Source organism: Symbiopectobacterium purcellii (assembly GCF_052050035.1).
Taxonomy (GTDB): Bacteria; Pseudomonadota; Gammaproteobacteria; order Enterobacterales; family Enterobacteriaceae; genus Symbiopectobacterium; species Symbiopectobacterium purcellii_A.
In genome coordinates this window covers 2064470-2987215 of record NZ_CP189882.1, presented here as the reverse complement: position 1 = coordinate 2987215, position 922746 = coordinate 2064470, and the positions used below count along the sequence as shown (strand labels likewise).

At 50.7% G+C, this 922746-nt stretch carries 875 protein-coding genes, 19 tRNA genes, 6 rRNA genes, 3 other RNA genes, 236 pseudogenes, 4 riboswitches and 1 other annotated feature (2 of these 1144 only partly in view); of the genes and pseudogenes, 500 read left to right on the top strand and 639 right to left on the bottom strand.

What is annotated here, in order from left to right; translation table 11 throughout:
- Positions 1–43, top strand: partial view of an IS21 family transposase gene (gene istA, locus ACQGXV_RS20725; RefSeq protein ID WP_440862963.1) — the end only. It extends 1130 nt beyond the left edge of the window; 43 of the gene's 1173 nt are visible here — the last part of the coding sequence; its start codon lies beyond the left edge, outside the window; its stop codon occupies positions 41–43.
- Positions 43–843 carry an IS21-like element helper ATPase IstB gene (gene istB / locus ACQGXV_RS20720; RefSeq protein ID WP_440867537.1) on the top strand — a complete coding sequence of 267 codons (801 nt, stop codon included), beginning with the start codon at positions 43–45 and terminating at the stop codon, positions 841–843. The genes istA (ACQGXV_RS20725) and istB (ACQGXV_RS20720) overlap by 1 nt, the downstream gene beginning before the upstream one ends.
- A 54-nt stretch (positions 844–897) precedes the next feature.
- On the opposite strand, the pseudogene ACQGXV_RS20715 reads toward istB (ACQGXV_RS20720), so the two are convergent.
- The 8 genes and pseudogenes from ACQGXV_RS20715 to ACQGXV_RS20680 all read right to left on the bottom strand — a co-directional run.
- Positions 898–1110: pseudogene (locus ACQGXV_RS20715) on the bottom strand (transposase); the annotation flags it as partial.
- Positions 1111–1833: 723 nt separating this feature from the next.
- Positions 1834–3148 (bottom strand): annotated as a pseudogene (locus tag ACQGXV_RS20710) (IS91 family transposase).
- Positions 3132–3398: a hypothetical protein gene (locus tag ACQGXV_RS20705; RefSeq protein ID WP_440862962.1), complete on the bottom strand. Its 267-nt coding sequence runs from the start codon at positions 3396–3398 to the stop codon at positions 3132–3134. The pseudogene ACQGXV_RS20710 and the gene ACQGXV_RS20705 overlap by 17 nt, the downstream one beginning before the upstream one ends.
- Positions 3399–3473: 75 nt before the next feature.
- Positions 3474–3609, bottom strand: a pseudogene (locus ACQGXV_RS20700) (Arm DNA-binding domain-containing protein); the annotation flags it as partial.
- Between the two features lie 161 nt (positions 3610–3770).
- Positions 3771–3846, bottom strand: a tRNA-Asn gene (locus tag ACQGXV_RS20695).
- A gap of 108 nt (positions 3847–3954) precedes the next feature.
- A pseudogene (locus ACQGXV_RS20690) lies at positions 3955–4368 on the bottom strand (zinc-dependent peptidase); the annotation flags it as partial.
- Between the two features lie 236 nt (positions 4369–4604).
- A pseudogene (locus ACQGXV_RS20685) lies at positions 4605–5432 on the bottom strand (IS5 family transposase); the annotation flags it as partial.
- A 390-nt stretch (positions 5433–5822) separates the two neighbouring features.
- A pseudogene (locus ACQGXV_RS20680) lies at positions 5823–5945 on the bottom strand (IS5/IS1182 family transposase); the annotation flags it as partial.
- A gap of 100 nt (positions 5946–6045) precedes the next feature.
- Between ACQGXV_RS20680 and ACQGXV_RS20675 the strand changes: the two are divergent.
- The 5 genes and pseudogenes from ACQGXV_RS20675 to ACQGXV_RS20655 all read left to right on the top strand — a co-directional run bounded on the left by ACQGXV_RS20675 (position 6046) and on the right by ACQGXV_RS20655 (position 9877).
- Positions 6046–6243, top strand: a complete 198-nt coding sequence (locus ACQGXV_RS20675) for a hypothetical protein (RefSeq protein WP_440867536.1) — start codon at positions 6046–6048, stop codon at positions 6241–6243.
- A gap of 276 nt (positions 6244–6519) precedes the next feature.
- Positions 6520–6741 carry a YadA-like family protein gene (locus tag ACQGXV_RS20670; RefSeq protein WP_440862961.1) on the top strand — a complete coding sequence of 74 codons (222 nt, stop codon included), beginning with the start codon at positions 6520–6522 and terminating at the stop codon, positions 6739–6741.
- 350 nt (positions 6742–7091) lie between these two features.
- Positions 7092–7838: pseudogene (locus ACQGXV_RS20665) on the top strand (IS256 family transposase); the annotation flags it as partial.
- 198 nt (positions 7839–8036) lie between these two features.
- Positions 8037–8501, top strand: a pseudogene (locus ACQGXV_RS20660) (transposase); the annotation flags it as partial.
- Between the two features lie 257 nt (positions 8502–8758).
- A pseudogene (locus ACQGXV_RS20655) lies at positions 8759–9877 on the top strand (IS5 family transposase).
- A 24-nt stretch (positions 9878–9901) separates the two neighbouring features.
- Here the strand turns inward: ACQGXV_RS20655 and ACQGXV_RS20650 are convergent.
- From ACQGXV_RS20650 to ACQGXV_RS20635, 4 genes and pseudogenes are all read right to left on the bottom strand, one after another.
- Positions 9902–10039, bottom strand: a pseudogene (locus ACQGXV_RS20650) (transposase); the annotation flags it as partial.
- A 31-nt stretch (positions 10040–10070) separates the two neighbouring features.
- Entirely contained in the window at positions 10071–11282 is a 1212-nt protein-coding gene (locus ACQGXV_RS20645) for an IS256 family transposase (RefSeq protein ID WP_440862551.1), read from the bottom strand.
- Positions 11283–11341: 59 nt separating this feature from the next.
- Positions 11342–11934, bottom strand: a pseudogene (locus tag ACQGXV_RS20640) (IS5 family transposase); the annotation flags it as partial.
- Positions 11935–11974: 40 nt separating this feature from the next.
- Positions 11975–13043 (bottom strand): annotated as a pseudogene (locus tag ACQGXV_RS20635) (IS30 family transposase).
- Between the two features lie 419 nt (positions 13044–13462).
- Here ACQGXV_RS20635 and ACQGXV_RS20630 point away from each other — a divergent pair.
- Positions 13463–13828, top strand: coding sequence for an IS630 transposase-related protein (locus ACQGXV_RS20630; protein ID WP_440862584.1), 366 nt, complete (start codon positions 13463–13465; stop codon positions 13826–13828).
- Positions 13752–14285: an IS630 family transposase gene (locus ACQGXV_RS20625; protein WP_440862665.1), complete on the top strand. Its 534-nt coding sequence runs from the start codon at positions 13752–13754 to the stop codon at positions 14283–14285. The genes ACQGXV_RS20630 and ACQGXV_RS20625 overlap by 77 nt, the downstream gene beginning before the upstream one ends.
- A gap of 10 nt (positions 14286–14295) precedes the next feature.
- Here the strand turns inward: ACQGXV_RS20625 and ACQGXV_RS20620 are convergent.
- A pseudogene (locus ACQGXV_RS20620) lies at positions 14296–14437 on the bottom strand (transposase); the annotation flags it as partial.
- Positions 14438–14602: 165 nt separating this feature from the next.
- On the opposite strand from ACQGXV_RS20620, the gene ACQGXV_RS20615 reads away from it, so the two are divergent.
- Positions 14603–15526 carry an IS5 family transposase gene (locus tag ACQGXV_RS20615; protein WP_440862960.1) on the top strand — a complete coding sequence of 308 codons (924 nt, stop codon included), beginning with the start codon at positions 14603–14605 and terminating at the stop codon, positions 15524–15526.
- Positions 15527–15584: 58 nt separating this feature from the next.
- Here ACQGXV_RS20615 and ACQGXV_RS20610 read toward each other — a convergent pair.
- Both ACQGXV_RS20610 and ACQGXV_RS20605 read right to left on the bottom strand, forming a co-directional pair.
- Positions 15585–16683: pseudogene (locus ACQGXV_RS20610) on the bottom strand (IS256 family transposase); the annotation flags it as partial.
- 701 nt (positions 16684–17384) lie between these two features.
- Entirely contained in the window at positions 17385–19289 is a 1905-nt protein-coding gene (locus ACQGXV_RS20605) for a collagenase (protein WP_440862959.1), read from the bottom strand.
- A gap of 1361 nt (positions 19290–20650) precedes the next feature.
- Here ACQGXV_RS20605 and ACQGXV_RS20600 point away from each other — a divergent pair.
- From ACQGXV_RS20600 to ACQGXV_RS20580, 5 genes and pseudogenes are all read left to right on the top strand, one after another.
- A complete protein-coding gene (locus ACQGXV_RS20600; RefSeq protein WP_440862958.1) occupies positions 20651–21550 on the top strand; it encodes a transposase family protein in 900 nt (299 codons plus the stop codon).
- 99 nt (positions 21551–21649) lie between these two features.
- A complete protein-coding gene (locus ACQGXV_RS20595; protein ID WP_440862957.1) occupies positions 21650–22153 on the top strand; it encodes a hypothetical protein in 504 nt (167 codons plus the stop codon).
- 65 nt (positions 22154–22218) lie between these two features.
- A complete protein-coding gene (locus ACQGXV_RS20590) occupies positions 22219–22641 on the top strand; it encodes a hypothetical protein (RefSeq protein WP_440862956.1) in 423 nt (140 codons plus the stop codon).
- A gap of 35 nt (positions 22642–22676) precedes the next feature.
- Positions 22677–23205: pseudogene (locus ACQGXV_RS20585) on the top strand (transposase); the annotation flags it as partial.
- A gap of 201 nt (positions 23206–23406) precedes the next feature.
- Positions 23407–24162, top strand: a pseudogene (locus ACQGXV_RS20580) (IS256 family transposase); the annotation flags it as partial.
- Between the two features lie 305 nt (positions 24163–24467).
- On the opposite strand, the pseudogene ACQGXV_RS20575 reads toward ACQGXV_RS20580, so the two are convergent.
- Positions 24468–24707: pseudogene (locus ACQGXV_RS20575) on the bottom strand (integrase core domain-containing protein); the annotation flags it as partial.
- On the opposite strand from ACQGXV_RS20575, the gene ACQGXV_RS20570 reads away from it, so the two are divergent.
- The gene (locus tag ACQGXV_RS20570) at positions 24661–24843 is read left to right on the top strand and encodes a hypothetical protein (protein ID WP_440867829.1); all 183 of its coding nucleotides are present in this window, start codon (positions 24661–24663) and stop codon (positions 24841–24843) included. The pseudogene ACQGXV_RS20575 and the gene ACQGXV_RS20570 overlap by 47 nt on opposite strands.
- 237 nt (positions 24844–25080) lie before the next feature.
- Here ACQGXV_RS20570 and ACQGXV_RS20565 read toward each other — a convergent pair.
- Positions 25081–25170, bottom strand: a tRNA-Ser gene (locus ACQGXV_RS20565).
- Positions 25171–25266: 96 nt separating this feature from the next.
- Here ACQGXV_RS20565 and ACQGXV_RS20560 point away from each other — a divergent pair.
- From ACQGXV_RS20560 to ACQGXV_RS20550, 3 genes and pseudogenes are all read left to right on the top strand, one after another.
- A pseudogene (locus ACQGXV_RS20560) lies at positions 25267–25647 on the top strand (zinc-dependent peptidase); the annotation flags it as partial.
- Between the two features lie 65 nt (positions 25648–25712).
- On the top strand, positions 25713–26075 hold the full coding sequence (locus ACQGXV_RS20555; protein ID WP_440862955.1) for a hypothetical protein: 363 nt from the start codon (positions 25713–25715) through the stop codon (positions 26073–26075).
- 314 nt (positions 26076–26389) lie between these two features.
- The gene (locus ACQGXV_RS20550; protein WP_440862954.1) at positions 26390–27370 is read left to right on the top strand and encodes an IS3 family transposase; all 981 of its coding nucleotides are present in this window, start codon (positions 26390–26392) and stop codon (positions 27368–27370) included.
- Between the two features lie 62 nt (positions 27371–27432).
- On the opposite strand, the gene ACQGXV_RS20545 is transcribed toward ACQGXV_RS20550, so the two are convergent.
- Both ACQGXV_RS20545 and ACQGXV_RS20540 read right to left on the bottom strand, forming a co-directional pair.
- On the bottom strand, positions 27433–27966 hold the full coding sequence (locus tag ACQGXV_RS20545) for an IS630 family transposase (protein ID WP_440862665.1): 534 nt from the start codon (positions 27964–27966) through the stop codon (positions 27433–27435).
- The gene (locus ACQGXV_RS20540; RefSeq protein WP_440862584.1) at positions 27890–28255 is read right to left on the bottom strand and encodes an IS630 transposase-related protein; all 366 of its coding nucleotides are present in this window, start codon (positions 28253–28255) and stop codon (positions 27890–27892) included. The genes ACQGXV_RS20545 and ACQGXV_RS20540 overlap by 77 nt, the downstream gene beginning before the upstream one ends.
- A 62-nt stretch (positions 28256–28317) precedes the next feature.
- On the opposite strand from ACQGXV_RS20540, the pseudogene ACQGXV_RS20535 reads away from it, so the two are divergent.
- Positions 28318–28686, top strand: a pseudogene (locus tag ACQGXV_RS20535) (transposase); the annotation flags it as partial.
- Between the two features lie 18 nt (positions 28687–28704).
- Here ACQGXV_RS20535 and ACQGXV_RS20530 read toward each other — a convergent pair.
- Positions 28705–29843, bottom strand: a protein-coding gene (locus tag ACQGXV_RS20530) for an IS3 family transposase (RefSeq protein ID WP_440862953.1) whose coding sequence is annotated in 2 segments (ribosomal slippage) — positions 28705–29606 and positions 29606–29843 — 1140 coding nt in all. Because the reading frame shifts where the segments join, the coding sequence is not laid out codon by codon here.
- A gap of 53 nt (positions 29844–29896) precedes the next feature.
- On the opposite strand from ACQGXV_RS20530, the pseudogene ACQGXV_RS20525 reads away from it, so the two are divergent.
- A pseudogene (locus tag ACQGXV_RS20525) lies at positions 29897–30454 on the top strand (IS5 family transposase); the annotation flags it as partial.
- 41 nt (positions 30455–30495) lie between these two features.
- Here the strand turns inward: ACQGXV_RS20525 and ACQGXV_RS20520 are convergent.
- The 11 genes and pseudogenes from ACQGXV_RS20520 to ACQGXV_RS20470 form a co-directional block, all read right to left on the bottom strand.
- Entirely contained in the window at positions 30496–30633 is a 138-nt protein-coding gene (locus ACQGXV_RS20520) for a hypothetical protein (protein ID WP_440862952.1), read from the bottom strand.
- Entirely contained in the window at positions 30617–30841 is a 225-nt protein-coding gene (locus ACQGXV_RS20515; RefSeq protein WP_440862951.1) for a hypothetical protein, read from the bottom strand. The genes ACQGXV_RS20520 and ACQGXV_RS20515 overlap by 17 nt, the downstream gene beginning before the upstream one ends.
- A gap of 3 nt (positions 30842–30844) precedes the next feature.
- Positions 30845–31054 (bottom strand): annotated as a pseudogene (locus ACQGXV_RS20510) (hypothetical protein); the annotation flags it as partial.
- A gap of 361 nt (positions 31055–31415) precedes the next feature.
- Positions 31416–31850, bottom strand: coding sequence for a regulatory protein RecX (locus ACQGXV_RS20505; RefSeq protein ID WP_440862950.1), 435 nt, complete (start codon positions 31848–31850; stop codon positions 31416–31418).
- Positions 31847–33247, bottom strand: a complete 1401-nt coding sequence (locus tag ACQGXV_RS20500) for a DUF6880 family protein (protein WP_440862949.1) — start codon at positions 33245–33247, stop codon at positions 31847–31849. Before ACQGXV_RS20500 ends, ACQGXV_RS20505 begins: the two co-directional genes overlap by 4 nt.
- A gap of 49 nt (positions 33248–33296) precedes the next feature.
- Complete coding sequence (locus ACQGXV_RS20495) at positions 33297–33476, bottom strand: Tn3 family transposase (protein WP_440867535.1); 180 nt, start codon at positions 33474–33476, stop codon at positions 33297–33299.
- A 57-nt stretch (positions 33477–33533) separates the two neighbouring features.
- Positions 33534–34457: an IS5 family transposase gene (locus tag ACQGXV_RS20490; RefSeq protein WP_440862725.1), complete on the bottom strand. Its 924-nt coding sequence runs from the start codon at positions 34455–34457 to the stop codon at positions 33534–33536.
- 78 nt (positions 34458–34535) lie between these two features.
- A pseudogene (locus ACQGXV_RS20485) lies at positions 34536–35009 on the bottom strand (Tn3 family transposase); the annotation flags it as partial.
- Positions 35010–35378: 369 nt separating this feature from the next.
- Positions 35379–35903: pseudogene (locus tag ACQGXV_RS20480) on the bottom strand (IS3 family transposase); the annotation flags it as partial.
- A 174-nt stretch (positions 35904–36077) separates the two neighbouring features.
- A complete protein-coding gene (locus ACQGXV_RS20475; RefSeq protein ID WP_440862948.1) occupies positions 36078–36257 on the bottom strand; it encodes a hypothetical protein in 180 nt (59 codons plus the stop codon).
- Between the two features lie 262 nt (positions 36258–36519).
- Positions 36520–37752 carry an IS3 family transposase gene (locus tag ACQGXV_RS20470; protein WP_440862947.1) on the bottom strand — a complete coding sequence of 411 codons (1233 nt, stop codon included), beginning with the start codon at positions 37750–37752 and terminating at the stop codon, positions 36520–36522.
- Positions 37753–37806: 54 nt separating this feature from the next.
- Here ACQGXV_RS20470 and ACQGXV_RS20465 point away from each other — a divergent pair.
- Positions 37807–38004 (top strand): annotated as a pseudogene (locus ACQGXV_RS20465) (IS66 family transposase zinc-finger binding domain-containing protein); the annotation flags it as partial.
- On the opposite strand, the gene ACQGXV_RS20460 reads toward ACQGXV_RS20465, so the two are convergent.
- Genes ACQGXV_RS20460 through ACQGXV_RS20445 form a run of 4 tightly spaced genes read right to left on the bottom strand, consistent with a single transcriptional unit; the run spans position 37981 to position 39733 of the window.
- On the bottom strand, positions 37981–38562 hold the full coding sequence (locus ACQGXV_RS20460) for an IS630 family transposase (protein WP_440867534.1): 582 nt from the start codon (positions 38560–38562) through the stop codon (positions 37981–37983). The pseudogene ACQGXV_RS20465 and the gene ACQGXV_RS20460 overlap by 24 nt on opposite strands.
- Positions 38486–38851, bottom strand: a complete 366-nt coding sequence (locus ACQGXV_RS20455) for an IS630 transposase-related protein (protein ID WP_440862584.1) — start codon at positions 38849–38851, stop codon at positions 38486–38488. The genes ACQGXV_RS20460 and ACQGXV_RS20455 overlap by 77 nt, the downstream gene beginning before the upstream one ends.
- 59 nt (positions 38852–38910) lie before the next feature.
- The gene (locus tag ACQGXV_RS20450) at positions 38911–39444 is read right to left on the bottom strand and encodes an IS630 family transposase (protein WP_440867533.1); all 534 of its coding nucleotides are present in this window, start codon (positions 39442–39444) and stop codon (positions 38911–38913) included.
- A complete protein-coding gene (locus ACQGXV_RS20445; protein WP_440862946.1) occupies positions 39368–39733 on the bottom strand; it encodes an IS630 transposase-related protein in 366 nt (121 codons plus the stop codon). The genes ACQGXV_RS20450 and ACQGXV_RS20445 overlap by 77 nt, the downstream gene beginning before the upstream one ends.
- 36 nt (positions 39734–39769) lie before the next feature.
- Here ACQGXV_RS20445 and ACQGXV_RS20440 point away from each other — a divergent pair.
- From ACQGXV_RS20440 to ACQGXV_RS20425, 4 genes and pseudogenes are all read left to right on the top strand, one after another.
- Positions 39770–39943 (top strand): annotated as a pseudogene (locus tag ACQGXV_RS20440) (IS5/IS1182 family transposase); the annotation flags it as partial.
- Positions 39936–41015, top strand: a pseudogene (locus tag ACQGXV_RS20435) (Tn3 family transposase); the annotation flags it as partial. The pseudogenes ACQGXV_RS20440 and ACQGXV_RS20435, both read left to right, overlap by 8 nt.
- Before the next feature lie 195 nt (positions 41016–41210).
- Positions 41211–41499: pseudogene (locus ACQGXV_RS20430) on the top strand (Tn3 family transposase); the annotation flags it as partial.
- Between the two features lie 755 nt (positions 41500–42254).
- A complete protein-coding gene (locus ACQGXV_RS20425; protein WP_440862945.1) occupies positions 42255–42455 on the top strand; it encodes a hypothetical protein in 201 nt (66 codons plus the stop codon).
- A 229-nt stretch (positions 42456–42684) separates the two neighbouring features.
- Here the strand turns inward: ACQGXV_RS20425 and ACQGXV_RS20420 are convergent, their stop codons facing one another.
- Positions 42685–42867, bottom strand: coding sequence for a hypothetical protein (locus tag ACQGXV_RS20420; RefSeq protein ID WP_440862944.1), 183 nt, complete (start codon positions 42865–42867; stop codon positions 42685–42687).
- Between the two features lie 28 nt (positions 42868–42895).
- Between ACQGXV_RS20420 and ACQGXV_RS20415 the strand changes: the two are divergent.
- Positions 42896–44107: pseudogene (locus ACQGXV_RS20415) on the top strand (IS256 family transposase).
- Positions 44108–44210: 103 nt separating this feature from the next.
- Here ACQGXV_RS20415 and ACQGXV_RS20410 read toward each other — a convergent pair.
- From ACQGXV_RS20410 to ACQGXV_RS20385, 6 genes and pseudogenes are all read right to left on the bottom strand, one after another.
- Positions 44211–45055, bottom strand: a protein-coding gene (locus ACQGXV_RS20410; protein ID WP_440862943.1) for an IS5 family transposase whose coding sequence is annotated in 2 segments (ribosomal slippage) — positions 44211–44710 and positions 44710–45055 — 846 coding nt in all. Because the reading frame shifts where the segments join, the coding sequence is not laid out codon by codon here.
- A 192-nt stretch (positions 45056–45247) separates the two neighbouring features.
- Positions 45248–46413 (bottom strand): IS3 family transposase gene (locus tag ACQGXV_RS20405; protein ID WP_440862942.1). Its coding sequence is split into 2 segments (ribosomal slippage): positions 45248–46170 and positions 46170–46413, totalling 1167 coding nucleotides; the frame shifts between segments, so codons are not numbered across the junction.
- A gap of 166 nt (positions 46414–46579) precedes the next feature.
- Positions 46580–47027: pseudogene (locus ACQGXV_RS20400) on the bottom strand (IS3 family transposase); the annotation flags it as partial.
- 76 nt (positions 47028–47103) lie between these two features.
- The gene (locus tag ACQGXV_RS20395) at positions 47104–48003 is read right to left on the bottom strand and encodes a transposase family protein (protein ID WP_440862941.1); all 900 of its coding nucleotides are present in this window, start codon (positions 48001–48003) and stop codon (positions 47104–47106) included.
- 81 nt (positions 48004–48084) lie between these two features.
- Positions 48085–48204: pseudogene (locus ACQGXV_RS20390) on the bottom strand (DDE-type integrase/transposase/recombinase); the annotation flags it as partial.
- A 183-nt stretch (positions 48205–48387) separates the two neighbouring features.
- Positions 48388–48537: pseudogene (locus tag ACQGXV_RS20385) on the bottom strand (IS3 family transposase); the annotation flags it as partial.
- A 299-nt stretch (positions 48538–48836) separates the two neighbouring features.
- On the opposite strand from ACQGXV_RS20385, the gene ACQGXV_RS20380 reads away from it, so the two are divergent.
- The 5 genes and pseudogenes from ACQGXV_RS20380 to ACQGXV_RS20360 all read left to right on the top strand — a co-directional run.
- Positions 48837–48980, top strand: a complete 144-nt coding sequence (locus ACQGXV_RS20380; protein ID WP_440862940.1) for an IS630 transposase-related protein — start codon at positions 48837–48839, stop codon at positions 48978–48980.
- 83 nt (positions 48981–49063) lie between these two features.
- Positions 49064–49963 (top strand): transposase family protein, encoded by a 900-nt coding sequence (locus ACQGXV_RS20375; RefSeq protein WP_440862939.1) that lies wholly within the window; start codon positions 49064–49066, stop codon positions 49961–49963.
- Between the two features lie 66 nt (positions 49964–50029).
- A pseudogene (locus ACQGXV_RS20370) lies at positions 50030–50155 on the top strand (IS630 transposase-related protein); the annotation flags it as partial.
- On the top strand, positions 50109–50642 hold the full coding sequence (locus ACQGXV_RS20365; RefSeq protein ID WP_440867532.1) for an IS630 family transposase: 534 nt from the start codon (positions 50109–50111) through the stop codon (positions 50640–50642). The pseudogene ACQGXV_RS20370 and the gene ACQGXV_RS20365, both read left to right, overlap by 47 nt.
- A gap of 44 nt (positions 50643–50686) precedes the next feature.
- Positions 50687–51530, top strand: a pseudogene (locus ACQGXV_RS20360) (IS66 family transposase); the annotation flags it as partial.
- 12 nt (positions 51531–51542) lie between these two features.
- On the opposite strand, the gene ACQGXV_RS20355 reads toward ACQGXV_RS20360, so the two are convergent.
- A protein-coding gene (locus ACQGXV_RS20355; RefSeq protein WP_440862938.1) for an IS3 family transposase occupies positions 51543–52681 on the bottom strand; the annotation gives its coding sequence in 2 pieces (ribosomal slippage) (positions 51543–52444 and positions 52444–52681; 1140 coding nt in all).
- Positions 52682–53038: 357 nt separating this feature from the next.
- On the opposite strand from ACQGXV_RS20355, the gene ACQGXV_RS20350 reads away from it, so the two are divergent.
- Together ACQGXV_RS20350 and yfbR are read left to right on the top strand one after the other, a co-directional pair.
- Entirely contained in the window at positions 53039–54253 is a 1215-nt protein-coding gene (locus ACQGXV_RS20350; protein WP_440867531.1) for a pyridoxal phosphate-dependent aminotransferase, read from the top strand.
- 114 nt (positions 54254–54367) lie between these two features.
- Positions 54368–54967, top strand: a complete 600-nt coding sequence (gene yfbR / locus ACQGXV_RS20345; RefSeq protein ID WP_264625962.1) for a 5'-deoxynucleotidase — start codon at positions 54368–54370, stop codon at positions 54965–54967.
- A gap of 333 nt (positions 54968–55300) precedes the next feature.
- Here the strand turns inward: yfbR and ACQGXV_RS20340 are convergent, their stop codons facing one another.
- The gene (locus ACQGXV_RS20340) at positions 55301–57091 is read right to left on the bottom strand and encodes an SLC13 family permease (protein ID WP_440862937.1); all 1791 of its coding nucleotides are present in this window, start codon (positions 57089–57091) and stop codon (positions 55301–55303) included.
- Between ACQGXV_RS20340 and ACQGXV_RS20335 the strand changes: the two are divergent.
- The 5 genes and pseudogenes from ACQGXV_RS20335 to ACQGXV_RS20315 form a co-directional block, all read left to right on the top strand.
- Positions 57078–57341 (top strand): annotated as a pseudogene (locus tag ACQGXV_RS20335) (transposase); the annotation flags it as partial. The gene ACQGXV_RS20340 and the pseudogene ACQGXV_RS20335 overlap by 14 nt on opposite strands.
- Positions 57342–57432: 91 nt before the next feature.
- The gene (locus ACQGXV_RS20330) at positions 57433–57798 is read left to right on the top strand and encodes an IS630 transposase-related protein (RefSeq protein WP_440862584.1); all 366 of its coding nucleotides are present in this window, start codon (positions 57433–57435) and stop codon (positions 57796–57798) included.
- Entirely contained in the window at positions 57722–58255 is a 534-nt protein-coding gene (locus ACQGXV_RS20325) for an IS630 family transposase (RefSeq protein WP_440867179.1), read from the top strand. The genes ACQGXV_RS20330 and ACQGXV_RS20325 overlap by 77 nt, the downstream gene beginning before the upstream one ends.
- Before the next feature lie 65 nt (positions 58256–58320).
- Positions 58321–59265, top strand: a pseudogene (locus ACQGXV_RS20320) (IS256 family transposase); the annotation flags it as partial.
- On the top strand, positions 59187–59468 hold the full coding sequence (locus tag ACQGXV_RS20315; RefSeq protein WP_440862936.1) for a hypothetical protein: 282 nt from the start codon (positions 59187–59189) through the stop codon (positions 59466–59468). The pseudogene ACQGXV_RS20320 and the gene ACQGXV_RS20315, both read left to right, overlap by 79 nt.
- Before the next feature lie 52 nt (positions 59469–59520).
- Here ACQGXV_RS20315 and ACQGXV_RS20310 read toward each other — a convergent pair.
- Positions 59521–59712, bottom strand: a pseudogene (locus tag ACQGXV_RS20310) (YfbU family protein); the annotation flags it as partial.
- A 169-nt stretch (positions 59713–59881) separates the two neighbouring features.
- Positions 59882–60337 (bottom strand): terminus macrodomain insulation protein YfbV, encoded by a 456-nt coding sequence (gene yfbV / locus ACQGXV_RS20305; RefSeq protein WP_440862935.1) that lies wholly within the window; start codon positions 60335–60337, stop codon positions 59882–59884.
- A gap of 547 nt (positions 60338–60884) precedes the next feature.
- On the opposite strand from yfbV, the gene ackA reads away from it, so the two are divergent.
- Together ackA and pta are read left to right on the top strand one after the other, a co-directional pair.
- Entirely contained in the window at positions 60885–62087 is a 1203-nt protein-coding gene (gene ackA, locus ACQGXV_RS20300; RefSeq protein WP_440862934.1) for an acetate kinase, read from the top strand.
- Positions 62088–62180: 93 nt separating this feature from the next.
- Positions 62181–64319: a phosphate acetyltransferase gene (gene pta, locus ACQGXV_RS20295; RefSeq protein WP_440862933.1), complete on the top strand. Its 2139-nt coding sequence runs from the start codon at positions 62181–62183 to the stop codon at positions 64317–64319.
- 219 nt (positions 64320–64538) lie between these two features.
- Here pta and ACQGXV_RS20290 read toward each other — a convergent pair whose 3' ends face one another.
- Positions 64539–65438, bottom strand: coding sequence for a transposase family protein (locus ACQGXV_RS20290; protein ID WP_440862932.1), 900 nt, complete (start codon positions 65436–65438; stop codon positions 64539–64541).
- Positions 65439–65802: 364 nt separating this feature from the next.
- Positions 65803–66292, bottom strand: a pseudogene (locus ACQGXV_RS20285) (glutathione S-transferase N-terminal domain-containing protein); the annotation flags it as partial.
- A gap of 170 nt (positions 66293–66462) precedes the next feature.
- Here ACQGXV_RS20285 and ACQGXV_RS20280 point away from each other — a divergent pair.
- Both ACQGXV_RS20280 and ACQGXV_RS20275 read left to right on the top strand, forming a co-directional pair.
- Positions 66463–66924 (top strand): annotated as a pseudogene (locus ACQGXV_RS20280) (hypothetical protein); the annotation flags it as partial.
- Positions 66925–67122: 198 nt separating this feature from the next.
- A pseudogene (locus tag ACQGXV_RS20275) lies at positions 67123–67461 on the top strand (hypothetical protein); the annotation flags it as partial.
- A gap of 74 nt (positions 67462–67535) precedes the next feature.
- On the opposite strand, the gene yfcD reads toward ACQGXV_RS20275, so the two are convergent.
- The 5 genes and pseudogenes from yfcD to eutB form a co-directional block, all read right to left on the bottom strand.
- The gene (gene yfcD / locus ACQGXV_RS20270) at positions 67536–68129 is read right to left on the bottom strand and encodes an NUDIX hydrolase YfcD (protein WP_440862931.1); all 594 of its coding nucleotides are present in this window, start codon (positions 68127–68129) and stop codon (positions 67536–67538) included.
- 85 nt (positions 68130–68214) lie between these two features.
- Complete coding sequence (yfcE, locus tag ACQGXV_RS20265; protein WP_440862930.1) at positions 68215–68736, bottom strand: phosphodiesterase; 522 nt, start codon at positions 68734–68736, stop codon at positions 68215–68217.
- A 5-nt stretch (positions 68737–68741) separates the two neighbouring features.
- Positions 68742–68921, bottom strand: coding sequence for a hypothetical protein (locus ACQGXV_RS20260; protein WP_440862929.1), 180 nt, complete (start codon positions 68919–68921; stop codon positions 68742–68744).
- A gap of 336 nt (positions 68922–69257) precedes the next feature.
- A pseudogene (eutC, locus tag ACQGXV_RS20255) lies at positions 69258–69965 on the bottom strand (ethanolamine ammonia-lyase subunit EutC); the annotation flags it as partial.
- Positions 69962–70598, bottom strand: a pseudogene (eutB, locus tag ACQGXV_RS20250) (ethanolamine ammonia-lyase subunit EutB); the annotation flags it as partial. The pseudogenes eutC and eutB, both read right to left, overlap by 4 nt.
- Positions 70599–70751: 153 nt before the next feature.
- On the opposite strand from eutB, the gene ACQGXV_RS20245 reads away from it, so the two are divergent.
- Positions 70752–71090: an IS630 transposase-related protein gene (locus ACQGXV_RS20245; protein WP_440862928.1), complete on the top strand. Its 339-nt coding sequence runs from the start codon at positions 70752–70754 to the stop codon at positions 71088–71090.
- Positions 71014–71547, top strand: coding sequence for an IS630 family transposase (locus ACQGXV_RS20240; RefSeq protein ID WP_440867530.1), 534 nt, complete (start codon positions 71014–71016; stop codon positions 71545–71547). Before ACQGXV_RS20245 ends, ACQGXV_RS20240 begins: the two co-directional genes overlap by 77 nt.
- 22 nt (positions 71548–71569) lie before the next feature.
- Here the strand turns inward: ACQGXV_RS20240 and ACQGXV_RS20235 are convergent.
- The 4 genes and pseudogenes from ACQGXV_RS20235 to ACQGXV_RS20220 form a co-directional block, all read right to left on the bottom strand.
- Positions 71570–71812, bottom strand: a pseudogene (locus ACQGXV_RS20235) (ATP-binding cassette domain-containing protein); the annotation flags it as partial.
- A 17-nt stretch (positions 71813–71829) separates the two neighbouring features.
- Positions 71830–72546 carry an ABC transporter permease gene (locus ACQGXV_RS20230; RefSeq protein WP_440862927.1) on the bottom strand — a complete coding sequence of 239 codons (717 nt, stop codon included), beginning with the start codon at positions 72544–72546 and terminating at the stop codon, positions 71830–71832.
- Complete coding sequence (locus ACQGXV_RS20225) at positions 72539–73228, bottom strand: histidine ABC transporter permease HisQ (RefSeq protein ID WP_440862926.1); 690 nt, start codon at positions 73226–73228, stop codon at positions 72539–72541. Before ACQGXV_RS20225 ends, ACQGXV_RS20230 begins: the two co-directional genes overlap by 8 nt.
- A gap of 66 nt (positions 73229–73294) precedes the next feature.
- Positions 73295–73765 (bottom strand): annotated as a pseudogene (locus tag ACQGXV_RS20220) (transporter substrate-binding domain-containing protein); the annotation flags it as partial.
- An 82-nt stretch (positions 73766–73847) separates the two neighbouring features.
- Here ACQGXV_RS20220 and ACQGXV_RS20215 point away from each other — a divergent pair.
- Entirely contained in the window at positions 73848–74696 is an 849-nt protein-coding gene (locus ACQGXV_RS20215) for a transposase family protein (RefSeq protein ID WP_440862925.1), read from the top strand.
- 45 nt (positions 74697–74741) lie between these two features.
- Here the strand turns inward: ACQGXV_RS20215 and ACQGXV_RS20210 are convergent, their stop codons facing one another.
- The gene (locus tag ACQGXV_RS20210) at positions 74742–75935 is read right to left on the bottom strand and encodes an IS256 family transposase (RefSeq protein ID WP_440862924.1); all 1194 of its coding nucleotides are present in this window, start codon (positions 75933–75935) and stop codon (positions 74742–74744) included.
- A 172-nt stretch (positions 75936–76107) separates the two neighbouring features.
- Positions 76108–76431, bottom strand: a pseudogene (locus ACQGXV_RS20205) (transporter substrate-binding domain-containing protein); the annotation flags it as partial.
- 222 nt (positions 76432–76653) lie between these two features.
- On the opposite strand from ACQGXV_RS20205, the gene ACQGXV_RS20200 reads away from it, so the two are divergent.
- On the top strand, positions 76654–76851 hold the full coding sequence (locus tag ACQGXV_RS20200) for a hypothetical protein (protein ID WP_440862923.1): 198 nt from the start codon (positions 76654–76656) through the stop codon (positions 76849–76851).
- Here ACQGXV_RS20200 and ACQGXV_RS20195 read toward each other — a convergent pair.
- The 11 genes from ACQGXV_RS20195 to ACQGXV_RS20145 all read right to left on the bottom strand — a co-directional run bounded on the left by ACQGXV_RS20195 (position 76848) and on the right by ACQGXV_RS20145 (position 88033).
- The gene (locus ACQGXV_RS20195) at positions 76848–77417 is read right to left on the bottom strand and encodes a UbiX family flavin prenyltransferase (protein WP_440862922.1); all 570 of its coding nucleotides are present in this window, start codon (positions 77415–77417) and stop codon (positions 76848–76850) included. The genes ACQGXV_RS20200 and ACQGXV_RS20195 overlap by 4 nt on opposite strands.
- A gap of 123 nt (positions 77418–77540) precedes the next feature.
- The gene (gene purF, locus ACQGXV_RS20190; RefSeq protein WP_440862921.1) at positions 77541–79058 is read right to left on the bottom strand and encodes an amidophosphoribosyltransferase; all 1518 of its coding nucleotides are present in this window, start codon (positions 79056–79058) and stop codon (positions 77541–77543) included.
- A 21-nt stretch (positions 79059–79079) separates the two neighbouring features.
- Positions 79080–79580 (bottom strand): colicin V production protein, encoded by a 501-nt coding sequence (cvpA, locus tag ACQGXV_RS20185; protein WP_222157580.1) that lies wholly within the window; start codon positions 79578–79580, stop codon positions 79080–79082.
- Between the two features lie 361 nt (positions 79581–79941).
- Positions 79942–80700 (bottom strand): cell division protein DedD, encoded by a 759-nt coding sequence (dedD, locus tag ACQGXV_RS20180; protein ID WP_440862920.1) that lies wholly within the window; start codon positions 80698–80700, stop codon positions 79942–79944.
- Positions 80690–81958 carry a bifunctional tetrahydrofolate synthase/dihydrofolate synthase gene (gene folC / locus ACQGXV_RS20175; protein WP_440862919.1) on the bottom strand — a complete coding sequence of 423 codons (1269 nt, stop codon included), beginning with the start codon at positions 81956–81958 and terminating at the stop codon, positions 80690–80692. Before folC ends, dedD begins: the two co-directional genes overlap by 11 nt.
- A 239-nt stretch (positions 81959–82197) precedes the next feature.
- Positions 82198–83115 (bottom strand): acetyl-CoA carboxylase, carboxyltransferase subunit beta, encoded by a 918-nt coding sequence (gene accD, locus ACQGXV_RS20170; protein WP_440862918.1) that lies wholly within the window; start codon positions 83113–83115, stop codon positions 82198–82200.
- A 426-nt stretch (positions 83116–83541) separates the two neighbouring features.
- Complete coding sequence (locus tag ACQGXV_RS20165; protein WP_440867529.1) at positions 83542–84213, bottom strand: DedA family protein; 672 nt, start codon at positions 84211–84213, stop codon at positions 83542–83544.
- A 78-nt stretch (positions 84214–84291) separates the two neighbouring features.
- Positions 84292–85113, bottom strand: coding sequence for a tRNA pseudouridine(38-40) synthase TruA (gene truA / locus ACQGXV_RS20160; protein WP_440862917.1), 822 nt, complete (start codon positions 85111–85113; stop codon positions 84292–84294).
- Entirely contained in the window at positions 85113–86123 is a 1011-nt protein-coding gene (locus ACQGXV_RS20155) for an aspartate-semialdehyde dehydrogenase (protein WP_440862916.1), read from the bottom strand. Before ACQGXV_RS20155 ends, truA begins: the two co-directional genes overlap by 1 nt.
- Before the next feature lie 101 nt (positions 86124–86224).
- Complete coding sequence (pdxB, locus tag ACQGXV_RS20150; RefSeq protein ID WP_440862915.1) at positions 86225–87352, bottom strand: 4-phosphoerythronate dehydrogenase PdxB; 1128 nt, start codon at positions 87350–87352, stop codon at positions 86225–86227.
- A 90-nt stretch (positions 87353–87442) separates the two neighbouring features.
- Positions 87443–88033 carry an AraC family transcriptional regulator gene (locus ACQGXV_RS20145; protein ID WP_440862914.1) on the bottom strand — a complete coding sequence of 197 codons (591 nt, stop codon included), beginning with the start codon at positions 88031–88033 and terminating at the stop codon, positions 87443–87445.
- Between the two features lie 496 nt (positions 88034–88529).
- Between ACQGXV_RS20145 and ACQGXV_RS20140 the strand changes: the two genes are divergently transcribed.
- On the top strand, positions 88530–88892 hold the full coding sequence (locus tag ACQGXV_RS20140; RefSeq protein ID WP_440862913.1) for a helix-turn-helix domain-containing protein: 363 nt from the start codon (positions 88530–88532) through the stop codon (positions 88890–88892).
- Between the two features lie 368 nt (positions 88893–89260).
- On the opposite strand, the pseudogene ACQGXV_RS20135 reads toward ACQGXV_RS20140, so the two are convergent.
- Positions 89261–89506: pseudogene (locus ACQGXV_RS20135) on the bottom strand (IS5/IS1182 family transposase); the annotation flags it as partial.
- A 35-nt stretch (positions 89507–89541) separates the two neighbouring features.
- Between ACQGXV_RS20135 and ACQGXV_RS20130 the strand changes: the two are divergent.
- From ACQGXV_RS20130 to ACQGXV_RS20120, 3 genes and pseudogenes are all read left to right on the top strand, one after another.
- Entirely contained in the window at positions 89542–89988 is a 447-nt protein-coding gene (locus ACQGXV_RS20130; RefSeq protein WP_440862912.1) for an IS630 transposase-related protein, read from the top strand.
- Positions 89925–90365, top strand: a complete 441-nt coding sequence (locus tag ACQGXV_RS20125; RefSeq protein ID WP_440867528.1) for an IS630 family transposase — start codon at positions 89925–89927, stop codon at positions 90363–90365. Before ACQGXV_RS20130 ends, ACQGXV_RS20125 begins: the two co-directional genes overlap by 64 nt.
- Before the next feature lie 19 nt (positions 90366–90384).
- Positions 90385–90984 (top strand): annotated as a pseudogene (locus ACQGXV_RS20120) (IS5 family transposase); the annotation flags it as partial.
- 65 nt (positions 90985–91049) lie between these two features.
- On the opposite strand, the gene ACQGXV_RS20115 reads toward ACQGXV_RS20120, so the two are convergent.
- On the bottom strand, positions 91050–91280 hold the full coding sequence (locus ACQGXV_RS20115) for a hypothetical protein (RefSeq protein WP_440867828.1): 231 nt from the start codon (positions 91278–91280) through the stop codon (positions 91050–91052).
- On the opposite strand from ACQGXV_RS20115, the gene ACQGXV_RS20110 reads away from it, so the two are divergent.
- The 4 genes and pseudogenes from ACQGXV_RS20110 to ACQGXV_RS20095 form a co-directional block, all read left to right on the top strand.
- Positions 91181–91384, top strand: a complete 204-nt coding sequence (locus tag ACQGXV_RS20110; RefSeq protein WP_222159828.1) for a helix-turn-helix domain-containing protein — start codon at positions 91181–91183, stop codon at positions 91382–91384. The genes ACQGXV_RS20115 and ACQGXV_RS20110 overlap by 100 nt on opposite strands.
- A 119-nt stretch (positions 91385–91503) precedes the next feature.
- Positions 91504–92208: a transposase family protein gene (locus tag ACQGXV_RS20105; protein WP_440862911.1), complete on the top strand. Its 705-nt coding sequence runs from the start codon at positions 91504–91506 to the stop codon at positions 92206–92208.
- A gap of 371 nt (positions 92209–92579) precedes the next feature.
- Positions 92580–92810 (top strand): transposase family protein, encoded by a 231-nt coding sequence (locus ACQGXV_RS20100; RefSeq protein ID WP_440867338.1) that lies wholly within the window; start codon positions 92580–92582, stop codon positions 92808–92810.
- A 212-nt stretch (positions 92811–93022) separates the two neighbouring features.
- Positions 93023–93211: pseudogene (locus ACQGXV_RS20095) on the top strand (IS5/IS1182 family transposase); the annotation flags it as partial.
- Here ACQGXV_RS20095 and ACQGXV_RS20090 read toward each other — a convergent pair.
- Positions 93198–93533 (bottom strand): annotated as a pseudogene (locus tag ACQGXV_RS20090) (transposase); the annotation flags it as partial. The pseudogenes ACQGXV_RS20095 and ACQGXV_RS20090 overlap by 14 nt on opposite strands.
- A 54-nt stretch (positions 93534–93587) precedes the next feature.
- Here ACQGXV_RS20090 and ACQGXV_RS20085 point away from each other — a divergent pair.
- Complete coding sequence (locus ACQGXV_RS20085; protein ID WP_440862551.1) at positions 93588–94799, top strand: IS256 family transposase; 1212 nt, start codon at positions 93588–93590, stop codon at positions 94797–94799.
- A 36-nt stretch (positions 94800–94835) separates the two neighbouring features.
- Here ACQGXV_RS20085 and ACQGXV_RS20080 read toward each other — a convergent pair.
- From ACQGXV_RS20080 to ACQGXV_RS20065, 4 genes and pseudogenes are all read right to left on the bottom strand, one after another.
- A pseudogene (locus tag ACQGXV_RS20080) lies at positions 94836–95138 on the bottom strand (transposase); the annotation flags it as partial.
- On the bottom strand, positions 95056–95700 hold the full coding sequence (locus ACQGXV_RS20075) for an IS630 family transposase (RefSeq protein WP_440867527.1): 645 nt from the start codon (positions 95698–95700) through the stop codon (positions 95056–95058). The gene ACQGXV_RS20075 and the pseudogene ACQGXV_RS20080, both read right to left, overlap by 83 nt.
- Positions 95624–95989: an IS630 transposase-related protein gene (locus ACQGXV_RS20070; RefSeq protein ID WP_440862910.1), complete on the bottom strand. Its 366-nt coding sequence runs from the start codon at positions 95987–95989 to the stop codon at positions 95624–95626. The genes ACQGXV_RS20075 and ACQGXV_RS20070 overlap by 77 nt, the downstream gene beginning before the upstream one ends.
- Before the next feature lie 35 nt (positions 95990–96024).
- A pseudogene (locus ACQGXV_RS20065) lies at positions 96025–96763 on the bottom strand (transposase); the annotation flags it as partial.
- 527 nt (positions 96764–97290) lie between these two features.
- On the opposite strand from ACQGXV_RS20065, the gene ACQGXV_RS20060 reads away from it, so the two are divergent.
- The 3 genes from ACQGXV_RS20060 to ACQGXV_RS20050 all read left to right on the top strand — a co-directional run bounded on the left by ACQGXV_RS20060 (position 97291) and on the right by ACQGXV_RS20050 (position 99083).
- A complete protein-coding gene (locus ACQGXV_RS20060; RefSeq protein WP_440862909.1) occupies positions 97291–98235 on the top strand; it encodes a DMT family transporter in 945 nt (314 codons plus the stop codon).
- Positions 98236–98351: 116 nt separating this feature from the next.
- Positions 98352–98756, top strand: coding sequence for a hypothetical protein (locus ACQGXV_RS20055; protein WP_440862908.1), 405 nt, complete (start codon positions 98352–98354; stop codon positions 98754–98756).
- Between the two features lie 48 nt (positions 98757–98804).
- Positions 98805–99083, top strand: a complete 279-nt coding sequence (locus ACQGXV_RS20050) for a hypothetical protein (RefSeq protein WP_440862907.1) — start codon at positions 98805–98807, stop codon at positions 99081–99083.
- A gap of 12 nt (positions 99084–99095) precedes the next feature.
- Here ACQGXV_RS20050 and ACQGXV_RS20045 read toward each other — a convergent pair whose 3' ends face one another.
- Together ACQGXV_RS20045 and ACQGXV_RS20040 are read right to left on the bottom strand one after the other, a co-directional pair.
- Entirely contained in the window at positions 99096–99887 is a 792-nt protein-coding gene (locus ACQGXV_RS20045) for a transposase family protein (protein ID WP_440862906.1), read from the bottom strand.
- A 389-nt stretch (positions 99888–100276) separates the two neighbouring features.
- A complete protein-coding gene (locus tag ACQGXV_RS20040) occupies positions 100277–100516 on the bottom strand; it encodes a hypothetical protein (protein WP_440862905.1) in 240 nt (79 codons plus the stop codon).
- A 6-nt stretch (positions 100517–100522) separates the two neighbouring features.
- Between ACQGXV_RS20040 and ACQGXV_RS20035 the strand changes: the two genes are divergently transcribed.
- A complete protein-coding gene (locus ACQGXV_RS20035) occupies positions 100523–100681 on the top strand; it encodes a hypothetical protein (RefSeq protein WP_440862904.1) in 159 nt (52 codons plus the stop codon).
- Between the two features lie 9 nt (positions 100682–100690).
- Here ACQGXV_RS20035 and ACQGXV_RS20030 read toward each other — a convergent pair whose 3' ends face one another.
- The gene (locus ACQGXV_RS20030; RefSeq protein WP_440862903.1) at positions 100691–100852 is read right to left on the bottom strand and encodes a hypothetical protein; all 162 of its coding nucleotides are present in this window, start codon (positions 100850–100852) and stop codon (positions 100691–100693) included.
- Positions 100853–101102: 250 nt separating this feature from the next.
- Positions 101103–102317, bottom strand: coding sequence for a beta-ketoacyl-ACP synthase I (fabB, locus tag ACQGXV_RS20025; protein WP_440862902.1), 1215 nt, complete (start codon positions 102315–102317; stop codon positions 101103–101105).
- Between the two features lie 162 nt (positions 102318–102479).
- On the opposite strand from fabB, the gene mnmC reads away from it, so the two are divergent.
- Positions 102480–104498, top strand: coding sequence for a bifunctional tRNA (5-methylaminomethyl-2-thiouridine)(34)-methyltransferase MnmD/FAD-dependent 5-carboxymethylaminomethyl-2-thiouridine(34) oxidoreductase MnmC (gene mnmC, locus ACQGXV_RS20020; RefSeq protein WP_440862901.1), 2019 nt, complete (start codon positions 102480–102482; stop codon positions 104496–104498).
- Between the two features lie 10 nt (positions 104499–104508).
- On the opposite strand, the gene ACQGXV_RS20015 is transcribed toward mnmC, so the two are convergent.
- The 4 genes and pseudogenes from ACQGXV_RS20015 to ACQGXV_RS20000 all read right to left on the bottom strand — a co-directional run bounded on the left by ACQGXV_RS20015 (position 104509) and on the right by ACQGXV_RS20000 (position 107663).
- Positions 104509–105192: a fimbria/pilus periplasmic chaperone gene (locus ACQGXV_RS20015; protein ID WP_440862900.1), complete on the bottom strand. Its 684-nt coding sequence runs from the start codon at positions 105190–105192 to the stop codon at positions 104509–104511.
- A 31-nt stretch (positions 105193–105223) separates the two neighbouring features.
- The gene (gene stbD, locus ACQGXV_RS20010) at positions 105224–106552 is read right to left on the bottom strand and encodes a fimbrial usher protein StbD (protein ID WP_440862899.1); all 1329 of its coding nucleotides are present in this window, start codon (positions 106550–106552) and stop codon (positions 105224–105226) included.
- A complete protein-coding gene (locus ACQGXV_RS20005) occupies positions 106549–106809 on the bottom strand; it encodes a FimD/PapC C-terminal domain-containing protein (RefSeq protein ID WP_440862898.1) in 261 nt (86 codons plus the stop codon). The genes stbD and ACQGXV_RS20005 overlap by 4 nt, the downstream gene beginning before the upstream one ends.
- A pseudogene (locus ACQGXV_RS20000) lies at positions 106803–107663 on the bottom strand (fimbria/pilus outer membrane usher protein). The gene ACQGXV_RS20005 and the pseudogene ACQGXV_RS20000 overlap by 7 nt, the downstream one beginning before the upstream one ends.
- A 113-nt stretch (positions 107664–107776) precedes the next feature.
- On the opposite strand from ACQGXV_RS20000, the gene ACQGXV_RS19995 reads away from it, so the two are divergent.
- From ACQGXV_RS19995 to ACQGXV_RS19985, 3 genes are read left to right on the top strand one after another with little or no spacing between them, the layout of a single operon-like run.
- Positions 107777–108142, top strand: coding sequence for an IS630 transposase-related protein (locus ACQGXV_RS19995; RefSeq protein ID WP_440862584.1), 366 nt, complete (start codon positions 107777–107779; stop codon positions 108140–108142).
- Positions 108066–108644 carry an IS630 family transposase gene (locus ACQGXV_RS19990; protein ID WP_440867526.1) on the top strand — a complete coding sequence of 193 codons (579 nt, stop codon included), beginning with the start codon at positions 108066–108068 and terminating at the stop codon, positions 108642–108644. The genes ACQGXV_RS19995 and ACQGXV_RS19990 overlap by 77 nt, the downstream gene beginning before the upstream one ends.
- A complete protein-coding gene (locus ACQGXV_RS19985; protein ID WP_440862896.1) occupies positions 108641–108820 on the top strand; it encodes a hypothetical protein in 180 nt (59 codons plus the stop codon). Before ACQGXV_RS19990 ends, ACQGXV_RS19985 begins: the two co-directional genes overlap by 4 nt.
- A gap of 27 nt (positions 108821–108847) precedes the next feature.
- Here ACQGXV_RS19985 and ACQGXV_RS19980 read toward each other — a convergent pair.
- Positions 108848–110152: pseudogene (locus ACQGXV_RS19980) on the bottom strand (IS256 family transposase).
- 29 nt (positions 110153–110181) lie between these two features.
- Between ACQGXV_RS19980 and ACQGXV_RS19975 the strand changes: the two are divergent.
- From ACQGXV_RS19975 to ACQGXV_RS19955, 5 genes and pseudogenes are all read left to right on the top strand, one after another.
- Complete coding sequence (locus tag ACQGXV_RS19975) at positions 110182–110403, top strand: helix-turn-helix domain-containing protein (RefSeq protein ID WP_440862894.1); 222 nt, start codon at positions 110182–110184, stop codon at positions 110401–110403.
- Between the two features lie 107 nt (positions 110404–110510).
- On the top strand, positions 110511–110756 hold the full coding sequence (locus ACQGXV_RS19970; protein WP_440862892.1) for a hypothetical protein: 246 nt from the start codon (positions 110511–110513) through the stop codon (positions 110754–110756).
- A complete protein-coding gene (locus ACQGXV_RS19965; RefSeq protein ID WP_440862891.1) occupies positions 110753–111616 on the top strand; it encodes an IS3 family transposase in 864 nt (287 codons plus the stop codon). The genes ACQGXV_RS19970 and ACQGXV_RS19965 overlap by 4 nt, the downstream gene beginning before the upstream one ends.
- Positions 111617–111631: 15 nt before the next feature.
- Positions 111632–111718 (top strand): annotated as a pseudogene (locus ACQGXV_RS19960) (transposase); the annotation flags it as partial.
- A 299-nt stretch (positions 111719–112017) separates the two neighbouring features.
- Positions 112018–112176: a hypothetical protein gene (locus ACQGXV_RS19955; RefSeq protein WP_440862890.1), complete on the top strand. Its 159-nt coding sequence runs from the start codon at positions 112018–112020 to the stop codon at positions 112174–112176.
- Positions 112177–112885: 709 nt separating this feature from the next.
- Here ACQGXV_RS19955 and ACQGXV_RS19950 read toward each other — a convergent pair.
- From ACQGXV_RS19950 to prmB, 6 genes are all read right to left on the bottom strand, one after another.
- Positions 112886–113167: a YfcL family protein gene (locus ACQGXV_RS19950; protein ID WP_440862888.1), complete on the bottom strand. Its 282-nt coding sequence runs from the start codon at positions 113165–113167 to the stop codon at positions 112886–112888.
- Positions 113168–113198: 31 nt separating this feature from the next.
- Entirely contained in the window at positions 113199–113762 is a 564-nt protein-coding gene (locus ACQGXV_RS19945; protein ID WP_440862886.1) for an elongation factor P hydroxylase, read from the bottom strand.
- Entirely contained in the window at positions 113759–114562 is an 804-nt protein-coding gene (locus ACQGXV_RS19940) for a sulfite exporter TauE/SafE family protein (protein WP_440862885.1), read from the bottom strand. Before ACQGXV_RS19940 ends, ACQGXV_RS19945 begins: the two co-directional genes overlap by 4 nt.
- Before the next feature lie 3 nt (positions 114563–114565).
- Positions 114566–115393 carry a penicillin-insensitive murein endopeptidase gene (gene mepA / locus ACQGXV_RS19935; protein WP_440862884.1) on the bottom strand — a complete coding sequence of 276 codons (828 nt, stop codon included), beginning with the start codon at positions 115391–115393 and terminating at the stop codon, positions 114566–114568.
- A gap of 7 nt (positions 115394–115400) precedes the next feature.
- On the bottom strand, positions 115401–116486 hold the full coding sequence (gene aroC / locus ACQGXV_RS19930; protein WP_440867525.1) for a chorismate synthase: 1086 nt from the start codon (positions 116484–116486) through the stop codon (positions 115401–115403).
- Between the two features lie 84 nt (positions 116487–116570).
- A complete protein-coding gene (gene prmB / locus ACQGXV_RS19925) occupies positions 116571–117503 on the bottom strand; it encodes a 50S ribosomal protein L3 N(5)-glutamine methyltransferase (RefSeq protein WP_440862883.1) in 933 nt (310 codons plus the stop codon).
- A 314-nt stretch (positions 117504–117817) separates the two neighbouring features.
- Between prmB and smrB the strand changes: the two genes are divergently transcribed.
- Complete coding sequence (gene smrB, locus ACQGXV_RS19920) at positions 117818–118390, top strand: endonuclease SmrB (protein WP_440862882.1); 573 nt, start codon at positions 117818–117820, stop codon at positions 118388–118390.
- 52 nt (positions 118391–118442) lie between these two features.
- On the opposite strand, the gene sixA is transcribed toward smrB, so the two are convergent.
- Positions 118443–118925 carry a phosphohistidine phosphatase SixA gene (gene sixA, locus ACQGXV_RS19915; RefSeq protein ID WP_440862881.1) on the bottom strand — a complete coding sequence of 161 codons (483 nt, stop codon included), beginning with the start codon at positions 118923–118925 and terminating at the stop codon, positions 118443–118445.
- 451 nt (positions 118926–119376) lie between these two features.
- Between sixA and ACQGXV_RS19910 the strand changes: the two are divergent.
- Positions 119377–119532 (top strand): annotated as a pseudogene (locus ACQGXV_RS19910) (IS256 family transposase); the annotation flags it as partial.
- A 162-nt stretch (positions 119533–119694) separates the two neighbouring features.
- Here the strand turns inward: ACQGXV_RS19910 and ACQGXV_RS19905 are convergent.
- The gene (locus tag ACQGXV_RS19905) at positions 119695–119955 is read right to left on the bottom strand and encodes a transposase (protein ID WP_440862880.1); all 261 of its coding nucleotides are present in this window, start codon (positions 119953–119955) and stop codon (positions 119695–119697) included.
- Between the two features lie 58 nt (positions 119956–120013).
- Here ACQGXV_RS19905 and ACQGXV_RS19900 point away from each other — a divergent pair.
- Positions 120014–120460, top strand: a pseudogene (locus tag ACQGXV_RS19900) (integrase core domain-containing protein); the annotation flags it as partial.
- Between the two features lie 20 nt (positions 120461–120480).
- Complete coding sequence (locus ACQGXV_RS19895; RefSeq protein ID WP_440867524.1) at positions 120481–120651, top strand: helix-turn-helix domain-containing protein; 171 nt, start codon at positions 120481–120483, stop codon at positions 120649–120651.
- On the opposite strand, the gene ACQGXV_RS19890 is transcribed toward ACQGXV_RS19895, so the two are convergent.
- The 20 genes from ACQGXV_RS19890 to ACQGXV_RS19795 form a co-directional block, all read right to left on the bottom strand.
- Positions 120636–120872 (bottom strand): acyl carrier protein, encoded by a 237-nt coding sequence (locus tag ACQGXV_RS19890; RefSeq protein WP_440862879.1) that lies wholly within the window; start codon positions 120870–120872, stop codon positions 120636–120638. The two genes, ACQGXV_RS19895 and ACQGXV_RS19890, sit on opposite strands and share 16 nt — an antisense overlap.
- A gap of 34 nt (positions 120873–120906) precedes the next feature.
- A complete protein-coding gene (locus ACQGXV_RS19885; RefSeq protein WP_440862878.1) occupies positions 120907–122820 on the bottom strand; it encodes a hypothetical protein in 1914 nt (637 codons plus the stop codon).
- Between the two features lie 16 nt (positions 122821–122836).
- Positions 122837–123187: a hypothetical protein gene (locus ACQGXV_RS19880; RefSeq protein ID WP_440862877.1), complete on the bottom strand. Its 351-nt coding sequence runs from the start codon at positions 123185–123187 to the stop codon at positions 122837–122839.
- A 93-nt stretch (positions 123188–123280) separates the two neighbouring features.
- The gene (locus tag ACQGXV_RS19875) at positions 123281–124480 is read right to left on the bottom strand and encodes an IpaD/SipD/SspD family type III secretion system needle tip protein (protein ID WP_440862876.1); all 1200 of its coding nucleotides are present in this window, start codon (positions 124478–124480) and stop codon (positions 123281–123283) included.
- A 71-nt stretch (positions 124481–124551) separates the two neighbouring features.
- Positions 124552–125802, bottom strand: a complete 1251-nt coding sequence (locus tag ACQGXV_RS19870) for a hypothetical protein (protein WP_440862875.1) — start codon at positions 125800–125802, stop codon at positions 124552–124554.
- Positions 125803–125853: 51 nt separating this feature from the next.
- Entirely contained in the window at positions 125854–127779 is a 1926-nt protein-coding gene (gene sctE / locus ACQGXV_RS19865; protein ID WP_440862873.1) for a type III secretion system translocon subunit SctE, read from the bottom strand.
- Between the two features lie 2 nt (positions 127780–127781).
- Positions 127782–128333 carry a type III secretion system translocator chaperone SicA gene (gene sicA / locus ACQGXV_RS19860; RefSeq protein ID WP_440862871.1) on the bottom strand — a complete coding sequence of 184 codons (552 nt, stop codon included), beginning with the start codon at positions 128331–128333 and terminating at the stop codon, positions 127782–127784.
- A gap of 132 nt (positions 128334–128465) precedes the next feature.
- Positions 128466–129605, bottom strand: a complete 1140-nt coding sequence (locus tag ACQGXV_RS19855) for an EscU/YscU/HrcU family type III secretion system export apparatus switch protein (RefSeq protein ID WP_440862870.1) — start codon at positions 129603–129605, stop codon at positions 128466–128468.
- 18 nt (positions 129606–129623) lie between these two features.
- Positions 129624–130388 carry a type III secretion system export apparatus subunit SctT gene (sctT, locus tag ACQGXV_RS19850; RefSeq protein ID WP_440862869.1) on the bottom strand — a complete coding sequence of 255 codons (765 nt, stop codon included), beginning with the start codon at positions 130386–130388 and terminating at the stop codon, positions 129624–129626.
- Positions 130389–130399: 11 nt separating this feature from the next.
- On the bottom strand, positions 130400–130654 hold the full coding sequence (gene sctS, locus ACQGXV_RS19845; protein ID WP_222158350.1) for a type III secretion system export apparatus subunit SctS: 255 nt from the start codon (positions 130652–130654) through the stop codon (positions 130400–130402).
- A complete protein-coding gene (locus tag ACQGXV_RS19840; protein ID WP_440862868.1) occupies positions 130651–131319 on the bottom strand; it encodes an EscR/YscR/HrcR family type III secretion system export apparatus protein in 669 nt (222 codons plus the stop codon). The genes sctS and ACQGXV_RS19840 overlap by 4 nt, the downstream gene beginning before the upstream one ends.
- Positions 131309–132238, bottom strand: coding sequence for a FliM/FliN family flagellar motor switch protein (locus ACQGXV_RS19835; protein WP_440862867.1), 930 nt, complete (start codon positions 132236–132238; stop codon positions 131309–131311). The genes ACQGXV_RS19840 and ACQGXV_RS19835 overlap by 11 nt, the downstream gene beginning before the upstream one ends.
- Positions 132238–133131 carry a SpaN/EivJ family type III secretion system needle length determinant gene (locus tag ACQGXV_RS19830; protein WP_440862866.1) on the bottom strand — a complete coding sequence of 298 codons (894 nt, stop codon included), beginning with the start codon at positions 133129–133131 and terminating at the stop codon, positions 132238–132240. Before ACQGXV_RS19830 ends, ACQGXV_RS19835 begins: the two co-directional genes overlap by 1 nt.
- Positions 133112–133573 carry a hypothetical protein gene (locus ACQGXV_RS19825; protein ID WP_440862865.1) on the bottom strand — a complete coding sequence of 154 codons (462 nt, stop codon included), beginning with the start codon at positions 133571–133573 and terminating at the stop codon, positions 133112–133114. The genes ACQGXV_RS19830 and ACQGXV_RS19825 overlap by 20 nt, the downstream gene beginning before the upstream one ends.
- Positions 133557–134852, bottom strand: coding sequence for a type III secretion system ATPase SctN (sctN, locus tag ACQGXV_RS19820; RefSeq protein ID WP_440862864.1), 1296 nt, complete (start codon positions 134850–134852; stop codon positions 133557–133559). The genes ACQGXV_RS19825 and sctN overlap by 17 nt, the downstream gene beginning before the upstream one ends.
- 16 nt (positions 134853–134868) lie before the next feature.
- Complete coding sequence (locus ACQGXV_RS19815; RefSeq protein ID WP_440862863.1) at positions 134869–135276, bottom strand: hypothetical protein; 408 nt, start codon at positions 135274–135276, stop codon at positions 134869–134871.
- Between the two features lie 10 nt (positions 135277–135286).
- Positions 135287–137338, bottom strand: a complete 2052-nt coding sequence (locus ACQGXV_RS19810; protein ID WP_440867523.1) for an EscV/YscV/HrcV family type III secretion system export apparatus protein — start codon at positions 137336–137338, stop codon at positions 135287–135289.
- A 44-nt stretch (positions 137339–137382) separates the two neighbouring features.
- On the bottom strand, positions 137383–138432 hold the full coding sequence (locus tag ACQGXV_RS19805) for an HrpJ domain-containing protein (protein ID WP_440862862.1): 1050 nt from the start codon (positions 138430–138432) through the stop codon (positions 137383–137385).
- A gap of 72 nt (positions 138433–138504) precedes the next feature.
- Complete coding sequence (sctC, locus tag ACQGXV_RS19800; RefSeq protein WP_440862861.1) at positions 138505–140274, bottom strand: type III secretion system outer membrane ring subunit SctC; 1770 nt, start codon at positions 140272–140274, stop codon at positions 138505–138507.
- Between the two features lie 10 nt (positions 140275–140284).
- On the bottom strand, positions 140285–141205 hold the full coding sequence (locus tag ACQGXV_RS19795; protein ID WP_440862860.1) for a helix-turn-helix domain-containing protein: 921 nt from the start codon (positions 141203–141205) through the stop codon (positions 140285–140287).
- Between the two features lie 629 nt (positions 141206–141834).
- Between ACQGXV_RS19795 and ACQGXV_RS19790 the strand changes: the two genes are divergently transcribed.
- From ACQGXV_RS19790 to ACQGXV_RS19760, 7 genes are read left to right on the top strand one after another with little or no spacing between them, the layout of a single operon-like run.
- Positions 141835–143088, top strand: coding sequence for a PrgH/EprH family type III secretion apparatus protein (locus ACQGXV_RS19790; protein WP_440862859.1), 1254 nt, complete (start codon positions 141835–141837; stop codon positions 143086–143088).
- Positions 143081–143338 (top strand): type III secretion system needle filament subunit SctF, encoded by a 258-nt coding sequence (sctF, locus tag ACQGXV_RS19785; RefSeq protein WP_440862858.1) that lies wholly within the window; start codon positions 143081–143083, stop codon positions 143336–143338. The genes ACQGXV_RS19790 and sctF (ACQGXV_RS19785) overlap by 8 nt, the downstream gene beginning before the upstream one ends.
- Before the next feature lie 45 nt (positions 143339–143383).
- A complete protein-coding gene (gene sctI, locus ACQGXV_RS19780) occupies positions 143384–143707 on the top strand; it encodes a type III secretion system inner rod subunit SctI (protein ID WP_440862857.1) in 324 nt (107 codons plus the stop codon).
- On the top strand, positions 143707–144474 hold the full coding sequence (sctJ, locus tag ACQGXV_RS19775) for a type III secretion system inner membrane ring lipoprotein SctJ (RefSeq protein ID WP_440867522.1): 768 nt from the start codon (positions 143707–143709) through the stop codon (positions 144472–144474). The genes sctI (ACQGXV_RS19780) and sctJ overlap by 1 nt, the downstream gene beginning before the upstream one ends.
- Positions 144471–145040, top strand: a complete 570-nt coding sequence (locus tag ACQGXV_RS19770) for a hypothetical protein (protein ID WP_440862856.1) — start codon at positions 144471–144473, stop codon at positions 145038–145040. The genes sctJ and ACQGXV_RS19770 overlap by 4 nt, the downstream gene beginning before the upstream one ends.
- The gene (locus ACQGXV_RS19765; RefSeq protein WP_440862855.1) at positions 145009–145671 is read left to right on the top strand and encodes a hypothetical protein; all 663 of its coding nucleotides are present in this window, start codon (positions 145009–145011) and stop codon (positions 145669–145671) included. Before ACQGXV_RS19770 ends, ACQGXV_RS19765 begins: the two co-directional genes overlap by 32 nt.
- Positions 145668–146042 carry a hypothetical protein gene (locus ACQGXV_RS19760; RefSeq protein WP_440862854.1) on the top strand — a complete coding sequence of 125 codons (375 nt, stop codon included), beginning with the start codon at positions 145668–145670 and terminating at the stop codon, positions 146040–146042. Before ACQGXV_RS19765 ends, ACQGXV_RS19760 begins: the two co-directional genes overlap by 4 nt.
- 76 nt (positions 146043–146118) lie before the next feature.
- On the opposite strand, the gene ACQGXV_RS19755 is transcribed toward ACQGXV_RS19760, so the two are convergent.
- Positions 146119–146769: a winged helix-turn-helix domain-containing protein gene (locus ACQGXV_RS19755; protein ID WP_440862853.1), complete on the bottom strand. Its 651-nt coding sequence runs from the start codon at positions 146767–146769 to the stop codon at positions 146119–146121.
- Between the two features lie 1020 nt (positions 146770–147789).
- Positions 147790–148719 (bottom strand): annotated as a pseudogene (locus ACQGXV_RS19750) (IS256 family transposase); the annotation flags it as partial.
- 86 nt (positions 148720–148805) lie between these two features.
- Between ACQGXV_RS19750 and ACQGXV_RS19745 the strand changes: the two are divergent.
- The 6 genes from ACQGXV_RS19745 to ACQGXV_RS19720 all read left to right on the top strand — a co-directional run bounded on the left by ACQGXV_RS19745 (position 148806) and on the right by ACQGXV_RS19720 (position 150899).
- Positions 148806–149099 (top strand): hypothetical protein, encoded by a 294-nt coding sequence (locus ACQGXV_RS19745; protein WP_440862852.1) that lies wholly within the window; start codon positions 148806–148808, stop codon positions 149097–149099.
- Positions 149100–149237: 138 nt separating this feature from the next.
- Positions 149238–149693: a transposase family protein gene (locus ACQGXV_RS19740; protein ID WP_440862851.1), complete on the top strand. Its 456-nt coding sequence runs from the start codon at positions 149238–149240 to the stop codon at positions 149691–149693.
- The gene (locus ACQGXV_RS19735) at positions 149694–150059 is read left to right on the top strand and encodes an IS630 transposase-related protein (RefSeq protein ID WP_440862584.1); all 366 of its coding nucleotides are present in this window, start codon (positions 149694–149696) and stop codon (positions 150057–150059) included.
- Positions 149983–150402, top strand: a complete 420-nt coding sequence (locus ACQGXV_RS19730; RefSeq protein ID WP_440867521.1) for a transposase — start codon at positions 149983–149985, stop codon at positions 150400–150402. Before ACQGXV_RS19735 ends, ACQGXV_RS19730 begins: the two co-directional genes overlap by 77 nt.
- Before the next feature lie 183 nt (positions 150403–150585).
- On the top strand, positions 150586–150714 hold the full coding sequence (locus tag ACQGXV_RS19725; protein WP_440862618.1) for a transposase: 129 nt from the start codon (positions 150586–150588) through the stop codon (positions 150712–150714).
- A complete protein-coding gene (locus tag ACQGXV_RS19720; RefSeq protein WP_440862850.1) occupies positions 150675–150899 on the top strand; it encodes a transposase family protein in 225 nt (74 codons plus the stop codon). The genes ACQGXV_RS19725 and ACQGXV_RS19720 overlap by 40 nt, the downstream gene beginning before the upstream one ends.
- Before the next feature lie 13 nt (positions 150900–150912).
- On the opposite strand, the gene ACQGXV_RS19715 is transcribed toward ACQGXV_RS19720, so the two are convergent.
- Positions 150913–152124, bottom strand: coding sequence for an IS256 family transposase (locus ACQGXV_RS19715; protein WP_440862783.1), 1212 nt, complete (start codon positions 152122–152124; stop codon positions 150913–150915).
- Between the two features lie 29 nt (positions 152125–152153).
- Here ACQGXV_RS19715 and ACQGXV_RS19710 point away from each other — a divergent pair, with 29 nt between their 5' ends.
- The 4 genes from ACQGXV_RS19710 to ACQGXV_RS19695 all read left to right on the top strand — a co-directional run bounded on the left by ACQGXV_RS19710 (position 152154) and on the right by ACQGXV_RS19695 (position 154081).
- Positions 152154–152300, top strand: a complete 147-nt coding sequence (locus ACQGXV_RS19710) for a hypothetical protein (protein WP_440862849.1) — start codon at positions 152154–152156, stop codon at positions 152298–152300.
- A 140-nt stretch (positions 152301–152440) separates the two neighbouring features.
- Positions 152441–152788: a YqcC family protein gene (locus tag ACQGXV_RS19705; protein ID WP_440862848.1), complete on the top strand. Its 348-nt coding sequence runs from the start codon at positions 152441–152443 to the stop codon at positions 152786–152788.
- A complete protein-coding gene (truC, locus tag ACQGXV_RS19700; protein ID WP_440862847.1) occupies positions 152781–153572 on the top strand; it encodes a tRNA pseudouridine(65) synthase TruC in 792 nt (263 codons plus the stop codon). Before ACQGXV_RS19705 ends, truC begins: the two co-directional genes overlap by 8 nt.
- Before the next feature lie 53 nt (positions 153573–153625).
- A complete protein-coding gene (locus ACQGXV_RS19695; RefSeq protein WP_440862846.1) occupies positions 153626–154081 on the top strand; it encodes a flavodoxin in 456 nt (151 codons plus the stop codon).
- Positions 154082–154155: 74 nt separating this feature from the next.
- On the opposite strand, the gene ACQGXV_RS19690 is transcribed toward ACQGXV_RS19695, so the two are convergent.
- The 4 genes from ACQGXV_RS19690 to map form a co-directional block, all read right to left on the bottom strand.
- Entirely contained in the window at positions 154156–154545 is a 390-nt protein-coding gene (locus ACQGXV_RS19690) for a DUF3461 family protein (RefSeq protein WP_440862845.1), read from the bottom strand.
- A gap of 57 nt (positions 154546–154602) precedes the next feature.
- Positions 154603–155427, bottom strand: a complete 825-nt coding sequence (gene dapD / locus ACQGXV_RS19685; protein WP_440862844.1) for a 2,3,4,5-tetrahydropyridine-2,6-dicarboxylate N-succinyltransferase — start codon at positions 155425–155427, stop codon at positions 154603–154605.
- A gap of 32 nt (positions 155428–155459) precedes the next feature.
- A complete protein-coding gene (gene glnD, locus ACQGXV_RS19680) occupies positions 155460–158141 on the bottom strand; it encodes a bifunctional uridylyltransferase/uridylyl-removing protein GlnD (protein WP_440862843.1) in 2682 nt (893 codons plus the stop codon).
- Positions 158142–158250: 109 nt separating this feature from the next.
- Positions 158251–159045: a type I methionyl aminopeptidase gene (gene map, locus ACQGXV_RS19675; protein ID WP_440862842.1), complete on the bottom strand. Its 795-nt coding sequence runs from the start codon at positions 159043–159045 to the stop codon at positions 158251–158253.
- 373 nt (positions 159046–159418) lie between these two features.
- Between map and rpsB the strand changes: the two genes are divergently transcribed.
- From rpsB to tilS, 19 genes are all read left to right on the top strand, one after another.
- Positions 159419–160135, top strand: coding sequence for a 30S ribosomal protein S2 (rpsB, locus tag ACQGXV_RS19670; RefSeq protein WP_440862841.1), 717 nt, complete (start codon positions 159419–159421; stop codon positions 160133–160135).
- 134 nt (positions 160136–160269) lie between these two features.
- Positions 160270–161127, top strand: coding sequence for a translation elongation factor Ts (tsf, locus tag ACQGXV_RS19665; protein ID WP_440862840.1), 858 nt, complete (start codon positions 160270–160272; stop codon positions 161125–161127).
- 283 nt (positions 161128–161410) lie between these two features.
- On the top strand, positions 161411–162136 hold the full coding sequence (gene pyrH / locus ACQGXV_RS19660; RefSeq protein ID WP_440862839.1) for a UMP kinase: 726 nt from the start codon (positions 161411–161413) through the stop codon (positions 162134–162136).
- Between the two features lie 223 nt (positions 162137–162359).
- Positions 162360–162917 carry a ribosome recycling factor gene (gene frr, locus ACQGXV_RS19655; protein WP_440867520.1) on the top strand — a complete coding sequence of 186 codons (558 nt, stop codon included), beginning with the start codon at positions 162360–162362 and terminating at the stop codon, positions 162915–162917.
- A gap of 194 nt (positions 162918–163111) precedes the next feature.
- Positions 163112–164305, top strand: coding sequence for a 1-deoxy-D-xylulose-5-phosphate reductoisomerase (ispC, locus tag ACQGXV_RS19650; RefSeq protein WP_440862837.1), 1194 nt, complete (start codon positions 163112–163114; stop codon positions 164303–164305).
- Positions 164306–164509: 204 nt separating this feature from the next.
- The gene (gene ispU, locus ACQGXV_RS19645; RefSeq protein ID WP_440862836.1) at positions 164510–165271 is read left to right on the top strand and encodes a (2E,6E)-farnesyl-diphosphate-specific ditrans,polycis-undecaprenyl-diphosphate synthase; all 762 of its coding nucleotides are present in this window, start codon (positions 164510–164512) and stop codon (positions 165269–165271) included.
- 9 nt (positions 165272–165280) lie between these two features.
- On the top strand, positions 165281–166138 hold the full coding sequence (gene cdsA / locus ACQGXV_RS19640; RefSeq protein ID WP_440862835.1) for a phosphatidate cytidylyltransferase: 858 nt from the start codon (positions 165281–165283) through the stop codon (positions 166136–166138).
- 13 nt (positions 166139–166151) lie between these two features.
- A complete protein-coding gene (gene rseP / locus ACQGXV_RS19635) occupies positions 166152–167504 on the top strand; it encodes a sigma E protease regulator RseP (RefSeq protein WP_440862834.1) in 1353 nt (450 codons plus the stop codon).
- 35 nt (positions 167505–167539) lie between these two features.
- Positions 167540–169969 (top strand): outer membrane protein assembly factor BamA, encoded by a 2430-nt coding sequence (bamA, locus tag ACQGXV_RS19630; protein ID WP_440862833.1) that lies wholly within the window; start codon positions 167540–167542, stop codon positions 169967–169969.
- A 122-nt stretch (positions 169970–170091) separates the two neighbouring features.
- Positions 170092–170589, top strand: coding sequence for a molecular chaperone Skp (skp, locus tag ACQGXV_RS19625; RefSeq protein WP_222158387.1), 498 nt, complete (start codon positions 170092–170094; stop codon positions 170587–170589).
- 3 nt (positions 170590–170592) lie between these two features.
- On the top strand, positions 170593–171615 hold the full coding sequence (gene lpxD, locus ACQGXV_RS19620; protein ID WP_440862831.1) for a UDP-3-O-(3-hydroxymyristoyl)glucosamine N-acyltransferase: 1023 nt from the start codon (positions 170593–170595) through the stop codon (positions 171613–171615).
- A gap of 190 nt (positions 171616–171805) precedes the next feature.
- Entirely contained in the window at positions 171806–172261 is a 456-nt protein-coding gene (gene fabZ / locus ACQGXV_RS19615) for a 3-hydroxyacyl-ACP dehydratase FabZ (protein ID WP_440862830.1), read from the top strand.
- A gap of 4 nt (positions 172262–172265) precedes the next feature.
- A complete protein-coding gene (gene lpxA, locus ACQGXV_RS19610; protein WP_440862829.1) occupies positions 172266–173054 on the top strand; it encodes an acyl-ACP--UDP-N-acetylglucosamine O-acyltransferase in 789 nt (262 codons plus the stop codon).
- A 3-nt stretch (positions 173055–173057) separates the two neighbouring features.
- The gene (gene lpxB / locus ACQGXV_RS19605) at positions 173058–174221 is read left to right on the top strand and encodes a lipid-A-disaccharide synthase (RefSeq protein ID WP_440862827.1); all 1164 of its coding nucleotides are present in this window, start codon (positions 173058–173060) and stop codon (positions 174219–174221) included.
- Entirely contained in the window at positions 174214–174810 is a 597-nt protein-coding gene (gene rnhB / locus ACQGXV_RS19600; protein WP_440862825.1) for a ribonuclease HII, read from the top strand. Before lpxB ends, rnhB begins: the two co-directional genes overlap by 8 nt.
- A gap of 80 nt (positions 174811–174890) precedes the next feature.
- Positions 174891–178373 carry a DNA polymerase III subunit alpha gene (gene dnaE / locus ACQGXV_RS19595; protein ID WP_440862824.1) on the top strand — a complete coding sequence of 1161 codons (3483 nt, stop codon included), beginning with the start codon at positions 174891–174893 and terminating at the stop codon, positions 178371–178373.
- A gap of 12 nt (positions 178374–178385) precedes the next feature.
- Positions 178386–179345 (top strand): acetyl-CoA carboxylase carboxyl transferase subunit alpha, encoded by a 960-nt coding sequence (gene accA, locus ACQGXV_RS19590; RefSeq protein WP_440862823.1) that lies wholly within the window; start codon positions 178386–178388, stop codon positions 179343–179345.
- A 106-nt stretch (positions 179346–179451) separates the two neighbouring features.
- Positions 179452–179841 carry a VOC family protein gene (locus ACQGXV_RS19585; RefSeq protein WP_440862822.1) on the top strand — a complete coding sequence of 130 codons (390 nt, stop codon included), beginning with the start codon at positions 179452–179454 and terminating at the stop codon, positions 179839–179841.
- Entirely contained in the window at positions 179750–181159 is a 1410-nt protein-coding gene (gene tilS / locus ACQGXV_RS19580) for a tRNA lysidine(34) synthetase TilS (RefSeq protein ID WP_440862821.1), read from the top strand. The genes ACQGXV_RS19585 and tilS overlap by 92 nt, the downstream gene beginning before the upstream one ends.
- 80 nt (positions 181160–181239) lie before the next feature.
- Here tilS and ACQGXV_RS19575 read toward each other — a convergent pair whose 3' ends face one another.
- From ACQGXV_RS19575 to ACQGXV_RS19565, 3 genes are all read right to left on the bottom strand, one after another.
- The gene (locus ACQGXV_RS19575; protein WP_440862820.1) at positions 181240–182169 is read right to left on the bottom strand and encodes a hypothetical protein; all 930 of its coding nucleotides are present in this window, start codon (positions 182167–182169) and stop codon (positions 181240–181242) included.
- 132 nt (positions 182170–182301) lie between these two features.
- Complete coding sequence (gene rof / locus ACQGXV_RS19570; protein WP_440862819.1) at positions 182302–182562, bottom strand: Rho-binding antiterminator; 261 nt, start codon at positions 182560–182562, stop codon at positions 182302–182304.
- Positions 182549–182749, bottom strand: a complete 201-nt coding sequence (locus ACQGXV_RS19565; protein WP_440862818.1) for a YaeP family protein — start codon at positions 182747–182749, stop codon at positions 182549–182551. The genes rof and ACQGXV_RS19565 overlap by 14 nt, the downstream gene beginning before the upstream one ends.
- A gap of 311 nt (positions 182750–183060) precedes the next feature.
- Between ACQGXV_RS19565 and ACQGXV_RS19560 the strand changes: the two are divergent.
- Positions 183061–183195: pseudogene (locus ACQGXV_RS19560) on the top strand (YaeQ family protein); the annotation flags it as partial.
- Between the two features lie 161 nt (positions 183196–183356).
- On the opposite strand, the pseudogene ACQGXV_RS19555 reads toward ACQGXV_RS19560, so the two are convergent.
- Together ACQGXV_RS19555 and ACQGXV_RS19550 are read right to left on the bottom strand one after the other, a co-directional pair.
- Positions 183357–184577: pseudogene (locus ACQGXV_RS19555) on the bottom strand (IS91 family transposase).
- Entirely contained in the window at positions 184561–184827 is a 267-nt protein-coding gene (locus ACQGXV_RS19550) for a hypothetical protein (RefSeq protein WP_440862817.1), read from the bottom strand. Before ACQGXV_RS19550 ends, ACQGXV_RS19555 begins: the two are co-directional and overlap by 17 nt.
- A gap of 82 nt (positions 184828–184909) precedes the next feature.
- On the opposite strand from ACQGXV_RS19550, the pseudogene ACQGXV_RS19545 reads away from it, so the two are divergent.
- Both ACQGXV_RS19545 and nlpE read left to right on the top strand, forming a co-directional pair.
- Positions 184910–185206: pseudogene (locus ACQGXV_RS19545) on the top strand (YaeQ family protein); the annotation flags it as partial.
- Positions 185207–185558: 352 nt separating this feature from the next.
- Positions 185559–186242, top strand: coding sequence for an envelope stress response activation lipoprotein NlpE (gene nlpE / locus ACQGXV_RS19540; RefSeq protein WP_440862816.1), 684 nt, complete (start codon positions 185559–185561; stop codon positions 186240–186242).
- Between the two features lie 59 nt (positions 186243–186301).
- On the opposite strand, the gene mutS is transcribed toward nlpE, so the two are convergent.
- A complete protein-coding gene (mutS, locus tag ACQGXV_RS19535) occupies positions 186302–188866 on the bottom strand; it encodes a DNA mismatch repair protein MutS (RefSeq protein ID WP_440867519.1) in 2565 nt (854 codons plus the stop codon).
- A gap of 404 nt (positions 188867–189270) precedes the next feature.
- Here mutS and ACQGXV_RS19530 point away from each other — a divergent pair, with 404 nt between their 5' ends.
- The 3 genes from ACQGXV_RS19530 to ACQGXV_RS19520 are packed head-to-tail and all read left to right on the top strand — an operon-like array spanning position 189271 to position 191361.
- Positions 189271–189636: an IS630 transposase-related protein gene (locus ACQGXV_RS19530; protein ID WP_440862584.1), complete on the top strand. Its 366-nt coding sequence runs from the start codon at positions 189271–189273 to the stop codon at positions 189634–189636.
- Entirely contained in the window at positions 189560–190099 is a 540-nt protein-coding gene (locus ACQGXV_RS19525; protein WP_440867518.1) for an IS630 family transposase, read from the top strand. The genes ACQGXV_RS19530 and ACQGXV_RS19525 overlap by 77 nt, the downstream gene beginning before the upstream one ends.
- Before the next feature lie 50 nt (positions 190100–190149).
- Positions 190150–191361 (top strand): IS256 family transposase, encoded by a 1212-nt coding sequence (locus tag ACQGXV_RS19520; RefSeq protein ID WP_440862551.1) that lies wholly within the window; start codon positions 190150–190152, stop codon positions 191359–191361.
- A gap of 366 nt (positions 191362–191727) precedes the next feature.
- Here ACQGXV_RS19520 and ACQGXV_RS19515 read toward each other — a convergent pair whose 3' ends face one another.
- Together ACQGXV_RS19515 and ACQGXV_RS19510 are read right to left on the bottom strand one after the other, a co-directional pair.
- A complete protein-coding gene (locus ACQGXV_RS19515; protein ID WP_440862815.1) occupies positions 191728–192651 on the bottom strand; it encodes an IS5 family transposase in 924 nt (307 codons plus the stop codon).
- Between the two features lie 9 nt (positions 192652–192660).
- Positions 192661–192951: a hypothetical protein gene (locus tag ACQGXV_RS19510; protein WP_440862814.1), complete on the bottom strand. Its 291-nt coding sequence runs from the start codon at positions 192949–192951 to the stop codon at positions 192661–192663.
- A gap of 820 nt (positions 192952–193771) precedes the next feature.
- Between ACQGXV_RS19510 and ACQGXV_RS19505 the strand changes: the two genes are divergently transcribed.
- Positions 193772–193999: a transposase gene (locus ACQGXV_RS19505; RefSeq protein ID WP_440867517.1), complete on the top strand. Its 228-nt coding sequence runs from the start codon at positions 193772–193774 to the stop codon at positions 193997–193999.
- Between the two features lie 59 nt (positions 194000–194058).
- Positions 194059–194442 carry an IS3 family transposase gene (locus ACQGXV_RS19500; protein WP_440862813.1) on the top strand — a complete coding sequence of 128 codons (384 nt, stop codon included), beginning with the start codon at positions 194059–194061 and terminating at the stop codon, positions 194440–194442.
- 6 nt (positions 194443–194448) lie between these two features.
- Here the strand turns inward: ACQGXV_RS19500 and ACQGXV_RS19495 are convergent, their stop codons facing one another.
- Together ACQGXV_RS19495 and ACQGXV_RS19490 are read right to left on the bottom strand one after the other, a co-directional pair.
- The gene (locus ACQGXV_RS19495; protein ID WP_440862665.1) at positions 194449–194982 is read right to left on the bottom strand and encodes an IS630 family transposase; all 534 of its coding nucleotides are present in this window, start codon (positions 194980–194982) and stop codon (positions 194449–194451) included.
- A complete protein-coding gene (locus tag ACQGXV_RS19490; RefSeq protein ID WP_440862584.1) occupies positions 194906–195271 on the bottom strand; it encodes an IS630 transposase-related protein in 366 nt (121 codons plus the stop codon). The genes ACQGXV_RS19495 and ACQGXV_RS19490 overlap by 77 nt, the downstream gene beginning before the upstream one ends.
- A 32-nt stretch (positions 195272–195303) precedes the next feature.
- Here ACQGXV_RS19490 and ACQGXV_RS19485 point away from each other — a divergent pair.
- The 3 genes and pseudogenes from ACQGXV_RS19485 to ACQGXV_RS19475 all read left to right on the top strand — a co-directional run.
- Positions 195304–195531 (top strand): annotated as a pseudogene (locus ACQGXV_RS19485) (DDE-type integrase/transposase/recombinase); the annotation flags it as partial.
- Between the two features lie 91 nt (positions 195532–195622).
- Positions 195623–196597 (top strand): IS30 family transposase, encoded by a 975-nt coding sequence (locus ACQGXV_RS19480; RefSeq protein ID WP_440862690.1) that lies wholly within the window; start codon positions 195623–195625, stop codon positions 196595–196597.
- On the top strand, positions 196597–196848 hold the full coding sequence (locus ACQGXV_RS19475; protein ID WP_440862812.1) for an integrase core domain-containing protein: 252 nt from the start codon (positions 196597–196599) through the stop codon (positions 196846–196848). Before ACQGXV_RS19480 ends, ACQGXV_RS19475 begins: the two co-directional genes overlap by 1 nt.
- A gap of 60 nt (positions 196849–196908) precedes the next feature.
- Here the strand turns inward: ACQGXV_RS19475 and syd are convergent.
- A pseudogene (syd, locus tag ACQGXV_RS19470) lies at positions 196909–197454 on the bottom strand (SecY-interacting protein).
- A 69-nt stretch (positions 197455–197523) separates the two neighbouring features.
- Between syd and queF the strand changes: the two are divergent.
- From queF to xni, 3 genes are all read left to right on the top strand, one after another.
- A complete protein-coding gene (gene queF / locus ACQGXV_RS19465; protein ID WP_440862811.1) occupies positions 197524–198375 on the top strand; it encodes an NADPH-dependent 7-cyano-7-deazaguanine reductase QueF in 852 nt (283 codons plus the stop codon).
- A 372-nt stretch (positions 198376–198747) separates the two neighbouring features.
- Positions 198748–200112: a nucleotide 5'-monophosphate nucleosidase PpnN gene (ppnN, locus tag ACQGXV_RS19460; protein WP_440862809.1), complete on the top strand. Its 1365-nt coding sequence runs from the start codon at positions 198748–198750 to the stop codon at positions 200110–200112.
- 66 nt (positions 200113–200178) lie between these two features.
- On the top strand, positions 200179–200940 hold the full coding sequence (gene xni / locus ACQGXV_RS19455; RefSeq protein ID WP_440862808.1) for a flap endonuclease Xni: 762 nt from the start codon (positions 200179–200181) through the stop codon (positions 200938–200940).
- A 55-nt stretch (positions 200941–200995) separates the two neighbouring features.
- Here the strand turns inward: xni and rlmM are convergent, their stop codons facing one another.
- The 6 genes and pseudogenes from rlmM to ACQGXV_RS19425 all read right to left on the bottom strand — a co-directional run bounded on the left by rlmM (position 200996) and on the right by ACQGXV_RS19425 (position 205046).
- Positions 200996–202096, bottom strand: coding sequence for a 23S rRNA (cytidine(2498)-2'-O)-methyltransferase RlmM (gene rlmM / locus ACQGXV_RS19450; RefSeq protein ID WP_440862807.1), 1101 nt, complete (start codon positions 202094–202096; stop codon positions 200996–200998).
- A complete protein-coding gene (locus tag ACQGXV_RS19445) occupies positions 202089–202484 on the bottom strand; it encodes a DUF423 domain-containing protein (RefSeq protein ID WP_440867516.1) in 396 nt (131 codons plus the stop codon). Before ACQGXV_RS19445 ends, rlmM begins: the two co-directional genes overlap by 8 nt.
- Before the next feature lie 39 nt (positions 202485–202523).
- Positions 202524–203447, bottom strand: a complete 924-nt coding sequence (locus tag ACQGXV_RS19440) for a transcriptional regulator GcvA (RefSeq protein WP_440862806.1) — start codon at positions 203445–203447, stop codon at positions 202524–202526.
- A 517-nt stretch (positions 203448–203964) separates the two neighbouring features.
- Positions 203965–204126, bottom strand: a pseudogene (locus ACQGXV_RS19435) (YgdI/YgdR family lipoprotein); the annotation flags it as partial.
- Between the two features lie 97 nt (positions 204127–204223).
- Positions 204224–204757, bottom strand: a complete 534-nt coding sequence (locus ACQGXV_RS19430; protein ID WP_440862665.1) for an IS630 family transposase — start codon at positions 204755–204757, stop codon at positions 204224–204226.
- A complete protein-coding gene (locus tag ACQGXV_RS19425; protein WP_440862805.1) occupies positions 204681–205046 on the bottom strand; it encodes an IS630 transposase-related protein in 366 nt (121 codons plus the stop codon). Before ACQGXV_RS19425 ends, ACQGXV_RS19430 begins: the two co-directional genes overlap by 77 nt.
- Positions 205047–205181: 135 nt before the next feature.
- Here ACQGXV_RS19425 and csdA point away from each other — a divergent pair, with 135 nt between their 5' ends.
- Both csdA and csdE read left to right on the top strand, forming a co-directional pair.
- A complete protein-coding gene (gene csdA / locus ACQGXV_RS19420) occupies positions 205182–206387 on the top strand; it encodes a cysteine desulfurase CsdA (RefSeq protein ID WP_440862804.1) in 1206 nt (401 codons plus the stop codon).
- A gap of 10 nt (positions 206388–206397) precedes the next feature.
- The gene (gene csdE, locus ACQGXV_RS19415) at positions 206398–206853 is read left to right on the top strand and encodes a cysteine desulfurase sulfur acceptor subunit CsdE (protein WP_440862803.1); all 456 of its coding nucleotides are present in this window, start codon (positions 206398–206400) and stop codon (positions 206851–206853) included.
- Positions 206854–207223: 370 nt separating this feature from the next.
- On the opposite strand, the gene tcdA is transcribed toward csdE, so the two are convergent.
- From tcdA to ACQGXV_RS19400, 3 genes and pseudogenes are all read right to left on the bottom strand, one after another.
- Positions 207224–208084: a tRNA cyclic N6-threonylcarbamoyladenosine(37) synthase TcdA gene (gene tcdA / locus ACQGXV_RS19410; RefSeq protein WP_440862802.1), complete on the bottom strand. Its 861-nt coding sequence runs from the start codon at positions 208082–208084 to the stop codon at positions 207224–207226.
- A 91-nt stretch (positions 208085–208175) separates the two neighbouring features.
- A pseudogene (locus ACQGXV_RS19405) lies at positions 208176–208544 on the bottom strand (molybdopterin dinucleotide binding domain-containing protein); the annotation flags it as partial.
- Between the two features lie 198 nt (positions 208545–208742).
- Positions 208743–208937: pseudogene (locus ACQGXV_RS19400) on the bottom strand (hypothetical protein); the annotation flags it as partial.
- Positions 208938–209088: 151 nt separating this feature from the next.
- Between ACQGXV_RS19400 and ACQGXV_RS19395 the strand changes: the two are divergent.
- From ACQGXV_RS19395 to ACQGXV_RS19385, 3 genes are all read left to right on the top strand, one after another.
- On the top strand, positions 209089–210012 hold the full coding sequence (locus tag ACQGXV_RS19395; RefSeq protein ID WP_440862801.1) for an IS5 family transposase: 924 nt from the start codon (positions 209089–209091) through the stop codon (positions 210010–210012).
- Positions 210013–210084: 72 nt separating this feature from the next.
- On the top strand, positions 210085–210747 hold the full coding sequence (locus ACQGXV_RS19390; RefSeq protein ID WP_440862800.1) for a transposase family protein: 663 nt from the start codon (positions 210085–210087) through the stop codon (positions 210745–210747).
- The gene (locus ACQGXV_RS19385) at positions 210737–210943 is read left to right on the top strand and encodes a transposase family protein (RefSeq protein WP_440867515.1); all 207 of its coding nucleotides are present in this window, start codon (positions 210737–210739) and stop codon (positions 210941–210943) included. Before ACQGXV_RS19390 ends, ACQGXV_RS19385 begins: the two co-directional genes overlap by 11 nt.
- Positions 210944–210970: 27 nt before the next feature.
- Here ACQGXV_RS19385 and ACQGXV_RS19380 read toward each other — a convergent pair whose 3' ends face one another.
- On the bottom strand, positions 210971–212182 hold the full coding sequence (locus ACQGXV_RS19380) for an IS256 family transposase (protein ID WP_440862551.1): 1212 nt from the start codon (positions 212180–212182) through the stop codon (positions 210971–210973).
- Positions 212183–213416: 1234 nt separating this feature from the next.
- Here ACQGXV_RS19380 and ACQGXV_RS19375 point away from each other — a divergent pair.
- Genes ACQGXV_RS19375 through ACQGXV_RS19360 form a run of 4 tightly spaced genes read left to right on the top strand, consistent with a single transcriptional unit; the run spans position 213417 to position 216530 of the window.
- Positions 213417–214340, top strand: coding sequence for an IS5 family transposase (locus tag ACQGXV_RS19375; protein WP_440862799.1), 924 nt, complete (start codon positions 213417–213419; stop codon positions 214338–214340).
- Between the two features lie 57 nt (positions 214341–214397).
- A complete protein-coding gene (locus ACQGXV_RS19370) occupies positions 214398–215969 on the top strand; it encodes an ABC transporter substrate-binding protein (RefSeq protein ID WP_440862798.1) in 1572 nt (523 codons plus the stop codon).
- A 55-nt stretch (positions 215970–216024) separates the two neighbouring features.
- Positions 216025–216252, top strand: a complete 228-nt coding sequence (locus ACQGXV_RS19365; RefSeq protein ID WP_440862797.1) for a hypothetical protein — start codon at positions 216025–216027, stop codon at positions 216250–216252.
- Positions 216253–216290: 38 nt separating this feature from the next.
- On the top strand, positions 216291–216530 hold the full coding sequence (locus ACQGXV_RS19360; protein ID WP_440862796.1) for a transposase: 240 nt from the start codon (positions 216291–216293) through the stop codon (positions 216528–216530).
- A 9-nt stretch (positions 216531–216539) separates the two neighbouring features.
- On the opposite strand, the gene ACQGXV_RS19355 is transcribed toward ACQGXV_RS19360, so the two are convergent.
- From ACQGXV_RS19355 to ACQGXV_RS19345, 3 genes are read right to left on the bottom strand one after another with little or no spacing between them, the layout of a single operon-like run.
- Positions 216540–216662 (bottom strand): hypothetical protein, encoded by a 123-nt coding sequence (locus ACQGXV_RS19355; protein ID WP_440862795.1) that lies wholly within the window; start codon positions 216660–216662, stop codon positions 216540–216542.
- 15 nt (positions 216663–216677) lie between these two features.
- Positions 216678–217211, bottom strand: coding sequence for an IS630 family transposase (locus ACQGXV_RS19350; protein WP_440862665.1), 534 nt, complete (start codon positions 217209–217211; stop codon positions 216678–216680).
- Positions 217135–217500, bottom strand: a complete 366-nt coding sequence (locus ACQGXV_RS19345; protein WP_440862584.1) for an IS630 transposase-related protein — start codon at positions 217498–217500, stop codon at positions 217135–217137. Before ACQGXV_RS19345 ends, ACQGXV_RS19350 begins: the two co-directional genes overlap by 77 nt.
- A 41-nt stretch (positions 217501–217541) precedes the next feature.
- On the opposite strand from ACQGXV_RS19345, the gene ACQGXV_RS19340 reads away from it, so the two are divergent.
- Entirely contained in the window at positions 217542–218405 is an 864-nt protein-coding gene (locus ACQGXV_RS19340) for an IS3 family transposase (RefSeq protein WP_440862794.1), read from the top strand.
- A 102-nt stretch (positions 218406–218507) separates the two neighbouring features.
- On the opposite strand, the gene argA is transcribed toward ACQGXV_RS19340, so the two are convergent.
- Entirely contained in the window at positions 218508–219842 is a 1335-nt protein-coding gene (gene argA, locus ACQGXV_RS19335; RefSeq protein WP_440862793.1) for an amino-acid N-acetyltransferase, read from the bottom strand.
- Positions 219843–220241: 399 nt separating this feature from the next.
- Between argA and amiC the strand changes: the two genes are divergently transcribed.
- On the top strand, positions 220242–221486 hold the full coding sequence (amiC, locus tag ACQGXV_RS19330) for an N-acetylmuramoyl-L-alanine amidase AmiC (RefSeq protein ID WP_440862791.1): 1245 nt from the start codon (positions 220242–220244) through the stop codon (positions 221484–221486).
- An 85-nt stretch (positions 221487–221571) separates the two neighbouring features.
- Here the strand turns inward: amiC and ACQGXV_RS19325 are convergent.
- The 3 genes from ACQGXV_RS19325 to ACQGXV_RS19315 all read right to left on the bottom strand — a co-directional run bounded on the left by ACQGXV_RS19325 (position 221572) and on the right by ACQGXV_RS19315 (position 221894).
- Positions 221572–221648: transfer RNA gene (locus tag ACQGXV_RS19325), tRNA-Met, on the bottom strand.
- 46 nt (positions 221649–221694) lie between these two features.
- Positions 221695–221771: transfer RNA gene (locus ACQGXV_RS19320), tRNA-Met, on the bottom strand.
- A gap of 46 nt (positions 221772–221817) precedes the next feature.
- Positions 221818–221894: transfer RNA gene (locus ACQGXV_RS19315), tRNA-Met, on the bottom strand.
- Between the two features lie 215 nt (positions 221895–222109).
- Between ACQGXV_RS19315 and mltA the strand changes: the two are divergent.
- A pseudogene (mltA, locus tag ACQGXV_RS19310) lies at positions 222110–222451 on the top strand (murein transglycosylase A); the annotation flags it as partial.
- Between the two features lie 23 nt (positions 222452–222474).
- Here the strand turns inward: mltA and ACQGXV_RS19305 are convergent.
- Together ACQGXV_RS19305 and ACQGXV_RS19300 are read right to left on the bottom strand one after the other, a co-directional pair.
- On the bottom strand, positions 222475–223008 hold the full coding sequence (locus ACQGXV_RS19305) for an IS630 family transposase (RefSeq protein ID WP_440867514.1): 534 nt from the start codon (positions 223006–223008) through the stop codon (positions 222475–222477).
- Positions 222932–223297 carry an IS630 transposase-related protein gene (locus ACQGXV_RS19300; protein WP_440862584.1) on the bottom strand — a complete coding sequence of 122 codons (366 nt, stop codon included), beginning with the start codon at positions 223295–223297 and terminating at the stop codon, positions 222932–222934. Before ACQGXV_RS19300 ends, ACQGXV_RS19305 begins: the two co-directional genes overlap by 77 nt.
- A 36-nt stretch (positions 223298–223333) precedes the next feature.
- On the opposite strand from ACQGXV_RS19300, the pseudogene ACQGXV_RS19295 reads away from it, so the two are divergent.
- From ACQGXV_RS19295 to ACQGXV_RS19285, 3 genes and pseudogenes are all read left to right on the top strand, one after another.
- Positions 223334–223648: pseudogene (locus ACQGXV_RS19295) on the top strand (MltA domain-containing protein); the annotation flags it as partial.
- A 99-nt stretch (positions 223649–223747) separates the two neighbouring features.
- Positions 223748–224113 carry an IS630 transposase-related protein gene (locus ACQGXV_RS19290; RefSeq protein ID WP_440862790.1) on the top strand — a complete coding sequence of 122 codons (366 nt, stop codon included), beginning with the start codon at positions 223748–223750 and terminating at the stop codon, positions 224111–224113.
- Complete coding sequence (locus ACQGXV_RS19285; protein WP_440867514.1) at positions 224037–224570, top strand: IS630 family transposase; 534 nt, start codon at positions 224037–224039, stop codon at positions 224568–224570. Before ACQGXV_RS19290 ends, ACQGXV_RS19285 begins: the two co-directional genes overlap by 77 nt.
- A 23-nt stretch (positions 224571–224593) precedes the next feature.
- On the opposite strand, the pseudogene ACQGXV_RS19280 reads toward ACQGXV_RS19285, so the two are convergent.
- The 3 genes and pseudogenes from ACQGXV_RS19280 to ACQGXV_RS19270 all read right to left on the bottom strand — a co-directional run.
- A pseudogene (locus tag ACQGXV_RS19280) lies at positions 224594–225016 on the bottom strand (IS3 family transposase); the annotation flags it as partial.
- A 47-nt stretch (positions 225017–225063) separates the two neighbouring features.
- Positions 225064–225987: an IS5 family transposase gene (locus tag ACQGXV_RS19275; RefSeq protein WP_440862725.1), complete on the bottom strand. Its 924-nt coding sequence runs from the start codon at positions 225985–225987 to the stop codon at positions 225064–225066.
- 263 nt (positions 225988–226250) lie between these two features.
- Positions 226251–226496, bottom strand: a complete 246-nt coding sequence (locus ACQGXV_RS19270; protein ID WP_440862789.1) for a transposase — start codon at positions 226494–226496, stop codon at positions 226251–226253.
- 304 nt (positions 226497–226800) lie between these two features.
- Between ACQGXV_RS19270 and ACQGXV_RS19265 the strand changes: the two genes are divergently transcribed.
- Positions 226801–227616, top strand: a complete 816-nt coding sequence (locus ACQGXV_RS19265) for a C1 family peptidase (protein ID WP_440862788.1) — start codon at positions 226801–226803, stop codon at positions 227614–227616.
- Between the two features lie 274 nt (positions 227617–227890).
- Here ACQGXV_RS19265 and ACQGXV_RS19260 read toward each other — a convergent pair whose 3' ends face one another.
- Entirely contained in the window at positions 227891–228133 is a 243-nt protein-coding gene (locus ACQGXV_RS19260) for a BRO-N domain-containing protein (RefSeq protein ID WP_440862787.1), read from the bottom strand.
- A gap of 200 nt (positions 228134–228333) precedes the next feature.
- On the opposite strand from ACQGXV_RS19260, the gene ACQGXV_RS19255 reads away from it, so the two are divergent.
- Both ACQGXV_RS19255 and ACQGXV_RS19250 read left to right on the top strand, forming a co-directional pair.
- Positions 228334–228786 carry a coiled-coil domain-containing protein gene (locus tag ACQGXV_RS19255; protein WP_440862786.1) on the top strand — a complete coding sequence of 151 codons (453 nt, stop codon included), beginning with the start codon at positions 228334–228336 and terminating at the stop codon, positions 228784–228786.
- A gap of 16 nt (positions 228787–228802) precedes the next feature.
- Positions 228803–228878: transfer RNA gene (locus ACQGXV_RS19250), tRNA-Lys, on the top strand.
- A gap of 51 nt (positions 228879–228929) precedes the next feature.
- Here ACQGXV_RS19250 and ACQGXV_RS19245 read toward each other — a convergent pair.
- The 6 genes and pseudogenes from ACQGXV_RS19245 to ACQGXV_RS19220 form a co-directional block, all read right to left on the bottom strand.
- Positions 228930–229112 (bottom strand): annotated as a pseudogene (locus ACQGXV_RS19245) (IS256 family transposase); the annotation flags it as partial.
- A 35-nt stretch (positions 229113–229147) separates the two neighbouring features.
- Positions 229148–230359 carry an IS256 family transposase gene (locus tag ACQGXV_RS19240; RefSeq protein WP_440862785.1) on the bottom strand — a complete coding sequence of 404 codons (1212 nt, stop codon included), beginning with the start codon at positions 230357–230359 and terminating at the stop codon, positions 229148–229150.
- Positions 230360–230420: 61 nt separating this feature from the next.
- Positions 230421–230591: pseudogene (locus ACQGXV_RS19235) on the bottom strand (transposase); the annotation flags it as partial.
- 13 nt (positions 230592–230604) lie between these two features.
- A pseudogene (locus ACQGXV_RS19230) lies at positions 230605–231448 on the bottom strand (IS5 family transposase).
- Between the two features lie 60 nt (positions 231449–231508).
- A pseudogene (locus tag ACQGXV_RS19225) lies at positions 231509–231679 on the bottom strand (transposase); the annotation flags it as partial.
- A 183-nt stretch (positions 231680–231862) separates the two neighbouring features.
- A pseudogene (locus ACQGXV_RS19220) lies at positions 231863–232291 on the bottom strand (IS256 family transposase); the annotation flags it as partial.
- Positions 232292–232381: 90 nt separating this feature from the next.
- Here ACQGXV_RS19220 and ACQGXV_RS19215 point away from each other — a divergent pair.
- The 6 genes and pseudogenes from ACQGXV_RS19215 to ACQGXV_RS19190 form a co-directional block, all read left to right on the top strand.
- Positions 232382–233152, top strand: a pseudogene (locus ACQGXV_RS19215) (IS5 family transposase); the annotation flags it as partial.
- Positions 233153–233236: 84 nt separating this feature from the next.
- Complete coding sequence (locus ACQGXV_RS19210; protein ID WP_440862784.1) at positions 233237–233446, top strand: hypothetical protein; 210 nt, start codon at positions 233237–233239, stop codon at positions 233444–233446.
- Between the two features lie 50 nt (positions 233447–233496).
- Positions 233497–234708, top strand: coding sequence for an IS256 family transposase (locus tag ACQGXV_RS19205; protein ID WP_440862783.1), 1212 nt, complete (start codon positions 233497–233499; stop codon positions 234706–234708).
- Positions 234686–235066: a transposase family protein gene (locus tag ACQGXV_RS19200; protein WP_440862781.1), complete on the top strand. Its 381-nt coding sequence runs from the start codon at positions 234686–234688 to the stop codon at positions 235064–235066. Before ACQGXV_RS19205 ends, ACQGXV_RS19200 begins: the two co-directional genes overlap by 23 nt.
- Positions 235018–235452, top strand: coding sequence for a transposase family protein (locus ACQGXV_RS19195; protein WP_440862780.1), 435 nt, complete (start codon positions 235018–235020; stop codon positions 235450–235452). Before ACQGXV_RS19200 ends, ACQGXV_RS19195 begins: the two co-directional genes overlap by 49 nt.
- Positions 235394–235741, top strand: a pseudogene (locus ACQGXV_RS19190) (hypothetical protein). Before ACQGXV_RS19195 ends, ACQGXV_RS19190 begins: the two are co-directional and overlap by 59 nt.
- Before the next feature lie 54 nt (positions 235742–235795).
- On the opposite strand, the gene ribB reads toward ACQGXV_RS19190, so the two are convergent.
- Positions 235796–236449, bottom strand: a complete 654-nt coding sequence (gene ribB / locus ACQGXV_RS19185) for a 3,4-dihydroxy-2-butanone-4-phosphate synthase (protein ID WP_440862779.1) — start codon at positions 236447–236449, stop codon at positions 235796–235798.
- A gap of 139 nt (positions 236450–236588) precedes the next feature.
- Positions 236589–236791: riboswitch (FMN riboswitch) on the bottom strand.
- Positions 236792–236985: 194 nt separating this feature from the next.
- Between ribB and ubiK the strand changes: the two genes are divergently transcribed.
- Positions 236986–237267, top strand: coding sequence for a ubiquinone biosynthesis accessory factor UbiK (ubiK, locus tag ACQGXV_RS19180; RefSeq protein ID WP_440867513.1), 282 nt, complete (start codon positions 236986–236988; stop codon positions 237265–237267).
- Positions 237268–237320: 53 nt separating this feature from the next.
- Here the strand turns inward: ubiK and yjeH are convergent, their stop codons facing one another.
- Both yjeH and zipA read right to left on the bottom strand, forming a co-directional pair.
- Entirely contained in the window at positions 237321–238577 is a 1257-nt protein-coding gene (yjeH, locus tag ACQGXV_RS19175; RefSeq protein ID WP_440862778.1) for an L-methionine/branched-chain amino acid transporter, read from the bottom strand.
- 69 nt (positions 238578–238646) lie between these two features.
- Entirely contained in the window at positions 238647–239594 is a 948-nt protein-coding gene (zipA, locus tag ACQGXV_RS19170) for a cell division protein ZipA (protein ID WP_440862777.1), read from the bottom strand.
- A gap of 255 nt (positions 239595–239849) precedes the next feature.
- On the opposite strand from zipA, the gene cysZ reads away from it, so the two are divergent.
- Positions 239850–240620, top strand: coding sequence for a sulfate transporter CysZ (gene cysZ, locus ACQGXV_RS19165; RefSeq protein WP_440862775.1), 771 nt, complete (start codon positions 239850–239852; stop codon positions 240618–240620).
- A 132-nt stretch (positions 240621–240752) separates the two neighbouring features.
- Positions 240753–241721, top strand: coding sequence for a cysteine synthase A (gene cysK, locus ACQGXV_RS19160; RefSeq protein WP_440862773.1), 969 nt, complete (start codon positions 240753–240755; stop codon positions 241719–241721).
- Between the two features lie 91 nt (positions 241722–241812).
- Here the strand turns inward: cysK and ACQGXV_RS19155 are convergent, their stop codons facing one another.
- Both ACQGXV_RS19155 and ACQGXV_RS19150 read right to left on the bottom strand, forming a co-directional pair.
- Positions 241813–242346: an IS630 family transposase gene (locus tag ACQGXV_RS19155; RefSeq protein WP_440862665.1), complete on the bottom strand. Its 534-nt coding sequence runs from the start codon at positions 242344–242346 to the stop codon at positions 241813–241815.
- Positions 242270–242635 carry an IS630 transposase-related protein gene (locus ACQGXV_RS19150; RefSeq protein WP_440862584.1) on the bottom strand — a complete coding sequence of 122 codons (366 nt, stop codon included), beginning with the start codon at positions 242633–242635 and terminating at the stop codon, positions 242270–242272. The genes ACQGXV_RS19155 and ACQGXV_RS19150 overlap by 77 nt, the downstream gene beginning before the upstream one ends.
- A gap of 369 nt (positions 242636–243004) precedes the next feature.
- Between ACQGXV_RS19150 and ptsH the strand changes: the two genes are divergently transcribed.
- The 3 genes from ptsH to crr are packed head-to-tail and all read left to right on the top strand — an operon-like array spanning position 243005 to position 245588.
- Positions 243005–243262 carry a phosphocarrier protein Hpr gene (gene ptsH, locus ACQGXV_RS19145; protein ID WP_002913505.1) on the top strand — a complete coding sequence of 86 codons (258 nt, stop codon included), beginning with the start codon at positions 243005–243007 and terminating at the stop codon, positions 243260–243262.
- Between the two features lie 47 nt (positions 243263–243309).
- Complete coding sequence (gene ptsI / locus ACQGXV_RS19140) at positions 243310–245037, top strand: phosphoenolpyruvate-protein phosphotransferase PtsI (RefSeq protein WP_440862735.1); 1728 nt, start codon at positions 243310–243312, stop codon at positions 245035–245037.
- A 41-nt stretch (positions 245038–245078) separates the two neighbouring features.
- Positions 245079–245588, top strand: coding sequence for a PTS glucose transporter subunit IIA (gene crr / locus ACQGXV_RS19135; RefSeq protein ID WP_440862734.1), 510 nt, complete (start codon positions 245079–245081; stop codon positions 245586–245588).
- A gap of 77 nt (positions 245589–245665) precedes the next feature.
- Here the strand turns inward: crr and ACQGXV_RS19130 are convergent, their stop codons facing one another.
- The 3 genes and pseudogenes from ACQGXV_RS19130 to ACQGXV_RS19120 form a co-directional block, all read right to left on the bottom strand.
- Complete coding sequence (locus ACQGXV_RS19130) at positions 245666–246301, bottom strand: hypothetical protein (RefSeq protein WP_440862733.1); 636 nt, start codon at positions 246299–246301, stop codon at positions 245666–245668.
- A 39-nt stretch (positions 246302–246340) separates the two neighbouring features.
- A complete protein-coding gene (locus tag ACQGXV_RS19125) occupies positions 246341–246676 on the bottom strand; it encodes a hypothetical protein (protein ID WP_440862732.1) in 336 nt (111 codons plus the stop codon).
- A 169-nt stretch (positions 246677–246845) separates the two neighbouring features.
- Positions 246846–247763 (bottom strand): annotated as a pseudogene (locus ACQGXV_RS19120) (ATP-binding protein); the annotation flags it as partial.
- Positions 247764–247800: 37 nt separating this feature from the next.
- On the opposite strand from ACQGXV_RS19120, the gene ACQGXV_RS19115 reads away from it, so the two are divergent.
- Both ACQGXV_RS19115 and ACQGXV_RS19110 read left to right on the top strand, forming a co-directional pair.
- Positions 247801–248166, top strand: coding sequence for an IS630 transposase-related protein (locus ACQGXV_RS19115; RefSeq protein ID WP_440862584.1), 366 nt, complete (start codon positions 247801–247803; stop codon positions 248164–248166).
- The gene (locus tag ACQGXV_RS19110) at positions 248090–248623 is read left to right on the top strand and encodes an IS630 family transposase (RefSeq protein ID WP_440862665.1); all 534 of its coding nucleotides are present in this window, start codon (positions 248090–248092) and stop codon (positions 248621–248623) included. Before ACQGXV_RS19115 ends, ACQGXV_RS19110 begins: the two co-directional genes overlap by 77 nt.
- Positions 248624–248642: 19 nt before the next feature.
- Here ACQGXV_RS19110 and ACQGXV_RS19105 read toward each other — a convergent pair whose 3' ends face one another.
- Positions 248643–249143, bottom strand: a complete 501-nt coding sequence (locus ACQGXV_RS19105; RefSeq protein ID WP_440862731.1) for a hypothetical protein — start codon at positions 249141–249143, stop codon at positions 248643–248645.
- Positions 249143–249823 (bottom strand): response regulator transcription factor, encoded by a 681-nt coding sequence (locus ACQGXV_RS19100; RefSeq protein ID WP_440867512.1) that lies wholly within the window; start codon positions 249821–249823, stop codon positions 249143–249145. Before ACQGXV_RS19100 ends, ACQGXV_RS19105 begins: the two co-directional genes overlap by 1 nt.
- A 220-nt stretch (positions 249824–250043) precedes the next feature.
- Between ACQGXV_RS19100 and ACQGXV_RS19095 the strand changes: the two genes are divergently transcribed.
- Entirely contained in the window at positions 250044–251246 is a 1203-nt protein-coding gene (locus ACQGXV_RS19095; protein WP_440862730.1) for an efflux RND transporter periplasmic adaptor subunit, read from the top strand.
- A 13-nt stretch (positions 251247–251259) separates the two neighbouring features.
- Positions 251260–253212, top strand: a complete 1953-nt coding sequence (locus ACQGXV_RS19090) for a MacB family efflux pump subunit (RefSeq protein WP_440862729.1) — start codon at positions 251260–251262, stop codon at positions 253210–253212.
- Positions 253213–253214: 2 nt separating this feature from the next.
- Here the strand turns inward: ACQGXV_RS19090 and cysM are convergent, their stop codons facing one another.
- Positions 253215–254096, bottom strand: coding sequence for a cysteine synthase CysM (gene cysM / locus ACQGXV_RS19085; protein ID WP_440862728.1), 882 nt, complete (start codon positions 254094–254096; stop codon positions 253215–253217).
- A 32-nt stretch (positions 254097–254128) separates the two neighbouring features.
- Complete coding sequence (locus tag ACQGXV_RS19080; RefSeq protein ID WP_440862727.1) at positions 254129–255028, bottom strand: Dyp-type peroxidase; 900 nt, start codon at positions 255026–255028, stop codon at positions 254129–254131.
- Positions 255029–255137: 109 nt separating this feature from the next.
- Between ACQGXV_RS19080 and ACQGXV_RS19075 the strand changes: the two genes are divergently transcribed.
- Positions 255138–255503 (top strand): IS630 transposase-related protein, encoded by a 366-nt coding sequence (locus ACQGXV_RS19075; protein ID WP_440862584.1) that lies wholly within the window; start codon positions 255138–255140, stop codon positions 255501–255503.
- Positions 255427–255960 (top strand): IS630 family transposase, encoded by a 534-nt coding sequence (locus tag ACQGXV_RS19070; protein ID WP_440862665.1) that lies wholly within the window; start codon positions 255427–255429, stop codon positions 255958–255960. Before ACQGXV_RS19075 ends, ACQGXV_RS19070 begins: the two co-directional genes overlap by 77 nt.
- 10 nt (positions 255961–255970) lie before the next feature.
- Here the strand turns inward: ACQGXV_RS19070 and ACQGXV_RS19065 are convergent.
- A pseudogene (locus tag ACQGXV_RS19065) lies at positions 255971–256103 on the bottom strand (transposase); the annotation flags it as partial.
- 86 nt (positions 256104–256189) lie between these two features.
- Here ACQGXV_RS19065 and ACQGXV_RS19060 point away from each other — a divergent pair.
- Complete coding sequence (locus ACQGXV_RS19060) at positions 256190–256321, top strand: hypothetical protein (RefSeq protein WP_440862726.1); 132 nt, start codon at positions 256190–256192, stop codon at positions 256319–256321.
- Positions 256322–256415: 94 nt separating this feature from the next.
- On the opposite strand, the gene ACQGXV_RS19055 is transcribed toward ACQGXV_RS19060, so the two are convergent.
- The 10 genes and pseudogenes from ACQGXV_RS19055 to ACQGXV_RS19010 form a co-directional block, all read right to left on the bottom strand.
- Positions 256416–256820, bottom strand: coding sequence for a transposase (locus tag ACQGXV_RS19055; RefSeq protein ID WP_440867511.1), 405 nt, complete (start codon positions 256818–256820; stop codon positions 256416–256418).
- A 39-nt stretch (positions 256821–256859) separates the two neighbouring features.
- On the bottom strand, positions 256860–257783 hold the full coding sequence (locus ACQGXV_RS19050) for an IS5 family transposase (RefSeq protein ID WP_440862725.1): 924 nt from the start codon (positions 257781–257783) through the stop codon (positions 256860–256862).
- A gap of 154 nt (positions 257784–257937) precedes the next feature.
- Complete coding sequence (locus ACQGXV_RS19045; protein WP_440862584.1) at positions 257938–258303, bottom strand: IS630 transposase-related protein; 366 nt, start codon at positions 258301–258303, stop codon at positions 257938–257940.
- A 193-nt stretch (positions 258304–258496) separates the two neighbouring features.
- Positions 258497–259099, bottom strand: coding sequence for an RpoE-regulated lipoprotein (locus tag ACQGXV_RS19040; RefSeq protein ID WP_440862724.1), 603 nt, complete (start codon positions 259097–259099; stop codon positions 258497–258499).
- Positions 259100–259326: 227 nt separating this feature from the next.
- Positions 259327–259860, bottom strand: coding sequence for an IS630 family transposase (locus tag ACQGXV_RS19035; protein ID WP_440862665.1), 534 nt, complete (start codon positions 259858–259860; stop codon positions 259327–259329).
- Entirely contained in the window at positions 259784–260149 is a 366-nt protein-coding gene (locus ACQGXV_RS19030) for an IS630 transposase-related protein (RefSeq protein WP_440862584.1), read from the bottom strand. Before ACQGXV_RS19030 ends, ACQGXV_RS19035 begins: the two co-directional genes overlap by 77 nt.
- A 34-nt stretch (positions 260150–260183) precedes the next feature.
- Positions 260184–260867 (bottom strand): annotated as a pseudogene (locus ACQGXV_RS19025) (SbmA/BacA-like family transporter); the annotation flags it as partial.
- A gap of 17 nt (positions 260868–260884) precedes the next feature.
- Entirely contained in the window at positions 260885–261043 is a 159-nt protein-coding gene (locus tag ACQGXV_RS19020) for a hypothetical protein (protein ID WP_440862723.1), read from the bottom strand.
- Positions 260994–261599, bottom strand: a pseudogene (locus ACQGXV_RS19015) (IS3 family transposase); the annotation flags it as partial. The pseudogene ACQGXV_RS19015 and the gene ACQGXV_RS19020, both read right to left, overlap by 50 nt.
- 8 nt (positions 261600–261607) lie before the next feature.
- Positions 261608–261889: pseudogene (locus ACQGXV_RS19010) on the bottom strand (integrase core domain-containing protein); the annotation flags it as partial.
- Between the two features lie 35 nt (positions 261890–261924).
- Between ACQGXV_RS19010 and ACQGXV_RS19005 the strand changes: the two are divergent.
- Together ACQGXV_RS19005 and ACQGXV_RS19000 are read left to right on the top strand one after the other, a co-directional pair.
- Positions 261925–262290 carry an IS630 transposase-related protein gene (locus ACQGXV_RS19005; protein WP_440862584.1) on the top strand — a complete coding sequence of 122 codons (366 nt, stop codon included), beginning with the start codon at positions 261925–261927 and terminating at the stop codon, positions 262288–262290.
- A complete protein-coding gene (locus ACQGXV_RS19000; RefSeq protein ID WP_440867510.1) occupies positions 262214–262747 on the top strand; it encodes an IS630 family transposase in 534 nt (177 codons plus the stop codon). The genes ACQGXV_RS19005 and ACQGXV_RS19000 overlap by 77 nt, the downstream gene beginning before the upstream one ends.
- Before the next feature lie 15 nt (positions 262748–262762).
- Here ACQGXV_RS19000 and ACQGXV_RS18995 read toward each other — a convergent pair.
- The 6 genes and pseudogenes from ACQGXV_RS18995 to ACQGXV_RS18970 form a co-directional block, all read right to left on the bottom strand.
- A pseudogene (locus tag ACQGXV_RS18995) lies at positions 262763–263394 on the bottom strand (IS3 family transposase); the annotation flags it as partial.
- A gap of 246 nt (positions 263395–263640) precedes the next feature.
- Complete coding sequence (locus ACQGXV_RS18990) at positions 263641–263919, bottom strand: transposase (protein ID WP_440862722.1); 279 nt, start codon at positions 263917–263919, stop codon at positions 263641–263643.
- A gap of 42 nt (positions 263920–263961) precedes the next feature.
- A complete protein-coding gene (locus tag ACQGXV_RS18985) occupies positions 263962–264144 on the bottom strand; it encodes a FecR domain-containing protein (RefSeq protein WP_440862721.1) in 183 nt (60 codons plus the stop codon).
- On the bottom strand, positions 264089–264415 hold the full coding sequence (locus ACQGXV_RS18980; RefSeq protein WP_440862720.1) for a FecR/PupR family sigma factor regulator: 327 nt from the start codon (positions 264413–264415) through the stop codon (positions 264089–264091). The genes ACQGXV_RS18985 and ACQGXV_RS18980 overlap by 56 nt, the downstream gene beginning before the upstream one ends.
- Positions 264416–264608: 193 nt before the next feature.
- Complete coding sequence (locus ACQGXV_RS18975) at positions 264609–265196, bottom strand: sigma-70 family RNA polymerase sigma factor (protein ID WP_440862719.1); 588 nt, start codon at positions 265194–265196, stop codon at positions 264609–264611.
- Between the two features lie 164 nt (positions 265197–265360).
- Positions 265361–265786 (bottom strand): GNAT family acetyltransferase, encoded by a 426-nt coding sequence (locus tag ACQGXV_RS18970; RefSeq protein ID WP_440862718.1) that lies wholly within the window; start codon positions 265784–265786, stop codon positions 265361–265363.
- Between the two features lie 180 nt (positions 265787–265966).
- Here ACQGXV_RS18970 and hemF point away from each other — a divergent pair, with 180 nt between their 5' ends.
- Both hemF and ACQGXV_RS18960 read left to right on the top strand, forming a co-directional pair.
- Positions 265967–266890: an oxygen-dependent coproporphyrinogen oxidase gene (gene hemF / locus ACQGXV_RS18965; protein WP_440862717.1), complete on the top strand. Its 924-nt coding sequence runs from the start codon at positions 265967–265969 to the stop codon at positions 266888–266890.
- A complete protein-coding gene (locus ACQGXV_RS18960) occupies positions 266887–267357 on the top strand; it encodes a YaiI/YqxD family protein (RefSeq protein WP_440862716.1) in 471 nt (156 codons plus the stop codon). Before hemF ends, ACQGXV_RS18960 begins: the two co-directional genes overlap by 4 nt.
- Positions 267358–267418: 61 nt before the next feature.
- On the opposite strand, the gene maeB is transcribed toward ACQGXV_RS18960, so the two are convergent.
- From maeB to ACQGXV_RS18945, 3 genes and pseudogenes are all read right to left on the bottom strand, one after another.
- Positions 267419–269698, bottom strand: a complete 2280-nt coding sequence (maeB, locus tag ACQGXV_RS18955; RefSeq protein ID WP_440862715.1) for an NADP-dependent oxaloacetate-decarboxylating malate dehydrogenase — start codon at positions 269696–269698, stop codon at positions 267419–267421.
- Between the two features lie 519 nt (positions 269699–270217).
- Positions 270218–270319: pseudogene (locus tag ACQGXV_RS18950) on the bottom strand (sugar-binding transcriptional regulator); the annotation flags it as partial.
- A 54-nt stretch (positions 270320–270373) separates the two neighbouring features.
- Complete coding sequence (locus tag ACQGXV_RS18945; protein ID WP_440867509.1) at positions 270374–271078, bottom strand: transposase family protein; 705 nt, start codon at positions 271076–271078, stop codon at positions 270374–270376.
- 84 nt (positions 271079–271162) lie between these two features.
- Here ACQGXV_RS18945 and ACQGXV_RS18940 point away from each other — a divergent pair, with 84 nt between their 5' ends.
- Positions 271163–272374, top strand: coding sequence for an IS256 family transposase (locus ACQGXV_RS18940; RefSeq protein ID WP_440862714.1), 1212 nt, complete (start codon positions 271163–271165; stop codon positions 272372–272374).
- A gap of 13 nt (positions 272375–272387) precedes the next feature.
- Here the strand turns inward: ACQGXV_RS18940 and ACQGXV_RS18935 are convergent, their stop codons facing one another.
- Positions 272388–273110, bottom strand: coding sequence for a transposase family protein (locus ACQGXV_RS18935; RefSeq protein ID WP_440862713.1), 723 nt, complete (start codon positions 273108–273110; stop codon positions 272388–272390).
- Positions 273111–273513: 403 nt separating this feature from the next.
- Positions 273514–274101, bottom strand: a complete 588-nt coding sequence (gene grpE, locus ACQGXV_RS18930) for a nucleotide exchange factor GrpE (RefSeq protein ID WP_440867508.1) — start codon at positions 274099–274101, stop codon at positions 273514–273516.
- Between the two features lie 138 nt (positions 274102–274239).
- On the opposite strand from grpE, the gene nadK reads away from it, so the two are divergent.
- From nadK to bamE, 3 genes are all read left to right on the top strand, one after another.
- The gene (gene nadK, locus ACQGXV_RS18925; RefSeq protein WP_440862712.1) at positions 274240–275118 is read left to right on the top strand and encodes an NAD(+) kinase; all 879 of its coding nucleotides are present in this window, start codon (positions 274240–274242) and stop codon (positions 275116–275118) included.
- 87 nt (positions 275119–275205) lie between these two features.
- Positions 275206–276867 (top strand): DNA repair protein RecN, encoded by a 1662-nt coding sequence (recN, locus tag ACQGXV_RS18920; RefSeq protein WP_440862711.1) that lies wholly within the window; start codon positions 275206–275208, stop codon positions 276865–276867.
- A 184-nt stretch (positions 276868–277051) separates the two neighbouring features.
- Complete coding sequence (bamE, locus tag ACQGXV_RS18915; RefSeq protein WP_440862710.1) at positions 277052–277387, top strand: outer membrane protein assembly factor BamE; 336 nt, start codon at positions 277052–277054, stop codon at positions 277385–277387.
- Positions 277388–277434: 47 nt separating this feature from the next.
- On the opposite strand, the gene ACQGXV_RS18910 is transcribed toward bamE, so the two are convergent.
- A complete protein-coding gene (locus ACQGXV_RS18910; RefSeq protein ID WP_440862709.1) occupies positions 277435–277719 on the bottom strand; it encodes an RnfH family protein in 285 nt (94 codons plus the stop codon).
- Positions 277712–278146 (bottom strand): type II toxin-antitoxin system RatA family toxin, encoded by a 435-nt coding sequence (locus ACQGXV_RS18905; RefSeq protein ID WP_222159659.1) that lies wholly within the window; start codon positions 278144–278146, stop codon positions 277712–277714. The genes ACQGXV_RS18910 and ACQGXV_RS18905 overlap by 8 nt, the downstream gene beginning before the upstream one ends.
- A gap of 155 nt (positions 278147–278301) precedes the next feature.
- Between ACQGXV_RS18905 and smpB the strand changes: the two genes are divergently transcribed.
- The 5 genes and pseudogenes from smpB to ACQGXV_RS18880 all read left to right on the top strand — a co-directional run.
- Entirely contained in the window at positions 278302–278784 is a 483-nt protein-coding gene (gene smpB / locus ACQGXV_RS18900; protein WP_440862708.1) for an SsrA-binding protein SmpB, read from the top strand.
- Between the two features lie 45 nt (positions 278785–278829).
- Positions 278830–279192, top strand: a transfer-messenger RNA (tmRNA) gene (gene ssrA, locus ACQGXV_RS18895).
- 355 nt (positions 279193–279547) lie between these two features.
- Entirely contained in the window at positions 279548–280195 is a 648-nt protein-coding gene (locus tag ACQGXV_RS18890) for an IS30 family transposase (protein WP_440862707.1), read from the top strand.
- Between the two features lie 78 nt (positions 280196–280273).
- Entirely contained in the window at positions 280274–281173 is a 900-nt protein-coding gene (locus ACQGXV_RS18885; protein ID WP_440862706.1) for a transposase family protein, read from the top strand.
- Positions 281174–281274: 101 nt separating this feature from the next.
- Positions 281275–281562 (top strand): annotated as a pseudogene (locus ACQGXV_RS18880) (IS30 family transposase); the annotation flags it as partial.
- Positions 281563–281600: 38 nt separating this feature from the next.
- On the opposite strand, the pseudogene ACQGXV_RS18875 reads toward ACQGXV_RS18880, so the two are convergent.
- From ACQGXV_RS18875 to istA (ACQGXV_RS18840), 8 genes and pseudogenes are all read right to left on the bottom strand, one after another.
- Positions 281601–282008, bottom strand: a pseudogene (locus tag ACQGXV_RS18875) (IS256 family transposase); the annotation flags it as partial.
- Between the two features lie 63 nt (positions 282009–282071).
- Positions 282072–282971: a transposase family protein gene (locus ACQGXV_RS18870; RefSeq protein ID WP_440862705.1), complete on the bottom strand. Its 900-nt coding sequence runs from the start codon at positions 282969–282971 to the stop codon at positions 282072–282074.
- An 86-nt stretch (positions 282972–283057) separates the two neighbouring features.
- A pseudogene (locus ACQGXV_RS18865) lies at positions 283058–283276 on the bottom strand (transposase); the annotation flags it as partial.
- Positions 283277–283355: 79 nt separating this feature from the next.
- The gene (locus ACQGXV_RS18860) at positions 283356–284315 is read right to left on the bottom strand and encodes a glycosyltransferase family 9 protein (RefSeq protein ID WP_440862704.1); all 960 of its coding nucleotides are present in this window, start codon (positions 284313–284315) and stop codon (positions 283356–283358) included.
- Between the two features lie 873 nt (positions 284316–285188).
- Positions 285189–285797: an IS630 family transposase gene (locus ACQGXV_RS18855; protein ID WP_440867507.1), complete on the bottom strand. Its 609-nt coding sequence runs from the start codon at positions 285795–285797 to the stop codon at positions 285189–285191.
- Complete coding sequence (locus tag ACQGXV_RS18850) at positions 285721–286086, bottom strand: IS630 transposase-related protein (protein WP_440862584.1); 366 nt, start codon at positions 286084–286086, stop codon at positions 285721–285723. The genes ACQGXV_RS18855 and ACQGXV_RS18850 overlap by 77 nt, the downstream gene beginning before the upstream one ends.
- 131 nt (positions 286087–286217) lie before the next feature.
- The gene (istB, locus tag ACQGXV_RS18845) at positions 286218–287006 is read right to left on the bottom strand and encodes an IS21-like element helper ATPase IstB (protein ID WP_440862703.1); all 789 of its coding nucleotides are present in this window, start codon (positions 287004–287006) and stop codon (positions 286218–286220) included.
- The gene (gene istA / locus ACQGXV_RS18840; RefSeq protein ID WP_440862702.1) at positions 287003–288031 is read right to left on the bottom strand and encodes an IS21 family transposase; all 1029 of its coding nucleotides are present in this window, start codon (positions 288029–288031) and stop codon (positions 287003–287005) included. Before istA (ACQGXV_RS18840) ends, istB (ACQGXV_RS18845) begins: the two co-directional genes overlap by 4 nt.
- Before the next feature lie 86 nt (positions 288032–288117).
- On the opposite strand from istA (ACQGXV_RS18840), the pseudogene ACQGXV_RS18835 reads away from it, so the two are divergent.
- From ACQGXV_RS18835 to ACQGXV_RS18810, 6 genes and pseudogenes are all read left to right on the top strand, one after another.
- A pseudogene (locus tag ACQGXV_RS18835) lies at positions 288118–288497 on the top strand (IS5 family transposase); the annotation flags it as partial.
- Positions 288498–288584: 87 nt separating this feature from the next.
- On the top strand, positions 288585–289484 hold the full coding sequence (locus ACQGXV_RS18830) for a transposase family protein (protein ID WP_440862701.1): 900 nt from the start codon (positions 288585–288587) through the stop codon (positions 289482–289484).
- A gap of 56 nt (positions 289485–289540) precedes the next feature.
- Positions 289541–289774: pseudogene (locus ACQGXV_RS18825) on the top strand (transposase); the annotation flags it as partial.
- A 252-nt stretch (positions 289775–290026) separates the two neighbouring features.
- Entirely contained in the window at positions 290027–290392 is a 366-nt protein-coding gene (locus ACQGXV_RS18820; RefSeq protein ID WP_440862584.1) for an IS630 transposase-related protein, read from the top strand.
- Positions 290316–290849: an IS630 family transposase gene (locus tag ACQGXV_RS18815; RefSeq protein ID WP_440862665.1), complete on the top strand. Its 534-nt coding sequence runs from the start codon at positions 290316–290318 to the stop codon at positions 290847–290849. The genes ACQGXV_RS18820 and ACQGXV_RS18815 overlap by 77 nt, the downstream gene beginning before the upstream one ends.
- Positions 290850–290862: 13 nt before the next feature.
- Positions 290863–291138 (top strand): annotated as a pseudogene (locus ACQGXV_RS18810) (transposase); the annotation flags it as partial.
- Positions 291139–291251: 113 nt separating this feature from the next.
- Here the strand turns inward: ACQGXV_RS18810 and ACQGXV_RS18805 are convergent.
- From ACQGXV_RS18805 to ACQGXV_RS18770, 8 genes and pseudogenes are all read right to left on the bottom strand, one after another.
- Positions 291252–291467 carry a DUF3820 family protein gene (locus ACQGXV_RS18805; RefSeq protein WP_222158046.1) on the bottom strand — a complete coding sequence of 72 codons (216 nt, stop codon included), beginning with the start codon at positions 291465–291467 and terminating at the stop codon, positions 291252–291254.
- 3 nt (positions 291468–291470) lie between these two features.
- Positions 291471–293501 carry an NAD-dependent DNA ligase LigA gene (gene ligA / locus ACQGXV_RS18800; protein ID WP_440862700.1) on the bottom strand — a complete coding sequence of 677 codons (2031 nt, stop codon included), beginning with the start codon at positions 293499–293501 and terminating at the stop codon, positions 291471–291473.
- Between the two features lie 25 nt (positions 293502–293526).
- Positions 293527–294960 (bottom strand): bifunctional D-glycero-beta-D-manno-heptose-7-phosphate kinase/D-glycero-beta-D-manno-heptose 1-phosphate adenylyltransferase HldE, encoded by a 1434-nt coding sequence (gene hldE, locus ACQGXV_RS18795; protein ID WP_440862699.1) that lies wholly within the window; start codon positions 294958–294960, stop codon positions 293527–293529.
- Positions 294961–295045: 85 nt separating this feature from the next.
- Positions 295046–297895, bottom strand: a complete 2850-nt coding sequence (gene glnE / locus ACQGXV_RS18790; protein WP_440867506.1) for a bifunctional [glutamate--ammonia ligase]-adenylyl-L-tyrosine phosphorylase/[glutamate--ammonia-ligase] adenylyltransferase — start codon at positions 297893–297895, stop codon at positions 295046–295048.
- A gap of 330 nt (positions 297896–298225) precedes the next feature.
- Positions 298226–298381 carry a hypothetical protein gene (locus ACQGXV_RS18785; protein WP_440862698.1) on the bottom strand — a complete coding sequence of 52 codons (156 nt, stop codon included), beginning with the start codon at positions 298379–298381 and terminating at the stop codon, positions 298226–298228.
- A 48-nt stretch (positions 298382–298429) separates the two neighbouring features.
- A pseudogene (locus ACQGXV_RS18780) lies at positions 298430–298902 on the bottom strand (IS5 family transposase); the annotation flags it as partial.
- Between the two features lie 18 nt (positions 298903–298920).
- Positions 298921–299160, bottom strand: a pseudogene (locus ACQGXV_RS18775) (integrase core domain-containing protein); the annotation flags it as partial.
- A gap of 206 nt (positions 299161–299366) precedes the next feature.
- Complete coding sequence (locus ACQGXV_RS18770; protein WP_440867505.1) at positions 299367–299663, bottom strand: IS30 family transposase; 297 nt, start codon at positions 299661–299663, stop codon at positions 299367–299369.
- Between the two features lie 63 nt (positions 299664–299726).
- Here ACQGXV_RS18770 and ACQGXV_RS18765 point away from each other — a divergent pair, with 63 nt between their 5' ends.
- The 3 genes from ACQGXV_RS18765 to ACQGXV_RS18755 all read left to right on the top strand — a co-directional run bounded on the left by ACQGXV_RS18765 (position 299727) and on the right by ACQGXV_RS18755 (position 302325).
- Positions 299727–300659 carry an IS5 family transposase gene (locus ACQGXV_RS18765; protein WP_440862697.1) on the top strand — a complete coding sequence of 311 codons (933 nt, stop codon included), beginning with the start codon at positions 299727–299729 and terminating at the stop codon, positions 300657–300659.
- 370 nt (positions 300660–301029) lie between these two features.
- Positions 301030–301263 carry a hypothetical protein gene (locus tag ACQGXV_RS18760; protein ID WP_440862696.1) on the top strand — a complete coding sequence of 78 codons (234 nt, stop codon included), beginning with the start codon at positions 301030–301032 and terminating at the stop codon, positions 301261–301263.
- Positions 301264–301635: 372 nt separating this feature from the next.
- The gene (locus ACQGXV_RS18755; protein WP_440862695.1) at positions 301636–302325 is read left to right on the top strand and encodes a transposase family protein; all 690 of its coding nucleotides are present in this window, start codon (positions 301636–301638) and stop codon (positions 302323–302325) included.
- 160 nt (positions 302326–302485) lie between these two features.
- On the opposite strand, the gene ACQGXV_RS18750 is transcribed toward ACQGXV_RS18755, so the two are convergent.
- Complete coding sequence (locus ACQGXV_RS18750; RefSeq protein WP_440862694.1) at positions 302486–303706, bottom strand: IS91 family transposase; 1221 nt, start codon at positions 303704–303706, stop codon at positions 302486–302488.
- A complete protein-coding gene (locus ACQGXV_RS18745) occupies positions 303690–303953 on the bottom strand; it encodes a hypothetical protein (RefSeq protein WP_440862693.1) in 264 nt (87 codons plus the stop codon). The genes ACQGXV_RS18750 and ACQGXV_RS18745 overlap by 17 nt, the downstream gene beginning before the upstream one ends.
- 184 nt (positions 303954–304137) lie before the next feature.
- On the opposite strand from ACQGXV_RS18745, the gene ampD reads away from it, so the two are divergent.
- Entirely contained in the window at positions 304138–304713 is a 576-nt protein-coding gene (ampD, locus tag ACQGXV_RS18740; RefSeq protein WP_440862692.1) for a 1,6-anhydro-N-acetylmuramyl-L-alanine amidase AmpD, read from the top strand.
- Positions 304710–305555, top strand: a complete 846-nt coding sequence (gene ampE / locus ACQGXV_RS18735) for a beta-lactamase regulator AmpE (RefSeq protein ID WP_440862691.1) — start codon at positions 304710–304712, stop codon at positions 305553–305555. Before ampD ends, ampE begins: the two co-directional genes overlap by 4 nt.
- 67 nt (positions 305556–305622) lie before the next feature.
- Here ampE and ACQGXV_RS18730 read toward each other — a convergent pair whose 3' ends face one another.
- Positions 305623–306597: an IS30 family transposase gene (locus ACQGXV_RS18730; RefSeq protein ID WP_440862690.1), complete on the bottom strand. Its 975-nt coding sequence runs from the start codon at positions 306595–306597 to the stop codon at positions 305623–305625.
- A gap of 89 nt (positions 306598–306686) precedes the next feature.
- Here ACQGXV_RS18730 and ACQGXV_RS18725 point away from each other — a divergent pair.
- A pseudogene (locus ACQGXV_RS18725) lies at positions 306687–306827 on the top strand (transposase); the annotation flags it as partial.
- 43 nt (positions 306828–306870) lie between these two features.
- Here the strand turns inward: ACQGXV_RS18725 and ACQGXV_RS18720 are convergent.
- Positions 306871–307770, bottom strand: a complete 900-nt coding sequence (locus ACQGXV_RS18720) for a transposase family protein (RefSeq protein WP_440862689.1) — start codon at positions 307768–307770, stop codon at positions 306871–306873.
- A gap of 140 nt (positions 307771–307910) precedes the next feature.
- A pseudogene (locus ACQGXV_RS18715) lies at positions 307911–308171 on the bottom strand (IMP dehydrogenase); the annotation flags it as partial.
- A 185-nt stretch (positions 308172–308356) separates the two neighbouring features.
- On the opposite strand from ACQGXV_RS18715, the gene coaE reads away from it, so the two are divergent.
- From coaE to yacG, 3 genes are read left to right on the top strand one after another with little or no spacing between them, the layout of a single operon-like run.
- Positions 308357–308974, top strand: a complete 618-nt coding sequence (coaE, locus tag ACQGXV_RS18710) for a dephospho-CoA kinase (RefSeq protein WP_440862688.1) — start codon at positions 308357–308359, stop codon at positions 308972–308974.
- A gap of 2 nt (positions 308975–308976) precedes the next feature.
- Positions 308977–309729, top strand: a complete 753-nt coding sequence (gene zapD / locus ACQGXV_RS18705) for a cell division protein ZapD (RefSeq protein ID WP_440862687.1) — start codon at positions 308977–308979, stop codon at positions 309727–309729.
- Positions 309730–309753: 24 nt separating this feature from the next.
- The gene (gene yacG / locus ACQGXV_RS18700) at positions 309754–309954 is read left to right on the top strand and encodes a DNA gyrase inhibitor YacG (RefSeq protein WP_440862686.1); all 201 of its coding nucleotides are present in this window, start codon (positions 309754–309756) and stop codon (positions 309952–309954) included.
- 36 nt (positions 309955–309990) lie between these two features.
- Here yacG and mutT read toward each other — a convergent pair whose 3' ends face one another.
- The 3 genes from mutT to secM all read right to left on the bottom strand — a co-directional run bounded on the left by mutT (position 309991) and on the right by secM (position 313839).
- A complete protein-coding gene (gene mutT, locus ACQGXV_RS18695) occupies positions 309991–310389 on the bottom strand; it encodes an 8-oxo-dGTP diphosphatase MutT (protein ID WP_440862685.1) in 399 nt (132 codons plus the stop codon).
- Between the two features lie 77 nt (positions 310390–310466).
- Positions 310467–313148 (bottom strand): preprotein translocase subunit SecA, encoded by a 2682-nt coding sequence (gene secA / locus ACQGXV_RS18690; RefSeq protein ID WP_440862684.1) that lies wholly within the window; start codon positions 313146–313148, stop codon positions 310467–310469.
- Positions 313149–313326: 178 nt separating this feature from the next.
- Positions 313327–313839, bottom strand: coding sequence for a secA translation cis-regulator SecM (gene secM / locus ACQGXV_RS18685; protein ID WP_440862683.1), 513 nt, complete (start codon positions 313837–313839; stop codon positions 313327–313329).
- 34 nt (positions 313840–313873) lie between these two features.
- On the opposite strand from secM, the gene ACQGXV_RS18680 reads away from it, so the two are divergent.
- Complete coding sequence (locus tag ACQGXV_RS18680) at positions 313874–314404, top strand: DUF721 domain-containing protein (protein WP_440862682.1); 531 nt, start codon at positions 313874–313876, stop codon at positions 314402–314404.
- Positions 314405–314448: 44 nt separating this feature from the next.
- Here the strand turns inward: ACQGXV_RS18680 and lpxC are convergent, their stop codons facing one another.
- From lpxC to mraZ, 16 genes are all read right to left on the bottom strand, one after another.
- A complete protein-coding gene (lpxC, locus tag ACQGXV_RS18675) occupies positions 314449–315366 on the bottom strand; it encodes a UDP-3-O-acyl-N-acetylglucosamine deacetylase (RefSeq protein ID WP_440862681.1) in 918 nt (305 codons plus the stop codon).
- A 102-nt stretch (positions 315367–315468) separates the two neighbouring features.
- Entirely contained in the window at positions 315469–316620 is a 1152-nt protein-coding gene (gene ftsZ / locus ACQGXV_RS18670; protein WP_264623700.1) for a cell division protein FtsZ, read from the bottom strand.
- A 66-nt stretch (positions 316621–316686) separates the two neighbouring features.
- Positions 316687–317943, bottom strand: coding sequence for a cell division protein FtsA (ftsA, locus tag ACQGXV_RS18665; protein WP_440862680.1), 1257 nt, complete (start codon positions 317941–317943; stop codon positions 316687–316689).
- Entirely contained in the window at positions 317940–318815 is an 876-nt protein-coding gene (ftsQ, locus tag ACQGXV_RS18660) for a cell division protein FtsQ (RefSeq protein ID WP_440867504.1), read from the bottom strand. Before ftsQ ends, ftsA begins: the two co-directional genes overlap by 4 nt.
- Before the next feature lies 1 nt (position 318816).
- Positions 318817–319737, bottom strand: a complete 921-nt coding sequence (locus ACQGXV_RS18655; protein WP_440862679.1) for a D-alanine--D-alanine ligase — start codon at positions 319735–319737, stop codon at positions 318817–318819.
- 2 nt (positions 319738–319739) lie between these two features.
- Complete coding sequence (gene murC / locus ACQGXV_RS18650; protein ID WP_440862678.1) at positions 319740–321200, bottom strand: UDP-N-acetylmuramate--L-alanine ligase; 1461 nt, start codon at positions 321198–321200, stop codon at positions 319740–319742.
- Between the two features lie 90 nt (positions 321201–321290).
- Positions 321291–322355, bottom strand: coding sequence for an undecaprenyldiphospho-muramoylpentapeptide beta-N-acetylglucosaminyltransferase (gene murG, locus ACQGXV_RS18645; protein ID WP_440862677.1), 1065 nt, complete (start codon positions 322353–322355; stop codon positions 321291–321293).
- Positions 322352–323554, bottom strand: coding sequence for a cell division protein FtsW (gene ftsW, locus ACQGXV_RS18640; protein ID WP_440862676.1), 1203 nt, complete (start codon positions 323552–323554; stop codon positions 322352–322354). The genes murG and ftsW overlap by 4 nt, the downstream gene beginning before the upstream one ends.
- Positions 323554–324870, bottom strand: coding sequence for a UDP-N-acetylmuramoyl-L-alanine--D-glutamate ligase (gene murD / locus ACQGXV_RS18635; RefSeq protein WP_440862675.1), 1317 nt, complete (start codon positions 324868–324870; stop codon positions 323554–323556). Before murD ends, ftsW begins: the two co-directional genes overlap by 1 nt.
- 4 nt (positions 324871–324874) lie before the next feature.
- Complete coding sequence (gene mraY / locus ACQGXV_RS18630; protein WP_440862674.1) at positions 324875–325957, bottom strand: phospho-N-acetylmuramoyl-pentapeptide-transferase; 1083 nt, start codon at positions 325955–325957, stop codon at positions 324875–324877.
- Positions 325951–327312: a UDP-N-acetylmuramoyl-tripeptide--D-alanyl-D-alanine ligase gene (murF, locus tag ACQGXV_RS18625; RefSeq protein ID WP_440862673.1), complete on the bottom strand. Its 1362-nt coding sequence runs from the start codon at positions 327310–327312 to the stop codon at positions 325951–325953. Before murF ends, mraY begins: the two co-directional genes overlap by 7 nt.
- Positions 327309–328796, bottom strand: a complete 1488-nt coding sequence (gene murE, locus ACQGXV_RS18620; protein ID WP_440862672.1) for a UDP-N-acetylmuramoyl-L-alanyl-D-glutamate--2,6-diaminopimelate ligase — start codon at positions 328794–328796, stop codon at positions 327309–327311. The genes murF and murE overlap by 4 nt, the downstream gene beginning before the upstream one ends.
- Positions 328783–330546: a peptidoglycan glycosyltransferase FtsI gene (locus ACQGXV_RS18615; protein WP_440862671.1), complete on the bottom strand. Its 1764-nt coding sequence runs from the start codon at positions 330544–330546 to the stop codon at positions 328783–328785. The genes murE and ACQGXV_RS18615 overlap by 14 nt, the downstream gene beginning before the upstream one ends.
- Before the next feature lie 37 nt (positions 330547–330583).
- A complete protein-coding gene (gene ftsL / locus ACQGXV_RS18610; protein ID WP_222158201.1) occupies positions 330584–330904 on the bottom strand; it encodes a cell division protein FtsL in 321 nt (106 codons plus the stop codon).
- Positions 330901–331842, bottom strand: coding sequence for a 16S rRNA (cytosine(1402)-N(4))-methyltransferase RsmH (rsmH, locus tag ACQGXV_RS18605; protein WP_440867163.1), 942 nt, complete (start codon positions 331840–331842; stop codon positions 330901–330903). Before rsmH ends, ftsL begins: the two co-directional genes overlap by 4 nt.
- An 18-nt stretch (positions 331843–331860) precedes the next feature.
- A complete protein-coding gene (mraZ, locus tag ACQGXV_RS18600; protein ID WP_440867162.1) occupies positions 331861–332319 on the bottom strand; it encodes a division/cell wall cluster transcriptional repressor MraZ in 459 nt (152 codons plus the stop codon).
- Positions 332320–332649: 330 nt separating this feature from the next.
- Between mraZ and ACQGXV_RS18595 the strand changes: the two are divergent.
- A pseudogene (locus ACQGXV_RS18595) lies at positions 332650–333322 on the top strand (IS5 family transposase).
- A gap of 707 nt (positions 333323–334029) precedes the next feature.
- The gene (locus ACQGXV_RS18590; RefSeq protein WP_440867161.1) at positions 334030–334470 is read left to right on the top strand and encodes an L-alanine exporter AlaE; all 441 of its coding nucleotides are present in this window, start codon (positions 334030–334032) and stop codon (positions 334468–334470) included.
- Between the two features lie 92 nt (positions 334471–334562).
- On the opposite strand, the gene cra is transcribed toward ACQGXV_RS18590, so the two are convergent.
- Entirely contained in the window at positions 334563–335567 is a 1005-nt protein-coding gene (gene cra / locus ACQGXV_RS18585; protein WP_440867160.1) for a catabolite repressor/activator, read from the bottom strand.
- A 50-nt stretch (positions 335568–335617) separates the two neighbouring features.
- Entirely contained in the window at positions 335618–335830 is a 213-nt protein-coding gene (locus ACQGXV_RS18580) for a hypothetical protein (RefSeq protein WP_440867159.1), read from the bottom strand.
- On the opposite strand from ACQGXV_RS18580, the gene ACQGXV_RS18575 reads away from it, so the two are divergent.
- Positions 335829–336113: a helix-turn-helix domain-containing protein gene (locus tag ACQGXV_RS18575; RefSeq protein ID WP_440867158.1), complete on the top strand. Its 285-nt coding sequence runs from the start codon at positions 335829–335831 to the stop codon at positions 336111–336113. The two genes, ACQGXV_RS18580 and ACQGXV_RS18575, sit on opposite strands and share 2 nt — an antisense overlap.
- A 50-nt stretch (positions 336114–336163) precedes the next feature.
- On the opposite strand, the gene ACQGXV_RS18570 is transcribed toward ACQGXV_RS18575, so the two are convergent.
- A complete protein-coding gene (locus ACQGXV_RS18570) occupies positions 336164–337063 on the bottom strand; it encodes a transposase family protein (protein WP_440867157.1) in 900 nt (299 codons plus the stop codon).
- 57 nt (positions 337064–337120) lie between these two features.
- Between ACQGXV_RS18570 and ACQGXV_RS18565 the strand changes: the two genes are divergently transcribed.
- Positions 337121–337315, top strand: coding sequence for a hypothetical protein (locus tag ACQGXV_RS18565; protein WP_440867156.1), 195 nt, complete (start codon positions 337121–337123; stop codon positions 337313–337315).
- 174 nt (positions 337316–337489) lie between these two features.
- Positions 337490–338209: pseudogene (locus tag ACQGXV_RS18560) on the top strand (IS3 family transposase); the annotation flags it as partial.
- Between the two features lie 72 nt (positions 338210–338281).
- Here the strand turns inward: ACQGXV_RS18560 and istA (ACQGXV_RS18555) are convergent.
- A pseudogene (gene istA / locus ACQGXV_RS18555) lies at positions 338282–339548 on the bottom strand (IS21 family transposase).
- Positions 339549–339650: 102 nt separating this feature from the next.
- On the opposite strand from istA (ACQGXV_RS18555), the pseudogene ACQGXV_RS18550 reads away from it, so the two are divergent.
- The 7 genes and pseudogenes from ACQGXV_RS18550 to folA all read left to right on the top strand — a co-directional run.
- Positions 339651–340064, top strand: a pseudogene (locus ACQGXV_RS18550) (threonine/serine exporter family protein); the annotation flags it as partial.
- Between the two features lie 118 nt (positions 340065–340182).
- On the top strand, positions 340183–340314 hold the full coding sequence (locus ACQGXV_RS18545) for a hypothetical protein (protein ID WP_440864734.1): 132 nt from the start codon (positions 340183–340185) through the stop codon (positions 340312–340314).
- Positions 340315–340462: 148 nt separating this feature from the next.
- Entirely contained in the window at positions 340463–340702 is a 240-nt protein-coding gene (locus ACQGXV_RS18540) for a transposase (protein WP_440864735.1), read from the top strand.
- 32 nt (positions 340703–340734) lie between these two features.
- Complete coding sequence (locus tag ACQGXV_RS18535; protein WP_440867155.1) at positions 340735–341556, top strand: IS630 family transposase; 822 nt, start codon at positions 340735–340737, stop codon at positions 341554–341556.
- The gene (locus tag ACQGXV_RS18530) at positions 341517–341768 is read left to right on the top strand and encodes a hypothetical protein (protein WP_440867871.1); all 252 of its coding nucleotides are present in this window, start codon (positions 341517–341519) and stop codon (positions 341766–341768) included. Before ACQGXV_RS18535 ends, ACQGXV_RS18530 begins: the two co-directional genes overlap by 40 nt.
- A pseudogene (locus ACQGXV_RS18525) lies at positions 341678–342034 on the top strand (threonine/serine exporter family protein); the annotation flags it as partial. The gene ACQGXV_RS18530 and the pseudogene ACQGXV_RS18525, both read left to right, overlap by 91 nt.
- A gap of 108 nt (positions 342035–342142) precedes the next feature.
- Positions 342143–342622, top strand: coding sequence for a type 3 dihydrofolate reductase (gene folA / locus ACQGXV_RS18520; RefSeq protein WP_440867503.1), 480 nt, complete (start codon positions 342143–342145; stop codon positions 342620–342622).
- Positions 342623–342667: 45 nt separating this feature from the next.
- On the opposite strand, the gene apaH is transcribed toward folA, so the two are convergent.
- From apaH to lptD, 6 genes are all read right to left on the bottom strand, one after another.
- A complete protein-coding gene (apaH, locus tag ACQGXV_RS18515) occupies positions 342668–343525 on the bottom strand; it encodes a bis(5'-nucleosyl)-tetraphosphatase (symmetrical) ApaH (RefSeq protein WP_440867502.1) in 858 nt (285 codons plus the stop codon).
- Positions 343526–343527: 2 nt separating this feature from the next.
- Positions 343528–343905: a Co2+/Mg2+ efflux protein ApaG gene (apaG, locus tag ACQGXV_RS18510; RefSeq protein WP_222158235.1), complete on the bottom strand. Its 378-nt coding sequence runs from the start codon at positions 343903–343905 to the stop codon at positions 343528–343530.
- A gap of 14 nt (positions 343906–343919) precedes the next feature.
- Positions 343920–344738 carry a 16S rRNA (adenine(1518)-N(6)/adenine(1519)-N(6))-dimethyltransferase RsmA gene (gene rsmA, locus ACQGXV_RS18505; protein ID WP_440867154.1) on the bottom strand — a complete coding sequence of 273 codons (819 nt, stop codon included), beginning with the start codon at positions 344736–344738 and terminating at the stop codon, positions 343920–343922.
- On the bottom strand, positions 344738–345739 hold the full coding sequence (pdxA, locus tag ACQGXV_RS18500; protein WP_440867153.1) for a 4-hydroxythreonine-4-phosphate dehydrogenase PdxA: 1002 nt from the start codon (positions 345737–345739) through the stop codon (positions 344738–344740). The genes rsmA and pdxA overlap by 1 nt, the downstream gene beginning before the upstream one ends.
- Positions 345736–347043 carry a peptidylprolyl isomerase SurA gene (gene surA / locus ACQGXV_RS18495; protein ID WP_440867152.1) on the bottom strand — a complete coding sequence of 436 codons (1308 nt, stop codon included), beginning with the start codon at positions 347041–347043 and terminating at the stop codon, positions 345736–345738. The genes pdxA and surA overlap by 4 nt, the downstream gene beginning before the upstream one ends.
- Before the next feature lie 78 nt (positions 347044–347121).
- The gene (gene lptD, locus ACQGXV_RS18490; protein WP_440867151.1) at positions 347122–349488 is read right to left on the bottom strand and encodes an LPS assembly protein LptD; all 2367 of its coding nucleotides are present in this window, start codon (positions 349486–349488) and stop codon (positions 347122–347124) included.
- Positions 349489–349673: 185 nt separating this feature from the next.
- Here lptD and djlA point away from each other — a divergent pair, with 185 nt between their 5' ends.
- A complete protein-coding gene (gene djlA / locus ACQGXV_RS18485) occupies positions 349674–350579 on the top strand; it encodes a co-chaperone DjlA (RefSeq protein ID WP_440867150.1) in 906 nt (301 codons plus the stop codon).
- Positions 350580–350615: 36 nt separating this feature from the next.
- Here the strand turns inward: djlA and ACQGXV_RS18480 are convergent.
- Positions 350616–350717 (bottom strand): annotated as a pseudogene (locus ACQGXV_RS18480) (bifunctional tRNA pseudouridine(32) synthase/ribosomal large subunit pseudouridine synthase RluA); the annotation flags it as partial.
- Between the two features lie 85 nt (positions 350718–350802).
- On the opposite strand from ACQGXV_RS18480, the gene ACQGXV_RS18475 reads away from it, so the two are divergent.
- Positions 350803–351627, top strand: a complete 825-nt coding sequence (locus ACQGXV_RS18475; protein ID WP_440867149.1) for a transposase family protein — start codon at positions 350803–350805, stop codon at positions 351625–351627.
- On the opposite strand, the gene ACQGXV_RS18470 is transcribed toward ACQGXV_RS18475, so the two are convergent.
- Positions 351624–352835: an IS256 family transposase gene (locus tag ACQGXV_RS18470; protein WP_440864265.1), complete on the bottom strand. Its 1212-nt coding sequence runs from the start codon at positions 352833–352835 to the stop codon at positions 351624–351626. The two genes, ACQGXV_RS18475 and ACQGXV_RS18470, sit on opposite strands and share 4 nt — an antisense overlap.
- On the opposite strand from ACQGXV_RS18470, the gene ACQGXV_RS18465 reads away from it, so the two are divergent.
- The gene (locus tag ACQGXV_RS18465; protein WP_440867148.1) at positions 352822–353019 is read left to right on the top strand and encodes a hypothetical protein; all 198 of its coding nucleotides are present in this window, start codon (positions 352822–352824) and stop codon (positions 353017–353019) included. The genes ACQGXV_RS18470 and ACQGXV_RS18465 overlap by 14 nt on opposite strands.
- Before the next feature lie 52 nt (positions 353020–353071).
- On the opposite strand, the pseudogene rluA reads toward ACQGXV_RS18465, so the two are convergent.
- From rluA to ACQGXV_RS18435, 6 genes and pseudogenes are all read right to left on the bottom strand, one after another.
- A pseudogene (rluA, locus tag ACQGXV_RS18460) lies at positions 353072–353626 on the bottom strand (bifunctional tRNA pseudouridine(32) synthase/23S rRNA pseudouridine(746) synthase RluA); the annotation flags it as partial.
- 50 nt (positions 353627–353676) lie between these two features.
- Positions 353677–356580, bottom strand: a complete 2904-nt coding sequence (rapA, locus tag ACQGXV_RS18455; protein WP_440867147.1) for an RNA polymerase-associated protein RapA — start codon at positions 356578–356580, stop codon at positions 353677–353679.
- A gap of 166 nt (positions 356581–356746) precedes the next feature.
- Positions 356747–359134 (bottom strand): DNA polymerase II, encoded by a 2388-nt coding sequence (locus ACQGXV_RS18450; RefSeq protein ID WP_440867146.1) that lies wholly within the window; start codon positions 359132–359134, stop codon positions 356747–356749.
- A gap of 85 nt (positions 359135–359219) precedes the next feature.
- Entirely contained in the window at positions 359220–359432 is a 213-nt protein-coding gene (locus ACQGXV_RS18445) for a diguanylate cyclase domain-containing protein (protein ID WP_440867145.1), read from the bottom strand.
- A 143-nt stretch (positions 359433–359575) separates the two neighbouring features.
- Complete coding sequence (locus ACQGXV_RS18440) at positions 359576–360271, bottom strand: transposase (RefSeq protein ID WP_440867144.1); 696 nt, start codon at positions 360269–360271, stop codon at positions 359576–359578.
- Positions 360240–361356, bottom strand: a pseudogene (locus ACQGXV_RS18435) (IS3 family transposase). The gene ACQGXV_RS18440 and the pseudogene ACQGXV_RS18435 overlap by 32 nt, the downstream one beginning before the upstream one ends.
- Before the next feature lie 54 nt (positions 361357–361410).
- Here ACQGXV_RS18435 and ACQGXV_RS18430 point away from each other — a divergent pair.
- Positions 361411–362106: pseudogene (locus tag ACQGXV_RS18430) on the top strand (carbohydrate porin); the annotation flags it as partial.
- Between the two features lie 384 nt (positions 362107–362490).
- On the opposite strand, the gene ACQGXV_RS18425 reads toward ACQGXV_RS18430, so the two are convergent.
- Positions 362491–363702 carry an IS256 family transposase gene (locus ACQGXV_RS18425; protein ID WP_440867143.1) on the bottom strand — a complete coding sequence of 404 codons (1212 nt, stop codon included), beginning with the start codon at positions 363700–363702 and terminating at the stop codon, positions 362491–362493.
- Between the two features lie 454 nt (positions 363703–364156).
- On the opposite strand from ACQGXV_RS18425, the gene ACQGXV_RS18420 reads away from it, so the two are divergent.
- The 3 genes and pseudogenes from ACQGXV_RS18420 to ACQGXV_RS18410 form a co-directional block, all read left to right on the top strand.
- Positions 364157–364294: a hypothetical protein gene (locus ACQGXV_RS18420; protein WP_440867142.1), complete on the top strand. Its 138-nt coding sequence runs from the start codon at positions 364157–364159 to the stop codon at positions 364292–364294.
- 67 nt (positions 364295–364361) lie between these two features.
- Positions 364362–365261, top strand: coding sequence for a transposase family protein (locus tag ACQGXV_RS18415; RefSeq protein ID WP_440867141.1), 900 nt, complete (start codon positions 364362–364364; stop codon positions 365259–365261).
- A 52-nt stretch (positions 365262–365313) separates the two neighbouring features.
- Positions 365314–365550: pseudogene (locus ACQGXV_RS18410) on the top strand (LysR substrate-binding domain-containing protein); the annotation flags it as partial.
- Between the two features lie 33 nt (positions 365551–365583).
- Here ACQGXV_RS18410 and leuD read toward each other — a convergent pair.
- The 5 genes from leuD to ACQGXV_RS18385 all read right to left on the bottom strand — a co-directional run bounded on the left by leuD (position 365584) and on the right by ACQGXV_RS18385 (position 370781).
- Complete coding sequence (gene leuD, locus ACQGXV_RS18405; protein ID WP_440867140.1) at positions 365584–366186, bottom strand: 3-isopropylmalate dehydratase small subunit; 603 nt, start codon at positions 366184–366186, stop codon at positions 365584–365586.
- Positions 366187–366200: 14 nt separating this feature from the next.
- On the bottom strand, positions 366201–367613 hold the full coding sequence (gene leuC, locus ACQGXV_RS18400; protein ID WP_440867139.1) for a 3-isopropylmalate dehydratase large subunit: 1413 nt from the start codon (positions 367611–367613) through the stop codon (positions 366201–366203).
- Positions 367614–367615: 2 nt separating this feature from the next.
- Positions 367616–368710, bottom strand: a complete 1095-nt coding sequence (gene leuB, locus ACQGXV_RS18395; protein WP_440867501.1) for a 3-isopropylmalate dehydrogenase — start codon at positions 368708–368710, stop codon at positions 367616–367618.
- Complete coding sequence (gene leuA / locus ACQGXV_RS18390) at positions 368710–370287, bottom strand: 2-isopropylmalate synthase (RefSeq protein WP_440867138.1); 1578 nt, start codon at positions 370285–370287, stop codon at positions 368710–368712. The genes leuB and leuA overlap by 1 nt, the downstream gene beginning before the upstream one ends.
- Before the next feature lie 284 nt (positions 370288–370571).
- Complete coding sequence (locus ACQGXV_RS18385; RefSeq protein WP_440867137.1) at positions 370572–370781, bottom strand: hypothetical protein; 210 nt, start codon at positions 370779–370781, stop codon at positions 370572–370574.
- Between the two features lie 7 nt (positions 370782–370788).
- Here ACQGXV_RS18385 and ACQGXV_RS18380 point away from each other — a divergent pair.
- Positions 370789–372008, top strand: a pseudogene (locus tag ACQGXV_RS18380) (AMP-dependent synthetase/ligase); the annotation flags it as partial.
- A gap of 24 nt (positions 372009–372032) precedes the next feature.
- On the opposite strand, the pseudogene ACQGXV_RS18375 reads toward ACQGXV_RS18380, so the two are convergent.
- Positions 372033–372296, bottom strand: a pseudogene (locus tag ACQGXV_RS18375) (transposase); the annotation flags it as partial.
- Between the two features lie 83 nt (positions 372297–372379).
- On the opposite strand from ACQGXV_RS18375, the gene ACQGXV_RS18370 reads away from it, so the two are divergent.
- Positions 372380–372745: an IS630 transposase-related protein gene (locus ACQGXV_RS18370; protein WP_440862584.1), complete on the top strand. Its 366-nt coding sequence runs from the start codon at positions 372380–372382 to the stop codon at positions 372743–372745.
- Complete coding sequence (locus ACQGXV_RS18365) at positions 372669–373202, top strand: IS630 family transposase (RefSeq protein WP_440862665.1); 534 nt, start codon at positions 372669–372671, stop codon at positions 373200–373202. Before ACQGXV_RS18370 ends, ACQGXV_RS18365 begins: the two co-directional genes overlap by 77 nt.
- A gap of 6 nt (positions 373203–373208) precedes the next feature.
- On the opposite strand, the gene ACQGXV_RS18360 is transcribed toward ACQGXV_RS18365, so the two are convergent.
- From ACQGXV_RS18360 to ACQGXV_RS18340, 5 genes and pseudogenes are all read right to left on the bottom strand, one after another.
- Complete coding sequence (locus tag ACQGXV_RS18360) at positions 373209–373397, bottom strand: hypothetical protein (RefSeq protein WP_440867136.1); 189 nt, start codon at positions 373395–373397, stop codon at positions 373209–373211.
- Positions 373394–374559, bottom strand: a protein-coding gene (locus ACQGXV_RS18355) for an IS3 family transposase (protein WP_440867135.1) whose coding sequence is annotated in 2 segments (ribosomal slippage) — positions 373394–374304 and positions 374304–374559 — 1167 coding nt in all. Because the reading frame shifts where the segments join, the coding sequence is not laid out codon by codon here. Before ACQGXV_RS18355 ends, ACQGXV_RS18360 begins: the two co-directional genes overlap by 4 nt.
- Positions 374560–374803: 244 nt before the next feature.
- Entirely contained in the window at positions 374804–375103 is a 300-nt protein-coding gene (locus ACQGXV_RS18350) for a helix-turn-helix domain-containing protein (protein WP_440867134.1), read from the bottom strand.
- Between the two features lie 88 nt (positions 375104–375191).
- Positions 375192–375380: pseudogene (locus ACQGXV_RS18345) on the bottom strand (LysR substrate-binding domain-containing protein); the annotation flags it as partial.
- 180 nt (positions 375381–375560) lie between these two features.
- Positions 375561–375881 (bottom strand): annotated as a pseudogene (locus tag ACQGXV_RS18340) (LysR family transcriptional regulator); the annotation flags it as partial.
- A 104-nt stretch (positions 375882–375985) separates the two neighbouring features.
- Between ACQGXV_RS18340 and ACQGXV_RS18335 the strand changes: the two are divergent.
- From ACQGXV_RS18335 to ACQGXV_RS18325, 3 pseudogenes are all read left to right on the top strand, one after another.
- Positions 375986–376450, top strand: a pseudogene (locus tag ACQGXV_RS18335) (NADPH-dependent F420 reductase); the annotation flags it as partial.
- 241 nt (positions 376451–376691) lie between these two features.
- Positions 376692–377663, top strand: a pseudogene (locus ACQGXV_RS18330) (IS256 family transposase); the annotation flags it as partial.
- Positions 377664–377855: 192 nt separating this feature from the next.
- Positions 377856–378195, top strand: a pseudogene (locus ACQGXV_RS18325) (hypothetical protein); the annotation flags it as partial.
- 143 nt (positions 378196–378338) lie between these two features.
- Here ACQGXV_RS18325 and sgrT read toward each other — a convergent pair.
- Positions 378339–378485 carry a glucose uptake inhibitor SgrT gene (gene sgrT / locus ACQGXV_RS18320; RefSeq protein ID WP_440867133.1) on the bottom strand — a complete coding sequence of 49 codons (147 nt, stop codon included), beginning with the start codon at positions 378483–378485 and terminating at the stop codon, positions 378339–378341.
- Positions 378486–378575: 90 nt separating this feature from the next.
- Between sgrT and sgrR the strand changes: the two genes are divergently transcribed.
- The 6 genes from sgrR to ilvN all read left to right on the top strand — a co-directional run bounded on the left by sgrR (position 378576) and on the right by ilvN (position 386039).
- Complete coding sequence (sgrR, locus tag ACQGXV_RS18315; protein ID WP_440867132.1) at positions 378576–380213, top strand: HTH-type transcriptional regulator SgrR; 1638 nt, start codon at positions 378576–378578, stop codon at positions 380211–380213.
- A gap of 24 nt (positions 380214–380237) precedes the next feature.
- Positions 380238–380367, top strand: a riboswitch (TPP riboswitch).
- A gap of 44 nt (positions 380368–380411) precedes the next feature.
- Positions 380412–381425, top strand: a complete 1014-nt coding sequence (gene thiB / locus ACQGXV_RS18310; RefSeq protein WP_440867131.1) for a thiamine ABC transporter substrate binding subunit — start codon at positions 380412–380414, stop codon at positions 381423–381425.
- Positions 381401–383029, top strand: a complete 1629-nt coding sequence (thiP, locus tag ACQGXV_RS18305; RefSeq protein WP_440867130.1) for a thiamine/thiamine pyrophosphate ABC transporter permease ThiP — start codon at positions 381401–381403, stop codon at positions 383027–383029. Before thiB ends, thiP begins: the two co-directional genes overlap by 25 nt.
- Positions 383013–383720: a thiamine ABC transporter ATP-binding protein ThiQ gene (gene thiQ, locus ACQGXV_RS18300; RefSeq protein ID WP_440867129.1), complete on the top strand. Its 708-nt coding sequence runs from the start codon at positions 383013–383015 to the stop codon at positions 383718–383720. Before thiP ends, thiQ begins: the two co-directional genes overlap by 17 nt.
- 356 nt (positions 383721–384076) lie before the next feature.
- On the top strand, positions 384077–385741 hold the full coding sequence (gene ilvB / locus ACQGXV_RS18295; RefSeq protein WP_440867128.1) for an acetolactate synthase large subunit: 1665 nt from the start codon (positions 384077–384079) through the stop codon (positions 385739–385741).
- Between the two features lie 4 nt (positions 385742–385745).
- Positions 385746–386039, top strand: coding sequence for an acetolactate synthase small subunit (ilvN, locus tag ACQGXV_RS18290; RefSeq protein WP_222158218.1), 294 nt, complete (start codon positions 385746–385748; stop codon positions 386037–386039).
- Between the two features lie 64 nt (positions 386040–386103).
- On the opposite strand, the gene ACQGXV_RS18285 is transcribed toward ilvN, so the two are convergent.
- The 6 genes and pseudogenes from ACQGXV_RS18285 to ACQGXV_RS18260 form a co-directional block, all read right to left on the bottom strand.
- Positions 386104–386454: a DUF2511 domain-containing protein gene (locus tag ACQGXV_RS18285; protein ID WP_440867127.1), complete on the bottom strand. Its 351-nt coding sequence runs from the start codon at positions 386452–386454 to the stop codon at positions 386104–386106.
- Between the two features lie 135 nt (positions 386455–386589).
- Positions 386590–387363 (bottom strand): DedA family protein, encoded by a 774-nt coding sequence (locus tag ACQGXV_RS18280; protein WP_440867126.1) that lies wholly within the window; start codon positions 387361–387363, stop codon positions 386590–386592.
- Between the two features lie 200 nt (positions 387364–387563).
- Positions 387564–388259 (bottom strand): ABC transporter ATP-binding protein, encoded by a 696-nt coding sequence (locus ACQGXV_RS18275; protein WP_440867125.1) that lies wholly within the window; start codon positions 388257–388259, stop codon positions 387564–387566.
- Positions 388252–388890, bottom strand: a pseudogene (locus ACQGXV_RS18270) (ABC transporter ATP-binding protein); the annotation flags it as partial. The pseudogene ACQGXV_RS18270 and the gene ACQGXV_RS18275, both read right to left, overlap by 8 nt.
- 53 nt (positions 388891–388943) lie before the next feature.
- Positions 388944–389729, bottom strand: coding sequence for a transposase family protein (locus ACQGXV_RS18265; protein ID WP_440867124.1), 786 nt, complete (start codon positions 389727–389729; stop codon positions 388944–388946).
- Positions 389730–389732: 3 nt separating this feature from the next.
- Positions 389733–390314, bottom strand: a pseudogene (locus ACQGXV_RS18260) (IS256 family transposase); the annotation flags it as partial.
- 56 nt (positions 390315–390370) lie between these two features.
- Between ACQGXV_RS18260 and ACQGXV_RS18255 the strand changes: the two are divergent.
- From ACQGXV_RS18255 to ACQGXV_RS18245, 3 genes are read left to right on the top strand one after another with little or no spacing between them, the layout of a single operon-like run.
- A complete protein-coding gene (locus tag ACQGXV_RS18255; protein ID WP_440862551.1) occupies positions 390371–391582 on the top strand; it encodes an IS256 family transposase in 1212 nt (403 codons plus the stop codon).
- Positions 391560–391700, top strand: a complete 141-nt coding sequence (locus tag ACQGXV_RS18250) for a hypothetical protein (protein WP_440863824.1) — start codon at positions 391560–391562, stop codon at positions 391698–391700. Before ACQGXV_RS18255 ends, ACQGXV_RS18250 begins: the two co-directional genes overlap by 23 nt.
- Positions 391639–391926 (top strand): hypothetical protein, encoded by a 288-nt coding sequence (locus tag ACQGXV_RS18245; protein WP_440867123.1) that lies wholly within the window; start codon positions 391639–391641, stop codon positions 391924–391926. Before ACQGXV_RS18250 ends, ACQGXV_RS18245 begins: the two co-directional genes overlap by 62 nt.
- A 524-nt stretch (positions 391927–392450) precedes the next feature.
- Here ACQGXV_RS18245 and carB read toward each other — a convergent pair.
- Both carB and carA read right to left on the bottom strand, forming a co-directional pair.
- Positions 392451–395675 (bottom strand): carbamoyl-phosphate synthase large subunit, encoded by a 3225-nt coding sequence (gene carB / locus ACQGXV_RS18240; protein ID WP_440867122.1) that lies wholly within the window; start codon positions 395673–395675, stop codon positions 392451–392453.
- A 14-nt stretch (positions 395676–395689) separates the two neighbouring features.
- Positions 395690–396838 (bottom strand): glutamine-hydrolyzing carbamoyl-phosphate synthase small subunit, encoded by a 1149-nt coding sequence (carA, locus tag ACQGXV_RS18235; RefSeq protein ID WP_440867500.1) that lies wholly within the window; start codon positions 396836–396838, stop codon positions 395690–395692.
- Positions 396839–396954: 116 nt separating this feature from the next.
- Between carA and ACQGXV_RS18230 the strand changes: the two genes are divergently transcribed.
- Positions 396955–397281: a hypothetical protein gene (locus ACQGXV_RS18230; protein WP_440867121.1), complete on the top strand. Its 327-nt coding sequence runs from the start codon at positions 396955–396957 to the stop codon at positions 397279–397281.
- 2 nt (positions 397282–397283) lie between these two features.
- On the opposite strand, the gene dapB is transcribed toward ACQGXV_RS18230, so the two are convergent.
- The 6 genes from dapB to ribF all read right to left on the bottom strand — a co-directional run bounded on the left by dapB (position 397284) and on the right by ribF (position 404205).
- Complete coding sequence (gene dapB / locus ACQGXV_RS18225) at positions 397284–398102, bottom strand: 4-hydroxy-tetrahydrodipicolinate reductase (protein ID WP_440867120.1); 819 nt, start codon at positions 398100–398102, stop codon at positions 397284–397286.
- Positions 398103–398493: 391 nt separating this feature from the next.
- Complete coding sequence (gene ispH, locus ACQGXV_RS18220) at positions 398494–399444, bottom strand: 4-hydroxy-3-methylbut-2-enyl diphosphate reductase (RefSeq protein ID WP_440867499.1); 951 nt, start codon at positions 399442–399444, stop codon at positions 398494–398496.
- A complete protein-coding gene (gene fkpB, locus ACQGXV_RS18215) occupies positions 399425–399898 on the bottom strand; it encodes an FKBP-type peptidyl-prolyl cis-trans isomerase (protein WP_440867119.1) in 474 nt (157 codons plus the stop codon). The genes ispH and fkpB overlap by 20 nt, the downstream gene beginning before the upstream one ends.
- The gene (gene lspA, locus ACQGXV_RS18210) at positions 399895–400407 is read right to left on the bottom strand and encodes a signal peptidase II (RefSeq protein ID WP_440867118.1); all 513 of its coding nucleotides are present in this window, start codon (positions 400405–400407) and stop codon (positions 399895–399897) included. The genes fkpB and lspA overlap by 4 nt, the downstream gene beginning before the upstream one ends.
- On the bottom strand, positions 400407–403220 hold the full coding sequence (ileS, locus tag ACQGXV_RS18205) for an isoleucine--tRNA ligase (protein ID WP_440867117.1): 2814 nt from the start codon (positions 403218–403220) through the stop codon (positions 400407–400409). Before ileS ends, lspA begins: the two co-directional genes overlap by 1 nt.
- A gap of 43 nt (positions 403221–403263) precedes the next feature.
- A complete protein-coding gene (gene ribF, locus ACQGXV_RS18200) occupies positions 403264–404205 on the bottom strand; it encodes a bifunctional riboflavin kinase/FAD synthetase (protein WP_440867116.1) in 942 nt (313 codons plus the stop codon).
- Positions 404206–404595: 390 nt separating this feature from the next.
- On the opposite strand from ribF, the gene rpsT reads away from it, so the two are divergent.
- The 3 genes from rpsT to ACQGXV_RS18185 all read left to right on the top strand — a co-directional run bounded on the left by rpsT (position 404596) and on the right by ACQGXV_RS18185 (position 407408).
- Positions 404596–404856: a 30S ribosomal protein S20 gene (gene rpsT / locus ACQGXV_RS18195; protein ID WP_440867115.1), complete on the top strand. Its 261-nt coding sequence runs from the start codon at positions 404596–404598 to the stop codon at positions 404854–404856.
- Positions 404857–405233: 377 nt separating this feature from the next.
- On the top strand, positions 405234–406721 hold the full coding sequence (locus ACQGXV_RS18190; protein ID WP_440867114.1) for a hypothetical protein: 1488 nt from the start codon (positions 405234–405236) through the stop codon (positions 406719–406721).
- Between the two features lie 126 nt (positions 406722–406847).
- The gene (locus ACQGXV_RS18185) at positions 406848–407408 is read left to right on the top strand and encodes a hypothetical protein (protein ID WP_440867113.1); all 561 of its coding nucleotides are present in this window, start codon (positions 406848–406850) and stop codon (positions 407406–407408) included.
- Between the two features lie 168 nt (positions 407409–407576).
- Here the strand turns inward: ACQGXV_RS18185 and ACQGXV_RS18180 are convergent.
- The 5 genes and pseudogenes from ACQGXV_RS18180 to ACQGXV_RS18160 form a co-directional block, all read right to left on the bottom strand.
- Positions 407577–408588 (bottom strand): annotated as a pseudogene (locus ACQGXV_RS18180) (IS5 family transposase); the annotation flags it as partial.
- A gap of 392 nt (positions 408589–408980) precedes the next feature.
- Positions 408981–409586: a hypothetical protein gene (locus ACQGXV_RS18175; RefSeq protein WP_440867112.1), complete on the bottom strand. Its 606-nt coding sequence runs from the start codon at positions 409584–409586 to the stop codon at positions 408981–408983.
- 40 nt (positions 409587–409626) lie between these two features.
- Entirely contained in the window at positions 409627–410601 is a 975-nt protein-coding gene (locus ACQGXV_RS18170) for an IS30 family transposase (protein ID WP_440867111.1), read from the bottom strand.
- A complete protein-coding gene (locus ACQGXV_RS18165) occupies positions 410543–410806 on the bottom strand; it encodes a hypothetical protein (RefSeq protein WP_440867110.1) in 264 nt (87 codons plus the stop codon). Before ACQGXV_RS18165 ends, ACQGXV_RS18170 begins: the two co-directional genes overlap by 59 nt.
- Positions 410787–410930, bottom strand: a complete 144-nt coding sequence (locus ACQGXV_RS18160) for a hypothetical protein (protein ID WP_440867109.1) — start codon at positions 410928–410930, stop codon at positions 410787–410789. Before ACQGXV_RS18160 ends, ACQGXV_RS18165 begins: the two co-directional genes overlap by 20 nt.
- 276 nt (positions 410931–411206) lie before the next feature.
- Between ACQGXV_RS18160 and ACQGXV_RS18155 the strand changes: the two genes are divergently transcribed.
- Positions 411207–411572: an IS630 transposase-related protein gene (locus tag ACQGXV_RS18155; RefSeq protein WP_440862584.1), complete on the top strand. Its 366-nt coding sequence runs from the start codon at positions 411207–411209 to the stop codon at positions 411570–411572.
- Positions 411496–412029: an IS630 family transposase gene (locus tag ACQGXV_RS18150; protein WP_440862665.1), complete on the top strand. Its 534-nt coding sequence runs from the start codon at positions 411496–411498 to the stop codon at positions 412027–412029. The genes ACQGXV_RS18155 and ACQGXV_RS18150 overlap by 77 nt, the downstream gene beginning before the upstream one ends.
- A 152-nt stretch (positions 412030–412181) precedes the next feature.
- Here the strand turns inward: ACQGXV_RS18150 and dnaJ are convergent, their stop codons facing one another.
- Positions 412182–413315 (bottom strand): molecular chaperone DnaJ, encoded by a 1134-nt coding sequence (dnaJ, locus tag ACQGXV_RS18145; RefSeq protein ID WP_440867108.1) that lies wholly within the window; start codon positions 413313–413315, stop codon positions 412182–412184.
- Between the two features lie 108 nt (positions 413316–413423).
- A complete protein-coding gene (gene dnaK / locus ACQGXV_RS18140) occupies positions 413424–415331 on the bottom strand; it encodes a molecular chaperone DnaK (protein WP_440867107.1) in 1908 nt (635 codons plus the stop codon).
- Positions 415332–415888: 557 nt separating this feature from the next.
- Between dnaK and satP the strand changes: the two genes are divergently transcribed.
- Complete coding sequence (gene satP / locus ACQGXV_RS18135) at positions 415889–416464, top strand: acetate uptake transporter (protein ID WP_440867106.1); 576 nt, start codon at positions 415889–415891, stop codon at positions 416462–416464.
- Positions 416465–416542: 78 nt separating this feature from the next.
- Here satP and ACQGXV_RS18130 read toward each other — a convergent pair whose 3' ends face one another.
- A complete protein-coding gene (locus tag ACQGXV_RS18130) occupies positions 416543–416671 on the bottom strand; it encodes a hypothetical protein (RefSeq protein ID WP_440867870.1) in 129 nt (42 codons plus the stop codon).
- Here ACQGXV_RS18130 and ACQGXV_RS18125 point away from each other — a divergent pair.
- The 3 genes and pseudogenes from ACQGXV_RS18125 to ACQGXV_RS18115 form a co-directional block, all read left to right on the top strand.
- Positions 416631–417077, top strand: a pseudogene (locus ACQGXV_RS18125) (ABC transporter substrate-binding protein); the annotation flags it as partial. The gene ACQGXV_RS18130 and the pseudogene ACQGXV_RS18125 sit on opposite strands and share 41 nt — an antisense overlap.
- Before the next feature lie 441 nt (positions 417078–417518).
- On the top strand, positions 417519–417902 hold the full coding sequence (locus ACQGXV_RS18120; protein WP_440863651.1) for an IS630 transposase-related protein: 384 nt from the start codon (positions 417519–417521) through the stop codon (positions 417900–417902).
- Entirely contained in the window at positions 417826–418563 is a 738-nt protein-coding gene (locus ACQGXV_RS18115) for an IS630 family transposase (protein ID WP_440867498.1), read from the top strand. The genes ACQGXV_RS18120 and ACQGXV_RS18115 overlap by 77 nt, the downstream gene beginning before the upstream one ends.
- Here ACQGXV_RS18115 and ACQGXV_RS18110 read toward each other — a convergent pair.
- Together ACQGXV_RS18110 and mog are read right to left on the bottom strand one after the other, a co-directional pair.
- Positions 418485–419908, bottom strand: a pseudogene (locus tag ACQGXV_RS18110) (MFS transporter). The gene ACQGXV_RS18115 and the pseudogene ACQGXV_RS18110 sit on opposite strands and share 79 nt — an antisense overlap.
- Positions 419909–420189: 281 nt before the next feature.
- A complete protein-coding gene (gene mog, locus ACQGXV_RS18105; protein ID WP_440867105.1) occupies positions 420190–420777 on the bottom strand; it encodes a molybdopterin adenylyltransferase in 588 nt (195 codons plus the stop codon).
- Positions 420778–421106: 329 nt separating this feature from the next.
- Here mog and ACQGXV_RS18100 point away from each other — a divergent pair, with 329 nt between their 5' ends.
- Complete coding sequence (locus tag ACQGXV_RS18100) at positions 421107–421229, top strand: transposase (RefSeq protein WP_440867104.1); 123 nt, start codon at positions 421107–421109, stop codon at positions 421227–421229.
- Positions 421230–421597: 368 nt separating this feature from the next.
- Here the strand turns inward: ACQGXV_RS18100 and ACQGXV_RS18095 are convergent, their stop codons facing one another.
- Together ACQGXV_RS18095 and ACQGXV_RS18090 are read right to left on the bottom strand one after the other, a co-directional pair.
- A complete protein-coding gene (locus ACQGXV_RS18095; RefSeq protein WP_440862665.1) occupies positions 421598–422131 on the bottom strand; it encodes an IS630 family transposase in 534 nt (177 codons plus the stop codon).
- A complete protein-coding gene (locus ACQGXV_RS18090) occupies positions 422055–422420 on the bottom strand; it encodes an IS630 transposase-related protein (protein ID WP_440862584.1) in 366 nt (121 codons plus the stop codon). The genes ACQGXV_RS18095 and ACQGXV_RS18090 overlap by 77 nt, the downstream gene beginning before the upstream one ends.
- A 41-nt stretch (positions 422421–422461) precedes the next feature.
- Between ACQGXV_RS18090 and ACQGXV_RS18085 the strand changes: the two genes are divergently transcribed.
- The 4 genes from ACQGXV_RS18085 to ACQGXV_RS18070 are packed head-to-tail and all read left to right on the top strand — an operon-like array spanning position 422462 to position 423927.
- Positions 422462–423271: an IS3 family transposase gene (locus tag ACQGXV_RS18085; RefSeq protein ID WP_440867103.1), complete on the top strand. Its 810-nt coding sequence runs from the start codon at positions 422462–422464 to the stop codon at positions 423269–423271.
- On the top strand, positions 423222–423326 hold the full coding sequence (locus ACQGXV_RS18080; protein ID WP_440867102.1) for an IS3 family transposase: 105 nt from the start codon (positions 423222–423224) through the stop codon (positions 423324–423326). The genes ACQGXV_RS18085 and ACQGXV_RS18080 overlap by 50 nt, the downstream gene beginning before the upstream one ends.
- Positions 423295–423546, top strand: a complete 252-nt coding sequence (locus ACQGXV_RS18075) for a hypothetical protein (protein ID WP_440867101.1) — start codon at positions 423295–423297, stop codon at positions 423544–423546. Before ACQGXV_RS18080 ends, ACQGXV_RS18075 begins: the two co-directional genes overlap by 32 nt.
- A complete protein-coding gene (locus ACQGXV_RS18070) occupies positions 423547–423927 on the top strand; it encodes a GGDEF domain-containing protein (RefSeq protein ID WP_440867497.1) in 381 nt (126 codons plus the stop codon).
- A gap of 142 nt (positions 423928–424069) precedes the next feature.
- Here the strand turns inward: ACQGXV_RS18070 and tal are convergent, their stop codons facing one another.
- Positions 424070–425023 carry a transaldolase gene (gene tal / locus ACQGXV_RS18065; RefSeq protein ID WP_440867100.1) on the bottom strand — a complete coding sequence of 318 codons (954 nt, stop codon included), beginning with the start codon at positions 425021–425023 and terminating at the stop codon, positions 424070–424072.
- Between the two features lie 183 nt (positions 425024–425206).
- On the opposite strand from tal, the gene yaaA reads away from it, so the two are divergent.
- Positions 425207–425980, top strand: coding sequence for a peroxide stress protein YaaA (gene yaaA, locus ACQGXV_RS18060; protein WP_440867099.1), 774 nt, complete (start codon positions 425207–425209; stop codon positions 425978–425980).
- 88 nt (positions 425981–426068) lie between these two features.
- Here the strand turns inward: yaaA and thrC are convergent, their stop codons facing one another.
- The 5 genes from thrC to ACQGXV_RS18035 form a co-directional block, all read right to left on the bottom strand.
- The gene (gene thrC, locus ACQGXV_RS18055; RefSeq protein ID WP_440867098.1) at positions 426069–427358 is read right to left on the bottom strand and encodes a threonine synthase; all 1290 of its coding nucleotides are present in this window, start codon (positions 427356–427358) and stop codon (positions 426069–426071) included.
- A gap of 3 nt (positions 427359–427361) precedes the next feature.
- The gene (gene thrB / locus ACQGXV_RS18050; RefSeq protein ID WP_440867496.1) at positions 427362–428291 is read right to left on the bottom strand and encodes a homoserine kinase; all 930 of its coding nucleotides are present in this window, start codon (positions 428289–428291) and stop codon (positions 427362–427364) included.
- Between the two features lie 2 nt (positions 428292–428293).
- Positions 428294–430753, bottom strand: a complete 2460-nt coding sequence (gene thrA, locus ACQGXV_RS18045) for a bifunctional aspartate kinase/homoserine dehydrogenase I (RefSeq protein ID WP_440867097.1) — start codon at positions 430751–430753, stop codon at positions 428294–428296.
- A gap of 98 nt (positions 430754–430851) precedes the next feature.
- Positions 430852–430968, bottom strand: a sequence feature (Thr leader region).
- Positions 430907–430999, bottom strand: coding sequence for a thr operon leader peptide (thrL, locus tag ACQGXV_RS18040; RefSeq protein ID WP_440867096.1), 93 nt, complete (start codon positions 430997–430999; stop codon positions 430907–430909). (Overlaps the previous feature by 62 nt.)
- A 67-nt stretch (positions 431000–431066) precedes the next feature.
- Entirely contained in the window at positions 431067–431741 is a 675-nt protein-coding gene (locus ACQGXV_RS18035) for a tRNA/rRNA methyltransferase (RefSeq protein WP_440867495.1), read from the bottom strand.
- Positions 431742–432502: 761 nt separating this feature from the next.
- Between ACQGXV_RS18035 and arcA the strand changes: the two genes are divergently transcribed.
- The gene (gene arcA / locus ACQGXV_RS18030; protein WP_440867095.1) at positions 432503–433219 is read left to right on the top strand and encodes a two-component system response regulator ArcA; all 717 of its coding nucleotides are present in this window, start codon (positions 432503–432505) and stop codon (positions 433217–433219) included.
- 83 nt (positions 433220–433302) lie between these two features.
- Here the strand turns inward: arcA and creA are convergent, their stop codons facing one another.
- Entirely contained in the window at positions 433303–433767 is a 465-nt protein-coding gene (gene creA, locus ACQGXV_RS18025; protein WP_413542244.1) for a protein CreA, read from the bottom strand.
- A gap of 226 nt (positions 433768–433993) precedes the next feature.
- On the opposite strand from creA, the pseudogene robA reads away from it, so the two are divergent.
- A pseudogene (robA, locus tag ACQGXV_RS18020) lies at positions 433994–434856 on the top strand (MDR efflux pump AcrAB transcriptional activator RobA).
- A 12-nt stretch (positions 434857–434868) separates the two neighbouring features.
- Here robA and gpmB read toward each other — a convergent pair.
- Entirely contained in the window at positions 434869–435519 is a 651-nt protein-coding gene (gpmB, locus tag ACQGXV_RS18015) for a 2,3-diphosphoglycerate-dependent phosphoglycerate mutase GpmB (protein ID WP_440867094.1), read from the bottom strand.
- Positions 435520–435570: 51 nt separating this feature from the next.
- Between gpmB and yjjX the strand changes: the two genes are divergently transcribed.
- On the top strand, positions 435571–436095 hold the full coding sequence (gene yjjX / locus ACQGXV_RS18010; protein ID WP_440867093.1) for an inosine/xanthosine triphosphatase: 525 nt from the start codon (positions 435571–435573) through the stop codon (positions 436093–436095).
- A gap of 49 nt (positions 436096–436144) precedes the next feature.
- Here the strand turns inward: yjjX and trpR are convergent, their stop codons facing one another.
- The 6 genes from trpR to ACQGXV_RS17980 form a co-directional block, all read right to left on the bottom strand.
- Positions 436145–436474 carry a trp operon repressor gene (gene trpR / locus ACQGXV_RS18005; RefSeq protein ID WP_222158268.1) on the bottom strand — a complete coding sequence of 110 codons (330 nt, stop codon included), beginning with the start codon at positions 436472–436474 and terminating at the stop codon, positions 436145–436147.
- 112 nt (positions 436475–436586) lie between these two features.
- Positions 436587–437431, bottom strand: a protein-coding gene (locus ACQGXV_RS18000) for an IS5 family transposase (protein WP_440867092.1) whose coding sequence is annotated in 2 segments (ribosomal slippage) — positions 436587–437086 and positions 437086–437431 — 846 coding nt in all. Because the reading frame shifts where the segments join, the coding sequence is not laid out codon by codon here.
- A gap of 59 nt (positions 437432–437490) precedes the next feature.
- On the bottom strand, positions 437491–439404 hold the full coding sequence (gene sltY, locus ACQGXV_RS17995) for a murein transglycosylase (protein WP_440867494.1): 1914 nt from the start codon (positions 439402–439404) through the stop codon (positions 437491–437493).
- A 101-nt stretch (positions 439405–439505) separates the two neighbouring features.
- Positions 439506–439739, bottom strand: coding sequence for an integrase core domain-containing protein (locus tag ACQGXV_RS17990; RefSeq protein WP_440867493.1), 234 nt, complete (start codon positions 439737–439739; stop codon positions 439506–439508).
- Between the two features lie 76 nt (positions 439740–439815).
- Positions 439816–440463 carry an IS3 family transposase gene (locus tag ACQGXV_RS17985; RefSeq protein WP_440867091.1) on the bottom strand — a complete coding sequence of 216 codons (648 nt, stop codon included), beginning with the start codon at positions 440461–440463 and terminating at the stop codon, positions 439816–439818.
- Positions 440460–440738: a transposase gene (locus ACQGXV_RS17980; RefSeq protein WP_440867090.1), complete on the bottom strand. Its 279-nt coding sequence runs from the start codon at positions 440736–440738 to the stop codon at positions 440460–440462. Before ACQGXV_RS17980 ends, ACQGXV_RS17985 begins: the two co-directional genes overlap by 4 nt.
- Positions 440739–441168: 430 nt before the next feature.
- Between ACQGXV_RS17980 and ettA the strand changes: the two genes are divergently transcribed.
- Positions 441169–442836 carry an energy-dependent translational throttle protein EttA gene (ettA, locus tag ACQGXV_RS17975; RefSeq protein ID WP_440867089.1) on the top strand — a complete coding sequence of 556 codons (1668 nt, stop codon included), beginning with the start codon at positions 441169–441171 and terminating at the stop codon, positions 442834–442836.
- A 94-nt stretch (positions 442837–442930) separates the two neighbouring features.
- On the opposite strand, the pseudogene ACQGXV_RS17970 reads toward ettA, so the two are convergent.
- The 13 genes and pseudogenes from ACQGXV_RS17970 to ACQGXV_RS17910 form a co-directional block, all read right to left on the bottom strand.
- A pseudogene (locus tag ACQGXV_RS17970) lies at positions 442931–443512 on the bottom strand (methyl-accepting chemotaxis protein); the annotation flags it as partial.
- A gap of 52 nt (positions 443513–443564) precedes the next feature.
- Entirely contained in the window at positions 443565–444341 is a 777-nt protein-coding gene (locus tag ACQGXV_RS17965) for a transposase family protein (RefSeq protein WP_440867088.1), read from the bottom strand.
- On the bottom strand, positions 444319–445641 hold the full coding sequence (locus ACQGXV_RS17960; protein WP_440867087.1) for an IS256 family transposase: 1323 nt from the start codon (positions 445639–445641) through the stop codon (positions 444319–444321). Before ACQGXV_RS17960 ends, ACQGXV_RS17965 begins: the two co-directional genes overlap by 23 nt.
- Positions 445563–446774, bottom strand: a complete 1212-nt coding sequence (locus tag ACQGXV_RS17955) for an IS256 family transposase (protein WP_440862551.1) — start codon at positions 446772–446774, stop codon at positions 445563–445565. Before ACQGXV_RS17955 ends, ACQGXV_RS17960 begins: the two co-directional genes overlap by 79 nt.
- A gap of 123 nt (positions 446775–446897) precedes the next feature.
- On the bottom strand, positions 446898–447098 hold the full coding sequence (locus ACQGXV_RS17950) for a hypothetical protein (RefSeq protein WP_440866490.1): 201 nt from the start codon (positions 447096–447098) through the stop codon (positions 446898–446900).
- Between the two features lie 85 nt (positions 447099–447183).
- Positions 447184–447666: pseudogene (locus ACQGXV_RS17945) on the bottom strand (HAMP domain-containing protein); the annotation flags it as partial.
- Between the two features lie 22 nt (positions 447667–447688).
- On the bottom strand, positions 447689–448222 hold the full coding sequence (locus ACQGXV_RS17940) for an IS630 family transposase (protein ID WP_440867492.1): 534 nt from the start codon (positions 448220–448222) through the stop codon (positions 447689–447691).
- Entirely contained in the window at positions 448146–448511 is a 366-nt protein-coding gene (locus ACQGXV_RS17935; protein ID WP_440862584.1) for an IS630 transposase-related protein, read from the bottom strand. The genes ACQGXV_RS17940 and ACQGXV_RS17935 overlap by 77 nt, the downstream gene beginning before the upstream one ends.
- 207 nt (positions 448512–448718) lie before the next feature.
- A pseudogene (locus tag ACQGXV_RS17930) lies at positions 448719–449730 on the bottom strand (IS5 family transposase); the annotation flags it as partial.
- Positions 449731–449739: 9 nt separating this feature from the next.
- Positions 449740–450081, bottom strand: a pseudogene (locus ACQGXV_RS17925) (transposase family protein); the annotation flags it as partial.
- Positions 450082–450108: 27 nt separating this feature from the next.
- Positions 450109–451268 (bottom strand): IS3 family transposase gene (locus tag ACQGXV_RS17920; protein ID WP_440867086.1). Its coding sequence is split into 2 segments (ribosomal slippage): positions 450109–451013 and positions 451013–451268, totalling 1161 coding nucleotides; the frame shifts between segments, so codons are not numbered across the junction.
- A 60-nt stretch (positions 451269–451328) separates the two neighbouring features.
- The gene (locus ACQGXV_RS17915; protein ID WP_440866407.1) at positions 451329–451460 is read right to left on the bottom strand and encodes a hypothetical protein; all 132 of its coding nucleotides are present in this window, start codon (positions 451458–451460) and stop codon (positions 451329–451331) included.
- Positions 451461–451787, bottom strand: a complete 327-nt coding sequence (locus tag ACQGXV_RS17910; protein WP_440866406.1) for a helix-turn-helix domain-containing protein — start codon at positions 451785–451787, stop codon at positions 451461–451463.
- A 29-nt stretch (positions 451788–451816) separates the two neighbouring features.
- Between ACQGXV_RS17910 and ACQGXV_RS17905 the strand changes: the two are divergent.
- Both ACQGXV_RS17905 and ACQGXV_RS17900 read left to right on the top strand, forming a co-directional pair.
- Positions 451817–452680, top strand: a pseudogene (locus ACQGXV_RS17905) (IS256 family transposase); the annotation flags it as partial.
- Positions 452681–452745: 65 nt separating this feature from the next.
- Positions 452746–452919, top strand: coding sequence for a hypothetical protein (locus tag ACQGXV_RS17900; RefSeq protein ID WP_440867085.1), 174 nt, complete (start codon positions 452746–452748; stop codon positions 452917–452919).
- Positions 452920–452946: 27 nt separating this feature from the next.
- Here ACQGXV_RS17900 and ACQGXV_RS17895 read toward each other — a convergent pair.
- A pseudogene (locus ACQGXV_RS17895) lies at positions 452947–453312 on the bottom strand (transposase); the annotation flags it as partial.
- A 290-nt stretch (positions 453313–453602) separates the two neighbouring features.
- Here ACQGXV_RS17895 and ACQGXV_RS17890 point away from each other — a divergent pair.
- Entirely contained in the window at positions 453603–453986 is a 384-nt protein-coding gene (locus tag ACQGXV_RS17890) for an IS630 transposase-related protein (protein ID WP_440867084.1), read from the top strand.
- Entirely contained in the window at positions 453910–454443 is a 534-nt protein-coding gene (locus ACQGXV_RS17885; RefSeq protein ID WP_440862665.1) for an IS630 family transposase, read from the top strand. The genes ACQGXV_RS17890 and ACQGXV_RS17885 overlap by 77 nt, the downstream gene beginning before the upstream one ends.
- 21 nt (positions 454444–454464) lie before the next feature.
- On the opposite strand, the pseudogene ACQGXV_RS17880 reads toward ACQGXV_RS17885, so the two are convergent.
- A pseudogene (locus tag ACQGXV_RS17880) lies at positions 454465–454662 on the bottom strand (helix-turn-helix domain-containing protein); the annotation flags it as partial.
- A 116-nt stretch (positions 454663–454778) separates the two neighbouring features.
- On the opposite strand from ACQGXV_RS17880, the pseudogene ACQGXV_RS17875 reads away from it, so the two are divergent.
- Positions 454779–455513 (top strand): annotated as a pseudogene (locus ACQGXV_RS17875) (alcohol dehydrogenase catalytic domain-containing protein); the annotation flags it as partial.
- A gap of 14 nt (positions 455514–455527) precedes the next feature.
- Here the strand turns inward: ACQGXV_RS17875 and ACQGXV_RS17870 are convergent.
- Together ACQGXV_RS17870 and ACQGXV_RS17865 are read right to left on the bottom strand one after the other, a co-directional pair.
- Complete coding sequence (locus ACQGXV_RS17870; protein ID WP_440867233.1) at positions 455528–455959, bottom strand: IS630 family transposase; 432 nt, start codon at positions 455957–455959, stop codon at positions 455528–455530.
- 25 nt (positions 455960–455984) lie between these two features.
- Complete coding sequence (locus ACQGXV_RS17865; RefSeq protein WP_440867083.1) at positions 455985–456350, bottom strand: IS630 transposase-related protein; 366 nt, start codon at positions 456348–456350, stop codon at positions 455985–455987.
- A gap of 36 nt (positions 456351–456386) precedes the next feature.
- Between ACQGXV_RS17865 and ACQGXV_RS17860 the strand changes: the two are divergent.
- Positions 456387–456662 (top strand): annotated as a pseudogene (locus tag ACQGXV_RS17860) (zinc-binding dehydrogenase); the annotation flags it as partial.
- A gap of 94 nt (positions 456663–456756) precedes the next feature.
- On the opposite strand, the gene serA reads toward ACQGXV_RS17860, so the two are convergent.
- Together serA and rpiA are read right to left on the bottom strand one after the other, a co-directional pair.
- Entirely contained in the window at positions 456757–457986 is a 1230-nt protein-coding gene (serA, locus tag ACQGXV_RS17855; protein WP_440867082.1) for a phosphoglycerate dehydrogenase, read from the bottom strand.
- Between the two features lie 303 nt (positions 457987–458289).
- Positions 458290–458946, bottom strand: a complete 657-nt coding sequence (gene rpiA, locus ACQGXV_RS17850) for a ribose-5-phosphate isomerase RpiA (protein ID WP_440867081.1) — start codon at positions 458944–458946, stop codon at positions 458290–458292.
- Between the two features lie 204 nt (positions 458947–459150).
- Between rpiA and ACQGXV_RS17845 the strand changes: the two genes are divergently transcribed.
- Positions 459151–460044, top strand: coding sequence for a LysR family transcriptional regulator ArgP (locus ACQGXV_RS17845; protein ID WP_440867080.1), 894 nt, complete (start codon positions 459151–459153; stop codon positions 460042–460044).
- A gap of 19 nt (positions 460045–460063) precedes the next feature.
- Here the strand turns inward: ACQGXV_RS17845 and ACQGXV_RS17840 are convergent, their stop codons facing one another.
- The 3 genes and pseudogenes from ACQGXV_RS17840 to ACQGXV_RS17830 all read right to left on the bottom strand — a co-directional run.
- Positions 460064–460789: an oxidative stress defense protein gene (locus ACQGXV_RS17840; RefSeq protein WP_440867079.1), complete on the bottom strand. Its 726-nt coding sequence runs from the start codon at positions 460787–460789 to the stop codon at positions 460064–460066.
- Between the two features lie 189 nt (positions 460790–460978).
- Positions 460979–461593 (bottom strand): annotated as a pseudogene (gene argO, locus ACQGXV_RS17835) (arginine exporter ArgO).
- A gap of 100 nt (positions 461594–461693) precedes the next feature.
- Positions 461694–462137, bottom strand: a pseudogene (locus tag ACQGXV_RS17830) (IS630 family transposase); the annotation flags it as partial.
- 53 nt (positions 462138–462190) lie between these two features.
- Here ACQGXV_RS17830 and ACQGXV_RS17825 point away from each other — a divergent pair.
- From ACQGXV_RS17825 to ACQGXV_RS17815, 3 genes and pseudogenes are all read left to right on the top strand, one after another.
- Positions 462191–462385, top strand: coding sequence for an IS630 transposase-related protein (locus tag ACQGXV_RS17825; RefSeq protein ID WP_440863228.1), 195 nt, complete (start codon positions 462191–462193; stop codon positions 462383–462385).
- A 180-nt stretch (positions 462386–462565) separates the two neighbouring features.
- Positions 462566–462748, top strand: a complete 183-nt coding sequence (locus ACQGXV_RS17820) for an IS630 transposase-related protein (protein WP_440867078.1) — start codon at positions 462566–462568, stop codon at positions 462746–462748.
- Positions 462749–462766: 18 nt separating this feature from the next.
- Positions 462767–463210, top strand: a pseudogene (locus tag ACQGXV_RS17815) (IS630 family transposase); the annotation flags it as partial.
- A 19-nt stretch (positions 463211–463229) separates the two neighbouring features.
- On the opposite strand, the gene ACQGXV_RS17810 reads toward ACQGXV_RS17815, so the two are convergent.
- Positions 463230–463595: an IS630 transposase-related protein gene (locus ACQGXV_RS17810; protein WP_440862584.1), complete on the bottom strand. Its 366-nt coding sequence runs from the start codon at positions 463593–463595 to the stop codon at positions 463230–463232.
- A 54-nt stretch (positions 463596–463649) separates the two neighbouring features.
- Complete coding sequence (locus tag ACQGXV_RS17805) at positions 463650–463877, bottom strand: hypothetical protein (protein ID WP_440867077.1); 228 nt, start codon at positions 463875–463877, stop codon at positions 463650–463652.
- A 91-nt stretch (positions 463878–463968) separates the two neighbouring features.
- On the opposite strand from ACQGXV_RS17805, the gene ACQGXV_RS17800 reads away from it, so the two are divergent.
- From ACQGXV_RS17800 to ACQGXV_RS17780, 5 genes are all read left to right on the top strand, one after another.
- Positions 463969–464145, top strand: a complete 177-nt coding sequence (locus ACQGXV_RS17800) for a hypothetical protein (RefSeq protein WP_440863720.1) — start codon at positions 463969–463971, stop codon at positions 464143–464145.
- A 101-nt stretch (positions 464146–464246) separates the two neighbouring features.
- On the top strand, positions 464247–465458 hold the full coding sequence (locus ACQGXV_RS17795) for an IS256 family transposase (protein ID WP_440862551.1): 1212 nt from the start codon (positions 464247–464249) through the stop codon (positions 465456–465458).
- Positions 465459–465523: 65 nt separating this feature from the next.
- Positions 465524–466447, top strand: coding sequence for an IS5 family transposase (locus ACQGXV_RS17790; RefSeq protein ID WP_440867076.1), 924 nt, complete (start codon positions 465524–465526; stop codon positions 466445–466447).
- Positions 466444–466863: a helix-turn-helix domain-containing protein gene (locus tag ACQGXV_RS17785; protein WP_440867491.1), complete on the top strand. Its 420-nt coding sequence runs from the start codon at positions 466444–466446 to the stop codon at positions 466861–466863. Before ACQGXV_RS17790 ends, ACQGXV_RS17785 begins: the two co-directional genes overlap by 4 nt.
- Positions 466815–467249 (top strand): transposase family protein, encoded by a 435-nt coding sequence (locus ACQGXV_RS17780; RefSeq protein ID WP_440862780.1) that lies wholly within the window; start codon positions 466815–466817, stop codon positions 467247–467249. Before ACQGXV_RS17785 ends, ACQGXV_RS17780 begins: the two co-directional genes overlap by 49 nt.
- 168 nt (positions 467250–467417) lie before the next feature.
- Here the strand turns inward: ACQGXV_RS17780 and mscS are convergent, their stop codons facing one another.
- The 5 genes from mscS to ACQGXV_RS17755 all read right to left on the bottom strand — a co-directional run bounded on the left by mscS (position 467418) and on the right by ACQGXV_RS17755 (position 472946).
- Positions 467418–468281, bottom strand: coding sequence for a small-conductance mechanosensitive channel MscS (gene mscS, locus ACQGXV_RS17775; protein WP_440867075.1), 864 nt, complete (start codon positions 468279–468281; stop codon positions 467418–467420).
- Between the two features lie 150 nt (positions 468282–468431).
- A complete protein-coding gene (gene fbaA / locus ACQGXV_RS17770; protein WP_440867074.1) occupies positions 468432–469508 on the bottom strand; it encodes a class II fructose-bisphosphate aldolase in 1077 nt (358 codons plus the stop codon).
- A gap of 136 nt (positions 469509–469644) precedes the next feature.
- The gene (gene pgk, locus ACQGXV_RS17765; RefSeq protein ID WP_440867073.1) at positions 469645–470808 is read right to left on the bottom strand and encodes a phosphoglycerate kinase; all 1164 of its coding nucleotides are present in this window, start codon (positions 470806–470808) and stop codon (positions 469645–469647) included.
- Positions 470809–470884: 76 nt separating this feature from the next.
- Positions 470885–471901, bottom strand: a complete 1017-nt coding sequence (epd, locus tag ACQGXV_RS17760) for an erythrose-4-phosphate dehydrogenase (protein WP_440867072.1) — start codon at positions 471899–471901, stop codon at positions 470885–470887.
- A 316-nt stretch (positions 471902–472217) separates the two neighbouring features.
- Positions 472218–472946 carry a glycoside hydrolase family 88/105 protein gene (locus tag ACQGXV_RS17755; RefSeq protein WP_440867490.1) on the bottom strand — a complete coding sequence of 243 codons (729 nt, stop codon included), beginning with the start codon at positions 472944–472946 and terminating at the stop codon, positions 472218–472220.
- Positions 472947–473279: 333 nt separating this feature from the next.
- Here ACQGXV_RS17755 and ACQGXV_RS17750 point away from each other — a divergent pair.
- From ACQGXV_RS17750 to ACQGXV_RS17740, 3 pseudogenes are all read left to right on the top strand, one after another.
- Positions 473280–473558: pseudogene (locus tag ACQGXV_RS17750) on the top strand (IS110 family transposase); the annotation flags it as partial.
- Positions 473559–473847: 289 nt separating this feature from the next.
- Positions 473848–475107, top strand: a pseudogene (locus ACQGXV_RS17745) (IS3 family transposase).
- A gap of 6 nt (positions 475108–475113) precedes the next feature.
- Positions 475114–475797, top strand: a pseudogene (locus tag ACQGXV_RS17740) (IS110 family transposase); the annotation flags it as partial.
- 9 nt (positions 475798–475806) lie between these two features.
- On the opposite strand, the gene ACQGXV_RS17735 reads toward ACQGXV_RS17740, so the two are convergent.
- The 6 genes and pseudogenes from ACQGXV_RS17735 to ACQGXV_RS17710 all read right to left on the bottom strand — a co-directional run.
- Entirely contained in the window at positions 475807–476127 is a 321-nt protein-coding gene (locus ACQGXV_RS17735; protein ID WP_440867071.1) for a glycoside hydrolase family 88 protein, read from the bottom strand.
- A 55-nt stretch (positions 476128–476182) separates the two neighbouring features.
- Entirely contained in the window at positions 476183–476716 is a 534-nt protein-coding gene (locus ACQGXV_RS17730; protein WP_440862665.1) for an IS630 family transposase, read from the bottom strand.
- The gene (locus ACQGXV_RS17725) at positions 476640–477023 is read right to left on the bottom strand and encodes an IS630 transposase-related protein (protein WP_440867070.1); all 384 of its coding nucleotides are present in this window, start codon (positions 477021–477023) and stop codon (positions 476640–476642) included. Before ACQGXV_RS17725 ends, ACQGXV_RS17730 begins: the two co-directional genes overlap by 77 nt.
- Positions 477024–477608: 585 nt before the next feature.
- Positions 477609–478304: a dihydrodipicolinate synthase family protein gene (locus ACQGXV_RS17720; RefSeq protein ID WP_440867489.1), complete on the bottom strand. Its 696-nt coding sequence runs from the start codon at positions 478302–478304 to the stop codon at positions 477609–477611.
- Between the two features lie 39 nt (positions 478305–478343).
- Positions 478344–478955 (bottom strand): annotated as a pseudogene (locus ACQGXV_RS17715) (IS5 family transposase); the annotation flags it as partial.
- 174 nt (positions 478956–479129) lie between these two features.
- A pseudogene (locus ACQGXV_RS17710) lies at positions 479130–479465 on the bottom strand (transposase); the annotation flags it as partial.
- 112 nt (positions 479466–479577) lie between these two features.
- On the opposite strand from ACQGXV_RS17710, the gene ACQGXV_RS17705 reads away from it, so the two are divergent.
- The 3 genes from ACQGXV_RS17705 to ACQGXV_RS17695 all read left to right on the top strand — a co-directional run bounded on the left by ACQGXV_RS17705 (position 479578) and on the right by ACQGXV_RS17695 (position 482006).
- Entirely contained in the window at positions 479578–479895 is a 318-nt protein-coding gene (locus ACQGXV_RS17705) for a transposase (protein WP_440865583.1), read from the top strand.
- Positions 479896–479997: 102 nt separating this feature from the next.
- The gene (locus tag ACQGXV_RS17700) at positions 479998–480972 is read left to right on the top strand and encodes an IS30 family transposase (protein WP_440864365.1); all 975 of its coding nucleotides are present in this window, start codon (positions 479998–480000) and stop codon (positions 480970–480972) included.
- Between the two features lie 374 nt (positions 480973–481346).
- A complete protein-coding gene (locus ACQGXV_RS17695) occupies positions 481347–482006 on the top strand; it encodes an epoxyqueuosine reductase QueH (protein WP_440864422.1) in 660 nt (219 codons plus the stop codon).
- A gap of 367 nt (positions 482007–482373) precedes the next feature.
- On the opposite strand, the pseudogene glgP (ACQGXV_RS17690) reads toward ACQGXV_RS17695, so the two are convergent.
- Together glgP (ACQGXV_RS17690) and ACQGXV_RS17685 are read right to left on the bottom strand one after the other, a co-directional pair.
- Positions 482374–485009: pseudogene (glgP, locus tag ACQGXV_RS17690) on the bottom strand (glycogen/starch/alpha-glucan family phosphorylase).
- A 259-nt stretch (positions 485010–485268) separates the two neighbouring features.
- Positions 485269–486243, bottom strand: coding sequence for an IS30 family transposase (locus ACQGXV_RS17685; RefSeq protein ID WP_440867069.1), 975 nt, complete (start codon positions 486241–486243; stop codon positions 485269–485271).
- A gap of 92 nt (positions 486244–486335) precedes the next feature.
- On the opposite strand from ACQGXV_RS17685, the pseudogene ACQGXV_RS17680 reads away from it, so the two are divergent.
- Positions 486336–486719: pseudogene (locus ACQGXV_RS17680) on the top strand (AbrB family transcriptional regulator); the annotation flags it as partial.
- A 177-nt stretch (positions 486720–486896) separates the two neighbouring features.
- Here ACQGXV_RS17680 and ACQGXV_RS17675 read toward each other — a convergent pair.
- From ACQGXV_RS17675 to ACQGXV_RS17665, 3 genes are read right to left on the bottom strand one after another with little or no spacing between them, the layout of a single operon-like run.
- Positions 486897–487430, bottom strand: coding sequence for an IS630 family transposase (locus ACQGXV_RS17675; protein ID WP_440862665.1), 534 nt, complete (start codon positions 487428–487430; stop codon positions 486897–486899).
- A complete protein-coding gene (locus tag ACQGXV_RS17670; RefSeq protein ID WP_440862584.1) occupies positions 487354–487719 on the bottom strand; it encodes an IS630 transposase-related protein in 366 nt (121 codons plus the stop codon). Before ACQGXV_RS17670 ends, ACQGXV_RS17675 begins: the two co-directional genes overlap by 77 nt.
- Complete coding sequence (locus tag ACQGXV_RS17665) at positions 487720–487881, bottom strand: hypothetical protein (protein ID WP_440867068.1); 162 nt, start codon at positions 487879–487881, stop codon at positions 487720–487722.
- 32 nt (positions 487882–487913) lie between these two features.
- Here ACQGXV_RS17665 and ACQGXV_RS17660 point away from each other — a divergent pair, with 32 nt between their 5' ends.
- Positions 487914–488852 carry an IS5 family transposase gene (locus tag ACQGXV_RS17660; protein ID WP_440867067.1) on the top strand — a complete coding sequence of 313 codons (939 nt, stop codon included), beginning with the start codon at positions 487914–487916 and terminating at the stop codon, positions 488850–488852.
- Here ACQGXV_RS17660 and ACQGXV_RS17655 read toward each other — a convergent pair.
- The 4 genes and pseudogenes from ACQGXV_RS17655 to ACQGXV_RS17640 all read right to left on the bottom strand — a co-directional run.
- Positions 488849–489637 (bottom strand): transposase family protein, encoded by a 789-nt coding sequence (locus tag ACQGXV_RS17655; RefSeq protein WP_440867066.1) that lies wholly within the window; start codon positions 489635–489637, stop codon positions 488849–488851. The two genes, ACQGXV_RS17660 and ACQGXV_RS17655, sit on opposite strands and share 4 nt — an antisense overlap.
- Positions 489615–490826: an IS256 family transposase gene (locus tag ACQGXV_RS17650; RefSeq protein WP_440864265.1), complete on the bottom strand. Its 1212-nt coding sequence runs from the start codon at positions 490824–490826 to the stop codon at positions 489615–489617. Before ACQGXV_RS17650 ends, ACQGXV_RS17655 begins: the two co-directional genes overlap by 23 nt.
- Before the next feature lie 50 nt (positions 490827–490876).
- A complete protein-coding gene (locus tag ACQGXV_RS17645; RefSeq protein ID WP_440866490.1) occupies positions 490877–491077 on the bottom strand; it encodes a hypothetical protein in 201 nt (66 codons plus the stop codon).
- 351 nt (positions 491078–491428) lie between these two features.
- Positions 491429–492278, bottom strand: a pseudogene (locus ACQGXV_RS17640) (IS5 family transposase); the annotation flags it as partial.
- 36 nt (positions 492279–492314) lie between these two features.
- Between ACQGXV_RS17640 and ACQGXV_RS17635 the strand changes: the two are divergent.
- Positions 492315–492680: an IS630 transposase-related protein gene (locus ACQGXV_RS17635; RefSeq protein ID WP_440862584.1), complete on the top strand. Its 366-nt coding sequence runs from the start codon at positions 492315–492317 to the stop codon at positions 492678–492680.
- On the top strand, positions 492604–493137 hold the full coding sequence (locus ACQGXV_RS17630; protein ID WP_440862665.1) for an IS630 family transposase: 534 nt from the start codon (positions 492604–492606) through the stop codon (positions 493135–493137). The genes ACQGXV_RS17635 and ACQGXV_RS17630 overlap by 77 nt, the downstream gene beginning before the upstream one ends.
- 23 nt (positions 493138–493160) lie before the next feature.
- Here the strand turns inward: ACQGXV_RS17630 and ACQGXV_RS17625 are convergent.
- From ACQGXV_RS17625 to ACQGXV_RS17610, 4 genes and pseudogenes are all read right to left on the bottom strand, one after another.
- A pseudogene (locus ACQGXV_RS17625) lies at positions 493161–493328 on the bottom strand (transposase); the annotation flags it as partial.
- A gap of 61 nt (positions 493329–493389) precedes the next feature.
- A protein-coding gene (locus tag ACQGXV_RS17620; protein WP_440867065.1) for an IS5 family transposase occupies positions 493390–494189 on the bottom strand; the annotation gives its coding sequence in 2 pieces (ribosomal slippage) (positions 493390–493844 and positions 493844–494189; 801 coding nt in all).
- An 85-nt stretch (positions 494190–494274) separates the two neighbouring features.
- Positions 494275–495277 (bottom strand): annotated as a pseudogene (rarD, locus tag ACQGXV_RS17615) (EamA family transporter RarD).
- A gap of 146 nt (positions 495278–495423) precedes the next feature.
- Entirely contained in the window at positions 495424–495882 is a 459-nt protein-coding gene (locus ACQGXV_RS17610) for a thioesterase family protein (RefSeq protein WP_440867064.1), read from the bottom strand.
- A 774-nt stretch (positions 495883–496656) separates the two neighbouring features.
- On the opposite strand from ACQGXV_RS17610, the pseudogene pldA reads away from it, so the two are divergent.
- The 3 genes and pseudogenes from pldA to rhtC all read left to right on the top strand — a co-directional run bounded on the left by pldA (position 496657) and on the right by rhtC (position 500150).
- Positions 496657–497530, top strand: a pseudogene (pldA, locus tag ACQGXV_RS17605) (phospholipase A).
- 128 nt (positions 497531–497658) lie between these two features.
- Complete coding sequence (recQ, locus tag ACQGXV_RS17600) at positions 497659–499491, top strand: ATP-dependent DNA helicase RecQ (protein ID WP_440867063.1); 1833 nt, start codon at positions 497659–497661, stop codon at positions 499489–499491.
- Between the two features lie 41 nt (positions 499492–499532).
- Positions 499533–500150, top strand: coding sequence for a threonine export protein RhtC (rhtC, locus tag ACQGXV_RS17595; protein ID WP_440867488.1), 618 nt, complete (start codon positions 499533–499535; stop codon positions 500148–500150).
- Positions 500151–500210: 60 nt separating this feature from the next.
- On the opposite strand, the gene rhtB is transcribed toward rhtC, so the two are convergent.
- Positions 500211–500831, bottom strand: a complete 621-nt coding sequence (gene rhtB, locus ACQGXV_RS17590) for a homoserine/homoserine lactone efflux protein (RefSeq protein ID WP_222158854.1) — start codon at positions 500829–500831, stop codon at positions 500211–500213.
- Between the two features lie 209 nt (positions 500832–501040).
- On the opposite strand from rhtB, the pseudogene ACQGXV_RS17585 reads away from it, so the two are divergent.
- Positions 501041–501262 (top strand): annotated as a pseudogene (locus ACQGXV_RS17585) (lysophospholipase L2); the annotation flags it as partial.
- A 34-nt stretch (positions 501263–501296) separates the two neighbouring features.
- Here ACQGXV_RS17585 and ACQGXV_RS17580 read toward each other — a convergent pair.
- A complete protein-coding gene (locus tag ACQGXV_RS17580) occupies positions 501297–501452 on the bottom strand; it encodes a hypothetical protein (protein ID WP_440867062.1) in 156 nt (51 codons plus the stop codon).
- On the opposite strand from ACQGXV_RS17580, the pseudogene ACQGXV_RS17575 reads away from it, so the two are divergent.
- Positions 501405–502148: pseudogene (locus ACQGXV_RS17575) on the top strand (alpha/beta fold hydrolase); the annotation flags it as partial. The gene ACQGXV_RS17580 and the pseudogene ACQGXV_RS17575 overlap by 48 nt on opposite strands.
- Positions 502149–502199: 51 nt before the next feature.
- Complete coding sequence (yigL, locus tag ACQGXV_RS17570) at positions 502200–503006, top strand: sugar/pyridoxal phosphate phosphatase YigL (RefSeq protein ID WP_440867061.1); 807 nt, start codon at positions 502200–502202, stop codon at positions 503004–503006.
- Positions 503007–503054: 48 nt separating this feature from the next.
- Here the strand turns inward: yigL and ACQGXV_RS17565 are convergent.
- The 8 genes and pseudogenes from ACQGXV_RS17565 to ACQGXV_RS17530 form a co-directional block, all read right to left on the bottom strand.
- Positions 503055–503645, bottom strand: a pseudogene (locus tag ACQGXV_RS17565) (MFS transporter); the annotation flags it as partial.
- Positions 503646–503693: 48 nt separating this feature from the next.
- Entirely contained in the window at positions 503694–503975 is a 282-nt protein-coding gene (locus tag ACQGXV_RS17560) for a hypothetical protein (protein ID WP_440862936.1), read from the bottom strand.
- Positions 503897–505108, bottom strand: coding sequence for an IS256 family transposase (locus ACQGXV_RS17555; RefSeq protein WP_440862551.1), 1212 nt, complete (start codon positions 505106–505108; stop codon positions 503897–503899). The genes ACQGXV_RS17560 and ACQGXV_RS17555 overlap by 79 nt, the downstream gene beginning before the upstream one ends.
- Before the next feature lie 58 nt (positions 505109–505166).
- Entirely contained in the window at positions 505167–505679 is a 513-nt protein-coding gene (locus ACQGXV_RS17550) for an IS630 family transposase (RefSeq protein WP_440867487.1), read from the bottom strand.
- Positions 505603–505968, bottom strand: a complete 366-nt coding sequence (locus ACQGXV_RS17545; RefSeq protein ID WP_440862584.1) for an IS630 transposase-related protein — start codon at positions 505966–505968, stop codon at positions 505603–505605. The genes ACQGXV_RS17550 and ACQGXV_RS17545 overlap by 77 nt, the downstream gene beginning before the upstream one ends.
- 28 nt (positions 505969–505996) lie before the next feature.
- A pseudogene (locus ACQGXV_RS17540) lies at positions 505997–506332 on the bottom strand (transposase); the annotation flags it as partial.
- A gap of 198 nt (positions 506333–506530) precedes the next feature.
- Positions 506531–507124: pseudogene (locus ACQGXV_RS17535) on the bottom strand (IS5 family transposase); the annotation flags it as partial.
- 287 nt (positions 507125–507411) lie between these two features.
- Positions 507412–508005: a YhgN family NAAT transporter gene (locus ACQGXV_RS17530; protein ID WP_440867060.1), complete on the bottom strand. Its 594-nt coding sequence runs from the start codon at positions 508003–508005 to the stop codon at positions 507412–507414.
- Positions 508006–508486: 481 nt separating this feature from the next.
- On the opposite strand from ACQGXV_RS17530, the gene asd (ACQGXV_RS17525) reads away from it, so the two are divergent.
- On the top strand, positions 508487–509590 hold the full coding sequence (gene asd, locus ACQGXV_RS17525) for an aspartate-semialdehyde dehydrogenase (RefSeq protein WP_440867059.1): 1104 nt from the start codon (positions 508487–508489) through the stop codon (positions 509588–509590).
- 103 nt (positions 509591–509693) lie between these two features.
- On the opposite strand, the gene ACQGXV_RS17520 is transcribed toward asd (ACQGXV_RS17525), so the two are convergent.
- From ACQGXV_RS17520 to ACQGXV_RS17510, 3 genes and pseudogenes are all read right to left on the bottom strand, one after another.
- The gene (locus ACQGXV_RS17520) at positions 509694–511283 is read right to left on the bottom strand and encodes a nucleotidyltransferase domain-containing protein (RefSeq protein ID WP_440867058.1); all 1590 of its coding nucleotides are present in this window, start codon (positions 511281–511283) and stop codon (positions 509694–509696) included.
- Positions 511284–511597: 314 nt separating this feature from the next.
- Positions 511598–513271 carry a thiamine pyrophosphate-binding protein gene (locus tag ACQGXV_RS17515; protein ID WP_440867057.1) on the bottom strand — a complete coding sequence of 558 codons (1674 nt, stop codon included), beginning with the start codon at positions 513269–513271 and terminating at the stop codon, positions 511598–511600.
- Between the two features lie 464 nt (positions 513272–513735).
- A pseudogene (locus ACQGXV_RS17510) lies at positions 513736–514430 on the bottom strand (IS5 family transposase); the annotation flags it as partial.
- Between the two features lie 278 nt (positions 514431–514708).
- Between ACQGXV_RS17510 and ACQGXV_RS17505 the strand changes: the two are divergent.
- Positions 514709–515206, top strand: a pseudogene (locus ACQGXV_RS17505) (transposase); the annotation flags it as partial.
- Positions 515207–515261: 55 nt separating this feature from the next.
- On the opposite strand, the pseudogene ACQGXV_RS17500 reads toward ACQGXV_RS17505, so the two are convergent.
- Positions 515262–516008 (bottom strand): annotated as a pseudogene (locus ACQGXV_RS17500) (IS5 family transposase); the annotation flags it as partial.
- 149 nt (positions 516009–516157) lie between these two features.
- Between ACQGXV_RS17500 and ACQGXV_RS17495 the strand changes: the two are divergent.
- The 3 genes from ACQGXV_RS17495 (at position 516158) to ACQGXV_RS17485 (ending at position 517151) form a co-directional block, all read left to right on the top strand.
- Positions 516158–516496 (top strand): IS630 transposase-related protein, encoded by a 339-nt coding sequence (locus tag ACQGXV_RS17495; protein WP_440867056.1) that lies wholly within the window; start codon positions 516158–516160, stop codon positions 516494–516496.
- Positions 516420–516668 (top strand): transposase, encoded by a 249-nt coding sequence (locus ACQGXV_RS17490; RefSeq protein ID WP_440867486.1) that lies wholly within the window; start codon positions 516420–516422, stop codon positions 516666–516668. The genes ACQGXV_RS17495 and ACQGXV_RS17490 overlap by 77 nt, the downstream gene beginning before the upstream one ends.
- 132 nt (positions 516669–516800) lie before the next feature.
- Positions 516801–517151: a transposase gene (locus tag ACQGXV_RS17485; RefSeq protein WP_440867485.1), complete on the top strand. Its 351-nt coding sequence runs from the start codon at positions 516801–516803 to the stop codon at positions 517149–517151.
- Between the two features lie 11 nt (positions 517152–517162).
- Here the strand turns inward: ACQGXV_RS17485 and ACQGXV_RS17480 are convergent.
- Positions 517163–517540 (bottom strand): annotated as a pseudogene (locus ACQGXV_RS17480) (transposase); the annotation flags it as partial.
- 92 nt (positions 517541–517632) lie between these two features.
- Here ACQGXV_RS17480 and ACQGXV_RS17475 point away from each other — a divergent pair.
- Complete coding sequence (locus tag ACQGXV_RS17475) at positions 517633–517812, top strand: hypothetical protein (RefSeq protein WP_440867055.1); 180 nt, start codon at positions 517633–517635, stop codon at positions 517810–517812.
- 108 nt (positions 517813–517920) lie between these two features.
- On the opposite strand, the gene ACQGXV_RS17470 is transcribed toward ACQGXV_RS17475, so the two are convergent.
- The 19 genes from ACQGXV_RS17470 to trxA form a co-directional block, all read right to left on the bottom strand.
- Positions 517921–517997, bottom strand: a tRNA-Pro gene (locus tag ACQGXV_RS17470).
- A 53-nt stretch (positions 517998–518050) separates the two neighbouring features.
- A tRNA-Leu gene (locus ACQGXV_RS17465) sits at positions 518051–518136 on the bottom strand.
- Positions 518137–518159: 23 nt separating this feature from the next.
- A tRNA-His gene (locus ACQGXV_RS17460) sits at positions 518160–518235 on the bottom strand.
- Positions 518236–518333: 98 nt separating this feature from the next.
- Positions 518334–518410: transfer RNA gene (locus ACQGXV_RS17455), tRNA-Arg, on the bottom strand.
- Positions 518411–518549: 139 nt separating this feature from the next.
- Entirely contained in the window at positions 518550–519941 is a 1392-nt protein-coding gene (gene thrP, locus ACQGXV_RS17450) for a bifunctional threonine/serine APC transporter ThrP (RefSeq protein ID WP_440867054.1), read from the bottom strand.
- A gap of 219 nt (positions 519942–520160) precedes the next feature.
- A complete protein-coding gene (gene wecG / locus ACQGXV_RS17445) occupies positions 520161–520901 on the bottom strand; it encodes a lipopolysaccharide N-acetylmannosaminouronosyltransferase (RefSeq protein ID WP_440867053.1) in 741 nt (246 codons plus the stop codon).
- Positions 520902–520910: 9 nt separating this feature from the next.
- Positions 520911–522284 carry an ECA oligosaccharide polymerase gene (gene wzyE, locus ACQGXV_RS17440; protein WP_440867052.1) on the bottom strand — a complete coding sequence of 458 codons (1374 nt, stop codon included), beginning with the start codon at positions 522282–522284 and terminating at the stop codon, positions 520911–520913.
- Positions 522281–523366, bottom strand: coding sequence for a TDP-N-acetylfucosamine:lipid II N-acetylfucosaminyltransferase (locus ACQGXV_RS17435; protein ID WP_440867051.1), 1086 nt, complete (start codon positions 523364–523366; stop codon positions 522281–522283). Before ACQGXV_RS17435 ends, wzyE begins: the two co-directional genes overlap by 4 nt.
- Positions 523363–524613, bottom strand: coding sequence for a lipid III flippase WzxE (gene wzxE / locus ACQGXV_RS17430; RefSeq protein ID WP_440867050.1), 1251 nt, complete (start codon positions 524611–524613; stop codon positions 523363–523365). Before wzxE ends, ACQGXV_RS17435 begins: the two co-directional genes overlap by 4 nt.
- Before the next feature lies 1 nt (position 524614).
- Positions 524615–525745 carry a dTDP-4-amino-4,6-dideoxygalactose transaminase gene (gene rffA / locus ACQGXV_RS17425; protein ID WP_440867484.1) on the bottom strand — a complete coding sequence of 377 codons (1131 nt, stop codon included), beginning with the start codon at positions 525743–525745 and terminating at the stop codon, positions 524615–524617.
- Between the two features lie 280 nt (positions 525746–526025).
- On the bottom strand, positions 526026–527045 hold the full coding sequence (locus ACQGXV_RS17420) for an IS110 family transposase (protein ID WP_440867049.1): 1020 nt from the start codon (positions 527043–527045) through the stop codon (positions 526026–526028).
- 127 nt (positions 527046–527172) lie between these two features.
- Positions 527173–527883 carry a dTDP-4-amino-4,6-dideoxy-D-galactose acyltransferase gene (gene rffC / locus ACQGXV_RS17415; protein WP_440867483.1) on the bottom strand — a complete coding sequence of 237 codons (711 nt, stop codon included), beginning with the start codon at positions 527881–527883 and terminating at the stop codon, positions 527173–527175.
- A gap of 61 nt (positions 527884–527944) precedes the next feature.
- Complete coding sequence (rffG, locus tag ACQGXV_RS17410; protein ID WP_440867048.1) at positions 527945–529018, bottom strand: dTDP-glucose 4,6-dehydratase; 1074 nt, start codon at positions 529016–529018, stop codon at positions 527945–527947.
- A complete protein-coding gene (gene wecC / locus ACQGXV_RS17405) occupies positions 529009–530271 on the bottom strand; it encodes a UDP-N-acetyl-D-mannosamine dehydrogenase (protein ID WP_440867482.1) in 1263 nt (420 codons plus the stop codon). Before wecC ends, rffG begins: the two co-directional genes overlap by 10 nt.
- 23 nt (positions 530272–530294) lie before the next feature.
- Positions 530295–531428: a non-hydrolyzing UDP-N-acetylglucosamine 2-epimerase gene (gene wecB, locus ACQGXV_RS17400; RefSeq protein WP_440867047.1), complete on the bottom strand. Its 1134-nt coding sequence runs from the start codon at positions 531426–531428 to the stop codon at positions 530295–530297.
- 52 nt (positions 531429–531480) lie between these two features.
- Entirely contained in the window at positions 531481–532578 is a 1098-nt protein-coding gene (gene wzzE / locus ACQGXV_RS17395; protein ID WP_440867046.1) for an ECA polysaccharide chain length modulation protein, read from the bottom strand.
- 23 nt (positions 532579–532601) lie between these two features.
- The gene (gene wecA / locus ACQGXV_RS17390) at positions 532602–533684 is read right to left on the bottom strand and encodes a UDP-N-acetylglucosamine--undecaprenyl-phosphate N-acetylglucosaminephosphotransferase (RefSeq protein ID WP_440867045.1); all 1083 of its coding nucleotides are present in this window, start codon (positions 533682–533684) and stop codon (positions 532602–532604) included.
- 287 nt (positions 533685–533971) lie between these two features.
- Positions 533972–535231 carry a transcription termination factor Rho gene (gene rho, locus ACQGXV_RS17385; protein ID WP_440867044.1) on the bottom strand — a complete coding sequence of 420 codons (1260 nt, stop codon included), beginning with the start codon at positions 535229–535231 and terminating at the stop codon, positions 533972–533974.
- Between the two features lie 471 nt (positions 535232–535702).
- Positions 535703–536029 (bottom strand): thioredoxin TrxA, encoded by a 327-nt coding sequence (gene trxA / locus ACQGXV_RS17380; protein ID WP_440867043.1) that lies wholly within the window; start codon positions 536027–536029, stop codon positions 535703–535705.
- Positions 536030–536146: 117 nt separating this feature from the next.
- Here trxA and rhlB point away from each other — a divergent pair, with 117 nt between their 5' ends.
- Together rhlB and ppx are read left to right on the top strand one after the other, a co-directional pair.
- Positions 536147–537433 (top strand): ATP-dependent RNA helicase RhlB, encoded by a 1287-nt coding sequence (gene rhlB, locus ACQGXV_RS17375; RefSeq protein ID WP_440867042.1) that lies wholly within the window; start codon positions 536147–536149, stop codon positions 537431–537433.
- A 6-nt stretch (positions 537434–537439) separates the two neighbouring features.
- Complete coding sequence (gene ppx, locus ACQGXV_RS17370; RefSeq protein ID WP_440867041.1) at positions 537440–538936, top strand: exopolyphosphatase; 1497 nt, start codon at positions 537440–537442, stop codon at positions 538934–538936.
- Between the two features lie 8 nt (positions 538937–538944).
- Here ppx and rep read toward each other — a convergent pair whose 3' ends face one another.
- The gene (gene rep / locus ACQGXV_RS17365; protein WP_440867481.1) at positions 538945–540969 is read right to left on the bottom strand and encodes a DNA helicase Rep; all 2025 of its coding nucleotides are present in this window, start codon (positions 540967–540969) and stop codon (positions 538945–538947) included.
- A 178-nt stretch (positions 540970–541147) separates the two neighbouring features.
- Here rep and ppiC point away from each other — a divergent pair.
- Positions 541148–541429: pseudogene (ppiC, locus tag ACQGXV_RS17360) on the top strand (peptidylprolyl isomerase PpiC).
- A gap of 62 nt (positions 541430–541491) precedes the next feature.
- Here ppiC and putA read toward each other — a convergent pair.
- A complete protein-coding gene (gene putA, locus ACQGXV_RS17355; protein WP_440867040.1) occupies positions 541492–545460 on the bottom strand; it encodes a trifunctional transcriptional regulator/proline dehydrogenase/L-glutamate gamma-semialdehyde dehydrogenase in 3969 nt (1322 codons plus the stop codon).
- A gap of 300 nt (positions 545461–545760) precedes the next feature.
- On the opposite strand from putA, the gene putP reads away from it, so the two are divergent.
- Positions 545761–547245, top strand: coding sequence for a sodium/proline symporter PutP (gene putP / locus ACQGXV_RS17350; RefSeq protein ID WP_440867039.1), 1485 nt, complete (start codon positions 545761–545763; stop codon positions 547243–547245).
- Between the two features lie 77 nt (positions 547246–547322).
- Here putP and ilvC read toward each other — a convergent pair whose 3' ends face one another.
- Positions 547323–548801, bottom strand: coding sequence for a ketol-acid reductoisomerase (gene ilvC, locus ACQGXV_RS17345; protein WP_440867038.1), 1479 nt, complete (start codon positions 548799–548801; stop codon positions 547323–547325).
- 162 nt (positions 548802–548963) lie between these two features.
- On the opposite strand from ilvC, the gene ilvY reads away from it, so the two are divergent.
- Entirely contained in the window at positions 548964–549854 is an 891-nt protein-coding gene (ilvY, locus tag ACQGXV_RS17340; RefSeq protein WP_440867037.1) for an HTH-type transcriptional activator IlvY, read from the top strand.
- 4 nt (positions 549855–549858) lie between these two features.
- Here the strand turns inward: ilvY and ACQGXV_RS17335 are convergent, their stop codons facing one another.
- Positions 549859–552105 (bottom strand): TonB-dependent siderophore receptor, encoded by a 2247-nt coding sequence (locus tag ACQGXV_RS17335; protein ID WP_440867480.1) that lies wholly within the window; start codon positions 552103–552105, stop codon positions 549859–549861.
- A gap of 484 nt (positions 552106–552589) precedes the next feature.
- Here ACQGXV_RS17335 and ACQGXV_RS17330 point away from each other — a divergent pair, with 484 nt between their 5' ends.
- The 5 genes and pseudogenes from ACQGXV_RS17330 to ACQGXV_RS17310 all read left to right on the top strand — a co-directional run.
- Positions 552590–553102: a transposase gene (locus ACQGXV_RS17330; protein ID WP_440867036.1), complete on the top strand. Its 513-nt coding sequence runs from the start codon at positions 552590–552592 to the stop codon at positions 553100–553102.
- A 68-nt stretch (positions 553103–553170) separates the two neighbouring features.
- Positions 553171–553299, top strand: coding sequence for a hypothetical protein (locus ACQGXV_RS17325; RefSeq protein ID WP_440867035.1), 129 nt, complete (start codon positions 553171–553173; stop codon positions 553297–553299).
- Positions 553300–553665: an IS630 transposase-related protein gene (locus tag ACQGXV_RS17320; protein ID WP_440862584.1), complete on the top strand. Its 366-nt coding sequence runs from the start codon at positions 553300–553302 to the stop codon at positions 553663–553665. It abuts the gene before it with no gap.
- Complete coding sequence (locus ACQGXV_RS17315; protein WP_440862665.1) at positions 553589–554122, top strand: IS630 family transposase; 534 nt, start codon at positions 553589–553591, stop codon at positions 554120–554122. Before ACQGXV_RS17320 ends, ACQGXV_RS17315 begins: the two co-directional genes overlap by 77 nt.
- Before the next feature lie 17 nt (positions 554123–554139).
- Positions 554140–554523, top strand: a pseudogene (locus ACQGXV_RS17310) (IS3 family transposase); the annotation flags it as partial.
- 163 nt (positions 554524–554686) lie between these two features.
- Here ACQGXV_RS17310 and ACQGXV_RS17305 read toward each other — a convergent pair.
- Positions 554687–554983 (bottom strand): annotated as a pseudogene (locus tag ACQGXV_RS17305) (transposase); the annotation flags it as partial.
- Between the two features lie 168 nt (positions 554984–555151).
- Here ACQGXV_RS17305 and ACQGXV_RS17300 point away from each other — a divergent pair.
- Together ACQGXV_RS17300 and ACQGXV_RS17295 are read left to right on the top strand one after the other, a co-directional pair.
- Positions 555152–555505 (top strand): hypothetical protein, encoded by a 354-nt coding sequence (locus ACQGXV_RS17300; protein WP_440867034.1) that lies wholly within the window; start codon positions 555152–555154, stop codon positions 555503–555505.
- 24 nt (positions 555506–555529) lie between these two features.
- Positions 555530–557074 (top strand): S10 family peptidase, encoded by a 1545-nt coding sequence (locus ACQGXV_RS17295; protein ID WP_440867033.1) that lies wholly within the window; start codon positions 555530–555532, stop codon positions 557072–557074.
- A 645-nt stretch (positions 557075–557719) separates the two neighbouring features.
- On the opposite strand, the pseudogene ACQGXV_RS17290 reads toward ACQGXV_RS17295, so the two are convergent.
- A pseudogene (locus ACQGXV_RS17290) lies at positions 557720–557875 on the bottom strand (family 1 glycosylhydrolase); the annotation flags it as partial.
- 33 nt (positions 557876–557908) lie between these two features.
- On the opposite strand from ACQGXV_RS17290, the gene ACQGXV_RS17285 reads away from it, so the two are divergent.
- The 3 genes from ACQGXV_RS17285 to ACQGXV_RS17275 are packed head-to-tail and all read left to right on the top strand — an operon-like array spanning position 557909 to position 559781.
- Positions 557909–558274, top strand: a complete 366-nt coding sequence (locus tag ACQGXV_RS17285) for an IS630 transposase-related protein (protein ID WP_440862584.1) — start codon at positions 557909–557911, stop codon at positions 558272–558274.
- Positions 558198–558749 (top strand): IS630 family transposase, encoded by a 552-nt coding sequence (locus ACQGXV_RS17280; RefSeq protein ID WP_440867479.1) that lies wholly within the window; start codon positions 558198–558200, stop codon positions 558747–558749. The genes ACQGXV_RS17285 and ACQGXV_RS17280 overlap by 77 nt, the downstream gene beginning before the upstream one ends.
- 57 nt (positions 558750–558806) lie before the next feature.
- Positions 558807–559781: an IS30 family transposase gene (locus ACQGXV_RS17275; protein ID WP_440867032.1), complete on the top strand. Its 975-nt coding sequence runs from the start codon at positions 558807–558809 to the stop codon at positions 559779–559781.
- 21 nt (positions 559782–559802) lie between these two features.
- On the opposite strand, the pseudogene ACQGXV_RS17270 reads toward ACQGXV_RS17275, so the two are convergent.
- The 5 genes and pseudogenes from ACQGXV_RS17270 to hemC all read right to left on the bottom strand — a co-directional run.
- Positions 559803–560279 (bottom strand): annotated as a pseudogene (locus tag ACQGXV_RS17270) (IS110 family transposase); the annotation flags it as partial.
- A 315-nt stretch (positions 560280–560594) separates the two neighbouring features.
- Entirely contained in the window at positions 560595–561785 is a 1191-nt protein-coding gene (gene hemY, locus ACQGXV_RS17265; protein WP_440867031.1) for a protoheme IX biogenesis protein HemY, read from the bottom strand.
- A 2-nt stretch (positions 561786–561787) separates the two neighbouring features.
- On the bottom strand, positions 561788–562933 hold the full coding sequence (gene hemX / locus ACQGXV_RS17260) for a uroporphyrinogen-III C-methyltransferase (protein ID WP_440867030.1): 1146 nt from the start codon (positions 562931–562933) through the stop codon (positions 561788–561790).
- Positions 562934–562979: 46 nt separating this feature from the next.
- Positions 562980–563720, bottom strand: coding sequence for a uroporphyrinogen-III synthase (gene hemD / locus ACQGXV_RS17255; RefSeq protein ID WP_440867029.1), 741 nt, complete (start codon positions 563718–563720; stop codon positions 562980–562982).
- Positions 563717–564658, bottom strand: a complete 942-nt coding sequence (hemC, locus tag ACQGXV_RS17250) for a hydroxymethylbilane synthase (RefSeq protein ID WP_440867478.1) — start codon at positions 564656–564658, stop codon at positions 563717–563719. Before hemC ends, hemD begins: the two co-directional genes overlap by 4 nt.
- 335 nt (positions 564659–564993) lie before the next feature.
- Here hemC and ACQGXV_RS17245 point away from each other — a divergent pair, with 335 nt between their 5' ends.
- Positions 564994–567549, top strand: a complete 2556-nt coding sequence (locus tag ACQGXV_RS17245; RefSeq protein WP_440867028.1) for a class I adenylate cyclase — start codon at positions 564994–564996, stop codon at positions 567547–567549.
- 41 nt (positions 567550–567590) lie between these two features.
- Here ACQGXV_RS17245 and cyaY read toward each other — a convergent pair whose 3' ends face one another.
- On the bottom strand, positions 567591–567926 hold the full coding sequence (gene cyaY, locus ACQGXV_RS17240; RefSeq protein ID WP_222158865.1) for an iron donor protein CyaY: 336 nt from the start codon (positions 567924–567926) through the stop codon (positions 567591–567593).
- Positions 567927–568003: 77 nt separating this feature from the next.
- On the opposite strand from cyaY, the gene lptM reads away from it, so the two are divergent.
- From lptM to corA, 8 genes and pseudogenes are all read left to right on the top strand, one after another.
- Positions 568004–568159 (top strand): LPS translocon maturation chaperone LptM, encoded by a 156-nt coding sequence (lptM, locus tag ACQGXV_RS17235; protein ID WP_440867027.1) that lies wholly within the window; start codon positions 568004–568006, stop codon positions 568157–568159.
- A gap of 81 nt (positions 568160–568240) precedes the next feature.
- A complete protein-coding gene (dapF, locus tag ACQGXV_RS17230; protein WP_440867026.1) occupies positions 568241–569065 on the top strand; it encodes a diaminopimelate epimerase in 825 nt (274 codons plus the stop codon).
- Positions 569062–569766: a DUF484 domain-containing protein gene (locus tag ACQGXV_RS17225; RefSeq protein WP_440867025.1), complete on the top strand. Its 705-nt coding sequence runs from the start codon at positions 569062–569064 to the stop codon at positions 569764–569766. The genes dapF and ACQGXV_RS17225 overlap by 4 nt, the downstream gene beginning before the upstream one ends.
- Positions 569763–570680, top strand: a complete 918-nt coding sequence (gene xerC, locus ACQGXV_RS17220) for a tyrosine recombinase XerC (RefSeq protein WP_440867024.1) — start codon at positions 569763–569765, stop codon at positions 570678–570680. Before ACQGXV_RS17225 ends, xerC begins: the two co-directional genes overlap by 4 nt.
- Positions 570680–571396: a 5-amino-6-(5-phospho-D-ribitylamino)uracil phosphatase YigB gene (gene yigB, locus ACQGXV_RS17215; protein ID WP_440867477.1), complete on the top strand. Its 717-nt coding sequence runs from the start codon at positions 570680–570682 to the stop codon at positions 571394–571396. The genes xerC and yigB overlap by 1 nt, the downstream gene beginning before the upstream one ends.
- 83 nt (positions 571397–571479) lie before the next feature.
- Entirely contained in the window at positions 571480–573642 is a 2163-nt protein-coding gene (gene uvrD / locus ACQGXV_RS17210; RefSeq protein WP_440867023.1) for a DNA helicase II, read from the top strand.
- 37 nt (positions 573643–573679) lie between these two features.
- A pseudogene (locus ACQGXV_RS17205) lies at positions 573680–574426 on the top strand (cyclase family protein).
- A gap of 393 nt (positions 574427–574819) precedes the next feature.
- Positions 574820–575770: a magnesium/cobalt transporter CorA gene (gene corA, locus ACQGXV_RS17200; RefSeq protein ID WP_440867022.1), complete on the top strand. Its 951-nt coding sequence runs from the start codon at positions 574820–574822 to the stop codon at positions 575768–575770.
- 365 nt (positions 575771–576135) lie between these two features.
- Here the strand turns inward: corA and ACQGXV_RS17195 are convergent, their stop codons facing one another.
- Together ACQGXV_RS17195 and ACQGXV_RS17190 are read right to left on the bottom strand one after the other, a co-directional pair.
- On the bottom strand, positions 576136–577026 hold the full coding sequence (locus ACQGXV_RS17195) for an IS30 family transposase (RefSeq protein WP_440867021.1): 891 nt from the start codon (positions 577024–577026) through the stop codon (positions 576136–576138).
- A 76-nt stretch (positions 577027–577102) separates the two neighbouring features.
- Positions 577103–578207, bottom strand: a pseudogene (locus ACQGXV_RS17190) (GlgB N-terminal domain-containing protein); the annotation flags it as partial.
- Positions 578208–578658: 451 nt separating this feature from the next.
- On the opposite strand from ACQGXV_RS17190, the gene ACQGXV_RS17185 reads away from it, so the two are divergent.
- Complete coding sequence (locus ACQGXV_RS17185) at positions 578659–580377, top strand: LytS/YhcK type 5TM receptor domain-containing protein (RefSeq protein ID WP_440867020.1); 1719 nt, start codon at positions 578659–578661, stop codon at positions 580375–580377.
- A gap of 24 nt (positions 580378–580401) precedes the next feature.
- Here the strand turns inward: ACQGXV_RS17185 and ACQGXV_RS17180 are convergent, their stop codons facing one another.
- A complete protein-coding gene (locus tag ACQGXV_RS17180) occupies positions 580402–580539 on the bottom strand; it encodes a hypothetical protein (RefSeq protein WP_440867019.1) in 138 nt (45 codons plus the stop codon).
- Between the two features lie 100 nt (positions 580540–580639).
- On the opposite strand from ACQGXV_RS17180, the gene ACQGXV_RS17175 reads away from it, so the two are divergent.
- Positions 580640–580906: a hypothetical protein gene (locus ACQGXV_RS17175; protein WP_440867018.1), complete on the top strand. Its 267-nt coding sequence runs from the start codon at positions 580640–580642 to the stop codon at positions 580904–580906.
- The gene (locus ACQGXV_RS17170) at positions 580890–581552 is read left to right on the top strand and encodes a transposase zinc-binding domain-containing protein (RefSeq protein ID WP_440867017.1); all 663 of its coding nucleotides are present in this window, start codon (positions 580890–580892) and stop codon (positions 581550–581552) included. The genes ACQGXV_RS17175 and ACQGXV_RS17170 overlap by 17 nt, the downstream gene beginning before the upstream one ends.
- A gap of 129 nt (positions 581553–581681) precedes the next feature.
- Here the strand turns inward: ACQGXV_RS17170 and ACQGXV_RS17165 are convergent.
- Positions 581682–581912, bottom strand: a pseudogene (locus ACQGXV_RS17165) (integrase core domain-containing protein); the annotation flags it as partial.
- Positions 581913–582178: 266 nt separating this feature from the next.
- On the opposite strand from ACQGXV_RS17165, the gene ACQGXV_RS17160 reads away from it, so the two are divergent.
- The 5 genes from ACQGXV_RS17160 (at position 582179) to ACQGXV_RS17140 (ending at position 584666) form a co-directional block, all read left to right on the top strand.
- Positions 582179–582643: a helix-turn-helix domain-containing protein gene (locus tag ACQGXV_RS17160; RefSeq protein WP_440867016.1), complete on the top strand. Its 465-nt coding sequence runs from the start codon at positions 582179–582181 to the stop codon at positions 582641–582643.
- Complete coding sequence (locus ACQGXV_RS17155) at positions 582644–582961, top strand: transposase family protein (RefSeq protein WP_440867015.1); 318 nt, start codon at positions 582644–582646, stop codon at positions 582959–582961.
- 50 nt (positions 582962–583011) lie between these two features.
- Positions 583012–583140, top strand: coding sequence for a hypothetical protein (locus ACQGXV_RS17150; protein ID WP_440866503.1), 129 nt, complete (start codon positions 583012–583014; stop codon positions 583138–583140).
- A 120-nt stretch (positions 583141–583260) separates the two neighbouring features.
- The gene (locus ACQGXV_RS17145; protein ID WP_440867014.1) at positions 583261–583401 is read left to right on the top strand and encodes a hypothetical protein; all 141 of its coding nucleotides are present in this window, start codon (positions 583261–583263) and stop codon (positions 583399–583401) included.
- Positions 583402–583527: 126 nt separating this feature from the next.
- Positions 583528–584666, top strand: a protein-coding gene (locus tag ACQGXV_RS17140) for an IS3 family transposase (RefSeq protein ID WP_440867013.1) whose coding sequence is annotated in 2 segments (ribosomal slippage) — positions 583528–583765 and positions 583765–584666 — 1140 coding nt in all. Because the reading frame shifts where the segments join, the coding sequence is not laid out codon by codon here.
- 1 nt (position 584667) lies between these two features.
- Here the strand turns inward: ACQGXV_RS17140 and ACQGXV_RS17135 are convergent.
- From ACQGXV_RS17135 to ACQGXV_RS17120, 4 genes and pseudogenes are all read right to left on the bottom strand, one after another.
- Positions 584668–585916, bottom strand: a pseudogene (locus ACQGXV_RS17135) (IS256 family transposase).
- Positions 585917–586015: 99 nt separating this feature from the next.
- Positions 586016–586174, bottom strand: a complete 159-nt coding sequence (locus ACQGXV_RS17130; RefSeq protein ID WP_440867012.1) for a hypothetical protein — start codon at positions 586172–586174, stop codon at positions 586016–586018.
- Positions 586135–586668 carry an IS630 family transposase gene (locus ACQGXV_RS17125; RefSeq protein WP_440867179.1) on the bottom strand — a complete coding sequence of 178 codons (534 nt, stop codon included), beginning with the start codon at positions 586666–586668 and terminating at the stop codon, positions 586135–586137. Before ACQGXV_RS17125 ends, ACQGXV_RS17130 begins: the two co-directional genes overlap by 40 nt.
- The gene (locus tag ACQGXV_RS17120) at positions 586592–586957 is read right to left on the bottom strand and encodes an IS630 transposase-related protein (protein ID WP_440862584.1); all 366 of its coding nucleotides are present in this window, start codon (positions 586955–586957) and stop codon (positions 586592–586594) included. The genes ACQGXV_RS17125 and ACQGXV_RS17120 overlap by 77 nt, the downstream gene beginning before the upstream one ends.
- Before the next feature lie 62 nt (positions 586958–587019).
- Between ACQGXV_RS17120 and ACQGXV_RS17115 the strand changes: the two are divergent.
- The 4 genes and pseudogenes from ACQGXV_RS17115 to ACQGXV_RS17100 all read left to right on the top strand — a co-directional run bounded on the left by ACQGXV_RS17115 (position 587020) and on the right by ACQGXV_RS17100 (position 589108).
- Positions 587020–588037: pseudogene (locus ACQGXV_RS17115) on the top strand (IS5 family transposase).
- On the top strand, positions 588034–588285 hold the full coding sequence (locus ACQGXV_RS17110) for a transposase family protein (RefSeq protein ID WP_440867476.1): 252 nt from the start codon (positions 588034–588036) through the stop codon (positions 588283–588285). The pseudogene ACQGXV_RS17115 and the gene ACQGXV_RS17110 overlap by 4 nt, the downstream one beginning before the upstream one ends.
- Positions 588286–588651 (top strand): IS630 transposase-related protein, encoded by a 366-nt coding sequence (locus ACQGXV_RS17105; protein ID WP_440862584.1) that lies wholly within the window; start codon positions 588286–588288, stop codon positions 588649–588651.
- Positions 588575–589108, top strand: coding sequence for an IS630 family transposase (locus ACQGXV_RS17100; protein ID WP_440867475.1), 534 nt, complete (start codon positions 588575–588577; stop codon positions 589106–589108). Before ACQGXV_RS17105 ends, ACQGXV_RS17100 begins: the two co-directional genes overlap by 77 nt.
- Positions 589109–589130: 22 nt before the next feature.
- Here ACQGXV_RS17100 and ACQGXV_RS17095 read toward each other — a convergent pair.
- The 9 genes and pseudogenes from ACQGXV_RS17095 to ACQGXV_RS17055 form a co-directional block, all read right to left on the bottom strand.
- Positions 589131–589295: pseudogene (locus ACQGXV_RS17095) on the bottom strand (DUF2461 family protein); the annotation flags it as partial.
- Positions 589296–589375: 80 nt separating this feature from the next.
- Positions 589376–590929, bottom strand: coding sequence for a threonine ammonia-lyase, biosynthetic (ilvA, locus tag ACQGXV_RS17090; RefSeq protein WP_440867011.1), 1554 nt, complete (start codon positions 590927–590929; stop codon positions 589376–589378).
- A gap of 5 nt (positions 590930–590934) precedes the next feature.
- The gene (gene ilvD, locus ACQGXV_RS17085) at positions 590935–592785 is read right to left on the bottom strand and encodes a dihydroxy-acid dehydratase (protein ID WP_440867010.1); all 1851 of its coding nucleotides are present in this window, start codon (positions 592783–592785) and stop codon (positions 590935–590937) included.
- A 113-nt stretch (positions 592786–592898) separates the two neighbouring features.
- Positions 592899–593825, bottom strand: coding sequence for a branched-chain amino acid transaminase (locus ACQGXV_RS17080; protein WP_440867009.1), 927 nt, complete (start codon positions 593823–593825; stop codon positions 592899–592901).
- Between the two features lie 23 nt (positions 593826–593848).
- Entirely contained in the window at positions 593849–594106 is a 258-nt protein-coding gene (gene ilvM, locus ACQGXV_RS17075; protein ID WP_440867474.1) for an acetolactate synthase 2 small subunit, read from the bottom strand.
- A gap of 20 nt (positions 594107–594126) precedes the next feature.
- Positions 594127–595773, bottom strand: coding sequence for an acetolactate synthase 2 catalytic subunit (gene ilvG / locus ACQGXV_RS17070; RefSeq protein ID WP_440867008.1), 1647 nt, complete (start codon positions 595771–595773; stop codon positions 594127–594129).
- 157 nt (positions 595774–595930) lie between these two features.
- Positions 595931–596011 (bottom strand): IlvGEDA operon leader peptide, encoded by an 81-nt coding sequence (locus tag ACQGXV_RS17065; RefSeq protein ID WP_440867473.1) that lies wholly within the window; start codon positions 596009–596011, stop codon positions 595931–595933.
- 391 nt (positions 596012–596402) lie between these two features.
- Positions 596403–596936, bottom strand: coding sequence for an IS630 family transposase (locus ACQGXV_RS17060; RefSeq protein ID WP_440862665.1), 534 nt, complete (start codon positions 596934–596936; stop codon positions 596403–596405).
- The gene (locus ACQGXV_RS17055) at positions 596860–597225 is read right to left on the bottom strand and encodes an IS630 transposase-related protein (RefSeq protein ID WP_440862584.1); all 366 of its coding nucleotides are present in this window, start codon (positions 597223–597225) and stop codon (positions 596860–596862) included. The genes ACQGXV_RS17060 and ACQGXV_RS17055 overlap by 77 nt, the downstream gene beginning before the upstream one ends.
- 71 nt (positions 597226–597296) lie before the next feature.
- Between ACQGXV_RS17055 and ACQGXV_RS17050 the strand changes: the two are divergent.
- From ACQGXV_RS17050 to ACQGXV_RS17005, 10 genes and pseudogenes are all read left to right on the top strand, one after another.
- A pseudogene (locus ACQGXV_RS17050) lies at positions 597297–598347 on the top strand (YifB family Mg chelatase-like AAA ATPase).
- Complete coding sequence (locus ACQGXV_RS17045; protein WP_440862584.1) at positions 598348–598713, top strand: IS630 transposase-related protein; 366 nt, start codon at positions 598348–598350, stop codon at positions 598711–598713.
- Positions 598637–599086, top strand: coding sequence for a transposase (locus tag ACQGXV_RS17040; protein ID WP_440867379.1), 450 nt, complete (start codon positions 598637–598639; stop codon positions 599084–599086). Before ACQGXV_RS17045 ends, ACQGXV_RS17040 begins: the two co-directional genes overlap by 77 nt.
- Before the next feature lie 63 nt (positions 599087–599149).
- On the top strand, positions 599150–599755 hold the full coding sequence (locus ACQGXV_RS17035; RefSeq protein ID WP_440867007.1) for a nitrate- and nitrite sensing domain-containing protein: 606 nt from the start codon (positions 599150–599152) through the stop codon (positions 599753–599755).
- 146 nt (positions 599756–599901) lie between these two features.
- On the top strand, positions 599902–600267 hold the full coding sequence (locus tag ACQGXV_RS17030) for an IS630 transposase-related protein (protein WP_440862584.1): 366 nt from the start codon (positions 599902–599904) through the stop codon (positions 600265–600267).
- Positions 600191–600640 (top strand): transposase, encoded by a 450-nt coding sequence (locus ACQGXV_RS17025; RefSeq protein WP_440867379.1) that lies wholly within the window; start codon positions 600191–600193, stop codon positions 600638–600640. The genes ACQGXV_RS17030 and ACQGXV_RS17025 overlap by 77 nt, the downstream gene beginning before the upstream one ends.
- Before the next feature lie 63 nt (positions 600641–600703).
- Positions 600704–601309: a nitrate- and nitrite sensing domain-containing protein gene (locus tag ACQGXV_RS17020; protein WP_440867007.1), complete on the top strand. Its 606-nt coding sequence runs from the start codon at positions 600704–600706 to the stop codon at positions 601307–601309.
- A 146-nt stretch (positions 601310–601455) separates the two neighbouring features.
- A complete protein-coding gene (locus tag ACQGXV_RS17015; protein WP_440862584.1) occupies positions 601456–601821 on the top strand; it encodes an IS630 transposase-related protein in 366 nt (121 codons plus the stop codon).
- On the top strand, positions 601745–602278 hold the full coding sequence (locus tag ACQGXV_RS17010; RefSeq protein WP_440867174.1) for an IS630 family transposase: 534 nt from the start codon (positions 601745–601747) through the stop codon (positions 602276–602278). Before ACQGXV_RS17015 ends, ACQGXV_RS17010 begins: the two co-directional genes overlap by 77 nt.
- 23 nt (positions 602279–602301) lie before the next feature.
- Positions 602302–602760: pseudogene (locus ACQGXV_RS17005) on the top strand (ATP-binding protein); the annotation flags it as partial.
- 45 nt (positions 602761–602805) lie between these two features.
- Here the strand turns inward: ACQGXV_RS17005 and ACQGXV_RS17000 are convergent.
- Entirely contained in the window at positions 602806–603144 is a 339-nt protein-coding gene (locus ACQGXV_RS17000) for a DUF413 domain-containing protein (RefSeq protein ID WP_440867006.1), read from the bottom strand.
- Positions 603145–603264: 120 nt separating this feature from the next.
- Here ACQGXV_RS17000 and hdfR point away from each other — a divergent pair, with 120 nt between their 5' ends.
- Complete coding sequence (hdfR, locus tag ACQGXV_RS16995; protein WP_440867472.1) at positions 603265–604089, top strand: HTH-type transcriptional regulator HdfR; 825 nt, start codon at positions 603265–603267, stop codon at positions 604087–604089.
- A gap of 14 nt (positions 604090–604103) precedes the next feature.
- Here the strand turns inward: hdfR and ACQGXV_RS16990 are convergent, their stop codons facing one another.
- Together ACQGXV_RS16990 and ACQGXV_RS16985 are read right to left on the bottom strand one after the other, a co-directional pair.
- Positions 604104–604226 carry a hypothetical protein gene (locus ACQGXV_RS16990; RefSeq protein WP_440867005.1) on the bottom strand — a complete coding sequence of 41 codons (123 nt, stop codon included), beginning with the start codon at positions 604224–604226 and terminating at the stop codon, positions 604104–604106.
- A 108-nt stretch (positions 604227–604334) separates the two neighbouring features.
- A complete protein-coding gene (locus tag ACQGXV_RS16985; protein ID WP_440867471.1) occupies positions 604335–604856 on the bottom strand; it encodes a transposase family protein in 522 nt (173 codons plus the stop codon).
- A gap of 18 nt (positions 604857–604874) precedes the next feature.
- Here ACQGXV_RS16985 and ACQGXV_RS16980 point away from each other — a divergent pair, with 18 nt between their 5' ends.
- Positions 604875–605240: an IS630 transposase-related protein gene (locus ACQGXV_RS16980; RefSeq protein WP_440862584.1), complete on the top strand. Its 366-nt coding sequence runs from the start codon at positions 604875–604877 to the stop codon at positions 605238–605240.
- Positions 605164–605613 carry a transposase gene (locus ACQGXV_RS16975; RefSeq protein WP_440867470.1) on the top strand — a complete coding sequence of 150 codons (450 nt, stop codon included), beginning with the start codon at positions 605164–605166 and terminating at the stop codon, positions 605611–605613. Before ACQGXV_RS16980 ends, ACQGXV_RS16975 begins: the two co-directional genes overlap by 77 nt.
- 71 nt (positions 605614–605684) lie before the next feature.
- Here the strand turns inward: ACQGXV_RS16975 and ACQGXV_RS16970 are convergent.
- A pseudogene (locus ACQGXV_RS16970) lies at positions 605685–605954 on the bottom strand (alpha/beta hydrolase fold domain-containing protein); the annotation flags it as partial.
- Positions 605955–605995: 41 nt separating this feature from the next.
- Here ACQGXV_RS16970 and ACQGXV_RS16965 point away from each other — a divergent pair.
- A complete protein-coding gene (locus tag ACQGXV_RS16965; protein ID WP_440867469.1) occupies positions 605996–606178 on the top strand; it encodes a transposase in 183 nt (60 codons plus the stop codon).
- Between the two features lie 248 nt (positions 606179–606426).
- On the opposite strand, the gene ACQGXV_RS16960 is transcribed toward ACQGXV_RS16965, so the two are convergent.
- Entirely contained in the window at positions 606427–606645 is a 219-nt protein-coding gene (locus ACQGXV_RS16960) for a hypothetical protein (protein WP_440867004.1), read from the bottom strand.
- 59 nt (positions 606646–606704) lie between these two features.
- Here ACQGXV_RS16960 and ACQGXV_RS16955 point away from each other — a divergent pair.
- The 4 genes and pseudogenes from ACQGXV_RS16955 to ACQGXV_RS16940 all read left to right on the top strand — a co-directional run.
- A pseudogene (locus tag ACQGXV_RS16955) lies at positions 606705–606950 on the top strand (transposase); the annotation flags it as partial.
- Between the two features lie 78 nt (positions 606951–607028).
- Positions 607029–608240, top strand: a complete 1212-nt coding sequence (locus ACQGXV_RS16950) for an IS256 family transposase (RefSeq protein WP_440862551.1) — start codon at positions 607029–607031, stop codon at positions 608238–608240.
- Entirely contained in the window at positions 608218–608412 is a 195-nt protein-coding gene (locus tag ACQGXV_RS16945; protein ID WP_440863855.1) for a hypothetical protein, read from the top strand. The genes ACQGXV_RS16950 and ACQGXV_RS16945 overlap by 23 nt, the downstream gene beginning before the upstream one ends.
- A 44-nt stretch (positions 608413–608456) precedes the next feature.
- Positions 608457–608714: pseudogene (locus ACQGXV_RS16940) on the top strand (integrase core domain-containing protein); the annotation flags it as partial.
- Positions 608715–608772: 58 nt separating this feature from the next.
- Here ACQGXV_RS16940 and ACQGXV_RS16935 read toward each other — a convergent pair.
- The 5 genes and pseudogenes from ACQGXV_RS16935 to ACQGXV_RS16915 form a co-directional block, all read right to left on the bottom strand.
- Positions 608773–609831, bottom strand: a pseudogene (locus tag ACQGXV_RS16935) (IS3 family transposase); the annotation flags it as partial.
- 247 nt (positions 609832–610078) lie between these two features.
- Positions 610079–610194 (bottom strand): 5S ribosomal RNA (gene rrf / locus ACQGXV_RS16930).
- Between the two features lie 114 nt (positions 610195–610308).
- Positions 610309–613216 (bottom strand): 23S ribosomal RNA (locus tag ACQGXV_RS16925).
- Between the two features lie 197 nt (positions 613217–613413).
- Positions 613414–613489 (bottom strand) — tRNA-Glu (locus ACQGXV_RS16920).
- A gap of 139 nt (positions 613490–613628) precedes the next feature.
- Positions 613629–615170: ribosomal RNA gene (locus ACQGXV_RS16915) — 16S ribosomal RNA — on the bottom strand.
- Together the 16S, 23S and 5S rRNA genes with 1 tRNA gene alongside form the textbook arrangement of a ribosomal RNA operon.
- A 620-nt stretch (positions 615171–615790) precedes the next feature.
- On the opposite strand from ACQGXV_RS16915, the gene purH reads away from it, so the two are divergent.
- Positions 615791–617380, top strand: a complete 1590-nt coding sequence (gene purH, locus ACQGXV_RS16910; protein WP_440867003.1) for a bifunctional phosphoribosylaminoimidazolecarboxamide formyltransferase/IMP cyclohydrolase — start codon at positions 615791–615793, stop codon at positions 617378–617380.
- Between the two features lie 17 nt (positions 617381–617397).
- Complete coding sequence (gene purD / locus ACQGXV_RS16905; protein ID WP_440867468.1) at positions 617398–618687, top strand: phosphoribosylamine--glycine ligase; 1290 nt, start codon at positions 617398–617400, stop codon at positions 618685–618687.
- A 73-nt stretch (positions 618688–618760) separates the two neighbouring features.
- Here purD and ACQGXV_RS16900 read toward each other — a convergent pair whose 3' ends face one another.
- The 6 genes from ACQGXV_RS16900 to nudC all read right to left on the bottom strand — a co-directional run bounded on the left by ACQGXV_RS16900 (position 618761) and on the right by nudC (position 623266).
- The gene (locus ACQGXV_RS16900) at positions 618761–619411 is read right to left on the bottom strand and encodes a DUF1481 domain-containing protein (RefSeq protein ID WP_440867002.1); all 651 of its coding nucleotides are present in this window, start codon (positions 619409–619411) and stop codon (positions 618761–618763) included.
- Between the two features lie 73 nt (positions 619412–619484).
- Positions 619485–619757, bottom strand: coding sequence for a nucleoid-associated protein HU-alpha (gene hupA / locus ACQGXV_RS16895; RefSeq protein ID WP_440867001.1), 273 nt, complete (start codon positions 619755–619757; stop codon positions 619485–619487).
- A gap of 187 nt (positions 619758–619944) precedes the next feature.
- On the bottom strand, positions 619945–620535 hold the full coding sequence (locus tag ACQGXV_RS16890) for a YjaG family protein (protein WP_440867000.1): 591 nt from the start codon (positions 620533–620535) through the stop codon (positions 619945–619947).
- Between the two features lie 95 nt (positions 620536–620630).
- Entirely contained in the window at positions 620631–621308 is a 678-nt protein-coding gene (nfi, locus tag ACQGXV_RS16885) for a deoxyribonuclease V (protein ID WP_440867467.1), read from the bottom strand.
- Between the two features lie 38 nt (positions 621309–621346).
- Positions 621347–622411, bottom strand: coding sequence for a uroporphyrinogen decarboxylase (hemE, locus tag ACQGXV_RS16880; RefSeq protein ID WP_440866999.1), 1065 nt, complete (start codon positions 622409–622411; stop codon positions 621347–621349).
- 81 nt (positions 622412–622492) lie between these two features.
- Complete coding sequence (nudC, locus tag ACQGXV_RS16875; protein WP_440866998.1) at positions 622493–623266, bottom strand: NAD(+) diphosphatase; 774 nt, start codon at positions 623264–623266, stop codon at positions 622493–622495.
- Positions 623267–623374: 108 nt separating this feature from the next.
- Between nudC and rsd the strand changes: the two genes are divergently transcribed.
- The 7 genes from rsd to thiH all read left to right on the top strand — a co-directional run bounded on the left by rsd (position 623375) and on the right by thiH (position 629705).
- Positions 623375–623839, top strand: coding sequence for a sigma D regulator (gene rsd / locus ACQGXV_RS16870; protein WP_440866997.1), 465 nt, complete (start codon positions 623375–623377; stop codon positions 623837–623839).
- 125 nt (positions 623840–623964) lie between these two features.
- Positions 623965–624088: riboswitch (TPP riboswitch) on the top strand.
- Between the two features lie 128 nt (positions 624089–624216).
- Complete coding sequence (gene thiC, locus ACQGXV_RS16865; protein ID WP_440866996.1) at positions 624217–626175, top strand: phosphomethylpyrimidine synthase ThiC; 1959 nt, start codon at positions 624217–624219, stop codon at positions 626173–626175.
- Positions 626172–626816, top strand: a complete 645-nt coding sequence (thiE, locus tag ACQGXV_RS16860; protein ID WP_440866995.1) for a thiamine phosphate synthase — start codon at positions 626172–626174, stop codon at positions 626814–626816. The genes thiC and thiE overlap by 4 nt, the downstream gene beginning before the upstream one ends.
- Positions 626809–627576, top strand: coding sequence for a HesA/MoeB/ThiF family protein (locus ACQGXV_RS16855; protein ID WP_440867466.1), 768 nt, complete (start codon positions 626809–626811; stop codon positions 627574–627576). The genes thiE and ACQGXV_RS16855 overlap by 8 nt, the downstream gene beginning before the upstream one ends.
- Positions 627573–627773 carry a sulfur carrier protein ThiS gene (gene thiS, locus ACQGXV_RS16850; protein WP_440866994.1) on the top strand — a complete coding sequence of 67 codons (201 nt, stop codon included), beginning with the start codon at positions 627573–627575 and terminating at the stop codon, positions 627771–627773. Before ACQGXV_RS16855 ends, thiS begins: the two co-directional genes overlap by 4 nt.
- 1 nt (position 627774) lies before the next feature.
- Positions 627775–628560 (top strand): thiazole synthase, encoded by a 786-nt coding sequence (locus tag ACQGXV_RS16845; RefSeq protein WP_440866993.1) that lies wholly within the window; start codon positions 627775–627777, stop codon positions 628558–628560.
- On the top strand, positions 628557–629705 hold the full coding sequence (gene thiH, locus ACQGXV_RS16840; RefSeq protein WP_440866992.1) for a 2-iminoacetate synthase ThiH: 1149 nt from the start codon (positions 628557–628559) through the stop codon (positions 629703–629705). The genes ACQGXV_RS16845 and thiH overlap by 4 nt, the downstream gene beginning before the upstream one ends.
- Before the next feature lie 197 nt (positions 629706–629902).
- Here the strand turns inward: thiH and ACQGXV_RS16835 are convergent.
- Positions 629903–631335: pseudogene (locus tag ACQGXV_RS16835) on the bottom strand (PLP-dependent aminotransferase family protein).
- A 175-nt stretch (positions 631336–631510) separates the two neighbouring features.
- Here ACQGXV_RS16835 and ACQGXV_RS16830 point away from each other — a divergent pair.
- From ACQGXV_RS16830 to ACQGXV_RS16820, 3 genes are all read left to right on the top strand, one after another.
- Positions 631511–631699 (top strand): DUF1127 domain-containing protein, encoded by a 189-nt coding sequence (locus ACQGXV_RS16830; RefSeq protein WP_440866991.1) that lies wholly within the window; start codon positions 631511–631513, stop codon positions 631697–631699.
- Positions 631700–631825: 126 nt separating this feature from the next.
- Positions 631826–633151, top strand: a complete 1326-nt coding sequence (locus ACQGXV_RS16825) for a sensor histidine kinase (protein ID WP_440866990.1) — start codon at positions 631826–631828, stop codon at positions 633149–633151.
- Positions 633148–633351, top strand: a complete 204-nt coding sequence (locus ACQGXV_RS16820; protein WP_440866989.1) for a hypothetical protein — start codon at positions 633148–633150, stop codon at positions 633349–633351. Before ACQGXV_RS16825 ends, ACQGXV_RS16820 begins: the two co-directional genes overlap by 4 nt.
- A 9-nt stretch (positions 633352–633360) precedes the next feature.
- Here the strand turns inward: ACQGXV_RS16820 and ACQGXV_RS16815 are convergent, their stop codons facing one another.
- Entirely contained in the window at positions 633361–633516 is a 156-nt protein-coding gene (locus tag ACQGXV_RS16815; protein WP_440866988.1) for a hypothetical protein, read from the bottom strand.
- An 11-nt stretch (positions 633517–633527) separates the two neighbouring features.
- On the opposite strand from ACQGXV_RS16815, the gene ACQGXV_RS16810 reads away from it, so the two are divergent.
- The 3 genes from ACQGXV_RS16810 (at position 633528) to ACQGXV_RS16800 (ending at position 635601) form a co-directional block, all read left to right on the top strand.
- A complete protein-coding gene (locus ACQGXV_RS16810; RefSeq protein WP_440866987.1) occupies positions 633528–633959 on the top strand; it encodes a response regulator transcription factor in 432 nt (143 codons plus the stop codon).
- Between the two features lie 360 nt (positions 633960–634319).
- Entirely contained in the window at positions 634320–635219 is a 900-nt protein-coding gene (locus ACQGXV_RS16805) for a transposase family protein (protein WP_440862939.1), read from the top strand.
- The gene (locus tag ACQGXV_RS16800) at positions 635161–635601 is read left to right on the top strand and encodes a GlcG/HbpS family heme-binding protein (RefSeq protein WP_440867465.1); all 441 of its coding nucleotides are present in this window, start codon (positions 635161–635163) and stop codon (positions 635599–635601) included. The genes ACQGXV_RS16805 and ACQGXV_RS16800 overlap by 59 nt, the downstream gene beginning before the upstream one ends.
- Here ACQGXV_RS16800 and ACQGXV_RS16795 read toward each other — a convergent pair.
- Positions 635588–636193 (bottom strand): annotated as a pseudogene (locus tag ACQGXV_RS16795) (MFS transporter); the annotation flags it as partial. The gene ACQGXV_RS16800 and the pseudogene ACQGXV_RS16795 sit on opposite strands and share 14 nt — an antisense overlap.
- 53 nt (positions 636194–636246) lie before the next feature.
- On the opposite strand from ACQGXV_RS16795, the gene ACQGXV_RS16790 reads away from it, so the two are divergent.
- Positions 636247–637470 carry an IS256 family transposase gene (locus tag ACQGXV_RS16790; RefSeq protein WP_440866986.1) on the top strand — a complete coding sequence of 408 codons (1224 nt, stop codon included), beginning with the start codon at positions 636247–636249 and terminating at the stop codon, positions 637468–637470.
- Between the two features lie 226 nt (positions 637471–637696).
- On the opposite strand, the pseudogene ACQGXV_RS16785 reads toward ACQGXV_RS16790, so the two are convergent.
- The 17 genes and pseudogenes from ACQGXV_RS16785 to ACQGXV_RS16705 form a co-directional block, all read right to left on the bottom strand.
- A pseudogene (locus ACQGXV_RS16785) lies at positions 637697–638446 on the bottom strand (MFS transporter); the annotation flags it as partial.
- Between the two features lie 210 nt (positions 638447–638656).
- Positions 638657–642880 carry a DNA-directed RNA polymerase subunit beta' gene (gene rpoC, locus ACQGXV_RS16780; protein WP_440866985.1) on the bottom strand — a complete coding sequence of 1408 codons (4224 nt, stop codon included), beginning with the start codon at positions 642878–642880 and terminating at the stop codon, positions 638657–638659.
- Positions 642881–642971: 91 nt separating this feature from the next.
- Entirely contained in the window at positions 642972–647000 is a 4029-nt protein-coding gene (gene rpoB / locus ACQGXV_RS16775; protein WP_440866984.1) for a DNA-directed RNA polymerase subunit beta, read from the bottom strand.
- 326 nt (positions 647001–647326) lie between these two features.
- On the bottom strand, positions 647327–647695 hold the full coding sequence (gene rplL / locus ACQGXV_RS16770) for a 50S ribosomal protein L7/L12 (protein WP_440866983.1): 369 nt from the start codon (positions 647693–647695) through the stop codon (positions 647327–647329).
- Between the two features lie 66 nt (positions 647696–647761).
- Positions 647762–648259, bottom strand: coding sequence for a 50S ribosomal protein L10 (gene rplJ / locus ACQGXV_RS16765; protein ID WP_440867464.1), 498 nt, complete (start codon positions 648257–648259; stop codon positions 647762–647764).
- A 306-nt stretch (positions 648260–648565) separates the two neighbouring features.
- Entirely contained in the window at positions 648566–649270 is a 705-nt protein-coding gene (gene rplA, locus ACQGXV_RS16760; protein ID WP_440866982.1) for a 50S ribosomal protein L1, read from the bottom strand.
- A 3-nt stretch (positions 649271–649273) separates the two neighbouring features.
- Positions 649274–649702, bottom strand: a complete 429-nt coding sequence (rplK, locus tag ACQGXV_RS16755) for a 50S ribosomal protein L11 (RefSeq protein WP_264626659.1) — start codon at positions 649700–649702, stop codon at positions 649274–649276.
- Positions 649703–649862: 160 nt separating this feature from the next.
- Positions 649863–650408 carry a transcription termination/antitermination protein NusG gene (gene nusG / locus ACQGXV_RS16750; RefSeq protein WP_440866981.1) on the bottom strand — a complete coding sequence of 182 codons (546 nt, stop codon included), beginning with the start codon at positions 650406–650408 and terminating at the stop codon, positions 649863–649865.
- Between the two features lies 1 nt (position 650409).
- On the bottom strand, positions 650410–650793 hold the full coding sequence (gene secE / locus ACQGXV_RS16745) for a preprotein translocase subunit SecE (protein WP_222158936.1): 384 nt from the start codon (positions 650791–650793) through the stop codon (positions 650410–650412).
- Positions 650794–651042: 249 nt separating this feature from the next.
- On the bottom strand, positions 651043–652227 hold the full coding sequence (tuf, locus tag ACQGXV_RS16740; RefSeq protein ID WP_440866980.1) for an elongation factor Tu: 1185 nt from the start codon (positions 652225–652227) through the stop codon (positions 651043–651045).
- Positions 652228–652331: 104 nt separating this feature from the next.
- Positions 652332–652407 (bottom strand) — tRNA-Thr (locus tag ACQGXV_RS16735).
- A 6-nt stretch (positions 652408–652413) separates the two neighbouring features.
- A tRNA-Gly gene (locus ACQGXV_RS16730) sits at positions 652414–652488 on the bottom strand.
- A 105-nt stretch (positions 652489–652593) separates the two neighbouring features.
- Positions 652594–652678, bottom strand: a tRNA-Tyr gene (locus tag ACQGXV_RS16725).
- 15 nt (positions 652679–652693) lie between these two features.
- Positions 652694–652769: transfer RNA gene (locus ACQGXV_RS16720), tRNA-Thr, on the bottom strand.
- 101 nt (positions 652770–652870) lie between these two features.
- Entirely contained in the window at positions 652871–653110 is a 240-nt protein-coding gene (locus tag ACQGXV_RS16715; RefSeq protein ID WP_440866979.1) for a hypothetical protein, read from the bottom strand.
- Positions 653071–653604 carry an IS630 family transposase gene (locus ACQGXV_RS16710; RefSeq protein WP_440862665.1) on the bottom strand — a complete coding sequence of 178 codons (534 nt, stop codon included), beginning with the start codon at positions 653602–653604 and terminating at the stop codon, positions 653071–653073. The genes ACQGXV_RS16715 and ACQGXV_RS16710 overlap by 40 nt, the downstream gene beginning before the upstream one ends.
- Positions 653528–653893, bottom strand: coding sequence for an IS630 transposase-related protein (locus ACQGXV_RS16705; protein ID WP_440866978.1), 366 nt, complete (start codon positions 653891–653893; stop codon positions 653528–653530). Before ACQGXV_RS16705 ends, ACQGXV_RS16710 begins: the two co-directional genes overlap by 77 nt.
- A gap of 121 nt (positions 653894–654014) precedes the next feature.
- On the opposite strand from ACQGXV_RS16705, the gene ACQGXV_RS16700 reads away from it, so the two are divergent.
- Complete coding sequence (locus ACQGXV_RS16700) at positions 654015–654563, top strand: GNAT family N-acetyltransferase (protein ID WP_440866977.1); 549 nt, start codon at positions 654015–654017, stop codon at positions 654561–654563.
- A 200-nt stretch (positions 654564–654763) separates the two neighbouring features.
- Entirely contained in the window at positions 654764–655714 is a 951-nt protein-coding gene (gene coaA, locus ACQGXV_RS16695; RefSeq protein ID WP_440866976.1) for a type I pantothenate kinase, read from the top strand.
- 39 nt (positions 655715–655753) lie between these two features.
- Here the strand turns inward: coaA and birA are convergent, their stop codons facing one another.
- The 6 genes from birA to ACQGXV_RS16665 all read right to left on the bottom strand — a co-directional run bounded on the left by birA (position 655754) and on the right by ACQGXV_RS16665 (position 663108).
- Positions 655754–656713 (bottom strand): bifunctional biotin--[acetyl-CoA-carboxylase] ligase/biotin operon repressor BirA, encoded by a 960-nt coding sequence (gene birA / locus ACQGXV_RS16690; protein WP_440866975.1) that lies wholly within the window; start codon positions 656711–656713, stop codon positions 655754–655756.
- The gene (murB, locus tag ACQGXV_RS16685; RefSeq protein WP_440866974.1) at positions 656710–657747 is read right to left on the bottom strand and encodes a UDP-N-acetylmuramate dehydrogenase; all 1038 of its coding nucleotides are present in this window, start codon (positions 657745–657747) and stop codon (positions 656710–656712) included. The genes birA and murB overlap by 4 nt, the downstream gene beginning before the upstream one ends.
- A 269-nt stretch (positions 657748–658016) precedes the next feature.
- A 5S ribosomal RNA gene (gene rrf, locus ACQGXV_RS16680) occupies positions 658017–658132 on the bottom strand.
- A gap of 114 nt (positions 658133–658246) precedes the next feature.
- Positions 658247–661154 (bottom strand): 23S ribosomal RNA (locus tag ACQGXV_RS16675).
- A 197-nt stretch (positions 661155–661351) separates the two neighbouring features.
- Positions 661352–661427, bottom strand: a tRNA-Glu gene (locus ACQGXV_RS16670).
- A 139-nt stretch (positions 661428–661566) separates the two neighbouring features.
- Positions 661567–663108: ribosomal RNA gene (locus tag ACQGXV_RS16665) — 16S ribosomal RNA — on the bottom strand.
- 508 nt (positions 663109–663616) lie between these two features.
- On the opposite strand from ACQGXV_RS16665, the gene ACQGXV_RS16660 reads away from it, so the two are divergent.
- Positions 663617–664165: a gamma carbonic anhydrase family protein gene (locus ACQGXV_RS16660; protein ID WP_440866973.1), complete on the top strand. Its 549-nt coding sequence runs from the start codon at positions 663617–663619 to the stop codon at positions 664163–664165.
- Here the strand turns inward: ACQGXV_RS16660 and ACQGXV_RS16655 are convergent.
- From ACQGXV_RS16655 to dprA, 6 genes and pseudogenes are all read right to left on the bottom strand, one after another.
- Positions 664150–664407: a DUF1488 domain-containing protein gene (locus tag ACQGXV_RS16655; RefSeq protein ID WP_440866972.1), complete on the bottom strand. Its 258-nt coding sequence runs from the start codon at positions 664405–664407 to the stop codon at positions 664150–664152. The genes ACQGXV_RS16660 and ACQGXV_RS16655 overlap by 16 nt on opposite strands.
- On the bottom strand, positions 664404–665231 hold the full coding sequence (aroE, locus tag ACQGXV_RS16650) for a shikimate dehydrogenase (RefSeq protein ID WP_440867463.1): 828 nt from the start codon (positions 665229–665231) through the stop codon (positions 664404–664406). Before aroE ends, ACQGXV_RS16655 begins: the two co-directional genes overlap by 4 nt.
- Positions 665232–665246: 15 nt before the next feature.
- Positions 665247–665816 (bottom strand): L-threonylcarbamoyladenylate synthase type 1 TsaC, encoded by a 570-nt coding sequence (tsaC, locus tag ACQGXV_RS16645; protein WP_440866971.1) that lies wholly within the window; start codon positions 665814–665816, stop codon positions 665247–665249.
- Entirely contained in the window at positions 665809–666366 is a 558-nt protein-coding gene (locus ACQGXV_RS16640) for a topoisomerase DNA-binding C4 zinc finger domain-containing protein (RefSeq protein WP_440866970.1), read from the bottom strand. The genes tsaC and ACQGXV_RS16640 overlap by 8 nt, the downstream gene beginning before the upstream one ends.
- A 21-nt stretch (positions 666367–666387) precedes the next feature.
- Positions 666388–666861: a DUF494 family protein gene (locus tag ACQGXV_RS16635; protein ID WP_440866969.1), complete on the bottom strand. Its 474-nt coding sequence runs from the start codon at positions 666859–666861 to the stop codon at positions 666388–666390.
- A pseudogene (dprA, locus tag ACQGXV_RS16630) lies at positions 666833–667826 on the bottom strand (DNA-processing protein DprA). The gene ACQGXV_RS16635 and the pseudogene dprA overlap by 29 nt, the downstream one beginning before the upstream one ends.
- 35 nt (positions 667827–667861) lie before the next feature.
- On the opposite strand from dprA, the gene ACQGXV_RS16625 reads away from it, so the two are divergent.
- The 3 genes and pseudogenes from ACQGXV_RS16625 to ACQGXV_RS16615 all read left to right on the top strand — a co-directional run bounded on the left by ACQGXV_RS16625 (position 667862) and on the right by ACQGXV_RS16615 (position 669704).
- Positions 667862–668050, top strand: a complete 189-nt coding sequence (locus ACQGXV_RS16625; protein ID WP_440866968.1) for a hypothetical protein — start codon at positions 667862–667864, stop codon at positions 668048–668050.
- 50 nt (positions 668051–668100) lie between these two features.
- Positions 668101–669221 (top strand): annotated as a pseudogene (locus tag ACQGXV_RS16620) (IS256 family transposase).
- 3 nt (positions 669222–669224) lie between these two features.
- On the top strand, positions 669225–669704 hold the full coding sequence (locus ACQGXV_RS16615; RefSeq protein WP_440866967.1) for a transposase family protein: 480 nt from the start codon (positions 669225–669227) through the stop codon (positions 669702–669704).
- A gap of 41 nt (positions 669705–669745) precedes the next feature.
- Here the strand turns inward: ACQGXV_RS16615 and ACQGXV_RS16610 are convergent.
- The 3 genes and pseudogenes from ACQGXV_RS16610 to ACQGXV_RS16600 all read right to left on the bottom strand — a co-directional run.
- Positions 669746–670630: pseudogene (locus ACQGXV_RS16610) on the bottom strand (IS5 family transposase); the annotation flags it as partial.
- Positions 670631–670652: 22 nt separating this feature from the next.
- Positions 670653–671186 carry an IS630 family transposase gene (locus ACQGXV_RS16605; protein ID WP_440862665.1) on the bottom strand — a complete coding sequence of 178 codons (534 nt, stop codon included), beginning with the start codon at positions 671184–671186 and terminating at the stop codon, positions 670653–670655.
- The gene (locus ACQGXV_RS16600) at positions 671110–671475 is read right to left on the bottom strand and encodes an IS630 transposase-related protein (RefSeq protein WP_440862584.1); all 366 of its coding nucleotides are present in this window, start codon (positions 671473–671475) and stop codon (positions 671110–671112) included. The genes ACQGXV_RS16605 and ACQGXV_RS16600 overlap by 77 nt, the downstream gene beginning before the upstream one ends.
- Before the next feature lie 95 nt (positions 671476–671570).
- On the opposite strand from ACQGXV_RS16600, the pseudogene ACQGXV_RS16595 reads away from it, so the two are divergent.
- Positions 671571–671771: pseudogene (locus tag ACQGXV_RS16595) on the top strand (transposase family protein); the annotation flags it as partial.
- A gap of 12 nt (positions 671772–671783) precedes the next feature.
- Here ACQGXV_RS16595 and ACQGXV_RS16590 read toward each other — a convergent pair.
- Complete coding sequence (locus ACQGXV_RS16590; RefSeq protein WP_440866966.1) at positions 671784–671939, bottom strand: hypothetical protein; 156 nt, start codon at positions 671937–671939, stop codon at positions 671784–671786.
- 115 nt (positions 671940–672054) lie between these two features.
- Between ACQGXV_RS16590 and def the strand changes: the two genes are divergently transcribed.
- The 6 genes and pseudogenes from def to ACQGXV_RS16560 all read left to right on the top strand — a co-directional run.
- Positions 672055–672564: a peptide deformylase gene (def, locus tag ACQGXV_RS16585; RefSeq protein WP_440866965.1), complete on the top strand. Its 510-nt coding sequence runs from the start codon at positions 672055–672057 to the stop codon at positions 672562–672564.
- A 25-nt stretch (positions 672565–672589) separates the two neighbouring features.
- Entirely contained in the window at positions 672590–673540 is a 951-nt protein-coding gene (gene fmt, locus ACQGXV_RS16580; protein ID WP_440866964.1) for a methionyl-tRNA formyltransferase, read from the top strand.
- A 73-nt stretch (positions 673541–673613) separates the two neighbouring features.
- On the top strand, positions 673614–674909 hold the full coding sequence (rsmB, locus tag ACQGXV_RS16575; protein ID WP_440866963.1) for a 16S rRNA (cytosine(967)-C(5))-methyltransferase RsmB: 1296 nt from the start codon (positions 673614–673616) through the stop codon (positions 674907–674909).
- A gap of 24 nt (positions 674910–674933) precedes the next feature.
- Complete coding sequence (trkA, locus tag ACQGXV_RS16570) at positions 674934–676310, top strand: Trk system potassium transporter TrkA (protein WP_440866962.1); 1377 nt, start codon at positions 674934–674936, stop codon at positions 676308–676310.
- Positions 676311–676430: 120 nt separating this feature from the next.
- Positions 676431–676841, top strand: coding sequence for a large-conductance mechanosensitive channel protein MscL (mscL, locus tag ACQGXV_RS16565; RefSeq protein WP_440866961.1), 411 nt, complete (start codon positions 676431–676433; stop codon positions 676839–676841).
- A 203-nt stretch (positions 676842–677044) separates the two neighbouring features.
- Positions 677045–678019: pseudogene (locus ACQGXV_RS16560) on the top strand (IS256 family transposase); the annotation flags it as partial.
- Here the strand turns inward: ACQGXV_RS16560 and ACQGXV_RS16555 are convergent.
- Both ACQGXV_RS16555 and ACQGXV_RS16550 read right to left on the bottom strand, forming a co-directional pair.
- Entirely contained in the window at positions 678016–678549 is a 534-nt protein-coding gene (locus ACQGXV_RS16555; protein ID WP_440862665.1) for an IS630 family transposase, read from the bottom strand. The pseudogene ACQGXV_RS16560 and the gene ACQGXV_RS16555 sit on opposite strands and share 4 nt — an antisense overlap.
- The gene (locus tag ACQGXV_RS16550) at positions 678473–678838 is read right to left on the bottom strand and encodes an IS630 transposase-related protein (RefSeq protein WP_440862584.1); all 366 of its coding nucleotides are present in this window, start codon (positions 678836–678838) and stop codon (positions 678473–678475) included. Before ACQGXV_RS16550 ends, ACQGXV_RS16555 begins: the two co-directional genes overlap by 77 nt.
- Before the next feature lie 21 nt (positions 678839–678859).
- Here ACQGXV_RS16550 and ACQGXV_RS16545 point away from each other — a divergent pair.
- A pseudogene (locus ACQGXV_RS16545) lies at positions 678860–679138 on the top strand (transposase); the annotation flags it as partial.
- A 112-nt stretch (positions 679139–679250) separates the two neighbouring features.
- On the opposite strand, the pseudogene ACQGXV_RS16540 reads toward ACQGXV_RS16545, so the two are convergent.
- Positions 679251–679487 (bottom strand): annotated as a pseudogene (locus ACQGXV_RS16540) (transposase); the annotation flags it as partial.
- Positions 679488–679633: 146 nt separating this feature from the next.
- Between ACQGXV_RS16540 and ACQGXV_RS16535 the strand changes: the two are divergent.
- From ACQGXV_RS16535 to ACQGXV_RS16485, 11 genes and pseudogenes are all read left to right on the top strand, one after another.
- Positions 679634–679969, top strand: a complete 336-nt coding sequence (locus ACQGXV_RS16535) for a DUF1640 domain-containing protein (RefSeq protein ID WP_440866960.1) — start codon at positions 679634–679636, stop codon at positions 679967–679969.
- Between the two features lie 104 nt (positions 679970–680073).
- Positions 680074–680292 (top strand): annotated as a pseudogene (locus tag ACQGXV_RS16530) (helix-turn-helix domain-containing protein); the annotation flags it as partial.
- A gap of 82 nt (positions 680293–680374) precedes the next feature.
- Positions 680375–680920: a transposase family protein gene (locus ACQGXV_RS16525; protein ID WP_440866959.1), complete on the top strand. Its 546-nt coding sequence runs from the start codon at positions 680375–680377 to the stop codon at positions 680918–680920.
- 162 nt (positions 680921–681082) lie between these two features.
- Positions 681083–681454, top strand: coding sequence for a transposase family protein (locus tag ACQGXV_RS16520; protein WP_440866958.1), 372 nt, complete (start codon positions 681083–681085; stop codon positions 681452–681454).
- On the top strand, positions 681455–681820 hold the full coding sequence (locus ACQGXV_RS16515) for an IS630 transposase-related protein (RefSeq protein WP_440866957.1): 366 nt from the start codon (positions 681455–681457) through the stop codon (positions 681818–681820).
- The gene (locus ACQGXV_RS16510; RefSeq protein ID WP_440862665.1) at positions 681744–682277 is read left to right on the top strand and encodes an IS630 family transposase; all 534 of its coding nucleotides are present in this window, start codon (positions 681744–681746) and stop codon (positions 682275–682277) included. The genes ACQGXV_RS16515 and ACQGXV_RS16510 overlap by 77 nt, the downstream gene beginning before the upstream one ends.
- A 129-nt stretch (positions 682278–682406) precedes the next feature.
- A pseudogene (locus ACQGXV_RS16505) lies at positions 682407–682679 on the top strand (IS481 family transposase); the annotation flags it as partial.
- Positions 682680–682849: 170 nt separating this feature from the next.
- On the top strand, positions 682850–682984 hold the full coding sequence (locus tag ACQGXV_RS16500; RefSeq protein ID WP_440866956.1) for a hypothetical protein: 135 nt from the start codon (positions 682850–682852) through the stop codon (positions 682982–682984).
- A gap of 35 nt (positions 682985–683019) precedes the next feature.
- Positions 683020–683238, top strand: a pseudogene (locus ACQGXV_RS16495) (transposase); the annotation flags it as partial.
- A gap of 61 nt (positions 683239–683299) precedes the next feature.
- Positions 683300–684511 carry an IS256 family transposase gene (locus ACQGXV_RS16490; protein ID WP_440866955.1) on the top strand — a complete coding sequence of 404 codons (1212 nt, stop codon included), beginning with the start codon at positions 683300–683302 and terminating at the stop codon, positions 684509–684511.
- Positions 684512–684555: 44 nt separating this feature from the next.
- Positions 684556–684708 (top strand): annotated as a pseudogene (locus tag ACQGXV_RS16485) (TOBE domain-containing protein); the annotation flags it as partial.
- Between the two features lie 36 nt (positions 684709–684744).
- Here ACQGXV_RS16485 and ACQGXV_RS16480 read toward each other — a convergent pair.
- Positions 684745–686856 carry a peptidase domain-containing ABC transporter gene (locus ACQGXV_RS16480; RefSeq protein WP_440866954.1) on the bottom strand — a complete coding sequence of 704 codons (2112 nt, stop codon included), beginning with the start codon at positions 686854–686856 and terminating at the stop codon, positions 684745–684747.
- Positions 686849–688120 (bottom strand): HlyD family secretion protein, encoded by a 1272-nt coding sequence (locus ACQGXV_RS16475; RefSeq protein ID WP_440866953.1) that lies wholly within the window; start codon positions 688118–688120, stop codon positions 686849–686851. Before ACQGXV_RS16475 ends, ACQGXV_RS16480 begins: the two co-directional genes overlap by 8 nt.
- A 597-nt stretch (positions 688121–688717) precedes the next feature.
- On the opposite strand from ACQGXV_RS16475, the gene ACQGXV_RS16470 reads away from it, so the two are divergent.
- Positions 688718–689044, top strand: a complete 327-nt coding sequence (locus ACQGXV_RS16470) for an E492 group microcin (RefSeq protein ID WP_440866952.1) — start codon at positions 688718–688720, stop codon at positions 689042–689044.
- 83 nt (positions 689045–689127) lie between these two features.
- Here ACQGXV_RS16470 and ACQGXV_RS16465 read toward each other — a convergent pair whose 3' ends face one another.
- On the bottom strand, positions 689128–690750 hold the full coding sequence (locus ACQGXV_RS16465) for a Na/Pi cotransporter family protein (protein WP_440866951.1): 1623 nt from the start codon (positions 690748–690750) through the stop codon (positions 689128–689130).
- 901 nt (positions 690751–691651) lie between these two features.
- Here ACQGXV_RS16465 and ACQGXV_RS16460 point away from each other — a divergent pair.
- Positions 691652–691835, top strand: a pseudogene (locus ACQGXV_RS16460) (hypothetical protein); the annotation flags it as partial.
- Positions 691836–691866: 31 nt separating this feature from the next.
- On the opposite strand, the gene ACQGXV_RS16455 reads toward ACQGXV_RS16460, so the two are convergent.
- Positions 691867–692400 carry an IS630 family transposase gene (locus ACQGXV_RS16455; protein WP_440862665.1) on the bottom strand — a complete coding sequence of 178 codons (534 nt, stop codon included), beginning with the start codon at positions 692398–692400 and terminating at the stop codon, positions 691867–691869.
- The gene (locus ACQGXV_RS16450; RefSeq protein WP_440862584.1) at positions 692324–692689 is read right to left on the bottom strand and encodes an IS630 transposase-related protein; all 366 of its coding nucleotides are present in this window, start codon (positions 692687–692689) and stop codon (positions 692324–692326) included. Before ACQGXV_RS16450 ends, ACQGXV_RS16455 begins: the two co-directional genes overlap by 77 nt.
- A gap of 295 nt (positions 692690–692984) precedes the next feature.
- Here ACQGXV_RS16450 and ACQGXV_RS16445 point away from each other — a divergent pair, with 295 nt between their 5' ends.
- On the top strand, positions 692985–693500 hold the full coding sequence (locus ACQGXV_RS16445; protein ID WP_440866950.1) for a hypothetical protein: 516 nt from the start codon (positions 692985–692987) through the stop codon (positions 693498–693500).
- A gap of 55 nt (positions 693501–693555) precedes the next feature.
- Here the strand turns inward: ACQGXV_RS16445 and ACQGXV_RS16440 are convergent, their stop codons facing one another.
- From ACQGXV_RS16440 to ACQGXV_RS16430, 3 genes and pseudogenes are all read right to left on the bottom strand, one after another.
- Entirely contained in the window at positions 693556–694284 is a 729-nt protein-coding gene (locus ACQGXV_RS16440; RefSeq protein ID WP_440866949.1) for an autoinducer binding domain-containing protein, read from the bottom strand.
- 753 nt (positions 694285–695037) lie between these two features.
- Positions 695038–696012, bottom strand: a complete 975-nt coding sequence (locus ACQGXV_RS16435) for an IS30 family transposase (RefSeq protein WP_440866948.1) — start codon at positions 696010–696012, stop codon at positions 695038–695040.
- Between the two features lie 88 nt (positions 696013–696100).
- Positions 696101–696214 (bottom strand): annotated as a pseudogene (locus ACQGXV_RS16430) (IS481 family transposase); the annotation flags it as partial.
- A gap of 35 nt (positions 696215–696249) precedes the next feature.
- On the opposite strand from ACQGXV_RS16430, the gene ACQGXV_RS16425 reads away from it, so the two are divergent.
- Together ACQGXV_RS16425 and ACQGXV_RS16420 are read left to right on the top strand one after the other, a co-directional pair.
- Positions 696250–696615: an IS630 transposase-related protein gene (locus tag ACQGXV_RS16425; protein WP_440862584.1), complete on the top strand. Its 366-nt coding sequence runs from the start codon at positions 696250–696252 to the stop codon at positions 696613–696615.
- Positions 696539–696979: a transposase gene (locus tag ACQGXV_RS16420; protein WP_440867462.1), complete on the top strand. Its 441-nt coding sequence runs from the start codon at positions 696539–696541 to the stop codon at positions 696977–696979. The genes ACQGXV_RS16425 and ACQGXV_RS16420 overlap by 77 nt, the downstream gene beginning before the upstream one ends.
- A 312-nt stretch (positions 696980–697291) precedes the next feature.
- On the opposite strand, the pseudogene ACQGXV_RS16415 reads toward ACQGXV_RS16420, so the two are convergent.
- From ACQGXV_RS16415 to ACQGXV_RS16285, 27 genes and pseudogenes are all read right to left on the bottom strand, one after another.
- Positions 697292–697786 (bottom strand): annotated as a pseudogene (locus tag ACQGXV_RS16415) (helix-turn-helix domain-containing protein); the annotation flags it as partial.
- Positions 697787–698098: 312 nt separating this feature from the next.
- On the bottom strand, positions 698099–699172 hold the full coding sequence (locus ACQGXV_RS16410) for an EscU/YscU/HrcU family type III secretion system export apparatus switch protein (protein WP_440866947.1): 1074 nt from the start codon (positions 699170–699172) through the stop codon (positions 698099–698101).
- Positions 699165–699938: an EscT/YscT/HrcT family type III secretion system export apparatus protein gene (locus ACQGXV_RS16405; protein ID WP_440866946.1), complete on the bottom strand. Its 774-nt coding sequence runs from the start codon at positions 699936–699938 to the stop codon at positions 699165–699167. Before ACQGXV_RS16405 ends, ACQGXV_RS16410 begins: the two co-directional genes overlap by 8 nt.
- A complete protein-coding gene (locus ACQGXV_RS16400; protein ID WP_440866945.1) occupies positions 699935–700201 on the bottom strand; it encodes an EscS/YscS/HrcS family type III secretion system export apparatus protein in 267 nt (88 codons plus the stop codon). Before ACQGXV_RS16400 ends, ACQGXV_RS16405 begins: the two co-directional genes overlap by 4 nt.
- Positions 700198–700845, bottom strand: coding sequence for a type III secretion system export apparatus subunit SctR (gene sctR / locus ACQGXV_RS16395; RefSeq protein ID WP_222158459.1), 648 nt, complete (start codon positions 700843–700845; stop codon positions 700198–700200). The genes ACQGXV_RS16400 and sctR overlap by 4 nt, the downstream gene beginning before the upstream one ends.
- Before the next feature lie 94 nt (positions 700846–700939).
- On the bottom strand, positions 700940–701917 hold the full coding sequence (locus ACQGXV_RS16390; protein WP_440866944.1) for a YscQ/HrcQ family type III secretion apparatus protein: 978 nt from the start codon (positions 701915–701917) through the stop codon (positions 700940–700942).
- On the bottom strand, positions 701865–702296 hold the full coding sequence (locus ACQGXV_RS16385) for a hypothetical protein (protein ID WP_440866943.1): 432 nt from the start codon (positions 702294–702296) through the stop codon (positions 701865–701867). The genes ACQGXV_RS16390 and ACQGXV_RS16385 overlap by 53 nt, the downstream gene beginning before the upstream one ends.
- Positions 702277–702660: a hypothetical protein gene (locus ACQGXV_RS16380; protein WP_440866942.1), complete on the bottom strand. Its 384-nt coding sequence runs from the start codon at positions 702658–702660 to the stop codon at positions 702277–702279. The genes ACQGXV_RS16385 and ACQGXV_RS16380 overlap by 20 nt, the downstream gene beginning before the upstream one ends.
- Positions 702657–703958, bottom strand: a complete 1302-nt coding sequence (locus tag ACQGXV_RS16375; RefSeq protein WP_440867461.1) for an EscN/YscN/HrcN family type III secretion system ATPase — start codon at positions 703956–703958, stop codon at positions 702657–702659. The genes ACQGXV_RS16380 and ACQGXV_RS16375 overlap by 4 nt, the downstream gene beginning before the upstream one ends.
- Before the next feature lie 10 nt (positions 703959–703968).
- Entirely contained in the window at positions 703969–706029 is a 2061-nt protein-coding gene (locus ACQGXV_RS16370; RefSeq protein ID WP_440866941.1) for an EscV/YscV/HrcV family type III secretion system export apparatus protein, read from the bottom strand.
- Positions 706014–706382: a type III secretion system protein SsaM gene (locus tag ACQGXV_RS16365; RefSeq protein WP_440866940.1), complete on the bottom strand. Its 369-nt coding sequence runs from the start codon at positions 706380–706382 to the stop codon at positions 706014–706016. Before ACQGXV_RS16365 ends, ACQGXV_RS16370 begins: the two co-directional genes overlap by 16 nt.
- A gap of 56 nt (positions 706383–706438) precedes the next feature.
- Positions 706439–707455, bottom strand: a complete 1017-nt coding sequence (locus tag ACQGXV_RS16360) for a TyeA family type III secretion system gatekeeper subunit (RefSeq protein WP_440867460.1) — start codon at positions 707453–707455, stop codon at positions 706439–706441.
- On the bottom strand, positions 707430–707999 hold the full coding sequence (locus ACQGXV_RS16355; RefSeq protein ID WP_440866939.1) for a type III secretion system stator protein SctL: 570 nt from the start codon (positions 707997–707999) through the stop codon (positions 707430–707432). The genes ACQGXV_RS16360 and ACQGXV_RS16355 overlap by 26 nt, the downstream gene beginning before the upstream one ends.
- 113 nt (positions 708000–708112) lie before the next feature.
- Positions 708113–708679 carry a type III secretion system domain-containing protein gene (locus ACQGXV_RS16350; protein WP_440866938.1) on the bottom strand — a complete coding sequence of 189 codons (567 nt, stop codon included), beginning with the start codon at positions 708677–708679 and terminating at the stop codon, positions 708113–708115.
- Between the two features lie 2 nt (positions 708680–708681).
- Positions 708682–709434, bottom strand: a complete 753-nt coding sequence (gene ssaJ, locus ACQGXV_RS16345) for an EscJ/YscJ/HrcJ family type III secretion inner membrane ring protein SsaJ (RefSeq protein ID WP_440866937.1) — start codon at positions 709432–709434, stop codon at positions 708682–708684.
- Entirely contained in the window at positions 709431–709700 is a 270-nt protein-coding gene (gene sctI, locus ACQGXV_RS16340) for a type III secretion system inner rod subunit SctI (RefSeq protein WP_440866936.1), read from the bottom strand. Before sctI (ACQGXV_RS16340) ends, ssaJ begins: the two co-directional genes overlap by 4 nt.
- A 40-nt stretch (positions 709701–709740) precedes the next feature.
- Positions 709741–709992, bottom strand: a complete 252-nt coding sequence (locus tag ACQGXV_RS16335; RefSeq protein WP_440866935.1) for an EscG/YscG/SsaH family type III secretion system needle protein co-chaperone — start codon at positions 709990–709992, stop codon at positions 709741–709743.
- Complete coding sequence (sctF, locus tag ACQGXV_RS16330) at positions 709989–710204, bottom strand: type III secretion system needle filament subunit SctF (protein ID WP_440866934.1); 216 nt, start codon at positions 710202–710204, stop codon at positions 709989–709991. The genes ACQGXV_RS16335 and sctF (ACQGXV_RS16330) overlap by 4 nt, the downstream gene beginning before the upstream one ends.
- A 548-nt stretch (positions 710205–710752) precedes the next feature.
- On the bottom strand, positions 710753–711430 hold the full coding sequence (locus ACQGXV_RS16325; protein WP_440866933.1) for a type III secretion system effector protein: 678 nt from the start codon (positions 711428–711430) through the stop codon (positions 710753–710755).
- A 9-nt stretch (positions 711431–711439) separates the two neighbouring features.
- Positions 711440–712879: a type III secretion system translocon subunit SctE gene (gene sctE, locus ACQGXV_RS16320; protein WP_440866932.1), complete on the bottom strand. Its 1440-nt coding sequence runs from the start codon at positions 712877–712879 to the stop codon at positions 711440–711442.
- Complete coding sequence (gene sscA, locus ACQGXV_RS16315; RefSeq protein ID WP_440866931.1) at positions 712872–713336, bottom strand: CesD/SycD/LcrH family type III secretion system chaperone SscA; 465 nt, start codon at positions 713334–713336, stop codon at positions 712872–712874. The genes sctE (ACQGXV_RS16320) and sscA overlap by 8 nt, the downstream gene beginning before the upstream one ends.
- The gene (locus ACQGXV_RS16310) at positions 713333–713938 is read right to left on the bottom strand and encodes an SPI-2 type III secretion system translocon protein SseB (protein ID WP_440866930.1); all 606 of its coding nucleotides are present in this window, start codon (positions 713936–713938) and stop codon (positions 713333–713335) included. Before ACQGXV_RS16310 ends, sscA begins: the two co-directional genes overlap by 4 nt.
- A 36-nt stretch (positions 713939–713974) precedes the next feature.
- Complete coding sequence (locus ACQGXV_RS16305; RefSeq protein ID WP_440866929.1) at positions 713975–714238, bottom strand: hypothetical protein; 264 nt, start codon at positions 714236–714238, stop codon at positions 713975–713977.
- Positions 714239–714295: 57 nt separating this feature from the next.
- Positions 714296–714538 (bottom strand): EscE/YscE/SsaE family type III secretion system needle protein co-chaperone, encoded by a 243-nt coding sequence (locus ACQGXV_RS16300; RefSeq protein ID WP_440866928.1) that lies wholly within the window; start codon positions 714536–714538, stop codon positions 714296–714298.
- A gap of 11 nt (positions 714539–714549) precedes the next feature.
- The gene (gene sctD, locus ACQGXV_RS16295; protein ID WP_440866927.1) at positions 714550–715764 is read right to left on the bottom strand and encodes a type III secretion system inner membrane ring subunit SctD; all 1215 of its coding nucleotides are present in this window, start codon (positions 715762–715764) and stop codon (positions 714550–714552) included.
- Positions 715745–717220, bottom strand: coding sequence for an EscC/YscC/HrcC family type III secretion system outer membrane ring protein (locus ACQGXV_RS16290; RefSeq protein ID WP_440866926.1), 1476 nt, complete (start codon positions 717218–717220; stop codon positions 715745–715747). The genes sctD and ACQGXV_RS16290 overlap by 20 nt, the downstream gene beginning before the upstream one ends.
- The gene (locus ACQGXV_RS16285; RefSeq protein ID WP_440866925.1) at positions 717207–717602 is read right to left on the bottom strand and encodes a pathogenicity island protein; all 396 of its coding nucleotides are present in this window, start codon (positions 717600–717602) and stop codon (positions 717207–717209) included. Before ACQGXV_RS16285 ends, ACQGXV_RS16290 begins: the two co-directional genes overlap by 14 nt.
- Positions 717603–717838: 236 nt before the next feature.
- On the opposite strand from ACQGXV_RS16285, the gene ACQGXV_RS16280 reads away from it, so the two are divergent.
- Together ACQGXV_RS16280 and ACQGXV_RS16275 are read left to right on the top strand one after the other, a co-directional pair.
- Positions 717839–720601: a two component system sensor kinase gene (locus ACQGXV_RS16280; RefSeq protein WP_440866924.1), complete on the top strand. Its 2763-nt coding sequence runs from the start codon at positions 717839–717841 to the stop codon at positions 720599–720601.
- 30 nt (positions 720602–720631) lie between these two features.
- Positions 720632–721267, top strand: a complete 636-nt coding sequence (locus tag ACQGXV_RS16275) for a two component system response regulator (RefSeq protein ID WP_222158481.1) — start codon at positions 720632–720634, stop codon at positions 721265–721267.
- A 34-nt stretch (positions 721268–721301) separates the two neighbouring features.
- Here ACQGXV_RS16275 and ACQGXV_RS16270 read toward each other — a convergent pair.
- Positions 721302–722475 (bottom strand): annotated as a pseudogene (locus tag ACQGXV_RS16270) (iron-containing alcohol dehydrogenase family protein).
- A gap of 226 nt (positions 722476–722701) precedes the next feature.
- Here ACQGXV_RS16270 and ACQGXV_RS16265 point away from each other — a divergent pair.
- Both ACQGXV_RS16265 and ACQGXV_RS16260 read left to right on the top strand, forming a co-directional pair.
- Positions 722702–723067, top strand: coding sequence for an IS630 transposase-related protein (locus tag ACQGXV_RS16265; RefSeq protein WP_440862584.1), 366 nt, complete (start codon positions 722702–722704; stop codon positions 723065–723067).
- Positions 722991–723416, top strand: a pseudogene (locus ACQGXV_RS16260) (transposase); the annotation flags it as partial. The gene ACQGXV_RS16265 and the pseudogene ACQGXV_RS16260, both read left to right, overlap by 77 nt.
- Here ACQGXV_RS16260 and ACQGXV_RS16255 read toward each other — a convergent pair.
- From ACQGXV_RS16255 to ACQGXV_RS16240, 4 genes and pseudogenes are all read right to left on the bottom strand, one after another.
- On the bottom strand, positions 723368–724069 hold the full coding sequence (locus ACQGXV_RS16255; RefSeq protein ID WP_440867459.1) for a transposase family protein: 702 nt from the start codon (positions 724067–724069) through the stop codon (positions 723368–723370). The pseudogene ACQGXV_RS16260 and the gene ACQGXV_RS16255 sit on opposite strands and share 49 nt — an antisense overlap.
- Before the next feature lie 52 nt (positions 724070–724121).
- Complete coding sequence (locus ACQGXV_RS16250; RefSeq protein WP_440866923.1) at positions 724122–724286, bottom strand: hypothetical protein; 165 nt, start codon at positions 724284–724286, stop codon at positions 724122–724124.
- A 220-nt stretch (positions 724287–724506) separates the two neighbouring features.
- A pseudogene (locus ACQGXV_RS16245) lies at positions 724507–725082 on the bottom strand (IS5 family transposase); the annotation flags it as partial.
- 201 nt (positions 725083–725283) lie between these two features.
- Positions 725284–725628 (bottom strand): annotated as a pseudogene (locus tag ACQGXV_RS16240) (transposase); the annotation flags it as partial.
- Between the two features lie 193 nt (positions 725629–725821).
- Between ACQGXV_RS16240 and ACQGXV_RS16235 the strand changes: the two are divergent.
- Positions 725822–727033, top strand: a complete 1212-nt coding sequence (locus ACQGXV_RS16235; RefSeq protein ID WP_440862551.1) for an IS256 family transposase — start codon at positions 725822–725824, stop codon at positions 727031–727033.
- A 13-nt stretch (positions 727034–727046) separates the two neighbouring features.
- Here the strand turns inward: ACQGXV_RS16235 and ACQGXV_RS16230 are convergent, their stop codons facing one another.
- From ACQGXV_RS16230 to ACQGXV_RS16185, 10 genes and pseudogenes are all read right to left on the bottom strand, one after another.
- Positions 727047–727184 carry a hypothetical protein gene (locus ACQGXV_RS16230; protein WP_440866922.1) on the bottom strand — a complete coding sequence of 46 codons (138 nt, stop codon included), beginning with the start codon at positions 727182–727184 and terminating at the stop codon, positions 727047–727049.
- A 377-nt stretch (positions 727185–727561) separates the two neighbouring features.
- A complete protein-coding gene (locus ACQGXV_RS16225; RefSeq protein ID WP_440866921.1) occupies positions 727562–727807 on the bottom strand; it encodes a hypothetical protein in 246 nt (81 codons plus the stop codon).
- Positions 727768–728301, bottom strand: coding sequence for an IS630 family transposase (locus ACQGXV_RS16220; RefSeq protein ID WP_440862665.1), 534 nt, complete (start codon positions 728299–728301; stop codon positions 727768–727770). The genes ACQGXV_RS16225 and ACQGXV_RS16220 overlap by 40 nt, the downstream gene beginning before the upstream one ends.
- Positions 728225–728590, bottom strand: coding sequence for an IS630 transposase-related protein (locus ACQGXV_RS16215; protein WP_440862584.1), 366 nt, complete (start codon positions 728588–728590; stop codon positions 728225–728227). The genes ACQGXV_RS16220 and ACQGXV_RS16215 overlap by 77 nt, the downstream gene beginning before the upstream one ends.
- A 40-nt stretch (positions 728591–728630) precedes the next feature.
- The gene (locus ACQGXV_RS16210) at positions 728631–729476 is read right to left on the bottom strand and encodes a TatD family hydrolase (protein ID WP_440866920.1); all 846 of its coding nucleotides are present in this window, start codon (positions 729474–729476) and stop codon (positions 728631–728633) included.
- Between the two features lie 81 nt (positions 729477–729557).
- Complete coding sequence (locus ACQGXV_RS16205; RefSeq protein WP_440866919.1) at positions 729558–729770, bottom strand: CsbD family protein; 213 nt, start codon at positions 729768–729770, stop codon at positions 729558–729560.
- A gap of 167 nt (positions 729771–729937) precedes the next feature.
- Positions 729938–730099, bottom strand: a complete 162-nt coding sequence (locus ACQGXV_RS16200) for a DUF1328 domain-containing protein (protein WP_440866918.1) — start codon at positions 730097–730099, stop codon at positions 729938–729940.
- Between the two features lie 171 nt (positions 730100–730270).
- Positions 730271–730885 (bottom strand): annotated as a pseudogene (gene osmY, locus ACQGXV_RS16195) (molecular chaperone OsmY).
- A 409-nt stretch (positions 730886–731294) separates the two neighbouring features.
- The gene (gene prfC / locus ACQGXV_RS16190; RefSeq protein WP_440866917.1) at positions 731295–732884 is read right to left on the bottom strand and encodes a peptide chain release factor 3; all 1590 of its coding nucleotides are present in this window, start codon (positions 732882–732884) and stop codon (positions 731295–731297) included.
- 138 nt (positions 732885–733022) lie between these two features.
- Positions 733023–733145: a hypothetical protein gene (locus ACQGXV_RS16185; RefSeq protein WP_440866916.1), complete on the bottom strand. Its 123-nt coding sequence runs from the start codon at positions 733143–733145 to the stop codon at positions 733023–733025.
- Between the two features lie 80 nt (positions 733146–733225).
- Between ACQGXV_RS16185 and ACQGXV_RS16180 the strand changes: the two are divergent.
- Positions 733226–733354, top strand: a pseudogene (locus tag ACQGXV_RS16180) (trans-aconitate 2-methyltransferase); the annotation flags it as partial.
- Between the two features lie 38 nt (positions 733355–733392).
- Here ACQGXV_RS16180 and ACQGXV_RS16175 read toward each other — a convergent pair.
- From ACQGXV_RS16175 to ACQGXV_RS16165, 3 genes are all read right to left on the bottom strand, one after another.
- Complete coding sequence (locus ACQGXV_RS16175) at positions 733393–734367, bottom strand: IS30 family transposase (protein ID WP_440866915.1); 975 nt, start codon at positions 734365–734367, stop codon at positions 733393–733395.
- 35 nt (positions 734368–734402) lie between these two features.
- Positions 734403–734615: a GntT/GntP/DsdX family permease gene (locus ACQGXV_RS16170; RefSeq protein WP_440866914.1), complete on the bottom strand. Its 213-nt coding sequence runs from the start codon at positions 734613–734615 to the stop codon at positions 734403–734405.
- Between the two features lie 297 nt (positions 734616–734912).
- The gene (locus ACQGXV_RS16165; RefSeq protein ID WP_440866913.1) at positions 734913–735590 is read right to left on the bottom strand and encodes a YtjB family periplasmic protein; all 678 of its coding nucleotides are present in this window, start codon (positions 735588–735590) and stop codon (positions 734913–734915) included.
- Positions 735591–735731: 141 nt separating this feature from the next.
- Here ACQGXV_RS16165 and serB point away from each other — a divergent pair, with 141 nt between their 5' ends.
- The 3 genes from serB (at position 735732) to nadR (ending at position 739453) form a co-directional block, all read left to right on the top strand.
- Entirely contained in the window at positions 735732–736709 is a 978-nt protein-coding gene (gene serB, locus ACQGXV_RS16160) for a phosphoserine phosphatase (protein ID WP_440866912.1), read from the top strand.
- Between the two features lie 17 nt (positions 736710–736726).
- Positions 736727–738097, top strand: coding sequence for a DNA repair protein RadA (gene radA / locus ACQGXV_RS16155; protein ID WP_440866911.1), 1371 nt, complete (start codon positions 736727–736729; stop codon positions 738095–738097).
- 96 nt (positions 738098–738193) lie between these two features.
- Positions 738194–739453 carry a multifunctional transcriptional regulator/nicotinamide-nucleotide adenylyltransferase/ribosylnicotinamide kinase NadR gene (gene nadR, locus ACQGXV_RS16150; RefSeq protein ID WP_440867458.1) on the top strand — a complete coding sequence of 420 codons (1260 nt, stop codon included), beginning with the start codon at positions 738194–738196 and terminating at the stop codon, positions 739451–739453.
- On the opposite strand, the gene ACQGXV_RS16145 is transcribed toward nadR, so the two are convergent.
- The 3 genes from ACQGXV_RS16145 to zapA all read right to left on the bottom strand — a co-directional run bounded on the left by ACQGXV_RS16145 (position 739454) and on the right by zapA (position 740706).
- On the bottom strand, positions 739454–740044 hold the full coding sequence (locus ACQGXV_RS16145) for a 5-formyltetrahydrofolate cyclo-ligase (RefSeq protein ID WP_440867457.1): 591 nt from the start codon (positions 740042–740044) through the stop codon (positions 739454–739456). It lies immediately after the preceding gene.
- A gap of 45 nt (positions 740045–740089) precedes the next feature.
- A non-coding RNA gene (ssrS, locus tag ACQGXV_RS16140) (6S RNA) lies at positions 740090–740273 on the bottom strand.
- 103 nt (positions 740274–740376) lie between these two features.
- Positions 740377–740706, bottom strand: a complete 330-nt coding sequence (gene zapA / locus ACQGXV_RS16135; RefSeq protein WP_440866910.1) for a cell division protein ZapA — start codon at positions 740704–740706, stop codon at positions 740377–740379.
- A 187-nt stretch (positions 740707–740893) separates the two neighbouring features.
- Between zapA and ACQGXV_RS16130 the strand changes: the two genes are divergently transcribed.
- The 4 genes from ACQGXV_RS16130 to ubiI are packed head-to-tail and all read left to right on the top strand — an operon-like array spanning position 740894 to position 745334.
- On the top strand, positions 740894–741478 hold the full coding sequence (locus ACQGXV_RS16130) for a YecA/YgfB family protein (protein WP_440866909.1): 585 nt from the start codon (positions 740894–740896) through the stop codon (positions 741476–741478).
- A gap of 53 nt (positions 741479–741531) precedes the next feature.
- A complete protein-coding gene (pepP, locus tag ACQGXV_RS16125) occupies positions 741532–742905 on the top strand; it encodes a Xaa-Pro aminopeptidase (protein ID WP_440866908.1) in 1374 nt (457 codons plus the stop codon).
- A gap of 5 nt (positions 742906–742910) precedes the next feature.
- Entirely contained in the window at positions 742911–744089 is a 1179-nt protein-coding gene (gene ubiH, locus ACQGXV_RS16120) for a 2-octaprenyl-6-methoxyphenyl hydroxylase (RefSeq protein ID WP_440866907.1), read from the top strand.
- 24 nt (positions 744090–744113) lie between these two features.
- Positions 744114–745334 carry an FAD-dependent 2-octaprenylphenol hydroxylase gene (ubiI, locus tag ACQGXV_RS16115; RefSeq protein WP_440866906.1) on the top strand — a complete coding sequence of 407 codons (1221 nt, stop codon included), beginning with the start codon at positions 744114–744116 and terminating at the stop codon, positions 745332–745334.
- A gap of 36 nt (positions 745335–745370) precedes the next feature.
- Here the strand turns inward: ubiI and ACQGXV_RS16110 are convergent.
- Positions 745371–745628, bottom strand: a pseudogene (locus ACQGXV_RS16110) (YqhA family protein); the annotation flags it as partial.
- 148 nt (positions 745629–745776) lie between these two features.
- Here ACQGXV_RS16110 and ACQGXV_RS16105 point away from each other — a divergent pair.
- Positions 745777–746700, top strand: a complete 924-nt coding sequence (locus tag ACQGXV_RS16105; protein WP_440866905.1) for an IS5 family transposase — start codon at positions 745777–745779, stop codon at positions 746698–746700.
- Positions 746701–746778: 78 nt separating this feature from the next.
- Positions 746779–747495, top strand: a complete 717-nt coding sequence (locus tag ACQGXV_RS16100; RefSeq protein WP_440866904.1) for a transposase family protein — start codon at positions 746779–746781, stop codon at positions 747493–747495.
- A 19-nt stretch (positions 747496–747514) separates the two neighbouring features.
- Here the strand turns inward: ACQGXV_RS16100 and ACQGXV_RS16095 are convergent, their stop codons facing one another.
- Together ACQGXV_RS16095 and ACQGXV_RS16090 are read right to left on the bottom strand one after the other, a co-directional pair.
- A complete protein-coding gene (locus ACQGXV_RS16095) occupies positions 747515–748048 on the bottom strand; it encodes an IS630 family transposase (RefSeq protein WP_440862665.1) in 534 nt (177 codons plus the stop codon).
- A complete protein-coding gene (locus ACQGXV_RS16090; RefSeq protein WP_440865549.1) occupies positions 747972–748280 on the bottom strand; it encodes an IS630 transposase-related protein in 309 nt (102 codons plus the stop codon). The genes ACQGXV_RS16095 and ACQGXV_RS16090 overlap by 77 nt, the downstream gene beginning before the upstream one ends.
- 289 nt (positions 748281–748569) lie before the next feature.
- Here ACQGXV_RS16090 and ACQGXV_RS16085 point away from each other — a divergent pair, with 289 nt between their 5' ends.
- Positions 748570–748758: a transposase family protein gene (locus tag ACQGXV_RS16085; protein ID WP_290605178.1), complete on the top strand. Its 189-nt coding sequence runs from the start codon at positions 748570–748572 to the stop codon at positions 748756–748758.
- A gap of 37 nt (positions 748759–748795) precedes the next feature.
- On the opposite strand, the gene ACQGXV_RS16080 is transcribed toward ACQGXV_RS16085, so the two are convergent.
- Positions 748796–749713, bottom strand: a complete 918-nt coding sequence (locus ACQGXV_RS16080; protein ID WP_440866903.1) for an IS30 family transposase — start codon at positions 749711–749713, stop codon at positions 748796–748798.
- 108 nt (positions 749714–749821) lie between these two features.
- Here ACQGXV_RS16080 and ACQGXV_RS16075 point away from each other — a divergent pair, with 108 nt between their 5' ends.
- The 6 genes from ACQGXV_RS16075 to fabY all read left to right on the top strand — a co-directional run bounded on the left by ACQGXV_RS16075 (position 749822) and on the right by fabY (position 753216).
- Entirely contained in the window at positions 749822–749944 is a 123-nt protein-coding gene (locus tag ACQGXV_RS16075) for a hypothetical protein (RefSeq protein WP_440866902.1), read from the top strand.
- A 135-nt stretch (positions 749945–750079) separates the two neighbouring features.
- The gene (locus ACQGXV_RS16070) at positions 750080–750445 is read left to right on the top strand and encodes an IS630 transposase-related protein (RefSeq protein ID WP_440862584.1); all 366 of its coding nucleotides are present in this window, start codon (positions 750080–750082) and stop codon (positions 750443–750445) included.
- On the top strand, positions 750369–750944 hold the full coding sequence (locus ACQGXV_RS16065) for an IS630 family transposase (protein ID WP_440867456.1): 576 nt from the start codon (positions 750369–750371) through the stop codon (positions 750942–750944). The genes ACQGXV_RS16070 and ACQGXV_RS16065 overlap by 77 nt, the downstream gene beginning before the upstream one ends.
- 114 nt (positions 750945–751058) lie before the next feature.
- Complete coding sequence (gene yihX / locus ACQGXV_RS16060) at positions 751059–751697, top strand: glucose-1-phosphatase (protein ID WP_440866901.1); 639 nt, start codon at positions 751059–751061, stop codon at positions 751695–751697.
- 68 nt (positions 751698–751765) lie between these two features.
- Entirely contained in the window at positions 751766–752203 is a 438-nt protein-coding gene (dtd, locus tag ACQGXV_RS16055; protein WP_440867455.1) for a D-aminoacyl-tRNA deacylase, read from the top strand.
- A 71-nt stretch (positions 752204–752274) separates the two neighbouring features.
- Positions 752275–753216, top strand: a complete 942-nt coding sequence (gene fabY / locus ACQGXV_RS16050) for a fatty acid biosynthesis protein FabY (protein ID WP_440866900.1) — start codon at positions 752275–752277, stop codon at positions 753214–753216.
- An 11-nt stretch (positions 753217–753227) separates the two neighbouring features.
- Here the strand turns inward: fabY and ACQGXV_RS16045 are convergent, their stop codons facing one another.
- The 3 genes and pseudogenes from ACQGXV_RS16045 to ACQGXV_RS16035 form a co-directional block, all read right to left on the bottom strand.
- Positions 753228–754922 (bottom strand): AsmA family protein, encoded by a 1695-nt coding sequence (locus tag ACQGXV_RS16045; protein WP_440866899.1) that lies wholly within the window; start codon positions 754920–754922, stop codon positions 753228–753230.
- Positions 754923–755084: 162 nt separating this feature from the next.
- Positions 755085–755372 (bottom strand): annotated as a pseudogene (locus tag ACQGXV_RS16040) (solute carrier family 23 protein); the annotation flags it as partial.
- A 39-nt stretch (positions 755373–755411) separates the two neighbouring features.
- Complete coding sequence (locus ACQGXV_RS16035) at positions 755412–756026, bottom strand: IS30 family transposase (protein WP_440867454.1); 615 nt, start codon at positions 756024–756026, stop codon at positions 755412–755414.
- 38 nt (positions 756027–756064) lie between these two features.
- On the opposite strand from ACQGXV_RS16035, the gene ACQGXV_RS16030 reads away from it, so the two are divergent.
- The gene (locus ACQGXV_RS16030) at positions 756065–756430 is read left to right on the top strand and encodes an IS630 transposase-related protein (RefSeq protein WP_440866898.1); all 366 of its coding nucleotides are present in this window, start codon (positions 756065–756067) and stop codon (positions 756428–756430) included.
- Complete coding sequence (locus ACQGXV_RS16025) at positions 756354–756887, top strand: IS630 family transposase (protein WP_440862665.1); 534 nt, start codon at positions 756354–756356, stop codon at positions 756885–756887. Before ACQGXV_RS16030 ends, ACQGXV_RS16025 begins: the two co-directional genes overlap by 77 nt.
- Positions 756888–756893: 6 nt before the next feature.
- On the opposite strand, the gene ACQGXV_RS16020 is transcribed toward ACQGXV_RS16025, so the two are convergent.
- Entirely contained in the window at positions 756894–757085 is a 192-nt protein-coding gene (locus ACQGXV_RS16020) for a hypothetical protein (protein ID WP_440866897.1), read from the bottom strand.
- Between the two features lie 31 nt (positions 757086–757116).
- On the opposite strand from ACQGXV_RS16020, the gene ACQGXV_RS16015 reads away from it, so the two are divergent.
- Positions 757117–757242: a hypothetical protein gene (locus tag ACQGXV_RS16015; RefSeq protein ID WP_440866896.1), complete on the top strand. Its 126-nt coding sequence runs from the start codon at positions 757117–757119 to the stop codon at positions 757240–757242.
- Positions 757243–757349: 107 nt separating this feature from the next.
- Positions 757350–757499, top strand: coding sequence for a hypothetical protein (locus ACQGXV_RS16010; RefSeq protein ID WP_440866895.1), 150 nt, complete (start codon positions 757350–757352; stop codon positions 757497–757499).
- 2 nt (positions 757500–757501) lie between these two features.
- Here ACQGXV_RS16010 and ACQGXV_RS16005 read toward each other — a convergent pair.
- From ACQGXV_RS16005 to ACQGXV_RS15995, 3 genes and pseudogenes are all read right to left on the bottom strand, one after another.
- Positions 757502–759170, bottom strand: a pseudogene (locus ACQGXV_RS16005) (ornithine decarboxylase); the annotation flags it as partial.
- A 52-nt stretch (positions 759171–759222) separates the two neighbouring features.
- Positions 759223–760122, bottom strand: a complete 900-nt coding sequence (locus ACQGXV_RS16000) for a transposase family protein (protein ID WP_440866894.1) — start codon at positions 760120–760122, stop codon at positions 759223–759225.
- A gap of 70 nt (positions 760123–760192) precedes the next feature.
- A pseudogene (locus tag ACQGXV_RS15995) lies at positions 760193–760847 on the bottom strand (Orn/Lys/Arg decarboxylase N-terminal domain-containing protein); the annotation flags it as partial.
- 648 nt (positions 760848–761495) lie between these two features.
- Here ACQGXV_RS15995 and ACQGXV_RS15990 point away from each other — a divergent pair.
- Together ACQGXV_RS15990 and ACQGXV_RS15985 are read left to right on the top strand one after the other, a co-directional pair.
- Positions 761496–761571 (top strand) — tRNA-Phe (locus tag ACQGXV_RS15990).
- Between the two features lie 171 nt (positions 761572–761742).
- Positions 761743–761865: pseudogene (locus tag ACQGXV_RS15985) on the top strand (Arm DNA-binding domain-containing protein); the annotation flags it as partial.
- Between the two features lie 21 nt (positions 761866–761886).
- Here ACQGXV_RS15985 and ACQGXV_RS15980 read toward each other — a convergent pair.
- Positions 761887–762420, bottom strand: coding sequence for an IS630 family transposase (locus tag ACQGXV_RS15980; RefSeq protein ID WP_440862665.1), 534 nt, complete (start codon positions 762418–762420; stop codon positions 761887–761889).
- Positions 762344–762709, bottom strand: coding sequence for an IS630 transposase-related protein (locus tag ACQGXV_RS15975; RefSeq protein WP_440866893.1), 366 nt, complete (start codon positions 762707–762709; stop codon positions 762344–762346). Before ACQGXV_RS15975 ends, ACQGXV_RS15980 begins: the two co-directional genes overlap by 77 nt.
- 35 nt (positions 762710–762744) lie before the next feature.
- Here ACQGXV_RS15975 and ACQGXV_RS15970 point away from each other — a divergent pair.
- From ACQGXV_RS15970 to ACQGXV_RS15960, 3 genes and pseudogenes are all read left to right on the top strand, one after another.
- Positions 762745–762927: pseudogene (locus ACQGXV_RS15970) on the top strand (Arm DNA-binding domain-containing protein); the annotation flags it as partial.
- Positions 762928–763007: 80 nt separating this feature from the next.
- Entirely contained in the window at positions 763008–764036 is a 1029-nt protein-coding gene (gene istA, locus ACQGXV_RS15965; protein WP_440866892.1) for an IS21 family transposase, read from the top strand.
- Positions 764033–764254 (top strand): hypothetical protein, encoded by a 222-nt coding sequence (locus ACQGXV_RS15960; RefSeq protein WP_440866891.1) that lies wholly within the window; start codon positions 764033–764035, stop codon positions 764252–764254. The genes istA (ACQGXV_RS15965) and ACQGXV_RS15960 overlap by 4 nt, the downstream gene beginning before the upstream one ends.
- Positions 764255–764488: 234 nt before the next feature.
- Here ACQGXV_RS15960 and ACQGXV_RS15955 read toward each other — a convergent pair whose 3' ends face one another.
- Genes ACQGXV_RS15955 through ACQGXV_RS15945 form a run of 3 tightly spaced genes read right to left on the bottom strand, consistent with a single transcriptional unit; the run spans position 764489 to position 766680 of the window.
- On the bottom strand, positions 764489–765226 hold the full coding sequence (locus tag ACQGXV_RS15955; RefSeq protein ID WP_440866890.1) for a transposase family protein: 738 nt from the start codon (positions 765224–765226) through the stop codon (positions 764489–764491).
- A gap of 3 nt (positions 765227–765229) precedes the next feature.
- Positions 765230–766441 carry an IS256 family transposase gene (locus tag ACQGXV_RS15950; RefSeq protein WP_440866889.1) on the bottom strand — a complete coding sequence of 404 codons (1212 nt, stop codon included), beginning with the start codon at positions 766439–766441 and terminating at the stop codon, positions 765230–765232.
- Positions 766442–766476: 35 nt separating this feature from the next.
- Positions 766477–766680, bottom strand: a complete 204-nt coding sequence (locus ACQGXV_RS15945; RefSeq protein WP_440866888.1) for a hypothetical protein — start codon at positions 766678–766680, stop codon at positions 766477–766479.
- A gap of 86 nt (positions 766681–766766) precedes the next feature.
- On the opposite strand from ACQGXV_RS15945, the pseudogene istB (ACQGXV_RS15940) reads away from it, so the two are divergent.
- Positions 766767–767375 (top strand): annotated as a pseudogene (istB, locus tag ACQGXV_RS15940) (IS21-like element helper ATPase IstB); the annotation flags it as partial.
- A 738-nt stretch (positions 767376–768113) separates the two neighbouring features.
- Here istB (ACQGXV_RS15940) and acrD read toward each other — a convergent pair.
- Together acrD and bioH are read right to left on the bottom strand one after the other, a co-directional pair.
- Complete coding sequence (acrD, locus tag ACQGXV_RS15935; RefSeq protein ID WP_440866887.1) at positions 768114–771224, bottom strand: multidrug efflux RND transporter permease AcrD; 3111 nt, start codon at positions 771222–771224, stop codon at positions 768114–768116.
- A 161-nt stretch (positions 771225–771385) separates the two neighbouring features.
- A complete protein-coding gene (gene bioH, locus ACQGXV_RS15930; protein WP_440866886.1) occupies positions 771386–772168 on the bottom strand; it encodes a pimeloyl-ACP methyl ester esterase BioH in 783 nt (260 codons plus the stop codon).
- A gap of 46 nt (positions 772169–772214) precedes the next feature.
- Between bioH and ACQGXV_RS15925 the strand changes: the two are divergent.
- Positions 772215–772508: pseudogene (locus ACQGXV_RS15925) on the top strand (DNA utilization protein GntX); the annotation flags it as partial.
- A gap of 22 nt (positions 772509–772530) precedes the next feature.
- On the opposite strand, the gene ACQGXV_RS15920 reads toward ACQGXV_RS15925, so the two are convergent.
- Both ACQGXV_RS15920 and ACQGXV_RS15915 read right to left on the bottom strand, forming a co-directional pair.
- Positions 772531–773064, bottom strand: a complete 534-nt coding sequence (locus ACQGXV_RS15920) for an IS630 family transposase (RefSeq protein WP_440862665.1) — start codon at positions 773062–773064, stop codon at positions 772531–772533.
- On the bottom strand, positions 772988–773353 hold the full coding sequence (locus tag ACQGXV_RS15915; protein WP_440862584.1) for an IS630 transposase-related protein: 366 nt from the start codon (positions 773351–773353) through the stop codon (positions 772988–772990). Before ACQGXV_RS15915 ends, ACQGXV_RS15920 begins: the two co-directional genes overlap by 77 nt.
- 91 nt (positions 773354–773444) lie before the next feature.
- Between ACQGXV_RS15915 and ACQGXV_RS15910 the strand changes: the two genes are divergently transcribed.
- On the top strand, positions 773445–773795 hold the full coding sequence (locus ACQGXV_RS15910; RefSeq protein WP_440866885.1) for a phosphoribosyltransferase family protein: 351 nt from the start codon (positions 773445–773447) through the stop codon (positions 773793–773795).
- Positions 773796–774171: 376 nt separating this feature from the next.
- Entirely contained in the window at positions 774172–774747 is a 576-nt protein-coding gene (gene nfuA / locus ACQGXV_RS15905; protein ID WP_440866884.1) for a Fe-S biogenesis protein NfuA, read from the top strand.
- Positions 774748–774799: 52 nt separating this feature from the next.
- Here the strand turns inward: nfuA and malQ are convergent, their stop codons facing one another.
- Entirely contained in the window at positions 774800–776905 is a 2106-nt protein-coding gene (gene malQ / locus ACQGXV_RS15900) for a 4-alpha-glucanotransferase (RefSeq protein ID WP_440866883.1), read from the bottom strand.
- Positions 776906–776915: 10 nt separating this feature from the next.
- A pseudogene (gene glgP / locus ACQGXV_RS15895) lies at positions 776916–778297 on the bottom strand (glycogen/starch/alpha-glucan family phosphorylase); the annotation flags it as partial.
- Positions 778298–778309: 12 nt separating this feature from the next.
- On the opposite strand from glgP (ACQGXV_RS15895), the gene ACQGXV_RS15890 reads away from it, so the two are divergent.
- Together ACQGXV_RS15890 and ACQGXV_RS15885 are read left to right on the top strand one after the other, a co-directional pair.
- Positions 778310–778675, top strand: coding sequence for an IS630 transposase-related protein (locus ACQGXV_RS15890; protein WP_440862584.1), 366 nt, complete (start codon positions 778310–778312; stop codon positions 778673–778675).
- Positions 778599–779132 (top strand): IS630 family transposase, encoded by a 534-nt coding sequence (locus ACQGXV_RS15885; RefSeq protein WP_440862665.1) that lies wholly within the window; start codon positions 778599–778601, stop codon positions 779130–779132. The genes ACQGXV_RS15890 and ACQGXV_RS15885 overlap by 77 nt, the downstream gene beginning before the upstream one ends.
- Positions 779133–779155: 23 nt before the next feature.
- On the opposite strand, the pseudogene ACQGXV_RS15880 reads toward ACQGXV_RS15885, so the two are convergent.
- The 3 genes and pseudogenes from ACQGXV_RS15880 to glpG form a co-directional block, all read right to left on the bottom strand.
- Positions 779156–780208 (bottom strand): annotated as a pseudogene (locus tag ACQGXV_RS15880) (glycogen/starch/alpha-glucan phosphorylase); the annotation flags it as partial.
- 43 nt (positions 780209–780251) lie between these two features.
- Positions 780252–781010, bottom strand: coding sequence for a DeoR/GlpR family transcriptional regulator (locus ACQGXV_RS15875; protein ID WP_264645624.1), 759 nt, complete (start codon positions 781008–781010; stop codon positions 780252–780254).
- Positions 781011–781104: 94 nt separating this feature from the next.
- On the bottom strand, positions 781105–781932 hold the full coding sequence (gene glpG, locus ACQGXV_RS15870; RefSeq protein ID WP_440866882.1) for a rhomboid family intramembrane serine protease GlpG: 828 nt from the start codon (positions 781930–781932) through the stop codon (positions 781105–781107).
- A 267-nt stretch (positions 781933–782199) separates the two neighbouring features.
- Here glpG and ACQGXV_RS15865 point away from each other — a divergent pair.
- The 9 genes and pseudogenes from ACQGXV_RS15865 to ACQGXV_RS15825 all read left to right on the top strand — a co-directional run.
- Positions 782200–782943: pseudogene (locus ACQGXV_RS15865) on the top strand (IS5 family transposase); the annotation flags it as partial.
- 24 nt (positions 782944–782967) lie between these two features.
- Complete coding sequence (locus ACQGXV_RS15860; RefSeq protein ID WP_440862584.1) at positions 782968–783333, top strand: IS630 transposase-related protein; 366 nt, start codon at positions 782968–782970, stop codon at positions 783331–783333.
- Positions 783257–783739: pseudogene (locus ACQGXV_RS15855) on the top strand (IS630 family transposase); the annotation flags it as partial. The gene ACQGXV_RS15860 and the pseudogene ACQGXV_RS15855, both read left to right, overlap by 77 nt.
- An 81-nt stretch (positions 783740–783820) precedes the next feature.
- Positions 783821–784012, top strand: a pseudogene (locus ACQGXV_RS15850) (IS5/IS1182 family transposase); the annotation flags it as partial.
- Between the two features lie 129 nt (positions 784013–784141).
- Positions 784142–784705: pseudogene (locus ACQGXV_RS15845) on the top strand (PfkB family carbohydrate kinase); the annotation flags it as partial.
- Positions 784706–784876: 171 nt separating this feature from the next.
- Positions 784877–785482, top strand: a complete 606-nt coding sequence (locus ACQGXV_RS15840) for a nitrate- and nitrite sensing domain-containing protein (RefSeq protein WP_440866881.1) — start codon at positions 784877–784879, stop codon at positions 785480–785482.
- A gap of 146 nt (positions 785483–785628) precedes the next feature.
- Entirely contained in the window at positions 785629–785994 is a 366-nt protein-coding gene (locus ACQGXV_RS15835) for an IS630 transposase-related protein (protein WP_440862584.1), read from the top strand.
- On the top strand, positions 785918–786241 hold the full coding sequence (locus ACQGXV_RS15830; protein WP_440867453.1) for a transposase: 324 nt from the start codon (positions 785918–785920) through the stop codon (positions 786239–786241). The genes ACQGXV_RS15835 and ACQGXV_RS15830 overlap by 77 nt, the downstream gene beginning before the upstream one ends.
- Positions 786242–786454: 213 nt before the next feature.
- A complete protein-coding gene (locus tag ACQGXV_RS15825) occupies positions 786455–786649 on the top strand; it encodes a transposase (RefSeq protein ID WP_440862580.1) in 195 nt (64 codons plus the stop codon).
- Positions 786650–786660: 11 nt separating this feature from the next.
- Here ACQGXV_RS15825 and ACQGXV_RS15820 read toward each other — a convergent pair.
- Positions 786661–787149 (bottom strand): annotated as a pseudogene (locus tag ACQGXV_RS15820) (IS5 family transposase); the annotation flags it as partial.
- A gap of 162 nt (positions 787150–787311) precedes the next feature.
- Entirely contained in the window at positions 787312–787602 is a 291-nt protein-coding gene (locus ACQGXV_RS15815) for a transposase (RefSeq protein ID WP_440866880.1), read from the bottom strand.
- Between ACQGXV_RS15815 and ACQGXV_RS15810 the strand changes: the two genes are divergently transcribed.
- Complete coding sequence (locus ACQGXV_RS15810) at positions 787596–787841, top strand: hypothetical protein (RefSeq protein WP_440866879.1); 246 nt, start codon at positions 787596–787598, stop codon at positions 787839–787841. The genes ACQGXV_RS15815 and ACQGXV_RS15810 overlap by 7 nt on opposite strands.
- Positions 787842–787961: 120 nt before the next feature.
- Positions 787962–788963: pseudogene (locus tag ACQGXV_RS15805) on the top strand (1-aminocyclopropane-1-carboxylate deaminase); the annotation flags it as partial.
- Positions 788964–788994: 31 nt separating this feature from the next.
- On the opposite strand, the pseudogene ACQGXV_RS15800 reads toward ACQGXV_RS15805, so the two are convergent.
- Positions 788995–789462, bottom strand: a pseudogene (locus tag ACQGXV_RS15800) (Lrp/AsnC family transcriptional regulator); the annotation flags it as partial.
- A gap of 444 nt (positions 789463–789906) precedes the next feature.
- Between ACQGXV_RS15800 and ACQGXV_RS15795 the strand changes: the two are divergent.
- The 3 genes and pseudogenes from ACQGXV_RS15795 to ACQGXV_RS15785 form a co-directional block, all read left to right on the top strand.
- Positions 789907–790882: pseudogene (locus ACQGXV_RS15795) on the top strand (NupC/NupG family nucleoside CNT transporter); the annotation flags it as partial.
- A gap of 204 nt (positions 790883–791086) precedes the next feature.
- Positions 791087–791476, top strand: a pseudogene (locus ACQGXV_RS15790) (nucleoside transporter C-terminal domain-containing protein); the annotation flags it as partial.
- Positions 791477–791510: 34 nt separating this feature from the next.
- Entirely contained in the window at positions 791511–792248 is a 738-nt protein-coding gene (locus ACQGXV_RS15785; protein ID WP_440866878.1) for a 4'-phosphopantetheinyl transferase family protein, read from the top strand.
- Positions 792249–792275: 27 nt separating this feature from the next.
- Here ACQGXV_RS15785 and ACQGXV_RS15780 read toward each other — a convergent pair whose 3' ends face one another.
- From ACQGXV_RS15780 to ACQGXV_RS15755, 6 genes and pseudogenes are all read right to left on the bottom strand, one after another.
- Positions 792276–795107, bottom strand: coding sequence for a hypothetical protein (locus ACQGXV_RS15780; RefSeq protein ID WP_440866877.1), 2832 nt, complete (start codon positions 795105–795107; stop codon positions 792276–792278).
- Positions 795108–795122: 15 nt separating this feature from the next.
- Positions 795123–795619: pseudogene (locus tag ACQGXV_RS15775) on the bottom strand (IS5 family transposase); the annotation flags it as partial.
- Between the two features lie 17 nt (positions 795620–795636).
- Positions 795637–796680: pseudogene (locus ACQGXV_RS15770) on the bottom strand (IS3 family transposase); the annotation flags it as partial.
- A 201-nt stretch (positions 796681–796881) separates the two neighbouring features.
- Positions 796882–797064 (bottom strand): transposase, encoded by a 183-nt coding sequence (locus ACQGXV_RS15765; RefSeq protein WP_440866724.1) that lies wholly within the window; start codon positions 797062–797064, stop codon positions 796882–796884.
- A gap of 88 nt (positions 797065–797152) precedes the next feature.
- Positions 797153–797476, bottom strand: a pseudogene (locus ACQGXV_RS15760) (transposase); the annotation flags it as partial.
- 307 nt (positions 797477–797783) lie between these two features.
- Complete coding sequence (locus tag ACQGXV_RS15755; protein ID WP_440867869.1) at positions 797784–798161, bottom strand: hypothetical protein; 378 nt, start codon at positions 798159–798161, stop codon at positions 797784–797786.
- Between ACQGXV_RS15755 and ACQGXV_RS15750 the strand changes: the two are divergent.
- Positions 798114–798305: pseudogene (locus ACQGXV_RS15750) on the top strand (transposase); the annotation flags it as partial. The gene ACQGXV_RS15755 and the pseudogene ACQGXV_RS15750 sit on opposite strands and share 48 nt — an antisense overlap.
- Before the next feature lie 305 nt (positions 798306–798610).
- Positions 798611–798897 (top strand): annotated as a pseudogene (locus ACQGXV_RS15745) (transposase); the annotation flags it as partial.
- 51 nt (positions 798898–798948) lie between these two features.
- Here ACQGXV_RS15745 and ACQGXV_RS15740 read toward each other — a convergent pair.
- On the bottom strand, positions 798949–799092 hold the full coding sequence (locus tag ACQGXV_RS15740; protein ID WP_440866876.1) for a hypothetical protein: 144 nt from the start codon (positions 799090–799092) through the stop codon (positions 798949–798951).
- Between the two features lie 29 nt (positions 799093–799121).
- Between ACQGXV_RS15740 and ACQGXV_RS15735 the strand changes: the two are divergent.
- From ACQGXV_RS15735 to ACQGXV_RS15720, 4 genes and pseudogenes are all read left to right on the top strand, one after another.
- Positions 799122–799253 (top strand): annotated as a pseudogene (locus ACQGXV_RS15735) (IS256 family transposase); the annotation flags it as partial.
- Positions 799254–799339: 86 nt separating this feature from the next.
- Entirely contained in the window at positions 799340–799705 is a 366-nt protein-coding gene (locus tag ACQGXV_RS15730; RefSeq protein WP_440862584.1) for an IS630 transposase-related protein, read from the top strand.
- Complete coding sequence (locus ACQGXV_RS15725; RefSeq protein ID WP_440867452.1) at positions 799629–800186, top strand: IS630 family transposase; 558 nt, start codon at positions 799629–799631, stop codon at positions 800184–800186. Before ACQGXV_RS15730 ends, ACQGXV_RS15725 begins: the two co-directional genes overlap by 77 nt.
- 7 nt (positions 800187–800193) lie before the next feature.
- Positions 800194–800678 (top strand): annotated as a pseudogene (locus ACQGXV_RS15720) (IS3 family transposase); the annotation flags it as partial.
- Between the two features lie 9 nt (positions 800679–800687).
- Here the strand turns inward: ACQGXV_RS15720 and ACQGXV_RS15715 are convergent.
- From ACQGXV_RS15715 to trmB, 6 genes and pseudogenes are all read right to left on the bottom strand, one after another.
- Positions 800688–800978: pseudogene (locus ACQGXV_RS15715) on the bottom strand (transposase); the annotation flags it as partial.
- A gap of 7 nt (positions 800979–800985) precedes the next feature.
- Positions 800986–802734, bottom strand: a complete 1749-nt coding sequence (locus ACQGXV_RS15710; protein WP_440866875.1) for a hypothetical protein — start codon at positions 802732–802734, stop codon at positions 800986–800988.
- Positions 802731–803186 carry a type III secretion system chaperone gene (locus tag ACQGXV_RS15705; protein ID WP_440866874.1) on the bottom strand — a complete coding sequence of 152 codons (456 nt, stop codon included), beginning with the start codon at positions 803184–803186 and terminating at the stop codon, positions 802731–802733. The genes ACQGXV_RS15710 and ACQGXV_RS15705 overlap by 4 nt, the downstream gene beginning before the upstream one ends.
- A 500-nt stretch (positions 803187–803686) precedes the next feature.
- Positions 803687–804400: a DUF2884 domain-containing protein gene (locus ACQGXV_RS15700; protein ID WP_440866873.1), complete on the bottom strand. Its 714-nt coding sequence runs from the start codon at positions 804398–804400 to the stop codon at positions 803687–803689.
- 23 nt (positions 804401–804423) lie between these two features.
- Complete coding sequence (locus tag ACQGXV_RS15695; protein ID WP_440866872.1) at positions 804424–804771, bottom strand: YggL family protein; 348 nt, start codon at positions 804769–804771, stop codon at positions 804424–804426.
- A complete protein-coding gene (trmB, locus tag ACQGXV_RS15690; protein ID WP_440866871.1) occupies positions 804771–805490 on the bottom strand; it encodes a tRNA (guanosine(46)-N7)-methyltransferase TrmB in 720 nt (239 codons plus the stop codon). Before trmB ends, ACQGXV_RS15695 begins: the two co-directional genes overlap by 1 nt.
- A gap of 169 nt (positions 805491–805659) precedes the next feature.
- Here trmB and mutY point away from each other — a divergent pair, with 169 nt between their 5' ends.
- The 4 genes from mutY to ansP all read left to right on the top strand — a co-directional run bounded on the left by mutY (position 805660) and on the right by ansP (position 809969).
- A complete protein-coding gene (gene mutY / locus ACQGXV_RS15685; protein ID WP_440866870.1) occupies positions 805660–806742 on the top strand; it encodes an A/G-specific adenine glycosylase in 1083 nt (360 codons plus the stop codon).
- Between the two features lie 29 nt (positions 806743–806771).
- A complete protein-coding gene (locus ACQGXV_RS15680) occupies positions 806772–807044 on the top strand; it encodes an oxidative damage protection protein (protein ID WP_440866869.1) in 273 nt (90 codons plus the stop codon).
- Positions 807045–807134: 90 nt separating this feature from the next.
- Positions 807135–808208 (top strand): membrane-bound lytic murein transglycosylase MltC, encoded by a 1074-nt coding sequence (mltC, locus tag ACQGXV_RS15675; RefSeq protein WP_440866868.1) that lies wholly within the window; start codon positions 807135–807137, stop codon positions 808206–808208.
- 294 nt (positions 808209–808502) lie between these two features.
- Complete coding sequence (gene ansP / locus ACQGXV_RS15670) at positions 808503–809969, top strand: L-asparagine permease (protein ID WP_440867451.1); 1467 nt, start codon at positions 808503–808505, stop codon at positions 809967–809969.
- Positions 809970–810152: 183 nt separating this feature from the next.
- On the opposite strand, the pseudogene ACQGXV_RS15665 reads toward ansP, so the two are convergent.
- Positions 810153–811221, bottom strand: a pseudogene (locus ACQGXV_RS15665) (IS30 family transposase).
- A gap of 123 nt (positions 811222–811344) precedes the next feature.
- Here ACQGXV_RS15665 and ACQGXV_RS15660 point away from each other — a divergent pair.
- The 3 genes and pseudogenes from ACQGXV_RS15660 to ACQGXV_RS15650 all read left to right on the top strand — a co-directional run.
- Positions 811345–811491, top strand: a pseudogene (locus tag ACQGXV_RS15660) (DDE-type integrase/transposase/recombinase); the annotation flags it as partial.
- Between the two features lie 34 nt (positions 811492–811525).
- On the top strand, positions 811526–811891 hold the full coding sequence (locus ACQGXV_RS15655) for an IS630 transposase-related protein (protein ID WP_440862584.1): 366 nt from the start codon (positions 811526–811528) through the stop codon (positions 811889–811891).
- Positions 811815–812348, top strand: a complete 534-nt coding sequence (locus tag ACQGXV_RS15650) for an IS630 family transposase (RefSeq protein ID WP_440862665.1) — start codon at positions 811815–811817, stop codon at positions 812346–812348. The genes ACQGXV_RS15655 and ACQGXV_RS15650 overlap by 77 nt, the downstream gene beginning before the upstream one ends.
- Positions 812349–812667: 319 nt before the next feature.
- Here ACQGXV_RS15650 and prmA read toward each other — a convergent pair whose 3' ends face one another.
- From prmA to msrP, 8 genes and pseudogenes are all read right to left on the bottom strand, one after another.
- Complete coding sequence (gene prmA, locus ACQGXV_RS15645) at positions 812668–813549, bottom strand: 50S ribosomal protein L11 methyltransferase (protein WP_440866867.1); 882 nt, start codon at positions 813547–813549, stop codon at positions 812668–812670.
- Between the two features lie 17 nt (positions 813550–813566).
- Entirely contained in the window at positions 813567–815018 is a 1452-nt protein-coding gene (gene panF, locus ACQGXV_RS15640) for a sodium/pantothenate symporter (protein ID WP_440867450.1), read from the bottom strand.
- Entirely contained in the window at positions 815008–815250 is a 243-nt protein-coding gene (locus tag ACQGXV_RS15635; protein ID WP_440866866.1) for a YhdT family protein, read from the bottom strand. The genes panF and ACQGXV_RS15635 overlap by 11 nt, the downstream gene beginning before the upstream one ends.
- A 78-nt stretch (positions 815251–815328) precedes the next feature.
- On the bottom strand, positions 815329–816672 hold the full coding sequence (gene accC / locus ACQGXV_RS15630; protein ID WP_440866865.1) for an acetyl-CoA carboxylase biotin carboxylase subunit: 1344 nt from the start codon (positions 816670–816672) through the stop codon (positions 815329–815331).
- A 29-nt stretch (positions 816673–816701) separates the two neighbouring features.
- On the bottom strand, positions 816702–817172 hold the full coding sequence (gene accB / locus ACQGXV_RS15625; RefSeq protein WP_440866864.1) for an acetyl-CoA carboxylase biotin carboxyl carrier protein: 471 nt from the start codon (positions 817170–817172) through the stop codon (positions 816702–816704).
- A gap of 38 nt (positions 817173–817210) precedes the next feature.
- On the bottom strand, positions 817211–817663 hold the full coding sequence (gene aroQ, locus ACQGXV_RS15620; RefSeq protein ID WP_440866863.1) for a type II 3-dehydroquinate dehydratase: 453 nt from the start codon (positions 817661–817663) through the stop codon (positions 817211–817213).
- A gap of 229 nt (positions 817664–817892) precedes the next feature.
- Positions 817893–818492: a protein-methionine-sulfoxide reductase heme-binding subunit MsrQ gene (msrQ, locus tag ACQGXV_RS15615; protein WP_440866862.1), complete on the bottom strand. Its 600-nt coding sequence runs from the start codon at positions 818490–818492 to the stop codon at positions 817893–817895.
- Positions 818493–819508, bottom strand: a pseudogene (gene msrP / locus ACQGXV_RS15610) (protein-methionine-sulfoxide reductase catalytic subunit MsrP).
- Between the two features lie 311 nt (positions 819509–819819).
- Between msrP and csrD the strand changes: the two are divergent.
- The 8 genes and pseudogenes from csrD (at position 819820) to tldD (ending at position 832435) form a co-directional block, all read left to right on the top strand.
- Positions 819820–821728 (top strand): annotated as a pseudogene (gene csrD, locus ACQGXV_RS15605) (RNase E specificity factor CsrD).
- 317 nt (positions 821729–822045) lie between these two features.
- Positions 822046–823089 (top strand): rod shape-determining protein MreB, encoded by a 1044-nt coding sequence (mreB, locus tag ACQGXV_RS15600; RefSeq protein ID WP_004385136.1) that lies wholly within the window; start codon positions 822046–822048, stop codon positions 823087–823089.
- A gap of 250 nt (positions 823090–823339) precedes the next feature.
- On the top strand, positions 823340–824416 hold the full coding sequence (mreC, locus tag ACQGXV_RS15595) for a rod shape-determining protein MreC (protein ID WP_440866861.1): 1077 nt from the start codon (positions 823340–823342) through the stop codon (positions 824414–824416).
- Positions 824413–824901, top strand: coding sequence for a rod shape-determining protein MreD (gene mreD, locus ACQGXV_RS15590; protein ID WP_440866860.1), 489 nt, complete (start codon positions 824413–824415; stop codon positions 824899–824901). Before mreC ends, mreD begins: the two co-directional genes overlap by 4 nt.
- 71 nt (positions 824902–824972) lie before the next feature.
- Positions 824973–825566 (top strand): annotated as a pseudogene (locus ACQGXV_RS15585) (Maf family protein).
- Entirely contained in the window at positions 825556–827025 is a 1470-nt protein-coding gene (gene rng, locus ACQGXV_RS15580) for a ribonuclease G (RefSeq protein ID WP_440866859.1), read from the top strand. The pseudogene ACQGXV_RS15585 and the gene rng overlap by 11 nt, the downstream one beginning before the upstream one ends.
- Before the next feature lie 71 nt (positions 827026–827096).
- The gene (gene yhdP, locus ACQGXV_RS15575; protein ID WP_440866858.1) at positions 827097–830921 is read left to right on the top strand and encodes an AsmA2 domain-containing protein YhdP; all 3825 of its coding nucleotides are present in this window, start codon (positions 827097–827099) and stop codon (positions 830919–830921) included.
- Between the two features lie 68 nt (positions 830922–830989).
- Positions 830990–832435, top strand: coding sequence for a metalloprotease TldD (gene tldD, locus ACQGXV_RS15570; RefSeq protein WP_440866857.1), 1446 nt, complete (start codon positions 830990–830992; stop codon positions 832433–832435).
- 48 nt (positions 832436–832483) lie between these two features.
- On the opposite strand, the gene ACQGXV_RS15565 is transcribed toward tldD, so the two are convergent.
- Both ACQGXV_RS15565 and aaeR read right to left on the bottom strand, forming a co-directional pair.
- Positions 832484–833362, bottom strand: a complete 879-nt coding sequence (locus ACQGXV_RS15565) for a hypothetical protein (RefSeq protein ID WP_440866856.1) — start codon at positions 833360–833362, stop codon at positions 832484–832486.
- 98 nt (positions 833363–833460) lie between these two features.
- On the bottom strand, positions 833461–834393 hold the full coding sequence (gene aaeR / locus ACQGXV_RS15560; protein WP_440866855.1) for an HTH-type transcriptional activator AaeR: 933 nt from the start codon (positions 834391–834393) through the stop codon (positions 833461–833463).
- A 516-nt stretch (positions 834394–834909) separates the two neighbouring features.
- Between aaeR and aaeX the strand changes: the two genes are divergently transcribed.
- The 3 genes from aaeX to aaeB are packed head-to-tail and all read left to right on the top strand — an operon-like array spanning position 834910 to position 838054.
- Entirely contained in the window at positions 834910–835113 is a 204-nt protein-coding gene (gene aaeX / locus ACQGXV_RS15555) for a p-hydroxybenzoic acid efflux pump operon protein AaeX (protein ID WP_222159202.1), read from the top strand.
- 22 nt (positions 835114–835135) lie between these two features.
- The gene (aaeA, locus tag ACQGXV_RS15550) at positions 835136–836083 is read left to right on the top strand and encodes a p-hydroxybenzoic acid efflux pump subunit AaeA (protein WP_440867449.1); all 948 of its coding nucleotides are present in this window, start codon (positions 835136–835138) and stop codon (positions 836081–836083) included.
- Positions 836084–836095: 12 nt separating this feature from the next.
- Positions 836096–838054: a p-hydroxybenzoic acid efflux pump subunit AaeB gene (gene aaeB / locus ACQGXV_RS15545; RefSeq protein WP_440867448.1), complete on the top strand. Its 1959-nt coding sequence runs from the start codon at positions 836096–836098 to the stop codon at positions 838052–838054.
- Positions 838055–838096: 42 nt separating this feature from the next.
- Here aaeB and yjgA read toward each other — a convergent pair whose 3' ends face one another.
- Positions 838097–838651, bottom strand: a complete 555-nt coding sequence (gene yjgA / locus ACQGXV_RS15540; RefSeq protein WP_440866854.1) for a ribosome biogenesis factor YjgA — start codon at positions 838649–838651, stop codon at positions 838097–838099.
- Between the two features lie 199 nt (positions 838652–838850).
- Here yjgA and pmbA point away from each other — a divergent pair, with 199 nt between their 5' ends.
- Together pmbA and ACQGXV_RS15530 are read left to right on the top strand one after the other, a co-directional pair.
- On the top strand, positions 838851–840191 hold the full coding sequence (pmbA, locus tag ACQGXV_RS15535) for a metalloprotease PmbA (protein WP_440866853.1): 1341 nt from the start codon (positions 838851–838853) through the stop codon (positions 840189–840191).
- A 24-nt stretch (positions 840192–840215) separates the two neighbouring features.
- Entirely contained in the window at positions 840216–840542 is a 327-nt protein-coding gene (locus ACQGXV_RS15530; protein WP_440866852.1) for a hypothetical protein, read from the top strand.
- A 42-nt stretch (positions 840543–840584) separates the two neighbouring features.
- Here ACQGXV_RS15530 and rnk read toward each other — a convergent pair whose 3' ends face one another.
- The 12 genes from rnk to ACQGXV_RS15470 form a co-directional block, all read right to left on the bottom strand.
- Entirely contained in the window at positions 840585–840995 is a 411-nt protein-coding gene (rnk, locus tag ACQGXV_RS15525; protein ID WP_440866851.1) for a nucleoside diphosphate kinase regulator, read from the bottom strand.
- A 286-nt stretch (positions 840996–841281) separates the two neighbouring features.
- Positions 841282–841554, bottom strand: coding sequence for a PTS phosphocarrier protein NPr (gene npr, locus ACQGXV_RS15520; RefSeq protein WP_440866850.1), 273 nt, complete (start codon positions 841552–841554; stop codon positions 841282–841284).
- Positions 841554–842405, bottom strand: coding sequence for an RNase adapter RapZ (gene rapZ / locus ACQGXV_RS15515; protein ID WP_440866849.1), 852 nt, complete (start codon positions 842403–842405; stop codon positions 841554–841556). Before rapZ ends, npr begins: the two co-directional genes overlap by 1 nt.
- A 115-nt stretch (positions 842406–842520) precedes the next feature.
- On the bottom strand, positions 842521–842994 hold the full coding sequence (gene ptsN / locus ACQGXV_RS15510; RefSeq protein WP_264625263.1) for a PTS IIA-like nitrogen regulatory protein PtsN: 474 nt from the start codon (positions 842992–842994) through the stop codon (positions 842521–842523).
- A 90-nt stretch (positions 842995–843084) separates the two neighbouring features.
- The gene (gene hpf / locus ACQGXV_RS15505) at positions 843085–843372 is read right to left on the bottom strand and encodes a ribosome hibernation promoting factor (protein ID WP_440866848.1); all 288 of its coding nucleotides are present in this window, start codon (positions 843370–843372) and stop codon (positions 843085–843087) included.
- A gap of 23 nt (positions 843373–843395) precedes the next feature.
- Positions 843396–844829: an RNA polymerase factor sigma-54 gene (gene rpoN / locus ACQGXV_RS15500; protein WP_440866847.1), complete on the bottom strand. Its 1434-nt coding sequence runs from the start codon at positions 844827–844829 to the stop codon at positions 843396–843398.
- Positions 844830–844880: 51 nt separating this feature from the next.
- Complete coding sequence (gene lptB / locus ACQGXV_RS15495; protein ID WP_196908458.1) at positions 844881–845606, bottom strand: LPS export ABC transporter ATP-binding protein; 726 nt, start codon at positions 845604–845606, stop codon at positions 844881–844883.
- A 3-nt stretch (positions 845607–845609) separates the two neighbouring features.
- A complete protein-coding gene (lptA, locus tag ACQGXV_RS15490; RefSeq protein ID WP_440866846.1) occupies positions 845610–846188 on the bottom strand; it encodes a lipopolysaccharide ABC transporter substrate-binding protein LptA in 579 nt (192 codons plus the stop codon).
- Positions 846169–846735: an LPS export ABC transporter periplasmic protein LptC gene (lptC, locus tag ACQGXV_RS15485; protein WP_222159211.1), complete on the bottom strand. Its 567-nt coding sequence runs from the start codon at positions 846733–846735 to the stop codon at positions 846169–846171. Before lptC ends, lptA begins: the two co-directional genes overlap by 20 nt.
- 96 nt (positions 846736–846831) lie before the next feature.
- On the bottom strand, positions 846832–847398 hold the full coding sequence (gene kdsC / locus ACQGXV_RS15480; protein ID WP_440867447.1) for a 3-deoxy-manno-octulosonate-8-phosphatase KdsC: 567 nt from the start codon (positions 847396–847398) through the stop codon (positions 846832–846834).
- Between the two features lie 66 nt (positions 847399–847464).
- Positions 847465–848451, bottom strand: a complete 987-nt coding sequence (gene kdsD, locus ACQGXV_RS15475; protein ID WP_440866845.1) for an arabinose-5-phosphate isomerase KdsD — start codon at positions 848449–848451, stop codon at positions 847465–847467.
- Between the two features lie 51 nt (positions 848452–848502).
- Positions 848503–849474: a calcium/sodium antiporter gene (locus ACQGXV_RS15470; RefSeq protein ID WP_440866844.1), complete on the bottom strand. Its 972-nt coding sequence runs from the start codon at positions 849472–849474 to the stop codon at positions 848503–848505.
- A gap of 304 nt (positions 849475–849778) precedes the next feature.
- Between ACQGXV_RS15470 and mlaF the strand changes: the two genes are divergently transcribed.
- From mlaF to murA, 7 genes are all read left to right on the top strand, one after another.
- Complete coding sequence (mlaF, locus tag ACQGXV_RS15465) at positions 849779–850591, top strand: phospholipid ABC transporter ATP-binding protein MlaF (RefSeq protein WP_440866843.1); 813 nt, start codon at positions 849779–849781, stop codon at positions 850589–850591.
- A 7-nt stretch (positions 850592–850598) separates the two neighbouring features.
- On the top strand, positions 850599–851381 hold the full coding sequence (gene mlaE, locus ACQGXV_RS15460; RefSeq protein WP_440866842.1) for a lipid asymmetry maintenance ABC transporter permease subunit MlaE: 783 nt from the start codon (positions 850599–850601) through the stop codon (positions 851379–851381).
- Positions 851382–851385: 4 nt separating this feature from the next.
- On the top strand, positions 851386–851952 hold the full coding sequence (mlaD, locus tag ACQGXV_RS15455; protein WP_440866841.1) for an outer membrane lipid asymmetry maintenance protein MlaD: 567 nt from the start codon (positions 851386–851388) through the stop codon (positions 851950–851952).
- 16 nt (positions 851953–851968) lie between these two features.
- Positions 851969–852601 carry a phospholipid-binding protein MlaC gene (mlaC, locus tag ACQGXV_RS15450; RefSeq protein WP_440866840.1) on the top strand — a complete coding sequence of 211 codons (633 nt, stop codon included), beginning with the start codon at positions 851969–851971 and terminating at the stop codon, positions 852599–852601.
- Positions 852594–852887 carry a lipid asymmetry maintenance protein MlaB gene (gene mlaB / locus ACQGXV_RS15445; protein WP_440866839.1) on the top strand — a complete coding sequence of 98 codons (294 nt, stop codon included), beginning with the start codon at positions 852594–852596 and terminating at the stop codon, positions 852885–852887. Before mlaC ends, mlaB begins: the two co-directional genes overlap by 8 nt.
- Positions 852888–853029: 142 nt before the next feature.
- Positions 853030–853284: a BolA family iron metabolism protein IbaG gene (ibaG, locus tag ACQGXV_RS15440; RefSeq protein ID WP_222159220.1), complete on the top strand. Its 255-nt coding sequence runs from the start codon at positions 853030–853032 to the stop codon at positions 853282–853284.
- Between the two features lie 51 nt (positions 853285–853335).
- Entirely contained in the window at positions 853336–854601 is a 1266-nt protein-coding gene (gene murA, locus ACQGXV_RS15435; protein WP_440866838.1) for a UDP-N-acetylglucosamine 1-carboxyvinyltransferase, read from the top strand.
- A 46-nt stretch (positions 854602–854647) separates the two neighbouring features.
- Here murA and degS read toward each other — a convergent pair whose 3' ends face one another.
- The 3 genes from degS to zapG all read right to left on the bottom strand — a co-directional run bounded on the left by degS (position 854648) and on the right by zapG (position 857849).
- Positions 854648–855742: an outer membrane-stress sensor serine endopeptidase DegS gene (degS, locus tag ACQGXV_RS15430; RefSeq protein WP_440867446.1), complete on the bottom strand. Its 1095-nt coding sequence runs from the start codon at positions 855740–855742 to the stop codon at positions 854648–854650.
- A gap of 102 nt (positions 855743–855844) precedes the next feature.
- Complete coding sequence (gene degQ / locus ACQGXV_RS15425; protein ID WP_440866837.1) at positions 855845–857215, bottom strand: serine endoprotease DegQ; 1371 nt, start codon at positions 857213–857215, stop codon at positions 855845–855847.
- 229 nt (positions 857216–857444) lie between these two features.
- Complete coding sequence (gene zapG, locus ACQGXV_RS15420; protein ID WP_222159224.1) at positions 857445–857849, bottom strand: Z-ring associated protein ZapG; 405 nt, start codon at positions 857847–857849, stop codon at positions 857445–857447.
- A gap of 235 nt (positions 857850–858084) precedes the next feature.
- Between zapG and zapE the strand changes: the two genes are divergently transcribed.
- From zapE to ACQGXV_RS15385, 7 genes are all read left to right on the top strand, one after another.
- Positions 858085–859236, top strand: coding sequence for a cell division protein ZapE (zapE, locus tag ACQGXV_RS15415; RefSeq protein WP_440866835.1), 1152 nt, complete (start codon positions 858085–858087; stop codon positions 859234–859236).
- A gap of 247 nt (positions 859237–859483) precedes the next feature.
- Entirely contained in the window at positions 859484–859912 is a 429-nt protein-coding gene (gene rplM / locus ACQGXV_RS15410; RefSeq protein ID WP_430358560.1) for a 50S ribosomal protein L13, read from the top strand.
- Positions 859913–859927: 15 nt separating this feature from the next.
- Positions 859928–860320: a 30S ribosomal protein S9 gene (rpsI, locus tag ACQGXV_RS15405; protein ID WP_440866833.1), complete on the top strand. Its 393-nt coding sequence runs from the start codon at positions 859928–859930 to the stop codon at positions 860318–860320.
- A 355-nt stretch (positions 860321–860675) separates the two neighbouring features.
- Complete coding sequence (sspA, locus tag ACQGXV_RS15400; protein ID WP_440866832.1) at positions 860676–861317, top strand: stringent starvation protein SspA; 642 nt, start codon at positions 860676–860678, stop codon at positions 861315–861317.
- A gap of 6 nt (positions 861318–861323) precedes the next feature.
- Positions 861324–861821 (top strand): ClpXP protease specificity-enhancing factor, encoded by a 498-nt coding sequence (gene sspB / locus ACQGXV_RS15395; protein ID WP_440866831.1) that lies wholly within the window; start codon positions 861324–861326, stop codon positions 861819–861821.
- A gap of 96 nt (positions 861822–861917) precedes the next feature.
- On the top strand, positions 861918–862115 hold the full coding sequence (locus ACQGXV_RS15390) for a GFA family protein (RefSeq protein ID WP_440866830.1): 198 nt from the start codon (positions 861918–861920) through the stop codon (positions 862113–862115).
- Positions 862078–862428, top strand: a complete 351-nt coding sequence (locus tag ACQGXV_RS15385; RefSeq protein ID WP_440866829.1) for a GFA family protein — start codon at positions 862078–862080, stop codon at positions 862426–862428. Before ACQGXV_RS15390 ends, ACQGXV_RS15385 begins: the two co-directional genes overlap by 38 nt.
- 53 nt (positions 862429–862481) lie before the next feature.
- Here the strand turns inward: ACQGXV_RS15385 and ACQGXV_RS15380 are convergent, their stop codons facing one another.
- Both ACQGXV_RS15380 and gltB read right to left on the bottom strand, forming a co-directional pair.
- A complete protein-coding gene (locus ACQGXV_RS15380) occupies positions 862482–863900 on the bottom strand; it encodes a glutamate synthase small subunit (protein ID WP_440866828.1) in 1419 nt (472 codons plus the stop codon).
- 9 nt (positions 863901–863909) lie between these two features.
- Positions 863910–868364 carry a glutamate synthase large subunit gene (gene gltB, locus ACQGXV_RS15375; protein ID WP_440866827.1) on the bottom strand — a complete coding sequence of 1485 codons (4455 nt, stop codon included), beginning with the start codon at positions 868362–868364 and terminating at the stop codon, positions 863910–863912.
- Between the two features lie 676 nt (positions 868365–869040).
- On the opposite strand from gltB, the pseudogene ACQGXV_RS15370 reads away from it, so the two are divergent.
- The 8 genes and pseudogenes from ACQGXV_RS15370 (at position 869041) to ACQGXV_RS15335 (ending at position 876388) form a co-directional block, all read left to right on the top strand.
- A pseudogene (locus tag ACQGXV_RS15370) lies at positions 869041–869972 on the top strand (TIGR01212 family radical SAM protein).
- Between the two features lie 85 nt (positions 869973–870057).
- Positions 870058–872406, top strand: coding sequence for an aerobic respiration two-component sensor histidine kinase ArcB (gene arcB, locus ACQGXV_RS15365; RefSeq protein WP_440866826.1), 2349 nt, complete (start codon positions 870058–870060; stop codon positions 872404–872406).
- 340 nt (positions 872407–872746) lie between these two features.
- Complete coding sequence (elbB, locus tag ACQGXV_RS15360; protein WP_440867445.1) at positions 872747–873400, top strand: isoprenoid biosynthesis glyoxalase ElbB; 654 nt, start codon at positions 872747–872749, stop codon at positions 873398–873400.
- Positions 873397–874131, top strand: coding sequence for a monofunctional biosynthetic peptidoglycan transglycosylase (gene mtgA / locus ACQGXV_RS15355; protein WP_440866825.1), 735 nt, complete (start codon positions 873397–873399; stop codon positions 874129–874131). Before elbB ends, mtgA begins: the two co-directional genes overlap by 4 nt.
- 151 nt (positions 874132–874282) lie before the next feature.
- Positions 874283–874807: pseudogene (locus ACQGXV_RS15350) on the top strand (alginate lyase family protein); the annotation flags it as partial.
- A 34-nt stretch (positions 874808–874841) separates the two neighbouring features.
- Positions 874842–875207, top strand: coding sequence for an IS630 transposase-related protein (locus tag ACQGXV_RS15345; RefSeq protein WP_440862584.1), 366 nt, complete (start codon positions 874842–874844; stop codon positions 875205–875207).
- Positions 875131–875664: an IS630 family transposase gene (locus ACQGXV_RS15340; RefSeq protein ID WP_440862665.1), complete on the top strand. Its 534-nt coding sequence runs from the start codon at positions 875131–875133 to the stop codon at positions 875662–875664. Before ACQGXV_RS15345 ends, ACQGXV_RS15340 begins: the two co-directional genes overlap by 77 nt.
- Before the next feature lie 40 nt (positions 875665–875704).
- Positions 875705–876388 (top strand): alginate lyase family protein, encoded by a 684-nt coding sequence (locus ACQGXV_RS15335; RefSeq protein ID WP_440866824.1) that lies wholly within the window; start codon positions 875705–875707, stop codon positions 876386–876388.
- Between the two features lie 60 nt (positions 876389–876448).
- Here the strand turns inward: ACQGXV_RS15335 and dolP are convergent, their stop codons facing one another.
- The 4 genes from dolP to ACQGXV_RS15315 all read right to left on the bottom strand — a co-directional run bounded on the left by dolP (position 876449) and on the right by ACQGXV_RS15315 (position 880017).
- Entirely contained in the window at positions 876449–877021 is a 573-nt protein-coding gene (gene dolP / locus ACQGXV_RS15330) for a division/outer membrane stress-associated lipid-binding lipoprotein (RefSeq protein ID WP_440866823.1), read from the bottom strand.
- A gap of 10 nt (positions 877022–877031) precedes the next feature.
- Positions 877032–877622: a DnaA initiator-associating protein DiaA gene (gene diaA / locus ACQGXV_RS15325; protein WP_440866822.1), complete on the bottom strand. Its 591-nt coding sequence runs from the start codon at positions 877620–877622 to the stop codon at positions 877032–877034.
- Between the two features lie 80 nt (positions 877623–877702).
- Complete coding sequence (locus ACQGXV_RS15320; protein ID WP_440867444.1) at positions 877703–878056, bottom strand: YraN family protein; 354 nt, start codon at positions 878054–878056, stop codon at positions 877703–877705.
- Entirely contained in the window at positions 878053–880017 is a 1965-nt protein-coding gene (locus ACQGXV_RS15315; protein WP_440867443.1) for a penicillin-binding protein activator, read from the bottom strand. Before ACQGXV_RS15315 ends, ACQGXV_RS15320 begins: the two co-directional genes overlap by 4 nt.
- Before the next feature lie 62 nt (positions 880018–880079).
- Between ACQGXV_RS15315 and rsmI the strand changes: the two genes are divergently transcribed.
- Positions 880080–880973, top strand: a complete 894-nt coding sequence (rsmI, locus tag ACQGXV_RS15310) for a 16S rRNA (cytidine(1402)-2'-O)-methyltransferase (protein WP_440866821.1) — start codon at positions 880080–880082, stop codon at positions 880971–880973.
- Positions 880974–880992: 19 nt separating this feature from the next.
- Positions 880993–881371: RNase P RNA component class A (rnpB, locus tag ACQGXV_RS15305), an RNA gene on the top strand.
- Between the two features lie 147 nt (positions 881372–881518).
- Here rnpB and ACQGXV_RS15300 read toward each other — a convergent pair.
- Both ACQGXV_RS15300 and ACQGXV_RS15295 read right to left on the bottom strand, forming a co-directional pair.
- The gene (locus tag ACQGXV_RS15300) at positions 881519–881767 is read right to left on the bottom strand and encodes an ogr/Delta-like zinc finger family protein (RefSeq protein ID WP_440867351.1); all 249 of its coding nucleotides are present in this window, start codon (positions 881765–881767) and stop codon (positions 881519–881521) included.
- A gap of 37 nt (positions 881768–881804) precedes the next feature.
- Entirely contained in the window at positions 881805–882944 is a 1140-nt protein-coding gene (locus tag ACQGXV_RS15295; protein ID WP_440866820.1) for a phage late control D family protein, read from the bottom strand.
- Between the two features lie 153 nt (positions 882945–883097).
- Here ACQGXV_RS15295 and ACQGXV_RS15290 point away from each other — a divergent pair.
- A pseudogene (locus ACQGXV_RS15290) lies at positions 883098–884136 on the top strand (phage tail sheath subtilisin-like domain-containing protein).
- A gap of 19 nt (positions 884137–884155) precedes the next feature.
- Here ACQGXV_RS15290 and ACQGXV_RS15285 read toward each other — a convergent pair.
- Together ACQGXV_RS15285 and ACQGXV_RS15280 are read right to left on the bottom strand one after the other, a co-directional pair.
- Positions 884156–884689 carry an IS630 family transposase gene (locus ACQGXV_RS15285; RefSeq protein ID WP_440867440.1) on the bottom strand — a complete coding sequence of 178 codons (534 nt, stop codon included), beginning with the start codon at positions 884687–884689 and terminating at the stop codon, positions 884156–884158.
- Positions 884613–884978, bottom strand: a complete 366-nt coding sequence (locus ACQGXV_RS15280) for an IS630 transposase-related protein (protein ID WP_440862584.1) — start codon at positions 884976–884978, stop codon at positions 884613–884615. The genes ACQGXV_RS15285 and ACQGXV_RS15280 overlap by 77 nt, the downstream gene beginning before the upstream one ends.
- A 34-nt stretch (positions 884979–885012) precedes the next feature.
- On the opposite strand from ACQGXV_RS15280, the pseudogene ACQGXV_RS15275 reads away from it, so the two are divergent.
- From ACQGXV_RS15275 to ACQGXV_RS15250, 6 genes and pseudogenes are all read left to right on the top strand, one after another.
- Positions 885013–885252 (top strand): annotated as a pseudogene (locus ACQGXV_RS15275) (phage tail sheath C-terminal domain-containing protein); the annotation flags it as partial.
- Entirely contained in the window at positions 885252–885767 is a 516-nt protein-coding gene (locus ACQGXV_RS15270; RefSeq protein WP_440866818.1) for a phage major tail tube protein, read from the top strand. The pseudogene ACQGXV_RS15275 and the gene ACQGXV_RS15270, both read left to right, overlap by 1 nt.
- Before the next feature lie 47 nt (positions 885768–885814).
- Positions 885815–886132, top strand: a complete 318-nt coding sequence (locus ACQGXV_RS15265; RefSeq protein WP_440863353.1) for a phage tail assembly protein — start codon at positions 885815–885817, stop codon at positions 886130–886132.
- Between the two features lie 5 nt (positions 886133–886137).
- On the top strand, positions 886138–886293 hold the full coding sequence (locus ACQGXV_RS15260) for a GpE family phage tail protein (RefSeq protein ID WP_195315513.1): 156 nt from the start codon (positions 886138–886140) through the stop codon (positions 886291–886293).
- Entirely contained in the window at positions 886280–889318 is a 3039-nt protein-coding gene (locus tag ACQGXV_RS15255; RefSeq protein ID WP_440866817.1) for a phage tail tape measure protein, read from the top strand. The genes ACQGXV_RS15260 and ACQGXV_RS15255 overlap by 14 nt, the downstream gene beginning before the upstream one ends.
- Before the next feature lie 15 nt (positions 889319–889333).
- A pseudogene (locus tag ACQGXV_RS15250) lies at positions 889334–889810 on the top strand (phage tail protein).
- Positions 889811–889912: 102 nt separating this feature from the next.
- Here the strand turns inward: ACQGXV_RS15250 and ACQGXV_RS15245 are convergent.
- Both ACQGXV_RS15245 and ACQGXV_RS15240 read right to left on the bottom strand, forming a co-directional pair.
- Entirely contained in the window at positions 889913–890545 is a 633-nt protein-coding gene (locus ACQGXV_RS15245; RefSeq protein WP_440866815.1) for a tail fiber assembly protein, read from the bottom strand.
- Positions 890545–890979, bottom strand: a pseudogene (locus tag ACQGXV_RS15240) (phage tail protein); the annotation flags it as partial. The pseudogene ACQGXV_RS15240 and the gene ACQGXV_RS15245, both read right to left, overlap by 1 nt.
- 333 nt (positions 890980–891312) lie before the next feature.
- Between ACQGXV_RS15240 and ACQGXV_RS15235 the strand changes: the two are divergent.
- Together ACQGXV_RS15235 and ACQGXV_RS15230 are read left to right on the top strand one after the other, a co-directional pair.
- Positions 891313–891678, top strand: a complete 366-nt coding sequence (locus ACQGXV_RS15235; protein ID WP_440862584.1) for an IS630 transposase-related protein — start codon at positions 891313–891315, stop codon at positions 891676–891678.
- Positions 891602–892027, top strand: a pseudogene (locus ACQGXV_RS15230) (transposase); the annotation flags it as partial. The gene ACQGXV_RS15235 and the pseudogene ACQGXV_RS15230, both read left to right, overlap by 77 nt.
- Here ACQGXV_RS15230 and ACQGXV_RS15225 read toward each other — a convergent pair.
- From ACQGXV_RS15225 to lysC, 7 genes and pseudogenes are all read right to left on the bottom strand, one after another.
- Complete coding sequence (locus ACQGXV_RS15225) at positions 891979–893469, bottom strand: phage tail protein (RefSeq protein WP_440866813.1); 1491 nt, start codon at positions 893467–893469, stop codon at positions 891979–891981. The pseudogene ACQGXV_RS15230 and the gene ACQGXV_RS15225 overlap by 49 nt on opposite strands.
- Positions 893466–894074 carry a phage tail protein I gene (locus ACQGXV_RS15220; protein WP_440866812.1) on the bottom strand — a complete coding sequence of 203 codons (609 nt, stop codon included), beginning with the start codon at positions 894072–894074 and terminating at the stop codon, positions 893466–893468. Before ACQGXV_RS15220 ends, ACQGXV_RS15225 begins: the two co-directional genes overlap by 4 nt.
- Positions 894067–895057, bottom strand: a pseudogene (locus ACQGXV_RS15215) (baseplate assembly protein). Before ACQGXV_RS15215 ends, ACQGXV_RS15220 begins: the two are co-directional and overlap by 8 nt.
- The gene (locus tag ACQGXV_RS15210) at positions 895044–895412 is read right to left on the bottom strand and encodes a GPW/gp25 family protein (protein WP_440866811.1); all 369 of its coding nucleotides are present in this window, start codon (positions 895410–895412) and stop codon (positions 895044–895046) included. The pseudogene ACQGXV_RS15215 and the gene ACQGXV_RS15210 overlap by 14 nt, the downstream one beginning before the upstream one ends.
- Complete coding sequence (locus ACQGXV_RS15205; RefSeq protein ID WP_440867442.1) at positions 895409–896011, bottom strand: phage baseplate assembly protein V; 603 nt, start codon at positions 896009–896011, stop codon at positions 895409–895411. The genes ACQGXV_RS15210 and ACQGXV_RS15205 overlap by 4 nt, the downstream gene beginning before the upstream one ends.
- A gap of 31 nt (positions 896012–896042) precedes the next feature.
- A pseudogene (locus ACQGXV_RS15200) lies at positions 896043–896956 on the bottom strand (bile acid:sodium symporter family protein); the annotation flags it as partial.
- Positions 896957–897039: 83 nt separating this feature from the next.
- Positions 897040–898398: a lysine-sensitive aspartokinase 3 gene (gene lysC, locus ACQGXV_RS15195; RefSeq protein ID WP_440866810.1), complete on the bottom strand. Its 1359-nt coding sequence runs from the start codon at positions 898396–898398 to the stop codon at positions 897040–897042.
- A gap of 132 nt (positions 898399–898530) precedes the next feature.
- Positions 898531–898738: riboswitch (Lysine riboswitch) on the bottom strand.
- 345 nt (positions 898739–899083) lie between these two features.
- Between lysC and pgi the strand changes: the two genes are divergently transcribed.
- Entirely contained in the window at positions 899084–900733 is a 1650-nt protein-coding gene (gene pgi, locus ACQGXV_RS15190; protein ID WP_440866809.1) for a glucose-6-phosphate isomerase, read from the top strand.
- A gap of 56 nt (positions 900734–900789) precedes the next feature.
- Positions 900790–901131, top strand: a pseudogene (locus ACQGXV_RS15185) (DUF4156 domain-containing protein).
- A 53-nt stretch (positions 901132–901184) separates the two neighbouring features.
- Here ACQGXV_RS15185 and epmB read toward each other — a convergent pair.
- Complete coding sequence (gene epmB, locus ACQGXV_RS15180) at positions 901185–902216, bottom strand: EF-P beta-lysylation protein EpmB (RefSeq protein WP_440866808.1); 1032 nt, start codon at positions 902214–902216, stop codon at positions 901185–901187.
- A gap of 40 nt (positions 902217–902256) precedes the next feature.
- Here epmB and efp point away from each other — a divergent pair, with 40 nt between their 5' ends.
- Positions 902257–902823: an elongation factor P gene (gene efp / locus ACQGXV_RS15175; protein WP_440866807.1), complete on the top strand. Its 567-nt coding sequence runs from the start codon at positions 902257–902259 to the stop codon at positions 902821–902823.
- 133 nt (positions 902824–902956) lie between these two features.
- On the opposite strand, the pseudogene ACQGXV_RS15170 reads toward efp, so the two are convergent.
- The 10 genes and pseudogenes from ACQGXV_RS15170 to orn form a co-directional block, all read right to left on the bottom strand.
- A pseudogene (locus tag ACQGXV_RS15170) lies at positions 902957–903058 on the bottom strand (LysR family transcriptional regulator); the annotation flags it as partial.
- Between the two features lie 52 nt (positions 903059–903110).
- Positions 903111–903305, bottom strand: a complete 195-nt coding sequence (locus ACQGXV_RS15165) for a transposase family protein (protein ID WP_440866806.1) — start codon at positions 903303–903305, stop codon at positions 903111–903113.
- An 82-nt stretch (positions 903306–903387) separates the two neighbouring features.
- Positions 903388–904104, bottom strand: coding sequence for a transposase family protein (locus tag ACQGXV_RS15160; protein ID WP_440866804.1), 717 nt, complete (start codon positions 904102–904104; stop codon positions 903388–903390).
- Between the two features lie 85 nt (positions 904105–904189).
- A pseudogene (locus ACQGXV_RS15155) lies at positions 904190–904729 on the bottom strand (LysR substrate-binding domain-containing protein); the annotation flags it as partial.
- Between the two features lie 24 nt (positions 904730–904753).
- Complete coding sequence (locus tag ACQGXV_RS15150; RefSeq protein ID WP_440867371.1) at positions 904754–905287, bottom strand: IS630 family transposase; 534 nt, start codon at positions 905285–905287, stop codon at positions 904754–904756.
- Positions 905211–905576: an IS630 transposase-related protein gene (locus ACQGXV_RS15145; protein WP_440862584.1), complete on the bottom strand. Its 366-nt coding sequence runs from the start codon at positions 905574–905576 to the stop codon at positions 905211–905213. Before ACQGXV_RS15145 ends, ACQGXV_RS15150 begins: the two co-directional genes overlap by 77 nt.
- Positions 905577–905608: 32 nt before the next feature.
- On the bottom strand, positions 905609–905899 hold the full coding sequence (locus ACQGXV_RS15140) for an AAA family ATPase (RefSeq protein ID WP_440866803.1): 291 nt from the start codon (positions 905897–905899) through the stop codon (positions 905609–905611).
- Positions 905900–905985: 86 nt separating this feature from the next.
- Positions 905986–906061: transfer RNA gene (locus ACQGXV_RS15135), tRNA-Gly, on the bottom strand.
- Positions 906062–906140: 79 nt separating this feature from the next.
- Positions 906141–906216: transfer RNA gene (locus ACQGXV_RS15130), tRNA-Gly, on the bottom strand.
- A 163-nt stretch (positions 906217–906379) separates the two neighbouring features.
- On the bottom strand, positions 906380–906940 hold the full coding sequence (gene orn, locus ACQGXV_RS15125) for an oligoribonuclease (protein WP_440867441.1): 561 nt from the start codon (positions 906938–906940) through the stop codon (positions 906380–906382).
- A gap of 130 nt (positions 906941–907070) precedes the next feature.
- On the opposite strand from orn, the gene rsgA reads away from it, so the two are divergent.
- From rsgA to mscM, 3 genes are all read left to right on the top strand, one after another.
- Positions 907071–908126 (top strand): small ribosomal subunit biogenesis GTPase RsgA, encoded by a 1056-nt coding sequence (rsgA, locus tag ACQGXV_RS15120; protein WP_440866802.1) that lies wholly within the window; start codon positions 907071–907073, stop codon positions 908124–908126.
- Positions 908127–908195: 69 nt separating this feature from the next.
- A complete protein-coding gene (asd, locus tag ACQGXV_RS15115) occupies positions 908196–909149 on the top strand; it encodes an archaetidylserine decarboxylase (protein ID WP_440866801.1) in 954 nt (317 codons plus the stop codon).
- 45 nt (positions 909150–909194) lie between these two features.
- Entirely contained in the window at positions 909195–912512 is a 3318-nt protein-coding gene (mscM, locus tag ACQGXV_RS15110) for a miniconductance mechanosensitive channel MscM (RefSeq protein ID WP_440866799.1), read from the top strand.
- A gap of 13 nt (positions 912513–912525) precedes the next feature.
- Here the strand turns inward: mscM and nhaA are convergent, their stop codons facing one another.
- The 6 genes and pseudogenes from nhaA to ACQGXV_RS15080 form a co-directional block, all read right to left on the bottom strand.
- Positions 912526–913311, bottom strand: coding sequence for a Na+/H+ antiporter NhaA (gene nhaA / locus ACQGXV_RS15105; protein WP_440866797.1), 786 nt, complete (start codon positions 913309–913311; stop codon positions 912526–912528).
- A 136-nt stretch (positions 913312–913447) separates the two neighbouring features.
- Positions 913448–913957, bottom strand: coding sequence for an ATP-binding protein (locus ACQGXV_RS15100; RefSeq protein WP_440866796.1), 510 nt, complete (start codon positions 913955–913957; stop codon positions 913448–913450).
- Positions 913958–914426: 469 nt separating this feature from the next.
- A pseudogene (locus ACQGXV_RS15095) lies at positions 914427–914846 on the bottom strand (NADPH-dependent FMN reductase); the annotation flags it as partial.
- A gap of 49 nt (positions 914847–914895) precedes the next feature.
- The gene (locus tag ACQGXV_RS15090) at positions 914896–915930 is read right to left on the bottom strand and encodes an aldehyde dehydrogenase family protein (RefSeq protein ID WP_440866795.1); all 1035 of its coding nucleotides are present in this window, start codon (positions 915928–915930) and stop codon (positions 914896–914898) included.
- Positions 915833–916288: an aldehyde dehydrogenase family protein gene (locus tag ACQGXV_RS15085; protein ID WP_440866794.1), complete on the bottom strand. Its 456-nt coding sequence runs from the start codon at positions 916286–916288 to the stop codon at positions 915833–915835. Before ACQGXV_RS15085 ends, ACQGXV_RS15090 begins: the two co-directional genes overlap by 98 nt.
- A gap of 169 nt (positions 916289–916457) precedes the next feature.
- Positions 916458–916595: pseudogene (locus ACQGXV_RS15080) on the bottom strand (IS5/IS1182 family transposase); the annotation flags it as partial.
- Between the two features lie 73 nt (positions 916596–916668).
- Between ACQGXV_RS15080 and ACQGXV_RS15075 the strand changes: the two are divergent.
- Positions 916669–917162: pseudogene (locus tag ACQGXV_RS15075) on the top strand (transposase); the annotation flags it as partial.
- 59 nt (positions 917163–917221) lie between these two features.
- Here ACQGXV_RS15075 and ACQGXV_RS15070 read toward each other — a convergent pair.
- From ACQGXV_RS15070 to ACQGXV_RS15055, 4 genes and pseudogenes are all read right to left on the bottom strand, one after another.
- Positions 917222–917986 (bottom strand): annotated as a pseudogene (locus ACQGXV_RS15070) (IS5 family transposase); the annotation flags it as partial.
- A 14-nt stretch (positions 917987–918000) separates the two neighbouring features.
- Positions 918001–918534 (bottom strand): IS630 family transposase, encoded by a 534-nt coding sequence (locus ACQGXV_RS15065; protein ID WP_440867440.1) that lies wholly within the window; start codon positions 918532–918534, stop codon positions 918001–918003.
- The gene (locus ACQGXV_RS15060) at positions 918458–918823 is read right to left on the bottom strand and encodes an IS630 transposase-related protein (protein ID WP_440862584.1); all 366 of its coding nucleotides are present in this window, start codon (positions 918821–918823) and stop codon (positions 918458–918460) included. Before ACQGXV_RS15060 ends, ACQGXV_RS15065 begins: the two co-directional genes overlap by 77 nt.
- A 36-nt stretch (positions 918824–918859) precedes the next feature.
- Positions 918860–919027, bottom strand: a pseudogene (locus ACQGXV_RS15055) (transposase); the annotation flags it as partial.
- A gap of 97 nt (positions 919028–919124) precedes the next feature.
- Between ACQGXV_RS15055 and ACQGXV_RS15050 the strand changes: the two are divergent.
- The 3 genes and pseudogenes from ACQGXV_RS15050 to agp all read left to right on the top strand — a co-directional run.
- Positions 919125–919550: pseudogene (locus ACQGXV_RS15050) on the top strand (IS3 family transposase); the annotation flags it as partial.
- Positions 919551–919614: 64 nt separating this feature from the next.
- Positions 919615–920826: an IS256 family transposase gene (locus ACQGXV_RS15045; protein WP_440866792.1), complete on the top strand. Its 1212-nt coding sequence runs from the start codon at positions 919615–919617 to the stop codon at positions 920824–920826.
- A gap of 120 nt (positions 920827–920946) precedes the next feature.
- On the top strand, positions 920947–922200 hold the full coding sequence (gene agp / locus ACQGXV_RS15040; RefSeq protein ID WP_440866790.1) for a bifunctional glucose-1-phosphatase/inositol phosphatase: 1254 nt from the start codon (positions 920947–920949) through the stop codon (positions 922198–922200).
- Positions 922201–922539: 339 nt separating this feature from the next.
- On the opposite strand, the gene ulaR is transcribed toward agp, so the two are convergent.
- Positions 922540–922746 carry the 3' end of an HTH-type transcriptional regulator UlaR gene (ulaR, locus tag ACQGXV_RS15035; RefSeq protein WP_440867439.1) on the bottom strand. 549 nt of this gene lie beyond the right edge of the window, so the window shows 207 of its 756 coding nt (coding positions 550–756); its start codon lies beyond the right edge, outside the window; its stop codon occupies positions 922540–922542.

Here is a 922746-nt window from a genome sequence, read left to right as displayed (position 1 = left end):
GGTAGAACACCGTCCGCTGAGTGCTTATGAGGAGCTGCTGTGATGCATGAACTGGAGACGCTGCTGGGCCGTCTGAAAATGGAGCATCTGGGGTACCAGGTAGAAAGCTTGCTGGAGCAGGCGGCGAAGAAAGAACTCAACTACCGCGAGTTCCTGTGCCGAGCGCTGCAACAGGAATGGAGCGGGCGCCATCAACGCGGTATGGAGTCCCGGCTGAAGCAAGCCCGGCTCACCTGGGTGAAAACGCTGGAGCAGTTCGACTTCAGCTTCCAGCCGGGCATCGACCTTAAGGTGGTGAGAGAGCTTGCCGGCCTGGCGTTCGTAGAACGAAGCGAAAACGTGATCCTGCTGGGTCCACCGGGCGTGGGCAAAACGCATCTGGCGGTGGCGCTGGGCGTGAAAGCGGCGGATGCAGGGCATCGGGTGCTGTTCATGCCGCTGGACAGGCTGATAGCGACGCTGATGAAGGCGCGACAGGAAAACCGTCTGGAGCGCCAGCTGCAGCAGCTGAGTTATGCGCGCGTGCTGATCCTCGATGAAATCGGCTACCTGCCGATGAACCGTGAGGAGGCAAGCCTGTTCTTCAGGCTGCTGAATCGGCGTTGCGAGAAGACCAGCATCATCCTGACGTCGAACAAGGGGTTCGCGGACTGGGGAGAGATGTTCGGCGACAACGTGCTGGCAACGGCGATCCTGGACAGGTTGCTGCATCACTCAACGACGCTGAATATCAAGGGGGAGAGCTACCGGCTAAGAGAGAAACGTAAGGCAGGCGTACTGAGCAAGAATCGTGCGCCAGAAAACAACGAGGCATCGCTGGAGAAAAGCGGTCAACCTGGTTGATGAATAGCGGACATTAAAAATGGTGAAAAACGGTCAAAGATCGTGGCGTTGACACCATCTATTGAAATGGTTATAAACGGTTTTACATGGGCCGTAACGTTCAGTTAAATCACGCCATGGGGCACCTGAACACAGTATCCAGAACATGCCGTTGACGATTTTGCGATGTTCTGCCCATGGCCGGCATGCCTGCGGAGATGTCAAAACGGTTGGTAACAAGGGCTCAATGATTGCCCATGCTTCATCAGAAAGATCGTAGCGAGCCATAATCCAAAGTGTCTTAGAAACAGATGGATACTATAGCTCAAGCAATTAAGGGACACAGCCTATTATTGCTGTACGCCAAACCGTTATTGGGAGGAAAGCGTCAGGCCAATGTAGAGTTCCCTTGGGGATACCTGATTATTACTCTCCAGAAAGATTCCAGCAATTTAACGTCCGCGCCTTGCTTTGCGTGTTCTGTAAGTGCGACAGCGGTCTGCTTAGTGTGTGAGCATCCGTCAGGAACCTCATTTCCACCGCTACGTCAGAGCAGGTTGACGTCATCTGCCGTGAGAATGCGCTATTTCATTGGTTCCGGCTCCTCGGCGTGAGGACTCAAATCTCGTTTCCATTAACCCTGCACTGTTTGCATTTTGCAAAGACGCTGTCTTTGGAACGTTTTGGTTAATGCTTGCGCACACGCTTGCATATCTGTGAGGTCAGGGATAAGCAGACAGATAGCCGTCAACCCATGGCACAAGATCTTAGGCGTGCATTCGTATACCTCATTTTAGGCAAAGGTGATCCGCGGATAGGCTCCGAGGCTGAGACGGGATGCTTTACCCTTGACGCCTAGGAATTTCAAACTTTTTGGAGCCCCTGATTTCGGCGGCTGGCAACGATGAAAACCGGCTTTTTTATCGTGAATGCCTCTGTGTTTGGGTGATTTTTGAACACATTGCGCGTTTTTTGATTACATCGCCGAATTCCAGGCAGAGTTTCCCCGCATTATCCAACGTAACGCATTCGCGCTATCTCCCCGGCGTTCGCGATTCGCTTCTCCAGGGCCGTTGCCGGCAGCGCCCGGCTGAACGCCATTTTTGCCCCGCACAGCAGGCAGGCAAACGGGTCTGTATTCTGTAATCCCTGACTCAGCGTTGTGTATGTCACTGGCGCTGCTTTTTTCACATTATCCTGCCCCAGGGCTTTTCTCACCAGAGGCAACAGTTTTCCCACTACGCGGTTAGCCAGAAAACCAAAGTAACGCACCATCCGGAAATGCTTCTCCGGTATATGCTTTATCAGCCGCAGTATCAGCTCACGCTGACTGAGCGCCAGGTCTTCATGCCTCCCCGTCCGGTGATCCAGAAAACGCAGGGTGATGCGGCTTCCACCGTCGTAGTGTGCCTGTCGCGCACCCGACACAGGCAGTTTTTTCAGGTACCGGCCCAGGTATAGCCAACCGACTTAAAAATGATTACAGCCGATGCCCTGATATGTGGCAAAGAAGCATAGCTGGCTGTTATCAAAATAATGTCGCTTAGCTATACTTTGCTGTCTGCCGGTGATGTTTCGTCGGCTTCGCAAAATACACGTGCCAGTAAATCTCTCCCTGCTCATTTTTCCCCTGGCTGAGGATAAAGCGCTTCCATTCATCATAATCCCGGATGTGAGCCAGCTGCGGCGGCAGAACAAGAGACTCCCATGCAGACAGCAGATACTGGCGTACATTCCATACCCAGCGCGCCCTGACCTTCGGCAGGGCAAACGACAGTTTTTTCCAGGCACCGTGCTCATTTATGCCGCCGGTGGTCCACGACAGGTGAATATGGCAGTTCCAGTTAAGCTGGCGACCATACGTGTGAAGAGCGCCGAAAATACCGGTGGTCAGGCCCCGCTGCTCCGCAGCGTACAGCAGGTTGTCCGCCGCCAGCGCAAAGAGGCCATTCAGCAGCCAGCGGTTGGCTTCAAACAATGGCCACAGGGTATCCGGCATCGTGAATGTGCCGTGCTGGCACGGCGTATCCGGCAGGCGGGCCATCATGGTGGCAATCCACAGGTCGGTGGCCTTTTTGCCGCAGGTCGGACATCCGCGTCCGTGGCAGCTCTGATGGATGTAACGGTGGTGAGTGCAGTCGGGGTTGCTGCAGCGAAATTCCCGGCTGCCCGTCAGTGGGGTGCCGCAGGCCAGCATCTTTGTGACAACCTCAATCTCTACAGGCCGGAGCGGGTATGCCTCCATGATGTCAGCCCATGCCCTGTTGCGCTGAAACAGCGCCTTCATGGGGCGGGGCTGTATGCCGGTATCATCCGTGCGGGTCATCGGAGAGCATCTCCGCTTCGGTTTCGTACAGGTCAAACCGGCGACAGGTATGGCAGAAGGCAACGTAGTGGTACGGAGAATCAGGGAATTCACTGTAGAAGGTGGTCCAGAACCACTCTGTGCAGTCAGGATCGTTGTCAACGAAAAGGCGGAATTGCTGGTAAGGGAGGTTGCCCTGTCGGGCCACCGTTTTGAAAATCTGCTTAACCATTTTTGTATGAACGCGCTGATGCTCAGGGGAATGTGACACGGGATAACCTTCGGCTGGCGGGTTTCAGAATATCGCTATTCTGCCACACTTCGATTTGCAGCCGCCAGGCTGCTTCGTTCATGCGATATTTTAGATACCAATTGCGAGAACCGTTGGGATTGACAAGTAAATAGAGAGCGTGGGAATCGGAGACGTTGAAAGGTGTCGCGGATGCTTTCACGTTGCGGATTGTGAGATCGTAAAGAGCCATTTGGGGGGATTTCATTATCGAACCGGAAAGACCCCATATCTGACCACCACATTCACCCGATACGGAGGAAAAAAACCACGTGTCGCGAAAGAATTCTTGCAATATTTCATTGAATCCAAAAGCAAAAAGCAGATGCCCGAAGGCGTCTGCTTTTTAGAATTTGGCTCCTCTGACTGGACTCGAACCAGTGACATACGGATTAACAGTCCGCCGTTCTACCGACTGAACTACAGAGGAATTGCGTAAGCGGGGCGAATATTATCGGTCGGCTGGCAGGCTGTCAACGGTAAATTCGCCCGTATTGTCTGTTTGCTTAGGCTGTGTACAGTTAAGGTCGATTATTCATCAATAGAGTACGGGGGCCCGCTGGTTAGCTTGTTGCCAGGATTTTAATCGCGCCAGTGGATCTTGCTGGTAGAAGCGACTAAAACAGCCATAAAGCGTAGGAAAACGCTCGAAAAGAAGCTCTGGTGCGCTAAAGAAATATTCAGAGAGCACCGCGAAGCACTCGGTCGGATCTTGGGCTGCGTAAGGATCCATGCTGGCGGCATCTACTCCGACTTGATCGATTTCATCTTGCAGTGCTTCCATTGCTGCATGTAACTGTGTTTCCCACTCCACCACATCGCGTAAAGGAATCGGTAGAACACCGGTAGCTTCACCGCCGTTACGGATATCCAGCTTGTGCGTGACCTCATGAATAACCAGATTGAACCCTGATAAATCAAAACTGTCTTGCACTTCTTGCCAGTTCAATATGCGGTGCGTGTCAAGGTAGTTGTCGCCCCAGTTGATTCATACGGCCTGTTTTTCCCGTTCCGGATTTAGCCACACTTCGTCCTGCCGCTCCCAGTTTCTTGTTGGCCGGCTTTGTTGAATAAATCAGAATTAGCCGACAGGATGACTCCCTCTGCTACACCTGTTATAGCCAACCGACTTAAAAATGATTACATCCTATGCCCTGATATGCGGCAAAGAAGCATAGCTGGCTGTTATCAAAATAATGTCGCTTGGCTATATCCTATCCTGACGCTGTGTGGCATACCCAACAACGTCATACGGTTCAGCGCTTTGACCCTCGCTATGGCTTCACCTACTTGAGCCTCATAGTCACGCAGGCTCAGATGGCCACCCAGCAAAGTTTTTATGCGGAACATCGCTGTTTCTGCCACTGAACGCCGGTGATAACCCACTTTCTTTTTCCACATATCATTACTCCCGCTCAGACGCTGATTCGCCACCGCATGGTTACGTTCATGGTACTTGTCCGGCCAGTATTTGGCTCCGCTTCGCGGCGGGATAAGGGGCCTGATTTTCTTTCTTAGCAACGCATCGTGGCAGTAACGGGCGTCATAAGCACCGTCTGCTGACACTTCCCTGATTTTTCGGTGGGTTTGGTTAATCAGGCCCGGCAGTGCCTGCGCATCTGTCGTTCCGCTGAGCGATAAGTCGGCACAGATAATCTCATGCGTCGCACTGTCTGCTGCCAGATGAAGCTTGCGCCACACTCTTCGTCTGTCAGCCCCATGCTGCCTGACTTTCCATTCACCTTCGCCAAAGACCTTCAGACCGGTACTGTCGATGACCAGATGCGAGATTTCACCACGCGTTGGCGTTTTTATGCTGATACTGACGGTTTTTGCCCGCCGACTGACCAGAGAGTAGTCCGGGCAGCGCAGTGGCAGGCTCATCAGTGTAAAAACCGAGTCGACAAAGCCCTGTAATGCCCGGAGCGACAGGTTAAACACGCGCTTTATCATCAAAACCGTGGTAACAGCCATATCGGTGTAGTAAAGCGGCCGACCACGACCTTCAGGCGAAGAACGGCTTGGTTGAATAATTTAACCGTTTGATTTACATCTTCTTTAGGTAGAATGCATGTACAGAGAATGTATTTTGTTAGAACGACAAATCAAATAGTTAGCACAATAAAAAGCATTCCGAGAGGAAAAATTAGTCGTTGAAAGGCTTTGTTGAATAATTTAATATGTTGATTTACATAATTATTATAACACTTCAACAACTAAGTTTTTCAGCCGTAATGCTTTTTATTGTGCTAACTATTTGATTTGTCGTTCTAACAAAATACATTCTCTGTACATGCATTCTACCTAAAGAAGATGTAAATCAAACGGTTAAATTATTCAACAAAGCCTCGTTGAAATTTTATAATGCTTATATAAATCAGTATCTTAAATTATTCAACAAAGCCGCGAAGAACTGTCAGTCCATGCAGCGATGGCCGACTCATCAAGCCAGACCGTCAGGGAGCCGCGTTGTCTGAGTGCTTTGTTGTAGGTGGGCCAGTTGGTGATTTTAAACTTTTGCTTTGCCATGGGGAGCTGCTATCGGGAGCGATCATAGTGCTTTGATCCGGCGATCCCCTGAAAGTTCGATTTATTCAACAAAGCCGGTAGTAATGGAAATGAACGCCAGATAACAGATGTAGCTAAAGGTGTATGCGACACTGATGCAGTTAATGTTAGTCAGCTAAATGATTCAGTTAAAAGCATACTAAACTCTTCAAGTACTTATATGAATAATTCAGCAGCAGGCATACTAGAGTCTACGAGTACTTATACGGACAATTCAGCAGCAAGTACACTTAAGTCTGCAAATGGCTTTGTTGAATAATTTAAGATACTGATTTATATAAGCATTATAAAATTTCAACGACTAATTTTTCCTCTCGGAATGCTTTTTATTGTGCTAACTATTTGATTTGTCGTTCTAACAAAATACATTCTCTGTAAATGCATTCTAACTAAAGAAGATGTAAATCAAACGGTTAAATTATTCAACAAAGCCTCTGCAAATACGCACACGGATAATCAGTTAATAAATATAAATTCAAAAAATAATAAAAACTTTAAGAGATTAGAGCATGAGTTAAACAAAACCAATAGGCGATTGAATTCAGGCATCGCTGGAGTTACCGCTATATCATCAATACCATATTTAAATAACTATCGTTTTTCTTATGGCATTGTAGCTGCTTCTTACAGTAACGGGCAAGCTATAGCTTCTGGTTTTCAGCTTAAATACTCGGAAAGGATTGCTGTAAGAGTTAACATATCTTTGGATTCATATCATAACTCTGTTTTTGGAGCCGGCTTTGGCGGAGGTTGTTAGTTGGCGGATTGAGGCTGTAAAATAATCTGTATAAATGGCATTTTTAGCAAAACCTTCAAAGGACTACAAAATACCTATCAGCAACGAGCTTATTGAACAATTGCTTCAGGATTGCTTATCGGTAGCTAATCCTCCCTCCATACGCATGACCGAGACTGTAAAAAGATCTGTGTAAATGGCATTTTGAGGAAAAACTTCAGAGGACAAAAAATGCCTATCAGCAACGAACTTATTGACCAACTGCTTCAGGATAGCTTATCGGTAGCTAATCCCCCCTCAATACGCATGACCGAGACTGTAAAAAGATCTGTGTAAATGGCATTTTGAGGAAAAACTTCAGAGGACAAAAAATGCCTATCAGCAACGAACTTATTGACCAACTGCTTCAGGATTGCCACTCCCCTCAGGAGCTTCTGGGTGAATCAGGCCTACTCAAGGAGCTGACTAAAAGACTGGCGGAACGGGTTCTTCAAGCTGAGATGGAGATACACCTTGGGTATGCTAAGCATGACCCGGCTGGTAATAATTCAGGCAACTCCCGCAATGGCAAGACATCCAAGAGCGTACGTAGCCAAAATGGGGCGCTCGAGCTCGATATTCCGCGCGACCGCAACAGTACCTTCGAGCCGACACTGATCGGTAAGCACGAAAAGCAGCTTAACGGCTTCGATGACCGCATTATTTCTCTCTATTCCAGAGGGCTATCAACCCGTGATATTCAGGCTCACTTTAAAGAAGTCTACGGGGTCGATGTTTCCGCTGGCTTCATTTCTCAAGTGACCAATGCCATGATGGATGACGTTAAGCGCTGGCAGCAACGGCCGCTGGATGCGTTTTATCCCATTGTTTACCTTGACTGTATTGTGGTCAAAAGCCAGGACGGCGGAGCCGTGACCAACAAGTCTGTTTACTTGGCTCTAGGCATCAACGGCCAGGGCGAAAAAGAGCTGCTGGGGCTATGGATAGCCAAAACCGAGGGGGCCAAGTTCTGGTTATCTGTAATGACAGAACTGAAAAATCGTGGGCTACAGGACATCTTCATCGCCTGCTGCGATGGCCTGAAGGGCTTTCCTGATGCCATTGAAGCTGTTTACCCGCATACGCGGGTAGGCTTTGTTGAATAATTTAACATGCTGATTTACATAATTATTATAACACTTCAACAACTAAGTTTTCCAGCCGTAATGCTTTTTATTGTGCTAACTACTTGATTTGTCGTTCTAACAAAATACAGTCTCTGTACATGCATTCTACCTAAAGAAGATGTAAATCAAACGGTTAAATTATTCAACAAAGCCACGCGGGTACAGCTCTGCATCGTGCATCAGGTGCGGAACTCGCTGCGCTACGTCGGCTGCAAAGAGCGTAAAGCCGTTGCTGCTGACCTCCGCACTATCTATATTTCCGCAACGCTAGAGGGCGCTGGAGAGGCCCTGGATGCCTTCGCGGCCAAATGGGATGAGCAGTTCCCGACGATCAGCCCGTCGTGGAGAAATAATTGGGAACGTCTCATCGTCATTTTTGACTTTCCGCCGGAGATCCGCAAGGTTATCTACACCACCAACGCGATAGAGTCGTTAAATGCTTCATTGCGCAAGATAACGAAAACGCGACGAATATTTCCAACGGATGACTCGGTGCTAAAATTATTCTATCTAGCCTTGCATAATATCTCGGCTAAATGGACCCTACCAATCAGAGACTGGAAACCGGCTATGAGCCAATTCATGTTGATGTATGGAGATCGGATTTCCGGTTAAGCGATGGAGCCATTTACACGAAATTCTTTACAGACTCGCATGACCGAGCGTTGCACTTATTATCTGAATTCGCGTAACACTATTTCAATAAAAACTAGACGAAAAATGTTTCTGATTTTCATTATATATAATACTCCGCCTCATTATTTTATCAACTTTTCGGCTTTATTGTGTAGCTACCGGGCTTTGTTGAATAAATCGAACTTTTAGGTGATTGGCTGATTTGAACACTAAACGCGTTTCAACATCAGGTTCCCATGGCAAAGCAAACGTTTAAAATCACCAACTGGCCTGCATACAATAAATCACTCAGACAGCGCTACTCCCTTATGGTCTGGCCTGATGAGTCGGCCATCGCTGTATGGACTGACAGTGCTTCGCCTGAAGGTCGTGGCCGGCCATTTTACTACACCGATATGGCTGTTACCACAGTCCTGATGATGAAACGCGTGTTTAACCTGTCCCTGCGGGCGTCACAGGGCTTCCTTGACTCGATTTTTAAACTCATGGCGTTGCCGCTGTGCTGCCCGGACAACTTGCTGGTCAGCAGACGAGCAAAAAAGGTTAACATCAGCATAAAAACGCCGACCCGGGGTGAAATCTCACACCTCATCATAGACGTGACGGGCCTGAAAGTATTAGGTGAAAGGTCAGGCAGCACGGGACTGACAGGCGCAGAGTGTGGCGCAAGCTTCATCTGGCGGCTGACAGGGCAACGCATGAGATTATCTGTGCCGATTTATCGCTCAGCGGTACAACGGATGCGCAGGCACTTCCTGGCCTGATTAACCCGACCCACCGGAAAATAAAAGAAGCCTCGGCAGACGGTGCTTATGACGTCCGTTACTGGGCTTTGTTGAATAATTTAACCGTTTGATTTACATCTTCTTTAGGTAGAATGCATTTACAGAGAATGTATTTTGTTAGAACGACAAATCAAATAGTTAGCACAATAAAAAGCATTCCGAGAGGAAAAATTAGTCGTTGAAATTTTATAATGCTTATATAAATCAGTATCTTAAATTATTCAACAAAGCCCCGTTACTGCCAAAATGCGTTGCTGAGGAAAAAATCAGGCCCCTCATCCAGCCGCGAAGCTGGGCGCAATACTGGCCTGATAGGTATTCTGAGCGTAACTATGCCGTGGTGAATCAGCATCTGAGTGGCAGTAATGAGGAGTAATGAGGTCTGGAAAAAGAAAGTGGCTATCACCGGCGTTCAGTGGCAGAAACGGCGATGTTCCGAATCAAAACCCTGCTGGGGGACATCTTAGCCTGCGGGACTATGATGCGCAGGTGGGTGAAGCGATGGCGATGGTCAAAGCGCTGAACCGGATGACGCTGTTGGGTATGCCGTACAGCGTGCGAATTGGATAACAGGTGTTCCGGCTGGAGCCAGCCTAGATAGTTTCTTGCCGTTTTTTCATAACGTGTGGCAATCCGTCTATATTCCTTTAAACGGCCAAAACATCTTTCTACAACGTTGCGACGGCGATAAGCATCACGATAAAGTTGTGAGCGTCCATCTGAAGCGAGTCTGTAAAGAATTTTGTGTAAATGGCTCCATTGCTTAACCGGAGATTCGTTCTCCATACATCAACATGAATTGGCTCATAGCAGGTTTCCAGTCTCTGATTGGCAAGGTCCATTTAGCAGAGATATTATGCAAGGCTAGATAGAGTAATTTTATCACCGAGTCATCCGTTGGAAATATTCGTCGCGTTTTCGTTATCTTGCGCAATGAAGCATTTAACGACTCTATCGCGTTGGTGGTGTAGATAACCTTGCGGATCTCCGGCGGAAAGTCAAAAATGACGATGAGACGTTCCCAATTATTTCTCCACGACGGGCTGATCGTCGGGAACTGTTCATCCCATTTGGCCGCGAAGGCATCCAGGGCCTCTTCAGCGCCCTCTAGCGTTGCGGAACTATAGATGGTGCGCAGGTCAGCAGCAACGGCCTTACGCTCTTTCCAGCCGACGTAGCGCAGCGAGTTCCGCACCTGATGCACAATGCAGAGCTGTACCCGCGTATGCGGGTAAACAGCTTCAATGGCATCAGGAAAGCCTTTCAGGCCATCGCAGCAGGCGACGAAGATGTCCTTTAGCCCACGATTTTTCAGTTCTGTCATCACAGATAACCAGAACTTGGCCCCCTCAGTTTTGGCTATCCATAGCCCCAGCAGCTCTTTTTCGCCCTGGCCGTTGACGCCGAGGGCCAGATAAACAGACTTGTTGGCCACGGCTCCGCCGTCCTGGCTTTTGACAACAATACAGTCAAGGTAAACAATGGGATAAAGCGCATCCAGCGGCCGTTGCTGCCAGCGCTTAACTTCATCCATCACAGCATTGGTCACTTGAGAAATGAAGCCAGCGGAAACATCGACCCCGTAGACTTCTTTAAAGTGTGCCTGAATATCACGGGTTGATAACCCTCTGGAATAGAGAGAAATAATGCGGTCATCGAAGCCGTTAAGCTGTTTTTCGTGCTTACCGATCAGTGTCGGCTCGAAGGTACTGTTGCGGTCGCGCGGAATATCGAGCTCGATCTCCCCATTTTGGCTACGTACGCTCTTGGATGTCTTGCCATTGCGTGAGTTGCCTGAATGATTACCAGCCGGGTCATGCTTAGCATACCCAAGGTGCATCTCCATCTCAGCTTCAAGAACCCGTTCCGCCAGTCTTTTAGTCAGCACCTTGAGTAGGCCTGATTCACCCAGCAGATCCTGAGGGGAGTGACAATCTTGAAGCAGTTGGTCAATAAGTTCGTTGCTGATAGGCATTTTGTTATCCTTTGAAGGTTTTCCTCAAAATGCCATTTACACAGATTATTTTACAGTCTCTCTGAAGCCAGTTTTTCATTTGATTTTCGGGGAATAACCGTTTTTATCCCTCTTCTTTTCAACTTGTTACGGAGTGCATTGCCAGAGTAGGCTTTGTCAGCCAGTACCGCATGACCACGACGCTTCATGCTACCGTTCTGCCGTTGCACGCCAATGCCGTCCAGGAGTCGTAACGCGAACAGGCTTTCGTGAGCCTGCCCAGCACTCAGTACGATATTTAGCGGGATGCCACTTCCTTCAGTCGCCATGTGGATTTTGGTGCCATAACCACCTCGTGAGCGACCCAGGCTGTTATCGTTGGTAATATCGGGATGTTTTTTTGAGCGCCAGCCGCACATTTGAGCGCACGGATATTGCTGCCATCCAGCGCAGTGGCTGACCAGTCAACAAGTCCATGAGCATCAAGAAATGAAAGTAACTTATTAAAAATAATGTTAATAACTCCAGACTTTGACCATCTATTGAAACGGTTATAAACGGTTTTCCATGGGCCGTAACGTTCAGGTAAATCACGCCATGGGGCACCTGAACACAGTATCCAGAACATGCCGTTGAGGATTTTGCGATGTTCTGCCCATGGCCGGCCTGCCTGCGCCCCATTCCCAGTCGAAACGCAACAAAACGGTAGGGCATTATGCCGCCTGTAAGTGCGTTAAAAATACCTCATTTGGAGAACGATAACCCAGCGATTTTCGGCCTCGCGTATTGAGCAGGTGTTCGAGTGCTGCAACCTTGCGATGGGTGACATAATTGAAGTCCGTTCCCTTCGGGTAAAAACGCCGTATCAGCCCGTTGGTATGCTCATTCAACCCGCGTTCCCAGGAATGATATAGCCAACCGACTTAAAAATGATTACATCCTATGCCCTGATATGCGGCAAAGAAGCATAGCTGGCTGTTATCAAAATAATGTCGCTTGGCTATATGGCCGGGCAAAGTAGACCGGTGCCCCCGTGACTTTTGTAATTTCCCCGTGCTGGGAAAATTCAGAACCGTTGTCAGCAGTCAGGGTTTTAAACTCGCAGAAGGTATTGGCAACGATGTCCCTGAAGGCCGCTACCACTGTCTCTGCTTGCTTGTTGGGCAGTTTGCGAATGATGATCAGCTTGACGGCTTTATCGACCACCGTCAGCAGGAATGATTTCTGATCTTTGCCAAAGATGGTGTCAATCTCGAAATGCCCGGGTTCCTGCTTGAGGTCAGCAACGGCCGGCCGCTGCTCAATGCCAACACGGTTGGGAATAGGACCGCGTTTGTTCTCATCGGTCTGATAGTTATACCGTTTACCCCGATGAGGGAGCTGCTGATACAGCTCACCGCCGGCCCGGCGCTCCTGCTGGATATAGCGATAGAGCGAGTTCTTGCTGACGGACAGGCCAAATTCCAGGACCAGGCGCCCACTGATGACCTCAGGTGAGGTGTGGGTAGACAGCGCCGTTCTGATAAAGTCCTGAATGTGCGGTTCAAGCTGGTTAATCACGCTGTCCGGCCGAGTTTTCTGCCGCCGCCCTCTGGCCAACGTTTCGGCCCTTCTGCAGGAATAGACCCCGTTGAAAGCGGCGTCGGTATTGCGTCTGAGTTCCCTGCTGATGGTAGAACGAGGAAGCTCCAGTTCCCGGGCGATGGTGGCCTGGTTAACCCCATCACCACGCCGTTTTTCGATGTAGAACCGCTCTTTGTGAGTCAGATGTTTTCCCTGCATGCAACGGGATCTCCAGTAGGGCCAGAACGGTGATTTTATCCGGGTCTGGCCAGTGGGTCACTTTGTTGCATTTCGACTGGGAATGGGGCTGCGGAGATGTCAAAACGGTTGGTAACAAGGGCTCAATGATTGCCCATGCTTCATCAGAAAGATCGTAGCGAGCCATAATCCAAAGTGTCTTAGAAACAGATGGATACTATAGCTCAAGCAATTAAGGGACACAGCCTAGCAATGGTGAAACTGGGCTGCATCCGCTTGTTTTACGCCCGGTTACGTAATTAAGGGACACAGCCTAGGGTGGCCGACAAAAGAAAACAGACGTGAAAAGCCAGTTGTAACCAGACAAACGCCTTCAAACGTAGAGTCTGTAAAGAATTTCGTGTATAGCTAAACGACTTAATTTTGATTACATTATTTAAATGAGCTATTCAATTGATTTTAGACGTAAAGTGATATCTACACGGAAAAACGAAGGGTTGAGTATCCGAGAAACAGCGAAGCAATTTCGGATTGGCCCTGCCTCTGTATCGCGTTGGATTAATCAAATAGAGTCAAAAGCATCGACCACGCGTCAGCGAAAGATCGATAAATCCGAGTTGATAAAAGATGTTGAACAATATCCAGATGCTTACCAAAAAGAACGTGCAGAGCGTTTTGGCGTTTGTCAGAAGGCCATTTGGCAAGCGCTTAAAAAGCTGGGATTGACCTATAAAAAAAACTCTACGTCATCCGAAAGCCGACGAAAACGCCCGGCAGGGATTTCAACAAAAAAAACAACAGTATGAAAAAGAAGGTAAACCTATTGTTTTTATTGATGAAAGTGGTTTTTCACACGATGCCCCACGGACTCACGGCTATTCCCCAAAAGGTCAACGGTGTTTTGGCCTGAAGAACTGGGGAGCTAGGGGAAGAACAAATGTTATCGGCGCTTTATTAGGCACAACGCTGTTTGCTATCGGATTATTTGATATCAATATTAACAGCGATGTTTTCTATGCCTGGGTCACACAAGTCCTTATCCCAGTACTCCCTAAAAACAGTGTAATCATGATGGACAATGCCACTTTTCACAAAAAACATAATATTCAACAAGTCATCATCGATGCAGGGTATATGGTGGAGTATTTGCCTACATATTCGCCAGATCTTAACCCAATTGAGCATAAATGGGCACAAGCAAAAAGCAAAAAAAGAGAGATGGGTTGCGATACAGAGAGTTTGTTCTCAGTCCATATGGTGTAATCAAAATTAAGTCGCTTGGCTATATTATGCAAGGCTAGATAGAATAATTTTAGCACCGAGTCATCCGTTGGAAATATTCGTCGCGTTTTCGTTAGCTTGCGCAATGAAGCATTTAACGACTCTATCGCGTTGGTGGTGTAGATAACCGGCTTTGTTGAATAAATCGAACTTTCAGGGGATCGCCGGATCAAAGCACTATAGCCAACCGACTTAAAAATGATTACATCCTATGCCCTGATATGCGGCAAAGAAGCATAGCTGGCTGTTATCAAAATAATGTCGCTTGGCTATATCATCGCTCCCGATAGCAGCTCCCCATGGCAAAGCAAAAGTTTAAAATCACCAACTGGCCCACCTACAACAAAGCACTCAGACAACGCGGCTCCCTGACGGTCTGGCTTGATGAGTCGGCCATCGCTGCATGGACTGACAGTTCTTCGCCTGAAGGTCGTGGTCGGCCGCTTTACTACACCGATATGGCTGTTACCACGGTTTTGATGATAAAGCGCGTGTTTAACCTGTCGCTCCGGGCATTACAGGGCTTTGTCGACTCGGTTTTTACACTGATGAGCCTGCCACTGCGCTGCCCGGACTACTCTCTGGTCAGTCGGCGGGCAAAAACCGTCAGTATCAGCATAAAAACGCCAACGCGTGGTGAAATCTCGCATCTGGTCATCGATAGTACCGGTCTGAAGGTCTTTGGCGAAGGTGAATGGAAAGTCAGGCAGCATGCGGCTGACAGACGAAGAGTGTGGCGCAAGCTTCATCTGGCAGCAGACAGTGCGACGCATGAGATTATCTGTGCCGACTTATCGCTCAGCGGAACGACAGATGCGCAGGCACTGCCGGGCCTGATTAACCAAACCCACCGAAAAATCAGGGAAGTGTCAGCAGACGGTGCTTATGACGCCCGTTACTGCCACGATGCGTTGCTAAGAAAGAAAATCAGGCCCCTTATCCCGCCGCGAAGCGGAGCCAAATACTGGCCGGACAAGTACCATGAACGTAACCATGCGGTGGCGAATCAGCGTCTGAGCGGGAGTAATGATATGTGGAAAAAGAAAGTGGGTTATCACCGGCGTTCAGTGGCAGAAACAGCGATGTTCCGCATAAAAACTTTGCTGGGTGGCCATCTGAGCCTGCGTGACTATGAGGCTCAAGTAGGTGAAGCCATAGCGATGGTCAAAGCGCTGAACCGTATGACGTTGTTGGGTATGCCACACAGCGTCAGGATAGGATAACAGGTGTAGCAGAGGGAGTCATCCTGTCGGCTAATTCTGATTTATTCAACAAAGCCTAGATAACCTTGCGGATCTCCGGCGGAAAGTCAAAAATGACGATGAGACGTTCCCAATTATTTCTCCACGATGGGCTGATCGTCGGGAACTGTTCATCCCATTTGGCCGCGAAGGCATCCAGGGCCTCTTCAGCGCCCTCTAGCGTTGCGGAAATATAGATAGTGCGGAGGTCAGCAGCAACGGCTTTACGCTCTTTCCAGCCGACGTATAGCCAAGCGACATTATTTTGATAACAGCCAGCTATGCTTCTTTGCCGCATATCAGGGCATAGGATGTAATCATTTTTAAGTCGGTTGGCTATAGCGCAGCGAGTTCCGCACCTGATGCACGATGCAGAGCTGTACCCGCGTATGCGGGTAAACAGCTTCAATGGCATCAGGAAAGCCCTTCAGGCCATCGCAGCAGGCGATGAAGATGTCCTGTAGCCCACGATTTTTCAGTTCTGTCATTACAGATAACCAGAACTTGGCCCCCTCGGTTTTGGCTATCCATAGCCCCAGCAGCTCTTTTTCGCCCTGGCCGTTGATGCCTAGAGCCAAGTAAACAGACTTGTTGGTCACGGCTCCGCCGTCCTGGCTTTTGACCACAATACAGTCAAGGTAAACAATGGGATAAAACGCATCCAGCGGCCGTTGCTGCCAGCGCTTAACGTCATCCATCACGGCATTGGTCACTTGAGAAATGAAGCCAGCGGAAACATCGACCCCGTAGACTTCTTTAAAGTGAGCCTGAATATCACGGGTTGATAGCCCTCTGGAATAGAGAGAAATAATGCGGTCATCGAAGCCGTTAAGCTGCTTTTCGTGCTTACCGATTAGTGTCGGCTCGAAGGTACTGTTGCGGTCGCGCGGAATATCGAGCTCGAGCGCCCCATTTTGGCTACGTACGCTCTTGGATGTCTTGCCATTGCGGGAGTTGCCTGAATGATTACCAGCCGGGTCATGCTTAGCATACCCAAGGTGTATCTCCATCTCAGCTTGAAGAACCCGTTCCGCCAGTCTTTTAGTCAGCTCCTTGAGTAGGCCTGATTCACCCAGAAGCTCCTGAGGGGAGTGGCAATCCTGAAGCAGTTGGTCAATAAGTTCGTTGCTGATAGGCATTTTTTGTCCTCTGAAGGTTTTCCTCAAAATGCCATTTACACAGATCTTTTTACACTCTCCAAACGTAATACTTTCGGCTGCGTGTTAATTATTTCCATTGTCGACACCAATTTAATTATACATTATTCGGCCTGATTACATGAATATGACACTATTACCTATCGCTTTGCTTTCACGAAAAAAAATAACAAACTTAGAGAGTTAATTATGTTGCAGAGTTTTCTAAATCACCACTTCTCGCGCAAACTTTAGGAGTAAGCCTTCAAACAATGTTCACCGAACACGGCTTATGAAAGCCTGTATGCCAGCACATTCTCGGATCCCTTATTCTGACTCACCTCACAATCACATATAATTATTGTGGTTATAGCGGCTATCCAATACTTCATTTATTCATGGCTCAGATCCTACTAAATTGGTTATTTCACTAATTATTATGGTGATTTTACACTTGACAATATACATCGTTGATTGGTTTTTTGGTAGAAAATCAATGACTAATACCTGTAAGAGAAAGATATTTTATGAATGCTGCAATGAAGTCTTTCAAATCAGAAAAGAGCAGAAACACTGTTTTTCATAAAATCACGTTAAAGTATAACAACTAGGTTGTGTCACTCTTATTAACGCGTAATTACGCGACAGAGAGACACAACCTAAAATATCATTAACTTCACACTTTATTTAATCATTGAATTAAATCATCTGCGAGTAGAGTATCTATTTATACTTGTTGGATGGTTAGACTGTTGATTTAGCCAATAATAAAAATCCTCGTTGTATTTTTGTCCAAAGTTGTTTAAAACTCTAGAATAAGAAGGGTTATCACCGCTGGATCCAGTGTCTTGTCTCAGGGAGCGAACTAATTCACCGCGAACAGAACGCAGCTGTGGTGAACTGTCGAGAAACTTTTGCACAAAATATGGCCAGGCGTATAGTCTCTCGCTATGTCCATTAGCAGAGAAAGCATCTATATCAATTATTTGCCTTAAGCTAGGTCTATTTTCTGGTGGGCAATTCATTAAAACACTTTCTGCATATTCATTCTTTTTCCCATGCGATAAATACTCTGCCAAGCCTTCGCTCCACCATGTGACCGCCTCTGAGGGAAACATGTTAGCATCACCATACTTGTTATATTTACCATCAAGATAATGAACAATTTCATGTCCAAAATTATGGATATTATTGTCTTTCATATAAACAAAAATACGTGGCTGATTATTAGGGTTTTTAGAATCCCCTTCAATATAAACACCTCCATTATTTGTGTCTATACGGAAAGGATAGTTACCATACCGATGGTAGTGATCTTTATTCTTCATCACTATAATTTCCAATGGTTTTGAATTATCATCTCTTACGCGTTTGTCCCCGAATGATTCGTGAAAATTCTTTAGAACTTTAGTTGCTATAATATTTAGTTTATTTTTCTCTTCATTATTAAAACGATAAGAGGATTGTATTCTGTATCCGCTATCAAGTTTGAAATCATGGGGGATGAATTCTTTTTCTAAAATAGGTTTTAAAAAAACAGAAAATATAGACGAATTGCTTTTTTCAGAACCTCTCCCGGTATCTTCTAAATATTTAGTCAAAACAACATTAATTTCCTCACGTAAATCACTTTTAGCGGGCAAGGAGTTATATTTTTTTAATATATTACTTAAATTAATATCAATGTTTTTTTGTGTTTCAAAACTACTTTTAGGGTTGTTTCTCTTCTCAGAATTGATGATTGATGATAATACATCCAAGGCACAACGAATATGATAAAGAGGGAAATTGTTTTTTTTGGAATTGACAATATTTAAAGATTGACTGACAAGCCTAAATAAACTTCCCTCTATCGCATCCTTACTCTTAGATAATATCTGGCTATCTAGTGAACCTGGCCTTATATGATAAATTAAATTTAGTAACTTCCCAGTGTTAACTGAGAATTCATAATTACTCAATAATTTCTCTTGATTTAAAACATGATATTCCAATATTGCGTTGAGACTTTTATAATTTATAGTAGGATTATCCCCTTTTGAATTATTCTTGGTCATCTCTATCATCGCGCCTACCCAAGAACTTGTTAAACCTGATAACTCTTTATCCGGTACATTTGATATGCCATGAAAATTATTATATGTTTTAGCAAGATAGTCTCCTATTTTGCTTAATGTTCTAGAGGCAATATTGTTTTCACTTTTCCAATATGGACCTGATGTATCAATTCTATGATAAAAACTTTCAATATATTTTGACAACAAAGCAAGATCGAGTTTATTTATCTCTGGCTCGAGCATTAATTTATTGATGATTTTAATTGATGCTATTAAACTTTTTTTAGAGTGTGGGTAACTTGTTTTTAAGAATAATTCTTTTTCATCATGAAGATCTGCCATTAATTTTTTTTCTAGGGCGGTAAGCTTCATTTTACTTTGAAGAGCATTTGAATATACTGACGGGATATTTTTTCCAACTTCATTTTCGACACTTGAATGTCTTCTTTTCTCTAAAATAGTTTCATCTTGTTTGTTTCTTACATTACTCATATCATCGAACAACACATTTGAATGATGATTATAACCGACACCACTTAAATTTACTGACATAAACAACAATCTCCATTTGATTACAAATAACTAATAAATCATAGCGTCATCGCATCTCTAGCAATTATGCAGATCTCTATTTTTTAAGTCATGCGTTAAAGTTAAAAACAATATTTATTAAACACTCCTTATCAACGTTAATTAATTTACATATAAATCAACAACACCCACTATGTGATAGTGAGAAAACAATTCCAAACAGAAGGCGTGTCGATGAATTTAGATGTTTACTAGTAGATTCATTCAAGCCTACTTTTAATAATCACTAAACTTAAACAGTTCTATACTTACCCCATATTTGAAATAAAAAACTCAGTCATTTCTATTTCATCCATTATTTAATATAAACAACCCTCGTAAAATCAGCCAAATACCTTATTTTTGTTATTTTAGACGCTTTGTTAAATGATTAAAAAACCAAGTCTTGATAAAAACAAAACAGTATAAAAGGGTCGCAGGCATCGAGTTCTTTCCCCTCATTAGTATAAATAAGATAGTTTGTCTGAAAATTGTCATTGCAATGACATAATACTTATTATCATATGTTATTGTGTCCGGAAAATTTCTCTTCTATCTGACCGATACGGAGAAAAAGCGGCTCAACTTTCACAGAAAAACACTGATTAACTATCGAACGTTAAGAGATACCTTCGGGCCAGAACTCATCGAAGACGATAAAGGTCGTAACAGGCTTACCCTATCGACAATAAAATGCCTTCTACTGATATTCAACTGATATTCAATAGTTCCAGAGGAACTCTGTTTTTCCCGTTGGTCAGAGATAAATTTCAAAAGTGCCTTATGGGTTATCCCTGAACAGCGCGAAGTCATCGTACGGTCATGCATTCAGTCCATAGTAGGCTTTGTTGAATAATTTAACCGTTTGATTTACATCTTCTTTAGTTAGAATGCATTTACAGAGAATGTATTTTGTTAGAACGACAAATCAAATAGTTAGCACAATAAAAAGCATTCCGAGAGGAAAAATTAGTCGTTGAAATTTTATAATGCTTATATAAATCAGTATCTTAAATTATTCAACAAAGCCTCCATAGTACCAAAACGCTTATAAACCATTATGTTCCCTTATGTCATCAGGCACTGGAAGTTTTGGAAGAACTAAAAGACCTGGCCAATGACGTTAACGGTAATGACGGTTTAAGAAATTGCCTTGCAACAACCATAGCCCAAACAGACCGTTATCTTAAAAAAGAAATAAACGCAATACAAACGAAAAGCAGACGAGATTAACCCCATCATAGACTATGTTAACAGTAAACTAGTTGCTGAATAGAGACTTGCATTTTTTGTCAGGCTATTGAGAATAAAAAGAGGTTTAACTTAGAGAATAAAGGTTTGAAATGATCAACAAAGAGCGGTTGTTACGAGATAATCGTTTATGTAAAGCAATCATTGGATTATCAGTCGAAGAATTGAAAAATTTAGCCGCTGAATTTTCAGCTTGTTATTTGATTTATCGGAAAAAGAATCGAAAAGATCACGAGCGGCAGATGGGTGCAGGGCAGAAAGGATTTATCCCAACCCCATTAGATAAACTGCTTTTTATTTTATTGTATTTAAAATGTTATCCGACCTATGATTTGCAAGGACTTCTTTTTGGTTTAGATAGAACACGGGTATGTCGCTGGGTAAAAATATTATTGCCGGTTTTAGAGATGACCTTGGGGCGAGAATGTGTTTTGCCCGCTCGTCAAATTCGCTCTGCTGAGGAATTTTTTCGCGCCTTTCCTGGAGTTAAAGACGTCTTTATTGATGGGACAGAGCGACCTGTCCAAAAGCCTAAGAATCTGCGTCGGCGAAAAAAAATGTATTCGGGAAAGAAAAGACAGACCACTCGAAAAGGGCTTATTATGACTGACGAAACAAGGCAAATTGGATTTATCCCCATGAGCAAAAATGGGCGCCGTCACGATAAACGCTTACTCGATAAAGTCGATATAATTCGCCATATTCCTCCTGAGGTAACCATCTGGGCAGATACCGGTTTTCAAGGTATAGATAAACAGCATCCTAATACACAAATCCCAAAAAAAGGAACTCGAAAAAGACCTTTATCGCCTGAACAAAAACAAGAAAATAAAATAATCTCGGGCATCCGTATTACAGTTGAACACGCCATCGCGGGTATCAAGCGCCTCGGTTGCATGACCCAAATTTTACGGAATCGTAGACCCTTTATTGATAATACCTTCTTACTCCTTAGCGCCGGTCTTTGGAATTTCCATCTCAGAACAGCGTAAAATTTACTTCAATCACCGAAACACCCTTATTTCACTATTAAGCAACACGCTTAGTGTAGCTTCAAATAATATTGAAAATAAACATCGGGTGATAAAATCATGAAAGATATACAAAAAGGTGGGGAGGTTTATACTCTCAATAATGAAGAAGCAGCCGTTGAAATGTTAATTGGTTATGAGAATCAAACACGGGTAGAGTTAAATAAAGACACGATAGGACCTGTACAGCTAAAGTTAATAGAAGATGTCGTTAATTTAACAGCTGCTGCTATAGTCTTTGGTGTTACATACTCTTCAACTGATGCACCACCTGACAAAACGTGTCTAGATTTAAATATAACCAATGATGCTGATATAATATTAGTTCCTGTTTGTATAAATATGCCGCCAGGTTTTTATTATAGGCAATCATTAAGTCCATTAGTAAGAAACTCTCAAGGTAATTTGATAATAGAGTGCAATAGCCTTGATCAAGATATGTTAATAAAGTTGGATTTTGTCGCTATCACAACCGACAAGGGACGATTAGATCCAATAAATACGTTGATACTGCAGCACCAGATTTTTATAAAGAACTTGACTCCTTTGACATCTCCATTATAAGTATATGCATTAAAGTTAAAGATGATTTTTTAATATTTTATTATTTATGGGTTAATGAGCAAAGCGTGTTAATTAACGATAGTAATTACATTGATACTACTGGCTTCACATATGGAGCATTTCAAGGATATAAATCAAATACACCTCCATTATTTGGCGTTTGTTTTAATAAAGTTAAGGTAACTAAAAAAAAGGGAGAGACTATACGTGCTGATATTGTTTTCACTCCGTTATATTTAATTGCTGATGATGCTATTGGTCCCTATATCCCACGAAAAATTGTCGACATCGGAGAAAAGTCTGGAGTTGGTTATCAATGGGCAAAACTGGCAGCGCTTGATTTTTGGCTTTCAATTAAAACCAAACAGGAAGACGTATCAAAAATTAGTGGTGGGCCAGCTATTTTTACACTAATTTCAGCTGGAGCGATATTGTTAACAGCTGGATTCGCTGCTTTTAGTTCAGAGAGTGTAAAAAGATCTGTGTAAATGGCATTTTGAGGAAAACCTTCAGAGGACAAAAAATGCCTATCAGCAACGAACTTATTGACCAACTGCTTCAGGATTGCCACTCCCCTCAGGAGCTTCTGGGTGAATCATGCCTACTCAAGGAGCTGACTAAAAGACTGGCGGAACGGGTTCTTCAAGCTGAGATGGAGATACACCTTGGGTATGCTAAGCATGACCCGGCTGGTAATAATTCAGGCAACTCCCGCAATGGCAAGACATCCAAGAGCGTACGTAGCCAAAATGGGGCGCTCGAGCTCGATATTCCGCGCGACCGCAACAGTATAGCCAAGCGACATTATTTTGATAACAGCCAGCTATGCTTCTTTGCCGCATATCAGGGCATAGGATGTAATCATTTTTAAGTCGGTTGGCTATACCTTCGAGCCGACACTGATCGGTAAGCACGAAAAGCAGCTTAACGGCTTCGATGACCGCATTATTTCTCTCTATTCCAGAGGGCTATCAACCCGTGATATTCAGGCTCACTTTAAAGAAGTCTACGGGGTCGATGTTTCCGCTGGCTTCATTTCTCAAGTGACCAATGCCGTGATGGGGCTTTGTTGAATAATTTAACCGTTTGATTTACATCTTCTTTAGTTAGAATGCATTTACAGAGAATGTATTTTTTTAGAACGACAAATCAAATAGTTAGCACAATAAAAAGCATTCCGAGAGGAAAAATTAGTCGTTGAAATTTTATAATACTTATATAAATCAGCATCTTAAATTATTCAACAAAGCCCCGTGATGGATGACGTTAAGCGCTGGCAGCAACGGCCGCTGGATGCGTTTTATCCCATTGTTTACCTTGACTGTATTGTGGTCAAAAGCCAGGACGGCGGAGCCGTGACCAACAAGTCTGTTTACTTGGCTCTAGGCATCAACGGCCAGGGCGAAAAAGAGCTGCTGGGGCTATGGATAGCCAAAACCGAGGGGGCCAAGTTCTGGTTATCTGTAATGACAGAACTGAAAAATCGTGGGCTACAGGACATCTTCATCGCCTGCTGCGATGGCCTGAAGGGCTTTCCTGATGCCATTGAAGCTGTTTACCCGCATACGCGGGTACAGCTCTGCATCGTGCATCAGGTGCGGAACTCGCTGCGCTACGTCGGCTGGAAAGAGCGTAAAGCCGTTGCTGCTGACCTCCCAACGCTAGAGGGCGCTGAAGAGGCCCTGGATGCCTTCGCGGCCAAATGGGATGAGCAGTTCCCGACGATCAGCCCATCGTGGAGAAATAATTGGGAACGTCTCATCGTCATTTTTGATTTTCCGCCGGAGATTCGCAAGGTTATCTACACCACCAACGCGATAGAGTCGTTAAATGCTTCATTGCGCAAGATAACAAAAACGCGACGAATATTTCCAACGGATGACTCAGTGCTAAAATTATTCTATCTAGCCTTGCATAATATCTCGGCTAAATGGACCCTACCAATCAGAGACTTGAAACCGGCTATGAGCCAATTCATGTTGATGTATGGAGATCGGATTTCCGGTTAAGCGATGGAGCCATTTACACAAAATTCTTTACAGACTCTATCTGAAATGCAAAATACGTAGCTTAATGAAGAGGTAAACCAATCATTTTGTAGCAACAACTGATGCAGACGTACTGGTAGACAAAAAGGATGATTACGAAGCGCTAAAGCAGGCAATATGCAGCTAACTCTAATCGAGCACTCACCTCCCCCTTCAGGTCATTCACTGTTATAGCCAAGCGACATTATTTTGATAACAGCCAGCTATGCTTCTTTGCCGCATATCAGGGCATAGGATGTAATCATTTTTAAGTCGGTTGGCTATACCAGCAACTGGCTGTCTTCGCCTCTGTGCCGCTGGCCCGGCGTGACATACCGGATACCGCTATGGCGATGTTCCTCGTTGTACCAGCCGACGAAGGTTTCCACCCAGGCTCGCGCATCTTCCAGCGTTGCAAAGCCTTTTTCAGACCATGCAGGCACGTATTTCAGCATCCTGAACAGCGATTCCACGTGGGCGTTGTCGTTGCTTACCCGCGGCCGACTGTGTGACGGGGTTATAGCCAACCGACTTAAAAATGATTACATCCTATGCCCTGATATGCGGCAAAGAAGCATAGCTGGCTGTTATCAAAATAATGTCGCTTGGCTATATCTCCTGTGGCACATCATAGTTACTCCGCTTAAACCACTGCTTTACTGACTTCATGACTTCACTGACATACCTTTTTTTCTAACAAACCATCAACTTTGCTGCCCGCCTTGCAAACGTCAGCGAACGCTGAAAATAATTTATTTCAAGAGTGTGAGCCATGCGGGCTGCTCAGAAAATTACAACATGATAAAAATGTGAGGGTTAGTGACAGAAAGTGATTTTAAAGGGATGTTTAATGCAGGAAAAATCAAAACACATCGTAACCAATTGATTTTAGATATTGATTGGCGGAGAGGGAGGGATTTGAACCCTCGGTAGAGTTGCCCCTACTCCGGTTTTCGAGACCGGTCCATTCAGCCGCTCTGGCACCTCTCCGTTTAAGTGGTTGCTATCATGCCCTGTTTTACGGCATTTTGACAGCAGATATCCTTGCCTTTGTATTCAAGTGACGACTTAGCGAGCAACACGGCGATGAAATGGCCATGGAAAACACAGCACGCACCGGAAAGCACCCCCATTCAGTGGCAAGATGCTCTTGCCATTCCGCTGTTGGCACCGTTAAGCGATAGCGAGCAACAACGACTTATTCTGCTTGCCAGTGATTTTTTACATCAAAAACGTATCATTCCTTTACAGGGACTGGCGCTGACGTCCGTTATGAAGCAGCGAATCGCACTGCTGTTTTGCTTGCCCGTTCTCAAGCTCGGCATTGAATGGCTAAACGGTTTCCATGAGGTGTTAATCTATCCCGGCCCTTTTATTGTTAATGATGAATGGCAGGATGATATCGGTCTGGTGCACGCCGGGCCAGTGGTGCAGTCCGGTCAAAGTTGGGATCAGGGCCCCATCATACCCCCCATGTCAGGGTAGTTGTCGCCTCTGAGTGAAAAAAATCTAGGGGGCTGGAGAAGCTGTTCATGGAAAGCTATTCGCCAGAACGTAAAGCGGCTGTGATCGCCAGAATGTTGCCGCCGCATAGTCAGTCTATTTACCAGATATCCCGCCTGGAAGGCATTCCCACCAATACGCTTTATGGCTGGCGGTCTCAGGCTGGAATTCCGACTCAGTCGGCAGCCAGTGAGAGTAAACTCCACCTGGATTGGTCTCAGGATGCGCGCTTCGCCGTTATCGTTGAAACCGCGCCGCTTTCTGCTCATGCTGTGGCTGAATACTGTCGCCGTAAAGGCCTCTATCCTGAACAGATTCAGCAGTGGAAGGACGAGTTTATGCAGCCAGGTCAGCGTGCAGAAAGAGCCTTAATAAAGAAACAGCAAAAATAAATTTAGCAGCTTAATCGTGAAATAGCCCGCAAGGACAAAGCCCTCGCCGAAGCGGCTGCACTGCTCATCCTGGAAAAAAAGCTCAAGGCGTTCTTCGACGAAGAACGCGAGGGGCTTTGTTGAATAATTTAAGATACTGATTTATATAAGCATTATAAAATTTCAACGACTAATTTTTCCTCTCGGAATGCTTTTTATTGTGCTAACTATTTGATTTGTCGTTCTAACAAAATACATTCTCTGTAAATGCATTCTAACTAAAGAAGATGTAAATCAAACGGTTAAATTATTCAACAAAGCCAACGCGAGGTCGAATGACGCGCACAGCCGACAGGTTACGGCTGATGAAGATGCTGGAGGAGGCTGCCACTGCCGGCGTCCGGCAAAGCGATGCCTGCAGGTCTGTAGGTATTAGCGAGCGGACGTTCCAGCGCTGGCGGCTAAGTCCTGACGACCGGCGACCGACGGCATCACGGCCGATGCCGAAAAACAGGCTCAGTGCTGAAGAGGAACAGCAGGTGCTGGCCATCTGCCATGAGCCACGATTCGCCAGTCTGTCGCCGGCGCAAATCGTACCGGCACTAGCCGATGAGGGGCGTTATGTTGCCAGTGAATCGACGTTTTACCGGGTGTTGCGCCGTGCCGGAGAGGTCAGTCATCGCGGGCGTCAGCAGGCCCCGCAAAGTAAGCCGCTGTCGACATGGAAGGCGATCGCGCCGAACCAGGTGTGGTCGTGGGACATCACCTGGCTGAAGTCGCTGACGGCGGGTCACTGGTTCTACCTGTATCTCATAGAAGATGTGTTCAGTCGCAAAATAGTGGGTTATGAGGTGTACCCGGTCGAAAGCGGCGAGTATGCAGCAGAACTGCTGAAGCGAACGGTGCTGAGCGAGCGCTGCTGGCAGGAGCCGCTGGTACTGCATGCGGATAACGGTGCACCGATGAAGTCACAGGTGCTGCAGGTGAAGCTTGCGGAGCTGAAGATAACCCCGTCACACAGTCGGCCGCGGGTAAGCAACGACAACGCCCACGTGGAATCGCTGTTCAGGATGCTGAAATACGTGCCTGCATGGTCTGAAAAAGGCTTTGCAACGCTGGAAGATGCGCGAGCCTGGGTGGAAACCTTCGTCGGCTGGTACAACGAGGAACATCGCCAGAGCGGTATCCGTTATGTCACGCCGGGCCAGCGGCACAGAGGCGAAGACAGCCAGTTGCTGGTAAAGCGAAAATCGGTGTATGAGGCAGCAAAAATGCAGAACCCGCATCGTTGGTCAGGGCCAACAAGGCTTTGTTGAATAAATCGAACTTTCAGGGGATCGCCGGATCAAAGCACTATAGCCAAGCGACTTAATTTTGATTACACCATATGGACTGAGAACAAACTCTCTGTATCGCAACCCATCTCTCTTTTTTTGCTTTTTGCTTGTGCCCATTTATGCTCAATTGGGTTAAGATCTGGCGAATATGTAGGCAAATACTCCACCATATACCCTGCATCGATGATGACTTGTTGAATATTATGTTTTTTGTGAAAAGTGGCATTGTCCATCATGATTACACTGTTTTTAGGGAGTACTGGGATAAGGACTTGTGTGACCCAGGCATAGAAAACATCGCTGTTAATATTGATATCAAATAATCCGATAGCAAACAGCGTTGTGCCTAATAAAGCGCCGATAACATTTGTTCTTCCCCTAGCTCCCCAGTTCTTCAGGCCAAAACACCGTTGACCTTTTGGGGAATAGCCGTGAGTCCGTGGGGCATCGTGTGAAAAACCACTTTCATCAATAAAAACAATAGGTTTACCTTCTTTTTCATACTGTTGTTTTTTTTGTTGAAATCCCTGCCGGGCGTTTTCGTCGGCTTTCGGATGACGTAGAGTTTTTTTTATAGGTCAATCCCAGCTTTTTAAGCGCTTGCCAAATGGCCTTCTGACAAACGCCAAAACGCTCTGCACGTTCTTTTTGGTAAGCATCTGGATATTGTTCAACATCTTTTATCAACTCGGATTTATCGATCTTTCGCTGACGCGTGGTCGATGCTTTTGACTCTATTTGATTAATCCAACGCGATACAGAGGCAGGGCCAATCCGAAATTGCTTCGCTGTTTCTCGGATACTCAACCCTTCGTTTTTCCGTGTAGATATCACTTTACGTCTAAAATCAATTGAATAGCTCATTTAAATAATGTAATCAAAATTAAGTCGTTTAGCTATATCATCGCTCCCGATAGCAGCTCCCCATGGCAAAGCAAAAGTTTAAAATCACCAACTGGCCCACCTACAACAAAGCACTCAGACAACGCGGCTCCCTGACGGTCTGGCTTGATGAGTCCGCCATCGCTGCATGGACTGACAGTTCTTCGCCTGAAGGGCGTGGTCGGCCGCTTTACTACACCGATATGGCTGTTACCACGGTTTTGATGATAAAGCGCGTGTTTAACCTGTCGCTCCGTGCATTACAGGGCTTTGTCGACTCGGTTTTTACACTGATGAGCCTGCCACTGCGCTGCCCGGACTACTCTCTGGTCAGTCGGCGGGCAAAAACCGTCAGTATCAGCATAAAAACGCCAACGCGTGGTGAAATCTCGCATCTGGTCATCGACAGTACCGTGCACTGGTCAAGTAAATCAGGACACTTTTTTCTCAGCCATTTGTTCATAACGCACCGGAGACAGATCCCCGTTAGCGGCATGATGCCTGTGTAGGTTGTAGTAGCGGATATACGTCGCCACATCCTGCTCCATGTAAGCCCGTGTTGGCTGGGGTACCAGCAGCAACCATTCATGTTTCAGACTGCCCCAGAAGCGCTCCATCACCGCATTATCCCAGCAGGCACCCACGTCTCCCATACTGCTCCTCAGCCTGTAGCTGCTCAGCAGCGCCTGAAAGCGTTGTCCCGTGTACTGCGCCCCCCTGTCCGTATGCACCACCAGGCCCGGCGGGGGAGTTCGCAGGTTATATGCCTGCATCAGGGCCCCGCAGACCAGCGATGAGGTCATCCGTCTGTCCACCTGCCAGCCCACTATCTGCCGGGAGTACAAATCCATAATAGCCGCCAGATACAGCCAGCCTTCACCGGTCTTCAGATACGTGATGTCACTCGCCCACACCTGATTTGGCCCCGGCGGGTTAAAATTCTGGTTCAGCAGGTTTGGGGCCACCTCTGCACCCGGGCGGGGTTTTGTCGTGACCTTATAAGTCCGGCGCTGTCGGCAGACCAGCCCCTCTTCCTGCATGAGTTTCCTCACCCGCCAGCGGCTGATTATGATGCCTTCTCCACGAAGCCTTTTGACCAGCGTCCGGCTTCCTGCTCCCTGCCTGCTGGCGGCGAACAGCGCCTTTAACCTGACCCGGACCTCCACGTCTTTTTGCAGCGGTTCGGCGGGCTTTTTTCGCCATGCATACCAGGCAGAGGCCGTCACACGCATGACCCGACAGAGTGTACGAACGCTGAAGTCAGTGGCATTGTCGAGAATGAACCGGTATCTCACGACATATGTTTCGCGAAGAAGGCACTCGCCTTTTTTAGTATCTCCTTCTCTGTACGTAACTCTTTGTTTTCCTTTTGTAACCGTTTTAACTCTGCACGTTCATCATCGCTGAGTACGCCGTTGCTCTGCTCGCGTGCCAGCGAGACCCATGTATGCAGGGTTTTGTTGCTTATGCCCAGCGATGCTGCTGCCCTGGCTATCGTATAGCCCTGCTCTGTTACCAGGGCAACGGCTTCCTTTTTAAACTCAGGGGTAAATTGTCGTTTATGGTTCACTAAACACCTCCGTTTTGGATGTAAGTTTAGTGTCCTGATTATTCAACCACTACACCGGTCTGAAGGTCTTTGGCGAAGGTGAATGGAAAGTCAGGCAGCATGGGGCTGACAGACGAAGAGTGTGGCGCAAGCTTCATCTGGCAGCAGACAGTGCGACGCATGAGATTATCTGTGCCGACTTATCGCTCAGCGGAACGACAGATGCGCAGGCACTGCCGGGCCTGATTAACCAAACCCACCGAAAAATCAGGGAAGTGTCAGCAGACGGTGCTTATGACGCCCGTTACTGCCACGATGCGTTGCTAAGAAAGAAAATCAGGCCCCTTATCCCGCCGCGAAGCGGAGCCAAATACTGGCCGGACAAGTACCATGAACGTAACCATGCGGTGGCGAATCAGCGTCTGAGCGGGAGTAATGATATGTGGAAAAAGAAAGTGGGTTATCACCGACGTTCAGTGGCAGAAACAGCGATGTTCCGCATAAAAACTTTGCTGGGTGGCCATCTGAGCCTGCGTGACTATGAGGCTCAAGTAGGTGAAGCCATAGCGATGGTCAAAGCGCTGAACCGTATGACGTTGTTGGGTATGCCACACAGCGTCAGGATAGGATAACAGGTGTAGCAGAGGGAGTCATCCTGTCGGCTAATTCTGATTTATTCAACAAAGCCATTACTACCTACTGAAACCGAATTAGATCTATCTGCAACAGAATTAGCACCAATTGCAACTGCATTTACAGCACTTACAGAACTTCCTGAACCTAAAGCTGTAGAATTATAGCCAAGCGACATTATTTTGATAACAGCCAGCTATGCTTCTTTGCCGCATATCAGGGCATAGGATGTAATCATTTTTAAGTCGGTTGGCTATATATGTACTGGCGGTTGAATCTGAACCCGTTGCTGTTGAGTTTGAACCAGTAGCGTTCGCACGGAATCCTGTTGCGACCCCTTTGTTCCCAGTAGCTGAAGCTGCTGCACCTGTAGCCGTGCTGTTCATTCCAGTAGATGTGCTACCTTGTACAGTAGCCTTACTAAGGTAACCAGTAGCAATACTGTTATCCCCAGATGCTCTACTATTACTGCCGGTGGCTGTACTGTTTATGCCACTAGCTATGCTCCCCTGCCCTGTGGCTGTGCTCGCTTGTCCTGTGGCTTTACTATTTGTTCCACTTGTTGTACTATTATTTCCATTAGCGTAATCTGTAAAAATATATAAATAACTAGTAATTAAGATAGCTAAATTATTTTTTTCATAAAATATCCATTAAATTTTTTTGAAAAATATCAGCGTTTTTGAAATAAAGGTTGCACCTCCCATACCCTTATCCTTCTACCAGTTCCTTATAATCAATAAACTTCAAGATACAGCGTGATAGGCTTACTTGATGTACTTTCTGCTGAATAAGGTACATGCATCTTGAAGTATAGATAACTATTAGGGTGACCGCAAGGATTCGTTAATTTTTGGCGATATACCTAAAAGTTATATAGCTACTCAGTAGTTATAATTATTTATTGTCACAAATGCATGCTCCGCCCCGCACGAGAGAAGCATGCATTTGCAGCTGTGGTTAACTCAACGCTTCAAATATCATCTCCATCGCAAACCCCTTGTACTGAAGGTGCCTGATTTGTTTGTTTTTATCCTTCTGGTCAGTGGGTAACATTTCACCAAACTTCCTGACTCTGGCTTCTTTTGCTAACGCATACCAGTCAATATTGCTCTTTTCGAGTTCCTGCTCTATCAGCTCCTGTGAAAATCCTTTCTGCCGAAGCTCCTGCTTTATCCGTGTGGGGCCATGTAGTTTTTTAACATGTTTGTCAAAAAGATAAGCAGAAAATTGAGCATCATTAAGATAATGATTATCAGTCAGAAGCCGTAAAACACGTTCTACGTCTTCTGTTTTTTCGGTCAGTCGGATCAACTGCCGGTGCATATCGCCAGATGCGTAATTCTTTTTTGCCAGCAATGACACCGCATAGTCATATAATTCCTGTCTGGTCATGCCTGGCTCCTTTTGTAGCAAATTCCGTTTTTCCCCACCGATAATCCCTGAATTTTCTCTGCCATCAACGGCCAGAGTGACGTTTTACGCTTGTTTTGTTCGTAGAGTGTCCTGAGGTAGCTTTCAGTTCCCGGAAACTGAGGGCCATCTTCCAGATCTTCGCTGTAATCAATCGCTTTTTTCATATCGGAAGCGGCATAGCTGTAATATTTGCTTTTCGCCTGATTAATCGCGTCTTCCACCAGAATACGTCGCAACAACGTGGCCGAAAGGGCATAGCCATGTTTATATAATGTACTTGATAATGTCCGGACAAATGAGTTCGTAAGATACGCAAGGGACCTGGCAAGTTCTTCTTTTGACGAGTCGGTAATGCAGTCATTGATTAAATCAAATCTCCCCACATCGGAGGTGAAACAGATATATGAATCCAGTCCTTTTTCTTTTGCGATATTTATGAATACCTGGACATCATCGTCTTCCTTTATACTGGCTTTTGTATGTAACCGATAAAAACGAGTGTCACACTGGAAAGAAAAGGCTGCAATAGATTTTTCCCTGGCCTCTTCATCCCTTCCGTCCTCAATCAGAGCAGTAATGAATAATTCATCCCATGTGCTTTTATCTGAATATTGTTTGTCACCCACTCGCTCCATATATAACAATAGTTCAATGGCTTCTCCTGGTCTTACCTCCTCCATGAGTAGTCTTGCGTAATCAAAGTAATGCTCAGGGCGACAAAACTCTCCTTTTTTTAATGTTTCTGAAAGGAAATTGTTATCCTTTATTATTATACTGATATCTAATGCTTCCCGGTTGCGTTTTTTTTGATAATACATGTCACGAATCTTGCGTAAAACATCCGCTCCCAGTAAGGTACGATATTTTTTGAATATACCACATCCAAAATAAACTTCATTAACAATGAAATTAAATACTTTTTGGGCAATAAATGCAGGGTCACTATTTTTCTGCGCAGCCAGTGATTTCATCCATGTATCCAGCAGAACGGAGTAATAGTCCATCCAGCTTCCGCTGGAAGTGTCAGAGTTTTCACTGAATTTTTCAAACTCAAGCATGATTTTTACACTCAGGCGTTCCACTTCTTCCGGGAGGGCCACTGCGATCTTCTCCAGTGGTTGCGCAATACTTCGTGTCAGCTCATCATAAAACGCATCCGCTTCGTAGTAATCATAAAAATGTTTACTTTTAGCTCGTCGACTGTATTCCTTTTCGATAGTTTTTAGCACGTCCGGCGCGGATAACAGATATCCGTTAATGAGTGTGGTTCTTGCCTGTTTATTATCCTGCGCCAGGTCATGAATAATATTAATCAAAACTTCCTGAGTCATGCTTTTTAATAACTCACTTTGTTTTTTGTTCAGTTCTGTTGTCATATACCCTCCACAAAAAAAATCAAATAAAGGTGTAAATACATTTAAAAAACTATAACCGGATACCATAATCAACGGGAGCTACTGCCCGATCCCGCAATTCAAAAACACCAAATCGATTGAGATGCTGCCGGTATGGACTCAGTGCCCGCAAAATCTCATGTGTTATCTCCATTCCTTCACTTTGTAGTTCTTTAAGTGCCTGTGTCATTGAGTGGCAATTATGAAAAATCGGCTTTGTTGAATAAATCAGAATTAGCCGACAGGATGACTCCCTCTGCTACACCTGTTATCCTATCCTGACGCTGTGTGGCATACCCAACAACGTCATACGGTTCAGCGCTTTGACCATCGCTATGGCTTCACCTACTTGAGCCTCATAGTCACGCAGGCTCAGATGGCCACCCAGCAAAGTTTTTATGCGGAACATCGCTGTTTCTGCCACTGAACGCCGGTGATAACCCACTTTCTTTTTCCACATATCATTACTCCCGCTCAGACGCTGATTCGCCACCGCATGGTTACGTTCATGGTACTTGTCCGGCCAGTATTTGGCTCCGCTTCGCGGCGGGATAAGGGGCCTGATTTTCTTTCTTAGCAACGCATCGTGGCAGTAACGGGCGTCATAAGCACCGTCTGCTGACACTTCCCTGATTTTTCGGTGGGTTTGGTTAATCAGGCACGGCAGTGCCTGCGCATCTGTCGTTCCGCTGAGCGATAAGTCGGCACAGATAATCTCATGCGTCGCACTGTCTGCTGCCAGATGAAGCTTGCGCCACACTCTTCGTCTGTCAGCCCCATGCTGCCTGACTTTCCATTCACCTTCGCCAAAGACCTTCAGACCGGTACTGTCGATGACCAGATGCGAGATTTCACCACGCGTTGGCGTTTTTATGCTGATACTGACGGTTTTTGCCCGCCGACTGACCAGAGAGTAGTCCGGGCAGCGCAGTGGCAGGCTCATCAGTGTAAAAACCGAGTCGACAAAGCCCTGTAATGCCCGGAGCGACAGGTTAAACACGCGCTTTATCATCAAAACCGTGGTAACAGCCATATCGGTGTAGTAAAGCGGCCGACCACGACCTTCAGGCGAAGAACTGTCAGTCCATGCAGCGATGGCCGACTCATCAAGCCAGACCGTCAGGGAGCCGCGTTGTCTGAGTGCTTTGTTGTAGGTGGGCCAGTTGGTGATTTTAAACTTTTGCTTTGCCATGGGGAGCTGCTATCGGGAGCGATGATAGTGCTTTGATCCGGCGATCCCCTGAAAGTTCGATTTATTCAACAAAGCCTGAAAAATCAGCAAATTGGCAATTAGGTGATTGTGTTTAATAATCTTCAATTGCTTATCCCGTACATTTTCTTCGAGTGTATTGGCTGCAAAATAAACCCACTGCACAAATTTATTAAAATTTTCACATTTATTTGTTGCCCCCAGGATCATTCTGCGTAACTCTTCACTGCTGACATATTCCAGAAGAAATAATGTCCGGATGACACGTCCAAGCTCCCGAAAGGCAAAATACAATTTATTTTTACGACTGGCTGTTCCCAGTTTGCGCAGGATCGTCGACGGGGCAATGCAGCCGGCTTTAACAGACTGAGCCACCTGCAACATATCGGGTAAATGTCGTTCTATTAACGCCCAGTCGATATTATCCTTGCTGAAAAGCGCCTGAATATGCAGGTAAGTCTGTTCAGATGACGATTTATAGCATTTCAAATCCTTCCAGTTACGAATTCTGGGCATGAGTCTGATGCCCAGCAGGGCTTTGTTGAATAATTTAACCGTTTGATTTACATCTTCTTTAGTTAGAATGCATTTACAGAGAATGTATTTTGTTAGAACGACAAATCAAATAGTTAGCACAATAAAAAGCATTCCGAGAGGAAAAATTAGTCGTTGAAATTTTATAATGCTTATATAAATCAGTATCTTAAATTATTCAACAAAGCCGAGAGGCTATACCACTACGCTATCCTGAGCGGAGAAATGCAGCGATAAGGCCCGCCAGTTGTCGCAAATATTCATCTCTTAATTCAAAGAATCATAAACTCATATAGAATAGTACTCTATGAGACAAGAGAGGGTCTATGAAATTAATCGGATATGCGCGGGTCAGTACGGGTGTAGTGGTCAACTAAATTTGGCCACCCTACCTGACTGTTGATGGAACAGCCGTTCTGATTCATTTGGTGTTAACCCACCGTTATACCAGTGAGGTCTGACATCGCTATAATAATGGGTTATGTAGCGAATAATGGATGATTGAGCAGTACTAAAGCTTTGGTAGCCAGTCGTTGGCACCCATTCAGTATTCAGACTACGGAAGAATCGCTCCATCGGACTATTATCCCAACAATTTCCTCTGCGACTCATACTTTGGGTCATCTGATAACGCCACAATGCCTGCCTATACTGACGACTGGTGTAATGGCTTCCTTGGTCACTATGAAACATGACTTGTTTGGGATGCCCACGCAGTTCCCAAGCCATTTGTAGTGCTTTGGCTGTTAATTCTGAATCTGGCGAAAACGACATTGCCCAACCCACGGGTTTTCGGGCAAATAAATCTAATACCACCGCCAGATACGCCCATCGGTCGCCTGTCCAAATATAGGTTACATCGCCGCACCAAACCTGGTCAGGCTTGGTAAGGCTTTATTGAATAATTTAAGATACTGATTTATATAAGCATTATAAAATTTCAACGACTAATTTTTCCTCTCGGAATGCTTTTTATTGTGCTAACTATTTGATTTGTCGTTCTAACAAAATACATTCTCTGTAAATGCATTCTAACTAAAGAAGATGTAAATCAAACGGTTAAATTATTCAACAAAGCCGCTTGGTAACAGCGAACTGCCTATTGAGCAGATTTGGAATATCAATACGTTCATTTCCACCGCTGTTGTATTGATGTTTTCTTGTTTGGCAACTAACGAGGGTTAATTCTTTCATCAACTTACCCGCTAACCACCGCCCAAGTTTCACGTCGTGTGTATTGGTAACCATCGTGGCGATAGTCCTTGCGCCCGCAGACCCGCCACTAACGTTCCACGCTTCGCTGACCAGGCTACGTTTTATCGTCCGCTCAATATCTGGCTCCTTAGGTCGACACCAATAGCGATAACTGCTTCGGTGAACATTAAAAATACGACACAACGCTTTCACTGGATAAAGCGCTCTTAGCTTTTCAACTACCGAGAATTTTTCAGTGAGTCGGACATTAAGAGCGCAGTAGCCTTTTTTAAGATGGCTGCACTGGTCAAGTAAATCAGGACACTTTTTTCTCAGCCATTTGTTCATAACGCACCGGAGACAGATCACCGTTAGCGGCATGATGCCTGTCTAGGTTGTAGTAGCGGATATACGTCGCCACATCCTGCTCCATGTAAGCCCGTGTTGGCTGGGGTACCAGCAGCAACCATTCATGTTTCAGACTGCCCCAGAAGCGCTCCATCACCGCATTATCCCAGCAGGCACCCACGTCTCCCATACTGCTCCTCAGCCTGTAGCTGCTCAGCAGCGCCTGAAAGCGTTGTCCCGTGTACTGCGCCCCCCTGTCCGTATGCACCACCAGGCCCGGCGGGGGAGTTCGCAGGTTATATGCCTTCATCAGGGCCCCGCAGACCAGCGATGAGGTCATCCGTCTGTCCACCTGCCAGCCCACTATCTGCCGGGAGTACAAATCCATAATAGCCGCCAGATACAGCCAGCCTTCACCGGTCTTCAGATACGCGATGTCACTCGCCCACACCTGATTTGGCCCCGGCGGGTTAAAATTCTGGTTCAGCAGGTTTGGGGCCACCTCTGCACCCGGGCGGGGTTTTGTCGTGACCTTATAAGTCCGGCGCTGTCGGCAGACCAGCCCCTCTTCCTGCATGAGTTTCCTCACCCGCCAGCGGCTGATTATGATGCCTTCTCCACGAAGCCTTTTGACCAGCGTCCGGCTTCCTGCTCCCTGTCTGCTGGCGGCGAACAGCGCCTTTAACCTGATCCGGACCTCCACGTCTTTTTGCAGCGGTTCGGCGGGCTTTTTTCGCCATGCATACCAGGCAGAGGCCGTCACACGCATGACCCGACAGAGTGTACGAACGCTGAAGTCAGTGGCATTGTCGAGAATGAACCGGTATCTCACGACATATAGCCAAGCGACATTATTTTGATAACAGCCAGCTATGCTTCTTTGCCGCATATCAGGGCATAGGATGTAATCATTTTTAAGTCGGTTGGCTATATGTTTCGCGAAGAAGGCACTCGCCTTTTTTAGTATCTCCTTCTCTGTACGTAACTCTTTGTTTTCCTTTTGTAACCGTTTTAACTCTGCACGTTCATCATCGCTGAGTACGCCGTTGCTCTGCTCGCGTGCCAGCGAGACCCATGTATGCAGGGTTTTGTTGCTTATGCCCAGCGATGCTGCTGCCCTGGCTATCGTATAGCCCTGCTCTGTTACCAGGGCAACGGCTTCTTTTTTAAACTCAGGGGTAAATTGTCGTTTATGGTTCACTAAACACCTCCGTTTTGGATGTAAGTTTAGTGTCCTGATTATTCAACCACTACAATGGCGGAGGTGCTGGGCGAGCAGCATGACCCGGCACTCCCGCAGCCGCTGCGCCAGTCTTCCGCCCGCAAACCTCTGTCCGCCTCACTTCCGCGCGAAACCCGCACGCTGTCGCCGGCATAAACCGCCTGTCCGGCGTGCGGCGGCGACCTCAGCCCGCTGGGCTGCGACGTGTCAGAGCAGCTGGAGCTTATAGCCAAGCGACTTAATTTTGATTACACCATATGGACTGAGAACAAACTCTCTGTATCGCAACCCATCTCTCTTTTTTTGCTTTTTGCTTTTTGCTTGTGCCCATTTATGCTCAATTGGGTTAAGATCTGGCGAATATGTAGGCAAATACTCCACCATATACCCTGCATCGATGATGACTTGTTGAATATTATGTTTTTTGTGAAAAGTGGCATTGTCCATCATGATTACACTGTTTTTAGGGAGTACTGGGATAAGGACTTGTGTGACCCAGGCATAGAAAACATCGCTGTTAATATTGATATCAAATAATCCGATAGCAAACAGCGTTGTGCCTAATAAAGCGCCGATAACATTTGTTCTTCCCCTAGCTCCCCAGTTCTTCAGGCCAAAACACCGTTGACCTTTTGGGGAATAGCCGTGAGTCCGTGGGGCATCGTGTGAAAAACCACTTTCATCAATAAAAACAATAGGTTTACCTTCTTTTTCATACTGTTGTTTTTTTTGTTGAAATCCCTGCCGGGCGTTTTCGTCGGCTTTCGGATGACGTAGAGTTTTTTTTATAGGTCAATCCCAGCTTTTTAAGCGCTTGCCAAATGGCCTTCTGACAAACGCCAAAACGCTCTGCACGTTCTTTTTGGTAAGCATCTGGATATTGTTCAACATCTTTTATCAACTCGGATTTATCGATCTTTCGCTGACGCGTGGTCGATGCTTTTGACTCTATTTGATTAATCCAACGCGATACAGAGGCAGGGCCAATCCGAAATTGCTTCGCTGTTTCTCGGATACTCAACCCTTCGTTTTTCCGTGTAGATATCACTTTACGTCTAAAATCAATTGAATAGCTCATTTAAATAATGTAATCAAAATTAAGTCGTTTAGCTATATAGCCAAGCGACTTAATTTTGATTACACCATATGGACTGAGAACAAACTCTCTGTATCGCAACCCATCTCTCTTTTTTTGCTTTTTGCTTGTGCCAATTTATGCTCAATTGGGTTAAGATCTGGCGAATATGTAGGCAAATACTCCACCATATACCCTGCATCGATGATGACTTGTTGAATATTATGTTTTTTATGAAAAGTGGCATTGTCCATCATGATTACACTGTTTTTAGGGAGTACTGGGATAAGGACTTGTGTGACCCAGGCATAGAAAACATCGCTGTTAATATTGATATCAAATAATCCGATAGCAAACAGCGTTGTGCCTAATAAAGCGCCGATAACATTTGTTCTTCCCCTAGCTCCCCAGTTCTTCAGGCCAAAACACCGTTGACCTTTTGGGGAATAGCCGTGAGTCCGTGGGGCATCGTGTGAAAAACCACTTTCATCAATAAAAACAATAGGTTTACCTTCTTTTTCATACTGTTGTTTTTTTTGTTGAAATCCCTGCCGGGCGTTTTCGTCGGCTTTCGGATGACGTAGAGTTTTTTTTATAGGTCAATCCCAGCTTTTTAAGCGCTTGCCAAATGGCCTTCTGACAAACGCCAAAACGCTCTGCACGTTCTTTTTTGTAAGCATCTGGATATTGTTCAACATCTTTTATCAACTCGGATTTATCGATCTTTCGCTGACGCGTGGTCGATGCTTTTGACTCTATTTGATTAATCCAACGCGATACAGAGGCAGGGCCAATCCGAAATTGCTTCGCTGTTTCTCGGATACTCAACCCTTCGTTTTTCCGTATAGATATCACTTTACGTCTAAAATCAATTGAATAGCTCATTTAAATAATGTAATCAAAATTAAGTCGTTTAGCTATATGTGGAAAAAGAAAGTGGGTTATCACCGGCGTTCAGTGGCAGAAACAGCGATGTTCCGCATAAAAACTTTGCTGGGTGGCCATCTGAGCCTGCGTGACTATGAGGCTCAAGTAGGTGAAGCCATAGCGATGGTCAAAGCGCTGAACCGTATAATGTCGCTTGGCTATATCTGATAAGGGTGCAAAAGTATCTCCGCTTGATAACAGCGTTCCGGTGCAGGTTTCACCACTTGCTGAGTTGGTTTACAGCATGTTACCGCACCCTAAAATTACGGAAATACTGGACGAGGTAAACAGCTGGACGGATTTTACGCGACATTTTTCGCATATAAAAAATGCAATTGCCCGTCCCGACACCCGCCTGTTACTTACCACTATCCTTGCGGACGGGATCAATCTTGGTCTGACCAAAATGGCAGAAGCCTGTCCCGGAGGCACCAAATCATCACTCGAGGATATTCAGGCATGGTACATCCGTTACGAAACCTATTCAGCCGCCCTTGCAGAACTGGTGAACGCGCAGGGGAAACGACCGTTAGCGGCATTCTGGGGAGACGGAACAACATCATCATCAGATGGACAGAATTTCAGAACAGGCAGTACCGGCCGCTACGCGGGGCAGGTTAACCCCAAATATGGTCAGGAGCCGGGGCTCCAGTTTTATACCCATATTTCGGATCAATACAGCCCGTTTTACACCTGCATAATCAGTCGGGTCAGGGATTCAACCCATGTGCTCGATGGCTTGCTGTACCACGAAAGCGACCTGGAAATCAGGGAGCATTACACCGATACCGCGGGTTTCACCGATCATGTCTTTGCCCTGATGCATCTGCTGGGATTTGCATTCTGTCCACGAATTCGGGATCTCCACGACAAAAAGCTGTTTATCAAAGGGAAATCGGACCAATACCCGGCGCTTCAGTCACTGATATCAACGACCAGACTGAATCTGAAAGAGATCGAAATTCACTGGCGTGAAGTGCTGCGTCTGGCGACCTCGATAAAGCAGGGAACAGTGACGGCATCCCTGATGTTGAAAAAGCTTGCCAGCTACCCCAAGCAAAACGGACTTGCCAAAGCATTGAAGGAAATTGGCCGTATTGAACGAACGCTGTTTATGCTCGACTGGTTCCGCGATCCGGCACTTCGTCGGCGGGTGCAGGCGGGACTGAATAAAGGAGAAGCCCGTAACGCGCTGGCGCGTGCGGTATTCCTGCACCGGCTGGGTGAGATCAGGGACAGAAAACGGCTTTGTTGAATAATTTAAGATACTGATTTATATAAGCATTATAAAATTTCAACGACTGATTTTTCCTCTCGGAATGCTTTTTATTGTGCTAACTATTTGATTTGTCGTTCTAACAAAATACATTCTCTGTAAATGCATTCTAACTAAAGAAGATGTAAATCAAACGGTTAAATTATTCAACAAAGCCACAGAAAACCGGAAAATCAGAGCTATCGCGCCAGTGGACTGACACTGCTGACGGCTGCTATCTCGCTGTGGAATACCGTCTATATGGAAAGAGCGGTCGATGCCCTGAAGCGTAAAGGGATGAAGATCAACGAGCAACTGCTGTCGCATTTGTCGCCGTTAGGCTGGGAGCACATCAATCTGACTGGTGATTATATCTGGAAAAGCAACAGAATACCGACATCCGGCAAGTTTCGTCGGCTGAGGCCGGTTAAAGTGGAGAGGTAAAAAAAATAACCTTAACGTACAATAATTTTCGATATCCAAACTGACCCCTGATACGGCGTTTTTACCCTAAGGGAACTGACTTCAGTCAGGTTACCCATCGCAAGGTTGCAGCGCTCGAACACCTGCTCAATACGCGAGTGGCTTTGTTGAATAATTTAAGATACTGATTTATATAAGCATTATAAAATTTCAACGACTAATTTTTCCTCTCGGAATGCTTTTTATTGTGCTAACTATTTGATTTGTGGTTCTAACAAAATACATTCTCTGTAAATGCATTCTAACTAAAGAAGATGTAAATCAAACGGTTAAATTATTCAACAAAGCCTACGCGAGTGAGAAAATGCCTGGGCTATCGCTCCCCGAATGAGGTATTTTTAACGCACTTACAGACGGTATAATGCCCTACCGTTTTGTTGACTTTCGACTGGGAATGGGGCCCGTCATCGACGGTGAAGAGGAGTTGGGCAGGTTGCGGAATATACATGGAAATGAGTATAGAGCTAGGCTCAGTTCATGCAAAGCATTGTAATGGCGAAGCAGTGACGCTCGCCCTGTAAGGGCGCTACGTTCACTCGTCGAATCAATGACAACTTCCGGACGCTGTGAAAAGAATTTTCAAGTTAACTGTGTAAATATCAGATATATCTCATATTATGGATAATTAAAATATATTATAAAGACACTTGAAGATTAAAGATATTATACTAAACAAAGTGGTAAGATTGAAATTTTGCATTTATTGTTTCAATAAACATGACATCCAAAGGAGAATTTACTATGAAAAAATTATTTCTTTTGTCAGTAATAACTGCAGCTATTTTCTCAACACAGGTTATGGCGAAAATGTCTTCAGAAAGAAAAAATCCTGAACATCAGAATGTGACTGATTCTAAGAGCACACAAAAAGGAGGCGTAAAATCTTATCCCCCCGAACATGGTTCTGGATTTATTACCCCAGAAAAACCTCATAAAAAATGAGTCAGCGTTAGTTAAACATGCTACCGCTTTAACAGTTGCTCCGTAAAGCTTGGTTTTATTGAGGCGCGGAGCGCTGTTGCTCGTCAAAAAGAGTGATCAACGGCGTTGCTGGTATAGCAGATGACGGCACCAGACTTAGCGCAGCGGATAAAAAATCTCATTGTAGTCCTGTCACGCATTCAACGAGAGCGTTAGTTGAAAACGGAGGTAAGGCATGTAGCTTCATGAGTTAATGAACCCGCACTATTCTGATAATCCCTGTCTTCTTTTTTACAGAAAACTCGATGTGCAGTTGCCGCTCATTCGGTGCGGACAGAATGTGGTTATCAGCAGCAGCCACGCTGTCGTGGAGACTCTTCTGAGCGACCGACGGGGCGGTAAGAGAGTGTAAAATGATCTGTGTAAATGGCATTTTGAGGAAAACCTTCAGAGGACAAAAAATGCCTATCAACAACGAACTTATTGACCAACTGCTTCAGGATTGCCACTCCCCTCAGGAGCTTGTGGGTGAATCATGCCTACTCAAGGATCTGACTAAATGACTGGCGGAACGGGTTCTTTAAGCTGAGATGGAGATACACCTTGGGTATGCTAAGCATGACCCGGCAGGTAATCATTCAGGCAACTCCCGCAATGGCAAGACATCCAAGAGCGTACGTAGCCAAAATGGGGCGCTCGAGCTCGATATTCCGCGCGACCGCAACAGTACCTTCGAGCCGACACTGATCGGTAAGCACGAAAAGCAGCTTAACGGCTTCGATGACCGCATTATTTCTCTCTATTCCAGAGGGCTATCAACCCGTGATATTCAGGCTCACTTTAAAGAAGTCTACGGGGCCGATGTTTCCGCTGGCTTCATTTCTCAAGTGACCAATGCCGTGATGGATGACGTTAAGCGCTGGCAGCAACGGCCGCTGGATGCGTTTTATCCCATTGTTTACCTTGACTGTATTGTGGTCAAAAGCCAGGACGGCGGAGCCGTGACCAACAAGTCTGTTTACTTGGCTCTAGGCATCAACGGCCAGGGCGAAAAAGAGCTGCTGGGGCTATGGATAGCCAAAACCGAGGGGGCCAAGTTCTGGTTATCTGTAATGACAGAACTGAAAAATCGTGGGCTACAGGACATCTTCATCGCCTGCTGAGATGGCCTGAAGGGCTTTCCTGATGCCATTGAAGCTGTTTACCCGCATACGCAGGTACAGCTCTGCATCGTGCATCAGGTGCGGAACTCGCTGCGCTACGTCGGCTGGAAAGAGCGTAAAGCCGTTGCTGCTGACCTCCGCACTATCTATAGTTCCGCAACGCTAGAGGGCGCTGAAGAGGCCCTGGATGCCTTCGCGGCCAAATGGGATGAGCAGTTCCCGACGATCAGCCCATCGTGGAGAAATAATTGGGAACGTCTCATCGTCATTTTTGATTTTCCGCCGGAGATCCGCAAGGTTATCTACACCACCAACGCGATAGAGTCGTTAAATGCTTCATTGCGCAAGATAACGAAAACGCGACGAATATTTCCAACGGATGACTCGGTGCTAAAATTATTCTATCTAGCCTTGCATAATATCTCGGCTAGATGGACCCTACCAATCAGAGACTGGAAACCGGCTATGAGCCAATTCATGTTGATGTATGGAGATCGGATTTCCGGTTAAGCGATGGAGCCATTTACACGAAATTCTTTACAGACTCGGCGGTAAAAATTATATGACCCGCGTCCGTCTGCGTTTTGGTGACGATGCTGCTAGGCTGTGTCCCTTAATTACGTAACCGGGCGTAAAACAAGCGGATGCAGCCCAGTTTCACCATTGCTAGATAGTTTCTTGCCGTTTTTTCATAACGTGTGGCAATCCGTCTATATTCCTTTAAACGGCCAAAACATCTTTCTACAACGTTGCGACGGCGATAAGCATCACGATAAAGTTGTGAGCGTCCATCTGAAGCCAGTTTTTCATTTGATTTTCGGGGAATAACCGCTCTTATCCCTTTTCTTTTCAACTCGTTACGGAGTGCATTGCCAGAGTAGGCTTTGTCAGCCAGTACCGCATGACCACGACGCTTCATGCTACCGTTCTGCCGTTGCACGCCAATGCCGTCCAGGAGTCGTAACGCGAACAGGCTTTCGTGAGCCTGCCCAGCACTCAGTACGATATTTAGCGGGATGCCACTTCCTTCAGTCGCCATGTGGATTTTGGTGCCATAACCACCTCGTGAGCGACCCAGGCTGTTATCGTTGGTAATATCGGGATGTTTTTTTGAGCGCCAGCCGCACATTTGAGCGCACGGATATTGCTGCCATCCAGCGCAGTGGCTGACCAGTCAACAAGTCCATGAGCATCAAGAAATGAAAGTAACTTATTAAAAATAATGTTAATAACTCCAGACTTTGACCATCTATTGAAACGGTTATAAACGGTTTTCCATGGGCCGTAACGTTCAGGTAAATCACGCCATGGGGCACCTGAACACAGTATCCAGAACATGCCGTTGAGGATTTTGCGATGTTCTGCCCATGGCCGGCCTGCCTGCGGAGATGTCAAAACGGTTGGTAACAAGGGCTCAATGATTGCCCATGCTTCATCAGAAAGATCGTAGCGAGCCATAATCCAAAGTGTCTTAGAAACAGATGGATACTATAGCTCAAGCAATTAAGGGACACAGCCTAGGATGCCTGTATTCAGGAGAACGAACAGGAAGTTTCTCGTCCTTAGTCCGCCTGAGCACCCCCCATGTCAGGGTAGTTGTCGCCTCTGAGTGAAAAAAATCTAGGGGGCTGGAGAAGCTGTTTGTAGTGGTCAACTAAATTTGGCCACCCTACCTGACTGTTGATGGAACAGCCGTTCTGATTCATTTGGTGTTAACCCACCGTTATACCAGTGAGGTCTGACATCGCTATAATAATGAGTTATGTAGCGAATAATGGATGATTGAGCAGTACTAAAGCTTTGGTAGCCAGTCGTTGGCACCCATTCAGTCTTCAGACTACGGAAGAATCGCTCCATCGGACTATTATCCCAACAATTTCCTCTGCGACTCATACTTTGGGTCATCTGATAACGCCACAATGCCTGCCTATACTGACGACTGGTGTAATGGCTTCCTTGGTCACTATGAAACATGACTTGTTTGGGATGCCCACGCAGTTCCCAAGCCATTTGTAGTGCTTTGGCTGTTAATTCTGAATCTGGCGAAAACGACATTGCCCAACCCACGGGTTTTCGGGCAAATAAATCTAATACCACCGCCAGATACGCCCATCGGTCGCCTGTCCAAATATAGGTTACATCGCCGCACCAAACCTGGTCAGGCTTGGTAACAGCGAACTGCCTATTGAGCAGATTTGGAATATCAATACGTTCATTTCCACCGCGGTTGTATTGATGTTTTCTTGTTTGGCAACTAACGAGGGTTAATTCTTTCATCAACTTACCCGCTAACCACCGCCCAAGTTTCACGTCGTGTGTATTGGTAACCATCGTGGCGATAGTCCTTGCGCCCGCAGACCCGCCACTAACGTTCCACGCTTCGCTGACCAGGCTACGTTTTATCTTCCGCTCAATATCTGGCTCCTTAGGTCGACACCAATAGCGATAACTGCTTCGGTGAACATTAAAAATACGACACAACGCTTTCACTGGATAAAGCGCTCTTAGCTTTTCAACTACCGAGAATTTTTCAGTGAGTCGGACATTAAGAGCGCAGTAGCCTTTTTTAAGATGGCATTCTCCATTTCCAGTCGGTGGGTTTTTTTCTTCATTTCTCTGAACTCAATTTGTTCAGGTGTTAATGGCAGAACAGGCGATGTTTTCCCTTGACGTTCTAAACGAAGGGCTCTTACCCACCGGCTAATCGCTGAAAGACTGACGTTAATGGCTTTCGCGGCTTCCTGGTAGGTATAATTTTGGTCAAGGACTAATTTGGCGGTTTCACATTTAAATTCAGCAGTAATTATTTTACTCATTTTGGCACCTATAAAAATTATGAGGTAAGCATATCACCTCTACTTAGGTGGCCAAATTCAGTATGCCACTACAGTTTTCTGGCGCACGATTCTTGCTCAGTACGCCTGCCTTACGTTTCTCTCTTAGCCGGTAGTTTGATCTGGCCCAGACTTGGTGGACACGCCCTTAAGAGAGGACTTGTCGTTCAAATACCATCGGGCTGACATAGCCCAGCGTGCTATGCCGCCGTTTCTGATTGTAATCCACCTCAATGTATAGCTAAGCGACATTATTTTGATAACAGCCAGCTATGCTTCTTTGCCACATATCAGGGCATCGGCTGTAATCATTTTTAAGTCGGTTGGCTATAGTTAAACACCTCAGATTTCATGGTTTCCCGGTCAGGAAAGTGTTCGCCGTGGATCAGCTCCACCTTCAAACTGTGAAAAAAACTTTCAGCACACGCGTTATCATAATAGTTGCCTTTTCCACTCATGCTACATGTTAATTTACTGATTTTAATTAACTTCTGATAATCATCAGAACAGTACTGACTGCCACGATCCGAGTGGACGATGACGCCCTCTGGGGAACCCCGTCGGCTCAGGGCCATCTGCAGGGCATCGCAGACCAGGCCGACTTCATCCTTACCGACATTAAGCGTGTTGCTTAATAGTGAAATAAGGGTGTTTCGGTGATTGAAGTAAATTTTACGCTGTTCTGAGATGGAAATTCCAAAGACCGGCGCTAAGGAGTAAGAAGGTATCATCAATAAAGGGTCTACGATTCCGTAAAATTTGGGTCATGCAACCGAGGCGCTTGATACCCGCGATGGCGTCTTCAACTGTAATACGGATGCCCGAGATTATTTTATTTTCTTGTTTTTGTTCAGGCGATAAAGGTCTTTTTCGAGTTCCTTTTTTTGGGATTTGTGTATTAGGATGCTGTTTATCTATACCTTGAAAACCGGTATCTGCCCAGATGGTTACCTCAGGAGGAATATGGCGAATTATATCGACTTTATCGAGTAAGCGTTTATCGTGACGGCGCCCATTTTTGCTCATGGGGATAAATCCAATTTGCCTTGTTTCGTCAGTCATAATAAGCCCTTTTCGAGTGGTCTGTCTTTTCTTTCCCGAATACATTTTTTTTCGCCGACGCAGATTCTTAGGCTTTTGGACAGGTCGCTCTGTCCCATCAATAAAGACGTCTTTAACTCCAGGAAAGGCGCGAAAAAATTCCTCAGCAGAGCGAATTTGACGAGCGGGCAAAACACATTCTCGCCCCAAGGTCATCTCTAAAACCGGCAATAATATTTTTACCCAGCGACATACCCGTGTTCTATCTAAACCAAAAAGAAGTCCTTGCAAATCATAGGTCGGATAACATTTTAAATACAATAAAATAAAAAGCAGTTTATCTAATGGGGTTGGGATAAATACTTTCTGCCCTGCACCCATCTGCCGCTCGTGATCTTTTCGATTCTTTTTCCGATAAATCAAATAACAAGCTGAAAATTCAGCGGCTAAATTTTTCAATTCTTCGACTGATAATCCAATGATTGCTTTACATAAACGATTATCTCGTAACAACCGCTCTTTGTTGATCATTTCAAACCTTTATTCTCTAAGTTAAACCTCTTCTTATTCTCAATAGCCTGACAAAAAATGCAAGTCTCTATTCAGCAACTAGTTTATTGACCATCCCACAACGGCTCGTGAAAATAAATCAATTATTACAGCCAGATAAACCCAACCCGCTTCCGTCCATAAGTAAGTGATGTCACCGACCCATTTCTGGTTCGGGGGGCTTTGTTGAATAATTTAACCGTTTGATTTACATCTTCTTTAGTTAGAATGCATTTACAGAGAATGTATTTTGTTAGAACGACAAATCAAATAGTTAGCACAATAAAAAGCATTCCGAGAGGAAAAATTAGTCGTTGAAATTTTATAATGCTTATATAAATCAGTATCTTAAATTATTCAACAAAGCCGGTTCGGGGCTGATGCTGTGAAATCCTGCTGTAGCAGATTCGGCGCCACCGGACGATTATGCTTCGAATCTGTTGTCACCCTGAATTTTTTTGCCGCTTTCGCCTTCAGCCCCTGCCGGCGCAGGCTGGCAGCGATGGTTTTGCGATTGTAATGATATAGTTAAACGACTTAATTTTGATTACATTATTTAAATGAGCTATTCAATTGATTTTAGACGTAAAGTGATATCTACACGGGCTTTGTTGAATAATTTAACATGCTGATTTACATAATTATTATAACACTTCAACAACTAAGTTTTCCAGCCGTAATGCTTTTTATTGTGCTAACTACTTGATTTGTCGTTCTAACAAAATACAGTCTCTGTACATGCATTCTACCTAAAGAAGATGTAAATCAAACGGTTAAATTATTCAACAAAGCCATCTACACGGAAAAACGAACGGTTGAGTATCCGAGAAACAGCGAAGCAATTTCGGATTGGCCCTGCCTCTGTATCGCGTTGGATTAATCAAATAGAGTCAAAAGCATCGACCACGCGTCAGCGAAAGATCGATAAATCCGAGTTGATAAAAGATGTTGAACAATAAACTAGTTGCTGAATAGAGACTTGCATTTTTTGTCAGGCTATTGAGAATAAAAAGAGGTTTAACTTAGAGAATAAAGGTTTGAAATGATCAACAAAGAGCGGTTGTTACGAGATAATCGTTTATGTAAAGCAATCATTGGATTATCAGTCGAAGAATTGAAAAATTTAGCCGCTGAATTTTCAGCTTGTTATTTGATTTATCGGAAAAAGAATCGAAAAGATCACGAGCGACAGATGGGTGCAGGGCAGAAAGGATTTATCCCAACCCCATTAGATAAACTGCTTTTTATTTTATTGTATTTAAAATGTTATCCGACCTATGATTTGCAAGGACTTCTTTTTGGTTTAGATAGAACACGGGTATGTCGCTGGGTAAAAATATTATTGCCGGTTTTAGAGATGACCTTGGGGCGAGAATGTGTTTTGCCCGCTCGTCAAATTCGCTCTGCTGAGGAATTTTTTCGCGCCTTTCCTGGAGTTAAAGACGTCTTTATTGATGGGACAGAGCGACCTGTCCAAAAGCCTAAGAATCTGCGTCGGCGAAAAAAAATGTATTCGGGAAAGAAAAGACAGACCACTCGAAAAGGGCTTATTATGACTGACGAAACAAGGCAAATTGGATTTATCCCCATGAGCAAAAATGGGCGCCGTCACGATAAACGCTTACTCGATAAAGTCGATATAATTCGCCATATTCCTCCTGAGGTAACCATCTGGGCAGATACCGGTTTTCAAGGTATAGATAAACAGCATCCTAATACACAAATCCCAAAAAAAGGAACTCGAAAAAGACCTTTATCGCCTGAACAAAAACAAGAAAATAAAATAATCTCGGGCATCCGTATTACAGTTGAACACGCCATCGCGGGTATCAAGCGCCTCGGTTGCATGACCCAAATTTTACGGAATCGTAGACCCTTTATTGATGATACCTTCTTACTCCTTAGCGCCGGTCTTTGGAATTTCCATCTCAGAACAGCGTAAAACTTACTTCAATCACCGAAACACCCTTATTTCACTATTAAGCAACACGCTTAATATCCAGATGCTTACCAAAAAGAACGTGCAGAGCGTTTTGGCGTTTGTCAGAAGGCCATTTGGCAAGCGCTTAAAAAGCTGGGATTGACCTATAAAAAAAACTCTACGTCATCCGAAAGCCGACGAAAACGCCCGGCAGGGATTTCAACAAAAAAAACAACAGTATGAAAAAGAAGGTAAACCTATTGTTTTTATTGATGAAAGTGGTTTTTCACACGATACCCCACGGACTCACTGCTATTCCCCAAAAGGTCAACGGTGTTTTGGCCTGAAGAACTGGGGAGCTAGGGGAAGAACAAATGTTATCGGCGCTTTATTAGGCACAACGCTGTTTGCTATCGGATTATTTGATATCAATATTAACAGCGATGTTTTCTATGCCTGGGTCACACAAGTCCTTATCCCAGTACTCCCTAAAAACAGTGTAATCATGATGGACAATGCCACTTTTCACAAAAAACATAATATTCAACAAGTCATCATCGATGCAGGGTATATGGTGGAGTATTTGCCTACATATTCGCCAGATCTTAACCCAATTGAGCATAAATGGGCACAAGCAAAAAGCAAAAAAAGAGAGATGGGTTGCGATACAGAGAGTTTGTTCTCAGTCCATATGGTGTAATCAAAATTAAGTCGCTTGGCTATAACCTGCTGTAAAGTGGGGTTATGGACACCTCATACACCGATGAAAATGCCCGTCTCAGGGCGCAGCTGCTGGAGCAGCAGACCACCTTCCGCAAAATGGCGGAGTATAACCGCCTGCTCTCGCAGCGGGTGACGGCGTACGCCAGCGAAATCAACCGGCTGAATGCGCTGGTCGCGAAGCTGCAGCGCATGCAGTTCGGTAAAAGCTCCGAAAAGCTGCGTGAGAAAACGGCGCGTCAGGTGCGCGAGGCCGAAGAGCGCATCGGTGCCCTGCAGGAGGAAATGGCGGAGGTGCTGGGCGAGCAGCATGACCCGGCACTCCCGCAGCCGCTGCGCCAGTCTTCCGCCCGCAAACCTCTGTCGCCTAACTTCCCCGCGAAACCCGCACGCTGTCGCCGGCATAAACCGCCTGTCCGGCGTGCGGCGGTGACCTCAGCCCGCTGGGCTGCGACGTGTCAGAGCAGCTGGAGCTTATCAGCAGCGCCTGTAAGGTTATCGAAACCCGGCGGCCGAAGCTGGCCTGCTGGCGCGTATCGTCACGGCGAAGTTCGCGGAGCACACGCCTCATTACCGCCAGTCGGAGATATACCGTCGTCAGGGCGTGGAGCTGAGTCGCGCCACGCTGGGTCGCTGGTCCGGAGCGGTCAGCGAACTGCTGGAGCCACTGAACGACCTGCTGCGCCGGTACGTACTGATGCCGGGCAAGGTGCATGCCGACGATATCCCTGTACCGGTGCAGGAGCCGGGCAGCGGCAAAACGCGCACGGCCCGGCTGTGGGTGTACGTGCGGGACGACCGCAACGCGGGCTCACAGCTTCCACCGGCGGTCTGGTTCGCGTACTCGCCGGACCGGAAGGGCGTGCACTGGTCAAGTAAATCAGGACACTTTTTTCTCAGCCATTTGTTCATAACGCACCGGAGACAGATCCCCGTTAGCGGCATGATGCCTGTCTAGGTTGTAGTAGCGGATATACGTCGCCACATCATGCTCCATGTAAGCCCGTGTTGGCTGGGGTACCAGCAGCAACCATTCATGTTTCAGACTGCCCCAGAAGCGCTCCATCACCGCATTATCCCAGCAGGCACCCACGTCTCCCATACTGCTCCTCAGCCTGTAGCTGCTCAGCAGCGCCTGAAAGCGTTGTCCCGTGTACTGCGCCCCCCTGTCCGTATGCACCACCAGGCCCGGCGGGCGAGTTCGCAGGTTATATGCCTTCATCAGGGCCCCGCAGACCAGCGATGAGGTCATCCGTCTGTCCACCTGCCAGCCCACTATCTGCCGGGAGTACAAATCCATAATAGCCGCCAGATACAGCCAGCCTTCACCGGTCTTCAGATACGTGATGTCACTCGCCCACACCTGATTTGGCACCGGCGGGTTAAAATTCTGGTTCAGCAGGTTTGGGGCCACCTCTGCACCCGGGCGGGGTTTTGTCGTGACCTTATAAGTCCGGCGCTGTCGGCAGACCAACCCCTCTTCCTGCATGAGTTTCCTCACCCGCCAGCGGCTGATTATGATGCATTCTCCACGAAGCCTTTTGACCAGCGTCCGGCTTCCTGCTCCCTGCCTGCTGGCGGCGAACAGCGCCTTTAACCTGACCCGGACCTCCACGTCTTTTTGCAGCGGTTCGGCGGGCTTTTTTCGCCATGCATACCAGGCAGAGGCCGTCACACGCATGACCCGACAGAGTGTACGAACGCTGAAGTCAGTGGCATTGTCGAGAATGAACCGGTATCTCACGACATATGTTTCGCGAAGAAGGCACTCGCCTTTTTTAGTATCTCCTTCTCTGTACGTAACTCTTTGTTTTCCTTTTGTAACCGTTTTAACTCTGCACGTTCATCATCGCTGAGTACGCCGTTGCTCTGCTCGCGTGCCAGCGAGACCCATGTATGCAGGGTTTTGTTGCTTATGCCCAGCGATGCTGCTGCCCTGGCTATCGTATAGCCCTGCTCTGTTACCAGGGCAACGGCTTCCTTTTTAAACTCAGGGGTAAATTGTCGTTTATGGTTCACTAAACACCTCCGTTTTGGATGTAAGTTTAGTGTCCTGATTATTCAACCACTACAATCATTATCCGCTCGGTAAAAAAACAACCGCTCCGCCTTTATACTGGAAATTATATTTTCACGCTCCGAATAAATAGCCTGAGGAAAAGAAAGGCGCACAGGATGCTTTATCTCCCTTTTTCAAAGAGGGATTAATGCAATTCTGTGGGGATATCGCTGCACAGTAACAGTGCAGCCGCCCACTGCATTGCACTAAAATCGACGATCATTCTTCAAAAGGGGTAAACACAGGAGTACATTAGGCAGGTTATGCTATTTCATCGCGAAATACGCTTTTCCTGAAAAAGGTTCGCTCTATCTATGATGTCTCCCATTGAGAAGTCTAAAAAGCTGGATAATGTTTGCTATGACATTCGCGGCCCGGTGCTAAAAGAAGCCAAGCGCCTGGAAGAAGAAGGAAATAAAGTACTCAAACTGAACATCGGCAACCCTGCGCCGTTCGGTTTCGATGCACCGGATGAAATTCTGGTCGATGTCATCCGTAATTTACCGACTGCGCAAGGTTACTGCGACTCCAAAGGACTTTATTCCGCGCGTAAGGCCATTGTGCAGCATTATCAGGCACGTGGAATGCGTGAAATGACGCTGGAAGATGTGTATATCGGCAACGGCGTCTCCGAACTGATCGTGCAATCTATGCAAGCGTTGCTCAACACGGGCGACGAGATGCTGGTTCCGGCACCGGATTATCCGCTGTGGACCGCCGCAGTCTCATTATCCAGTGGGCATGCGGTGCACTATCTGTGTGATGAAGAAGCCGGATGGTTCCCCGATCTGGACGACATTCGCAGCAAGATCACCCCCCGCACGCGCGGCATTGTGATCATCAACCCCAACAACCCTACCGGTGCCGTCTACAGCAAAGAGCTGCTGATGGAAATCGTGGAAATTGCACGCCAGCACAACCTGATTATTTTTGCCGACGAGATCTACGACAAAATTCTGTACGACGAGGCGCAGCATAACTCCATCGCCGCACTGGCGCCGGATCTGCTGACGGTAACCTTTAATGGTTTATCTAAAACTTACCGGGTAGCCGGCTTCCGTCAAGGATGGATGGTGCTGAACGGCCCGAAAAAGCACGCCAAAGGCTATATCGAAGGCTTGGAAATGCTGGCGTCAATGCGTCTGTGTGCCAACGTGCCGATGCAACACGCCATTCAGACTGCGCTGGGCGGTTATCAGAGCATCAGTGAGTTCATCCACCCCGGTGGCCGCTTGTATGAGCAGCGTCTGCGCGCTTGGGAGCTGATCAACCAGATCCCCGGCGTCTCCTGTGTCAAACCGCAAGGCGCGCTTTACATGTTCCCACGTATCGATGCCAAGCGTTTCAATATCCATGATGACCAAAAAATGGTGTTGGATCTGCTGCTGCAAGAAAAAGTGCTGCTGGTACAAGGTACCGCGTTTAACTGGCCACACCCGGATCACGTGCGTATCGTCACGCTGCCGCGCGTGGATGAGCTGGATTCCGCTATTCACAAGCTGGGCCGTTTCTTATCGCACTACCATCAGTAACCCCTCTTGTTTACATCACGCCTGCGCCTCATTTTACACGATGCGCAGGCGTTTACATCCTTCCCGAGAGCGGCCACAATGTCTGATTATGGTACTGCAGTCTGAGAGAGCATGATGAATCAGAGTCACTTTTTCGCCCACTTGTCCCGTTTGAAACTGATTAGCCGCTGGCCGCTGATGCGCAACGTGCGCACTGAAAACGTGTCTGAGCACAGCCTTCAGGTGGCTTTTGTTGCTCACGCGCTGGCGGTGATCAAAAACCGCAAATTCAACGGCAACCTAAATGCAGAACGCATCGGAATGCTGGCAATGTACCACGATGCCAGCGAGGTGCTGACCGGGGACATGCCGACCCCTATCAAATATTTCAATGCGCAGATCGCCCATGAGTATAAGAAGATAGAAAAGCTGGCGCAGCGCAGCCTGATTGCCATGTTGCCGCCCGAATTACAGCAGGATTATCGCCAACTGATTGACGACAGTTGCTGTAGTGAAGAAGAGCACGCCATCGTCAAACAGGCGGATGCCCTGTGCGCTTACCTGAAATGTCTTGAAGAGCTTTCAGCCGGTAACAGCGAGTTCGCCCTTGCCAAAACCCGACTGGAAAAGACGCTGCAACAGCGCCAAAGCCCGGAGATGGACTACTTCATGGAGGTGTTTATCCCGAGTTTTAGCCTGTCGCTGGATGAGATTAGTCAGGGTTCCACCCTGTAAGTCGATATCAGCGCGCAACGCTGGCGTTGATATCGGTATTTCTGTTCGTGCAGTTAAGGTTTCGTGCGCGAAAACCTGCGTGATTATCTGCACATCAAGGTGCGCGCGCCGACATGGGGCGGCTCAATCGCCGTCGCCCCATGGCCCCTGGCTTTTCGCAAGAAATTGTGCCGCTGCGCGGTTCCCTCGGCGTCTGTGTCCGCTATTCGAGTCGTCAACGACGCGCTCCCGGCGCGGCGCTGCCTTTCGCCGCGTCCATGCGGCTCACCCGGCGGCCCCGCTCACCTCGGCACAATTTTTTATGCGAATCCTCAAAAAACCTAAAACCTGTAATTAGAACCCATATAGCCACGGCACCATTATCACGCTGACAATCATCACCAACACGGTGAACGGCACACCCACTTTCACGAAATCACCAAAGAGGTAGCCGCCCGGACCGAGCAACAGCGTATTAACCGGTGACGAAACCGGTGTCATGAATGCCGCAGAGGCGTCAATAGCCACAATCATGGCAAAGGGATACGGCGAGACCCCCATCTGTTTTGCCGCAGCGGTAGCTACCGGTGCCATCAATACAGCGGTGGCGGTGTTGGAAATAAAGAGTCCGATCGTCGCACACAGCACAAACAGGCACACCAGCATCACCTGTGGCCCTGCTCCGCCGGCAATGTCCATCAGTCCGTTAACAATCAGCGTCACACCGCCGGTTTGCTGAAGCGCCAACGCAAACGGCATCATCCCGACGATCAAAATCAGGCTCGGCCAGTGGATTGCACGGTAAGCGCTCTCCATATCGATGCAGCGAAATTTGCCCATTAGCAAACAGGCAATCAACGCGGCAATCGCATTGGGGATCTCGTCGGTCAGCATCATGGCGACCATCAGCGCCAGACAGAACAGCGCGTGCGGAGCCTGACTCACCGCGGGCGCAACATCATCCACTTCGGCAGGCAGGTTCAACACCAGCATCACGTGCTTTTGCGATTGCAGTTGGCCGATCATACGCCAATCGCCAATCACCAGCAGGATATCTCCCAGTTGTAGCGGTTCGTCGGCCAGCAATCCGTCCATCGCCCCACCGTTGCGGCGGATACCAACCACGGAAAGCCCATAGCGGCTGCGGAAGCCTACGTCATAAAGCGTCTTGCCAATCAGTTCAGAGTCAGGGATCAGCGACACTTCAGCCATCCCGACATCGCGCGCCTGTTCGGAAAAGTACTCACCGCGCAGCGCCATTGGTTCCAAGCGCTGCGAGGCGCAAAATTCACGCAAATCAACCTCAGAGGCTGACATATCGATCAGCAACACATCGTTTAAACGCAGTTCGGTGTTGCCCGCCACGCTGACCATCACGCGACGGAACTTACGCCAGCTTTCAATCCCCACCACGTTAGCACCGTAGCGCTGGCGCAACCGCAAATCGTCAAGGCGGTGGCCAATAAAAGGTGAACGCGGCAGTATCGCCAAACGACGCGCCCTGCCCGTCAGTTTATAATCGCTTATCAGATCGCGGAACGTCTTGCGCTTCCACCCCTCTTTGTTCGCCGCTAGCGGATCAACGCCGCTCAGCCAGAATCGAGCCACCAGCATGTAAGCGATGCCCAGCAACAGCACCACGATACCAATCGGCGTGACGCTGAAAAAGCCGAAACCGTGGTTGCCGTCACGCATCAGTTCATTGCTTACCACCATATTGGGCGGCGTCGCCACCAGCGTCATCATCCCGCTGATCAGGCCGGCAAAACTGAGCGGCATCATCAGCCGCCCTGGTGAGGTTTTCATTTTGGCCGATACGCTCAGCACCACAGGGATAAAGATCGCCACCACGCCAGTGGAACTCATAAAAGCGCCCAGCGCCGCCACGGTCAGCATCAGCATTTTGATCTCACTGTTGCCCGCAACGCGAATCAGCCACTCCCCGACCTGATAGGCCACACCGGTTCTGACCAGCCCTTCGCCAATAACAAACAGTGCGGCAATAAGGATAACGTTGGGGTCGCTGAAGCCGACTAGCGCATACGACAGCGTTAAGGTACCGCTCTCAGTAGAGACTGTAAAATAATCTGTGTAAATGGCATTTTGAGGAAAACCTTCAAAGGATAACAAAATGCCTATCAGCAACGAACTTATTGACCAACTGCTTCAAGATTGTCACTCCCCTCAGGATCTGCTAGGTGAATCAGGCCTACTCAAGGTGCTGACTAAAAGACTGGCGGAACGGGTTCTTGAAGCTGAGATGGAGATGCACCTTGGGTATGCTAAGCATGACCCGGCAGGTAATCATTCAGGCAACTCCCGCAATGGCAAGACATCCAAGAGCGTACGTAGCCAAAATGGGGAGATCGAGCTCGATATTCCGCGCGACCGCAACAGTATAGCTAAGCGACATTATTTTGATAACAGCCAGCTATGCTTCTTTGCCACATATAGCTAAACGACTTAATTTTGATTACATTATTTAAATGAGCTATTCAATTGATTTTAGACGTAAAGTGATATCTACACGGAAAAACGAAGGGTTGAGTATCCGAGAAACAGCGAAGCAATTTCGGATTGGCCCTGCCTCTGTATCGCGTTGGATTAATCAAATAGAGTCAAAAGCATCGACCACGCGTCAGCGAAAGATCGATAAATCCGAGTTGATAAAAGATGTTGAACAATATCCAGATGCTTACCAAAAAGAACGTGCAGAGCGTTTTGGCGTTTGTCAGAAGGCCATTTGGCAAGCGCTTAAAAAGCTGGGATTGACCTATAAAAAAAACTCTACGTCATCCGAAAGCCGACGAAAACGCCCGGCAGGGATTTCAACAAAAAAAACAACAGTATGAAAAAGAAGGTAAACCTATTGTTTTTATTGATGAAAGTGGTTTTTCACACGATACCCCACGGACTCACGGCTATTCCCCAAAAGGTCAACGGTGTTTTGGCCTGAAGAACTGGGGAGCTAGGGGAAGAACAAATGTTATCGGCGCTTTATTAGGCACAACGCTGTTTGCTATCGGATTATTTGATATCAATATTAACAGCGATGTTTTCTATGCCTGGGTCACACAAGTCCTTATCCCAGTACTCCCTAAAAACAGTGTAATCATGATGGACAATGCCACTTTTCACAAAAAACATAATATTCAACAAGTCATCATCGATGCAGGGTATATGGTGGAGTATTTGCCTACATATTCGCCAGATCTTAACCCAATTGAGCATAAATGGGCACAAGCAAAAAGCAAAAAAAGAGAGATGGGTTGCGATACAGAGAGTTTGTTCTCAGTCCATATGGTGTAATCAAAATTAAGTCGCTTGGCTATATCAGGGCATCGGCTGTAATCATTTTTAAGTCGGTTGGCTATACCTTCGAGCCGACACTGATCGGTAAGAACGAAAAACAGCTTAACGGCTTCGATGACCGCATTATTTCTCTCTATTCCAGAGGGTTATCAACCCGTGATATTCAGGCACACTTTAAAGAAGTCTACGGGGTCGATGTTTCCGCTGGCTTCATTTCTCAAGTGACCAATGCTGTGATGGATGACGTTAAGCGCTGGCAGCAACGGCCGCTGGATGCGCTTTATCCCATTGTTTACCTTGACTGTATTGTTGTCAAAAGCCAGGACGGCGGAGCCGTGGCCAACAAGTCTGTTTATCTGGCCCTCGGCGTCAACGGCCAGGGCGAAAAAGAGCTGCTGGGGCTATGGATAGCCAAAACTGAGGGGGCCAAGTTCTGGTTATCTGTGATGACAGAACTGAAAAATCGTGGGCTAAAGGACATCTTCGTCGCCTGCTGCGATGGCCTGAAAGGCTTTCCTGATGCCATTTAAGCTGTTTACCCGCATACGCGGGTACAGCTCTGCATTGTGCATCAGGTGCGGAACTCGCTGCGCTACGTCGGCTGGAAAGAGCGTAAGGCCGTTGCTGCTGACCTGCGCACCATCTATAGTTCCGCAACGCTAGAGGGCGCTGAAGAGGCCCTGGATGCCTTCGCGGCCAAATGGGATGAGCAGTTCCCGACGATCAGCCCGTCGTGGAGAAATAATTGGGAACGTCTCATCGTCATTTTTGACTTTCCGCCGGAGATCCGCAAGGTTATCTACACCACCAACGCAATAGAGTCGTTAAATGCTTCATTGCGCAAGATAACGAAAACGCGACGAATATTTCCAACGGATGACTCGGTGATAAAATTACTCTATCTAGCCTTGCATAATATCTCTGCTAAATGGACCTTGCCAATCAGAGACTGGAAACCTGCTATGAGCCAATTCATGTTGATGTATGGAGAACGAATCTCCGGTTAAGCAATGGAGCCATTTACACAAAATTCTTTACAGACTCAAATAAAATAATCTCGGGCATCCGTATTACAGTTGAACACGCCATCGCGGGTATCAAGCGCCTCGGTTGCATGACCCAAATTTTACGGAATCGTAGACCCTTTATTGATGATACCTTCTTACTCCTTAGCGCCGGTCTTTGGAATTTCCATCTCAGAACAGCGTAAAATTTACTTCAATCACCGAAACACCCTTATTTCACTATTAAGCAACACGCTTATTGATGATGGTGCGACACACGTCTTCACTGAGTTCGCCAAATTCCCGATCCAACTCACGCATTTGCAGCCCATAGCCGCGCTCGACGATGGTTTGCAGCCGACGATAGCGTTCTGCATTGTCCGGATCCATCATCGTCATCATTTTGTATTGATTCGAAAGGATCAATCTCTGGGCATTCGTCATTTCCATCGTGCTCTCCTGAACCTCTATAGTACCGGCCTGACGCCGCTGACTCGTTTAACCTGATATCAGAATCGCATACCCCCAAGTGGGAAGATAGCGCTAGCCTCCGGTTTTTTGATTTAAAACAGAGGGGAAGGACAAAATAATGCTATTCACACACAAAGGGTGAAAACGGTCACAGATCGTCTAAAAAGGTTTTGTCCAGCTGTTTAAAAGCACGTTTCAGCACGTCGGCCAGCATCTGATAAGTGGGTTTACCTTCAATCGGCGCTAGCGCCAACCCTGCCTCTTGCAGTTTAAGGCGAAGATCGTGGAACCATTCGGAAAGCGTTGGCGGTAACGGCGATACCGAACGGCGACCTAACCACCACAGTCCCTGTAACGGCAGGCTACAGGCAAACAGTGCGGTCGCCACCGCAGGCCCCAGTTGGCCGCCCAGCGCAATCTGCCAGGTTAAGGTGAACACGGCCAGCGGTGGCATAAAACGAATGCCAAACTGGGTAGCGCGTACTACGCGGTTTTCAGGAAAAACAGGCGCCAGACGTTTATCCAGCGGCCAGGTTTTCATATAATGCTGCCCGTAATGGAGTACACGCCATCCCCCGCGTTTGTCAGTTGGTTGAGGTTTCATGGCGACTTCTTTGTTACCGTTTCAGTTATTACCATTTTCAATTGCATCATCAACATAACAGATAAAAAATAAAATCCTAAAACAAGCCAACAACTCTATTTGATAAACTTAAAATATATTTTGTGTTTGCCTGACGCTATCGGTATCCTACCTCGGCGTAGGTCGCCATCTATACTAAAGTAGTCATGTCACTAAACCAACGTGGTCATGCTACATGCCAGAATAACGATCCTTTCACCGTCGTACTTGATGATGAATGCCGTTTTCAACTGTATTAACTACAGCATAGGCAAAAACAGGGGACCATTGGTGCGGGCGCGACATTTATCGCCTTATTTTTCGCCACATACTTTTTAGGGCCGATATGTCATCTTCGCACGCCGTGCATCCAGTATGCTATGCGAATAGGCCATATCGGCGCTTTTTCATGGTCATGTCAGGGAAATCACACCGTGCCATGACGTTAGTCATAAATGTCAGCGGCTGTTTAGGCTACGCTACGCGCTGTTTGACATTTGTTCACCATGTATAACAAGTAGGTACTTCCATGTCGAGTAAGTTAGTACTGGTTCTTAACTGCGGTAGTTCATCCCTGAAGTTCGCTATCATCGATGCTGTTAACGGGGAAGAGTACCTGTCAGGTCTGGCCGAGTGTTTCCACCTTCCTGAAGCCCGTCTCAAATGGAAAATGGATGGTGCCAAGCAGGAAGCTGCGTTGGGCGCAGGCGCTGCACACAGCGAAGCGTTGAACTTCATCGTTAACACCATTCTGGCACAGAAACCGGAACTCTCCGCGCAACTGGTTGCTATCGGTCACCGTATCGTACACGGCGGCGAGAAATTCACCCAGTCTGCCGTGATCAACGACGACGTACTGCAAGGCATCAAAGATTCCGTGCCGTTCGCGCCGCTGCACAACCCGGCTCACCTGATTGGTATCGACGAAGCGCTGAAATCATTCCCGGCGTTGGCAAACAAAAACGTTGCCGTATTCGACACCGCATTCCACCAGACCATGCCGGAAGAATCCTACCTGTATGCGCTGCCGTACAAACTGTACTCCGAGCATCACGTTCGCCGCTATGGCGCGCACGGCACCAGCCACTTCTTTGTGACCCAACAGGCCGCAGAAGCGCTGAACAAGCCGGTTGACGAAGTTAACCTGATCACTTGCCACTTGGGCAACGGCGGTTCAGTAACGGCAGTGCGTAACGGTAAGTGTGTTGATACCTCCATGGGTCTGACCCCGCTGGAAGGTCTGGTCATGGGCACCCGCAGCGGTGACATCGACCCGGCGATCATCTTCCACCTGCACGATTCTCTGGGCATGAGCGTTGAGGCTATCAACAAACTGCTGACCAAAGAATCTGGTCTGCTGGGCCTGACCGAAGTCACCAGCGACTGCCGCTATGTTGAAGATAACTACACCACCAAGGCAGATTCCAAACGTGCGATGGACGTGTATTGCCACCGTCTGGCCAAATACATCGGTGCCTACAGTGCGCTGATGGAAGGCCGTCTGGACGCCGTTATCTTCACCGGCGGTATCGGTGAAAACGCTGCTATGGTACGTGAACTGACGCTGAACAAACTGGGCCTGCTGGGCTTTGAAGTCGACCACGAACGCAACCTGGCTGCTCGCTTCGGCAACGGCGGCAACATCAGCAAAGAGGGCTGCCGCCCTGCGCTGGTGATCCCGACCAACGAAGAGTTGGTTATCGCGCAAGACGCCCTGCGTCTCACCGCGTAAGACAAGTAATCCCACACCGTCAGCCAAGGCTGACGGTGTCGTTTCTGACCAAGCTGTTTTTGACTCAGCGAGCAAACGTAAAGAGGTTTAGCCGTGTCCCGTACAATCATGTTGATCCCCACTGGCACCAGCGTTGGTCTGACAAGCGTCAGCCTGGGTGTCATTCGTTCCATGGAACAAAAAGGCGTGCGCCTGAGCGTGTTTAAACCGATCGCGCAACCGCGTTCTGGCGACAATACGCCGGATCAGACCACCACTATCATCCGCGCTAACTCAGCCATCACTGCGGCTGAACCGTTGAAAATGAGCCACGTTGAAGCGCTGCTCAGTTCCAACCAGCAAGACGTGCTGATGGAAGAGATCATCGCCAACTACCACGAAAACACTAAAGATGCAGAAGTGGTGTTGGTAGAAGGTCTGGTGCCGACGCGCAAACATCAGTTTGCCAACGCGCTGAACTATGAAATCGCCAAAACCCTGAACGCAGAAATCGTGTTCGTTATCGCACTGTGCAACGACTCTCCGGACCAGCTGAAAGAGCGCATCGAACTGGCTAGCAGCAGCTTTGGCGGCAGCAAGAACAAAAACATTACTGGCGTTATCATCAATAAACTGAATGCCCCGGTGGATGAGCAAGGTCGTACCCGTCCTGATTTATCCGAAATCTTCGACGATTCCAGCAAAGCAGACGTGCCGAACGTCGATCCGAAACTACTGTTTGCCAACAGCCCGTTGCCGGTGCTGGGCTGCGTGCCGTGGAGCTTCGATCTGATCGCCACTCGCGCTATCGACATGGCAAAACACCTGAATGCCCGCATCATCAATGAAGGCGAGATTCAGACCCGTCGTGTGAAAACCGTGACCTTCTGTGCGCGCAGCATCCCGCACATGTTAGAACATTTCCGTCCGGGTTCCCTGCTGGTGACCTCAGCGGATCGTCCTGACGTGCTGGTCTCCGCGTGCCTGGCGGCCATGAACGGCGTTGAAATCGGTGCCGTGCTGCTGACTGGCGGTTATGAAATCGATGCCAGCATCGCCAAACTGTGCGAACGCGCCTTCCAGACTGGCCTGCCGGTATTTATGGTAGACACCAACACCTGGCAGACCTCGCTCAGCCTGCAAAGCTTCAGCCTGGAAGTACCGGCTGACGACAGCGAACGCGTTGAGAAAGTCCAAGACTACGTGGCTCGCCACATCGACAGCCAGTGGATCGAGTCCCTGAGCGCCGCGTCTGAGCGTTCTCGTCGTCTGTCTCCACCGGCATTCCGCTATCAGTTGACCGAACTGGCACGCCAGGCGGGCAAACGCGTTGTGCTGCCGGAAGGCGACGAACCGCGTACCGTGAAAGCCGCTTCTATCTGTGCCGAACGTGGTATTGCACACTGCGTACTGCTGGGTAACCCGGAAGAGATCCAACGCGTTGCTGCTGCACAGGGTGTTGAACTGGGCAAAGGCATCGAGATTGTCGATCCGGAAGCGGTTCGCGAACGCTATGTTCCGCGTCTGGTTGAGCTGCGTAAGAGCAAAGGCATGACCGAAGTGGTTGCGCGTGAGCAACTGGAAGACAACGTAGTGCTGGGCACCTTGATGTTGGAACAAGGCGAAGTTGACGGTCTGGTTTCCGGTGCCGTTCACACTACCGCTAACACCATCCGTCCGCCGTTGCAGCTGATCAAAACCTCTCCGGGCAGTTCACTGGTCTCTTCTGTGTTCTTTATGCTGCTGCCGGAACAAGTGTTTGTCTACGGTGACTGCGCCATCAACCCGGATCCGACCGCCGAACAACTGGCCGAAATTGCGATTCAGTCCGCTGATTCCGCCGCCGCGTTTGGTATCGATCCGCGCGTTGCCATGATCTCCTACTCCACCGGGAACTCCGGTGCGGGCAGCGACGTGGAAAAAGTGCGTGAAGCTACCCGTCTGGCACAGGAAAAACGCCCAGACCTGGTGATCGATGGTCCGTTGCAATACGACGCCGCCGTAATGGCCGACGTTGCAAAATCCAAAGCGCCGAATTCACCGGTTGCAGGCCAAGCTACCGTGTTCATCTTCCCGGATCTGAACACCGGTAACACCACGTACAAAGCGGTACAGCGTTCTGCTGACCTGATCTCCATCGGACCAATGCTGCAAGGCATGCGCAAGCCGGTGAACGATCTGTCCCGTGGCGCACTGGTAGACGATATCGTTTACACCGTTGCCCTGACTGCCATTCAGGCTACCCAGCAGTAATTTCGGGTAACCCACGGCGAGTGGCAAACCGCCACTTCAGCACCCATCCCCTCGCAACGCAGGTTGCGGGGGGATTTTTTTTACATCAATCCCGCTCACACGCGCAGTTCGTCATAGGACACCATCACATGCTCTTGAAAGGCCGGGCGTTGCATTAATCTTTCATAAAGCGTGTTGCTTAATAGTGAAATAAGGGTGTTTCGGTGATTGAAGTAAATTTTACGCTGTTCTGAGATGGAAATTCCAAAGATCGGCGCTAAGGAGTAAGAAGGTATCATCAATAAAGGGTCTACGATTCCGTAAAATTTGGGTCATGCAACCGAGGCGCTTGATACCCGCGATGGCGTGTTCAACTGTAATACGGATGCCCGAGATTATTTTATTTTCTTGTTTTTGTTCAGGCGATAAAGGTCTTTTTCGAGTTCCTTTTTTTGGGATTTGTGTATTAGGATGCTGTTTATCTATACCTTGAAAACCGGTATCTGCCCAGATGGTTACCTCAGGAGGAATATGGCGAATTATATCGACTTTATCGAGTAAGCGTTTATCGTGACGGCGCCCATTTTTGCTCATGGGGATAAATCCAATTTGCCTTGTTTCGTCAGTCATAATAAGCCCTTTTCGAGTGGTCTGTCTTTTCTTTCCCGAATACATTTTTTTTCGCCGACGCAGATTCTTAGGCTTTTGGACAGGTCGCTCTGTCCCATCAATAAAGACGTCTTTAACTCCAGGAAAGGCGCGAAAAAATTCCTCAGCAGAGCGAATTTGACGAGCGGGCAAAACACATTCTCGCCCCAAGGTCATCTCTAAAACCGGCAATAATATTTTTACCCAGCGACATACCCGTGTTCTATCTAAACCAAAAAGAAGTCCTTGCAAATCATAGGTCGGATAACATTTTAAATACAATAAAATAAAAAGCAGTTTATCTAATGGGGTTGGGATAAATCCTTTCTGCCCTGCACCCATCTGTCGCTCGTGATCTTTTCGATTCTTTTTCCGATAAATCAAATAACAAGCTGAAAATTCAGCGGCTAAATTTTTCAATTCTTCGACTGATAATCCAATGATTGCTTTACATAAACGATTATCTCGTAACAACCGCTCTTTGTTGATCATTTCAAACCTTTATTCTCTAAGTTAAACCTCTTTTTATTCTCAATAGCCTGACAAAAAATGCAAGTCTCTATTCAGCAACTAGTTTAAAGTAAGCGCGTAGATGCGGTAAAGGCTTACGATTGATCTCAATCTCGTAGTAACGGTACAGCACATGACCAAACTGAATATCAGCCAGGCTTTGTTGAATAATTTAACCGTTTGATTTACATCTTCTTTAGTTAGAATGCATTTACAGAGAATGTATTTTGTTAGAACGACAAATCAAATAGTTAGCACAATAAAAAGCATTCCGAGAGGAAAAATTAGTCGTTGAAATTTTATAATGCTTATATAAATCAGTATCTTAAATTATTCAACAAAGCCTATCAGCCAGTGAAAACGCATCCCCGGCTAAAAAAGGGTGTCTGGCAAGCTGTTGTTCGGCGATGTCGAGCTTTTTGCTCAAAAGCAGTAACGGCAGTATCGATCGCAAGAAGATCACGCTCAGCCGCTGGTGTACGCACCACACGCCAAAACACTGGCGCAGTAAAGCCAAGCGCAATATTCAATTTTGCCCATTCAGCCCAGCGATCCACCTCCGTTCTTGCTAATAACGCTTCGGGCTAGAAACCACCCGTTGCGTAGCGGTTCGCTAAATATCGCAGGATAGCCCCCGTTTCCCACAGCGCTGGGTTATCCCCATATTGAAGCACGGGAACAGTACGATTAGGGTTGAGTGCGTAAAATTCCGCGGTATCGGTTCCCCCATAGCGGTGTCCTACATCATGTCTGACAACGTGCAGGCCAATCTCTCCGACGCACCACATTAATGCCTGTACATTGGATGAGGTTTTCCTTCCCCAGATAACCAACATAATATTTCCTTTTATTTGACCGATATATTCAGTGTAACCCGATGATTATTGGCCTGTGTGTTTTTCATGGCTACGTCTATTGACAGCGTACACGCAGACAAATAATCTCGAAACAAACAGAAAAACAACACATTAGCGCTTCGCTATTCACTTCGTAAGGAACGCACAGCATGAATCTGGTTCACTATCTCGGCAAGCAGACGCTGGGGGTTTTAGCCTGCTACCAGCAGGGAAAGGTGGTGATGCACATTTGCGGCGTATACCCGCGCACCAACAATGCACTGCGGGTTTTCTTCCCCAAGGGCCACGCGCTGGCCGTCGGTGATTTCGCCACGCTGCATCTTGATAACCGCACCGGAGTGGATCAGTTTGATGCCAACATTTCCGTTTATCGCGCCTCTTACAAAGGGCGCGTGGTGGAGGTGGATGAAGATTGGGTGCTGCTGGAGCCGCGTGAGTGCCAGGTGATGTATGGGCTTAGCTGCGTACTAGATATTCGCGCACCGCACTATCACTATCCTCAGGATACGCGGGAAGAACGCGCGGTGCCGTTTACCCCCCTGAATGCGCTGCCAGAGACGGAACACCATGATTTCACCAACAAGGTAGGCGTGCTGTTCACCATGGCGCAAGAACAGCCCGGCTTTGTTGAATAATTTAAGATACTGATTTATATAAGCATTATAAAATTTCAACGACTAATTTTTCCTCTCGGAATGCTTTTTATTGTGCTAACTATTTGATTTGTCGTTCTAACAAAATACATTCTCTGTAAATGCATTCTAACTAAAGAAGATGTAAATCAAACGGTTAAATTATTCAACAAAGCCGAACAGCCCCACACCACCGTTCTGACGTTTCTCTCTTCGGTGGACAATGATGTGTTTCTTATCACCTTCCCTGAGACGTTCAAATCCCGGCAGCTCAAGCGTAATCCGCACTGCTTTTTTGCGATGGATGAGCGCTCACACTACACCTTTGAACGCGCTATTGAGTGGAACTACACCTTGATTGAGGGTGATGCCCATCTGATCCCACCACACAATCCGCTATTCGAACAGGTACGCGAGGCGTTCATTCATAAAAATCCGTGGGAGATGGCATTCTTCCTGCGTGAGGATCTGGAAATGTACCACATCAAGAGCCGTCAACTGGTGTGTCCCGGCTAGCGCCAGGCTGTCGCTACCGCCTGATGGTTGCGCTGCGGGCCACCGCTGATAGCCCGCAGAACTGTGTAACCCGGTTACTCTTGCGCGTCGTCCGATGCGGCAGCCTCGTCATCGGTTTTTTCTGGCTCACGCGTAATGGGTTTGCCGTAGCTCTGCTCGTTGTAACGGCTCATCCACAGCGACAAGGCTTTGAGAGAATCCGGCGTGAACTCATCGCAGCGCGCCGTAACCTCCTGCGGCATCATCCAGCACACCTCAGCCACTTCCTCCTCCTGCAAGGCAAACGGGCCATGGGTAACGCAGCTGAATAACGCCCCCCACACGCGGCAATTGTCCCCGTCAAAATAGAACAGGCCATGATCGGCGAAAGGCACACCGGCAATACCCAGTTCCTCCTCCGCTTCACGACGTGCTGACTCCAACATGTTCTCGCCGGTTTGCACTACGCCTCCGGCTGTCGCATCCAACCAACCGGGGTAGAAATCTTTTATTTCGGTACGGCGTTGAACCAGTATTTTTCCCATGCCGTCATGAACAACGATATAGGTGGCGCGGTGACGTAAACGTTGAGCGCGCATTTGCTGGCGGCTGGCCTGGGCGATAACATCATTGTTCTCGTCAACAATATCCACCCACTCGGTCCCTGCCGCTTGACTTTGCTCCACCATCCTTTGAACCCTTCAGTATTGGCGCGTTGCAACGCGCGTCTGTTTTAAATGTACTAAGCGTTAGTCGTGCAAGATCGTTGATAACTTAGTGACTAATAGTCACCTGTGCAATAGGCTCGCCACCCATTAACGGTAAAACTTGAAGTGTCCCTTGCGCCAACATGCCATAGCTGGGCACATTGCCCCCCTTAAGCAAGCTGATGGAGCCAGGATTAAAGCAGTAGATCTCTCCCTGACGTTCAGCCACAGGAAGGTGGGTATGCCCATACACCAGCACATCGTCTGCCTGCAACGGCGGAAGATGCTGAGGGTGATAGAGATGACCGTGTGTCAGGAAAAGACACTGTTGTGGCAACAGCACCTGCTGCCACGGTGCCGTGATCGGAAAGTCGAGCAGCATCTGATCCATTTCGCTATCACAGTTACCGCGCACCGCCACAATGTGACGGGCAAACGCATTTAATCGGCTCGCCACATCGGCAGGCTGATAAGCCTCCGGCAGCGGATTACGCGGGCCGTGATTGAGGAAATCCCCCAAAAGAATCAGCCACTCGGCACCACTACGGGTAAAAATATCGAGCACCCGCTCCGTCGCCGTTATAGCCAACCGACTTAAAAATGATTACATCCTATGCCCTGATATGCGGCAAAGAAGCATAGCTGGCTGTTATCAAAATAATGTCGCTTGGCTATAGCGAGCCGTGAATATCTGAGGCAAACATCAACTTCATCGTGATCCCCGAAAAAACTACGTCGCAATACGGCAAAGTGTAACAAAATTACCGTACTCAACTCTTGTCCTTTTTTCATTTGGCAGGTGGGTGTCGCACGATTACACACATCCATGTTCGGAGGGCTATATGATAAAGGTCATCGCTAAACCAACGGTAAGCGCAGCATAAAAAAAACGTACTGAACACTCCCTGTTCAGTACGATCCTGAGTGGCAGAATCCGTGTCAGTGACACGCGGATAAAAGCAAAGTGAACAATCTCGCACCGCCTGCACGATGCAGCGCGCAGGGGAAAGCGAGTCACCATCATGGTGTTGTCAAATGCCCTACGGCAGGTGGGTGAATCTTGCCGTGCATCGCCGGGTTGTCGCTCTCATCTTTCAACGCAACGCCCTACAGCCGGCGTTGAAACGCTTGCTCCAGCAGCCAGGCCCATTTAAATGCCGCCTGTGGATAATCCAGCCCTTCCGGGCGAATATTGGAACTGCAGTTACGCTCCGATTCCAAACGGCGCGTGTGAGGCCCCCAGGTTAAATAAATACTCAAGCTATCCGGCGATGACAAACCGGGGCGCTCGCCGATCAGAATTGCTACGGCTTTCGCTCGCAGACACTCGCCAATATCATCGCCCAGCGCCACACGTGACTGATGCGCCAGCACCACCGGTGCCAGCGATAAACCCAGTTGCTCCAGATAAGGCCGCGCCTGGGTAATGAGCGGCACCGCCTGACGATGTACCGCCTTGGACGAGAGACCATCGGCCACCACAATCAGCAAATCGGCGGGCGGTTGATGCAGAGCCATCAGTGCATCACGGCTGGCATCCGATAAGCGCCGACCCAAATCAGGCCGACAAAGATACTGCTCGCGCGACGTTGCAGCTCTGTGCACGGTAAACGTTTTCAGCCCTTGCGCGGCTAAGGCCTCAGCAAGGGGTTCACTGTCAAAGGCCTGATGCACCGCATCCCGCGCCTGCGCGTGTGCCAGGCCGAATTTCAGCAGTTCTTCGGTCGGCAGGCTTGCACCGGTGCGCCCCAAGGCAATGCGCGCGGCGTTGTATTCACGCAACATTTCCCACGGGTTGGCGTGAACGATGTCCTTCATACGCGCCCTTCCAGATAAGGTTGATGTTGCAGCAACGGATGCTGACGGCTGGTATCACACAGCCGCCCCTGGGTATCAAGAATCTTCATGCGTGCCAGCCATTCACCAAACTCCGGCGCATGCTTCAATCCCAGCAGCTCGCGCACATATAGCCAAGCGACATTATTTTGATAACAGCCAGCTATGCTTCTTTGCCGCATATCAGGGCATAGGATGTAATCATTTTTAAGTCGGTTGGCTATACAGCGCATCATGAAACGAGGTGCTCTGATAGTTGAGCATGATGTCATCCGCACCCGGAATGCCCATTAGGTAGGTCAATCCGGCGGTGGCCAACAGCGTCAGCAACGTGTCCATATCGTCCTGATCCGCTTCGGCGTGGTTGGTGTAGCACACGTCGCAGCCCAAGGGCACACCAAGCAGTTTGCCGCAGAAGTGATCTTCCAAGCCGGCGCGGATAATTTGCTTACCGTCATACAGGTATTCAGGCCCGATAAAGCCCACGACCGTGTTCACCAGCAGCGGAGAAAAACGCCGCGCGACCGCATAGGCGCGCGCCTCACAGGTTTGCTGATCGACACCGTGATGGGCATTGGCCGAAAGGCAACTGCCCTGCCCGGTTTCAAAATATAGCTAAACGACTTAATTTTGATTACATTATTTAAATGAGCTATTCAATTGATTTTAGACGTAAAGTGATATAGCCAAGCGACATTATTTTGATAACAGCCAGCTATGATTCTTTGCCGCATATCAGGGCATAGGATGTAATCATTTTTAAGTCGGTTGGCTATATCTACACGGAAAAACGAAGGGTTGAGTATCCGAGAAACAGCGAAGCAATTTCGGATTGGCCCTGCCTCTGTATCGCGTTGGATTAATCAAATAGAGTCAAAAGCATCGACCACGCGTCAGCGAAAGATCGATAAATCCGAGTTGATAAAAGATGTTGAACAATATCCAGATGCTTACCAAAAAGAACGTGCAGAGCGTTTTGGCGTTTGTCAGAAGGCCATTTGGCAAGCGCTTAAAAAGCTGGGATTGACCTATAAAAAAAACTCTACGTCATCCGAAAGCCGACGAAAACGCCCGGCAGGGATTTCAACAAAAAAAACAACAGTATGAAAAAGAAGGTAAACCTATTGTTTTTATTGATGAAAGTGGTTTTTCACACGATACCCCACGGACTCACGGCTATTCCCCAAAAGGTCAACGGTGTTTTGGCCTGAAGAACTGGGGAGCTAGGGGAAGAACAAATGTTATCGGCGCTTTATTAGGCACAACGCTGTTTGCTATCGGATTATTTGATATCAATATTAACAGCGATGTTTTCTATGCCTGGGTCACACAAGTCCTTATCCCAGTACTCCCTAAAAACAGTGTAATCATGATGGACAATGCCACTTTTCATAAAAAACATAATATTCAACAAGTCATCATCGATGCAGGGTATATGGTGGAGTATTTGCCTACATATTCGCCAGATCTTAACCCAATTGAGCATAAATTGGCACAAGCAAAAAGCAAAAAAAGAGAGATGGGTTGCGATACAGAGAGTTTGTTCTCAGTCCATATGGTGTAATCAAAATTAAGTCGCTTGGCTATACTTTCAGTTGTCCGTCGGTGTCACGCACCATGCGAATCTCTTCATCGTTGACGAAAATCGCCCCTTCGCACGGTTTTTCCAGAAAGTTGATGCAGCGCAGCAGCGTACTTTTCCCTGATCCTGACGATCCGATAATCGAAATTACATCGCCCGCTTTCGCCTGAAGAGAAACCCCCTTCAGCACGTTGTGTTCCCCGTAACGCTTGTGCAGTTCCGTCACCATCAGTTTATGGTCTGACATGCTGTTTTTTCCTGATGTTAATGAGATGAACGGGTATAAATATGCCGCAGCCAGCGCCGTTCCGCGTGTTTAAACAGGCCGATCAGCACAAAAGAGATTGCCAGATAGATCACCGCAGCAATGCCAAAGGCATAAAGCGGCTGATAAGTGGAAGCATTAATATCTCGGGCAATTTTCAATATATCCGGCACCGTTACGGTAAACGCCAGCGCCGTAGAGTGAAGCATCAAAATCACCTCGTTGCTGTACGCGGGCAGTGCAATACGTAGCGCACCGGGCAAAATAATGCAGAGATACTGTTTAAACCGGGAAAAACCGTAGGCTCTGGCCGCTTCAATTTCACCATGAGGCACCGAACGGATCGCACCAGCAAAAATCTCTGTGGTATAGGCGCAGGTGTTCAACGCCAATGCCAACACCGCACAGTTCAGCCCGCTGCGGAAAAACGCATTCAGCATGTCGGTGCCGCGCACGATCTCCAGGCTGTAAACACCGGAGTAAAACACCAGCAACTGCACGTAGAGCGGCGTGCCGCGAAATACATAGGTAAATACCCACACCGGAAAACAGAAACGCCGCCGTGGAGAAACGCGGGCAATGGCCAGCGGGATTGCCAGCAGCCCCCCCATCACCACCGACGAAATCAGCAGCCATAGCGTCATCGTCAGACCGGTGAGACGATACCCATCACTCCATAGCAAAGGTTGCCAGTACTGTTGCAGGATCTCACTCATAATTCACCTTCTTCACGCACTGCGAGTAATGGCGTTCCAGCCACCACAGCACCCCGTTGGAGACCGTGGTAAAAATCAGATACATCACCCCGGCGACAATGGCGAAATAAAACGGTTCATGCGCCCGTTTGCCCGCCAACTGGGTCACTTTGACAATGTCATTCAGCCCCAACAGCGATACCAGCGCGGTTGCTTTGAGGATCACCTGCCAGTTGTTGCCAATACCGGGCAAGGCAAAACGCATCATGGAAGGAAACATGATGCGGCGAAATACCTTCAGTGGCGTAAAGCCGTAAGCCACGGCCGCTTCAATCTGCCCTGGCGGCACAGCCAGATAGGCACCGCGCAAGGTTTCAGTGAAATAGGCACCGTAGATAAACCCGAGCGTGATAATGCCTGCCGAGAGCGGATCGATATCGATTTGTGCGATACCTATCGTTTCCGTCACACTGTTGAGCGCTATTTGCAGGCCATAAAAAATCAATAACATTAACACCAGGTCCGGCACGCCACGGATCAGGGTGGTGTACGCGGAGAGAAAACCGGACAGCAGGCGATTGGCTGAGAGCTTGGCGCCTGCGCCAATCAGCCCAATGACCAACGCCAACAGCAACGAGCACACCGCTAATTGCAGCGTCATGCGCGCTCCGTCAAGAATCAGGTCGGTATAGCCGTAGAGCATCGCGTGTTTCCGTCTAAAAAGGCACACTCTGCCTGCATGACGCAGGCAGATCCCAGCAACACGCCATTAGCCGCCGTATACGTCAAAATCGAAGTATTTCTTCGCGAAAGTGTCGTAGGTGCCGTCTTTGCGCATCTCTTCAAACGCTTTATCCAACGCAACTTTCAGTGCTTTATCTTCTTTGCGCAGCCCCATACCGGTACCTACGCCAAAGAATTTGTCATCCTTCACCGCCGGACCTGCAAAGACGTAATCTTTGCCAGCCGGTAATTTCAGGAAGCCTTCACTGCCCGCCACTTCATCCTGGAACGCGGCATCGATACGGCCTGCGGTCAAATCGGCGTAGATCAAATCCTGGTTCTGGTAAGCCACCACATCAATCCCTTTCGGCTGCCAGTTAGCGTTAGCAAAGGCTTCCTGGGTTGATGCCTGCAACACGCCGACACGTTTACCACGCAGCGATTCCAGCGTCGGTTGAATGTTGGCCCCTTTCTTCTCAATCAGGCGCGCGTTGGCCGCGTAGAGTTTTTCTGTAAACTAGTTGCTGAATAGAGACTTGCATTTTTTGTCAGGCTATTGAGAATAAAAAGAGGTTTAACTTAGAGAATAAAGGTTTGAAATGATCAACAAAGAGCGGTTGTTACGAGATAATCGTTTATGTAAAGCAATCATTGGATTATCAGTCGAAGAATTGAAAAATTTAGCCGCTGAATTTTCAGCTTGTTATTTGATTTATCGGAAAAAGAATCGAAAAGATCACGAGCGGCAGATGGGTGCAGGGCAGAAAGGATTTATCCCAACCCCATTAGATAAACTGCTTTTTATTTTATTGTATTTAAAATGTTATCCGACCTATGATTTGCAAGGGCTTCTTTTTGGTTTAGATAGAACACGGGTATGTCGCTGGGTAAAAATATTATTGCCGGTTTTAGAGATGACCTTGGGGCGAGAATGTGTTTTGCCCGCTCGTCAAATTCGCTCTGCTGAGGAATTTTTTCGCGCCTTTCCTGGAGTTAAAGACGTCTTTATTGATGGGACAGAGCGACCTGTCCAAAAGCCTAAGAATCTGCGTCGGCGAAAAAAAATGTATTCGGGAAAGAAAAGACAGACCACTCGAAAAGGGCTTATTATGACTGACGAAACAAGGCAAATTGGATTTATCCCCATGAGCAAAAATGGGCGCCGTCACGATAAACGCTTACTCGATAAAGTCGATATAATTCGCCATATTCCTCCTGAGGTAACCATCTGGGCAGATACCGGTTTTCAAGGTATAGATAAACAGCATCCTAATACACAAATCCCAAAAAAAGGAACTCGAAAAAGACCTTTATCGCCTGAACAAAAACAAGAAAATAAAATAATCTCGGGCATCCGTATTACAGTTGAACACGCCATCGCGGGTATCAAGCGCCTCGGTTGCATGACCCAAATTTTACGGAATCGTAGACCCTTTATGAGTCTGTAAAGAATTTTGTGTAAATGGCTCCATTGCTTAACCGGAGATTCGTTCTCAATACATCAACATGAATTGGCTCATAGCAGGTTTCCAGTCTCTGATTGGCAAGGTCCATTTAGCAGAGATATTATGCAAGGCTAGATAGAGTAATTTTATCACCGAGTCATCCGTTGGAAATATTCGTCGCGTTTTCGTTATCTTGCGCAATGAAGCATTTAACGACTCTATCGCGTTGGTGGTGTAGATAACCTTGCGGATCTCCGGCGGAAAGTCAAAAATGACGATGAGACGTTCCCAATTATTTCTCCACGACGGGCTGATCGTCGGGAACTGTTCATCCCATTTGGCCGCGAAGGCATCCAGGGCCTCTTCAGCGCCCTCTAGCGTTGCGGAACTATAGATGGTGCGCAGGTCAGCAGCAACGGCCTTACGCTCTTTCCAGCCGACGTAGCGCAGCGAGTTCCGCACCTGATGCACAATGCAGAGCTGTACCCGCGTATGCGGGTAAACAGCTTCAATGGCATCAGGAAAGCCTTTCAGGCCATCGCAGCAGGCGACGAAGATGTCCTTTAGCCCACGATTTTTCAGTTCTGTCATCACAGATAACCAGAACTTGGCCCCCTCAGTTTTGGCTATCCATAGCCCCAGCAGCTCTTTTTCGCCCTGGCCGTTGACGCCGAGGGCCAGATAAACAGACTTGTTGGCCACGGCTCCGCCGTCCTGGCTTTTGACAACAATACAGTCAAGGTAAACAATGGGATAAAGCGCATCCAGCGGCCGTTGCTGCCAGCGCTTAACTTCATCCATCACAGCATTGGTCACTTGAGAAATGAAGCCAGCGGAAACATCGACCCCGTAGACTTCTTTAAAGTGTGCCTGAATATCACGGGTTGATAACCCTCTGGAATAGAGAGAAATAATGCGGTCATCGAAGCCGTTAAGCTGTTTTTCGTGCTTACCGATCAGTGTCGGCTCGAAGGTACTGTTGCGGTCGCGCGGAATATCGAGCTCGATCTCCCCATTTTGGCTACGTACGCTCTTGGATGTCTTGCCATTGCGTGAGTTGCCTGAATGATTACCAGCCGGGTCATGCTTAGCATACCCAAGGTGCATCTCCATCTCAGCTTCAAGAACCCGTTCCGCCAGTCTTTTAGTCAGCACCTTGAGTAGGCCTGATTCACCCAGCAGATCCTGAGGGGAGTGACAATCTTGAAGCAGTTGGTCAATAAGTTCGTTGCTGATAGGCATTTTGTTATCCTTTGAAGGTTTTCCTCAAAATGCCATTTACACAGATTATTTTACAGTCTCCCCTTTATTGATGATACCTTCTTACTCCTTAGCGCCGGTCTTTGGAATTTCCATCTCAGAACAGCGTAAAATTTACTTCAATCACCGAAACACCCTTATTTCACTATTAAGCAACACGCTTTGTGAAAGCAATCTCCTGCTGGCGCTTCTCGGTGATGGAGAGCGAGGAGATCATGGCGTCAATTTTTTTCGCTTTCAGTGAAGGGATCAACGCGTCGAAATCACTTTCCACAAAAGTGCATTCGGTCTTGATGCGTTTGCACAGTTCTTTAGCCAAATCGATATCAAAACCCACCAGCTCACCGCTGGCATTCTTGGACTCAAAGGGTGCATACGTCGGGTCGGTGCCGATTTTAAGATTCTTGGGAACATCGGCCAGCGCGCTTCCCGCAGCAATAACTAAGGCCAACGGCAGAATTCTGAATAATTTTTTCATTTCGCAACCCTTATCTTGATGGAATGATGATCAAAAGGAATGAATATCACTAAGCGTAAAGGGGCGGTCAGACGCCTGCGCGCTCTAGCGCGAAAGGGATGCCAGCGCCGCCAGTCTCATCAGCAGAAACCATGCAGAATCCGCGCCATAATCGCAGCTGAATACGAATAAATCCGAAATCTACCGCAGGCGCGTAGTGATAGGGCCACCCTGATGAGGGTAATGATGCATGCGTTGATCGGGAAAGAGACGGCGCGCTTTCCCGGCAACATTTTGGTGCAAACCAATCAACATTTGCACAATAACATCGCATCATCGCTTAAGCGTAGTGCAAACCTTGCGCAGACATGCAAGAAAGCGAGAGAAAAGGTGAGCGGAATTGCACCTGATTGGTGTGTTTTTACGATTGGACGCGGTTAACTGCCCTGCCAGCGTGTGAACAGCGCTTCAGGCAGTTCAATATCAAACTGATCGAGCACGCGGTTGACGGTTTGATCCACCACGTCTTGCAACGTTTGCGGACGGTGATAAAACGCGGGAACGGGCGGCATGATCACCGCGCCCATTTCTGCGGCAGCCGTCATCATACGCAGATGCCCGAGGTGCAACGGGGTTTCACGCACGCACAACACCAATGGGCGACGCTCTTTCAATATCACATCTGCGGCGCGAATCAATAAGTTATCGCTGTAGCTGTGCACAACCCCCGAGAGGGTTTTGATGGAACACGGGAGAATCACCATTCCTGCGGTGCGAAACGAACCGGACGACAGCGACGCGGCGATGTCACGGCTGTCATGCACCATATCCGCCAATGCCTGCACATCGCGCACAGTAAAATCAGTTTCGAGCGTCAGCGTTTGTCGGGCGGCTGTACTCATGATCAAATGGGTTTCCACGTCGGCCAACGGCTGTAACACCTGCAACAGGCGCACGCCATAAATTGCGCCGCTGGCACCGGAAAGTCCAATAATGAGTCGTTTCATGCCAAACCTCGAAATGCCGCTGTACAAAAAGACTTTGCCTTATCCCCGCTCAATAAGCAACAAAGGGAGGCGCTGACGCACCTCCCTTCTCACTTTCATTGCCAATTGGCAGCGTGGATGACATTAACCTTCGTTATGCAGTTCCAGATCTTCGACTTCGTTCTGACCACGTAACGCTTTGGCATCGTCATTACGCAATCCTTCCAGATAGTCGAGGTAACCCTGATCGACATCTTTTGTCACGTAGATACCGTTAAATACCGAGCATTCAAACTGCACGATATCCGGGTTTTCTTCCCGCGAGGCGGCGATCAAATCGTCCAAATCCTGGAAAATCAGGGCATCGGCACCAATAATTTGGCGAATCTCTTCCACTTCGCGACCATGGGCAATCAGCTCATTGGCGCTCGGCATATCAATGCCGTACACGTTAGGGAAACGAATTTCCGGCGCGGCAGAGGCCAGATAAACGCGGCGTGCACCGGCTTCACGCGCCATCTCGACAATTTGCTCCGAGGTGGTACCACGCACGATGGAGTCATCCACCAGCAGCACGTTTTTGTCGCGGAACTCAGCGCGGTTAGCGTTCAATTTGCGACGCACCGAGTTTTTACGCTGTTCCTGACCCGGCATGATAAAGGTACGGCCAACATAGCGGTTTTTCACAAACCCCTGGCGGTACGGTTTATAGATAATGCGCGCAATCTCCAAGGCGATATCGCAGGAGGTTTCTGGAATCGGGATCACTACATCGATATCCAGATCTTCCCACACGCGGGCAATCTTCTCGCCCAGCTTTTGGCCCATGCGCACACGGGCGCTGTAGACCGAAATTTTGTCGATAAAAGAGTCCGGGCGAGCAAAATAGACATACTCGAACAGACACGGGTTGCTTTTCGGGTTTTCGGCGCACTGGCGCGTAAACAGTTGCCCTTTCTCAGTGATGTAAACCGACTCTCCCGGCGCTACGTCACGTAAGAACTCAAAGCCAAGGGTATCGAGCGCCACGCTCTCCGAAGCCACCATATACTCGATACGGCCATCGGCCAGTTCGCGCTTGCCGATCACCAGCGGACGGATACCGTTTGGATCGCGGAAAGCGAACAAACCGTGTCCGATGATCATCCCGACGCAGGCATAAGCACCACGAATCATTTTGTGGGTCGCGGCAACGGCGGCAAACACGTTGTCGGCATCCAGCGGATAGTGCTGAAAACGATCCAACTCGCAGGCAAAGATATTAAGCAGGATCTCTGAATCAGAAGTGGTGTTAACGTGGCGACGCCCTTGCTCAAACAGCTGTTTGCGCAGTTCATGAGCGTTGGTCAGGTTACCGTTGTGCGCCAGCGTGATGCCAAACGGGGAATTGACATAAAACGGCTGGGCCTCCGATGCGCTGGAGCTGCCCGCGGTAGGATAACGCACATGTCCCACGCCCATATTGCCTTGCAGGCGCTGCATATGACGCGCCTCAAATGCGTCCTTCACCAAGCCGTTCGCCTTACGCAGGCGGAAGCAGTTCATGGGATCGATGGTGACGATGCCTGCGGCATCTTGTCCACGGTGCTGTAACACCGTTAACGCGTCATAAATCGACTGGTTTACCGGTGTAAAACCGGCGATACCGACAATACCGCACATGTTGTCTTTTCCTCATCAGCGCTACCGCAGCTCTATGTGCTGCGGCAAGAAACTTGACGTGCTCTGCAGGTAGTCGAAAAACCACCTGATGATATAGCTAAACTGCGGGATGAGCTGAGACCGTTTCCAGTCGTCGCTTTGTGAAAAACCGGTAAAGGTATCCAAAAAGAACAGCAGTGCGGAGACAATCAACACGCCGCGCAGCGCACCAAAGCAAATGCCCAGTACCCTGTCGGTGCCTGAAAGCCCGGTTCGTTCAACCAGTGAACCAATCACATAGTTGACGATCGCTCCCACAATCAATGTCGCAATAAACAGAATGGCGATGGCAACCCCGTTGCGCACCAGCTCGTCTTCAAAACGCGTGAAATAGACCGACAGGTATGGGTAATAATGGCTGGCTACAAAGAATGCACTGCCCCAGGTGATCAGCGAAAGCGCCTCACGAACAAAGCCCCGGATCAAACTGACCAGCGCAGAGAAACCAATAATGCCAATGATGACGTAATCAACCCAAACCATGAATTCTCTCACTCACGAACGATGCCAACACAACCTCTCTCGCACCAACAATCATTACCGCCGATTCAAGAGAGCATAGCGCCGCTCATCATCTTGTTCGCGGCGCATTCTAACAGAAAAAGAAAACGGTTGCGTAGCCTATTTCCCAACGATTTCACCGATAGGAGAATTTGCTGGCAGCGCACTGGCAAAGTCACTTTTCTTTCTCGTCATCCTCGGCAAACGCCGGGGATCCATGCAAGAATGAACGCATTTCTTCTGCAAGAGATCCCCGCCTACACGGTAATGACGCGGTAGACGGGGATGATCGATTTAGTGGGTTTTGCCAACAGCCTCGGTGAACATAGCCCTCTGGTACCCCTTACCGTGCGCTGTAGTTTCTGACTTGCCCGCTCAGTCCACTCAGTTGTTGCAGTTCGCCGAGGTCGGACTGTAATTTCTGTTTTGACGCATCCGGCCCGACGTAAATGCGAGAGATCTCCCCGGCAACGGGTGTCGATGGCACCGTATAAGCGCGATATCCCGACAGGCGCAGCTTGGCCACAATTTCATTCACCTTATCCGCATTTTTCAACGCGCCCAGTTGCACGACGTAGGCGTGTCCTGCGGGCGCCGTTTCCGGTTTAACCTCCGGTTGCGCTGCGGGCGGCGGTGTAGGCGTTGCCGGCTTGCTTTCCGGTTTCGGCTCAGGCTTCACTTCCGGTTTGATTTCCGGCTTCGTCTTGGGTTTGGTTTCAGGCTTCACGTCCGCTTTAGGCGTTACGGGCCGCGCCGCCACGGCGGGTGGGGCAATTTCTATCGGTGCGGCAGAAGGCGGAGGCGTACTGCTCGGTGGTGCCTGCATGGCACCGTCATCCTCAGGCGCCGTCACACCGCCCTGAGCCGGCTGTCCTTGCATCGCCTGCTGTGCCCCTTCCGGCGGCTGGCTGGGCAACGACTGGTTCAGTGAAGGCAGAGATTCGGCCTCCGTGCTGTCACCCGGCTTAGGCACCAGAGGAATTGCGGCAAACTCATCTTCGTAATGTTTCTTTTTGCCATCCAGCAGAGCAGGCAGCACAATAACGCCCAACGCCACCAGAATAATGGTGCCGACCAGACGGTTTTGAAACTTACTTGCCATTCGACCCCCTCTCCTCCTGCGCTTCCATCACATGCGCTACCGTATGAAAAGATCCGCACACTACAACGGTATCCTGCGTATCTGCGTCTTGCATCGCCTGATGCCAGGCGGTCGCGACATCACCAAACGACCGGCTGCGGTCCAGATGTGCTGCTATCAATTCAGCACTGGCACCGCGTGGTCCTTCCAGCGGGGCGCAATACCATTCATCCACTACGGGTTTGAGGTGCGCGAGCGTACCGGAAATATCTTTGTCAGCCAGCATACCAATCACTGCCCGCACTTTGCCGGTTTTTGGCAACTGTGCCAATCGTCCGGCCAGATAGGCCGCCGCATGAGGATTGTGCGCGACATCCAGAATCAGCGTTGGCTGTTCGCTCACCGTTTGGAACCGGCCCGGTAACGCCGCGCGGCGCAGCCCCTGTTCAATCGCAGCCAAAGGGACATTAATTGGCCCCTGACGCAGCGCGGCCAGCGCCGTCGCCGCGTTGGGCAACGGGACGTTTGGCAACGGCAGCGTCATGCGCTCGCCATCGGTCGATTGCCAATACCAGCCGTCACCTTCAAGTGCAAAGTGCCAATCGCGATCGCGCTTGAACAACACGGCCCCTTTCTCTTCAGCCACGGCCGCAATAGAAGCAGGCATATCCGTCTCCCCCACCACGGCGGGAGTATGACGGCGGAAGATGCCGGCCTTTTCACGACCAATACTTTCGCGGTCATGCCCTAAACAGTCAGTATGATCGAGCTCAATACTGGTCACCACCGCCACGTCGGCATCCACGATATTGGTAGCATCCAGACGCCCACCTAACCCAACTTCCAGAATCACCACATCCAGATTCGCCTGCCTGAGCAGGTGCAGCGCCGCGAGGGTGCCAAACTCGAAATAGGTCAACGAGACATCGCCACGCCCGGCCTCGATCTCGGCAAATGCCTGAGTGTGCGCGGCTTCCGGCAATTCCTGGCCTTGAATACGCACCCGTTCGGTATAACGCAGCAGGTGGGGTGAACTGTAAACGCCGACACGTAAACCCGCCGCCATCAGAATGGCTTCCAGCGTACAACAGGTGGTGCCTTTTCCGTTGGTGCCCGCGACGGTAAACACCGTTGGGGCCGGACGCAGCAGGAGAAGGCGGTCGGCAACCTGTTGAACACGCGTCAATCCCATATCAATGGCAGTGGCGTGCAGGTGCTCCAGATAATGAAGCCACGCGGCCAAAGGCGACGTGGCTTGGGGAATGAGAAGATTTTCCATGAGTCCCTCACTAGGCTGTGTCCCTTAATTAATTTTCACTGATTGGAAATGAGAAAAACACATCGAATCTGTTCGTTTTTTGGACTGATTTTGGTTTTTTTTACTGTCAAAAACAGCCTGCTTTGTACGATTTTTCATCTATCGTGCAATTAAGGGACACAGCCTAGCTTACGGTTCATTGATACAGGGCGCACAGAACGGCCTAAGCACAATTCTGTCGCACCCTGTTCATGTGTCACTTATTGCGCATCATCCTGCGGTTCAGTGGTCACTTCCGGCGGACGAACCTCCGCGGTGTCCACTGGCTCAGGGTGTTTGGTCAACCGAGACAGCATGCTGGCTAACTTAAAGCGCATTTCCGGGCGGCGCACGATCATGTCAATCGCCCCTTTCTCCAGCAGGAATTCACTGCGTTGGAAACCCGGCGGCAATTTTTCACGTACCGTCTGTTCGATAACACGCGGGCCGGCAAAACCGATCAGCGCTTTGGGTTCAGCAATATTCAAATCGCCGAGCATTGCCAGACTGGCTGACACGCCGCCCATGGTCGGATCGGTCAATACCGAGATGTAAGGCAGACCGCGCTCGCGCATTTTTGCCAACGCCGCGCTGGTTTTCGCCATTTGCATCAGCGACATCAGCGCTTCCTGCATACGTGCACCGCCACTGGCGGAGAAACACACCAGCGGACAGCAATCTTCCAACGCCTGCTCAACCGCACGCACAAAACGCGCACCGACGACAGAGGCCATCGAACCGCCCATAAAGGCAAATTCAAAAGAAGCGGCGACCACCGGCATGCCGTACAGCGTGCCTTTCATCACCACCAACGCGTCTTTTTCGTCAGACTGTTTCTGTGCTGCAACCAGACGATCTTTGTATTTCTTAGAGTCTTTGAACTTCAGCGCATCCTTGGGCTCCAACTCACTGCCCAACTCAACCACGCTGTCCTTATCCAGAAACGAATTCAAGCGCGCACGGGCGGAAAGTCGCATGTGGTGGTCACATTTCGGGCACACCTCAAGATTACGCTCCAATTCGGCGCGGTAAAGCACCTGACCACAACTGTCACATTTGGTCCATACCCCTTCAGGAATATTGGCCTTGCGGGTCGGTGTAATGTTGCTCTTGTTAAGAATTCGTTCAATCCAGCTCATTGATAACCTTTCTGCTTGAACCTGGCCGTGGCCAGTCCGCTCTACCCCGTCACTACGCTCGCATACCGCAGCCCCAACCGGTGTTTATACCAGGATGGCAAGGCGCTGGTAACGCAGGTCGTCATCGAGGACAGACCATAAATGCCGCTCATTAAACCATAACACTCCGGTACTGTGGATAGAAAACTGGTCAAACCGGAGCGATTACCACGTTTATTCTTGCGAACGCGATGGGCTATTCGCCCGAGCCGCGGCTTTGTTGAATAATTTAAGATACTGATTTATATAAGCATTATAAAATTTCAACGACTAATTTTTCCTCTCGGAATGCTTTTTATTGTGCTAACTATTTGATTTGTCGTTCTAACAAAATACATTCTCTGTAAATGCATTCTAACTAAAGAAGATGTAAATCAAACGGTTAAATTATTCAACAAAGCCCCGAGCCGCCGCTCGTTGATGCCGCCAGATTTCAATGATCCCCGGCAAAATAGAGATGAAAATAATAGCGACAATCAATAACTTCAAGTTTTCTTGCACAATCGGCAGATCGCCGAACAGGTAACCTGCGTAGGTAAACAGCAATACCCACAGCAATGCACCTACCACATTATAGAGAGCAAAGTGGCGGTAGCGCATATGTCCCATACCAGCGACAAACGGCGCGAATGTTCTCACAATCGGTACGAAGCGCGCCAGAATAATCGTTTTACCGCCGTGGCGAGCATAAAACTGATGCGTTTTATCCAGATAACTGCGGCGAAAAATTTTCGAATGGGGGTTACTGAACAGCTTTTCCCCGAACAATCGCCCGATGGTGTAATTGACCGCATCTCCCAGTATGGCCGCCATAATCATCAGCGCCACCATGGTGTGCACATTGAGATCGTTGGTGGGCAGCGCCGCCAGCGCTCCGGCAACAAACAACAAGGAATCCCCCGGCAGAAACGGCGTCACCACCAGACCGGTTTCGCAAAACAGGATCAAAAACAGAATGGCATAAATCCAGACACCGTATTGCGCAACCAGTTCCGCGAGGTGAACGTCAATATGCAGAATAAAATCGATGATAAAGCGTACAAACGCGACAAGTTCCATCATGTGCATGTTTCACGGCGCAATGCCGTGACAATCCTCTCGTGTTTAGCGTGGCGCGGTACAACCGCCCGCCACAGGTCAATCTTCCAGAAACAGCGGGCCCATTGGCGCCACGGGCAGTGCGAAACGCGCCGGATAATCTACCGCCACCAGATAAAGACCGTCTGCGCGCGCCGTGGCGGCCGCCAACGAGCGATCTTTGGCCGCCAGCAGTTCGGCTATCCAAGATTCAGGCTGATTACCGCATCCCACTTCCATCAGGCTGCCGACGATATTGCGCACCATATGATGCACAAACGCATTGGCTTTAATATCTACCACGATGTAAGCGCCATGACGCGTAACCTTTAAATGATTTACATTGCGCCACGGCGTGCGCGACTGGCATTGCACGGCGCGAAACGACGTGAAGTCATTCTCACACAGCAGGCTTTGCCCGGCGCGTTCCATGCGCGCCGCATCCAGCGGGAAGTGGAACTGCGTTACGCCCCGTGCCAGTACCGCCGGACGCAGGCGATGATTAAAAATAATGTAGCGATAGCGACGCGCCGTGGCGCTGAAACGCGCATGAAAATCGTCATCGACAGTCTTCACCCAACGCACGGCGATATCCGGTGGTAAATGGGCATTGACGCCCATGCTCCAGGCAGCATCTTTGCGCTGAGCCTGGGTGATGAAGTGCACCACTTGCCCGGTAGCATGCACGCCAGCATCGGTTCTGCCGGCGCAAAACACGGTAATCGGCTCATCGGCTACTTTACTCAGTGCCTGCTCCAGATGCCCTTGCACGCTCTCTACTTCAGCCTGACGCTGCCAGCCATAATAGCGGCTGCCGTCATACTCAATGCCCAGCGCCACCTTGATACCAGCAGGCTGCTGCGACAAATTACTGTCTGACATTACCCCAGATACTCCTGCACCAGCCGTTCTGCCGTTTCCACCGCCATCAATGCGCCGCCAAAGCGTACGTTATCCGCCACCGACCAGAATTGCAGCAGCTCGGGAATGCCATAATCATTGCGCAGACAGCCAATCTTGAGCTGAACGTTGTCAGACGCATCTTCCACCTGCGTCGGGTAGTCGTCTTCATCACTGAGTTGAACATCTTCAGCGCGTGCGAGCTCATCCCGGGCCTCCTCCGCAGACAGCGGTCGTAGTGCCTCAAGGTGTACGACCTGCGCATGGCCGTAAAACACCGGAGCCTGTAAGCAATTAACAGAAATAGGCAGCCCTTCGTCCTGTAACACCTTACGCACCTGATCCACCAGTCGGCGCTCTTGCGCCACGCTGCCTTGCGCATCGGCCAGCAACGGCAGCACGTTGAACGCCAGCTGTTTGGCAAACAAACCCGGTTCCGGTGGGATGCCGTTCAACAAACGGGCACTCTGCCCGGCCAAATCGTCTACCGCCGCTTTGCCCAGCGCCGACACAGAGAGCAGATTGGTGACGTGAAGACGTGACAGCCCGGCTTGATCGATCAGCGGTTTGATAGCCAGCAGCAGTTGGCTCACCAGACTGTCTGCCACCGCCACAATATTGCGATTACGGTAATCGGCCAGCACATTGGTGTTGACCCCCGGTACCACCAACGGGACATCTGGCTCGCGCGCGAACAGATCGCTGCTGTCGATCACCAGACAGCCTGCGTTACCCGCCTCTTCCGCGTAACGTGCGCTCGCTTCGTTACCGGCGACAAAGAAGGCCAACTGAGCCTGAGACCAATCAAAATAAGCCGCATCCTCAACCTGCCAGGATTTGCCGTTGACCCTCACGGATTCCCCCACGCTGCGTTCGCTGGCAAGCGGATAGAGCGTGCCTACGGGAAACTCGCGCTCTTGCAACAACTCCAGCAGCGCCGTTCCCACCGCACCCGTTGCGCCCAATAGCGCAATATTCCAGCCGTCAGACATGTGGTGTTCTCCCATTAGTCAATACCTCTTGCTCGGGCGGTATATTTCCCCCCGAAGACCCTACGCTAAAAACGACGTATTTATGACACCCTCTCACCGAATTACGGTAAGACGGCAGTGAAACCTAATGCATTCAGACAGGCCACACTGGCCTCATCAGAACAAGTGACACGCAGCGAAGACCATTCGCGGCGCTCCTGATAGTGTTTACGCAGACGATCAAATCCGCAAGATTGAGCAGCAGACTGGCGCAATAGCGCATCGTCACGGCGAACATCATACACCAGATGCACCAGACGCTTAAGCAACGCTTGATCGAGAGGTGCCGTTACGTGAACATCCGTGATATCCGGGGCAGGCAACAGCGATGACAGCGGCACTTGCTGAGGCTGCCCGATGAACTGACACAACGCCTCAAACACTTGCGTGGTACCGCGCGCCTTGCCTTCTAACGTATAACCGGCAATATGCGCCGTCCCCACGTCAGCGCGCGCCAGTAAATCCAGCGAAAGTCCCGGTTCCGGCTCCCACACGTCCAGCACCACGCGCAGATCCTTGCCCTGCTGTAACGCCCGCAGCAGCGCTGCGTTATCGACGACCGGTCCGCGACAGGCGTTGATCAAAATACGGCCAGCGGACAAGGCGGCAAGCACCGCATCATCAATCAGGTGCAGGGTGTTATCGGGGCCCCCCTTGGTCAAGGGGGTATGCAGCGTGACAATATCCGCGTCACGCAGTAGCGCATCCAGCGGCAAAAAGGGACCAACATTCCCCTTTCGCGCGCGAGGAGGATCGCACAGTAATGTCTTCACGCCCCAGGCGTTAAGGCGTGCCTGCAAACGCCGCCCGACGTTGCCCACACCGACAATACCGACGGTTTTGTCGCGCAACGAAAAACCATCTCGCTCCGTCAGCATCAGCAGGGCAGAAAAAACGTATTCCACCACCGCGATGGCATTGCAGCCGGGCGCGGCGGAAAATCCGATACCCTGATCGCGCAACCAGGTTTCATCCACATGATCGGTACCCGCCGTGGCGCTGCCGACGAAGGTCACGCCCGAATCCGCTAACAGGACGGCATTAACCGGCGTCACGGAGCGCACCATCAGAGCGTGTGCCTGTGCCAGCGCCTCAACGGGCAACGGCCTTCCCGGCACAGCCACCACTTCACCCACGCGGCTGAACAGCTCGCGCGCATAAGGCATATTCTCATCAACCACAATTTTCATGTACGACCCCGGTCAGGCAACGCTAGCAAGAAAAACAGGGGCACTATTTTGCCACCGAATGATAAAGAATCCCAACGCTATCCCCATCGATTAAGGTCGGGTTCGATACCCTTCCGGCGTGGAGCCACTTTGCTGGCGAAACATCGCGATAAACGCCGATGAAGAGCTGTAGCCGACTGACTGCACGCTCATGCCCTGACGCAACAATGCCAGCGCTTGCAGGTAACGTAGCCGCTGGCGCCACTCGCTGAATGAGATGCCGAGCAATGCCTGACAGCGCCGAGACAGCGTGCGTTCCGTGCTATAGACCTCGGTTGCCCATTGCGCCAGCGTACGATTATCCGCCGGACACTGTTCAAGCGCATGCAACACCGGAGCCAATAGGCGATCGTCGGTTCCCGGCAAGTAATTGCGTTGGCGCGGTGCCAGCGTCATTTGATCGCACAGCACACGGCACAAACGCAGATCGGGTTTATCGTGAGGGATCAGCACGTCGCGCGCGAACAAATCATCCTGAATCGCCTTAAACAGCGGGCCGACCTCGAGCAGACACTGCGTTTCGGGAAGTTCTGCATACCAGCGCGTATCGAAATTGATGGTGCGAATGGTGGCCTGACGTTGATTGTAGCAAGCGTGCTCAACCCCTGCGGCAACCAGATAGCAAAATGGGTCGGTGCCCAAAAACGCTCCTGTGCAAGACGCAGCACCACAACGCCAGAAACCACATACAGCAATTGCCCCCACTCATGACAATGAGGCATGGGCTTTGTTGAATAATTTAACATGCTGATTTACATAATTATTATAACACTTCAACAACTAAGTTTTCCAGCCGTAATGCTTTTTATTGTGCTAACTACTTGATTTGTCGTTCTAACAAAATACAGTCTCTGTACATGCATTCTACCTAAAGAAGATGTAAATCAAACGGTTAAATTATTCAACAAAGCCTGAGGCATGTATTCCGTATCCGCGCTGACCGCTTCGGTGCGCAAAAACACCCCGTGCGGCGGTATGCCTTCGGGACGGTAGTAAGATCGTTGTCGTGTCATGTTGTCTGTCTTGCTGTTCAGGATGTCTGTTTTTCACTATAAACTAGTTGCTGAATAGAGACTTGCATTTTTTGTCAGGCTATTGAGAATAAAAAGAGGTTTAACTTAGAGAATAAAGGTTTGAAATGATCAACAAAGAGCGGTTGTTACGAGATAATCGTTTATGTAAAGCAATCATTGGATTATCAGTCGAAGAATTGAAAAATTTAGCCGCTGAATTTTCAGCTTGTTATTTGATTTATCGGAAAAAGAATCGAAAAGATCACGAGCGACAGATGGGTGCAGGGCAGAAAGGATTTATCCCAACCCCATTAGATAAACTGCTTTTTATTTTATTGTATTTAAAATGTTATCCGACCTATGATTTGCAAGGACTTCTTTTTGGTTTAGATAGAACACGGGTATGTCGCTGGGTAAAAATATTATTGCCGGTTTTAGAGATGACCTTGGGGCGAGAATGGGCTTTGTTGAATAATTTAAGATACTGATTTATATAAGCATTATAAAATTTCAACGACTAATTTTTCCTCTCGGAATGGCTTTGTTGAATAATTTAACCGTTTGATTTACATCTTCTTTAGTTAGAATGCATTTACAGAGAATGTATTTTGTTAGAACGACAAATCAAATAGTTAGCACAATAAAAAGCATTCCGAGAGGCTTTGTTGAATAATTTAACCGTTTGATTTACATCTTCTTTAGGTAGAATGCATGTACAGAGACTGTATTTTGTTAGAACGACAAATCAAGTAGTTAGCACAATAAAAAGCATTACGGCTGGAAAACTTAGTTGTTGAAGTGGCTTTGTTGAATAAATCAGAATTAGCCGACAGGATGACTCCCTCTGCTACACCTGTTATCCTATCCTGACGCTGTGTGGCATACCCAACAACGTCATACGGTTCAGCGCTTTGACCATCGCTATGGCTTCACCTACTTGAGCCTCATAGTCACGCAGGCTCAGATGGCCACCCAGCAAAGTTTTTATGCGGAACATCGCTGTTTCTGCCACTGAACGCCGGTGATAACCCACTTTCTTTTTCCACATATCATTACTCCCGCTCAGACGCTGATTCGCCACCGCATGGTTACGTTCATGGTATAGCTAAACGACTTAATTTTGATTACATTATTTAAATGAGCTATTCAATTGATTTTAGACGTAAAGTGATATCTACACGGAAAAACGAAGGGTTGAGTATCCGAGAAACAGCGAAGCAATTTCGGATTGGCCCTGCCTCTGTATCGCGTTGGATTAATCAAATAGAGTCAAAAGCATCGACCACGCGTCAGCGAAAGATCGATAAATCCGAGTTGATAAAAGATGTTGAACAATATCCAGATGCTTACCAAAAAGAACGTGCAGAGCGTTTTGGCGTTTGTCAGAAGGCCATTTGGCAAGCGCTTAAAAAGCTGGGATTGACCTATAAAAAAAACTCTACGTCATCCGAAAGCCGACGAAAACGCCCGGCAGGGATTTCAACAAAAAAAAACAACAGTATGAAAAAGAAGGTAAACCTATTGTTTTTATTGATGAAAGTGGTTTTTCACACGATGCCCCACGGACTCACGGCTATTCCCTAAAAGGTCAACGGTGTTTTGGCCTGAAGAACTGGGGAGCTAGGGGAAGAACAAATGTTATCGGCGCTTTATTAGGCACAACGCTGTTTGCTATCGGATTATTTGATATCAATATTAACAGCGATGTTTTCTATGCCTGGGTCACACAAGTCCTTATCCCAGTACTCCCTAAAAACAGTGTAATCATGATGGACAATGCCACTTTTCACAAAAAACATAATATTCAACAAGTCATCATCGATGCAGGGTATATGGTGGAGTATTTGCCTACATATTCGCCAGATCTTAACCCAATTGAGCATAAATGGGCACAAGCAAAAAGCAAAAAAAGAGAGATGGGTTGCGATACAGAGAGTTTGTTCTCAGTCCATATGGTGTAATCAAAATTAAGTCGCTTGGCTATACTACACCGATATGGCTGTTACCACGGTTTTGATGATAAAGCGCGTGTTTAACCTGTCGCTCCGGGCATTACAGGGCTTTGTCGACTCGGTTTTTACACTGATGAGCCTGCCACTGCGCTGCCCGGACTACTCTCTGGTCAGTCGGCGGGCAAAAACCGTCAGTATCAGCATAAAAACGCCAACGCGTGGTGAAATCTCGCATCTGGTCATCGACAGTACCGGTCTGAAGGTCTTTGGCGAAGGTGAATGGAAAGTCAGGCAGCATGGGGCTGACAGACGAAGAGTGTGGCGCAAGCTTCATCTGGCAGCAGACAGTGCGACGCATGAGATTATCTGTGCCGACTTATCGCTCAGCGGAACGACAGATGCGCAGGCACTGCCGGGCCTGATTAACCAAACCCACCGAAAAATCAGGGAAGTGTCAGCAGACGGTGCTTATGACGCCCGTTACTGCCACGATGCGTTGCTAAGAAAGAAAATCAGGCCCCTTATCCCGCCGCGAAGCGGAGCCAAATACTGGCCGGACAAGTACCATGAACGTAACCATACGGTGGCGAATCAGCGTCTGAGCGGGAGTAATGATATAGCCAAGCGACATTATTTTGATAACAGCCAGCTATGCTTCTTTGCCGCATATCAGGGCATAGGATGTAATCATTTTTAAGTCGGTTGGCTATATAGCCAAGCGACATTATTTTGATAACAGCCAGCTATGCTTCTTTGCCGCATATCAGGGCATAGGATGTAATCATTTTTAAGTCGGTTGGCTATAATAACAGCGGGGTATGGTAATGGACGGTAAGGACTGGCACCCGGCAGATATCGTAGCGGGTTTGAAAAAGCGTGGCACGACGCTGTCAGCGCTTTCCCGAGAAGCGGGATTGGCGTCATCAACACTGGCAAATGCGTTGGTGCGACGCTGGCCCAAAGGCGAGCGGCTGATTGCCAAGGCGTTGAGCAAACGGCCAGAAGAGATTTGGCCTTCGCGCTATTAGCCCACAAAGAGTGGCATATACCCTGACTCTCTATAAACTAGTTGCTGAATAGAGACTTGCATTTTTTGTCAGGCTATTGAGAATAAAAAGAGGTTTAACTTAGAGAATAAAGGTTTGAAATGATCAACAAAGAGCGGTTGTTACGAGATAATCGTTTATGCAAAGCAATCATTGGATTATCAGTCGAAGAATTGAAAAATTTAGCCGCTGAATTTTCAGCTTGTTATTTGATTTATCGGAAAAAGAATCGAAAAGATCACGAGCGGCAGATGGGTGCAGGGCAGAAAGGATTTATCCCAACCCCATTAGATAAACTGCTTTTTATTTTATTGTATTTAAAATGTTATCCGACCTATGATTTGCAAGGACTTCTTTTTGGTTTAGATAGAACACGGGTATGTCGCTGGGTAAAAATATTATTGCCGGTTTTAGAGATGACCTTGGGGCGAGAATGTGTTTTGCCCGCTCGTCAAATTCGCTCTGCTGAGGAATTTTTTCGCGCCTTTCCTGGAGTTAAAGACGTCTTTATTGATGGGACAGAGCGACCTGTCCAAAAGCCTAAGAATCTGCGTCGGCGAAAAAAAATGTATTCGGGAAAGAAAAGACAGACCACTCGAAAAGGGCTTATTATGACTGACGAAACAAGGCAAATTGGATTTATCCCCATGAGCAAAAATGGGCGCGGTCACGATAAACGCTTACTCGATAAAGTCGATATAATTCGCCATATTCCTCCTGAGGTAACCATCTGGGCAGATACCGGTTTTCAAGGTATAGATAAACAGCATCCTAATACACAAATCCCAAAAAAAGGGCTTTGTTGAATAATTTAAAATACTGATTTAAATGGGTATTATAAAATTTTAACGACTAAATTTTACTACCGTAATGCTTTTTATGGCTTTGTTGAGGCTTTGTTGAATAATTTAAGATACTGATTTATATAAGCATTATAAAATTTCAACGACTAATTTTTCCTCTCGGAATGCTTTTTATTGTGCTAACTATTTGATTTGTCGTTCTAACAAAATACATTCTCTGTAAATGCATTCTAACTAAAGAAGATGTAAATCAAACGGTTAAATTATTCAACAAAGCCGCTTTTTATTGTGCTAACTATTTGATTTATCGCTCTAACAAAATACATTTTCTGTACATGCATCCCACCTAAAGAAGTTGTAAATCAAAACGTTAAATTATTCAACAAAGCCCAAAAAAAGGAACTCGAAAAAGACCTTTATCGCCTGAACAAAAACAAGAAAATAAAATAATCTCGGGCATCCGTATTACAGTTGAACACGCCATCGCGGGTATCAAGCGCCTCGGTTGCATGACCCAAATTTTACGGAATCGTAGACCCTTTATTGATGATACCTTCTTACTCCTTAGCGCCGGTCTTTGGAATTTCCATCTCAGAACAGCGTAAAATTTACTTCAATCACCGAAACACCCTTATTTTACTATTAAGCAACACGCTTTATCAAAAAATCGCTTCATCCCTCTCCTGTCGAGGAGTAGCCTTGCGTTATCCCTTACGTAATATAGCCAAGCGACATTATTTTGATAACAGCCAGCTATGCTTCTTTGCCGCATATCAGGGCATAGGATGTAATCATTTTTAAGTCGGTTGGCTATATGTGGAAAAAGAAAGTGGGTTATCACCGGCGTTCAGTGGCAGAAACAGCGATGTTCCGCATAAAAACTTTGCTGGGTGGCCATCTGAGCCTGCGTGACTATGAGGCTCAAGTAGGTGAAGCCATAGCGATGGTCAAAGCGCTGAACCGTATGACGTTGTTGGGTATGCCACACAGCGTCAGGATAGGATAACAGGTGTAGCAGAGGGAGTCATCCTGTCGGCTAATTCTGATTTATTCAACAAAGCCTCTCCATACATCAACATGAATTGGCTCATAGCAGGTTTCCAGTCTCTGATTGGCAAGGTCCATTTAGCAGAGATATTATGCAAGGCTAGATAGAGTAATTTTATCACCGAGTCATCCGTTGGAAATATTCGTCGCGTTTTCGTTATCTTGCGCAATGAAGCATTTAACGACTCTATCGCGTTGGTGGTGTAGATAACCTTGCGGATCTCCGGCGGAAAGTCAAAAATGACGATGATACGTTCCCAATTATTTCTCCACGAGAGACTGTAAAATAATCTGTGTAAATGGCATTTTGAGGAAAACCTTCAAAGGATAACAAAATGCCTATCAGCAACGAACTTATTGACCAACTGCTTCAAGATTGTCACTCCCCTCAGGATCTGCTGGGTGAATCAGGCCTACTCAAGGTGCTGACTAAAAGACTGGCGGAACGGGTTCTTGAAGCTGAGATGGAGATGCACCTTGGGTATGCTAAGCATGACCCGGCTGGTAATCATTCAGGCAACTCACGCAATGGCAAGACATCCAAGAGCGTACGTAGCCAAAATGGGGAGATCGAGCTCGATATTCCGCGCGACCGCAACAGTACCTTCGAGCCGACACTGATCGGTAAGCACGAAAAACAGCTTAACGGCTTCGATGACCGCATTATTTCTCTCTATTCCAGAGGGTTATCAACCCGTGATATTCAGGCACACTTTAAAGAAGTCTACGGGGTCGATGTTTCCGCTGGCTTCATTTCTCAAGTGACCAATGCTGTGATGGATGAAGTTAAGCGCTGGCAGCAACGGCCGCTGGATGCGCTTTATCCCATTGTTTACCTTGACTGTATTGTTGTCAAAAGCCAGGACGGCGGAGCCGTGGCCAACAAGTCTGTTTATCTGGCCCTCGGCGTCAACGGCCAGGGCGAAAAAGAGCTGCTGGGGCTATGGATAGCCAAAACTGAGGGGGCCAAGTTCTGGTTATCTGTGATGACAGAACTGAAAAATCGTGGGCTAAAGGACATCTTCGTCGCCTGCTGCGATGGCCTGAAAGGCTTTCCTGATGCCATTGAAGCTGTTTACCCGCATACGCGGGTACAGCTCTGCATTGTGCATCAGGTGCGGAACTCGCTGCGCTACGTCGGCTGGAAAGAGCGTAAGGCCGTTGCTGCTGACCTGCGCACCATCTATAGTTCCGCAACGCTAGAGGGCGCTGAAGAGGCCCTGGATGCCTTCGCGGCCAAATGGGATGAACAGTTCCCGACGATCAGCCCGTCGTGGAGAAATAATTGGGAACGTCTCATCGTCATTTTTGACTTTCCGCCGGAGATCCGCAAGGTTATCTACACCACCAACGCGATAGAGTCGTTAAATGCTTCATTGCGCAAGATAACGAAAACGCGACGAATATTTCCAACGGATGACTCGGTGATAAAATTACTCTATCTAGCCTTGCATAATATCTCTGCTAAATGGACCTTGCCAATCAGAGACTGGAAACCTGCTATGAGCCAATTCATGTTGATGTATGGAGAACGAATCTCCGGTTAAGCAATGGAGCCATTTACACAAAATTCTTTACAGACTCCTCCACGACGGGCTGATCGTCGGGAACTGCTCATCCCATTTGGCCGCGAAGGCATCCAGGGCCTCTTCAGCGCCCTCTAGCGTTGCGGAACTATAGATGGTGAGCAGGTCAGCAGCAACGGCCTTACGCTCTTTCCAGCCGACGTAGCGCAGCGAGTTCCGTACCTGATGCACAATGCAGAGCTGTACCCGCGTATGCGGGTAAACAGCTTCAATGGCATCAGGAAAGCCTTTCAGGCCATCGCAGCAGGCGACGAAGATGTCCTTTAGCCCACGATTTTTCAGTTCTGTCATCACAGATATAGCCAAGCGACTTAATTTTGATTACACCATATGGACTGAGAACAAACTCTCTGTATCGCAACCCATCTCTCTTTTTTTGCTTTTTGCTTTTTGCTTGTGCCCATTTATGCTCAATTGGGTTAAGATCTGGCGAATATGTAGGCAAATACTCCACCATATACCCTGCATCGATGATGACTTGTTGAATATTATGTTTTTTGTGAAAAGTGGCATTGTCCATCATGATTACACTGTTTTTAGGGAGTACTGGGATAAGGACTTGTGTGACCCAGGCATAGAAAACATCGCTGTTAATATTGATATCAAATAATCCGATAGCAAACAGCGTTGTGCCTAATAAAGCGCCGATAACATTTGTTCTTCCCCTAGCTCCCCCGTTCTTCAGGCCAAAACACCGTTGACCTTTTGGGGAATAGCCGTGAGTCCGTGGGGTATCGTGTGAAAAACCACTTTCATCAATAAAAACAATAGGTTTACCTTCTTTTTCATACTGTTGTTTTTTTTGTTGAAATCCCTGCCGGGCGTTTTCGTCGGCTTTCGGATGACGTAGAGTTTTTTTTATAGGTCAATCCCAGCTTTTTAAGCGCTTGCCAAATGGCCTTCTGACAAACGCCAAAACGCTCTGCACGTTCTTTTTGGTAAGCATCTGGATATTGTTCAACATCTTTTATCAACTCGGATTTATCGATCTTTCGCTGACGCGTGGTCGATGCTTTTGACTCTATTTGATTAATCCAACGCGATACAGAGGCAGGGCCAATCCGAAATTGCTTCGCTGTTTCTCGGATACTCAACCCTTCGTTTTTCCGTGTAGATATCACTTTACGTATAAAATCAATTGAATAGCTCATTTAAATAATGTAATCAAAATTAAGTCGTTTAGCTATAACCAGAACTTGGCCCCCTCAGTTTTGGCTATCCATAGCCCCAGCAGCTCTTTTTCGCCCTGGCCGTTGACGCCGAGGGCCAGATAAACAGACTTGTTGGCCACGGCTCCGCCGTCCTGGCTTTTGACAACAATACAGTCAAGGTAAACAATGGGATAAAGCGCATCCAGCGGCCGTTGCTGCCAGCGCTTAACTTCATCCATCACAGCATTGGTCACTTGAGAAATGAAGCCAGCGGAAACATCGACCCCGTAGACTTCTTTAAAGTGTGCCTGAATATCACGGGTTGATAACCCTCTGGAATAGAGAGAAATAATGCGGTCATCGAAGCCGTTAAGCTGTTTTTCGTTCTTACCGATCAGTGTCGGCTCGAAGGTATAGCCAAGCGACATTATTTTGATAACAGCCAGCTATGCTTCTTTGCCGCATATCAGGGCATAGGATGTAATCATTTTTAAGTCGGTTGGCTATACTGTTGCGGTCGCGCGGAATATCGAGCTCGATCTCCCCATTTTGGCTACGTACGCTCTTGGATGTCTTGCCATTGCGGGAGTTGCCTGAATGATTACCTGCCGGGTCATGCTTAGCATACCCAAGGTGCATCTCCATCTCAGCTTCAAGAACCCGTTCCGCCAGTCTTTTAGCCAGCACCTTGAGTAGGCCTGATTCACCCAGCAGATCCTGAGGGGAGTGACAATCTTGAAGCAGTTGGTCAATAAGTTCGTTGCTGATAGGCATTTTGTTATCCTTTGAAGGTTTTCCTCAAAATGCCATTTACACAGATTATTTTACAGTCTCTAATCTCGGGCATCCGTATGGCTTTGTTGAATAATTTAAGATACTGATTTATATAAGCATTATAAAATTTCAACGACTAATTTTTCCTCTCGGAATGCTTTTTATTGTGCTAACTATTTGATTTGTCGTTCTAACAAAATACATTCTCTGTAAATGCATTCTAACTAAAGAAGATGTAAATCAAACGGTTAAATTATTCAACAAAGCCCATCCGTATTACAGTTGAACACGCCATCGCGGGTATCAAGCGCCTCGGTTGCATGACCCAAATTTTACGGAATCGTAGACCCTTTATTGATGATACCTTCTTACTCCTTAGCGCCGGTCTTTGGAATTTCCATCTCAGAACAGCGTAAAATTTACTTCAATCACCGAAACACCCTTATTTCACTATTAAGCAACACGCTTTATATAGAACGAACCCGCCTGTCGTAAACTGACTCACCAGGTTAATGAGAATTATTATCATGCAAGCGTTATTCCCCCTTATCGCCGTTCTGTTTTGGTCATTTAACGTGATCGTTAATAAACTTTCCGTTGGTGCCATCGATCCAGCGGCAATGTCATTCTATCGCTGGCTGTTGGCTCTGCTGGTGCTGACGCCCTTTATGTTGCCTCAGTTACGGCGCCATGCAGGTACCATAAGGCTACACTGGGGAAAATTGCTGTTTCTGGGGTTTCTCGGCATGGTGCTCTACCAAAGCATGGCCTACTATGCTGCACACAGCATCAGCGCGCTGATGATGGGTATTCTGGTCTCATTGATCCCCTTGCTCACGGTATTGATGAGCATTCCACTGCTCGGCGTGGTACGCACCTTGAGCTTACTGTGCGGCAGCCTGCTCTCTTTTTTCGGCATCAGTTGGCTTATCAGCGGTGGGCATCCGGCACTGATTCTGGCGCAGGGTATCGGACGCGGCGAGGTGATGATGTTTATTGCCGCATTAGCCTATGCCTTGTACGGCGTATTAACCAAACGCTGGTCCATTGCGCTGCCTACCTGGGTGTCGCTCTACGTGCAAATTGCCTTTGGCGTTGTGCTGTTGCTGCCGAATTTATTGTTGGCAGAAAGTATTGCCCTCACCAAGCAAAACCTACCGCTGGTACTGTTCGCCGGTATTTTTGCCTCGATCCTCGCCCCTTGGATGTGGATCGTCGGCGTGATGCGAATCGGAGCCAATAACGCCAGTATCTTCATTAATCTGACGCCGGTGTTTACAGAGCTGATCGCCGTGACATCGCTGCATGAAACGCTGCACGGTTACCACATTGTGGGCGGGATAATGGTATTACTCGGGGTTGTCATGGCGCAGCGTATACGCACTCCGCGCGCTCAGCACAACGCTATGCGCACGTCGGATAGCCATACGTCCGCCATCCAAACGCATGACGTGGAAGCAAACCGCAAATAAAAACGCATTTTCCCGTATGATCTGACTATTCTCGCACCAGACACCTTGCTATGATTTCCGTTGCCTATTCAGGGCTCCCGGGGAATGCAGGGTGCCTTTCACGCAGCGAGGAGTCCATGATGCAGCCTGTCAGCAGTCCGGGAACCCCGACGCCGGGAGATCGTCCCCCCTCGTCGCCGACGTCGGCCATTGCATCTTCCTCTTCCAATACGGCGGCGGCGAACTCCCCACTTAGCTTTACCCAACGCGCCACGCTGGACACGCTGGTGGTCAAGCTACAGGCACTGACGTCGTTGAGTAACAATGCCATCTGGACCACACTGCGTCAGAACATCGGCCTGGCGCCAAACCAGACGCTGCTCGGTCAGCATTTTACCGCCGCCGAACAGTCATTGCAGAACCAACTGGTGCAGGTTCAAACACAGCAAAGCAGCGTCTGCCATCCGTTGTTGCAACGCATGACCGAGCTGCTGCCGCAGGGAAATAACAGCCAGCGCGTCACTCAGTTTTTACGTCAGTAATTTGGTCATACCGAACTCAAAGCGCTCACGCAGCCCCAGTTACAACGGGTGCTGACGATGTTGCAAACACCGCCCGATGCAGCACCGCTCAATGCCGCTTCCGGCAGAGCCCCCGCGCTTGCCACAACGTTGGTGCAAAATGCGCTCACCAATGTTGCGACCAATGCCGCAACCACGGCCCTACTGCAACGTCCGCTATCCAGCGTCGAACAGAACAGCCTGAATCAGATGGTGGTGCGGTTGTCCGCGCTGCTGGGCGAGCCGACGGAAAAAATCTGGACGTCATTAAGCGTGTTGCTTAATAGTGAAATAAGGGTGTTTCGGTGATTGAAGTAAATTTTACGCTGTTCTGAGATGGAAATTCCAAAGACCGGCGCTAAGGAGTAAGAAGGTATCATCAATAAAGGGTCTACGATTCCGTAAAATTTGGGTCATGCAACCGAGGCACTTGATACCCGCGATGGCGTGTTCAACTGTAATACGGATGCCCGAGATTATTTTATTTTCTTGTTTTTGTTCAGGCGATAAAGGTCTTTTTCGAGTTCCTTTTTTTGGGATTTGTGTATTAGGATGCTGTTTCTCTATACCTTGAAAACCGGTATCTGCCCAGATGGTTACCTCAGGAGGAATATGGCGAATTATATCGACTTTATCGAGTAAGCGTTTATCGTGACGGCGCCCATTTTTGCTCATGGGGATAAATCCAATTTGCCTTGTTTCGTCAGTCATAATAAGCCCTTTTCGAGTGGTCTGTCTTTTCTTTCCCGAATACATTTTTTTTCGCCGACGCAGATTCTTAGGCTTTTGGACAGGTCGCTCTGTCCCATCAATAAAGACGTCTTTAACTCCAGGAAAGGCGCGAAAAAATTCCTCAGCAGAGCGAATTTGACGAGCGGGCAAAACACATTCTCGCCCCAAGGTCATCTCTAAAACCGGCAATAATATTTTTACCCAGCGACATACCCGTGTTCTATCTAAACCAAAAAGAAGTCCTTGCAAATAATAGGTCGGATAACATTTTAAATACAATAAAATAAAAAGCAGTTTATCTAATGGGGTTGGGATAAATCCTTTCTGCCCTGCACCCATCTGCCGCTCGTGATCTTTTCGATTCTTTTTCCGATAAATCAAATAACAAGGGCTTTGTTGAATAATTTAAGATACTGATTTATATAAGCATTATAAAATTTCAACGACTAATTTTTCCTCTCGGAATGATTTTTATTGTGCTAACTATTTGATTTGTCGTTCTAACAAAATACATTCTCTGTAAATGCATTCTAACTAAAGAAGATGTAAATCAAACGGTTAAATTATTCAACAAAGCCAATAACAAGCTGAAAATTCAGCGGCTAAATTTTTCAATTCTTCGACTCATAATCCAATGATTGCTTTACATAAACGATTATCTCGTAACAACCGCTCTTTGTTGATCATTTCAAACCTTTATTCTCTAAGTTAAACCTCTTTTTATTCTCAATAGCCTGACAAAAAATGCAAGTCTCTATTCAGCAACTAGTTTATTGACGGCAATGCAGCACCAGCCGCCAGGCACGCCGATCCCTGCCCGTCATTTGCCGCTCCTGATGCAGTATTTGCAAACACAAACTGACCTGCACCATCTGCTGACGACCGGGAATGGGCGCAGCGATGCACCTGCGACAGCCACCGCGACGCGGGCAACCGCGACCACCGCGGCGGGCAATACGACGCAGCCCCGAATGACCGCGACCCAGTAAACCTTGCACTCGCTGTTTCAACCCGCGTTGGAAGCCAATGAGCGCCAGTTGTTGCTGGACTACAGCCAAAATCGTTTCAATGCCGGGGTACAGACACCGCTTACCCAACCGCAACTCAACGAACTGATAACCTTTTTGTTCGCCCATCGCATGCAGCGCGCTGCCGACGGCGAGTTGACAATATAGCCAACCGACTTAAAAATGATTACATCCTATGCCCTGATATGCGGCAAAGAAGCATAGCTGGCTGTTATCAAAATAATGTCGCTTGGCTATACAGAGCCTGTTCCCGCATCCGCAGCACATTGCCAATCCGCTGGTTGCCGCCTTGCCGCCTGTCCTCCAGTCCGTGTTCAACAAACCGCTGTTTTGGCCCATTGTCAGCGTTTGCGTGGTGATGTTTTTGCTGTGGGTGCTGTTTTAACAGACAAAAAAACCGGGGCACAAGGCCTCGGTTCAGCAAAACAAACGATACCCGTCATACTTCAAGCTGCACGTGCGTTGGCTACATTCGTTCACCCGAATCACTTACCTGTGTAAGCTCATCGGGATTCACTCACTTGCCGCCTTCCTGCAACTCGAATTATTTAGGGTATAGCGATTACGATTACGCTAACTTACGCATCACCAACGTCGCATTGGTGCCGCCGAAACCAAAACCGTTGGACATTACCGTGGTCAGCTTACGCTCAGTCGGTTGTGTCACGATGTTCATGTCCTGCGCCAACTCATCCAGCGTATCAACGTTAATGCTCGGCGCGATAAAATCATGCTCCAGCATCAGCAGAGAGTAGATCGCTTCTTGCACACCCGCTGCACCGAGGGAGTGTCCGGTCATCGCCTTGGTTGCCGAAATCGGCGGTACCGCGTTGCCAAACACCTGACGAATCGCCCACAGCTCTTTCACGTCACCCACCGGCGTAGAAGTACCGTGGGTGTTGATATAATCGATAGGGGTATCCACATCCTGCATCGCAAGCTTCATGCAGCGCACCGCGCCTTCACCAGACGGGGCAACCATGTCGGCACCGTCAGAGGTGGCGCCGTAGCCCACCACTTCGGCGTAAATATGTGCACCACGCGCCAACGCATGTTCCAACTCTTCCACGACCACCATACCGCCACCGCCTGCGATAACAAAACCGTCGCGATCGGCATCATAGGTGCGGGACGCTTTTTCCGGCGTCTCGTTATATTTGGTAGACAGCGCGCCCATGGCATCAAATTCACAGGCCAGTTCCCAGCATAACTCTTCACCGCCGCCAGCAAAGACGATGTCTTGTTTACCCAGTTGGATCTGCTCTACCGCATTACCGATACAGTGTGCAGAGGTGGCGCAGGCAGAGCTGATGGAATAGTTCACACCCTGGATTTTAAAGGGCGTTGCAAGACAGGCAGACACCGCAGAGCCCATCGCTTTAGTCACCACATACGGACCAACCGCTTTCAGGCCACGTGGACTGCGCATGGCATCCGCGCCAAACACTTGAGAACGCGCAGAGCCGCCGGAACCGGCAATCAAACCGACGCGCGGGTTATTTTGGTAAACCTCAGGTGCCAGCTTGGCATCATAGATGGCTTGTTCCATCGACAGAAAAGCATAGACAGAGGCATCGCTCATGAAACGCACGACCTTACGTTCAATGATGCCGGTGGTATCCAGCTTCACATTGCCCCAGACGTGACTACGCATACCGGAATCTTTCAGCTCTTGTGAGAACGTAATACCCGAGCGACCTTCCCGCAACGATGCCAGGACTTCCTGCTGGTTATTACCAATGCTTGAGACGATCCCCAGGCCAGTAATCACTGCACGTTTCATTCAATACCTCTTTCCGCATAAATGTATTTTGGGATTTCGTCACGCACTTTAGCGTACAGATGTAAGCTGAACAAGTCCGATCACCCAACCTTTTACAAAATTTGCGCCTTGGGCACCTGCTGAGTAAAATCACGCTATCGCTTTAAAAATGAGTCAATTATCGTGAAAGACCATGCTATTCAGCACGGTATACTCTCCTGGAACGAACAGGGTACACCTGTTTCGCAACAGTTTGATGACGTTTACTTCTCAAATCAGGATGGGTTGGAAGAGACCCGCTACGTCTTCTTGCAGGGTAACCACTTCCCGACGCGCTTTGTTGAGCATTCACGCCCACTGTGCATAATTGCGGAAACCGGTTTTGGCACTGGCCTGAACTTTTTGACGCTATGGGACGCGTTTGCCCATTTTCGCGCCCAGCATCCGCAGGCCGCGCTGCGTCGCCTGCACTTTATCAGCTTTGAAAAATTCCCGTTGCGCGTGGCCGATCTGGAACAGGCGCACGCCCACTGGCCGACACTCGCCCCTTACGCCGAAGCACTGCGGCAGGCATGGCCGTCGGCGCTGCCTGGTTGTCATCGCCTGATTCTGGCTGACGGTGACATCACCCTCGACCTGTGGTTTGGCGATATCAACGACTTACTGCCAACGCTGGACGATTCGCTGACACATCAGGTTGATGCCTGGTTTCTCGATGGTTTTGCCCCGTCCAAAAACCCAGACATGTGGACCGAGAACCTGTTTCACGCCATGGCACGCCTGTGCCGGGCGCAAGGCACTTTTGCGACTTTCACCGCCGCAGGATTTGTGCGTCGGGGCTTGCAGCAGGCCCACTTTGATGTGGAAAAAATCAAGGGATACGGACAAAAACGCGAAATGCTGCGCGGGGTATTGCCGCACGTCATCCCGGCACCGGCGGTAACCCCCTGGTATTCACGCCCGGCGGCGAGCGTAACAGAAGATATCGCTATTATTGGCGGTGGCATTGCCAGCGTGCTGACCGCACTGGCGCTGCTGCGACGCGGCGCACAGGTGACGCTCTATTGTGACGATGAGGCACCGGCGTTGGGCGCATCCGGCAATCGTCAGGGCGCACTGTACCCGTTACTCAACGACAAATATGACGCGCTTTCCCACTTTTTCGCCACTGCTTTTGGTTTTGCCCGCCGCCAGTACGACACCCTATGGCAAGCCGGTGTCGCCTTTGAGCACGACTGGTGCGGCGTAAATCAGATTGCCTACGATGAAAAAAGCGCGCGCAAAATCATGCAAATCTTGCGCGGCAACTGGCCGACAGCCGTGGTTACGCCGCTCAGCGCTGATGAGATGGACGCAACGGCTGGATTAGCGATCGGTTTTTCAGGTGTGAGCTATACCGAGGGCGGCTGGCTGTGTCCGGCTGAGTTGACAACCCATGCGTTGAAATACGCGCAATCGCTCGGGCTGGCGGTGCATTTTGCTACTCGCGTCTGCGCGCTGGAAAACGTCACAGCAGGCTGGCAACTGAGGTTGGTCAAAGGGCAGCAAAAAACCCATCCCGTGGTGATCCTGGCGAATGGACACCAGCTCAGCGACTGGGCGCAAACGCAACATCTCCCGTGCTATGCGGTGCGCGGTCAGGTGAGTAATATCCCGACCACGCCGTTGCTACAAGGCTTGCAACGCGTCCTTTGTTACGATGGCTATTTGACCCCCGTCAGCCCTCGCCATCAGCAGCACTGTATCGGTGCCAGCTACCAGCGAGGTGTAGTGACCACCACATTTAGCGCAGACGAGCAGCAGCAAAACCACCAGCGCCTCGCGGCCTGCTTGCCCGATGCCACCTGGGTAAATGACATTGACGTCAGCGGCAACGCAGCACGTCAGGGCGTGCGCTGTGCCACGCGCGATCATCTGCCGTTGCTCGGCGCGGCGCCGGATCACGTACAGACGCTACATCACTTCGCATCACTTGATGTACAGCAGCACACGCCAGAGCGTGTAGCCGTGGCACCGGTTCATACGGACCTGTTCATCATCGGCGCGCTGGGTTCGCGCGGATTGTGCTCTGCACCGTTGGCTGCCGAAATTCTGGCAGGGCAACTGTACGGCGAACCGTTACCGCTCTATGCGTCAACGCTCGCCGCATTGAACCCGAATCGTTTTTGGGTGAGAAAGTTGCTGAAAGGCCGCGCGGTGTAATCCGTTGCTATCAAGGCGAGAGTGTCGCGGTATAGCGCCAGTGGGTGCCGGTATCGTTAATGAGCTGATAGCTGAGCGTTTGTCCGACGATCTCACGATGTACCGATAGGTTTACGCTGGAGGCCGGGGCTATCATCATGCTGCCCAGACGCTGCTCAGCATAGCTGATATCGGTCAGCGTCATATGCCAGGGGGTAGGATTGGCGACCTGCAACTGCTGCCCTTCTCCCGCTTGCAGCAAACGAAAGCGCAGTTGCTCACCATCAGACTCAGTGGGGTCACCCAATCCAGTCGGCAGAATAAACACTTTCAGGCGCAAGCGCAGCGGCAACACGACGTTTTGCATGTGGAGCGTCATCTCCGCCGTGTTCGGTGGAATTTGATAGACGTTAAGCCACAGTAGCGATTCCTTGTCATTGGAAAATCCTTGACGCGAGGTGAGCAGCAATCGCAAAGAACGCTCCTCGCCCGGCTTCATGCTGAATACCGGCGGCACGGCAATCAGCTGCGTTGTAGCACGCTCGGGTGGAATCAGTGGATCGCCCTCATCACTCCAGACCTGAACCAGCGTGTGCTGTTTTTCTGAATTGGACAGCATGAGCGATGTGGATATCTCGCCGTTATGCAGAATCACGCGTGTGCCTTCAATATTGACCACCGCGAATGTGGGCAGTGCGCCCATCACCCCCAGCACGCACAGCATCCTGCCGATGGCTTTCTGCACGTTAATGGAAACTGACCATGATCTGCAATTGCGCATTGACTGTCCCCGGCGTAATCGGTTGTTGATTAATCGCTTCCAGCGATGCGGTAAAATCGCCAGCATAAATCTCTGTGCTACCCGTGGAAACCCTGGTGGTCAATTCTTTAAAGGCATACCACCCGCGTGGGTTGCCGGTGCCGTAAGAGGTCAAATCCGGCAGCAGATTGATGGCTTGCCCCCGGCTGTTGAAAATACGGATACCGACGCCAGAGGCCTCGCCTGCCCCAGTGCCGTAATGATTATCCAGCAACCAGGTTAAGCCGCCGCCGCTGGTGATCAACCCTAAAGACTGCGCTGCTGCCACGGCGGCGGGCTTGTTTACCAAAAAAACCATTGAGACATTCGCCGCCGTGAGGGTTGACACATTGGTGCTGGACAGCGCCCCGGATTCACACTGTATGGTGACGGAGAACCCCGCACGGCTGGTGCCGCCTTGACGCAGCTGATTGGCGGTGATCAATGGCAGCATCACGACATTCGGAAAATAGTCCACGCGACAAGATGCACCGCGTACAAAGGCCCCCCCCGTCGCGTACAGGCTCCAAGTGCCAGGCCAGTCATAGGGCCATCCTTCGTATTTGGTTGCCGAATCAGCGCCCTCTGTCACATTCGCGCTAAGCCCTGGACCTTTGAACGCGGTATAGCCGTGAGGCTGGCTGTAAAGGTAGGTGTAGCGATTATAGGCGTTGCCATACCACGTGGTGCTGTCGATACGAAACACTTCCATTAAAATATCGCTGAAGGCGCTGGCCGGAACATAGATATAGGTGCCATCGGAAAACCAGTCGGACGGCGTTAGTTGCCGCCCCTGCCAATAGCGGGAAAAGTAGGCCCCGCTCTTTAAATGGGTGAGTCCGACCGCAAAATTGCGCACATAGCTGTAGTACGCGCCGTCAATCTCACTGGCTGCATACATCCCGGCATAGCCGCTATCACCATTGGTGGCATACATCTCGAACAGGCTGCTGGCATCTGCGACAGCACAGCGAAACAAGATTTGATTAGCGGTAAACGCCGTCTGTGCCCCCTGACTCAGAAAGCTGATTGAGCTGCTCGCCAGTAAGGTACCCGACGGCTGAAAGGTGCCGCTGCTCATGCTTATCACACCGGGCATACCGATGTTTCTGCCGTTACAGGTATCACATGAGCCATTCCAGGCGGTTGCGGTATAGCCCGCATCGCGTGCAGCCTGCGATAAGGTGGTAGCATTGGTGACCCGAATACACGCGCTGTAGGCCGTTTGGCTCCCGAGTAACAGCACCGCCAGCCAGAGTGTGCTACGCGATGTCATGGCGACCTCCGAGACTGACAGGGCAGATTAAGATGGGTGAAAGCGTCACCGCCGCGTGACGGTAAACGGTAGCTGACCACACATTGCTCTCCAACCTGCGGGCCCCATACCACCTGTAAGGTGTCGCGTTCTTCGACAAGGCGAGCATAGATTTGCCACCCCTGCCCGACCATGCCAACGCTGTTGCCCGCCGCCGTTATCACATCGGCTCCCATTGGGGGAAAACTCCCGTCTTCACGCTGCGTGGCGATCAGCACGGCCCTGCCTTGCAAGGTGGAAAACTGACCTGCGCCAAAGCCCCGGCGTAAGGCACCACGAGCTGGCTTCCACCTTGCAGTTCAGTTTCATCGTTCATGCTGCTGGCATCCAGCGTAATGGTGTTATAACGGTATGGGGCCAGCGACGGCAAGATGGCTTAACCAAAGCGATCGACCCGAGCGCCCTGACCATTGCGTACCATCGCGCCTTCGTCACCAGGCGTGCGGATCAGCGCGAAGGTATCGCTGGCATAAGGCCCAAGCGTCACCCCGCCGTGATGCAACACCAGCGTACTGGCGACCCCGACGCCAAATTGGCGATAGTTGTCGCCTTGCGCCACCGAAGCGCGCAGCGCCCCCAGAGAAGTCGTTTGCTGTGCGCTACCGCCAAATGTCATCGCGTTACCGCCCTGTTGATAATTCTCTACCCCGGTGTAAGCAGACCAGGTGAACTGCCTGTCGCCGCCTGAAGACCCCGCCACACTCAGCGTGCCTGAACGTGATGTGCCAGTACGGTTCATGTCCAATGAGACCGTAGAGCGGGTGCTTCCGACATCAAAGGGCACAGAGAAACCGAGCGCGACAAGGGTTTCGGTATAGCGCTGCTGACCGGTATTGTCATAGTCTCCATCACTGACGCTGACGAAACTACGGCCGCGTTCCCACACGGTGCACTGACGCGCCACGCTCAGGTTGTAGCTGATGTTTCGCCAGGAATTATTGTAGCCGAGTTGCAGTTGAGTAACGCGTGACGATTCACCGTAGTAGCTGCTGGTACTGGCCGACATGTTCAGCATGCCCCACGAGCCCATCGCCTGGCTCACCGTGGCGGAGAAACGGTTTTTTTGATTCAGACTAAACTAGTTGCTGAATAGAGACTTGCATTTTTTGTCAGGCTATTGAGAATAAAAAGAGGTTTAACTTAGAGAATATAGCTAAACGACTTAATTTTGATTACATTATTTAAATGAGCTATTCAATTGATTTTAGACGTAAAGTGATATCTACACGGAAAAACGAAGGGTTGAGTATCCGAGAAACAGCGAAGCAATTTCGGATTGGCCCTGCCTCTGTATCGCGTTGGATTAATCAAATAGAGTCAAAAGCATCGACCACGCGTCAGCGAAAGATCGATAAATCCGAGTTGATAAAAGATGTTGAACAATATCCAGATGCTTACCAAAAAGAACGTGCAGAGCGTTTTGGCGTTTGTCAGAAGGCCATTTGGCAAGCGCTTAAAAAGCTGGGATTGACCTATAAAAAAAACTCTACGTCATCCGAAAGCCGACGAAAACGCCCAGCAGGGATTTCAACAAAAAAAACAACAGTATGAAAAAGAAGGTAAACCTATTGTTTTTATTGATGAAAGTGGTTTTTCACACGATACCCCACGGACTCACGGCTATTCCCCAAAAGGTCAACGGTGTTTTGGCCTGAAGAACTGGGGAGCTAGGGGAAGAACAAATGTTATCGGCGCTTTATTAGGCACAACGCTGTTTGCTATCGGATTATTTGATATCAATATTAACAGCGATGTTTTCTATGCCTGGGTCACACAAGTCCTTATCCCAGTACTCCCTAAAAACAGTGTAATCATGATGGACAATGCCACTTTTCACAAAAAACATAATATTCAACAAGTCATCATCGATGCAGGGTATATGGTGGAGTATTTGCCTACATATTCGCCAGATCTTAACCCAATTGAGCATAAATGGGCACAAGCAAAAAGCAAAAAGCAAAAAAAGAGAGATGGGTTGCGATACAGAGAGTTTGTTCTCAGTCCATATGGTGTAATCAAAATTAAGTCGCTTGGCTATAAAGGTTTGAAATGATCAACAAAGAGCGGTTGTTACGAGATAATCGTTTATGTAAAGCAATCATTGGATTATCAGTCGAAGAATTGAAAAATTTAGCCGCTGAATTTTCAGCTTGTTATTTGATTTATCGGAAAAAGAATCGAAAAGATCACGAGCGGCAGATGGGTGCAGGGCAGAAAGGGAGTCTGTAAAGAATTTTGTGTAAATGGCTCCATTGCTTAACCGGAGATTCGTTCTCCATACATCAACATGAATTGGCTCATAGCAGGTTTCCAGTCTCTGATTGGCAAGGTCCATTTAGCAGAGATATTATGCAAGGCTAGATAGAGTAATTTTATCACCGAGTCATCCGTTGGAAATATTCGTCGCGTTTTCGTTATCTTGCGCAATGAAGCATTTAACGACTCTATCGCGTTGGTGGTGTAGATAACCTTGCGGATCTCCGGCGGAAAGTCAAAAATGACGATGAGACGTTCCCAATTATTTCTCCACGACGGGCTGATCGTCGGGAACTGCTCATCCCATTTGGCCGCGAAGGCATCCAGGGCCTCTTCAGCGCCCTCTAGCGTTGCGGAACTATAGATGGTGCGCAGGTCAGCAGCAACGGCCTTACGCTCTTTTCAGCCGACGTAGCGCAGCGAGTTCCGCACCTGATGCACAATGCAGAGCTGTACCCGCGTATGCGGGTAAACAGCTTCAATGGCATCAGGAAAGCTTTTCAGGCCATCGCAGCAGGCGATGAAGATGTCCTGTAGCCCACGATTTTTCAGTTCTGTCATCACAGATAACCAGAACTTGGCCCCTCAGTTTTGGCTATCCATAGCCCCAGCAGCTCTTTTTCGCCCTGGCCGTTGACGCCGAGGGCCAGATAAACAGACTTGTTGGCCACGGCTCCGCCGTCCTGGCTTTTGACAACAATACAGTCAAGGTAAACAATGGGATAAAGCGCATCCAGCGGCCGTTGCTGCCAGCGCTTAACTTCATCCATCACAGCATTGGTCACTTGAGAAATGAAGCCAGCGGAAACATCGACCCCGTAGACTTCTTTAAAGTGTGCCTGAATATCACGGGTTGATAACCCTCTGGAATAGAGAGAAATAATGCGGTCATCGAAGCCGTTAAGCTGTTTTTCGTTCTTACCGATCAGTGTCGGCTCGAAGGTACTGTTGCGGTCGCGCGGAATATCGAGCTCGATCTCCCCATTTTGGCTACGTACGCTCTTGGATGTCTTGCCATTGCGGGAGTTGCCTGAATGATTATAGCTAAGCGACATTATTTTGATAACAGCCAGCTATGCTTCTTTGCCACATATCAGGGCATCGGCTGTAATCATTTTTAAGTCGGTTGGCTATACCTGCCGGGTCATGCTTAGCATACCCAAGGTGCATCTCCATCTCAGCTTCAAGAACCCGTTCCGCCAGTCTTTTAGTCAGCACCTTGAGTAGGCCTGATTCACCCAGCAGATCCTGAGGGGAGTGACAATCTTGAAGCAGTTGGTCAATAAGTTCGTTGCTGATAGGCATTTTGTTATCCTTTGAAGGTTTTCCTCAAAATGCCATTTACACAGATTATTTTACAGTCTCTTTATCTCCCAACCCCATTAGATAAACTGCTTTTTATTTTATTGTATTTAAAATGTTATCCGACCTATGATTTGCAAGGACTTCTTTTTGGTTTAGATAGAACACGGGTATGTCGCTGGGTAAAAATATTATTGCCGGTTTTAGAGATGACCTTGGGGCGAGAGGCTTTGTTGAATAATTTAACCGTTTGATTTACATCTTCTTTAGTTAGAATGCATTTACAGAGAATGTATTTTGTTAGAACGACAAATCAAATAGTTAGCACAATAAAAAGCATTCCGAGAGGAAAAATTAGTCGTTGAAATTTTATAATGCTTATATAAATCAGTATCTTAAATTATTCAACAAAGCCGACCCTTTATTGATGATACCTTCTTACTCCTTAGCGCCGGTCTTTGGAATTTCCATCTCAGAACAGCGTAAAATTTACTTCAATCACCGAAACACCCTTATTTCACTATTAAGCAACACGCTTAAAGAGTTACGTACAGAGAAGGAGATACTAAAAAAGGCGAGTGCCTTCTTCGCGAAACATATGTCGTGAGAGACCGGTTCATTCTCGACAATGCCACTGACTTCAGCGTTCGTACACTCTGTCGGGTCATGCGTGTGACGGCCTCTGCCTGGTATGCATGGCGAAAAAAGCCCGCCGAACCGCTGCAAAAAGACGTGGAGGTCCGGGTCAGGTTAAAGGCGCTGTTCGCCGCCAGCAGGCAGGGAGCAGGAAGCCGGACGCTGGTCAAAAGGCTTCGTGGAGAAGGCATCATAATCAGCCGCTGGCGGGTGAGGAAACTCATGCAGGAAGAGGGGCTGGTATGCCGACAGCGCCGGACTTATAAGGTCACGACAAAACCCCGCCCGGGTGCAGAGGTGGCCCCAAACCTGCTGAACCAGAATTTTAACCCGCCGGGGCCAAATCAGGTGTGGGCGAGTGACATCGCGTATCTGAAGACCGGTGAAGGCTGGCTGTATCTGGCGGCTATTATGGATTTGTACTCCCGGCAGATAGTGGGCTGGCAGGTGGACAGACGGATGACCTCATCGCTGGTCTGCGGGGCCCTGATGAAGGCATATAACCTGCGAACTCCCCCGCCGGGCCTGGTGGTGCATACGGACAGGGGGGCGCAGTACACGGGACAACGCTTTCAGGCGCTGCTGAGCAGCTACAGGCTGAGGAGCAGTATGGGAGACGTGGGTGCCTGCTGGGATAATGCGGTGATGGAGCGCTTCTGGGGCAGTCTGAAACATGAATGGTTGCTGCTGGTACCCCAGCCAACACGGGCTTACATGGAGCAGGATGTGGCGACGTATATCCGCTACTACAACCTAGACAGGCATCATGCCGCTAACGGGGATCTGTCTCCGGTGCGTTATGAACAAATGGCTGAGAAAAAAGTGTCCTGATTTACTTGACCAGTGCAGCATATACCGGAGAAGCATTTCCGGATGGTGCGTTACTTTGGTTTTCTGGCTAACCGCGTAGTGGGAAAACTGTTGCCTCTGGTGGCTTTGTTGAATAATTTAACCGTTTGATTTACATCTTCTTTAGTTAGAATGCATTTACAGAGAATGTATTTTGTTAGAACGACAAATCAAATAGTTAGCACAATAAAAAGCATTCCGAGAGGAAAAATTAGTCGTTGAAATTTTATAATGCTTATATAAATCAGTATCTTAAATTATTCAACAAAGCCGCCTCTGGTGAGAAAAGCCCTAGGGCAGGATAATGTGAAAAAAGCAGCGCCAGTGGCATACACAACGCGGAGTCAGGGATTACTGAATACAGACCCGTTTGCCTGCCTGCTGTGCGGGGCAAAAATGGCGTTCAGCCGGGCGCTGCCGGCAACGGCCCTGGAGAAGCTAATCGCGAACGCCGGGGAGATATAGCCAAGCGACATTATTTTGATAACAGCCAGCTATGCTTCTTTGCCGCATATCAGGGCATAGGATGTAATCATTTTTAAGTCGGTTGGCTATAGCGCGAATGCGTTACGTTGGATAATGCGGGGAAGCTCTGCCTGGAATTCGGCGATGTAATCAAAAAACGCGCAATGTGTTCAAAAATCACCCAAACACAGAGGCATTCACGATAAAAAAGCCGGTTTTCATCGTTGCCAGCCGCCGAAATCAGGGGCTCCAAAAAGTTTGAAATTCCTAGGCGTGAACGCACAGCTGGATGAATCGCTTTCGTCGGGTTCTGACTCGCTGGGAGAAGAAAGTCGAAAATTATTAGGCGATGCTGCATTTTACCTGCGGCATCATTGTCTGGAATAAAATCCTATTGGGATGGGTTCTTAATCTCTGTCATCAAAGTTAATGTATTCCCCTCAGCTCGGGGGTAAATATATAACGAGATAACGCATCATTAACTCTGATTCCTTGCAGAATATAACCTGTCACATTAGCAGGTCAGGCAGCTTATTATTCCTTGCTGCTGTAGCATCTCTCGTTGATGGCTATTATTTCGGATATTATGCAGAGAAGTTTATCGTGCGTGTATAATTTAATCAGAGTCGTGTAAAGATGAGTGCAGAGCTGATGATTTTATTTACCGATCCAGACAGAGTGGCATTCAACTGTTTGTTTTAATGATTTATTCCCGCTTTCACGGGAATAAATATAATGCGTTAAATAATACGTTTTCTCATTTACCAAATCAGGGAGAATTATTTATCAATTGATCTGTGAGGCACGTTGAAATAAATCGTCCCACATACCATTAACTAATATCTGATCCGGCGGCGAGAGCTCATCGTTTTTAATCGCTTGCTGTACACTGTCGCAAACACGCTGATAGAGCGCCTGAACCGTAGTGTCGCCCTGTTCTTCGGCTTCTGCCACCGCCAGCGTCAAATGACCGCGCAGGTAGCCACCGGCAAAAAGTTCATCATCGCTGGCATGCTCTACCATATTATCAATCAGCGCAAGAATACGCGCTTCACATTCTGCGATCATCTAACATCCTCACTATTAACGTTTATCCGCATCAGTTGAGCTCGGCGGGATACGGGAACTGCTCCGCCGTCAACGGCGGCGTATTGTAAAACGATTGTAATGCGCGAATAAAGCGCAATGGCCGCGCCGGAATACCCTGCTCGAGATAGGCCATCACTTGCACATGTACGGTGCGCTGAAACGCGATGCGATCCGGCTCGACATCCCCTTCCAGATTGTCGCAACTGACATTGAAGGGAAAGCCCGATGCCACGCAAAACAGCCAGTCAAACGCCTGTGGCTTGATTTCTACCTGCTCGAACTGCCCCTGCGTTGCCGCATCGCGGCCATCAGGGCAGTACCAATAGCCAAAATCTACCAGCTTGCGTCGTGCCTCACCGGCAATGCACCAATGCGAAATCTCATGAAATGCGCTGGCATAAAACCCGTGCGCGAACACAATGCGATGATAGGAAAACTGTTCATCCGCGGGCAAATAGATAGGCTCATCGTCCCCTTTCACCAGCCGGGTGTTATAGTCCTGTTCAAAGCATTGCCCGAACAAGGCAATAAGATCGCGGTAATCGTACGTAGTGCTTATGCTAGAGGTGGTCATGACCAGAGGTGTCCTATCCATTGGGCAATGTCGCTGCCGTTGTTATCATAAATCAGCTTCACGCTCATGCAGGCAGACACAATCACCAGCATCGGGCGGATCAGCGTTTGCCCCTTATTGAGCACCATACGAGCGCCGAGACGAGCCCCCAACACTTGCCCCACCAGCATCACCAGACCCACGCCCCAGACCACCTGACCGCCGAGGATAAAGAACAGCAACCCACCAAAATTGGAAGTAAAATTAAGTACCTTGGCATGTGCCGTGGCTTTAGGCAGGCTGAAACCACTGACCGTGACAAACGCCAGCGCGTAAAAAGAACCTGCGCCGGGGCCAAAGAAACCATCATAGAACCCAATACACCCGCCCGCCAAAAAGGCAAAAGGAAGACCAGACAAGCGTTTCTGGCGATCTTCTTCACCAATTTTCGGCATTAACAGGAAATAGAGCCCGATACCGATCACCAGAACAGGCAGGATCTGGCGCAAAAAGTCTGCGTGAATCTGCTGAATCAACCAGGCACCAAACGTTGAGCCGACAAAGGTCAGTGCGATCGGCAGCTTCTGTTCACTTAACTTCACGGCGCGCTGACGGACGAAATAGAGACTGGCAGAAAAAGAGCCACCGACCGCTTGCAGTTTATTGGTTGCCAGCGCCTGCGCTGGGCTTAGTCCCGCCGAGAGCAGAATAGGAATACTGAGTAATCCGCCTCCCCCCGCGATAGAATCGATAAAACCGGCAAGTGCCGCAAACGCAAACAACACCCCGAGCATTTCGGGGCTGACCAAAAACCATTCCATGATTTAGTTCACCAACAGATGTTTATCGAGTAATGCCTGGCACGAGGCGGGGAGCGGAGGTGGCGTTTTCACTGGCGCTTCTGGGCTCGGGTGGCGTGGCGTAAACCAACTGCTCAACTCGGCACCGCACCCATCACCTGCGGGTGGCGCGTCCTGATCCTGACATTCCAGACTGTCTGCCGGGCAGCGTAGCCGCACGTGCATATGCGCCCGGTGCGCAAACCAGGGACGCACTTTACGCAGCCAATCACGATTCTGTCCCGCTTCCTGACACAGCTGTTTCTTGATGGCCGGGTTAACAAAGATGCGAGTGACCTCATGATCCTGCGCGGCCAGTTTGATGAGTGCCGTCACCTGCGGTTGCCACAAGCGTGGGTTGACCTGCCGACCGTTGGCTGCAACCAAATCAATAGGCTGCGGTTTCAGAAGCTGCTGCGCTGTCCAGCGTTGCAGCGGCATTTGTAACCAAATATCCGCATCCAGACCGGACTGGTGGCTGGCATGGCCGCTGCTGAATCTACCGCCTGCCGGCATGCCCATATCGCCCACCAGCACAATACCGCCCGTCTGCTTTTTCACATTGGCACTCAGCCGCGTGATAAACGCCAGCAAATCCGGATGACCGAAATAGCGGCGTTGATCGACACGCATCACCTGATAATTCACGGATTCCAACGGCAACGGCTGCGCACCGACAATACAGCCGTTAGAGAAAGCACCAATAGCCTGCGCCGTACCCGGCACCGGATGTGCGATCTCTTGCCACGGGGTTTTTGCCCATACGCCGGCGCTCAACAGCACGGCAATGGCCCCCACCCACCCTTTTTTCATGTTTAGTTTACCAACGAGGAACCTGACTCACGACGTCCGCACACTGGGCGCGCTGACGCAACAAATGATCCATCAATACAATCGCCATCATTGCCTCCGCAATCGGCACCGCACGAATCCCCACGCAGGGATCGTGACGTCCACGGGTGATCATTTCCGTTGCTTCCCCCTGGCGGTTGATGGTTTTCCCCGGCACCGTAATGCTCGAGGTGGGTTTCAGCGCCAGATGCGCGACAATCGCCTGTCCGCTGCTGATGCCGCCCAGTACGCCGCCCGCATGGTTACTCTGGAACCCTTGCGGAGTAATTTCATCACGGTTTTCGCTGCCGCGTTTGGTGACAACCGCAAATCCATCGCCAATTTCCACGCCTTTTACGGCGTTGATACTCATCAATGCGTGGGCCAGATCGGCATCCAACCGGTCAAACACCGGTTCCCCCAAGCCTGCGGGTACAGATTCTGCGACAACGCTGACTTTGGCACCGATGGAATCACCCTCTTTTTTCAGGGCACGCATCAATTCATCCAGTGCATCGATCTTGTCGGCATCGGGGCAAAAAAACGGATTTTGCTCAACGATATACCACTCTTTCAATTCGCAGGTGACATCGCCCATCTGTGCTAAATAACCACGCACCTGAATACCGTGCGTCATTTGCAGGTATTTTTTAGCAATGGCCCCGGCGGCCACGCGCATTGCGGTTTCACGGGCCGAAGAGCGGCCACCGCCGCGATAATCACGCACGCCGTATTTTTGTTCGTAGGTATAATCAGCATGACCGGGACGGAATACATCCTTGATCGCACTGTAATCCTGAGAGCGCTGATCGGTATTTTCGATAATCAGGCCAATGCTGGTGCCCGTGGTGACCCCTTCAAACACGCCAGATAAAATACGCACCTGATCCGGCTCACGGCGCTGCGTTGTATAACGCGAGGTGCCAGGACGACGGCGATCCAAATCGTGTTGCAGATCCGCCTCGGTCAGCGGAATACCCGGCGGTACGCCATCAACGATACATCCCAGTGCAATACCGTGGGATTCGCCGAACGTGGTGACGCGGAAGAACTGGCCAATACTGTTGCCTGCCATCACGGCTCCTTTCTGTGTAACATCGCTATTCTGTACTGCATTATGATTTATATTGCCGGGGCGAGCCCGGCATAATCGGTGTGTTTATTGCCGATACGCCGCGAAATGGCCGTGACAATCCACCAGTTGATCTTTTGTCAGCATAAATACGCCATCACCACCGTGCTCAAACGCCAGCCAGGTAAACGGAATATCCGGACACTGATCCATCAAATGCACCATACTGTTGCCCACTTCACAAATCAGCACGCCCTGCTCATTAAGGTAGTCTGGCGCGCAGGCCAAAATGCGGCGTACCAGATCCAGCCCGTCATTGCCTGCAGCAAGACCCAGTTCCGGCTCACGGCGAAACTCCTGTGGCAAATCCGCCATGTCTTCCGCATCCACATACGGCGGATTGGTGACAATCAGATCATATTCGAGCGGCGGCAGCGCGCGAAACAGGTCGGAGCGAATCGGCGTGACCTGCTGTTCCAGGCAGTGTTGCTGGATATTCTGCTCGGCGACGGCCAACGCATCGCTGGAGAGATCGACAGCATCCACTTCAGCGTCGGGGAAGGCATGCGCACACGCTATCGCAATACAGCCGCTGCCGGTACAGAGATCGAGAATATGCAGCGGCTCATCGGCGATCAGTCCTGCGAACTGCTGGGAAATCAATTCACCAATTGGCGAACGTGGCACCAGCACGCGCTCATCAACAAAAAACTCCAACCCGCAAAACCATGCCTTGTTGGTCAGATAAGCCACCGGCAGACGTTCATTCACGCGACGAATTACGCGTTCAACCACACGGTGCCGCTCTGATAACGTCAGACGTGAGCCATACATATCCGCGGGGAAATCGAGGGGTAAATACAGGGTTGGCAGCACCAGTTGCAACGCTTCATCCCACGGGTTATCGGTGCCATGTCCATAATAGAGATCGGCTGCGTTAAAACGGCTTACCGCCCAGCGCAGCATGTCTTGCAAGGTATGCAGGTCTTTGACCGCCTCGTCGACGAAAATTTTATCCAAGTTAGTCCTCCACAGACCCCACCCGTCAGGAAATGCCGCTTAGTTTGCCATGAAGCTAACGACAAATCAGCAGATATCACCCACCCGCACAGAAATCCTCTACGTCGCCTATCAATCGATTCTCCCTCTCAGTGCTCTGGTAATTTCAGGTTTACTATTAAAAAGGTAGCACAGGCACTATTACAGGTTACACTGGGACCCATGTCATTTATGGCAAATGCCTTATGAATTAATGCCCTAACGCCAGGCCGCCCCATCGGGAAGCAGATACGCCGACGTAATAAGGACCGTGAGAGACACAACGGGGTGACCGAATGAGTAAGAAACACGCGCTGAATGATGGCGAAGCACAGTTATTCCGCGCCTCCGTGGCTGGCACCAAAACGCTGCGCCAGGATACCTATGTACACCGTCCACAGCGCCATCACGTTGAAGGAAAGCTGCCGCCGCGCAAGGCGTTGCAGGAACAAGTGGATGCCAGTTTTTATTTTTCCGACGAATTTCAGCCCCAGTTGGACAGCGACGGCCCCATGCGTTACGTGCGCCCCGGCAGCAGCCATTACGAGCTAAAAAAGCTGCGGCGCGGCGACTATTCTCCGGATCTGTTTCTCGATCTGCACGGATTAACCCAGTTGCAAGCCAAACAAGAACTGGGTGCCCTGCTCGCGGCCTGTCGCCGTGAACACGTTTACTGCGCCTGTGTGATGCACGGCCACGGCAAGCATATTCTCAAACAGCAAACGCCACTCTGGTTGGCACAACATCCAGACGTTCTGGCTTTCCATAAGGCGCCCAAAGAGTTTGGCGGTGACGCCGCGTTGTTGGTGTTGGTGGAACTGGATGCTGCGTACGGTCAAATAAAGGCGTGCACTGAACCGTCACGCTAATGCGCCCGGCTTGCACGCTGTCGCCTGGCGGTGACGACGGCGCAAGCTCGGATCAGGATTTGAGCGCCAACTGTGACGGGCTGATTTGCCAATCGAACACACCAGCACCCGACTGCGCATCCAGCGTAACGCAGGCCACCGCCGAGGTGGCAAACATCGGCGCACCGGTTTGTGGGCTGAGTTCCGCCACCAGATACCCTACCAAGGGCAGGTGTGAGACGATCAACACCGATTCGATCCCCTCACCGGCCAATGCCAGCAGATAATCACTGACAAGCGCAGCATCGCCGCCCGGCGTCAGCGCTGGCAGGCAGTCTTCTTCATCAGGCAGGGAAAGGATACCACGCAAAGTGGATAGGGTTTGCTGGGCGCGGACATAAGGACTTACCAAAACACGCGTAATGGCCACACTCTGGTCATGTAGCCAGAAAGCCATTTGACGCGATTCTTCAACACCGAGCGCACTGAGCGGGCGAAGCGCATCACTGGCTGCGTCAGGTACTGCATCACCATGACGCATAATCAACACTTGCATATAACACCGTTATAGTAAAAAACTTCGTTATATTATGCTGTTAGCGCATATTCTCCGATAATCAAGCCGCCATGCACACAGGGGCAAAACAGAGGGAATACGCGTCATTTTGTTGCAAATTTAACCGAAGCACGAACCGCTTTTTTACCTTAGATGGGAAGCTTGAGTCAACCGATTTGCGCAGGCGGACAAGGGAGCGCACGCCACGTTCTGCTGCCGGCACCCGCAAAATGGCAATATTATCAACACAAATCATATGGTTAATTTAGCATTCAGTGTTTACTACTCCACGGTGAGAGACCGCAAAGTTCAAAAACAGACTTTTTGCCACCGTCGCATTGCAGAAAAATAGATGCATAAACCATAAAGTAAAATTAAATAGCATAAAAAACGAGAGTGTAAAAAGATCTGTGTAAATGGCATTTTGAGGAAAAACTTCAGAGGACAAAAAATGCCTATCAGCAACGAACTTATTGACCAACTGCTTCAGGATTGCCACTCCCCTCAGGAGCTTCTGGGTGAATCAGGCCTACTCAAGGAGCTGACTAAAAGACTGGCGGAACGGGTTCTTCAAGCTGAGATGGAGATACACCTTGGGTATGCTAAGCGGCTTTGTTGAATAATTTAACCGTTTGATTTACATCTTCTTTAGTTAGAATGCATTTACAGAGAATGTATTTTGTTAGAACGACAAATCAAATAGTTAGCACAATAAAAAGCATTCCGAGAGGAAAAATTAGTCGTTGACATTTTATAATGCTTATATAAATCAGTATCTTAAATTATTCAACAAAGTCTCCTTCTCTGTACGTAACTCTTTGTTTTCCTTTTGTAACCGTTTTAACTCTGCACGTTCATCATCGCTGAGTACGCCGTTGATCTGCTCGCGTGCCAGCGAGATCCATGTATGCAGGGTTTTGTTGCTTATGCCCAGCGATGCTGCTGCCCTGGCTATCGTATAGCCCTGCTCTGTTACCAGGGCAACGGCTTCCTTTTTAAACTCAGGGGTAAATTGTCGTTTATGGTTCACTAAACACCTCCGTTTTGGATGTAAGTTTAGTGTCCTGATTATTCAACCACTACACTGCAAGCTGTATACGAGTAAAACGCCGATCACCGCCGCCGATCTGCTCAATGATCGTGTACTGCCGTTCTACGAGTCCCAGGGACTGCCAATGCTGAGAATACTGACCGACAGGGGAACGGAGTACTGTGGTAAGGTGGAGCAGCATGATTACCAGCTGTATCTGGCCATCAACGATACCGACCATACAAAAACGAAGGCAATGTCTCCGCAGACGAACGGCATCTGCGAGCGCTTCCATAAAACGATTTTGCAGGATTTTTATCAGGTTACGTTCCGCAAGAAGTTATATGGGGACCTGGAGAGCCTGCAGGCAGATCTGGACAACTGGTTGTGGCATTACAATAATGAGCGAACTCATCAGGGAAAAATGTGCTGCGGGCGAACGCCAATGGCAACGTTACTTGATGGAAAACGGGTCTGGGCAGAAAAGAATCTGAACCGGATGTAATCTGACAGATATCTGTATAAATAACCGGTAACTGTCAGATCAGGTCTGAGCTAGTACAGCTCATTCAGGCAGCGATTCACTGCCGGGGCAAAGCCTCACAAATGGCTTCATCGTTAAAAATTGACCGCACATCCTTCTGGCGTAAACTCAAGCAATTTAATATCCATCTTGCCGATTACAAGGTAGGTTGACCCCTTTTTGGACAAGACACATCAACGAAGCGTTCAACAATATCGAGTACCGTCAGCGTTGCGTCTATCTGCGCTGACGGGATCGTCACCCCGAAGGTCTCAAGCTGCATCAGTAAATCGACCATCTCGACCGAGTCCAGGCCTAACGTGACGATTACGCTATCATGCAACCCAATGTGCTCAATCGGGATACCGCTCACCTGATGAATCAATGCTTTCACCTGGCGCTCATTATCGCTCCCGCTTATCACGCCATCATCCTCGTGACACCTGTGAAGACAGGGTGCGCCTCACGCCAGGCATGGTGGTCAAGACTCGAGAATTGCGTTTTTCGCTGTATTTCTCTACCAACTTCTGAGCATTGCGGCTTAATTGGTAAAAATCTTGGTGCAATTTCATTTTACGAAATACCTCGTTGATATAGAGCTGCTGCATATCACTGCGCTCCTCAGTGCCAACTTCCGCAAGGAATGCTCTATCCAGGAAGTGACCCAACGATTTGGTGTATACCCCATCCGCGCGCAGGACCAGTTTATTAATGCTCTCCTGCTCCTGTTCATTGTCTTGAACTTCATCACTCAGCCAGCGCTTCAGCAATGCCAGATCTGCATCGTTGATAGCGGATGAGGAACCGCCTACTGAAGAGGTGGTATCCGAACGGCCCGCTTCTCCGATCGCAGAAGAATCATCATTTGCCGCAGACCCCTTTTCAGCCACAACGGCGGAGAGATCGGCCCCAGCGGTACGGTACGCCTCCAATGAGGCAAAGGGGTTAATATTCTGCGTGGGTGACAGCGTGCCAATCTGGAAATTATCCAGAGGCGATCGCGCGGATGACATCGACGATATATCAGAATTAGCAGAACTCACGGAACTGCTGGTGGAAGCATGCCGCTTTACCTGAACCCGGAGTTCCTGTTGGTGCTCAGCCACTGGCGAGCTGGGCTGCATGCTATCCGTATCGATAATAAGGGGCTCTGCTACTGTGGTCAGATTTCCATTAGGCAACGTCGAACGCGAGGATAAATCTTGCATGCTGATGCCGTTTAGTCGGCTAAGCAGTGGGTAGCGGTTGAATAAATTCTCTGGCGTCTCGCTCCTTTCTCCCATCGCGGCGATCAACCCCTGCAATAATGTGAAGCGTTGATCCTGGTCGAGCTTATCTGAAGCCAAGAGCTTTTCGGTCATAGAACTCCAGGGATCAGGTGGCGTCGTTGGGGTATTCCCCCCGTACGCTGTCGCCGTCGCCTTGCTACCATAAACGGTAATGTTTCCTGGGGAAGAGGATGATTGTGGTGAGTAATTTCCGTTCACGGTGCCCGTTGAATCTGACGTTCCCACTGCCGTTTCTGTGGTGCTTGGCTTTGCCACGCCAGTGGGCGTCTGACGTCGAAGCGCTAAAGGAATCGACGCCACGGCACCAAACATTTTCATATAGCCATAGCGGATAATAGCCCCGCGAATATCCGAGCGATCCTTAATAGCGGATTTTGCCTCTTTGGTGACGTCCATACTCTCTTCATCAAGCACGTTGAGGTACATGCGAATAGTGCTATCGAAAATCTGTTCGATATTCGAGCGAGCCCAGTCAAGATCGGTAATTTTATGGTATTCGCACCACGCATTGATCGACTGATTGAGCATATGCGCAGTGAGGTCTTTAACGATATCCTTACCGTAGGTTTCAAGCAGCGGCGCGGCTTCAACCCAAAATTGTTTATCATCGTTGGTAACGTTTTTTACATGTTTCTTCAGGCTAATGTCAGTGTTAAATTCCTTATCCTCGTTTATTACTTCAGAACAAAAAAGATCGCAAAGTTTTTGATAACATGCTTTATCGGAGGAGGTGAAATTACTTTCCTTTGTGGAAAGCATGCCCAATACACTTTTGAATAGCTCACGGTCTTCAACGGTGGTGTTGGTATTACGCACCGCTTCGGGTAGCGTAGATTGCGACTGCGTGTGAATGAGTCCGTAGACACACCCAAGTTTGTCCGGTGCCTTAATGAAATTTTTTACGGCTAGCGAAAGTCCTTCGTTGGTGCAGCCAGCCATATTATCAGTAATTGTCTCTGCCTTGGGTAGATCACGGTTCATTCGATTATAAATATCAGCCTGAATATACCGACCAAAACCCGGGCTCACATTTCCAGATGGCCCAATTGTCATAAAGCCTCCACAATAATCAGTAATTAACTAATTTTCTAAAACTAACAACGATATTATTCCTTACTCGTTCTATATGTTTAGCCACCGCGCGCCAACACCGTGAGCAGGTAATTTCCGCTCTCGGTTCAGGTATTCTAGGACGCATCGCATCCATATGGGCATTGATCCCCGGATTATCCGAATAAATCGGTTGCTGATTAAATATCGGGATTTTTCTAAAATAGCGGATACCGTTTTCTCGTTGATAAATCTCTCTCTGCCTGTCCGTCATTGGAATGTTTTTTATTCTCTCAACATTCTTCGGTGTGTAATAAACACTTTGATAAACATAGTCTTTCACACCCCATAAATTTGATGTTATCGTCACCGGACTCCTCATCAAATTATAATACGGCGTGGGAAGTTCATTACTGTTTTTTAGTCTGAATACCATAATTATTAAAAAAAGGCTAATTGAGTATTAAGACAGTGCTTTTAGAACGTCTCTGGCACTATCACCTAGCGTACTGATAACACTGCTCAGTACTCTGTTCAAATTATCAAACGTGCTGTTTGCCTGACTGTATCGCTGGGCAAAAGATTGCATGTTACTCTGAAAAGCACTGCTTACAGAAGTGAAACTGGTCAGCCAGGCTTGATAGCGTGTGAGATATATTTCGCTATATGAGCCATCATCTGTGACTTTCGCCAAAACCACGCTATCATAAGTGTCCATATTAAAACTGATTTTCCCATCGGTAGCGACCTTGAAGGCTGGTTCCAACGTTGCCACCATCTCTTTTTGCTGGCTGGGGCTCATTTTATCCCAGTAAGGCACGCTACCAAGCTGAATCTTGTCGAGATATTCATCTTTAAAAGCCTTATATCCGCATTCTCGCAGGTTGGGTTCATCAAATTTTACTGAATTTGCGTTTTTTACTTGATGTGTACAATCAGAGTAAACTTTCTGCACAGTTTTATTATACCCGTCATACATCTGAGTGTATTTCTGCAATAAATTGCCATAGAAATCCACGTAGTTGGTTTTAACGTTTGCGATAATTTTAGTAAGTTCTGCCCAGAGATCCGCGTAACTGGTACTCGATGTAAACGGTTCACTTGGATTGTCTGCGCTTCGTCGGGCACGAGACGGCGTGGATTCAGATTCCTCATCAGGGAAAGCGACCTGTGCCTGATAAGCCAAATTTTCCGATTTTGCTACTGCTGCTTTATTCTTTAATTTATCGTCACGAATCTGCGATTGAATCTTGTTAAGCTGCGTTTGGATTGCGCACTGTAACGCCGTCAACTGCGCTTTTATGTCATCGGAATTTTCTCCCGACAATTCATTTTTTTGTTGCGAACGCCGGATTTCATCAACGTACTGTAATAATTTATCACCCGATGCCGGATTGGATTTCATATTGAAATGGGTGAGCGATTGCTCAATACTGAGCATTTTCTCATGCATCTCATAGAATGATAATGGCCATTCGATTAGCTTATATCCCTCCTTGTTGTCAGCAATAAGAGATAACAAAAAAGTTTTCACATCATTCCGCGAATAAGTATCAGAGGCATCAGGTGTTCCCTGCAAATGCGCTGCTATGGTATAAGCGTCTGTATTCACGCGTGGGAATATTGCCGTACAAGCCGGTAAAAGCAGATTTGAAATAGTCATTTTTTCGCCAAAAAAGAAAAGGGATAACAACACAATATAAACTGGGTATCGTCATTAAATACGCGAATACATTATGCCATCTTGCTGGCAACCGCCGAGACCGCATCATTGTTATTATTAAGAATAGCCAGTAACGCTTGTCGTAAAGCCGATTCACCCTCACTGGATTTTTTGGCCGTTTGCTGATGAACATTATCGACTTCACTGCTCACCGTTTGATTCGCTCGCATTATTTCAGCATCTTTGTTTTGCTCGGCAGCAGTAACACCGTACGATCCCTGTGTAATATCATGAATCGACCTACTGGCTTGAACCAAAGCATCAGATTGAATGCGGGTTTTCTGCGATGTATTCGATATTTGTTGATGAGAATCGCGAAGAGAAATACTTTCCGAATTCAGTTTTGAATGCGCACGTTTCAAACGCGCGGTAACGTCATCCTCGACAGTGATACCTTCACTCACCAATTTATCCCTATGGCTCTGTAGGCGATTTTTCGTCTGTTCTGCTAGTTCGTTAAGCCGGTTGGATCTTTTCAGATTGTTTTCTATTGAAGCCGATTCTGCTTTTAACGATCTTCCTGCTGTGAATGCCGAGACGCTCTGCATTCCCATGCTTAACGCTCCAGAAACGATGGCACCCGTCTGGCTCTCCCGTGCTGAGTTAACCAAGTGCTGCCCAGTCGCATTCGCCGAAGCCATTGTAATTTGAGACCACTGTGCGGCCGACGCATTAAAATGCGCTTCCTGACGATTTAATGACTGCAAGATACTGGTAAACGCATCTAAAATCCCCATATTGCCCATCACGTTGCTATAACGATAACCGCCAGGACTTGGTGGTGTAGTATCCGTCCCCCCGTCAACAACGGCATATGAACGTCCCCGCTCAGCCGTGTATTCCACCGTGTTTGCCATCGTGTTCTTGCCTGGCTTTTCATTTGCACTGCGCGTTGCCGGATTATCTATTCCAGACAGAAGCTTTGCGCTGCACAGGGTCGCGGCGCGCGCAACAACCTGTTCTATCTTATCGATATCACTTCCTTGCTGGGAATCCATCAGCCTTTGCGCCAATTCGGCTTTAGTATCTGAAGGTATTGCTTTATTGGTTGATGCAGGAAGCATCAATTCAACAGGCAGCGTATTGGCGTAGGCGCTATCCGCGTCTCCGATACTTCTGGAAGCAGAGGCCAGATCCGCCAAAGAAAGCACATCTGGCGAACGCAGAGTAAAAGGCTGTGCTGAGGAAACAGTATTATCCGTATTTACATTCAATCCGTTTTGAGTTGCGACCGGCGATAATGTCGTAATCATATTTTTCAACTCCGTATAAGTAAATGTCTCTGTTTTGAAAGCCCCTAATGATAAACAGGATTACCCGGCAACATGTTGCATTTTTCGGGTTATATACTTTCCCGCTTGCATCTGGTTTTCCGCCACGACAGCCATATTTTCAATAATTGCATTTGTTGCCTCAATGCGATGAGTAAAACTCTCTACCATTCGGTCCAATAGCGTATTTAATACACTCTGCAATGCCAGATCTTCTAGCATTTTGGCACGCAGTTTTTCTGCTTCTACCTTAGTTCCGGCAACAGCAATGTCCATACCGGTTTGAATTGCAACGTTTGCGGTCATTGCGGCATTTTGGGATTGCTGTGTAATATTAATGAGTCTGGCACTCTTGATATTCTGAACAGCTATAGAACGTGCAGCAGTTGATCCCCATGACATAATGAGTCGTCCAACAGCGTTATCCATCATTTTTTGCAACATCCTTTTTGCTGCCTCCTTAGTGGATTGCACAATCGCAGTGGAAGCCAGTTTATCTGCCAATTTACTAATAAGACTTCCAGCCACCATAGCTGCTGCAATTAATAGAACAACGGCAGTAATTGCCCCCATTATTTCACTTATCATTGCCGCTGTTTCTTTATCAACCCCAAGCGACTCCAAAATAAATGAATAATATTTAGCCAGCAATTCCATTAATGGCTTAACGACGTTTTCCATAAAAGGTTGCATAGCCTGCTCTATAAAAGACTCGCCCGTTATCGCTTGATAGATGGCATCGCCAGCCGTCAATGCTAACCCGACGGCAGCCAGTGCCAATGATGCCCCCCCAGTGAAAATCGCCGCTGCGAAACCGACAATAGTGAGAGCCCAGCCGAGAATTTTACCGATACAGCCCATGGTTTTTTGCATATCTTCTGCTTTACGCTGCTCAATCTCATACTCGCGCGCTTTTTTTTCAGAATCTTTGGCCGCCGCCTCTGCCAGCTTTTGTTTCAATGCAGAACTTGCCTGTAAATCCTCACTGGCACTTTTATTAATGAGTTCAGCAATGATAGCCAGTAAATAACAGAGACTTTTTGCACCTTCATTTTGCTGTTTCCGCTTGTATTCAATAACGGAAATTTGCTGTGCAGGTACAGCCCCCATCAGGGTTTGGGCCTTCTGCTTGGTGTTTTCCAGAAGCGCTCTACTGGCGGCTTCTGCCAGTCGTGCAGGCTCCAGTTGGTTTTTGAGTACATCCTCATACTGGGCCACAGACTGCGCTTTGCGGTTAAATGCCTCGGTAACAGCAAATTTCGCTTCCTCGATTTTCTTGCTCAACTCAGGGGATAGCACGCCGTTCTCTTGTAATTCCTGATCTGCCTGATTTTGCAAAAACTGCAACGTCTTCTGTGCATCGGTATAAGTATCTGTCGCAACGGCAACTTGCTGTTTTAGTCCATCGGCCCGTTTCTGCGCTTGCGACAACGCATCACTGTCATCAGCCCAGCGTTGAGCATCGTTCTCTAATTGATCGGCGAGCGCACGGTATGCCTGAGAATGCCCTTCCAGTTGCGCATTGTAAATTTTCAGTTGTTCAACCATTTTCTGTAATGTCGCATCGCCAGTCAGCTGATTCATTTTGCCTAACAAGCTCGTCATGCGAGCAGATGCGGTCAACGAATCCTCAAGATGGTCTGCGCCTGATGCGATTTGGGACAGCGGAGATAAAGCAAAAGGCTCGGAGGCCAATTGCGGTATATTGGCATCTAGTGATGTCCGGAGCTGAGCTGCGTTTCCCTGCAATGCGTTAGTGGTATTTTGTAAAATGGCAGTCAACTGCTCTGGCTGTAACAATTTCATTGCCACGGCAACAGAATCTCGTTGCGGATGCTCCCTTAGCCCAGCCTCACCAAAACGCTTGATAGCCGTGCTCTGTTTTATTAATTCAGCGCGATGTGTTTCAACTTCACCGCCGCCAGATAATGCGAATGCCGCAGAAAAATCATCAATAGCTATGTTCATTATTACTCCCTATTAGCATCCTCTTTTTGAGATCCATTTTCTTCGTTAGCATCCATGTCTTTTAAGGCGGCCAAATACGCCTGTGCCTTCTCTGTCAAACTTGCGTCAGTGCATTTTTCGGTTACAATATCAAAACACTTACTCGCCTGAACCGAACGACAAAGCATCAGGTTACACTGCCCAGCATAGAGCATGGGTCGATAATCATTTTCCGAAAGTGAATATGATAATGCATAAAAATCAATGGCTTTTGAGTAATTCTTTTTGAGTTGATAAACCGCTGCCAACCCCATTGCATATTCTGGGTTATAAAAATCGTAGATGCATAAAAAGCGAAAAAGAGATTCAGCGTCATCTAACTTGCCCATATGGTAAAAATCATAAGCAAGTTTATAAACATCACTCATTGTTTCATTAGATACGCCATGAACATCTTTTAACGTTGCGCCATTATGAATGGCATCCATGAGTTGCTCTGAATAATCTTTGAGCAAGGTTTCCTCAACCTCATCACGCAATTCATTTTTAGCATCCATTACCTTTTTAAAACTCATTTTAGACCTTCCATATTATTTATAAAATGGAAAAATGTTAATACAACGACAATTCATCGAGAATACAGACAGTAATGAATACATGCACTATCATACTGTTCCCTAATGAAGCACGGGTACAAAAAAAACATACTATTGTTTCTTATCACATAACTCCCCTCCTGAATCTTCCAATGGCGTTTCTTGAGAAATCTCGCCTTCAAATTCAGCACCATCATTATTACTGTCAAAAGCATCCAATTCTTCAATTTCAACACGACGCAACCATATCAATATATCCATAACAGCCATAAGTGCATCATCATTTATTGAAATAAAGCTGTATGTAGTGTAGCTACTATAAAGTCTCCTTGCCAATTTCACGTCACGAACAACCGGTACTCCTTTTTTTTCCGCATAGGCAATTGCCGCCTGCGCTTTCATGTTTGAGCACCGTAAAGAGATAAACGGAAAATAAGCCACATCCATATTAAAATAAATGGCGACCGCAATATGCGTTGGATTCGCCATCATCACCTCTGAGTTTCGAATGGCGGTTCGTTCTTCACTTGAGAGAATTTCGTGATGTGCGCGACGTCGGGCTCGCTTGATTTCAGGATTGCCATCCAACTCTTTTCGCTCTTGTTTTACCTCATGCTTATCCATCTTCATCTCTTTGATATAGAGAAAGTATTCAACAATGAATTCCGCCAACAAAACCAGCAACGACCAGAGAAAAAAGAGCAATATGCTTTTTATGGTAACCGACACCCAATAAGTAATTAACTGCATAAGGGTGCCATGATAAACTGAAAGTATATATTTCAATTCATTAACAACGAGGGTGTAGCAAGTGCCAAACAATACACCCAGGTACAAAAATGATTTCACAAAATCTTTAGCAGTCCTAAGACTAAATATCCGTTTAAAACCTTCAATGGGATTGAGTGCCTTGAAATTCAAACGCAAAGCTTCAGAAGCTATTGAAAATTTCGTTTGCAATAATGTTGTAGCAAACCCGACGACGATACACAGGATGAGAAAAGGCAAACACATCTGTAATAAAACCAGAACCAATTGAGTGCTATACCAAATAACAGTCATCTTATCATTATATAATAAAGCAGCACTGTAGAGGTCGATAAGTGGACCAAAATCCAGACCACTTCCCAGGAAAAAAATACCTGAAATTAATACTGCCGTTGCAACAAGATCACGACTGCGGAAGGTTTGCCCTTTCTTTGCTGAATCACGCCTTTTCTTTTCCGTCGGTTTTTCTGTTTTCTCAGCCATATCATTTGCTCCCTGGCGTCAAATAAAAAAGCGTTGAAACGCCTGTAAAGAAAAAAGAGGTAATGGTTTTTCAGTAAATGAATGGAAACCATAGAGCAAAAAGACAGCAAAAGCGATGGCACTTTTGATGGTCAGCGAGAGTGAAAACGGATTAAGCTGTGGGCAATAACGCGAAAAAACACCTAACAATACTTCTGACAACATCATGACAATGAGTACCGGTGCCGCTAGCATGATACTACCTTGCATTAGTAGCAATAATAACTGCCCGGTTTCGTTAATGTTCATCTCAGTCAATTCACTGCCTTTGGGCAATACCCGGTAGCTTGCTGACAATACGTCAACCAGCAAACGCATACCGCCATGGGCAAAAAAGATCGCGCCAAAGGCAAAATTGAAAAAACCAGAGATAATGGAACCTTGAACACCGTGCACGGGATCGATGCTATCACTTATCGTCGCACCGCGTTGGTTATCGATGAGTTCACCCAGCGCTATCACCATCCAAAAAGGCAGGCAAAGCGTTACGGCTAAAACCAGCCCCACGACGAGCTCTTTTACCAACAAAATGCCGCCCCCCAGACCAGTAACGGGACTCGCCTCAACGCAGGGCCATAAGCCAATAATCACAAGGAATATTACGGTGTTTTTTACAATAAGATTCGCCAATACTCGCTCACCTAAAATGGGTAACATATAAAAAACAAGCGCCATTCGAGCGTAGGCAAGCATTAAAACCATGACATTATGTTGAAAATACAAAAAAAGATTAGTGAATAACATGATGTTATTTCTCACTGAAAAGCCATTGAAAACACCTGGTATGAGAAATAGAGCATCTCTGCTGAAAACCAATCAATCAGCATGAACAAACTGGCAAATACGGCCAATAACTTTACGCCGAAAGGCAATGTTTGTTCCTGTATTTGCATTACTGTTTGAAATAGACCCACCACAATCCCTACTGCAGTCGCAAAAGCAATAGGAACAGCCGTTAATTTAAGCACCAACAATAATGCATTATTTCCAACAAAGAGGATATTATTCATGATGTCATAAGTTCTGTATATTGGGTAATTAACCCCTTGGTTAACAAGCTCCAGCCATTCATTGCGACGAATAGAATCAACTTGATCGGGATAGAGATCGTGACGGGGCTCATCATCATCATTCCAAGCGCTAAAAGAATACTGGAAACTACCATATCAATAACAACGAATGGCACGTAGAGATAAAAGGCAATTTTGAAAGCGCTCTGAATTTCACTCAACGCATAGGCTGGCATGAGCGTCATCAACGGCAATGATTCCACTTCATGCTCCTCCAATTGAAGGGCGTTATCCTTGTCACCTTGCTGGACATTGTAGAAAAAATAAATAAGATCGCGGTCGGAATAATGCACCAGATAGTTTTTGTAACTACCTAACCCTTGATCCATAAACAAATCGACTGACTGCGTATCATTAAAATTGATATTATTTCGCTCAACAAATTTCAGTATGTTTTGAGTGACTGGCATCATAACAAAGGCAGTCATGATTAATGCTATGCCATTCAGTGTCAACGTTGAAGGTACTTGCTGAATCCCCAATGCATTACGAACCATGATAAGTACGATAGAAAATTTTATAAAACAGGTTCCACCGGCAATAACAAAAGGTAACAATGTAAAGAATGAGAGCAGTATAATTAGTGAAACATCATTACTCAGCATATATTGCGTCCGTTTGCCCTACGGCTGTGCCGTTCATACTGTTTACCTCTACAGCCAATGAGCCGTCATCCAGTACAACTAACTCACCGCGCGCAAATAGCTTGCGATTGAGATAAATTCTGATCTTTTTTTCCGCATTGCTATTTAACGGTAACTGCGCACCTGGCTGCAAACTATCCAATTCGCCGACCGTGAGCGACACACTGTCTAATACAAACTCAATATTGATGGGCAAATTCATCCATTCAAATGTTATTTCATCTTCGTCGCGTAGCGCATCGTCTGAATCTGCGATGTAAAATTCCTCCACAAAAACCTCCAAGTCCTGAGTTAAACAAAAATGTGCAATTGGGCAATGCTCAATAAGCAGCATGGGATCGTAGCGCTCAATACGCATCAAATCGCCTTTGCCCATCGCCACCAATTGCGCCAGTGGCAAGCGGGTACTGCCCAACCTATAGCGCAGGCTAAAAGGAAGATGTTCAAGCCAGGGGCGGGAAATCAATAGCGTCTGATCTTGGTCCTCTGGCCAGTCGCAACAGAGCAATGAACAGGGCCTGGCAGGTACACGCGTAACAGATACCGGCAACGGACTTGCTGGAATAGCGACGTGTTGAATTACCCACCGTTTATTGGCCACCCACCAATCAGGTTGGTGATGACACAGCCAACGAGAAAGATAGCCAAGCGGCACCTGTTCCCACGCAATACCGGGCAGTTCACACACGCTCGCCGCAGCCCATTCATCAGCATCAACCCATGCCTGGGCAAAATTCTGTTCCTCATCCTCCAAATCGAGACTGAGGTAACGACGCGAGGGACTGGGTAGTGCCATTTCACTGCCCGGAATAGTCAGGGTTATTTCCCCGGCGGCATGCGACTGCCGGGGCCTTTGACGCAACCGCTCCCGCACATTCATTATTGTTCCTCTTCCTGTTCTTTCTGCTGCTGGCCTTGCTGCTGTTCATCTCCGGCGTTATCGGGAAGGAGAATGTGCGGCGTTTGGTTTGGCCAGTGACCAAGTTGCCGGGCTAACGCATCGGAAGCGCGCACATCTGACGGTTGCAGAACCATTGCACTTTCGAACAAGCTGTCACGCCGTAACGTCACCTTGACAGAATGATCACCAAACCAGCGTTGAAATGGGTAACTGATCCGCACCGTTTGATCGTCATGAGAGTCACCAAGGCGCAGCGTATTCAATCTCTCGCGTTTTGTAATCGTGCTAAAGGCGGTGTTCATGAGCTCATTACGCTGTGTGTGAAGTGCTTTAGCGGGTGGACGGGATGTGTCGTAGTGCCCTCTGGTGTCATGCGCAGGGCCAACCGCAGGCACAGACTCCGCCGAAGGCTGCATATCGACAGCACGGGAGGCGTCAAATCGTGTGGCAGGATCAGCCCTATCAGACACCTTGTCAGACACTATGCTGGCCCGTTGCTCAAAAAAGGGAACGACGCCGGATTGCTCAGTGGCTGGTAATGTCATGCTATTGACCGCGATGGGTGCCCCATCATGTACTGCAGCGCGATACGCTCTGGTGTGCGAAACAGGTAAATCACGCCGATGCATGTCCTGATCGTGCAACACCTGTTTTTTTCCCTTTTCTTGCAATAAGGCGCCGTTGTGCTTCAAGCTCAACGGCTTGTCATACAAAATGGGCGTGTAATAATGAAGATACATAATCGTCTTTGAAGGTTGTGTTTCATTGTTTTTCTTTTTCTCTGCTATTCTCTCGAGGGATATTTCACTTTCAGAGTCGGTTTCCGATGAAGTCTGGGTTTCTATTGGTGCATCACCCGATTTTATCTCCATAACTTACTCTCTCCTCAATATCATTTTCAGTATTGGTATCGGCACGTTGAAGTTGGTTACGCCGTAAACGGTGAAGATAGCGTGAAATATTGCTGTGTCTTTTTTCACACCCCATTATCACGCGCTGACATTGTTCAATTTTTTGTTTTTCTATATCAGCATCATTCTGCAAATCAATAATGCGCTGAGCAATATCTTGCTGGTTACTCATCAATACACCCTGCTGCCGAATGCGTTGATACATTTTGCTGCGACTAATCACCCCTGGCGGCATCAACTGAGCAATCTCCATGCTTATTGCTTCATACTCCTTATCGCATTGTGCAATGATGTGACAAAACTCATCCAATAGCGCTTCACTCTTTTTTTTATCATGCCCGGCACGATTTTTTTTATGCTCCAGTAAAGCTAAAAAAGCATTTCCTTTACGCCAGGCATGCATAAAGGTTATCCAAACACGCGGTGATCTCGATTTTCTGCATCATGTCCTGTTTGAGAAAATCTGCCATCTGCTCCTTTTTATTCAGGGCAGTATCGTTTTCAGCATTCTCTCCAGCTTGATATTCGCCCAAGTCCAGATACAGTTGCATATCTTGTTGCCGAAAAAGCAATTCTCGAAAACGTGCTGCGGCACGCTGCTGCTCTGATTGCGTAATATGAAAAAAAAGACGACTAATGCTTTGTAAAATATCAATCGCTGGATAATGCGCTTGAGCAGCCAATCGTTTACTCAAATAAATATGTCCATCGAGGATAGAACGGACTTCATCACCAATAACATCCGGTTCCTCTTCATTCTCAATCAATACCGTATAGAAGGCCGTTATTGATCCCTGCTGAAAGCGCCCTGGTCGCTCTAACAGTTTGGGTAATGCTTCAAACACAGAGGCGGGATAACCGCGACGAGCGGGCATTTCTCCCATACTGAGTGCTGTGTCACGTAACGCTCGCGCATAGCGGGTTATTGAATCAATAAACAGCAGGACATGCTTCCCTTTGGCGCTAAAATATTCTGCCACCCGTGTCGCTATCTGTGCGGCATTATAGCGCTCAATACACGATCGGTCCGATGTGGCGTAAACCAATACCACTTGTGAACGGCGCGGAGATTGCTTCAGCGTTTCGATAAACTCGGTAACTTCACGTCCACGTTCGCCAATCAGCCCAATAACATAAATATCCGCCTCAGAATGTTCAATCAGCATGCTCATCAACGATGTTTTGCCACTGCCGGCAGAGGCGAAAATACCTATGCGCTGCCCCAAACCGCAAGTGAGTAACCCATCAATAGCACGAACGCCCGTCCTCAGTTGCGTATCAATAGGCATGCGCTGGGTAAAATCTTTGGGCTCGCCCTGTACTGCCAGCACTTGCGTCACGCCAGAATCACGCAACGCGTTGCCATCCAGCCTCGCGCGGACATTTCCCATCGCATCAAGCACAGCGCCAGCAACATTGTCATTTAGCGCAATCTTAAACGGTTTACCCGTCGGATAGAGCACATTGCGACGAGAAAAACCCTGGTTATCATTTAGCAGGCTTAACAGCGTATATTCGTGGTTAAAGCCAATAACTTGTGCAAGACCCACTCTTGTTGAATCCTGAAGGGAACGCTGTACCTCACACACCTCGCCAATATAAGTACCCGGTAAATAGGCCTCTATTACGTTTCCCTGAATTCTTACAGGGTGGGCAAGATGGACAAAGTGTTGCGCAACCATGGGTGCACTCCCGTCATTAATTTAAGGCTGTGCGATACTGCTGCAACACCGTTAAAAAGGTATCCAGCATCTCCATAAACGCGGACGCTGATTCACAATGTTTTTCTTTTACCTGGGCACGCAGATCTAAACTATTATCAATCTGGTACAAACACGGTTGCCCTGCATGAAAGGCCTCTTCATTGTGAGCCAATAACAATGGAAATAGATTGGCGCTGCAATAACACAAGGTAGAAAGATTGACTTCACCCAACTGAGCCCAAACCCAAATCTCCTCATCATTACTCTTGATATGGATAGTGGGGATACCATCTTTCATATGTAACGATATCGTAGAGTGATTATTCAGATCTTTATCAAGAACCTCTGACATCCCCACTTCTGCTAAAATCTCGGTTAGCAACGCAACAACATCATATTGCATAATTCACCCGTTAATTTTGTAGTAAACCAATAACATCGATGTCCACACTTTGTGAAACCTCACCAAATGAGAGCACATCCATTTCAGGATAACGTTCTTCAACCAACTTTTTCACAAAACGTCGAATATCAAGAGACACCATTAAAATAATATCTCTGGCATTAACACCGTTGCCATGAATACTTTTTTCTAAGCAATGCATAATTCGCTCAGTTTCTGGTGGAGGCAAGTTGATAAAGGTTCCCCCAGACGTTTGCCTGATACCATTACGTACCACCGCTTCCAGCTCATGTGACATAACAAATGCACGTATTTTTCCTTCCGTAGAAAATCGGTTTGATATATAGCGAGATAACACACCACGCACATGCTCCACTAACATAATGGGATCCTTTTCTTTCGGAGCCCACTGTACCAATGCCTCAAGAATCAACCTCATATTCCTGATAGAAATGCGCTCTTGTAGCAAACGTTGAAAAACCTCAGTGATACGCTGAACGGTATTATTTCTGTAACACTCTTTAAGCAACTCTGGGTATTTTTTATCAAGATCGTCAAGCAGTATTTTAGTTTCCTGAATACCGAAAAATTCGGTAATATTTCTCGCCAGCAGCGTCGATGCGCAGACGTAAAATTCATCCTGCGCGCTGCGCGTATAGAATCCAAGGCCGTGAGCTTTTTTGCATTGTTCTTCGGGAAGCCAATAGGTCTTTACTTGATTTACTTCATTAACCTGCACATTGCTGTCCAGAACCTGGTATTCATCACCGCGTAGCAAAATCTTATGCATACCGGGGAAAAGAGGGAAACTGGCGGCCTCAATCTCATTAATTAAAATGACTATTGTATTTTGTGGTGTGTCTTTTTTATAGTTCATCACCACATCAGGTAAACGCACACCGTATTCGATAAAAAAATGACGTTTTAAATACGATGAAAAACCATATTGGTCTACTATTTTTTCATGTCCAGAAAATACGGTAACGATTAAAGGAATGGTTTCTGGGATAAACTCACCGTCGATCACAACAGGTTTCCCCTTCTCTTCAATGTCGTTCTCTTTCTGATCTGAACGTGATGCCATCGCTCCCCGTTGATTTTCTTCCCGTCGGTGTTTGATATAGAGCCCAAACAGCAGTGCGGCCAATAGCAAAAATACGGCTAATGGAAAACCGGGCAACAGGCCAAGTGCGATGGCAAGAACGCCGGTAACCACCAGTATGAATTTATTAGAAAACATATCCTGAATGATCTTAGATCCCAGATTAGTATCTTCGCTATTATTTACACGCGTAACAATCAAACCACCACTAATGGAAATGAGGAGCGCGGGTATCTGTGCTACCAACGCATCACCTATCGTCAACAGCGTATAAACTGAAAGCGCTGCCGACATGCTCATTCCATGTTGCATCATTCCAACCGAAATGCCACCCAGCAGGTTAACAAATATGATGACAATCCCTGCGATTGCATCACCTTTGATAAATTTCATCGCACCATCCAGTGCGCCGTAAAGTTGACTTTCGGCCTCCAATACTGCTCGTCGCTGCCTTACTTCATTTTCGTCAATCACTCCGGCTTTGAGATCGGCATCGATGCTCATTTGTTTTCCAGGCATGGCATCAAGCGAAAAACGTGCCGCAACCTCAGCGATACGTTCAGAACCTTTAGTAATAACAATAAATTGAACAATGGTAACGATAAAGAAAATAACAAAGCCAACAATGAGGTTGTCGGCAATCACGAACTCACCGAAACTGGAAATAATGTCTCCAGCATCGGCATCCATCAACACTAAACGACTTGTACTGATGGATATCGCCAATCGAAAAATGGTACTGATTAATAAAATGGCAGGAAACGATGAAAAATCCAGAATCCTATTAATGTAAAATGACCCTAAAAATATCATCAATGCCATTGTCAAATTGAAACCAATAAGAAAATCGACCACATACGTAGGCAAAGGGATAATCAGCATCACGACGACAAGAATCATTATCAATAAAATAATGAGTTCTGGACGATTTCTAGTCTCTAGAATAAAATTCTGTAGTATCATATTTCAGCATCATGTCTATATCAAAGTAGTTATGCTTTACATCAGGAGTAGTAATCAGACCATGGCCCTTTCCGACAATCTTTATCATGAAAGTACGTCAGCAGCGCAGAAATAAAATCCAATAGGTATTGCCGACACTCTGGATCAATGAACATTCGTTCTGGTGTTTTATTATACACCCCTCTTAATATCTGAATCACCGTGGCACGCTGTGTTAACCGTAAACGTTGCATAAAATCATGGTGAAAATTATGAAGAGAACCTTCAAACTTATGACTTTCGATAATGCCATTCAGGTAAAGAATGACTATATCACTTTCATCCATTATTTTTATTTCATTTTTTAAACTCTCACGAAACGACAGCGTAGAAAATCGTTCATTTAACAGTAAATCTAAAGTGTGAATCGTTCTAGCATCAGATAACCTATTGCTTAACGGACCAAATTCATCAAAATGGATACCTGGCTCACTTGATTTCATATCGGCAATGAGCGCATTCATGGTAAAAGCCAATAAACGCTGGCGGTTATGGCAGCCGTATTGTTCTATCCAATCCTGATAGATAAAACTGCCTGGCAGGTCTAATTCTAAAAAACGCAAGTAACAGTCGCGCAAGTCTCCAGCAGATAAGTGCTGTTGGCCTTCCATGCTGCTAAAACGTTTTGCAAGATGACCAATATTTATGCCGGAGCGCATTTTTGGGCAATCCGAGAACTTTTCGAGCTCGGCCATCGCCTCTTTTATTCTCTTCTTTTGTAGCGCAGAAAGTTGACGATTAAGCATCAATTCACGTAATGCCAGCATCAGGTCACTGTCATTAGGGAAGAGACTTCTGCCATATTTCAACAATCCATCCCTGTTCAAGGACAATCTGGACACTTGCTTAATCAAGGCATCATGCTTTTCGTCGGCCTTCTCTTCCAACATGGAAGAAAGAAAGTCGTTCTCAATATTGTCGTTCCTGCGGCCCATTCGGCTAAAACGCCCGAATGTACTCAGCACATCAGCAAATTCCTCGGCGGCATTACTGATCTGCTCTTGCAGATTCTTTACTGGCTGACGCTCACTTTCCTCACTGGTGGCAGGCACCGTTGACCGGTTGTCCTCCTCTCGAAAATACATTCGCTGGAGGCTTGCTCGTCCAAGCGGAGGTATCGCCATCTATATACCTTGCCGTTTGTTCATAAATTGCCGCAACATGGTGACGGTTGACTGCAATGTTTCTGTATCTTCACCGGAAAGATTTCGCCCCAGTACCGGGTTATTCTCCCAGCGCCCCTGCCAGGTTTCGCCATATGCTAATAAGCGTGGCTGAATAAGAAACAGTCGTACCATGTTTCTATGGCTGGTATAGGTATAATCAAACAGCTTTCCTACCAGTGGGATATCTTTCAGCAATGGAATACCAGAACTTCGCAACTCATCCTGCTCGCGACTGTAGCCACCAATTAACAGACTGTAGCCCATCGGAACACGGGCCGTGGTGCTGATTTGTGTATTGTTCACAATAGGCAACGTGTCAATACTCTCCATCACACCATTAGCCTGCGGTATTTTCCCATCTTGGATATTGAGTATCATCTCAATTTCCTGACTGTGTTTTCCTAAACGAGGAATAACACTGATCATTGTGCCAAAGGTCACTTTCTCTAATGATGAATAACGCTCTCCCAATAACCGGGTGTAGAAACTACTGTTATTATCAAACAACGCAGGGACATTTTCCTGGGTAAGCAACTCTGGCCGGGAAACGACTTGTGCATTTCCCTTCTCAACCAGCGCAGTAACTTTTGTAAGAAAATTCATACTGTTTGCTGGATTCAATGCGCTTGTAGCACCATTAAAGTTAATACCAACATTTCCTATACCTGCCTGACCTTGCCAAACAACCCCTAAGGCATCTACATCATTTTTCGAGATATCGATAATCCATAGAGAGAGTTGGATTTGCTGTTTGGCAATATCTATAGCGCGAATAAGATCGTCAACAAAAGCGACTTGTTTTTCACTCCCTTGGATCAGTAAGCTATTGGTATCAGTATATGCCACAATATTTATTGCATTACGCTCTACGCCGCTGTAAACCTCATCCTGACGGTCACGCTGGTCATAATTATCCCCAGATAAAGGGAGTGAATTTTTCATTTGGCGAACATATGCCCCCTCTTGGGCATAGCTCATATCATTTTCAATGGCATCTGGTGCATCGGATACCGCTATTTTTGCTCTATTATAGTTCCGTCTGTTGTTAAGTAATTGATTGAGCACTGTTGCTACACCAGGAATAGTTATTGGAGTATCACGCAGTGAAAATTCCCGATCGTTAACAAAGGTATTTCTCAACTTGATTACCTTGATAACATTCTCTCCCGCACCTGGCTGCGAGTAAGTACTATCAATATACTTTGCTGCTGCCGCCACGAGATCAACATAAACAGGTGGTCCCGATAGATAAAATGAACCGGAACCTCTGTGAGATCGAGGAGGGAAACGATCGTCATATAATCCCGTCGATTGTAAATAGGCTTCGAGGCGATTGAACGAAGCATAGGCCAGTTTGATGACACGACTCTGCATCTCATTGACATCGTAAACATAAATCGAACTACCGTCGTCATACCAGATCAAGGCTATCCGACTTGATAGCACATTTAATAATTGGCGTGGTTTCGTCAAATCAAAATTACCTGAAATACGTTTTTTAGCCGCTTCTGTACTGACAATAACCGGTTTTTTTAATACCCCACCAAGTACATAAAAAAGTTGCTGGACGCTATTATTATTAGCAACATAAGTCGTTGTGTTATCGGCTGAAAAAGCGTCTCTGCTGTTTGTTGTATCATATGATGTGATGCTCTCTATCGGTAAGGCACCCGATACAGAAAAAACCATGCTGATTCCTATAACAATCCCTAGCAGATAAAAATCCATTTTACCTATTCTATTCATTCAAAAAGCCTTCCAGATTCTTGAACTCACGTGGCGTTATACCAAAAAGCGTTTTGATTTCCGTGGAGAAATGGGATGACGATGCATAGCCGTTATTCCAGGCAACGGTCGCAATCGATTCATCATTCTCAATCAGTTGTAACGCACTGTATGCAGCGCGCCACATTCTGAGCTGTTTTTTCGGTCCACACGTAAAAGCGTTATAGCAAAGCTTTCTAAAATAGGATTCTGAAACACCATATTCTTTACAGGAATTATAAAGCTTATGTGATTTCATGCTTTTACTGTTATCAAGAACTTGATCCAGCAAAAACTGAGCAACCCAATAGCTCTCAATACCGCGAATAAAATGGCACAGTTTATTGATAACGTCTGTATCGCTGATAAAGTCACGACAAAAAACCAAATCCATAAAGCTCATTTGGGCGTTATCAATGACCGCACAGAAGATTTTTTCTGTTTCAAAGAGGACCTTATGCTGTAAAGGCGCGGCATTCGCCCCCCATAGCCGAGAAGACTCTTTAAATCGATACTCCGTGAAGGCTAAAAAAGTCGCTAACTGGGTAATCAACGATCGTCCTACCAGCCATTTGCCATGAAGCGATAACTCAATAGCACTGTTTGACACCAATACTGCAGACTCATCTCCCGTAAAGGTGACGCGTTCTCGGCTATTCATTATTGAAAAGGTGAATGTCGACTCTGGGGTCAATGGCCGAATAAAGAATAATGAGTCATTAACCCTAAACGTCTCATCAGTGATGACTGAATCTTCAACCATTCCATTATAACCGGGGGTGTATTTACAATTCTGGAGATTTGTATTAGTGACAATACTCTTATTCTGAATCTCTCTATACATAGTGACCTCTGTATAATTCGCATGACATTTATAGAAAATTGCGTCAGCCATACTGAACTGCTCGGCTCATACGCTCTAGAATACTCTAGAATAATAGCGAGCCCACGATAACTATCGGTGCGGTGTGTAGGGCCAGAATATTCACTTAAAAACAACATGTCAAGACACATCAAAAAATGTAAAAATAAATTAATCAAGATAATATATATATCACGGAAATATCATAATTATATTTATACGCATCATTAATCAACACTCGCCGTCTTTAAAGATAGGGGATATTATCTTTTTATCAAAAAAACCGATCACCCCATAACCAAATGATATATAAATAAAACATGACACATCAGGCGCACTGATGTTAAAAACACAAAATAGGCCTACTCAGCAACACAAAACATCACAATAAATAAAAAAATAAAAAAAAAATCAACGCCATATCATTGCTATATTCAATTAGCCCGCTATCATATCCCTACATTTTTTCACCCGACGCTATACAGAATACGATAATAGTATTTGCTAAAGGATATCTCTAACCGTAAAAATAAATGTTGAGCACAAGTGTCCTCACTGACTGAAAACCATTATTGCAATCATACATCACTTAATTATTAAGAGCATGGCGACATCAAGAATTGCCACTCATGTTAAAGGAACAAACGCTTTAGGGTAGCCATATGGATGAAAAACACATTGATAATAATACAACAAATAGAGAGACCTTCACCCTAAAAATCCTTTTTGGCCCTATGTTTGGTTGCGAGTTAAATCTGCCTGCGGATAACTACTTCTTCAACATCCATCCTCCAATAAAGCCGAGTAACACGGGGGGTGATATTCAAGAAGGTGTTGCTAACATGGCATCTTTCGCTTGTAAAACCTTATATATACCTTGCGAAGTCGATTCAGACAACCTTCGTCTTTATTTGACAGAAAAATTAGAAATTGATGGGAAACATGGATATCAGGTTGACATACTGAGTCCCAATAACTCACAGATAGCGCTCATCGAAGAGAATGTTTTTTTTCAACAAGGACATATTCGACTTGCCCTCAAAAAACATCATGAAGAATGGTCAGAGGAATTATCCACCTTCACATGGGCAAAAGAAAGTCAGGTATCTTCTGTACCTGATATCTTGCTAGAAAAATCCAAAAGCAAAGAAATAAAAAAGTATTTATATTTTTTTCTTGTGTTGTCAATAACTTTTATCTCCATTTACATCGCTTGGTATACTTATTCATTACAATCCAGGCATGTCGCCTCACTCAATACAATCCTCGCTGGTTCACCGGCGCCGCTAAAGATAATTAAATCTGACAGTGAAATTTATGTTTTTGGCGAGGGATATCAAGAAATCAATTGGTTACATTATGTACTTTATAAACTTAATGAAACCGCTAAAGTCATCCCTATATGGACAGCAAAAACGCGAAAGGAAGTGATAAAAAAATTACAGAGCAAGGGCTTTCCTGTTTTACAGTTGGATTTGACACTGCCGGAATTTCCGCAACTGTATACCTACAGAAAACTTGATAATGAACAGGAAGCGTCATTAAAAACACTAGCATATCAGTCACTCCCATATGCAAAACGTATTGATGTTTTTTTTAAAGATAAAAAATCCCTTGTAAAGCAAGCCCAGCATGGACTTGAGCGTATTCAGATCCTCTACCGCTGTGTGACGACAGACAGTGGATTTGCGCTGATCATCAGGGATGACCTTAGTGATAGTGCATTAAACTCACTAAATACGTTTATTACTGATTTTTACAATCAATGGGGAGATCAGATAGTTAGTTTCTCGATCAATATGAACGAAAACATATTGAAAGATAAGTCTTATCTTAATACAAAAGAAGGATATATTTTTATATCCCCTAAGCACTGGTATTTTCCACTAAACAAAAAGGACATAAATTATGGCTAAATACACCCCAGTACATCTCGAGAGTATTTTTATCGACAAAATGTCTGGCGATTTTGAAGCGGGCGCAAACACCTTAATGAAAGCACTGAACAAATCCAGAAAGGCTCTCAGAGCAGATTCATCAAACCCCGCTGTTCTGGCTGAGTTTCAGTCTAAATTACATGCTTACACCCTCTTTAGAAATGCACAAACAAGCGTAATCAAAGCCTATAAAGATGTCGGCGCGGCCATCATTCAAAACTTTCGCTAATGCTGTTCTGACTGTTTTTATATTACTCATGCTTGAGGAATGTTCATGGAGCTAATAAATAAAAACTTGGTTGAGTTAACTCAACTGACACCGGAAAAAAATGATTGGGAAGAGACAGACTCAATGCGAGTCCACGACCAAGCATTTTCCAGGCAGGTATCTACTACCTTTAAAAAAATGGGTGAAACCGATGAGCAATTTAAACAAGCCATTAATGCCTTGAGCAACTCACCAGCATTTTCCAGTAACCCAGAGGCACTATTACAGCTGCAAAATTACCTTGGAGAATACAGCAATTACGTTTCATTAATCAGCACGCTGGCGCGTAAAGGCGTTAGCACAATAGAAACGCTGGAAAAAGCACAATGATGTTTTGTAAATCCGCAAAACTGCTGCTAACCACATTACTCGCCATGTTACTCATGGCGTGTAGTGAGGCCCACCTGCTTGAAAATTTGACGCAGCAACAAGCAAATCAGGTATTGGCTGTTTTACAGCAATACGATATTGCTGCCCAAAAGCAAGGCGGTGGGAAAGGCGGCTACACGGTCACAATTAACCGGGCTGAGACCAATGCGGCATTATCAATTATCAATCTCTACCAGTTGCCATGGCCAGGTGATGTACAAATTGGACAGGCATTCCCAGAGAGTGCCCTGGTCGCATCTCCCAATGCAGAGCAGGCCAGGGTCATATCACTGCAAGAGCAACGCCTCGAACAGTCATTACGCATTATTAGCCAGGTGGTAAATGCGAAAGTCCACATCAGTTATCCGTTATTCAGTAATGATGCCGCCAATCGTTTTACCTCCGATCATGTCGGCGTGATCATTACTCACAAGGGAAACATTGATGAAAGCATGTTTATCTCTCAGGTAAAGTCACTCATAAAAAACAGCCTCAGTAATATTCGCTACGAAAACATTTCTGTAGTGCTTTTTGCTGTACCCGCCATTCAATACGTTCCTCCCACTAAAGTGCGTTCCGTCGAGTTCACGGTTTGGCAAGGCGCGCTGATACTGGTTCTACTCATCGTGCTAATGACAGGAATATATTTCATCGCGATGATGATGCGCCGTTCGCATCCCCATGAAGCGGTAACAGCAATGGCACATGATAAGGAGCCACCGGCATGAATCTATGTCATGAGCAGCTCTTTCATATTCTGTACCACCCCGTCGCTTACGCCCACCCCTCTCATCTACCGGAGGCCTGGCGCCCAAAAGAGCGCGCCAGTCAGCCATTACTGAATTACTGGCTTTATCAGCGCTACCAGCTTACCGCCCCCCCTGAAACCTGGGATGCATCATGCACGTCGGCGGCAGTAATGATAAAGCAGTGGCATCATATGCCTGATATTGCTCATTTATTAGGTGGTTATCTTCTCAAATCATCAATGTCAGATCTCAACCAGGCACTATTTTCCGATCCACAATTGCTGAGTTTTATTGCACTGCCACTGATTCACCATGTCGATCCCAGCCCACTAAAGCAAGGAGGATATACAACGCAGGCTTGCGGGGCGCGATTCATATTAAATCACTGCCATCCGATTCCACAGGCTCTGCAACAACGATTTATGCTGTTGTTCCCCATCGACATTGAACTCCCCAATATAGACGCACAACCTACGCCCGATCATATCAACTTATTAAACATGGCCACGAATTATGCGAACAGTTTCACTGGCAGAACTGCCTGAAGAGTGCCGCGATTCTGTACTCATTACGGCTAAAAACCGTAAACAACAATCCCGTTCCCACAATGCCATTGAGCATACGTTACACCGCTGCCATGAGATTCATGATGAACAAAAGCGGGCAGCCGACGAGATAAAAAAACAGAAAGAAAAGGAAGGATTTTCCACAGGTTTCAAGCTGTTCTTCACCACCATACTGTCCATGCTGAATGACTATGAAACGCTACAGCAGCAACGCTGGACAGAGCAACGCCAACATTTGCAGAAGGCGATGATTCAAACACTGCACGATCCAGTCATCATTGAATATCTAGTGACACAGTTAAACACGCATTGCGGCCATAGTGACGCGATGACGCTTATCTTACCCGAGGGTGTGGCTGTACCTGACATATCGCCACATTTGACGTGTTTAACCACGCATGAAAACCACATCACGCTGCAATGTGGCTCGCACGCATTACGCTTTCCTGCTGAAACACTTTGCCAGCAATGGATGGCACAGGCTGACAACGACACGCAGAGCTTCACGCAGCAACTGAATGGATTAACACCGGCAACGCTGAAAGAGATTATTGAGACACTGCAACAGGCTATATCACCCACCCCGTACACAGCTAAGGATAAAGATTGATGATATCTCCCACACATATTGAAGGAACAAATACTGTATCAAAGAGCATCCCCAGTTCAGGCGAGGATGACTTTGACGCACTGGTATTGCAGTACCTTACCGTTAATCATCCAAAGGACAATCTCAATATCATACTTAAAAAGCTGAAAGCGCTTGCGCCAAATACTCCATTAACGTTAGCGGCCCTGAGTAAAGCAATGAATGTAGCGCATGCAAAGATGCGCGAGGACTCCGCGCATGCGGAATACGCGAATACGGTTCTCTGCAAAAAAGCCATGCAATTGACAGGGACGAATATGTTTTACACCACAATGATGATTAATATGTTTTTCCCTACGTATGAGGAACATACAGTTATAGAAAAATTTTAACATACTCATTATGTTGATTCAGATACCATCAGAGAGTGACTAACGCCACCTTTATCAGGTGGCAAGGCGCGCCTGCTTAGCGTTGATTCGTCCATTCCGACGACTGAACTTCACCATCATGTTCAATCACAACCGAGTGCGCGGAGGTCATCGAATTTTTGGTTAAATACCACAACAGGTAAGCCATAATGATAAATACCACAACCAGCACCACATTCCTGAGGCGCATATTTTTTTTCTTAGGCCTGACACAAGGAGAAATCGCCAATGAATTGACGGGAATGGACGTCAGATTGATCAATGAGGTTCTGTCATAAACAAATTGTCCGCACGACGTGTCATACTGTGTCGTATAAAGCGTTTCTACTTCAGGGGGAACATTAAAAGCATCCTCGACCACGTCTGTCTCAGGCTCATCAAAAGAAGGCGTCACACCAAAACGGTATCCCAACTTAGGGATAGTCACGATGATTTGCTTATCTTTATCCTGCAAGTTACGCCGCAGTGCGCGGATCACCTGCGCAATGCTTTGCGACGTTACGTATCCCCCTTCCCACACACACGACAGGAAATCATCCTGTGATACAGGATGAGGATATCTTTCGCAAAGCAGGGCCAATACATCGGACTCCTTTTTCCTTAATTGATATAAGGTGTCACCACAGCTTAATGTCCTGAGCTTGGGGCTAAAAATGAAGCCAAGAAAGTAGATATTGCCATCATTCATTAAGCTAATGTTCATTCGCATATCCGCCTGATATTTTGTCTAACAAAGGAATCCACCATCAGGGAATTCTCACTACAAACCATGGTGGCAGTGATTACCTCTCCTCCTTAAATTTCTGCCACCAAGATACTCATCATCCATCCTTATGATAATCCACCATAAAAACGCACCTTGATTGTTTCATGCAGCAGCAAAATATTTTATAAAAAACTTGAAGTGAAATAATAAAAACGATGTTTTATTTTCTAATGCATTGTTTTTCATTAATGCATTGTCTTTTCTTAATGCAATGCATACATGATCATTGTAAATGCGCGGAATTAAAAACTGTTTAAAACTATTAATTACATTACATCCAATCGATAAGACAAATCATACCCACATAAAATCGGCATTTAATAACCAAGTGCAACTATTATTTTCAATTAAGACTTAAAAAGAAAAAATGTGACGCAGTTAAATATAAAACGGCATTCTACTGATGATTCACCCTCGAAGCAAGTTAATGTAATTAAATGATTTTAAACGTCTTTATTCAGAATAACAACGATTCATTAAAAGATAATCACACCATGACACGTTGACGAATTCCATTAGCAATCATTAAATAATAGTGCGTCAATAGCATTACTGGCCACGCTATTTCCAGATACTCAACGACCACATCAGCGCTTATAGAGATAAGTCACCAAAAAAAACACGTAGATATATTTACAATAATATTTTCCACGATCGACCATCACGCCTGGCTGCCAGCATATGTTATTTGGCTCTGAGAATAACACTGACGATATTTAGAACATTTCACGAAACCAATAAAAATAACAAAACACAATTTTAATATGGGTGTTATTCTATGGTATTGATGAGACATTGATATTATCCCTTTTTTTTCAATATATGATTCATTTATGATATAGCACTATAATCTTCCGTACAGGGTTACTCTTGCAAAAAACGATTCTTGCAAAACTTCCTTATCCGAGTCTGTAAATAATTTTGTGTAAATGGCTCCATTGCTTAACCGGAGATTCGTTCTCCATACATCAACATGAATTGGCTCATAGCAGGTTTCCAGTCTCTGATTGGCAAGGTCCATTTAGCAGAGATATTATTCAAGGCTAGATAGAGTAATTTTATCACCGAGTCATCCGTTGGAAATATTCGTCGCGTTTTCGTTATCTTGCGCAATGAAGCATTTAACGACTCTATCGCGTTGGTGGTGTAGATAACCTTGCGGATCTCCGGCGGAAAGTCAAAAATGACGATGAGACGTTCCCAATTATTTCTCCACGACGGGCTGATCGTCGGGAACTGCTCATCCCATTTGGCCGCGAAGGCATCCAGGGCCTCTTCAGCGCCCTCTAGCGTTGCGGAACTATAGATGGTGCGCAGGTCAGCAGCAACGGCCTTACGCTCTTTCCAGCCGACGTAGCGCAGCGAGTTCCGCACCTGATGCACAATGCAGAGCTGTACCCGCGTATGCGGGTAAACAGCTTCAATGGCATCAGGAAAGCCTTTCAGGCCATCGCAGCAGGCGACGAAGATGTCCTTTAGCCCACGATTTTTCAGTTCTGTCATCACAGATAACCAGAACTTGGCCCCCTCAGTTTTGGCTATCCATAGCCCCAGCAGCTCTTTTTCGCCCTGGCCGTTGACGCCGAGGGCCAGATAAACAGACTTGTTGGCCACGGCTCCGCCGTCCTGGCTTTTGACAACAATACAGTCAAGGTAAACAATGGGATAAAGCGCATCCAGCGGCCGTTGCTGCCAGCGCTTAACTTCATCCATCACAGCATTGGTCACTTGAGAAATGAAGCCAGCGGAAACATCGACCCCGTAGACTTCTTTAAAGTGTGCCTGAATATCACGGGTTGATAACCCTCTGGAATAGAGAGAAATAATGCGGTCATCGAAGCCGTTAAGCTGTTTTTCGTTCTTACCGATCAGTAAACTAGTTGCTGAATAGAGACTTGCATTTTTTGTCAGGCTATTGAGAATAAAAAGAGGTTTAACTTAGAGAATAAAGGTTTGAAATGATCAACAAAGAGCGGTTGTTACGAGATAATCGTTTATGTAAAGAAATCATTGGATTATCAGTCGAAGAATTGAAAAATTTAGCCGCTGAATTTTCAGCTTGTTATTTGATTTATCGGAAAAAGAATCGAAAAGATCACGAGCGGCAGATGGGTGCAGGGCAGAAAGGATTTATCCCAACCCCATTAGATAAACTGCTTTTTATTTTATTATATTTAAAATGTTATCCGACCTATGATTTGCAAGGACTTCTTTTTGGTTTAGAGGCTTTGTTGAATAATTTAACCGTTTGATTTACATCTTCTTTAGGTAGAATGCATGTACAGAGACTGTATTTTGTTAGAACGACAAATCAAGTAGTTAGCACAATAAAAAGCATTACGGCTGGAAAACTTAGTTGTTGGAGTGTTATAATAATTATGTAAATCAGCATGTTAAATTATTCAACAAAGCCTGGTTTAGATAGAACACGGGTATGTCGCTGGGTAAAAATATTATTGCCGGTTTTAGAGATGACCTTGGGGCGAGAATGTGTTTTGCCCGCTCGTCAAATTCGCTCTGCTGAGGAATTTTTTCGCGCCTTTCCTGGAGTTAAAGACGTCTTTATTGATGGGACAGAGCGACCTGTCCAAAAGCCTAAGAATCTGCGTCGGCGAAAGAAAATGTATTCGGGAAAGAAAAGACAGACCACTCGAAAAGCGCTTATTATGACTGACGAAACAAGGCAAATTGGATTTATCCCCATGAGCAAAAATGGGCGCCGTCACGATAAACGCTTTCTCGATAAAGTCGATATAATTCGCCATATTCCTCCTGAGGTAACCATCTGGGCAGATACCGGTTTTCAAGGTATAGCTAAACGACTTAATTTTGATTACATTATTTAAATGAGCTATTCAATTGATTTTAGACGTAAAGTGATATCTACACGGAAAAACGAAGGGTTGAGTATCCGAGAAACAGCGAAGCAATTTCGGATTGGCCCTGCCTCTGTATCGCGTTGGATTAATCAAATAGAGTCAAAAGCATCGACCACGCGTCAGCGAAAGATCGATAAATCCGAGTTGATAAAAGATGTTGAACAATATCCAGATGCTTACCAAAAAGAACGTGCAGAGCGTTTTGGCGTTTGTCAGAAGGCCATTTGGCAAGCGCTTAAAAAGCTGGGATTGACCTATAAAAAAAACTCTACGTCATCCGAAAGCCGACGAAAACGCCCGGCAGGGATTTCAACAAAAAAAACAACAGTATGAAAAAGAAGGTAAACCTATTGTTTTTATTGATGAAAGTGGTTTTTCACACGATGCCCCACGGACTCACGGCTATTCCCCAAAAGGTCAACGGTGTTTTGGCCTGAAGAACTGGGGAGCTAGGGGAAGAACAAATGTTATCGGCGCTTTATTAGGCACAACGCTGTTTGCTATCGGATTATTTGATATCAATATTAACAGCGATGTTTTCTATGCCTGGGTCACACAAGTCCTTATCCCAGGACTCCCTAAAAACAGTGTAATCATGATGGACAATGCCACTTTTCACAAAAAACATAATATTCAACAAGTCATCATCGATGCAGGGTATATGGGGCTTTGTTGAATAATTTAAGATACTGATTTATATAAGCATTATAAAATTTCAACGACTAATTTTTCCTCTCGGAATGCTTTTTATTGTGCTAACTATTTGATTTGTCGTTCTAACAAAATACATTCTCTGTAAATGCATTCTAACTAAAGAAGATGTAAATCAAACGGTTAAATTATTCAACAAAGCCGGTATATGGTGGAGTATTTGCCTACATATTCGCCAGATCTTAACCCAATTGAGCATAAATGGGCACAAGCAAAAAGCAAAAAAAGAGAGATGGGTTGCGATACAGAGAGTTTGTTCTCAGTCCATATGGTGTAATCAAAATTAAGTCGCTTGGCTATATAGAGAAACAGCATCCTAATACACAAATCCCAAAAAAAGGAACTCGAAAAAGACCTTTATCGCCTGAACAAAAACAAGAAAATAAAATAATCTCGGGCATCCGTATTACAGTTGAACACGCCATCGCGGGTATCAAGGAGTCTGTAAAGAATTTTGTGTAAATGGCTCCATTGCTTAACCGGAGATTCGTTCTCCATACATCAACATGAATTGGCTCATAGCAGGTTTCCAGTCTCTGATTGGCAAGGTCCATTTAGCAGAGATATTATGCAAGGCTAGATAGAGTAATTTTATCACCGAGTCATCCGTTGGAAATATTCGTCGCGTTTTCGTTATCTTGCGCAATGAAGCATTTAACGACTCTATCGCGTTGGTGGTGTAGATAACCTTGCGGATCTCCGGCGGAAAGTCAAAAATGACGATGAGACGTTCCCAATTATTTCTCCACGACGGGCTGATCGTCGGGAACTGTTCATCCCATTTGGCCGCGAAGGCATCCAGGGCCTCTTCAGCGCCCTCTAGCGTTGCGGAACTATAGATGGTGCGCAGGTCAGCAGCAACGGCCTTACGCTCTTTCCAGCCGACGTAGCGCAGCGAGTTCCGCACCTGATGCACAATGCAGAGCTGTACCCGCGTATGCGGGTAAACAGCTTCAATGGCATCAGGAAAGCCTTTCAGGCCATCGCAGCAGGCGACGAAGATGTCCTTTAGCCCACGATTTTTCAGTTCTGTCATCACAGATAACCAGAACTTGGCCCCCTCAGTTTTGGCTATCCATAGCCCCAGCAGCTCTTTTTCGCGCTGGCCGTTGACGCCGAGGGCCAGATAAACAGACTTGTTGGCCACGGCTCCGCCGTCCTGGCTTTTGACAACAATACAGTCAAGGTAAACAATGGGATAAAGCGCATCCAGCGGCCGTTGCTGCCAGCGCTTAACTTCATCCATCACAGCATTGGTCACTTGAGAAATGAAGCCAGCGGAAACATCGACCCCGTAGACTTCTTTAAAGTGTGCCTGAATATCACGGGTTGATAACCCTCTGGAATAGAGAGAAATAATGCGGTCATCGAAGCCGTTAAGCTGTTTTTCGTGCTTACCGATCAGTGTCGGCTCGAAGGTACTGTTGCGGTCGCGCGGAATATCGAGCTCGATCTCCCCATTTTGGCTACGTACGCTCTTGGATGTCTTGCCATTGCGTGAGTTGCCTGAATGATTACCAGCCGGGTCATGCTTAGCATACCCAAGGTGCATCTCCATCTCAGCTTCAAGAACCCGTTCCGCCAGTCTTTTAGTCAGCACCTTGAGTAGGCCTGATTCACCCAGCAGATCCTGAGGGGAGTGACAATCTTGAAGCAGTTGGTCAATAAGTTCGTTGCTGATAGGCATTTTGTTATCCTTTGAAGGTTTTCCTCAAAATGCCATTTACACAGATTATTTTACAGTCTCGTATCAAGCGCCTCGGTTGCATGACCCAAATTTTACGGAATCGTAGACCCTTTATTGATGATACCTTCTTACTCCTTAGCGCCGGTCTTTGGAATTTCCATCTCAGAACAGCGTAAAATTTACTTCAATCACCGAAACACCCTTATTTCACTATTAAGCAACACGCTTATTGTGTTGCCACGCAGCCCTGCGCCTGTTGGGCTCATCTTGCTTCAATGATATGCTTTGCCGTCCACGCAGCCGGTGAGAGAAAAGCATGACGCACCAAGACCACATTCGACACGCCTTATGGGAAATTGAACGCACGCTACGCTACAGAGTGTTTTGGCAATCCGCACCGCCGCAGGCCAGTGCGTTTACCAGCACAGAACCTTTCTGCATTGACACCATGAGTGCCGAACAATGGTTGCAATGGGTATTGCTGCCGCGCTTGCATGCCATGTTGGATGGCGGCGTTCCCTTGCCTTTGTCGCTCGCGATCGCTCCCTATTTTGAAGAGGCCCTGACCGGGGATATCAACGATATCGCGCCGCTGTTGGAACAATTGCGCGCGTTGGATGCGTTTTTTGTGCCTGCCGATGCGCAGGGAGAGCTGAATGCTTGAAATTCTGTACCAGAATGAGCACCTGATCGCCATTAACAAACCGGCTGGGTGGTTGCTTCACCGCAGCTGGCTGGATCGCAGAGAAAAAGTGGTGATCATGCAGACGCTTCGCGATCAGATTGGTCAGCATGTTTTCACGGTCCATCGTCTAGACCGACCAACGTCAGGCGTGCTGTTGTTGGGGCTTTCCAGCGACATAGCGCGCCTGCTTTCGCAGCAATTCGAGCAGCACCAGATTCAGAAAACCTACCATGCAGTAGTGCGTGGGTATCTTTCCGGTAGCGATACCATCGACTATGCGCTGACTGAAGAGCTGGACAAAGTGGCTGATAAGCTCGCCCAGCGCGATAAACAAACTCAGTCGGCCATCACTCACTACCGTTCTCTGGCGCAGGTGGAACAACCGGTGGCGGTGGGGCGCTATCCTACCGCCCGATACAGCCTGGTTGAACTGATGCCACAGACGGGGCGCAAACATCAGTTGCGCCGCCATATGGTGCATTTGCGGCATCCTATTTTGGGTGACTCAAAGCACGGCGATTTGCGTCAGAATCGCGCGATGGCTGCACATTTTGGTTGTGGGCGCTTGATGTTGCATGCCAGCCAACTAACGCTGTGCCATCCTGTAACAGGAGAGCCCTTGGTATTGCGTGCCGGGTTGGACATGGCCTGGATGCACGTAATGACGCAATTTGGCTGGCTAGGCAGTCTCCCTGATGTTGAAAGGGTTGAGTTTCCGCCTGACTCGGGGCAGGATAACGGCCTTTCCAGTACTGCCGAATAGCGTATACGGCGTTATCGGGCACGCAGCGATACATTACACTTGGAGTCATCATCATGGCGCAAATTGGTATTTTTGTTGGCACGGTTTATGGAAACGCATTGCTGGTTGCAGAAGAAGCGGAGAATCTGCTGAGTGAGCGCGGTCATCAGGTCAAGGTGTTTGACGATGCCGATCTGTCATCCTGGCTGGCGTATCGCGAGCAGTATGTGTTGGTGGTAACGTCAACCACCGGGCAAGGGGATCTGCCGGATTCCATCGCCCCGTTGTTTGCTGCACTGCGTGAAAAAGGTGGCCATCAGCCAGCGCTACGCTATGGCGTCATTGCTCTGGGCGACAGTAGCTACCCGCATTTTTGCGGCGCGGGCCAGCAGTTTGATGCGTTGTTGCAAGAGATGGGGGCTCAGCGTGTGGGAGATGTGCTCCATATTGACGCGACAGAATGCCCGGAGCCGGAAGTGCTTTCCTGTCCGTGGGTAGAGCAGTGGGCAGGATTGGTTGAAGCGGGTTAAGCACGTTGAATAACCGTGTGTAAAAAACGGAGCGATGATGCTCCGTTTTATCATGACGTTAGCTGCTCAGGGGATTAACGCCCTTTGGTCAGTTTCTCCAGATCGGATTCGATCTCATTAATCTTGTTCGCCACCACGCTTTCCAGATGACGCAAGTCATCAAGAATTTTACGTTTCAAATCGACTTCCACCTGATCGCGTTGGCAAATCTGGTCCAGTTCATCAATGACATAGCGCAGATTGGGGCTGATCTCATTGATCTCTTTAAAGCCTTGTCCGCTGTTATCCGCAACGATGGTTTTACGCTGACGCGGATATTTAAATTTTACGGTTTTGGCGAAAAACTCCCCTTTATCCTTACGAAAATAGATTTTCAGGATGTCGTTGCTGGCCTCCTGGCGCAGGCTATAGCGATCAATTTCATCGGGATGGGAGATACCCAGGCTTTTTAGATTGTCATACATGGCGCCACCTTTTGGGGAGTGATAAAGAAAAGGCGGGTAACACCCGCCTTGTTCAGTTTAGTCGATGGTGCGAAGCAGTTCATTGATACCCACTTTACCGCGGGTTTTCGCATCCACTTTTTTCACGATCACGGCGCAGTACAGGCTGTAGCTGCCATCTTTCGACGGCAGGTTGCCGGAAACAACGACGGAGCCTGCCGGTACGCGACCGTAATGCACTTCACCGGTTTCGCGATCGTAGATTTTAGTGCTTTGGCCGATAAACATGCCCATGGAGATAACCGCGCCTTCTTCCACGATCACGCCTTCTACCACTTCAGAGCGTGCACCGATAAAGCAGTTGTCTTCGATGATGGTCGGGTTAGCCTGCAACGGCTCCAGTACGCCACCGATGCCGACGCCGCCGGACAGGTGGACGTTTTTCCCGATCTGAGCGCAAGAGCCGACGGTCGCCCAGGTGTCAACCATAGTACCTTCGTCAACGTAAGCACCGATGTTGACATAAGATGGCATCAGCACCGTGTTGCGGGCGATAAATGCGCCCTGACGCACACTGGCCGGAGGCACTACGCGGAAACATTCACGTTGGAAGCGCGCTTCATCGTAACCGGCGAATTTCATCGGCACTTTGTCGTAGTAGCGGGTTTCCGTGCCTTCCATCAGTTGGTTGTCATTAATACGGAAAGAGAGCAGCACCGCTTTTTTCAACCATTGGTGCGTTACCCACTCGCCATTTATTTTTTCCGCCACGCGCAGTGCGCCGCTGTCCAATAAGCCAATAACCTGATTAACGGCTTCACGGGTTACGCTGTCCACGGAGGTCGGCGTAATGTCGGCACGGCGTTCAAAGGCGGTTTCGATAACGTTTTGTAATTGATGCATCCTGTTTCTCTTTCTGTGCTGTCAGTCAATGGTTAATTCAGGGTTACTTTATCGTTTGGGTCGAGGGCTTCTGTCAACCGTTGTTGCAAGATAAGGCGCAATTCCGGAGATAATACGCATCTGTCTTTGTCTGCAAGGATAAAAAAATCTTCTACCCGCTCGCCAATCGTGGAAATACGCGCACCGTGCAACGACACGTTGAGGTCGGCGAACACTTTACCCAGACGTGCCAGCAGACCTGGCTGATCGAGTGCGCTCAACTCCATGTAGCTGCGTCTGTCCGTATGTGTCGGCAGGAAGCTGATTTCCGTGGGCACACTGAAATGGCGCAATTTGGAGGAGGCGCGGCGCGGGCGTGGATGCTGGTAATCGCGCTGCGTGAGGGCCTGAACCAGCGCCTGGCGAATAAATTCGTGGCGATCCGGTGCGACCGGGCTGCCGTCGGGCTCCAGTACGATAAAGGTGTCCATCGCCATGCCGTCGCGGCTGGTGAATATTTGCGCATCATGCACGCTCAGATTGCGACGGTCGAGTTCGCCTGCCACGGCGGCGAACAGGTAAGGGCGGTCTGGGCTCCAGATAAAAATTTCTGTTCCGCCGCGGCTGGCCTGATGGCTGATAAGCACCAACGGCTGATGTAAATCGTGCTCAACGAGATGGCGAGCATGCCAGGCAAGCTGGTTCGGCGAATGACGCAGAAAATAATCTGCGCGGCAGCGGCTCCAGATAGGGTGCAGCGCCTCTTCATCGATATTGTCCATGCGCAGCAGCGCCAAGGCCTGGAGACGATGATGGCGTACGCGATCGCGCACATTCGGCGTATTTTGCATCCCGCGACGCAATTGTTTCTCGGTGGCGAAATAGAGTTCGCGCAGCAGGCTCTGTTTCCAACTGTTCCACAAGGTTTCATTGGTCGCACAGATATCGGCAACCGTGAGGCTGACCAGATAGCGCAGGCGGGTTTCACTTTTCACTTCAGCGGCGAATTGCTGGATAACCGCCGGATCCTGAATGTCACGACGCTGCGCGGTAACCGACATCAGCAGGTGGCAGCGCACCAGCCAGGCAACCAGTTGCGCTTCGCGCGAATTGAGCTGGTGCAGTGCGGCAAACTCAACGACATCTTGCGCTCCCAGCTCCGAGTGGTCGCCACCGCGCCCTTTGGCGATGTCATGAAACAGCGCCGCAAGCAGCAGCAATTCCGGCTGCGGCAGGCGCGGATACAGCTCCACGCACAACGGATGCTGCGCACGCGTCTCTTCGTCGGCAAAACTTTCCAGCTTGAGCAGCACGCGCAGCGTGTGCTCATCCACCGTATAGGCATGAAACAGATCGAACTGCATCTGCCCAACAATGTTGCTCCATAGCGGCGTATACGCTTCCAGCACGCTATGGCGATGCATTGGCAGCAGCGCACGGTTTACCGCATGTGGATGGCTCAGAATCTCCATAAACAGGTGCCGCGCTTCAGGAATAGTGCACAGCGGTTGCGCCAAATGGCGCCGTGCATGACGCAATTGGCGCAGCGTGGTGGAATAGATACCGGTGATCTCATCGTTGCGCACCATGGTACTAAACATGCGCATAATGGCTTCCGGCTTGTGCATGAACAGGGTTTCATCACGCAGATCGATCAGGTTGCCACGCAGTTGGAATTCGTCATCGATTGCGCGCGGCTTTTCACTGGCATCCAGCGCTAGGATAGCCTCATCGAACAGTTGCAACAGCATATGATTAAGCTCGCTGACGCGACGCATCGCGCGATAGAAATCTTTCATCATGTGCTCAACCGGTGCATTACCCTCGCCACGGTAATTCAGCAACTGTGCCACGTTGAGCTGGCGATCGAACAGCAGACGGTTGTCATAACGCGACAGCATCAGGTGCAAGGCAAAGCGAATGCGCCACAGGAGGCTCTGACATTCATTGAGCTCGTTGCGTTCGGCTTCGGTAAGAAAACCAAAAACGACCATTTCGTTGAGCGAGGTGGCACCAAAATGGCGTCGAGCAACCCAGAGCAAGGTGTGAATATCGCGCAGCCCACCCGGGCTACTTTTTATATCGGGTTCAAGGTTGTAGCTGGTGCTGTGGTAGCGCTGATGCCGCTCTTGTTGTTCGGTGATTTTTGCCGGGAAAAAGGCAGATGAGGGCCAAAAGTCCTCGCTAAAAATCTGTTTTTGCAGGGAGAGAAACAGCGCTACATCGCCGCAGATCAGGCGCGATTCGATAAGGTTTGTCGCAACGGAAATATCCGCTCTGCCTTCTTGCAGGCACTCATCCAGCGTGCGCACGCTATGACCGACTTCAAGCTTAAGGTCCCACAACAGCGTGATAAACGCGCCCACTTGTTGAGATTGATGGGGGGTGAGCGATTGCCCGCTGAGCACCAGCACATCAATATCCGACAGCGGGTGCAATTCACCGCGCCCGTATCCCCCCACGGCCACCAGTGCCGTTTGTGCGGCAGATTCGAAACCGTAAAACGCCCACAGGCGTTGCAGCAGATGATCGATAAAAAAAGTTCTGGCGGTAATCAGCGTTTCGGCGGCTACCCCGGCGCGAAATTCAGCGTTCAACCACGTCTGAAAACGCTCCATAGACAGTTTCAACGCGGCGCAATCCAATTCGCTGTCGCTGTAGGTTAATGGGGAGGCGTGGGGCTGTATGTCAGCGGTGAACACGTCGGCGGAGTGAGATGCGTTGTTGTCATTCATAAATTCACAGCCCTTAAGCGTTGCCTGGCAAACGCCACAAAAGAGACGGCAGCACTGTTAAAGGTATCCCTGGCCGCCGCCGAAAGATACCCGTCGTGCTGGCGCACCATTATGCCGGGTGCGAAATGATGTTGGGGATGGTATCGTCTTCCCGCAGCGTCATAATTTCGCAACCGTTTTCGGTTACCACAATAGTATGCTCGTATTGCGCCGACAAGCTGCGATCTTTGGTTTTTACCGTCCAACCGTCTTTCATGGTGCGGATACGGAAATCGCCCGCGTTAAGCATCGGCTCAATGGTGAATGCCATGCCCGCTTGCAGCACTACACCGCCGTCATCGGCATCGTAATGCAGCACCTGAGGTTCTTCATGGAAACCGCGACCAATGCCGTGGCCGCAATATTCACGCACTACGGAGAAATCATTGCTTTCTGCGAATACCTGGATGGCTTTACCCAAGGCACGCAGCCGGATACCAGGCTTGACCATTTTCAGCGCCAGATAGAGGCTTTCTTGCGTGATACGGCACAGACGTTCGCCCAGAATCATGGGTTTACCGGCGATGAACATCTTGGAGGTATCACCGTGGAAGCCGTCCTTGATGACGGTGACATCGATATTGACGATATCACCGTCTTTCAGCAGACGCTCATCGCTGGGAATGCCGTGGCACACCACTTCGTTGATAGAGATACACACCGATTTTGGGAAGCCGTGATAACCAAGGCTGGCAGAAATGGCCTGCTGCTTGTTGGTAATATGGTCGTGGCAGATGCGATCGAGTTCGCCAGTGCTGACACCGGGAACCACATACGGTTCGATGATTTCCAGCACTTCCGCCGCCAGGCGGCCAGCAACGCGCATTTTCTCGATGTCTTCAGGGGTTTTTATTGATATAGCCATGCAAAATTGTCCGCAGGTGTCGAAGCAGTCGACGAATTTAAGGTTACTCACTAACCACTTATGTTATCAGCCCTGACGGATGGTGCCAAATCCCCATTTGGATCCAATGGCAGTGCGTCAGGAGAAAATCGGGTAAAGGGCGCAACAAAAGTTGGTGTCGGTGGCGACTTTATGGTATAAAGCGCGCCGGTGATCCGACTGGGTCTGGCTAACAGGTTCAGCGGAATTCACTAAACTCATATGTGTAAATAACACACACATGCCGACACGTTCACCGGGGTGCTCGAAGGTCAATGTCTTATGACGTGGCTGAAGGGTCGGTGTAATGGGACATGTGGAGGCTTAACCCCATACTCAATTTATAGAGGTAATCATGGCAACTGTTTCCATGCGCGATATGCTCAAGGCTGGCGTACACTTCGGTCACCAGACCCGTTACTGGAACCCGAAAATGAAACCTTTCATTTTTGGTGCGCGTAACAAAGTTCACATCATCAACCTTGAAAAAACCGTTCCGATGTTCAACGATGCGCTGGCTGAGCTGAGCAAAATCTCTTCTCGCAAAGGCAAAATCCTGTTCGTTGGTACGAAACGCGCTGCAAGCGAAGCGGTAAAAGACGCTGCAAACAACTGCGACCAGTTCTTCGTGAACCATCGCTGGTTGGGCGGTATGCTGACTAACTGGAAAACCGTTCGTCAGTCCATCAAGCGTTTGAAAGATCTGGAAACCCAATCTCAAGACGGTACCTTCGACAAGCTGACCAAAAAAGAAGCTCTGATGCGTACTCGTGAACTGGACAAGCTGGAAAACAGCCTGGGCGGTATCAAAGATATGGGCGGCCTGCCAGATGCTCTGTTTGTGGTTGACGCTGACCATGAACACATCGCCATCAAAGAAGCAAACAACCTGGGTATCCCGGTATTTGCTGTGGTTGATACCAACTCCGATCCGGATGGCGTTGACTTCATCATCCCTGGCAACGACGACGCCATCCGTGCAGTAACTCTGTACCTGAGCGCTGTTGCTACCGCTGTTAGTGAAGGCCGTTCTCAAGATCTGGCTGTTCAAGCGGAAGAAGGCTTGGTATAAGCTGAATAAGTAGAAGCTGAATAATAAGACTGGCTCCGTCGAGCCCTTATTAACCAGGTATTGAATATGTTGGTTAGGGGGCCTTAATGGCCCCCTTTTACTTATCTCCCACGAGATAACCCGAGGAAAAGATAATGGCTGAAATTACCGCTGCCTTGGTAAAAGAACTGCGCGAGCGTACTGGCGCTGGTATGATGGAATGCAAGAAATCGCTGGTAGAAGCTAACGGTGATATCGAACTTGCTATCGATAACATGCGTAAGTCTGGCCAGGCTAAAGCTGCGAAAAAAGCAGGCCGTGTTGCTGCTGAAGGTGTGATTCTGACCAAGATCGCTGCTGACGGCAAATATGGCGTTATCGTCGAACTGAACTGCGAAACTGACTTTGTTGCTAAAGATGCTGGCTTCAAAGCCTTTGGCGCAGAAGTTGCAACCGCTGCATTGAACGAACGCATCACTGACGTTGACGTTCTGAAAGCGAAATTCGAAGAACAGCGTACTACGCTGGTCGCGAAAATTGGTGAAAACATCAATATTCGTCGTATCGCTATTCAGGAAGGTGACGTGCTGGGTGCTTACCTGCACGGCGCACGCATTGGCGTACTGGTTGCCGCTACCGGTGCAGATGAAGAACTGGTTAAGCACGTTGCTATGCACATTGCTGCCAGCAAGCCTGAGTATGTGAAAGCCGAAGACGTTCCGGCATATGTGGTTGCCCGTGAGCACCATATCCAGTTGGACATTGCCATGCAATCCGGCAAACCGCGTGAAATCGCAGAAAAAATGGTCGAAGGCCGTATGCGTAAATTCACCGGCGAAATCTCTCTGACCGGTCAACACTTCGTGATGGATCAAAACAAAACTGTTGGCGATCTGCTGAAAGAGCACAAAGCTGACGTCATCAGCTTCATCCGTTTCGAAGTGGGTGAAGGCATTGAGAAAGCGGAAGTTGACTTCGCTGCCGAAGTCGCCGCGATGAGCAAGCAGTCTTAAGATGCAAAAAAGGAGCCGCCAGTTGGCGGTTCCTTTTTATACCCGTAATACTTCATGTACCGCGGCGTTAGTGAGGTTCACTCGGCACATTTGCGAGTAAACTGACGCACACTGCCCACGGGAAAGTGACATGACGTTGGGTATATCCAGCCAAAATTTTCAACACGTTTTACTGCCACTGCGCATTTATGCGTCGGTTTAATGACGCGCGCGGCATGAAGCACTAAGGCGTGACAGTAATCACATTCCCATTATGATGATAGCCCGTTAGGACAATAACACCATGGCAACCAACGCTAAACCCGTATATCAACGTATCCTGCTTAAGCTCAGTGGCGAAGCATTACAAGGAGCCGAAGGTTTTGGTATCGATGCGAGCATTCTGGATCGCATGGCTCAGGAAATTAAAGAATTGGTTGAGCTGAGCATTCAGGTCGGCGTCGTTATCGGTGGTGGCAACCTGTTCCGCGGTGCCGGTCTGGCACAGGCCGGAATGAATCGCGTGGTGGGCGATCACATGGGGATGTTGGCCACCGTCATGAACGGCCTGGCAATGCGCGATGCGCTGCACCGTGCCTATGTCAACGCACGCTTGATGTCAGCCATTCCGCTCAACGGCGTGTGCGACAACTACAGCTGGGCTGAAGCTATCAGCCTGCTGCGCAACAACCGCGTGGTGATTTTCTCCGCGGGTACCGGCAATCCTTTCTTCACTACCGATTCTGCCGCTTGTCTGCGAGGTATTGAGATTGAAGCTGACGTGGTGCTAAAAGCCACCAAAGTGGATGGCGTTTTTTCTGCGGATCCGGTGAAAGATCCCACCGCGACGCTCCATGAGACGCTAACCTATCAAGATGTTCTCGAACGGGAACTGAAAGTGATGGATTTGGCCGCCTTTACGCTGGCTCGCGATCATAATTTACCGATCCGCGTATTTAACATGAACAAACCCGGTGCATTGCGTCGCGTGGTTATGGGTGAAAAAGAAGGCACCTTGATCACGAAGTAATAACGGGTGTACTGAAAAATAAGGTACTATCCTGATGGTGGTGGTACTGCTTTATTTTCGTAAAACCGATAGATAACGCGCTGCGTCGGTATGCCGGCACAAGCATCAATGATTTACCGGGTTTGCTGTATGCATCCCTGTCCGCTTTTGTCATGCGTGTCTTTTTCATGATAAAGTGCAGGGAAATAACCTGTCTGGCAACCAGTATTCAAGGGTCCGCAACGTGATTAATGACATCAGAAAAGATGCTGATACACGCATGGAAAAATGTGTAGAAGCGTTTAAGCACCAAATTAGCAGAGTTCGTACTGGCCGCGCTTCACCGAGCCTGCTGGACGGCATCCATGTAGAATATTACGGCTCTGCCACGCCGCTGCGCCAGTTGGCGAACGTGGTGGTTGAAGACACGCGTACTCTGGCGATTACCGTGTTTGACCGCTCGTTGGGCCCGGCCGTTGAGAAAGCGATCATGGCCTCCGATCTGGGGTTAAATCCGTCCTCTGCGGGCGCGGTGATTCGCGTTCCCATGCCTCCGTTGACGGAAGAGCGCCGCAAAGATTTGACCAAAGTAGTGCGTGGTGAAGCGGAACAAGCGCGTATCTCCGTGCGTAACGTACGCCGAGATGCGAACGATAAGCTGAAAGCGCTGTTGAAAGATAAAGCGATCAGTGAAGATGAAGAGCGCCGCGCGCAGGATGACGTGCAAAAACTGACTGATGCCTATGTCAAGAAAGTTGATGTCGCGTTGATAGAAAAAGAAAATGAGCTGATGGAGTTTTAATCGGCTTCCAATATATACCCTAAATAATTCGCGTTGCGGGAAGGCGGCAAGTGAGTGAATCCCGATGAGCTTACTCTGGTAAGTGATTCGGGTTAGCGAGCGTAGTCAACGCATCTGCAACGTGAAGTATGACGGGTATAAAAGCGTCAGCCAGCATGCCTACTGGCGGCGCTTTATTTTTTTAGAGCAATTTCATGAAGCAACTGACGATCCTCGGTTCAACCGGTTCAATTGGCGTTAGTACGCTGGCTGTAGTAAAAGCCAATCCGGATAAATTCGCCGTTATCGCCCTGGCCGCTGGGCGAAACGTTGATGTGATGCTGGCGCAATGCCTGCAATTCCAACCTGCCTATGCCTCCATGTCCGATCCCCAGGCTGCAACACAGTTGCGTGAACGACTGATGGCCGCAGGCTGCCGTACCGAAGTGCTGGCCGGTGAGCAGGCAGCGTGTGAGTTGGCTGCGCTTGATGGCGTAGATCAGGTGATGGCGGCCATCGTGGGGGCAGCAGGATTATTGCCAACCCTCGCGGCTATCAAAGCCGGTAAGCAAGTACTGTTGGCGAATAAAGAATCTTTGGTTACCTGTGGCCGACTGTTTATGAACGCTGTTGCACAATACGGTGCGCAACTGTTGCCGATAGACAGTGAACATGACGCCATTTTTCAGAGTTTACCTGAGCACATTCAACGTCAATTGGGTTACGCTTCACTAACGGAACATGGGGTTGAGCGTATTGTCTTGACCGGTTCAGGTGGCCCATTTCGAGAAACACCGCTGGCCGCATTGGCGGCGATGACGCCCGATCAAGCCTGTGCGCATCCCAACTGGTCCATGGGCCGCAAGATTTCCGTGGACTCGGCCACCATGATGAACAAGGGGCTGGAGTACATCGAGGCGCGTTGGTTGTTTAATGCGTCAGCGGCGCAGATGGAAGTGATCATCCACCCGCAGTCCGTTATTCACTCCATGGTGCGCTATCGGGATGGCAGCGTGTTGGCACAACTTGGTACTCCCGATATGCGCACGCCGATCGCCCACGCGATGGCCTATCCGCAGCGCGTGGTGTCGAACGTGGCTCCGCTGGATTTTATGCGTCTTGGCCCACTCACGTTCAGCGAGCCGGACATGACGCGTTATCCCTGCTTGCAGTTGGCGATCGCTGCGTGCAATCAGGGCCAGGCGGCAACAACCGCGCTGAATGGGGCCAATGAAATTGCCGTTGACGCCTTTTTACACGGTGAGATTCGCTTCACCGATATTGCGTCAGTGAATCAGCGTGTGATGGAGCAGCTTTCCTGCGCCGAGCCAGAGTCCGTTGACGATGTCCTGTCCATTGACCGTTGGGCACGCGAGAAAGGCCGGCAGGCATTACGCGGTTTCCACTGACAACGTGCGCTGACCAACGCGATCCTCACGGCACAATTTGTTCATGCGGGATCAAGGTGATATAGTCTGCGCCATTCGCGTCGAGGTCAGTGCGAAAACGCTGGCGAAGGACGTACAGCCGTGCTCGTTCACGGCTTTTTTGTGCTAACGGGTCTGATGTTAGGGATGGATTGTTTTCTTACTTGAGGAAATTAAGTTCGCGTTATGCCGTCGGATAATCAACAAACACACATTACGCCACCCGAAAGCGGGCCAAGGCATGTTGCAATCATCATGGATGGTAATGGCCGTTGGGCGAAAAACCGTGGAAAACTGCGAGTTTTTGGCCATCAGGCTGGTGTGAAAGCGGTGCGGCGTGCTGTGAGCTTTGCGGTAAGCCATCGGCTGGATGCCTTGACCTTATATGCCTTTAGTAGCGAAAACTGGAACCGTCCGGCGCAAGAAGTGAAAGCGCTGATGGAACTGTTTGTTCGCGCGCTGGACAGTGAAGTTAAAAGCCTGTACAAACATGATGTTAGATTGCGTATCATCGGTGATATCAGCCGTTTCAGCCCGCGTTTACAGGAGCGCATTCGTCGCTCTGAAGCACTGACAAAAAATAATCCAGGGTTAATACTGAATATTGCCGCGAATTATGGCGGACGTTGGGATATTATTCAGGGCGTCAGGCAATTGGCTGAGCAGGTGCAGGAAGGCACGCTCCGCCCGGACGCGATCGACGAAGATACCTTATCCCACGCCCTGTGTTTGAGCGATAACACACCGGTCGATTTGGTCATCAGGACGGGGGGAGAACACCGCATCAGTAATTTTTTCCTGTGGCAGATTGCTTATGCTGAGCTTTACTTTACCGATGTCCTTTGGCCTGATTTCGATGAACACGATTTTGAAGGTGCGATGAATGCATTTGCGCAACGCGAACGGCGCTTCGGTGGAACTGCACCTTCCGATGCTGACGCATCATAGGGGGACGGTGTGCTGAAGTATCGATTGATAACTGCCTTGATTTTAATTCCGTTGGTGATTGCGGCACTGTTTCTGCTACCACCGAAGGGATTTGCACTGGTAACGCTTGGCGTTTGCATGCTTGCCGCCTGGGAGTGGGGGCTATTCGCCGGGTTAGGTTCTTCTGCCCAGCGTTTGTCGCTTGCCTTTATGTGCGGTGCACTGCTGGCGTTGATGACGCTTTCCTTACCCAACTATCATTATTCGGTTCATCTGCTGCCTATTCGCGTTTCGCTATGGGTATCACTGGTGTGGTGGTGTGCCGCCTTGCTGTTGGTGCTCTCTTATCCCGGTTCTGCGGGATTTTGGCGCTGCTCCAAAGCGCTGCGCCTGCTGTTTGGCGTGTTGACTATCGTGCCTTTCTTTTGGGGTATGGTGGCGTTGCGCCAGCACCATTATGATAGCGATCCCTTCTTCGGTGCCTGGTGGCTGCTCTACGTGATGCTGCTGGTATGGGGCGCCGACAGCGGTGCATACATGTTTGGCAAACTGTTCGGCAAACATAAGCTGGCACCAAAAGTGTCTCCGGGTAAAACCTGGGGGGGCTTTGTCGGTGGGTTAGCCACGTCCGCGATTATCTCCCTGCTGTTTAGTGTTTATGCGCCGTTGGGCGTTGCGCCGTTTACGCTGCTCATCTGTTCGGTGATCGCAGCGCTGGCATCGGTACTGGGCGATTTGACCGAAAGCATGTTTAAACGGGAAGCTGGCATTAAAGACAGTAGCCACCTGATTCCCGGTCATGGCGGCGTGCTTGACCGCATCGATAGCCTGACGGCGGCGATCCCGGTATTTGCCTGCCTGATGTTTTTAGTGTTTAAAACGGTTTAGGATGACCTGACTGATGATGAATGTCCTTTGGAGTTTGGCTGCATTTGTTGTTGCACTGGGCGTATTGATTACGGTGCATGAATTTGGCCACTTCTGGGTTGCTCGTCGCTGTGGGGTTAAGGTTGAGCGTTTTTCTGTCGGATTTGGCAAGGCGTTATGGCGTTGGCGCGATCGGCGGGGGACTGAGTTTGTCATTGCCTTAATCCCACTGGGTGGCTATGTCAAAATGCTCGATGAGCGTGTGGATACCGTCTCGCCGGAACACCATCATCTCTCTTTCAACCGTAAGACCGTGTGGCAACGTGCTGCCATCGTGAGTGCGGGTCCGATTGCCAATTTCTTGTTTGCGATTGCCGCCTACTGGCTGGTGTTTATTATTGGCGTGCCGGGTGTACGGCCCGTGGTTGGCGAAATAGTGCCCAACTCGATTGCTGCTATGGCGCAAATGTCGCCGGGGATGGAACTAAAAGCGGTAGATGGTATCGAAACGCCTGACTGGGACACGGCGCGTTTGACGCTAATCGGCAAGATTGGCGATAACGAGGTAACGCTTGATGTCGCTCCGCTCGGTTCTTCGTCTGTGGTGCGTAAAACGCTGGATTTGCGTGACTGGCAGTTCAATACTGAAAGTCAGGAACCCGCGTCCTCATTGGGCATGGTGCCACGCATGCCACAAATCGATGCGGTGCTGACGCAGGTACAGGATGGATCGGCAGCGCAAAAAGCCGGTTTGCAAGTCGGGGATAGGATCGTTAAAGTCGATGGTCAACCGCTGACGCGCTGGTCGCTGTTTGCCAGTACGGTGCGTGACAAGCCGGATGCAGATATTGCGCTGGACATTGAACGAAACGGTGAGACTCGCTCTCTAATCTTGACGCCGGACAGCAAAACGACCGGTGGCAGGTTAGAAGGGTTTGCTGGGGTGGTGCCAAAAGTCATCCCGCTGCCCGAAAAGTACCGGACGGTGCGGCAATACGGGCCGTTCAGTGCTATTTATCAAGCTGCGGATAAAACCTGGCAACTGATGCGGTTAACCGTCAGTATGCTGGGAAAACTGATAACAGGCGATGTTAAGCTCAACAACCTGAGCGGGCCAATCTCCATTGCTCAGGGGGCCGGGATGTCGGCCGACTATGGGCTGATTTACTACCTGATGTTTTTGGCATTGATCAGTGTAAATCTGGGCATTATCAATTTGTTCCCGCTACCGGTTTTGGATGGTGGACACCTGCTCTTTCTGCTGGTTGAAAAACTGAAAGGCAGGCCGGTTTCTGAGCGTGTGCAGGACTTTTGTTATCGTATCGGCACGGTGGTGTTGATGCTGTTAATGGGGCTCGCACTTTTTAATGATTTCTCTCGCCTGTAGGCGGGGGAGTAGGTTAGGAAAAACGCATAACAACGATGGCGATGAAAAAGTTGCTCATAGCGTCGCTGCTGTTCAGCAGCGCCACCGTATACGGTGCAGACGGATTCGTAGTGAAGGATATTCATTTCGAGGGCTTGCAGCGTGTTGCTGTCGGTGCGGCACTGCTCAGCATGCCTGTCCGTGTGGGTGATACCGTCAGTGATGACGATATCGGGAATACCATCCGTGCTCTGTTCGCGACCGGAAACTTCGAGGATGTCCGGGTATTGCGCGACGGTGAAACCTTGATTGTGCAGGTGAAAGAACGGCCCACCATCGCCAGCATCACCTTCTCCGGCAATAAAGCGGTGAAGGATGATATGCTGAAAGAAAACATGGAAGCATCCAGTGTGCGCGTCGGCGAAGCGTTAGACCGTACCACCCTCTCTTCTATCGAGAAGGGGCTGGAGGATTTCTACTACAGCGTCGGTAAATACAGCGCCTCTGTAAAAGCGGTGGTGACGCCGTTGCCGCGCAACCGCGTTGACCTCAAGCTGGTATTTACCGAAGGGGTTTCCGCGCAAATCCAGCAGATCAACATCGTTGGCAACAAAGCCTTTACCTCTGATGAATTGATTGCCCAATTCCAACTGCGCGATGACGTGCCGTGGTGGAACGTCATGGGCGATCGTAAATATCAGAAACAGAAGCTCTCCGGCGATATGGAAACGCTGCGCAGTTTCTATCTCGATCGCGGCTACGCGCGTTTCACGATTGACTCCACGCAGGTGAGCCTGACGCCCGACAAGAAGGGCATCTACATCACCATCAACATCACGGAAGGCGATCAGTACAAGCTGTCCGGGGTGACGGTGCGCGGCAATCTGACGGGGCACTCTGCCGAGATTGAGGGGCTGACGAAAGTGAACCCCGGCGAGCTGTATAACGGCGCCAAAGTAACGCGCATGGAAGAGGATATTAAAAAGCTGCTGGGCCGTTATGGCTACGCTTATCCGCGCGTGGTGACACAGCCTGAAATCAGCGATAGCGATAAAACGGTCAAGCTCAACCTTAACGTGGATGCTGGCAACCGCTTCTCGGTGCGCCGTGTGCGCTTCGAGGGTAACGATACCTCCAAAGATTCTGTGCTGCGCCGCGAAATGCGCCAGATGGAAGGGGCGTGGTTGGGCAACGATCTGGTTGAGCAGGGCAAAGAGCGTCTCAACCGTCTCGGCTACTTTGAAAGCGTTGATGTTGAAACCCAGCGCGTGCCGGGCACTCCCGATCAGGTAGACGTCACCTACAAGGTGAAAGAACGTAATACCGGTACGTTGAACTTCGGCGTCGGCTTCGGTACGGAAAGTGGAGTCAGCTTCCAGGCTGGGGTGCAGCAAGACAACTGGCTGGGTACCGGTAACTCAGTGGGCATCAGCGGGACCAAAAACAGCTACCAGACGTATGTCGAGATGTCGATGACCAACCCCTACTTTACGGTAGACGGCGTCAGCCTTGGCGGTCGTATTTTCTATAACGACTTCAAAGCCTACGATGCTGAGCTTTCTGACTATACTAACAGTAGTTATGGCGTAGGTACGACGTTAGGTTTCCCGATCAACGAGAACAACTCATTGCATCTGGGCCTGGACTACGTACACAACGATGTGTCGGATATGTCACCGCAGGTGGCGATGTGGCGCTATCTGAATTCGGTGGGTGTTAACCCCCCAGTTGTAGAATCGGGTAACCACTCCAGCGCCGACTTTAGCGCGAATGATTTCTTACTGAACGCAGGCTGGGTCTACAATAGTTTGGACCGTGGCTTCTTCCCAACGGAAGGGAGCCGTGCCAGCTTCAACTCCAAGGTGACGGTGCCGGGTTCTGACAACGAATACTATAAGTTGACCTTTGATTCAGCGACCTACTTACCGTTGAGTGAAAACCACCACTGGGTGTTGATGGGTCGTGCGCGTGCTGGTTATGCGGACGGTATTGGCAGCAAGGATGTGCCGTTCTACGACAACTTCTATGCCGGTGGGCCCAGCACGGTACGTGGCTTCCAGTGGAATACCATTGGTCCTAAAGCGGCCTATTACCGGTGTACGGGCACGCCTTTGCCAGGCAGCTACTCGAGTTGTCCGGTGTACAACTCGGATGATGCGGTGGGCGGTAACGCCATGGCGGTGGCCAGTGCGGAACTGATTCTGCCGACGCCGTTCGCCAGCGATAAGTATGCCAGCTCGCTGCGCACCTCGCTGTTTGTGGATGCCGGTACGGTATGGGATACCAACTGGAAGAATACGGATAAAACCTTGGCGGCGGGTGTGCCAGACTACAGCGAACCGGGCAATATTCGTGTATCGACCGGTCTTGTCGTGCAGTGGATGTCACCGCTTGGGCCATTGGTGTTCTCCTATGCCCAGCCGGTCAAGAAAATTGACGGAGACAAGTCGCAACAGTTCCAGTTTAGCATTGGTAAAACGTGGTAGTGTAACGACAAACACGTCGTCTCTAAGTGAAGTATAGGGCTCTGGTAACGCGCCGTGTGCGCCGACTCAGAGCTTTGTGCACGTTAATGTGTGATAAAAAGATCAGTTTGAGGAGTAATAACGTGAAAAAGTGGTTGTGTGCCGCAGGTCTCGGTTTAGCTCTGGCAGCGTCTGCCAGCGTTCAAGCGGCCGACAAAATTGCCGTTGTCAACGTTGCCAGCATTTTCCAGCAGTTGCCACAGCGTGAAGCCGTTGCCAAGCAGTTGGAAAACGAGTTTAAAGGCCGTGCTTCTGAGTTGCAGAAAATGGAAGGCGATCTGCAGACCAAAATGCAAAAATTGCAGCGTGATGGTTCTACCATGAAAGCCAGCGATCGCAGCAAATCTGAAAACGATCTGATGGCGCAGCGTGAGCAGTTCTCCAACAAGGCACAGGCGTTTGAACAAGACAATCGCCGTCGTCAGATGGAAGAACGTAACAAGATCCTGAGCCGTATCCAGGATGCCATCAAAAGCGTTGCCAGCAAAGATGGCTACGATATCGTGATTGATGCCAATGCCGTTGCCTATGTTGGTAATGCGAAAGACATCACGGCTGATGTGCTGAAACAGGTTAAATAACTCATGGTTTCAATTCGACTGGACGCCTTGGCAGCACAGTTGGATGCGCAATTACACGGTGATGGCGATATCGTCATCACCGGTGTTGCTTCTATGCATTCGGCATGCTCTGGACAAATCACCTTTCTTTCAGACAGCCGCTATCGTGAGCAACTGACTACAACACAGGCATCCGCCGTGGTGGTGACAGAAGCTGACTTGCCTTACTGCAAGGCAGCCGCGTTGGTGGTGAAAAACCCGTATCTGACGTATGCGCGCATGGCGCAATTGATGGATACCACGCCGCAACCTGCGCAGGATATCGCACCCAGTGCGGTGATTGCCGATGATGTCGTGCTGGGGCGCAATGTCGCCATTGGCGCGAATGCGGTTATCGAGTCAGGCGTAACGTTAGGCGATGGTGTGGTGATTGGTGCCGGTTGTTTTGTCGGGAAACATACCAAGATTGGCGTGGGTTCTCGTCTGTGGGCCAATGTGACGATCTATCATCGGGTTGAGTTAGGGGCGCAGTGTCTGATTCAATCTGGTTCAGTGGTTGGTTCTGATGGTTTTGGCTATGCCAACGATCGTGGCAATTGGGTCAAGATCCCGCAGTTAGGAACGGTACGCATCGGCGATCGCGTTGAGATTGGTGCTAACACCACCATTGACCGCGGTGCACTGGACGACACCCTTATTGGTGACGGCGTTATCATTGATAACCAATGTCAGATTGCACACAACGTCGTGATTGGCGACAATACAGCAGTCGCAGGTGGCGTTATCATGGCTGGCAGCCTGAAAATTGGCCGTTACTGCATGATAGGCGGAGCCAGTGTGATTAATGGCCATATGGAAATTTGCGATAAGGTCACGGTTACCGGCATGGGGATGGTAATGAGACCTATCACCCAACCCGGCGTATACTCATCGGGAATTCCGTTACAGCCAAACAAAACGTGGCGTAAAACCGCAGCGCTGGTGATGAGTATTGATGATATGAGCAAACGGCTAAAAGCAGTTGAGCGCAAAGTCAACCAGGATTGATTCCCGCGCCCGCCTAGTCAGGCAGTGGCAGGCGGTTTAATGGATACTGGTTTATACGCGTTGGTTGTTGTGGATTGCCTGCTTAGGGTGGCGTAAAAATCCTTATTTGCGGCCTGCCAGATGATCCTCCTTTTGGGATCTCGCAGGCCGTATTGTTGATGGCATCAGTTTTACGGACAGGAAGAGTATTTTGACTACTAACACTCATACTCTGCATATTGAAGAGATTTTAGAACTATTACCGCACCGCTTCCCCTTTTTGCTGGTGGATCGCGTACTCGATTTCGAAGAAGGGAAATTCCTGCGTGCGGTGAAAAACGTCTCTTTCAATGAACCCTTCTTTCAGGGACACTTCCCCGGGAAGCCCATTTTCCCCGGCGTGCTGATTCTGGAAGCCATGGCCCAGGCCACGGGCATTCTGGCATTTAAAAGCGTGGGTAAACTGGAACCGGGCGAACTTTACTACTTCGCGGCTGTGGACGAAGCGCGTTTCAAACGTCCAGTGCAGCCAGGGGATCAGATGATTCTTGAGGTTGAATTCACTAAAGAGCGCCGTGGTGTTGCACGTTTCAAAGGCGTCGCCAAAGTGGATGGCGAAGTGGCTTGTGAAGCGTCAATGATGTGTGCTCGTCGTCGGGAGGCCTGATAACGTGATTGATCAAACCGCCTTTATTCATCCCAACGCCATTGTTGAAGACGGTACCATTATTGGTGCGCGTGTACACATTGGCCCGTTCTGCTACGTCGGTTCTCACGTTGAGATCGGCGAAGGCACGGTATTAAAATCCCATGTTGTGGTAAATGGGATCACTAAAATCGGCCGTGATAATGAGATCTACCAATTTTCCTCCATTGGTGAGGTAAATCAGGATCTCAAATACGCGGGTGAACCGACTCGCGTAGAGATCGGCGATCGTAACCGTATTCGTGAAAGTGTCACGATTCATCGTGGTACAGAACAAGGTGGTGGATTGACTAAAGTCGGCAGCGATAATCTGCTGATGATCAACACGCATATCGCCCATGACTGCGTTATTGGTAACCGCTGCATTCTAGCGAACAATGCCACTCTGGGTGGACACGTCGAAGTCGATGATTTTGCAATCATCGGCGGCATGACTGCCGTGCACCAGTTCTGTGTCATCGGTGCACATGTTATGGTCGGCGGCTGTTCCGGCGTGGCGCAAGATGTGCCACCGTACGTCATTGCACAAGGTAACCATGCGACGCCGTTCGGCCTGAATATTGAAGGGCTGAAACGCCGCGGGTTCGAAAAAGAGACCCAGCAGGCGATTAGTAACGCCTACAAGCTGCTGTATCGCAGTGGGAGAACGCTGGAAGAGGTGAAACCGGAAATCGAAGTGCTGGCGAAAGACCATCCAGCGGTTCAAGCATTTATCGATTTCTTTGCCCGTTCTACCCGCGGCATTATCCGGTAATTCATGTCAACGCGTCCCCTTGTGATTGGTATCGTCGCCGGAGAAACCTCCGGCGACATTCTTGGTGCGGGCCTGATCCGAGCGCTGAAAAGCCAAATGCCGGACGCTCGCTTTGTCGGCGTTGCCGGGCCACGCATGCAGGAAGCCGGGTGTGAAACCTGGTATGAGATGGAAGAACTTGCGGTGATGGGGATTGTCGAGGTGCTCGGGCGTTTGCCGCGCCTGCTGTCGATCCGCCGTGACCTTACGCAGCGTTTTACCGAACTTGCGCCCGACGTTTTTGTTGGCATTGATGCGCCCGATTTCAATATCACGTTCGAGGGCCGCCTCAAAGCCCGCTGTATACGCACCATTCATTACGTCAGCCCTTCTGTATGGGCCTGGCGCCAGAAACGCGTTTTCAAAATTGGGCGTGCCACCGATCTGGTGTTGGCGTTTCTTCCCTTTGAAAAAGCGTTTTATGACAAATTCAATGTGCCTTGTCGCTTTATTGGCCACACCATGGCCGATGCCATGCCGCTACAGCCGGACAAACTGGCGGCGCGCGCGCAGTTAGGTATCGCGCCAGATCGCCATTGTCTGGCGCTGCTGCCGGGCAGTCGTGGGGCTGAAGTAGAGATGCTGAGCGCCGATTTTTTACGCAGCGCACAGCTATTACGCCAACGCTATCCTGATTTAGCCGTGTTGGTGCCGTTGGTGAACGCCAAACGGCGCGAACAGTTTGAACGCATCAAGCAAGAAACCGCTCCCGAGCTGGACGTGCATTTGTTGGATGGTCAAGCGCGTGAAGCGATGATTGCTAGCGATGCGGCCCTGTTGGCGTCTGGCACCGCGGCGTTGGAGTGCATGCTGGCGAAATGCCCGATGGTCGTGGGTTATCGCATGAAGCCCTTTACGTTCTGGTTGGCAAAGCGACTGGTAAAAACCCCTTGGGTATCGCTGCCCAATCTGTTGGCAGGGCGCGAGCTGGTAAAAGAGCTGCTGCAAGATGAGTGTACGCCAGACCAACTGGCGGCGGCCCTGCTTCCCTGGTTGGAGGGTGGGGAAGACGTGAAGCAACTGCACGAGACCTTTTTGGCGCTGCACCAACAGATTCGTTGTGATGCGGATGCGCAGGCAGCACAGGCTGTGCTGGAATTGGCCCGAGGTGAAGTGAACCATGTATGATGTTTTTGTCTATCCGGAGGCGACGCGCATCGCCGGTGTAGATGAAGTCGGGCGTGGCCCGTTGGTGGGAGCGGTTGTTACCGCCGCGGTGATTCTCGATCCGCAGCGTCCGATCGTTGGATTGGCCGACTCAAAGCAACTGAGTGAAAAACGGCGTTTGGCGCTTTATGATGAGATCAAGGATAAAGCGTTGTCTTGGAGTTTAGGACGCGCCGAGCCCGAAGAGATTGACCAACTGAATATCCTGCACGCGACGATGCTGGCGATGCAGCGTGCCGTGGCGGGGCTGCATTTGACGCTCGATTACGTACTGATAGACGGCAACCGCTGCCCGCTGTTGCCCGTACCCGCTTTGGCGGTGGTGAAGGGCGATAGCCGAGTTGCCGAGATCAGTGCCGCATCGATTCTCGCCAAAGTGACGCGAGACCGGGAAATGGTCGAACTGGATGCCCGTTTTCCTGAATATGGTTTTGCGCAGCACAAAGGTTACCCGACGGCTTATCACCTTGAGAAACTCGCGCTGTTAGGCGCTACCGAGTACCACCGGCGCAGTTTCGCCCCCGTAAAACGCGTATTGGGGTTGGCATAGCCCGTCAATCACGCCATCAGGTAATATCGGTGCCCCGCCGGTGTCGCGGGGCTGTTTTCGACAACGTCTAGGATCTGGATATGGCCGAACCACGTTTTGTCCATCTGCGTGTGCACAGTGACTATTCCATGATCGATGGGTTGGCAAAAGTTGGGCCGCTGGTAAAAAAGGCGGCCGCGCTGGGCATGCCAGCCCTGGCGATCACGGATTTCACCAACCTGTGCGGGCTGGTGAAATTTTACGGCGGCGCACACGGTGCGGGCCTTAAACCCATCATCGGCGCCGATGTTCTGGTGAGCAGCGATTCGCTGGGCGATGAACTTGCGCAACTCACCCTGCTCGCCATGGACAACGAGGGCTATCAAAACCTCACCCTGTTGATCTCCCATGCTTATCAGCGCGGCTACGGTGCTGAAGGCCCCACCATCGAACGCGACTGGCTTATCGAATACGGTAAAGGCTTACTGCTGCTTTCGGGAGCCCGACATGGCGACGTGGGCAAATTTATCCTGCGCGGCAACCAGGCGTTGGTCGAGCAAAGTCTAGCCTTTTATCAAGAGCACTTTCCGGGCCGTTATTACCTGGAACTGATTCGCACCGGTCGCCCGGATGAAGAGAGCTATCTTCATGCGGCGATTGAATTAGCCATGACACACCATTTGCCGGTGGTGGCGACCAACGATGTTCGATTCATCAATGCCGATGAATTTGATGCCCATGAGATTCGCGTCGCCATTCACGACGGCTATACGCTCGATGACGCAAAGCGTCCCCGTAATTACAGCGCGCAGCAATATATGCGCAGTGAAGACGAGATGTGTGAGCTGTTTGCCGATATTCCAGAATCGCTGGTTAACAGCGTTGAGATCGCCAAACGCTGTAACGTCACTATCCGTCTGGGGGAATATTTCCTGCCCCAATTCCCGACCGGGGATATGTCCACTGCGGATTTTCTGGTTAAACGTGCTTGGGAAGGGCTGGAAGAGCGTCTCGCTTTCTTGTTTCCCGACGAAGAGGTGCGTAAGCAGCGTCGCCCGGAATACGACGAGCGTCTGGAAATTGAACTCAATGTTATCAACCAGATGGGATTCCCTGGCTACTTCCTGATCGTGATGGAGTTTATCCAGTGGTCAAAAGACAATGACGTCCCGGTAGGGCCGGGGCGCGGCTCAGGTGCCGGCTCGCTGGTGGCCTACTCACTGAAAATCACCGATCTCGACCCGCTTGAATTTGACCTGCTGTTCGAACGTTTTCTTAACCCGGAACGCGTATCGATGCCTGACTTTGACGTCGACTTCTGTATGGAGAAGCGTGACCTGGTTATCGATCACGTCGCTGAGATGTACGGGCGTGATGCGGTATCGCAGATCATCACCTTCGGTACCATGGCGGCCAAAGCGGTTATTCGCGACGTAGGGCGCGTGCTCGGACACCCTTACGGTTTTGTCGACCGAATTTCCAAACTGGTGCCACCCGATCCAGGCATGACGCTGGAAAAAGCGTTTGCTGCCGAACCGCAGCTACAGGAAATTTACGACGCCGACGAAGAAGTTAAAGCGCTTATCGATATGGCGCGCAAACTGGAAGGGGTGACGCGCAACGCGGGTAAACACGCCGGTGGGGTGGTAATATCGCCGACCAAAATCACCGATTTCGCACCGCTCTATTGCGATTCGGAAGGGAATCATCCGGTTACCCAGTTTGATAAGAACGATGTGGAATATGCCGGGCTGGTGAAGTTTGACTTCCTGGGCCTGCGCACGCTGACCATTATCGACTGGGCGCTGGAGATGATCAACGCCCGTCGTGCCAGGCAGGGGCAGGAGCCGATTGATATCGCGGCCATCCCGCTCGACGATAAAAAAAGTTTCGACATGCTGCAACGTTCGGAAACCACGGCGGTGTTCCAGCTTGAATCGCGCGGCATGAAAGACCTGATCAAACGTTTGAAGCCGGACTGCTTTGAAGACATGATCGCTCTGGTGGCGCTGTTCCGTCCGGGGCCTTTGCAGTCGGGGATGGTGGATAACTTCATTGACCGTAAACACGGGCGTGAAGAAATCTCCTATCCTGATATACAGTGGCAGCATGAATCGCTGAAGCCGGTACTGGAGCCGACCTATGGTATCATCCTGTACCAGGAACAGGTGATGCAGATAGCCCAGGTGCTTTCCGGCTATACGCTGGGCGGCGCGGACATGCTGCGCCGCGCTATGGGTAAGAAAAACCCCGAAGAAATGGCTAAGCAGCGCTCCGTGTTTGAGGACGGCGCGAAGAAGATGGGGGTCGACGGCGAACTGTCGATGAAGATCTTCGACCTGGTGGAAAAATTTGCCGGGTATGGGTTTAACAAGTCGCACTCAGCCGCGTACGCTCTGGTGTCGTATCAAACGCTATGGCTCAAGGCGCATTATCCTGCTGAATTCATGGCTGCTGTGATGACGGCAGATATGGATAACACCGAGAAAGTGGTGGGACTGGTGGACGAGTGCTGGCGTATGGGGCTAAAAATCCTGCCGCCGGATATCAATAGCGGGCTGTACCATTTTCACGTGAATAATGACGGGGAAATTGTTTATGGTATCGGTGCGATCAAGGGCGTTGGTGAAGGACCGATAGAAGCGATCATCGACGCGCGAAATCAGGGCGGTTATTTCCGCGAACTGTTCGATCTCTGTGCCCGTACTGATATCAAGAAACTGAATCGCCGCGTACTGGAAAAGCTGATCATGTCCGGTGCGTTTGATCGGCTGGGGCCGCATCGCGCGGCGTTGATGAATTCACTCAACGATGCGTTGAAGGCTGCCGATCAGCATGCCAAGGCCGAAGCTATCGGTCAGGTAGATATGTTTGGTGTTCTGGCGGAAGCGCCGGAGCAGGTAGAACAGTCCTACAGCACGGTAGCTCCCTGGCCGGAGCAGGTGGTGTTGGACGGTGAACGGGAAACGTTAGGGCTTTATCTGACGGGTCACCCAATCACGCAGTATCTCAAGGAAATAGAACGCTATGCTGCTGGCTTGCGTTTGAAGGACATGCACCCGACGGATCGGGGCAAAGTAACAACGGCGGTCGGCCTGGTGCTGGCTGCCCGCGTAATGGTCACCAAGCGAGGTAATCGCATTGGCGTATGTACACTGGACGATCGTTCCGGCCGTTTGGAGGTGATGCTGTTTACTGAAGCATTGGATAAGTATCAGCATCTGCTTGAAAAAGACCGAATTCTGATTGTCAGTGGACAGGTCAGCTTTGATGACTTTAGCGGGGGCCTTAAAATGATGGCCCGAGAGGTCATGGATATCAGTGAAGCGCGTGAAAAATATGCGCGTGGGCTTGCTATCTCGCTGACTGACAGGCAAATTGATGACCAGCTATTAAACCGTCTCCGCCAATCGTTGGAACCTCACCGATCGGGGACGATCCTGGTACACCTTTATTACCAGCGAGAGGATGCCTGCGCCCGGTTACGTTTTGGCGCGGCATGGCGTGTGACGCCAACCGATGTGCTGCTTAATGACCTGCGCACGCTGCTGGGGAACACCCAGGTGGAACTGGAATTTGACTAAAATAGGAATACTATGAGTCTGAATTTTCTTGATTTTGAGCAGCCGATTGCAGAGTTGGAAGCGAAAATTGACTCGCTGACCTCAGTCAGCCGTCAAGATGAAAAATTGGATATTAATCTGGACGAAGAGATCCAGCGACTGCGGGAAAAAAGCGTTGAACTGACGCGCAAGATTTTTGCCGATCTGGGTGCCTGGCAGATTGCGCAATTGGCACGTCATCCACAGCGTCCCTACACGCTGGACTATGTCAGCCATATTTTCACCGACTTTGATGAGTTTGCGGGCGATCGAGCCTATGCCGATGACAAAGCGATTGTGGGCGGCATTGCGCGTTTGGATGGGCGTCCGGTGATGATCATTGGTCATCAGAAAGGGCGCGAAACCAAAGAGAAAATTCGCCGCAACTTCGGTATGCCTGCGCCTGAAGGTTACCGTAAAGCGCTGCGTCTGATGGAGATGGCAGAGCGTTTTAACCTGCCGATTATCACCTTTATCGACACGCCGGGCGCGTACCCAGGCGTTGGTGCTGAAGAGCGCGGCCAGTCGGAAGCGATTGCGCGCAACCTGCGTGAGATGTCCGGCCTGAGTGTACCGATTATCTGTACGGTGATCGGCGAGGGGGGATCCGGTGGTGCATTGGCGATTGGCGTGGGTGACAAGGTCAACATGCTGCAATATAGCACCTATTCTGTTATTTCACCGGAAGGCTGCGCCTCTATCCTGTGGAAAAGTGCCGATAAAGCGCCGCTGGCGGCGGAAGCGATGGGGATCATCGCCCCGCGTCTTAAAGAGCTGAATCTGATTGATGCTATCATTCCTGAACCGCTCGGTTCCGCGCACCGCGATGTGGAAACCATGGCCGCGTCGCTGAAAGCCCAACTGCTTTCAGACTTGCGTGAACTGGATGAATTGGATAAAGACGCGCTGCTGGATCGCCGTTACCAGTGCCTGATGAACTACGGTTACTGCTGATCCCAGAGCTATCGCGCTGAAAAAAAGTCCGCTTTCCGCAAGGAGGAGGACTTTTTGCTATTATGCGGCTATTCCCATCATCACCTTGCCATAACAAGGAGTACGCATGCTGGCGTTAACGGCCATTCACCATATTGCCATCATTGCCTCTGACTACCGACGCAGTAAGGCATTCTATTGCGATGTCCTTGTGTTTGAGCTGTTGGCGGAAACCTATCGGGCAGAGCGCGACTCATGGAAAGGCGATCTGGCGTTAAAGGGGCGTTACGTTATCGAACTGTTCTCGTTTCCCTCTCCACCGCCACGGCCGACTCAGCCTGAATCCTGTGGCCTGCGCCATCTTGCTTTTGCGGTAGCCGATATTGACGAGGCGTGCGATGCACTGCAACGCGCAGGCGTCGCCTATGAACCGGTTCGGGTGGATGAATTTACCTTGTGTCGTTTCACCTTCTTCCGCGATCCGGATGTATTACCGTTGGAGCTTTATGAGCAGTGAGCGGACCGACGTGGCTGCTCTACTGGAAAACGTAGCGGTACAGCTCTCTGGCTGTCAGCGTGTGCTGGTAGCTTATAGCGGTGGACTGGATTCCAGCGTGCTGCTGCATATGCTGTATCAATTGATGCAGCAGCGCTCGGATATTGTTGTGCGTGCCGCCTATGTGCACCATGGACTAAGTCCTCACGCTGAGCGTTGGGCGCAGCACTGCATGCATACCTGCCAGCAATGGGATATTCCCTGCACGGTGCTGCCTGTCACGGTGGATACGCGTGAACGTGGTGTTGAAGCGGCAGCACGCGAAGCTCGCTACCAGGCATTGCGCCAACATCTGTTACCTGAAGAGGTGCTGCTTACCGCACAGCATCTCGACGATCAGAGCGAAACGTTCCTGTTGGCGCTTAAGCGCGGCAGCGGGCCTGCCGGGCTTTCAGCGATGGGGGCTACGGGGCAGTTGGGAGTGAATCGCTTGCTGCGCCCACTGCTGGGTGTAGCGCGAGCGCAACTTGAAAATTATGCCCACCATTATCGACTCACGTGGTTGGAAGACGAGAGCAATGGTGACGCGCGTTACGATCGCAACTTTCTCCGTTTGCAGGTACTACCGCAACTAAAACAGCGCTGGCCATCATTTTCAGACGCAGTGGCACGCAGCGCGCGACTGTGCGCCGAGCAGGAACAACTGTTGGATGAATTGTTGGCGGCATCGCTTCAGTCGGCCTGTGACACAAAAGGCGCGTTGGCGATTGATACCTTGCTTCCCCTGAGCGAACCACACCGTTTTGCGCTGTTACGGCGTTGGTTAAGAGTGCATGAGGTGGCAATGCCTTCACGCGAACAATTGCTGCATCTGTGGCAGGATGTGACACTCAGCCGCCAGGATGCAGAACCGCTGTTACAATTGGGCACCGTACAGATTCGACGCTTTCGTCAGCGTTTATACTGTATTGCCGAATACGTAAACGCTGTCGGCCTGGTGTTACCCTGGCATCCCGAGCTGGGTGTACTAACGCTTCCGCACCGTTTAGGTTACCTGTCCTTGGCCGAAGAGGGTATGCGTATCCGACGCCCGTATCCCGATGAGCAAGTGAGCGTGCGTTTTGGCTTGAAAGGGAAACTGCATATTGTTGGGCGCAGTGGCGGGCGCTCTGCGAAAAAACTGTGGCAGGAATATGCGATTCCTCCCTGGATGCGTGAACAAATCCCTATTCTGTATTACAACGAATACCCTATCGCAGCCGTTGGCGTTTTTGTGATGCGGGAAGGAGAGGCTCATGATGATACTGCGGCGTGGCAGGTGGCGTGGAGTATGGTGTAGCGCTGATAACAGAATAATCAGCGCTAATCGAGTAACGCCAAGACTGTAATATGGCAGCGAAAATGGTTATCTAAACAACTTTATGCGCCGTAAGCGTTTTCTAATATATCAGGATAGGGCCCATTATGCTGTCGTTGTATTATTGTTAGCAGTTTCTGTATTTCTGGTATTTTTAATAATTGCTGTATGTCTGGTGAGAATAATCTATCTTTAGCCTCTTTATCCCGTAAAGGAAGGGTATTGACTCTCAGCAGAACGGGGTTATTTACTGTTTCATCGGTTGTATGAGGTAAATTAATTTTATTCAAGTAATTATGTAATGCAGATAACGTCTCTGTAAATTCTCGCTCTTGAAGTTTTGTTGATTTGTATTCGCCTTTTTTTAGTCCTTCGTAAATCGCTAAAGAACCACTAACACAAGAAACCAAAGCACTAATTCCACGTAAAACCGTTAACACTGTGGCACCTGTGACGAGCATTGCCGGGAAGACCAGAGGGAGTGTAAATAACGCTACAGATAGCAATATGGACGCGACAGAAAGGATCTGTGTTGTGTTAAATAACATTGAACCATTACCTTCCTTTGATCTTTTATTGTAGATTAACTTGTTTCCTCCATGTGGTACATATAATTTATTAACAATGTCCTTTACTTTGGTTAATTCAATATCTAATTCAAGTTGGAGTTCTTTTAATGCGGTTTCTTTTTCATGCAATACGGCGGCTTTATCTAAAATTGCGGTGATTGTTTTTAGGTTTTCCTGTAGCATTTTAATATCATTAGACAATTTTTTGTCATGTGCAAAAAAAGAGGAGCAGTCGGTATTGGCAACCGTTTGTAGATGTGAAAATAAAATATCCCATTTGTAGTTTGTAAATTCTTTATGCGTGTTACTGATGTGTTGCACTATTTCAGCCCACTTTTTTGGATTGGGATTTATCTGGGAGGCTGTAGACCTGTTTCCGATTGTCGTAATGGCATTGTCACATGAGTAGTCATTCTGACTCACTACATAGTTTGTTTCCACGTTACACATACTCGAACTCCCAAAGAAACGGTCACTAATGTTTGCTTGTAAAGCTTCGTCTAGGATGTGTTTATTGTCACTCGGGTTTTTATCGTGTCTTGGCTGTGTGACTCATCAGGATTCACTCACCACCACTTTGCCGATACCTGGATTACTAAAGCTCACGATATGATCCAGACGCAGTTCTCGCTGTGCGCCATTTTCTTCCACCATCAGATATTCCACTTGCTTGCGCGAGACAATATCCTTGGCCTTGCCTGTGAGGGTTTCACCGTTACGCAACTCGAGCGTCAGCGTCAGATGTTGCTGGCACGTAGCCTCCAGGCTATCGTAATCATCACAATTGATGGGTTGATATTCGTTACTCATTGACATAATCGCTCACCAATAAGTTAGCTGCGGCGAAGGCCGCCTGTTCCCTGACGGTGGACGGCAAGTCGCCATTGGCTGCGATCCCATCCAGGGTTTGCAAAACACAACCTAATGCATCGGGTATGTAACCCAGATTGCCGCTGGCGATCTGCGCGTATAAACGACGAACCAATTCAGAATGTTGCTGCACAATATCCTCCCTTGGAAGCACACCGCCGTAGGCTTTTGTGCCTGCTGTCGCCGCGATGGCCTCGTTTTTTGCTGATAAGGGGAGATAATCCCATGAAAATAAGTATTCGTTATTAAAAGGACTATAGCATAGGCATCAGCAGGATATCAGCATTCCGCTGTTAAGCAATGCTTCAGTTAGCGCACAATTTTACCCTTTTTACGCAGTAGACTTGGTGCTGAGACCGGTCTGTTTTCTGAATTGCTGTCGGTATGCTGTGCGTCTCACCGGTTCTCAAGGTACACTGGTTGCAGACGGAGAAGAGGTATCGAATGGCATTAAAAGCAACGATTTATAAAGCAGCAGTGAACATTGCGGATTTGGACCGCTCTTTTTTTTACGATGCCAATTTGACCTTGGCGCAGCACCCCTCAGAAACAGAACAGCGTATGATGCTGCGACTGCTGGACGCCTAGGAATTTCAAACTTTTTGGGGCCCCTGATTTCGGGGGCTGGCAACGATGAAAACCGGCTTTTTTATCGTGAATGCCTCTGTGTTTGGGTGATTTTTGAACACATTGCGCGTTTTTTGATTACATCGCCGAATTCCAGGCAGAGTTTCCCCGCATTATCCAACGTAACGCATTCGCGCTATCTCCCCGGCGTTCGCGATTCGCTTCTCCAGGGCCGTTGCCGGCAGCGCCCGGCTGAACGCCATTTTTGCCCCGCACAGCAGGCAGGCAAACGGGTCTGTATTCTGTAATCCCTGACTCAGCGTTGTGTATGTCACTGGCGCTGCTTTTTTCACATTATCCTGCCCCAGGGCTTTTCTCACCAGAGGCAACAGTTTTCCCACTACGCGGTTAGCCAGAAAACCAAAGTAACGCACCATCCGGAAATGCTTCTCCGGTATATGCTTTATCAGCCGCAGTATCAGCTCACGCTGACTGAGCGCCAGGTCTTCATGCCTCCCCGTCCGGTGATCCAGAAAACGCAGGGTGATGCGGCTTCCCCCGTCGTAGTGTGCCAGTCGCGCACCCGACACAGGCAGTTTTTTCAGGTACCGGCCCAGGTACTTTGCTGTCTGTCGGGGATGTTTCGTCGGCTTCGCAAAATACACGTGCCAGTAAATCTCTCCCTGCTCATTTTTCCCCTGGCTGAGGATAAAGCGCTTCCATTCATCATAATCCCGGATGTGAGCCAGCTGCGGCGGCAGAACAAGAGACTCCCATGCAGACAGCAGATACTGGCGTACATTCCATACCCAGCGCGCCCTGACCTTCGGCAGGGCAAACGACAGTTTTTTCCAGGCACCGTGCTCATTTATGCCGCCGGTGGTCCACGACAGGTGAATATGGCAGTTCCAGTTAAGCTGGCGACCATACGTGTGAAGAGCGCCGAAAATACCGGTGGTCAGGCCCCGCTGCTCCGCAGCGTACAGCAGGTTGTCCGCCGCCAGCGCAAAGAGGCCATTCAGCAGTCAGCGGTTGGCTTCAAACAATGGCCACAGGGTATCCGGCATCGTGAATGTGCCGTGCTGGCACGGCGTATCCGGCAGGCGGGCCATCATGGTGGCAATCCACAGGTCGGTGGCCTTTTTGCCGCAGGTCGGACATCCGCGTCCGTGGCAGCTCTGATGGATGTAACGGTGGTGAGTGCAGTCGGGGTTGCTGCAGCGAAATTCCCGGCTGCCCGTCAGTGGGGTGCCGCAGGCCAGCATCTTTGTGACAACCTCAATCTCTACAGGCCGGAGCGGGTATGCCTCCATGATGTCAGCCCATGCCCTGTTGCGCTGAAACAGCGTCTTCATGGGGCGGGGCTGTATGCCGGTATCATCCGTGCGGGTCATCGGAGAGCATCTCCGCTTCGGTTTCGTACAGGTCAAACCGGCGACAGGTATTGCAGAAGGCAACGTAGTGGTACGGAGAATCAGGGAATTCACTGTAGAAGGTGGTCCAGAACCACTCTGTGCAGTCAGGATCGTTGTCAACGAAAAGGCGGAATTGCTGGTAAGGGAGGTTGCCCTGTCGGACCACCGTTTTGAAAATCTGCTTAACCATTTTTGTATGAACGCGCTGATGCTCAGGGGAATGTGACACGGGATAACCTTCGGCTGGCGGGTTTCAGAATATCGCTATTCTGCCACACTTCGATTTGCAGCCGCCAGGCTGCTTCGTTCCGTGGATCTGTCATGCGGATGAAAATTTACGCTTCACCAAGGGGTTATGTGCTGATGACGAACCAGAAATCTGGTTGCGCGATGACACACTGGCGCTGAAACTGTGGATTGAGTTAGGGCTGCCAGATGAGCGTCGGCTCAAAAAAGCTTGCAACCAGTCTCCAAGCGTCGTGCTCTGTGTCTATGGTGAGCGAGCGGCCCATGTCTGGTGGCAATCAATGGAGCAAAAATTGCGGCCGTATCGCAATCTTTCCGTCCGTTTTTTAGACGATCGCCAATTGCAGGCATTAGCGACAATGGGCTTTGTTGAATAATTTAACCGTTTGATTTACATCTTCTTTAGTTAGAATGCATTTACAGAGAATGTATTTTGTTAGAACGACAAATCAAATAGTTAGCACAATAAAAAGCATTCCGAGAGGAAAAATTAGTCGTTGAAATTTTATAATGCTTATATAAATCAGTATCTTAAATCATTCAACAAAGCCGCGACAATGATACAGCGCACCATGACGTTACAGGCAACCCTGCAGGATCGCTCAGTGGCTGTCTGATGATAAGAATAATCTGGAAATTACGTTTGCCGAGTGGCAACCAGCCTAATCATCGTCATGATCCGGGGTGACAGGAGAAGGTGGGGAGGAGAATAGCGTGAAAAAAATGGCGCTTGGCTTACTACTGGTTTTTGTGGCAGCAGGGTTGATGGGGTGTCACACGCCCAAACCGGTGCGTGAGGAAGCATTGCAGCCCATGGCGCAAAGTTATCGTGGCGTATTGCCTTGTGCAGATTGTGCCGGTATCGATACGTCATTATTCCTGGCTGAAAATGGTACGTTCATACTGCAACATCATTATCAAACCGATCGCCCTGGCAACCGTGTGTTTGCCTCCTATGGCAAATGGGCGCGCACTGCCGATAAGCTCGTGCTTACCGATGTGCAAGGCGACAAACGTTATTTCAGACCGCTGGAGAATGGTCTGGAAATGCTCGATCGAGACGGTGCGCCGATCGTATCGTCCAACACCTATCGTCTGACGGCGACCAAAGCGCCGTTGCCAACGACCCCGATGGCGATGCGCGGTTTGTACCGCTATATGGCCGATGCGGCGGTGTTTTCTGATTGTTTTACCGGGGTCACCTACCCGGTGGTAAACAATATCGTGATGGAAAAACGCTATTTACAGGTGCGTAAATCATCGGAAGACGCGGTGCTGCTTACCTTCAGCGCGCATTTTGCCGTTGTGCCTTCGATGGAAGAGGGGATGGAGGTAAAAAGCCTGGTCCCGAGTAGTGCGCCATTTCAGATGAAAGCGCAAAACCACTGTAACGAGTAACACCTCCACCGCATCGGGATAAAAAGCCGCCTTCCAGCGAAAGGCCGCTTGTCATGACGTTATACCATCGCTTTCAGCTTATACAGCCATTCCAGCGCCTGACACGGCGTTAACGTATCGGGATCTAGCGCTTCCAGCGCTTCGACCGCCGGAGCGGGCTCTTCACTGGTTAACAACGCCAGTTGCGCCCCATCTACATGGCTGGCAGAGGCGTGATTGGAAAGTGATTCCAGCTCTTTAAGTTTTTGCCGCGCGCGTTTAATGACCTCTTTAGGCACGCCTGCCAGTGCGGCAACGGCGAGGCCGTAGCTCTTGCTGGCGGCCCCTTCCTGAACTCTGTGCATAAACGCGATGGTGTCACCGTGCTCCAGTGCATCCAGATGCACATTCGCTACGCCTTCCATTTTTTCTGGCAAATGGGTTAATTCAAAGTAGTGGGTTGCAAACAATGTCATGGCCTTGATGCGCTGTGCCAGATTTTCCGCACAGGCCCAGGCCAGGGATAAACCATCATAGGTCGATGTGCCACGCCCAATTTCATCCATTAATATCAGACTGTTAGCAGTAGCATTGTGCAGAATGTTGGCCATCTCCGTCATCTCCACCATAAATGTGGAACGCCCAGAGGCGAGATCGTCTGCGGCACCAATACGTGTGAATATGCGATCAACCGGCCCAATGGTGGCCTTATCGGCAGGTACAAAGCTGCCAATATGGGCCATCAGCACGATCAGCGCCGCCTGGCGCATATAGGTACTCTTACCGCCCATGTTCGGACCGGTCACGATCAGCATACGGCGCTGCGGCGTGAGTGACAGCGGGTTGGCAATAAACGGCTCGCTCAACACCTGTTCCACCACCGGATGGCGGCCCCCTTCAATTTTTAATCCCGGCTGCTCGCTCAGCGTCGGGCATACATAATTCAGCGTATCAGCACGTTCTGCCAGGTTGGCGAGGACATCAAGTTCTGCCAACGCGGCGGCGCTTTGTTGTAATGCCTCAAGGTGCGGCAACAGTTGGTCAAACAGGTCGTCATACAGGGCCTTTTCCAGTGCCAGCGCCTTGCCCTTGGAGGTGAGCACTTTGTCTTCGTACTCTTTCAATTCAGGAATGATGTAGCGTTCGGCATTCTTCAGCGTTTGGCGGCGGACATAGTGGATCGGCACCAAGTGGCTCTGTCCGCGGCTCACCTGTATGTAATAACCGTGCACGCCGTTAAACCCGACTTTGAGGTTATCAAGCCCCAGTTTTTCGCGCTCACGAATCTCCAATCGATCGAGGTAATCACTGGCACCGTCAGCCAGCGCACGCCATTCATCCAGTTCGGCGTTATAGCCGCTGGCGATCACACCGCCATCGCGCACCAGTACAGGTGGCGCTTCCACCACGGCACGTTCCAACAGGGCGCACAGTTCGTCAAACTGATGAACATGCTGAGAAAGCTGTTGGACATAGTCTTCGGTGCTTTCTGCCAGCAACTCATGGATAGCCGGATACTGGTGAAAGGCATGGCGCATCCGTGCCAGATCGCGCGGTCGGGCAGTACGCAGCGCCAGGCGAGCCAAAATGCGCTCCAGATCGCCAATTTGTCGCAATGGGGGCTGGAGCGCCTCCGCCAGTGGCTGCAACGCGCGGATGGTGCTCTGGCGTTGTGTCAGCGCTTGTTTGTCGCGCGTAGGCATATGCAGCCAGCGCTTGAGCATACGGCTGCCCATCGGCGTGACGGTACAATCCAGAATGGCAGCAAGCGTATTGTCGACGCCACCCGCCAGATTCTGTGTCAGTTCCAGGTTACGACGCGTCGCGGCATCCATAATGATGCCATCCTGCTGGCGTTCCATGGTGATGCTGCGAATATGTGGCAATGAGGTTCGTTGAGTATCTTTGGCATACTGTAGCAGGCAACCAGCGGCACGCAGCGCCAGCTTGGCCTGTTCTACCCCGAACCCTATCAGGTCGCGTGTATCAAACTGCATATTGAGTTGCTGACGCGCGGTTTCCAACTCGAATTCCCAGGGCGGACGGCGGCGCAACCCGTGGCGATGTTCGATCAAATGAGAGGCACCAAACGATTCCGGGTAAAGCAACTCCGCAGGATTGGTGCGTTGCAACTCTGCCGCCATGGTCTCTTCATCTGCCGACTCCATAACGCGAAAACGCCCGGAGCTGATATCCAACGTGGCATAGCCAAAGCCGCGCCCGTCCTGCCAAATGGCGGCTAAAAGATTGTCCTGTTTTTCCTGTAACAGCGCTTCATCGCTGATCGTCCCTGGGGTGACGATACGTACTACTTTGCGCTCTACGGGGCCTTTGCTGGTCGCCGGATCGCCAATTTGTTCGCAGATGGCGACGGATTCGCCTTGTTGCACCAGTTTTGCCAGGTAGTTTTCAACCGCATGGTGTGGAACGCCTGCCATGGGGATGGGTTCTCCGGCCGAAGCACCGCGTTTGGTAAGCGAAATATCCAATAGCTGTGATGCACGTTTGGCATCATCGTAAAACATCTCATAAAAATCGCCCATGCGGTAAAACAGCAGGATGTCAGGATGCTGCGCCTTAAGCCTGAAATACTGCTGCATCATGGGCGTATGGTCTGTGAAATCCTTGTCGATAGGTTCATTCATCTCTGTCTTACTCATTTTTAGCTATTGGGGATTTAATGGACAAGCCACTTATGCTGCAAGCATTTACTTAAACCAAAAGACCCTGCCAGAAACATGTCTACTCCAGGGTACGGTATATCTTATCACTTACTCGCGCGGGGATTCACCCACTGAGGCCCGCTCGCTGGAACGTTATCAAAGCAGTAGTGGAAAATGTATCTGATTCTGATACCAGCCTTTTCCTGCGCGAAGCGTATCGTAATTTAGATAGATGATGTACAAACGATGGGCAGGGTTACGGATCGCAATGATGAAAATACGATAATTACCTACGGTGACTATTGTGCCATTTTTTTTCAGTGTGGCTGGTGAAAATTGTTGAGGTTGCTATAGCTAAACGACTTAATTTTGATTACATTATTTAAATGAGCTATTCAATTGATTTTAGACGTAAAGTGATATCTACACGGAAAAACGAAGGGTTGAGTATCCGAGAAACAGCGAAGCAATTTCGGATTGGCCCTGCCTCTGTATCGCGTTGGATTAATCAAATAGAGTCAAAAGCATCGACCACGCGTCAGCGAAAGATCGATAAATCCGAGTTGATAAAAGATGTTGAACAATATCCAGATGCTTACCAAAAAGAACGTGCAGAGCGTTTTGGCGTTTGTCAGAAGGCCATTTGGCAAGCGCTTAAAAAGCTGGGATTGACCTATAAAAAAAACTCTACGTCATCCGAAAGCCGACGAAAACGCCCGGCAGGGATTTCAACAAAAAAAACAACAGTATGAAAAAGAAGGTAAACCTATTGTTTTTATTGATGAAAGTGGTTTTTCACACGATGCCCCACGGACTCACGGCTATTCCCCAAAAGGTCAACGGTGTTTTGGCCTGAAGAACTGGGGAGCTAGGGGAAGAACAAATGTTATCGGCGCTTTATTAGGCACAACGCTGTTTGCTATCGGATTATTTGATATCAATATTAACAGCGATGTTTTCTATGCCTGGGTCACACAAGTCCTTATCCCAGTACTCCCTAAAAACAGTGTAATCATGATGGACAATGCCACTTTTCACAAAAAACATAATATTCAACAAGTCATCATCGATGCAGGGTATATGGTGGAGTATTTGCCTACATATTCGCCAGATCTTAACCCAATTGAGCATAAATGGGCACAAGCAAAAAGCAAAAAAAGAGAGATGGGTTGCGATACAGAGAGTTTGTTCTCAGTCCATATGGTGAGACTGTAAAATAATCTGTGTAAATGGCATTTTGAGGAAAACCTTCAAAGGATAACAAAATGCCTATCAGCAACGAACTTATTGACCAACTGCTTCAAGATTGTCACTCCCCTCAGGATCTGCTGGGTGAATCAGGCCTACTCAAGGTGCTGACTAAAAGACTGGCGGAACGGGTTCTTGAAGCTGAGATGGAGATGCACCTTGGGTATGCTAAGCATGACCCGGCTGGTAATCATTCAGGCAACTCACGCAATGGCAAGACATCCAAGAGCGTACGTAGCCAAAATGGGGAGATCGAGCTCGATATTCCGCGCGACCGCAACAGTACCTTCGAGCCGACACTGATCGGTAAGCACGAAAAACAGCTTAACGGCTTCGATGACCGCATTATTTCTCTCTATTCCAGAGGGTTATCAACCCGTGATATTCAGGCACACTTTAAAGAAGTCTACGGGGTCGATGTTTCCGCTGGCTTCATTTCTCAAGTGACCAATGCTGTGATGGATGAAGTTAAGCGCTGGCAGCAACGGCCGCTGGATGCGCTTTATCCCATTGTTTACCTTGACTGTATTGTTGTCAAAAGCCAGGACGGCGGAGCCGTGGCCAACAAGTCTGTTTATCTGGCCCTCGGCGTCAACGGCCAGGGCGAAAAAGAGCTGCTGGGGCTATGGATAGCCAAAACTGAGGGGGCCAAGTTCTGGTTATCTGTGATGACAGAACTGAAAAATCGTGGGCTAAAGGACATCTTCGTCGCCTGCTGCGATGGCCTGAAAGGCTTTCCTGATGCCATTGAAGCTGTTTACCCGCATACGCGGGTACAGCTCTGCATTGTGCATCAGGTGCGGAACTCGCTGCGCTACGTCGGCTGGAAAGAGCGTAAGGCCGTTGCTGCTGACCTGCGCACCATCTATAGTTCCGCAACGCTAGAGGGCGCTGAAGAGGCCCTGGATGCCTTCGCGGCCAAATGGGATGAACAGTTCCCGACGATCAGCCCGTCGTGGAGAAATAATTGGGAACGTCTCATCGTCATTTTTGACTTTCCGCCGGAGATCCGCAAGGTTATCTACACCACCAACGCGATAGAGTCGTTAAATGCTTCATTGCGCAAGATAACGAAAACGCGACGAATATTTCCAACGGATGACTCGGTGATAAAATTACTCTATCTAGCCTTGCATAATATCTCTGCTAAATGGACCTTGCCAATCAGAGACTGGAAACCTGCTATGAGCCAATTCATGTTGATGTATGGAGAACGAATCTCCGGTTAAGCAATGGAGCCATTTACACAAAATTCTTTACAGACTCCATATGGTGTAATCAAAATTAAGTCGCTTGGCTATACTGCTAAAGTATCGTTAATTTTTTCCGTTATTGAATGTGTCGATAACATTTTTGCCGTGTCTATTTTGGTGCAGTTCTGTAAATTAATATGGAAAATTCTTAGTGAGTGGTGGAGTTTTCTTATTTTAAACTTTCCTTTGACGTCGAGGCCTGTTTTAGATTGTTGATTTGTATCTTTTTATATATATCTATTTTTATGTGTGTGTTTTGTTTTTAGGAAAATTAATCTTTTTTTGTGGCTTTGTTGAATAAATCAGAATTAGCCGACAGGATGACTCCCTCTGCTACACCTGTTATCCTATCCTGACGCTGTGTGGCATACCCAACAACGTCATACGGTTCAGCGCTTTGACCATCGCTATGGCTTCACCTACTTGAGCCTCATAGTCACGCAGGCTCAGATGGCCACCCAGCAAAGTTTTTATGCGGAACATCGCTGTTTCTGCCACTGAACGCCGGTGATAACCCACTTTCTTTTTCCACATATCATTACTCCCGCTCAGACGCTGATTCGCCACCGCATGGTTACGTTCATGGTACTTGTCCGGCCAGTATTTGGCTCCGCTTCGCGGCGGGATAAGGGGCCTGATTTTCTTTCTTAGCAACGCATCGTGGCAGTAACGGGCGTCATAAGCACCGTCTGCTGACACTTCCCTGATTTTTCGGTGGGTTTGGTTAATCAGGCCCGGCAGTGCCTGCGCATCTGTCGTTCCGCTGAGCGATAAGTCGGCACAGATAATCTCATGCGTCGCACTGTCTGCTGCCAGATGAAGCTTGCGCCACACTCTTCGTCTGTCAGCCCCATGCTGCCTGACTTTCCATTCACCTTCGCCAAAGACCTTCAGACCGGTACTGTCGATGACCAGATGCGAGATTTCACCACGCGTTGGCGTTTTTATGCTGATACTGACGGTTTTTGCCCGCCGACTGACCAGAGAGTAGTCCGGGCAGCGCAGTGGCAGGCTCATCAGTGTAAAAACCGAGTCGACAAAGCCCTGTAATGCCCGGAGCGACAGGTTAAACACGCGCTTTATCATCAAAACCGTGGTAACAGCCATATCGGTGTAGTAAAGCGGCCGACCACGACCTTCAGGCGAAGAACTGTCAGTCCATGCAGCGATGGCCGACTCATCAAGCCAGACCGTCAGGGAGCCGCGTTGTCTGAGTGCTTTGTTGTAGGTGGGCCAGTTGGTGATTTTAAACTTTTGCTTTGCCATGGGGAGCTGCTATCGGGAGCGATGATAGTGCTTTGATCCGGCGATCCCCTGAAAGTTCGATTTATTCAACAAAGCCCATTTTAAATACAATAAAATAAAAAGCAGTTTATCTAATGGGGTTGGGATAAATCCTTTCTGCCCTGCACCCATCTGCCGCTCGTGATCTTTTCGATTCTTTTTCCGATAAATCAAATAACAAGCTGAAAATTCAGCGGCTAAATTTTTCAATTCTTCGACTGATAATCCAATGATTGCTTTACATAAACGATTATCTCGTAACAACCGCTCTTTGTTGATCATTTCAAACCTTTATTCTCTAAGTTAAACCTCTTTTTATTCTCAATAGCCTGACAAAAAATGCAAGTCTCTATTCAGCAACTAGTTTAATAAAGAGCAGTGTCTGCACAGCGTTAACGGATACTTTGCTACAAAAAAGTTGGGGGCACTGATATTAAGTGCCCCCGGTTCGTTTTATAGCTTTCCCGCTACACCACTGCGTCCCTGCTCATCCGTGAAAACTTTTCCTTGGCGGTTATCCTAACCAGCTCTCCGTGCAAGCGTCCAACTTTCGTCCTGACCGTTCTTCCTGCATCTTCCGTGAAGATATTCCCTTCAGGCTCCTGCCCCACCGCTACTCCGTAACTGCTCTCAATCTCCTTCCTGGAGGTGTCCTTGGTTTCATCCTGAAGCCGTTATCCTTCTTCACCACATTTAGCGATAAAGTGATACATCCTGTAACCGGTTACTAAGATGTATTAAATGGCGACGAACAGCAAGACCCTGTTCAGATTTTTGCTTATATTTACGCAGAAACCCTTAATGCAAAGAAAGATATAATCCTTTAATTAAAAAGGGAAAAAATAAAAAACAGTGCGTAAAAGCGGGAAAACACAGAGATATCTCACAATAAATGTAAGATATAGCCAAGCGACATTATTTTGATAACAGCCAGCTATGCTTCTTTGCCGCATATCAGGGCATAGGATGTAATCATTTTTAAGTCGGTTGGCTATATCTGTAGTGGTTGAATAATCAGGACACTAAACTTACATCCAAAACGGAGGTGTTTAGTGAACCATAAACGACAATTTACCCCTGAGTTTAAAAGGAAGCCGTTGCCCTGGTAACAGAGCAGGGCTATACGATAGCCAGGGCAGCAGCATCGCTGGGCATAAGCAACAAAACCCTGCATACATGGGTCTCGCTGGCACGCGAGCAGAGCAACGGCGTACTCAGCGATGATGAACGTGCAGAGTTAAAACGGTTACAAAAGGAAAACAAAGAGTTACGTACAGAGAAGGAGATACTAAAAAAGGCGAGTGCCTTCTTCGCGAAACATATGTCGTGAGATACCGGTTCATTCTCGACAATGCCACTGACTTCAGCGTTCGTACACTCTGTCGGGTCATGCGTGTGACGGCCTCTGCCTGGTATGCATGGCGAAAAAAGCCCGCCGAACCGCTGCAAAAAGACGTGGAGGTCCGGGTCAGGTTAAAGGCGCTGTTCGCCGCCAGCAGGCAGGGAGCAGGAAGCCGGACGCTGGTCAAAAGGCTTCGTGGAGAAGGCATCATAATCAGCCGCTGGCGGGTGAGGAAACTCATGCAGGAAGAGGGGCTGGTCTGCCGACAGCGCCGGACTTATAAGGTCACGACAAAACCCCGCCCGGGTGCAGAGGTGGCCCCAAACCTGCTGAACCAGAATTTTAACCCGCCGGGGCCAAATCAGGTGTGGGCGAGTGACATCACGTATCTGAAGACCGGTGAAGGCTGGCTGTATAGCCAAGCGACTTAATTTTGATTACACCATATGGACTGAGAACAAACTCTCTGTATCGCAACCCATCTCTCTTTTTTTGCTTTTTGCTTGTGCCCATTTATGCTCAATTGGGTTAAGATCTGGCGAATATGTAGGCAAATACTCCACCATATACCCTGCATCGATGATGACTTGTTGAATATTATGTTTTTTGTGAAAAGTGGCATTGTCCATCATGATTACACTGTTTTTAGGGAGTACTGGGATAAGGACTTGTGTGACCCAGGCATAGAAAACATCGCTGTTAATATTGATATCAAATAATCCGATAGCAAACAGCGTTGTGCCTAATAAAGCGCCGATAACATTTGTTCTTCCCCTAGCTCCCCAGTTCTTCAGGCCAAAACACCGTTGACCTTTTGGGGAATAGCCGTGAGTCCGTGGGGCATCGTGTGAAAAACCACTTTCATCAATAAAAACAATAGGTTTACCTTCTTTTTCATACTGTTGTTTTTTTTGTTGAAATCCCTGCCGGGCGTTTTCGTCGGCTTTCGGATGACGTAGAGTTTTTTTTATAGGTCAATCCCAGCTTTTTAAGCGCTTGCCAAATGGCCTTCTGACAAACGCCAAAACGCTCTGCACGTTCTTTTTGGTAAGCATCTGGATATTGTTCAACATCTTTTATCAACTCGGATTTATCGATCTTTCGCTGACGCGTGGTCGATGCTTTTGACTCTATTTGATTAATCCAACGCGATACAGAGGCAGGGCCAATCCGAAATTGCTTCGCTGTTTCTCGGATACTCAACCCTTCGTTTTTCCGTGTAGATATCACTTTACGTCTAAAATCAATTGAATAGCTCATTTAAATAATGTAATCAAAATTAAGTCGTTTAGCTATATCTGGCGGCTATTATGGATTTGTACTCCCGGCAGATAGTGGGCTGGCAGGTGGACAGACGGATGACCTCATCGCTAGTCTGCGGGGCCCTGATGAAGGCATATAACCTGCGAACTCCCCCGCCGGGCCTGGTGGTGCATACGGACAGGGGGGCGCAGTACACGGGACAACGCTTTCAGGCGCTGCTGAGCAGCTACAGGCTGAGGAGCAGTATGGGAGACGTGGAGCCCCATTCCCACTCGAAACGCAACAAAGTGACCCACTGGCCAGAGTCGGATAAAATCACCGTTCTGGCCCTACTGGAGATCCCGTTGCATGCAGGGAAAACATCTGACTCACAAAGAACGGTTCTACATCGAAAAGCGGCGTGGTGATGGGGTTAACCAGGCCACCATCGCCCGGGAACTGGAGCTTCCTCGTTCTACCATCAGCAGGGAACTCAGACGCAATACCGACGCCGCTTTCAACGGGGTCTATTCCTGCAGAAGGGCCGAAACGTTGGCCAGAGGGCGGCGGCAGAAAACACGGCCGGACAGCGTGATTAACCAGCTTGAACCGCACATTCAGGACTTTATCAGAACGGCGCTGTCTACCCACACCTCACCTGAGGTCATCAGTGGGCGCCTGGTCCTGGAATTTGGCCTGTCCGTCAGCAAGAACTCGCTCTATCGCTATATCCAGCAGGAGCGCCGGGCCGGCGGTGAGCTGTATCAGCAGCTCCCTCATCGGGGTAAACGGTATAACTATCAGACCGATGAGAACAAACGCGGTCCTATTCCCAACCGTGTTGGCATTGAGCAGCGGCCGGCCGTTGCTGACCTCAAGCAGGAACCCGGGCATTTCGAGATTGACACCATCTTTGGCAAAGATCAGAAATCATTCCTGCTGACGGTGGTCGATAAAGCCGTCAAGCTGGTCATCATTCGCAAACTGCCCAACAAGCGAGCAGAGACAGTGGTAGCGGCCTTCAGGGACATCGTTGCCAATACCTTCTGCGAGTTTAAAACCCTGACTGCTGACAACGGTTCTGAATTTTCCCAGCACGGGGAAATTACAAAAGTCACGGGGGCACCGGTCTACTTTGCCCGGCCATATCATTCCTGGGAACGCGGGTTGAATGAGCATACCAACGGGCTGATACGGCGTTTTTACCCGAAGGGAACGGACTTCAATTATGTCACCCATCGCAAGGTTGCAGCACTCGAACACCTGCTCAATACGCGAGGCCGAAAATCGCTGGGTTATCGTTCTCCAAATGAGGTATTTTTAACGCACTTACAGGCGGCATAATGCCCTACCGTTTTGTTGCGTTTCGACTGGGAATGGGGCTGGGTGCCTGCTGGGATAATGCGGTGATGGAGCGCTTCTGGGGCAGTCTGAAACATGAATGGTTGCTGCTGGTACCCCAGCCAACACGGGCTTACATGGAGCAGGATGTGGCGACGTATATCCGCTACTACAACCTAGACAGGCATCATGCCGCTAACGGGGATCTGTCTCCGGTGCGTTATGAACAAATGGCTGAGAAAAAAGTGTCCTGATTTACTTGACCAGTGCAATCTCTTACACGCATATCCGCCAGATAACGCAGGCAGCCATCATCATACTCTCGGTTGCAACTGTTGCAGGAACACGGATAAAGAGGGAGCCAACACCCGATGTTCACGTGTACCAAAGGTTTCAAGCCATACTTCACCGCTGACATTGGATAACGAGATCAGCGCCATTTCTGATTCCTTCGTGGCTAAAAACAGCGTCGGCGGCAGCTTAAGCCGCTTTTGTGTCAGTAAATGCGCGATCAGATTTTCCTGCATACGCACAAAATCATCCTCGCTCCACGATTGCAGCAACAGGCAATCGATATCCGCAAAGCGCGCCTACATATCCCCAGCATACTGCATGGTAAAAAAGGCTTCAGCGTCAGGATGCAGCGCAATAGTCAGCGCACGCGACACGCCGTCGAGCGCCGCGCCCTCGGCCACAGGCTGAGGCGCCCAAAATACCCGCTCACCGTCATTTTCCACCGCGCAGGGTGAAGCAACACCGTACAACACCTCACTGGTTGGCAAATGGTCATAGGCTTGCTGCCAGGCCGCCATGTAGCGCTGGGTAAACCCCTGGAGCGCGTGCTGCACATTGTCATCCATACTTTTTTCTCTTCACTGGGCGAGTCGGTTACACTACTGCATATCGTTTTTACTTTGCAAAGGCATGTTATGTCCACTTCTGACAAACACGATGCGCTCAGTGCGTTAACGTTGGGAAAACCCACATCTTACCACGACAGCTACGATGCGGACTTATTACAAGCGGTTCCACGCAGTTTAAACCGCTACCCGTTGGGCATTGATGCCGCGCATTTGCCGTTTCACGGTGAAGATATCTGGACATTATACGAACTCTCCTGGCTGGCGCCCAACGGGGTGCCGCAGGTTGCCGTCGGCGAAATGCATTTGCAGGCCGATAGCCCAAACCTTATCGAATCCAAAAGCTTCAAACTCTATCTGAACAGCTTCAATCAAGCGGTATTTGAAAATTGGCAACGGGTAGAAGAGACGCTAACGCGCGATCTGGCCGCCTGTGCACAGGGTAAGGTGCGCGTGACGCTGTTCTCGCTGGATGCCTTTCAGGGACAAACGTTGGGCCAATTCCAAGGGGAATGCATTGACGGACTGGATATTCAGATCGCGGATTATGCGTTCAATGCCGACTATCTCGCCAACGCCTGCCACACGCAGAGCCCCATTGTTGAAGAAACATTGGTGAGCCATGTGCTCAAATCCAACTGCCTGATCACTCACCAGCCGGATTGGGGCTCGGTGCAAATACACTACCGGGGCAAACGTATCGACAGACAAGCCCTGTTGCGCTACATCGTCTCCTTTCGCCACCACAATGAGTTCCATGAGCAGTGTGTGGAGCGTATCTTTAACGACCTGATGCGTTTTTGCCAGCCAGAAGCACTGACCGTTTACGCGCGCTATACGCGTCGTGGTGGGCTGGACATCAATCCCTGGCGTAGCAACACCGACTTTATTGCAAACACCGCTCGCCTACCCCGACAATAGTGCGGGATACGATACAATATCGCCATTCAGAAACGGCATTATTGGAAAAACTGATACCATCAGGTTAAGGTGGAGTGATACATAAAATCAGCGTTATGCGTCTTGCCACCCCGGCGGCGACAAGGGATAGCCTGGAAGTTTTGTTGTTATACACTGCGTTCTCAAGGGGCTTTGTTGAATAATTTAAGATACTGATTTATATAAGCATTATAAAATTTCAACGACTAATTTTTCCTCTCGGAATGCTATTTATTGTGCTAACTATTTGATTTGTCGTTCTAACAAAATACATTCTCTGTAAATGCATTCTAACTAAAGAAGATGTAAATCAAACGGTTAAATTATTCAACAAAGCCTTCTCAAGGAGTAAAATTGATTACACATATCAGCCCGTTAGGGTCTATGGATTTGTTATCGCAGTTGGAAGTGGACATGTTGAAAAGCACGGCCAGCAGCGATCTTTACCGTTTATTCCGCAACTGTTCGCTTGCCGTACTGAATTCCGGCAGCCAAACCGATAACAGCAAAGAGCTGCTATCCCGCTACGAAGATTTCGATATCAACGTGTTGCGCCGTGAGCGCGGCGTGAAACTGGAGTTGGTCAATCCCCCGGAAGACGCTTTCGTCGATGGCGACATTATCCGTTCATTGCAGGCCAACCTGTTCGCCGTGCTGCGCGATATTCTGTTTGTTAACGGGCAAATCACCTCAGCAGAGCGCTACCAGAACCTGAATCTGGAAAACAGTGCCCACATTACCAATCTGGTCTTTTCCATTTTGCGCAATGCGCGTGCGCTGCACGTCGGGGAAGAGCCCAACATGGTGGTGTGCTGGGGTGGCCACTCCATCAATGAGACCGAATACCTCTATGGACGAAAAGTCGGTAGCCAATTAGGTCTGCGCGAATTGAACATCTGTACCGGTTGCGGCCCCGGCGCGATGGAAGCACCGATGAAAGGTGCCGCTGTCGGCCATGCGCAGCAGCGCTATAAAGAAGGCCGTTTTATTGGTATGACGGAACCGTCCATCATCGCCGCTGAGCCGCCAAATCCGCTGGTGAATGAACTTATCATCATGCCTAATATCGAAAAACGCCTCGAAGCCTTCGTGCGCATCGGGCACGGTATCATTATTTTCCCCGGTGGGGTCGGCACAGCGGAAGAGTTCCTCTACCTGCTGAGTATCATGATGAACCCGGAAAACAGCGAGCAGGTGCTGCCCATAATCCTGACCGGACCGGAGGAAAGTGCCGATTACTTCCATGTTCTGGATGAATTTATCATCACGACGCTGGGCCGTCAGGCGCGCCGTTACTACTCCATCATCATTGATGATGCAGCGGAAGTGGCGCGGCAGATGAAAAAAGCGATGCCGCAGGTGAAAGAACATCGCCGCCATACCGGTGATGCCTATAGCTTCAACTGGTCATTGCGTATCGCCCCCGATCTGCAATTACCGTTTGAGCCGACTAACGAGAATATGGCAAACCTCAATCTGCATCCCAATCAAGCACCGGAAGCGCTGGCCTCTGCGCTGCGCAAGGCGTTTTCTGGCATTGTGGCGGGCAACGTCAAAGAAGTCGGCATTCAGGCGATTGAGGAGCACGGCCCGTATAAGATCCACGGCGATGCACAACTGATGCAAAGCATGGATAAACTGCTGCAAGGGTTCGTCGCGCAGCAAAGGATGAAGCTGCCGGGCAGCGCCTACATCCCTTGCTATGAAATCTGCACCTGATGCCATACTGGCGGGAAAACCGGATTTTTCCGCCACCTTCACCACGCTTCACGCCGGGACCGCCTGATGCCTGTACATTTGCTGATTATCGATGCATTAAACCTGATTCGTCGTATCCATGCCGTACAGGGTTCGCCCTGCGTGTCGGCCTGTCAGCACGCGGTGACCCAACTGCTACAGCATAGTCAGCCAACCCACGCCGTCGCGGTGTTTGATGATGAACAGCGCGCCGACAGTTGGCGGCACCAGTTTTTGCCCGACTATAAGGCGGGCCGTCCTCCCATGCCTGAGAATCTGGCGCTTGAGCTGCCGCAAATACGGCAAGCGCTGGTATCAATGGGCATCCCCTGCTGGCATACGCCAGGTAATGAAGCCGATGATTTGGCGGCAACGCTCGCCACAAAAGTCGCCCACGCAGGCCATCAGGCAACTATTATCTCGACCGACAAGGGCTACTGCCAACTGCTGGCCCCCACCATTAAGATTCGTGATTATTTTCAAAAGCGCTGGCTGGATGTGCCTTTTATCGCACAGGAGTTTGGCGTCTCACCGCAGCAACTGCCTGATTTTTGGGGATTGGCAGGCATCAGCAACAGCAAAATACCTGGGGTGGTGGGGATTGGCCCGAAGAGCGCCAGTCAGTTGCTTGCCCAAGCCGGAAGCTTGGAACAGCTCTACCAGCAGTTGGATACGGTGCCGGAAAAATGGCGAAGCAAGCTGGAATCACAGCGTGAGATGGCCTTTGTCAGCCGTCAGGTAGCAACTTTACGTATAGATTTGGCACTGGAAGGGAATTTACAGCAGCTACGACTGACTACGGGGCAATAAACGCGCCGCTGTGACAGCGGCGCATTAATGGAGAGCAACACGTTTGGCGCTGCGCTTAACGCTCGTCGCGCCGTCCCGGCACCGCGCCCCATATACGCCGCGCGTGTACCGTCACCTCTTCGCGATCGTGATACAGTTGGCGAGCACGAATCTCAAAATTGATGCCATTCTCGCTCAAGCGCTCGCTCAGCAACGCCAGATTTTGCGTCACTTCCTCATAACGTTTTTTCATTGGCAGCTTGAGGTTGAATATCACTTCCCGGCACCACCCCTTCACCAACCAGTAGGCCATCAGGTTAGCCACTCGCACCGGTTTCTCCACCATATCGCACACCAGCCAAGTGATGTTGTTACGCGGTGGCTCGAAGCGGAAACCATCCACGGCGTGGTGGGTCACCTGCCCGGTATCCATCAAACTTTGCGCCATGGTGCCGTTATCCACGGCATGCACCATCATGCTGCGTTTCACCAGTTGATAGGTCCAACCGCCGGGGCACGCCCCCAAATCCACCGCGTACATGCCGCTTGCCAAACGCTCATCCCACTCATCCGCCGGAATAAAAACGTGAAACGCCTCTTCCAGTTTCAACGTAGAACGGCTTGGCGCATCTGAAGGAAATTTCAGGCGCGGAATACCCATGTAAAATGGCGAGTGGTTATTGCTGTAGGAATAACCCACATAGCAATGCCCTGGGGCAATAAACAGCACATGGACAACCGGACGAGAGGCCTTTTCATACGGCAGCAGAATGCCGTTTTCCTTCAGTGCGGCGCGCAAAGGCACGGTGAACTTGCGGCAAAACTTCAGCAGTTCCTTGCTTTCATTAGTGTCAGGTACTTCAACGCGCAGCTCGCCTGCCCGCTCAATCGCCCCGGTCAGCATGCCGACGATCGAGGTAATGCGATCTTCCGGCGGCAAATCGCGCAACAACTCACCGCAAACGAACCATTGACGGGCAAAAACCAGCGCATCAAACGGCAATGTTTTGATCAACCGATCGGCATCTTCATGCTGATAGCATTCATACATCACATAGCCACAGTTTTCTTTAACCCTGGCCAAACCAAAAACCTCGTGGGCGGTGGCTTTTTCCGTTATCTCTGCCGCACACTCTTTTTCGAAACCGGGGCGGCAATATAAAATTACCTTATTCATTACTTTTCGCCTTTCTTGTCTGGCGCAGCACGCCAATCAACATCAATACCCATCCGGTCAGGAAAAAAAGACCGCCAACCGGCGTGACAAACGCCCAAAACCTCAGGTGCGACAGCGCCAAACAATAAAGGCTGCCGCTAAACAGCACGGTGCCAAGTGCCAACGCAATGCTGCTCCAATAAAACCACAGGTTACGACGCTGGCGCATCAATACCGACAGCGCCAGGATCGCCAGCGTATGAAACGCCTGATATTCAAGCCCGGTTTTTAGCCAGGCCATTTCGGCTACGCCCAGCGATTTGCTAAGCACATGAGCGTCAAAGGCGCCCAACGCCACAAAAACAAACCCGCTGATCGCGGAAAACATCAGCATAAAACGACTGTTCATCGTATTTTTCACAGTAAATCGAATCAAAAGCGCCACACGTCAACGTGCGGCGTTGTCATAACGGAAACGAAACTTCTCTTGCTCGCTTGCCGCACGCGCCAAAATCCAGTGGCGAAAGGCGGCTATTTTACCCAGTTCAGCCTGACTGTCATGACAAACCAGATAAAAAGCATTTTTACTGACCAATACCTCGTTAAACGGACACACTAACCGACCCGCTTCAATCTCGGTCTGAGCCATGACGTTATTTGCCAAAGCGACCCCCTGCCCATGAATCGCCGCCTGCAACACCATGGCACTGTGGCTGAATATCGGCCCTTGTTGCACGTTGATCTGCACGCCAAGCTGTCGGGTGTAGGCCAACCAGTCGCTGCGAGACGCGTCATGCAACAAAGTGTGCCCAGCCAGATCCTGTGGCGTTTTAAGCGGATGTTTGCCCGTTAGCAATACCGGAGAACAGACGGGAAACAGATACTCGGCATAGAGTTTTTCCACGCGCAACCCATGCCAGTTACCGCGCCCGTAAAAAATCGCCACGTCCACATCATCTGACAAGCGATCTTCCTGGCGATCTAGCGCCTGAATTCGCACATCAATCCCCGGAAACTCCGCATTGAAACTCGATAATCGCGGCACCAGCCAATGGATAGCAAAGCTGGGCAACAGACTGACCGTCAATGCGCCTTTGGCGCTGCGTGACTGTAGCTTGCGCGTCGCTTCGTTGAGTGAAGAGAAGATCTCTTTTATATCAAGATAGTAGCTTTGACCCTCTTCCGTCAGCAGCAAAGAACGATTGCGGCGACGAAACAGCTTGAGTCCCAAAAAATCTTCTAATGACTTGATTTGATGACTGACAGCTGCCTGAGTGACAAACAGTTCCTCCGCCGCTTTGGTGAAGCTGAGGTGGCGGGCGGCAGAATCAAATACACGCAACGCATTGAGCGGAGGGAGTCGCTTTGACATAGGGTAATGTTCTTCTTTTTCCTAAGAGGTGCATGGAGGCAGCACCGTTCCAGCCATTAGTTTTTTTTATCCGAGACATTATAATTTGTCCGTTGAGGATGCACCAGCAAATACCTATATTAGCGCCACTTCCTTGAGCCGGAACGAAAGGTGCGGCAGGCGTTTCCTGAAGTGCTTTTGGCTTGTGGTTGTGATGTTGTGTTTGCTATTTATTGTCTGCCTTTCAGACATGGTAGCCAAGGCTACCTTTCACTTCCTGTACATTTACCCTGTCTGTCCATAGTGATTTTTATGTGGCACCGCTTTTTAGCGGTGCTTTTTTTTGCCTGACAGACGCCGAATCGCCGGGCGCCAGAAATGACAATTCTCGCGCTGACATTTCAGATTTGCCTTACCGAATGGGTAAGCCATGAAATGGCAGTGCGGGAATCGAGACACAGGTTACACCGGAGGAGAACTACTTGGCCTCTACCATTTTCCTCAGGTTATCGCGGTTGATCTGCTGTTCGTGACCTTAGGCATCGATATAGCGGATCATTCCGGTATCCTCGTCCGCTTTTGGTTTCCCTTCCGCGACAATGGTGCGCCCGTCATTGGTATGCAGCACATAATTACTCGAACAGGCAGTCAAAGAGAGTGCGGCCATTGCGATGGCAATAATTGCTATTTTATTCTTCATAGTGTACTCCAAGTAAATTTTTAAGTTACTTATTTCGCTACTGCCGAACGATAGTTCCGTTTATCAACAGTGTTATAGCCAAGCGACTTAATTTTGATTACACCATATGGACTGAGAACAAACTCTCTGTATCGCAACCCATCTCTCTTTTTTTGCTTTTTGCTTGTGCCCATTTATGCTCAATTGGGTTAAGATCTGGCGAATATGTAGGCAAATACTCCACCATATACCCTGCATCGATGATGACTTGTTGAATATTATGTTTTTTGTGAAAAGTGGCATTGTCCATCATGATTACACTGTTTTTAGGGAGTACTGGGATAAGGACTTGTGTGACCCAGGCATAGAAAACATCGCTGTTAATATTGATATCAAATAATCCGATAGCAAACAGCGTTGTGCCTAATAAAGCGCCGATAACATTTGTTCTTCCCCTAGCTCCCCAGTTCTTCAGGCCAAAACACCGTTGACCTTTTGGGGAATAGCCGTGAGTCCGTGGGGCATCGTGTGAAAAACCACTTTCATCAATAAAAACAATAGGCTTACCTTCTTTTTCATACTGTTGTTTTTTTTGTTGAAATCCCTGCCGGGCGTTTTCGTCGGCTTTCGGATGACGTAGAGTTTTTTTTATAGGTCAATCCCAGCTTTTTAAGCGCTTGCCAAATGGCCTTCTGACAAACGCCAAAACACTCTGCACGTTCTTTTTGGTAAGCATCTGGATATTGTTCAACATCTTTTATCAACTCGGATTTATCGATCTTTCGCTGACGCGTGGTCGATGCTTTTGACTCTATTTGATTAATCCAACGCGATACAGAGGCAGGGCCAATCCGAAATTGCTTCGCTGTTTCTCGGATACTCAACCCTTCGTTTTTCCGTGTAGATATCACTTTACGTCTAAAATCAATTGAATAGCTCATTTAAATAATGTAATCAAAATTAAGTCGTTTAGCTATAAGCCTAGCAAAAGCATTTCAATATGCGTTTAGGGATCGTCCTAAAACTTGTTTCCCCGTGAAAAATGCGACAGGATCGTCTGCCAGAAGAGGAACACCATGACAGCATTCAATCCCGCAACCTTTCGTAATGATTTCCCTGCGCTCGCACAATCCGGCGTTTATCTGGACAGCGCAGCAACGGCGCTCAAGCCCCAGCCGGTCATTGATGCCATCTCGCAGTATTACACCGCCGAGACCGGCAATGTGCACCGCAGTCAACACGCTCATGCACAGCAGGTGACGGCGCGGTTCGAGCAGGTACGATGCGCAGTAGCCGCCTTGCTTAATGCCAACGATCCGCGTTGCATCGTGTGGACGCACGGAACGACAGAAGCCATTAATCTGGTGGCACAAAGCTATGCACGTCCTCGTTTGCAGCCGGGTGATAAGATCATCGTCAGCGAAGCGGAGCACCATGCCAACCTCATTCCCTGGCTGATGGTGGCGCAGCAAACCGATGCTCGCATCGTCAAGCTGCCGATAGGTGTGGATGCGCGACCGAATCTGGAGGCGTTAGCCGACCTGATCACGCCACGCACGCGTCTGCTGGCACTGAGCCAGATGTCGAATGTGACAGGGGGCCAACCCGATCTGGCAAAAGCGATTGCGCTGGCGCATCAGGCAGGAGCCGTGGTGATGATCGACGGCGCACAAGGTATTGTGCACGGCGCTCCGGATGTACAAGCACTGGATATAGATTTTTACGCCTTCTCCGGCCACAAACTTTTTGGCCCGACCGGTATTGGCGTGTTGTACGGCAAGGCCAACCTACTGGAATCCATGCCGCCCTGGCACGGCGGAGGGAAAATGATGAGCGCGGTCTCTTTTGATGGATTTACGCCACAGGCCATTCCTCAGCGGTTTGAAGCGGGCACCCCGGCGATTGCCGAAGTGCTCGGGTTAGGCGCTGCGCTGACATGGATGCAAGGCTATGACTGGCGCGCTGCGGAGCAATATAGCCAAGGGTTGGCGCAGTTGGCTGAACAGCAGTTGGCGCGCTTCCCCGGTTTTCGCTCACTGCGCAGTCCCAACGCGGCCATTCTGTCGTTTGCCCTGGACGACGTACATCCGAACGATCTGGCAACGCTTCTTGCGGAGCAGCAGATTGCCGTTCGCGCCGGGCACCATTGCGCTCAACCGTTATTCGCGGCACTCGGACTTGATGGCGCAGTGCGCGCCTCGTTCGCGCCGTATAATAACGAGCATGATGTCACTGCGTTGGTAACGGCGGTTGGCAATGCGTTGGATTTACTGCGAGATTGATTGACGAACAATGGAACTGGCTTACACCATAACAGAGCACACCACTCACCCTTTTGGCAGTACCATTACGGCAGAGACCTTACAGCACACCTTCAATGCCTGCCGCTCGTGGGAAGAGCGTTATCGGCAATTGATCCTGCTGGCCAAACAGCTTCCTGCTCTGCCGGAGGCGTTGAAAAACGACACCATCGCCCTGTCCGGCTGTGAAAATCGGGTCTGGTTAGGCTATGAGAAACAGCAGGATGGCCGATTACACTTTTACGGTGATAGCGACGGGCGAGTCGTGCGCGGTTTGTTAGCCGTATTGCTCACAGCGGTAGAAGGCAAGCAGGCTGCCGATTTGTTTGGGCAAGATCCGTTGTCCCTGTTTGACCAACTTGGCCTGCGCGCTCAGCTCAGCGCCTCACGCGCCAGCGGCTTGTCCGCACTGGCACAGCGTATTCAAACCATTGCCGCACAGGCCTAGTCTATCATTCCCGGCGTAAGCCGGGGTTCTCTCGTAAGCTGCTCGCGTTTTGCCTGTAGACACAAACCTTCCTTCGCATTCAGAAGTCCGCTCAAATTTAGGCCAAGTCTTTTTGTTCGTACAGTGAGTGTTTCGTGCGCGTTAACCCACGCCATTATTTGCATCGTACATCGCACGCGCCCGACACGGGGTGATCAATCGCCCTCGCCCGGTGGCCCCTGGCTTTTCGCGGGAAATCACGCCGCTACGCGGTACCGGAAAACTCGTCTCATCCATGAGACTCGCCCCTGTGGGGCAGCTGCTGGCAACGTTCAAAATGCTGCCGGCATTTTTGTCAGACGCGGCGCTGACTTTCGCGGCGTCCTGCCACTCACACGGTGGTCTCGTTCCCCTCAGCGTTATTTTTACGCGATGTAACGTCAACCGATTCAAATCGCGCTGCCTTCGACATCATTTTCTTTAACGCGTGGGATACCGCGACAAAACCAAAGGTCGCGGTCACCATTGTGGCGGCACCGAAACCGGAGGCACAATCCATGCGTTTTACCCCCTCCGCGGTACTGCGAGATGCGCACACCGAGCCATCTGCCTGTGGGTACATCAACGGCTCATCGGAAAACACGCAGTCGATGCCTAAGCGACCTTTGCTGTTCTTGACCACGTTGAAATCATGTTTAAGCCGCTCGCGCAGCTTAGCCGCCAGCGGGTCTTGAATAGTTTTGGCAAGATCCACCACGCTGATGCGTGTCGGATCGATTTGCCCACCCGCTCCGCCAGTTGTCACGACCGGAATTTTATAACGACGGCAATACGCCAGCAGCGCCGCTTTCGGGCGCACGCTGTCAATCGCATCAATCACATAGCTAAAGCCGCGGTTGAGATACTCCGCCACGTTATCCACAGTGACGAAATCATCCACGCAGGTGACCTGACATTCAGGATTGATGGCACGGATACGTTCCGCCATCACATCCGTTTTGGCCTGCCCGGTATGTTCGCGCAGCGCGTGAATCTGCCGGTTGGTGTTACTGACACAGACGTCATCCATATCAATCAGCGTAATCGCACCAATGCCGGTACGCGCCAGCGCCTCTGCGGCCCAGGAACCCACGCCGCCAATGCCGATAACGCACACGTGCGCCTGTGCGAACAGCGTCAACGCCTGCTGACCGTATAACCGCGCTGTGCCGCCGAAGCGTTGCAGATAGGCTTCGGATAACGTACCACTCATGACCACCAACCTTTAACTCTGATAACCGCTGTAAAAAAACAGGCTCGATCATAAAGCGATCGAGCCTGTTACGCTACTGGTGTGATGAAAATCAGGCTGCCGCTACGTCCACCAGGCAGCTCATGGCATTCTGTCCCTGCGTGAGCGGTGAGGTGCCAATATCCAGCGTTAGCACGTTGGCATTGCCGGACTGCTCCACCGCATGCCACTCTTTCTGACCGAAACCCGGTTCGAACCAGGCACCGGTAGACATGATCACCACGCCGGGTGCCGCCCCTTCGGTCACGCGGACGCCAGCATAAATTCGACCACGTTCGTTAAAGACCTCCACCTGCTGCTCATCAATAATACCGCGCGCATTGGCATCCTGCGGGTGCATGTAGAGCGTCTCTTTCCCTGCGGTTTTGTTCGCCGCCACCTGCGGCGTCGCGGCCAGTTGGCTGTGCAAACGATCCGATGGGGCTTTGTTGAATAATTTAAGATACTGATTTATATAAGCATTATAAAATTTCAACGACTAATTTTTCCTCTCGGAATGCTTTTTATTGTGCTAACTATTTGATTTGTCGTTCTAACAAAATACATTCTCTGTAAATGCATTCTAACTAAAGAAGATGTAAATCAAACGGTTAAATTATTCAACAAAGCCATCCGATGGCTGAATGGAAATAAAATGCAGCGGCCAGCGCTCTGCGGTTTCGGCTCCGAGCCACTCGACAGGCGGGCGCCATTCAGGATGTGGGGCAAAATCCTCATAGCCGTAACGGGCGATAGTATCGCTGTACAGTTCAATCTTGCCGCTCGGCGTTTGCAGCGGATGCTGTTCAGGGCTGTTGCGGAAGGCATCAAAAAACTAGTTGCTGAATAGAGACTTGCATTTTTTGTCAGGCTATTGAGAATAAAAAGAGGTTTAACTTAGAGAATAAAGGGCTTTGTTGAATAAATCGAACTTTCAGGGGATCGCCGGATCAAAGCACTATCATCGCTCCCGATAGCAGCTCCCCATGGCAAAGCAAAAGTTTAAAATCACCAACTGGCCCACCTACAACAAAGCACTCAGACAACGCGGCTCCCTGACGGTCTGGCTTGATGAGTCGGCCATCGCTGCATGGACTGACAGTTCTTCGCCTGAAGGTCGTGGTCGGCCGCTTTACTACACCGATATGGCTGTTACCACGGTTTTGATGATAAAGCGCGTGTTTAACCTGTCGCTCCGGGCATTACAGGGCTTTGTCGACTCGGTTTTTACACTGATGAGCCTGCCACTGCGCTGCCCGGACTACTCTATGGTCAGTCGGCGTGCAAAAACCGTCAGTATCAGCATAAAAACGCCAACGCGTGGTGAAATCTCGCATCTGGTCATCGACAGTACCGGTCTGAAGGTCTTTGGCGAAGGTGAATGGAAAGTCAGGCAGCATGGGGCTGACAGACGAAGAGTGTGGCGCAAGCTTCATCTGGCAGCAGACAGTGCGACGCATGAGATTATCTGTGCCGACTTATCGCTCAGCGGAACGACAGATGCGCAGGCACTGCCGGGCCTGATTAACCAAACCCACCGAAAAATCAGGGAAGTGTCAGCAGACGGTGCTTATGACGCCCGTTACTGCCACGATGCGTTGCTAAGAAAGAAAATCAGGCCCCTTATCCCGCCGCGAAGCGGAGCCAAATACTGGCCGGACAAGTACCATGAACGTAACCATGCGGTGGCGAATCAGCGTCTGAGCGGGAGTAATGATATGTGGAAAAAGAAAGTGGGTTATCACCGGCGTTCAGTGGCAGAAACAGCGATGTTCCGCATAAAAACTTTGCTGGGTGGCCATCTGAGCCTGCGTGACTATGAGGCTCAAGTAGGTGAAGCCATAGCGATGGTCAAAGCGCTGAACCGTATGACGTTGTTGGGTATGCCACACAGCGTCAGGATAGGATAACAGGTGTAGCAGAGGGAGTCATCCTGTCGGCTAATTCTGATTTATTCAACAAAGCCATTATCAGTCGAAGAATTGAAAAATTTAGCCGCTGAATTTTCAGCTTGTTATTTGATTTATCGGAAAAAGAATCGAAAAGATCACGAGCGGCAGATGGGTGCAGGGCAGAAAGGATTTATCCCAACCCCATTAGATAAACTGCTTTTTATTTTATTGTATTTAAAATGTTATCCGACCTATGATTTGCAAGGACTTCTTTTTGGTTTAGATAGAACACGGGTATGTCGCTGGGTAAAAATATTATTGCCGGTTTTAGAGATGACCTTGGGGCGAGAATGTGTTTTGCCCGCTCGTCAAATTCGCTCTGCTGAGGAATTTTTTCGCGCCTTTCCTGGAGTTAAAGACGTCTTTATTGATGGGACAGAGCGACCTGTCCAAAAGCCTAAGAATCTGCGTCGGCGAAAAAAAATGTATTCGGGAAAGAAAAGACAGACCACTCGAAAAGCGCTTATTATGACTGACGAAACAAGGCAAATTGGATTTATCCCCATGAGCAAAAATGGGCGCCGTCACGATAAACGCTTACTCGATAAAGTCGATATAATTCGCCATATTCCTCCTGAGGTAACCATCTGGGCAGATACCGGTTTTCAAGGTATAGCCAAGCGACATTATTTTGATAACAGCCAGCTATGCTTCTTTGCCGCATATCAGGGCATAGGATGTAATCATTTTTAAGTCGGTTGGCTATATAGATAAACAGCATCCTAATACACAAATCCCAAAAAAAGGAACTCGAAAAAGACCTTTATCGCCTGAACAAAAACAAGAAAATAAAATAATCTCTGGCATCCGTATTACAGTTGAACACGCCATCGCGGGTATCAAGCGCCTCGGTTGCATGACCCAAATTTTACGGAATCGGAGTCTGTAAAGAATTTTGTGTAAATGGCTCCATTGCTTAACCGGAGATTCGTTCTCCATACATCAACATGAATTGGCTCATAGCAGGTTTCCAGTCTCTGATTGGCAAGGTCCATTTAGCAGAGATATTATGCAAGGCTAGATAGAGTAATTTTATCACCGAGTCATCCGTTGGAAATATTCGTCGCGTTTTCGTTATCTTGCGCAATGAAGCATTTAACGACTCTATCGCGTTGGTGGTGTAGATAACCTTGCGGATCTCCGGCGGAAAGTCAAAAATGACGATGAGACGTTCCCAATTATTTCTCCACGACGGGCTGATCGTCGGGAACTGTTCATCCCATTTGGCCGCGAAGGCATCCAGGGCCTCTTCAGCGCCCTCTAGCGTTGCGGAACTATAGATGGTGCGCAGGTCAGCAGCAACGGCCTTACGCTCTTTCCAGCCGACGTAGCGCAGCGAGTTCCGCACCTGATGCACAATGCAGAGCTGTACCCGCGTATGCGGGTAAACAGCTTCAATGGCATCAGGAAAGCCTTTCAGGCCATCGCAGCAGGCGACGAAGATGTCCTTTAGCCCACGATTTTTCAGTTCTGTCATCACAGATAACCAGAACTTGGCCCCCTCAGTTTTGGCTATCCATAGCCCCAGCAGCTCTTTTTCGCCCTGGCCGTTGACGCCGAGGGCCAGATAAACAGACTTGTTGGCCACGGCTCCGCCGTCCTGGCTTTTGACAACAATACAGTCAAGGTAAACAATGGGATAAAGCGCATCCAGCGGCCGTTGCTGCCAGCGCTTAACTTCATCCATCACAGCATTGGTCACTTGAGAAATGAAGCCAGCGGAAACATCGACCCCGTAGACTTCTTTAAAGTGTGCCTGAATATCACGGGTTGATAACCCTCTGGAATAGAGAGAAATAATGCGGTCATCGAAGCCGTTAAGCTGTTTTTCGTGCTTACCGATCAGTGTCGGCTCGAAGGTACTGTTGCGGTCGCGCGGAATATCGAGCTCGATCTCCCCATTTTGGCTACGTACGCTCTTGGATGTCTTGCCATTGCGTGAGTTGCCTGAATGATTACCAGCCGGGTCATGCTTAGCATACCCAAGGTGCATCTCCATCTCAGCTTCAAGAACCCGTTCCGCCAGTCTTTTAGTCAGCACCTTGAGTAGGCCTGATTCACCCAGCAGATCCTGAGGGGAGTGACAATCTTGAAGCAGTTGGTCAATAAGTTCGTTGCTGATAGGCATTTTGTTATCCTTTGAAGGTTTTCCTCAAAATGCCATTTACACAGATTATTTTACAGTCTCCGGAATCGTAGACCCTTTATTGATGATACCTTCTTACTCCTTAGCGTCGGTCTTTGGAATTTCCATCTCAGAACAGCGTAAAATTTACTTCAATCACCGAAACACCCTTATTTCACTATTAAGCAACACGCTTAATGATTGCTTTACATAAACGATTATCTCGTAACAACCGCTCTTTGTTGATCATTTCAAACCTTTATTCTCTAAGTTAAACCTCTTTTTATTCTCAATAGCCTGACAAAAAATGCAAGTCTCTATTCAGCAACTAGTTTAACGCCAAAATATGGCGTTAAAAAATCGTGAAAACAGTGCCACTGTTATAAAAGAAATACCCCAGAAACTTCAAGTACGCGTGTTATGCGGAATATATAGCCAAGCGACATTATTTTGATAACAGCCAGCTATGCTTCTTTGCCGCATATCAGGGCATAGGATGTAATCATTTTTAAGTCGGTTGGCTATAGCTTTGCTTATGCGGATTTAAACGTTTGTTTAAAACGCATGTTAGGATAGGGTTTAACCGCAATAAGCCAGTCGAAAAGTTTGCCTCAGCAACGGACTGTGATTGATTCGCCACCGCGCGAAATAATAAATAATCAATTGTTTTAGTTAGTTTTTATTGAATAGCAAATACCAAAACCAGGAATTCATGATGACTCGCACACTGACAATCCCTTTATTTATGACCCGATGTTAGTTTCCTGATAGTGATTTCTCGATCGCCGTGATTACCGCACTTTTCCTCTGCATAGCGCGGGCTTTGTTGAATAATTTAAGATGCTGATTTATATAAGCATTATAAAATTTCAACGACTGATTTTTCCTCTCGGAATGCTTTTTATTGTGCTAACTATTTGATTTGTCGTTCTAACAAAATACATTCTCTGTAAATGCATTCTAACTAAAGAAGATGTAAATCAAACGGTTAAATTATTCAACAAAGCCCATAGCGCGTCGAATTGTTACGCTGCCAGGCTGGTATATCAGCGAAAAAAATGCTCACAAAAAACCGCATAATCGACAGGGATAATATCCCTGAAAAATACGGATAAATACCATGAAACATAAAGCGATATTATCTGCGCTGATAATGGCAACGGCTTTGTTGAATAAATCGAACTTTCAGGGGATCGCCGGATCAGAGCACTATCATCGCTCCCGATAGCAGCTCCCCATGGCAAAGCAAAAGTTTAAAATCACCAACTTGCCCACCTACAACAAAGCACTCAGACAACGCGGCTCCCTGACGGTCTGGCTTGATGAGTCCGCCATCGCTGCATGGACTGACAGTGCTTCGCCTGAAGGTCGTGGTCGGCCGCTTTACTACACCGATATGGCTGTTACCACGGTTTTGATGATAAAGCGCGTGTTTAACCTGTCGCTCCGGGCATTACAGGGCTTTGTCGACTCGGTTTTTACACTGATGAGCCTGCCACTGCGCTGCCCGGACTACTCTATGGTCAGTCGGCGGGCAAAAACCGTCAGTATCAGCATAAAAACGCCAACGCGTGGTGAAATCTCGCATCTGGTCATCGACAGTACCGGTCTGAAGGTCTTTGGCGAAGGTGAATGGAAAGTCAGGCAGCATGGGGCTGACAGACGAAGAGTGTGGCGCAAGCTTCATCTGGCAGCAGACAGTGCGACGCATGAGATTATCTGTGCCGACTTATCGCTCAGCGGAACGACAGATGCGCAGGCACTGCCGGGCCTGATTAACCAAACCCACCGGAAAATCAGGGAAGTGTCAGCAGACGGTGCTTATGACGCCCGTTACTGCCACGATGCGTTGCTGAGAAAGAAAATCAGGCCCCTTATCCCGCCGCGAAGCGGAGCGAAATACTGGCCGGACAAGTACTATGAACGTAACCATGCGGTGGCGAATCAGCGTCTGAGCGGGAGTAATGATATGTGGAAAAAGAAAGTGGGTTATCACCGGCGTTCAGTGGCAGAAACAGCGATGTTCCGCATAAAAACTTTGCTGGGTGGCCATCTGAGCCTGCGTGACTATGAGGCTCAAGTAGGTGAAGCCATAGCGATGGTCAAAGCGCTGAACCGTATGACGTTGTTGGGTATGCCACACAGCGTCAGGATAGGATAACAGGTGTAGCAGAGGGAGTCATCCTGTCGGCTAATTCTGATTTATTCAACAAAGCCAATGGCAACCTCATTATTCAGTCTGCCGGGGTTAGCCGATACGGCAACGCCGCAACCGGGTGTTACCCCGCAACGCGGCGGCACGCTCAACTTTCTGGCCGAGCCCGAACCGCCAGTCCTGACCAGTTTGGTCAGCACCAGCGGCGCGGTGATGAAAGTTAACGCCAAAGTGATCGAAGGGTTGCTGGATTACGATTTTAACATGAACCCGGTGCCGCAACTGGCGACCAGTTGGTCTGTCAGCCCGGATGGCAAAGCGTACACCTTCCATTTGCGTCAGGGTGTAAAATGGCATGATGGCAAAGACTTCACCTCTGCGGATGTCGCCTTCTCCATTCTCACCGTGAAGCAATATAACTCTCGGGGTAAGGGCACGTTTGCTAACGTTACCGAGGTAAAAACGCCGGATCCCTATACCGCTATCATTGAGCTGTCGCAGCCTGCGCCCTATTTGCTGAGTGCGTTTTCAGCGAATGAAGCGCCTATGGTGCGCAAGCATCTCTACGAAGGCACCAACATTCTCTCCAAGCCGCACAACACCGCACCGATCGGTACTGGCCCGTTTGTGTTTAAAGAGTGGGTACGCGGCAGCCATATTCTGTATGAGCGCAACCCGAACTACTGGGATAAGCCCAAGCCTTATATCGATCGTTTAGTGGTAAAAATCATTCCTGATGGCGCCACGCGCACCATTGCCTTGGAAACTGGCGCGCTGGATCTGGGCAATGATACGCCCATCCCGATGAGTGAAATTGAGCGCATCAAGAAGAACCCGAAACTGGGCATTGAAACCCGCGGTTATGGCTACAGCCCGACGCAAACCCGTATCGAGTTCAACCTGGATAATCCGTACCTGAAAAACCTCAAGGTGCGCCAGGCGATTGCGCACAGCATCAATCTCGATGTGCTGAAAAAAGTGGTGTGGTATGGCTATGCCTCGAACTCTCCCACAGGGATCACGCCGGAACTTACGCAGTTCCACGACAGCACGCCGTCACCGTACAATTTCGATATCGCCAAGGCAAACAAACTGCTGGATGAAGCGGGCTTCCCCCGTCAGGCCAACTGCATTCGTTTCCAACTGGTACACGATTTTATGCCTTACGGCGACAGCTTTAAACGCGTTGTTGAATACCTGAAATCCGCGCTGGTCAAAGTGGAGATTGACGTCACCATTCGCTCGCAGGACTTCGCCACCTTTGTCAAACGCGTCTATACCGATAGCGACTTTGACTTCAACAACGGCTCCATTTCCAACGTGTTCGATCCGGCGGTTGGTGTGCAGCGTCTCTACTGGTCGAAAACCTACTCACCGGGCGTGCCGTTTGGTAATGGCTCGCACTACAGCAACCCGGAAGTAGATCGTTTGCTGGAGCAGGCCGCCGTTGAGACCGATCAGGCGAAACGCGTGGAGTTGTACAAACAGTTCCAACGCATCATCGCGACCGAGATTCCGGACCTTAACCTGTTGCAGATCAACCGACTGACTATCTACAACAAGCACGTCCACGGCTTTATCAACGGCATTCAGGGTGTGAATGGCAGCCTGGCTGACGTTTGGATTGAACAGTAAGTAATACGACAGTCCCGCGACGGCGGGACTGTGTTTTTTTGATAGAGGTAGGGCGATGAACAGATTGCAACGCACGCTATTGCATGCGCTGCGCGCCCAGTTCGGGCTGGATCAGCCTATTCTTTCCCAACTTCTCAGCTACCTTGGCAACCTCAGCCACTTCAGCCTCGGCTTCTCACCGCGCTATAACGCCCCCGTGATGGACCTGATCATGGCACGGCTACCCAGCACGCTGCTGGTGATGCTGCTTTCACAGACCATTGCGATTGTAGTGGTTGAATAATCAGGACACTAAACTTACATCCAAAACGGAGGTGTTTAGTGAACCATAAACGACAATTTACCCCTGAGTTTAAAAAGGAAGCCGTTGCCCTGATAACAGAGCAGGGCTATACGATAGCCAGGGCAGCAGCATCGCTGGGCATAAGCAACAAAACCCTGCATACATGGGTCTCGCTGGCACGCGAGCAGAGCAACGGCGTACTCAGCGATGATGAACGTGCAGAGTTAAAACGGTTACAAAAGGAAAACAAAGAGTTACGTACAGAGAAGGAGATATAGCCAACCGACTTAAAAATGATTACATCCTATGCCCTGATATGCGGCAAAGAAGCATAGCTGGCTGTTATCAAAATAATGTCGCTTGGCTATACTAAAAAAGGCGAGTGCCTTCTTCGCGAAACATATAGCCAAGCGACTTAATTTTGATTACACCATATGGACTGAGAACAAACTCTCTGTATCGCAACCCATCTCTCTTTTTTTGCTTTTTGCTTGTGCCCATTTATGCTCAATTGGGTTAAGATCTGGCGAATATGTAGGCAAATACTCCACCATATACCCTGCATCGATGATGACTTGTTGAATATTATGTTTTTTGTGAAAAGTGGCATTGTCCATCATGATTACACTGTTTTTAGGGAGTACTGGGATAAGGACTTGTGTGACCCAGGCATAGAAAACATCGCTGTTAATATTGATATCAAATAATCCGATAGCAAACAGCGTTGTGCCTAATAAAGCGCCGATAACATTTGTTCTTCCCCTAGCTCCCCAGTTCTTCAGGCCAAAACACCGTTGACCTTTTGGGGAATAGCCGTGAGTCCGTGGGGCATCGTGTGAAAAACCACTTTCATCAATAAAAACAATAGGTTTACCTTCTTTTTCATACTGTTGTTTTTTTTGTTGAAATCCCTGCCGGGCGTTTTCGTCGGCTTTCGGATGACGTAGAGTTTTTTTTATAGGTCAATCCCAGCTTTTTAAGCGCTTGCCAAATGGCCTTCTGACAAACGCCAAAACGCTCTGCACGTTCTTTTTGGTAAGCATCTGGATATTGTTCAACATCTTTTATCAACTCGGATTTATCGATCTTTCGCTGACGCGTGGTCGATGCTTTTGACTCTATTTGATTAATCCAACGCGATACAGAGGCAGGGCCAATCCGAAATTGCTTCGCTGTTTCTCGGATACTCAACCCTTCGTTTTTCCGTGTAGATATCACTTTACGTCTAAAATCAATTGAATAGCTCATTTAAATAATGTAATCAAAATTAAGTCGTTTAGCTATATGTCGTGAGATACCGGTTCATTCTCGACAATGCCACTGACTTCAGCGTTCGTACACTCTGTCGGGTCATGCGTGTGACAGCCTCTGCCTGGTATGCATGGCGAAAAAAGCCCGCCGAACCGCTGCAAAAAGACGTGGAGGTCCGGGTCAGGTTAAAGGCGCTGTTCGCCGCCAGCAGGCAGGGAGCAGGAAGCCGGACGCTGGTCAAAAGGCTTCGTGGAGAAGGCATCATAATCAGCCGCTGGCGGGTGAGGAAAATCATGCAGGAAGAGGGGCTGGTCTGCCGACAGCGCCGGACTTATAAAGTCACGACAAAACCCCGTCCGGGTGCAGAGGTGGCCCCAAACCTGCTGAACCAGAATTTTAACCCGCCGGGGCCAAATCAGGTGTGGGCGAGTGACATCACGTATCTGAAGACCGGTGAAGGTTGGCTGTATCTGGCGGCTATTATGGATTTGTACTCCCGGCAGATAGTGGGCTGGCAGGTGGACAGACGGATGACCTCATCGCTGGTCTGCGGGGCCCTAATGAAGGCATATAACCTGCGAACTCCCCCGCCGGGCCTGGTGGTGCATACGGACAGGGGGGCGCAGTACACGGGACAACGCTTTCAGGCGCTGCTGAGCAGCTACAGGCTGAGGAGCAGTATGGGAGACGTGGGTGCCTGCTGGGATAATGCGGTGATGGAGCGCTTCTGGGGCAGTCTGAAACATGAATGGTTGCTGCTGGTACCCCAGCCAACACGGGCTTACATGGAGCATGATGTGGCGACGTATATCCGCTACTACAACCTAGACAGGCATCATGCCACTAACGGGGATCTGTCTCCGGTGCGTTATGAACAAATGGCTGAGAAAAAAGTGTCCTGATTTACTTGACCAGTGCAATGGACGGCAACTTATTGATAAAAATGTCGTGTATTGTCGTGCTTTGTTGTGTTTTGTTGCCTATTTTTTGCGCGCCAATTAACCCTAACTCTCTGATAATTCGTAGATTAGCACTTTAGAACTTCGCTGATAGTTATACAGTTCCTGCTTGCGTTTGGGCAGCATCTCCACCTCGGCGGGCTGAAAGCCGCGCTCCTGAAACCAATGGATGCTGTGTGTGGTGAGCACGAACAGTTTCTTCAGCCCCTGCTGACGCGCCTGTGCCGCAACGCGTTGTAGCAACATGTCTCCGCGCGAGGAACTGCGATAGTCAGGATGTACCGCGACGCAGGCCATTTCTCCAATGCTCTCTTCAGGGAACGGATACAGCGCGGCGCAGGCGATGGTCAGGTTATCGCGGACGACCACGGTAAACTTATCGATCTCCATTTCCAACTGTTCGCGTGAGCGGCGCACTAGAATTCCCTGCTGCTCCAGTGGGCGAATCAGCTCGAGAATACCGCCAATATCGTTAATGGTGGCACGGCGCACTTGCTCCGCGCTCTCCATAACGATCTGGGTACCAATACCGTCGCGAGAAAACAGTTCTTGCACCAATACACCGTCTTCCTGATAGCTGATCAGGTGACTACGCCGCACGCCGCTCCGGCATGCGCGTACGGCACCACGCAGGAAACGCACGGTTCCCGAGTTATAATCGCCATCGGCTTCGCGCTCTTCAATACAGCGCTGGGCGTCATCGGGGAACAGCTCAGAAATGATGGTGCCATCCTGCGTGGTAACCCCCTGAGAGGAACAGAAGCCGATCATTTTCTCGGCTTTCAGTTTAATCGCCAACTGGGTAGCCACTTCTTCAGACGTCAGATTGAAACTCTCGCCCGTGACGGAGACGGCAACCGGGCCGAGCAGCACAATGGCGCCGCTGTCTAACTGACGGTGTATCGCCGCTTCATCGACACGTCGTATGCGTCCGCTGTGGCAGTAGTCCACGCCATCATCCACCCCCAATGGCTGGGCGATAATAAAGTTACCGCTTACCACGTTGATGTGCGCCCCCTGTAGCGGCGTGTTATTCAAGCTCATGGAAAGACGCGCGGTGATATCCAGTTGCAGCATACCTGCGGCCTGTTTCACCAGATCCAGCGTGTTGCTGTCGGTGACACGGGTATGCTTATGATAACGCGGTTCGAAATGGTGTGTGGTCAGGCTGGCGTCAATCTGCGGACGGGCACCATAGACCACCACCAGCTTGATGCCGAGGCTATGCAGCAGACCAATATCGTTGACGATGTTGGCGAAGTTTTCATGTTCAATGGCTTCACCGCCCAGCATGATGACAAAGGTTTTGCCGCGATGCGCATTGATATAAGGAACCGAATGGCGGAAGCCTTGGACCAGTTCTGTACTACGTTCCTTCACTGCGAGCCTCTCTGAGTGAATTTTTATTCGTAATTTGTGTATCTTTATTCTAACTGAACGAAAAGGCAAGGAGTAAGTCTCACAATTCGGTCGTGTTCCGCGTTATTGCCCTCTTTCTCGGAGTGGGCTGATTTCCGTTGTGAATGACTGACTTGCTCTCCGGCCATTTATACGCCGTCACAATGATTTTTACATGACAGAGGTGGGAAGATTCGTTAAAGTTTTCACATTGTTAATACTGACTTTATCTTTTTCGCGTAATATCGCAGCAAGTTTTCTGTTGGTCTGTGTTTTTTTTGCCTGATATCACCGTTTGAGCACTTGCGCCAGTGCTTGCTTGCGACAGCATCACAATGACTACAGCACCATAATAACGACAGCATAACGAATTGGAGTGGCATGTCTTATTCGAATCACAATCAGACTCGCCGCCGCCTTTTGCAAGGCGCGGCGGCAACCTGGTTATTGAGCGTCAGCGGTGCCGGATGGGCCGCTGCCGCCCAGGTGATCGCCGTTCGCGTCTGGCCTTCTTCAGCCTATACCCGCGTCACGCTAGAGTCTAACCGTACGCTAAAATACAAGCAGTTTATGCTAACCAACCCTGACCGGCTGGTTGTGGATATCGAAGATATCCAACTTAACAGCGTGTTGAAAACGGTTTCGCAGCAGTTTCAGTCTGACGATCCGCTGATCAAAGAAGCCCGCATTGGGCAGTTTGATCCTAAAACGGTGCGCCTGGTGTTAGAACTGAAGCAAGCCTCCAATCCGAAAGTTTTTACTCTCGATCCCATTGCCGAGTTTAAACATCGCTTGGTGTTGGATCTCTACCCGGCGGTAGGGCGCCATGACAATGCCGACGATCCGCTACTGGCGCTGCTGGAAGATTACAATAAGGGCGATCTGGAGAGTAAATTACCGCCTGAAGCGCCGTTGGCGGGTAAAGCGGGGCGCGATCGTCCGCTGGTTATCATGCTCGATCCCGGTCACGGCGGTGAAGATCCCGGTGCCATTGGTAAAAATCGCACGCGTGAGAAAGACATCGTGTTGCAGATCGCACGGCGGTTACGCAGCCTGATTGAACGCGAACCCAATATGAAGGCGTACATGACGCGCAATGAGGATGTGTTTATTCCCCTGCGCGTGCGGGTAGCGAAAGCTCGCAAGCAGCGTGCCGATCTGTTTGTTTCGATTCACGCCGATGCCTTTACCAACCGCGCGGCCCGCGGCTCTTCGGTGTTTGCACTGTCGAAGAAAGGCGCAACCAGTACCGCAGCGCGTTTTTTGGCGGAAACGCAAAACGAATCCGATCTGATTGGCGGCGTGGGCATGAGTGGCGATCGTTATCTCGACCATACGCTGTTCGATCTGGTGCAGACCGCCACCATCAGCGATAGCCTGAAATTTGGCGGTGAAATCCTTAAGCGACTCGGCAAAGTGAATAAGCTGCATAAGAATAAGGTCGATCAGGCCGGGTTTGCGGTGTTAAAAGCACCCGATATCCCCTCGATTCTGGTAGAAACGGCGTTTATCAGTAATCTGGAAGAAGAGCGTAAATTGCGCACCAGCCACTTTCAGCAGCAAATTGCGGAATCTATTCTGGCGGGGATCAAAGCGTACTTTGCCAGCGTGGGCAGTCGTAAGTGAGGCGTTTGCGGTATTGAGAGGGTAAAAAACAAAAAAAACACCCGTCAGGGTGTTTATTGTTGGTAAGTTTCTTGATTCAAGAATTTGGTTGCGGGGGCCGGATTTGAACCGACGACCTTCGGGTTATGAGCCCGACGAGCTACCAGGCTGCTCCACCCCGCGTCCGTCTTACACGTTATCTGACTTTATCTGATGTCTTGGCATCAGTTGGTTGCGGGGGCCGGATTTGAACCGACGACCTTCGGGTTATGAGCCCGACGAGCTACCAGGCTGCTCCACCCCGCGTCCGTATTACGCTTTATCTGACTTTCTATGATGTCTTGACATCAATTGGTTGCGGGGGCCGGATTTGAACCGACGACCTTCGGGTTATGAGCCCGACGAGCTACCAGGCTGCTCCACCCCGCGTCCGTGGATGCGCACTATACTCTCCATCGCGGGGTATGCAACCTCTATTTGAGCAAAAAGGGATCTTCGCGGCACGCCTGCCGATTTTATCTGCACTTTGGTTATTTTTTGTCCTTATTCACGCGGTTATGGTATTTGGCGCGTTTTCTTATAGAGATGCTTTTGTTATTGTGCACCCACTGATTTGTCGTGAGGTAAAGAGAGCGAAAAAGAAAATGAGAGTATGTTGGGGGAAATATGTGCTGACTGGGGTAGTGATCGCCATTCTGGCCGGGTGTCAGTCCAGGCCGACCGACCGTGGGCAGCAGTATAAATATGGGCGACTTGAGCAGCCGCTTGCGCTCGTTAATGAACCCAACGCTACCGGAAAGCCGGTTAATGCGGGCGACTTCGTTAGACAGGTGACAGAGATTAAGAATGCTTCCCCCGCGCTGTATGCCCGTAATCAGGACATCTTTCAGGCTATTCAACGTTGGATGCAGGCCGGTGCCGACACGCGTAACCTGAGCCAGTTCGGGCTTAATGCCTGGCAAATGGAGGGCGTGGATAATTTTGGTATAGCCAAGCGACTTAATTTTGATTACACCATATGGACTGAGAACAAACTCTCTGTATCGCAACCCATCTCTCTTTTTTTGCTTTTTGCTTGTGCCCATTTATGCTCAATTGGGTTAAGATCTTGCGAATATGTAGGCAAATACTCCACCATATACCCTGCATCGATGATGACTTGTTGAATATTATGTTTTTTGTGAAAAGTGGCATTGTCCATCATGATTACACTGTTTTTAGGGAGTACTGGGATAAGGACTTGTGTGACCCAGGCATAGAAAACATCGCTGTTAATATTGATATCAAATAATCCGATAGCAAACAGCGTTGTGCCTAATAAAGCGCCGATAACATTTGTTCTTCCCCTAGCTCCCCAGTTCTTCAGGCCAAAACACCGTTGACCTTTTGGGGAATAGCCGTGAGTCCGTGGGGCATCGTGTGAAAAACCACTTTCATCAATAAAAACAATAGGTTTACCTTCTTTTTCATACTGTTGTTTTTTTTGTTGAAATCCCTGCCGGGCGTTTTCGTCGGCTTTCGGATGACGTAGAGTTTTTTTTATAGGTCAATCCCAGCTTTTTAAGCGCTTGCCAAATGGCCTTCTGACAAACGCCAAAACGCTCTGCACGTTCTTTTTGGTAAGCATCTGGATATTGTTCAACATCTTTTATCAACTCGGATTTATCGATCTTTCGCTGACGCGTGGTCGATGCTTTTGACTCTATTTGATTAATCCAACGCGATACAGAGGCAGGGCCAATCCGAAATTGCTTCGCTGTTTCTCGGATACTCAACCCTTCGTTTTTCCGTGTAGATATCACTTTACGTCTAAAATCAATTGAATAGCTCATTTAAATAATGTAATCAAAATTAAGTCGTTTAGCTATAACGTGCAGTTTACCGGGTATTACACGCCTGTCGTGCAGGCGCGCTACACCCGTCAGGGCGAATTCCAGCACCCGCTTTATGGTATGCCAGCCCCCAACAAAAAGAGCCGTCGCTTACCCGATCGGGCGGGCATTTATGCTGGTGCGCTGGGCGAACGCAATGTCCTCGCCTGGACCAACTCGCTGATGGATAACTTTTTGATGGAAGTGCAGGGGAGCGGCTATGTGGATTTCGGTGATGGCCGACCGCTGACCTTCTTTGCCTATGGCGGCAAGAATGGGCACGCCTATCGCAGTATTGGTAAGGTCTTGATTGTATAGCCAACCGTTATACCAGTGAGGTCTGACATCGCTATAATAATGGGTTATGTAGCGAATATAGCTAAACGACTTAATTTTGATTACATTATTTAAATGAGCTATTCAATTGATTTTAGACGTAAAGTGATATCTACACGGAAAAAAGAAGGGTTGAGTATCCGAGAAACAGCGAAGCAATTTCGGATTGGCCCTGCCTCTGTATCGCGTTGGATTAATCAAATAGAGTCAAAAGCATCGACCACGCGTCAGCGAAAGATCGATAAATCCGAGTTGATAAAAGATGTTGAACAATATCCAGATGCTTACCAAAAAGAACGTGCAGAGCGTTTTGGCGTTTGTCAGAAGGCCATTTGGCAAGCGCTTAAAAAGCTGGGATTGACCTATAAAAAAAACTCTACGTCATCCGAAAGCCGACGAAAACGCCCGGCAGGGATTTCAACAAAAAAAACAACAGTATGAAAAAGAAGGTAAACCTATTGTTTTTATTGATGAAAGTGGTTTTTCACACGATGCCCCACGGACTCACGGCTATTCCCCAAAAGGTCAACGGTGTTTTGGCCTGAAGAACTGGGGAGCTAGGGGAAGAACAAATGTTATCGGCGCTTTATTAGGCACAACGCTGTTTGCTATCGGATTATTTGATATCAATATTAACAGCGATGTTTTCTATGCCTGGGTCACACAAGTCCTTATCCCAGTACTCCCTAAAAACAGTGTAATCATGATGGACAATGCCACTTTTCACAAAAAACATAATATTCAACAAGTCATCATCGATGCAGGGTATATGGTGGAGTATTTGCCTACATATTCGCAAGATCTTAACCCAATTGAGCATAAATGGGCACAAGCAAAAAGCAAAAAAAGAGAGATGGGTTGCGATACAGAGAGTTTGTTCTCAGTCCATATGGTGTAATCAAAATTAAGTCGCTTGGCTATAATGGATGATTGAGCAGTACTAAAGCTTTGGTAGCCAGTCGTTGGCACCCATTCAGTCTTCAGACTACGGAAGAATCGCTCCATCGGACTATTATCCCAACAATTTCCTCTGCGACTCATACTTTGGGTCATCTGATAACGCCAGAATGCCTGCCTATACTGACGACTGGTGTAATGGCTTCCTTGGTCACTATGAAACATGACTTGTTTGGGATGCCCACGCAGTTCCCAAGCCATTTGTAGTGCTTTGGCTGTTAATTCTGAATCTGGCGAAAACGACATTGCCCAACCCACGGGTTTTCGGGCAAATAAATCTAATACCACCGCCAGATACGCCCATCGGTCGCCTGTCCAAATATAGGTTACATCGCCGCACCAAACCTGGTCAGGCTTGGTAACAGCGAACTGCCTATTGGCTTTGTTGAATAAATCAGAATTAGCCGACAGGATGACTCCCTCTGCTACACCTGTTATCCTATCCTGACGCTGTGTGGCATACCCAACAACGTCATACGGTTCAGCGCTTTGACCATCGCTATGGCTTCACCTACTTGAGCCTCATAGTCACGCAGGCTCAGATGGCCACCCAGCAAAGTTTTTATGCGGAACATCGCTGTTTCTGCCACTGAACGCCGGTGATAACCCACTTTCTTTTTCCACATATCATTACTCCCGCTCAGACGCTGATTCGCCACCGCATGGTTACGTTCATGGTACTTGTCCGGCCAGTATTTGGCTCCGCTTCGCGGCGGGATAAGGGGCCTGATTTTCTTTCTTAGCAACGCATCGTGGCAGTAACGGGCGTCATAAGCACCGTCTGCTGACACTTCCCTGATTTTTCGGTGGGTTTGGTTAATCAGGCACGGCAGTGCCTGCGCATCTGTCGTTCCGCTGAGCGATAAGTCGGCACAGATAATCTCATGCGTCGCACTGTCTGCTGCCAGATGAAGCTTGCGCCACACTCTTCGTCTGTCAGCCCCATGCTGCCTGACTTTCCATTCACCTTCGCCAAAGACCTTCAGACCGGTACTGTCGATGACCAGATGCGAGATTTCACCACGCGTTGGCGTTTTTATGCTGATACTGACGGTTTTTGCCCGCCGACTGACCAGAGAGTAGTCCGGGCAGCGCAGTGGCAGGCTCATCAGTGTAAAAACCGAGTCGACAAAGCCCTGTAATGCCCGGAGCGACAGGTTAAACACGCGCTTTATCATCAAAACCGTGGTAACAGCCATATCGGTGTAGTAAAGCGGCCGACCACGACCTTCAGGCGAAGAACTGTCAGTCCATGCAGCGATGGCCGACTCATCAAGCCAGACCGTCAGGGAGCCGCGTTGTCTGAGTGCTTTGTTGTAGGTGGGCCAGTTGGTGATTTTAAACTTTTGCTTTGCCATGGGGAGCGGCTTTGTTGAATAATTTAAAATACTGATTTAAATGGGTATTATAAAATTTTAACGACTAAATTTTACTACCGTAATGCTTTTTATTGTGCTAACTATTTGATTTATCGCTCTAACAAAATACATTTTCTGTACATGCATCCCACCTAAAGAAGTTGTAAATCAAAACGTTAAATTATTCAACAAAGCCATGGGGAGCTGCTATCGGGAGCGATGATAGTGCTTTGATCCGGCGATCCCCTGAAAGTTCGATTTATTCAACAAAGCCTCTCCTTCTCTGTACGTAACTCTTTGTTTTCCTTTTGTAACCGTTTTAACTCTGCACGTTCATCATCGCTGAGTACGCCGTTGCTCTGCTCGCGTGCCAGCGAGACCCATGTATGCAGGGTTTTGTTGCTTATGCCCAGCGATGCTGCTGCCCTGGCTATCGTATAGCCCTGCTCTGTTACCAGGGCAACGGCTTCCTTTTTAAACTCAGGGGTAAATTGTCGTTTATGGTTCACTAAACATCTCCGTTTTGGATGTAAGTTTAGTGTCCTGATTATTCAACCACTACATTGTATACGGACAAGTTTTTGATTTTAAATGTTTTATTTTCAATGGGAACCCGATACTGAAACTACTGTAGTGATCAGATCCGCCAATCTTCTAAAAATTTGATTTATTCAACAAAGCCACTATACTGAACATGATTAAGTCCGGTTGGTAATTTGGGATATTCAGGGCTTGATCAGATCGTTCAAATCGGACTAAGTTCATTTCAGGTGATCTACTATTCGGAACAGTTATTTAGATAGAGGAATAAATATGTTGACTAACTTGGCAAGAAGAAGAAAGCGTGGCCTTGGGTATATTCCTGATTTACCTGACATCAGAGATTATACTTATCAACCCAAAGACTCAGTAATGTCATCTCTTCCCCGCAATTTCAATATTGAGATTGATTTTCCTGTCTACGATCAGGGACAAATTGGTTCATGTACGGCTAATGCATTGGCGGCTGCATTTCAATTTGCAAGAAAAAAACACAGAGAGTTACCCGATTTTATGCCGTCAAGGCTTTTTATTTACTTTAATGAACGCTTTATTGAAAAAAGTATTAATTATGATTCAGGAGCATATTTACGTGATGGAATAAAAAGTCTTCATAAAGTTGGATGTTGTCCAGAAAGTATCTGGCCGTATGATGATACTCCCGCAGATGAAAGTACGGGGGAATTTCCGGCTAACTCTCTAGCTAAGAAAAAACCGAGCGATCAATGTTATGAAAATGCGCAGCAACATTTTATTACTCAATACCATCGAATCAAACAGGATATAAATCACATAAAGTGTTGTTTGGCGTCCGGTTCTCCTTTTGTTTTTGGTTTCGCGTTATACAGTAACTGGTTTAATCAGAAAGAGTTACCAGTGGTGATACCTATGCCATCTGAAAAGGATAACGTGGAAGGAGGGCATGCTGTTCTTTGTGTGGGCTATGATGATAGTAAAGAACTGTTCAAGTTTCGCAATTCTTGGGGGGATAGTGTTGGAGAAAAAGGATATTTTTATATTCCATATGATTACTTGTTAGATAAAAGGTTGTCATCTGATTTTTGGGTCATCACTTGCGTGAAAAGTTAACTAAATGAATAAAAAATAGATTATTCCTATTCATCCTCTCATTCTTCAATGATTACTAATTTTAAGGCTGCGCACCTGCGTGGCTTTTTTTTCTGACCTATCGCCACCCCGGACTAAATAACTGTCAATACCGGGCTTTGTTGAATAAATCGAACTTTTAGTATATTAGCTGCTCTGATCACTACAGTCGTTTCAGCATAGGGTTCTCATGGCAAAGCAAACGTTTAAAATCACCAACTGGTCCGTCCACAACAATACTCTCAGGCAGCGCGGTTCATTGACAGTCTGGTTTAATGCACCTTCCCCCTCGAAAGGCGGCAGAGGGAAGCTTGCTTTTCAGTATCAGGCGGTAGAGATCGGACTCAGGCGCAAGAATGATGCCTTTTGGGTGAAAGCCTAAATTCAATTCCGTTGTTTCGACGGAATCAATCTTAATCAATGACTTGCAATGCTTATTTAATGCTTGATGTGGGTCGCTATACCCAAGTGTCTTTGCTAGTTCGACAGCGAAGAACACTGGCTTACCTTGGTAGAGCGTTCCCTGTAGTTCGATATCTTAATCAGCGGACTTAAAAAGCATGAGCTGTGTTGTGGTGATTTTGGTCATAACAATTTCTCCATAATTAAACGGATGTGGTTATCAGAGGGCTAACGGGTAAAATTTTGCAGATTGGCGGTCAGATCGCTTACACTTGGCTTAACACAGGAGGATCCGCTATGGGCCAGGTTGCATTTGATACTCAAGAGTTCGTTGAAACGCTGGAAAACGCCGGGTTGCCGAAAGACCAGGCCAAGGCGATATCTCTTGTTGTGCGAAAATCACACGAGGTAGCAGATCTTGCTACAAAGCGCGATCTCGAGGACGTGCGCAAAGACCTGTCCGCTGATATCGCCGAGGTGAAGCGTGAGATAGCCGATGTCCGTAAGGACTTATCCGCAGAGATCGCCGATGTCCGTAAGGATATTGACGCTCGCTTCGAGAAGAACGAAGCTCAGATGCAGGCTCGCTTCGAGAAAACTGAAGCGCAGATATCTTTAGTCCGCAAAGACTTGCAGCTTGAGATGGCGGGTATCCGCTCTGAGCAGAAGTTAATTCGCTGGATGCTGAGTGCTGGAATTTTGGGTATTCTCTCTCTGGTTGTGAAAGCTTTTCTCGTCACTGCCCTCTAATTAATTATGCCACTACGGGTTGTTAGCTCAGTTGGTAGACTAGTGGACTCTTAATCCATCGGTCGCAGGTTCGAATCCTGCACAACCCACCATATTTGGGATTAGTGAGTCTGTAAAGAATTTCGTGTAAATGGCTCCATCGCTTAACCGGAAATCCGATCTCCATACATCAACATGAATTGGCTCATAGCAGGTTTCCAGTCTCTGATTGGCAAGGTCCATTTAGCAGAGATATTATGCAAGGCTAGATAGAGTAATTTTATCACCGAGTCATCCGTTGGAAATATTCGTCGCGTTTTCGTTATCTTGCGCAATGAAGCATTTGAGTCTGTAAAGAATTTTGTGTAAATGGCTCCATTGCTTAACCGGAGATTCGTTCTCCATACATCAACATGAATTGGCTCATAGCAGGTTTCCAGTCTCTGATTGGCAAGGTCCATTTAGCAGAGATATTATGCAAGGCTAGATAGAGTAATTTTATCACCGAGTCATCCGTTGGAAATATTCGTCGCGTTTTCGTTATCTTGCGCAATGAAGCATTTAACGACTCTATCGCGTTGGTGGTGTAGATAACCTTGCGGATCTCCGGCGGAAAGTCAAAAATGACGATGAGACGTTCCCAATTATTTCTCCACGACGGGCTGATCGTCGGGAACTGTTCATCCCATTTGGCCGCGAAGGCATCCAGGGCCTCTTCAGCGCCCTCTAGCGTTGCGGAACTATAGATGGTGCGCAGGTCAGCAGCAACGGCCTTACGCTCTTTCCAGCCGACGTAGCGCAGCGAGTTCCGCACCTGATGCACAATGCAGAGCTGTACCCGCGTATGCGGGTAAACAGCTTCAATGGCATCAGGAAAGCCTTTCAGGCCATCGCAGCAGGCGACGAAGATGTCCTTTAGCCCACGATTTTTCAGTTCTGTCATCACAGATAACCAGAACTTGGCCCCCTCAGTTTTGGCTATCCATAGCCCCAGCAGCTCTTTTTCGCCCTGGCCGTTGACGCCGAGGGCCAGATAAACAGACTTGTTGGCCACGGCTCCGCCGTCCTGGCTTTTGACAACAATACAGTCAAGGTAAACAATGGGATAAAGCGCATCCAGCGGCCGTTGCTGCCAGCGCTTAACTTCATCCATCACAGCATTGGTCACTTGAGAAATGAAGCCAGCGGAAACATCGACCCCGTAGACTTCTTTAAAGTGTGCCTGAATATCACGGGTTGATAACCCTCTGGAATAGAGAGAAATAATGCGGTCATCGAAGCCGTTAAGCTGTTTTTCGTGCTTACCGATCAGTGTCGGCTCGAAGGTACTGTTGCGGTCGCGCGGAATATCGAGCTCGATCTCCCCATTTTGGCTACGTAAGCTCTTGGATGTCTTGCCATTGCGTGAGTTGCCTGAATGATTACCAGCCGGGTCATGCTTAGCATACCCAAGGTGCATCTCCATCTCAGCTTCAAGAACCCGTTCCGCCAGTCTTTTAGTCAGCACCTTGAGTAGGCCTGATTCACCCAGCAGATCCTGAGGGGAGTGACAATCTTGAAGCAGTTGGTCAATAAGTTCGTTGCTGATAGGCATTTTGTTATCCTTTGAAGGTTTTCCTCAAAATGCCATTTACACAGATTATTTTACAGTCTCAAGCATTTAACGACTCTATCGCGTTGGTGGTGTAGATAACCTTGCGAATCTCCGGCGGAAAATCAAAAATGACGATGAGACGTTCCCAATTATTTCTCCACGATGGGCTGATCGTCGGGAACTGCTCATCCCATTTGTCCGCGAAGGCATCCAGGGCCTCTTCAGCGCCCTCTAGGCTGTGTCCCTTAATTACGTAACCGGGCGTAAAACAAGCGGATGCAGCCCAGTTTCACCATTGCTAGATAGTTTCTTGCCGTTTTTCATAACGTGTGGCAATCCGTCTATATTCCTTTAAACGGCCAAAACATCTTTCTACAACGTTGCGACGGCGATAAGCATCACGATAAAGTTGTGAACGTCCATCTGAAGCCAGTTTTTCATTTGATTTTCGGGGAACAACCGTTTTTATCCCTTTTCTTTTCAACTCGTTACGGAGTGCATTGCCAGAGTAGGGTTTGTCAGCCAGTACCGCATGACCACGACGCTTCATGCTACCGTTCTGCCGTTGCACGCCAATGCCGTCCAGGAGTCGTAACGCGAACAGGCTTTCGTGAGCCTGCCCAGCACTCAGTACGATATTTAGCGGGATGCCGCTTCCGTCAGTCGCCATGTGGATTTTGGTGCCATAACCACCTCGTGAGCGACCCAGGCTGTTATCGTTGGTAATATCGGGATGTTTTTTTGAGCGCCAGCCGCACATTTGAGCGCACGGATATTGCTGCCATCCAGCGCAGTGGCTGACCAGTCAACAAGTCCATGAGCATCAAGAAATGAAAGTAACTTATTAAAAATAATGTTAATAACTCCAGACTTTGACCATCTATTGAAACGGTTATAAACGGTTTTCCATGGGCCGTAACGTTCAGGTAAATCACGCCATGGGGCACCTGAACACAGTATCCAGAACATGCCGTTGACGATTTTGCGATGTTCTGCCCATGGCCGGCCTGCCTGCGGAGATGTCAAAACGGTTGGTAACAAGGGCTCAATGATTGCCCATGCTTCATCAGAAAGATCGTAGCGAGCCATAATCCAAAGTGTCTTAGAAACAGATGAATACTATAGCTCAAGCAATTAAGGGACACAGCCTAGCGTTGCGGAACTATAGATAGTGCGGAGGTCAGCAGCAACGGCTTTACGCTCTTTCCAGCCGACGTAGCGCAGCGAGTTCCGCACCTGATGCACGATGCAGAGCTGTACCCGCGTATGCGGGTAAACAGCTTCAATGGCATCAGGAAAGCCCTTCAGGCCATCGCAGCAGGGCTTTGTTGAATAATTTAACCGTTTGATTTACATCTTCTTTAGTTAGAATGCATTTACAGAGAATGTATTTTGTTAGAACGACAAATCAAATAGTTAGCACAATAAACAGCATTCCGAGAGGAAAAATTAGTCGTTGAAATTTTATAATGCTTATATAAATCAGTATCTTAAATTATTCAACAAAGCCTCGCAGCAGGCGATGAAGATGTCCTGTAGCCCACGATTTTTCAGTTCTGTCATTACAGATAACCAGAACTTGGCCCCCTCGGTTTTGGCTATCCATAGCCCCAGCAGCTCTTTTTCGCCCTGGCCGTTGATGCCTAGAGCCAAGTAAACAGACTTGTTGGTCACGGCTCCGCCGTCCTGGCTTTTGACCACAATACAGTCAAGGTAAACAATGGGATAAAACGCATCCAGCGGCCGTTGCTGCCAGCGCTTAACGTCATCCATCACGGCATTGGTCACTTGAGAAATGAAGCCAGCGGAAACATCGACCCCGTAGACTTCTTTAAAGTGAGCCTGAATATCACGGGTTGATAGCCCTCTGGAATAGAGAGAAATAATGCGGTCATCAAAGCCGTTAAGCTGCTTTTCGTGCTTACCGATCAGTGTGTAGTGGCATAGGCTTTGTTGAATAAATCGAACTTTCAGGGGATCGCCGGATCAGAGCACTATCATCGCTCCCGATAGCAGCTCACCATGGCAAAGCAAAAGTTTAAAATCACCAACTGGCCCACCTACAACAAAGCACTCAGACAACGCGGCTCCCTGACGGTCTGGCTTGATGAGTCCGCCATCGCTGCATGGACTGACAGTGCTTCGCCTGAAGGTCGTGGTCGGCCGCTTTACTACACCGATATGGCTGTTACCACGGTTTTGATGATAAAGCGCGTGTTTAACCTGTCGCTCCGGGCATTACAGGGCTTTGTCGACTCGGTTTTTACACTGATGAGCCTGCCACTGCGCTGCCCGGACTACTCTCTGGTCAGTCGGCGGGCAAAAACCGTCAGTATCAGCATAAAAACGCCAACGCGTGGTGAAATCTCGCATCTGGTCATCGACAGTACCGGTCTGAAGGTCTTTGGCGAAGGTGAATGGAAAGTCAGGCAGCATGGGGCTGACAGACGAAGAGTGTGGCGCAAGCTTCATCTGGCAGCAGACAGTGCGACGCATGAGATTATCTGTGCCGACTTATCGCTCAGCGGAACGACAGATGCGCAGGCACTGCCGGGCCTGATTAACCAAACCCACCGGAAAATCAGGGAAGTGTCAGCAGACGGTGCTTATGACGCCCGTTACTGCCACGATGCGTTGCTGAGAAAGAAAATCAGGCCCCTTATCCCGCCGCGAAGCGGAGCGAAATACTGGCCGGACAAGTACTATGAACGTAACCATGCGGTGGCGAATCAGCGTCTGAGCGGGAGTAATGATATGTGGAAAAAGAAAGTGGGTTATCACCGGCGTTCATTAAACTAGTTGCTGAATAGAGACTTGCATTTTTTGTCAGGCTATTGAGAATAAAAAGAGGTTTAACTTAGAGAATAAAGGTTTGAAATGATCAACAAAGAGCGGTTGTTACGAGATAATCGTTTATGTAAAGCAATCATTGGATTATCAGTCGAAGAATTGAAAAATTTAGCCGCTGAATTTTCAGCTTGTTATTTGATTTATCGGAAAAAGAATCGAAAAGATCACGAGCGGCAGATGGGTGCAGGGCAGAAAGGATTTATCCCAACCCCATTAGATAAACTGCTGAGACTGTAAAATAATCTGTGTAAATGGCATTTTGAGGAAAACCTTCAAAGGATAACAAAATGCCTATCAGCAACGAACTTATTGACCAACTGCTTCAAGATTGTCACTCCCCTCAGGATCTGCTGGGTGAATCAGGTCTACTCAAGGTGCTGACTAAAAGACTGGCGGAACGGGTTCTTGAAGCTGAGATGGAGATGCACCTTGGGTATGCTAAGCATGACCCGGCTGGTAATCATTCAGGCAACTCACGCAATGGCAAGACATCCAAGAGCGTACGTAGCCAAAATGGGGAGATCGAGCTCGATATTCCGCGCGACCGCAACAGTACCTTCGAGCCGACACTGATCGGTAAGCACGAAAAACAGCTTAACGGCTTCGATGACCGCATTATTTCTCTCTATTCCAGAGGGTTATCAACCCGTGATATTCAGGCACACTTTAAAGAAGTCTACGGGGTCGATGTTTCCGCTGGCTTCATTTCTCAAGTGACCAATGCTGTGATGGATGAAGTTAAGCGCTGGCAGCAACGGCCGCTGGATGCGCTTTATCCCATTGTTTACCTTGACTGTATTGTTGTCAAAAGCCAGGACGGCGGAGCCGTGGCCAACAAGTCTGTTTATCTGGCCCTCGGCGTCAACGGCCAGCGCGAAAAAGAGCTGCTGGGGCTATGGATAGCCAAAACTGAGGGGGCCAAGTTCTGGTTATCTGTGATGACAGAACTGAAAAATCGTGGGCTAAAGGACATCTTCGTCGCCTGCTGCGATGGCCTGAAAGGCTTTCCTGATGCCATTGAAGCTGTTTACCCGCATACGCGGGTACAGCTCTGCATTGTGCATCAGGTGCGGAACTCGCTGCGCTACGTCGGCTGGAAAGAGCGTAAGGCCGTTGCTGCTGACCTGCGCACCATCTATAGTTCCGCAACGCTAGAGGGCGCTGAAGAGGCCCTGGATGCCTTCGCGGCCAAATGGGATGAACAGTTCCCGACGATCAGCCCGTCGTGGAGAAATAATTGGGAACGTCTCATCGTCATTTTTGACTTTCCGCCGGAGATCCGCAAGGTTATCTACACCACCAACGCGATAGAGTCGTTAAATGCTTCATTGCGCAAGATAACGAAAACGCGACGAATATTTCCAACGGATGACTCGGTGATAAAATTACTCTATCTAGCCTTGCATAATATCTCTGCTAAATGGACCTTGCCAATCAGAGACTGGAAACCTGCTATGAGCCAATTCATGTTGATGTATGGAGAACGAATCTCCGGTTAAGCAATGGAGCCATTTACACAAAATTCTTTACAGACTCAAACTGCTTTTTATTTTATTGTATTTAAAATGTTATCCGACCTATGATTTGCAAGGACTTCTTTTTGGTTTAGATAGAACACGCGTATGTCGCTGGGTAAAAATATTATTGCCGGTTTTAGAGATGACCTTGGGGCGAGAATGTGTTTTGCCCGCTCGTCAAATTCGCTCTGCTGAGGAATTTTTTCGCGCCTTTCCTGGAGTTAAAGACGTCTTTATTGATGGGACAGAGCGACCTGTCCAAAAGCCTAAGAATCTGCGTCGGCGAAAAAAATGTATTCGGGAAAGAAAAGACAGACCACTCGAAAAGGGCTTATTATGACTGACGAAACAAGGCAAATTGGATTTATCCCCATGAGCAAAAATGGGCGCCGTCACGATAAACGCTTACTCGATAAAGTCGATATAATTCGCCATATTCCTCCTGAGGTAACCATCTGGGCAGATACCGGTTTTCAAGGTATAGATAAACAGCATCCTAATACACAAATCCCAAAAAAAGGAACTCGAAAAAGACCTTTATCGCCTGAACAAAAACAAGAAAATAAAATAATCTCGGGCATCCGTATTACAGTTGAACACGCCATCGCGGGTATCAAGCGCCTCGGTTGCATGACCCAAATTTTACGGAATCGTAGACCCTTTATTGATGATACCTTCTTACTCCTTAGCGCCGGTCTTTGGAATTTCCATCTCAGAACAGCGTAAAATTTACTTCAATCACCGAAACACCCTTATTTCACTATTAAGCAACACGCTTACTGTAGAGGGCGGCTATAACCTGATCGTGGCGGCCATGTCTACCGAGGATTTCCCCTGCCCGTTGCCTTTCTCCTTCACCTTTTAGCATGATGAATTGCGCGAGTATTACGCCGGGTGGGACATCCTGAAATACAACGAAGAGGTGGGTGAGTTGCATAAAACCGACGAGAATGGCAATCGCATCAAACTGCGCTTCGCCACCTTACTGGCAAGAAAAACGCAGCCAAGCGCGTAAGGAGCACTGGCTGCGTTTTTAGGGGCCGGTATCACCGGCCCGAGAAGTGCGCGATCAGCTCGCTTTGCGTTCTGCTGCCTGACGGTAGGCGACCAAGTCTTCGATGGTCAGTACCTGCATACCGTGCTGTTTAGCAAAGGCGAGCACTTCCGGTGCACGCGCCATGGAGCCGTCATCATTAGTCAGCTCGCACAGCACAGCGGCCGGTTTAAAACCTGCCAATGTTGCCAGATCGACAGACGCTTCGGTATGACCACCGCGAGTCAGTACGCCGCCCGGTTGAGCTCGCAACGGGAATACGTGGCCAGGGCGATTCAGATCGCTGGCACGCGCGTCATCGGCAATGGCAGCGCGAACGGTTGTCATGCGGTCAGACGCAGACACACCGGTCGTCACGCCTTCCGCAGCTTCAATGGTGACGGTAAAGCCGGTTTGATAGTGGCTGGTGTTATGCTCCACCATCATGGGCAGTTCCAATTGACGGCGGCGTTCTTCGTTCAGGCACAGGCAGACGATGCCGCTACCGTAGCGAATGGCCATCGCCATTTGCTCAACGGTCATGTTCTCGGCGGCAAATACCATGTCGCCTTCGTTTTCACGGTCTTCGTCGTCCAACACCATAACACCAACGCCTTGACGCAGCGCTTCAAGCGCACGTTCAACGCGTTCAGATGGCGTGCCAAATTCAGAAAGTAATGTCTGATTCATGGTAAAAAACCTCATATTTATTATGAATTACCAGAACCAGGGCGAGATTGAGGAGTAACCATTGCAACAGATGCGGTTCAATGCGCACCGAGCAATGACTAACAAAATAACGCGAGTGGGCATACGCCCAACAGGATACCGTTACTCTCTCCCATCCGGACTATAACCGTCGGCCCCGGAATTTCACCGGATCTGCTGACCTCGCCACGCATATCGATAATAAATTATTGATAACGTTACGGCGAGCGCTCGCGGGCTTCCAGACGAAAGCACGATGTTTTAGCACCCTGCGCTATCTGGTTTACCGCCGGTGGGGAATTACACCCCGCCCTGAGAAGTAAGCGTGATAACTATAGCGCTATTGCCTGAGCGGGGCAATTAGCACAATGGACAAAATGTGACATCTGTTAGCCTATTGGTAAAAATTTTCTTTAAACATCCGACACAAAGCATTACAGGACGAGTTTTGGTTTATCCCTTTTCATTCACGCATTACACTGAAAGTACAGATGACAGAAACCGAGCAGGAAAACGGCATGATTGACCCGAAAAAGATTGAGCAAATTGCACGTCAGGTGCATGAATCCATGCCTAAAGGCATACGTGAACTGGGCGAAGACGCCGAGAAAAAAATTCGCCAGGTTCTGCAAGCACAGTTTACCAAGCTGGAGCTGGTAAACCGCGAAGAGTTCGATGTACAAACGCAGGTTCTGCTGCGCACCCGTGAAAAACTGGCGCGGCTGGAACAGCGTTTCAGCGAGTTGGAAGCCAAGCTGGACGCAGACAAAGCAGCCACGTCTGAACAGCAGCCCTCGTAGGCGGCACCACTTCATCGTGGGCACCGGCCACCCAAGGGCCGGTGCAACGGCGATTATTCTGCCGCCAGCTGCTGTGACTTATGCGGTAACCCCCACCACAGCACTGCCAGCATAATCAGTGCATAGAGCGATTTAGCCCCCACCATAACTAGCAGTGCGCAGCACAACACACTGCCGATAATCGCCATCAAGCGGGCCCGACCTTTCAACAATCGACACCCTGCCAGCATGCACAGCAGATAAACCAGAACAAAAATGCCGTTGGCGTAAACGATCAACGTCGATAATGGCAGTGACAGCCAGTAAATCAGCAGGCAACAGATCATACTGCAAAGCACCACCGCTGACAGCGCACTCAGGGGAACCTGGGCCCGAGACAGCCGCCCCAAACGGCTCCCTGGCGCTGCCTGTGACCACACCAGTCGCGCAAAGCCCTGCGTATAAATGTTCACACTGGCAAAGCACGCCAGATAGCCAATCAGGCAAGCGCCCCAATAGATCCATGCGTTACCAAACAAATCTGCGACGATACTCAACAGCAGCGAAGTCGGCGCGATATCACTGCCATAGGTGTTCAACTGCAAAATCGCTACGGTACAACCCCAATAGACGATACCGGCAATCAACATGCCGATCATCAAGGCACGAGGAAAATCACGCTCTGGGTTACGAAACTCGGTTGAGAGGTGAGCAAACGCTTCCAGTCCGACAAAACACCAAAACATCACGGCGAGTGAATCGAAGGTGTTCGGCCAAGAAAGGGTACTCAGTGCAGGCCAGTCAATATGCGTGGGATTGATCTCTCCCCCCCACCAAATGGCAGCGACCAACAGCACCACCAGCACGGCAATGCCCGTTTGAATGGACGCGCTTGAACCCGCACTGCGCGACCCGAGCAGCCAAATGGCGACCAGCGTCAACAGTTGCACCATCAATATGCCCACCCTGTTGTGGCCGATAAACGGCGCCCAAAACTCAGCGGCAATTTGCAGCGCAGCAGGTAAGCCAAGGGGGATCACGGAAAGAAACAGCCAGCGGGTCACACTGGCCAGACGTGGGCTAAACGCCAGATTGACAAAGTGAGCTGCACCACCGGCATTGGGAAAATGCTGTCCTAACGCAGCAAAGCCAATGGCAATCGGAAACACCAACACAATCAGCAGCGGCCAGGCCCACAGGCTGTCATTACCCGACAGTTGCGCCACAATGGCGGGCACCGCAAACACGCCGGTTCCCAGTAGCGAAGCGGATAGTAGCCCCACGCCCTGAACCACGCTCAGATCCTGCTTTAACCCATTACTACTCGCCACGTCAGCCCACCCTATCCCCTGAAAAAACAAAGCCTCAATGTAGGAGGCTTTGCGGTTACACAATCACGTCTACCCATTAGCCCGCAGCACATCGCGAATACGGCCCTTGTAGGCTTCAACTTTCTGCGGCGTCATCAAACGACGCTCATCATCCAGAACCACACCGCCGACATCATCAGCAATACGCTGTGCAGATTGCAGCATCAGTTTGAAATTCTGGCTTGCGTCACCGTAGGAGGGCACCATCATGAAAATGGAGACGCCCGGCGTGGAGAATTCTGCCATATCGTCGATACTGAAAGAGCCGGGTTTCACCATGTTGGCCAGGCTGAACAGCACCGGCCCTGCACCCGCCGGGTTAACATGGCGATGGAAAATATTCATTTCACCGAACTGGAAACCTGCCTGCAATACGCTTTGCAACAGTACCTCACCGCCAATGATACTGCCCTGATGAGCAGCAACGTGCAGAACCAGCACCGTTTCTTGCGCGGCGTTGTTTGCGCTTTGCACTTGCGGTTGGTCAACATCCTGTTCAGACAACGCTTGCTCTGCGTCCTGCGCTTCAACGTGTGGGGTGCGTTCTACAGAGGCTGGGTACACAGGCGCGGCATGTGCAGGGCGAGTATCCTGCGTAGCGCGATCGACGTGCACCTCAGGAGCAGATTGCGTCGCGGTGGTCGCGCCTAACAGTGGATCGTAATCGGTACGAACGTGTTCGGCAGCAGAAGCGAAAGGCGATGAGGATGCAGGCGGCGGCGCAGACTCACTGAACGACCCCAATGCCGGTTCTTCCTGCGCACGCGTCCGCGTAACTCTGACTTCGCCGACCCCTTCATCAAGCTCCTCAAGCGGCGCAGTCTCTTCCCGCTTCTGCTTTTGCTTAAGGCGCTTCACCGGACGGTCACGAAAAAGGGACGAGCGCTCTTTACGGCTCGTCCACAAGCCGTGAAGCAGTAGCGCAATTATAGCGATCGCGCCCACAACGATTAATATCAGACGCAAGTCCTGCATCATTGCTATCCCAGTTAATTCAATTTATTGCCACCGCGGCAACTTTTTCATACCCTTAACTCTATTTGCCTGCGTACACAAGTGCAAGCCTGCACAGTATTTTATAGGAATAAAGATATACCGGGCGCACTTTTTTGCTTTTTTTTCGTCCAAAGGGTCACTGGTCAGCAGAAAATAATCCCGATATGATGCAGATCACACAAACTACCCCGATCGCACCAACGATCCGGATAACCGCACAATGAAGAACAGGATGTCATGGTAACCCCGTCCCCCGCTACGCCAGCGCGTTCAGGCATTTACTATTTCGCACAAGGGTGGCAACTGATGTCGCTGCCGGGCATACGGCGTTTTGTCATCATTCCACTGCTGCTCAATATCCTGTTGATGGGCGGTGCCTTTTGGTGGCTGTTTTCCCGCATGGGTGATTGGATTACCCGACTGATGAGCCATGTTCCAGAGTGGTTGCAGTGGTTAAGCTACCTGCTGTGGCCGCTCGCCGTCATCTCTATCCTATTGGTATTCGGCTATTTTTTCAGCACCATCGACAATTTTATCGCGGCCCCGTTTAACGGCTTGCTGGCCGAGCAGCTTGAGGCGCGACTGACCGGAAAGGCCCTGCCGGACAGCGGCGTCATGGGCATGGTCAAAGATATCCCGCGCATCATGAAGCGCGAGGTGCAGAAGCTCGCCTATTACCTGCCGCGCGCCGTGGTGCTGTTGCTGCTGTATCTTATCCCGGGTATCGGGCAAACCTTAGCCCCCTTGCTGTGGTTCGGGTTTAGCGCCTGGATGCTGGCCATTCAGTATTGCGATTATCCTTTCGACAATCACAAAATCAGCTTTCCCACCATGCGCGAAGCGTTACGGCGTCATAAACTCAACAATTTGCAGTTCGGCGCGCTGGTCAGTGTGTTTACGCTGGTACCGTTCCTGAATTTGGTGGTGATGCCAGTCGCCGTCTGTGGCGCAACCGCATTGTGGGTCGATCGGTATCGTCATCTCTCGGTATCAGCGGGAGCGCGATAGTTTTTTCCGACTGTAATAAAAAGATATTTCTTAAGAACATAACGATATAGCAATTCTTTCCTTCCTTGAAAGGATGGAGTGAGTATGCTCTATCTTGTTGGTAAAAATTTCATACAGTTATAAGGACTGGCCATGAGCAAAATCTATGAAGATAACTCCTACACCATCGGCCACTCGCCTCTGGTTCGTCTGAACCGTATCGGCAATGGACGTATTCTGGCAAAAGTGGAATCGCGCAACCCCAGCTTCAGCGTTAAATGCCGTATTGGCGCGAACCTGATTTGGGATGCAGAAAAACGCGGCGTATTAAAACCCGGCGTTGAACTGGTAGAACCGACAAGCGGTAACACCGGGATTGCTCTGGCCTATGTCGCTGCTGCCCGCGGGTACAAATTAACCCTGACCATGCCAGAAACCATGAGCATTGAGCGGCGCAAACTGTTGAAAGCGCTGGGTGCCAAACTGGTACTGACCGAAGGTGCGAAAGGCATGAAAGGGGCCATCGCCAAGGCAGAAGAGATTGTTGCCAGCGACCCGAACCGCTTCCTGCTGCTGCAACAGTTCAGCAACCCGGCTAACCCGGAAATTCACGAAAAAACCACCGGCCCGGAAATTTGGGAAGACACCGATGGTGAAGTGGACGTGTTCATCTCCGGTGTTGGCACTGGCGGTACCTTGACCGGCGTCAGCCGTTTTATCAAGAACACCAAAGGCAAAGCTATCACCACTGTCGCGGTGGAACCCGTTGATTCACCAGTGATCACCCAAGCGTTGGCAGGCGAAGAAATCAAGCCTGGCCCGCACAAGATCCAAGGGATCGGCGCCGGTTTCATTCCCGGTAACCTCGATCTGTCTCTGGTGGATCGCGTGGAGCGCATTTCTAACGAGGACGCGATTTCAACCGCGCGTCGCCTGATGGAAGAAGAAGGTATTCTGGCCGGGATCTCTTCCGGTGCTGCCGTGGCTGCCACGCTGAATTTACTGAAGGATCCTGCGTTTGAAGGCAAAACCATCGTGGTGATTCTGCCCTCCTCCGGCGAGCGCTATCTCAGTACGGCGCTGTTTGCCGATCTGTTCACAGAACAAGAATTGCAGCAGTAATTCTTCGTTACATTGACGGCATAAAAGCACCTTCACAGGTGCTTTTTTTGTGGTCGGGTTCAAAGTTTATAGCCAAGCGACTTAATTTTGATTACACCATATGGACTGAGAACAAACTCTCTGTATCGCAACCCATCTCTCTTTTTTTGCTTTTTGCTTGTGCCCATTTATGCTCAATTGGGTTAAGATCTGGCGAATATGTAGGCAAATACTCCACCATATACCCTGCATCGATGATGACTTGTTGAATATTATGTTTTTTGTGAAAAGTGGCATTGTCCATCATGATTACACTGTTTTTAGGGAGTACTGGGATAAGGACTTGTGTGACCCAGGCATAGAAAACATCGCTGTTAATATTGATATCAAATAATCCGATAGCAAACAGCGTTGTGCCTAATAAAGCGCCGATAACATTTGTTCTTCCCCTAGCTCCCCAGTTCTTCAGGCCAAAACACCGTTGACCTTTTGGGGAATAGCCGTGAGTCCGTGGGGCATCGTGTGAAAAACCACTTTCATCAATAAAAACAATAGGTTTACCTTCTTTTTCATACTGTTGTTTTTTTTGTTGAAATCCCTGCCGGGCGTTTTCGTCGGCTTTCGGATGACGTAGAGTTTTTTTTATAGGTCAATCCCAGCTTTTTAAGCGCTTGCCAAATGGCCTTCTGACAAACGCCAAAACGCTCTGCACGTTCTTTTTGGTAAGCATCTGGATATTGTTCAACATCTTTTATCAACTCGGATTTATCGATCTTTCGCTGACGCGTGGTCGATGCTTTTGACTCTATTTGATTAATCCAACGCGATACAGAGGCAGGGCCAATCCGAAATTGCTTCGCTGTTTCTCGGATACTCAACCCTTCGTTTTTCCGTGTAGATATCACTTTACGTCTAAAATCAATTGAATAGCTCATTTAAATAATGTAATCAAAATTAAGTCGTTTAGCTATATACCCATCAATGATTGCTTTTTTGGTCCAGGTTTAGTATTTAACCGAACAATTATTTTGATACGCGAAATTAATAACCGTAACATCGTACCCCGTTCCCGCTGATGGCAATGTCCCCACTTTTTTACCACAGAGGCAACAACGTCATCAGACACTGGGCTGGAATACAGTGCTATTTGGCGTATATATTCAAGGAAGGCGTTTCGTCGTACCTTGCCGCATCAAAGGCGACCCAGTAACATAAATGGGGCTGACCTAACAGACTAAAGTTCGGTAAATACACTAAACTTTAGTTCCACAACACGAATCCAAACCATACTTGGGGAAAACAGAATGTTCCAGCAAGAAGTTACTATTACCGCTCCGAATGGCCTGCACACCCGTCCTGCGGCTCAGTTTGTTAAAGAAGCCAAAGGCTTTACCAGCGAAATTACCGTCACCTCTAACGGAAAAAGTGCCAGCGCAAAAAGTTTGTTCAAACTTCAGACCCTTGGCCTGACGCAAGGCACTGTTGTTACCCTTTCCGCAGAAGGTGAAGACGAGCAAAAAGCCGTTGAACATCTGGTTAAGCTGATGGCCGAACTTGAGTAATCGGCAGGCTTTTCGTGTGAACATCAGTTTTGAGTGAAGGTAGGGTTATGATTTCAGGCATATTAGTATCACCCGGTTTTGCTTTCGGTAACGCGCTGTTATTGAAGGAAGACGAAATCGTCATCAGCCGGAAGAAAATTACTGCTGAAGACGTTGAACAAGAAATCGAACGTTTTCTGAGCGGTCGGACCAAGGCTTCTGCACAGTTGGAAGCCATCAAGACCAAAGCCGGTGCAACCCTGGGCGCTGAGAAAGAGGCCATCTTCGAAGGGCATATCATGCTGCTTGAAGATGAAGAGTTCGAGCAGGAAATCATAGCCCTGATCAAAAAGGACCATCACTCTGCCGATGCGGCAGCCTACTCTGTTATCGAGAATCAGGCGAAAGCGTTGGAAGAACTGGACGATGAATACCTGAAAGAACGCGCAGCTGACATGCGCGATATCGGTAAACGCCTGCTGAGAAATATTCTCGGTATGCCGATTATCGATCTCGGCGATATTCAGGAAGAGTCTATCCTGATCGCAACCGATTTGACGCCATCAGAAACCGCACAGTTGAACCTGGATAAGGTACTGGGTTTTATTACCGATCTCGGCGGTCGGACATCCCACACCTCCATCATGGCGCGTTCTCTGGAGTTGCCCGCGATTGTAGGCACCACGGATGCGACCCAACAGGTGAAAAACGGCGATTATCTGATTCTGGATGGCGTGAACAACAATATTTATCAGAACCCAACGCCGGACGTGATCGAACAGCTGAAAGCGCTGGAAGCACAGTACTACGCTGAAAAAGATGCATTGGCAAAACTGAAGGATTTGCCTGCCATCACGCTCGACGGGCATCAGGTAGAAGTGTGCGCCAACATCGGTACCGTGCGTGATGTTGCCGGTGCTGAGCGCAACGGCGCAGAAGGTGTTGGCCTGTACCGCACCGAATTCCTGTTTATGGACAGAGATGCATTCCCGACAGAAGAAGAACAGTTCCAAGCCTACAAAGCCGTGGCGGAAGCCGTAGGGGCGCAGGCGGTTATCGTGCGCACCATGGATATCGGCGGTGACAAAGATCTGCCTTACATGAACCTGCCGAAGGAAGAGAACCCGTTCCTGGGCTGGCGAGCAATTCGTATCTGTCTCGATCGTAAAGAAATTCTTCACGCACAGCTGCGTGCCATTTTGCGCGCGTCGGTGTTTGGCAAGCTGCGTATCATGTTCCCGATGATCATTTCCGTAGAGGAAGTGCGTGCGCTGAAAGCCGAACTGGAACTGCTGAAGTCGCAGTTGAGAGCAGAAGGTAAGGCCTTCGATGAGAGCATCGAGGTGGGCGTTATGGTTGAAACACCTGCTGCGGCCGCCATTGCCAACCATCTGGCAAAAGAAGTGGACTTTTTTAGTATTGGGACAAATGATTTAACCCAGTATACTCTGGCAGTCGATCGCGGTAATGAGCTTATCTCTCATCTCTATAACCCGATGTCGCCAGCGGTATTGCGTTTGATCAAGCAGGTCATTGACGCATCTCATGCCGAAGGCAAATGGACGGGGATGTGCGGCGAGCTCGCTGGTGACGAACGTGCTACACTGCTATTATTGGGTATGGGTCTGGATGAATTCAGCATGAGTGCAATCTCAATTCCTGGCATCAAGAAGATCATTCGCAATGCAAATTACGACGATGCCAAAGCGTTGGCAGAACAAGCGCTCTCCCAGCCCACAGCGCAAGAACTGAGCGATGTAGTGAGCCGATTCATCAAAGAAAAAACGCTCTGCTGATTCTGCTATGCTGACCCAATATTAATGATTAGGAGAAGATCATGGGTTTGTTCGATAAACTGAAATCTCTGGTATCTGATGACAAAAAAGATACTGGCAGCATTGAAATCATTGCACCGCTGTCTGGTGAAATAGTCAATATCGAAGACGTTCCTGACGTTGTTTTTGCTGAAAAGATTGTCGGGGACGGTATTGCCATTAAACCGACAGGCAACAAAATGGTGGCGCCCGTTGATGGCACCATCGGCAAGATTTTTGAAACTAACCATGCATTCTCTATCGAATCCCACAGCGGAATTGAACTGTTCGTTCACTTCGGCATCGATACCGTTGAGCTAAAAGGTGAAGGCTTTAAACGCATTGCGGAAGAAGGCCAACACGTGAAGAAAGGCGATCTGGTTATTGAATTCGATCTGGCGCTGTTGGAAGAAAAGGCCAAATCAACGTTGACGCCAGTGGTTATCTCCAATATGGACGAAATCAAAGAGCTGACCAAGTTGAGCGGCACCGTTGTTGTTGGTGAAACACCGGTTATCCGTATCAAGAAGTAAAGCTGTTCTGAATCCAGCACCGCATACCTGCCCCACGGTCAGCCTCTGACTGTGGGGTTTTTATTTATCGCCCCGGCTTAGCGTAAACGCGGGCGCTTTATCGCACCGGCAGAGGCCATTTCAAGCGCGCTCAGCACTTGAACCGCACCACCGCTCAATGAAATCCCCAGCGATAGCGCCACCAGTGCGCTGCACTCCCCGTTCCTCACCCGTTCTGCCCCGGAAGTCTCAACAGCAACCATCTCCAGATCATGCATCGCACTGTGGGATTGATGAATGCCGTGCTCCGACGCCACCACTTGACAGCGTTCACCCTGCCGGACTCGCGCCCCGGCAACCGTCTTCACGGCAATGTATTCCAGCTCACACATCGCCATAAATAAAGGGCTGATGCCGTGCTCTCTGGCAACCAACTGGCAAGATTCACCGTTGCGCACTCGTTCTCCGGCACAGGAGTTTACGGCGATCATCTCCAGCATATCCATCGCTTCATACAGCAAACAGATGCCATGCTCCTCGGCGACCTGCAAGCATGGTTCTCCGTTGCGCACGCGTTCTCCCGGTCCCTTCACCGCACACGTTTGCAATGCGTTAAAGGCGATGCTGTCCTGCTCGATGCCGTGAGCCTCAGCCACCGCAAAACAACATTGTCCGGCGAACACCGGCGCACCGGCCGGGCCGTCAACGGCCAACATGTTCAGTTGGCGCATCAAAGAACTCCCCCTTGAAATACGGTGCGCCAGCGCCACCGTTTAGCACGAGTGCCCCGCCAATACGCGCTCTACAGCAACAGCCTCGGCTAACCAGGTATGTTCACTAATAGGCAGTGATTTCCAGCGTTGGTAAAACGTCTCACGCAAAGCCTGTTGCACAACACGGGGAAGTTCACGGTTATCACCAATGAAGCGCGCCACCCGTAGAATATTGGCAGGCAGGGAAAATGCGCCCACGTCGGTGATACGGCGCGCGCAGGCATTCGCAGCCAGTGCAGACAAGGCAGGAGCCGTATGGGGCGCAGAACCCACCGGCGTTTCTGCGGTATCGTTCGTGACGACGATAACCGACTGCAAGAGTCGTAACGGCTGCATGCGCGGTATATCGTCCAAAAAGCGGCTAGAGGTAGCGCAATGAGAAACGCTATTGATAGGGCAGAGAGAGTCCGAAGGCATCTTGGGCATCCTGAAAGAGGGTTTCGTATCCATACTCAAGCCAGTTTCGGACAAAAATGCGCGGTTACCGTTTTAAAAAACGCGCTAATCAATGACTCAGTGATGCCATCTCTTTCCAGCGAGGAATAAAGATACGCACGGTCAACCCCCCCTGCGGCCGGTTATCTGCCTCAATATGACCTCCGTGCGCCATCACCACTTTGCGGGCAATCGCCAGCCCTAAGCCATAGCCTTTGCCGGACTGCGGCGATTCGATGCGAATAAAGGGATCGAAAATGCTGGAAAGCTTATTTTTTTCCACACCAGGCCCCTGATCGGTGACACACAGCAGCCACTCGCGCTCCGTGCCACGCAGCGCTACCAGCACCGTCTGATCGCGGGTTGAAAAGCGCAGCGCATTGCGCACGATATTATCCAACGCACGCCGCATAAGCTCCGCATTGCCTTTTACCGTGTGATCCTGCTCGGTGTCCGCCTCCAGCAGAATGGTGACGCCCGGCACTTGCGCCTCATAGCGCGCATCGTTTACCACCGCATCGACCAATCCGTACAAATCGAAGTAAGACTCATCGACTACCTGATGCTCGGCGCGTGATAGCGTCAGCAATTCGCCGATCATTTTGTCCATGCGCGCCGCTTCGCCTTCGATGCGCTGCAACGAGGTGTCGATATTAGCGCGGTTTTTGTGCGCCAACCCAATAGCCAGTTGTAAACGCGCCAGAGGGGAACGTAGCTCATGAGACACATCATGCAGAAGTTGTTCGCGGGAGCTCACCAACACCTCCAACCGCTCGACCATGGCATCAAAATCCCGCGCTACGTCGCTCAACTCATCGTGCCGCCGTTTCATGTCCGGCAGCAGACGAATGGATAAATCGCCCTGTGACACGCGATCAAAACTGGCACGCAAGCGATTAAGCGGCCGGGTCAGGTTCCAGGCTAATACCCCACTGAACAGCAGTCCGCCTAATCCCGCAATCCACACCAACGGTTCGGGAATATTGAGTATAGCTAAACGACTTAATTTTGATTACATTATTTAAATGAGCTATTCAATTGATTTTAGACGTAAAGTGATATCTACACGGAAAAACGAAGGGTTGAGTATCCGAGAAACAGCGAAGCAATTTCGGATTGGCCCTGCCTCTGTATCGCGTTGGATTAATCAAATAGAGTCAAAAGCATCGACCACGCGTCAGCGAAAGATCGATAAATCCGAGTTGATAAAAGATGTTGAACAATATCCAGATGCTTACCAAAAAGAACGTGCAGAGCGTTTTGGCGTTTGTCAGAAGGCCATTTGGCAAGCGCTTAAAAAGCTGGGATTGACCTATAAAAAAAACTCTACGTCATCCGAAAGCCGACGAAAACGCCCGGCAGGGATTTCAACAAAAAAAACAACAGTATGAAAAAGAAGGTAAACCTATTGTTTTTATTGATGAAAGTGGTTTTTCACACGATGCCCCACGGACTCACGGCTATTCCCCAAAAGGTCAACGGTGTTTTGGCCTGAAGAACTGGGGAGCTAGGGGAAGAACAAATGTTATCGGCGCTTTATTAGGCACAACGCTGTTTGCTATCGGATTATTTGATATCAATATTAACAGCGATGTTTTCTATGCCTGGGTCACACAAGTCCTTATCCCAGTACTCCCTAAAAACAGTGTAATCATGATGGACAATGCCACTTTTCACAAAAAACATAATATTCAACAAGTCATCATCGATGCAGGGTATATGGTGGAGTATTTGCCTACATATTCGCCAGATCTTAACCCAATTGAGCATAAATGGGCACAAGCGAAAAGCAAAAAAAGAGAGATGGGTTGCGATACAGAGAGTTTGTTCTCAGTCCATATGGTGTAATCAAAATTAAGTCGCTTGGCTATATCAACATCGGACGCGGTGCGTAGGTTTCATCGCGCAAGCGCAGAACGTCAAAAGAGACCCAATAGCGCTCGCCATTGGGCCCATCGACCGCATTGACCAGCGGCATGTGCCGATCGCCCCGGTGATTATCCTCATCCGCTGGCGGCCTGGGGCCACCGGGAGGCGGCATATCGCTGGCTGGCGGTTCACGCCACGGTGCAGGCGGTGGAGCCCATTTATCGGCATCGATGGCCGTGGTGGATACGCGCAGAAAACCACGCTCCTGTGGCGGCCACTGAGCTTCCAGTGCGTCCAACGCGGGCTGCCCACCCTGTTGCAATGCAGATTGCGCCATCGACAATTGTAACGACATCAAGCGCTGGATCATCGCCTCTTCCGGCGGGGCGCGGTGCCGGCCGTCATACAGCGTGAACCCCAACCACAGCAGTTGCGATATCAATAAAAACGTCAGCCAGAAGCCAAACAGAATTTTCCAGAACAAGCGTCCCTGCATCATTAACGAATCCGATATCCTACGCTGCGCACGGTCTCAATGGTCATGGTGCTGCCCGGCAGTTCGGCCAGCTTCTGCCGAATGTTGCTGATATGCACATCCACACTGCGATCGTAGGCTTCGCGCTGCCGCCCCAGGCATTTTTCCGACAGCTCATCTTTGGAGACCACACGCTCGCAAGCGCGCACCAGCAGTTCCAGCAAATTGAACTCTGAAGCCGTCAAATCAAAGGGGCGACCTTTCCATTCACTGGTGCGCGTGGCGGGGTTCAATACCAGTTCGCCGAGCGCCGCTGCCCCTTGGCTTTCCTGCTTTTCCGGGCGTTCGTCATAACGGCGCAACACCGCGCGCAAGCGAGCCACCAGTTCACGCGGGAAACAGGGCTTCGGCATATAATCATCGGCCCCCATTTCCAGACCAATCACCCGGTCGATATTGTCACCTTTGGCAGTCAACATGATAATCGGCAACCGGCTCGCCTTGCGCACCTGACGTAACACATCAATGCCGCTCATGTCTGGCAACATCACGTCCAGAATCATTGCGGTATAATTTACTGACAGCGCGCTTTCCACGCCCTCTTTCCCTGTCAACACGCGCGATGCGGCAAATCCCTCAGCGCTGAGATACTCACAGAGCAGGTTTCCCAACTCCACATCATCATCAACCAGCAACAGCTTCATACCTTGCTCCCCTTGGCGGTTCTGGCGGCTATTTTCTCGTTTAATCCGTATTTTCGCAGCCATCTTTACTGAATTCTTACCTTCCATAGCACTAAATAGGCGAGATCGGGTCATAGATTCAGGGTAAAGTAACGGCGTGGTTCTTCGCGGTTAGCATCGCCCAGTCAAACGTCGATACTCTGTTAAGACGTCAACACCCGATAAGGATATTCAACTGCTCATGCCTGCTCGTTTTTTGTCATTACGTACATCGCTACTGGTACTGGTTGCCATCGTTGCCCTTTATTTTGGCTATAAACACTTTTTCGCCGCCCTACCACCGGTGAACTACATTACCGCGCCCGTGGAAACCCGAGATATTGAACAAACCGTCCTGGCGGATGGCACCATTGAAGCGCTCAAACAGGTCAGCGTTGGTGCGCAGGTATCAGGGCAAATCAAAGCGTTGCATGTTGCACTGGGCGATAAGGTCAGCAAGGGGCAACTGCTGGCAGAAATCGATGATTTAACGCAGCAAAATACGCTGAAAGACAGCGATGCCGCGCTGAAAAACATTCAGGCGCAGCGTGCTGCCAAACAAGCCACGCTGCGCAACAATCAGCTTAGTTGGCAGCGTCAGCAAATGCTAATGCGACGCGGCGTGGGTGCTCAGGCAGATTATGACAGCGCCAAAGCTACGCTGGATGCCACCACGGCAGACATTGCCGCCCTCGACGCACAAATCGCCCAGGCGGAGATCGCCACCAGCACCGCCAAGGTCAATCTCGGCTATACACAAATTACCGCCCCAATGGATGGCACCATCGTCGCCATTCCAGTGGAAGCCGGACAGACCGTCAACGCGTCACAAACCACCCCCACCATTGCCAAAGTGGCGAACCTGAACACCATGACGGTGAAAGCACAGATTTCCGAAGCCGATGTGGTCAACGTGAATGTCGGCATGCCGGTCTGGTTCACCATTTTGGGTCAACCCAACAAGCGCTATCAGGCCACGCTACGCGCTATCGAACCGGCACCGGACTCCATCAATGACGAGACCACTACGTCATCGAGCAATACCAGCAGCAGTAGCAGTTCTTCAACGTCTAAGGCGATTTATTACAACGGCCTGTTTGATGTCGATAATCCGGATGGCACGCTGCGTATATCGATGACGGCGCAAGTGTATATTCTGCGCGCGTCGGTAAAAAACGCGCTGGTGGTGCCAGCCACGGCCGTACAGCAATTGAATGGCAAAACCGTAGTGCAAGTGGTTAATGCGCAAGGGCAACGTGAATCCCGCGATGTGACCGTTGGCATTAACGACAACGTGCATACCCAACTCCTCACCGGCGTCAGCGCGGGTGAACAGGTGATCATCAGTCAGCAACCGGGTTCGTCATCATCAACGGCACGCCACCCCGGCCCACCGCCGATGTAATGGGAGCTAACGTATGACTCAACCTTTATTAACGCTAACGGAAATTTCACGCCGTTTTACCAACGGTGACCAAACGGTCAACGTGCTGAAAGCGATAAACCTGACGATTCATGCCGGCGAAATGGTCGCTATCGTTGGGGCTTCCGGCTCTGGCAAGTCGACATTGATGAATATTCTCGGCTGTCTGGATAAAGCCTCCGAAGGGGAATACCGGGTTAACGGCCAAGCGGTAGCGACGCTCGATAACGACAGTCTGGCCGCGCTGCGTCGGGAGTATTTCGGGTTCATCTTTCAACGCTATCACCTGTTGGGCGATCTTTCAGCACAGGGCAATGTCGAAGTCCCTGCTATCTACGCCGGGCGCGACCGCTCCTCGCGCCAGCAGCGCGCAGCGGCACTGCTACACCGCCTTGGATTGGGTGAACGCCTGAACTATCGCCCCAGTCAACTTTCTGGTGGGCAGCAACAGCGCGTCAGTATCGCCCGCGCGCTGATGAATGGCGGCCAGGTGATCCTCGCGGATGAGCCAACAGGCGCGCTAGACACGCACAGTGGTAACGAAGTGCTGGCCATTTTGAAAGATCTGAATGCGCAGGGGCACACTATCATTATCGTGACCCACGATATGCAGATCGCACAACATGCCGGGCGGATCATTGAATTGCGCGATGGCGAAGTGATCGCGGATTCAGCCAGTACTACGCCGCCTGCCGAGACTGCGCCGCAAGAAAGCGTAAATGCCAAGCCCGCCTCACGGCTGCTGCAAGCGCGCGATCGTTTTATCGATGCCTTCAAAATGGCGCTGCTGGCGATGAACGCTCAACGCATGCGCACCTTTCTGACCATGCTTGGCATCATTATCGGTATTGCCTCGGTGGTCTCGGTGGTTGCACTGGGCAAAGGCTCACAGCAGCAAGTACTGGCCGACATCAGTGCCATGGGCACCAGTACGCTGGAGATCTATCCCGGCGAGGATTTCGGTGACCGGCGTTCGAGCGCCATTCAAACGCTGCGCGCGACCGATATCGAACCGCTGGCGCAGCAACCCTACGTTCACAGCGTGACCCCGTCCGTCGCCACCAGCGTCACGCTGCGCTATGGCAATGTTGCGGTCACCGCCAATGCCACCGGTGTAGGAGAACAGTTTTTCACCGTGCGCGGCTACAGTGTGGCACAAGGGATGATTTTCCCACGCGCCAGCGTGGATAATCTGGCACAGGAAGCGGTTATCGACCAAAACACATTACAAAAACTGTTTCCCAATGGGGAAAACCCTATCGGCGAGGTGATCCTGCTGGGCTCACTCCCCGTGCGGATTATTGGCGTGGTGGAAAAAAACAGCAGCGGTTTTGGTAGCGATGAAAACCTTAACGTCTGGGTACCCTACACCACGGCGATGAAACGCATGATCGGGCAGTCCTACCTGAGAAGCATCACCGTCAGGGTCAAAGACAACGTGGATTTGAGCGTGGCAGAACAGGGCATTACCCAGATTTTGACCCAGCGCCACGGCAGCAAGGATTTCTTTGTTTTCAACACCGACAGTATCCGCCAAACCATCGAGAAAGCAACCACCACGCTGGCGCTGCTGGTCTCCGCTATTGCGTTTATTTCGCTGCTGGTTGGCGGTATCGGCGTGATGAACATCATGCTGGTGTCGGTTACCGAGCGCACGCGTGAAATCGGCGTGCGCATGGCGGTTGGCGCGCGCGCCAGCGATATCATGCAACAGTTTTTGATTGAAGCGGTGCTGGTGTGTTTGCTGGGCGGCGTATTGGGAGTTTCGCTGTCGCTGCTGGCAGGTGCGGTATTTAGCCATTTCTTCAGCAGTTTTTCGTTAATCTACTCGCCAGCCTCTATTGTTGCCGCGTTCCTGTGCGCCAGCCTGATTGGGGTGATTTTTGGCTTCTTCCCCGCCTGGCGTGCCGCCTACATGGAGCCAATACATGCGCTGGAACGGGAATAGTATTAACCAAATACGCCGGTGGACAGGTAGCGATCGCCGCGATCGCAGACAATCGCGACGATCGTGCTGCCGGGGGTTTCCTGAGCCACGCGCAGGGCCCCCGCCACCGCACCGCCAGAACTGACGCCGCAAAAAATACCTTCTTCCTGCGCCAAGCGCCGCAACGTGGTTTCCGCCTCTTGTTGGGTAATGTCCATGACACGGTCAACATACTGGGGCTGGAAAATCCCCGGCTCATACCCCAGCGCCCAGCGGCGGATACCGGGAATATGGCTCCCCGATGCGGGTTGTAAACCGATAGTGCAGAGGGATGCACGCTGTTGCTTAAGGAAGCGACTGACGCCGGAAAGCGTGCCGGTAGTGCCCATCGCGGACACAAAATGGGTGAGTGCACCTTGCGTTTGCTGCCAGATTTCCGGCCCCGTGGTCATAAAATGCGCCAACGCGTTATCCGGATTGTTGAACTGATCGAGCACCTTGCCTTCTCCGGACTCTGCCATCTGGCGCGCCAGATCGCGCGCACCTTCCATGCCACACTCAGGGCTGACCAGCACCAACTCCGAACCGTAGGCGCGCATCGCCAGTTGCCGCTCACGGCTCATGTTCTCCGGCATCAACAGCCGCAGGCGATACCCTTTTACCGCAGCAATCATCGCCAACGCAATACCGGTATTGCCGCTGGTGGCCTCAATCAGCCGATCGCCGGGAATGATTTCGCCGCGCCGTTCGGCCTGTTCCACCATAAAACGGACCGGGCGATCTTTTACCGAGCCAGCCGGATTATTCCCTTCCAGCTTAAGCCAGACCTCACTGCCAGTATCCTGCGTCAGCCTTTGCAGCTTGATGAGCGGCGTATTACCAATTGTGTTATCCAGGGTACTCAACGCGTCTCCCCTACCTACTCAACATGAAAATGTTACAAGGCGAGCAGTTTTTCCTGCGAGGGAGCCAAGAAATAGCTGCCGCTAACGGCGCGCGTGAATCGCAGCATCTCGTCACGTTTGCCGTCACGATCGCCAAACATGCTCAGTAATTGCTGTTCAATATTATGCAAGCGCGCGCAATAGGCAATAAAGTAAAGACCATGTTTGCCGCTGGCCGTGCCATAAGGCATGCTCTGGCGCAAAATCTTCAGCCCTTTGCCCTCTTCCTTAAGATCAACCCGGCTCAGGTGCGAGATGATCGGGCGCTGTTCTGCCGGGATCTCTTCGTTGTCCTGCTTGGTGCGGCCAATCATCTGCTCTTGTTGCTCCACGCTAAAGCGCTGCAACTGCTTGAGATTATGCTCCCAGCGTTGCACAAACACATAGCTGCCGCCTGCGTCCGGCCGATCGTCAGCGATAATCGCCACCTCACGCCGCGCATAGCCCTGTGGGTTCTCTGTTCCGTCGACAAACCCACTCAGGTCACGATCTTCTACCCAGCGAAAACCGTGCGTCTCTTCTTCAACGCGGATCGCGGAACCAAATGCCGTCAGTGCCGCCTGCGCCAGGCTGAAATTGACATCGTGGCGCAAAGATTGAATATGCAGCAGCAAATCGCGCTGCGTCGCCGGTGCCAATCCCTTACCCAGCGGTGCAAAGGGCTTCAGTTCAGCAGCCCCTTGTTCGCAATCAAGATCGCGCCACACATCATGACCAAACGCCAGCGTCGCCCCCAGCTCCGCATCGGGAAAGCGCGCCTGCAACTCCTGCAACGACTGACAAAACTTTTTGCATCCTTGGCGAATAGCGTCGAATTCGCCCTGAATCATGGCTTCAATAAAAATTGCAAAACGACGGTGCTCAAGTAAAATTCCGCTCTGTATCTGCGTCATTTCAAGCTTCCTCATGTTTTAATTATCTGCTTTTATCGTTTTTTGGCACTATGCGGCCTAAGACGCCCATCATATAGCTAAACGACTTAATTTTGATTACATTATTTAAATGAGCTATTCAATTGATTTTAGACGTAAAGTGATATCTACACGGAAAAACGAAGGGTTGAGTATCCGAGAAACAGCGAAGCAATTTCGGATTGGCCCTGCCTCTGTATCGCGTTGGATTAATCAAATAGAGTCAAAAGCATCGACCACGCGTCAGCGAAAGATCGATAAATCCGAGTTGATAAAAGATGTTGAACAATATCCAGATGCTTACCAAAAAGAACGTGCAGAGCGTTTTGGCGTTTGTCAGAAGGCCATTTGGCAAGCGCTTAAAAAGCTGGGATTGACCTATAAAAAAAACTCTACGTCATCCGAAAGCCGACGAAAACGCCCGGCAGGGATTTCAACAAAAAAAACAACAGTATGAAAAAGAAGGCAAACCTATTGTTTTTATTGATGAAAGTGGTTTTTCACACGATGCCCCACGGACTCACGGCTATTCCCCAAAAGGTCAACGGTGTTTTGGCCTGAAGAACTGGGGAGCTAGGGGAAGAACAAATGTTATCGGCGCTTTATTAGGCACAACGCTGTTTGCTATCGGATTATTTGATATCAATATTAACAGCGATGTTTTCTATGCCTGGGTCACACAAGTCCTTATCCCAGTACTCCCTAAAAACAGTGTAATCATGATGGACAATGCCACTTTTCACAAAAAACATAATATTCAACAAGTCATCATCGATGCAGGGTATATGGTGGAGTATTTGCCTACATATTCGCCAGATCTTAACCCAATTGAGCATAAATGGGCACAAGCAAAAAGCAAAAAAAGAGAGATGGGTTGCGATACAGAGAGTTTGTTCTCAGTCCATATGGTGTAATCAAAATTAAGTCGCTTGGCTATATTATGCAAGGCTAGATAGAATAATTTTAGCACCGAGTCATCCGTTGGAAATATTCGTCGCGTTTTCGTTATCTTGCGCAATGAAGCATTTAACGACTCTATCGCGTTGGTGGTGTAGATATAGCCAACCGACTTAAAAATGATTACATCCTATGCCCTGATATGCGGCAAAGAAGCATAGCTGGCTGTTATCAAAATAATGTCGCTTGGCTATACTGGTTGTCGTGATGCTGCTGATGCAGAACGAAGCAGCCTGGCGGCTGCAAATCGAAGTGTGGCAGAATAGCGATATTCTGAAACCCGCCAGCCGAAGGTTATCCCGTGTCACATTCCCCTGAGCATCAGCGCGTTCATACAAAAATGGTTAAGCAGATTTTCAAAACGGTGGCCCGACAGGGCAACCTCCCTTATAGCCAAGCGACTTAATTTTGATTACACCATATGGACTGAGAACAAACTCTCTGTATCGCAACCCATCTCTCTTTTTTTGCTTTTTGCTTGTGCCCATTTATGCTCAATTGGGTTAAGATCTGGCGAATATGTAGGCAAATACTCCACCATATACCCTGCATCGATGATGACTTGTTGAATATTATGTTTTTTGTGAAAAGTGGCATTGTCCATCATGATTACACTGTTTTTAGGGAGTACTGGGATAAGGACTTGTGTGACCCAGGCATAGAAAACATCGCTGTTAATATTGATATCAAATAATCCGATAGCAAACAGCGTTGTGCCTAATAAAGCGCCGATAACATTTGTTCTTCCCCTAGCTCCCCAGTTCTTCAGGCCAAAACACCGTTGACCTTTTGGGGAATAGGGCTTTGTTGAATAAATCAGAATTAGCCGACAGGATGACTCCCTCTGCTACACCTGTTATCCTATCCTGACGCTGTGTGGCATACCCAACAACGTCATACGGTTCAGCGCTTTGACCATCGCTATGGCTTCACCTACTTGAGCCTCATAGTCACGCAGGCTCAGATGGCCACCCAGCAAAGTTTTTATGCGGAACATCGCTGTTTCTGCCACTGAACGCCGGTGATAACCCACTTTCTTTTTCCACATATCATTACTCCCGCTCAGACGCTGATTCGCCACCGCATGGTTACGTTCATGGTACTTGTCCGGCCAGTATTTGGCTCCGCTTCGCGGCGGGATAAGGGGCCTGATTTTCTTTCTTAGCAACGCATCGTGGCAGTAACGGGCGTCATAAGCACCGTCTGCTGACACTTCCCTGATTTTTCGGTGGGTTTGGTTAATCAGGCACGGCAGTGCCTGCGCATCTGTCGTTCCGCTGAGCGATAAGTCGGCACAGATAATCTCATGCGTCGCACTGTCTGCTGCCAGATGAAGCTTGCGCCACACTCTTCGTCTGTCAGCCCCATGCTGCCTGACTTTCCATTCACCTTCGCCAAAGACCTTCAGACCGGTACTGTCGATGACCAGATGCGAGATTTCACCACGCGTTGGCGTTTTTATGCTGATACTGACGGTTTTTGCCCGCCGACTGACCAGAGAGTAGTCCGGGCAGCGCAGTGGCAGGCTCATCAGTGTAAAAACCGAGTCGACAAAGCCCTGTAATGCCCGGAGCGACAGGTTAAACACGCGCTTTATCATCAAAACCGTGGTAACAGCCATATCGGTGTAGTAAAGCGGCCGACCACGACCTTCAGGCGAAGAACTGTCAGTCCATGCAGCGATGGCCGACTCATCAAGCCAGACCGTCAGGGAGCCGCGTTGTCTGAGTGCTTTGTTGTAGGTGGGCCAGTTGGTGATTTTAAACTTTTGCTTTGCCATGGGGAGCTGCTATCGGGAGCGATGATAGTGCTTTGATCCGGCGATCCCCTGAAAGTTCGATTTATTCAACAAAGCCGGGGAATAGCCGTGAGTCCGTGGGGCATCGTGTGAAAAACCACTTTCATCAATAAAAACAATAGGTTTACCTTCTTTTTCATACTGTTGTTTTTTTTGTTGAAATCCCTGCCGGGCGTTTTCGTCGGCTTTCGGATGACGTAGAGTTTTTTTTATAGGTCAATCCCAGCTTTTTAAGCGCTTGCCAAATGGCCTTCTGACAAACGCCAAAACGCTCTGCACGTTCTTTTTGGTAAGCATCTGGATATTGTTCAACATCTTTTATCAACTCGGATTTATCGATCTTTCGCTGACGCGTGGTCGATGCTTTTGACTCTATTTGATTAATCCAACGCGATACAGAGGCAGGGCCAATCCGAAATTGCTTCGCTGTTTCTCGGATACTCAACCCTTCGTTTTTCCGTGTAGATATCACTTTACGTCTAAAATCAATTGAATAGCTCATTTAAATAATGTAATCAAAATTAAGTCGTTTAGCTATATACCCGTCATACTTCAGGTTGCAGGTGCGTTGGCTTCGTTCACTCACCCCAGCCACTTAACTGAGTAAGCGCCTGGAGATTCGTTCGCTTGCCGCCTTCCTGCAACGCGAATTATTTAGGGTATAGATGTGGTTTAAAAAAGCTCGAAACGCTGAATCAGTCACGCGCCTGCGCGTGCCAGATGATTTTGCTGACATGCCATGATTGCAGAATATCATCAGAGGGCATTAAGCCTTCCGGACCGTTCCAGTCGCCAGAGTAAAGATAATTGACGTGCTTGCTCTGCGATTCAATGCACTCGACGCTACGGGCATCATCCCCTTGAGCCAATTGGCAGACCTCAAAGGCTTTGCTGTAATGGGCGCTGAATGCATCCCCGATTTTCACGCCCCATACGCTGGTAATTTTCGCATCCATCACCTCGACGCGATTGACCTGCGCTTTAGGCTTACCACTGATTAACAGTTTGATCTCTTTACCATCCAGCGCCTGATAGAACGCCGTGATTTGGCCATTAGTGGTGCCCATGCCGCTGCGCAAACGATAATTACCGTTCAACGCCTGGTTTATCGGCTCTTGTGCCAGCGGCGTGCCGCCGTTAAGTCCGCCGACGCCGGCATCCGACACCTCAATTTTGCTACCAAACCAGTTGAACGGCGACAGGCTGGACCAGGAAAAATTGGAGAGCGCACTACATCCCGTCAACAACGTGGCGGCCAGCACACAGGTAATAACCAACTGAACGGAGCGAAACCTCATAACATAATTCCTTTAACAGTGAGCGGCACCTACGCCACCCCACGATCGTCTGCGTGAGGGTTTGAGTCTCTGGCCTCGGAAAAGTGCCTTAAAAAACGGTCAAGTGGGCAAGATTATCGTTGATTATCACGGTAAGGGGAAGTGAGGCGCCGAAGACGTTGGCGACACGAACAGGCTCCCCATCCGTGTGCATTTGGCTCTGTTATAGCCAAGCGACTTAATTTTGATTACACCATATGGACTGAGAACAAACTCTCTGTATCGCAACCCATCTCTCTTTTTTTGCTTTTTGCTTGTGCCCATTTATGCTCAATTGGGTTAAGATCTGGCGAATATGTAGGCAAATACTCCACCATATACCCTGCATCGATGATGACTTGTTGAATATTATGTTTTTTGTGAAAAGTGGCATTGTCCATCATGATTACACTGTTTTTAGGGAGTACTGGGATAAGGACTTGTGTGACCCAGGCATAGAAAACATCGCTGTTAATATTGATATCAAATAATCCGATAGCAAACAGCGTTGTGCCTAATAAAGCGCCGATAACATTTGTTCTTCCCCTAGCTCCCCAGTTCTTCAGGCCAAAACACCGTTGACCTTTTGGGGAATAGCCGTGAGTCCGTGGGGCATCGTGTGAAAAACCACTTTCATCAATAAAAACAATAGGTTTACCTTCTTTTTCATACTGTTGTTTTTTTTGTTGAAATCCCTGCCGGGCGTTTTCGTCGGCTTTCGGATGACGTAGAGTTTTTTTTATAGGTCAATCCCAGCTTTTTAAGCGCTTGCCAAATGGCCTTCTGACAAACGCCAAAACGCTCTGCACGTTCTTTTTGGTAAGCATCTGGATATTGTTCAACATCTTTTATCAACTCGGATTTATCGATCTTTCGCTGACGCGTGGTCGATGCTTTTGACTCTATTTGATTAATCCAACGCGATACAGAGGCAGGGCCAATCCGAAATTGCTTCGCTGTTTCTCGGATACTCAACCCTTCGTTTTTCCGTGTAGATATCACTTTACGTCTAAAATCAATTGAATAGCTCATTTAAATAATGTAATCAAAATTAAGTCGTTTAGCTATAGCTTTTCTGTGGCAACAGTAGCGAGCGGCCCGCTTGCGCTTGCCACTGCCCGCGATACTAGGGCCACAGCCCGTTCAAGGTACGCAGCAGCGTCGATTTACCCAATCCACTTGGCCCGGACAGTTTGCTCCAGCTTCCCGGCGCACAGTGCAGCGCCACATCGTTTAACAGCGGAGAGCCCTGTGGCGTAGCAAATGACAGCTGCTCGATTTTCAGGCATTAGCCCACGCCCGGTGCCGCCTGCTGCGGCTGATGGCGATCAATTTCCTGCTTGAACTGGATCAAACGCTGGATGCTGGCGGAAAGTATGGTGATCTCCACGTACATGTGAATAAACCAGCTGAGCGCACCGTGCACCTGAGCAAACGCGCTGCGAATCTGCATTAAGCCGCCAAGCGTCACCGTTTCCGATAAAAAGGCAGGCAACGCGGCAAAAATGGGCACAATCAGACTGACACGCATATAGCCGGAGGTGAAGAACCCCATATGACGCTTCGCGTCCATCAGTTGACGCCAACTGTGGGCGACATCGCTAAAATGGCGCGCCAGATAGGTTTTTTCCTGCGCCTCACCGCCATAGAGCGCAATCTGCTCGGCATTGTCGTGTTTACGCAGCAGCGCAGCACGGAAATCCGCTTCTGAGCGCTGCCGGGCATAGCTGATGCCGTGCAGTTTTTTCCCTGCACTGGTCAAGTAAATCAGGACACTTTTTTCTCAGCCATTTGTTCATATAGCCAAGCGACATTATTTTGATAACAGCCAGCTATGCTTCTTTGCCGCATATCAGGGCATAGGATGTAATCATTTTTAAGTCGGTTGGCTATAACGCACCGGAGACAGATCCCCGTTAGCGGCATGATGCCTGTCTAGGTTGTAGTAGCGGATATACATCGCCACATCCTGCTCCATGTAAGCCCGTGTTGGCTGGGGTACCAGCAGCAACCATTCATGTTTCAGACTGCCCCAGAAGCGCTCCATCACCGCATTATCCCAGCAGGCACCCACGTCTCCCATACTGCTCCTCAGCCTGTAGCTGCTCAGCAGCGCCTGAAAGCGTTGTCCCGTGTACTGCGCCCCCCTGTCCGTATGCACCACCAGGCCCGGCGGGGGAGTTCGCAGGTTATATGCCTTCATCAGGGCCCCGCAGACCAGCGATGAGGTCATCCGTCTGTCCACCTGCCAGCCCACTATCTGCCGGGAGTACAAATCCATAATAGCCGCCAGATACAGCCAGCCTTCACCGGTCTTCAGATACGTGATGTCACTCGCCCACACCTGATTTGACCCCGGCGGGTTAAAATTCTGGTTCAGCAGGTTTGGGGCCACCTCTGCACCCGGGCGGGGTTTTGTCGTGACCTTATAAGTCCGGCGCTGTCGGCAGACCAGCACCTCTTCCTGCATGAGTTTCCTCACTGTAGTGGTCAACTAAATTTGGCCACCCTACCTGACTGTTGATGGAACAGCCGTTCTGATTCATTTGGTGTTAACCCACCGTTATACCAGTGAGGTCTGACATCGCTATAATAATGGGTTATGCAGCGAATAATGGATGATTGAGCAGTACTAAAGCTTTGGTAGCCAGTCGTTGGCACCCATTCAGTATTCAGACTACGGAAGAATCGCTCCATCGGACTATTATCCCAACAATTTCCTCTGCGACTCATACTTTGGGTAATCTGATAACGCCACAATGCCTGCCTATATAGCTAAACGACTTAATTTTGATTACATTATTTAAATGAGCTATTCAATTGATTTTAGACGTAAAGTGATATCTACACGGAAAAACGAAGGGTTGAGTATCCGAGAAACAGCGAAGCAATTTCGGATTGGCCCTGCCTCTGTATCGCGTTGGATTAATCAAATAGAGTCAAAAGCATCGACCACGCGTCAGCGAAAGATCGATAAATCCGAGTTGATAAAAGATGTTGAACAATATCCAGATGCTTACCAAAAAGAACGTGCAGAGCGTTTTGGCGTTTGTCAGAAGGCCATTTGGCAAGCGCTTAAAAAGCTGGGATTGACCTATAAAAAAAACTCTACGTCATCCGAAAGCCGACGAAAACGCCCGGCAGGGATTTCAACAAAAAAAACAACAGTATGAAAAAGAAGGTAAACCTATTGTTTTTATTGATGAAAGTGGTTTTTCACACGATGCCCCACGGACTCACGGCTATTCCCCAAAAGGTCAACGGTGTTTTGGCCTGAAGAACTGGGGAGCTAGGGGAAGAACAAATGTTATCGGCGCTTTATTAGGTACAACGCTGTTTGCTATCGGAATATTTGATATCAATATTAACAGCGATGTTTTCTATGCCTGGGTCACACAAGTCCTTATCCCAGTACTCCCTAAAAACAGTGTAATCATGATGGACAATGCCACTTTTCACAAAAAACATAATATTCAACAAGTCATCATCGATGCAGGGTATATGGTGGAGTATTTGCCTACATATTCGCCAGATCTTAACCCAATTGAGCATAAATGGGCACAAGCAAAAAGCAAAAAAAGAGAGATGGGTTGCGATACAGAGAGTTTGTTCTCAGTCCATATGGTGTAATCAAAATTAAGTCGCTTGGCTATACTGACGACTGGTGTAATGGCTTCCTTGGTCACTATGAAACATGACTTGTTTGGGATGCCCACGCAGTTCCCAAGCCATTTGTAGTGCTTTGGCTGTTAATTCTGAATCTGGCGAAAACGACATTGCCCAACCCACGGGTTTTCGGGCAAATAAATCTAATACCACCGCCAGATACGCCCATCGGTCGCCTGTCCAAATATAGGTTACATCGCCGCACCAAACCTGGTCAGGCTTGGTAACAGCAAACTGCCTATTGAGCAGATTTGGAATATCAATACGTTCATTTCCACCGCGGTTGTATTGATGTTTTCTTGTTTGGCAACTAACGAGGGTTAATTCTTTCATCAACTTACCCGCTAACCACCGCCCAAGTTTCACGTCGTGTGTATTGGCAACCATCGTGGCGATAGTCCTTGCGCCCGCAGACCCGCCACCGCTTCGCTGACCAGGCTACGTTTTATCGTCCGCTCAATATCTGGCTCCTTAGGTCGACACCAATAGCGATAACTGCTTCGGTGAACATTAAAAATACGACACAACGCTTTCACTGGATAAAGCGCTCTTAGCTTTTCAACTACCGAGAATTTTTCAGTGAGTCGGACATTAAGAGCGCAGTAGCCTTTTGGCTTTGTTGAATAATTTAACCGTTTGATTTACATCTTCTTTAGTTAGAATGCATTTACAGAGAATGTATTTTGTTAGAACGACAAATCAAATAGTTAGCACAATAAAAAGCATTCCGAGAGGAAAAATTAGTCGTTGAAATTTTATAATGCTTATATAAATCAGTATCTTAAATTATTCAACAAAGCCCCGACAGAGTGTACGAACGCTGAAGTCAGTGGCATTGTCGAGAATGAACCGGTATCTCACGACATATGTTTCGCGAAGAAGGCACTCGCCTTTTTTCGTATCTCCTTCTCTGTACGTAACTCTTTGTTTTCCTTTTGTAACCGTTTTAACTCTGCACGTTCATCATCGCTGAGTACGCCGTTGCTCTGCTCGCGTGCCAGCGAGACCCATGTATGCAGGGTTTTGCTGCTTATGCCCAGCGATGCTGCTGCCCTGGCTATCGTATAGCCCTGCTCTGTTACCAGGGCAACGGCTTCCTTTTTAAACTCAGGGGTAAATTGTCGTTTATGGTTCACTAAACACCTCCGTTTTGGATGTAAGTTTAGTGTCCTGATTATTCAACCACTACAGGCTTCCCCTTGCACCAGTTCCACCGTGCGTTGTCGGGTATCAAAGCGCAGGTTAACCGCAGAGTCGGTATTGAGCGTCAGTACACTGCCATCATCCAGCGTCAGACGGCGGATTTCACCGATTGCCGTGCGCTGATCCGCTAACCAGTAGCGATAAGGCAGTTGCCCCATGCATGCCCACCAACCCCAGCACCAAGGCCAAAGAGAGGAAACGTTGTGGTCGCACCTTACGCTGTGTGGTGGCCGGTGTCAGCGCCGCGCTGGACCAGAGTTGCTGCATCTGGTGATAAACCCGCTCATGACGCGCATCCTGTTCACACCAACGCTGACATTCGGCAGCACGTGCGACATCGGCGGCCTCGTCCTCCTCGGGTTCAGAAAAGCGGATGAGCCACTCAGCGGCCTGTTGCTGGATACGCGCTAACTCAGCTTTCTGGTTCATCGCTTTCCAGACTGAAGATACGGGTGTGGAAAGGCTTTGTTGAATAATTTAACATGCTGATTTACATAATTATTATAACACTTCAACAACTAAGTTTTCCAGCCGTAATGCTTTTTATTGTGCTAACTACTTGATTTGTCGTTCTAACAAAATACAGTCTCTGTACATGCATTCTACCTAAAGAAGATGTAAATCAAACGGTTAAATTATTCAACAAAGCCGTGTGGAAATGGACCATGGCTTTTGCCAGATACTGTTTGACGCTGCTTTCACTCACGTCCAACGTAACGGCAATATCGCGGTAGGAATGGCCTTCGACGCGCGCCATGATGAACGCACGCTGCACTTTTTCATCCAGCTCTTCATTGAGGATATGCAGTGCCGTTGCCACCAATTGACTGATGGCCACACGCTGCTCGGCAGACTGCTCCTCTGCCCCCTCCGCTAATTGCGCCAGCGCCGCCAATGCATCCTCTTCCAGTTTGCGTTTACGGAACTGGTCGATCATCACGTGGTTGGCAGTGACCATCAGATAAGCACGCGGATTACGGATGGCTTCCGGCTCCGCCAGGGTAAGCAGTTTAAGGAAAGTATCGTGGGTGATATCTTCCGCCAGATGGCGGCAACCGGTTTTTTTACTGAGCCATCCGCGCAGCCATCCCTGGTGGGAGTGGTAAAATACGCTCCAGAATGTCGTTAGCTGCGTCATAGTCGGTAGCAATAAACATACCGCAAAGATTAATTGATACTCGTTATCATCTAAGCAAATCAGACGACGCAACAGTTTTTAAACAACAAGCCAAAAAACCAACAATATATTCTAAATAATGCGAGTTGCAGGAAGGCGGAGACGCAGTGAATCCCCAGGAGCATATTCAAGTATGTGACTGGGGTGAGCAAGGAAAGCCAACGCACCTGCAATTTGAAGTATGGCGGGTATAGCGATCAATATTCTTGATCTTCGATGAGGCGTTTCCCCAACGTAACAGAATCCACGATATCGTAGTTCAGCTTCTCATACATGCCGATCACCGCATCATTGTCCTGCCGCACCATCAGGTGGATTTTGGGGCAACCGCGTGCGATCAATTTTTTCTCAAGGCGGCTAATCAAGGCGTTCGCGATGCCGCGCCCGCGAAAATCCGGATGGACGCCCAGATAGTAGGCCGATCCGCGATGACCGTCATACCCCCCCATCACTGACCCCACGATTTCGCCGCCCACTTCGGCCACCAAAAACAGGGAGGCATCGTGATTCACTTTGCGCTCAATATCCATTTCTGGATCGTTCCAGGGGCGCAGCAGATCGCAACGTTCCCATAGGGTAATCACTTCTTCAAAGTCATCTTGTCTGAATACGCGGATTTCCATGGGATCCCCCCGTTGATCGCTAAGGAAAATCTGATTATCGCGTGATCTCGCGCAGACGCAATATCAATTTGCTGCCATCTCGCCTGTCGCAATCGCTCAGCAGCAGGAAAGCCAACACCTCGCGGTTGTAGCAGGCTATACTGGTAGCCCTTTTGTTATAATGGATTTGCTAACACCGTTATGAGTCAGCCTGATATTTCCGCCGTAAAATCCTTTTTACTGACGCTGCAAGACACCCTGTGTCAGCACCTTGCCGCCGCAGATGGCAAGAACAGCTTTAATGAGGAGTGCTGGCAACACGACGCTGGCGGCGGCGGACGCAGCCGGGTACTGACCCAAGGCGCGGTATTCGAACAGGCGGGCGTCAACTTCTCTCACGTGATGGGCGCTACACTGCCCCCTTCGGCCAGTGCACACCGCCCCGAGCTTGCCGGACGTCGCTTTCAGGCCATGGGGGTTTCGTTGGTGATCCATCCGCTAAACCCGTATGTGCCCACCAGCCACGCCAACGTGCGCTTTTTCGTTGCAGAAAAAGAGGGTGAAGCGCCGGTATGGTGGTTTGGCGGTGGGTTCGATCTCACCCCGTTCTACGGCTTTACCGAAGACGTCGTACACTGGCACCAAACCACGCACGATCTTTGCCAGCCGTTCGGTGACGATGTTTATCCACGTTACAAAAAGTGGTGTGATGATTACTTCTTTCTCAAGCACCGTAACGAGGCACGCGGCATCGGCGGACTGTTTTTTGATGACTTGAACACACCGGATTTCACCACCAGCTTTTCGTTTATGCGCGCCGTCGGAAACGGTTTTCTCGACGCTTACCTACCGATCGTTGCGCGACGCGCGACACTGCCTTGGGGAGAGCGCGAGCGCCAGTTTCAGCTCTACCGTCGTGGGCGCTACGTTGAGTTTAATCTGGTGTGGGATCGCGGCACGCTGTTTGGCCTGCAAAGCGGTGGACGCACCGAATCTATCCTGATGTCGATGCCGCCGCTCGCGCGTTGGGAATACCACTATCAACCGGAACCGGACAGCCCGGAAGCCGCACTCTATCGAGATTTTTTACCGGTAAAAGAGTGGTTAGCCAAGGAGCTTGCATGAACGACAATACCGACGCAGAACCGCAAATTTGGGTGGATGCTGACGCTTGCCCCAATGTGATTAAAGAGGTGCTGTATCGCGCAGCCGATCGCACACAAACCCGTGTCGTTCTGGTCGCCAATCAGTCACTGCGCACGCCGCCGTCGCGTTACATCTCATCAGTGCGCGTTGCCGCCGGGTTTGACGTGGCGGATAACGAAATCGTAAAACGCGTCAATGCCGGGGATTTGGTGATTACCGCCGATATTCCACTGGCAGCAGAAGTGCTGCAAAAAAAAGCCGTGGCACTTAACCCGTGCGGTGAAACCTACACGCCCGCCACCACCCGTGAACGACTGACGATGCGCGATTTTATGGATACGCTGCGCGCCAGCGGTGTGCAAACCGGTGGACCGGATGCCCTCAATCAGAAAGATCGCCAGCGATTTGCCAATGAGTTGGATAAGTGGCTGCGCCAACGGCGTTAATTCCCTGATAAAAAACAGCCCGGCATGCCGGGCTGTTTGCTGTAGAACAATGCAAATGTCGTTACAGCGGCTGAGTCTGCGCTTCCACCACGGCCAGCGCCACCATGTTGACGATACGCCGTACCGAAGCGATCGGCGTCAGGATATGCACCGGTTTGGCAACGCCCATCAGCACCGGTCCAACCGTCACCCCTTCAGACGAGGAAACGCGCAGCAGGTTATAGCTGATACGTGCCGCTTCCATGTTCGGCATGATGAGGATATTGGCCGAGCCTTTTAACGGGCTGTCCGGCATTTGCTCACGACGAATCGCTTCCACCAGCGCCGCATCGCCGTGCATCTCACCGTCCACTTCCAACTCCGGAGCCAGCCTGTTGATCAACGCCAGCGCCTCACGCATTTTGCGTGCGGTAGGCGAGTTCGAGGTGCCAAAGTTGGAATGCGACAACAACGCGACTTTTGGCTCGATACCAAAACGACGCACGGTGTGTGCAGCCATCAACGTGATTTCCGCCAGTTGCTCTGGCGTGGGGTCTGGGTTGACATAGGTGTCAGCAATAAAGGTATTGCCGCTCGGCAGCAACAGGGCATTCATGGCCCCCGCCACGTGTACCCCTTCGCGGTAACCCAGCACCTTCTCAACCACCTCGAAATGCTCTTCATAGGTGCCGATGGTGCCGCAAATCATCGCATCCGCTTCACCGCGTTGCACCATGATGGCAGCAATAACCGTCGGGTTGCGAATCACTTCGCGCTGCGCGGTTTCCTGCGAAACGCCACGGCGTTTCATCAACGCGTAATATTCCGACCAGTATTCCTTGAAGCGTGGATCGGATTCGTTGTTCACCACCTCAAAATCTTTACCGATGGTGATTTGCAGGCCGAGTTTTTGCAGACGCTTCTCAATAACGCCGGGACGACCGATCAGAATGGGGAAAGCCAGCCCCAGCGTCACCAACTCTTGCGTGGCGTGCAGCACACGCGGATATTCCCCTTCGGCAAACACCACGCGTTTCGGCTGCTGGCGTGCCTGAGAGAATATCGGCTTCATAAACAGGTTGGTTTTATAGACAAACTGCGTCAGTTTCTCGATATAGGCATCAAAGTCGGCGATAGGACGCGTCGCTACCCCTGAATCCATCGCTGCTTTTGCTACCGCAGGCGCAATCTTGATGATCAAACGCGGATCGAAAGGTTTCGGGATCAGGTATTCAGGGCCAAATGACAATTCCTGATCACCATACGCCGAAGCCACCACTTCACTCTGTTCCGCCAGTGCCAAATCAGCAATGGCCTTCACACACGCCAGCTTCATCTCTTCGTTGATGGTGGTTGCACCGACATCCAGTGCGCCACGGAAAATAAACGGGAAGCACAGCACGTTATTCACCTGATTCGGATAGTCAGAACGTCCGGTACAGATAATGGCGTCAGGGCGTACCGCTTTGGCCAACGGCGGCAGAATCTCCGGCTCTGGGTTTGCCAGCGCCATGATAAGCGGACGCGGAGCCATGGTTTTCAACATATCCTGCGTCAGTACGCCAGGGCCGGAGCAGCCCAGGAAGATATCGGCATTAGGGACAACGTCACCCAGTTTGCGCGCACCGGTGTCTTCCACCGCGTAAATCGCCTTATTCTCTTCCATGTTGGCGTCACGACTTTTGTAGATCACGCCGCGTGAGTCACACACCACGATGTTGTGTTTCTTCAGCCCCAGCGCCACCAACAAATTCAGGCAGGCAATGGAGGCAGCCCCCGCGCCGGAAACCACCAGACGCACGTCAGAGATGTTTTTCTCCACCACGCGCAGGCCGTTCAATACGGCCGCAGTACAGATGATCGCCGTGCCGTGCTGATCGTCATGGAACACCGGAATCTTCATGCGTTCACGCAGTTTCTTCTCGATATAGAAGCACTCTGGCGCTTTGATATCTTCCAGGTTGATGCCACCAAACGTCGGCTCCAACGCGGCAATCACGTCGATCAGTTTATCCGGGTCCAGTTCGTCCACTTCGATATCGAACACATCGACGCCGGAGAATTTTTTAAAGAGAACACCCTTGCCTTCCATTACCGGCTTGCCGGCCAGCGCACCAATGTTACCGAGGCCAAGCACCGCGGTTCCGTTGGAGATCACCGCGACCAGATTGCCGCGTGCGGTGTATTTGTAGGCAGCCAGCGGATCTTCGGCGATTTCAAGACAAGGTGCAGCAACGCCCGGAGAGTAGGCCAACGCCAAATCGCGTTGGGTCGCTAGCGGTTTGGTAGGGGACACCTGAATCTTCCCCGGCACCGGATACTGGTGGAAATCCAATGCGCTCTGTTTGAGTTGTTCATCCATTGTTGCATCCCTTATAGGCTTTTGTTGTCGTGACGTAGGGCGGCGAGTCTATCCCAAGCAGACAAGGAGAGGTGAACGCCGTAAGAAGTTCAATCATTACTGCTTATATAACCTTGGAGCATGGCAAAAACCGATAGTGAATGCAGGTTAATATAGTTAATTTATCTGCTTGTTTTTTGCGCATAATGTCACGTTATCACGAACTGGGGCTTTGTTGAATAATTTAAGATACTGATTTATATAAGCATTATAAAATTTCAACGACTAATTTTTCCTCTCGGAATGCTTTTTATTGTGCTAACTATTTGATTTGTCGTTCTAACAAAATACATTCTCTGTAAATGCATTCTAACTAAAGAAGATGTAAATCAAACGGTTAAATTATTCAACAAAGCCACGAACTGGATAACGTATTGCTAACCTGCGGGCAAAAGATAGACGTAAAAATCAACTAAAAGAGGTGATAAATCATTCAGATACCGGACAGCGAAACGCTGCTGCCCGGCAGAAGAAAGAACCCTATTGGGTCATATTGAGGATGGTGCGGATGTTCGAGGCACTGGTGGCGATAATATCGATAGCACCGGTGCGCAACGCGCCCAGTATCGCCAGTGCTTGAGATTAAGCGTGTTGCTTAATAGTGAAATAAGGGTGTTTCGGTGATTGAAGTAAATTTTATGCTGTTCTGAGATGGAAATTCCAAAGACCGGCGCTAAGGAGTAAGAAGGTATCATCAATAAAGGGTCTACGATTCCGTAAAATTTGGGTCATGCAACCGAGGCGCTTGATACCCGCGATGGCGTGTTCAACTGTAATACGGATGCCCGAGATTATTTTATTTTCTTGTTTTTGTTCAGGCGATAAAGGTCTTTTTCGAGTTCCTTTTTTTGGGATTTGTGTATTAGGATGCTGTTTATCTATACCTTGAAAACCGGTATCTGCCCAGATGGTTACCTCAGGAGGAATATGGCGAATTATATCGACTTTATCGAGTAAGCGTTTATCGTGACGGCGCCCATTTTTGCTCATGGGGATAAATCCAATTTGCCTTGTTTCGTCAGTCATAATAAGCCCTTTTCGAGTGGTCTGTCTTTTCTTTCCCGAATACATTTTTTTTCGCCGACGCAGATTCTTAGGCTTTTGGACAGGTCGCTCTGTCCCATCAATAAAGACGTCTTTAACTCCAGGAAAGGCGCGAAAAAATTCCTCAGCAGAGCGAATTTGACGAGCGGGCAAAACACATTCTCGCCCCAAGGTCATCTCTAAAACCGGCAATAATATTTTTACCCAGCGACATACCCGTGTTCTATCTAAACCAAAAAGAAGTCCTTGCAAATCATAGGTCGGATAACATTTTAAATACAATAAAATAAAAAGCAGTTTATCTAATGGGGTTGGGATAAAGAGACTGTAAAATAATCTGTGTAAATGGCATTTTGAGAAAAACCTTCAAAGGATAACAAAATGCCTATCAGCAACGAACTTATTGACCAACTGCTTCAAGATTGTCACTCCCCTCAGGATCTGCTGGGTGAATCAGGCCTACTCAAGGTGCTGACTAAAAGACTGGCGGAACGGGTTCTTGAAGCTGAGATGGAGATGCACCTTGGGTATGCTAAGCATGACCCGGCAGGTAATCATTCAGGCAACTCCCGCAATGGCAAGACATCCAAGAGCGTACGTAGCCAAAATGGGGAGATCGAGCTCGATATTCCGCGCGACCGCAACAGTACCTTCGAGCCGACACTGATCGGTAAGCACGAAAAACAGATTAACGGCTTCGATGACCGCATTATTTCTCTCTATTCCAGAGGGTTATCAACCCGTGATATTCAGGCACACTTTAAAGAAGTCTACGGGGTCGATGTTTCCGCTGGCTTCATTTCTCAAGTGACCAATGCTGTGATGGATGAAGTTAAGCGCTGGCAGCAACGGCCGCTGGATGCGCTTTATCCCATTGTTTACCTTGACTGTATTGTTGTCAAAAGCCAGGACGGCGGAGCCGTGGCCAACAAGTCTGTTTATCTGGCCCTCGGCGTCAACGGCCAGGGCGAAAAAGAGCTGCTGGGGCTATGGATAGCCAAAACTGAGGGGGCCAAGTTCTGGTTATCTGTGATGACAGAACTGAAAAATCGTGGGCTAAAGGACATCTTCGTCGCCTGCTGCGATGGCCTGAAAGGCTTTCCTGATGCCATTGAAGCTGTTTACCCGCATACGCGGGTACAGCTCTGCATTGTGCATCAGGTGCGGAACTCGCTGCGCTACGTCGGCTGGAAAGAGCGTAAGGCCGTTGCTGCTGACCTGCGCACCATCTATAGTTCCGCAACGCTAGAGGGCGCTGAAGAGGCCCTGGATGCCTTCGCGGCCAAATGGGATGAACAGTTCCCGACGATCAGCCCGTCGTGGAGAAATAATTGGGAACGTCTCATCGTCATTTTTGACTTTCCGCCGGAGATCCGCAAGGTTATCTACACCACCAACGCGATAGAGTCGTTAAATGCTTCATTGCGCAAGATAACGAAAACGCGACGAATATTTCCAACGGATGACTCGGTGATAAAATTACTCTATCTAGCCTTGCATAATATCTCTGCTAAATGGACCTTGCCAATCAGAGACTGGAAACCTGCTATGAGCCAATTCATGTTGATGTATGGAGAACGAATCTCCGGTTAAGCAATGGAGCCATTTACACAAAATTCTTTACAGACTCAGTTCCTTTTTTTGGGATTTGTGTATTAGGATGCTGTTTATCTATACCTTGAAAACCGGTATCTGCCCAGATGGTTACCTCAGGAGGAATATGGCGAATTATATCGACTTTATCGAGTAAGCGTTTATCGTGACGGCGCACATTTTTGCTCATGGGGATAAATCCAATTTGCCTTGTTTCGTCAGTCATAACAAGCCCTTTTCGAGTGGTCTGTCTTTTCTTTCCCGAATACATTTTTTTTCGCCGACGCAGATTCTTAGGCTTTTGGACAGGTCGCTCTGTCCCATCAATAAAGACGTCTTTAACTCCAGGAAAGGCGCGAAAAAATTCCTCAGCAGAGCGAATTTGACGAGCGGGCAAAACACATTCTCGCCCCAAGGTCATCTCTAAAACCGGCAATAATATTTTTACCCAGCGACATACCCGTGTTCTATCTAAACCAAGAAGAAGTCCTTGCAAATCATAGGTCGGATAACATTTTAAATACAATAAAATAAAAAGCAGTTTATCTAATGGGGTTGGGATAAATCCTTTCTGCCCTGCACCCATCTGCCGCTCGTGATCTTTTCGATTCTTTTTCCGATAAATCAAATAACAAGCTGAAAATTCAGCGGCTAAATTTTTCAATTCTTCGACTGATAATCCAATGATTGCTTTACATAAACGATTATCTCGTAACAACCGCTCTTTGTTGATCATTTCAAACCTTTATTCTCTAAGTTAAACCTCTTTTTATTCTCAATAGCCTGACAAAAAATGCAAGTCTCTATTCAGCAACTAGTTTAATGACCCTTTATTACCTCTATAATGATTCACTCCGTCATGGATGATAATGATTATCAAGTGAATTTAGAGTGGTAAAACGGATTGCTGCAATAGCCAAAACCAACATATTTAGCAGGGATATACGTATAGCCTAGTAGGTTCACGATCACCTCTCTGCTATCACCGCCCCAGCACGCGCACATCGCTGGAAATGTGATATGCGCCATATTGTTAACAAAATATAAACAAAAAACCCCAAGGTAAAGTCACTTGGGGTTTTTATTGATTTCAATTTGTTACGCCTGCCTTCACGGCACACGCGGGTCGCTCAGGGAAATCAGCCCTTCGCTTTGGAAACGGCGACCATAGCGGGACGCAGCAAGCGGCCGTTCAGGGTGTAACCTTTTTGCATCACCATCATTACGGAATTAGGCGCATGGTCGGCCGATTCCAGCATGGTCATGGCCTGGTGCACTTCCGGGTTAAACGGCACGTTCACGTCACCCACCACCTCGATACCAAACTTGCGCACGGCATCCAGCAACGATTTCAGCGTCAGTTCCACCCCCTCGATCAACGAGGCAAGGGACGCATTACTGCGATCGGCGGCATCCAGTGAACGTTCGAGGTTATCAATCACGGGCAGCATTTCACCCGCAAATTTTTCAAGCGCAAATTTGTGCGCTTTTTCCACATCCATTTCAGCGCGACGGCGGATATTGTCCATTTCGGCACGCGCGCGCAGCACAGTATCGTGCTCACGCTGCTGTAGTTCGTTCAGTTGCGCTTCCAATTCGGCAATACGTTCATCACGCGGATCGGCGACGTCTGTCGTTGCAGGTTCCACTTCCGCATGTTGCCCCTGTGCCGCTTCCATTTGATCTACGACTTGCTCGTCAGGCGACTTCTGTTCTTTACTACTCATGAAATTCTCCGCGGTTTTAGCATTCATCTCGCTTGTTCGCTTATTATGGGGATCAAAACCGGGGATTCAAGAGAAGTAGTCACATATACCGACAGATTTAGTGATACCGGGCGGCTCAGGGTAAGGAAAAGCATAACGATGACGAAACAGTTCAATTGCATTGGCATTGTGGGCCAGCCGCGCCACCCCACGGCACTGGCGACACATGAGATGTTGTATCACTGGTTGCACGGCAAGGGCTACCAAGTGATGCTCGAGCAGCATATCGCCCACGAGCTAAACTTGCCCGACGCGCTAACTGGCAGTCTGGCGGAGATCGGCCTGCAAGCCGATTTGGCCGTGGTGTTAGGCGGCGATGGCAACATGTTGGGTGCCGGTCGCGTGCTCTCTCGCTATGACATTGATGTGATTGGCGTCAACCGGGGAAATCTCGGTTTCCTGACCGATCTCGATCCCGATCAGGCGCAGCAGCAGCTTACCGAGGTGCTGGAAGGACGCTACCTGAGCGAACGGCGTTTTATGCTGGAAGCGCACGTCTGCCGTCGTAATCAACCAGACAGCACCAGCACGGCGATCAATGAAGTGGTACTGCATCCCGGAAAAGTCGCCCATATGATCGAGTTTGAAGTCTATATTGACGATCGTTTCGCCTTTTCCCAACGTTCGGACGGCCTGATTATCTCAACGCCTACCGGTTCCACCGCATACTCGCTTTCCGGTGGCGGCCCGATCCTGACACCGACACTGGATGCCATCGCACTGGTACCAATGTTTCCCCATACGCTTTCAGCGCGCCCACTGGTGATAAACAGCAGCAGCACCATCCGTTTGAAATTTTCTCATATCACCCACGATCTGGAGTTGAGTTGTGACAGTCAGATAACCCTGCCAGTACAGGAAGGGGAAGAGGTACTGATTACCCGCAGCCGATACTCGTTAAATTTGATACACCCAAAAAACTACAGCTATTTCAATACGCTAAGCACAAAATTAGGGTGGTCGAAAAAATTATTTTAAAATTTCGCGCTGGCCACTTTACTGGTTAAAAAACTGCATTATACTGTATGCAATTATAGTCTGTTGTTACATACAGGAAGGTGATTCATGCTGGCGCAGCTCACTATCAGTCATTTAGCAATCGTACGTGAGTTAGAAATTGATTTTCAATCAGGGATGAGCGTTATCACCGGCGAAACCGGCGCGGGCAAATCCATTGCGATTGATGCATTGGGCCTGTGTCTGGGCAACCGCTCTGACGCCAGCATGGTGCGTCTCGGCGCACAGCGCGCTGATATATGTGCCCGTTTCGCCCTCAGCGACACCCCTGCGGCACGCGCATGGCTGGAGCAAAACCAACTCGATGACAGCAACGAGTGCCTGCTGCGCCGCGTGATCAGTGCAGACGGGCGCTCACGCGGATTTATCAACGGCACCGCCGTGCCATTATCGCAGTTACGTGAGCTCGGCCAGCACCTGATCCAATTTCATGGACAGCACGCTCACCAGTTGCTGCTCAAACCTGAACATCAACGTCATCTGCTGGATGCCTACGCAGACGAACCGCAACTGCTTACTGCCATGCAACAAATCTGGCAACAGTGGCACCAAAGCTGCCGCGATCTGGCACAGTTGCAACAAGCGAATATTGAACGTGAAGCACGACGTGAACTGTTGCAATACCAACTCAAAGAGCTGAAAGAATTTGCCCCACAGCCCGGCGAGTACGAGCAAATTGACATCGAATACAAACGGCTGGCTAACAGCGGCCAACTGCTGTCGCTCAGCCAGTATGCATTGCAGCTGCTCAGCGAAAACGACGATCAGAACATCATGAGCATGCTCCACAGCGCAAAACACCAGCTCGGCGAACTTGTTACCCTGGATGAAAAACTGGGTAGCGTACTGAATATGCTGGAAGAAGCCAGTATTCAGATCAGTGAAGCCAGTGAGGAGTTGCGCCACTACAGCGAACAAACGGATCTCGATCCTACCCGACTCTATGAGCTGGAGCAGCGCTTGTCACGGCAAATGGCGCTGGCGCGGAAACATCACGTTGCCCCGGAAAACCTGCCAGCATTATATCAGCAACTGTTGGATGAACAGCAGCAACTGGCAGAACAAGAGAGCAATCACGCCACACTCAGTCTGGCCGTCAGCGAATATCACCAACAGGCACTGCACGCAGCGGAGCAGTTACATACCCGCCGTCAACACCATGCGCATGAACTGTCTCAGTTGATTACGGCACAGATGCATGAACTCGCCATGCCGCACGGCCACTTCTCCATCGAAGTGGAATTTTCGCCAGAACGCCTGACAGCCTATGGTGCAGACAGCATCGCATTTCTGGTCACGACTAACCCCGGTCAACCGCATCAGGCTCTGGCGAAGATCGCCTCCGGCGGCGAGCTATCCCGCATCGCATTGATTATTCAAGTGATCACAGCCCGTAAAATGGATACCCCAGCGCTGATTTTCGACGAAGTGGATGTGGGCATCAGTGGCCCGACCGCCGCAATTGTCGGCAAAATGCTGCGTCAACTCGGCACATCCACGCAGGTGATGTGTGTGACACACCTACCGCAAGTTGCCGGATGCGGTCACCAACACTTCTTTGTCAGCAAACATACCGACGGTGCTGCTACTGAAACGCTGATGCAACCGCTGGATAAACGCGCACGGCTGCAAGAGTTGGCTCGTTTGTTGGGGGGCAGCGCAGTCACCAAAAACACATTAGCGAACGCCAAAGAGTTACTGGCTGCGTAAAAACCGCAGCAGACATCGCGAACCATGACTAATTAAGTACGTTTTACCGCTGTAACCGTTGGCGTTCAGGCAAAAATAATCAACTTTTTTGCATTCCGGTGGTCATACAAGCGCCTTGCCGGTTTTCAAGACAGGCAAGGTCTATTATCATCGGCAACCTATGCCCTTAAGGAATGTATTTACTATGCGCTGTAAAACGCTGACCGTCATCGCCGCGATGGTTGTTATGCTGACCGCCGGTTGTTCTACGCTGGAAAGACTGGTTTATAGTCCAGATATCAATCAAGGGAACTATCTGGCACCGGCTGATGTGGCAAAAATCCATACCGGTATGACCAAGCAACAGGTTGCCTACACATTGGGTACGCCGATGATGCAAGACCCCTTTGGCAGTGACACCTGGTTCTACGTTTTCCTTCAGCAACCTGGGCATGAGGCGGTAAAACAGCAAACGCTGACGCTGACCTTCAGCCAGGATGGCATTTTGACCAACGTGAAAAATCAACCGACGCTGAATTGACAGTGGTGTGGTGATCAATGCACGCATAATAAGGCACAGAATGTGCCTTATTTTTTGGAACGCTCCGCACGCTGGCGGCGTAATTCTTTAGGATCGGCAATCAACGGGCGATAGATTTCTATACGATCGCCCTCAGTTACTGCGTCCGTCAAACGGGCCGCCCGACTGAAGATCCCGACTTTGTTGACCTGTAAATCGATATCGGTACGCAATGTCAGCAACCCTGAGGCGATGATAGCCTGCTCCACCGTTGCGCCCTCTTCCACCGTCACGGACCGCACATATTGCCGTTCTGGCAGTGCATATACCACATCGACACGGATTTCAGGCACGGTATACCTCTTTGGCGCGCAGGGTGAAGGCCTGCACCATATTGCTTGCCAGTTCTTTAAACACCTTGCCAAAGGCCAATTCGATCAACGCATTGGTGAACTCGAAATCAAGATGCAGTTCCACCTTGCAAGCATCGGCACTTAAAGGAATAAAGCGCCAATCGCCACTCAGTTGACGGAACGGACCATCAACCAACTGCATACTGATGCATTGACTGTCAGTGAGTGTATTGCGCGTGGTAAAGGTTTTGCTGATCCCAGCTTTAGAGACATCGACGGCGGCCGTCATCTCTTCAGCGCTTGCAGCAATAACGCGGCTCCCGGTACAACCCGGCAAAAACTGGGAATAGGAGGCGACATCATTCACTAACTGGTACATTTGTTGCGCGCTGTAGGGCACCAGTGCAGAGCGACTAATCTTGGGCATGGTTTTTTCCGTATAACTTCAAACGCGCGGAATAATAGCACCGATGACCCGGATGGTAAAAATTCTGAGGCGACGATCGCATCCCTTCCTTAACGTACGTTCACTGATGCGGCAGTGATGTCTTTCCCCTTAACATCCGGTATAATGACGACACTATGACAAAGAAAAAAGCTTATAAACCCGGCTCCGCCACCATTGCGCAAAACAAGCGTGCTCGCCACGAATACTTCATTGAAGAAAAGTTCGAAGCGGGATTGGCGTTGCAAGGATGGGAAGTTAAATCGCTACGCGCAGGTAAGGCCAACATCAGCGACAGCTATGTACTGTTGCACAGTGGTGAGGCTTTTCTGTTTGGTGCAACCTTTCAGCCATTACTGGCCTCATCAAGCCACGTGGTTTGTGACCCTACACGCACCCGTAAACTGTTGCTGAACAAGCGCGAGCTAGATTCACTCTACGGACTGGTTAATCGTGAAGGTTACACGGTGGTCGCGCTTTCGCTGTACTGGAAGAATGCCTGGTCAAAAATAAAGATTGGCGTTGCCAAAGGTAAGAAAGAGCACGACAAACGTTCTGATATCAAAGAGCGCGAGTGGCAAACAGACAAAGCACGCATCATGAAAAACGCCAACCGCTAACAGTGGATTGGGGCGTCACGGTTCTGTTATACTACTGAAGTACTTGGGGCTGATTCTGGATTCGACGGGATTGTGTAGCCTTAGGAGCATGCCGAGGGGCGGTTTGCCTCGTAAAAAGCCGCAAAAAAATAGTCGCAAACGACGAAAACTACGCTTTAGCAGCTTAATAACCTGCTCTGAGCCCTCTCTCCCTAGCCTCCGCTCTTAGGACGGGGATCAAGAGAGGTCAAACCCAAAAGAGATCGCGTGGATGCCCTGCCTGGGGTTGATGCGTTAAATCCAATCAGGCTAGTTTGTTAGTGGCGTGTCTGTTCGCAGCTAACCGGCGAATGTAAAGACTAGACTAAGCATGTAGTGCCGACGGTGTAGTAATTTCGGACGCGGGTTCAACTCCCGCCAGCTCCACCACATTTGATAGGACTGTGATAGGACAAAGCCTTTAAAAATAACAAGTTAAAGACAGCGACCTGACACAGACCGGACACAACACAGACAAAAATATGCACGTGAAATGCACGTGTTGATTGATGTCATACGCAAAGCCTCCAAATTAGAGTCTGTAAAGAATTTCGTGTAAATGGCTCCATCGCTTAACCGGAAATCCGATCTCCATACATCAACATGAATTGGCTCATAGCCGGTTTCCAGTCTCTGATTGGTAGGGTCCATTTAGCGCCCCATTCCCAGTCGAAATGCAACAAAGTGACCCACTGGCCAGACCCGGATAAAATCACCGTTCTGGCCCTACTGGAGATCCCGTTGCATGCAGGGAAAACATCTGACTCACAAAGAGCGGTTCTACATCGAAAAACGGCGTGGTGATGGGGTTAACCAGGCCACCATCGCCCGGGAACTGGAGCTTCCTCGTTCTACCATCAGCAGGGAACTCAGACGCAATACCGACGCCGCTTTCAACGGGGTCTATTCCTGCAGAAGGGCCGAAACGTTGGCCAGAGGGCGGCGGCAGAAAACTCGGCCGGACAGCGTGATTAACCAGCTTGAACCGCACATTCAGGACTTTATCAGAACGGCGCTGTCTACCCACACCTCACCTGAGGTCATCAGTGGGCGCCTGGTCCTGGAATTTGGCCTGTCCGTCAGCAAGAACTCGCTCTATCGCTATATCCAGCAGGAGCGCCGGGCCGGCGGTGAGCTGTATCAGCAGCTCCCTCATCGGGGTAAACGGTATAACTATCAGACCGATGAGAACAAACGCGGTCCTATTCCCAACCGTGTTGGCATTGAGCAGCGGCCGGCCGTTGCTGACCTCAAGCAGGAACCCGGGCATTTCGAGATTGACACCATCTTTGGCAAAGATCAGAAATCATTCCTGCTGACGGTAGTCGATAAAGCCGTCAAGCTGGTCATCATTCGCAAACTGCCCAACAAGCGAGCAGAGACAGTAAACTAGTTGCTGAATAGAGACTTGCATTTTTTGTCAGGCTATTGAGAATAAAAAGAGGTTTAACTTAGAGAATAAAGGTTTGAAATGATCAACAAAGAGCGGTTGTTACGAGATAATCGTTTATGTAAAGCAATCATTGGATTATCAGTCGAAGAATTGAAAAATTTAGCCGCTGAATTTTCAGCTTGTGATTTGATTTATCGGAAAAGGAATCGAAAAGATCACGAGCGGCAGATGGGTGCAGGGCAGAAAGGATTTATCCCAACCCCATTAGATAAACTGCTTTTTATTTTATTGTATTTAAAATGTTATCCGACCTATGATTTTCAAGGACTTCTTTTTGGTTTAGATAGAACACGGGTATGTCGCTGGGTAAAAATATTATTGCCGGTTTTAGAGATGACCTTGGGGCGAGAATGTGTTTTGCCCGCTCGTCAAATTCGCTCTGCTGAGGAATTTTTTCGCGCCTTTCCTGGAGTTAAAGACGTCTTTATTGATGGGACAGAGCGACCTGTCCAAAAGCCTAAGAATCTGCGTCGGCGAAAAAAAATGTATTCGGGAAAGAAAAGACAGACCACTCGAAAAGGGCTTATTATGACTGACGAAACAAGGCAAATTGGATTTATCCCCATGAGCAAAAATGGGCGCCGTCACGATAAACGCTTACTCGATAAAGTCGATATAATTCGCCATATTCCTCCTGAGGTAACCATCTGGGCAGATACCGGTTTTCAAGGTATAGATAAACAGCATCCTAATACACAAATCCCAAAAAAAGGAACTCGAAAAAGACCTTTATCGCCTGAACAAAAACAAGAAAATAAAATAATCTCGGGCATCCGCATTACAGTTGAACACGCCATCGCGGGTATCAAGCGCCTCGGTTGCATGACCCAAATTTTACGGAATCGTAGACCCTTTATTGATGATACCTTCTTACTCCTTAGCGCCGGTCTTTGGAATTTCCATCTCAGAACAGCGTAAAATTTACTTCAATCACCGAAACACCCTTATTTCACTATTAAGCAACACGCTTAATGGTAGCGGCCTTCAGGGACATCGTTGCCAATACCTTCTGCGAGTTTAAAACCCTGACTGCTGACAACGGTTCTGAATTTTCCCAGCACGGGGAAATTACAAAAGTCACGGGGGCACCGGTCTACTTTGCCCGGCCATATCATTCCTGGGAACGCGGGTTGAATGAGCATACCAACGGCCTGATACGGCGTTTTTACCCGAAGGGAACGGACTTCAATTATGTCACCCATCGCAAGGTTGCAGCACTCGAACACCTGCTCAATACGCGAGGCCGAAAATCGCTGGGTTATCGTTCTCCAAATGAGGTATTTTTAACGCACTTACAGGCGGCATAATGCCCTACCGTTTTGTTGCGTTTCGACTGGGAATGGGGCTTGGCCCCCTCGGTTTTGGCTATCCATAGCCCCAGCAGCTCTTTTTCGCCCTGGCCGTTGATGCCTAGAGCCAAGTAAACAGACTTGTTGGTCACGGCTCCGCCGTCCTGGCTTTTGACCACAATACAGTCAAGGTAAACAATGGGATAAAACGCATCCAGCGGCCGTTGCTGCCAGCGCTTAACGTAATCCATCACGGCATTGGTCACTTGAGAAATGAAGCCAGCGGAAACATCGACCCCGTAGACTTCTTTAAAGTGAGCCTGAATATCACGGGTTGATAGCCCTCTGGAATAGAGAGAAATAATGCGGTCATCGAAGCCGTTAAGCTGCTTTTCGTGCTTACCGATCAGTGTCGGCTCGAAGGTACTGTTGCGGTCGCGCGGAATATCGAGCTCGAGCGCCCCATTTTGGCTACAAGCGTGTTGCTTAATAGTGAAATAAGGGTGTTTCGGTGATTGAAGTAAATTTTACGCTGTTCTGAGATGGAAATTCCAAAGACCGGCGCTAAGGAGTAAGAAGGTATCATCAATAAAGGGTCTACGATTCCGTAAAATTTGGGTCATGCAACCGAGGCGCTTGATACCCGCGATGGCGTGTTCAACTGTAATACGGATGCCCGAGATTATTTTATTTTCTTGTTTTTGTTCAGGCGATAAAGGTCTTTTTCGAGTTCCTTTTTTTGGGATTTGTGTATTAGGATGCTGTTTATCTATACCTTGAAAACCGGTATCTGCCCAGATGGTTACCTCAGGAGGAATATGGCGAATTATATCGACTTTATCGAGTAAGCGTTTATCGTGACCGCGCCCATTTTTGCTCATGGGGATAAATCCAATTTGCCTTGTTTCGTCAGTCATAATAAGCCCTTTTCGAGTGGTCTGTCTTTTCTTTCCCGAATACATTTTTTTTCGCCGACGCAGATTCTTAGGCTTTTGGACAGGTCGCTCTGTCCCATCAATAAAGACGTCTTTAACTCCAGGAAAGGCGCGAAAAAATTCCTCAGCAGAGCGAATTTGACGAGCGGGCAAAACACATTCTCGCCCCAAGGTCATCTCTAAAACCGGCAATAATATTTTTACCCAGCGACATACCCGTGTTCTATCTAAACCAAAAAGAAGTCCTTGCAAATCATAGGTCGGATAACATTTTAAATACAATAAAATAAAAAGCAGTTTATCTAATGGGGTTGGGATAAATCCTTTCTGCCCTGCACCCATCTGCCGCTCGTGATCTTTTCGATTCTTTTTCCGATAAATCAAATAACAAGCTGAAAATTCAGCGGCTAAATTTTTCAATTCTTCGACTGATAATCCAATGATTGCTTTACATAAACGATTATCTCGTAACAACCGCTCTTTGTTGATCATTTCAAACCTTTATTCTCTAAGTTAAACCTCTTTTTATTCTCAATAGCCTGACAAAAAATGCAAGTCTCTATTCAGCAACTAGTTTTACGTACGCTCTTGGATGTCTTGCCATTGCGGGAGTTGCCTGAATTATTACCAGCCGGGTCATGCTTAGCATACCCAAGGTGTATCTCCATCTCAGCTTGAAGAACCCGTTCCGCCAGTCTTTTAGTCAGCTCCTTGAGTAGGCCTGATTCACCCAGAAGCTCCTGAGGGGAGTGGCAATCCTGAAGCAGTTGGTCAATAAGTTCGTTGCTGATAGGCATTTTTTGTCCTCTGAAGGTTTTCCTCAAAATGCCATTTACACAGATCTTTTTACACTCTCCTATTACCAGACAATCTGAGTCACGATCTAAATTCTTGTGTTTTATCAAACTCTTCTCTCAATGACTCTATTAGAATTGAAGTGTCAAATGATGTCATATCGTCCCCTATCTCGGTTTTTAAAAACTGAGTTGTTGTCAATTGAGTGGCTTTGTTACTATTAGGCCCCCACACTATATTATTCTCAAAAACAGAATTAAACATACGATTATTATAAATGCAGAATTGCCGCTTATTTAGCGCACTAGCAAGGTGAACAACAGCAGTATCTACTGTAATTATAATGTCTGCATATTGAACAAGAGCGAATGAGCGCTCTGCATCCTCGAAAGGATTAATCTCAATACGCCTCATCAAACGATTGTCTATTTCGTTACCCAAATTAAAAACAATAGTTCTATATCCTACCAGTGTATTTAGGTAAGTTAGGATTAAATTAATCTGATTAGTAGATAAGTTACGATTTTTTTGGGATGCAAATGGATTGAATATAATTATTTTTTCGTTTTTTAGCTTGATTTGCTGAGAGAAAATATATGCATCATAAACACAATTTTCATTGAATGTGAGGTAAGGTTGGCACTTGCTATCAATAGAAAACAGTTTGATGATGCTTATCATTCTTGTGGTAATGTGCTCAGACTTATGTGTGATAATATTTGTGTCAAAAATCGTATTTTGAGGTTGATTAAAACTGATTGCGTGCTTTGGTTTTATATATGATAGTGTTTTAAGTCTGTAATAAGAAAATGTATCGAAATCAGAAAGGTCAATAACAAGATCAATGTTAAAATTCAATAACATTCTGGTTTTATTGAAAGTATCTTTTTGATATATAAAAAAACCATCAGTTTTTATCATGTCTGTGAACAAGAATGATATCTTGGGAGGTATTATCACATAAACCTTAAAATCAGTATCTCTAAGCGCTTTAATTATACCTGATGTTACAATAGCATCCCCAATGGCCTGAGAGTGCATAAATATACATATAGTTCTGTAATCATTTTTACTAAATTTATTTTTTTTCGATAGAATAAGCTTAAGAAAAAAAAATTCAGTTTTTTCTTTAATTCTTTTGTTTTAATGTTTCTTTGCCTATTTAATTGCCTTAACTCCAAATAAAAATTCATTTTTCAAATATTCCCCAATGAAACTGAATATTATTGGTTTTTGTTCTGTTTCTCTGGCTTTGTTGAATAATTTAACCGTTTGATTTACATCTTCTTTAGGTAGAATGCATGTACAGAGACTGTATTTTGTTAGAACGACAAATCAAGTAGTTAGCACAATAAAAAGCATTACGGCTGGAAAACTTAGTTGTTGAAGTGTTATAATAATTATGTAAATCAGCATGTTAAATTATTCAACAAAGCCTGTTTCTCTTTGAAAGCATTGTCGAATAGGTTTATTATATACTACAAAATTACTGAAAAATCAACGGCTGCATTACTAAAATTCATACCTTTTACATCGCATAATATTTTACAAGCACCCAGAATTACAAGCTTTTTCTGCTAAAATAGGGGCTTTGTTGAATAATTTAAGATACTGATTTATATAAGCATTATAAAATTTCAACGACTAATTTTTCCTCTCGGAATGCTTTTTATTGTGCTAACTATTTGATTTGTCGTTCTAACAAAATACATTCTCTGTACATGCATTCTAACTAAAGAAGATGTAAATCAAACGGTTAAATTATTCAACAAAGCCTAAAATAGGCTGAATAGTCGTTCCTAATACCACTACACTTACCATTTATGAACATCTGACAGTCACGTTAGGCTGTGTCCCTTAATTGCTTGAGCTATAGTATACATCTGTTTCTAAGACACTTTGGATTATGGCTCGCTACGATCTTTCTGATGAAGCATGGGCAATCATTGAGCCCTTGTTATAGCCAAGCGACTTAATTTTGATTACACCATATGGACTGAGAACAAACTCTCTGTATCGCAACCCATCTCTCTTTTTTTGCTTTTTGCTTTTTGCTTGTGCCCATTTATGCTCAATTGGGTTAAGATCTGGCGAATATGTAGGCAAATACTCCACCATATACCCTGCATCGATGATGACTTGTTGAATATTATGTTTTTTGTGAAAAGTGGCATTGTCCATCATGATTACACTGTTTTTAGGGAGTACTGGGATAAGGACTTGTGTGACCCAGGCATAGAAAACATCGCTGTTAATATTGATATCAAATAATCCGATAGCAAACAGCGTTGTGCCTAATAAAGCGCCGATAACATTTGTTCTTCCCCTAGCTCCCCAGTTCTTCAGGCCAAAACACCGTTGACCTTTTGGGGAATAGCCGTGAGTCCGTGGTGCATCGTGTGAAAAACCACTTTCATCAATAAAAACAATAGGTTTACCTTCTTTTTCATACTGTTGTTTTTTTTGTTGAAATCCCTGCCGGGCGTTTTCGTCGGCTTTCGGATGACGTAGAGTTTTTTTTATAGGTCAATCCCAGCTTTTTAAGCGCTTGCCAAATGGCCTTCTGACAAACGCCAAAACGCTCTGCACGTTCTTTTTGGTAAGCATCTGGATATTGTTCAACATCTTTTATCAACTCGGATTTATCGATCTTTCGCTGACGCGTGGTCGATGCTTTTGACTCTATTTGATTAATCCAACGCGATACAGAGGCAGGGCCAATCCGAAATTGCTTCGCTGTTTCTCGGATACTCAACCCTTCGTTTTTCCGTGTAGATATCACTTTACGTCTAAAATCAATTGAATAGCTCATTTAAATAATGTAATCAAAATTAAGTCGTTTAGCTATACCAACCGTTTTGAAATCTCCGCAGGCAGGCCGGCCATGTGCAGAACATCGCAAAATTGTCAATACCGATTGAATTCTGACCCACCCCCTTTGAATTACTCGAGCGTAGCTGCTTTAGTTTTCTTCTGGATCTGACCGCTTTTCAGCTTATCTTTCAGTCGATAGCTTTGACCGCTGATTTGCGCGATATGCGCATGGTGAAGCAGCCGATCCAGCATCGCCGCCGTCAGCGTTTCATCATCTCCGAATGTCCCCGACCACTGGGTAAACGACAGGTTGCTGGTCAGGACCACGCTGCCTGACTCATACCGTTTAGCGATAACCTGGAAGAACAGATTGGCTTCCATTTTACCGAAGGGAAGGTAGCCAACCTCATCTATGATCAACAACTTAGGCTTACCCACAACGCGATTAAGATAGCTTTTTAACTCCCCCTGACGATGTGATGCGAGCAGCTGTAGCATCAGATCTGCGGCTGTGACGAACCGAATACTCATTCCGGCCATCGCGGCTCTGTAGCCGAGTGCTGTCGCCAGGTGCCTTTTACCTACCCCGGACGGACCCAGCAAGACCAGGTTCTCCTGACGCTCGATAAACGCCAGCCCGGCCAACTCCTGGATCTGACTGCGAGGTACGCCACTCGCAAAGGCGAAATCAAACTGCTCCAGCGTCTTGATCACCGGTAGGCCTGATAAACGCAAAATAGTCTGCCGGCGCCGTTCGTTCAGCACATCATGCTGAAGCTGTAAAGCAGCTTCAAGGAAGTCGGCATGAGTGCCGTTGCTGTCGATCGTCGTCTGAGCAACGGCGGGCCACTCAGCCGGTAATCTATCGAGCTTAAGCTGCTCGCAGAGCGCTGCGATACGATCATGCTGGAGGTTCATGCTTCTACCTCCAGTAGCGCCTGATACGTAGCCAACGGGTGCTGGAGACTCTCTGTGGGTATGGGGCGCGAGCAACTCGCCGGTACCGGTGGAGGCAATGCCAGTGTTATCTTCGGCAATGGCAACAACGCAGCCCGCTCACGCGGCATGCGTTGTTCAGGCGGAATACCGGTGGTGCCATGTTTACGGGTGTTGGCAACGGTGATCAACCACTCACCAATGCGTGCATTAGCCGCGGGGACGTCCAGTATCAGCCCAGCCTGGCGAAACGTGGCGGCAAGCGGCACAACAAAGCTGTTCTTGAGGTAATGGTTGAAGCGTTCGACCTTGCCCTTAGTCTTGGCGCGGTAGGGACGGCAAACTTTAGGCGTAAAGGCATACTTCTCAGCCAGTTGCATCAACTGTGGGTTCCAGCGATGCTTGCCGGGCCCGTAGACATCACGCTCAATAATGATGGCCTTGGCGTTGTCGAACAGCAACTGATGCGGAGTTCCGCCAAAGAACTTAAGTGCAGACTCAATGCCGTCACACCAGGCTGCGGACTCCTGGTTGCTGTAGAACTTGACGAAAGTCGCCCGGCTCCAGCCCAGCGTAGCGACGAAGGCCAGCAACGGGTTATGGCCCTGCCTGACGATGGTGAAATCAATCTGCATCTGTACGCCGGGTTCGGTCTCAAAGCGCGTGACCGCCTCAGTAACGGGCTGCTTCATGGGGTGTAGAAATGCGGTAAGCATGCTATAGCCGCCATCATATCCCCGTTGGCCTATCTCGCGCAGCAGCACACTGGCCGGTATCCACTGTGGTCTGGCAGCAGCAACGCGCTCGAGAACATACGGCTTGAACGGGTCAAGCTTGCATGTTGTAGGCATACGCGGCTTGTAACGCATGTCAGCCACCGGTAGTGGACTACGGATATATCGTCGAACGGTCTCGCGGGAGCATGAAAGCTGCCGCGCGATGGCGCGGATGGACATGCCTTGACGGTGTAAAACGTGAATCTCCACTCTGGTCTCCAATGTCATCATTGGCAGTGTCTTAAAACTGCCATTTTTACCCTAGGTGGGTCAGATTTACATCGGCAGGTGAGCCAGTTTTACATCGGTAGCGACACAAAATCGTCAACGGCATGTTATGGATACTGTGTTCAGGTGCCCCATGGCGTGATTTACCTGAACGTTACGGCCCATGGAAAACCGTTTATAACCGTTTCAATAGATGGTCAAAGTTTGGAGTTATTAACATTATTTTTAATAAGTTACTTTCATTTCTTGATGCTCATGGACTTGTTGACTGGTCAGCCACTGCGCTGGATGGCAGCAATATCCGTGCGCTCAAATGTGCGGCTGGCGCTCAAAAAAACATCCCGATATTACCAACGATAACAGCCTGGGTCGCTCACGAGGTGGTTATGGCACCAAAATCCACATGGCGACTGACGGAAGCGGCATCCCGCTAAATATCGTACTGAGTGCTGGGCAGGCTCACGAAAGCCTAAACTAGTTGCTGAATAGAGACTTGCATTTTTTGTCAGGCTATTGAGAATAAAAAGAGGTTTAACTTAGAGAATAAAGGTTTGAAATGATCAACAAAGAGCGGTTGTTACGAGATAATCGTTTATGTAAAGCAATCATTGGATTATCAGTCGAAGAATTGAAAAATTTAGCCGCTGAATTTTCAGCTTGTGATTTGATTTATCGGAAAAGGAATCGAAAAGATCACGAGCGGCAGATGGGTGCAGGGCAGAAAGGATTTATCCCAACCCCATTAGATAAACTGCTTTTTATTTTATTGTATTTAAAATGTTATCCGACCTATGATTTGCAAGGACTTCTTTTTGGTTTAGATAGAACACGGGTATGTCGCTGGGTAAAAATATTATTGCCGGTTTTAGAGATGACCTTGGGGCGAGAATGTGTTTTGCCCGCTCGTCAAATTCGCTCTGCTGAGGAATTTTTTCGCGCCTTTCCTGGAGTTAAAGACGTCTTTATTGATGGGACAGAGCGACCTGTCCAAAAGCCTAAGAATCTGCGTCGGCGAAAAAAAATGTATTCGGGAAAGAAAAGACAGACCACTCGAAAAGGGCTTATTATGACTGACGAAACAAGGCAAATTGGATTTATCCCCATGAGCAAAAATGGGCGCCGTCACGATAAACGCTTACTCGATAAAGTCGATATAATTCGCCATATTCCTCCTGAGGTAACCATCTGGGCAGATACCGGTTTTCAAGGTATAGAGAAACAGCATCCTAATACACAAATCCCAAAAAAAGGAACTCGAAAAAGACCTTTATCGCCTGAACAAAAACAAGAAAATAAAATAATCTCGGGCATCCGTATTACAGTTGAACACGCCATCGCGGGTATCAAGCGCCTCGGTTGCATGACCCAAATTTTACGGAATCGTAGACCCTTTATTGATGATACCTTCTTACTCCTTAGCGCCGGTCTTTGGAATTTCCATCTCAGAACAGCGTAAAATTTACTTCAATCACCGAAACACCCTTATTTCACTATTAAGCAACACGCTTCCTGTTCGCGTTACGACTCCTGGACGGCATTGGCGTGCAACGGCAGAACGGTAGCATGAAGCGTCGTGGTCATGCGGTACTGGCTGACAAAGCCTACTCTGGCAATGCACTCCGTAACGAGTTGAAAAGAAAAGGGATAAGAGCGGTTATTCCCCGAAAATCAAATGAAAAATTGGCTTCAGATGGACGCTCACAACTTTACCGTGATGCTTATCGCCGTCGCACCGTTGTAGAAAAAGCGTGTTGCTTAATAGTGAAATAAGGGTGTTTCGGTGATTGAAGTAAATTTTACGCTGTTCTGAGATGGAAATTCCAAAGACAGGCGCTAAGGAGTAAGAGGGTATCATCAATAAAGGGTCTACGATTCCGTAAAATTTGGGTCATGCAACCGAGGCGCTTGATACCCGCGATGGCGTGTTCAACTGTAATACGGCTTTGTTGAATAATTTAAGATATAGCTAAACGACTTAATTTTGATTACATTATTTAAATGAGCTATTCAATTGATTTTAGACGTAAAGTGATATCTACACGGAAAAACGAAGGGTTGAGTATCCGAGAAACAGCGAAGCAATTTCGGATTGGCCCTGCCTCTGTATCGCGTTGGATTAATCAAATAGAGTCAAAAGCATCGACCACGCGTCAGCGAAAGATCGATAAATCCGAGTTGATAAAAGATGTTGAACAATATCCAGATGCTTACCAAAAAGAACGTGCAGAGCGTTTTGGCGTTTGTCAGAAGGCCATTTGGCAAGCGCTTAAAAAGCTGGGATTGACCTATAAAAAAAACTCTACGTCATCCGAAAGCCGACGAAAACGCCCGGCAGGGATTTCAACAAAAAAAACAACAGTATGAAAAAGAAGGTAAACCTATTGTTTTTATTGATGAAAGTGGTTTTTCACACGATGCCCCACGGACTCACGGCTATTCCCCAAAAGGTCAACGGTGTTTTGGCCTGAAGAACTGGGGAGCTAGGGGAAGAACAAATGTTATCGGCGCTTTATTAGGCACAACGCTGTTTGCTATCGGATTATTTGATATCAATATTAACAGCGATGTTTTCTATGCCTGGGTCACACAAGTCCTTATCCCAGTACTCCCTAAAAACAGTGTAATCATGATGGACAATGCCACTTTTCACAAAAAACATAATATTCAACAAGTCATCATCGATGCAGGGTATATGGTGGAGTATTTGCCTACATATTCGCCAGATCTTAACCCAATTGAGCATAAATGGGCACAAGCAAAAAGCAAAAAAAGAGAGATGGGTTGCGATACAGAGAGTTTGTTCTCAGTCCATATGGTGTAATCAAAATTAAGTCGCTTGGCTATATAATTGGAAACGTCTCATCGTCATTTTTGATTTTCCGCCGGAGATCCGCAAGGTTATCTACACCACCAACGCGATAGAGTCGTTAAATGCTTCATTGCGCAAGATAACGAAAACGCGACGAATATTTCCAACGGATGACTCGGTGCTAAAATTATTCTATCTAGCCTTGCATAATATCTCGGCTAAATGGACCCTAGCAATCAGAGACTGGAAACCGGCTATGAGCCAATTCATGTTGATGTATGGAGATCGGATTTCCGGTTAAGCGATGGAGCCATTTACACGAAATTCTTTACAGACTCGACTGAAGAGAATAAGATTAACATCTACGTGTAGCCGTTGAGTCACACGCGCAGCACCGCAAACGCGGTGCTGCTTCTAACGCTGCTTGAGCGGCGTCACCAACCCTTGCAGCCCTTCTATCTTGATGGTCAGCGTCAGTTGCATCAAATCACCCAGTCGCCCTTTGGGAAATGAATCCTTGCGGGCAAACCACAGCAAATACTCCTCGGGCAAATCGATCAGCACACGGCCCTGATACTTGCCAAACGGCATCTGCTGGGTGGCGATGGCAATTAAATCCTCTTTTTCCATCGGTTAGGCTCCGAGCAGGCGGATCATCTCGGCTTCATCAATCACCGGGATATTCAGTTCTTGTGCTTTGGCCAACTTGGAGCCCGCCGCTTCCCCGGCAATCACCATATCGGTTTTCTTGGACACGCTGCCGCTCACTTTCGCGCCCAGCGCCGTCAGGCGATCCTTGGCTTCATCACGGGATAGCTGGCTCAACGAGCCGGTCAGCACAATGGTCTTGCCAGCAAACGGGTTATCGAGCGTCGCAACATCCACCCTTTCGATTTCCGGCCAGTGAATATTGATGCCCTCAGGGTCGATGAGCTCGCGAATCACTTGTCGGTTGTGTTCTTCTTGCAGGAAATGACGCACATGCTTCGCTACCACGGGCCCCACATCCGCCACTTCCAGCAGCGCTTCTTCATCCGCCGCCAGCAGGTTATCCAGCGTGGCAAAATGCTGCGCCAGGTTGCTTGCAGTCGCTTCGCCCACGTCGCGGATACCCAGCGCAAACAAGAAGCGGGCAAAGGTGGTGAATTTGGCTTTTTCCAGCGCATTGACTAGATTCTGCGCCGATTTCGGCCCCATACGATCAAGCCCGGTCAGGATGCCTGCGGTAAGGGTAAACAGGTCGGCTGGGGTTTTGACGTACTCTTTTTCCACCAGTTGATCGATAACCTTATCACCCATGCCTTCCACGTCCAGCGCACGGCGCGAGACAAAGTGTTTTAACGCTTCCTTACACTGTGCGCCGCAGATCAACCCGCCAGTACAACGCGTTACAGCCTCACCTTCAATGCGCTCCACCTCGGAACCGCATACCGGACATTGTTCCGGAAAATCGATAGCACGGGCATCCGCAGGGCGCTCCGCTTCCACTACGCCAACGATCTGCGGAATGACATCGCCTGCGCGACGCACGATAACGCGATCGCCGACCTGTATGCCGAGACGTTCAATTTCATAGCGGTTGTGCAAGGTGGCATTGCTCACCATCACGCCCGCAACGGCAACCGGCTCAAGGCGTGCCACCGGCGTAATAGCACCGGTGCGGCCTACCTGAAAATCAACGCCGTGCAACCAGGTCAATTGTTCCTGCGCCGGGAATTTAAAAGCCACCGCCCAGCGCGGCGCTCGCGCCACAAACCCGAGTCGCTCTTGCAATGCCAGGTCGTCAACTTTGACCACTACGCCGTCTATATCGAAGCCGAGCGTAGCGCGTTCCTGCTCCACCTGCCGATAAAACGCCAGCACGTCTGCACTGCCAGTACATAAACGAATACGATCGCTGACCGGCAATCCCCAGTCTTTAAACTGCTTCAGGCGCGCCAAATGGCTGACTGGCAAGGTGCCGCCTTCCAACAGACCAACGCCGTAGCAAAAGAAGGTCAGGGGGCGTTTGGCCGTAATACGCGGATCGAGCTGACGCAACGACCCCGCCGCCGCATTGCGCGGATTGGCAAATATCTTGCCGCCGGTACGTCGCGCTTCGTCATTCATCTTTTCAAAGCAACGGTGCTTCATAAACACTTCGCCGCGCACTTCCACGCGCGCAGGAATGTTATCCCCCTGCAACCGCAGCGGAATGGCACCGATGGTGCGGATATTGGCGGTAATGTTTTCCCCCGTCGAGCCATCGCCGCGCGTAGCGGCCTGCACTAACAGACCGTTTTCATACAGCAGGCTTACCGCCAAACCATCGAGCTTCAGCTCACAGCAGAAGGTCAGTTCTTCACCGCTTTTCAAGCGATCCTGCACGCGTTTGTAGAACGCCAGATAGCTTTCATCATCAAACACGTTATCCAGCGACAACATCGGCACTTCATGGCGCACGGACTCAAACGCCGACAGGGGTGCCGCACCAACGCGCTGCGTGGGCGAATCCAACGTGATCAGCTCAGGATGCTCCGCTTCGATCGCCTTAAGCTCATTCATCAGGCGGTCATATTCCACGTCAGGAATTTCCGGCGCATCTTCAACGTGATATTTATATTCGTGGTGGCGCAATTGCGCGTGCAGCTCAGCCACACGCGATGTCAGATGTTCAACTGTCACTGGAGGTTACCCGTACTCTTTTGGTTTATCGCGGCGTATTCGCTTTGATGGCATTAATAATGTTAGTGGTAGAACAGCCATCTTCAAAGTTCAGCACCTGTACGTCACCGCCGTTGGCCCACACCTCTTTGCTGCCTGCGATATCTTCCGGCTTGTAGTCACCGCCTTTGACCAGAATATCCGGCAGAATGCCAGCAATCAGGCGCTGCGGCGTGTCTTCTTCAAACGGTACCACCCAGTCCACCGCGCCGAGAGCGCTTAACACCGCCATACGTTGTGCCAAAGCATTGACCGGACGCGTCGGGCCTTTTAAGCGGCTGGTGGAGTCATCGCTGTTCACCGCTACAATCAAGCGATCGCCCAGCTTGCGCGCGTTCGCCAAATAAGAAACGTGACCGGCGTGCAGAATATCGAACACCCCGTTGGTCATAACAATTTTTTCACCGCGCAGACGCGCCTGCGCCACGGCCGCTTTCAGCTGCGCTTCATCCATCGAGCCAAAACCGCTGTCAGCGCGACCGCGAATGGCATTTTCCAGCTCGATAGGCGTGACGGTCGAGGTTCCCAGCTTGCCCACCACCACACCGGCTGCGGCGTTCGCTAAGAAACAAGCATCTTCCAGTGAGTTTCCCGCCGCCAGTGCTGCTGCCAATACGCCAATCACGGTATCGCCCGCGCCGGTCACATCGTAGACTTCCTGCGCCTGTGTCGGCAGATTCAGCGGCGCTTTGCCCGGCTGAAGCAGCGTCATGCCATGTTCGGAACGGGTGATCAGCAGAGCGGACAGGTCGAAATCGGCAATCATTTTCTCACCGCGCGCGACCAGCTCTTCTTCGGTTTTGCTGCGCCCGGCAACCGCTTCGAACTCAGACAGGTTAGGGGTCAGCAAGGTGGCACCGCGATAGCGAACGAAATCGGTCCCTTTCGGGTCGATCAGCACCGGCACACCGGCTTCATTCGCGGTTTGGATCATCGCCTGCACATGCGCCAGAGCACCTTTCGCGTAGTCTGACAGCACCAGTGCGCCGATTTTCGGCAGCGCCTGCGCGATGCGCTCCAACATAGGCTGCGGATCAACCTCGTCAAAGCCTTCTTCAAAATCGAGGCGAATCAACTGCTGGTTGCGCGACAACACGCGCAGCTTGGTGATAGTGGGGTGCGTCGGGACGGAAACAAAATCGCATTTGACGTTCACATCGCTCAGTTTGGCGCTCAGCGCACGCGCAGCGTCATCGATGCCGGTCAGCCCGACCAGGCGGGAGTTGGCACCCAGCGCTGCAATGTTCATGGCCACGTTGGCCGCACCGCCGGGACGTTCTTCAATGGTATCGACTTTGACTACCGGCACAGGCGCTTCTGGCGAAATACGGCTGGTAGGACCGTACCAGTAGCGATCCAGCATCACATCCCCTACCACCAGAACGCCAGCCTGACGAAAATCAGGTAATGAACCTTTCATGCACCAACTCCAAGATGTTTTTTGTCATACAGTTGGCCGCGATAATAGCACAGCCCCCGCAGCCCTTCGAAACAACATTCTTTGCCTACTGCGCCACGGCCCCCAGCCATTTTTCCCAGCTGGTTTTCACCTGTTGGCGCTCGGTCAAAAAGCTTTCAGCACTGACACGCGCCGACTGTTCCTGCAACGCTAAATGATGCAACTCATCGCGCAGGGTGATGTAAGCGAGCGTCAAAGCCCGCGCTTCTTCCTCGTCCATCACGCCACATTGGGCCATCAGTTCCAGAATGCGCACGTTATCAGACCAGCGCGTCAGGCGCGGCTCCTGTGCCGCATAACGCAGCACCAGGTATTGCACGATAAATTCGATATCGGTGATACCGCCCTCATCGATTTTGAGATCAAACAGCGCAGGGTCTTTATTGGCCAGATGCTGGCGCATCTTCTCGCGCATTTCGCGCACTTCCGCACGCAGCGTCTCCGGCTCGCGTTCCTGGCACAAAATCTGACGCCGTATCGCCTCAAACTGCGACTGCACGCCTCGCTCACCGTAGACCATGCGCGCGCGCACCAGCGCCTGATGTTCCCAGGTCCAGGCTTCATGTTGTTGATAGTCGCCAAAAGCCCCGACGGTACTGACCAGCATTCCAGCCGCCCCGGATGGACGCAGGCGGGCATCGACCTCGTAAAGAATACCCGATGAGGTACGCGTGCTGAACAAGTGCATCACACGCTGCGCCAGACGGAGATAGAAATGGCGACCATCGATACTGCGCTCACCGTCGGTTACCACATCATCCGGACAATCCAGCAGGAACACCAGATCGAGATCGGAACTGTAGCCCAGTTCCCAGCCGCCCAGTTTGCCATAACCAATTACCGCAAAGCCGCGTTCTTCGCGCTGTTGCAGATGTGTCGGTTCCCCATAGCGCGCCGCCATTTGCGTCCAAGCTTGCTGCACTACGGCCGCGATAATGGCTTCCGCCAGATAAGTTAAGTGATCGCTCACTTTCATTACCGGTAGCACGCCCGCGATGTCACCTGCGGCAATGCGCAACTGCTGCGCCTGTTTGAACTGCCGCACCGCTTCCAGTTGCTGCTCTTCGTCTTCCTCAGGCACGCGCATCATGTATTGGCGCAGTTCATCGTGATAGGCTTCCGGTGCCAGCGGATGATAGAGCGTCGCCGGATCGAGCAGTTCATCCAACAGCAGCGGATAACGCGCCAACTGACTTGCCACCATCGGCGAGGCTGCGCACAGTCGCACCAGTTGAATCAAGGCAGGGCGCGATTCCAGCAGCAGTTCCAGATAGGTGGTGCGCGTCACGATACCGAGCAACAACGGCGTCAGGCGCGGCAAAATAAGCTCAGCCTGCTGGTGAGCACACACTTCGGCCAGCAGCAGCGGCATAAGATGATCGAGCACGTCACGCCCGCGTGGGCCAATGGTGCGTTTGACCAAATCATGACGAAAATCGGTAATGGCGCGCAGTAGCGCGTTACGCGCCCCTTCGCTGAGATGGGACATCAACGCCCCCATATCCACTTCGTCGGGCGCATCCAGCCATATGCTGTTGTAGCCACTGCACTCCGGCGCATCCTGCCCGTCTTGCGCATCATCGCCAATCAGATCATTAAACACCCGGCGCACCGCTAGCATATGGTTTTGTAAGGCATCATTTAATGCCTCCCAACCGTCAAACCCCATGCCCCACGCCAAACGCTGCTGATTCAACGCCTCTTGCGGCAAGGTTTGCGTCTGCTCATCAGCAATCGCCTGCAACAGATTTTCCAGCCGCCGCAAAAACAGATAGGCATTGCTCAGTTCGTCCACTTGCTGCGGCGAGAGCAGGCCCAGGCTACCGGTGTGCTGCAACGTCGGCAGCAGTTCCCGGCCTTGTAACCCCGGTTCACGTCCACCGCGAATCAGTTGAAAAACCTGAGTGATAAACTCAATTTCACGAATACCGCCGGCGCCCAGCTTGATGTTGTTACGCAGATCGCGCCGCCGTACTTCACGGGCAATCATGCCCTTCATGTTACGCAGCGATTGGATCACACTGAAATCGATATAGCGGCGGAACACAAACGGACGCAACAGCGCGCGCAGCTCCTGACTGTAGGCATCCTCCATACCGCCCATCAGACGCGCTTTCACCATCGCGTAGCGTTCCCAATCGCGCCCCTGCTCCTGATAATACTCTTCCATCGCAGCAAAGCTGAGCACCAACGAACCGCTATCACCAAACGGGCGTAAACGCATATCGACACGGTAGACAAAGCCGTCAACCGTCATCTGATCCAGCGCTTTAATCAGGCGCTGCCCCAGTCGGGTAAAGAATTGCGCATTATCCAATTCGCGCCGTCCCCCGAGGGTTTGGCCGTTTTCCGGATAGACAAAAATCAGGTCGATATCAGAGGAGAAGTTCAGTTCTCCGCCCCCCAGTTTGCCCATGCCCAATATCAGCAATGGCTGCGGCTCACCTTGCGCATTACTCGGCGTGCCCCACTCGCGGCAGCAGGCGTCATACAGCCAGCCGCGCGCCGCCACAATCAGTGTCTCAGCCAATTCGCTGAGTTGACGCAACGTTTGCGGCGTGGTGCTGGTGGCGAGTGATTGCGACCAGGCAATACGCACCAGCATCCGACGGCGAAACTCACGCAGCACGCGCATCAGCGCCGCCTCATCGCTGACCGCTTCCAGCGCCTGCGCCAACCAGATCCCGTAGTGCTGCCACTCCTCCGGCTGAGGTGGCTGCTGATGCAATGTCTCCCACCACTCGGGATAGCGCGCAAGCGCCTCACTGACAAAATCACTGGAGGCCAGCACCGCCAGATCCTCGGGCGCGATAGACGCAGGGAGTGCCATGCTCTCTTGCAAGCGGAATAACACACGCTGCGCCTGCTCCGCCAGCAGCGGCGGTAAACTTTTCATCTTTAAATTCAACATGTCATTGTTAATCGATCGATATCAGTCGAAATTCGATCGAAATAATCATATTTCTGTCCATTCCGCACCCCTTACATCCCGGTACTTATCGGTCATATCTGATGACTTGTGACCTAACAGTTTTTGCGCATAATCTTTCCCTTTTTCCTCGGTAGGCTTTGTTGAATAATTTAAGATACTGATTTATATAAGCATTATAAAATTTCAACGACTAATTTTTCCTCTCGGAATGCTTTTTATTGTGCTAACTATTTGATTTGTCGTTCTAACAAAATACATTCTCTGTAAATGCATTCTAACTAAAGAAGATGTAAATCAAACGGTTAAATTATTCAACAAAGCCTCCTCGGTATACAAGCGTGCCGCCAAGCTTCTGATTTCGTGAAAGGAAGGAGCAGTGCCATTCCAGGTTAATCCAGAAGCACGGCGTGCCTTCATGAACGCTTCGGAAATTGTTTTCTTGGCAAACATACTATGTTTTTCGTCCGCTACAATATGGGAAGCACCATGATTTAGAACCTATCCCAATAGGATTTTATTCCAGACAATGATGCCGCAGGTAAAATGCAGCATCGCCTCATAATTTTCGACTTTCTTCTCCCAGCGAGTCAGAACCCGACGAAAGCGATTCATCCAGCTGTGCGTTCTCTCCACTACCCAGCGGTGAGCTTTAAAATCCGTATTTTTGATGGCTTCCGACTCCTCTTTCCTTGACTGGATATGAGGTTCGTAACGACGACTTTTCAGACAGGCCTCCAGCCATCCGGCTTCATAGCCTTTGTCCAGACAGAGGCGGAGCTTTCTGCCGGGTCTGCCCGTCTGAAGGGCGTCGAGAGTATCAGCAACCAGCTTTATGTCGTGGGTATTTGCCCCTGAGACAACCAGAGAGAGGGGAAGCCCGTTCGCATCGGTCATCAGGCTACGCTTTACACCCTGTTTCCTCCGGTCTGTGGGATTCCGTCCTGTTTTTTTGAGCCTGCCAGCGGTGACTTCTGCACTGGTCAAGTAAATCAGGACACTTTTTTCTCAGCCATTTGTTCATAACGCACCGGAGACAGATCCCCGTTAGCGGCATGATGCCTGCCTAGGTTGTAGTAGCGGATATACGTCGCCACATCATGCTCCATGTAAGCCCGTGTTGGCTGGGGTACCAGCAGCAACCATTCATGTTTCAGACTGCCCCAGAAGCGCTCCATCACCGCATTATCCCAGCAGGCACCCACGTCTCCCATACTGCTCCTCAGCCTGTATAGCCAACCGACTTAAAAATGATTACATCCTATGCCCTGATATGCGGCAAAGAAGAATAGCTGGCTGTTATCAAAATAATGTCGCTTGGCTATAGCTGCTCAGCAGCGCCTGAAAGCGTTGTCCCGTGTACTGCGCCCCCCTGTCCGTATGCACCACCAGGCCCGGGGCCCCATTCCCACTCGAAACGCAACAAAACGGTAGAGGCTTATGCCACCAGTAAGTGCGTTAAAAATACCTCATTGGGGGAACGATAGCCCAGCGATTTTCTGCCCCTTGTATTGAGTATGTGTTCGAGTTCGGCAATCTTACGATGACTGACCTGACTGAAGTCTGTTCCCTTTGGGTAAAAACGTCGTATCAGCCCGTTGGTGTGCTTATTCAAGCCCCTCTCCCAGGAATGATAAGGATGGGCAAAGTAGACCTGCGCCCCTGTGATTTGAGTAATTTGCTCGTGCAGAGCGAATTCAGGGCCGTTATCAGCTGTTAGGGGGCTTTGTTGAATAAATCGAACTTTCAGGGGATCGCCGGATCAAAGCACTATCATCGCTCCCGATAGCAGCTCCCCATGGCAAAGCAAAAGTTTAAAATCACCAACTGGCCCACCTACAACAAAGCACTCAGACAACGCGGCTCCCTGACGGTCTGGCTTGATGAGTCGGCCATCGCTGCATGGACTGACAGTGCTTCGCCTGAAGGTCGTGGTCGGCCGCTTTACTACACCGATATGGCTGTTACCACGGTTTTGATGATAAAGCGCGTGTTTAACCTGTCGCTCCGGGCATTACAGGGCTTTGTCGACTCGGTTTTTACACTGATGAGCCTGCCACTGCGCTGCCCGGACTACTCTCTGGTCAGTCGGCGGGCAAAAACCGTCAGTATCAGCATAAAAACGCCAACGCGTGGTGAAATCTCGCATCTGGTCATCGACAGTACCGGTCTGAAGGTCTTTGGCGAAGGTGAATGGAAAGTCAGGCAGCATGGGGCTGACAGACGAAGAGTGTGGCGCAAGCTTCATCTGGCAGCAGACAGTGCGACGCATGAGATTATCTGTGCCGACTTATCGCTCAGCGGAACGACAGATGCGCAGGCACTGCCGGGCCTGATTAACCAAACCCACCGAAAAATCAGGGAAGTGTCAGCAGACGGTGCTTATGACGCCCGTTACTGCCACAATGCGTTGCTAAGAAAGAAAATCAGGCCCCTTATCCCGCCGCGAAGCGGAGCCAAATACTGGCCGGACAAGTACCATGAACGTAACCATGCGGTGGCGAATCAGCGTCTGAGCGGGAGTAATGATATGTGGAAAAAGAAAGTGGGTTATCACCGGCGTTCAGTGGCAGAAACAGCGATGTTCCGCATAAAAACTTTGCTGGGTGGCCATCTGAGCCTGCGTGACTATGAGGCTCAAGTAGGTGAAGCCATAGCGATGGTCAAAGCGCTGAACCGTATGACGTTGTTGGGTATGCCACAGGCTTTGTTGAATAATTTAACCGTTTAATTTACATCTTCTTTAGTTAGAATGCATTTACAGAGAATGTATTTTGTTAGAACGACAAATCAAATAGTTAGCACAATAAAAAGCATTCCGAGAGGAAAAATTAGTCGTTGAAATTTTATAATGCTTATATAAATCAGTATCTTAAATTATTCAACAAAGCCTATGCCACACAGCGTCAGGATAGGATAACAGGTGTAGCATAGGGAGTCATCCTGTCGGCTAATTCTGATTTATTCAACAAAGCCCTGTTAGGGTCTTAAACTTGCAAAAGGTATTAGCTTCAATAAACTAGTTGCTGAATAGAGACTTGCATTTTTTGTCAGGCTATTGAGAATAAAAAGAGGTTTAACTTAGAGAATAAAGGTTTGAAATGATCAACAAAGAGCGGTTGTTACGAGATAATCGTTTATGTAAAGCAATCATTGGATTATCAGTCGAAGAATTGAAAAATTTAGCCGCTGAATTTTCAGCTTGTTATTTGATTTATCGGAAAAAGAATCGAAAAGATCACGAGCGGCAGATGGGTGCAGGGCAGAAAGGATTTATCCCAACCCCATTAGATAAACTGCTTTTTATTTTATTGGCTTTGTTGAGGCTTTGTTGAATAATTTAACATGCTGATTTACATAATTATTATAACACTTCAACAACTAAGTTTTCCAGCCGTAATGCTTTTTATTGTGCTAACTACTTGATTTGTCGTTCTAACAAAATACAGTCTCTGTACATGCATTCTACCTAAAGAAGATGTAAATCAAACGGTTAAATTATTCAACAAAGCCCTTTGTTGAATAATTTAAGATACTGATTTATATAAGCATTATAAAATTTCAACGACTAATTCTTCCTCTCGGAATGCTTTTTATTGTGCTAACTATTTGATTTATCGTTCTAACAAAATACATTCTCTGTAAATGCATTCTAACTAAAGAAGATGTAAATCAAACGGTTAAATTATTCAACAAAGCCTATTTTATTGTATTTAAAATGTTATCCGACCTATGATTTGCAAGGACTTCTTTTTGGTTTAGATAGAACACGGGTATGTCGCTGGGTAAAAATATTATTGCCGGTTTTAGAGATGACCTTGGGGCGAGAATGTGTTTTGCCCGCTCGTCAAATTCGCTCTGCTGAGGAATTTTTTCGCGCCTTTCCTGGAGTTAAAGACGTCTTTATTGATGGGACAGAGCGACCTGTCCAAAAGCCTAAGAATCTGCGTCGGCGAAAAAAAATGTATTCGGGAAAGAAAAGACAGACCACTCGAAAAGGGCTTATTATGACTGACGAAACAAGGCAAATTGGATTTATCCCCATGAGCAAAAATGGGCGCCGTCACGATAAACGCTTACTCGATAAAGTCGATATAATTCGCCATATTCCTCCTGAGGTAACCATCTGGGCAGATACCGGTTTTCAAGGTATAGATAAACAGCATCCTAATACACAAATCCCAAAAAAAGGAACTCGAAAAAGACCTTTATCGCCTGAACAAAAACAAGAAAATAAAATAATCTCGGGCATCCGTATTACAGTTGAACACGCCATCGCGGGTATCAAGCGCCTCGGTTGCATGACCCAAATTTTACGGAATCGTAGACCCTTTATTGATGATACCTTCTTACTCCTTAGCGCCGGTCTTTGGAATTTCCATCTCAGAACAGCGTAAAATTTACTTCAATCACCGAAACACCCTTATTTCACTATTAAGCAACACGCTTGATGAAAACCGGCTTTTTTATCGTGAATGCCTCTGTGTTTGGGTGATTTTTGAACACATTGCGCGTTTTTTGATTACATCGCCGAATTCCAGGCAGAGCTTCCCCGCATTATCCAACGTAACGCATTCGCGCTATCTCCCCGGCGTTCGCGATTAGCTTCTCCAGGGCCGTTGCCGGCAGCGCCCGGCTGAACGCCATTTTTGCCCCGCACAGCAGGCAGGCAAACGGGTCTGTATTCTGTAATCCCTGACTCAGCGTTGTGTATGTCACTGGCGCTGCTTTTTTCACATTATCCTGCCCCAGGGCTTTTCTCACCAGAGGCAACAGTTTTCCCACTACGCGGTTAGCCAGAAAACCAAAGTAACGCACCATCCGGAAATGCTTCTCCGGTATATGCTTTATCAGCCGCAGTATCAGCTCACGCTGACTGAGCGCCAGGTCTTCATGCCTCCCCGTCCGGTGATCCAGAAAACGCAGGGTGATGCGGCTTCCCCCGTCGTAGTGTGCCAGTCGCGCACCCGACACAGGCAGTTTTTTCAGGTACCGGCCCAGGTACTTTGCTGTCTGCCGGGGATGTTTCGTCGGCTTCGCAAAATACACGTGCCAGTAAATCTCTCCCTGCTCATTTTTCCCCTGGCTGAGGATAAAGCGCTTCCATTCATCATAATCCCGGATGTGAGCCAGCTGCGGCGGCAGAACAAGAGACTCCCATGCAGACAGCAGATACTGGCGTACATTCCATACCCAGCGCGCCCTGACCTTCGGCAGGGCAAACGACAGTTTTTTCCAGGCACCGTGCTCATTTATGCCGCCGGTGGTCCACGACAGGTGAATATGGCAGTTCCAGTTAAGCTGGCGACCATACGTGTGAAGAGCGCCGAAAATACCGGTGGTCAGGCCCCGCTGCTCTGCAGCGTACAGCAGGTTGTCCGCCGCCAGCGCAAAGAGTCCATTCAGCAGCCAGCGGTTGGCTTCAAACAATGGCCACAGGGTATCCGGCATCGTGAATGTGCCGTGCTGGCACGGCGTATCCGGCAGGCGGGCCATCATGGTGGCAATCCACAGGTCGGTGGCCTTTTTGCCGCAGGTCGGACATCCGCGTCCGTGGCAGCTCTGATGGATGTAACGGTGGTGAGTGCAGTCGGGGTTGCTGCAGCGAAATTCCCGGCTGCCCGTCAGTGGGGTGCCGCAGGCCAGCATCTTTGTGACAACCTCAATCTCTACAGGCCGGAGCGGGTATGCCTCCATGATGTCAGCCCATGCCCTGTTGCGCTGAAACAGCGTCTTCATGGAGCGGGGCTGTATGCCGGTATCATCCGTGCGGGTCATAGGAGAGCATCTCCGCTTCGGTTTCGTACAGGTCAAACCGGCGACAGGTATGGCAGAAGGTGTAGTGGTACGGAGAATCTGGGAATTCACTGTAGAAGGTGGTCCAGAACCACTCTGTGCAGTCAGGATCGTTGTCAACGAAAAGGCGGAATTGCTGGTAAGGGAGGTTGCCCTGTCGGGCCACCGTTTTGAAAATCTGCTTAACCATTTTTGTATGAACGCGCTGATGCTCAGGGGAATGTGACACGGGATAACCTTCGGCTGGCGGGTTTCAGAATATCGCTATTCTGCCACACTTCGATTTGCAGCCGCCAGGCTGCTTCGTTCTTATATTTTAATGCGTTAATGGTTATTTTAAGAATGTCCTTGCTAGAAAAATAACCAAAGCTGAGTAATAATGGTACGACGCCATTTCTTGGGGAGCATGTGGTATGCAGTTGGAAGCGGGTTGGTTAACAGGCGTAAAACGGGTGACTTCTCCCCATTGTGATGCGCGCCCTGACGCAGAGCTTCCTTCATTGCTGGTGATACACAATATCAGCTTACCGCCGGGAGAGTTTGGCGGCCCCTATATCGACCAACTGTTCACGGCGACGCTCGATCCCCAGGCGCATCCCTATTTTCAGGATATCAGCCATTTGCGGGTGTCGGCACACTGCCTGATTCGTCGTGATGGCGGTATTGTGCAATATGTCCCTTTTGATAAACGCGCCTGGCATGCCGGGGTATCTCAGTTTGCCGGCCGTGAGCGGTGTAACGATTTCTCCATTGGTATCGAACTGGAAGGCACCGATACGCTACCTTTTACTCAGGAGCAATACCAACAGCTGGCCTGTATTACTCGGTTGTTGTTGAACCATTACCCTATTACGCCACAGTGCATTACCGGGCACAGTGATATAGCCCCTCAGCGTAAAACTGACCCCGGTCCGGCCTTTGACTGGCAGCACTATCACCACTTGATCTCGGTGCCGAAAATTGACGATAAGAGGAATGTGCGCTCATGACCCTGTTTACCTTGCTACTGGCCCTGACGTGGGAGCGTTTGTTTAAAAAAAACGATCGCTGGCAGATAGACACCCATCTGGAAATAATTTTTCGCCGCCTCTCAACCCCCTCTTTGTTGCAGACGTTGCTGTTAGCCATGTTGGGAATGGCTGTAACCGCTGTGCTGCTGTGGCTGGCGAAGGGGGTATTATTTTGGCTGGTGGGGCTGTTGCTCTGGATTGCTATCGTACTGTTGTGCATTGGTGCTGGCGAGGTGCGGCAGCATTACCAGAATTACCTTGGCGCAGCACAACGGGGTGAACAGGATGCGATGCAGGCGCTGGCAGAAGAGCTGGCGCTGATTCATGGTTTACCGCTGGATGCCACCGAGCGCGAAAAACTGAGCGAATTGCAGAATGCACTGCTGTGGCTCAACTTTCGGTTTTATCTGGCTCCGCTGTTCTGGTTTGTGGTCGCTGGGCCATACGGGCCGATAGCGCTGGTTGGTTATGCCATTTTACGCGCTCGCCAAACCTGCCTGGCGCGGCATCACACGCCTTTAGTGCGTACCCAATCAGGCGTAGATGCCGTGTTGCGCTGGTTGGATTGGATCCCGGCACGTTTGGCGGGGATCACCTATGCGCTGTTGGGCCATGGCGAAAAAGCGCTTCCTGCCTGGCTGGCATCGTTGGGCGATTTGCAACATTCTCCCTATTGGGTTGTTACGCAATTGGCGCAATTTTCTCTGGTTCGCGAATCTCACACCGACCCCATTGATGCGCCGCGCGCCGCGGTAATACTCGCGAAAAAGGTCTCTGTGGTGATGGTGGCTGCGCTCACGATTTATGGTACGTTGCTTTGAGTTGCGTCTGGCGGTGTGTGCCACAATGGCCCCATTCCCAGTCGAAACGCAACAAAACGGTAGGGCATTATGCCGCCTGTAAGTGCGTTAAAAATACCTCATTTGGAGAACGATAACCCAGCGATTTTCGGCCTCGCGTATTGAGCAGGTGTTCGAGTGCTGCAACCTTGCGATGGGTGACATAATTGAAGTCCGTTCCCTTCGGGTAAAAACGCCGTATCAGCCCGTTGGTATGCTCATTCAACCCGCGTTCCCAGGAATGATATGGCCGGGCAAAGTAGACCGGTGCCCCCGTGACTTTTGTAATTTCCCCGTGCTGGGAAAATTCAGAACCGTTGTCAGCAGTCAGGGTTTTAAACTCGCAGAAGGTATTGGCAACGATGTCCCTGAAGGCCGCTACCACTGTCTCTGCTCGCTTGTTGGGCAGTTTGCGAATGATGACCAGCTTGACGGCTTTATCGACCACCGTCAGCAGGAATGATTTCTGATCTTTGCCAAAGATGGTGTCAATCTCGAAATGCCCGGGTTCCTGCTTGAGGTCAGCAACGGCCGGCCGCTGCTCAATGCCAACACGGTTGGGAATAGGACCGCGTTTGTTCTCATCGGTCTGATAGTTATACCGTTTACCCCGATGAGGGAGCTGCTGATACAGCTCACCGCCGGCCCGGCGCTCCTGCTGGATATAGCGATAGAGCGAGTTCTTGCTGACGGACAGGCCAAATTCCAGGACCAGGCGCCCACTGATGACCTCAGGTGAGGTGTGGGTAGACAGCGCCGTTCTGATAAAGTCCTGAATGTGCGGTTCAAGCTGGTTAATCACGCTGTCCGGCCGAGTTTTCTGCCGCCGCCCTCTGGCCAACGTTTCGGCCCTTCTGCAGGAATAGACCCCGTTGAAAGCGGCGTCGGTATTGCGTCTGAGCTCCCTGCTGATGGTAGAACGAGGAAGCTCCAGTTCCCGGGCGATGGTGGCCTGGTTAACCCCATCACCACGCCGTTTTTCGATGTAGAACCGCTCTTTGTGAGTCAGATGTTTTCCCTGCATGCAACGGGATCTCCAGTAGGGCCAGAACGGTGATTTTATCCGGGTCTGGCCAGTGGGTCACTTTGTTGCATTTCGACTGGGAATGGGGCCTGGGGCTATGGATAGCCAAAACCGAGGGGGCCAAGTTCTGGTTATCTGTAATGACAGAACTGAAAAATCGTGGGCTACAGGACATATTCATCGCCTGCTGCGATGGCCTGAAGGGCTTTCCTGATGCCATTAAGCGTGTTGCTTAATAGTGAAATAAGGGTGTTTCGGTGATTGAAGTAAATTTTACGCTGTTCTGAGATGGAAATTCCAAAGACCGGCGCTAAGGAGTAAGAAGGTATCATCAATAAAGGGTCTACGATTCCGTAAAATTTGGGTCATGCAACCGAGGCGCTTGATACCCGCGATGGCGTCTTCAACTGTAATACGGATGCCCGAGATTATTTTATTTTCTTGTTTTTGTTCAGGCGATAAAGGTCTTTTTCGAGTTCCTTTTTTTGGGATTTGTGTATTAGGATGCTGTTTATCTATACCTTGAAAACCGGTATCTGCCCAGATGGTTACCTCAGGAGGAATATGGCGAATTATATCGACTTTATCGAGTAAGCGTTTATCGTGACGGCGCCCATTTTTGCTCATGGGGATAAATCCAATTTGCCTTGTTTCGTCAGTCATAATAAGCCCTTTTCGAGTGGTCTGTCTTTTCTTTCCCGAATACATTTTTTTTCGCCGACGCAGATTCTTAGGCTTTTGGACAGGTCGCTCTGTCCCATCAATAAAGACGTCTTTAACTCCAGGAAAGGCGCGAAAAAATTCCTCAGCAGAGCGAATTTGACGAGCGGGCAAAACACATTCTCGCCCCAAGGTCATCTCTAAAACCGGCAATAATATTTTTACCCAGCGACATACCCGTGTTCTATCTAAACCAAAAAGAAGTCCTTGCAAATCATAGGTCGGATAACATTTTAAATACAATAAAATAAAAAGCAGTTTATCTAATGGGGTTGGGATAAATCCTTTCTGCCCTGCACCCATCTGCCGCTCGTGATCTTTTCGATTCTTTTTCCGATAAATCAAATAACAAGCTGAAAATTCAGCTGCTAAATTTTTCAATTCTTCGACTGATAATCCAATGATTGCTTTACATAAACGATTATCTCGTAACAACCGCTCTTTGTTGATCATTTCAAACCTTTATTCTCTAAGTTAAACCTCTTTTTATTCTCAATAGCCTGACAAAAAATGCAAGTCTCTATTCAGCAACTAGTTTATCGTTGCCAGCACCCGAAATCAGGGGCACCAAAAAGTTTGAAATTCCTAGGCGTGAACTGCGCCCACTGCTCCACGCTGTAGTGCTTATGTACCGCAGTCAGCACGTCAAACTCCGCCAGCGCACGCGCCATGCGAAAGGTGCCTACGGTATCCATATTGGCAGCAATTACCGGTACACCAGACCAAGTGGTCTGAGCATGAAGGAAGGTGAATTGGCGTTCCAATTCAACGTCAGAACGACTTTTCAAGCTAGAACGCTTGGGGCGAATAAGGACATTTTTGAAACCGAGCTTCAGATCTTCTTCAATACGCATGACGGTTATCTTCCTGGTTATAGCGGCGAGTATGCCAGCAATGCGGCCACGTAAAGTACAACGGGCGAAGGCCATTCCCAGTTACCTCATCATACGCAGTAATAATGCAACAACAAGACTGCGAATTTCCCTTTATTTGGACTAGAATCCCATAAATTTACCTGCTCATTTTCACACAACGCATTATGACATATATCGTAGCCTTAACCGGTGGAATCGGCAGCGGCAAAAGCACAGTTGCCGATGCCTTCGACGCCTTCGGGATCCCGGTTGTCGATGCCGATGTCATCGCTCGTCAGGTGGTAGAACCCGGTGCGCCAGCGTTATCGGCTATTCAGGCGCATTTTGGTAACGATATGCTGAACAGTGATGGCACTTTGAATCGTGCCATGCTCCGCCAGCGCATCTTTTCCTCAACAGAGGATAAAACGTGGCTAAATGCCCTCTTGCACCCCTTGATTCATGCAGAAACACGGCAAAAATGGCAGCAGGCAACAGGCCCCTATGTGCTGTGGGTGGTGCCGCTGTTGGTGGAGAATGGGTTGCAATCCCTGGCGCAGCGCGTAGCCGTGGTTGATGTGGAAAGAGACACGCAATTAGAACGCCTGCTTGCTCGCGACAAGGTAAATCGCCAGCAGGCAGAGAACATACTCGCGGCACAGGCAACGCGTGAACAGCGGTTGGCCTGTGCAGATGACATTATTGATAACAACGGTCGCCCCGGGGCGTGGATGGAACAGGTTGCCGCGTTACATCAACGCTACCTCGCCCTTGCTGCCGACAACGACCGACAGGACAAGTAACAATGAGCGATGCCCTTTCCACCGTGTTGTTTGAATACCCACTTAATGAAAAGATGCGTACCTGGCTACGTTTGGAAACGCTGCTGCAACAGTTGCATGAAAATCACAGTTGGGCAGATATGGGCAGTGCGCTTGCCTTCTTCCGCGCCGTGGTCGATTTACTCGACGTGCTAGAACGTGGAGACATTCGCACAGAATTGCTTAAAGAGCTGGAACGTCAGCAACAAAAGCTGCTGCAATGGAGCGATGTACCCGGCGTCGATCATGACCGCATCCATGCGCTGCGCCAGCGTTTGAAGCAACTCGCGGCGGTGCTGATGTCCGCGCCGCGCATGGGTCAATTTTTGCGCGAAGACAAGCTGATTGGCATGGTACGGCAGCGCCTGAGCATTCCAGGTGGTTGTTGCAGTTTCGATGTGCCAACTCTGCATCTGTGGCTGCATCAGCCGCAGGCGCAGAAGCAACAGGTAATAGACACCTGGCTACACTCGCTGTCACCGTTAAAGAACTCGCTCGATCAGGTGCTGGAGCTGATACGTCACTCGGGTACTTTTCGGGCGCAAACCAGTTTGAACGGATTCTTTCAAGACAACGCGGTGGATGCCGACCTGATTCGTTTGCAATTGGCTATCGAGCATCAGCTCTACCCTCAGGTATCAGGTCATAAATCACGCTTTGCGATTCGCTTTTTGCCTTTAGACAGCGAAAATGGCCACGTGCCCGCGCGCCTGTCATTTGAGCTAGCCTGTTGTTAACCGATATTGCTGTAGGAAAAAAACATGGATAACGAAACCTTCACTGTTAGCTGCCCCACCTGTAAAAAATCGGTGGAGTGGGGAGAACAGAGCCCTTATCGCCCCTTTTGCAGCAAACGCTGCCAGCTTATCGATCTCGGAGAATGGGCTGATGAAGAAAAGCGCATCCCGAGCAATGAAGATATTTCGGACAGTGACGAATGGAGTGAAGAACCTCGCCATTAACGCCTGACGATTAATCAGCGGGGTTATTGCACCAAATTAGCAATGCGTTTCCTTCAGCCAGCGGATCATCTCGGCGTTGGCGGGAGGAAATTCATCTTCCAGCAGCGACGCGGCATCCAGCCAGCGAGAAGGCTGTCCCTCACGCCCATAGGGTTCTCCCTGCCAGCGTTCAACCATAAAGAAGTGCAGCGTAATGATGCGCTCATCGGTTTCCACGGTTTTGCTGTTTAGCGCTATTGGTGCCAGCGCTTCAATCCCCGCCTCTTCACGCAGTTCGCGAATCAGCGCCTGCTCAGCGGTTTCTCCCGGCTCCACTTTTCCGCCAGGAAACTCCCACATCCCGCCCATGCGCACGCCCTGAGGGCGACGGGCAATAAAAAACTCGCGTTGCGCATTACGAATAATGCCTACCGCAACGTTCAGGTGTTTGCGCACGACTTACTCCTCCAGATTCCAGCCAAATAAAAGGCGGTCATTGACCGCCTCTTCGTTATATCACAGTAAGCGAGCCATTAGTGCTGCAAACGGCCATGACACTGCTTGTACTTTTTACCAGAACCGCACGGGCACGGATCGTTACGACCAACCTTGCGATCCCCCTGTCCAGCGGCCGCGGCCGCCGCGCTGATTTGATCGTCGCTCTGGTGGCTCAGCTGTTGCTGGCGCTGTTGTTCCAGCGCTTCAACTTCTTCCGGCATTCTGACCTGCACCTTGCTCAGCGTGCAGATCACTTCATACTTCAAGGACTCCAGCATGTTGGCAAACATGGAGAAGGATTCGCGCTTGTACTCCTGCTTCGGATCTTTCTGCGCATAGCCACGCAGGTGAATACCCTGACGCAGATAATCCATCGCCGCCAGATGCTCTTTCCACAGGGAATCCAACGTTTGCAGCATCACGCCTTTCTCGAAGTTGCGCATCACATCGACACCAACCACTTCTTCTTTGCGCTGATAACCATCGACGGCTTGTTGCAGGATACGCTCACGCAAGGTTTCTTCATGCAGCGTGTGCTCTTCATCCAACCAGGCTGAAATCGGCAGCTCGAGGTCAAAATCGTTTTTAAGGCGCTGCTCCAGCCCTTCGATATCCCATTGCTCTTCCAGCGACTGCGGCGGAATGTGGTTATCAATTGTCAGCTTAAACACGTCTTCACGGATGCTATTGATGGTTTCACTGATATCCACCACGTCCAGCAATTCATTACGCTGGGTGTAAATGGCACGACGCTGATCGTTAGCCACGTCATCATATTCCAGCAACTGCTTACGAATATCAAAGTTGCGGCTTTCCACCTTACGCTGGGCGTTAGCAATCGCTTTAGTCACCCACGGGTGCTCAATGGCCTCACCGGGTTTCATCCCCAGTTTACGCATCATGTTAGAGACGCGATCGGAAGCAAAAATACGCATCAGCGCATCTTCCATCGACAGGTAAAAACGGGAAGAACCTGCATCCCCCTGACGACCAGAACGGCCACGCAGCTGGTTATCAATACGGCGTGACTCATGACGTTCCGTACCGATAATGTGCAAGCCGCCGGCAGCCAGTACCGCATCGTGACGCACTTGCCACGCCGCTTTGGCCTCGGCAATCGCCGCTTCATCGGGATCGTGCAGCAGCGCTAAATCGGCCTGTAAGCTCCCACCCAGCACGATATCGGTACCACGGCCTGCCATGTTGGTGGCGATAGTCACAGCACCCGCCTGGCCTGCCTGTGCAACAATATCAGCTTCTTTGGCGTGGAATTTGGCGTTCAGGACGTTGTGCTTGATGCCTGCTTTCGTCAGCGCTTCTGACACCACTTCCGATTTCTCGATGGAGATAGTCCCCACCAACACCGGCTGGCCCTTCACGCTGCGCTCTTTAATATCTTCGATGATCGCGTCGATCTTTTCCTGCTCGGTCATGTAGACCAGATCGGGTAAATCTTTACGGATCATCGGGCGGTTGGTCGGCACTACAATGGTATCGAGCTTGTAGATGGAGCTGAATTCAAACGCTTCGGTATCGGCAGTACCGGTCATCCCGGCCAGCTTCTCATACAGGCGGAAGTAGTTCTGGAAGGTGATCGATGCCAGCGTCTGGTTTTCGTTCTGGATCTTCACATTCTCTTTGGCTTCCACTGCCTGATGCAAACCATCAGACCAGCGACGCCCCTGCATTGTACGACCGGTGTGCTCATCCACGATGATCACTTCGCCGTCTTTCACGATGTAGTCAACATCACGGGTGAAAAGCACGTGCGCACGCAGCGCTGCGGTAACGTGGTGCATTAACATGATGTTTGTTGGCGAGTAGAGTGATTCACCCTCATCCATGATGCATTGTTTCACCAGCAGTTCTTCCACCAGCACCAGGCCGCGCTCGGTCAGGTTCACCTGACGCGCTTTTTCATCCACCGAGAAGTGCCCTTCACCGTGGAAGGTATCTGAATCTTCTTTTTCCTGACGAATCAGGTGCGGAATGATTTTGTTAACGCGAATATAGAGATCGGAACTGTCTTCCGCCGGACCGGAGATGATCAGCGGCGTACGCGCTTCATCGATCAGGATGGAGTCCACCTCATCCACCAGCGCATAGTAAAGCTTACGCTGCACGCGCTCTTCCGGGCTAAATGCCATGTTATCGCGCAGATAGTCAAAGCCGTATTCGTTGTTGGTACCGTAGGTGATATCAGCCGCATAAGCTTCACGTTTAGCCGGTGCAGGCATGCCCGGCAGGTTGATACCAACGGTGAGGCCAAGATATTCAAACAGCGGGCGGTTGTTCTCGGCGTCACGCTGTGCCAGGTAGTCGTTCACCGTCACCACGTGCACGCCACGACCAGTCAGGGCATTGAGGTAGGCAGGCAACGTTGCGGTCAGGGTCTTACCTTCACCAGTACGCATTTCTGCGATGCAGCGTTCGTTCAGCACCATGCCGCCCATCAACTGAACGTCAAAGTGGCGCATGCCAAACACACGCTTACTGGCTTCACGTACCACCGCAAACGCTTCATGCAGCAACGCTTCAAGGGTTTCCCCTTTCTCAAGACGCGCGCGGAATTCCGCTGTTTTTGCCTTCAATTCATCATCCGACAGAGCTTCGATGGCCGGTTCCATACGGCTGATCACTTCAACCACTTTACGCATACGGCGCAGCGTACGATCGTTACGGCTGCCAAAAACTTTAGTCAGGATACTGGTTAACATAATGATTTTATTCTCGCGTAGGCCGCTGTATATCAGCGGCGATACGATAGCTACTCATAATTCCTTTCATCGCGATCCGGGGATCGACGAGAGAAGCGGTATTCGCGTTTGCATTCAGAACAGTGACATTGTCCATGTTCGTTGTTATACGCCAGGAAAACGCGAGTGAAACGGCGTGTCAGGCAGAGCGTGCTGGCCCAGCGCGGATGCCACGGACTTGAGACAACCATAGCCCGGTACGGTGAGGAGAAGCGGCAAAAACCAGAGTGCCGTGCAGTGGGGGGGTTAACGCCGAGGGCGTTTCCGGCAGCGTCAACAAGGCATTGAGCGTATCCAAAATTACCAGCGGGTGCGCACTTAACGCCGCCTCAGCCTCCGGCAATACGTGTGCCTGAGGCACCGTCAATGCAAAGGAGAGATGGCGAATAACCGTGCGAATGGCATGTTGATGCCAATAATCGATACCAAACGACGTGCGGCGATGCACCTCTTTCAAACTGGCCAGTTCGGTCAGGCTGAAAGCGACGGGATTCTGGCGACTGATACTGGCCGTCGCGTTGGACGCAGAAGCATTCTCGTTGGTGTCGTTAAAGCTGGTCGGCAGACCAAGGCTGGCCGCCACCATCCCCAACAGGAGATGTGGCCAAAAATAACGTCTGCCAAATTGTCGCCAACGATTTAGAATACCCATGACGAGTTTATTTGCCCACCGGAGCCTGATACCTATGCGTGATAGTCGCCCCCAATCGCTGGAGTCTCTGTTCGATAACGTGTCAGGGGGAAATAAAGGCCCCTTGCACGATGTCCAACAGCGCGCTATCGCCTTGTTAAAACTTAATCGGGCCGTGAAAGGCTTACTGCCTTCTCAACTGCACCCGTGGTGTCGCGTCGCGAATTACCGACAAGGCCACCTGATTCTGGAAACTGCCAATGCAAGCTGGTTAATGCGGTTACGTTATGAGCAACCCTCGTTACTCTCAGCATTGCGCGCTCAGATATTACCATCATTGGCATCGATCGACATCAGGATTAATCCCGCGCTGGCCGCAAAAGGGGATGAAACTGTATCGGGAAAGGATCATTTAAACGCAGAAAACAAAAATTCAGACTCGCCGCCCCGTCAACTGAGCGAACAAAGCGCCGAGACGCTCCGGCATTTAGCCAGCCACAGTCCGGAGAAATTGAGGAAGATATTAGAAAGGCTGGCTTCACTCGCCGGAGAGGGTACGAGTAAAACCAGCAAACAGAAAAAATAACCTGTCACATTCGCCTGAACGACGACGCTAACGACCGATGTCGGTTACGCCAGCACCGTAGAAGGGGCTTTGAACGCCAACGGCACTTCGCGCTCGTTTTCAAAGGTGACGTATTCCCACGCTTCCTGTTTAGCCAACACCGCCTGCAACAGCTTGTTGTTTAGCGCATGGCCAGATTTGAACGCAGAGAACGCACCAATGATGTTATAACCACACATGAACAGGTCGCCGATAGCATCCAGCATTTTGTGACGCACAAATTCGTCTTCAAAACGCAGGCCATCTTCATTCAGCACACGATAATCGTCTACCACGATAGCGCAATCCATACTGCCGCCCAGGCACAGACCGCGGGATTGCAGGTATTCGATATCGCGCATAAAGCCGAAAGTACGGGCTCGGCTGATCTGGCGAATAAACGCATCGGCTGAGAAATCGAGACAATAGCGCTGTGAACCTGCATCAATCGCCGGGTGGTTAAAATCGATAGTAAAATCAAGTCTGAAACCGTTATACGGCGTCAGTTCTGCCCATTTATCACGGTCTTCAACCCGCACAGGTTGTTTGATGCGAACAAACTTTTTGGCGCAGTTCAGCTCTTCAATACCGGCATCAAGCAGCAGGTAGACGAACGGGCTGGCACTGCCATCCATAATTGGAATTTCCGGGGCATCAACATCAATCACGATGTTATCGATACCCAACCCCGCCAAGGCGGCGTTCAGGTGTTCCACCGTTGAAATACGCACGTCATGCTCGTTTACCAGGCAAGTACAGAGCATGGTATCACGCACGGATTTGGCATCAGCCGGAAAATCAACCGGTGGATTCAAGTCAGTGCGGCGATAGATGACCCCGGTATTCGCCGGTGCAGGTCGCATCGTCAGAGTGACTTTCTTGCCGGTATGCAAACCGACGCCCGTCGCCTGTACGATACGCTTTAATGTACGTTGTTTGATCATCGTATTATCTCGCAATGTTACTGAACCAACCGTCCTAGCTTACACCAGGATCGGCGGGACAGTTTAGCACAAAGAGCGGAGATTCCAATCACAAGGCGGAGGTTAGTCCGCTTGTTTGCGCAAAAATGCGGGAATATCCAAATAGTCAGGCTCTTTGTTGGTTTGTACCGTTTGGTCATTAACCACCTTGGCCGCCGGTTTTTCCTGCGTCAGCGGCGTCATACCGTGCTGCTGGTAACGGTGATCCATGACCGGTTGGCTGGCTTGTTTGTTGGTCACCAGCGTAATTTCCGGGCGCTTGTCCATGCCGATACCGGTCGCCACCACGGTGACGCGCAGTTCGTCGTTCATGTCCGGATCCAACGAGGTACCAATCACCACGGTGGCATTGTCGGAGGCGAACGCACGGATAGTGTTACCCACGGTTTCGAACTCATCCAGACGCAGGTCAAAGCCCGCCGTGATGTTAACCAGCACGCCGCGCGCGCCAGACAGGTCGATATCTTCCAACAGCGGGCTGGAAATCGCCATTTCAGCCGCTTCTTCGGCACGGTCTTCACCGCGCGCCACGCCGGAGCCCATCATGGCATAACCCATTTCTGACATCACGGTCCGCACGTCGGCAAAGTCAACGTTCATCAGACCAGGACGGGTAATCAGTTCGGCAATACCTTGGACAGCGCCTTTCAGTACATCGTTCGCTGCACCGAATGCATCCAGTAAAGAAATGCCGCGACCCAGCACTTTCAGCAGTTTGTCGTTAGGGATGGTGATCAGCGAATCCACATGCTTGGACAGCTCGGCAATCCCCTGCTCGGCAAACGCCATGCGCTTTTTGCCTTCGAAGTTGAAGGGCTTGGTCACAACCGCAACCGTCAGGATACCGAGATCCTTTGCCACTTCAGCCACTACGGGTGCTGCACCGGTACCGGTACCACCGCCCATACCGGCAGCGATAAACACCATGTCAGCACCATCAAGCGCAGCACGCAGCGCTTCACGGTCTTCTTCCGCCGAGTTACGACCCACTTCCGGGTTGGCGCCTGCGCCCAGCCCTTTGGTGATGCCGCTACCAATCTGAATAGTCTGACCCACCGCAGTCTTGCGCAGTGCCTGCGCATCGGTGTTCACTGCGAAGAATTCGACGCCTTCGATGCGCTCGCGCACCATATGTTCGACGGCGTTACCGCCGCCACCGCCGACGCCGATGACTTTAATCACCGCGTCGTTGGTTAACTCCATTGGTTCAAACATAATTTCTCTCCGTTTTGTGCCTGTACCGCGAGACCTTCAAGTGTGCCACACGATCTCTGATAAACATTAAAATTCCTTTCTCAGCCAGCTACTGATGCGTTTAAACCAATTGCCCACTGAGCCACGTTTTTCTACTTCGTGCTCACCGCCCAGGTGAGACTCTTTGCCGTAATGCAGCAGCCCGACCGCCGTTGAGTAGAAGGGCTCCTGCGCATAATCCGTTAAGCCTGTTATATTCAGTGGCTGACCGATACGCACCTGCGTGTGGAATACGCGTTTGGCGCAATCAACCAGCCCGTCGATCTGAGCGGCACCGCCCGTCAGCACAATGCCGGCGGCCAAATGGTGCTTCACGCCCTGCTGACGGAGTTGCTCCTGCAATTGCAAAATTTCATCGTTCACCAAATTGAGCAATTCGGTGTAACGCGGTTCAATCACTTCAGCCAGGGTCTGCCGTTGCAGACTACGTGGCGGCCGACCGCCAACGCTCGGCACTTCCAAATTTTCGTCTTTGCTGACGATCGCACCTAATGCGCAACCGTGACGGACCTTGATGGCTTCCGCGTCCGTGGGCGGCGTGCCAAACGCATAAGCGATGTCACTGGTCACGACATTGCCCGCGTAAGGGATCACCTTAGTGTGGCGCAGCGCACCGCCGGTATACACCGCGATATCCATGGTGCCACCGCCGATATCCACCACGCAAACGCCCAACTCAAGCTCATCTTCCGTCAGCACGGCGTAACTGGAAGCCAGGCCAGCGAAAATCAGTTGGTCCACTTTCAGACCGCAGCGCTCTACGGCTTTGACAATGTTTTTCGCCATATCATTATGACAGGTTATCAAATGCACCTTTGCCTGCATGCGCACGCCGGAGAGACCAATCGGGTTCTTGATCCCTTCCTGGTAATCAATGGCGTATTCTTGCGGAATCACATGCAAAATACGGTGTTCATCGCGCACACGCACGGATTTCGCCGTGTGGACCACGCTCTGGACGTCATCCTGCGTCACTTCTTCTTCCGAAATCGGCACGATACCGATTTCATTTTGGCAACTGATGTGTTTGCCCGACAGCGCCAGATAGACGGAAGAGATTTGACAATCCGCCATCAACTCAGCCTGGTCAATGGTCCGCTGTACACATTTAACAACGGACTCCAAATCGTTAACGCCGCCTTTATCCATCCCGCGTGACGGACAACTGCCCACGCCGATGATATTGACCATGCCATCGGGCAGAACTTCCCCTACCAGTGCAGCCACTTTTGCTGTACCGATTTCCAGCCCAACTACCAGTTTTCTGTCCGTCGACTTGATCATTGTTGTTTAGCCTGTGCCTGATTCTGTTGCTGATTACCGTTCAGTTTTTGATCAACGTCTTTTCGCTGAGCATTTCCCTGCTGCTGATCCAGCAGAGGCGGTGCCCATCCTACCGCGGCACCGGTGTCATAACGTAAGTCCACGTAGCTAACACGTTTGTTGTCGTTCTGCGCCTGCCGCTGCAACAGCGGGTAAATCTCTAGAAAACGTTCCAAACGCCGGGCTCGCTCATCACGCCCCAATTCCAGGCGGATGTCATCTTCCAACCCTAACTGCCATGAATGCCGCGCACTCATCGCCACCATTTTTAATGTCAGCTTACTGCTCGCCAACACCTGACTCATGGTGTGGTAGCCTTCCAGCACATCGTTTTCGCTGCCTTCTGGCCCGTACAGCAGCGGCATTTTGCGATTACCGACCCGTTCAACGGGCACGCTGAAGGAATTGCCTTCTGCATCCACCATCAGTTGGTCATTCCACCGCGCTACGGGCACATATTCAACCAGATGAATCTTTAATTCGTCAGGCCACTGCTTACGCACGCTTGCCTGTTTGATCCACGGCAGACGTTCAATCTGCTGCTGGATAACATCCACATCCTGCGTCATAAAGGTGCCCGGCGCGCCCAGCGACAATATCGCCTGGCGAATATCATCATGGGTGGTGTAGTGCCGCTCACCGGTGACCACCAAACGCGACAGCGGCAACCGACTGGCATCCTTCATCCATTGCAACACCATCAAGCCGCCCCACAGGATAGTGCCAAGCACCATCAGCAGGAACAACAATCCGGCCAATTGCCCACCGTTACTGCGACGCCCGCCTTTTGGCTCCTCGTCGCGTCCGCGCAAATTCCGCGCCGCCTGCGACATATCAAACAGCCGAGGCCAGGATCTGCGCGACAAGCTGCGAGAAGCTCATCCCGTGCTGCCGGGCAGCCATCGGCACCAGACTGTGATCCGTCATACCGGGCGACGTATTCACTTCCAACAGGTAAAACGCACCGTCGGTATCCAACATCAGATCAACACGGCCCCAACCGCGACATCCCAATGCCGCAAAGGCTGCTTGCGCCAGTGCACCGATGGCCTGCTCCTGCTCTGCCAGCAGCCCACTGGGACAAAAATACTGCGTCTCGTCCGAGAGGTACTTCGCGTCATAATCGTAAAACGCGCCAGCTGCCTGAATACGAATCGAGGGCAGCACCGTCTCGCCTAACAGCGCCACCGTATATTCCGGTCCACTCAGCCACTTCTCAACCAGCACATCGTCGTCATGCTCAAAAGCGGTGTCCAGTGCCGCCGTCAGTTCCTCTTGCTGCGTCACTTTGCTCATGCCGACGCTGGAACCCTCACGGCTCGGCTTCACGATCAGCGTCAATCCGAGGTGCACACAGGCTGACTGCAACTGCTCAGGCGTTAACGCATGATACTGTGCCCGCGTCAACGCGACATAAGGGGCTATCGGCAATCCTAACGACTGCCACACCAGCTTGGTGCGCCATTTGTCCATGGTCAGCGCCGACGCCATCACACCGCTGCCGGTGTAAGGCAATTGCAAAAACTCCAATACCCCTTGCAGCGTGCCGTCTTCCCCACCCCGACCGTGCAGGGCGATAAACACTTTGTCGAATCCGACCTCTTTCAGGCGAGTGACTGGGAAATCGCGGGTGTCAACGGCATGCGCATCAATTCCCGCCTCTTTGAGCCCGGCAACCACCGCCTGCCCGGAGCGCAATGACACGTCACGCTCCGCCGATGTTCCTCCCAGCAGCACTGCCACTTTTTCCGCCATACTCACTCCGTAACCAGAGGTTGTAAGCGGGTATCCGCCAGTTTACGCGCCAGCTTGCCCACATTGCCCGCGCCTTGAATCAGCACCAGATCGCCATCCTGTAACGTCGGTGCCAGCAGCGTTGCCAGCATATCCGGATCGGTAACCAGAATCGGATCGACCTTGCCGCGTCCGCGAATAGTACGACACAGCGAGCGGCTATCAGCACCTGGAATGGGGCTTTCTCCCGCCGAGTACACATCCAGCATCAGCAACACATCCACTTGCGACAACACGTGGGCAAAATCGTCATACAGGTCGCGCGTGCGCGTATAACGGTGCGGCTGAAATACCATCACCACGCGTTTCTCCGGCCAACCGGCGCGAGCGGCTTTGATCGTTGCATCCACTTCTGTCGGGTGGTGGCCGTAGTCATCCACCAGCATTACACTGCCTGCGTTGCCATTTACCTCATACAGCGGGAATTCCCCCAGGAAATCGAAACGGCGTCCGGTTCCCTGAAAACTGGAGAGCGCACGCAGGATTGCCGCGTCATCAATGCCCTCTTCCGTCGCCACAGCAACCGCTGCCGCCGCGTTCAACGCGTTATGGCGGCCCGGTGCGTTCAGCGTAACCTGCAACAGCGGCTTACCCTGACGCGCCAGTGTAAAGTGCCCCTGCGCACCGGACTGACGGTACTCTGCCACGCGCACATCGGCGTCATCGCTAAAGCCGTAGGTGGTGATATGACGCCCCACGCGCGGCAGCAATTCACGAATCACCGCATCGTCCACGCACATCACCGCACGGCCATAAAACGGCAGATTGTGCAAAAAGTTGATGAACATCTGCTTTAAATTTTCAAAATCGCCCTGATAGGTATCCATATGATCTGCTTCGATATTGGTGACAATCGCCACCATCGGTTGCAGATGCAGGAAGGACGCATCACTCTCGTCCGCTTCCGCAATCAGGTAACGACTGGAGCCCAGGCGCGCATGCACACCTGCTGCTTTTACCAACCCACCGTTGACAAAGGTCGGGTCCAGACCCGCCTCGGCATAAATACTGGCGACCATCGCGGTGGTAGTGGTTTTGCCGTGGGTTCCGGCAATCGCGATACCGTGGCGAAAACGCATTAATTCGGCCAGCATTTCAGCGCGGCGGATCACCGGAATACGCGCCTCGTGGGCCGCAACGATTTCCGGGTTATCCGCGCTAATAGCGCTGGATACCACCACCACGCTGGCGTCTTTCACGTTCTCAGCGCGGTGATGAAAATAGATCTGCGCCCCCAGCGCCGCCAACTGCTGCGTCACCGCGTTCGGTGCCAGGTCGGAGCCGCTGATGTGGTACCCTTCATTCGCTAACACTTCGGCAATACCGCCCATGCCAGCACCGCCGATGCCGACAAAATGGATGTGCCGCACGCAATGCATTTCGGGCACGATGGAACGCAGTTTTGCCAATTGCTGTGTATTCACTTTTTCTACCGCTACCTTTTCACTTGTACTTCATTCACTTGTCATGGGGAGACAACCTGCACCCATGCATTCTATTCTGTCAGCCGCACCTTACTGCGCGGCGGCGGCCACTTCAGCGGCCACGCGTTCAGTGGCATCCGGCATCGCCACGGAACGGGCACTCTGTGCCATATCGCGCAACGTGGCGCGATCCCAACCGGACAGCACATCGCTCACGGCATCAACACTCAGTGCCGACTGCTCAATAATTTTGGCGGCACCCGCCTGTTCCAGCGGCAGCGCATTCCAATATTGCTGCCGGTCTTTATGCTGAAAGGGCACAAACAGCGCAGGCAAACCGGCGGCGGCAATCTCACTAACGGTAAGCGCACCGGAACGGCACACCACCACGTCGGCCCAGCTATAGGCTTGCGCCATGTCATCAATAAATTCGGTGACGTTGTGCTGCGGCACACCTGCCGCGGCATAAGCCTGCTGCACCTCGGCCAACGCGCCTTTGCCCGTCTGGTGCCAGATCGTGACATTACCACCGAGTCGCGCGGCGACGTCCGGCAACGTGCGGTTTAACACCCGAGCACCTTGGCTTCCGCCCACCACCAGCACACGGATTGGGCCTTCACGCCCGGCCAAACGTTCATCGGGTGTAGGCAACGCCAAGACATCGGTACGCACCGGGTTGCCCACCACGTCAGCGTTGGGAAACGCGCCTGGAAAAGCCTGTAAGACCTTGCGCGCAATGCGCGACAGCCAGCGGTTGGTTAACCCCGCAATGCCGTTTTGCTCATGCAGCACCACCGGGATACCGCATAACCACGCTGCCAGGCCGCCCGGCCCGGACACATAGCCGCCCATGCCCAGCACCACGTCCGGCTGGTAGCGTTTCATGATCGCTTGCGCCTGACGCACCGCGCGATAAATCCGCAGTGGCGCACACAGTTGCGCCGCAATGCCTTTGCCGCGCAAACCGGAAATACGAATAAAATCAATCTCAATGCCGTTTTTTGGCACCAAATCGGCTTCCATGCGATCGGCAGTTCCCAGCCAACGAACCTGCCAACCCTGCGCCATCAAATGATGTGCGACCGCCAGCCCCGGTAACACATGTCCTCCGGTGCCGCCTGCCATCACCATCAAGCGCTTACCTTCGCCACTCATTTGGCACTCCTCGTGAACGCCTGCGCTTTAGTCAGACGCGTCTCAAAATCGATCCGTAACAGCAACACAATGGCGGTAGACATAATGATCAAACTCGAGCCACCGTAACTGATTAACGGCAGCGTCAGCCCTTTGGTGGGCAACATTCCCGCAGCAGCGCCGACGTTTACCAGCGTTTGGAAACTAAACCAGATGCCGATAGAACACGCCAAAAAGCCGGAAAATCGTTGATCGATCTCCAACGCACGCTTACCGATGGACATGGCCCGAAAAGCGACGAAGAATATCATTAACAACGCCAAAACCACACCGATATAGCCGAGCTCTTCGCCTAAAATGGAAAAAATAAAGTCGGTGTGCGCTTCCGGTAAATACTCCAATTTCTGCACCGAGTTTCCTAATCCTTGCCCCCACAGCTCGCCGCGGCCAAATGCCATCAGCGACTGGGTTAACTGGTAGCCACTGCCGAACGGATCTTCCCAGGGATTCCAGAACGACGTCACACGGCGCATACGGTAAGGTTCCGCCACAATCAGCAAACCGACGGCAAACATGCCGCAGCCAATGATGGCGAGAAACTGCCACAGCTTGGCACCGGCCAGAAACAGCATCGCCAGCGTGGTGATAAACAGCACGACCACCGTGCCCAGATCGGGCTGTGCCAGCAACAGAACGGCCAGCACCACCATCACGCCCATTGGTTTGCAAAAGCCCCAGAAGTTGTTACGGACTTCCTCTACCTTGCGCACCATGTAGCTAGAGAGGTAGCAAAACAGCGCCAGCTTCGACAATTCTGCGGGCTGCACGCGCAGCGGCCCCAGCGCAATCCAGCGCGAAGCACCGTTTACCGAACTGCCGACCACCAGCACTACCAGCAGCAGCACCAGTGTGAGCAACAACAATATCGGGCTGTAACGCTGCCAGACGTCCATCGGCACACGCATGGTGATCAACGCCAGCGCAAATGCCAGACCCAAGTAGAACGCGTCACGTTTGGCAAAAAAGAACGGGTCGCTGGTCAGGCGCTGCCCCACCGGCATGGATGCCGATGTCACCATTACAAACCCGATGACGGCCAGCCCGAACGTCAGCCAGAGCAGGGTGCGGTCATACATCACGATGCTCTGCACATCGCTTTCCCGTGTCCCCATGACCCAGCCTTTCAGTCGTTCAATGACTGGCAGTCCAATAAAGCTCATCAGCCAAGCTCCTCCGCTAATCGGGCGAACTCATCGCCACGCTGTTCGAAGCTTTTAAACTGATCGAGACTGGCACACGCGGGAGACAGCAGCACCAGATCGCCGGGCACTACGCGGGTAGCAATCACCCGCAGGGTTTGCTCCATCGTCTCAGTCTGCTCGGCTATTTCTGGGCACAATGCCGCCAATTGGGCACCATCACGCCCGAAGCAATACAGGCGAATATTGTCGCCCTGGACATAACGCAACAACGGCGAAAAATCGGCCGACTTTCCGTCGCCGCCTAACAGCAAATGCAGCGTACCTTTAACCTGCAACCCGCTGAGCGCCGCTTCGGTGCTGCCAACGTTGGTGGCTTTGGAATCATTAATCCAACGCACGCCGTTACGCTGCCACACGCACTGGAAACGGTGCGGCAAACCGGTAAAGGTGGTGAGTGCCGTTAACGCAGGCGCGCGAGGAATCCCCACCACATCCGCCAATGCCAGTGCCGCCAGCGCATTGGTGTGGTTATGTTGCCCCACCAGAGAAATCTCTTTGGTATTCAAAACGCGCTCGCCTTTCACGCGCAGCCAGGTTTCGCCCTGCTGGGTGTTGAGGTGATAGTCGCCCACATCAACGCCAAAGCTGATACAGCGCGCATCAGCACCTTTAATCGGCATGGTCAGCGCGTCATCGGCGTTCACCACACACACCTGCGCATGGTCATAGACACGTAACTTGGCAGCACGATACTGTTGGATACCAAACGGATAGCGGTTGGTATGATCTTCCGTAACGTTGAGGATGGTGGCAGCGGCAGCGTGCAGGCTGGAGGTGGTTTCCAACTGGAAGCTCGACAGCTCAAGCACGTACAGTTGGCACGGCTGTTTGAGTAGCGTCAGCGCAGGCAGGCCTATATTCCCGCCAACCACGACCGACCAACCGGCCGCCTTAGCCATTTCACCGACCAGCGTAGTGACCGTACTTTTACCGTTGGAGCCGGTAATCGCCACAATCGGTGCCTGCGCTTCTCGGCAGAACAGCTCGATATCGCCCACAATTTCTACGCCTGCGGCGGCCGCATCGGCCAGCGCGGGCGTTGCCAGTGCAATACCGGGGCTGGCAACAATCAGATCAGCCGCTAACAGCCAGTCTTCATTTAATGAACCAAGGTGGCGATCAACCTCGGCAGGTAACTTATCCAGACCAGGTGGACTAACACGGGTATCCACTACGCGCGGCGTCATACCGCGCGTCAGGAAGAAATCAACGCAGGAAAGCCCGGTGATCCCCAGGCCAATAATGACAACGTTTTTACCCTTATAGTCCATCATAGTGTTACCGTACCTTCAGCGTTGCCAGGCCAATCAGCACCAGCATCAGCGAAATAATCCAAAAACGCACAATCACGCGCGGCTCTGGCCACCCTTTGAGTTCATAGTGATGGTGAATCGGTGCCATGCGGAAGATACGCTGTCCGCGTAGCTTGAATGAACCGACCTGAAGGATCACCGACAGGGTTTCAACCACGAACACCCCGCCCATAATCACCAGCAAGCATTCCTGACGCAGCAGGACAGCGATGGTGCCTAACGCGCCGCCGAGCGCCAGTGAGCCGACATCGCCCATAAACACCTGAGCCGGATAGGTGTTAAACCACAGGAAACCCAGCCCTGCGCCGACGATCGCCGTACAGACGATAACCAGTTCACTGGCGTGGCGAATGTAAGGGATATGCAGATAACCGGCAAAATTCATGTTACCCGTCGCCCACGCCACCAGCGCGAAACCGGCGGCGACAAACACCGTCGGCATAATCGCCAAACCATCCAACCCGTCAGTAAGGTTGACCGCGTTGCTGGTGCCGACGATGACAAAGTAGGTCAGCAAAATGTAGATCAGGCCCAGTTGCGGCATCACATCTTTAAAGAACGGCACCACCAGTTGCGTCGCCGGTGTGCCTTTGCCGATGGCATACATGGTAAATGCCACCGCCAGCGCAATCACCGACTGCCAGAAATACTTCCAGCGTGCAATCAATCCCTTAGTATCTTTACGCACCACTTTGCGGTAATCATCGATAAAGCCGACGATACCGTAGCCCAGCAGCACCAGCAGCACACACCACACATAGGGGTTGGACAAGTTGGACCACAGCAGCACCGAAAAAATGATCGCTGCCAGAATCATGACACCGCCCATGGTCGGCGTGCCGCGTTTGCTGAAGTGAGATTCAGGCCCTTCGTTGCGCACCACTTGCCCAATCTGCAATTTTTGCAGCCAGGCAATCAGGTGCGGTCCCATCCACAAGGAGATCACTAACGCGGTCAGCAGGCTGACAATGGCGCGAAACGTCAAATACGAGAAGACGTTAAAGCCGGAATAGAATTTGACCAGATGTTCGGCCAGCCACACTAACATGCTGCATTCTCCTGTAATGCGTGTACCACATGCTCCATCGCAGAGCTCCGGGAGCCTTTAACCAAAATGCTGATCGTGCCATGCGTAGACAGCAACGTTTGCAAACGCGCTATCAATGCGGCCCGATCGGAAAAATGTTCACCACGTTCACTGTTGAGGCTGATGGCCTGACTCAGGGTGCCAATGCTCAATACCGCATCAATGCCTGCGTCACGCGCCACTTCGCCCACCTGCTGATGACACGCCTCGGCATCCTCCCCAAGTTCTCCCATATCACCCACCACCAGCACACGGTAGCCCGGCATCTCCGCCAGCGTGTGCACCGCCGCAGTCATCGACCCCACATTGGCGTTGTAACTGTCATCCAGCAGCAGTTTGTTTGCCTCCAGCAGAATGGGGAACAAGCGCCCCGGCACGGCCTTGAGCTGCGCCAGCCCCTCTTTCACCTGCTGCAACCCCGCGCCTACTGACATCGCCAGTGCGGCAGCCGCCAGCGCGTTTGCCACGTTATGTTGACCCGGCAGCGGCACGTTGACTTCCTGCGAGCCAAACGGCGTATGGAGTTCAAACAGCATACCCCCGCCTTCATGGCGAATATCGCTGGCGTAGTAGTCTGTGTTCTCACCGTGCTGCGGCGAAAATTGCCATACCGTTTTGTCGCGTAGCACGTAGTGCCAATGCGTCAGGTCATTGCTGTCGGCGTTAATCACCGCGATACCTTTGGTGGGCAAACCGTTGAAGATCTCCCCTTTGGCTCGTGCCACGCCTTCCAACGACCCAAACCCTTCCAGATGTGCGGCTGCCAGGTTGTTCACCAGCGCGCTATCCGGACGCACCAGATTAGTGGCATAGGCAATCTCACCAATGTGGTTGGCCCCCAGCTCAATCACCGCAAAGCGATGATCAAGGGTGAGGCGCAGCAGCGTTAACGGCACACCAATGTCGTTATTGAAATTGCCATCGGTGTAAAGCACGTCGCCACACTGACGCAAAATCGCTGCCGTCATCTCTTTAACGGAGGTTTTGCCAGAAGAACCGGTCAATGCCACCACGCGCGCAGAGGATTGACGGCGCATCCAGGCACCCAGCTCGCCCAACGCCAGACGGGTATCCCCCACCAGCAGTTGCGGCACATCGATAGGTAAGTGCTTACTGACCAACAGAGCCGCCGCGCCACCGCGTACCGCCTGATGGGCATAATCATGAGCATCAAATTTTTCACCGCGCAGGGCGATAAACAGGCAGCCCGGCGTCAATTTTCGGGTATCGGTGCACACTGTTTCCACCGCCACATCCTCGCCGAGGAGCGTGGCATTTAACGCCGTGGCCAGTTGCTGCAACGTAACGCGAATCATGCGATAACCCCCAGCAGACGAGCGGCAGTCACGCGATCGGAATAATCGAGACGCTGATTGCCCACCAGTTGATAATCTTCATGCCCTTTACCTGCAATCAACACAATATCGTCCACTTTCGCCTGCATAATGACGCTGGTCACGGCTTCAGCGCGACCGTGCACCGCTTGTACCCGCCCGGCATCCACCAGACCGGCAAGAATATCTTTTACGATAGCCTGCGGCTCTTCGCTCCTGGGGTTATCGTCCGTCACCACAACGCGATCGGCCAGTTGTTCCGCGATCGCCCCCATAAGTGGGCGCTTACCTTTGTCGCGATCGCCGCCGCAACCGAATACACACCACAGTTGACCGGAGCAATGCAGACGCGCCGCCGCCAGCGCTTTTTCCAGCGCATCCGGCGTGTGGGCGTAGTCAACAATCACGGTAGGTTTACCCGGCGCTTTAAACACTTCCATGCGGCCGCAAACCGGCTGCAATTGTGCGCCGGTTTCCATTAATCTATCCAGCGGATAGCCAAGGGAAAGTAGCGTTGCCAGCGCCATTAGCAGATTGCTGACGTTAAATTCACCCATAAGGCGACTTTCTATGCGACCACTCCCCCACATAGCGTCAAAGGCGATCGATGCACCGTCGTCGTGATAATCCACGGCAGTGGCTTTCAGCCAGCGGCCACGGCAGCCTGGCACTAGATTATTGTGCAACGTTACCGCTACAGCATCCGGCAACTGCGCCAGCCAGCGCCGCCCCACTTCATCGTCGGCGTTAATGATCGCCTGGCCTACTTTATGTTCTGAAAACAGAGACAATTTGGCAGCCTCATAGCTTTCCATATCATCGTGATAATCCAGATGATCGCGGCTCAGGTTGGTGAACACTGCCGCTGCGAACGGCAACGCCGCAACGCGATGCTGTACCAAGCCGTGCGAAGAAACCTCCATCGCGGCAAAGGTGGCGCCTTGTTCAACCAACTGATTCAGAACGTGCTGTACATCGACTGCCGAGCCGGTGGTGTTCGCCGTAGGATTGACGTGCCCTAACAGACCATTACCCACAGTGCCCATCACGGCGCTGGTATCGCCCAGCAGTTGACTCCATTGGGCCAGCAATTGGGTAATGGTGGTTTTACCGTTGGTGCCGGTCACACCGACCAACCGTAATTTTTCCGCAGGCTGCTGATAAAAACGCCCCGCCAACGCCGACAGCCGTTGACTCAAGTTACTCAGATACACAACCGGAACGCCGTGCATTTCACGTACCGTGCCATCAGCAGCTTCACCGTCTGCCTCTGCAATCACCGCCGCCACGCCTTGTGCAATAGCCTGGGGAATATAGCGACGCCCATCCGCGCTGTGGCCAACCACGGCCACAAACAGATCGCCTGCCGCCGCAACACGGCTGTCCAGCGTCATTTCCCGCAGTTGGCGCGGTGGGACATCTTGCACCCACGGTGCCAGTAAATCGCACAGATTACGATCTGCCACCTGAAACCTCTTTATGGTTAATCACAAAATCATTTTTATCGCCGACGGGCAGCGCATCCGGCTCAACGTTCATGGTGCGCAATACGCCGCCCATGATGGCGCCGAACACCGGCGCGGAAACGGAGCCACCGTAGTAATTGCCTGCTTTGGGATCGTTAATCACCACCACCAGCGCAAAGCGCGGGTTGCTGGCAGGTGCGACACCTGCGGTGTAGGCAATGTATTTGTTGATGTATTTGCCATCCGGTCCGACTTTTTTCGCCGTACCGGTTTTGATGGCAACACGGTATCCCTTGATCGCCGCTTTGGTTCCGCCGCCACCGGGCAGCGCAACGCTTTCCATCATGTGCACCACCGTGCGCACGATGGGCTCGGCAAAAATGCGCTCCCCCGGCACCGGCGGATCGACTTTGGTAATGGAGAGCGGACGATAGATACCATAGCTACCGATAGTGGCGTAAACGCGCGCCAGTTGCAGCGGCGTCACCATCAATCCATAGCCGAAAGAAAAGGTGGCCCTCTCTATGTCAGACCACCGTTGTTTTTGAGGGTATAAGCCACTGCTTTCTCCGACCAACCCCAAATTGGTCGCTTTTCCCAAGCCAAAACGCGAGTAAGTGTCTACCAGCGCTGAGGAGGGCATCGCTAACGCCAGTCGTGAAACACCGACGTTACTCGACTTCTGTAGTATCCCGGTCAGGGTCAGTTCCGTGTAGCGGGCGACGTCTTTGATCTCATGACCGTTGATATAATAGGGCAAGGTATTGAGCAGGCTGTTTTCTTTCACCACGTTACGTTGCAGCGCCGTCATCACCACCATCGGTTTTACCGTTGAACCCGGTTCAAAAATGTCGGTAATGGCGCGGTTACGCATAACGTCCATCGGCGTGCCCGCCAGGTTGTTCGGATTGTAGGAAGGGCTGTTGGCCATCGCCAGCACTTCACCCGTGTTGACGTCCACCAGCACGGCGGTGCCAGCTTCCGCATTATTGAAAGCCACGGCGTTGTTCAGTTCGCGATAAACCAACGCTTGCAGGCGCTCATCAATGCTCAACATCAGGTTGTGTGCCGCCTGACTGTCAACGGAGGAGATATCCTCAATCACGCGACCAAAACGGTCTTTACGCACCGTGCGTTCACCCGGTTGCCCGGTCAGCCAACGATCGAAGCTTTTCTCAACGCCCTCAATGCCCTGACCATCAATATTGGTGAAACCAATCAGGTGGGACGTTACCTGACCAGCAGGATAGTAACGGCGTGATTCCTGGCGCATATAGATGCCCGGCAGCTTGAGTTTGTGGACGTATTCACCGATAGCAGGGTTCACCTGACGCGCCAGATAGACAAAGCGTCCTTTCGGGTTAGCGTTGATTTTCGCTGACATCTGATCGAGCGGCAAATCCAGCGCATCAGAAAGCGCTTTCCAACGGGTATCGAGCGACACGCCGCCGTGTTCATTCAGCTCTTTAGGATCGGCCCAGATAGCGTTAACCGGCACGCTGACCGCCAATGGACGCCCAGCGCGATCGCTGATCATGCCGCGCGCGGTAGGCACCTCCTGCACGCGCAGGGAACGCATGTCCCCTTCACGCACCAGTTGGTCCGGGTTGATCACCTGCAAATAGGCGGTGCGTAACATCAGCCCTACCATCGCCAACAGTATGCCTGAACAGAGCAACGCAAAACGCCAGCTTACAAAGCTGGCCTTATCTTCCTGTCGTTTAAACTTTCCTGTGCGCGCTGCTTTCATGCCAAATGATTACCTATGTTCTCATGCTCAACCAGACTCACTGTTTGACTACGATATTTTCCTGCGCCGGGTCCACGTGCCCCATGTGCAGCTTTTCCGTTGCAATACGCTCTACCCGACTGTGATCGCCCAAGGCGTTCTCTTCCAGAATCAGGTTGCGCCATTCGATATCCAACGCATCACGCTCCAACAACAACTGCTCGCGCTGGGCGGTCAGCAAGCGCGTCTTGTGTGCGGTCGTCACCACCAGCACCGCAGAGACCAACGCACCGATCAGCAACAGCAGTGGCAATTTGCCGTGACGAAGGATGTCCTGGCCGATAATACCCGCCAGGCTGTGCCGCTCGTTGCTTATCATTCCGCTAGCCGTTCCGCGATACGTAACACGGAGCTACGCGCTCTCGGGTTTTCTGCCACTTCGGCTTCCGGCGGCATCATCTTGCCCACCGTTTTCAGCGTTTGACCGCCTTGCGCACGCAGTTGCGCTTCGGTTAACGGTATCCCGGCGGGCACCTGTGGCCCACGGCTGTGATGGCGCATAAAGCGCTTCACAATACGATCTTCCAGCGAATGAAAACTGATGATCGACAAACGTCCCTGTGGGGCGAGTGCCGTCAGCGCGCCGTTTAACGCCTGCTCGATCTCATCCAGTTCACTGTTGATATAGATACGGATCGCCTGAAAGCTGCGGGTTGCCGGGTGTTTATGCCGCTCTTTCATCGGGCTGGCCGCCGCAATCAGCGATGCCAACTCGCGCGTGCGCGTCATCGGTTCTGTGCTATTGCGTTCCACAATGGCGCGAGCAATGCGCTTGGCAAATCTTTCTTCGCCAAAGGTTTTCAACACCCAGGCAATGTCGTCGACCTCTGCCGTTTGCAACCATTGCGCTGCTGACTGCCCACGCGTCGGGTCCATACGCATGTCCAGCGGGCCATCGCGCATAAAAGAAAAACCGCGTTCAGGATCGTCCAATTGTGGCGAAGAGACACCCAAATCGAGCAGCACGCCGTCGATACGTCCGGTTAACCCCAGGGTCTCCACGTAACTGGCCAGCGCGGAAAACGGTCCGTGAACAATAGAAAAGCGCGAATCCTGAATCGCCTCAGCGGCTGCAATCGCTTGAGGATCGCGATCGATAGCCACAAGACGCCCTTCCGGTCCAAGACGGGAAAGCATCAGCCGCGAATGACCACCACGGCCAAACGTGCCATCGATGTATGTGCCATCAGCGCGGATATTGAGGCCATTAACCGCTTCGTCCAACAGCACAGTGGTATGATTATAATTTTCTGGCATGTATTTCTTTCAGCATGACTACAGTGATAAATCCTGCAATCTCTCGGACAACGGAGCGTCAGAGGATTGCTCAGCGTCAATATCGTCCTTGACTTGTTGATACCAGGCCTGTTCATCCCACAGTTCAAACTTGTTGAACTGACCGACCAGCATCACTTCTTTCGTCAGGCTCGCATGTTGCCGTAGCGTACTGGCAATCAGCAGACGACCGGCATTGTCCATCTGACACTCACTGGCATAACCCAACAGCAACCGCTGCACGCGGCGCTCTGCGGGATTAATGCTCGACAGACGTGACAACTTTTGTTCAATGATTTCCCACTCAGACAGAGGGTAAAGCAGCAGACAGGGCTGATGGAGGTCAATGGTGCAAACCATCTGACCTTGCGATGTCTCTGACAGCGTTTCCCGATAACGGGTAGGAACGGCGAGCCGACCTTTACTGTCGAGGTTAATCAGCGTAGCCCCACGAAACATGCTCGAATTACCCCTTCATGACTCTTTTCACCACTTTATCCCACAAATTCCCACATTGATGAGTTTACGGAGGGTATGAAAACCTTGTCAAGCCAGAGCGGACGCGCTTTGGAATTATTTCTGCCTCAAGACGAACATGAATGGCATAAAATGGAATAACAGAAGGAAATTAAGGGAGATTAACGCCATGAAAATTTGAGGAAAAATTATTTCTGGATAAACAATCAGAAAGAAAAAGTAATAATTTCTCATTTTTACTTAAATTTACCATTAGAACCCATCCCAAAAGGAATTGTCAGTTAATAAGTAATGGCAATTTCTGAGGGAAGTATGGCAAGCAATAAGTGGCAGATCAGCGATGAACTCTGGGGGGAAATGGTTCCGTTGCTCCCGGAACACAAAACCCACCATCCGCTGGGTACGCATCGCAGGCGGGTTGATAATCGTGCCGCAATGAACGCCATTCTCTTTGTGCTCAGAACGGGTTGCTGGCCTGCGAGCAGCTGGATGCTATCGACTGGTCATTGCTGTCGATGGATGGTTGTATGACGAAGTCACCGCTGGCAGGCTCAAAAAAACAGGACGGAATCCCACAGACCGGGGGAAACAGGGTGTAAAGCGTAGCCTGATGACCGATGCGAACGGGCTTCCCCTCTCTCTGGTTGTCTCAGGGGCAAATACCCACGACATAAAGCTGGTTGCTGATACTCTCGACGCCCTTCAGACGGGCAGACGCGGCAGAAAGCTCCGCCTCTGTCTGGACAAAGGCTATGAAGCCGGATGGCTGGAGGCCTGTCTGAAAAGTCGTCGTTACGAACCTCATATCCAGTCAAGGAAAGAGGAGTCGGAAGCCATCAAAAACACGGATTTTAAAGCTCACCGCTGGGTAGTGGAGAGAACGCACAGCTGGATGAATCGCTTTCGTCGGGTTCTGACTCGCTGGGAGAAGAAAGTCGAAAATTATGAGGCGATGCTGCATTTTACCTGCGGCATCATTGTCTAGAATAAAATCCTATTGGGATAAGTTCTTAATCATAAAACGCTTGTGAAATCGTCGCCGTATTCCTCCTCCATCACCCGCTCCCGGCGCTTGTCCGCAGCACGCTCCGGACCGATACCGGTCACATTTTTACCCAATAATACCGTTCATCTCATTCCACGCTTACAACAATCTCTGGCCGCTATTCTAATTTCTTTTAGGCAATGATGCTGCCAATTTTTCTTTATTTAAGGTTACGAATAACAATTGAGGTCTTTTACCGTTAACCACTAAGTTCGCCGGTTAATTATTATATTATAAGAGTATTCCTAAAACCCACGTGTTCCGCACTGTTATTTGGGTTGAAAGGGGACTTTTTGCCCACCGAAAAATAGTTGCCAAGCGCAAAAACACAACCAATTGTTTATAAACATAATTTTTCTGACTACCGCGCTTAATAAACCGCCATGCCACCTTTCATCTATAAAGTATAGCCAAGCGACATTATTTTGATAACAGCCAGCTATGCTTCTTTGCCGCATATCAGGGCATAGGATGTAATCATTTTTAAGTCGGTTGGCTATAGCGCCCATAAGAAAAAAGCATAAAAAAAATAAAAATTTATCGCTACTTACAACTTCAACATCCAGTGAAGTACACTACACACATAAAATACACCAACATAATTAACTGCATTTCACCTAATTAACTGTATAACGGAGTCTCTCTGCATGTTCTCCCCTGAATCCCGATTGCGTAGTGCGGTAGCGGACACAGTTGCTATGGTAATCTACTGTTTTATAACGGGTATGCTAATTGAGATCTTGCTGTCTGGCATGAGATTCCAGCAGTCGCTCTCTTCGCGACTGTTATCGATCCCCGTTAATATTGTTATTGCTTGGCCTTACGGCCTGTACCGCGATCGTATCCTGCGTCTGTCTCAGCGCTACGTAACGCACGGTACCTGGGTAAAAAATCTGGCAGACCTGTTTGCCTACGTCAGCTTTCAATCGCCGGTGTATGTTGCCATCCTGTGGTTTATTGGTGCCAACCCGCAGCAGATCGTCGCAGCGGTAACCAGCAATGTATTGATATCTATGGTAATGGGTGTCGCTTACGGTTATTTTCTTGATTACTGCCGCCGTCTGTTTCGCGTCGCCGTACCGGGCTGATGTTCAGGCCGACACCGCAACTATCGCTAAATACCGGCAACAAAAAAGCCATCCTGATACCGGATGGCTTTTTTATTAGGAATAATCCCAAATCAACGACGACTGAGTGAACCGCGCCGATAGAGACTGCGCCGAATACGCGTCAAACCAGCCTTGGGCTTCTTAGGTTCATCCAGGCTTGCCAGCACCAACTCCAGCACCCGCTCAGCCACTTCGCAATGCCGCTGTGCCACGGAAAGCACCGGACACTCGAGAAAATCGAGCAGTTCGTTGTCACCAAAGGTGGCAATCGCCAAATTGTTCGGCAGCCGTCCGCTCTGCTTCAGGGTAATATCAATCACCCCTTGAAACAACGGAAACGAGGTGGTGAATAGCGCCTGCGGCATCGGGTGATGCTGCAAATACTCTTCAAACGCCGTCGCCGCCGCTGAGCGTTCGTAGCTGTTGGCATAGAGGAAATTCACCTGACGCGGATCCTCTGCCCATGCCATACGAAACCCCTGTTCGCGCAGGAAACTCACCGAAAGCTCCGGCAGCGCGCCGAGATAGAGCACCGATTCCGCCGGGATCTTGCGCAGTTCCTGCGCCAGCATTTCTGCATCCTCACAATCGGCACCCACTACGCTGGTGAAGTGTTCGCGATCCAATGCGCGGTCCAGCGCGATAATCGGCAAGCTATCCCCCGCCCAACGCTGGTAGAACGGATGCTCCGGAGGCAGCGCCGTCGACACGATAATGGCATCGACCTGACGTTGCAGCAGATGCTCAATGCAACGCATCTCGTTATCCGGCAGATCTTCAGAACAGGCAATCAGCAGTTGATAACCGCGCTGACGCGCCTGACGCTCCAGATAATTGGCAATTTTGGTGTAGCTGGTGTTTTCCAGATCCGGAATCACCAGCCCGATAGAACGGGTACGCCCAGCGCGTAATCCAGCAGCCACAGCATTGGGATGATAATTATGCTCACGTACCACCGACATCACTTTTTCTACGGTTTTATCACTGACGCGGTATTGTTTGGCCTTGCCATTGATAACGTAGCTGGCGGTAGTGCGTGAAACGCCCGCAAGGCGCGCGATTTCATCCAGTTTCACGTTAGCCCCTTTAAATAAGCTGGAAAATAAAAAATAAGGATGTCCATATTTTAAGCATGGATATCGTATAGATCTAACCGCAGAAGCTGGTAATCAGCAACCGCTTTATTGTTGTTCAGGGCGATAGAGAGAAAAATAAAAGGCCCGCCGATACGACGAGCCTCTTTATCATGCCCCATTCCCACTCGAAACGCAACAAAGTGACCCACTTGCCAGAGTCGGATAAAATCACCGTTCTGGCCATACTGGAGAGCCTGTTGCATGCAGGGAAAACATCTGACTCACAAAGAACGGTTCTACATCGAAAAGCGGCGTGGTGAAGGTGTCAACCAAGCTACCATCGCCAGAGAGCTTGCTCTGCCTCGCTCGACCATCAGCAGGGAACTCAGACGCAATACCGACCCTACTTTCAATGGTGTCTACTGCTGTAGAAGGGCGGACACTCTGGCCCGGGAACGCCGTCATAAGCCTCTGCCAAACAATGCTTTTTACCAGTTGGAACCACACATTCAGAACTTCATCAGGCAGGCGCTTTCCACTCACTAAGCGTGTTGCTTAATAGTGAAATAAGGGTGTTTCGGTGATTGAAGTAAATTTTACGCTGTTCTGAGATGGAAATTCCAAAGACCGGCGCTAAGGAGTAAGAAGGTATCATCAATAAAGGGTCTACGATTCCGTAAAATTTGGGTCATGCAACCGAGGCGCTTGATACCCGCGATGGCGTCTTCAACTGTAATACGGATGCCCGAGATTATTTTATTTTCTTGTTTTTGTTCAGGCGATAAAGGTCTTTTTCGAGTTCCTTTTTTTGGGATTTGTGTATTAGGATGCTGTTTATCTATACCTTGAAAACCGGTATCTGCCCAGATGGTTACCTCAGGAGGAATATGGCGAATTATATCGACTTTATCGAGTAAGCGTTTATCGTGACGGCGCCCATTTTTGCTCATGGGGATAAATCCAATTTGCCTTGTTTCGTCAGTCATAATAAGCCCTTTTCGAGTGGTCTGTCTTTTCTTTCCCGAATACATTTTTTTTCGCCGACGCAGATTCTTAGGCTTTTGGACAGGTCGCTCTGTCCCATCAATAAAGACGTCTTTAACTCCAGGAAAGGCGCGAAAAAATTCCTCAGCAGAGCGAATTTGACGAGCGGGCAAAACACATTCTCGCCCCAAGGTCATCTCTAAAACCGGCAATAATATTTTTACCCAGCGACATACCCGTGTTCTATCTAAACCAAAAAGAAGTCCTTGCAAATGATAGGTCGGATAACATTTTAAATACAATAAAATAAAAAGCAGTTTATCTAATGGGGTTGGGATAAATCCTTTCTGCCCTGCACCCATCTGCCGCTCGTGATCTTTTCGATTCTTTTTCCGATAAATCAAATAACAAGCTGAAAATTCAGCGGCTAAATTTTTCAATTCTTCGACTGATAATCCAATGATTGCTTTACATAAACGATTATCTCGTAACAACCGCTCTTTGTTGATCATTTCAAACCTTTATTCTCTAAGTTAAACCTCTTTTTATTCTCAATAGCCTGACAAAAAATGCAAGTCTCTATTCAGCAACTAGTTTACTCTTCACCTGAAATCATCAGTGGCCGTTTGCACCTGGAATTCGGTATATCTGTCAGCAAGAATACGCTATATCGCTATATCCTGCAGGAGAGACAGGCTGGCGGGGAGCTATATCAGCAACTTCCTCATCGGGGAAAACGTTACAGGTACAATGGGCTTTGTTGAATAATTTAACGTTTTGATTTACAACTTCTTTAGGTGGGATGCATGTACAGAAAATGTATTTTGTTAGAGCGATAAATCAAATAGTTAGCACAATAAAAAGCATTACGGTAGTAAAATTTAGTCGTTAAAATTTTATAATACCCATTTAAATCAGTATTTTAAATTATTCAACAAAGCCGTGGCGGGTCTGCGGGCGCAAGGACTATCGCCACGATGGTTGCCAATACACACGACGTGAAACTTGGGCGGTGGTTAGCGGGTAAGTTGATGAAAGAATTAACCCTCGTTAGTTGCCAAACAAGAAAACATCAATACAACCGCGGTGGAAATGAACGTATTGATATTCCAAATCTGCTCAATAGGCAGTTCGCTGTTACCAAGCCTGACCAGGTTTGGTGCGGCGATGTAACCTATATTTGGACAGGCGACCGATGGGCGTATCTGGCGGTGGTATTAGATTTATTTGCCCGAAAACCCGTGGGTTGGGCAATGTCGTTTTCGCCAGATTCAGAATTAACAGCCAAAGCACTACAAATGGCTTGGGAACTGCGTGGGCATCCCAAACAAGTCATGTTTCATAGTGACCAAGGAAGCCATTACACCAGTCGTCAGTATAGGCAGGCATTGTGGCGTTATCAGATGACCCAAAGTATGAGTCGCAGAGGAAATCGTTGGGATAATAGTCCGATGGAGCGATTCTTCCGTAGTCTGAAGACTGAATGGGTGCCAACGACTGGCTACCAAAGCTTTAGTACTGCTCAATCATCCATTATTCGCTACATAACCCATTATTATAGCGATGTCAGACCTCACTGGTATAACGGTGGGTTAACACCAAATGAATCAGAACGGCTGTTCCATCAACAGTCAGGTAGGGTGGCCAAATTTAGTTGACCACTACACTTTCTACCTGGTACCCCAGATGCTCCATTTTCAGACGGCCCAGCAGCGTCTCCAGTTCATGCATCACAGCAGCTCCTCATAAGCACTCAGCGGACGGTGTTCTACCATGCTCACCTGTTGCCACAGCGGTGCATGGTGCTCCGGAACGGTCTGCCACCCGGTACCACGGTTTTTCAGGCGATGAGTGGCCACAAGCTGCTCATTGCCGTAGATCCTCAGCTCATCATCCAGCGTGATCCGGATTGAGACCGGGCGGCCACACCAGGCCTCCGGCACGGAGTAACGATTACCCCGCACCTCGATATAGCCTTCCCAGGCCACATGACGGATGTCGAAGTAGCTGGTATCGAAGTCCGTTGCCGGCAACGCCTGCAGGTGCCCTTTTTCTTCCTCGAAGCGGGTCGCCGGCGTTTGCCGGAACTGGCGCAGCTCGCGCTGGTCCGCGACCTCGGCAAGCCACTGCTCCAGCAACTGGTTATAGCCAACCGACTTAAAAATGATTACATCCTATGCCCTGATATGCGGCAAAGAAGCATAGCTGGCTGTTATCAAAATAATGTCGCTTGGCTATAACGTGCGCGAAGCTGTCGAACTGCGTGTAACGGACAAAGAAGTTGTATTTGAGGTAGTCGACCATGCGTTCAACCTTGCCCTTGGTTCGCGCGCGGCGGGGGCGACACGCCCGGGGCTGGAAGTCATAGTGCTGCGCCAGTTGCAGGAAGCCTGCGTTGAACACCACATTGCCGTTGTGATTTTTCAGCACGGCCGCTTTCTGATTATCGACCAGCACGGTTTTCACGCCGCCACCGAAGTAACGGAAGGCCCGCACCAGAGACTCATAGGTGTGCTCCGCATCCTGGCTCGGTGCCGCAAAGACGTGGAGGCGACGCGAGTAACCCAGCGTGTTCACGGCGAAGTTGATTTTGCAGCGTTCACCAGACACCTACGCCTCGATTTCTCCCCAGTCATGCTGTAACTGGTAACCTGGCTGGGTTTCGAAGCGCACGGTCTTTTTACCCGGCCACATTTTACGTTTGGGCTGGATGTAAGCCCGAAGCGTGGAGCGTCCGCCGGGATAGCCCATCTTTCTGATTTCATGGAATATCACTTCGGCGTTCCAGACGTTTTCGGTCAGACGCATATCGATGTACTCCATGAAAGGGCGGAGTTTTTCCATTCGCAGCCGGGCCTTACGCGCCGGCGGAGATGGATAACGCAGATACCGTCTGACGGTGCGCTCGGAACAACCGATTTGGGTGGCAATATCGACAATGTAAGCCCCCTGATGGCGCATTTGCTTTATCATGAAAAAGTCCTCTCTGCTCAGCATGTTGATATCCTTTTCGGTGTAGGAACCATCAGGAAACAACATGTTGGGTGGAGCGGACAAATCAAATGGTGAATTAGGGACTTATATCACTGGCGCTGACAAGTGACCATTGTCGCGCTCTCGTGCGGTTGCTTCAGTAAGCTCAACGGCGGTGGTTGGGATGCCTTTGTGGTCACCATGCTTGCCAGCGGTGTCGCCATGTATGTGCGTCAGGTATTGACCTCGCGCCATCTCAATCCCTTGATCAACTTCTGTATTACCGCCTTTGTCGCCACGTCGGTATCCGGGCTGTTGCTGCGTGTTCCCGCCTTTCATCAAACCTCGACGGTGGCGATGGCGGCCAGTGTGCTGCTGCTGGTGCCCGGTTTTCCGCTGATTAACGCGGTAGCGGATATGTTTAAAGGGCATGTGAATACCGGGCTGGCGCGCTGGGCGGTTGCCAGCCTGCTAACGCTGGCAACCTGTATTGGCGTCGTGGCTGCAATGGCAATATGGGGGTTACGCACATGGGCTTAACGCTGCTGTGGGGGCTCTTGCAAGATATCTTGCTAGCGGCAGTGCCTGCGCTGGGCTTTGCTATGATGTTCAATGTATAGCCAACCGACTTAAAAATGATTACATCCTATGCCCTGATATGCGGCAAAGAAGCATAGCTGGCTGTTATCAAAATAATGTCGCTTGGCTATATCACCTGTGCAAACGTGGTGTTAAACGCTTTGACGATGCGTACAGCCGGAAAAGCGTTAGCAATCTCTTCCTCGGCTGACGTGCTGTGACCAAGCGTCAGGCTCATGTAATCAGCAGACAGCGGGTTAGTAATATCAATCACCACTTTGCCGCTGATATCCCCCAGCGAAGAGTGTAGTGGTTGAATAATCAGGACACTAAACTTACATCCAAAACGGAGGTGTTTAGTGAACCATAAACGACAATTTACCCCTGAGTTTAAAAAGGAAGCCGTTGCCCTGGTAACAGAGCAGGGCTATACGATAGCCAGGGCAGCAGCATCGCTGGGCATAAGCAACAAAACCCTGCATACATGGGTCTCGCTGGCACGCGAGCAGAGCAACGGCGTACTCAGCGATGATGAACGTGCAGAGTTAAAACGGTTACAAAAGGAAAACAAAGAGTTACGTACAGAGAAGGAGATATAGCTAAACGACTTAATTTTGATTACATTATTTAAATGAGCTATTCAATTGATTTTAGACGTAAAGTGATATCTACACGGAAAAACGAAGGGTTGAGTATCCGAGAAACAGCGAAGCAATTTCGGATTGGCCCTGCCTCTGTATCGCGTTGGATTAATCAAATAGAGTCAAAAGCATCGACCACGCGTCAGCGAAAGATCGATAAATCCGAGTTGATAAAAGATGTTGAACAATATCCAGATGCTTACCAAAAAGAACGTGCAGAGCGTTTTGGCGTTTGTCAGAAGGCCATTTGGCAAGCGCTTAAAAAGCTGGGATTGACCTATAAAAAAAACTCTACGTCATCCGAAAGCCGACGAAAACGCCCGGCAGGGATTTCAACAAAAAAACAACAGTATGAAAAAGAAGGTAAACCTATTGTTTTTATTGATGAAAGTGGTTTTTCACACGATACCCCACGGACTCACGGCTATTCCCCAAAAGGTCAACGGTGTTTTGGCCTGAAGAACTGGGGAGCTAGGGGAAGAACAAATGTTATCGGCGCTTTATTAGGCACAACGCTGTTTGCTATCGGATTATTTGATATCAATATTAACAGCGATGTTTTCTATGCCTGGGTCACACAAGTCCTTATCCCAGTACTCCCTAAAAACAGTGTAATCATGATGGACAATGCCACTTTTCACAAAAAACATAATATTCAACAAGTCATCATCGATGCAGGGTATATGGTGGAGTATTTGCCTACATATTCGCCAGATCTTAACCCAATTGAGCATAAATGGGCACAAGCAAAAAGCAAAAAAAGAGAGATGGGTTGCGATACAGAGAGTTTGTTCTCAGTCCATATGGTGTAATCAAAATTAAGTCGCTTGGCTATATAGCCAACCGACTTAAAAATGATTACATCCTATGCCCTGATATGCGGCAAAGAAGCATAGCTGGCTGTTATCAAAATAATGTCGCTTGGCTATACCACTGCTGGGCGGGATGGGTCACGGCGTGCGTTTCCTGTGCGTGCAAATGGGCATGCCCATCGAATGGTGATCGTTTCTGGCGGCCATATTGAGCGGTGTCATTGGGATTCGCTGGTCGCGCTGGCTGTTGGCGCACCCGAAAGTGTTTACCGTTGCAGCGGTGATTCCGATGTTCCCCGGTATCTCAGCGTATACGGCGATGATCTCGTTGGTGGAGCTTTCCCATCAGGGATACAGCGAAGCGTTGATGCGCGTGCTGATCACGCATTTCCTCAAGGCCTCTTTTATTGTCGGCGAGCTGTCGATAGGGTTGTCTCTGCCGGGGATTTGGTTGTATCGCAAATGTCCGGGCGTGTAGCGGCATTAAGATTTTGCTTATTTTGTCCATCAGAAAATCGCCGTATCGACGTACCCATCACCTTTCCGTATAGTGTCTGCAATTTTTGAGCTATAGGGCTTTACCATGGTGATTAGTTTGATTGCAGCACTGGCGGTGGATCGTGTTATCGGCATGGAAAACGCCATGCCGTGGCATTTGCCGGCGGATCTGGCGTGGTTTAAGCGCCAGACGTTAAATAAGCCCATTATTATGGGACGTAACGCGTTTCGCTCTATCGGCCAGCCATTGCCGGGGAGAAAAAATATTGTTGTCAGCAGCCGCGCTGGCGACGATGAGCGTGTGACCTGGGTGTCTACCTTAGCGGCGGCGCTGGAAGCTGCTTCAGACGCGGAAGAGGTGATGGTCATCGGTGGCGGCAGTATTTATCAGCAAATGCTGCCCCATGCTTCCCGTATGTATCTGACGCACATTGATGCTGAAGTAGAAGGGGATACCCATTTCCCTGAGTACGAGCCGGATGCGTGGTCATCGGTATTCAGCGAGTTTCATGATGCGGATGAAAAGAATTCGCACAGCTACTGCTTTGAGATTCTCGAACGACGTTAACCGAATAGGTGTACGCGCGGCACAGTCAGGTCGCGCGTGCTTTATTTATTCCGCGCCGACGGCTGGCATGTCCTGCGCCAATGATGGCTGCGTGAAGACCTGCTTATCCTCCCAGCGCAACATTGTCAGTTCGCCTCCCCAGCAGCATCCCGTATCCAACGCATAAATGTTATCTGGCGTCCCTTTTCCTTCCAAAGAGGCCCAGTGGCCGAAGGCGATGGCGTAGCCCGGTGTTTCGGCATTCCCTTCTACGATAGGGCTGGGCAAGTAAAACCAAGGATTGAGCAGCGAAGGCGCCTGAGAAGGGGCTTCTTTGCATATCATGTCTAGCTGTCCGCCAGAGAAACAGTAACGCATGCGGGTAAATACGTTGGTGCTAAAGCGTAGACGCGGTAAACCGCTCAGCTCCGGGCTCCAGTGATTGGGCATATCACCGTACATCGCGTCCAAGAACAGCGGATAGCTGTCACTGCTGAGTATGGCTTCCACTTCACGTGCGCACAGTTGCGCGGTCGCCAGATCCCACTGCGGCGTGACACCGGCATGGGCCATCACCAGTTTAAGGTCGTCGTCGACCAGCATCACCGGTTGGCGGCGCAGCCAGTTGATCAGGGAATCAACATCCCGTGCGTTCAGCAGATCGTTGAGACGATCTTTCGGCTTGTTCCTGCTGATACCGGCATAAACCGCCAGCAAATGAAGATCGTGGTTGCCCAGCACCGTCTGTGCGGCCGAGCCTAACGAACGCACATAGCGCAGCACTTCCAATGAGGCCGGACCGCGTGCCACCAGATCGCCGGTAAACCACAGCCTGTCGTGTTCCGGATTGAAAGAAACCTGCGCCAACAGCGCTATTAGCTCGTCAAAGCAGCCGTGCACATCGCCAATTAAGTAGGTAGACATCATCAATGTATTAGTGAGGGGATCGCTAAACGAAAAACAGAAATAGGAACCTGAAAGGCATCGCCCTGATGATCGACCATGTGGTAATGGCCTTCCATGGTGCCCAGCGGCGTTTCCAGCACCGTACCGCTGGTGTACTGAAATTCACTGCCAGGCTCGATCACCGGTTGTTCCCCGATCACGCCTTCGCCTTGAACTTCGGTTTGACGCCCGTTGGCGTTGGTGATCATCCAATAACGCCCAATAAGTTGGACAGGATTACGCCCCAGATTGCGGATTGTGATGGTGTAAGCAAAGACAAAGCGGCTCTCATCGGGCTCGGACTGCGCTTCAACATAAAAACTCTGGACCTGAACACAAACACGGGGCGTATTAATCATCGCGACACTTCCAGTTATTCCTGCGTTGGCGGATGCTCAGACAGCCAGTTGGCCAGCCGGCAGTATTGCTCTACAGAGACATTTTCCGCACGTGCAGCGGGATCAATCTCTAACGCGACAAGCTGCTCGACGCTGAACACATTACCCAGGCTATTGCGCAACGTTTTGCGGCGCTGGTTAAAGGCGGCTGTCGTAATACGGCTCAGCACGCGGACATCAGCAACAGGATAAGGCTGTACGGCATGAGGAACAAGACGCACGACAGCAGAATCCACATTGGGCGGTGGTGTAAACGCGGTAGGTGGCACTTCAAGCACCGGGATCACCTGACAGTAGTATTGTGCCATCACACTTAACCGGCCATAGGCTTTGCTGTTCGGGCCAGCGACAAGGCGGTTCACCACTTCCTTTTGCAACATAAAGTGCATATCGCGAATAGCGTGAGTATAGCTAAACAGATGGAACATCAACGGCGTTGATATGTTGTAAGGTAAGTTACCAAAAACGCGTAAGGGCTGACCAATCTGCTGCGACAGCTCGGCAAAATTCACCGTCATGGCATCTTGCTGAATAACGGTAAGTTTATCTTTGAGTTGCGGATGCACCGTTAATCGAGCCGCCAGGTCACGGTCCAGCTCGACAACCGTAAACTGGGTAAGGTGCTCGGCAACGGGCAGCGTTAATGCGCCGAGGCCGGGACCAATCTCCACCATGGCGTGATCGGCCTGGGGATGAATGGCGGAGACAATACTTTCGATCACGAACTGATCGTTTAAAAAGTTTTGCCCGAAACGCTTACGGGCAAAGTGGCCTTGATGGACGCGATTATTCATTACGGTGTTTCGTTATGGTGTTGAGTCATGTTGATGGCAAGCTGCAATGCCGTGATAAAGCTGCCCGGTTCTGCGTCACCCGTTCCCGCGAGAGAGAGCGCGGTGCCGTGATCGACAGAGGTTCGGATAAAGGGTAAGCCTAGCGTAATGTTAACCGCTCGACCAAACCCCTGGTATTTTAATACCGGCAGCCCTTGATCGTGATACATCGCCAGTACGGCGTCTGCTTCTTTCAGGTATTTGGGTTGGAATATCGTATCTGCGGGCAGCGGGCCCACCAGATTCATCCCCTGCGTGCGCAGTTCATCCAGCGCAGGAATGATGACATCCAACTCCTCTCGTCCCATATGGCCGCCTTCACCCGCATGGGGATTGAGCCCACACACGTAAATGCACGGCTGTGCCAAGCCGAATTTCTGCTGGAGGTCGCGCTGCAAAATCGCAATCACCTCATGCAGGCTGTCGCGGGTTATGGCACTGGAAACGTCGGCCAGCGGCAGGTGCGTGGTCGCCAGCGCCACCCGCATTTCCTCGGTCGCCAGCATCATCACCACTTTTTCGCAGCCGCTGCGATCGGCGAAAAACTCGGTGTGTCCGCTAAAAGGCACACCGGCATCGTTGATGATGCCTTTATGCACAGGGCCGGTCACGAGTGCGGCAAATTCTCCGCTCAGGCAACCATCACAGGCGCGAGCTAGCGTGTTTACGACGTACAGGCCGTTATCGACGTTAAGTTCGCCGGGGGAAACCTCTGCGGATAATGCAACCGGTAATATTGTCAACGAGCCGGCACGTTGCGCGCTCGCGGGGGTACCGGGTTGGTAGTCTCGCAGCGTTAGCGACAGGCCCAGCAATGCTGCTCGACTGCGCAACAACGCCGGGTCGGCGCATACCACCAATTCTACCGGCCAGTCGCGCTGGGCCAGTTGAATGATCAGGTCCGGACCAATCCCGGCGGGTTCGCCGGGGGCGATAACGATACGAGACGTGGCTGTGGTCATTGTGCTGAGCTGCTGTCGCTGCCGTTAACGATCTTCACGTAAGCGGCTGCACGTTGTTCCTGCATCCAGGTTTGCGCCTCTTCAGAGAATTTACGGTTAAACAGCATACGGTAAGCACGATCTTTCTGCGCAGAGTCGGTTTTGTCGACCTGACGCGTGTCTAACAGTTGGATCAAGTGCCAGCCGAATGAGGAGTGGACCGAGGCACTGATTTCTCCTTTGCGCAGTTTCATCAGTGCATCGCGTAATGACGGATCGTACATATCCGCCGTTGCCCATCCCAGATCGCCGCCCTGATTGGCCGAACCGGGATCTTGCGAAAGCTGTTTTGCCTGCGCCGCAAAATCGGTCGTTCCCTGTTTGATCTGCTGTGCCACTTCTTCCAGTTTTGCTTGTGCCTGACTGTCGTTCATCACGACGGACGGTTTCAACAGGATGTGGCGTGCATGCACTTCAGTAACGGAAACCGATTTGTCACTGCCGCGAATATCGTTAACGCGCAAAATGTGGAAACCCACACCGGAACGGATCGGGCCGACCACCTGGCCTTTTTGGGCTTGAGTCAGGCGTTCAGCGAACAGGGAAGGGATCTCGTGAAGTTTGCTCCAGCCCATTTGGCCGCCTTTCAGCGCCTGTGAATCCGCAGAATGTGCGATCGCCAGCTTGGCGAAGTCGGCTCCACCTTTCAACTGTTGTACCAATGAGTTAGCCAGGTTTTCTGCATCGTCCACCTGCTGCTGCGACGGGTTTTCTCCGAGCGGGATCAGAATGTGGCTCAGATTCAGTTCAGCGTCTTCACCGGTCTGGTTGGCGATCTGTTTCGCCAGCGCGTCAACTTCCTGCGGCAGGACGGTGATGCGGCGACGCACTTCGTTATTACGGACTTCGGCAATGGTCATCTCTTTGCGAATCTGGTTGCGATAGGCGCTGTAGGTCAGATTCTCATAGGCCAACTGGCTTTTCAACTGGTCGAGCGTCATGCGGTTTTGTGCCGCGATATTGTTGATGGCCTGATCCAACTGCGCGTCACCGATCTGTATATTCATCTTTTTTGCCATTTGCAAAATGATGTTATCCATAATCAGACGATCGAGGATCTGGTGGCGCAACGTACTTTCATCCGGTAACTGTTGTCCCGCTTGCTGCGCATTCATCTTCACGGACTGTAAAAGCGTGCTGACATCACTTTCAAGCACGACGCTGTTGTCCACGACGGCGGCGACTTTATCAACAACCTCTGGCGCGGCTACGGCTACATTGGCGCTGAGGGCCAGTCCGAGGATAAGCGTTTTCCAGTTCTTCATACCTTTCCCGTTAGTTTCACCCGCAAAGCGGATTAAAAGTTGATGTGTTACCGTTCATTCCATGCGCGCATGAACGCATCAGAAGGCGCGCTGATAAGGCAGAATACCTGAGCGCAGCATTTTTTGCGCACCCAACGTTTCATTGCTGCTTAAACCACTCAGCTCAATGTTGATCGAGAACTTGTTGTCATACTCACTGGATTGCCGATTGGTGTTCCAGTCGGTAATTTTCCGCTCGTAGCCCATATTGACGGCCCAGCAGCAGGTGTTGTATTGAAAACCGATACGCTGATTGGCGGTTTGATTCGCTTTGGTATCGTAGTAATACGCCCCGACCACGGACCAACGGTCGGCAATCGGCCAGGCGGCGGTGAACCCCACTTGTGAAATGCCCTGCTGATAGGCACGGCTTGCCAACAGATTCCGCACGGAGTTTTGAATATATTCCCTGCTGGCATAGCGGTAGTTCAGTTGCACCAGTTTCTCGCTATCCTGCCGGTATTCCAGCACGGCTTTGCCCTGAGAAATGCTCTCGAGGCGCGTGTCATATTGCAAACCGCCGCGCATGCCCCACAGATCGTTAATCTTCCAATAGCTGTCACCGGCCCACACCAGACTGCCGTTATTGTCGCTTTTATCCATGACCGTGGTGCTGTCCCCGGTTCTTGGGCGATCGAAGTAATAGATTTGACCGACGGAAGCATTAAAACGTTCCACCAAATTTTGATCATAAACGCGGGTGGTCAAACCGGTTGCAACCTGATTTGCCGACGCGATGCGATCCAGACCGCTGTAACTGCGGTCGCGGAACAGGCCGGTGTAGTCGTTTTGCAGCAGCGTAGAGTCATAGGTGTAAATGCTGCTCTGATCGAGGTAAGGCACGTACAGGTACTGGACGCGCGGCTCCAGCGTTTGGGTAAAGGCGTTGGACCAATCCATTTCGCGTTCAAACACCAGTTTGCCGTCAACTTTGTACTGCGGCAAAACGCGATTGACCGAGTCTTTCAGCGCATCGCGCTTGATGTTACTGATTTGCGGGTTGGGATCGGCGCGGAAGCGTTGCAGATTGGTTTGTTGATAATGGGTCGCCATCACCTTCGCTTCGGTGTTCAGGCTACCCCACTGGTTGGTTAATGGCAGACTGATCGTTGGCTCAGCATGAAAACGCGTCGCTTCGGGACGGTTGTTGTTCATGTTGGTAAATTTTACCGCCTGCCCATAAAGATGCATATCGAACGGGCCGATATCCTCTCGGTAGTAGTTGAGATCGAGTTGGGGCTCGGCGCGGTAAACATCATTGTTGGTGTTGGCCTCCAGCAATTGGAAATGTTTATTGGATAACGTCGCGTCCCAATTCTGGTTGGCATAGCCGACGCTGAATTTTTGTTTCACGTAGCCGCTGGTCGTGGAGCCGTAAGAAGAATCGAGGTCTTTGAAATAGTTGATATCGCTGACCTTGGTGTAATCGCTGTTAAAGCGCCACACCTGATCCATGATACCGTCGTGCTGCCAGTGCAACAGCCAGCGCGTATCTTTGTCGTCTTCATTGTCACGACGATAGGCTCTGTCATTCGGCAGCCAGTCCAACTGCACCGTACCGGTGCCCGGTGCGGCCAAATAACGGAACTCGTTTTGCAACTGTACGCCGCGCTTTGTCAGAACGTGCGGTGTAATGGTCGCATCCATGTTGGGGGCGATATTCCAGTAGTAGGGCGTGATCAGTTCAAAGCCGCTGCTGCCGCTGTAGCGGGCATTCGGGATCAAAAAGCCGGAGCGGCGCTTGTCACCTACCGGCAGTTGCAGGTAAGGGCTATAGAAGACCGGGATGTCGCCAATTTTGACGCGCGCATTCCAAATTTCAGCAACTTGCTCATCCCTGTCATGGATCACTTCCGAACCGACGACACTCCAGCTATCATCACCCGGCAGGCAAGTGGTGAAAGAACCGTTTTCCAGAATGGTATAGCGACTGTCACCGCGCATTTGCATTTTATCGGCATCGCCACGACCCTGACGGTCAACCATCTGGTAATCGCCCTGAAATACGTCGGTATCTCGCGTGTTCAGGTTAGACCAGGCTTTGGGGCCTTTCAGGATGACCAGGTTGTCATCATAATTGACATTGCCGGTGACGGTGATGGTGCGAACCGGGGCACCCGCGGCATCAGTGCCGGTCTGGCGCAGTTCAACCTGATCGGCCTGCAAGCGGCTGTTGCCTTGCTCAATGTTGACGTTACCCAGGAAACGGGCGTTATCCGGATAGTTAGCTTCGCTTTTGTCCGCATGAATATGTACCGGGAGCGTATTAGGCTCGCCAGTGACCAGCGGCCGTGTGAACGTAGGAACTCCAAGCCGGCATTGGGCGGCAAGATCGGCCAACGCATGTTGGCTGTAGAGCGCCGACCCAATCAAGGTGGCCAGCAGAGTTGGAAAACATTTTTTCATACGCGGTATCGGTGTTCCGTCATCAAGGGCATCATGCCGGCAAACGGTCAGAGACTATATCACTGGCTTACGTTGCGCCAGTGTAAATTCCCCACTGTTTCTCTGCTCTGCCGTTAGGTGCAACGCTAAATGACGGGTATGATAAAGCAATTTTTGGCCGACGGCATGAGGATTTGAGGAAGTATATGCGCTATTGGGGCAAGTTGCTGGGCTTGATACTGGGTATTATGTCCGGCGGCGGCGTGTGGGGTGTGATTACGGGCGTGCTGATGGGCCATATGGTTGATAGAGCCAGGGCTGCGCGTCGCCGTGATTATTTCTCTGCACAGTCTACCCGACAGTCGCTGTTTTTTCTCACTACCTTCCAGGCTATGGGGCACCTGAGCAAATCCAAAGGGCGCGTCACCGAAGCGGATATTCATGCTGCCACCTTGATGATGGACCGTCTGGAGCTGTTTGGTGAGGCTCGCTTGGCGGCTCAGCAGGCCTTTCGTGAAGGGAAATCAAATGCATTCCCGGTACGCACCAAACTGCGTAAGCTGCGCGATGCCTGCCTGGACCGCTTCGATATGATCAGAATGTTTCTCGATATCCAGCTTCAGGTTGCGTTTAACGACGGTGCGCTGCACCCGAACGAACGGCGGTTGCTGTACGTGTTTGCGGATGAGTTGGGCGTGACGCGTGAACAGTTCGAATTTTTCATGCGTAATATGGAAGGGCAACAGCGCCAGTCTCAGCAACAGGGCCAATCGAAGCAACACCAATCAAAGCAGAATGGCAAATCCTACCAGCGCCGCAATCAATCCTACGGCGGCCAGTCATATGGTGGGCAATCGCAGGGCGGGCAGCGCCAGCAGGCGCCTTATACGCGCGGACCGACGCTTGAGAGCGCCTGCCGAACGCTGGGCGTGCGCACCAGGGATGATGCGGCTACGGTAAAACGCGCTTATCGTAAACTGATGAATGAGCACCACCCTGATAAACTGGCGGGTAAGTGGCTCTCGCCGCGCATGATGGACATGGCAAAACGCAAGGCGCAAGACATTCAGGCCGCCTATGAGTTTTTGAAAAGCAGCCACGCCGCCAAATAACGTCCTTCCCTTTTTCCCGCGTTTTTCCAGATTACCTTAAAAATCAGGCTCACAGCGAAAATGCATCGGCGTACCAAACGCGGGGTGCGTAATAGCCAGTTCCTGTGCGTGCAGCAGCAGACGCGGTGCCAAGGCTTTAAACTAGTTGCTGAATAGAGACTTGCATTTTTTGTCAGGCTATTGAGAATAAAAAGAGGTTTAACTTAGAGAATAAAGGTTTGAAATGATCAACAAAGAGCGGTTGTTACGAGATAATCGTTTATGTAAAGCAATCATTGGATTATCAGTCGAAGAATTGAAAAATTTAGCCGCTGAATTTTCAGCTTGTTATTTGATTTATCGGAAAAAGAATCGAAAAGATCACGAGCGGCAGATGGGTGCAGGGCAGAAAGGATTTATCCCAACCCCATTAGATAAACTGCTTTTTATTTTATTGTATTTAAAATGTTATCCGACCTATGATTTGCAAGGACTTCTTTTTGGTTTAGATAGAACACGGGTATGTCGCTGGGTAAAAATATTATTGCCGGTTTTAGAGATGACCTTGGGGCGAGAATGTGTTTTGCCCGCTCGTCAAATTCGCTCTGCTGAGGAATTTTTTCGCGCCTTTCCTGGAGTTAAAGACGTCTTTATTGATGGGACAGAGCGACCTGTCCAAAAGCCTAAGAATCTGCGTCGGCGAAAGAAAATGTATTCGGGAAAGAAAAGACAGACCACTCGAAAAGGGCTTATTATGACTGACGAAACAAGGCAAATTGGATTTATCCCCATGAGCAAAAATGGGCGCCGTCACGATAAACGCTTACTCGATAAAGTCGATATAATTCGCCATATTCCTCCTGAGGTAACCATCTGGGCAGATACCGGTTTTCAAGGTATAGAGAAACAGCATCCTAATACACAAATCCCAAAAAAAGGAACTCGAAAAAGACCTTTATCGCCTGAACAAAAACAAGAAAATAAAATAATCTCTGGCATCCGTATTACAGTTGAACACGCCATCGCGGGAGTCTGTAAAGAATTTTGTGTAAATGGCTCCATTGCTTAACCGGAGATTCGTTCTCCATACATCAACATGAATTGGCTCATAGCAGGTTTCCAGTCTCTGATTGGCAAGGTCCATTTAGCAGAGATATTATGCAAGGCTAGATAGAGTAATTTTATCACCGAGTCATCCGTTGGAAATATTCGTCGCGTTTTCGTTATCTTGCGCAATGAAGCATTTAACGACTCTATTGCGTTGGTGGTGTAGATAACCTTGCGGATCTCCGGCGGAAAGTCAAAAATGACGATGAGACGTTCCCAATTATTTCTCCACGACGGGCTGATCGTCGGGAACTGCTCATCCCATTTGGCCGCGAAGGCATCCAGGGCCTCTTCAGCGCCCTCTAGCGTTGCGGAACTATAGATGGTGCGCAGGTCAGCAGCAACGGCCTTACGCTCTTTCCAGCCGACGTAGCGCAGCGAGTTCCGCACCTGATGCACAATGCAGAGCTGTACCCGCGTATGCGGGTAAACAGCTTCAATGGCATCAGGAAAGCCTTTCAGGCCATCGCAGCAGGCGACGAAGATGTCCTTTAGCCCACGATTTTTCAGTTCTGTCATCACAGATAACCAGAACTTGGCCCCCTCAGTTTTGGCTATCCATAGCCCCAGCAGCTCTTTTTCGCCCTGGCCGTTGACGCCGAGGGCCAGATAAACAGACTTGTTGGCCACGGCTCCGCCGTCCTGGCTTTTGACAACAATACAGTCAAGGTAAACAATGGGATAAAGCGCATCCAGCGGCCGTTGCTGCCAGCGCTTAACTTCATCCATCACAGCATTGGTCACTTGAGAAATGAAGCCAGCGGAAACATCGACCCCGTAGACTTCTTTAAAGTGTGCCTGAATATCACGGGTTGATAACCCTCTGGAATAGAGAGAAATAATGCGGTCATCGAAGCCGTTAAGCTGTTTTTCGTTCTTACCGATCAGTGTCGGCTCGAAGGTACTGTTGCGGTCGCGCGGAATATCGAGCTCGATCTCCCCATTTTGGCTACGTACGCTCTTGGATGTCTTGCCATTGCGGGAGTTGCCTGAATGATTACCTGCCGGGTCATGCTTAGCATACCCAAGGTGCATCTCCATCTCAGCTTCAAGAACCCGTTCCGCCAGTCTTTTAGTCAGCACCTTGAGTAGGCCTGATTCACCCAGCAGATCCTGAGGGGAGTGACAATCTTGAAGCAGTTGGTCAATAAGTTCGTTGCTGATAGGCATTTTGTTATCCTTTGAAGGTGTTCCTCAAAATGCCATTTACACAGATTATTTTACAGTCTCCATCGCGGGTATCAAGCGCCTCGGTTGCATGACCCAAATTTTACGGAATCGTAGACCCTTTATTGATGATACCTTCTTACTCCTTAGCGCCGGTCTTTGGAATTTCCATCTCAGAACAGCGTAAAATTTACTTCAATCACCGAAACACCCTTATTTCACTATTAAGCAACACGCTTTTTGGCTTCTGGATGGGCGTAAAAACCGTCACCGAGGATCGGGTGTCCGAGTGCGAGCAAGTGCACGCGCAGTTGGTGTGAGCGCCCGGTAATTGGCATCAGCTTCACACGCGTGGTGCCATCGGCCTCGCGTGCCAGTACCTCATACTGGGTTTGCGCCGGTTTTCCCTGCTCAAAACAGACCTTCTGTTTGGGGCGATTGGGCCAGTCGCAAATCAGTGGCAGATCGATCAAGCCTTCATCGTGCTCCAGCCAGCACCATACCCGTGCGATATAGGATTTTTTTGGCTCGCGTTCGCGAAATTGGCGCTTCAACTCCCTTTCGGCCGCTTTGGTCAACGCGACGGCAATCACACCGCTGGTGGCCATATCGAGGCGATGCACGGATTCTGCGTGAGGAAAATCCCGCTGAATGCTGCTCATCGTGCTGTCGTGATGCTCAGGCGCTCTGCCGGGCACGGAGAGCAAGCCGCTGGGCTTGTTGACCACAATAATATGTTGATCCTGATACAACACGTGCAGCCAGGGATCGAGGGGCGGGTTATAGGGTTCCATGATGGCTCCTGCGGCGGCAACGGAGAGGCCGTTGCCGCCGGCATTGTTGACTACTGGTGAGAGACCACCACCAAACGAATGGCATCCAGTCGCCAGTTGGCCTGATGCAGATTGAGCAATACCTGTTCCCGCTGTGTTTCCAGCGCTAGCAGTTCATCGTCGCGGATATTCGGGTTAACCGCTTTCAGGGCTTCCAGTCGTTCCCGTTCGCGACGCAGTTGCAGATCGGCCTGCTGTTGCGCGTCGATAATCAACTGCTGGGCCTGTGCGGCAACCAAGGGTTCGGCCTGCTGCAACATACTGTGAACGTCAGCTTGCACGGCATTCACCAACTTGCTGGAGGTGTGGCGGTTCACAGCATTGAGCTGGCGGTTAAAGCTTTCAAACTCCACCTGCGGAGCCAGATTCTTGCCTGTGCGATCCATCAGTAAACGCAGCGGTGTCGGCGGCAGGAAGCGCGTCAGCTGCAACTGCTTCGGTGTCTGTGCTTCGACCACGTAGACCAGTTCAGCCAGCAATGTGCCCACGGGCAGCGCTTTGTTTTTCAACAACGATACGGCACAGCTACCGGTATCACCGGACAAAATCAGATCCATACCGTTGCGGATCAGCGGATGTTCCCAACTGACAAACTGTGCATCTTCCCGCGACAGCGCCTGCTCACGTTCGAAGGTGATGGTGCAGCCATCCTGCGGCAAGCCGGGAAAATCCGGCACCAGCATATGATCGGAAGGTGTCAGAATAATCAGATTATCGCTGCGGTCTTCCTGATTCACGCCGACGATGTCGAACAGATTCAGGGCGAAAGTGACCAGATTAACGTCGTTGTCCTGTTCCTCAATGGATTGAGCCAGCGCCTGCGCGGTTTCACCCCCGTTAGAGTGCATTTCCAGCAGGCGATCGCGGCCGAGTTCGAGCTGCGTTTTCAGGGCATCGTGCTGTTGACGACATGCGCGAATAAATTCATCCAACCCGTCGCTTTCTGAGGGAGCACTCAGGCGTTCAATCAGCGTGTCATAATGGGCATCATAAATGGTACGGCCCGTTGGACAGGTATGTTCGAAGGCATCGAGTCCCTCATGATACCAGCGCACCAGCAGCGCTTGCGCGGTATTTTCCAGATAGGGCACCAGCACCTGAATTTCTTGCGTCTGTCCGATACGATCCAGACGTCCGATACGTTGCTCCAGCAGATCCGGATTAAACGGCAGATCGAACATGATCAGGTGGCTGGCGAACTGGAAGTTACGCCCTTCTGAACCGATCTCCGAGCAGATCAACACCTGCGCCCCATCTTCTTCCGAGGCAAAATAGGCCGCCGCGCGATCGCGCTCAAGGATAGACAACCCTTCGTGGAATACGGCGGCGCGAATGGCTTCACGCGTGCGCAATACCTGCTCAAGCTGCAAGGCTGTGGCGGCTTTGGCGCAAATCACCAATATTTTTTTGTCGCGATTGGCCGTCAGATAGCCGAGCAGCCACTCAACGCGTGGATCGAAGTTCCACCAGGTGGCATCGTCCCCTTCCAGCATTTGGTAAATCTGCTCCGGGTACAGCATGTCACGCGCGCGCGCTTCCGGCGTTTTACCGCCGCTAATGATGCCGGAGACTTTAATGGCCGTCTGGTATTGCGCGGGCAGCGGTAACTTGATCTGGTGCAACACACGCTGCGGGAAGCCTTTTACACCTTGGCGCGTATTGCGGAACAGCACGCGGCTGGTGCCGTGTCTGTCCATCAGCATGGCAATCAGCTCCTGCCGTGCAGCGTGGCGATCGGCGGTGTCGCTATTGACAGCCTTGAGCAGCGGTTCGCAGTCTTGCTCGCTCAGCAATTCGGTGAGCAGGTTCATCTCATCTTTGCTGAGGTTTTCATCGGCAAGCAGTAGCGCAACGGCATCCGCCACCGGACGATACTGCTGCTGTTCTTTAACGAATTCACGGTAGTCGTGGAAACGGTTTGGATCTAACAGTCGCAAGCGAGCAAAGTTGCTTTCCTGACCGAGTTGCTCAGGGGTCGCCGTCAGTAACAGCATGGCAGGTATGCGCTGCGCCAACTGTTCAATCGCCTGATATTCAGGGCTTGGGGCAGCTTCGCTCCAGGCGAGATGGTGCGCTTCATCGACCACCATCAAATCCCAATGGGCCGCGAGCAGTTGTTCAAAGCGTGCCGCATTTTTCTGAACAAAACCCAGGGAACAGATGATCAATTGCTCGGTTTCAAATGGGTTACTGCTGTCGAGTCGGGCCTCGGCATAGCGTTCATCATCAAACAGGGATAACAGCAGGTTAAAGCGGCGCAGCATCTCCACCAGCCACTGATGTTGCAGGGTTTCCGGCACCACAATCAGCACACGTTCAGCGCGGCCAGCCAACAGTTGTTGGTGGATAACCATCCCAGCTTCAATGGTTTTGCCCAGACCCACTTCATCAGCCAGCAGCACGCGCGGCGCGTGGCGCTGACCGACTTCGCGTGCAATGTGCAACTGGTGGGGGATCAGGCTGGCGCGCATACCACGCAGGCCTCCCCACGGCTGCAATGCTTGAGCCTGTTGGTGCAAACGCGTGCGATAGCGCAGGGCAAAGCGATCCATACGATCGATCTGGCCGGCAAACAGGCGGTCTTGCGGCTTATTAAAGGTCAACTTACTGTCCAGCATCACTTCGCGCAGCTCTGCCGGCGTGCCGTCATCAAGGCGTTCACCGATATAAACGATCAGCCCGTTTTCGTCGCGGGTTTCAGTGACGCTGAGCTGCCAGCCTTCGTGACTGGTGACGGTATCGCCAGAATTAAACATGACACGGGTGATCGGAGCATCGCTTCTCGAATAGAGGCGATTTTCTCCGCTTGCAGGAAAAAGCAGTGTGACCATGCGTACATCCAGAGCAACAACCGTGCCCAGTCCCAGCTCGCTTTCCGTATCGCTGATCCAGCGTTGACCAAGTGTAAAAAGCATAAATTCGTAGCTCGATATTTGTCATTGTCGGGCATGTCGGACAGAGCCTGTCGTTAATCCCTTTGGAGATGGATGATTAGTGGTGGTACTGCATACCCGTTTTCAGTCAGGCATTAAAAGAGGGGTATGGTAATGGAAGGCGCGGCATTCGTCATCCATTCAACGCTTAAAATAATCCCATCTGACCGGTGATCAGGCTGGAAAAATCATCCTGTAAAAACGGCAGAATAGCATCAGCCACCGGTTGCAGTTGGCGCTCAACGTAGTGAGTATAGTCCAGCGTGGAATGCCGGGTTTCCAAAGGCTCCGGGCCGTTGAGCGTCATCACATAGCTGATCCAACCGCCATTCTGGTATTGGAGTGGGCGACCTATCTGGAGGTTGTAGTCGTCAGCGAGTCGGGCGGCACGCACGTGTGGAGGTACGTTTTTTTGGTAATCACTCAGTGGACGACGCAGCCGTTTACGGTAGACAAGCAGATCGTCAAACTCTCCGCTTAGGGTTTTTTCGACATATTCTCGCAGCCAGGCTTGATACGGCTGTTGGCGGAAAATCCGCGCATAAAGCTGTTGCTGGAACTGCTGCGCCAGTGGCGTCCAATCGGTGCGCACCGTTTCCAGCCCTTTGTACACCATTTTTTCCCCGTCTGGCGTCTGCGCCATTCCCGCATAGCGTTTCTTGCTACCCTGTTCCGCGCCGCGAATGGTGGGCATCAAAAAGCGGCAGTAGTGGGTTTCAAATTGCAATTCGAGCGCGCTGGTCAGCCCTAACGTTTGTTGCAGGTGGTTTTGCCACCAGTGATTGACCAACTGGGCCAGCTTATGGCCTATCTCGATGGCTTCATCATTCTCGTGCGCGCGTTTCAGCCAGACGAAGGTGGAGTCGGTATCACCGTAGATCACCTGATAGCCCTGCGACTCAATCAAGGCACGGGTTTGCTGCATAATCTCATGGCCGCGCAGGGTGATGGAGGAAGCCAGCCGCGGATCGAAGAAACGGCAGCCGCTGGCGCCTAGTACTCCATAGAACGCGTTCATGATGATTTTCAGCGCCTGCGACAGCGGTTTATTCCCCGCTCGCTTGGCGGCATCGCGCCCCTGCCAGATATGCTCGACAATAGCAGGCAGGCAGTGCTGCTGGCGCGAGAAGTGGGCACCGCGAAAGCCGGGCACTGAGGCGTCGTCATCCGGTTGCTGCATGCCGCAAATCAACCCTACCGGGTCGATAAGAAAGGTACGGATGATTGAGGGATACAGGCTTTTATAATCGAGCACCAACACCGAGTCGTACAGCCCAGGAGATGAATCCATCACAAAGCCGCCGGGGCTCGCCTCGACGGCAACCTCACCCAGATTAGGGGCGACGTAGCCAAGGCGATGCATGCGCGGCAGATACAGGTGACTGAATGCGGCGACCGACCCGCCGCTGCGATCTGCCGCCAATCCGGTGACGGTGGCGCGTTCCAGCAAGAACGGCATCAGCTCGGTTTTTTCAAAAATACGCGTGACCAGATCACAGTCCTGAAGGTTATAGCGGGCGAGGGCGGGTTTATCGTGTGCAAAGCGCTGCTCGATTTCATCCATGCGCTGGTAGGGATTATCTGACAGTTTGCCTTCACCCAGCAGCGTCTGGGACACGTACTCCAGACTGAACGAAGGAAAATTCCAGGTAGCTGATTTCAAGGCTTCAATGCCGTCTACAATCAGCCGCCCTGGCGTACTGGCAAAGAAATGTCCCTGTTTAAAACCGTGCTCGCGCCACTCCAGCTCCTGATTACCCCGACCCAAGCGCAGCGGGATACGATAACGCTCGGCATGCTTTTGCAGTACGCGCAGGTCAAACTGCACCAGATTCCAACCGATGATGACATCGGGATCGTGCTCTGCAAACCAGGCGTTGAGTTTCTCCAGCAATTGCGGGCGACTGCTGACGTATTCTAGTGTAAATTCAGCGTCAGACGGCACACCATCGGGCTCTGGGCCCAGCATATACACCTGACGCTGCCCACACCCTTCCAGCCCGATGCAATAAAGCTCACCGTGCCGGCTGGTTTCGATATCCAGCGATACCAGCTTTAATGGGGGTCGATAGTCAGGGCAGGGCTTAATCTGCGCGTGAACTACCGCGTTCGGCCCGGCAGGCTGGCCGCTGAACCACACGGGGGCGGTGATGAAGCGCTCCATCAAATAACGATCGGGCGGGCGGATATCCGCTTCATAAACGGTAATGCCAGCTTCCTGTAACCGTTTTTCCAGCGCCAACAGTTGGCGGTAATGGGAGCAATAGAGGCCCAGCAGCGGCTGATGGTGAAAATCGTGCAAGATCAGGGGGCGCAACGAGGGGGGACGCTGCTTACGAGGCGCAGAGGTATCGGCACTCAGCAGCACTTCAGCACGTGCCTGCTGCTGCGCGGGAATAAAGGCCACTGCCTGTTGAGGGGGCAAAGCAACCAGCACCGGCCCATCCTCCGTGGCGAGCCAGAGATCAATCTGAATGCCAGCGGGGGTGTCATGCCAGTGGCGGGTAAGAATAAACCCCTGAGACGCCTGCACCACGCGTGAATACCTCAGTCAAGAGAGAAGTATTAAGTATGGTTATATATACAGTTATAGTCTAGTATTATCTTCACACCCGCTATCTTCAAACACCCGGGGCCAGCACCACGCGATTACGGCCTTCCTGCTTGGCGCGGTAGAGCGCTTTGTTGGCCAATTTGAGCGCCTGATCGATGGTAAAATCACCGCTTTTGTCCGCGCGCCACAGGGAGACGCCCAGTGAAATGGTGATATGGCCCGCAGGAGATGCTATCTCTGCGGTGCTGGTGCGCAGTCGTTCAACGCCTAGGAATTTCAAACTTTTTGGGGCCCCTGATTTCGGGGGCTGGCAACGATGAAAACCGGCTTTTTTATCGTGAATGCCTCTGTGTTTGGGTGATTTTTGAACACATTGCGCGTTTTTTGATTACATCGCCGAATTCCAGGCAGAGCTTCCCCGCATTATCCAACGTAACGCATTCGCGCTATCTCCCCGGCGTTCGCGATTCGCTTCTCCAGGGCCGTTGCCGGCAGCGCCCGGCTGAACGCCATTTTTGCCCCGCACAGCAGGCAGGCAAACGGGTCTGTATTCAGTAATCCCTGACTCAGCGTTGTGTATGCCACTGGCGCTGCTTTTTTCACATTATCCTGCCCCAGGGCTTTTCTCACCAGAGGCAACAGTTTTCCCACTACGCGGTTAGCCAGAAAACCAAAGTAACGCACCATCCGGAAATGCTTCTCCGGTATATGCTTTATCAGCCGCAGTATCAGCTCACGCTGACTGAGCGCCAGGTCTTCATGCCTCCCCGTCCGGTGATCCAGAAAACGCAGGGTGATGCGGCTTCCCCCGTCGTAGTGTGCCAGTCGCGCACCCGACACAGGCAGTTTTTTCAGGTACCGGCCCAGGTACTTTGCTGTCTGCCGGTGATGTTTCGTCGGCTTCACAAAATACACGTGCCAGTAAATCTCTCCCTGCTCATTTTTCCCCTGGCTGAGGATAAAGCGCTTCCATTCATCATAATCCCGGATGTGAGCCAGCTGCGGCGGCAGAACAAGAGACTCCCATGCAGACAGCAGATACTGGCGTACATTCCATACCCAGCGCGCCCTGCACTGGTCAAGTAAATCAGGACACTTTTTTCTCAGCCATTTGTTCATAACGCACCGGAGACAGATCCCCGTTAGCGGCATGATGCCTGTCTAGGTTGTAGTAGCGGATATACGTCGCCACATCCTGCTCCATGTAAGCCCGTGTTGGCTGGGGTACCAGCAGCAACCATTCATGTTTCAGATTGCCCCAGAAGCGCTCCATCACCACATTATCCCAGCAGGCACCCACGTCTCCCATACTGCTCCTCAGCGCCTGAAAGCGTTGTCCCGTGTACTGCGCCCCCCTGTCCGTATGCACCACCAGGCCCGGCGGGGGAGTTCGCAGGTTATATGCCTTCATCAGGGCCCCGCAGACCAGCGATGAGGTCATCCGTCTGTCCACCTGCCAGCCCACTATCTGCCGGGAGTACAAATCCATAATAGCCGCCAGATACAGCCAGCCTTCACCGGTCTTCAGATACGTGATGTCACTCGCCCACACCTGATTTGGCCCCGGCGGGTTAAAATTCTGGTTCAGCAGGTTTGGGGCCACCTCTGCACCCGGGCGGGGTTTTGTCGTGACCTTATAAGTCCGGCGCTGTCGGCAGACCAGCCCCTCTTCCTGCATGAGTTTCCTCACCCGCCAGCGGCTGATTATGATGCCTTCTCCACGAAGCCTTTTGACCAGCGTCCGGCTTCCTGCTCCCTGCTTGCTGGCGGCGAACAGCGCCTTTAACCTGACCCGGACCTCCACGTCTTTTTGCAGCGGTTCGGCGGGCTTTTTTCGCCATGCATACCAGGCCGAGGCCGTCACACGCATGACCCGACAGAGTGTACGAACGCTGAAGTCAGTGGCATTGTCGAGAATGAACCGGTATCTCACGACATATGTTTCGCGAAGAAGGCACTCGCCTTTTTTAGTATCTCCTTCTCTGTACGTAACTCTTTGTTTTCCTTTTGTAACCGTTTTAACTCTGCACGTTCATCATCGCTGAGTACGCCGTTGCTCTGCTCGCGTGCCAGCGCCATGTATGCAGGGTTTTGTTGCTTATGCCCAGCGATGCTGCTGCCCTGGCTATCGTATAGCCCTGCTCTGTTACCAGGGCAACGGCTTCCTTTTTAAACTCAGGGGTAAATTGTCGTTTATGGTTCACTAAACACCTCCGTTTTGGATGTAAGTTTAGTGTCCTGATTATTCAACCACTACAATGGTGAGTGGTATACGTGCTAAGGATAACGATGCACGGCGCGATGTGGATAACCATCTGGTGAAGGGGGATGCTGCTAACAACGGGGTCCACGCCCTGTTTGGGCTTCACAGTGACAGTTTTTATGGTATGCGCGCAGGTACATCCAAAACGGCGCTGCTATATGGGCACGGGTTATGGGCAGAAGTGAAGTCGATAGGTTCTGACGGTGCGCTATTGCCCGATGCAGGTACCTGGCGATTGGCGAGCTACGGCATCACGCCGCTGGGCGATGGCTGGCACATTGCGCCTGCACTGCTGGCACAAACCAGCAAGGATCGCTATGTAAAAGGGGATAGCTACGCGTGGGCAACCCTTAATCTCCGGTTGATTCAGGAAATCACCAGTAACATTGAGATGCAATACGAGGGCAGCTATCAATATATGGATCTGCGGCCACAGGGCTACAACAGCCGCAATGGGGTAAGCGGTAACTTCTATAAACTTACCGTCGCACCGACGCTAAAAGCTGGCGACATTGGTGAATTCCTCAAACGCCCAGAGGTTAGCCTGTTTGCCACCTGGATGAATTGGGATCGTCGGTTGGATAACTATGCCAACCATACTAACGGTGGCAACAGCGACGGTTTTGGCAGCAATGGCTTTGTCGCCGGTGGCGAGTGGAATTTTGGCGTACAGATGGAAACCTGGTTCTAATGCTATCCCCCCTGGTGGAGGCCACTTTACCACGGTACAAACAGCGGTAATGACCAAAATGTAACTTTCGGTGCGATAACGGCTGGTGTCAGGAGACGGAAAATAAAAATAGGGATTAACCGCATTTTCGCAGCATTAAACATTTTAAAACGCAAAAAATACCACCAGCGCTTATCGGTAAGCGCGATTGCCCATTAGCGCAGACCTAAAAGATAGGTATTTCCAGAATAAAGAGAAAAGGCGTTCTCTGGATAAAGGTTAATTGATTTTTAATAAAAAGTTATATTTTGGCTTGCTGCACTTTTAGCTGGCACGCACGAATCGAATTGGTGCAACCGACTCAACGGGAGTCTGTAAAGAATTTCGTGTAAATGGCTCCATCGCTTAACCGGAAATCCGATCTCCATACATCAACATGAATTGGCTCATAGCAGGTTTCCAGTCTCTGATTGGTAGGGTCCATTTAGCCGAGATATTATGCAAGGCTAGATAGAATAATTTTAGCACCGAGTCATCCGTTGGAAATATTCGTCGCGTTTTCGTTATCTTGCGCAATGAAGCATTTAACGACTCTATCGCGTTGGTGGTGTAGATAACCTTGCGAATCTCCGGCGGAAAATCAAAAATGACGATGAGACGTTCCCAATTATTTCTCCACGATGGGCTGATCGTCGGGAACTGCTCATCCCATTTGGCCGCGAAGGCATCCAGGGCCTCTTCAGCGCCCTCTAGCGTTGCGGAACTATAGATAGTGCGGAGGTCAGCAGCAACGGCTTTACGCTCTTTCCAGCCGACGTAGCGCAGCGAGTTCCGCACCTGATGCACGATGCAGAGCTGTACCCGCGTATGCGGGTAAACAGCTTCAATGGCATCAGGAAAGCCGTTCAGGCCATCGCAGCAGGCGATGAAGATGTCCTGTAGCCCACGATTTTTCAGTTCTATCATTACAGATAACCAGAACTTGGCCCCCTCGGTTTTGGCTATCCATAGCCCCAGCAGCTCTTTTTCGCCCTTGCCGTTGATGCCTAGAGCCAAGTAAACAGACTTGTTGGTCACGGCTCCGCCGTTCTGGCTTTTGACCACAATACAGTCAAGGTAAACAATGGGATAAAACGCATCCAGCGGCCGTTGCTGCCAGCGCTTAACGTCATCCATCACGGCATTGGTCACTTGAGAAATGAAGCCAGCGGAAACATCGACCCCGTAGACTTCTTTAAAGTGAGCCTGAATATCACGGGTTGATAGCCCTCTGGAATAGAGAGAAATAATGCGGTCATCGAAGCCGTTAAGCTGCTTTTCGTGCTTACCGATCAGTGTCGGCTCGAAGGTACTGTTGCGGTCGCGCGGAATATCGAGCTCGAGCGCCCCATTTTGGCTACGTACGCTCTTGGAGGTCTTGCCATTGCGGGAGTTGCCTGAATGATTACCAGCCGGGTCATGCTTAGCATACCCAAGGTGTATCTCCATCTCAGCTTGAAGAACCCGTTCCGCCAGTCTTTTAGTCAGCTCCTTGAGTAGGCCTGATTCACCCAGAAGCTCCTGAGGGGAGTGGCAATCCTGAAGCAGTTGGTCAATAAGTTCGTTGCTGATAGGCATTTTTTTGTCCTCTGAAGGTTTTCCTCAAAATGCCATTTACACAGATCTTTTTACACTCTCACGACTGGCTACCAAAGCTTTAGTACTGCTCAATCATCCATTATTCGCTACATAACCCATTATTATAGCGATGTCAGACCTCACTGGTATAACGGTGGGTTAACACCAAATGAATCAGAACGGCTGTTCCATCAACAGTCAGGTAGGGTGGCCAAATTTAGTTGACCACTACACAGTCAGGTCAGTCATCGTAAGATTGCCGAACTCGAACACATACTCAATACAAGGGGCAGAAAATCGCTGGGCTATCGTTCCCCCAATGAGGTATTTTTAACGCACTTACTGGTGGCATAAGCCTCTACCGTTTTGTTGCGTTTCGAGTTGTAATGGGGCGATTGCCTGCGCTTCACCCACTTATGTGGCACGAGACGGGTTCCCAGAGAAACCCAGTGATTTGGCGCGTCACGCTTGTCTGGTGTACGGCGAATGGACACCTACAGTGCCGTGCCGCTGGTTGTTCCAGCGTGATGGGCAGAGCGAAGAAGTCAGGCCAACCGGGCTGTTTCGCGCCAATAAACTAGTTGCTGAATAGAGACTTGCATTTTTTGTCAGGCTATTGAGAATAAAAAGAGGTTTAACTTAGAGAATAAAGGTTTGAAATGATCAACAAAGAGCGGTTGTTACGAGATAATCGTTTATGTAAAGCAATCATTGGATTATCAGTCGAAGAATTGAAAAATTTAGCCGCTGAATTTTCAGCTTGTTATTTGATTTATCGGAAAAAGAATCGAAAAGATCACGAGCGGCAGATGGGTGCAGGGCAGAAAGGATTTATCCCAACCCCATTAGATAAACTGCTTTTTATTTTATTGTATTTAAAATGTTATCCGACCTATGATTTGCAAGGACTTCTTTTTGGTTTAGATAGAACACGGGTATGTCGCTGGGTAAAAATATTATTGCCGGTTTTAGAGATGACCTTGGGGCGAGAATGTGTTTTGCCCGCTCGTCAAATTCGCTCTGCTGAGGAATTTTTTCGCGCCTTTCCTGGAGTTAAAGACGTCTTTATTGATGGGACAGAGCGACCTGTCCAAAAGCCTAAGAATCTGCGTCGGCGAAAAAAAATGTATTCGGGAAAGAAAAGACAGACCACTCGAAAAGGGCTTATTATGACTGACGAAACAAGGCAAGTTGGATTTATCCCCATGAGCAAAAATGGGCGCCGTCACGATAAACGCTTACTCGATAAAGTCGATATAATTCGCCATATTCCTCCTGAGGTAACCATCTGGGCAGATACCGGTTTTCAAGGTATAGATAAACAGCATCCTAATACACAAACCCCAAAAAAAGGAACTCGAAAAAGACCTTTATCGCCTGAACAAAAACAAGAAAATAAAATAATCTCGGGCATCCGTATTACAGTTGAACACGCCATCGCGGGTATCAAGCGCCTCGGTTGCATGACCCAAATTTTACGGAATCGTAGACCCTTTATTGATGATACCTTCTTACTCCTTAGCGCCGGTCTTTGGAATTTCCATCTCAGAACAGCGTAAAATTTACTTCAATCACCGAAACACCCTTATTTCACTATTAAGCAACACGCTTAATGACTGGAAAGCGCTGTTGTATGCGGCTATCGAAGGTTATGGCGTCACCTTGAGTCCCGCCGATGTGTTGGGCAAAGAGATTGAAGCCGGACGTTTGGTTCAGGTTCTGCCTGACTATGAAGGCCCAGCCCGCCCGATGCATGTGCTGGTACCTGCGGCCCGGCGGCAAACGGTCAAGATTCGCTGTTTTGTCGATGCGCTGAGAGAGGCGTTTGGCGAAGGTATGGGGCGGTAAAATAGAAGGCACCGCAGAGCGGTGCCTTGTGGCTTAACGCAAAAATGTCGGTTGCTGCTGTTCGTAGCGTGCAATCGCTTCTTCGTGTTGTAAGGTTAAGCCGATGCTGTCCAGCCCGTTAATCATGCAGTGACGGCGGAAGCTATCGATTTCAAACGGGTATGTTTTCCCACCAGCATCGACCGTTTGTGCTTCCAGATCCACTGTGAAGGTAATGCCTTGTGTCGCATCGACCAGTTTGAACAGGTCGTCGATATCGGCATCACTCAGTTTTACCGGCAGCAAGTGGTTGTTAAACGCATTACCATAGAAAATATCCGCAAAGCTTGGGGCGATCACCACGTGAAAACCGTAGTCAGTCAGTGCCCAGGGAGCATGCTCACGGGAGGAGCCACAGCCGAAGTTTTCGCGCGCCAGCAGAATGGTAGCCCCTTTATAACGAGGTTTATTCAGCACAAACTCCGGGTTGGGCTGCTGCCCAGCGTCGTCCAGAAAACGCCAGTCGTGAAACAGATGTTGGCCGAAACCGGTACGCGTCACCTTCTGCAAAAACTGCTTGGGGATGATCGCATCGGTGTCCACGTTGGCGGCATCCAGCGGCACGACCAGCCCGGTATGTTGGGTAAATTTAGCCATCAGGCGTCTCCTTATTAATTCGTGGACGAAGGTAATTCGCGGATATCCGCGAAATACCCTGTCACGGCGGCGGCGGCAGCCATCGCCGGGCTGACCAGGTGGGTACGACCCGCACGTCCCTGACGGCCTTCAAAGTTACGGTTGCTGGTGGATGCACAGCGTTCACCGGGGTTCAGGCGGTCATTGTTCATTGCCAGACACATGGAGCAGCCCGGCAGACGCCATTCGAACCCGGCGTCGATAAACACTTTATCCAGACCTTCCAACTCGGCCATGGTTTTCACCGGGCCAGAGCCGGGTACCACGATAGCCTGCACGCCAGCGGCCACTTTACGCCCTTTGGCGATAGCAGCGGCAGCGCGCAAATCTTCGATACGCGAGTTGGTACAGGAACCGATAAACACTTTGTCGATGGCGACATCTGTCAGCTTGATGCCCGGTTGCAGGTCCATATACGCCAGCGCTTTGGCGGCAGAAGCGCGCTCAACCGGATCGCTAAAGGATTCAGGATCGGGGATATTCTGGTTCACGGCGATAACCTGACCGGGGTTGGTGCCCCAGGTTACCTGCGGCGCGATATCGGCGGCATCCAGGGTGACGACGGTATCAAACACGGCATCTGCATCGGATTTCAACGTTCTCCAGTACGCCACGCCAGCATCCCAGTCGGCGCCTTTAGGCGCGAACTGACGGCCTTTCAGGTAGGCAAACGTGGTTTCATCCGGCGCGACTAAACCGGCTTTTGCACCCATTTCAATCGCCATGTTACACAGTGTCATGCGGCCTTCCATGCTCAACGCGCGGATGGCGTCGCCACAGAACTCCACCACGTGACCGGTACCGCCTGCGCTGCCAGTTTTACCGATAATCGCCAACACGATGTCTTTCGCGGTGATGCCGGGCGCGGCCTGACCTGTCACTTCAATTTTTATGGCTTTGGCGCGGCCCTGTTTCAGGGTTTGCGTCGCCATCACATGTTCCACTTCGGAGGTGCCAATCCCAAACGCCAGTGAACCAAAGGCGCCGTGGGTTGCGGTATGGGAATCGCCGCACACAATGGTCATACCCGGCAGGGTCATACCCTGTTCCGGTCCGATAACGTGGACGATGCCTTGATACGGGTGGTTCAGATCGTACAACTGCACGCCAAACTCGGCGCAGTTCTTGATCAATTCCTGCATCTGGATGCGGGCCATTTCACCACAGGCATTGATGTCTTTGGTCTGGGTAGAGACGTTGTGATCCATGGTGGCAAAGGTTTTGCCCGGTTGGCGCAGTTTGCGCCCCATGGCGCGCAGACCGTCAAAGGCTTGCGGCGAGGTGACTTCATGCACCAGATGGCGGTCGATATACAGCAGCGGCGTTTCATTCTGCGCTTCGAACACCACGTGGGCATCAAACAACTTCTGGTATAAGGTCTTGCTCATGGTTACACCCCTTGCGCCACAAAGCGGGCAATGGCGTCGCCCATTTCGTCGGTGCTGATGGCTTTGCCGTCACGGCTAGCCAGATCGCCAGTGCGGTAGCCTTCGGCCAGCGCGGTGTTTACCGCGTTTTCGATGGCGTTAGCCGCGTCATCGGCTTCCAGGCTGTAGCGTAACAACAGTGCCAGTGACACGATCTGTGCGATCGGGTTAGCGATGTTTTTGCCCGCGATATCCGGCGCGGAACCGCCCGCGGGTTCGTACAGGCCGAAATCTTGTTCGTTCAGGCTGGCGGAAGGCAGCATACCCATCGAACCGGTGATCATCGCACATTCGTCAGACAGGATGTCACCAAACAGGTTGGAGCACAGCATCACGTCGAACTGGGACGGGTTTTTGATCAACTGCATGGTGGCGTTGTCGATGTACAGGTGCGCCAGCTTCACGTCCGGGTAGTCTTTGCTGACTTCGGTGACGATTTCACGCCACAGGATGGAGCTTTGCAGCACGTTGGCTTTATCGATAGACGTGACTTTACTGCGGCGCTTGCGTGCCGACTCAAAGGCAATGCGAGCGATACGCTCGATCTCGAAACGGTGATACACCTCGGTGTCGAACGCACGCTCATGCTGGCCGCTGCCTTCACGGCCTTTCGGCTGGCCGAAGTAGATACCGCCGATCAGTTCGCGCACGCACAGAATGTCGAAACCGTTCGCGGCGATATCGCTGCGCAGTGGGCAAAACGCCTCCAGCCCTTGATACAGACGAGCCGGGCGCAGGTTGCAGAACAGACGGAAGTGCTTACGCAGCGGCAGCAGCGCGCCGCGCTCCGGTTGCTCAGCCGGCGGCAGATGCTCCCATTTCGGGCCGCCAACCGAGCCGAACAGAATGGCGTCAGCCTGCTCGCAACCGGCGACGGTGGCGGGGGGCAACGGCGTGCCCTGACGGTCGATGGCGATGCCGCCGACGTCATATTCGCTGGTAGTGATACGCAAACCGAAACGCTGGCGAACCGCGTCTAACACTTTATGGGCTTGCGCCATGACTTCCGGGCCGATGCCGTCACCGGGTAAGACGGCGATATGGTAACTCTTTGTCATCACACTGTTTCCTGGCTATTTTGTTGTTTGTTGTGGTGCTGCAAACGCTGAATTTCTTGTTCTACTAACTGTGCGCGTTTGATGTTGTTCAATACGTTGACCATCGCCTTGGCGGAGGATTCGACGATATCGGTCGCCAGGCCCACGCCGTGGAAGCGACGGCCTTGATAAGCGGCGACGATATCCACTTGCCCCAATGCATCGCGTCCCTGGCCCTTGGCGGACAACTGATATTTCACCAGTTCAATGCCGTAGCCCGTGATGCGGTTAATCGCCTGATAAACGGCATCGACCGGCCCGTTGCCGGTAGCGGCTTCAGCTTGCACCTCGCCACCACAGGCTAATTGCACTGATGCGGTGGCAATCGTGTTGGAGCCAGACTGCACGTTGAAGGCATCCAGACGGTAGAACTCTTCGTCTTCCTGTTGGCTATTAATAAAGGCCAATGCCTCCAAATCGTAGTCGAAAACCTGGCCTTTTTTGTCGGCCAGCTTCAGGAAATCGGTGTACAACTGGTCCAGATTAAAATCGCTTTCTTGATAGCCCATCTCTTCCATGCGGTGTTTCACCGCTGCGCGGCCAGAACGGGAGGTCAGGTTCAACTGCACTTCTTTCAGGCCGATGGATTCCGGCGTCATGATTTCGTAGTTGGAGCGGTTTTTCAGCACGCCGTCCTGATGGATACCGGACGAGTGAGCGAAGGCGTTAGATCCGATAATTGCTTTGTTGCCGGGGATCGGCATGTTGCAAATCTGGCTCACCAACTGGCTGGTGCGATAGATTTCCTGATGATTGATATTGGTGTGGACGTTCAGCAGATCCTGACGGGTTTTGATCGCCATGATCACTTCTTCCAGCGCGGTGTTGCCTGCGCGCTCACCCAGACCGTTTAACGTACCTTCTACCTGACGTGCGCCAGCCTGTACCGCGGTGATGGAGTTGGCGACCGACATACCCAGATCGTTATGGCAGTGCACGGAAATAATCGCTTTGTCGATGTTCGGCACGCGATCGTACAGCGTGGTGATAATGCCGCCGAACTGATATGGCGTGGTGTAACCCACGGTGTCAGGGATGTTGATGGTGGTGGCACCGGCGTTAATCGCGGCTTCAACGATACGGCACAGGTTATCGATAGGGGTGCGGCCTGCGTCTTCGCAGGAAAACTCTACGTCGTCGGTGTAGTTACGCGCCCGTTTGACGGAGTGAACCGCTTTCTCAATCACCTGCTCGAATGACAACCGCAGTTTGGATTCGATGTGCAGGGTGGAGGTAGCCAGGAATACGTGAATACGGAAGGCTTCGGCAACGCGCAGCGCCTCGGCGGCGACATCGATATCTTTATCAACGCAGCGAGCCAAACCACACACCCGGCTGTTTTTGATCTGACGCGCAATGGTCTGTACCGATTCGAAATCGCCCGGTGAAGAGACCGGGAAGCCCACTTCCATCACGTCCACGCCCAATCTTTCCAGCGCGTAGGCCACTTGCAGTTTCTCTTTTACACTCAGACTGGCTTGTAATGCCTGCTCACCATCACGCAATGTGGTATCGAAAATAATGACCTGCTGGCTCATTGGAAAGATTCCTTATCGTGTTTATTCGAGCGCCGAACGGGTAAAAAAAAACCGCGCATCGGCGCGGGTTTTTCGTTCTGTGTAACGTGAAATCAGTTCTGACTTTCACTCACAGGCATACCGCGCAATGTTGATGCGTGTAGTAGTAGGCCTAGTAGGAAAGTGTGTTTGAACATGATATCTCGTCTGATCTCGTTGGCTAATTAACTTACCATGCGCCGCTCGGCGGGCGGCGGGGATGGCATTGCTCGTGTTATTATTGGTACTTGATTCTTGTGGGTATGTCAAGCATTTGTGGCAATGGTGTTTTGCCCTTGTCCGGTCGTTACGAAATCGTTTGCGTTGCCGTCGTCATGCAGGAGGCGCAATAGGGCAGATGTGCGTGGCGTCAACCTTCCGTGATGCCAACGTGAAAGATCGTTGCGGTTTCTGGCAAGATCAGTAGACTGCGCCAAAATAATAAACAGTTGTACGCTGAAATTTCCCAGGCTCATTTTTATTATGTCTACCCATTTGTCGCAATACCATTTGGTTGAACGTATCCAACACCAGATTGCCCATTGTTCCGGCCGTACCGCACTGCGTGAATGGTCTGCCTCTGGCGAAACGCAGCTCACCTGGTTTCAGGCCGGTGTGCGTATCCGTCGCATTGCCTGTGCACTGCTCTCGTTGGGGATTTATGCCCAAGAGCGTGTCGCGTTGTTTTCTCATAATTCGCTCAACTGGTCGCTGGCCGATCTCGCCACGCTGTACGTGCGTGGAGTAACCGCACCGATTTATGCCACCAACACGGCTACACAGGCCGCGTTTATTATCAATGACGCGGACATCCGCACCCTTTTTGTCGGTTCTCAGCCACAGTATGATGCGGTATTGGCGCTGCTGCCGGAATGTCCGCAGCTTAAGCGCATCATTGTGCTTGATGACAATGTGAATCTGCATCACTGCCCGTTGGCGCTGACGCTGGCGGCGTTTGAGGCCGATGTTGATGACGCCTACTGGCAGCCCGCCCTGCAACAGCGCATTGATGCGCGTAATCTGGACGATCTTTTCACCTTGATCTACACCTCCGGTACCACCGGTGAGCCTAAAGGGGTGATGCTGGATTACGCCAACATGGCGATGGTGCTGAAGTTGCACGATGAGCGTCTGTGCGTGTCGCGCAGGACGATATCTCTTTGAGTTTCCTGCCGCTGTCTCACGTGTTTGAGCGCGCCTGGTCGTTTTACATGATGCACACCGGTGCGCAAAACGTTTATCTGACCGACACCAATCTGGTACGTAATGCCATGCAGGCCGTTTCGCCGACGGTGATGTGTGCGGTGCCGCGTTTCTACGAGAAAGTGTATAGCGCCATTCACGAAAAAGTCGCGCAGGCGCCCTGGCATCGTCGTACGCTGTTTAATTGGGCTATCGCGCAGGGGCGCAAGGCGTTTCTGGCACGTATTTCGGGTAAATCACGCTCAACGTTGCAGACCTTATTGCATCGCGCTGACGATCGGCTGGTGCTGACCAAGCTGCGTCACCTGCTGGGCGTTAAGATTCGCTTTATGCCTGCGGCTGGCGCGCATCTGGATGAGAATATCATTTTGTTTTTCCAGTCGATGGGGGTGCGCGTCATTTACGGTTACGGCATGACGGAAACTTGCGCCACGGTTTCGTGCTGGGAAGCGAATAACGTACGGTTGGCCCCTCTCCCAGGAATGATAAGGATGGGCAAAGTAGACCTGCGCCCCTGTGATTTGAGTAATTTGCTCGTGCAGAGCGAATTCAGGGCCGTTATCAGCTGTTAGGGTCTTAAACTTGCAAAAGGTATTAGCTTCAATGTCCCTGAAAGCAGCAACCACAGTCTCCGTACGCTTATTAGGCAGTTTGAGAATGATGAAGGTTTTCAATGCTTTATCTACGATGGTTAACAAGAATGACTTCTGGTCTTTGCCAAAAATAGTGTCAATTTCGAAGTGGCCAGGCTCCTGTTTAAGCTCGGCTTGAGCTGGGCGATACTCAATACCAACACGGTTGGGAATAGGGCCTGATTTGAGGTTTTCGGCATTGTATAGCTAAACGACTTAATTTTGATTACATTATTTAAATGAGCTATTCAATTGATTTTAGACGTAAAGTGATATCTACACGGAAAAACGAAGGGTTGAGTATCCGAGAAACAGCGAAGCAATTTCGGATTGGCCCTGCCTCTGTATCGCGTTGGATTAATCAAATAGAGTCAAAAGCATCGACCACGCGTCAGCGAAAGATCGATAAATCCGAGTTGATAAAAGATGTTGAACAATATCCAGATGCTTACCAAAAAGAACGTGCAGAGCGTTTTGGCGTTTGTCAGAAGGCCATTTGGCAAGCGCTTAAAAAGCTGGGATTGACCTATAAAAAAAACTCTACGTCATCCGAAAGCCGACGAAAACGCCCGGCAGGGATTTCAACAAAAAAAACAACAGTATGAAAAAGAAGGCAAACCTATTGTTTTTATTGATGAAAGTGGTTTTTCACACGATGCCCCACGGACTCACGGCTATTCCCCAAAAGGTCAACGGTGTTTTGGCCTGAAGAACTGGGGAGCTAGGGGAAGAACAAATGTTATCGGCGCTTTATTAGGCACAACGCTGTTTGCTATCGGATTATTTGATATCAATATTAACAGCGATGTTTTCTATGCCTGGGTCACACAAGTCCTTATCCCAGTACTCCCTAAAAACAGTGTAATCATGATGGACAATGCCACTTTTCACAAAAAACATAATATTCAACAAGTCATCATCGATGCAGGGTATATGGTGGAGTATTTGCCTACATATTCGCCAGATCTTAACCCAATTGAGCATAAATGGGCACAAGCAAAAAGCAAAAAAAGAGAGATGGGTTGCGATACAGAGAGTTTGTTCTCAGTCCATATGGTGTAATCAAAATTAAGTCGCTTGGCTATACCTGTAACGTTTTCCCCGATGAGGAAGTTGCTGATATAGCTCCCCGCCAGCCTGTCTCTCCTGCAGGATATAGCGATATAGCGTATTCTTGCTGACAGATATATCGAATTCCAGGTGCAAACGGCCACTGATGATTTCAGGTGAAGAGTGAGTGGAAAGTGTAGTGGTCAACTAAATTTGGCCACCCTACCTGACTGTTGATGGAACAGCCGTTCTGATTCATTTGGTGTTAACCCACCGTTATACCAGTGAGGTCTGACATCGCTATAATAATGGGTTATGTAGCGAATAATGGATGATTGAGCAGTACTAAAGCTTTGGTAGCCAGTCGTTGGCACCCATTCAGTCTTCAGACTACGGAAGAATCGCTCCATCGGACTATTATCCCAACAATTTCCTCTGCGACTCATACTTTGGGTCATCTGATAACGCCACAATGCCTGCCTATACTGACGACTGGTGTAATGGCTTCCTTGGTCACTATGAAACATGACTTGTTTGGGATGCCCACGCAGTTCCCAAGCCATTTGTAGTGCTTTGGCTGTTAATTCTGAATCTGGCGAAAACGACATTGCCCAACCCACGGGTTTTCGGGCAAATAAATCTAATACCACCGCCAGATACGCCCATCGGTCGCCTGTCCAAATATAGGTTACATCGCCGCACCAAACCTGGTCAGGCTTGGTAACAGCGAACTGCCTATTGAGCAGATTTGGAATATCAATACGTTCATTTCCACCGCGGTTGTATTTATGTTTTTTTGTTTGGCAACTAACGAGGGTTAATTCTTTCATCAACTTACCCGCTAACCACCGCCCAAGTTTCACGTCGTGTGTATTGGTAACCATCGTGGCGATAGTCCTTGCGCCCGCAGACCCGACACTAACGTTCCACGCTTCGCTGACCAGGCTACGTTTTATCGTCCGCTCAATATCTGGCTCCTTAGGTCGACACCAATAGCGATAACTGCTTCGGTGAACATTAAAAATACGACACAACGCTTTCACTGGATAAAGCGCTCTTAGCTTTTCAACTACCGAGAATTTTTCAGTGAGTCGGACATTAAGAGCGCAGTAGCCTTTTTTAAGATGGCATTCTCCATTTCCAGTCGGTGGTTTTTTTTCTTCATTTCTCTGAACTCAATTTGTTCAGGTGTTAATGGCAGACCAGGCGATGTTTTCCCTTGACGTTCTAAACGAAGGGCTCTTACCCACCGGCTAATCGCTGAAAGACTGACGTTCATAGCTTTCGCGGCTTCCTGGCAGGTATAATTTTGGTCAAGGACTAATTTGGCGGTTTCACATTTAAATTCAGCAGTAATTATTTTATTCATTTTGGCACCTATAAAAATTATGAGGTAAGCATATCACCTCTACTTAGGTGGCCAAATTCAGTATGCCACTGGCTTTGTTGAATAATTTAACCGTTTGATTTACATCTTCTTTAGTTAGAATGCATTTACAGAGAATGTATTTTGTTAGAACGACAAATCAAATAGTTAGCACAATAAAAAGCATTCCGAGAGGAAAAATTAGTCGTTGAAATTTTATAATGCTTATATAAATCAGTATCTTAAATTATTCAACAAAGCCTATGCCACTACAAAGCGCCTGCCTGATGAAGTTCTGAATGTGTGGCTCCAACTGGTAAAAAGCATTGTTTGGCAGAGGCTTATGACGGCGTTCCCGGGCCAGAGTGTCCGCCCTTCTACAGCAGTAGACACCATTGAAAGTAGGGTCGGTATTGCGTCTGAGTTCCCTGCTGATGGTCGAGCGAGGCAGAGCAAGCTCTCTGGCGATGGTAGCTTGGTTGACACCTTCACCACGCCGCTTTTCGATGTAGAACCGTTCTTTCTGAGTCAGATGTTTTCCCTGCATGCAACAGGCTCTCCAGTATGGCCAGAACGGTGATTTTATCCGACTCTGGCAAGTGGGTCACTTTGTTGCGTTTCGAGTGGGAATGGGGCATCAGCCGATAGGGCCTTAACGGCCAGGCGATCATCGAACTGTCGGCCCGTTCACCGATGCGCACGACCACTTCAAAACCTTCCTCAATCGGATCGACCATGCGATCGTTAAGCGTCAGTTCGATCTGCGTATCCGGATAACGATCGAGATAGCGGGTAATAAAGGGCGCAAGCGCATAAGCGCCAAAGGGCTTTGTTGAATAATTTAACCGTTTGATTTACATCTTCTTTAGGTAGAATGCATGTACAGAGACTGTATTTTGTTAGAACGACAAATCAAGTAGTTAGCACAATAAAAAGCATTACGGCTGGAAAACTTAGTTGTTGAAGTGTTATAATAATTATGTAAATCAGCATGTTAAATTATTCAACAAAGCCGCGCCAAAGGTGACGGGCGCATTAACCCGAATGGTCCCTGACGGCGTGGCTTTCATCTCCAGCGCAATCGCCTCTGCCGCATCAACTTCCGCCAACACAATCTTACAGCGTTCATAATAGCTGCGGCCGATATCGGTCAAACTTTGACGCCGCGTGGTGCGGTTGAGCAATCTTGCCCCCAGACGCGCCTCTAGCCAAGCCACATGCTTAGCCACCCCTTGCGGGGAGAGACGCAACGCCTCTGCCACTGCGGCAAAAGAGCCTAGCTCAGCGGCTTTAACAAAGATGTGCATGCTGGTCAGCCTGTCCATCATTCACTCCACCTGGTTGTTTATTTATGTTCCATTTGTCATTTTATCTTATTTTCGTGGTGAATTACGCTCTCTGTTGATGAATGACTCAACAGGAGATCAGCATGAAAATAGGCATTATTGGCGCAGGCTTTGTCGGGAGAACGATTGCCACGCTCGCGGTTAACACCGGGCATCAGGTGATGCTCAGTAACTCACGCGGCCCACAAACGCTGTTCAGCTTCCGCTCGATGGTGGGCTGTCAGGCGGGAACAGTGGAACAGGCCATTCAGTTTGGTGATGTGGTGGTGATAGCCGTTCCGCTGACGGCAATCGATCAATTGCCTGCCGCGCTGCTGGCGGGCAAGCAGGTACTCGATGCTGTCAATTATTACCCGGAGCGCGATGGTCAGGTTGATGAGCTCGACAGTGCGCAAACCACCACCAGCGAACTGCTGGCGCGCCATTTACCCGGCGCCCTCATCACCAAAGCGTTTAATGCCATTCAGATGACTCAGTTGGAAAGCGATTGTTTACCGGCGGGCAGCCCCAACCGTCGGGCATTGCCACTGGCGGGGGACAATAAGCGTGTTGCTTAATAGTGAAATAAGGGTGTTTCGGTGATTGAAGTAAATTTTACGCTGTTCTGAGATGGAAATTCCAAAGACCGGCGCTAAGGAGTAAGAAGGTATCATCAATAAAGGGTCTACGATTCCGTAAAATTTGGGTCATGCAACCGAGGCGCTTGATACCCGCGATGGCGTGTTCAACGAGACTGTAAAATAATCTGTGTAAATGGCATTTTGAGGAAAACCTTCAAAGGATAACAAAATGCCTATCAGCAACGAACTTATTGACCAACTGCTTCAAGATTGTCACTCCCCTCAGGATCTGCTGGGTGAATCAGGCCTACTCAAGGTGCTGACTAAAAGACTGGCGGAACGGGTTCTTGAAGCTGAGATGGAGATGCACCTTGGGTATGCTAAGCATGACCCGGCAGGTAATCATTCAGGCAACTCCCGCAATGGCAAGACATCCAAGAGCGTACGTAGCCAAAATGGGGAGATCGAGCTCGATATTCCGCGCGACCGCAACAGTACCTTCGAGCCGACACTGATCGGTAAGAACGAAAAACAGCTTAACGGCTTCGATGACCGCATTATTTCTCTCTATTCCAGAGGGTTATCAACCCGTGATATTCAGGCACACTTTAAAGAAGTCTACGGGGTCGATGTTTCCGCTGGCTTCATTTCTCAAGTGACCAATGCTGTGATGGATGACGTTAAGCGCTGGCAGCAACGGCCGCTGGATGCGCTTTATCCCATTGTTTACCTTGACTGTATTGTTGTCAAAAGCCAGGACGGCGGAGCCGTGGCCAACAAGTCTGTTTATCTGGCCCTCGGCGTCAACGGCCAGCGCGAAAAAGAGCTGCTGGGGCTATGGATAGCCAAAACTGAGGGGGCCAAGTTCTGGTTATCTGTGATGACAGAACTGAAAAATCGTGGGCTAAAGGACATCTTCGTCGCCTGCTGCGATGGCCTGAAAGGCTTTCCTGATGCCATTGAAGCTGTTTACCCGCATACGCGGGTACAGCTCTGCATTGTGCATCAGGTGCGGAACTCGCTGCGCTACGTCGGCTGGAAAGAGCGTAAGGCCGTTGCTGCTGACCTGCGCACCATCTATAGTTCCGCAACGCTAGAGGGCGCTGAAGAGGCCCTGGATGCCTTCGCGGCCAAATGGGATGAACAGTTCCCGACGATCAGCCCGTCGTGGAGAAATAATTGGGAACGTCTCATCGTCATTTTGGCTTTGTTGAATAATTTAACCGTTTGATTTACATCTTCTTTAGTTAGAATGCATTTACAGAGAATGTATTTTGTTAGAACGACAAATCAAATAGTTAGCACAATAAAAAGCATTTCGAGAGGAAAAATTAGTCGTTGAAATTTTATAATGCTTATATAAATCAGTATCTTAAATTATTCAACAAAGCCCGTCACTTTTGACTTTCCGCCGGAGATCCGCAAGGTTATCTACACCACCAACGCGATAGAGTCGTTAAATGCTTCATTGCGCAAGATATAGCCAACCGACTTAAAAATGATTACAGCCGATGCCCTGATATATGGCAAAGAAGCATAGCTGGCTGTTATCAAAATAATGTCGCTTAGCTATAACGAAAACGCGACGAATATTTCCAACGGATGACTCGGTGATAAAATTACTCTATCTAGCCTTGCATAATATCTCTGCTAAATGGACCTTGCCAATCAGAGACTGGAAACCTGCTATGAGCCAATTCATGTTGATGTATGGAGAACGAATCTCCGGTTAAGCAATGGAGCCATTTACACAAAATTCTTTACAGACTCCTAACGGGCAATAAAAATGCCAGCGGCGCAGGCCGCTGGCTGGTGAAAAGCACCATTACTCAGAAGTTTCTCTACTACCAGAACAGCACTAGAGCCAGTGCCGGTACTATTCTTCCGACATTTCATCGGTATGCCATTGTGTCACTTGCTGTAACAACGCCAGCTTTTGCTGAGCGCTGATCCTCCTCAGCCAGCAACCAGGGCAATGTAAGAAGTAGTGCCGGTAAAATTGATTGAGCCGTGAAATCGCCATTAGCCACCTCCGTGCTTTCCTTGTTGTGCAGTATCACCGTAATATAGGGAAAGATAAATTGATGACTTTGGTTCGCGGAGTTCCTCTTTTATGTCGTCGACACGTTTGCAACAACAGTTTATCCGCCTCTGGCAGCGCTTTCAGGGGCAGGATACCGACACTACGCTTGAAGAGCTGGCCGGCGTATTACTCTGCTCACGCCGTCATATCCGTTCACTGCTCGGGGCCATGCAAAAAGAGGGATGGCTGCTGTGGCAAGCGGAAGCGGGACGTGGAAAACGCTCTCGTCTCATTTTTATCTATACCGGCTTAACGCTGCAACAACAGCGCGCAGAAGACCTGCTGGAGCAGGATCACGTCGAACAACTGATCCAGTTGATCGGTGATAAAGAGACGGTACGCCAGATGTTGCTTTCCCATCTGGGTCGCCGTTTTCGTCAGTGGAAACATCTGCTGCCCGGTTCTGCACTGCGACGCTCTGAGATGCATATCGTCAGACAGATCTTCAGCGGGTTAACCAAGATAAATGAGGAAAACGGGGAAATTTCACCGGACCTCGCACACCACTGGCAGCAAATTACGCCACAACGCTGGCGTTTTTATTTGCGCCCGGCGATCCGGTTCCACGATGGGCGCGAACTGGTGATGAAGGATGTTATCGTCTCAGTAATGCGATTGACGTCGCAGGCATTATTCTCACACATCACACGCGTGACGTCCCCCATTCCCTTTGTGATTGATGTGGAACTGAGCGAACCTGATGGTTGGCTCCCCTGGCTGCTCGGCAGCGCACATGCCATGATCCTGCCCCACGACTGGCAGACACAGGCTGATTTCGCGCGCCACCCTGTCGGCACCGGCCCCTATGCGGTGGAGAAAAACAGCGACAGCCAGTTGAAAATAAAAGCCTTTGATGACTATTTCGGCTACCGGGCGCTAATCGATGAGGTCAATATCTGGGTACTGCCTGACGCCTCCGAAGAGCTGCCGGTATCCATTCAGGTACAAAGCGACACCACCCTGCGCGACGAGTTAGAAAGCCGCATGGAGGAAGGGTGCTATTTCCTGTTGTTTGATACCCGCTCCACGCAGAGCGCGAACAGCGAGGTACGCCGCTGGATTAGTCAGGTTTTCCACCCCATTGCCCTGCTCGGCCAGACCGACAATACGCGCCGCTATGACTGGTCACCGGCGTACAGCCTGCTGCCACGCTGGCACCACCAACGTCTCGTCAACCTACAGCCCAAACCCGCTGGGCTGACAGACGTGACGCTAACGTTTTATCAGGAGCACCCCGAATACCGCATCATTGGCGAGATAATGCATAACCTTCTGGCGCAGCAGGGCGTGACGCTGCATATACAGAAAGTCGACTACGAGCAATGGTATCTGGGAGAAGCAGAAAGCGACATCTGGTTGAGCAGTGTCAACTGCTATCCGCCGCTGGAGTTCTCGCTGTTTGCCCTGCTGTATGAGTTACCGCTGCTGCGTCATTGCCTGAGCTGCTCGCTCCAAGAAGACGCGCAGCGCTGGCATAGTCAAACGCTCTCTATCGCCGACTTCAGCCAACGTTTGATTGAAAGCGGTGAGATTCACCCGCTGTTTCACCACTGGTTACAGTTGCAGGGGCAACGCAGCATGCGCGGCGTGCGTATGAACATGTTTGGCTGGTTTGACTTTAAATCCGCCTGGTTTGTACCGCCGGAGCACGACGCCGACTTTCCCTGATGCTACAAACCCTTTACAATAATGACGTTCTCAACGGGGTGCAGGCCGTTTGTTGATGATATCGCATTGTCAACGCACGGTATTTATGCTGAGAAAATACCCGTCGAACCTGATCCGGTTAATACCGGCGAAGGGATTTGAGAGTGCATTCGCCTGCCTCAAAGTCCTTTGCCACCCTAATATACCCAGGAGTGCAAAGTGTTAAAGTCGCTATTATCCAGTTTATTGCTTCCCGTACTCGGTCTCTCGGCCGTGCTGTTTGGCTCTGCTGCCGCTAATACCAAGCCTGCACTGACCGTTTACACCTACGATTCCTTCGCGTCTGAATGGGGCCCCGGCCCGGCGATTAAAAAAGCCTTCGAAAAAGAGTGCGAGTGTGAATTGAATTTTGTCGCGCTGGAAGATGGCGTTGCCCTGTTGAACCGCTTGCGCATGGAAGGCAAAAACAGCAAAGCGGACATCGTCCTGGGACTGGATAACAACCTGCTCAAAGCGGCTGTGGATACCGGGCTGTTTACTGCCCACCAGGTGAAAACCGACGCGTTGACGCTGCCCGGTGGTTGGGATAATGCCACCTTCCTGCCTTACGATTATGGCTATTTCGCGTTCGTCTACAACAAAGACACGCTGAAAAATCCGCCGACCAGTCTTGATGCCTTGATCAACAGCGAGCAGCCGCTGAAAGTGATTTATCAAGACCCGCGCACCAGCACGCCGGGACTGGGCCTGCTACTGTGGATGCAAAAGGTGTATGGCGATAAAGCGCCCGACGCCTGGCAAAAACTGGCGCGCAACACCGTTACCGTCACCAAGGGGTGGAGCGAGGCTTACGGCCTATTCCTCAAGGGCGAAGCGGATATGGTTCTGAGCTACACCACCTCTCCGGCCTATCATATTATCGAAGAGAAAAAGACTAACTATGCGGCGGCGCTGTTCAGCGAAGGCCATTATATGCAAGTTGAAGTTGCCGGGCAGCTGACCGCCAGCACGCAGCCGGAACTGGCTAACCGCTTTATGCAGTTTATCCTCAGTCCAACGTTCCAAAGCATGATCCCGACCACCAACTGGATGTACCCGGTCACCGACGTGGCACTGCCGGAAGGGTTCCAGTCGCTGGCACGTCCGGAAAAAGCGCTGTCCTTTAGCGCACAACAGGTAGCGGATCTGCGCGGACAGTGGATTCAGGCATGGCAACGCGCCGTCAGCCGCTGATCCCACACTGGCTCTGGTCTGGGCTGTTTACCTCGGCATTGCTGGCAGGCGTTGCCCTGCTCGCGTTTGGCGCTCTCTGGCATCAGGCGCCTGATACCCCATGGCAGACGCTGTGGGGTGATAGCTATGTGTGGTACGTAGTCCGCTTTACCTTTTGGCAGGCATTGCTTTCGGCGCTACTCTCCACGCTGCCCGCCATTGTGCTGGCGCGCGCCCTTTACCGCCGCCATTTCCCTGGCAGAACCTGGCTGCTGCGCCTGTGCGCCATGACGCTGGTGTTACCGGTGTTGGTGGCGGTATTTGGCATACTGCGCGTCTACGGGCGACAGGGCTGGCTGGCGCAAGGGTTAGGCGCGCTCGGCATCGACTACACCTTTTCCCCCTATGGCCTGCAAGGGATTCTGCTGGCTCACGTGTTCTTCAATTTACCGCTGGCGACACGCCTGCTGTTGCAAGCTCTGGAGTCCATTTCCACGGAACAGCGTCAGTTAGCGGCACAGTTGGGCATGAATGCCTGGCAAACCTTTTATCTCATTGAATGGCCGTGGTTACGGCGTCAGATCCTGCCCAGTGCGGCACTGATTTTCATGCTCTGCTTCGCCAGTTTTGCCACCGTACTCTCACTCGGTGGAGGCCCACGCGCCACCACAATTGAACTGGCTATCTATCAGGCATTGAGCTTTGATTACGCTCCTGCGCGCGCGGCAGGATTGGCGCTGATCCAGATGGTTTGCTGTCTGGGGTTGGTGTTACTGAGCCAACGACTCGGCTCGTGGTTTGCCGTGGGCAATACCCAGCAATTGCGCTGGCGCAACCCACAGGATTCACTGGCTGAACGGCTGGGCGATACCGTGATTATCGTTGCTGCGCTGTTATTGCTGTTGCCACCGTTGCTGGCGGTGGTGCTGGACGGTCTCAGTCCGGCGATGCTGACGGTGCTAAAACAACCCGCACTGTGGCAAACGCTGTGGACATCCCTGCGCATCGCACTCGGCGCGGGTATGCTTTGCGTTATCCTGACCCTGATGCTGCTGTGGAGCAGTCGTGAGCTGAAGCTGCGTCAGCAGCGGCTGGTCGGACAGTTGATGGATATCAGCGGCCTGCTGATTCTGGCGATGCCGGGCATTGTGTTGGCAACGGGTTTCTTTCTTGTGCTTAACAATACCATCGGGCTACCGACATCACCCTATGGGCTGGTGGTTGCGACTAACGCGCTGATGGCTATCCCCTTCGCGCTCAAGGTATTGGAGAACCCGATGCTCGACATCGCTCAGCGCTATAATCTGCTGTGTCAGTCGCTGAATATTCGCGGCTGGCATCGTTTACGTCTGATTGAACTGCGCGCGTTGCAACAACCGATCGCGCAGGCGATGGCATTTGCCTGCGTACTCTCGGTTGGGGATTTCGGCATTATCGCGTTGTTTGGCAATGAGCAGTTCCGCACGCTGCCCTTCTATCTTTACCAACAAATTGGCGCTTATCGCAGCGCAGACGGTGCGGTAACCGCACTGCTGCTGATGCTGCTCTGTTTCACGTTGTTTACCGTGATGGAGACATTGACCCTGTGGCAAAAACGGGCGGGCCGACATGCTGTCGTTGAATAAACTCACTTATCTCTATCAACAGGCACCCATGCAGTTCGATGTCAACATCGCTGCGGGAGAGCGCGTTGCCTTGTTAGGGCAAAGCGGTGCGGGTAAAAGCACACTGCTCAGCCTGATTGCCGGTTTTTTATTACCGAACAGCGGCGAACTGATGCTCAATGGCGACGATCATCGCTATACGCCGCCCGCCGAGCGTCCGGTATCGATTCTGTTTCAGGAAAACAACCTGTTCCCGCACCTGACGCTGGAGCAAAATATTGCGCTTGGTCTGCACCCCGGCTTGCGCCTTACGTCAGCGCAGCGTCAGGCATTGCACGCCATTGCCGAGCACGTGGGCTTAAGTAGCCTGATGCAACGCCTGCCCGCGCAGGTGTCTGGCGGTCAACGCCAGCGCGCTGCATTAGCCCGCTGCCTGCTGCGCCAACGCCCTATCCTGCTGCTGGATGAACCGTTCTCCGCGCTCGATCCGGCGCTGCGCCAGGATATGCTCACGCTGGTTGATACGGTGTGTGCAGAGCAGCAGCTTACGCTGCTGATGGTCACTCACAATCTGGATGACGCCTTACGTATAGCGCCGCGCAGTCTGCTGCTGGTCGACGGGAACATCGCCTACGATGGCCCCACGACGTCACTGTGTGACGGTAGCAGTGAGGCGGCGCGGATACTGGGGATCCGTGCAGCGCGTGACTGATTGTCTACACCGGGTTGCTACTCAACACCGGGTATTTTGTGAGCTGAATAAAATTTTTACTTTTTATTCCTTGTGGGTATTGCGCCTATTGCAACGCCCGTGCTTATATAAAACGGCTAACTAACTGACTGATTGACAGGATCCCCGTGAGACACTCCGCTGCTATGACTTCTGCACTACTACACACCGCGCATGTTGACGCGGTCGTGGTCGTGGTGGTGGTCGTCGGCGACGCGCCGTAACGGGTTCCGAATCACAGCACGATTCCCAAACCCCGCCGGCGCAAGCCGAGCGGGGTTTCTTGTTTTTACCTCCCCCGCTCCGAAAACGCACCGGCCCAGATGAAGGATATTACTATGCGTTATACCGGAGCACAGTTGATCGTCCGGCTGTTGGAACAGCAGGGCATCACCACGGTAGCGGGCATTCCCGGCGGGGCGGCACTGCCGCTGTACGATGCGCTGGGGCAGAGCAAAACTATTCGCCATATTCTCGCCCGCCATGAGCAAGGGGCAGGATTTATCGCGCAGGGCATGGCGCGTGCCAGCGGCAAAGCCGCCGTTTGTCTGGCTTCCAGCGGCCCGGGGGCCACTAACCTGCTTACCGCGATTGCCGATGCGAAACTCGATTCCATCCCTCTGGTGTGCATTACCGGTCAGGTCTCCTCGACCATGATCGGCACCGATGCCTTTCAGGAAGTGGATACCTATGGCATTTCCATCCCCGTCACCAAACATAACTATCTGGTGCGGGACATCAACGAACTGCCACGCGTGATTTCAGACGCGTTTCGCATCGCGCAATCAGGGCGTCCCGGTCCGGTGTGGATCGATATTCCGAAAGATGTTCAAACCGCCACCATCGAATTGTCCGAACTGCCAGCCAGAGCTGAACCAGATTTCACTCCCGCCATCGATACACAAGCCATCGCGCAGGCCGCCGCGATGATCAATGCGGCCGAGCGCCCAATCCTCTATCTGGGCGGAGGCATCATCAGCGCCGAGGCCCACAAACAGGCGATTGAACTCGCCGAGCGCGCCAGCCTGCCGACCACCATGACGCTGATGGCGCTCGGGGCCATGCCGACCGATCACCCGCTGTCACTCGGCATGTTAGGCATGCACGCAGCCCGTTCCACTAACCTGATTTTGCAGCAGTCAGACTTGCTTATCGTACTGGGCGCACGCTTTGACGACCGCGCTATCGGTAAAGCAGAGCAATTCTGCCCGGATGCCAGCATCATCCATATCGATATCGATGCGGCGGAACTGGGAAAAATTCGCCAGGCGCACGTTGGGTTGCATGCCGATGTGGGTGAAGCGCTGACGCATTTGTTGCCGTTGATTGAGCCGCAAAAACGGGAAAAATGGCATCAGGCAGTATCTGCGTTACAGCAAACCTATCCGTTCCGCATGCCGGGCGCTGACGACCCGTTGAGCCATTATGGGCTGGTACAAGCAACGGCGCAGGCGCTGACGGACGATGCCATCATCGCCACCGACGTGGGTCAGCATCAGATGTGGGTGGCACAGAGCTACCCGCTGCGTCGGCCGCGCGAATGGTTAACCTCCGGCGGCCTCGGTACCATGGGATTTGGCTTGCCTGCTGCAATGGGTGCCGCACTGGCAGAACCCGACAAAATTGTGGTGTGCTTTTCAGGCGATGGCAGCATCATGATGAACATTCAAGAGATGGCAACGGCGGCCGAAGAGGGGCTTAATGTTAAGATCATCCTGATGAACAATCAGGCATTAGGGCTGGTTCACCAGCAGCAAGACCTGTTCTATGGACAGCGTATCTTCGCCGCTGACTACCGCTACCAAACCGATTTTATCAGCATCGCTCGCGGCTTCGGCTTCGCAGCCTATGACCTGAATAACGCGGACGATCCGGCTGCCATGCTGGCAGACGCCCTGCACACGCCGGGCCCGGCTCTGATTCATGCGGCCATCGATGCGAGCGAAAAAGTATACCCGATGGTGCCGCCGGGCGGGGCCAACACCGATATGATTGGAGACTGACACCATGCAAAATCAATCAACCTCGTCTCATGTAACCCTAGAACTGGCGGTACGCAACCACCCTGGCGTCATGTCTCATGTGTGCGGCCTGTTCGCCCGTCGCGCTTATAACGTGGAAGGCATTCTGTGTATGCCGCTAGCCGGGGGAAAAGAGAGCCGCATCTGGCTTCTGGTTCAGGAAGACAGCCGACTACCGCAGATGATAAGTCAGGTAGAAAAGCTGGAGGATGTGCTACAAGTACGCCGCCACGGTGCCGATATGCGCATTTTTGATCAGGTGGCTGAGTTTTATCGCTAACGTTCGGCTCGTTACCGCGATTAGCAGGATGTGCTGAGTCATCCTGCTAACGAACACACAGCGATTAATTACAGAGGTCGCGGCCTTCCATCATGATATCGACGGTAGACATCTGATAACCCGCCACTTGCGGATCGGGCTTGGTAACCGCTTTATTATTCAAAATCGGTGACTTGCCCAGCTTACGGCCTGAATCAGCGAGAGCATTTGCCATACCATTAAGCGCATAAACCTTGCCATCTTTACTGTTTTTCAGCACCACGATGCCCGTCGAACAGATGAGTTCCCCTTTCTCAAAGGTGAACTGCCATTTATCCCCGTAGCTTTTCGCCGTAATCGTTTTGCTTTTATCGCCAGCGGCATAAGCCCCAGCGCTCATCAACAGCACCAGCGCCGTAATCACGATCTTTTTCATTGTTTTTCCATCCATTGGTTATGATATTAACGTGAAGGCAGCGGCAATCCAGTGGACTGCCGCTGCCTTCACGCGGGACGATAGTAAAACAACGTTTCAAACAGGTCTAGTTTCGTGATTCATCAACGCGATGCATTATCCCCGCAACACCACTTTCCCTAGCAGATGGCTGTACACTGGCATCATCGGGTGTTGAAGTAACACCACGACGCCCGCGACGGCAGCCGCCGTGGTCAACGGAGCCAGCCAGCGTAAATGCACCACGGTCAACCACGCCAAGCGCTTGCGGCTTTTGGTTTGCTTTCGGCTGTTCCACCAGCGCCAGCTTAGCCATCCGGCAAGCCACACCACTATTGCCACCCCCAGCAGCAACCAGCGGAATGACGCGCTGTTGCCACCGAACGGAATGTCATATGCGACGCCCGCCAAAATACCCGGCAGAAAATAGGTCGGTGGCCAAACCACGCAGCCAATGATGTTTGGCAGCGCAAAGCGCGCGGGTGGCAGGGCCAGCATCCCTGCTACCATCGGGATTAACGGTCGGGTTGGGCCAACGAAACGCCCGATGATGATCGTGGGCATCGGGTGTTGGTGCAAGGCATGTTCCGTACGACGCAGCAAGGTCTGGTGTTTGTTTAAAAACGACCAGCTGTGCAGCGGGGTTTTGAATTTCCAACCGATAAAATAGGATATCCAATCTCCCAGCAGGCAGCCCACCAACCCGGCCCCCCACGCTGCGTACAGGCTCAGTTGCCCGCTACCGATGAGCGCGCCCAACGTCGCCATCATCACCGTGCCGGGCAGCAACAGCCCCACCAGCGCCAGCGATTCCAAAAAAGCCACTAACATCACCGCAATCAGTGAATAGGTGACAGATTGGGTCACAAAATGATCCAGCCACGCTTCCATAAAGTCCTACCGGGTTATCAACGGCACCGTTGGTTTACTAAACAGTATGTTCGATAAACAGTACGTTGGATAAAAGGGAGAGCATTGTCAGGATCATAGCAGACGGCGTCAATGGCGGGTTTTTCTATACCAAGAATTACGGGCAATCTCATGATCTCCGCTCACGCGGAAATCATGAGTAAAAAGGCACTCGCGCAGGATCATCCCCCGAGATACATCCGTTTCACCTCAGGGTTGGCGAGAATATCCGCCGCCGCACCGTGCAGCACGATATTGCCATTCTCCAGCACATAAGCACGGTCGGCGATTTTCAATGCCGCCGTCGCATTCTGTTCCACCAGCAGAATGGTGATGTTCTCCTTCTGTAGCTGCTTGATGATATTGAACACCTCACCCACAATCTTCGGTGCCAGCCCGAGACTGGGTTCATCCAGCATCAGAAAGACAGGCTCGCTCATAAGGGCGCGCGCAATCGCCAGCATCTGTTGTTCGCCGCCGCTCATGGTGCCCGCCATCTGATGACGGCGCTCTTTTAAGCGCGGAAACAGGGCGTACATCTTTTCACACAGATAATGGAAATTGACCGGGTTGTTGTACGCCCCTATTTTCAGGTTTTCTTCAATCGTCAGATTGGTGAACACCTTGCGCCCTTCGGGCACCAGCGCCAGCCCTTTGCGCACAATCTGGTGCGTTTGGCTGTGTGTGACCTCTTCATTAAGGAAGGTGACCGTGCCCGACGATTTCACCATGTTCAGAATGCCGCTCAGCGCTGAGGTTTTGCCTGCGCCGTTACTGCCGATCAGGGTAACGATTTCGCTGTTGTTGACCTCGATATCGACGCCTTTCAGCCCCTGAATCAACCCGTAAAACACCTGTAGATTTTCGGCCTTAAGCATAGTCGATGTCTCCCAGATAGGCGGTGATCACCGTTTTGTCGTTGATCGCTTCCTGCGTCCTCCCGCTAAATAACGGTTTGCCGTAGTCCAGCACCATGACGCACTCACACAGCGTATTCACAAATGACATGTCATGTTCGATAAACAACACTGTCAGTTTGAAGTCATCACGCATTTTGAAAATCAGCTGCGCTAATTCGCTGGTCTCTTTCGGGTTCATGCCTGCGGCAGGCTCATCCAGCAGCAGCAACGACGGCGAGGTCGCCAGTGCACGGGCGATCTCCACCTTGCGCTGATTCCCGTAGCTGAGGTTAGTGGCCAGGGCATTGGCATGCTGGGCGATACCGATATACTCCAGAATCTTCATCGCTTCTTCTTTGGCTTTGCGTTCTGCCGAAAAAAAACGCCCCACGTGCAGTGCCGCTTCAAGAAAGGAGTAATGAATCGCACGATCGAAACCGATCAAGACGTTCTCCAGCACCGTCATGGAGCCGAACAGACGGATATTTTGAAACGTGCGCGCGATCCCTTTGTTGACCACCACGTTGGGTTTAAGCCCGGTGATGGTGATATCCTCTAAACTGACACAGCCCGAGGTCGGCTTGTAGTTCGAGGTGATCACGTTGAACATGAAGCGTGTTGCTTAATAGTGAAATAAGGGTGTTTCGGTGATTGAAGTAAATTTTACGCTGTTCTGAGATGGAAATTCCAAAGACCGGCGCTAAGGAGTAAGAAGGTATCATCAATAAAGGGTCTACAATTCCGTAAAATTTGGGGCATGCAACCGAGGCGCTTGATACCCGCGATGGCGTGTTCAACTGTAATACGGATGCCCGAGATTATTTTATTTTCTTGTTTTTGTTCAGGCGATAAAGGTCTTTTTCGAGTTCCTTTTTTTGGGATTTGTGTATTAGGATGCTGTTTATCTATACCTTGAAAACCAGTATCTGCCCAGATGGTTACCTCAGGAGGAATATGGCGAATTATATCGACTTTATCGAGTAAGCGTTTATCGTGACGGCGACCATTTTTGCTCATGGGGATAAATCCAATTTGCCTTGTTTCGTCAGTCATAATAAGCCCTTTTCGAGTGGTCTGTCTTTTCTTTCCCGAATACATTTTTTTTCGCCGACGCAGATTCTTAGGCTTTTGGACAGGTCGCTCTGTCCCATCAATAAAGACGTCTTTAACTCCAGGAAAGGCGCGAAAAAATTCCTCAGCAGAGCGAATTTGACGAGCGGGCAAAACACATTCTCGCCCCAAGGTCATCTCTAAAACCGGCAATAATATTTTTACCCAGCGACATACCCGTGTTCTATCTAAACCAAAAAGAAGTCCTTGCAAATCATAGGTCGGATAACATTTTAAATACAATAAAATAAAAAGCAGTTTATCTAATGGGGTTGGGATAAATCCTTTCTGCCCTGCACCCCATCGAGTCTGTAAAGAATTTCGTGTAAATGGCTCCATCGCTTAACCGGAAATCCGATCTCCATACATCAACATGAATTGGCTCATAGCCGGTTTCCAGTCTCTGATTGGTAGGGTCCATTTAGCCGAGATATTATGCAAGGCTAGATAGAATAATTTTAGCACCGAGTCATCCGTTGGAAATATTCGTCGCGTTTTCGTTATCTTGCGCAATGAAGCATTTAACGACTCTATCGCGTTGGTGGTGTAGATAACCTTGCGGATCTCCGGCGGAAAATCAAAAATGACGATGAGACGTTCCCAATTATTTCTCCACGATGGGCTGATCGTCGGGAACTGCTCATCCCATTTGGCCGCGAAGGCATCCAGGGCCTCTTCAGCGCCCTCTAGCGTTGCGGAACTATAGATAGTGCGGAGGTCAGCAGCAACGGCTTTACGCTCTTTCCAGCCGACGTAGCGCAGCGAGTTCCGCACCTGATGCACGATGCAGAGCTGTACCCGCGTATGCGGGTAAACAGCTTCAATGGCATCAGGAAAGCCCTTCAGGCCATCGCAGCAGGCGATGAAGATGTCCTGTAGCCCACGATTTTTCAGTTCTGTCATTACAGATAACCAGAACTGAGACTGTAAAATAATCTGTGTAAATGGCATTTTGAGGAAAACCTTCAAAGGATAACAAAATGCCTATCAGCAACGAACTTATTGACCAACTGCTTCAAGATTGTCACTCCCCTCAGGATCTGCTGGGTGAATCAGGCCTACTCAAGGTGCTGACTAAAAGACTGGCGGAACGGGTTCTTGAAGCTGAGATGGAGATGCACCTTGGGTATGCTAAGCATGACCCGGCTGGTAATCATTCAGGCAACTCACGCAATGGCAAGACATCCAAGAGCGTACGTAGCCAAAATGGGGAGATCGAGCTCGATATTCCGCGCGACCGCAACAGTACCTTCGAGCCGACACTGATCGGTAAGCACGAAAAACAGCTTAACGGCTTCGATGACCGCATTATTTCTCTCTATTCCAGAGGGTTATCAACCCGTGATATTCAGGCACACTTTAAAGAAGTCTACGGGGTCGATGTTTCCGCTGGCTTCATTTCTCAAGTGACCAATGCTGTGATGGATGAAGTTAAGCGCTGGCAGCAACGGCCGCTGGATGCGCTTTATCCCATTGTTTACCTTGACTGTATTGTTGTCAAAAGCCAGGACGGCGGAGCCGTGGCCAACAAGTCTGTTTATCTGGCCCTCGGCGTCAACGGCCAGGGCGAAAAAGAGCTGCTGGGGCTATGGATAGCCAAAACTGAGGGGGCCAAGTTCTGGTTATCTGTGATGACAGAACTGAAAAATCGTGGGCTAAAGGACATCTTCGTCGCCTGCTGCGATGGCCTGAAAGGCTTTCCTGATGCCATTGAAGCTGTTTACCCGCATACGCGGGTACAGCTCTGCATTGTGCATCAGGTGCGGAACTCGCTGCGCTACGTCGGCTGGAAAGAGCGTAAGGCCGTTGCTGCTGACCTGCGCACCATCTATAGTTCCGCAACGCTAGAGGGCGCTGAAGAGGCCCTGGATGCCTTCGCGGCCAAATGGGATGAACAGTTCCCGACGATCAGCCCGTCGTGGAGAAATAATTGGGAACGTCTCATCGTCATTTTTGACTTTCCGCCGGAGATCCGCAAGGTTATCTACACCACCAACGCGATAGAGTCGTTAAATGCTTCATTGCGCAAGATAACGAAAACGCGACGAATATTTCCAACGGATGACTCGGTGATAAAATTACTCTATCTAGCCTTGCATAATATCTCTGCTAAATGGACCTTGCCAATCAGAGACTGGAAACCTGCTATGAGCCAATTCATGTTGATGTATGGAGAACGAATCTCCGGTTAAGCAATGGAGCCATTTACACAAAATTCTTTACAGACTCCGGAATCGTAGACCCTTTATTGATGATACCTTCTTACTCCTTAGCGCCGGTCTTTGGAATTTCCATCTCAGAACAGCGTAAAATTTACTTCAATCACCGAAACACCCTTATTTCACTATTAAGCAACACGCTTAATGAGCATACCCACGGGCTGATACGGCGTTTTTACCCGAAGGGAACGGACTTCAATTATGTCACCCATCGCAGGGTTGCAGCACTCGAACACCTGCTCAATACGCGAGGCCGAAAATCGCTGGGTTATCGTTCTCCAAATGAGGTATTTTTAACGCACTTACAGGCGGCATAATGCCCTACCGTTTTGTTGCGTTTCGAATGGGGATGGGGCGACGATGGGTTCAATATTCTCGGTAAGTTTTCCACATGGCTAATTTGAGAAGTGAAGTCATGAACATTTACAGAGGAATTTGAATTATAGCCAACCGACTTAAAAATGATTACATCCTATGCCCTGATATGCGGCAAAGAAGCATAGCTGGCTGTTATCAAAATAATGTCGCTTGGCTATAATTGATGTTAAAATTTTCTCATACTTATTCTGGCACAACTTATCGCAATAACATGCTATAGATTGACGATGCTGCATAGCGGAAATAGGCATTTTTTGACTCCATTCAAAAAAGAATAAACCATATGCACCACATTTATATCATCGTTATTAAAAAATAATCTCAATTAAGAATTAACGAATGTTCGTCCTTCCTTTGAGGGAGTTTTTATTATTTAAATATGTTATATATTTGAAAAGTTCTATTATCTTTACCCATAAAAAAGCCAGCGTGCTGGCGCTGGCTTTTTCTTGGTTAGCGTAGATTAACATTTAATTTGCGCGTGCACTTCCTGCACCGAGGTTACCTTCTCGGTCGGATCCGCATTGAGCGCCATCGCCGTGGCAAAGCCACCGTTCATGGTCGTATCGTAGTGCACCTTGTACTGCAACGCACTGCGGCGAATCAGCTTGGAATCTTCAATCGCCTGACGCCCTGCGGTGGTGTTGACGATATACGTGTACTCGCCGTTCTTGATACGGTCCTGAATGTGCGGACGTCCTTCATGCACCTTGTTCACCAGACGTGGGTTGATGCCCGCTTCCCCCAACTCAATGGCGGTACCGTGAGTCGCATCCAGCTCAAAGCCGTGTTTCAGCAGCTTGGCCGCCAGATCCACAACCCTTGCTTTATCGCCTTCACGAACCGAGAGCAAGGCACGTCCGGATTTCTTCATCGGTGAGTTACTGCCCAGCATCGCCTTGGCGAACGCTTCGGCAAAGGTACGGCCCACACCCATGATTTCGCCGGTAGAGCGCATTTCTGGCCCCAAAATCGGGTCTACGCCGGGGAACTTGTTGAACGGCAGCACCACTTCTTTCACCGAGTAATACGGTGGGATAACCTCTTTGGTGACACCCTGTTCCGTCAGCGTTTTGCCCGCCATCACGCGCGCGGCCACTTTCGCCAACGGTACGCCGGTCGCCTTGGAGACAAACGGCACGGTACGCGCAGCGCGCGGGTTCACTTCAATCAGATAGACTTCGTTGTTCTTCACGGCGAACTGCACGTTCATCAATCCACGCACGCTCAGTTCGAACGCCAGTTTTTCTACCTGCTGGCGCATCACATCCTGAATTTCTTTGCTCAGCGTATAAGCCGGCAATGAACAGGCAGAGTCGCCGGAGTGCACGCCCGCTTGTTCGATGTGTTCCATAATGCCGCCAATCAGCACGCGTTCACCGTCACAGATAGCGTCCACGTCCACTTCAATGGCATCATCGAGGAAACGGTCCAGCAGTACCGGCGCATCGTTGGACACGCTGACCGCATTCTGGAAGTAACGGCGCAAATCGATTTCGTCGTAGACGATTTCCATCGCACGACCACCCAGCACGTAGGAAGGACGAACAACCAACGGATAACCGATGCCGCGCGCTTTTTCCACCGCTTGTTCGATGGAGGTTACGGTGGCGTTTTCCGGCTGTTTCAGGCCCAGACGATTCACCGCCTGCTGGAAACGCTCACGGTCTTCTGCACGGTCGATAGCATCCGGGCTGGTGCCAATCACCGGCACACCCGCAGCTTCCAGCGCACGCGACAGTTTCAGCGGTGTTTGACCACCATACTGCACGATAACGCCTTTCGGTTTCTCAATACGGACGATTTCCAACACATCTTCCAACGTGACGGGCTCGAAATAGAGGCGGTCAGAAGTATCGTAATCGGTTGAGACCGTTTCCGGGTTACAGTTGACCATGATGGTTTCATAACCGTCTTCACGCAGCGCCAGCGCCGCATGCACACAGCAATAGTCAAACTCGATGCCCTGTCCGATACGGTTCGGTCCGCCACCCAACACCATGATCTTGTCGCGATCCTGATTCGGGTTAGCCTCGCACTCTTCATCATAGGTAGAGTACATATACGCGGTATCGGTAGCGAACTCTGACGCACAGGTATCCACACGTTTATAGACCGGGTGCAGATCATATTTGTCGCGCAGTTTGCGAATTTCGTTTTCAGACACACCGGCCAGCTTCGCCAGACGCGCATCGGCAAAGCCTTTGCGTTTCAGAGTACGCAGGAAATCAGCCGTCAGCGCCGTCGCGCCCTTCTCAGCAACCTGCTCTTCTAAACGCACCAGTTCCTCAATCTGCACCAGGAACCAGCGATCGATGTTGGTCAGGTTAAACACGCCGTCCACAGACATGCCAGCGCGGAAAGCGTCCGCCACATACCAGATACGCTCAGCGCCCGCGTCTTTCAGCTCGCGGCGGATTTTGGTCAACGCTTCCGGATCGTCCAGATCCACTTTTGGGTCAAAGCCGGTAGCACCGACTTCCAGACCGCGCAGCGCTTTTTGCAGCGACTCTTGCTGGGTGCGGCCAATCGCCATCACTTCACCGACCGATTTCATTTGTGTGGTCAGGCGATCGTTAGCTCCGGCAAATTTTTCGAAGTTAAAGCGCGGGATCTTGGTAACAACATAGTCAATGGAGGGCTCGAACGACGCCGGGGTGCGACCGCCGGTGATGTCGTTCATCAGCTCATCCAGCGTGTAGCCCACAGCCAGCTTGGCGGCAATTTTGGCAATCGGGAAGCCCGTCGCTTTGGAAGCCAGTGCCGAGGAGCGCGATACACGCGGGTTCATTTCGATAATGATCAGGCGACCGGTTTTCGGGTTAACCGCAAATTGCACGTTAGAGCCGCCGGTTTCTACCCCAATTTCACGCAGTACCGCCATGGAGGCGTTACGCATGATTTGGTATTCCTTGTCCGTCAGGGTTTGCGCTGGCGCAACAGTGATGGAGTCACCGGTGTGGATACCCATGGCATCCAGGTTTTCGATGGAGCAGACAATGATGCAGTTGTCTTTCTTATCACGCACCACTTCCATTTCATACTCTTTCCAACCGATGAGAGACTCATCAATCAGCAGCTCTTTAGTCGGTGACAGATCCAGACCGCGTGCGCAAATTTCTTCAAACTCTTCACGGTTATAAGCGATACCGCCACCGCTGCCGCCCATGGTAAAGGACGGACGGATAATGCAGGGATAGCCCACATCTGCGGCCACGGCCAGCGCTTCTTCCATGGTATGTGCAATGCCGGAACGCGCGGTTTTCAGACCAATTTTCTTCATGGCGATATCGAAGCGGCGACGATCTTCCGCTTTATCGATAGCATCAGCGGTGGCGCCGATCATGGTAACGCCAAATTCCGCCAGCACACCCTGACGCTCAAGCTCGAGCGCACAGTTCAACGCCGTCTGACCGCCCATGGTCGGCAGCACCGCATCCGGACGCTCTTCCTCGATGATTTTGCGCACCACTTCCCAGTGTATCGGCTCGATATACGTCGCATCGGCCATTTCCGGATCGGTCATGATAGTCGCTGGGTTGGAGTTCACCAGAATGACGCGATAACCCTCTTCACGTAACGCTTTACACGCTTGCGCACCCGAGTAGTCGAACTCACAAGCCTGACCGATAACGATCGGGCCAGCACCAAGGATCAGGATGCTTTTAATATCAGTACGTTTTGCCATTTTTCTGCTCCCGATTATTTACCATTGGCACGAAAAGATTGAATCAGTTCGATAAAGTGATCGAACAAAGGGGCCGCGTCGTGCGGACCCGGGCTTGCTTCCGGGTGTCCCTGGAAACTGAATGCCGCTTTATCCGTGCGATGAATGCCTTGCAGGGAGCCGTCAAACAGCGATTTATGCGTGGGGCGCAGCGTCGCAGGCAGTGAGTTTTCATCCACCGCGAAACCGTGGTTCTGCGCGGTAATCATCACGCAGTCGGCATCCAAATCTTTTACCGGGTGGTTGCCACCGTGGTGACCAAATTTCATTTTGACCGTTTTAGCACCGCTTGCCAGCGCCAGCAGTTGGTGACCCAGACAAATACCAAATACCGGAATGTCGGTCTCCAAGAAGGCTTTGATTGCCTTGATGGCGTAGTCGCATGGCTCCGGGTCGCCAGGGCCGTTGGAGAGGAAAATACCGTCCGGATTCAGTTTGAGCACGTCTTCTGCGGACGTCTGGGCAGGCACAACCGTCAGGCGGCAGCCACGATCGACCAGCATACGCAGAATGTTGCGCTTCACACCGTAGTCGTAAGCCACCACGTGGTATGGCAATTCACTTTCCGCTTTTGCAGCAGGCAGGTCGCCGGTCAACGTCCAGCTACCTTGCGTCCAGCCATAACGTTCCTGCGTCGTCACTTCTTTTGCCAGATCCATACCTTTCAGGCCAGGGAACGCTTTGGCTTTTTCCAATGCCAGTGCCGCATCCGGCGCATACCCAGCAATAATGCAGCCATTCTGCGCCCCTTTCTCACGCAGCAAGCGCGTCAGCTTACGCGTATCAATATCGGCGATGGCAACGATGTTATTGCGTTTCAGATAATCCGAGAGGCTCTCTTCATTACGGTAGTTGCTGGCAATCAGAGGCAGATCGCGAATAACCAGGCCTTGAGCATGAACAGAGGGGGATTCTTCGTCGCTGGCGTTAGTGCCGACATTACCAATATGGGGATAAGTGAGAGTGACAATCTGGCGAGAATAGGAAGGATCAGTGAGGATTTCTTGATAACCGGCCATCGACGTATTGAAGACCACTTCCCCCACTGCCGTTCCCTCTGCCCCGATGGCACGACCGTGGAATTGGGTTCCGTCTTCCAGAACCAATAGCGCTGACTTAATCAAAACACCCTCCAATGAATAAAAAATCATGTTATCTGCATATTAATTCATATTAGCCACTCCAAATCAATGCAAAAATTACCTTTTCGGTAAACTTTTGGCAAATTGCGAGCATTTTAATGATGGTCGTTCAACTTGTCCACTCTAACCGCTATTTTTCTCCATTTTTTATGGCTTACAGCGTCACTGACCTATATAGCCACAAAAACAGCCATCAAAAAGGCAAAGTAAACGGTTGCCTGGTGACATTATTAGCCAGAGGGAAATATTTGGCCAGTGAGTGCCTGACAAGGCAATGTGCGGTTAAAAAAACGTCAGAAAATGCGTTAAAAAGAAGAGTAAATACAAACTTATACCAATTACGATTCAATAAAAGTATAAATAACACAAAAAAGAAAAAAGGATGTAAGATAAGCCACCCAATTCAACAAGTTAAAAATAAATAAAATCAAAGATCATTAAGAGAAAGCACATCTCTCATATCAAAAAGACCTGATTTTTTATCTTTCAACCAAATTGCAGCCCGAACCGCACCATTAGCGAATGTCATGCGACTGGAAGCCTTGTGGCTAATCTCAATGCGCTCGCCAACATCCGCAAACATGGCAGTGTGCTCACCGACGATATCCCCGGCACGCAAGCTGGCAAACCCAATACTCTTTGGCACACGTTCACCGGTATGGCCTTCACGCGCGTAGACCGCGCAGGTTTTCAGATCGCGCCCTAACGCTCCCGCAATGGCTTCGCCCATCGCCAACGCCGTTCCTGACGGGGCATCCACTTTATGACGGTGATGCGCTTCCAGAATCTCGATATCCGTGTAGTCCCCCATCACCGTGGCCGCTTTCTCCAGCAATTTCAGCATCACGTTGACACCCACACTAAAGTTGGCGGCAAACACAATGCCAATATCCTGAGCAGCAGCGCTGATAGCCGCTTTGCCTGCATCATCAAAACCCGTGGTACCGATAATCATGCCTTTGCCATGCTGGCGACAGAATGCCAGATGTGCCAATGTGCCTTCCGGGCGCGTGAAATCGACAAAGATATCAAAATCATCACGCACCGCATTCAGCGAATCCTGCACGGTAACGCCCAACGTTCCCAGCCCAGCCAGTTCTCCGGCGTCGACCCCAACCAGTGATGAACCGTCACGCTCCAACGCCGCACCGAGCACAGCGCCCTCCATCTGCGAAACAGCCTGGATCAGTTGACGCCCCATTCGACCGCCAGCACCGGCAATCGCTACACGTATTGCATCCTTCATCGTTATCTCTCTTTTTTCACTTGCGCCGTAAAAACGTTCTCAGGTTAGCGATCCAACGCGACGGCTGCCAGTGGATTTCACACAGGATTAGAAATTACTGACAAAAAGGAGGAATAATCAGTATAGCCAAGCGACATTATTTTGATAACAGCCAGCTATGCTTCTTTGCCGCATATCAGGGCATAGGATGTAATCATTTTTAAGTCGGTTGGCTATAAAAGCTATCCCTCTGAAGGCGTTCGAAGCACAGCGGCTGGCAAATTCAACCGAATATGCCAGAGGGGTAATGACGCATAATCATGCAGTTTTTATGCATTCGAAAAAGGTGAAGATTCAGGCAAAAAAATAGCAGGGATATCACCCTGCTATTTTTACCTGTCTCATTCCAGTATCAATCGATCTGCTTCACGTCCACGCGCAGCTCTTTCGGGACTTCAAAGACAATATTCTCTTCACGGCCTTCCAGCTCAAGCGCGACTTTTCCCCCCAGGGATTTAAGGCGTTCTATCACCTGCTGAACCAGAATATCCGGCGCAGAAGCGCCCGCGGTCACCCCCACGCATGCTGCGTCGGTCAGCCAACGCTCCTGAATATCATTCGCAGAGTCGATAAGGTAAGCGGGGATGCCCGCTCGCTGGGACAGCTCAGCCAACCGGTTGGAGTTGGACGAGTTTTTCGACCCAACCACCAGCACCACGTTGGCGCGTTCCGCCAGATAGCGCACCGCTTCCTGACGGTTCGTGGTGGCGTAGCAGATATCGTCTTTACGCGGACCGATAATTTGTGGGAAACGCTCACGCAGTGCATCGATCACCGCAGAGGTGTCATCCACCGACAGCGTGGTTTGCGTCATAAAGCAGAGGTTACCCTCATCTTTAACCTGCAAACTCCACACATCCTTCGGCGACTCCACCAGATACATGCCGCCGTCATCGTTGCTGTACTGCCCCATGGTGCCTTCTACTTCAGGGTGGCCCGCATGACCGATCAGGATAGCTTCTACCCCTTTGCGGCTGGCACGCGCCACCTCCATATGGACCTTGGTCACCAACGGACAAGTGGCATCAAAGACGGTCAGATCGCGATTCTTCGCCTCTGCTCTCACGGCCTGAGACACGCCGTGCGCAGAAAAAATCAGGATTGCGCCATCAGGCACTTCGCCAATCTCTTCAATAAAGATCGCACCGCGGTCACGCAAGCCATCCACCACATAGCGGTTATGCACCACTTCGTGGCGTACATAAATCGGCGTGCCATAAATTTCCAGCGCACGCTCGACAATGCTGATTGCGCGATCGACGCCCGCACAGAAACCACGTGGGTTAGCCAGTAAGATTTGCACGCTCAACCTCCTGCGCGACAGGATCGATATCAATCACCTCAACATCAAAACTAACGTGATGACCCGCCAGCAGATGATTGAAATCGACCGTAATCGACTCTTCCGCCACGTCACGAATCACACCGGGCATATCATTACCCTCCACGCCGCTGAACAGCATGATAGTGCCCACGTCAGGTACGCCGGTTTCAGCAAAATCGCGACGCAGAAAGAACTTAATCAAATCCGGATTGGACGGCCCGAAAGCCGATTCCGGCGGCAACGTGAAACGGTGTTTATCACCCCTGCGCAAGCCGAGTAGTTGCTGTTCCAGCGCCGGAGACAGACTCTCATCCCCCAGGCGAAACAGCGCAGGTTTACCCCGTTCGCGGGTCGATTCCGCAACGCTACCATCTTCCAGCGTCAGCACAAAATGCAGCAATACGGCGCTGGTATTCTGTACGCTTTGCGTCATGCCTGCCCCTTCGGCTTGGCCGAGGCGTCGTGAGGTGTCAGAAAGCCTTCCAACACCACCAGACCGGCCCCGATACAGATAGCCGTGTCCGCCAGATTGAACGTCGCGAAGTGCCAGTCACCGACGTAGAAGTCAATGTAATCGACCACAAAGCCGTGCCAGGTTCTGTCAAACAGGTTCCCCAGCGCACCGCCAATAATCAGGGCATAGGCGATATTGCTCAGCTTCTGATCGGCGCGATTGCGGTACATCATCACCAGCAGCGCCACCACTATCATGATGGCGACACCGGCAAAGAACCAGCGCTGCCAGCCGCCTTTATCTGCCAAGAAGCTAAACGCTGCACCGTAGTTACGGGCATAGTGCAGGTTTAACGAGGGAAACAGCGCCCAGGTCTCACCCAGTTCAAAATTTGCCAGCACCCAGTATTTGACGCCAAGATCCACCGCCAACACTACCAGCACCAGCCACAGCCAGCGCAACCCGCTTGAACAGATCGATTTATTCATCAGACAAATTTACGCTCTTCGCCATTACCGCCCACATTCGTGGCACAGCGTCCGCATACCTCTGGGTGTGCAGCATCCACACCGATATCGGACTCATAGTGCCAGCAACGCGGGCACTTGTGCCCATCCACTTTGCTTAAGGCAATTTTCAGGCCAGAGAGTTCACTCGCCTGCGCATCCGCCGGAGCATCTTCATAGCGTTCAACCCGCGCCTTGGAAGTCAGCAGTGCAAAATGCAGTTCCTGTTGCAGACGACCCAGCTTCTCGGACAGATCTGCATCGGCATACAGCGTTACCGCTGCTTCCAGCGAACCGCCAATACGCTTGTCATTACGCGCTTGCTCAATCACCTTGTTCACTTCGGCACGCACTTTCAGCATGTCGGCCCAGAACGCATCGTTCAGGGTTTCCTCTTCCGCCAGTCCGAACAGGCCTTCATACCACTCTTCGGTAAACACGTATTGTGCGCGTTCGCCCGGCAGGTAGCCCCAGACTTCATCGGCGGTGAAGGACATGATCGGTGCCATCCAACGAACCAGCGCTTCGACAATGTGGAACAGTGCAGTCTGGCAGCTACGGCGCGCCACGCTGTCATGCTTGGCGGTGTATTGGCGATCCTTGATGATGTCCAGATAGAACGACCCCATTTCGATGGAGCAGAACTGCATCAGGCGTTGCACCACACGGTGGAAATCGTAGCTTTCATAAGCTTCAACAATCTCTTGCTGTGCGGCTTGCGCGCAGCCTACCGCCCAACGATCCAGCACCACCATCTCTTCCGACTTCACGCTATGCAACGCCGGATCGAACCCATTCAGGTTCGCCAGCAGGAAACGTGCGGTATTGCGTATGCGACGATAGGCATCGGCAGAGCGTTTGAGGATTTCATCGGACACCGCGATCTCGCCGGAATAGTCGGTGGAACCGATCCACAGACGCAGAATATCCGCACCCAGCTTGTCCATCACATCCTGCGGCGCAATGGTGTTGCCAATGGATTTGGACATTTTGCGGCCCTGACCATCAACGGTAAAGCCGTGGGTCAGCACCTGACGATACGGTGCTTTACCCTTGATCGCCGTAGAGATCATCAGCGAAGACATGAACCAGCCGCGATGCTGGTCAGAGCCTTCCAGATACATATCGGCCGCATGCCCGGCAAATTCCGGTCGTACATCCACCACAGAGGCGTGGGTCGATCCGGAATCGAACCATACATCCAGCGTGTCCGGCACTTTGACATAATTAGCAGCATCAGCGCCCAGCAGATCAGCCGGATCGAGATCCCACCATGCCTGAATGCCGTCCTGCTCAACGCGTTTAGCCACCGCTTCGATCAGCTCCGGCGTGCGTGGGTGCAGTTCTTCGGTCTCTTTGTGGACAAACAGCGACATCGGCACGCCCCAGGTACGCTGGCGCGAGATACACCAGTCTGGGCGGTTGGCAACCATGGACTCGATGCGTGCCTGACCCCAATCCGGGATCCACTGCACGCCTTTGATTTCAGACAGCGACTGCTGACGCAGTGCTTTTTGGTCCATGCTGACGAACCACTGCGGCGTGGCACGGAAGATGATTGGCGATTTGTGACGCCAGCAGCACGGATAGCTGTGTTGCAGTTTTTCCACATGCAACAACGCGCCGCTTTCACGCAGCATCTCAACGATGAGGTCATTGGCTTTAAAGACGAACTTGCCGTCCAGATTCGGGTGCGTGCCCGGCAGATAGCAACCGTTAGGCCCCACCGGATTAGCGATTTCGAGCTGGTATTTCTGGCTGATGACGTAGTCATCCGGACCGTGACCGCCCGCGGTATGCACCGCACCGGTACCGGCATCCAGCGTGACATGGTCGCCCAGAATTGCAGGTACATCGAAATTCAGGAACGGGTGATTGAAGCGTAGCAGTTCAAGATCGCTACCCTTGCAGTCGCCCAGCACGGTCCAGTGGGTGACACCCAGGCGCGCCATCACGCTGTCTACCAACTCAGCGGCCAGGATCAGGGCTTTGCCCTCGATCTGTACGAGTTGGTAAACGAAATCAGCATTTAGCGAGATCGCACGGTTCGCGTGCAGCGTCCATGGGGTGGTGGTCCAAATAACCAGTGCAATCGGGCCTGCCACGGAAGCGACACCGAATTTCGCCGCCACAGCCGCCGCATCAACGGCCTTAAAAGCCACATCAATAGATGGAGAGGTTTTGTCGTAATACTCCACCTCGGCTTCCGCCAGGGCAGAACCGCAATCGGCACACCAGTGCACCGGTTTAGCCCCTTTGTGCAGATGCCCGTTGTCGATGATCTTGCCGAGAGCGCGAATGATATTCGCCTCGGTGTTGAAATCCATGGTCAGATACGGGCGATCCCAATCGCCCAGCACGCCGAGGCGGATAAAGTCTTTCTTCTGCCCTTCAACCTGCTCCGCCGCATACTTGCGGCAGGCCTGACGAAACTCCGCCGCGCTCACCTTCTCGCCCGGCTTGCCAATCAGTTGCTCAACCTTCAGTTCGATAGGCAGGCCGTGGCAGTCCCATCCTGGCACGTACGGCGAATCATAGCCGGCCAACCCTTTGGATTTGACAATAATATCTTTCAGAATCTTGTTAACTGAGTGACCAATGTGAATGTTGCCATTAGCATACGGAGGGCCGTCATGCAAAATGAAGGATTTCTTGCCCTTTTTCGCCTGACGAATAATTCCGTACAAATCCTGTTCATACCAACGTTTCAGCATGTCAGGTTCACGCTTGGCCAGATCGCCACGCATCGGGAACCCTGTTTCCGGCAAATTCAGGGTAGTTTTGTAGTCACTCATTAGATTCTCGATTTAGTTTCGGCCATACCTTGGGGTATGAATATTACACCGGTGCTGCTAACCCGAAAAACGTCCGGGCCGTCACCACATCCTCGGCGATTTGCTGCGTCAATGCCTCTAGCGACGCAAACCGCTGCTCATTTCGTATTTTCTTACACAGCGCCACTTCTATATGACGCCCGTACAGATCCATGGCGACATCCAGCAGGTGCACTTCCAACTGCTGGCGTTTATCGCCGTCTACCGTTGGCCGGGTGCCGATATTGGCGACGCCGGGAAACGGCGTCGGGCCCAGACCGTAGACTTCAACGGCATACACTCCACTGACCGGAGACACCTGGCGTTTCATCGGCAGATTCGCGGTCGGAAATCCCAACGTTCTGCCTAGCGCTTTACCGTGCACCACTCGCCCGGAAATACTGTAAGGGTGGCCCAACAATTCCTGTGCCAGCGGCAGATCGTCATGCAGCAAGGCGTCACGAACTGCGGTACTGCTGACGCGCCTACCGCCATTGCAGAACGTCGTCGTGCTGATGACCTCAAAACCATGGGCCTGCCCTGCCTTCTGTAATAACAGGAAATCACCGCTGCGACCAGCCCCGAAGCGGAAGTCATCCCCCACAACGAGAAATTTGACACCCAGTTTTTCCACCAGAAGGTGGCGCACAAAGTCTTGCGCATCGTGTGCGGCGAACGCCGCATCAAACTTCACGCACAATAGCGCGTCAACGCCTGCGCGCGCCAGGTAGTTCACCTTGTCCCGCAGCCGGGTAAGCCGTGCAGGTGCCTGATCGGCAGCAAACAGTTCGAGCGGCTGTGGCTCGAACGTCATCACCATCACCGGCAAATTACGCGCCAGCCCCTCCTGCTTTAGTCGCTCAAGCAGCATTTGATGCCCACGGTGTACGCCGTCAAAATTGCCGATGGTGAGCACACAACCATAATGGCGTGCCCGGAGATTGTGTATACCGCGGATTAGCTGCATGGCGACTCAGGAACAGTTTGGTTAACGATATGGAAATCGGCGGATTATACCTTGTACAGCGGTTAAGGTTAAGGCGCGATTCACGCCTTTTGTCACGCAATTGCTCAGTGACGACTGTTGATAACGCGCGAAAGCGCTGCCGCTCCCTGACCTTGCCGGAGCAAAAATTCCTCTTTCTTATCAAAAGTTCGTCAGGTAAACACGAATTTCTATCGGGAAACGCTGTATTCCCGAGCGCGAAGCTGTTAAAATCCTGCGCCATCACAACGTAACAAGCGTCGGCGTACAAACGGCGCTTATTTGCACAAACCCATTGACAAACGAAGGCTAAACGGGCATATTCCTCGGCCTTTGAATTGTCATCGATAGAATATATTTGGGAGTTGGACCTTGGCTAATATCAAATCAGCTAAGAAACGCGCCGTACAGTCTGAGAAGCGTCGCAAGCACAACGCTAGCCGTCGTTCCATGATGCGTACTTTCATCAAGAAAGTATACGCCGCGATCGCTACTGGCGATAAAGAAGCTGCACAAAAAGCGTTTAACGACATGCAACCGATTGTGGATCGTCAGGCTAGCAAAAGTCTGATCCACAAGAACAAAGCATCTCGTCATAAATCCAACCTGGCTGCTCAGATCAACGCACTGTAATCATTGCTTGCGTAGACATCTGTCTTCCTCGTTGTAAGAAAAAACCGGCTCTGGCCGGTTTTTTTGTATGAATGCGTTCAACGCACATCCCTCATATTTCCCCCTGGCGTTACCTTGCCTCCATGCTCTCCTTATGACGATTACAATCTGTAAGGCGCTTTTTTTATAGTCCAAATTAACCGCTACTTTATACTGGCGCCCAACAGTATCCAGAATTCATGAGGTTCTCTATGGTAGTGCCAGTAGTCAAAAAATCGTCTCCCGTCATATTGACAATCCAGGAGCCAAGAGCTCAACAAACGTCACCGATAACAGCACAAAGACCCTCTGAGTTAAACGCCGTGAACGGGCTTGGCAACAGAGCACAACAGGCCAGCGTGCCGAGCGGCAGATCTGCCACTGACGGAGTGGTAACGCCCCCCAAAAATAACCGGTTAGTACAGTTCATCAACCCCTTCACGCAGTGTATCAATGTGCGCGCGGTGGCTCTGTTTAATCAGTCAAAACTTGCCGCCACCGCGACTCAAACTGCCGACTCAGGGCAGTCGGCCCGCGCGGCAAAACCAGCCCATGCCCATTCAGCTCGACAAAAAATCATGGCTACCCTCGCACGCGAAGCTAAGCAGCAAGTCAACACAAGCCATTTACGGAAACCGGACACGGGAAAACGATTGACCCGACAGGCCATCTCGGGGCAGATTCTGGGCCGACCACCCACTCAACATACGGCAACCGCATTGGCAGCCAACACCACCAGCCGGGAAGCGCTGACAAAAGCCAAAGCCCTGGTCGATAGCGCCGTAACGGAATTTGGAATTGTCGAAAAGGGCATGACTGATACCCACTATGCCAGCCAGGCAATCGACTCAGCCCTCTGCGCCATCTACAGCAACCATAAAGACAACTTCTTACAGCGTCTGGAGCACAGCGCCAAACCGATTCAGAACAAACTGCTCAGCACCCTTCCCGCTGACACGCAACAGGACATTCGTCAGGCGAGCTCCCATGCTCAAACATCGCAGCCACAGCAAGCCCAAACGAAAGTCACAGGTGCGTTGGACAAGCTGGAAAAAATAAAAGACAAACCGATGGTGAAAGCGTTTGGCATGAACCACATCGTCACATTGTTGCAGAAAGGGATAGTCAAAATGGCGGGCCGCAGTTTGCTCAGGAGCAGTCTGCAAGATACGGTTGCCACGGCCTATCAGAAGGGACGCAATGCCAGTCTGGCCACGGGATCGCTAAAGGCCCTTGACGCCGTAACGCAAGAAATTACCCAGCATCAACGGGGTTCCGCTGACGCACGCGCAAGTAATTTACCGTATCCACACACGGAGCTTGAAATCGTTAGCCACGGAGCGGTGCTGAATCATCTGTTAAAGACCAAAGGCCACGCACGCCATGTGGAAAACGTTCTCTCAACCGCTGCGCAAATTGCCTACCATAAAGGATTATGTGATGGCATTCGTAATGCCTACCTGCATACCATAGGCAGCGCCGCACAGGACGCAGGGCTTTCAGGCAACGCTCCACAGCGTGATAAAGCTTTCACGCCGACGGGCGCTGGCGCGAATCCGTATATCAGACCAACGCTAGACGCGGTAACTCGACACTATCCCGACGCGTTGATGAACCCGGAAATTAAAGACCAACTGTCAAAACATGCTCATCACCAGCTAATGGCAGAAATAGATACGTTATCAAAGCAATTAAAACCCACGCTTGAGAGCTTGCCATCCTCTGATGGTGATAACGATCCGGCATTAAAAGCTAAACTACAAAATTTAATGAAATATTCTCCCGATCGTTTCGACGACAACCTGACGACGATTTCTACGCGTTTTGAAGGGAGCATCGCTTATTAACGCCATGGGTTCAGCGGATTATTAAAGCGATACAATTTTCACCCAATTAATATTTAATTTAACTTTAAAAAAATTAATCTAGCTTTAGGAGGCTATATGGCAGCCATATCCAGTAACATTAGCACATTGATGAAGATATTTACGCCTCGCTTACCGCCATCAGCGGCAAAAAATACGTTTACTAGCGTTATAAAACATGATTTTCAAAAAGCGTCAAACAATGCAATAACGTTTATGCCTTCAGCCAAAGCGTTATCTGCGGCCCCCGCCAAACAGTTGCCGTTCAGTGAACGCAACGTTATTTATGCGCGGAAACTCTCAGACAGTTTCGCGAGCAAACACGGTAAATTCCTACAGGATCTGAACAGCCGTTTAGCGGCGGGTCGCCCTTTGCCGATGAAAAAGCCTGTCATTGCCACACCAGCGCCAGCGCTTGTCTCGCTGAGCACGTTCACGCCGCCGGCGCCTGTAAAACCGGGTAAAATGGGGATGCCACCGCCGCCGATGCCACCCGCATCGTACGTACCGCCAAAAATCATCCAGACGGATACAGCCAGTACAGCACCAGAGGTTCGTGAAAAGAAAAGCATCAAACCCGAAACTACACCACAATATAACTCAGTCATGGATGAACTCAAAAAGAGGCTTGAAGCGTCATCCCTTAAATCACAGACCGTAAACCACTAAACCGTATAAAGAAATAAATATGGCGCGACATCTCGCGCCATTGCAGTGGAATGCTATTGCCTGAAAAAAAATAGCGTTATTCTTCCTTAGCAATATAGTATCCATCGGCTTTGTTGAATAAATCAGAATTAGCCGACAGGATGACTCCCTCTGCTACACCTGTTATCCTATCCTGACGCTGTGTGGCATACCCAACAACGTCATACGGTTCAGCGCTTTGACCATCGCTATGGCTTCACCTACTTGAGCCTCATAGTCACGCAGGCTCCGATGGCCACCCAGCAAAGTTTTTATGCGAAACATCGCTGTTTCTGCCACTGAACGCCGGTGATAACCCACTTTCTTTTTCCACATATCATTACTCCCGCTCAGACGCTGATTCGCCACCGCATGGTTACGTTCATAGTACTTGTCCGGCCAGTATTTCGCTCCGCTTCGCGGCGGGATAAGGGGCCTGATTTTCTTTCTTAGCAACGCATCGTGGCAGTATAGCTAAGCGACATTATTTTGATAACAGCCAGCTATGCTTCTTTGCCACATATCAGGGCATCGGCTGTAATCATTTTTAAGTCGGTTGGCTATAACGGGCGTCATAAGCACCGTCTGCTGACACTTCCCTGATTTTCCGGTGGGTTTGGTTAATCAGGCCCGGCAGTGCCTGCGCATCTGTCGTTCCGCTGAGCGATAAGTCGGCACAGATAATCTCATGCGTCGCACTGTCTGCTGCCAGATGAAGCTTGCGCCACACTCTTCGTCTGTCAGCCCCATGCTGCCTGACTTTCCATTCACCTTCGCCAAAGACCTTCAGACCGGTACTGTCGATGACCAGATGCGAGATTTCACCACGCGTTGGCGTTTTTATGCTGATACTGACGGTTTTTGCCCGCCGACTGACCAGAGAGTAGTCCGGGCAGCGCAGTGGCAGGCTCATCAGTGTAAAAACCGAGTCGACAAAGCCCTGTAATGCCCGGAGCGACAGGTTAAACACGCGCTTTATCATCAAAACCGTGGTAACAGCCATATCGGTGTAGTAAAGCGGCCGACCACGACCTTCAGGCGAAGAACTGTCAGTCCATGCAGCGATGGCCGACTCATCAAGCCAGACCGTCAGGGAGCCGCGTTGTCTGAGTGCTTTGTTGTAGGTGGGCCAGTTGGTGATTTTAAACTTTTGCTTTGCCATGGGGAGCTGCTATCGGGAGCGATGATAGTGCTCTGATCCGGCGATCCCCTGAAAGTTCGATTTATTCAACAAAGCCGTATCCATCAAGATAACCATCGCTGCCCCTATGGCTTTGTTGAATAATTTAACCGTTTGATTTACATCTTCTTTAGTTAGAATGCATTTACAGAGAATGTATTTTGTTAGAACGACAAATCAAATAGTTAGCACAATAAAAAGCATTCCGAGAGGAAAAATTAGTCGTTGAAATTTTATAATGCTTATATAAATCAGTATCTTAAATTATTCAACAAAGCCTGCCCCTATTCCCATATTCACCTTCATAAGAGAGGTGTCTGGCAAAAATGTAATCTTTACCTTTGTATTTTATATAATAAGGGTGTACTAAGTCTTCAACGGGCAATATGATCGGGCCGATCGGATGGGAAATAGTAAATGCTGTCCGTTGCCGCAATACGCCATTTTCCATCGGGAGAACCCGCTCGGCTGGAGCAGGTGTCAATACCACAGTATTCCGTCCACGCCTCATCCCCTTCCTCATCGTATTCTCTGACGGTTGTTGCGGGTACTTCTTTGGGGGCCGACAGCCCTTTATCGGATACTTCTATCTCAAACTGCTTTTCATAATGGTACTCACCGCGACCGTAACTGATGGAATAGCTAAGGATATTGTCGTCCGTCACATGATAGCTCACCACTGGGGTATATACGGTGCTCATCTTGTAATCAAAAAGCGCAACCAGTGTTAAGTCATTGCGATGAGGCGTCGCATCGGTGTACATATAGATTTTGGTATTGGTCGAATTCGCCACTGCAAAAAATATGGCTAAATCACCACTAATAATCCGATGCGTTAACAGACGCCAATAACCATCATTATTTTTATCATACTGCCGTTCCTCACCGTGAAAACGAAACAGCCTTTTTATCTTCCATGGCGCCTCCTCAATGGTGAATCCCGACGCGGTTTTCATTCCTTTTTCTAGCGGCTTATCCAACGCCCCATTCCCACTCGAAACGCAACAAAACGGTAGAGGCTTATGCCACCAGTAAGTGCGTTAAAAATACCTCATTGGGGGAACGATAGCACAGCGATTTTCTGCCCCTTGTATTGAGTATGTGTTTGAGTTCGGCAATCTTACGATGACTGACCTGACTGAAGTCTGTTCCCTTTGGGTAAAAACGTCGTATCAGCCCGTTGGTGTGCTCATTCAAGCCCCTCTCCCAGGAATGATAAGGATGGGCAAAGTAGACCTGCGCCCCTGTGATTTGAGTAATTTGCTCGTGCAGAGCGAATTCAGGGCCGTTATCAGCTGTTAGGGTCTTAAACTTGCAAAAGGTATTAGCTTCAATGTCCCTGAAAGCAGCAACCACAGTCTCCGCACGCTTATTAGGCAGTTTGCGAATGATGACGGTTTTCAATGCTTTATCTACGATGATTAACAAAAATGACTTCTGGTCTTTGCCAAAAATAGTGTCAATTTCGAAGTGGCCAGGCTCCTGTTTAAGCTCGGCTTGAGCTGGGCGATACTCAATACCAACACGGTTGGGAATAGGGCCTGATTTGAGGTTTTCGGCATTGTACCTGTAACGTTTTCCCCGATGAGGAAGTTGCTGATATAGCTCCCCGCCAGCCTGTCTCTCCTGCAGGATATAGCGATATAGCGTATTCTTGCTGACAGATATACCGAATTCCAGGTGCAAACGGCCACTGATGATTTCAGGTGAAGAGTGAGTGGAAAGCGCCTGCCTGATGAAGTTCTGAATGTGTGGCTCCAACGGGTAAAAAGCATTGTTTGGCAGAGGCTTATGACGGCGTTCCCGGGCCAGAGTGTCCGCCCTTCTACAGCAGTAGACACCATTGAAAGTAGGGTCGGTATTGCGTCTGAGTTCCCTGCTGATGGTCGAGCGAGGCAGAGCAAGCTCTCTGGCGATGGTAGCTTGGTTGACACCTTCACCACGCCGCTTTTCGATGTAGAACCGTTCTTTCTGAGTCAGATGTTTTCCCTGCATGCAACAGGCTCTCCAGTATGGCCAGAACGGTGATTTTATCCGACTCTGGCAAGTGGGTCACTTTGTTGCGTTTCGAGTGGGAATGGGGCAACCATTTGCCAAATAAATTTTTGACAGAAGAAAATTGATGAACCATTTCAAGATAGCGAATCTGCTGCTGGTATTCTGATTTTATGCAGTCAACGTTAGTATAGCCAAGCGACATTATTTTGATAACAGCCAGCTATGCTTCTTTGACGCATATCAGGGCATAGGATGTAATCATTTTTAAGTCGGTTGGCTATACCGCATGCATTTCTTTGTGTCAGCCATTCGCGTTGCTCCCTCATCAGAGAACCTTTAGCAACGCTATTCTCCACCGCGATGGTGTAACGCCGATTCGCGATGGAGTCGATGCCACTCAGCGCAGGCGTGTTGCATATTGTTTTTTCGGTTTCATTGAGGTTTTCGAGCGAGCAGTTAAATCCGGCAGCCTGAACGTTTGCATAGCAGGCTACTAATACCGAAACAACACGATCTTTCCCAGTTTCATTTTTATCCCTAATTATTTCCCTATAAAATCCAATGATATAGCTAAACGACTTAATTTTGATTACATTATTTAAATGAGCTATTCAATTGATTTTAGACGTAAAGTGATATCTACACGGAAAAACGAAGGGTTGAGTATCCGAGAAACAGCGAAGCAATTTCGGATTGGCCCTGCCTCTGTATCGCGTTGGATTAATCAAATAGAGTCAAAAGCATCGACCACGCGTCAGCGAAAGATCGATAAATCCGAGTTGATAAAAGATGTTGAACAATATCCAGATGCTTACCAAAAAGAACGTGCAGAGCGTTTTGGCGTTTGTCAGAAGGCCATTTGGCAAGCGCTTAAAAAGCTGGGATTGACCTATAAAAAAAACTCTACGTCATCCGAAAGCCGACGAAAACGCCCGGCAGGGATTTCAACAAAAAAAACAACAGTATGAAAAAGAAGGTAAACCTATTGTTTTTATTGATGAAAGTGGTTTTTCACACGATGCCCCACGGACTCACGGCTATTCCCCAAAAGGTCAACGGTGTTTTGGCCTGAAGAACTGGGGAGCTAGGGGAAGAACAAATGTTATCGGCGCTTTATTAGGCACAACGCTGTTTGCTATCGGATTATTTGATATCAATATTAACAGCGATGTTTTCTATGCCTGGGTCACACAAGTCCTTATCCCAGTACTCCCTAAAAACAGTGTAATCATGATGGACAATGCCACTTTTCACAAAAAACATAATATTCAACAAGTCATCATCGATGCAGGGTATATGGTGGAGTATTTGCCTACATATTCGCCAGATCTTAACCCAATTGAGCATAAATGGGCACAAGCAAAAAGCAAAAAAAGAGAGATGGGTTGCGATACAGAGAGTTTGTTCTCAGTCCATATGGTGTAATCAAAATTAAGTCGCTTGGCTATATCGGTTCAAATAAGTCATTAGCAAGCATGGGGATATAGATTTAACCGATGAGGGTCCTATGGATGGAAACGGTGGACATAAAAAAAACCGGTGATACATCACCGGTTTTTTTGTCTGAAACTGCAACGTTAGCGGGTCAGGTCATCGAAAAATTTCTTCACGCCATCAAAGAAGCTTTTAGAGCGAGGGCTATTTCTCTCTCCGGAAGGTCCACCGAAACTCTCTTCCAACTCTTTCAGCAGTTGCTTCTGGCGCTCATTAAGATTAACCGGCGTTTCAACCACCACGCGACACAGCAGATCTCCCTGCGCACCGCCACGTACCGATTTCACACCTTTGCCACGCATGCGGAACAATTTGCCAGTTTGCGTTTCCGCAGGCACTTTCAATTTCACGCGGCCATCTAACGTTGGCACTTCAATCTCGCCGCCCATGGCTGCCATCGCAAAGTTGATGGGAACTTCGCAGTAGAGATTGTTCTCTTCACGCTGGAAGATAGGATGCGGTTTTACCTGCACCTGAACGTACAGATCGCCCGCAGGTGCACCGTGCTCCCCGGCCTCACCTTCACCGGACAAGCGAATACGATCGCCCGTATCCACGCCCGCAGGGATTTTCACCGACAGCGTTTTGCTGGTTTCAACGCGGCCATGACCATGACACTTGTTGCAAGGATCTTTAATGATCTTGCCGCGGCCATGACAGTGCGGACAGGTTTGCTGAACGGTAAAGAACCCTTGACGCATCTGCACCTGGCCATTGCCATGGCAGGTTGGGCAGGTTACCGGCGAACTGCCCGGTTTTGCGCCGCTGCCATGACAGGAGTCGCACTCTTCAAGCGTCGGAATGCGGATCTCTTTGGCGACGCCACGAACTGCCTCTTCCAGCGTCAACTCCATGTTATAGCGTAAATCGGCCCCGCGGCTGGCACGTTGACGACGTCCACCGCCGAAAATATCGCCGAATACGTCGCCAAAGATATCGCCAAAATCTGCGCCGCCGAAACCGCCAGCCCCGCCACCGCCCATACCGCCTTGTTCAAACGCGGCGTGGCCGTATTGATCGTAAGCCGCCCGTTTCTGCGCATCCGTCAGAATTTCATAAGCTTCTTTGATCTCTTTGAATTTTGCTTCAGCGTCTTTATCACCGGGGTTACGGTCCGGGTGAAACTTCATTGCCAGGCGCTTATAAGCCTTTTTGATCTCCCGCTCATCGGCGTCTTTGGCAACGCCTAGTGCTCCGTAATAATCTTGCTTCGCCATGTTTTTTCCTGCCCTCAACATGCGTGCACGGGCGCAGAGTTTCCTCGACGCCCGTACCTGGTTTGCCAGCAACGGCTTATCGCCGTTGTTGCGCCCGCCTAAGGGCGATTATTTTTTATCTTTCACTTCTTCGAATTCAGCGTCTACGACGTAGTCTTCTTTGCGTGCCGCATCATCTGCGTTGCCTGCGCCCGCTTGTGCCTGCTGTTGCGATGCTTCCAGCAGCTTGGCAGACGCTTCGATCAGCGTTTGGATCTTCGCTTCGATCTCCGCTTTATCTTCGCCTTTCAGTGCACTTTCCAGCGCTTTCAGGCCATCTTCAATCGCGGTTTTATCGTTAGCGGCCAGCTTGTCACCAGACTCTTCCAGTTGCTTACGGGTACTGTGCAGCAGATGATCGCCCTGATTATGCGTCTGTACCAGCTCTTCAAACTTACGGTCAGCTTCCGCATTGGCTTCAGCATCACGCACCATCTTCTGGATTTCATCTTCATTCAAACCCGAAGATGCTTTGATGGTGATGTTTTGCTCGCGACCGCTGTTTTTGTCTTTAGCAGAAACGTGCAGGATACCGTCGGCGTCGATGTCGAAAGTAACTTCGATCTGCGGCATACCGCGCGGCGCGCCCTGAATACCATCCAGGTTAAACTGACCCAGTGACTTGTTGTCGTGTGCGCGTTTACGTTCACCCTGCAACACATGGATGGTTACTGCGGACTGGTTATCTTCCGCCGTAGAGAACACCTGGCTGTGTTTAGTCGGGATGGTGGTGTTCTTGGTAATCAGCGGCGTCATCACGCCACCCATGGTTTCGATACCCAGCGACAACGGGGTAACGTCCAGCAGCAGCACGTCTTTAACGTCACCGGCCAACACGCCGCCCTGCACCGCTGCACCGATCGCCACAGCTTCATCCGGGTTAACGTCTTTGCGCGGTTCTTTGCCAAAGAAGTCAGCCACTTTTTTCTGCACCAGTGGCATACGGGTTTGACCACCCACCAGAATCACTTCCTGCACGTCAGAAACGGACAGCCCGGCATCCTGCAATGCGACTTTCAGCGGCTCCAGTGAACGGGTCACCAGCTCTTCTACCAGCGACTCCAACTTGGCGCGAGTCACTTTGATGTTCAGGTGTTTCGGACCAGTCGCATCCGCCGTGATGTACGGCAGGTTAACGTCGGTCTGTTGCGCAGAAGACAGCTCAATTTTGGCTTTTTCTGCGGCTTCTTTCAGACGCTGCATCGCCAACGGATCGTTGCGCAGGTCAAAGCCTTGCTCTTTCTTAAACTCCTCAACCAGGTAGTTGATCATACGGCTGTCGAAGTCTTCGCCACCCAGGTGGGTATCACCATTGGTTGCCAGCACTTCAAAGGTTTTTTCGCCGTCAACATCATCGATTTCGATGATGGAGATATCAAACGTACCACCACCCAGGTCGTAAACCGCAATTGTGCTGTTGCCCACTTCTTTATCGAGACCGTAGGCCAGCGCAGCCGCTGTCGGTTCGTTTATGATACGTTTTACTTCCAGCCCTGCGATGCGGCCTGCATCTTTGGTAGCCTGACGTTGCACATCGTTAAAATACGCCGGCACGGTGATAACCGCTTCAGTGATGGTTTCACCGAGGTAGTCTTCTGCCGTTTTCTTCATTTTTTTCAGCACTTCAGCAGAGATCTGCGGCGGTGCCATTTTCTGATCTTTCACTTCCAGCCAGGCATCGCCATTATCTGCTGCAACGATGTTGTACGGCATGATGTTGCTATCACGCTGCACTTCTTCATCTTTGAAGCGACGGCCAATCAGACGCTTGATAGCAAACAGGGTGTTTTTCGGGTTAGTCACAGCCTGACGTTTAGCGGGCTGGCCAACCAGAATTTCACCATCTTGCGTATAAGCAATAATAGAAGGCGTTGTGCGATCGCCCTCGCTGTTTTCCAGTACTTTAACCTGCGTACCGTCCATAATCGCTACACAAGAGTTGGTTGTACCCAGGTCGATACCAATAATCTTACCCATCTAAACATCTCCACTAAAAAGTCGTATTCGGTGTGGTTGTTCAGCCTACTATGTGGGCGAAAAGGGGATTTTCAACTCCACAAGGTGCAATTATTCAATTTTTGCCCTCACGAGGTCTCCTCATCCACACGCTGTTCTTCGATGCCTTAGGCAAACTCACACTGCCCAGCACATCACGTTACAAGAGGTCAAACCGTTTCGGTTGGAAATAAGATGGGGACAACAATTTGCTCATCAAGGGGGGGAGCGAAAAAAAAATGCAGACGATCCCCTTTATGATCAAACTATTCCTCTTGCGCCTTGTTGTATCCGCGCATTCGTCCCGCTATTATGCCGCGCCGCAATTAAAATTTTTTTTGAAAATTTCACCGTTGCGTTGTTTTTACCGTTACAGCGCTTTGATTGTGACAATGCTTGCACAGTTAAATAGCGTTCACAGTGAGACAGCAAGGTCTATCGGGACGACGAGCAAGGACAGCTCGCCAGAGATCAGGAAACACCGACAGAACGCGGCATCGAGCAAGCTACACAACTCCACTATTGTATTCTGAGGATTTATGCAAACGAACTCGCTGGCGAATCCCGGTCCGTTAGGACTGATGGGCTTCGGGATGACCACCATTCTTCTTAATCTGCATAACGCAGGCTTTTTCCCACTTTCTTCTATTATTCTCAGCATGGGGATTTTCTACGGCGGCATCGCCCAGATCATCGCAGGGCTGTTGGAATACAAGAAAGGCAACACCTTTGGCGTGACCGCATTCACCTCTTATGGTGCATTCTGGCTGACGCTGGTCGGCATTCTGATGCTGCCGAAAATGGGTCTGGCAGAAGCCAGTGACGCACAGTTCCTCGGGGTATTTCTGGGCCTTTGGGGCGTTTTCACCCTGTTTATGTTCTTTGGCACACTGTGCGCCAACCGTGCGTTGCAGTTCGTATTTGCCAGCCTGACACTGCTGTTTGCCCTGCTGGCTATCGGTAACTTCACCGGCAACCACGGCCTGCTGACCATCGCGGGCTACGAAGGCATTATCTGCGGTGCCAGCGCCATTTATCTGGCGATGGCAGAAGTGCTGAACGCGCAGTTTGGCCGTACGGTCCTGCCGATTGGTACACGCGGCGCGGCACACTAAGCGCCTCGCACGACTCGCAATAAAAGGCCCACAATAAAAAGCCCGGCGCATACGCCAGGCTTTTTTGTTTTCTTATAGCTAAGCGACATTATTTTGATAACAGCCAGCTATGCTTCTTTGCCACATATCAGGGCATCGGCTGTAATCATTTTTAAGTCGGTTGGCTATAACCTTTGCGGGTGGCGATAACATTGCGGCCGACAGCATTCAGCGCGTCTACGGTGAACTCAACCCGGAAAAAGTGCTGGCAGCCAACCCGGATGTCTACATCGCCACCGGCATGGCGGGGCCAGAAGGAAAACGGTTTTCAACGCTGATGCTGGGCCCGGACGTTTCCGATCAGCAAGCGCAAAACAGTTTTACCACCCTGCTACAACACGAACCCATTCTTTCACACCTGCGTGCCGTGCAGCAGGGGCGCGCCTGGAGTATGTGGCACAACTTCTACCTAAGCCCGTATCACGTGGTGATGGTGGAGATGTTTGCCAAAGCGCTTTACCCCGATCTGTTTGCCGATCTGCAACCGCAAGACACCTTAAAACAACTCTATCAACAATTCTTACCTATTGAATTTTCAGGGACATTCTGGAGTCACATCGCACATGAACGCTAATTTTATCCGTCGCGGCTGGCCACTTATCGCGTTGTTGCCACTGGGTTCGCACGCTGCCTCCTCGAGCGCGCAGGAAGATATAGCTAAGCGACATTATTTTGATAACAGCCAGCTATGCTTCTTTGCCACATATCAGGGCATCGGCTGTAATCATTTTTAAGTCGGTTGGCTATACCGTCGTGGTCACCCAATCTGACCGCGCCGCCGCCGATACAGACAGCAGCTATAGCTAAACGACTTAATTTTGATTACATTATTTAAATGAGCTATTCAATTGATTTTAGACGTAAAGTGATATCTACACGGGGCTTTGTTGAATAATTTAACAGTTTGATTTACATCTTCTTTAGTTAGAATGCATTTACAGAGAATGTATTTTGTTAGAACGACAAATCAAATAGTTAGCACAATAAAAAGCATTCCGAGAGGAAAAATTAGTCGTTGAAATTTTATAATGCTTATATAAATCAGTATCTTAAATTATTCAACAAAGCCTCTACACGGAAAAACGAAGGGTTGAGTATCCGAGAAACAGCGAAGCAATTTCGGATTGGCCCTGCCTCTGTATCGCGTTGGATTAATCAAATAGAGTCAAAAGCATCGACCACGCGTCAGCGAAAGATCGATAAATCCGAGTTGATAAAAGATGTTGAACAATATCCAGATGCTTACCAAAAAGAACGTGCAGAGCGTTTTGGCGTTTGTCAGAAGGCCATTTGGCAAGCGCTTAAAAAGCTGGGATTGACCTATAAAAAAAACTCTACGTCATCCGAAAGCCGACGAAAACGCCCGGCAGGGATTTCAACAAAAAAAACAACAGTATGAAAAAGAAGGTAAACCTATTGTTTTTATTGATGAAAGTGGTTTTTCACACGATGCCCCACGGACTCACGGCTATTCCCCAAAAGGTCAACGGTGTTTTGGCCTGAAGAACTGGGGAGCTAGGGGAAGAACAAATGTTATCGGCGCTTTATTAGGCACAACGCTGTTTGCTATCGGATTATTTGATATCAATATTAACAGCGATGTTTTCTATGCCTGGGTCACACAAGTCCTTATCCCAGTACTCCCTAAAAACAGTGTAATCATGATGGACAATGCCACTTTTCACAAAAAACATAATATTCAACAAGTCATCATCGATGCAGGGTATATGGTGGAGTATTTGCCTACATATTCGCCAGATCTTAACCCAATTGAGCATAAATGGGCACAAGCAAAAAGCAAAAAGCAAAAAAAGAGAGATGGGTTGCGATACAGAGAGTTTGTTCTCAGTCCATATGGTGTAATCAAAATTAAGTCGCTTGGCTATATCACAGTGCATGCACGAAATACTATAGCCAACCGACTTAAAAATGATTACATCCTATGCCCTGATATGCGGCAAAGAAGCATAGCTGGCTGTTATCAAAATAATGTCGCTTGGCTATACAGGCCCTGTACCGACTCGGTGAGCATCACGCGACGGCGTGACTGTGTCTGGTAGAGATACAGCCCCAGCAGCAAACCAAGCCCGGATAATGCCAGCACATAAACGGCTGGTGCGATAGGCGTTATCTGCATCATCAATGTAACGCTTATCGGCGTCAGGCCACCGAAAATCGCATAAGAGACGTTGTAAGAGAACGAGATGCCCGAGAAGCGCACTTCAGGCGGGAAAGCGTGCACCATCACGTAAGGCACTGCACCGACTACCCCAACGCACAATCCCGCAACCGCATACCCTAAAAAACAGCAACGAAGGGTCGCGCGCGGTCACCAGATAGAAGAAAGCGCAGCCCGCCGCCAGCAGAATGCTGCCGAAAATAAACGTTTTACCTGCCCCGATGCGATCGACAATAATCCCGACGACCACACAGCCAATCATCAGGGTGATGGTCGCCAGACAGTTGGACTGCAACGCCATCGACGCGGGGATGCCGTGTGCTTTTTGCAAATAGGTCGGTGCCATCAGGATCACCACCACAATGCAGGCTGAGAGCAACCAGGTCAGCAGCATCGACACCACAACCGCCGTTTTGTGTTTCATCACCACCGATTTAAGCGGTAATTCGTCCGCCAGACGTTTGTGCGCCTGCATCTCCATAAACACCGGCGTCTCTTGCAACCAGCGACGCAAATATAGCCAAGCGACATTATTTTGATAACAGCCAGCTATGCTTCTTTGCCGCATATCAGGGCATAGGATGTAATCATTTTTAAGTCGTTTGGCTATACATGGCGAAGAAACCAAAGATACCGCCGAGGAAGAAGGGGATACGCCAGCCACCGCCGACAATCTGCTGCGGCGTTAATGTACTATTGAGCAGTGTCGCAATCGCAGAACCAAGCAGAATACCGAGCGTCAGCCCGGCCGTCAGAATGCCACACGCCAGCCCAATCCGAGAACGCGGCACGTGTTCAGAGACAAATACCCAGGCTCCCGGCACTTCGCCACCAATCGCGGCACCCTGTAAAATGCGCATCAACAGCAGCAATACCGGCGCAGCGATCCCCATATTTTCATAGGTCAGCAGCATCCCCATGGCGAGCGTAGGCACCGCCATCAGAAAGATACTCAGGCTGAACATCTTTTTACGTCCCACCAGATCGCCAAAGTGGGCCATGATGATGCCCCCCAACGGGCGGGCCAGGTAGCCTGCGGCAAAAATACCGAAAGTTTGCAACTGGCGCAGCCACTCAGGAATATCAGGCGGGAAAAACAGTTCGCCAATTACCGCTGCGAAAAACACGAAAATGATGAAATCGTAGAATTCCAACGCGCCACCCAGCGCCGCCAGGGAGAGCGTTTTGTAATCCTGCCCGTTCAGTTGGCGCTGTTGTTGTGATATAGCCAACCGACTTAAAAATGATTACATCCTATGCCCTGATATGCGGCAAAGAAGCATAGCTGGCTGTTATCAAAATAATGTCGCTTGGCTATAATTGAGGCTGTGGCAATGGCTGTGCTGACGATTGTTGTGATGGAGCGTTATCACCGTTCATAAATTACCGAATAAGGCCAGAGTGAGAGAAAAATAATTTGCCGTCTTTGCGTAAAGATAATATTACTATAACGACTAAAATTTTACACTCCAGCAAAGCTGTAGCTTATGTTTAAAAGGGGCTAACTTTAGCTTTTTGTGTCGCAGATCGCACTCTTGGGGCGAAATGCTGCTATCACTTGTGGATCAGTTTCGATATAAGGTCCTTCCAGCAGCTGTATACAATACGGTACACTGGCAAAAATCCCTGGCACCACTACGTTTCCTGCATCATCTTTCAACCCTTCCAGCGTCTCTTTGATCGATTTGGGTTGTCCCGGCAGGTTCAGGATTAATGCCTGTTTACGAATAACCCCCACCTGACGCGATAAAATCGCCGTAGGCACAAAGCGTAAGCTAATCTGACGCATCTGCTCGCCAAAGCCCGGCATTTCTCGATCGGCTACCGCCAGCGTGGCATCCGGCGTGACATCGCGCCGTGCGGGTCCCGTACCGCCAGTTGTCAGCACCAGATGGCACTGACGCTCATCCACCAACTCGCACAATGCCTGTTCAATTAACGGCTGCTCATCGGGAATGAGGCGGGATTCCACGTCAAAGGGCGTCGTTAACGCAGCAGCAAGCCACGCCTCTAATGCAGGGATGCCCTTATCCTGATAAATCCCGCTTGAGGCGCGGTCGGAGATGGATAACAAGCCAATTCGCAATTCATTCATAACAACATCTCTGTCAGTTAAAATCTGATTTTAACAATCTTTTCCATGCATGAGAGCATCACGTCGTTTAAGGCGTTAGGCTATCAGCAATAATGTGAGATAAGCGGGTTTTTATGCCGCCAAAGAAAAAAGATTGCGTTTATATTTAAAGTCACGGCCACTTAGCGCCGACACTGAGTATTTTAGCGCATTGCTGGCGGCAGCTGTACGCGCGAGTACCAAGGAAACGATCATGGCCGGTCTGAAATATCAATTACTCAAACTCATCTCTCATCTGTAGTGGTTGAATAATCAGGACACTAAACTTACATCCAAAACGGAGGTGTTTAGTGAACCATAAACGACAATTTACCCCTGAGTTTAAAAAGGAAGCCGTTGCCCTGGTAACAGAGCAGGGCTATACGATAGCCAGGGCAGCAGCATCGCTGGGCATAAGCGGCTTTGTTGAATAATTTAAGATACTGATTTATATAAGCATTATAAAATTTCAACGACTAATTTTTCCTCTCGGAATGCTTTTTATTGTGCTAACTATTTGATTTGTCGTTCTAACAAAATACATTCTCTGTAAATGCATTCTAACTAAAGAAGATGTAAATCAAACGGTTAAATTATTCAACAAAGCCGGCATAAGCAACAAAACCCTGCATACATGGGTCTCGCTGGCACGCGAGCAGAGCAACGGCGTACTCAGCGATGATGAACGTGCAGAGTTAAAACGGTTACAAAAGGAAAACAAAGAGTTACGTACAGAGAAGGAGATGCTAAAAAAGGCGAGTGCCTTCTTCGCGAAACATATAGCCAAGCGACTTAATTTTGATTACACCATATGGACTGAGAACAAACTCTCTGTATCGCAACCCATCTCTCTTTTTTTGCTTTTTGCTTGTGCCCATTTATGCTCAATTGGGTTAAGATCTGGCGAATATGTAGGCAAATACTCCACCATATACCCTGCATCGATGATGACTTGTTGAATATTATGTTTTTTGTGAAAAGTGGCATTGTCCATCATGATTACACTGTTTTTAGGGAGTACTGGGATAAGGACTTGTGTGACCCAGGCATAGAAAACATCGCTGTTAATATTGATATCAAATAATCCGATAGCAAACAGCGTTGTGCCTAATAAAGCGCCGATAACATTTGTTCTTCCCCTAGCTCCCCAGTTCTTCAGGCCAAAACACCGTTGACCTTTTGGGGAATAGCCGTGAGTCCGTGGGGCATCGTGTGAAAAACCACTTTCATCAATAAAAACAATAGGTTTACCTTCTTTTTCATACTGTTGTTTTTTTTGTTGAAATCCCTGCCGGGCGTTTTCGTCGGCTTTCGGATGACGTAGAGTTTTTTTTATAGGTCAATCCCAGCTTTTTAAGCGCTTGCCAAATGGCCTTCTGACAAACGCCAAAACGCTCTGCACGTTCTTTTTGGTAAGCATCTGGATATTGTTCAACATCTTTTATCAACTCGGATTTATCGATCTTTCGCTGACGCGTGGTCGATGCTTTTGACTCTATTTGATTAATCCAACGCGATACAGAGGCAGGGCCAATCCGAAATTGCTTCGCTGTTTCTCGGATACTCAACCCTTCGTTTTTCCGTGTAGATATCACTTTACGTCTAAAATCAATTGAATAGCTCATTTAAATAATGTAATCAAAATTAAGTCGTTTAGCTATATGTCGTGAGATACCGGTTCATTCTCGACAATGCCACTGACTTCAGCGTTCGTACACTCTGTCGGGTCATGCGTGTGACGGCCTCTGCCTGGTATGCATGGCGAAAAAAGCCCGCCGAACCGCTGCAAAAAGACGTGGAGGTCCGGGTCAGGTTAAAGGCGCTGTTCGCCGCCAGCAGGCAGGGAGCAGGAAGCCGGACGCTGGTCAAAAGGCTTCGTGGAGAAGGCATCATAATCAGCCGCTGGCGGGTGAGGAAACTCATGCAGGAAGAGGGGCTGGTCTGCCGACAGCGCCGGACTTATAAGGTCACGACAAAACCCCGCCCGGGTGCAGAGGTGGCCCCAAACCTGCTGAACCAGAATTTTAACCCGCCGGGGCCAAATCAGGTGTGGGCGAGTGACATCACGTATCTGAAGACCGGTGAAGGCTGGCTGTATCTGGCGGCTATTATGGATTTGTACTCCCGGCAGATAGTGGGCTGGCAGGTGGACAGACGGATGACCTCATCGCTGTTCTGCGGGGCCCTGATGAAGGCATATAACCTGCGAACTCCCCCGCCGGGCCTGGTGGTGCATACGGACAGGGGGGCGCAGTACACGGGACAACGCTTTCAGGCGCTGCTGAGCAGCTACAGGCTGAGGAGCAGTATGGGAGACGTGGGTGCCTGCTGGGATAATGCGGTGATGGAGCGCTTCTGGGGCAGTCTGAAACATGAATGGTTGCTGCTGGTACCCCCAGCCAACACGGGCTTACATGGAGCAGGATGTGGCGACGTATATCCGCTACTACAACCTACACAGGCATCATGCCGCTAACGGGGATCTGTCTCCGGTGCGTTATGAACAAATGGCTGAGAAAAAAGTGTCCTGATTTACTTGACCAGTGCAAACTGCACGGTGTGATCATCCGCACCACCGGCGTATTGAGTGAACCGACACTGTATAAAACCGTGGGGTCGTTTTCATCGCTGCTCATTGCCGCGTTTATGGCGTTACTCGCGGCCATGTTAGGCAGCGTGCTCTCGCTGTTTGCCAAAAAATACCTGATTGAGCTGCCCACCACCGCCCGCTACGACGATTTGACGGGCTAACTGCGCCGCGATGCCTTTTACCATGCGGCCAACAAGGTGCTGCAAATCGCCACTGTGACCCGGCGCCCCACCTGCGTCATTCTGATCGATATCGATCACTTTAAAAACGTGAACGACACCCTGGGCCACGACGGCGGCGATGACGCGCTGAAAACCGTAGCCGCCATCCTGAAAAACTCGTTTCGCAAAGAGGAAATCTTCGGCCGTTTGGGCGGCGATGAGTTCGCCATCGTTCTGCCCAATATCGCGCTGGATGACGCTTACTGGGTGGCTGAACGGGCCAGAGTGGCCGTGAGCAACGCCACCAGCGCCTCGTCTTCAGGCCAGAAGATGAAGCTCTCCGTCAGTATCGGGTTGGTGGAATATCACATCGCGCAGTAGGACCTGACCCAGGTGATGAAACGTGCCGATGAGAAACTCTATCTGGCAAAACGTGAGCGGAACCGCGTTGCGCTATAGCCGGACTAAACGGCAATAATAAAAAGGCCGTGGAGAGCCCGGCTTTCGTTATTTTCTGCGTTGATTACAGCAGATCTTCAATCATTTTTTCCAGCTTGCCCTGATCGATAGCAAACTTGCGAATACCGTCTGCCAGTTTGTCAACGGCCATCGGATCCTGATTGTGCTGCCAGTAGAACTCGGCTTCGGTCATTTTCGCCGGGCGCGCTTTGATCTCACCGCTGTAAGCCAGTTTGCTCGGCACATCACCGGTGGATTCCGACAATTCTTTCAGCAATGCTGGCGCAATGGTCAGGCGATCGCAGCCGGCCAACTCAAGGATTTCGCCGCTGTTACGGAAGCTGGCACCCATCACCACGGTTTCGTAACCGTGCGCTTTGTAGTACTCGTAGATTTCAGTAACGGAGATAACGCCCGGATCTTCCTGCGGCGCATACTCTTTCTTATCCGTGTTGGATTTGTACCAGTCCAGAATACGGCCCACGAACGGAGAGATCAGGAAGACCCCCGCTTCCGCACAGGCGCGCGCCTGTGCAAAAGAGAACAGCAACGTCAGGTTACAGTTGATGCCTTCTTTTTCCAACTGTTCGGCGGCACGGATGCCCTGCCAGGTTGAGGCCAGTTTGATCAGAATACGATCGTTACTGATGCCCGCATCGTTATAGAGATTGATCAGATGTTTGGCTTTGGCAACGCTCGCTTCAGTGTCATAAGAGAGGCGAGCATCTACCTCCGTGGAGATACGTCCAGGGATCAGTTTCAGGATTTCCAGACCAATATTGACGGCCAGTTTGTCCGTAGCATCGACAAGCTGCTGTTCCCGTTTTCTGCTCTGCTCACGCGCCCATTTCACCGCGTCTTCAATCAAAGAGCGGTATTCAGGAATTTGCGCCGCATTCAGAATCAGGGAAGGGTTAGTGGTAGCATCCTGCGGTTTGTAGAGCTTCATCGCGGCGATATCACCGGTATCAGCCACGACCGTGGTCAATTGGCGTAAGGAAGTCAGTTTATCCGTCATGTTGGCATATCTCGTTGTGGGTATATGAACGTCGTCTTGTGTTTCGCACTTATAAATTACTTATGTTTCGATAATAACACGCACCGCCCCCCGTGCAAGACAGCCTTTTCCTGTTACAGCCATCGCCCCTTTTTTCTGTGTTTTTTGCTACAGTACGTGCAACAAAAACAGGGGAGCCATGCCATGTTGATCACCATTTCGCCAGCAAAAACGCTGGATTACACCAGCCCGTTAGCCACCGAGCGTTACACACAGCCCGCGCTGCTGGACTACGCCAGCGAACTGATCGCCCAGTGTAAACGGCTCACACCGGCACAGATCGCCTCGTTGATGGGCATCAGTGACAAACTGGCGGATCTCAACGCGGGACGCTTTAGTGAATGGCAGCCCCATTTCACCCCCGACAATGCGCGCCAAGCCCTGTTTGCCTTCAAAGGCGACGTGTATACCGGGCTTGCCGCAGAAGATTTCAGCGAGGCAGATTTCGATTTTGCCCAGCAGCATCTGCGTATGTTATCCGGGCTGTATGGCGTACTTCGCCCGCTGGATCTGATGCAACCCTATCGTCTGGAGATGGGCACGCGGCTGGAGAATAAGGCTGGCAAAGATCTTTATCACTTCTGGGGCGATACCATCACGCAGCACCTAAATCAGGCGCTCCAGGCGCAGGGGGATGATATTCTCGTCAATCTGGCGTCAGAGGAATACTTCAAATCCGTCAATGTCAAAAAGCTCAACGCTACGCTGATAAAACCGGTGTTTCTGGATGAGAAAAACGGCACGTTCAAGGTGATCAGCTTCTACGCCAAAAAGGCGCGTGGTTTGATGAGCCGTTTTATTATCAAAAACCGGCTGACGCAGGTTGAGCAGTTGCAAGATCTCAATCTGGAAGGTTACTGCTTTGCGGAATATGGCGCGACCAAGCAGGAATTGATCTTTAAACGCCACGCACAGTGAAGGTTAGCGTTCCCCGCACTGCGCGGGGAAGGATGAACCACGACGGCTATAACAACGTTTATAACAATAACGTTTCTAACAACAGCTCTTATTCCGGCAACGCCATCAGGAACTGACGCAGTGGCGCGAAATCGGGTGCAAAGTTGTGCGAGAGCAATTCCAGATCAGCACGCTGCGCCAGCGCTTCCGGCAGATCCAGCGTTTTACCCAGAATTGCTTCTACGCTCTCTTTGAATTTCGCCGGATGCGCCGTCCCCAGGAACAAGCCGAACTCGCCCGGTTGGAGTTGGTCGCGCAGCAGGCGATAAGCAATGGCCGCATGCGGTTCGGAGGTGTAGCCCAGCGCTTCCAGTTCATGCATAGTCGTTTGGGTCACGTCATCACTCACCGCACCAAATCCCAACGTTGGCAGCGCCCAATTTTTACGACGGAACAGCTCCTCGACGCGCGGCCAGTTGTTCGGCTGGCTGACATCCATGGCGTTAGACAGCGTTGCGACTGTCGGGTTGGGTGCCCATTCGCCGTTGCTGAGATAACGTGGCACGGTGTCATTGGCATTGGTGGCAGCGATAAAGCGTTTGATCGGCAAGCCGAGGGATTTAGCCAACAGACCGGCGGTCAAATCACCAAAGTTGCCACTCGGCACCGACACCACCAGCTGCTGACGCGCGGCGGCAGGCAACTGCGCCACGGCTTCAAAGTAATAGCAGATTTGTGCCAACAAGCGGCTGATATTGATGGAGTTGGCAGAATTCAGGCCAATAGCCTGCTTCAATTCTTCATCGTCAAACGCCTGCTTCACCAGCGCCTGGCAGGCGTCGAAATCACTGTCGATCGCGATGGTATGGATGTTACCGCCCAGCGTGCAGAACAACTTCTCCTGCAACGGACTGATTTTGCCGCGAGGATACAGAATCAACACGCGCACATTTTCCAGACCGTAAAACGCGTGCGCAACCGCCGCACCGGTATCACCTGAAGTGGCCGTCAAAATGGTGACTTTTTCCCCGTTGGAGACCTGTGCCAGCATCTGCGCCATAAAGCGCCCGCCAAAATCCTTAAACGCCAATGTTGGACCGTGGAACAGCTCCAGAGAGGCGATATCTTCATAGACCGTGGCAACCGGCGCCGGGAAGGTAAACGCCGCTTTAACACGTTGATAAACGGTTTCCGGTGCAATCTCATCACCCAGATAGGCAGAAAGAATGCGGCTGCTGCGCGTAACCAGATCCAGTTCCAGCAGGTCATCGATTTCAGTCGAACTAAACTCAGGCAGTTCCAGCGGGAAGAACAGCCCTTGCTGGCGTCCAAGCCCCTGTTTGATCGCCTGCGAGAAGCTGACCTGCTCGTTGTGGTCTTTTAAGTTGTAAAGTTTCATGCCTTATCCCAATTGACGTGCGCCTGTCGTGTCCAGACGGCAAATATGAACAAACCCTTCATCGTTCTGCAAATAGTTATATTGCAGCCAACTGGCCAAACGCTGTGCCTTTTCCATATCATCGCACACGGAAAACAGCGTCGTCCCTGAACCAGAGATACCGCACGCCAGCGCACCGATATCTTTTGCCGCCTGACGCGCATCGGCAAAGCCAGGCAGCAGGCGCGTACGGTACGGCTCGGCGATCACATCCTGCATCAACGCCGCTGCCAGCGCAGGCTGACGGGTGTGGCAAGCGTGAATAAAGCCCGCCAGATAACGGCCATGGCTGATGCAATCCTGACGGCGATACTGCGCGGGCAGAATGGCACGCGCTTCCGCCGTGGACACTTTGATCCCCGGATAGGCCATAACCCACAGCCAATCGTCAAACGCAGGCACCGGCTGGCTGATGATGCCGTTTTGCTCGATCATCAGTTGAATACCGCCCAGGAAGCACGGCGCGACATTATCGTAGTGCACGCTGCCAGAAATACGCCCTTCCAGCTCCCCCATCAGCGCCAGCAAACGCGTATCATCCAGCGGTTTGCCACAAAATTCGTTCATCGCCATCAGACCGGCAACCACAGAACAGGCACTGGACCCCAGACCCGAGCCGATCGGCATGTTCTTTTCCAGCGTCATGGCGACAGGAATGATTTTTCCCACTTCCTGACAAAACCGTTCCCAACAATGGTAGACAATGTTCTCTTTCGGCTCACTCGGCAGTTTGCCGACAAAACGGCCTTCATTGCGTAAGCTGAAGCGCTCAGCCGCCGTTACGGTCACGCAGTCGCCCAACAGTGAGCCATCAACAGGCGTAACCGTCGCGCCCAGTACATCAAACCCAACGCTGACGTTGCCGATCGACGCGGGCGCATAAATTTTAACCATCATTATACTCCTGACTTCCATGACAGCGTGCGCAACAGATCGGCAAACACACCGGCCGCAGTCACATCATTACCCGCGCCATAACCGCGCAGCACCAGCGGCAATGGCTGGTAATACTGGCTATAGAACGCCAGCGCATTCTCACCGTCTTTCACTTTGAACAGCGGATCGTTACCGCCCACTGCGCTAATTCGTACTTTGCAGCGCCCTTCTTCAATCACGCCGACATAACGCAACACTTTACCTGCTTCTCGCGCGTGCGCCACTTTTTCACTGAATGGCGCATCCAACTCGGGTAAACGCGCCATAAAGGTATCGACATCACCCGAGGCATCAAAGGACGGCGGCAGCACCGACTCTACGTCGATATCAGCCAGCTCCAGCTTATAGCCCGCTTCACGCGCCAGAATCAACAACTTGCGCGCCACATCCATGCCGGACAGATCGTCACGCGGATCGGGTTCGGTATAACCATTGGCTTTCGCCTGCAACGTCGCCTGCGACAAACTCATTCCTTCATCCAGCTTACCGAAGATAAAGGAGAGCGACCCCGAGAGAATGCCGGTGAAACGCAGCAGTTCATCCCCAGCATTCAACAGGTTTTGCAGGTTTTCAATGACCGGAAGCCCGGCACCGACGTTGGTGTCATACAGGAATTTGCGACGAGATTTACCGGCAGCGCTGCGCAGTTGCTGGTAGTAGCTCATGGAACCGGTGTTAGCCTTTTTGTTGGGCGTAACCACATGGAAGCCATCGGCCAAAAAGTCAGCATATTGATCGGCCACCGCCTGATTAGAGGTACAGTCCACGATAACCGGGTTAAGCAGATGATACTCTTTCACCAGACGAATCAGGCGACCCAGATTGAAGGGTTCACGCGCCTCATTCAGCGCTTCGCGCCAGGAGTCCAGCGCAATGCCGTTAATATTGGTCAGCAGCGCTTTGGAGTTGGCAATACCGCAGACACGCAGATCGATATGTTTCTGTTTCAGCCACGGCTGCTGGCGATGAATCTGCTCCAGCAAAGCACCACCCACGCCGCCTACGCCGATAACGAACACATCGATCACCTGATCGGTGTTAAACAGCATCTGGTGCGCCACACGCACGCCGGTCACCGCCACGTCGTTATCCACCACCACAGAGATGGAGCGCTCAGAGGAACCCTGCGCAATCGCGATGATATTGATATTGGCACTGGCCAATGCGGAGAACAGACGGGCAGAAAGGCCGCGCAGCGTGCGCATACCGTCACCCACCACAGAAATGATCGCCAGACGTTCGGTGATATCCAGCGGTTCCAGCACGCCGTCTTTCAGTTCCAGATAGAATTCATCTTCCAACGTTTTCTTGGAACGGGCCAGTTCGCTTTGCGACACGCAGAAGCTGATGCTGTACTCGGAAGAGGACTGTGTGATCAGCACCACCGAGATGCCCGCACGGGACATCGCCGCAAACACGCGCGCAGCCATCCCCACCATCCCCTTCATGCCAGGGCCGGAGACGTTAAACATCGCCATATTGTTCAGGTTAGTGATGCCTTTTACCGGATATTGGGTATCCGAGCTGGCCAGACCAATCAATGTGCCGGGCGCTTGAGGATTTTCAGTATTTTTAATCAGGCAGGGAATTTGGAACTGGGCGATGGGCGCGATGGTACGGGGGTGAAGCACTTTGGCACCGAAGTAGGAAAGCTCCATCGCTTCCTGATACGACATCGACTTCAGCAGTCTCGCATCAGGCACCTGACGCGGGTCGCAGGTGTAGACACCGTCCACGTCAGTCCAGATTTCACAACAGTCTGCGCGTAAACAGGCGGCCAACACGGCGGCAGAGTAGTCAGAACCGTTGCGGCCCAGTACCACCAGTTCCCCTTTATCATTACCCGCGGTGTACCCCGCCATCAGAATCACGTGATCGGAAGGAATGCCTTGCTCAGCAATACGGCGCGTGGATTCCGCGATATCCACGGTAGATTCCAGATAATGCCCCTGCGCCAGCAAGCGTTTTACCGGATCGATAACCGAGACCTGATAACCACGGGCCTGGAATATCGCTTCCATGATAGCAATAGAGAGTTTCTCACCACGGCAGATAATGCTGGCGTTGACGCTGTCCGGGCACTGCCCCAGCAGTGAAATGCCGTGCAGAACCTGTTTCAACTGGCCCAGATCTTGTTGTACCAGCGTGGACAAGCGCTCATACGGGAAACCCGGCTGGGATTCTGCCAGCCCTTTTAGCAGAGAAGAAAAGATAGTTTCGGCATCATTGATATGCGGCAGAATATCTTGGCCCGCAACGGTTTTATCAATCATCGCCACAAGATGGTTGGTGATTTTCGCCGGGGCAGACAGCACGGTGGCAACCTGTCCCTGACGCGCATTGCTCTCGATGATATCGGAAACGCGCGCAAAACGCGCCGCATTCGCCACGGAAGTCCCGCCAAATTTCAACACTCGCATTTTTATCTCTTCTCCTGAGTTTCAGTCACCAAAACACGCCGGGCGCTTTTGGCTGCCGCCGCTGGCGGCACGGGTCGGCGGAACCTGCTCTTCGCCGTAAAAAAAAAGCCCGCACTGTTTAGGTGCGGGCTTTTTCAGATTCTTTTCTACGCGTCAGCCCGCACCGTTACTGTTAGTAATGGTGGTGGTAATAATGGTGGTGGTCAGGCTGATTTGACGCATGCGTAAAGGACTCTCGATCAACAAATCGGTTTCTATCCTCTATTAGTTAAGGCAATCGCGACATGAAGTCAATGGATTTCTTTTTTTCATCTCACTTCAGCGCCTTCTCAATATAGTGCAGCAGTGTATGCAGCATGGCGGTATCCCGCTGCTGTAACAACCCGATGCGTTGCAATAGCCAATCTCGCAGTTTCTCGTCATCGTCTACCTGCAACGTCACCAACAGCTTTTCCAGCCGATGGCGCAGCGCCACCAACTGCCCGGCTTGAGCGGCTTCGGCAGTCTCTGGCTGCACCTGCATCAGCTGCGCCAACTGGTAACAATAGACCATGACAGCCTGCCCTAAATTCAGTGACGGGTAATCTGCCTGCATCGGCACCCCCGTCAATATATCCGCCAGCGCCAACTCGTCGTTGGTGAGGCCAGAATCTTCACGGCCAAACACCAGCGCTGCCGAACCGACCCACTGCTGTTTCTCCTGCATCAACCCAAGCAACGCTGTCGGCGTGCAGTAATAGTGAAACCTGGCTCGCGAGCGCGCCGTCGTCGCGACGGTAAAATCCACATCGGCCAATGCATCAGCGAGCGTAGGGTAGCAGGTTAGAATATCACCGGCCCCGTGCGCCACGCGGCGTGCACCTGGCTCAAGTTGCGCCTGACTGTCAACAATACGCAGTGAATGAAACCCCATGGTTTTCATGGCTCTGGCTGCCGCCCCCACGTTCTTTGGGCGGGCTGGCGCGACCAGCACAATAAAAAACTGCACAAAACCTCCAAAGAAGAGAAAATGGCTGGCGGACATGCAATACCCGGTATGCCTCGTCCCGCCAGCCTCGTTTAAATTAACAGAAATGAAACATTCGAGCGTTACCTTACGGTAAAAAATGCGGGTCAGGATTAAAAAGGACCAAAAACCAAAAAAATCATTACATATACTTTAATATCAATGCATTATATAATGGCTATTGCGTAATGACGTTTCGCGTTCACTGCGGCCGCTTGCGCTGCTGAATCGTATCCAAATCAGGCAGTTTGTGACTTAAGCTGGCAATCTTATAAGTATTTTTCACAAAATAGTTAACGTGCTACAATGAAATTTGATATATGTCAACGGAACCGTAGATTTGTGAGCGATCAAAATCGGCGCTTGCTGTTAATAAAGTTAAACTATGCACCACTTTAGGCGTAGTTGAGTTAGCCTGATTATCGTCTGATATCGCCGGTTATCACGTAGAAAGCACTGGCGCTGCCCGCGCAACTGATTCACGCGGAATTTTGTCAGCGTCAGGCAACCGATACGCGGAGATGTCGTTGCTATAGCAACGTGCCGCATCGGGTGAAGTCAGGCATGCACCAGGAACGTATTTGCGTACTTTAGTCTACATTGCGAGTGTGAGCGTGCCCTTTGCGCCCCAAACTCCGGTAAAAGCCCTATAACCTCGCACCGCGCGTGCGGGCACGAAAAGACCGATGGCGACTTCGGTACTTCCGAATTCTATAATTAGTTGGCAATTTTAGGTAGCAAACATGCAGACCACGCACATTCTTATTGTCGAAGACGAGTTGGTAACTCGCAACACCCTCAAGAGCATCTTTGAGGCTGAAGGATATGTCGTTCACGAAGCCACTGACGGCGCTGAGATGCACCATATCCTGTCCGAACATGATATCAATCTGGTGATCATGGACATCAATCTGCCCGGCAAAAATGGCCTGCTGTTAGCGCGCGAACTGCGTGAACAGGCCAGCGTGGCACTGATGTTCCTGACCGGACGTGATAACGAAGTGGATAAGATCCTCGGCCTGGAAATCGGTGCGGATGATTACATCACCAAACCGTTTAACCCACGTGAGTTGACTATCCGTGCGCGCAATTTGCTGTCCCGTACCATGAACTTGGGCGGTGTGAGCGAAGAGCGTCGTCTGGTAGAAAGCTACCGCTTCAATGGTTGGGAGCTGGACATCAACAGCCGTTCGCTGATCAGCCCCGCGGGTGAGCAGTACAAGCTGCCGCGCAGCGAGTTCCGCGCGATGCTGCACTTCTGCGAAAACCCCGGCAAGATTCAGACCCGTGCCGAGTTGTTGAAGAAAATGACCTGCCGCGAGCTGAAACCGCACGACCGCACCGTGGACGTGACGATTCGCCGCATTCGTAAGCATTTCGAATCTACGGCCGATACACCGGAAATCATCGCCACCATTCACGGCGAAGGCTACCGTTTCTGCGGCGATCTGGAAGACTAACGCACGCCGCCAGTCATTAAAAAAGGCCGAAACCAGCAGGTTTCGGCCTTTTTTTATCTCAGCACTGGTTATTCCCTAACACACTACTCGCTCTTGCCCCAGGGAATGATCGGCACTGCGCTCAAGGCATTTTTTGGCGAGCCGTCGACTAAACGATCGGAGTAGGTCAGGTAGACCAGCGCGTTGCGTTTTTCATCGTAGAAACGGACCACCTGAAGTTTTTTGAACACCAGTGACGTGCGCTTTTGGAACACCACCGTGCCACTATCATCACTTTTCTTTATCTTATCCGACAGCGTAATCGGCCCAACCTGCTGACAGGAAATGGCAGCATCGGAGGTATCCTCTGCCAAGCCTAACCCCCCTTTGATGCCCCCGGTTTTAGCACGGCTTAAATAGCAGGTCACGTTCGCAACGTCAGGATCGTCAAAGGCTTCCACCACAATTTTATGGTCTGGACCCAGCAGTTTGAAAACCGTATCTACAGAACCAATCTGTTCCGCCCTGGCGACACTGCCCACGCTCAGCAGCGCCATACAGGCTCCCATGATTAATGCGTTTTTCATCGATATTTCTCTCTGTCTGGAAACAAGTTACAGGGGCTTTTCCCCCGCTGACGATGCCGCTATTAGATATAGGGCTAAAGTATGCAAATTTCACCTGATTGTTTGTATAAATTATTCAAAAATCTTAAGAGGTGACAACAGCAAAAAGTTGCTATGATGCCTGATCTATATGCGCTTCGTGCTTTGTGTGTTCTATCGAGGATGTTCTATGGATCAAGCCAGTATCATACGTGACCTGCTCAATTGGCTGGAAAACCACCTTGACCAGCCACTGTCGCTGGATAACGTGGCAGCAAAAGCCGGCTACTCCAAATGGCACCTACAACGTATGTTCAAAGATGTCACTGGGCACGCCATTGGCGCGTATATTCGCGCACGCCGGTTGACCAAAGCCGCGATGGCACTGTGTATGACCGGCAGGCCGATCCTCGATATCGCGCTGCAATAACGCTTCGATTCGTAGCAAACGTTTACTCGCGCCTTTAAAAAACAGTTTGCTCAGACGCATGCCTCTTACCGCCGTGCAGAAGAGTGGAATACCTACGGTATTCGCCCTCCGTTGCGTTTAGGTGAATTCACGCTGCCGCAGCCTGAGTTTGTTGCTCTGCCGGATACACAGTTGGTGGGCGTCACGCAAAACTGCAACTGCTCATTGGAACAAATCTGTAATTTCCGTACGGAAATGCGCGTGCATTTTTGGCGGCAGTACCTGGGCGAAGCCAAATGCATTCCCCCTTTGCTCTGTGGTCTGCATCACGCGCGCCCGAGCAAGGATAAAGAAGACGAGCATGATGTGCTCTATACCACCGCGGTGGAACCAGAGCACGTTCCGGAAGGGGTTCACCCCGGCGAGCCGATTACGCTGCCCGGCGGTGAGTACGCCTTGTTCGTCTATGAAGGCCCCACGGATGCGCTACAGGATTTCATTATCAGCCTTTACGACACCTGCCTACCTTCGAGCTAACGCGCCGCGATGGCTGTGACGCGGAGCGTTTCACACCGAATGGGACGAAAGAAGACGGACCACCGAAAGTGATCCGCTGCGAATACCTGATCCCTATCCGTCGCTAAGCGCGCACACCGTTAACGCTGGAGTTCATCCAATGCCGGGGTATCAAGATGAGAAACATCCCCGGCGGTTTCCACGACCCAGCCGGACGCCAACCACGGGCTCTGCTGATAATCGATGCGTGAGAGCGAGCAGTTACGCAACCGCAAACGGCGTTCTGCACTGGCGGGCAGCCCAAGGATGGTGCTTAACAAGCAGCCGAGGGCCATACCATGACTGACCAGCAGCGGACGACTACCGGGCGGCAGCGCCAGACAGCGATCAAGCACCTGATGCATACGCGTTGCCATCTCCGCCATAGATTCCCCTTCAGGAATACGGCCATTCGGCGTACCGTCCACCAGTTGCTTGCGCCAGGTTTCCTCCTGCGGACTGAGCGTATCGATGTCGCGCATTTCCAGCACGCCCATATTCAGCTCACGCAAATTAGGGTCTTCAACCAATTCACAGTGGTGGCAAGACTGCGCAATAATCTCCGTGGTGCGGCGCGTCCTCCCTAAATCGCTGGTAAAGATATGCGTAATGCCTAGCGTTTTAACACGGTTCGCAACCTGATAGGCCTGCTGTTCGCCTTGTGCGGTCAACGAGCTGTCGGATTGTCCCTGAATACGCCGGGCCACGTTCCATTCCGTTTCACCGTGGCGAACAAGATATACCTGTAACATAGCTTTTTTCCATTATACTGCGTCAAATTAACTAAAAGAGTATGAACCGTTATGTACCATGTTGTCGCTGCCACTACCAACCCGGCAAAAATTAAGGCTATTACACTCGCATTCACGGATGTCTTTGGCGAAGAAAACTGTCGCATCGAAGGTGTTGATGTCGACAGCGGCGTTTCTCATCAGCCCTTGGGTTCCACCGAGACGCGTACCGGGGCCCGCAACCGCGTTATGCGCGCCCGTCAGGTTCGGCCCGAGGCCAATTTCTGGGTCGGCGTAGAAGCTGGCATTGAAGAGAGCATGACGTTCGCCTGGATGGTGATTGAAAACCCACATCTGCGTGGTGAATCACGCTCCGCCAGCATGGTGCTGCCGGAAAGTATATTACAAGGAATCAAGGAAGGAAGAGAGCTGGGAGACGAAATGGCACGTTTGACCGGCATTCAGGACATTAAACATCAGGGTTGTGCTATTGGGGTGTTTACCGACGGTAAACTGACGCGCGCCAGCGTCTACTATCAGGCACTGTTGCTGGCGTTGGTACCCTTCCACAACCCCATTTACAGCCAACCGAGCTGACCCGTTTAAGGGGCGCGATGCCCCTTAACCTTTATGATGTCCAACAGACCTATTTACCTTCTGGCAGCAGCTGTGCGTCCAGCCACTGTTTCAGTGCAGGCGATGCCGCTTTTAAACTGTTAGATCCGCGCGTAATGGTCGCAATACCAGCACCCAATTCGTTTTTCAATTCACGCTGGCTCATCTCTCCTCGCATTAACTCCTGAATGATGCGCACACGCGTAGCAAGCGCCGTGCGTTCGTCTGGCGTCAATAACAGTTGCAACAGCGGGTGATGCAGATCTTCCGCCACGGAGAGCTTCACTAGCTCAACAAACTTGAGCCAGTCTTCATTGCCGTGTTCAGAAAACGCAGGATCGGTATGTGATAAAGGGGTCATCGCGGGCTGCCATACTCGTTAACGAGTACAGCAGCATAGCATAATCATTGGGAAATCACCGATATCGTGCGTGAAAAATCGTATCGGTAACCTAGCACCTAGGCTGTGTCCCTTAATTACGTAACCGGGCGTAAAACAAGCGGATGCAGCCCAGTTTCACCATTGCTAGATAGTTTCTTGCCGTTTTTTCATAACGTGTGGCAATCCGTCTATATTCCTTTAAACGGCCAAAACATCTTTCTACAACGTTGCGACGGCGATAAGCATCACGATAAAGTTGTGAGCGTCCATCTGAAGCCAGTTTTTCATTTGATTTTCGGGGAATAACCGCTCTTATCCCTTTTCTTTTCAACTCGTTACGGAGTGCATTGCCAGAGTAGGCTTTGTCAGCCAGTACCGCATGACCACGACGCTTCATGCTACCGTTCTGCCGTTGCACGCCAATGCCGTCCAGGAGTCGTAACGCGAACAGGCTTTCGTGAGCCTGCCCAGCACTCAGTACGATATTTAGCGGGATGCCGCTTCCGTCAGTCGCCATGTGGATTTTGGTGCCATAACCACCTCGTGAGCGACCCAGGCTGTTATCGTTGGTAATATCGGGATGTTTTTTTGAGCGCCAGCCGCACATTTGAGCGCACGGATATTGCTGCCATCCAGCGCAGTGGCTGACCAGTCAACAAGTCCATGAGCATCAAGAAATGAAAGTAACTTATTAAAAATAATGTTAATAACTCCAGACTTTGACCATCTATTGAAACGGTTATAAACGGTTTTCCATGGGCCGTAACGTTCAGGTAAATCAAGCCATGGGGCACCTGAACACAGTATCCAGAACATGCCGTTGACGATTTTGCGATGTTCTGCCCATGGCCGGCCTGCCTGCGGAGATGTCAAAACGGTTGGTAACAAGGGCTCAATGATTGCCCATGCTTCATCAGAAAGATCGTAGCGAGCCATAATCCAAAGTGTCTTAGAAACAGATGGATACTATAGCTCAAGCAATTAAGGGACACAGCCTAGTAACGCTGTCCCCACTCTGCTGACGTCAAGACGCTGTCATTCTGACGCAGGAAGTAGCGGTAGAAAGCATCGTAGGCCAGCACGTTTTTCACATAGCCACGCGTTTCGGTAAACGGAATACTTTCAATAAAGGCAACCGGGTCGAGACGCCCTGCGCTGTTTTTCAGCCAGGTATTCACGCGCGAAGGCCCGGCATTATAGGCCGCACTGGCAAGGATACGGTTGTTATTGAAGGTCTGATAGACATCATCCAGATAGGTGGTGCCTAACAGGATATTGGTTTCGGGATCGAACAGCTGGCTGCTGTTGACATAGCCGCTCAGGTTGCTCTTTTTCGCGGTATGCTGTGCGGTGGCTGGCATCAGTTGCATCAGGCCAGAGGCACCGACCGGAGAGCGCGCTTGCGGGTTCCAGGCGCTTTCCTGGCGGGCAATCGCCATCGCATAGCTCTGTTGAATGGCACGCCCTTGTGTCATTCGCTTGAAGGTGTCGCGCCATGCCAGCGGGAAACGCTCTTCCAGATTGTCCCACAACTTGGCCACGATGGTCGCCTGCACGCTAAGGTCAGCCCAGCCTTGATCAAATGCGTAACACGCTAACGCTCCCTGACGCGGCTTATCACTGCTCGCCACCAGTTCCCCCCATTCGCTGCGCGCCAGATTGTCCATGTTCCAGTACATCAGCTCGCGCACGCGCGCAATCTCCGGACGTTGCGCCAGGGTTTTATCCGGGATGGACGACGCAATGGTCAACGAATAAGGGATGCCGAGCTTCTGCGCGGCAACCATCGGGTAGAAGCCCCGTCCCTGCATCAGCGATCGTAGTATGGCCTCACCGTCCTGACGCTGCCCGTTATCTAACAGCAACATCGCTTGCCAGTAGCGCCACTCCTCTTTCTGTAACGCCTCAGCCGGAAGTTTCGCGAGCCAGAAGCGCAGCCCCGCTTTATCCCCCTCTCCGAGCGTCATACGTACCCTGCGTTCAATCAGGCTGGTTGATTGGCTGCGCTGCGCCACGGCATCACGCCAGGCGGCCTGTTCTGGCGTAGCACCGGTCCCCATCCAACGCCAGGCCACCGCTTCTTCCATCTCTCGGCGATCGGCTTCGCTCATTTTTTGCAGCCGCACCAATACGCTGATAAGCGCGCGGGCGCCCTCTTCATCCTGTCGAGCCAATTGGCGGAAGGCGACCAGCGTGGCATTGCGTGTAAAATCGGTTGGCCCCACGCTGCGAGCAAAACGCTCTACAGTTTTGGGGTCGTTCTGCAACTTCATCAACGCATCGCTGATGATGCGGTAATCAGGTGGAAGCTGTTTCACCAGATAGTTCACCAGACCGGTGCTGCCCTCGTTCATTGCTAACCGAATGCGCTCCAGTACGGCGATGGGTGTTTTTTCACCGGCAGCTTCCCAGACGGCAAACAGCTTATCGCAGGTGGTAGGCAGCGAACGTCCGGTCAGCCAGATGGCCTTTGCTTCATCCCACACGCCCTGACGTTGTCCCGTTGCATAGCGGGCATAGAGGTGATTACAGTGCGCCACAACCGGTTTGGGTGAGGTGGGTGCAAACGCCAGCAGGCCCGCCCAATCTTCGCGGCGCGCCAGTTCATTCACAAACAGGGATTTCAGGTTACGCGCAGGCGGTAACGTTGGATAACGCGCGGAGAATGCACTGACGTCGCTGCTGCTCACCTGCCCCAGCGATTGTGTTAACGCACGGTATTCCAGATAAGGATAAAGCGGGTAATCGCGCAAGGTTGTCATCAACGCCTGCACGGTATCCATCTGATTACTGTCCCACGCCTGCTTAACCTGCTGATAGCGCTGGCGTTGAGCATCCAGCGTATCCGCCATGGCCGAGTTTGTAACCCCCGCCAGACACAGGATGGCAATGCGCACCCTGCGCCCCATGTTACCCTTCATCCAAACCACCTCATCCCAAACGGTTATCGACATGCAATGTGCACATCACTGATACATTTCGCCTCAGAACGCTGCACTGGTCAAGTAAATCAGGACACTTTTTTCTCAGCCATTTGTTCATAACGCACCGGAGACAGATCCCCGTTAGCGGCATGATGCCTGTCTAGGTTGTAGTAGCGGATATACGTCGCCACATCCTGCTCCATGTAAGCCCGTGTTGGCTGGGGTACCAGCAGCAACCATTCATGTTTCAGACTGCCCCAGAAGCGCTCCATCACCGCATTATCCCAGCAGGCACCCACGTCTCCCATACTGCTCCTCAGCCTGTATAGCCAACCGACTTAAAAATGATTACATCCTATGCCCTGATATGCGGCAAAGAAGCATAGCTGGCTGTTATCAAAATAATGTCGCTTGGCTATAGCTGCTCAGCAGCGCCTGAAAGCGTTGTCCCGTGTACTGCGCCCCCCTGTCCGTATGCACCACCAGGCCCGGCGGGCGAGTTCGCAGGTTATATGCCTTCATCAGGGCCCCGCAGACCAGCGATGAGGTCATCCGTCTGTCCACCTGCCAGCCCACTATCTGCCGGGAGTACAAATCCATAATAGCCGCCAGATACAGCCAGCCTTCACCGGTCTTCAGATACGTGATGTCACTCGCCCACACCTGATTTGGCCCCGGCGGGTTAAAATTCTGGTTCAGCAGGTTTGGTGCCACCTCTGCACCCGGGCGGTGTTTTGTCGTGACCTTATAAGTCCGGCGCTGTCGGCAGACCAGCCCCTCTTCCTGCATGAGTTTCCTCACCCGCCAGCGGCTGATTATGATGCCTTCTCCACGAAGCCTTTTGACCAGCGTCCGGCTTCCTGCTCCCTGCCTGCTGGCGGCGAACAGCGCCTTTAACCTGACCCGGACCTCCACGTCTTTTTGCAGCGGTTCGGCGGGCTTTTTTCGCCATGCATACCAGGCAGAGGCCGTCACACGCATGACCCGACAGAGTGTACGAACGCTGAAGTCAGTGGCATTGTCGAGAATGAACCGGTATCTCACGACATATGTTTCGCGAAGAAGGCACTCGCCTTTTTTAGCATCTCCTTCTCTGTACGTAACTCTTTGTTTTCCTTTTGTAACCGTTTTAACTCTGCACGTTCATCATCGCTGAGTACGCCGTTGCTCTGCTCGCGTGCCAGCGAGACCCATGTATGCAGGGTTTTGTTGCTTATGCCCAGCGATGCTGCTGCCCTGGCTATCGTATAGCCCTGCTCTGTTACCAGGGCAACGGCTTCCTTTTTAAACTCAGGGGTAAATTGTCGTTTATGGTTCACTAAACACCTCCGTTTTGGATGTAAGTTTAGTGTCCTGATTATTTAACCACTACACGCCGCCGTCATTGCAAACCCGCGGTTTGCATTAGCAAAATTTGCATCATCCAGACGACATGTGCTGCCCTCCAGTGTGGCACAGGATGGGCAGCGGCGATATTTCGTAAAAGGGAATAAAATGTCAAGCAACGTAAGGATAACCGTTTATAAATTCCGGGTTGACTACAGTGCACTAAAACGCCGCCCTTGGAGCCATTTCACAGAGTGGCAGACAGTGAGGGATGATGGCTGGGATCGCACGGCGAAACCAGCTACACTCCGCATCAGCATAACGATAAATCGAAGAGGGCGACGCCCCACCTTCATCGTTAACCTTGATGCAGCGCGGGCTACGCACTGTATCCATTAACCCATAGAGAGGCGAAGTCGCAACGTGGCTCAATACGTCTATACCATGCACCGCGTCGGCAAAGTGGTTCCGCCGAAGCGCCATATTTTAAAGAATATCTCCCTCAGCTTCTTCCCAGGCGCAAAAATTGGCGTGCTGGGTCTGAACGGCGCAGGGAAATCCACCCTGCTGCGCATCATGGCAGGGATCGATAAAGACATCGAAGGGGAAGCGCGCCCGCAACCTGGCATCAAAATCGGCTACTTGCCGCAAGAACCGCAGCTCAACCCGGAACACACAGTACGTGAATCCGTCGAAGAAGCGGTATCGGAAGTGGTCGGCGCGCTCAAACGTCTGGATGAGGTGTATGCACTGTACGCCGATCCGGATGCCGATTTCGACAAGCTGGCGGCTGAACAGGGTAAGCTGGAAGAGATCATTCAAGCGCACGACGGCCATAATCTGGATAACCAGTTAGAACGTGCTGCTGATGCGCTGCGCCTACCGGAATGGGATGCAAAAATCGCCAAGCTGTCCGGTGGCGAACGCCGCCGCGTGGCACTGTGTCGCCTGCTGTTGGAAAAACCCGACATGCTGCTGCTCGACGAACCAACCAACCACCTGGATGCAGAATCCGTGGCCTGGCTGGAACGCTTCCTGCACGACTTCGAAGGCACCGTGGTTGCCATCACCCACGACCGTTACTTCCTCGATAACGTGGCTGGCTGGATTCTGGAACTGGACCGCGGCGAAGGCATTCCGTGGGAAGGTAACTACTCTTCCTGGCTGGAACAAAAAGACCAGCGTCTGGCGCAGGAAGCCTCTCAGGAAGCGGCTCGCCGTAAATCCATTGAGAAAGAGCTGGAGTGGTTGCGTCAGGGTGCTAAAGGCCGTCATGCTAAAGGCAAAGCCCGTCTGGCTCGCTTTGAAGAGCTTAACAGTACCGAATACCAGAAACGTAACGAAACCAACGAACTGTTCATTCCACCAGGTCTACGCCTGGGCGACAAAGTGGTGGAAGTCACAAACCTGAGCAAGGCCTACGGTGAGCGCCAACTGATTGACGGCCTGTCGTTCGCGGTGCCCAAGGGGGCAATTGTTGGGATTATCGGCCCGAACGGTGCCGGTAAATCAACGCTGTTCCGTATGATGTCCGGCCAAGAGCAGCCCGATGGCGGCACTATCGAACTGGGCGAAACGGTAAAACTGGCGTCAGTTGATCAGTTCCGTGACAGCATGAACAACAGCAAAACCGTGTGGGAAGAAGTCTCCGGCGGGCTGGACATCATGCGTGTTGGCACCACCGAGATGCCAAGTCGTGCTTATGTTGGCCGCTTTAACTTTAAAGGCACCGATCAGGGCAAACGCGTCGGAGAATTGTCCGGTGGTGAACGCAGTCGCCTGCATCTGGCGAAGCTGCTGCAAGTCGGCGGCAACGTGCTGCTGCTTGATGAACCAACCAACGACCTGGATATTGAAACCCTGCGCGCGCTGGAAAACGCCCTGCTGGAGTTCCCCGGCTGTGCCATGGTCATTTCCCACGACCGTTGGTTCTTGGACCGTATTGCTACTCATATTCTGGATTATCAGGATGAAGGCAAAGTGGAGTTCTTTGAAGGCAACTTCACCGAGTACGAAGAGTACAAGAAACGCACGCTGGGCGCAGATGCACTGGAACCTCACCGCATCAAGTACAAGCGTATCGCAAAGTAATGTGCCGTTAACGTCAGACAGTTAACTGGCTCACTGTATCAAACGCCCCGGTTCTTGCCGGGGCGTTTTTATGGCGTTCACCGCTCAATCGCGATCAAAAGGTTTCCCAATTGTGACTGTCATCCGGTTTGACCCGTTTTGTGCCTACCGCAGGCAACGCAGGGTTGCTGCGCACTGACGTTGGCGCCGCAGCGCCCGTCGAGGCTGCCAGTGCATGCGCAGGCGCTGATGAGGCTATTTGGAATACCGCAACCGCCTGCGTTAACCGCCCGGCCTGATCTTCCAGCGATACCGCCGCCGCAGAGGCTTCCTGTACTAACGCTGCATTCTGCTGCACTGCGCTGTCCATTTCCGATACCGCATGACTTACCTGACTGATACCTCGGCTCTGCTCATCAGACGCGGAGGCAATTTCCCCCATGATGTCAGTCACGCTGGTGACCGCCTGAACGTTCTCACCCATGGTATCCCCCGCCTGTGAAACCAGATACGCGCCGGTATCAACCAAGCAGCCAGACTCACCGATCAGGGATTCAATCTCTTTCGCCGCCTGTGCACTGCGCTGCGCCAGACTGCGCACTTCACCGGCCACCACGGCAAACCCGCGACCTTGCTCACCGGCACGGGCGGCTTCAACCGCAGCATTCAACGCCAAGATATTGGTCTGGAAGGCAATAAGCGTGTTGCTTAATAGTGAAATAAGGGTGTTTCGGTGATTGAAGTAAATTTTACGCTGTTCTGAGATGGAAATTCCAAAGACCGGCGCTAAGGAGTAAGAAGGTATCATCAATAAAGGGTCTACGATTCCGTAAAATTTGGGTCATGCAACCGAGGCGCTTGATACCCGCGATGGCGTGTTCAACTGTAATACGGATGCCCGAGATTATTTTATTTTCTTGTTTTTGTTCAGGCGATAAAGGTCTTTTTCGAGTTCCTTTTTTTGGAATTTGTGTATTAGGATGCTGCTTATCTATACCTTGAAAACCGGTATCTGCCCAGATGGTTACCTCAGGAGGAATATGGCGAATTATATCGACTTTATCGAGTAAGCGTTTATCGTGACGGCGCCCATTTTTGCTCATGGGGATAAATCCAATTTGCCTTGTTTCGTCAGTCATAATAAGCCCTTTTCGAGTGGTCTGTCTTTTCTTTCCCGAATACATTTTTTTTCGCCGACGCAGATTCTTAGGCTTTTGGACAGGTCGCTCTGTCCCATCAATAAAGACGTCTTTAACTCCAGGAAAGGCGCGAAAAAATTCCTCAGCAGAGCGAATTTGACGAGCGGGCAAAACACATTCTCGCCCCAAGGTCATCTCTAAAACCGGCAATAATATTTTTACCCAGCGACATACCCGTGTTCTATCTAAACCAAAAAGAAGTCCTTGAAAATCATAGGTCGGATAACATTTTAAATACAATAAAATAAAAAGCAGTTTATCTAATGGGAGTCTGTAAAGAATTTTGTGTAAATGGCTCCATTGCTTAACCGGAGATTCGTTCTCCATACATCAACATGAATTGGCTCATAGCAGGTTTCCAGTCTCTGATTGGCAAGGTCCATTTAGCAGAGATATTATGCAAGGCTAGATAGAGTAATTTTATCACCGAGTCATCCGTTGGAAATATTCGTCGCGTTTTCGTTATCTTGCGCAATGAAGCATTTAACGACTCTATCGCGTTGGTGGTGTAGATAACCTTGCGGATCTCCGGCGGAAAGTCAAAAATGACGATGAGACGTTCCCAATTATTTCTCCACGACGGGCTGATCGTCGGGAACTGTTCATCCCATTTGGCCGCGAAGGCATCCAGGGCCTCTTCAGCGCCCTCTAGCGTTGCGGAACTATAGATGGTGCGCAGGTCAGCAGCAACGGCCTTACGCTCTTTCCAGCCGACGTAGCGCAGCGAGTTCCGCACCTGATGCACAATGCAGAGCTGTACCCGCGTATGCGGGTAAACAGCTTCAATGGCATCAGGAAAGCCTTTCAGGCCATCGCAGCAGGCGACGAAGATGTCCTTTAGCCCACGATTTTTCAGTTCTGTCATCACAGATAACCAGAACTTGGCCCCCTCAGTTTTGGCTATCCATAGCCCCAGCAGCTCTTTTTCGCCCTGGCCGTTGACGCCGAGGGCCAGATAAACAGACTTGTTGGCCACGGCTCCGCCGTCCTGGCTTTTGACAACAATACAGTCAAGGTAAACAATGGGATAAAGCGCATCCAGCGGCCGTTGCTGCCAGCGCTTAACTTCATCCATCACAGCATTGGTCACTTGAGAAATGAAGCCAGCGGAAACATCGACCCCGTAGACTTCTTTAAAGTGTGCCTGAATATCACGGGTTGATAACCCTCTGGAATAGAGAGAAATAATGCGGTCATCGAAGCCGTTAAGCTGTTTTTCGTGCTTACCGATCAGTGTCGGCTCGAAGGTACTGTTGCGGTCGCGCGGAATATCGAGCTCGATCTCCCCATTTTGGCTACGTACGCTCTTGGATGTCTTGCCATTGCGTGAGTTGCCTGAATGATTACCAGCCGGGTCATGCTTAGCATACCCAAGGTGCATCTCCATCTCAGCTTCAAGAACCCGTTCCGCCAGTCTTTTAGTCAGCACCTTGAGTAGGCCTGATTCACCCAGCAGATCCTGAGGGGAGTGACAATCTTGAAGCAGTTGGTCAATAAGTTCGTTGCTGATAGAGTCTGTAAAGAATTTTGTGTAAATGGCTCCATTGCTTAACCGGAGATTCGTTCTCCATACATCAACATGAATTGGCTCATAGCAGGTTTCCAGTCTCTGATTGGCAAGGTCCATTTAGCAGAGATATTATGCAAGGCTAGATAGAGTAATTTTATCACCGAGTCATCCGTTGGAAATATTCGTCGCGTTTTCGTTATCTTGCGCAATGAAGCATTTAACGACTCTATCGCGTTGGTGGTGTAGATAACCTTGCGGATCTCCGGCGGAAAGTCAAAAATGACGATGAGACGTTCCCAATTATTTCTCCACGATGGGCTGATCGTCGGGAACTGTTCATCCCATTTGGCCGCGAAGGCATCCAGGGCCTCTTCAGCGCCCTCTAGCGTTGCGGAACTATAGATGGTGCGCAGGTCAGCAGCAACGGCCTTACGCTCTTTCCAGCCGACGTAGCGCAGCGAGTTCCGCACCTGATGCACAATGCAGAGCTGTACCCGCGTATGCGGGTAAACAGCTTCAATGGCATCAGGAAAGCCTTTCAGGCCATCGCAGCAGGCGACGAAGATGTCCTTTAGCCCACGATTTTTCAGTTCTGTCATCACAGATAACCAGAACTTGGCCCCCTCAGTTTTGGCTATCCATAGCCCCAGCAGCTCTTTTTCGCCCTGGCCGTTGACGCCGAGGGCCAGATAAACAGACTTGTTGGCCACGGCTCCGCCGTCCTGGCTTTTGACAACAATACAGTCAAGGTAAACAATGGGATAAAGCGCATCCAGCGGCCGTTGCTGCCAGCGCTTAACTTCATCCATCACAGCATTGGTCACTTGAGAAATGAAGCCAGCGGAAACATCGACCCCGTAGACTTCTTTAAAGTGTGCCTGAATATCACGGGTTGATAACCCTCTGGAATAGAGAGAAATAATGCGGTCATCGAAGCCGTTAAGCTGTTTTTCGTGCTTACCGATCAGTGTCGGCTCGAAGGTACTGTTGCGGTCGCGCGGAATATCGAGTTCGATCTCCCCATTTTGGCTACGTACGCTCTTGGATGTCTTGCCATTGCGTGAGTTGCCTGAATGATTACCAGCCGGGTCATGCTTAGCATACCCAAGGTGCATCTCCATCTCAGCTTCAAGAACCCGTTCCGCCAGTCTTTTAGTCAGCACCTTGAGTAGGCCTGATTCACCCAGCAGATCCTGAGGGGAGTGACAATCTTGAAGCAGTTGGTCAATAAGTTCGTTGCTGATAGGCATTTTGTTATCCTTTGAAGGTTTTCCTCAAAATGCCATTTACACAGATTATTTTACAGTCTCTGCTGATAGGCATTTTGTTATCCTTTGAAGGTTTTCCTCAAAATGCCATTTACACAGATTATTTTACAGTCTCTCTAATGGGGTTGGGATAAATCCTTTCTGCCCTGCACCCATCTGCCGCTCGTGATCTTTTCGATTCTTTTTCCGATAAATCAAATAACAAGCTGAAAATTCAGCGGCTAAATTTTTCAATTCTTCGACTGATAATCCAATGATTGCTTTACATAAACGATTATCTCGTAACAACCGCTCTTTGTTGATCATTTCAAACCTTTATTCTCTAAGTTAAACCTCTTTTTATTCTCAATAGCCTGACAAAAAATGCAAGTCTCTATTCAGCAACTAGTTTAATGCTGTTAATCACCGAGGTAATGTCCGCAATCTTGCGTGAAATGGTAGAGATATCGCTCATGGTGTTCACCACGTTATTCACAATATCACCGCCTTTCTCCGCTTTGGTTGAGGCATTTTTCGCCAGTTGGCTGGCATGGTGGGCGTTCTCTGAGTTTTGCTTCACCGTGGCCGTCAATTGATGCATGCTGGCTGCCGTCTCTTCTAGTGCGGCGGCCTGCTGCTCCGTGCGTGAAGAGAGATCGACGTTGCCCGCGGAAATTTCCGTGGCCCCCAGATGAATCGCCGTTGCCCCTTCGCGTACCACGCTAAACGTTTCTGCCAATGCGGCCTGCATGTTCTGGACGTTCTGCCCCAGAATACCGATTTCGTTACGCGCCATCTCACTGGCACGTTGGGTTAAATCCCCAGCGGCAATACGTTGAATGCGCGTCACCAACCGGTCCAGCGGAGCCAGTAATGCGTTGCGGATAATCACATATAGCCAAGCGACTTAATTTTGATTACACCATATGGACTGAGAACAAACTCTCTGTATCGCAACCCATCTCTCTTTTTTTGCTTTTTGCTTGTGCCCATTTATGCTCAATTGGGTTAAGATCTGGCGAATATGTAGGCAAATACTCCACCATATACCCTGCATCGATGATGACTTGTTGAATATTATGTTTTTTGTGAAAAGTGGCATTGTCCATCATGATTACACTGTTTTTAGGGAGTACTGGGATAAGGACTTGTGTGACCCAGGCATAGAAAACATCGCTGTTAATATTGATATCAAATAATCCGATAGCAAACAGCGTTGTGCCTAATAAAGCGCCGATAACATTTGTTCTTCCCCTAGCTCCCCAGTTCTTCAGGCCAAAACACCGTTGACCTTTTGGGGAATAGCCGTGAGTCCGTGGGGTATCGTGTGAAAAACCACTTTCACCAATAAAAACAATAGGTTTACCTTCTTTTTCATACTGTTGTTTTTTTTGTTGAAATCCCTGCCGGGCGTTTTCGTCGGCTTTCGGATGACGTAGAGTTTTTTTTATAGGTCAATCCCAGCTTTTTAAGCGCTTGCCAAATGGCCTTCTGACAAACGCCAAAACGCTCTGCACGTTCTTTTTGGTAAGCATCTGGATATTGTTCAACATCTTTTATCAACTCGGATTTATCGATCTTTCGCTGACGCGTGGTCGATGCTTTTGACTCTATTTGATTAATCCAACGCGATACAGAGGCAGGGCCAATCCGAAATTGCTTCGCTGTTTCTCGGATACTCAACCCTTCGTTTTTCCGTGTAGATATCACTTTACGTCTAAAATCAATTGAATAGCTCATTTAAATAATGTAATCAAAATTAAGTCGTTTAGCTATAGATGATCGCAGCCATCACGATGGAAGCCACAAAGTAGAGCGCCATCAGCATAAAACCACGGCGTGAATTGGCCTCGGCTTGCTGATTGATTTGCGTGGCGTTATCCGTGGCTTTGTTGAATAAATCAGAATTAGCCGACAGGATGACTCCCTCTGCTACACCTGTTATCCGATCCTGACGCTGTGTGGCATACCCAACAACGTCATACGATTCAGCGCTTTGACCATCGCCATGGCTTCACCCACCTGAGCATCGTAGTCACGCAGGCTCAGGTGGCCACCCAGCAAAGTTTTTATGCGGAACATCGCTGTTTCTGCCACTGAACGCCGGTGATAACCCACTTTCTTTTTCCACATATAGCCAACCGACTTAAAAATGATTACATCCTATGCCCTGATATGCGGCAAAGAAGCATAGCTGGCTGTTATCAAAATAATGTCGCTTGGCTATATCATTACTCCCGCTCAGACGCTGATTCGCCACCGCATGGTTACGTTCATAGTACTTGTCCGGCCAGTATTTCGCTCCGCTTCGCGGCGGGATAAGGGGCCTGATTTTCTTTCTCAGCAACGCATCGTGGCAGTAACGGGCGTCATAAGCACCGTCTGCTGACACTTCCCTGATTTTCCGGTGGGTTTGGTTAATCAGGCCCGGCAGTGCCTGCGCATCTGTCGTTCCGCTGAGCGATAAGTCGGCACAGATAATCTCATGCGTCGCACTGTCTGCTGCCAGATGAAGCTTGCGCCACACTCTTCGTCTGTCAGCCCCATGCTGCCTGACTTTCCATTCACCTTCGCCAAAGACCTTCAGACCGGTACTGTCGATGACCAGATGCGAGATTTCACCACGCGTTGGCGTTTTTATGCTGATACTGACGGTTTTTGCCCGCCGACTGACCAGAGAGTAGTCCGGGCAGCGCAGTGGCAGGCTCATCAGTGTAAAAACCGAGTCGACAAAGCCCTTTAATGCCCGGAGCGACAGGTTAAACACGCGCTTTATCATCAAAACCGTGGTAACAGCCATATCGGTGTAGTAAAGCGGCCGACCACGACCTTCAGGCGAAGAACTGTCAGTCCATGCAGCGATGGCCGACTCATCAAGCCAGACCGTCAGGGAGCCGCGTTGTCTGAGTGCTTTGTTGTAGGTGGGCCAGTTGGTGATTTTAAACTTTTGCTTTGCCATGGGGAGCTGCTATCGGGAGCGATGATAGTGCTTTGATCCGGCGATCCCCTGAAAGTTCGATTTATTCAACAAAGCCCTAAGGAGTAAGAAGGTATCATCAATAAAGGGTCTACGATTCCGTAAAATTTGGGTCATGCAACCGAGGCGCTTGATACCCGCGATGGCGTGTTCAACTGTAATACGGATGCCCGAGATTATTTTATTTTCTTGTTTTTGTTCAGGCGATAAAGGTCTTTTTCGAGTTCCTTTTTTTGGGATTTGTGTATTAAGATGCTGTTTATCTATACCTTGAAAACCGGTATCTGCCCAGATGGTTACCTCAGGAGGAATATGGCGAATTATATCGACTGATCTGGCCCAGACTTGGTGGACACGCCCTTAAGAGAGGACTTGTCGTTCAAATACCATCGGGCTGACATAGCCCAGCGTGCTATGCCGCCGTTTCTGATTGTAATCCACCTCAATGTAGTTAAACACCTCAGATTTCATGGTTTCCCGGTCAGGAAAGTGTTCGCCGTGGATCAGCTCCACCTTCAAACTGTGAAAAAAACTTTCAGCACACGCGTTATCATAATAGTTGCCTTTTCCACTCATGCTACATGTTAATTTACTGATTTTAATTAACTTCTGATAATCATCAGAACAGTACTGACTGCCACGATCCGAGTGGCCGATGACGCCCTCTGGGGAACCCCGTCGGCTCAGGGCCATCTGCAGGGCATCGCAGACCAGGCCCGACTTCATCCTTACCGACATTGACCATCCCACAACGGCTCGTGAAAATAAATCAATTATTACAGCCAGATAAACCCAACCCGCTTCCGTCCATAAGTAAGTGATGTCACCGACCCATTTCTGGTTCGGGGCTGATGCTGTGAAATCCTGCTGTAGCAGATTCGGCGCCACCGGACGATTATGCTTCGAATCTGTTGTCACCCTGAATTTTTTTGCCGCTTTCGCCTTCAGCCCCTGCCGGCGCAGGCTGGCAGCGATGGTTTTGCGATTGTAATGATAACCGGCATCCTGCAGGTCCAGGCGCAGCCTGCGGGCACCGTTGCGTCCTTTCTGTTCCGTAAAGGCGCTGGCTACCCGGGTATCGCAAAGCTCCCGTCGCTGCTGTGAAACCGTTTTCTGCCCACATCGTCGGCTCCAGGCATAAAATCCGCTGCGGCTGACGACCAGAACACGCGCCATAGACTTAACCCGAAACTCAGCCTGATATTGTTGCATAAAGACGTACCTCACTTCAGGCGTCTGGCGAAGTACGTCGCGGCCTTTTGGAGGATGGCTAACTCCTCAGCCTGATCAGCCAGTTGACGTTTAAGCCTGACAATTTCAACAGATTGCTGCTGTTCACGTTCGGAGCAGGATAGCGCCATTTGCTGTTTTTTACGCCAGGCATAAAGCTGCGATTCGTGAAGATTCAACTCACTGGCTGCTTTGGCTACGCCAATCCGCTGAGCAAGTAGCAGAGCATTCTCCCGAAACTCGTCCGGATAGCGATTGTTGCTCATTTTACGACCGTTCGATTGAGTCATTTTCCACCTCTGTCAGCAATTTTACTCACTTAACAGCGTGTCCACGATCTCTGGGCCGGATCAGACTTTATCGAGTAAGCGTTTATCGTGACGGCGCCCATTTTTGCTCATGGGGATAAATCCAATTTGCCTTGTTTCGTCAGTCATAATAAGCCCTTTTCGAGTGGTCTGTCTTTTCTTTCCCGAATACATTTATTTTCGCCGACGCAGATTCTTAGGCTTTTGGACAGGTCGCTCTGTCCCATCAATAAAGACGTCTTTAACTCCAGGAAAGGCGCGAAAAAATTCCTCAGCAGAGCGAATTTGACGAGCGGGCAAAACACATTCTCGCCCCAAGGTCATCTCTAAAACCGGCAATAATATTTTTACCCAGCGACATACCCGTGTTCTATCTAAACCAAAAAGAAGTCCTTGCAAATCATAGGTCGGATAACATTTTAAATACAATAAAATAAAAAGCAGTTTATCTAATGGGGTTGGGAGATAAAGAGACTGTAAAATAATCTGTGTAAATGGCATTTTGAGGAAAACCTTCAAAGGATAACAAAATGCCTATCAGCAACGAACTTATTGACCAACTGCTTCAAGATTGTCACTCCCCTCAGGATCTGCTGGGTGAATCAGGCCTACTCAAGGTGCTGACTAAAAGACTGGCGGAACGGGTTCTTGAAGCTGAGATGGAGATGCACCTTGGGTATGCTAAGCATGACCCGGCTGGTAATCATTCAGGCAACTCCCGCAATGGCAAGACATCCAAGAGCGTACGTAGCCAAAATGGGGAGATCGAGCTCGATATTCCGCGCGACCGCAACAGTACCTTCGAGCCGACACTGATCGGTAAGAACGAAAAACAGCTTAACGGCTTCGATGACCGCATTATTTCTCTCTATTCCAGAGGGTTATCAACCCGAGATATTCAGGCACACTTTAAAGAAGTCTACGGGGTCGATGTTTCCGCTGGCTTCATTTCTCAAGTGACCAATGCTGTGATGGATGAAGTTAAGCGCTGGCAGCAACGGCCGCTGGATGCGCTTTATCCCATTGTTTACCTTGACTGTATTGTTGTCAAAAGCCAGGACGGCGGAGCCGTGGCCAACAAGTCTGTTTATCTGGCCCTCGGCGTCAACGGCCAGCGCGAAAAAGAGCTGCTGGGGCTATGGATAGCCAAAACTGAGGGGGCCAAGTTCTGGTTATCTGTGATGACAGAACTGAAAAATCGTGGGCTAAAGGACATCTTCGTCGCCTGCTGCGATGGCCTGAAAGGCTTTCCTGATGCCATTGAAGCTGTTTACCCGCATACGCGGGTACAGCTCTGCATTGTGCATCAGGTGCGGAACTCGCTGCGCTACGTCGGCTGGAAAGAGCGTAAGGCCGTTGCTGCTGACCTGCGCACCATCTATAGCCAACCGACTTAAAAATGATTACATCCTATGCCCTGATATGCGGCAAAGAAGCATAGCTGGCTGTTATCAAAATAATGTCGCTTGGCTATAATCGTTTATGTAAAGCAATCATTGGATTATCAGTCGAAGAATTGAAAAATTTAGCCGCTGAATTTTCAGCTTGTTATTTGATTTATCGGAAAAAGAATCGAAAAGATCACGAGCGGCAGATGGGTGCAGAGCAGAAAGGATTTATCCCGAGTCTGTAAAGAATTTTGTGTAAATGGCTCCATTGCTTAACCGGAGATTCGTTCTCCATACATCAACATGAATTGGATCATAGCAGGTTTCCAGTCTCTGATTGGCAAGGTCCATTTAGCAGAGATATTATGCAAGGCTAGATAGAGTAATTTTATCACCGAGTCATCCGTTGGAAATATTCGTCGCGTTTTCGTTATCTTGCGCAATGAAGCATTTAACGACTCTATTGCGTTGGTGGTGTAGATAACCTTGCGGATCTCCGGCGGAAAGTCAAAAATGACGATGAGACGTTCCCAATTATTTCTCCACGACGGGCTGATCGTCGGGAACTGCTCATCCCATTTGGCCGCGAAGGCATCCAGGGCCTCTTCAGCGCCCTCTAGCGTTGCGGAACTATATAGCTAAACGACTTAATTTTGATTACATTATTTAAATGAGCTATTCAATTGATTTTAGACGTAAAGTGATATCTACACGGGGCTTTGTTGAATAATTTAACCGTTTGATTTACATCTTCTTTAGTTAGAATGCATTTACAGAGAATGTATTTTGTTAGAACGACAAATCAAATAGTTAGCACAATAAAAAGCATTCCGAGAGGAAAAATTAGTCGTTGAAATTTTATAATGCTTATATAAATCAGTATCTTAAATTATTCAACAAAGCCCATTCCGAGAGGAAAAATTAGTCGTTGGAATTTTATAATGCTTATATAAATCAGTATCTTAAATTATTCAACAAAGCCTCTACACGGAAAAACGAAGGGTTGAGTATCCGAGAAACAGCGAAGCAATTTCGGATTGGCCCTGCCTCTGTATCGCGTTGGATTAATCAAATAGAGTCAAAAGCATCGACCACGCGTCAGCGAAAGATCGATAAATCCGAGTTGATAAAAGATGTTGAACAATATCCAGATGCTTACCAAAAAGAACGTGCAGAGCGTTTTGGCGTTTGTCAGAAGGCCATTTGGCAAGCGCTTAAAAAGCTGGGATTGACCTATAAAAAAAACTCTACGTCATCCGAAAGCCGACGAAAACGCCCGGCAGGGATTTCAACAAAAAAAACAACAGTATGAAAAAGAAGGTAAACCTATTGTTTTTATTGATGAAAGTGGTTTTTCACACGATGCCCCACGGACTCACGGCTATTCCCCAAAAGGTCAACGGTGTTTTGGCCTGAAGAACTGGGGAGCTAGGGGAAGAACAAATGTTATCGGCGCTTTATTAGGCACAACGCTGTTTGCTATCGGATTATTTGATATCAATATTAACAGCGATGTTTTCTATGCCTGGGTCACACAAGTCCTTATCCCAGTACTCCCTAAAAACAGTGTAATCATGATGGACAATGCCACTTTTCACAAAAAACATAATATTCAACAAGTCATCATCGATGCAGGGTATATGGTGGAGTATTTGCCTACATATTCGCCAGATCTTAACCCAATTGAGCATAAATGGGCACAAGCAAAAAGCAAAAAAAGAGAGATGGGTTGCGATACAGAGAGTTTGTTCTCAGTCCATATGGTGTAATCAAAATTAAGTCGCTTGGCTATAACGCTCGCCGGCAAACGTCAGACTGATCTTACGCGTAGTACGGTTTAGCAGCCGTAGCCCAAGCTGCTGTTCGAGCTGGCTGATACGCAAGCTGAGGCTGGATTTGGCCATGCCAGCCTTGAGCGCAGCCTGCGTCACACTGCCACATTCGGCCACCAGCGCAAACAGCGCCATATCCTGCCACTGCCTGAACATGGAGGGTTTAATCATTATTGTTCTTACATAACAAACACTTCGTTAATGATTGTCCATCTTATCAGCACGATGAGTTCGTTCTACACTTTTCTCATCGAAACAATGAGGAACAGAACATGACCGTACATGCTATTGCCGTTGACCCACAGCACCCTGAACGTTTTATCGCCATTACCCAAGAGCAGCCGCAGCCGGGCCCAAACGATCTGCTGGTTGAAGTAAGGGCGGTATCCATCAATCCTGTCGATACCAAAGTCCATGCCGGGTTGCGTAAAAACGGATTGGCAGAGCCGCGCGTGTTAGGCTGGGATGCCAGTGGCACCGTACTGGCGATTGGCGATCGCGTCAGCGGTTTTCAAGTGGGCGATGAGGTGTGGTACGCAGGCGATATCACGCGCGCTGGCAGCAACAGTTCGCATCAGCTCATCGATGCACGCATTGTGGCGCATAAACCGGTATCCCTCGACTGGACCGCGGCTGCTGCGCTACCGCTGACCGCACTCACCGCCTGGGAAGGGCTTTTTGAACACCTGGAGATTCAGGACGCTGACGCAGGGAAAACCCTGCTGATTATCGGCGGTGCGGGCGGCGTTGGCTCTCTGGCTATTTCACTGGCGGCACTGCGCAGTGAGGTAAAAATTATCGCTACGGCATCCCGTCCTGATTCGGCAGAATGGTGCCGTCAGCGCGGCGCGGACCTCGTGGTTGATTATTGCGATTTGGTCGGTGAGTTGAAAACAGCAGGCATTACCCAGGTGGATTATATTTTCTTCCTGAACGACACTGACGGCCACTGGAGCGCGATAGGCTCCTTGATTGCACCGAAAGGCAAAATTTGCACTATAGCCAAGCGACTTAATTTTGATTACACCATATGGACTGAGAACAAACTCTCTGTATCGCAACCCATCTCTCTTTTTTTGCTTTTTGCTTGTGCCCATTTATGCTCAATTGGGTTAAGATCTGGCGAATATGTAGGCAAATACTCCACCATATACCCTGCATCGATGATGACTTGTTGAATATTATGTTTTTTGTGAAAAGTGGCATTGTCCATCATGATTACACTGTTTTTAGGGAGTACTGGGATAAGGACTTGTGTGACCCAGGCATAGAAAACATCGCTGTTAATATTGATATCAAATAATCCGATAGCAAACAGCGTTGTGCCTAATAAAGCGCCGATAACATTTGTTCTTCCCCTAGCTCCCCAGTTCTTCAGGCCAAAACACCGTTGACCTTTTGGGGAATAGCCGTGAGTCCGTGGGGCATCGTGTGAAAAACCACTTTCATCAATAAAAACAATAGGTTTACCTTCTTTTTCATACTATTGTTTTTTTTGTTGAAATCCCTGCCGGGCGTTTTCGTCGGCTTTCGGATGACGTAGCGTTTTTTTTATAGGTCAATCCCAGCTTTTTAAGCGCTTGCCAAATGGCCTTCTGACAAACGCCAAAACGCTCTGCACGTTCTTTTTGGTAAGCATCTGGATATTGTTCAACATCTTTTATCAACTCGGATTTATCGATCTTTCGCTGACGCGTGGTCGATGCTTTTGACTCTATTTGATTAATCCAACGCGATACAGAGGCAGGGCCAATCCGAAATTGCTTCGCTGTTTCTCGGATACTCAACCCTTCGTTTTTCCGTGTAGATATCACTTTACGTCTAAAATCAATTGAATAGCTCATTTAAATAATGTAATCAAAATTAAGTCGTTTAGCTATATCGTGGAAAACGAACGTCCGCTGGATCAGAACGAACTGAAGCGTAAAAGTGCCTCGCTGCATTGGGAATTCATGTTCACTCGCAGCATGTACAAAACGCCGGACATGGAACAGCAAGGAAAAATTCTGCAAGAAGTCGCACATCTGGTGGACGCGGGCAAACTGCAAGGCACCGCCAGTGAAGTCTTGAACGGGTTAAGCATTGAAACACTGCAACAGGCTCACGCCAAAGTGCAGGAAGGACATATGCGCGGCAAAGTGGCTATCGCGCTATAAACCCTCGCGTTATAAACCCCCGCGCTGTCAGCCTCTTTAAGCAAACAGCCCCAAAAGGGGCTGTTTGTCATGGCAGTAAACGCTCGACGCGCACTTAGAACAACAGGCGGGCACGAATGGTGCCAGGGATCGCCTTCATCAGTTGCAGTGCAGTATTCGCCGCATCCGTTTCCACGTCGATCACCACATAACCGATATCCGAGCTGGTTTGCAGGTACTGGGCAGCAATGTTGATACCTTGCTCGGCAAAAATGGTGTTGATGGCCGTCAGTACGCCCGGGCGATTTTCGTGAATGTGCAGCAAACGTGCACGATCGCTCTGTACTGGCAGGGAAACTTCTGGGAAATTAACCGCAGACAGCGTCGAACCGTTGTCAGAGTATTTTGCCAGTTTACCGGCCACTTCCGTACCGATGTTCTCCTGTGCTTCCTGGGTGGAACCGCCAATGTGCGGCGTCAGCAGCACGTTGTCGAACTCCAGCAGCGGAGAAACAAACGGGTCACTGTTGGTTGCTGGCTCTTGCGGGAATACGTCAATCGCGGCACCAGCAATGTGTTGGCTGCGTAACACTTCGCACAATGCAGGGATGTCGACAACCGTGCCGCGTGAGGCATTGATCAGGATAGAACCCGGTTTCATCAGCGCCAACTCTTCTGCGCCCATCATGTTCTGGGTGCTTAAGGTTTCCGGAACGTGCAGGCTGACCACGTCGCTCATGTTCAGCAATTCGGACAGGTGACTCACCTGCTGAGCATTGCCTAACGGCAACTTGCTCTCGATGTCGTAAAAGTAGACGTGCATCCCCAGGCTTTCGGCCAGGATACCCAACTGGGTGCCGATATGGCCGTAGCCAATGATGCCCAGTTTTTTGCCGCGCGCTTCAAACGAGCCCACAGCCAGTTTATGCCATACGCCGCGATGCGCTTTCGCGTTAGCTGCCGGAACGCCGCGCAGCAGCAGCAGCATTTCACCAATCACCAACTCCGCCACACTACGGGTGTTAGAGAAGGGGGCGTTAAACACCGGGATGCCGCGCTTGGTGGCGGAAGGCAGTTCTACCTGATTGGTGCCGATGCAAAAACAGCCCACGGCAACCAGTTTTTCTGCGGCAGCAAACACTTCTTCCGTCAGATGAGTACGGGAACGCAAACCGACGAAATGCGCGTCACGAATGGAGGCTTTCAACGCTTCCGTATCTAACGCACCTTTATGGTATTCAATGTTGGTGTAACCCGCTGCGCGCAGGTTTTCCAACGCGCTCTGGTGAACCCCTTCCACCAGGAGGAATTTAATCTTGTCTTTTTCCAGTGATACCTTTGCCATTTCCCGACCTTATATTCAGACTTCAGATGCCAATGAACCCATTTGCCAAACAGCCTCTGCCAACATAACAAAAATTACGCCAGCAGCAAGACAATCGATTGCTTCCCCGATGCTGCCAACGGCGTCACAAACCCCCTTTTACAGTAAAAAATAGGTATAACGCCTCGCCAGATGTGCAGGGAACAAAATAAGAAAAAGTGATATTAAGTACCAAAAGTGAGACTTTAACAATGGTAGGGTTTTTAAGCAAAAAAAATCGGACGTTAGCATCTTCATGTCAACGCCCGATGTGCAGGAGAGAAATTACTTCAGGGTTTTCACCCCGTCTGCGGTACCGACCAGCGCAACGTCAGCGCCACGGTTAGCAAACAGACCGACGATCACCACACCTGCAATCCCATTGATACGGTTTTCTACCGCGATGGCATCTGAGATATCGAGGTTGTGCACATCCAGAATGACGTTACCGTTGTCGGTAACCACATCCTGACGATAGACCGGCTGACCGCCCAGTTTCACCAGTTCACGCGCCACGTACGCGCGGGCCATGGGGATCACTTCCACGGGCAATGGGAATGCGCCAAGAATATCCACCTGCTTGGAGGCATCGACGATACAGATAAACTGACGCGCAATAGCGGCAATGATCTTCTCACGCGTCAGCGCAGCGCCACCGCCTTTAATCATTTGCATGTGCGGGTTAATCTCATCGGCACCGTCCACATAGATATCCAGTTCATCAACCTCGTTGCTGTCGAATACCGTAATGCCTAAGCTTTTCAACTTTTCGGTAGACGCCACGGAGCTGGATACTGCGCCTTTAATCTGGTGTTTGATGGAACCCAACGCGTCAATGAAGTGCGCTGCCGTTGAGCCCGTCCCCACCCCAACAATCGTATCCGGGCGGACATAATCCAACGCGGCCCAGCCGACTGCCTTTTTCAGTTCATCTTGTGTCATGGTCTGTATCGTGCCTGCAAATTACAGTGAGAAGAGAGAGGCGTATTATAGAGCAAGCGCCACCGGAAACGACGCCCAATCGCCACGCGCCACCCGATTATTTTCGGCCATGAGTGTGAAATAGGACAGATTTTTAGCGTGTTCCGTCGGAAAAATGTGGCATAGTGCAAAGACCAAGTTTTATCCATAGGAAATTGCACCTTCATGAAACGACCGGACTATCGCACACTTCAGGCTTTGGATGCCGTCATCCGTGAGCGCGGATTTGAACGCGCCGCGCAAAAATTGTGCATCACGCAATCCGCCGTTTCACAACGCATCAAACAGTTGGAAAACCTGTTCGGACAACCGCTATTGGTCAGAACCATCCCACCGCGTCCCACCGAACAAGGACAAAAACTGCTGGCGCTGTTGCATCAAGTGGAGTTGCTGGAAGAAGAGTGGCTGAGCAACGATGCCAGCAGCGATATCCCACTGTTGCTGTCGCTGGCGGTCAACGCCGACAGTCTGGCAACCTGGCTGTTACCGGCGTTGCAACCGGTACTGGTCGACTCCCCTATTCGCCTTAATCTGCAAGTGGAAGATGAAACCCGCACGCAAGAACGCTTGCGCCGTGGTGAAGTGGTCGGTGCCGTCAGTATCCAGCCGCAACCGTTGCCGAGCTGTCTGGTGGATAAACTCGGTGCGTTAGACTATCTGTTTGTCGCCTCTCCGGATTTTGCCGCACGCTACTTCCCGAACGGCGTGACCCGCTCCGCGTTGCTGCGTGCCCCTGCGGTTGCCTTTGACCATCTGGACGACATGCATCAGGCGTTTTTGCAGCAGAATTTCGATCTCTCGCCCGGCAGCATTCCTTGCCATATCGTTAACTCGTCAGAAGCATTCGTACAGTTGGCGCAACAAGGCACCACTTGCTGTATGATCCCGCACCTGCAAATTGAGAGAGAATTGGCAAACAGCGAGCTGGTCGATCTGACACCGGGCCTGTTTCAGCGCCGCATGCTCTATTGGCACCGCTTTGCGCCAGAGAGCCGGATGATGAGAAAGGTGAAGGATGCCCTGCTCTCGCATGGGCATCGCGTATTGCGCCAATCCTGAGACGCCCTTCAAGAAGACGTTACTGATTAGGTTGCAGCTCGAACACCACGTCAACCTGATCGTCAAACTGGATGCTTTGCTGCTCGTAAGTCTGCGCCACATCGGCTTCTGCCGCGACGCCAGCCGCTTTAAACATCCGGGCCATGGGAACGGGCTGATAATTGGCAACCTGATAGCGGATGCTGTAAATCGGCCCCAGCTTGGCGTTGAACCCGGTGGCCAATGCTTTCGCCTGACTGGTCGCCGTTTCGATTGCCCGTTGACGTGCCTGATCGCGATAGGCTTCCGGGTTGGCAACCCCCAGTTCCACGCCGCGGATTTCCGTCAACCCCGCGCGCAGCGCACCGTCCAGCAAAGCGTTTAGCTGATCCAATTGGCGTACCGTTACTGCCACCTGGCGCACCGCACCATACCCTCTCAATTCAGAACAACCATCTTTCAGAAAATCATATTCAGGATGGGTGCGCAGGTTGGCGGCGCTGATGTCTTTCCTTTCAATACCGTGCTTTTCCAGATAGGCAAAATATTGCGCCACGCGATCGTCCACCTGCTTTTTAGCATCAGCCACATCTTTCGATGAAACGCTGACCTCAATCGCCAGATTCGCAATATCAGGTGTAGCATCCACGCTCGCTTTGCCCGATGTCACGATGTGCGGTCCGTTCGGCAATTCAGCCGCCTGACCGGACAGTGGAAGCGTACTTAATCCTAACAGGGCGGCTATCGCCAGTGCTTTTAGCTTCACAGTGTCGTTTCTCCTGATTCCATTAATAGTCCGCCGTTGCACGCCACCATCACGGCGGTGCGCCTGTGCAATGAATATGCCTACGGCTAGGGATAAACATGGCGTTATTGATAAATATAGTGCACTGGCTGGCTTGGCTTAACTATAGGTGAATTCCGGAATACCGTAAAAAAACGTCAACTTACAACACTATTGCATACCAGAGTGTGCGAGTTGCAGTGCAATACTCCACATGATGACGCCAACGAAGGCATTAATCACGCGCTGGGCTTTTGGCGTGTTCAGCCACGGTGCCAGCCAGGAGGCCAGCAGCGCCAATGCAAAGAATCACAGGAAGGAAGCAGTAATGGATCCCAGGGCAAACCAACTGCGCGCATCGGGTGCCATCTGCCCACCGATGCTGCCCTGTACCACAAAAGTATCCAGATAGACATGCGGATTCAGCCAGGTAACCGCCAACACGGTAGCGATAACGCGCCAACGTCTTTGCCGTGCGATATCCACGCTCACCACGTCGAGCTGACGCTTGAAGACCACGTTAAACGCGCCCCAGCCATACCAAAGCAGAAAGGCAACGCCTCCCCAGGTGATCAGTGACAACAATAGCGATGACTGACTCAGCAACGCGCTGCCGCCAAAAATACCGGCGCAAATCCAGATGACATCGCTTAATGCGCACAGCAGGGCAATCATCAGATGATACTGACGTCGAATCCACTGATTCATCACATAAGCATTTTGCGGCCCCAGAGGTAAAATCATCGCCGCACCCAGAAAAAACCCCTGCCAATACATGCCAAACATAGTTCTCTACACTCTCCCGAATGAACAATTCGAGGGAGTGTAAGGTGGTTTTCTCATTAACTGAAATTGAAGATTCTATAGCCAAGCGACTTAATTTTGATTACACCATATGGACTGAGAACAAACTCTCTGTATCGCAACCCATCTCTCTTTTTTTGCTTTTTGCTTGTGCCCATTTATGCTCAATTGGGTTAAGATCTGGCGAATATGTAGGCAAATACTCCACCATATACCCTGCATCGATGATGACTTGTTGAATATTATGTTTTTTGTGAAAAGTGGCATTGTCCATCATGATTACACTGTTTTTAGGGAGTACTGGGATAAGGACTTGTGTGACCCAGGCATAGAAAACATCGCTGTTAATATTGATATCAAATAATCCGATAGCAAACAGCGTTGTGCCTAATAAAGCGCCGATAACATTTGTTCTTCCCCTAGCTCCCCAGTTCTTCAGGCCAAAACACCGTTGACCTTTTGGGGAATAGCCGTGAGTCCGTGGGGCATCGTGTGAAAAACCACTTTCATCAATAAAAACAATAGGTTTACCTTCTTTTTCATATAGCTAAACGACTTAATTTTGATTACATTATTTAAATGAGCTATTCAATTGATTTTAGACGTAAAGTGATATCTACACGGAAAAACGAAGGGTTGAGTATCCGAGAAACAGCGAAGCAATTTCGGATTGGCCCTGCCTCTGTATCGCGTTGGATTAATCAAATAGAGTCAAAAGCATCGACCACGCGTCAGCGAAAGATCGATAAATCCGAGTTGGGCTTTGTTGAATAATTTAAGATACTGATTTATATAAGCATTATAAAATTTCAACGACTAATTTTTCCTCTCGGAATGCTTTTTATTGTGCTAACTATTTGATTTGTCGTTCTAACAAAATACATTCTCTGTAAATGCATTCTAACTAAAGAAGATGTAAATCAAACGGTTAAATTATTCAACAAAGCCTCCGAGTTGATAAAAGATGTTGAACAATATCCAGATGCTTACCAAAAAGAACGTGCAGAGCGTTTTGGCGTTTGTCAGAAGGCCATTTGGCAAGCGCTTAAAAAGCTGGGATTGACCTATAAAAAAACTCTACGTCATCCGAAAGCCGACGAAAACGCCCGGCAGGGATTTCAACAAAAAAAACAATAGTATGAAAAAGAAGGTAAACCTATTGTTTTTATTGATGAAAGTGGTTTTTCACACGATGCCCCACGGACTCACGGCTATTCCCCAAAAGGTCAACGGTGTTTTGGCCTGAAGAACTGGGGAGCTAGGGGAAGAACAAATGTTATCGGCGCTTTATTAGGCACAACGCTGTTTGCTATCGGATTATTTGATATCAATATTAACAGCGATGTTTTCTATGCCTGGGTCACACAAGTCCTTATCCCAGTACTCCCTAAAAACAGTGTAATCATGATGGACAATGCCACTTTTCACAAAAAACATAATATTCAACAAGTCATCATCGATGCAGGGTATATGGTGGAGTATTTGCCTACATATTCGCCAGATCTTAACCCAATTGAGCATAAATGGGCACAAGCAAAAAGCAAAAAAAGAGAGATGGGTTGCGATACAGAGAGTTTGTTCTCAGTCCATATGGTGTAATCAAAATTAAGTCGCTTGGCTATACTGTTGTTTTTTTTGTTGAAATCCCTGCCGGGCGTTTTCGTCGGCTTTCGGATGACGTAGAGTTTTTTTTATAGGTCAATCCCAGCTTTTTAAGCGCTTGCCAAATGGCCTTCTGACAAACGCCAAAACGCTCTGCACGTTCTTTTTGGTAAGCATCTGGATATTGTTCAACATCTTTTATCAACTCGGATTTATCGATCTTTCGCTGACGCGTGGTCGATGCTTTTGACTCTATTTGATTAATCCAACGCGATACAGAGGCAGGGCCAATCCGAAATTGCTTCGCTGTTTCTCGGATACTCAACCCTTCGTTTTTCCGTGTAGATATCACTTTACGTCTAAAATCAATTGAATAGCTCATTTAAATAATGTAATCAAAATTAAGTCGTTTAGCTATAATTATTCATTAGAAAATCTAATTTTGCACATCATGCAATACTGAACGGGAGACCGGCAGCGTTTTGGCGACAGCCTGCTTGTCATTACGTTGCAACAGGAAAACCACAGCAAACAGCGAAAACATAAACGGCAGTTCAAACAGCTCTTCCAGCAAATCCGTACGCGCGGTGTCGTAGACAAAGAGAAACGCGAATAATCGGTGATGTTCGATGGTATCGACGATAACGAAATAGAGCACCAACAATACAATAAACTAGTTGCTGAATAGAGACTTGCATTTTTTGTCAGGCTATTGAGAATAAAAAGAGGTTTAACTTAGAGAATAAAGGTTTGAAATGATCAACAAAGAGCGGTTGTTACGAGATAATCGTTTATGTAAAGCAATCATTGGATTATCAGTCGAAGAATTGAAAAATTTAGCCGCTGAATTTTCAGCTTGTTATTTGATTTATCGGAAAAAGAATCGAAAAGATCACGAGCGGCAGATGGGTGCAGGGGGCTTTGTTGAATAAATCGAACTTTCAGGGGATCGCCGGATCAAAGCACTATCATCGAGACTGTAAAATAATCTGTGTAAATGGCATTTTGAGGAAAACCTTCAAAGGATAACAAAATGCCTATCAGCAACGAACTTATTGACCAACTGCTTCAAGATTGTCACTCCCCTCAGGATCTGCTGGGTGAATCAGGCCTACTCAAGGTGCTGACTAAAAGACTGGCGGAACGGGTTCTTGAAGCTGAGATGGAGATGCACCTTGGGTATGCTAAGCATGACCCGGCTGGTAATCATTCAGGCAACTCACGCAATGGCAAGACATCCAAGAGCGTACGTAGCCAAAATGGGGAGATCGAGCTCGATATTCCGCGCGACCGCAACAGTACCTTCGAGCCGACACTGATCGGTAAGCACGAAAAACAGCTTAACGGCTTCGATGACCGCATTATTTCTCTCTATTCCAGAGGGTTATCAACCCGTGATATTCAGGCACACTTTAAAGAAGTCTACGGGGTCGATGTTTCCGCTGGCTTCATTTCTCAAGTGACCAATGCTGTGATGGATGAAGTTAAGCGCTGGCAGCAACGGCCGCTGGATGCGCTTTATCCCATTGTTTACCTTGACTGTATTGTTGTCAAAAGCCAGGACGGCGGAGCCGTGGCCAACAAGTCTGTTTATCTGGCCCTCGGCGTCAACGGCCAGGGCGAAAAAGAGCTGCTGGGGCTATGGATAGCCAAAACTGAGGGGGCCAAGTTCTGGTTATCTGTGATGACAGAACTGAAAAATCGTGGGCTAAAGGACATCTTCGTCGCCTGCTGCGATGGCCTGAAAGGCTTTCCTGATGCCATTGAAGCTGTTTACCCGCATACGCGGGTACAGCTCTGCATTGTGCATCAGGTGCGGAACTCGCTGCGCTACGTCGGCTGGAAAGAGCGTAAGGCCGTTGCTGCTGACCTGCGCACCATCTATAGTTCCGCAACGCTAGAGGGCGCTGAAGAGGCCCTGGATGCCTTCGCGGCCAAATGGGATGAACAGTTCCCGACGATCAGCCCGTCGTGGAGAAATAATTGGGAACGTCTCATCGTCATTTTTGACTTTCCGCCGGAGATCCGCAAGGTTATCTACACCACCAACGCGATAGAGTCGTTAAATGCTTCATTGCGCAAGATAACGAAAACGCGACGAATATTTCCAACGGATGACTCGGTGATAAAATTACTCTATCTAGCCTTGCATAATATCTCTGCTAAATGGACCTTGCCAATCAGAGACTGGAAACCTGCTATGAGCCAATTCATGTTGATGTATGGAGAACGAATCTCCGGTTAAGCAATGGAGCCATTTACACAAAATTCTTTACAGACTCCTATCATCGCTCCCGATAGCAGCTCCCCATGGCAAAGCAAAAGTTTAAAATCACCAACTGGCCCACCTACAACAAAGCACTCAGACAACGCGGCTCCCTGACGGTCTGGCTTGATGAGTCGGCCATCGCTGCATGGACTGACAGTTCTTCGCCTGAAGGTCGTGGTCGGCCGCTTTACTACACCGATATGGCTGTTACCACGGTTTTGATGATAAAGCGCGTGTTTAACCTGTCGCTCCGGGCATTACAGGGCTTTGTCGACTCGGTTTTTACACTGATGAGCCTGCCACTGCGCTGCCCGGACTACTCTCTGGTCAGTCGGCGGGCAAAAACCGTCAGTATCAGCATAAAAACGCCAACGCGTGGTGAAATCTCGCATCTGGTCATCGACAGTACCGGTCTGAAGGTCTTTGGCGAAGGTGAATGGAAAGTCAGGCAGCATGGGGCTGACAGACGAAGAGTGTGGCGCAAGCTTCATCTGGCAGCAGACAGTGCGACGCATGAGATTATCTGTGCCGACTTATCGCTCAGCGGAACGACAGATGCGCAGGCACTGCCGGGCCTGATTAACCAAACCCACCGAAAAATCAGGGAAGTGTCAGCAGACGGTGCTTATGACGCCCGTTACTGCCACGATGCGTTGCTAAGAAAGAAAATCAGGCCCCTTATCCCGCCGCGAAGCGGAGCCAAATACTGGCCGGACAAGTACCATGAACGTAACCATGCGGTGGCGAATCAGCGTCTGAGCGGGAGTAATGATATGTGGAAAAAGAAAGTGGGTTATCACCGGCGTTCAGTGGCAGAAACAGCGATGTTCCGCATAAAAACTTTGCTGGGTGGCCATCTGAGCCTGCGTGACTATGAGGCTCAAGTAGGTGAAGCCATACCGATGGTCAAAGCGCTGAACCGTATGACGTTGTTGGGTATGCCACACAGCGTCAGGATAGGATAACAGGTGTAGCAGAGGGAGTCATCCTGTCGGCTAATTCTGATTTATTCAACAAAGCCGGTGCAGGGCAGAAAGGATTTATCCCAACCCCATTAGATAAACTGCTTTTTATTTTATTGTATTTAAAATGTTATCCGACCTATGATTTGCAAGGACTTCTTTTTGGTTTAGATAGAACACGGGTATGTCGCTGGGTAAAAATATTATTGCCGGTTTTAGAGATGACCTTGGGGCGAGAATGTGTTTTGCCCGCTCGTCAAATTCGCTCTGCTGAGGAATTTTTTCGCGCCTTTCCTGGAGTTAAAGACGTCTTTATTGATGGGACAGAGCGACCTGTCCAAAAGCCTAATAATCTGCGTCGGCAAAAAAAATGTATTCGGGAAAGAAAAGACAGACCACTCGAAAAGGGCTTATTATGACTGACGAAACAAGGCAAATTGGATTTATCCCCATGAGCAAAAATGGGCGCCGTCACGATAAACGCTTACTCGATAAAGTCGATATAATTCGCCATATTCCTCCTGAGGTAACCATCTGGGCAGATACCGGTTTTCAAGGTATAGATAAACAGCATCCTAATACACAAATCCCAAAAAAAGGAACTCGAAAAAGACCTTTATCGCCTGAACAAAAACAAGAAAATAAAATAATCTCGGGCATCCGTATTACAGTTGAACACGCCATCGCGGGTATCAAGCGCCTCGGTTGCATGACCCAAATTTTACGGAATCGTAGACCCTTTATTGATGATACCTTCTTACTCCTTAGCGCCGGTCTTTGGAATTTCCATCTCAGAACAGCGTAAAATTTACTTCAATCACCGAAACACCCTTATTTCACTATTAAGCAACACGCTTAACCAATAACAACGGTTAGGGTAGGTCGATACACAGGCTGTTTTTTTGCTTTTCGAGTGAAAGCGTTTAGGCATCCGTGCGCTTAGCACCGGATGCCTAAAAAGGACTAACGAAAATTACGTATTCGTTGATGTTGGCGAGGTTTGATGCAAATGCACATCCATTTGCGGATAGGGTATGCCGATCTGGTGCTCATCCAGCGCCCGTTTAAAACTTTCTAACAGATCCCATTTCACCGCCATGGCATCGCCGTTGGTCGTCCAGACCCACACGACAAAATTCAGTGTCGATGCCGCCATTTCATTCAAACGAATGGTGACGCCACGATCATGCTGAATGCGCTGATCTGCCGCGACAATATTCCCCAACACCGTTTTTACCTGTTCAATATCAGCATCATAGGCCACGCCAACGATAATTTCAGTACATCTGTCTGGCTCACGGCTGCTGTTAATGATATTGCCGGCAATGATTTTCCCGTTGGGAACGACGATGATTTTGCCATCTGGCGTGCGCATCGTGGTGGAGAAGATCTGCACCTGTGTCACCGTGCCAGAAACCCCGCCCAGATCGACAAATTCACCGGTACGGAACGGGCGGAACATCACCAGCAGCACCCCCGCGGCGAAGTTTGACAGCAAGCCTTGCAGCGCCAAACCCACCGCCAAGCTCGCGGCGCCCAGCACCGCGATCACCGAGGCGGTTTGCACGCCAATGCTGCTCAATACCGCAATCAGCGTAAAGGCAATAATGCCATAACGTACCAGTGCCGCGAGGAAATCCGCCACGGTGGTATCAATGCCCCGCGCCACCATCACTCTGCTGATGCCCTTAGAGACCACACGCGCTACCAACAGGCCGATGAGCAAAATGATAATGGCGGCTACCACATTCACCGCATACCGAATCAGCAGGGCCTCGTTATTGATCACCCATTGCCCCATACGGCTCAGGCTTTCGGTTACATACAGTTCTTCCATTTGCACTCTCCCCTTTTTTGCATTTCACCCTTTGAAAGGGATGGTTCACACCCAAAATAGCCACAAAGCAGGCCAGAAAAAAATAAGGCTCCTGATAAAAGGAGCCTCTTATTTTCATGCATTGTCTATCAATGCACTTATTAATATAGATTACAGTACGTCGATCGCGTTCAGTTCTTTAAACGCTTTTTCTAAACGAGCAACCATGGTTGCCTGGCCAGCACGCAGCCAAACGCGCGGATCGTAGTACTTCTTGTTCGGCTTGTCTGCGCCTTCCGGGTTACCCAACTGCCCTTGCAGGTAGCCTTCGTTCTTTTTGTAATACGCCAGCACGCCTTCCCAGGTTGCCCATTGGGTATCGGTGTCGATGTTCATTTTGATCACACCGTAGCTCACCGCTTCGGCGATCTCTTCTGCCGTAGAGCCGGAGCCGCCGTGGAATACGAAGTCCAGGCTGTTGTGCGGCAGGTTGAATTTCTTGGAGACATATTCCTGCGAGTTGTGCAGGATTTTCGGCGTCAGTTGCACGTTACCCGGTTTGTATACGCCATGCACGTTGCCGAACGATGCCGCGATGGTGAAACTCGGGCTGATGGCGTGCAGTTTTTCGTAGGCGTAAGCCACATCTTCCGGCTGGGTGTAGAGTGCGGAGTTATCAAGGTGGCTATTGTCCACACCATCTTCTTCACCGCCGGTGCAGCCCAGTTCGATTTCCAGCGTCATGTTGATTTTTGCCATGCGCTTGAGGTACTCGCTGCAAATCTCTATGTTCTCTTCCAGAGACTCTTCCGACAGGTCAATCATGTGGGAGGAGAACAGTGGTTTGCCGGTTGCGGCAAAGTGTTTTTCACCGGCTTCCAGCAGGCCATCCAACCAAGGCAGCAGTTTTTTCGCGCAGTGGTCAGTGTGCAGGATAACAGGGATGCCGTAGTGTTCAGCCATCAGGTGAACGTGCTGTGCACCAGAGATGGCACCGAGGATACCGGCTTTCTGACCTTCCGCTTTCAGGCCTTTACCTGCGGTAAATACAGCCCCCCCGTTAGAGAACTGAACGATAACCGGTGCGCGAACTTTCGCTGCTGCTTCCAGCACCGCATTGACGGAGTCGGTACCGACGCAGTTGACTGCGGGCAGAGCAAAGCAATTTTCCTTTGCTACTGCGAAAACTTTCTGAACGTCATCGCCAGTGATGACACCAGGTTTTACGAAATCAAAAATTTTAGACATGTTACGTGTCCCGTCTCGTTGGCCGTGGAGGGTTGAGATAATTGACTACGGGCCGGACGCACAGCGTCCGAACCCACCGTTGCCCACTCGAAGAGGGGGCAACGGGCTGCCGGGTGACAGCCCCGGCAAAGCGGCATTACTGCTTAGCACGCTCTTCCAGCATGACTACCGCAGGCAGTTTTTTCCCTTCCACGAACTCAAGGAAGGCGCCGCCGCCGGTAGAAATATAAGAAATCTTGTCTGAAATGCCGAACAGGTCAATCGCGGCCAGCGTATCACCACCACCGGCGATAGAGAACGCGTCGCTGTCTGCAATCGCCTGAGCGATGATCTCAGTCCCTTTGCGGAAGTTCGGGAATTCGAACACGCCAACCGGGCCGTTCCACAGGATAGTCTTGGCATTCTTCAGAATATCAGCCAGACGCTCAGCGGACACATCACCCAGGTCCAGAATCTGTTCATCATCTTTGATGGCAGTAACAGACTTCAAGGTTGCGGTGGCGGTTTCGGAGAATTCCGTTGCTACACGCACGTCGCTCGGAACCGGAATATCGCAGGTTTCCAGCAGTTTTTTCGCTTCAGGAATCAGATCCGCTTCGTACAGCGATTTGCCCACGTTGTGACCTTGTGCTGCCACGAAGGTGTTGGCGATGCCACCGCCTACGATAAGTTGGTCAGCGATTTTGGACAATGAGCCCAGCACGGTCAGTTTGGTAGACACTTTAGAACCGCCGACGATTGCCACCATCGGGCGCGCCGGGTTACCCAGCGCTTTACCCAGCGCTTCCAGTTCGTCTGCCAGCAGCGGGCCTGCACAGGCGATATCAGCAAACTTGCCCACACCGTGCGTAGAAGCCTGCGCACGGTGTGCCGTACCAAAGGCGTCCATCACGAACACGTCGCACAACGCCGCGTATTTCTTCGATAACTCTTCGTCGTCTTTCTTCTCGCCTTTGTTGAAGCGAACGTTTTCCAGAACCACCAACTCACCTTCGGCAACATCAACGCCATCCAGATAATCCTTCGCCAGACGAACCGGAGAAGAAATTTTATCTTTCAGATAGTTAACAACCGGCAGCAGGGAGAATTCTTCGTTATATTCCCCTTCGGTCGGGCGTCCCAGGTGGGAAGTCACCATGACACGCGCACCTTGTTTCAGGGCGTTTTCAATGGTCGGCAACGACGCACGGATACGTGCATCAGACGTCACTTTACCTTCTTTAACCGGCACGTTCAGATCCGCACGAATCAGTACGCGTTTACCCGCCAGATCCAGATCGGTCATCTTAATTACAGACATGATGAATCCTCTTGTTGATTCTCTTATAAAGTTGTGTGATTGAGATTAAAATCCCTGAAAATTCAACTGCATATAACTAAAAACCGCAGACCACCATCGCGCGTGTCGTATCCAGCATGCGATTGGCGAAACCCCATTCGTTGTCGCACCAGACCAGCGTTTTTATCAGGTGCGATCCACTGACCCGCGTCTGCGTACCGTCGACAATGGCACTGTGCGGATCGTGATTAAAATCAGCTGAAACTAATGGTAATTCTGTATAGTCAACTATACCACGAAATGCTCCATGCGCTGATTTTTGAAAAATAGCATTGATTTCATTAACATTTACCGCTTGTCTAACCGTCACACTCAAATCAATGGCAGTGACATTGATGGTGGGTACGCGTACTGAAATCGCCTCAAAACGGTCAATAAACTGCGGGAAGATACGCGTAATGCCTGCCGCCAGTTTGGTATCCACAGGAATGATGGACTGGCTGGCTGCGCGGGTACGGCGCAAATCGCTGTGGTACGCGTCGATCACTGGCTGATCGTTCATTGAAGAGTGGATCGTGGTGACCGTGCCGCTTTCAATGCCGAACGATTCATCCAGCAATTTAATAATGGGGATAATGCAGTTGGTGGTACAGGAGGCGTTAGACACAATGTGGTGTTCAGGCTTCAACATATCTTGATTGACGCCAAACACCACGGTGGCATCGATGTCGTTGGCTCCGGGGTGGGAAAACAGCACCTTCTTGGCACCGGCGGCCAGATGCGCTGCGCCGTGCGCACGGCTGCCATAGACACCGCTGCAATCGAGCACCACATCAACGCCGAGTTCTCGCCAGGGCAGTCCCTCAATCTCACGCTGATGCAATAGCAGAATGGCGTCATCGCCCACGTAGAGCTGGTCACATTCCTGGCGCACATCCCAGGCAAAGCGTCCATGACTGGTGTCATATTTAAGCAGGTGCGCCATCCCTTCTGCGCTCGCCAGCTCATTGATCGCCACGACGCTAATATCGGCTCGGCGTACGGATTCGTACAGTGCCCGTAACACGCTGCGGCCAATACGACCAAAACCGTTTATCGCAATACGAATTGTCATCGCATTCTCTGTATCAAGCTGAACACTCGAATTATGTAGGGTATAGAATAATCAGTACCAACACCGGAATAAACTGTTAAGTAAGACTATTCTCGGGCAACGCCCCTGCCCTTGACGATCCATCTGCGGGATAAATTCGCCGCTATTCGGGATCAATCTCCCTAATTACGCAAACTGAAACGCTTCAGCTAGCATAATGCAAATTTTCATCAAAAGAAATATATCGACCCTGGCGCTTGCAGAACAGTGACGCAGTTCAAAGAAAAGGCCGTATCGGCATGGCAAGAAACGGCGTCTTGCCATGCAAATCGGCGTATCAGACGGGCTGAGTGCGTAGGAGATGAGGGTGGCGCAACATTTCTGCCAGCGCCAGCATCGCCAATGATTGCCCATAGGAGCGCTGGCGAATCGGCACGTCGGTATATTCTGGCAATGTCATAAACACCGGAGTACCGGAAGAGACTTCTGCCAGTTGCCCCTGATGATCGATGCGCGCCAGCAGCGCGGCAATGGCGTTAACGCTGGCATCCGCAAAGCGGCTATCGAGAATGCCGAGCCGATACCACTTCAGAAAGGCGTAGGCAATCGCCGCCGTCGCTGACGACTCCTGATAGCTGTGCGGATCGTTGAGCAGCGTGTGCCACATGCCGTTGTCAGCCTGAGCGCTTAACAATGCTTCGCTCTGGCGCAAGAAGTTCTGTTCGATAAAACGCGACGACGCAGAATGGCTTGCTCGCGTCAATTCCAGCAGCTCAACCGCCGTTATCGCCGCCCAACCATTGCCCCGTCCCCACAGCGCACCAGCAAAATGGTGTTTTTCGGTGAAATGCCAGCCGTGCCGCCACAGGCCGCTGACGGGGTCACTTAAAAATTGCGTATGCAGCAAGAACTGGTAGATGACCTCTTCGCAATAAGCCGGCTTGTTGAGCAACTGTCCAGCCTTGACGTGGAACAGGCCGCTCATAAACAGGGTATCGACCCACAGTTGCCCCTTGTATCTTAAAAGTTGGTTAAAATAACTACGATTAGATTTGGCACAGCGTATGCAGCCCGATTTCCCCTTGGGTTAAAAGCCCGTTACTGAGCGACTGGCGCATACGTTGAGCCACTCATCTGAAACCCGAACAGTTGTCCGTACTCCATAACGCATTTGCAAGGATGGGTAATAATGAGTCTGCCAAGTCCACTCTGTGTAGGTATCGATGGGCTTTGTTGAATAATTTAACCGTTTGATTTACATCTTCTTTAGTTAGAATGCATTTACAGAGAATGTATTTTGTTAGAACGACAAATCAAATAGTTAGCACAATAAAAAGCATTCCGAGAGGAAAAATTAGTCGTTGGAATTTTATAATGCTTATATAAATCAGTATCTTAAATTATTCAACAAAGCCGTATCGATGTTTCGAAAGCAACGCTGGACATTGCCGCCAGCAGCACGATTGCGCAATTTTCTGTTGCCAATGATGCTGACGGCTTTGATTCCATTATTGCTGAGCTGAAGAAGCACGACGTTGCGCTTGTGCTGATGGAAGCCACCGGAGGGCTTGAAGCTGCCGTAGCTTGTGCGCTTCAGGCCGAAGGTTTTGAGCTCGCTGTGGTCAACCCCAGGCAGGCTCGTGACTTTGCCCGTGCTATGGGGTATCTGGCGAAGACTGTAGTGGCATACTGAATTTGGCCACCTAAGGGCTTTGTTGAATAATTTAAGATACTGATTTATATAAGCATTATAAAATTCCAACGACTAATTTTTCCTCTCGGAATGCTTTTTATTGTGCTAACTATTTGATTTGTCGTTCTAACAAAATACATTCTCTGTAAATGCATTCTAACTAAAGAAGATGTAAATCAAACGGTTAAATTATTCAACAAAGCCAGTGGCATACTGAATTTGGCCACCTAAGTAGAGGTGATATGCTTACCTCATAATTTTTATAGGTGCCAAAATGAGTAAAATAATTACTGCTGAATTTAAATGTGAAACCGCCAAATTAGTCCTTGACCAAAATTATACCTACCAGGAAGCCGCGAAAGCCATTAACGTCAGTCTTTCAGCGATTAGCCGGTGGGTAAGAGCCCTTCGTTTAGAACGTCAAGGGAAAACATCGCCTGGTCTGCCATTAACACCTGAACAAATTGAGTTCAGAGAAATGAAGAAAAAAATCCACCGACTGGAAATGGAGAATGCCATCTTAAAAAAGGCTACTGCGCTCTTAATGTCCGACTCACTGAAAAATTCTCGGTAGTTGAAAAGCTAAGAGCGCTTTATCCAGTGAAAGCGTTGTGTCGTATTTTTAATGTTCACCGAAGCAGTTATCGCTATTGGTGTCGACCTAAGGAGCCAGATATTGAGCGGACGATAAAACGTAGCCTGGTCAGCGAAGCGTGGAACGTTAGTGGCGGGTCTGCGGGCGCAAGGACTATCGCCACGATGGTTACCAATACACACGACGTGAAACTTGGGCGGTGGTTAGCGGGTAAGTTGATGAAAGAATTAACCCTCGTTAGTTGCCAAACAAGAAAACATCAATACAACCGCGGTGGAAATGAACGTATTGATATTACAAATCTGCTCAATAGGCAGTTCGCTGTTACCAAGCCTGACCAGGTTTGGTGCGGCGATGTAACCTATATTTGGACAGGCGACCGATGGGCGTATCTGGCGGTGGTATTAGATTTATTTGCCCGAAAACCCGTGGGTTGGGCAATGTCGTTTTCGCCAGATTCAGAATTAACAGCCAAAGCACTACAAATGGCTTGGGAACTGCGTGGGCATCCCAAACAAGTCATGTTTCATAGTGACCAAGGAAGCCATTACACCAGTCGTCAGTATAGGCAGGCATTGTGGCGTTATAGCCAACCGACTTAAAAATGATTACATCCTATGCACTGATATGCGGCAAAGAAGCATAGCTGGCTGTTATCAAAATAATGTCGCTTGGCTATATCAGATGACCCAAAGTATGAGTCGCAGAGGAAATTGTTGGGATAATAGTCCGATGGGGCGATTCTTCCGTAGTCTGAAGACTGAATGGGTGCCAACGACTGGCTACCAAAGCTTTAGTACTGCTCAATCATCCATTATTCGCTACATAACCCATTATTATAGCGATGTCAGACCTCACTGGTATAACGGTGGGTTAACACCAAATGAATCAGAACGGCTGTTCCATCAACAGTCAGGTAGGGTGGCCAAATTTAGTTGACCACTACAGACTGACCGTATTGATGCGAGAGCACTTGCGCAGATGACCGAGGTTATTAATCGCCATCCGGAACGAGGCCGCTTTATTCGGGCTTTGCCGGATACTGAACGTCAGGTTCTCAATTCCATGGTAGTTCGCAGACGGCAGTTGATTGCAATGCTGGTTGCTGAACGAAACAGGTTGTATCTGGCTCATCAGCAAAGCAGAAAAAGCATTAATATCATCATCAAAGCGCTGGAAGATGAACTTGCGCGGATCGATGAGGACATGAACACCCACATCAGCAACCACTTCAAAGAGCTTTCTGAGCGGTTGAGTAGCATTAAGGGCGTCGGCACTATGACCGTGGCCGCATTGTTGGCAGAGGTTCCTGAGTTGGGTCGGCTCTCGAGACGAGAAATTAGCGTTCTCGTGGGAGTAGCCCCAGTCAATCGGGACTCTGGCACCATGAGAGGCCGACGAACCATCTTTGGTGGTCGGTCGGGAGTGCGGAGCGCGCTTTATATGGCTGCACTCGTAGCAACCCGCTTCAATCCAGTGATAAAAGCGTTTTACATGCGGCTGGTTACAGCAGGAAAACCCAAAAAAGTGGCGCTGGTTGCCTGTATGCGCAAGCTGCTGACCATCCTGAATGCGATGCTCAGAAAAAACGAAGAATGGGATGAGTCGTACCATCATGTAGCTCCATAATTTTATCGTTCAAGACAGTTGCTCATTATTGCGCGTCGCCGTGGTGTGGGCGAACCCGCCCATGTCAGTACGCAGCAGCCCCTGCTCAATCCACTCGCCGTATTCATTCACCAGCGCGCGCCACTGGGCATTTTCCTGCTGCGCCAACAGCGACAGCAGCGTCAGCATCGGCGCGACGTGGTTGACATTCTTCACTGCCGCCTCTACCTGATGGCGTTCAAACCAGGCGCTCAGGTAGTCGACATAAGTCTGATCCCCAGTCGCTTCGTACAAGCGCCATATGCCATACAACCCGACGCCTTGCGACCAGTCCCACAGTTCGATAGACATATCTGAACCGTAGGCACCGATGGATTTGAGATATAGCCAAGCGACTTAATTTTGATTACACCATATGGACTGAGAACAAACTCTCTGTATCGCAACCCATCTCTCTTTTTTTGCTTTTTGCTTGTGCCCATTTATGCTCAATTGGGTTAAGATCTGGCGAATATGTAGGCAAATACTCCACCATATACCCTGCATCGATGATGACTTGTTGAATATTATGTTTTTTGTGAAAAGTGGCATTGTCCATCATGATTACACTGTTTTTAGGGAGTACTGGGATAAGGACTTGTGTGACCCAGGCATAGAAAACATCGCTGTTAATATTGATATCAAATAATCCGATAGCAAACAGCGTTGTGCCTAATAAAGCGCCGATAACATTTGTTCTTCCCCTAGCTCCCCAGTTCTTCAGGCCAAAACACCGTTGACCTTTTGGGGAATAGCCGTGAGTCCGTGGGGCATCGTGTGAAAAACCACTTTCATCAATAAAAACAATAGGTTTGCCTTCTTTTTCATACTGTTGTTTTTTTTGTTGAAATCCCTGCCGGGCGTTTTCGTCGGCTTTCGGATGACGTAGAGTTTTTTTTATAGGTCAATCCCAGCTTTTTAAGCGCTTGCCAAATGGCCTTCTGACAAACGCCAAAACGCTCTGCACGTTCTTTTTGGTAAGCATCTGGATATTGTTCAACATCTTTTATCAACTCGGATTTATCGATCTTTCGCTGACGCGTGGTCGATGCTTTTGACTCTATTTGATTAATCCAACGCGATACAGAGGCAGGGCCAATCCGAAATTGCTTCGCTGTTTCTCGGATACTCAACCCTTCGTTTTTCCGTGTAGAGGCTTTGTTGAATAATTTAAAATACTGATTTATATAAGCATTATAAAATTTCAACGACTAATTTTTCCTCTCGGAATGCTTTTTATTGTGCTAACTATTTGATTTGTCGTTCTAACAAAATACATTCTCTGTAAATGCATTCTAACTAAAGAAGATGTAAATCAAACGGTTAAATTATTCAACAAAGCCCCGTGTAGATATCACTTTACGTCTAAAATCAATTGAATAGCTCATTTAAATAATGTAATCAAAATTAAGTCGTTTAGCTATAAGCATCATCCTCACGAATGGCAATGTTCTCCTGATACAACGCGGCGAGTTTTGCGGTAATGACTGATTTATCCAGCATGAGTTTCTTCCTGAAGGTTGGGTTACAGAGACGCGCTTAGCAACAACGTCTCTGTAACGTGGGGAGGTTATTCCCCAAGGGCGACATTCGCCTCACGCAGCAGAGCGATTAAGTGCTGTTTAATTTCTGGGCTGGGCGGCGTCGCAGGCGCGGACACGGCGGCAGAAATTGACGAACCAGTGAGGCGAATCGTTTCTTTTATAGCCAACCGACTTAAAAATGATTACATCCTATGCCCTGATATGCGGCAAAGAAGCATAGCTGGCTGTTATCAAAATAATGTCGCTTGGCTATATCAGACCGGTAAACGGCACTTCCAGGGTATAGATCTTCGACAACACGGCCAGACGGCGCAACAGCGCTTGCACCGCAACCATGTCCTTATCCAAAAAGGCCTGATAGATGCCACAGGTGATTTCCGGCGCAAAATTGGAGGTGGCAGGGATCACACCATCGCCACCGAGCAGCAGCGTATCCAGGGCGTATTCATCAAAGCCGCAGAACACCAGAAAATTAGGATGACGGCCTTTCACTTCCGTGATCACCTGGCGAATATGACTAATGCAATCCACGGTATCTTTGATGCCCACAATATTGGCGCAGTTATCTGCCAGACGACCAATCAATTCCACAGACAGGTTTTGTCCAGTTAATGCCGGGAAGTTATATAATAATTGCGGAATAGCCACCGCATCAGCAATAGACTTGTAGTGATTATAAAGGCGTTCATCGGACATCAGTGCATAATAGGGATTTACAATCATCACCGCATCCGCACCAATATCTGATGCATGTTGCGTTAATGCAATGGCTTCCGTCGTGGAACAGGATGCAGTCCCGATAATAACCGGTTTGCGCCCATTGACTTTTGCTACGCAAAATTCAGCAATGGCCTTGCGTTGCTCCTGCGAAAAATTGGCAAACTCTCCCGCACTCCCCAAAAATAAAAAACCGTTTACGGCAGATTCGGGCTTTGTTGAATAAATCAGAATTAGCCGACAGGATGACTCCCTCTGCTACACCTGTTATCCTATCCTGACGCTGTGTGGCATACCCAACAACGTCATACGGTTCAGCGCTTTGACCATCGCTATGGCTTCACCTACTTGAGCCTCATAGTCACGCAGGCTCAGATGGCCACCCAGCAAAGTTTTTATGCGGAACATCGCTGTTTCTGCCACTGAACGCCGGTGATAACCCACTTTCTTTTTCCACATATCATTACTCCCGCTCAGACGCTGATTCGCCACCGCATGGTTACGTTCATGGTACTTGTCCGGCCAGTATTTGGCTCCGCTTCGCGGCGGGATAAGGGGCCTGATTTTCTTTCTTAGCAACGCATCGTGGCAGTAACGGGCGTCATAAGCACCGTCTGCTGACACTTCCCTGATTTTTCGGTGGGTTTGGTTAATCAGGCCCGGCAGTGCCTGCGCATCTGTCGTTCCGCTGAGCGATAAGTCGGCACAGATAATCTCATGCGTCGCACTGTCTGCTGCCAGATGAAGCTTGCGCCACACTCTTCGTCTGTCAGCCCCATGCTGCCTGACTTTCCACTCACCTTCGCCAAAGACCTTCAGACCGGTACTGTCGATGACCAGATGCGAGATTTCACCACGCGTTGGCGTTTTTATGCTGATAGGCTTTGTTGAATAATTTAACCGTTTGATTTACATCTTCTTTAGTTAGAATGCATTTACAGAGAATGTATTTTGTTAGAACGACAAATCAAATAGTTAGCACAATAAAAAGCATTCCGAGAGGAAAAATTAGTCGTTGAAATTTTATAATGCTTATATAAATCAGTATCTTAAATTATTCAACAAAGCCATGCTGATACTGACGGTTTTTGCCCGCCGACTGACCAGAGAGTAGTCCGGGCAGCGCAGTGGCAGGCTCATCAGTGTAAAAACCGAGTCGACAAAGCCCTGTAATGCCCGGAGCGACAGGTTAAACACGCGCTTTATCATCAAAACCGTGGTAACAGCCATATCGGTGTAGTAAAGCGGCCGACCACGACCTTCAGGCGAAGAACTGTCAGTCCATGCAGCGATGGCCGACTCATCAAGCCAGACCTTCAGGGAGCCGCGTTGTCTGAGTGCTTTGTTGTAGGTGGGCCAGTTGGTGATTTTAAACTTTTGCTTTGCCATGGGGAGCTGCTATCGGGAGCGATGATATAGCCAAGCGACATTATTTTGATAACAGCCAGCTATGCTTCTTTGCCGCATATCAGGGCATAGGATGTAATCATTTTTAAGTCGGTTGGCTATATTAGGCACAACGCTGTTTGCTATCGGATTATTTGATATCAATATTAACAGCGATGTTTTCTATGCCTGGGTCACACAAGTCCTTATCCCAGTACTCCCTAAAAACAGTGTAATCATGATGGACAATGCCACTTTTCACAAAAAACATAATATTCAACAAGTCATCATCGATGCAGGGTATATGGTGGAGTATTTGCCTACATATTCGCCAGATCTTAACCCAATTGAGCATAAATGGGCACAAGCAAAAAGCAAAAAAAGAGAGATGGGTTGCGATACAGAGAGTTTGTTCTCAGTCCATATGGTGTAATCAAAATTAAGTCGCTTGGCTATAGTGCTTTGATCCGGCGATCCCCTGAAAGTTCGATTTATTCAACAAAGCCCGTTCTGGCCATACTGGAGAGCCTGTTGCATGCAGGGAAAACATCTGACTCAGAAAGAACGGTTCTACATCGAAAAGCGGCGTGGTGAAGGTGTCAACCAAGCTACCATCGCCAGAGAGCTTGCTCTGCCTCGCTCGACCATCAGCAGGGAACTCAGACGCAATACCGACCCTACTTTCAATGGTGTCTACTGCTGTAGAAGGGCGGACACTCTGGCCCGGGAACGCCGTCATAAGCCTCTGCCAAACAATGCTTTTTACCCGTTGGAGCCACACATTCAGAACTTCATCAGGCAGGCGCTTTCCACGCACTCTTCACCTGAAATCATCAGTGGCCGTTTGCACCTGGAATTCGGTATATCTGTCAGCAAGAATACGCTATATCGCTATATCCTGCAGGAGAGACAGGCTGGCGGGGAGCTATATCAGCAACTTCCTCATCGGGGAAAACGTTACAGGTACAATGCCGAAAACCTCAAATCAGGCCCTATTCCCAACCGTGTTGGTATTGAGTATCGCCCAGCTCAAGCCGAGCTTAAACAGGAGCCTGGCCACTTCGAAATTGACACTATTTTTGGCAAAGACCAGAAGTCATTCTTGTTAACCATCGTAGATAACGCATTGAAAACCGTCATCATTCGCAAACTGCCTAATAAGCGTGCGGAGACTGTGGTTGCTGCTTTCAGGGACATTGAAGCTAATACCTTTTGCAAGTTTAAGACCCTAACAGCTGATAACGGCCCTGAATTCGCTCTGCACGAGCAAATTACTCAAATCACAGGGGCGCAGGTCTACTTTGCCCATCCTTATCATTCCTGGGAGAGGGGCTTGAATGAGCACACCAACGGGCTGATACGACGTTTTTACCCAAAGGGAACAGACTTCAGTCAGGTCAGTCATCGTAAGATTGCCGAACTCGAACACATACTCAATACAAGGGGCAGAAAATCGCTGGGCTATCGTTCCCCCAATGAGGTATTTTTAACGCACTTACTGGTGGCATAAGCCTCTACCGTTTTGTTGCGTTTCGAGTGGGAATGGGGCATCCATCTCAGCGCGGCTCATGGGCAAAAATGGCGCTGTGCCCTAGCACTCGGCCCAGTAGCGAGGGTAAGAAAACAGATGGTGTTCAGGAACAATCAGGCTTGTGGACACGGTTAACTCTTCAACACAGGGGATTATCAGGGCCGGAAATTCTACCGATTTCATCAGAAAAAGGGGGGGATTTACACAGGAAATGAGACAAATCATGAAAATCGCCTTGCGCAAAAAACGCGCATCGATATTGCAAGAAAACGCACTGGGTGAGGCCGTTAGCCACCCTGCGCGTTTGCAATGCTACACTTCAGGCAAGTGTAGCCAGCCACATAACGGAATATATGACCAACACAGCATTAAAACGCCCGATACTGACGCTCCCCAACGGGGCGGACAAACTCCTGCTGCATTCGTGCTGCGCACCGTGTTCCGGGGAGGTGATGGAAGCCATTCAGGCAGCAGGGATTCACTACACCATTTTCTTCTACAACCCTAACATTCATCCGCAGAAGGAGTATCTCATCCGCAAGGAAGAGAATATTCGCTTCGCCCAGAAGCATGGGGTGCCCTTTATTGATGCCGATTACGACATGGATAACTGGTTTGAACGGGCAAAAGGGATGGAGTGGGAGCCAGAGCGCGGCGTGCGCTGCACCATGTGCTTTGATATGCGCTTCGAGCGTACCGCACTGTACGCGGCAGAAAACGGCTTTACGGTGATCAGCAGTTCGCTCGGCATCTCGCGCTGGAAAAACATGCAGCAAATTAATGACTGCGGCCAGCGGGCCGCTTCGCATTATCCGGGCATGGTGTACTGGGATTACAACTGGCGTAAAGGGGGCGGCTCGGCGCGCATGATCGAGATCAGCAAACGGGAGCAGTTTTACCAGCAAGAATACTGCGGTTGCGTGTATTCCCTGCGCGACAGCAATCTGCACCGAAAATCGCAAGGCAGACCGCTGATTAAAATCGGGAAACTGTATTACGGTAAAGGAGAGTAATCACACGGGTGATCCCTACTCTACCAGTCATTCCCGAGAAAGCAGGAATCTCCACAATTTTAGGCCAAGTCTTTTTGTTGTTGCAGTGAATGTTTCGTGCGCATTAATCCACGCGATTATTTGCACGACACATCGCACGCGCCCAACTCGGGGCGCTCAATCGCCCTCGTCTCATCCATGAGACTCGCCCCTGCGGGGCCGCTGCTGGCAGCGTTATTTTTTACGCGTTATACCTTCAAATAATTGCGCTTTACGCCATTTCTTTCGGGAATGCCCTACCGTGCGAAAGCGGTAACCCTTTACAAATCCTTCTGTCAAAGCGCCACAGCCTACGCAGATAATGCCGTGGGGAGATCTCCCCCCACCGTTACAACCGTATCGGTTTGATATCCCAGATATCGTCGGCATACTCCTGAATGGTATAGCCAACCGACTTAAAAATGATTACATCCTATGCCCTGATATGCGGCAAAGAAGCATAGCTGGCTGTTATCAAAATAATGTCGCTTGGCTATACGGTCAGACGAGAAGTTACCCATATTAGCGATATTAATGATGCTTCTGCGCGCCCATTCATCGGGATTGCGATACAGCTCATCCACCCGGTCATGGGTATCCACATAGCTGCGATAATCCGCCAACAGTTGCCAGTGGTCACCAAAATTCACCAACGAGTCGAACAGATCGCCGTAGCGTCTGGGATCGTTCGGACTGAAAACACCGGTGGCGATCTGCGTCAGCACTCGGCGTAGTTCCTCATCCTTATCGTAAATTTCACGAGGGTTGTAACCGTTCTTGCGCAGCGCTTCGACCTGTTCCGTGGTGTTGCCAAAAATAAACATGTTCTCTTCGCCAATGTGCTCCAACATTTCCACGTTGGCCCCATCGAGCGTGCCGATGGTCAGTGCCCCATTGAGCGCAAATTTCATGTTACTGGTGCCGGAGGCTTCGGTTCCCGCCAGCGAGATCTGCTCAGACAGATCGGCAGCAGGAATGATGATCTGCGCCAGACTGACGCTGTAGTTGGGAATAAACACCACCTTCAACTTGTCATGCATGTCAGGATCGTGGTTGATCACCGCCGCGACATCGTTGATCAGGTTGATGATGTGCTTCGCCATGTAATACGCCGACGCCGCTTTGCCCGCAAAAATCGCCACGCGCGGCACGCGCTTAACCTTGGGTTCATCCTTAATGCGGTTATACAGTGTGATAATGTGTAGCAGATTGAGCAGTTGCCGTTTGTACTCATGAATGCGCTTGATCTGCACATCGAACAACGCCTCAGGATCGATCACCACATCCAGATGCTCGGCCACGTACTCCGCCAGACGCTGCTTGTTCGCCAGCTTTGCCTTACGCACCTTCTGCACAAACGCCGGGAAATCCGCTTGAGGCTTGATATAGCCAACCGACTTAAAAATGATTACATCCTATGCCCTGATATGCGGCAAAGAAGCATAGCTGGCTGTTATCAAAATAATGTCGCTTGGCTATATCTTCCAATTGGCTGAGGTTGGTACGCCAGTTCTTACCAATCGCGTCATCCAGCACTTTCGACAACGACGGGTTCGCCAGAGCCAGCCAGCGTCGCGGTGTGACACCGTTGGTCTTGTTGCAAAAACGATCGGTATAGATGCGCGCAAAATCCGCAAACAGTGATTGCACCATCAAATCGGAGTGCAATTCCGACACACCATTCACCTTGTGGCTTGCCACCACCGCTAACCACGCCATACGCACCCGGCGGCCGTTGGTTTTATCAATGATGGAAACACGCGCCAGCAAGCCGTTGTCTTTCTGGAATTTCTTCTGCATTTCTTCGAGAAAGTGCTCGTTGATTTCAAAAATCAGTTGCAGATGGCGTGGCAAAATATTGGCCAACATATCCACCGGCCAGGTTTCCAGCGCTTCCTGCATCAGCGTGTGGTTAGTGTAAGAGAAGACGCTCGTCACCACCTGCCAGGCATCCAGCCATTTAAATTTGTGCTCATCGATCAGCAAGCGCATCAATTCGGGGATCGCCAACACCGGATGGGTGTCGTTAAGGTGAATGGCAAATTTATCCGCCAGGTTGTCATAGGTGTTGTGCATTATCCAGTGACGACTGAGGATATCCTGCACCGTGGCAGACACCAGAAAGTACTCCTGACGCAGGCGCAACTCGCGCCCAGAGTAGGTGGAGTCATCGGGATAAAGCACCCGCGACACGTTCTCCGAGTGGTTTTTGTCTTCCACCGCAGCAAAGTAGTCACCCTGATTAAACTTGCCCAGATTGATTTCACTGCTGGCCTGCGCGCCCCACAGCCGCAGCGTGTTGGTCGCATCGGTGTCGTAACCGGGGATTATCTGGTCGTAGGCACTGGCAATGATCTCCTCGGTCTCCACCCAGCGCGCTTTGCTCCCTTCCTGCTGTACGCGCCCACCAAAACGCACCGTATAGCGCGTACTGTGACGCGGGAATTCCCAGGCGTTGCCGTATTCCAGCAAATAGTCCGGGGATTCTGCTTGCTGACCGTTGACAATCTTTTGCGCAAACATGCCGTATTCATAGCGAATGCCATAACCGCGGCCGGGCAGCGCCATCGTCGCCAGCGAATCCAGAAAGCAGGCCGCCAAACGCCCGAGGCCACCGTTGCCCAGCCCGGGATCGTTCTCTTCCTCGATCAGCTCATCCAGATCCAGCCCCATGTCGTCCAGCGCCTGCTTCAGATCTTCGTACAGCACCATCGCCAGCAGCGCATTCGACAGCGTTAGGCCCAGTAGGAACTCCATCGAGAGGTAGCAGACCTGTCGCACATCCTGCGAGAGCTGCGCCCGGTTGGAGCGCAACCAGCGTTCCACCATGCGGTCGCGCACCGCGAGCAGCGTGGCGTTCAGCCACTCGTGCTTGTTGGCAATAGAGGGATCTTTACCTATGCTGAACATCAACTTATAGGCAATGGAATGCTTTAGCGCGTCCACGCTGAGCGTGGGTGAGTTGTAGATAAACGGAGAGTTCATTACGTTTATTCCCAATCATGAGTGTTACGACAAGCGTTGTTTGACCGAGATCGCTAAAGCCCCTGCATGTTGTCCTCACCATGCAACGCACGGCTATACCCGTCATACTTCACGTTGCGGATGCGTTTACCGCCTTCCTGCAACGCGAATTATTGAGGGTCATAAGCGCTGGTAAAGTGCACGATATGCCTGCGCAGCTACCTGCCAGATAAAGTCCATCGCCCCATTACAACTCGAAACGCAACAAAACGGTAGAGGCTTATGCCACCAGTAAGTGCGTTAAAAATACCTCATTGGGGGAACGATAGCCCAGCGATTTTCTGCCCCTTGTATTGAGTATGTGTTCGAGTTCGGCAATCTTACGATGACTGACCTGACTGAAGTCTGTTCCCTTTGGGTAAAAACGTCGTATCAGCCCGTTGGTGTGCTCATTCAAGCCCCTCTCCCAGGAATGATAAGGATGGGCAAAGTAGACCTGCGCCCCTGTGATTTGAGTAATTTGCTCGTGCAGAGCGAATTCAGGGCCGTTATCAGCTGTTAGGGTCTTAAACTTGCAAAAGGTATTAGCTTCAATGTCCCTGAAAGCAGCAACCACAGTCTCCGCACGCTTATTAGGCAGTTTGCGAATGATGACGGTTTTCAATGCGTTATCTACGATGGTTAACAAGAATGACTTCTGGTCTTTGCCAAAAATAGTGTCAATTTCGAAGTGGCCAGGCTCCTGTTTAAGCTCGGCTTGAGCTGGGCGATACTCAATACCAACACGGTTGGGAATAGGGCCTGATTTGAGGTTTTCGGCATTGTACCTGTAACGTTTTCCCCGATGAGGAAGTTGCTGATATAGCTCCCCGCCAGCCTGTCTCTCCTGCAGGATATAGCGATATAGCGTATTCTTGCTGACAGATATACCGAATTCCAGGTGCAAACGGCCACTGATAATTTCAGGTGAAGAGTGAGTGGAAAGCGCCTGCCTGATGAAGTTCTGAATGTGTGGCTCCAACTGGTAAAAAGCATTGTTTGGCAGAGGCTTATGACGGCGTTCCCGGGCCAGAGTGTCCGCCCTTCTACAGCAGTAGACACCATTGAAAGTAGGGTCGGTATTGCGTCTGAGTTCCCTGCTGATGGTCGAGCGAGGCAGAGCAAGCTCTCTGGCGATGGTAGCTTGGTTGACACCTTCACCACGCCGCTTTTCGATGTAGAACCGTTCTTTCTGAGTCAGATGTTTTCCCTGCATGCAACAGGCTCTCCAGTATGGCCAGAACGGTGATTTTATCCGACTCTGGCAAGTGGGTCACTTTGTTGCGTTTCGAGTGGGAATGGGGCGAGATCCTCGGCGCCGCGCTGCACTCGACGGGAACGCTGACGCTGCAAACGCCGGAATGGATACTGGCATTGGCCTATGCGTTCATCGGTTGGAGTGTGGGCTTAAGTTTTACCCGCCCGATTTTCCTGCTGGCGATTCGCACCTTGCCACAGATGATGGCCTCTATCGTCGGCCTGATGGTGCTGTGCGGAGGGATGGCTTACGGGGTAACGCTGTTGCTACCGGTGGATATCCTCACCGCCTATCTGGCGACCAGCCCCGGCGGGCTGGACTCCATTGCGTTTATAGCAGCGGGTAGCAACGTTGACATGGCCTTTGTGATTGCGATACAAACCCTGAGGCTGTTTTCGACGCTGCTGTTTAGGCTGTGTCCCTTAATTACGTAACCGGGCGTAAAACAAGCGGATGCAGCCCAGTTTCACGATTGCTAGATTAAGCGTGTTGCTTAATAGTGAAATAAGGGTGTTTCGGTGATTGAAGTAAATTTTACGCTGTTCTGAGATGGAAATTCCAAAGACCGGCGCTAAGGAGTAAGAAGGTATAGCCAAGCGACTTAATTTTGATTACACCATATGGACTGAGAACAAACTCTCTGTATCGCAACCCATCTCTCTTTTTTTGCTTTTTGCTTGTGCCCATTTATGCTCAATTGGGTTAAGATCTGGCGAATATGTAGGCAAATACTCCACCATATACCCTGCATCGATGATGACTTGTTGAATATTATGTTTTTTGTGAAAAGTGGCATTGTCCATCATGATTACACTGTTTTTAGGGAGTACTGGGATAAGGACTTGTGTGACCCAGGCATAGAAAACATCGCTGTTAATATTGATATCAAATAATCCGATAGCAAACAGCGTTGTGCCTAATAAAGCGCCGATAACATTTGTTCTTCCCCTAGCTCCCCAGTTCTTCAGGCCAAAACACCGTTGACCTTTTGGGGAATAGCCGTGAGTCCGTGGGGCATCGTGTGAAAAACCACTTTCATCAATAAAAACAATAGGTTTACCTTCTTTTTCATACTGTTGTTTTTTTTGTTGAAATCCCTGCCGGGCGTTTTCGTCGGCTTTCGGATGACGTAGAGTTTTTTTTATAGGTCAATCCCAGCTTTTTAAGCGCTTGCCAAATGGCCTTCTGACAAACGCCAAAACGCTCTGCACGTTCTTTTTGGTAAGCATCTGGATATTGTTCAACATCTTTTATCAACTCGGATTTATCGATCTTTCGCTGACGCGTGGTCGATGCTTTTGACTCTATTTGATTAATCCAACGCGATACAGAGGCAGGGCCAATCCGAAATTGCTTCGCTGTTTCTCGGATACTCAACCCTTCGTTTTTCCGTGTAGATATCACTTTACGTCTAAAATCAATTGAATAGCTCATTTAAATAATGTAATCAAAATTAAGTCGTTTAGCTATATCATCAATAAAGGGTCTACGATTCCGTAAAATTTGGGTCATGCAACCGAGGCGCTTGATACCCGCGATGGCGTGTTCAACTGGCTTTGTTGAATAAATCGAACTTTCAGGGGATCGCCGGATCAAAGCACTATCATCGCTCCCGATAGCAGCTCCCCATGGCAAAGCAAAAGTTTAAAATCACCAACTGGCCCACCTACAACAAAGCACTCAGACAACGCGGCTCCCTGACGGTCTGGCTTGATGAGTCCGCCATCGCTGCATGGACTGACAGTGCTTCGCCTGAAGGTCGTGGTCGGCCGCTTTACTACACCGATATGGCTGTTACCACGGTTTTGATGATAAAGCGCGTGTTTAACCTGTCGCTCCGGGCATTACAGGGCTTTGTCGACTCGGTTTTTACACTGATGAGCCTGCCACTGCGCTGCCCGGACTACTCTCTGGTCAGTCGGCGGGCAAAAACCGTCAGTATCAGCATAAAAACGCCAACGCGTGGTGAAATCTCGCATCTGGTCATCGACAGTACCGGTCTGAAGGTCTTTGGCGAAGGTGAATGGAAAGTCAGGCAGCATGGGGCTGACAGACGAAGAGTGTGGCGCAAGCTTCATCTGGCAGCAGACAGTGCGACGCATGAGATTATCTGTGCCGACTTATCGCTCAGCGGAACGACAGATGCGCAGGCACTGCCGGGCCTGATTAACCAAACCCACCGAAAAATCAGGGAAGTGTCAGCAGACGGTGCTTATGACGCCCGTTACTGCCACGATGCGTTGCTAAGAAAGAAAATCAGGCCCCTTATCCCGCCGCGAAGCGGAGCCAAATACTGGCCGGACAAGTACCATGAACGTAACCATGCGGTGGCGAATCAGCGTCTGAGCGGGAGTAATGATATGTGGAAAAAGAAAGTGGGTTATCACCGGCGTTCAGTGGCAGAAACAGCGATGTTCCGCATAAAAACTTTGCTGGGTGGCCATCTGAGCCTGCGTGACTATGAGGCTCAAGTAGGTGAAGCCATAGCGATGGTCAAAGCGCTGAACCGTATGACGTTGTTGGGTATGCCACACAGCGTCAGGATAGGATATAGCCAACCGACTTAAAAATGATTACATCCTATGCCCTGATATGCGGCAAAGAAGCATAGCTGGCTGTTATCAAAATAATGTCGCTTGGCTATAACAGGTGTAGCAGAGGGAGTCATCCTGTCGGCTAATTCTGATTTATTCAACAAAGCCTGTTCAACTGTAATACGGATGCCCGAGATTATTTTATTTTCTTGTTTTTGTTCAGGCGATAAAGGTCTTTTTCGAGTTCCTTTTTTTGGGGTTTGTGTATTAGGATGCTGTTTATCTATACCTTGAAAACCGGTATCTGCCCAGATGGTTACCTCAGGAGGAATATGGCGAATTATATCGACTTTATCGAGTAAGCGTTTATCGTGACGGCGCCCATTTTTGCTCATGGGGATAAATCCAATTTGCCTTGTTTCGTCAGTCATAATAAGCCCTTTTCGAGTGGTCTGTCTTTTCTTTCCCGAATACATTTTCTTTCGCCGACGCAGATTCTTAGGCTTTTGGACAGGTCGCTCTGTCCCATCAATAAAGACGTCTTTAACTCCAGGAAAGGCGCGAAAAAATTCCTCAGCAGAGCGAATTTGACGAGCGAGCAAAACACATTCTCGCCCCAAGGTCATCTCTAAAACCGGCAATAATATTTTTACCCAGCGACATACCCGTGTTCTATCTAAACCAAAAAGAAGTCCTTGCAAATAATAGGTCGGATAACATTTTAAATACAATAAAATAAAAAGCAGTTTATCTAATGGGAGTCTGTAAAGAATTTTGTGTAAATGGCTCCATTGCTTAACCGGAGATTCGTTCTCCATACATCAACATGAATTGGCTCATAGCAGGTTTCCAGTCTCTGATTGGCAAGGTCCATTTAGCAGAGATATTATGCAAGGCTAGATAGAGTAATTTTATCACCGAGTCATCCGTTGGAAATATTCGTCGCGTTTTCGTTATCTTGCGCAATGAAGCATTTAACGACTCTATCGCGTTGGTGGTGTAGATAACCTTGCGGATCTCCGGCGGAAAGTCAAAAATGACGATGAGACGTTCCCAATTATTTCTCCACGACGGGCTGATCGTCGGGAACTGCTCATCCCATTTGGCCGCGAAGGCATCCAGGGCCTCTTCAGCGCCCTCTAGCGTTGCGGAACTATAGATGGTGCGCAGGTCAGCAGCAACGGCCTTACGCTCTTTCCAGCCGACGTAGCGCAGCGAGTTCCGCACCTGATGCACAATGCAGAGCTGTACCCGAGTATGCGGGTAAACAGCTTCAATGGCATCAGGAAAGCCTTTCAGGCCATCGCAGCAGGCGACGAAGATGTCCTTTAGCCCACGATTTTTCAGTTCTGTCATCACAGATAACCAGAACTTGGCCCCCTCAGTTTTGGCTATCCATAGCCCCAGCAGCTCTTTTTCGCCCTGGCCGTTGACGCCGAGGGCCAGATAAACAGACTTGTTGGCCACGGCTCCGCCGTCCTGGCTTTTGACAACAATACAGTCAAGGTAAACAATGGGATAAAGCGCATCCAGCGGCCGTTGCTGCCAGCGCTTAACTTCATCCATCACAGCATTGGTCACTTGAGAAATGAAGCCAGCGGAAACATCGACCCCGTAGACTTCTTTAAAGTGTGCCTGAATATCACGGGTTGATAACCCTCTGGAATAGAGAGAAATAATGCGGTCATCGAAGCCGTTAAGCTGTTTTTCGTTCTTACCGATCAGTGTCGGCTCGAAGGTACTGTTGCGGTCGCGCGGAATATCGAGCTCGATCTCCCCATTTTGGCTACGTACGCTCTTGGATGTCTTGCCATTGCGGGAGTTGCCTGAATGATTACCTGCCGGGTCATGCTTAGCATACCCAAGGTGCATCTCCATCTCAGCTTCAAGAACCCGTTCCGCCAGTCTTTTAGTCAGCACCTTGAGTAGGCCTGATTCACCCAGCAGATCCTGAGGGGAGTGACAATCTTGAAGCAGTTGGTCAATAAGTTCGTTGCTGATAGGCATTTTGTTATCCTTTGAAGGTTTTCCTCAAAATGCCATTTACACAGATTATTTTACAGTCTCTCTAATGGGGTTGGGATAAATCCTTTCTGCCCTGCACCCATCTGCCGCTCGTGATCTTTTCGATTCTTTTTCCGATAAATCAAATAACAAGCTGAAAATTCAGCGGCTAAATTTTTCAATTCTTCGACTGATAATCCAATGATTGCTTTACATAAACGATTATCTCGTAACAACCGCTCTTTGTTGATCATTTCAAACCTTTATTCTCTAAGTTAAACCTCTTTTTATTCTCAATAGCGGCTTTGTTGAATAATTTAACCGTTTGATTTACATCTTCTTTAGTTAGAATGCATTTACAGAGAATGTATTTTGTTAGAACGACAAATCAAATAGTTAGCACAATAAAAAGCATTCCGAGAGGAAAAATTGGTCGTTGAAATTTTATAATGCTTATATAAATCAGTATCTTAAATTATTCAACAAAGCCCTCAATAGCCTGACAAAAAATGCAAGTCTCTATTCAGCAACTAGTTTATAGTTTCTTGCGGCTTTGTTGAATAAATCAGAATTAGCCGACAGGATGACTCCCTCTGCTACACCTGTTATCCTATCCTGACGCTGTGTGGGATACCCAACAACGTCATACGGTTCAGCGCTTTGACCATCGCTATGGCTTCACCTACTTGAGCCTCATAGTCATGCAGGCTCAGATGGCCACCCAGCAAAGTTTTTATGCGGAACATCGCTGTTTCTGCCACTGAACGCCGGTGATAACCCACTTTCTTTTTCCACATATCATTACTCCCGCTCAGACGCTGATTCGCCACCGCATGGTTACGTTCATGGTACTTGTCCGGCCAGTATTTGGCTCCGCTTCGCGGCGGGATAAGGGGCCTGATTTTCTTTCTTAGCAACGCATCGTGGCAGTATAGCCAAGCGACATTATTTTGATAACAGCCAGCTATGCTTCTTTGCCGCATATCAGGGCATAGGATGTAATCATTTTTAAGTCGGTTGGCTATAACGGGCGTCATAAGCACCGTCTGCTGACACTTCCCTGATTTTTCGGTGGGTTTGGTTAATCAGGCCCGGCAGTGCCTGCGCATCTGTCGTTCCGCTGAGCGATAAGTCGGCACAGATAATCTCATGCGTCGCACTGTCTGCTGCCAGATGAAGCTTGCGCCACACTCTTCATCTGTCAGCCCCATGCTGCCTGACTTTCCATTCACCTTCGCCAAAGACCTTCAGACCGGTACTGTCGATGACCAGATGCGAGATTTCACCACGCGTTGGCGTTTTTATGCTGATACTGACGGTTTTTGCCCGCCGACTGACCAGAGAGTAGTCCGGGCAGCGCAGTGGCAGGCTCATCAGTGTAAAAACCGAGTCGACAAAGCCCTGTAATGCCCGGAGCGACAGGTTAAACACCCGCTTTATCATCAAAACCGTGGTATAGCTAAACGACTTAATTTTGATTACATTATTTAAATGAGCTATTCAATTGATTTTAGACGTAAAGTGATATCTACACGGAAAAACGAAGGGTTGAGTATCCGAGAAACAGCGAAGCAATTTCGGATTGGCCCTGCCTCTGTATCGCGTTGGATTAATCAAATAGAGTCAAAAGCATCGACCACGCGTCAGCGAAAGATCGATAAATCCGAGTTGATAAAAGATGTTGAACAATATCCAGATGCTTACCAAAAAGAACGTGCAGAGCGTTTTGGCGTTTGTCAGAAGGCCATTTGGCAAGCGCTTAAAAAGCTGGGATTGACCTATAAAAAAAACTCTACGTCATCCGAAAGCCGACGAAAACGCCCGGCAGGGATTTCAACAAAAAAAACAACAGTATGAAAAAGAAGGTAAACCTATTGTTTTTATTGATGAAAGTGGTTTTTCACACGATGCCCCACGGACTCACGGCTATTCCCCAAAAGGTCAACGGTGTTTTGGCCTGAAGAACTGGGGAGCTAGGGGAAGAACAAATGTTATCGGCGCTTTATTAGGCACAACGCTGTTTGCTATCGGATTATTTGATATCAATATTAACAGCGATGTTTTCTATGCCTGGGTCACACAAGTCCTTATCCCAGTACTCCCTAAAAACAGTGTAATCATGATGGACAATGCCACTTTTCACAAAAAACATAATATTCAACAAGTCATCATCGATGCAGGGTATATGGTGGAGTATTTGCCTACATATTCGCCAGATCTTAACCCAATTGAGCATAAATGGGCACAAGCAAAAAGCAAAAAAAGAGAGATGGGTTGCGATACAGAGAGTTTGTTCTCAGTCCATATGGTGTAATCAAAATTAAGTCGCTTGGCTATAACAGCCATATCGGTGTAGTAAAGCAGCCGACCACGACCTTCAGGCGAAGAACTGTCAGTCCATGCAGCGATGGCCGACTCATCAAGCCAGACCGTCAGGGAGCCGCGTTGTCTGAGTGCTTTGTTGTAGGTGGGCCAGTTGGTGATTTTAAACTTTTGCTTTGCCATGGGGAGCTGCTATCGGGAGCGATGATAGTGCTTTGATCCGGCGATCCCCTGAAAGTTCGATTTATTCAACAAAGCCGTTTCTTGCCGTTTTTTCATAACGTGTGGCAATCCGTCTATATTCCTTTAAACGGCCAAAACATCTTTCTACAACGTTGCGACGGCGATAAGCATCACGATAAAGTTGTGAGCGTCCATCTGAAGCCAGTTTTTCATTTGATTTTCGGGGGATAACCGTTTTTATCCCTTTTCTTTTCAACTCGTTACGGAATGTATTGCCAGAGTAGGCTTTGTCAGCCAGTACCGCATGACCACGACGCTTCATGCTACCGTTCTGCCGTTGCACGCCAATGCCGTCCAGGAGTCGTAACGCGAACAGGCTTTCGTGAGCCTGCCCAGCACTCAGTACGATATTTAGCGGGATGCCGCTTCCGTCAGTCGCCATGTGGATTTTGGTGCCATAACCACCTCGTGAGCGACCCAGGCTGTTATCGTTGGTAATATCGGGATGTTTTTTTGAGCGCCAGCCGCACATTTGAGCGCACGGATATTGCTGCCACCCAGCGCAGTGGCTGACCAGTCAACAAGTCTATGAGCATCAAGAAATGAAAGTAACCTATTAAAAATAATGTTAATAACTCCAGACTTTGACCATCTATTGAAACGGTTATAAACGGTTTTCCATGGGCCGTAACGTTCAGGTAAATCACGCCATGGGGCACCTGAACACAGTATCCAGAACATGCCGTTGACGATTTTGCGATGTTCTGCCCATGGCCGGCCTGCCTGCGGAGATGTCAAAACGGTTGGTAACAAGGGCTCAATGATTGCCCATGCTTCATCAGAAAGATCGTAGCGAGCCATAATCCAAAGTGTCTTAGAAACAGATGGATACTATAGCTCAAGCAATTAAGGGACACAGCCTAGTCCGGTGTTGTCACGCTACATCTCACGCCACACGGCGCTGAACGCGACGTAATTTCCGCTGGGCGATGAGGGCATCGATGATAAACAGCGCCAGCGCCGCCCAGATAAAACCAAACGCCACCATTTTGTCGCTGCCGAGCGGTTCGCCATAGAGCGTAACCGCGATGATAAACATCAGCGTTGGGCCGAGGTACTGGAAGAATCCAAGCGTAGACAGGCGCATTCTCACGGCGGCAGCGGTGAAAAACAGCAGCGGCGCGGTGGTCACGATGCCTGCGCTGACCAGCAGCAGATTGAGCGTCGTACTGTTATTATCAAGGTGGCTGCTCGGGGTATCGGCGATAAAAAACAGATAGATAATTGCCGCAGGCAGCAGCCACAGGGTTTCAATCAGCATACCGGTCTGGCCGTCTACGCCGAGTTTTTTGCGCAACAGGCCATAGATCGCGAAGCTATAGCTAAGCGACATTATTTTGATAACAGCCAGCTATGCTTCTTTGCCACATATCAGGGCATCGGCTGTAATCATTTTTAAGTCGGTTGGCTATAAAGGCCAGCGCCAAAGCAATCACTGGCACCGATCCAAACTGCCAGAGCTGAATCAATACGCCGCTGAAAGCCAACAGTACCGCATACCATTGCAGGCGGCGGAAACGCTCGCCGAGAAAAATCATTCCCAGCATCACGTTAACCAACGGGTTGATAAAATAGCCCAGGCTGGCTTCCAGAATGTGATTGTGGTTTACCGCCCAAATGTAGAGCAGCCAGTTACCCTCCACCAGCACGGCGGTCAGCGCCAGCAACAGCAGCGTTTTGGGTGATCCCATGACGTGCTGTACCTGACGCCATTTGCGGCTGACACTCACCAACACCAGCATAAAGAGAAACGACCAGATAATCCGGTGTGTAAGAATTTCTGTGGCAGGCACCGCGCCAATCAGCTTGAATTAGACGGGTGCGATACCCCAAATGAAATAGGCACCAAGGGCGAATAACACACCCTGGCGTGATTGCTGTTCATTCATGTGGAAGGCTTACTCAACGGACTGAAGAGGGAGTACTGTACGCGAAACCGCAGTGACTTTCATCTTCTCCTCCCGTTTTGGTGCTTCGTTGGGGTAAATTCGGATTTCTCGTTTTTATATATCGTGATCCTGCGAATAATTCGCCGTTATCCGACGATATAAGTGGCTGTAGCGGTGGCGATATGCACCTGTGCCTCGTTGTGCAACTCGGCGCGCGCCACGGCAATTTTATTGCCGCCACGCCGCAGCGTGCTGGTCAGCGTAAAGTGCTCGCCGCGGCCCGGGCGCAGATAGTCCACGCGCAGATCGATGGTGCCCATGCGCGCCAGTCGCTGGTGAAATTCCTGAGCGCTGATGCTGTTGTGCCGTAACAGCGCGCTGCCGACGCAGACCAGTCCAGCGGCCACATCCAGCCCGGCGGCGATCACACCGCCGTGGAGAATTTTTTGCAGCGCATTGCCCACCAATCGCTCCTGACGATCAAACACCAGAATGGCATGGTCGGCCTCAAACTCACGCAGCTCAAGCCCCAGCTCCCGGTTGAAGGGCATCTGATAGATGAAAATGTCGCTGACGCGCTGGCGCACGCTCTCTTGCGGCAGCATGGCATCAGGGGGAAGTGTGTCATCCTGCTGTACCCGCGGTAGTGACATAGCGGTCGGCCCTCAGTAACGATCGGAACAGAGAATAAGGATAGTTTAACGGGCTTTGTTGAATAATTTAAGATACTGATTTATATAAGCATTATAAAATTTCAACGACTAATTTTTCCTCTCGGAATGCTTTTTATTGTGCTAACTATTTGATTTGTCGTTCTAACAAAATACATTCTCTGTAAATGCATTCTAACTAAAGAAGATGTAAATCAAACGGTTAAATTATTCAACAAAGCCAGTTTAACGTTAAATTTTTGTTTTTTTTATGAGGCATTTCTGTTTCTTTTCAGAAAAGCATGAATAAGTAGGAAGTGGATGATTCAAGTACAAATTATGAAGCTAGAATAATAACGAGCGTGTCTATATCCGTCATACTTCACGTTGCTGATGCGTTTGCTGCACTCATTCACCCGAATCACTTACCTGAGTAAGCTCATCGGGATTCATTCGATTGCCGCCTTTCCGCAACTCGAATTATTTAGGGTATACATTTTTCCTTACTTTAATGTTGGTCGGAGGGCTTTGTTGAATAATTTAACCGTTTGATTTACATCTTCTTTAGTTAGAATGCATTTACAGAGAATGTATTTTGTTAGAACGACAAATCAAATAGTTAGCACAATAAAAAGCATTCCGAGAGGAAAAATTAGTCGTTGAAATTTTATAATGCTTATATAAATCAGTATCTTAAATTATTCAACAAAGCCTGGTCGGAGATACCGTATGCGCAAAATTGCGGGCGTAGTGGCGCTCTTGTTGGCGGCACAAGTTCAGGCAGAAGAAGCAAAGGTTCAGGTTGTACACGACAGACCCGCAGTGCGTGGCAGCATTATTGCCAATTTGCTGCAAGACCATGATAACCCTTTTATCCTTTATCCTTTATCCTTACGAAAGCAACTATCTGCTTTATACCTATACCACCAACATCAACAAGCAGGCGATCAGCAGTTACGACTGGGCTAAGGAAGCGCGCAAGGATGAAGTGAATTTTCAGTTGAGTCTGGCCTTCCCCATCTGGCGCGGCATCATGGGCGAGAATTCGCTGTTGGGCGTGTCTTATACTCAGCAATCCTGGTGGCAGATGTCGAATGCCGATGAATCCTCACCGTTTCGTGAAACCAACTATGAACCGCAGATATTTCTTGGCTGGGCGACCGATTACAGCCTGGGCGGATGGACATTGCGTGATGTGGAAGTGGGGTTGAATCACCAATCCAACGGCAAGGCAGACCCAACCTCACGCAGTTGGAATCGCGCCTATATGCGCCTGATGGCGCAAAACGGCAACTGGAAGGTCGATCTCAAACCTTGGTTCCTGATCCCCGACCGCAAGGATGACAACCCGGATATCACCAAATACCTGGGGTATTATCGGGTGCGTGTCGGCTACGTTTGGGGCGACAGCATTTTCAGCGTAGCTGGCCATTACAACTGGAACAGCGGTTACGGCAACGCAGAGTTGGGGTGGAGCTACCCGATAACCAAGCATGTTCGCTTCTATACCAAGGTGTTTAGTGGCTACGGCGAGTCAATGATCGACTATAACCACCGGCAGACGCGTTATGGTGTCGGTCTGATGTTGAACGATATCTTTTGAGGCGCGTTTTCAGAAAAAATAATTCTCGTGGTCAAAAGATTGCAGTTTTTATCACAGGCGCTGAAAATAGCGCCTGTTTGATTTTATCGGCCACGGGCTGATGTGATGCAAAGAGGATCGGGGAACGCGTGTCTACGGCGGAAGTGTTAAATAAGGAAGCGTTAGCGGCTCAGGCTCTACGCGATACGTTCGGTTATCAGCAATTCCGTCCCGGTCAGGATGCGGTCATTCAGGCTGCGGTCAGCGGTCAGGATTGTCTGGTGATCATGCCGACCGGGGGCGGGAAATCGCTGTGCTACCAGATTCCGGCATTGGTGTTGGATGGCCTGACGCTGGTGGTGTCTCCGCTGATCTCTTTGATGAAAGACCAGGTAGATCAGCTTCTTGCCTACGGCGTGACGGCCGCCTGCCTGAACTCGACTCAGACCCGTGAACAGCAGTGGTACGTGATGACCCGCTGTCGCAGCGGTGACATCAAGCTGCTGTATATCGCGCCGGAGCGTTTAACCACGGACAGCTTTTTTGACCAGCTTGCCCAGTGGAATCCGGCACTGATTGCCATCGACGAAGCGCACTGTATCTCCCAGTGGGGGCATGATTTCCGCCCAGAATACCGCGCCCTTGGGCAAATCAAACAGCGTTTCCCCACGCTGCCAGTGGTTGCCTTGACGGCCACCGCCGACGACGCGACGCGCAGTGATATTGTGCGTCTGCTTGATCTGCGCGAACCGCATATTCATCTGAGCAGCTTCGATCGGCCCAATATCCGCTACACGCTGGTGGAAAAATTCAAACCGCTCGATCAACTGTGGATGTTTGTGCAGGGGCAGCGTGGTAAAAGCGGCATTATTTATTGTAACAGCCGGGCGAAGGTCGAGGATATCAGCGCGCGTTTGCAAAACCGGGGTCTCAGCGTGGCGGCCTATCATGCCGGTTTGGACAACGAACGGCGCGCGCAGGTACAGGAAGCGTTCTTGCGTGACGATTTACAAGTGGTGGTAGCCACCGTCGCCTTTGGGATGGGCATCAACAAACCCAACGTGCGCTTTGTGGTGCACTTTGATATCCCGCGCACGATCGAATCCTACTATCAAGAGACCGGGCGCGCCGGGCGTGATGGCCTGCCTGCGGAGGCCGCGCTGTTTTACGATCCTGCCGACATGGCGTGGTTGCGCCGCTGCCTTGAGGAAAAACCGCCGGGTCCACAGCAAGAAATTGAACGGCACAAGTTGAACGCGATGGGGGCGTTCGCGGAGGCGCAAACCTGCCGGCGCCTAGTGCTGCTTAACTATTTTGGTGAAGGGCGGCACGCCCCCTGCGGTAACTGTGACATCTGCCTCGATCCGCCTAAGCTTTATGATGGTCTGGTTGATGCGCAAAAGGCGCTCTCCTGCGTATACCGAGTGGGGCAGCGCTTCGGCCTGGGCTATGTGGTGGAAGTGCTGCGCGGAGCCAATAACCAGCGTATTCGCGAATGGGGTCACGACAAGCTGCCAGTATACGGCATTGGCCGTGAGCAATCGCATGAGCATTGGGTCAGCGTGCTGCGCCAACTGATTCACCTGGGGTTCCTCACGCAAAATATTGCATTGCACTCAGCGGTACAGCTTACAGAATCGGCCCGTCCGGTGCTGCGCGGTGAGATACCGTTACAGTTGGCGGTGCCGCGCGTGGTTAACCTGAAGCCGAAAGCGAACCAAAAATCGTATACCGGGCTTTACGATCGCAAGCTGTTTGCCAAACTGCGCAAATTACGCAAAGCCATTGCTGATGAGGGCGATATCCCGCCTTATGTGGTGTTCAGTGATGCCACGCTGCTGGAAATGGCCGATCGCTTGCCGGTGACAGCAAGCGAATTACTGACGATTAACGGCGTCGGGCAGCGTAAACTGGAACGGTTTGGTACGCCATTTATGTCGCTGATCCGTGAGCATCTGGACGATGGCGAGGATGTGCGCTGATTGGACTTGAATTTCTAGACTCTGTGGTAAAAAAGGAAAATATCATGATGTTGTTTTTGACCGTGGCGATGGTGCACTTCGTGACATTGATGAGCCCGGGGCCGGATTTCTTCTTTGTTTCCCAGACTGCGGCGAGTCGCTCGCGCAAAGAAGCGATGATGGGCGTGCTGGGGATTTCTCTGGGGGTCATGGTGTGGGCGTCCATTGCGTTGATGGGTTTGCACCTGTTGCTGCAAAAAATGGCGTGGTTGCATGATGCCATTACCATCGGCGGTGGATTGTATCTGTGCTGGATGGGATGGCACATGTTGCGTGCAGCGCGTCGCAAAGGGGAGTCGCAAACGGTTGAAACGGTAGAACTGCCTTCGAAAGGGAAAACCTTTATGCGCGGTCTGCTGACCAATCTGGCCAACCCGAAAGCGCTGATCTATTTCGGCAGCGTATTCTCTCTGTTTGTCGGCGACAGCGTTGGCACCAGCGCGCGCTGGGGGCTGTTTGCGTTAATCTCATTGGAAACGCTGCTGTGGTTTAGCCTGGTGGCAATGGTGTTTGCTTTGCCTGCGATGCGTCGCGGCTATCAGCGTTTGGCTAAGTGGATCGACGGTCTGGCTGGGGTGCTGTTTACCGGTTTTGGGCTGCATCTGATTATTTCGCGCTAAACCAGTGGCGTAGCACTTCCGCTGTTTTTTCCTCGCCGCCGGTTGGCGGCGAGTGACGTATTATACCTTACGCGCCGTTGCCAGTAGCGCGCCGACCAGCATAAACAACGAGCCAAACAGCCGGTTGAGCAGGCGGATTTGGCGCGGTCCTTTCAGCCATACCGCAATACGAGTGGCGAGCGTGGCGTAACCGATCATCACCACGATATCGACCGCCACGGTGGTCACGCCTAGTATCAGATACTGAGCGACCTGCGGTTGGTGCGGCACGATGAACTGTGGGAACAGCGCCGCCAGAAAAACAATGCTTTTCGGGTTGGTGAGGTTGACCAGCACGGCGCGACGAAACAGTTGGCGGCGTGGCAGGGTACCCGCCAGCGCATGCAGATCGAGTGAACCGGCGGCGCGCCATTGCTGGATGCCGAGCCAGATCAGATAAGCGGCACCGAGCCATTTCAGAATGTCAAAAGCCAGCAGCGATTGTGATAGCAGCGCGCCAAGACCGATACCCACCAATACGATATGGATAGCCAGCCCGACTTGCAGCCCGGCGATGGATGCCGCCGCTCCGCGATAGCCGTGACTGATGGCGGTACTCATGGTGTTAATCGCACCCGACCCCGGAGAAAGGCTGAGAATAAGCGTTGTGAGAAGATAGGTTAACCACCAGTCGAGGGTCATAGCTGCTTCCTGATTGCATGTTGTTGCGTTGTTTGCGATGGCATTGCTGACGACGGTATTGTTTGCCGATGTGTTACGTGGTTAAACATTACGACCGCATGTGCCACAATACGCCATTGCTGATTGTTGTGCCAGCGATCACAAAACTCTCTTGTGGACACCTGCCTTGCAAGCGTTTAGCGCGGTGCCTTGCATCAAGGAGAAACGCGATGTCACCCGAAATTTCCGGCCTTTTGTTAAGAGAAAAACAGTTTTCTGCTTTTGTCACCGGCACGCTGTTGGATTTCTGGCGTCAGCGTGAGGAGGGCGAATTTCCCGGCGTTGACGATGTGCCGATCCGCTTTGTGCGCTTTACCGCGCGACAGCACTCGCGTTTGGTGGTGGTGTTTCCTGGCCGCATTGAAAGCTATGTAAAGTATGGTGAAGTCGCCTAAGATTTGTTTCAGGCGGGTTATGATGTTCTGATCATGGATCATATAGCCAAGCGACATTATTTTGATAACAGCCAGCTATGCTTCTTTGCCGCATATCAGGGCATAGGATGTAATCATTTTTAAGTCGGTTGGCTATAGCGGCCAAGGGCGCTCCGGGCGGATGCTGGAAGACGGCAATCGTGGCCATGTGGTACGCTTTGGCGATTACGTCTACGATGTCGAACAATTCTGGTTGCACCATGTGGATGCTGTAAAAACGGCCGACCCCGAGCGTTACAAGCGCTGTTTTGCGCTTGCCCACTCAATGGGCGGCGCGATCCTGGGGCATTTTTTGGCACGTCGGCCGGAGGCATTCGATGCCGCGGTTCTATGTGCGCCCATGTTTGGCATTAAATTGCCGATGCCGTGCTGGCTGGCCTCACGCATTGTTGCCTGGGCGGAGCTGCATCCGCGCATTCGCGATGATTATTATGCTATCGGCACCGGGCAATGGCGTCCGTTGCCTTATTTGATCAACGTGTTAACGCACAGCCGCGAGCGTTACCGTCGCAGCGTGCGCGCCTATGCTGATGAACTCGGCCTGCGCGTTGGTGGCACGACCTATCATTGGATGCGGGAATCGATGGCCGCCGGGCGAGAACTGATGGCCTTGGCTGCGCACATTACCACCCCCTTGCTGCTGCTTCAGGCGCAGGAGGATATCGTGGTGGATAATCACAGTCAGGATGCGTTTTGTCAGGCGTTGGCTGAAGCGGGACACCCCTGTGCTGGCGCTACTCCAGTGGTGATAGCGGGGGCTCGCCATGAACTGTTATTCGAAGAAGATGGTATTCGGGCGCAGGTGTTTACCCATATTCTTAATCATTTTGCACAATATCCGTAAATGTTGCGGCCGACGCCGCGCCATTCCCCTTAAAGGTGAGAGTTCTCTGTTATGTATCACGTCGTTGCTTCCGATTTAGATGGCACGCTGCTGTCGCCAGACCACACGCTGTCTCCGTTAGCCAAAGAGACCCTGAAACTGCTGACTGCACAGGGCATCCACTTTGTGTTTGCCACCGGGCGGCATCATCTGGATGTGGGTCAGATTCGTGACGGGCTGGGTATCAGCGCCTTTATGATCACCTCTAACGGCGCGCGTGTGCACAATACCCAGGGAACGTTGATTTTCAGCCACAATCTGGATCAGGACATCGCACACGATCTCTACGGTATGGTGTACCACAACCCGGAGATGCTGACGCACGTCTACCGCGACGATGAATGGTTTATGAGCCGCTCCCGCCCGGAAGAGGAACGCTTTTTTCAGGAGTCGGTATTCAAATACAAATTGTTTGAACCGGGTCTGCTCGGCACCGACGGTGTGAGCAAAGTATTCTTCACCTGTGACAGCCACGAGAAACTGCTGCCGTTGGAAGAGGCGATCAATGCGCGCTGGGGCGATCGGGTTAACGTGAGATTTTCCACGCTGAGCTGCCTGGAAGTGATGGCGGGCCGCGTATCCAAAGGCCATGCGTTGGAGCAAGTCGCCAAGCTGATGGGCCATACCCTGACTTCGTGCATTGCGTTTGGCGATGGTATGAACGATTTTGAAATGCTGTCGATGGCCGGTAAAGGATGCATTATGCGCAATGCGCATCAGCGCCTGAAAGATTTACTGCCGCAGTTGGAGGTTATTGGCAGTAACGCAGAGGATGCGGTAGCGCAGGTGCTGCGCCGTTTGTTTCTCTCTGCGGAGTGACGGTGTTGCTGGCGGCCAAGGCCGCCAGCAGACAGAGGAAGCTCGCGATTGGGCGCGTTTCTCCATTTCTGCCTTATGTTTCTTCTCATTAACCATAACAATAAACAGCAGCAGCACTGCGATGACGCTGCCGCCGATCATCACCATAAAGCCGCCGTCCCAGCCGAAGAAATCAACGGTGTAGCCAACAATGGCACTGGCCGCAACGGACCCGCCGAGGTAACCGAACAGGCCGGTAAAGCCTGCTGCCGTGCCCGCCGCTTTTTTCGGTGCCAGTTCCAACGCATGCAGACCGATCAGCATGACCGGGCCGTAAATCAGGAAGCCGATCACGATCATACAGGCCATATCGATGCCAGGGTTGCCGGCAGGGTTCAGCCAGTAAACCACGGTGGTGATGGTGACCAGTGTCATAAAGAACACCCCAGTGGCACCACGGTTGCCCTTGAACACCTTGTCAGACATCCAACCGCAAATCAGCGTGCCGGGGATCCCGGCATATTCGTACAGGAAGTAAGCCCAGGAGGATTTGTCCAGCGCGAAGTGCTTCACTTCTTTCAGGTAGGTCGGTGACCAGTCGAGAATACCGTAACGCAGCAGGTAGACGAACACGTTAGCGATGGCGATATACCATAAAGCGTGTTGCTTAATAGTGAAATAAGGGTGTTTCGGTGATTGAAGTAAATTTTACGCTGTTCTGAGATGGAAATTCCAAAGACCGGCGCTAAGGAGTAAGAAGGTATCATCAATAAAGGGTCTACGATTCCGTAAAATTTGGGTCATGCAACCGAGGCGCTTGATACCCGCGATGGCGTGTTCAACTGTAATACGGATGCCCGAGATTATTTTATTTGAGTCTGTAAAGAATTTTGTGTAAATGGCTCCATTGCTTAACCGGAGATTCGTTCTCCATACATCAACATGAATTGGCTCATAGCAGGTTTCCAGTCTCTGATTGGCAAGGTCCATTTAGCAGAGATATTATGCAAGGCTAGATAGAGTAATTTTATCACCGAGTCATCCGTTGGAAATATTCGTCGCGTTTTCGTTATCTTGCGCAATGAAGCATTTAACGACTCTATCGCGTTGGTGGTGTAGATAACCTTGCGGATCTCCGGCGGAAAGTCAAAAATGACGATGAGACGTTCCCAATTATTTCTCCACGACGGGCTGATCGTCGGGAACTGTTCATCCCATTTGGCCGCGAAGGCATCCAGGGCCTCTTCAGCGCCCTCTAGCGTTGCGGAACTATAGATGGTGCGCAGGTCAGCAGCAACGGCCTTACGCTCTTTCCAGCCGACGTAGCGCAGCGAGTTCCGCACCTGATGCACAATGCAGAGCTGTACCCGCGTATGCGGGTAAACAGCTTCAATGGCATCAGGAAAGCCTTTCAGGCCATCGCAGCAGGCGACGAAGATGTCCTTTAGCCCACGATTTTTCAGTTCTGTCATCACAGATAACCAGAACTTGGCCCCCTCAGTTTTGGCTATCCATAGCCCCAGCAGCTCTTTTTCGCCCTGGCCGTTGACGCCGAGGGCCAGATAAACAGACTTGTTGGCCACGGCTCCGCCGTCCTGGCTTTTGACAACAATACAGTCAAGGTAAACAATGGGATAAAGCGCATCCAGCGGCCGTTGCTGCCAGCGCTTAACTTCATCCATCACAGCATTGGTCACTTGAGAAATGAAGCCAGCGGAAACATCGACCCCGTAGACTTCTTTAAAGTGTGCCTGAATATCACGGGTTGATAACCCTCTGGAATAGAGAGAAATAATGCGGTCATCGAAGCCGTTAAGCTGTTTTTCGTGCTTACCGATCAGTGTCGGCTCGAAGGTACTGTTGCGGTCGCGCGGAATATCGAGCTCGATCTCCCCATTTTGGCTACGTACGCTCTTGGATGTCTTGCCATTGCGTGAGTTGCCTGAATGATTACCAGCCGGGTCATGCTTAGCATACCCAAGGTGCATCTCCATCTCAGCTTCAAGAACCCGTTCCGCCAGTCTTTTAGTCAGCACCTTGAGTAGGCCTGATTCACCCAGCAGATCCTGAGGGGAGTGACAATCTTGAAGCAGTTGGTCAATAAGTTCGTTGCTGATAGGCATTTTGTTATCCTTTGAAGGTTTTCCTCAAAATGCCATTTACACAGATTATTTTACAGTCTCAACTCTCTGTATCGCAACCCATCTCTCTTTTTTTGCTTTTTGCTTGTGCCCATTTATGCTCAATTGGGTTAAGATCTGGCGAATATGTAGGCAAATACTCCACCATATACCCTGCATCGATGATGACTTGTTGAATATTATGTTTTTTGTGAAAAGTGGCATTGTCCATCATGATTACACTGTTTTTAGGGAGTACTGGGATAAGGACTTGTGTGACCCAGGCATAGAAAACATCGCTGTTAATATTGATATCAAATAATCCGATAGCAAACAGCGTTGTGCCTAATAAAGCGCCGATAACATTTGTTCTTCCCCTAGCTCCCCAGTTCTTCAGGCCAAAACACCGTTGACCTTTTGGGGAATAGCCGTGAGTCCGTGGGGTATCGTGTGAAAAACCACTTTCATCAATAAAAACAATAGGTTTACCTTCTTTTTCATACTGTTGTTTTTTTTGTTGAAATCCCTGCCGGGCGTTTTCGTCGGCTTTCGGATGACGTAGAGTTTTTTTTATAGGTCAATCCCAGCTTTTTAAGCGCTTGCCAAATGGCCTTCTGACAAACGCCAAAACGCTCTGCACGTTCTTTTTGGTAAGCATCTGGATATTGTTCAACATCTTTTATCAACTCGGATTTATCGATCTTTCGCTGACGCGTGGTCGATGCTTTTGACTCTATTTGATTAATCCAACGCGATACAGAGGCAGGGCCAATCCGAAATTGCTTCGCTGTTTCTCGGATACTCAACCCTTCGTTTTTCCGTGTGGATATCACTTTACGTCTAAAATCAATTGAATAGCTCATTTAAATAATGTAATCAAAATTAAGTCGTTTAGCTATATCCTATCCTGACGCTGTGTGGCATACCCAACAACGTCATACGGTTCAGCGCTTTGACCATCGCTATGGCTTCACCTACTTGAGCCTCATAGTCACGCAGGCTCAGATGGCCACCCAGCAAAGTTTTTATGCGGAACATCGCTGTTTCTGCCACTGAACGCCGGTGATAACCCACTTTCTTTTTCCACATATCATTACTCCCGCTCAGACGCTGATGCGCCACCGCATGGTTACGTTCATGGTACTTGTCCGGCCAGTATTTGGCTCCGCTTCGCGGCGGGATAAGGGGCCTGATTTTCTTTCTTAGCAACGCATCGTGGCAGTAACGGGGCTTTGTTGAATAATTTAAGATACTGATTTATATAAGCATTATAAAATTTCAACGACTAATTTTTCCTCTCGGAATGCTTTTTATTGTGCTAACTATTTGATTTGTCGTTCTAACAAAATACATTCTCTGTAAATGCATTCTAACTAAAGAAGATGTAAATCAAACGGTTAAATTATTCAACAAAGCCCAGTAACGGGCGTCATAAGCACCGTCTGCTGACACTTCCCTGATTTTTCGGTGGGTTTGGTTAATCAGGCCCGGCAGTGCCTGCGCATCTGTCGTTCCGCTGAGCGATAAGTCGGCACAGATAATCTCATGCGTCGCACTGTCTGCTGCCAGATGAAGCTTGCGCCACACTCTTCGTCTGTCAGCCCCATGCTGCCTGACTTTCCATTCACCTTCGCCAAAGACCTTCAGACCGGTACTGTCGATGACCAGATGCGAGATTTCACCACGCGTTGGCGTTTTTATGCTGATACTGACGGTTTTTGCCCGCCGACTGACCAGAGAGTAGTCCGGGCAGCGCAGTGGCAGGCTCATCAGTGTAAAAACCGAGTCGACAAAGCCCTGTAATGCCCGGAGCGACAGGTTAAACACGCGCTTTATCATCAAAACCGTGGTAACAGCCATATCGGTGTAGTAAAGCGGCCGACCACGACCTTCAGGCGAAGAACTGTCAGTCCATGCAGCGATGGCCGACTCATCAAGCCAGACCGTCAGGGAGCCGCGTTGTCTGAGTGCTTTGTTGTAGGTGGGCCAGTTGGTGATTTTAAACTTTTGCTTTGCCATGGGGAGCTGCTATCGGGAGCGATGATAGTGCTTTGATCCGGCGATCCCCTGAAAGTTCGATTTATTCAACAAAGCCGTGTGCCAGCGCCAGATTATTCACACCCTGTTGCAGCGGCACCAGACTTAACCCCGTGGGGCTTGAACCCGCCGTACTCGGACAGGCAGCTATCGTTGTACCTCTGTAAAACAGCAGAGAGGCGAGGAGGCGCCGAGCGTTGGTAAGCAAAAACATAGCGGTGATTATCCCTTTCATGCCCACGCTGCGCGAAAACCGGTCAGTAACCGTCTTATTTCATCAAGTAAGTGCGGATGCCATCAAGGAACATCTGGGTCGAAAGCATGACCAGAATCAGCCCCATCAGTCGCTCCAGCGCGGCAACGCCTTTCTCACCCAGCAAGCGTAAAAAGAGATCGGACATCAGCAGGATGATAAATGAAATTCCCCAGGCGATACCGAGTGCGAGCGTTAAATGCGGCAACTGATCCGGATATTGATGCGATAACAGCATCAGCGCGGCCAGAATAGACGGTCCGGCGACCAGAGGGATCGCCATAGGCACCAGAAAGGGTTCTTCCCCAGCGGGCAACCCACTGCTGTTGCTTTTCTGCGATGGGAATATCATGCGGATAGCGATTAAAAACAGCACAATGCCGCCAGAAATTGAGACGGTTTCGGTACGAAGGTTGAGGAAGGCCAGAATACGTTCGCCCGCAAACAGAAAAATCAGCATCAGCCCAAGGGCGATCACCATCTCACGAATCAGCACCACGCGTCGGCGTTTCGGATCCAGATGTTTCAGTACCGACATAAAGATGGGCAAATTGCCCAATGGATCCATAATTAACAGCAACAGAATGGTTGCTGAGATCATTTCGCTCATGGTGGTGGTGGACTCCTGTTATCCCTTAAATGATGGCACCGCATTAGCCTCATTGCTGAAAAAGCCGGTGTCATCGAATAAATTCACTTGCGGCTTCTGATACATTTTGTAAGGTTGATATATCCGTCATACTTCAAGTTGCATGTGCGTTGGCTGCGATCAGTCACCCGAATCACTTACCTGAGTAAGCGCATCGGGACTCATTCTCTTGCCGCCTTCCCGCAACGCGAATTATTTAGGGTATAGTCATCACGTTATGTAATATTTGCTGAGTTTGGTGATAAACCGATTTTTATTACCCCTCGCTCTGCCGTTATGATAGTCCTGCCGCCACGGTTTGCGCGCGTTTGCGTGTGGTAAACCTATTGTTCTGCAAGACATTCACCTGACGACAACAGGGTAACAGAGTGTGTGTCGGCCGTCAGTACTGTCTGTGTGGCAGTCCAAATTCTTTGTGTCATCCCAAGGCAGGATTGTTACCATGAAAAATGTTGGTTTTATCGGCTGGCGCGGTATGGTGGGTTCCGTTCTGATGCAGCGTATGCAGGAAGAGCGTGATTTTGACCTGATTCGTCCGGTGTTCTTTTCCACGTCACAACACGGCCAAGCTGCTCCGGTGCTGGGTGGACAGCAGGGCACGTTACAGGATGCCTACAATCTGGATGCACTGCGCGCGCTGGATATTATCATCACTTGCCAGGGCGGCGATTACACCAATGAGGTTTACCCGAAGCTGCGTGAAAGCGGCTGGCAGGGGTATTGGATCGATGCGGCTTCCTCGCTGCGTATGCGTGATGATGCGATCATCATCCTCGATCCAGTCAACCATGCGGTGATCAAACAGGGCTTGGACAGCGGCATTAAAACGTTCGTTGGCGGCAACTGTACCGTCAGCCTGATGCTGATGTCGCTGGGTGGCCTGTTTGCACACGAACTGGTGGAATGGGCCTCTGTGGCGACCTATCAGGCGGCATCTGGAGGCGGTGCGCGTCATATGCGCGAATTGTTGGTACAAATGGGTCTGCTGCACAATGATGTGGCGAAAGAGTTGCAGGACCCCGCCTCTGCTATTTTGGATATCGAGCGCAAAGTCACCGCGCTGACGCGCAGTGGCACGCTGCCGACCGACAATTTCGGTGTGCCGTTGGCGGGCAGTTTGATCCCGTGGATCGATAAACAACTGGATAACGGCCAGAGCCGCGAAGAGTGGAAAGGCCAGGCAGAAACCAACAAGATCCTCGGTGCCCAGTCCGTGATCCCGGTGGATGGTTTGTGCGTCCGCGTCGGGGCGCTACGCTGTCACAGCCAGGCGTTCACGCTGAAACTGAAGAAAGATGTTCCGGTATCTGAAATCGAACAACTGCTGGCAACCCATAACGATTGGGTGAAAGTGGTGCCAAACGATCGCGAGATCTCCATGCGTGAATTGACGCCTGCCGCAGTAACCGGCACGCTTTCCACGCCGGTGGGGCGTCTGCGTAAACTGAACATGGGGCCGCAGTATCTCTCCGCCTTTACGGTTGGTGACCAACTGTTGTGGGGCGCGGCAGAACCGCTGCGCCGTATGCTGCGCATCCTGCTGTAGTCTTCGCTGGATTGAATGCCCCGCGCCGTGCGGGGCATGTTCCCTCTCACTTACTGCCGTTACTTTCTTTGCGCTAGTGTCGCTTGCTACGCTCTCCCTCTTTTTAGCGGCATGCGGCATCAATTCCGTTGACCTTTCCAGTGACGTTTTGCCTGAGCAAGTTTTCGATGTGGTGGGCAAAGTCATTTAATGTTAACCAGTGTCGCGTGAGTGCCTGGCGATTTCCTGCCATGAGTTGTATGCGTAGCGTCTCTTCTTCTTGCTCCAGCTGGGAGGCATGTTCAAGCATAGAGGAGGCGAAGCCACAGTCGGAAAAATAATCGATAGCCTCGCTTCGGTGTGCGGGGTAGTGAAGGCTTTGCCACTGCTGCAGGGGGCGAAGGCAGCCGTGATCGGCCAGCTTTACCATCAGGCTCAACTGGTAATGTGCCCGCTGCCCATAGCATCCGCTTACCAGATAGCTGCGTGCGACCTGGCGGATGCTATAGAGATTATTCAAAATGGTGCTCACGGTATCTGACGGGCAGCTGGTCTGTGCAAAACAGAAGGGGCCGGCGAGGTGGCGCGTACCGTTGAGCAAGCCATGGCGGCGGAATGTGGGGTATTGTCGGATCGTGTTGAGGCTATAGACGGAGAGCGAGAGTTTCTCGAAGCGGTGCTGGATACGCCGGACCTGCTCCAGTGTGGGATGGTCGACACTGTCGAACACCGCCATAAGGTCAATATCCGAATCCGGTCTCATATCGCCACGCGCCGCGCTTCCATACAGATAAAGCGATAGCAGACGGTCACCGAAGGCGGCGTTTAGCGCATCAACGATAGGTGCCGTCATGCTGTGAATCGCCGCAGGAGCTGTTTCCGCGCGTTGGGCGATCACGCTCTGCGTGTCTGGGTAGCCTGCGGCAATGTGTTGGGCATAACACTCGACGATGGCACTCAGTCGTGCGGCGGCGGTGCGAAAGGTATTCGCGTTTTCTAACAGTGAGCGTTCAAAGGGTTGCCAATGGCTGTTGGTAAAGGTTAACCAGCGTAGGTCTTCTTTATTCATTCCCGCAACTGACAGCGGGCTATGATGACGCGTTTCCAACTGCCCCAGCAGTTTGCTGAGTCCCTGCTCTGCATAGCGCATCGCCCAGCCCAATTGACGTACGCCCCAGGCGTGCGTCTTTGCGGGCAAATCGCGCAAATAGTAGAGGCGAGCGATATGGGTTGTGGCAAAAGCGGCCTGTCGCAGTGTATCCGGATAATCGGGCTTGCATGCGGCCAGCGCGTGTTCTATCGATGCGTTACGGTAGGGCCAGTGACAGGTGTAGAACGGCCAACGACCGTGAGCAGGATAGTCGGCCAATTCTCTTTCTGTAAGGTAATTCAGCGACAACTCGGGAAACTCAGCGTGCAGATACTGTGCTGCAAATGCCATTTTTTCCCCACCGTCTTCGTGCACGATCAAATAATAATGGCCAACAGCACGTGATGAATAATCAGGCTGTCGTAAAAAGGCATCTGTCTCTGCGATGCCAGACAGGTTATCGCCAAACAGATATTTGGCAGTGGTGCAGAAGTGCTGTGTACGGGCATCTGTTTTTTGATTCATGATGGCTATAGGTCCATGTGTTTTATGTTGTTGACTAAAAAAGAGGGGCCTGTATTTACCTCGGTGATGTTTTTCATTCTCGGTAAATATATCCGTCATACTTCACGTTGCTGGTGCCTTGGCGACACCCGTTCACTCAAATCACTTACTTGAGTACGCGCATTGGGATAAATGAACCTCATCACTGAGCTTCACCCTACGGACCAGCGCAGGTGCTGTTCAAATTTGCCGCCTTCCTGCAACGCGCATTATTTAGGGTATACCTGCTTAACCCTGTTTTCAGTTTTTCGTTTCAATAATAATTGATGTCGTTCGCTCTGATAATTTGCTGGGAATTTCAGAGGGAATGGTGTTTGTGGTAATTAGCCTGAGTCATTGCGTGTCGTTTTTTCTAAAATAAGTGGATGTCTTGTTTAGTGATAACAGTCAATTGCTGTTTCGGCGATATGCGGTAAACGGGTGTGATCATATTTTACGGGTATCTCTATTAAATGGGGTTGGTGTGTCTGGAATGCTTTCTCGAACGCATCAGGGAAATCGGCAATATCCAAAATTTTTGTCGCAGATACGCCATTGGCGCGAGCCAGCAGGGTGAAATCAACCGGGCCAAATTCGGTCAGATGACGCTGTGGGTCAGTATCATTGAGATGCGGGTAATACTTGATAAGGCCAAACGCTGAATCCGCCAGAACAATGATAACCACCGGTAGCGAATACCGGACAAGGGTTTCAAGTTCCTGGCTGGTGGAGTGAAATCCGCCATCGCTGCAAAAGGCAATCACGCGCGTTTCAGGATGGCATATCTGTGCCGCCATCGCCGCAGGCAGGCCAAAGCCGAAACTGCCGCAGACGTTGGAACACAAAAAGTGGTTTGAGTGGTATGTAGTGGCCAGCAGTCCGGCATACTGCGTGTGCAGACCGACGTCGCTACAGAATATACCGTCACGCCCCAGCGCGGTGCTCACGGCAGCCACAATGCGTCGAATATCGGTGACGGTATCAGGCTGCGCGGCGGGCTGGCGCTTGTCAAAAAAACGCTTCAGTCGCTGGTGAGATGCCAGCCATTCCTGCTGAGGCAACCCGTAGTGGGCAAGTTGGTCAAGGCTACGTGTAATATCGCCCAGGCAGAGAATATCCGGTTGGAAAATATCGCCCATGGGGACATCTACGCCGTTTATCACCAGCGTGGGTTTATCGTTGCCCCACAATGCCGGCTTCAGGTCTTCACCGAAATCGTAGCCGATTAAAATCATCAAATCGACGCCCTCAAACAGCGGATGCAGAACGGAAGTGCGGTATACGTTATCCAGATATTTGTTGGCGGCGGTGAGAAACTGCGGGTGATCGTCGTGTACGGCACCCTTGGCCGCAAGGGAACAGATAATTGGCGCATTGATCTGTTTAGCGAAACGACACACGCTCGCCTGTGCGTTGTCGCGGATAACCTGATTACCAATGACAATCATCGGATGGGTTGCATCGGTAATGCTCTGGGCGGCACGGATAATATCGGCGCGCGCAGGCTTGGTTTTCTTTCTCCGGGTAAGGGGCTGCACGGCTTGCAAGATTGCCAGTGCCTCCCGATTCGGCACCTCGGTTTTCAGCAGATCCAGCGGAATACTGAGATAGGTGGGGCCCGGTAGGCCATCCAGCGTGCGCTGCAATGCGGTTTGGACGTGAGAACCCAGCGCTTCCGCCTTTTCGAGTTGCAGGCTGGATTTAGTGATGCCGGCCATCAATCCGACGTTATCAATACATTGATGCGTCAGGTTAAACCTGATCTGTGGGCGCGGAATTTGCGCGGAGCAGGCGACCATGGGCGAGCGGTCCAACATGGCGGAACACACGCCCGAAGCCATATTGGTTAATCCAGGGCCAAATGTGGCCCAGCACATATGAGGGTTTCCGGTGAGTCGCCCTGCGACATCAGCCATAATGCCTGCCGCAAATTCATGTCGGGTTAAATAAAAAGTAATACCAAACGCTTTATCAAAGCGTATCGCTTCCGCTTCACTGCCAATAATGCCGAAACACGTTGTTATGCCCATGCTGGACATCGCCCTAAGAAAAAGTGCATCAAATTGCATGTTCATCTCCTGTCCGTGAGGTGCGGTCAATAATTACGGTCCCGGATGTGTTAAATAAAGTAAATAACCTTGTGGAATGATTTCTGTTATCGGATGCTGTATTTTTATCTTTTTATTTATGAAAGCCACAGATTGTTATCTCTGTGAATGGCAGTGAGTGAAAGTACGAAGCTTGATGGGATGAAGTATAAAGGTTTTACATCAATAAAAAATAAACGCCGGATGAAAAGAAAATAATCAATGGAAATGCCTGGATGAGTTTCGGTATTATTATTTTTTACGTTGTTACCGAGATGCTTTACCGAATTGTTTGATTTTATACATTAAATATATTCGACATGATAATGGTATTCAATAGGTGTGTATGTTCAACGAATATGAAACTCACACGTTTCTTTCTGCAACCGAAGAAGAAAGATATCACTTAAGTCAACATCCTATTATAATGCTTTCATTATTAGAACCTATCCCAATAGGATTTTATTCCAGACAATGATGCCGCAGGTAAAATGCAGCATCGCCTCATAATTTTCGACTTTCTTCTCCCAGCGAGTCAGAACCCGACGAAAGCGATTCATCCAGCTGTGCGTTCTCTCCACTACCCAGCGGTGAGCTTTAAAATCCGTGTTTTTGATGGCTTCCGACTCCTCTTTCCTTGACTGGATATGAGGTTCGTAACGACGACTTTTCAGACAGGCCTCCAGCCATCCGGCTTCATAGCCTTTGTCCAGACAGAGGCGGAGCTTTCTGCCGGGTCTGCCCGTCTGAAGGGCGTCGAGAGTATCAGCAACCAGCTTTATGTCGTGGGTATTTGCCCCTGAGACAACCAGAGAGAGGGGAAGCCCGTTCGCATCGGTCATCAGGCTACGCTTTACACCCTGTTTCCCCCGGTCTGTGGGATTCCGTCCTGTTTTTTTGAGCCTGCCAGCGGTGACTTCGTCATACAACCATCCATCGACAGCCATGACCAGTCGATAGCATCCAGCTGCTCGCAGGCCAGCAACCCGTTCTGCCAGAACCGTTCAAAAACTCCTGCATCCCGCCACTCCTGGAAGCGGCGGTGAGCGGAGCTTGACGAGCATATCCCGGTGGCATTCAGGGAATTCCACTGGCAACCCGTTCTGAGCACAAAGAGAATGGCGTTCATTGCGGCACGATTGGCTTTGTTGAATAATTTAACCGTTTGATTTACATCTTCTTTAGTTAGAATGCATTTACAGAGAATGTATTTTGTTAGAACGACAAATCAAATAGTTAGCACAATAAAAAGCATTCCGAGAGGAAAAATTAGTCGTTGAAATTTTATAATGCTTATATAAATCAGTATCTTAAATTATTCAACAAAGCCGGCACGATTATCAACATGTAGTGGCATACTGAATTTGGCCACCTAAGTAGAGGTGATATGCTTACCTCATAATTTTTATAGGTGCCAAAATGAGTAAAATAATTACTGCTGAATTTAAATGTGAAACCGCCAAATTAGTCCTTGACCAAAATTATACCTACCAGGAAGCCGCGAAAGCCATGAACGTCAGTCTTTCAGCGATTAGCCGGTGGGTAAGAGCCCTTCGTTTAGAACGTCAAGGGAAAACATCGCCTGGTCTGCCATTAACACCTGAACAAATTGAGTTCAGAGAAATGAAGAAAAAAATCCACCGACTGGAAATGGAGAATGCCATCTTAAAAAAGGCTACTGCGCTCTTAATGTCCGACTCACTGAAAAATTCTCGGTAGTTGAAAAGCTAAGAGTGCTTTATCCAGTGAAAGCGTTGTGTCGTATTTTTTAATGTTCACCGAAGCAGTTATCGCTATTGGTGTCGACCTAAGGAGCCAGATATTGAGCGGACGATAAAACGTAGCCTGGTCAGCGAAGCGTGGAACGTTAGTGGCGGGTCTGCGGGCGCAAGGACTATCGCCACGATGGTTACCAAGGCTTTGTTGAATAAATCAGAATTAGCCGACAGGATGACTCCCTCTGCTACACCTGTTATCCTATCCTGACGCTGTGTGGCATACCCAACAACGTCATACGGTTCAGCGCTTTGACCATCGCCATGGCTTCACCTACTTGAGCCTCATAGTCACGCAGGCTCAGATGGCCACCCAGCAAAGTTTTTATGCGGAACATCGCTGTTTCTGCCACTGAACGCCGGTGATAACCCACTTTCTTTTTCCACATATCATTACTCCCGCTCAGACGCTGATTCGCCACCGCATGGTTACGTTCATGGTACTTGTCCGGCCAGTATTTGGCTCCGCTTCGCGGCGGGATAAGGGGCCTGATTTTCTTTCTTAGCAACGCATCGTGGCAGTAACGGGCGTCATAAGCACCGTCTGCTGACACTTCCCTGATTTTTCGGTGGGTTTGGTTAATCAGGCCCGGCAGTGCCTGCGCATCTGTCGTTCCGCTGAGCGATAAGTCGGCACAGATAATCTCATGCGTCGCACTGTCTGCTGCCAGATGAAGCTTGCGCCACACTCTTCATCTGTCAGCCCCATGCTGCCTGACTTTCCATTCACCTTCGCCAAAGACCTTCAGACCGGTACTGTCGATGACCAGATGCGAGATTTCACCACGCGTTGGCGTTTTTATGCTGATACTGACGGTTTTTGCCCGCCGACTGACCAGAGAGTAGTCCGGGCAGCGCAGTGGCAGGCTCATCAGTGTAAAAGCCGAGTCGACAAAGCCCTGTAATGCCCGGAGCGACAGGTTAAACACGCGCTTTATAGCTAAACGACTTAATTTTGATTACATTATTTAAATGAGCTATTCAATTGATTTTAGACGTAAAGTGATATAGCCAACCGACTTAAAAATGATTACATCCTATGCCCTGATATGCGGCAAAGAAGCATAGCTGGCTGTTATCAAAATAATGTCGTTTGGCTATATCTACACGGAAAAACGAAGGGTTGAGTATCCGAGAAACAGCGAAGCAATTTCGGATTGGCCCTGCCTCTGTATCGCGTTGGATTAATCAAATAGAGTCAAAAGCATCGACCACGCATCAGCGAAAGATCGATAAATCCGAGTTGATAAAAGATGTTGAACAATATCCAGATGCTTACCAAAAAGAACGTGCAGAGCGTTTTGGCGTTTGTCAGAAGGCCATTTGGCAAGCGCTTAAAAAGCTGGGATTGACCTATAAAAAAAACTCTACGTCATCCGAAAGCCGACGAAAACGCCCGGCAGGGATTTCAACAAAAAAAACAACAGTATGAAAAAGAAGGTAAACCTATTGTTTTTATTGATGAAAGTGGTTTTTCACACGATGCCCCACGGACTCACGGCTATTCCCCAAAAGGTCAACGGTGTTTTGGCCTGAAGAACTGGGGAGCTAGGGGAAGAACAAATGTTATCGGCGCGGCTTTGTTGAATAATTTAACCGTTTGATTTACATCTTCTTTAGTTAGAATGCATATACAGGGAATGTATTTTGTTAGAACGACAAATCAAATAGTTAGCACAATAAAAAGCATTCCGAGAGGAAAAATTAGTCGTTGAAATTTTATAATGCTTATATAAATCAGTATCTTAAATTATTCAACAAAGCCTATCGGCGCTTTATTAGGCACAACGCTGTTTGCTATCGGATTATTTGATATCAATATTAACAGCGATGTTTTCTATGCCTGGGTCACACAAGTCCTTATCCCAGTACTCCCTAAAAACAGTGTAATCATGATGGACAATGCCACTTTTCACAAAAAACATAATATTCAACAAGTCATCATCGATGCAGGGTATATGGTGGAGTATTTGCCTACATATTCGCCAGATCTTAACCCAATTGAGCATAAATGGGCACAAGCAAAAAGCAAAAAAAGAGAGATGGGTTGCGATACAGAGAGTTTGTTCTCAGTCCATATGGTGTAATCAAAATTAAGTCGCTTGGCTATACAGTCAAGGTAAACAATGGGATAAAGCGCATCCAGCGGCCGTTGCTGCCAGCGCTTAACTTCATCCATCACAGCATTGGTCACTTGAGAAATGAAGCCAGCGGAAACATCGACACCGTAGACTTCTTTAAAGTGTGCCTGAATATCACGGGTTGATAACCCTCTGGAATAGAGAGAAATAATGCGGTCATCGAAGCCGTTAAGCTGTTTTTCGTTCTTACCGATCAGTGTCGGCTCGAAGGTACTGTTGCGGTCGCGCGGAATATCGAGCTCGATCTCCCCATTTTGGCTACGTACGCTCTTGGATGTCTTGCCATTGCGGGAGTTGCCTGAATGATTACCTGCCGGGTCATGCTTAGCATACCCAGAGTTTGTTCTCAGTCCATATGGTGTAATCAAAATTAAGTCGCTTGGCTATATTTTTAACGCACTTACTGGTGGCATAAGCCTCTACCGTTTTGTTGCGTTTCGAGTGGGAATGGGGCACCTTCCCCTTTGCCAAAACGGCGGAAGGCGATAAGTTGCTGGCAGAATTCAATCAGAAGCTGCAACAACTGCGTCAAAATGGTCAGTTAAAAGCCTTGGCAGAGAAGTATTTCGGCAGTGATAAGGTGCTGGAAGACGGTAAAGCGGAATAAACGATTTCGCCCTTGCACAGCAGGGGCGTTTTTCTACAAAGCAGGTTACACGGATGTCGAAAAGCAAAAAGCGGCTGTTCCTAAGGAACAGCCGCTTTTCACAGAAAGTGGTCGGCGAGAGAGGATTCGAACCTCCGACCCACTGGTCCCAAACCAGTTGCGCTACCAAGCTGCGCTACTCGCCGAAATACTTTTTCAACATTATCAGTGTATCACACTGACTGTTGCTGACGTTCGTTGGTGCGAAGAGAGGGACTTGAACCCTCACGTCCGAAGGACACTAACACCTGAAGCTAGCGCGTCTACCAATTCCGCCACCTTCGCATACATTCACGAACATCTGAATCTGGGGTGGCTAATGGGACTCGAACCCACGACAACTGGAATCACAATCCAGGGCTCTACCAACTGAGCTATAGCCACCAATGTACTGCTTACAACTAACGATAAAACCGGTACGTCCCTTACGGTGAATTGTACCACCGCAGCTCTTGCACACAATTCTTATAAAACAAAGTTATTGGTGCGCCCGACAGGATTCGAACCTGAGACCTCTGCCTCCGGAGGGCAGCGCTCTATCCAGCTGAGCTACGGGCGCATAGCGCCGTTGCGGGTGGGCATAGTACGGATTTAATCTCTGCCTGTCTAGTGCTTTTTTTATCGAAATGATGCGTTTGCTTATGCTTTGCGCATTTCGTACCGAAAACACACAGCCAGCGACGACCCCCACCCATTAATCAGGCTTCAGGTGCCGTTAATGCCTGTTTTTTACGCCCTTCCAACACGGCATAAATCACGCTAACCACGGCAAGAAACCCCATCCCCACCAACAAGGACATCCGCGTGTCTTCATTGATGTACATTCCCACCAATACGCACAGCAGGAAGGCCATGGTCAGGTAGTTCACCCACGGAAACAGCACGGACTTGAACGGGTGTCCCGCTAATTGTGCCTGATGCTGCTGACGAAAACGTATTTGGCTTATCAGCACGACAAACCACGGCACCATGCCCGGCAGCACGCTGGCGCTGTAGACATAGACGAACACTTTTTCTGGGTTGGGAATAACGTAGTTTAGCTCCGAACCTAACAGCAGACAAAAGATAGAGACGGCAACACCCGCCGCGGGCACGCCGCTGGCCGTGACTTTACCGATCCAGGCTGGCAGCTGACGGTTGTTTGCCAGTGAATAAAGCATACGGCCGCAGCTGTACATCCCGCTGTTACAGCCGGAAAGAGCGGCGGTCAACACCACAAAGTTGATAATACCCGCCGCCGCAGTAATCCCGATTTTAGCAAAGGTCAGCACAAACGGGCTGCCAGCCGTGCCAATTTCATTCCATGGGAAAATGGTGACGATGATAAAAATGGCACCCACGTAGAAAATCAGAATACGCCACAGGATATTATTAATCGCACGCCGCAGGGTAATTTTAGGGTTCTTGGCTTCACCCGCAGTGATCCCAACCAGTTCCACGCCCTGATAAGAGGCCACCACCAGACACAGCGCAAACAACAGCCCTTTCCAGCCACCCGCCAGGAAGCCGCCGTGCTCGGTCAAATTGGCAAAACCCGTCGCCTGACCGTGGTTACCAATACCAAAAAAGATAATACCGACACCGACCACAATCATCACAATAATGGTGGTGATTTTAATCATGGCAAACCAGAACTCGATTTCACCGTACAGGCGCACAGCGGCCAGGTTGGCCAGCGCCACCATCGCCACGCACACGATAGCCGGGATCCACTGCGGCAGTTCCGGGAACCAGTACTGCACGTAAACGCCGATGGCGGTGATTTCGGAGATCCCGACCGCCATCCACATAAACCAGTAGCCCCACGCGGTGAGATAACCAAAGAACGGGCTCATGTATTTATGCGCATACACGGCAAAGGAACCGGTGACCGGTTCCATATAGAGCATTTCGCCCATTGAGCGCATGATAAAGAAGACGAATATCCCGGCGACGATATACGCCAGTAGTACAGACGGCCCGGCCCACTTCAATGCGCTCGCCGCGCCCATAAACAACCCAACGCCAATCGTTCCGCCAAGCGCGATCAGCTCAATGTGTCGCGCCTCAAGCCCACGGTGGAGCTTGCCTTGCGTTTCCTCGTTTGCCATAGATCCTCAGTCTTAAATGTTGTGTTTTACTCCCGGTTTCATACCGGGTTTTATGGTGCCCATCCCGCTTTCGAGCGGGTTAGTGCATTTTAGGCAGCATATCCTTCTGCATTTTTTGCTGATTAGCAAATAGTCATTTAAAATCAAATGAGAATAACAATTTTTTTAAGAGCCAATTGTCATAATAAATAACGATGGCTACGCAGCGGGGGAACGCCGTTACAGGCGTCCACTGAAGTAGTAGGCGAGGAATTTTAATAGCTTAATCTGACGCGTAATGCGACTGGGTTGGCTCAACAGGCGGTAAAGCCATTCAAGCCCTAAGCGCTGCCACGCCAGCGGCGCGCGTTTCACGTGCCCGGTGAAAACGTCGTAAGTGCCTCCCACGCCCATATACAGCGCCTGAGGATGGTAACGACGGCAATCACGCATCAGTATCTCCTGGCGAGGAGAGCCCATCGCCACCGTAACAATACGTGCCCCGCTGGCACGCACTCGTTCAAACACCGCATCGCGCTGTTCCGGTGAGAAATAGCCATCCTGGCTGCCGACGATATTCACCTGCCACTGCGCCCGCAGTTTCTGTTCCGTTTGGCGCAGTATCGCCGGTTTTCCGCCCAGCAAAAAAACCGGGGTGCCTTCCGCACCGGCTTTTTGCATCAGCGCTTCCCACAAATCAGCCCCGGCGACTCGCGTCACCTTTGCCTGCGGATATTTACGTCTGATGGCGCGCACAATACTGATACCATCGGCATACTTGTATTCAGCCTCGGCAATCAAATCCCACAGCGGCTTATCCTGCTCGGCGGCCAACACTTTCTCGGCGTTAATTGCCACTAACGTACCGGTTTTGACCTCTCCCTCAGCGAAAAGGTACGTCAGACAGGCGGCTTGATCCGCAAACCCATGCAGCGGGATATTACGAATGCGATAAAGCGGGACAGAAGCAGGATTTTCCATCGGGGTTCCTTATGGTGTATCCGGAGTATGTGGCGTCAAGGTCGCCGGTGCCGTATGCGAACGTGCCCAACGCTGGCGGATCAGGCCCGCACGTTCAAACAGCCAGTAGAGCAACTTCGCTGCCAGCACGCACAACCCAAACACCAGGATAAAAAACACCACGCGCGACACAAAAGCATCGCCGCCTTCTCGCACCAGGACTATCAGGTTAAAGATGGCACCAAAGCAGAAACTTTGCAGCACCGCCGCGCTATAGCGATTCTGGCTACGACGACCCGCTTCATACAGGGCATCAAACCACTTGATGATGAGGCCCACCACAATGGCACCGAGTGGGATAAACAACACGCCGCCCATCACCACCAGCGACCCCAGCAGCGTAGGTGAAATCGCCAACATGGAGTGGTTATTGAGCACTTCCCAGGTGAAATAGTTAGCGCTATTGAGCACCAGATTGGGACGTGCTGGCCACAGCCAGGACGGGATAAAGACATAAAAATCACGCGCTATGGGGGCCAGCCCCTGAAAGTCGATGTCGCCGTAGTGTTGCCACAGCAGCGCCAAATTTTCCCACGGAGAGAAGGTGTCGCGCGTCAGATAAAGGAAAGTGTAAAACGCTTCCGCACCGCTTACGTCCAGACTGTAGCGCTTTAACGCCAGCCAGAACATGGCGGTAACACTCACCGCCCCCGCCGCGACCAACATCCACAGCGTGATCCAACCGCGCTGGATGCCAATAAACAAGAACAGGGCAAAAGCGATAATGATATTTGCCCGCGTACCGCCGACAATCAGGTAGGTCAGTATTCCGAACCCAACGGTGCCCACCAGAAACAGCAACCAAACTCGGCGCGTCTGGTGCAGGAAATAAACCACCAGCATGGCGGGAATAAAAAAATAGAAGAAACGCTTCAGGGCAACGCCCGAGACCTCGCTGGAAAAGATCTGGCTGTAGGAGCGCAGTTTGAACAGCAAAAAACCATTATTGATAAAGAAGATAGCCACAGTCACCACGGCCACCAGCGCCAGCAATAGCCACGTGAGGTGCGTTTCAACACGATTCATCACAAGCCAGGGTTCGCCAGTCGACCGGCGTTGTGCTCGCAGGCGAGTCTTATATGTCACGTAATAGATGGCGTAAAACGCGGTTGCCGACAGCAGCGCCTGAAGTAAATAGGTCGCGGGCACCACCGCCACATTGAATTTGAACGCCAGCAGGCAGGTAAAGGGAAAACCGAAATAGAACGTCAGAAGAAATAGCATTGAGAACAGTACGTTAAAGTTAAAGCGTACACGACGAAACTCTTTCCAGGTCAAAAAAAGAATAAAGCAGACGGCAAACAGATACACCACGACCAAGCCGCCGAATTCACCCTGTGTCATCGCTTCGTCTCCGCCGCCAAGGTCAAAGCATCGAGCCATCCTCGCTGGTAGTTGGGCTGGAAAAACGCGATGCGGCGCTGATCCACGCTCGCGATCTGACGCTGCGCTTCACGTACCACCGCTTCCGTCAACGTATCGCCGTAAAAGAGCACCGGTAAATGCTGATCGGCCAGATCCTGCCAGAAGGGGTTCTGTCGGCTGATAACAAAGGGCACGCCGCACTGAATCAGCAGGCAAAGCGTGCCAATGCCTTGCTGACGCGGGAAGATAAAGACGCCGAGATCGCAACTGCGCAGCATGTTCAGGTAATTGTCGAACGCCAACTGTTTGCGCAGCAACTGAAACTGTTTCGTGCCAAACAGTGTTTCACCTTCCTGCGCCACCTGATTGATGTAATCGTCATTGTGCGCGGGATATCCCATGGGGACAATCACCCGAACCTGTGGCCCCAGTTGCTGATGAATAGCCCGCAGCGCTTCGATATGCCGATTGCTCTTATCACCGGAATTACCCACCAAAACTGTCATTGGCCCAGCCAGCGGTTTGGTTACGGTCTCTTCCGTCAGCGCCGGGTTCATTTTGGTGGGGAAGTAAAGCAACGAAGTGGGTACATCAGCATGTCGCTGCCGATAGAAATCCAAATCGCCGCGTGTGGCAAAGACATGACCGATACGCCCCTGCGCCATGCGACGCAGCAGGTAAAACAGGCGATGCTTCCACTGCGTGGCCTCTTCATACAGATCCGCACCCCACACGTGCCAATAGGCCTGGGCCGGTTTGATAAGCCGCCCCAGCAGCGCCAGCCAAATCCACGGGTTAAACTGCCCGTGGAAAAAGAACCGCGTCTGTCGATTGGCACTTGCCCGCGTCACCACCGCCTGCGCCAGCGCACGTTTATCGGCATAGCAGGTTAACGTCAACCCAGGAAAAGCCTGCGGCAAGCCCTCATCACCGGAGACCACCATAAAATGTGTGACCACAGGCGCAGGCAGTTGCGTTGCCAGCACATCGTGGAAGAAGCGCAGCAGCGTCTGGTTATGATGCGGGATATCCGATCCCAGCACGTGAATCAGTGTCGTCATGGTCGCCTACGGTAAATAAGAAAAACACAACAGCACAGTAAAAAGTAAACCACATAGCTCAGCATATAAGCTTGCGTGGCCCCCAATGCGCCGTGGCGCGGAATCAACCACTGGGAGAAACCACTCAGCAACAGAAACTGGCTCAGTTCCGTCAGTAGATAAAAGCGCAGCGCCGCTTTGGCAATCACCAGATAACCAAAGACATAGGCCCCCACTTTCATCACATCACCCACCAGTTGCCAGGCGAAGAGATCGCGCATTGGCACAAACTGCGGGGAAAACAACAGCCAGATAGCCACATCGCTCAGTAACCAAATCGCGAGGCTGACTGCCGCCACCGCCGGGATAACAAACCGCAACGCGCGGCCGATCTCTCGCGCAATCGACGGTTTTTCCTGCAATCGCGCCAACGTCGGCAGCAAATAGACCGAAAATGCGGCGGTGATAAATTGCAGGTAAGCATCGGATATCGAACTCACTCCCTGCCACAAGCCGACCGCATCCCACCCGGCATGCGCCGCGAGCACGTTACGCATCATGATATAGGCGACGGGCACCGTTACCGCCGTCATCACCGCCATCAAAGTAAACTTACCTAACTGCATGGCAAACGCGCAGTCCCATACCGGACGCAAGTGCTGCCAGCGCAAAGGGGTGCGCCGCCACAGCAACATACCGGCGGGCAGCACAATCAACGCCGGTACCAGCGCCAATCCCACCAGCGCACCGGCGTAGCCTCCCAGCAAAAAGCAGGCAATAAACGCCACCAGCCCAATCAGGCTGCCCCCGACCATCGCCAGCGCATTGCCCTGTGCGTCCCGATACCCTTTCAGGATAGCCAAAAAGAAGTTGGCGCAGGCAATACCCATTTGCAGCAACGCCAGCAAGCGGATCACATCACGATAGCGATCGTCGCCAAACATCACCGTGGCTATCGGCCCCGCCGCCAGCACAAACAGGAGCGCTAACGCCGATGAAAAGAGCGCAATCAGCGTCGCTGACGTCCCCAAAACCTGTTGTAAGGACTCAGGCTGCTGCTGATGACGCGCCACCAGCATGATCACGCCATTAAATATTCCCGCACCTGACAGCACGCCCAACACGGTGATCAGTTGGCGGTAATTCCCCGCCAGCCCCACGCCGCTCGGACCAAAGGCCACCGCCAGCAATTTGATAACCACCAGACCAATGGCGATTTTGACCAGCGTCGACCCCGCCGTCCATAAGGACGCTTTTGCCAATGACATATCAGGAAAAGAAGCTCAGGATGGTGTTGATCACCGTGCGCTGATTCACGTCAGACAGATTATAAAACAGCGGCAAGCGGACCAGTCGCTCACTTTCCCGCGTGGTGTAGCGATCTTCCCCGGAAAAACGCCCAAAGCGCAGTCCAGCAGGTGACGTATGCAGCGGAATATAGTGAAACACCGTCAGGATTTCCGCATCCTTCATGTCGTGAATAAACGCGGCGCGATCGTCAATATCGCGCAGCTTGAGGTAAAACAGGTGTGCATTGTGCTGGCAGTGTGCCGGCAGCGTGGGCAGCGTAACGCGCCAGGCCTCCGTCAGTGGACGGAAGGCATCATAATAGTTATGCCACAGGCGTAAACGTCGTTCGTTGATGCGCCCAGCGGCTTCCAACTGCCCCCACAGGTAGGCAGCCTGAATATCTGCCATCAGGTAGCTGGAGCCGATATCGCGCCAGGTATATTTATCGGCCTGACCGCGAAAGAACTGGCTACGGTTGGTGCCTTTCTCGCGGATGATTTCCGCTCGCTCCACCAATGCGGGGTCGTTGATCAGTGTGGCACCGCCTTCACCACCGGAGGTGTAGTTTTTGGTTTCATGAAAGCTGAAGCAGCCAATATGACCAATCGCTCCCAACGGACGCCCTTTATAGCGAGCCATCACCCCTTGCGCGGCATCCTCCACAACCCACAGGTCGTACTTTTCTGCCAGCGCCATAATGGCATCCATCTCGCACGCCACACCGGCATAGTGCACTGGCACGATGGCTCGGGTCTTGTCGGTAATCGCCGCTTCAATCTTGGTTTCATCGATGTTCAGCGTATCTGGGCGCACATCGACATACACGATGGTTGCGCCACGCAGCACAAAGGCATTGGCGGTCGAAACGAAAGTGTAGCTGGGCATGATCACTTCATCACCCGGCTGAATATCCAGCAGGATGGCCGCCATCTCCAATGATGCGGTACAGGAGGGGGTTAACAACACTTTCTTGCTGCCAGAATAGTGTTCCAGCCATTGTTGGCAACGGCGCGTAAAGCCGCCATCACCACACAGCTTGCCGCTGCTCATGGCGGCCTGCATATAGTCCAGTTCGGTACCCACAACCGGAGGAGCGTTAAAGGGAATCATGCGGTCTATATGAACGCATCCCGTTTGCAAAGCATTCGTGGTGTTGACATTGACGGTAGGTTGCAGCTCTATATTCGGCCTTGTTGCAGCCGCTGCTGCGGGCCTCGATGAGATTCGCTGACTCACACCTCATTCTCCTGGCGAGCTTTAAGCTCAACACCCCATTCAGGTTTAGTGAGTCACTGTCTTACCTGTCGTTGTCATCACTACGGCTGCCCTAGCAACCTTTCAGCATTCACCCTTCTATTAAAAGAGTTAATGTTTTGCCAGCATCTGTCGTTCAGAACGGCCTGACGCTGACGTGTTTTTTGTCGTAAGTTCGGCTATATGCCACCAGGGCCCACACCGTGCGCGCTATCTTGTTAGCCATTCCCACCACCGCAACGCTGGTTGTCCGTCTTTTCAGCAGCTCCGTAACCCACGGGTTCGGCTCTTTCGCCAGCAGCGTCGCAGCCCTGGCTCCGTGGATAAACAGCGTCCGCAGATAAGCATCGCCGCGTTTACTGATGCCCAGAAGCCGCACTTTGCCGCCGGTGCCTGTTTGCTTTGGCACCAAGCCGATGTCGGCTGCGAACTCCCGTCCTGATCGGAAGGCTCCCGCATCTCCCATGATGGTAATTGCTGCGGTGGCAACCAGTGGGCCAACACCTGGAATGTCCATAATCCGCCGACAGGCCTCATTCTGTTTCGCCCAAGTGGCAAGCTGTTTTTCGATAACCTCTATCTGCATATCCAGGTCATTGAGGCGCCGATGCTGGTCTTCAAACTGGTAGTTCAGGAACGGTGGCAGCTTTTCCTTAAGTCGCTCAAGCACCTCTGGCATCGCCTTGTCCAGTGACGCCCGGCCTTTACGCACAGTTTCGCCGAACTCCAACAGCAATCCGTGCAGCGAGTTGATTTGCGCGGTGCGGAACTTCACTAACTGGCGGCGCATTTTGTGCAGCGACAGTACTGCCTGCTGTTCCTCAGTTTTGACGGCAACGGCTTTAGCTGGCTGCTGGACCGCCATCCAGATAGCACGGGCATCCATCACGTCATTTTTATTGCCCATCACGAAGGCCTTGACGAATTTGCCCTGGAGTAGTCTGACCTTATGCCCCAGTTTTTCCAGCTCCCGCGCCCAGTGCTGGGAACCGCCGCAAGCTTCCATGCCAATCAGGCAAGGCTCACGATTGCTGAAGTATCCCAGCAGCGCGTCGCGCTTTATCTGTTTATCGATGACTTCACCGGTATGTTCATTAATGAAATGAACCTGCATCAGATGTTTTGCGATATCGACGCCAACAGGGGTATATTTCATGTCGTGGATCCTCCAGTTATCAGGGAGCTTTATGCATCCCGTGTTGGGCACAATGATGCCGTAAGTCTGCGAGGATCCACACCTTACCTGCCGAACCCTTCGCTGCTCTCAAATGTGTGGGATGCGTTCATCTCATTCTCCTGTAAAACCAATGCGCCGTGTCATGAATCTGCGCGCCACTGCGTTGATAGAGGCGCAGCGCACGCGTATTACCCAACTGCGTAGCCACCCACAGGTGCGCAACGTGTCGCTGTTGGCACCAGTGCCTTGCCAGCGCCATAAGCGGCATGCCCTGCCCACCGGCTGTGCCCGACCACGCTGCCAAAAGGCCGATGCGCGCCTGGTCTGCCTGGGTCTGGCGCAGCGTCACCCAACCGAGTGGCGCACCTTGCGCGTCGTGCGCAATCAGGCAGACATCATCAAAGGTGCCACGAACCGCGTTTTCCACCCATTGTGCGTAAAAACGGCCGCTGTCCGCCGCGCAATACCAGGGTGCGCGAAACCGGCTCTGCAAAAAAACGCGCGCAGCGGCGTCACGCAGCGGCGCAATATCCGCAGTATCCGCCACGCGCCAGGCCGGAAGCACCACCTCACCAGAATCGATGGGCAGGCAAAAATCCACTTCGCTCTCTGCCAGTTGGAAACCTCTTACTGAGAGCGCATCGATCGTCGCCAGATCGCTGGCAGAAACCTTGGCCTGCACCAGCGCATAAGCGTTCAACGCCCCAAGCGTTAGCGCTGGCGCATCATCACTGAACGACAGGCGTGCGCTGGGGAGAGCGAAAAAATCGCTTTCCCACGCTAACGGCATCAGATGCGCACGGATCCTGGCTGTCATAGCCTCTACTGTAATGACTTGCACGCTGCTGTTTGACACAGGGGCGCGACAAACGCGTCGATTACGCGTCCAGTCCCAACCGTTCGCCGGTATAGGAGCCATCCTGCACGCTGCGCCACCAGGCTTCATTATTCAGATACCACAATACCGTTTTACGCATGCCGGTCTCGAACGTCTCCTGCGGTTTCCAATCCAGCTCCTGCGCCATTTTGCTGGCATCGATGGCATAACGCATGTCATGGCCGGGTCGGTCAGTCACATAGGTAATCAGATCGCGATAATGGGTTACACCCGCCGGTTTTTGCGGTGCAAGTTCTTCCAGCAGATCGCACAGGGTATGTACCACGTCGAGGTTTTTACGCTCGTTATGGCCGCCGATATTGTAGGTTTCCCCGACCTCACCCGCCGTCACCACGCGGTAAAGCGCACGCGCATGATCTTCAACAAACAGCCAATCGCGGATCTGCGCACCGTTGCCATACACGGGCAGCGGCTTAGCGGATAATGCGTTGAGGATCATCAACGGAATCAATTTTTCCGGAAAGTGGTAAGGACCGTAGTTATTGGAGCAGTTGGTGATGATCGTCGGCATCCCATAAGTGCGCATCCAGGCACGCACCAGATGATCGCTGGAGGCTTTAGAGGCGGAATAAGGACTGCTGGGTGCATACGGCGTGGTTTCGGTAAACAGATCGTCCGTGCCGTGCAGATCGCCAAACACTTCATCGGTAGAAATATGGTGGAAACGGAAGGCGGCTTTTTTCTCGTCATCCAGTGCGTTCCAGTAGTGGCGCGCCGCTTCCAGCATCTGATAGGTGCCGACGATATTGGTTTCAATAAATGCCGCCGGACCATCAATCGAGCGGTCAACGTGACTTTCCGCCGCCAGATGCATCACCATATCCGGCTGATACGTAGCAAAAACCTGATCCAACGCGGGACGATCGCAGATATCAATCTGCTCGAACGCGAAACGATCGCTGGCCGCCACCGGGGCCAATGACGCCATATTCCCGGCATACGTCAGCTTATCAACCACCACGACGCTGTCTTGCGTTTCTGTTACCAGATAACGCACCAGCGCTGAACCAATAAACCCTGCGCCGCCTGTCACCAAAATACGTTTCAACGCCATACTCCTTTCGTATCTACAATCCACTGTTGTTTTATCTTTTCAGGTTCTATCGCGCGGAATGCACGGTTATCGACCAGCATCACCACCACATCGGCCTCACGCAACGCCGTTGGCAATTCGGTCAACGTGACCAATCCGGTCAAACGTGGCGGCAACGCAGCCACATTCGGCTCCACGGCCAGCGTCGTGCCGCTGTGCCACTGCGCAATCATTTCGGTAATCCCGACCGCCGGGCTTCCGCGCAAATCGTCAATATCTGGCTTAAACGCCAGCCCAAAACAGGCAATGGTCACGTCACTGGCGCGTTTGCCGCTCTGCACCAGACAATCCGCTACCGCCATTTTGACGCGATCGACCACCCACAACGGCTTACCGTCGTTAACCAATCGCGCTGTGTGTATCAAACGCGCCTGCTGGGGGTTTTGCGCCACAATAAACCACGGGTCTACCGCGATGCAATGACCTCCAACGCCGGGGCCGGGCTGAAGGATATTAACGCGTGGGTGACGATTCGCCAGACGAATCAGTTCCCATACGTTGATACCCTGTTCGGCACAAATCAGCGACAGTTCGTTGGCAAAGGCGATATTCACGTCACGGAAGCTGTTTTCTGTCAGTTTACACATCTCGGCCGTGCGCGCGTCGGTTTCAACGCACTCACCTTCAAGAAAAATCTTGTATAACGCGCTGGCGTGCGCGGCACATGATGGCGTCATACCGCCAATCACCCGATCGTTTTTCACGAGTTCCACCACCACCTGCCCAGGCAATACTCGCTCCGGACAGTAGGCAATATGAATATCGGCATCTTCCCCGGCGTGCTGCGGGAAGGTCAGATCGGGTCGGGCGTCGGCCAGCCACGCCGCCATCTGCTCCGTCGCGCCAACGGGACAGGTGGATTCGAGCACCACTAGCGCGCCGGGCTGCAAAACGGGTGCAATCGACGCTGCCGCGGCCTGTACATAGCTCAAATCCGGTTCGTGTCCCTCTTTGAACGGCGTTGGCACCGCAATCAGAAAGGCATCAGCCGCCTCGGCTTTAAGCGTTGCTGTCAAATAACCGTTTTCCACGGCGACCTTTACCATGGCCCCCAGATCGGGTTCGACAATATGAATCTCACCGCGATTGATGGTTTCCACCGCATGGCGATTAACGTCCACGCCAATCACCTGTTTTTTCCGAGAGGCAAACGCGGCTGCGGTCGGCAAACCGATATAGCCCAACCCAACTACCACTATTTTATTGATTGTCATTGCGTTAGTTGTCATGGTGTTGCTCATTGTCGTGTAACCAAAGGGTTCTTCAGTGCGGCAATAATACGCTGACAGGCGGTGCCGTCACCGAACGGGTTATGCGCCCGGCTCATGGCCTGATACGCCGCATTGTCGGTCAGCAGTTGCGACACCGCATCCAGAATCGTCATCACCTCAGTGCCAACCAGCCGCACCGTTCCCGCGTCCACAGCTTCTGGCCGTTCCGTTGTCTCACGCATCACCAGCACGGGCACGCCTAGCGAAGGCGCTTCTTCCTGAATGCCACCAGAATCGGTCAAAATCAGGTACGATCGGTTCATCAGGTAAACAAACGGCAAGTACTCCTGCGGCGCGATCAGAAACACGTTATCAATACCGCTTAAAATACGATTAACCGGCTCACGCACATTGGGGTTCAGGTGCACCGGGTACAGAATCTGCGTTTCCGGGTGGCGACGGGCAATGCCCGCCAACGCAGTGCAAATACGCTCGAATCCGTTGCCAAAGTTTTCACGACGATGCCCAGTAACCAGAATCAGTTTTTTATTCGCATCCAGAAAACCGTAGTGGGTATCCAGGGAGTGGCGCAATGTTTCATCGCCAAGAATTCGATCGCGCACCCAGAACAGCGCATCGATAACCGTATTTCCCGTCACCAGGATCTGCCTGTCACCGAGATTTTCCCGCAGCAGGTTATCACGCGCCCGCTCGGTTGGCGCAAAGTGATAGGTCGCCAAATGGCCGGTCAGCTTACGGTTGGCCTCTTCAGGCCAGGGCGAATAGAGATTGCCCGTGCGCAACCCCGCCTCCACATGAGCGACAGGGATACGCTGATACAGCGCTGCCAGGCTAGCGGCCAACGTGGTGGTGGTATCACCATGCACCAGCACCAGATCGGGTTTGAACGCCGTCAATACCGGCTCCAGCCCTTCCAGAATGCGGCAAGTGACCTCACTCAACCCCTGTCCCGGCTGCATAATGTTCAAATCATAATCTGGCGTAATAGCAAATAAACGCAGCACCTGATCCAGCATCTCCCGGTGCTGGGCGGTTACGCATATTTTCGATTCAAAGGCTTTATCTTGAGCCAGGGCATAAACCAGAGGGGCCATTTTGATGGCTTCTGGACGGGTGCCGAAAATAGTCAACACTTTCACTATGAATCTCTTTCATCAGGTTAGGGGCTGCCCTTTCAGGCGGCATAAACGGTCAATCCACCCGCCGCTGAGGTTTACAGCGAACCAATGCAATGCCCGCCCCAGTTAATGCACCGATAGCGCCCCACATCACCATCAAGAACAGGCGACGCGGACTGTCTCGCTTCACCGGCTCCTCCGGCGTGCGCAGATAACGGTAGGTCTGCAATGCCGCATCGAGGGTTGGCTCAACGCTTAACGTCGCCAACATGGCGCGGTTTTGGTCATAATCGATGTCGTAGCGCGGCCCACTGGCCTGCAAAGATTCCAATTGCGCCTGCAACATCGGACGCCCCAACAGGAAAAGTTCTGAGGGCGGCAATTCTTCCGCGGGAGTATCGGTCTGGCTGCGGCTTATGCCCTGCTGTTGCGCAATTTTTAGCGCCATCTTCACACTATTCAGATCGCGATCGAAAATGGCCTGTGCGACCGTTTCCTGACGTTGAATCTGCGACTGCAAAAAGACCTTACGTGCCGCCCAGGCACCTTTCAGCTCACCGTTAAGGTGTTGCGCGGCGCGCTGACTGGCAAACTCGATATAGTTGCGCAACAGGCGATTGGCGGCAGGCGCGTTGTCCGCCGTCAGACGCACGCTGTCGAAGGTCTTTTTACCGTCGTCGCGCGGGGTAAACTGGATGTCGGCGATCAGTTCGTCCAGCAAAGCTGCATCCGCCTTGGCATCACCGTCCTGATGCGATTTATAGTAGTCGCTCTGTAGCCAGAAATCGCGCCGGGTATTATACGCGGCAACCTGCATGACAAACTCGTCGTAAACTTTGGCTGACACCAACAGCTCTTCGGGCGGCAGCGATGCAAAGGCTTTGGCATCCAGATTGCGTAAGAACTGCTGTTGCGGATAATAACCGCCCAGCCGCGTGACACCGGGCCGGTCCGTTATTGCCGTGGCGCTCCACTCTTGACGTGCAAGATAGGAATACCCTAACGCCACCAGCGCGAAAGCCAGCGCTACGCCGGCAATCCAGAATTTGCTTCGCCACAACGCACCGCACAGGCCACGAATGTCCAGTTCATTCTCGATACCGGCATCCGCAGTCGTCACGCGGTAATGGGCTTCGCCAGAGGTTCCGTTAGCAGGGTTTTCGTGTTTCATTACTTCCCCAAAGTGATGTGGTTTCAAGTTGAGTGTCGATGATTGTCGTTACGACGCGTTCGACGCTTGATGCGTTTCAGAAAGCGTGCCACGCGCCATGCCCGTTTCAGGCAATAGTCGTAAAGCCCAAAGGCCAGTAAAAACAGCACCAACATGGCCCACTCAGGAATGAAAGAGAAATACTCTCCGGCCATGCCGATACCCGCCAACAGCACCGCAGCCACGGTGATCAACACAAAGGCCTGATGCGGTGTAAACCCGGCGCGCATCAGTAAGTGATGGATATGCTGACGATCCGGCGCGAAGGGATTCATCCCTCGACGCAAGCGACGGTACATGATGGCCACCATGTCCATCAGCGGAATGGCGATCAGCCACAGCGCCGTTACCGGATTAATCGGATGGTATTTACCCTGCGTGGATTGCATCAGGATCCAGATGGCGGTGAACCCTATCATGGTGCTGCCTGCATCGCCCATAAACACTTTATAGCGGCGGCCAAAAAAACCGAGATTGAGCAAGATATACGGCAGCGTGGCCGCAATCATGGCAAAGCACCACAGCGCCAAACTGTTGTGACCGTAGCCATAGAGCAGGATACCCATCGCGCCAAACGACACCGCGGAAAGGCCGCCGAGCAGACCGTCGATACCGTCGACCATGTTAAACGCATTAATGGCCGCCCACACGGCAAACAGCGTAACCAGATAGCCCAATGGTCCCAGCACCATATCCCACGGGCCAAACATCTTCCCCAGATTGCGCAATGAGAGATGCGCGAACACCATCATGGCAACGGCCACCAGCGCCTGAACCAGCGCACGAATTTTGACACTGATATCAAAGCGATCGTCCAATGCCCCGACAAACACCAAAATACCGGCGCACAGTAGGTAAAAGCGGAAATGGGGAATGTAGGAGTCGGTGATCAGGAAGGTGAAGCACAAGCCAGCATAAACGGAAATGCCCCCCACCAACGGGATCAGCCCTTGGTGACGTTTACGCTGATTGGGACGATCGACAAGACCGAGCGGCCCCGCCACGCGACGGGCCAGGAATAGAAAAGCCAGAGAAAACAAGAAAATCAATAATAACTCTAGACGCATAGCGAGTAAGTTTACCGTTTATGGCTACAAGCCGCCGTCGGCTGCCACGGCGAAGCATGGTTCGCCATAACAGGGCCGTTCACCACAACATCATTATGCCGCCGACGGTATCGCGAGGGCATGCAGAGGGCAAGCGCTCGCAACGGGGTTATGATGACGCCATCAAATCAGTGCGTACCATAACGGAATGCATGACGCCGGGACATCCTAGAATACTCTGGAAAAACACCCTGTAGTGTAAAGGTCGGTAAGTTCCTAAAAAAAAACGCCACGAGAACAGAGCCTGCTTATGAACGCTTCATCATATCGAAGAATTCATCGTTGGTTTTGGTCATCGCCAACTTGTTGATCAGGAACTCCATCGCATCGATTTCCCCCATCGGGTGAATGATTTTGCGCAGGATCCACATTTTTTGCAGTTCTTCAGAGGTGGTAAGCAGCTCTTCTTTACGCGTACCGGAACGGTTGTAGTCGATAGCCGGGAACACACGCTTCTCAGCGATTTTACGCGCCAGATGCAGTTCCATGTTACCTGTACCTTTAAACTCTTCGTAAATCACTTCGTCCATCTTCGAGCCGGTATCCACCAGCGCCGTGGCGATAATGGTCAGGCTGCCACCCTCTTCCACGTTACGCGCAGCACCAAAGAAGCGTTTCGGACGGTGCAGGGCGTTGGCGTCCACACCACCGGTCAGCACTTTGCCAGACGCCGGTACCACGGTGTTGTAGGCACGCGCCAGACGGGTGATGGAGTCCAGCAGGATGATAACGTCTTTTTTATGCTCGACCAGGCGCTTGGCCTTTTCAATCACCATTTCGGCAACCTGAACGTGGCGAGAGGCCGGCTCGTCAAAGGTAGACGCGACCACTTCCCCTTTAACCAGACGTTGCATCTCGGTCACTTCTTCCGGACGTTCGTCGATAAGCAGCACCATCAGCACGCAATCAGGGTGATTATACGCGATGCTCTGTGCAATATTTTGCAGCAGCATGGTTTTACCGGCTTTCGGCGGTGCCACGATCAAACCACGCTGACCACGACCGATCGGCGATGCCAAATCCAATACGCGTGCTGTCAGATCTTCTGTTGAACCATTACCGCGTTCCATGCGCAAACGTGAGTTGGCATGCAGCGGGGTGAGGTTTTCGAACAGGATCTTGTTGCGGGCGTTTTCAGGTTTGTCGTAGTTGACTTCGTTGACTTTCAACAAAGCAAAATAGCGTTCCCCTTCTTTGGGAGGACGAATCTTGCCTGAAATGGTGTCACCAGTACGAAGATTAAAGCGGCGAATTTGGCTGGGAGAAACGTAGATATCATCAGGGCCGGCGAGGTAGGAGCTGTCTGCAGAGCGGAGGAAACCGAAACCATCCTGCAAGATTTCCAGCACACCATCGCCGAAAATATCTTCGCCACTTTTAGCGTGCTGCTTCAAAATGGCGAAAATAATATCCTGTTTGCGCATACGAGCCTGGTTTTCCAGCCCCATGTTTTCGCCAACAGTAATTAACTCAGAAACTGGCGTATTCTTTAATTCGGTAAGATTCATAGTGGTGGGTTCTTAAACTCGGGGTAAATCTCGAACAATTAACGTGAATGGGATGGCAAGGGTCACCGTGCCACTATCATATACCGCCCTCAATCACACCATTCCGTTTGGCTTGATACGTGAACGTGTTACACGTTGACCACGCAAGCCCGATACAAAACGACGGCAAGAGATCGAAGGCACCTGAAACCAATTAATGTAATACTTTTAGATTGCCTGACCACGCTACAGATTCTTATGCCGTGATTGTGCGATTTGTTGTCACGAACGGGCAGCGTTAATGTATAGACAGCGAGTAATGCTATAGATTCAAACTTTCAGGCTCAAGCCTGTGAGGCTTAAACATAGGCAAGTACGATATGCAGTACTGATGAATCTAGCACGCTTCATGACGTGCGGCAAGCGGTCAATACGATAAATCCTCACTGACCGCTTTGTGCGATGAAATAGCGTTGATAAATCTGTCAGGCATTACAGATTGGTGTTCAAAAACTCTTTCAACTGGCCTTTAGACAGCGCGCCGACTTTCGTTGCCGCCACTTCACCGTTCTTGAACAGCAGCAGGGTCGGGATACCACGGATGCAGTATTTCGGTGCAGTCGCCGGATTATCATCAATGTTAAGCTTGGCAAAGGTGATGCGACCTTCGAATTCATCAGCGATTTCATCGAGAATAGGAGCGATCATTTTGCAGGGACCACACCATTCAGCCCAAAAATCAACCAGTGTTGCCCCTTCGGCCTGCAACACGTCCGTTTCGAAGCTGTCGTCTGTCAGGTGAATAATTTTATCGCTCATTTTTTACTCCGCAGGATTATCTTTAGCGAGTTGGTGTAGCATTAACCAACAAAGCTTGACTTTATTTCACTGTATACGCTTTCGTAAAGCAATAGTTAGCTGATATTCTACCACACTATGAGCAAAACACACTTGACTGAACAGAAGTTTTCCGACTTCGCGCTGCACCCGCAGGTGATAAAAGCCCTTGAAAGAAAAGGGTTTTATAACTGCACACCCATCCAGGCACTCGCACTACCTCTCGCCCTTGATGGTCGAGACGTCGCGGGTCAGGCGCAAACCGGAACTGGCAAGACGCTGGCATTTCTGGCGTCTACTTTCCACTATCTCTTGTCGCATCATGCTTCTGCAGAGCGTCAAACCAACCAGCCGCGCGCGCTGATCATGGCTCCCACTCGCGAGTTGGCTGTGCAAATCCACGCGGATGCACAGGCACTGGCAGAATCGACGGGCTTGAAACTGGGTCTGGCTTACGGCGGAGACGGTTACGATAAGCAGCTTAAAGTACTGGAACAGGGTGTTGATATCCTGATCGGTACCACGGGCCGTTTGATCGACTACGCCAAGCAGAATCATATTAACCTTGGTGCCATTCAGGTGGTGGTGCTGGATGAAGCCGACAGAATGTACGATCTGGGCTTTATCAAAGATATTCGCTGGCTATTCCTCCGCATTCCGCCGGTAACGCAGCGTCTGAACATGCTGTTCTCCGCCACGCTGTCATACCGTGTGCGTGAGTTGGCGTTTGAACAGATGAACAACGCCGAGTACGTTGAAGTGGAGCCGAAGCAGAAAACCGGGCACCGCATTAAGGAAGAGCTGTTCTACCCGTCAAACGAAGAGAAGATGCGCCTGCTTCAAACGTTGCTGGAAGAAGAGTGGCCGGATCGCTGCATCATTTTCGCCAACACCAAGCACCGCTGCGAAGACATCTGGGGCCATCTGGCTGCGGACGGCCATCGTGTTGGCCTGCTGACTGGCGACGTGGCGCAGAAAAAACGCCTGCGCATTCTGGATGACTTCACGCAGGGCAACCTGGATATTCTGGTCGCCACCGATGTTGCGGCCCGCGGCCTGCACATTCCTGCCGTCACCCATGTCTTCAACTATGACTTGCCGGACGATTGCGAAGACTATGTGCACCGCATCGGCCGTACCGGACGTGCAGGTGCCAGCGGCTTCTCCATCAGCCTGGCCTGTGAAGAGTATGCGTTGAATCTGCCCGCTATTGAGCAATACACTGGCCATTCAATCCCGGTGAGCAAATACGATAGCGATGCGCTGATGACCGATCTGCCTGCGCCTAAGCGCTTGCCTCGCACGCGTACCAGCAGCGGCCCGCGTCGCAGTGGTCCGCCACGTCGCAGCGGCGCACCGCGCGGCAACCGTAAAAGGCCGAGTTAAGCATCCATGCTAAACGCTTCCTCGCTGTATGCGGCGATCGATCTGGGCTCGAACAGCTTCCATATGCTAGTGGTGCGGGAGAGCGCTGGCAGCATTCAGACGCTGGCGCGCATTAAACGTAAAGTGCGTTTGGCCGCAGGACTGGATCGCGATAACCGCTTGTCACAGGAAACCATGCAGCGCGGTTGGCAGTGCTTGCGCCTGTTTTCCGAACGCTTGCAGGATATCCCTCAGACGCAAACCCGCGTTGTCGCCACGGCAACCCTGCGGCTTGCCACCAATGCCGATGAGTTTCTGGCACAGGCGCAGCAGATTCTGGGCTTGCCGATTCAAGTCATCAGCGGTGAAGAGGAAGCACGCCTGATTTATCAGGGTGTGGCCCACACCACCGGTGGACCGGAACAACGTCTGGTGGTGGATATCGGCGGTGGCAGCACCGAACTGGCAACCGGGACCGCCGCGCAGGCCACGCAGTTGCTCAGCTTGCCGATGGGATGTGTGACCTGGCTCGAGCGCTATTTCAGCGATCGCACCCTGACGGCAGAAAATTTTGCCCGTGCTGAGCAGGCGGCCAGTGACATGATTCGCCCCGTGGCCGACCAACTGCGTACGCAGGGGTGGCAAGTGTGCGTAGGTGCATCCGGCACGGTACAAGCGTTGCAAGAGATTATGGTGGCCGCTGGCATGGACGAGCACATTACGCTCGAGAAGCTGCATGCTCTGAAAGAGCATGCCATTGCGTGCAATAAGCTGGAAGAGCTGGAGATTGACGGCCTGACGTTGGAACGGGCGCTGGTGTTCCCCAGCGGATTGTCCATTCTGTTGGCTATTTTTCAGGAGCTTGGCATTCAGAGTATGACACTGGCCGGTGGCGCACTGCGTGAAGGCCTGGTGTACGGAATGCTGCACCTGCCCGTAGAGCAAGATATTCGCCAACGCACGCTGCTCAATTTGCAACGGCGCTACCTGCTAGACGGTGAACAAGGGCATCGCGTCAGCGCATTAGCCGATAATTTCCTGCATCAGTTAGCGCAGGATTGGCCGTTGGATCATCGATGTAGCGAGCTGTTGCACAGCGCCGGTTTTCTGCATGAAATCGGTCTGGCCATTGATTTTCGCAATGCACCGCAACACGCCGCCTATCTCATTCGCAATAGCGATCTTCCCGGTTTTACACCGGCACAAAAAAAACTACTGGCTATTCTGGTGTTAAATCAGAGTGGTGAGCTCGATCTTCAGTCATTGAATCAGCAAAACGCTGTACCTGTTCTGCCTGCACAACGTTTGTGCCGTTTGTTGCGACTGGCCATTATTTTCGCCAGCCGCCGTCGTGATGACACAGTACCTGACAGCATTTTACGGGCAAGCGGCGATACTCTGCATATCCAGTTGCCTGCTGGCTGGCTGGCAGCGCATCCCCTGCGCGCAGAAGCGTTGGAACAAGAGAGCCGTTGGCAAGGCTATGCCCACTGGCCGCTGGTGATTGAGGAAGCCGCGCCGTAACAACGGCGCTACTCCTTATCGCGCGCCTGCGCCAGCTGTGCGCGCAGGTTCGCAAGATGGCTTTGCCCCTTTTGCATCCGCTCTTGCGCGCTAACCACTTTGCGCGCCGTTTCCCATTGCAGATCGTCCTGCGGCAGTTCCAGCAAGAAACGGCTGGGTTCTGGCCGCATCAGTTCGCCATACTGGCGTCGCTCTTTGCACAGGGTAAAAATCAGCTCACGTTGCGCCCGCGTGATGCCAACATAGGCCAGGCGACGCTCTTCATCGACATTGTCTTCGTCAATGCTGCTCTGGTGCGGCAATAGCCCCTCTTCCATCCCCACCAGATACACATAGGGGAATTCCAGCCCTTTGGAGGCGTGCAGCGTCATCAGTTGTACCTGATCCAGCTCTTCTTCGTTTTCGCCGCGCTCCATCATGTCGCGCAACGTAAATCGCGTCACCACCTGCGTCAGCGTCATCGGCTCATCAAGATCTGACCCTGCCAGCATTTCCGTCATCCAACTGAACAGTTGGTTGACGTTTTTCATACGCATTTCCGCCGCTTTCGGGCTGGTTGAGGTTTCATACAGCCAGCTTTCATAATCCAGCCCGTGAATAAGGTCGCGCACCGCCGCCACCGGTTCCCGCTCCGCTTGATGGGCAATGTCCCGCATCCAGTGGGTAAAGCGTTGCAGTGAGGACAACCCACGCCCAGACAGGTGTGCTTCCAACCCTAAATCAAAACTGGCGGTAAACAGGCTTTTGTTGCGCACATTGGCCCACTCTCCCAGTTTCTGTAGCGTCGCAGGGCCGATTTCTCGCTTAGGGGTGTTAACGATGCGCAGAAAGGCGCTGTCATCATCCGCATTGGTCAAAACGCGCAGATAGGCCAACAGATCCTTGATTTCCGGACGAGAAAAGAAGGAGGTACCGCAGGAGATACGATAGGGAATGCGGTTTTGCATCAGCATCTTTTCAAACAGCCGCGACTGATGGTTGCCACGATAGAGGATGGCATAGTCACTGTACTGCGTCTTGTTGATAAAGTGATGAGCAATCAATTCGCCCACCACCCGTTCCGCCTCGTGGTCTTCGTTGTTGGCAGTGATCACCTTCAGTTCACTGCCGTAACCCAATTCCGAAAAGAGTTTTTTTTCAAATACGTGTGGGTTATTGGCGATCAGGATATTGGCCGCTTTGAGAATACGGCCAGAGGATCGGTAATTTTGCTCCAGCTTAATCACTTCAAGCTGGGGGAAGTCCTGAGAGAGCAGCACCAGGTTTTGCGGGCGGGCACCGCGCCAAGAGTAGATGGACTGGTCGTCATCACCCACCACGGTAAAGCGTGCACGCGCACCAACCAACAGTTTGATCACCTCATACTGACTGGTGTTGGTGTCCTGATACTCATCCACCAGCAGGTAGCGCAAGCGGTTTTGCCAGCGCTCACGCACCTCTTCATTGCGCTTAAACAGCAGCGTTGGCAACAGAATCAGATCGTCAAAATCCAGTACGTTACAGGCGCGTAAATGGTCGTAATACAGGCCATAGCAGTGTGCAAACAGCTTATCGCGCTCCGACTGCGCCGATGCCGCCGCCTGCGCCGGGTCCATCAGATCGTTCTTCCAGTTGGAAATGGTGGAGGTTAACTGCTGTAGCTGGGTTTTATCCCCTTGCAACCAGGTTTCCGTCAGTTCATTGAGCAGTGCGGCCTGATCCTGATCGTCAAACAGCGAGAAGTTTGCCTTCATGCCCAACGCGGCGTATTCCCGTTTGATAACCTCCAGCCCCAGGGTGTGGAAGGTGGAGATCAGTAACCCGCGCGTCTCCTTACGCCCTAAGGTTTGCGCCACGCGCGCTTTCATTTCGCGCGCAGCCTTGTTGGTAAAGGTCACCGCGGCGATATGACGCGCCTGATAGCCACACTGACGGATCAGATGCGCAATCTTGTTGGTGATAACGCGCGTTTTACCTGACCCCGCGCCAGCCAGCACCAGACAAGGGCCGGTGACAAATTCGACAGCATGTTGTTGACTGGGATTCAGGCGCATGACGTTCAGCTCGCAATAAAAACGGAAGCCGATTGTAGCAGAAAGCCGCACAGATCTTGATGGCCGGATTCGCCTTTACCGATCCACATCAGGCCGGCATCTTGCTACATTGCCAGCCATTGGCGTCGGCGTGAGGCCTGTTCAATTCACGCTTCTTAATCACATGAAAGGTATTCCCATGGCGAAAACAGCATCTGCTCTGCATATCCTGGTCGATACGGAACAACAGGCGAATGATCTACTGGACCAATTGGCGCAAGGGGCAGACTTTCAGCAGTTAGCCAAAAAGCACTCTACCTGCCCGTCCAAACAGGAAGGGGGTAATTTGGGTGAATTCCGTCAGGGCGATATGGTGCCCACTTTAGACAAGGCGGTATTTTCCTGCTAGTTGCTAAAACCCTTTGGACCGGTAAAAACCCAGTTCGGCTACCACATCATCAAGGTGCTGTACCGCAACTAACCGTTCTGCCAACCGGACGTTCTGTGTTGTTGCGCCGCGCACACTGCGCGGCGCGTACCGCATTATGACTCTGTCATCATCAGCAGGCTGGCATTTCCTCCCGCTGCCGCCGTATTCACGCTGAGCACACGTTCATGCCATAACCGCTCCAGCGGGATCGTGTCACTGCCGGGTTCACAGCCTAGCAGAGGAATAATCGCCCCCGCCCATTGCGTAAGCTGCTGGTTAACCTGACGCAGCATGTCACCATCGCCGTGGCAGATAACCGCGCCAATATGCTCAGCGTCCTGTTGCCATTGTGACGTAAAACGGATGCGGTGTTGCACTTCCTGCGGCAAGCTGCCGGCAAGTTCACGTAACGCTACGCTGTCAGGCCATAGCGCGTTACTGCCCACGGCCAGCAGCGCCGCTAACTGGCGCAGAATATCGTCACTGTCCTGCGCCAGACACAGCACGTTATCGCGCGGTGTCAGCATATAGGTATTACGTTCTCCGGTGGGCCCCGGCAGCGGGCGTATCACTCCGCTGACCGCCCCCCAGGCGCGGTAGCTCTGCGCGGCCTCTAATACCGCCAGACGCCCCTGTTGTTGCGCCCAGTCAACCAGTAGCGCAAACCCCGCACGTTCTGGCGCCGTCGCCAACGTGGCATTGACACCCAGTGCGTTGCTCGCTGCGCTCGGCAGGCCAGGCGGTGTGCTCTGCAAGCGCGGCAGATAGAGCGGCCCGCCTGCTTTCGGCCCGGTACCGGATAGCCCTTCTCCCCCGAACGGCTGCACCCCCACCACGGCGCCCACCATATTGCGGTTGACGTATTGGTTACCCACATGCGCTCGCTGCGTGATACGCGAAATGGTTTCATCAATCCGTGAATGGATGCCCAGCGTGAGCCCGTACCCCAGGGCGTTAATCTCCTCGATCAAGGTATCCAGCCCCTCGCGGGCATAGCGCACCACGTGCAGCACCGGACCAAAGATCTCTTGTTGCAAGCCAGCTACGTGGTCCAGTTCAATCAGCGTTGGCAACACAAAGGTGCCTTGTCGCCATGAGGCCACGCACGTCTGTGCACCAAAAGCCGCCTGAAACACCGAATTCCCGTCCGCTTGCATCAGGTGAATATGTTGCTCGATCCGTTCGCGAGCTTCATCGTCAATCACCGGGCCACAGTCCGTTGCCAGACTGTCGGGATTGCCCACGCGGAACTGTGCCATGGCACCACGCAGCATGTTCAGGGTCGCCTCCGCAATATCCTCCTGAAGGCAGAGCAAACGCAGGGCTGAACAACGTTGCCCTGCGCTGTCAAAGGCGGATGCCATGACATCACTGACCACCTGTTCCGTCAGCGCGGACGAGTCGACAATCATGGCATTCATCCCACCGGTTTCAGCGATCAGTACCGCAGGTCGCCCGTGCGCATCAAGCCGGTCTGCCAGCGTGCGCTGCAAGCTTTTGGCAACCGCCGTAGAGCCGGTAAACAGCACGCCATTCACGCGCGCATCGCGCACCAACGCCGCGCCGACGCGTTCCCCAGCACCGGGCAGCAGTTGCAACACATCTGGCGCAATGCCAGCCTGGTGCAGCAATTGCACCGCCAACGCGGCGACCAGCGGTGTTTGTTCCGCCGGTTTTGCCAGTACCGCATTCCCCGCCGCCAGCGCGGCAGCGACCTGCCCAGTAAAAATGGCCAGCGGGAAGTTCCACGGACTAATGCAAACCACCACGCCCAGCGGGCAGGCCTGTTCCAGTGACACCACAGCAGATTGCTGTGCGTAATAGCGCAAAAAATCCACCGCTTCGCGGAGTTCAGCAATGGCGTTTGGCACGGTTCTTCCCGCCTCCCGCACCAGTAGCCCGATGAACTGTGGATACGCCGCTTCCAGCAGGCTGGCAGCGCGTTGCAGACTGGCAACCCGCTGCGGCAGTGATGCAGTTGAAAACCGTTCTGCCGCTTGCACCGCACGGCCCAGCGCAATGCACACATCCTCCTCGCTGGCATCTTGCACGTACCCCACTATATCATTCTGTTGGGCCGGATTGATAACTGGCCGAGCCGCCAGCGGCGATGCGGCATCGACCATTATCGGTGCCGCATACCGCACCTGCGCGGCATCGGCGCTTAATGCCGCCGCGAGCATTTGCAGACAGCGTTCATCGGTCAAGTCTATACCTTGCGCATTGCAGCGCTCTGCGCCGTAGAGCTGAGCGGGCAGAGGAATGCGCGGATGCGGGCAGCCGGGAGCGCCCTCTTTGTAAGCCAGCGCCTGTACTTCAGCTATTGGGCTGGTAATCAGTTGCTCCAGCGGGATCTCTGCATCCGCAATGCGGTTAACAAACGAGGTGTTGGCGCCATTTTCCAATAAACGCCGCACCAGATAGGCCAGCAGGGTTTCATGGGTGCCGACGGGGGCATAAATCCGACAGGGGCGCCCCAGCTTGCCCTGATCTTCGGGACCGACGACCTGTGAATAAAGCGCCTCCCCCATACCGTGCAGGCATTGAAATTCATATTGCCCAGGGTAATAGCTGTCACCGGCCAGCGTATACACCGCGCTCAGAGTATGGGCATTATGGGTAGCGAACTGCGGGTAAATGGCATCCGGTGCCGCCAGCAGTTGGCGGGCGCAGGCCAGATAGGCGACATCGGTATAAACTTTGCGGGTATAGACGGGATAATCCTCCAGACCGTCCATTTGCGTACGCTTGATTTCGCTGTCCCAGTATGCCCCTTTCACCAACCGCACCATCAGGCGTCGCTGGGTACGCTGTGCCAGATCGATCAGAAAATCAATCACAAACGGGCAGCGTTTCTGATAAGCCTGTACGACAAAACCGATCCCTTTCCAGCCCGTCAGCGAAGGCTCATGGCACAACTTCTCCAACAGGTCGAGGGAAATCTCCAGCCGCTCCGCTTCTTCCGCATCAATATTAATGCCGACGTCGTACTGCATCGCCTGCAAAGTCAACGCCAACAAACGGGGATAGAGCACCTCCATCACGCGGTCGTATTGCGCACGACTATAACGCGGATGCAGCGCCGACAACTTGATGGAGATGCCCGGCCCCCCATACACCCCGCGCCCCTGCGACGCCCTGCCGATAGCATGGATCGCCTGCTGATAGGCTTTGAAGTAAGCCTCCGCATCCTGTGCGGTGAGCGCCGCTTCGCCTAACATGTCATAGGAGTAGCGAAATCCCTGCTGCTCCAGGTGTTGTGCGTTGGACAGCGCCTCTTCGATAGTTTCGCCGGTAACAAACTGCTCCCCCATCATGCGCATCACGCGATCCATCCCCAATCTAATGACCGGCTCGCCCCCTTTGTTAATCAGTTGCTTCAGGGTGTGCGCCAGACGGGTTTCACTGTGCGTCGCAACCAACTTTCCGGTCAGCAACAGTCCCCAGGTCGCCGCATTGACGAACAGAGATTGCCCTTTCCCCAAGTGGGAAGACCAGTCTCCGCTGCTGATCTTGTCACGGATCAGCGCATTGCGCGTTGAAGCATCGGGAATGCGCAGCAACGCTTCCGCCAGACACATCAGCGCAATCCCCTCTGAGGACGACAGGGAGAAGGCCTGTAGCAAACTTTGCACCCGTCCTGGTCGCCCGTGCGTCTGTTGTTCACACCGCAGCGTCTGCGCCAACCGATATGCCAGCGCCTGCACCGCCGGGGCCATAGATGCTATCGGTTCTACCCGTTCGAGCAGTAATGGCACCATATCCCCCTCGGAACGGCGGTATGCCGCCGTGATAGCATCACGCAGCGGTGAACGGGGTAACAGCGTTTGCGTGAAAGCTAAAAACGGTTGATAGCTTCCTTCCTGACGAGATTGCGGCATAATCTCCGGCGCGCGTTGGAATGCCGCACCTTGTTCTGGCGTGATATCAGGCGCCTTGCCATCGCGTTCGACGGCGTCGAGATAACAAAAAATGGCGTGCTCAATCAGCCAATGCGATGTGCGATCAAGGCGCTTCGCTGTACGTTCGATACGATTGCGGGTCGCATCGTCAAGCTTTACCGCTATAGTGGATAATCCCATCGTTTCACTCCAGTGAAGCCAAGATAATCATCGATAGTGAGGGATCGGATAACGTTGATTTTTTGAAGGTATGCCTTCGAAGCTTGGCCGTCGTTATCGGATTATGCAACCTGGTTTTTTGCGAGTTGCCATAAGATGTAATGCAGTTAACAAGTGTATAACATCGGCGTGACGGGGAAATATAACAAATCGTTAACGCTTTACCTGACGTCGTTCCCGTCAGGTTATACCAACAATATGATTTGCCTTTATTCCCTAGCATGATGAGGATAGACGGGGCGCTTTAACTTGGAGATTCTAATGACAATGAGTACACCCATGCTGGTGACCTTTCTGGTGTATATCTTCGGAATGGTCTTGATCGGCCTGGCCGCCTATCGCTCAACCACCACCCTTGGCGACTATATCCTGGGCGGACGCCGGATGGGCAGCGTGGTCACGGCACTTTCAGCGGGGGCTTCTGACATGAGCGGCTGGCTGCTGATGGGGCTGCCGGGCGCGATATTTATTTCCGGCATTTCTGAAAGCTGGATCGCTATCGGGTTGACTATCGGCGCTTACCTCAACTGGCGCTGGGTTGCAGGCCGCCTGCGCGTTCACACCGAAGTGAACCACAACGCGCTGACCTTGCCAGACTATTTCACACACCGTTTCGAAGACACCAGAAAAATCCTGAGAGTCATTGCGGCCTTGATTATTCTGGTGTTTTTTACCATTTACTGCGCTTCGGGTATCGTTGCCGGTGCCCGCTTGTTCGAAAGCACCTTTGGCATGAGCTACGCCACGTCATTGTGGGCTGGTGCGGCAGCGACCATCGCCTACACCTTTATCGGTGGTTATCTGGCGGTCAGTTGGACGGATACGGTACAGGCCACGCTGATGATTTTCGCCCTGATCCTGACACCGGTGATGGTGATTCTGGCGCTGGATGGCATCGATACCTCGCTGTTGGTTATCGCAGCGAAAAACCCGGCCAACCTGAATATGTTCAAAGGGCTGGACGTTATCGCCATCATTTCGCTGCTAGGTTGGGGTCTGGGCTATTTTGGACAGCCACACATTCTGGCGCGCTTTATGGCGGCGGATTCTCACCACACCATTCGCAGCGCACGCCGCATCAGCATGACCTGGATGATCCTGTGTCTCGCGGGTGCGGTGAGCGTAGGTTTATTCGGTATCGCCTACTTCACTAATCACCCGGAACAAGCGGGCAACGTGACGCACAATGCCGAGCGGGTATTTATCGAGCTTTCCATGTTGCTGTTTAACCCGTGGATTGCCGGTATCCTGCTCTCCGCCATTTTGGCGGCGGTGATGAGCACCCTGAGTTGCCAGTTGCTGGTCTGTTCCAGCGCCATTACCGAAGATTTGTACCGCCCCTTCTTCCGCCCCGGTGCTACGCAGCGCGAGCTGGTCTGGCTCAGTCGCATTATGGTGTTACTGATTGCCATCATTTCAATCATGTTGGCCGCTAATCCGGAAAACCGCGTGTTGGGGCTTGTTAGCTACGCCTGGGCCGGTTTTGGCGCCGCATTTGGTCCGGTGATCCTGATTTCCCTACTGTGGCCGCGCATGACGCGTAACGGCGCGCTGGTCGGTATGCTGATCGGTGCTGCCACGGTGATTATCTGGAAACAGAATGCCTGGTTTAATCTGTATGAAATCATTCCCGGCTTTCTCTTTGCCAGCCTGGCGATCTTTGTTGTTAGCCTGATGGGTCGCGCGCCGTCCAAAGCCGTCACCGATCGCTTCCAGCAAGCAGAAGCCCAGTTCCAGAGCCGTTAAAGAAAAAGGGTTTCACACATAAAAAAGGCGCAACCGTGGTTGCGCCTTTTTTCATTGCCGGAGTAATGCGTTTATTGTTAACCCGCAACCGCAATGCGTTTCATGTCTTTCATATAGCCACGCAGTTTCTGACCAACCGCTTCGATCGGGTGGTTGCGGATCGCATCATTAACGTAGCGCAGTTGTGCATTGTCCACGCTGCTGGCGGCTACCGGCTTGCCGATGTCACCTGCTTGCAGTGAAGCCATGAATGCCTGTTTCAGCAACGGCACTGCGGCATTCGTGAACAGGTAGTTACCGTATTCTGCGGTGTCAGAGATAACCACGTTCATTTCATACAGACGCTTACGTGCAATGGTGTTCGCAATCAGCGGCAGTTCGTGCAGCGATTCGTAGTACGCGGATTCTTCGATGATACCCGCGCTTACCATGGTTTCGAACGCCAGTTCCACACCGGCTTTAACCATAGCGATCATCAGCACACCGTGGTCAAAATACTCTTGCTCGGAGATTTTACCGTCGAACTGCGGGGCATTCTCAAACGCAGAGCTACCGGTTTCTTCACGCCAGGTCAGCAGTTTAATGTCATCGTTGGCCCAGTCTTCCATCATACCGCTGGAGAAAGCACCGGAGATGATATCGTCCATGTGTTTCTGGAACAGCGGTGCCATGATCGTTTTCAACTGCTCAGACAGCGCATAAGCACGCAGTTTTGCCGGGTTAGACAGGCGATCCATCATCAGGGTGATGCCGCCTTGTTTCAGCGCTTCGGTAATGGTTTCCCAGCCGAACTGAATCAGTTTTTCTGCATAGGCCGGATCGGTGCCTTCAGCAACCAGTTTATCAAAGCTCAGCAAGGAACCAGCCTGCAACATGCCGCACAGGATGGTCTGCTCACCCATCAGGTCAGATTTCACTTCAGCAACGAAAGAAGATTGCAGCACGCCCGCACGGTGACCACCGGTAGCGGCAGCCCAGGCCTTGGCGATCGCCATGCCTTCACCTTTCGGATCGTTTTCCGGGTGAACCGCGATCAGCGTTGGAACGCCAAAGCCGCGCTTATACTCTTCACGCACTTCGGTGCCCGGACATTTCGGCGCCACCATCACCACCGTGATGTCTTTACGAATCTGCTCACCCACTTCAACGATGTTGAAGCCGTGAGAGTAACCCAGCGATGCGCCCTGCTTCATCAGCGGTTGAACAGCCTGAACCACAGCGGAGTGCTGCTTGTCTGGCGTCAGGTTCACCACCAGATCCGCCTGCGGGATCAGGTCTTCATAAGTGCCGACTTTAAAGCCATTTTCTGTCGCTTTACGCCATGACGCACGTTTTTCCGCGATAGCTTCTGCACGCAGCGCATAGGCGATATCCAGCCCGGAATCGCGCATGTTCAACCCTTGGTTCAGCCCCTGCGCGCCGCAACCGACGATCACCACTTTTTTGCCTTTCAGGTAGTTCGCTTCGTCTGCGAATTCATCACGCCCCATGAAACGACATACACCCAATTGCGCCAACTGCTGACGCAGGTTCAAAGTGTTGAAATAGTTAGCCATGCACAACTCCGTTTAATCTGTTAATTGCGAGTGTTCAGAAGAGGTTCCCTGTCAGGGAAGCCTGAATGCTCTCATGATATGACAGGAAAAGCATTGCTTAAATTGATATATTAACAAGATGACATTGCAATAACTGCAAGATGAAAATGAGGCCGCGCGCACATGGATTTACGAGATTTAAAACTGTTTCTGCATCTGTGTGACAGCCGCCATTTCGGGCGCACCGCCAAAGCCATGCACCTGAGCCCGTCAACATTGTCACGCCAAATCCAACGACTGGAAGAGGATGTTGGGCAAACCCTGTTTTTACGTGATAACCGCACGGTGCAACTGACCGATGCCGGAGAGCAATTGAAACAGTTTGCTCAGCAGACGCTGCTGCACTACGAGCAGTTGCGCCACGCCATTGGGCAACGCGGGCCGTCATTGAGCGGCGAGCTACGCATTTTCTGTTCCGTAACCGCCGCCTATAGCCACCTACCGCCGATCCTCGACCGTTTCCGCGCCCAGCATCCGCTGGTCGAAATCAAGCTAACCACTGGCGATGCGGCAGATGCGGTGGAAAAAGTGCAGTCTAATGAAGCCGATCTCGGTATCGCGGGCCACCCGGAAACCCTGCCCACGACCATCGATTTTATGCCTATCGGCAATATTCCACTGGTACTGATTGCCCCGGCACTGGCATCGCCGGTGCAGTCGATGGTGCGGCAACCCAATCCAGACTGGGCACAGATTCCGTTTATTTTGCCCGAGCACGGCCCGGTACGAAAACGTATTGATGTCTGGTTCCGCCGCCACCACATCGCCAATCCGCTGATTTACGCCACCGTGTCCGGGCATGAAGCGATGGTGTCGATGGTCGCGCTCGGCTGTGGCATCTCGCTGATCCCGGATGTGGTGCTGGAAAACAGTCCGGAACCGGTGCGCAATCGCGTCTCGGTACTATTGGAGCAAGCCATGGAGCCGTTTGAGTTTGGCGTATGCGTACAGAAAAAGCGACTCAATGAGCCTTTGAACGCCGCGTTTTGGCATATCTTGCAGGACAACGCCTGAGGGATTACCAACGGTAACTGACAGTGGCGACAATTGTACGACCCGCACCATAAAAACAGGCTTCGATATTGCTGCAAGACGCCACATAATGCTCATCGGTCAGGTTGTTGACATTGATCTGCAACACCGCGCCTTTCCACTGCGACGATGCTAAGCCAAAATCATAGCTCACCATCGCGTCATACAGGATGTAGTGCGGCACGCTGAAACTCTCTTTGTTATCGCCATAACTGCTGCCGATATAACGCACACCAGTTCCCAGAGCTACCCCAGCCAACGGGCCGTCGCGAAAAAAATAGGAACCCCAGGCGGAGGCCATATGACGTGGTGTGGCCGCAGGTCTGTTCCCCGCCGGTGTGCTCGCATTGATGCTCTCCTTGGTTTCTGCCTCGGTATAACTGTACGCTGACATCAGACTCAATGCGGGTGTGATTTGGGTATTGATCTCCGCTTCAGCGCCCCGCGATTGGACTCTGCCAATTTGCTCATTGAACTTGAGTTTGCTGTTCCACGAGGTGATATTTTTCTGCGTGATGTCAAACAACGATAGCGTTAAGAAAGTTTCGCGGCCGACGGGCTGAAACTTTATCCCCACTTCAGTTTGCTCACCGGTTGTCGGTTTGAAGGGCTCCGACCCCGGAATGCCACTGTCAAGATTAGGCTCAAAGGAGGTGCTGTAACTGATATAGGGTGAAAAACCATTCTCAAACGCATACAGCAGCGCCGCACGACCGGTAAAATCATTATCATTCGACTGCCTTTTGGCATTATTGAGCGTGCTTTCGTAAGTGCGAATTTCTGTCCAATCGTGACGCCCAGAGAGCAGCAAGTTCCACTGCCGCCATATCGCCTGATCCTGCACATAGAGCCCGACCTGATCGAGCTTTTTATTCGCGCTGCGCACCAAGGGCAAATCGCTGTCATTTTCCAGATAGTCCCCACCATAGTGAGGGTGAGTCCAATCAAAATCATACTGACTCCCGCTATTGAGCCAGAAATTAGCGTTACGCTTCTGCCAGATGTAATCCAACCCAGCCAGCAGGGTATGGCTCACCGCATGGGTCACGAAGTTCGCTTTCAATTGGGTATCGATCCCCAATTCATCCGCATCTATTTTTTCGCGTTGCTGGTTGCGTATTAGCATCGTATCCACGACGCTGCCACCGGTGCTGTAAACCAGAGATTTATAATTATCATGCAGTTGTGAGTAACGCAGATTCTGTTGAAGGGAAACAGCGCTGTTAAAGGAGTGCTCGAAAATATAACCGAACGCCACCTGCTCACGCGTTGAGTGATGGTAATTTGGATCGCTGACATTCAGCGTGTAAGGGATATAACCCGCGTTGGTGGCAAACACGGTGCCGTACGCGGGCAAGAAGTTACGAAAACCCGCCTCGGGATCGTATTGGTAACGGGTCAGCACGGTCAGGCTGGTGTCAGCATTGGGCAACCACGTCAACGCCGGGGCAATCGCCATGCGCTGTTGCCCCGTATTATTGACAAATTGCTGCTGGGTATTGGCTATCCCGTTCAAGCGATATAACAGCGAGCTGTCATCGCTTAGCACTCCACCGAAATCAAACGCCGCTTCACCAAAACGTTGGTTACCCGCGCTAAACTGCACGTGGCGAATCTTTTCTGCCGTGGGACGTTTGCTGGTCATGATAATCGTACCGCCAGGATCGACCTGACCATACATGACAGACGCCGGGCCGCGAATCAATTCAACGCGTTCTAACAGCCAGGGGTCGATCTTTCCAATACCGGCACGTTGCCCGATGAGGCCAAAACTCAGCCCATCCAGAAATTTGGGCGCATAGCGAAAACCGCGCACGATGGTTTGATCATTGCGGTTAGAGGAGCCCCGGTAATTTGGAAGCACGCCAGCAGAGTAATTCAAGGCATCGGAGACAGACCTCACCCGCTGTTTGTCCATTTGCGCACGCGTAACCACCGCGATCGACTGTGGCGTCTTTACCAACGGTGTTGGCGTTTTCGTGCCAGCGATACTCTGTTTCGCAATGACTCCACCAGCAGGAAGCGTCGTGTTTTGCTCGGCCTGAGCAATGACCACCATCACATCAGCGTTGCCGGTTACCGTTTCGGCGGCCAACGGTTGCGCTGCCACCAATAATGACGAAGCAACACCCAGTACCGTGATAAAACCGAAAAATAACCGAGCAATGAGGTAAAATTTCCTTTTATTTTCAGACACACACTCATCCTTAACTGCAATACTATTTTTATGCATCACAAATTAGCCAGCATATTCGTGGCTGATAATGCAAAAAAATAGATTATTTCAAATGCAAATCCGCCTCAATCGCACTTGTGCAATTGCATTAATATTTCATACTTTGCATTTAATATTGCGTTGTAAAAATGAAAGGGATTCACCGTGTGGATGTTCGATCGCCTCAGCCTTGCTGCAACGAATCTTCTCCTGATTCCCGGTGAACGTGAACCGCAAGAAGTATCACTTTCGCAGGAAATGTCACAAGACACACCTGATAAGACCGAATAACTCGGGCAAAGACCCGAGGCAATTAGTGAGTAGCTTAACGCCACTCCGCCGTGGCGAATATCAGTTTTCGATTCTGGACATGCCGCTATCCCCCCATGTCAGGGTAGTTGTCGCCTCTGAGTGAAAAAAATCTAGGGGCTGGAGAAGCTGTTCATGGGAAGCTATTCGCCAGAACGTAAAGCGGCTGTGATCGCCAGAACGTAAAGCGGCTGTGATCGCCAGAATGTTGCCGCCGCATAGTCAGTCTATTTACCAGATATCCCGCCTGGAAGGCATTCCCGCCAATACGCTTTATGGCTGGCGGTCTCAGGCTGGAATTCCGACTCAGTCGGCAGCCAGTGAGAGTAAACTCCACCTGGAGTGGTCTCAGGATGCGCGCTTCGCCGTTATCGTTGAAACCGCGCCGCTTTCTGCTCATGCTGTGGCTGAATACTGTCGCCGTAAAGGCCTCTATCCTGAACAGATTCAGCAGTGGAAGGACGAGTTTATGCAGCCAGGTCAGCGTGCAGAAAGAGCCTTAATAAAGAAACAGCAAAAAGAAATTCAGCAGCTTAATCGTGAAATAGCCCGCAAGGACAAGCCCTCGCCGAAGCGGCGGCACTGCTCATCCTGGAAAAAAAGCTCAAGGCGTTCTTCGACGAAGAACGCGAGGTCGAATGACGCGCACAGCCGACGGGTTACGGCTGATGAAGATGCAGGAGGAGGCTGCCACTGCCGGCTGTAGTGGCATACTGAATTTGGCCACCTAAGTAGAGGTGATATGCTTACCTCATAATTTTTATAGGTGCCAAAATGAGTAAAATAATTACTGCTGAATTTAAATGTGAAACCGCCAAATTAGTCCTTGACCAAAATTATACCTACCAGGAAGCCGCGAAAGCCATTATAGCTAAACGACTTAATTTTGATTACATTATTTAAATGAGCTATTCAATTGATTTTAGACGTAAAGTGATATCTACACGGAAAAACGAAGGGTTGAGTATCCGAGAAACAGCGAAGCAATTTCGGATTGGCCCTGCCTCTGTATCGCGTTGGATTAATCAAATAGAGTCAAAAGCATCGACCACGCGTCAGCGAAAGATCGATAAATCCGAGTTGATAAAAGATGTTGAACAATATCCAGATGCTTACCAAAAAGAACGTGCAGAGCGTTTTGGCGTTTGTCAGAAGGCCATTTGGCAAGCGCTTAAAAAGCTGGGATTGACCTATAAAAAAAACTCTACGTCATCCGAAAGCCGACGAAAACGCCCGGCAGGGATTTCAACAAAAAAAACAACAGTATGAAAAAGAAGGTAAACCTATTGTTTTTATTGATGAAAGTGGTTTTTCACACGATGCCCCACGGACTCACGGCTATTCCCCAAAAGGTCAACGGTGTTTTGGCCTGAAGAACTGGGGAGCTAGGGGAAGAACAAATGTTATCGGCGCTTTATTAGGCACAACGCTGTTTGCTATCGGATTATTTGATATCAATATTAACAGCGATGTTTTCTATGCCTGGGTCACACAAGTCCTTATCCCAGTACTCCCTAAAAACAGTGTAATCATGATGGACAATGCCACTTTTCACAAAAAACATAATATTCAACAAGTCATCATCGATGCAGGGTATATGGTGGAGTATTTGCCTACATATTCGCCAGATCTTAACCCAATTGAGCATAAATGGGCACAAGCAAAAAGCAAAAAAAGAGAGATGGGTTGCGATACAGAGAGTTTGTTCTCAGTCCATATGGTGTAATCAAAATTAAGTCGCTTGGCTATATTTGGACAGGCGACCGATGGGCGTATCTGGCGGTGGTATTAGATTTATTTGCCCGAAAACCCGTGGGTTGGGCAATGTCGTTTTCGCCAGATTCAGAATTAACAGCCAAAGCACTACAAATGGCTTGGGAACTGCTTGGGCATCCCAAACAAGTCATGTTTCATAGTGACCAAGGAAGCCATTACACCAGTCGTCAGTATAGGCAGGCATTGTGGCGTTATCAGATGACCCAAAGTATGAGTCGCAGAGGAAATTGTTGGGATAATAGTCCGATGGAGCGATTCTTCCGTAGTCTGAAGACTGAATGGGTGCCAACGACTGGCTACCAAAGCTTTAGTACTGCTCAATCATCCATTATTCGCTACATAACCCATTATAGCCAACCGACTTAAAAATGATTACAGCCGATGCCCTGATATGTGGCAAAGAAGCATAGCTGGCTGTTATCAAAATAATGTCGCTTAGCTATAACACCAAATGAATCAGAACGGCTGTTCCATCAACAGTCATGTAGGGTGGCCAAATTTAGTTGACCACTACAATAGCATCCAGCTGCTCGCAGGCCAGCAACCCGTTCTGCCAGAACCGTTCAAAAACTCCTGCATCCCGCCACTCCTGGAAGCGGCGGTGAGCGGAGCTTGACGAGCATATCACGGTGGCATTCAGGGCATTCCACTGGCAACCCGTTCTGAGCACAAAGAGAATGGCGTTCATTGCGGCACGATTATCAACCCGCCTGCGATGCGTACCCAGCGGATGGTGGGTTTTGTGTTCCGCGAGCAACGGAACCATTTTCCCCCAGAGTTCATCGCTGATCTGCCACTTATTGCTTGCCATACTTCCCTCAGAAATTGCCATTACTTATTAACTGACAATTCCTTTTGGGATGGGTTCTAAACGCAAGTTAAACGATGTGTCATTGATCGTATAAATTGCTACGCAAGAAATGAACCAATAATACAATTTTATGCCGAAGGTAAGAAATCTGTATTAAAAGGAATCGAAATGAATATTAAGTTTACATTATTGTTTGCCACACTTCTGCTTTCTGGTTGTACGACGCAATGGGTGAAAAGCAGCGCAAACGCTGAGGATTTCACTATCTCGAAAGGTGCCTGTGAAACGCTGAGCGAAGAAAAATTCCCTGTGAAAAATGAAGTGGCGCAGCGAACGAAATATACGTCCTACTATTTGCCGTGTGGAAAAAAAGACGACTGTAAAAATGAAAAATATATCAGTGGGCAACGACCAGAAACACAAAGTTATGTGATGGATGTTAATAGTGGTAGCCGCCAGGCCCTTTTCAATCAGTGCATGAAATTGAGGGGATGGACATCGGAAACGAAATTGTTCCCATAAGGATGGTAATGTAAAAGGAATACCATGAATAACTTGCAACGTTTTTTTTTTATAATGATTTCTTTATGCTTAAGCTCTGCGTTTGCCATGGCATCACCGCCGCCAGTACCGGAACAGGCTCCGGCACCACGTGATGTGATGGTGAGTGAAGGGCAAGTGAAACTTAGCCAGGGTCTCCTTAATTATAGTGCCGAAGTGGGCGCATTGGCGCTGAATACGGCCGATCCCGATGAACCAATCGCGACCTTGTCCTACGTGGCCTACTTCAAGTCAGTGAAGAAGACGGCGAAGCCGGAGAATCGGCCGATCACGTTTATCTATAACGGTGGACCGGGTTCTTCTTCCGTGTGGCTGCATATGGGCGGCTTAGGGCCAAAGCGGGTGGTCACCAGCACGCCAGATAAACCGGTATTGCCGCCTTATCCGGTTATCGATAATGCCTATTCTCTGCTTGATGTCAGCGATCTGGTCTTTATCGATGCGCCGGGCACCGGGTTTGGTCAGTTTATCAGCAATGCGGCCAATGTTCAGGAGCGGCAGGCGCAGAAGCGTCAAAAGGAGAATGACACCTACAGCATTAATGGAGACGCACACGCGTTTGCGCAATTTATCACGCAGTTTCTGAGCCGCCATCAGCGATGGAATGCGCCGCGTTACCTGCTTGGTGAGAGTTACGGCACGACGCGTACGGTGGCGCTGGCAAACCGACTGAAGGTGCAGCACAACGTCGATGTTAACGGTATTATTTTGCTGTCGCAGTATTTGAGTCAGGACATTGATATCGATCGTCCCGAATCCAACCCCGGCATCGATCAACCCTATTATCTGGCGCTGCCAACCTATGCGGCAATCGCCCATTATTATCAGCAGCCGGCAAAGGTCGCAGAAAATCTGGATCATTTGCTGACTGAGGTTGAACAGTTTTCCCTGGGGCCTTATGCACAGGCATTGGCGCAGGGCAATCTCTTACCAGACTCGCAGAAAGCAGAGCTTGCTGAGCAACTCGCCCGCTACACCGGTATACCCGCTCGGGAATGGGTTAAGGCCGATTTGCGCGTTTCAGGCCCGCTGTTTGTTAAAAAACTGCTGACAGAGCAGGGCGATACGGTCAGCCGTGCTGACGGCCGTTATCGAGGCGCTTCGCTGGATAAAATGGCTGCGCGGAGCGATTACGATCCGGTTATGACCATTGGTTCCGGGTTTATTTCCGCGTACCGCGACTATCTGGCAAGAGCATTGAACGTGAATACGGTGCAAGATTATGTTTCTGACTCGAATGCCATTTACTATTGGAATATGACCCCAGAAAACCGTTCTTTCAATCTGCTGCCTACATTGTCCGAAACCATGAAAATGAATCCGCGCATGAAAGTGATGGTGCTCGGGGGGATCTACGATCTGGCGACGCCTTACTTTGTCGCGCAATATCACCTCAATCACCTCTCTTTGCCTGAAAAACTGCGCGCTAATCTGCAATTTCATCGGTATGAGTCGGGGCATTTGCCTTATCTTGATGAGAAATCACTGCAACAGTTACATCAGGATCTGAGTGGCTTTATCGCGGAATAGCTCAGCAGACTGTTGGAAAATGGCGACAGAATCTCTGTTTATACGTCTCCATTTGAAGACATATAACTGGTTGAAATGAATCATAAAAAAATTAAAATCAATATTGTGTTTCTTTTTGGAGACACTTAGAGCATTTCTGGCAGGCACGGTTGTTCGCCGGGAGAAGGCATTGTGAAATGGATTTGTTTTAAATTGTATATTTTTCAATGAATTATATTTTTTTTATTTTTTATTCTCAATGCAACCACGATTTGGTACGGTTCCTGCTAATCTAACCCCGTAGATGCTCATTCCGCTTTCTATGTTTGCTTCGGCTTCATAATCCTAGGAATGACGCAGAGCCGTTTACAGGTGCCTATCGTCCACCTCCAGATGACGTTGTTAGTCGCCGTTTCACTGCGATTCATAACACCATCGGACTTTTCGGACATTACGTTGAGTGAGGCACTCTACTGTAGTCTTTTATGACCTGATGTTATTCAACGCTTGCCGTTTATTGGCAAGCGTTTTTTTTTGCGCCATGTTTAGAGCGCAAGATCTTCGCCGTGGGTGGCAATGACCTTTTGATATAGCCAAGCGACATTATTTTGATAACAGCCAGCTATGCTTCTTTGCCGCATATCAGGGCATAGGATGTAATCATTTTTAAGTCGGTTGGCTATACCATGAGAAGGATTTTTTCTTGTGGCGATCGCCGCTGCCAGAGAGGGTGTCATCGAGATCGACATAGATAAACCCGTAGCGCTTGGACATTTCGCCAGTCGACATGCCGACCAGATCGATACAGCCCCAAGGGGTATAGCTAAACGACTTAATTTTGATTACATTATTTAAATGAGCTATTCAATTGATTTTAGACGTAAAGTGATATCTACACGGAAAAACGAAGGGTTGAGTATCCGAGAAACAGCGAAGCAATTTCGGATTGGCCCTGCCTCTGTATCGCGTTGGATTAATCAAATAGAGTCAAAAGCATCGACCACGCGTCAGCGAAAGATCGATAAATCCGAGTTGATAAAAGATGTTGAACAATATCCAGATGCTTACCAAAAAGAACGTGCAGAGCGTTTTGGCGTTTGTCAGAAGGCCATTTGGCAAGCGCTTAAAAAGCTGGGATTGACCTATAAAAAAAACTCTACGTCATCCGAAAGCCGACGAAAACGCCCGGCAGGGATTTCAACAAAAAAAACAACAGTATGAAAAAGAAGGTAAACCTATTGTTTTTATTTATGAAAGTGGTTTTTCACACGATGCCCCACGGACTCACGGCTATTCCCCAAAAGGTCAACGGTGTTTTGGCCTGAAGAACTGGGGAGCTAGGGGAAGAACAAATGTTATCGGCGCTTTATTAGGCACAACGCTGTTTGCTATCGGATTATTTGATATCAATATTAACAGCGATGTTTTCTATGCCTGGGTCACACAAGTCCTTATCCCAGTACTCCCTAAAAACAGTGTAATCATGATGGACAATGCCACTTTTCACAAAAAACATAATATTCAACAAGTCATCATCTATGCAGGGTATATGGTGGAGTATTTGCCTACATATTCGCCAGATCTTAACCCAATTGAGCATAAATGGGCACAAGCAAAAAGCAAAAAAAGAGAGATGGGTTGCGATACAGAGAGTTTGTTCTCAGGCCCCATTCCCACTCGAAACGCAACAAAGTGACCCACTTGCCAGAGTCGGATAAAATCACCGTTCTGGCCATACTGGAGAGCCTGTTGCATGCAGGGAAAACATCTGACTCAGAAAGAACGGTTCTACATCGAAAAGCGGCGTGGTGAAGGTGTCAACCAAGCTACCATCGCCAGAGAGCTTGCTCTGCCTCGCTCGACCATCAGCAGGGAACTCAGACGCAATACCGACCCTACTTTCAATGGTGTCTACTGCTGTAGAAGGGCGGACACTCTGGCCCGGGAACGCCGTCATAAGCCTCTGCCAAACAATGCTTTTTACCCGTTGGAGCCACACATTCAGAACTTCATCAGGCAGGCGCTTTCCACTCACTCTTCACCTGAAATCATCAGTGGCCGTTTGCACCTGGAATTCGGTATATCTGTCAGCAAGAATACGCTATATCGCTATATCCTGCAGGAGAGACAGGCTGGCGGGGAGCTATATCAGCAACTTCCTCATCGGGGAAAACGTTACAGGTACAATGCCGAAAACCTCAAATCAGGCCCTATTCCCAACCGTGTTGGTATTGAGTATCGCCCAGCTCAAGCCGAGCTTAAACAGGAGCCTGGCCACTTCGAAATTGACACTATTTTTGGCAAAGACCAGAAGTCATTCTTGTTAACCATCGTAGATAAAGCATTGAAAACCGTCATCATTCGCAAACTGCCTAATAAGCGTGCGGAGACTGTGGTTGCTGCTTTCAGGGACATTGAAGCTAATACCTTTTGCAAGTTTAAGACCCTAACAGCTGATAACGGCCCTGAATTCGCTCTGCACGAGCAAATTACTCAAATCACAGGGGTGCAGGTCTACTTTGCCCATCCTTATCATTCCTGGGAGAGGGGCTTGAATGAGCACACCAACGGGCTGATACGACGTTTTTACCCAAAGGGAACAGACTTCAGTCAGGTCAGTCATCGTAAGATTGCCGAACTCAAACACATACTCAATACAAGGGGCAGAAAATCGCTGTGCTATCGTTCCCCCAATGAGGTATTTTTAACGCACTTACTGGTGGCATAAGCCTCTACCGTTTTGTTGCGTTTCGAGTGGGAATGGGGCCCGGCCTTTACGCACAGTTTCGCCGAACTCCAACAGCAATCCGTGCAGCGAGTTGATTTGCGCGGTGCGGAACTTCACTAACTGGCGGCGCATTTTGTGCAGCGACAGTACTGCCTGCTGTTCCTCAGTTTTGACGGCAACGGCTTTAGCTGGCTGCTGGACCGCCATCCAGATAGCACGGGCATCCATCACGTCATTTTTATTGCCCATCACGAAGGCCTTGACGAATTTGCCCTGGAGTAGTCTGACCTTATGCCCCAGTTTTTCCAGCTCCCGCGCCCAGTGCTGGGAACCGCCGCAAGCTTCCATGCCAATCAGGCAAGGCTCACGATTGCTGAAGTATTCCAGCAGCGCGTCGCGCTTTATCTGTTTATCGATGACTTCACCGGTATGTTCATTAATGAAATGAACCTGCATCAGATGTTTTGCGATATCGACGCCAACAGGGGTATATTTCATGTCGTGGATCCTCCAGTTATCAGGGAGCTTTATGCATCCCGTGTTGGGCACAATGATGCCGTAACTCTGCGAGGATCCACACCTTACCTGCCGAATCCTTCGCTGCTCTCAAATGTGTGGGATGCGTTCATCTCATTCTCCTTTTAGTATCCAAAATGAAACCGGTTTCATTTCTGCTTTTGGCAACGTTGTCACTCTCTTGCCGCCTTCCTGTAACTCGGATTATTTAGGGTATAGTGCGTAACGGTATAAAAGAGAGTCTCTTTCGCTGATGGGATAGCGCTGCCCCAGAATGTGGGGCAGCGGGGAGTGCGATTAAGACGGGGTTTGTAGTGTGAGTAATAGCCCTTCGCGACGCATCTGTGCCGCGTCTTCCGGTTGTCGCAGATGGTCAAAGGCATCGGCGCGCCAGGCGTAATCAAAGGCATCCGGGCGCAACGCTAACGCTGCCGCAAAAGCATCGCAGGCCTGCTGCCATTCCCCTTGTTTCAGCATTAACTGTCCCAAGGTACTGTGCAGCAACGCGCTGTTATCGTGCTGTTTTAGCAACTGGCGCAGGAGTTTTTCCAATGAGGCCGGTTCGCCTGCGGCCAGACGTGGCATTAGCAGCACCAGACGTTTATCGTAGTGACTTTTCAAACCGTCGATTACGATCTGCTGGGCGGTGTGGTGATCGTCACAGGCGATAAGGTGCTCCACCATCGCCACTTGCAAGGGTAAATCTTGTCGCACTTTGCGACTTTGTTCCTTCCACCACTGCTTCAGGCCGTCACTGCCGCCTTCCTCCATCGCTTGTTCCATCAGACCGAGCAGGGCGGATTGGCGCAATGCCTCCAACTCTTCCTCGGTACGAATCTGGGTTTTGCGCATGTCGGGCAGAATATCTAACAGCGCACCGTAAGCGTGGGTGCGCTGGAACGCTAACTCCGCTAACCGTAATACTTCAGGATGGCGCGGTGCGTATGCCAGCAAACGATCGACGCCGTGGCGTGCGGCGTGATCCTCATTGCGTGCCAGTTGGATGCGCACGCGGGTGATGTCTACCGGTAACTGATCGGTGTCAGCCATTTCAGCCGCTCGCTCCAGATACTGCCGGGTGCGAAATTCATCACCGCGCTGCTGCGCGGCTTCGGCGGCCAGCAGATAGTTCACCACCGGTTGCTCTGCGTGATCCGCGTTACGCGTCAGGAGTTTTTCAACCTGAAGGTAATCGCCTTCGGCCAGCTTAAGCAGCGCCGCTTTGGTCTGTTTTCTGGCACGCGTGCGTTTACGACCCAGAAACCAGCCGCGGGTGCGTGCGCCAGTACGAAATACGCGACGCAACAGCCACTCCAGTGCAAACAGCACGACCAACAGCAGCACCAGCATGATAACCAACCCGGTAACGCTGGTTTCGATGTTGTAGGTGTCGGTTTGCACCAGTACATACCCCTGACGCCCCGCGAGCATCGGGCCAAGCACTACGCCAGCAATAAGGATCAGGAACAAGAACAGCACTTTCAGCATGATCAGCCCTCCTGTTGCTGCGCAGGCGATTGCGCCAGCAGATTACGCACTCGCGTTTGCATCAGTTTTTCCAGCAGCGGCTGGCTTTGCAGCGTAGTAGGAACGTCCAGAGAGACGGGTTGCTGACTTAAGCTGTCAACCTGCTCCAAAAAGGCTTTAGTGACGGGATCGCTGGTATCAAAATAGGCTCGCACCCAGGTGGATACCGCTTCCAGCGACTGTTTGAAGGTCTCGTTCTGATGACGCGGCACGGCCTGTGCGGCGGTCAGCAGGCGCGCTCGGATATTTTCACGCAGGTAGAAATCCTGATTCGGCGCCAGCAGCGGTTCGGCATTGCTGTCCCGCCGGCGAATGGTAATAAAATCGGACATGAAGTTGTGCCAGCTTTTACTCAGATTCTGTCGCCATTCGCTGAGCGTGGCTGAAAGCTCGCCGTCGGTTTCATCCATTGGCGCGTCATCGTCCTGAGTGTTATCGGCCAGACGCAGATTGTCGACCTGATCGGTTAACTGATTCACCCGCAAAATAATGCCGTCGAAATCCACCTGACCGACGGACGCCAGCGCGCTGATATCATTGGCAATGGCGCGGCGCAGCTCAAGCAGACTCGGATCGTTCATGTCAGCCAGACTGCAATCGGCGCTTTTCAGCAACGCGCCAGCGGTCAGCACATCTTTATCACTCCACAGTTTGCGACCGGCCAGTTTGACCAGAAAATCCGCCTGTGCCAGTAGCCAGGTGCTGGTGTCGTGATTGGACAGCGCGGCCAGTTTCTGGCTGAGTTCGCTGGATTCACGCGTGACCCCGTTCAACTGGTGTGCGGTGCTGTCTTGCCACTGTTTTTGTTGTGCCAGCGCAGCCTGCCACGCTGTTTTATCCTGCTGGTACTGCTGCTGTAGCGCCGCCAACTCGCCCTTCATTTGCGCCATGGACGCGGCGTTTTGTTTCTCTTGCTGCTGTCCGAGGTAGTACACGCCCCCGCTTAACAGCAGCGCAATAGCAATAGCGACGCCACCCAGCACGCGGCCATGTCCCGCACGGTTCCGGCGCGGTTCATCCGCTGACGCGGTGTCAGAGGACGAAAACGTGGCATCAGGGCGTTCTGTCACCGTTTCCGATGGGGTTGAAGGGGTATGGTGTTCCGTCATAATGGGTCATCCCGTGGTCTGGTTTGTTGTACGGTTGGCCGTGCAGTCACGATAGCAGACGCACAAGCGCGTCGTTATCGGCATTGTCCGCGATAAGCACGTCACGCCAGCCAAGCTGGCGCGCCTCTAGCGCCAACCGTTCGCTAACAACGATAACCTGGCAGTGAAGCAGCCAGGATTCGCGATAATAATGTGGCACCAGCGCATACAGCTGATGCAGCATATCGCCGCTGGTGATCACCAGACGATCGATACCGAGTTGTTGCCAATGTCGGCTCTGTTCCGGCCCATCATAATATACTGGACTGCGCTGATAACATTCACAATAACTGACCTGTGCGCCGCGCTCTGCGAGCGTTGTTGCCAGCAGCTCTCTGCCGCCATTCCCCCGTAATAATAGCGCGTTTTTGCCACTAATATTTTGTAATTCTGGCAGTTGCAGCAGCATTTCGCTGGTTTCCCGCTCAGGAGGATAGGCAACGGCGCGAGAGGTCGCCTGATGCAGCGCCAGGGCGGTGGTGCGTCCGATGGCGTAATAGCGCGGGATGACGGGCCAGGATAGACCCGCTTGCGTGAGTGCGGCGGCGGCATAGCGCACGGCGTGCTGCGAAAGCGCGAACAGCATATCGCCTTCGCGCAGCGCCGCCAGCCGTGCTGGCAGGGAAGGCAATTCACTGCCGGGGGAAAAATCGATAAGCGGGCTGTGGCAAGCCGCGTGGCCGAGCTTGCACAGCCGTTCCACCAGGGCCTCTCCCGCGGGTGACGGGCGGGTCACCAGAGTGGTCATGATGAGCCTGCGCCCTGATAAACGGCGTGCAGAATAGCGTCTGCGCCGTTGGCTAACAGCTCTTCAGCCAGATCGATGCCCATGCGCTCCGCCTCGCTGGCGGGGCCGATGCGTTCACCGCGAATCATCTTGCTGCCATTCGGTGCACCAACCAAGGCTCTTAGCCAGAGTTGTCCCGCATTGAGTTCAGCATAGCTGCCGATCGGGACTTGGCAGCCACCGTCGAGGCGAAGATTCATAGCGCGTTCAGCAAGAACCCGGCAGGCGGTCTGTTCATGGTTGAGCGGTGCCAGCAGTGCGTGCACGCGGGCGTCATTTTCCCGGCATTCGATACCAATCGCGCCCTGACCCACGGCGGGCAGCGACTCTTCCGGGGTGAGCGGCGTGCGAATGCGTTCTGACAGATTCAGACGTGACAGCCCGGCGACGGCCAAAATAATGGCGTCATAGTCGCCGTTGTCCAACTTGCTCAGACGCGTTCCAACGTTACCGCGCAAATCTCGGATAATCAGATCGGGTCGGCGAGCGCGCAATTGGCACTGGCGGCGCAGGCTGGAGGTGCCGACGCAGCTTTCGAACGGGAGATCGGCCACACTGGCATACTGGTTCGACACAAAGGCATCGCGCGGATCGTCACGTTCACAAATGGTATACAGGCCCAGGCCGTCGGGGAAAGATACCGGCACATCTTTCATCGAGTGCACTGCGATATCCGCACTGCCTTCGAGCAAAGCGCGTTCCAGTTCTTTAACAAACAGCCCTTTACCGCCCACTTTCGCCAGCGGTGTGTCCAGAATGATGTCGCCGCGCGTCACCATGGGAACCAGTTCAACCTGCAACGTGGGGAAGTAATGCTGCAACTGTTGTTGCACATAACGCGCTTGCCACAGAGCAAGCGGGCTTTGTCGGGTGGCAATTCTAAGGGTGTTGTCTACCATGCTTAATACCGTTTTTATCATTTAGCGCCATCGTATCACTGAGACGCTCAAGTGTCAGCGTTCTGGCGCTGAAGGTGCTGGATAGCGACGGGAAGGTGCGTGTTTTCACCATGAGGTGGGAGGATCGCGGCGTAATCATGCCAGAGAGCAAGGGGCAATAAGAGAAAGTAAGCTAATCGTGGCTAACTTTCTTTAGTTTCTTTACGCTCAATGAGCAAGGTGTTAAATTGATCACGTTTCCAGCACTATCTTATAAGTCACTCCTCTAATTCTATTGCTGATGAGTTTGGAACACGGGGTTTTTTCTAGGCACTGGGATAATCAGGCGGACCGTCTTGTACTTCTACATCGAGACTTTGAAGCAGAGACTGGACGCGATCAACCAACTGCGAGTTGACCGCGCTCTGGAAGCAATGAAACCCGCTTTTCAGCAGGTTTATCGCCTTCTGCCCGTATTATTGCACCACCATCATCCGCTCATGCCGGGCTACCTTGAAGGTAAGGTTCCGCACGGTGTGTGTACCTTTACGCCTGATGAAAACCAACAGCGCTACATTGACAGCATTGAACTGCGCTGGGGGGAGATCCCCGCCATCAATTCGCAGGGTGAACTGCCAATTACCGGCGTTTACTCCATGGGCAGCACCTCATCCATCGGCCAGAGCTGCTCTTCCGATTTGGATATATGGGTGTGCCACCAATCCTGGCTAGACCACGAAGAGCACCAGCGTTTACAGCAGAAATGTAACCTGCTGGAACAATGGGCGGCGGCACAAGGGGTGGATGTCAGCTTCTTCCTGATTGACGAGAACCGTTTTCGCCACAATGAAAGTGGCAGCCTGGGCGGCGAAGATTGCGGTTCGACGCAGCATATCCTGTTGCTGGACGAATTTTATCGCACCGCTGTGCGCATGTCCGGTAAACGCCTGCTGTGGCATATGGTGCCGGTTGAAGAAGAAGAGCATTACGACGAATACGTCCTGTCGCTTTACGCGCAGGGTGCGCTTGCGCCTAACGAGTGGCTGGATCTGGGCGGATTGAGTTCGCTCTCGGCGGAAGAGTATTTCGGTGCCAGTCTGTGGCAACTGTATAAAAGTATCGATTCCCCGTACAAAGCGGTATTGAAAACCCTGCTGCTCGAAGCCTACTCTTGGCAATACCCTGACACGCGCTTGCTGTCGATGGATATCAAAGCCCGGCTGCACAAAGGGGAGATCGTCGCGTTTGGGCTCGACCCTTATTGTATGATGCTGGATCGGGTAACCGATTACCTCACGCAAATTGAAGACCCGACGCGCCTCGATCTGGCGCGGCGTTGTTTTTATCTCAAAGTCTGCGAAAAACTGTCGCGCGAAAAAGCTTGCGTTGGCTGGCGTCGCCAGATCCTAAGCCAACTGGTGCAAGAGTGGGGCTGGAGCAGCGAACACCTTGCTATGCTGGATAATCGCGCCAACTGGAAAATCGAGCGCGTGCGTGAAGCGCACAATGAATTGCTCGATGCGATGATGCAAACCTATCGTAACCTGATCCGCTTTGCGCGACGCAACAACCTGAGCGTGAGCGCCAGCCCGCAGGATATCGGCGTACTGACGCGTAAGCTGTATGCCGCCTTTGAAGCGCTGCCGGGGAAAGTGACGCTGCTCAATCCACAGATTTCGCCGGACCTGTCCGAAGCGGATCTGACCTTTATCTACGTTCCAGCGGGCCGCGCCAACCGCTCTGGTTGGTATCTGTACAATCAGGCACCGTCTATGGATGCCATCATCAGCCATCAGCCGCTGGAATATAACCGCTACCTGAACAAGCTGGTGGCGTGGGCCTACTTCAATGGACTGCTGACGCCGAACACGCGTTTGCACATCAAAGGCAGCGAGCAGATCGATATTGCCCGTCTGCGTGAGTTGGTGGATGACGTCTCTTGCCACTTCCCGCTGCGTTTACCGGCACCCACGCCGAAGGAGCTGTACAGCCCGTGCGAAATTCGGCATCTGGCGATTATCGTCAATCTGGAACACGATCCAACGGCGGCATTCCGCAATCAGGTGGTGCATTTTGATTTCCGCCATCTGGACGTGTTCAGTTTCGGCGAGCAGCAGCAGTGTCTGGTGGGCAGCATTGACCTGCTGTACCGCAACTCGTGGAATGAAGTACGAACCCTGCATTTCAACGGCGAACAGTCAGTGCTGGAAGCGCTGAAAACCATTTTGGGTAAAATGCATCAGGATGCGGCGCTGCCGGAATCGCTGGAAGTGTTCTGCTACAGCCAGCATTTGCGCGGTTTGATCCGTACGCGCGTGCAGCAGTTGGTGTCCGAGTGCATTGAGCTGCGCCTGTCCAGCACCCGACAAGAGCCGGGCCGCTTCAAAGCGGTAAAAGTGGCAGGGCAGACCTGGGGTCTGTTCTTCGAACGCCTGAGCGTATCGGTGCAGAAGCTGGAAAACGCGGTGGAGTTCTATGGCGCGATTTCCAACAACAAACTGCAAGGGTTGCCCACGCAGGTGGAGACCAACCATATCCATTTGCCAGCGGTCATTGACGGCGTGGCGAGTGAAGGGATCATTCAGTTCTTCTTTGAAGATCTGCCGGAAGAGCAAGGGTTTAATATCTTTATTCTGGATGAGTCGAACCGCGTTGAGGTTTATCACCACTGTGAAGGCAGCAAGGAAGAGTTGGTGCGTGACGTGAGCCGTTTTTATTCCTCGTCCCATGACCGCTTTACCTACGGCTCCAGCTTTATCAATTTCAACCTGCCGCAGTTCTACAAGATTGTGCAGTTGGATGGACGGGCGCAGGTGATATCTTTTCGCAGCACGACGCTATCTCATTTGAACATATCGCCGGGCAAAGAAAGCGCCTCGCCCGCGATCAAACAGCGGCTGCACATGCTGTAACGCTCTGGTTGTCCTTGGTGACAACAGAGCGTTTTCCCGCTTTAACCGAAAGAAACGGCCTCTCCGGCCTGTGCACTGCATGCCTGTGACAACAGCGCAAAAAAGGCTTCGCCGCTGCGATCGCAGATCCACTGTTGGTGCTGACCCTTGTCTGGCTGATAGGTAAAGTGGTAGCCACCAGCTTTGGTCGCCAACCATACCTGATGCAGCGGTTCCTGACGGTTGATGACAATCTTGCTGCCATTTTCGAAACTCAGTGTCATCACGCCGCCGTTGGTTTCGTAATCGATATCGGCATCACCGTCGAAGTCGTCCAACGCTTCTTCGATCGTCAACATTAACGCATCCGCTAATTGATGAAACTCACTGTCGTTCATTTTCGATTCCTATTGCTTTTCATGATCCACCTGCGATTATAGAGAGCATGCATAGATGATTGACAGGTCTTAATGAGATGAAGCAGGTATTTCGTTCATTTTCTCTGGCGCTGACGCTGCTGGGATTGGTGGGTTGCGGGCTGAAAAGGCCGCTGTATATGCCGAACGGTGAGCCGACCAACGTTCCAGACTCACAGAAAAATACGCATCAAAAGCCGTCGATGCGTCCGTAACCGGCACGGTTGCCTTTTAATCACGGATAACAGGTCACGATAGCAATTACCGCGCCCGGTTACATGAGCGGAGTCAGTATAATGCAGTTCGCTAAAATGCACGGTTTGGGCAATGATTTTATGGTTGTCGATGCCGTTACACAAAATGTCTATTTCTCGCCGGAGTTGATCCGCCGTTTGTCGGATCGCCATCGCGGGGTGGGGTTTGATCAACTGCTGGTGGTTGAGCCACCCTACGATCCTGAGCTGGATTTTCACTACCGCATTTTCAATGCGGATGGCAGTGAAGTGGCCCAGTGCGGTAACGGCGCGCGCTGTTTTGCCCGTTTCGTGCGAATCAAAGGGCTGACCAACAAGCGCGAGATTGCGGTGAGTACCCATACCGGGCGCATGGTGCTCAGCGTCACGGATGATGAACTGGTGCGGGTGAACATGGGCGAGCCGGATTTTGAACCGCAGCGCGTGCCGTTTCGGGCCGCCAAAGCGGAGAAAACCTATATCCTGCGCGCCAACTATCATACAGTGCTGTGCGGCGTGGTCTCAATGGGCAACCCCCACTGTGTGATTCAGGTTGACGATGTTGATACCGCCAATGTGGACACCCTTGGCCCGGTGCTGGAAAGCCACGAGCGTTTTCCTGAGCGCGTCAACGTCGGGTTTATGCAGATTGTCGATCGTAGCCACATAGGCCTTCGGGTATACGAGCGCGGCGCGGGTGAAACGCAGGCCTGTGGCAGCGGTGCCTGTGCTGCCGTGGCGGTGGGCATTCAGCAAGGACTATTGGCGGATGAGGTTCGCGTCTCGTTACCGGGGGGCGATCTGGATATCCATTGGAAAGGGGTCGGGCATCCGCTTTATATGACCGGTCCTGCCACCCATGTCTATGATGGATTTATTCATTTATGAAGCAGGTCGAGGAACAGGCAGAACTCCAGAACGCACTGAGTGACGAACTGATTTTGCAGTTCCTGCAACAGAACCCTGATTTCTTTATCCGCAATGCTCGGCAGGTTGAGCAAATGCACATTCCGCACCCGGTGCGGGGAACTGTCTCGCTGGTTGAGTGGCAGTTAGCGCGTCAACGGCACCACATCGCGCAGTTGGAAGAAGAGATCACCTTGCTGATGGAGCAGGCGCGTGGCAACGAAGTGTTGTTCCGTCGTCTGCTGGCGTTACAGACCGATTTGTCTGCGGCTACCGGCCTGCATGACTTGCTTGAACGCCTACAGCACTGGGCGCGCCAACAAGGGTTGGTTGGCGCGGATATCCGCCTGTTCAGTGACAAATGGCGCATCAGCGCACCTTCGCGTTTTACGCATTTGGCGCTGTCGCGTTCGTTGTTTGAACCGCTGCGCATACAACGTCTGCGTGACAGTAACCACTATCTGGGTAGCCTGAACGGGCCCGAATTGCTGTTACTGCTGCCGCAGGCGCGGCAGGTGGGTTCTGTGGCGCTGTCGCTTCTGGGAAAACACGACGCGCTGGGCGTGGTGATTTTCAGCAGTCGTGACAGCCACCACTATCAAGACGGCATGGGCACCGTGCTGCTGCAACACTTGGCCAACCTGCTGCCGGATATGCTGGCGCGCTGGGTTGAACGGGTATGAGCGACCCCGCGCTGCCTTCGCCACTGTTGACCTCGGTCGTTGCGTTTTTACGTTATTTTAAAGCGGAACGTCAACTCAGCCCGCTGACGCAGGAAAATTACTGCCGCCAACTGGGTGCCATTGCCGCCATGTTGGATGAAATGGGTATCACCGAATGGCGTTCGCTGGATGCTGCGGGCGTGCGCTCGGTAGCCGCGCGCAGCAAACGCGGCGGGTTGCAAGCGGCAAGTCTGGCGCTGCGTCTTTCGGCACTACGCAGTTTTCTTGATTGGCAAGTCGCGCAAGGGGCGTTAACCGCCAACCCGGCACGCGGCATTTCTGCGCCCAAAGTGGGTCGGCATTTGCCGAAAAACATGGATGTGGATGAAATAAATCGCCTGCTGGAGATCGATCTTAACGATCCGCTTGCGGTGCGCGATCGCGCCATGCTGGAAGTGATGTACGGCGCCGGTTTGCGTTTGGCAGAATTGGTCGGCATGGAGTGTCGTCACGTCGATTTGGACGGCGGCGAAGTGTGGGTCGTGGGTAAGGGCAGCAAAGAGCGCAAGCTGCCTCTGGGACGCACCGCCGTGCATTGGCTGCGTGATTGGCTTGAACGGCGTGAGCTGTTTGGCCCGGAAGATGATGCCATCTTCATTACCCGGCAGGGCAAGCGTATTTCGATGCGCAACGTGCAAAAGCGTTTTGCCGAATGGGGTATCAAGCAGGGGCTGAACAGCCACGTCCATCCGCATAAGCTACGTCACTCTTTTGCCACCCATATGCTGGAATCGAGCGGTGACCTGCGCGCGGTGCAGGAGCTGCTGGGGCATGCCAATCTTTCTACCACGCAAATTTATACCCATTTGGATTTTCAGCATTTGGCGACGGTGTACGATGCCGCACACCCGCGTGCCAAACGAGGGAAGACATGATCCATTTTTACCGTCCACTGGCACCGATAGCCGCCATGACGTTTGATTTAGACGATACGCTGTACGATAACCGTGAAGTGATTCAACGCACACAGCTGGAATCGGTGCGTTTTCTGCAAGCCTTTCACCCGGCGCTGGGCGCAGTGCAGTCAAGCGATTTGCAGCGTATTCGTGAAGCGCTGCGTGAGCAAGAGCCCGAGATATACCATGATGTCACGGAGTGGCGTCGGCGGGCGGTAGAGCAACTGCTGCGTGAGGCGGGGCTTGATGCGGCGACGGCCAGCCACGGTGCGGTGCAAGCGATGGCGCACTTTGCCCACTGGCGCAGCCAGATTACCCCGACGCAAGAAACCCATGAGACGTTGCACGCCTTGTCCCAGCGCTGGCCGCTGGTGGCTATCACCAATGGCAATGCCGATCCCAGCCGCTTCGGGCTGGATCGCTACTTTCGGTTTATCTTGCGCGCGGGGCCGGACGGTCGGGCCAAACCATTTGGTGATATGTATCATCGGGCGGCGCAGGCGCTGGGCGTGGCTCCGGGGCAGATTCTGCATGTGGGTGACGACTTGACCACCGACGTGGCAGGCGCGGTGCGTAATGGCTTGCAAGCGTGCTGGATTAACCTGCATGCGGGTAATCTGATGAAGATTGACGATGCACGGTTATTGCCGCATGTGGAAATTTCACGGTTGGCATTGCTCACAACGCTGCTATAATTCTGCTAATTTAGCTGTATAAATCACCAGTGAAGTAAGTGCCCCTGGGGTTACTGCTTGTCTGTTAACGGATAACTGTACCGATGGACGTTTCTGAACTTCTTGATAGCCTGAACAATAAACAGCGCGATGTGGTTGCCGCGCCGCGCGGAAATCTTCTGGTACTGGCGGGCGCCGGAAGCGGCAAAACGCGGGTGCTGGTGCACCGTATCGCCTGGTTGACGTCCGTTGAGCAGTGTTCGCCTTATTCCATCATGGCGGTGACGTTCACCAATAAGGCGGCGGCGGAGATGCGCCACCGCATCGAGCATTTGATCGGCACCAGTCAGGGTGGCATGTGGATTGGCACTTTCCATGGTCTGGCGCACCGTCTGCTGCGTGCGCACCATCTTGATGCCGGTTTGCCGCAGGATTTTCAGATTCTGGACAGTGAAGATCAACTGCGTTTGCTCAAGCGCCTGATTCGGGCGCTGAATCTGGATGAGAAACAGTGGCCTGCGCGCCAGGCGATGTGGTACATCAACGGTAAGAAAGACGAAGGGCTACGCCCACAGCATATCGAAAGCTATGGCAATCCCGTTGAGAAGACCTGGCTCAAGGTGTATCAGGCCTATCAGGAAGCGTGCGATCGCGCCGGACTGGTCGATTTTGCCGAACTGCTGCTGCGCGCCCACGAACTGTGGTTGAACAAACACCATATTCTCAGTCACTACCGCGAGCGCTTTACCAATATTCTGGTGGACGAATTTCAGGATACCAACCGTATTCAGTACGCCTGGATCCGCATGCTGGCGGGAGACAGCGCTAGCGTGATGATCGTCGGTGATGACGATCAGTCAATTTATGGCTGGCGCGGGGCGCAGGTGGAAAACATCCAGCTGTTTTTAAATGACTTCCCCAAAGCCGAAACCATTCGTCTGGAGCAGAACTATCGCTCCACCGGCAATATTCTTACCGCAGCCAATGCGCTGATTGCGCATAACGGCGGGCGGTTGGGTAAAAGCCTGTGGACGGATGATGTGCAGGGGGACCCCATCTCCCTGTACTGCGCGTTTAACGAGTTGGATGAAGCCCGTTTTGTGGTGAATCGCATCAAGGTGTGGCAGGAAAATGGCGGTGCACTCAAGGAAAACGCTATCCTGTATCGCAGCAACGCCCAATCGCGCGTGCTGGAAGAGGCCTTGCTGCAACAGAGCATGCCGTACCGGATTTATGGCGGCATGCGCTTCTTCGAGCGTCAGGAAATCAAAGACGCGCTTGCCTATTTGCGCCTGATTGCCAACCGCAATGATGATGCGGCGTTCGAGCGCGTGGTGAATACCCCAACGCGCGGTATCGGCGATCGCACCTTGGACGTGGTACGTCAGACCGCGCGCGATCGGCAGGTGACGCTGTGGCAATCCAGTCGCGTGCTGTTGCAGGAAAAAGCGCTGGCAGGGCGTGCTGCTTCTGCGTTGCAGCGCTTCATCGAGTTGGTGGAAGCACTGGCTTATGAAACGGCCGATCTGCCGCTGCACGTGCAAACCGACCGCGCTATCAAAGATTCCGGCTTGTGGCAGATGTACGAGCAGGAAAACGGCGAGAAAGGGCAAGCGCGGGTTGAAAACCTGGAGGAACTGGTGACGGCGACGCGCCAGTTCAGTTATCAGGAAGAGGATATGCACCTGATGCCGTTGCAGGCGTTTCTCTCTCACGCGGCGCTGGAAGCGGGTGAAGGGCAAGCCGATGCTTATCAGGATGCGGTGCAACTGATGACGCTGCACTCCGCTAAAGGACTGGAGTTTCCTCAGGTATTTATCGTTGGCATGGAAGAGGGCATGTTCCCAAGCCAAATGTCGCTGGATGAGGGCGGACGTCTTGAAGAAGAGCGCCGTCTGGCCTATGTCGGCGTGACGCGCGCCATGCAGAAACTCACCCTGACCTATGCCGAAAGTCGGCGGTTGTACGGCAAGGAAACCTATCATCGCCCATCGCGTTTTGTTGGTGAACTGCCTGTTGAGTGCGTGGAGGAAGTGCGACTGCGTGCCAGCGTGTCTCGCCCGGTCAACCACCAGCGCTTGGGGACACCGGTGAGCCAAAGTGATAGCGGCTATGCCTTGGGCCAGCGGGTGCGCCACGAGAAATTTGGTGAAGGGACCATCATCAATCTGGAAGGTAGCGGTGAGCATTGCCGTTTGCAGGTCGCTTTTCAGGGACAGGGTATCAAGTGGCTGGTCGCCGCCTATGCACGGTTGGAGACGGTATAACACAGGCATCAACACATGGAAAAGGAGAGCAACCGGGATGACGTTAGACGATATAATCACGGCGCTGCGTGGCAAGAAATGGGTAGACCTGAAGCATAGCGTAACCGAATCTATCCCGATCTTTAGTGCGTTTCCCAGCGTGCAGCGCAACACGCTGTATACGGTTGAGCAGGATGGTTTTTTTGCCCAGGAGCTCACCTTTGTGGCCCAGACGGGTACGCACATTGATGCCCCTGCGCATTTTTCGCTGGGCAAACGCTGTCTGGAGGGGCTTGCCAACAAGGAGTTGCTGTTGCCGTTGCGCGTGATCCACAAGCACGATGCGGTGGCTCAGGATGCAGACTACCGTCTCGGCGTGCAGGACATTGTGGATTTTGAACAACAATACGGTCAGATCCCATCGGGTTGCTTTGTGGCATTCGCCAGCGGTTGGAGCAAGCGTTAGCCGGATGGGCAGGCCTTTGCTAACAACGATGCCGAAGGCAATAGCCACACGCCGGGCTGGTCCATCGAGGCATTGCGCTTTTTGTTTGAACAGCGCCAGATTGCTGCCGTCGGCCATGAAACGCTGCATACCGACGCCGCCTTCGATTTTCGTCGCAACAATGGGCTGATTGGCGAATTCTATGTGCTCGATCGCGATGCCTGGCAGGTCGAGGTGATGAACAATCTGGATCAGGTGCCTGCGGTTGGGGAGTATCTTCAGGTCAGCTTTCCTAATTTCGCCGGTACGCCGGGCTTTCCGGTACGGGCGATTGCCTACCTGCCCGACGATGAACGCTAAACGGCATTAAGGCGGCGCGGGAAAGTCATCTTCGCCGCATGAGCTTATCGTTCGACGCAGAATTGAACAATTCTTGCATCTTTTAACTGTCACAGTTTAAAAGTTGACAGGCTTTGTCATCTCGGCGTAACATGCGCCCATCATTATTCTCGGAGGGCCCCGCCTTGTACACACCCAGTCGATACTGGCTCATTAATCAATTGATTACTAACCATTTCTAAGGCTTCCCGCTGTTATATCGGTAGCCCTGGTGGTTATCGGTGATGTTGTATCCCTCCGTCATCATATTGAGTCAGCACCGTCGGTTCGAAACCTGTTGGTGCCCTGTCATCAGCGTTTCTGTGCTTCATCGCGTCCGTCTTTCTCTGTTATCGCACTAGGAGCACATGGCCTATGCTGAGCGCATTTAAACTGGATAACTGCCGTTTATCCCGTCTGGAACTGGACGACACCGATGATATCGCCGCCTCCGTGTGGGTGGATTTGGTCGAGCCTGAAGATGAAGAGCGTGAGCTGGTGCAAAACCGGTTGGGGCAAAGTCTGGCAACGCGTCCTGAACTGGAAGATATTGAAGCATCGGCTCGTTTCTTCGAAGACGAAGACGGCCTGCATATCCACTCCTTTTTCTTCTTCGAAGACGCGGACGACCACGCTGGAAACTCCACCGTGGCATTCACCATTCGCGACGGGCGTTTGTATACGCTGCGTGAGCGCGAGTTACCGGCCTTTCGTCTGTACCGGATGCGTGCGCGCAACCAGACGTTGGTGGACGGTAACGCCTACGAACTGCTGCTCGATCTGTTTGAAACCAAGATTGAACAGCTGGCCGATGAAATCGAAAACATCTACAGCGATCTGGAATCACTCAGCCGCGTGATCATGGAAGGGCGTCAGGGTGAAGAGTACGACGACGCGCTCTCCACGCTGGCAGAATTGGAAGATGTGGGCTGGAAGGTGCGCCTGTGTTTGATGGATACCCAGCGTGCGTTGAATTTTCTGGTGCGTCGCGCGCGCCTGCCGAGCGGGCAACTGGAACAGGCGCGCGAGATCCTGCGCGATATCGAGTCCCTGCTGCCACACAATGAATCCCTGTTTCAGAAGGTCAACTTCCTGATGCAGGCGGCGATGGGCTTTATCAATATCGAGCAGAGCCGCATTATCAAGATCTTCTCGGTGGTTTCCGTGGTGTTCCTGCCACCGACGCTGGTGGCATCCAGCTATGGGATGAACTTTGAGTTTATGCCTGAGCTGCACTGGTCATTTGGTTATCCGGGGGCTATCGTGCTGATGATCCTGGCAGGATTGGCGCCGTACCTCTACTTCAAGCGCAAAAACTGGCTGTAACCCTAGCGCGCTGGCCCGAAGGGGGAATCTCAGGGAGGAGATTCATTAATCCCGATGCGCTGACTCAGGTAAGCGATTCGGGTGAAAAATCTGCCTGGAGCAGATTTGAACGCCGCTGGCGGCGGCCTCGTAAGATGTGAGGCCCAGTGCCCCATTCCCAGTCGAAACGCAACAAAACGGTAGGGCATTATGCCGCCTGTAAGTGCGTTAAAAATACCTCATTTGGAGAACGATAACCCAGCGATTTTCGGCCTCGCGTATTGAGCAGGTGTTCGAGTGCTGCAACCTTGCGATGGGTGACATAATTGAAGTCCGTTCCCTTCGGGTAAAAACGCCGTATCAGCCCGTTGGTATAGCCAACCGACTTAAAAATGATTACATCCTATGCCCTGATATGCGGCAAAGAAGCATAGCTGGCTGTTATCAAAATAATGTCGCTTGGCTATATGCTCATTCAACCCGCGTTCCCAGGAATGATATGGCCGGGCAAAGTAGACCGGTGCCCCCGTGACTTTTGTAATTTCCCCGTGCTGGGAAAATTCAGAACCGTTGTCAGCAGTCAGGGTTTTAAACTCGCAGAAGGTATTGGCAACGATGTCCCTGAAGGCCGCTACCACTGTCTCTGCTCGCTTGTTGGGCAGTTTGCGAATGATGACCAGCTTGACGGCTTTATCGACCACCGTCAGCAGGAATGATTTCTGATCTTTGCCAAAGATGGTGTCAATCTCGAAATGCCCGGGTTCCTGCTTGAGGTCAGCAACGGCCGGCCGCTGCTCAATGCCAACACGGTTGGGAATAGGACCGCGTTTGTTCTCATCGGTCTGATAGTTATACCGTTTACCCCGATGAGGGAGCTGCTGATACAGCTCACCGCCGGCCCGGCGCTCCTGCTGGATATAGCGATAGAGCGAGTTCTTGCTGACGGACAGGCCAAATTCCAGGACCAGGCGCCCACTGATGACCTCAGGTGAGGTGTGGGTAGACAGCGCCGTTCTGATAAAGTCCTGAATGTGCGGTTCAAGCTGGTTAATCACGCTGTCCGGCCGAGTTTTCTGCCGCCGCCCTCTGGCCAACGTTTCGGCCCTTCTGCAGGAATAGACCCCGTTGAAAGCGGCGTCGGTATTGCGTCTGAGCTCCCTGCTGATGGTAGAACGAGGAAGCTCCAGTTCCCGGGCGATGGTGGCCTGGTTAACCCCATCACCACGCCGTTTTTCGATGTAGAACCGCTCTTTGTGAGTCAGATGTTTTCCCTGCATGCAACGGGATCTCCAGTAGGGCCAGAACGGTGATTTTATCCGGGTCTGGCCAGTGGGTCACTTTGTTGCATTTCGACTGGGAATGGGGCCTTTTCGGGTCGGCATATTCATACAGCGCGGTGCCATGAAACTGCGCCAAACCATAGGCATCGGTCGGAAAATGCCCCGGCACCCAATCCAGCAGCACGTTAATGCCCGCCTCGTGCAGGGTGTCGACAAAACAACGGAAATCCTGTGGCGTGCCAAAGCGTCGCGTCGGCGCATACAGGCCGAGCGGCTGATAACCCCAGCTACCGTCAAACGGATGCTCGTTGATGGGCAGCAGCTCAATATGGGTGAACCCCATTTCATTGGCATATTCCGCCAACTGGGTTGCCAAATCCTGATAACTCAGCCAAAAATTATTGTCGGTGTGACGTCGCCAGGAGGCGAGATGGACTTCATAAATCGAAATGGGTGCATCGAAGTTATTCGCCTGTCGCAGTTGTGCATTGGGTTCAGCTTTGGGCGGCAACCGGACCACGCAGGAGGCGGTTTCCGGGCGCATCTGCGCTTCAAACGCGTAAGGGTCAGCTTTAAGCTGCACATTGCACATTGCCGTGCACATCGACCACTTCATACTTGTAAAGCTGCCCGGCATGTACCGCCGGCAGAAAAATCTCCCAGATGCCGTTTTCACGCAGCAAGCGCATTGGGTGGCGTCGTCCGTCCCAGAAATTAAATTCTCCCACCACGGAAACCCGGCGCGCATTCGGTGCCCACACCGCAAATCGCGTGCCTTCAACGCCATCCAACGTCACCAGATGCGCACCAAGGCGTTCGAAGGGGCGCAGGTGGGTCCCCTCCGCCAGCAGCCAGATATCCATTGCATCCAGCAGCGGACCAAACCGATAGGGATCGTCGATAACCAAAGCGGCATGCGCCCAGGTGACAGCCAGTTGGTAATGAAAAGGACGCTTACGACGCGGCAGGGCTGCGCAGAAAAAACCGCGATCGTCAATGCGCGGCAACTGCCCGACTTTACGTCCGGTCGCACCATACAGCACCCAAACGTCCAGCGCATCAGGCAGCAACGCACGCACTTCGAGTCCGTTTTCGGTTTCATGCATACCCAACAGGGAGAAAGGATCGGCGTAGTGACCAGCAATCAGCGAGTTGATCGCACCGGATAATTCCGACATGGCATCCATCCTCTAATTAACCGATTGAATTTATTATGCAAACACGTTATCAGTCCGATATCGTATTTTTACCACCTCGTATAAATATATAAAAAACAATATGTTAATTGGAAACCCACAAGATTCCCTAATGAGGTGTAATCACGTAAAGAAAAAGGCAACAACACATACGCCGTTATTTATAAGTCTAGTCAATAAAACAAAAAGCACGGGCCGAAAGTTAAAATTTTCCTTTATTTTTTATATAAATAAGTTATGACACAGTTGTTAAAGATTCTATTCTGCCTCTCTTCACGGTGCGCCAACGCTTTTTGCAATACGGCGCGATAATCTGGCTGAAATGGCAGAAAAAACGTGCAAATTCTCTGCGCAGTCCGTGCTTATCCAGCGCCGTTCGCGTTACAATTACCGATGCATGTCCCCCTTGCATGCGCAGTGAGGTATTTTTTGCATGGTCAGCCAAATCGATTTGATTCTCTCGTTACTCCAGCAGATGTGTGTCTATCTGGTGATTGCCTATTTGCTGAGTAAAACGCCGCTGTTTATTCCGCTGATGCAGGTCACCATTCGTTTGCCGCACAAGCTGGTGTGCTATCTGGTGTTTTCCATGTTTTGCATCATGGGTACCTATTTCGGCCTGCATATTGATGATTCCATCGCCAATACGCGCGCCACCGGTGCCGTGCTGGGCGGGATGCTGGGCGGACCATCGGTCGGTTTTCTGGTCGGCTTGACCGGTGGGTTGCACCGTTATTCCATGGGGGGAATGACGGCGCTGGCCTGCATGGTGTCGACCATTACGGAAGGGTTGATCGGCGGCCTGCTGCACCGTTATCTGCTACGGCGTAACCGTATCGATATGCTGTTCCAGCCGCTGGTGGTAGGGCTGACGGCGCTGGTCGCGGAACTGCTGCAAATGATCATCATTCTGCTACTGGCGCGCCCGTTCGACAGCGCGGTTGAGCTGGTCAAATACATTGCGTTGCCGATGATGATCACCAACACCGTAGGCTCCGCCATGTTTATGCGCATCCTGCTCGACAGGCGCGCCATTTTTGAAAAATACACCTCGGCGTTTTCTGCCAAGGCGCTGCAAATTGCCGCGCGCGCGGAGGGGGCGCTACGCCAAGGGTTCGATCAGCAAAACAGCATGCGCGTAGCGCGCATTCTCTACGAGGAACTGTGCGTCGGTGCCGTTGCCATTACCGATCGCGACAAGCTGCTGGCGTTTATCGGCCTGGGTGACGATCACCACAAGGTGGGCTCGCCAATTACCTCGCTGCACACTCACCGAGCCATCGACAATAATCAGGTGGTGTATGCCGATGGCAATGAAGTGCCCTATAACTGTTCCGTCTCGGCCCACTGCAAGCTCGGTTCAACCCTGGTGATCCCACTGCGCGGCGAAGAGCAGCGGGTGATTGGAACCATCAAACTGTATGAGCCTAAGAACAAGCTGTTTTCCAGCATCAACCGCACGCTGGGAGAAGGTATTGCGCATCTGCTGTCAGCGCAGATTCTGGCCGGGCGTTTCGAGCAGCAAAAACAACTGCTGGCACAGTCAGAAATCAAGCTGTTGCACGCACAGGTCAATCCGCACTTTCTGTTTAACGCGCTCAACACGCTTTCCGCCGTCATTCGGCGCAACCCGGATCATGCACGGCAACTGGTGCTCTCCCTTTCCACCTTCTTTCGCAAAAACCTGAAACGCAGCAACGATGAAGTGTCGCTGCGCGATGAGATGGAGCACGTTAACGCCTATCTGGAAATCGAGAAGGCGCGTTTTGCTGACCACATGACGGTAGAGATTACGCTGCCGGAAGAACTGATTGATGCGCGTTTGCCTGCGTTTTCGCTACAACCCATCGTGGAAAACGCTATTAAACACGGTATTTCGCAGATGATAGAGAGCGGCCATATCCACATCAGCGGCCGCTACCGCGCCAACACGCTGGAACTGATGGTCGAGGATAATGCAGGCACCTATCAGCCACCGACAGGGGGTGACGGTCTGGGCATGAATCTGGTCGACCGTCGCATCAAGGCGCGCTACGGCAACCGCTACGGCATTACCGTTGAGAGCAAGCCCGATACCTTTACTCGCGTGGAAGTGCGGATTCCGCTGATTCAACCGAAAAAGACGCTGGCAGATATCGAGCGTGCGGCGTAGGGGATTGTTCGGCTATTTCACGTATCAGGAAACGCCGCGCGGCCTTCCTCCCCGCCGGTATAGCCAAGCGACATTATTTTGATAACAGCCAGCTATGCTTCTTTGCCGCATATCAGGGCATAGGATGTAATCATTTTTAAGTCGGTTGGCTATAACGTCCAACGCATCGCGTAAGCTATCCCGAACGAAGCAGCCTGGCGGCTGCAAATCGAAGTGTGGCAGAATAGCGATATTCTGAAACCCGCCAGCCGAAGGTTATCCCGTGTCACATTCCCCTGAGCATCAGCGCGTTCATACAAAAATGGTTAAGCAGATTTTCAAAACGGTGGCCCGACAGGGCAACCTCCCTTACCAGCAATTCCGCCTTTTCGTTGACAACGATCCTGACTGCACAGAGTGGTTCTGGACCACCTTCTACAGTGAATTCGCTGATTCTCCGTACCACTACGTTGCCTTCTGCTATACCTGTCGCCGGTTTGACCTGTACGAAACCGAAGCGGAGATGCTCTCCTATGACCCGCACGGATGATACCGGCATACAACCCCGCCCCATGAATACGCTGTTTCAGCGCAACAGGGCATGGGCTGACATCATGGAGGCATACCCGCTCCGGCCTGTAGAGATTGAGGTTGTCACAAAGATGCTGGCCTGCGGCACCCCACTGACGGGCAGCCGGGAATTTCGCTGCAGCAACCCCGACTGCACTCACCACCGTTACATCCATCAGAGCTGCCACGGACGCGGATGTCCGACCTGCGGCAAAAAGGCCACCGACCTGTGGAGTGCCACCATGATGGCCCGCCTGCCGGATACCCTGTGGCCATTGTTTGAAGCCAACCGCTGGCTGCTGAATGGCCTCTTTGCGCTGGCGGCGGACAACCTGCTGTACGCTGCGGAGCAGCGGGGCCTGACCACCGGTATTTTCGGCGCTCTTCACACGTATGGTCGCCAGCTTAACTGGAACTGCCATATTCACCTGTCGTGGACCTCCGGCGGCATAAATGAGCACGGTGCCTGGAAAAAACTGTCGTTTGCCCTGCCGAAGGTCAGGGCGCGCTGGGTATGGAATGTACGCCAGTATCTGCTGTCTGCATGGGAGTCTCTTGTTCTGCCGCCGCAGCTGGCTCACATCTGTAGTGGTCAACTAAATTTGGCCACCCTACCTGACTGTTGATGGAACAGCCGTTCTGATTCATTTGGTGTTAACCCACCGTTATATAGCCAACCGACTTAAAAATGATTACAGCCGATGCCCTGATATGTGGCAAAGAAGCATAGCTGGCTGTTATCAAAATAATGTCGCTTAGCTATACCAGTGAGGTCTGACATCGCTATAATAATGGGTTATGTAGCGAATAATGGATGATTGAGCAGTACTAAAGCTTTGGTAGCCAGTCGTTGGCACCCATTCAGTCTTCAGACTACGGAAGAATCGCTCCATCGGACTATTATCCCAACAATTTCCTCTGCGACTCATACTTTGGGTCATCTGATAACGCCACAATGCCTGCCTATACTGACGACTGGTGTAATAAACTAGTTGCTGAATAGAGACTTGCATTTTTTGTCAGGCTATTGAGAATAAAAAGAGGTTTAACTTAGAGAATAAAGGTGGCTTTGTTGAATAATAGGTAATCATGCTGTTTTTCCATGCCAGTTTTGGTAGAAAATGCTTGTCATCTCAGATTTTTCGTTTTCTCATGGGGTATAACTTAATGATTTTACTTTTATGAGTTCAGTCGTTTCACTGGGCTGGCAGCATAAAATCTATTTATTCAACAAAGCCAATAAAGGTTTGAAATGATCAACAAAGAGCGGTTGTTACGAGATAATCGTTTATGTAAAGCAATTATTGGATTATCAGTCGAAGAATTGAAAAATTTAGCCACTGAATTTTCAGCTTGTTATTTGATTTATCGGAAAAAGAATCGAAAAGATCACGAGCGGCAGATGGGTGCAGGGCAGAAAGGATTTATCCCAACCCCATTAGATAAACTGCTTTTTATTTTATTGTATTTAAAATGTTATCCGACCTATGATTTGCAAGGACTTCTTTTTGGTTTAGATAGAACACGGGTATGTCGCTGGGTAAAAATATTATTGCCGGTTTTAGAGATGACCTTGGGGCGAGAATGTGTTTTGCCCGCTCGTCAAATTCGCTCTGCTGAGGAATTTTTTCGCGCCTTTCCTGGAGTTAAAGACGTCTTTATTGATGGGACAGAGCGACCTGTCCAAAAGCCTAAGAATCTGCGTCGGCGAAAATAAATGTATTCGGGAAAGAAAAGACAGACCACTCGAAAAGGGCTTATTATGACTGACGAAACAAGGCAAATTGGATTTATCCCCATGAGCAAAAATGGGCGCCGTCACGATAAACGCTTACTCGATAAAGTCGATATAATTCGCCATATTCCTCCTGAGGTAACCATCTGGGCAGATACCGGTTTTCAAGGTATAGAGAAACAGCATCCTAATACACAAATCCCAAAAAAAGGAACTCGAAAAAGACCTTTATCGCCTGAACAAAAACAAGAAAATAAAATAATCTCGGGCATCCGTATTACAGTTGAACAGAGACTGTAAAATAATCTGTGTAAATGGCTTTTTGAGGAAAACCTTCAAAGGATAACAAAATGCCTATCAGCAACGAACTTATTGACCAACTGCTTCAAGATTGTCACTCCCCTCAGGATCTGCTGGGTGAATCAGGCCTACTCAAGGTGCTGACTAAAAGACTGGCGGAACGGGGCTTTGTTGAATAATTTAACCGTTTGATTTACATCTTCTTTAGTTAGAATGCATTTACAGAGAATGTATTTTGTTAGAACGACAAATCAAATAGTTAGCACAATAAAAAGCATTCCGAGAGGAAAAATTAGTCGTTGAAATTTTATAATGCTTATATAAATCAGTATCTTAAATTATTCAACAAAGCCGCGGAACGGGTTCTTGAAGCTGAGATGGAGATGCACCTTGGGTATGGAGTCTGTAAAGAATTTTGTGTAAATGGCTCCATTGCTTAACCGGAGATTCGTTCTCCATACATCAACATGAATTGGCTCATAGCAGGTTTCCAGTCTCTGATTGGCAAGGTCTGTAGTGGTTGAATAATCAGGACACTAAACTTACATCCAAAACGGAGGTGTTTAGTGAACCATAAACGACAATTTACCCCTGAGTTTAAAAAGGAAGCCGTTGCCCTGGTAACAGAGCAGGGCTATACGATAGCCAGGGCAGCAGCATCGCTGGGCATAAGCAACAAAACCCTGCATACATGGGTCTCGCTGGCACGCGAGCAGAGCAACGGCGTACTCAGCGATGATGAACGTGCAGAGTTAAAACGGTTACAAAAGGAAAACAAAGAGTTACGTACAGAGAAGGAGATACTAAAAAAGGCGAGTGCCTTCTTCGCGAAACATATGTCGTGAGATACCGGTTCATTCTCGACAATGCCACTGACTTCAGCGTTCGTACACTCTGTCGGGTCATGCGTGTGACGGCCTCTGCCTGGTATGCATGGCGAAAAAAGCTCGCCGAACCGCTGCAAAAAGACGTGGAGGTCCGGGTCAGGTTAAAGGCGCTGTTCGCCGCCAGCAGGCAGGGAGCAGGAAGCCGGACGCTGGTCAAAAGGCTTCGTGGAGAAGGCATCATAATCAGCCGCTGGCGGGTGAGGAAACTCATGCAGGAAGAGGGGCTGGTCTGCCGACAGCGCCGGACTTATAAGGTCACGACAAAACCCCGCCCGGGTGCAGAGGTGGCCCCAAACCTGCTGAACCAGAATTTTAACCCGCCGGGGCCAAATCAGGTGTGGGCGAGTGACATCACGTATCTGAAGACCGGTGAAGGCTGGCTGTATCTGGCGGCTATTATGGATTTGTACTCCCGGCAGATAGTGGGTTGGCAGGTGGACAGACGGATGACCTCATCGCTAGTCTGCGGGGCCCTGATGAAGGCATATAACCTGCGAACTCCCCCGCCGGGCCTGGTGGTGCATACGGACAGGGGGGCGCAGTACACGGGACAACGCTTTCAGGCGCTGCTGAGCAGCTACAGGCTGAGGAGCAGTATGGGAGACGTGGGTGCCTGCTGGGATAATGCGGTGATGGAGCGCTTCTGGGGCAGTCTGAAACATGAATGGTTGCTGCTGGTACCCCAGCCAACACGGGCTTACATGGAGCAGGATGTGGCGACGTATATCCGCTACTACAACCTAGACAGGCATCATGCCGCTAACGGGGATCTGTCTCCGGTGCGTTATGAACAAATGGCTGAGAAAAAAGTGTCCTGATTTACTTGACCAGTGCAGTCCATTTAGCAGAGATATTATGCAAGGCTAGATAGAGTAATTTTATCACCGAGTCATCCGTTGGAAATATTCGTCGCGTTTTCGTTATCTTGCGCAATGAAGCATTTAACGACTCTATCGCGTTGGTGGTGTAGATAACCTTGCGGATCTCCGGCGGAAAGTCAAAAATGACGATGAGACGTTCCCAATTATTTCTCCACGACGGGCTGATCGTCGGGAACTGCTCATACCATTTGGCCGCGAAGGCATCCAGGGCCTCTTCAGCGCCCTCTAGCGTTGCGGAACTATAGATGGTGCGCAGGTCAGCAGCAACGGCCTTACGCTCTTTCCAGCCGACGTAGCGCAGCGAGTTCCGCACCTGATGCACAATGCAGAGCTGTACCCGCGTATGCGGGTAAACAGCTTCAATGGCATCAGGAAAGCCTTTCAGGCCATCGCAGCAGGCGACGAAGATGTCCTTTAGCCCACGATTTTTCAGTTCTGTCATCACAGATAACCAGAACTTGGCCCCCTCAGTTTTGGCTATCCATAGCCCCAGCAGCTCTTTTTCGCCCTGGCCGTTGACGCCGAGGGCCAGATAAACAGACTTGTTGGCCACGGCTCCGCCGTCCTGGCTTTTGACAACAATACAGTCAAGGTAAACAATGGGATAAAGCGCATCCAGCGGCCGTTGCTGCCAGCGCTTAACTTCATCCATCACAGCATTGGTCACTTGAGAAATGAAGCCAGCGGAAACATCGACCCCGTAGACTTCTTTAAAGTGTGCCTGAATATCACGGGTTGATAACCCTCTGGAATAGAGAGAAATAATGCGGTCATCGAAGCCGTTAAGCTGTTTTTCGTTCTTACCGATCAGTGTCGGCTCGAAGGTACTGTTGCGGTCGCGCGGAATATCGAGCTCGATCTCCCCATTTTGGCTACGTACGCTCTTGGATGTCTTGCCATTGCGGGAGTTGCCTGAATGATTATAGCCAACCGACTTAAAAATGATTACATCCTATGCCCTGATATGCGGCAAAGAAGCATAGCTGGCTGTTATCAAAATAATGTCGCTTGGCTATACCAGCCGGGTCATGCTTAGCATACCCAAGGTGCATCTCCATCTCAGCTTCAAGAACCCGTTCCGCCAGTCTTTTAGTCAGCACCTTGAGTAGGCCTGATTCACCCAGCAGATCCTGAGGGGAGTGACAATCTTGAAGCAGTTGGTCAATAAGTTCGTTGCTGATAGGCATTTTGTTATCCTTTGAAGGTTTTCCTCAAAATGCCATTTACACAGATTATTTGGCTTTGTTGAATAAATCGAACTTTCAGGGGATCGCCGGATCAGAGCACTATAGCCAAGCGACATTATTTTTATAACAGCCAGCTATGCTTCTTTGCCGCATATCAGGGCATAGGATGTAATCATTTTTAAGTCGGTTGGCTATATAGCCAAGCGACTTAATTTTGATTACACCATATGGACTGAGAACAAACTCTCTGTATCGCAACCCATCTCTCTTTTTTTGCTTTTTGCTTGTGCCCATTTATGCTCAATTGGGTTAAGATCTGGCGAATATGTAGGCAAATACTCCACCATATACCCTGCATCGATGATGACTTGTTGAATATTATGTTTTTTGTGAAAAGTGGCATTGTCCATCATGATTACACTGTTTTTAGGGAGTACTGGGATAAGGACTTGTGTGACCCAGGCATAGAAAACATCGCTGTTAATATTGATATCAAATAATCCGATAGCAAACAGCGTTGTGCCTAATAAAGCGCCGATAACATTTGTTCTTCCCCTAGCTCCCCAGTTCTTCAGGCCAAAACACCGTTGACCTTTTGGGGAATAGCCGTGAGTCCGTGGGGTATCGTGTGAAAAACCACTTTCATCAATAAAAACAATAGGTTTACCTTCTTTTTCATACTGTTGTTTTTTTTGTTGAAATCCCTGCCGGGCGTTTTCGTCGGCTTTCGGATGACGTAGAGTTTTTTTTATAGGTCAATCCCAGCTTTTTAAGCGCTTGCCAAATGGCCTTCTGACAAACGCCAAAACGCTCTGCACGTTCTTTTTGGTAAGCATCTGGATATTGTTCAACATCTTTTATCAACTCGGATTTATCGATCTTTCGCTGACGCGTGGTCGATGCTTTTGACTCTATTTGATTAATCCAACGCGATACAGAGGCAGGGCCAATCCGAAATTGCTTCGCTGTTTCTCGGATACTCAACCCTTCGTTTTTCCGTGTAGATATCACTTTACGTCTAAAATCAATTGAATAGCTCATTTAAATAATGTAATCAAAATTAAGTCGTTTAGCTATATCATCGCTCCCGATAGCAGCTCCCCATGGCAAAGCAAAAGTTTAAAATCACCAACTGGCCCACCTACAACAAAGCACTCAGACAACGCGGCTCCCTGACGGTCTGGCTTGATGAGTCCGCCATCGCTGCATGGACTGACAGTGCTTCGCCTGAAGGTCGTGGTCGGCCGCTTTACTACACCGATATGGCTGTTACCACGGTTTTGATGATAAAGCGCGTGTTTAACCTGTCGCTCCGGGCATTACAGGGCTTTGTCGACTCGGTTTTTACACTGATGAGCCTGCCACTGCGCTGCCCGGACTACTCTCTGGTCAGTCGGCGGGCAAAAACCGTCAGTATCAGCATAAAAACGCCAACGCGTGGTGAAATCTCGCATCTGGTCATCGACAGTACCGGTCTGAAGGTCTTTGGCGAAGGTGAATGGAAAGTCAGGCAGCATGGGGCTGACAGACGAAGAGTGTGGCGCAAGCTTCATCTGGCAGCAGACAGTGCGACGCATGAGATTATCTGTGCCGACTTATCGCTCAGCGGAACGACAGATGCGCAGGCACTGCCGGGCCTGATTAACCAAACCCACCGGAAAATCAGGGAAGTGTCAGCAGACGGTGCTTATGACGCCCGTTACTGCCACGATGCGTTGCTGAGAAAGAAAATCAGGCCCCTTATCCCGCCGCGAAGCGGAGCGAAATACTGGCCGGACAAGTACTATAGCCAACCGACTTAAAAATGATTACATCCTATGCCCTGATATGCGGCAAAGAAGCATAGCTGGCTGTTATCAAAATAATGTCGCTTGGCTATATGAACGTAACCATGCGGTGGCGAATCAGCGTCTGAGCGGGAGTAATGATATGTGGAAAAAGAAAGTGGGTTATCACCGGCGTTCAGTGGCAGAAACAGCGATGTTCCGCATAAAAACTTTGCTGGGTGGCCACCTGAGCCTGCGTGACTACGATGCTCAGGTGGGTGAAGCCATGGCGATGGTCAAAGCGCTGAATCGTATGACGTTGTTGGGTATGCCACACAGCGTCAGGATCGGATAACAGGTGTAGCAGAGGGAGTCATCCTGTCGGCTAATTCTGATTTATTCAACAAAGCCAGATTATTTTACAGTCTCCCTTTATCGCCTGAACAAAAACAAGAAAATAAAATAATCTCGGGCATCCGTATTACAGTTGAACACGCCATCGCGGGTATCAAGCGCCTCGGTTGCATGACCCAAATTTTACGGAATCGTAGACCCTTTATTGATGATATAGCTAAACGACTTAATTTTGATTACATTATTTAAATGAGCTATTCAATTGATTTTAGACGTAAAGTGATATCTACACGGAAAAACGAAGGGTTGAGTATCCGAGAAACAGCGAAGCAATTTCGGATTGGCCCTGCCTCTGTATCGCGTTGGATTAATCAAATAGAGTCAAAAGCATCGACCACGCGTCAGCGAAAGATCGATAAATCCGAGTTGATAAAAGATGTTGAACAATATCCAGATGCTTACCAAAAAGAACGTGCAGAGCGTTTTGGCGTTTGTCAGAAGGCCATTTGGCAAGCGCTTAAAAAGCTGGGATTGACCTATAAAAAAAACTCTACGTCATCCGAAAGCCGACGAAAACGCCCGGCAGGGATTTCAACAAAAAAAACAACAGTATGAAAAAGAAGGTAAACCTATTGTTTTTATTGATGAAAGTGGTTTTTCACACGATGCCCCACGGACTCACGGCTATTCCCTAAAAGGTCAACGGTGTTTTGGCCTGAAGAACTGGGGAGCTAGGGGAAGAACAAATGTTATCGGCGCTTTATTAGGCACAACGCTGTTTGCTATCGGATTATTTGATATCAATATTAACAGCGATGTTTTCTATGCCTGGGTCACACAAGTCCTTATCCCAGTACTCCCTAAAAACAGTGTAATCATGATGGACAATGCCACTTTTCACAAAAAACATAATATTCAACAAGTCATCATCGATGCAGGGTATATGGTGGAGTATTTGCCTACATATTCGCCAGATCTTAACCCAATTGAGCATAAATGGGCACAAGCAAAAAGCAAAAAAAGAGAGATGGGTTGCGATACAGAGAGTTTGTTCTCAGTCCATATGGTGTAATCAAAATTAAGTCGCTTGGCTATAGCATCGTCAAGCTCAAATCATCGACCAACGCGCGAAACGGGGCAACCAGCGTCTCATCGTATATCGCGCGGTTGTCGTCAAACCACTCTTTGCTGTTTTCCTGTCGAACCTGTTGAAGAAAAGTCAGGCTCTGCTGCGAGAAACCGGTGAACGTCGTCATGATGGTCTGCCATTGCTAATCCCTTGAATGGCAACCACGATAGCGCGCCCAGCGGTGAAATTCCACCGTCGGGCGCACTGACATCACGCCGCGTTACCGGCCAGGAAGAAACGAAACGCGGGATTTTGGGTTTCGTCGTGGCACTCATAACCCAGCGCCTGCAAGCGTTGCTCAAACTCCGGATCGCGCTCGGTCACTTCGAACGCTGCCAGCACGCGACCGAAATCGGTGCCGTGGCTACGATAGTGGAACAGCGAGATGTTCCAGTGCGTGCCAAGCGTGTGCAGGAACTTCAGCAGCGCGCCGGGGGATTCAGGAAACTCGAAGCTGTAAAGCTGTTCTCGCAACGGCTTGGAAGGACGTCCACCCACCATGTAACGCACATGGAGCTTCGCCATTTCATCATCGGAGAGATCGACCACCTGATAACCGCCAGCGGAGAGCTCTGCAATAATCTCATCCCGCTCCGCATGTCCACGCGTCAGACGCACCCCCACGAAAATGCAGGCGTCCTTATCATCGGCGTAACGGTAGTTAAACTCGGTCACCGAGCGACCACCCAGCAGTTGGCAAAAGGTCAAAAAGCTGCCCTTGCGCTCAGGGATGGTTACCGCCAGCAACGCCTCACGCTGTTCACCCAGCTCGCAGCGTTCAGAAACGTAACGCAGACCGTGGAAGTTGACGTTGGCACCCGACAGAATGTGTGCCAGTCGTTCACCCTGAATGCCGTGCTGCTGGATATACTTCTTCATCCCCGCCAGCGCCAGTGCCCCAGACGGCTCAGCAATCGCGCGCACATCTTCAAAGATATCCTTCAGCGCGGCACAAATTGCATCGCTGTCCACGGTGATGACATCATCCAGATATTCCCGGCACAGGCGGAAAGTTTCATCGCCGATACGCTTGACCGCTACGCCTTCAGCGAACAGTCCAACGCGCGGCAAATCCACCGGGTGCCCTGCATCCAATGCGGCTCGCAGACACGCTGAATCTTCCGCCTCAACGCCGATCACTTTGATCTGCGGCATCAGCTGTTTGATCAGCACCGCGACGCCCGCCGCCAGACCACCGCCACCAACCGGCACAAACACGCGATCAAGATGCGCATCCTGCTGCAACAGCTCCATCGCCAGCGTGCCCTGCCCGGCAATCACGGCCGGGTGGTCGAACGGCGGAATGAAGGTCATATGCTGCTCTTGCGACAGCGCAATCGCACGGGCCTTGGCCTCATCAAAATTGGCACCGTGCAACAGCACTTCACCGCCAAAGCCGCGCACCGCATCCACTTTGATATCCGCTGTAGCGACCGGCATGACGATCAGTGCCTTGATGCCGAGCTTGCTGGCAGAAAGCGCCACACCCTGTGCGTGGTTACCGGCGGAGGCCGTTACCACACCGTGCGCTTTCTGCGCGTCGGTCAGGGTAGCCAACATCGCATAGGCACCACGCAGTTTGAAACTGTGCACCGGCTGACGATCTTCGCGTTTCACCACAATGGTGTTGCCAAGACGCGCCGAGAGTTTATCCATCGGCTGAAGCGGCGTCACCAATGCCACTTCATAGACCGGCGCGCGCAACACCGCACGCAAATACTCCGCGCCGCACGGAGCGTCGGGGAGAGGGAGTGATACCGCCATTGAACTTAGCCTCCCAGCTTGCTCTTATCGCGTACCGCGCCTTGGTCCGCGCTGGTTGCCAAACTGGCATAAGCACGTAAGGCAAAGGACACCTGACGCTGGCGATTATTCGGCGTAAAGGCCGCATCGCCGCGTGCCAGCTCCACATCGTGGCGGCGTGCCAGCTCATCTTCCGCCACCACCAGCTCAATGGTACGGTTAGGAATATCGATGGCAATGATGTCACCCTCTTCCACCAACCCAATGGTGCCACCGCTGGCTGCTTCAGGCGACGCATGACCAATGGAAAGCCCGGAGGTGCCGCCAGAGAAACGACCGTCAGTGATCAACGCACAGGCCTTACCCAATCCCATGGATTTCAGGAAGCTGGTCGGGTAGAGCATCTCTTGCATGCCCGGCCCGCCTTTCGGCCCTTCGTAACGGATAACCACAACATCACCCGCGACCACCTTACCGCCCAGAATGGCTTCTACCGCGTCATCCTGAGATTCGTACACCTTCGCCGGGCCACGGAACACCAGGCTACCTTCATCCACACCGGCAGTTTTTACGATACAGCCTTTTTCCGCGATGTTGCCGTACAGCACCGCAAGACCGCCATCCTGACTGTAGGCATGCTCACACGCACGGATACAGCCCTGTTCACGATCGGTGTCCAGCGACTCCCAGCGGCAGTCCTGTGAGAACGCCTGCGTGGTACGAATGCCCGCAGGCCCTGCGGAGTACATGCTTTTCACTGCGTCATCATCCGTCAGCATGACGTCGTAGGCGTCCAGCGTTTCAGTCAGGCTTTTGCCCAGCACGTTGCGCACATCACGGTTCAGCAAGCCGGCGCGATCCAGTTCGCCCAGAATACCGATCACCCCACCTGCACGGTGTACGTCTTCCATGTGGTATTTCTGCGTGCTCGGTGCCACTTTGCACAGCTGCGGCACGCCGCGCGACAGACGATCGATGTCGTCCATGGTGAAATCCACTTCTGCTTCCTGCGCGGAGGCCAGCAGGTGCAGTACGGTGTTGGTGGAGCCGCCCATCGCGATATCGAGCGTCATGGCGTTTTCAAACGCAGCCTTGGTGGCGATATTACGCGGCAGCGCACTCGCATCATCCTGCTCATAGTAGCGTTTGGTCAGTTCAACGATACGCGCACCCGCGTTCAAAAACAGTTGCTTACGATCGGCGTGAGTCGCCAGCAGCGAGCCATTGCCCGGCGGTGACAGGCCCAGCGCTTCGGTCAGGCAGTTCATCGAGTTAGCGGTAAACATGCCGGAACAGGAGCCGCAGGTCGGGCAAGCGGAACGTTCGATCTGATCGCTATCAGCATCGCTGACGTTCGGGTTGGCGCCCTGGATCATGGCATCCACCAAGTCCAGTTTGATCAGTTGGTTAGAGAGTTTGGTTTTCCCGGCTTCCATCGGGCCGCCGGAAACAAAGATCACCGGGATATTCAGGCGCAGCGAGGCCATCAGCATTCCGGGGGTGATCTTGTCGCAGTTGGAAATGCACACCATCGCATCGGCGCAGTGAGCATTGACCATGTATTCGACCGAATCGGCGATCAGCTCACGTGACGGCAGGGAGTAGAGCATGCCACCGTGCCCCATCGCGATACCATCATCCACCGCAATGGTGTTGAACTCTTTGGCCACGCCGCCAGCGGCTTCGATTTGCTCCGCCACCAGCTTGCCCAGGTCGCGCAGATGCACGTGGCCCGGAACGAATTGTGTGAACGAGTTGACCACGGCGATGATCGGCTTGCCGAAATCGGCATCGGTCATTCCGGTGGCACGCCACAGGGCGCGCGCACCTGCCATGTTACGGCCATGCGTGGTTGTGGCTGAACGGTACTTAGGCATACTCTGTTACTCCAGTGTGTGTTTCATCCCCTTTCCTGCTCCCGTTCGGCGCCGACTGGCGTCTTGGGTTCGTGAAGCAAAGGAAAGGGGTGTATTAATCTTTCTTGTTACGATTACGGGTTAACCTGATCTAACCAGCCCCATTTGTCTTCGGTTTCGCCGGTAAACAGGCCGAAGAACGCTTTTTGTAGTTGTTTGGTGACCGGGCCACAACGACCAATGCCGACCTGAATACAGTCCACGCTCCGCACCGGGGTGATTTCCGCGGCAGTACCGGACATAAAGACTTCATCCGCCAGATAGAGCGACTCACGCGACAGCACCTGTTCACGCACTTCCAGCCCCAGGCTCTGCGCCAGTTTGATGATGGCATCACGGGTGATACCCGGCAGTGCTGATGAGGTGAACGGCGGGGTGAACAACACGCCATCCTTCACTTCAAACAGGTTTTCGCCTGCACCTTCAGACACATAGCCGTTGACGTCCAGCGCAATCCCTTCCTGATAACCGTGGCGGCGCGCTTCGCTGCCCACCAGCAGAGAGGAAAGGTAGTTACCGCCAGCTTTTGCGGCCGTCGGAATGGTGTTGGCTGCCACACGATTCCAAGAGGACACCATGGCATCAATCCCCTGATCCAGTGCGTCTTCACCCAGATACGCGCCCCAGGGAAATGCCGCAATGATGACATCCGTGACGTAACCTTCCGGCGGGTTCACGCCCATGCCAACGTCGCCAACGAACACCAGCGGACGAATGTAGGCGCTTTTCAGGTCATTTTTACGTAGCGTTGCGCGGCAGGCTTCCATGAGATCATCCACGCTGTACGGCACCGGCATACGGTAAATTTTAGCGGAGTCGTGCAGGCGGCGCATATGTTCACGGTGACGGAATACCACCGGGCCTTTGTGGAAATCGTAACAGCGCACCCCTTCAAACACCGACGTACCGTAATGCAGCGCATGGGACATCACGTGTACTTTGGCTTCCGCCCACGGCACCATCTCACCATTGAACCAAATATAATCAGCTTTGCTCGTCATTCTCTTTATCCTTTCTAATGCCTTCAGGCACTTATTTGTTGTGATGTGTGGGGTTGTATTTCAACACAAGCGATATCAAGCAGCTTGCTTAACTGTGTTGACAATAAATCCACCGGCCGTTGGCTGGCAACGGTCAATTCGATATTGATATGGTCGGGGTTGGCGGCCGTCATCATGTTCATGGCACACACCCGGAAACCGCGGTGGCGTACCACACGCAGCACGCGCTCCAGCATTTCGGGACGAAAGCGAGCCTGTATGGAAATTTGATGGTGTGTCATCCTCTGTTCTCCTGCCATTATTAGGTACGTTCCAGCATGGTTTCATTCCCGGCGCCCGGTGGAACCAGCGGCCAGACGTTTTCCAATTCATCGATAGAGACATGCAGCAAATACGGCCCATCACTGCTCAACAGGGCATCCAGCGCGGCATCGATCTGATCTTTTCGGGTTATGCGTTGCCCTGGGATACCAAATGCGCTTGCCAGGGTCAGAAAATCGGGGTTATCGGAGAGGTTGGTTTCGCTATAACGTTCATTGAAGAACAACTGCTGCCACTGTCGAACCATGCCTAACCGTTGGTTATCCAGCAGCACGATTTTTACCGGCAACTGTTTTCGTTTGATGGTGCCAAGCTCTTGCACGTTCATCATGAAAGAGCCGTCACCGGAAATACACACCACGGTATCGTCAGGGCGGGCTACCTGCGCGCCAACCGCCGCTGGCAAACCAAATCCCATGGTGCCTAACCCGCTGGAGGTAATGAAATTTTCCGGACGGGAAAAACGCATGTGCTGCGCAGCCCACATCTGGTGCTGGCCGACATCGGTGGTGATCACGGTTTCCGCCGGTTTGCGTTCAGACAGGGTTTTTAACAGCGCGGGCGCATAAATGGCATCACCCGGATGATCGTAATGCCACGGGTATTCGGCCTTCAGCGCGGCCACCTCTTGACGCCAGGCGTCAATCGCCAGCGGCTGGGCCAATGCGGGCAACAGCGTGTTCAAATCCCCCGGCAGCGCCACGTTCGCCTGACGCAGTTTACTCAATTCTGCCGGATCGATATCCAGATGGATAACCGCTGCATGCGGCGCAAACGCATTCAGTTTACCCGTCACGCGATCGTCAAAACGCGCACCGACGGCAATCAGCAAATCACATGCCTGCACCGACAGGTTGGCCGCTTTGGTGCCGTGCATGCCCAACATGCCGAGGTAGTGCGGATGCTCGGCATCAATGGCCCCCAATCCTTTCAGCGTAACGACTGAGGGAATACCCGTCTCGGCAATGAACGCACGCAGGGTAGGCACCGCCTGCGCCATGCCCACGCCGCCGCCAGCGTATAACATCGGTTTTTTCGCCGCTGCCAGCATGGCGCGCGCTTGTTCGATAGCCTGCTTGGGGAAATCCGGCTGGCTGTCATCAACCGGCGTAAACTGCGGGGCTATCTCACTGATGGCCAACTGAATGTCTTTTGGGATATCCACCAGCACCGGGCCGGGACGGCCGCTGCTGGCGATGGCAAAAGCTTCCGCCATGATCTCAGGCAGCGACTCCAGCGAATCAACCAGGAAGCTGTGTTTGGTACAGGCCAGCGACAGACCCAGCACGTCGATTTCCTGAAAGGCATCAGTACCGATCAGCGGTGAAGCCACCTGACCGGTAATCGCGACTACCGGCACGGAATCCAGCAGCGCATCCGCCAACCCAGTAATCAGGTTAGTGGCGCCGGGGCCAGAGGTGGCAATACACACGCCCACCTTGCCGGTCGACCGGGCATAACCGAGCGCCGCCATGGCAGCGCCTTGTTCATGACGGCACAACAGGTGCTCAACGCCGCCGTCGTAGAGTGCATCGTAAACCGGCATGATCGCGCCGCCCGGATAACCAAATACGGTATCGACACCTTGCGCCCGCAACGCTTGCACCACCCATTGAGCCCCATTCATAGTTTATTTCCCCGACGCTGTCGGGGAGAAACAGGATTTTATGCTGTAAGACATACTCCACTCCCTTCTGTAGTTTTTACCGCCCAACAAAAAACCCCCGACCTTACGGTGCGGGGGTTTTTTGAATTACGGCTTGATTTTTAAGCCATTCTTCGTCTCAGCGACGCCCGCACGGTGGGTTAATAATCACCACCACGCTAATAATGACTAGGCTAATCACGAGGGAGAACGCTTTCATAAATGGTTTGTTCTGTCATCACAGTCGAACGAATACCTACAGAGTTACCACAGACTTAACGCCACTGACAATATTTTTTTTCCACGACACGATGTAAGTCGATGAAAAAATCTGCGTTAAAGGCAAATTAATCATATAGATATAAACAATTATTCACATTGTGCTTTCTCTTCGGACTTTCACCGACAACGTCATCGATTCACGCAAAAGCTGCAAGCCATCGCCCATTCCAGAGTAAATGCATTGTATGGCGATCACCTTTGTGCGAGCCGTTGCTGATAACCTTGTTTTTATACTGCCGCTCAGACTCAGGATGGCGCACGCTGCCGGGATTAACAGGAGGAAGCGTATGTCGCTGGCTGTTACCTATAGCCAAGCGACTTAATTTTGATTACACCATATGGACTGAGAACAAACTCTCTGTATCGCAACCCATCTCTCTTTTTTTGCTTTTTGCTTGTGCCCATTTATGCTCAATTGGGTTAAGATCTGGCGAATATGTAGGCAAATACTCCACCATATACCCTGCATCGATGATGACTTGTTGAATATTATGTTTTTTGTGAAAAGTGGCATTGTCCATCATGATTACACTGTTTTTAGGGAGTACTGGGATAAGGACTTGTGTGACCCAGGCATAGAAAACATCGCTGTTAATATTGATATCAAATAATCCGATAGCAAACAGCGTTGTGCCTAATAAAGCGCCGATAACATTTGTTCTTCCCCTAGCTCCCCAGTTCTTCAGGCCAAAACACCGTTGACCTTTTGGGGAATAGCCGTGAGTCCGTGGGGCATCGTGTGAAAAACCACTTTCATCAATAAAAACAATAGGTTTACCTTCTTTTTCATACTGTTGTTTTTTTTGTTGAAATCCCTGCCGGGCGTTTTCGTCGGCTTTCGGATGACGTAGAGTTTTTTTTATAGGTCAATCCCAGCTTTTTAAGCGCTTGCCAAATGGCCTTCTGACAAACGCCAAAACGCTCTGCACGTTCTTTTTGGTAAGCATCTGGATATTGTTCAACATCTTTTATCAACTCGGATTTATCGATCTTTCGCTGACGCGTGGTCGATGCTTTTGACTCTATTTGATTAATCCAACGCGATACAGAGGCAGGGCCAATCCGAAATTGCTTCGCTGTTTCTCGGATACTCAACCCTTCGTTTTTCCGTGTAGATATCACTTTACGTCTAAAATCAATTGAATAGCTCATTTAAATAATGTAATCAAAATTAAGTCGTTTAGCTATATACGCGCGCAATCATTGGCATTCAGGCCCCTTGCGTGACGATCGAAGCCCATATCAGCAATGGCTTACCCGCGCTGACGCTGGTTGGCCTGCCGGAAACGAGGGTTAATGAAGCACGGGATCGGGTGCGCAGCGCACTGCTCAATACCGGGTTCACCTTTCCCGCCAAACGAATCACCGTCAATCTCGCCCCGGCGGATTTGCCCAAGGAGGGGGGCGCTACGATCTGCCCATCGCGCTATCGATTCTGGCAGCCTCAGAGCAGATTTGTGGCAAGGCGTTAGCGCAGTATGAGTTTCTGGGTGAATTAGGGCTATCCGGGGCGCTGCGCGCGGTCACCGGCGCGATCCCGGCAGCCATCGCGGCTGGCAAGGCGGGCCGCCAGCTTATTTTGCCACTGGCTCATCAGCAGGAAATGGCGCTTATCGGGCACGGCGACGTACTGCTGGCAGAACACCTGAATGCGGTGTGTGCCTTTTTGCACAGCGGTGAACCGCTGACTGACAGTCAGCCGATTGACGTTCATCCCCCCGCCTTCGCCAATAATCCGGACCTGGGGGATATTATTGGGCAAGAGCAGGGAAAACGGGCGCTCGAAGTCACAGCTGCCGGAGGCCACAACCTGCTGCTGATGGGCCCCCCGGCACCGGAAAAACCATGCTGGCCAGCCGTCTTGCCGGGCTATTGCCCCCGTTGAGCGATGATGAGGCGCTGGAAGTGGCAGCCATTAACAGCCTGGTGAGCACGGCAGATACCGCACTCGGCTCATGGCACACTCGCCCCTTTCGAGCACCGCACCACAGCGCATCCATGGCAGCACTGGTGGGCGGCGGCACACTGCCAAAGCCGGGGGAGATTTCGCTGGCGCACAATGGCATCCTGTTTCTCGATGAGTTACCCGAGTTCGAGCGGCGCGTACTGGATGCCCTGCGGGAGCCGTTAGAGGCCGGTGAAATCGTGATTTCCCGCACACGGGCCAAAGTGAATTATCCCGCTCGCGTGCAGCTGGTCGCCGCCATGAACCCGAGTCCATCCGGGCATTATCAAGGTATAGCTAAACGACTTAATTTTGATTACATTATTTAAATGAGCTATTCAATTGATTTTAGACGTAAAGTGATATCTACACGGAAAAACGAAGGGTTGAGTATCCGAGAAACAGCGAAGCAATTTCGGATTGGCCCTGCCTCTGTATCGCGTTGGATTAATCAAATAGAGTCAAAAGCATCGACCACGCGTCAGCGAAAGATCGATAAATCCGAGTTGATAAAAGATGTTGAACAATATCCAGATGCTTACCAAAAAGAACGTGCAGAGCGTTTTGGCGTTTGTCAGAAGGCCATTTGGCAAGCGCTTAAAAAGCTGGGATTGACCTATAAAAAAAACTCTACGTCATCCGAAAGCCGACGAAAACGCCCGGCAGGGATTTCAACAAAAAAAACAACAGTATGAAAAAGAAGGTAAACCTATTGTTTTTATTGATGAAAGTGGTTTTTCACACGATGCCCCACGGACTCACGGCTATTCCCCAAAAGGTCAACGGTGTTTTGGCCTGAAGAACTGGGGAGCTAGGGGAAGAACAAATGTTATCGGCGCTTTATTAGGCACAACGCTGTTTGCTATCGGATTATTTGATATCAATATTAACAGCGATGTTTTCTATGCCTGGGTCACACAAGTCCTTATCCCAGTACTCCCTAAAAACAGTGTAATCATGATGGACAATGCCACTTTTCACAAAAAACATAATATTCAACAAGTCATCATCGATGCAGGGTATATGGTGGAGTATTTGCCTACATATAGCCAAGCGACATTATTTTGATAACAGCCAGCTATGCTTCTTTGCCGCATATCAGGGCATAGGATGTAATCATTTTTAAGTCGGTTGGCTATAGTACGCGGCGATGCCTATATTGCCAGCTTCAGAACCCTGGCATCGAAATCGCTGCGTGAGGCGTTCGACCGCGCGATAAGTTCCAGCCAAGCGCAAGACGCGCAGGCACTGCGCCAACGGGCGATTGGCGCACCGCAAGGAGAATGGAATATCGATGGTGCGCAATGGTTTTCGTTGCAAACACAGAAAATCGAACAGCTTAAACGTATCGAAGAACAGGCGGTGACAACGCTGTTGAGCGATGTCCATCGTTTGTCTGCGAGCGCAATGCGGGCTTGGATTATCTACCTGAGCGGCACGCTACTGGCGATCGGGTTGGCGCTGGCGGCGATGATCATGCGCAGCATCAATCGGCAGTTGCAGGATACCTTAACCACCATCGCCGAAATGGATGGCGACTTGACGCAGCGCCTATCGGTGCCAGGAACGGATGAACTGTCACGGCTTAACAGTGCCTATAACCAATCGCTGGAGAGCATCGCGAATCTGGTGACGAAAATCAAAAACAGCGCCACGACCATTCGGCGGGCGAGCAATGAGAATGCCCCATTCCCACTCGAAACGCAACAAAGTGACCCACTTGCCAGAGTCGGATAAAATCACCGTTCTGGCCATACTGGAGAGCCTGTTGCATGCAGGGAAAACTTCTGACTCAGAAAGAACGGTTCTACATCGAAAAGCGGCGTGGTGAAGGTGTCAACCAAGCTATAGCTAAACGACTTAATTTTGATTACATTATTTAAATGAGCTATTCAATTGATTTTAGACGTAAAGTGATATCTACACGGAAAAACGAAGGGTTGAGTATCCGAGAAACAGCGAAGCAATTTCGGATTGGCCCTGCCTCTGTATCGCGTTGGATTAATCAAATAGAGTCAAAAGCATCGACCACGCGTCAGCGAAAGATCGATAAATCCGAGTTGATAAAAGATGTTGAACAATATCCAGATGCTTACCAAAAAGAACGTGCAGAGCGTTTTGGCGTTTGTCAGAAGGCCATTTGGCAAGCGCTTAAAAAGCTGGGATTGACCTATAAAAAAAACTCTACGTCATCCGAAAGCCGACGAAAACGCCCGGCAGGGATTTCAACAAAAAAAACAACAGTATGAAAAAGAAGGTAAACCTATTGTTTTTATTGATGAAAGTGGTTTTTCACACGATGCCCCACGGACTCACGGCTATTCCCCAAAAGGTCAACGGTGTTTTGGCCTGAAGAACTGGGGAGCTAGGGGAAGAACAAATGTTATCGGCGCTTTATTAGGCACAACGCTGTTTGCTATCGGATTATTTGATATCAATATTAACAGCGATGTTTTCTATGCCTGGGTCACACAAGTCCTTATCCCAGTACTCCCTAAAAACAGTGTAATCATGATGGACAATGCCACTTTTCACAAAAAACATAATATTCAACAAGTCATCATCGATGCAGGGTATATGGTGGAGTATTTGCCTACATATAGCCAAGCGACATTATTTTGATAACAGCCAGCTATGCTTCTTTGCCGCATATCAGGGCATAGGATGTAATCATTTTTAAGTCGGTTGGCTATAGTACGCGGCGATGCCTATATTGCCAGCTTCAGAACCCTGGCATCGAAATCGCTGCGTGAGGCGTTCGACCGCGCGATAAGTTCCAGCCAAGCGCAAGACGCGCAGGCACTGCGCCAACGGGCGATTGGCGCACCGCAAGGAGAATGGAATATCGATGGTGCGCAATGGTTTTCGTTGCAAACACAGAAAATCGAACAGCTTAAACGTATCGAAGAACAGGCGGTGACAACGCTGTTGAGCGATGTCCATCGTTTGTCTGCGAGCGCAATGCGGGCTTGGATTATCTACCTGAGCGGCACGCTACTGGCGATCGGGTTGGCGCTGGCGGCGATGATCATGCGCAGCATCAATCGGCAGTTGCAGGATACCTTAACCACCATCGCCGAAATGGATGGCGACTTGACGCAGCGCCTATCGGTGCCAGGAACGGATGAACTGTCACGGCTTAACAGTGCCTATAACCAATCGCTGGAGAGCATCGCGAATCTGGTGACGAAAATCAAAAACAGCGCCACGACCATTCGGCGGGCGAGCAATGAGAATGCCCCATTCCCACTCGAAACGCAACAAAGTGACCCACTTGCCAGAGTCGGATAAAATCACCGTTCTGGCCATACTGGAGAGCCTGTTGCATGCAGGGAAAACTTCTGACTCAGAAAGAACGGTTCTACATCGAAAAGCGGCGTGGTGAAGGTGTCAACCAAGCTATAGCTAAACGACTTAATTTTGATTACATTATTTAAATGAGCTATTCAATTGATTTTAGACGTAAAGTGATATCTACACGGAAAAACGAAGGGTTGAGTATCCGAGAAACAGCGAAGCAATTTCGGATTGGCCCTGCCTCTGTATCGCGTTGGATTAATCAAATAGAGTCAAAAGCATCGACCACGCGTCAGCGAAAGATCGATAAATCCGAGTTGATAAAAGATGTTGAACAATATCCAGATGCTTACCAAAAAGAACGTGCAGAGCGTTTTGGCGTTTGTCAGAAGGCCATTTGGCAAGCGCTTAAAAAGCTGGGATTGACCTATAAAAAAAACTCTACGTCATCCGAAAGCCGACGAAAACGCCCGGCAGGGATTTCAACAAAAAAAACAACAGTATGAAAAAGAAGGTAAACCTATTGTTTTTATTTATGAAAGTGGTTTTTCACACGATGCCCCACGGACTCACGGCTATTCCCCAAAAGGTCAACGGTGTTTTGGCCTGAAGAACTGGGGAGCTAGGGGAAGAACAAATGTTATCGGCGCTTTATTAGGCACAACGCTGTTTGCTATCGGATTATTTGATATCAATATTAACAGCGATGTTTTCTATGCCTGGGTCACACAAGTCCTTATCCCAGTACTCCCTAAAAACAGTGTAATCATGATGGACAATGCCACTTTTCACAAAAAACATAATATTCAACAAGTCATCATCGATGCAGGGTATATGGTGGAGTATTTGCCTACATATTCGCCAGATCTTAACCCAATTGAGCATAAATGGGCACAAGCAAAAAGCAAAAAAAGAGAGATGGGTTGCGATACAGAGAGTTTGTTCTCAGTCCATATGGTGTAATCAAAATTAAGTCGCTTGGCTATATCCATAATCGCCTGCCGATACAGCAGATCCTGCGCTATCTGGGAAAACTCTCCGGGCCGTTTCTCGACCGGTTCGATCTATCGATTGACGTTCCGCTACTGCCCCCCGGAACGCTGCACAAACAGGGGCGACAGGGAGAACGCAGTGCCGACGTTCGAGCGCGCGTATTGGCGGCGCGAGAGAGGCAACTGGCACGCGCGGGGAAAATCAATGCGCGCCTGACACCGCCGGAAATGGATATTCACTGCCGCTTGCATGAAGAGGATGCCGTCTGGCTGGAGGCGTTAATGACCAAGCTGGAGCTGTCTGTGCGCGCCTGGCACCGCATTTTGAAGGTAGCGAGGACCATCGCCGATCTGGCGCAACAGCCCGATATCCAGCGCGACCATTTGGCGGAGGCGATCAGTTATCGCTGCGTGGACAGGCTACTGCGCCGCTTACACCGCGATTTAGGGTAAAGCACAGACATAAAAACGGGGCCATTGGCCCCGCGAGTGAAAAACTTAATCGTCGCTATCAGTGTATTCTTCCACCGCATCCATCTGCGGCTTACCGCCGGTAAGCGTGTGGAAACGCTTCGGACGACGAATACGCGCAACATATTTGGCCCAGGTTTTTTCCATGTCCGTGGACGCATCACGCTCACCGCGGCACATGGCGACGAATTGACTCTCTTCCTCGGTCACCGGTTGGCGTTTACCCAAGTCGAGCTCATTCAGCGCATAACCATAGCGCTCCAACATCTGGGCTTCTTTAATGGTGAAGTCACCGTGACGAGAGAAGCCGCGTGGGTAGGATTTATTATCAAAAAAACGATTCGTTGTAGAGAAGCTTTCCGCCATCTTACACGCTCCTAATTCTTTTATGGTCGTGCTGTTTATGGCGCGGAGTATTAGATAGGCTTGACATTCTGTAAAACAAAACATTTAAATCATCACGACAAATTTTTTTTGGAGATGAGCGTGGATACCGAATTACTGAAAACCTTCCTGGAAGTCAGCAGAACACGGCATTTTGGGCGCGCCGCTGAATCGCTCTATCTGACCCAGTCGGCGGTCAGCTTTCGTATCCGCCAATTAGAAAATCAACTTGGTGCAAATTTGTTCACTCGCCATCGCAATAATATTCGCCTGACGCCAGCGGGCGAGCGGTTGTTGCCCTACGCAGAGAGTCTGATGGGCACCTGGAAACTGGCCAAAAAAGAGGTCGCGCGCTCACAGCAGCACCAGTTGCTATCGATTGGTGCGACGGCATCGCTGTGGGAAGCCTACCTGACACCCTGGCTGCAAACATTGTATCAACAGCGCCCGCTGCTTCAACTTGAAGCGCGCATCGCACAGCGCCACTCTCTGGTGCAGCAGTTACACGAACGGCGGTTGGACCTGCTGATCACCACCGAGCAGCCCAAAATGGAAGAGTTAACCAGCCATCTGTTAGGAAACTTCTCTCTGGCGTTGTTCGCCACACAGGATGAGGAGCAGACCGAACGGCCTTTCATCAAACTGGAATGGGGCGCAGATTTTCATCAACATGAAGGGCGGTTATTGAGTAACGAACAGCTTCCCATCCTGACCACCACCTCAGCGCACCTGACGCGCCAGCTATTGCTGACTACCGGCGGCTGTGCCTTTCTGCCGCGCCATTGGGAAAAAACCTATCCGCTGCTTTACGTACAGCAGCATACCCCACCGGTGATCCGCCCGCTGTACGCCGTTTGGCTGCAAAACAGCGACCAGCAGGCGCTAATTCGTCAACTGCTTAAAACCCCTATTGCCGATATGTTGTGAGCCGCGTAGCGCCGTCAGGCGCGTTTGGCGACCCAAAATGCGCTAAGCCCTTTCTGCAAGACGATGCTCCATTCCCACTCGAAACGCAACAAAGTGACCCACTTGCCAGAGTCGGATAAAATCACCGTTCTGGCCATACTGGAGAGCCTGTTGCATGCAGGGAAAACATCTGACTCAGAAAGAACGGTTCTACAAGCGTGTTGCTTAATAGTGAAATAAGGGTGTTTCGGTGATTGAAGTAAATTTTACGCTGTTCTGAGATGGAAATTCCAAAGACCGGCGCTAAGGAGTAAGAAGGTATCATCAATAAAGGGTCTACGATTCCGTAAAATTTGGGTCATGCAACCGAGGCACTTGATACCCGCGATGGCGTGTTCAACTGTAATACGGATGCCCGAGATTATTTTATTTTCTTGTTTTTGTTCAGGCGATAAAGGTCTTTTTCGAGTTCCTTTTTTTGGGATTTGTGTATTAGGATGCTGTTTATCTATACCTTGAAAACCGGTATCTGCCCAGATGGTTACCTCAGGAGGAATATGGCGAATTATATCGACTTTATCGAGTAAGCGTTTATCGTGACGGCGCCCATTTTTGCTCATGGGGATAAATCCAATTTGCCTTGTTTCGTCAGTCATAATAAGCCCTTTTCGAGTGGTCTGTCTTTTCTTTCCCGAATACATTTTTTTTCGCCGACGCAGATTCTTAGGCTTTTGGACAGGTCGCTCTGTCCCATCAATAAAGACGTCTTTATAGCTAAACGACTTAATTTTGATTACATTATTTAAATGAGCTATTCAATTGATTTTAGACGTAAAGTGATATCTACACGGAAAAACGAAGGGTTGAGTATCCGAGAAACAGCGAAGCAATTTCGGATTGGCCCTGCCTCTGTATCGCGTTGGATTAATCAAATAGAGTCAAAAGCATCGACCACGCGTCAGCGAAAGATCGATAAATCCGAGTTGATAAAAGATGTTGAACAATATCCAGATGCTTACCAAAAAGAACGTGCAGAGCGTTTTGGCGTTTGTCAGAAGGCCATTTGGCAAGCGCTTAAAAAGCTGGGATTGACCTATAAAAAAAACTCTACGTCATCCGAAAGCCGACGAAAACGCCCGGCAGGGATTTCAACAAAAAAAACAACAGTATGAAAAAGAAGGTAAACCTATTGTTTTTATTTATGAAAGTGGTTTTTCACACGATGCCCCACGGACTCACGGCTATTCCCCAAAAGGTCAACGGTGTTTTGGCCTGAAGAACTGGGGAGCTAGGGGAAGAACAAATGTTATCGGCGCTTTATTAGGCACAACGCTGTTTGCTATCGGATTATTTGATATCAATATTAACAGCGATGTTTTCTATGCCTGGGTCACACAAGTCCTTATCCCAGTACTCCCTAAAAACAGTGTAATCATGATGGACAATGCCACTTTTCACAAAAAACATAATATTCAACAAGTCATCATCGATGCAGGGTATATGGTGGAGTATTTGCCTACATATAGCCAAGCGACATTATTTTGATAACAGCCAGCTATGCTTCTTTGCCGCATATCAGGGCATAGGATGTAATCATTTTTAAGTCGGTTGGCTATAACCAACAGCGCTTCGGTTGACGCCGGTGAGCGGTGTACATCCTGAATATTCTCTGGGAAGCCAGCACCGATGTTGAGCAGATTGGAGAGCCCATAGAGGGTCACCACGGCCTGAACATCCGAGGATTGATTGAGATAATCCCCTTTATCGAAGGTTTTTTCACCGTTGGTGACACCCAGCATTTGTGCCAGATATCCACCCGCAGAATCACCCAATACGCCGATACGCTGCGGATCAATGCCATATTCTGCGGCGTGTTCGCGCAGGTATAGACAACCGACTTAAAAATGATTACATCCTATGCCCTGATATGCGGCAAAGAAGCATAGCTGGCTGTTATCAAAATAATGTCGCTTGGCTATATATGGTGGAGTATTTGCCTACATATTCGCCAGATCTTAACCCAATTGAGCATAAATGGGCACAAGCAAAAAGCAAAAAAAGAGAGATGGGTTGCGATACAGAGAGTTTGTTCTCAGTCCATATGGTGTAATCAAAATTAAGTCGCTTGGCTATAACTCCAGGAAAGGCGCGAAAAAATTCCTCAGCAGAGCGAATTTGACGAGCGGGCAAAACACATTCTAGCCCCAAGGTCATCTCTAAAACCGGCAATAATATTTTTACCCAGCGACATACCCGTGTTCTATCTAAACCGGCTTTGTTGAATAATTTAACCGTTTGATTTACATCTTCTTTAGTTAGAATGCATTTACAGAGAATGTATTTTGTTAGAACGACAAATCAAATAGTTAGCACAATAAAAAGCATTCCGAGAGGAAAAATTAGTCGTTGAAATTTTATAATGCTTATATAAATCAGTATCTTAAATAATTCAACAAAGCCATCTAAACCAAAAAGAAGTCCTTGCAAATCATAGGTCGGATAACATTTTAAATACAATAAAATAAAAAGCAGTTTATCTAATGGGGTTGGGATAAATCCTTTCTGCCCTGCACCCATGAGAGTGTAAAAAGATCTGTGTAAATGGCATTTTGAGGAAAACCTTCAGAGGACAAAAAATGCCTATCAGCAACGAACTTATTGACCAACTGCTTCAGGATTGCCACTCCCCTCAGGAGCTTCTGGGTGAATCAGGCCTACTCAAGGAGCTGACTAAAAGACTGGCGGAACGGGTTCTTCAAGCTGAGATGGAGATACACCTTGGGTATGCTAAGCATGACCCGGCTGGTAATCATTCAGGCAACTCCCGCAATGGCAAGACATCCAAGAGCGTACGTAGCCAAAATGGGGCGCTCGAGCTCGATATAGCCAAGCGAACTTAAGAGACTGTAAAATAATCTGTGTAAATGGCATTTTGAGGAAAACCTTCAAAGGATAACAAAATGCCTATCAGCAACGAACTTATTGACCAACTGCTTCAAGATTGTCACTCCCCTCAGGATCTGCTGGGTGAATCAGGCCTACTCAAGGTGCTGACTAAAAGACTGGCGGAACGGGTTCTTGAAGCTGAGATGGAGATGCACCTTGGGTATGCTAAGCATGACCCGGCTGGTAATCATTCAGGCAACTCACGCAATGGCAAGACATCCAAGAGCGTACGTAGCCAAAATGGGGAGATCGAGCTCGATATTCCGCGCGACCGCAACAGTACCTTCGAGCCGACACTGATCGGTAAGCACGAAAAACAGCTTAACGGCTTCGATGACCGCATTATTTCTCTCTATTCCAGAGGGTTATCAACCCGTGATATTCAGGCACACTTTAAAGAAGTCTACGGGGTCGATGTTTCCGCTGGCTTCATTTCTCAAGTGACCAATGCTGTGATGGATGAAGTTAAGCGCTGGCAGCAACGGCCGCTGGATGCGCTTTATCCCATTGTTTACCTTGACTGTATTGTTGTCAAAAGCCAGGACGGCGGAGCCGTGGCCAACAAGTCTGTTTATCTGGCCCTCGGCGTCAACGGCCAGGGCGAAAAAGAGCTGCTGGGGCTATGGATAGCCAAAACTGAGGGGGCCAAGTTCTGGTTATCTGTGATGACAGAACTGAAAAATCGTGGGCTAAAGGACATCTTCGTCGCCTGCTGCGATGGCCTGAAAGGCTTTCCTGATGCCATTGAAGCTGTTTACCCGCATACGCGGGTACAGCTCTGCATTGTGCATCAGGTGCGGAACTCGCTGCGCTACGTCGGCTGGAAAGAGCGTAAGGCCGTTGCTGCTGACCTGCGCACCATCTATAGTTCCGCAACGCTAGAGGGCGCTGAAGAGGCCCTGGATGCCTTCGCGGCCAAATGGGATGAACAGTTCCCGACGATCAGCCCGTCGTGGAGAAATAATTGGGAACGTCTCATCGTCATTTTTGACTTTCCGCCGGAGATCCGCAAGGTTATCTACACCACCAACGCGATAGAGTCGTTAAATGCTTCATTGCGCAAGATAACGAAAACGCGACGAATATTTCCAACGGATGACTCGGTGATAAAATTACTCTATCTAGCCTTGCATAATATCTCTGCTAAATGGACCTTGCCAATCAGAGACTGGAAACCTGCTATGAGCCAATTCATGTTGATGTATGGAGAACGAATCTCCGGTTAAGCAATGGAGCCATTTACACAAAATTCTTTACAGACTCGTTGAACACGCCATCGCGGGTATCAAGCGCCTCGGTTGCATGACCCAAATTTTACGGAATCGTAGACCCTTTATTGATGATACCTTCTTACTCCTTAGCGCCGGTCTTTGGAATTTCCATCTCAGAACAGCGTAAAATTTACTTCAATCACCGAAACACCCTTATTTTACTATTAAGCAACACGCTTAATGTCTCCGCAGACGAACGGCATCTGCGAGCGCTTCCATAAAACGATTTTGCAGGATTTTTATCAGGTTACGTTCCGCAAGAAGTTATATGGGGACCTGGAGAGCATGCAGGCAGATCTGGACAACTGGTTGTGGCATTACAATAATGAGCGAACTCATCAGGGAAAAATGTGCTGCGGGCGAACGCCAATGGCCACGTTACTTGATGGAAAACGGGTCTGGGCAGAAAAGAATCTGAACCGGATGTAATCTGACAGATACCTGTATAAATAACCGGTAACTGTCAGATCAGGTCTGAGCTAGTACACTCCATCGGACTATTATCCCAACAATTTCCTCTGCGACTCATACTTTGGGTCATCTGATAACGCCACAATGCCTGCCTATACTGACGACTGGTGTAATGGCTTCCTTGGTCACTATGAAACATGACTTGTTTGGGATGCCCACGCAGTTCCCAAGCCATTTGTAGTGCTTTGGCTGTTAATTCTGAATCTGGCGAAAACGACATTGCCCAACCCACGGGTTTTCGGGCAAATAAATCTAATACCACCGCCAGATACGCCCATCGGTCGCCTGTCCAAATATAGGTTACATCGCCGCACCAAACCTGGTCAGGCTTGGTAACAGCGAACTGCCTATTGAGCAGATTTGGAATATCAATACGTTCATTTCCACCGCGGTTGTATTTATGTTTTTTTGTTTGGCAACTAACGAGGGTTAATTCTTTCATCAACTTACCCGCTAACCACCGCCCAAGTTTCACGTCGTGTGTATTGGTAACCATCGTGGCGATAGTCCTTGCGCCCGCAGACCCGCCACTAACGTTCCACGCTTCGCTGACCAGGCTACGTTTTATCGTCCGCTCAATATTTGGCTCCTTAGGTCGACACCAATAGCGATAACTGCTTCGGTGAACATTAAAAATACGACACAACGCTTTCACTGGATAAAGCGCTCTTAGCTTTTCAACTACCGAGAATTTTTCAGTGAGTCGGACATTAAGAGCGCAGTAACCTTTTTTAAGATGGCATTCTCCATTTCCAGTCGGTGGATTTTTTTCTTCATTTCTCTGAACTCAATTTGTTCAGGTGTTATAGCCAACCGACTTAAAAATGATTACATCCTATGCCCTGATATGCGGCAAAGAAGCATAGCTGGCTGTTATCAAAATAATGTCGCTTGGCTATAATGGCAGACCAGGCGATGTTTTCCCTTGACGTTCTAAACGAAGGGCTCTTACCCACCGGCTAATCGCTGAAAGACTGACGTTCATGGCTTTCGCGGCTTCCTGGTAGATATAATTTTGGTCAAGGACTAATTTGGCGGTTTCACATTTAAATTCAGCAGTAATTATTTTACTCATTTTGGCACCTATAAAAATTATGAGGTAAGCATATAGCCAACCGACTTAAAAATGATTACAGCCGATGCCCTGATATGTGGCAAAGAAGCATAGCTGGCTGTTATCAAAATAATGTCGCTTAGCTATATCACCTCTACTTAGGTGGCCAAATTCAGTATGCCACTACACACAGCAAAAAGGGCTGTCCTTTCGGACAGCCCCTTCGCTATTTCTCATCATCAGACACCGTCTGATAATCGATATAAAAACCTGGCAGTTCCCTACTCTCACATGGGGAAGCCCCACACTACCATCGGCGCTACGGCGTTTCACTTCTGAGTTCGGCATGGGGTCAGGTGGGACCACCGCGCTATCGCCGCCAGGCATATTCTGTTTCATCTCACCCGCCCTTTCGAGCCAGCAAGACCAATCTGTCAACAAGCTGAACTTCACGAGTTCTGATTCTCTACACCAACACCAAAACATCTTCGGCGTTGTAAGGTTAAGCCTCACAGGTCATTAGTACTGGTTAGCTCAATGCATCGCTGCACTTACACACCCAGCCTATCTACGTCGTCGTCTTCAACGGCCTTTCAGCGTCCTCTAGGGACAAGGGAGAACTCATCTCGGGGCAAGTTTCGTGCTTAGATGCTTTCAGCACTTATCTCTTCCGCACGTAGCTACCGGGCAATGCCATTGGCATGACAACCCGAACACCAGTGGTGCGTTCACTCCGGTCCTCTCGTACTAGGAGCAACCCCCCTCAATTCTCCAACGCCCACGGCAGATAGGGACCGAACTGTCTCACGACGTTCTAAACCCAGCTCGCGTACCACTTTAAATGGCGAACAGCCATACCCTTGGGACCTACTTCAGCCCCAGGATGTGATGAGCCGACATCGAGGTGCCAAACACCGCCGTCGATATGAACTCTTGGGCGGTATCAGCCTGTTATCCCCGGAGTACCTTTTATCCGTTGAGCGATGGCCCTTCCATTCAGAACCACCGGATCACTAAGACCTACTTTCGTACCTGCTCGAGCCGTCACTCTCGCAGTCAAGCTAGCTTATGCCTTTGCACTAACCTCCTGATGTCCGACCAGGATTAGCTAACCTTCGTGCTCCTCCGTTACTCTTTGGGAGGAGACCGCCCCAGTCAAACTACCCACCAGACACTGTCCCCAGCCCAGATTATGGGCCCAGGTTAGAACATCAAACATTAAAGGGTGGTATTTCAAGGTTGGCTCCATGCAGACTGGCGTCCACACTTCAAAGCCTCCCACCTATCCTACACATCAAGGCTCAAGGTTCAGTGTCAAGCTATAGTAAAGGTTCACGGGGTCTTTCCGTCTTGCCGCGGGTACACTGCATCTTCACAGCGAGTTCAATTTCACTGAGTCTCGGGTGGAGACAGCCTGGCCATCATTACGCCATTCGTGCAGGTCGGAACTTACCCGACAAGGAATTTCGCTACCTTAGGACCGTTATAGTTACGGCCGCCGTTTACTGGGGCTTCGATCAAGAGCTTCTCCTTACGGATAACCCCATCAATTAACCTTCCAGCACCGGGCAGGCGTCACACCGTATACGTCCACTTTCGTGTTTGCACAGTGCTGTGTTTTTATTAAACAGTTGCAGCCAGCTGGTATCTGCGACTGCGCAAAGCTCGGAGAGCAAGTCTCTTCACCTCGCACAGCGTGCCTTCTCCCGAAGTTACGGCACCATTTTGCCTAGTTCCTTCACCCGAGTTCTCTCAAGCGCCTTGGTATTCTCTACCTGACCACCTGTGTCGGTTTGGGGTACGATTCAATGTTACCTGATGCTTAGAGGCTTTTCCTGGAAGCTGGGCATCTGTCACTTCAGTACCGTAGTACCTCGTCATCACGCCTCAGTGTTAATAGCGACCCGGATTTACCAAAGTCACCCACCTACACGCTTAAACCGGGACAACCGTCGCCCGGATGACATAGCCTTCTCCGTCCCCCCTTCGCAGTAACACCAAGTACAGGAATATTAACCTGTTTCCCATCGACTACGCCTTTCGGCCTCGCCTTAGGGGTCGACTCACCCTGCCCCGATTAACGTTGGACAGGAACCCTTGGTCTTCCGGCGAGCGGGCTTTTCACCCGCTTTATCGTTACTTATGTCAGCATTCGCACTTCTGATACCTCCAGCAAACCTCACAGTTCACCTTCAACGGCTTACAGAACGCTCCCCTACCCAACAACGCCTAAGCGTCGCTGCCGCAGCTTCGGTGCATGGTTTAGCCCCGTTACATCTTCCGCGCAGGCCGACTCGACCAGTGAGCTATTACGCTTTCTTTAAATGATGGCTGCTTCTAAGCCAACATCCTGGCTGTCTATGCCTTCCCACATCGTTTCCCACTTAACCATGACTTTGGGACCTTAGCTGGCGGTCTGGGTTGTTTCCCTCTTCACGACGAACGTTAGCACCCGCCGTGTGTCTCCCGTGATAACATTCTTCGGTATTTGTAGTTTGCATCGGGTTGGTAAGTCGGGATGACCCCCTAGCCGAAACAGTGCTCTACCCCCGAAGATGAATTCACGAGGCGCTACCTAAATAGCTTTCGGGGAGAACCAGCTATCTCCCGGTTTGATTGGCCTTTCACCCCCAGCCACAAGTCATCCGCTAATTTTTCAACATTAGTCGGTTCGGTCCTCCAGTTAGTGTTACCCAACCTTCAACCTGCCCATGGCTAGATCACCGGGTTTCGGGTCTATACCCTGCAACTTAACGCCCAGTTAAGACTCGGTTTCCCTACGGCTCCCCTATACGGTTAACCTTGCTACAGAATATAAGTCGCTGACCCATTATACAAAAGGTACGCAGTCACACCCATAAAGAGTGCTCCCACTGCTTGTACGTACACGGTTTCAGGTTCTATTTCACTCCCCTCGCCGGGGTTCTTTTCGCCTTTCCCTCACGGTACTGGTTCACTATCGGTCAGTCAGGAGTATTTAGCCTTGGAGGATGGGCCCCCCATATTCAGACAGGATGTCACGTGTCCCGCCCTACTTATCGAGCTCACAACCTGTGCATCTTCGTGTACGGGACTATCACCCTTTACTGTGCGACTTTCCAGACGCTTCCACTGACACACAAGCTGATTCAGACTCTGGGCTTTTCCCCGTTCGCTCGCCGCTACTGGGGGAATCTCGGTTGATTTCTTTTCCTCGGGGTACTGAGATGTTTCAGTTCCCCCGGTTCGCCTCATGCCACTATGTATTCATGACATGATAGTGCAACGAATTGCACTGGGTTTCCCCATTCGGGTATCGTCGGTTGTAACGCTTCATATCAGCTTACCGACGCTTTTCGCAGATTAGCACGCCCTTCATCGCCTCTGACTGCCTAGGCATCCACCGTGTACGCTTATTCACTTAACCTCACAACCCGAAAATGTTTCGGGTGTGAAAGCTTGAGAGAATCACAATATTGGTAGTGAGCCAATATTGCTCGTTTTAATTTTCAGCTTGTTCTAGATTGTTAAAGAGCAAATAACGTAAACACGACTCGTAAGTCATCTTTACGTTATTGTCGGTTCCGCAGAACCGGTGATAATGTCTTTCACTCATTATCGGTATGGCGTCCCCAAGGGGATTCGAACCCCTGTTACAGCCGTGAAAGGGCAGTGTCCTAGGCCTCTAGACGATGGGGACACGAAAACCCGATTAACATAACAGCTCTAATCGGTTCGTATCAGCATGAGTCAGAGACTCATTCATCAACAGGTGCTTTTTGCTCAGCATTTTCATCAGACAATCTGTGTGAACACTTCGCAGAATCAGTATCATTAGGTAAGGAGGTGATCCAACCGCAGGTTCCCCTACGGTTACCTTGTTACGACTTCACCCCAGTCATGAATCACAAAGTGGTAAGCGCCCTCCCGAAGGTTAAGCTACCTACTTCTTTTGCAACCCACTCCCATGGTGTGACGGGCGGTGTGTACAAGGCCCGGGAACGTATTCACCGTAGCATTCTGATCTACGATTACTAGCGATTCCGACTTCATGGAGTCGAGTTGCAGACTCCAATCCGGACTACGACGTACTTTATGAGGTCCGCTTGCTCTCGCGAGGTCGCTTCTCTTTGTATACGCCATTGTAGCACGTGTGTAGCCCTACTCGTAAGGGCCATGATGACTTGACGTCATCCCCACCTTCCTCCAGTTTATCACTGGCAGTCTCCTTTGAGTTCCCGACCGAATCGCTGGCAACAAAGGATAAGGGTTGCGCTCGTTGCGGGACTTAACCCAACATTTCACAACACGAGCTGACGACAGCCATGCAGCACCTGTCTCAGAGTTCCCGAAGGCACCAAGGCATCTCTGCCAAGTTCTCTGGATGTCAAGAGTAGGTAAGGTTCTTCGCGTTGCATCGAATTAAACCACATGCTCCACCGCTTGTGCGGGCCCCCGTCAATTCATTTGAGTTTTAACCTTGCGGCCGTACTCCCCAGGCGGTCGATTTAACGCGTTAGCTCCGGAAGCCACGCCTCAAGGGCACAACCTCCAAATCGACATCGTTTACAGCGTGGACTACCAGGGTATCTAATCCTGTTTGCTCCCCACGCTTTCGCACCTGAGCGTCAGTCTTCGTCCAGGGGGCCGCCTTCGCCACCGGTATTCCTCCAGATCTCTACGCATTTCACCGCTACACCTGGAATTCTACCCCCCTCTACGAGACTCTAGCTTGCCAGTTTTGAATGCAGTTCCCAGGTTAAGCCCGGGGATTTCACATCCAACTTAACAAACCGCCTGCGTGCGCTTTACGCCCAGTCATTCCGATTAACGCTTGCACCCTCCGTATTACCGCGGCTGCTGGCACGGAGTTAGCCGGTGCTTCTTCTGCGAGTAACGTCAATCAGCAAGGTTATTAACCTTACTGCCTTCCTCCTCGCTGAAAGTGCTTTACAACCCGAAGGCCTTCTTCACACACGCGGCATGGCTGCATCAGGCTTGCGCCCATTGTGCAATATTCCCCACTGCTGCCTCCCGTAGGAGTCTGGACCGTGTCTCAGTTCCAGTGTGGCTGGTCATCCTCTCAGACCAGCTAGGGATCGTCGCCTAGGTGAGCCATTACCCCACCTACTAGCTAATCCCATCTGGGCACATCTGATGGCGTGAGGCCCGAAGGTCCCCCACTTTGGTCTTGCGACGTTACGCGGTATTAGCTACCGTTTCCAGTAGTTATCCCCCTCCATCAGGCAGTTTCCCAGACATTACTCACCCGTCCGCCGCTCGTCACCCAGAGAGCAAGCTCTCCTGTGCTACCGCTCGACTTGCATGTGTTAGGCCTGCCGCCAGCGTTCAATCTGAGCCATGATCAAACTCTTCAATTTAAAGTTTGATTTGCTTCTGCAAGAGAAGCGATGCTCAAAGAATTATTACTGTTAGTTCGTAATGAATTAACTGTTGTTCACTCTTCAAGACTTTTATTTTTTAAGCCTGTAGGCTTTACGATAAAGTCCTGTGAGTGCCCACACAGATTGTCTGATTAATTGTTAAAGAGCGTTGCCACATCTACCGTGGCGCGGGAGGCGTAATACTACGCTGCACCGCTGAAAAGTCAACGTTAATTTTTCAATTTCGCGTTCGGCTTTCCTGTTTTACTTCTTACTGTTACCACAACCGCGTGTCGCTGTTGCCGTGTCAGTGGAGGCGCATTATAGGGATTTCCGCGCAGCCTGCAATAGGTATTTTGAATAAAATTGACTGTTTGCTGAATTCCACAGCAAAACCCCGCTTTATACCCACTTTTGCACAATGTTATCCACAAATGAGATTCTCCCTAAAATTAGACGAGCATCACGCAAACGTTTTCGCTACAATTCCCCCGCGCAAAATTACCGCACAAGAACAGAATAGGAATGCGGTTTTATCCAGATAAAGGATAAAAACAGCAAAACTGCATTCATATACTGTTCTTTTATGCCTATCCAAAGCCAAGGGATACATCACCATGTCACAACCTCGTCCTATCCGCCGCGCTTTACTCAGCGTTTCTGACAAAGCCGGTATTGTCGAATTTGCTCAGGCGCTTTCTCAACGTGGCGTGGAGCTGCTTTCCACTGGCGGTACTGCCCGCCTGTTGGCTGATGCGGGCTTACCCGTCACTGAAGTGTCCGACTACACGGGCTTCCCAGAGATGATGGATGGTCGCGTTAAAACCCTGCACCCGAAAGTACACGGTGGGATCCTGGGTCGTCGCGGCACGGATGACGCTATCATGGCAGAACATGACATCAGCCCCATCGATATGGTGGTGGTAAACCTGTATCCTTTCGCGCAAACGGTAGCTCGCCCCGATTGCTCACTGGCTGATACCGTCGAAAATATCGATATTGGCGGTCCAACAATGGTGCGCTCCGCGGCCAAGAACCATAAAGATGTCGCTATCGTAGTAAAAAGCAGTGACTACACTGACATCATCAATGAAATGGATGCCAATGCGCACGCTCTGACGTTGGAAACCCGCTTCAACCTGGCGATCAAAGCCTTTGAACACACCGCGGCCTACGACAGCATGATTGCCAACTACTTTGGCACAATGGTTCCTCCTTACCACGGTGAGACCGATAAGCCCGCCGGCCACTTCCCGCGCACGCTGAACCTAAACTTCATCAAGAAGAAGGACATGCGTTACGGCGAGAACAGCCATCAGCAGGCCGCCTTCTATGTTGAAGAAACGTTGAAAGAGGCCTCTGTTGCGACAGCAGAACAGTTGCAGGGCAAAGCGCTGTCTTATAACAATATTGCCGACACCGATGCGGCGCTGGAGTGCGTAAAAGAGTTCGCCGAACCGGCCTGCGTTATCGTGAAACACGCCAACCCCTGTGGCGTTGCTATTGGCGAGTCGATTCTGGCGGCCTACGAGCGCGCCTACAAAACCGACCCCACATCTGCATTTGGCGGCATCATCGCGTTCAACCGCGAATTGGACGAAGCCACCGCGCAAGCGATCATCAGCCGCCAGTTTGTGGAAGTGATCATCGCCCCCTCAGCCAGCGCAGCAGCATTGAAGGTGACAGCGGCAAAACAGAACGTGCGTGTCCTCACTTGCGGTCAGTGGCAGCAACGCGTTTCCGGGTTGGATTTCAAACGCGTCAACGGTGGCCTGCTGGTGCAGGACCGCGATCTGGGCATGGTTGATGCGAGTCAACTGCGCGTTGTCACTGAACGTCAACCGACAGCAACCGAACTGCGCGATGCACTGTTCTGCTGGAAAGTCGCGAAGTTCGTCAAATCCAATGCCATCGTCTATGCCCATGATAATATGACTGTCGGCATCGGAGCAGGACAAATGAGCCGCGTCTATTCCGCTAAAATCGCGGGAATTAAAGCCGGCGATGAAGGATTGCAGGTTGAAGGCTCCGTGATGGCTTCCGATGCATTCTTCCCGTTCCGTGACGGTATCGATGCCGCCTCCGCCGTTGGCATTACCTGTGTGATTCAGCCGGGGGGTTCCATTCGTGATGACGAAGTTATCACCGCCGCTAACGAACACGGCATTGCCATGATTTTCACCGACATGCGCCATTTCCGCCACTAATTCAGGATATGACACAGATGAACATTTTAATCATTGGTAATGGCGGGCGCGAACACGCGCTGGCGTGGAAAGCCGCCCAGTCGCCGCTGGCAGATAATGTGTATGTCGCGCCCGGTAATGCGGGTACGGCACGCGAACCTGCGCTGCAAAACGTGGCGATCTCCGCTACCGATATTCCGGCGCTGGTTGCTTTTGCCCAGGAAAAACAGATTGGTTTAACCATCGTCGGTCCGGAAGCACCGCTGGTGATTGGCGTGGTTGATGCTTTCCGCGCCGCGGGTCTGACGATTTTTGGCCCGACGCAGGCAGCTGCACAGTTGGAAGGCTCCAAGGCCTTTACCAAAGATTTCCTGGCGCGTCAGCAGATCCCCACCGCGTTCTATCAGAATTTCACCGAGGTTGAGCCTGCGCTGGCTTATGTGCGCAAGCACGGCGCGCCTATCGTTGTGAAGGCTGACGGTCTGGCGGCGGGCAAAGGCGTTATCGTTGCCATGACGCAGGAAGAAGCGGAAAGTGCGGTTCAGGATATGCTGGCAGGCAATGCGTTTGGCGATGCCGGGCACCGTATCGTCATCGAAGAGTTTCTGGAAGGTGAAGAGGCCAGCTTTATCGTCATGGTCGACGGCGATAACGTATTGCCTATGGCCACCAGCCAGGACCACAAACGGGTTGGCGATAAAGACAACGGTCCGAACACGGGCGGTATGGGCGCATACTCTCCTGCCCCGGTGGTGACCGATGAGATTCACCAGCGCGTGATGGATCAGGTGATTTGGCCAACAGTGCGCGGCATGAAGGCGGAAGGCAATACCTATACCGGTTTTCTGTATGCCGGGTTGATGATCGATGGCGCGGGCCAGCCTAAGGTGATCGAATTTAACTGCCGCTTTGGCGATCCGGAAACGCAACCGATCATGATGCGCCTGCGCTCGGATCTGGTGGAGATGTGTCTGGCAGCCTGTGAAGGCAAACTGGATCAGACAACGTCTGTCTGGGATGAGCGCCCCGCGTTAGGCGTGGTGATCGCGGCAGGCGGTTACCCCGGCGACTACGCTTCCGGCGATGTCATCAGTGGATTACCGCAAGAAGAAGCGGAAGACAGCAAGGTGTTTCAGGCTGGCACCGCACTGCGTGGCGATGACGTCGTCACCAGCGGTGGACGCGTACTGTGCGTGACCGCCTTGGGTAGCACTGTCGCACTGGCGCAGCAGAAAGCGTATGAGGTTGCCAAAGATATCCGCTGGAACGGCGGTTTCTACCGCAACGACATCGGCTATCGCGCCATTGCTCGCGAGCAGAATCAGTAAGCACTGCCAAGACAAAAAAGCCGGAGCGATCCGGCTTTTTTATTGATACGCCTCAGGTTGTCCACCGTCTTCACTATTCGCTGAGAAACGGCTTCCACTGGCACAAATCTTCCTCAGCCACCAGCAGCAGTTGCGTTCCCGCAGGGGCATCTAACCACGCCACGCGCTGCGTGACCTCTGGGCGGTGCTGCCGCTGTTCCGCTATCCATCTCAGCGAGAGCCTATCAAAATCAGGGCTGACGTTCTGCCCATCACAGGTGAGTACGCGATTGCCCTGTAGCAGCCCCTGACGCAATTTCACACTGCCAGTACGTAACACCTCGCTAAGTTCTAGCACCCGCTTGGCATCAAACTGAAACAGCGCAATCTCATCTTCAGAAACTCTTTCACGCCTATCGTCGAGTTGCCGTTGCATAAAGCTCACCGTGCCGTCATCGGCAAATCGAAGATGGAGACTTTCCGGATGGGCGCCGCGAAAACTGCGTTTTATTTCACGCAGGTGGTCCTGAACAAACAGGTAGCGCGTTTCTACCCCGTGACGATCGGGCCACAGGTTATCATCCTGCAACGAATTGGAGAGCGTCACTAACTGCGTGCTGTGCTGTTGGCTATCATCTTTGCGCCACACACGCACCACCGCGCGATCGCCGACATAGCCGGTGGCGAAGGTCGTTGGCGGTGGCGAGTGGCTGGAACAGGCGGTTATCAATCCGGCAATAGCCACCGAACCCAACCTGCGGCACAAAAGCAAAAGGGGCGCTAACGCCCCTTTGCTTGAATCCTTCACTGGCATTCGCTTATTTAACAGCGTCTTTCAGTGCTTTGCCCGCAACAAATGCCGGGACATTCGCCGCAGCAATTTTGAGTTCTTTACCCGTTTGCGGGTTGCGGCCAGTGCGCTCGTTACGATGGTTCACTTTAAACGTACCAAAACCCACTAATTGTACTGCATCGCCTGCTTTCAGAGACTCAGTTACCGCGGCCAGAGTGGCTTCTAACGCTGTTTTAGCCTGAGCCTTGGACAGGTCAGCTTTGTCTGCAATCACATCAATCAGTTGAGTCTTATTCATAAGTTATCCTTACAGTGTGTTTATCGCTTGCTTAGCATCGAGTGCGACGGATATGCTCAAAAGCACTCTCCTGCATACACGCACCGACAGCCACTTTTTTTTACGCCCCCCAAATGTAGACCAGACAGGGGGCGGATGTGAAGCCCTTCAACTTGTCATTTAGGGCCTTAAATCACGTTTTATCGCCTTATTGGCCTAAATTTATGCCAATATTGCTGCTCCCTGCTTCCAGCAGGTCGGCGCGCAGCCCTTTAATCAATTCCAAATCACGCTCTTCACACGCCGCCAGCAACCGAAAAATCTCCCACTGAATATCCCATTCTTCTTCGATAGAGGGCAACGTGTAGAGTTCTTCGTCCGTCATTTCACGGCCAGCTTGCGTCATTTCCAGCATCGCTACCGTGCGAATGGAGGTTTCGCTAATAGCAATCGCATGCTCGAGCGTGGCACCACTCAGTTGCGAATGAATCAGTTCACCCAATGCAATGCACGCGTCAATGGCCGGATAGACACCGTATAAATCGTAATCATCCGCGGAGGGAATAGCGTCTTCCCATTTCTCCAACTGGCTGTCGAAATTAACTTTGGCCTCTTTCACCACCAGCACTTCCCACACCAGATCGAGGATGCGTCGATACAGCTGCGCATCACCAAACTCGGTCTGGCGGCAGAATTCATAATAGTTCGGATACATGCGCTCGCAAAGGCAAGCCATAAAAGTCACATGCTGCCAGCTTTCCAGCTTCTCCAGCCGCAGGTGAATCGGATTACGTAACATCGTCGACGCTCATTATTTTTAATGGCAGGCAGTGTACCTGAAAATTTTGCCTTGCCCTATGCCTGAATTCTTAAACTTACCGCACCTCGCCTGCGTTATTGCGGATTTTCACGCAGCCAGCGTTGAAAGGCTGGCCGCTGTGAGGCAACGGCGTCCGCCCAACGCGTAGGTTCGGGTAAACGATAGCCCTGCTGGCAGCGTTTTACCCACATCAGTGAGCTGTTCAGGCTCACCCGATGACCGGTTGAGATAAACAGCGGATTACAGCGTGCCTTACTACGCCACACCCAGCCAATCTGTTCGCCATGGTCCATCAGCGCGCTTTGGCTGCCGAGCGCTTCAGAAAGTGGGGCACTCTGACCACACAGCCGTTTTTTAGCCACGCCAATGGTTGGAACATTCACCAATAACCCAAAATGGCTGGCAACGCCCAACCGCCTGGGGTGTGAAATGCCGTGACCGTCAACAAACAGCAAATCAGGCTTCTGCAACAACTTTTCCCACGCGGCCAACAGGCCAGGACACTCACGAAAAGAGAGCAACCCCGGCACATAGTGCATTACCGTCGGGATACGGGCAATCTGGAACTCAACCAACTGAAGTGAAGGGTAGTGCAATATCGCAATCGCCGCTCGCGTCACCGCGCCCTCTTGTTCGAACCCGACATCAGCCCCGCCAATAAACGTAGGCTCGACAAAGGGCAGGCTGTCAACATGCACGATTTCCTGCGCCCGCCGTTTCTGCTCCGCCTTCGATGCTTGCGTATCCATCAGCCTACTCCTTAACGCGCGTACAATCCTGATTATGACGATTATTGATGGAACGGACGCGACAAGCGATGCACCGCATCCACAAAGGCGCCGGCATGTTCCGGTGGCACATCCTGATGAATCCCATGCCCCAAATTGAACACGTGGCCATTCCCCTGACCGAACGCGGTCAAAATCGTCTCAACTTCTTGCTCGATACGCGCTGGCGGTGCATAGAGCATTGATGGGTCCATATTGCCTTGCAGCGCCACATTGTCCCCAACCCGCGCCCGCGCCTCACGGATATCCGTGGTCCAATCCAGACCCAACGCATCGCACCCTGTTGCGGCCATCGCCTCCAGCCACTGGCCGCCACCTTTGGTAAACAGCGTTACCGGCACGCGCCGCCCCTCATGCTCACGCAGCAGGCCATCCACAATTTTGTGCATGTAATGCAGTGAAAACTCACGGTAGTCGCGCCCGCTCAGCGCGCCGCCCCAGGTGTCGAAAATCATCACCGATTGAGCACCGGCCTTGATCTGCGCATTCAAATACAGAATCACGCTGTCAGCCAGCTTATCCAACAGCAAGTGGAGCGTCTGTGGCTCAGCAAACAGAATTTTCTTGATAACCGTAAACGCTTTACTGCTGCCGCCTTCCACCATATAGGTTGCCAGCGTCCAAGGGCTACCGGAAAAACCGATCAGTGGCACGGCACCCGCCAGTTCGCGGCGAATGGTGCGAACCGCATCCATCACATAGCCCAGTTCCTGCTCAGGATCGGGAATCGGCAAGCGCGCCACATCCGCAGCGGTTCGAGCCGGATGGGTAAAACGCGGCCCTTCCCCGGTTTCGAAATAGAGCCCTAATCCCATGGCATCCGGCACGGTGAGAATATCGGAAAACAGGATGGCGGCATCCAGCGCATAGCGCCGCAGCGGTTGCAGCGTGACTTCGCAAGCCAGCTCTGGATTTTTGCACAGCGACATAAAATCACCCGCATGTGAGCGCGTTGCTTTGTACTCTGGCAGATAGCGGCCAGCCTGGCGCATCATCCATACCGGCGTAACATCAACGGGCTGGCGCAGTAGCGCACGCAGATAGCGATCATTTTTCAGGTCTGGCATGCGATGTCCTTTTGTGATCCTGATAGAGAGTCAAAACGCGATAACGAAACGATTGGCGCGCAGTGTAACACGCCGACGGCGCTATTCCTGCCCATCGCGGCACAGTACCACAGTGTCTTCAATCAAACGTCGCGCGACCGTACCCGGCGGCGGGAGAATCGGCAGTTGATCGTAGCGGAACCAGCCCGCATCGCGGAGTTCTTTGGGATCGTGGCGCAGGTCGCCGTCGGCATACTCCGCCATAAACGCCATCATCAGCGAATGCGGGAACGGCCACGGCTGCGAGCTGATGTAGCGCAGATTTTTAATACGAATATTGCTCTCTTCCATCACTTCGCGGGCAACCGCCTGTTCGAGCGTTTCGCCCACTTCCACGAACCCCGCCAGCACGGTATACATATTGCCGCGGTGACGCTGATGCTGCGCCAGCAAGATCTCATCGCCACGCCGGATCGCCACGATCACGCACGGGGCGATTTGCGGGTAGTAACGCTCTTTGCAGTGCCGGCACAAGCAAGCCAGTTCCGTTTTGCTGTGCACCATTTTCTGACCGCAATAGCCGCAAAACTGGTGCGAACGATAAAACTCAGCCAGTTGTACACCGCGACCGGCCAGTTGAAACAGTGCCAGGTCTTCATCCAGCAGTTGGCGCACGGAATCCATTTGCGACGTTTTCTGGTGGCTGACCAGCCACACGCATTCTCCCTGCCACTCCCCTATCTGGCACCCAACAATGCCTTCCAATTCGCACTGTGCCGCCGTGCCATGCGGGAGTTTTCCTTCAGGCAGCCACACTTGACCCTCATGGCTGACCACCCACCATCCATGCTCATCACCTTTTAATGTTTGTTCCATATCTTTTCTATTGCTCCACAGACACTTTACTGGCATTTTAACTGTCAGGGATATGGCAGAATCTCATCGTCACCGATTGTTCTTTCTTATCAATGCACGGAGTCAACAATGTTAAACCAATTACAAAGTCTGACTGAGTACGTTGGTGGCAATAATGCGTTAATCGACCAATGGCTACAAGCGCGTAAGCAACTTCTGGTTGCCTATTACCATCTGGTCGGCATTAAGTCAAACAAAGATAAATACACCCCGCTCGATGAGCAGGCCTTGGATGATTTTTGCCACAACCTTGTGGACTATCTTTCCGCCTGCCATTTCCATGTCTATGAGCGCATCTTGCAAGAGGCGGTCGCACTGAGCGATCAAACGCTGGCGCAAACGCACCGTCTGGCACTGGCGTTGCAGGCCAACACACAATTCATTATGGATTTCTACGACAGCAGTCTGGCGACCGCTATCTATCACGATAACTGCATTGAGTTTCAGCAAGCGCTGTCAAGCGTCGGCGAGGCCATGGCGGAACGCTTTGCATTGGAAGATCGACTGATTCGTCTGGTCATTGATAAAGAATAACGCCATCGCCCCACCTTACATTTTGACAGTGTCTCTCAGACGTCCTAAAGTGTTAGCGTTTTATTAATCTCATTCATGAGAATGGGGTTATTGCCTGGTAAGCAGCCGCAGTGCTGACTATCAGGCGTATCTTGTCGGAGTGCCTAGCGTGTTTATGTCTTACATAAACCGCAGGCTGAGACCGTTTATTCGGGATCCGCGGAACCTGATCAGGTTAAAACCTGCGAAGGGAACAAGAGTAATCCATTCTGTTTTGTCACCGTTGTCACCGCCATGTTGTTACCGACATCGCGCGTAAAATCGGGCCAAGGCAACCATAATTACTCCCTGCGAGCTCCAGACAAGCATTTTTCCTTAACCATAATCAGGAACATGCTATGTCTCAATCACCCGCCACAACACCTAAAACACCGTCTGGCCGTCGCGAAAAGCGCGAAGCCGCCGAGGCGTTTATTCATAACCTGCGCGGCATCGCCTTCCCTAACTCCACGCGCATCTACCTTACCGGGTCGCGCAGTGATATCCGGGTGCCGATGCGGGAAATTGCCCTTAGCTCTACGCTGTTGGGGGGCGACAAAGACAACCCCCGCTATGAACCTAACGAAGCCGTGCCGGTGTATGACACCGCGGGGCCATATGGCGATCCCGATGCGCGGCCGGACGTGCGTACCGGACTGGCCAAACTGCGTGCTGACTGGATTGCAGAACGTAACGACACCGCGCCGCTTTCCGGCGTCAGTTCCCGTTTTACCCAGCAGCGATTGGCGGATGCCGGGTTGGATCACCTGCGCTTTGAACAGTTGCCGCAACCCAAACGCGCCCAATCAGGCAAGTGCGTCACGCAGTTGCACTATGCGCGCCAAGGGCTCATCACGCCAGAAATGGAGTTTATCGCCATCCGCGAAAACATGGGACGCGAGCGCATTCGCAGCGAAGTGCTGCGCCACCAGCATCCGGGGCAAAGCTTTGGCGCAATCCTACCGGACAACATCACCCAGGAATTTGTGCGCCAGGAAGTCGCCGCAGGCCGTGCCATCATCCCGTCCAACATCAATCACCCCGAATCTGAACCGATGATTATCGGGCGCAATTTTCTGGTCAAGGTAAACGCTAACATCGGCAACTCGGCGGTTACCTCGTCCATCGAGGAAGAGGTGGAAAAACTGGTCTGGTCCACGCTGTGGGGGGCCGATACGGTGATGGATCTCTCCACAGGACGATATATTCACGAAACCCGCGAGTGGATACTGCGCAACAGCCCGGTGCCGATTGGCACCGTTCCTATTTATCAGGCACTGGAGAAGGTCAATGGTGTCGCGGAAAACCTCACGTGGGAAATGTTCCGCGATACGATGCTTGAGCAAGCAGAGCAAGGGGTTGATTACTTCACCATTCACGCGGGAGTGCTGCTGCGCTATGTGCCGATGACGGCACAGCGCCTGACCGGCATCGTATCGCGCGGCGGCTCCATCATGGCGAAGTGGTGCCTGTCGCACCATCAGGAGAACTTCCTCTACGTCAACTTCCGTGAAATCTGCGAGATTTGTGCGGCCTACGATGTTGCCCTATCGCTGGGCGATGGCTTGCGCCCCGGTTCCATTCAGGATGCCAACGATCAGGCGCAGTTTGCCGAGCTGCATACGCTGGGTGAGTTGACCAAAATCGCTTGGCAGTATGACGTGCAAGTGATGATTGAAGGACCGGGGCATGTGCCGATGCAGATGATTCGCCGCAACATGACCGAAGAGTTGGAGCACTGCCACGAAGCGCCGTTCTATACATTGGGGCCGCTGACCACCGATATCGCTCCCGGTTATGACCACTTCACCTCCGGTATCGGGGCCGCGATGATTGGCTGGTTCGGTTGCGCCATGCTCTGCTACGTTACGCCGAAAGAACACCTTGGGCTGCCCAACAAAGAGGATGTGAAGCAGGGGCTTATTACCTACAAGATCGCCGCGCATGCTGCTGATTTGGCGAAAGGGCACCCCGGTGCACAGATCCGCGATAACGCCATGTCCAAAGCGCGCTTTGAGTTTCGTTGGGAAGACCAGTTTAATCTGGCGCTCGACCCGACAACCGCCCGCGCCTATCACGATGAAACCCTGCCGCAAGAATCCGGCAAAGTTGCACACTTCTGCTCCATGTGCGGCCCCAAATTCTGCTCGATGAAAATTTCGCAGGAAGTGCGTGAATACGCGGCGAAAAACCCCACCCCCGCCGTGGAAGCGCAGCCGATTGAAGTCGGCATGGCAGAGATGTCCGCCCAGTTCCGAGCGCGCGGCAGCGAGCTCTACCACAGTGCCACGACGCTGCTCGGGGAGGATGCGAAATGAATCCGGCATTTCCCGCGACCGCGCCCCAGCTCGGGCTTTATCCGGTGGTCGACAGCGTGACCTGGTTCGAGCGCCTGCTCAGTGTGGGCGTAAAAACCATCCAGTTACGCATTAAGAACAGCACCGCAGAACAAGCCGAGACCGCGATCATGCAAGCCATCGCGCTCGGGCAGGATTATCAGGCTCGCGTGTTTATTAACGATTTTTGGCAACTGGCCGTCAAGCATCGGGCATACGGCGTGCACCTGGGTCAGGAAGATCTGGACAGCGCCGATCTGGAGGCAATCCGCAATGCGGGCCTACGTTTGGGAATTTCAACCCATGATGACGCGGAACTGGCACGCGCCGTAGCGCTCACACCGTCTTATATCGCCCTCGGGCATATCTTCCCGACACAGACCAAAGAGATGCCCTCTGCCCCGCAGGGCGTGAGTGAACTGAAGCGCCATATTGATGCGCTGCAAGGGCGTTTCCCTACCGTGGCCATCGGCGGCATCAGTATTGACCGCGTGCCAAGCGTGCTGGCAACCGGTGTCGGCAGTATTGCGGTCGTCAGCGCGATCACGCAGGCCACCGACTGGCGTCAGGCCACCGCCACCCTGCTCAGCCTGATTGAACATCAGGAGGTTTATGATGCTTAACGATCCGACACTGAGCGATCAAGAGTTCTTACGCTACAGCCGTCAATTGCTGCTGGAAGATATCGGCCCGGAAGGACAAGAAAGGCTGAAAAAATCCCGCGTGCTGCTGGTCGGCATGGGTGGGTTAGGCGCGCCCGCCGCGCTCTATCTCGCTGCCGCAGGGGTCGGCACCTTGACGATCGCCGATGACGACCAACTGCATATTTCCAATCTACAACGGCAAATCCTCTATCGCACGCAGGATATTTCTCGCCCCAAGGCTACGCTCGCCAAGCAGCAACTCGTGGCGCTCAATCCGTTAACCGAGGTGATAACGCTCAGCGAGCGTTTAGCAGGAACAGCCTTACAGCACGCGGTTCAACAGGCCGATCTGGTGCTGGATTGCAGTGACAATATGACCACGCGCCACGCGGTGAACGCCGCTTGCGTTCAGCAGCAAACGCCGCTGGTCAGCGGCAGTGCGGTTGGCTTTAGTGGACAATTACTGGTGCTAACGCCCCCCTACCCGCACGGCTGTTACGCCTGTCTCTATCCAGACGCGACAGAAACGCAGCGCAACTGCCGCACCGCGGGTGTACTCGGCCCGGTGGTCGGGGTCATCGGCACGCTTCAGGCGCTGGAGGCCATCAAGCTACTGGCGGGGTTGCCGTCGGCACTCAGCGGCAAGCTGCGCCTGTTTGATGGCAAGCAACAGAGCTGGCAAACCTTTCAGTTAAGCCGCTCGGCGTGCTGCCCGGTCTGTAAGGATATCGCAGCATGAACATCACGCTGAACTACACCCCTATGGAATGCGATGAGGGCATTATGGTGGAAACGCTGCTGGCGGGGTTGGATCGCTTACAGCCCGGTACGGCGCTGGCGATCAACCAGACCATTGTGCCGCGTGACGAATGGGCGACACGGCCCATTCGCTCAGGCGACGATATTCTTCTTTTTCAGGCTATCGCAGGGGGTTGATATGTTGCAGATTGCCGATACACGCTTTTCTTCCCGGTTATTAACCGGAACGGGTAAATTTGCCACCGCCGAACTGATGCACGCGGCGTTACAGGCGTCGGGCTCTCAGTTAGTTACGCTGGCCATGAAACGCGTTGACCTGAAAACCGGTAATGACGCCATCTTCGCACCGCTTAAACAGCTTGGTTTGAAACTGTTGCCCAACACCTCAGGGGCAAAAACCGCAGATGAAGCGGTGTTCGCCGCACGACTGGCACGCGAAGCGTTGGGCACGCATTGGCTGAAACTGGAAATTCACCCCGATGCCAAATACCTGTTGCCCGACCCGATTGAAACCCTGCGCGCCGCTGAGCGCCTGGTCAAAGAAGGTTTTGTGGTGCTGCCCTACTGCGTCGCGGACCCAGTGCTGTGCAAGCGGCTGGAAGAGGCAGGGTGCGCCGCCGTGATGCCATTGGGCGCGCCCATCGGCTCCAATCAGGGGCTGCAAACCCGCGATTTCCTGCGCATCATTATTGAGCAGGCCACAGTGCCCGTAGTGGTTGACGCAGGTATTGGAGCCCCCAGCCACGCCACCGAGGCGCTGGAGATGGGGGCCGATGCGGTACTGGTTAACACGGCGATTGCCGTGGCGCGCGATCCGGTGCAGATGGCTCACGCCTTTCGTTTAGCGGTGGACGCGGGCGAACGGGCACGTCAGGCCGGATTAGGTCAACGCCAACAGGCGGCAAGTGCCACCAGCCCGTTGACCGGCTTTCTTCATCAGATAAGGTCGGAGGCGCAATCATGACGCGCGCTTTTCGTACCCGCTGGGAGCAGCTCGATTGGGATGCCATCACACTCGGTATCAACAGCAAAACCGCGCGCGATGTGGAACGGGCTCTCACCGCGACCACGCTCTCCCGAAACGATATGATGGCACTGCTTTCCCCGGCAGCACTGCACTACCTGGAACCGCTGGCCGCACGGGCTCAGCAGCTTACCCGGCAACGCTTCGGCAATACCGTGGGCTTTTATGTGCCGCTCTACTTGTCGAACCTGTGCGCCAATGACTGCACCTACTGTGGTTTCTCCATGAGCAACCACATCAAGCGCAAGACCTTGAACCAAGAGGAAATACTGCGCGAGATTGCCGCCATCAAAGCGCTGGGGTTTGACAGCCTGCTGCTGGTCACGGGGGAGCATCAACGTAAAGTCGGCATGGCGTATTTTCGCGACATGTTGCCACTGATTCGGCCGCACTTCAGCGCGCTGATGATGGAAGTGCAGCCGATGGCACAAGAGGATTACGCGGAACTGAAAACGCTGGGGCTGGACGGCGTCATGGTCTATCAGGAAACCTACCATCCGGTGACCTATCAACAGCATCACCTGCGCGGCAACAAGCAGGATTTCCATTGGCGCCTGGACACACCGGATCGTTTGGGCAGCGCCGGGATCGACAAGATCGGGCTTGGTGCGTTAATCGGCTTATCGCACAGTTGGCGCACTGACTGCTATATGGTGGCGGAGCATCTGCTCTATTTGCAGCAAACCTACTGGCAAAGTCGTTACTCCATCTCCTTTCCGCGTCTGCGCCCCTGTGCAGGGGGGATCACGCCCGCATCGCTCATGGACGAAGCGCAGTTACTGCAAGTGATTTGCGCGTTCCGCCTGCTGGCTCCCGACGTGGAATTGTCGCTATCTACGCGAGAATCCCCCTATTTTCGCGATAACGTGGTGCCTATTGCTATCAACAGCGTCAGTGCGTTTTCCAAAACGCAGCCGGGGGGCTACGCAGACGATCGTTCCGAATTGGAGCAATTTGCCCCCCATGATAATCGCCGCCCGGAAGCCGTCGCACAGGCGATCGCGCAGGCTGGTCTGCAACCGGTATGGAAAGACTGGGATGGGTACTTGGGAAGGCAGTCGCATCATCAACATCACGTGGGATAACGGAGCGAAACGTGCCATCATTATCGGGCGATAAAATGGCCAGATCATGCACCCTCGGTCTCTCTTTCGCTACGTAAAGTGAGGTTGTTGACGACCTCGACGCATCAACCGAAACCGGATTGTCCCATCCGATTTTGCCCCCTCTGCCGATACAGGGTAGCGCTAGCGCGCTGTATCGGCCCTTCTTCGGCATACACCTAGTGGCCGTTCACCGTATCTTCATGCAGCAGGTGTTCCGCCTGCTCGCCAATCACGCGTAGCATCTGCTGCATCTCATCGGTTAACGGCAGACCGTAGTGCACGCGCATACAGTTGCGGTATTTGCCGGACGCAGAGAACAACGAGCCAGAGGCTATCTGGATACCGGACTGGCGCAGTAGACTATTCAGTCGCAACGTATCGAAGGTTTCAGGAAACTCAATCCACATCAGAAACCCGCCTTGCGGTCGACTAACACAAATTCCACAGGGGAAATAGCGCCGCACCCAGCAGGTGAACGTATCGAGATTGCTTTTGTAATACGCGCGCATTCGGCGCACGTGGGGCTGATAGTGGCCCTGACGAATAAACTCCGCCACGGCTAGCTGGGTATGGGTCACGGCATAGCCCGTGCTGGTGTATTTGGTGTGCAACACACGTTCCAGATAGCGCCCGGGAGCAATCCATCCGACACGCAACCCAGGTGCCAAACTTTTGGAAAATGAACTGCACAGCAGCACTCTGCCATCGCTATCGAAGGATTTGATGGTGCGCGGCCGTGGGTACTCATACGCCAACTCACCGTAAGCATCATCTTCAATGATGGCAATATCAAACTGCTGTGCCAGCACGATCAGCGCCTTCTTGCGTGCATCCGGCATGTAAAAGCCGAGCGTGTTATTACAGCTTGTCACCAGCATGACCGCTTTTATCGGCCACTGCTCCAGCGCCAACTGCAAGGCTTCCAGACTGATGCCCGTCACAGCATCGGTGGGGATTTCCACCACTTTGATCCCCAATCCACGCAGCGTTTGCAGTGTGCCGGGAAAGGTAGGTGACTCCACCGCCACAATATCCCCTTCCCGACACAGGGAACGCAATGCGGTGAACAACGCCTCCTGACAGCCGGTGGTGATCACGATATCTTCTGCCGCCAGTTGGCAATCGCTGTCCAGCGCCAATCGCGCAATTTGCTCACGCAGTTCCGGCGCGCCATACATATTGCCGTAATTCAGTACCCGCAGGTCTTGCCGCTGACAAAAGCGCGTCAGGGATTTCCATAAAGGTTTAATCGAGGACTGGCTGACATCCGGCCCGCCCCCCCCAGGTTGTACAGGTTACGTTCCGGGTTGGGGCTGAACAGCTCTCGCACCGAGTCCCATTGGCTGATTTCTACCGGGCGCTGCACAGGACGGGTTAAGCCTGGCACCGGCGGATGTGCTTTGCGCGGCGCGACATAATAGCCAGAACGGGGCTGCGGCAAAATAAGCTGCTGAGATTCCAGCACATGGTAGGCCTGCTGTACGGTGCTGATGCTCACGCCGTGTTCCTGACTGAGCGTGCGCACAGAGGGCAAACGCTCGCCGTTTTGGTACAACCCTTGTTCAATGCGCTGCGCCAAAAGCGCTGCGAGATGCTGGTAACGCGTCATAAGTATCCTTGTTGCGCCATGCGTCAGCGAAAAAACCAGTACAGATAGAGGTAAAACAGGCCATTCAGTTGCAATATAGCGCGATCTGTATGCTTGAAAAATCGATTTTCTGAGGCTCTATCCTCATCGCGTTCACCCTCATTATAAACAGTATCTTGAGGAGAAGGAGAGCGCAATGAGCCAGTGGAGAAGCTGTTGTAAAATAGCAATAACGCGGAGTATTGATATCACGATCCGCACCCCGTTTCGGTGGTGGTGTAACTGGCTAAAACGCCGCACCACACTGAGCGAACTGAGTCGACTCAATGACGCTCAGCTCAAAGACATCGGCCTCACCGCTCACGATGTCGATCGCTTTCGCTAAACAGAGGTTCCGGCCGGACGGGTTGAGTGCGGCCGGGTTTACAATATACACCCAGTATGGTTCTATGTCCCGGCGTTACTCTCTCAGCCATGCGCATGGCGTTAACTCAACCCGAATGACATCATCATGCGTAAGTTCGCCATTTGGATACTCTTAACGGCCCTATCCGCTCTCGCGCTGAGCATTCATACGCTGCAACAGCAGTATGAAGAACACAGCGCCGAGTTCCGCATCCTCTATCGTGATGTGGCACTCAAACTGTCTCAGCATGATGTCATCCTGACGCTGCTTTCCGCCGCCAGCGATCCCGAGATGGTCAAAAAAGCGTTTCCCCAAATTCTTATCTTAAAAACACGCGCACCGGAGTTCAGTGCTACCGAGCCGCAACTGGCGGGCAACGGCACCTATTGGCTAAACGGCCAGCACGTCTCATTGCTGATCGACCTTAAGCAGGTACTCAGCACACTGCCGCAGAGCAATGCATTCCGTACCCTGAGTTTGTACTGGCATGACGCCCCTCTGGTGGTACTTGGTGATGCAACAACAACGCCTTACTGGCAGTGGCATAAAGCGCTGGTGGGCGATTCGCAGCCGTTTGAGCTTTCGGCAGGAAACGATCCTGACTGGCGTCATCTGCCCTGGATCAGCATGCTGTTGTTTGCGCTGCTCTGGGCGCTCGTCATCGCGTTTGTCAGCCGCTATCTGATGTATAAACGTCAACGTGTGCTGGCGGATTTACGCGCGCAGTTTTCCGAACTCACCCGGCTCAATACCATGGGTGAGATTACTGCCGGTATGGTACATGAGATGAATCAACCACTTACTGCGATTCTGAGTTATAACCAAACCGCCCTGAGTTTTCTGAAACAAGAAAAGAGCGCGGAGATCGCCCCGCTGCTCAACGCCGCGGTCGTGCAAACCAAACGCATCAGTGCCCTGCTCACCGATTTACGCCAAAAAATGCATAGCGACCATGTGCCCTTACAACCGATTAATCTGAAACCGGTCTGGTCATGTGTGTTAATGCTGCTGGAAAACGAATTACAGGCCGGGAAAGTGAAAATCATCAACAAAATCCCCGATGATCTGCCGCCGTTTCTCGCCGCGCCGCAGTGGGTTGAGCAAATTCTGCATAACCTGCTGCTCAATGCGATCCAGGCACAGCTAGATAATGCGCCGAAATCGGCCTGGGTTGAGATCGCTGCACACCCGAAGGAAAGGGGCATTACGTTGACCCTAACGGACGGCGGACCGGGGTTATCTGAGCAGGCGCTACAGAATATCTTTCTGCCCTTTTTCACCACCCGACACGGGGGATTAGGGCTCGGGATGGCGCTGACCCAAACCTTGGTTCAGGGTCTCAACGGCGACATCAGCGCAGAAAATGTCGCTGGCAGCGGAGCCCGATTCACACTGTGGTTTCCTTTCAATGCCGAGGAGCAGGACCAATGACGCAGTGTGTTTATCTGATTGACGATGATGACGCTATCCGAGACTCACTCAGTACATTGCTGGCTTCCGTCGGGTGGCAAAGGCAACCCTATGCCAGCGTTGCTGATTTTGAACATCAGCACAGCGACTGGCGCTCGCTGCGCGGTTGTTTGCTGCTCGATATTCGTATGCCAGGCAAAACGGGGCTAACGCTGTTATAGCCAACCGACTTAAAAATGATTACATCCTATGCCCTGATATAGCCAAGCGACATTATTTTGATAACAGCCAGCTATGCTTCTTTGCCGCATATCAGGGCATAGGATGTAATCATTTTTAAGTCGGTTGGCTATATGCGGCAAAGAAGCATAGCTGGCTGTTATCAAAATAATGTCGCTTGGCTATAGAGGAGTGGCAACAGCAGGGAATGGATATCCCCGTCATCATCATGACAGGTCATGGCAATATCAATTTGTGCCGACGCGCCTTTAAAAGTGGTGCCTTCGAATTTTTGACCAAGCCCATCGATGCAGATCTGCTGCTCGAAACGGTTTCTGGCGCGATGGCACAGTTTCAAACGCAGGCTGCCCAGCGCCAACAAGCCACACAGTTACGGGATAAGCTCAATACGCTTTCTGCGCGCGAGCATGAAGTGATGGCGCTGATGATGGAGGGGAAATCGAACAAAGAGATCGCCAAAGATCTGCAACTCTCCGCCCGCACTGTGGAGGCGCACCGCGCTAATCTGTTCTCCAAACTGGAAATAAACTCGCTGGCAAAATTGATAAAACTGTATGTTGGGCAATCGCTTATCGATAAAGCTCCGTAAAATTACGCAGTGGCTTGAGTAATCAACCGAATGGTTGCTTCCAGAAGCTCTGGTTACGCTGTCCTTGTCGCATCCCTCCCAAGGACAACAGGAGCCAGAACATAATGAAACGCCTTCTTATTACCACCCTGCTTTTCAGCTGCATTACCGCCTTCCCCAGCTTGGCCAATGGCGTGTTGAGCTAAAAAAATCTTTCTTTGGCACTGGCCGAACAGCTGGCACAGCACGCCATCCAATCCTGCGTTGCCAAGAATGTGAACGTGGCGGTGACCATAAAACTAGTTGCTGAATAGAGACTTGCATTTTTTGTCAGGCTATTGAGAATAAAAAGAGGTTTAACTTAGAGAATAAAGGTTTGAAATGATCAACAAAGAGCGGTTGTTACGAGATAATCGTTTATGTAAAGCAATCATTGGATTATCAGTCGAAGAATTGAAAAATTTAGCCGCTGAATTTTCAGCTTGTTATTTGATTTATCGGAAAAAGAATCGAAAAGATCACGAGCGGCAGATGGGTGCAGGGCAGAAAGGATTTATCCCAACCCCATTAGATAAACTGCTTTTTATTTTATTGTATTTAAAATGTTATCCGACCTATGATTTGCAAGGACTTCTTTTTGGTTTAGATAGAACACGGGTATGTCGCTGGGTAAAAATATTATTGCCGGTTTTAGAGATGACCTTGGGGCGAGAATGTGTTTTGCCCGCTCGTCAAATTCGCTCTGCTGAGGAATTTTTTCGCGCCTTTCCTGGAGTTAAAGACGTCTTTATTGATGGGACAGAGCGACCTGTCCAAAAGCCTAAGAATCTGCGTCGGCGAAAAAAAATGTATTCGGGAAAGAAAAGACAGACCACTCGAAAAGGGCTTATTATGACTGACGAAACAAGGCAAATTGGATTTATCCCCATGAGCAAAAATGGGCGCCGTCACGATAAACGCTTACTCGATAAAGTCGATATAATTCGCCATATTCCTCCTGAGGTAACCATCTGGGCAGATACCGGTTTTCAAGGTATAGATAAACAGCATCCTAATACACAAATCCCAAAAAAAGGAACTCGAAAAAGACCTTTATCGCCTGAACAAAAACAAGAAAATAAAATAATCTCGGGCATCCGTATTACAGTTGAACACGCCATCGCGGGTATCAAGCGCCTCGGTTGCATGACCCAAATTTTACGGAATCGTAGACCCTTTATTGATGATACCTTCTTACTCCTTAGCGCCGGTCTTTGGAATTTCCATCTCAGAACAGCGTAAAATTTACTTCAATCACCGAAACACCCTTATTTTACTATTAAGCAACACGCTTATAGTCGATCGTGCTGGCGTAGTGAAACTGGCCAAACGCATGGACAACGCCGTTCCGCATACCCTCGAAGCCAGCCGGATGAAGGCATTTACCGCACTCACCACGAAAGCGCCCACGGAAAACGTGATGAAAAATGCCCAAGCCAATGCTGAAGCGCAAAATCTGCGTGATATTCCGGGCTTTTTACTGCTAGCGGGCGGCGTGCCGGTGAAAGTGGGGGATCAAACCATTGGTGCGATTGGCATTGGTGGCGCGCCCTCGGGCAGTATCGACCAACAGTGTGCGCTGGATGCGCTCGAGGCGGTTAAAGCGCAACTTAGCGAAAAATAATGGGAGAAACCGTAACGTACAGCACTATCGCCAGATAACCCGCAACGCCGTACCAGGCGCCGGAGAAAAATGTCACCATCAGCACGGCGATAAACGGCGTAAAGCCACCGCCCACCACGCTCGCGACCTGATAACCCAAGCCTGCACCGCTATAGCGGTAAGCGGTACCAAACAGTTCGGTAAACATCGGTTGCTGCACGCTGACGATCATATCGTACGCGACATTCGCCAGCAGTATAGCGAACAGCAGAATCAGCACCGTGTTGTGATTCTCCAGCGCGATAAAGAACGGCACCGCACTGGCGGCACCGATCAGCGCACCGGTGACATAGATACGACGACGCCCGAAGCTGTCCGCCAGCCAGGCAAAAGCAGGGATAGAGAAACAGCTGATTGCCCCCACCAGCAGGCCGATATTCAGGAACATATCGCGCGACAGGCCAAGATGTGCGGTTGAGTAGTTCAACGCAAAAGCCGTAACGATATACATCGTCAACAGTTCGCCAAGGCGCAGAGCAATGATCAGCAGAAATGCTTTTGGATGTTTGCGCAATGCTTCAAAAATGGGGAAAGAGCGGAGCTTGCGAGACTGTAAAATAATCTGTGTAAATGGCATTTTGAGGAAAACCTTCAAAGGATAACAAAATGCCTATCAGCAACGAACTTATTGACCAACTGCTTCAAGATTGTCACTCCCCTCAGGATCTGCTGGGTGAATCAGGCCTACTCAAGGTGCTGACTAAAAGACTGGCGGAACGGGTTCTTGAAGCTGAGATGGAGATGCACCTTGGGTATGCTAAGCATGACCCGGCAGGTAATCATTCAGGCAACTCCCGCAATGGCAAGACATCCAAGAGCGTACGTAGCCAAAATGGGGAGATCGAGCTCGATATTCCGCGCGACCCCAACAGTACCTTCGAGCCGACACTGATCGGTAAGAACGAAAAACAGCTTAACGGCTTCGATGACCGCATTATTTCTCTCTATTCCAGAGGGTTATCAACCCGTGATATTCAGGCACACTTTAAAGAAGTCTACGGGGTCGATGTTTCCGCTGGCTTCATTTCTCAAGTAACCAATGCTGTGATGGATGAAGTTAAGCGCTGGCAGCAACGGCCGCTGGATGCGCTTTATCCCATTGTTTACCTTGACTGTATTGTTGTCAAAAGCCAGGACGGCGGAGCCGTGGCCAACAAGTCTGTTTATCTGGCCCTCGGCGTCAACGGCCAGGGCGAAAAAGAGCTGCTGGGGCTATGGATAGCCAAAACTGAGGGGGCCAAGTTCTGGTTATCTGTGATGACAGAACTGAAAAATCGTGGGCTAAAGGACATCTTCGTCGCCTGCTGCGATGGCCTGAAAGGCTTTCCTGATGCCATTGAAGCTGTTTACCCGCATACGCGGGTACAGCTCTGCATTGTGCATCAGGTACGGAACTCGCTGCGCTACGTCGGCTGGAAAGAGCGTAAGGCCGTTGCTGCTGACCTGCGCACCATCTATAGTTCCGCAACGCTAGAGGGCGCTGAAGAGGCCCTGGATGCCTTCGCTGCCAAATGGGATGAGCAGTTCCCGACGATCAGCCCGTCGTGGAGAAATAATTGGGAACGTCTCATCGTCATTTTTGACTTTCCGCCGGAGATCCGCAAGGTTATCTACACCACCAACGCGATAGAGTCGTTAAATGCTTCATTGCGCAAGATAACGAAAACGCGACGAATATTTCCAACGGATGACTCGGTGATAAAATTACTCTATCTAGCCTTGCATAATATCTCTGCTAAATGGACCTTGCCAATCAGAGACTGGAAACCTGCTATGAGCCAATTCATGTTGATGTATGGAGAGGCTTTGTTGAATAATTTAACCGTTTGATTTACATCTTCTTTAGTTAGAATGCATTTACAGAGAATGTATTTTGTTAGAACGACAAATCAAATAGTTAGCACAATAAAAAGCATTCCGAGAGGAAAAATTAGTCGTTGAAATTTTATAATGCTTATATAAATCAGTATCTTAAATTATTCAACAAAGCCGTATGGAGAACGAATCTCCGGTTAAGCAATGGAGCCATTTACACAAAATTCTTTACAGACTCGAGCTTGCTGGCACGGTCTTGCAGCGTTTTATTGGCTGCAAACTCCTGCGATTCATCCATGCCGTTACGCACCCACCAGGAGATGGCAACCAGTATCAGGCTGAACAGGAAGGGCAACCGCCAGCCCCAAGTCACAAACTCCTCGTTGGTCGTCCAATGACTGACGATCGAGATAGAGCCGGTCGCCAGCAATAAGCCGACACCATAACCGACCTGTACACCGCTACTGTAAAAGGCTTTTTTCTTCTTCGGCGCGCTTTCCACCGCAAGCAATGCTGCACCGCCCCACTCGCCACCGACAGCAAACCCCTGAATATCACGCAGGGTGACCAGCAACACCGGAGCCCACCAGCCGATAGAAGCAAATGAAGGCAACAGGCCGATGAACGCGGTGGCAATCCCCATCATCCACACGGTGATCATCAGCATGCGTTTACGACCCAGGCGATCGCCAAAATGATCGAATACCATGCCACCCAGCGGACGGAACAAGAAGCCGACGCCAAAAGTCCCGAATGCAGCCAGCGTTCCCATGGTCGGGCTTATCTGAGGGAAAAATTCAGTGTTAAACACCAAAGCGGCAACTATTCCGTACAGTAGAAAGTCATACCAGTCGACAACGGCGCCGACAAAACTTCCCCATGCAGCACGGCGTGCACGTTTATGTGTAGGGCTTTCAGACAGAGATTGTGAGCTATTGCGGTTTGCTGCGCTATCGCTCTGCGGCGACATTGGTGTGCTTGTGCTGTTCATGTTTATCTCGTTATTTTAAATTTACACAACTGTACACTAAATATTACTCAGAAGAAATTCATATCATGGTTACAAAAGTACGATTAAGGAGTATGCGTGACGAAGGGGAGCAAGTCTGCTTTTTTTCTGTGGGTTCGCAGGCTGAGAGATAAAAAAAAACCCCGGCCAATGGACCGGGGTTTAGACGTTTAAGCGTTATCAGTAGATAGCTTATTCGTCGTCGCTGCTACCAAAGCCTGCGTTCAGCAGTTCAGCCAGGTTTGCAGAAGCTTCATCTGCACTCACTTGAGCCACTACTGGCACTTCTCCCGCATGACGGCGACGCATGCGATCCTGGTGGTACGCATAACCGGTACCGGCAGGGATCAAACGACCCACGATTACGTTCTCTTTCAGACCGCGCAGTTCGTCGCGTTTACCCGCAACGGCTGCTTCCGTCAACACGCGCGTCGTTTCTTGGAACGAAGCCGCAGAGATGAAGGATTCGGTTGCCAGAGATGCCTTGGTGATACCCAGCAGGTCACGGTGGTACGTAGCTGCAATCTTGCCATCGGCTTCCAACTGACGGTTGGCGATCTTGATGCACGACACTTCTGCCTGCTCGCCTTCCAGGAACTCGGAACTGCCCGCGCTGGCAATGGTGCCTTTACGCAGCATCTGACGCACGATAACTTCGATGTGTTTATCGTTAATCTTAACGCCTTGCAGACGGTAAACTTCCTGCACTTCGTTGGTGATATAGCGGGTTACCGCATGTACACCACGCAAACGCAGAATGTCGTGCGCTGATTCCGGACCGTCGGAAACCACATCGCCACGTTCTACGCGTTCACCTTCAAACACGTTGAGCTGACGCCATTTCGGAATCATCTCTTCGTAAGCATCGCTACCATCCAGCGGCGAGATCACCAAACGGCGTTTGCCTTTGGTTTCTTTACCGAACGAGATAATACCGGTGATTTCAGCCAGAATAGCCGGCTCTTTCGGACGACGCGCTTCAAACAAGTCGGCAACGCGCGGCAGACCACCGGTGATGTCCTTGGTACCGCCGGATTCCTGCGGAATACGCGCCAAGGTGTCACCCGCACCGATCTGAGTGCCGTCTTCCAACTGAACAATCGCTTTGCCCGGCAGGAAGTACTGTGCCGGCATGTCGGTACCTGGGATCAGTACGTCATTGCCCTTGGCATCAACGATTTTCAATGCCGGACGCAGATCTTTACCGCCGCCGGTACGTTCTGCACTGTCCAGAACCACGATGGAGGACAGACCGGTCAGTTCGTCAGTCTGACGAGTAATGGTCTGACCGTCGATCATGTCGGTGAAGCGAATGCTACCGCCCACTTCAGTGATAACTGGCATGGTATGCGGATCCCAGTTTACGACGGTTTCACCGCCGGTCACTTCGTCACCGTTGCCTTTGCCCATTACCGCACCGTAAGGCACTTTATAGCTTTCTTTGGTACGCCCGAACTCGTCGATCAGTTTCAGCTCGGTGTTACGCGAGGTGATAACCAGCTTGCCCGCGGCGTTCTTAACGAACTTGGCGTTGGACAGTTTCAGGCTACCTTTGTTTTTCACCTGAATGCTGGATTCAGCCGCCGCACGCGATGCCGCACCACCGATGTGGAACGTACGCATGGTCAGCTGAGTACCCGGTTCACCGATGGACTGTGCTGCGATAACCCCGATGGCCTCACCTTTGTTGATGATGTGACCACGTGCCAGGTCGCGACCGTAGCACTTAGCGCACACGCCGAAGTCGGTTTCACAACTTACTACAGAGCGAACTTTAACGGCATCGACGGAATTTTCTTCCAACAGATCACACCATTGTTCGTCCAGCAGCGTGTTACGTGCCACCAGAATGTCAGCGGTGCCCGGCTTCAGAACATCTTCAGCCGTTACACGACCCAGTACGCGCTCACGCAGCGTCTCTTTAACGTCGCCACCTTCGATAACCGGGGTCATCATGATGCCTTCGTGCGTGCCGCAATCGTCCTCGGTCACTACCAGATCCTGTGCCACGTCAACCAAACGACGGGTCAGGTAACCGGAGTTCGCTGTCTTCAACGCGGTATCCGCCAAACCTTTACGCGCACCGTGCGTGGAGATGAAGTACTGGAGTACGTTCAGACCTTCACGGAAGTTCGCGGTGATCGGCGTTTCGATGATGGAGCCATCCGGCTTCGCCATCAGACCACGCATACCGGCCAACTGACGAATCTGTGCCGCAGAACCACGCGCACCGGAGTCAGCCATCATAAAGATGCTGTTAAAGGAAACCTGACGCTCTTCTACGCCATCACGGTTGATAACGGTTTCGGTCGAGAGGTTTTCCATCATCGCTTTGGCCACGCGCTCGTTAGCAGCGGCCCAAATGTCGATGACTTTGTTGTAACGTTCGCCGGCGGTCACCAGACCAGACTGGAACTGTTCTTGAATTTCAGCAACTTCGGCTTCAGCTTCGTTGATGATTTCCACTTTCTTCGCAGGGATGACCATATCGTCGATACCCACTGAAGAACCAGAACGCGCTGCATAGGCAAAACCGGTGTACATGATCTGGTCAGCGAAGATAACGGTCGGCTTCAGCCCCAGCACGCGGTAACAGGTATTGAGCATCTTGGAGATGGCTTTTTTACCCAGCGCCTGGTTAACGATAGAGTACGGCAGACCTTTCGGCACGATCATCCACAGAATGGAACGGCCGACAGTGGTGTCGATCAGGCTGGTTTTAGCAACCCACTCACCCTGCGCATTTTTCTCATGCTCAGTGATACGCACTTTAACGCGCGCATGCAGTGAGGCCAGACCCGCACGGTAGATACGTTCTGCTTCTTTCGGACCGGTCAGCACCATGCCTTCGCCTTTGGCGTTAACACAGTCACGGGTCATGTAGTACAGACCCAATACCACGTCCTGAGACGGAACGATGATAGGTTCGCCGTTCGCCGGAGACAGAATGTTGTTGGTGGACATCATCAGCGCACGCGCTTCCAACTGGGCTTCCAGCGTCAGCGGTACGTGAACAGCCATCTGGTCACCGTCGAAGTCGGCGTTATACGCCGCACACACCAGCGGGTGCAGCTGAATAGCTTTACCTTCGATCAGAACCGGTTCGAATGCCTGGATACCCAAACGGTGCAGAGTCGGCGCACGGTTCAGCAGTACCGGGTGTTCGCGGATAACTTCATCCAGGATATCCCAAACCACGGCTTCTTCACGCTCAACCATTTTCTTGGCGGCTTTGATGGTGGTAGCGAGACCACGCAGTTCCAACTTGCCATAGATGAACGGTTTGAACAGTTCGAGTGCCATTTTCTTCGGCAGACCGCACTGGTGCAGACGCAGGTACGGACCCACGGTAATAACAGAACGACCGGAGTAGTCCACGCGCTTACCGAGCAGGTTCTGACGGAAACGACCCTGCTTACCTTTGATCATGTCGGCCAAAGATTTCAGCGGACGCTTGTTGGAACCGGTGATCGCACGACCGCGACGACCGTTATCCAGCAGGGCATCTACCGCTTCTTGCAGCATACGTTTTTCGTTACGTACGATGATATCCGGCGCAGCCAGATCCAGCAGACGTTTCAAACGGTTGTTACGGTTGATCACGCGACGATACAGATCGTTCAGATCTGAGGTTGCGAAACGACCACCGTCCAGCGGAACCAGCGGACGCAGATCCGGCGGCAACACAGGCAGCACGGTCAGGATCATCCACTCCGGCTTGTTGCCAGACTGTACGAACGCTTCCAGCAGCTTGATGCGCTTGGTCAGCTTTTTACGCTTGGTTTCAGAGTTGGTTTCGTTCAACTCTTCGCGCAGCTGTTCGCATTCCTGTTCCAGATCCATATTTTTCAACAGGGCCTGGATCGCTTCGGCACCCATCTTGGCGTCGAATTCGTCACCGAACTCTTCCAACGCGTCCAGATACTGCTCTTCAGTCAGGATCTGACGTTTTTCCAGGTTGGTCATGCCGCCTTCAATCACCACATAGGATTCGAAGTACAGCACGCGTTCGATATCGCGCAGCGGCATATCCAGCAGCAAGCCGATACGGGACGGCAGCGATTTCAGGAACCAGATGTGCGCCGTCGGAGACGCCAGCTCAATGTGGCCCATGCGCTCACGGCGCACTTTGGTTTGGGTCACTTCAACGCCGCATTTCTCACAGATAACGCCACGGTGTTTCAAGCGCTTGTACTTACCGCACAGGCACTCATAGTCTTTCACTGGCCCGAAAATACGGGCGCAGAACAGACCGTCACGTTCAGGTTTGAACGTACGGTAGTTAATGGTTTCCGGCTTTTTAACTTCACCGAAAGACCAGGAACGAATCATGTCTGGCGATGCCAGCGCAATTTTGATCGCATCAAACTCTTCGGTCTTGGTTTGCGCTTTCAGAAACTTTAATAAGTCTTTCACGGATTGGCTCCCGTCGGAGTTAGACCTGTTGGATGCCTGAGCCGAAGCTCAGGCACTCCTTTACACGAGCAAAGCGTACCAGCGAGCAGGATTAACCTTCTTCCAGCTCGATGTTGATACCCAGCGAGCGGATTTCTTTCAACAGTACGTTGAAGGACTCCGGCATGCCCGGTTCCATACGATGGTCGCCATCCACGATGTTTTTATACATCTTGGTACGGCCGTTGACGTCATCGGATTTCACCGTCAGCATTTCCTGAAGGGTATAAGCTGCGCCGTACGCTTCCAGCGCCCACACTTCCATCTCACCGAAGCGTTGACCACCGAACTGGGCTTTACCACCCAACGGCTGCTGGGTTACCAGGCTGTAAGAACCGGTAGAACGCGCGTGCATCTTGTCGTCAACCAAGTGGTTCAGTTTCAGCATGTACATGTAACCGACGGTTACTGAACGCTCAAACTGTTCACCGGTACGACCATCGAACAGCGTGATCTGACCGGAGGTCGGCAGATCACCCAGCGTCAGCAGTTCTTTGATCTCGGACTCTTTGGCACCGTCGAACACTGGCGTTGCCAGCGGCATCCCTTTCTTCAGGTTGTCCGCCAGACTCAACACTTCATCATCAGTGAAGGTGTTCAGGTCGACTTTTTGACGCACGTCGTTGCCCAGATCGTAGGCTTTCTGGATGAATTCGCGCAGTTTAGCCACTTCTTCCTGACGCTTGAGCATGGCGTTGATTTTTTCGCCGATACCTTTAGCTGCCATACCCAGGTGGGTTTCCAGAATCTGACCGATGTTCATACGCGATGGAACGCCCAGCGGGTTCAATACGATATCGACCGGCGTACCGTTCTCATCGTAAGGCATGTCCTCGATCGGGTTGATCTTGGAGATAACACCCTTGTTACCGTGGCGGCCTGCCATCTTGTCACCCGGTTGAATCTGACGTTTAACTGCCAGATACACCTTGACGATCTTCAGAACGCCCGGAGCCAGATCGTCACCTTGCGTGATCTTGCGGCGCTTCGCTTCGAGTTTTTTCTCGAATTCGTGTTTCAGCTCGTCGTACTGTTCGGACAGCTGTTCCAACTGATTCTGTTTCTCTTCATCAGTCAGACCCAGTTCCAACCAACGCTCGCGCGGCAGCTTGTCCAGCTTGTCGGCTTCCACGCCGCCGGAGACCAGCACAGCGTGAATACGGGCAAACAGACCCGCTTCGAGGATCTGCAATTCTTCCGTCAGGTCTTTTTTGGCCTGCTTCAGTTGCATCTCTTCAATTTCCAGCGCACGTTTGTCTTTTTCCACACCATCGCGGGTGAAGACCTGAACGTCGATAACCGTACCGGATACACCGTTCGGCACACGCAGGGAAGAGTCTTTAACGTCAGACGCTTTCTCACCGAAGATCGCGCGCAGCAGTTTCTCTTCCGGCGTCAGTTGAGTTTCGCCTTTCGGCGTCACTTTACCGACCAGAATGTCGCCGCCCGTTACTTCAGCACCGATATACACGATACCGGACTCATCCAGTTTGGAGAGTGCTGCTTCACCCACGTTCGGGATGTCGGCAGTGATCTCTTCTGGCCCCAGCTTGGTGTCGCGGGACACACACGCCAGTTCCTGAATGTGGATAGAGGTGAAACGGTCTTCCTGCACCACACGCTCAGACACGAGGATGGAGTCTTCGAAGTTGTAACCGTTCCAAGGCATGAACGCGACGCGCATGTTCTGACCCAGCGCCAGTTCACCCAGGTCGGTAGACGGGCCATCAGCCAGCACATCACCGCGTTCAACAGGTTCACCCAGAGACACACACGGCATCTGGTTGATACAGGTGTTCTGGTTGGAACGGGTGTATTTGGTCAGGTTGTAGATGTCGATACCCGCTTCGCCCGGATACATCTCGTCTTCGTTAACTTTGATAACGATACGGGATGCGTCAACGTACTGTACGGTACCGCCACGTTTGGCAACGGCAGTTACACCGGAGTCAACGGCCACAGCGCGTTCCATACCGGTACCTACCAGCGGCTTGTCAGCGCGCAGGGTCGGTACAGCCTGACGTTGCATGTTCGCACCCATCAGGGCGCGGTTGGCGTCATCGTGTTCCAGGAACGGGATCAGAGATGCACCGACGGAAACCACCTGCTGGGTGGAAACGTCCATGTAATCAACCTGATCGCGGCTGAACAAGCTGGATTCGCCTTTGCTACGGCAGGTCACCAGATCGTCAACGAAATGCCCTTCTTCGTCGAGGTTGGTGTTCGCCTGTGCAATAACGTAGTTGCCTTCTTCAATCGCGGACAGGTAATGGATTTCATCCGTTACCACACCGTCACGCACCAGACGATACGGGGTTTCAAGGAAACCGTATTCGTTGGTCTGTGCGTACACGGACAGCGAGTTGATAAGACCGATGTTCGGACCTTCCGGCGTTTCGATAGGACATACGCGACCGTAATGGGTCGGGTGTACGTCACGCACTTCAAAGCCAGCACGTTCACGGGTCAGACCGCCTGGGCCCAACGCGGAGATACGGCGTTTGTGCGTAATTTCGGACAGCGGGTTGTTCTGGTCCATAAACTGGGACAATTGGCTGGAACCGAAGAACTCTTTCACCGCCGCCGAAATCGGCTTGGCGTTGATCATGTCCTGCGGCATCAGGGTATCCAGATCGCCCAGAGACAGACGTTCTTTCACCGCACGCTCTACGCGCACCAGGCCAACGCGGAATTGGTTTTCCGCCATTTCGCCCACGGAACGGATACGACGGTTGCCCAGGTGATCGATATCATCGACTTCGCCAGAACCGTTACGAATATCGATGAGCTTCTTCATCACCTGAATGATGTCGTCTTTGCTCAGGATACCGGAACCTTCAATCTCATCGCGCAGCAGGGAGCGGTTAAACTTCATGCGGCCCACAGCGGACAGATCGTAACGATCTTCAGAGAAGAACAGGTTCTCGAACAGCGTTTCTGCTGCTTCACGTGTCGGCGGCTCACCCGGACGCATCATGCGATAGATTTCAACCAGCGCACTCAGGCGATCGTTGGTCGGGTCTACACGCAGCGTTTCGGAGATATACGGGCCGTGATCCAGATCGTTGGTGAACAGGGTTTCGATGCGCTTATGGCCTGCCTGGCTCAGTTTAGCCAGCAGATCCAGCGACAGCTCCATGTTCGCCACACCGATCAGTTCGCCGGTGCTTGCGTCTACGTAGTCTTTCGCCAGCACTTTCCCGGCGATGTATTCGACCGCTACTTCAATGCGCTCTACGCTGTCTTTTTCCAACTGGCGAATGTGGCGCGCGGTGATACGGCGGCCTTTTTCAACGTACACTTTGCCATTGGCTTCGATGTCGAACGACGCAGTTTCACCGCGCAGACGCTCAGGCACCAGATCCATTTGCAGCTTGTTGCCGTTGATCTCGTAGACAATTTTATCGAAGAACAGGTCCAGAATTTGTTCGGCCGAGAAATTCAGTGCGCGCAAAATGATGGTCGCCGGCAGTTTACGGCGGCGGTCGATACGCACAAACAGGTTATCTTTCGGGTCGAACTCGAAATCCAGCCAGGAACCACGGTAAGGAATAATACGTGCGTTATACAGCACTTTACCGGAAGAGTGGGTTTTACCCTTGTCGCTGTCAAAGAACACGCCCGGGCTACGGTGCAACTGAGAAACGATAACGCGCTCAGTACCGTTGATAACAAAAGTCCCGTTTTCGGTCATGAGCGGAATTTCGCCCATGTACACTTCTTGTTCTTTGATGTCTTTTACGGTGCCTTCCGGCGCTTCGCGCTCGTAGATCACCAGACGCAGCTTGACGCGCAGCGGTGCTGAGAAGGTCACCCCGCGAATCTGACACTCTTTGACGTCAAATACGGGCTCACCCAAACGGTAGCTTACGTATTGCAGCTCAGAGCTACCGCTGTAGCTTGAAATTGGGAATACGGAACGGAATGCGGCTTCCAGACCGTACTGGCCTTCCGGATCTTGCTCGATGAACTTCTGAAACGAGTCAAGCTGGATAGAAAGGAGATAAGGTATGTCCAACACTTGCGGACGTTTACCAAAATCCTTACGAATGCGTTTTTTCTCGGTATAGGAGTAAACCATGGGGTTCCTCAGCTCGCTGAAAAGTAAGAACCACTTGCTCGTCCTGACAGGACGGTTCATTGCTACACGATTTTGTTGATCGAAAGGCAATCCGCCGTTCGTTAATACGTCTTTCTATCACTCTTAAATCATTTCATTGCTTTTGCACAGGCAGGGAACCTAGGCTGGAAAGCAGTATATTAAGGCGTCGATAGAAAAAAATATTGGGATAACCCGTGGTCAAACAGTGCGAAACACCACAGATCCCCTACAGCGCAAAAAGGCTGGTGACCAAAAAGTCACCAGCCATCAGCCTGAAAACTCAGGCTGCAACCGGAAGGGTTGGCTTATTTAACTTCAACTTCAGCGCCAGCTTCTTCCAGAGATTTCTTCAGAGCTTCAGCGTCATCTTTGCTCACGCCTTCTTTCAGCGCAGCAGGTGCAGACTCAACCAGGTCTTTCGCTTCTTTCAGACCCAGGCCAGTTGCGCCACGAACAGCTTTGATTACGGCAACTTTGTTAGCGCCGATAGCTTTCAGGATAACGTCGAATTCAGTTTTCTCTTCAGCAGCTTCAACCGGGCCAGCAGCTACAGCTACAGCAGCAGCAGCAGCAGAAACGCCGAATTTTTCTTCCATAGCAGAGATCAGCTCAACAACGTCCATTACGGACATAGCGGCAACTGCTTCGATAATTTGATCTTTAGTGATAGACATGACAATTGTTCCTAACAATCAGAAATAGTTTATACGTAAGCAAATGCGAAAACAGGAAAAGGGCGATTACGCCGCTTCTTTCTGATCGCGAACAGCTGCCAGAGTGCGGACTAGTTTGCCTGCAGAGGCTTCTTTCATGGTCGCCATCAGGCGTGCAATTGCTTCTTCGTAAGTCGGCAGCGTTGCCAGACGGTCAATTTGAGCCGCCGGAATCAACTCACCTTCAAAGGCTGCAGCTTTAACCTCGAATTTTGCATTCGCTTTCGCGAACTCTTTGAACAGACGAGCAGCAGCGCCCGGGTGTTCCATAGAGTATGCAATCAAGGTCGGACCAACAAACGTGTCTTTCAGGCATTCGAACTGAGTGCCTTCAACGACGCGACGCAGCAGGGTGTTACGAACAACACGCATGTATACGCCAGCTTCACGACCTGCTTTACGCAGTTCAGTCATTTTATCTACGGTTACGCCACGAGAATCCGCAACAACCGCAGACAGCGCGCCTTTGGCCACTTCCCTGACTTCAGCAACAATCGCTTGTTTGTCTTGAAGATTTAATGCCATTAGCTTGTGCTCCTGGATATAGCCGGAATACATTTCCGGAACTCACTTCACCTGCAACCACATGGAAAACAGGCGTCAAAACACGGTGAGCAGAATCCAGTAAAAGAAAATTTTCTCTAGGCTCTGTCACCGTCTACTCAGGAAAATTAAGCATCTCTTTTTTCAGGTAAACCTGAAAACGTTGAAGCACCTGCGGTCTTGGACGGAGGCCTGGATCAGGCCAGGCTCCAACCGAAAAAATCTGTTTTGTCCATTTAAGGACAATGGGCTAAGATTATACGTACATCTTTCGCCCAGGTAAAGCTATCAGTTAGCGACCGCGTTCAGGCCACTCTGATCAACGGCAACTCCAGCACCCATGGTGGTGGAGAGGCTAACTTTCTTGATGTACACGCCTTTCGCCTGAGCAGGTTTGGCTTTTTTCAGCGCAACCAGCAGAGACTCCAGGTTTTCTTTCAGTTTGTCAGCGTCGAAATCAACCTTACCGATGGTGGTGTGGATGATGCCGTTTTTGTCGTTACGATAACGAACCTGACCGGCTTTCGCGTTTTTAACCGCTTCAGCAACGTTCGGCGTTACAGTACCAACTTTCGGGTTCGGCATCAGGCCACGCGGACCCAGAACCTGACCCAACTGGCCAACAACGCGCATTGCATCCGGAGAAGCAATAATCACGTCAAAGTTCATTTCGCCTTTTTTGATCTGGTCAGCCAGATCTTCCATACCTACCAGCTCTGCGCCAGCTGCTTTAGCAGCTTCAGCGTTTGCGCCTTGGGTAAATACGGCAACGCGAACGGAACGGCCAGTACCGTGCGGCAGTACAGTCGCGCCACGAACGTTCTGGTCAGATTTACGTGCGTCGATGCCCAGGTTTACGGCAACGTCAACGCTTTCAACAAACTTAGCAGTGGCCAGCTCTTTGAGCAGGGCAACAGCTTCGTTGATGTCATATTGTTTAGTAACATCAACTTTCTCACGGATCACGCGCATGCGCTTGGTCAGCTTAGCCATTTCTTAGTCCTCCACTACCAGGCCCATGGAACGAGCAGTACCCGCGATAGAGCGCGCCATGGCGTCCACGTCGGCACCCGTCATATCCGCCGCTTTGGTCTGGGCAATTTCCAGAACCTGAGCGTGGGTCACTTTACCTACTTTGTCTTTGTTCGGCTTGCCAGAACCAGACTTGATACCAGCCGCTTTCTTCAGCAGAACTGCTGCCGGAGGCGTTTTGGTAACGAAGGTGAAAGAACGGTCGGAGTAAACGGTGATAACGACCGGAGTCGGCAGACCTTTTTCCAGGCTTTCTGTTTTAGCATTAAATGCCTTACAGAATTCCATGATGTTCACACCTTGCTGACCCAGAGCAGGACCAACCGGCGGGCTCGGGTTAGCCATACCGGCTGCAACTTGCAGCTTGACGTAGGCTTGTACTTTCTTGGCCATTTAACTTTCCTCTAATGGGTAATAGCGCCTTAAAAAAGGCTCCCCGTGATTTTTGATTGTTTTCAGATGCCATAGCACCTAAAAAAACAAAAGGCGCGAAATAATAGATTAATTTCGCGCCAGATACAAGAATTTCTTTAGGAACGCCGGGCTGGCTGTATCAGCCCTTTTCCACCTGTCCGAAGTCCAGCTCAACGGGCGTAGCACGTCCGAAGATGGAGACCGACACTTTCAGGCGGCTTTTTTCGTAGTCCACTTCTTCCACAACACTGTTGAAATCGGCAAACGGGCCGTCGTTGACGCGCACCATTTCGCCCGGTTCGAACAGCGTTTTCGGACGCGGCTTATCACCCACCTGTTGCAGACGGTTCATAATAGCGTCAACTTCTTTGTCGCTGATCGGTGCCGGACGATCGGACGTACCGCCGATAAAGCCAATCACACGCGGAACACTACGCACTAAGTGCCAGCTGGCGTCTTCCATTACCATCTGTACCAACACATAGCCAGGGAAGAATTTGCGTTCGCTTTTGCGGCGTTGGCCGCCACAAATCTCGACCACTTCTTCAGTCGGCACCATGACGTCGCCAAACAGCTCTTCCATGTTGTGCAATTTGATATGCTCGCGCAGCGATTGTGCAACGCGGCCTTCAAAGCCGGAAAACGCCTGAACGACGTACCAACGTTTTTTTGGAGCTTCAGACATCTTAGAACCTCAGGCCTGTGATAAATGATATCAAACGGACCAGAATACCATCCAGCCCCCACAGAATCAGTGACATCACGGCTGTTACCGCGGCAACGATCAACGTGGTATGCAACGTTTCCTGGCGAGTTGGCCAAATCACTTTACGAACTTCAGTGCGCGCTTCGCGGGCAAAGGTCACCGTTGCTTTGCCTTTGGCGGTTAACAGTGCAACACCGCCTGCGGCAGCAATCAGGATAACAACGGCCAATGCACGAAGCGGCAGACTGTACCCGCGATAGTAATAGTTACCCACTATGGCAACAACGAGTAAAGCCGCCACAACCAGCCACTTGATCACTTCCAGGCCACGCCCACTACCCTGGGTCTCGGTATTTGCACTCATAAACCAACCTGTCACTCATGAATCAGACAAATAACTTTGCCCCGCAATGCAGGGCAAACCAAACCGACATGATGTTTCGCTCGCAGCGAAACTCGGCATTTACGCTGTAATCTACAGAGCCTATCTCACCACAGATTAGCAGGATTATACGCCACAATCCGTGATGAGATAGGTTCTACTGAGGGCAGCGTAGTAAAAGGGCATCAAATGATGCCCTTTTACTGCATGTTGAGTCAAATTTATCGGCGATTACGCGATAACTTTAGCAACAACACCTGCACCAACGGTACGGCCGCCTTCACGGATAGCGAAACGCAAGCCGTCGTCCATCGCGATCGGGTGGATCAGGGTAACAACCATTTTGATGTTGTCGCCCGGCATTACCATTTCAACGCCTTCCGGCAGTTCGATGGTGCCCGTTACGTCAGTGGTACGGAAGTAGAACTGAGGACGGTAGCCTTTGAAGAACGGCGTATGACGGCCACCTTCATATTTGCTCAGGATATACACTTCAGATTCGAACTGGGTGTGCGGCTTGATGGAACCCGGCTTAGCCAGTACCTGACCACGTTCGATTTCTTCACGTTTGATACCACGCAGCAGAACACCAATGTTCTCACCCGCACGGCCTTCGTCCAGCAGTTTGCGGAACATTTCAACGCCAGTACAAGTCGATTTCGCCGTATTTTTGATACCAACGATTTCAACTTCTTCACCGACTTTAACGATACCGCGCTCTACACGACCGGTCACTACAGTACCACGGCCGGAGATGGAGAATACGTCTTCGATAGGCAGCAGGAACGGACGGTCAATCGCACGCTCTGGTTCTGGGATGTAGGAATCCAGGTAGCCAGCCAGTTCGATGATTTTAGCTTCCCACTCAGCTTCGCCTTCCAGTGCTTTCAGCGCTGAACCACGAACGATCGGCGTGTCATCACCCGGGAAGTCGTACTGAGACAGCAGCTCACGCACTTCCATCTCAACCAGTTCCAGCAGTTCTTCGTCATCAACCATGTCACATTTGTTCAGGAACACGATGATGTACGGAACGCCAACCTGACGACCCAGCAGGATGTGCTCACGAGTCTGCGGCATCGGGCCGTCAGTCGCAGCAACTACCAGGATCGCGCCGTCCATCTGGGCAGCACCGGTGATCATGTTTTTCACGTAGTCGGCGTGTCCCGGGCAGTCAACGTGTGCGTAGTGACGGGTCGGGGTGTCGTATTCAACGTGAGAGGTGTTGATGGTGATACCACGTGCTTTTTCTTCCGGTGCGTTATCGATCTGATCGAATGCACGCGCGCTACCGCCGTAGGTTTTAGCCAGTACGGTGGTGATCGCTGCGGTCAGCGTGGTTTTACCATGGTCAACGTGGCCGATAGTACCGACGTTAACGTGCGGTTTAGTACGTTCAAACTTTTCTCTAGACATCGACTGTCCCTCTAAGACACGGATAAATCGGTGATAGCACCACATTAACCAAGCTAACGCTTGACGAATATTTTACAGAAAGGAAATCAGGGATGAAAAAGAAGTGGTGCTGATAGGCAGATTCGAACTGCCGACCTCACCCTTACCAAGGATGCGCTCTACCAACTGAGCTATATCAGCACTTATTGGAGCGGGCAGTGGGAATCGAACCCACATCATCAGCTTGGAAGGCTGAGGTAATAACCATTATACGATGCCCGCATCCTGAACTCGGCAACCTGATTTCTCTGTTGAAAGCTTCCGCCTTCGCCAGCACAGTGATTGCCTCATCGCGCTGGTTCAGCCACAAACTGTATGGCTTGAATTTGGTGGTGGGGGAAGGATTCGAACCTTCGAAGTCTGTGACGGCAGATTTACAGTCTGCTCCCTTTGGCCGCTCGGGAACCCCACCTAATTGTGTACTTGATGGTGCCGGCTGCCGGAATCGAACTGGCGACCTACTGATTACAAGTCAGTTGCTCTACCAACTGAGCTAAGCCGGCATCAAGTGCTGCGCATTCTAGGTAGAGCGAGCCACCTATGCAACAAAAAAATTGCTTAAAATGCGCTATCGCTTATATTTTATCCAAAAACGAGCATGAATTCACGCATCATGCGATAAAATGCCTAAAGAACGTTCAAATTCACGACCAATCCCGCACATTCCCTCCTGTCGTTCATCCGTTTTTTGACATGACTTCAGCACAATTCTGCACCAACACTGACCTTTTGCTCCACGGGAACGCACCTTCTTCGCCATAAATTCGTGTTTAACCGCGTTATAGCCAAGCGACTTAATTTTGATTACACCATATGGACTGAGAACAAACTCTCTGTATCGCAACCCATCTCTCTTTTTTTGCTTTTTGCTTGTGCCCATTTATGCTCAATTGGGTTAAGATCTGGCGAATATGTAGGCAAATACTCCACCATATACCCTGCATCGATGATGACTTGTTGAATATTATGTTTTTTGTGAAAAGTGGCATTGTCCATCATGATTACACTGTTTTTAGGGAGTACTGGGATAAGGACTTGTGTGACCCAGGCATAGAAAACATCGCTGTTAATATTGATATCAAATAATCCGATAGCAAACAGCGTTGTGCCTAATAAAGCGCCGATAACATTTGTTCTTCCCCTAGCTCCCCAGTTCTTCAGGCCAAAACACCGTTGACCTTTTGGGGAATAGCCGTGAGTCCGTGGGGCATCGTGTGAAAAACCACTTTCATCAATAAAAACAATAGGTTTACCTTCTTTTTCATACTGTTGTTTTTTTTGTTGAAATCCCTGCCGGGCGTTTTCGTCGGCTTTCGGATGACGTAGAGTTTTTTTTATAGGTCAATCCCAGCTTTTTAAGCGCTTGCCAAATGGCCTTCTGACAAACGCCAAAACGCTCTGCACGTTCTTTTTGGTAAGCATCTGGATATTGTTCAACATCTTTTATCAACTCGGATTTATCGATCTTTCGCTGACGCGTGGTCGATGCTTTTGACTCTATTTGATTAATCCAACGCGATACAGAGGCAGGGCCAATCCGAAATTGCTTCGCTGTTTCTCGGATACTCAACCGTTCGTTTTTCCGTGTAGATATCACTTTACGTCTAAAATCAATTGAATAGCTCATTTAAATAATGTAATCAAAATTAAGTCGTTTAGCTATAACAACAGGAATCCGGCCTGGCATGCATCTTGCTTTACTTCGGTAAAGCGGGTCACTGAGGGCTCATTTCGTTGGAGACTGCATCATGAAAATCGTTTTACTTAATGACACACCCCTTCCGGTTTACCGCGCCGAACTGGCAGACCTGCTGCTGGATGCGGTAATGCATGGCGCATCTGTGGGCTATGAGATGCCTCTGTCTCACGAAACCGCAGCCAGCTATTTTCACGGATTACGCACTTCTCTGGCGGAAGGGGCCCGCTTGCTGTGGATTGCCCGTGACGCCCAGGGCATTATCGGAAGCGTGCAGCTTGAGCTTTGCCAGAAAAGCAATGGCTTGAGCCGGGCAGAAGTACAAAAACTGCTGGTACACAGCCGCGCGCGTCGCCAAGGTATTGGCCGTAAACTGCTGTCGGTGTTGGAAACCACCGCCTTTGAGCTTAATCGCGGCTTGCTGTATCTGGATACTCAGGCAGGTTCTCCGGCAGAAGCCTTTTACCGCATGCAGGGCTACCGTTATTTGGGAGAAATCCCTGATTATGCCAGTGCGCCCGATGGCAGTTATCACCCGACCGCCATCTACTACAAGCGCCTGTTTGTCGCCAATCGGATGACACCGGCTCTGGCAAGTTAATCGTTTCCTGACGCAATGGCGTCAGGAAATATCATCCTGTTGTCTTCTTTTCTGCGTGTCCAACGTGTAACCTGCCTGACATCTACTAATCGAATCACAACATTACCGTGTATGACCACCCGCGGCTTATACGTCCTACTCACGCAACGCGTGGGCAGTTTCTTCTCTTGGCAGGATGGTCTATAGGATAAATTGGACAGATGAGAGACAGCGAGCAACCTTTGGCAACACCCTACCTACACTTCGATCGCCGTCAATGGGCTGCGTTGCGCAATTCAGTGCCATTAACGCTGACAGAAGAAGAAATTATCCGGTTAAAAGGGATCAATGATGAGTTGTCGCTCGATGAAGTTGCCGAAATCTATCTGCCGTTATCACGTCTGCTTAATTTTTATATCAGCTCAAACCTGAGACGCCAGGCGGTATTAGAGCAATTTCTCGGCACTAACGGGCAACGCATTCCCTATATTATCGGCATCGCAGGCAGTGTCGCAGTTGGTAAAAGCACGACCGCGCGCGTATTGCAGGCATTGCTAAGCCGTTGGCCTGAGCATCGTCGAGTTGAGTTGATCACAACAGACGGTTTTTTGCATTCTAAACAGGTGCTTAAAGACAGAAACCTGATGCAGAAAAAAGGGTTTCCTGAATCTTACGATATCCATAGTCTGATGAAATTTGTGTCGGATATAAAATCAGGGGCTAAAAAAGTTACTGCACCAATATACTCGCACATGACTTACGATATTGTACCAAATAGCAATAAAGTGGTGGAACAGCCAGATATTCTTATCCTTGAAGGATTAAATGTTCTGCAAAGTGGGATGGATTATCCGCACGCACGACCACGCGCTTTTGTTTCTGATTTTATTGACTTTTCTATATATGTTGACGCCCCGGGAGCGTTATTAAAATCCTGGTATATAAACCGTTTTTTGAAATTCCGCTTGGGTGCATTCTCTGATCCTAATTCTTATTTTCACGAGTATGCCAAATTAACAGAAGAGCAAGCGGTGACGATTGCGACCAAAATTTGGCGTGATATTAATGAACCTAACTTGCACCAAAATATTTTGCCCACCCGTGAGCGTGCCAGCTTAATTATGACCAAAAGCGCCAATCATGCCGTTGACTATGTGCGTTTGAGAAAATAGCAATATGACCAACCAGTGGGGGGGGACACCCCCTACTGGCTATTTACCACGCAGTGATATCTCGCCACCAATATAGGCCTTAATCTCACCGTTCTCTTCAAGTAACAGCGCGCCTTGATCATCAATTCCACGTTCAATCCCGTGGATCTCGCGCTCACCCATAATCAATTTCACCGGCCGATTATAGTAATTATCGATAGCTTGCCAGCGAGGAATGAATGAGCGCAATCCGCCTTGCTCAAACACTTCCAGCGCGTTACTCAATTCAGTAATAAGCGTAGCGGCCAAAATATCACGATCAATATCGATCCCGGCTTCTTGTAGATTGATCCACTCCTGCGTCACGCCTTGCCCCGAGGAGGGCCGCATCCGCAAATTGATGCCAATACCGATCACTAACTGCGCTGCATCTCCGGTTTTCCCCATCAGTTCAACCAGAATGCCAGCCAGTTTGCGATCGTGCATGTAGAGATCGTTGGGCCATTTGACTTTGACATCATGTGCGCCAAGGCGATGCAGAACTTCAGCAATCACGATACCAATAGCCAGGCTCACCCCCACCGCTGCCGCAGGCCCCTGCTCCAAGCGCCAAAACATCGAGAGGTAAAGGTTAGCGCCAAACGGTGATTGCCACTGACGACCGCGACGACCGCGACCCGCCTGCTGGTATTCCGCCACGCAGGCATCGCCAGAGTGCAAGTTCTCCAGCCGGTCTAGCAGATACTGGTTGGTTGAATCAATGACAGGCAGTACCGAAACATTATTGCCTGAGAGTGCGGCGCGAATAACATTCTCGTCGAGCAATTGCATCGGTTCAGGCAAGCTGTACCCTTTCCCTGTAACGGGAAACACATCCAGTCCCCATTCTCTGATGGTTTGAATATGTTTGTTAATGCCTGCGCGGCTCATTCCCAACAGTTCCCCCAGATATTCGCCTGAGTAAAACTCACCGTCGGATAGAATCTTGATGAGCGTTAACGGGACGCGGATATCTTTCATGACAGCACCTCAGTCGCGCTTACTTCACCCTTTGAAGCAATAAAGCGCACTTCAGGCTCAAGCCAGAGTGCAAATGTCTCTGCAACGTTATTACGCACATAACGCGCCAACGCGACGATATCGTCACTCGTCGCCTCATCAAGGTTGACCAGCACCAGAGCCTGCAGCTGATGAACCGCTGCGCCACCAATACGGTGCCCTTTTAACTGGCACTGGTCGATAAGCCAGCCAGCAGCGAATTTAACCGTACCATCGGGCTGCGGATAGTATGGTGCAGTGGGGTAACGCATCAAGATAACCTGTGCCTGTTCGGCACTGACGACTGGGTTTTTGAAAAAACTGCCCGCATTTCCCATCAGCGCAGGATCGGGTAATTTCTTACGCCGCATCTCACATACCGTAGTAAAGATAGCATCAGGCGTCGCGGTTGCAGGATCGAGCTGCGCCAAATCACCATAGCCCAACAGAGGCATCCATGACTTAGTCAGATACAGACCTACCGCAATAATGGCGAACCCCCGGCGGTATTCATGCTTGAAGATACTTTCACGATAACCAAACTGGCACTGCGCAGCACTGAGGCGAGTTACCTGATTAAGAGTAAGATCCAAAACATCGACGTAGGCGCAAAACTGCTTAAACTCGGCGCCATAAGCGCCAATATTTTGGATGGGAGCAGAGCCGACGCAGCCAGGGATCAGCGCCAGATTTTCCAGGCCCGACACGCCCCGTTGCAACGTGTGCTCGACCAGATGATGCCAGTTCTCACCAGCACCGACGTGCAGATGCCATCCGAGATCATCCTCAGCAATCTCAATCCCTTTTATGCGGTTAACAATGACGGTCCCTGCAAAATCTTCCAAAAACAGGACATTGCTACCCTCCCCCACAATCAACACCGGTGTATTCTGTTCACTCGCATGACGCCAAGAAGCGGCCAACGAATCCGGTGTATCGGCGCAAACGATCTCATCGGCATAAACGGGCAAAAAGAAGGTGTGGTATGGCTTAAGGGATGTGACACGGCTCGTCATCAGAACGTACTCTCCAGATTGAATACGCCGTAGTTTACCCGATCCCGCACGCCAAATCTCTACGGGCCGTGGGCATCTTCAATCCCAGGGTGGGCAATGAAAGGCGAATCACGCCTGATAATAAAAACGCTATAGCCAACCGACTTAAAAATGATTACATCCTATGCCCTGATATAGCCAAAAAGCACGCACAGCAAAAAGGGCTGTCCTTTCGGACAGCCCCTTCGCTATTTCTCATCATCAGACACCGTCTGATAATCGATATAAAAACCTGGCAGTTCCCTACTCTCACATGGGGAAGCCCCACACTACCATCGGCGCTACGGCGTTTCACTTCTGAGTTCGGCATGGGGTCAGGTGGGACCACCGCGCTATCGCCGCCAGGCATATTCTGTTTCATCTCACCCGCCCTTTCGAGCCAGCAAGACCAATCTGTCAACAAGCTGAACTTCACGAGTTCTGATTCTCTACACCAACACCAAAACATCTTCGGCGTTGTAAGGTTAAGCCTCACAGGTCATTAGTACTGGTTAGCTCAATGCATCGCTGCACTTACACACCCAGCCTATCTACGTCGTCGTCTTCAACGGCCTTTCAGCGTCCTCTAGGGACAAGGGAGAACTCATCTCGGGGCAAGTTTCGTGCTTAGATGCTTTCAGCACTTATCTCTTCCGCACGTAGCTACCGGGCAATGCCATTGGCATGACAACCCGAACACCAGTGGTGCGTTCACTCCGGTCCTCTCGTACTAGGAGCAACCCCCCTCAATTCTCCAACGCCCACGGCAGATAGGGACCGAACTGTCTCACGACGTTCTAAACCCAGCTCGCGTACCACTTTAAATGGCGAACAGCCATACCCTTGGGACCTACTTCAGCCCCAGGATGTGATGAGCCGACATCGAGGTGCCAAACACCGCCGTCGATATGAACTCTTGGGCGGTATCAGCCTGTTATCCCCGGAGTACCTTTTATCCGTTGAGCGATGGCCCTTCCATTCAGAACCACCGGATCACTAAGACCTACTTTCGTACCTGCTCGAGCCGTCACTCTCGCAGTCAAGCTAGCTTATGCCTTTGCACTAACCTCCTGATGTCCGACCAGGATTAGCTAACCTTCGTGCTCCTCCGTTACTCTTTGGGAGGAGACCGCCCCAGTCAAACTACCCACCAGACACTGTCCCCAGCCCAGATTATGGGCCCAGGTTAGAACATCAAACATTAAAGGGTGGTATTTCAAGGTTGGCTCCATGCAGACTGGCGTCCACACTTCAAAGCCTCCCACCTATCCTACACATCAAGGCTCAAGGTTCAGTGTCAAGCTATAGTAAAGGTTCACGGGGTCTTTCCGTCTTGCCGCGGGTACACTGCATCTTCACAGCGAGTTCAATTTCACTGAGTCTCGGGTGGAGACAGCCTGGCCATCATTACGCCATTCGTGCAGGTCGGAACTTACCCGACAAGGAATTTCGCTACCTTAGGACCGTTATAGTTACGGCCGCCGTTTACTGGGGCTTCGATCAAGAGCTTCTCCTTACGGATAACCCCATCAATTAACCTTCCAGCACCGGGCAGGCGTCACACCGTATACGTCCACTTTCGTGTTTGCACAGTGCTGTGTTTTTATTAAACAGTTGCAGCCAGCTGGTATCTGCGACTGCGCAAAGCTCGGAGAGCAAGTCTCTTCACCTCGCACAGCGTGCCTTCTCCCGAAGTTACGGCACCATTTTGCCTAGTTCCTTCACCCGAGTTCTCTCAAGCGCCTTGGTATTCTCTACCTGACCACCTGTGTCGGTTTGGGGTACGATTCAATGTTACCTGATGCTTAGAGGCTTTTCCTGGAAGCTGGGCATCTGTCACTTCAGTACCGTAGTACCTCGTCATCACGCCTCAGTGTTAATAGCGACCCGGATTTACCAAAGTCACCCACCTACACGCTTAAACCGGGACAACCGTCGCCCGGATGACATAGCCTTCTCCGTCCCCCCTTCGCAGTAACACCAAGTACAGGAATATTAACCTGTTTCCCATCGACTACGCCTTTCGGCCTCGCCTTAGGGGTCGACTCACCCTGCCCCGATTAACGTTGGACAGGAACCCTTGGTCTTCCGGCGAGCGGGCTTTTCACCCGCTTTATCGTTACTTATGTCAGCATTCGCACTTCTGATACCTCCAGCAAACCTCACAGTTCACCTTCAACGGCTTACAGAACGCTCCCCTACCCAACAACGCCTAAGCGTCGCTGCCGCAGCTTCGGTGCATGGTTTAGCCCCGTTACATCTTCCGCGCAGGCCGACTCGACCAGTGAGCTATTACGCTTTCTTTAAATGATGGCTGCTTCTAAGCCAACATCCTGGCTGTCTATGCCTTCCCACATCGTTTCCCACTTAACCATGACTTTGGGACCTTAGCTGGCGGTCTGGGTTGTTTCCCTCTTCACGACGAACGTTAGCACCCGCCGTGTGTCTCCCGTGATAACATTCTTCGGTATTTGTAGTTTGCATCGGGTTGGTAAGTCGGGATGACCCCCTAGCCGAAACAGTGCTCTACCCCCGAAGATGAATTCACGAGGCGCTACCTAAATAGCTTTCGGGGAGAACCAGCTATCTCCCGGTTTGATTGGCCTTTCACCCCCAGCCACAAGTCATCCGCTAATTTTTCAACATTAGTCGGTTCGGTCCTCCAGTTAGTGTTACCCAACCTTCAACCTGCCCATGGCTAGATCACCGGGTTTCGGGTCTATACCCTGCAACTTAACGCCCAGTTAAGACTCGGTTTCCCTACGGCTCCCCTATACGGTTAACCTTGCTACAGAATATAAGTCGCTGACCCATTATACAAAAGGTACGCAGTCACACCCATAAAGAGTGCTCCCACTGCTTGTACGTACACGGTTTCAGGTTCTATTTCACTCCCCTCGCCGGGGTTCTTTTCGCCTTTCCCTCACGGTACTGGTTCACTATCGGTCAGTCAGGAGTATTTAGCCTTGGAGGATGGGCCCCCCATATTCAGACAGGATGTCACGTGTCCCGCCCTACTTATCGAGCTCACAACCTGTGCATCTTCGTGTACGGGACTATCACCCTTTACTGTGCGACTTTCCAGACGCTTCCACTGACACACAAGCTGATTCAGACTCTGGGCTTTTCCCCGTTCGCTCGCCGCTACTGGGGGAATCTCGGTTGATTTCTTTTCCTCGGGGTACTGAGATGTTTCAGTTCCCCCGGTTCGCCTCATGCCACTATGTATTCATGACATGATAGTGCAACGAATTGCACTGGGTTTCCCCATTCGGGTATCGTCGGTTGTAACGCTTCATATCAGCTTACCGACGCTTTTCGCAGATTAGCACGCCCTTCATCGCCTCTGACTGCCTAGGCATCCACCGTGTACGCTTATTCACTTAACCTCACAACCCGAAAATGTTTCGGGTGTGAAAGCTTGAGAGAATCACAATATTGGTAGTGAGCCAATATTGCTCGTTTTAATTTTCAGCTTGTTCTAGATTGTTAAAGAGCAAATAACGTAAGCACGACTCGTAAGTCATCTTTACGTTATTGTCGGTTCCGCAGAACCGGTGATAATGTCTTTCACTCATTATCGGTATGGCGTCCCCAAGGGGATTCGAACCCCTGTTACAGCCGTGAAAGGGCAGTGTCCTAGGCCTCTAGATGATGGGGACACGAAAACCCGATTAACATAACAGCTCTAATCGGTTCGTATCAGCATGAGTCAGAGACTCATTCATCAACAGGTGCTTTTTGCTCAGCATTTTCATCAGACAATCTGTGTGAACACTTCGCAGAATCAGTATCATTAGGTAAGGAGGTGATCCAACCGCAGGTTCCCCTACGGTTACCTTGTTACGACTTCACCCCAGTCATGAATCACAAAGTGGTAAGCGCCCTCCCGAAGGTTAAGCTACCTACTTCTTTTGCAACCCACTCCCATGGTGTGACGGGCGGTGTGTACAAGGCCCGGGAACGTATTCACCGTAGCATTCTGATCTACGATTACTAGCGATTCCGACTTCATGGAGTCGAGTTGCAGACTCCAATCCGGACTACGACGTACTTTATGAGGTCCGCTTGCTCTCGCGAGGTCGCTTCTCTTTGTATACGCCATTGTAGCACGTGTGTAGCCCTACTCGTAAGGGCCATGATGACTTGACGTCATCCCCACCTTCCTCCAGTTTATCACTGGCAGTCTCCTTTGAGTTCCCGACCGAATCGCTGGCAACAAAGGATAAGGGTTGCGCTCGTTGCGGGACTTAACCCAACATTTCACAACACGAGCTGACGACAGCCATGCAGCACCTGTCTCAGAGTTCCCGAAGGCACCAAGGCATCTCTGCCAAGTTCTCTGGATGTCAAGAGTAGGTAAGGTTCTTCGCGTTGCATCGAATTAAACCACATGCTCCACCGCTTGTGCGGGCCCCCGTCAATTCATTTGAGTTTTAACCTTGCGGCCGTACTCCCCAGGCGGTCGATTTAACGCGTTAGCTCCGGAAGCCACGCCTCAAGGGCACAACCTCCAAATCGACATCGTTTACAGCGTGGACTACCAGGGTATCTAATCCTGTTTGCTCCCCACGCTTTCGCACCTGAGCGTCAGTCTTCGTCCAGGGGGCCGCCTTCGCCACCGGTATTCCTCCAGATCTCTACGCATTTCACCGCTACACCTGGAATTCTACCCCCCTCTACGAGACTCTAGCTTGCCAGTTTTGAATGCAGTTCCCAGGTTAAGCCCGGGGATTTCACATCCAACTTAACAAACCGCCTGCGTGCGCTTTACGCCCAGTCATTCCGATTAACGCTTGCACCCTCCGTATTACCGCGGCTGCTGGCACGGAGTTAGCCGGTGCTTCTTCTGCGAGTAACGTCAATCAGCAAGGTTATTAACCTTACTGCCTTCCTCCTCGCTGAAAGTGCTTTACAACCCGAAGGCCTTCTTCACACACGCGGCATGGCTGCATCAGGCTTGCGCCCATTGTGCAATATTCCCCACTGCTGCCTCCCGTAGGAGTCTGGACCGTGTCTCAGTTCCAGTGTGGCTGGTCATCCTCTCAGACCAGCTAGGGATCGTCGCCTAGGTGAGCCATTACCCCACCTACTAGCTAATCCCATCTGGGCACATCTGATGGCGTGAGGCCCGAAGGTCCCCCACTTTGGTCTTGCGACGTTACGCGGTATTAGCTACCGTTTCCAGTAGTTATCCCCCTCCATCAGGCAGTTTCCCAGACATTACTCACCCGTCCGCCGCTCGTCACCCAGAGAGCAAGCTCTCCTGTGCTACCGCTCGACTTGCATGTGTTAGGCCTGCCGCCAGCGTTCAATCTGAGCCATGATCAAACTCTTCAATTTAAAGTTTGATTTGCTTCTGCAAGAGAAGCGATGCTCAAAGAATTATTACTGTTAGTTCGTAATGAATTAACTGTTGTTCACTCTTCAAGACTTTTATTTTTTAAGCCTGTAGGCTTTACGATAAAGTCCTGTGAGTGCCCACACAGATTGTCTGATTAATTGTTAAAGAGCGTTGCGACGCGGCTTACAGCCTGCTGTCGCGAGGTGGCGTATACTACGCTTTCCTCTTTCAGAGTCAACGATTATTTTCATTTGAAAGTGAATCGTTTTTCTCTTGCTTACCTCGCTTTGAATCGCTTCGTGTCGTGTCAACGGAGGCGCATTATAGGGATCCGAATAATTTACACAACCCCTTTTTTGGATCTTTTTTTCCGTTCGCGCGTTTTTTACCCCCATCGTTGAGATCCTGCTCAACCCGCGCTATTTTCAACCAACCTTTGCTGCTTCTGGCAGCAGCAAGGCCATAATTAGGGTAAGTTACTCTTTTCGAATGTATTGAGAGGTAAATATGGGCTCCCACGCATTGCGTTCTTATAAGGATGCGTTCCCTACTGTCGGGAAAAACGTGATGATCGATCCATCCAGCGTTGTGATCGGCAATACGACGCTTGGCGATGATGTTAGCATCTGGCCATTAGTCACGATCCGTGGCGACGTACATGAAATCCATATCGGCGCACGCACCAATATTCAGGATGGCAGCGTATTGCATGTCACCCACCGCTCAGCGAGCAATCCACAGGGTAATCCGTTGATCATTGGTGAAGAGGTCACCGTAGGCCACAAGGCCATGCTACACGGCTGCACCATTGGCAACCGCGTATTGGTCGGTATGGGATCGATCCTGCTTGATGGCGCTATCGTAGAAGATGATGTAATGATTGGCGCGGGCAGCCTGGTACCGCCCGGTAAGCGCTTGCAGAGTGGTTATCTCTATCTTGGCAGTCCTGTGAAACAAATCCGTCCGCTGACCGCAGAAGAGATCGAGGGGCTACGCTACTCCGCCAATAACTACGCCACCTGGAAGAACGACTATCTAGCTCAGGACAGCGAGTAATAACCTTTACTTTCATCCTGTTCATTGAGCACCCGCGCTTCGAAAAGATCTTCGATATCCCAACGGTGCTCTCTTAACAACGCCAGCCAACTATCCGCATCGGTTGCGCCAAAACGCGCCTGAAGCTGCGCGGCACTGATACGGCATTGACGCTGAAAACCGCCGATCAGCACAGGGAAATAGATCATACGATCCTTTTCGCTCCATGCTTCGCGATCGGGAAACTGGATCGCCTGGTTCATACGTTAAGCGCTTTTTTCATCTGTTCGATCACCGGGGTGGTCTCTGGCATCACGCCATGCCAGAGGAAAAACGCATGTGCTGCCTGATTGATCAACATACCAAAACCATCCGCCAACTGTGATGCCCCCTGCTGCTGGCACCACCGCAAAAACGGCGTCAGGTTGGCCTGATAGAACATGTCATAACAGCGCGTAGAGGCCGTGATCAATGAAGCAGGCAGATCGGGAATATCGCCAGCGATCCCTGACGAGGTGGCGTTGATGATCAGATCGAAGTTTTCGCCTTCCAGTCCATCCAGCGGCAACGCGTCAATCGGCACCACTGGCTGAAACAGTGTCGCGAGCGCTTCTGCCTTGGCAAACGTCCGATTGGTCACCACCAGCGAACACCCATGGCTCAATAGTGGCTGAATAACGCCACGGCTGGCACCGCCCGCACCGATCAACAGCACCCGATCCTGCGGGGTCACTAGCGCAAGACGCTGCAAATCACTCAGCAGCCCAATACCGTCGGTATTATCCCCCAGCAGCCGACCGTCTTCGAGCCGCTTCACGGTATTGACCGCTCCTGCTAACGAGGCGCGTTGGCTCAGTTCATCGACTTCCTGATAGGCACGCTCCTTGAAAGGCATGGTGATATTCGCCCCCAGCGCCCCTGCGTGAAAAAAATCACGCAGCGTTTGTTCAAAACGGTCCAGCGGTGCCAACAGGCGTTCATACGTCAAAGGGATCCCGGTTTGCTCAGAAAACAGCGCATGTATCTGCGTCGATTTGCTGTGCGCAATAGGATGACCAAAAACCGCGAATGACGTTACTTCAGACACCGTTATCTCCACTTGTTAACCTTGTCGTATCAGGTTGCCCGTCAAGACATCCCGAATTTCAGACGGATTCTGCCGCCCGGATGTTTCTCCGTGCAGAACAGGAAAAGTCTCACCAAACTGGGTCAGAACCTCTTGTGCAGTACGGCACGGCGGCAACCCGGTCAGATTGGCGCTGGTTGAAACGATGGGCTTGCCAAACGCCAGGCAGAGTTCACGTACAAGAGGATGCGCACTGACGCGCACCGCCAACGATGAGAATTGCCCGGTCAACCAGCGTGGCGTACTCGGTCTGGCAGGCATCACCCACGTTACCGGTCCGGGCAAGGAGGCAAACATCACCGCCTTCTGCTCAGCGCTGAGCTGGCTGTCATCAATATAGGGGGTGAGCTGTTGATAATCAGCCGCGATCAGGATAAGCCCCTTTTCGACAGGCCGTTGTTTCAAGGCCAGCAGTTGCAGCACTGCGGCTTCGCTGTCAGGATCGCACCCCAGGCCGAAAACCGCTTCGGTAGGATAGGCGATGACATTCTGCTTTATCAGTTCCTGAATGACAGAAACCGGTTGTTCATTCACTGCATTACTCATTGGTATCAACTTCTGCCGTTACCGGCTTTCCACAGGCTTTACTGGCGCAAAAACGTTTGACGCCCTGAGCCGTTTTCTTTTCGAACAATAGCGGATAGTGGCAGGTTGGGCACGTCCCCGCCACCGGTTTATGGTTGAGTGCAAATTGGCACTCCGGGTAACGCTCACAGGCGTGGAACACTTTGCCAAAGCGCGATTTACGTTGCAGCAGCTTGCCTTTGCCACATTGTGGACAGGTTAGTGCGGTTTCATCCGGGCGTTCGATGACCTCGGTATGGTCACACGCCGGATAGTTGCTACAGCCAATAAACATGCCATAACGCCCCTGCCGCAACACCAGCGTCCCCTGACAGTGGGGACAGTGTTGCCCAGACAGCTCCTTCACAATATGACCATCTGCATTGGCTTTCAGCGGACGAACAAATTCACACTCCGGGTAGCGTGAGCAGCCCAAAAAGGGACCGCGGCGGCTGGAGCGAATCACCAGCGGCGCGCCGCACTCAGGGCAGCACTCCGCCTTTTTATCTGCTATAAGCGCAGGGATTACCATGGTTTATGCTGACTTATCGGTTTAATGCAAATACTCCTCATCTGCTTCAAACAGCAGATCTTCCATTTGCTGGTAGGCGTTTTCACATCCGGGTAGATTGAACAACACCATGAGGATCACCCATTTAAGATCGTCCAGATCGAACGATAAGGTATCCAGCGCCATCACGCGATCGATCACCATTTCACGCGTTTCAAGATTCAACACGTTAATTTGCTCCAGGAACAACAAAAAGCCCCGGCACTCGGTGTCGAAGCGCTGCTCCTCTTCCTGCGTATAGATGCGCAGTGCATGGGGATCGTTTGCGAAAGCAAAGGGCACTTCTTTGCCTTCCTGCAAATCCGCCAGGCGCTCCAGCCAGTTCAATGCGCTGTAGATATCAGCACGATCGAACCCCGCCCGCATGAGGTCATCAGTTAACGCATCCTGATCAACGCGTAGTTCCGTTTCGTTGTGGATGTAAGTTTCAAACAAGTACATGAGTACGTCGAACATGGCCAGCCCTCCTCAATCGGACATAGCCGCCGGGTACTGCTTCTATCCATCCTGCTAACTCCAGATCCAGCAACTTACCTACTACCTCTGGCACAGGTTGGCCCGCACGTTCAGCGACAACATCAACAGGTGTAACCTCATCTCCTACGTTAGCCAACAAGTCGGCAAATGGCAATTCCACATCGGCGTCCTGAGCAGAAATAGTTTCATTTTCACTAAGGGGCAGCCATGATAAGCCAGTGCGTACCTTGTGTCATGGGGTTATCCAACGCGCCCGGTAGCGCGAAGAGATCGCGATTCTGCTCCAATGCACAGCGCGCCGTGACTAAAGAACCGCTACGCAGGGAAGCCTCGACAATCAGCACACCAAGGCTCATCCCGCTGATGATGCGATTACGCCGAGGAAAATTGATTGCTCTCGGGGGCTCATTCAGGAGAAATTCGGAGACAAGCACTCCCCCTTGCTCCACCAACCGTTCTGCCAGCGCACGATGGCGACGGGGATACATCTGCTGTAATCCGTTGCCTAGCACCGCCACGCTTTTGCCTCCTGCATCCAGCGCCGCCTGATGCGCCACGCCATCGACCCCCAAAGCTAAGCCGCTGGTGATAACAAAACCATTCAACGCCAGTTCCTGCGCAAAATAGTGTCCCCACTGCGCGCCATACGCAGAAGGGTGATGGCTGCCGACCATAGCAAGTTGAGGGGCACAGAGAAGCTGAGGGTTACCACGCACAAACAGTGCCCGAGGCGAAGCGTGGATCTGACGCAATAAGGGGGGATAACGCGAATCGGCGTACGTAAGTAGATGGTGAGCCGGTTTCTCCAGCCAGCGTAATACCGCTTCATACTCCCTTTCATCCTGCGTGAGAAATTGCGCGATCTGCTCTTCCGACAAGGCCAGCGCAGACAGTAAACTAGTTGCTGAATAGAGACTTGCATTTTTTGTCAGGCTATTGAGAATAAAAAGAAGTTTAACTTAGAGAATAAAGGTTTGAAATGATCAACAAAGAGCGGTTGTTACGAGATAATCGTTTATGTAAAGCAATCATTGGATTATCAGTCGAAGAATTGAAAAATTTAGCCGCTGAATTTTCAGCTTGTTATTTGATTTATCGGAAAAAGAATCGAAAAGATCACGAGCGGCAGATGGGTGCAGGGCAGAAAGAATTTATCCCGAGACTGTAAAATAATCTGTGTAAATGGCATTTTGAGGAAAACCTTCAAAGGATAACAAAATGCCTATCAGCAACGAACTTATTGACCAACTGCTTCAAGATTGTCACTCCCCTCAGGATCTGCTGGGTGAATCAGGCCTACTCAAGGTGCTGACTAAAAGACTGGCGGAACGGGTTCTTCAAGCTGAGATGGAGATGCACCTTGGGTATGCTAAGCATGACCCGGCAGGTAATCATTCAGGCAACTCCCGCAATGGCAAGACATCCAAGAGCGTACGTAGCCAAAATGGGGAGATCGAGCTCGATATTCCGCGCGACCGCAACAGTACCTTCGAGCCGACACTGATCGGTAAGAACGAAAAACAGCTTAACGGCTTCGATGACCGCATTACTTCTCTCTATTCCAGAGGGTTATCAACCCGTGATATTCAGGCACACTTTAAAGAAGTCTACGGGGTCGATGTTTCCGCTGGCTTCATTTCTCAAGTGACCAATGCTGTGATGGATGAAGTTAAGCGCTGGCAGCAACGGCCGCTGGATGCGCTTTATCCCATTGTTTACCTTGGCTGCTGGGGCTATGGATAGCCAAAACTGCGGGGGCCAAGTTCTGGTTATCTGTGATGACAGAACTGAAAAATCGTGGGCTAAAGGACATATTCGTCGCCTGCTGCGATGGCCTGAAAGGCTTTCCTGATGCCATTGAAGCTGTTTACCCGCATACGCGGGTACAGCTCTGCATTGTGCATCAGGTGCGGAACTCGCTGCGCTACGTCGGCTGGAAAGAGCGTAAGGCCGTTGCTGCTGACCTGCGCACCATCTATAGTTCCGCAACGCTAGAGGGCGCTGAAGAGGCCCTGGATGCCTTCGCGGCCAAATGGGATGAGCAGTTCCCGACGATCAGCCCGTCGTGGAGAAATAATTGGGAACGTCTCATCGTCATTTTTGACTTTCCGCCGGAGATCCGCAAGGTTATCTACACCACCAACGCGATAGAGTCGTTAAATGCTTCATTGCGCAAGATAACGAAAACGCGACGAATATTTCCAACGGATGACTCGGTGATAAAATTACTCTATCTAGCCTTGCATAATATCTCTGCTAAATGGACCTTGCCAATCAGAGACTGGAAACCTGCTATGAGCCAATTCATGTTGATGTATGGAGAACGAATCTCCGGTTAAGCAATGGAGCCATTTACACAAAATTCTTTACAGACTCGTGTATGGGTATGTCGCTGGGTAAAAATATTATTGCCGGTTTTAGAGATGACCTTGGGGCGAGAATGTGTTTTGCCCGCTCGTCAAATTCGCTCTGCTGAGGAATTTTTTCGCGCCTTTCCTGGAGTTAAAGACGTCTTTATTGATGGGACAGAGCGACCTGTCCAAAAGCCTAAGAATCTGCGTCGGCGAAAAAAAATGTATTCGGGAAAGAAAAGACAGACCACTCGAAAAGGGCTTATTATGACTGACGAAACAAGGCAAATTGGATTTATCCCCATGAGCAAAAATGGGCGCCGTCACGATAAACGCTTACTCGATAAAGTCGATATAATTCGCCATATTCCTCCTGAGGTAACCATCTGGGCAGATACCGGTTTTCAAGGTATAGATAAACAGCATCCTAATACACAAATCCCAAAAAAAGGAACTGGCTTTGTTGAATAAATCAGAATTAGCCGACAGGATGACTCCCTCTGCTACACCTGTTATCCTATCCTGACGCCGTGTGGCATACCCAACAACGTCATACGGTTCAGCGCTTTGACCATCGCTATGGCTTCACCTACTTGAGCCTCATAGTCACGCAGGCTCAGATGGCCACCCAGCAAAGTTTTTATGCGGAACATCGCTGTTTCTGCCACTGAACGCCGGTGATAACCCACTTTCTTTTTCCACATATCATTACTCCCGCTCAGACGCTGATTCGCCACCGCATGGTTACGTTCATGGTACTTGTCCGGCCAGTATTTGGCTCCGCTTCGCGGCGGGATAAGGGGCCTGATTTTCTTTCTTAGCAACGCATCGTGGCAGTAACGGGCGTCATAAGCACCGTCTGCTGACACTTCCCTGATTTTTCGGTGGGTTTGGTTAATCAGGCCCGGCAGTGCCTGCGCATCTGTCGTTCCGCTGAGCGATAAGTCGGCACAGATAATCTCATGCGTCGCACTGTCTGCTGCCAGATGAAGCTTGCGCCACACTCTTCGTCTGTCAGCCCCATGCTGCCTGACTTTCCATTCACCTTCGCCAAAGACCTTCAGACCGGTACTGTCGATGACCAGATGCGAGATTTCACCACGCGTTGGCGTTTTTATGCTGATACTGACGGTTTTTGCCCGCCGACTGACCAGAGAGTAGTCCGGGCAGCGCAGTGGCAGGCTCATCAGTGTAAAAACCGAGTCGACAAAGCCCTGTAATGCCCGGAGCGACAGGTTAAACACGCGCTTTATCATCAAAACCGTGGTAACAGCCATATCGGTGTAGTAAAGCGGCCGACCACGACCTTCAGGCGAAGAACTGTCAGTCCATGCAGCGATGGCCGACTCATCAAGCCAGACCGTCAGTGAGCCGCGTTGTCTGAGTGCTTTGTTGTATAGCCAAGCGACTTAATTTTGATTACACCATATGGACTGAGAACAAACTCTCTGTATCGCAACCCATCTCTCTTTTTTTGCTTTTTGCTTGTGCCCATTTATGCTCAATTGGGTTAAGATCTGGCGAATATGTAGGCAAATACTCCACCATATACCCTGCATCGATGATGACTTGTTGAATATTATGTTTTTTGTGAAAAGTGGCATTGTCCATCATGATTACACTGTTTTTAGGGAGTACTGGGATAAGGACTTGTGTGACCCAGGCATAGAAAACATCGCTGTTAATATTGATATCAAATAATCCGATAGCAAACAGCGTTGTGCCTAATAAAGCGCCGATAACATTTGTTCTTCCCCTAGCTCCCCAGTTCTTCAGGCCAAAACACCGTTGACCTTTTGGGGAATAGCCGTGAGTCCGTGGGGCATCGTGTGAAAAACCACTTTCATCAATAAAAACAATAGGTTTACCTTCTTTTTCATACTGTTGTTTTTTTTGTTGAAATCCCTGCCGGGCGTTTTCGTCGGCTTTCGGATGACGTAGAGTTTTTTTTATAGGTCAATCCCAGCTTTTTAAGCGCTTGCCAAATGGCCTTCTGACAAACGCCAAAACGCTCTGCACGTTCTTTTTGGTAAGCATCTGGATATTGTTCAACATCTTTTATCAACTCGGATTTATCGATCTTTCGCTGACGCGTGGTCGATGCTTTTGACTCTATTTGATTAATCCAACGCGATACAGAGGCAGGGCCAATCCGAAATTGCTTCGCTGTTTCTCGGATACTCAACCCTTCGTTTTTCCGTGTAGATATCACTTTACGTCTAAAATCAATTGAATAGCTCATTTAAATAATGTAATCAAAATTAAGTCGTTTAGCTATAGTGCTTTGATCCGGCGATCCCCTGAAAGTTCGATTTATTCAACAAAGTCAAAGGAACTCGAAAAAGACCTTTATCGCCTGAACAAAAACAAGAAAATAAAATAATCTCGGGCATCCGTATTACAGTTGAACACGCCATCGCGGGTATCAAGCGCCTCGGTTGCATGACCCAAATTTTACGGAATCGTAGACCCTTTATTGATTATACCTTCTTACTCCTTAGCGCCGGTCTTTGGAATTTCCATCTCAGAACAGCGTAAAATTTACTTCAATCACCGAAACACCCTTATTTCACTATTAAGCAACACGCTTAGTGCCTCGGCAGTTACCCCTGCCAGCGGACGCAATTGTTCCACCAATTGCGCCGTTTTCACCGCGTTGAGACGTCGCACGTTCATTAACCGCAGCCACAGCTCCACGTCCTGCATGCGTTCATCCTTGTGCCATTGCGCTTTACAGGGCAAATGCTGTCAATCAGAACCGGAAATGTCTAGAATAGATCCAGATACGCTTTCATCAACCGGATAAAGATCGAAATCAACTATGTCAGTTTTGCAGGTATTACATTTTCCAGACGAGCGGCTTCGCACTATCGCGAAACCTGTCGCAGAGGTTAATGCAGAAATTCAGCGCATCGTCGATGATATGTTCGACACCATGTACGAAGAAGAAGGCATCGGCCTTGCTGCGAGTCAGGTGGACGTACATCAGCGCATTATCGTGATTGATGTTTCCGAAGAACGCGATCAGCGTTTGGTGTTGATCAACCCAGAACTGCTGGAAAAAGACGGCGATACCGGTATTGAAGAGGGTTGTCTGTCCATTCCAGAAACCCGTGCGCTGGTGCCACGCGCTGAGCGCGTGAAGGTCAAAGCGCTGGACCGGGAAGGCACCCCCTTTGAGCTGGAAGCTGATGGCCTGTTGGCAATCTGTATCCAACACGAAATGGACCATCTGGTTGGCAAGCTGTTTATTGATTATCTCTCGCCGTTAAAGCGCCAGAGAATTCGTCAGAAGCTGGAAAAAATGGCACGGCTGAACGGTCGTCCATAATCTTATCACTACCGCAGGAAACGTCGTGTCCGAGAGCTCCCTACGCATTATTTTCGCGGGTACACCTGACTTCGCAGCGCGTCACCTTGACGCGCTGCTGGCTTCATCGCATCAGGTGGTGGGTGTTTTCACCCAACCCGATCGTCCGGCAGGCCGAGGTAACAAACTGACGCCCAGCCCGGTCAAGGTATTGGCAGAGCAGCACGATGTGCCGGTGCTTCAGCCCAAATCGCTGCGACCTGCAGAAAATCAGCAATTGGTCGCTGATTTACAGGCGGATATTATGGTGGTGGTGGCCTATGGCTTAATCCTGCCACAAGCGGTGTTGGATATGCCCCGTTTGGGCTGTATCAATGTGCACGGCTCGCTGCTACCGCGCTGGCGCGGTGCGGCACCGATACAACGCTCGCTTTGGGCCGGAGACGCTGAAACCGGTGTCACCATCATGCAAATGGATGCTGGGTTGGATACCGGTGCCATGCTGCATAAGCTGTCATGCCCGATAACACCGCAAGACACCAGCGCCTCGCTATACTATCGCCTGGCAGAGCTGGGACCGCAAGGATTACTGATGACGCTCGCTTCCCTTGCGCAGGGAACGGCCGTTGCAGAAAAACAAGATGACAGTCTGGCGACTTACGCCGAAAAGCTGAGCAAAGAAGAGGCTAAGCTTGACTGGTCACTCAGTGCCGAGCAGTTGGAACGCTGCATTCGTGCGTTCAATCCCTGGCCTGTAAGCTATATCACCATTGACGAACAGCCCGTTAAAGTGTGTAAAGCCAGCGCATTGGACACTGCCCATAGCGCACAACCTGGTACGATCGTCAGTGCAGACAAGCAGGGTATACAGGTTGCCACCGCGCAAGGGGTACTGAACCTGCTGCAACTGCAACCTGCGGGCAAAAAACCGATGTCGGTGCAGGATCTGCTCAATTCGCGTCGCGAATGGTTCACTCCAGGCAACGTACTGGCATAATACACTCATCAATTAAAAGGCATCGCGTCTGCTGTTATGGCAGGCGCGTTACCGTTTCAGACAATCACTATCCATGAAAACAACATACAATCTGCGCGCCATCGCCGCGAACGTTATCGGCCAGGTGCTCGATAAAGGCCTGTCGCTAAGTTCACTGCTACCACAGTATCAGCGTGATATCTCAGAAAAGGATCGTGCCCTGTTGCAAGAGCTGTGCTTCGGCGTATTGCGCGTGTTGCCACAGTTAGAGTGGATAATTCAGCAGTTGATGGCAAAAACGCTGACCGGGAAGCAGCGCACATTGCACTACCTGATCATGGTGGGCATCTATCAACTCGCTCACACGCGCATCCCGGCCCATGCCGCGCTGTCTGAAACGGTTAACGGTGCTATCGCACTCAAGCGCCGACAGCTTAAAGGGTTGATCAACGGCGTGCTGCGCCAATTCCAACGCCAACAGGCCGAGCTGGATGAGCGCGCCGCTAATCATGCGTCGCGCTTCGCTCACCCCGAGTGGCTGTTAGCGCGCCTCAAGCAAGCTTATCCGCAGCAGTGGCAGCAAATTGTTGAGGCCAATAACCAGCGCCCTCCGATGTGGCTGCGCGTCAACCGTTTGCACCACACACGAGAACACTATTTAGCACTGCTGACTGAAGCAGGTATAGCCGCGCAGCCGCATCCTGAACAGGATGAAGCCATCATGCTGAGTGAGCCTTGTGCCGTAAGCCTGCTGCCCGGTTTTGCGCAAGGCTGGGTTACCGTGCAGGACGTCTCTGCACAGGGTTGCGTGCGCTGGTTAGCACCGCAGGACAATGAACATATTCTCGATCTGTGTGCGGCACCGGGTGGGAAAACGACCCATATTCTGGAAGCCGCGCCTCACGCTAAGGTCTTGGCGATCGATGTGGACCCGCAGCGGCTCGCCCGGGTCAACGAGAATCTGCAACGCCTTAATCTTCACGCTGACGTAAGACAAGGCGACGGGCGCGAACCTGCGGCCTGGTGCGGTGAGCAACAGTTCGACCGTATTCTGCTCGATGCCCCCTGCTCTGCCACCGGCGTGATTCGCCGTCATCCTGATATCAAGTGGCTGCGGCGCGACAGCGACATACCCGAACTGGCACTGTTACAGCAGGAGATTCTGGAAGCCATCTGGCCGCGGCTGAAAGCCGGCGGCACGTTGGTTTATGCCACCTGCTCTATCCTGCCGGAAGAGAATCAGCAGCAAATGCGGGCCTTTCTGACACGCCATGCGGATGCCGAACTGGTGGAAACGGGTGATGCACAGCACCCCGGTTTGCAAAAGTTACCGGCGGCAGAGGATGGCGATGGGTTCTTTTATGCTAAGTTGGTTAAGAGCATTGACTGATAGCAACGGCAACGGGCACAGATCATGAAAATCATTATTCTTGGTGCAGGTCAGGTGGGCGGTACGCTGGCGGAAACGCTCTCCGGAGAAAACAACGACATTACCGTCGTTGATACTGACACCGCGCGGCTGCGGCAGTTGCAGGATAAATTCGATTTGCGCGTCGTTGCTGGCTACGCCTCCCACCCGCGCGTACTGCGCGAAGCCGGAGCCGAAGATGCAGACATGCTGGTAGCCGTCACTAACTCGGATGAAACCAATATGGTGGCCTGTCAGGTCGCCTACTCACTGTTCAATACACCAAACCGCATTGCACGTATCCGTTCCGCAGAATACGTGCGCGCCGGTGAGCAACTGTTTCAGGCCGAAGCGGTGCCTATCGATCATTTGATCTCACCGGAACAGTTGGTCATCGACAATATCTACAAGTTGATCGAGTATCCCGGGGCGCTACAAGTGGTGAACTTCGCCGAAGGGAAAGTAAGTATCGCCGCAGTGAACGCTTACTACGGTGGTCCGCTGATCGGTAACGCGCTTTCCGCGCTGCGTGAGCATATGCCGCACATCGAAACTCGCGTAGCCGCTATCTTTCGCCACGACAGACCGATCCGTCCCCAGGGTTCAACCATTATTGAAGCGGGTGATGAAGTGTTCTTTGTTGCCGCCTCCCAACACATCCGCGCCGTAATGAGCGAACTCCAGCGCTTAGAAAAGCCCTACAAGCGCATCATGATTGTCGGCGGTGGTAACGTCGGCGCGGGGTTGGCGCATAAGATGGAGAAAGACTACAGCGTCAAACTGATCGAAAAGAACGAAGAACGTGCGATCGCCCTGGCTGAACTGCTGCAAGACACCATTGTGTTTCATGGCGATGCGTCCGATCAGGAGTTGCTGGCGCACGAACATGTCGAACAAATCGATGTGTTTATTGCCATCACCAACGACGATGAAGCGAATATCATGTCCGCAATGCTCGCCAAACGCATGGGGGCAAAAAAAGCCATGGTGTTGATCCAGCGGCGTGCATATGTCGATTTGGTTCAGGGCAGCGTTATCGATGTGGCCATCTCGCCCCAGCAGGCAACGATTTCCGCACTGCTTGGTCATGTGCGTAAAGCGGATATTGTCAGCGTTTCCTCCTTACGCCGCGGCGTGGCAGAAGCGATTGAAGCCATCGCTCACGGGGACGAAGGCACGTCAAAAGTGGTTGGCCGTATGATTGAAGATATCAAATTGCCGCCAGGCACCTTGATCGGCGCCATTGTGCGCGGCGATGATGTGATTATCGCTAACGACAATATGAAGATAGAGCAAGGGGATCATGTGATCATGTTCCTGACGGACAAAAAGTTTGTCCCTGAAGTGGAGCGACTGTTCCAACCCAGCCCGTTCTTCCTGTAATAACGCAGAGCCTGGCCGCCTCAGGCGGCACTTTCTTTTCCGGCTCACTGACTATCACCGCTGGCAATTATGTAACGCTTTGTTAAAATTTAGATGTTCATTTTATCAAGGAGTTGGATCATGAGTATGCTAAAAGAGTTTCGCGAATTCGCGATGCGAGGCAACGTGGTAGATTTGGCAGTGGGTGTCATCATCGGCGCAGCATTTGGCAAGATCGTCTCCTCGCTTGTGGCCAATATCATTATGCCGCCTTTGGGGTTACTGCTGGGCGGCATCGATTTCAAACATTTTGAACTGGTGCTGCGAGACCCACAAGGGGATATCCCAGCCGTGGTGCTGCGCTACGGCCTTTTCCTGCAAAATATTTTTGATTTCGTCCTCGTCGCATTTGCCATTTTTATGGCAATCAAGCTTATGAATAACCTGCGCCGTAAAGAAGAGAAAGCGCCAGCACCGGCAAAACCGAGCGCTGAAGCGACGTTGCTAACTGAGATTCGCGATTTGCTGAAAGATCAGCAGCCGAAAGCGTAGCGCCGTTCAACAAAACCTAACGTCGTTATACCCTAAATAATTCGGGTGAATGAGCGCAGCCAACGCACATGCAGCTTAAAGTATGACGGGTATATAAAGTGAGAGGCCAGTGGTAAAGCATCCTTTGATGATTTACCACTGGCCGAGAGTGTAAAAAGATCTGTGTAAATGGCATTTTGAGGAAAACCTTCAGAGGACAAAAAATGCCTATCAGCAACGAACTTATTGACCAACTGCTTCAGGATTGCCACTCCCCTCAGGAGCTTCTGGGTGAATCAGGCCTACTCAAGGAGCTGACTAAAAGACTGGCGGAACGGGTTCTTCAAGCTGAGATGGAGATACACCTTGGGTATGCTAAGCATGACCCGGCTGGTAATAATTCAGGCAACTCCCGCAATGGCAAGACATCCAAGAGCGTACGTAGCCAAAATGGGGCGCTCGAGCTCGATATTCCGCGCGGCCGCAACAGTACCTTCGAGCCGACACTGATCGGTAAGCACGAAAAGCAGCTTAACGGCTTCGATGACCGCATTATTTCTCTCTATTCCAGAGGGCTATCAACCCGTGATATTCAGGCTCACTTTAAAGAAGTCTACGGGGTCGATGTTTCCGCTGGCTTCATTTCTCAAGTGACCAATGCCGTGATGGATGACGTTAAGCGCTGGCAGCAACGGCCGCTGGATGCGTTTTATCCCATTGTTTACCTTGACTGTATTGTGTTCAAAAGCCAGGACGGCGGCGCCGTGACCAACAAGTCTGTTTACTTGGATCTAGGCATCAACAGCCAGGGCGAAAAAGAGCTGCTGGGGCTATGGATAGCCAAAACCGAGGGGGCCAAGTTCTGGTTATCTGTAATGACAGAACTGAAAAATCGTGGGCTACAGGACATCTTCATCGCCTGCTGCTATGGCCTGAAGGGCTTTCCTGATGCCATTGAAGCTGTTTACCCGCATACGCGGGTACAGCTCTGCATCGTGCATCAGGTGCGGAACTCGCTGCGCTACGTCGGCTGGAAAGAGCGTAAAGCCGTTGCTGCTGACCTCCGCACTATCTATAGTTCCGCAACGCTAGAGGGCGCTGAAGAGGCACTGGATGCCTTCGCGGCCAAATGGGATGAGCAGTTCCCGACGATCAGCCCATCGTGGAGAAATATAGCCAAGCGACTTAATTTTGATTACACCATATGGACTGAGAACAAACTCTCTGTATCGCAACCCATCTCTCTTTTTTTGCTTTTTGCTTGTGCCCATTTATGCTCAATTGGGTTAAGATCTGGCGAATATGTAGGCAAATACTCCACCATATACCCTGCATCGATGATGACTTGTTGAATATTATGTTTTTTGTGAAAAGTGGCATTGTCCATCATGATTACACTGTTTTTAGGGAGTACTGGGATAAGGACTTGTGTGACCCAGGCATAGAAAACATCGCTGTTAATATTGATATCAAATAATCCGATAGCAAACAGCGTTGTGCCTAATAAAGCGCCGATAACATTTGTTCTTCCCCTAGCTCCCCAGTTCTTCAGGCCAAAACACCGTTGACCTTTTGGGGAATAGCCGTGAGTCCGTGGGGCATCGTGTGAAAAACCACTTTCATCAATAAAAACAATAGGTTTACCTTCTTTTTCATACTGTTGTTTTTTTTGTTGAAATCCCTGCCGGGCGTTTTCGTCGGCTTTCGGATGACGTAGAGTTTTTTTTATAGGTCAATCCCAGCTTTTTAAGCGCTTGCCAAATGGCCTTCTGACAAACGCCAAAACGCTCTGCACGTTCTTTTTGGTAAGCATCTGGATATTGTTCAACATCTTTTATCAACTCGGATTTATCGATCTTTCGCTGACGCGTGGTCGATGCTTTTGACTCTATTTGATTAATCCAACGCGATACAGAGGCAGGGCCAATCCGAAATTGCTTCGCTGTTTCTCGGATACTCAACCCTTCGTTTTTCCGTGTAGATATCACTTTACGTCTAAAATCAATTGAATAGCTCATTTAAATAATGTAATCAAAATTAAGTCGTTTAGCTATAATTGGGAACGTCTCATCGTCATTTTTGATTTTCCGCCGGAGATTCGCAAGGTTATCTACACCACCAACGCGATAGAGTCGTTAAATGCTTCATTGCGCAAGATAACGAAAACGCGACGAATATTTCCAACGGATGACTCGGTGCTAAAATTATTCTATCTAGCCTTGCATAATATCTCGGCTAAATGGACCCTACCAATCAGAGACTGGAAACCGGCTATGAGCCAATTCATGTTGATGTATGGAGATCGGATTTCCGGTTAAGCGATGGAGCCATTTACACGAAATTCTTTACAGACTCGCAAGAAACTATCTAGCAATGGTGAAACTGGGCTGCATCCGCTTGTTTTACGCCCGGTTACGTAATTAAGGGACACAGCCTAATAACTCCAGACTTTGACCATCTATTGAAACGGTTATAAACGGTTTTCCATGGGCCGTAACGTTCAGGTAAATCACGCCATGGGGCACCTGAACACAGTATCCAGAACATGCCGTTGACGATTTTGCGATGTTCTGCCCATGGCCGGCCTGCCTGCGGAGATGTCAAAACGGTTGGTAACAAGGGCTCAATGATTGCCCATGCTTCATCAGAAAGATCGTAGCGAGCCATAATCCAAAGTGTCTTAGAAACAGATGGATACTATAGCTCAAGCAATTAAGGGACACAGCCTAGCAGACTCACTTGTAAAATTTTGCAGATTGGCGGTCAGATCGCTTACACTTGGCTTAACACAGGAGGACACAGGAGGATTTCCCATGGGCCAAGTCGCATTTGATACTCAAGAGTTCGTTGAAACGCTTGAAAACGCCGGGTTGCCGAAAGACCAGGCCAAGGCGATATCTCTTGTTGTGCGAAAATCACACGAGGTAGCAGATCTTGCTACAAAGCGCGATCTCGACGATGTGCGCAAAGACCTGTCCGCTGATATCGCCGAAGTGAAGCGTGAGATAGCCGATGTCCGCAAGGATATGTCTGCGGGGTTTGATAAAATTAATGATAAATTTGAGAAGCTTGGCATGCAGATGACCATCCGGCTTGGGCTAATGGTGGCCGCCGCCGTCAGCATCATTGCTGCCATTCTCAAAATGTGATGTGTATTAGTCGCGACTTGATCTGACACATGACCTTGAAAGGTTGAGAGTTACCGGTTTTGATATGGGTGTCTAATCCTTAAACAAAACGCGAGGTAACTCTCATGCTTCATACTAACAATCCCATCATCAAACACAAAGCCGGCCTGCTCAATCTCGCCGAAGAACTTGGTCACGTATCAAAAGCCTGCAAGATCATGGGCGTGTCGCGCGACACGTTTTACCGTTATCAGGAACTGGCTGCTGAAGGTGGCATCGATGCACTGGTTAACCAGAACCTCCGGGTTCCCAACCTGAAGAACCGCGCCGACGAAGCCACTAAACTAGTTGCTGAATAGAGACTTGCATTTTTTGTCAGGCTATTGAGAATAAAAAGAGGTTTAACTTAGAGAATAAAGGTTTGAAATGATCAACAAAGAGCGGTTGTTACGAGATAATCGTTTATGTAAAGCAATCATTGGATTATCAGTCGAAGAATTGAAAAATTTAGCCGCTGAATTTTCAGCTTGTTATTTGATTTATCGGAAAAAGAATCGAAAAGATCACGAGCGGCAGATGGGTGCAGGGCAGAAAGGATTTATCCCAACCCCATTAGATAAACTGCTTTTTATTTTATTGTATTTAAAATGTTATCCGACCTATGATTTGCAAGGACTTCTTTTTGGTTTAGATAGAACACGGGTATGTCGCTGGGTAAAAATATTATTGCCGGTTTTAGAGATGACCTTGGGGCGAGAATGTGTTTTGCCCGCTCGTCAAATTCGCTCTGCTGAGGAATTTTTTCGCGCCTTTCCTGGAGTTAAAGACGTCTTTGTTGATGGGACAGAGCGACCTGTCCAAAAGCCTAAGAATCTGCGTCGGCGAAAAAAAATGTATTCGGGAAAGAAAAGACAGACCACTCGAAAAGGGCTTATTATGACTGAGGCTTTGTTGAATAATTTAAGATACTGATTTATATAAGCATTATAAAATTTCAACGACTAATTTTTCCTCTCGGAATGCTTTTTATTGTGCTAACTATTTGATTTGTCGTTCTAACAAAATACATTCTCTGTAAATGCATTCTAACTAAAGAAGATGTAAATCAAACGGTTAAATTATTCAACAAAGCCTATGACTGACGAAACAAGGCAAATTGGATTTATCCCCATGAGCAAAAATGGGCGCCGTCACGATAAACGCTTACTCGATAAAGTCGATATAATTCGCCATATTCCTCCTGAGGTAACCATCTGGGCAGATACCGGTTTTCAAGGTATAGATAAACAGCATCCTAATACACAAATCCCAAAAAAAGGAACTCGAAAAAGACCTTTATCGCCTGAACAAAAACAAGAAAATAAAATAATCTCGGGCATCCGTATTACAGTTGAACACGCCATCGCGGGTATCAAGCGCCTCGGTTGCATGACCCAAATTTTACGGAATCGTAGACCCTTTATTGATTATATAGCTAAACGACTTAATTTTGATTACATTATTTAAATGAGCTATTCAATTGATTTTAGACGTAAAGTGATATCTACACGGAAAAACGAAGGGTTGAGTATCCGAGAAACAGCGAAGCAATTTCGGATTGGCCCTGCCTCTGTATCGCGTTGGATTAATCAAATAGAGTCAAAAGCATCGACCACGCGTCAGCGAAAGATCGATAAATCCGAGTTGATAAAAGATGTTGAACAATATCCAGATGCTTACCAAAAAGAACGTGCAGAGCGTTTTGGCGTTTCTCAGAAGGCCATTTGGCAAGCGCTTAAAAAGCTGGGATTGACCTATAAAAAAAACTCTACGTCATCCGAAAGCCGACGAAAACGCCCGGCAGGGATTTCAACAAAAAAAACAACAGTATGAAAAAGAAGGTAAACCTATTGTTTTTATTGATGAAAGTGGTTTTTCACACGATGCCCCACGGACTCACGGCTATTCCCCAAAAGGTCAACGGTGTTTTGGCCTGAAGAACTGGGGAGCTAGGGGAAGAACAAATGTTATCGGCGCTTTATTAGGCACAACGCTGTTTGCTATCGGATTATTTGATATCAATATTAACAGCGATGTTTTCTATGCCTGGGTCACACAAGTCCTTATCCCAGTACTCCCTAAAAACAGTGTAATCATGATGGACAATGCCACTTTTCACAAAAAACATAATATTCAACAAGTCATCATCGATGCAGGGTATATGGTGGAGTATTTGCCTACATATTCGCCAGATCTTAACCCAATTGAGCATAAATGGGCACAAGCAAAAAGCAAAAAAAGAGAGATGGGTTGCGATACAGAGAGTTTGTTCTCAGTCCATATGGTGTAATCAAAATTAAGTCGCTTGGCTATACCTTCTTACTCCTTAGCGCCGGTCTTTGGAATTTCCATCTCAGAACAGCGTAAAATTTACTTCAATCACCGAAACACCCTTATTTCACTATTAAGCAACACGCTTACTGAACGCGCAGTTGTTGAATATGCCGTTGAGTTCCCGGCCCACGGGCAGCACCGGACCAGTAATGAGCTGCGTAAAAAAGGCGTATTTATCTCCGGCAGCGGCGTGCGGTCCATCTGGCAACGGCACGATCTGGAGAACTTCCGTAAACGCCTGAAGGCGCTTGAGGAAAAAGTTGCCAGAGAAGGCATCGTGCTTACCGATGCCCAAATCGCAGCGCTGGAGAAAAAGGCGCATGATGATGATGCCAGCGGCGAAATCGAGACGGCTCATTGAAAAGGTTGATGGCTATTGATTCAGGGCGCGGTGTTACCTTTGATGGCATGAAATCGTGGCGCGGGAGGTTTGATGACATTACAGAAAAGGCTGCTCGTAGTGGTGAGCCTAATGCCGCAAGAATAGCAGGGTAGATTAGGCGGGCCATGACGGAAGATATGAGATCAATGGCACAAAAAGGTGGGTTTCTTGACGAATGGACAAAGGCTAACGACGTATCTAATGCAAGGATAACCGCTCAGAAAGAGGCAGAGGGGGTTTTTGGTAAAGATTTGGCTGAGAGTGTAAAAAGATCTGTGTAAATGGCATTTTGAGGAAAACCTTCAGAGGACAAAAAATGCCTATCAGCAACGAACTTATTGACCAACTGCTTCAGGATTGCCACTCCCCTCAGGAGCTTCTGGGTGAATCAGGCCTACTCAAGGTGCTGACTAAAAGACTGGCGGAACGGGTTCTTCAAGCTGAGATGGAGATACACCTTGGGTATGCTAAGCATGACCCGGCTGGTAATAATTCAGGCAACTCCCGCAATGGCAAGACATCCAAGAGCGTACGTAGAGACTGTAAAATAATCTGTGTAAATGGCATTTTGAGGAAAACCTTCAAAGGATAACAAAATGCCTATCAGCAACGAACTTATTGACCAACTGCTTCAAGATTGTCACTCCCCTCAGGATCTGCTGGGTGAATCAGGCCTACTCAAGGTGCTGACTAAAAGACTGGCGGAACGGGTTCTTGAAGCTGAGATGGAGATGCATCTTGGGTATGCTAAGCATGACCCGGCTGGTAATCATTCAGGCAACTCACGCAATGGCAAGACATCCAAGAGCGTACGTAGCCAAAATGGGGAGATCGAGCTCGATATTCCGCGCGACCGCAACAGTACCTTCGAGCCGACACTGATCGGTAAGAACGAAAAACAGCTTAACGGCTTCGATGACCGCATTATTTCTCTCTATTCCAGAGGGTTATCAACCCGTGATATTCAGGCACACTTTAAAGAAGTCTACGGGGTCGATGTTTCCGCTGGCTTCATTTCTCAAGTGACCAATGCTGTGATGGATGAAGTTAAGCGCTGGCAGCAACGGCCGCTGGATGCGTTTTATCCCATTGTTTACCTTGACTGTATTGTGGTCAAAAGCCAGGACGGCGGAGCCGTGACCAACAAGTCTGTTTACTTGGCTCTAGGCATCAACGGCCAGGGCGAAAAAGAGCTGCTGGGGCTATGGATAGCCAAAACTGAGGGGGCCAAGTTCTGGTTATCTGTGATGACAGAACTGAAAAATCGTGGGCTAAAGGACATCTTCGTCGCCTGCTGCGATGGCCTGAAAGGCTTTCCTGATGCCATTGAAGCTGTTTACCCGCATACGCGGGTACAGCTCTGCATTGTGCATCAGGTGCGGAACTCGCTGCGCTACGTCGGCTGGAAAGAGCGTAAGGCCGTTGCTGCTGACCTGCGCACCATCTATAGTTCCGCAACGCTAGAGGGCGCTGAAGAGGCCCTGGATGCCTTCGCGGCCAAATGGGATGAGCAGTTCCCGACGATCAGCCCGTCGTGGAGAAATAATTGGGAACGTCTCATCGTCATTTTTGACTTTCCGCCGGAGATCCGCAAGGTTATCTACACCACCAACGCGATAGAGTCGTTAAATGCTTCATTGCGCAAGATAACGAAAACGCGACGAATATTTCCAACGGATGACTCGGTGATAAAATTACTCTATCTAGCCTTGCATAATATCTCTGCTAAATGGACCTTGCCAATCAGAGACTGGAAACCTGCTATGAGCCAATTCATGTTGATGTATGGAGAACGAATCTCCGGTTAAGCAATGGAGCCATTTACACAAAATTCTTTACAGACTCCCCGGTGGTCAACTCTACCATTCATTTGGTCACCGGCAGCGGGATGGTGTTGACCTCGACTATCACCAATGAAAGTGTGGCAGAGATGCAGGTCAGCGTGGGCAGTGAGCTGATTGCCCTGATTAAGGCCTCCAGCGTTATTTTAGCGACCAAAGCCTGACAAAGCCGCGTTCGGTATGCCATGACGGCATACCGGTTATTCGCTCTCCGCGCCGAGGGTGATGATTCTATCGGCGCTGGCGAGGGTCGATTCTCGATGCGCAATGATGATTCGGGTAATGTTCATCTGTCTGATGGCCAGATTTACAGCGGCTTCACTCTCTTTGTCCAGCGCGCTGGTGGCTTCATCCAGAAAGAGAACGCCCGGTTTGCGATAGAGGGCGCGAGCGATAAACAGGCGCTGTTTCTGCCCTCCAGAAAGCCCTTCGCCCAATTCTCCGATCAGGGTTTCATAGCCCATTGGTAATGCCATGATGGTATCGTGAATGTAGCTGGCCCTGGCGCACTCCATCATCCAGGCGTCATCAATCTCTTGCTCAAAACCGCAGATGTTCTCGCGTATCGAGGCGCTGAACAGCCGATCTTCTTGTAATACGCACCCGATCATTTTGCGGTAGTTGTTCACACCGATGTGCTGAATATCGTTACCGTCGATCAGGACTTTGCCGGATTCCGGTGTGAACAGTCCGCACAGCACTTTCATTAGCGTGGTTTTTCCCACACCGGAGGGGCCCGCGATCGCCACACTTTCCCCTGGTGCGATAGTGATGTTCAAATCGCAGAATACCGGGGCGGAAAAGCTGTCGTAACGAAAGCTTAACGCTTTAGTGGTTAATGAGAGTGGACGCATGTCAACCTGCGCACTGATGGCGGGCATGATGGTCTCTTGTTCACTCAGTGCGATATCGCTGATGCGCTCGTTGTGCAGGCCCATCATGCGCAGTTGCAGAATAAACGCGACCAGCGAAGCAATACGGTCAGAAAATTGGCTGCGAAACGCCGAGAACGCAACAAACATCCCAAGGGTCATCTGATTATCGATAACCAGATCGATACCGAACCATAGGATCACCACTTGATCGCAGGCGGCGATAAAGGTGTTCACGCCGCCGAAGAACAGATCCAGTCTGGTGATGCGGATGCCGGTATTGAGGGTGTCGACTTGCAGATTCAGCCAGTGGGTGTGCCGTCGTTCGCCCATGCCTTGCATCTTGATGGTGGCAATGCCGTACAACGTCTCCATAAAATAGGAGCTGGCACGTGCGCTCCTGACCAGCGCCTCTTCAGACAACTGTCGATAGTAGCTATAAGTGGCAAAACGAGTCAGGATATAGACAAGGGTGAAACCGACCACCAACAGTGTCAGGTGGCCGCCATACAGCAACATCATGATCAGCACCCCCACCACCATGATGCTATCAATGATGGCACCGACCACGCTGGCGGTGAAGGTGGCTCGCAGCGTGTCGAGAGAGCCAAAGCGTGAGTGAATGTCTCCCAATTTACGCTTTTCGAAATAATCCAGCGGCAAGTGCATCAGGTGCATAAAGAGGCCTGATTGCCATTGCACGTTGATCAGCGTTCCCATCACCAATGATGACCAGGCACGAACCATACTGATGGCGGCCCGCAGCAGAATAAAAAAAACCAGCGCAAGACAGATCAGGCTCAATAATCCGCGATCGGCTGCGGGAAGCGCATGATCCATCACCAGTTGTGTGCCAACCGGAATGATAAGCGTAATGGCTTCGATGACCAGAGAAAGACAAAAGATCTTGATCAGCGCCCCTTTGATCCCGTACACGCTGCGGATCAACTGCCATGCACTCAGACGCTTTGTGATCTTTTCTGCCTTGAACTCGCTGCCCGGCCATACCTCCAATGCGACGCCGGTAAAACAGCGTGCTATCTCAGCTAACTCAACGGTACGACGCCCCTGTGCCGGATCGTGCACCACAAAGCGGTTATGCGTGGAGCTGACCAGCACAACAAAATGGTTGAAGTTCCAGTGCAGGATACAAGGGGTTTTTAGCGCTTCAAGCTCGTGCAGCTCCATCGACAGCGCACGCGTTGTCATCCCCAACTGTGTGGCGAAGTCGTTCAATCCGGCAAGCGTGGCGCCTCGGGTGGAGAGCCGAAACTGTTGGCGCAGGGCATTCAGATCGATATTTTTACCGTAGTAGCTACAAATCATCGCCAGACAAGCCAGCCCACATTCGGCTGATTCGGTCTGGTGCAGCATCGGGAGTCGGCGGCGCAACCCCAGATCCAATTGGTCGATAATGCTTTTGCGCCAGCGGTTATTCATGTACCGGCCCTGTGGCGCTGTGTTTCATGTCGTAAAACGGCGCCAGCATCCACTGATATATTTTCCGCTTTTCGAGAAACAACGTGGTTTGCGCTTTCATCCCGTTTTCCAGATGGAGGATTTTCCCGTTGTAAGGGATGGTTTGTTTGTCGGGCCTGACCAATACTTTGTAATAGGGAATCGCGGCGGCACGGTCAGTCGGTGCGCCCTGATACGTTTGCATTTCCTGTTGTGAGGCGGGGGCTTTTGAGATCAGTTGCACTGTGCCGGAGAATTGGCCAAATTTTTCAGCAGGAAAGGCCTCGTAGCGTATATTGACGTTGTCGTTGATGGCGATGTAAGGCACGGCATCGTTAGGCACCCATATCACTAAGTAGAACGCGGAGAAGGTATCCGGCATGATTTGCAGCAGACTGTCGCCCACGTTAATCATCTGCCCCACGCTAACGCTTAAGGAGTCTATTTTTCCGCTGGATAACGCGCGAATAATAATTTCACCTTCTGCATCCGCATTCACCCGTTCCTTCTGTAATTCATAGCGTTGTAATTCCATATGATAAATTCGATTATCAAACTCGGCTTCCTGTGTACGCAGATCGCTTTCCAGTCCGGTGATTTTTAATGCATTTTGTTCATTCTGAGTGCTTAAACTAAGCAGGTTATTTTGCTGTTGATAATAAAGTGCTACTTGATTGATTAACTGATCCTTGTTAATTAATCCTTTCATCTGATAACGGCGATAATTCTCCATGTTGGTTTTCATGATGCTTATGCCTTCTTCAGCGTGTGTCAAAATGGCAGAGGAGCGCTCAAGTGCGTCACTGTATTGTTTTTTTTGTTTATTCAATGCATCTAATGTGGATGATTTACTCTTTTCAATACGTGCAATGATATTATCGATACGCACCAGTTGATTTTCTATATCTTTACGATGGTTATCACTGACAACGCCACTGTGGGTACTTTTACTCACATCAATACGATAGAGTGGATCGTTTTTTTTAATATCTTTGCCTTCGGTAACATATTTCTTCACAACAAAGCCCTGTACACCTGAATAAATACTGACAGGACGAGGGTGCGTGCTAATTTCTCCCCCGACATTGACGCGGCGGGTGTAAGTGCCAAGCGTGACAAAAAGTATAAAAGAAAATAGAAAAAACAGGCAAACCAGTGCGGTTAACCAAGGTGATGTGCCAGGGAGTAACAGGGCTTTTCCCTGCCATGGCATTTTTCTGTGTCCTAACGCTTCCTTGCGAAACACGCATACCTCTCTGCATATTATGTATAGTCAATACAGGGGTTAAACTTTCGAAAAACGCACATGTTTAATTACTGTGCGCTATAGCATAGTTATTCCCCTTCGGATGTCAATGTTGTGGAGTGAAGTTAACTTTTTTATAAAGGAAGTTATTAATTTAAAAAATAAATAAAGAAAAAATAAAATAAAAGTTAAACCGATTTTAGTGAAGCGCTGGTAGGATGAAATAAATGAGGTTAGAATGGAAAAACGTAACAAAGATACATTGAATTCCCTCATTCTCTTATGTGTCTGTGTCTATTGATGCCTAATAGTCAGGCTTGGAGCGAGAAATGTTATCAGATATTTTTTCTCCAGTGTGTTTATCATTGACGTCCTACATTATTTTCTTACGAAATAGAAAAATTAAAAATAAATTCTTCCCTATTTCATATAATGTGTTTTTGTCCTGTTTTGTTGGTTTTTTTTATCCCTTGTCAAGGGATTTCCTACACGACATAGATACGTATTTTTCACTGGCAACGAGTCTGGTTTCTTCATTGGTTTCAATTGTTTTAAATATGATAATTTTCTTTTTATTTATATTAAACAGGAGGTCGTATGAGAGAAATTGACGAAAGTATGTTGGTAAATATCTCGGGTGCAGGGAATGACCAAGCGAGCACTAATAAAGAATTGCTTAACACGCTGGGAGAAAATATGGCGTGGGGAGCCGGGGGTGGCGCTGTGGGTGGTATCGCTGGCGCTGCGGGCGGTGCTGTGACTGGTGCAATACAAACAGTTGTGCAGGAAGCGGTTAAACACGGTCCGGTCAGTGTGCCGATCCCTGTGGTGCCAATGGGGCCGACCTGGAACGGCAGCGGCGGTGGTGCGTCACCCTGTGCGCTGGATAAAGAACTGGCAATCGCGCGTCCTCAGTCGTGTTAAGTTCGTTCGTTGTATAACATTCATCGCAGGATGAATGTGCAGAAGGGCAGCATTTTGCTGCCCTTCTTTCGTTGTACCAATGATTATTCTGCTGAATCTTCCGGGTCCGGTTCGAGCACATGATACGCCACGGCGCAGAACAGCGAATTCAGACGGCGAATATCCCCCAGCAGCCCCATATGCAGCGAGCTGGTTTCCAGACTCTGCGGATTTTGTTGATGTAAACGTTCGACGTGCGCATGGGAGTAGCGTCTTCCCAGCAGAATCAAACGGTGCTTGGCTCGGCGCAGGCGTTTGGCGTTGGTCATGTCTCCGGTGAGAAACACCAACATCGCCAGCGAGAGGGAACTGGTGAGGCGTTGATGCAGTGCCAGCAGTTCCTCCATACCTTCAGAGGATAAGGAGAGTCGAGCATCCAGCGCCTTGTTGGTGAACGACGACGAGATATGTTCGAGGATGCCGCCTGCTTGTTTCAGGTTTAACGCCGTGTCGATCACTTCCGCCCAACGGCGCGAATCTTCCTCGCCCAAATCGTCTTGACGAATTTGGGCCAGATAGAGCTTGATGGCGCTGTGAAGCATGTCGGCCTCTTCATCAAGGCGACTGATCTCGCGTTTTTGCTCTCTATTGCCCAATAACACCAGGCGAAAACGTTCCAGCATTTGTGCCACTACGTCGCCCAGTCGCAGCGTTTCACGAACCGCATTGGCGAGAGCAAGTGAAGGGGTATCCAGCGCGCTGTTGTCGAGATAGCGCGGTGCGGCGGTGGCGTTATTCATATCCTCATGGTGCACAAAACGGCGACATAGACGCGCCATGCTGGTCACCAGCGGCAGCATCAGCAGGCAGCGCAGCAGGTTATAGACGACATGAAAATAGATAACCGCTTCGTCAAAAACGATGTTTGTGCTGCTTATCCACTGGGATAGCGGTGCCAGCCAAGGCAAAATCAACACGCAGCCGATAATCTTGAACAACATACTGCCAAGCACCAATTGTCGCGCACTGGCACTTTGTCCGCGTCCTCCGAGTATCGCCAGCACACCGCTACCGAGATTCGCGCCAATCACAATGCACAGTGCCATTTTCAGCGGAAGCAGCGCGGTCGCCGCCAGCGTCGCCGTCAGCAGCACGGCGGCAAGACTGGAATAGCTGACCATGGCGAACACCGCTCCAAGCAGCAGTGCCAACAGCGTGTCATCAGAAATGGAGGTGAAAATCACCAGAATGGCGCTGGAGTGGGTGATGGGGGCCGCAGAGGCGACGATCAATTCCAGCGCCAGCAGGATCAATCCAAGACCGATGCCCACCCGCCCCAACTGGCCAACTCGGGTCTTGCGGTTAGAAAGAAATGCCACGATCCCGCTAAGCAACAGCAGGGGAGAAAGCCAGCCTAAGTCGAACGTCAGGATACGTGCCATGAGCGCGGTACCCACATCCGCCCCCAGCATAATCACCAATGCAGGGGAAAGCGCAATCAGTTGCTGCGACACAAAAGAGATTGCCAGCAGTGCGGTGGCGTTGCTGCTTTGCACCAGCGCCGTTACGCCAATCCCTGCCAGAAACGCCATGCTGGTTTTCTTGATGCTGGCACTTAATATACGGCGTAGGTTTGCGCCATAAACTCGCATAATACCCGTGCGTACGATATGGGTACCCCATACCAGCAATGCAACGGAAGAGAGCAAATGCAGCAGCGTCAACATAGTCTATCCTGATGAATATTGTGGTTCGAAAACAAGCCATGCTGATTGATTATTCAGCGTGCTATACCGCGATATGCTAACGAAGTATATCACATGCCCCGTGATTGTTTTATTCTAAATAAACGTGCGAAAAGTAGAATTAATCTCTGTTTGGATAGGGTTTATTTAATCATTTTTGCTGATTATCAGATTACGCTCTCCTTGCAATATTACAAATCACTAACATCACGATGAAAATAATGCTGCTACACGGGAAGGTGGAATTTATCTACCCTTGTTATCAGATTTTTCATGTTATTTTTTTTCTGGCGACCTCGCGCCAGGAAAAAGGAAATATCTTCAATAAATTCAATGTTGAAGTACTATTCGATTGCTGCATGCGGTATGCTAATTTGGTCTTTGCCCCCCTAATGCTTTATGTTTGCGGCCGGTATTGGCATTTCCGGAAAGCTGATTTGCTTTTTCGGCAAGACTGTCGAGAGAATATGCCTTAACAAGTTTAGGGGAAATAAAAAAGTATAGGTTGCTGCAATTGACTGAACATCATCCCTCGAGATGCAGGTATAACGTTTATACCCGTCATATTTCACGTTGCAAGTGCGTTTGCTGTGTTACTCACCGGAATCACTTACCGGAGTAAACACATCGTGGGGGAGGAGCCGCATCGCTGAGGTTTACCCTTCTAGCACGCACAAGTGAATGATTCAGGGTATACAAGGCCCAAAACGGGTTTTGATTTATAACGGCTCGGCCTCTTATTCCGTTATCAATCTCAGCACTATTTCTGGCGTGTGTGCTACACGCTGGTCGCAGTTTTTTCCATTTGTCACGGCATCAGCGCTGAAAAACGCTGTTGGGTGTGGCTTTTTCACCAACGCAGGGGACTCAAAAGGGGATTTGCATGTCGGAAGAGATCACGCAGCCAACGGCGCAGCGTAAGGGCTTACTCAGAAAAGTAGGGCCCTACATTGCGCTGGTCGGGGCGATTCTGTTTTTTTCAGGGCTATTTTTCAAGGTCGATGGGCTGAATTGGCTGGGGGCCTTCGATTTCACTACCCTCGGCGGTACCTTTGGTGCCATCAAAGAAGGCGGTATAGCCAAGCGACTTAATTTTGATTACACCATATGGACTGAGAACAAACTCTCTGTATCGCAACCCATCTCTCTTTTTTTGCTTTTTGCTTGTGCCCATTTATGCTCAATTGGGTTAAGATCTGGCGAATATGTAGGCAAATACTCCACCATATACCCTGCATCGATGATGACTTGTTGAATATTATGTTTTTTGTGAAAAGTGGCATTGTCCATCATGATTACACTGTTTTTAGGGAGTACTGGGATAAGGACTTGTGTGACCCAGGCATAGAAAACATCGCTGTTAATATTGATATCAAATAATCCGATAGCAAACAGCGTTGTGCCTAATAAAGCGCCGATAACATTTGTTCTTCCCCTAGCTCCCCAGTTCTTCAGGCCAAAACACCGTTGACCTTTTGGGGAATAGCCGTGAGTCCGTGGGGCATCGTGTGAAAAACCACTTTCATCAATAAAAACAATAGGTTTACCTTCTTTTTCATACTGTTGTTTTTTTTGTTGAAATCCCTGCCGGGCGTTTTCGTCGGCTTTCGGATGACGTAGAGTTTTTTTTATAGGTCAATCCCAGCTTTTTAAGCGCTTGCCAAATGGCCTTCTGACAAACGCCAAAACGCTCTGCACGTTCTTTTTGGTAAGCATCTGGATATTGTTCAACATCTTTTATCAACTCGGATTTATCGATCTTTCGCTGACGCGTGGTCGATGCTTTTGACTCTATTTGATTAATCCAACGCGATACAGAGGCAGGGCCAATCCGAAATTGCTTCGCTGTTTCTCGGATACTCAACCCTTCGTTTTTCCGTGTAGATATCACTTTACGTCTAAAATCAATCGAATAGCTCATTTAAATAATGTAATCAAAATTAAGTCGTTTAGCTATATATGCCTGTGAACAGCTGGCAACGGTTAAAGCCATCCACCCTGAGTTTCATATTGAGAAGGGCTTTGTTGAATAATTTAAGATACTGATTTATATAAGCATTATAAAATTTCAACGACTAATTTTTCCTCTCGGAATGCTTTTTATTGTGCTAACTATTTGATTTGTCGTTCTAACAAAATACATTCTCTGTAAATGCATTCTAACTAAAGAAGATGTAAATCAAACGGTTAAATTATTCAACAAAGCCGATCCGGTATTGAAATTTGCATTTACTGGCCCGGATCCGCGTTTGCGTCTGGAAACCATGCGGCGGTTTTTCCGTATTTATGTTAATCTTGCCAAAGATTACGGTGGAACGCTTATTGATGAAAATGATGCTGGTGTATTAGTCTATTTCCGTCCAGAACTGGCGAATATGACCTATAAAGAAAACGAGGCCCTTGATGCTCAGCTTCGCCAGCAATGTGGATCGGATTATCTAAGCGTAGCGGCGTTTATGAACGGGCTTGATCATTATCATCCCGCTAATCCTCCCCATTACTATGTATTCCTCGTTGCAGTACAGCGTGCACATCGAGGAAATTGCCTCGTCAACAGATTATTCAGTGAGCTGAATACAATTCTTGATAGGGATAAATACCCATGCTACGCCGAATGTACAAGATTTAGCATGCGAACACTGATGAGGCGACTTGGTTATAGCGATGCAGGACAGCCGCTTGGCATTGAGGGCTTTCCGCCTCTATATCCAATCTGGCGCGAACCGCAGTAAACAACAGATGATAGATATGGATATGGATATGGATATGGATAAATATGATACAACTTTATTTTCCTGACATATCTGGAACAAGTTTCATTTCTTCGCACAATTTGATCGCGTGTTTAGCATTGTTAACACCCAGTTTTTTGACAACATTGGCAACATGAAACTTGACCGTACTGACGGCAATATTAAGGATAATGGAAGTCTCCGAATATGTCTTACCCTGGCTGATCCAGTAAAGTATTTCCTTCTCACGTCTAGTGAGGTCAACATATTGACAGTTTTTATCTTCTTGTTTCTCATAAAGGAGAGTAAGCAATTCATAACATTGGATCAATATTCCTTGGATTTCATATTTATCCTGTTTTATTGCATTAACGATTTCAGGATTCTGAATTTCATTAGCATACAATGACAGTAATGCCATGATGCTTCCTGGGCAATGTAAAATAAAAGTCTGTCCATCGGCTAAAGAGTGGTAAGGTTGAATCGTATCAACAGATTTAGGAATGTGCCATTTTGAATTAATTATAAGGTTTTTGTCCCAAAAGAGGGGTGAAACACGATTCAAACAAATGGCAATTATGGGGTCTATATGCTGGTATGAGTTTTTCAGATAAACATCTGAAAAATAGTCGGCAACATTACTGAATACAATTATGTCATCCATTCTTTGTTTTTTTAGTATTAAAAAGGCATATTTTACACCCCCATATTTTTTGAGTTTTTTTTCAATAAAATCAACTATATGATTATTTTTCCCCTGTTCTGATAAAAACTCGTTACTCATTTGAACTCCTTTATGGCTTTGTTGAAAAATCAGAATCTGTGATTACTTCGTCTCTGGGGAGGCGACTGTTACGCGATTCAGATGACCACCCTGCAGAGTTTTTAACTGGAGCATGCCCGTTTCAGCCGATGATAGCCCATTTTCTCTTTCCAGTTATTTTACAACCGCTCACGCACTGATTTGTAACGGTGTGCTTACGCTTATGGTAAGAGTTCGAGGGCGAATGAAACGAAAACGTACGCTGAGAAGACAATGCGTTGTTTGAATTGAAACTTAATGACCTTACATCGTTTTCATGGAGAAACGGTCGGTGGTATGGCACTCTCGGTCTGTTGTTTTGCCCTACTCTATTTGGCCGAATCTTCCTAGGTCTTTGCCCATTCCTCATCCCTACGGCCTTCCCTTACGATTGTCAGCGCGATCGCTTACGGTACCTGGCCAGATGTGCGGTCAACTACAGGATGTGATGGTCAATCTGTCCATCCAGAAACTCGTCAACCATTGAGTGAATCACGCCAAGATTCTCATCGATCCAGGGTTTACTGAAGCGTGGGAATATGAAGCCGCTTGCCTTACCGCACCTCTTGGGGTATCACCGGCGCTACTTGCTGCAACTCTAGGCTGTGTCCCTTAATTACGTAACCGGGCGTAAAACAAGCGGATGCAGCCCAGTTTCACCATTGCTAGATAGTTTCTTGCCGTTTTTTCATAACGGCCCCATTCCCAGTCGAAACGCAACAAAACGGTAGGGCATTATGCCGCCTGTAAGTGCGTTAAAAATACCTCATTTGGAGAACGATAACCCAGCGATTTTCGGCCTCGCGTATTGAGCAGGTGTTCGAGTGCTGCAACCTTGCGATGGGTGACATAATTGAAGTCCGTTCCCTTCGGGTAAAAACGCCGTATCAGCCCGTTGGTATGCTCATTCAACCCGCGTTCCCAGGAATGATATGGCCGGGCAAAGTAGACCGGTGCCCCCGTGACTTTTGTAATTTCCCCGTGCTGGGAAAATTCAGAACCGTTGTCAGCAGTCAGGGTTTTAAACTCGCAGAAGGTATTGGCAACGATGTCCCTGAAGGCCGCTACCACTGTCTCTGCTCGCTTGTTGGGCAGTTTGCGAATGATGACCAGCTTGACGGCTTTATCGACCACCGTCAGCAGGAATGATTTCTGATCTTTGCCAAAGATGGTGTCAATCTCGAAATGCCCGGGTTCCTGCTTGAGGTCAGCAACGGCCGGCCGCTGCTCAATGCCAACACGGTTGGGAATAGGACCGCGTTTGTTCTCATCGGTCTGATAGTTATACCGTTTACCCCGATGAGGGAGCTGCTGATACAGCTCACCGCCGGCCCGGCGCTCCTGCTGGATATAGCGATAGAGCGAGTTCTTGCTGACGGACAGGCCAAATTCCAGGACCAGGCGCCCACTGATGACCTCAGGTGAGGTGTGGGTAGACAGCGCCGTTCTGATAACGTCCTGAATGTGCGGTTCAAGCTGGTTAATCACGCTGTCCGTCCGTGTTTTCTGCCGCCGCCCTCTGGCCAACGTTTCGGCCCTTCTGCAGGAATAGACCCCGTTGAAAGCGGCGTCGGTATTGCGTCTGAGTTCCCTGCTGATGGTAGAACGAGGAAGCTCCAGTTCCCGGGCGATGGTGGCCTGGTTAACCCCATCACCACGCCGCTTTTCGATGTAGAACCGTTCTTTGTGAGTCAGATGTTTTCCCTGCATGCAACGGGATCTCCAGTAGGGCCAGAACGGTGATTTTATCCGACTCTGGCCAGTGGGTCACTTTGTTGCATTTCGACTGGGAATGGGGCGTATAAAGCTTGCAGTGTGCCACTTTCGAGTACGTATCCACGAACGTCTGCTGGTAGATACGGCCCACCGCTTTCAGATTGCCAACGTAGAAGGTGTCCTGCGACCCGAGATATAGCTAAACGACTTAATTTTGATTACATTATTTAAATGAGCTATTCAATTGATTTTAGACGTAAAGTGATATCTACACGGAAAAACGAAGGGTTGAGTATCCGAGAAACAGCGAAGCAATTTCGGATTGGCCCTGCCTCTGTATCGCGTTGGATTAATCAAATAGAGTCAAAAGCATCGACCACGCGTCAGCGAAAGATCGATAAATCCGAGTTGATAAAAGATGTTGAACAATATCCAGATGCTTACCAAAAAGAACGTGCAGAGCGTTTTGGCGTTTGTCAGAAGGCCATTTGGCAAGCGCTTAAAAAGCTGGGATTGACCTATAAAAAAAACTCTACGTCATCCGAAAGCCGACGAAAACGCCCGGCAGGGATTTCAACAAAAAAAACAACAGTATGAAAAAGAAGGTAAACCTATTGTTTTTATTGATGAAAGTGGTTTTTCACACGATGCCCCACGGACTCACGGCTATTCCCCAAAAGGTCAACGGTGTTTTGGCCTGAAGAACTGGGGAGCTAGGGGAAGAACAAATGTTATCGGCGCTTTATTAGGCACAACGCTGTTTGCTATCGGATTATTTGATATCAATATTAACAGCGATGTTTTCTATGCCTGGGTCACACAAGTCCTTATCCCAGTACTCCCTAAAAACAGTGTAATCATGATGGACAATGCCACTTTTCACAAAAAACATAATATTCAACAAGTCATCATCGATGCAGGGTATATGGTGGAGTATTTGCCTACATATTGGCTTTGTTGAATAATTTAACCGTTTGATTTACATCTTCTTTAGTTAGAATGCATTTACAGAGAATGTATTTTGTTAGAACGACAAATCAAATAGTTAGCACAATAAAAAGCATTCCGAGAGGAAAAATTAGTCGCTGAAATTTTATAATGCTTATATAAATCAGTATCTTAAATTATTCAACAAAGCCCTACATATTCGCCAGATCTTAACCCAATTGAGCATAAATGGGCACAAGCAAAAAGCAAAAAAAGAGAGATGGGTTGCGATACAGAGAGTTTGTTCTCAGTCCATATGGTGTAATCAAAATTAAGTCGCTTGGCTATAACCCGGATGAGCCGTCTCGATTTCGCCGCTGGCCTCATCATCATGCGCCTTTTTCTCCAGCGCTGCGATTTGGACATCGGTAAGCACGATGCCTTCTCTGGCAACTTTTTCCTCAAGCGCCTTCAGGCGTTTACGGAAGTTCTCCAGATCGTGCCGTTGCCAGATGGACCGCACGCCGCTGCCGGAGATAAATACGCCTTTTTTACGCAGCTCATTACTGGTCCGGTGCTGCCCGTGGGCCGGGAACTCAACGGCATATTCAACAACCGCGCGTTCAGTGGCTTCGTCGGCGCGGTTCTTCAGGTTGGGAACCCGGCGGTTCTGGTTAACCAGTGCATCGATGCCACCTTCAGCAGCCAGTTCCTGATAACGGTAAAACGTGTCGCGCGACACGCCCATGATCTTGCAGGCTTTTGATACGTTACCAAGTTCTTCGGCGAGATTGAGCAGGCCGGCTTTGTGTTTGATGATGTGATTGTTAGTATGAAGCATGAGAGTTACCTCGCGTTTTGTTTAAGGATTAGACACCCATATCAAAACCGGTAACTCTCAACCTTTCAAGGTTATGTGTCAGATCAAGTCGCGACTAATACACGTTATACAACAAATACACCAGCCTGCTTATCGGGATAAGGCTGTATGAAAATCTCTTGACCAATTGTGGCCTGCACCAGGGATTTAATACGCACGCTGACAGTCAGTAAGCGCACGATTCGTATCGATTTTGCAAAGAGCACAACTCCATTATGGTTCTCTTTGCGCTTTGACCGGCACCGTACCTTGGCCCAGTCTTTTTTTTGCCTGTCAGTTACGCTCCTCGCCACCGACATCCTCACGAGAGGCGTAATCGATCTGCAAGACGATGCGCAGCATTGCGGCAACCGGTTCGAAAAGTGCATCAGGGATACGCTCGCCACATTTCACATCATAAAACAGCGTTCGCGCCAGAGGGACGTTCTCTACCATCGGAATGGCCTCACGTTGCGCCAGTTCAACAATATGTTGCGCCATAGCATCCCTGCCTTTCTCCAACACGCGCGGCACAGGCATCGTCTCGGGATCGTATCCCAGACAAACCACCAAATGGGTGGGGTTACGCACGATCACCGCCGATTGCCTGACGTTTTGTGCCAAACTGCCGCTCTGCACTTCGTGCTGTAGCGCACGACGACGCTGTTTAATATGAGGGTCACCTTCCCGGTTCTTGTTTTCCTGTTTGATGTCCTCCTTGCTCATGCGTTGCTGCTTCAGCGTATGAAAACGCTGATAGCTATAATCCGCCACTGCCAGTACCAGATAAAAGCCCAGCATGCCAAACCACATAAAACGCATGATGGCGGAGAATGTGGGTAACGCACAGAGAGGATCGCAATAAGGCAACGCACGAAACGTCGACGCGTAGCCATAAAACAACAGGAGAAAAATCGTGCACAGCAGTATAACTTTCAAACAGGATTTGAGCAGTTCAACCACGCTGCGCCAGGACACAATCTGTTTAAGATTGTTCACCGGGTTAAGTTTGCTCCCCTTGAAGCCCACCGCCTTACTGGCAACCACAAAACCGATTTGAATCAGCACGCTGAAAACGGTGGCAACGCTTACCATCGCCCCCAGGTAAATCAGCACCAGACCGCACTCCTTCACCAGTGCACGCACGATGGTGCCCAGCGCATAGGAGAAAGGGGCATTAATAACGCGTACCGATTCCTGAATGAGCAAGGTGATGTTTTGTATGAGCACATCGGAAAAAAAATGAAAAAAGAGAAATAAGGCGAGCAGTTGTGCGCCGGAGGTCAGCTCAACGCTTTTGATCACCTGCCCCTCTTTTTCACCATCCTGCCGCCTTTTTCGGGTGGGCTGCTCCGTTTTCTCACTCATGTTGAGCAAACCACTCGCAAACATGCTGGTAGAGGTGTTCACTCTCCACCAGATAGTGGTGCAACGCATAGGGCAGTGACACGATCAACAACAACAAGACCAACAGGCTTTTGATGGGCATAGCCAGAAAGAACACGTTCAACTGCTGCGCCGAACGATTCAACAACCCCAGTGCCATATCCGCCAATACCATCACCAATACGGCAGGTAAGGAGAAGCTCAAACACAGGTGATAGAGCGCTTGCCACTCCACCTTGATAAAATCCAACAGTTGCTGATTAAACACCAGCATGTTGCCTGGCGGTAGGTAATGATAAGAGTCATACAGCACACTCAGGTGCAGGTTGATCCCTCCGCTAATAAAAAACAGCGCACAGAGAAACTGGCTGAACAACAAACCAAAAAGCGACGATTGGACGGACATCGCAGGGTTGAATACCGCACTCATGGTTGCACCACGCAGTGTATCGATAATAAATCCCGCCATATCCACGGCCCAAAAAGGAATTGCACCGCAGAACCCCAATATCAGTCCGATGAGCAACTCACCGGGAATATAGCTCAACCATGTCCACCCCTCATCGATATCCTGGGGAACAGGCACCACGGCCAGCATCGGCAATGCAATCGCCATCAACACCGCGTTTCTCACTAACGGCGACCCCAGATTCCCTGCCTGCAACAGCGGAAACAGTAGGGTCATCCCCAGTGGGCGCATCATCAGGAAAGCCAGATGCGCGATCTCTTCGTTAAGCACCAGATTCATGCATGCGCACTTATTTGCAATAGCACCTGGCGTGTATATCCCAGCAGGATGCCGCCAAGCCAGTGATAAGTCGCCATCAGCATCAGCGCCACGGCCAACAGTTTGATCATAAATTGCAGGGTCTGATCCTGTATCTGCGTCAGCGCTTGTAACAGGCTAACCAGTACGCCGACAACACACGCAACAACAATGATCGGCATTGAGGTCAGCAAGACGATCCACAACAGTTGGGTCATCAGGTGCGTCAGAGTGGCTTCATTCATACGAAACTCTGTACTAACTGGGAAAGGATCAGGTCCCAACCGCCGGCCAAGAGAAAAATTAACAGTTTGAACGGTAAGGCGATGGTCATGGGTGAGACCATCATCATCCCCATCGCCAGCAGGATATTGGACACCAGCAGGTCAATCGCAAGAAACGGCAAATATATCAATAAGCCGATACGAAACGCCTGGGTCAATTGGCTGACCGTGAACGCTGGCAGCAAAATGAGTAAGGAGTCGTCCTTCACTGTGCGACGCACCTCTTCCGGCCAGGTTTTCGCAATCAGGTTCTGAAAATAGTGCACTTGCTTATCTTCAGTGTTTTTTATCAGAAAGTGGCGATAGGGCGTCAGTGCCTGGCTATCCCAACCGCTCATCCAGGCGGGTTCGCCCTCAACGGCAACCGGATGCCACTGCGCCTTTACCGCCAGCAGCGTCGGGGCCATGATAAACAGCGATAGCACCAACGCAAGGCCATACAGCGCCATATTTGGTGGCACCTGCTGGATCCCCAGGGCATTGCGCAAGATGGAAAAGACCACCGCCAGTTTGAGAAACGAGGTTCCCATTACAATAATGAGCGGCAGCAGCGAAAGCACAAACAGCAGCGCAATTAACTGCCAGGGAGAGTCAGGTAGTGACATGTGAGTTCCACGCTATAGGGTTGACGTCCCCTTATACCTCGGCTAAACCAGCCCCACCTACCGGGCATTCACCCCATCTTTCCCCTACCACTGTTCAATCTTGTGCTGTCAGATACCATTGCCGGATTTGCACCAAAAAGCGGTCGCCGCAACCAATCAGCGCACCTTTACCAATGGCTCGGCCATTCAACTTCAGCGTTGCTTCAGGAGAGAACTCGGCGTTCACCGCCACCGTATCACCCACCTGTAGCGTTCGCAGCGATCCCAGTGTCAGCGTGACCTGCCCGACCTCAACCAACAATTTTTGCGGCAGCGCCGCAAGATCCACTGACAGGGACTCGGCGCAAGGAGGTTCATCCAGTATTTCACTAGCGCTATTTTCAAGCTCAGCGCCTAACGCTCTACAGTGCATTGTGTTATCTCCGTTTATCTGGACATACGCCGCCTGCTTCAACAATGGCGACAAGGCGAAATGCCCCGCACGTAAATCACCATACGGGTGTATTGCGATCCCATCCCCCCGCGTCAGACTCCGTAAAACAGACAGCGGGAGCTCACACTCTCCGGCATACAGCGCACACCGCAACGGTGGCAATGGACCAGTGGGGACACCATCGGGCACGATCAACGCATGCAGATGTTTAAACCCAGCGTCAGTATTGCCAAACAGCACGGCCTTAAAAACAACCTGTTCCACTTGCCAGGTAAAAACGACGACCCATTGCTCGGACAGCGCGCTACAAGGGCTCGGTGCCGCATTCTCCCGCACCATACTGGCCTGGCACTGTGCCAGCAACGGCGATAGCGCCCACTCAGCAATATCCTCAAGCAATACCCCATCCACCGTTGCCACCTCAGCGGTGCCCAGCATCTGCTCACACAGAGCCCGCCACCCAGCGTCTTCCAGCCAAACGTGGCTCACCGATGAGCCTTCCTCGAAGGAAAGTGTTATAGCTACCCCAGGTTGAGCGCATGTCCACGTTTGTAAACCGATATGCAATTCGCCTGCGGTTACGCCCTCAGGAAGAAGATGCTGCGCCAGGTTCCACGTATCCTGAGTCGTCCTTAACATATTCAACCTCCAGAAAAACGGCATGGCCTGCCTCGCGCAAACGCGCGCAGAGCCAGGATGAAATAAGGCTCAAGGTGTCGAACAGCTCGCGCTGAGACACCTGGATACAAAGGTGAAGTTCACCGTCCCTCTCGCTGACCTCACACAGCATCACTTCACCATTGCAACTCACCATGCGATAACGCTGTCGACGATGCGCGTGAGGTAAAAGCGGAGAAGAAGTGCAATGCGTTGCCTTTTGGGCTATCAGTTGCATAAATTTCTGAGCGTCCATCGCGGTTTCAGCGTCGGTCGCTTCCGGCTCCGGCAGCGTGTGCCACAGACTCCCTTCAACGCGTGGCCCGCTCATGAATAGCGGCTCATCGTCTACAGCCTGCATCGTTGAGCACACTGTGCAGTTTTTCCTGCTTTTTCATGACAACATTCAACGCGTGCCTTACCGCGTCTTGCTGCGACAATACGGCGCGCTGCTCATCAGAAAGCGCCATCTGGTTAGCCATCAATTGCTGATCCTTATCGCGCAATGTCATCAGTGTCTGCTTATGTGCCAGCAGTTCATCGCTGATACGCGTGCCGGACCAAGCCAGCCAGGCGTTTCGTTTTTCTACCAGCAATGTGCGCTGGGCCGAACAGGTGCACATATCCTGTTCCAGTTGCTGGAGCTGAGAGCGTTGCTGTACCAACTGTCGGCGCAAGGTGATTTCCCGACGCTGCTTGATGGCCAATAAGGCCCGCAGCATCACGGTGTTACCAGCGCACTGAGCCGTTGCAATAACAGGTCGCGGTGACATGGTTCATTCTCCTGCTGTTGTAAAAATGCATTGATCGCCGCGTACTTTTCTACCGCCAGATCGGCGAGCGGATCCTCACCTTGCTGATACTCCCCCACTCGCACCAGCAACTCTACCTCGCGATAAACACTGAGCAAACGGCGTACCTCATTGGCAAGCGTCAGGTGCATCTGGCTGGTGACGTTAGGCATGATGCGGCTTACGCTGGCGAGCACATCAATCGCTGGGAAATGCGCTGCCTCAGCCAACTGGCGCGACAGCACAATGTGCCCATCGAGCAGCGAGCGCACCTCGTCCGCCAGCGGCTCATTCATATCGTCTCCCTCCACCAGCACGGTGTAGAACGCAGTAATGCTGCCACAGCGCCCTTTACCGGTCCGCTCCAACAAACGCGGCAGCGCGGCAAACACGCTGGGGGGATAGCTGCCAGCAACCGCACGCTCGCCCGCCTCGATGGCGATCTCCCGCGCGGCGCGAGCGTAACGCGTCAGTGAATCTGCCATTAACAGAACGCGCTGGCCCCGATCGCGAAACGACTCTGCGATGGTGGTCGCCACATACAGCGCGCGCATGCGCTCTAGCGGCGGTCTGTCTGACGTGGCGACAACAACAACGCAGCGACGTCGCGTCTGTGCGTTAAGCGAATGTTCTAAAAACTCTCGCACCTCGCGGCCACGCTCTCCGATAAGTGCCAGGACAATCACCTCGCAGTCCGCACCGTCACACAGCATGGAAAGCAACGTGCTTTTCCCCACGCCCGCTGCCGCGAAAATCCCGATACGCTGCCCTTCACCGCAGGTGAGTATGCTGTCTATCGCCCGCACACCGGTTAGCAACGGGCGATCGATAAGCCCACGAACCAGTGCCGCCGGCGGTGGGGCGTCAAAATCGCGCCACGGTCCTTGCCACGTCTCATCGCCATCCAGCATCTGCCCCAGGCCATCAACCACGCGCCCCATCAAGGCCTCGCCAACGGGAACCTGCTGACGTCGTCTTAGCGGCCGCACCTTCTGGCCGCAATACAGACCTACGGTACTGGCGAAGGGAGATAACAACGCGTCTTCGCCGTCCACTGCAACCACTTCAGCCAAAGCGCCGTCGGGCAAAATCTGGCAAAGTTCGCCCATAAACACGCCGGGCAAGCGCACTTTCAACAACGAGGCGCTGATATGCCGCACCCGCCCCGTCATGTCGATACCATCAGGCGGTCCACCGGACAAGGCCAGTCGCTGGCTCACGGCTTCTACCAGAGAGGAAAACTCAGTCTTCATCATCGAATGCATGCTCGGGGTTCAGGTCAATACTGTGTACCACCTGGATAAGGCAGTGCTCCCCAACTTCCTGCCACGACAACACCGCAATGTCGGTGTGTTGTTGCTCGATGACCTTACGCAAGAAACGACGTGTATCCACCGAGCTGACAATCACAAACTCGCCGTACACCGTTTGCGCATCGGTAATCAATTGCAATATCTGCGCACGTTGTTCATGGCTTAATGCGGTGTAAGTGCCCATTGCAGTCTGTCGAATGGATTCGCGAATCACATTCTCCATATCTTCCCCGATGCGCAGCACGCGCAGCGGCATCCCCTCTGCCATCAGACGATGCAAAATATGGCGGCGCAAGGCGATGCGAACATATTCCGTCAGCATCTGGACATCTTTTTCCCGCGGAGCCCACTCAATCAGCGTGCCGAAAACCAGGCGCAAATCGCGGATAGAGACCCGTTCTGATACCAATCGCTGGAGCACCTCGGCAATTTTGTTGATGGGCATTTGCCGCTGAAGTTCTTTCACCAACTCGGCATAGCGTTTCTCCATGGCATCCATCAGGTAGCGCGCTTCTTGCACCCCGATAAACTCCGCCATGTGGTTCACCAACACTTTATGCAACAACGCAACAAGGCACTGGTCTCCGGTAAACACGGTTTGCCCCGCCTGTTGTGCACGCTGCCCCTCAGCGGCAGACAGCCACCTAATTCGCCCCATTCCCTGCGGCAACTCGTGCGCCTCTGGCATGGCATCGGCCGCCGCCACGCGGGTGAAAACCATGCAGGAAGCCGCCACGGGGAGCGTCAGAGAGAACACCGACTCCTGATAGACAAGCACCGCCATGCTGTTCTCAGTCATTGAAGCATCGACGATGATGGAGACATCCGGCAGCGGGACACCCAGGGCGTCGAACAGGGTCTTGCGCAGAGCATCGATCTCCACTGAAAGAGACTCTGAATGCAGGCGCGGCGCAAGGCGCAAAGTCAGAGGCTGCGCGCCTGGCACCATCTGATCCTCATCAACGCTGCCCTGTGGCGCGGATACAGGCTGCGGATGTCGTGCGCGATACCACAGCAGCGCACAAGGCAATGCCGTGAGTACCGCCATGATAAAGAAGTAGATAAACGGGAAGCCGGGAATAACGGCAAACAGCAACATCACCACCGCCGCGAGGATCAGCGCCTGGGGCTGTTTCCCCAATTGCGTGCTCAGCTCACGCCCCAGATTTTGCCGTTTCTCACCCGGCACGCGGGTGACGATAATACCGGCACTGAGCGAAATCAGCAGCGAGGGGATCTGGCCGCACAGGCCGTCACCGATAGAGAGCACACTGTAGGTTTGCACCGCATCCCCAATCGACATGCCGTATTGCACCACGGCAATGGTGATGCCGCCCAGAATATTCACCAGCACAACAATAATACCGGCGATAGCATCCCCTTTCACAAACTTCATGGCGCCGTCCATCGCACCAAGAAAACGGCTTTCGTGCTGCACGTGCAGACGCAACTGCCGCGCCTGATCCGCATCGATAACCCCGGCACGCAAATCGCCATCGATACTCATCTGTTTGCCCGGCATGCCATCGAGAGAAAACCGGGCGCTCACCTCGGCCACGCGCTCCGTACCCTTAGTAATAACGATAAACTGCACGATGGTGATGATGGCGAAAATCACCAGCCCCACCGTCAAGTTGCCCCCCACCATAAAGCGGCCAAATGCATCGATAATATCACCAGCATTATGCTGCAACAGCACCAGCCGCGAGGTGCTGATGGTCAGTGACAGCCGGTAAAGCGTGGTGATCAACAACAGTGAGGGGAACACCGACAGATCCAATGGATCGTTGATGTAAATCGCAAACAGCAACAAGATGATAGAAAAAGCCAGATTAATGGCGATCAGAATATCCACCACAAACGTAGGCAACGGCAGGGTGATCATGACAATCGCCATGAGCATTACCACGGCGAGAATAATATCTTGTCTACCGGCGCACATTTGCAACCAGCGCTGGACGTTATCTTTTCTTATCACGTCGGTTCGCATAATGTTTCCAGAAAGGTTCGCTGGCGACGGTGCAGCCATAGCCATTGTTCCGCCACGCTGTCTGCCATCGGGGCACAACTGATCACCATGCCTTGACGTAACGTGAAGACACGCTGAGGAATACCCGCAAACCAGGCGGGGTGGGCGCGTTGCAGTGCAACAAGCAGTAACGCATTATCCCGCCAAGGATCCAGCAGACATTGACTGATATGCATCCGTCCCTGACGGAAGGTGAGGAAAGTCTGAAATCCCCGATCGACCCATTGCATTTCGGCAGAGGGAGGTTGCTGCGCCAGTTCGGACAACTGTATAAAGCGCTGGATGTTTCTTTCGATAAACAGATCTAATGTCATGATGTCTTTCCTCTCATGTCCGGAAACAGAATCCCAGAGAAGACAAGGAGGAGAAATCAAGACAACACCTGATTACCCTTCAGTTTTTGCAGCACGGCAAGAATGCTTTCACGCTGATCTTCATCGCTAAAACAGGCATCCGGCATCACTCTGAATTGCACATTCAGATAGCGCACGATGTGCTTGAATACCGTTGCGCTGGTCGTCAACGAGGAAATTCGCGCGATAAGCCAATCCTCAAACAGCCAGCTTTCCTGCGTAATATCAATCAGTAAGATCAAAAGCGAATCGGCAGGTAAGGGATAACGCTGTTCCTGTGCTTTACACTCTTGTTCCAGCCCCAAAAACAGCAACAGACGGCGCAGGCGAACCAGTACAGTCGCCAATCTGGCTTGCTGAGCGCCGCCGACAGACAGTGAGAGTTCAAACGCCGCCATGCGTAACACCACGCGCAGCCGACGCTGACGATCGGACCAATCCATGATGCGTTTAAACCATTCCGATAACGGTATGTCTTGTTCATCCATCGCGCGTTGGAATAAGCGGCCAATAGGTGCCAGCGCCGCCTTGCTGACAGTACCAAGCTCCATCAGACCGAAGAGTGTGGTCTCATACGCATTTTCTTCGATAAGCTGAGCCAACTGCGTGTGCAGCGCCTTTTTTCGCTTTTCATCCAACGCCGTTGAGGCGAGGTGTTGAGCGAGGGTGAAAATACGCTGCAGCCCTTCCAGCGCCTCGCTATTCTCCTCTGACGACGCGGCGAGAAACGTCGGAAGACCACCGTGTTGCTCACGCAAGCGTTGTATAAGTGCAATTAACTCTTGCTGTCTGCGTAGCTGCCTTTCTGACGATGCCAGCCGCTTTTCGTCACGCATTCGGCCAGAAAGGACCAGGCTCATCTCTTCCAACGTTGAATCCAGCGATTCGCCTGCCACTTCTTCCAACTCCAGCAACGCCATGTCCATCGGCGGCAGGCTGAATTCGACAGTGCGCACCGGCAGCGCCCGATGCGATTCGTGGTGCGGTGCTAGCGCCGGACTGACGGAGTTATGATCCTCTGGCATTTTCATCATCAAGCCTTGCCTCCGGTTCCTGAATACCGAGCTCACTCTCGGTATCTATCCACGCCAGCACTTGCTGAAAATGCCGACTGAGCGAAAAAGAGACGCTAAGCTGTGATGATGTCAGAACGGCTTCATCCCTGGCCAACTGCGGGTCGCAGACGATGGCTAACCGCTCCCCGAAAGCATCGCGCATTCTGGCCTCTCTCTCGGGATGAATCTGCAAAGTGGCCCCCCCCATAGCAGCCAGTTGCTCCACCTGCTGCGACAAACGCGCGCACAACAAGTCATCAACGGGCTGTTGGGAAAACCAGGCACGCAATACGTTTCCCATAGCAAGTCGAATGCGTGACGTGACCGCCTGCACCACACACTGTTCTACCGATGCAGCGTCACACAGTGACACCACGTGGCGCGCCAACCACTGCTCCTCACACCGGGCAAGGATCTCCTGCTGACGGCGAGAGAACTCAGCATAAGCCTCATGCTGTATCTGGCGCTGCGAGTGGCGCGCCTGACGTATTATTTGCTCTGCCTTACGGCTCGCCGCCTTCACAATAACAGCGGCCTCATGATGGGCATCAAGCAGGCTGTGGGTATAAGCCAACTGCGTGTTTAGCCTGTCAGCAGGGATCACGGGGAAACCAGGAAGTTGCCCATCAAGCTCAATCAACGGGAGTCGGCACAGCGGCATAGCATACGCTCCAGTAAATTCATGGTGGCCAGAGGTATCACGGGATACAACGCTTGCTTGAGCGGTGGCAGCTGTATCAAAAGCGCCTGAAGCACAGGTTCATGCTTGGCAGCACGATACAGCATGGCGATCCCCATACGATTCGCCGCATCGACCACCTGTTCCGGTGAATAAAAAGCGGGGTATTTGTTGTCACACATGCCAAACAGATGCCAGATCAGATCGTTATCCAGCCAATGACGAAGCACGTGTCGATAATTAGGCAACAGAAAGTAATCCCCGCACGCCAGCGCCAGCAGCCCAAGCGCCAGCGCGTATTTCGAGATATTCGGTGCCAGCACGGTCAAACGGCGCTGACGTTCATCAAGCCGCCCCGGCAGACAAATCGGGCCACGCCGTGCCCGTAACGCGCGGTTCAGCGCGCGATCTAAAACCGGGGATTCGCCATAACGCCACCGTTCGCACCGATAAAACCCTAACGAGGCAAACCAGTCAGGGTGCGCGTAGCGGGCGGGCTGCCAGACCGCACGGTGCAGCAGCAAGATCAACGCATCCGGTCTGCTGGACTCGTCCGCGGATACACGCGCCACGCTGCCAGTATCAACAGGGCCGATGCCAGTAAAATCAGCGTTAACATCACATGTTGTCGATAACGGGATAGCCATTTCAGGAGCGCTCTCTGTTCAACGGATTGCGGCGGCGGCGCTACCCGAGCGCGGTAGCCGGCAGGCTGCATCAAAATACTGATTTGATCGTACTGAACACCGGGTATCGCCTTTTCAATCAGACTCTTAATTTGTACGCGAAACGCTTCCAGGTTCACCCGCGGGGAAAATTTAAGGTACACCGCTACCGAGGTGCTATCACCAGAACGGGTGCCGACATCGTCGCTGGGGGGATGGGATGCTATCGCGACAGAGGCATGCACAACGCCATCCATTTGACTGAGCATCTCTTCAATGTGCTGTTCGGTGAGATACAGGATCTTCTGCTGCTCTTCCCGGGGAGAAACCACCAGTTGGTTAGGTGGAAACATGGTTTCTACCGTGGTGTAGCGTTTACGCGGAAAGCCATCCATGCGCAGCACTTCAACAGCATCGATAAAGCGGGATTGCTCGACGCGCAGCGTTACCCCGCCGTCCGGCGAAGGTTGCTTATCCGCATCAATGTTGTTGTTCATCAGAATCGCCAACATCTGGTTAGCATCGCTCTGAGACAAACCGTTGTAGAGCTCAACACGACAGCCCGCCAGCATAAAAGCCAGTATTGCCATACCCAGACAACGGAAGGCGTTCATGTCATATTGGCCAGTTTGTTGACCGTTTGCGCCGCAGAACCGGCGACCTTTGCGCCAAGATCGACGCCGACACTCAACGTCAAGATCTTCGCCTGCTGCTGCAACATCTGCTCCGGTGATAAGGTTTCTACCGCACCGGATACCGTTCCGCCATTCAGCATCTGTTTAAAAGTCTGCGCGGCCTGACTGTCCGGTGCATCCATCGAGGACACCGGTTCAAAACTGTCATAACGGCCATCTGGCAATATCTTCTGAGAAATAGTCATGGGTGTGTCCATGGTGTACCCCGTAATCACGGTGAGGAGCTCATAATGAAAAGCACTGCTTGACCACGTTAGCGTCCGGCGTATTCACGTGCTCCAAAACGCGCATCGCCTCTTCAGGTGCCTCCAGTCCCAACAGCAGAACGGCCATGCATACCGCACAATCATCTCTATCGGTCACCAGATTCGGCACCACTGGCACTATCGCGCGCACTTGACGCCACAAGCCATGATTTACTCCGGCAAAAGCGGTTTCAAGCAGCAGTTGTCGTTCAGCAGACGTCAGCACGCTCATATCTTCGAGATAATCCCACTCAGCAAATTTTTGATGGTATTGATCATCGCGCTTTCGTAGTTGATAAAAGTGGAATACTGCTGCACAGCAAACTGCGCCTTGAGCATGGCGTCTGGATTGGTTAAATCTTTGTCATTCATTTTGTCTTTGACATCTTGACCGGCCTTGCTTGCCAGACTAGACAGCGTGTCAATGAGCTGTTGAACATCCATCGTTGATCTCCATAGCGTACGGCTTTGTTGCGTGGTGCATCGGGTTACCGGGCAATATGTTTGCTGACATCCACTATCGTGTTAACCGGTCAGCCCGCCTATCCGGTGTTTAACCTAACTACGTGCTTTTCCACGAAATATCCGGTCTATGTCTATTTCTAACCAACGCTCACCGTCGAGCAGGCACGTTACCGCACCTTGTTGGCACAGCCGCCGTACCAGCTTTTGGCGCTGGAGCGCTAAACGTCGGGGCAATACATCGGTTATGACTAACATGCGGACATACCTCAACGCAGAAACCGAAAGTAACGCCTCTTGCAACAGCCGCCAGAGCCGCAGCAATGACGCGGGTTGTGAGGCGCCGTCCGGTGATCGGGTTAAACCACAGATAAGCAACGCATTATTCTGAACACGAAACACAAGGCGATAGGGAGGCAGCGTGATGTGCTGCCCGAGACGCAATCCGCACCCCGACAAAAACAGGGGCTGCGGCGCTAAACCAACCGCTTGCAGTTGCCTGCAAAAAAGGGCTTCCAGTCGTTCCATCATTACTTCGCAAGGGAATGAAGCGTCTGACTAAATACTTCAACCATTTTGCGGCCCATTTCCATCATCTGCTGCATGACGTCGACAGCCTTTTGCACAATGTCGTCGAGATTTCGGATGTAGGATTGCGCATTTTTACTTTGAAAATCCGCCAATGCCCGCTCGATGTCTGCTTCACGGTTTTCCGATGCCGCGGAAAAGGAAAAGAGCCCATTGGCTATCGATCCCGAACCGTTGAACCCCATCGTGGTGAGTTCTCGGGCACCTGCGCCGCCGATTTCCCCCATAATTCCGCCGTTCAGTGCACCCGTGCACTGCATAAAGCCGCTTAAACAGGTGCCTAATGCATTATTCCTCGCCGCACTAAAGCTATGCTCAATCGCGTTTAAACTGGTGGACAGCGCATTCATTTCAAGCCCCCACCCTAATATCTGCTTCTTTTCGTTATACATGCGCATCACATCACGTAAACGCCGGGCAAGGTTTAAGAGTGTTCCCCACAGCTGATCAAACATCGCGAAAAAGTCATTCAATTCTGCATCGCTAGCGGCCTTTTCCTTGGTTGCCACTGCGGCATTCGTCTTTTGTGATAAGACGGAAGAGAGATGGTCTGGCGTCGCATTGACGGGGAATAGGTCTATAGACAGCGTATTTTGGTCCATAAGAATATTTTGGCTCATAACGTATCCTCAGGCACGGCTACAGGCAATTTTTGCCAATACCGCACCGTAATCTTCCATTATTAATGTCGAATTGCTTACGGCAGTGCTACTTTGTCGCAAATAATCGCCAAGCTGTATTTCCTGATTTTTTTTATGTGCCTGCGTCCAACTGTCTTTGATGTCGTTAATACGTTGCATAACGATTAACTCTTCAATTTCTTTACGCAACTCTGTGGCTTTCCATTGAGCAACACCCGATGTTATTTTTTGTCCACCACTTATCGCCAAGCGCACCGTGGTTAACCAGGAAACGGAGACGTCTTTAATGATGCTGGAGGCCAGCCCTTTGCCTAGCGAGATCATAAAACGTCTACGCAACGCTTTTTCTGCGGCGGCAACGCCTTTTTCCAAAACGTCTTTCGCCACATCTTTCAGGGCGCTTTCCAGCGTTTCTGCTACAAGTTGCTCGATTCCATGAACGGTGGTGCTATGCCCCATCGTGCGTGCCAAATAGCGGTTGACGTTCCCCTCAAGCGTGGCTTCGAGTTCACTGACAAAACCTTTAGCCGTATTTTCAGCAATCTGTTTAATCTGCTGCCCCACCTCGCCGCTCTGTTGACTCACTGCCTCAACCAATGTTTTACCCGCGCCGCTGCCCACTTCCTTTTCAGCCGCAGAGATCAAACCGCGAGCCACATAAATACCACGACCGATCTGCAAAATATCCAGCCCCATCGCGACATATTCACAGGTGTTCTGTACCAAACCTGCCGCATGAATAACGGCTTCACAGTCGGCTTTATTTACCCCCAGACCCAACGCTAACTCAGCGCCACCTTTTACGAGTCCGGCAACCCCTGCCGAGCAGTAAGCAATGCCAGCGCTAAAGGCGAGTGGATCTGCCGTTGCGACCGCTTCAACCAGTTTAAATACGCCTATCCCTATCTCAATGGCACTGTTTATCCAATCAAATACGGCACTGCACAGCGCAGATTTACGAACCTGATCCGCCTGCTCAATCGATTTGTTGACCTGCTCCTGATATTTTTCAACCTGCTTATTACGTAGGAGAATTTGCAGCTCAGTAGCACGGTTCAGCTGTTCACAGAGTGCCGTTGCATTGCAGCTGGAAGCACGCATCACTTGCTGCGTCACCAGCATCGATAACAACAGTGGGTCCATTTTCACGATGTCTTGCAACGAAGCCGAGGCGGAACCGGTATACCCGGCTTCCAGCAATCGTTGCCAGGCAGCTTCTGCCTGCTGCGCGTTCACCGACTGCGCTACGCCCTCCTGCTGGCTTTCCGCTTCCACGTTCTGTGCTGCCTGGTGTTGCCGATAATGCAGACCAACAGCAGAACGAATTGGGTGCATTGTTTGCTTGGTTGGAGAAGAGACAGGCATCTCCTCACCATCATCATAGGAGAGCGGACGATCCACTCCCGCTCTGGCTTGTACACTATCCATCAGACTCTCCTGTTCGAGATAGTCCTTGCTCCGCCTGGCGGCGTATCGCCTGTAATGACCGGTTTTCACCGCAAATAAGCAAGGCAGCCTTAAAGGCTTTGCGTGCCAATGCTTTCTCACCACAGGCCAGAAAACACTCCCCCGCAGCACAAGGGACCTGCGCGGCCGATACGTTAATTTTCGCTGCCCGACCATAGGCATAAAGCGCATCTGACCAAGCGTGCGCCGCATGGCACGTCGCCCCAAGTTGATACCAGTAGTCAAAAGACCAATCATCGTAAGCGGTCAACAGGCGTAACAGGTTGGCCGCCGCTCGATGATCCCCCGCGCTGGATAACTGTCTGGCGTAGCGAAAAAGGGTATCCAATTCGCTGCTTACGTCTTTTTTCAGCAACATGCGCACAGCGCCACCGCGACGCAAAAATTGCAGCATGGCCAGACTCTCGTCTTGCGTCATGAATAGGTCTTTTGGGTGATCATTTGCAGGATTTCGCCCCATTTGCTGACCAGGTTAGTCGCCTGCGAAATGGCTGAGTTAAGCATCTGTATTGCTTTTTGAATCGTCAGTTGCGCCTGAGAGGAGAGATCGCTGTCGCGACCCGCGCTGTTATCCAATGCGACTTTAATAGCTTGGAGGCTGCCTTTGTCCAACTTACCGTAATCCCCCGCGTGCTCTTTGATGTAGTTGTCTATCGATTTGCCATCTACCTGAATACCGTGCTTCTTCATATACTCAATAACGTCAGCGGGTACCGCTTCTTTGTTATTGCCATCACCTTTTGTCGCTTGCGTAACAAGCTCATCCATTCGGTTTGCCTTTTCCTGCGTATCTCTGGCTCGATTGGATGCATTTTGAATATCATTGAATTGGGCATAGGCGCGCGATGACTGTACATCCTGCAACAACAGCATTATTTCATAGGCATAGGCGAAGATATTATCGGCTGAACCATAATAATGCGATTTTTCCTGGGGGGTATTTCCGAGACGTGTTTCCTTACCGTCAAATACACCAGATTTAATGTTTGGTAATGAACCAACGGGTATGCTTGGCATCATAAATCTCCTGAATGTAAAACAGTGTAGGTATGCTCACTATCTATTAACGCTGTGCTTAATATGCGTTTCGATTTTTCTCAAGGAGATACTTAATGCTTTCAAATCTTTTTTGGCATTTTCCGCAATAACGTTCATGTGATGGACACTCAGCGGTTTTTGCGCTTTCACATCATTCTGCGAAACGATTCGCTCCTCAGAAGCCAGTTTTCTTTTTATTTTTTCAAATTCCGAAAAACATTTTAATAGACGTTCATACTCTACTTCGAACTTTTTAAATTGATTCGCAATATTACCTGACATGATATACCTCTCATCGTTCACGAATATGTCAGCAGTTGGTATGAAGAGGGTTATTCCCTACTGACTTAACTCAGCCTCTAGAGCTATATTGTGATAACGAAAGCAAATGATCTTGATAATATCTTCGCTCTCTATTACCGCTTCCAACAATAAGGCAAAGTGCTGATATTCCTCTGGCGCAATGGGTTTACCCATGGCACAGACTAATCGATGACGGGCCGCACTCAGCACCATCAATGCCTGTTGAGCATCTTCAGCCGACCCCTGTATGCGATCTTCCAATGCCGTCAGCGTCGTCATGGTATTTCCCCTTAAAAATTGAATGGAAGCGTGATCAGCGTGCGCCCTTGTCTGAACGTCACCGCGCTATCGCTGATAGCCACAACCTCGCTGCCCTCAGCCAATCGACTGCCGATGGATATGGTATCGCCATTACCCAACACCAAATACTCGCCACGGCGGCTATGAACAATGCCAGTGACAGGGGCTGGCAGCTGTCTGGAAAACTCATTGGATAGGGGAACATCCTGATAGCTCAGCGCCACAGTGGGATAGCGCGATCGCATATCCTGCATCAGTTGTGTCAAGGTCTGCTTATCCTGCGCGTTCAACACGCCGCTCAAAATGAAACGCGGCCCCGTATCCGTCAGGTTCACCTTGCCCGCTAATCCTTGCTGTAGCAGCGCGCTAATCAGCGCGTTACCGATCTCGTCGTAGGGGTTTTCTATCTGCCAATGCCGTAATCCCGGAATGTCAGCCAACAGCGGTTGAACCGCCGCCCACTGTTCTCCCATACGGATATCCGCATCGATCGCAACATTTCCCTTCCCTCGACTGACAACCTGAGCCTGGGTGTAGCCCGCCTGAATCAGCACATCTTTCACGTTTCGGACCAGTTGATCGGCGCAAATAACGTCATCCTGGTAGCGAATGTCATGGGATTGCAGCGCAAGCCACAAGGGCGTCAACGTCTCGCTCGATTCGCAATCTCCAGACACACGCAGCACACCATCCTGCTGCCATTGCGCCACGAGCTGCGTCAACCCGGTGTGCTGCAACAACGCGCTCACGTCTACTGGTGCTTCCGTCGATGGCGACGGGCCCCATTCCACAGAGAAAGAGATGAGAGCGAAGATCAGCGCAAGCATGCCAGGCACCAACAGCCAGCCGCTTGAAAATCGGCGAACTGGCAGGCAATGACCGGCAAGGTCTGCTTGCTGAGGCCCAAATGCCATCGCTAATCCTGCCGCCTCCAATACCCCCTGGGGCGGCAAGGGGTGATGCTGTACATGGCGGCGACCATTTACCCGCACCGACACCTTTTCCACATTGGCATAGAGTTGCCCATCAACGACCGCCAGCTCAATGCGGCTTGCGGCCTGCAAAGGGATGCACAGATCGCAATCCCGTTCACCAATGGAGAGACGACCTTCCGATAGCCACACTTCCCGTCCATGCAATACGCCGCCTAACAGGCGAATCTTCCACGTGTTTTCCATACGCTTTTCACTGTTGTCTATTGGCAACGGATGCCTTGATCAGGAACAAGCGAATAACGCTATGCATTTGGTTGGTTTTGGTGCTGAACAGGTTGCCAAGCACAGGGATGTTGCCTAACAAAGGGACCTTCTTTTCCGACTGTATCTGCTTATCCTGTTTGAACCCGCCCAATAACAGGCTCTGCCCCGCCTGCAACATGGCTTGCGAAGCAATTTCTGCATTTTGAATACCGGGCAAAGGCTCATCCTGACTGATAGGCAGGCTTTGTTGCCCATCCTGAATGTTTAGGCTCAACATGATGTTTTGCTTGCCATTCTGCTCTAACAGTCGAGGCGTAACGCGCAGCAGCGATCCGGTCGTCACGGACTCCAGTTTGACCATTCTGTCGCCCTCAAGCTTGGTGTAGAACGTGATATTCTTGTCCAACACGGCTTGAATATTGTTGAGCGTCACCACCGAAGGTTGCGATAACACATAGGCACGTGAGTTCTTTTCCAACGCGCTCAGACGCACCATAAAGTTCGGCGTGTCTTTGATCACACTGGAGAATCCGCTGTCCAGGCTCACCCCGCTATTATTGAAGCTGAGCATTCCGCCACCGATCGATGTCGCCGCACTCCAGTCAATGCCTAACTGGCTGATATCCCCGGCATCCACATCAATGATGGTCACAGAAATTTCGATCATTTCAGGCCGTTGATCCAACTGGGTGATCAGTTGGCGATACCCCGCCATGTTAGCGCTGCGATCGCGCACGATGACCGCATTCTGACGCGGATCCGCAGAAAACATCGGCAGCCCTTGAGTCGCAGGCGTATTGTTGGCTGGCGCGGGCGCGCCGCCGCGAGTCATGTCACGCAGCACGCTGACAATGCCGGGCACCACAACGGTCTGATCGCGGTATCGATACTGATCATCCAGCGCAGTGGCATATTTCAACGGATATACCACAACGCTCACAGCATCATCCTGGCGTTTGCTAATATCGGCATCAAGGGTGGCTGCCAGTTGCGTAACGCGTTCCAGGCAGGCAGGCACGCCGCTGATTTCCAGCGCATGCTCATTCAACACGGGGTAAATGACACAACTTCGATCTTCAGGGACATTCAGTCTGCGTAAATGCGCTGCAAAACGCGTGGCAGATAGCACATTGAGTGTTACAAGATGGCGCGACAGGCGCTGTGCGGGGTAGATAAACAGCGTATTGCCATCGTAATAAGAAACCAGATTATATTGGCTCATCAACTTATACAGAATATCCAACGGCGGTCCTGGCAAGATAACGCCGCTGAAATTTTGTACAATCACCGGGTCGATATTCGTTGATGTATAATAGTTTTCCGCGAGATGCTGCAACAGAGAAGAGAGCGACATATTTTGTGCCCGCAATGAAAAATCATTGCCCTTCCACGGTAGGCTCTCGGCATAAGAAACCGAACAGAAAAAAAACAAAACCAAATGGGCGGTTTTATATAGCTTCATATTCTTTTACCTGGCATGGGTATTTCTTACTCAAAATGAGGTATCGAAAATAACGCGTTAGCGCCACATGCATCTCTATTTCTTTTGCCATTACGTCGGCAGAGATTTTCTTATCATAGACACAACACAGCCAACTTTTTTCATCGGATAAGTAGTAGGAAAAATCGTGAATTTCATGATGAGCCCCTAACAAACATGAAACATAACACAATGTTTCCAATGATAAATCATGAGAGTCAACGAGGTATATTGCCAGAATCCAGGAGAGGTTGCATGAATAGCCTTTCGCTGGGAGATCCGCTATTTTCATCACGATTTCTCCTTTACTATTAGGCATAGATATATCCTCAACCAAAGGGATAGTTTTTAATAAATCAATCATGTAGAACAACCTCCATGGGATAATCTTATTCTCAAATGCAATGAGCATCTTAGACATCAACCTTATACCTGATTTTTACTTAAGGAGAGGTTATATATATTTACAAATTAAAACAATTGCGGCGCTAAAGCCTATTATAGTTTTAGTGAAAATTACCGTGTTAGAGAATACCGGCAGACGTAAATTCATTCGCCCACGGGGGCAATTTCATTTAGACACCATTTTCGGGTATGACAATGAAAAGAAAGCGCTCATTGGTGAGTAAACCGACATTATTCATATCACTGTGCTTATTTATTATCTGGCTGGTTTCTGTTTTCGCTGCAACCTATGCCTCACTTAACCAGGAAAAACATTATTTAATTGAGAATCTAACGCACTTTTCCACCCTGCAGGCAACGTTAACCAATCACCGTTTTGAAGGTGCAGAACGGGATGCGCAGATATTGGCACACCGCTACCACTTGTATCACAGCAGTGCCGCAGACAAGGCGGTAGTCGATAAAAGTGAAGGCTGTTACCTGCCTATTGATACCAGCGCCTGTATCCCAAAAACGGTTCAAGAGCAGGATCGCAGCTTTATCCAGATTTACGGCACTGCCGGGCAAACTTATTACCTCGACAGCTTTGTGCTGGATAGCCGCTATGGCATCTCGCTGTTGCCCCCTCGCGAGCACGCCGCCGACTATTTTTCGCGTCGTCGCACCGAGTTAACAGAATTGCTTGGTAGCCCCGTCAACCACAATATGCACTGGGGAGAACCCAAGTACACAGAGGGTGTGGGCTGGAGCATCTCCGTTGCGGCTACCAGTTCACAGGGTACGCTCGCCGGGCTTTCAGTCAAATTAAGCGATGTGCTCTCCTACGGCCAACTGTTCTCTGGCAGCGATATCAGCCTCTGGCTGGATATGCAAAATCACATCCTGCCTTTTTCTCTGCTCAACGAGAAGCAAGACCAGGCATTACAAGCGCTGTTCAACGACGTCACACTGCATGATGGCTGGCAGGAAATTCCCGGCTATCTGGTGCTGCGCACCCAGTTGAAAGGGCCCGGCTGGCAACAGGTTATCCTGTATCCAACCCGGGATATCATCCACCGGTCGCTGTCTATCGCCATCAGCCAGTTGCCTTTCGCATTAGCGACGTTAGTCCTTCTTGCGCTAATGCTGTTGGGGCTGCTCCATCGTTATCTGGCCCGGCCGTTGCAGGACTTTGTCGATATCATCAATAAGACGAAATGGGCACCACTGTCGCTGCGTTTGCCGGAGAACCGTCAGGATGAACTTGGCAGCATTGCTCAGGCTTACAATCGGCTGTTAAACGATCTGCGCGTACAGCATGACAACCTGGAAAATACCGTGGTTGAACGCACGCGCGAGTTGATTATCGCCAAACAGCAGGCAGAACAGGCCAACAAACGCAAAAGCAGCCACCTGACAACCATCAGTCATGAACTGCGCACGCCGCTCAGCGGTTCACTGGGTGCACTGGAGCTACTCCAACTCACCCCGCTTTGCGCCAAGCAAAGTCACCTGGCGGAAACTGCCCGGCTTTGTACCCTCTCATTGCTGGATATCATCAACAACCTGTTGGATTTCTCACGTATCGAGTCAGGACAAATCTCGCTGCACGTTGAGCAGACAGCGCTGCTCCCGCTGATCGATCGCGCGATGTACACCATTCAGGGACCGGGAAAAAGCAAAAGATTGATGCTGCGTACCACGGTCAGCGGTGATGTGCCCTTGCTTATCGATATGGATGCGACACGCGTACGGCAAATTCTGGTGAATCTGCTGGGAAATGCGGTCAAATTTACGGATAACGGCGGGATAACGCTCAGCGTCACACGCAACGACAACACGCTGATCTTTGCCGTTTGTGACAGTGGCAAAGGCATTGCCTCTGCCGATCATGATGCGGTATTCACCCCCTTCTTTCAGAGCCAGGGAAACATTCAGGGGACAGGGCTTGGGCTGACGATTGCCTCGAATCTTGCCCGGATGATGGGGGGGTGGCTGGATCTGAACAGCTCGGTAGGGCTAGGTACCTGCATCTCTTTTATGATGCCGCTCGGTAAATACGCCAAACCCACGCCATTAAACGGCGATATCACCGCGCCATTGGCACTGCACAGTCAACTGAGCGAATGGGGACTGACATGCCATTCCGCAGCGCATGACAGTGCCCTGTCTGCCGACGAGCTTGGCTTTCTGCCGGGCAAACTCTATACGCTGGCTGCTCAGATAACGTCAGGCATCACCGACACCGATAAGGCGGTGATCCCGGTTCAACCCTGGCGATTGCATATCCTGCTCGTTGATGATGCGACAATAAACCGCGACATCATTGGTGCCATGCTGAGACTGCTCGGGCAAAACGTCACTACCGCCAGTAACGGCCGAGAAGCACTGGCGTGTGGGCGACAACAGCGTTTTGATCTGGTGTTGATGGATGTCTGCATGCCGGAAATGGATGGCCTGACCTGCACCCAGCAGTGGCGTCAAGACAGCAAGAATCAGGATACGGAATGCGCCATTATGGCCTTGTCAGCCAACACCGCCTCGGAAGAAATTGTCCGTTGCAAGCAAGCAGGTATGCACCACTACCTGACCAAGCCCGTCACGCTGGCGCATTTGGCCGACGGCATCAGCATCGCCGCCGAATATCAGCTTCAGCGAGAAATCGATCTGCAAGAGCAAGATAACCTGATGGACAAGGCCATCATCGATATCACTCACCCCACTATGCGACGAAAAATCCGTCGTTCACTGCGCGAATTGCTGTCAAACATTGAACAAAATTCAAGCGATCAGAAAAAAACTATCACGCTGTTGCATACCCTAAAAGGATGCATCTGGCAGGCTGGTCTCGGTCCATTGCTGTGCGATGTGATCGAAATGGAGAACCGTGTTAAACGTGGACTGCCATTATCCAACGCGGAAATTGCAGAGCTGCGTCTTACGCTGGATGTCGCTTTACGTTTGAAATGCTCAACGTAAAGGGCAACGTTTTGTTGAGAGGAATGGAATATGAACGATCATAAAATTTTGCTGGTGGACGATCACGAGTTGATCATAAACGGCATTATCAATTTGCTGGTGCCCTACCCGCGCTTTCGTATTATTGCGCACACTGAAAATGGCCTTGAGGTGTATAACGCCTGCCGCCTGCACGAACCTGATATTGTGATCCTCGATCTGGGATTACCTGGTATCAATGGGCTGGACCTTATACCGCAACTCTGTTCGCGCTGGCCTAAAATGGCCATCCTCGCGTACACCGCACACAACGAGGAGTTTATGGCAATACGCACCCTGTCGGCGGGTGCCATGGGATACGTATTGAAAAACAGCAGCCAAAAGACATTATTGGCTGCAATCCAGACGATGGCCGTCCGAAAAAGGTATATCGACCCAGCGCTAAACCGAGATGCCATCAACTCCGCCCTGAACACGGAAGGGGACAGTCCGGAGTTGCTGACACCGCGTGAACGGCAAATATTGAGACTTATTGCCAACAGCTACACCAACCGCCTTATCGGCGAGCAACTGTGCATCAGCGTTAAAACGGTCGAAACCCATCGGCTGAACATCATGAAAAAACTCAATGTACATAAAGTGACAGAGTTGCTTAATTGCTCAAGGCGCTTAGGGCTAACTGATTAAGTTTTTTATACCAGGCAACACTTTATAGCGCCTGTTAACAGGCGCTTATAGCCAGACGTTCTACGCGATGGATGGCATCGCGTAACGTCTCGTGGGTAACGATATGAGGCATATTGCCCATATCCGGTGCCGTCACCGCCGCATTCAATATGGCCGCCTGCTCCTCTGAAGTCAGGGTTGGAGCAATCGCTGCCAATGATGTTGGGATGGCAAACGCCTTCGCCAACGCAATGGCTTCAAGCAATTCCGCATCGCTACGCCCTTCCTGCGCCAGCAAACAGATATTACCAAACCCAACCAGCAGACCATGTCCGTAAGCACGTGTCTTATCGCACACAGTAAAACCCTCGTAGAGCGCATGGGCCGCCGCATGGGCACCATTGCTCATCAACGAGGTCAATCCGGCAAACAAAAAGATGGCATCAAGCACCTGATCCAATGCCGGTGTCGCCTGCTGTTGTCGTACGGCTTCGCAGGAAGCGACACCAAATCGGGCAATCTGTTGGTAGCAAAGCTGGCTGTTTGCCATAGAGGACGCACCAAAACCGGTGACATCCTTATTACCGCTAATGGCGCGCAGTTCATACCATTTTGCCAGCGTATCGCCCAACCCCGCGGCTAACCAGCGCAGTGGGGCTTTAGCCAGAATATCGGAATCAATAATCACCGCGGCGGGCACGACAGGCAGATGATACAAATCACGAAAATGACCGTCGTCATAATAGCGAATCGTCAGTGGCGTCACCGCAGCACAGGTTGCCGCGATGGTCGGCAGGGTGATAACCGGACGGGAGGTTTCCAGCCCGACAGCTTTTCCTGTATAGCCAAGCGACATTATTTTGATAACAGCCAGCTATGCTTCTTTGCCGCATATCAGGGCATAGGATGTAATCATTTTTAAGTCGGTTGGCTATATCTAACGCCTTCCCACCGCCCACCGCGATAATCACATCGGCAGCATGGGTGCGTACGTCTTGTGCCAGACATAAAATTTGTGTTTCGCTGCACTCGCCGCCGTACCAGATGTCGGCACACATGCTCACACCGGCTGCGGCAAGTTGTGCATCAATCAGGAATGAGGCCACCTCCAGCGCGTGTTTCCCCCCCAACACCACAGCACGTTTACCCAGTGCTGAAGCGAGGGTGCCCAACTGGTTAATCGCGCCTGCGCCGCGTACCACGCGCGCGGGAAAATAGACCTGTTGCATGTATTCTCCGTAAGTATTCAGTCAATTGGCAGAAGCGGGATTACTGCGCACACTGACGCAGCGCCGCAATACACTAAGCGTGTTGCTTAATAGTGAAATAAGGGTGTTTCGGTGATTGAAGTAAATTTTACGCTGTTCTGAGATGGAAATTCCAAAGACCCGCACTAAGGAGTAAGAAGGTATCATCAATATAGCTAAACGACTTAATTTTGATTACATTATTTAAATGAGCTATTCAATTGATTTTAGACGTAAAGTGATATCTACACGGAAAAACGAAGGGTTGAGTATCCGAGAAACAGCGAAGCAATTTCGGATTGGCCCTGCCTCTGTATCGCGTTGGATTAATCAAATAGAGTCAAAAGCATCGACCACGCGTCAGCGAAAGATCGATAAATCCGAGTTGATAAAAGATGTTGAACAATATCCAGATGCTTACCAAAAAGAACGTGCAGAGCGTTTTGGCGTTTGTCAGAAGGCCATTTGGCAAGCGCTTAAAAAGCTGGGATTGACCTATAAAAAAAACTCTACGTCATCCGAAAGCCGACGAAAACGCCCGGCAGGGATTTCAACAAAAAAAACAACAGTATGAAAAAGAAGGTAAACCTATTGTTTTTATTGATGAAAGTGGTTTTTCACACGATGCCCCACGGACTCACGGCTATTCCCCAAAAGGTCAACGGTGTTTTGGCCTGAAGAACTGGGGAGCTAGGGGAAGAACAAATGTTATCGGCGCTTTATTAGGCACAACGCTGTTTGCTATCGGATTATTTGATATCAATATTAACAGCGATGTTTTCTATGCCTGGGTCACACAAGTCCTTATCCCAGTACTCCCTAAAAACAGTGTAATCATGATGGACAATGCCACTTTTCACAAAAAACATAATATTCAACAAGTCATCATCGATGCAGGGTATATGGTGGAGTATTTGCCTACATATTCGCCAGATCTTAACCCAATTGAGCATAAATGGGCACAAGCAAAAAGCAAAAAAAGAGAGATGGGTTGCGATACAGAGAGTTTGTTCTCAGTCCATATGGTGTAATCAAAATTAAGTCGCTTGGCTATAAAGGGTCTACGATTCCGTAAAATTTGGGTCATGCAACCGAGGCGCTTGATACCCGCGATGGCGTGTTCAACTGTAATACGGATGCCCGAGATTATTTTATTTTCTTGTTTTTGTTCAGGCGATAAAGGTCTTTTTCGAGTTCCTTTTTTTGGGATTTGTGTATTAGGATGCTGTTTATCTATACCTTGAAAACCGGTATCTGCCCAGATGGTTACCTCAGGAGGAATATGGCGAATTATATCGACTTTATCGAGTAAGCGTTTATCGTGACGGCGCCCATTTTTGCTCATGGGGATAAATCCAATTTGCCTTGTTTCGTCAGTCATAATAAGCCCTTTTCGAGTGGTCTGTCTTTTCTTTCCCGAATACATTTTTTTTCGCCGACGCAGATTCTTAGGCTTTTGGACAGGTCGCTCTGTCCCATCAATAAAGACGTCTTTAACTCCAGGAAAGGCGCGAAAAAATTCCTCAGCAGAGCGAATTTGACGAGCGGGCAAAACACATTCTCGCCCCAAGGTCATCTCTAAAACCGGCAATAATATTTTTACCCAGCGACATACACGTGTTCTATAGCTAAGCGACATTATTTTGATAACAGCCAGCTATGCTTCTTTGCCACATATCAGGGCATCGGCTGTAATCATTTTTAAGTCGGTTGGCTATATCTAAACCAAAAAGAAGTCCTTGCAAATCATAGGTCGGATGGCTTTGTTGAGGCTTTGTTGAATAATTTAACATGCTGATTTACATAATTATTATAACACTTCAACAACTAAGTTTTCCAGCCGTAATGCTTTTTATTGTGCTAACTACTTGATTTGTCGTTCTAACAAAATACAGTCTCTGTACATGCATTCTACCTAAAGAAGATGTAAATCAAACGGTTAAATTATTCAACAAAGCCCTTTGTTGAATAAATCAGAATTAGCCGACAGGATGACTCCCTCTGCTACACCTGTTATCCTATCCTGACGCTGTGTGGCATACCCAACAACGTCATACGGTTCAGCGCTTTGACCATCGCTATGGCTTCACCTACTTGAGCCTCATAGTCACGCAGGCTCAGATGGCCACCCAGCAAAGTTTTTATGCGGAACATCGCTGTTTCTGCCACTGAACGCCGGTGATAACCCACTTTCTTTTTCCACATATCATTACTCCCGCTCAGACGCTGATTCGCCACCGCATGGTTACGTTCATGGTACTTGTCCGGCCAGTATTTGGCTCCGCTTCGCGGCGGGATAAGGGGCCTGATTTTCTTTCTTAGCAACGCATCGTGGCAGTAACGGGCGTCATAAGCACCGTCTGCTGACACTTCCCTGATTTTTCGGTGGGTTTGGTTAATCAGGCCCGGCAGTGCCTGCGCATCTGTCGTTCCGCTGAGCGATAAGTCGGCACAGATAATCTCATGCGTCGCACTGTCTGCTGCCAGATGAAGCTTGCGCCACACTCTTCGTCTGTCAGCCCCATGCTGCCTGACTTTCCATTCACCTTCGCCAAAGACCTTCAGACCGGTACTGTCGATGACCAGATGGCTTTGTTGAATAATTTAACCGTTTGATTTACATCTTCTTTAGTTAGAATGCATTTACAGAGAATGTATTTTGTTAGAACGACAAATCAAATAGTTAGCACAATAAAAAGCATTCCGAGAGGAAAAATTAGTCGTTGAAATTTTATAATGCTTATATAAATCAGTATCTTAAATTATTCAACAAAGCCTGACCAGATGCGAGATTTCACCACGCGTTGGCGTTTTTATGCTGATACTGACGGTTTTTGCCCGCCTACTGACCAGAGAGTAGTCCGGGCAGCGCAGTGGCAGGCTCATCAGTGTAAAAACCGAGTCGACAAAGCCCTGTAATGCCCGGAGCGACAGGTTAAACACGCGCTTTATCATCAAAACCGTGGTAACAGCCATATCGGTGTAGTAAAGCGGCCGACCACGACCTTCAGGCGAAGAACTGTCAGTCCATGCAGCGATGGCCGACTCATCAAGCCAGACCGTCAGGGAGCCGCGTTGTCTGAGTGCTTTGTTGTAGGTGGGCCAGTTGGTGATTTTAAACTTTTGCTTTGCCATGGGGAGCTGCTATCGGGAGCGATGATAGTGCTTTGATCCGGCGATCCCCTGAAAGTTCGATTTATTCAACAAAGCCAGGTCGGATAACATTTTAAATACAATAAAATAAAAAGCAGTTTATCTAATGGGGTTGGAGACTGTAAAATAATCTGTGTAAATGGCATTTTGAGGAAAACCTTCAAAGGATAACAAAATGCCTATCAGCAACGAACTTATTGACCAACTGCTTCAAGATTGTCACTCCCCTCAGGATCTGCTGGGTGAATCAGGCCTACTCAAGGTGCTGACTAAAAGACTGGCGGAACGGGTTCTTGAAGCTGAGATGGAGATGCACCTTGGGTATGCTAAGCATGACCCGGCTGGTAATCATTCAGGCAACTCACGCAATGGCAAGACATCCAAGAGCGTACGTAGCCAAAATGGGGAGATCGAGCTCGATATTCCGCGCGACCGCAACAGTACCTTCGAGCCGACACTGATCGGTAAGCACGAAAAACAGCTTAACGGCTTCGATGACCGCATTATTTCTCTCTATTCCAGAGGGTTATCAACCCGTGATATTCAGGCACACTTTAAAGAAGTCTACGGGGTCGATGTTTCCGCTGGCTTCATTTCTCAAGTGACCAATGCTGTGATGGATGAAGTTAAGCGCTGGCAGCAACGGCCGCTGGATGCGCTTTATCCCATTGTTTACCTTGACTGTATTGTTGTCAAAAGCCAGGACGGCGGAGCCGTGGCCAACAAGTCTGTTTATCTGGCCCTCGGCGTCAACGGCCAGGGCGAAAAAGAGCTGCTGGGGCTATGGATAGCCAAAACTGAGGGGGCCAAGTTCTGGTTATCTGTGATGACAGAACTGAAAAATCGTGGGCTAAAGGACATCTTCGTCGCCTGCTGCGATGGCCTGAAAGGCTTTCCTGATGCCATTGAAGCTGTTTACCCGCATACGCGGGTACAGCTCTGCATTGTGCATCAGGTGCGGAACTCGCTGCGCTACGTCGGCTGGAAAGAGCGTAAGGCCGTTGCTGCTGACCTGCGCACCATCTATAGTTCCGCAACGCTAGAGGGCGCTGAAGAGGCCCTGGATGCCTTCGCGGCCAAATGGGATGAGCAGTTCCCGACGATCAGCCCGTCGTGGAGAAATAATTGGGAACGTCTCATCGTCATTTTTGACTTTCCGCCGGAGATCCGCAAGGTTATCTACACCACCAACGCAATAGAGTCGTTAAATGCTTCATTGCGCAAGATAACGAAAACGCGACGAATATTTCCAACGGATGACTCGGTGATAAAATTACTCTATCTAGCCTTGCATAATATCTCTGCTAAATGGACCTTGCCAATCAGAGACTGGAAACCTGCTATGAGCCAATTCATGTTGATGTATGGAGAACGAATCTCCGGTTAAGCAATGGAGCCATTTACACAAAATTCTTTACAGACTCTGGGGTTGGGATAAATCCTTTCTGCCCTGCACCCATCTGCCGCTCGTGATCTTTTCGATTCTTTTTCCGATAAATCAAATAACAAGCTGAAAATTCAGCGGCTAAATTTTTCAATTCTTCGACTCATAATCCAATGATTGCTTTACATAAACGATTATCTCGTAACAACCGCTCTTTGTTGATCATTTCAAACCTTTATTCTCTAAGTTAAACCTCTTTTTATTCTCAATAGCCTGACAAAAAATGCAAGTCTCTATTCAGCAACTAGTTTATTGGCTTTCCCTGCGTAACTTTGGGCGGCCATTCCCATCAGCACTGCCGTGAACACATATTGTTGTAGCCGTCTTGCAAGTAAACGCGTCATGTTACTCTCCACACCATGAATAAAAGGAGGAACACAAGGATCATCGTTCATCCTGGTTCAGGGTGTTTTTGCAAGAGTGACGCCAACCGGGTTACCAGCTTGTTACTGATTTAAGACAGTTGCTTTCTCAAAACGAGAAACCGCTGCGCTGCTGCCGTTGTTGCGCATTGAGCAATAATAAATCGCTATCCATTGACCATGCGCGCAGCGTGTTTACGAGCAATCGCGCGATATAGCGGTGCAGGGAAGAAGATCGATAACGGTGCAGAGCGTCGATTTTTTGCACTATTAACGAGAGTAGCGATAAGGTATAGCCAAGCGACTTAATTTTGATTACACCATATGGACTGAGAACAAACTCTCTGTATCGCAACCCATCTCTCTTTTTTTGCTTTTTGCTTGTGCCCATTTATGCTCAATTGGGTTAAGATCTGGCGAATATGTAGGCAAATACTCCACCATATACCCTGCATCGATGATGACTTGTTGAATATTATGTTTTTTGTGAAAAGTGGCATTGTCCATCATGATTACACTGTTTTTAGGGAGTACTGGGATAAGGACTTGTGTGACCCAGGCATAGAAAACATCGCTGTTAATATTGATATCAAATAATCCGATAGCAAACAGCGTTGTGCCTAATAAAGCGCCGATAACATTTGTTCTTCCCCTAGCTCCCCAGTTCTTCAGGCCAAAACACCGTTGACCTTTTGGGGAATAGCCGTGAGTCCGTGGGGCATCGTGTGAAAAACCACTTTCATCAATAAAAACAATAGGTTTACCTTCTTTTTCATACTGTTGTTTTTTTTGTTGAAATCCCTGCCGGGCGTTTTCGTCGGCTTTCGGATGACGTAGAGTTTTTTTTATAGGTCAATCCCAGCTTTTTAAGCGCTTGCCAAATGGCCTTCTGACAAACGCCAAAACGCTCTGCACGTTCTTTTTGGTAAGCATCTGGATATTGTTCAACATCTTTTATCAACTCGGATTTATCGATCTTTCGCTGACGCGTGGTCGATGCTTTTGACTCTATTTGATTAATCCAACGCGATACAGAGGCAGGGCCAATCCGAAATTGCTTCGCTGTTTCTCGGATACTCAACCCTTCGTTTTTCCGTGTAGATATCACTTTACGTCTAAAATCAATTGAATAGCTCATTTAAATAATGTAATCAAAATTAAGTCGTTTAGCTATATTGCTATTTCTCGCTTTGAGAAACGGTGTTCGAAACCCCGCCGTTGGCGTGAATGCCGGGCAAGGTAAACAGACGACAGGTATTGCGATACAGCGCGTCCGCTATCACCTCAGGCGGCTCCGTACGCAGCTCACACAGGGTGTGAAACACATTGGCCGCACGCTCGGGGCGATTGGGTTGTCCCTGAAAACCATTGAGCGGCATATCGGGCGCATCGGTTTCCAGCAACAGGCTGTCTAGAGGAAGGCGAGAAATCGCCTGACGGGTTTTATTGGCGCGCGGATAGGTGATGGTGCCACCGACACCAATGCAGTAACCCAATTTGATAAATGCTAGCGCCTGCTGCTCGCTGCCGGCAAATCCGTGCACCACCCCTTTGCGCAGCACATCGATACGGCGTAACAGCTGTGCCAAACGGTCGTGTGTACGTCTTGAGTGCAGCATCACCGGTAAGTCGTAGCGCTTCGCCAACGCCAGTTGCTCTTCCAAAAGTTCGCATTGACATTCGAAACGGGGCTCGGCCATATACAGATCCAACCCGATTTCTCCTACCGCGATCAGCCTGTCATCGCGTTGGCGTAGTTGTTGTTCAAGCAGATCCAGATCGCTGTCCTGATGATGAGCAACGTAGAGTGGATGCAGGCCAAGCGCAGCAAAGAGCGATGGATGAGTGTGAGAAAGCGCAGTGATGCGCGCAAAATAGCGGGACTCAACCGCAGGCACTAGGATATGCGTTACCCCGGCCGTTGCGGCGAGCGTAATACTTGCCACTTCATTTTCGCTTAACGGCGGAAAATCAAAGTGACAATGGGTATCTATAAAGGAAAACTGCCTGAGGAAATGATCCATGCCTTAGTGTAACGCGGCCTTTGCGCAACGTTAAACAAGCGCACCGTAAAATCAGTAAACGCTAAAGAAGTCAGCGCTAAATCAGTGCAGCGTTGGCGAACCTTTTCCCGCCTGCACAATAGAATCAGACAGCTCATCGTCCTCTTGCAGGCCGTAATCTTCCTGCAAGATGCCGGCAAGATAATCATTGTTACTTTCCAGCCAGGCACAATCGCTGTCAAACCATTCGGCCCAAAGCGCCCAGAAGTTCCCTCTCAACTGCTTCCATCGACCTACCACGATATCGCTATTCATCACGAACCTCCCGAACAAACCGCACCGTAATCACACCAACGTTCAGCAAGCATCGCAAACAGTATGCGGGGTGACGATGACAATCTTATTATGGTTCAGATTGATTTTCGTTAACACCCCGTGCGCAGACTAAAATTTCAGACAAATGGCGATTGTGAGTGCCGTTGCTAAGGTCGCTTACGTCCCGCGAACAGGCTGACCAAAAACAGGATGATCCCGACAATAAAGACAATTTTGGCCGCACCCGCTGCGTTACCAGCCAGTCCACCGAATCCCAATGCCGCCGCAATGAGTGCGATCACCAGAAAAATAATGCCCCAACGAAACATACGCTCTCCTTACCTTAAAGAGGGTGAGTGGCGCTCGTCCTGAGGTTAATTACGCATACCGCTGCGTTTCCACCTGTATTGTGTTTTAACGACACCAAGTACTAATTGGCTTGAGGATGGCGGAGGGTAACCCTCCGCCGACTACGTGAGCATTAAAGGGCGACAGGCCCGTTAATGGGTGACAGTTAGATCATTTTTAACGCTTTTCACACCGGATACTGCCTTAGCAATACTCTCTGCGCGCGCTGACTGCGCAGTGTTTTTCACGTTACCGCTCAGTTGCACCACCCCTTCCTGGGTTTCCACTTTCACGTGGCGCGAGGGTACGATTTTGTCAGCCAGCAGTTTGGCCTTGATGCTGCTGGTGATAACCGCATCATCGGTATAAGAACCCACTGACTGGGTGGCATTATCCTTGATTTGCAGTTTGTCGCTCACCGACTGCACGCATTCGGTCTTGGTCGCCACCGCCACAGGCTGTGCCGCCACAGCCTGGCTAGGAACAAAGCCGGTCAGCGTAACCACGCCTTTGGTGGTCGAGACGGAGATATCTCCGCTCTCGATCCCCTTATCATCCATCAGGGCACTTTTCACCTTGGCGGTGACGGTGCTGTCGTCCATATACCCAGAGGCTTTCTGGAGAGAACTGTCAATCTTTGCGCCCGTCGTTGTCGCAGCCTGCTGCACTTTCTGCCACAGCGTCTCTTATGCCAGTGCGTTCCCCGCCGTCAGCAGAGTACCCAGTACAACAGCCATCATCGTTTTTGCGTTAAGGATGTTTTTCATCGATTATTTCCTTTTGCTAGGGTCCACGCGGACATCAATCACGCTGGTGTTGGTACTCAATGCAACTCAGCAAAAAACAAGCGTTTAACGTTACCAAAGATCACGTAGTCGATATAACGCACTACATGTTTTATCACAAGCAGTGAAACTCACTAATTGTTAACGCGATATTAACTATAGTGCATGGAACGACGATTCCTAGAGGAATAGGGCGGAAAAGTCCCCTAACGGCGGCATTTCGGATTTGTCCGTGGGAAAAAAAGGTGAGTGAAAATCGAATAAAATCAGTTTAATTAATTGATAAATAACCAAAAAATAAAACCGGTGTTTAAAAAGCCGGACGCTATGCACGAATCCTTTTAAACGCCGGTTTTTTAACCGACTACACTACACCGCTCTCGCGGAAAAATCAGTGTTCGCGGGTTTTGAAGAAGGTGACGTCCGGGTAGCGTTCCTGCGTCAAATTCAAGTTCACCATGGTCGGTGCCACATAAGCCAGGTTGTCGCCGCCATCGAGCGCCAGATGCAATTCGTTCTTGCGCTTAAACTCTTCAAATTTCTTCGCATCAGCACACTCTACCCAACGCGCAGTGGAAACGTTGACCGATTCATAGATGGCCTCCACGTTGTACTCTGACTTCAGGCGCGCCACCACCACGTCAAACTGCAACACCCCTACGGCACCGACGATCAAATCGTTGTTGGCAAGTGGACGGAACACCTGCACCGCGCCCTCTTCCGAAAGCTGCACCAGCCCTTTAAGCAACTGTTTCTGCTTTAGCGGATCGCGCAGACGGATACGGCGGAACAGTTCCGGCGCAAAGTTCGGGATACCGGTGAATTTTATTTCTTCACCTTGGGTAAAGGTATCACCAATCTGGATGGTGCCGTGGTTATGCAACCCTATGATATCGCCAGGGAATGCCTCTTCCACATGGGAACGATCGCCCGCCATAAAGGTCAGCGCGTCGGAAATGACCACATCCTTGCCGGTACGCACCTGACGCAGCTTCATGCTCTTTTCATATTTGCCGGACACTACGCGCATAAAAGCCACGCGGTCGCGGTGTTTCGGGTCCATGTTCGCCTGAATCTTGAACACGAAACCGGTGAACTTCTCTTCCTGTGCGGTAACGGTACGGGTGTCGGTATTGCGCGGCATCGGCGCAGGCGCCCAGGCAACCAGTCCATCCAACATGTGATCAACGCCGAAGTTGCCCAGCGCGGTGCCAAAGAACACCGGCGTCAAGGCACCAGACAGGAAAGCCTCCAGCTCAAACTCATGAGAAGCCCCCTGCACAAGCTCCAGTTCCCCACGCAGCTGTGCGGCCAGATCTTCACCGACGGCTTTATCCAGATCCGGGTTATTCAAGCCTTTGACGATGCGCACTTCCTGAATCGTGTGGCCCTTACCGGTCTGGTAAAGGTAGGTTTCGTCTTTGTACAGGTGGTAAACGCCCTTGAACAGCTTACCGCAGCCAATCGGCCAGGTGATCGGCGCACAGTCGATTTTCAGTTCACTCTCGACCTCATCCAGCGCTTCCATCGGATCGCGGATATCACGGTCGAGCTTATTCATAAACGTCAGGATCGGCGTATCACGCAGACGCGTCACTTCCATCAGCTTGCGGGTACGATCTTCCACCCCTTTTGCGGCATCGATCACCATCAGGCAACAGTCCACCGCAGTCAATGTGCGGTAAGTATCTTCAGAGAAGTCTTCGTGCCCTGGGGTATCCAGCAGATTGACCAACGCCTCCCGATACGGGAACTGCATCACTGACGTAGTGATGGAGATACCACGCTGCTTTTCCATCTCCATCCAATCTGACTTGGCGTGCTGGTTCGAGCCGCGCCCTTTCACCGTCCCGGCGGTCTGAATGGCCTGTCCGAACAGCAGCACCTTTTCGGTAATGGTGGTTTTACCGGCATCGGGGTGAGAGATAATGGCGAACGTTCTGCGTTTCGCAACTTCGCGGGCGTATTCACTTGGAGACATGATTTTCAGGTTTCTTATGTTAACCACCCGGCGAGAGCATCGGCATCAGGATGTTCGCGTCAGGCAAAGTGGGAAAAAAACGTATTAGCCGGGTATTTTCCCTGATTTGTGGGTGAGACACAATCAATCGGCGCATATTCACGCAATACGCTGGAAATATAGCCAAGCGACATTATTTTGATAACAGCCAGCTATGCTTCTTTGCCGCATATCAGGGCATAGGATGTAATCATTTTTAAGTCGGTTGGCTATAAAAGGCAACGTATCGCCACAAGCACCAGTGAAAGAAATCTGGCATGCTGTTTTCACCCAGCCCCGTCAGCTACCCATCAGGAGCAACGATGAAAGATTGGAACCCAGCGCTCTATTTACGCTTTGCCGACCAACGTACCCGGCCGGCGCAGGAATTGGTTGCCCGCATTGCCCATCCGAATACCCACACCGTCAGCGATCTGGGCTGTGGGCCGGGGCCCCATTCCCACTCGAAACGCAACAAAACGGTAGAGGCTTACGCCACCAGTAAGTGCGTTAAAAATACCTCATTGGGGGAACGATAGCCCAGCGATTTTCTGCCCCTTGTATTGAGTATGTGTTCGAGTTCGGCAATCTTACGATGACTGACCTGACTGAAGTCTGTTCCCTTTGGGTAAAAACGTCGTATCAGCCCGTTGGTGTGCTCATTCAAGCCCCTCTCCCAGGAATGATAAGGATGGGCAAAGTAGACCTGCGCCCCTGTGATTTGAGTAATTTGCTCGTGCAGAGCGAATTCAGGGCCGTTATCAGCTGTTAGGGTCTTAAACTTGCAAAAGGTATTAGCTTCAATGTCCCTGAAAGCAGCAACCACAGTCTCCGCACGCTTATTAGGCAGTTTGCGAATGATGACGGTTTTCAATGCTTTATCTACGATGGTTAACAAGAATGACTTCTGGTCTTTGCCAAAAATAGTGTCAATTTCGAAGTGGCCAGGCTCCTGTTTAAGCTCGGCTTGAGCTGGGCGATACTCAATACCAACACGGTTGGGAATAGGGCCTGATTTGAGGTTTTCGGCATTGTACCTGTAACGTTTTCCCCGATGAGGAAGTTGCTGATATAGCTCCCCGCCAGCCTGTCTCTCCTGCAGGATATAGCGATATAGCGTATTCTTGCTGACAGATATACCGAATTCCAGGTGCAAACGGCCACTGATGATTTCAGGTGAAGAGTGAGTGGAAAGCGCCTGCCTGATGAAGTTCTGAATGTGTGGCTCCAACGGGTAAAAAGCATTGTTTGGCAGAGGCTTATGACGGCGTTCCCGGGCCAGAGTGTCCGCCCTTCTACAGCAGTAGACACCATTGAAAGTAGGGTCGGTATTGCGTCTGAGTTCCCTGCTGATGGTCGAGCGAGGCAGAGCAAGCTCTCTGGCGATGGTAGCTTGGTTGACACCTTCACCACGCCGCTTTTCGATGTAGAACCGTTCTTTCTGAGTCAGATGTTTTCCCTGCATGCAACAGGCTCTCCAGTATGGCCAGAACGGTGATTTTATCCGACTCTGGCAAGTGGGTCACTTTGTTGCGTTTCGAGTGGGAATGGGGCTTCACACACACCAACAAACATCGCTGCCAGCAGCAGTGCCAACATCCCGTTAATTTTAAATTTCATATTTAAAATTAACAACAAAACGACACCCAGAGCCACCCATATAATGGGCAGCGCCTCAATAATGAAATTCATATTTTCCCCGTCAACATTCAATAAAAAAGCAAAATTAGTCAGACATTTCTTTTCTACATACAGACCACAACAAAACATGTCATACCAATCAAGCGCCCGTAATGCGCCAAAAACTGTGATGAAGATTGAAATTTTTTTAAGGGGAAAATGACTCGCGCATTGACGTGACTAAAATCACAAAAATAAATGTAACGTATCCGATAAATACGTAATTAATGAGAAATGTATTATACCAATAAGGTAGAAATGGGAACCAAAAGACGGGAGGTGGGACGGCAGCACGCCATAACGCGCGCCACCGTTACTGATCTATCGCTATTACTCAGGCTTGTCCGTTTTCTCTTCCGGGCCAGACGCTGAGGTATTCTCGTCATCGTCTTCTTTTACCGGCGTATTGGCGGTGAGCAGATAGGGGGACTGCTGCCAGCGGCTTCGGCGATACTGCAACAGGGTGCGGGCCAGAATAATACCAATCGCTAATGCCAGCAGAATCATCAGGCGCAAGATATTGGTGGTATTGTCGACCTGCTTGGCTTCGGTTGCCAACACGTGGGTATCGAGCGTCATGCGCAGAAACCCGATCGGGCCATCCTTGCCGTTGATGGGTTGCACAATCTGGTGGTTGAAATAGCTCCCCACCCGTTTGCCATCCAACGCCAGCCGGTCGCGCACCACAACCTCTTCCCCGGTGCGAGCAATCAATGAACAGTCTTGTTGATAAAGTGCTGCGTCAAGAATGCGACTATTTTGCGTTAACTGCGCCAGCATCGTGCTAATTTTCTGGCTGTTATCATCGTTGCTTTCCATCAGCGGCGTGAGGCTGAACGCCACCTGCCGCGCCAGCGTACGCGCAATGTCTTCAACCTGCTCGGAACGCGCCATTTGATGACTCAAGCTGAAATAGGACGCCCCCTGCATCAATGCGACCAGCAGCGCCAGGCAGATCAGCACAATAGCGGTGCGGTGTAAGCGGAATTTTAACCGGGTGTGGACCATGAGAATCCCTGAGCGATTTGCATACTTTCATGTTGCCAGAAGCGATAGCGATAGGATAGCTTGTTGCCCTGTTTTCTGAGTGATGTTCTGTTATGTTTACCCGCGTCAGTACGCGCTATTTTTGCCAGAAGAGGATGCCCCATGCCGAATAGTCAGACCTACCGCGATCTCCCTAACGAGATTAACTGTTGGCCGGGACTGCCGTTATCACTCAGCGGTGATGAAGTGATGCCGCTCGACTACCGCGCGGGGGAAACCGGCTGGCTGCTGTACGGCGACGTATTGGATAAAAACCTGCTCTCGCGTTACCAGCGCAAGCTCGGTGCAGCGATGGTGATCGTTAGCGCCTGGAACGTGGAAGATTATCAGGTGGTGCGTTTGGCCGGTTCGCTCACGCCGCGCGCCACCAAACTGGCCCATGAACTGGGGATGGATGTGGCCCCGATGTGCAACACCCCGACGCTGAGTGCGCCCGGTTTGCTGGTGATGGACATGGATTCCACCGCCATCCAGATTGAGTGTATTGATGAAATCGCCAAACTGGCCGGCACCGGAGAGAAGGTGGCTGCGATCACCGAACGGGCGATGCGTGGTGAGCTGGATTTCTCCGCCAGTCTGCGCGAGCGCGTGGGCACCCTGAAGGGTGCCGATGCTGATATCCTGCAAAAAGTGCGTAAAAATCTGCCGTTGATGCCAGGGCTGACCTACATGGTTGAGCAGTTACAGGCTGCGGGCTGGCACGTTGCTATCGCCTCCGGCGGCTTTACCTATTTCGCCGATCATCTGAAAGAGAAGCTCGGCCTGGTGGCCGCAGTGGCTAACGAAATGGGCCTGCGCGACGGTAAGCTGACCGGCGAAGTGATAGGTCCGATTGTCGATGCCAAATATAAAGCCAAAACCCTGCGCCAACTGGCGGAACAGTTGGCGATCCCCGAAGAGCAGACCATTGCCATCGGTGACGGGGCCAACGATCTGGTGATGATCAAGGCATCTGGACTCGGCATCGCCTATCATGCCAAACCCAAAGTGAATGAGCAGGCGCCCGTCAGCATCCGTCACGCCGATTTAACCGGCGTCATGTGCGTACTGAGCGGCAGCCTGCGGCACGAAAAACGCTAACAGCAGTGAGGTGAACCGTGGCAAAAGCCGTTAAACGCGCCTTCGTTTGCAACGAATGTGGTGCCGACTACCCACGCTGGCAGGGCCAATGTAGCGCCTGCAACGCCTGGAACACCATTACCGAAGTGCGGCTGGCCGGCGCCGCGACGTCTCGCACCGGCTATGCAGGCGACCATGAGGGCATCAGTCGGGTACAAAAGCTGTCTGACATCAGCCTGGAAGCGCTGCCGCGTTTTTCCACCGGCTTTAGCGAGTTCGACCGCGTGCTGGGCGGCGGCGTGGTGCCCGGCAGCGCCATTCTGATCGGTGGCAACCCCGGCGCGGGGAAAAGCACCCTGCTGCTGCAAACCCTGTGCAAACTTTCCGAGCAGATGAAAACCCTGTACGTCACCGGCGAAGAGTCGCTACAGCAGGTGGCGATGCGTGCGCACCGCTTGGGCCTGCCGACCCAGCATCTCAACATGCTGTCCGAAATCAGCATCGAGCAAATCTGCCTGATTGCCGAACAGGAACAGCCCAGGCTGATGGTGATCGACTCGATTCAGGTGATGCATCTGGCCGATATCCAATCTTCGCCCGGCAGTGTGGCACAAGTGCGGGAAACCGCCGCCTATCTTACCCGCTTTGCCAAAACGCGCGGTGTCGCTATCGTGATGGTGGGCCACGTCACCAAAGATGGTTCATTGGCGGGTCCCAAGGTGCTGGAGCACTGCATTGACTGCTCCGTGCTGCTCGACGGTGATGCCGATTCCCGTTTTCGCACCCTGCGCAGCCACAAAAACCGTTTCGGTGCCGTCAACGAATTAGGGGTGTTCGCCATGACCGAGCAGGGATTGCGCGAAGTCAGCAACCCTTCCGCCATTTTTCTCAGCCGGGGTGATGAAGTCATGTCCGGCAGCTCCGTTATGGTGGTGTGGGAAGGCACGCGTCCACTGTTGGTAGAGATTCAGGCGCTGGTCGATCACTCGATGATGGCTAACCCGCGTCGCGTCGCCGTCGGTCTGGAACAGAACCGACTGGCGCTCCTGCTCGCTGTGCTACACCGCCACGGCGGGCTGCAAATGGCGGATCAGGATGTGTTCGTGAACGTGGTCGGTGGCGTAAAAGTCACCGAAACCAGCGCCGACCTGGCACTGCTGTTATCGCTGGTGTCCAGCCTGCGCGACAGGCCGCTACCCCAAGATCTGGTGGTGTTCGGCGAAGTGGGGCTATCCGGCGAGATAAGGCCTGTGCCCAGCGGTCAGGAGCGAATTTCCGAAGCCGTCAAGCACGGCTTCAAACGATCCATTGTCCCGCATGCCAATGCGCCAAAACGCACCCCCGCCAACATGCAGGTGTTTGGCGTGAAAAAGCTGACTGACGCGCTGGCGATCCTCGATGATCTTTAACGTCTAACCTGCGGGAACATGCGCGCAGGTTGAGGATGCTTGTGGTATCTTGGTTTAGCATGCTAAACACTCGTGCTAAACCAAGAGAGCCTGACAATGTCATTTTTTGATTACCTGAAACCCGCCATCCGTAAGAAAGGGTGTACCCTTCAGCAGGTTGCCGACGCAACCGGCATGACCAAGGGCTATCTCAGCCAGTTGCTGAATGCCAAGATCAAAAACCCCAGCTCTCAAAAGCTGGAAGCACTGCACCGCTTTCTGGAACTGGAATTTCCTCGCCACGATAAAACCATCGGGGTCGTGTTCGGCAAATTTTACCCGCTACATACCGGCCATATCTATCTGATCCAGCGCGCCTGTAGTCAGGTTGATGAATTGCATGTGATCCTGGGTTACGACGAATCGCGTGACCGTATGCTGTTTGAACACAGCGCCATGTCGCAGCAACCCACCGTGAGCGATCGTCTGCGTTGGCTGCTACAAACCTTTAAATATCAGAAAAATATCCGCATTCACGCCTTTAACGAAGAAGGTATGGAGCCCTACCCGCACGGTTGGGATATTTGGAGTCGCGGCATCAAAGCCTTTATGCAAGAAAAGGCGATTGAACCCAACTTTGTCTACACCAGCGAAGCCAAAGATGCCCCGCAGTATCGGGAACAGTTGGGCATCGACGCCGTATTGGTTGACCCAGAACGCTCATTTATGAACATCAGCGGCGCACAGATCCGCCACGATCCGTTCCGCTATTGGGATTATATTCCCACCGAAGTGAAACCCTTTTTCGTGCGTACCGTCGCCATTCTCGGCGGTGAATCCAGCGGTAAATCGACGCTGGTCAACAAGCTCGCCAATATCTTCAACACCACCAGCGCCTGGGAGTTTGGCCGGGACTATGTTTTTTCCCATCTGGGCGGCTACGAGATGGCGCTGCAATATTCCGACTACGACAAAATCGCGCTAGGACAAGCTCAATACATTGATTTTACAGTAAAATATGCCAACAAAGTGGCTTTTATCGATACCGATTTCATCACCACTCAGGCATTTTGCAAGCAGCATGAAGGGCGCGAACATCCCTTTGTTCAGGCGTTGATTGACGAATATCGGTTTGATTTGGTGATCCTGCTGGAGAACAATACGCCGTGGGTCGCTGATGGTTTACGCAGTCTGGGTAGCAGTACCGCACGTAGCGCATTCCAAACGCTACTCAAAACCATGCTGGTGAAGAATAACGCCCCTTACGTACACGTGACAGAATCCGATTATGACTCGCGCTTCCTGCGTTGCGTGGAACTGGTGCAGCAAATGTTGTCGCACCGTACGTCTGGCGGGCCGGATTCGCCGACGCTGTAATCACCACTGCCAACGGCGAGAGGGTGTCAGAATGGCGGGCAATGGGATGTCCCACGCTTCGTTAGGGATGGCATCAACCTGCTGACAGTCATGGGCCAAGCCAATCGGGTACGGCCCTTGCTGCTGCCAGCCCTGTAAGGTCCGGTCATAAAACCCACCGCCCATGCCCAGACGTTGTCCCTGCGCATCAAACGCCACCAGCGGCGTAAACAGCACATCGAGTTGGGTTAGCGGCAACACGCGACGCACATCCAGACGCGGCTCAAAGATCTTCAGACGGTTCTTCACCAGCGGTGTCTGCGCATCGTAGTGCAAAAACAGCAAATGCCCCGGCGAAAACGGATGCAGTACCGGCAGATACACCGCCTTTCCCTGCTGCCACAGACGGGCAATCAACGGCTGGGTATCCAACTCACCGTCAAACGATAAAAACAGCGCAATCCGCTGTGCCTGCTGCACTTCAGGTTGTTCCAACGCTCGTTCAGCAATCTGATGGGCAAACCGGGTTTGCTGCTCCTGCGTAAGCGCTCGACGCAATTGACGCACGCCATCGCGCATGGCCTGACGCTGTTGCTGTGGCGAAACGGACATGGACGTAGAAGTCATAGGCAATAACAGGCAAAAGAAAGGAGAGAGGGGATCTCCGAGATGCCGCCGCAGGTGGTAACCCTTGAACCCTTGGTTCAAGGTGAACATACCTTCGCAACCATAAGGCTTCTCGGACGAACCGAGCATGCTCACCGGCTGCGGAGCGTTACATTCTGTTGGTTTGAAATATCGGCTCAGGGGACTGACCCGCAGACAAACACCTCAGAGAAATTTTATTCTTTACTCGTGAATAACTCTATCACGCTTTATAGCGAAAAACATCGGGCAACTAACAAAAATCGATTTAAAAAACCAAAACGCTAACCCCTCTCGACTCACTCGAAAGGCGTACCCTGACGCTTGCTAATGCGCCCTTGCTCCAGCAAAGCCTGCTCAATGGTCTGCTGCAACATACGGATGCGCTGCTCCATATTCGTCGCGTAATCGCGCGTTTTCAGACGCTCTTGCGCCAATTCATGACACACGTTCAGTGCAGCGATAAACACCAATTGTTCCGTGTTGGTCACGCGTGTGCGTACTTTGAGATCCTGCAACCGCTGGTTAAGATCTTCCGCAGCCTGATTCAACGCTTCCTGTTGTTCCGGCGGACAATTGACTCTTAACGAACGGCCAAAGATTTGAATATCTACTGGTTGTGCAGACATGCCCCTTTCCTGCCTCGTTTCGTTTTCTGCGCCGCAGAAAAAATTCATATCACGGACTGGCTACAGCCCCTTAACGCGGGCGCCACTATAATAACTCAACATAGAAGAAACAAGCCCTTTCTGGCATAGCAGCCGAGCTTGGTGGTAGCATAACACGATACCAACCCGCCAACGATGAACAAAGCACATGTCCATAGAAACCACATATCCCGGCTATGAAACCCTAGACGCGCTCCTGACACAGCAACAAGTTGCACTGACGGCAGCGGAAATGCACGGGCTTATCAGCGGTATCCTGTGCGGGGGCAACACCGATGACAGTTGGAAAACATTGTTACACGAGCTGACAAACGATGGTCTGGCATTCTCTCACCTGGTTTCTCAACCGCTGCAAACGCTGTATCAGGTCACCAAAGAAGCGTTGGAAGAGAGTGAATTTGAATTCCAACTGCTGCTGCCGAATGACGACAACACGGCGGTAAGCGTGTTTGTTCGTGCCGACGCGCTGGCCGGATGGGTCAACCACTTTCTGCTCGGGCTGGGCGTCGTTCAGCCGCGCCTGAGCAAGGCGCAGGGCGAGTTGAAAGAAGCCATCGACGATTTGCGCAATATTGCCCAGCTCGGCTATGACGAAGATGAAGATCAGGAAGCGCTGGCGCAATCGCTGGAAGAAATCATCGAATACGTTAGAGTTTCCGCCATTCTCTGCCACAGTGAATATACACGCCCGGTACAGACCGCACCGGAGAAGAAAAAACCAACGCTACATTAATCGCGCATCCAGCCTTACCCGCAGGGATTCTCATGTAGGAAGGGGATTACCGAATGCGCATCACACAGGAGCAGGTGATGATTCAACAAGACGCTTTTGGTCAGGAATATACTCGCCGCCGCCAGCAGTTGCTGGAAAAAATGGCTCCCGCCAGCGCGGCGATCTTTTTTGCCGCACCGGAAGCCACACGCAGCGCTGACAGTGAGTACCCTTATCGCCAGAACAGCGATTTCTGGTACTTCACCGGGTTTAACGAGCCGGAAGCGGTGCTGTTACTGGTAAAAAGCGATGAGCACCATCACCACACCGTCCTGTTCAACCGCGTGCGCGATGTCACGGCAGAAATCTGGTTCGGACGCCGTCTGGGGCAGGAAGCCGCCTCGTCGCGTTTGAATGTCGATCGCGCGCTGCCCTTTAGCGACATCAATGCACAGTTGCACCTGCTGCTCAACGGACTGGACGTGGTTTACCACGCGCAGGGGCTGTACGAGTACGCAGACCGCCTGCTGTTCAACGCACTGGAGACGCTGCGAAACGGCACGCGTCAAGGGCTTATCGCACCGCCGACGCAGACCGACTGGCGTCCCTGGGTGCACGAGATGCGCCTGTTTAAATCCCCAAAAGAGCGAGAACTGATGCGCCGGGCCGGAGCGATCACGGCTAAGGCCCATACCCGCGCCATGACAAGCTGCGAACCCGGAATGTATGAATACCAGTTGGAAGGGGAAATTCATCATGAATTTACCCGCCACGGTGCGCGCTATCCGTCATATAACACGATTGTCGGCAGCGGTGATAACGGCTGCATTCTGCACTACACCAAGAACGAACGGCAAATGCGCGACGGCGATTTGGTGCTGATTGACGCCGGTTGTGAATATCAAGGCTATGCCGGTGATATCACGCGGACCTTCCCGGTAAGTGGAACATTCAGCGCCCCGCAGCGCGCGATTTACGACATTGTGCTGGCTTCACAGCGCAAGGCGCTGGCGCTGTTCAAGCCTGGTGTCAGCATTCGTGAAGTGAATGAGCAGGTGATTCGTATCATGGTCGAAGGACTGGTTAAGCTCGGTGTGCTGAAAGGCAACGTCGATGAACTGATCGCCGAGCAGGCGCACCGCGCGTTCTACATGCACGGACTTAGCCATTGGCTGGGATTGGACGTGCACGATGTCGGCGATTACGGTGCGTCAGAACGCAGTCGTTTGCTGGAATCCGGCATGGTGCTCACGGTCGAACCGGGGCTCTATATCGCACCAGACGCCAAAGTGCCTCATGAGTATCGCGGCATTGGTATCCGCATCGAGGATGACATTCTGATTACTGACAGCGGCAACGAAGTATTGACGGCGGACGTTGTGAAAGACGCCGACGACATTGAAGCGTTGATGGCACAGGCCCGTGCCGCACGTCAGGCAGTGAGATAGTTGCCATGACGATCCTGATAGTTGGCGGCGGTATGGCGGGAGCAACGCTGGCGCTGGCCATTTCCGCCCTTTCCGGCGGCACCCTTCCCGTCGAGGTGATTGAAGCTCACTCACCGCTGGACAGCGCACATCCCGGCTTCGACGCTCGCGCTATCGCACTGGCGCAAGGCACCGTGCAGCAGCTCAAGCGTGTCGGTGTCTGGCAGGCTATCGCCAGTGAAGCGGAACCCATCACCACGGTGCACGTCAGCGATCGCGGCCACGCCGGCGTGGTCAACATGCAGGCCAGTGATTATCGCACCGCCGCGTTGGGTTACGTGGTGGAGCTACATCAGGTTGGGCAAACCCTGTTTCGGTTACTCCACAATGCACCGGGCGTGCGTATGCACTGTCCGCGCAAGGTAGTACAAGTTGATCGCAACACCGAACAGGCCACCCTGCAACTGGATGACGGCAGTACGCTGCACGGACAGCTCTTGGTGGCGGCAGACGGCTCTTCCTCCGCGCTGGCGCAGGCCTGCAGTATGCAGTGGCAGACAGAGGAGTATCCGCAGTTTGCCGTTATTGCCAACATCCGCACCCAACTGCCTCACGCGGGCAAAGCCTTTGAGCGCTTTACCCCTGACGGCCCGTTGGCACTGTTGCCAATGCGCGGTGGACGTAGTTCGTTGGTATGGTGCCACCCGTTATCAAACCAGACGCAGGTGGGCGCCTGGAGCGAGGCAGAATGCCGCGCGGCGCTGCAACGCGGCTTTGGCTGGCGATTGGGCGCCATTACCCAGATCGGCGAACGTCACACCTATCCACTGCGATTGGTTACGGCGGCACGTCATATTGCGCACCGTGTGGCGCTGGTGGGCAATGCGGCGCAAACGCTGCACCCGATTGCCGGGCAGGGATTCAATCTTGGGCTACGCGACGTGATGTCGCTGGCAGAAACCCTGACACAGGCCGCTGCGCAACAGGAAGACACCGGCAGCTATCACGTGCTGAGCCGCTATGCCCAGCGCCGAGAACCCGATCAGCAGGCGACCATTGCGCTGACAGACGGTCTGGTACGCCTGTTCGCCAACAGCGTTACCCCGCTGGAGGTGGGCCGCAATCTGGGTTTGATGACCATGAATACCGTTGCGCCCGTGCGTGATACCTTTGCACGCCGCACCTTGGGTTGGTTCAGTCGTTAATGCAAGCAACAGGAAACAGGGCTTATGCAATCATTTGATGTGGTTATCGCGGGCGGCGGCATGGTTGGTCTGGCATTAGCCTGTGGGCTGCAACAGTCCGGGCTTCGCATTGCAGTTCTGGAACAACGCATGCCACCACAAACGGCAGCGGACGGGGCTTATGCACTGCGCGTCTCTGCCATTAACGCGGCCAGCGAATGCCTGCTGCGCCATCTTGATGTCTGGCCTGCGATCGAAGCACAACGCATCAGTCCGTATAACGCCATGTACGTGTGGGACAAAGACAGCTTTGGCAACATCCACTTCGACGGCGAGGCCTATGGTTTTTCCCGCCTCGGCCACATTATCGAAAACGATGTCATTCAACGCGCCCTGTGGCAACGAGCCGAAAAAGCAAAAGACATTACCCTGATGGCACCAACGGTATTGCAGCAGGTGGCCTGGGGCGAAAATGAAGCGTTTATCACGCTGGACGATGGCACCATGCTCACGGCACGCTTGGGAGTCGGCGCAGACGGTGCGCACTCCTGGCTACGCCAGCAGGCCGATATTCCGCTGACGTTCTGGGATTACGGTCATCACGCACTGGTGGCAACGGTACGCACCGAACGTCCGCACGACGGCGTGGCACGCCAGGTGTTCCACGGCGATGGCATTCTGGCGTTTCTACCGTTGGCGGAGGCAAACCTGTGCTCAATTGTCTGGTCGCTGCCACCGTTGCAGGCCGAATCCATGCTGGCACTGCCCGAGGAAGACTTCGACCAACAAGTGGCGATCGCCTTTGATATGCATCTTGGGCGGTGTACCACCATCAGTGCCCGGCAAACACACCCGTTAACCGGGCGCTATGCGCGCAGCTTTGCCGCGCACCGACTGGCACTGGTGGGCGATGCTGCACACACCATCCACCCGCTCGCCGGACAGGGCGTCAACCTCGGGTTGATGGATGTCGCCACGCTGATTGCCGAAATCAAACGGCTACAAGGGCAGGGCAAAGATTTCGGGCAACACCTCTACCTGCGACGTTATGAACGCCAGCGCAAGCACAGTGCCGCGCTGATGTTGGCCAGCATGCAAGGATTCAGAGCGCTGTTTAACGGAGAGAACCCGGCGAAAAAACTGCTGCGCGATGTCGGTCTGACGTTGGCAAACCATCTGCCGGGGGTAAAACCGGTGCTGGTGCGTCAGGCGATGGGATTAAATGACCTGCCGGAATGGCTGGCACACACCGCTACGCCGCAGTAGAGGAAGCGGTACGCCTGAGTGGGCGTACCGTTAACATTACTTCTTTTCGTGGCGCGTCGCCTTGTCCAGATAGCCCATCAGAAACGCCGACAGCACAAACGTCAGGTGGATAATCACATACCACATCAGCTTGTTATCCGGCGTGTTGCGCGCATCCATAAACACGCGCAGCAAATGGATGGAAGAGATGGCGACGATCGATGCCGCCACTTTATTCTTCAGTGAGCCGGAATCCATTTTGCCGAGCCAGCTCAGTTTCTCCCGATCCTCATCAATGTTCAGCGTCGAGACAAAAAACTAGTTGCTGAATAGAGACTTGCATTTTTTGTCAGGCTATTGAGAATAAAAAGAGGTTTAACTTAGAGAGGCTTTGTTGAATAAATCGAACTTTCAGGGGATCGCCGGATCAAAGCACTATCATCGCTCACGATAGCAGCTCCCCATGGCAAAGCAAAAGTTTAAAATCACCAACTGGCCCACCTACAACAAAGCACTCAGACAACGCGGCTCCCTGACGGTCTGGCTTGATGAGTCCGCCATCGCTGCATGGACTGACAGTTCTTCGCCTGAAGGTCGTGGTCGGCCGCTTTACTACACCGATATGGCTGTTACCACGGTTTTGATGATAAAGCGCGTGTTTAACCTGTCGCTCCGGGCATTAAAGGGCTTTGTCGACTCGGTTTTTACACTGATGAGCCTGCCACTGCGCTGCCCGGACTACTCTCTGGTCAGTCGGCGGGCAAAAACCGTCAGTATCAGCATAAAAACGCCAACGCGTGGTGAAATCTCGCATCTGGTCATCGACAGTACCGGTCTGAAGGTCTTTGGCGAAGGTGAATGGAAAGTCAGGCAGCATGGGGCTGACAGACGAAGAGTGTGGCGCAAGCTTCATCTGGCAGCAGACAGTGCGACGCATGAGAGTATCTGTGCCGACTTATCGCTCAGCGGAACGACAGATGCGCAGGCACTGCCGGGCCTGATTAACCAAACCCACCGGAAAATCAGGGAAGTGTCAGCAGACGGTGCTTATGACGCCCGTTACTGCCACGATGCGTTGCTGAGAAAGAAAATCAGGCCCCTTATCCCGCCGCGAAGCGGAGCCAAATACTGGCCGGACAAGTACCATGAACGTAACCATGCGGTGGCGAATCAGCGTCTGAGCGGGAGTAATGATATGTGGAAAAAGAAAGTGGGTTATCACCGGCGTTCAGTGGCAGAAACAGCGATGTTCCGCATAAAAACTTTGCTGGGTGGCCATCTGAGCCTGCGTGACTATGAGGCTCAAGTAGGTGAAGCCATAGCGATGGTCAAAGCGCTGAACCGTATGACGTTGTTGGGTATGCCACACAGCGTCAGGATAGGATAACAGGTGTAGCAGAGGGAGTCATCCTGTCGGCTAATTCTGATTTATTCAACAAAGCCACTTAGAGAATAAAGGTTTGAAATGATCAACAAAGAGCGGTTGTTACGAGATAATCGTTTATGTAAAGCAATCATTGGATTATCAGTCGAAGAATTGAAAAATTTAGCCGCTGAATTTTCAGCTTGTTATTTGATTTATCGGAAAAAGAATCGAAAAGATCACGAGCGGCAGATGGGTGCAGGGCAGAAAGGATTTATCCCAACCCCATTAGATAAACTGCTTTTTATTTTATTGTATTTAAAATGTTATCCGACCTATTATTTGCAAGGACTTCTTTTTGGTTTAGATAGAACACGGGTATGTCGCTGGGTAAAAATATTATTGCCGGTTTTAGAGATGACCTTGGGGCGAGAATGTGTTTTGCCCGCTCGTCAAATTCGCTCTGCTGAGGAATTTTTTCGCGCCTTTCCTGGAGTTAAAGACGTCTTTATTGATGGGACAGAGCGACCTGTCCAAAAGCCTAAGAATCTGCGTCGGCGAAAAAAAATGTATTCGGGAAAGAAAAGACAGACCACTCGAAAAGAGCTTATTATGACTGACGAAACAAGGCAAACTGGATTTATCCCCATGAGCAAAAATGGGCGCCGTCACGATAAACGCTTACTCGATAAAGTCGATATAATTCGCCATATTCCTCCTGAGGTAACCATCTGGGCAGATACCGGTTTTCAAGGTATAGATAAACAGCATCCTAATACACAAATCCCAAAAAAAGGAACTCGAAAAAGACCTTTATAGCCAAGCGACTTAATTTTGATTACACCATATGGACTGAGAACAAACTCTCTGTATCGCAACCCATCTCTCTTTTTTTGCTTTTTGCTTGTGCCCATTTATGCTCAATTGGGTTAAGATCTGGCGAATATGTAGGCAAATACTCCACCATATACCCTGCATCGATGATGACTTGTTGAATATTATGTTTTTTGTGAAAAGTGGCATTGTCCATCATGATTACACTGTTTTTAGGGAGTACTGGGATAAGGACTTGTGTGACCCAGGCATAGAAAACATCGCTGTTAATATTGATATCAAATAATCCGATAGCAAACAGCGTTGTGCCTAATAAAGCGCCGATAACATTTGTTCTTCCCCTAGCTCCCCAGTTCTTCAGGCCAAAACACCGTTGACCTTTTGGGGAATAGCCGTGAGTCCGTGGGGCATCGTGTGAAAAACCACTTTCATCAATAAAAACAATAGGTTTACCTTCTTTTTCATACTGTTGTTTTTTTTGTTGAAATCCCTGCCGGGCGTTTTCGTCGGCTTTCGGATGACGTAGAGTTTTTTTTATAGGTCAATCCCAGCTTTTTAAGCGCTTGCCAAATGGCCTTCTGACAAACGCCAAAACGCTCTGCACGTTCTTTTTGGTAAGCATCTGGATATTGTTCAACATCTTTTATCAACTCGGATTTATCGATCTTTCGCTGACGCGTGGTCGATGCTTTTGACTCTATTTGATTAATCCAACGCGATACAGAGGCAGGGCCAATCCGAAATTGCTTCGCTGTTTCTCGGATACTCAACCCTTCGTTTTTCCGTGTAGAGGCTTTGTTGAATAATTTAACCGTTTGATTTACATCTTCTTTAGGTAGAATGCATGTACAGAGACTGTATTTTGTTAGAACGACAAATCAAGTAGTTAGCACAATAAAAAGCATTACGGCTGGAAAACTTAGTTGTTGAAGTGTTATAATAATTATGTAAATCAGCATGTTAAATTATTCAACAAAGCCCCGTGTAGATATCACTTTACGTCTAAAATCAATTGAATAGCTCATTTAAATAATGTAATCAAAATTAAGTCGTTTAGCTATATCGCCTGAACAAAAACAAGAAAATAAAATAATCTCGGGCATCCGTATTACAGTTGAACACGCCATCGCGGGTATCAAGCGCCTCGGTTGCATGACCCAAATTTTACGGAATCGTAGACCCTTTATTGATGATACCTTCTTACTCCTTAGCGCCGGTCTTTGGAATTTCCATCTCAGAACAGCGTAAAATTTACTTCAATCACCGAAACACCCTTATTTCACTATTAAGCAACACGCTTATTGAGTATGTGTTCGAGTTCGGCAATCTTACGATGACTGACCTGACTGAAGTCTGTTCCCTTTGGGTAAAAACGTCGTATCAGCCCGTTGGTGTCCTCATTCAAGCCCCTCTCCCAGGAATGATAAGGATGGGCAAAGTAGACCTGCGCCCCTGTGATTTGAGTAATTTGCTCGTTCAGAGCGAATTCAGGGCCGTTATCAGCTGTTAGGGTCTTAAACTTGCAAAAGGTATTAGCTTCAATGTGCCTGAAAGCAGCAACCACAGTCTCCGCACGCTTATTAGGCAGTTTGCGAATGATGACGGTTTTCAATGCTTTATCTACGATGGTTAACAAGAATGACTTCTGGTCTTTGCCAAAAATAGTGTCAATTTCGAAGTGGCCAGGCTCCTGTTTAAGCTCGGCTTGAGCTGGGCGATACTCAATACCAACACGGTTGGGAATAGGGCCTGATTTGAGGTTTTCGGCATTGTACCTGTAACGTTTTCCCCGATGAGGAAGTTGCTGATATAGCTCCCCGCCAGCCTGTCTCTCCTGCAGGATATAGCGATATAGCGTATTCTTGCTGACAGATATACCGAATTCCAGGTGCAAACGGCCACTGATGATTTCAGGTGAAGAGTGAGTGGAAAGCGCCTGCCTGATGAAGTTCTGAATGTGTGGCTTCAACGGGTAAAAAGCATTGTTTGGCAGAGGCTTATGACGGCGTTCCCGGGCCAGAGTGTCCGCCCTTCTACAGCAGTAGACACCATTGAAAGTAGGGTCGGTATTGCGTCTGAGTTCCCTGCTGATGGTCGAGCGAGGCAGAGCAAGCTCTCTGGCGATGGTAGCTTGGTTGACACCTTCACCACGCCGCTTTTCGATGTAGAACCGTTCTTTCTGAGTCAGATGTTTTCCCTGCATGCAACAGGCTCTCCAGTATGGCCAGAACGGTGATTTTATCCGACTCTGGCAAGTGGGTCATTTGTTGCGTTTCGAGTGGGAATGGGGCCTGTGCTACCCGACTATCCCGTGGAAAATGACGAGGCTATCTATTTGGTGCATCCCTCCGCGCGACTGGTTCCCGCTAAAACGCGGGCGTTCGGCAGTTGGATTGCGCAGGTGCTGGCTACGCGGCCATGGCTGCATCCGTAAATCACTGACTAACGGGCCTCCTCAGGCCAGTTCAATAGCGCCATGCAGGGTTGCTGTTTTTGGTTGGTCATCGCTATCCCCTTACTGTCCGCCGTGAGTATAGCTAAACGACTTAATTTTGATTACATTATTTAAATGAGCTATTCAATTGATTTTAGACGTAAAGTGATATCTACACGGAAAAACGAAGGGTTGAGTATCCGAGAAACAGCGAAGCAATTTCGGATTGGCCCTGCCTCTGTATCGCGTTGGATTAATCAAATAGAGTCAAAAGCATCGACCACGCGTCAGCGAAAGATCGATAAATCCGAGTTGATAAAAGATGTTGAACAATATCCAGATGCTTACCAAAAAGAACGTGCAGAGCGTTTTGGCGTTTGTCAGAAGGCCATTTGGCAAGCGCTTAAAAAGCTGGGATTGACCTATAAAAAAAACTCTACGTCATCCGAAAGCCGACGAAAACGCCCGGCAGGGATTTCAACAAAAAAAACAACAGTATGAAAAAGAAGGTAAACCTATTGTTTTTATTGGTGAAAGTGGTTTTTCACACGATACCCCACGGACTCACGGCTATTCCCCAAAAGGTCAACGGTGTTTTGGCCTGAAGAACTGGGGAGCTAGGGGAAGAACAAATGTTATCGGCGCTTTATTAGGCACAACGCTGTTTGCTATCGGATTATTTGATATCAATATTAACAGCGATGTTTTCTATGCCTGGGTCACACAAGTCCTTATCCCAGTACTCCCTAAAAACAGTGTAATCATGATGGACAATGCCACTTTTCACAAAAAACATAATATTCAACAAGTCATCATCGATGCAGGGTATATGGTGGAGTATTTGCCTACATATTCGCCAGATCTTAACCCAATTGAGCATAAATGGGCACAAGCAAAAAGCAAAAAGCAAAAAGCAAAAAGCAAAAAGCAAAAAGCAAAAAGCAAAAAAAGAGAGATGGGTTGCGATACAGAGAGTTTGTTCTCAGTCCATATGGTGTAATCAAAATTAAGTCGCTTGGCTATATTTCGTATACGTTTTAGTTATGTTCTTCCCTATTCAGCCGTCATTTTTCCCGCTACAGTGAAAAAACAACCATGACGTCTGGAGGGCGAAATGCTTTATATCTTTGATTTGGGTAACGTTGTCATTGATATCGATTTCAACCGCGTGTTGGGCGTGTGGAGTAAGCTGAGTGGTGTCCCACTCGCCACGCTGAAAGAGCGCTTTACCATGGATGAAGCCTTTGAACTGCATGAGCGGGGCGAGATCAGTGATGAAGAATTTGGTGCCCGACTGAGCCAGGAAATGGGCATGCTGCTGAGCTACGAGCAGTTTACGGCGGGCTGGCAGGCTATTTTTGTTGCGCTGCGTCCTGAATTACTGGATGTGATGCAGCAACTGCGCCAACAAGGGCATCGCGCCGTTATTTTATCCAACACTAATCGCCTGCACTGTGCGCATTGGCCCGCGCTGTTTCCAGACGTGGCCGAGGCCGCCGATCGTCTCTATTTGTCACAGGATATCGGGATGCGCAAACCAGAGGCGAGAGTTTATCAGTATGTGCTGACGCAAGAGCAGGCAACGCCAGCGCAAACGGTATTTTTCGATGATAACGAACAGAATATTGCCGCCGCGCAAGCGCTGGGGATCCACAGCGTTTTGGTGACCGATCGCGATACGGTGCCACAATTTTTTGCCGAACACCCGATTTCTCCTGCACACAATACCGTCGCTAACGCGGGTAAGCTGTGATAAAAACGGTTGGCATTTTTGCTAAAAAATCGATTAAAAGAACAGCGGTTCAGGAGTGGTTGTCGTTTATGATTGCGTTAATTCAGCGTGTTACCCGCGCCAGTGTGACGGTGGACAATGCCATCGTTGGGGAGATTGCAGGCGGATTGCTGGTGCTGTTAGGCGTCGAACAAGGGGATGATGAACGTAAGGCGGCGCGCCTGTGTAAGCGCGTGCTCGGCTATCGTATTTTCAGCGATGAGCAGGGCAAGATGAACCTTAACGTGCAGCAGACCGGAGGCAGTGTGTTGGTGGTATCGCAGTTTACGCTGGCGGCGGATACGCAGAAAGGCATGCGCCCCAGTTTTTCCCGCGGTGCGGAACCTGCCGAGGCGGATAGGCTGTATCAGTATTTTGCTGCCCAGTGTCGTGAACGCGGCACCCACGTGGAAACCGGCCGCTTTGCGGCTGATATGCAGGTTGCGTTGGTTAACGACGGGCCAGTCACGTTCTTGCTTCAGGTGTGACAATGCCGTGCGCGTCAGCGCGCCCATTGTCACCGATGCGCAGTACAGCCAATCGGAAGGAGGGGGAGGAAATGTATCACCTGAGAGTGCCTGAAACCGCTGAACAGATGGACGCTTACTATCAGTTCCGTTGGGAGATGCTGCGTAAGCCATTACACCAGCCGTTAGGTTCAGAGCGGGATGCCTATGACGCGCTGGCGCATCACCAGACCGTGGTGGATGAACAAGGGCGGTTGGTGGCGATTGGACGCCTCTCCATTAATGCCGATAACGAAGCCGCTATCCGCTTTATGGCGGTGCATCCAAGCGTTCGGTGCAAAGGGTTGGGTACGCTGGTGGCGATGACGCTGGAATCCGTCGCGCGTCAGGAAGGTGTAAAGCGCGTGGTATGCAGCGCGCGTGAAGATGCTGTGGCGTTCTTTACCAAGCTGGGCTTTTCCCTTCAAGGAGAGATCAGCGCACCGCAAACGACACCTGTGCGTCATTATCTGATGACCAAACCCATTGCTTCTTTGGATGATATCCTGCATCGCCCTGATTGGTGTGTGCAGTTGCAGCAAGCCTGGCATGAGCATATCCCACTCAGTGAAAAAATGGGTGTGCGAATCAACCAATATACCGGGCAAAAATTTATTACCACCATGCCGGAAACGGGTAATCAGAATCCGCACCATACGCTGTTTGCCGGTAGCCTGTTTTCATTGGCGACGCTGACCGGATGGGGGCTGATTTGGCTATTACTGCGTGAACGGCATCTGGGGGGCACCATTATTCTGGCCGATGCGCATATTCGTTACAGCTCGCCGATCACCGGTCGCCCCAGCGCAGTGGCTGATTTAGGTTCATTGAGCGGCAACCTGACGCGTCTTGCGCGCGGGCTTAAAGCGCGTGTGCAACTTAACGTCGAGCTGTTTGGCGATGATAAATCCGGCGCGGTGTTTGAAGGGGTGTATATCGTGCTACCCGCGCAGCCTGCCGATCCCTTGGAACAAGGCGGCTCGGAAGCGGGGTAGCGGTACGGCCATTAGTGCGCGGTGCTTACTTCACCGTGTTGAATCTGCTGCCTTACGACGGTGCCATCGCTGGTGGTCCCCTGTAACAGACCGCTCAGCGTCGGTTTCAGCGGCGTGTTGGCGGCCAGATTTCCCGTTAAACGCAGTTGCAGATTGCTGTCGGCGCTGGGCAGGGCTTCAGACCCTTGCCAGCCCCAGTGCGTCAGGGTATCCATCGGCACTGAACGTCCGTTTAATGACAGCGTGAACGCACGGCCAGGTTGCTGCTCAATCGTGGCTTGCGCCTCAAGCAGACCACGTTGCGTAAACGCACTCAGTTCGGTAATGGCTATTTGCGCATCGCTCGCGTTTAGCGCGAGAGAAGGACGGCGCACATCGAGTTTGTTGAAGGTGGCATCGCTGGCGTTAAGATTCAGCGTACCCTGCCAAACGCCCCACTGGTGCTGACGCGCCAGCAACAGATTATTGCCGTAGCCATCCAGCGCGGTGAGCTGGAACGGGAAATCCGGGTTGATATCGATGAGCAGGTTACGGTTAGCGCGGAATTTCTTCACCTCAACATCGCTGAGCCAGTCCGGTAATGTCTTCTGCCAGCGCTCACGCCAATCCGTGGGCAGGGTATACTCCATCCCTGCGACCACGACTTCATTCAAGGTCAGACGGTGGTTATTGCGCGTCCACATGCCATCGGTGCGCATCAAACCGCCTTCCCAGCGGGTGGTAAACTGTTTGATGCCCACCCCTTGCGGCGAAACGGCAAGGTTAACAATAGGATCAATCAGGTGCATGCTACCGTTGACGATGTCGCTGGCATTAAACGACAGCGTGCCGTCGTCGCTTTCCCAATTGTGCTGGCGGAACGTAATATTTTGCAGGGTGACGTCGAGATCGCTAAACGCCCAGCCGGGCCCTTCAATGCGGGCATCCACCATATCAAAGCGGGAAACGGCTACCGAAGGCAGCTCAGCCACTGGTTGCCAGAAATCTTCCAGCGATTTCGTGGTTTGTAAACGCACGTTGCTCAGTCGCAGGCTATCCACCTGCCAACTACCATCTTCTGCACGTCGCGCATTACCGGTTAACTGACCGCCCGCAACGTCTGCGCCAAAGGTGGTTAACGTAAGTTGGTTTTTGTTGATTTCCCCCTGAATCAGTACCTGACTGGCGGGGACCTCATTGAGGCGCAGCGAGCGCGCGCTGAGTTGAAAATTACCTTGCGTACCGAGCAGATGCCCCTGCTCCGGCTGCCAGGGGGTAATGCCACCGTTAATTTGCTGCCCGTTCAGCGAACAATCACCGTCTTGTGATTGCAGCGCCATGGTGCGCAATTGCAGCACATCGGCCATGAACGGAACGGCAATGTTGCTGCCAGGCAGCAGATTCAAGGTACCGCCTTCCAGTTCCAGACTGGCAAAGTGGCTCGGTTCTGTCAGTTGCCGTGCGCTTACACCAAAGGACATTTTACGTGCCGCCAGGGTCAACGGCTGCCCTTTGACACCAAAAGTGACATCATTAAACACAATATGGTCGGCTTCTAACCAGTTATGCTCTATTTTTCCGAGCGTTAGCTGGTAATCGGTATTGTCATTCACCCAAGAAGTGACGCGGCTGGCGGCCCAGTGGGTTTGCAACACAACGTAAACGATGACCAGTGCCAACAGGGCTAGCAACAGCAAGGTGAGCAGTAGTTTCCCGAGAAATTTCATCGTATCAGTCCATGCCTTGTCATCGTGAGTACTTGTGTTATGCCGCAATTCTTCCTGCGTCTCAATACTTAACCGTGGTTACAGACAATAAAAAACGGCAAGTGTTTCCACACTGGCCGTTTTATCATACCCAAGTTATGACGCTATTGCCTCTGCCTGGTTTTATTTTTCTTCGTGCGGGAAGACAAGATTCAGAACAATCGCGGTAATCCCCCCAGCGGCAATGCCGGAGGAAAGCAGGGTTTTCAGCCAATCCGGCGCGAATTGCAGAATCAACGGCTGCTGTGAGACGCCCAGGCCGACAGCCAGCGACAGTGCAATGATCATGATAGCGCGGCGATTAAGCGGCTCGCGTGAAACAATGCGCACGCCAGAGGCTGCAATGGTGCCGAACATCACGATGGTCGCGCCGCCCAGTACTGGTTCAGGAATGTGCTGCACAAAGCCGCTGCCCCATTCCCAGTCGAAACGCAACAAAACGGTAGGGCATTATGCCGCCTGTAAGTGCGTTAAAAATACCTCATTTGGAGAACGATAACCCAGCGATTTTCGGCCTCGCGTATTGAGCAGGTGTTCGAGTGCTGCAACCTTGCGATGGGTGACATAATTGAAGTCCGTTCCCTTCGGGTAAAAACGCCGTATCAGCCCGTTGGTATGCTCATTCAACCCGCGTTCCCAGGAATGATATGGCCGGGCAAAGTAGACCGGTGCCCCCGTGACTTTTGTAATTTCCCCGTGCTGGGAAAATTCAGAACCGTTGTCAGCAGTCAGGGTTTTAAACTCGCAGAAGGTATTGGCAACGATGTCCCTGAAGGCCGCTACCACTGTCTCTGCTCGCTTGTTGGGCAGTTTGCGAATGATGACCAGCTTGACGGCTTTATCGACCACCGTCAGCAGGAATGATTTCTGATCTTTGCCAAAGATGGTGTCAATCTCGAAATGCCCGGGTTCCTGCTTGAGGTCAGCAACGGCCGGCCGCTGCTCAATGCCAACACGGTTGGGAATAGGACCGCGTTTGTTCTCATCGGTCTGATAGTTATACCGTTTACCCCGATGAGGGAGCTGCTGATACAGCTCACCGCCGGCCCGGCGCTCCTGCTGGATATATAGCTAAACGACTTAATTTTGATTACATTATTTAAATGAGCTATTCAATTGATTTTAGACGTAAAGTGATATCTACACGGAAAAACGAAGGGTTGAGTATCCGAGAAACAGAGAAGCAATTTCGGATTGGCCCTGCCTCTGTATCGCGTTGGATTAATCAAATAGAGTCAAAAGCATCGACCACGCGTCAGCGAAAGATCGATAAATCCGAGTTGATAAAAGATGTTGAACAATATCCAGATGCTTACCAAAAAGAACGTGCAGAGCGTTTTGGCGTTTGTCAGAAGGCCATTTGGCAAGCGCTTAAAAAGCTGGGATTGACCTATAAAAAAAACTCTACGTCATCCGAAAGCCGACGAAAACGCCCGGCAGGGATTTCAACAAAAAAAACAACAGTATGAAAAAGAAGGTAAACCTATTGTTTTTATTGATGAAAGTGGTTTTTCACACGATGCCCCACGGACTCACGGCTATTCCCCAAAAGGTCAACGGTGTTTTGGCCTGAAGAACTGGGGAGCTAGGGGAAGAACAAATGTTATCGGCGCTTTATTAGGCACAACGCTGTTTGCTATCGGATTATTTGATATCAATATTAACAGCGATGTTTTCTATGCCTGGGTCACACAAGTCCTTATCCCAGTACTCCCTAAAAACAGTGTAATCATGATGGACAATGCCACTTTTCACAAAAAACATAATATTCAACAAGTCATCATCGATGCAGGGTATATGGTGGAGTATTTGCCTACATATTCGCCAGATCTTAACCCAATTGAGCATAAATGGGCACAAGCAAAAAGCAAAAAAAGAGAGATGGGTTGCGATACAGAGAGTTTGTTCTCAGTCCATATGGTGTAATCAAAATTAAGTCGCTTGGCTATAGCGATAGAGCGAGTTCTTGCTGACGGACAGGCCAAATTCCAGGACCAGGCTCCCACTGATGACCTCAGGTGAGGTGTGGGTAGACAGCGCCGTTATGATAAAGTCCTGAATGTGCGGTTCAAGCTGGTTAATCACGCTGTCCGGCCGTGTTTTCTGCCGCCGCCCTCTGGCCAACGTTTCGGCCCTTCTGCAGGAATAGACCCCGTTGAAAGCGGCGTCGGTATTGCGTCTGAGTTCCCTGCTGATGGTAGAACGAGGAAGCTCCAGTTCCCGGGCGATGGTGGCCTGGTTAACCCCATCACCGGCTTTGTTGAATAATTTAACCGTTTGATTTACATCTTCTTTAGTTAGAATGCATTTACAGAGAATGTATTTTGTTAGAACGACAAATCAAATAGTTAGCACAATAAAAAGCATTCCGAGAGGAAAAATTAGTCGTTGAAATTTTATAATGCTTATATAAATCAGTATCTTAAATTATTCAACAAAGCCCCCATCACCACGCCGTTTTTCGATGTAGAACCGCTCTTTGTGAGTCAGATGTTTTCCCTGCATGCAACGGGATCTCCAGTAGGGCCAGAACGGTGATTTTATCCGGGTCTGGCCAGTGGGTCACTTTGTTGCATTTCGACTGGGAATGGGGCCATACGTTTAATGCCTTCCTCTAACGCCAAGAAGTAACGCAGCACCTCCCCGCCCCAAATTTCTCCCGGCACCACACACAGCACGCCCGGCGGATAAGGCAGCGCCCCTTCTGCAGCGACACGCCCTTCAGCCTCAGCCAGTGGGATGAGATCCACATCCCCGCGTACAAAGGCAGTGTTTGCCGCCTGCGGCAACATCACGGCACGCGGCAATGTCGCTTTGCGGAACATGGCTTTTTGCAAATACTGCACGTTGTGGCTGACATAGAAATCATGCATTTCCTGACACAATTGACGGAGCGTATAGCACGTGTAGCGCTGTTCATACTTGTGATAGAGATTCGGTAACACTTCGCTTAACGGCGCATCGCGCGCAATCAACGTTTCAAATCGTACCAATGCTTCCACCAGATGAGACAGCTTGGCGCTATCTTCCGCTGGCGTCAGCAGAAACCGGATCGAGTTAAGATCGCTTTTCTCTGGGATAATGCCATGTTCACGCAGGTAGTTGGCCAAAATGGTGGCCGGAATACCGAAATCAGTGTATTCACCGCTGCTGGCATCAATACCGGGCGTCGTCAGCAACAGTTTGCACGGATCGATATAGCCAACCGACTTAAAAATGATTACAGCCGATGCCCTGATATGTGGCAAAGAAGCATAGCTGGCTGTTATCAAAATAATGTCGCTTAGCTATAACATACTGGCCTTGTGCATATCCCTCAAACGCATGCCAGGCTGCTCCCGGCTCAAAATTGAAGAAGCGCACATCTTGCGCAATATCGTCCGTGGCGTGATCCTGCCAAGGTACGCCGTCGATCAGATCCGGAACAAAAGGTTTGATCAACGAACAGCGGGCCAACAGTTGCTTACGGGTATCGATACCTTGCTTGACGCATTCGAGCCACAAACGGCGGCCACTGCTGCCTTCGTGCATTTTTGCATTAACATCGAGCGCGGCAAACAGCGGATAAAAAGGGCTGGTCGAAGCGTGCAGCATAAAAGCGTGATTAAAACGCTTGTGGTTGCAAAACCGCTTCTGTCCTTTAATGTGCGTGTCTTTTTTATGGATCTGCGAGGTTTGCGAAAAGCCCGCCTGCTGCTTGTGAACCGATTGGGTAACAAAGATGCCCGGATCGTTCTCATTCAGCTCCAGCAACAGTGGCGAGCACTGCTCCATCATCGGAATAAACTGCTCGTAGCCCACCCAGGCAGAGTCAAACAGGATGTAATCACACAGGTGGCCGATGCTATCCACCACCTGACACGCGTTGTAAATGGTGCCATCGTAAGTACCGAGCTGGATCACCGCCATACGGAAAGGACGCGGCGCATCCGCGCGATGCGGAGCCTCTTCCCGAATCAAGCCACGCAGATAAGCTTCATCAAAGCAGTGCGCATCTACCCCGCCAATAAAGCCAAACGGATTTCGTGCTGTCTCTAGGTAAATAGGCGTCGCACCCGCCTGAATCAGCGCGCCGTGGTGGTTGGATTTATGATTATTACGATCGAACAGCACCAGATCGCCCGGCGTCAGTAATGCGTTGGTCACGACCTTATTGGCTGACGAAGTGCCGTTGAGTACGAAGTAGGTCTTGTCGGCATTAAACACTTTAAGCGTGTTGCTTAATAGTGAAATAAGGGTGTTTCGGTGATTGAAGTAAATTTTACGCTGTTCTGAGATGGAAATTCCAAAGACCGGCGCTAAGGAGTAAGAAGGTATCATCAATAAAGGGTCTACGATTCCGTAAAATTTGGGTCATGCAACCGAGGCGCTTGATACCCGCGATGGCGTGTTCAACTGTAATACGGATGCCCGAGATTATTTTATTTTCTTGTTTTTGTTCAGGCGATAAAGGTCTTTTTCGAGTTCCTTTTTTTGGGATTTGTGTATTAGGATGCTGTTTATCTATACCTTGAAAACCGGTATCTGCCCAGATGGTTACCTCAGGAGGAATATGGCGAATTATATCGACTTTATCGAGTAAGCGTTTATCGTGACGGCGCCCATTTTTGCTCATGGGGATAAATCCAATTTGCCTTGTTTCGTCAGTTATAATAAGCCCTTTTCGAGTGGTCTGTCTTTTCTTTCCCGAATACATTTTTTTTCGCCGACGCAGATTCTTAGGCTTTTGGACAGGTCGCTCTGTCCCATCAATAAAGACGTCTTTAACTCCAGGAAAGGCGCGAAAAAATTCCTCAGCAGAGCGAATTTGACGAGCGGGCAAAACACATTCTCGCCCCAAGGTCATCTCTAAAACCGGCAATAATATTTTTACCCAGCGACATACCCGTGTTCTATCTAAACCAAAAAGAAGTCCTTGCAAATCATAGGTCGGATAACATTTTAAATACAATAAAATAAAAAGCAGTTTATCTAATGGGGTTGGGATAAATCCTTTCTGCCCTGCACCCATCTGCCGCTCGTGATCTTTTCGATTCTTTTGCCGATAAATCAAATAACAAGCTGAAAATTCAGCGGCTAAATTTTTCAATTCTTCGACTGATAATCCAATGATTGCTTTACATAAACGATTATCTCGTAACAACCGCTCTTTGTTGATCATTTCAAACCTTTATTCTCTAAGTTAAACCTCTTTTTATTCTCAATAGCCTGACAAAAAATGCAAGTCTCTATTCAGCAACTAGTTTTTTGGCCGCAAACTTTTGCGCTTTTTTCGCCGCCCCTTCATGAATCAGCAAATCGCCCAGTTTCACATCCGCATTGCAGATATAGCCAAGCGACATTATTTTGATAACAGCCAGCTATGCTTCTTTGCCGCATATCAGGGCATAGGATGTAATCATTTTTAAGTCGGTTGGCTATATCGGAACGGAAGAGCGTTTCACCATAGAACTCAAAGAATTGACGCCCGGTGGGATGCTTGCGAAAAAATTGGCCACCTTGATGCCCTGGACAGGCGAAGGTGGAATTACGCATACCCACATATTTGGACAACGTATCGAAAAACGGCGGCAATAACCCGGCCTGATAATCCGCCGCGGTTTTCTCCAGCAACGGGGCGTGCTCACCCGCACCGTCAACGCGCAGCCAGCTCCTGCCAGATGGCAACACGTCATCTGCTGAATACCACGGTTCGTTCACCACGAAAGCCGGAATGCCGAAACCGGTGTGCTGCAACAGCGCCAACACCCCACATCGCGCCTCTTCAAGAGAAACGACAACCGCGGCCACATCAGTAAAGTCGGTTTGACTCAGAGAGACAATTTCTCGCTGGGTATGAAGACGGCCCGCAACCGTCGCGTTCGCTGCAATTTTTAACTGTTTCATTTAACCAAACCCAAACACTTAAGGATGAGTAGTGGCGCAAAGGCACCGTGTAAAGCGTCATCACTGTCAGGCCTAGATGGCATATCCGCAGATTAAAACAGATATACATTAATCTTATGACAAGACCAGACGGTGCGACTGACAAATACCGCTTTTTGCCTATACGGCTTAACACGTAAGGAGAAACTGGATCCAGCCCCGTCCGATAGACATCAGTAAAATCAGAGCGATGCGCTGTTCTTACTCATGCCTAACAGTGAGCATCAGAACGCCTCACCGCATGGTGAAGGAGGATAATCGAGAGAATGCAGACAAGCGGAAACCGAACCCACTAGCAGGCATCATAGACAGCCCGGCGCGTACAACCAGCACCTTGCGCAATGAATCTGACATAGTGACGCCCTCTTTAACCGCTCGTGAATGGAGAGTAAAAAACGGCGTCATAGTGGCACGGTTTTTCAGCAAACACAATACGCCCTACACTGACGGGGCCTAATAAGAAAACGTTTGCCTGGCGGGCTCCTAAACCCCAAAAAAGCATTGTTGCTGCAAAAACGCACGTTACTGCTCGAATTCACAGCATTCGTACGGGAATGTGATATAAACTCATTGACGGCATTGACCCAATACGGTTTAATCCCCCCCGTTGCCCGGATAGCTCAGTTGGTAGAGCAGGGGATTGAAAATCCCCGTGTCCTTGGTTCGATTCCGAGTCCGGGCACCACCTATCCTTTTTTATGCCTCCCTATATATTCCTATAAATCCCTATGTGTTTGTAATGTAAGCAGAGTGGCGTAGAAATCTTTCCCGATGCATTCTTAGTTATCCCTAGGTATCCGGAAAAAAGTGGGTCAAATTACGGTGCATTCAGTTCGATGAACGGAGTGACCCGCCCATGTTGACTGATAGCAAGATCCGCTCGGCCAAAAACCTCGAAAAATCATACAAGCTCACCGATACGTTAGGGCTTTATCTAACGATATCTACTCATGGTGCTAAGCGGTGGTATTTCCGTTATAGCCAAGCGACTTAATTTTGATTACACCATATGGACTGAGAACAAACTCTCTGTATCGCAACCCATCTCTCTTTTTTTGCTTTTTGCTTGTGCCCATTTATGCTCAATTGGGTTAAGATCTGGCGAATATGTAGGCAAATACTCCACCATATACCCTGCATCGATGATGACTTGTTGAATATTATGTTTTTTGTGAAAAGTGGCATTGTCCATCATGATTACACTGTTTTTAGGGAGTACTGGGATAAGGACTTGTGTGACCCAGGCATAGAAAACATCGCTGTTAATATTGATATCAAATAATCCGATAGCAAACAGCGTTGTGCCTAATAAAGCGCCGATAACATTTGTTCTTCCCCTAGCTCCCCAGTTCTTCAGGCCAAAACACCGTTGACCTTTTGGGGAATAGCCGTGAGTCCGTGGGGCATCGTGTGAAAAACCACTTTCATCAATAAAAACAATAGGTTTACCTTCTTTTTCATACTGTTGTTTTTTTTGTTGAAATCCCTGCCGGGCGTTTTCGTCGGCTTTCGGATGACGTAGAGTTTTTTTTATAGGTCAATCCCAGCTTTTTAAGCGCTTGCCAAATGGCCTTCTGACAAACGCCAAAACGCTCTGCACGTTCTTTTTGGTAAGCATCTGGATATTGTTCAACATCTTTTATCAACTCGGATTTATCGATCTTTCGCTGACGCGTGGTCGATGCTTTTGACTCTATTTGATTAATCCAACGCGATACAGAGGCAGGGCCAATCCGAAATTGCTTCGCTGTTTCTCGGATACTCACCCCTTCGTTTTTCCGTGTAGATATCACTTTACGTCTAAAATCAATTGAATAGCTCATTTAAATAATGTAATCAAAATTAAGTCGTTTAGCTATATACCTTCGACCGTAAAGAGAACCGCCTAGCCCTTGGCGCTTACCCGTTGATTTCATTGGCAGCAGCCCGTGAAAAGCTCGATGCGGCGCGTAAGTTGCTGGCATCCGGTGTCTGCCCTTCACTGCCTCGCAAGACAGAAAAATCCTCAGTGGATGAATCAAGAACGTTTCGCTATATGTCGCTACCGATGTAAAACTGGCCCACCTGCCGATGTAAATCTGACCCACCTAGGGTAAAAATGGCAGTTTTAAGGCACTGCCAATGATGACATTGGAGACCAGAGTGGAGATTCACGTTTTACACCGTCAAGGCATGTCCATCCGCGCCATCGCGCGGCAGCTTTCATGCTCCCGCGAGACCGTTCGACGATATATCCGTAGTCCACTACCGGTGGCTGACATGCGTTACAAGCCGCGTATGCCTACAACATGCAAGCTTGACCCGTTCAAGCCGTATGTTCTCGAGCGCGTTGCTGCTGCCAGACCACAGTGGATACCGGCCAGTGTGCTGCTGCGCGAGATAGGCCAACGGGGATATGATGGCGGCTATAGCATGCTTACCGCATTTCTACACCCCATGAAGCAGCCCGTTACTGAGGCGGTCACGCGCTTTGAGACCGAACCCGGCGTACAGATGCAGGTTGATTTCACCATCGTCAGGCAGGGCCATAACCCGTTGCTGGCCTTCGTCGCTACGCTGGGCTGGAGCCGGGCGACTTTCGTCAAGTTCTACAGCAACCAGGAGTCCGCAGCCTGGTGTGACGGCATTGAGTCTGCACTTAAGTTCTTTGGCGTAACTCCGCATCAGTTGCTGTTCGACAACGCCAAAGCCATCATTATTGAGCGGGATGTCTACGGTCCCGGCAAGCATCGCTGGAACCCACAGTTGATGCAACTGGCTGAGAAGTATGCCTTTACGCCTAAAGTTTGCCGTCCCTACCGCGCCAAGACTAAGGGCAAGGTCGAACGCTTCAACCATTACCTCAAGAACAGCTTTGTTGTGCCGCTTGCCGCCACGTTTCGCCAGGCTGGGCTGATACTGGACGTCCCCGCGGCTAATGCACGCATTGGTGAGTGGTTGATCACCGTTGCCAACACCCGTAAACATGGCACCACCGCTATTCCGCCTGAACAACGCATGCCGCGTGAGCGGGCTGCGTTGTTGCCATTGCCGAAGATAACACTGGCATTGCCTCCACCGGTACCGGCGAGTTGCTCGCGCCCCATACCCACAGAGAGTCTCCAGCACCCGTTGGCTACGTATCAGGCGCTACTGGAGGTAGAAGCATGAACCTCCAGCATGATCGTATCGCAGCGCTCTGCGAGCAGCTTAAGCTCGATAGATTATCGGCTGAGTGGCCCGCCGTTGCTCAGACGACGATCGACAGCAACGGCACTCATGCCGACTTCCTTGAAGCTGCTTTACAGCTTCAGCATGATGGGCTGAACGAACGGCGCCGGCAGACTATAAGCGTGTTGCTTAATAGTGAAATAAGGGTGTTTCGGTGATTGAAGTAAATTTTACGCTGTTCTGAGATGGAAATTCCAAAGACCGGCGCTAAGGAGTAAGAAGGTATCATCAGGCTTTGTTGAATAATTTAACCGTTTGATTTACATCTTCTTTAGTTAGAATGCATTTACAGAGAATGTATTTTGTTAGAACGACAAATCAAATAGTTAGCACAATAAAAAGCATTCCGAGAGGAAAAATTAGTCGTTGAAATTTTATAATGCTTATATAAATCAGTATCTTAAATTATTCAACAAAGCCGTATCATCAATAAAGGGTCTACGATTCCGTAAAATTTGGGTCATGCAACCGAGACGCTTGATACCCGCGATGGCGTGTTCAACTGTAATACGGATGCCCGAGATTATTTTATTTTCTTGTTTTTGTTCAGGCGATAAAGGTCTTTTTCGAGTTCCTTTTTTTGGGATTTGTGTATTAGGATGCTGTTTATCTATACCTTGAAAACCGGTATCTGCCCAGATGGTTACCTCAGGAGGAATATGGCGAATTATATCGACTTTATCGAGTAAGCGTTTATCGTGACGGCGCCCATTTTTGCTCATGGGGATAAATCCAATTTGCCTTGTTTCGTCAGTCATAATAAGCCCTTTTCGAGTGGTCTGTCTTTTCTTTCCCGAATACATTTTTTTTCGCCGACGCAGATTCTTAGGCTTTTGGACAGGTCGCTCTGTCCCATCAATAAAGACGTCTTTAACTCCAGAAAAGGCGCGAAAAAATTCCTCAGCAGAGCGAATTTGACGAGCGGGCAAAACACATTCTCGCCCCAAGGTCATCTCTAAAACCGGCAATAATATTTTTACCCAGCGACATACCCGTGTTCTATCTAAACCAAAAAGAAGTCCTTGCAAATCATAGGTCGGATAACATTTTAAATACAATAAAATAAAAAGCAGTTTATCTAATGGGGTTGGGATAAGAGTCTGTAAAGAATTTCGTGTAAATGGCTCCATCGCTTAACCGGAAATCCGATCTCCATACATCAACATGAATTGGCTCATAGCCGGTTTCCAGTCTCTGATTGGTAGGGTCCATTTAGCCGAGATATTATGCAAGGCTAGATAGAATAATTTTAGCACCGAGTCATCCGTTGGAAATATTCGTCGCGTTTTCGTTATCTTGCGCAATGAAGCATTTAACGACTCTATCGCGTTGGTGGTGTAGATAACCTTGCGGATCTGCGGCGGAAAATCAAAAATGACGATGAGACGTTCCCAATTATTTCTCCACGATGGGCTGATCGTCGGGAACTGCTCATCCCATTTGGCCGCGAAGGCATCCAGGGCCTCTTCAGCGCCCTCTAGCGTTGCGGAACTATAGATAGTGCGGAGGTCAGCAGCAACGGGTTTACGCTCTTTCCAGCCGACGTAGCGCAGCGAGTTCCGCACCTGATGCACGATGCAGAGCTGTACCCGCGTATGCGGGTAAACAGCTTCAATGGCATCAGGAAAGCCCTTCAGGCCATCGCAGCAGGCGATGAAGATGTCCTGTAGCCCACGATTTTTCAGTTCTGTCATTACAGATAACCAGAACTTGGCCCCCTCGGTTTTGGCTATCCATAGCCCCAGCAGCTCTTTTTCGCCCTGGCCGTTGATGCCTAGAGCCAAGTAAACAGACTTGTTGGCCACGGCTCCGCCGTCCTGGCTTTTGACCACAATACAGTCAAGGTAAACAATGGGATAAAACGCATCCAGCGGCCGTTGCTGCCAGCGCTTAACGTCATCCATCACGGCATTGGTCACTTGAGAAATGAAGCCAGCGGAAACATCGACCCCGTAGACTTCTTTAAAGTGTGCCTGAATATCACGGGTTGATAGCCCTCTGGAATAGAGAGAAATAATGCGGTCATCGAAGCCGTTAAGCTGCTTTTCGTGCTTACCGATCAGTGTCGGCTCGAAGGTACTGTTGCGGTCGCGCGGAATATCGAGCTCGAGCGCCCCATTTTGGCTACGTACGCTCTTGGATGTCTTGCCATTGCGGGAGTTGCCTGAATTATTACCAGCCGGGTCATGCTTAGCATACCCAAGGTGTATCTCCATCTCAGCTTGAAGAACCCGTTCCGCCAGTCTTTTAGTCAGTTCCTTGAGTAGGCCTGATTCACCCAGAAGCTCCTGAGGGGAGTGGCAATCCTGAAGCAGTTGGTCAATAAGTTCGTTGCTGATAGGCATTTTTTGTCCTCTGAAGGTTTTCCTCAAAATGCCATTTACACAGATCTTTTTACACTCTCTGGGATAAATCCTTTCTGCCCTGCACCCATCTGCCGCTCGTGATCTTTTCGATTCTTTTTCCGATAAATCAAATAACAAGCTGAAAATTCAGCGGCTAAATTTTTCAATTCTTCGACTGATAATCCAATGATTGCTTTACATAAACGATTATCTCGTAACAACCGCTCTTTGTTGATCATTTCAAACCTTTATTCTCTAAGTTAAACCTCTTTTTATTCTCAATAGCCTGACAAAAAATGCAAGTCTCTATTCAGCAACTAGTTTTATTTTGCGTTTATCAGGCCTACCGGTGATCAAGACGCTGGAGCAGTTTGATTTCGCCTTTGCGAGTGGCGTACCTCGCAATCAGATCCAGGAGTTGGCCGGGCTGGCGTTTATCGAGCGTCAGGAGAACCTGGTCTTGCTGGGTCCGTCCGGGGTAGGTAAAACGCACCTGGCGACAGCACTCGGCTACAGAGCCGCGATGGCCGGAATGAGTATTCGGTTCGTCACAGCCGCAGATCTGATGCTACAGCTGCTCGCATCACATCGTCAGGGGGAGTTAAAAAGCTATCTTAATCGCGTTGTGGGTAAGCCTAAGTTGTTGATCATAGATGAGGTTGGCTACCTTCCCTTCGGTAAAATGGAAGCCAATCTGTTCTTCCAGGTTATCGCTAAACGGTATGAGTCAGGCAGCGTGGTCCTGACCAGCAACCTGCCGTTTACCCAGTGGTCGGGGACATTCGGAGATGATGAAACGCTGACGGCGGCGATGCTGGATCGGCTGCTTCACCATGCGCATATCGCGCAAATCAGCGGTCAAAGCTATCGACTGAAAGATAAGCTGAAAAGCGGTCAGATCCAGAAGAAAACTAAAGCAGCTACGCTCGAGTAATTCAAAGGGGGTGGGTCAGTTTTATAGCCAACCGACTTAAAAATGATTACATCCTATGCCCTGATATGCGGCAAAGAAGCATAGCTGGCTGTTATCAAAATAATGTCGCTTGGCTATACTTTGGCAGGGTGGGTCAGAATTCAATCGGTATTGACACGTATCCGCTTGCGTAGACCCAGACTATGCCATCAGGACAATCTTCCCCATAAAACCAGAGATCTTCACTTCGAGCTTTCCACTCATCTTATGTGTTCAATCAATGCCCGATCGGCTAGCGTCATGCGCTCTGCGTGACTTACAGCAGAACATATACCGAACGCAAACAGGCAGATAAGGGAAAGAGGCCTACGCAAAACAAACGTAATACTTACGTTAATTTACAATTCGGCGCATTTTTACCTTTAATAAAGGAAGGCTGCTATCAAAAAACCGGTTCGTGTCTCAATTCAACAGGTTATGCTCATAAATACAGATAATTAAGCATTAAATATGAATAGCAATCATTATCATTTTAGCGCTAATAATATCGCTCAGACCGCCTCACATAATCAGGTGGGAGTGATATAGCCAACCGACTTAAAAATGATTACATCCTATGCCCTGATATGCGGCAAAGAATCATAGCTGGCTGTTATCAAAATAATGTCGTTTGGCTATATAGCGTAACGCGTTAGTTTATAGCGAGGAAAAAAATCCCCGTGACTCCCACAGGGATAAGGAAAGAGAGACCAATAAGCACTACTCCGTTTTCTCTCTCAATGGGAAGCGACGTCGTACTACGACGAAGAACAGGGGAACAAAGAAAATCGCCAGCACGGTGGCAGCCACCATGCCGCCAATCACGCCGGTGCCCACCGCGTGCTGGCTGGCTGAGCCCGCACCGGTGCTGGTTGCCATCGGCAACACACCAAAAACAAAGGCCAGTGACGTCATCAGGATAGGGCGCAAGCGTTGGCGAGAGGCTTCCAGCGTGGCTTTAACGATATCCACGCCTTTGTGGTTCATATCGTTGGCAAACTCTACAATCAATATGGCGTTTTTGGCTGAGAGCCCGATCACTGTCAGCAGGCCGACCTGAAAATAAACATCATTTTCCAGCCCGCGCGCCCAGGTTGCGATTAATGCGCCCAGCACGCCCAGCGGCACTACCAGCATCACAGAGAACGGCACGGACCAGCTTTCATACAGTGCCGCCAGACACAAAAACACCACCAGCAGGGAGATGGCATAGAGCGCCGGAGCCTGCGCCCCGGTCATGCGTTCTTGCAGAGACATGCCGGTCCATTCCAGCCCAAACCCTTCTGGCAACTTGGCTACCAGTTGCTCCATCACATCCATGGCCGTACCGGTGCTAACGCACGGTGCAGACCCACCAAGGATCTCCAACGCGGAAAAACCGTTATAGCGTTCCAGACGCGGCGAACCGGTCATCCACGACGTTTGCGCAAAGGCGGAGAAAGGCACCATGCCCCCGCTGTCATTGCGCACATACCATTTGTTGAGATCGTCTGGCAGCATACGGTAGGGCGCGGCCGCTTGCACATACACCTTTTTCACCCGTCCACGATCGATAAAATCGTTCACGTAAGTGGAACCCCAGCCAATCTTCAGCGTACTGTTGATGTTGCTGATGGAAACCCCCAACGATTCTGCCTTGCGCTGATCGATGGTGATTTGCATTTGCGGACTGTCGTCCAGACCGTTGTGGCGAACTCGGGTCAACCGCGCGTCCCCCGCAGCCTGCGCCAGCAGCGTGTCACGCGCCGCCATTAAGGCATCGTGCCCCAGCCCTGCGCGATCCTGCAATTCCATATCAAACCCGGATGCATTACCCAAACCGGAAATAGCCGGTGGTGTGCTGGCGAAAACCCGCGCCTCATTGATACGGCGAAAAGCTCGCGTTGCCCGTTCAACGATGGCACCTGCGCTGTTTTGTGCACCGGGACGCTCATCCCAGTCTTTCAAACGAACAAACAGTTGTGCCACGTTCTGACCGTTACCGCCGGGGCCGTTACCGACAGCGGTAAACACCGACACCACGTTCTCTTTTTCTTGCGTCATGTAATAGGCTTCCACCTTTTCGACCACTTTCAGCGTTTGCTGCTGTGTCGAGCCGGGCGGTAGCTGGATCTGCGTCATAAAGACGCCGCGATCCTCCTGCGGTAAAAACGAGGTAGGCAAGGTGCGGAACAGGAACGCCATCACGCCAATAATCGCGAGGTAGAGTACAAACCAGCGGCCACTTTTGAGCACTATCTTGCCAACACCGTGCTCGTAACGTTCAGAGAGCTGATTAAACTGGCGGTTAAACCAGCCAAAAAAGCCGCGTTTGCCATGGTGTTCACCTTTCGCCAGCGGTTTCAGCAGCGTGGCGCATAGTGCGGGGGTTAAAATCAACGCCACCAACACCGACAGCACCATCGCTGAAACGATGGTAATGGAGAACTGGCGGTAAATAGCACCGGTCGTGCCGCCAAAAAACGCCATTGGAACAAACACCGCAGAGAGCACCAGCGCAATACCCACCAATGCACTTTGCATCTGTTGCATCGATTTGCGCGTCGCAGCTCTGGGGCTCAGCCCTTCCTCACTCATTACGCGCTCAACGTTTTCCACCACCACGATGGCATCATCCACCAGCAGCCCGATGGCAAGCACCATTGCGAACATGGTCAACATATTGAGGCTAAAGCCAAAGGCATAGAGCACGGCAAACGTCCCCAGCAGAACCACGGGAACGGCGATAGTGGGGATGAGTGTAGCGCGGAAATTTTGCAAGAACAGGTACATCACCAAAAACACCAGCAGTACCGCTTCCAGCAGCGTTTTGACCACATCCTCAATCGAGGCTTTTACAAAGGGGGAAGTTTCGAACGCGATTTTCGCTTCCAGCCCGTGCGGGAAAAACGGGGCCAGCTCGGCCAACCGTGCACGCACCAGCTTATCGGTTTCAATTTCATTGGCCCCGGACGCCAACTTGATGCCAAGTCCGGAGGCAGACTGGCAGTTAAAGCGGCTCAGAGAGTCATAGTTTTCTGCACCCAGTTCAATTTTCGCCACGTCGCTCAGCGTCACCGCAGAGCCGTCCTGGTTCACACGCAGAGTAATGGCACGGAACTGTTCGGGCGTTTGCAACAGTGAGCGCGCGTTTACCGTGGCATTTAGTGACTGATAGTCTACAGTTGGCGTGCCGCCTACCTGCCCGACTGACACCTGACTGTTTTGCGATTGAATGGCGCTCACCACATCGCTGGCCGTCAGGGAAAAGGATTTGAGTTTGGACGGATCGAGCCAGATGCGCATGGCATACTGCGAACCAAAAATATCGACGCTGCCCACCCCGTTGATGCGGCTGAGCGGTTCCTGCACGTTACTGGCGACGTAGTCGGAGATATCCTGTTTCTCCATGCTGCCGTCTGTCGAAACGAACGCGATCATCAGGATATTGGTATCTCCCGTCTTGTTGACGGTAACCCCTTGTTGTTGCACATCCTGCGGCAATTTTCGCATCGCCGATTGCAACTGGTTCTGCACCTGCTGACGCGCGTTATCCGGATCGGTGCCCGCATCAAAACTTAAGGTAATGCGCGTCTGACCGGAACTGCTTTGCGATGACATGTACATCAGGTGATCGAGCCCGGTCATGCTCTGCTCGATAATCTGCGTCACGGTGTTTTCCATCGTCTGCGCAGAAGCGCCCGGATAGGAAGCGGTGATACGCACATTGGGCGGTGCCAAATCGGGATATTGCTCAACCGCCAACGAGGCGATCGCCATCATGCCACCCAGACTCAGCAGGATGGCCAGTACCCAGGCAAAGATCGGGCGATCAATAAAAAAATTCGCCATCGAAACAACGCTCCTTCAGACTATTTTATACGTGGCGCATATTGTTGATTATTTATAGGTATCTTAAATAACGCACTACTTTACCCTGTCACCACGCGCAACATCGTGGAGAAAATGAGGAGAATATGTAAATTAACGTTGGTGACACATTTTTTGTGCCTTCACTCAACAACGCGTGAGACGCCAGCAAACGAACAAACCTTTTCGGCAAAGGTGTCCGGATGGGAAATAAACGGTGCATGCGCCGCCTGCGCCATCACCACCGAGTCAGTATCGGGCCAGCGTTCATCAAGCAAAGTCGCCACTTTACGCGGTACCAGTCCGTCCAGCGCCCCGTATATACGCAGCATCGGCAACGTCAACGACGCCATCGCCTCACGCAAGTCGGTCTGGCGCAAAATATCCAAGCCCCCCTCAAGCACCTCAATGCTCGGCATCGGCTGCTCCAGCACCACACTTTTTAGCAGACGTGCATCCTGACGCGCGCTGCATGTGCCCAGGGTTTGTAATGCCAAGAAACGCTCGACGGTGCGCTGAAAATCTTCGCTAAGCTGCTGCTGAAAACCCTGCAACACCGTAGGTTTGATGCCGGGCCACTCCTCGTGGGCGCTGAAACAGGGGGAGGACGCGACCGTGACCAAAGCACTGACACGCGCAGGCTCACTGAGTGCCGCCTGACTGGCAACCAGTCCGCCCAGCGACCATCCCAACCAGACAGCCTGCTCGGGGGCCTGTGCCAGCACGATGTCAGCCATGTCAGCAAGCGATAACGCCCCATATCCCCCGCTGCGGCCATAGCCAGGGAGACCCACACAGTGCAGCCGAAAATGCGGAGCCAATCGCGCTGCAATGCCCCGCCATACCTGCGCGTTCAACCCCCATCCGTGCAGTAACACAAGATCGCGTTTCCCTTCCCCTGCGGTGTGCCAGTAGAGCGTTGTCATCGATTATCTTCCTGCTAGTCGTTCGATATTTTGTTGCGAGGCTACTATGTTAACCATCAGTGCTAACTGCTGGCTATGCCAACAGCCGCTTTATCACTACCACCACGGTATTTGCTGCTACTGTCAGCGTCATCTTCCAGCGCCACCCGTATGCTGCCCGCGCTGCGGGTTACCCGCGGGCAATGCCACGTTGCAGTGCGGTCGCTGCCTGTATCGCCCGCCGCGCTGGCACAGTCTGGTTTTTGTCTCCGATTACCGTCCGCCGTTCACAACGCTATTGAAACAGTTTAAATTCCACGGGCGTATTGAACTCGGACAAGTACTCGCGCGACAGATGTTATAGCCAAGCGACTTAATTTTGATTACACCATATGGACTGAGAACAAACTCTCTGTATCGCAACCCATCTCTCTTTTTTTGCTTTTTGCTTGTGCCCATTTATGCTCAATTGGGTTAAGATCTGGCGAATATGTAGGCAAATACTCCACCATATACCCTGCATCGATGATGACTTGTTGAATATTATGTTTTTTGTGAAAAGTGGCATTGTCCATCATGATTACACTGTTTTTAGGGAGTACTGGGATAAGGACTTGTGTGACCCAGGCATAGAAAACATCGCTGTTAATATTGATATCAAATAATCCGATAGCAAACAGCGTTGTGCCTAATAAAGCGCCGATAACATTTGTTCTTCCCCTAGCTCCCCAGTTCTTCAGGCCAAAACACCGTTGACCTTTTGGGGAATAGCCGTGAGTCCGTGGTGCATCGTGTGAAAAACCACTTTCATCAATAAAAACAATAGGTTTACCTTCTTTTTCATACTGTTGTTTTTTTTGTTGAAATCCCTGCCGGGCGTTTTCGTCGGCTTTCGGATGACGTAGAGTTTTTTTTATAGGTCAATCCCAGCTTTTTAAGCGCTTGCCAAATGGCCTTCTGACAAACGCCAAAACGCTCTGCACGTTCTTTTTGGTAAGCATCTGGATATTGTTCAACATCTTTTATCAACTCGGATTTATCGATCTTTCGCTGACGCGTGGTCGATGCTTTTGACTCTATTTGATTAATCCAACGCGATACAGAGGCAGGGCCAATCCGAAATTGCTTCGCTGTTTCTCGGATACTCAACCCTTCGTTTTTCCGTGTAGATATCACTTTACGTCTAAAATCAATTGAATAGCTCATTTAAATAATGTAATCAAAATTAAGTCGTTTAGCTATACTGCGCTGGCTTAACGCATATCGCCTTGCTCCAGAACAGGTTAAGAAACCCGATGTGCTGCTCACCGTACCGCTGCACCGCCGTCAGCGCTGGCGGCGCGGCTTCAATCAAACCGAGTTGCTGGCGCAGCATTTAGCCCGTTGGCTACGCTGCCGCTATCAGCCTCACGCGCTCGCGCGTGTGCGGCATACGCCGCTGCAACAGCACCTGTGCGCCTCTGAGCGGCGCTACAACCTGCGTCGTGCGTTTGCCTGCGACCAGGATCTCTCCGGGCTGCGGGTTGCGCTGGTGGATGACGTAGTGACTACCGGCAATACTGTGACGGAGATCTGCCGCGTGTTACAGACGCAGGGTGCCGTGCATATTCAGGTGTGGTGCCTGTGCCGTACGCTGCTCTATGCGTGAACGCCTTTGTTGCTATATACTCTAAATAATTCGAGTTGCAGGACAAAACGTTTACGTTTTGAACAGCGCTTGCGCTGGCCCTTTAGGGCGAGACTCATTAATGAGTCTCGTAATGCGGCAAGTGAATGAATCCCGATGAGCTTACTTGAGTAAGTGATTCGGGTGACAAATCTGCCGGGAGCTGATTTGAACGCCGCGTGCGGCGGCCTCGTAAGAGGTGAGGCCCAGGGATGGGCCGAATAACGAACGCAGCCAATGCACCTGCAGCTTGAAGTATGACGGGTATAAATGGCATTTACCGTGAATGAATTGGAGTTAACGCCACGATGGGCGTATTATGATCGATAAGCGTAGTCAACAATTGAGTTAACCCACTATGATCCGTATTACCGACTCTGCACAAGACCACTTTGTCAAACTGCTGGTAAAACAAGAAGAAGGCACGCAAATTCGCGTCTTCGTTATCAATCCGGGCACACCCAACGCTGAGTGTGGCGTTTCCTATTGTCCGCCGGATGCGGTGGAAGCCTCCGACACTGAACTGAAGTTCGAGAAGCTTTCTGCCTACGTGGATGAACTAAGCGCACCGTACCTGGAAGATGCTGCAATCGACTTCGTCACCGATCAGTTAGGTTCTCAACTGACGCTGAAAGCACCCAACGCAAAAATGCGCAAAGTGGGTGACAATGCGCCGTTGATGGAACGCGTGGAATATGTGCTGCAATCCCAGATCAACCCCAAGTTGGCCGGGCACGGTGGCCGCGTAACGCTGATGGAAATCACCGATGATTGCTTGGCTATCCTGCAATTCGGCGGCGGTTGCAACGGCTGTTCAATGGTCGATTACACGCTGAAAGAAGGGATCGAGAAAGAACTGTTAGAAAAATTCCCTGAGCTGAAAGGTGTGCGCGATTTGACAGAACACCAGCGCGGCGAACATTCATACTATTGATCCACCGATCGCCCGACTCCCCACGTCCCCGTGGGGAGTACCTCTTAGCCCATCAACGCTCGCTAGCCCCACTCGCCGTTTCAGGCGGCAACGCTAAACCACGTCGTAGATCGAGATCGCGAATCAAGCGTTCCAGATGACGATCGCTGAATATTGATGTCACCGTCCTGCTCAGCTTACGCCGCCAATTGGGATATTCGCGCGTGGTGCCGGGAATATTGACCGGTGTGGCCATATCCAACCAATCTTCGAGTTGCAGCCCCAGCAAGGCACTGCGGCTGTCCGCCAGGTAACGCTGCACGCCACGACTCAGTTGCGTACCCATCGCGGTTAGCGCGGCATTGCGCCCCACACGCTGCGGTAATAGCTGATACTGATGCAGCGCATCGAGCAAGCCCTGCTTAGCGTTATCACGATGTTCGATCTGCTGCTGCAACGTGCGTTCATCAGGATAAAGGCCAAGCTCTTTGCCCAATGACAAATCGACGTTTTGCCAAAAGCCGCGCAACGTGGGCAAATCGTGTGTGGTGATAGTTGCCATCGATTGGCGGGGATAATCAAGCGGAGCTCGAAAGTGATTGCGCTCATCCTGTTCAAAAAACAGCACCTTGTAAGAATAAACGCCGCTGTCGCGCAGTTTATCCACAATCTCGGCGGGCACCGTCCCCAGATCTTCCCCCACGACCAGACAGCGCTGACGTTGGCTCTCCAGCGCCAGCACGGCCAGCAAATCATCCAGCGGATAATGCACATAGGCACCGCGCGTAGCGGGCTCAGCTTTGGGTATCCACCACAGACGCAGCAGCCCCATCACGTGGTCGATGCGCAATGCGCCACAGTGCGCCATGTTGCTGCGCAGCACATCAATAAATGGCTGGTATCCCTGCGCTTGCATCACATGCGGGTTCATCGGTGGCAGCGACCAGTTTTGCCCCTGCGGCCCCAGCGGATCCGGCGGCGCACCGATGGCGGCATCCAGACAATAGAGCCGACGCTCATCCCAGATTTCCGCGCCGCCCTGCGCCACGCCCACGGCCATATCCCGGTATAGGCCAATAGGCATCCCGAGCTGTTTACTGTGTGCGAAACACTCTGCCAGTTGCTCACTGGCCACCCATTGCAGCCAGCAGTAAAACGCAATCTCGTGCTCATTTTCCTGACAAAACGCTTTCACCGTATCGCCATGAACATCGTGATAACAGGTTGGCCACTGCTGCCAATCGCCATAATTCTCGCCCTGACGTTTGAGCCAAGTTTGCAACGCATCAAAGGTCGCTTGCCGTTGCAGGCTTTGTCCGCCGCTGACCACAAATTGGCGACATGCACTGACGCGCGGATCGAGCACGCTGCGCGTCTTAAAATAGTCGTAGGCCAAGCGTAGCGCAGCCAGTTTTTGCGCCATCACACCGCTGTAGTCGACCCAACGTCCGGCACGCAGTGCCGCGAGTTGACGCTGTGTGTCATCCTGTCGCCACCAGGCTTGCGCCTCTTTGCTCTGTTGAAAATCATCAATACGATTGACGTTGATATAAATGATGTTCAGCCAGTGGCGGGAAGAAGGACTGTAAGGACTGGCAGCTTCAGGATCGGCAGGGTAAAGCGCATGCAGGGGATTTACGCCGATAAAAGCACCGCCGCGCCGCGCCACTTGCTCTACCAGTTGGCGCAGATCGCCGAAGTCGCCAATCCCCCAATTATCCTGCGAGCGCAGCGTATAGAGCTGCACGTTAACGCCCCACCAGCGTTTCCCCTTTGTTAAGTGCTCCGGCTCATAGCCACGCTGCGGCGCAACAATCACGCGGCAGGTCCAGCGCTGTTCACCGCGCATCAATATCAGCTCGTGGTACCCCAGTGGTAAAGCATCCGGCAGCAGCAGTTCGCTACCGCCCGTGATACTGCCCTGAACTTGCCCCCCGTTTTCATACATCAGCGTCCAACCAAACTCGCCGTCGCCTGAGAGGGGAACCAGCGACGCCTTGCCCTGACGAAAAACCCGAACCGAGGGCAGCGGTGCCTTTTCGCACCCGTTCATCGCCATTATGGTCAGCAGCTGTTTTTTCACCGCCATATCGACAAGGTGCGTTTTACCGTATGCATCGGTATAGGTATCGGCAACGCCGACAGGAGCGAACTTCGGGTTATCTACCTTGAATGACATCTTCCTTTCCTCAACAGGGCGCGTGCCAGATACGCGTCTGATAATCATGAATCGCCCGATCGGCACTGAAAAAAACCATTCGCGCGGTATTCAACACACACACCGTCGCGTCCATTCCTCCGTTTCACGATACAGCGCATCCACACGCTGCTGCACCTGTCAATAAGGCGCAAAATCGGCCAACAACAGATAGGGATCGCCCTTATCCAGCAGGCTTTCAAGTAGCGGCGCAAACGCCGTTTTGTCACCGTGGCTAAACGCGCCGCTGCACAGTTCATCCAACAATGAGGTCAACTGTGGCACCTGCTTAAGCACCTCACGTGGATCGTAACCCTGTGACAGCACGCTTTTAACCTCATCCACCGTATGCCCGAAAATAAACAGGTTTTCTTCCCCGACTTCCTGCGACATTTCCACATTGGCACCGTCCAGCGTCCCCACTGTCAGCGCACCGTTTAATGCCAGCTTCATGTTGCCGGTGCCAGAGGCCTCTTTCCCAGCGGTGGAGATCTGCTCCGACACATCGGCAGCGGGAATAATTCGCTCTGCCAGCGACACACGATAATCTGGAATAAACAGTATACACAAACGATCTCTAATATGCTTATCCCGATTAATCTTCTCCGCTATGCTATTAATGGCGTAGATAATGTTTTTTGCCAGCACATATCCAGGTGCAGCCTTGGCCCCGAATAAAAAAACGCGCGGAACTATATCCAGATGCGGGTTATCACGCAATTGGCGATAAAGTGAAAGAATATGGAGCACATTCAGGTGCTGGCGTTTGTACTCATGCAAACGTTTGATCTGCACGTCAAACAGGGCGTGAGGGTCCAATTTCACCCCCAAATTCTGGTGCACCCAGTTTGTCAGATTTTCTTTATTTTGCTGCTTGATGGCGCGATAACTCGCCCTAAACGCGCTGTCATTGGCGTACGGTTCGAGCGCACGCAAGACGGGTAAATCCGTGGTCCAGGCCGTTCCAACCGTCTCGTCCAGCAGCGCAGACAGCGCCGGGTTGCACTGCTTAAGCCAGCGGCGTGGCGTAATGCCGTTCGTCACGTTATGAAATTTTTGCGGCCAGAGTTGGTGGTATTCAGGAAACAGATCGCTCACAACCAGACGTGAATGCAGTGCTGCCACCCCATTAACGGCAAAGCAGACCACCACGCACAGGTTTGCCATGCGCACCTGATGCTGATAGCGAATCGCGACACGCGGCCAGATATGCTTTGTCTGTGCGCCCCACCGCTGTTCCACCTGCGCTTTGAAATGCGTATCAATGGTGTTGATAAGATCAAAATGGCGCGGCAGCAGGCGACGGAACAAGCCGTCGTGCCAGCGCTCAAGCGCTTCTGGCATCAAAGTATAGCTAAACGACTTAATTTTGATTACATTATTTAAATGAGCTATTCAATTGATTTTAGACGTAAAGTGATATCTACACGGAAAAACGAAGGGTTGAGTATCCGAGAAACAGCGAAGCAATTTCGGATTGGCCCTGCCTCTGTATCGCGTTGGATTAATCAAATAGAGTCAAAAGCATCGACCACGCGTCAGCGAAAGATCGATAAATCCGAGTTGATAAAAGATGTTGAACAATATCCAGATGCTTACCAAAAAGAACGTGCAGAGCGTTTTGGCGTTTGTCAGAAGGCCATTTGGCAAGCGCTTAAAAAGCTGGGATTGACCTATAAAAAAAACTCTACGTCATCCGAAAGCCGACGAAAACGCCCGGCAGGGATTTCAACAAAAAAAACAACAGTATGAAAAAGAAGGTAAACCTATTGTTTTTATTGATGAAAGTGGTTTTTCACACGATGCACCACGGACTCACGGCTATTCCCCAAAAGGTCAACGGTGTTTTGGCCTGAAGAACTGGGGAGCTAGGGGAAGAACAAATGTTATCGGCGCTTTATTAGGCACAACGCTGTTTGCTATCGGATTATTTGATATCAATATTAACAGCGATGTTTTCTATGCCTGGGTCACACAAGTCCTTATCCCAGTACTCCCTAAAAACAGTGTAATCATGATGGACAATGCCACTTTTCACAAAAAACATAATATTCAACAAGTCATCATCGATGCAGGGTATATGGTGGAGTATTTGCCTACATATTCGCCAGATCTTAACCCAATTGAGCATAAATGGGCACAAGCAAAAAGCAAAAAAAGAGAGATGGGTTGCGATACAGAGAGTTTGTTCTCAGTCCATATGGTGTAATCAAAATTAAGTCGCTTGGCTATATGGTTGGTATAGGCAAACATACGTCGGGTAATGTCCCACGCCTCGTCCCAACCCAGATGATGTTCATCCAACAACACGCGCAACAATTCCGGAATAGCCAGCGTCGGGTGCGTGTCGTTGAGCTGAATCACCTCCCGTTCCGGCAGCGCTGACAACGCCCACCCTGCCTGAAGGTGTCGCCGCACAATGTCCGCTACAGCGCAGGCACACTGAAAATATTGCTGCATCAGACGCAGACGCCTGCCAGCAGCATGATTGTCATTCGGGTAAAGCACTTTCGTCAGGCTCGCCGCTGACACACCGGCGCGCTCCGCATCCAGATAGCGCCCGTCGTTGAATGCCGTGAGATCAAAAGGGGTTTCCGCCGTAGAGTGCCAGAGCCGCAACGCCTGCACCACGCCGTTTTGATAGCCTAGCACCGGCACGTCACGCGCCTCACCGCGAAAATAAAAGGCGGGCTGCCATTTTTCTTCCTCTCCATCGCGCTGTTCGATGGCTCCCCCGAAACCGACCTTCACGCTCAGTTCAGGCTGCGGTTGCCCCCAGGGGTACGCATCGCGCTGCCAATCGTCCGGGTACTCATGCTGCTGGCATGCTTCGAAACGTTGGCGGAACAGGCCGTACTGATAGTCCAGTCCGTAACCCATCGCCGGCTGTCCCACCGTCGCCATTGCATCCAGAAAACAGGAAGCCAGACGCCCTAATCCTCCGTTACCCAATGCCGGATCAGTCTCGCCTTCCAGCACATCGCTAAGGTTAAGCCCCTGCTCTGCCAGAACCTCTGCAACGGCAGAGTGCCATCCCAGATTAATCAGGTTATTGCCGGTGAGGCGACCCGGTAAAAATTCCATGGAGAGGTAGTTAACATGACGGCCTGGCGGCGAATAGGGAGGGGTTATCGGGTGAGCGGCAAGCTGCTCCGCCAGTGCAGTACTGACGGCATGCCACTGCTGCTGGGCGCTGAGACAGGTCAGCGCCGCCACGCCATAGTGTTCTCGTTGGCGGTGCAATGCAGGAATAAACAGCGTGCGGTTGAATGACAGCTTTCCCATCGTGCCTCTCCCCTATTATCAATCAGAAAAAGGCACGTCTGGCTCAGCACAACTCCAACTGCACCTTATGTTGTTCAATGATTTTCATTACGCTGGGTGGTGGTAGCTGATCGGTAAAAAGATAGTCGATCAGGTCCATATTGCCCAGATTCACCATCGCATTGCGACCGAATTTGGAGTGATCGGTGACCAACATGACGCAGCGGGAATTCTCGATAATTGCCCGTTTGGTGCGCACTTCATGGTAGTCAAACTCCAGCAAGGAGCCATCCATGTCAATGCCGCTGATGCCGAGGATGCCAAAATCCAGACGAAACTGAGAAATGAAATCCAGCGTCGCTTCACCCATAATGCCGCCGTCCCGGGTGCGCACTTCACCGCCTGCCAGAATCAGCCTGCAATCCTCTTTTCCCATCAACAGCGTCGCCACATTCAAGTTGTTGGTGACGACCCGCAGATCCTTATGCTGTAACAACGCATAGGCAACCGCTTCTGGCGTTGTCCCGATATCTATAAACAGCGTAGCACCATCCGGGATTTGGCTGGCGACTTTACGTGCAATACGTGCTTTTTCATCTGACCACATCATCTTGCGATCGTGGTAAGCCGTATTCACCGAGCTGGAAGGCAGTGCCGCACCACCGTGGTGGCGATGGATCTTGTTCTGCTCCGCCAGATCGTTAAGATCCCGGCGAATCGTTTGCGGGCTGACCGCAAAATGCTCTACCAACTCTTCGGTACTAACATATCCCTGCCGACGCACCAGTTCAATGATGGCGTCGTGCCGCTGTGTTTGCCTCACGTTGTTCCCCTAAAACAGGTTTCGACTCAACCCTCAGGTTGAGACTTCTCTGTGCTGCTGGCAACGCTTACCCCGTGGTGCTACCGGGTTGCGATCATGCTTTTTTCTGCTGCGTATCCCAAAAAGCCAGCACCAACCCAATAACCAGACCCACGACGTGCGCGGCATTAGCAATGCGTAAACCTAAAATATCGAAATATCCGGCGATCAACCACAACAATGCAAAGGCCATCAATCCGCGCTGCATGAACAGCGGGCCCGACGGCACGCGTTCACCGTATAGCCAGACGTAGCCCATCAACGCATACACCACGCCGGACAGGCCACCGAAATATATACCGCTGAAGAATGATTGCATCCAACCACTGGCAACCGCAGAGAGCAGCGCCAAGATCAGTAGCTTGCGCGTCCCCAAAATTTTTTCTACCGGTCCGCCTAGATACCACCACCACATCAGGTTAAACAAGATATGCAGCAAGGAGAAATGCAGGAATGCATGGCTAAACCAGCGCCATAGCTGACCTTTTTGCCCCACATCCGGGTAAGAGAGCCACATCATGGCACGATCGTTACCGAATATCGTCATCCACAGATAAACGACAATGCAGGTAATCATCACACCCAGCGTCAGCGGTCCGGCGCGCTGCTGTAACGTCTGCAAATATGAGAAACGTGCATAGCGCAGGGGCGAAGACGTTGATCCCGCCTGCCAACTGGCCGCTTGATAACGCGGGTGCATCGGGTCCTGAATGAACACCTCGAGCGCCTGCTGTACTTCAGTCAATCGTGACTCATCGTCCAGCCAAAGCTCTGCTTCCTGCCCAGAGAAGCGCAACTCCAGTTGAATATTCTGCGTTTGCATATAGTCGACAAACGCCTGTGCCAAGCGTGGCTGAGATAAGGCTGTTAGGCGAATTGCCATCGTGGTTTATCCGTTAGCAAATTGATTTGTCATAAAAATATCACATCGTTTTATTAAGAGGGTTGAAATATTGTTCTGATAAACAGGCGGTTTACCCTGACGTCCCCACCACGAGCACCGCTGGCGTGGGTAATTCGCTAAACATCATCCACATACATACTTCCGTTTACTTCCGTTTTGCCCATTATCCTGGCTTTGTTGAATAAATCGAACTTTCAGGGGATCGCCGGATCAGAGCACTATCATCGCTCCCGATAGCAGCTCCCCATGGCAAAGCAAAAGTTTAAAATCACCAACTGGCCCACCTACAACAAAGCACTCAGACAACGCGGCTCCCTGACGGTCTGGCTTGATGAGTCGGCCATCGCTGCATGGACTGACAGTTCTTCGCCTGAAGGTCGTGGTCGGCCGCTTTACTACACCGATATGGCTGTTACCACGGTTTTGATGATAAAGCGCGTGTTTAACCTGTCGCTCCGGGCATTACAGGGCTTTCTCGACTCGGTTTTTACACTGATGAGCCTGCCACTGCGCTGCCCGGACTACTCTCTGGTCAGTCGGCGGGCAAAAACCGTCAGTATCAGCATAAAAACGCCAACGCGTGGTGAAATCTCGCATCTGGTCATCGACAGTACCGGTCTGAAGGTCTTTGGCGAAGGTGAATGGAAAGTCAGGCAGCATGGGGCTGACAGACGAAGAGTGTGGCGCAAGCTTCATCTGGCAGCAGACAGTGCGACGCATGAGATTATCTGTGCCGACTTATCGCTCAGCGGAACGACAGATGCGCAGGCACTGCCGGGCCTGATTAACCAAACACACCGGAAAATCAGGGAAGTGTCAGCAGACGGTGCTTATGACGCCCGTTACTGCCACGATGCGTTGCTGAGAAAGAAAATCAGGCCCCTTATCCCGCCGCGAAGCGGAGCGAAATACTGGCCGGACAAGTACTATGAACGTAACCATGCGGTGGCGAATCAGCGTCTGAGCGGGAGTAATGATATAGCTAAACGACTTAATTTTGATTACATTATTTAAATGAGCTATTCAATTGATTTTAGACGTAAAGTGATATCTACACGGAAAAACGAAGGGTTGAGTATCCGAGAAACAGCGAAGCAATTTCGGATTGGCCCTGCCTCTGTATCGCGTTGGATTAATCAAATAGAGTCAAAAGCATCGACCACGCGTCAGCGAAAGATCGATAAATCCGAGTTGATAAAAGATGTTGAACAATATCCAGATGCTTACCAAAAAGAACGTGCAGAGCGTTTTGGCGTTTGTCAGAAGGCCATTTGGCAAGCGCTTAAAAAGCTGGGATTGACCTATAAAAAAAACTCTACGTCATCCGAAAGCCGACGAAAACGCCCGGCAGGGATTTCAACAAAAAAAACAACAGTATGAAAAAGAAGGTAAACCTATTGTTTTTATTGATGAAAGTGGTTTTTCACACGATGCCCCACGGACTCACGGCTATTCCCCAAAAGGTCAACGGTGTTTTGGCCTGAAGAACTGGGGAGCTAGGGGAAGAACAAATGTTATCGGCGCTTTATTAGGCACAACGCTGTTTGCTATCGGATTATTTGATATCAATATTAACAGCGATGTTTTCTATGCCTGGGTCACACAAGTCCTTATCCCAGTACTCCCTAAAAACAGTGTAATCATGATGGACAATGCCACTTTTCACAAAAAACATGATATTCAACAAGTCATCATCGATGCAGGGTATATGGTGGAGTATTTGCCTACATATTCGCCAGATCTTAACCCAATTGAGCATAAATGGGCACAAGCAAAAAGCAAAAAGCAAAAAAAGAGAGATGGGTTGCGATACAGAGAGTTTGTTCTCAGTCCATATGGTGTAATCAAAATTAAGTCGCTTGGCTATATGTGGAAAAAGAAAGTGGGTTATCACCGGCGTTCAGTGGCAGAAACAGCGATGTTCCGCATAAAAACTTTGCTGGGTGGCCACCTGAGCCTGCGTGACTACGATGCTCAGGTGGGTGAAGCCATGGCGATGGTCAAAGCGCTGAATCGTATGACGTTGTTGGGTATGCCACACAGCGTCAGGATCGGATAACAGGTGTAGCAGAGGGAGTCATCCTGTCGGCTAATTCTGATTTATTCAACAAAGCCCATTATCCTATGACAATAGTCACTTTTTAACCATAGCCGCTCCTTTAGGCTCATATCCAGCAGCGAGGTGACCATGTTTCTGGAAGAAAGACGTAATCAAATTCTGGCCTATTTAACCAAACACGAACGTGCCGATGTTGATTATCTGGCCACCGCATTTGCCGTGAGCAAAGAGACGATCCGCAGCGACCTGAACGAGTTGGCGCGCTTGAATCTGGTTCAACGCTGCTACGGCGGTGCAATTATTGTGCGGCGCAGCTTGCAGTCTGAACTGATTGCCCCTCGCAGTGAAAATTTTGAAGTGCTGCTTAAGCGATTGGAAAAGCAGACCCGGCATCAAACCAGCAAACAGTAAGGAAACAAGATGAACGGCAAGGTGTGTATTTTAGGATCGTTCAACGTCGGTATCGTCGCCAAGGTGGCGCGTTTTCCCAAAGGCGGTGAATCGATCATGGCGCAGGGCAGCGCGCTCGGCCCCGGCGGCAAGGGCGCCAATCAGGCGATGGCCGCCAGTCGGGCTGGTTCACAGGTCTATTTTGTCACCAAGGTCGGCACCGATCAGTTCAGCCAGTTTGCCTATGACCATTTGTCGTCATCGGATATTCACGCCTTCAAGCTGTATCAATCCGATACCGAACTGTAGTGGCATACTGAATTTGGCCACCTAAGTAGAGGTGATATGCTTACCTCATAATTTTTATAGGTGCCAAAATGAGTAAAATATAGCCAAGCGACATTATTTTGATAACAGCCAGCTATGCTTCTTTGCCGCATATCAGGGCATAGGATGTAATCATTTTTAAGTCGGTTGGCTATAGTACGCGGCGATGCCTATATTGCCAGCTTCAGAACCCTGGCATGGAAATCGCTGCGTGAGGCGTTCGACCGCGCGATAAGTTCCAGCCAAGCGCAAGACGCGCAGGCACTGCGCCAACGGGCGATTGGCGCACCGCAAGGAGAATGGAATATCGATGGTGCGCAATGGTTTTCGTTGCAAACACAGAAAATCGAACAGCTTAAACGTATCGAAGAACAGGCGGTGACAACGCTGTTGAGCGATGTCCATCGTTTGTCTGCGAGCGCAATGCGGGCTTGGATTATCTACCTGAGCGGCACGCTACTGGCGATCGGGTTGGCGCTGGCGGCGATGATCATGCGCAGCATCAATCGGCAGTTGCAGGATACCTTAACCACCATCGCCGAAATGGATGGCGACTTGACGCAGCGCCTATCGGTGCCAGGAACGGATGAACTGTCACGGCTTAACAGTGCCTATAACCAATCGCTGGAGAGCATCGCGAATCTGGTGACGAAAATCAAAAACAGCGCCACGACCATTCGGCGGGCGAGCAATGAGAATGCCCCATTCCCACTCGAAACGCAACAAAGTGACCCACTTGCCAGAGTCGGATAAAATCACCGTTCTGGCCATACTGGAGAGCCTGTTGCATGCAGGGAAAACTTCTGACTCAGAAAGAACGGTTCTACATCGAAAAGCGGCGTGGTGAAGGTGTCAACCAAGCTATAGCTAAACGACTTAATTTTGATTACATTATTTAAATGAGCTATTCAATTGATTTTAGACGTAAAGTGATATCTACACGGAAAAACGAAGGGTTGAGTATCCGAGAAACAGCGAAGCAATTTCGGATTGGCCCTGCCTCTGTATCGCGTTGGATTAATCAAATAGAGTCAAAAGCATCGACCACGCGTCAGCGAAAGATCGATAAATCCGAGTTGATAAAAGATGTTGAACAATATCCAGATGCTTACCAAAAAGAACGTGCAGAGCGTTTTGGCGTTTGTCAGAAGGCCATTTGGCAAGCGCTTAAAAAGCTGGGATTGACCTATAAAAAAAACTCTACGTCATCCGAAAGCCGACGAAAACGCCCGGCAGGGATTTCAACAAAAAAAACAACAGTATGAAAAAGAAGGTAAACCTATTGTTTTTATTGATGAAAGTGGTTTTTCACACGATGCCCCACGGACTCACGGCTATTCCCCAAAAGGTCAACGGTGTTTTGGCCTGAAGAACTGGGGAGCTAGGGGAAGAACAAATGTTATCGGCGCTTTATTAGGCACAACGCTGTTTGCTATCGGATTATTTGATATCAATATTAACAGCGATGTTTTCTATGCCTGGGTGGCTTTGTTGAATAATTTAACCGTTTGATTTACATCTTCTTTAGTTAGAATGCATTTACAGAGAATGTATTTTGTTAGAACGACAAATCAAATAGTTAGCACAATAAAAAGCATTCCGAGAGGAAAAATTAGTCGTTGAAATTTTATAATGCTTATATAAATCAGTATCTTAAATTATTCAACAAAGCCTGCCTGGGTCACACAAGTCCTTATCCCAGTACTCCCTAAAAACAGTGTAATCATGATGGACAATGCCACTTTTCACAAAAAACATAATATTCAACAAGTCATCATCGATGCAGGGTATATGGTGGAGTATTTGCCTACATATTCGCCAGATCTTAACCCAATTGAGCATAAATGGGCACAAGCAAAAAGCAAAAAAAGAGAGATGGGTTGCGATACAGAGAGTTTGTTCTCAGTCCATATGGTGTAATCAAAATTAAGTCGCTTGGCTATATCATTACTCCCGCTCAGACGCTGATTCGCCACCGCATGGTTACGTTCATAGTACTTGTCCGGCCAGTATTTCGCTCCGCTTCGCGGCGGGATAAGGGGCCTGATTTTCTTTCTCAGCAACGCATCGTGGCAGTAACGGGCGTCATAAGCACCGTCTGCTGACACTTCCCTGATTTTCCGGTGGGTTTGGTTAATCAGGCCCGGTAGTGCCTGCGCATCTGTCGTTCCGCTGAGCGATAAGTCGGCACAGATAATCTCATGCGTCGCACTGTCTGCTGCCAGATGAAGCTTGCGCCACACTCTTCGTCTGTCAGCCCCATGCTGCCTGACTTTCCATTCACCTTCGCCAAAGACCTTCAGACCGGTACTGTCGATGACCAGATGCGAGATTTCACCACGCGTTGGCGTTTTTATGCTGATACTGACGGTTTTTGCCCGCCGACTGACCAGAGAGTAGTCCGGGCAGCGCAGTGGCAGGGGCTTTGTTGAATAATTTAAGATACTAATTTATATAAGCATTATAAAATTTCAACGACTAATTTTTCCTCTCGGAATGCTTTTTATTGTGCTAACTATTTGATTTGTCGTTCTAACAAAATACATTCTCTGTAAATGCATTCTAACTAAAGAAGATGTAAATCAAACGGTTAAATTATTCAACAAAGCCAGTGGCAGGCTCATCAGTGTAAAAACCGAGTCGACAAAGCCCTGTAATGCCCGGAGCGACAGGTTAAACACGCGCTTTATCATCAAAACCGTGGTAACAGCCATATCGGTGTAGTAAAGCGGCCGACCACGACCTTCAGGCGAAGCACTGTCAGTCCATGCAGCGATGGCCGACTCATCAAGCCAGACCGTCAGGGAGCCGCGTTGTCTGAGTGCTTTGTTGTAGGTGGGCCAGTTGGTGATTTTAAACTTTTGCTTTGCCATGGGGAGCTGCTATCGGGAGCGATGATAGTGCTCTGATCCGGCGATCCCCTGAAAGTTCGATTTATTCAACAAAGCCAGTTTCTCAAGCAAACGCTGACGGAAATGGACAGCCAATTGCGGCAGCGCTATGGGATGCCAGAACACTAAAAACTTGTGTTAATTTTATTTCTTTATTTTTGTTTTTTTCGGTTTTTTGGTTCTTTTTTTTAATTTTTATGTTTTTAATGGTCGAAATTTAAATAAATAACGCAATTTAAATTCATCATTAATTTGGTAGTCTGTTTTTACGGCGTGAGGATATTTCCTAAGAAATAGCCATCTCCCGTTTCCCTAATGCCACTTTATTTTGGAGCTTGATGATGAATCTGGAGAAATTTCCCCGCTATCCGCTGACTTTCGGTCCCTCTCCCATCACGCCGTTGAAGCGGTTGAGCGAACATCTGGGCGGTGATGTCGAACTTTATGCCAAACGCGAAGACTGCAACAGTGGTCTGGCGTTTGGTGGCAATAAAACGCGCAAGTTGGAATACCTGATCCCAGAAGCGCTGGAGCAGGGGTGCGACACGCTGGTCTCGATTGGCGGTATTCAGTCGAACCAAACGCGTCAGGTGGCTGCTGTGGCTGCGTACCTCGGCATGAAGTGCGTGCTGGTTCAAGAGAACTGGGTAAATTATGCGGATGCGGTCTACGATCGGGTCGGCAATATCGAACTCTCACGCATTATGGGCGCTGATGTACGCCTTGATGCCGCTGGGTTCGACATTGGCATTCGTCAAAACTGGCAGCAAGCGATGGAAGAAGCGGCACAAGATGGCGGAAAACCGTTCCCGATCCCGGCTGGCTGTTCTGAGCATCCCTTGGGGGGATTAGGCTTCGTCGGTTTTGCCGAAGAAGTACGCCAATAGGAAAAAGAGCTAGGCTTTACTTTCGATTATATCGTGGTCTGTTCCGTCACCGGCAGCACTCAGGCAGGGATGGTGGTAGGCTTTGCTGCTGACGGGCGCTCTCGCCGCGTTATCGGGATTGATGCCTCAGCCAAGCCGGAACAAACCAAGGCGCAGATCCTGCGTATTGCGCAAAACACGGCAAATCTGGTGGAACTGGGCCGCGAGATCACTGAAGAAGACGTGGTGCTGGATACCCGCTACGGTGGGCCGGAGTACGGTCTGCCTAACGAAGGAACGCTGGAAGCGATTCGTCTGTGCGCCCGCACTGAAGGGGTATTGACCGACCCGGTTTATGAAGGGAAATCCATGCACGGCATGATAGACATGGTGCGCCGCGGAGAGTTTCCTAAAGATTCTAAAGTGCTGTACGCCCACCTGGGCGGTGCTCCAGCACTGAGCGCTTACAGCTATATTATCGATAGCTGGCCCAGTTGGGCCAGCATGATCAAAAAAGTAACTGCGTGGTTGAGAGCACCTGGCGTAATCCCATAAAGGAACGTATCTGCCGTACTCCGGGCAGAAATAATAACTGCTCCGCATGTAACTTATTAAAACTTTGATTATCTTTGGTGCGGAGCATCATCATGTAATCAAACTCTCCCGTTACCACATGGCACTCCATGCACCCACTGATGTTTTGTGCCGCCAGTTCGAAATCCGCAAACGACTGAGGCGTAGAACGGTCCAACACCACACCAATAATCACCACCATGCCTGCGTTCAACGCTTCCGGGTTGAGCAGGGCCACCGTGCCTTTTATTAAGCCAGCTTGCTTTAAACGCTCTACCCGCCGTAGGCAGGCTGGCGCACTGAGGTTGACTTCTTCTGCCAGCGCCACGTTGGAGAGCGAAGCATCCTTTTGCAGCAGTTGCAGGATGGCGTAATCGAACTTATCGAGGTCAGTGCACTTTTCTTCTGCGGTGGTTGGCGATAATGTTTTTTTTCATGGTGTTGCCTTTTGTTCGTCACGTATAACATAGAGTGAGTAACATAAAATTGCGTGTTGTACCCGATATCGTTCAGCTAAAATCATCGATTATCCTCAGCGTTGCTGAAAATGAACGCTATACCATCGCATCAAACAATATTATTAACACACCGCTTCCCCAAAATGACATAAAAAAAACGATGGAGATATAGTCCAGCGGCGTTGGATGTGCATAAGGTGTGGGAAAAGAACGTGATAGAAATATCAGCGGTGAGGATTAGAGTATGTCAAAAAGTATTCAAATGTGACAAAAGATGCGTATTTAGCGAGTGACCGCTTTATAATCCGCCTTTGACGTTTTTCGGGCGGTCTGGCCCGATATGAATGGTCTATCCTTGATTTTCAACAAAGCATAAAAGGGAACTTCTTATGCAACTCATTATGAGTCTTATTGGCATGGCTGCGTTGGTGCTGGTCGCCGTTTTGCTTTCCAGCAACCGCAATGCTATTCGCCTGCGCACAGTGTTGGGTGCTTTCCTGCTCCAGATTGGTATTGGCGCATTGGTGCTTTATGTGCCCCTTGGCCGCAAGATATAGCCAAGCGACATTATTTTGATAACAGCCAGCTATGCTTCTTTGCCGCATATCAGGGCATAGGATGTAATCATTTTTAAGTCGGTTGGCTATACTGGCAGGGATGACTGAAGGGGTTGCCCTGATTATTGGTTACGGAAATGAAGGCGTATCGTTTATTTTTGGTGGCCTGGCTTCCGATAAGATGTATGAGCTGTTTGGTGGCGGTGGCTTTGTCTTTGCACTGCGGGTGTTGCCGATCATTGTCTTTTTCTCCTCGTTGATTGCCGTGTTGTATTACATCGGTGTGATGCAATGGGTTATTCGCCTGCTAGGCGGAGCGCTGCAAAAGCTGCTAAAAACGTCGCGTACCGAATCGCTCTCGGCGACGGCAAATATCTTTGTCGGGCAGACGGAAGCACCGCTGGTGGTGCGTCCGTACATTGCTACTATGACGCGTTCAGAGCTGTTTGCCGTGATGTGCGGCGGACTGGCATACATTGCCGGGGCGGTGATGGCGGGTTATGCGCAGATGGGCGTGCCGTTGGAGTATCTAATTGCCGCCTCCTTTATGGCCGCGACGGGGGGCTTGCTGTTTGCCAAGCTGATTGTGCCGGAAACAGAAAAAACACACGATCATGAGACTCACTCCGGTTTTGTCAGCGCCGATGATCAACCGGCCAACGTGATAGACGCGGCGGCCAGTGGTGCGGCTTCTGGGTTGCAACTGGCACTCAATGTCGGTGCAATGTTGCTGGCGTTTGTGGCGCTGATTGCCTTGCTCAATGGCATCCTGGGGGGCATTGACGGATGGTTTGATTATCCACAGCTAGGCTTTGTTGAATAATTTAACCGTTTGATTTACATCTTCTTTAGTTAGAATGCATTTACAGAGAATGTATTTTGTTAGAACGACAAATCAAATAGTTAGCACAATAAAAAGCATTCCGAGAGGAAAAATTAGTCGTTGAAATTTTATAATGCTTATATAAATCAGTATCTTAAATTATTCAACAAAGCCCCACAGCTATCGATGGAACTGATTTTAGGGTGGTTGTTCGCGCCGGTGGCTTTCCTTATCGGGATTCCGTGGCAGGAGTCGACGGTGACGGGGTCCTTTATCGGCCAAAAACTGATTCTCAATGAGTTTGTTGCCTACCTGAATTTTAGTCAGCATCTCAAAGCGGATGATGCCGTGGCAGCCTTGGGATTACAGGTGCTCTCGGATCAATCGAAAGCCATTATTTCGTTTGCCTTGTGCGGCTTTGCCAATCTGTCATCGATTGCGATTTTGATTGGCGGGCTCGGCAGCATGGCTCCAAACCGTCGGCAGGATATCGCGCGTTTTGGGCTGAAAGCGGTTGCGGCAGGAACGCTTTCAAACCTGATGAGTGCGACTATTGCTGGTTTCTTTCTGGTGCTTTAAGGCCTGACCCGCAGCAGGGGGAGAGTGTACGTTAATGACCATCTCGGCGTTTATCGGCAATATTGAATGGATGACGCTGCCTTTGCCCAATGGCGAGGCTGTGTATCCTGGATTCTGCGCCTATTGTCGTTTCAACCCAGAGGCTTACCACGATACGCTTTATCATCGTATTGATGTGCCCTTGTCTGCGGAGTTGGCGCGTTCGGTGCCCAAGCGTCGCGCTGAATTTCTGGCGGGGCGTTATCTGGCGCGCCATGTGCTGGAAAAACTCGGTATCAACCAGTTTACCTTGCTGAGCGGCCAGGATAGCTCGCCGGTGTGGCCTGAAAATCTCTGTGGCTCTTTGAGCCACAATAAAGACAGCGTGCTGTGCGCGATTCACCGTCGCAGCGACGTATTCAGCGGCGTGGGTGTAGATGTGGAAACGCTGATGAGTGACGATCGGGCGGCTTCACTCTGGCCTGGTATCGTGGGCGACGAGGAGTGCCAATGGTTGAAAGGCGTGGATATGCCGTTTTGCCAGGCGCTGACGTTGAGCTTTTCTGCCAAGGAGAGTTTGTTTAAAGCCATCTATCCTTCGGTTCAGCATTATTTCGATTTTTTGGATGCGCAAATCACCGTGCTCAACCAGGCTCAACCGATTTTCGAACTGCAATTGCAAACTACGCTAACGCCTGAATTTCCCACGGGCCGGCGCTTCAAGGGGGTATACCGGATGATGGCTGATAAAGTCACCACCTTCCTCTGTCTTGAGCCCTCGAAGGCTGTCTGACGAGAACGGCGATTTGTAGGTGTGCATTCAAAAGAAACGGTAGTTGCCGGTTATTTTCGTGGGGATTGGCGTATCGGCATATTCAAGTGTCAGTTGTCCCAGATGCTTTTTTAACGCCATCACGTTGGTTTGCCGGAAATTCAGCAGCACATTGGTCAGTGATGATTTGGTCTGTACCATCTCGCCAACACTGTAGAGATCGACGGTGTTCAATTGATATGTCACCTTGCGTTTAAATTTTGCAATCTGATGATGTAATTCTTTCAGCGTTTTTCTCTCTTGATGCCTGTTCAGCGCATTCGGGGTGTTTTCTAGCGCGTCTAACGCGTGTTTAAATTCCAGTAGCCTTTTTTTGTCATTAATCTTGATGTCGTATTTTGCAACAAGACTGTGGCTCAGTTTTTTATTTAAATTATTTCTGTTTTTACTGGATGCCCGGTCGGCGAGTGCGCGCAACGTATCAGCAAACGGCTGTGAACGCGCTTCCTTGCCAAAAACATGTTTGAATGTTGTCGGTTGTGATGAGGTTGATCGAAATCTTGCCAGTAAGCTGCTTTGCGATAAATTAACCGGATTAAGCAACCTACGCGTCACTTTTACATTTTCAATTTTATGCATGGGGCGGATGATTTCCCCGGTTTCTTTTATGGCTGCCAACATGCTGTAAATTTTTTTAATCTGCTTATGGTGACGTCGTTTTGGCATCGACAACTTTGGGTCCGCAGTCCTGACCTGGGTATAGCCATGTTTAAAAACGCTCTTTGTGTTTATTTTAGTGCTCATCCCGCTTTCAATAAGCGCAAGCCCATAACAGAGTGGCCCATTATCGTTGATAGTGTGAGGAACAATAATGTATTTTTCTCCAGCAAAAAAATTGCCAGAGCCGGAAAGTAGCTTCAATGTGCTTTTTTTGTCGACCGTTGGTTCCCGTGCGGTATCTGAATATCGGGTTTCTTTCCTCTTGTTGTAGGTGAATGCCGAGGCATTTACCCCAGTACCACAGGCTAGTCGCGGCAAGTTAAGGTGTAAGTTTTCTGTGGGGGCTACACTCACCATTGCTCGTAATTCATTGATTTTAAAATCTAAAGAAAGTGCCGTATTATATTCGCTGGTCTGCTTCTTATTGAGGAGTATCGCGTTTTTTTCAAAAAAACTATTTTGGTCATTCATCCTGAATGATTGATCGAAAAGTGATTCAAATTGAGAGGGGGTTAGTTCAAATGAGAAATCTACTTCTTTGGTCTTGTGCAACGTAAAGAGTGCATTGGCCTCAAAGGGCATAATGGAAAAAAATTTCACCCCACCTTGGCTCAGTAATGTTGATTCAAAGCCCTGGCCGGTTCCTAGCAGTAAGGTCTTGGCGATCTTTTTCTTACGAGTAAACACCAGCTTTATATTACCCGTCATTGACTTGGTTAAAATCAGACGATGCGTTTTTGTTATTGAGAGGATGGAACCGGCAAACCAGCCGGGATGAAAAGGTATGCCACTTTGTAATATGCTGAAGAAAAGTGAAAATTCATTTTCTTTGCTTAAGGTAAGCGCATCACTTGTTTCCAGGCTTAGTAATAGCGATAATATTTTTTTGGCGAATGTATCATCTCCAGGCATAAACTCAGGAAGATCGTTGATCAACGGAGAAAGGTCACTCTTAAGATCTTTGATGTACGTATTCACTAATGATATATCTGATTGCTTCTTTTTCTCTGTTTTTTTGAGTAAAGCCTTGGCTACCGATATGGCAACATTGATGCCCGGATCTGCACATTTTATGCCTTCAAGGAACTTTTCTGTCTTGCTTCTTTTCGCGTTGTTTTTCTTAAGGGCTAAACGAATAGCATCCGTTATTGGAGAAATTACGGGGATAGGTAGGGAACTAAAGTTTCCCCACCGGGTGGATGAGAAGGGTTGACCACAATAGTACTTTTCATGCGTATCACCACCTAACAATGTGTAGAGTCCTTGAGGGGGTTTATGGCTTGCTTTTTCTGTTTTGAGTAACGGGTTGGATATGTTTTTAGGATCAATGTAGAAAATCCTTACCTTATCGAGTTTAATGGCCTCTATTTGTAACATGTTTCTACAGCGCTTCACGGAAGCAATACGATATTTTGTGTTAGATAGTACTTTTATTTTATATTCCATGAGGCTGTAATCATATTTTTTGTTTCCTACCGAGTAGGCACTGAGGTATAAACTGTTATTCTTAAAATAAAAATGAGTGGTGTTTCCATCATAGTCTTTAAATGAAAGATCTGTTGATAATGGCATATACTGCTTCTTATAAGTCACGTTGATGGACTTTATCGTTTCTTTCTCCGTGTCGATACTGGTATTGGTGTTAAATCGAATGGAGTAATAATTGTCTTTATTTTTTTGTTTTGCAGTCAGTTCACCCGCCGCATCGAGATATAATGATTCAAACGCGATGCTGGCGCTGTTTTTACTGATAGTGTAATGAGTGTAATCATTTTTTTTGCTATTTTTTCTATATAAACCAGAGAGTAAATTATGGCACTGACCTTTTATTAATATAAGATCGCCATCCGGATTCAACGTTACTCCCATGTCGCTAAGCAAAGGCATGCTACAGCTGCCTAAAAACACATAATCCTTAGTGTTAGTTTTATCAATGGTGCTCGGTACTAATGTAACGTCTTCATTAATGTTATCTGGTGCGTTGTGATAAGTACAATAATGTTTTTTCTGCGTGGTGATGGTGTGCACTGAATGATGAATAAAAGAGATATTTTTGAGTAACGCATTAGAACGTGCTGGTGATAATTCAGGTGCTTTCATCATTGGTTCCGATGCGACCGCTCGCGGTACATTCTGTGATGAACGTTGTAATGTTGTCATAATCAACCTAAGAACCTATCCCAATAGGATTTTATTCCAGACAATGATGCCGCAGGTAAAATGCAGCATCGCCTCATAATTTTCGACTTTCTTCTCCCAGCGAGTCAGAACCCGACGAAAGCGATTCATCCAGCTGTGAGTTCTCTCCACTACCCAGCGGTGAGCTTTAAAATCCGTGTTTTTGATGGCTTCCGACTCCTCTTTCCTTGACTGGATATGAGGTTCGTAACGACGACTTTTCAGACAGGCCTCCAGCCATCCGGCTTCATAGCCTTTGTCCAGACAGAGGCGGAGCTTTCTGCCGGGTCTGCCCGTCTGAAGGGCGTCGAGAGTATCAGCAACCAGCTTTATGTCGTGGGTATTTGCCCCTGAGACAACCAGAGAGAGGGGAAGCCCGTTCGCATCGGTCATCAGGCTACGCTTTACACCCTGTTTCCCCCGGTCTGTGGGATTCCGTCCTGTTTTTTTGAGCCTGCCAGCGGTGACTTCGTCATACAACTGATCTGGCCCAGACTTGGTGGACACGCCCTTAAGAGAGGACTTGTCGTTCAAATACCATCGGGCTGACATAGCCCAGCGTGCTATGCCGCCGTTTCTGATTGTAATCCACCTCAATGTAGTTAAACACCTCAGATTTCATGGTTTCCCGGTCAGGAAAGTGTTCGCCGTGGATCAGCTCCACCTTCAAACTGTGAAAAAAACTTTCAGCACACGCGTTATCATAATAGTTGCCTTTTCCACTCATGCTACATGTTAATTTACTGATTTTAATTAACTTCTGATAATCATCAGAACAGTACTGACTGCCACGATCCGAGTGGACGATGACGCCCTCTGGGGAACCCCGTCGGCTCAGGGCCATCTGCAGGGCATCGCAGACCAGGCCCGACTTCATCCTTACCGACATTGACCATCCCACAACGGCTCGTGAAAATAAATCAATTATTACAGCCAGATAAACCCAACCCGCTTCCGTCCATAAGTATAGCCAAGCGACATTATTTTGATAACAGCCAGCTATGCTTCTTTGCCGCATATCAGGGCATAGGATGTAATCATTTTTAAGTCGGTTGGCTATAAGTGATGTCACCGACCCATTTCTGGTTCGGGGCTGATGCTGTGAAATCCTGCTGTAGCAGATTCGGCGCCACCGGACGATTATGCTTCGAATCTGTTGTCACCCTGAATTTTTTTGCCGCTTTCGCCTTCAGCCCCTGCCGGCGCAGGCTGGCAGCGATGGTTTTGCGATTGTAATGATAACCGGCATCCTGCAGGTCCAGGCGCAGCCTGCGGGCAACGTTGCGTCCTTTCTGTTCCGTAAAGGCGCTGGCTACCCGGGTATCGCAAAGCTCCCGTCGCTGCTGTGAAACCGTTTTCTGCCCACATCGTCGGCTCCAGGCATAAAATCCGCTGCGGCTGACGACCAGAACACGCGCCATAGACTTAACCCGAAACTCAGCCTGATATTGTTGCATAAAGACGTACCTCACTTCAGGCGTCTGGCGAAGTAAGTCGCGGCCTTTTGGAGGATGGCTAACTCCTCAGCCTGATCAGCCAGTTGACGTTTAAGCCTGACAATTCCAACAGATTGCTGCTGGCTTTGTTGAATAATTTAAGATACTGATTTATATAAGCATTATAAAATTTCAACGACTAATTTTTCCTCTCGGAATGCTTTTTATTGTGCTAACTATTTGATTTGTCGTTCTAACAAAATACATTCTCTGTAAATGCATTCTAACTAAAGAAGATGTAAATCAAACGGTTAAATTATTCAACAAAGCCATTGCTGCTGTTCACGTTCGGAGCAGGATAGCGCCATTTGCTGTTTTTTACGCCAGGCATAAAGCTGCGATTCGTGAAGATTCAACTCACTGGCTGCTTTGGCTACGCCAATCCGCTGAGCAAGTAGCAGAGCATTCTCCCGAAACTCGTCCGGATAGCGATTGTTGCTCATTTTACGACCGTTCGATTGAGTCATTTTCCACCTCTGTCAGCAATTTTACTCACTTAACAGCGTGTCCACGATCTCTGGGCCGGATCAAACCATCTATCGACAGCCATGACCAGTCGATAGCATCCAGCTGCTCGCAGGCCAGCAACCCGTTCTGCCAGAACCGTTCAAAAACTCCTGCATCCCGCCACTCCTGGAAGCGGCGGTGAGCGGAGCTTGACGAGCATATCCCGGTGGCATTCAGGGCATTCCACTGGCAACCCGTTCTGAGCACAAAGAGAATGGCGTTCATTGCGGCACGATTATCAACCCGCCTGCGATGCGTACCCAGCGGATGGTGGGTTTTGTGTTCCGGGAGCAACGGAACCATTTTCCCCCAGAGTTCATCGCTGATCTGCCACTTATTGCTTGCCATACTTCCCTCAGAAATTGCCATTACTTATTAACTGACAATTCCTTTTGGGATAGGTTCTAAGGGTTACGGAATTTTATCCCAAGCGTCGATTAATGTAATGCATTACGAGGGTATTTAATTTAAAAAAAACCACGCATTTAAATGGTAACAAAAATTTATTATAAATTAAATGTAAAGTCAATATTTCCTTCTTATTGCTGTCACAATCAATGGTTTTTTTTTCAGCGAGGGTGACGTCTTTCAAAAATAGTTTGTACCACGATAGTCAGTCACATTCACGGCAGCTTTAATCCAAAAAATGTAGATTCTAAACTATTCTTGAAGGATGATTTGTGTTTCCCTTATTATGTTCAAATGATATATCGCCAAGACGTTTTGTTAAAGAAATGGATTTTTTGTCATTAAAATAAAATATGAGATTAGGGATTGTTGACGAAAACTCAGAAAAATAGCCAGTGCTCATAAAATCAATTTTATTCAATAGATATGTTGCATTTTCTTTGAATGATGTGACTTTATCATGAAGATTGTCTACCAATAGCTGTAGTTCCCCACTATTTAGTTGTGATGCAATCTTTGAGAGTGTAAAAAGATCTGTGTAAATGGCATTTTGAGGAAAACCTTCAGAGGACAAAAAATGCCTATCAGCAACGAACTTATTGACCAACTGCTTCAGGATTGCCACTCTCCTCAGGAGCTTCTGGGTGAATGAGGCCTACTCAAGGAGCTGACTAAAAGACTGGCGGAACGGGTTCTTCAAGCTGAGATGGAGATACACCTTGGGTATGCTAAGCATGACCCGGCTGGTAATAATTCAGGCAACTCCCGGCTTTGTTGAATAATTTAAGATACTGATTTATATAAGCATTATAAAATTTCAACGACTAATTTTTCCTCTCGGAATGCTTTTTATTGTGCTAACTATTTGATTTGTCGTTCTAACAAAATACATTCTCTGTAAATGCATTCTAACTAAAGAAGATGTAAATCAAACGGTTAAATTATTCAACAAAGCCGCAACTCCCGCAATGGCAAGACATCCAAGAGCGTACGTAGCCAAAATGGGGCGCTCGAGGAGAGTGTAAAAAGATCTGTGTAAATGGCATTTTGAGGAAAACCTTCAGAGGACAAAAAATGCCTATCAGCAACGAACTTATTGACCAACTGCTTCAGGATTGCCACTCCCCCTCAGGAGCTTCTGGGTGCAATCAGGCCTACTCAAGGAGCTGACTAAAAGACTGGCGGAACGGGTTCTTCAAGCTGAGATGGAGATACACCTTGGGTATGCTAAGCATGACCCGGCTGGTAATAATTCAGGCAACTCCCGCAATGGCAAGACATCCAAGAGCGTACGTAGCCAAAATGGGGCGCTCGAGCTCGATATTCCGCGCGACCGCAACAGTACCTTCGAGCCGACATTAAGCGTGTTGCTTAATAGTGAAATAAGGGTGTTTCGGTGATTGAAGTAAATTTTACGCTGTTCTGAGATGGAAATTCCAAAGACCGGCGCTAATGAGTAAGAAGGTATCATCAATAAAGGGTCTACGATTCCGTAAAATTTGGGTCATGCAACCGAGGCGCTTGAGAGACTGTAAAATAATCTGTGTAAATGGCATTTTGAGGAAAACCTTCAAAGGATAACAAAATGCCTATCAGCAACGAACTTATTGACCAACTGCTTCAAGATTGTCACTCCCCTCAGGATCTGCTGGGTGAATCAGGCCTACTCAAGGTGCTGACTAAAAGACTGGCGGAACGGGTTCTTGAAGCTGAGATGGGCTTTGTTGAATAAATCGAACTTTCAGGGGATCGCCGGATCAAAGCACTATAGCTAAACGACTTAATTTTGATTACATTATTTAAATGAGCTATTCAATTGATTTTAGACGTAAAGTGATATCTACACGGAAAAACGAAGGGTTGAGTATCCGAGAAACAGCGAAGCAATTTCGGATTGGCCCTGCCTCTGTATCGCGTTGGATTAATCAAATAGAGTCAAAAGCATCGACCACGCGTCAGCGGAAGATCGATAAATCCGAGTTGATAAAAGATGTTGAACAATATCCAGATGCTTACCAAAAAGAACGTGCAGAGCGTTTTGGCGTTTGTCAGAAGGCCATTTGGCAAGCGCTTAAAAAGCTGGGATTGACCTATAAAAAAAACTCTACGTCATCCGAAAGCCGACGAAAACGCCCGGCAGGGATTTCAACAAAAAAAACAACAGTATGAAAAAGAAGGTAAACCTATTGTTTTTATTGATGAAAGTGGTTTTTCACACGATGCCCCACGGACTCACGGCTATTCCCCAAAAGGTCAACGGTGTTTTGGCCTGAAGAACTGGGGAGCTAGGGGAAGAACAAATGTTATCGGCGCTTTATTAGGCACAACGCTGTTTGCTATCGGATTATTTGATATCAATATTAACAGCGATGTTTTCTATGCCTGGGTCACACAAGTCCTTATCCCAGTACTCCCTAAAAACAGTGTAATCATGATGGACAATGCCACTTTTCACAAAAAACATAATATTCAACAAGTCATCATCGATGCAGGGTATATGGTGGAGTATTTGCCTACATATTCGCCAGATCTTAACCCAATTGAGCATAAATGGGCACAAGCAAAAAGCAAAAAGCAAAAAGCAAAAAAAGAGAGATGGGTTGCGATACAGAGAGTTTGTTCTCAGTCCATATGGTGTAATCAAAATTAAGTCGCTTGGCTATATTTGGACAGGCGCCCGATGGGCGTATCTGGCGGTGGTATTAGATTTATTTGCCCGAAAACCCGTGGGTTGGGCAATGTCGTTTTCGCCAGATTCAGAATTAACAGCCAAAGCACTACAAATGGCTTGGGAACTGCGTGGGCATCCCAAACAAGTCATGTTTCATAGTGACCAAGGAAGCCATTACACCAGTCGTCAGTATAGGCAGGCATTGTGGCGTTATCAGATGACCCAAAGTATGAGTCGCAGGGAAATTGTTGGGATAATAGTCCGATGGAGCGATTCTTCCGTAGTCTGAAGACTGAATGGGTGCCAACGACTGGCTACCAAAGCTTTAGTACTGCTCAATCATCCATTATTCGCTACATAACTCATTATTATAGCGATGTCAGACCTCACTGGTATAACGGTGGGTTAACACCAAATGAATCAGAACGGCTGTTCCATCAACAGTCAGGTAGGGTGGCCAAATTTAGTTGACCACTACACATCCAGCTGCTCGCAGGCCAGCAACCCGTTCTGCCAGAACCGTTCAAAAACTCCTGCATCCCGCCACTCCTGGAAGCGGCGGTGAGCGGAGCTTGACGAGCATATCCCGGTGGCATTCAGGGCATTCCACTGGCAACCCGTTCTGAGCACAAAGAGAATGGCGTTCATTGCGGCACGATTATCAACCCGCCTGCGATGCGTACCCAGCGGATGGTGGGTTTTGTGTTCCGCGAGCAACGGAACCATTTTCCCCCAGAGTTCATCGCTGATCTGCCACTTATTGATTGCCATACTTCCCTCAGAAATTGCCATTACTTATTAACTGACAATTCCTTTTGGGATAGGTTCTAAAGGTTAATTTTTCAGCCAAATCGATATTGATGTCTGAAATGGTCACGCTCTTGTTTTTCAAGCCTTGCTCATTGAACGTCAGATGACTGTTAACCGTGGTGGAAACCGTGCTGGAACCACTCGATAAGAGCTGCATGGCATCCCGCGACGAGCCCAGTTGCTCCACCGGCCAAACTATCTGGGTTGCAATATCAACACCGTTGCTCTTGCTCACGGTAACCTTTGTTTCAGGCGGCCCCAGTTTCATCCATCGATTATCGGTAAAAATCACATCGCCAGACTGGTGATTAAGCTGATTAAGTACCTTGTTACCTACGTTATTCAGAACATTTTTGGGCGCAATATGGTGCGTCAACGCCAACAGGCTCATAGGATGGTGATTGACCATGTCAGAAAGTTGTCCGACTTGACGCTTTTGCCCTTCAGACAGATCCTCAGGTAACGCGAACATGTCTTTGATAATGGAAAACAGATTGCCCCCTACATCAACCGCTCTTTGACCATAGCTTTTATGGCTATTATCGACATGGAGAGCCATTCCCTGCCGCAATTCATTGATAAACGAACCGCCGGCGAAATAATCCCCCGCTTCCTCAGGGAGTTTCACTGGCAAAGAAAAACCGTTTTTCATAAAATTCGTCAGTTCGGGGGAAACCGCATATTTACCATGATGTTCGAAGGAAACGGAGTCAATCTCATTAAGCCAGTTGTGACCTATGGCGATGGTAGACAACGGCATCTTTTCTAATAATGGTTTTAGTTGCTCATATTTATTTTGGAATTCACTGCGAAGCTCTTTAGGCAGTTCAGCAATCATCTTGAACATCTCATCAACTTGTTCAGGCTGTTGTGTTCTATGAGCAAGAATGGCAAGTTCAACCAGATCGGAGACGGTTTTTTTGTCTCCATTGGCAGCCCCCGTTGGTAAACATGTGCTGAATTCATTAAATACTTCTTTTATTTTGGCCGGCAATTGCCAAACATTCCGCATCACTTCTGATTGCAAACACAGGGATGAAACATGGTTATAGGTTTTTGCGGTTACAGATGAAATCACTGAGCACAGTGACATTTCTGGGACAACGTCTTTGCTTTGCGTATAATGCCACTGCAACTCTTTTGCCGCAATACGGTGCAATGCCGTATTACTTTGATATTCTGCTTTATCCAAAATTGTACGTTTCAATACCGACATAAATGTCGCGGCAATCATCTTTCCACCATGAACACCGGTGAGGGCATTTTCTATTGCCAGTTTCATCACCTGTGAGCCTGATTCCTGCTTTGACCAGGCGCACAAAATGCGCTCCAGCGCATAGTCTTGTAACATATCAGGCAGAAAATGCCCGGCAATTTTACTCGCCAGGAAGGTGGAACACGAATTATTGCCATTGTATTCCATCAGCAAAGAGACCAAGGGACCGGCCCCCTCTTTTACCTGCGCCATCGTATTATCAAACAATACGCTTCTGCCAAGGCTGACAATTTCAGCGCTTCGCTCACCCAGCAATTTTTGTTCACACGCGTATTGCTGTGCAAGGTTAACCGTACCGGACAGGATATTCTTCGCCAATGTATCGCGGGTAACCGAGCCAAAAGTGATACGTTTAATCAGCGTATTAACGACTTTGCTGCTGTCCATCGCTTTATAGGTTAGCGTACGGGCAGCCAGTTTCACGCCATCGGAAATATTCATCGTGTACGTTGATACCTGTTTCTGCTGATAGGTGTTTGCGCAATTGAAGGCCGTGAAGCACGATTGACAATCTTAGGCAAATGCTCTTGCCAGTAGTGAACTTGTGTAATGAGTGTATCGATACGTTTTATCGCAGCCTCGGCATCCATATTGTCCAACGTGAGCAGATGAAACAGAATGACCTGATTACCGCTGGCATCAAAACCAAACCAGCAACGCTCGGTTGCGACACCGAATAAATGGATTTGTAACAGCGATGCGAAAAAATCATCGGAGAGAATATCTGCTGTACGCATGACGGGTGAAAAAAGATAGGCCTCGCCATTATGATACTCAATATTCAATTCGACATTATTCTCAAAGCGAATAGCACAGCCTCCGCTATCAACAGCTTTATTAATATCTACATGCATATCGGCAGAAATTTCCTGCAACAGTTCGGTGAATGTCATGTTAAGTCCTTTGTTAAATAATATATATCCATCACGCTTCGTATTGCATAGGCAAAAGTGAGAAGTTGTAAAGGCTTTGTTGAATAATTTAACCGTTTGATTTACATCTTCTTTAGTTAGAATGCATTTACAGAGAATGTATTTTGTTAGAACGACAAATCAAATAGTTAGCACAATAAAAAGCATTCCGAGAGGAAAAATTAGTCGTTGAAATTTTATAATGCTTATATAAATCAGTATCTTAAATTATTCAACAAAGCCAGTTGTAAACGCAAATGTCCGTTGAAGATCTTCCGCTTACGACTTCACATGTATTATTCTTTATTTTTACAACGGCATGAAAGAAATAGAACCGAGTAGAAGCATGATATATGTATAACCATAACTAGCTTTCACAAATCGGCTATATGACTTGCCAAGCGCCGGGGATGAAGTGGGGGCATAAAAAAAGCCACTCTGGCGAAATGCGTGTTTTCATCAGAGTGGCGCTGTAGTTACGATTACGGCAGGGATTTAAGCAACTGCTTAAGCTGGTTTTCCAGTGCAATAACCCGCTGGCATACATCCTTGCCAAAACGCTGGAACGTGAGTTCCTGGCTGTTCCACTCGGTTTGAATCGCTTGTTGCAGGTTACCAAGGTTACCCATCATTGCCTGCAACGGATTTCCTCCTCTGGAAAGCTGCTTTACGCCCATCTCGTTCAGGCTGTCTTGCAACACGCCGCCAAGGGCCTGCTGCACCAGTTGGCGGCCATCCTGCTCCACCTGTTTGACCGCCTGGTGATGAAACGCAATGCCATCGCTACGCGGCTCGAGAATGCGCGCAATCTGCTGCTTGAGCTGGGTATCCAGCGTGGTCAGCCGGGTACGCACATTGCTGTCACTTCCCAGTTCCTTAGCAATGACACCGTCCAGCGCTATACGCGCTTTTTCCAGATGCACCTGTGCACCCTGCTCAATCCACGGCAGTTGCTGACGCAAATCCGCTTGATACGCTTTCGCCTGCTGACGCTGTGGCGCAGTAAGCGTTAACACCGTCTGGTTGCGCGTGACATCGCCCTGCGGCGAAATCACCAGATTGCCACTTGCGCCAACCACCTGCACCTGTTGCGGTGTAATGAAGATGTCATCCTGCGGATTCACTTCACATTGATACGCCGCCTGTGCCTGCCAGGACAACAACACCAGCAGAGAGAGCATTACCGATCGCAACATGTCGTCTTCCTATTAAAACAGAATCAGGAGAGCAGATTTTCCGGCAGTTCCCACCAGATATCGAACAGTTCGCTCACTTTAACTTCTTGCAACTGCTGTGCTTTCAGCCAGGCAGCAACCTGCTCACGGTGCGCATCAGTGCAATGGCCGGTCTTCTGCAAGCATATCAACCCTTCCCAGTGCAGATAACCGCTGCCTTCAAATGCCAGGCCCGCCGGATCAATCACATCGTCAACAAACTTATCCAGGATGGCATCGATGGTCTCTACCGACGTGCCCTCAGCGAAACGCCAGCTTACCGAAAAGCCCAGTTCCTGAAACTCCTCAATATGTAACTTTTTACGCAAACGACGACTGCGTTGTTGTGCCATTATTCTATCCTCTCAAACATAAGATCCCATACTCCGTGGCCTAACCGCTGGCCGCGCGCTTCGAACTTGGTTAACGGGCGAGACGATGGGCGAGGAACGTAGTCCTGTGTGGCAGAGAGATTACGGTATCCCGCCACATCACGCATGACCTCAAGCATATGTTCTGCATAAGGCTCCCAGTCTGTCGCCATATGAAACACGACCCCCTTCGCCAGCTTGCGCAGCACCCGCTCCGCAAAGGCTTTTTGTACAATACGACGTTTATTATGGCGCGCTTTATGCCAAGGATCAGGGAAAAAGAGCTGAACCATGGTCAGTGACCCATCGGGGATCATCTGCTCCAGCACTTCTACCGCGTCATGACACATCACGCGCAGATTGCTCAGGTTAGCTTCCTGCGCCGCCGCCAGGCAGGCTCCGACGCCGGGAAGGTGAACCTCGATCCCTAAAAAATTTTGCTCAGGGTGTTGCTCTGCCATGGTGACCAGTGATGCCCCCATGCCAAACCCGATTTCCAATACCGTCGGTGCTTCACGACCGAAAAGTGCAGTAAAATCGAGCGCCTGTGCCTGATACTCTACGCCCATAACGGGCCAGAAGTTATCAAGCGCCTGCTGCTGCCCATTGGTTAAACGCCCCTGACGGCGCACAAAACTGCGAATACGGCGCAGCGGACGCCCATCCTCATCAAATTCCGGTGAAATGATGTTATTGATCATAGAAAACGTGTGCCGATGGCCTGTTCAAATTCGCCCAAATAAAGGCGCATTATGCAAGGATACCGCGGTTTAGCAAGGGGGATACCTCGGAAAGTTCCGGTTTACAGCACATTCACTCTGTGCTGGAATCGCTGTCAGACTTTTCACCCGGCAAGAGAGTGGCTTTTTTATGATGCAAGCGCAGCCGTTCACGCAGCAGGTGTTGGCATGGTATGAGCGCTATGGCCGCAAGACACTGCCGTGGCAACAAGAGAAAACGCCTTATACCGTATGGCTCTCCGAGATCATGTTACAACAGACGCAGGTCACCACGGTCATTCCCTATTTTCAACGTTTTATTGCTCGCTTTCCCGATGTGCGCACCCTTGCCGCCGCCCCCTTGGATGAGGTACTGCACCTGTGGACCGGGCTGGGTTATTACGCGCGTGCGCGCAACCTGCACAAAGCCGCGCAAACCATCATGGAGCAGCACGGCGGCGCGTTTCCTACCACATTGGACGCCGTCTGTGCACTGCCGGGTGTCGGGCGTTCCACTGCAGGCGCAGTGCTGTCCCTTTCTCTCTGTCAGCATCACCCGATTCTTGATGGCAATGTTAAACGCGTGCTGGCACGCTGCTACGCGGTAGCCGGTTGGCCGGGTAAGAAAGAGGTTGAGCACCAGCTCTGGACCCATAGCGAGCAGGTTACGCCCGCGCAGGGCGTTAGCCAGTTTAATCAGGCGATGATGGATTTAGGCGCGATGGTTTGCACCCGCAGCCGCCCCAAATGCGAACTTTGTCCGCTGAGCAACGGTTGCATCGCTTATGCTAACAACAGTTGGGCCAGCTATCCGGGTAAAAAACCGAAGCAGACGTTACCGGAAAAAAGCGCCTGGTTCCTATTACTGCAACGGGGCGATGAAGTATGGCTGCAACAGCGGCCTGCGACCGGGCTATGGGGAGGCTTGTTTTGCTTTCCACAATTCAACACCCATGATGATGTGGAACCTTGGCTGCAACAACGCGGTCTGAAAATCACGGACGTGCAGCAATTGGTGTCGTTTCGCCACACCTTTAGCCATTTCCATCTGGATATTGTTCCGCTCTGGCTCGCATTACCCACTGACATTCCTCACGCTTTGCACGATGCTTGCATGGAGGAAAAGGCCGGTCTCTGGTATAACTTGGCGCAACCGCCCGCCGTTGGTCTGGCTGCGCCGGTGGAACGACTATTACGTATGTTAACGGTACACTCCGGCGGCAGTTTGATCTGACCAGCACGCGTTATTCAAGAGGAATCAGCATGAGCAGAAGCATTTTTTGTACTTATTTACAACGTGAAGCCGAAGGGCAGGATTTTCAGCTTTACCCGGGAGAACTGGGCAAACGCATCTATCAGGAAATTTCGAAAGAGGCGTGGGCGCAATGGCAGACCAAGCAAACCATGCTGATCAACGAAAAAAAACTCAACATGATGAACGTGGAGCACCGCAAACTGCTGGAACAAGAGATGATTAAATTCCTGTTCGAGGGTAAAGAAGCCCACATAGAAGGCTATACCCCTCCCAGCGCATGATATCAGGGCCTTATGGCCCTTTTGTCTCTTTATGCTGACACCGCGTTGCTAATGAACCGTTAATAACAAGATACTTATAACGAATCATCTATGAAGAAATTGCTAGCGTTGTTGCTCGTTGCGCCCTTGCTGATCTCCTGTTCCGGCAAGCGCGGCGATATCAATAATGAAGAATTCATCAAGGACACCAACGCCTTTGACATTCTGATGGGGCAGTTCGCCCATAACATCGAGAATATCTGGGGCCTGAACGAAGTGCTGATTGCCGGCCCGAAAGACTACGTCAAGTATACCGATCAATATCAAACCCGTAGTCACATCAACTTTGATGCCGGTACGATTACTATCGAGACCATTTCAGCGACCAATTACGCCCCGAGTTTACGCCAGGCCATCATCACCACACTGTTAATGGGCGACGACGCCAGCAATACAGACCTTTACTCTGACGCCAATGATATTCAAATCAGCCGTGAACCTATGCTTTACGGGCAGGTATTAGATAACACCGGACACCCCATTCGTTGGGAAGGACGCGCCGCCAGCTTTGCCGATTATCTGTTGCAAAACCGCTTGCAGAAACGGACCTCCGGGCTGCATGTGATCTGGTCCGTCACCTTCCAACTGGTGCCAAACCATCTGGACAAACGTGCGCATAAATACCTGCCGCTGATTCGCCAGGCTTCCGAGCGCTATGGCATTGAAGAATCTTTGATTCTGGCAATCATGCAAACCGAATCCAGCTTCAACCCTTACGCGGTGAGCCGTTCTGACGCATTAGGGCTGATGCAGGTGGTGCAGCACAGCGCCGGACGTGATGTGTTTAAGAGCAAGGGGAAATGGGGGCAACCGAGCCGCAGCTATCTGTTCGATCCTGAGAATAACATCGATACCGGCGTGGCCTATCTGGCGATTCTGAAAAACACCTATCTGGGTGGTATCGAGAACCCCACATCACGTCGCTATGCCGTTATTACCGCGTATAACGGTGGTGCGGGCAGCGTAATGCGTGTGTTCTCCAGCGACAAGGACAGGGCAGTTAGCCTGATCAACCAGATGTCGCCGGGTGAAGTCTACGATACATTGACCACCAAGCACCCGTCATCCGAATCACGGCGCTATCTCTACAAGGTCAATGCAACGCAGAAAAACTATCGCCGTTAATCAATGTCCCCTTTTGGCGTAAGTATTCGCCAAAAGGGGATTTTTTCAGATAACGCCTTTCAGCCTTTTGTCCGGTTCCACACGCCCTTTCCGCATGCCATGCTTTCACGCGTTTATCCGCCGCTGACGTTTTTTTGCCAGCACAGACGAGAAAGGGTGGCATCTCTGCCCGAAACAAACATAACAAAGGGTTATGACTGCGGAGCGAGGAGAAGCACACCGCGCACCTGCATGACCGCAACGTCAAACCAAACGCCATCGGGCATGAAAGACCAGCAGGAACACAAACAGAGCATGACACACAACAACACAACAGATGTGGCGCATCAGACCAGCAAAAAAAACTGGCTCGACTCCCACGAAAAGGGTTATCAAAAAAGCATTAGTAAACGCCACGTGCAGATGATCGCCATTGGCGGCTCTATCGGTACCGGACTATTTTTAGGCGCAGGAGCTCGCCTGCAACTGGCAGGTCCTTCATTGGCGCTGGTGTACCTGACCTGCGGTATCTTCTCTTTCTTTATCTTGCGTGCACTCGGCGAATTGATCGTTCATCGCCCTTCCAGCGGCAGTTTTGTCTCTTATGCGCGAGAGTTTCTCGGTGAAAAAGGTTCGTACCTCGCAGGCTGGATGTATTTCCTTAACTGGGCAATGACCGGCATTGTGGATATCACGGCGGTTGCGCTTTATATGCACTACTGGGGAACGTTTGCCGATGTGCCGCAGTGGGTACTGGCTTTAGGTGCGCTATCCATCGTTACCACCATGAACCTGATTGGTGTGAAATGGTTCGCCGAGATGGAATTCTGGTTTGCCTTGATCAAGGTAGCAGCCATTTCACTGTTCCTGATTGTCGGTACGGTGTTTCTGGCAAGCGGTCATCCTGTTGCGGGTAACCCAACCGGTTTTCATCTCATCAGTGATAACGGCGGCCTGTTCCCCCACGGATTATTGCCCGCATTGGTGTTGGTTCAGGGCGTGATCTTCGCCTTCGCCGGCATCGAGATCATCGGCACTGCTGCCGGTGAAGCCAAAGACGCCCGGCGTATTCTGCCTAAAGCCGTCAACAGCGTTATCTGGCGTATCGCTCTATTTTACGTGGGATCTATCGTTCTTTTGGTGTGTCTGTTGCCGTGGAATGCCTATCAGGCCGGGCAAAGCCCGTTTGTCACCTTCTTTAGCAAGCTGGGCGTGCCCTACATGGGAGATGTGATGAACGTGGTCGTGCTCACGGCAGCGTTATCGAGCCTGAACTCGGGCCTCTACTCAACCGGACGCATTTTGCGCTCACTGTCTCAGGGTGGCTCAGCGCCGCACTTTCTATCGAAAATGAGTGCACAGTCTGTTCCCTATACTGGCATCATGGTGACAGTGGCAATCCATATCGTTGGAGTATTCCTCAACTATATTGTGCCGTCACAGGTGTTTGAGATCGTGCTGAACATGGCTTCTATCGGCATTATCTGTTCCTGGGCATTCATTATTTTGTGCCAAATGAAGCTGCGCCAGGCCATCAAACAGGGTAAAGCCGAGCCCGTTTTATTCAAGATGCCCGGCGCGCCGTTTACCTCCTGGCTGACACTGCTGTTCTTGCTGGGCGTGGTGGTGCTGATGGCATTTGACTACCCGAACGGCACCTGGACCATAGCTTCCACTCCGGTGCTGGCTATCTTACTGGTTGTGGGTTGGTATGGGCTGAAAAAGCATCGCGCTGCGGCTAATGCCGAAATCGAGGCAACGCCCGCCTCTGCCACCGAATAAAAAAACGGCGCGAGGGGTTATGCCTCGCGCCGTTAATACCGCTAATACCGATTATTCCTGAATCACATGTGCGCACAGGCGCTTGCTGCCATCCGCTTGCTCAACGCTGTAAACGCCTTGCAACTCCGGTGAGAAGCCCGGCATGCCCCATTCCCAGTCGAAACGCAACAAAACGGTAGGGCATTATGCCGCCTGTAAGTGCGTTAAAAATACCTCATTTGGAGAACGATAACCCAGCGATTTTCGGCCTCGCGTATTGAGCAGGTGTTCGAGTGCTGCAACCTTGCGATGGGTGACATAATTGAAGTCCGTTCCCTTCGGGTAAAAACGCCGTATCAGGCCGTTGGTATGCTCATTCAACCCGCGTTCCCAGGAATGATATGGCCGGGCAAAGTAGACCGGTGCCCCCGTGACTTTTGTAATTTCCCCGTGCTGGGAAAATTCAGAACCGTTGTCAGCAGTCAGGGTTTTAAACTCGCAGAAGGTATAGCCAAGCGACATTATTTTGATAACAGCCAGCTATGCTTCTTTGCCGCATATCAGGGCATAGGATGTAATCATTTTTAAGTCGGTTGGCTATATTGGCAACGATGTCCCTGAAGGCCGCTACCACTGTCTCTGCTCGCTTGTTGGGCAGTTTGCGAATGATGACCAGCTTGACGGCTTTATCGACTACCGTCAGCAGGAATGATTTCTGATCTTTGCCAAAGATGGTGTCAATCTCGAAATGCCCGGGTTCCTGCTTGAGGTCAGCAACGGCCGGCCGCTGCTCAATGCCAACACGGTTGGGAATAGGACCGCGTTTGTTCTCATCGGTCTGATAGTTATACCGTTTACCCCGATGAGGGAGCTGCTGATACAGCTCACCGCCGGCACGGCGCTCCTGCTGGATATAGCGATAGAGCGAGTTCTTGCTGACGGACAGGCCAAATTCCAGGACCAGGCGCCCACTGATGACCTCAGGTGAGGTGTGGGTAGACAGCGCCGTTCTGATAAAGTCCTGAATGTGCGGTTCAAGCTGGTTAATCACGCTGTCCGGCCGAGTTTTCTGCCGCCGCCCTCTGGCCAACGTTTCGGCCCTTCTGCAGGAATAGACCCCGTTGAAAGCGGCGTCGGTATTGCGTCTGAGTTCCCTGCTGATGGTAGAACGAGGAAGCTCCAGTTCCCGGGCGATGGTGGCCTGGTTAACCCCATCACCACGCCGTTTTTCGATGTAGAACCGCTCTTTGTGAGTCAGATGTTTTCCCTGCATGCAACGGGATCTCCAGTAGGGCCAGAACGGTGATTTTATCCGGGTCTGGCCAGTGGGTCACTTTGTTGCATTTCGACTGGGAATGGGGCAACACCCTTATTTCACTATTAAGCAACACGCTTAATGTCGTTTTCGCCAGATTCAGAATTAACAGCCAAAGCACTACAAATGGCTTGGGAACTGCGTGGGCATCCCAAACAAGTCATGTTTCATAGTGACCAAGGAAGCCATTACACCAGTCGTCAGTATAGGCAGGCATTGTGGCGTTATAGCTAAACGACTTAATTTTGATTACATTATTTAAATGAGCTATTCAATTGATTTTAGACGTAAAGTGATATCTACACGGAAAAACGAAGGGTTGAGTATCCGAGAAACAGCGAAGCAATTTCGGATTGGCCCTGCCTCTGTATCGCGTTGGATTAATCAAATAGAGTCAAAAGCATCGACCACGCGTCAGCGAAAGATCGATAAATCCGAGTTGATAAAAGATGTTGAACAATATCCAGATGCTTACCAAAAAGAACGTGCAGAGCGTTTTGGCGTTTGTCAGAAGGCCATTTGGCAAGCGCTTAAAAAGCTGGGATTGACCTATAAAAAAAACTCTACGTCATCCGAAAGCCGACGAAAACGCCCGGCAGGGATTTCAACAAAAAAAACAACAGTATGAAAAAGAAGGTAAACCTATTGTTTTTATTGATGAAAGTGGTTTTTCACACGATGCCCCACGGACTCACGGCTATTCCCCAAAAGGTCAACGGTGTTTTGGCCTGAAGAACTGGGGAGCTAGGGGAAGAACAAATGTTATCGGCGCTTTATTAGGCACAACGCTGTTTGCTATCGGATTATTTGATATCAATATTAACAGCGATGTTTTCTATGCCTGGGTCACACAAGTCCTTATCCCAGTACTCCCTAAAAACAGTGTAATCATGATGGACAATGCCACTTTTCACAAAAAACATAATATTCAACAAGTCATCATCGATGCAGGGTATATGGTGGAGTATTTGCCTACATATTCGCCAGATCTTAACCCAATTGAGCATAAATGGGCACAAGCAAAAAGCAAAAAAAGAGAGATGGGTTGCGATACAGAGAGTTTGTTCTCAGTCCATATGGTGTAATCAAAATTAAGTCGCTTGGCTATACTTCAAGCTGCAGGTGCGTTGGCTGCACGCGTTATTCGGCCCATCTCTGGGCCTCACCTCTTACGAGGCCGCCGCACGCGGCGTTCAAATCTGCTCCCGGCCGATTTGTCACCCGAATCACTTTCCTGAGTAAGCTCATCGGGATTCTTTCGCTCGCCCTAAAGGGCCAGCGCAAGCGCTGTTCAAAACGTAAACGTGTTGTCCTGCGACTCGAATTATTTAGGGTATATACATCAATGATTTTGACGAGTGCCGCCAACCGCCGTCAAGCGGCTAAGGGCACTCGCCATAACGCTTAGCGCTTGATGCCGGTAATACGGCACCACTCTTCTTTCTCAACGGTTGGGTCGAGTTCGAACAGGTCGGTGTAAGCGGCTGCCACGTTCTCTGCCTGTGACGCCAGAATACCTGATAACCCTAAATGCCCTCCCGCCTTGGGCAGTGTACTAATCAGCGGTGCCAGCTCACGCAGCGGGCCTGCAAGGATATTGGCAACCACGACGTCGGCTGAGAGGTCGTTGGGCTGGTCTTTCGGCAGGTAGAGCGACAGACGCTCTGAGACGCCGTTACGTTGCGCATTGTCGCGGCTGGCTTGAATGGCCTGAGGATCTATATCGATGCCAATCGCCTGTGCGGCACCCAGTTTCAATGCGGCAATCGCCAAAATACCGGAGCCGCAGCCAAAATCGATCACCGTTTTGCCCACCAAATCCAGACCGTCGATCCATTGCAGACACAGGGACGTGGTAGGGTGCGTGCCGGTGCCAAAGGCCAGACCGGGATCCAGCATCACGTTAACAGCGTTCGGATCGGGGATGTCACGCCAGCTCGGGCAGATGCACAGGCGTTTGCCAAACTGCATCGGGTGGAAGTTGTCCATCCACTCCCGTTCCCAGTCTTTATCTTCCAGCTGTTCGATTTTATGGCGAAAACCGGCACCCAGTAGCGGTTCTTGCTCCAGTTGGGCAATCACGTCCGGCATCTCGGTTTCGGCGTCGTACAGCCCAATCACGTCGGTATCGCCCCATAAACGGGTTTCACCCGGCAGCGGTTCGAATACTGGGGTATCGTGGGTGTCCTGAAAGGTGACGGACACCGCACCGCTCTCGATAAGCGCATCGCCCAGTTGTTCAGCCTGCGCGCCCGTCGTATTGATTTTGAGTTGAATCCACGGCATAGCAGCCTCTGTTCCCGTTAATGTGACGGTGTTGCGGCAGCGTTTGGCGCAGGGTTGCTGCCAAAACGGTTACCAATAAGAAAGGCCAGCAGGCTGAATGAAAGGGCGGGAACAATCGGGTGAAAGCCCGCCAGATTCAGCTTAAAGGTGGCAAGTAGGGTATAGCATAAGGCACCGACCATCATGGCGCTGAGCGCACCGGTCGCATTGGCGCGCTCCCAGTAAAGCCCAAGCACCAGTGGCCACAGGAATACCGCCTCCAGGCCGCCAAATGCCAGCAGATTGAGCCAGATAATCATTTCAGGTGGCCGCCAGGAGGCCAGCAGCGTCAGGACGCCCAGCAGCAGCGTGGTGGCGCTGGAGAGCCATTTGATATGGCGTTCGTTCTGCGCTTGATGCGGTTTTACGCTCAGATACAGATCTTTGATGATGGTGGCAGAGGCTTGCAGCAGGTGCGCATTGATGTTGGCCATAATGGCGGACATGGGCGCCGCGAGGAAGATGCCCGCTGCCAGCGGTGGCAGTACTTTCACCATCAGTTCCGGCAGCACCTGATCGGGAATGGTCAGGTTGGGCATGATCGCGCGCCCCAGTGCGCCTGCCAGGTGCATACCCAGCATCAGCACGGTGATGACGATAGTGCCGATAATGATGCCACGGTGCAGTGCTTTGCTGTCTTTGTAAGAGATACAGCGTACGGCTGTGTTAGGCAAGCCGATGACGCCGAAGCAGACTAGCACCCAGAATGAGGCCATAAACGGGAAGGTGAGCGTCTGGCCACTGCCGTGTGGGTCAACCAGTGCCGGATCGATCTGACGCAGCGTTTCTACCGCGCTGCCCAGCCCACCAGCGGCAGAGATAATCGCTACTAGCAGCAATACCGTACCGATCAGCATCACAACGCCTTGCATCGCGTCATTGAGCACGCTGGCGCGAAAACCGCCGAAGGTGGTGTAAAGCGCTATCGTGACGCCGAAAATCAGCAAGCCAACGTCGTAGGGCACATTAGCGGCGGTTTCCAGCAGACGAGCGCCGCCGATAAACTGCACCGCCATCGCCCCGATAAAGGCCACCAGCAGGCTCAGGCTGGCAAACCACACCAGCAGGCGACTGCCATAGCGCGCATACAGCATATCGTTCAGGGTAATGGCGTTGTAGCGCCGTGCCAGAATGGTGAATTTTTTCCCCAGAATGCCGAGAGAAAGCAGCATGGTGGGCACTTGAATCACCGCCAATAGCACCCAACCCAGACCGTATTTATAGGCGGCACCAGGCCCACCGATAAACGAACTGGCACTGACATAGGTGCCAATCAGCGTCATGGCGAGCACAAACCCGCCCATCGAGCGGCTACCGAGGAAGTACTCGTTGAGGAAATTGCCTTCGCGGCGGCGCAGGTAAGCGTAAATCGACAGCCCGAACACCAGTATCAGGTAGACGCCCAGCGGCAGAATCACATCATTGTGCATCATCGTCTCCTAACGGAATATCGCGAAACACCAGGTGCGTCATCAGCCAGCACAGCACGATAAAGACCAGCGGCAGCAGCAGGCAGGAGAACTCAAACCAGCGTGGCAGCCCGGTTAACCCGGCGGTGTTGTCAGGCAGGTAGGCGGTGACTATCCAGCCTACGAGGTAAAATAGCGTCAGGAACAGTGCACATCGCGCCTCTTTGTGCGCTTGGGAGAAGCGTTTGTCCATGGTTTTTCCCTGTAAAACGGTACCAGCAAGCGTATAAAGGCCAGCATGGCTGGCCTTTATACGCTTGTACGATGCAGATTATTGCAGACCGAGCTTTTTCTCCAGATAGTGGATATTGGTTCCACCGTGCTGGAAGTTCTCGTCGTTCATAATCTTCAACTGCAACTCAATGTTGGTTTTAATACCATCAATGATCAGTTCCGCCAAGGCGTTTTTCATTCGGGAAATCGCGATATCGCGGCTTTCACCGTAAGTGATCAACTTGCCGATCATGGAATCGTAGTACGGCGGCACGGTATAGCCCGCGTAGATGTGCGATTCCCATCGTACGCCAAAACCGCCCGGTGCATGGAAACGGGTGATCTTGCCCGGACTCGGCAGGAAGGTGTTAGGATCTTCGGCGTTGATACGGCATTCCACCGCATGACCGCGCACGTTGACTTCTTCCTGTTTGATCGACAACGGCTGACCAGCAGCGATGCGCAACTGCTCTTTGATCAGATCGACGCCAGTGATCATCTCCGTTACCGGATGCTCAACCTGAATACGGGTGTTCATTTCGATAAAGTAGAATTCACCGTTTTCGAACAGGAATTCAAACGTACCGGCACCGCTATAGCCGATATCCACGCAGGCTTTCGCGCAGCGATCGCCGATGTAGCGACGCAAATCCGCCGTGATGCCTGGCGCAGGCGCTTCTTCCACCACTTTCTGGTGACGACGCTGCATGGAGCAGTCGCGTTCCGCCAGATAGATGGCGTTGCCCTGACCGTCAGCCAATACCTGAATTTCCACGTGACGCGGATTCTCCAGGTATTTTTCCATATACACCATGTCGTTATTGAAAGTGGCTTTTGCTTCCGCACGGGTCATGAGGATGGATTGTTCCAGATCTTTCTCGTTGCGCACCACGCGCATGCCGCGACCGCCGCCGCCGCCAGAGGCTTTGATAATCACCGGGTAGCCGATGCGTTTGCCAAAGGCGCGGTTCTTGTCCATGTCCTCGCCCAGCGGGCCGTCAGAGCCTGGCACGCACGGTACACCTGCTTTCTTCATGGCAGAAATGGCAGACACTTTGTCACCCATCAGGCGAATGGTATCTGCGCGTGGACCAATGAAGATGAAGCCGGAGCTCTCAACCTGCTCAGCAAAATCCGCATTTTCGGACAAAAAGCCGTAACCGGGGTGGATAGCCACAGCGCCGGTGATCTCTGCGGCGGAAATAATCGCCGGGATGTTCAGGTAACTTTTGGTCGACGGAGCCGGGCCGATACACACGGTCTCATCGGCCAGCAGCACGTGTTTCAGATCGCGGTCCGCGCTGGAGTGAACGGCAACGGTTTTGATGCCCAGTTCTTTACAGGCGCGCAAAATGCGCAGCGCAATTTCTCCGCGGTTCGCGATAACGATTTTATCTAGCATGGTAAGCCTCGTTATTCGATGACAACCGGTTATTCAATGACAACCAAAGGCTCGTCAAACTCAACCGGTTGGCCGTTTTCCACCAGCACGGCTTTCACCACGCCCGCTTTATCGGCTTCGATTTGGTTCATCATTTTCATGGCTTCAACGATGCACAAGGTATCGCCGACGTTAACGCGCTGCCCAACTTCAACGAATGCTTTGGCATCCGGGCTTGGGGTACGGTAGAAAGTACCGACCATGGGAGAGCGCACGATGTGACCGCTCACGGCCGCAGGTGAAGCGGCAACAGCAGCTTCCGGTGCCGGCGCCACGGCAGTTGCCAATGCGGGGGCTGGTTGCTGCATCATGGGCGCGTAGGCTTGCTGCATCATCGGGTAAGCCGGCGCAACAGGCGCACGACTGATACGTACTGATTCTTCACCTTCTGAAATTTCCAGTTCGGCGATGCCGGATTCTTCAACCAGTTCGATCAGTTTCTTGATTTTACGAATATCCATGGATGTGGTTCCGTACTCATTTGTTGAAATGGGTTTATTTAGTTTGACGTGGACAGGCGTTTTACCGCCGTCTGTAACGCATAGCCATATCCATCTGCGCCCAGGCCGCAAATCACACCCACTGCCACATCGGACAGGTAAGAGTGATGGCGGAACGGTTCGCGTGCGTGCACGTTGCTCAGATGGATCTCTATAAACGGAATTTCCACGGCCAGTAGCGCATCACGTAATGCAACGCTGGTGTGCGTGAATGCCGCCGGGTTAATTAAAATAAAATCCGTCTTGCTGCGTGCCTGATGAATAGTATCAATCAGCACATGCTCAGCATTGGATTGGACATGGGAGAAGTGTACATTGAGCGCCTGCGCCTGATGTTCCAGACCGCTGACGATCTCGGCAAGCGTAGTGCTGCCGTACTTCTCTGGCTCACGGGTTCCCAGCAGATTCAGGTTGGGACCGTTCAAAAGCAAAATGTGAAATCTCTCTGCCATTGTGCCGCTATCTCCCGCGATACACCCAGTTTGTAGAAAAACGTGTCGCACAACATAGCGCGAAGCACATCGTTTGTCACCTTTTGGCAACGTAAATTGTTCACCGGGCGATAAGGTCGGGCATTATAACCATATCGTGGCAATTAGCAGCTAAATACGGTCTTATCTCCGCAAATGGCTTTGACGCCCCCGTCGCGCGCGGCGTCACGCTACTGCCGCTTTCCCGGTATTAACGCCACCACTGGCGGAACTTTTTGTAACGCAAAGCTAACAAGAACAGCGCACTTAGCCCATAAATCACCGGTTGCGGCGATAAGATTTTTACCGACCACACATAATGAAGGGGCGCGAGCACCGCGATGGCATAGATAAGGTTGTGTAAGCGCTGCCAGTTGCTGCCAAGCGCACGTTGTGCCGGCTGAAACGAGGTTATCGCCAGGCCCAGCAGCAGCAGCCAACTGAGTGCACCCAGCGTCAGGTAAGGCCGGTTGATCAGCTCCTGGCCCAACAACGCGAGATTGGCGAGCCCCAGTTCCAACAGCGCATAGCTGCTCAGATGCAGCGTAGCCCAGGCGAAACACCACAGGCCGAGCAAGCGGCGACAGCGGATCAACAGCGGCTGTTTGCCGTAGCGTGCCAACGGCGTAACCAGCAGCGTTGCCAACAGCAGTTTTAGCGCCATTCGTCCGGTAAAATGCTGGATATCTTTGGCCGGATCGGCGCTTAACGCCCCTTGTTGAATGGCATAAAACAGCCACAGCAGCGGTAACACGGCGGCGGCATGCAAGACGATTTTTAGCCAGAACACCTGGCGGAGTGTCAGACGCATTCAGAAGTTATCCCGCAGGTTCAGACCACGATAGAGGTGCGCTACCTGTTCGGCATAGCCGTTAAACAGCAGCGTTGGTTGGCGCTGAACGTTAAGCAATCCGCCCGCACCAATTACCCGTTCACTGGCCTGCGACCAGCGCGGATGGTCAACATCCGGGTTCATATTGGCATAAAAACCATATTCATCGGGTGCCGCCAGATTCCAGGTTGAAGGCGGTCGTTCGCGCGTAAAGCGGATTTTCACAATGGACTTGATGTTCTTGAACCCGTATTTCCACGGTGTCACCAGACGAATGGGCGCGCCGTTCTGCGGTGGCAAGGTTTTGCAATAAACCCCTAGTGCTAGCAGGGTCAAGGGATGTAGCGCCTCTTCCATGGTTAAGCCTTCTACATAAGGATAGTCAAGTCCACCAACGAGAAAGCGATCTTTCTGCCCCGGCATCTGTTCGGGATCGTGCAGGGTTTGAAAGGCAACATTGCGCGCGGCGCTGGTCGGGCTCTACGAACTGAATCAGTTTTGCCAAGGGAAATCCCACCCAGGGAATCACCATTGACCAGGCCTCGACGCAGCGAAAGCGATAGATGCGTTCTTCCAGCGGAAAGCGCTTGATAATGTCATCGATATCCAGCGTGACGGGTTTGGCGATTTCCCCTTCTATTTGTATCTTCCAGCCTTCAGTACGCAACCCTCCGGCATTGGCGGCCGGGTCGGCTTTATCTAGCACGAACTCATAGAAGTTGTTGTAGCCGGTAACCTTGTCCTCGGGCGTCAGCGTGAGTGACGCTGGTGCATTGGTTTGCGGTGTGAAGGTGAGCGGCGTGGGCGACGGTGCTGTCGATTTTTTTTTTGCCGCCAGTGAGCCAGTCCAGCACATCCGCCTGTGCGCTAAGCGGCAGGCTCAGCGAGGCGGCGGCGATGCCCAGCGCTTTCATCACGGCGCGGCGCTGGTGAAAAATCCCCTCAGGGGTAACGTCGGCGGCGCTTGGTTGGCGTTGACGATGAGAGTCAGACATGATGATGCTCCACGGGTTACGACGGCTGAGTATTGTAAGTATGGAAAATAAGACGGCCCGAGCAAAAAAGAGTTCATTGCAGAGTGTTGCATGGTCAGCCTACAGGGGAACGGGCGATGGTTATCGGTTGCGTTCAGGCCACGATCGCGATGTGATTGTGACCGGAGAGGAAAAGTCAGGGAAAATCCTTTAGTGTCTATATTTGTAACAGGTAGTATTAACAACAGCGGTGAATACGGCACGGGGTATGACCCTGTGCGGCGAGAGGATGCAGGGATGGGCGAATGACGAAATTTTCTTCATTGATGACGATGGCGCTGGTAGTCGTCATATCCCTGCTATTTATCATAGGGTTAGTAACCATTGTTGATGATAATTTACAGCAGGTGGATAACCAGCTTCACGCTATCGCGACCAGTATCGATCAGGCGCTGTTGGTGCAACCTCCTGAACGGTTACGCTTTTGGCTGCCCTCAATGATGAAGGCGGCGGGGGTTGTGCTGCTGGAGATCAGGGACCTTGATCAAAACCTGCAATTTTCGCTGCGACTGCCGGAACTGATGAGCGCAGAAGACGATTATGTGCACCATGTGATGCAACTGCCGCTGATGCAAAACGCGGATTTTCGCGTCAACCTGACCTATCTTGATCCCTTCTTCGGCTCGCCGCGCTGGATTTTCTCTACCATCGCCATGGTGGTAGCGATGGCGTGCATGCCAGCACTGTTGGTGTTTGCCGTGCGGCGTTTTCGTCGCAAGGTGTCAGGGCACGAACAGTTGGAGACACGCGCAAACCGCATTCTGCGCGGTGAACGCGAATCAGTGGCGCGCGGTTCAGTGCACGAATGGCCCGATAGCGCCAGCGGTGCGTTCGATCAGTTGCTGTCGGATCTCGCCGATGCACGTGAAGAGCGCAGCCGACTGGATACGCTGATTCGCGCGTTTGCCGCTCAGGATGCGGAAACCGGATTAAGCAATCGCCTGTTTTTCGATAACCAACTCACTACGCAGTTGGAAGACGCGGAAAATGTCGGCACCCACGGCGTGGTCATGATGATTCGCCTGCCGGATTTCGATACCTTGCAGGAAACACACCGCTATGCCAATGAATTGCGTGAGTACCGCAATACGCTGGTCAATATGTTGTCGACCTTTGTCATGCGTTACCCCTCCGCGCTGTTGGCGCGCTATTTCAACAGTGATTTTGCCGTGCTGCTGCCACACCGTTCGCTGAAAGAAGCAGATATTATTGCAGCGCAGTTAGTCAAAGCGCTGGATATTCTGCCCATCACGCCGCTTATCGATCGTGAGGACGTGTTGCATATCGGTATCTGCGCCTATGCCAGCGGGTAGAGTTCCGAGCAGGTGATGGAGAGCGTGGAGGATGCCACGCGCAATGCGGTATTGCAGGGAGGAAACGGCTGGTGCGTATTTAACCGGCAGGTGCCTGACAAAGGACGCGGCAGCGTGAAATGGCGCACATTGCTGGAGCAGACGCTGGCGAAAGGTGGCCCGCATCTGTACCAAAAACCGGCGGTGACGCGCGATGGTAGGGTGCATCATCGGGAAATCATGCAGCGTATCACCGATGGCGATCAGGTACTGCTGGCCGCCGAATACATGCCGCTGGTGCAGCAATTGGGGCTGACGCCCAATTATGACCGGCTGCTGGTGGCGCAAATCATCGCGCTGTCTGCCTCTTGGCCGCAAGAGACGCTGGCGATGCCCGTCAATGTGGATTCTCTGTTGCAGCGCCCTTTCTGGCGTTGGCTACAAGAAGTGCTATTGCAATGCCCGAAACAGCAGCGTCAACGCATATTGTTTGAACTTGCTGAGTCAGATGTGTGTCAGTATATCGAGCGCCTGCGTCCTATTCTGAATACGCTGGTGGGGTTAGGGTGTCGACTGGCGGTGACGCAAGCCGGGCTGACCTTGGTCAGTACGACCTATATCAGAACGTTGCAGGTAGAAATCATCAAGTTGCATCCGGGTCTGGTACGCCGTTTTGAACGCAGGACGGAAAATCAGCTTTTTGTGCAAAGCCTGATAGAAGCCTGCAAGGGAACCTCCGCCACTGTGTTTGCCGCGGGCGTCAGAACTCAGGAAGAGTGAAATACGCTATCGAGTCGCGGTGTTTACGGTGGTCAGGGCGATTTTTTTTGCGGCGTCTATCCCTGTCAGCGATGAGTTGAAAAAATATTCACCCCGGCGTCGTGTTTAGGGTGAATGTCGCAGGTAAATTGACGTAGAATGCGTGGTTTATAAATCGGTTAGTGTGTGCTTATTGCATGAACTGGCCGATAAAATGTTAGATTTTGTGTCCTGGGTTGATGCCATCCGACTGCGTGAAAAAGCGGTAACTCGCTTTACCGCACAAAGAAATATCGCCCCGACGGTTTTTCCGGGGAACGTGATGCATCTGACACAGGGGAATTTTTCACCGATGCAGAGCGCTGTCGTGCCTTGTCGCTGCACCGTGTGGTTGGTAAAGTAGGCGGATTTCTTTTCGCCCCCAGCTTGCAGGATTATCCTTTCGTTATGTTTAAAAAATTTCGTGGCATGTTTTCCAACGACTTGTCCATCGACCTGGGTACCGCCAATACCCTGATTTATGTTAAAGGGCAGGGCATTGTACTGAATGAGCCGTCTGTGGTCGCCATCCGTCAGGATCGTGCTGGCTCGCCTAAGAGCGTCGCCGCCGTAGGCCATGAAGCCAAACAGATGCTTGGTCGTACTCCGGGTAATATCGCAGCCATCCGCCCGATGAAAGACGGCGTTATCGCTGACTTTTTCGTGACTGAGAAAATGTTGCAGCACTTTATCAAACAAGTGCACAGCAACAGCTTTATGCGTCCGAGCCCGCGCGTGCTGGTGTGTGTGCCGGTCGGTGCTACTCAGGTTGAACGCCGTGCCATTCGCGAATCTGCGCAAGGGGCCGGGGCGCGCGAAGTGTTCCTGATTGAAGAACCGATGGCGGCCGCTATCGGTGCCGGACTGCCGGTTTCTGAAGCAACCGGCTCCATGGTGGTGGATATCGGGGGCGGTACCACAGAAGTGGCGGTTATCTCCCTGAACGGTGTGGTCTACTCTTCTTCCGTGCGTATTGGTGGTGACCGCTTCGATGAAGCCATCATCAATTACGTGCGCCGTAACTACGGCTCGCTGATCGGTGAAGCGACGGCGGAACGCATCAAGCACGAAATTGGTTCTGCGTATCCGGGCGATGAAGTGCGTGAAATCGAAGTGCGTGGTCGTAACCTGGCTGAGGGCGTACCGCGCGGCTTTACCCTTAACTCGAACGAGATTCTGGAAGCGTTGCAAGAGCCGTTGACCGGCATTGTGAGCGCGGTGATGGTTGCGTTGGAACAGTGTCCTCCAGAACTGGCTTCCGACATTTCTGAACGCGGCATGGTGTTGACCGGTGGCGGGGCGCTGCTGCGTAACCTGGATCGCCTGCTGATGGAAGAGACCGGCATCCCGGTAGTGGTTGCCGAAGATCCGCTGACCTGTGTGGCTCGCGGTGGCGGTAAAGCGCTGGAAATGATCGACATGCACGGCGGTGATCTGTTCAGCGAAGAGTAGAGTGCCGAATAAAAGGAAGGGGAACCGTATGGGGAAACAGCGTTGTTTTTCATCCCGTAGGGTAGCCCCTCTTTTTTTATTCTGTGGCGAGTCGTTTTCACGGGTATCGCCATTAGCGTAATTCCCTGCGCCCGACGCCCCTCAGCCCCAGCGTTTCTGCGGGCATGACGGCGGTGAATAATACGAATGTTATCTTTCGTTTCGAGCGTGTCGGGCGTTCTTTATTCGCGTTGAGGAATACGCAACCTTTATGAAGCCGATTTTTAGCAGGGGACCTTCCCTGCAATTGCGACTTTTTCTTGCCGTCCTCACGGCGATGGCGATCATTATCGCCGACAGCCGTTTGGGGACGTTCCTCAAGATCCGTACCTATATGGATACGGCGGTCAGCCCGTTCTATTTTCTCGCCAACGGGCCGCGTGAAGTATTGGATAATGTCTCTGAATCGCTGGCGAACAAAAATCAGCTGGCGCTGGAAAACCGTGCATTACGCCAGGAACTGCAACTGCGCAACAGCGATCTGCTGCTGCTCGGTCAGCTGAAACAGGAAAATGCGCGCCTGCGCGAACTGTTGGGATCGCCGTTGCGTCAGGATGAGCAGAAGATGGTGACCCAGGTGATTTCCGCTGGCACCGACCCCTATAGCGATCAGATGGTGATTGATAAAGGGGCGGCGCACGGTGTCTACGAAGGGCAACCGGTTATCAGTGATAAAGGGGTGGTTGGGCAGGTTGTCTCGGTCGGTCAGTTGACCAGCCGTGTGCTGCTGATCTGCGATGTTTCCCACGCGTTGCCGATTCAGGTGCTGCGCAATGATATCCGTGTGATTGCCGCCGGTAATGGCTGCACTGACGATCTGCAACTGGAGCATTTGCCCAACAACACCGATATTCGCGTCGGTGATGTGCTGGTGACCTCCGGACTGGGCGGTCGTTTCCCTGAAGGGTATCCGGTGGGCGTTGTCTCCGAAGTGAAGGTGGATACGCAACGCGCTTACACCGTTATCAAGGCGCATCCTACCGCGGGTCTACAACGTTTACGCTATCTGCTGCTGTTATGGGGCGTTGACGACGTGTCGGGCAAAGGGTTGCCGCCGCAAGAAGTGCACCGCGTTGCCAATGAACGTTTGATGCAGATGATGCCGCAGGTTCTGCCTTCTCCCGATGAAATGGGCCCGCCGGCACCGCCTGCGGCTGCCGCACCCACCGCACCGCCGCAGGGGAGTGCACAACCGAAAAATGCCCCTGCGCGCAGTGCAGCTCAAGGCCAGCAACCTCAACGTAATACGCCACCTGCTGCTACGCCAGCACAGGGAGGACGCCAATGAACCGCTATCGCCGTCACGGCAACTGGATCATCTGGTTATCGTTCCTGATCGCCATGGTGCTGCAAATCATGCCGTGGCCGGATCAGTTCTATCACTTCCGGCCATCGTGGCTCTCACTGTTTCTGATTTATTGGGTGATGGCGTTACCGCATCGGGTCAACGTCGGCACCGGTTTTGTGTTGGGAATGGTGATGGACCTTATTTTAGGGTCCACGCTTGGTGTGCGTGCGCTGGCGCTCAGCATTGTTGCCTATCTGGTGGCCTTCAAGTTTCAACTGTTCCGCAATATGGCGCTCTGGCAACAAGCCCTGATCGTCATGGTGCTTTCGCTCGTGATGGATCTGATTGTCTTCTGGGCGGAGTTTCTGGTGAGCAATGTGTCATTCAAGCCGGAAAATTTGTGGAACTGTGTGGTTGATGGCGTGTTGTGGCCCTGGCTATTCCTGTTGATGCGCAAAATTCGCCGTCAGTTCACAGTACAATAATCGATAAGGGCGTAGTCCTTAACCGGGGCGCCCACAGTAGAATACGTAGAGTGACTACGTAGCGAGGATATATGACTGCGCTCTATCTGGCCTCGGGTTAACCGCGCCGCCGCGAACTGCTTACGTTGCTGGACATCCCTTTTGAACGGCTGCGGGTTGATGTTATCGAGCAGCGGGCAGCACATGAAACGGCAGAGGTCTATGTACGCCGTCTGGCGCAGGATAAAGCGCAGGCTGGGGTTGCTGCCGCACCACATGATTTGCCGGTGTTGGGGGCCGATACTATCGTGGTGCTGGAAGGCCAGGTGCTGGAAAAACCCCGTGACGAAGCCCATGCTGCGCACATCTTATCGATGCTTTCAGGGCGACAGCATCAGATGATGACCGCGGTCACGTTGGCCGATCGTCGCACTCAATGCAGCGCGCTGGTGGTGACCGACGTGACGTTCCGCGCCCTGACGCCGCAGGATATTACCGACTACGTTGCCAGCGGTGAGCCGATGGATAAAGCGGGAGCCTATGGCATTCAAGGTAAAGGCGGGTGTTTCGTCAAGGCTATCGCCGGCAGTTACCACGCGGTTGTCGGGTTGCCGCTGGTGGAAACATATGAATTGTATAATCAGATTATAGCGTTACGAACGGCAGGAGCAGAAAATGACAGCTGAGTTACTGGTCAACGTGACGCCGTCGGAAACGCGCGTTGCCTACATTGACGGCGGAATACTGCAAGAGATCCACATTGAGCGTGAAGCGAAACGCGGCATCGTGGGCAATATTTATAAAGGGCGTGTCAGCCGGGTTTTGCCGGGCATGCAGGCCGCATTCGTGGATATCGGGCTGGATAAAGCGGCGTTTTTGCACGCGTCAGACATTATGCCGCACACCGAATGCGTGGCCGGGGAAGAACAGAAAAATTTCCACGTGCGCAATATTACTGAACTGGTGCGCCAAGGGCAGGACTTGATGGTGCAGGTGGTGAAAGACCCGCTCGGTACCAAAGGTGCCCGATTGACCACTGATATTACCCTGCCATCGCGCTATCTGGTTTTTATGCCTGGCGCAGCCCACGTTGGGGTTTCACAGCGCATTGAAAGTGAAGTGGAACGCGAACGCCTGAAGAAAATCGTCAGCGAATACTGCGATGAGCAGGGTGGGTTTATTATTCGCACGGCGGCAGAAGGGAGCGGCGAAGATGAGCTTTCTTCTGACGCGGCGTTCCTCAAACGTTTATGGACCAAGGTCAGCGAGCGTAAAAAACGCAATCAGACCAAATGCAAGCTGTACGGTGAAGTGGCGCTGGCGCAGCGTATCCTGCGTGATTTTGCCGGTGCGGCGTTGGATCGCATCCGCATCGACTCCCGTCTGACCTATGACGCGTTGCTGGAGTTCACCACTGACTATATTCCGGAAACCACCAATAAGCTGGAGCATTACGCCGGACGCCAACCGATTTTCGATCTCTATGACGTGGAGAATGAAATTCAGCGTTCACTGGACAGAAAGGTTGAGTTGAAATCCGGTGGCTATCTGATCATCGATCAAACTGAGGCGATGACGACGATAGACATCAATACCGGGGCCTTCGTCGGTCATCGCAATCTGGATGAGACCATCTTTAACACCAATATCGAAGCGACGCAGGCCATTGCCCGCCAACTGCGGCTGCGCAACCTGGGTGGTATTATCATTATCGATTTTATCGACATGAGTAATGAGGACCACCGTCGTCGAGTACTGAACTCTCTGGAGCAGGCGCTCGCCAAAGATCGGGTTAAAACCAGTATTAACGGCTTCTCTCAACTAGGATTAGTGGAGATGACGCGCAAGCGCACCCGTGAGAGCATTGAACATGTGCTGTGTCATCAGTGCCCGACGTGCCATGGTCGCGGCAGGGTGAAAAGCGTCGAGACGGTTTGCTATGAAATCATGCGTGAAATTGTGCGGGTGCATCATGCCTATGACACCGCTCGTTTCCTGGTGTACGCATCGCCTGCGGTGGCTGAGGTATTGAAAAGCGAAGAATCCCACGCCCTGGCAGGGGTGGAAATCTTTGTCGGCAAACAGGTCAAGGTACAGATTGAGCCGTTGTACAGCCAGGAACAGTTTGATGTGGTGATGATGTAATCCCATGTCGATGATAAACCGAACAGAATGACTTCCCCGCGTCGCCTGCGACGAAGATCAAGGAGAATAGTGTGAGGCGACTGCGCGGCCTACTGCTGATGACGGGTGCTACGATTGTTGTTATCGTGGCGCTGATCGTCAGTGGTTTACGATTAGCGATGCCGCAGCTCGATCGTTTTCGGCCGCAAATCATGGCGTGGGTAACGTCGACGACGGGGGTATCGGTTGACGCGCAACGCCTTACTGGCAGTTGGGCCTCTTTTGGGCCGACGCTTTCGATCGATGGCCTGACGAGCGAGTCGCGTGCTGCACGCTGGCAGGCGGAACGCATCACGCTGGCGCTGGATGTGTGGCAGTCATTGTTGAATGCGCGCTGGCAGTTTCGCGATCTGACGTTCCACCGCATGCGTTTGACGCTGGATGCCACATTGACCGGACAGCGGGCCGACGGTAGCCTGATCGAAACCGATCGCCTAAGTACGCTGTTCCTCCAGCAATTCGATCTCTTCGATCTGCGCGACAGTCATCTCTCTTTCCTCACGCCTTCTGGCGATCGTGCTGAACTCGCCATCCCACAATTGACCTGGTTGAACCGCAACAACCGGCACCGTGCCGAAGGGCAAATCAGCCTGTCGAGTTTTAATGGGCAGCACGGTGTGGTGCAGGTACGCATGGATTTGCAGGCTATTCAGGGCCACCTGAATGACGGCACGGTGTACCTACAGGCTGACAATATTGATATGAAGCCCTGGATCAGCCGCTGGCTAAAAAATAATACCGGACTAGAGAGCGCCAATTTCAATCTGGCGGCCTGGTTGCAGGTGCGCAGCGGAGCGCTGGTTGCCAGCGATGTCTTTTTGGCGCAGGGCACGGCAGCCTGGAAAGAAGGAGACAGCACCCATCGTCTGTGCGTAGACGAGCTGGCACTGCATGCCACGAAGCAGGGTGCAGGCTGGCAGGTTGCCGTGCCTGTCTTGAATCTGGCGACGGACGGCGTCGCCTGGCCGAAGGGGAGTCTGGCGGCGCGCTGGATACCCGCGCCATCGACAGATCAGCAAGATATGCTGCTGGTGCGTGCCAGCGAGCTGAGTCTGGCTCGTTTGCGTGATTTACTGCCGTTGCTGTCCACGGTGACGCCCGAGCTTAAAACGCGCTGGGAGGCGCTACAACCGGAAGGGCTTCTGACACAACTGGCCCTTGATATTCCCTTAAAACAACCGGAAAAAATCCGTTTTCAAGCGGCATGGCGCGATCTGCGCTGGAAAGCGTGGGAATGGTTGCCGGGCGGTGAAAAGCTGGCTGGCACGCTGAATGGCAGCGTCGAACGCGGGCGCGTCACCTTCTCGTTACCGCAAAGCGTGCTGCCCAGCGGTAATCAGTTCCGGGCACCGTTCGAGATCCAGCAGGCAAACGGTGCGGTAGACTGGAGTAATGCCGCCGACGGTTGGGAAGTGTGGAGTAAAGGGCTCAATGTACAGGCCCGTGCGCTAAAGGCGCAGGGTGATTTTCAATACCGTCATCCGGTGAATGGGGAGCCGCGTCTGGATATTCTGGCGGGAATTCGGCTAGCCGATGCCTCTGAAGCCTGGCGTTACTTCCCAGAACCGCTGATGGGCGCACAGTTGGTTAAGTACTTGACCGGCGCGCTAAAAGGGGGGCACGTCGACAACGCCACGCTGGTTTTTGCTGGAAACCCGTCGCATTTCCCCTTTGAACATAACGAAGGCCAGTTTCAGGTATGGGTGCCACTACGCGCGGCAACCTTCGAATTTGAACCCGGTTGGCCCGCGCTGTCACCGCTGGATATCGATCTCAATTTTGCCAACAATGGCCTGTGGATGTCCGCGCCGTCAACGCAGTTAGGGAATGTCGCCGGCAGAAATATTCTTGCCGCCATCCCTGACTACAGTAAAGAAAAGTTACTGATCGATGGCGAACTTCAAGGTGAAGGGGCCGATGTTGGGCACTATTTTGAACAAACGCCGCTCAAGGACAGCGTGGGGAGCGCGTTAAAACAACTGCAAATTGGCGGTAGCGTCAATGGCACGCTGCACCTCGATATTCCCCTGTCGCACGGCACGGTGGAGGCCAGTGGTGATATTCAACTCAGTAACAATAGCCTGTATATCAAACCGCTGAATAGCACGCTGAAACAGCTCAAAGGGCGCTTCCATTATCGCAATGGCACCTTGAACAGCGATGACATTGCGGCTAACTGGTTAGGGCAACCCGTCACGTTCAGTTTCACCACCGAAGAGCAGGAAAAAGCTTTTCTGGTCAAGGTGGGGCTGAACGGCGAATGGGCACCCGCGCAGTTCCCCGGTCTGCCAAAAACAGTGCAAACCGCACTGTCGGGAACTGCCGCCTGGCGTAGCGATGTGACGGTGAATCTGCCCTATAAAGGCGTTGAGACCTATGAGGTCAGCGTCGATGCCGATCTGAAAAATGTAAGTACTCGCTTACCTGAACCCTTTAACAAGGCGCAGGGAACGGCGGTGCCGCTCAAGATCGCCGCCAAAGGGGATCTCAAGGGGTTTGCGCTCTCGGGGAGCTTGGGAAAATCCGCACAGTTTAACAGCCAGTGGTTGCTGCACGGTGATGCGCTGACGCTAGCGCGCGCTGTCTGGCAACAAGGTGCTCAAACGCTGCCCGCGCTGCCGGAACAGTCGGAACTGGTGCTGGTGCTGCCCGCGTTGGATGCGGAGCGCTGGTTGGGATTGCTGCCTGCTCTGCGTGGCGATACCGCCTTGCGCAAAGGGGCACAAAGCAATCTCCATGTGCCGGAGAGCGTGACGTTGCGCACACCTGCGCTACAACTGCTCGGTCAACAGTGGCATGACGTGGTACTCAATAGCCGCAACACGCCGCAGGGCAATGAAATTCACACTACCGGGCGTGCGATTGATGCTAATTTGACGGTTCCACAAAGCGGCATGTGGCGTGCGGATATTCGCTATCTCTATTACAACCCGCAGTGGAAAGGGGATGAAGCAACCAACCCCGTGGCGCTGGCCGAGAAGAAATCACCGCTTAATGACCCGAGCATCCGCTTTGAAGACTGGCCTGCGTTGCAGCTTGCCTGCCGGGAATGCTGGATTGCCGGGCAGAACCTGGGCCAAATCACGGCGACGCTGCAACCAGAAAAAGATAAGCTGACGCTCAGTGAGGGCGTGATCGATACCGGCAAAGCCAAGCTGACTGCCAGCGGCAGTTGGCAGGAGAATGCCGACGGGGTTCGCACCGCACTTAAAGGGCGTTTAACGGGCGGCACCCTGGAGCAAAATGCTGACTGGTTTGGGATTGATACGCCACTGCGCGCAGCAACCTTTGATGTTGACTATGATCTCTATTGGCGCGGTTCGCCGTGGGCACCGCATCTGGCGAGCCTGAGCGGTATTTTGCACACGCGTATTGGCAAGGGGGACATCGTCAATGCGGGTACGGGCCAGGCGGGACGCTTGCTGCGTCTGGTGAGCTTTGATGCGTTGCTGCGCAAATTGCAGTTTGATTTCAGAGATACCTTTGGCAAAGGCTTCTATTTCGATTCCATCCGCAGTACGGCCTGGATTAAAGACGGCGTGTTGCATACCGACGATCTGCTGGTCGATGGATTGGAAGCCGATATTGCCATGAATGGCAGTGTCGATCTGGCTAACCGGCAAATTGCCATGGAAGCGGTGATTGCACCGGAGATATCAGCCACGGTGGGGGTGGCTACCGCCTTTGTGGTCAACCCGGTGATCGGTGCTGCTGTGTTTGCGACCAGTAAGGTACTGGCACCGCTCTGGAACAAAATTTCGCTGATTCGCTACCAGATTCATGGCAGCCTGGATCAGCCTACGATTAAGGAAGTCCTGCGCGAGCCGCAAAAAAATGCGGCGCAGGAGCGGCGTTAATACGCCAGCATAGTGATGGCTCCGTGCCGTTTATTCATCGGTTTCATGTGAACTAAAGTGGAAAAAATATGAGTCTTTCGTTTGTCAGTGAACAGTTACTCACTGCTAACAACTTGAGCCAGCAAGACCTGTTCTCGGTGTTAGAGGTATTGAATGAACGTCGCCTGGATTATGCCGATCTCTATTTTCAATCCAGTTACCATGAATCCTGGGTGCTGGAAGACCGCATCATTAAAGATGGTTCTTACAATATCGATCAAGGGGTCGGTATTCGTGCGGTAAGCGGAGAAAAAACCGGGTTTGCCTATGCGGACCAGATCACCCTCAATGCGCTGCACCAAAGCGCTCAGGCAGCGCGCAGTATCGTGCGTGAGCAGGGCACTGGCCGCGTTCGTACGCTGGGGGAAAACGTTCATCGTGCGCTGTATCCGCAGCTCAACCCACTGGACAGCCTGAGTCGGGAAGAGAAACTGGCACTGCTGCAACGCGCAGACAGCGTAGCGCGCGCGGCCGACGCCCGCGTGCAGGAAGTGAGCGTCAGCCTGACCGGTGTCTACGAACACGTGCTGGTTGCGGCGACCGACGGCACGTTGGCGGCGGATGTGCGCCCGCTGGTGCGCCTGTCGATCAGCGTGCTGGTCGAGCAGGACGGTAAACGTGAACGCGGTGCCAGCGGTGGCGGCGCGCGCGTGGGTTACGACTACTTTTGGCAAATGGTGGACGGTGAAGCGCGGGTGGAAGCCTGGGCGAAAGAAGCGGTGCGTATGGCGCTGGTCAATCTGTCCGCCGTTGCTGCGCCTGCGGGCACGATGCCGGTGGTGCTGGGCGCGGGTTGGCCGGGCGTGCTGCTGCATGAAGCTGTCGGGCACGGGTTGGAAGGCGATTTTAACCGCCGTGGCACGTCGGTGTTCAGTGGGCAGACGGGTAAGCTGGTCGCCTCTGAACTGTGCACCGTGGTGGATGATGGCACGCTGGAAGGACGCCGCGGTTCGCTGGCGATGGATGACGAAGGCGTGGCCGGACAATACAACGTGCTGATTGAGAACGGTGTGCTGAAAGGCTATATGCAGGACAAACTCAACGCGCGTTTGATGGGCGTAGCCCCGACCGGTAATGGCCGCCGTGAGTCTTATGCCCATTTGCCGATGCCGCGCATGACCAATACCTATATGTTGGCGAGTCAATCGACGCCGGAATCGATCATTTCCAGCGTAGAATACGGCTTATATGCGCCTAACTTTGGCGGTGGCCAGGTGAATATCACCTCCGGCAAGTTTGTGTTCTCAACCTCTGAAGCCTATCTGATTGAAAATGGTAAAGTCACGATGCCGGTTAAAGGGGCGACCTTGATTGGCTCCGGTATCGAAGCCATGCAGCAGATTTCCATGGTAGGTAACGATCTGGCGCTCGATAAGGGCGTTGGCGTATGCGGTAAAGAGGGCCAAAGCCTGCCCGTTGGCGTTGGGCAACCGACGCTGAAACTGGACAGCATGACTGTAGGCGGTACGGCGTAACCTGCACCTCTGTCACCGCCATGCGGGTGTGAAAATGCGTGGCGGTGACTACTCAATGCCTGGATGTGTTACGTTAACGCGAGTGATGCTACAGTAACCGTTGCTGTCTATTTCGACAGTAGCATTTGCTGAAAAGCAACGGTGCCTTAAATCAGGGTAAATTTCTTTATACTCAACGTACGTATTTTCATCAATGTTCTTGAAAAAATGCATGCTGATGATGACGTTATTCAGATCATCCAAAAACAGGGATATGGTTTTATTGGGTGAGCAGAGCATCGGTATTTCTTTGGCATTCTGATATATTTGGTCACAAATATCAATCATGCCCGTTTGAGAAAGTGCCACATTTAATGATTTTTTTTGCTCTTCTGATATTTTATTTACCAGATGGTGATCAATGTTTTCTAACGTGATTCGCTCAGGTTCTTTTGAACCATTAAGTAAAAAAACACTACTTCTTGGGATGTCTAATTTCAATTGCCCTAGTTTTATATCACACTCATTGTCACATCTTTCCGTAAATTTCGTTATTTTATCGTCCATCTCAATGGTTTTTCCTTGAGTGGATAATTTCTCGGTAGATATCAATTCTCCAATCGATAGAACGAAAGAGAAGGATGTGTCATTTGTATCTGATGTATCATCTACCTCTATGGTATAGGTAAAAAATTCTTTAAAAGCAGGTGATACCATGGATTTAAGTTGATTGAACGCTTCAATCTTTTTATTGACATTATCACTATTCATCAGTTTAAATAAATTTTTTTTTGCATTTTCTTTATCGGTTCCACAAAACCAGTCTGCAATCTTATCCCATAGTGTTTTTATTTTATTTGGTTTTTTATTGTTTTTTATCTCTTCTATTTCATTAAATGTAATCGTTCTTGAAAATAAACTCCCTGAAATATTGAATGCCGTTGTCATAAATGCCCCCTTGGTTAAAGAAAGCACAGTATAACAGACTAAACGTGAAGGTAATCTATACCACATTTAACTTTCAGGTGAATTCCGTAGTGTGAGTGTTATGATTTTCCTAATGTTTCTTGCCTATGGCTTTGATAAATTTGAGCAACATTCTTAAAATATTCCGTCATATAATTGATGCACAGTTGTACTTTGAGCGGCAAATTATCCTTACGTGTGTACAATGCGTAAACCGGGCGCGGATCGGAGTGATAGCGGCTGAACAGAATTTCCACTTCGCCGCGTGCAATCTCATCAATAATCCACATCAGTGGAATATAGGCGATACCTGCGCCGGTTTTGAGCCAACGCACCAGCGTCTGCGGATCGTTAGTAGCAAAGCGACCCTGCGGTGCGATTTTGGTGGATATACCCTCCGGGGCGATCAGTTCAAACTCACTGTCTGCGCGTACGGTGTATTCCAGCCAGGAGAAACTTTCCACGTCTGACGGTTTTTCTGGGGTGCCATGCTGGGTCAAATAGCGTTTGGCGGCGCACACCACCATCGGCATCGAACCGAGACGTTTGGCAAACAGGCTGGAGTCCTGTAAGGCGCCCACGCGGATAACAATATCCAACCCGTCTGCGATCAGGTCGGGAGCCGGAATGCCGGTGACCAGATTGACCGAGAGCCCTGGGTATTTCAGCAGCATCTCTGCTGTCATGGCTGCCAGCACGTTTTGCGCCATGGTGGAGGAACTGCCAATGCGCAGCGTGCCGATCGGCGTGTTATTGAAGGCATAGAGCTGATCGTGCGCTTCGTGTGCCTCATGCAGCATACGACGGCAGCCGTGGTAGTAGATCTTGCCGCCTTCAGTAAGCCCAATGCTGCGTGTGCTGCGGTTGAGCAGCTTGATCTGTAGCTCTTCTTCCAGCCGGGTCACCGTTTGGCTGACAGCGGAAACGCTCATGTTTAATTGTCGGGCGGCGGCGGTAAACGAGCCGCACTGCACTACGCGCGTAAAGACCGACATGCTCTTTAGTCTTTCCATTATTCACTCTGGCTTAAAAGTGATTTAGATCACATATCATAGATGAAACGCTAATAAACATCCATAATACACTGCATTCGAACGAATCGGGCGGGAAGAATACCGGTGTGCTTCGTGCTACTTGTTTCCATAAGGTAACAGGTTGCGTTCGCTTCTACTAAACAACCTGCCATCTCTCTTGATCAGTGTAATGCCCTTCATGCCTTTTAGCATTAATGGCTGACAGGTCCGTGTCGTCGTTGGTTATGAACCCTCATGCCTGTGTCTACGGTGACGCGGTTGGTATCGTTTATACCCGTCATACTTCAAGTCGCAGATGCGTTGGCTACGGTCGTTCACCCGAATCACTGACCTGAGTAAGTTCATCGGGATGAACTCACTTGCCGCGTTACGAGACTCATAAATGAGTCTCGCTCTAAATGGCCAGCGCAAGCGCTGTTCAAAACGTTAACGTTTTGTCCTGCAACTCGAATTATGTAGGGTATCTTCGTCAATTGAAATGAAAAGGAAAAGAGGATGAGCTCACTCCCGGTGATGGTGCTGTTTGGCCTGTCTTTCCCGCCCGTATTCTTTGTGTTGCTGGTATCGCTGGCACTATTTTTTGTGTTGAACCGTGTTTTACAGCCCACTGGCGTTTATGACGTGGTATGGCATCCGGCGCTGTTTAACACTGCTCTGTTTTGCTGCCTGTTTTATCTTATCTTTCGCTTCTCCCTTTGAGGTTACTGTGAAAACCCTTGCTATAAAATTTCCTGTTGTCTCGCTGATAACCAAAAGGCTACTGCGTGTCGGTATTACGCTGTGCGTGCTGTTGCTGGCAGCCGTTGCGCTGCTGCGCGTTTGGGCGTTTTACACCGAATCGCCGTGGACGCGAGACGCGAAGTTCAGCGCAGACGTTGTAGCGATAGCGCCGGATGTCAGCGGGTTGTTGACAGAGGTGTTGGTGCATGACAATCAACAGGTGAAAAAGGGGGATGTGCTGTTTGTGGTCGATCCCCCTCGTTTTCAGCAAGCACAGGCGCAAGCACAGGCGGATGTGAACTACTACCTGGCGCTGGTCAATGAAAAGCGGCGTGAGTCTGGGCGGCGTGCGCGCCTCGGCGTACAGGCCATGTCGCAAGAGGCGATCGATCAGTCTGGCAGCGCGCTGGAAACCGCGCAGCATCAGTTAGCCAAGGCGCAAGCGACGCTGGCGCTGGCGAAGCTGGATCTGGAACGTACCGAGATTCGCGCGCCAGCGGACGGTTGGGTGACCAACCTCAATGTGCAGCGCGGAGAATATATTACGCGCGGCGCGACCGCCGTGGCGCTGGTGAAAAAGGGCTCGTTCTATCTGGTGGCCTATATGGAAGAGACCAAACTGGCGAGCGTTCATGCGGGCGATCGGGTCGAGATCACGCCGCTGGGTAGCGATCGGCTGTTCTACGGTACGGTTGACAGCGTGGCGGCGGCGATCACTAACAGCAGCGCCAACGTAGACAGTAAAGGGTTGGCGACGGTGGATGCCAATCTGGAATGGGTGCGACTGGCACAGCGCGTGCCGGTAAGAATCCATCTGGATCAACAGCGTGATATTCCTTATCCGGCGGGCACCACGGCCACCGTGGTGATTGCGCAGGCAGATGCTCCGCAAAACAAGCAGCCTTCACCGTTGATCCGCTTGCTCTATCGGCTGCGTGAGTTTGGTTAAGACGAGCTCATGATGAAAATGCCTGCTTTTCCCCACTGGCGTTTTGCCTGCAAACTCAGCGTTGCCGTTGTACTGTCGCTGTTTCTCGGCTTCCACTTTCAGTTAGAAACGCCTAGTTGGTCAGTGCTCACTGCGGCCATTGTAGCCGCTGGTCCTGCTTTTGCTGCTGGTGGCGATCCCTTTTCTGGAGCGATTCGGCACCGTGGGATATTGCGTATTGTGGGCACCTTTATCGGCTGTGTCGGTGCGTTGGTGATTATTATCGCGACCATTCGTGCACCCGTAGTGATGCTGCTGCTGTGCTGCATATGGGCGGGATTTTGTACCTGGGTGTCATCGCTGGTCAAGGTGGAAAACGCTTACGTATGGGGACTGGCGGGCTATACCGCATTAATTATTATCGTGTCTACCCAAAGCGCGCCGTTGCTGACGCCACAGTTTGCCGTTGAGCGCTGTAGCGAGATTGTTTTGGGCATTGTTTGTGCCATTGTGGCAGCTCTGCTGTTCACTCCGCGTTCCATCAAACACCATATCGACAGCAGCCTGGAAGGGCTACTACTGGATCACTATCGCCTGCTGCCACTCTGTATTCGGGGGGCGTCGCGTGAAGAGATTGACGTTGCCTGGCACGGGCTGGTGCGCAAAAGCACCGCATTGGCTGGCATGGGCAATCCACTGCTGCTGGAATCGGCGAGCTGGCAAAATAGCCATCGGCGCATCAAGGCGCTGCTGGCGCAATCATTTACCCTGATTACCCAGGCGTGTGAAACCTACCTGGTGCTACAGGATAAACCCGAACCGCTCAGAACCAGCCTGGCGATGCTGATTGATGCACCGGTGGACTCGATGGTCGATGTGCGTAAACGGGTCAAGCAACTGCGCCACGCAATTGCAGCCGGTGAACGCAAGACCGTGCCACCGACGCTGATTGGCTGGGTGGGGGCCGCAACGCGCTACCTGTTACTGGCAAAAGTGATTCAGACCAACGCCCGGTTGACGCAGGTTGAGGGCGAACTGCTGCGTGATGAAGTGATGGTGAAAGCGGCTTCGGCTGAGCGTCATCATGCGATGATCAACGGCTGGCGCACCGGCGTGGCGACGGCGGTAGGCTGTTTATTTTGGCTTATCACCGGTTGGACCTCGGGCAGTGCCTGCATGGTGATGATTGCTGTAGTGACGGCGTTGGCGATGCGCCTGCCCAACCCAAAACGCATGGCGGTCGATTTCCTGGTCGGCACGGTCTATGCCTTGCCGTTGGGATCGCTGCTGTTCATGTTTGTACTGCCATCCACGCAGCAAAGCATGCTGCTGCTATGTCTCAGTCTGGGCATTATGGCCTTCATTATCGGCATTGAAGTGCAAAAGCGGCGTATGGGATCGCTGGGGGCACTGGCCAGCACCATCAATATACTGGTGTTGGATAACCCGATGACGTTTAATCTCAGCCACTTTCTGGATAGTGCGATTGGGCAGGTTATCGGCTGCTTGCTGGCGTGGCTGGTTATCTTGTTGATTCGCGATAATTCACGTGCACGCAGCGGGCATGCGCTACTTAACCGTTTTGTTTACAGCGCGGTATCGGCACTGACCACCAACCCAACCAAGCGGCGTGAGAACCACTTACCTGCGCTCTATCAGCAGATCTACCTGTTGTTGACCCTGTTTCCCAACGACATTGCCAAATACCGCCTGGCGCTGTCGCTGATTATTCTGCACCAGCGAATGCGGAATCTGCCGCTGCCGATGGACAGTGAACTGTCGGCTTTTCATCGTCGTCTTCGTCAGGCGGCAGAACAGGTCAGCGACGCGCGACGAGAGATTTCCCGCCGTCACGCTTTTACTCAATTGCTGACCTTATTGGATGAGTATCAGATTGCGTTATGTCAACGCCAAATAGCGCCGGAGGTCGGTGCATCGGTTGGACGTATCACGGAGATACTGCACCGCTATCAGCATGCGTTGGTGGAGTAACGCTGAGGGTGACTCCACCACGAGGTGATTTACCTCAAGGGATTAGGCCTGATCTTCAGCCAGTTCGCGCAGATATTGGAAAATTTGGCGGTAAGACTTGGGCGGCTTGTTCGCGGCTTTTTCTTTTTGCGCATTGCGCACCAGTGAGCGCAACTGCTGGCGATCGGCGGCCGGATAGAGCCCGAGGATGTCCGGAATGGCATCATCCCCTTCCTCAATAAGCCTGTCGCGCAGTTGTTCCAGCTTGTGAAACAGGGCGACCTGTTGGTTGTGGCGGTTCTTTAGCTTATCCAGTGCGATTTGAATCGGCTCCGGATCGCGGGCGCGCAGCATCTTACCGATCAGTTGCACCTGACGGCGGCGGCCCTCTTTTTTGATGCGCTGCGCCAGCTCAACCGCAGCACGCAGATCGTCATCCAGCGGGATGCGCTCCAGCGCATTTTTGCCGAGCTCAATCAGCTCAACGCCAAGATCTTTCAGCGCTTCTGCATCGCGTTTGATTTCACTTTTACTGACCCAGATGATCTCATCGTCTTCATCATCTTCGGCGTGCGGGTCCGGTACGTCGTCGAGCCACTCTTCAGGGTGTTTGTTCATTATCTCTTTCCGTAACAGTTCGGGCATGTGACGCGGTTAACGCCATAAAAAAGACGCCGATCCTAACAGGTTTGGGCTTTTTGCGAAATTATCCTGATATCCTGTTAGACTCAAGCATACAACTTTAGGCGCAGAAGAGGGGCAAGGCAGACGCCATTTCCCGGCTTCTGAACGACTTTTAACTCAGTATGGCAGAACGATGACAATAATCACTCAGGTTGCAGAACAGCGTAAAGCATTGGAGCAGGCAGTCGCACAGGCGTTGGAGCTGGCGCGTGCTGGTTCATATGCGGCAGAGGTGGCCATTTCCAAAACCACAGGGATCAGCGTCAGTACGCGCTACGGCGAGGTTGAAAATGTGGAATTCAACAGCGATGGTGCATTGGGAATTACCGTATACCATCAGCAGCGTAAAGGCAGTGCGTCATCGACCGACTTGAGCCCGGCGGCCATCGCCCGCACCGTGCAGGCTGCGTTGGATATTGCCCGTTATACCTCGCCCGATCCTTTTTCTGGCCCCGCAGAACAAGAACTGCTGGCATTTGACGCACCCGATCTCGATCTGTTTCATCCTGCCGCGTTGGATGCGGAAAAGGGCATTGAGCTGGCTGCCCGCGCTGAGCAGGCGGCGCTGAAAGCTGACACGCGCATTACCAACACCGAAGGGGGCAGCTTCAACAGCCACTACGGTATCAAAGTGTTCGGTAACAGCCACGGCATGCTGCAAAGTTATTTATCGAGCCGCCACTCCATGTCGAGCTGTGTGATTGCCGAAGTGAACGGTGATATGGAGCGCGATTACGCTTACACCGTAGGTCGTGCGCTGGACGATTTGCAAAGTCCGGAATGGGTCGGTGAAGAGTGCGCTCGCCGCACGCTCTCGCGTTTATCACCGCGCAAGCTACCGACCATGGAAGCACCGGTGATGTTTGCGGCCGAAGTGGCTACCGGTTTATTCGGCCACTTGGTGGGGGCGATCAGCGGTGGCAACGTGTACCGTAAATCGTCGTTCCTGCTCGATAAACTGGGCCAGCAGATCCTGCCGGATTGGATCACTATCGAAGAGCTGCCGCACCTGCGTAAAGGACTGGCGTCCACTCCGTTCGACAGTGAAGGGGTACGCACCACGCAGCGGGACATCGTTAAAGACGGCGTGCTGCAAACCTGGCTGTTGACCAGCTATGCGGCGCGTAAACTCGGCATGAAGAGCACCGGTCATGCCGGCGGCATTCACAACTGGCGCATTGCGGGGCAAGGGCTGAATTTCCAACAGATGCTTAAGCAGATGGATAAAGGCTTGCTGGTGACCGAACTGATGGGACAGGGCGTGAGTGCGGTAACGGGGGATTACTCGCGCGGGGCGTCAGGCTTCTGGGTAGAAAATGGCGAGATTCAGTATCCGGTGAGTGAAATCACTATTGCCGGTAACCTGAAAACCATGCTGCGCGACATGGTGACGCTGGGGGATGATATTGAAACCCGCAGCAATATTCAGTGCGGTTCTGCGCTCTTGCCGAGCATGAATATCGCCGGGATGTAATCAGGCGTATACGTACACAACGGCATGTCTAGGGAGCAGGGAATACCCGACAGCGCGTTTGATGTCGATCTCGCACAGCAACTCGCGCAGGATAAAACGGATTTTCGCAAGCGGCTGGCGCTGGTGGCGCTTTTGCGTGTCGAGCCGGATCCGCGCAGTCTGGGGATTTTGCGCGACATGATGCAGCGGGATTTCGTTTTTGATGTGCTCTGGGCGGCCTGGGAAGCATTGACGGCCAAAGGGGAATTACCCACCGAACCGCGTAAGAAAGCAGGCCACCTGATGTCACGCATGTGGTGGCAAGGTTTGGGGGATAAACTGACGAACGGGTGGCTACTGTGGCCGTTTTGACGCAATCATGACTGCCCTGAAATCAGGGCAGTGGGCGCGTGCTTAGCGATGATATTCGCCAGCGGCCTCAGGCTGGTAGAGCAATTCCAGAACTTCCACGCGAGTTTCCGTCCCGTTATGCAACTGCCAGTTAATGGTATTCCCAACGCGCAGACCCAGCAGGGCTGCGCCGAGTGGCGCCATAACAGACAGTTGTTCCTTGCTGTCCTGCATGGCGGCAGGATAAACCAGAGTTCGGGTGTGCTCTTCGTTAGTGTTTAAATCGCGAAAGCGTACCCGACTGTTCATGGTGACGACATCTGACGCGATGTCCTCTGAAGGCAAGATCTCTGCACGATCCAGCTCCTCATTCAACGCTTGTGCAATCGGTGTGCCTGCAAATGCAGGTTGTTCCAACAGCCGATCCAGGCGCTCCGCATCCAGTTCGCTAATAGTCAGGTTAGGTTTCGTCATACTCCTCTCCAATAGGTTGGTAAAACATAACCCCCGTTCAAACGCATAGCGGTAACAAACAACGTTACTGCATGGCACTAAGATCAAGGTTCATAGAGATATAAGCACGTACTGCATATATGGAAAAACAATATCAAGAGAAAAAGTCTACCGCATTTTTATCAACACCCCCGCGCCAGTTACGCGGGGGTGTTGATAAAAATGAGATATAACTTGTAACGAAGTTATACCATAAGGCAGCGTTATTACCTATGGCATTGTCCATTTTTGGGATTATTGTCGCGGGTTACTCTTCGTCAAACCCGGCTTCGAACAATTCAACCACCGCAGCCAGCGCGGCGGTTTCATCTGCGCCGCTGGCTTCCACTTCAATGTGTTTACCCTGGGCAGAATCCAACATAATCATGGCGATCACGCTGCTGGCTTCCGCCTTAACGCCGCTTTCGTTACGCAACATCACTTCGGCATCAAAGCTTTGCACCAGCTCAAACAGCTTCATCGCCGGGCGAGCGTGCATACCCAGTTTATTCTTGACGATGACCGTCTGTTTGACCGCCACTATTTGCGTTTTTCCAGCGTGCGGTGGCGGGACTGTACGTTTTTGCCGCGCGAGCGGAAGTAGTCAGCCAGTTGCTCAGCCACATAGACGGAACGGTGTTTGCCGCCGGTACAGCCAATGGCAACCGTCAGGTAGCTACGGTTGTTGGTTTCCAGCATTGGCAGCCATAGTTCCAGGTAGCTGCGTGTCTGGTAAATAAAATTGTGCACTTCCGTATGGCGATCGAGGAATGCGGCAACCGGCTTGTCGAGCCCGGTCATCGGACGTAATTTCGGATCCCAGTGAGGGTTTGGCAGGAAGCGCACATCAAACACGTAATCCGCATCGATAGGAATGCCGTGCTTGTAACCAAAGGATTCGAACACCATGGTCAGTTCACGCTCGCGTTTGCCCAGCAGTCGGGTACGCAGCATTTCCGCCAGTTCATGCACTGACATTTCAGACGTATCGATGATCAGATCGGCGCGAGAACGCAACGGTTCCAGCAGGTCATTCTCTTCATCGATGGCGCTTTCCAGCGAAAGATTTTTGCTGGAAAGGGGGTGCAAACGGCGCGTATCGCTGTAACGGCGAATCAGCGTATTGCGATCGGCATCCAGAAACAGCAGCTGCGGCGCAAAACTGTGCGGCAACTGATCCATGGCGTGCTCGAAGATTTCCGGCGATTCTGGCATGTTGCGCACGTCAATGCTGACTGCTGCCGAGATATCCCGTTGTGCCAGCGTGTTGGCCAGTTCCGGCAGCAACACCACGGGCAGGTTGTCCACGCAATAAAAGCCCATATCTTCCAGGGCGCGCAGGGCCACAGATTTTCCTGAACCTGAGCGACCACTGACAATCATCAGCACCATCCGACGACTCCCCTCCGGCTATAGCCTTCTTTTGTTACACCCTGACCGAGTGATTCATCTGTATGACGCAAATCGTAGCGCGAATGTCTGAATGTCGCGCGCTTTCCACAGGGGATTAATCCCCTTCAATCATAATTTGGTAAAGCTCTTCGTCACTCTGTGCTGCCCGTAAACGCCGACACACACTTTTGTCAGCCAGACGTTTGGCGACAAGTGACAGCGTATGTAGATGGGTTTTACATTGTTCTGCGGGAACCAGCAAGGCAAAAAGCAAGTCTACGCCTTGATTATCAATAGCATCAAAGGATATTGGCTGTTCAAGCTGGATAAAGACCCCGGTGGCGCCCAAGGCGTTATCATCATCGAGTTTTCCGTGTGGGATCGCGATACCGCCGCCAATACCGGTACTGCCCATTCTTTCGCGCGTCAGCAATGCCTCGAAGATCAGCGGGGTCGGAAGGTTTAACTGCCTGGCTGCCAATTCGCTGATAATTTCCAACGCCCGTTTCTTGCTTTGGCAATGAACGGTGCTGCGGGTGCACTCTTGGCGTAATACCGCGCTGAGTTGCAAAATGGGATCGTTATTCATGGTGTGTTCACTTAACGGCCCGCTCATCTCTGCACGCCTCTGGCGCTGTGCCAGAGGCGTATTCCCTGCGCCCGGAGGCGGAGATGACGATCAGTGCTGTTTGAGTTTGTCCTTGTGTTTATTTAACTGACGCGCCAGTTTGTCGATCAACAGATCGATGGCGGCATACATGTCTTCAGATTCGGATGTGGCATGCAGTTCACCGCCATTAACGAACAGAGTAGCATCGGCAATTTGCTCCACTTTCTCCACCTTAAGCACCACGTTGATCTGGTTGATGCGATCAAAGTATTGCTCCAGCTTGGCAAGTTTTGTGTTAACGAACTCGCGTAATGCGGGTGTGATTTCGATGTGGTGTCCGGTGATATTCAGCTGCATAGCGTCTTCCTTCTCTGTAGAAATCAAACCAACTGCTTACGTTGGTTTGACGGCGGGATGGATAAAGACTCTCGGTACTTTGCGACGGTACGCCGCGCGACAATGATTCCCTGATCGGAGAGCAGCGTTGTCAACTTGCTGTCGCTCAAGGGTTTGCCGGGGTTTTCCGCCGCGATCAGTTTTTTCACCAGCGCCCGAATCGCAGTGGATGATGCCTCACCACCGCTGTCGGTATTTACATGGCTGGAGAAGAAATATTTTAGTTCGAAAATGCCACGTGGGCTGTGAAGAAATTTCTGGGTTGTGACGCGTGAGATGGTCGATTCATGCATATCAACAGCCTGAGCGATATCCGCCAGCACCATGGGTTTCATAAACTCTTCACCTTTCTCAAAGAAATCCTGCTGTTGTTCCACAATGCAGCGCGTGACCTTAAGCAGCGTATCGTTGCGGCTCTCCAGACTTTTTATCAGCCAGCGCGCCTCTTGCAGGTGGCTGCGGATAAACTGGCTGTCACTGTCGTTACGCGCGCTGTGGCCGAGCGCGGCATACTGCTGGTTAACTTGCAGGCGCGGCACGCTGTCAGTGTTGAGTTCCACCACCCAGCGCTCTTGATGTTTGCGCACCAGCACGTCGGGGATCACATACTCCGACTCGCCGGTATTGATCGATTGCCCCGGACGCGGATCGAGTGACTGAATCAACGCCAGTGCCTCTTTCAGCGCATCCTCTTTGATTCGGCTTGCGCGGATCAGCGCACGAAAATCATGGTTGGCCAGAAGGTCGAGGTATTCATTGACGATAAGTTTGGCTTCCGCCAGCCACGGGGTTTCGGGGGCAAATTGAGACAGTTGGATTTGCAGACAATCGCGCAAATCACGCGCTGCCACGCCGACCGGGTCAAAACGTTGCACGCGTTTTAACACCGCTTCCACTTCCTCAATCGTCACGTCATCGTCGCCGATGCTCTCGAGAATATCTTCCAGCGGAACGGTCAGATAACCGGTGGTGTCCACCGCATCGACAATCGACGTGGCGATAGCTGCATCGGTGTCAGAAAACGGCGTCAATTCCACCTGCCACATCAGGTAATCCTGCAACGTTTGAGTGGTTTCACCCTGATAGACAGGCAGCTCTTCGTCGCGGTAATCGGTGCCGGAGCCTGAAGGCGTGCCTGCGGAGTAGATTTCATCCCAAGTGGCGTCCAGCGGCAGCTCTTCCGGCATATCTTTTTGCTCAATGGCTTCGCGCGTATCCAGCGATTCGCTGTCACTCGTTTCCTGAGTATCGATTTCATCGTGGCTATCGGTTTGTTCAAGCAACGGGTTGCTTTCCAGCGCTTGTTGGATCTCTTGCTGGAGTTCAAGCGTAGACAACTGAAGCAGACGAATCGCTTGCTGAAGTTGTGGCGTCATGGCCAGTTGTTTACTTAGCCTGAGTTGCAAACCTTGCTTCATAACTCGTGTCACTTTCCCTTAAATGGAACGCCCATTGCAAACGTTACAGTATCAAAGTCGGAAGCCTTCGCCCAGATAGACGCGTTTCACCTGCTCATCCTCCAGGATTTCGCTGGGTGAACCGTGGGAAATAAGCTGCCCCTGACTGACGATATAGGCGCGCTCGCACACATCCAACGTTTCACGCACGTTGTGATCGGTAATCAGCACGCCCAGGCCGCTGTCGCGCAGGTGCTCAATAATTTTTTTTATGTCGAGCACCGAGATCGGATCGACACCGGCAAAGGGTTCATCCAGCAAAATAAATTTGGGATTGGCCGCTAGTGCACGAGCGATCTCTACGCGACGACGTTCGCCGCCGGACAAGGATTGTCCCAGACTATCGCGTAAATGAATAATATGGAATTCTTCCATTAACTCATTGGCGCGATCGTCCTGCTGTTCCGGCGTCAGGTCTTTGCGAATCTGCAAGACGGCCATCAGGTTGTCATAGACGCTCAAACGGCGAAAAATCGAGGCTTCCTGCGGCAAATAGCCGATGCCGCGGCGTGCGCGTTCGTGCAAGGGCAACAGGCTTATCTCTTCATCATCAATCACGATCCGCCCGGAATCGCGCTGGACAATGCCGACAACCATATAGAATGTCGTGGTTTTTCCCGCACCATTCGGCCCGAGCAACCCGACAATTTCACCGGAGTTGACCGTTAAACTTACGTTTTCGACCACGCGACGGCCCTTGTAGGCCTTCGCCAGGTTTTCTGCGATTAATGTTGCCATAGGTTATTCAGCTGCCTGTGGTTGCTGCTTGGCTTTTTGAGACGACGGTGCGGCGGCCTTGCCGTTCTTTTCCTTTAGCTGAGAGGGGACCAGCACGGTCGTTACACTCCCGCCTTTATCACCCAACGCCTCCATCTGCTGCTGTTTCACCAGATAGGTGATGCGATCGCCCTTCACGTTGCTATCCAGTTGTTCCAGATACGCATTACCCGTCAGCGTGATCTTATCTTGCGCCAGTTCATAGCGCACTTTCTGTGCGCGGCCTTTCACCGGCTTGCCGTTATCTTGCATCTGGTAGAAGGTAACCGGATTACCAAAGGCTTCAATCACTTCCTGGCCCTGCGATCCCTGTGGGCGCGTGACCACAACTTTTTCGGCCTTCACATCGATGGTGCCTTGTTTTACAGTGACATTGCCGGTGAAAGTGACGGTATTGCCCTGCATGTCCAATGACTGCTGCGCGGAATCAATGTGAATCAGCTGACTGGTGTCTCCTGTCACAGCAAGGGCAGGCAGGCTTGCTGCTAACAGGGCGCTGGCAATGGCCGCGTGGCGCCAGACGTTATTGGTGTTGAATTTCATAAGAGGTTTTTACCTTTTCAATCAATTCGGCAGTTTTGTTACGCAAATTACCTCGCATTTTCATCCCATTCGAGAGGAAACTTGCTCCAAACAGTGTCACCTCATCATCGGAGGCGATGTCCTGTGTCACCAGGTTAACTTGCGCATTATCGGTTTTTATCTGCCGTAATTGTGAGTCATTGGTCAGACTGTTGACTTCCACATGCCCGTATAAGAACAACATTTTATCTTTGGTCAGCTTGGCGCGGTCGGCTTGCACCGACCAGGTGGCGACACCTTGTTCGTTGAACAGCGTAGCGACAGGCGCGGTAAACCAGGTAAGCTGTTCCGCGTTAAAATACTCTACTCTTTGCGCCACGAGTCGATAGTTCAGGCCACCCTGTGGGTTAAACACGCGCGTGGTGGTTTCATCGCTGGTGTAGGTCGGCACCGCATTGTCCTGGGTTTCCGTTTGTGGCGCGCTGTCCTGATCCGTCAGGTTCCAGCCAATCAGGATCAATACAATGAGCGCCAATAGCGCGGTTAGCCAACGCTTCGTCTTATTCATAATAAAAACGTACTCATGGTCATCGCAAACTCATGCCGTAGCAAATTCGTGCCCTGACAAACGGGCGGCGATAGCCCCTTTGCCATGACGATATTGTCATACCGATAGCCCTTTGGCGTCGTCCAACTTACCCTGCGCCAGCAGAATAAGGTCGCACAGTTCGCGTACCGCACCGCGCCCACCGGGAATGTTGGTCACGTAGTCCGCCTTGGGCAGCAGCAGAGGGTGGGCATCTGCCACGGCGACGCTAAGGCCTACCTGCGCCATCACCGGCCAGTCAATCAAATCGTCACCAATATAGGCAACCTGATTGGCGTTAAGCGACAGTGTATCTAACAGTTCACGGAAGGCCAAAATCTTATCTGACTGTCCCTGATAAAGATGGGTGATACCCAGCGTGCGGCAGCGGTCTTCCACCAGTGGCGCAGAGCGCCCGGTAGTGATGGCGACCTCGATGCCGGACGTTAGCAGACAGCGAATCCCATAACCGTCGCGCACGTTAAACGCCTTCAGTTCTTCCCCCTGATTGCCCATGTAGATAAGGCCGTCAGAGAGCACGCCGTCAACATCGCAAATCAGCAACTTGATGGCTTGCGCCTTTTCCAATACCCGATCCGCGACGGGGCCGTAGCACGTGCCGGTTTGCGCTTGGGGGTTATTCATAAACACATATCCTTGATATCACCCTTCTTTCTTTAGGGATCGCCAGAAAGACGATCCCGTTAACTGTCACACCACGCCAGCGCGCAGCATATCATGCATATGGACGATACCGACCAGTCGATCGGATTGTGCCACCAGCAGCGAGGTAATATGGCGCGACTGCATCAGATTGAGCGCATCCACCGCCAAGGTATTGGGAGTGACCCGAATACCGCCTGCGGTCATCAGATCGGCGATACGCGCTTCATTGAGGTTGATCTGCATATCAAAGATGCGGCGCAGGTCACCGTCGGTGAAGATGCCTTCGATCGTCATGTCCGGCGTGCAAATCACGGTCATACCGAAACTCTTGCGGGTGATCTCCACCAGCGCATCACGCAACGAGGCGTCTCGGGTAACGTTGGGGATCTCGTCTCCGGTATGCATGATATCCGCAACGCGCAGCAAAAGTTTGCGGCCCAGTGCGCCACCGGGGTGAGAAAGGGCAAAATCTTCGGCGGTGAAACCCCGCGCCTGTAGCAAGGCGACGGCAAGCGCATCGCCCATCACCAGCGTGGCCGTGGTGCTGGAAGTGGGTACAAGCCCCAACGGGCAGGCTTCCTGCGGCACATGGACACAGAGATGAATATCGGCCGCTTTACCCATGGTGCTCTCTGGGTTGCTGGTGATGAAAATCAGAAACACACCCAGACGTTTGAGCACCGGGATCAGCGCCAGAATTTCATTGGACTCACCCGAATTGGATATGGCGATCACGATATCTTGCGCGGTGATCATGCCGAGGTCACCGTGGCTGGCCTCACCGGGATGAACAAAAAACGAGGGGGTGCCGGTGCTGGCGAAGGTTGCCGCCATCTTGCAGCCGATATGCCCGGATTTCCCCATTCCCATTACTACCACTTTGCCCTGGCAATGGAACATGGTGCGACAAGCGCGGGTGAAGTTGTCATCGATATACTGGTCCAGATGGGCCAACCCGTCGCGTTCGATAGCGAGCACGTGTCGGCCCGCCTGTTGGAAATCGAAATCGGGCTGTTGTTCAACGTTGGACATAACGGTTAATCCTGACTATTTGAGTTTTCCAAGAAAACGAGTCGTGCGCCGCTAATACAGCAAAAACAGCGTCGCAAGGTAAGCAATAAACATACACAGTAACAGCGCGCCAGCACCTTGCCCGATAGAGCGTTTTTTGCGCAGGCAGAGCAGCGTCAGCAGCAGACTGGCTCCCAGCATTACCCCGTAATCGCGTTGAAATGCCAGTGGGTTCACCGCACCGGGTGACAGCAGCGCCGGGACACCAAGCACGATAACCAGATTGAAGACGTTTGACCCAATCAGGTTACCCAGCGCGATATCATCCTCTTTTTTCAGCGTGCCGACGATGGCTGTGGCCAGTTCCGGCAGGCTGGTGCCGATCGCCAGCACCGTTAGCCCAATGGTCAGCTCATCAAATGCGAAATGACGTGCGATCACCGTGGCATTGTCAATCACGATACGTGCCGCCATCGGCAAAATAATCAATCCCAGCAGCAACCAGAGAACGGCAACCGTCTGATTACCGTCAGCCTGTGCCTGCGGCAGCTCCGCCAGTTGTTCGCGCGTCAGGCTGTCGCTGCCGCTCTGTTGAGCCTGGCGTGCCATGCGCAGCATCAGTACGATCCAGGCACCCGCCGCCGAGAGCAGCATGACGCCGTCAAGCCGACTGAGATAGCCATTGTAAAGCACACCGCCGCTTAACAGCGTGATCAACAGCATGGGGAGTAGTTCACGCCGCAGCAGATCGGAACGAAAGGTCAAGGGGCGAATCAGGGCAGCGCTGCCGAGGATTAGCATGATATTGGCGATATTCGACCCTAATACGTTACCGACCGCCATGTCCATTTGCTGGTTCAGGCCCGCCGTCACCGACACCGCTAACTCTGGCAGTGAGGTGCCGATGCCAACAATCATCACGCCGATAATCAAAGGAGAAACGCCCCACACACGGGCAAGAACGGCTGCGCCATACACTAAACGGTCAGCACCATAAACCAAAAGAAACAGGCCAATAACCAGCAGAACTATCGCAAAAAGCATGCAGCGTCCTTTATTCGGGTATAATCACCGGCTCATAAAGCAATGAAGCGGTGCGCGGACGAATGTCGAGCAAAAATTGCGTTGCATCGTATAGGGGTAATTTTGTCTGTCTGGGCAGAAAAAGTAAAACCTATGGCAGACCAGAACCCGCCCTTTTCGGTAAGAATTGTCGGTAATATTTTGTAAAAATCGGGCTTTGCCTGAAACCTGCCGTTAAGCTTGATAGGAAATGCAACGGTTGTTGCACGTCATGGACGTATAACAGCGACGATCGTCAAGGGGAGTGAGTGAAGGAAAAGATCGCATGAACCAAGATGCTACTCATCTGGTCGAAATTCGTGGGCTCAATTTTTTGCGCGGCGAGCGGCCCATTTTCACCGATGTTTCATTAACCGTACCCAAAGGGAAGGTCACCGCTATCATGGGACCCTCCGGTATCGGTAAAACCACATTGCTGCGCCTGATTGGCGGTCAGCTTCAGCCGGACAGCGGCGAGATCTGGTTTGACGGAGAGAATATTCCAACGCTCTCCCGTTCCCGATTGTATGACGTGCGTAAGAAGATGAGCATGTTGTTTCAGTCTGGCGCGCTGTTCACCGATCTTACCGTGTTTGAGAACGTTGCCTGGCCGCTGCGGGAACATACCCAACTGCCCGAAGCGCTGTTACGTAGTACGGTACTGATGAAACTGGAGGCGGTCGGGTTACGCGGTGCGGCCAACCTGATGCCTTCAGAGCTGTCCGGAGGGATGGCTCGCCGTGCCGCATTGGCCCGCGCCATTGCGCTCGATCCGCAAATGATCATGTTCGACGAACCGTTTGTCGGCCAGGATCCGATCACCATGGGCGTGTTGGTTAAGCTTATCGATGAACTGAACCATGCGCTGGGCATCACCTGCGTGGTGGTCTCCCATGACGTGCCGGAAGTGCTGAGCATCGCAGATTATGCCTATATCGTGGCAGATCAACACATCGTTGCGCACGGCTCGGTGGAGGCGCTGCGTGCGAATACCGATCCTCGGGTACGGCAATTTATTGACGGCATTGCCGATGGTCCCGTGCCGTTTCGCTTCCCTGCTGGTGACTACAAAACCAGCCTGTTAGGCTCTGGGAGTTAATCAATTCATGCTACGAGAAGCATTGGCGTCGTTGGGACGTCAGGGAATCCGGTCCTGTGCTGCCTTCGGTCGTGCCGGGTTCATGTTGTTTAATGCGCTGGTGGGCCGTCCCGAACTGCGCAAGCAAGGCCCGCTGTTGCTTAAGCAGCTGCACAGCGTTGGGGTGCAGTCACTCTTGATCATTCTGGTATCCGGTCTGTTTATCGGTATGGCGCTGGGGCTGCAAGGGTATCTTGTTCTGACTACCTACAGCGCTGAGGCCAGCCTGGGCATGATGGTGGCGCTCTCTTTGCTGCGCGAACTGGGGCCGGTGGTTACCGCGCTGTTGTTTGCTGGCCGTGCAGGCTCGGCGCTGACGGCGGAAATCGGCCTGATGAAAGCCACCGAGCAGCTTTCCAGTATGGAGATGATGGCGGTAGACCCACTGCAGCGCGTAGTGGCCCCGCGTTTCTGGGCCGGACTTATCAGTATGCCGCTGCTGACGATCATTTTCGTGGCGGTCGGTATCTGGGGCGGGGCGTTGGTTGGGGTGAACTGGAAGGGTATCGATGATGGCTTATTCTGGTCAGCGATGCAGGGCGCCGTAGAGTGGCGCAAAGATCTGCTTAACTGCGTGATCAAAAGTGTGGTATTTGCGATTACCGTGACCTGGATTGCGTTGTTCAATGGCTATGATGCGATCCCGACCTCTGAGGGGATCAGCCGGGCGACGACGCGCACGGTAGTGCATTCGTCATTGGCGGTATTGGGATTGGATTTTGTGCTGACAGCACTGATGTTTGGGAACTGAGTCGATGCAAACAAAGCGAAGTGAAATCTGGGTTGGCGTATTCCTGTTGATCGCCCTGGGCGCCATTATTTTTCTCTGTTTGAAAGTCGCCGACATGAAGTCTATCGGTATCGAACAGACCTACCGGTTGTACGCCACGTTTGACAATATCGGTGGCCTGAAAGCGCGTTCTCCGATCAAAGTCGGCGGTGTGGTGATTGGCCGCGTTGCCGATATTTCATTGGATACTAAAACCTATTTGCCGCGCGTTGCCATGGATATCCAACGCCGGTACGACCATATTCCTGATACCAGTTCGCTGGCGATCCGCACCTCCGGGCTGCTGGGCGAACAGTATCTGGCGCTGAATATTGGCTTCGAAGATGAAGAAATGGGCACCAATATCCTCGCCGATGGCGGTGTGATTCAGGACACCAAATCCGCCATGGTACTGGAGGACTTAATCGGACAATTCCTCTATAAGAGCGGAGGAGATAGCGCCGACAATACGGTGAAAACGGAATCTGTGCCGCAAAACGAACCGGCATTGACGCCAGCGCCGTCTGCTCCTGCGTCGGGCGCAGCACAATAATCAAGAGGACATCTGCATGTTAAAACGTTTACTGATGGTGGCACTGCTGGTCGTGGCACCTCTCGCCAGCGCGGCGGATCAAACCAATCCTTATCGTTTGATGAACGATGCGGCGGAGAAGACCTTTTCGCGTCTGAAAACGGAACAGCCGCGCATCAAGCAGGATCCGAACTACTTGCGTCAAATCGTGCAAGAAGAGCTGCTGCCGTATGTGCAGATTCGCTATGCAGGGGCATTGGTTCTGGGCCGCTACTACAAAGAAGCGACGCCGGCGCAGCGGGATGCCTATTTCAAGGCGTTCGAAGCCTATTTAGCGCAAGCATACGGTCAGGCGATGGCGCTGTATTACGGGCAGAACTACCAGATTGCGCCAGAACAGCCGCTGGGCACTGCGGATATCATTCCCATCCGCGTGACCATTCTTGACAACGGTGGCCGCCCACCGGTGCGTCTGGATTTTCAATGGCGTAAAAACAGCCAGACCGGTAACTGGCAGGCTTACGACATGATTGCCGAAGGAGTGAGCATGATCACCACCAAGCAAAACGAATGGGCAGCCATTTTGCGTCAACAGGGCGTTGATGGGTTAACCAAGCAGTTGGAAGCCTCCGCGCGTCAGCCGATTACGCTGGAGCAGAAAAATGGCTGAGGCTCTGCGCTGGACGTCGCAAGACACGACGCTGGCGCTGTCCGGCGATTTGGATCGCGATTCCCTGCTGCCGTTTTGGCAGCAGCGAGAGACCTTGCTGAAGGGTAAGCAGGCGCTGGATATCGCGGCGCTGGACCGAGTGGATTCCGCCGGGCTGGCGCTGTTGGTGCATCTCTATCAACAGCAGTGCCGCTCAGCGCCATCCTTCGCCATTTCTGGTGCCAGTGAACGGGTAAAAACGTTAATTGCGCTGTATAACCTCAACGATATTATTCCCGTCGTTTGATTTTTTTCTTTACCTTTCCCGCGTATAGATGAAAACCGCCCTCTTAGCTTACGCCAAGAGGGATTTCTTTGTTTAAGAAAACGGCGTATTCATCTAAGATACACGGCTGATAATCCTCCCCCTGAACACAGAATTGAGAGCGATGGAAAATAACGAGATCGAAGAGGTGCTGATGAAGGCACTCGCACTGCAAGAAGTCCACGTCACGGGCGATGGCAGCCACTTTCAGGTCGTCGCTGTGGGGGATATTTTTGCTGGTATGCGTCGTGTCAAACAGCAGCAGACCGTATACGCGCCCTTGATGGAGTACATTGCGGACAACCGCATTCATGCGCTTTCCATCAAGGCCTATACACCGGAAGAATGGCAGCGCGATCGTAAGCTGAACGGCTTTTAAGCGAGAGCAGTGCGCCCTGGAATATTTTTAGCAAGCTGAGAACCTGTAACTATGGACAAATTTCGTGTGCAGGGTCCTACCCGGCTCACTGGTGAAGTCACTATCTCCGGGGCGAAAAATGCCGCCCTGCCCATCCTGTTCGCGGCCCTGCTGGCGGAAGCGCCAGTAGAAATCCAAAATATTCCCAAGCTGCGTGATATCGATACCACGATGAAGCTGCTTAGCCAGTTAGGTGCTCACGTGATGCGCAATGGTTCGGTGCATGTGGATGCCCGTGACGTTAACGTATTTTGTGCGCCTTACGATCTGGTGAAAACCATGCGCGCTTCTATCTGGGCTTTGGGTCCGCTGGTTGCGCGTTTCGGTCAGGGTCAGGTCTCACTGCCCGGCGGCTGCGCGATTGGCGCACGTCCGGTCGATCTGCACATTACCGGGCTGGAGCAACTTGGTGCCAAGATCGTGCTGGAAGAGGGCTATGTCAAAGCCACGGTTGACGGACGTTTGCAGGGCGCGCATATCGTCATGGATAAAGTCAGCGTCGGTGCAACCGTCACTATCATGACGGCGGCAACGCTGGCTGAAGGCACCACCATTATCGAAAACGCCGCGCGCGAGCCGGAAATTGTCGATACGGCAGGCTTCCTGAATGCCATGGGTGCCAAAATCACCGGCGCTGGCAGCGACAAGATCGTTATCGAAGGCGTTGAGCGTCTGGGTGGCGGCGTTTACCGCGTGCTGCCAGACCGTATCGAAACCGGTACGTTCCTGGTGGCGGCAGCGGTCTCTCGTGGCAGCATTGTGTGCCGCAACACGCGCCCGGATACGCTGGATGCCGTGCTGGCAAAATTGAGTGACGCAGGCGCGGATATCGAAGTGGGTGAAGACTGGATCAGCCTGGATATGCATGGTAAACGCCCGAAAGCGGTTACCGTGCGTACCTCTCCGCATCCTGGCTTCCCGACCGATATGCAGGCGCAGTTCAGCCTGCTGAATCTGGTGGCGGAAGGCACCGGTGTTATCACCGAAACCATCTTTGAAAACCGCTTTATGCACGTGCCGGAACTGATTCGTATGGGTGCGCAGGCAGAGATTGAGAGTAACACCGTGATTTGCCACGGTGTTGATATGCTTTCTGGCGCTCAGGTGATGGCGACCGATCTGCGCGCATCAGCCAGTCTGGTGCTGGCGGGTTGCATCGCGGAAGGCACAACTCTCGTCGATCGCATCTATCACATCGATCGTGGCTACGAACGCATTGAAGATAAACTGCGCGGGTTAGGTGCGAACATCGAACGTGTGAGTGGCAACGACGCGTAATCGTGTTTCAGTATGAGCAGCCGTGCTGCTGCTCATACTGGCAACGTTAGCTTTCCGGAAACTCCTGAATCGTCACCGACAGCGTCATCTCCTGATCGCCGCGGCGAATGGCTACCGGAACGGCAGTGCCGGGACGAACTTCAGCCACCTGATCCATGGTTTCAATCACTGAGACGGCGGGCTTGCCGTTCATGGTCAGCAGCACGTCACCTTTTTTCATGCCGCCTTTATCCGCAGGCCCACCGGGTTCGACATTCATCACGATCACACCTTGCAGGCGTTTATTGCCGTCCAGCGTGCTATTGGGTGATAGCCCTTCTGCTTGTGCACCGTTAATGCCGATATAGCCGCGCACCACGCGACCATCGCGAATCAGTTTTCCCATCACCTTGGTGGCCAGCGCTACCGGGATGGCGAAGCCAATCCCTTCCGGTGTTTCTCCGGCGCTACCTTTATCAAAGGTCAGCGTGTTGATGCCAACCAGTTCACCTAGCGTGTTGACCAACGCACCGCCAGAGTTACCGTGGTTGATGGAGGCATCGGTTTGCAGGAAATTCTGACGCCCACCAAAGCCGGAACCCGATCCGTCCATCAAACTCAACCCCACGCGGCCGGTGGCGCTGATAATGCCTTGAGTCACGGTTTGCCCCAGGTTGTAAGGGTTACCGATAGCCAGCACTACATCGCCGATGTGCGCCGTGCGTTTTTCGTTGATGGTGATAACCGGTAGGTTAGCGGCTTCCACTTTTACCACCGCCAGATCGGTCAGCTTGTCCGTGCCAATCACACTGGCCTCATAGACGCGGCCATCCTGTAACGAAATAACCAACTGCGCGATATTGTTTATCACGTGATTATTGGTCAGCACGTAGCCCTTTTCACTCATGATCACGCCAGATCCGAGCAGGCGAATATTCAGTTCTCCGTTGGTCTCGCTGCTTGACTCCCGGCTATAGACGTTAACCACCGCAGGCGCTGCGCGGCGAACGGCCTGATTATAGCTAAGCGGCACATCCTTGCTCTGGATACTGTGTGAGCGGGAAAACAGTGCGGTATTTGACCGTAGCAACGGCATGATCGCGAGCAGAATTCCCGCCACGATCGCGCCAATAATGGCGGAGCGAAAGAGTTTTGCGAGCATAAAACGCACAGGGAAGTGGATAGGTAAGCGGAGGATAACATGAGTTTACCGGACACGGCATGTACCGTGTCCGATTTTATAGTATTGAGACAATATATTGTATTAGCGTAACAGCAGGTAAATCGTTTCTTCGCCACGCATCACGTTCAGCGCCAGCACGCTGGGTTTGCTTTCCAGAATTTTGCTCAATTGGGTGATGTTTTCTACCCGCTCGCGGTTAACGCCGATAATGATATCGCCTTTCTGCAAGCCCACCTGTGCAGCCGGTGTGTCTTTAGTGACGTCTTCGATTTGTACCCCTTTGCTGCCATCTTTCGCCTGACCATTGGCTAGCGATGCGCCCTGCAAGGCCGGGGACAGGCTCTCGGCGCTGGTGGCGGCAGAGGTGTTATTATCAAGAACCACGGAGAGTTCCAGCGGTTTACCTTCACGCAGCAGGCCAATTTTCACCGTTTTACCGGGCGCGGTAGTACCGATTTTGGCGCGCAGTTCAGCAAAGCTGTTGATGGGCTTACCGTCCAGTGATGTCAGCACATCACCGGCTTTGATGCCCGCTTTAGCCGCTGCTGATTTTGGTAATACTTCGCTGACGAAGGCTCCACGTTGCGCTTCCACCTTGAAAGCTTTAGCCATGTCGGCGGTCATTTCGCTGCCCTTGATGCCTAGCAGGCCGCGTTTCACTTCACCGAACTCGATAAGCTGTTGCGCCAGGTTTTGCGCCATGTTGCTGGGAATAGCAAAACCGATACCGATGTTGCCGCCGCCCGGTGCCAGGATTGCGGTGTTGATCCCAATCAGCTCGCCGTTAAGGTTAACCAGCGCACCGCCGGAGTTTCCGCGGTTAATGGAGGCATCGGTCTGGATAAAGTTTTCTAACCCTTCCAGATTCAGGCCGCTGCGACCCAACGCGGAGATGATACCCGAGGTGGCGGTTTGGCCGAGTCCGAACGGGTTACCCACGGCAACGGCGAAATCCCCGACGCGCAGTTGGTCAGAGTCCGCCATTTTAACTTCTTGCAGATTCTTGGCATCGTTCAGTTGCAGCAGGGCGATGTCGCTTTGCTCATCGCGACCCAGCAGTTTGACTTCATATTCCCGACCGTCATTCAACTGCACGCGAATTTTATCGGCGTTGTTGATGACGTGGTTATTGGTCAGTACATACCCTTTTGCCGCATCGATAATCACGCCGGAACCGAGGCCTTCAAACGGGCGACTGTTCTGCTTGCCTGACGGTGCATTCGGGCCAAAGAAGAATTTAAACTCTTCCGGTACACGTTGGCGCTGCGTTTGTGTGCCTTCCACATGCACGCTGACCACAGCAGGCAGCACCTTTTCCAACATCGGTGCCAGACTGGGTAACTGTTGACCTTCCACCACGGCGGGCAGGGCGGCAAATGCTGCTGGAAGCGATGACAATGCCAAGCTCATGCTTACTGCCAGTGCGCTGAATAATAATGATTTTTTCTTCATTTGACGTTATCTCTCACAACCTGCGAACCATCGACAGTATGTCGATTATGAATAAAACGATGATATATAAACTTAAACGGCTGGTGAAGAGTCGACCAGCGAATAACGTGTAAAGTTCACTGCTCTTTCGTCAAGGGAATGTAACTATCGTCAAACTGTGCAGGGAAGGGGTATCGGGGATGTAGGCTGCGTGAAGGATCGTGTCCTTCACGCAGTGGTGCGCAGGGGGTTATTTGCGCAGCGGGCGCTCACCGCGCAGCAGTCCTGAGGCTCCGTCTGAATAATCGCGCGGCGGCATGCCTACCGGGGCCTGATCGTTGTCTGCTTCCGCCTCGGTTAAGCGATAGCGAAACGGGTTATCCTGCATCGGCAAATCTGGCAGCAGGCTGCTAGAGCTTTTTGCCATATGCTGGTACAACTGACGGTAATCTTTTGCCATGTTGTCCAACAATTCGGCGCTGTGGGCAAAATGGCCCACCAACTCCTGACGATAGGTCTCCAGTTCGGTTTTGCTCTTTTCCAACTCGCTTTGCAGCGCTTGTTGCTGCCGCAGTTTAGGGTTGCCAAAGCGCATGGCGACAGCACCGATGATGATGCCGACAACTAATCCTATTAGCGCATACTCCCAAGTCATAAAGACACCTCTTTCGACGTCGTTGTCCCGTAGGGTTTTTTCACTTCATAATAGCTACTATAACCGCTAACGCCGCCCGAGTGGAGTCCCTAAACGCGACGCTGTAAGGTAATTGGGATCTATTTCAGGTGATATCATGGAAAAATGCGACGATCGCGGAGCGAATCGCCGTCAACGGGCGATAAAACACGACTAACTTTTTTTCGGAAAATGACGGATGAAAGGAGAATCCGAGATGATACAACCGACAACGCTGCCGCTTGCTGGGCCACTGGCGCACTATCAGCAGGCAGTGGCGGCGGGCGAGTATCAGCCTGATGAAGTACAACGGCAAACGGTAATTGCGCTGCACGGTATTTATCAGGCCTTGCAAGGGCGCGACGCATCGCAGGAGACTCCCGTATCCGATGGCCGTTTTACCCGCTGGCGGCACTGGTTGGGGCTGGCGGATAAACCGCCGGTGGTCCCGGTGCAGGGGCTTTATATGTGGGGGGGCGTCGGACGCGGCAAAACCTGGCTGATGGATCTGTTTTTCCAAAGCCTGCCCACAGAGCGCAAGCTGCGGCTGCATTTTCATCGGTTTATGCTGCGCGTGCACGAGGAACTGAACCAGCTACAGGGACAACCGAACCCGATGGAACAGGTGGCCGATGGCTTTAAAGCGCAGACCGATGTGCTCTGCTTTGATGAGTTTTTCGTTACGGATATCACCGATGCCATGCTGTTGGCGGAACTGTTACGCGCGTTGTTCGCCCGCGGCGTTACATTAGTGGCCACATCCAACATTCCTCCGGATAACCTCTACCGCAACGGTCTGCAACGCAGTCGCTTTTTGCCGGCTATCGATCTTATCAAGCAGTACTGCGAGGTACGCAATGTGGATGCCGGTATCGATTATCGCCTGCGTACCCTGACGCAGGCGCATCTCTATCTGACGCCGCTGTCGTCGGAAACCGATGCTGAGATGCGTCAGATGTTCTCGCGCTTGTCTGGCCGGGCCTTCTCTGCGCCGGGGCCGGTGCTGGAGATCAACCACCGACCGATGCCGACGATCAGTGCGGGCGAGGGGGTGCTGGCCGTCGATTTTGCCACGCTGTGTCTCGATGCGCGCAGTCAGAATGACTATATTGCGCTATCGCGCCTCTACCACACGGTACTGCTGCACAACGTAACGGTGATGGGGAGCAAGGAAGAGAATGCGGCGCGCCGCTTTCTGGCATTGGTGGATGAGTTTTATGAGCGGCGGGTCAAACTGGTGATCGCCGCACAAACCTCGATGTTCGCGCTGTATCAAGGCGAGCACCTGAAATTTGAATACCAGCGCTGCCTGTCCCGACTGCAAGAGATGCAAAGTGAAGAATATTTGAGCCAACCGCACCTTGCCTGAGCGGACAACGGGGAATTTATCGCGCTTTGGTGGAAAAGAGGTCGATCTTTGCTATCGACTTCTCTATAATCTTGCGACCCCACGTTACAACGACGTTTTTTTCCCGAAACGTTAATCGCGCCGGCATGGCTATTCGAAGGGGTAGGTTTGCTGGACTAGATGCCGTGTGAACCTCGACACTTTTTTCTGAATTTATTGAAGCGTTTGGGTGTTCACCAACGTGTAACTTAAATTGGGTAAGCTTTTAATGAAAACTTTTACAGCTAAACCAGAAACCGTCAAACGCGACTGGTATGTTGTTGACGCGACCGGTAAAACTCTGGGCCGCCTGGCTACTGAACTGGCTCGCCGTCTGCGCGGTAAGCATAAAGCGGAATACACCCCGTACGTCGATACCGGTGATTACATCATCGTTCTGAACGCTGACAAAGTTGCTGTAACTGGCAACAAGCGTAACGACAAGATTTACTATCACCACACCGGCCACATCGGTGGTATCAAGCAAGCGACCTTTGAAGAGATGATTGCCCGCCGTCCTGAGCGTGTGATTGAAATCGCGGTTAAAGGCATGCTGCCGAAGGGCCCGCTCGGTCGTGCTATGTACCGTAAACTGAAAGTTTACGCAGGTAACGAGCACAACCACGCGGCACAGCAACCGCAAGTTCTGGACATTTAATCGGGATTATAGGCAATGGCTGAAAATCAATACTACGGCACTGGTCGCCGCAAAAGTTCCGCTGCTCGCGTGTTTATCAAACCGGGTAACGGCAATATCGTCATCAACCAGCGCAGCCTGGAACAGTACTTTGGTCGCGAAACTGCCCGCATGGTAGTTCGTCAACCGCTGGAACTGGTCGACATGGTTGGCAAACTGGATCTGTACATCACCGTTAAAGGTGGTGGTATTTCCGGTCAAGCGGGTGCCATTCGTCATGGTATTACCCGTGCGCTGATGGAGTACGATGTGTCTCTGCGTTCTGAACTGCGTAAAGCGGGCTTCGTTACCCGTGACGCACGTGAAGTTGAACGTAAGAAAGTCGGTCTGCGTAAAGCACGTCGCCGTCCTCAGTACTCCAAACGTTAATTTCTGGCGTTTATCGCTGCAAATCAACGCAAAAAACCCGGTGCTTGCATCGGGTTTTTTTTGTCTTGCACTCGGCTCATCGGGCTAATTCTGCCTGTATTTCACCTCATCAGATAAAAAAATAATCCTGCATTTCTGAGGGTTAGTAATGAAATTGCGCTTCTTTCACCACAGAACGCACAAAATCTGGTAAACTATTTGCCGATTTTGTGCTTGTATGCCAGCCGGCAATTTTCCCGAATGTTGATGCCGCCAGACGTTTTTCTTGTGGACAATCACGTACAGTGATTCCGGGCTATGCAGGATAGCGCCGTTTAGTTATTAGTCGTATTTCTCGATAAACTTGGAGGTTTTCATGGCTGTCGCTGCCAACAAACGTTCGGTGATGACGCTGTTTTCTGGTCAGTCCGACATTTTTAGCCATCAGGTTCGCATTGTCTTGGCGGAAAAGGGCGTGAGTGTCGAGATTGAGCTGGTGGATATGGATAACTTGCCACAGGATCTTATTGACCTCAATCCCTATGGCTCCGTGCCGACGCTGGTCGATCGTGAACTGACGCTGTATGAATCTCGTATCATCATGGAGTACCTTGATGAGCGTTTTCCTCATCCTCCGCTGATGCCGGTTTACCCGGTAGCGCGCGGTACCAGCCGTCTGATGATGCACCGCATTGAGTCCGATTGGTATTCTCTCCTGAAAAAAATCATGCAGGGGAATGCACAAGAAGCGGATGCAGCGCGTAAACAACTGCGCGAAGAGTTACTGGCCGTTGCACCTGTGTTCAATGAAGCGCCTTATTTCATGAGCGAAGAGTTCAGCCTTGTCGATTGCTATCTGGCTCCGCTGCTGTGGCGTTTGCCGCTGCTGGGCATCGAATTGACGGGCGCAGGGGCGAAAGAGCTGAAAGGTTATATGACGCTTGTCTTCGAACGTGATGCTTTCCTGGCATCCCTGACCGAAGCTGAGCGTGAAATCCGTTTGCACACCCGAGGTTAAACCTGTATGGCGTTGTCTCAACTGTCTCCGCGCCGTCCGTATCTGTTGCGGGCTTTTTATGATTGGCTGCTGGATAATCAATTAACGCCACATCTGGTGGTTGATGTATCACTGCCGGGCGTAATGGTGCCAATGGAATTCGCCCGCGATGGGCAGATTGTACTGAATATCGCTCAGCGTGCGGTAGGTGGCCTGGAGTTAGCTGATGACAGCGTGCGTTTTAACGCCCGCTTTGGGGGCGTACCGCGTCAGGTTTATGTCCCGATGGCCGCAGTGCTGGCTATTTACGCCCGTGAAAACGGTGCTGGCACCATGTTTGAGCCTGAGCCTGCCTATGAGCTGGATAACCTCATGGATACACAGGGTGAGGCATTGACGCCGGGTGTGGTGATGTCGGTTGTGGATAACGAGCAACAAGACAACGTGACGGAAACTAACCCACCTGATGACGAACCGCCTCCGGCTCCGCGCGGTGGGAGACCATCGTTACGCGTGGTGAAATAACCACATTCACAGAAAAGGGGCAACCGTCGGTATGCCCCTTTTTTATGGCAACAGCGTTGATGAATCATCGATAACCGTTTGCGGCAGGAGAGCTCGATGAAAATGACCAAGGGCCAGTGCCTATGCGGTGCCGTCACCGTCGAAGTACCGGAAGTGTGCGTGCATGACGTCAGCGTATGTCATTGCAACATGTGCCGCCAGTGGGGCGGCGGACCGCTGCTGGCGGTTGAGTGCAAACACGATGTGGTGCTGCACGGTGAAGAGAACGTTACGCATTATAGCCAACCGACTTAAAAATGATTACATCCTATGCCCTGATATGCGGCAAAGAAGCATAGCTGGCTGTTATCAAAATAATGTCGCTTGGCTATACCGCTCGTCAGAGTGGGCCGAGCGTACATTCTGCCGAATCTGTGGCACTCATCTCTATTACCTGCTGCTGGAAACGCAAACTTATGAACTGTCTGCGGGGATATTTCCAGACGATCGCAAGCGGCTGGTGAGCCAGATTTATATTGAAAGCAAACCGGATTTTTATGATTTCGCGCAACAGACACCGATGCTGACGGAGCAGGACATCCTCGATCAGTTCAATAGCAATAGCTAAACCTGCGCACAAGAAAAAGGCGGCTTACGCCGCCTTGATGGATAGCGTTCTGATTACACTTCCAGATAGTTCATGATGCCATCCGCGGCCTTGCGGCCTTCGGCAATGGCTGTCACCACCAGATCGGAACCGCGTACCGCATCGCCACCAGCGAAGATTTTCGGGTTACTGGTCTGGAACGCGCTCTCGCTCTGTTCTGGGGCCACGATGCGTCCCTGGCTGTCCAGATCCACGCCGTGTTTCGCCAACCAGTCCATCTTGTTCGGACGGAAACCAAACGCAATGATCACGGCGTCTGCTTCCAGCACATGCTCGGAGCCTTCGACGATTTCAGGACGACGGCGGCCATTGGCATCCGGCGCACCCATTTCAGTACGCGCCATTCTGACGCCACAGGCTTTACCGGCACCGTTGATCTCGATGCTGAGCGGTTGCAGATTGAACAGAAATTCCACGCCTTCTTCGCGCGCGTTTTTCACTTCGCGCTTGGAGCCGGGCATGTTGACTTCATCACGACGGTAGGCACAGCTCACGTGGGTTGCACCGTGGCGCACCGAGGTACGCACGCAGTCCATCGCGGTATCACCGCCACCCAGCACTACCACGCGCTTGCCGCTCATGTCGGTATAGGGTTCATCCGGCGCGGTTTCAAAGCCCATCAGTTGCTTGGTGTTGGCAATCAGGAACGGCAGGGCGTCGTACACGCCCGGCGCGTCCTCGTTTTCCAAACCGCCACGCATTGACTGGTAGGTGCCAACACCCAGGAATACCGCGTCGTAATCGGCGAGCAGGGTCTCCAGTGCGATGTCTTTGCCAATCTCCGTATTAAGCTGGAACTCAATGCCCATCTCGCTGAAGATTTCGCGGCGTTTGATCATCACCTCTTTCTCCAGCTTGAAGGCCGGAATACCGAAGGTCAGCAATCCGCCAATTTCAGGGTGACGATCGAACACCACAGCCTGCACACCGCTGCGTGCCAGCACGTCAGAGCACGCCAACCCTGCCGGGCCCGCGCCAACAATAGCAACACGCTTGCCGGTGGGTTTCACGTGAGACAGGTTGGGCTTCCAGCCCATTTCGATCGCTTTATCATTGATGTAGCGTTCGATATTGCCAATGGTGACCGCGCCAAACTCCGCATTAAGCGTACAGGAGCCTTCACACAGTCTGTCCTGCGGGCAAACGCGTCCGCACACTTCCGGCAAGCTGTTGGTTTGGTGTGACAGCTCAGCCGCTTCGATAATGCGCCCTTCGTTCGCCAGCTTCAGCCAGTTGGGAATGTAGTTGTGTACCGGGCACTTCCATTCGCAATAGGGGTTACCGCAGGCGAGGCAGCGGTCTGCCTGCGCCTTGGACTGGCTTTCGGAAAAGGGTTCGTAGATTTCCACGAACTCGATTTTGCGAATCTTTAACGGCTTCTTCGGCGGATCTACGCGCTGTAAGTCGATAAATTGATAAACGTTCTGACTCATAATGCCCTCTTACTGCGCCTGAACCCGCAATTCGGCTGCGGAACGACTACGATGCCCTAATAATGCCTTCACATCACTCGATTTGGGTTTCACCAGCGCGAAACGCGGCGCCCAGACCGGCCAGTTGGCGAGGATATCTTCGCCGCGATGGGAGCCCGTGTGTTGCACGTGCTCGGTGATCAGACCGCGCAAGTGCTCTTCGTGAATAGCCAGGTCATCGACCGACAGCACTTCCACCAACTCAGGGTTGACGCGTTTACGGAACTCGCCGTCTTCATCCAGTACGTAGGCAAAACCGCCGGTCATGCCTGCACCAAAGTTGACGCCGGTGCGGCCCAATACGCAGACGATACCGCCCGTCATGTATTCACAGCCGTTGTCGCCGATACCTTCCACCACGGTGATGGCACCGGAGTTACGCACGCCGAAACGTTCGCCCGCGCGGCCTGCGGCAAACAGTTTACCTCCAGTGGCACCGTACATGCAGGTGTTGCCAATAATGCTCGCCTCATGGCTGCGGAACGCGGAGCCGACCGGTGGACGCACGGAGATGCAGCCGCCAGCCATGCCTTTGCCCACATAGTCGTTGGCGTCACCGGTCAACGTCAGTTCGACGCCGCCTGCGTTCCATACACCAAAGCTTTGTCCGGCTGTGCCAGAGAAGTTGGCTTTGATCGGGTCGCTCGCCAGCCCTTGATCGCCGTGCTGAGCGGCAATGGCACCGGACAGCGTTGCGCCGACGGAACGGTCGGTGTTGCGGATATCAAAGTAGAGCGCTTTACTCTGTTTTGCTGCGATGTGCGGTTGCGCCTGAGACAGCAGCGCCTTGTTCAACAGCCCTTCATCGAACGGCGGGTTGCTCTCGGTGCAGTACAGCGCTTTGCCCGGCTGCGCGGTTTGCAGCAGTGCAGAGAGATCCAGCTTGTTCTGCTTGGCGGTGAAGCCATCCAGCTCCACCAGCAGATCGGTACGACCAATCAAATCAACCAGTTGACTAACACCCAGCTCCGCCATCAGCATGCGAGTTTCCTGGGCAATAAAGTTGAAGTAATTGATCACACGCTCTGGCAGGCCGTGGTAGTGATCGCGGCGCAGTTTGTTATCCTGTGTAGCAACGCCGGTCGCGCAGTTGTTCAGGTGGCAAATACGCAGGTATTTACAGCCGAGTGCTACCATCGGGCCGGTGCCGAAGCCGAAGCTTTCTGCTCCCAGAATCGCCGCTTTGATGATATCGACGCCGGTTTTCAGACCGCCGTCCACTTGCAGACGGATTTTGTGGCGCAAGCCGTTAGCCACCAGCGCTTGCTGGGTTTCCACCAGCCCCAGTTCCCACGGGCAGCCAGCATATTTCACTGAACTGAGCGGGCTGGCACCGGTGCCGCCGTCATACCCGGCGATGGTGATCAGGTCGGCATAGGCTTTAGCGACACCGGTCGCAATGGTGCCCACGCCCGGTTCGGAAACCAGCTTGACCGAAATCATCGCTTTCGGATTGACCTGCTTCAGGTCGAAAATCAACTGAGCCAAGTCTTCGATGGAGTAAATATCGTGGTGCGGTGGCGGCGAAATCAGCGTTACGCCCGGCACGGAATAACGCAGCCTGGCGATGTACGGCGTCACTTTATCACCCGGTAACTGGCCGCCTTCACCCGGTTTGGCTCCCTGTGCCACTTTAATCTGAATCACGTCAGCGTTGACCAGATACGCGGGGGTCACACCGAAGCGACCAGAGGCCACCTGCTTGATACGTGACACTTTATTGGTGCCGTAGCGCGCTGGATCTTCACCACCCTCACCAGAGTTGGAGTTACCACCTATGGTGTTCATGGCTTCCGCCAGGGACTCATGGGCTTCAGGGCTCAGTGCACCGATAGACATGGCGGCGGTGTCAAAGCGCTTAAACAGCTCGCTGGCCGGTTCTACGTCGTCAACCGGAATGGCTACGCCTTCCTGCGGTTTAATGGCCAGCAGGTCGCGCAGCGTCGCCACCGGGCGTTCGTTGACGTGTTTGGCATATTCCAGGTAGTCACTGTATTCGCCGCTTTTCACGGCTTGTTGCAGGCTGTTAACCACATCCGGGTTGTAGGCGTGGTATTCGCCGTCGTAAACGAATTTCAGCAGGCCACCCTGTTCCAGCGTTTTGCGCTTCAACCAGGCGCGTTTTGCCAGATTTTGCAGGTCTTGCTCGAAATCACCGAAGTTGGCACCACCAATACGGCTCACCACACCGTGGAAGCAGAGCGCAGACAGCTCTTTGTGCAGGCCCACCGCTTCAAACAGCTTGGAGCACCGGTACGAGGCGATAGTAGAGATGCCCATTTTGGACATGATCTTGTACAGCCCCTTGTTGATGCCGTTGCGGTAGTTGAGCATTACCGTACGGTAAGGCTTCTCGATGGTGTGGTTATCCACCAATCGCGCCAATGACTCATACGCCAGATACGGATAGATAGCCGTAGCGCCGAAGCCCAGCAGCACGGCGAAGTGATGCGGGTCACGGGCGCTGGCGGTTTCAACAATCAGGTTGGCATCGCAGCGCAGGCTCTTTTCCACCAGACGGTGTTGTATCGCACCCACTGCCATCGGTGCCGGAACCGGTAAACGGTGATCGCTGATGGCGCGGTCGGAAAGCACCAGTAACACCGCCCCTTCACGTACTTTGCGTTCGGCCTCTTCACACAGCGCCTCAACGGTTTGCTGCAATGATTGCTCGCGCGGATCGAAGGTCAGATCCAGCGTTTCCGCACGGTAGTGCTGCTGATCTTGGGTGAGCAACTGCGTAAAGTCGGAGTACAACAGGATCGGCGATTTGAAGCTTAAACGGTGCGCTTGCCCTTCGGCTTCACAGAATACGTTCATTTCGCGGCCAATACAGGTCGCCAGCGACATCACGTGCGCTTCACGCAGCGGATCGATTGGCGGGTTGGTCACCTGCGCAAACTGCTGACGGAAATAGTCGTAAATGATACGCGGACGGCTGGAGAGCACGGCAAACGGGGTGTCATCACCCATGGAACCGGTGGCTTCCTGGCCGTTTTCGCCCAGTACGCGCACGATTTGGTCCAGCTCTTCGCTGCTGTAGCCGAACTGCTTCTGGTAAGTTTCCAGCAGGTTATCATCCAGCTTACGGCTGCCAACCTGATCGTCCGGCAGTTCTTCAAACGGCACCAGACGCTTGACGTTGCGTTCCATCCACTCTTTGTACGGGTGGCGGCCTTTAAGATCGTTGTCGGTTTCGTTGGAGTGCAGAATGCGGCCTTCGAGGGTATCGATAACCATCAGTTCGCCGGGGCCAACGCGACCCTTTTCCACCACTTCGTCCGGCTGATAATCCCAAATCCCCACTTCAGACGCACAGGTGATCAGTTTGTCTTTGGTGATGACGTAGCGCGCCGGGCGCAGACCGTTACGGTCCAGGTTACAGGCCGCGTAGCGACCATCGGACATGACGATACCGGCCGGGCCGTCCCACGGCTCCATGTGCATGGAGTTAAAGTCAAAGAACGAACGCAGCTCCGGGTCCATGTCCGGGTTATTCTGCCAGGCGGGCGGTACCAGCAAACGCATGGCGCGCACGATATCCATCCCGCCGCTCAGGAACAGCTCCAGCATGTTATCCAACGAACTGGAGTCAGAGCCGGTTTCGTTAACGAACGGTGCGGCATCTTGCAGATCGGGGATCAGCGGTGTTTTAAACTTGTAGGCGCGCGCGCGCGCCCATTGACGGTTACCGGCAATGGTGTTGATTTCACCGTTATGCGCCAGATAGCGGAACGGCTGGGCCAAAGGCCAACGCGGCACGGTGTTGGTGGAGAAGCGTTGGTGGAACAGGCAGATGGCTGATTCCAGACGCAAATCCGCCAGGTCCAGGTAAAAGCGCGGCAGATCCGCCGGCATACACAGACCTTTATAGATATTGATCAGGTTGGAGAAACTACAAACGTAGAACTCTTTATCCTGAATCCGTTTTTCAATACGGCGGCGTGCCATGAACAGGCGGCGCTCCATATCGCGCGGCGACCATCCCGCCGGGGCGTTGACAAAAATCTGTTCGATGCGCGGCAGTGAGGAGAGGGCAATTTCACCGAGCACGTCCGGGTTGGTGGGTACTTCACGCCATCCCAGTACGGATAAGGTTTCGTTTTGCAGCTCTTCTTCCACAATGCGGCGCGATCTCAGGGCCAGATCCTGGTCCTGATTGAGGAACATCATGCCCACGGCATAGTTCTTCGCCAACCGCCAGCCGTGCTCTTCGGCCACCAGTCGGTAGAAACGATCGGGTTTTTGTAATAACAAGCCGCAGCCGTCGCCGGTCTTGCCGTCAGCAAGGATCGCGCCACGGTGCTGCATACGGGCCAGTGCGTGAATCGCAGTACGCACGACCTTGTGGCTCGGTTCACCTTCTATATGGGCGATCAATCCGAAACCACAGTTGTCTCTCTCTTGGGATGCATCGTACAACATATCTCAGTGAACCTCCCCAGGCTCTGTATGACTCTCACAACCTACTTCGTTCGGCACCGTGGCGTTGAACGGTGGCGGATGGCGGGGTCGCGCATCCTGCCGTTCTCTTCTTCGGCCTCTCGTGACGGTCTTACAAGTGGACTATGACTTGCTTTAAGAGGGAGTCTTTCTTTTCTAACTGCATAAATATGACGAGTCGTGGACTCGTCGGGAAAGCTTCCAGCGGACTCCCAAATTAGCGAGAAAGCCAGTTCAGGTCAAATATCAATGCAAAATGTGCGATTAAGGGATAATTTTTAGTTATGATTATGAAAATAAATGATTTTTTTAAAAAAAATCCCCGTTGGGCAGCACATCGGCTGCTGAATGAAGTGTGAGCTGTATCACTATGCAAAAGCGTGAATATCTCGTCACTCTGCTGCGTTATCTCTACGTTATAGAATATTCTGCTGTGGATATCCACTTTTAGATTTAATGAAACTCTTTTTAAGTAACGATTCATCTTTTCATGACGCGCGCGTAGGGGATTAGAAAATTTAATCATCGTAGATGTGAGTTTATTTTCACTAAAAGCGAATAAAAATGCATTTCATTGGAATGTGAGTGATTGATCGCGGTCATCGCGAACGCTGGAAGAGAAGGGTAGTCTGCTTTCCCTCAGGGGGTAGGTTAGAATATGCAATTGCAAAAATTAATCAATATGTTTGGCGGGGATTTACAACGTCGTTATGGCGAAAAGATTCATAAACTGACGCTGCACGGCGGCTTTAACTGCCCAAATCGGGATGCCACACTCGGACGGGGTGGCTGCACGTTCTGCAATGTGGCCTCTTTTGCCGATGAAACCATGCAACGCCAAAGCATTGCGGAGCAACTCAACACGCAGGCGGGCAAGGTCAATCGCGCCAAACGCTATCTGGCCTATTTTCAGGCCTACACCAGCACCTATGGCGAAGTGCAGATGCTGGACCGGCTTTATCAGGAAGCGTTGCAACAAGCCGAAATCGTTGGCCTGTGCGTGGGAACGCGTCCTGATTGTGTGCCGGACAGCGTGCTGGATCTGTTGGCGGGTTACCATGCGCAAGGTTATGAGGTGTGGCTGGAACTGGGGCTACAGAGCGCCTGGGATAAAACGCTGCATCGCATCAATCGCGGTCATGATTTTGCCTGCTATCAGGAACGGTGCAGCGTGCGCATCAGCGCGGCCTGCGCGTGTGCTGGCACCTGATTGTCGGGCTGCCGGGCGAGGGTCGCGATCACTGCATGACGACGCTGCAACGCGTGGTGGATACCGGCGTCGAGGGTATCAAACTTCACCCTCTGCATATCGTTGATGGCAGCATTATGGCTAAGGCCTGGCGCGCCGGACGCCTCTGCGAATTACCGCTTGCCACTTACGTCGCCACGGCAGCCGAGATGATTCGCCACATGCCGCCAGACGTGGTGTTTCACCGTATTTCTGCCAGCGCTCGACGACCGACGCTGCTGGCACCGCTATGGTGCGAAAATCGCTGGACCGGGATGGTGGAACTGGATTTATACCTTCATGCTCACGGGGTGCAAGGCTCCGCGCTCTCTCAGCCATATCAACCGTTTATCCTCGGATAATGTTAACGCGTTGTGGTGATTGTCTCACCGCATCGTGCTGGGTTTTACGTTATGATGGCGCGGTGGGTATCCAAGGAAATTCTCTATGAAGCAGATCCGGTTGTTGGCCCAGTACTACGTCGATTTGATGGTAAAGCTCGGGCTGGTACGTTTTTCACTGTTACTGGCCTCGGTGCTGGTGCTATTGGCGATGTCCGTGCAGATGGCAGTTACGCTGTTGCTGACCGGCAAGGTCGAAGACATCGATGTGGTCCGTTCGGTGTTTTTGGGGCTATTGATTACCCCCTGGGCGGTCTATTTCCTCTCCGTGGTGGTGGATCAGTTGGAGGAGTCGCGCCAACGTCTGGCTAAGCTGGTGGCGAAGCTGGAGGAGATGCGCCTGCGCGATCAGACGCTGAACGAGCAGCTCAAGGGCAATATTGCCCAGCTCAATCAGGAGATTGCCGATCGCGAAAAGGCGGAAGAGGCGCGCCTGATGATGCTGAGCAAGCTCAAAGAGGAGATTGCCGGACGCGAACAGGCGCAGGTGGAACTGGAGCAGCAATCTGCGCTGTTACGATCGTTTCTGGATGCCTCGCCAGACCTGGTGTACTACCGCAATGAAAATAAAGAGTTTTCCGGCTGTAACCGTGCGATGGAACTGCTGCTGGGCCGCAGCCAGAAACAACTGGTAGGCTTGACGCCGAAAGACGTCTACACCCCAGACGTGGCAGAAAAAGTGATGGAAACGGATGAGAAAGTGTTCCGTCACAACGTGTCGCTTACCTATGAGCAGTGGTTGGTCTATCCCGATGGGCGCAAAGCCTGTTTTGAACTGCGCAAGGTGCCTTTCTATGACCGCATGGGCAAACGACACGGGCTAATGGGTTTTGGACGCGATATAACCGAGCGTAAGCGCTATCAGGACGCGTTAGAGAACGCCAGTAGGGATAAGACCACTTTTATCTCAACGATCAGCCACGAGCTTCGTACGCCGCTTAATGGCATTGTTGGCCTTAGCCGCATCTTGCTCGATACCCATTTGGATGCGGAACAGGAAAAATACCTCAAAACCCTGCATGTCAGCGCCATCACGCTGGGCAATATCTTTAACGACGTGATCGAGATGGACAAGCAGGAGCGCCGCAAGGTGCAACTGGATAATCAGCCTATTGATTTTATTGGCTTCCTGGCAGATCTGGAAAATCTGGGCGGTTTGCTGGCGCAGCCGAAGGGGTTGCAACTGGTCGTTGAACAGCATTCCCCGTTACCACAACGGGTGATTACCGATGGCACGCGTCTGCGCCAGATTCTGTGGAACCTGCTCAGCAACGCGGTGAAATTTACCCAGAAAGGAAAAATCGTGGTGCGCGTTTCGCATGACGCGGACAGCCTGCTGCGCTTTGATGTCGAAGACTCCGGTATGGGCATCCCCGAGGATGAGTTGGAGAAAATCTTCGCCATGTACTATCAGGTAAAAGATAAACACGGTGGTAAACCCGCGACCGGTACCGGTATTGGCCTGGCGGTTTCCAAACGTCTGGCGCAGAACATGGGCGGCGATATCCATGTCACGAGTACGCAGGGCAAAGGTTCTTGCTTTACGCTGACCGTTACCGCCCCGGCGCTGGAAGATGAGGTGATTGTCGGTGGAGAGGATGAGTTGCCGTTACCTGCGCTCAACGTGCTGCTGGTGGAGGACATCGAACTGAACGTGGTTGTGGCGCGTTCGGTGTTGGAGAAACTGGGCAGCAGCGTGGAAGTGGCGATGACCGGGCAGGAAGCGCTGACGATGTTCGATCCGGACGAGTTCGATCTGGTGCTGCTGGATATCCAACTGCCGGACATGACCGGATTGGATGTGGCGCGTGAACTGCGCAAAAAATATGCCGGACAAGACTTGCCGCCGCTGATTGCCCTAACGGCTAACGTGCTGCGCGATAAAAAAGAATATCTCGATGCGGGTATGGAAGATGTGCTGAGCAAACCGCTGGCGGTGCCGGCATTAACCGCTGTTATTAAACAGTATTGGGACTATGCGGATGAGCCTGAGCAGGCCACTCCCACCGTTTCGGAGCAGGAACCGGTTCGAGAAGCGTTGCTTGATATTCCCATGTTGCAACAATATCTGGATTTGGTCGGGCCATCGCTGATCCATCAGAGTGTTGCTATGTTTGAGCAGATGATGCCCGGCTATCTCGCCGTGCTGGATTCCAACATGACAGCGCGCGATCAAAAAGGCATTGCGGAAGAGGGGCACAAAATCAAAGGTGCTGCCGGTTCCGTTGGGTTACGCCATCTACAGCAGGTGGCGCAGCAAATCCAGACCACGACGCTGCCCGCCTGGTGGGACAACGTGCAGGAGTGGATTGACGAACTGAAACACGACTGGCAGCACGATATTGACGTATTGAAAGCGTGGGTGGCTGAACAGGAAAAACGCGCCCGCAAATAGCTGGCGCACGTAAGCTCGATGCGTTTAGGGGGGGTGTGAACAGGGTGAGGTTGGGGCGAAAAGGATTTTCAGGGGCCTAAAAAAAAATGACCCCGACCGAGGCCGGGGTGCGCGAATTATGCGCCAACACCAGGGAAACTATGCACCTGCTTGATAATTATTAGCAGTTTCAGTTAGCAGGTGCGTGTATTCGCAACGTCGTAAGGTGACGAACCGCTCAAGCAACAAAATAGCAAATGCAGAAATCTTTGTTACAAGAATCATTAAAATGTGTGATGTAGATTAGTGTTTGTCAATCAAAAAATCAATTAGTTGATGTAATGAAATGAAGGAAAATATGATGAAACGAGTCGGCATCGTTCTGAGCGGTTGCGGCGTCTATGATGGCGCCGAAATTCACGAAGCAGTGCTGACGCTGCTTGCCGTCGATCGTGCGGGGGCTCAGGCGGTATGTTTTGCCCCTGATCAGCCACAATTTCATGTGGTTAATCATCTGACGGGTGAAGTAACTGGTGAGAATTGCAATATTTTAGTCGAGTCCGCGCGTATCACCCGTGGAAACATTCAGCCACTGTCGCAGGCGGATGCCAGCCAATTGGATGCGTTAATTGTTCCCGGCGGTTTTGGCCTAGCGAAGAATCTCAGTGATTTCGCGACCAAAGGCGCGGCGTGTCAGGTTGATGAATCATTGGCATTACTCACGCAAGAAATTTATAAGCAGAACAAACCAATTGGTTTTATTTGCATCGCTCCGGCGCTGTTGCCAAAACTGCTGGGGGAGTCTGTAAGAGTTACAATTAAAAATGATATCGATACCGCAGAATGTATAGAAGAAATGGGCGGTACGCACATTGTTTGTCCGGTGGATGATATTGTGGTGGATGCTCAACACAAAGTGGTGACAACGCCTGCTTACATGCTGGCGAACTCCATTAGCGAGGCGGCCAAAGGCATCGATAAACTGGTTGAACGTGTTCTGGGCTTTACCGAATGAGAGGGTGGGGCAAAAAACGCGTTGTGATCCCTGGGATAAAACGCTGGGTACTACGCAGCGTCCTCTCGTTGCTTGGCCTGTGGCTGGCGGTGATTTTTGTGTTCGCGTTTTTGCCGGTTCCGTTTTCTGCCGTGATGGCGGAGCGGCAGGTGAGCGCCTGGCTGAGCGGTGATTTTTCTTACGTTGCTCGCTCGACGTGGGTGCCGATGGATGAGATAGCGCCCGTGATGGCGCTGGCGGTGATCGCCGCTGAAGATCAAAAATTCCCGGAACACGCCGGGTTTGATATGGCCGCTATCCGGGCAGCGCTGGCGCACAATGAGCGTGACGGTGCGCGTGTGCGCGGTGGCTCGACGCTCACGCAGCAAATGGTGAAAAACCTGTTTCTGTGGGATGGTCGAAGCTGGTTGCGTAAAGGGCTGGAAGCAGGTATCACAGTGGGGGTTGAACTGGTCTGGACCAAACGGCGCATTTTGACGGTCTACCTGAATATTGTAGAGTTCGGGCCGGGGATTTTCGGCGTGCAGCAGGCGGCACAGCACTTCTTCAACAAGCCCGCCAGCCGCTTGACGGCCGGTGAGGCGGCGTTGCTGGCGGCGGTGTTGCCGAATCCGATTCGCTTTCGGGTTAACGCACCGTCACGCTATGTGAGCCAACGCCAGCAGTGGATACTGCGTCAAATGTCCCAGATAGGGGGCGAAGCGTTTTTGCGGACTAACGGACTGCGTTGAAGGCTGGCTTGCCCTGCGCCGTTCGTGCGTTTGGCTATCGTTGAAAGGGGAAGTTATGCGAGTGGTGATGTTTAACAGGCTGGCACGCGTGTGTGCGCTGATGCTGTGGGTTATTGGCGGTGTCGTTATGCAGGCACATGCACAGGCGCAGGAACGTCACGACGATCCTTACGCGTTTCTGCAACAGTCGGTGCTGACGACGGTTAAGCAGCAACTGAGGCACGGCACGGAGAAACCGCAAACGCGGCTCGCTTACACCGAACTGATCGCTCAGGCAGAAAAAGCACTCAACAAACCCAACCCGAGCGTGACTGAAAAGGGTATGACGCCACCCAGTGGCTCTAAACACGATTATATGAGCCTCAGCGTCTACTGGTGGCCCGATAGCAACAAATCTAATGGATTGCCTTGGGTGCGCCGTGACGGCGTTATAAACCCTGTCAGCAAGAGTGATGGCATCGACGGCGTTCGGTTGGAAAATTTTACCGATCAGGTGTACACACTGACGTTAGCCTGGTACTTCTCTGATAACGCTGCCTATGCCGATAAGGCCATTTCGCTGATTCGCACCTGGTTTATCGACCCAGAAACCCGCATGAATCCCAACCTTGATTTCGCCCAGGGTGTGCCAGGCATTGCGCCAGGACGCGGGGCGGGCGTGCTCGACGGACGCTATAGCTAAACGACTTAATTTTGATTACATTATTTAAATGAGCTATTCAATTGATTTTAGACGTAAAGTGATATCTACACGGAAAAACGAAGGGTTGAGTATCCGAGAAACAGCGAAGCAATTTCGGATTGGCCCTGCCTCTGTATCGCGTTGGATTAATCAAATAGAGTCAAAAGCATCGACCACGCGTCAGCGAAAGATCGATAAATCCGAGTTGATAAAAGATGTTGAACAATATCCAGATGCTTACCAAAAAGAACGTGCAGAGCGTTTTGGCGTTTGTCAGAAGGCCATTTGGCAAGCGCTTAAAAAGCTGGGATTGACCTATAAAAAAAACTCTACGTCATCCGAAAGCCGACGAAAACGCCCGGCAGGGATTTCAACAAAAAAAACAACAGTATGAAAAAGAAGGTAAACCTATTGTTTTTATTGATGAAAGTGGTTTTTCACACGATGCCCCACGGACTCACGGCTATTCCCCAAAAGGTCAACGGTGTTTTGGCCTGAAGAACTGGGGAGCTAGGGGAAGAACAAATGTTATCGGCGCTTTATTAGGCACAACGCTGTTTGCTATCGGATTATTTGATATCAATATTAACAGCGATGTTTTCTATGCCTGGGTCACACAAGTCCTTATCCCAGTACTCCCTAAAAACAGTGTAATCATGATGGACAATGCCACTTTTCACAAAAAACATAATATTCAACAAGTCATCATCGATGCAGGGTATATGGTGGAGTATTTGCCTACATATTCGCCAGATCTTAACCCAATTGAGCATAAATGGGCACAAGCAAAAAGCAAAAAAAGAGAGATGGGTTGCGATACAGAGAGTTTGTTCTCAGTCCATATGGTGTAATCAAAATTAAGTCGCTTGGCTATACTTCTCCACCCGCATTGTGGATGCGCTGATTATGCTGCGCGGCTACCGAGGATGGAAAAAAGAGGATGACGCACAGATGCGTGAGTGGATGACGGCCTATCTGGGCTGGTTGCAAACCAGTAAGCTGGCGAAGCGGGAATCGGAAGCGAAGAACAACCACGGTAGCTGGTACGCCGCGCAGGTGGCCGGTATTGTCTGGTATCTCGACAAGAAAGACGTCGTTTCTGCGATGGCCGCGCTACAGCGTACCAAGCTGAATCACCAGATTCAGGATGACGGTGCGCAGCCGGAAGAGCTGTCTCGCACCCGCTCCTTTCACTACAGCTATTTCAACCTGCAAGCCATTACCAACATGGCAGTATTGGCAGACAAAGTGGGTGAAGATCTGTGGCGCTATCGCACGCCGCAAGGCAGCGGTATCGCAAATGCCTTTAATTTCCTGGCCCCTTATCTGGACAAGGATAACCGCTGGCCTTACAAATCGTTTGATCAAAAAAGCGCGCGGTTAATTCCTCTGATGCTGCGGGTGGATGAGGCCAAGGGAAATACGCGCTACCGTAATCGTATTGAAAAAGCAGGATTTTCCACCTTCCTGTCCGGTAAGTCGCGTGACAAGCAGGATATCGGTGGCGACATTGGTCAAGAGACGCGACGCGACGTTTGGCTGCTCTCATCGCTGGCCAGTGCACCTGGCGCATAATTCGGATGACGGAAAATGAAAAAGGGTGCCGAGGCACCCTTTTTTTGCTACGACGAGCGATCATTCCAAGAAGGTGAACGCCGTCGTCACGTGTTTCACGCCACTCACTTTGCTGGCAATCTCAGCAGCAGAACGCCCTTCGCGCTGGGTGACCAGACCCAACAGGAAGACTTCACCGTTCTCTGTCGTCACTTTGACGTTGGATGATTTTACCGTATCAGTGGCAAGCAACTGGGAGCGCACTTTGGTAGTGATCCAGGTATCCATGGAAGCGGTGCCCATGGAGACTGGGGTGCCTTTACGGATCTCGTTATAGACTTCCGACGCACCATCCACGCCCATGGCTATCTGTTTCGCCCGGCTGGCCAAGTCGATGGTGGGGGCTTGCCCGGTCAGCAACACCTTACCCTGATAGGCTGTCGCGACGATGCGCGCGTCTTTGGATAACTGCTGATCTTTGCTGATGGCGTTGGAGACACGGACTTCCAATGTACCATCATCCACCTGCGTGCCAACTGAGCGTGGGTCGGTCACAGTCTTGGTAGCAACAGCACCGCCAACGGCAGCGATGCCAATACAACCTTGCAGCAACAGGGCGACAGACAGCACGGCAAATGCAGAACATATCCTCATGGGGTGCTCCTTAATCGTTCTGGTGTGGGAAAAGGGAATTATCAATCAAATCGCACAGGCAATTAACGGTCAGCATGTGCATCTCCTGCACACGCGCACTGCGATGTGAAGGTATACGAATTTCAACATCTTGCGGGCCAAGCAGACCGGCCAGTTCCCCGCCATCGTAACCGGTCAGTGCGACAATCGTCATATCACGTGTCACCGCGGCTTCCACGGCTTTCACAATATCTCGGCTGTTGCCTCGGGTGGAGATCGCCAGCAAAATATCGCCCGCTTGCCCCAGTGCACGTACCTGTTTTGCATACACTTCTTCATGCAGACGATCGTTGGCTATCGCGGTTAAGACTACATTATCCGCATTTAGTGCAATCGCCGGTAAACTGGGGCGCTCCGCTTCGAATCGGTTGATCATGCTGGCGGCAAAATGCTGTGCGTTAGCGGCGGATGTCCCATTGCCACAGCACAGGATTTTGTTACCGTTGAGTAATGAGTGCACCAGTGCAGTGGCGGCTCTGGCGATCGAATCGGGTAGGGCTTCCGCTGCGGCGATTTGTGTTTGAATACTTTCGGTGAAACAGACTTTTATTCTATCCAGCACGGTGCATTAACCTATTTTCCAAGCGATCCATTGAGCAATGCGATCTTTTCTCTGACAACGACACCGTCCAGATGCGGTGTTTACGCGCCAAAGGCGTTTGGCAACCAATCATAGTGTTCGCCGGTAATCGCCAGTATATCGAATCGGCAGCTTGTCGTGTCAAAACTCTGCTGTCGCTGCGCCAGCCACAGCGCAGCTGCCTGCAATAACCGCTGTTGTTTGCGTGACGTCACACTCTCTGCTGCCGAACCAAATTGCGCATTTTTGCGGTAACGTACCTCGACAAAGACCCAGGTGTGTTCATCCCGCATAATCAAATCCAGCTCACCGCCGCGATAATGTACGTTGGCGGCAACGAACGTCAGCCCGGCCTGCTGTTCCAGATAGTGCCGGGCATGCTGCTCATAGCGTGTGCCTGTCGCTCGCTGATTCAGGGAACGGGCACCAACTGGCCTTGGCGATATTGCAGCCAGGTTAATTGGCGATTAATTACGCAATCTGCGCTGGCCGTTAACGTGCCCGTTGCGCCAGTAATTTGCTGGCTGGACGACTGACGTAAATCGGTAAAGTGGTTCGCCAACGCCCAGGCATCCATCCCCATGGCATAGAGGCGTACCAGTGAGTAGTCATTCTTGAACTGGCTCGCCACTTGTTGCATCAACGCCGGGTTGCTGCCCGCCAGCAAGGGAATCTCACTGAACTGAAGGCCTTCCATTTCAAGACGGAAGTCTGGCCCCAGCCCTGCCTGGAAACTACGCGAGCTGGCATACAACGCCGTGCGTGACTGCGAGGTGGTGCGCATATCGATCATCGGTTTAATCAGCGCCAATTCATCCGGCGTCGCCAGAATATAAACGGCGTCGACATTGCCGCTGCCGCTGGTGCTGACGGTGGGTTCAATCTGTGCCGGGATGGTTAACCCGCCAATGGTTGTGCCCGGCTGTGCCGCCGAGGACATCACATTGACCGGTTGACCGTTCAAGCTCAATCCTGCACCGCTGTTGATTGCCTGTTTCAGCTCTGCGGTATTACCAAAGCGTTGTTGCAGCAGCGTATTACCGCCCTGGCTTTGCCAGGCTTGGGCAAAGGCGTTAATTACGCGATCCCCCAACGCACCGCGCGGCACCAGCAGCAACGGCTGTTGTTTGCCTTGGCGATGAATAAATTGCGCCGCGTCGCGCGCTTCATCCTCCGGTGACAGAGCGAAAAAGCACATGTTGGGGGTGTTTTGCACATGCTCGGGCTGATTAAGCGCCAGAATGTTCACCGTGGTTTGTTGGCTGGTGAGTTGCTCAACGTCATTTTTCAGCAAAGGCCCAACGATGATCGACGCGCCGTCACGCTGTGCCTGTGCGACCAGATTTGCTACGGGCTGCGACGTGGTATCGTAGACTTTCACTGACACACCGCTGGCGGCTTCAGGAGCCGGTGATAAGCTGGCTGGCGTAGCATACGGGGCACTGATTGACTTTACCGCTCCGTTGTCTGTTGCAGCGGAGGCCGTATCGACAGGCGCGCTGTAGGCCATGCTGGCCTGGCCGCTTTTCGCCGCATTAAAGCCCAGTTGGATGGCATTGGCGAACACCTGTGCCTGACCGTTGAGCGGCAGCAGCAGGGCGACGCCACCGCCGGCGACCGGTAAGGCGGTTTGGCCCGATGCCAGCGGTGTCGGCAGCGTTTGTGCCGCCGGGTGGCGCGGATAGCGCGTCTGCCAGTCGCTTAGAGCGGCTTTTAACTGATCGCTCGACTCGCGGTTGTTCTGGTAAGTGGTGAGCAGATCCATCCATCCGGCCAGCACGTTCTCATTGGCGTTGATCAGCACGGTACTGGCTGCCTGCGCAGACATCTGTGTCAGGGCAACCCAGGTCTGATCGATATTTTTTTGATGCTCATCGCCTTTAAGCTGCGGCTCTTGGGCGATATAGGCACGCAGCAAGTCAGCAGAGTGCTGGCCTTGATGTGCGTTGATTTGCGCCTGATAGTAACGCGCCTGTTGGTCGGCGGAGAGTGCGCTGACGTCCAGCCCTTGCAGTGCGGCGGCGGTGCCGTTGCTGTCGTTGTTAGCGGCGGCAATTTCCGCTTTCAGCAGTTGCTGCTCACGCTGCTGCGGTTGTGCCAACTGTGCAGGCAGTGCATTGAACTGTTCGGTTGCCTGGGGGCGTTTTCCTTCCTGAACAAGGGCACGAATCGCAAGTAATTGCCAGCCAGCCTTGTTATTATCTCGGCTTTGCTCCATTTGTTGCAGGTAGTAGTAAGAGGAGGCTCCGGCCTGACCTTGAACATCAGGTAAAGGCTGCTGTGGCGCCTGGCCTGGACATCCCGCAAGAAGCAGCGCCGCGAATAACACAGACGCTATACGCCCTGTTTGCGAACGGACGAAATGATTGGGAAGCATACTGTATCCAGTGGTTTTTTTATAAAGATGCTCAATATTAAATCGGCAACCCGGATGAAACAATGAATCATGAACAACAAGCAGACATTTCTGCATCCACGCTTTACATTGTGCCAACGCCCATTGGCAATCTGGGCGATATTACGGAACGTGCGCTAAGCGTACTGCGTGGGGTGGATGTGGTTGCCGCGGAGGATACGCGTCATACCGGGCTGTTATTGCAACATTTTGCCATTAGTGCGCGCTTATTTGCACTGCACGATCACAACGAGCAGCAAAAGGCCGATCATCTGCTGGCTAAGCTTCAGCAAGGACAATCCATTGCGCTGGTCTCCGATGCGGGTACGCCGCTGATTAACGATCCCGGTTACCATCTGGTGCGCCGCTGTCGTGAAGCGGGCGTACGCGTGGTGCCATTACCGGGGCCGTGCGCGGCGATCACGGCGCTGTCGGCTGCCGGCATCGCCTCGGATCGTTTTTGTTACGAAGGGTTTCTGCCGGCGAAAACCAAAGCGCGTCAGGATCGCTTACTGCAACTGTCTGAAGAGACGCGCACGCTGATTTTCTACGAATCCACTCACCGCTTGATTGACAGCCTGACCGATATGGCAACGGTGCTGGGGGAATCGCGTTATGTGGTGTTGGCGCGCGAACTGACCAAAACCTGGGAGTCGATTCAGGGTGCACCGGTGGGTGAGCTGCTGGCCTGGGTGAAAGAAGATGAAAATCGCCGCAAAGGTGAGATGGTACTGATCGTAGACGGCTTCCAACCGGATGAGAGTGCGCTTTCAGCGGAAGCGCTGCGTACTCTGGAACTGCTGCGCGCTGAATTGCCGCTGAAAAAGGCAGCGGCGCTGTCGGCGGAAATCCACGGCGTGAAAAAGAATGCGTTGTATCGCTATGCGTTGGCGCAAAATGAGGCGGATGACGACGCAGAGGATGACAACCAGGACTAATTCGCCTATCATTCGCGCCGAAGTTGACCAGACAGTCGCCGCTTCATGGTTGTCCCTTTCGGGGGATACGCGTGGAGGGGAGGAAAGTCCGGGCTCCATAGGGCAGGGTGCCAGGTAACGCCTGGGAGGGTAAAACCTACGACCAGTGCAACAGAGAGCAAACCGCCGATGGCCCGCGCAAGCGGGATCAGGTAAGGGTGAAAGGGTGCGGTAAGAGCGCACCGCGCGGCGGGTAACCGTTCGCGGCACGGTAAACTCCACCCGGAGCAAGGCCAAATAGGGGTTCACATGGTACGGCCCGTACTGAACCCGGGTAGGCTGCTTGAGCCAGTGCGTGAGTGCTGGCCTAGATGAATGACTGTCCACGACAGAACCCGGCTTATCGGTCGACTTCACCTCTTAAAAAACCCCGCTTCGGCGGGGTTTATATGCAATATAAATAATTGAAATAAAAGGATTTATTTCTACAGTCATCCACAAATCGTCCACATCGAATATCAAGGCCCCAATTTTGGGGCCTTATACGCCGTTGCGGGGGTTAAATATCAAAGCGCTAAATTTAACTGATCGCGCCCATAGTGCGACGCCGGAAACGCATCCTGCGGGATAAAGTCAGGCGGTAACGGCGCTGTACCTGCACGCTTGGTTACCTCCCTTTCCACGCTGTTAAGCGTGGTGAATGATCGGCTACATTCCAGATTCTGGCACTGGTGATATTGCCGGATTGTCATATCTGTGATTTTACGACTGGTACGGGTGCGGGCCATAGCGCCGCAAAATGGACATCTGAACATAATATGCTCCCCTGCGGGAGTTGAACTCACGGTTATTTTATTCACTTTCTGCAATCCAGTCAGATATTTTCGCTTCCAGCTCCAGACGCGTGGTAAAACCGCTGCCGTCAATCACATGCTCCGCGCGTGAAATAATCCATTCCTGATTATCAATCTCTGCTTTAAAGCCGGTGACGGTGCCGTGCATTTCCGGGTACAGGTCAGCGCGGCCACGCGCCAGGGTGATAGAGAACTCGGCGGCACCCCGTTGAAGCTGTTGCCATTTTGCCGCCGCTGCACGTTTGGCGGCGGTTTCATTTTGATAGGTTTTACGCAACACATACACGTTGCCATCGGCCCCTTCCATGTATTCGCCCTCACGGCTGCTGCTTTTCTCCTTTTTCGGTTTGGCCTGGGTTCTGCGCCGTTTTACGCTGACTTTCTTTTTTTTACCAACGTTGAGATCCAGCCAGTAGGCGCGCACACCGGTATAGGCATCACGATCCGCAATGCGAAAGCGGTGCCCGTCACCGCTGCTGCGGGTAATACTGAATGATGGCAGCGCTTTACCGGATGCCGTTACCCCGCCGCCAGGCAGAATAAATAACAGCGCCCCATTTTTAACCGTGGCAATCGCGCCTAACATTTCGGCCATGCGGGTTAAAAACGACATATCGCTTTCTTGTGTCTGATCGGCGTGGTCAATCTCAATGCTCATCAGCATGTCGCTGATTTGCGCTTTCAGCCCGTAACGGTGCGCGATAGCAGACACCACACGCTCAACGGTCACATCGTGCCAGGACACCTCACGCTTAACGTTAAATTCATCACGAAAATCTGCGCTGCGTGCCGTGATGTTAAGTACATCCGGTGGGCCTTCATGGGCTATCTCATCAACGGTATACAGCCCCTTGTAAATCAACGGTTCACCCATCCAGCCAATGGACAGCGCAATCTCTGCCCCACGTGAGGGCAGACCAAGCAGACCGTCGGTGTCATCGAGTGAGATCGTCACCTGGTCAGCATCAAACCCGCGATTATCGGTAAGAGAGAGCGACATTAGATGATCGCTTAATGCTGTAAGCGATTTTCCGCCCAGCATCACGTTAAACGCCGGGACTTTTACCGCATCGGTAAGGGTGTTGTTGAAATCCGTGACCTTGCTGGTCAACGTGTCTGCCAATCCTGAAAGTGCCATATCGCCCCCTGTGTTTTGTCGCATGATTTCACGCGCGCGAGCGGGGAAAAATGGCTTTTTGTTGTCGCCCGCTTGTCAGACCGCAAACGGCGTGAGTCGCCGCCAAACATGGGGGATTATCACCGCGAACTCAACAACGTAATGGTGGTTAACATGTCCGAGACACGTTTCCACGGTGCCCGCGTTCGCGAAAATACCGACCTCGTTACCGCAATCAATGACATTGATTCCAGTGTGATTGGCGTGGTGTGTGTGGCGGATGATGCAGACCCGGATACCTTTCCCCTGAATACCCCCGTGCTACTGACACGGGTTAATGCGGTACTTGGTAAGGCGGGTAAAACCGGCTCCCTGTACAAAACGCTGAAAGCCATTTCTGACCAGACCAGCCCCAAAGTCATTGTGGTGCGTGTCGCGGCAGCAACGGAAGACGGCGAAAAGACGCAATCGCAATTGATTATCGGCGGCACGCTGGCTGACGGCAGCTACACCGGTATGTATGCCTTGCTGACAGCTGAGGCAAAAGTGGACTACCGCCCGCGCGTGCTGGCCGTTCCCGACTATGACGCTGAGGAAGTGACCGCAGCACTGTGCGGCATTGCGCAGAACCTGCGGGCCTTTGTTTATGCCGGGTGCCATGGCTGCACCACAATGGCGGAGGCTATCGCCTATCGTGCGAAATTTGCCTATCGCGAGTTATAGCCAAGCGACATTATTTTGATAACAGCCAGCTATGCTTCTTTGCCGCATATCAGGGCATAGGATGTAATCATTTTTAAGTCGGTTGGCTATAATGCTGATTTGGCCGGACTTTATCGCCTATAACCCGCTGACCGGTGAGAATGAAACCTTTCCGGCCCCGGCGTATGCCTGCGGTTTGCGTTCGGCCATCGACAACGATCAGGGCTGGCATAAGTCACTGTCCAACGTGCCGGTGAATAACGTGCTCGGTATTTCCCGTGACGTGTTCTGGTCATTGCAGGCAGAAGATAGCGACGCCAACGCGCTGAACAGCAAAGAGGTCACTACGCTTATCAAGCGCAACGGTTTTCGGTTTTGGGGCAACAGCACCACGGACACCAGTAAATACCGCTTTGAAGTGTATACCCGCACGGCGCAAATTCTCGCTGACAGTGTTGCGGAAGCGCAGTTTGAAAGCGTGGATGAACCCCTTACCCCGGCTAACGTATAGCCAAGCGACTTAATTTTGATTACACCATATGGACTGAGAACAAACTCTCTGTATCGCAACCCATCTCTCTTTTTTTGCTTTTTGCTTGTGCCCATTTATGCTCAATTGGGTTAAGATCTGGCGAATATGTAGGCAAATACTCCACCATATACCCTGCATCGATGATGACTTGTTGAATATTATGTTTTTTGTGAAAAGTGGCATTGTCCATCATGATTACACTGTTTTTAGGGAGTACTGGGATAAGGACTTGTGTGACCCAGGCATAGAAAACATCGCTGTTAATATTGATATCAAATAATCCGATAGCAAACAGCGTTGTGCCTAATAAAGCGCCGATAACATTTGTTCTTCCCCTAGCTCCCCAGTTCTTCAGGCCAAAACACCGTTGACCTTTTGGGGAATAGCCGTGAGTCCGTGGGGCATAGTGTGAAAAACCACTTTCATCAATAAAAACAATAGGTTTACCTTCTTTTTCATACTGTTGTTTTTTTTGTTGAAATCCCTGCCGGGCGTTTTCGTCGGCTTTCGGATGACGTAGAGTTTTTTTTATAGGTCAATCCCAGCTTTTTAAGCGCTTGCCAAATGGCCTTCTGACAAACGCCAAAACGCTCTGCACGTTCTTTTTGGTAAGCATCTGGATATTGTTCAACATCTTTTATCAACTCTGATTTATCGATCTTGCGCTGACGCGTGGTCGATGCTTTTGACTCTATTTGATTAATCCAACGCGATACAGAGGCAGGGCCAATCCGAAATTGCTTCGCTGTTTCTCGGATACTCAACCCTTCGTTTTTCCGTGTAGATATCACTTTACGTCTAAAATCAATTGAATAGCTCATTTAAATAATGTAATCAAAATTAAGTCGTTTAGCTATAAAAGACGTGGTCAGCGGTATTTCAGGCAAACTCAGTTCATTGGTGACAAAAGGGCAACTGATCGGCGCGGCTTGCTGGTTTGACATTGAGGACAACCCCACAACGGGGTTGCGTCAGGGGCAAGTCCGCGTGCGCTATAAATACACGCCCGTGCCGCCGCTGGAAGATTTGACGCTGTACCAGACCTTCACGGATGACTACTTTGCCCGCGCGTTTTCATCGCTGGGAGGTGAATAATGGCAATCCCGCACAAGTTGCGCCTGTTCACCGCCTTTGTGAACGGCAATAACCAAATCGGCAAGGTGACGTCTGTCACTCTGCCCAAACTGACCCGCAAGACGGAAGATTTTCAGGGCGGCGGCATGATTGGGTCGGCGGCCGTCGATCTCGGTCTGGATGCTGGCGCGCTGGATGCATCAATGGTGGTTGGCGGTATGGTCAAGACGCTGTTGCAGGAATACGGCGGCGGTATTGATGAAACCCGTTTGCGCTTTGCCGGTGAATATTACACCGACGGGGAAAGCCTGTTAGTGGAAGTGGAAATGCGCGGGCGTGTGACTGAAATTGACAGCGGAGAAGCCAAACAAGGTGATGACACCGCTGTCACCTACGCGCTGAAGAACACCTACTACAAACTGTCGATTGACGATCAACCGATTATCGAAATTGATTTGCTGAACTTTATCTACAAGAAAGACGGCAAAAACATTTACCCGGATCGCATTACCTCTGCGCTGGGCCTCGGTAGCTGATTAACCGCACTGATGGCGGTCACTCTGGCCGCCTGGAGAACAGAACGATGAGTAAGAAAAACGATAACGCCGTAACACTGCTCACCCCGATTGTACGGGATGCCGATAAAATCACCCGCGTCGCCATTACCGACGAGATCAAACAGGCCGGTTCACTGCGTGGCCTGCGTCTGGTCAATGTGCTGAATATGGATGCGGATTCAGTCACCACGCTGTTAACCCGTGTCACGTCTCCCAGGCTGAAGCTGGCAGAAATCAACGCCATGGATACCCGCGATTTTTTCCAACTGGCGGAGACGTTGACGCCTTTTTTGGTACCGCCGGTGCCTGGCGAAGCGAGCGAGGCGGAGACGGAGACAGCATAACCCTGCTGCTGTTTGACCAGATTGACGATCTGGTCGCCGATATTGCCGTTGTTTTTAACTGGCCGCCCTCTGAACTCTTCAGCATGGATCTGGGCGAGGTGATAGCCTGGCGCGAACGGGCGGCTATCCGCAGTGGAGCCAGTGACGATGAAAAGCCTTGATATCCGCGTTGCGTTCAGCGCGATAGACCGTTTAACCCGCCCGGTCAATGCCGCCCGCCAGAGTGCGGGCGGTCTGACTGAATCCCTCAAGAAAACCCAGTCCGCCATTAACGATCTGGACAAGCAGTCAAAAACCTTTAACCGCCTGCGCGACAGCGTGCAAAAAACCTCGCGTCAGATTGATGAGGCGGGCCGTTCTCTGGACGGACTCAACAAGGCCCAGCGCAACGGCACCGTACTGACAGACAAACAGCGCGAACATATGGCCGCCCTGGCGGCGAAAATGCAACGCCTTAATGCGACGCGCGATCAGGAAATGGTTAAATTGCGTGCCAGCGCGCAGGCGTTGCGCGGTCATGGCGTATCGCTGACAGGAAGCACAGCCACCATTCAAAGCGCCATCCGGCGCACTGAACAATACAATCAAACGTTAGAGCGAGAGCGGCGGCAACTGGCCGCGGTAACGCAGGCGCGCGCACGCTATGACCGCATGCAGCAGACCGCCCAAAAGAGGCGTAATGGCGGCACCATGGCGGTAGCGGGTGCAACGGCGGGCGGTTATATGGGCGGGCAGTTCCTAGCGCCTGCGGTGGGCTTTGATGAGGAAATGTCACGCGTCCAGGCGCTCACGCGGCTGGATAAGAACGATCGGCAACTGTCAGCCTTGCGGGCCCAGGCGAAAAAACTCGGTGCAGAAACGGCCTTTACCACCCGCGACGCGGCCAGCGGCCAGGCGTTCCTTGCCATGTCCGGTTTTACCCCACAGGCTATCCAGGCGGCCTTGCCTGGCGTGCTCAATATGGCGCTGGCCGGCGGTATGGGTTTAGGCGAGTCCGCCGATATTAGCTCAAATATTCTTTCACAGTTCCGCCTTGATCCTAAAGAAATGGATCGCGTCAGTGACGTGCTAACCGGCGCTTTCACTCGTACCAATACCGACTTACGGAATATCGGTGAGGCGATGAAATACGCCGGTACGGGTCTTTCTAATCTTGGCGTCAGCGTTGAACAGACAACGGCCATGATCGGCGTTATGGCTAATGTGGGCCTTCGCGGAAGTCTTGCCGGTACGGGCTTACAGACTACTTTTTCACGTCTTGCTGCGCCCACTGGCAAGGCAAAAGATGCACTTAAAAAGTTGGGAGTAGAAGTCGCTGACGCAGCAGGAAAAATGCGACCTGCCGAAGTGGTTCTTACTGACCTATACAAAAAAATCAGTCAGTACGGCGATACCGATAAACTCTCCTTCTTTAAAGATATTGCCGGTGAAGAAGCCGCAAAATCATTTCAGGCGTTGGTGATGTCAGCCGGAAAGGGTGAATTACAGAAATTGCTGGAAGAACTGAAAAACGCCAGCGGTGAAGCAAAAAAAGCCGCCAAGGTGATGGCTGATAACCTGGGTGGCGATCTAAAAGAACTGGATAGCGCCTGGGAAGGGTTTCGTATTCAGATAGCGGAAACGATCGATGGGCCATTGCGCCAACTCACCCAAGGCCTGAGTGAAGTTATTAACCGCATGATGCTATGGGCCAAAGAAAACCCCAAGCTGACACAGACACTGATGATTGTTGGCGGCAGTGCTTTAGCCTTGACGGCGGCTATTGGGGCCACCTCGCTCGCTACGAGTTTATTGCTGGGGCCGCTGGCAAAGCTGCAATTAGGTTTTACGTTATTGACCGGTGGGCGCGGCATTGGCGGCGCGATCACGATGTTTCAAACGCTGGGCGGCGTGGCGGGCGGCTCCATGGCGCGCGTTGGCGGCTGGTCGCAAATAATGAAATCGCTATCGGGCGGGCTCACTCGGTTGCCTGCGCTGCTGGCACCGGTGCGCGGCATGCTGTTTTCTGTATTCACCTCACCGCTTTCGGCGTTGGCGTCGCTGGGTAAGGGTATTGGCGGCCTGTTGTTACGATTAACGGGCTTGCCTGCGATAGGGGGCATTATCACCGGTGCAGTGTCCCTGCTGGGTGGTGCGCTGTCGGCGCTGTTAAGCCCAATAGGGCTGATTGGTGCTGCGTTCGCCGGTGTCGGTGCGCTTATCTGGCGTAACTGGGAGCCTATCAAAGCCTTTTTCAGCGGTATGTTCAGCGGCATCATGCAGCAGCTTGCGCCGTTCCGCGATGCGTTTTTTACCCTGACGCTGGTTTTCGGTGCCATTGGTGATGCGGTTAGCCGAGTGTGGGACGGGTTTATGAAACTGTTCACACCGATGGATAGCAGCCGTCAGGCATTGGAAAAATGCACGTCAGCCGGTGAAACCTTTGGCCGGGTGTTAGGTGCCGCACTCACTGTGTTGTTGTGGCCGTTGCAAAAACTGATGGAGGGGATCGGCTGGGTACTGGAAAAACTCGACCTTATCCCGTCCGGTTTGGAAGCGGCGCGCATCAAGGCGGAAAGCCTGAAGAAGGATCCCGTTATGTGGGAATGGGATCCGCAGCAGAAAAAAATGGTGCAAAAGGGCTGGAACGGGTCACCCAAACCAGACGGAAATAGTCCGTTTGTTGGGCCCCCTCTCCCCCCCGGATACAAACCGCCGCTAACCGGTGATAACGGCACAATGCGGCGGTTGCAGAATATTGACAGCAACACCAAAGCGACAGCTGACAACACGAAGAAGATCGGCCCCGGCGATATCATCTTTAAAAACCTGCCGCGCGCACTGGCGGTGCGGGGTGAGTGGCAGGGATCCCGGCTTGCCAGCCTGCCAACGGTAAAAACCGGTGCCAAGCCCAGCACGCTGGCAATGCAACCTAATGCCGATATTGCGGCGATCGCCTCACGTCCCGTGGTGGTTGCCGCATCGCAGCCTGTAGTTCAGGCAGCGCTTTCCCCGGTGGCCCCCGTCAACCGAGCGCCGTCGCTGCCCTCCGCAGTAGGCGCGCTCCCGCCTGAAATCCATGTCCATCTGCACGGCGCAGGGTGGCAGGATGCGCGCGAGATCGGGCGCATTGTCAGTGAAAAACTTAACGCTGAGTTGGCGCGACTTGACCGGATGAAGCGCGGCAGTTTCAGAGACGCGGATTAACAGGAGAAAATCACCATGATGATGGTTTACGGGCTGTTTGTTTTTGAGCTGAAAACTTTGCCACACCAACAGTTACGCCAGTCGAAGTAATGGCGGCACGTTAAAAATGAGCGTATCAACCGCTCGGCAAAATGGCAGTACATCGGCGCGGGGGAAGATCAGATCACGCTGGACGGCGTTTTGTACCCGGAAATCACCGGCGGCGAGCTGTCATTAACCGCTCTGAATACCCAGGCGTACAGCGGCCGCCCCTGGCCGTTGATTGAGGGTACCGGGCAGATTTATGGTATGTATGTGCTCACTGGCATGCAGACAACGCGCACCGAGCTTGACCGCTATGGCAAGGCGAAAAAGATAGCGTTTTCGCTGAGCTTTCAGCGCTGTGATGAAGATTTGCGCGAGCGGCTGCAATCCTCGTCATTCAGCGATCTGATGGACAATGCACGCAGTAGCGCTAACGATGCGGTGAACGCGGTGAAAGGGTTATTTTGATGGCCAGCACAGTCGGTATTGACCGTGCTGAAGCATAGATAAAAATAACTGTACTCGATAAACAGAGCCCGCCGAGTGTGGCGGGCTTTTACGTGCGGAATATTACTTCTGTGGCACAGGCGGCCAGTCAATATCAGGCGCAGTACTGACATCAATACGGTTCAACATCACCCGGTAGGTTTTCCATTTCGTTAACGCTGCTTTCTCTTCGTCAGTTGCCATATCCAGATCCAGCGCATCACTCAATGTCAGAATACGCGCATTCGCCACGGCAAGGCGTGAGGTTAACGCTTGTTGCGCTGCCTGCTGCGCAGCGTGTGATTCTGCCGCTTGCTGGGCTTGCGTGTCTGTCACCCACTTTTTACCGTCCCACGTATCAAACTCACTTTCTGGCTTCAGCGGCGTGACATTATCCGGCAGTTCGCCGAATTGAGTAACCGTCTGCTTCTGTCGCATTTCCGTGCTGTAAACCGTTTGTCCGCGATAATCTGGCAAGAACTCCCACGACTTGCCATCCACCGTGCGACGTAGAGCTTGCCCAGCAGGCGGTAACTCTGGCTTATCGGGGTAACTGTGTGCGGGAAGGCCTACACCGAGCATGAGGTATTCCATGCTCGCGCTTTGGTATTCACCAGTGTATTGATTGACATGATAGACAGTGATCCAGCCAGCTTTTTTGCTGAGTCCGTTTTCGCCTAATTCGGCAGTCTCAATATCAGTGGAATAGTTGCTCATTATGCTGCTCTCACAATGTAGTTAAAGGCAATATTGCGTGGGCGATTTTCTGCTGCCGTAGGGACAACCTTTGATGCGTCAAAAGTCAGGCTACCCCATTGGCAAAAACCGGATCCCTTAGCGAGTTGGGTTTCATGTTTAAATACTGTTGAGAATGCCCCCATGTCTTCGCCGTCGGACCATTCCGCAACGCCGTTCCTGGTGGCTGTGATGTTTCTAATCGCATCGCCCTGAGATGACAGCAACGCTCGTCCGGTATCAACCTTGCGCCCATCATCCCAGCCACGAATAAATTCGCCGCGCAGGTCAGGTAAATGACCGGATGGGTAGAGCTCCGCGAGAATCGGATAGGTTGTTTTATCAAACGCCTGTCCGTTGCATTTCAGAAAACCCGATGGAGCAACAGCCCCAGGGAACGGGAGCGGAATACCTGCAAACTCCGATGCTGATATAGGGTTTGGTAGGTTTTGGTTTGTCCACAATTCTTGGCTGATGGTTGCAGTACCAAGAACGTTCCCGGAGGTAACAACAATTCCGCCTGAGTCCCCAGAGACGGCATACCCAATAGACATTGCAGCCCATGTGTCACCGGATCTAATTATGAATGAAGGAGAATACCTTTTGCTGTACGGGTTCGCGCCTGATTCATTTCTAAAAACACGGCTTCCTGTGCTGGCGCTTCTAAACCAAGCTAACAATGTGGCTTCATTATAATTAACGGCTTGACCATTATAGCTAAACGACTTAATTTTGATTACATTATTTAAATGAGCTATTCAATTGATTTTAGACGTAAAGTGATATCTACACGGAAAAACGAAGGGTTGAGTATCCGAGAAACAGCGAAGCAATTTCGGATTGGCCCTGCCTCTGTATCGCGTTGGATTAATCAAATAGAGTCAAAAGCATCGACCACGCGTCAGCGCAAGATCGATAAATCCGAGTTGATAAAAGATGTTGAACAATATCCAGATGCTTACCAAAAAGAACGTGCAGAGCGTTTTGGCGTTTGTCAGAAGGCCATTTGGCAAGCGCTTAAAAAGCTGGGATTGACCTATAAAAAAAACTCTACGTCATCCGAAAGCCGACGAAAACGCCCGGCAGGGATTTCAACAAAAAAAACAACAGTATGAAAAAGAAGGTAAACCTATTGTTTTTATTGATGAAAGTGGTTTTTCACACGATGCCCCACGGACTCACGGCTATTCCCCAAAAGGTCAACGGTGTTTTGGCCTGAAGAACTGGGGAGCTAGGGGAAGAACAAATGTTATCGGCGCTTTATTAGGCACAACGCTGTTTGCTATCGGATTATTTGATATCAATATTAACAGCGATGTTTTCTATGCCTGGGTCACACAAGTCCTTATCCCAGTACTCCCTAAAAACAGTGTAATCATGATGGACAATGCCACTTTTCACAAAAAACATAATATTCAACAAGTCATCATCGATGCAGGGTATATGGTGGAGTATTTGCCTACATATTCGCCAGATCTTAACCCAATTGAGCATAAATGGGCACAAGCAAAAAGCAAAAAAAGAGAGATGGGTTGCGATACAGAGAGTTTGTTCTCAGTCCATATGGTGTAATCAAAATTAAGTCGCTTGGCTATACCGCCCCAGCCCCACGCGCCGTTAAGCATCACAGAACCCGTTGTTCCGTCAAATGCGCTTGATTGCTTAACAAGATTTGCGCTTGTCCACAGCGTAGACCATGCACTTGCAACGCCGTTATTTATCTGGCGCAGCCTGAAATCCATGCCACCACCATCACGCCCGAGCAAATCCCAACCGTAGGTTGTGGACTCCTGCACATGAATCCCCGATGCTCCCGTGCCACCAAAGGGATTATCGGCGTTGTTAGCTTGATAGCTAAAGAACCCGCAACCCGCAGCGCCGCCAGTTGCACCAGCAGCACGAGGGCGAGCATTTGCACCAAGTCCATGCCCGCCATTGATAACCAATGCGCCCGCTGTTGTGTCATCTTGCGACTTCTGCAACTGAGTGGTATCTACCTTCTTCTCTAATTCGGTGTTGGTTTCCGCCTTGGAGTATGCCCCGACATCGCCAGCAGCCAGCGTGATATCTGCGTTCAGCGCCTTGCCGTTCACCTTGCGCCGTGCGGGTACACGGCTATCAGCGTTATCGTTGGCACTGGCAGCAGCCGTCGCGGCATTATTGGCCGCATCAGTAGCCGCATTGACTTTCGTGTCGGTTTCCGCCTTGGTATACGCCCCAACATCAGCAGCGCCCAGCGCAATATCTGCCGACAGCGCTTTACCATTTACCGTGCGTCCAGACGGTACGCGCCCATTGGCATTATCGTTCGCCGCTTTCACGGCTTTGGGCGTGGCGGCCAGCGTTTCGCTGGCGCTATCGGTGGCACTGCTCAGTTGCACCAGACCTTTTTCTTTCAACGTGGCATCCGGGTGTTTACGGCTTTTTTCATGGGTAGCGATGGCTTCATCCACATAGCCACGCGTTGCCAGCACTACCGCCGGATCAATCTTGAGTGATACCGTTTCTGTGCTGGAGACAATCAAAATCATGCGCACGGTCTGAATGCGTCCGCTGCCTTCCTGCAACTGCGGCTTATAGGTTTCGGCACAGTTGGCAACCGCAATCAGATTTCCCTCGGCATCAAACAGACCGAGTTCACGGATCCAGAAACCCCCTTCGTTTTCCGGGATCACCTGCTCGGCAATAATCTGATTGGCGTTGTCGGGATCGACGCGCAGGCTATTGATGGCCGCACGGCGTTTCTCGTTAATCAGTTTGGTCTGTGCCGGGTTTGGCGTCGGTAATACGCCGCCGCCGTCACCGACGGCCATATGGGTGATATCCAGACGTGACCCGATCGCTGTCGCGTTTGCCAGCCTGGCCGCACCAATGTTGGTTAACAGGGCAAAAAATTTTGTACTCATACGGTTACGCTCATCGTATCAATCACGTGAATGCCTGCACCGATGCAGTCCGGTGAAAACACGGTGATGGTTTCAGGGAAATAGGGGTATACGGTCAAATCATTGCCGTCGTAAACGCTGGCCGCGACATAGGTCGCACCTTGCGTATCCAGCGTGATATTGAGTCCCAGCAAGTGACGGCTAAGCGGCTTAGCGTCAGCAATCAGCCGCTCAATCTCTAAAAAGATTTCCTCAGTAATACCGTTGTTTTGCACACCGATATCAAGGTGAAAGGTTCCCGGCACGCCGCCGGTTTGCCACCATTCGATCACGCGCAGCAAGTAACCAAACGGCTCGACCACCCGGCGCAGCGCGGCAATGGTGCCTTTCTGGCGGTGTATCAACCAGGCAGACTTAATCACCTGGCGCTTGGTTTGCTCTGACCAGCGTTTATCCCAGCGGTCAACGGACAGCGCCCAGGCCAGAAAGGGCAGCAGATCTAGCGGGCATTTCTCCGCATCCCACAAGGTATTCAGATCGACTGCCATTTCCGTCAGGATGTGGCTGGCCGCTGCGGCATGGCGCATAAAGGCACTGGCAGAGGGGGGCAACAGATCGTTATTCATCCGTGCCCCCTTCCAGCAGGGTGAAACCCGTGCAATACGCCGCCTGAGTGTCACCGATCACCATGTCCTGTGCAGGCGCAATGATTTCAACGCGCTGAACACCTTGCACATGCAAGGCGGCCATTATCGCGGAGCGGGCCACATCACGCCCAATCTTGCCCTGGTGACCCATCCAGTCACGCAGTGAATCCTGTGCGGCCTTGGTGATGGGTTCCGATCCCGGGCCCGGGTAAAGGTAGAGCCGCGCGTTTATCGCGTAGCTGATGATCTCTGCGCTCTGTACCGTCAGCCGGTCAGCCACCGGGCGTTTATAGCTAAGCGACATTATTTTGATAACAGCCAGCTATGCTTCTTTGCCACATATCAGGGCATCGGCTGTAATCATTTTTAAGTCGGTTGGCTATATCTTCCGCAGAGAGCGCCGCGTTAACCTGTGTCAGCAACCTGTCTGACGCGCTGCCATCCCCTTCCGTCGAGAGAACGGATACCACTACCGTGGCCGGTGACGGGCTGATTGCTTTAGCGTCGGCCACCTGGCCGCTGGCGCTCTTGGCAAAAAATTCATAGGCACCGGTCGGGCCCGCCACGCTTAACCCTTCAAAGGCAGATTGCGCGCGCAGACGGAATGCGCTGTCGCTTTCCATCACCGCATCAGCAGTATCAGTGGCTTCGGTGATGGTCAGGCGTTGGGTGTCAAGATTCACCGCCAGATTATCCAGATCCGAGCACACCGCGTGGCTGAGCATGCACGCCGCCGCCCCTTCGTTAATCCGCTGGCGCAACATCATTTCACGGTAGGCGATGACCTGCGCGATCACGTTTAACGGCTCGGATTCCCGTTCAAGCGCGGCCGCCACTGAGGCGCGTTGTTCCACCGGAAACGCCGCAATCATCACCGCGTTAACCTCCTGAAGGATCACTTCAAAATCCAGCGTTTCAATGATCTGCGGTTGGGGCAGTTGCGACAGGTCAACGGTTGCCATTGGATGCCCCCTTGAGCGGCACTGTGGTGCGCACGGTTTGCATGCTTTCGGTGATCAGGCCGGACAGTTCCACATCTGTTGCGCCCGTGGGTGAAAACCAGATATCGACTGCATTCAGCGCGATCCGCGACTCCCAGCGCGCCAGGGCAATCACGCACGCGCTCATCAATTGCAGTCGTGTTGTGGCGTTCTGCGGCGCATCCAGCAAATCAGGCACCAGACTGCCGTATTCACGGCGCATGATGCGAGACGCCAGCGGCGTGGTGAGAATGTCGCGCACGGAATGCCATAGCTGATCGGTATCCGTCAGCACGCCAACGCCGTCGGGGTTCATGCCGGTATAACGCGCGCTCATTGGGTGCCCTCCGTCCAACTGCCACCGCGCTGCACTGCGCCATGCCCGTGATTGTCAATCTGCACGCCGTTGGAGGTAAACTCACCGCCGCTGTGTGCAATGCTGCCGCGCATTTCTCCGCCTTTTTGTACTTCCAGCGTGCCGGTCGTCAGCTTGTTGGTGCAAATCACTTCCGGCGTATCCAGGGTGATACGGGTTGCTGCGCTCACCCGTGCGGTTTTCATGCCGACGGCTTCCAGTGCACCGGCGGCAGCGTCATAGCGAAAGCGGGCACCGTCCGGCGCGGTAATGACAATCTCTTGCAGACTGCTACCCGGCGCGGGGTTCTCGTCGCTGTACAGGCTGCCGATAATGACGGCGGTTTCCGGGTTACCGCCGAGACACCCTAACCAGACCTGCTCGCCAATCGACGGCGGGATCCAGACCTTGAACGCACCGGCGCGTTGGGTATTCCAGCGTAACCAGTCGGTGAGCAACTCGCCGCTTTTGACACGCACGCGCCAGGTTTCCGGGTTCACTTCCGCTACCACGCCAACACGTAAGATATATAGCCAAGCGACATTATTTTGATAACAGCCAGCTATGCTTCTTTGCCGCATATCAGGGCATAGGATGTAATCATTTTTAAGTCGGTTGGCTATACATCTTGCCCAGTGTGGCAGCAAGGCCGGAGTTTTGCATGCCGACTTCGATAGCCAACGTGCGGCAGGTAGACTCGTCAAAGCCGAACAGCCTGCCCCCCCCAATACCCGCCCAGTAAGCCGATGCCGTTGTGCAGGATAACGGCAATGATCACCATAAAACCGACGGATGCGATATGGCTCTGACTACCTGCGACTACGGCGCTGATAATTGCCAGAATAAACACCATCGAAAGCATTGGCAGATAGGGCTCGATGCGCTTTACCACACCGCTGAAAAGGTGATGAACAATCAGGCCAGCGCCGATCGGGATCACCACGATCTTCAGGATGCTGAGCAACATGCCCATCACGTCCACGCTGATGGCGGCATCCACATATAGCCAAGCGACATTATTTTGATAACAGCCAGCTATGCTTCTTTGCCGCATATCAGGGCATAGGATGTAATCATTTTTAAGTCGGTTGGCTATACAATCGGGTCAGCAGCGGTGTGGCAAACACGCCAACCAGCGTCGAGATGGATGAAATGGTGACTGACAGGGCGACATCGCCTTTAGACAGGTAGATCATCACGTTTGATGCCGTGCCGCTTGCAACGCTGCCCACCAGCACCATACCTGCCGAGAGGTCAGGCGGCATGTTAAACGCACGCGCCAACACCCAGGCGGCGAGCGGCATCACCAGGTAGTGCAGGAATATCCCGGCGGCAACCGGAGCAGGACGCGTCAGCACCCGCTTAAAATCCCCGATATGCAGGGTCACGCCCATGGCGAACATGATGAGCATTAGCAGCGTGCTGATATGGGGGCTGATGCCGGTAAAAGTGTCTGGTGAGGCATAGGCCGCCACGGAGAGTAAAACGGCCCATAACGGAAACAGCCGAGTCAGTATAGCGAGCATGAAATGTCTATCCTTATCACGATGAGGGACCAGATAAAAAAACCGGCTAAAGCGCCGGTTTTTTTTGGTGCAATGGCAGGGCTTTATTCAAACAGGCTGTGGTGCAGCGTATGCACCACGCGCTCCGCGTCGTTGCCCGGCACCAGGAAACACAGGTTATGACTGCTGGCGCCGTAGCAAATCAGGCGAATGTTAAACGGCTCCAGCACGCCAAACACCTCTTTGCCTACGCCGCATGCCTGAGAAAGCTGATTGCCGATCAGCGCGACCAGCGACAGGTTTTCTTCCACCTCGACGCGGCACAGGGAAGAGAGCTCGGTCAGCATGGCGCTGGAGAGCAGGCCGTCACCCGCAGAGGTGGAGCCGGTGGTGTCCAGCGTCAGAGCAACGTTCACTTCCGAGGTCGTTATCAGATCCACCGAAATATTGTGGCGCGCCATAATGCTGAACACCTCTGCCAGAAAGCCGCGTGCGTGCAGCATGTTCAGGCTATGCAAGGTGAGCAGCGTTTGTTTACGGCGCAGTGCCAGCGCGCGGAACAGCGGTGGATTTTCTGTTTTATTGCACACCAGGGTGCCGCCGGCAGAGGGATCCTTACTGGAGCCCACGAACACCGGAATATCGCTGCGCACGGCGGGCAACAGCGTAGCGGGGTGTAGCACCTTGGCACCAAAGGTCGCCATTTCCGCCGCTTCTTCAAAGGTGATCTGATCGATACGGTGCGCCGTAGGCACCACGCGCGGATCGGTAGTGTAGATGCCGGGAACGTCAGTCCAGATATCGATGCGGTCAACGTTCAATGCTTCGCCCAGCAGCGCGGCGGTGTAATCGCTGCCGCTGCGGCCTAGCGTCGTGGTGCGGCCTTTGGCCTCACTGCCAATAAACCCTTGAGTAATGATCAGGCTTTCTGCCAGACGCGGCTGCAACTGGCTGCGCGTCAATGCGCCCAGCGTGTCGCAATCCGGCTCTGCGCGGCAAAAGCGATCGTTGGTACGCATGATTTTACGCACATCGAACCACTCGGCGCTGATGTGGCGTTCGAGTAGGATCTCAACAAACAGCAGCGTCGACATCAATTCGCCGTGGCTGACCAACTCATCGGTCAAGGCGTTAGAGGTGGCGAGCACTGCGGCTTCAGAGAGGCGCGACACGTTTTCCAGCATGCGATCGATCTCTTCACGGATCACGTCCGGATGGCTCAGGCGATCGATAATGGCATATTGGATGTGACGAATTTTTCCCAAATGGGCATCGCGCTGTTCTTGCGCCACGCCTTCCGCTAAGGCAACCAGCAGGTTAGTGATGCCGGCAGAGGCGGAAAGTACGACAACGCGCACCGCAGGATCGGCCAACACAATATCCGCACTGCGATTCATGGCGTCGAAATCGGCCACGCTGGTGCCGCCAAATTTAGCGATTCTCAGAGAAGTGGTTGTATACATAACTAAAAAAACCTCGTGTCAGGGGCGCTGTGGCGATAGTTGTCGCACATCAGCCGTCCATAAAATCAGCCTTGGCACAAGGAGAGAGCGGTAAGCAGGGAGCAGGCGTAGATAAGTAAGCGTCACTACGGTACACCCAGAAGCGCTCCACCTTGCTGAACGTGCAGTTTACATTGATAGCTTGCACGTTGCTGGTGACAACCCAGAGGATTCAGCCCTTGTAGTCGATGATGGCATTCTCGTATTGCCCATCACCTCGGCACCGCTCCCCCTGGTTTATCGTCACTGGATTTACGGATCCTCGGATAAATTACCTGGGCGGTGCTCCTCTTCTGGCTTATGCAACCGCCTTCGGCATGGCTGCATAAGTTCACGCTTACAAATAACGGGTTATCTTGCGGCTGTCAACCCGCAAACTCGTTGTTGATGCGTAATATACTCTAAATAATTCGCGTTGCAGGAAGGCGGCAAGTGAAGGACAAATCTTTCTGGAACAGATTTGAACGACGCGTGCAGCGGCCTCGTAAGAGGTGAGGCCCAGGGATGGGCCGAATAACGAACGCGGCCAATGCATCTGCAACGTGAAGTTGACGGGTATAGCAAGAAAAGGGAGCGCAACGGGTGATTTAAGGGATACAATCGATTCAGCCTTAGCGATTTTATTATCGGAGACAAGAGTGTTGTTATGAAAAATATCAATCCCAGCCAAACTGCCGCATGGCGCGCTCTGCAACAGCATTTTTCCACGATGGAACAGGTGAAAATCAGCGAACTGTTTGCAGAGGACACAGATCGTTTCTCTCGCTTTTCCGCCACGTTTGATGACCTGATGCTGGTGGACTACTCCAAGAACCGTATTACTCAGGAAACGCTGGATAAGTTGCTGAGCCTGGCGCGCGAAACCCAGTTGAGCGAGGCTATTGCCTCGATGTTCTCTGGTGAGAAAATTAACCGCACTGAAGATCGCGCCGTTCTGCACGTTGCGCTGCGTAACCGTAGCAACACACCGATTGTGGTGGATGGCAAAGATGTCATGCCAGAGGTCAATGCGGTATTGCAGAAGATGAAAGGCTTTAGCGAGCGTATCATCAGCGGTAGCTGGAAAGGCTATACCGGCAAAGCGATCACCGATGTGGTGAATATCGGCATCGGCGGTTCGGATCTCGGCCCCTTCATGGTGACGGAAGCGCTACGGCCGTTCAAGAATCACCTTAACATGCACTTTGTGTCCAACGTCGACGGCACTCATATCGCTGAAACCCTGAAAACGCTGAACCCGGAAACCACGCTGGTGCTGGTGGCCTCAAAAACCTTCACCACGCAGGAAACCATGACCAACGCCCATTCAGCGCGCGACTGGTTCCTGAAAACCGCGCAGGATGAGCAGCATATTGCCAAGCATTTCGCCGCGCTCTCCATCAATGCCAGCGCGGTCAGCGCGTTCGGTATTGATACTGCCAACATGTTTGAATTCTGGGATTGGGTTGGCGGACGCTACTCGCTATGGTCTGCTATCGGCTTGTCGATAATCCTCTCCATCGGTTTTGATAACTTTGAGCAGTTGCTGAGTGGCGCGCACGCCATGGATCAGCATTTTGCCACTACGCCTATCGAGAAAAACCTGCCGGTGCTGTTGGCGCTGATCGGTATCTGGTACAACAATTTCTTTGGCGCGGAAACCGAAGCGATCCTGCCTTACGATCAGTATATGCACCGTTTTGCGGCCTACTTCCAGCAGGGCAACATGGAGTCCAACGGTAAGTATGTCGATCGCGCCGGCAATCCGGTGACTTACCAAACCGGGCCGATTATCTGGGGCGAACCGGGCACTAACGGGCAGCATGCGTTTTATCAGTTGATTCACCAAGGGACCAAACTGGTGCCGTGTGATTTCATCGCACCGGCCGTGAGTCACAACCCGCTCGGCGATCATCACGGTAAGCTGCTCTCCAACTTCTTTGCCCAGACCGAAGCGTTGGCATTTGGTAAATCCCGTGAGGTGGTAGACGCCGAGTTTGCCGCGCAGGGAAAAACGGCGCAGCAGGTTGAGCATGTGGCACCGTTCAAAGTGTTTGAAGGCAACCGCCCAACCAACTCTATCCTGTTGCGTGAAATAACGCCTTACAGCCTAGGCGCGCTTATCGCGCTGTATGAACACAAGATTTTCACCCAGGGTGCGATTCTTAACATCTATACTTTCGATCAGTGGGGCGTCGAGTTGGGCAAACAGCTGGCCAATCGCATTTTGCCGGAATTGGAAAATGACCAGCCGATAAGCAGCCACGACAGTTCTACCAACGGTTTGATTAACCGCTTTAAAAACTGGAGTGCCTGAGTCGTGGACGCCGACAGGGGGATATCCCCCCTTTTGTCACCAACATGGAGGGACGTATGCAGAAACGTGCTTTACTGGGCATCGCCGTGGCGGTTTTACTGGCAGGATGCAGCACCAGCACAGAATTGAGTTCAGCCGGGCAGTCGGTCAAGTTTACCGATAAGCAACCCGGTAGCTAATGTCGTCTGGTGGGTCAGGTGGCAGGCGCACAGTCCACCTGGTTAACTGGTCACGATGAAGGTAACGCGCAGCGCGGTGCGGCCAACGATCTGCGTAACAAGGCGGCGGCGCTCGGCGGCAACGTTATCTATGGTGCCACCAGTTCCAGCGAAAGCTTCTGGTCTAGCTTCGCACCGCTGGATAGCAAGCTGGTCGGGCAGGTTTATAACTGCCCCTAAGCGACAGGCTGTCACAGGCGGATGATTGCAGAGCCGCCTGTGAAGGCTTTCTGTTAGCTGTGCTTTAGCAACTGCAAATCCAGCAGCGTTTTGCTGGCCTCCCCGCCAATCTCGCGCGTTAAACGCGGCACCTGATACCCGGAGACCTGCGACAGCATTTTTTTCATGATGTCGCGTGCTTCCTCATCGCTCACCAGAAAATGCGCCGCGCCTTGCACTTTGTCCAGTACGTGCAGGTAGTAGGGCAGTACGCCCGCGTCAAACAGCGCGTTGCTCAGCGCTGCAAGCGTCGAAGCGTTATCATTCACGCCGCGCAGCAATACGCTTTGATTCAGCAGCGTAACGCCAGCCTGACGCAAACGTGCCATACTTTCACGCAGTTCGCTGTCTATTTCGTTGGCATGATTGATATGGGTCACCAGCAGCACGCGAAGACGCGTTTGCGATAAGCGCTGACACAGCGCTTCGGTAATTCGCGCCGGGATCACTACCGGCAACCGACTGTGAATACGCAGGCGTTGCACGTGGGGAATGGTTTCCAGCTCGCTGATAAGCCAGTCCAGTTCATTATCCTTCGCCATCAACGGATCGCCACCTGAGAAAATAATTTCATCCAGTTCAGGATGTTGACGAATGTAGTCCAGCGCCTGACGCCAGTTGCTCTTGTTGCCCTGGTTGTCCTGATAGGGAAAGTGGCGACGGAAGCAATAGCGACAGTTGACCGCACAGCCGCCTTTGACCAGCAACAACGCGCGATTGTGGTATTTATGCAGTAATCCAGGCACCACGCTGTGCTGTTCATCGAGCGGATCGACGCTGAATCCGGGGGTTACCTCGAATTCGTCCTGCGCGGTCAGCACTTGCAGCAAGAGCGGATCGAGAGGGTCCCCTTTGCGCATCCGTGCGGCAAAGGACCAGGGTACGCGCAGCGGGAATAGCGCACGGGCTTCTGCCCCTTTGCGTAGCTCAGGGTGGTTATCCAGCGCCAAAAAGTGCAAAAGTTGGAGAGGATCGGTAATGACATCCGCAAGTTGGTGCAACCAATCTTCTCTGGGATGGGGTTTTAGGGTTACAATGTGTGCCATTTTTTGGCTGAGTACCAGTATCAAATAGTAGAGGGCCTTTATGGCGACTTATTTTAGCAACGATTTTCGTTCCGGTCTTAAAATCATGTTTGAAGGCGAGCCTTACGCTGTCGAATCCAGTGAATTAGTTAAGCCAGGTAAAGGGCAGGCTTTCGCGCGCGTGAAAATGCGCCGTTTGCTGACCGGCAAACTGATTGAAAAAACCTTCAAATCCACCGATAGCGCCGAAGGTGCTGATGTGGTCGATATGAACCTGACCTACCTGTATAACGACGGTGAGTTCTGGCATTTCATGAACAATGAAACGTTTGAACAACTGGCCGCTGATTCCAAAGCTGTTGGCGACAACGCCAAATGGTTGCTGGATCAGGCTGAATGTATCGTTACGTTGTGGAACGGCCAACCGATTACGTTAACGCCGCCAAACTTCGTGGAACTGGAGATCGTGGAAACCGATCCGGGTCTGAAGGGCGATACAGCAGGGACTGGCGGTAAGCCGGCAACCTTGACCACCGGTGCCGTGGTAAAAGTGCCGTTGTTTGTTCAGATTGGCGAAGTGATCAAAGTGGATACGCGTTCTGGCGAATACGTCTCCCGCGTGAAATAAGCATTTCCCTGCAAAAAAACACCGTCGGCTTTTGCTGGCGGTTTTTTTTGTCCCGCATCCTGCCTACGCGAACGTGTGCTGCCCGCTCTGTGCCGATCTCTGCTTTATCACCGTCAGACATTAAGGCGAATGCTTACGAACCGGGAAACACCCGCTCGCTCAGAAAGTCTACCAGTACGCGCACCTTGGGCGACGGATGCTTGCTCGCGGGCCATAGCACGTGAAAAACGCCTGTAAGCGTGTTGCTTAATAGTGAAATAAGGGTGTTTCGGTGATTGAAGTAAATTTTACGCTGTTCTGAGATGGAAATTCCAAAGACCGGCGCTAAGGAGTAAGAAGGTATCATCAATAAAGGGTCTACGATTCCGTAAAATTTGGGTCATGCAACCGAGGCGCTTGATACCCGCGATGGCGTGTTCAACTGTAATACGGATGCCCGAGATTATTTTATTTTCTTGTTTTTGTTCAGGCGATATAGCCAACCGACTTAAAAATGATTACATCCTATGCCCTGATATGCGGCAAAGAAGCATAGCTGGCTGTTATCAAAATAATGTCGCTTGGCTATAAAGGTCTTTTTCGAGTTCCTTTTTTTGGGATTTGTGTATTAGGATGCTGTTTATCTATACCTTGAAAACCGGTATCTGCCCAGATGGTTACCTCAGGAGGAATATGGCGAATTATATCGACTTTATCGAGTAAGCGTTTATCGTGACGGCGCCCATTTTTGCTCATGGGGATAAATCCAATTTGCCTTGTTTCGTCAGTCATAATAAGCCCTTTTCGAGTGGTCTGTCTTTTCTTTCCCGAATACATTTTTTTTCGCCGACGCAGATTCTTAGGCTTTTGGACAGGTCGCTCTGTCCCATCAATAAAGACGTCTTTAACTCCAGAAAAGGCGCGAAAAAATTCCTCAGCAGAGCGAATTTGACGAGCGGGCAAAACACATTCTCGCCCCAAGGTCATCTCTAAAACCGGCAATAATATTTTTACCCAGCGACATACCCGTGTTCTATCTAACCCAAAAAGAAGTCCTTGCAAATCATAGGTCGGATAACATTTTAAATACAATAAAATAAAAAGCAGTTTATCTAATGGGGTTGGGATAAATCCTTTCTGCCCTGCACCCATCTGCCGCTCGTGATCTTTTCGATTCTTTTTCCGATAAATCAAATAACAAGCTGAAAATTCAGCGGCTAAATTTTTCAATTCTTCGACTGATAATCCAATGATTGCTTTACATAAACGATTATCTCGTAACAACCGCTCTTTGTTGATCATTTCAAACCTTTATTCTCTAAGTTAAACCTCTTTTTATTCTCAATAGCCTGACAAAAAATGCAAGTCTCTATTCAGCAACTAGTTTTGTGCGCTCCACATAATCGACCAGGATGGGTTGTAAGCGGCCACTGGCCAGCAGGTCGCGGATAGAGAAGTCCGGCAGATAGGCGATGCCCAACCCTTGCAGCGCGAAGCATACGCGCGCCTCTATGTTGTTGCAGATCATCGCCGTAGGCAGTTGCAACGGCGGTTCCCCGGGGGCAAGCCGTAGCGCCCACGGTTCCAGCTTGCCGCTGTGGGGAAAGCGATAGTGCAGGCAACTGTGTCGCAGCAGGTCGGCAGGCACTTGCGGTGTGCCATGCTGCGCCAGATAGTCCGGCGAGGCGACCAGCAATGAGCGGAAGGCTCCAAGCCGACGAGCGGTGAGACGCGAGTCATGTGGCTCACCGGTGCGTACCACCGCATCAAAGCCTTCTTCGATTGCGTTGACGATCTGATCGGTGAAATCGAGATCTAACACGATCTCTGGATAAGTATGCATAAATTCACTGAGCACTGGCAGTACCAGCGAGCTGACCAGCGGCAGGCTCACTCGCAAGCGTCCGCGCGGTGTGCTGCTGGCTTGTATAGCCAAGCGACTTAATTTTGATTACACCATATGGACTGAGAACAAACTCTCTGTATCGCAACCCATCTCTCTTTTTTTGCTTTTTGCTTGTGCCCATTTATGCTCAATTGGGTTAATATCTGGCGAATATGTAGGCAAATACTCCACCATATACCCTGCATCGATGATGACTTGTTGAATATTATGTTTTTTGTGAAAAGTGGCATTGTCCATCATGATTACACTGTTTTTAGGGAGTACTGGGATAAGGACTTGTGTGACCCAGGCATAGAAAACATCGCTGTTAATATTGATATCAAATAATCCGATAGCAAACAGCGTTGTGCCTAATAAAGCGCCGATAACATTTGTTCTTCCCCTAGCTCCCCAGTTCTTCAGGCCAAAACACCGTTGACCTTTTGGGGAATAGCCGTGAGTCCGTGGGGCATCGTGTGAAAAACCACTTTCATCAATAAAAACAATAGGTTTACCTTCTTTTTCATACTGTTGTTTTTTTTGTTGAAATCCCTGCCGGGCGTTTTCGTCGGCTTTCGGATGACGTAGAGTTTTTTTTATAGGTCAATCCCAGCTTTTTAAGCGCTTGCCAAATGGCCTTCTGACAAACGCCAAAACGCTCTGCACGTTCTTTTTGGTAAGCATCTGGATATTGTTCAACATCTTTTATCAACTCGGATTTATCGATCTTTCGCTGACGCGTGGTCGATGCTTTTGACTCTATTTGATTAATCCAACGCGATACAGAGGCAGGGCCAATCCGAAATTGCTTCGCTGTTTCTCGGATACTCAACCCTTCGTTTTTCCGTGTAGATATCACTTTACGTCTAAAATCAATTGAATAGCTCATTTAAATAATGTAATCAAAATTAAGTCGTTTAGCTATACTGCCTGAAGTGCTGCCGCCGCATCAATGACTCCGCGATCAAAAAATACCCATGACTGACCATGACCTCTCGCCTGAGCATGGTCATTCACTGAAAGCGTTATCGCCCGACGTAAAAACGCTTCCATGTTCTTCCACGGCACAGCATCACCACCCGAAGACATTGCTTCACACACAAGGCGTTGGCCGGGTTCCTCCACAACGGTATAGCCACGCTGGTGTAACGCTGCCAGCAGCGTGGTTTTGCCACCGCCTGAACACCCGGAAAGGATAACGAAATGATCCATAGCGTGCCTCATCGGCATGATGAACTATAAGAAAATAATGAAGAAAAACCGAAGGTGAAAATAATGAGAGAGACAGAAGAAAAACTTGGAGCGGGAAACGAGACTCGAACTCGCGACCCCGACCTTGGCAAGGTCGTGCTCTACCAACTGAGCTATTCCCGCTTAGGAAGGCCACATTAGCAAGCGCTGCTGTGAAAACCGATCGTGAAGCTGGTTACCTAAACTTTCACGCTGGAAAGTTTGGAGCGGGAAACGAGACTCGAACTCGCGACCCCGACCTTGGCAAGGTCGTGCTCTACCAACTGAGCTATTCCCGCAGGAATAACCATCTTCACTCGCACCACAACTTCTGCTGCGGTACGGGGTGCGAATTATACGAGAAATCGTTGCCGCCGCAAGCACCTTACCGCGAAAAAATGACTGACTGCCGATAAAAACAGCAATTTCGCCATCGGTCGGGCAAAAAAACGCCCATAACGACTACAGACGGATAAAATGCTCGCGGTAGTAGGCCAGTTCTGCCACAGAATCACGAATGTCGTCCATCGCCTGATGCGTATCCTGTTTTTTAAGCCCAGCCATAATCTCGGGTTTCCAACGGCGCGCCAACTCTTTCAGCGTACTGACGTCCAGATAGCGGTAGTGAAAATAGGCTTCAAGCGCAGGCATATAACGAAACAGGAAACGGCGATCCTGACCTATGCTGTTGCCGCAAATCGGAGATTTCCCGGCAGGTACCCACTGCTGCAAAAAAGCAATGGTCTCTGCTTCAGCCGCACGCTCATCATAAGCACTGGCTTTAACCCGCTCAGTCAGGCCACTGGCACCATGGGTACGCACGTTCCAGTCATCCATCAACGCTAACTGGGCATCGGATTGGTGTACCGCGATTGTCGGCCCCTCGGCCAACACATTAAGCTGGGCATCGGTGACCAGCGTCGCGATTTCAATAATGCGATCCTGCTCTGGGTCCAGCCCCGTCATTTCCAGGTCGATCCAAATAAGATTGTTGTCACTTACCTGACTATTTTCAACGGACATACATTTACTTCCTTTTCCAACCATCCCCAGCGAAGCGGGAATAACTGGCATCAGTTAATTAAAATCAAATAGCGTGTATTATAGTCTCTTCAGCCATTGTGGGCGATAACCACAGTTCAAGCGAGGCTCAGTGAGCAAAAATAAACTGTCCAAAGGACAGCAACGTCGAGTTACAGCGAACCACCAACGTCGTCTCAAGCACAGAGAAAGCAAAATCGAGTGGGATGACAACCAGTTGGAAGAGCCGCAAGAAGGCATCATTATCAGCCGTTTTGGTATGCATGCGGATGTGGAAGCCCAGGGTGGTATTATCCACCGGTGTAATATTCGTCGTACCATCAAATCACTGGTCACCGGCGATCGCGTGGTGTGGCGTGCCGGTAAAGAGACGCAGGCTGGGATCAGCGGTATCGTTGAGGCAGTGCACCCGCGCGAGTCGGTGCTGACACGCCCGGATTTTTATGACGGCGTTAAACCTATCGCCGCCAATATTGATCAGGTGGTGATCGTTTCCGCGATTTTGCCCGAGCTGTCATTGAACATCATTGACCGCTATCTGGTGGCTTGCGAAACCCTGGAGGTCGCGCCCCTGATTGTGCTGAACAAAATCGACCTGCTGGATGATGAGCGCCGCGCGTTTGTCGATAAACTGATGGATATCTACCGGGCACTGCACTATGCCGTCATCCTGGTATCAAGCCACACGCAGCAAGGGATGGAAACGTTGGAGCACGCCCTAACGGACAGAATCAGCATTTTTGCCGGTCAATCCGGGGTGGGGAAATCCAGCCTGCTGAACGCATTACTCTATCCTGACGCCGCCAAGATTCTGGTCAACTACGTGTCCGATGTGTCCGGGTTGGGTCAACACACCACCACAGCGGCCCGGTTGTATCACTTCCCACACGGCGGCCATGTGATTGACTCCCCCGGCGTGCGCGAATTTGGTTTGTGGCATCTGGAGCCGGAGCAGGTCACACAGGGCTTTATCGATTTCCGTCCCTACCTCGGCACCTGTAAATTCCGCGATTGCCGCCACGATAACGATCCCGGTTGCGCGCTACGCGCTGCCGTGGAGCGTGGCGACATAGCCGAAGCGCGTTTCGATAACTATCACCGTATTCTGGAGAGCATGGCGCAGGTAAAAACGCGTAAAACCTTCTCTGATTCTGATACGGACCGCTGACTTTTACCGCATCCATCGCTACAATGCGCCCCTTTTTAGATGGGCGCATAAAAACCTAAGGGGCTCACTGTGCTGGATAAACTGAAAATCGCCTTACAATACTGGCTACCGAAAATCGCACTGACGCGGTTAGCAGGCTGGGGTGCAGACAAGCAGGCCGGCAGGCTGACCAAAGGGGTTATCGATCTTTTCGTTCGCTACTACAAGGTGAACATGCAGGAAGCACAACACCCGGATACCGCGGCCTACCGAACCTTCAATGACTTTTTCGTCCGCCCGCTACGCCCGGACGTGCGTCCGATTGATCCCCATGCACACAGCGTGGTGCAACCGGCTGATGGGGTGTTATCGCAAATGGGCACCATTGTCGACGGCAAGTTGATTCAGGCCAAAGGCCACGACTACTCGCTGGAAGCGCTGCTGGCAGGCAACTACGTGATGGCCGATCGCTTTCGCGATGGCCTGTTCGCCACCACTTATCTCTCGCCGCGCGATTATCACCGAGTGCATATGCCCTGTGACGGCGTGCTGCGTGAAATGATCTACGTGCCGGGCGAGCTGTTTTCCGTCAATCTGTTTACCGCTGACAACGTGCCCAATCTTTTTGCCCGCAACGAGCGCGTTATCTGCCTGTTCGATACCGATTTTGGCCCGATGGTGCAAATTCTGGTGGGTGCGACCATTGTCGGCAGCATTGAGACCGTCTGGTCTGGTACCGTGACGCCACCGCGTGAAGGTATCATCAAGCGTTGGACCTACCCGGCTGCGGATGAGCAAGGTGCTATCGCCCTGCAAAAAGGCGAGGAAATGGGCCGTTTCAAACTGGGCTCTACGGTAATCAACCTGTTTGCACCTAACTCGCTGCAATTTGCCACGCACCTTAATCCTATGAGCGTGACCCGTGTGGGCGAGCACTTTGCCGAGTCAAAACAGGTGGAATCCGCAGAAGAAGCCCCCATTGCCGCAGAATCTGTGCCGGATGCGGCGGACCATGGCGATGACGCAATGCACAACACGCCTTAAGTAACCTGTATGCCAGCGAACCTGCGTGAGAGAGGGGGAACCATCGTGCGTCAACTCGTGATTTTCTTTGCTGCTGTTCTGCTCTCTGTCACCGCGCTGGCGGCACCTGTGCCTAACGAGGCGCTGGTGCGCCAACAGTTGGAACAGGCAGAAGCCAATAAAAATACCCCCGATCAAGCGGATATTGTCGAGCAGTTTCGTCTGGCGTTAAACATCTTGCAGGAACGCAAAGAGTCGCTGGCACGCACAGAACAATATCAACACGTTATTGACGATTTCCCCAAACTGACGCAGGAACTGCGCCGTCTGCTGGCGGCTGAAGAAAATAAAACCACCGCCGTTAACGACAAGCTTTCGGTTGTCGATCTGGAGCAAAAAGTGGTGCAAACCAGCAGCCAACTGCTGGATCAATCGCGCCAACTGCAACAGGAACGCGAGCGGCTGCGTGAAGTGATCGATTCTCTGGCCCAACTGCCGCAACAGCAAACCGAAGCCAGCCGGGTATTAAATGAAATCGATCGTCAAATCCAATCGTTAGGCAACCCTGTCACACCGCTGGTCCAGGCGCAGTTAGTGTTATTGCAAGCCCAGCAGGCGCTGCGCCAAAGCAGGGTTGATGAGCTGGAACTGGCCCAGCTTTCCGCCAGTAATCGCCAGGAGCTCTCGCGCTTACGCGTGGAACTCTACCAGTTGCGCCACGATAAGCTGGATCAGCAGCTACAAACATTACGTTCCAGTATCAACAGTTTACGCCAGCGTGAAGCGGAGAAAGTGCTCGAACGCACTGAGCAGTTGGTGGAACGCGGTGATGATTTACCCGCAGTCATTAGCGAACAGCTAAAGCTCAACCGCGAATTGTCGCAGGAACTGAATCAGCAGGCACAACATCTCGATTTGATCGCCTCGCAGCAGCGTCAGGCAACCACCCAAACGCAGCAAGTGCGGCAAGCGCTCAGCACGTTGCGCGAGCAGGCTCAGTGGATTGGGGCATCGACCGTACTGGGTGAAGCACTGCGTGCGCAGGTAGCGCGCCTGCCGGACATGCCGCAACCGCAACGGCTGGACACCGACATGGCCCAGTTACGCGTACAACGGTTACGCTATGAAAACCTGCTCAGCGCCGCTCGCACCGCAGAACGCCCGAGGCAAGAAAACTGCACGCCCAATAGCAACAGTCAGCAATGTGTACTTGGCGATCAAATTCGTACCCAGCGTGATTTACTCACATCGCTGATTTCCGGCACCGATGCGCAGATCCTTGAACTGACCAAGCTAAAAGTAGCGACCAGCCAACTGGAAGAAGCGCTGCTGGAAATCCGCGAGGCGGTGCACCGCTATCTGTTCTGGGTTGCCGATGTGAACCCTATTTCCTTCGCCTTCCCGGTACAGGTAGTGCAGGCACTTTACCATCTGCTCTCGCTGGATACCTTCACGCAGCTCAGCAGCGCCGTTATCATGGTGGTGACCAGTCGGGAAACCGCGTTCCCACTGATGGGGGCGCTGATTTTGGTCGGCTTCGGTATCAGTTCACGTCGTCACTACAACGCCTTTTTAGAACGCGCCAGCAGCCGTATCGGCAAAGTCACCCTCGATCATTTTTCGCTGACGCTGCGTACTCTGTTCTACTCGCTACTGATTGCGCTCCCGCTGCCCGTGCTGTGGGCGGCATTGGGGTACGGCTTGCAAAACGCCTGGCCCTACCCCATCGCCGTTGCGATTGGTGACAGCGTGACTGCCACCGTCCCGCTGATGTGGCTGGTGATGGTCAGCGCCTCCTTCGCCCATTCGAATGGGCTGTTCATTGCTCACTTACGCTGGTCACCCGAGCGCGTCGCGCGCGCCATGCGCTACTACCGATTGTCGATCGCTTTTATTGTTCCGCTGATCATGGCGATCATCACGTTTGAAAAACTCAACGAACGCGAGTTTTCCAGCACGCTGGGGAGATTGTGCTTTATTTTGCTGTGTCTGGCGTTGAGCCTGGTGACCACCAGCCTGAAACGGGCCGGTATTCCGCTCTACCTGAACAAGGAAGGTTCAGGAGAAAACACCATCAACCGTGCGCTGTGGAACCTGATGATCAGTGCCCCCCTGATTGCGGCGCTGGCATCGGGTGTTGGCTATCTGGCCACGTCGAAAGCCTTGCTGGTGCGCTTGGAAACCTCGGTCGCTATCTGGTTCTTCCTGCTGGTGGTGTACCACGTGATACGGCGCTGGATGCTGATCCAACGCCGACGCATCGCGTTTGACAGAGCCAAGCAGCGGCGTGCCGAAATATTGGCGCAGCGTGCCCGCGGTGAAGAAGAATCGGGGATCTTAGTGGAAACCACCTCAGACACCATCGAAGAGCCGTTGGTCGATCTGGATACCATCAGCGCCAAATCGCTGCAACTGGTACGATCCATTCTGACACTGATCGCACTGGTGTCGGTGATTGTCCTGTGGTCAGAAATCCACTCCGCGTTCAGCTTTTTGGAAAACATCAATCTGTGGGAAGTCACCAGTACGGTGAAAGGGGTCGATAAGTTACAGCCGATTACCCTCGGGGCGGTGTTGATCTCGATTCTGATCTTCAGTATCACGACGCAGGTGGTGCGTAACCTGCCCGCGCTGCTTGAGCTGGCATTGCTTCAGCACCTCGATCTCTCCCCCGGTTCTGGCTATGCCATTATCACCGTTAGCAAATACATGCTAATGCTGATTGGCTGCATGGTGGGGTTCTCATTTATCGGGATTGAGTGGTCACAGCTCCAATGGCTGGTTGCCGCCCTGACCGTAGGTCTGGGCTTTGGTTTGCAGGAGATCTTCGCCAACTTTATCTCCGGTCTGATCATTCTGTTTGAAAAACCGATCCGCATTGGCGACACCGTGACCATTCGCGATCTCACCGGCAGCATCATGCGCATCAATACCCGAGCGACCACAATTACCGATTGGGACAGAAAAGAGATCATCGTGCCCAACAAGGCCTTTATCACCGAACAGTTTATCAACTGGTCACTGTCCGATTCTGTAACGCGCGTGGTGCTGACCATTCCAGCACCGGTCAATGCCGATAGCCAAAAAGTGACTGAACTGCTGCTCAATGCGGTGAAACGCTGTCCGTTGGTATTGGAAAACCCGCCGCCAGAAGCCTTTCTGGTGGATTTACGTCAGGGTATCCAGATTTTCGAATTGCGTATCTTTGCCGCAGAAATGGGGCATCGTATGCCGCTGCGTCATGAGATTCACCAGCTGATTCTGGAAGCCTACCGCGAGAACAACATGGAGATGCCGTTCCCGCCGTTCCAGGTGCAGATGAGTTCCGTGCGGATTGATGGGCGCAGCCCGAGTTCAGCCAATCGGCCGGAAGGTGGGTTGTAACAGGCAGAGAGCCTCAGAGGGAATGGGGCACCGGGGTGATCAGCCCCAAGACGACGCCCGCTAATGTCGGATGCGCTCCCGTGAGCAAAAAGCCCAACCAGACGATGATGCCGGGAATGACATAGGCCCACGCCGATCCAATACCAATCTTCTGTAGCCCAAACACCAGCAATACGCCCACCAGTACGGGGAGCAAGCCGTGGTATTCAAGCCCACCGGAGTAGAAGAACGCGATAATCAAGACGGCAATAATGTCATCGATAATGGCTAGCGCCAGCAAAAACACCCGCACATTGCCGGGAATGCCTTTCCCCAACAGTGCCAGCACACCGACGGCAAACGCGATATCCGTTGCCGTCGGCACCGCCCAGCCTTGTTGCTGCAACGGCGCGCTGTTCAAACTCAGATAGATCAGCGAGGGTACTATCACGCCGCCCACGGCGGCAGCGATCGGAAGCATAGCTTGCCGCAGGCTGCTCAGCGCACCTTCGTGAATTTCACGACGGATCTCCATGCCGACCACTAAGAAGAACAGGGTCATAAAGGCGTCGTTGATCCAGAAATGCAGTGAATGCGCGATTTCCGTGTTGCCAATGCTAAAAGAGATCGGTAGATGCCACAGCGCATGGTAGCTTTCCGCCCACGGCGAGTTGGCCCAAACCAATGCCGTAGCAGCAGCCACAAGCAGCACAATGCCGCTTACCGCTTCAATATGGAGAAAACGTTCAAGGGTGGCGAAAGCACGTTCCGCCAAACGCTGAGCACGAGGAATGCCCTGCGGGGACAGGTGTCGATTCATGGTTGTTATCACTCCGCGTGGCGGCCCGACCAACGCACAAACCTGTTTCACCACAACATGTGGCTAACACCCGTCACCTTTTTACCGACAATGTTGGATGAGTTCAAGTATTTTACATTGATTTACAGGCTATTTATTAAGAAGATTCCACCATTTCCGGCACCGGCGACAGGGGAAGTTGAACCGTAAAACAGGCTCCCCCTTCTGGCCGATTTGCTGCACTGATCTCCCCGTGATGAAGCATCACGATCGCACGACAAATCGCTAATCCCATCCCTACGCCCGGAATGGAGGACTCCTCATTGCCCCGGGTGAATTTCTCAAAAATATGCTGTTCGCTGCCCGAGGTGATTCCGGGGCCATCGTCCCATACCTCGATCCTGATTTTCCCCGGCAACGCACGAGCACGAATGCCTATCGCCCGCGTTCTGCCCGCGTATTTCAATGCGTTTGCCAGCAAGTTCGCGAATACCCGTTCCAGCAGCGCACCATCGGCCTGAAGCAACACTATCTCCTGCGGCAGATCCAATTGCACCGCTTCGGCGGGCAGAAGTGCTTCAAGGGATTTCAGCGCGCCGCCAATCACCTCATCCAGCGCGACCCAATCGGTTTGCAGACGGAAGCCTTCTCCTTCAATACGAGCCATATCCAGCATGTTGTTCACCAGGCGAATGGTACTCAGCGTTTGCAGGGCTTTGTTGAATAATTTAACCGTTTGATTTACATCTTCTTTAGTTAGAATGCATTTACAGAGAATGTATTTTGTTAGAACGACAAATCAAATAGTTAGCACAATAAAAAGCATTCCGAGAGGAAAAATTAGTCGTTGAAATTTTATAATGCTTATATAAATCAGTATCTTAAATTATTCAACAAAGCCTATTTATACCAGCGTTAACACAGGGCAAGACGTCTCGACGGGTGTGAATAGGCCTGTACCGCCTTTAAGCAGGACGGTACAGGCAGTAATGCGTTGATTAGTGGGTGGCTTTGATTGCCGCGACCAACGTGTTCATCTGTTCGCCGATCAGTGCCGCAATTTTTTCGTCATGCAAATTGCCCTGATCGTCAAAACCGCCAGCAATGCGTTAGCAAACACTTCCGGCTTGTTATAGCTAAGCGACATTATTTTGATAACAGCCAGCTATGCTTCTTTGCCATATATCAGGGCATCGGCTGTAATCATTTTTAAGTCGGTTGGCTATAAGCGGTTGCAGATTCAGGAACACGGCGCTTTGGCGCAGGTGATACTGCGCGCGCGAGGTTCCCATACCGCCGCCAGCCCCCATCAGCGCTACGGGTTTGCCGCTCAGCGGTTGGCTGTCTGGCAGTCGTGAAAGCCAGTCGAGGATGTTTTTCAATGCCGGTGCCACGGAGTAGTTGTACTCGGTGCAGGCAAAGACAAACCCGTCAGCCTGTTGCGCCTGACGCGCGATGCGCTGCACGGCAGCGGGGATCTCGGTCAGATCGGCATTGTAGAACGGTACATCCAGCAGATCGGCGATCTCGAGGGTGGTATCCTCTGGCACAGCGGCTTGCGCTGCCCGCGATGCCCAATAGTCGTAGGGTGCTCATGGTATTTCCTTAAAATTCAGCATCAATATCAACAACAGAAATCAGCTTGTGGTTCACAAACTCTTTAATGCCCAGTCCGGTCAGTTCGCGGCCATACCCAGAACGGAGGATACCGCCAAACGGCAGATCGGCCTTCACGCGGGTTGGGTGTTTGACGTACACCATCCCGGTGGACAGGCGAGCAGCAACCTCAGCACCATGTTTGCAGTTACGGGTGAACACTGAACCCCCGAGACCGAATTGTGAATCGTTGGCAATACGTACCGCATCATCTTCATCTTTAGCACGGAACAGCATAGAGACCGGGCCAAAAAATTCCATATGGTAGGCGGGATTGTCCGGCGTAACGTCGGTAAGTATAGTCGGCTGTACGAAGGCACCCTTGGTCGGCACTTTCGGGCCTACTTCCAATGCGGTTGCGCCGTGCGACACCGCCAGTTGAATCTTCTGTCTTACTTCATCAGCGGCCTGTTGGGAAGAGAGCGGGGCCAGCGTGGTGTTCTCATCCAGCGGATCGCCGGTGCGCAACGCAGCAACGCCCTGGGTGTAGCGATCGAGAAACGCGTCATACACGGCGTCTTCAATGATCATGCGTTTGGAAGAGACGCACACCTGTCCGCCGTTCCAGTGGCTGCCAAACACGGCCCACTTGACGGTTTTCTCCAGTTCGGCATCTTTCAACACCACGAAAGCATCGGCACCGCCCAATTCCAGCGTGGATTTCTTCAGGGCAAGTGCGGCCTGCTGGGCAACGGTGGCGCCCGCGCCTTCTGAACCGGTCAAGGCTACGCCCTGCACACGCGGATCGTTGAGGATCATTTCGATGTGCTTGCGGGTGGCATACAGATTAGTAAATGCCCCTTTAGGTAAACCGGCGTCATGCATCAGTTTTTCAAACCGGGCTGCACTTTGTGGCACGTTGGAAGCATGCTTCAACAGAATGGTGTTACCGGCAGAAAGTTGCGGTGCGATGATGCGAGCGATCTGATAGTAAGGGAAATTCCACGGCTCGATAGCGAGCAGCACGCCCAGCGGTTCGTGCACGATCTGCGCGGTTTGCTTCTTTCGGGTTGGCGACGGGCAGCGTTTCGGGGGCCAGCAGCCCTTCCGCATGCTTAACGTAGTACTCGAAAATTTGAGCGGATAGTTCCACTTCGGCTCGTGCTTCTGCGACCAGCTTGCCCATTTCCAGCGTCAGCAGTCGCGCCATTTCTTCTTTATGTTGACGTAGCAGTGTGGCAGCTTTTTGTAGAATGGCCCCTCGGGTGGAAAACGGGGTTTCTTTCCATGCCAGGAAAGCGTTGTGTGCTTGACTGATGGCGTCAGTGACTTCTGCGTCAGTGGCGTCAGGGAACGTTTTAATGACTTCACCCGTGTACGGGTTGATAGTGGCATATCCCACGGTAAACCTCCTGAAAACAAACTGTTCAAGATGCCCGTCCTACTTCAAGTTGCAGACGCGTTGGCTGCGCTCACTCACCCGAATCACTGACTTGAGTAAGGTCATCGGGGTTCCTGCACTTGCCGCCTTCCTGCAACTCGAATTATTTAGGGCACATGTTGCTTAGAACCTATCCCAAAAGGATTTTATTCCAGACAATGATGCCGCAGGTAAAATGCAGCATCGCCTCATAATTTTCGACTTTCTTCTCCCAGCGAGTCAGAACCCGACGAAAGCGATTCATCCAGCTGTGCGTTCTCTCCACTATTGTAGTGGCATACTGAATTTGGCCACCTAAGTAGAGGTGATATGCTTACCTCATAATTTTTATAGGTGCCAAAATGAGTAAAATAATTACTGCTGAATTTAAATGTGAAACCGCCAAATTAGTCCTTGACCAAAATTATACCTACCAGGAAGCCGCGAAAGCCATGAACGTCAGTCTTTCAGCGATTAGCCGGTGGGTAAGAGCCCTTCGTTTAGAACGTCAAGGGAAAACATCGCCTGGTCTGCCATTAACACCTGAACAAATTGAGTTCAGAGAAATGAAGAAAAAAATCCACCGACTGGAAATGGAGAATGCCATCTTAAAAAAGGCTACTGCGCTCTTAATGTCCGACTCACTGAAAAATTCTCGGTAGTTGAAAAGCTAAGAGCGCTTTATCCAGTGAAAGCGTTGTGTCGTATTTTTAATGTTCACCGAAGCAGTTATCGCTATTGGTGTCGACCTAAGGAGCCAGATATTGAGCGGACGATAAAACGTAGCCTGGTCAGCGAAGCGTGGAACGTTAGTGTCGGGTCTGCGGGCGCAAGGACTATCGCCACGATGGTTACCAATGGCTTTGTTGAATAAATCAGAATTAGCCGACAGGATGACTCCCTCTGCTACACCTGTTATCCTATCCTGACGCTGTGTGGCATACCCAACAACGTCATACGGTTCAGCGCTTTGACCATCGCTATGGCTTCACCTACTTGAGCCTCATAGTCACGCAGGCTCAGATGGCCACCCAGCAAAGTTTTTATGCGGAACATCGCTGTTTCTGCCACTGAACGCCGGTGATAACCCACTTTCTTTTTCCACATATCATTACTCCCGCTCAGACGCTGATTCGCCACCGCATGGTTACGTTCATGGTACTTGTCCGGCCAGTATTTGGCTCCGCTTCGCGGCGGGATAAGGGGCCTGATTTTCTTTCTTAGCAACGCATCGTGGCAGTAACGGGCGTCATAAGCACCGTCTGCTGACACTTCCCTGATTTTTCGGTGGGTTTGGTTAATCAGGCCCGGCAGTGCCTGCGCATCTGTCGTTCCGCTGAGCGATAAGTCGGCACAGATAATCTCATGCGTCGCACTGTCTGCTGCCAGATGAAGCTTGCGCCACACTCTTCGTCTGTCAGCCCCATGCTGCCTGACTTTCCATTCACCTTCGCCAAAGACCTTCAGACCGGTACTGTCGATGACCAGATGCGATATTTCACCACGCGTTGGCGTTTTTATGCTGATACTGACGGTTTTTGCCCGCCGACTGACCAGAGAGTAGTCCGGGCAGCGCAGTGGCAGGCTCATCAGTGTAAAAACCGAGTCGACAAAGCCCTGTAATGCCCGGAGCGACAGGTTAAACACGCGCTTTATCATCAAAACCGTGGTATAGCCAAGCGACTTAATTTTGATTACACCATATGGACTGAGAACAAACTCTCTGTATCGCAACCCATCTCTCTTTTTTTGCTTTTTGCTTGTGCCCATTTATGCTCAATTGGGTTAAGATCTGGCGAATATGTAGGCAAATACTCCACCATATACCCTGCATCGATGATGACTTGTTGAATATTATGTTTTTTGTGAAAAGTGGCATTGTCCATCATGATTACACTGTTTTTAGGGAGTACTGGGATAAGGACTTGTGTGACCCAGGCATAGAAAACATCGCTGTTAATATTGATATCAAATAATCCGATAGCAAACAGCGTTGTGCCTAATAAAGCGCCGATAACATTTGTTCTTCCCCTAGCTCCCCAGTTCTTCAGGCCAAAACACCGTTGACCTTTTGGGGAATAGCCGTGAGTCCGTGGGGCATAGTGTGAAAAACCACTTTCATCAATAAAAACAATAGGTTTACCTTCTTTTTCATACTGTTGTTTTTTTTGTTGAAATCCCTGCCGGGCGTTTTCGTCGGCTTTCGGATGACGTAGAGTTTTTTTTATAGGTCAATCCCAGCTTTTTAAGCGCTTGCCAAATGGCCTTCTGACAAACGCCAAAACGCTCTGCACGTTCTTTTTGGTAAGCATCTGGATATTGTTCAACATCTTTTATCAACTCGGATTTATCGATCTTTCGCTGACGCGTGGTCGATGCTTTTGACTCTATTTGATTAATCCAACGCGATACAGAGGCAGGGCCAATCCGAAATTGCTTCGCTGTTTCTCGGATACTCAACCCTTCGTTTTTCCGTGTAGATATCACTTTACGTCTAAAATCAATTGAATAGCTCATTTAAATAATGTAATCAAAATTAAGTCGTTTAGCTATAACAGCCATATCGGTGTAGTAAAGCGGCCGACCACGACCTTCAGGCGAAGAACTGTCAGTCCATGCAGCGATGGCCGACTCATCAAGCCAGACCGTCAGGGAGCCGCGTTGTCTGAGTGCTTTGTTGTAGGTGGGCCAGTTGGTGATTTTAAACTTTTGCTTTGCCATGGGGAGCTGCTATCGGGAGCGATGATAGTGCTTTGATCCGGCGATCCCCTGAAAGTTCGATTTATTCAACAAAGCCGTTACCAATACACACGACGTGAAACTTGGGCGGTGGTTAGCGGGTAAGTTGATGAAAGAATTAACCCTCGTTAGTTGCCAAACAAGAAAACATCAATACAACCGCGGTGGAAATGAACGTATTGATATTCCAAATCTGCTCAATAGGCAGTTCGCTGTTACCAAGCCTGACCAGGTTTGGTGCGGCGATGTAACCTATATTTGGACAGGCGACCGATGGGCGTATCTGGCGGTGGTATTAGATTTATTTGCCCGAAAACCCGTGGGTTGGGCAATGTCGTTTTCGCCAGATTTAGAATTAACAGCCAAAGCACTACAAATGGCTTGGGAACTGCGTGGGCATCCGAAACAAGTCATGTTTCATAGTGACCAAGGAAGCCATTACACCAGTCGTCAGTATAGGCAGGCATTGTGGCGTTATCAGATGACCCAAAGTATGAGTCGCAGGGAAATGAGAGTGTAAAAAGATCTGTGTAAATGGCATTTTGAGGAAAACCTTCAGAGGACAAAAAATGCCTATCAGCAACGAACTTATTGACCAACTGCTTCAGGATTGCCACTCCCCTCAGGAGCTTCTGGGTGAATCAGGCCTACTCAAGGAGCTGACTAAAAGACTGGCGGAACGGGTTCTTCAAGCTGAGATGGAGATACACCTTGGGTATGCTAAGCATGACCCGGCTGGTAATCATTCAGGCAACTCCCGCAATGGCAAGACCTCCAAGAGCGTACGTAGCCAAAATGGGGCGCTCGAGCTCGATATTCCGCGCGACCGCAACAGTACCTTCGAGCCGACACTGATCGGTAAGCACGAAAAGCAGCTTAACGGCTTCGATGACCGCATTATTTCTCTCTATTCCAGAGGGCTATCAACCCGTGATATTCAGGCTCACTTTAAAGAAGTCTACGGGGTCGATGTTTCCGCTGGCTTCATTTCTCAAGTGACCAATGCCGTGATGGATGACGTTAAGCGCTGGCAGCAACGGCCGCTGGATGCGTTTTATCCCATTGTTTACCTTGACTGTATTGTGGTCAAAAGCCAGGACGGCGGAGCCGTGACCAACAAGTCTGTTTACTTGGCTCTAGGCATCAACGGCAAGGGCGAAAAAGAGCTGCTGGGGCTATGGATAGCCAAAACCGAGGGGGCCAAGTTCTGGTTATCTGTAATGATAGAACTGAAAAATCGTGGGCTACAGGACATCTTCATCGCCTGCTGCGATGGCCTGAACGGCTTTCCTGATGCCATTGAAGCTGTTTACCCGCATACGCGGGTACAGCTCTGCATCGTGCATCAGGTGCGGAACTCGCTGCGCTACGTCGGCTGGAAAGAGCGTAAAGCCGTTGCTGCTGACCTCCGCACTATCTATAGTTCCGCAACGCTAGAGGGCGCTGAAGAGGCCCTGGATGCCTTCGCGGCCAAATGGGATGAACAGTTCCCGACGATCAGCCCATCGTGGAGAAATAATTGGGAACGTCTCATCGTCATTTTTGATTTTCCGCCGGAGATCCGCAAGGTTATCTACACCACCAACGCGATAGAGTCGTTAAATGCTTCATTGCGCAAGATAACGAAAACGCGACGAATATTTCCAACGGATGACTCGGTGCTAAAATTATTCTATCTAGCCTTGCATAATATCTCGGCTAAATGGACCCTACCAATCAGAGACTGGAAACCGGCTATGAGCCAATTCATGTTGATGTATGGAGATCGGATTTCCGGTTAAGCGATGGAACCATTTACACGAAATTCTTTACAGACTCCCATGATGAGAAAGATCGCGTTTTCACGCATCCGTTACGCGAGTCAGGCGCACACATGCTATTCACTCAACAGGAGCATCGCTATGTCTTTACAACGAAAAGTACTGTTTTGTCTCCCGCTGTTACTGCCCGCAGCGCTCACTTTCCCAGCCGCCGCACATGATGGCTACACGCTCGAACAGGTCGTGGTGTTTAGTCGTCACGGCTTGCGCGCCCCGTTAGCCAGCCCGAGCAGCGCACTCGGCAAGGTCACGCCCGATGCCTGGCCACAGTGGGATACCCCCAGCAGTTACCTGACCACGCGCGGCGGCGTGCTGGAAGCCTATTTCGGCCACTATTTTAGCGAATGGCTGGTAGATAACCGCCTGCTGGCTGCCGATACCTGCCCGACGGATAAAGACGTCTCGTTCTATGCCAACAGCCTGCAACGCACCATCTCTACCGCACAATATTTCGCCGTGGGCGCGTTCCCCGGTTGTCTGGTGCCGGTAGTACACAAAGAAAAATTGGGTACGATGGATGCCACCTTTAACCCCATCATCCGCAATGACAGCGCCACGTTTAAACAGCAGGCCATCGACTCCATTAATCAAAAATCCGGTCAAGGTGGGGTGAAAGGGCTCAATGAACGGCTGAAACCGGTGTATCAGCAGATGGCCGAGATCATTCGCTACAAGGATTCCGCCAACTGCAAGCAGGATAAACAGTGCGACCTGATGGCTCAGGAAACTGACGTGAAGATTGAGGCAGGTAAAGAGCCGGGTGTTGTGGGTCCGCTGAGAACCGGCACCTCGATTGCTGATGCCTTTATTCTGCAATACTACGAAGGCACACCGATTAACCAGATCGGCTGGGGGCGCATCAAAGATGAGAAGCAACTGGCTGATTTGGTCTCGATCAAAGAGTACTACAACAGCGTAGTATTTAGTGCACCGGTGGTTGCCAAAGCCGTCTCGGCCAATCTGGTCAAAGCGCTGTCCGGTTCGTTTGGCGAGCAGCAGCCCAAATTCACCTTCCTGGTCGGCCACGATTCAAACGTCGCGTCTCTGCTCTCCGCACTGGGCGTGAAACCGTACCACCTGCCGCACCAATTGGAAACCACGCCGATCGGCGGCAAGGTAGTGTTCCAACGCTGGCGCGATAACGCCAATAACAAGGCGCTGTTGAAAGTGGAATACGTGTATCAATCGACTGAACAGCTCGCTACGCTGGCACCACTGAACCGTGCCAATCCCCCGCAGCGTGTGACGCTAACGCTTAGCGAGTGTCCGACTAACGACAAAGGCTTCTGTTCGTTCGAGGACTTCGAGCGCATCACGACTGCGCTTACAAAATAAGCTATTTGGGGCAAACCTTGGTGCCGCATCTCTGTGAGTAAGGTGAATATTTCGTGCGCGTGAGCCAACGTCGTTATCTGCAACCGTTGCAGCACGCGCCCGACACGAGGCGCTCAATCACCGCCGCCTCGTGACTCAAGGCTTTTCGCGGAGCATCACGCCGCTGCGCGGTGCCTTCGGCGTTCGTGCCCACTATCGGGCCGTCCCCGACGCGTTCCAGACGCGGCGGGGACTTTTGCGGCATCCATGCCGCTCACCCGGCGGCCACGCGCACCTCAGCGTGATTTTTTTACGCGAGTGCAATCAAAAGACAACAAACGTCTTCTTTAGCACCTGCGATTACACCAGTATCACCTCAACACCTTGTGCTCGCAGTTGCTCAACAATAGTGGCGTCAGCCTGCTTCCCAGTGATCACCACGTCAATCTGATCGGCACGGCGAAACAGCATGCCCGCACGTTGACCCACTTTACTGCTGTCCACGACCACCGCCAGTTTGCCGACGTAGCTCAGCATCTTTTGCTCCGCCATCGCCGTCAGCATATC

Coding starts and splice junctions, on each gene's coding strand:
- leuC (WP_440867139.1), bottom strand. CDS start 367,613: ATGAGCAAGACCTTATACCAGAAGTTGTTTGATGCCCACGTGGTGTTC.
- ACQGXV_RS20130 (WP_440862912.1), top strand. CDS start 89,542: ATGAGCTATTCAATTGATTTTAGACGTAAAGTGATATCTACACGGAAA.
- grpE (WP_440867508.1), bottom strand. CDS start 274,101: ATGAGTAGTAAAGAACAGAAGTCGCCTGACGAGCAAGTCGTAGATCAA.
- ACQGXV_RS20645 (WP_440862551.1), bottom strand. CDS start 11,282: ATGCCTATCAGCAACGAACTTATTGACCAACTGCTTCAAGATTGTCAC.
- carB (WP_440867122.1), bottom strand. CDS start 395,675: ATGGCAAAACGTACTGATATTAAAAGCATCCTGATCCTTGGTGCTGGC.
- ACQGXV_RS15955 (WP_440866890.1), bottom strand. CDS start 765,226: ATGGAGCCATTTACACGAAATTCTTTACAGACTCTTATCCCAACCCCA.
- fabB (WP_440862902.1), bottom strand. CDS start 102,317: ATGAAACGTGCAGTGATTACTGGCCTGGGGATCGTCTCAAGCATTGGT.
- sctE (WP_440862873.1), bottom strand. CDS start 127,779: ATGAACATAGCTATTGATGATTTTTCTGCGGCATTCGCATTATCTGGC.
- ACQGXV_RS19300 (WP_440862584.1), bottom strand. CDS start 223,297: ATGAGCTATTCAATTGATTTTAGACGTAAAGTGATATCTACACGGAAA.
- hemF (WP_440862717.1), top strand. CDS start 265,967: ATGAGTCAGCCTGATATTTCCGCCGTAAAATCCTTTTTACTGACGCTG.
- ACQGXV_RS16215 (WP_440862584.1), bottom strand. CDS start 728,590: ATGAGCTATTCAATTGATTTTAGACGTAAAGTGATATCTACACGGAAA.
- ACQGXV_RS17910 (WP_440866406.1), bottom strand. CDS start 451,787: ATGCCATTTACACAGATTATTTTACAGTCTCTTTATCTCCCAACCCCA.
- ACQGXV_RS16525 (WP_440866959.1), top strand. CDS start 680,375: ATGATCAACAAAGAGCGGTTGTTACGAGATAATCGTTTATGTAAAGCA.
- ACQGXV_RS18885 (WP_440862706.1), top strand. CDS start 280,274: ATGATCAACAAAGAGCGGTTGTTACGAGATAATCGTTTATGTAAAGCA.
- yfcD (WP_440862931.1), bottom strand. CDS start 68,129: ATGGTGGAGCAAAGTCAAGCGGCAGGGACCGAGTGGGTGGATATTGTT.
- ACQGXV_RS16660 (WP_440866973.1), top strand. CDS start 663,617: ATGGGCTCCCACGCATTGCGTTCTTATAAGGATGCGTTCCCTACTGTC.
- ilvD (WP_440867010.1), bottom strand. CDS start 592,785: ATGCCTAAGTACCGTTCAGCCACAACCACGCATGGCCGTAACATGGCA.
- ACQGXV_RS15390 (WP_440866830.1), top strand. CDS start 861,918: ATGAAAATGACCAAGGGCCAGTGCCTATGCGGTGCCGTCACCGTCGAA.
- yjgA (WP_440866854.1), bottom strand. CDS start 838,651: ATGAACAAACACCCTGAAGAGTGGCTCGACGACGTACCGGACCCGCAC.
- ACQGXV_RS18470 (WP_440864265.1), bottom strand. CDS start 352,835: ATGCCTATCAGCAACGAACTTATTGACCAACTGCTTCAAGATTGTCAC.
- ACQGXV_RS17695 (WP_440864422.1), top strand. CDS start 481,347: ATGACCAACACAGCATTAAAACGCCCGATACTGACGCTCCCCAACGGG.
- ACQGXV_RS15765 (WP_440866724.1), bottom strand. CDS start 797,064: ATGAGCAACAATCGCTATCCGGACGAGTTTCGGGAGAATGCTCTGCTA.
- gltB (WP_440866827.1), bottom strand. CDS start 868,364: ATGTTGTACGATGCATCCCAAGAGAGAGACAACTGTGGTTTCGGATTG.
- ptsH (WP_002913505.1), top strand. CDS start 243,005: ATGTTCCAGCAAGAAGTTACTATTACCGCTCCGAATGGCCTGCACACC.
- xerC (WP_440867024.1), top strand. CDS start 569,763: ATGAGCGACCCCGCGCTGCCTTCGCCACTGTTGACCTCGGTCGTTGCG.
- ACQGXV_RS17810 (WP_440862584.1), bottom strand. CDS start 463,595: ATGAGCTATTCAATTGATTTTAGACGTAAAGTGATATCTACACGGAAA.
- ACQGXV_RS19100 (WP_440867512.1), bottom strand. CDS start 249,823: ATGAAGCTGTTGCTGGTTGATGATGATGTGGAGTTGGGAAACCTGCTC.
- hemY (WP_440867031.1), bottom strand. CDS start 561,785: ATGCTGAAAGTGCTGTTCTTGTTCCTGATCCTTATTGCTGGCGTAGTG.
- mutS (WP_440867519.1), bottom strand. CDS start 188,866: ATGAATGAACCTATCGACAAGGATTTCACAGACCATACGCCCATGATG.
- tcdA (WP_440862802.1), bottom strand. CDS start 208,084: ATGAGTGGTACGTTATCCGAAGCCTATCTGCAACGCTTCGGCGGCACA.
- ACQGXV_RS17670 (WP_440862584.1), bottom strand. CDS start 487,719: ATGAGCTATTCAATTGATTTTAGACGTAAAGTGATATCTACACGGAAA.
- apaG (WP_222158235.1), bottom strand. CDS start 343,905: ATGATTAATACGCCCCGTGTTTGTGTTCAGGTCCAGAGTTTTTATGTT.
- ACQGXV_RS16210 (WP_440866920.1), bottom strand. CDS start 729,476: ATGGATCATTTCCTCAGGCAGTTTTCCTTTATAGATACCCATTGTCAC.
- ACQGXV_RS19735 (WP_440862584.1), top strand. CDS start 149,694: ATGAGCTATTCAATTGATTTTAGACGTAAAGTGATATCTACACGGAAA.
- zapG (WP_222159224.1), bottom strand. CDS start 857,849: ATGACTTGGGAGTATGCGCTAATAGGATTAGTTGTCGGCATCATCATC.
- ACQGXV_RS20215 (WP_440862925.1), top strand. CDS start 73,848: ATGATCAACAAAGAGCGGTTGTTACGAGATAATCGTTTATGTAAAGCA.
- ACQGXV_RS19210 (WP_440862784.1), top strand. CDS start 233,237: ATGATCAACAAAGAGCGGTTGTTACGAGATAATCGTTTATGTAAAGCA.
- ACQGXV_RS19265 (WP_440862788.1), top strand. CDS start 226,801: ATGTTGACTAACTTGGCAAGAAGAAGAAAGCGTGGCCTTGGGTATATT.
- ACQGXV_RS18575 (WP_440867158.1), top strand. CDS start 335,829: ATGCAGGGAAAACATCTGACTCACAAAGAACGGTTCTACATCGAAAAG.
- ACQGXV_RS17065 (WP_440867473.1), bottom strand. CDS start 596,011: ATGAAAGCGTTCTCCCTCGTGATTAGCCTAGTCATTATTAGCGTGGTG.
- ACQGXV_RS16655 (WP_440866972.1), bottom strand. CDS start 664,407: ATGAACCAGGCGATCCAGTTTCCCGATCGCGAAGCATGGAGCGAAAAG.
- ACQGXV_RS19885 (WP_440862878.1), bottom strand. CDS start 122,820: ATGACAATTGGGCCATCTGGAAATGTGAGCCCGGGTTTTGGTCGGTAT.
- ilvY (WP_440867037.1), top strand. CDS start 548,964: ATGGATTTACGAGATTTAAAACTGTTTCTGCATCTGTGTGACAGCCGC.
- pmbA (WP_440866853.1), top strand. CDS start 838,851: ATGACAATAATCACTCAGGTTGCAGAACAGCGTAAAGCATTGGAGCAG.
- satP (WP_440867106.1), top strand. CDS start 415,889: ATGCAAACGAACTCGCTGGCGAATCCCGGTCCGTTAGGACTGATGGGC.
- mscS (WP_440867075.1), bottom strand. CDS start 468,281: ATGGAAGAACTGTATGTAACCGAAAGCCTGAGCCGTATGGGGCAATGG.
- ACQGXV_RS17015 (WP_440862584.1), top strand. CDS start 601,456: ATGAGCTATTCAATTGATTTTAGACGTAAAGTGATATCTACACGGAAA.
- ACQGXV_RS16390 (WP_440866944.1), bottom strand. CDS start 701,917: ATGTTAAGGACGACTCAGGATACGTGGAACCTGGCGCAGCATCTTCTT.
- ACQGXV_RS16425 (WP_440862584.1), top strand. CDS start 696,250: ATGAGCTATTCAATTGATTTTAGACGTAAAGTGATATCTACACGGAAA.
- ACQGXV_RS15945 (WP_440866888.1), bottom strand. CDS start 766,680: ATGATCAACAAAGAGCGGTTGTTACGAGATAATCGTTTATGTAAAGCA.
- queF (WP_440862811.1), top strand. CDS start 197,524: ATGTCCACTTCTGACAAACACGATGCGCTCAGTGCGTTAACGTTGGGA.
- ACQGXV_RS15860 (WP_440862584.1), top strand. CDS start 782,968: ATGAGCTATTCAATTGATTTTAGACGTAAAGTGATATCTACACGGAAA.
- ACQGXV_RS17080 (WP_440867009.1), bottom strand. CDS start 593,825: ATGACGAGCAAAGCTGATTATATTTGGTTCAATGGTGAGATGGTGCCG.
- ACQGXV_RS17660 (WP_440867067.1), top strand. CDS start 487,914: ATGGCAAAGCAAAAGTTTAAAATCACCAACTGGCCCACCTACAACAAA.
- prmA (WP_440866867.1), bottom strand. CDS start 813,549: ATGCCGTGGATTCAACTCAAAATCAATACGACGGGCGCGCAGGCTGAA.
- ACQGXV_RS16070 (WP_440862584.1), top strand. CDS start 750,080: ATGAGCTATTCAATTGATTTTAGACGTAAAGTGATATCTACACGGAAA.
- ACQGXV_RS19105 (WP_440862731.1), bottom strand. CDS start 249,143: ATGATGCAGGGACGCTTGTTCTGGAAAATTCTGTTTGGCTTCTGGCTG.
- dolP (WP_440866823.1), bottom strand. CDS start 877,021: ATGAGGATATGTTCTGCATTTGCCGTGCTGTCTGTCGCCCTGTTGCTG.
- orn (WP_440867441.1), bottom strand. CDS start 906,940: ATGTCCGTTGAAAATAGTCAGGTAAGTGACAACAATCTTATTTGGATC.
- ACQGXV_RS18170 (WP_440867111.1), bottom strand. CDS start 410,601: ATGCAGGGAAAACATCTGACTCAGAAAGAACGGTTCTACATCGAAAAG.
- sctR (WP_222158459.1), bottom strand. CDS start 700,845: ATGTCACTACCTGACTCTCCCTGGCAGTTAATTGCGCTGCTGTTTGTG.
- ilvM (WP_440867474.1), bottom strand. CDS start 594,106: ATGACACACCATCAAATTTCCATACAGGCTCGCTTTCGTCCCGAAATG.
- ACQGXV_RS15380 (WP_440866828.1), bottom strand. CDS start 863,900: ATGAGTCAGAACGTTTATCAATTTATCGACTTACAGCGCGTAGATCCG.
- ACQGXV_RS17030 (WP_440862584.1), top strand. CDS start 599,902: ATGAGCTATTCAATTGATTTTAGACGTAAAGTGATATCTACACGGAAA.
- ACQGXV_RS20520 (WP_440862952.1), bottom strand. CDS start 30,633: ATGTCGCTTGGCTATAATTCTACAGCTTTAGGTTCAGGAAGTTCTGTA.
- ACQGXV_RS19195 (WP_440862780.1), top strand. CDS start 235,018: ATGTATTCGGGAAAGAAAAGACAGACCACTCGAAAAGGGCTTATTATG.
- ACQGXV_RS16440 (WP_440866949.1), bottom strand. CDS start 694,284: ATGAGTAACGAGTTTTTATCAGAACAGGGGAAAAATAATCATATAGTT.
- ACQGXV_RS19050 (WP_440862725.1), bottom strand. CDS start 257,783: ATGGCAAAGCAAAAGTTTAAAATCACCAACTGGCCCACCTACAACAAA.
- ACQGXV_RS20315 (WP_440862936.1), top strand. CDS start 59,187: ATGGACCTTGCCAATCAGAGACTGGAAACCTGCTATGAGCCAATTCAT.
- ACQGXV_RS16000 (WP_440866894.1), bottom strand. CDS start 760,122: ATGATCAACAAAGAGCGGTTGTTACGAGATAATCGTTTATGTAAAGCA.
- ACQGXV_RS16145 (WP_440867457.1), bottom strand. CDS start 740,044: ATGTCCGTTTCGCCACAGCAACAGCGTCAGGCCATGCGCGATGGCGTG.
- ACQGXV_RS18905 (WP_222159659.1), bottom strand. CDS start 278,146: ATGCCCAAGATTAGTCGCTCTGCACTGGTGCCCTACAGCGCGCAACAA.
- mlaF (WP_440866843.1), top strand. CDS start 849,779: ATGAACCAAGATGCTACTCATCTGGTCGAAATTCGTGGGCTCAATTTT.
- uvrD (WP_440867023.1), top strand. CDS start 571,480: ATGGACGTTTCTGAACTTCTTGATAGCCTGAACAATAAACAGCGCGAT.
- ACQGXV_RS19985 (WP_440862896.1), top strand. CDS start 108,641: ATGATCAACAAAGAGCGGTTGTTACGAGATAATCGTTTATGTAAAGCA.
- ACQGXV_RS18760 (WP_440862696.1), top strand. CDS start 301,030: ATGATCAACAAAGAGCGGTTGTTACGAGATAATCGTTTATGTAAAGCA.
- ACQGXV_RS17845 (WP_440867080.1), top strand. CDS start 459,151: ATGAAACGACCGGACTATCGCACACTTCAGGCTTTGGATGCCGTCATC.
- purD (WP_440867468.1), top strand. CDS start 617,398: ATGAACATTTTAATCATTGGTAATGGCGGGCGCGAACACGCGCTGGCG.
- smpB (WP_440862708.1), top strand. CDS start 278,302: ATGACAAAGAAAAAAGCTTATAAACCCGGCTCCGCCACCATTGCGCAA.
- ACQGXV_RS19125 (WP_440862732.1), bottom strand. CDS start 246,676: ATGCAGCCGTTACGACTCTTGCAGTCGGTTATCGTCGTCACGAACGAT.
- ACQGXV_RS15815 (WP_440866880.1), bottom strand. CDS start 787,602: ATGGCAAAGCAAAAGTTTAAAATCACCAACTGGCCCACCTACAACAAA.
- ACQGXV_RS18425 (WP_440867143.1), bottom strand. CDS start 363,702: ATGCCTATCAGCAACGAACTTATTGACCAACTGCTTCAGGATTGCCAC.
- mraY (WP_440862674.1), bottom strand. CDS start 325,957: ATGTTAGTGTGGCTGGCCGAACATCTGGTCAAATTCTATTCCGGCTTT.
- recN (WP_440862711.1), top strand. CDS start 275,206: ATGCTGGCGCAGCTCACTATCAGTCATTTAGCAATCGTACGTGAGTTA.
- ACQGXV_RS16515 (WP_440866957.1), top strand. CDS start 681,455: ATGAGCTATTCAATTGATTTTAGACGTAAAGTGATATCTACACGGAAA.
- ACQGXV_RS16325 (WP_440866933.1), bottom strand. CDS start 711,430: ATGAGCCAAAATATTCTTATGGACCAAAATACGCTGTCTATAGACCTA.
- ACQGXV_RS18090 (WP_440862584.1), bottom strand. CDS start 422,420: ATGAGCTATTCAATTGATTTTAGACGTAAAGTGATATCTACACGGAAA.
- rplK (WP_264626659.1), bottom strand. CDS start 649,702: ATGGCCAAGAAAGTACAAGCCTACGTCAAGCTGCAAGTTGCAGCCGGT.
- sctC (WP_440862861.1), bottom strand. CDS start 140,274: ATGGATTTTTATCTGCTAGGGATTGTTATAGGAATCAGCATGGTTTTT.
- aaeX (WP_222159202.1), top strand. CDS start 834,910: ATGAGCTCACTCCCGGTGATGGTGCTGTTTGGCCTGTCTTTCCCGCCC.
- ACQGXV_RS19725 (WP_440862618.1), top strand. CDS start 150,586: ATGGTGGAGTATTTGCCTACATATTCGCCAGATCTTAACCCAATTGAG.
- sgrT (WP_440867133.1), bottom strand. CDS start 378,485: ATGGCGATTTCACGGCTCAATCAATTTTACCGGCACTACTTCTTACAT.
- rsmB (WP_440866963.1), top strand. CDS start 673,614: ATGAAAACAACATACAATCTGCGCGCCATCGCCGCGAACGTTATCGGC.
- rlmM (WP_440862807.1), bottom strand. CDS start 202,096: ATGAATAAGGTAATTTTATATTGCCGCCCCGGTTTCGAAAAAGAGTGT.
- def (WP_440866965.1), top strand. CDS start 672,055: ATGTCAGTTTTGCAGGTATTACATTTTCCAGACGAGCGGCTTCGCACT.
- ACQGXV_RS20475 (WP_440862948.1), bottom strand. CDS start 36,257: ATGGTTACCAATACACACGACGTGAAACTTGGGCGGTGGTTAGCGGGT.
- cysZ (WP_440862775.1), top strand. CDS start 239,850: ATGGTAACCCCGTCCCCCGCTACGCCAGCGCGTTCAGGCATTTACTAT.
- ACQGXV_RS17800 (WP_440863720.1), top strand. CDS start 463,969: ATGATCAACAAAGAGCGGTTGTTACGAGATAATCGTTTATGTAAAGCA.
- ACQGXV_RS18370 (WP_440862584.1), top strand. CDS start 372,380: ATGAGCTATTCAATTGATTTTAGACGTAAAGTGATATCTACACGGAAA.
- ACQGXV_RS16640 (WP_440866970.1), bottom strand. CDS start 666,366: ATGGTAATCCCTGCGCTTATAGCAGATAAAAAGGCGGAGTGCTGCCCT.
- ACQGXV_RS16465 (WP_440866951.1), bottom strand. CDS start 690,750: ATGTTGACGCTGCTGCATTTGCTCTCTTCCGTTGCATTGCTGGTATGG.
- rpsB (WP_440862841.1), top strand. CDS start 159,419: ATGGCAACTGTTTCCATGCGCGATATGCTCAAGGCTGGCGTACACTTC.
- ACQGXV_RS16550 (WP_440862584.1), bottom strand. CDS start 678,838: ATGAGCTATTCAATTGATTTTAGACGTAAAGTGATATCTACACGGAAA.
- ACQGXV_RS17420 (WP_440867049.1), bottom strand. CDS start 527,045: ATGAAATATACCCCTGTTGGCGTCGATATCGCAAAACATCTGATGCAG.
- rhlB (WP_440867042.1), top strand. CDS start 536,147: ATGAGCAAAACACACTTGACTGAACAGAAGTTTTCCGACTTCGCGCTG.
- ACQGXV_RS20490 (WP_440862725.1), bottom strand. CDS start 34,457: ATGGCAAAGCAAAAGTTTAAAATCACCAACTGGCCCACCTACAACAAA.
- ACQGXV_RS18255 (WP_440862551.1), top strand. CDS start 390,371: ATGCCTATCAGCAACGAACTTATTGACCAACTGCTTCAAGATTGTCAC.
- secM (WP_440862683.1), bottom strand. CDS start 313,839: ATGGGTATTCTAAATCGTTGGCGACAATTTGGCAGACGTTATTTTTGG.
- kdsC (WP_440867447.1), bottom strand. CDS start 847,398: ATGAATAACCCCCAAGCGCAAACCGGCACGTGCTACGGCCCCGTCGCG.
- cyaY (WP_222158865.1), bottom strand. CDS start 567,926: ATGAACGACAGTGAGTTTCATCAATTAGCGGATGCGTTAATGTTGACG.
- ACQGXV_RS15160 (WP_440866804.1), bottom strand. CDS start 904,104: ATGATCAACAAAGAGCGGTTGTTACGAGATAATCGTTTATGTAAAGCA.
- ampE (WP_440862691.1), top strand. CDS start 304,710: ATGACCCTGTTTACCTTGCTACTGGCCCTGACGTGGGAGCGTTTGTTT.
- ubiH (WP_440866907.1), top strand. CDS start 742,911: ATGACGATCCTGATAGTTGGCGGCGGTATGGCGGGAGCAACGCTGGCG.
- ACQGXV_RS18155 (WP_440862584.1), top strand. CDS start 411,207: ATGAGCTATTCAATTGATTTTAGACGTAAAGTGATATCTACACGGAAA.
- wecC (WP_440867482.1), bottom strand. CDS start 530,271: ATGACAATCAATAAAATAGTGGTAGTTGGGTTGGGCTATATCGGTTTG.
- elbB (WP_440867445.1), top strand. CDS start 872,747: ATGAAACGAGTCGGCATCGTTCTGAGCGGTTGCGGCGTCTATGATGGC.
- ACQGXV_RS16990 (WP_440867005.1), bottom strand. CDS start 604,226: ATGGCCAGAACGGTGATTTTATCCGACTCTGGCAAGTGGGTCACTTTG.
- ACQGXV_RS18985 (WP_440862721.1), bottom strand. CDS start 264,144: ATGGGGCAACTGCCTTATCGCTACTGGTTAGCGGATCAGCGCACGGCA.
- thrB (WP_440867496.1), bottom strand. CDS start 428,291: ATGGTTAAAATTTATGCGCCCGCGTCGATCGGCAACGTCAGCGTTGGG.
- ACQGXV_RS17735 (WP_440867071.1), bottom strand. CDS start 476,127: ATGTCTATCGAACTGTGGGACTGGTCGCAAGGCGTCGGGTTGTATGGC.
- mog (WP_440867105.1), bottom strand. CDS start 420,777: ATGAATGAATTGCGAATTGGCTTGTTATCCATCTCCGACCGCGCCTCA.
- putA (WP_440867040.1), bottom strand. CDS start 545,460: ATGGGATTATCCACTATAGCGGTAAAGCTTGACGATGCGACCCGCAAT.
- dnaJ (WP_440867108.1), bottom strand. CDS start 413,315: ATGGCGAAGCAAGATTATTACGGAGCACTAGGCGTTGCCAAAGACGCC.
- ACQGXV_RS20425 (WP_440862945.1), top strand. CDS start 42,255: ATGAAAAAATTATTTCTTTTGTCAGTAATAACTGCAGCTATTTTCTCA.
- ACQGXV_RS15655 (WP_440862584.1), top strand. CDS start 811,526: ATGAGCTATTCAATTGATTTTAGACGTAAAGTGATATCTACACGGAAA.
- ACQGXV_RS19790 (WP_440862859.1), top strand. CDS start 141,835: ATGGATGAAAAACACATTGATAATAATACAACAAATAGAGAGACCTTC.
- ACQGXV_RS17300 (WP_440867034.1), top strand. CDS start 555,152: ATGAATATTAAGTTTACATTATTGTTTGCCACACTTCTGCTTTCTGGT.
- ACQGXV_RS16290 (WP_440866926.1), bottom strand. CDS start 717,220: ATGAAGCTATATAAAACCGCCCATTTGGTTTTGTTTTTTTTCTGTTCG.
- sctN (WP_440862864.1), bottom strand. CDS start 134,852: ATGGTTGCGCAACACTTTGTCCATCTTGCCCACCCTGTAAGAATTCAG.
- ACQGXV_RS19705 (WP_440862848.1), top strand. CDS start 152,441: ATGACGCACCAAGACCACATTCGACACGCCTTATGGGAAATTGAACGC.
- ACQGXV_RS15265 (WP_440863353.1), top strand. CDS start 885,815: ATGAGTAAGAAAAACGATAACGCCGTAACACTGCTCACCCCGATTGTA.
- wecG (WP_440867053.1), bottom strand. CDS start 520,901: ATGGAAAATCCTGCTTCTGTCCCGCTTTATCGCATTCGTAATATCCCG.
- lptC (WP_222159211.1), bottom strand. CDS start 846,735: ATGAATAAGACGAAGCGTTGGCTAACCGCGCTATTGGCGCTCATTGTA.
- ACQGXV_RS20540 (WP_440862584.1), bottom strand. CDS start 28,255: ATGAGCTATTCAATTGATTTTAGACGTAAAGTGATATCTACACGGAAA.
- glnD (WP_440862843.1), bottom strand. CDS start 158,141: ATGAATGACAACAACGCATCTCACTCCGCCGACGTGTTCACCGCTGAC.
- mtgA (WP_440866825.1), top strand. CDS start 873,397: ATGAGAGGGTGGGGCAAAAAACGCGTTGTGATCCCTGGGATAAAACGC.
- ACQGXV_RS20195 (WP_440862922.1), bottom strand. CDS start 77,417: ATGAAACGACTCATTATTGGACTTTCCGGTGCCAGCGGCGCAATTTAT.
- yjjX (WP_440867093.1), top strand. CDS start 435,571: ATGTACCATGTTGTCGCTGCCACTACCAACCCGGCAAAAATTAAGGCT.
- tsaC (WP_440866971.1), bottom strand. CDS start 665,816: ATGAGTAATGCAGTGAATGAACAACCGGTTTCTGTCATTCAGGAACTG.
- ACQGXV_RS16235 (WP_440862551.1), top strand. CDS start 725,822: ATGCCTATCAGCAACGAACTTATTGACCAACTGCTTCAAGATTGTCAC.
- efp (WP_440866807.1), top strand. CDS start 902,257: ATGGCGACTTATTTTAGCAACGATTTTCGTTCCGGTCTTAAAATCATG.
- bioH (WP_440866886.1), bottom strand. CDS start 772,168: ATGACAACGCTCTACTGGCACACCGCAGGGGAAGGGAAACGCGATCTT.
- ACQGXV_RS18750 (WP_440862694.1), bottom strand. CDS start 303,706: ATGACCCGCACGGATGATACCGGCATACAGCCCCGCTCCATGAAGACG.
- epmB (WP_440866808.1), bottom strand. CDS start 902,216: ATGGCACACATTGTAACCCTAAAACCCCATCCCAGAGAAGATTGGTTG.
- epd (WP_440867072.1), bottom strand. CDS start 471,901: ATGACAATTCGTATTGCGATAAACGGTTTTGGTCGTATTGGCCGCAGC.
- ACQGXV_RS17915 (WP_440866407.1), bottom strand. CDS start 451,460: ATGTATTCGGGAAAGAAAAGACAGACCACTCGAAAAGGGCTTATTATG.
- sctF (WP_440862858.1), top strand. CDS start 143,081: ATGGCTAAATACACCCCAGTACATCTCGAGAGTATTTTTATCGACAAA.
- mltC (WP_440866868.1), top strand. CDS start 807,135: ATGAAGAAATTGCTAGCGTTGTTGCTCGTTGCGCCCTTGCTGATCTCC.
- dedD (WP_440862920.1), bottom strand. CDS start 80,700: ATGGCAAGTAAGTTTCAAAACCGTCTGGTCGGCACCATTATTCTGGTG.
- lpxB (WP_440862827.1), top strand. CDS start 173,058: ATGTCAACGCGTCCCCTTGTGATTGGTATCGTCGCCGGAGAAACCTCC.
- ppx (WP_440867041.1), top strand. CDS start 537,440: ATGCTAAACGCTTCCTCGCTGTATGCGGCGATCGATCTGGGCTCGAAC.
- ACQGXV_RS18680 (WP_440862682.1), top strand. CDS start 313,874: ATGCGTGATAGTCGCCCCCAATCGCTGGAGTCTCTGTTCGATAACGTG.
- ACQGXV_RS15890 (WP_440862584.1), top strand. CDS start 778,310: ATGAGCTATTCAATTGATTTTAGACGTAAAGTGATATCTACACGGAAA.
- ACQGXV_RS20550 (WP_440862954.1), top strand. CDS start 26,390: ATGACGCGCACAGCCGACAGGTTACGGCTGATGAAGATGCTGGAGGAG.
- ACQGXV_RS17055 (WP_440862584.1), bottom strand. CDS start 597,225: ATGAGCTATTCAATTGATTTTAGACGTAAAGTGATATCTACACGGAAA.
- ACQGXV_RS20225 (WP_440862926.1), bottom strand. CDS start 73,228: ATGCTCTACGGCTATACCGACCTGATTCTTGACGGAGCGCGCATGACG.
- ACQGXV_RS16165 (WP_440866913.1), bottom strand. CDS start 735,590: ATGGTCCACACCCGGTTAAAATTCCGCTTACACCGCACCGCTATTGTG.
- murD (WP_440862675.1), bottom strand. CDS start 324,870: ATGATGGACTATAAGGGTAAAAACGTTGTCATTATTGGCCTGGGGATC.
- ACQGXV_RS20055 (WP_440862908.1), top strand. CDS start 98,352: ATGATGCAGCCTGTCAGCAGTCCGGGAACCCCGACGCCGGGAGATCGT.
- purF (WP_440862921.1), bottom strand. CDS start 79,058: ATGTGCGGTATTGTCGGTATCGCCGGTTTTACACCGGTAAACCAGTCG.
- truC (WP_440862847.1), top strand. CDS start 152,781: ATGCTTGAAATTCTGTACCAGAATGAGCACCTGATCGCCATTAACAAA.
- ACQGXV_RS15145 (WP_440862584.1), bottom strand. CDS start 905,576: ATGAGCTATTCAATTGATTTTAGACGTAAAGTGATATCTACACGGAAA.
- wzxE (WP_440867050.1), bottom strand. CDS start 524,613: ATGTCATTGGCAAAAGCGTCCTTATGGACGGCGGGGTCGACGCTGGTC.
- ACQGXV_RS16615 (WP_440866967.1), top strand. CDS start 669,225: ATGGAGCCATTTACACAAAATTCTTTACAGACTCGTGTATGGGTATGT.
- ACQGXV_RS15235 (WP_440862584.1), top strand. CDS start 891,313: ATGAGCTATTCAATTGATTTTAGACGTAAAGTGATATCTACACGGAAA.
- sctE (WP_440866932.1), bottom strand. CDS start 712,879: ATGGATAGTGTACAAGCCAGAGCGGGAGTGGATCGTCCGCTCTCCTAT.
- yacG (WP_440862686.1), top strand. CDS start 309,754: ATGGATAACGAAACCTTCACTGTTAGCTGCCCCACCTGTAAAAAATCG.
- murA (WP_440866838.1), top strand. CDS start 853,336: ATGGACAAATTTCGTGTGCAGGGTCCTACCCGGCTCACTGGTGAAGTC.
- ACQGXV_RS19045 (WP_440862584.1), bottom strand. CDS start 258,303: ATGAGCTATTCAATTGATTTTAGACGTAAAGTGATATCTACACGGAAA.
- ACQGXV_RS19975 (WP_440862894.1), top strand. CDS start 110,182: ATGCCATTTACACAGATTATTTTACAGTCTCTTTATCTCCCAACCCCA.
- ACQGXV_RS19395 (WP_440862801.1), top strand. CDS start 209,089: ATGGCAAAGCAAAAGTTTAAAATCACCAACTGGCCCACCTACAACAAA.
- rho (WP_440867044.1), bottom strand. CDS start 535,231: ATGAATCTTACCGAATTAAAGAATACGCCAGTTTCTGAGTTAATTACT.
- ACQGXV_RS16410 (WP_440866947.1), bottom strand. CDS start 699,172: ATGAGTGAGAAAACGGAGCAGCCCACCCGAAAAAGGCGGCAGGATGGT.
- istA (WP_440866892.1), top strand. CDS start 763,008: ATGATGACATTGGAGACCAGAGTGGAGATTCACGTTTTACACCGTCAA.
- ACQGXV_RS19745 (WP_440862852.1), top strand. CDS start 148,806: ATGATCAACAAAGAGCGGTTGTTACGAGATAATCGTTTATGTAAAGAA.
- thrC (WP_440867098.1), bottom strand. CDS start 427,358: ATGAAACTTTACAACTTAAAAGACCACAACGAGCAGGTCAGCTTCTCG.
- ACQGXV_RS20105 (WP_440862911.1), top strand. CDS start 91,504: ATGATCAACAAAGAGCGGTTGTTACGAGATAATCGTTTATGCAAAGCA.
- rpsI (WP_440866833.1), top strand. CDS start 859,928: ATGGCTGAAAATCAATACTACGGCACTGGTCGCCGCAAAAGTTCCGCT.
- ACQGXV_RS19690 (WP_440862845.1), bottom strand. CDS start 154,545: ATGTATGACAATCTAAAAAGCCTGGGTATCTCCCATCCCGATGAAATT.
- ribB (WP_440862779.1), bottom strand. CDS start 236,449: ATGAATCAGACATTACTTTCTGAATTTGGCACGCCATCTGAACGCGTT.
- ACQGXV_RS17560 (WP_440862936.1), bottom strand. CDS start 503,975: ATGGACCTTGCCAATCAGAGACTGGAAACCTGCTATGAGCCAATTCAT.
- ACQGXV_RS17965 (WP_440867088.1), bottom strand. CDS start 444,341: ATGGAGAACGAATCTCCGGTTAAGCAATGGAGCCATTTACACAAAATT.
- ACQGXV_RS19995 (WP_440862584.1), top strand. CDS start 107,777: ATGAGCTATTCAATTGATTTTAGACGTAAAGTGATATCTACACGGAAA.
- ACQGXV_RS16305 (WP_440866929.1), bottom strand. CDS start 714,238: ATGTCAGGTAATATTGCGAATCAATTTAAAAAGTTCGAAGTAGAGTAT.
- ACQGXV_RS19275 (WP_440862725.1), bottom strand. CDS start 225,987: ATGGCAAAGCAAAAGTTTAAAATCACCAACTGGCCCACCTACAACAAA.
- fkpB (WP_440867119.1), bottom strand. CDS start 399,898: ATGACGCAAAGCGTACAGAATACCAGCGCCGTATTGCTGCATTTTGTG.
- thiC (WP_440866996.1), top strand. CDS start 624,217: ATGTCTCAATCACCCGCCACAACACCTAAAACACCGTCTGGCCGTCGC.
- ACQGXV_RS18980 (WP_440862720.1), bottom strand. CDS start 264,415: ATGAACCAGAAAGCTGAGTTAGCGCGTATCCAGCAACAGGCCGCTGAG.
- ACQGXV_RS18165 (WP_440867110.1), bottom strand. CDS start 410,806: ATGTCGCTTGGCTATACTAACGTTGACTGCATAAAATCAGAATACCAG.
- ACQGXV_RS19345 (WP_440862584.1), bottom strand. CDS start 217,500: ATGAGCTATTCAATTGATTTTAGACGTAAAGTGATATCTACACGGAAA.
- ACQGXV_RS19585 (WP_440862822.1), top strand. CDS start 179,452: ATGCTGGCGTTAACGGCCATTCACCATATTGCCATCATTGCCTCTGAC.
- ACQGXV_RS18535 (WP_440867155.1), top strand. CDS start 340,735: ATGAGCTATTCAATTGATTTTAGACGTAAAGTGATATCTACACGGAAA.
- ACQGXV_RS16600 (WP_440862584.1), bottom strand. CDS start 671,475: ATGAGCTATTCAATTGATTTTAGACGTAAAGTGATATCTACACGGAAA.
- ACQGXV_RS19710 (WP_440862849.1), top strand. CDS start 152,154: ATGCCATTTACACAGATTATTTTACAGTCTCGTATCAAGCGCCTCGGT.
- ACQGXV_RS16365 (WP_440866940.1), bottom strand. CDS start 706,382: ATGACATTAGATCTGTTTATCGAAAGAAACATCCAGCGCTTTATACAG.
- ACQGXV_RS18440 (WP_440867144.1), bottom strand. CDS start 360,271: ATGAACAAATGGCTGAGAAAAAAGTGTCCTGATTTACTTGACCAGTGC.
- ACQGXV_RS16130 (WP_440866909.1), top strand. CDS start 740,894: ATGTCCATAGAAACCACATATCCCGGCTATGAAACCCTAGACGCGCTC.
- csdA (WP_440862804.1), top strand. CDS start 205,182: ATGACAGCATTCAATCCCGCAACCTTTCGTAATGATTTCCCTGCGCTC.
- ACQGXV_RS18285 (WP_440867127.1), bottom strand. CDS start 386,454: ATGAAAAAGATCGTGATTACGGCGCTGGTGCTGTTGATGAGCGCTGGG.
- ACQGXV_RS16450 (WP_440862584.1), bottom strand. CDS start 692,689: ATGAGCTATTCGATTGATTTTAGACGTAAAGTGATATCTACACGGAAA.
- ACQGXV_RS15300 (WP_440867351.1), bottom strand. CDS start 881,767: ATGTTCAGATGTCCATTTTGCGGCGCTATGGCCCGCACCCGTACCAGT.
- birA (WP_440866975.1), bottom strand. CDS start 656,713: ATGAAAGATATCCGCGTCCCGTTAACGCTCATCAAGATTCTATCCGAC.
- ribF (WP_440867116.1), bottom strand. CDS start 404,205: ATGCAGCTAATCCGCGGTATACACAATCTCCGGGCACGCCATTATGGT.
- lspA (WP_440867118.1), bottom strand. CDS start 400,407: ATGAATAAATCGATCTGTTCAAGCGGGTTGCGCTGGCTGTGGCTGGTG.
- fbaA (WP_440867074.1), bottom strand. CDS start 469,508: ATGTCTAAAATTTTTGATTTCGTAAAACCTGGTGTCATCACTGGCGAT.
- ACQGXV_RS19255 (WP_440862786.1), top strand. CDS start 228,334: ATGGGCCAGGTTGCATTTGATACTCAAGAGTTCGTTGAAACGCTGGAA.
- mreC (WP_440866861.1), top strand. CDS start 823,340: ATGAAGCCGATTTTTAGCAGGGGACCTTCCCTGCAATTGCGACTTTTT.
- istB (WP_440862703.1), bottom strand. CDS start 287,006: ATGAACCTCCAGCATGATCGTATCGCAGCGCTCTGCGAGCAGCTTAAG.
- ACQGXV_RS20375 (WP_440862939.1), top strand. CDS start 49,064: ATGATCAACAAAGAGCGGTTGTTACGAGATAATCGTTTATGTAAAGCA.
- pepP (WP_440866908.1), top strand. CDS start 741,532: ATGCGCATCACACAGGAGCAGGTGATGATTCAACAAGACGCTTTTGGT.
- tuf (WP_440866980.1), bottom strand. CDS start 652,227: ATGTCTAGAGAAAAGTTTGAACGTACTAAACCGCACGTTAACGTCGGT.
- ACQGXV_RS18350 (WP_440867134.1), bottom strand. CDS start 375,103: ATGCAGGGAAAACATCTGACTCAGAAAGAACGGTTCTACATCGAAAAG.
- ACQGXV_RS17295 (WP_440867033.1), top strand. CDS start 555,530: ATGAATAACTTGCAACGTTTTTTTTTTATAATGATTTCTTTATGCTTA.
- hemX (WP_440867030.1), bottom strand. CDS start 562,933: ATGACGGAACACCATACCCCTTCAACCCCATCGGAAACGGTGACAGAA.
- ACQGXV_RS15345 (WP_440862584.1), top strand. CDS start 874,842: ATGAGCTATTCAATTGATTTTAGACGTAAAGTGATATCTACACGGAAA.
- ftsQ (WP_440867504.1), bottom strand. CDS start 318,815: ATGTCGCAGGCGGCGCGGAATTTGCGCGGACGCGACGAGGAGCCAAAA.
- ACQGXV_RS16470 (WP_440866952.1), top strand. CDS start 688,718: ATGAGAGAAATTGACGAAAGTATGTTGGTAAATATCTCGGGTGCAGGG.
- ACQGXV_RS18265 (WP_440867124.1), bottom strand. CDS start 389,729: ATGGAGCCATTTACACGAAATTCTTTACAGACTCGATGGGGTGCAGGG.
- mutY (WP_440866870.1), top strand. CDS start 805,660: ATGATGCAAGCGCAGCCGTTCACGCAGCAGGTGTTGGCATGGTATGAG.
- ACQGXV_RS16100 (WP_440866904.1), top strand. CDS start 746,779: ATGATCAACAAAGAGCGGTTGTTACGAGATAATCGTTTATGTAAAGCA.
- ACQGXV_RS19150 (WP_440862584.1), bottom strand. CDS start 242,635: ATGAGCTATTCAATTGATTTTAGACGTAAAGTGATATCTACACGGAAA.
- ACQGXV_RS16255 (WP_440867459.1), bottom strand. CDS start 724,069: ATGACCTTGGGGCGAGAATGTGTTTTGCCCGCTCGTCAAATTCGCTCT.
- istA (WP_440862702.1), bottom strand. CDS start 288,031: ATGATGACATTGGAGACCAGAGTGGAGATTCACGTTTTACACCGTCAA.
- pyrH (WP_440862839.1), top strand. CDS start 161,411: ATGGCAACCAACGCTAAACCCGTATATCAACGTATCCTGCTTAAGCTC.
- ACQGXV_RS20445 (WP_440862946.1), bottom strand. CDS start 39,733: ATGAGCTATTCAATTGATTTTAGACGTAAAGTGATATCTATACGGAAA.
- ACQGXV_RS17185 (WP_440867020.1), top strand. CDS start 578,659: ATGGTCAGCCAAATCGATTTGATTCTCTCGTTACTCCAGCAGATGTGT.
- ACQGXV_RS19835 (WP_440862867.1), bottom strand. CDS start 132,238: ATGAATGTGCGGGAGCGGTTGCGTCAAAGGCCCCGGCAGTCGCATGCC.
- lpxD (WP_440862831.1), top strand. CDS start 170,593: ATGGTTTCAATTCGACTGGACGCCTTGGCAGCACAGTTGGATGCGCAA.
- ACQGXV_RS15295 (WP_440866820.1), bottom strand. CDS start 882,944: ATGGCACTTTCAGGATTGGCAGACACGTTGACCAGCAAGGTCACGGAT.
- sctT (WP_440862869.1), bottom strand. CDS start 130,388: ATGTTATTCACTAATCTTTTTTTGTATTTTCAACATAATGTCATGGTT.
- amiC (WP_440862791.1), top strand. CDS start 220,242: ATGTCTTATTCGAATCACAATCAGACTCGCCGCCGCCTTTTGCAAGGC.
- ACQGXV_RS18785 (WP_440862698.1), bottom strand. CDS start 298,381: ATGTTTGCCAAGAAAACAATTTCCGAAGCGTTCATGAAGGCACGCCGT.
- ACQGXV_RS16080 (WP_440866903.1), bottom strand. CDS start 749,713: ATGCAGGGAAAACATCTGACTCAGAAAGAACGGTTCTACATCGAAAAG.
- ACQGXV_RS15100 (WP_440866796.1), bottom strand. CDS start 913,957: ATGGCTCGTATTGAAGGAGAAGGCTTCCGTCTGCAAACCGATTGGGTC.
- ACQGXV_RS19005 (WP_440862584.1), top strand. CDS start 261,925: ATGAGCTATTCAATTGATTTTAGACGTAAAGTGATATCTACACGGAAA.
- ACQGXV_RS15635 (WP_440866866.1), bottom strand. CDS start 815,250: ATGGACAAACGCTTCTCCCAAGCGCACAAAGAGGCGCGATGTGCACTG.
- gpmB (WP_440867094.1), bottom strand. CDS start 435,519: ATGTTACAGGTATATCTTGTTCGCCACGGTGAAACGGAATGGAACGTG.
- ilvA (WP_440867011.1), bottom strand. CDS start 590,929: ATGGCGGTATCACTCCCTCTCCCCGACGCTCCGTGCGGCGCGGAGTAT.
- ACQGXV_RS18960 (WP_440862716.1), top strand. CDS start 266,887: ATGAACGACAATACCGACGCAGAACCGCAAATTTGGGTGGATGCTGAC.
- sctS (WP_222158350.1), bottom strand. CDS start 130,654: ATGAATAATATCCTCTTTGTTGGAAATAATGCATTATTGTTGGTGCTT.
- ACQGXV_RS20595 (WP_440862957.1), top strand. CDS start 21,650: ATGAAAGATATACAAAAAGGTGGGGAGGTTTATACTCTCAATAATGAA.
- mreD (WP_440866860.1), top strand. CDS start 824,413: ATGAACCGCTATCGCCGTCACGGCAACTGGATCATCTGGTTATCGTTC.
- ACQGXV_RS18615 (WP_440862671.1), bottom strand. CDS start 330,546: ATGAAAGCAGCGCGCACAGGAAAGTTTAAACGACAGGAAGATAAGGCC.
- ACQGXV_RS16370 (WP_440866941.1), bottom strand. CDS start 706,029: ATGCGAACCGACGTGATAAGAAAAGATAACGTCCAGCGCTGGTTGCAA.
- agp (WP_440866790.1), top strand. CDS start 920,947: ATGTCTTTACAACGAAAAGTACTGTTTTGTCTCCCGCTGTTACTGCCC.
- ACQGXV_RS18935 (WP_440862713.1), bottom strand. CDS start 273,110: ATGATCAACAAAGAGCGGTTGTTACGAGATAATCGTTTATGTAAAGCA.
- ACQGXV_RS19090 (WP_440862729.1), top strand. CDS start 251,260: ATGACTCAACCTTTATTAACGCTAACGGAAATTTCACGCCGTTTTACC.
- ACQGXV_RS16950 (WP_440862551.1), top strand. CDS start 607,029: ATGCCTATCAGCAACGAACTTATTGACCAACTGCTTCAAGATTGTCAC.
- leuB (WP_440867501.1), bottom strand. CDS start 368,710: ATGACAAAGAGTTACCATATCGCCGTCTTACCCGGTGACGGCATCGGC.
- lysC (WP_440866810.1), bottom strand. CDS start 898,398: ATGTATACAACCACTTCTCTGAGAATCGCTAAATTTGGCGGCACCAGC.
- ACQGXV_RS16175 (WP_440866915.1), bottom strand. CDS start 734,367: ATGCAGGGAAAACATCTGACTCAGAAAGAACGGTTCTACATCGAAAAG.
- ACQGXV_RS18160 (WP_440867109.1), bottom strand. CDS start 410,930: ATGAGGGAGCAACGCGAATGGCTGACACAAAGAAATGCATGCGGTATA.
- surA (WP_440867152.1), bottom strand. CDS start 347,043: ATGAAGAACTGGAAAACGCTTATCCTCGGACTGGCCCTCAGCGCCAAT.
- hemC (WP_440867478.1), bottom strand. CDS start 564,658: ATGGTAGACAACACCCTTAGAATTGCCACCCGACAAAGCCCGCTTGCT.
- ACQGXV_RS15835 (WP_440862584.1), top strand. CDS start 785,629: ATGAGCTATTCAATTGATTTTAGACGTAAAGTGATATCTACACGGAAA.
- ACQGXV_RS20500 (WP_440862949.1), bottom strand. CDS start 33,247: ATGACAACAGAACTGAACAAAAAACAAAGTGAGTTATTAAAAAGCATG.
- ACQGXV_RS19840 (WP_440862868.1), bottom strand. CDS start 131,319: ATGCTGAGTAATGATGTTTCACTAATTATACTGCTCTCATTCTTTACA.
- ACQGXV_RS17780 (WP_440862780.1), top strand. CDS start 466,815: ATGTATTCGGGAAAGAAAAGACAGACCACTCGAAAAGGGCTTATTATG.
- ACQGXV_RS19500 (WP_440862813.1), top strand. CDS start 194,059: ATGCGTGTGACGGCCTCTGCCTGGTATGCATGGCGAAAAAAGCCCGCC.
- kdsD (WP_440866845.1), bottom strand. CDS start 848,451: ATGTCCAACGTTGAACAACAGCCCGATTTCGATTTCCAACAGGCGGGC.
- ACQGXV_RS18545 (WP_440864734.1), top strand. CDS start 340,183: ATGCGGCAAAGAAGCATAGCTGGCTGTTATCAAAATAATGTCGCTTGG.
- msrQ (WP_440866862.1), bottom strand. CDS start 818,492: ATGCGTCTGACACTCCGCCAGGTGTTCTGGCTAAAAATCGTCTTGCAT.
- rffG (WP_440867048.1), bottom strand. CDS start 529,018: ATGGCGTTGAAACGTATTTTGGTGACAGGCGGCGCAGGGTTTATTGGT.
- ACQGXV_RS18830 (WP_440862701.1), top strand. CDS start 288,585: ATGATCAACAAAGAGCGGTTGTTACGAGATAATCGTTTATGTAAAGCA.
- ACQGXV_RS16480 (WP_440866954.1), bottom strand. CDS start 686,856: ATGAATAACCGCTGGCGCAAAAGCATTATCGACCAATTGGATCTGGGG.
- ACQGXV_RS17225 (WP_440867025.1), top strand. CDS start 569,062: ATGAAGCAGGTCGAGGAACAGGCAGAACTCCAGAACGCACTGAGTGAC.
- ACQGXV_RS16500 (WP_440866956.1), top strand. CDS start 682,850: ATGGCACAAAAAGGTGGGTTTCTTGACGAATGGACAAAGGCTAACGAC.
- ACQGXV_RS15530 (WP_440866852.1), top strand. CDS start 840,216: ATGTCTAGGGAGCAGGGAATACCCGACAGCGCGTTTGATGTCGATCTC.
- ACQGXV_RS15680 (WP_440866869.1), top strand. CDS start 806,772: ATGAGCAGAAGCATTTTTTGTACTTATTTACAACGTGAAGCCGAAGGG.
- xni (WP_440862808.1), top strand. CDS start 200,179: ATGCCTGTACATTTGCTGATTATCGATGCATTAAACCTGATTCGTCGT.
- ACQGXV_RS18570 (WP_440867157.1), bottom strand. CDS start 337,063: ATGATCAACAAAGAGCGGTTGTTACGAGATAATCGTTTATGTAAAGCA.
- ACQGXV_RS19075 (WP_440862584.1), top strand. CDS start 255,138: ATGAGCTATTCAATTGATTTTAGACGTAAAGTGATATCTACACGGAAA.
- ACQGXV_RS17325 (WP_440867035.1), top strand. CDS start 553,171: ATGAGTAAAATAATTACTGCTGAATTTAAATGTGAAACCGCCAAATTA.
- ACQGXV_RS15730 (WP_440862584.1), top strand. CDS start 799,340: ATGAGCTATTCAATTGATTTTAGACGTAAAGTGATATCTACACGGAAA.
- mepA (WP_440862884.1), bottom strand. CDS start 115,393: ATGAAAAAAGGGTGGGTGGGGGCCATTGCCGTGCTGTTGAGCGCCGGC.
- mlaB (WP_440866839.1), top strand. CDS start 852,594: ATGGCTGAGGCTCTGCGCTGGACGTCGCAAGACACGACGCTGGCGCTG.
- mlaC (WP_440866840.1), top strand. CDS start 851,969: ATGTTAAAACGTTTACTGATGGTGGCACTGCTGGTCGTGGCACCTCTC.
- ACQGXV_RS19445 (WP_440867516.1), bottom strand. CDS start 202,484: ATGAACAGTCGTTTTATGCTGATGTTTTCCGCGATCAGCGGGTTTGTT.
- ACQGXV_RS17545 (WP_440862584.1), bottom strand. CDS start 505,968: ATGAGCTATTCAATTGATTTTAGACGTAAAGTGATATCCACACGGAAA.
- ACQGXV_RS20060 (WP_440862909.1), top strand. CDS start 97,291: ATGCAAGCGTTATTCCCCCTTATCGCCGTTCTGTTTTGGTCATTTAAC.
- ACQGXV_RS20555 (WP_440862955.1), top strand. CDS start 25,713: ATGGAAAGCTATTCGCCAGAACGTAAAGCGGCTGTGATCGCCAGAATG.
- ACQGXV_RS17435 (WP_440867051.1), bottom strand. CDS start 523,366: ATGACGACACTGATTCACGTGCTGGGATCGGATATCCCGCATCATAAC.
- ACQGXV_RS16405 (WP_440866946.1), bottom strand. CDS start 699,938: ATGAATCTGGTGCTTAACGAAGAGATCGCGCATCTGGCTTTCCTGATG.
- ACQGXV_RS16030 (WP_440866898.1), top strand. CDS start 756,065: ATGAGCTATTCAATTGATTTTAGACGTAAAGTGATATCTACACGGAAA.
- ACQGXV_RS19200 (WP_440862781.1), top strand. CDS start 234,686: ATGGAGAACGAATCTCCGGTTAAGCAATGGAGCCATTTACACAAAATT.
- tilS (WP_440862821.1), top strand. CDS start 179,750: ATGAACCGGTTCGGGTGGATGAATTTACCTTGTGTCGTTTCACCTTCT.
- ACQGXV_RS19440 (WP_440862806.1), bottom strand. CDS start 203,447: ATGTCAAAGCGACTCCCTCCGCTCAATGCGTTGCGTGTATTTGATTCT.
- lptA (WP_440866846.1), bottom strand. CDS start 846,188: ATGAAATTCAACACCAATAACGTCTGGCGCCACGCGGCCATTGCCAGC.
- mlaE (WP_440866842.1), top strand. CDS start 850,599: ATGCTACGAGAAGCATTGGCGTCGTTGGGACGTCAGGGAATCCGGTCC.
- trpR (WP_222158268.1), bottom strand. CDS start 436,474: ATGACCCCTTTATCACATACCGATCCTGCGTTTTCTGAACACGGCAAT.
- ACQGXV_RS16845 (WP_440866993.1), top strand. CDS start 627,775: ATGTTGCAGATTGCCGATACACGCTTTTCTTCCCGGTTATTAACCGGA.
- sspA (WP_440866832.1), top strand. CDS start 860,676: ATGGCTGTCGCTGCCAACAAACGTTCGGTGATGACGCTGTTTTCTGGT.
- ACQGXV_RS20395 (WP_440862941.1), bottom strand. CDS start 48,003: ATGATCAACAAAGAGCGGTTGTTACGAGATAATCGTTTATGTAAAGCA.
- ACQGXV_RS15205 (WP_440867442.1), bottom strand. CDS start 896,011: ATGCGGCAAAGAAGCATAGCTGGCTGTTATCAAAATAATGTCGCTTGG.
- panF (WP_440867450.1), bottom strand. CDS start 815,018: ATGCACAATGATGTGATTCTGCCGCTGGGCGTCTACCTGATACTGGTG.
- trxA (WP_440867043.1), bottom strand. CDS start 536,029: ATGAGCGATAAAATTATTCACCTGACAGACGACAGCTTCGAAACGGAC.
- aroC (WP_440867525.1), bottom strand. CDS start 116,486: ATGGCAGGCAACAGTATTGGCCAGTTCTTCCGCGTCACCACGTTCGGC.
- ACQGXV_RS16945 (WP_440863855.1), top strand. CDS start 608,218: ATGGAGAACGAATCTCCGGTTAAGCAATGGAGCCATTTACACAAAATT.
- yfbR (WP_264625962.1), top strand. CDS start 54,368: ATGAATCAGAGTCACTTTTTCGCCCACTTGTCCCGTTTGAAACTGATT.
- mlaD (WP_440866841.1), top strand. CDS start 851,386: ATGCAAACAAAGCGAAGTGAAATCTGGGTTGGCGTATTCCTGTTGATC.
- ACQGXV_RS16205 (WP_440866919.1), bottom strand. CDS start 729,770: ATGAATAGCGATATCGTGGTAGGTCGATGGAAGCAGTTGAGAGGGAAC.
- ACQGXV_RS18230 (WP_440867121.1), top strand. CDS start 396,955: ATGATGGTCGTTCAACTTGTCCACTCTAACCGCTATTTTTCTCCATTT.
- ACQGXV_RS16625 (WP_440866968.1), top strand. CDS start 667,862: ATGATCAACAAAGAGCGGTTGTTACGAGATAATCGTTTATGTAAAGCA.
- sltY (WP_440867494.1), bottom strand. CDS start 439,404: ATGGGGCGCAGGGTGCGCATTGCCATCCTGTGTCTGGCGGGGGTTACA.
- rpoN (WP_440866847.1), bottom strand. CDS start 844,829: ATGAAGCAAGGTTTGCAACTCAGGCTAAGTAAACAACTGGCCATGACG.
- ACQGXV_RS17515 (WP_440867057.1), bottom strand. CDS start 513,271: ATGCAATTTGATGCACTTTTTCTTAGGGCGATGTCCAGCATGGGCATA.
- ACQGXV_RS18580 (WP_440867159.1), bottom strand. CDS start 335,830: ATGCAACAGGCTCTCCAGTATGGCCAGAACGGTGATTTTATCCGACTC.
- secE (WP_222158936.1), bottom strand. CDS start 650,793: ATGAGTGCAAATACCGAGACCCAGGGTAGTGGGCGTGGCCTGGAAGTG.
- ACQGXV_RS19715 (WP_440862783.1), bottom strand. CDS start 152,124: ATGCCTATCAGCAACGAACTTATTGACCAACTGCTTCAAGATTGTCAC.
- ACQGXV_RS19480 (WP_440862690.1), top strand. CDS start 195,623: ATGCAGGGAAAACATCTGACTCACAAAGAACGGTTCTACATCGAAAAG.
- ACQGXV_RS16360 (WP_440867460.1), bottom strand. CDS start 707,455: ATGATGAAAATGCCAGAGGATCATAACTCCGTCAGTCCGGCGCTAGCA.
- ACQGXV_RS19815 (WP_440862863.1), bottom strand. CDS start 135,276: ATGCAATATGATGTTGTTGCGTTGCTAACCGAGATTTTAGCAGAAGTG.
- ACQGXV_RS16435 (WP_440866948.1), bottom strand. CDS start 696,012: ATGCAGGGAAAACATCTGACTCACAAAGAACGGTTCTACATCGAAAAG.
- murB (WP_440866974.1), bottom strand. CDS start 657,747: ATGACGAGCCGTGTCACATCCCTTAAGCCATACCACACCTTCTTTTTG.
- ACQGXV_RS19370 (WP_440862798.1), top strand. CDS start 214,398: ATGGCAACCTCATTATTCAGTCTGCCGGGGTTAGCCGATACGGCAACG.
- dapF (WP_440867026.1), top strand. CDS start 568,241: ATGCAGTTCGCTAAAATGCACGGTTTGGGCAATGATTTTATGGTTGTC.
- istB (WP_440867537.1), top strand. CDS start 43: ATGCATGAACTGGAGACGCTGCTGGGCCGTCTGAAAATGGAGCATCTG.
- crr (WP_440862734.1), top strand. CDS start 245,079: ATGGGTTTGTTCGATAAACTGAAATCTCTGGTATCTGATGACAAAAAA.
- ACQGXV_RS20420 (WP_440862944.1), bottom strand. CDS start 42,867: ATGCCATTTACACAGATCATTTTACACTCTCTTACCGCCCCGTCGGTC.
- ubiK (WP_440867513.1), top strand. CDS start 236,986: ATGATTGACCCGAAAAAGATTGAGCAAATTGCACGTCAGGTGCATGAA.
- aaeB (WP_440867448.1), top strand. CDS start 836,096: ATGAAAATGCCTGCTTTTCCCCACTGGCGTTTTGCCTGCAAACTCAGC.
- ACQGXV_RS15280 (WP_440862584.1), bottom strand. CDS start 884,978: ATGAGCTATTCAATTGATTTTAGACGTAAAGTGATATCTACACGGAAA.
- zapA (WP_440866910.1), bottom strand. CDS start 740,706: ATGTCTGCACAACCAGTAGATATTCAAATCTTTGGCCGTTCGTTAAGA.
- ACQGXV_RS17285 (WP_440862584.1), top strand. CDS start 557,909: ATGAGCTATTCAATTGATTTTAGACGTAAAGTGATATCTACACGGAAA.
- ACQGXV_RS18075 (WP_440867101.1), top strand. CDS start 423,295: ATGAACAAATGGCTGAGAAAAAAGTGTCCTGATTTACTTGACCAGTGC.
- aroQ (WP_440866863.1), bottom strand. CDS start 817,663: ATGGCAGAGAGATTTCACATTTTGCTTTTGAACGGTCCCAACCTGAAT.
- ACQGXV_RS15270 (WP_440866818.1), top strand. CDS start 885,252: ATGGCAATCCCGCACAAGTTGCGCCTGTTCACCGCCTTTGTGAACGGC.
- malQ (WP_440866883.1), bottom strand. CDS start 776,905: ATGTCATTCAAGGTAGATAACCCGAAGTTCGCTCCTGTCGGCGTTGCC.
- ACQGXV_RS16280 (WP_440866924.1), top strand. CDS start 717,839: ATGAAAAGAAAGCGCTCATTGGTGAGTAAACCGACATTATTCATATCA.
- serB (WP_440866912.1), top strand. CDS start 735,732: ATGCCGAATAGTCAGACCTACCGCGATCTCCCTAACGAGATTAACTGT.
- thrP (WP_440867054.1), bottom strand. CDS start 519,941: ATGGCAAACGAGGAAACGCAAGGCAAGCTCCACCGTGGGCTTGAGGCG.
- ilvN (WP_222158218.1), top strand. CDS start 385,746: ATGCAAAATCAATCAACCTCGTCTCATGTAACCCTAGAACTGGCGGTA.
- ACQGXV_RS18850 (WP_440862584.1), bottom strand. CDS start 286,086: ATGAGCTATTCAATTGATTTTAGACGTAAAGTGATATCTACACGGAAA.
- ACQGXV_RS19205 (WP_440862783.1), top strand. CDS start 233,497: ATGCCTATCAGCAACGAACTTATTGACCAACTGCTTCAAGATTGTCAC.
- murF (WP_440862673.1), bottom strand. CDS start 327,312: ATGATTCGCGTTACGTTGCAGCAACTGGCCACGGCGTTAAATGCCACG.
- ACQGXV_RS15225 (WP_440866813.1), bottom strand. CDS start 893,469: ATGAGTACAAAATTTTTTGCCCTGTTAACCAACATTGGTGCGGCCAGG.
- ibaG (WP_222159220.1), top strand. CDS start 853,030: ATGGAAAATAACGAGATCGAAGAGGTGCTGATGAAGGCACTCGCACTG.
- dnaK (WP_440867107.1), bottom strand. CDS start 415,331: ATGGGTAAGATTATTGGTATCGACCTGGGTACAACCAACTCTTGTGTA.
- wecA (WP_440867045.1), bottom strand. CDS start 533,684: ATGCGTCTAGAGTTATTATTGATTTTCTTGTTTTCTCTGGCTTTTCTA.
- ACQGXV_RS17520 (WP_440867058.1), bottom strand. CDS start 511,283: ATGACGGATATATTTACCGAGAATGAAAAACATCACCGAGGTAAATAC.
- fabY (WP_440866900.1), top strand. CDS start 752,275: ATGTATCACCTGAGAGTGCCTGAAACCGCTGAACAGATGGACGCTTAC.
- ACQGXV_RS15565 (WP_440866856.1), bottom strand. CDS start 833,362: ATGACAACGGCATTCAATATTTCAGGGAGTTTATTTTCAAGAACGATT.
- ACQGXV_RS16335 (WP_440866935.1), bottom strand. CDS start 709,992: ATGAGCGTGCTGACGTCTGCTGAACGACAACTGCTGCTTGAAACCGCT.
- thrA (WP_440867097.1), bottom strand. CDS start 430,753: ATGCGAGTGTTGAAATTTGGCGGGACTTCCGTGGCGAATGCGGCGCGT.
- asd (WP_440867059.1), top strand. CDS start 508,487: ATGAAAAATGTTGGTTTTATCGGCTGGCGCGGTATGGTGGGTTCCGTT.
- ACQGXV_RS16285 (WP_440866925.1), bottom strand. CDS start 717,602: ATGATTGATTTATTAAAAACTATCCCTTTGGTTGAGGATATATCTATG.
- ACQGXV_RS17195 (WP_440867021.1), bottom strand. CDS start 577,026: ATGCAGGGAAAACATCTGACTCACAAAGAGCGGTTCTACATCGAAAAA.
- ACQGXV_RS17155 (WP_440867015.1), top strand. CDS start 582,644: ATGTATTCGGGAAAGAAAAGACAGACCACTCGAAAAGGGCTTATTATG.
- nadK (WP_440862712.1), top strand. CDS start 274,240: ATGACGAAACAGTTCAATTGCATTGGCATTGTGGGCCAGCCGCGCCAC.
- maeB (WP_440862715.1), bottom strand. CDS start 269,698: ATGGATGAACAACTCAAACAGAGCGCATTGGATTTCCACCAGTATCCG.
- accC (WP_440866865.1), bottom strand. CDS start 816,672: ATGCTAGATAAAATCGTTATCGCGAACCGCGGAGAAATTGCGCTGCGC.
- ACQGXV_RS19240 (WP_440862785.1), bottom strand. CDS start 230,359: ATGCCTATCAGCAACGAACTTATTGACCAACTGCTTCAAGATTGTCAC.
- rep (WP_440867481.1), bottom strand. CDS start 540,969: ATGCGCCTGAATCCCAGTCAACAACATGCTGTCGAATTTGTCACCGGC.
- ACQGXV_RS15960 (WP_440866891.1), top strand. CDS start 764,033: ATGAACCTCCAGCATGATCGTATCGCAGCGCTCTGCGAGCAGCTTAAG.
- ACQGXV_RS15785 (WP_440866878.1), top strand. CDS start 791,511: ATGACCATCTCGGCGTTTATCGGCAATATTGAATGGATGACGCTGCCT.
- ACQGXV_RS20505 (WP_440862950.1), bottom strand. CDS start 31,850: ATGACCAGACAGGAATTATATGACTATGCGGTGTCATTGCTGGCAAAA.
- cysK (WP_440862773.1), top strand. CDS start 240,753: ATGAGCAAAATCTATGAAGATAACTCCTACACCATCGGCCACTCGCCT.
- ACQGXV_RS20290 (WP_440862932.1), bottom strand. CDS start 65,438: ATGATCAACAAAGAGCGGTTGTTACGAGATAATCGTTTATGTAAAGCA.
- thiP (WP_440867130.1), top strand. CDS start 381,401: ATGGCAACGCGCCGTCAGCCGCTGATCCCACACTGGCTCTGGTCTGGG.
- ACQGXV_RS17650 (WP_440864265.1), bottom strand. CDS start 490,826: ATGCCTATCAGCAACGAACTTATTGACCAACTGCTTCAAGATTGTCAC.
- ACQGXV_RS16250 (WP_440866923.1), bottom strand. CDS start 724,286: ATGTTAAATTATTCAACAAAGCCTCAACAAAGCCATCCGACCTATGAT.
- ACQGXV_RS19855 (WP_440862870.1), bottom strand. CDS start 129,605: ATGGCTGAGAAAACAGAAAAACCGACGGAAAAGAAAAGGCGTGATTCA.
- corA (WP_440867022.1), top strand. CDS start 574,820: ATGCTGAGCGCATTTAAACTGGATAACTGCCGTTTATCCCGTCTGGAA.
- ACQGXV_RS17700 (WP_440864365.1), top strand. CDS start 479,998: ATGCAGGGAAAACATCTGACTCAGAAAGAACGGTTCTACATCGAAAAG.
- ACQGXV_RS15255 (WP_440866817.1), top strand. CDS start 886,280: ATGAAAAGCCTTGATATCCGCGTTGCGTTCAGCGCGATAGACCGTTTA.
- ansP (WP_440867451.1), top strand. CDS start 808,503: ATGACACACAACAACACAACAGATGTGGCGCATCAGACCAGCAAAAAA.
- pgi (WP_440866809.1), top strand. CDS start 899,084: ATGAAAAATATCAATCCCAGCCAAACTGCCGCATGGCGCGCTCTGCAA.
- ACQGXV_RS16590 (WP_440866966.1), bottom strand. CDS start 671,939: ATGCAGGACGTGGAGCTGTGGCTGCGGTTAATGAACGTGCGACGTCTC.
- rffA (WP_440867484.1), bottom strand. CDS start 525,745: ATGATTCCCTTTAACGCTCCTCCGGTTGTGGGTACCGAACTGGACTAT.
- ACQGXV_RS19875 (WP_440862876.1), bottom strand. CDS start 124,480: ATGACTATTTCAAATCTGCTTTTACCGGCTTGTACGGCAATATTCCCA.
- rnhB (WP_440862825.1), top strand. CDS start 174,214: ATGTATGATGTTTTTGTCTATCCGGAGGCGACGCGCATCGCCGGTGTA.
- ispC (WP_440862837.1), top strand. CDS start 163,112: ATGAAGCAACTGACGATCCTCGGTTCAACCGGTTCAATTGGCGTTAGT.
- ptsN (WP_264625263.1), bottom strand. CDS start 842,994: ATGAATAACGATCCCATTTTGCAACTCAGCGCGGTATTACGCCAAGAG.
- ptsI (WP_440862735.1), top strand. CDS start 243,310: ATGATTTCAGGCATATTAGTATCACCCGGTTTTGCTTTCGGTAACGCG.
- ACQGXV_RS16400 (WP_440866945.1), bottom strand. CDS start 700,201: ATGAATGAAGCCACTCTGACGCACCTGATGACCCAACTGTTGTGGATC.
- ACQGXV_RS16790 (WP_440866986.1), top strand. CDS start 636,247: ATGCCTATCAGCAACGAACTTATTGACCAACTGCTTCAAGATTGTCAC.
- arcB (WP_440866826.1), top strand. CDS start 870,058: ATGAAGCAGATCCGGTTGTTGGCCCAGTACTACGTCGATTTGATGGTA.
- rsmI (WP_440866821.1), top strand. CDS start 880,080: ATGAATCATGAACAACAAGCAGACATTTCTGCATCCACGCTTTACATT.
- aaeR (WP_440866855.1), bottom strand. CDS start 834,393: ATGGAAAGACTAAAGAGCATGTCGGTCTTTACGCGCGTAGTGCAGTGC.
- ACQGXV_RS18130 (WP_440867870.1), bottom strand. CDS start 416,671: ATGCTGTCGGCCGCAATGTTATCGCCACCCGCAAAGGTTATAGCCAAC.
- ACQGXV_RS18275 (WP_440867125.1), bottom strand. CDS start 388,259: ATGCTTAAGGCCGAAAATCTACAGGTGTTTTACGGGTTGATTCAGGGG.
- ACQGXV_RS16890 (WP_440867000.1), bottom strand. CDS start 620,535: ATGTTACGTAATCCGATTCACCTGCGGCTGGAGAAGCTGGAAAGCTGG.
- ACQGXV_RS15220 (WP_440866812.1), bottom strand. CDS start 894,074: ATGAATAACGATCTGTTGCCCCCCTCTGCCAGTGCCTTTATGCGCCAT.
- rsmH (WP_440867163.1), bottom strand. CDS start 331,842: ATGCCAGAAAATTATAATCATACCACTGTGCTGTTGGACGAAGCGGTT.
- rsd (WP_440866997.1), top strand. CDS start 623,375: ATGTTAAACCAATTACAAAGTCTGACTGAGTACGTTGGTGGCAATAAT.
- pgk (WP_440867073.1), bottom strand. CDS start 470,808: ATGTCTGTAATTAAGATGACCGATCTGGATCTGGCGGGTAAACGCGTA.
- ACQGXV_RS15700 (WP_440866873.1), bottom strand. CDS start 804,400: ATGTTGCGATCGGTAATGCTCTCTCTGCTGGTGTTGTTGTCCTGGCAG.
- ACQGXV_RS16535 (WP_440866960.1), top strand. CDS start 679,634: ATGGGCCAAGTCGCATTTGATACTCAAGAGTTCGTTGAAACGCTTGAA.
- ACQGXV_RS19080 (WP_440862727.1), bottom strand. CDS start 255,028: ATGACGCAGATACAGAGCGGAATTTTACTTGAGCACCGTCGTTTTGCA.
- ACQGXV_RS17150 (WP_440866503.1), top strand. CDS start 583,012: ATGCCTATCAGCAACGAACTTATTGACCAACTGCTTCAAGATTGTCAC.
- ACQGXV_RS17950 (WP_440866490.1), bottom strand. CDS start 447,098: ATGATCAACAAAGAGCGGTTGTTACGAGATAATCGTTTATGTAAAGCA.
- ACQGXV_RS20115 (WP_440867828.1), bottom strand. CDS start 91,280: ATGACGCCAATCCCGCTTCTCGGGAAAGCGCTGACAGCGTCGTGCCAC.
- hpf (WP_440866848.1), bottom strand. CDS start 843,372: ATGCAGCTGAATATCACCGGACACCACATCGAAATCACACCCGCATTA.
- ACQGXV_RS15210 (WP_440866811.1), bottom strand. CDS start 895,412: ATGAGCGCGCGTTATACCGGCATGAACCCCGACGGCGTTGGCGTGCTG.
- ACQGXV_RS17170 (WP_440867017.1), top strand. CDS start 580,890: ATGACCCGCACGGATGATACCGGCATACAACCCCGCCCCATGAATACG.
- nfuA (WP_440866884.1), top strand. CDS start 774,172: ATGATCCGTATTACCGACTCTGCACAAGACCACTTTGTCAAACTGCTG.
- putP (WP_440867039.1), top strand. CDS start 545,761: ATGACAATGAGTACACCCATGCTGGTGACCTTTCTGGTGTATATCTTC.
- sctF (WP_440866934.1), bottom strand. CDS start 710,204: ATGGATGTTCAACAGCTCATTGACACGCTGTCTAGTCTGGCAAGCAAG.
- ACQGXV_RS20330 (WP_440862584.1), top strand. CDS start 57,433: ATGAGCTATTCAATTGATTTTAGACGTAAAGTGATATCTACACGGAAA.
- yfbV (WP_440862935.1), bottom strand. CDS start 60,337: ATGAAACCTCAACCAACTGACAAACGCGGGGGATGGCGTGTACTCCAT.
- ACQGXV_RS16820 (WP_440866989.1), top strand. CDS start 633,148: ATGACGCAGTGTGTTTATCTGATTGACGATGATGACGCTATCCGAGAC.
- ACQGXV_RS15950 (WP_440866889.1), bottom strand. CDS start 766,441: ATGCCTATCAGCAACGAACTTATTGACCAACTGCTTCAGGATTGCCAC.
- ftsZ (WP_264623700.1), bottom strand. CDS start 316,620: ATGTTTGAACCAATGGAGTTAACCAACGACGCGGTGATTAAAGTCATC.
- ACQGXV_RS17045 (WP_440862584.1), top strand. CDS start 598,348: ATGAGCTATTCAATTGATTTTAGACGTAAAGTGATATCTACACGGAAA.
- ACQGXV_RS19740 (WP_440862851.1), top strand. CDS start 149,238: ATGTTAAATTATTCAACAAAGCCTGGTTTAGATAGAACACGGGTATGT.
- zipA (WP_440862777.1), bottom strand. CDS start 239,594: ATGATGCAGGACTTGCGTCTGATATTAATCGTTGTGGGCGCGATCGCT.
- rpoB (WP_440866984.1), bottom strand. CDS start 647,000: ATGGTTTACTCCTATACCGAGAAAAAACGCATTCGTAAGGATTTTGGT.
- ACQGXV_RS15705 (WP_440866874.1), bottom strand. CDS start 803,186: ATGACATTCACCGAACTGTTGCAGGAAATTTCTGCCGATATGCATGTA.
- ACQGXV_RS20515 (WP_440862951.1), bottom strand. CDS start 30,841: ATGAACAGCACGGCTACAGGTGCAGCAGCTTCAGCTACTGGGAACAAA.
- ACQGXV_RS17000 (WP_440867006.1), bottom strand. CDS start 603,144: ATGGCGGAAAGCTTCTCTACAACGAATCGTTTTTTTGATAATAAATCC.
- yigL (WP_440867061.1), top strand. CDS start 502,200: ATGTATCACGTCGTTGCTTCCGATTTAGATGGCACGCTGCTGTCGCCA.
- ACQGXV_RS16855 (WP_440867466.1), top strand. CDS start 626,809: ATGCTTAACGATCCGACACTGAGCGATCAAGAGTTCTTACGCTACAGC.
- sctJ (WP_440867522.1), top strand. CDS start 143,707: ATGTTTTGTAAATCCGCAAAACTGCTGCTAACCACATTACTCGCCATG.
- nhaA (WP_440866797.1), bottom strand. CDS start 913,311: ATGAATCGACACCTGTCCCCGCAGGGCATTCCTCGTGCTCAGCGTTTG.
- murG (WP_440862677.1), bottom strand. CDS start 322,355: ATGAGTGGCGAAGGTAAGCGCTTGATGGTGATGGCAGGCGGCACCGGA.
- hemD (WP_440867029.1), bottom strand. CDS start 563,720: ATGACCACTCTGGTGACCCGCCCGTCACCCGCGGGAGAGGCCCTGGTG.
- ACQGXV_RS17685 (WP_440867069.1), bottom strand. CDS start 486,243: ATGCAGGGAAAACATCTGACTCAGAAAGAACGGTTCTACATCGAAAAG.
- tsf (WP_440862840.1), top strand. CDS start 160,270: ATGGCTGAAATTACCGCTGCCTTGGTAAAAGAACTGCGCGAGCGTACT.
- ACQGXV_RS19380 (WP_440862551.1), bottom strand. CDS start 212,182: ATGCCTATCAGCAACGAACTTATTGACCAACTGCTTCAAGATTGTCAC.
- ACQGXV_RS20110 (WP_222159828.1), top strand. CDS start 91,181: ATGGACGGTAAGGACTGGCACCCGGCAGATATCGTAGCGGGTTTGAAA.
- ACQGXV_RS17635 (WP_440862584.1), top strand. CDS start 492,315: ATGAGCTATTCAATTGATTTTAGACGTAAAGTGATATCTACACGGAAA.
- ACQGXV_RS16275 (WP_222158481.1), top strand. CDS start 720,632: ATGAACGATCATAAAATTTTGCTGGTGGACGATCACGAGTTGATCATA.
- ACQGXV_RS18860 (WP_440862704.1), bottom strand. CDS start 284,315: ATGCACTCTCAGGCCATTGGGGATGCTATTGTAACATCAGGTATAATT.
- ACQGXV_RS19475 (WP_440862812.1), top strand. CDS start 196,597: ATGCCCTACCGTTTTGTTGCGTTTCGACTGGGAATGGGGCTGGGTGCC.
- ACQGXV_RS16705 (WP_440866978.1), bottom strand. CDS start 653,893: ATGAGCTATTCAATTGATTTTAGACGTAAAGTGATATCTACACGGAAA.
- ACQGXV_RS16520 (WP_440866958.1), top strand. CDS start 681,083: ATGACTGACGAAACAAGGCAAATTGGATTTATCCCCATGAGCAAAAAT.
- accD (WP_440862918.1), bottom strand. CDS start 83,115: ATGAGCTGGATTGAACGAATTCTTAACAAGAGCAACATTACACCGACC.
- truA (WP_440862917.1), bottom strand. CDS start 85,113: ATGTCAGACAGTAATTTGTCGCAGCAGCCTGCTGGTATCAAGGTGGCG.
- coaE (WP_440862688.1), top strand. CDS start 308,357: ATGACATATATCGTAGCCTTAACCGGTGGAATCGGCAGCGGCAAAAGC.
- ACQGXV_RS17335 (WP_440867480.1), bottom strand. CDS start 552,105: ATGCATAAAAATAGTATTGCAGTTAAGGATGAGTGTGTGTCTGAAAAT.
- ACQGXV_RS18590 (WP_440867161.1), top strand. CDS start 334,030: ATGTTCTCCCCTGAATCCCGATTGCGTAGTGCGGTAGCGGACACAGTT.
- ACQGXV_RS17555 (WP_440862551.1), bottom strand. CDS start 505,108: ATGCCTATCAGCAACGAACTTATTGACCAACTGCTTCAAGATTGTCAC.
- sicA (WP_440862871.1), bottom strand. CDS start 128,333: ATGAGTTTTAAAAAGGTAATGGATGCTAAAAATGAATTGCGTGATGAG.
- ACQGXV_RS17160 (WP_440867016.1), top strand. CDS start 582,179: ATGATCAACAAAGAGCGGTTGTTACGAGATAATCGTTTATGTAAAGCA.
- ACQGXV_RS20210 (WP_440862924.1), bottom strand. CDS start 75,935: ATGCCTATCAGCAACGAACTTATTGACCAACTGCTTCAAGATTGTCAC.
- trkA (WP_440866962.1), top strand. CDS start 674,934: ATGAAAATCATTATTCTTGGTGCAGGTCAGGTGGGCGGTACGCTGGCG.
- thiE (WP_440866995.1), top strand. CDS start 626,172: ATGAATCCGGCATTTCCCGCGACCGCGCCCCAGCTCGGGCTTTATCCG.
- yihX (WP_440866901.1), top strand. CDS start 751,059: ATGCTTTATATCTTTGATTTGGGTAACGTTGTCATTGATATCGATTTC.
- ACQGXV_RS16300 (WP_440866928.1), bottom strand. CDS start 714,538: ATGACGACGCTGACGGCATTGGAAGATCGCATACAGGGGTCGGCTGAA.
- sctI (WP_440866936.1), bottom strand. CDS start 709,700: ATGACTATTTCTCAGAAGATATTGCCAGATGGCCGTTATGACAGTTTT.
- ACQGXV_RS19795 (WP_440862860.1), bottom strand. CDS start 141,205: ATGGCTGACGCAATTTTCTATAAATGTCATGCGAATTATACAGAGGTC.
- ACQGXV_RS20140 (WP_440862913.1), top strand. CDS start 88,530: ATGATCAACAAAGAGCGGTTGTTACGAGATAATCGTTTATGTAAAGCA.
- ACQGXV_RS18805 (WP_222158046.1), bottom strand. CDS start 291,467: ATGGAAAAAGAGGATTTAATTGCCATCGCCACCCAGCAGATGCCGTTT.
- rplA (WP_440866982.1), bottom strand. CDS start 649,270: ATGGCTAAGCTGACCAAGCGCATGCGCGTGATCCGTGAGAAAGTTGAT.
- ACQGXV_RS20085 (WP_440862551.1), top strand. CDS start 93,588: ATGCCTATCAGCAACGAACTTATTGACCAACTGCTTCAAGATTGTCAC.
- djlA (WP_440867150.1), top strand. CDS start 349,674: ATGCGCTATTGGGGCAAGTTGCTGGGCTTGATACTGGGTATTATGTCC.
- ACQGXV_RS19490 (WP_440862584.1), bottom strand. CDS start 195,271: ATGAGCTATTCAATTGATTTTAGACGTAAAGTGATATCTACACGGAAA.
- ACQGXV_RS16265 (WP_440862584.1), top strand. CDS start 722,702: ATGAGCTATTCAATTGATTTTAGACGTAAAGTGATATCTACACGGAAA.
- wzyE (WP_440867052.1), bottom strand. CDS start 522,284: ATGACACAGGGTGAATTCGGCGGCTTGGTCGTGGTGTATCTGTTTGCC.
- ACQGXV_RS19765 (WP_440862855.1), top strand. CDS start 145,009: ATGCGAACAGTTTCACTGGCAGAACTGCCTGAAGAGTGCCGCGATTCT.
- ACQGXV_RS17645 (WP_440866490.1), bottom strand. CDS start 491,077: ATGATCAACAAAGAGCGGTTGTTACGAGATAATCGTTTATGTAAAGCA.
- pdxB (WP_440862915.1), bottom strand. CDS start 87,352: ATGAAAATTGTGGTTGATGAGAATATGCCTTATGCGCGCGAGCTGTTC.
- ACQGXV_RS19020 (WP_440862723.1), bottom strand. CDS start 261,043: ATGCCGCTAACGGGGATCTGTCTCCGGTGCGTTATAGCCAACCGACTT.
- thiQ (WP_440867129.1), top strand. CDS start 383,013: ATGCTGTCGTTGAATAAACTCACTTATCTCTATCAACAGGCACCCATG.
- ssaJ (WP_440866937.1), bottom strand. CDS start 709,434: ATGAACGCCTTCCGTTGTCTGGGTATGGCAATACTGGCTTTTATGCTG.
- accB (WP_440866864.1), bottom strand. CDS start 817,172: ATGGATATTCGTAAAATCAAGAAACTGATCGAACTGGTTGAAGAATCC.
- ACQGXV_RS20605 (WP_440862959.1), bottom strand. CDS start 19,289: ATGTCAGTAAATTTAAGTGGTGTCGGTTATAATCATCATTCAAATGTG.
- ACQGXV_RS17865 (WP_440867083.1), bottom strand. CDS start 456,350: ATGAGCTATTCAATTGATTTTAGACGTAAAGTGATATCTACACGGAAA.
- smrB (WP_440862882.1), top strand. CDS start 117,818: ATGAGTAAGAAACACGCGCTGAATGATGGCGAAGCACAGTTATTCCGC.
- ACQGXV_RS17795 (WP_440862551.1), top strand. CDS start 464,247: ATGCCTATCAGCAACGAACTTATTGACCAACTGCTTCAAGATTGTCAC.
- hupA (WP_440867001.1), bottom strand. CDS start 619,757: ATGAATAAGACTCAACTGATTGATGTGATTGCAGACAAAGCTGACCTG.
- stbD (WP_440862899.1), bottom strand. CDS start 106,552: ATGACATCGCGTAGCACACTCTGGCTGGCGGTGCTGTTACTCGGGAGC.
- ACQGXV_RS17580 (WP_440867062.1), bottom strand. CDS start 501,452: ATGGCCACGATTGCCGTCTTCCAGCATCCGCCCGGAGCGCCCTTGGCC.
- ftsW (WP_440862676.1), bottom strand. CDS start 323,554: ATGAGCTTTATTGGACTGCCAGTCATTGAACGACTGAAAGGCTGGGTC.
- ACQGXV_RS16635 (WP_440866969.1), bottom strand. CDS start 666,861: ATGTTCGACGTACTCATGTACTTGTTTGAAACTTACATCCACAACGAA.
- ACQGXV_RS20070 (WP_440862910.1), bottom strand. CDS start 95,989: ATGAGCTATTCAATTGATTTTATACGTAAAGTGATATCTACACGGAAA.
- rseP (WP_440862834.1), top strand. CDS start 166,152: ATGATGAATGTCCTTTGGAGTTTGGCTGCATTTGTTGTTGCACTGGGC.
- sixA (WP_440862881.1), bottom strand. CDS start 118,925: ATGCAAGTGTTGATTATGCGTCATGGTGATGCAGTACCTGACGCAGCC.
- ackA (WP_440862934.1), top strand. CDS start 60,885: ATGTCGAGTAAGTTAGTACTGGTTCTTAACTGCGGTAGTTCATCCCTG.
- ACQGXV_RS18280 (WP_440867126.1), bottom strand. CDS start 387,363: ATGGAAGCGTGGCTGGATCATTTTGTGACCCAATCTGTCACCTATTCA.
- ACQGXV_RS18820 (WP_440862584.1), top strand. CDS start 290,027: ATGAGCTATTCAATTGATTTTAGACGTAAAGTGATATCTACACGGAAA.
- rpiA (WP_440867081.1), bottom strand. CDS start 458,946: ATGACACAAGATGAACTGAAAAAGGCAGTCGGCTGGGCCGCGTTGGAT.
- rof (WP_440862819.1), bottom strand. CDS start 182,562: ATGTCAATGAGTAACGAATATCAACCCATCAATTGTGATGATTACGAT.
- ilvC (WP_440867038.1), bottom strand. CDS start 548,801: ATGGCTAACTATTTCAACACTTTGAACCTGCGTCAGCAGTTGGCGCAA.
- ampD (WP_440862692.1), top strand. CDS start 304,138: ATGCAGTTGGAAGCGGGTTGGTTAACAGGCGTAAAACGGGTGACTTCT.
- ACQGXV_RS16700 (WP_440866977.1), top strand. CDS start 654,015: ATGAAAATCGTTTTACTTAATGACACACCCCTTCCGGTTTACCGCGCC.
- coaA (WP_440866976.1), top strand. CDS start 654,764: ATGAGAGACAGCGAGCAACCTTTGGCAACACCCTACCTACACTTCGAT.
- ACQGXV_RS20350 (WP_440867531.1), top strand. CDS start 53,039: ATGTCTCCCATTGAGAAGTCTAAAAAGCTGGATAATGTTTGCTATGAC.
- mraZ (WP_440867162.1), bottom strand. CDS start 332,319: ATGTTTCGTGGGGCTACGCTGATTAACCTCGACAGTAAAGGTCGGCTC.
- ACQGXV_RS16960 (WP_440867004.1), bottom strand. CDS start 606,645: ATGGGTGCAGGGCAGAAAGGATTTATCCCAACCCCATTAGATAAACTG.
- ACQGXV_RS18250 (WP_440863824.1), top strand. CDS start 391,560: ATGGAGAACGAATCTCCGGTTAAGCAATGGAGCCATTTACACAAAATT.
- dapB (WP_440867120.1), bottom strand. CDS start 398,102: ATGAAGGATGCAATACGTGTAGCGATTGCCGGTGCTGGCGGTCGAATG.
- ileS (WP_440867117.1), bottom strand. CDS start 403,220: ATGAGTGACTACAAAACTACCCTGAATTTGCCGGAAACAGGGTTCCCG.
- prfC (WP_440866917.1), bottom strand. CDS start 732,884: ATGTCTCCAAGTGAATACGCCCGCGAAGTTGCGAAACGCAGAACGTTC.
- ACQGXV_RS19515 (WP_440862815.1), bottom strand. CDS start 192,651: ATGGCAAAGCAAAAGTTTAAAATCACCAACTGGCCCACCTACAACAAA.
- ACQGXV_RS20200 (WP_440862923.1), top strand. CDS start 76,654: ATGATGCATGCGTTGATCGGGAAAGAGACGGCGCGCTTTCCCGGCAAC.
- ACQGXV_RS19825 (WP_440862865.1), bottom strand. CDS start 133,573: ATGCATGCCTGGCGTAAAGGAAATGCTTTTTTAGCTTTACTGGAGCAT.
- ACQGXV_RS19510 (WP_440862814.1), bottom strand. CDS start 192,951: ATGATCAACAAAGAGCGGTTGTTACGAGATAATCGTTTATGTAAAGCA.
- ACQGXV_RS19755 (WP_440862853.1), bottom strand. CDS start 146,769: ATGAATGATGGCAATATCTACTTTCTTGGCTTCATTTTTAGCCCCAAG.
- ACQGXV_RS17790 (WP_440867076.1), top strand. CDS start 465,524: ATGGCAAAGCAAAAGTTTAAAATCACCAACTGGCCCACCTACAACAAA.
- ACQGXV_RS16980 (WP_440862584.1), top strand. CDS start 604,875: ATGAGCTATTCAATTGATTTTAGACGTAAAGTGATATCTACACGGAAA.
- dnaE (WP_440862824.1), top strand. CDS start 174,891: ATGGCCGAACCACGTTTTGTCCATCTGCGTGTGCACAGTGACTATTCC.
- ACQGXV_RS15470 (WP_440866844.1), bottom strand. CDS start 849,474: ATGCTTTTTGCGATAGTTCTGCTGGTTATTGGCCTGTTTCTTTTGGTT.
- pdxA (WP_440867153.1), bottom strand. CDS start 345,739: ATGACCACAGCCACGTCTCGTATCGTTATCGCCCCCGGCGAACCCGCC.
- ACQGXV_RS19530 (WP_440862584.1), top strand. CDS start 189,271: ATGAGCTATTCAATTGATTTTAGACGTAAAGTGATATCTACACGGAAA.
- ACQGXV_RS15245 (WP_440866815.1), bottom strand. CDS start 890,545: ATGAGCAACTATTCCACTGATATTGAGACTGCCGAATTAGGCGAAAAC.
- degS (WP_440867446.1), bottom strand. CDS start 855,742: ATGCTCGCAAAACTCTTTCGCTCCGCCATTATTGGCGCGATCGTGGCG.
- ACQGXV_RS19520 (WP_440862551.1), top strand. CDS start 190,150: ATGCCTATCAGCAACGAACTTATTGACCAACTGCTTCAAGATTGTCAC.
- lptM (WP_440867027.1), top strand. CDS start 568,004: ATGAAGCAGGTATTTCGTTCATTTTCTCTGGCGCTGACGCTGCTGGGA.
- ubiI (WP_440866906.1), top strand. CDS start 744,114: ATGCAATCATTTGATGTGGTTATCGCGGGCGGCGGCATGGTTGGTCTG.
- sgrR (WP_440867132.1), top strand. CDS start 378,576: ATGTCGTCGACACGTTTGCAACAACAGTTTATCCGCCTCTGGCAGCGC.
- ACQGXV_RS15315 (WP_440867443.1), bottom strand. CDS start 880,017: ATGCTTCCCAATCATTTCGTCCGTTCGCAAACAGGGCGTATAGCGTCT.
- ACQGXV_RS18720 (WP_440862689.1), bottom strand. CDS start 307,770: ATGATCAACAAAGAGCGGTTGTTACGAGATAATCGTTTATGTAAAGCA.
- ACQGXV_RS18385 (WP_440867137.1), bottom strand. CDS start 370,781: ATGAGCCTGGGAAATTTCAGCGTACAACTGTTTATTATTTTGGCGCAG.
- ACQGXV_RS18890 (WP_440862707.1), top strand. CDS start 279,548: ATGCAGGGAAAACATCTGACTCACAAAGAGCGGTTCTACATCGAAAAA.
- ACQGXV_RS18565 (WP_440867156.1), top strand. CDS start 337,121: ATGCAAGTCTCTATTCAGCAACTAGTTTACTCTTCACCTGAAATCATC.
- ACQGXV_RS19365 (WP_440862797.1), top strand. CDS start 216,025: ATGAACAGATTGCAACGCACGCTATTGCATGCGCTGCGCGCCCAGTTC.
- sctI (WP_440862857.1), top strand. CDS start 143,384: ATGGAGCTAATAAATAAAAACTTGGTTGAGTTAACTCAACTGACACCG.
- ACQGXV_RS16105 (WP_440866905.1), top strand. CDS start 745,777: ATGGCAAAGCAAAAGTTTAAAATCACCAACTGGCCCACCTACAACAAA.
- csdE (WP_440862803.1), top strand. CDS start 206,398: ATGGAACTGGCTTACACCATAACAGAGCACACCACTCACCCTTTTGGC.
- lpxC (WP_440862681.1), bottom strand. CDS start 315,366: ATGATCAAACAACGTACATTAAAGCGTATCGTACAGGCGACGGGCGTC.
- bamE (WP_440862710.1), top strand. CDS start 277,052: ATGCGCTGTAAAACGCTGACCGTCATCGCCGCGATGGTTGTTATGCTG.
- dtd (WP_440867455.1), top strand. CDS start 751,766: ATGATTGCGTTAATTCAGCGTGTTACCCGCGCCAGTGTGACGGTGGAC.
- zapD (WP_440862687.1), top strand. CDS start 308,977: ATGAGCGATGCCCTTTCCACCGTGTTGTTTGAATACCCACTTAATGAA.
- leuD (WP_440867140.1), bottom strand. CDS start 366,186: ATGGCTAAATTTACCCAACATACCGGGCTGGTCGTGCCGCTGGATGCC.
- ACQGXV_RS17610 (WP_440867064.1), bottom strand. CDS start 495,882: ATGCTGCCGCAAGAGAGCGTGCGCCAGCGCGTCAGCGACATTTTCATC.
- ACQGXV_RS19030 (WP_440862584.1), bottom strand. CDS start 260,149: ATGAGCTATTCAATTGATTTTAGACGTAAAGTGATATCTACACGGAAA.
- ACQGXV_RS17960 (WP_440867087.1), bottom strand. CDS start 445,641: ATGGACCTTGCCAATCAGAGACTGGAAACCTGCTATGAGCCAATTCAT.
- ACQGXV_RS18765 (WP_440862697.1), top strand. CDS start 299,727: ATGGCAAAGCAAAAGTTTAAAATCACCAACTGGCCCACCTACAACAAA.
- lptB (WP_196908458.1), bottom strand. CDS start 845,606: ATGGCAACATTAATCGCAGAAAACCTGGCGAAGGCCTACAAGGGCCGT.
- accA (WP_440862823.1), top strand. CDS start 178,386: ATGAGTCTGAATTTTCTTGATTTTGAGCAGCCGATTGCAGAGTTGGAA.
- ACQGXV_RS19830 (WP_440862866.1), bottom strand. CDS start 133,131: ATGGAGATAAAATCGGGTGATGCACCAATAGAAACCCAGACTTCATCG.
- ACQGXV_RS19425 (WP_440862805.1), bottom strand. CDS start 205,046: ATGAGCTATTCAATTGATTTTAGACGTAAAGTGATATCTACACGGAAA.
- ACQGXV_RS15060 (WP_440862584.1), bottom strand. CDS start 918,823: ATGAGCTATTCAATTGATTTTAGACGTAAAGTGATATCTACACGGAAA.
- rplM (WP_430358560.1), top strand. CDS start 859,484: ATGAAAACTTTTACAGCTAAACCAGAAACCGTCAAACGCGACTGGTAT.
- ACQGXV_RS15045 (WP_440866792.1), top strand. CDS start 919,615: ATGCCTATCAGCAACGAACTTATTGACCAACTGCTTCAGGATTGCCAC.
- thiH (WP_440866992.1), top strand. CDS start 628,557: ATGACGCGCGCTTTTCGTACCCGCTGGGAGCAGCTCGATTGGGATGCC.
- rplJ (WP_440867464.1), bottom strand. CDS start 648,259: ATGGCATTAAATCTTCAAGACAAACAAGCGATTGTTGCTGAAGTCAGG.
- ACQGXV_RS17935 (WP_440862584.1), bottom strand. CDS start 448,511: ATGAGCTATTCAATTGATTTTAGACGTAAAGTGATATCTACACGGAAA.
- ACQGXV_RS20455 (WP_440862584.1), bottom strand. CDS start 38,851: ATGAGCTATTCAATTGATTTTAGACGTAAAGTGATATCTACACGGAAA.
- degQ (WP_440866837.1), bottom strand. CDS start 857,215: ATGAAGAAAAAATCATTATTATTCAGCGCACTGGCAGTAAGCATGAGC.
- purH (WP_440867003.1), top strand. CDS start 615,791: ATGTCACAACCTCGTCCTATCCGCCGCGCTTTACTCAGCGTTTCTGAC.
- serA (WP_440867082.1), bottom strand. CDS start 457,986: ATGGCAAAGGTATCACTGGAAAAAGACAAGATTAAATTCCTCCTGGTG.
- ACQGXV_RS19950 (WP_440862888.1), bottom strand. CDS start 113,167: ATGATCGCAGAATGTGAAGCGCGTATTCTTGCGCTGATTGATAATATG.
- ACQGXV_RS20615 (WP_440862960.1), top strand. CDS start 14,603: ATGGCAAAGCAAAAGTTTAAAATCACCAACTGGCCCACCTACAACAAA.
- creA (WP_413542244.1), bottom strand. CDS start 433,767: ATGGGAGCCTGTATGGCGCTGCTGAGCGTGGGCAGTGTCGCCAGGGCG.
- ACQGXV_RS20600 (WP_440862958.1), top strand. CDS start 20,651: ATGATCAACAAAGAGCGGTTGTTACGAGATAATCGTTTATGTAAAGCA.
- ACQGXV_RS20630 (WP_440862584.1), top strand. CDS start 13,463: ATGAGCTATTCAATTGATTTTAGACGTAAAGTGATATCTACACGGAAA.
- mscL (WP_440866961.1), top strand. CDS start 676,431: ATGAGTATGCTAAAAGAGTTTCGCGAATTCGCGATGCGAGGCAACGTG.
- ACQGXV_RS16805 (WP_440862939.1), top strand. CDS start 634,320: ATGATCAACAAAGAGCGGTTGTTACGAGATAATCGTTTATGTAAAGCA.
- lptD (WP_440867151.1), bottom strand. CDS start 349,488: ATGAAAAAATGTTTTCCAACTCTGCTGGCCACCTTGATTGGGTCGGCG.
- tal (WP_440867100.1), bottom strand. CDS start 425,023: ATGACGGATAAACTGACTTCCTTACGCCAATTGACCACGGTCGTGGCT.
- nudC (WP_440866998.1), bottom strand. CDS start 623,266: ATGGAACAAACATTAAAAGGTGATGAGCATGGATGGTGGGTGGTCAGC.
- mreB (WP_004385136.1), top strand. CDS start 822,046: ATGTTTAAAAAATTTCGTGGCATGTTTTCCAACGACTTGTCCATCGAC.
- rplL (WP_440866983.1), bottom strand. CDS start 647,695: ATGTCTATCACTAAAGATCAAATTATCGAAGCAGTTGCCGCTATGTCC.
- ACQGXV_RS20230 (WP_440862927.1), bottom strand. CDS start 72,546: ATGAGTGAGATCCTGCAACAGTACTGGCAACCTTTGCTATGGAGTGAT.
- ACQGXV_RS17955 (WP_440862551.1), bottom strand. CDS start 446,774: ATGCCTATCAGCAACGAACTTATTGACCAACTGCTTCAAGATTGTCAC.
- ACQGXV_RS18730 (WP_440862690.1), bottom strand. CDS start 306,597: ATGCAGGGAAAACATCTGACTCACAAAGAGCGGTTCTACATCGAAAAA.
- ACQGXV_RS15825 (WP_440862580.1), top strand. CDS start 786,455: ATGATGGACAATGCCACTTTTCACAAAAAACATAATATTCAACAAGTC.
- ACQGXV_RS18970 (WP_440862718.1), bottom strand. CDS start 265,786: ATGGAAATCCGCGTATTCAGACAAGATGACTTTGAAGAAGTGATTACC.
- ACQGXV_RS19770 (WP_440862856.1), top strand. CDS start 144,471: ATGAATCTATGTCATGAGCAGCTCTTTCATATTCTGTACCACCCCGTC.
- arcA (WP_440867095.1), top strand. CDS start 432,503: ATGCAGACCACGCACATTCTTATTGTCGAAGACGAGTTGGTAACTCGC.
- rapA (WP_440867147.1), bottom strand. CDS start 356,580: ATGCTTTTTACACTTGGTCAACGCTGGATCAGCGATACGGAAAGCGAG.
- ACQGXV_RS17530 (WP_440867060.1), bottom strand. CDS start 508,005: ATGAGCGAAATGATCTCAGCAACCATTCTGTTGCTGTTAATTATGGAT.
- ACQGXV_RS19375 (WP_440862799.1), top strand. CDS start 213,417: ATGGCAAAGCAAAAGTTTAAAATCACCAACTTGCCCACCTACAACAAA.
- rng (WP_440866859.1), top strand. CDS start 825,556: ATGACAGCTGAGTTACTGGTCAACGTGACGCCGTCGGAAACGCGCGTT.
- ACQGXV_RS16045 (WP_440866899.1), bottom strand. CDS start 754,922: ATGAAATTTCTCGGGAAACTACTGCTCACCTTGCTGTTGCTAGCCCTG.
- map (WP_440862842.1), bottom strand. CDS start 159,045: ATGGCTATATCAATAAAAACCCCTGAAGACATCGAGAAAATGCGCGTT.
- ACQGXV_RS18475 (WP_440867149.1), top strand. CDS start 350,803: ATGATCAACAAAGAGCGGTTGTTACGAGATAATCGTTTATGTAAAGCA.
- sspB (WP_440866831.1), top strand. CDS start 861,324: ATGGCGTTGTCTCAACTGTCTCCGCGCCGTCCGTATCTGTTGCGGGCT.
- ACQGXV_RS19945 (WP_440862886.1), bottom strand. CDS start 113,762: ATGACCACCTCTAGCATAAGCACTACGTACGATTACCGCGATCTTATT.
- ACQGXV_RS19940 (WP_440862885.1), bottom strand. CDS start 114,562: ATGGAATGGTTTTTGGTCAGCCCCGAAATGCTCGGGGTGTTGTTTGCG.
- trmB (WP_440866871.1), bottom strand. CDS start 805,490: ATGATCAATAACATCATTTCACCGGAATTTGATGAGGATGGGCGTCCG.
- ACQGXV_RS16490 (WP_440866955.1), top strand. CDS start 683,300: ATGCCTATCAGCAACGAACTTATTGACCAACTGCTTCAAGATTGTCAC.
- bamA (WP_440862833.1), top strand. CDS start 167,540: ATGGCGATGAAAAAGTTGCTCATAGCGTCGCTGCTGTTCAGCAGCGCC.
- leuA (WP_440867138.1), bottom strand. CDS start 370,287: ATGAGCCAGCAGGTCATTATTTTCGATACCACATTGCGTGATGGTGAG.
- ACQGXV_RS16385 (WP_440866943.1), bottom strand. CDS start 702,296: ATGCAGGCTGTAGACGATGAGCCGCTATTCATGAGCGGGCCACGCGTT.
- ACQGXV_RS15140 (WP_440866803.1), bottom strand. CDS start 905,899: ATGGATCATTTCGTTATCCTTTCCGGGTGTTCAGGCGGTGGCAAAACC.
- ilvB (WP_440867128.1), top strand. CDS start 384,077: ATGCGTTATACCGGAGCACAGTTGATCGTCCGGCTGTTGGAACAGCAG.
- ACQGXV_RS18655 (WP_440862679.1), bottom strand. CDS start 319,737: ATGGCGGAAAAAGTGGCAGTGCTGCTGGGAGGAACATCGGCGGAGCGT.
- ACQGXV_RS15915 (WP_440862584.1), bottom strand. CDS start 773,353: ATGAGCTATTCAATTGATTTTAGACGTAAAGTGATATCTACACGGAAA.
- sscA (WP_440866931.1), bottom strand. CDS start 713,336: ATGACGCAAGACGAGAGTCTGGCCATGCTGCAATTTTTGCGTCGCGGT.
- folC (WP_440862919.1), bottom strand. CDS start 81,958: ATGGAAAATCTTCTCATTCCCCAAGCCACGTCGCCTTTGGCCGCGTGG.
- tldD (WP_440866857.1), top strand. CDS start 830,990: ATGAGTCTTTCGTTTGTCAGTGAACAGTTACTCACTGCTAACAACTTG.
- ACQGXV_RS17320 (WP_440862584.1), top strand. CDS start 553,300: ATGAGCTATTCAATTGATTTTAGACGTAAAGTGATATCTACACGGAAA.
- cvpA (WP_222157580.1), bottom strand. CDS start 79,580: ATGGTTTGGGTTGATTACGTCATCATTGGCATTATTGGTTTCTCTGCG.
- ACQGXV_RS19115 (WP_440862584.1), top strand. CDS start 247,801: ATGAGCTATTCAATTGATTTTAGACGTAAAGTGATATCTACACGGAAA.
- ACQGXV_RS15740 (WP_440866876.1), bottom strand. CDS start 799,092: ATGCCATTTACACAGATTATTTTACAGTCTCTCAAGCGCCTCGGTTGC.
- ACQGXV_RS16825 (WP_440866990.1), top strand. CDS start 631,826: ATGCGTAAGTTCGCCATTTGGATACTCTTAACGGCCCTATCCGCTCTC.
- ACQGXV_RS16310 (WP_440866930.1), bottom strand. CDS start 713,938: ATGATGCCAAGCATACCCGTTGGTTCATTACCAAACATTAAATCTGGT.
- ACQGXV_RS18415 (WP_440867141.1), top strand. CDS start 364,362: ATGATCAACAAAGAGCGGTTGTTACGAGATAATCGTTTATGTAAAGCA.
- ACQGXV_RS17825 (WP_440863228.1), top strand. CDS start 462,191: ATGAGCTATTCAATTGATTTTAGACGTAAAGTGATATCTACACGGAAA.
- zapE (WP_440866835.1), top strand. CDS start 858,085: ATGATACAACCGACAACGCTGCCGCTTGCTGGGCCACTGGCGCACTAT.
- ACQGXV_RS19290 (WP_440862790.1), top strand. CDS start 223,748: ATGAGCTATTCAATTGATTTTAGACGTAAAGTGATATCTACACGGAAA.
- ACQGXV_RS17275 (WP_440867032.1), top strand. CDS start 558,807: ATGCAGGGAAAACATCTGACTCAGAAAGAACGGTTCTACATCGAAAAG.
- ACQGXV_RS18870 (WP_440862705.1), bottom strand. CDS start 282,971: ATGATCAACAAAGAGCGGTTGTTACGAGATAATCGTTTATGTAAAGCA.
- nadR (WP_440867458.1), top strand. CDS start 738,194: ATGTCATTTTTTGATTACCTGAAACCCGCCATCCGTAAGAAAGGGTGT.
- rsmA (WP_440867154.1), bottom strand. CDS start 344,738: ATGAATAATCGCGTCCATCAAGGCCACTTTGCCCGTAAGCGTTTCGGG.
- ftsL (WP_222158201.1), bottom strand. CDS start 330,904: ATGATAAGCAACGAGCGGCACAGCCTGGCGGGTATTATCGGCCAGGAC.
- ispU (WP_440862836.1), top strand. CDS start 164,510: ATGCCGTCGGATAATCAACAAACACACATTACGCCACCCGAAAGCGGG.
- hldE (WP_440862699.1), bottom strand. CDS start 294,960: ATGAAAGGTTCATTACCTGATTTTCGTCAGGCTGGCGTTCTGGTGGTA.
- glnE (WP_440867506.1), bottom strand. CDS start 297,895: ATGAAAAGTTTACCGCCGCTGCTGGCGGAGCAGGCGCAGCGTGTGTTA.
- ACQGXV_RS16830 (WP_440866991.1), top strand. CDS start 631,511: ATGAGCCAGTGGAGAAGCTGTTGTAAAATAGCAATAACGCGGAGTATT.
- glpG (WP_440866882.1), bottom strand. CDS start 781,932: ATGGCAATTCGCCTAACAGCCTTATCTCAGCCACGCTTGGCACAGGCG.
- dapD (WP_440862844.1), bottom strand. CDS start 155,427: ATGCATCAATTACAAAACGTTATCGAAACCGCCTTTGAACGCCGTGCC.
- ACQGXV_RS16200 (WP_440866918.1), bottom strand. CDS start 730,099: ATGTTTCGTTGGGGCATTATTTTTCTGGTGATCGCACTCATTGCGGCG.
- ACQGXV_RS15975 (WP_440866893.1), bottom strand. CDS start 762,709: ATGAGCTATTCAATTGATTTTAGACGTAAAGTGATATCTACACGGAAA.
- thiS (WP_440866994.1), top strand. CDS start 627,573: ATGAACATCACGCTGAACTACACCCCTATGGAATGCGATGAGGGCATT.
- ACQGXV_RS17105 (WP_440862584.1), top strand. CDS start 588,286: ATGAGCTATTCAATTGATTTTAGACGTAAAGTGATATCTACACGGAAA.
- ACQGXV_RS19095 (WP_440862730.1), top strand. CDS start 250,044: ATGCCTGCTCGTTTTTTGTCATTACGTACATCGCTACTGGTACTGGTT.
- ACQGXV_RS15710 (WP_440866875.1), bottom strand. CDS start 802,734: ATGAATATTTCCGATGGCGTGAAACTGGCTGCCCGTACGCTAACCTAT.
- ACQGXV_RS17655 (WP_440867066.1), bottom strand. CDS start 489,637: ATGGAGAACGAATCTCCGGTTAAGCAATGGAGCCATTTACACAAAATT.
- apaH (WP_440867502.1), bottom strand. CDS start 343,525: ATGTCTACCTACTTAATTGGCGATGTGCACGGCTGCTTTGACGAGCTA.
- ACQGXV_RS17900 (WP_440867085.1), top strand. CDS start 452,746: ATGTCGCTTGGCTATAATCGTTTATGTAAAGCAATCATTGGATTATCA.
- acrD (WP_440866887.1), bottom strand. CDS start 771,224: ATGGCGAATTTTTTTATTGATCGCCCGATCTTTGCCTGGGTACTGGCC.
- secA (WP_440862684.1), bottom strand. CDS start 313,148: ATGTTAACCAGTATCCTGACTAAAGTTTTTGGCAGCCGTAACGATCGT.
- ilvG (WP_440867008.1), bottom strand. CDS start 595,773: ATGAATGGGGCTCAATGGGTGGTGCAAGCGTTGCGGGCGCAAGGTGTC.
- ACQGXV_RS16800 (WP_440867465.1), top strand. CDS start 635,161: ATGATACCTTCTTACTCCTTAGCGCCGGTCTTTGGAATTTCCATCTCA.
- hemE (WP_440866999.1), bottom strand. CDS start 622,411: ATGCCAGACCTGAAAAATGATCGCTATCTGCGTGCGCTACTGCGCCAG.
- ACQGXV_RS15780 (WP_440866877.1), bottom strand. CDS start 795,107: ATGACAACATTACAACGTTCATCACAGAATGTACCGCGAGCGGTCGCA.
- wzzE (WP_440867046.1), bottom strand. CDS start 532,578: ATGAAACACGAAAACCCTGCTAACGGAACCTCTGGCGAAGCCCATTAC.
- rapZ (WP_440866849.1), bottom strand. CDS start 842,405: ATGGTGCTGATGATTGTCAGTGGTCGCTCAGGTTCAGGAAAATCTGTG.
- ACQGXV_RS15695 (WP_440866872.1), bottom strand. CDS start 804,771: ATGGCACAACAACGCAGTCGTCGTTTGCGTAAAAAGTTACATATTGAG.
- rhtB (WP_222158854.1), bottom strand. CDS start 500,831: ATGACCCTCGACTGGTGGTTAACCTATCTTCTCACAACGCTTATTCTC.
- rnk (WP_440866851.1), bottom strand. CDS start 840,995: ATGACGAAACCTAACCTGACTATTAGCGAACTGGATGCGGAGCGCCTG.
- ACQGXV_RS16965 (WP_440867469.1), top strand. CDS start 605,996: ATGCGGCAAAGAAGCATAGCTGGCTGTTATCAAAATAATGTCGCTTGG.
- yaaA (WP_440867099.1), top strand. CDS start 425,207: ATGTTGATCACCATTTCGCCAGCAAAAACGCTGGATTACACCAGCCCG.
- nusG (WP_440866981.1), bottom strand. CDS start 650,408: ATGTCTGAAGCTCCAAAAAAACGTTGGTACGTCGTTCAGGCGTTTTCC.
- ACQGXV_RS19040 (WP_440862724.1), bottom strand. CDS start 259,099: ATGAGGTTTCGCTCCGTTCAGTTGGTTATTACCTGTGTGCTGGCCGCC.
- ACQGXV_RS20155 (WP_440862916.1), bottom strand. CDS start 86,123: ATGTCTGACGGCTGGAATATTGCGCTATTGGGCGCAACGGGTGCGGTG.
- rffC (WP_440867483.1), bottom strand. CDS start 527,883: ATGACAGCCAGGATCCGTGCGCATCTGATGCCGTTAGCGTGGGAAAGC.
- ACQGXV_RS19695 (WP_440862846.1), top strand. CDS start 153,626: ATGGCGCAAATTGGTATTTTTGTTGGCACGGTTTATGGAAACGCATTG.
- ACQGXV_RS20165 (WP_440867529.1), bottom strand. CDS start 84,213: ATGGAACTTGTCGCGTTTGTACGCTTTATCATCGATTTTATTCTGCAT.
- ACQGXV_RS18940 (WP_440862714.1), top strand. CDS start 271,163: ATGCCTATCAGCAACGAACTTATTGACCAACTGCTTCAAGATTGTCAC.
- ACQGXV_RS17120 (WP_440862584.1), bottom strand. CDS start 586,957: ATGAGCTATTCAATTGATTTTAGACGTAAAGTGATATCTACACGGAAA.
- ftsA (WP_440862680.1), bottom strand. CDS start 317,943: ATGATCAAGTCGACGGACAGAAAACTGGTAGTTGGGCTGGAAATCGGT.